At 71.0% G+C, this 922,746-nt stretch carries 769 protein-coding genes, 1 tRNA gene, 3 rRNA genes, 1 other RNA gene, 15 pseudogenes and 3 riboswitches (2 of these 792 cut by a window edge); of the genes and pseudogenes, 337 read left to right on the top strand and 452 right to left on the bottom strand.

What is annotated here, in order from left to right; genetic code table 11:
• Positions 1-295: the 5' portion of a hypothetical protein gene (locus OG252_RS39120; protein WP_411151929.1), read on the bottom strand. It extends 242 nt beyond the left edge of the window; only the first 295 of its 537 coding nucleotides appear in the window; its start codon is at positions 293-295; its stop codon lies off the left edge, out of view.
• A gap of 121 nt (positions 296-416) precedes the next feature.
• Here OG252_RS39120 and OG252_RS39115 point away from each other — a divergent pair, with 121 nt between their 5' ends.
• From OG252_RS39115 to OG252_RS39105, 3 genes are read left to right on the top strand one after another with little or no spacing between them, the layout of a single operon-like run.
• Complete coding sequence (locus OG252_RS39115; RefSeq protein WP_329345311.1) at positions 417-893, top strand: hypothetical protein; 477 nt, start codon at positions 417-419, stop codon at positions 891-893.
• Positions 893-3,577, top strand: coding sequence for an ABC transporter permease subunit (locus OG252_RS39110; protein WP_329342135.1), 2,685 nt, complete (start codon positions 893-895; stop codon positions 3,575-3,577). Before OG252_RS39115 ends, OG252_RS39110 begins: the two co-directional genes overlap by 1 nt.
• On the top strand, positions 3,574-4,269 hold the full coding sequence (locus tag OG252_RS39105) for an ABC transporter ATP-binding protein (protein ID WP_266442141.1): 696 nt from the start codon (positions 3,574-3,576) through the stop codon (positions 4,267-4,269). The genes OG252_RS39110 and OG252_RS39105 overlap by 4 nt, the downstream gene beginning before the upstream one ends.
• Before the next feature lie 42 nt (positions 4,270-4,311).
• Here the strand turns inward: OG252_RS39105 and OG252_RS39100 are convergent, their stop codons facing one another.
• Both OG252_RS39100 and OG252_RS39095 read right to left on the bottom strand, forming a co-directional pair.
• Positions 4,312-4,809, bottom strand: a complete 498-nt coding sequence (locus OG252_RS39100) for a LysM peptidoglycan-binding domain-containing protein (protein ID WP_406491888.1) — start codon at positions 4,807-4,809, stop codon at positions 4,312-4,314.
• Positions 4,810-4,924: 115 nt separating this feature from the next.
• Entirely contained in the window at positions 4,925-5,602 is a 678-nt protein-coding gene (locus tag OG252_RS39095; protein ID WP_329342132.1) for a LysM peptidoglycan-binding domain-containing protein, read from the bottom strand.
• Positions 5,603-6,147: 545 nt separating this feature from the next.
• Here OG252_RS39095 and OG252_RS39090 point away from each other — a divergent pair.
• Both OG252_RS39090 and OG252_RS39085 read left to right on the top strand, forming a co-directional pair.
• Positions 6,148-6,930, top strand: a complete 783-nt coding sequence (locus tag OG252_RS39090; protein WP_266442135.1) for a hypothetical protein — start codon at positions 6,148-6,150, stop codon at positions 6,928-6,930.
• A gap of 96 nt (positions 6,931-7,026) precedes the next feature.
• On the top strand, positions 7,027-7,401 hold the full coding sequence (locus tag OG252_RS39085) for a hypothetical protein (protein ID WP_266442132.1): 375 nt from the start codon (positions 7,027-7,029) through the stop codon (positions 7,399-7,401).
• Positions 7,402-7,451: 50 nt separating this feature from the next.
• Here the strand turns inward: OG252_RS39085 and der are convergent, their stop codons facing one another.
• The 5 genes from der to aroH form a co-directional block, all read right to left on the bottom strand.
• Entirely contained in the window at positions 7,452-8,927 is a 1,476-nt protein-coding gene (gene der / locus OG252_RS39080; protein WP_266442126.1) for a ribosome biogenesis GTPase Der, read from the bottom strand.
• A gap of 79 nt (positions 8,928-9,006) precedes the next feature.
• Positions 9,007-9,594 carry a lysophospholipid acyltransferase family protein gene (locus OG252_RS39075; RefSeq protein WP_266448702.1) on the bottom strand — a complete coding sequence of 196 codons (588 nt, stop codon included), beginning with the start codon at positions 9,592-9,594 and terminating at the stop codon, positions 9,007-9,009.
• A 62-nt stretch (positions 9,595-9,656) separates the two neighbouring features.
• Positions 9,657-10,343, bottom strand: coding sequence for a (d)CMP kinase (gene cmk / locus OG252_RS39070; protein WP_266442123.1), 687 nt, complete (start codon positions 10,341-10,343; stop codon positions 9,657-9,659).
• Between the two features lie 86 nt (positions 10,344-10,429).
• Positions 10,430-11,515 (bottom strand): prephenate dehydrogenase, encoded by a 1,086-nt coding sequence (locus tag OG252_RS39065; RefSeq protein ID WP_266442121.1) that lies wholly within the window; start codon positions 11,513-11,515, stop codon positions 10,430-10,432.
• On the bottom strand, positions 11,512-11,874 hold the full coding sequence (gene aroH, locus OG252_RS39060; protein ID WP_266442119.1) for a chorismate mutase: 363 nt from the start codon (positions 11,872-11,874) through the stop codon (positions 11,512-11,514). Before aroH ends, OG252_RS39065 begins: the two co-directional genes overlap by 4 nt.
• A 241-nt stretch (positions 11,875-12,115) precedes the next feature.
• On the opposite strand from aroH, the gene OG252_RS39055 reads away from it, so the two are divergent.
• The 3 genes from OG252_RS39055 to OG252_RS39045 are packed head-to-tail and all read left to right on the top strand — an operon-like array spanning position 12,116 to position 13,788.
• Complete coding sequence (locus tag OG252_RS39055) at positions 12,116-12,778, top strand: hypothetical protein (RefSeq protein WP_266442116.1); 663 nt, start codon at positions 12,116-12,118, stop codon at positions 12,776-12,778.
• Between the two features lie 18 nt (positions 12,779-12,796).
• Complete coding sequence (locus OG252_RS39050; RefSeq protein ID WP_266442114.1) at positions 12,797-13,381, top strand: DUF6529 family protein; 585 nt, start codon at positions 12,797-12,799, stop codon at positions 13,379-13,381.
• Positions 13,378-13,788 carry a Rieske (2Fe-2S) protein gene (locus OG252_RS39045; protein ID WP_266442112.1) on the top strand — a complete coding sequence of 137 codons (411 nt, stop codon included), beginning with the start codon at positions 13,378-13,380 and terminating at the stop codon, positions 13,786-13,788. The genes OG252_RS39050 and OG252_RS39045 overlap by 4 nt, the downstream gene beginning before the upstream one ends.
• Positions 13,789-13,815: 27 nt before the next feature.
• Here the strand turns inward: OG252_RS39045 and OG252_RS39040 are convergent, their stop codons facing one another.
• The 15 genes and pseudogenes from OG252_RS39040 to OG252_RS38970 all read right to left on the bottom strand — a co-directional run bounded on the left by OG252_RS39040 (position 13,816) and on the right by OG252_RS38970 (position 29,601).
• Positions 13,816-14,832: an ADP-ribosylglycohydrolase family protein gene (locus OG252_RS39040; RefSeq protein ID WP_329342127.1), complete on the bottom strand. Its 1,017-nt coding sequence runs from the start codon at positions 14,830-14,832 to the stop codon at positions 13,816-13,818.
• Positions 14,829-15,560: an NUDIX hydrolase gene (locus OG252_RS39035; RefSeq protein ID WP_329342125.1), complete on the bottom strand. Its 732-nt coding sequence runs from the start codon at positions 15,558-15,560 to the stop codon at positions 14,829-14,831. The genes OG252_RS39040 and OG252_RS39035 overlap by 4 nt, the downstream gene beginning before the upstream one ends.
• 63 nt (positions 15,561-15,623) lie before the next feature.
• Positions 15,624-16,106: pseudogene (locus OG252_RS39030) on the bottom strand (MFS transporter); the annotation flags it as partial.
• Positions 16,107-16,124: 18 nt separating this feature from the next.
• Complete coding sequence (locus tag OG252_RS39025; protein WP_329342123.1) at positions 16,125-17,036, bottom strand: MFS transporter; 912 nt, start codon at positions 17,034-17,036, stop codon at positions 16,125-16,127.
• Between the two features lie 52 nt (positions 17,037-17,088).
• Positions 17,089-17,643, bottom strand: a complete 555-nt coding sequence (locus tag OG252_RS39020) for a TIGR03086 family metal-binding protein (RefSeq protein ID WP_329342121.1) — start codon at positions 17,641-17,643, stop codon at positions 17,089-17,091.
• The gene (locus tag OG252_RS39015; RefSeq protein ID WP_329342119.1) at positions 17,640-18,599 is read right to left on the bottom strand and encodes a sigma-70 family RNA polymerase sigma factor; all 960 of its coding nucleotides are present in this window, start codon (positions 18,597-18,599) and stop codon (positions 17,640-17,642) included. The genes OG252_RS39020 and OG252_RS39015 overlap by 4 nt, the downstream gene beginning before the upstream one ends.
• 97 nt (positions 18,600-18,696) lie before the next feature.
• Positions 18,697-19,824, bottom strand: a complete 1,128-nt coding sequence (locus OG252_RS39010; protein ID WP_266442086.1) for a pseudouridine synthase — start codon at positions 19,822-19,824, stop codon at positions 18,697-18,699.
• Positions 19,824-20,498 carry an SMC-Scp complex subunit ScpB gene (gene scpB, locus OG252_RS39005; protein ID WP_329342117.1) on the bottom strand — a complete coding sequence of 225 codons (675 nt, stop codon included), beginning with the start codon at positions 20,496-20,498 and terminating at the stop codon, positions 19,824-19,826. The genes OG252_RS39010 and scpB overlap by 1 nt, the downstream gene beginning before the upstream one ends.
• On the bottom strand, positions 20,495-21,559 hold the full coding sequence (locus OG252_RS39000; protein WP_329342115.1) for a segregation and condensation protein A: 1,065 nt from the start codon (positions 21,557-21,559) through the stop codon (positions 20,495-20,497). The genes scpB and OG252_RS39000 overlap by 4 nt, the downstream gene beginning before the upstream one ends.
• Before the next feature lie 18 nt (positions 21,560-21,577).
• Positions 21,578-22,165, bottom strand: coding sequence for a hypothetical protein (locus OG252_RS38995; protein WP_266442080.1), 588 nt, complete (start codon positions 22,163-22,165; stop codon positions 21,578-21,580).
• Entirely contained in the window at positions 22,150-23,286 is a 1,137-nt protein-coding gene (locus tag OG252_RS38990; protein ID WP_266442077.1) for a ParA family protein, read from the bottom strand. The genes OG252_RS38995 and OG252_RS38990 overlap by 16 nt, the downstream gene beginning before the upstream one ends.
• A 425-nt stretch (positions 23,287-23,711) precedes the next feature.
• Positions 23,712-24,836, bottom strand: coding sequence for an alanine dehydrogenase (gene ald / locus OG252_RS38985; protein WP_307673768.1), 1,125 nt, complete (start codon positions 24,834-24,836; stop codon positions 23,712-23,714).
• Positions 24,837-24,971: 135 nt separating this feature from the next.
• Positions 24,972-27,062 (bottom strand): tetratricopeptide repeat protein, encoded by a 2,091-nt coding sequence (locus OG252_RS38980; RefSeq protein WP_329342111.1) that lies wholly within the window; start codon positions 27,060-27,062, stop codon positions 24,972-24,974.
• Positions 27,063-27,223: 161 nt separating this feature from the next.
• The gene (locus OG252_RS38975) at positions 27,224-27,850 is read right to left on the bottom strand and encodes an NUDIX domain-containing protein (RefSeq protein WP_266442067.1); all 627 of its coding nucleotides are present in this window, start codon (positions 27,848-27,850) and stop codon (positions 27,224-27,226) included.
• Positions 27,851-27,936: 86 nt separating this feature from the next.
• Entirely contained in the window at positions 27,937-29,601 is a 1,665-nt protein-coding gene (locus OG252_RS38970; RefSeq protein WP_266448699.1) for a CTP synthase, read from the bottom strand.
• A gap of 524 nt (positions 29,602-30,125) precedes the next feature.
• Between OG252_RS38970 and OG252_RS38965 the strand changes: the two genes are divergently transcribed.
• Together OG252_RS38965 and OG252_RS38960 are read left to right on the top strand one after the other, a co-directional pair.
• Complete coding sequence (locus OG252_RS38965) at positions 30,126-31,928, top strand: glycoside hydrolase family 15 protein (protein WP_266448696.1); 1,803 nt, start codon at positions 30,126-30,128, stop codon at positions 31,926-31,928.
• Between the two features lie 266 nt (positions 31,929-32,194).
• Complete coding sequence (locus OG252_RS38960; protein ID WP_266442063.1) at positions 32,195-33,577, top strand: FAD-binding oxidoreductase; 1,383 nt, start codon at positions 32,195-32,197, stop codon at positions 33,575-33,577.
• Positions 33,578-33,580: 3 nt separating this feature from the next.
• Here OG252_RS38960 and OG252_RS38955 read toward each other — a convergent pair whose 3' ends face one another.
• On the bottom strand, positions 33,581-34,537 hold the full coding sequence (locus tag OG252_RS38955; protein ID WP_329342108.1) for an LLM class F420-dependent oxidoreductase: 957 nt from the start codon (positions 34,535-34,537) through the stop codon (positions 33,581-33,583).
• Positions 34,538-34,599: 62 nt separating this feature from the next.
• Here OG252_RS38955 and OG252_RS38950 point away from each other — a divergent pair, with 62 nt between their 5' ends.
• Positions 34,600-36,240 (top strand): PucR family transcriptional regulator, encoded by a 1,641-nt coding sequence (locus tag OG252_RS38950; RefSeq protein ID WP_266442059.1) that lies wholly within the window; start codon positions 34,600-34,602, stop codon positions 36,238-36,240.
• Between the two features lie 4 nt (positions 36,241-36,244).
• On the opposite strand, the gene OG252_RS38945 is transcribed toward OG252_RS38950, so the two are convergent.
• The 7 genes from OG252_RS38945 to OG252_RS38915 all read right to left on the bottom strand — a co-directional run bounded on the left by OG252_RS38945 (position 36,245) and on the right by OG252_RS38915 (position 44,025).
• Positions 36,245-37,381: a glycosyltransferase family 4 protein gene (locus tag OG252_RS38945; protein WP_329342105.1), complete on the bottom strand. Its 1,137-nt coding sequence runs from the start codon at positions 37,379-37,381 to the stop codon at positions 36,245-36,247.
• A 255-nt stretch (positions 37,382-37,636) separates the two neighbouring features.
• Positions 37,637-38,401 carry a hypothetical protein gene (locus OG252_RS38940; RefSeq protein ID WP_329342103.1) on the bottom strand — a complete coding sequence of 255 codons (765 nt, stop codon included), beginning with the start codon at positions 38,399-38,401 and terminating at the stop codon, positions 37,637-37,639.
• Positions 38,402-38,665: 264 nt separating this feature from the next.
• Complete coding sequence (locus OG252_RS38935; protein WP_329342101.1) at positions 38,666-39,976, bottom strand: alpha-amylase family protein; 1,311 nt, start codon at positions 39,974-39,976, stop codon at positions 38,666-38,668.
• Positions 39,977-40,051: 75 nt separating this feature from the next.
• On the bottom strand, positions 40,052-41,770 hold the full coding sequence (recN, locus tag OG252_RS38930) for a DNA repair protein RecN (protein ID WP_329345309.1): 1,719 nt from the start codon (positions 41,768-41,770) through the stop codon (positions 40,052-40,054).
• A 209-nt stretch (positions 41,771-41,979) separates the two neighbouring features.
• Positions 41,980-42,885: an NAD kinase gene (locus OG252_RS38925; RefSeq protein ID WP_266442047.1), complete on the bottom strand. Its 906-nt coding sequence runs from the start codon at positions 42,883-42,885 to the stop codon at positions 41,980-41,982.
• The gene (locus tag OG252_RS38920) at positions 42,882-43,697 is read right to left on the bottom strand and encodes a TlyA family RNA methyltransferase (RefSeq protein WP_266442044.1); all 816 of its coding nucleotides are present in this window, start codon (positions 43,695-43,697) and stop codon (positions 42,882-42,884) included. Before OG252_RS38920 ends, OG252_RS38925 begins: the two co-directional genes overlap by 4 nt.
• 7 nt (positions 43,698-43,704) lie before the next feature.
• Positions 43,705-44,025 carry a hypothetical protein gene (locus OG252_RS38915; RefSeq protein WP_266442041.1) on the bottom strand — a complete coding sequence of 107 codons (321 nt, stop codon included), beginning with the start codon at positions 44,023-44,025 and terminating at the stop codon, positions 43,705-43,707.
• 42 nt (positions 44,026-44,067) lie between these two features.
• Between OG252_RS38915 and OG252_RS38910 the strand changes: the two genes are divergently transcribed.
• The gene (locus tag OG252_RS38910) at positions 44,068-44,415 is read left to right on the top strand and encodes an SCP2 sterol-binding domain-containing protein (protein WP_329342099.1); all 348 of its coding nucleotides are present in this window, start codon (positions 44,068-44,070) and stop codon (positions 44,413-44,415) included.
• Here OG252_RS38910 and OG252_RS38905 read toward each other — a convergent pair.
• The 4 genes from OG252_RS38905 to OG252_RS38890 form a co-directional block, all read right to left on the bottom strand.
• The gene (locus OG252_RS38905; protein ID WP_329342097.1) at positions 44,399-45,334 is read right to left on the bottom strand and encodes an ABC transporter ATP-binding protein; all 936 of its coding nucleotides are present in this window, start codon (positions 45,332-45,334) and stop codon (positions 44,399-44,401) included. The genes OG252_RS38910 and OG252_RS38905 overlap by 17 nt on opposite strands.
• Positions 45,331-46,368 carry a FecCD family ABC transporter permease gene (locus OG252_RS38900; protein ID WP_329342095.1) on the bottom strand — a complete coding sequence of 346 codons (1,038 nt, stop codon included), beginning with the start codon at positions 46,366-46,368 and terminating at the stop codon, positions 45,331-45,333. Before OG252_RS38900 ends, OG252_RS38905 begins: the two co-directional genes overlap by 4 nt.
• Entirely contained in the window at positions 46,365-47,408 is a 1,044-nt protein-coding gene (locus OG252_RS38895; protein WP_329342094.1) for a FecCD family ABC transporter permease, read from the bottom strand. The genes OG252_RS38900 and OG252_RS38895 overlap by 4 nt, the downstream gene beginning before the upstream one ends.
• 79 nt (positions 47,409-47,487) lie before the next feature.
• Complete coding sequence (locus OG252_RS38890) at positions 47,488-48,516, bottom strand: HAD hydrolase-like protein (protein WP_266442029.1); 1,029 nt, start codon at positions 48,514-48,516, stop codon at positions 47,488-47,490.
• Positions 48,517-48,590: 74 nt separating this feature from the next.
• On the opposite strand from OG252_RS38890, the gene OG252_RS38885 reads away from it, so the two are divergent.
• Positions 48,591-49,883 carry a DUF1015 domain-containing protein gene (locus OG252_RS38885; RefSeq protein WP_329342091.1) on the top strand — a complete coding sequence of 431 codons (1,293 nt, stop codon included), beginning with the start codon at positions 48,591-48,593 and terminating at the stop codon, positions 49,881-49,883.
• 54 nt (positions 49,884-49,937) lie between these two features.
• On the opposite strand, the gene OG252_RS38880 is transcribed toward OG252_RS38885, so the two are convergent.
• The 7 genes and pseudogenes from OG252_RS38880 to OG252_RS38855 form a co-directional block, all read right to left on the bottom strand.
• Positions 49,938-50,768, bottom strand: coding sequence for a hypothetical protein (locus OG252_RS38880; protein ID WP_266448691.1), 831 nt, complete (start codon positions 50,766-50,768; stop codon positions 49,938-49,940).
• 99 nt (positions 50,769-50,867) lie between these two features.
• Positions 50,868-51,419: pseudogene (locus OG252_RS52425) on the bottom strand (DEAD/DEAH box helicase); the annotation flags it as partial.
• Positions 51,368-51,838 (bottom strand): hypothetical protein, encoded by a 471-nt coding sequence (locus tag OG252_RS52420; RefSeq protein WP_443068522.1) that lies wholly within the window; start codon positions 51,836-51,838, stop codon positions 51,368-51,370. The gene OG252_RS52420 and the pseudogene OG252_RS52425, both read right to left, overlap by 52 nt.
• A gap of 261 nt (positions 51,839-52,099) precedes the next feature.
• Positions 52,100-52,216 (bottom strand): 5S ribosomal RNA (rrf, locus tag OG252_RS38870).
• 106 nt (positions 52,217-52,322) lie between these two features.
• Positions 52,323-55,444 (bottom strand): 23S ribosomal RNA (locus OG252_RS38865).
• Positions 55,445-55,762: 318 nt separating this feature from the next.
• Positions 55,763-57,290: ribosomal RNA gene (locus OG252_RS38860) — 16S ribosomal RNA — on the bottom strand.
• Together the 16S, 23S and 5S rRNA genes form the textbook arrangement of a ribosomal RNA operon.
• A gap of 528 nt (positions 57,291-57,818) precedes the next feature.
• Positions 57,819-58,460 (bottom strand): DNA-3-methyladenine glycosylase, encoded by a 642-nt coding sequence (locus OG252_RS38855; protein WP_329342089.1) that lies wholly within the window; start codon positions 58,458-58,460, stop codon positions 57,819-57,821.
• 210 nt (positions 58,461-58,670) lie between these two features.
• On the opposite strand from OG252_RS38855, the gene OG252_RS38850 reads away from it, so the two are divergent.
• The 3 genes from OG252_RS38850 to OG252_RS38840 all read left to right on the top strand — a co-directional run bounded on the left by OG252_RS38850 (position 58,671) and on the right by OG252_RS38840 (position 60,689).
• Complete coding sequence (locus tag OG252_RS38850; protein ID WP_266442020.1) at positions 58,671-59,453, top strand: sporulation protein; 783 nt, start codon at positions 58,671-58,673, stop codon at positions 59,451-59,453.
• Between the two features lie 43 nt (positions 59,454-59,496).
• Positions 59,497-60,036, top strand: coding sequence for a YbhB/YbcL family Raf kinase inhibitor-like protein (locus OG252_RS38845; RefSeq protein ID WP_329342086.1), 540 nt, complete (start codon positions 59,497-59,499; stop codon positions 60,034-60,036).
• A gap of 146 nt (positions 60,037-60,182) precedes the next feature.
• Positions 60,183-60,689 carry an HNH endonuclease gene (locus OG252_RS38840; protein ID WP_266442016.1) on the top strand — a complete coding sequence of 169 codons (507 nt, stop codon included), beginning with the start codon at positions 60,183-60,185 and terminating at the stop codon, positions 60,687-60,689.
• Positions 60,690-60,758: 69 nt separating this feature from the next.
• Here OG252_RS38840 and OG252_RS38835 read toward each other — a convergent pair whose 3' ends face one another.
• Positions 60,759-61,718: an SPFH domain-containing protein gene (locus OG252_RS38835; RefSeq protein ID WP_266442014.1), complete on the bottom strand. Its 960-nt coding sequence runs from the start codon at positions 61,716-61,718 to the stop codon at positions 60,759-60,761.
• Between OG252_RS38835 and OG252_RS38830 the strand changes: the two genes are divergently transcribed.
• Entirely contained in the window at positions 61,669-61,797 is a 129-nt protein-coding gene (locus OG252_RS38830; protein ID WP_329345443.1) for a hypothetical protein, read from the top strand. The genes OG252_RS38835 and OG252_RS38830 overlap by 50 nt on opposite strands.
• Before the next feature lie 62 nt (positions 61,798-61,859).
• Here OG252_RS38830 and OG252_RS38825 read toward each other — a convergent pair whose 3' ends face one another.
• Positions 61,860-62,291: an NfeD family protein gene (locus OG252_RS38825; RefSeq protein WP_266442011.1), complete on the bottom strand. Its 432-nt coding sequence runs from the start codon at positions 62,289-62,291 to the stop codon at positions 61,860-61,862.
• Positions 62,292-62,375: 84 nt separating this feature from the next.
• Positions 62,376-63,173, bottom strand: coding sequence for an ABC transporter ATP-binding protein (locus OG252_RS38820; protein ID WP_053755163.1), 798 nt, complete (start codon positions 63,171-63,173; stop codon positions 62,376-62,378).
• 151 nt (positions 63,174-63,324) lie between these two features.
• On the opposite strand from OG252_RS38820, the gene OG252_RS38815 reads away from it, so the two are divergent.
• Positions 63,325-64,113: a hypothetical protein gene (locus OG252_RS38815; protein ID WP_329342080.1), complete on the top strand. Its 789-nt coding sequence runs from the start codon at positions 63,325-63,327 to the stop codon at positions 64,111-64,113.
• A 98-nt stretch (positions 64,114-64,211) separates the two neighbouring features.
• Here OG252_RS38815 and OG252_RS38810 read toward each other — a convergent pair whose 3' ends face one another.
• The 4 genes from OG252_RS38810 to OG252_RS38795 form a co-directional block, all read right to left on the bottom strand.
• Entirely contained in the window at positions 64,212-64,451 is a 240-nt protein-coding gene (locus OG252_RS38810) for a chaplin family protein (protein ID WP_329342078.1), read from the bottom strand.
• Positions 64,452-64,640: 189 nt separating this feature from the next.
• The gene (chpE, locus tag OG252_RS38805; RefSeq protein WP_266442001.1) at positions 64,641-64,886 is read right to left on the bottom strand and encodes a chaplin ChpE; all 246 of its coding nucleotides are present in this window, start codon (positions 64,884-64,886) and stop codon (positions 64,641-64,643) included.
• A 157-nt stretch (positions 64,887-65,043) separates the two neighbouring features.
• Positions 65,044-65,685, bottom strand: coding sequence for a response regulator (locus tag OG252_RS38800; RefSeq protein ID WP_266441999.1), 642 nt, complete (start codon positions 65,683-65,685; stop codon positions 65,044-65,046).
• Positions 65,678-66,856, bottom strand: a complete 1,179-nt coding sequence (locus OG252_RS38795; protein ID WP_329342074.1) for a GAF domain-containing sensor histidine kinase — start codon at positions 66,854-66,856, stop codon at positions 65,678-65,680. The genes OG252_RS38800 and OG252_RS38795 overlap by 8 nt, the downstream gene beginning before the upstream one ends.
• 185 nt (positions 66,857-67,041) lie before the next feature.
• On the opposite strand from OG252_RS38795, the gene OG252_RS38790 reads away from it, so the two are divergent.
• From OG252_RS38790 to OG252_RS38780, 3 genes are all read left to right on the top strand, one after another.
• Positions 67,042-67,737 carry an SDR family NAD(P)-dependent oxidoreductase gene (locus tag OG252_RS38790; protein ID WP_329342072.1) on the top strand — a complete coding sequence of 232 codons (696 nt, stop codon included), beginning with the start codon at positions 67,042-67,044 and terminating at the stop codon, positions 67,735-67,737.
• Positions 67,734-68,819: an S-adenosylmethionine:tRNA ribosyltransferase-isomerase gene (locus OG252_RS38785; RefSeq protein WP_329342070.1), complete on the top strand. Its 1,086-nt coding sequence runs from the start codon at positions 67,734-67,736 to the stop codon at positions 68,817-68,819. The genes OG252_RS38790 and OG252_RS38785 overlap by 4 nt, the downstream gene beginning before the upstream one ends.
• A gap of 298 nt (positions 68,820-69,117) precedes the next feature.
• Positions 69,118-69,888 (top strand): transglycosylase SLT domain-containing protein, encoded by a 771-nt coding sequence (locus tag OG252_RS38780; RefSeq protein WP_329342068.1) that lies wholly within the window; start codon positions 69,118-69,120, stop codon positions 69,886-69,888.
• A gap of 94 nt (positions 69,889-69,982) precedes the next feature.
• Here the strand turns inward: OG252_RS38780 and OG252_RS38775 are convergent, their stop codons facing one another.
• Positions 69,983-72,499: an ABC transporter ATP-binding protein/permease gene (locus OG252_RS38775; protein WP_329342066.1), complete on the bottom strand. Its 2,517-nt coding sequence runs from the start codon at positions 72,497-72,499 to the stop codon at positions 69,983-69,985.
• A gap of 240 nt (positions 72,500-72,739) precedes the next feature.
• Between OG252_RS38775 and OG252_RS38770 the strand changes: the two genes are divergently transcribed.
• Positions 72,740-74,665 (top strand): streptophobe family protein, encoded by a 1,926-nt coding sequence (locus OG252_RS38770; RefSeq protein WP_443068450.1) that lies wholly within the window; start codon positions 72,740-72,742, stop codon positions 74,663-74,665.
• A gap of 144 nt (positions 74,666-74,809) precedes the next feature.
• Entirely contained in the window at positions 74,810-76,024 is a 1,215-nt protein-coding gene (gene serB / locus OG252_RS38765; RefSeq protein ID WP_266441982.1) for a phosphoserine phosphatase SerB, read from the top strand.
• A gap of 72 nt (positions 76,025-76,096) precedes the next feature.
• Here the strand turns inward: serB and OG252_RS38760 are convergent, their stop codons facing one another.
• From OG252_RS38760 to OG252_RS38745, 4 genes are all read right to left on the bottom strand, one after another.
• Positions 76,097-76,615, bottom strand: coding sequence for a SixA phosphatase family protein (locus OG252_RS38760; RefSeq protein WP_266441980.1), 519 nt, complete (start codon positions 76,613-76,615; stop codon positions 76,097-76,099).
• A gap of 65 nt (positions 76,616-76,680) precedes the next feature.
• The gene (locus tag OG252_RS38755) at positions 76,681-76,887 is read right to left on the bottom strand and encodes a hypothetical protein (RefSeq protein ID WP_266441978.1); all 207 of its coding nucleotides are present in this window, start codon (positions 76,885-76,887) and stop codon (positions 76,681-76,683) included.
• 195 nt (positions 76,888-77,082) lie between these two features.
• Entirely contained in the window at positions 77,083-77,199 is a 117-nt protein-coding gene (locus tag OG252_RS38750; RefSeq protein WP_086023195.1) for an SGM_5486 family transporter-associated protein, read from the bottom strand.
• A 70-nt stretch (positions 77,200-77,269) separates the two neighbouring features.
• Complete coding sequence (locus OG252_RS38745; RefSeq protein ID WP_329342061.1) at positions 77,270-78,574, bottom strand: CynX/NimT family MFS transporter; 1,305 nt, start codon at positions 78,572-78,574, stop codon at positions 77,270-77,272.
• A gap of 70 nt (positions 78,575-78,644) precedes the next feature.
• Between OG252_RS38745 and OG252_RS38740 the strand changes: the two genes are divergently transcribed.
• On the top strand, positions 78,645-79,337 hold the full coding sequence (locus tag OG252_RS38740) for a FadR/GntR family transcriptional regulator (protein WP_266441970.1): 693 nt from the start codon (positions 78,645-78,647) through the stop codon (positions 79,335-79,337).
• Here OG252_RS38740 and OG252_RS38735 read toward each other — a convergent pair.
• From OG252_RS38735 to fabG (OG252_RS38725), 3 genes are all read right to left on the bottom strand, one after another.
• The gene (locus OG252_RS38735; RefSeq protein WP_266441968.1) at positions 79,315-79,665 is read right to left on the bottom strand and encodes a hypothetical protein; all 351 of its coding nucleotides are present in this window, start codon (positions 79,663-79,665) and stop codon (positions 79,315-79,317) included. The genes OG252_RS38740 and OG252_RS38735 overlap by 23 nt on opposite strands.
• Before the next feature lie 179 nt (positions 79,666-79,844).
• On the bottom strand, positions 79,845-80,612 hold the full coding sequence (gene fabI / locus OG252_RS38730; RefSeq protein ID WP_266441966.1) for an enoyl-ACP reductase FabI: 768 nt from the start codon (positions 80,610-80,612) through the stop codon (positions 79,845-79,847).
• Between the two features lie 5 nt (positions 80,613-80,617).
• Positions 80,618-81,337 (bottom strand): 3-oxoacyl-[acyl-carrier-protein] reductase, encoded by a 720-nt coding sequence (gene fabG, locus OG252_RS38725; RefSeq protein WP_266441958.1) that lies wholly within the window; start codon positions 81,335-81,337, stop codon positions 80,618-80,620.
• A 240-nt stretch (positions 81,338-81,577) separates the two neighbouring features.
• Here fabG (OG252_RS38725) and OG252_RS38720 point away from each other — a divergent pair, with 240 nt between their 5' ends.
• The 3 genes from OG252_RS38720 to tyrS all read left to right on the top strand — a co-directional run bounded on the left by OG252_RS38720 (position 81,578) and on the right by tyrS (position 86,172).
• The gene (locus OG252_RS38720) at positions 81,578-83,101 is read left to right on the top strand and encodes a TldD/PmbA family protein (RefSeq protein WP_266441954.1); all 1,524 of its coding nucleotides are present in this window, start codon (positions 81,578-81,580) and stop codon (positions 83,099-83,101) included.
• Between the two features lie 364 nt (positions 83,102-83,465).
• Positions 83,466-84,860 carry a metallopeptidase TldD-related protein gene (locus tag OG252_RS38715; RefSeq protein WP_266441949.1) on the top strand — a complete coding sequence of 465 codons (1,395 nt, stop codon included), beginning with the start codon at positions 83,466-83,468 and terminating at the stop codon, positions 84,858-84,860.
• A 43-nt stretch (positions 84,861-84,903) separates the two neighbouring features.
• A complete protein-coding gene (gene tyrS, locus OG252_RS38710; RefSeq protein WP_266441947.1) occupies positions 84,904-86,172 on the top strand; it encodes a tyrosine--tRNA ligase in 1,269 nt (422 codons plus the stop codon).
• A gap of 79 nt (positions 86,173-86,251) precedes the next feature.
• Here the strand turns inward: tyrS and OG252_RS38705 are convergent, their stop codons facing one another.
• On the bottom strand, positions 86,252-86,530 hold the full coding sequence (locus OG252_RS38705) for a GlsB/YeaQ/YmgE family stress response membrane protein (RefSeq protein WP_266441944.1): 279 nt from the start codon (positions 86,528-86,530) through the stop codon (positions 86,252-86,254).
• 244 nt (positions 86,531-86,774) lie between these two features.
• Between OG252_RS38705 and OG252_RS38700 the strand changes: the two genes are divergently transcribed.
• A complete protein-coding gene (locus OG252_RS38700) occupies positions 86,775-87,170 on the top strand; it encodes a DUF3099 domain-containing protein (protein ID WP_329342054.1) in 396 nt (131 codons plus the stop codon).
• 243 nt (positions 87,171-87,413) lie between these two features.
• Positions 87,414-87,632: a hypothetical protein gene (locus tag OG252_RS38695; protein ID WP_329342052.1), complete on the top strand. Its 219-nt coding sequence runs from the start codon at positions 87,414-87,416 to the stop codon at positions 87,630-87,632.
• Between the two features lie 88 nt (positions 87,633-87,720).
• On the opposite strand, the gene moaA is transcribed toward OG252_RS38695, so the two are convergent.
• The 3 genes from moaA to OG252_RS38680 all read right to left on the bottom strand — a co-directional run bounded on the left by moaA (position 87,721) and on the right by OG252_RS38680 (position 90,837).
• The gene (gene moaA, locus OG252_RS38690) at positions 87,721-88,710 is read right to left on the bottom strand and encodes a GTP 3',8-cyclase MoaA (protein WP_266441936.1); all 990 of its coding nucleotides are present in this window, start codon (positions 88,708-88,710) and stop codon (positions 87,721-87,723) included.
• A gap of 154 nt (positions 88,711-88,864) precedes the next feature.
• A complete protein-coding gene (locus OG252_RS38685; RefSeq protein ID WP_266441933.1) occupies positions 88,865-90,484 on the bottom strand; it encodes a solute symporter family protein in 1,620 nt (539 codons plus the stop codon).
• Positions 90,481-90,837, bottom strand: coding sequence for a DUF485 domain-containing protein (locus OG252_RS38680; RefSeq protein WP_266441930.1), 357 nt, complete (start codon positions 90,835-90,837; stop codon positions 90,481-90,483). The genes OG252_RS38685 and OG252_RS38680 overlap by 4 nt, the downstream gene beginning before the upstream one ends.
• A gap of 255 nt (positions 90,838-91,092) precedes the next feature.
• Here OG252_RS38680 and OG252_RS38675 point away from each other — a divergent pair, with 255 nt between their 5' ends.
• From OG252_RS38675 to OG252_RS38660, 4 genes are all read left to right on the top strand, one after another.
• Positions 91,093-92,622, top strand: a complete 1,530-nt coding sequence (locus OG252_RS38675; protein WP_266441927.1) for a S8 family serine peptidase — start codon at positions 91,093-91,095, stop codon at positions 92,620-92,622.
• Positions 92,623-92,720: 98 nt separating this feature from the next.
• Positions 92,721-94,289, top strand: coding sequence for a S8 family peptidase (locus tag OG252_RS38670; protein ID WP_266441925.1), 1,569 nt, complete (start codon positions 92,721-92,723; stop codon positions 94,287-94,289).
• A gap of 104 nt (positions 94,290-94,393) precedes the next feature.
• Positions 94,394-95,779: a CoA transferase gene (locus tag OG252_RS38665; protein WP_329342047.1), complete on the top strand. Its 1,386-nt coding sequence runs from the start codon at positions 94,394-94,396 to the stop codon at positions 95,777-95,779.
• 100 nt (positions 95,780-95,879) lie between these two features.
• Positions 95,880-96,887, top strand: coding sequence for a CopD family protein (locus tag OG252_RS38660; RefSeq protein ID WP_329342045.1), 1,008 nt, complete (start codon positions 95,880-95,882; stop codon positions 96,885-96,887).
• A 13-nt stretch (positions 96,888-96,900) separates the two neighbouring features.
• Here the strand turns inward: OG252_RS38660 and OG252_RS38655 are convergent, their stop codons facing one another.
• Positions 96,901-97,620, bottom strand: a complete 720-nt coding sequence (locus OG252_RS38655) for a lysoplasmalogenase (RefSeq protein ID WP_406491949.1) — start codon at positions 97,618-97,620, stop codon at positions 96,901-96,903.
• A complete protein-coding gene (locus OG252_RS38650; protein WP_266441915.1) occupies positions 97,563-98,435 on the bottom strand; it encodes a sterol desaturase family protein in 873 nt (290 codons plus the stop codon). Before OG252_RS38650 ends, OG252_RS38655 begins: the two co-directional genes overlap by 58 nt.
• Positions 98,436-98,586: 151 nt before the next feature.
• On the opposite strand from OG252_RS38650, the gene OG252_RS38645 reads away from it, so the two are divergent.
• Positions 98,587-101,676 (top strand): NACHT domain-containing protein, encoded by a 3,090-nt coding sequence (locus OG252_RS38645; RefSeq protein WP_329342042.1) that lies wholly within the window; start codon positions 98,587-98,589, stop codon positions 101,674-101,676.
• A 3-nt stretch (positions 101,677-101,679) separates the two neighbouring features.
• Here the strand turns inward: OG252_RS38645 and OG252_RS38640 are convergent, their stop codons facing one another.
• The gene (locus OG252_RS38640; protein ID WP_266441909.1) at positions 101,680-102,390 is read right to left on the bottom strand and encodes a VIT1/CCC1 transporter family protein; all 711 of its coding nucleotides are present in this window, start codon (positions 102,388-102,390) and stop codon (positions 101,680-101,682) included.
• A 214-nt stretch (positions 102,391-102,604) separates the two neighbouring features.
• Between OG252_RS38640 and OG252_RS38635 the strand changes: the two genes are divergently transcribed.
• From OG252_RS38635 to OG252_RS38615, 5 genes are all read left to right on the top strand, one after another.
• On the top strand, positions 102,605-103,591 hold the full coding sequence (locus OG252_RS38635) for a DEDDh family exonuclease (RefSeq protein ID WP_266441906.1): 987 nt from the start codon (positions 102,605-102,607) through the stop codon (positions 103,589-103,591).
• A gap of 79 nt (positions 103,592-103,670) precedes the next feature.
• Entirely contained in the window at positions 103,671-103,904 is a 234-nt protein-coding gene (locus tag OG252_RS38630) for a hypothetical protein (RefSeq protein WP_266441903.1), read from the top strand.
• 72 nt (positions 103,905-103,976) lie between these two features.
• The gene (locus OG252_RS38625) at positions 103,977-104,771 is read left to right on the top strand and encodes an SURF1 family cytochrome oxidase biogenesis protein (RefSeq protein WP_329345305.1); all 795 of its coding nucleotides are present in this window, start codon (positions 103,977-103,979) and stop codon (positions 104,769-104,771) included.
• A gap of 148 nt (positions 104,772-104,919) precedes the next feature.
• Positions 104,920-106,704 (top strand): glycoside hydrolase family 15 protein, encoded by a 1,785-nt coding sequence (locus OG252_RS38620; RefSeq protein ID WP_329342039.1) that lies wholly within the window; start codon positions 104,920-104,922, stop codon positions 106,702-106,704.
• Positions 106,705-106,709: 5 nt separating this feature from the next.
• A complete protein-coding gene (locus tag OG252_RS38615; RefSeq protein WP_266441898.1) occupies positions 106,710-107,465 on the top strand; it encodes an SDR family oxidoreductase in 756 nt (251 codons plus the stop codon).
• A gap of 7 nt (positions 107,466-107,472) precedes the next feature.
• On the opposite strand, the gene amaP is transcribed toward OG252_RS38615, so the two are convergent.
• From amaP to OG252_RS38590, 5 genes are read right to left on the bottom strand one after another with little or no spacing between them, the layout of a single operon-like run.
• A complete protein-coding gene (amaP, locus tag OG252_RS38610; protein WP_266441895.1) occupies positions 107,473-108,051 on the bottom strand; it encodes an alkaline shock response membrane anchor protein AmaP in 579 nt (192 codons plus the stop codon).
• A gap of 5 nt (positions 108,052-108,056) precedes the next feature.
• Positions 108,057-108,722 (bottom strand): DUF6286 domain-containing protein, encoded by a 666-nt coding sequence (locus tag OG252_RS38605; protein ID WP_329342036.1) that lies wholly within the window; start codon positions 108,720-108,722, stop codon positions 108,057-108,059.
• A complete protein-coding gene (locus tag OG252_RS38600; protein WP_329342034.1) occupies positions 108,719-109,102 on the bottom strand; it encodes a hypothetical protein in 384 nt (127 codons plus the stop codon). The genes OG252_RS38605 and OG252_RS38600 overlap by 4 nt, the downstream gene beginning before the upstream one ends.
• Positions 109,099-109,293 (bottom strand): hypothetical protein, encoded by a 195-nt coding sequence (locus OG252_RS38595; protein WP_266441886.1) that lies wholly within the window; start codon positions 109,291-109,293, stop codon positions 109,099-109,101. Before OG252_RS38595 ends, OG252_RS38600 begins: the two co-directional genes overlap by 4 nt.
• Positions 109,294-109,327: 34 nt before the next feature.
• Positions 109,328-109,813 (bottom strand): Asp23/Gls24 family envelope stress response protein, encoded by a 486-nt coding sequence (locus OG252_RS38590; protein WP_266441883.1) that lies wholly within the window; start codon positions 109,811-109,813, stop codon positions 109,328-109,330.
• 87 nt (positions 109,814-109,900) lie between these two features.
• Between OG252_RS38590 and OG252_RS38585 the strand changes: the two genes are divergently transcribed.
• The gene (locus OG252_RS38585) at positions 109,901-110,608 is read left to right on the top strand and encodes a nucleopolyhedrovirus P10 family protein (RefSeq protein WP_266441880.1); all 708 of its coding nucleotides are present in this window, start codon (positions 109,901-109,903) and stop codon (positions 110,606-110,608) included.
• 22 nt (positions 110,609-110,630) lie between these two features.
• Here the strand turns inward: OG252_RS38585 and OG252_RS38580 are convergent, their stop codons facing one another.
• The 3 genes from OG252_RS38580 to OG252_RS38570 all read right to left on the bottom strand — a co-directional run bounded on the left by OG252_RS38580 (position 110,631) and on the right by OG252_RS38570 (position 113,766).
• Entirely contained in the window at positions 110,631-111,434 is an 804-nt protein-coding gene (locus OG252_RS38580) for an enoyl-CoA hydratase/isomerase family protein (protein WP_266441877.1), read from the bottom strand.
• Positions 111,435-111,561: 127 nt separating this feature from the next.
• A complete protein-coding gene (locus OG252_RS38575; protein WP_004002281.1) occupies positions 111,562-111,783 on the bottom strand; it encodes a helix-turn-helix domain-containing protein in 222 nt (73 codons plus the stop codon).
• A 384-nt stretch (positions 111,784-112,167) separates the two neighbouring features.
• Entirely contained in the window at positions 112,168-113,766 is a 1,599-nt protein-coding gene (locus OG252_RS38570; protein WP_266441875.1) for an ABC-F family ATP-binding cassette domain-containing protein, read from the bottom strand.
• Positions 113,767-114,084: 318 nt separating this feature from the next.
• Here OG252_RS38570 and OG252_RS38565 point away from each other — a divergent pair, with 318 nt between their 5' ends.
• Positions 114,085-114,498, top strand: a complete 414-nt coding sequence (locus OG252_RS38565; protein WP_266441872.1) for a VOC family protein — start codon at positions 114,085-114,087, stop codon at positions 114,496-114,498.
• A gap of 39 nt (positions 114,499-114,537) precedes the next feature.
• Here OG252_RS38565 and OG252_RS38560 read toward each other — a convergent pair whose 3' ends face one another.
• The 3 genes from OG252_RS38560 to OG252_RS38550 all read right to left on the bottom strand — a co-directional run bounded on the left by OG252_RS38560 (position 114,538) and on the right by OG252_RS38550 (position 118,244).
• Positions 114,538-115,950, bottom strand: coding sequence for a hypothetical protein (locus OG252_RS38560; protein WP_266441870.1), 1,413 nt, complete (start codon positions 115,948-115,950; stop codon positions 114,538-114,540).
• 232 nt (positions 115,951-116,182) lie between these two features.
• A complete protein-coding gene (locus OG252_RS38555; protein WP_329342028.1) occupies positions 116,183-117,313 on the bottom strand; it encodes an alpha/beta hydrolase in 1,131 nt (376 codons plus the stop codon).
• 199 nt (positions 117,314-117,512) lie between these two features.
• Complete coding sequence (locus OG252_RS38550) at positions 117,513-118,244, bottom strand: class II aldolase/adducin family protein (protein WP_266441861.1); 732 nt, start codon at positions 118,242-118,244, stop codon at positions 117,513-117,515.
• Positions 118,245-118,440: 196 nt separating this feature from the next.
• Here OG252_RS38550 and OG252_RS38545 point away from each other — a divergent pair, with 196 nt between their 5' ends.
• From OG252_RS38545 to OG252_RS38535, 3 genes are all read left to right on the top strand, one after another.
• The gene (locus OG252_RS38545; protein ID WP_266441858.1) at positions 118,441-119,190 is read left to right on the top strand and encodes a lysozyme; all 750 of its coding nucleotides are present in this window, start codon (positions 118,441-118,443) and stop codon (positions 119,188-119,190) included.
• Positions 119,191-119,343: 153 nt separating this feature from the next.
• A complete protein-coding gene (locus tag OG252_RS38540) occupies positions 119,344-120,588 on the top strand; it encodes an inorganic phosphate transporter (protein WP_266441855.1) in 1,245 nt (414 codons plus the stop codon).
• A gap of 34 nt (positions 120,589-120,622) precedes the next feature.
• The gene (locus tag OG252_RS38535) at positions 120,623-120,844 is read left to right on the top strand and encodes a hypothetical protein (RefSeq protein ID WP_329342023.1); all 222 of its coding nucleotides are present in this window, start codon (positions 120,623-120,625) and stop codon (positions 120,842-120,844) included.
• A gap of 86 nt (positions 120,845-120,930) precedes the next feature.
• On the opposite strand, the gene OG252_RS38530 is transcribed toward OG252_RS38535, so the two are convergent.
• Positions 120,931-125,373, bottom strand: coding sequence for an nSTAND1 domain-containing NTPase (locus OG252_RS38530; RefSeq protein WP_329342021.1), 4,443 nt, complete (start codon positions 125,371-125,373; stop codon positions 120,931-120,933).
• Positions 125,374-125,585: 212 nt separating this feature from the next.
• A riboswitch (cobalamin riboswitch) is annotated at positions 125,586-125,725 on the top strand.
• Positions 125,726-125,826: 101 nt separating this feature from the next.
• Between OG252_RS38530 and OG252_RS38525 the strand changes: the two genes are divergently transcribed.
• Genes OG252_RS38525 through cobI form a run of 7 tightly spaced genes read left to right on the top strand, consistent with a single transcriptional unit; the run spans position 125,827 to position 136,764 of the window.
• Complete coding sequence (locus tag OG252_RS38525; protein ID WP_329342019.1) at positions 125,827-126,768, top strand: cobalamin biosynthesis protein; 942 nt, start codon at positions 125,827-125,829, stop codon at positions 126,766-126,768.
• Positions 126,765-128,315: a cobyric acid synthase gene (locus tag OG252_RS38520; RefSeq protein ID WP_266441844.1), complete on the top strand. Its 1,551-nt coding sequence runs from the start codon at positions 126,765-126,767 to the stop codon at positions 128,313-128,315. Before OG252_RS38525 ends, OG252_RS38520 begins: the two co-directional genes overlap by 4 nt.
• Entirely contained in the window at positions 128,312-131,968 is a 3,657-nt protein-coding gene (cobN, locus tag OG252_RS38515) for a cobaltochelatase subunit CobN (RefSeq protein ID WP_329342016.1), read from the top strand. The genes OG252_RS38520 and cobN overlap by 4 nt, the downstream gene beginning before the upstream one ends.
• Entirely contained in the window at positions 131,965-133,974 is a 2,010-nt protein-coding gene (locus OG252_RS38510) for a putative cobaltochelatase (RefSeq protein WP_329342014.1), read from the top strand. The genes cobN and OG252_RS38510 overlap by 4 nt, the downstream gene beginning before the upstream one ends.
• Positions 133,974-134,573: a cob(I)yrinic acid a,c-diamide adenosyltransferase gene (gene cobO, locus OG252_RS38505; protein WP_329342012.1), complete on the top strand. Its 600-nt coding sequence runs from the start codon at positions 133,974-133,976 to the stop codon at positions 134,571-134,573. The genes OG252_RS38510 and cobO overlap by 1 nt, the downstream gene beginning before the upstream one ends.
• Complete coding sequence (locus tag OG252_RS38500; protein ID WP_329342009.1) at positions 134,570-136,036, top strand: cobyrinate a,c-diamide synthase; 1,467 nt, start codon at positions 134,570-134,572, stop codon at positions 136,034-136,036. Before cobO ends, OG252_RS38500 begins: the two co-directional genes overlap by 4 nt.
• On the top strand, positions 136,033-136,764 hold the full coding sequence (gene cobI, locus OG252_RS38495; protein ID WP_266441830.1) for a precorrin-2 C(20)-methyltransferase: 732 nt from the start codon (positions 136,033-136,035) through the stop codon (positions 136,762-136,764). The genes OG252_RS38500 and cobI overlap by 4 nt, the downstream gene beginning before the upstream one ends.
• Before the next feature lie 38 nt (positions 136,765-136,802).
• Here cobI and OG252_RS38490 read toward each other — a convergent pair.
• Positions 136,803-137,230, bottom strand: a pseudogene (locus OG252_RS38490) (hypothetical protein).
• 38 nt (positions 137,231-137,268) lie between these two features.
• Between OG252_RS38490 and cobM the strand changes: the two are divergent.
• From cobM to cobC, 6 genes are read left to right on the top strand one after another with little or no spacing between them, the layout of a single operon-like run.
• Positions 137,269-138,087, top strand: a complete 819-nt coding sequence (cobM, locus tag OG252_RS38485; RefSeq protein ID WP_266441825.1) for a precorrin-4 C(11)-methyltransferase — start codon at positions 137,269-137,271, stop codon at positions 138,085-138,087.
• 5 nt (positions 138,088-138,092) lie between these two features.
• On the top strand, positions 138,093-139,328 hold the full coding sequence (cbiE, locus tag OG252_RS38480) for a precorrin-6y C5,15-methyltransferase (decarboxylating) subunit CbiE (protein WP_329345303.1): 1,236 nt from the start codon (positions 138,093-138,095) through the stop codon (positions 139,326-139,328).
• Positions 139,325-141,016, top strand: coding sequence for a precorrin-3B C(17)-methyltransferase (cobJ, locus tag OG252_RS38475; protein WP_329342005.1), 1,692 nt, complete (start codon positions 139,325-139,327; stop codon positions 141,014-141,016). Before cbiE ends, cobJ begins: the two co-directional genes overlap by 4 nt.
• The gene (locus tag OG252_RS38470) at positions 141,013-141,615 is read left to right on the top strand and encodes a precorrin-8X methylmutase (protein WP_329342003.1); all 603 of its coding nucleotides are present in this window, start codon (positions 141,013-141,015) and stop codon (positions 141,613-141,615) included. Before cobJ ends, OG252_RS38470 begins: the two co-directional genes overlap by 4 nt.
• Positions 141,612-142,541, top strand: coding sequence for a sirohydrochlorin chelatase (locus tag OG252_RS38465; protein ID WP_329342001.1), 930 nt, complete (start codon positions 141,612-141,614; stop codon positions 142,539-142,541). The genes OG252_RS38470 and OG252_RS38465 overlap by 4 nt, the downstream gene beginning before the upstream one ends.
• Positions 142,531-143,616, top strand: a complete 1,086-nt coding sequence (cobC, locus tag OG252_RS38460; RefSeq protein WP_329341999.1) for an Rv2231c family pyridoxal phosphate-dependent protein CobC — start codon at positions 142,531-142,533, stop codon at positions 143,614-143,616. Before OG252_RS38465 ends, cobC begins: the two co-directional genes overlap by 11 nt.
• Here the strand turns inward: cobC and OG252_RS38455 are convergent.
• The 6 genes from OG252_RS38455 to OG252_RS38430 all read right to left on the bottom strand — a co-directional run bounded on the left by OG252_RS38455 (position 143,564) and on the right by OG252_RS38430 (position 151,312).
• Positions 143,564-145,498: a DUF2264 domain-containing protein gene (locus OG252_RS38455; RefSeq protein WP_329341997.1), complete on the bottom strand. Its 1,935-nt coding sequence runs from the start codon at positions 145,496-145,498 to the stop codon at positions 143,564-143,566. The genes cobC and OG252_RS38455 overlap by 53 nt on opposite strands.
• A gap of 118 nt (positions 145,499-145,616) precedes the next feature.
• A complete protein-coding gene (locus tag OG252_RS38450; RefSeq protein WP_329341995.1) occupies positions 145,617-146,678 on the bottom strand; it encodes a LacI family DNA-binding transcriptional regulator in 1,062 nt (353 codons plus the stop codon).
• A 31-nt stretch (positions 146,679-146,709) separates the two neighbouring features.
• On the bottom strand, positions 146,710-148,359 hold the full coding sequence (locus OG252_RS38445; protein ID WP_329341993.1) for a sugar ABC transporter substrate-binding protein: 1,650 nt from the start codon (positions 148,357-148,359) through the stop codon (positions 146,710-146,712).
• Positions 148,360-148,416: 57 nt separating this feature from the next.
• Positions 148,417-149,277 (bottom strand): carbohydrate ABC transporter permease, encoded by an 861-nt coding sequence (locus OG252_RS38440; RefSeq protein ID WP_329345301.1) that lies wholly within the window; start codon positions 149,275-149,277, stop codon positions 148,417-148,419.
• A gap of 35 nt (positions 149,278-149,312) precedes the next feature.
• Complete coding sequence (locus tag OG252_RS38435; protein ID WP_266441793.1) at positions 149,313-150,167, bottom strand: ABC transporter permease; 855 nt, start codon at positions 150,165-150,167, stop codon at positions 149,313-149,315.
• Between the two features lie 233 nt (positions 150,168-150,400).
• Entirely contained in the window at positions 150,401-151,312 is a 912-nt protein-coding gene (locus tag OG252_RS38430) for an SCO1860 family LAETG-anchored protein (RefSeq protein ID WP_329341991.1), read from the bottom strand.
• 251 nt (positions 151,313-151,563) lie between these two features.
• Between OG252_RS38430 and OG252_RS38425 the strand changes: the two genes are divergently transcribed.
• Positions 151,564-158,643 carry a golvesin C-terminal-like domain-containing protein gene (locus OG252_RS38425; protein WP_329341988.1) on the top strand — a complete coding sequence of 2,360 codons (7,080 nt, stop codon included), beginning with the start codon at positions 151,564-151,566 and terminating at the stop codon, positions 158,641-158,643.
• A gap of 83 nt (positions 158,644-158,726) precedes the next feature.
• Positions 158,727-159,209 carry an SUKH-4 family immunity protein gene (locus tag OG252_RS38420; RefSeq protein ID WP_266441783.1) on the top strand — a complete coding sequence of 161 codons (483 nt, stop codon included), beginning with the start codon at positions 158,727-158,729 and terminating at the stop codon, positions 159,207-159,209.
• Positions 159,210-159,219: 10 nt separating this feature from the next.
• On the opposite strand, the gene OG252_RS38415 is transcribed toward OG252_RS38420, so the two are convergent.
• Genes OG252_RS38415 through OG252_RS38395 form a run of 5 tightly spaced genes read right to left on the bottom strand, consistent with a single transcriptional unit; the run spans position 159,220 to position 163,677 of the window.
• Positions 159,220-160,311: an amidohydrolase family protein gene (locus tag OG252_RS38415; protein WP_329341986.1), complete on the bottom strand. Its 1,092-nt coding sequence runs from the start codon at positions 160,309-160,311 to the stop codon at positions 159,220-159,222.
• Between the two features lie 25 nt (positions 160,312-160,336).
• Entirely contained in the window at positions 160,337-161,128 is a 792-nt protein-coding gene (locus tag OG252_RS38410) for a PIG-L deacetylase family protein (RefSeq protein WP_266441778.1), read from the bottom strand.
• A gap of 55 nt (positions 161,129-161,183) precedes the next feature.
• Positions 161,184-161,993: an amino acid ABC transporter ATP-binding protein gene (locus OG252_RS38405; RefSeq protein ID WP_266441775.1), complete on the bottom strand. Its 810-nt coding sequence runs from the start codon at positions 161,991-161,993 to the stop codon at positions 161,184-161,186.
• Positions 161,990-162,823, bottom strand: coding sequence for an amino acid ABC transporter permease (locus OG252_RS38400; RefSeq protein WP_329341983.1), 834 nt, complete (start codon positions 162,821-162,823; stop codon positions 161,990-161,992). The genes OG252_RS38405 and OG252_RS38400 overlap by 4 nt, the downstream gene beginning before the upstream one ends.
• On the bottom strand, positions 162,820-163,677 hold the full coding sequence (locus OG252_RS38395; protein WP_266441770.1) for a transporter substrate-binding domain-containing protein: 858 nt from the start codon (positions 163,675-163,677) through the stop codon (positions 162,820-162,822). The genes OG252_RS38400 and OG252_RS38395 overlap by 4 nt, the downstream gene beginning before the upstream one ends.
• A gap of 212 nt (positions 163,678-163,889) precedes the next feature.
• Here OG252_RS38395 and OG252_RS38390 point away from each other — a divergent pair, with 212 nt between their 5' ends.
• The 6 genes from OG252_RS38390 to thpD all read left to right on the top strand — a co-directional run bounded on the left by OG252_RS38390 (position 163,890) and on the right by thpD (position 169,161).
• A complete protein-coding gene (locus OG252_RS38390; protein WP_266441766.1) occupies positions 163,890-164,990 on the top strand; it encodes a pyridoxal-phosphate-dependent aminotransferase family protein in 1,101 nt (366 codons plus the stop codon).
• 164 nt (positions 164,991-165,154) lie between these two features.
• Entirely contained in the window at positions 165,155-165,679 is a 525-nt protein-coding gene (locus OG252_RS38385) for a DinB family protein (RefSeq protein ID WP_329341979.1), read from the top strand.
• A 290-nt stretch (positions 165,680-165,969) separates the two neighbouring features.
• Positions 165,970-166,476: a diaminobutyrate acetyltransferase gene (gene ectA, locus OG252_RS38380; RefSeq protein ID WP_329341977.1), complete on the top strand. Its 507-nt coding sequence runs from the start codon at positions 165,970-165,972 to the stop codon at positions 166,474-166,476.
• A gap of 52 nt (positions 166,477-166,528) precedes the next feature.
• Positions 166,529-167,800 (top strand): diaminobutyrate--2-oxoglutarate transaminase, encoded by a 1,272-nt coding sequence (gene ectB, locus OG252_RS38375; RefSeq protein ID WP_266441758.1) that lies wholly within the window; start codon positions 166,529-166,531, stop codon positions 167,798-167,800.
• Positions 167,801-167,852: 52 nt separating this feature from the next.
• Positions 167,853-168,257, top strand: coding sequence for an ectoine synthase (locus OG252_RS38370; protein WP_266441756.1), 405 nt, complete (start codon positions 167,853-167,855; stop codon positions 168,255-168,257).
• 7 nt (positions 168,258-168,264) lie between these two features.
• Entirely contained in the window at positions 168,265-169,161 is an 897-nt protein-coding gene (gene thpD / locus OG252_RS38365) for an ectoine hydroxylase (protein ID WP_329341974.1), read from the top strand.
• A gap of 272 nt (positions 169,162-169,433) precedes the next feature.
• Here the strand turns inward: thpD and OG252_RS38360 are convergent, their stop codons facing one another.
• The 5 genes from OG252_RS38360 to OG252_RS38340 form a co-directional block, all read right to left on the bottom strand.
• Entirely contained in the window at positions 169,434-170,453 is a 1,020-nt protein-coding gene (locus OG252_RS38360; RefSeq protein ID WP_329341972.1) for a maleylpyruvate isomerase family mycothiol-dependent enzyme, read from the bottom strand.
• Positions 170,454-170,532: 79 nt separating this feature from the next.
• The gene (locus tag OG252_RS38355; RefSeq protein WP_266441748.1) at positions 170,533-171,150 is read right to left on the bottom strand and encodes an RNA polymerase sigma factor; all 618 of its coding nucleotides are present in this window, start codon (positions 171,148-171,150) and stop codon (positions 170,533-170,535) included.
• Positions 171,151-171,195: 45 nt separating this feature from the next.
• Positions 171,196-172,248, bottom strand: coding sequence for an aminotransferase class V-fold PLP-dependent enzyme (locus OG252_RS38350; RefSeq protein WP_329341969.1), 1,053 nt, complete (start codon positions 172,246-172,248; stop codon positions 171,196-171,198).
• A gap of 99 nt (positions 172,249-172,347) precedes the next feature.
• Positions 172,348-173,064 carry a DsbA family oxidoreductase gene (locus OG252_RS38345; protein WP_266448679.1) on the bottom strand — a complete coding sequence of 239 codons (717 nt, stop codon included), beginning with the start codon at positions 173,062-173,064 and terminating at the stop codon, positions 172,348-172,350.
• Positions 173,065-173,193: 129 nt separating this feature from the next.
• On the bottom strand, positions 173,194-174,168 hold the full coding sequence (locus OG252_RS38340; protein ID WP_329341967.1) for a GlxA family transcriptional regulator: 975 nt from the start codon (positions 174,166-174,168) through the stop codon (positions 173,194-173,196).
• A gap of 128 nt (positions 174,169-174,296) precedes the next feature.
• On the opposite strand from OG252_RS38340, the gene OG252_RS38335 reads away from it, so the two are divergent.
• Positions 174,297-175,634, top strand: a complete 1,338-nt coding sequence (locus OG252_RS38335) for an MFS transporter (RefSeq protein WP_329341965.1) — start codon at positions 174,297-174,299, stop codon at positions 175,632-175,634.
• Here the strand turns inward: OG252_RS38335 and OG252_RS38330 are convergent.
• A complete protein-coding gene (locus OG252_RS38330; protein ID WP_329345299.1) occupies positions 175,600-176,208 on the bottom strand; it encodes a DUF1349 domain-containing protein in 609 nt (202 codons plus the stop codon). The two genes, OG252_RS38335 and OG252_RS38330, sit on opposite strands and share 35 nt — an antisense overlap.
• 102 nt (positions 176,209-176,310) lie before the next feature.
• Positions 176,311-177,840, bottom strand: coding sequence for an aldehyde dehydrogenase (NADP(+)) (locus tag OG252_RS38325; RefSeq protein WP_329341963.1), 1,530 nt, complete (start codon positions 177,838-177,840; stop codon positions 176,311-176,313).
• 158 nt (positions 177,841-177,998) lie between these two features.
• Between OG252_RS38325 and OG252_RS38320 the strand changes: the two genes are divergently transcribed.
• The 3 genes from OG252_RS38320 (at position 177,999) to OG252_RS38310 (ending at position 180,800) form a co-directional block, all read left to right on the top strand.
• Positions 177,999-178,772, top strand: a complete 774-nt coding sequence (locus OG252_RS38320) for an IclR family transcriptional regulator (RefSeq protein ID WP_266441732.1) — start codon at positions 177,999-178,001, stop codon at positions 178,770-178,772.
• Positions 178,773-178,775: 3 nt separating this feature from the next.
• Complete coding sequence (locus OG252_RS38315; RefSeq protein WP_266441729.1) at positions 178,776-179,249, top strand: GNAT family N-acetyltransferase; 474 nt, start codon at positions 178,776-178,778, stop codon at positions 179,247-179,249.
• Between the two features lie 105 nt (positions 179,250-179,354).
• On the top strand, positions 179,355-180,800 hold the full coding sequence (locus OG252_RS38310; protein ID WP_266441726.1) for a peptidoglycan D,D-transpeptidase FtsI family protein: 1,446 nt from the start codon (positions 179,355-179,357) through the stop codon (positions 180,798-180,800).
• Positions 180,801-180,859: 59 nt separating this feature from the next.
• On the opposite strand, the gene OG252_RS38305 is transcribed toward OG252_RS38310, so the two are convergent.
• Complete coding sequence (locus OG252_RS38305) at positions 180,860-182,317, bottom strand: NCS2 family permease (RefSeq protein ID WP_266441724.1); 1,458 nt, start codon at positions 182,315-182,317, stop codon at positions 180,860-180,862.
• Positions 182,318-182,580: 263 nt separating this feature from the next.
• Here OG252_RS38305 and OG252_RS38300 point away from each other — a divergent pair, with 263 nt between their 5' ends.
• The 4 genes from OG252_RS38300 (at position 182,581) to OG252_RS38285 (ending at position 186,615) form a co-directional block, all read left to right on the top strand.
• Positions 182,581-183,147, top strand: a complete 567-nt coding sequence (locus OG252_RS38300) for a SigE family RNA polymerase sigma factor (RefSeq protein ID WP_266441721.1) — start codon at positions 182,581-182,583, stop codon at positions 183,145-183,147.
• A complete protein-coding gene (locus OG252_RS38295; RefSeq protein WP_266441718.1) occupies positions 183,144-183,986 on the top strand; it encodes a hypothetical protein in 843 nt (280 codons plus the stop codon). The genes OG252_RS38300 and OG252_RS38295 overlap by 4 nt, the downstream gene beginning before the upstream one ends.
• An 84-nt stretch (positions 183,987-184,070) precedes the next feature.
• Positions 184,071-184,901: a pectate lyase gene (locus tag OG252_RS38290; protein ID WP_329341958.1), complete on the top strand. Its 831-nt coding sequence runs from the start codon at positions 184,071-184,073 to the stop codon at positions 184,899-184,901.
• A 31-nt stretch (positions 184,902-184,932) separates the two neighbouring features.
• Positions 184,933-186,615 (top strand): rhamnogalacturonan lyase B N-terminal domain-containing protein, encoded by a 1,683-nt coding sequence (locus tag OG252_RS38285; protein ID WP_266441710.1) that lies wholly within the window; start codon positions 184,933-184,935, stop codon positions 186,613-186,615.
• A gap of 176 nt (positions 186,616-186,791) precedes the next feature.
• On the opposite strand, the gene OG252_RS38280 is transcribed toward OG252_RS38285, so the two are convergent.
• On the bottom strand, positions 186,792-187,946 hold the full coding sequence (locus OG252_RS38280; protein ID WP_329341956.1) for a right-handed parallel beta-helix repeat-containing protein: 1,155 nt from the start codon (positions 187,944-187,946) through the stop codon (positions 186,792-186,794).
• A gap of 232 nt (positions 187,947-188,178) precedes the next feature.
• Between OG252_RS38280 and OG252_RS38275 the strand changes: the two genes are divergently transcribed.
• Positions 188,179-190,398, top strand: a complete 2,220-nt coding sequence (locus OG252_RS38275) for a family 43 glycosylhydrolase (RefSeq protein WP_329341954.1) — start codon at positions 188,179-188,181, stop codon at positions 190,396-190,398.
• A 53-nt stretch (positions 190,399-190,451) separates the two neighbouring features.
• Here the strand turns inward: OG252_RS38275 and OG252_RS38270 are convergent, their stop codons facing one another.
• The 23 genes from OG252_RS38270 to OG252_RS38160 all read right to left on the bottom strand — a co-directional run bounded on the left by OG252_RS38270 (position 190,452) and on the right by OG252_RS38160 (position 217,534).
• The gene (locus OG252_RS38270) at positions 190,452-191,567 is read right to left on the bottom strand and encodes a right-handed parallel beta-helix repeat-containing protein (protein WP_266441703.1); all 1,116 of its coding nucleotides are present in this window, start codon (positions 191,565-191,567) and stop codon (positions 190,452-190,454) included.
• Between the two features lie 41 nt (positions 191,568-191,608).
• Entirely contained in the window at positions 191,609-192,763 is a 1,155-nt protein-coding gene (locus OG252_RS38265; RefSeq protein ID WP_329341951.1) for a dienelactone hydrolase family protein, read from the bottom strand.
• Complete coding sequence (locus tag OG252_RS38260) at positions 192,756-194,012, bottom strand: pectate lyase family protein (RefSeq protein ID WP_329341949.1); 1,257 nt, start codon at positions 194,010-194,012, stop codon at positions 192,756-192,758. Before OG252_RS38260 ends, OG252_RS38265 begins: the two co-directional genes overlap by 8 nt.
• A gap of 4 nt (positions 194,013-194,016) precedes the next feature.
• Positions 194,017-195,048, bottom strand: a complete 1,032-nt coding sequence (locus OG252_RS38255) for a pectinesterase family protein (RefSeq protein WP_329341946.1) — start codon at positions 195,046-195,048, stop codon at positions 194,017-194,019.
• On the bottom strand, positions 195,048-196,226 hold the full coding sequence (locus OG252_RS38250) for a pectinesterase family protein (RefSeq protein WP_329341944.1): 1,179 nt from the start codon (positions 196,224-196,226) through the stop codon (positions 195,048-195,050). Before OG252_RS38250 ends, OG252_RS38255 begins: the two co-directional genes overlap by 1 nt.
• Before the next feature lie 920 nt (positions 196,227-197,146).
• Complete coding sequence (locus OG252_RS38245) at positions 197,147-198,460, bottom strand: pectate lyase family protein (protein ID WP_266441692.1); 1,314 nt, start codon at positions 198,458-198,460, stop codon at positions 197,147-197,149.
• A gap of 31 nt (positions 198,461-198,491) precedes the next feature.
• Positions 198,492-199,289, bottom strand: a complete 798-nt coding sequence (locus tag OG252_RS38240; RefSeq protein WP_266441689.1) for a rhamnogalacturonan acetylesterase — start codon at positions 199,287-199,289, stop codon at positions 198,492-198,494.
• Between the two features lie 176 nt (positions 199,290-199,465).
• A complete protein-coding gene (locus tag OG252_RS38235) occupies positions 199,466-200,815 on the bottom strand; it encodes an ABC transporter substrate-binding protein (protein ID WP_266441686.1) in 1,350 nt (449 codons plus the stop codon).
• Positions 200,816-200,884: 69 nt separating this feature from the next.
• A complete protein-coding gene (locus OG252_RS38230) occupies positions 200,885-202,870 on the bottom strand; it encodes a pectinesterase family protein (RefSeq protein WP_266441684.1) in 1,986 nt (661 codons plus the stop codon).
• 68 nt (positions 202,871-202,938) lie between these two features.
• The gene (locus OG252_RS38225) at positions 202,939-204,489 is read right to left on the bottom strand and encodes a glycoside hydrolase family 43 protein (RefSeq protein WP_329341940.1); all 1,551 of its coding nucleotides are present in this window, start codon (positions 204,487-204,489) and stop codon (positions 202,939-202,941) included.
• Positions 204,486-205,331: a PmoA family protein gene (locus OG252_RS38220; protein ID WP_266441683.1), complete on the bottom strand. Its 846-nt coding sequence runs from the start codon at positions 205,329-205,331 to the stop codon at positions 204,486-204,488. Before OG252_RS38220 ends, OG252_RS38225 begins: the two co-directional genes overlap by 4 nt.
• A complete protein-coding gene (locus OG252_RS38215; RefSeq protein WP_329341937.1) occupies positions 205,331-206,650 on the bottom strand; it encodes a Gfo/Idh/MocA family protein in 1,320 nt (439 codons plus the stop codon). Before OG252_RS38215 ends, OG252_RS38220 begins: the two co-directional genes overlap by 1 nt.
• A complete protein-coding gene (locus OG252_RS38210) occupies positions 206,647-207,939 on the bottom strand; it encodes a pectate lyase family protein (RefSeq protein ID WP_329341935.1) in 1,293 nt (430 codons plus the stop codon). The genes OG252_RS38215 and OG252_RS38210 overlap by 4 nt, the downstream gene beginning before the upstream one ends.
• Positions 207,936-208,832 carry a carbohydrate ABC transporter permease gene (locus OG252_RS38205; RefSeq protein WP_266441677.1) on the bottom strand — a complete coding sequence of 299 codons (897 nt, stop codon included), beginning with the start codon at positions 208,830-208,832 and terminating at the stop codon, positions 207,936-207,938. The genes OG252_RS38210 and OG252_RS38205 overlap by 4 nt, the downstream gene beginning before the upstream one ends.
• The gene (locus tag OG252_RS38200) at positions 208,829-209,764 is read right to left on the bottom strand and encodes a carbohydrate ABC transporter permease (RefSeq protein ID WP_266441675.1); all 936 of its coding nucleotides are present in this window, start codon (positions 209,762-209,764) and stop codon (positions 208,829-208,831) included. The genes OG252_RS38205 and OG252_RS38200 overlap by 4 nt, the downstream gene beginning before the upstream one ends.
• Positions 209,765-209,856: 92 nt before the next feature.
• Positions 209,857-211,593, bottom strand: a complete 1,737-nt coding sequence (gene araD, locus OG252_RS38195; protein WP_266441670.1) for an L-arabinonate dehydratase — start codon at positions 211,591-211,593, stop codon at positions 209,857-209,859.
• Positions 211,594-211,598: 5 nt separating this feature from the next.
• Positions 211,599-212,507, bottom strand: a complete 909-nt coding sequence (locus OG252_RS38190; protein WP_266441668.1) for a dihydrodipicolinate synthase family protein — start codon at positions 212,505-212,507, stop codon at positions 211,599-211,601.
• Positions 212,504-213,172 carry a GntR family transcriptional regulator gene (locus OG252_RS38185; RefSeq protein WP_266441666.1) on the bottom strand — a complete coding sequence of 223 codons (669 nt, stop codon included), beginning with the start codon at positions 213,170-213,172 and terminating at the stop codon, positions 212,504-212,506. Before OG252_RS38185 ends, OG252_RS38190 begins: the two co-directional genes overlap by 4 nt.
• Positions 213,173-213,335: 163 nt before the next feature.
• Positions 213,336-214,094, bottom strand: coding sequence for an MBL fold metallo-hydrolase (locus OG252_RS38180; protein ID WP_329341930.1), 759 nt, complete (start codon positions 214,092-214,094; stop codon positions 213,336-213,338).
• A gap of 40 nt (positions 214,095-214,134) precedes the next feature.
• Entirely contained in the window at positions 214,135-214,719 is a 585-nt protein-coding gene (locus OG252_RS38175) for a TIGR03086 family metal-binding protein (protein ID WP_266441662.1), read from the bottom strand.
• A gap of 71 nt (positions 214,720-214,790) precedes the next feature.
• Positions 214,791-215,360: a hypothetical protein gene (locus tag OG252_RS52415; protein ID WP_345567971.1), complete on the bottom strand. Its 570-nt coding sequence runs from the start codon at positions 215,358-215,360 to the stop codon at positions 214,791-214,793.
• Positions 215,361-215,394: 34 nt separating this feature from the next.
• Positions 215,395-216,567 (bottom strand): hypothetical protein, encoded by a 1,173-nt coding sequence (locus OG252_RS38165; protein ID WP_329341927.1) that lies wholly within the window; start codon positions 216,565-216,567, stop codon positions 215,395-215,397.
• Between the two features lie 25 nt (positions 216,568-216,592).
• Positions 216,593-217,534, bottom strand: coding sequence for a 5-dehydro-4-deoxyglucarate dehydratase (locus OG252_RS38160; protein WP_329341925.1), 942 nt, complete (start codon positions 217,532-217,534; stop codon positions 216,593-216,595).
• Between the two features lie 256 nt (positions 217,535-217,790).
• Here OG252_RS38160 and OG252_RS38155 point away from each other — a divergent pair, with 256 nt between their 5' ends.
• The 6 genes from OG252_RS38155 (at position 217,791) to OG252_RS38130 (ending at position 223,940) form a co-directional block, all read left to right on the top strand.
• The gene (locus OG252_RS38155; protein WP_329341922.1) at positions 217,791-218,615 is read left to right on the top strand and encodes an NAD-dependent epimerase/dehydratase family protein; all 825 of its coding nucleotides are present in this window, start codon (positions 217,791-217,793) and stop codon (positions 218,613-218,615) included.
• 303 nt (positions 218,616-218,918) lie between these two features.
• Positions 218,919-219,689, top strand: coding sequence for a DeoR/GlpR family DNA-binding transcription regulator (locus OG252_RS38150; protein WP_266441651.1), 771 nt, complete (start codon positions 218,919-218,921; stop codon positions 219,687-219,689).
• A 90-nt stretch (positions 219,690-219,779) separates the two neighbouring features.
• Positions 219,780-221,150 (top strand): ABC transporter substrate-binding protein, encoded by a 1,371-nt coding sequence (locus tag OG252_RS38145; RefSeq protein WP_329341920.1) that lies wholly within the window; start codon positions 219,780-219,782, stop codon positions 221,148-221,150.
• Positions 221,147-222,085 carry a carbohydrate ABC transporter permease gene (locus OG252_RS38140; RefSeq protein WP_266441645.1) on the top strand — a complete coding sequence of 313 codons (939 nt, stop codon included), beginning with the start codon at positions 221,147-221,149 and terminating at the stop codon, positions 222,083-222,085. The genes OG252_RS38145 and OG252_RS38140 overlap by 4 nt, the downstream gene beginning before the upstream one ends.
• Complete coding sequence (locus tag OG252_RS38135) at positions 222,082-222,954, top strand: carbohydrate ABC transporter permease (RefSeq protein WP_266441642.1); 873 nt, start codon at positions 222,082-222,084, stop codon at positions 222,952-222,954. Before OG252_RS38140 ends, OG252_RS38135 begins: the two co-directional genes overlap by 4 nt.
• Entirely contained in the window at positions 222,951-223,940 is a 990-nt protein-coding gene (locus OG252_RS38130; protein WP_266441638.1) for a zinc-dependent alcohol dehydrogenase family protein, read from the top strand. Before OG252_RS38135 ends, OG252_RS38130 begins: the two co-directional genes overlap by 4 nt.
• 64 nt (positions 223,941-224,004) lie before the next feature.
• Here the strand turns inward: OG252_RS38130 and OG252_RS38125 are convergent, their stop codons facing one another.
• Positions 224,005-224,376, bottom strand: a complete 372-nt coding sequence (locus OG252_RS38125; RefSeq protein WP_266441635.1) for a hypothetical protein — start codon at positions 224,374-224,376, stop codon at positions 224,005-224,007.
• A gap of 176 nt (positions 224,377-224,552) precedes the next feature.
• Here OG252_RS38125 and OG252_RS38120 point away from each other — a divergent pair, with 176 nt between their 5' ends.
• Both OG252_RS38120 and OG252_RS38115 read left to right on the top strand, forming a co-directional pair.
• The gene (locus OG252_RS38120; protein ID WP_329341914.1) at positions 224,553-226,832 is read left to right on the top strand and encodes an N-acetylmuramoyl-L-alanine amidase; all 2,280 of its coding nucleotides are present in this window, start codon (positions 224,553-224,555) and stop codon (positions 226,830-226,832) included.
• A 131-nt stretch (positions 226,833-226,963) separates the two neighbouring features.
• On the top strand, positions 226,964-228,184 hold the full coding sequence (locus tag OG252_RS38115) for a TerD family protein (RefSeq protein WP_266448669.1): 1,221 nt from the start codon (positions 226,964-226,966) through the stop codon (positions 228,182-228,184).
• 49 nt (positions 228,185-228,233) lie between these two features.
• Here OG252_RS38115 and OG252_RS38110 read toward each other — a convergent pair whose 3' ends face one another.
• The 5 genes and pseudogenes from OG252_RS38110 to OG252_RS38090 form a co-directional block, all read right to left on the bottom strand.
• Complete coding sequence (locus OG252_RS38110; protein ID WP_266441629.1) at positions 228,234-228,806, bottom strand: TetR/AcrR family transcriptional regulator; 573 nt, start codon at positions 228,804-228,806, stop codon at positions 228,234-228,236.
• A 118-nt stretch (positions 228,807-228,924) separates the two neighbouring features.
• Positions 228,925-229,986: a 1-aminocyclopropane-1-carboxylate deaminase gene (locus OG252_RS38105; protein ID WP_329341911.1), complete on the bottom strand. Its 1,062-nt coding sequence runs from the start codon at positions 229,984-229,986 to the stop codon at positions 228,925-228,927.
• A 20-nt stretch (positions 229,987-230,006) separates the two neighbouring features.
• On the bottom strand, positions 230,007-230,654 hold the full coding sequence (locus OG252_RS38100) for a GntR family transcriptional regulator (RefSeq protein ID WP_266441625.1): 648 nt from the start codon (positions 230,652-230,654) through the stop codon (positions 230,007-230,009).
• Positions 230,655-230,703: 49 nt separating this feature from the next.
• Positions 230,704-231,096 (bottom strand): annotated as a pseudogene (locus OG252_RS38095) (TROVE domain-containing protein); the annotation flags it as partial.
• 147 nt (positions 231,097-231,243) lie between these two features.
• Positions 231,244-232,686, bottom strand: a complete 1,443-nt coding sequence (locus OG252_RS38090; protein WP_266441622.1) for an alkaline phosphatase PhoX — start codon at positions 232,684-232,686, stop codon at positions 231,244-231,246.
• Positions 232,687-232,921: 235 nt separating this feature from the next.
• Here OG252_RS38090 and OG252_RS38085 point away from each other — a divergent pair, with 235 nt between their 5' ends.
• Genes OG252_RS38085 through OG252_RS38065 form a run of 5 tightly spaced genes read left to right on the top strand, consistent with a single transcriptional unit; the run spans position 232,922 to position 236,822 of the window.
• On the top strand, positions 232,922-233,110 hold the full coding sequence (locus OG252_RS38085) for a hypothetical protein (protein WP_266441620.1): 189 nt from the start codon (positions 232,922-232,924) through the stop codon (positions 233,108-233,110).
• A gap of 13 nt (positions 233,111-233,123) precedes the next feature.
• The gene (locus OG252_RS38080; protein ID WP_329341907.1) at positions 233,124-233,834 is read left to right on the top strand and encodes a hypothetical protein; all 711 of its coding nucleotides are present in this window, start codon (positions 233,124-233,126) and stop codon (positions 233,832-233,834) included.
• A 38-nt stretch (positions 233,835-233,872) separates the two neighbouring features.
• Complete coding sequence (locus OG252_RS38075; protein WP_329345297.1) at positions 233,873-234,814, top strand: DUF6895 family protein; 942 nt, start codon at positions 233,873-233,875, stop codon at positions 234,812-234,814.
• Positions 234,811-235,731 (top strand): DUF6895 family protein, encoded by a 921-nt coding sequence (locus tag OG252_RS38070; protein ID WP_266441614.1) that lies wholly within the window; start codon positions 234,811-234,813, stop codon positions 235,729-235,731. The genes OG252_RS38075 and OG252_RS38070 overlap by 4 nt, the downstream gene beginning before the upstream one ends.
• Positions 235,728-236,822 (top strand): serine hydrolase domain-containing protein, encoded by a 1,095-nt coding sequence (locus OG252_RS38065; RefSeq protein ID WP_266441611.1) that lies wholly within the window; start codon positions 235,728-235,730, stop codon positions 236,820-236,822. Before OG252_RS38070 ends, OG252_RS38065 begins: the two co-directional genes overlap by 4 nt.
• An 84-nt stretch (positions 236,823-236,906) precedes the next feature.
• On the opposite strand, the gene OG252_RS38060 is transcribed toward OG252_RS38065, so the two are convergent.
• The 3 genes from OG252_RS38060 to OG252_RS38050 form a co-directional block, all read right to left on the bottom strand.
• On the bottom strand, positions 236,907-238,271 hold the full coding sequence (locus OG252_RS38060; protein ID WP_266441608.1) for a carbohydrate-binding protein: 1,365 nt from the start codon (positions 238,269-238,271) through the stop codon (positions 236,907-236,909).
• A gap of 206 nt (positions 238,272-238,477) precedes the next feature.
• Positions 238,478-240,145 carry an alkaline phosphatase D family protein gene (locus OG252_RS38055; protein WP_329341903.1) on the bottom strand — a complete coding sequence of 556 codons (1,668 nt, stop codon included), beginning with the start codon at positions 240,143-240,145 and terminating at the stop codon, positions 238,478-238,480.
• 301 nt (positions 240,146-240,446) lie between these two features.
• Entirely contained in the window at positions 240,447-241,874 is a 1,428-nt protein-coding gene (locus OG252_RS38050) for a hypothetical protein (RefSeq protein WP_329341900.1), read from the bottom strand.
• Positions 241,875-242,126: 252 nt separating this feature from the next.
• Here OG252_RS38050 and OG252_RS38045 point away from each other — a divergent pair, with 252 nt between their 5' ends.
• On the top strand, positions 242,127-243,953 hold the full coding sequence (locus OG252_RS38045) for an endonuclease/exonuclease/phosphatase family protein (RefSeq protein WP_329341898.1): 1,827 nt from the start codon (positions 242,127-242,129) through the stop codon (positions 243,951-243,953).
• Between the two features lie 25 nt (positions 243,954-243,978).
• Here OG252_RS38045 and OG252_RS38040 read toward each other — a convergent pair whose 3' ends face one another.
• The 3 genes from OG252_RS38040 to OG252_RS38030 form a co-directional block, all read right to left on the bottom strand.
• Positions 243,979-244,722 (bottom strand): SRPBCC family protein, encoded by a 744-nt coding sequence (locus OG252_RS38040; RefSeq protein ID WP_266441596.1) that lies wholly within the window; start codon positions 244,720-244,722, stop codon positions 243,979-243,981.
• A gap of 25 nt (positions 244,723-244,747) precedes the next feature.
• Complete coding sequence (locus OG252_RS38035; protein ID WP_329341895.1) at positions 244,748-245,416, bottom strand: ArsR/SmtB family transcription factor; 669 nt, start codon at positions 245,414-245,416, stop codon at positions 244,748-244,750.
• Positions 245,417-245,486: 70 nt separating this feature from the next.
• Positions 245,487-246,185 (bottom strand): hypothetical protein, encoded by a 699-nt coding sequence (locus tag OG252_RS38030; protein WP_329341893.1) that lies wholly within the window; start codon positions 246,183-246,185, stop codon positions 245,487-245,489.
• Between the two features lie 113 nt (positions 246,186-246,298).
• Here OG252_RS38030 and OG252_RS38025 point away from each other — a divergent pair, with 113 nt between their 5' ends.
• Positions 246,299-247,306, top strand: coding sequence for a YihY/virulence factor BrkB family protein (locus OG252_RS38025; RefSeq protein WP_329341891.1), 1,008 nt, complete (start codon positions 246,299-246,301; stop codon positions 247,304-247,306).
• Positions 247,307-247,507: 201 nt separating this feature from the next.
• Here OG252_RS38025 and OG252_RS38020 read toward each other — a convergent pair whose 3' ends face one another.
• The 4 genes from OG252_RS38020 to OG252_RS38005 are packed head-to-tail and all read right to left on the bottom strand — an operon-like array spanning position 247,508 to position 249,204.
• Positions 247,508-247,900: a DUF3618 domain-containing protein gene (locus OG252_RS38020; protein WP_329341889.1), complete on the bottom strand. Its 393-nt coding sequence runs from the start codon at positions 247,898-247,900 to the stop codon at positions 247,508-247,510.
• Positions 247,897-248,316: a phage holin family protein gene (locus OG252_RS38015; RefSeq protein ID WP_266441582.1), complete on the bottom strand. Its 420-nt coding sequence runs from the start codon at positions 248,314-248,316 to the stop codon at positions 247,897-247,899. The genes OG252_RS38020 and OG252_RS38015 overlap by 4 nt, the downstream gene beginning before the upstream one ends.
• A gap of 52 nt (positions 248,317-248,368) precedes the next feature.
• On the bottom strand, positions 248,369-249,079 hold the full coding sequence (locus OG252_RS38010) for a hypothetical protein (RefSeq protein ID WP_266441580.1): 711 nt from the start codon (positions 249,077-249,079) through the stop codon (positions 248,369-248,371).
• Complete coding sequence (locus tag OG252_RS38005) at positions 249,076-249,204, bottom strand: hypothetical protein (protein WP_266441579.1); 129 nt, start codon at positions 249,202-249,204, stop codon at positions 249,076-249,078. Before OG252_RS38005 ends, OG252_RS38010 begins: the two co-directional genes overlap by 4 nt.
• A gap of 177 nt (positions 249,205-249,381) precedes the next feature.
• Here OG252_RS38005 and dapA point away from each other — a divergent pair, with 177 nt between their 5' ends.
• A complete protein-coding gene (gene dapA / locus OG252_RS38000; RefSeq protein ID WP_329341887.1) occupies positions 249,382-250,272 on the top strand; it encodes a 4-hydroxy-tetrahydrodipicolinate synthase in 891 nt (296 codons plus the stop codon).
• Between the two features lie 28 nt (positions 250,273-250,300).
• Here dapA and OG252_RS37995 read toward each other — a convergent pair whose 3' ends face one another.
• From OG252_RS37995 to OG252_RS37960, 8 genes are all read right to left on the bottom strand, one after another.
• The gene (locus OG252_RS37995) at positions 250,301-251,524 is read right to left on the bottom strand and encodes a WD40 repeat domain-containing protein (protein WP_329341884.1); all 1,224 of its coding nucleotides are present in this window, start codon (positions 251,522-251,524) and stop codon (positions 250,301-250,303) included.
• Positions 251,521-252,081: a SigE family RNA polymerase sigma factor gene (locus OG252_RS37990; RefSeq protein WP_266441573.1), complete on the bottom strand. Its 561-nt coding sequence runs from the start codon at positions 252,079-252,081 to the stop codon at positions 251,521-251,523. Before OG252_RS37990 ends, OG252_RS37995 begins: the two co-directional genes overlap by 4 nt.
• 195 nt (positions 252,082-252,276) lie before the next feature.
• Positions 252,277-252,501: a hypothetical protein gene (locus OG252_RS37985; RefSeq protein WP_266441571.1), complete on the bottom strand. Its 225-nt coding sequence runs from the start codon at positions 252,499-252,501 to the stop codon at positions 252,277-252,279.
• Between the two features lie 114 nt (positions 252,502-252,615).
• On the bottom strand, positions 252,616-253,605 hold the full coding sequence (dapD, locus tag OG252_RS37980) for a 2,3,4,5-tetrahydropyridine-2,6-dicarboxylate N-succinyltransferase (RefSeq protein ID WP_266441569.1): 990 nt from the start codon (positions 253,603-253,605) through the stop codon (positions 252,616-252,618).
• Between the two features lie 147 nt (positions 253,606-253,752).
• Positions 253,753-254,664, bottom strand: a complete 912-nt coding sequence (locus tag OG252_RS37975; protein ID WP_329341882.1) for a CU044_5270 family protein — start codon at positions 254,662-254,664, stop codon at positions 253,753-253,755.
• Between the two features lies 1 nt (position 254,665).
• Entirely contained in the window at positions 254,666-255,262 is a 597-nt protein-coding gene (locus tag OG252_RS37970; protein ID WP_266441565.1) for an RNA polymerase sigma factor, read from the bottom strand.
• Positions 255,263-255,423: 161 nt separating this feature from the next.
• Positions 255,424-255,969 carry a TetR/AcrR family transcriptional regulator gene (locus tag OG252_RS37965; RefSeq protein WP_329341880.1) on the bottom strand — a complete coding sequence of 182 codons (546 nt, stop codon included), beginning with the start codon at positions 255,967-255,969 and terminating at the stop codon, positions 255,424-255,426.
• On the bottom strand, positions 255,969-256,289 hold the full coding sequence (locus tag OG252_RS37960; protein WP_266441560.1) for a DMT family transporter: 321 nt from the start codon (positions 256,287-256,289) through the stop codon (positions 255,969-255,971). The genes OG252_RS37965 and OG252_RS37960 overlap by 1 nt, the downstream gene beginning before the upstream one ends.
• A 479-nt stretch (positions 256,290-256,768) precedes the next feature.
• On the opposite strand from OG252_RS37960, the gene OG252_RS37955 reads away from it, so the two are divergent.
• Complete coding sequence (locus OG252_RS37955) at positions 256,769-257,596, top strand: AbfB domain-containing protein (RefSeq protein WP_329341877.1); 828 nt, start codon at positions 256,769-256,771, stop codon at positions 257,594-257,596.
• A gap of 54 nt (positions 257,597-257,650) precedes the next feature.
• Here OG252_RS37955 and OG252_RS37950 read toward each other — a convergent pair whose 3' ends face one another.
• From OG252_RS37950 to OG252_RS37915, 8 genes are all read right to left on the bottom strand, one after another.
• The gene (locus tag OG252_RS37950; RefSeq protein WP_037743875.1) at positions 257,651-257,983 is read right to left on the bottom strand and encodes a metal-sulfur cluster assembly factor; all 333 of its coding nucleotides are present in this window, start codon (positions 257,981-257,983) and stop codon (positions 257,651-257,653) included.
• Positions 257,980-258,447 carry a Fe-S cluster assembly sulfur transfer protein SufU gene (sufU, locus tag OG252_RS37945; RefSeq protein WP_266441555.1) on the bottom strand — a complete coding sequence of 156 codons (468 nt, stop codon included), beginning with the start codon at positions 258,445-258,447 and terminating at the stop codon, positions 257,980-257,982. Before sufU ends, OG252_RS37950 begins: the two co-directional genes overlap by 4 nt.
• A 99-nt stretch (positions 258,448-258,546) precedes the next feature.
• On the bottom strand, positions 258,547-259,803 hold the full coding sequence (locus OG252_RS37940) for a cysteine desulfurase (RefSeq protein ID WP_266441553.1): 1,257 nt from the start codon (positions 259,801-259,803) through the stop codon (positions 258,547-258,549).
• A complete protein-coding gene (gene sufC, locus OG252_RS37935; RefSeq protein ID WP_266441551.1) occupies positions 259,800-260,564 on the bottom strand; it encodes a Fe-S cluster assembly ATPase SufC in 765 nt (254 codons plus the stop codon). The genes OG252_RS37940 and sufC overlap by 4 nt, the downstream gene beginning before the upstream one ends.
• Positions 260,565-260,572: 8 nt before the next feature.
• Positions 260,573-260,893 carry a non-heme iron oxygenase ferredoxin subunit gene (locus OG252_RS37930; RefSeq protein ID WP_266441548.1) on the bottom strand — a complete coding sequence of 107 codons (321 nt, stop codon included), beginning with the start codon at positions 260,891-260,893 and terminating at the stop codon, positions 260,573-260,575.
• Complete coding sequence (gene sufD, locus OG252_RS37925) at positions 260,893-262,074, bottom strand: Fe-S cluster assembly protein SufD (protein WP_266441545.1); 1,182 nt, start codon at positions 262,072-262,074, stop codon at positions 260,893-260,895. The genes OG252_RS37930 and sufD overlap by 1 nt, the downstream gene beginning before the upstream one ends.
• Before the next feature lie 60 nt (positions 262,075-262,134).
• Complete coding sequence (sufB, locus tag OG252_RS37920) at positions 262,135-263,556, bottom strand: Fe-S cluster assembly protein SufB (protein WP_217235701.1); 1,422 nt, start codon at positions 263,554-263,556, stop codon at positions 262,135-262,137.
• Complete coding sequence (locus OG252_RS37915; protein WP_266441537.1) at positions 263,553-264,296, bottom strand: helix-turn-helix transcriptional regulator; 744 nt, start codon at positions 264,294-264,296, stop codon at positions 263,553-263,555. Before OG252_RS37915 ends, sufB begins: the two co-directional genes overlap by 4 nt.
• A 161-nt stretch (positions 264,297-264,457) precedes the next feature.
• Here OG252_RS37915 and OG252_RS37910 point away from each other — a divergent pair, with 161 nt between their 5' ends.
• The 5 genes and pseudogenes from OG252_RS37910 to OG252_RS37890 all read left to right on the top strand — a co-directional run bounded on the left by OG252_RS37910 (position 264,458) and on the right by OG252_RS37890 (position 268,554).
• Positions 264,458-265,255, top strand: coding sequence for an aminoglycoside N(3)-acetyltransferase (locus OG252_RS37910; protein WP_266441534.1), 798 nt, complete (start codon positions 264,458-264,460; stop codon positions 265,253-265,255).
• Between the two features lie 78 nt (positions 265,256-265,333).
• On the top strand, positions 265,334-266,257 hold the full coding sequence (locus tag OG252_RS37905; protein WP_266441531.1) for an ABC transporter ATP-binding protein: 924 nt from the start codon (positions 265,334-265,336) through the stop codon (positions 266,255-266,257).
• Entirely contained in the window at positions 266,254-267,048 is a 795-nt protein-coding gene (locus OG252_RS37900) for an ABC transporter permease (RefSeq protein ID WP_329341865.1), read from the top strand. The genes OG252_RS37905 and OG252_RS37900 overlap by 4 nt, the downstream gene beginning before the upstream one ends.
• A 9-nt stretch (positions 267,049-267,057) precedes the next feature.
• Positions 267,058-267,486 (top strand): annotated as a pseudogene (locus OG252_RS37895) (glycogen debranching N-terminal domain-containing protein); the annotation flags it as partial.
• 60 nt (positions 267,487-267,546) lie between these two features.
• Positions 267,547-268,554 (top strand): COX15/CtaA family protein, encoded by a 1,008-nt coding sequence (locus OG252_RS37890; RefSeq protein ID WP_329345295.1) that lies wholly within the window; start codon positions 267,547-267,549, stop codon positions 268,552-268,554.
• 22 nt (positions 268,555-268,576) lie between these two features.
• On the opposite strand, the gene OG252_RS37885 is transcribed toward OG252_RS37890, so the two are convergent.
• The 3 genes from OG252_RS37885 to OG252_RS37875 form a co-directional block, all read right to left on the bottom strand.
• Positions 268,577-269,683: an amidohydrolase family protein gene (locus OG252_RS37885; RefSeq protein WP_329341862.1), complete on the bottom strand. Its 1,107-nt coding sequence runs from the start codon at positions 269,681-269,683 to the stop codon at positions 268,577-268,579.
• A gap of 228 nt (positions 269,684-269,911) precedes the next feature.
• The gene (locus OG252_RS37880; RefSeq protein WP_307673976.1) at positions 269,912-270,244 is read right to left on the bottom strand and encodes a hypothetical protein; all 333 of its coding nucleotides are present in this window, start codon (positions 270,242-270,244) and stop codon (positions 269,912-269,914) included.
• A 93-nt stretch (positions 270,245-270,337) separates the two neighbouring features.
• Complete coding sequence (locus tag OG252_RS37875) at positions 270,338-271,291, bottom strand: heme o synthase (protein WP_329341860.1); 954 nt, start codon at positions 271,289-271,291, stop codon at positions 270,338-270,340.
• A 354-nt stretch (positions 271,292-271,645) separates the two neighbouring features.
• Between OG252_RS37875 and tkt the strand changes: the two genes are divergently transcribed.
• Genes tkt through pgl form a run of 5 tightly spaced genes read left to right on the top strand, consistent with a single transcriptional unit; the run spans position 271,646 to position 278,308 of the window.
• Positions 271,646-273,733 carry a transketolase gene (gene tkt / locus OG252_RS37870; protein WP_266441509.1) on the top strand — a complete coding sequence of 696 codons (2,088 nt, stop codon included), beginning with the start codon at positions 271,646-271,648 and terminating at the stop codon, positions 273,731-273,733.
• 34 nt (positions 273,734-273,767) lie between these two features.
• Positions 273,768-274,886: a transaldolase gene (gene tal / locus OG252_RS37865; RefSeq protein ID WP_266441507.1), complete on the top strand. Its 1,119-nt coding sequence runs from the start codon at positions 273,768-273,770 to the stop codon at positions 274,884-274,886.
• 4 nt (positions 274,887-274,890) lie between these two features.
• Positions 274,891-276,414, top strand: a complete 1,524-nt coding sequence (zwf, locus tag OG252_RS37860; protein WP_266441503.1) for a glucose-6-phosphate dehydrogenase — start codon at positions 274,891-274,893, stop codon at positions 276,412-276,414.
• Positions 276,411-277,529 (top strand): glucose-6-phosphate dehydrogenase assembly protein OpcA, encoded by a 1,119-nt coding sequence (opcA, locus tag OG252_RS37855; protein ID WP_329341856.1) that lies wholly within the window; start codon positions 276,411-276,413, stop codon positions 277,527-277,529. Before zwf ends, opcA begins: the two co-directional genes overlap by 4 nt.
• A complete protein-coding gene (gene pgl, locus OG252_RS37850) occupies positions 277,526-278,308 on the top strand; it encodes a 6-phosphogluconolactonase (protein WP_266441496.1) in 783 nt (260 codons plus the stop codon). Before opcA ends, pgl begins: the two co-directional genes overlap by 4 nt.
• 105 nt (positions 278,309-278,413) lie before the next feature.
• On the opposite strand, the gene OG252_RS37845 is transcribed toward pgl, so the two are convergent.
• From OG252_RS37845 to uvrC, 14 genes are all read right to left on the bottom strand, one after another.
• Complete coding sequence (locus tag OG252_RS37845) at positions 278,414-279,802, bottom strand: FAD-binding oxidoreductase (protein ID WP_329341853.1); 1,389 nt, start codon at positions 279,800-279,802, stop codon at positions 278,414-278,416.
• 174 nt (positions 279,803-279,976) lie between these two features.
• Positions 279,977-281,791, bottom strand: coding sequence for a LuxR C-terminal-related transcriptional regulator (locus OG252_RS37840; protein ID WP_443068449.1), 1,815 nt, complete (start codon positions 281,789-281,791; stop codon positions 279,977-279,979).
• Positions 281,792-281,928: 137 nt separating this feature from the next.
• Positions 281,929-283,584: a glucose-6-phosphate isomerase gene (pgi, locus tag OG252_RS37835; RefSeq protein WP_329341851.1), complete on the bottom strand. Its 1,656-nt coding sequence runs from the start codon at positions 283,582-283,584 to the stop codon at positions 281,929-281,931.
• A 66-nt stretch (positions 283,585-283,650) separates the two neighbouring features.
• Entirely contained in the window at positions 283,651-284,919 is a 1,269-nt protein-coding gene (locus OG252_RS37830) for an MFS transporter (protein ID WP_266441488.1), read from the bottom strand.
• A 134-nt stretch (positions 284,920-285,053) separates the two neighbouring features.
• Positions 285,054-285,389 (bottom strand): RNA polymerase-binding protein RbpA, encoded by a 336-nt coding sequence (locus tag OG252_RS37825; RefSeq protein ID WP_078615979.1) that lies wholly within the window; start codon positions 285,387-285,389, stop codon positions 285,054-285,056.
• 215 nt (positions 285,390-285,604) lie between these two features.
• The gene (gene secG, locus OG252_RS37820; RefSeq protein ID WP_053753335.1) at positions 285,605-285,835 is read right to left on the bottom strand and encodes a preprotein translocase subunit SecG; all 231 of its coding nucleotides are present in this window, start codon (positions 285,833-285,835) and stop codon (positions 285,605-285,607) included.
• 100 nt (positions 285,836-285,935) lie between these two features.
• Entirely contained in the window at positions 285,936-286,691 is a 756-nt protein-coding gene (gene tpiA / locus OG252_RS37815) for a triose-phosphate isomerase (RefSeq protein ID WP_266448658.1), read from the bottom strand.
• 42 nt (positions 286,692-286,733) lie between these two features.
• Positions 286,734-287,945 carry a phosphoglycerate kinase gene (locus tag OG252_RS37810; RefSeq protein ID WP_329341847.1) on the bottom strand — a complete coding sequence of 404 codons (1,212 nt, stop codon included), beginning with the start codon at positions 287,943-287,945 and terminating at the stop codon, positions 286,734-286,736.
• Positions 287,946-288,079: 134 nt separating this feature from the next.
• Positions 288,080-289,090 (bottom strand): type I glyceraldehyde-3-phosphate dehydrogenase, encoded by a 1,011-nt coding sequence (gene gap / locus OG252_RS37805; protein ID WP_307673985.1) that lies wholly within the window; start codon positions 289,088-289,090, stop codon positions 288,080-288,082.
• A 224-nt stretch (positions 289,091-289,314) separates the two neighbouring features.
• Positions 289,315-292,266 carry a M14 family metallopeptidase gene (locus tag OG252_RS37800; protein WP_329341843.1) on the bottom strand — a complete coding sequence of 984 codons (2,952 nt, stop codon included), beginning with the start codon at positions 292,264-292,266 and terminating at the stop codon, positions 289,315-289,317.
• Between the two features lie 152 nt (positions 292,267-292,418).
• Positions 292,419-293,408 (bottom strand): DNA-binding protein WhiA, encoded by a 990-nt coding sequence (gene whiA / locus OG252_RS37795; RefSeq protein ID WP_266441473.1) that lies wholly within the window; start codon positions 293,406-293,408, stop codon positions 292,419-292,421.
• Entirely contained in the window at positions 293,399-294,466 is a 1,068-nt protein-coding gene (locus tag OG252_RS37790) for a gluconeogenesis factor YvcK family protein (protein ID WP_266441467.1), read from the bottom strand. The genes whiA and OG252_RS37790 overlap by 10 nt, the downstream gene beginning before the upstream one ends.
• Entirely contained in the window at positions 294,463-295,431 is a 969-nt protein-coding gene (gene rapZ / locus OG252_RS37785; RefSeq protein ID WP_266441457.1) for an RNase adapter RapZ, read from the bottom strand. Before rapZ ends, OG252_RS37790 begins: the two co-directional genes overlap by 4 nt.
• On the bottom strand, positions 295,428-297,482 hold the full coding sequence (uvrC, locus tag OG252_RS37780; protein ID WP_266441448.1) for an excinuclease ABC subunit UvrC: 2,055 nt from the start codon (positions 297,480-297,482) through the stop codon (positions 295,428-295,430). The genes rapZ and uvrC overlap by 4 nt, the downstream gene beginning before the upstream one ends.
• Before the next feature lie 638 nt (positions 297,483-298,120).
• On the opposite strand from uvrC, the gene OG252_RS37770 reads away from it, so the two are divergent.
• The gene (locus OG252_RS37770; RefSeq protein ID WP_266441442.1) at positions 298,121-298,282 is read left to right on the top strand and encodes a hypothetical protein; all 162 of its coding nucleotides are present in this window, start codon (positions 298,121-298,123) and stop codon (positions 298,280-298,282) included.
• Between the two features lie 145 nt (positions 298,283-298,427).
• Here the strand turns inward: OG252_RS37770 and OG252_RS37765 are convergent, their stop codons facing one another.
• Positions 298,428-299,066, bottom strand: a complete 639-nt coding sequence (locus tag OG252_RS37765; protein WP_323186105.1) for a sensor histidine kinase — start codon at positions 299,064-299,066, stop codon at positions 298,428-298,430.
• A gap of 134 nt (positions 299,067-299,200) precedes the next feature.
• Here OG252_RS37765 and OG252_RS37760 point away from each other — a divergent pair, with 134 nt between their 5' ends.
• The 3 genes from OG252_RS37760 (at position 299,201) to OG252_RS37750 (ending at position 302,409) form a co-directional block, all read left to right on the top strand.
• Entirely contained in the window at positions 299,201-300,157 is a 957-nt protein-coding gene (locus OG252_RS37760; protein ID WP_329341837.1) for a hypothetical protein, read from the top strand.
• 204 nt (positions 300,158-300,361) lie between these two features.
• Positions 300,362-301,507, top strand: coding sequence for a LacI family DNA-binding transcriptional regulator (locus tag OG252_RS37755; protein ID WP_329341835.1), 1,146 nt, complete (start codon positions 300,362-300,364; stop codon positions 301,505-301,507).
• Positions 301,504-302,409: a carbohydrate kinase family protein gene (locus OG252_RS37750; RefSeq protein ID WP_329341833.1), complete on the top strand. Its 906-nt coding sequence runs from the start codon at positions 301,504-301,506 to the stop codon at positions 302,407-302,409. The genes OG252_RS37755 and OG252_RS37750 overlap by 4 nt, the downstream gene beginning before the upstream one ends.
• 33 nt (positions 302,410-302,442) lie before the next feature.
• Here the strand turns inward: OG252_RS37750 and OG252_RS37745 are convergent, their stop codons facing one another.
• From OG252_RS37745 to uvrA, 3 genes are all read right to left on the bottom strand, one after another.
• Positions 302,443-304,395 carry a tetratricopeptide repeat-containing protein gene (locus OG252_RS37745; protein ID WP_329341831.1) on the bottom strand — a complete coding sequence of 651 codons (1,953 nt, stop codon included), beginning with the start codon at positions 304,393-304,395 and terminating at the stop codon, positions 302,443-302,445.
• Positions 304,392-304,847, bottom strand: coding sequence for a DUF4231 domain-containing protein (locus OG252_RS37740; RefSeq protein ID WP_266441427.1), 456 nt, complete (start codon positions 304,845-304,847; stop codon positions 304,392-304,394). Before OG252_RS37740 ends, OG252_RS37745 begins: the two co-directional genes overlap by 4 nt.
• Positions 304,848-305,048: 201 nt before the next feature.
• Positions 305,049-308,102, bottom strand: a complete 3,054-nt coding sequence (gene uvrA, locus OG252_RS37735) for an excinuclease ABC subunit UvrA (protein WP_266441425.1) — start codon at positions 308,100-308,102, stop codon at positions 305,049-305,051.
• A 224-nt stretch (positions 308,103-308,326) separates the two neighbouring features.
• Between uvrA and OG252_RS37730 the strand changes: the two genes are divergently transcribed.
• The 5 genes from OG252_RS37730 to OG252_RS37710 all read left to right on the top strand — a co-directional run bounded on the left by OG252_RS37730 (position 308,327) and on the right by OG252_RS37710 (position 312,656).
• Positions 308,327-309,013, top strand: a complete 687-nt coding sequence (locus OG252_RS37730; protein WP_266441423.1) for a maleylpyruvate isomerase family mycothiol-dependent enzyme — start codon at positions 308,327-308,329, stop codon at positions 309,011-309,013.
• Between the two features lie 47 nt (positions 309,014-309,060).
• A complete protein-coding gene (locus tag OG252_RS37725) occupies positions 309,061-309,717 on the top strand; it encodes an MBL fold metallo-hydrolase (RefSeq protein WP_266441420.1) in 657 nt (218 codons plus the stop codon).
• Positions 309,718-310,084: 367 nt separating this feature from the next.
• Positions 310,085-310,969: an ABC transporter substrate-binding protein gene (locus OG252_RS37720; RefSeq protein ID WP_266441418.1), complete on the top strand. Its 885-nt coding sequence runs from the start codon at positions 310,085-310,087 to the stop codon at positions 310,967-310,969.
• Positions 310,966-311,907 (top strand): amino acid ABC transporter permease, encoded by a 942-nt coding sequence (locus OG252_RS37715; RefSeq protein ID WP_266441415.1) that lies wholly within the window; start codon positions 310,966-310,968, stop codon positions 311,905-311,907. Before OG252_RS37720 ends, OG252_RS37715 begins: the two co-directional genes overlap by 4 nt.
• Complete coding sequence (locus OG252_RS37710) at positions 311,904-312,656, top strand: amino acid ABC transporter ATP-binding protein (RefSeq protein WP_323186104.1); 753 nt, start codon at positions 311,904-311,906, stop codon at positions 312,654-312,656. The genes OG252_RS37715 and OG252_RS37710 overlap by 4 nt, the downstream gene beginning before the upstream one ends.
• Positions 312,657-312,681: 25 nt before the next feature.
• Here the strand turns inward: OG252_RS37710 and aroQ are convergent, their stop codons facing one another.
• On the bottom strand, positions 312,682-313,155 hold the full coding sequence (aroQ, locus tag OG252_RS37705; RefSeq protein WP_266441409.1) for a type II 3-dehydroquinate dehydratase: 474 nt from the start codon (positions 313,153-313,155) through the stop codon (positions 312,682-312,684).
• A 102-nt stretch (positions 313,156-313,257) separates the two neighbouring features.
• Here aroQ and OG252_RS37700 point away from each other — a divergent pair, with 102 nt between their 5' ends.
• Positions 313,258-314,304, top strand: coding sequence for a S66 family peptidase (locus tag OG252_RS37700; RefSeq protein ID WP_266441404.1), 1,047 nt, complete (start codon positions 313,258-313,260; stop codon positions 314,302-314,304).
• A 60-nt stretch (positions 314,305-314,364) separates the two neighbouring features.
• Positions 314,365-315,669, top strand: a complete 1,305-nt coding sequence (locus OG252_RS37695; RefSeq protein ID WP_266441399.1) for an MFS transporter — start codon at positions 314,365-314,367, stop codon at positions 315,667-315,669.
• Between the two features lie 61 nt (positions 315,670-315,730).
• Here OG252_RS37695 and OG252_RS37690 read toward each other — a convergent pair whose 3' ends face one another.
• The 6 genes from OG252_RS37690 to OG252_RS37665 all read right to left on the bottom strand — a co-directional run bounded on the left by OG252_RS37690 (position 315,731) and on the right by OG252_RS37665 (position 324,307).
• Positions 315,731-316,831 (bottom strand): calcium:proton antiporter, encoded by a 1,101-nt coding sequence (locus OG252_RS37690; protein ID WP_266441394.1) that lies wholly within the window; start codon positions 316,829-316,831, stop codon positions 315,731-315,733.
• A 174-nt stretch (positions 316,832-317,005) separates the two neighbouring features.
• Positions 317,006-318,007, bottom strand: a complete 1,002-nt coding sequence (locus OG252_RS37685; RefSeq protein ID WP_266441388.1) for a TerC/Alx family metal homeostasis membrane protein — start codon at positions 318,005-318,007, stop codon at positions 317,006-317,008.
• A gap of 225 nt (positions 318,008-318,232) precedes the next feature.
• Positions 318,233-320,425, bottom strand: a complete 2,193-nt coding sequence (locus tag OG252_RS37680; RefSeq protein ID WP_266441385.1) for a TerD family protein — start codon at positions 320,423-320,425, stop codon at positions 318,233-318,235.
• A 49-nt stretch (positions 320,426-320,474) separates the two neighbouring features.
• On the bottom strand, positions 320,475-321,041 hold the full coding sequence (locus tag OG252_RS37675; RefSeq protein ID WP_266448652.1) for a TerD family protein: 567 nt from the start codon (positions 321,039-321,041) through the stop codon (positions 320,475-320,477).
• Between the two features lie 182 nt (positions 321,042-321,223).
• Positions 321,224-323,353 carry an excinuclease ABC subunit UvrB gene (uvrB, locus tag OG252_RS37670; protein ID WP_266441379.1) on the bottom strand — a complete coding sequence of 710 codons (2,130 nt, stop codon included), beginning with the start codon at positions 323,351-323,353 and terminating at the stop codon, positions 321,224-321,226.
• 84 nt (positions 323,354-323,437) lie between these two features.
• Complete coding sequence (locus tag OG252_RS37665; protein ID WP_266441375.1) at positions 323,438-324,307, bottom strand: MHYT domain-containing protein; 870 nt, start codon at positions 324,305-324,307, stop codon at positions 323,438-323,440.
• A gap of 279 nt (positions 324,308-324,586) precedes the next feature.
• On the opposite strand from OG252_RS37665, the gene OG252_RS37660 reads away from it, so the two are divergent.
• The 3 genes from OG252_RS37660 (at position 324,587) to fdhA (ending at position 327,454) form a co-directional block, all read left to right on the top strand.
• A complete protein-coding gene (locus OG252_RS37660; RefSeq protein ID WP_266441372.1) occupies positions 324,587-325,462 on the top strand; it encodes a glycerophosphodiester phosphodiesterase in 876 nt (291 codons plus the stop codon).
• A 77-nt stretch (positions 325,463-325,539) separates the two neighbouring features.
• Entirely contained in the window at positions 325,540-326,094 is a 555-nt protein-coding gene (locus OG252_RS37655) for a methylated-DNA--[protein]-cysteine S-methyltransferase (protein ID WP_329341812.1), read from the top strand.
• Positions 326,095-326,227: 133 nt separating this feature from the next.
• Positions 326,228-327,454: a formaldehyde dehydrogenase, glutathione-independent gene (gene fdhA, locus OG252_RS37650; RefSeq protein ID WP_266441367.1), complete on the top strand. Its 1,227-nt coding sequence runs from the start codon at positions 326,228-326,230 to the stop codon at positions 327,452-327,454.
• A 52-nt stretch (positions 327,455-327,506) separates the two neighbouring features.
• Here fdhA and OG252_RS37645 read toward each other — a convergent pair whose 3' ends face one another.
• A complete protein-coding gene (locus OG252_RS37645) occupies positions 327,507-327,935 on the bottom strand; it encodes a VOC family protein (protein ID WP_266441364.1) in 429 nt (142 codons plus the stop codon).
• Positions 327,936-328,035: 100 nt separating this feature from the next.
• On the opposite strand from OG252_RS37645, the gene OG252_RS37640 reads away from it, so the two are divergent.
• Both OG252_RS37640 and OG252_RS37635 read left to right on the top strand, forming a co-directional pair.
• Positions 328,036-328,944 (top strand): pseudouridine-5'-phosphate glycosidase, encoded by a 909-nt coding sequence (locus OG252_RS37640; protein ID WP_329341810.1) that lies wholly within the window; start codon positions 328,036-328,038, stop codon positions 328,942-328,944.
• A gap of 56 nt (positions 328,945-329,000) precedes the next feature.
• A complete protein-coding gene (locus OG252_RS37635; protein WP_329345290.1) occupies positions 329,001-329,909 on the top strand; it encodes a carbohydrate kinase family protein in 909 nt (302 codons plus the stop codon).
• 113 nt (positions 329,910-330,022) lie between these two features.
• Here OG252_RS37635 and OG252_RS37630 read toward each other — a convergent pair whose 3' ends face one another.
• Positions 330,023-330,817 (bottom strand): methyltransferase domain-containing protein, encoded by a 795-nt coding sequence (locus OG252_RS37630; RefSeq protein WP_266441359.1) that lies wholly within the window; start codon positions 330,815-330,817, stop codon positions 330,023-330,025.
• A 239-nt stretch (positions 330,818-331,056) separates the two neighbouring features.
• On the opposite strand from OG252_RS37630, the gene OG252_RS37625 reads away from it, so the two are divergent.
• Entirely contained in the window at positions 331,057-332,184 is a 1,128-nt protein-coding gene (locus OG252_RS37625; protein ID WP_329341807.1) for a magnesium and cobalt transport protein CorA, read from the top strand.
• Positions 332,185-332,211: 27 nt separating this feature from the next.
• Here OG252_RS37625 and OG252_RS37620 read toward each other — a convergent pair whose 3' ends face one another.
• From OG252_RS37620 to OG252_RS37610, 3 genes and pseudogenes are all read right to left on the bottom strand, one after another.
• Complete coding sequence (locus tag OG252_RS37620; protein ID WP_266441353.1) at positions 332,212-332,643, bottom strand: CBS domain-containing protein; 432 nt, start codon at positions 332,641-332,643, stop codon at positions 332,212-332,214.
• Positions 332,644-333,007: 364 nt separating this feature from the next.
• Complete coding sequence (locus OG252_RS37615) at positions 333,008-333,649, bottom strand: uridine kinase (RefSeq protein ID WP_266441351.1); 642 nt, start codon at positions 333,647-333,649, stop codon at positions 333,008-333,010.
• 17 nt (positions 333,650-333,666) lie between these two features.
• A pseudogene (locus OG252_RS37610) lies at positions 333,667-333,828 on the bottom strand (winged helix-turn-helix transcriptional regulator); the annotation flags it as partial.
• Between the two features lie 86 nt (positions 333,829-333,914).
• On the opposite strand from OG252_RS37610, the gene OG252_RS37605 reads away from it, so the two are divergent.
• From OG252_RS37605 to OG252_RS37595, 3 genes are all read left to right on the top strand, one after another.
• Complete coding sequence (locus OG252_RS37605; protein ID WP_329341804.1) at positions 333,915-334,616, top strand: DUF2293 domain-containing protein; 702 nt, start codon at positions 333,915-333,917, stop codon at positions 334,614-334,616.
• A gap of 333 nt (positions 334,617-334,949) precedes the next feature.
• On the top strand, positions 334,950-335,429 hold the full coding sequence (locus OG252_RS37600; RefSeq protein ID WP_266441346.1) for an anthrone oxygenase family protein: 480 nt from the start codon (positions 334,950-334,952) through the stop codon (positions 335,427-335,429).
• A 154-nt stretch (positions 335,430-335,583) separates the two neighbouring features.
• Positions 335,584-337,071, top strand: a complete 1,488-nt coding sequence (locus OG252_RS37595) for a glutamate synthase subunit beta (protein WP_329341802.1) — start codon at positions 335,584-335,586, stop codon at positions 337,069-337,071.
• A gap of 12 nt (positions 337,072-337,083) precedes the next feature.
• Here the strand turns inward: OG252_RS37595 and OG252_RS37590 are convergent, their stop codons facing one another.
• Complete coding sequence (locus OG252_RS37590) at positions 337,084-337,632, bottom strand: carboxymuconolactone decarboxylase family protein (protein ID WP_406492122.1); 549 nt, start codon at positions 337,630-337,632, stop codon at positions 337,084-337,086.
• 47 nt (positions 337,633-337,679) lie between these two features.
• Between OG252_RS37590 and pdxR the strand changes: the two genes are divergently transcribed.
• The 4 genes from pdxR to OG252_RS37570 all read left to right on the top strand — a co-directional run bounded on the left by pdxR (position 337,680) and on the right by OG252_RS37570 (position 343,899).
• Positions 337,680-339,155 carry a MocR-like pyridoxine biosynthesis transcription factor PdxR gene (gene pdxR / locus OG252_RS37585; protein WP_266441342.1) on the top strand — a complete coding sequence of 492 codons (1,476 nt, stop codon included), beginning with the start codon at positions 337,680-337,682 and terminating at the stop codon, positions 339,153-339,155.
• A gap of 337 nt (positions 339,156-339,492) precedes the next feature.
• Complete coding sequence (locus tag OG252_RS37580; RefSeq protein WP_329341799.1) at positions 339,493-341,997, top strand: PEP/pyruvate-binding domain-containing protein; 2,505 nt, start codon at positions 339,493-339,495, stop codon at positions 341,995-341,997.
• Complete coding sequence (locus OG252_RS37575; protein WP_329341797.1) at positions 341,994-342,917, top strand: hypothetical protein; 924 nt, start codon at positions 341,994-341,996, stop codon at positions 342,915-342,917. Before OG252_RS37580 ends, OG252_RS37575 begins: the two co-directional genes overlap by 4 nt.
• A 277-nt stretch (positions 342,918-343,194) precedes the next feature.
• Complete coding sequence (locus tag OG252_RS37570; RefSeq protein ID WP_329341795.1) at positions 343,195-343,899, top strand: fused DSP-PTPase phosphatase/NAD kinase-like protein; 705 nt, start codon at positions 343,195-343,197, stop codon at positions 343,897-343,899.
• 50 nt (positions 343,900-343,949) lie between these two features.
• On the opposite strand, the gene OG252_RS37565 is transcribed toward OG252_RS37570, so the two are convergent.
• The 3 genes from OG252_RS37565 to OG252_RS37555 all read right to left on the bottom strand — a co-directional run bounded on the left by OG252_RS37565 (position 343,950) and on the right by OG252_RS37555 (position 345,938).
• Positions 343,950-344,738: an SAM-dependent methyltransferase gene (locus tag OG252_RS37565; RefSeq protein ID WP_329341793.1), complete on the bottom strand. Its 789-nt coding sequence runs from the start codon at positions 344,736-344,738 to the stop codon at positions 343,950-343,952.
• A gap of 84 nt (positions 344,739-344,822) precedes the next feature.
• The gene (locus tag OG252_RS37560; RefSeq protein ID WP_266441329.1) at positions 344,823-345,077 is read right to left on the bottom strand and encodes a DUF397 domain-containing protein; all 255 of its coding nucleotides are present in this window, start codon (positions 345,075-345,077) and stop codon (positions 344,823-344,825) included.
• Entirely contained in the window at positions 345,078-345,938 is an 861-nt protein-coding gene (locus tag OG252_RS37555; protein ID WP_266441327.1) for a helix-turn-helix domain-containing protein, read from the bottom strand.
• A 189-nt stretch (positions 345,939-346,127) separates the two neighbouring features.
• On the opposite strand from OG252_RS37555, the pseudogene OG252_RS37550 reads away from it, so the two are divergent.
• From OG252_RS37550 to OG252_RS37540, 3 genes and pseudogenes are all read left to right on the top strand, one after another.
• Positions 346,128-346,754 (top strand): annotated as a pseudogene (locus OG252_RS37550) (ATP-binding protein); the annotation flags it as partial.
• 203 nt (positions 346,755-346,957) lie between these two features.
• A complete protein-coding gene (locus OG252_RS37545; RefSeq protein WP_329341791.1) occupies positions 346,958-347,392 on the top strand; it encodes a hypothetical protein in 435 nt (144 codons plus the stop codon).
• Positions 347,393-347,600: 208 nt separating this feature from the next.
• Positions 347,601-349,463 carry an ABC transporter ATP-binding protein gene (locus tag OG252_RS37540; protein ID WP_329345286.1) on the top strand — a complete coding sequence of 621 codons (1,863 nt, stop codon included), beginning with the start codon at positions 347,601-347,603 and terminating at the stop codon, positions 349,461-349,463.
• A gap of 2 nt (positions 349,464-349,465) precedes the next feature.
• On the opposite strand, the gene OG252_RS37535 is transcribed toward OG252_RS37540, so the two are convergent.
• The 3 genes from OG252_RS37535 to OG252_RS37525 form a co-directional block, all read right to left on the bottom strand.
• Positions 349,466-349,651 (bottom strand): hypothetical protein, encoded by a 186-nt coding sequence (locus OG252_RS37535; protein ID WP_266441321.1) that lies wholly within the window; start codon positions 349,649-349,651, stop codon positions 349,466-349,468.
• 158 nt (positions 349,652-349,809) lie between these two features.
• Positions 349,810-350,499 (bottom strand): DUF899 domain-containing protein, encoded by a 690-nt coding sequence (locus OG252_RS37530; RefSeq protein WP_329341789.1) that lies wholly within the window; start codon positions 350,497-350,499, stop codon positions 349,810-349,812.
• Positions 350,500-350,653: 154 nt separating this feature from the next.
• Positions 350,654-352,006 carry an amidohydrolase gene (locus tag OG252_RS37525; protein ID WP_329341787.1) on the bottom strand — a complete coding sequence of 451 codons (1,353 nt, stop codon included), beginning with the start codon at positions 352,004-352,006 and terminating at the stop codon, positions 350,654-350,656.
• A gap of 139 nt (positions 352,007-352,145) precedes the next feature.
• On the opposite strand from OG252_RS37525, the gene OG252_RS37520 reads away from it, so the two are divergent.
• Entirely contained in the window at positions 352,146-353,096 is a 951-nt protein-coding gene (locus OG252_RS37520) for an endonuclease/exonuclease/phosphatase family protein (protein WP_329341785.1), read from the top strand.
• Between the two features lie 10 nt (positions 353,097-353,106).
• Here the strand turns inward: OG252_RS37520 and OG252_RS37515 are convergent, their stop codons facing one another.
• Complete coding sequence (locus OG252_RS37515) at positions 353,107-353,538, bottom strand: nuclear transport factor 2 family protein (RefSeq protein ID WP_266441311.1); 432 nt, start codon at positions 353,536-353,538, stop codon at positions 353,107-353,109.
• Between the two features lie 97 nt (positions 353,539-353,635).
• Between OG252_RS37515 and OG252_RS37510 the strand changes: the two genes are divergently transcribed.
• Entirely contained in the window at positions 353,636-354,190 is a 555-nt protein-coding gene (locus OG252_RS37510) for a winged helix-turn-helix transcriptional regulator (protein WP_329341784.1), read from the top strand.
• Here the strand turns inward: OG252_RS37510 and OG252_RS37505 are convergent.
• Positions 354,158-356,053 carry an FUSC family protein gene (locus OG252_RS37505; protein WP_266441306.1) on the bottom strand — a complete coding sequence of 632 codons (1,896 nt, stop codon included), beginning with the start codon at positions 356,051-356,053 and terminating at the stop codon, positions 354,158-354,160. The genes OG252_RS37510 and OG252_RS37505 overlap by 33 nt on opposite strands.
• A gap of 157 nt (positions 356,054-356,210) precedes the next feature.
• Positions 356,211-357,050, bottom strand: a complete 840-nt coding sequence (locus OG252_RS37500; RefSeq protein ID WP_329341782.1) for a nucleotidyltransferase domain-containing protein — start codon at positions 357,048-357,050, stop codon at positions 356,211-356,213.
• 534 nt (positions 357,051-357,584) lie between these two features.
• On the opposite strand from OG252_RS37500, the gene OG252_RS37495 reads away from it, so the two are divergent.
• Both OG252_RS37495 and OG252_RS37490 read left to right on the top strand, forming a co-directional pair.
• Positions 357,585-358,013, top strand: a complete 429-nt coding sequence (locus tag OG252_RS37495) for a RidA family protein (RefSeq protein ID WP_329345284.1) — start codon at positions 357,585-357,587, stop codon at positions 358,011-358,013.
• Positions 358,010-358,477 carry a GNAT family N-acetyltransferase gene (locus OG252_RS37490; RefSeq protein WP_329341780.1) on the top strand — a complete coding sequence of 156 codons (468 nt, stop codon included), beginning with the start codon at positions 358,010-358,012 and terminating at the stop codon, positions 358,475-358,477. The genes OG252_RS37495 and OG252_RS37490 overlap by 4 nt, the downstream gene beginning before the upstream one ends.
• An 84-nt stretch (positions 358,478-358,561) precedes the next feature.
• On the opposite strand, the gene OG252_RS37485 is transcribed toward OG252_RS37490, so the two are convergent.
• A complete protein-coding gene (locus OG252_RS37485) occupies positions 358,562-359,287 on the bottom strand; it encodes an aspartate/glutamate racemase family protein (protein WP_329341778.1) in 726 nt (241 codons plus the stop codon).
• Between the two features lie 5 nt (positions 359,288-359,292).
• On the bottom strand, positions 359,293-360,771 hold the full coding sequence (locus OG252_RS37480; RefSeq protein ID WP_266441297.1) for an NCS1 family nucleobase:cation symporter-1: 1,479 nt from the start codon (positions 360,769-360,771) through the stop codon (positions 359,293-359,295).
• Between the two features lie 146 nt (positions 360,772-360,917).
• On the opposite strand from OG252_RS37480, the gene OG252_RS37475 reads away from it, so the two are divergent.
• Positions 360,918-361,586 carry a GntR family transcriptional regulator gene (locus tag OG252_RS37475; RefSeq protein ID WP_266441295.1) on the top strand — a complete coding sequence of 223 codons (669 nt, stop codon included), beginning with the start codon at positions 360,918-360,920 and terminating at the stop codon, positions 361,584-361,586.
• On the opposite strand, the gene pip is transcribed toward OG252_RS37475, so the two are convergent.
• On the bottom strand, positions 361,583-362,545 hold the full coding sequence (gene pip, locus OG252_RS37470; RefSeq protein ID WP_266441293.1) for a prolyl aminopeptidase: 963 nt from the start codon (positions 362,543-362,545) through the stop codon (positions 361,583-361,585). The genes OG252_RS37475 and pip overlap by 4 nt on opposite strands.
• 9 nt (positions 362,546-362,554) lie before the next feature.
• Entirely contained in the window at positions 362,555-363,274 is a 720-nt protein-coding gene (locus tag OG252_RS37465) for a uracil-DNA glycosylase (protein ID WP_329341774.1), read from the bottom strand.
• Between the two features lie 125 nt (positions 363,275-363,399).
• On the opposite strand from OG252_RS37465, the gene OG252_RS37460 reads away from it, so the two are divergent.
• On the top strand, positions 363,400-363,993 hold the full coding sequence (locus tag OG252_RS37460) for an RNA-binding S4 domain-containing protein (RefSeq protein ID WP_266441289.1): 594 nt from the start codon (positions 363,400-363,402) through the stop codon (positions 363,991-363,993).
• 90 nt (positions 363,994-364,083) lie between these two features.
• Here OG252_RS37460 and OG252_RS37455 read toward each other — a convergent pair whose 3' ends face one another.
• From OG252_RS37455 to OG252_RS37445, 3 genes are all read right to left on the bottom strand, one after another.
• Entirely contained in the window at positions 364,084-364,572 is a 489-nt protein-coding gene (locus tag OG252_RS37455) for a DoxX family protein (protein ID WP_329341772.1), read from the bottom strand.
• A gap of 98 nt (positions 364,573-364,670) precedes the next feature.
• Positions 364,671-365,351 carry a class I SAM-dependent methyltransferase gene (locus OG252_RS37450; protein WP_329341771.1) on the bottom strand — a complete coding sequence of 227 codons (681 nt, stop codon included), beginning with the start codon at positions 365,349-365,351 and terminating at the stop codon, positions 364,671-364,673.
• A gap of 74 nt (positions 365,352-365,425) precedes the next feature.
• Positions 365,426-366,325 (bottom strand): acyltransferase domain-containing protein, encoded by a 900-nt coding sequence (locus tag OG252_RS37445; RefSeq protein ID WP_329341769.1) that lies wholly within the window; start codon positions 366,323-366,325, stop codon positions 365,426-365,428.
• A gap of 76 nt (positions 366,326-366,401) precedes the next feature.
• Here OG252_RS37445 and OG252_RS37440 point away from each other — a divergent pair, with 76 nt between their 5' ends.
• A complete protein-coding gene (locus OG252_RS37440; protein WP_266441284.1) occupies positions 366,402-366,668 on the top strand; it encodes a DUF6343 family protein in 267 nt (88 codons plus the stop codon).
• Between the two features lie 22 nt (positions 366,669-366,690).
• Here OG252_RS37440 and OG252_RS37435 read toward each other — a convergent pair whose 3' ends face one another.
• The 5 genes from OG252_RS37435 to rpsA all read right to left on the bottom strand — a co-directional run bounded on the left by OG252_RS37435 (position 366,691) and on the right by rpsA (position 372,191).
• A complete protein-coding gene (locus OG252_RS37435) occupies positions 366,691-367,071 on the bottom strand; it encodes a tetratricopeptide repeat protein (protein ID WP_266441275.1) in 381 nt (126 codons plus the stop codon).
• 49 nt (positions 367,072-367,120) lie between these two features.
• Positions 367,121-367,750 (bottom strand): dephospho-CoA kinase, encoded by a 630-nt coding sequence (gene coaE, locus OG252_RS37430; RefSeq protein WP_329341766.1) that lies wholly within the window; start codon positions 367,748-367,750, stop codon positions 367,121-367,123.
• A gap of 56 nt (positions 367,751-367,806) precedes the next feature.
• Positions 367,807-368,745, bottom strand: coding sequence for a PAC2 family protein (locus tag OG252_RS37425; RefSeq protein ID WP_266441270.1), 939 nt, complete (start codon positions 368,743-368,745; stop codon positions 367,807-367,809).
• Positions 368,746-368,885: 140 nt separating this feature from the next.
• Complete coding sequence (locus tag OG252_RS37420; RefSeq protein ID WP_329345282.1) at positions 368,886-370,412, bottom strand: flavin monoamine oxidase family protein; 1,527 nt, start codon at positions 370,410-370,412, stop codon at positions 368,886-368,888.
• Positions 370,413-370,682: 270 nt separating this feature from the next.
• On the bottom strand, positions 370,683-372,191 hold the full coding sequence (gene rpsA, locus OG252_RS37415) for a 30S ribosomal protein S1 (protein WP_266441267.1): 1,509 nt from the start codon (positions 372,189-372,191) through the stop codon (positions 370,683-370,685).
• 376 nt (positions 372,192-372,567) lie between these two features.
• Between rpsA and OG252_RS37410 the strand changes: the two genes are divergently transcribed.
• Positions 372,568-373,380: a class I SAM-dependent methyltransferase gene (locus OG252_RS37410; protein WP_329345281.1), complete on the top strand. Its 813-nt coding sequence runs from the start codon at positions 372,568-372,570 to the stop codon at positions 373,378-373,380.
• 74 nt (positions 373,381-373,454) lie between these two features.
• Positions 373,455-375,977, top strand: a complete 2,523-nt coding sequence (gene hrpB / locus OG252_RS37405; RefSeq protein ID WP_329341764.1) for an ATP-dependent helicase HrpB — start codon at positions 373,455-373,457, stop codon at positions 375,975-375,977.
• Here the strand turns inward: hrpB and OG252_RS37400 are convergent.
• The 3 genes from OG252_RS37400 to OG252_RS37390 all read right to left on the bottom strand — a co-directional run bounded on the left by OG252_RS37400 (position 375,967) and on the right by OG252_RS37390 (position 378,990).
• A complete protein-coding gene (locus OG252_RS37400) occupies positions 375,967-376,959 on the bottom strand; it encodes a DUF3068 domain-containing protein (RefSeq protein ID WP_266441261.1) in 993 nt (330 codons plus the stop codon). The genes hrpB and OG252_RS37400 overlap by 11 nt on opposite strands.
• 21 nt (positions 376,960-376,980) lie before the next feature.
• Positions 376,981-377,115, bottom strand: coding sequence for an SPW_0924 family protein (locus OG252_RS37395; RefSeq protein WP_266441258.1), 135 nt, complete (start codon positions 377,113-377,115; stop codon positions 376,981-376,983).
• A 153-nt stretch (positions 377,116-377,268) separates the two neighbouring features.
• Positions 377,269-378,990, bottom strand: a complete 1,722-nt coding sequence (locus OG252_RS37390; protein WP_329341760.1) for a lytic transglycosylase domain-containing protein — start codon at positions 378,988-378,990, stop codon at positions 377,269-377,271.
• A 239-nt stretch (positions 378,991-379,229) separates the two neighbouring features.
• On the opposite strand from OG252_RS37390, the gene OG252_RS37385 reads away from it, so the two are divergent.
• Positions 379,230-380,132 carry a DUF4184 family protein gene (locus OG252_RS37385; protein ID WP_443068448.1) on the top strand — a complete coding sequence of 301 codons (903 nt, stop codon included), beginning with the start codon at positions 379,230-379,232 and terminating at the stop codon, positions 380,130-380,132.
• Here the strand turns inward: OG252_RS37385 and OG252_RS37380 are convergent.
• Both OG252_RS37380 and polA read right to left on the bottom strand, forming a co-directional pair.
• Positions 380,056-380,619 (bottom strand): hypothetical protein, encoded by a 564-nt coding sequence (locus OG252_RS37380; protein ID WP_329341756.1) that lies wholly within the window; start codon positions 380,617-380,619, stop codon positions 380,056-380,058. The two genes, OG252_RS37385 and OG252_RS37380, sit on opposite strands and share 77 nt — an antisense overlap.
• A 241-nt stretch (positions 380,620-380,860) precedes the next feature.
• The gene (polA, locus tag OG252_RS37375; RefSeq protein ID WP_266441239.1) at positions 380,861-383,587 is read right to left on the bottom strand and encodes a DNA polymerase I; all 2,727 of its coding nucleotides are present in this window, start codon (positions 383,585-383,587) and stop codon (positions 380,861-380,863) included.
• 163 nt (positions 383,588-383,750) lie between these two features.
• Here polA and OG252_RS37370 point away from each other — a divergent pair, with 163 nt between their 5' ends.
• From OG252_RS37370 to OG252_RS37340, 7 genes are all read left to right on the top strand, one after another.
• Complete coding sequence (locus OG252_RS37370) at positions 383,751-386,030, top strand: FdhF/YdeP family oxidoreductase (protein ID WP_329341753.1); 2,280 nt, start codon at positions 383,751-383,753, stop codon at positions 386,028-386,030.
• A 55-nt stretch (positions 386,031-386,085) separates the two neighbouring features.
• On the top strand, positions 386,086-386,574 hold the full coding sequence (locus OG252_RS37365) for a PaaI family thioesterase (RefSeq protein ID WP_329341751.1): 489 nt from the start codon (positions 386,086-386,088) through the stop codon (positions 386,572-386,574).
• Positions 386,575-387,710: 1,136 nt separating this feature from the next.
• The gene (locus OG252_RS37360) at positions 387,711-388,934 is read left to right on the top strand and encodes a branched-chain amino acid ABC transporter substrate-binding protein (protein WP_329341749.1); all 1,224 of its coding nucleotides are present in this window, start codon (positions 387,711-387,713) and stop codon (positions 388,932-388,934) included.
• A 135-nt stretch (positions 388,935-389,069) separates the two neighbouring features.
• The gene (locus OG252_RS37355) at positions 389,070-389,999 is read left to right on the top strand and encodes a branched-chain amino acid ABC transporter permease (protein ID WP_266441225.1); all 930 of its coding nucleotides are present in this window, start codon (positions 389,070-389,072) and stop codon (positions 389,997-389,999) included.
• 5 nt (positions 390,000-390,004) lie between these two features.
• On the top strand, positions 390,005-391,795 hold the full coding sequence (locus OG252_RS37350) for a branched-chain amino acid ABC transporter permease (RefSeq protein ID WP_266441223.1): 1,791 nt from the start codon (positions 390,005-390,007) through the stop codon (positions 391,793-391,795).
• Between the two features lie 5 nt (positions 391,796-391,800).
• A complete protein-coding gene (locus OG252_RS37345) occupies positions 391,801-392,661 on the top strand; it encodes an ABC transporter ATP-binding protein (RefSeq protein ID WP_266448632.1) in 861 nt (286 codons plus the stop codon).
• The gene (locus OG252_RS37340) at positions 392,658-393,374 is read left to right on the top strand and encodes an ABC transporter ATP-binding protein (protein ID WP_329341745.1); all 717 of its coding nucleotides are present in this window, start codon (positions 392,658-392,660) and stop codon (positions 393,372-393,374) included. Before OG252_RS37345 ends, OG252_RS37340 begins: the two co-directional genes overlap by 4 nt.
• An 85-nt stretch (positions 393,375-393,459) precedes the next feature.
• Here OG252_RS37340 and OG252_RS37335 read toward each other — a convergent pair whose 3' ends face one another.
• Complete coding sequence (locus tag OG252_RS37335) at positions 393,460-394,116, bottom strand: ANTAR domain-containing response regulator (RefSeq protein WP_053748470.1); 657 nt, start codon at positions 394,114-394,116, stop codon at positions 393,460-393,462.
• 102 nt (positions 394,117-394,218) lie between these two features.
• Between OG252_RS37335 and OG252_RS37330 the strand changes: the two genes are divergently transcribed.
• Both OG252_RS37330 and OG252_RS37325 read left to right on the top strand, forming a co-directional pair.
• A tRNA-Leu gene (locus tag OG252_RS37330) sits at positions 394,219-394,301 on the top strand.
• Between the two features lie 86 nt (positions 394,302-394,387).
• Complete coding sequence (locus tag OG252_RS37325; RefSeq protein ID WP_329341741.1) at positions 394,388-395,176, top strand: helix-turn-helix domain-containing protein; 789 nt, start codon at positions 394,388-394,390, stop codon at positions 395,174-395,176.
• 7 nt (positions 395,177-395,183) lie between these two features.
• On the opposite strand, the gene pyk is transcribed toward OG252_RS37325, so the two are convergent.
• Together pyk and OG252_RS37315 are read right to left on the bottom strand one after the other, a co-directional pair.
• Complete coding sequence (gene pyk, locus OG252_RS37320; RefSeq protein WP_329341739.1) at positions 395,184-396,620, bottom strand: pyruvate kinase; 1,437 nt, start codon at positions 396,618-396,620, stop codon at positions 395,184-395,186.
• Between the two features lie 142 nt (positions 396,621-396,762).
• Complete coding sequence (locus OG252_RS37315) at positions 396,763-397,482, bottom strand: SIMPL domain-containing protein (RefSeq protein ID WP_329341737.1); 720 nt, start codon at positions 397,480-397,482, stop codon at positions 396,763-396,765.
• A gap of 138 nt (positions 397,483-397,620) precedes the next feature.
• Between OG252_RS37315 and OG252_RS37310 the strand changes: the two genes are divergently transcribed.
• The gene (locus OG252_RS37310; protein ID WP_266441210.1) at positions 397,621-399,426 is read left to right on the top strand and encodes a bifunctional metallophosphatase/5'-nucleotidase; all 1,806 of its coding nucleotides are present in this window, start codon (positions 397,621-397,623) and stop codon (positions 399,424-399,426) included.
• A gap of 70 nt (positions 399,427-399,496) precedes the next feature.
• Here the strand turns inward: OG252_RS37310 and OG252_RS37305 are convergent, their stop codons facing one another.
• From OG252_RS37305 to OG252_RS37280, 6 genes are all read right to left on the bottom strand, one after another.
• Positions 399,497-400,915, bottom strand: coding sequence for a lysine N(6)-hydroxylase/L-ornithine N(5)-oxygenase family protein (locus OG252_RS37305; RefSeq protein WP_329341735.1), 1,419 nt, complete (start codon positions 400,913-400,915; stop codon positions 399,497-399,499).
• A complete protein-coding gene (locus tag OG252_RS37300) occupies positions 400,912-402,306 on the bottom strand; it encodes a pyridoxal phosphate-dependent decarboxylase family protein (protein ID WP_329341732.1) in 1,395 nt (464 codons plus the stop codon). Before OG252_RS37300 ends, OG252_RS37305 begins: the two co-directional genes overlap by 4 nt.
• Before the next feature lie 171 nt (positions 402,307-402,477).
• Entirely contained in the window at positions 402,478-404,973 is a 2,496-nt protein-coding gene (gene pepN, locus OG252_RS37295) for an aminopeptidase N (RefSeq protein ID WP_329341730.1), read from the bottom strand.
• Between the two features lie 56 nt (positions 404,974-405,029).
• A complete protein-coding gene (locus OG252_RS37290) occupies positions 405,030-405,581 on the bottom strand; it encodes a response regulator (protein ID WP_266441200.1) in 552 nt (183 codons plus the stop codon).
• A 140-nt stretch (positions 405,582-405,721) separates the two neighbouring features.
• Entirely contained in the window at positions 405,722-406,072 is a 351-nt protein-coding gene (locus tag OG252_RS37285) for a chorismate mutase (RefSeq protein WP_266441197.1), read from the bottom strand.
• Positions 406,073-406,083: 11 nt separating this feature from the next.
• Positions 406,084-406,974 carry a helix-turn-helix domain-containing protein gene (locus OG252_RS37280; protein WP_266441194.1) on the bottom strand — a complete coding sequence of 297 codons (891 nt, stop codon included), beginning with the start codon at positions 406,972-406,974 and terminating at the stop codon, positions 406,084-406,086.
• Positions 406,975-407,063: 89 nt separating this feature from the next.
• On the opposite strand from OG252_RS37280, the gene OG252_RS37275 reads away from it, so the two are divergent.
• Both OG252_RS37275 and OG252_RS37270 read left to right on the top strand, forming a co-directional pair.
• On the top strand, positions 407,064-408,839 hold the full coding sequence (locus tag OG252_RS37275) for a glycoside hydrolase family 35 protein (protein WP_266441191.1): 1,776 nt from the start codon (positions 407,064-407,066) through the stop codon (positions 408,837-408,839).
• Between the two features lie 37 nt (positions 408,840-408,876).
• Positions 408,877-409,764, top strand: coding sequence for a hypothetical protein (locus OG252_RS37270; RefSeq protein ID WP_266441189.1), 888 nt, complete (start codon positions 408,877-408,879; stop codon positions 409,762-409,764).
• A 41-nt stretch (positions 409,765-409,805) separates the two neighbouring features.
• Here OG252_RS37270 and OG252_RS37265 read toward each other — a convergent pair whose 3' ends face one another.
• Positions 409,806-412,184, bottom strand: coding sequence for an ABC transporter permease (locus OG252_RS37265; protein WP_266441187.1), 2,379 nt, complete (start codon positions 412,182-412,184; stop codon positions 409,806-409,808).
• Positions 412,181-412,891 (bottom strand): ABC transporter ATP-binding protein, encoded by a 711-nt coding sequence (locus tag OG252_RS37260; RefSeq protein WP_266441183.1) that lies wholly within the window; start codon positions 412,889-412,891, stop codon positions 412,181-412,183. The genes OG252_RS37265 and OG252_RS37260 overlap by 4 nt, the downstream gene beginning before the upstream one ends.
• Positions 412,892-413,174: 283 nt before the next feature.
• On the opposite strand from OG252_RS37260, the gene OG252_RS37255 reads away from it, so the two are divergent.
• Genes OG252_RS37255 through OG252_RS37245 form a run of 3 tightly spaced genes read left to right on the top strand, consistent with a single transcriptional unit; the run spans position 413,175 to position 415,344 of the window.
• Entirely contained in the window at positions 413,175-414,479 is a 1,305-nt protein-coding gene (locus OG252_RS37255) for a sensor histidine kinase (RefSeq protein ID WP_329341723.1), read from the top strand.
• Positions 414,476-414,655 carry a hypothetical protein gene (locus tag OG252_RS37250; protein WP_266441177.1) on the top strand — a complete coding sequence of 60 codons (180 nt, stop codon included), beginning with the start codon at positions 414,476-414,478 and terminating at the stop codon, positions 414,653-414,655. Before OG252_RS37255 ends, OG252_RS37250 begins: the two co-directional genes overlap by 4 nt.
• The gene (locus tag OG252_RS37245; RefSeq protein WP_266441174.1) at positions 414,652-415,344 is read left to right on the top strand and encodes a response regulator; all 693 of its coding nucleotides are present in this window, start codon (positions 414,652-414,654) and stop codon (positions 415,342-415,344) included. The genes OG252_RS37250 and OG252_RS37245 overlap by 4 nt, the downstream gene beginning before the upstream one ends.
• Positions 415,345-415,396: 52 nt before the next feature.
• Here OG252_RS37245 and OG252_RS37240 read toward each other — a convergent pair whose 3' ends face one another.
• Both OG252_RS37240 and OG252_RS37235 read right to left on the bottom strand, forming a co-directional pair.
• Positions 415,397-416,305: an SDR family oxidoreductase gene (locus OG252_RS37240; RefSeq protein ID WP_266441172.1), complete on the bottom strand. Its 909-nt coding sequence runs from the start codon at positions 416,303-416,305 to the stop codon at positions 415,397-415,399.
• 33 nt (positions 416,306-416,338) lie between these two features.
• On the bottom strand, positions 416,339-417,079 hold the full coding sequence (locus OG252_RS37235) for an SDR family oxidoreductase (protein WP_266441170.1): 741 nt from the start codon (positions 417,077-417,079) through the stop codon (positions 416,339-416,341).
• A 54-nt stretch (positions 417,080-417,133) separates the two neighbouring features.
• Between OG252_RS37235 and OG252_RS37230 the strand changes: the two genes are divergently transcribed.
• Genes OG252_RS37230 through OG252_RS37215 form a run of 4 tightly spaced genes read left to right on the top strand, consistent with a single transcriptional unit; the run spans position 417,134 to position 420,526 of the window.
• Entirely contained in the window at positions 417,134-417,892 is a 759-nt protein-coding gene (locus tag OG252_RS37230) for an enoyl-CoA hydratase family protein (protein WP_266441168.1), read from the top strand.
• Positions 417,889-418,749, top strand: a complete 861-nt coding sequence (locus tag OG252_RS37225; RefSeq protein ID WP_266441166.1) for a CoA transferase subunit A — start codon at positions 417,889-417,891, stop codon at positions 418,747-418,749. The genes OG252_RS37230 and OG252_RS37225 overlap by 4 nt, the downstream gene beginning before the upstream one ends.
• The gene (locus OG252_RS37220) at positions 418,746-419,477 is read left to right on the top strand and encodes a CoA-transferase subunit beta (RefSeq protein ID WP_266441163.1); all 732 of its coding nucleotides are present in this window, start codon (positions 418,746-418,748) and stop codon (positions 419,475-419,477) included. Before OG252_RS37225 ends, OG252_RS37220 begins: the two co-directional genes overlap by 4 nt.
• The gene (locus tag OG252_RS37215; protein WP_266441161.1) at positions 419,477-420,526 is read left to right on the top strand and encodes an NAD(P)H-dependent flavin oxidoreductase; all 1,050 of its coding nucleotides are present in this window, start codon (positions 419,477-419,479) and stop codon (positions 420,524-420,526) included. Before OG252_RS37220 ends, OG252_RS37215 begins: the two co-directional genes overlap by 1 nt.
• Positions 420,527-420,708: 182 nt before the next feature.
• On the opposite strand, the gene OG252_RS37210 is transcribed toward OG252_RS37215, so the two are convergent.
• The 3 genes from OG252_RS37210 to OG252_RS37200 are packed head-to-tail and all read right to left on the bottom strand — an operon-like array spanning position 420,709 to position 423,337.
• Complete coding sequence (locus OG252_RS37210) at positions 420,709-421,866, bottom strand: acetyl-CoA C-acetyltransferase (protein WP_266441158.1); 1,158 nt, start codon at positions 421,864-421,866, stop codon at positions 420,709-420,711.
• A 23-nt stretch (positions 421,867-421,889) separates the two neighbouring features.
• The gene (locus OG252_RS37205; RefSeq protein WP_406492187.1) at positions 421,890-422,528 is read right to left on the bottom strand and encodes a TetR/AcrR family transcriptional regulator; all 639 of its coding nucleotides are present in this window, start codon (positions 422,526-422,528) and stop codon (positions 421,890-421,892) included.
• A gap of 26 nt (positions 422,529-422,554) precedes the next feature.
• Positions 422,555-423,337, bottom strand: coding sequence for an SDR family oxidoreductase (locus OG252_RS37200; protein ID WP_266441153.1), 783 nt, complete (start codon positions 423,335-423,337; stop codon positions 422,555-422,557).
• 58 nt (positions 423,338-423,395) lie between these two features.
• On the opposite strand from OG252_RS37200, the gene OG252_RS37195 reads away from it, so the two are divergent.
• On the top strand, positions 423,396-424,535 hold the full coding sequence (locus OG252_RS37195; RefSeq protein ID WP_266448629.1) for an acyl-CoA dehydrogenase family protein: 1,140 nt from the start codon (positions 423,396-423,398) through the stop codon (positions 424,533-424,535).
• Positions 424,535-425,521 carry an acyl-CoA dehydrogenase family protein gene (locus tag OG252_RS37190; RefSeq protein ID WP_266441151.1) on the top strand — a complete coding sequence of 329 codons (987 nt, stop codon included), beginning with the start codon at positions 424,535-424,537 and terminating at the stop codon, positions 425,519-425,521. The genes OG252_RS37195 and OG252_RS37190 overlap by 1 nt, the downstream gene beginning before the upstream one ends.
• Here OG252_RS37190 and qcrB (OG252_RS37185) read toward each other — a convergent pair.
• From qcrB (OG252_RS37185) to OG252_RS37165, 5 genes are all read right to left on the bottom strand, one after another.
• Positions 425,499-427,151 (bottom strand): cytochrome bc1 complex cytochrome b subunit, encoded by a 1,653-nt coding sequence (gene qcrB, locus OG252_RS37185; RefSeq protein ID WP_266441148.1) that lies wholly within the window; start codon positions 427,149-427,151, stop codon positions 425,499-425,501. The genes OG252_RS37190 and qcrB (OG252_RS37185) overlap by 23 nt on opposite strands.
• Before the next feature lie 81 nt (positions 427,152-427,232).
• Positions 427,233-427,958, bottom strand: coding sequence for a vWA domain-containing protein (locus OG252_RS37180; RefSeq protein WP_329341715.1), 726 nt, complete (start codon positions 427,956-427,958; stop codon positions 427,233-427,235).
• A 123-nt stretch (positions 427,959-428,081) separates the two neighbouring features.
• Positions 428,082-429,545, bottom strand: coding sequence for a glutamate synthase subunit beta (locus tag OG252_RS37175; protein WP_329341713.1), 1,464 nt, complete (start codon positions 429,543-429,545; stop codon positions 428,082-428,084).
• Positions 429,538-434,130 (bottom strand): glutamate synthase large subunit, encoded by a 4,593-nt coding sequence (gltB, locus tag OG252_RS37170; RefSeq protein ID WP_329341711.1) that lies wholly within the window; start codon positions 434,128-434,130, stop codon positions 429,538-429,540. Before gltB ends, OG252_RS37175 begins: the two co-directional genes overlap by 8 nt.
• Positions 434,131-434,500: 370 nt before the next feature.
• Positions 434,501-435,232 carry a VIT1/CCC1 transporter family protein gene (locus tag OG252_RS37165; protein WP_329341709.1) on the bottom strand — a complete coding sequence of 244 codons (732 nt, stop codon included), beginning with the start codon at positions 435,230-435,232 and terminating at the stop codon, positions 434,501-434,503.
• A 258-nt stretch (positions 435,233-435,490) separates the two neighbouring features.
• On the opposite strand from OG252_RS37165, the gene OG252_RS37160 reads away from it, so the two are divergent.
• The 7 genes from OG252_RS37160 to OG252_RS37130 are packed head-to-tail and all read left to right on the top strand — an operon-like array spanning position 435,491 to position 443,589.
• The gene (locus OG252_RS37160; RefSeq protein ID WP_329341707.1) at positions 435,491-436,552 is read left to right on the top strand and encodes an ADP-ribosylglycohydrolase family protein; all 1,062 of its coding nucleotides are present in this window, start codon (positions 435,491-435,493) and stop codon (positions 436,550-436,552) included.
• Positions 436,549-437,832, top strand: coding sequence for an ADP-ribosylglycohydrolase family protein (locus tag OG252_RS37155; RefSeq protein ID WP_266441133.1), 1,284 nt, complete (start codon positions 436,549-436,551; stop codon positions 437,830-437,832). The genes OG252_RS37160 and OG252_RS37155 overlap by 4 nt, the downstream gene beginning before the upstream one ends.
• 8 nt (positions 437,833-437,840) lie before the next feature.
• Positions 437,841-439,004, top strand: a complete 1,164-nt coding sequence (locus OG252_RS37150; RefSeq protein ID WP_329341705.1) for an ADP-ribosylglycohydrolase family protein — start codon at positions 437,841-437,843, stop codon at positions 439,002-439,004.
• Between the two features lies 1 nt (position 439,005).
• Positions 439,006-440,691 (top strand): ADP-ribosylglycohydrolase family protein, encoded by a 1,686-nt coding sequence (locus tag OG252_RS37145; protein ID WP_329341703.1) that lies wholly within the window; start codon positions 439,006-439,008, stop codon positions 440,689-440,691.
• On the top strand, positions 440,688-441,581 hold the full coding sequence (rbsK, locus tag OG252_RS37140) for a ribokinase (protein WP_329341701.1): 894 nt from the start codon (positions 440,688-440,690) through the stop codon (positions 441,579-441,581). Before OG252_RS37145 ends, rbsK begins: the two co-directional genes overlap by 4 nt.
• Positions 441,578-442,768, top strand: a complete 1,191-nt coding sequence (locus OG252_RS37135; protein WP_266441122.1) for a CaiB/BaiF CoA transferase family protein — start codon at positions 441,578-441,580, stop codon at positions 442,766-442,768. The genes rbsK and OG252_RS37135 overlap by 4 nt, the downstream gene beginning before the upstream one ends.
• Positions 442,765-443,589, top strand: coding sequence for an HpcH/HpaI aldolase/citrate lyase family protein (locus OG252_RS37130; protein ID WP_329341698.1), 825 nt, complete (start codon positions 442,765-442,767; stop codon positions 443,587-443,589). The genes OG252_RS37135 and OG252_RS37130 overlap by 4 nt, the downstream gene beginning before the upstream one ends.
• 62 nt (positions 443,590-443,651) lie before the next feature.
• Here the strand turns inward: OG252_RS37130 and lgt are convergent, their stop codons facing one another.
• The 11 genes from lgt to hisI form a co-directional block, all read right to left on the bottom strand.
• On the bottom strand, positions 443,652-444,638 hold the full coding sequence (gene lgt / locus OG252_RS37125; RefSeq protein WP_329341696.1) for a prolipoprotein diacylglyceryl transferase: 987 nt from the start codon (positions 444,636-444,638) through the stop codon (positions 443,652-443,654).
• 95 nt (positions 444,639-444,733) lie between these two features.
• Positions 444,734-445,510: a DsbA family protein gene (locus OG252_RS37120; RefSeq protein ID WP_266441115.1), complete on the bottom strand. Its 777-nt coding sequence runs from the start codon at positions 445,508-445,510 to the stop codon at positions 444,734-444,736.
• An 89-nt stretch (positions 445,511-445,599) separates the two neighbouring features.
• On the bottom strand, positions 445,600-446,418 hold the full coding sequence (trpA, locus tag OG252_RS37115; RefSeq protein WP_266441112.1) for a tryptophan synthase subunit alpha: 819 nt from the start codon (positions 446,416-446,418) through the stop codon (positions 445,600-445,602).
• On the bottom strand, positions 446,415-447,701 hold the full coding sequence (gene trpB / locus OG252_RS37110) for a tryptophan synthase subunit beta (protein ID WP_266441110.1): 1,287 nt from the start codon (positions 447,699-447,701) through the stop codon (positions 446,415-446,417). The genes trpA and trpB overlap by 4 nt, the downstream gene beginning before the upstream one ends.
• A 131-nt stretch (positions 447,702-447,832) precedes the next feature.
• Positions 447,833-448,006 carry a tryptophan biosynthesis modulator TrpM gene (gene trpM / locus OG252_RS37105; protein WP_266441108.1) on the bottom strand — a complete coding sequence of 58 codons (174 nt, stop codon included), beginning with the start codon at positions 448,004-448,006 and terminating at the stop codon, positions 447,833-447,835.
• Positions 448,007-448,027: 21 nt separating this feature from the next.
• Positions 448,028-448,837, bottom strand: a complete 810-nt coding sequence (gene trpC / locus OG252_RS37100) for an indole-3-glycerol phosphate synthase TrpC (RefSeq protein ID WP_266441105.1) — start codon at positions 448,835-448,837, stop codon at positions 448,028-448,030.
• Between the two features lie 165 nt (positions 448,838-449,002).
• The gene (locus OG252_RS37095) at positions 449,003-449,458 is read right to left on the bottom strand and encodes a DUF2752 domain-containing protein (RefSeq protein ID WP_266441103.1); all 456 of its coding nucleotides are present in this window, start codon (positions 449,456-449,458) and stop codon (positions 449,003-449,005) included.
• Between the two features lie 91 nt (positions 449,459-449,549).
• Positions 449,550-449,801 (bottom strand): HGxxPAAW family protein, encoded by a 252-nt coding sequence (locus OG252_RS37090; protein ID WP_266441101.1) that lies wholly within the window; start codon positions 449,799-449,801, stop codon positions 449,550-449,552.
• 288 nt (positions 449,802-450,089) lie between these two features.
• Positions 450,090-450,731 (bottom strand): TIGR02234 family membrane protein, encoded by a 642-nt coding sequence (locus OG252_RS37085; RefSeq protein ID WP_266441098.1) that lies wholly within the window; start codon positions 450,729-450,731, stop codon positions 450,090-450,092.
• Between the two features lie 51 nt (positions 450,732-450,782).
• Positions 450,783-452,261, bottom strand: a complete 1,479-nt coding sequence (locus OG252_RS37080) for an anthranilate synthase component I (protein ID WP_266441095.1) — start codon at positions 452,259-452,261, stop codon at positions 450,783-450,785.
• Positions 452,262-452,272: 11 nt separating this feature from the next.
• Complete coding sequence (gene hisI, locus OG252_RS37075) at positions 452,273-452,680, bottom strand: phosphoribosyl-AMP cyclohydrolase (protein ID WP_411150335.1); 408 nt, start codon at positions 452,678-452,680, stop codon at positions 452,273-452,275.
• Between the two features lie 74 nt (positions 452,681-452,754).
• Here hisI and OG252_RS37070 point away from each other — a divergent pair, with 74 nt between their 5' ends.
• Positions 452,755-453,390 carry a TIGR03085 family metal-binding protein gene (locus OG252_RS37070; protein WP_329341691.1) on the top strand — a complete coding sequence of 212 codons (636 nt, stop codon included), beginning with the start codon at positions 452,755-452,757 and terminating at the stop codon, positions 453,388-453,390.
• A gap of 36 nt (positions 453,391-453,426) precedes the next feature.
• Here the strand turns inward: OG252_RS37070 and OG252_RS37065 are convergent, their stop codons facing one another.
• Positions 453,427-454,677: an MFS transporter gene (locus tag OG252_RS37065; RefSeq protein ID WP_329341689.1), complete on the bottom strand. Its 1,251-nt coding sequence runs from the start codon at positions 454,675-454,677 to the stop codon at positions 453,427-453,429.
• A gap of 79 nt (positions 454,678-454,756) precedes the next feature.
• Complete coding sequence (locus OG252_RS37060) at positions 454,757-455,344, bottom strand: ArsR/SmtB family transcription factor (RefSeq protein WP_329341687.1); 588 nt, start codon at positions 455,342-455,344, stop codon at positions 454,757-454,759.
• A 270-nt stretch (positions 455,345-455,614) separates the two neighbouring features.
• On the opposite strand from OG252_RS37060, the pseudogene OG252_RS37055 reads away from it, so the two are divergent.
• A pseudogene (locus OG252_RS37055) lies at positions 455,615-456,145 on the top strand (TetR/AcrR family transcriptional regulator); the annotation flags it as partial.
• Positions 456,146-456,303: 158 nt separating this feature from the next.
• On the opposite strand, the gene hisF reads toward OG252_RS37055, so the two are convergent.
• Genes hisF through hisD form a run of 8 tightly spaced genes read right to left on the bottom strand, consistent with a single transcriptional unit; the run spans position 456,304 to position 462,041 of the window.
• Positions 456,304-457,059: an imidazole glycerol phosphate synthase subunit HisF gene (gene hisF, locus OG252_RS37050; protein ID WP_266441077.1), complete on the bottom strand. Its 756-nt coding sequence runs from the start codon at positions 457,057-457,059 to the stop codon at positions 456,304-456,306.
• Positions 457,056-457,466 (bottom strand): RidA family protein, encoded by a 411-nt coding sequence (locus OG252_RS37045; protein ID WP_266441074.1) that lies wholly within the window; start codon positions 457,464-457,466, stop codon positions 457,056-457,058. Before OG252_RS37045 ends, hisF begins: the two co-directional genes overlap by 4 nt.
• Positions 457,463-458,212, bottom strand: coding sequence for a bifunctional 1-(5-phosphoribosyl)-5-((5-phosphoribosylamino)methylideneamino)imidazole-4-carboxamide isomerase/phosphoribosylanthranilate isomerase PriA (gene priA, locus OG252_RS37040; protein WP_266441070.1), 750 nt, complete (start codon positions 458,210-458,212; stop codon positions 457,463-457,465). The genes OG252_RS37045 and priA overlap by 4 nt, the downstream gene beginning before the upstream one ends.
• Complete coding sequence (gene hisH / locus OG252_RS37035) at positions 458,212-458,862, bottom strand: imidazole glycerol phosphate synthase subunit HisH (protein ID WP_406492210.1); 651 nt, start codon at positions 458,860-458,862, stop codon at positions 458,212-458,214. The genes priA and hisH overlap by 1 nt, the downstream gene beginning before the upstream one ends.
• Entirely contained in the window at positions 458,853-459,017 is a 165-nt protein-coding gene (locus OG252_RS37030; protein WP_053749565.1) for a hypothetical protein, read from the bottom strand. Before OG252_RS37030 ends, hisH begins: the two co-directional genes overlap by 10 nt.
• 2 nt (positions 459,018-459,019) lie before the next feature.
• A complete protein-coding gene (gene hisB, locus OG252_RS37025; RefSeq protein WP_046261880.1) occupies positions 459,020-459,613 on the bottom strand; it encodes an imidazoleglycerol-phosphate dehydratase HisB in 594 nt (197 codons plus the stop codon).
• Positions 459,610-460,719 (bottom strand): histidinol-phosphate transaminase, encoded by a 1,110-nt coding sequence (locus tag OG252_RS37020; protein ID WP_266441056.1) that lies wholly within the window; start codon positions 460,717-460,719, stop codon positions 459,610-459,612. The genes hisB and OG252_RS37020 overlap by 4 nt, the downstream gene beginning before the upstream one ends.
• Positions 460,716-462,041, bottom strand: coding sequence for a histidinol dehydrogenase (gene hisD / locus OG252_RS37015; RefSeq protein ID WP_329341682.1), 1,326 nt, complete (start codon positions 462,039-462,041; stop codon positions 460,716-460,718). Before hisD ends, OG252_RS37020 begins: the two co-directional genes overlap by 4 nt.
• Positions 462,042-462,233: 192 nt before the next feature.
• Between hisD and OG252_RS37010 the strand changes: the two genes are divergently transcribed.
• From OG252_RS37010 to ybaK, 4 genes are all read left to right on the top strand, one after another.
• Positions 462,234-463,814 (top strand): oxidoreductase, encoded by a 1,581-nt coding sequence (locus OG252_RS37010; protein ID WP_329341680.1) that lies wholly within the window; start codon positions 462,234-462,236, stop codon positions 463,812-463,814.
• Between the two features lie 129 nt (positions 463,815-463,943).
• Positions 463,944-465,023 carry a hypothetical protein gene (locus OG252_RS37005; RefSeq protein WP_329341678.1) on the top strand — a complete coding sequence of 360 codons (1,080 nt, stop codon included), beginning with the start codon at positions 463,944-463,946 and terminating at the stop codon, positions 465,021-465,023.
• 11 nt (positions 465,024-465,034) lie between these two features.
• Positions 465,035-465,775, top strand: coding sequence for an LON peptidase substrate-binding domain-containing protein (locus OG252_RS37000; RefSeq protein WP_266441045.1), 741 nt, complete (start codon positions 465,035-465,037; stop codon positions 465,773-465,775).
• A gap of 37 nt (positions 465,776-465,812) precedes the next feature.
• On the top strand, positions 465,813-466,316 hold the full coding sequence (gene ybaK / locus OG252_RS36995) for a Cys-tRNA(Pro) deacylase (protein ID WP_266441043.1): 504 nt from the start codon (positions 465,813-465,815) through the stop codon (positions 466,314-466,316).
• 117 nt (positions 466,317-466,433) lie between these two features.
• On the opposite strand, the gene OG252_RS36990 is transcribed toward ybaK, so the two are convergent.
• The 4 genes from OG252_RS36990 to OG252_RS36975 form a co-directional block, all read right to left on the bottom strand.
• Positions 466,434-467,138 (bottom strand): AAA family ATPase, encoded by a 705-nt coding sequence (locus OG252_RS36990; RefSeq protein ID WP_329341674.1) that lies wholly within the window; start codon positions 467,136-467,138, stop codon positions 466,434-466,436.
• Between the two features lie 34 nt (positions 467,139-467,172).
• A complete protein-coding gene (locus tag OG252_RS36985) occupies positions 467,173-467,994 on the bottom strand; it encodes an ABC transporter permease (RefSeq protein ID WP_329341672.1) in 822 nt (273 codons plus the stop codon).
• An 82-nt stretch (positions 467,995-468,076) separates the two neighbouring features.
• Complete coding sequence (locus tag OG252_RS36980; RefSeq protein ID WP_266448626.1) at positions 468,077-469,051, bottom strand: ABC transporter ATP-binding protein; 975 nt, start codon at positions 469,049-469,051, stop codon at positions 468,077-468,079.
• A gap of 123 nt (positions 469,052-469,174) precedes the next feature.
• Positions 469,175-470,404 carry an NYN domain-containing protein gene (locus OG252_RS36975; RefSeq protein ID WP_266441034.1) on the bottom strand — a complete coding sequence of 410 codons (1,230 nt, stop codon included), beginning with the start codon at positions 470,402-470,404 and terminating at the stop codon, positions 469,175-469,177.
• Between the two features lie 224 nt (positions 470,405-470,628).
• Between OG252_RS36975 and OG252_RS36970 the strand changes: the two genes are divergently transcribed.
• Positions 470,629-470,793, top strand: a complete 165-nt coding sequence (locus tag OG252_RS36970) for a hypothetical protein (RefSeq protein WP_266441032.1) — start codon at positions 470,629-470,631, stop codon at positions 470,791-470,793.
• A gap of 100 nt (positions 470,794-470,893) precedes the next feature.
• On the opposite strand, the gene dnaE is transcribed toward OG252_RS36970, so the two are convergent.
• A complete protein-coding gene (dnaE, locus tag OG252_RS36965) occupies positions 470,894-474,433 on the bottom strand; it encodes a DNA polymerase III subunit alpha (protein ID WP_266441030.1) in 3,540 nt (1,179 codons plus the stop codon).
• Between the two features lie 213 nt (positions 474,434-474,646).
• Here dnaE and OG252_RS36960 point away from each other — a divergent pair, with 213 nt between their 5' ends.
• From OG252_RS36960 to OG252_RS36945, 4 genes are all read left to right on the top strand, one after another.
• On the top strand, positions 474,647-476,005 hold the full coding sequence (locus OG252_RS36960; protein ID WP_329341668.1) for a DUF2252 domain-containing protein: 1,359 nt from the start codon (positions 474,647-474,649) through the stop codon (positions 476,003-476,005).
• Between the two features lie 68 nt (positions 476,006-476,073).
• Positions 476,074-476,766, top strand: coding sequence for a hypothetical protein (locus OG252_RS36955; protein WP_329341666.1), 693 nt, complete (start codon positions 476,074-476,076; stop codon positions 476,764-476,766).
• Between the two features lie 149 nt (positions 476,767-476,915).
• A complete protein-coding gene (locus OG252_RS36950; protein WP_266441023.1) occupies positions 476,916-477,728 on the top strand; it encodes a thioredoxin domain-containing protein in 813 nt (270 codons plus the stop codon).
• Between the two features lie 99 nt (positions 477,729-477,827).
• Entirely contained in the window at positions 477,828-479,489 is a 1,662-nt protein-coding gene (locus OG252_RS36945) for an alkaline phosphatase D family protein (protein ID WP_329341663.1), read from the top strand.
• Positions 479,490-479,508: 19 nt separating this feature from the next.
• Here OG252_RS36945 and OG252_RS36940 read toward each other — a convergent pair whose 3' ends face one another.
• Positions 479,509-480,078: a dienelactone hydrolase family protein gene (locus tag OG252_RS36940; protein ID WP_266441019.1), complete on the bottom strand. Its 570-nt coding sequence runs from the start codon at positions 480,076-480,078 to the stop codon at positions 479,509-479,511.
• Positions 480,079-480,209: 131 nt separating this feature from the next.
• Between OG252_RS36940 and OG252_RS36935 the strand changes: the two genes are divergently transcribed.
• Positions 480,210-481,334, top strand: coding sequence for a mechanosensitive ion channel family protein (locus tag OG252_RS36935; RefSeq protein WP_329341660.1), 1,125 nt, complete (start codon positions 480,210-480,212; stop codon positions 481,332-481,334).
• 72 nt (positions 481,335-481,406) lie between these two features.
• Here the strand turns inward: OG252_RS36935 and OG252_RS36930 are convergent, their stop codons facing one another.
• The 5 genes from OG252_RS36930 to OG252_RS36910 all read right to left on the bottom strand — a co-directional run bounded on the left by OG252_RS36930 (position 481,407) and on the right by OG252_RS36910 (position 486,822).
• Positions 481,407-482,993: a Na+/H+ antiporter gene (locus OG252_RS36930; protein WP_329341658.1), complete on the bottom strand. Its 1,587-nt coding sequence runs from the start codon at positions 482,991-482,993 to the stop codon at positions 481,407-481,409.
• A gap of 132 nt (positions 482,994-483,125) precedes the next feature.
• Entirely contained in the window at positions 483,126-483,596 is a 471-nt protein-coding gene (locus OG252_RS36925) for a GNAT family N-acetyltransferase (protein WP_266441012.1), read from the bottom strand.
• Complete coding sequence (locus OG252_RS36920; RefSeq protein WP_266441009.1) at positions 483,593-484,537, bottom strand: RluA family pseudouridine synthase; 945 nt, start codon at positions 484,535-484,537, stop codon at positions 483,593-483,595. Before OG252_RS36920 ends, OG252_RS36925 begins: the two co-directional genes overlap by 4 nt.
• Positions 484,538-484,589: 52 nt before the next feature.
• Positions 484,590-485,159: a signal peptidase II gene (gene lspA / locus OG252_RS36915; protein ID WP_266441006.1), complete on the bottom strand. Its 570-nt coding sequence runs from the start codon at positions 485,157-485,159 to the stop codon at positions 484,590-484,592.
• A 79-nt stretch (positions 485,160-485,238) separates the two neighbouring features.
• Positions 485,239-486,822, bottom strand: coding sequence for a TraR/DksA C4-type zinc finger protein (locus OG252_RS36910; protein ID WP_329341655.1), 1,584 nt, complete (start codon positions 486,820-486,822; stop codon positions 485,239-485,241).
• A 604-nt stretch (positions 486,823-487,426) separates the two neighbouring features.
• Between OG252_RS36910 and ileS the strand changes: the two genes are divergently transcribed.
• Positions 487,427-490,573, top strand: a complete 3,147-nt coding sequence (gene ileS, locus OG252_RS36905; protein ID WP_329341653.1) for an isoleucine--tRNA ligase — start codon at positions 487,427-487,429, stop codon at positions 490,571-490,573.
• 201 nt (positions 490,574-490,774) lie between these two features.
• On the opposite strand, the gene OG252_RS36900 is transcribed toward ileS, so the two are convergent.
• The 16 genes from OG252_RS36900 to rsmH all read right to left on the bottom strand — a co-directional run bounded on the left by OG252_RS36900 (position 490,775) and on the right by rsmH (position 508,588).
• Positions 490,775-491,989, bottom strand: a complete 1,215-nt coding sequence (locus tag OG252_RS36900) for a DivIVA domain-containing protein (RefSeq protein WP_329341651.1) — start codon at positions 491,987-491,989, stop codon at positions 490,775-490,777.
• 46 nt (positions 491,990-492,035) lie between these two features.
• Entirely contained in the window at positions 492,036-492,320 is a 285-nt protein-coding gene (locus OG252_RS36895; protein WP_266440999.1) for a YggT family protein, read from the bottom strand.
• Positions 492,321-492,391: 71 nt separating this feature from the next.
• On the bottom strand, positions 492,392-493,051 hold the full coding sequence (locus tag OG252_RS36890; RefSeq protein WP_266440996.1) for a cell division protein SepF: 660 nt from the start codon (positions 493,049-493,051) through the stop codon (positions 492,392-492,394).
• 129 nt (positions 493,052-493,180) lie between these two features.
• Entirely contained in the window at positions 493,181-493,900 is a 720-nt protein-coding gene (locus OG252_RS36885; RefSeq protein ID WP_266440993.1) for a YggS family pyridoxal phosphate-dependent enzyme, read from the bottom strand.
• Positions 493,901-493,906: 6 nt separating this feature from the next.
• Positions 493,907-494,638 (bottom strand): peptidoglycan editing factor PgeF, encoded by a 732-nt coding sequence (pgeF, locus tag OG252_RS36880; protein WP_266440990.1) that lies wholly within the window; start codon positions 494,636-494,638, stop codon positions 493,907-493,909.
• Positions 494,635-495,837 carry a cell division protein FtsZ gene (gene ftsZ, locus OG252_RS36875; RefSeq protein ID WP_266440986.1) on the bottom strand — a complete coding sequence of 401 codons (1,203 nt, stop codon included), beginning with the start codon at positions 495,835-495,837 and terminating at the stop codon, positions 494,635-494,637. Before ftsZ ends, pgeF begins: the two co-directional genes overlap by 4 nt.
• 279 nt (positions 495,838-496,116) lie before the next feature.
• Positions 496,117-496,911, bottom strand: coding sequence for a cell division protein FtsQ (ftsQ, locus tag OG252_RS36870; protein ID WP_266440983.1), 795 nt, complete (start codon positions 496,909-496,911; stop codon positions 496,117-496,119).
• A gap of 38 nt (positions 496,912-496,949) precedes the next feature.
• A complete protein-coding gene (murG, locus tag OG252_RS36865) occupies positions 496,950-498,047 on the bottom strand; it encodes an undecaprenyldiphospho-muramoylpentapeptide beta-N-acetylglucosaminyltransferase (protein ID WP_266440979.1) in 1,098 nt (365 codons plus the stop codon).
• 6 nt (positions 498,048-498,053) lie between these two features.
• Positions 498,054-499,406 carry a putative lipid II flippase FtsW gene (gene ftsW / locus OG252_RS36860; protein ID WP_266440975.1) on the bottom strand — a complete coding sequence of 451 codons (1,353 nt, stop codon included), beginning with the start codon at positions 499,404-499,406 and terminating at the stop codon, positions 498,054-498,056.
• Positions 499,407-499,473: 67 nt separating this feature from the next.
• Entirely contained in the window at positions 499,474-500,892 is a 1,419-nt protein-coding gene (gene murD, locus OG252_RS36855; protein WP_329341645.1) for a UDP-N-acetylmuramoyl-L-alanine--D-glutamate ligase, read from the bottom strand.
• Positions 500,874-501,944, bottom strand: coding sequence for a phospho-N-acetylmuramoyl-pentapeptide-transferase (gene mraY, locus OG252_RS36850; protein WP_266448620.1), 1,071 nt, complete (start codon positions 501,942-501,944; stop codon positions 500,874-500,876). Before mraY ends, murD begins: the two co-directional genes overlap by 19 nt.
• Entirely contained in the window at positions 501,944-503,359 is a 1,416-nt protein-coding gene (locus OG252_RS36845; RefSeq protein WP_329341643.1) for a UDP-N-acetylmuramoyl-tripeptide--D-alanyl-D-alanine ligase, read from the bottom strand. Before OG252_RS36845 ends, mraY begins: the two co-directional genes overlap by 1 nt.
• 4 nt (positions 503,360-503,363) lie before the next feature.
• Positions 503,364-504,884, bottom strand: coding sequence for a UDP-N-acetylmuramoyl-L-alanyl-D-glutamate--2,6-diaminopimelate ligase (locus OG252_RS36840; protein WP_266448616.1), 1,521 nt, complete (start codon positions 504,882-504,884; stop codon positions 503,364-503,366).
• Between the two features lie 173 nt (positions 504,885-505,057).
• Positions 505,058-507,007 (bottom strand): peptidoglycan D,D-transpeptidase FtsI family protein, encoded by a 1,950-nt coding sequence (locus tag OG252_RS36835; protein WP_443068447.1) that lies wholly within the window; start codon positions 507,005-507,007, stop codon positions 505,058-505,060.
• 5 nt (positions 507,008-507,012) lie between these two features.
• A complete protein-coding gene (locus OG252_RS36830) occupies positions 507,013-507,567 on the bottom strand; it encodes a septum formation initiator family protein (RefSeq protein WP_329341639.1) in 555 nt (184 codons plus the stop codon).
• Between the two features lie 61 nt (positions 507,568-507,628).
• Positions 507,629-508,588, bottom strand: a complete 960-nt coding sequence (gene rsmH / locus OG252_RS36825; RefSeq protein WP_266440956.1) for a 16S rRNA (cytosine(1402)-N(4))-methyltransferase RsmH — start codon at positions 508,586-508,588, stop codon at positions 507,629-507,631.
• Positions 508,589-509,010: 422 nt separating this feature from the next.
• On the opposite strand from rsmH, the gene OG252_RS36820 reads away from it, so the two are divergent.
• The 4 genes from OG252_RS36820 to OG252_RS36805 all read left to right on the top strand — a co-directional run bounded on the left by OG252_RS36820 (position 509,011) and on the right by OG252_RS36805 (position 514,599).
• A complete protein-coding gene (locus OG252_RS36820; RefSeq protein ID WP_266440954.1) occupies positions 509,011-509,559 on the top strand; it encodes a beta-class carbonic anhydrase in 549 nt (182 codons plus the stop codon).
• A gap of 248 nt (positions 509,560-509,807) precedes the next feature.
• The gene (locus OG252_RS36815) at positions 509,808-510,842 is read left to right on the top strand and encodes an AAA family ATPase (RefSeq protein WP_266440952.1); all 1,035 of its coding nucleotides are present in this window, start codon (positions 509,808-509,810) and stop codon (positions 510,840-510,842) included.
• Positions 510,842-512,206 (top strand): DUF58 domain-containing protein, encoded by a 1,365-nt coding sequence (locus OG252_RS36810; protein ID WP_329341637.1) that lies wholly within the window; start codon positions 510,842-510,844, stop codon positions 512,204-512,206. Before OG252_RS36815 ends, OG252_RS36810 begins: the two co-directional genes overlap by 1 nt.
• Complete coding sequence (locus OG252_RS36805) at positions 512,203-514,599, top strand: transglutaminase TgpA family protein (protein WP_329341635.1); 2,397 nt, start codon at positions 512,203-512,205, stop codon at positions 514,597-514,599. The genes OG252_RS36810 and OG252_RS36805 overlap by 4 nt, the downstream gene beginning before the upstream one ends.
• Before the next feature lie 255 nt (positions 514,600-514,854).
• Here the strand turns inward: OG252_RS36805 and OG252_RS36800 are convergent, their stop codons facing one another.
• From OG252_RS36800 to OG252_RS36790, 3 genes are all read right to left on the bottom strand, one after another.
• Complete coding sequence (locus OG252_RS36800) at positions 514,855-515,247, bottom strand: DUF3040 domain-containing protein (protein WP_266440945.1); 393 nt, start codon at positions 515,245-515,247, stop codon at positions 514,855-514,857.
• Positions 515,248-515,521: 274 nt separating this feature from the next.
• On the bottom strand, positions 515,522-516,292 hold the full coding sequence (locus OG252_RS36795) for a methyltransferase (protein WP_329341633.1): 771 nt from the start codon (positions 516,290-516,292) through the stop codon (positions 515,522-515,524).
• 269 nt (positions 516,293-516,561) lie between these two features.
• A complete protein-coding gene (locus tag OG252_RS36790; RefSeq protein ID WP_307674167.1) occupies positions 516,562-517,128 on the bottom strand; it encodes an SAV_6107 family HEPN domain-containing protein in 567 nt (188 codons plus the stop codon).
• Positions 517,129-517,286: 158 nt separating this feature from the next.
• Here OG252_RS36790 and OG252_RS36785 point away from each other — a divergent pair, with 158 nt between their 5' ends.
• From OG252_RS36785 to OG252_RS36770, 4 genes are all read left to right on the top strand, one after another.
• Positions 517,287-518,066 (top strand): ATP-binding cassette domain-containing protein, encoded by a 780-nt coding sequence (locus OG252_RS36785; protein ID WP_266440937.1) that lies wholly within the window; start codon positions 517,287-517,289, stop codon positions 518,064-518,066.
• Complete coding sequence (locus OG252_RS36780) at positions 518,038-520,122, top strand: YhgE/Pip domain-containing protein (RefSeq protein WP_329341619.1); 2,085 nt, start codon at positions 518,038-518,040, stop codon at positions 520,120-520,122. Before OG252_RS36785 ends, OG252_RS36780 begins: the two co-directional genes overlap by 29 nt.
• Positions 520,123-520,193: 71 nt before the next feature.
• On the top strand, positions 520,194-520,823 hold the full coding sequence (locus OG252_RS36775) for a TetR/AcrR family transcriptional regulator (RefSeq protein WP_266440931.1): 630 nt from the start codon (positions 520,194-520,196) through the stop codon (positions 520,821-520,823).
• A 524-nt stretch (positions 520,824-521,347) separates the two neighbouring features.
• A complete protein-coding gene (locus OG252_RS36770; RefSeq protein ID WP_329341616.1) occupies positions 521,348-522,859 on the top strand; it encodes a phytoene desaturase family protein in 1,512 nt (503 codons plus the stop codon).
• A gap of 43 nt (positions 522,860-522,902) precedes the next feature.
• On the opposite strand, the gene OG252_RS36765 is transcribed toward OG252_RS36770, so the two are convergent.
• The 6 genes from OG252_RS36765 to OG252_RS36740 form a co-directional block, all read right to left on the bottom strand.
• Positions 522,903-523,865: an SCO2102 family sporulation regulator gene (locus tag OG252_RS36765; RefSeq protein ID WP_329341614.1), complete on the bottom strand. Its 963-nt coding sequence runs from the start codon at positions 523,863-523,865 to the stop codon at positions 522,903-522,905.
• A 56-nt stretch (positions 523,866-523,921) separates the two neighbouring features.
• Positions 523,922-524,845 (bottom strand): methylenetetrahydrofolate reductase [NAD(P)H], encoded by a 924-nt coding sequence (metF, locus tag OG252_RS36760; protein ID WP_266440923.1) that lies wholly within the window; start codon positions 524,843-524,845, stop codon positions 523,922-523,924.
• A gap of 106 nt (positions 524,846-524,951) precedes the next feature.
• Positions 524,952-525,602: a thiamine phosphate synthase gene (gene thiE / locus OG252_RS36755; protein WP_266440921.1), complete on the bottom strand. Its 651-nt coding sequence runs from the start codon at positions 525,600-525,602 to the stop codon at positions 524,952-524,954.
• Positions 525,603-525,741: 139 nt separating this feature from the next.
• The gene (locus tag OG252_RS36750; RefSeq protein ID WP_266440920.1) at positions 525,742-526,113 is read right to left on the bottom strand and encodes an Rv2175c family DNA-binding protein; all 372 of its coding nucleotides are present in this window, start codon (positions 526,111-526,113) and stop codon (positions 525,742-525,744) included.
• Positions 526,114-526,177: 64 nt separating this feature from the next.
• The gene (locus OG252_RS36745; RefSeq protein WP_329341610.1) at positions 526,178-527,419 is read right to left on the bottom strand and encodes an NAD(P)/FAD-dependent oxidoreductase; all 1,242 of its coding nucleotides are present in this window, start codon (positions 527,417-527,419) and stop codon (positions 526,178-526,180) included.
• A 32-nt stretch (positions 527,420-527,451) separates the two neighbouring features.
• A complete protein-coding gene (locus OG252_RS36740) occupies positions 527,452-527,802 on the bottom strand; it encodes a hypothetical protein (protein ID WP_329341607.1) in 351 nt (116 codons plus the stop codon).
• 50 nt (positions 527,803-527,852) lie between these two features.
• A riboswitch (TPP riboswitch) is annotated at positions 527,853-527,964 on the top strand.
• Between OG252_RS36740 and thiO the strand changes: the two genes are divergently transcribed.
• The 5 genes from thiO (at position 527,962) to OG252_RS36715 (ending at position 533,125) form a co-directional block, all read left to right on the top strand.
• A complete protein-coding gene (thiO, locus tag OG252_RS36735) occupies positions 527,962-529,137 on the top strand; it encodes a glycine oxidase ThiO (protein ID WP_266440913.1) in 1,176 nt (391 codons plus the stop codon). (Overlaps the previous riboswitch by 3 nt.)
• Positions 529,134-529,334 carry a sulfur carrier protein ThiS gene (gene thiS / locus OG252_RS36730; RefSeq protein ID WP_266440910.1) on the top strand — a complete coding sequence of 67 codons (201 nt, stop codon included), beginning with the start codon at positions 529,134-529,136 and terminating at the stop codon, positions 529,332-529,334. Before thiO ends, thiS begins: the two co-directional genes overlap by 4 nt.
• Before the next feature lie 3 nt (positions 529,335-529,337).
• Complete coding sequence (locus OG252_RS36725; RefSeq protein ID WP_266440907.1) at positions 529,338-530,132, top strand: thiazole synthase; 795 nt, start codon at positions 529,338-529,340, stop codon at positions 530,130-530,132.
• Positions 530,133-530,250: 118 nt separating this feature from the next.
• Positions 530,251-532,200 carry a Stk1 family PASTA domain-containing Ser/Thr kinase gene (gene pknB / locus OG252_RS36720; RefSeq protein ID WP_329341603.1) on the top strand — a complete coding sequence of 650 codons (1,950 nt, stop codon included), beginning with the start codon at positions 530,251-530,253 and terminating at the stop codon, positions 532,198-532,200.
• 70 nt (positions 532,201-532,270) lie between these two features.
• Positions 532,271-533,125, top strand: coding sequence for a deoxyribonuclease IV (locus tag OG252_RS36715; RefSeq protein WP_329345277.1), 855 nt, complete (start codon positions 532,271-532,273; stop codon positions 533,123-533,125).
• Positions 533,126-533,162: 37 nt separating this feature from the next.
• Here OG252_RS36715 and OG252_RS36710 read toward each other — a convergent pair whose 3' ends face one another.
• From OG252_RS36710 to OG252_RS36685, 6 genes are all read right to left on the bottom strand, one after another.
• Positions 533,163-533,663 (bottom strand): Pycsar system effector family protein, encoded by a 501-nt coding sequence (locus OG252_RS36710; RefSeq protein ID WP_329341601.1) that lies wholly within the window; start codon positions 533,661-533,663, stop codon positions 533,163-533,165.
• Positions 533,660-534,748, bottom strand: coding sequence for a hypothetical protein (locus OG252_RS36705; protein ID WP_329341599.1), 1,089 nt, complete (start codon positions 534,746-534,748; stop codon positions 533,660-533,662). Before OG252_RS36705 ends, OG252_RS36710 begins: the two co-directional genes overlap by 4 nt.
• Positions 534,745-536,931, bottom strand: a complete 2,187-nt coding sequence (locus tag OG252_RS36700; protein ID WP_329341597.1) for a hypothetical protein — start codon at positions 536,929-536,931, stop codon at positions 534,745-534,747. Before OG252_RS36700 ends, OG252_RS36705 begins: the two co-directional genes overlap by 4 nt.
• Positions 536,928-537,665 (bottom strand): hypothetical protein, encoded by a 738-nt coding sequence (locus tag OG252_RS36695; protein WP_266440890.1) that lies wholly within the window; start codon positions 537,663-537,665, stop codon positions 536,928-536,930. Before OG252_RS36695 ends, OG252_RS36700 begins: the two co-directional genes overlap by 4 nt.
• A 105-nt stretch (positions 537,666-537,770) precedes the next feature.
• Positions 537,771-538,469: a Crp/Fnr family transcriptional regulator gene (locus tag OG252_RS36690; protein ID WP_266440888.1), complete on the bottom strand. Its 699-nt coding sequence runs from the start codon at positions 538,467-538,469 to the stop codon at positions 537,771-537,773.
• Positions 538,470-538,678: 209 nt separating this feature from the next.
• Positions 538,679-539,311 (bottom strand): sulfite oxidase-like oxidoreductase, encoded by a 633-nt coding sequence (locus tag OG252_RS36685; protein ID WP_266440886.1) that lies wholly within the window; start codon positions 539,309-539,311, stop codon positions 538,679-538,681.
• Positions 539,312-539,484: 173 nt separating this feature from the next.
• Between OG252_RS36685 and bfr the strand changes: the two genes are divergently transcribed.
• Complete coding sequence (gene bfr / locus OG252_RS36680) at positions 539,485-539,964, top strand: bacterioferritin (RefSeq protein WP_266440883.1); 480 nt, start codon at positions 539,485-539,487, stop codon at positions 539,962-539,964.
• Here bfr and OG252_RS36675 read toward each other — a convergent pair.
• A complete protein-coding gene (locus OG252_RS36675) occupies positions 539,961-540,185 on the bottom strand; it encodes a (2Fe-2S)-binding protein (protein WP_266440880.1) in 225 nt (74 codons plus the stop codon). The two genes, bfr and OG252_RS36675, sit on opposite strands and share 4 nt — an antisense overlap.
• 172 nt (positions 540,186-540,357) lie before the next feature.
• On the bottom strand, positions 540,358-541,710 hold the full coding sequence (locus OG252_RS36670) for a class II 3-deoxy-7-phosphoheptulonate synthase (RefSeq protein ID WP_266440877.1): 1,353 nt from the start codon (positions 541,708-541,710) through the stop codon (positions 540,358-540,360).
• 96 nt (positions 541,711-541,806) lie between these two features.
• Here OG252_RS36670 and OG252_RS52410 point away from each other — a divergent pair, with 96 nt between their 5' ends.
• Both OG252_RS52410 and OG252_RS36665 read left to right on the top strand, forming a co-directional pair.
• The gene (locus tag OG252_RS52410) at positions 541,807-541,863 is read left to right on the top strand and encodes a trp operon leader peptide (protein ID WP_073723848.1); all 57 of its coding nucleotides are present in this window, start codon (positions 541,807-541,809) and stop codon (positions 541,861-541,863) included.
• 97 nt (positions 541,864-541,960) lie between these two features.
• Complete coding sequence (locus OG252_RS36665) at positions 541,961-543,841, top strand: anthranilate synthase family protein (RefSeq protein WP_329341591.1); 1,881 nt, start codon at positions 541,961-541,963, stop codon at positions 543,839-543,841.
• Positions 543,842-543,984: 143 nt separating this feature from the next.
• Here the strand turns inward: OG252_RS36665 and OG252_RS36660 are convergent, their stop codons facing one another.
• The 4 genes from OG252_RS36660 to OG252_RS36645 form a co-directional block, all read right to left on the bottom strand.
• On the bottom strand, positions 543,985-545,013 hold the full coding sequence (locus OG252_RS36660; protein WP_266440872.1) for a 6-phosphofructokinase: 1,029 nt from the start codon (positions 545,011-545,013) through the stop codon (positions 543,985-543,987).
• 109 nt (positions 545,014-545,122) lie between these two features.
• Positions 545,123-545,812 carry a response regulator gene (locus OG252_RS36655; RefSeq protein ID WP_266440869.1) on the bottom strand — a complete coding sequence of 230 codons (690 nt, stop codon included), beginning with the start codon at positions 545,810-545,812 and terminating at the stop codon, positions 545,123-545,125.
• Complete coding sequence (gene macS, locus OG252_RS36650) at positions 545,809-547,035, bottom strand: MacS family sensor histidine kinase (protein ID WP_329341587.1); 1,227 nt, start codon at positions 547,033-547,035, stop codon at positions 545,809-545,811. The genes OG252_RS36655 and macS overlap by 4 nt, the downstream gene beginning before the upstream one ends.
• A gap of 34 nt (positions 547,036-547,069) precedes the next feature.
• Entirely contained in the window at positions 547,070-547,861 is a 792-nt protein-coding gene (locus OG252_RS36645; RefSeq protein WP_329345275.1) for a lysophospholipid acyltransferase family protein, read from the bottom strand.
• Between the two features lie 160 nt (positions 547,862-548,021).
• Here OG252_RS36645 and OG252_RS36640 point away from each other — a divergent pair, with 160 nt between their 5' ends.
• Together OG252_RS36640 and OG252_RS36635 are read left to right on the top strand one after the other, a co-directional pair.
• Complete coding sequence (locus OG252_RS36640; protein WP_329345272.1) at positions 548,022-548,801, top strand: alpha/beta hydrolase; 780 nt, start codon at positions 548,022-548,024, stop codon at positions 548,799-548,801.
• A complete protein-coding gene (locus tag OG252_RS36635) occupies positions 548,794-549,417 on the top strand; it encodes a hypothetical protein (RefSeq protein WP_329341585.1) in 624 nt (207 codons plus the stop codon). The genes OG252_RS36640 and OG252_RS36635 overlap by 8 nt, the downstream gene beginning before the upstream one ends.
• Before the next feature lie 149 nt (positions 549,418-549,566).
• On the opposite strand, the gene OG252_RS36630 is transcribed toward OG252_RS36635, so the two are convergent.
• The 6 genes from OG252_RS36630 to OG252_RS36605 all read right to left on the bottom strand — a co-directional run bounded on the left by OG252_RS36630 (position 549,567) and on the right by OG252_RS36605 (position 554,611).
• On the bottom strand, positions 549,567-550,322 hold the full coding sequence (locus OG252_RS36630) for an endonuclease/exonuclease/phosphatase family protein (protein ID WP_266440861.1): 756 nt from the start codon (positions 550,320-550,322) through the stop codon (positions 549,567-549,569).
• A gap of 131 nt (positions 550,323-550,453) precedes the next feature.
• Positions 550,454-551,407 (bottom strand): ROK family glucokinase, encoded by a 954-nt coding sequence (locus OG252_RS36625; protein WP_266440858.1) that lies wholly within the window; start codon positions 551,405-551,407, stop codon positions 550,454-550,456.
• Positions 551,408-551,502: 95 nt separating this feature from the next.
• Entirely contained in the window at positions 551,503-552,000 is a 498-nt protein-coding gene (locus tag OG252_RS36620) for a DUF5304 domain-containing protein (protein WP_266440855.1), read from the bottom strand.
• A gap of 57 nt (positions 552,001-552,057) precedes the next feature.
• Entirely contained in the window at positions 552,058-553,227 is a 1,170-nt protein-coding gene (locus OG252_RS36615; RefSeq protein ID WP_329341582.1) for an ArsA family ATPase, read from the bottom strand.
• Between the two features lie 59 nt (positions 553,228-553,286).
• The gene (locus OG252_RS36610) at positions 553,287-553,730 is read right to left on the bottom strand and encodes an SRPBCC family protein (RefSeq protein WP_266440850.1); all 444 of its coding nucleotides are present in this window, start codon (positions 553,728-553,730) and stop codon (positions 553,287-553,289) included.
• 125 nt (positions 553,731-553,855) lie between these two features.
• Positions 553,856-554,611 carry a metallophosphoesterase family protein gene (locus OG252_RS36605; RefSeq protein ID WP_329345270.1) on the bottom strand — a complete coding sequence of 252 codons (756 nt, stop codon included), beginning with the start codon at positions 554,609-554,611 and terminating at the stop codon, positions 553,856-553,858.
• A 358-nt stretch (positions 554,612-554,969) separates the two neighbouring features.
• Between OG252_RS36605 and OG252_RS36600 the strand changes: the two genes are divergently transcribed.
• Positions 554,970-556,766: an AMP-dependent synthetase/ligase gene (locus tag OG252_RS36600; protein WP_266440848.1), complete on the top strand. Its 1,797-nt coding sequence runs from the start codon at positions 554,970-554,972 to the stop codon at positions 556,764-556,766.
• A 28-nt stretch (positions 556,767-556,794) separates the two neighbouring features.
• On the opposite strand, the gene OG252_RS36595 is transcribed toward OG252_RS36600, so the two are convergent.
• Together OG252_RS36595 and OG252_RS36590 are read right to left on the bottom strand one after the other, a co-directional pair.
• On the bottom strand, positions 556,795-558,381 hold the full coding sequence (locus OG252_RS36595; protein WP_329341578.1) for a GMC oxidoreductase: 1,587 nt from the start codon (positions 558,379-558,381) through the stop codon (positions 556,795-556,797).
• 116 nt (positions 558,382-558,497) lie between these two features.
• On the bottom strand, positions 558,498-559,640 hold the full coding sequence (locus OG252_RS36590; RefSeq protein ID WP_266440844.1) for a glycosyltransferase family 4 protein: 1,143 nt from the start codon (positions 559,638-559,640) through the stop codon (positions 558,498-558,500).
• A gap of 122 nt (positions 559,641-559,762) precedes the next feature.
• Here OG252_RS36590 and OG252_RS36585 point away from each other — a divergent pair, with 122 nt between their 5' ends.
• Complete coding sequence (locus tag OG252_RS36585; RefSeq protein ID WP_329341575.1) at positions 559,763-561,007, top strand: glycosyltransferase family 87 protein; 1,245 nt, start codon at positions 559,763-559,765, stop codon at positions 561,005-561,007.
• Here OG252_RS36585 and OG252_RS36575 read toward each other — a convergent pair.
• Positions 560,959-562,182, bottom strand: a pseudogene (locus OG252_RS36575) (MATE family efflux transporter). The gene OG252_RS36585 and the pseudogene OG252_RS36575 overlap by 49 nt on opposite strands.
• A 96-nt stretch (positions 562,183-562,278) precedes the next feature.
• On the opposite strand from OG252_RS36575, the gene OG252_RS36570 reads away from it, so the two are divergent.
• Complete coding sequence (locus OG252_RS36570) at positions 562,279-562,809, top strand: PadR family transcriptional regulator (protein WP_329341572.1); 531 nt, start codon at positions 562,279-562,281, stop codon at positions 562,807-562,809.
• Positions 562,810-562,819: 10 nt separating this feature from the next.
• Here OG252_RS36570 and OG252_RS36565 read toward each other — a convergent pair whose 3' ends face one another.
• From OG252_RS36565 to OG252_RS36545, 5 genes are all read right to left on the bottom strand, one after another.
• A complete protein-coding gene (locus OG252_RS36565; RefSeq protein ID WP_443068510.1) occupies positions 562,820-563,971 on the bottom strand; it encodes a hypothetical protein in 1,152 nt (383 codons plus the stop codon).
• Between the two features lie 303 nt (positions 563,972-564,274).
• The gene (locus OG252_RS36560) at positions 564,275-565,297 is read right to left on the bottom strand and encodes a C40 family peptidase (protein WP_329341568.1); all 1,023 of its coding nucleotides are present in this window, start codon (positions 565,295-565,297) and stop codon (positions 564,275-564,277) included.
• A 220-nt stretch (positions 565,298-565,517) separates the two neighbouring features.
• Entirely contained in the window at positions 565,518-566,552 is a 1,035-nt protein-coding gene (locus OG252_RS36555) for a C40 family peptidase (protein WP_266440831.1), read from the bottom strand.
• Between the two features lie 209 nt (positions 566,553-566,761).
• Complete coding sequence (locus tag OG252_RS36550) at positions 566,762-568,105, bottom strand: NYN domain-containing protein (protein WP_266440829.1); 1,344 nt, start codon at positions 568,103-568,105, stop codon at positions 566,762-566,764.
• A 33-nt stretch (positions 568,106-568,138) separates the two neighbouring features.
• A complete protein-coding gene (locus OG252_RS36545; RefSeq protein ID WP_030039328.1) occupies positions 568,139-568,378 on the bottom strand; it encodes a hypothetical protein in 240 nt (79 codons plus the stop codon).
• Between the two features lie 167 nt (positions 568,379-568,545).
• On the opposite strand from OG252_RS36545, the gene OG252_RS36540 reads away from it, so the two are divergent.
• Positions 568,546-569,289 carry a rhomboid family intramembrane serine protease gene (locus tag OG252_RS36540; protein ID WP_329341564.1) on the top strand — a complete coding sequence of 248 codons (744 nt, stop codon included), beginning with the start codon at positions 568,546-568,548 and terminating at the stop codon, positions 569,287-569,289.
• Entirely contained in the window at positions 569,286-569,567 is a 282-nt protein-coding gene (locus OG252_RS36535) for an Lrp/AsnC family transcriptional regulator (protein WP_266440822.1), read from the top strand. The genes OG252_RS36540 and OG252_RS36535 overlap by 4 nt, the downstream gene beginning before the upstream one ends.
• A 34-nt stretch (positions 569,568-569,601) precedes the next feature.
• Here OG252_RS36535 and OG252_RS36530 read toward each other — a convergent pair whose 3' ends face one another.
• From OG252_RS36530 to ctaE, 7 genes are all read right to left on the bottom strand, one after another.
• Positions 569,602-571,758 carry a serine/threonine-protein kinase gene (locus OG252_RS36530; RefSeq protein ID WP_329341562.1) on the bottom strand — a complete coding sequence of 719 codons (2,157 nt, stop codon included), beginning with the start codon at positions 571,756-571,758 and terminating at the stop codon, positions 569,602-569,604.
• 66 nt (positions 571,759-571,824) lie between these two features.
• Entirely contained in the window at positions 571,825-573,198 is a 1,374-nt protein-coding gene (locus OG252_RS36525) for an aminotransferase class V-fold PLP-dependent enzyme (protein WP_329341560.1), read from the bottom strand.
• Positions 573,199-573,378: 180 nt separating this feature from the next.
• Positions 573,379-573,495: riboswitch (SAM riboswitch) on the bottom strand.
• Between the two features lie 76 nt (positions 573,496-573,571).
• Positions 573,572-574,636 carry an anthranilate phosphoribosyltransferase gene (gene trpD, locus OG252_RS36520; protein WP_329341558.1) on the bottom strand — a complete coding sequence of 355 codons (1,065 nt, stop codon included), beginning with the start codon at positions 574,634-574,636 and terminating at the stop codon, positions 573,572-573,574.
• Between the two features lie 145 nt (positions 574,637-574,781).
• Positions 574,782-576,422, bottom strand: coding sequence for a cytochrome bc1 complex cytochrome b subunit (qcrB, locus tag OG252_RS36515; RefSeq protein WP_266440812.1), 1,641 nt, complete (start codon positions 576,420-576,422; stop codon positions 574,782-574,784).
• Positions 576,419-577,477 (bottom strand): cytochrome bc1 complex Rieske iron-sulfur subunit, encoded by a 1,059-nt coding sequence (gene qcrA, locus OG252_RS36510; protein ID WP_266440810.1) that lies wholly within the window; start codon positions 577,475-577,477, stop codon positions 576,419-576,421. The genes qcrB (OG252_RS36515) and qcrA overlap by 4 nt, the downstream gene beginning before the upstream one ends.
• Entirely contained in the window at positions 577,474-578,283 is an 810-nt protein-coding gene (gene qcrC, locus OG252_RS36505) for a cytochrome bc1 complex diheme cytochrome c subunit (protein ID WP_266440808.1), read from the bottom strand. The genes qcrA and qcrC overlap by 4 nt, the downstream gene beginning before the upstream one ends.
• A 63-nt stretch (positions 578,284-578,346) precedes the next feature.
• Positions 578,347-578,967, bottom strand: a complete 621-nt coding sequence (ctaE, locus tag OG252_RS36500) for an aa3-type cytochrome oxidase subunit III (protein ID WP_266440806.1) — start codon at positions 578,965-578,967, stop codon at positions 578,347-578,349.
• Between the two features lie 189 nt (positions 578,968-579,156).
• On the opposite strand from ctaE, the gene OG252_RS36495 reads away from it, so the two are divergent.
• Positions 579,157-579,558, top strand: coding sequence for a hypothetical protein (locus OG252_RS36495; RefSeq protein ID WP_266440804.1), 402 nt, complete (start codon positions 579,157-579,159; stop codon positions 579,556-579,558).
• Positions 579,559-579,568: 10 nt separating this feature from the next.
• On the opposite strand, the gene OG252_RS36490 is transcribed toward OG252_RS36495, so the two are convergent.
• The 4 genes from OG252_RS36490 to ctaC all read right to left on the bottom strand — a co-directional run bounded on the left by OG252_RS36490 (position 579,569) and on the right by ctaC (position 584,055).
• Entirely contained in the window at positions 579,569-580,831 is a 1,263-nt protein-coding gene (locus OG252_RS36490) for a L,D-transpeptidase (protein ID WP_266440802.1), read from the bottom strand.
• 130 nt (positions 580,832-580,961) lie between these two features.
• Positions 580,962-581,360, bottom strand: a complete 399-nt coding sequence (locus OG252_RS36485) for a cytochrome c oxidase subunit 4 (protein WP_266440798.1) — start codon at positions 581,358-581,360, stop codon at positions 580,962-580,964.
• Positions 581,357-583,099, bottom strand: a complete 1,743-nt coding sequence (ctaD, locus tag OG252_RS36480) for an aa3-type cytochrome oxidase subunit I (protein ID WP_266440794.1) — start codon at positions 583,097-583,099, stop codon at positions 581,357-581,359. The genes OG252_RS36485 and ctaD overlap by 4 nt, the downstream gene beginning before the upstream one ends.
• Positions 583,096-584,055: an aa3-type cytochrome oxidase subunit II gene (ctaC, locus tag OG252_RS36475; protein ID WP_266440790.1), complete on the bottom strand. Its 960-nt coding sequence runs from the start codon at positions 584,053-584,055 to the stop codon at positions 583,096-583,098. The genes ctaD and ctaC overlap by 4 nt, the downstream gene beginning before the upstream one ends.
• Positions 584,056-584,327: 272 nt before the next feature.
• Here ctaC and OG252_RS36470 point away from each other — a divergent pair, with 272 nt between their 5' ends.
• Positions 584,328-585,704: a cysteine desulfurase/sulfurtransferase TusA family protein gene (locus OG252_RS36470; protein ID WP_329341551.1), complete on the top strand. Its 1,377-nt coding sequence runs from the start codon at positions 584,328-584,330 to the stop codon at positions 585,702-585,704.
• Here the strand turns inward: OG252_RS36470 and OG252_RS36465 are convergent, their stop codons facing one another.
• Positions 585,705-586,679 carry a carbohydrate kinase family protein gene (locus OG252_RS36465; RefSeq protein ID WP_266440783.1) on the bottom strand — a complete coding sequence of 325 codons (975 nt, stop codon included), beginning with the start codon at positions 586,677-586,679 and terminating at the stop codon, positions 585,705-585,707.
• A 158-nt stretch (positions 586,680-586,837) separates the two neighbouring features.
• On the opposite strand from OG252_RS36465, the gene OG252_RS36460 reads away from it, so the two are divergent.
• The gene (locus OG252_RS36460; protein WP_266440779.1) at positions 586,838-587,047 is read left to right on the top strand and encodes a hypothetical protein; all 210 of its coding nucleotides are present in this window, start codon (positions 586,838-586,840) and stop codon (positions 587,045-587,047) included.
• Between the two features lie 237 nt (positions 587,048-587,284).
• Positions 587,285-589,198: a hypothetical protein gene (locus OG252_RS36455; RefSeq protein WP_443068509.1), complete on the top strand. Its 1,914-nt coding sequence runs from the start codon at positions 587,285-587,287 to the stop codon at positions 589,196-589,198.
• A gap of 85 nt (positions 589,199-589,283) precedes the next feature.
• On the opposite strand, the gene OG252_RS36450 is transcribed toward OG252_RS36455, so the two are convergent.
• On the bottom strand, positions 589,284-589,640 hold the full coding sequence (locus OG252_RS36450) for an iron-sulfur cluster assembly accessory protein (RefSeq protein ID WP_030596804.1): 357 nt from the start codon (positions 589,638-589,640) through the stop codon (positions 589,284-589,286).
• A gap of 262 nt (positions 589,641-589,902) precedes the next feature.
• Here OG252_RS36450 and nadA point away from each other — a divergent pair, with 262 nt between their 5' ends.
• Complete coding sequence (nadA, locus tag OG252_RS36445; RefSeq protein WP_266440768.1) at positions 589,903-591,099, top strand: quinolinate synthase NadA; 1,197 nt, start codon at positions 589,903-589,905, stop codon at positions 591,097-591,099.
• 18 nt (positions 591,100-591,117) lie between these two features.
• On the opposite strand, the gene OG252_RS36440 is transcribed toward nadA, so the two are convergent.
• The 6 genes from OG252_RS36440 to OG252_RS36415 all read right to left on the bottom strand — a co-directional run bounded on the left by OG252_RS36440 (position 591,118) and on the right by OG252_RS36415 (position 599,810).
• On the bottom strand, positions 591,118-593,328 hold the full coding sequence (locus tag OG252_RS36440) for a protein kinase domain-containing protein (protein ID WP_329341543.1): 2,211 nt from the start codon (positions 593,326-593,328) through the stop codon (positions 591,118-591,120).
• Positions 593,329-593,442: 114 nt separating this feature from the next.
• Positions 593,443-596,574 (bottom strand): efflux RND transporter permease subunit, encoded by a 3,132-nt coding sequence (locus OG252_RS36435; RefSeq protein WP_329341541.1) that lies wholly within the window; start codon positions 596,572-596,574, stop codon positions 593,443-593,445.
• A 175-nt stretch (positions 596,575-596,749) separates the two neighbouring features.
• Complete coding sequence (locus tag OG252_RS36430; RefSeq protein WP_266440761.1) at positions 596,750-597,433, bottom strand: response regulator; 684 nt, start codon at positions 597,431-597,433, stop codon at positions 596,750-596,752.
• Positions 597,430-598,659 (bottom strand): sensor histidine kinase, encoded by a 1,230-nt coding sequence (locus tag OG252_RS36425; RefSeq protein ID WP_329341538.1) that lies wholly within the window; start codon positions 598,657-598,659, stop codon positions 597,430-597,432. Before OG252_RS36425 ends, OG252_RS36430 begins: the two co-directional genes overlap by 4 nt.
• 66 nt (positions 598,660-598,725) lie before the next feature.
• Entirely contained in the window at positions 598,726-599,004 is a 279-nt protein-coding gene (gene pspAA / locus OG252_RS36420) for a PspA-associated protein PspAA (RefSeq protein ID WP_266440758.1), read from the bottom strand.
• A 32-nt stretch (positions 599,005-599,036) separates the two neighbouring features.
• Positions 599,037-599,810 (bottom strand): PspA/IM30 family protein, encoded by a 774-nt coding sequence (locus tag OG252_RS36415; RefSeq protein ID WP_406498902.1) that lies wholly within the window; start codon positions 599,808-599,810, stop codon positions 599,037-599,039.
• A 249-nt stretch (positions 599,811-600,059) separates the two neighbouring features.
• Here OG252_RS36415 and OG252_RS36410 point away from each other — a divergent pair, with 249 nt between their 5' ends.
• The 3 genes from OG252_RS36410 (at position 600,060) to OG252_RS36400 (ending at position 602,611) form a co-directional block, all read left to right on the top strand.
• Positions 600,060-600,689, top strand: a complete 630-nt coding sequence (locus OG252_RS36410; protein WP_329341536.1) for a DUF3043 domain-containing protein — start codon at positions 600,060-600,062, stop codon at positions 600,687-600,689.
• Between the two features lie 83 nt (positions 600,690-600,772).
• A complete protein-coding gene (locus OG252_RS36405) occupies positions 600,773-601,474 on the top strand; it encodes a class I SAM-dependent methyltransferase (RefSeq protein ID WP_329341534.1) in 702 nt (233 codons plus the stop codon).
• A 57-nt stretch (positions 601,475-601,531) separates the two neighbouring features.
• Positions 601,532-602,611, top strand: a complete 1,080-nt coding sequence (locus OG252_RS36400; protein ID WP_329341532.1) for a S1C family serine protease — start codon at positions 601,532-601,534, stop codon at positions 602,609-602,611.
• Positions 602,612-602,680: 69 nt separating this feature from the next.
• Here the strand turns inward: OG252_RS36400 and OG252_RS36395 are convergent, their stop codons facing one another.
• Positions 602,681-602,893, bottom strand: coding sequence for a hypothetical protein (locus OG252_RS36395; protein WP_266440745.1), 213 nt, complete (start codon positions 602,891-602,893; stop codon positions 602,681-602,683).
• A 202-nt stretch (positions 602,894-603,095) separates the two neighbouring features.
• Here OG252_RS36395 and OG252_RS36390 point away from each other — a divergent pair, with 202 nt between their 5' ends.
• A complete protein-coding gene (locus OG252_RS36390) occupies positions 603,096-604,298 on the top strand; it encodes a bifunctional adenosylcobinamide kinase/adenosylcobinamide-phosphate guanylyltransferase (protein WP_266440743.1) in 1,203 nt (400 codons plus the stop codon).
• A gap of 204 nt (positions 604,299-604,502) precedes the next feature.
• Here OG252_RS36390 and OG252_RS36385 read toward each other — a convergent pair whose 3' ends face one another.
• On the bottom strand, positions 604,503-605,207 hold the full coding sequence (locus OG252_RS36385; RefSeq protein ID WP_323186090.1) for a class I SAM-dependent methyltransferase: 705 nt from the start codon (positions 605,205-605,207) through the stop codon (positions 604,503-604,505).
• Positions 605,208-605,345: 138 nt separating this feature from the next.
• Between OG252_RS36385 and cobT the strand changes: the two genes are divergently transcribed.
• Positions 605,346-606,455 (top strand): nicotinate-nucleotide--dimethylbenzimidazole phosphoribosyltransferase, encoded by a 1,110-nt coding sequence (gene cobT, locus OG252_RS36380; protein WP_266440740.1) that lies wholly within the window; start codon positions 605,346-605,348, stop codon positions 606,453-606,455.
• Between the two features lie 91 nt (positions 606,456-606,546).
• Positions 606,547-607,242: a hypothetical protein gene (locus tag OG252_RS36375; protein WP_329341527.1), complete on the top strand. Its 696-nt coding sequence runs from the start codon at positions 606,547-606,549 to the stop codon at positions 607,240-607,242.
• Here OG252_RS36375 and OG252_RS36370 read toward each other — a convergent pair.
• Positions 607,185-607,946 (bottom strand): hypothetical protein, encoded by a 762-nt coding sequence (locus OG252_RS36370; protein ID WP_329341525.1) that lies wholly within the window; start codon positions 607,944-607,946, stop codon positions 607,185-607,187. The two genes, OG252_RS36375 and OG252_RS36370, sit on opposite strands and share 58 nt — an antisense overlap.
• A 60-nt stretch (positions 607,947-608,006) precedes the next feature.
• Here OG252_RS36370 and OG252_RS36365 point away from each other — a divergent pair, with 60 nt between their 5' ends.
• The gene (locus tag OG252_RS36365) at positions 608,007-608,819 is read left to right on the top strand and encodes an adenosylcobinamide-GDP ribazoletransferase (RefSeq protein ID WP_329341523.1); all 813 of its coding nucleotides are present in this window, start codon (positions 608,007-608,009) and stop codon (positions 608,817-608,819) included.
• A gap of 33 nt (positions 608,820-608,852) precedes the next feature.
• Here the strand turns inward: OG252_RS36365 and OG252_RS36360 are convergent, their stop codons facing one another.
• The 5 genes from OG252_RS36360 to OG252_RS36340 all read right to left on the bottom strand — a co-directional run bounded on the left by OG252_RS36360 (position 608,853) and on the right by OG252_RS36340 (position 615,514).
• Positions 608,853-609,647 carry an endo alpha-1,4 polygalactosaminidase gene (locus tag OG252_RS36360; RefSeq protein WP_329341521.1) on the bottom strand — a complete coding sequence of 265 codons (795 nt, stop codon included), beginning with the start codon at positions 609,645-609,647 and terminating at the stop codon, positions 608,853-608,855.
• Positions 609,644-610,294, bottom strand: coding sequence for a spherulation-specific family 4 protein (locus OG252_RS36355; protein WP_329341519.1), 651 nt, complete (start codon positions 610,292-610,294; stop codon positions 609,644-609,646). Before OG252_RS36355 ends, OG252_RS36360 begins: the two co-directional genes overlap by 4 nt.
• A complete protein-coding gene (locus OG252_RS36350) occupies positions 610,291-611,811 on the bottom strand; it encodes a hypothetical protein (protein WP_329341517.1) in 1,521 nt (506 codons plus the stop codon). Before OG252_RS36350 ends, OG252_RS36355 begins: the two co-directional genes overlap by 4 nt.
• The gene (gene pelF, locus OG252_RS36345) at positions 611,808-613,328 is read right to left on the bottom strand and encodes a GT4 family glycosyltransferase PelF (RefSeq protein WP_329341515.1); all 1,521 of its coding nucleotides are present in this window, start codon (positions 613,326-613,328) and stop codon (positions 611,808-611,810) included. The genes OG252_RS36350 and pelF overlap by 4 nt, the downstream gene beginning before the upstream one ends.
• 143 nt (positions 613,329-613,471) lie before the next feature.
• Positions 613,472-615,514 carry a hypothetical protein gene (locus tag OG252_RS36340; protein WP_329341513.1) on the bottom strand — a complete coding sequence of 681 codons (2,043 nt, stop codon included), beginning with the start codon at positions 615,512-615,514 and terminating at the stop codon, positions 613,472-613,474.
• 342 nt (positions 615,515-615,856) lie between these two features.
• On the opposite strand from OG252_RS36340, the gene OG252_RS36335 reads away from it, so the two are divergent.
• The 3 genes from OG252_RS36335 to sucB all read left to right on the top strand — a co-directional run bounded on the left by OG252_RS36335 (position 615,857) and on the right by sucB (position 620,880).
• Positions 615,857-617,386, top strand: a complete 1,530-nt coding sequence (locus tag OG252_RS36335; protein WP_266440717.1) for a leucyl aminopeptidase — start codon at positions 615,857-615,859, stop codon at positions 617,384-617,386.
• Between the two features lie 251 nt (positions 617,387-617,637).
• On the top strand, positions 617,638-619,026 hold the full coding sequence (gene lpdA / locus OG252_RS36330) for a dihydrolipoyl dehydrogenase (protein ID WP_266440714.1): 1,389 nt from the start codon (positions 617,638-617,640) through the stop codon (positions 619,024-619,026).
• 54 nt (positions 619,027-619,080) lie between these two features.
• A complete protein-coding gene (gene sucB / locus OG252_RS36325; protein WP_329341510.1) occupies positions 619,081-620,880 on the top strand; it encodes a 2-oxoglutarate dehydrogenase, E2 component, dihydrolipoamide succinyltransferase in 1,800 nt (599 codons plus the stop codon).
• 56 nt (positions 620,881-620,936) lie between these two features.
• Here sucB and OG252_RS36320 read toward each other — a convergent pair whose 3' ends face one another.
• The gene (locus tag OG252_RS36320; RefSeq protein WP_329341508.1) at positions 620,937-621,647 is read right to left on the bottom strand and encodes a hypothetical protein; all 711 of its coding nucleotides are present in this window, start codon (positions 621,645-621,647) and stop codon (positions 620,937-620,939) included.
• A gap of 236 nt (positions 621,648-621,883) precedes the next feature.
• Between OG252_RS36320 and OG252_RS36315 the strand changes: the two genes are divergently transcribed.
• The 6 genes from OG252_RS36315 to OG252_RS36290 all read left to right on the top strand — a co-directional run bounded on the left by OG252_RS36315 (position 621,884) and on the right by OG252_RS36290 (position 629,009).
• Positions 621,884-622,507 (top strand): GntR family transcriptional regulator, encoded by a 624-nt coding sequence (locus OG252_RS36315; protein ID WP_266440705.1) that lies wholly within the window; start codon positions 621,884-621,886, stop codon positions 622,505-622,507.
• Positions 622,508-622,774: 267 nt separating this feature from the next.
• Positions 622,775-625,486 carry a pyruvate dehydrogenase (acetyl-transferring), homodimeric type gene (gene aceE / locus OG252_RS36310; RefSeq protein ID WP_329341506.1) on the top strand — a complete coding sequence of 904 codons (2,712 nt, stop codon included), beginning with the start codon at positions 622,775-622,777 and terminating at the stop codon, positions 625,484-625,486.
• Between the two features lie 93 nt (positions 625,487-625,579).
• Entirely contained in the window at positions 625,580-626,569 is a 990-nt protein-coding gene (locus tag OG252_RS36305) for a helix-turn-helix transcriptional regulator (protein WP_329341504.1), read from the top strand.
• A gap of 56 nt (positions 626,570-626,625) precedes the next feature.
• Positions 626,626-627,144, top strand: coding sequence for a DUF4240 domain-containing protein (locus OG252_RS36300; RefSeq protein ID WP_329345267.1), 519 nt, complete (start codon positions 626,626-626,628; stop codon positions 627,142-627,144).
• A gap of 262 nt (positions 627,145-627,406) precedes the next feature.
• Positions 627,407-628,300: a helix-turn-helix domain-containing protein gene (locus OG252_RS36295; RefSeq protein WP_266440696.1), complete on the top strand. Its 894-nt coding sequence runs from the start codon at positions 627,407-627,409 to the stop codon at positions 628,298-628,300.
• Between the two features lie 55 nt (positions 628,301-628,355).
• Complete coding sequence (locus OG252_RS36290) at positions 628,356-629,009, top strand: hypothetical protein (RefSeq protein WP_266440693.1); 654 nt, start codon at positions 628,356-628,358, stop codon at positions 629,007-629,009.
• Between the two features lie 362 nt (positions 629,010-629,371).
• Here the strand turns inward: OG252_RS36290 and OG252_RS36285 are convergent, their stop codons facing one another.
• From OG252_RS36285 to OG252_RS36275, 3 genes are all read right to left on the bottom strand, one after another.
• Positions 629,372-629,578 carry a DUF397 domain-containing protein gene (locus OG252_RS36285; RefSeq protein WP_266440690.1) on the bottom strand — a complete coding sequence of 69 codons (207 nt, stop codon included), beginning with the start codon at positions 629,576-629,578 and terminating at the stop codon, positions 629,372-629,374.
• 279 nt (positions 629,579-629,857) lie between these two features.
• Positions 629,858-630,091, bottom strand: a complete 234-nt coding sequence (locus tag OG252_RS36280) for a hypothetical protein (RefSeq protein WP_329341499.1) — start codon at positions 630,089-630,091, stop codon at positions 629,858-629,860.
• Between the two features lie 97 nt (positions 630,092-630,188).
• The gene (locus OG252_RS36275) at positions 630,189-630,992 is read right to left on the bottom strand and encodes a peptidoglycan recognition protein family protein (RefSeq protein ID WP_329341497.1); all 804 of its coding nucleotides are present in this window, start codon (positions 630,990-630,992) and stop codon (positions 630,189-630,191) included.
• Positions 630,993-631,180: 188 nt separating this feature from the next.
• Here OG252_RS36275 and OG252_RS36270 point away from each other — a divergent pair, with 188 nt between their 5' ends.
• The 3 genes and pseudogenes from OG252_RS36270 (at position 631,181) to OG252_RS36260 (ending at position 633,400) form a co-directional block, all read left to right on the top strand.
• Positions 631,181-632,374 carry a MarP family serine protease gene (locus OG252_RS36270; protein WP_266440681.1) on the top strand — a complete coding sequence of 398 codons (1,194 nt, stop codon included), beginning with the start codon at positions 631,181-631,183 and terminating at the stop codon, positions 632,372-632,374.
• Positions 632,375-632,459: 85 nt separating this feature from the next.
• Positions 632,460-633,088, top strand: a pseudogene (locus OG252_RS36265) (TetR family transcriptional regulator).
• A 93-nt stretch (positions 633,089-633,181) separates the two neighbouring features.
• On the top strand, positions 633,182-633,400 hold the full coding sequence (locus tag OG252_RS36260; protein WP_266440675.1) for a hypothetical protein: 219 nt from the start codon (positions 633,182-633,184) through the stop codon (positions 633,398-633,400).
• Here OG252_RS36260 and OG252_RS36255 read toward each other — a convergent pair.
• A complete protein-coding gene (locus OG252_RS36255) occupies positions 633,381-633,869 on the bottom strand; it encodes a GNAT family N-acetyltransferase (RefSeq protein WP_266440672.1) in 489 nt (162 codons plus the stop codon). The two genes, OG252_RS36260 and OG252_RS36255, sit on opposite strands and share 20 nt — an antisense overlap.
• A 72-nt stretch (positions 633,870-633,941) precedes the next feature.
• Between OG252_RS36255 and OG252_RS36250 the strand changes: the two genes are divergently transcribed.
• Both OG252_RS36250 and OG252_RS36245 read left to right on the top strand, forming a co-directional pair.
• Positions 633,942-634,838, top strand: coding sequence for a TIGR01777 family oxidoreductase (locus OG252_RS36250; RefSeq protein WP_329341493.1), 897 nt, complete (start codon positions 633,942-633,944; stop codon positions 634,836-634,838).
• A gap of 158 nt (positions 634,839-634,996) precedes the next feature.
• Positions 634,997-636,370 (top strand): NAD(P)/FAD-dependent oxidoreductase, encoded by a 1,374-nt coding sequence (locus OG252_RS36245; protein ID WP_329341491.1) that lies wholly within the window; start codon positions 634,997-634,999, stop codon positions 636,368-636,370.
• Here the strand turns inward: OG252_RS36245 and OG252_RS36240 are convergent.
• Positions 636,367-637,803: a regulator gene (locus OG252_RS36240; RefSeq protein WP_329341489.1), complete on the bottom strand. Its 1,437-nt coding sequence runs from the start codon at positions 637,801-637,803 to the stop codon at positions 636,367-636,369. The two genes, OG252_RS36245 and OG252_RS36240, sit on opposite strands and share 4 nt — an antisense overlap.
• Positions 637,804-638,020: 217 nt before the next feature.
• Between OG252_RS36240 and lipB the strand changes: the two genes are divergently transcribed.
• The 4 genes from lipB (at position 638,021) to OG252_RS36220 (ending at position 641,376) form a co-directional block, all read left to right on the top strand.
• Entirely contained in the window at positions 638,021-638,872 is an 852-nt protein-coding gene (lipB, locus tag OG252_RS36235; protein ID WP_329345265.1) for a lipoyl(octanoyl) transferase LipB, read from the top strand.
• A gap of 286 nt (positions 638,873-639,158) precedes the next feature.
• Complete coding sequence (lipA, locus tag OG252_RS36230; protein WP_266440661.1) at positions 639,159-640,124, top strand: lipoyl synthase; 966 nt, start codon at positions 639,159-639,161, stop codon at positions 640,122-640,124.
• A 277-nt stretch (positions 640,125-640,401) separates the two neighbouring features.
• Entirely contained in the window at positions 640,402-640,605 is a 204-nt protein-coding gene (locus OG252_RS36225) for an SCO2195 family GlnR-regulated protein (protein ID WP_266440658.1), read from the top strand.
• Between the two features lie 69 nt (positions 640,606-640,674).
• Complete coding sequence (locus tag OG252_RS36220) at positions 640,675-641,376, top strand: DUF4191 domain-containing protein (RefSeq protein ID WP_266440656.1); 702 nt, start codon at positions 640,675-640,677, stop codon at positions 641,374-641,376.
• Between the two features lie 75 nt (positions 641,377-641,451).
• On the opposite strand, the gene OG252_RS36215 is transcribed toward OG252_RS36220, so the two are convergent.
• Positions 641,452-641,919: an RDD family protein gene (locus OG252_RS36215; RefSeq protein WP_266440654.1), complete on the bottom strand. Its 468-nt coding sequence runs from the start codon at positions 641,917-641,919 to the stop codon at positions 641,452-641,454.
• Between the two features lie 199 nt (positions 641,920-642,118).
• Between OG252_RS36215 and glnA the strand changes: the two genes are divergently transcribed.
• The 5 genes from glnA (at position 642,119) to pspAB (ending at position 646,957) form a co-directional block, all read left to right on the top strand.
• Positions 642,119-643,528: a type I glutamate--ammonia ligase gene (gene glnA / locus OG252_RS36210; RefSeq protein ID WP_266440652.1), complete on the top strand. Its 1,410-nt coding sequence runs from the start codon at positions 642,119-642,121 to the stop codon at positions 643,526-643,528.
• A gap of 113 nt (positions 643,529-643,641) precedes the next feature.
• Positions 643,642-643,899: an SCO2583/SCO2584 N-terminal domain-containing protein gene (locus OG252_RS36205; RefSeq protein ID WP_266440649.1), complete on the top strand. Its 258-nt coding sequence runs from the start codon at positions 643,642-643,644 to the stop codon at positions 643,897-643,899.
• A gap of 4 nt (positions 643,900-643,903) precedes the next feature.
• A complete protein-coding gene (locus OG252_RS36200) occupies positions 643,904-645,349 on the top strand; it encodes a hypothetical protein (RefSeq protein ID WP_329341486.1) in 1,446 nt (481 codons plus the stop codon).
• Positions 645,350-645,449: 100 nt separating this feature from the next.
• On the top strand, positions 645,450-646,370 hold the full coding sequence (gene htpX, locus OG252_RS36195; protein ID WP_266440644.1) for a zinc metalloprotease HtpX: 921 nt from the start codon (positions 645,450-645,452) through the stop codon (positions 646,368-646,370).
• 2 nt (positions 646,371-646,372) lie between these two features.
• Complete coding sequence (pspAB, locus tag OG252_RS36190) at positions 646,373-646,957, top strand: PspA-associated protein PspAB (protein WP_266440641.1); 585 nt, start codon at positions 646,373-646,375, stop codon at positions 646,955-646,957.
• A gap of 81 nt (positions 646,958-647,038) precedes the next feature.
• On the opposite strand, the gene OG252_RS36185 is transcribed toward pspAB, so the two are convergent.
• Positions 647,039-647,320: a hypothetical protein gene (locus OG252_RS36185; protein ID WP_266440639.1), complete on the bottom strand. Its 282-nt coding sequence runs from the start codon at positions 647,318-647,320 to the stop codon at positions 647,039-647,041.
• A gap of 260 nt (positions 647,321-647,580) precedes the next feature.
• On the opposite strand from OG252_RS36185, the gene OG252_RS36180 reads away from it, so the two are divergent.
• On the top strand, positions 647,581-649,206 hold the full coding sequence (locus tag OG252_RS36180) for an alpha/beta fold hydrolase (protein ID WP_329341482.1): 1,626 nt from the start codon (positions 647,581-647,583) through the stop codon (positions 649,204-649,206).
• 31 nt (positions 649,207-649,237) lie between these two features.
• On the opposite strand, the gene OG252_RS36175 is transcribed toward OG252_RS36180, so the two are convergent.
• A complete protein-coding gene (locus tag OG252_RS36175) occupies positions 649,238-650,632 on the bottom strand; it encodes a DUF2252 domain-containing protein (RefSeq protein ID WP_329341480.1) in 1,395 nt (464 codons plus the stop codon).
• A 206-nt stretch (positions 650,633-650,838) separates the two neighbouring features.
• On the opposite strand from OG252_RS36175, the gene OG252_RS36170 reads away from it, so the two are divergent.
• Positions 650,839-652,023 (top strand): winged helix DNA-binding domain-containing protein, encoded by a 1,185-nt coding sequence (locus OG252_RS36170; protein WP_329341478.1) that lies wholly within the window; start codon positions 650,839-650,841, stop codon positions 652,021-652,023.
• A gap of 213 nt (positions 652,024-652,236) precedes the next feature.
• Here the strand turns inward: OG252_RS36170 and OG252_RS36165 are convergent, their stop codons facing one another.
• Positions 652,237-652,551 carry a hypothetical protein gene (locus OG252_RS36165; protein WP_329341475.1) on the bottom strand — a complete coding sequence of 105 codons (315 nt, stop codon included), beginning with the start codon at positions 652,549-652,551 and terminating at the stop codon, positions 652,237-652,239.
• Positions 652,552-652,726: 175 nt separating this feature from the next.
• Here OG252_RS36165 and OG252_RS36160 point away from each other — a divergent pair, with 175 nt between their 5' ends.
• The 10 genes and pseudogenes from OG252_RS36160 to OG252_RS36115 all read left to right on the top strand — a co-directional run bounded on the left by OG252_RS36160 (position 652,727) and on the right by OG252_RS36115 (position 663,777).
• Entirely contained in the window at positions 652,727-653,086 is a 360-nt protein-coding gene (locus tag OG252_RS36160) for an arsenate reductase family protein (RefSeq protein ID WP_266440624.1), read from the top strand.
• A 58-nt stretch (positions 653,087-653,144) separates the two neighbouring features.
• On the top strand, positions 653,145-653,975 hold the full coding sequence (locus OG252_RS36155; protein WP_329341471.1) for a hypothetical protein: 831 nt from the start codon (positions 653,145-653,147) through the stop codon (positions 653,973-653,975).
• Positions 653,976-654,082: 107 nt separating this feature from the next.
• Positions 654,083-654,742 carry a hypothetical protein gene (locus OG252_RS36150; RefSeq protein WP_329341469.1) on the top strand — a complete coding sequence of 220 codons (660 nt, stop codon included), beginning with the start codon at positions 654,083-654,085 and terminating at the stop codon, positions 654,740-654,742.
• A 366-nt stretch (positions 654,743-655,108) separates the two neighbouring features.
• Positions 655,109-656,137 (top strand): glutamine synthetase, encoded by a 1,029-nt coding sequence (gene glnII / locus OG252_RS36145; RefSeq protein WP_266440614.1) that lies wholly within the window; start codon positions 655,109-655,111, stop codon positions 656,135-656,137.
• A 360-nt stretch (positions 656,138-656,497) separates the two neighbouring features.
• Positions 656,498-657,067 (top strand): winged helix-turn-helix domain-containing protein, encoded by a 570-nt coding sequence (locus OG252_RS36140; protein ID WP_266440611.1) that lies wholly within the window; start codon positions 656,498-656,500, stop codon positions 657,065-657,067.
• A 75-nt stretch (positions 657,068-657,142) separates the two neighbouring features.
• The gene (locus tag OG252_RS36135) at positions 657,143-658,180 is read left to right on the top strand and encodes an NAD-dependent epimerase/dehydratase family protein (protein ID WP_329341465.1); all 1,038 of its coding nucleotides are present in this window, start codon (positions 657,143-657,145) and stop codon (positions 658,178-658,180) included.
• Between the two features lie 235 nt (positions 658,181-658,415).
• Positions 658,416-660,049 (top strand): annotated as a pseudogene (locus OG252_RS36130) (IS200/IS605 family accessory protein TnpB-related protein).
• Between the two features lie 80 nt (positions 660,050-660,129).
• Positions 660,130-661,407, top strand: a complete 1,278-nt coding sequence (locus OG252_RS36125) for a sensor histidine kinase (protein ID WP_329341463.1) — start codon at positions 660,130-660,132, stop codon at positions 661,405-661,407.
• Positions 661,392-662,045 (top strand): LuxR C-terminal-related transcriptional regulator, encoded by a 654-nt coding sequence (locus OG252_RS36120; RefSeq protein ID WP_053755370.1) that lies wholly within the window; start codon positions 661,392-661,394, stop codon positions 662,043-662,045. The genes OG252_RS36125 and OG252_RS36120 overlap by 16 nt, the downstream gene beginning before the upstream one ends.
• Positions 662,046-662,247: 202 nt before the next feature.
• Complete coding sequence (locus OG252_RS36115) at positions 662,248-663,777, top strand: DUF1996 domain-containing protein (RefSeq protein WP_329341459.1); 1,530 nt, start codon at positions 662,248-662,250, stop codon at positions 663,775-663,777.
• 85 nt (positions 663,778-663,862) lie between these two features.
• Here the strand turns inward: OG252_RS36115 and OG252_RS36110 are convergent, their stop codons facing one another.
• Positions 663,863-664,288 (bottom strand): hypothetical protein, encoded by a 426-nt coding sequence (locus OG252_RS36110; RefSeq protein ID WP_266440587.1) that lies wholly within the window; start codon positions 664,286-664,288, stop codon positions 663,863-663,865.
• Between the two features lie 137 nt (positions 664,289-664,425).
• On the opposite strand from OG252_RS36110, the gene OG252_RS36105 reads away from it, so the two are divergent.
• From OG252_RS36105 to OG252_RS36095, 3 genes are all read left to right on the top strand, one after another.
• Positions 664,426-664,926 (top strand): tetratricopeptide repeat protein, encoded by a 501-nt coding sequence (locus tag OG252_RS36105; RefSeq protein WP_266440584.1) that lies wholly within the window; start codon positions 664,426-664,428, stop codon positions 664,924-664,926.
• Positions 664,927-664,975: 49 nt separating this feature from the next.
• Positions 664,976-666,919 (top strand): hypothetical protein, encoded by a 1,944-nt coding sequence (locus tag OG252_RS36100; RefSeq protein ID WP_329341456.1) that lies wholly within the window; start codon positions 664,976-664,978, stop codon positions 666,917-666,919.
• 120 nt (positions 666,920-667,039) lie between these two features.
• Complete coding sequence (locus OG252_RS36095; protein WP_266440579.1) at positions 667,040-667,729, top strand: TetR/AcrR family transcriptional regulator; 690 nt, start codon at positions 667,040-667,042, stop codon at positions 667,727-667,729.
• A 202-nt stretch (positions 667,730-667,931) separates the two neighbouring features.
• Here the strand turns inward: OG252_RS36095 and OG252_RS36090 are convergent, their stop codons facing one another.
• The 8 genes from OG252_RS36090 to OG252_RS36055 all read right to left on the bottom strand — a co-directional run bounded on the left by OG252_RS36090 (position 667,932) and on the right by OG252_RS36055 (position 682,223).
• Complete coding sequence (locus OG252_RS36090) at positions 667,932-668,288, bottom strand: 5-carboxymethyl-2-hydroxymuconate Delta-isomerase (RefSeq protein WP_266440577.1); 357 nt, start codon at positions 668,286-668,288, stop codon at positions 667,932-667,934.
• Positions 668,289-668,320: 32 nt separating this feature from the next.
• Positions 668,321-669,943 carry a fused response regulator/phosphatase gene (locus OG252_RS36085; protein ID WP_266440575.1) on the bottom strand — a complete coding sequence of 541 codons (1,623 nt, stop codon included), beginning with the start codon at positions 669,941-669,943 and terminating at the stop codon, positions 668,321-668,323.
• A gap of 77 nt (positions 669,944-670,020) precedes the next feature.
• Positions 670,021-675,411, bottom strand: a complete 5,391-nt coding sequence (gene pulA / locus OG252_RS36080) for a pullulanase-type alpha-1,6-glucosidase (RefSeq protein WP_329341454.1) — start codon at positions 675,409-675,411, stop codon at positions 670,021-670,023.
• Between the two features lie 106 nt (positions 675,412-675,517).
• Positions 675,518-676,897: an alpha-amylase gene (locus tag OG252_RS36075; protein WP_329341452.1), complete on the bottom strand. Its 1,380-nt coding sequence runs from the start codon at positions 676,895-676,897 to the stop codon at positions 675,518-675,520.
• 133 nt (positions 676,898-677,030) lie between these two features.
• Entirely contained in the window at positions 677,031-678,710 is a 1,680-nt protein-coding gene (locus OG252_RS36070; protein WP_266440567.1) for a glycoside hydrolase family 13 protein, read from the bottom strand.
• Between the two features lie 152 nt (positions 678,711-678,862).
• Positions 678,863-679,774: a sugar ABC transporter permease gene (locus OG252_RS36065; RefSeq protein ID WP_266440565.1), complete on the bottom strand. Its 912-nt coding sequence runs from the start codon at positions 679,772-679,774 to the stop codon at positions 678,863-678,865.
• Between the two features lie 13 nt (positions 679,775-679,787).
• Positions 679,788-680,792, bottom strand: coding sequence for a carbohydrate ABC transporter permease (locus OG252_RS36060; protein ID WP_266440563.1), 1,005 nt, complete (start codon positions 680,790-680,792; stop codon positions 679,788-679,790).
• Between the two features lie 162 nt (positions 680,793-680,954).
• The gene (locus OG252_RS36055; protein ID WP_266440560.1) at positions 680,955-682,223 is read right to left on the bottom strand and encodes an extracellular solute-binding protein; all 1,269 of its coding nucleotides are present in this window, start codon (positions 682,221-682,223) and stop codon (positions 680,955-680,957) included.
• 382 nt (positions 682,224-682,605) lie between these two features.
• Here OG252_RS36055 and OG252_RS36050 point away from each other — a divergent pair, with 382 nt between their 5' ends.
• Both OG252_RS36050 and OG252_RS36045 read left to right on the top strand, forming a co-directional pair.
• Complete coding sequence (locus tag OG252_RS36050; protein ID WP_266440557.1) at positions 682,606-683,640, top strand: LacI family DNA-binding transcriptional regulator; 1,035 nt, start codon at positions 682,606-682,608, stop codon at positions 683,638-683,640.
• 173 nt (positions 683,641-683,813) lie between these two features.
• Positions 683,814-684,686, top strand: a complete 873-nt coding sequence (locus OG252_RS36045; RefSeq protein WP_329341448.1) for a phosphatase PAP2 family protein — start codon at positions 683,814-683,816, stop codon at positions 684,684-684,686.
• Positions 684,687-684,909: 223 nt separating this feature from the next.
• On the opposite strand, the gene OG252_RS36040 is transcribed toward OG252_RS36045, so the two are convergent.
• The gene (locus OG252_RS36040; RefSeq protein ID WP_266440551.1) at positions 684,910-685,851 is read right to left on the bottom strand and encodes a LysR family transcriptional regulator; all 942 of its coding nucleotides are present in this window, start codon (positions 685,849-685,851) and stop codon (positions 684,910-684,912) included.
• 71 nt (positions 685,852-685,922) lie between these two features.
• Between OG252_RS36040 and OG252_RS36035 the strand changes: the two genes are divergently transcribed.
• Positions 685,923-686,831, top strand: coding sequence for a DMT family transporter (locus OG252_RS36035; RefSeq protein ID WP_266440548.1), 909 nt, complete (start codon positions 685,923-685,925; stop codon positions 686,829-686,831).
• On the opposite strand, the gene OG252_RS36030 is transcribed toward OG252_RS36035, so the two are convergent.
• Positions 686,819-689,815, bottom strand: coding sequence for a bifunctional [glutamine synthetase] adenylyltransferase/[glutamine synthetase]-adenylyl-L-tyrosine phosphorylase (locus OG252_RS36030; protein ID WP_329341445.1), 2,997 nt, complete (start codon positions 689,813-689,815; stop codon positions 686,819-686,821). The two genes, OG252_RS36035 and OG252_RS36030, sit on opposite strands and share 13 nt — an antisense overlap.
• An 84-nt stretch (positions 689,816-689,899) precedes the next feature.
• Positions 689,900-690,793, bottom strand: a complete 894-nt coding sequence (locus OG252_RS36025) for a hypothetical protein (protein ID WP_329341443.1) — start codon at positions 690,791-690,793, stop codon at positions 689,900-689,902.
• Positions 690,794-690,954: 161 nt separating this feature from the next.
• On the opposite strand from OG252_RS36025, the gene OG252_RS36020 reads away from it, so the two are divergent.
• From OG252_RS36020 to OG252_RS36010, 3 genes are read left to right on the top strand one after another with little or no spacing between them, the layout of a single operon-like run.
• Entirely contained in the window at positions 690,955-691,731 is a 777-nt protein-coding gene (locus OG252_RS36020) for a helix-turn-helix domain-containing protein (RefSeq protein WP_266440542.1), read from the top strand.
• Positions 691,731-692,255 carry a pyridoxamine 5'-phosphate oxidase family protein gene (locus tag OG252_RS36015; RefSeq protein ID WP_266440540.1) on the top strand — a complete coding sequence of 175 codons (525 nt, stop codon included), beginning with the start codon at positions 691,731-691,733 and terminating at the stop codon, positions 692,253-692,255. The genes OG252_RS36020 and OG252_RS36015 overlap by 1 nt, the downstream gene beginning before the upstream one ends.
• 33 nt (positions 692,256-692,288) lie before the next feature.
• Positions 692,289-692,735 (top strand): VOC family protein, encoded by a 447-nt coding sequence (locus tag OG252_RS36010; RefSeq protein ID WP_266440537.1) that lies wholly within the window; start codon positions 692,289-692,291, stop codon positions 692,733-692,735.
• 375 nt (positions 692,736-693,110) lie between these two features.
• On the opposite strand, the gene OG252_RS36005 is transcribed toward OG252_RS36010, so the two are convergent.
• A complete protein-coding gene (locus OG252_RS36005) occupies positions 693,111-694,472 on the bottom strand; it encodes a glutamine synthetase family protein (protein WP_053755742.1) in 1,362 nt (453 codons plus the stop codon).
• A 369-nt stretch (positions 694,473-694,841) separates the two neighbouring features.
• On the opposite strand from OG252_RS36005, the gene OG252_RS36000 reads away from it, so the two are divergent.
• The 4 genes from OG252_RS36000 to OG252_RS35985 all read left to right on the top strand — a co-directional run bounded on the left by OG252_RS36000 (position 694,842) and on the right by OG252_RS35985 (position 700,065).
• The gene (locus OG252_RS36000; protein WP_266440532.1) at positions 694,842-695,504 is read left to right on the top strand and encodes a DUF3105 domain-containing protein; all 663 of its coding nucleotides are present in this window, start codon (positions 694,842-694,844) and stop codon (positions 695,502-695,504) included.
• Positions 695,505-695,515: 11 nt separating this feature from the next.
• Positions 695,516-696,118, top strand: coding sequence for a DUF305 domain-containing protein (locus OG252_RS35995; protein ID WP_266440529.1), 603 nt, complete (start codon positions 695,516-695,518; stop codon positions 696,116-696,118).
• Between the two features lie 138 nt (positions 696,119-696,256).
• Positions 696,257-698,197: a S53 family peptidase gene (locus OG252_RS35990; protein WP_329341437.1), complete on the top strand. Its 1,941-nt coding sequence runs from the start codon at positions 696,257-696,259 to the stop codon at positions 698,195-698,197.
• Between the two features lie 113 nt (positions 698,198-698,310).
• Entirely contained in the window at positions 698,311-700,065 is a 1,755-nt protein-coding gene (locus OG252_RS35985; protein ID WP_266440525.1) for an NAD+ synthase, read from the top strand.
• Between the two features lie 79 nt (positions 700,066-700,144).
• Here the strand turns inward: OG252_RS35985 and OG252_RS35980 are convergent, their stop codons facing one another.
• The 5 genes from OG252_RS35980 to OG252_RS35960 form a co-directional block, all read right to left on the bottom strand.
• Positions 700,145-701,005 (bottom strand): GNAT family N-acetyltransferase, encoded by an 861-nt coding sequence (locus tag OG252_RS35980; protein WP_329341434.1) that lies wholly within the window; start codon positions 701,003-701,005, stop codon positions 700,145-700,147.
• A gap of 56 nt (positions 701,006-701,061) precedes the next feature.
• Positions 701,062-702,276, bottom strand: a complete 1,215-nt coding sequence (locus tag OG252_RS35975) for an MFS transporter (protein WP_329341432.1) — start codon at positions 702,274-702,276, stop codon at positions 701,062-701,064.
• Positions 702,277-702,376: 100 nt separating this feature from the next.
• Complete coding sequence (locus tag OG252_RS35970) at positions 702,377-703,426, bottom strand: endonuclease/exonuclease/phosphatase family protein (RefSeq protein WP_329341431.1); 1,050 nt, start codon at positions 703,424-703,426, stop codon at positions 702,377-702,379.
• Between the two features lie 194 nt (positions 703,427-703,620).
• Entirely contained in the window at positions 703,621-704,268 is a 648-nt protein-coding gene (locus tag OG252_RS35965) for a TetR/AcrR family transcriptional regulator (protein WP_266440513.1), read from the bottom strand.
• A 51-nt stretch (positions 704,269-704,319) separates the two neighbouring features.
• Entirely contained in the window at positions 704,320-705,909 is a 1,590-nt protein-coding gene (locus OG252_RS35960; RefSeq protein WP_266440510.1) for an MFS transporter, read from the bottom strand.
• Between the two features lie 193 nt (positions 705,910-706,102).
• Here OG252_RS35960 and panB point away from each other — a divergent pair, with 193 nt between their 5' ends.
• Entirely contained in the window at positions 706,103-706,978 is an 876-nt protein-coding gene (gene panB, locus OG252_RS35955; protein WP_266440508.1) for a 3-methyl-2-oxobutanoate hydroxymethyltransferase, read from the top strand.
• Between the two features lie 86 nt (positions 706,979-707,064).
• Here the strand turns inward: panB and OG252_RS35950 are convergent, their stop codons facing one another.
• Positions 707,065-711,195 (bottom strand): hypothetical protein, encoded by a 4,131-nt coding sequence (locus tag OG252_RS35950; RefSeq protein WP_329341427.1) that lies wholly within the window; start codon positions 711,193-711,195, stop codon positions 707,065-707,067.
• Between the two features lie 453 nt (positions 711,196-711,648).
• Here OG252_RS35950 and OG252_RS35945 point away from each other — a divergent pair, with 453 nt between their 5' ends.
• Together OG252_RS35945 and OG252_RS35940 are read left to right on the top strand one after the other, a co-directional pair.
• Entirely contained in the window at positions 711,649-718,533 is a 6,885-nt protein-coding gene (locus OG252_RS35945) for an RHS repeat-associated core domain-containing protein (protein WP_329341425.1), read from the top strand.
• Positions 718,533-719,498: a DUF3710 domain-containing protein gene (locus OG252_RS35940; RefSeq protein ID WP_329341423.1), complete on the top strand. Its 966-nt coding sequence runs from the start codon at positions 718,533-718,535 to the stop codon at positions 719,496-719,498. Before OG252_RS35945 ends, OG252_RS35940 begins: the two co-directional genes overlap by 1 nt.
• Positions 719,499-719,639: 141 nt before the next feature.
• On the opposite strand, the pseudogene OG252_RS35935 reads toward OG252_RS35940, so the two are convergent.
• A pseudogene (locus OG252_RS35935) lies at positions 719,640-719,869 on the bottom strand (hypothetical protein); the annotation flags it as partial.
• Between the two features lie 76 nt (positions 719,870-719,945).
• On the opposite strand from OG252_RS35935, the pseudogene OG252_RS35930 reads away from it, so the two are divergent.
• The 3 genes and pseudogenes from OG252_RS35930 to OG252_RS35920 all read left to right on the top strand — a co-directional run.
• Positions 719,946-720,072 (top strand): annotated as a pseudogene (locus tag OG252_RS35930) (IS5/IS1182 family transposase); the annotation flags it as partial.
• A 78-nt stretch (positions 720,073-720,150) separates the two neighbouring features.
• Positions 720,151-721,176 carry an ATP-binding cassette domain-containing protein gene (locus OG252_RS35925; RefSeq protein ID WP_329341421.1) on the top strand — a complete coding sequence of 342 codons (1,026 nt, stop codon included), beginning with the start codon at positions 720,151-720,153 and terminating at the stop codon, positions 721,174-721,176.
• On the top strand, positions 721,173-721,994 hold the full coding sequence (locus OG252_RS35920) for an ABC transporter permease (RefSeq protein WP_329341419.1): 822 nt from the start codon (positions 721,173-721,175) through the stop codon (positions 721,992-721,994). The genes OG252_RS35925 and OG252_RS35920 overlap by 4 nt, the downstream gene beginning before the upstream one ends.
• A gap of 29 nt (positions 721,995-722,023) precedes the next feature.
• Here OG252_RS35920 and OG252_RS35915 read toward each other — a convergent pair whose 3' ends face one another.
• Complete coding sequence (locus tag OG252_RS35915; RefSeq protein WP_329341417.1) at positions 722,024-725,401, bottom strand: AfsR/SARP family transcriptional regulator; 3,378 nt, start codon at positions 725,399-725,401, stop codon at positions 722,024-722,026.
• Between the two features lie 202 nt (positions 725,402-725,603).
• Between OG252_RS35915 and OG252_RS35910 the strand changes: the two genes are divergently transcribed.
• Positions 725,604-726,404 (top strand): site-2 protease family protein, encoded by an 801-nt coding sequence (locus tag OG252_RS35910; protein WP_329341415.1) that lies wholly within the window; start codon positions 725,604-725,606, stop codon positions 726,402-726,404.
• Here the strand turns inward: OG252_RS35910 and OG252_RS35905 are convergent.
• Both OG252_RS35905 and npdG read right to left on the bottom strand, forming a co-directional pair.
• Positions 726,394-726,576: a hypothetical protein gene (locus OG252_RS35905; RefSeq protein WP_266440495.1), complete on the bottom strand. Its 183-nt coding sequence runs from the start codon at positions 726,574-726,576 to the stop codon at positions 726,394-726,396. The genes OG252_RS35910 and OG252_RS35905 overlap by 11 nt on opposite strands.
• Positions 726,577-726,648: 72 nt before the next feature.
• A complete protein-coding gene (gene npdG / locus OG252_RS35900; RefSeq protein WP_266440492.1) occupies positions 726,649-727,353 on the bottom strand; it encodes an NADPH-dependent F420 reductase in 705 nt (234 codons plus the stop codon).
• 201 nt (positions 727,354-727,554) lie between these two features.
• Between npdG and OG252_RS35895 the strand changes: the two genes are divergently transcribed.
• Both OG252_RS35895 and OG252_RS35890 read left to right on the top strand, forming a co-directional pair.
• Positions 727,555-728,160 carry a hypothetical protein gene (locus OG252_RS35895; protein WP_266440489.1) on the top strand — a complete coding sequence of 202 codons (606 nt, stop codon included), beginning with the start codon at positions 727,555-727,557 and terminating at the stop codon, positions 728,158-728,160.
• A 73-nt stretch (positions 728,161-728,233) separates the two neighbouring features.
• Positions 728,234-729,571 carry an MFS transporter gene (locus OG252_RS35890; protein WP_329341412.1) on the top strand — a complete coding sequence of 446 codons (1,338 nt, stop codon included), beginning with the start codon at positions 728,234-728,236 and terminating at the stop codon, positions 729,569-729,571.
• A 4-nt stretch (positions 729,572-729,575) separates the two neighbouring features.
• Here the strand turns inward: OG252_RS35890 and OG252_RS35885 are convergent, their stop codons facing one another.
• Positions 729,576-729,806, bottom strand: coding sequence for a hypothetical protein (locus OG252_RS35885; protein WP_053754372.1), 231 nt, complete (start codon positions 729,804-729,806; stop codon positions 729,576-729,578).
• A 58-nt stretch (positions 729,807-729,864) separates the two neighbouring features.
• Between OG252_RS35885 and map the strand changes: the two genes are divergently transcribed.
• Entirely contained in the window at positions 729,865-730,722 is an 858-nt protein-coding gene (map, locus tag OG252_RS35880; protein WP_266440484.1) for a type I methionyl aminopeptidase, read from the top strand.
• A gap of 167 nt (positions 730,723-730,889) precedes the next feature.
• Complete coding sequence (locus tag OG252_RS35875) at positions 730,890-731,537, top strand: biliverdin-producing heme oxygenase (protein WP_266440481.1); 648 nt, start codon at positions 730,890-730,892, stop codon at positions 731,535-731,537.
• 94 nt (positions 731,538-731,631) lie between these two features.
• Here OG252_RS35875 and OG252_RS35870 read toward each other — a convergent pair whose 3' ends face one another.
• The 3 genes from OG252_RS35870 to OG252_RS35860 form a co-directional block, all read right to left on the bottom strand.
• Positions 731,632-732,276: a PhzF family phenazine biosynthesis protein gene (locus OG252_RS35870; RefSeq protein ID WP_266440478.1), complete on the bottom strand. Its 645-nt coding sequence runs from the start codon at positions 732,274-732,276 to the stop codon at positions 731,632-731,634.
• Positions 732,277-732,356: 80 nt separating this feature from the next.
• Entirely contained in the window at positions 732,357-733,853 is a 1,497-nt protein-coding gene (locus tag OG252_RS35865; protein WP_329341405.1) for an HtaA domain-containing protein, read from the bottom strand.
• 74 nt (positions 733,854-733,927) lie between these two features.
• Positions 733,928-735,397 (bottom strand): HtaA domain-containing protein, encoded by a 1,470-nt coding sequence (locus OG252_RS35860; RefSeq protein ID WP_329341404.1) that lies wholly within the window; start codon positions 735,395-735,397, stop codon positions 733,928-733,930.
• Positions 735,398-735,570: 173 nt separating this feature from the next.
• Between OG252_RS35860 and OG252_RS35855 the strand changes: the two genes are divergently transcribed.
• From OG252_RS35855 to OG252_RS35825, 7 genes are all read left to right on the top strand, one after another.
• Entirely contained in the window at positions 735,571-736,581 is a 1,011-nt protein-coding gene (locus tag OG252_RS35855; protein ID WP_443068446.1) for a heme/hemin ABC transporter substrate-binding protein, read from the top strand.
• The gene (locus OG252_RS35850) at positions 736,578-737,663 is read left to right on the top strand and encodes a FecCD family ABC transporter permease (protein ID WP_266440469.1); all 1,086 of its coding nucleotides are present in this window, start codon (positions 736,578-736,580) and stop codon (positions 737,661-737,663) included. The genes OG252_RS35855 and OG252_RS35850 overlap by 4 nt, the downstream gene beginning before the upstream one ends.
• A gap of 127 nt (positions 737,664-737,790) precedes the next feature.
• Positions 737,791-738,612, top strand: a complete 822-nt coding sequence (locus OG252_RS35845) for a heme ABC transporter ATP-binding protein (RefSeq protein WP_266440466.1) — start codon at positions 737,791-737,793, stop codon at positions 738,610-738,612.
• Between the two features lie 188 nt (positions 738,613-738,800).
• Entirely contained in the window at positions 738,801-739,943 is a 1,143-nt protein-coding gene (efeO, locus tag OG252_RS35840; RefSeq protein ID WP_266440463.1) for an iron uptake system protein EfeO, read from the top strand.
• Between the two features lie 8 nt (positions 739,944-739,951).
• A complete protein-coding gene (gene efeB / locus OG252_RS35835; protein WP_329341399.1) occupies positions 739,952-741,205 on the top strand; it encodes an iron uptake transporter deferrochelatase/peroxidase subunit in 1,254 nt (417 codons plus the stop codon).
• Positions 741,206-741,208: 3 nt separating this feature from the next.
• Complete coding sequence (gene efeU, locus OG252_RS35830) at positions 741,209-742,081, top strand: iron uptake transporter permease EfeU (protein WP_266440458.1); 873 nt, start codon at positions 741,209-741,211, stop codon at positions 742,079-742,081.
• Positions 742,041-743,039: a hypothetical protein gene (locus tag OG252_RS35825; protein ID WP_329341395.1), complete on the top strand. Its 999-nt coding sequence runs from the start codon at positions 742,041-742,043 to the stop codon at positions 743,037-743,039. Before efeU ends, OG252_RS35825 begins: the two co-directional genes overlap by 41 nt.
• A 15-nt stretch (positions 743,040-743,054) precedes the next feature.
• On the opposite strand, the gene OG252_RS35820 is transcribed toward OG252_RS35825, so the two are convergent.
• On the bottom strand, positions 743,055-743,789 hold the full coding sequence (locus tag OG252_RS35820) for a bifunctional DNA primase/polymerase (protein ID WP_329341393.1): 735 nt from the start codon (positions 743,787-743,789) through the stop codon (positions 743,055-743,057).
• A 170-nt stretch (positions 743,790-743,959) separates the two neighbouring features.
• On the opposite strand from OG252_RS35820, the gene OG252_RS35815 reads away from it, so the two are divergent.
• The gene (locus OG252_RS35815) at positions 743,960-744,826 is read left to right on the top strand and encodes a glycerophosphodiester phosphodiesterase (protein WP_266440449.1); all 867 of its coding nucleotides are present in this window, start codon (positions 743,960-743,962) and stop codon (positions 744,824-744,826) included.
• Here the strand turns inward: OG252_RS35815 and OG252_RS35810 are convergent.
• The 4 genes from OG252_RS35810 to OG252_RS35795 all read right to left on the bottom strand — a co-directional run bounded on the left by OG252_RS35810 (position 744,796) and on the right by OG252_RS35795 (position 749,137).
• Positions 744,796-745,416: a TetR/AcrR family transcriptional regulator gene (locus OG252_RS35810; RefSeq protein WP_266440446.1), complete on the bottom strand. Its 621-nt coding sequence runs from the start codon at positions 745,414-745,416 to the stop codon at positions 744,796-744,798. The genes OG252_RS35815 and OG252_RS35810 overlap by 31 nt on opposite strands.
• A 247-nt stretch (positions 745,417-745,663) precedes the next feature.
• Positions 745,664-746,644: a small ribosomal subunit Rsm22 family protein gene (locus OG252_RS35805; RefSeq protein WP_329341389.1), complete on the bottom strand. Its 981-nt coding sequence runs from the start codon at positions 746,642-746,644 to the stop codon at positions 745,664-745,666.
• A 73-nt stretch (positions 746,645-746,717) separates the two neighbouring features.
• Complete coding sequence (locus OG252_RS35800; protein WP_329341387.1) at positions 746,718-747,890, bottom strand: serine hydrolase domain-containing protein; 1,173 nt, start codon at positions 747,888-747,890, stop codon at positions 746,718-746,720.
• Positions 747,845-749,137: a multidrug effflux MFS transporter gene (locus tag OG252_RS35795; protein WP_266440437.1), complete on the bottom strand. Its 1,293-nt coding sequence runs from the start codon at positions 749,135-749,137 to the stop codon at positions 747,845-747,847. Before OG252_RS35795 ends, OG252_RS35800 begins: the two co-directional genes overlap by 46 nt.
• Positions 749,138-749,254: 117 nt before the next feature.
• Here OG252_RS35795 and OG252_RS35790 point away from each other — a divergent pair, with 117 nt between their 5' ends.
• Positions 749,255-750,280 carry a Gfo/Idh/MocA family protein gene (locus tag OG252_RS35790; protein WP_266440435.1) on the top strand — a complete coding sequence of 342 codons (1,026 nt, stop codon included), beginning with the start codon at positions 749,255-749,257 and terminating at the stop codon, positions 750,278-750,280.
• Here the strand turns inward: OG252_RS35790 and OG252_RS35785 are convergent.
• On the bottom strand, positions 750,267-751,907 hold the full coding sequence (locus OG252_RS35785) for an alkaline phosphatase D family protein (protein ID WP_329341384.1): 1,641 nt from the start codon (positions 751,905-751,907) through the stop codon (positions 750,267-750,269). The genes OG252_RS35790 and OG252_RS35785 overlap by 14 nt on opposite strands.
• Positions 751,908-752,053: 146 nt before the next feature.
• Here OG252_RS35785 and OG252_RS35780 point away from each other — a divergent pair, with 146 nt between their 5' ends.
• Entirely contained in the window at positions 752,054-752,836 is a 783-nt protein-coding gene (locus OG252_RS35780; protein ID WP_329341383.1) for an SDR family oxidoreductase, read from the top strand.
• 305 nt (positions 752,837-753,141) lie between these two features.
• On the opposite strand, the gene OG252_RS35775 is transcribed toward OG252_RS35780, so the two are convergent.
• Together OG252_RS35775 and OG252_RS35770 are read right to left on the bottom strand one after the other, a co-directional pair.
• A complete protein-coding gene (locus OG252_RS35775; RefSeq protein ID WP_329341381.1) occupies positions 753,142-754,122 on the bottom strand; it encodes an aldo/keto reductase in 981 nt (326 codons plus the stop codon).
• Between the two features lie 55 nt (positions 754,123-754,177).
• The gene (locus OG252_RS35770; RefSeq protein WP_266440423.1) at positions 754,178-754,504 is read right to left on the bottom strand and encodes a nuclear transport factor 2 family protein; all 327 of its coding nucleotides are present in this window, start codon (positions 754,502-754,504) and stop codon (positions 754,178-754,180) included.
• Between the two features lie 196 nt (positions 754,505-754,700).
• Between OG252_RS35770 and OG252_RS35765 the strand changes: the two genes are divergently transcribed.
• Positions 754,701-755,258, top strand: coding sequence for a DoxX family protein (locus OG252_RS35765; protein ID WP_266440420.1), 558 nt, complete (start codon positions 754,701-754,703; stop codon positions 755,256-755,258).
• 51 nt (positions 755,259-755,309) lie between these two features.
• Positions 755,310-755,696, top strand: coding sequence for a MazG-like family protein (locus tag OG252_RS35760; protein WP_266440416.1), 387 nt, complete (start codon positions 755,310-755,312; stop codon positions 755,694-755,696).
• On the opposite strand, the gene OG252_RS35755 is transcribed toward OG252_RS35760, so the two are convergent.
• From OG252_RS35755 to OG252_RS35730, 6 genes are all read right to left on the bottom strand, one after another.
• Complete coding sequence (locus tag OG252_RS35755) at positions 755,693-757,024, bottom strand: MDR family MFS transporter (RefSeq protein ID WP_329341377.1); 1,332 nt, start codon at positions 757,022-757,024, stop codon at positions 755,693-755,695. The genes OG252_RS35760 and OG252_RS35755 overlap by 4 nt on opposite strands.
• Positions 757,021-758,133: a PLP-dependent cysteine synthase family protein gene (locus tag OG252_RS35750; protein ID WP_329341375.1), complete on the bottom strand. Its 1,113-nt coding sequence runs from the start codon at positions 758,131-758,133 to the stop codon at positions 757,021-757,023. Before OG252_RS35750 ends, OG252_RS35755 begins: the two co-directional genes overlap by 4 nt.
• Positions 758,134-758,239: 106 nt before the next feature.
• Positions 758,240-758,650, bottom strand: coding sequence for a hypothetical protein (locus tag OG252_RS35745; RefSeq protein ID WP_329341372.1), 411 nt, complete (start codon positions 758,648-758,650; stop codon positions 758,240-758,242).
• A 181-nt stretch (positions 758,651-758,831) separates the two neighbouring features.
• Positions 758,832-759,311 (bottom strand): hypothetical protein, encoded by a 480-nt coding sequence (locus OG252_RS35740; RefSeq protein ID WP_329341370.1) that lies wholly within the window; start codon positions 759,309-759,311, stop codon positions 758,832-758,834.
• 223 nt (positions 759,312-759,534) lie between these two features.
• Complete coding sequence (locus tag OG252_RS35735) at positions 759,535-760,176, bottom strand: DUF305 domain-containing protein (protein ID WP_329341368.1); 642 nt, start codon at positions 760,174-760,176, stop codon at positions 759,535-759,537.
• Between the two features lie 88 nt (positions 760,177-760,264).
• Positions 760,265-760,699: a DUF6153 family protein gene (locus OG252_RS35730; RefSeq protein ID WP_329341366.1), complete on the bottom strand. Its 435-nt coding sequence runs from the start codon at positions 760,697-760,699 to the stop codon at positions 760,265-760,267.
• 156 nt (positions 760,700-760,855) lie between these two features.
• On the opposite strand from OG252_RS35730, the gene OG252_RS35725 reads away from it, so the two are divergent.
• The 4 genes from OG252_RS35725 (at position 760,856) to OG252_RS35710 (ending at position 764,274) form a co-directional block, all read left to right on the top strand.
• Entirely contained in the window at positions 760,856-761,224 is a 369-nt protein-coding gene (locus OG252_RS35725) for a BlaI/MecI/CopY family transcriptional regulator (RefSeq protein ID WP_266440393.1), read from the top strand.
• Positions 761,221-762,156: a M56 family metallopeptidase gene (locus OG252_RS35720; RefSeq protein ID WP_329341364.1), complete on the top strand. Its 936-nt coding sequence runs from the start codon at positions 761,221-761,223 to the stop codon at positions 762,154-762,156. The genes OG252_RS35725 and OG252_RS35720 overlap by 4 nt, the downstream gene beginning before the upstream one ends.
• Positions 762,157-762,337: 181 nt before the next feature.
• Positions 762,338-763,363: a C40 family peptidase gene (locus tag OG252_RS35715; RefSeq protein WP_329341362.1), complete on the top strand. Its 1,026-nt coding sequence runs from the start codon at positions 762,338-762,340 to the stop codon at positions 763,361-763,363.
• A gap of 32 nt (positions 763,364-763,395) precedes the next feature.
• Complete coding sequence (locus OG252_RS35710; RefSeq protein WP_329341360.1) at positions 763,396-764,274, top strand: F510_1955 family glycosylhydrolase; 879 nt, start codon at positions 763,396-763,398, stop codon at positions 764,272-764,274.
• Here the strand turns inward: OG252_RS35710 and OG252_RS35705 are convergent.
• Positions 764,261-764,818: a hypothetical protein gene (locus OG252_RS35705; RefSeq protein ID WP_329341358.1), complete on the bottom strand. Its 558-nt coding sequence runs from the start codon at positions 764,816-764,818 to the stop codon at positions 764,261-764,263. The genes OG252_RS35710 and OG252_RS35705 overlap by 14 nt on opposite strands.
• 5 nt (positions 764,819-764,823) lie before the next feature.
• The gene (locus OG252_RS35700; RefSeq protein WP_266440382.1) at positions 764,824-764,991 is read right to left on the bottom strand and encodes a hypothetical protein; all 168 of its coding nucleotides are present in this window, start codon (positions 764,989-764,991) and stop codon (positions 764,824-764,826) included.
• A gap of 117 nt (positions 764,992-765,108) precedes the next feature.
• Here OG252_RS35700 and OG252_RS35695 point away from each other — a divergent pair, with 117 nt between their 5' ends.
• The gene (locus tag OG252_RS35695) at positions 765,109-765,795 is read left to right on the top strand and encodes a TetR/AcrR family transcriptional regulator (RefSeq protein WP_329341356.1); all 687 of its coding nucleotides are present in this window, start codon (positions 765,109-765,111) and stop codon (positions 765,793-765,795) included.
• A gap of 21 nt (positions 765,796-765,816) precedes the next feature.
• On the opposite strand, the gene OG252_RS35690 is transcribed toward OG252_RS35695, so the two are convergent.
• Positions 765,817-767,376: a multicopper oxidase family protein gene (locus OG252_RS35690; protein WP_329341354.1), complete on the bottom strand. Its 1,560-nt coding sequence runs from the start codon at positions 767,374-767,376 to the stop codon at positions 765,817-765,819.
• Positions 767,377-767,453: 77 nt separating this feature from the next.
• Positions 767,454-767,855 (bottom strand): hypothetical protein, encoded by a 402-nt coding sequence (locus OG252_RS35685; RefSeq protein ID WP_329341353.1) that lies wholly within the window; start codon positions 767,853-767,855, stop codon positions 767,454-767,456.
• A 122-nt stretch (positions 767,856-767,977) separates the two neighbouring features.
• Between OG252_RS35685 and OG252_RS35680 the strand changes: the two genes are divergently transcribed.
• From OG252_RS35680 to OG252_RS35630, 11 genes are all read left to right on the top strand, one after another.
• Complete coding sequence (locus OG252_RS35680; RefSeq protein ID WP_329345264.1) at positions 767,978-768,901, top strand: DUF5134 domain-containing protein; 924 nt, start codon at positions 767,978-767,980, stop codon at positions 768,899-768,901.
• Between the two features lie 227 nt (positions 768,902-769,128).
• Complete coding sequence (locus OG252_RS35675; protein WP_307674344.1) at positions 769,129-769,422, top strand: heavy-metal-associated domain-containing protein; 294 nt, start codon at positions 769,129-769,131, stop codon at positions 769,420-769,422.
• A gap of 111 nt (positions 769,423-769,533) precedes the next feature.
• Positions 769,534-771,837 (top strand): heavy metal translocating P-type ATPase, encoded by a 2,304-nt coding sequence (locus tag OG252_RS35670; RefSeq protein ID WP_329341350.1) that lies wholly within the window; start codon positions 769,534-769,536, stop codon positions 771,835-771,837.
• Between the two features lie 99 nt (positions 771,838-771,936).
• Positions 771,937-772,293 (top strand): NADH-quinone oxidoreductase subunit A, encoded by a 357-nt coding sequence (locus tag OG252_RS35665; RefSeq protein ID WP_266440368.1) that lies wholly within the window; start codon positions 771,937-771,939, stop codon positions 772,291-772,293.
• 119 nt (positions 772,294-772,412) lie between these two features.
• The gene (locus OG252_RS35660; RefSeq protein WP_329341348.1) at positions 772,413-774,080 is read left to right on the top strand and encodes a hypothetical protein; all 1,668 of its coding nucleotides are present in this window, start codon (positions 772,413-772,415) and stop codon (positions 774,078-774,080) included.
• On the top strand, positions 774,073-775,017 hold the full coding sequence (locus OG252_RS35655; protein ID WP_329341346.1) for an NADH-quinone oxidoreductase subunit H: 945 nt from the start codon (positions 774,073-774,075) through the stop codon (positions 775,015-775,017). The genes OG252_RS35660 and OG252_RS35655 overlap by 8 nt, the downstream gene beginning before the upstream one ends.
• Positions 775,018-775,115: 98 nt before the next feature.
• The gene (locus tag OG252_RS35650) at positions 775,116-775,676 is read left to right on the top strand and encodes an NADH-quinone oxidoreductase subunit J (protein WP_329341344.1); all 561 of its coding nucleotides are present in this window, start codon (positions 775,116-775,118) and stop codon (positions 775,674-775,676) included.
• Positions 775,673-775,978 (top strand): NADH-quinone oxidoreductase subunit NuoK, encoded by a 306-nt coding sequence (locus tag OG252_RS35645; protein ID WP_266440361.1) that lies wholly within the window; start codon positions 775,673-775,675, stop codon positions 775,976-775,978. Before OG252_RS35650 ends, OG252_RS35645 begins: the two co-directional genes overlap by 4 nt.
• Positions 775,975-777,807, top strand: coding sequence for an NADH-quinone oxidoreductase subunit 5 family protein (locus OG252_RS35640; RefSeq protein WP_329341342.1), 1,833 nt, complete (start codon positions 775,975-775,977; stop codon positions 777,805-777,807). The genes OG252_RS35645 and OG252_RS35640 overlap by 4 nt, the downstream gene beginning before the upstream one ends.
• Before the next feature lie 5 nt (positions 777,808-777,812).
• Entirely contained in the window at positions 777,813-779,318 is a 1,506-nt protein-coding gene (locus OG252_RS35635; RefSeq protein WP_266440358.1) for a complex I subunit 4 family protein, read from the top strand.
• Positions 779,315-780,733 carry an NADH-quinone oxidoreductase subunit N gene (locus OG252_RS35630; RefSeq protein ID WP_329341340.1) on the top strand — a complete coding sequence of 473 codons (1,419 nt, stop codon included), beginning with the start codon at positions 779,315-779,317 and terminating at the stop codon, positions 780,731-780,733. The genes OG252_RS35635 and OG252_RS35630 overlap by 4 nt, the downstream gene beginning before the upstream one ends.
• An 8-nt stretch (positions 780,734-780,741) precedes the next feature.
• Here the strand turns inward: OG252_RS35630 and OG252_RS35625 are convergent, their stop codons facing one another.
• Together OG252_RS35625 and OG252_RS35620 are read right to left on the bottom strand one after the other, a co-directional pair.
• Positions 780,742-781,107, bottom strand: a complete 366-nt coding sequence (locus tag OG252_RS35625; protein WP_329341338.1) for a hypothetical protein — start codon at positions 781,105-781,107, stop codon at positions 780,742-780,744.
• Between the two features lie 23 nt (positions 781,108-781,130).
• Positions 781,131-782,231 (bottom strand): MFS transporter, encoded by a 1,101-nt coding sequence (locus tag OG252_RS35620; protein ID WP_329341336.1) that lies wholly within the window; start codon positions 782,229-782,231, stop codon positions 781,131-781,133.
• 68 nt (positions 782,232-782,299) lie between these two features.
• On the opposite strand from OG252_RS35620, the gene OG252_RS35615 reads away from it, so the two are divergent.
• Positions 782,300-782,959, top strand: coding sequence for a TetR/AcrR family transcriptional regulator (locus OG252_RS35615; RefSeq protein ID WP_266440352.1), 660 nt, complete (start codon positions 782,300-782,302; stop codon positions 782,957-782,959).
• A 42-nt stretch (positions 782,960-783,001) separates the two neighbouring features.
• Here OG252_RS35615 and OG252_RS35610 read toward each other — a convergent pair whose 3' ends face one another.
• From OG252_RS35610 to OG252_RS35595, 4 genes are all read right to left on the bottom strand, one after another.
• Positions 783,002-783,580, bottom strand: a complete 579-nt coding sequence (locus OG252_RS35610) for a hypothetical protein (RefSeq protein WP_266440350.1) — start codon at positions 783,578-783,580, stop codon at positions 783,002-783,004.
• Between the two features lie 41 nt (positions 783,581-783,621).
• Entirely contained in the window at positions 783,622-784,464 is an 843-nt protein-coding gene (locus tag OG252_RS35605; protein WP_266440349.1) for a hypothetical protein, read from the bottom strand.
• A 58-nt stretch (positions 784,465-784,522) separates the two neighbouring features.
• Positions 784,523-791,044 (bottom strand): RHS repeat domain-containing protein, encoded by a 6,522-nt coding sequence (locus tag OG252_RS35600; protein ID WP_329341334.1) that lies wholly within the window; start codon positions 791,042-791,044, stop codon positions 784,523-784,525.
• An 80-nt stretch (positions 791,045-791,124) separates the two neighbouring features.
• Complete coding sequence (locus tag OG252_RS35595; protein WP_329341332.1) at positions 791,125-794,769, bottom strand: LamG domain-containing protein; 3,645 nt, start codon at positions 794,767-794,769, stop codon at positions 791,125-791,127.
• A 547-nt stretch (positions 794,770-795,316) separates the two neighbouring features.
• Here OG252_RS35595 and OG252_RS35590 point away from each other — a divergent pair.
• Complete coding sequence (locus tag OG252_RS35590; RefSeq protein WP_329341331.1) at positions 795,317-796,453, top strand: sugar ABC transporter substrate-binding protein; 1,137 nt, start codon at positions 795,317-795,319, stop codon at positions 796,451-796,453.
• Positions 796,454-796,471: 18 nt separating this feature from the next.
• On the opposite strand, the gene OG252_RS35585 is transcribed toward OG252_RS35590, so the two are convergent.
• The 3 genes from OG252_RS35585 to OG252_RS35575 form a co-directional block, all read right to left on the bottom strand.
• The gene (locus OG252_RS35585; RefSeq protein WP_329341329.1) at positions 796,472-797,455 is read right to left on the bottom strand and encodes a transcriptional regulator TrmB; all 984 of its coding nucleotides are present in this window, start codon (positions 797,453-797,455) and stop codon (positions 796,472-796,474) included.
• Positions 797,456-797,616: 161 nt separating this feature from the next.
• A complete protein-coding gene (locus OG252_RS35580; RefSeq protein ID WP_329341327.1) occupies positions 797,617-798,054 on the bottom strand; it encodes a hypothetical protein in 438 nt (145 codons plus the stop codon).
• A 176-nt stretch (positions 798,055-798,230) separates the two neighbouring features.
• Positions 798,231-799,133 carry an alpha/beta hydrolase gene (locus OG252_RS35575; protein ID WP_329341325.1) on the bottom strand — a complete coding sequence of 301 codons (903 nt, stop codon included), beginning with the start codon at positions 799,131-799,133 and terminating at the stop codon, positions 798,231-798,233.
• 211 nt (positions 799,134-799,344) lie between these two features.
• Here OG252_RS35575 and OG252_RS35570 point away from each other — a divergent pair, with 211 nt between their 5' ends.
• Entirely contained in the window at positions 799,345-801,012 is a 1,668-nt protein-coding gene (locus OG252_RS35570; RefSeq protein WP_329341323.1) for a histidine kinase, read from the top strand.
• A gap of 43 nt (positions 801,013-801,055) precedes the next feature.
• The gene (locus OG252_RS35565; protein ID WP_307680023.1) at positions 801,056-801,736 is read left to right on the top strand and encodes a response regulator; all 681 of its coding nucleotides are present in this window, start codon (positions 801,056-801,058) and stop codon (positions 801,734-801,736) included.
• Between the two features lie 198 nt (positions 801,737-801,934).
• On the opposite strand, the gene OG252_RS35560 is transcribed toward OG252_RS35565, so the two are convergent.
• Together OG252_RS35560 and OG252_RS35555 are read right to left on the bottom strand one after the other, a co-directional pair.
• Positions 801,935-802,732 (bottom strand): ABC transporter, encoded by a 798-nt coding sequence (locus OG252_RS35560; RefSeq protein WP_266440338.1) that lies wholly within the window; start codon positions 802,730-802,732, stop codon positions 801,935-801,937.
• Between the two features lie 121 nt (positions 802,733-802,853).
• Complete coding sequence (locus tag OG252_RS35555) at positions 802,854-803,789, bottom strand: ABC transporter ATP-binding protein (protein ID WP_266440336.1); 936 nt, start codon at positions 803,787-803,789, stop codon at positions 802,854-802,856.
• Between the two features lie 306 nt (positions 803,790-804,095).
• On the opposite strand from OG252_RS35555, the gene OG252_RS35550 reads away from it, so the two are divergent.
• From OG252_RS35550 to OG252_RS35525, 6 genes are all read left to right on the top strand, one after another.
• Positions 804,096-804,494, top strand: a complete 399-nt coding sequence (locus tag OG252_RS35550) for a nuclear transport factor 2 family protein (protein WP_266440334.1) — start codon at positions 804,096-804,098, stop codon at positions 804,492-804,494.
• Positions 804,495-804,531: 37 nt separating this feature from the next.
• The gene (locus OG252_RS35545) at positions 804,532-805,650 is read left to right on the top strand and encodes a branched-chain amino acid aminotransferase (RefSeq protein WP_329341320.1); all 1,119 of its coding nucleotides are present in this window, start codon (positions 804,532-804,534) and stop codon (positions 805,648-805,650) included.
• A 104-nt stretch (positions 805,651-805,754) separates the two neighbouring features.
• Positions 805,755-806,807: a glutamate 5-kinase gene (gene proB, locus OG252_RS35540; RefSeq protein WP_266440330.1), complete on the top strand. Its 1,053-nt coding sequence runs from the start codon at positions 805,755-805,757 to the stop codon at positions 806,805-806,807.
• 2 nt (positions 806,808-806,809) lie between these two features.
• A complete protein-coding gene (locus OG252_RS35535; RefSeq protein ID WP_329341317.1) occupies positions 806,810-808,066 on the top strand; it encodes a glutamate-5-semialdehyde dehydrogenase in 1,257 nt (418 codons plus the stop codon).
• 16 nt (positions 808,067-808,082) lie between these two features.
• Positions 808,083-809,276 (top strand): pyridoxal phosphate-dependent aminotransferase, encoded by a 1,194-nt coding sequence (locus tag OG252_RS35530; protein WP_329341315.1) that lies wholly within the window; start codon positions 808,083-808,085, stop codon positions 809,274-809,276.
• Positions 809,273-810,106, top strand: coding sequence for a pyrroline-5-carboxylate reductase family protein (locus OG252_RS35525; protein WP_329341313.1), 834 nt, complete (start codon positions 809,273-809,275; stop codon positions 810,104-810,106). Before OG252_RS35530 ends, OG252_RS35525 begins: the two co-directional genes overlap by 4 nt.
• 97 nt (positions 810,107-810,203) lie before the next feature.
• On the opposite strand, the gene panD is transcribed toward OG252_RS35525, so the two are convergent.
• From panD to OG252_RS35480, 9 genes are all read right to left on the bottom strand, one after another.
• The gene (gene panD, locus OG252_RS35520) at positions 810,204-810,611 is read right to left on the bottom strand and encodes an aspartate 1-decarboxylase (RefSeq protein ID WP_266440324.1); all 408 of its coding nucleotides are present in this window, start codon (positions 810,609-810,611) and stop codon (positions 810,204-810,206) included.
• Positions 810,612-810,625: 14 nt separating this feature from the next.
• Positions 810,626-810,850 (bottom strand): MbtH family protein, encoded by a 225-nt coding sequence (locus OG252_RS35515; RefSeq protein WP_266440322.1) that lies wholly within the window; start codon positions 810,848-810,850, stop codon positions 810,626-810,628.
• 3 nt (positions 810,851-810,853) lie between these two features.
• A complete protein-coding gene (locus OG252_RS35510) occupies positions 810,854-818,032 on the bottom strand; it encodes a non-ribosomal peptide synthetase (protein ID WP_329341309.1) in 7,179 nt (2,392 codons plus the stop codon).
• On the bottom strand, positions 818,029-835,032 hold the full coding sequence (locus OG252_RS35505) for a non-ribosomal peptide synthetase (protein WP_329341307.1): 17,004 nt from the start codon (positions 835,030-835,032) through the stop codon (positions 818,029-818,031). The genes OG252_RS35510 and OG252_RS35505 overlap by 4 nt, the downstream gene beginning before the upstream one ends.
• 8 nt (positions 835,033-835,040) lie before the next feature.
• Positions 835,041-856,766 carry a non-ribosomal peptide synthase/polyketide synthase gene (locus tag OG252_RS35500; RefSeq protein ID WP_329341304.1) on the bottom strand — a complete coding sequence of 7,242 codons (21,726 nt, stop codon included), beginning with the start codon at positions 856,764-856,766 and terminating at the stop codon, positions 835,041-835,043.
• Between the two features lie 106 nt (positions 856,767-856,872).
• Positions 856,873-857,163 carry an acyl carrier protein gene (locus OG252_RS35495; protein WP_266440315.1) on the bottom strand — a complete coding sequence of 97 codons (291 nt, stop codon included), beginning with the start codon at positions 857,161-857,163 and terminating at the stop codon, positions 856,873-856,875.
• 108 nt (positions 857,164-857,271) lie between these two features.
• Positions 857,272-859,011, bottom strand: coding sequence for an acyl-CoA dehydrogenase (locus OG252_RS35490; protein ID WP_329341302.1), 1,740 nt, complete (start codon positions 859,009-859,011; stop codon positions 857,272-857,274).
• Positions 859,008-860,711 carry an acyl-CoA dehydrogenase family protein gene (locus tag OG252_RS35485; protein WP_329341300.1) on the bottom strand — a complete coding sequence of 568 codons (1,704 nt, stop codon included), beginning with the start codon at positions 860,709-860,711 and terminating at the stop codon, positions 859,008-859,010. Before OG252_RS35485 ends, OG252_RS35490 begins: the two co-directional genes overlap by 4 nt.
• Before the next feature lie 106 nt (positions 860,712-860,817).
• Positions 860,818-862,575 (bottom strand): fatty acyl-AMP ligase, encoded by a 1,758-nt coding sequence (locus tag OG252_RS35480; RefSeq protein ID WP_329341298.1) that lies wholly within the window; start codon positions 862,573-862,575, stop codon positions 860,818-860,820.
• A gap of 365 nt (positions 862,576-862,940) precedes the next feature.
• Between OG252_RS35480 and OG252_RS35475 the strand changes: the two are divergent.
• The 6 genes and pseudogenes from OG252_RS35475 to OG252_RS35450 all read left to right on the top strand — a co-directional run.
• Positions 862,941-863,225: pseudogene (locus OG252_RS35475) on the top strand (cobalamin B12-binding domain-containing protein); the annotation flags it as partial.
• A gap of 18 nt (positions 863,226-863,243) precedes the next feature.
• Complete coding sequence (locus OG252_RS35470; protein WP_266449082.1) at positions 863,244-863,411, top strand: hypothetical protein; 168 nt, start codon at positions 863,244-863,246, stop codon at positions 863,409-863,411.
• Positions 863,408-864,670 (top strand): methylaspartate mutase, encoded by a 1,263-nt coding sequence (locus OG252_RS35465; RefSeq protein ID WP_329341296.1) that lies wholly within the window; start codon positions 863,408-863,410, stop codon positions 864,668-864,670. The genes OG252_RS35470 and OG252_RS35465 overlap by 4 nt, the downstream gene beginning before the upstream one ends.
• Before the next feature lie 129 nt (positions 864,671-864,799).
• Complete coding sequence (locus OG252_RS35460; RefSeq protein ID WP_329341294.1) at positions 864,800-866,002, top strand: alpha/beta hydrolase family protein; 1,203 nt, start codon at positions 864,800-864,802, stop codon at positions 866,000-866,002.
• Positions 866,003-866,027: 25 nt separating this feature from the next.
• Positions 866,028-866,978, top strand: coding sequence for an ATP-binding cassette domain-containing protein (locus tag OG252_RS35455; RefSeq protein WP_329341292.1), 951 nt, complete (start codon positions 866,028-866,030; stop codon positions 866,976-866,978).
• An 83-nt stretch (positions 866,979-867,061) separates the two neighbouring features.
• Positions 867,062-867,898 (top strand): ABC transporter permease, encoded by an 837-nt coding sequence (locus OG252_RS35450; RefSeq protein ID WP_266440303.1) that lies wholly within the window; start codon positions 867,062-867,064, stop codon positions 867,896-867,898.
• 94 nt (positions 867,899-867,992) lie between these two features.
• Here the strand turns inward: OG252_RS35450 and OG252_RS35445 are convergent, their stop codons facing one another.
• From OG252_RS35445 to OG252_RS35435, 3 genes are all read right to left on the bottom strand, one after another.
• The gene (locus tag OG252_RS35445; protein ID WP_329341289.1) at positions 867,993-868,937 is read right to left on the bottom strand and encodes a TauD/TfdA family dioxygenase; all 945 of its coding nucleotides are present in this window, start codon (positions 868,935-868,937) and stop codon (positions 867,993-867,995) included.
• A 5-nt stretch (positions 868,938-868,942) separates the two neighbouring features.
• A complete protein-coding gene (locus OG252_RS35440; protein WP_266440301.1) occupies positions 868,943-869,749 on the bottom strand; it encodes an alpha/beta fold hydrolase in 807 nt (268 codons plus the stop codon).
• 282 nt (positions 869,750-870,031) lie between these two features.
• Entirely contained in the window at positions 870,032-870,376 is a 345-nt protein-coding gene (locus OG252_RS35435; RefSeq protein WP_329341287.1) for a hypothetical protein, read from the bottom strand.
• A gap of 364 nt (positions 870,377-870,740) precedes the next feature.
• On the opposite strand from OG252_RS35435, the gene OG252_RS35430 reads away from it, so the two are divergent.
• Positions 870,741-871,784: an LLM class flavin-dependent oxidoreductase gene (locus tag OG252_RS35430; RefSeq protein ID WP_266440298.1), complete on the top strand. Its 1,044-nt coding sequence runs from the start codon at positions 870,741-870,743 to the stop codon at positions 871,782-871,784.
• A gap of 314 nt (positions 871,785-872,098) precedes the next feature.
• Positions 872,099-872,935, top strand: a complete 837-nt coding sequence (locus tag OG252_RS35425) for an undecaprenyl-diphosphate phosphatase (protein WP_266440297.1) — start codon at positions 872,099-872,101, stop codon at positions 872,933-872,935.
• Positions 872,936-873,137: 202 nt separating this feature from the next.
• On the opposite strand, the gene OG252_RS35420 is transcribed toward OG252_RS35425, so the two are convergent.
• Entirely contained in the window at positions 873,138-874,367 is a 1,230-nt protein-coding gene (locus tag OG252_RS35420) for an outer membrane protein assembly factor BamB family protein (protein WP_329341283.1), read from the bottom strand.
• A 379-nt stretch (positions 874,368-874,746) separates the two neighbouring features.
• Positions 874,747-875,313 (bottom strand): ATP-binding protein, encoded by a 567-nt coding sequence (locus OG252_RS35415; RefSeq protein ID WP_329341282.1) that lies wholly within the window; start codon positions 875,311-875,313, stop codon positions 874,747-874,749.
• Positions 875,314-875,460: 147 nt separating this feature from the next.
• Here OG252_RS35415 and OG252_RS35410 point away from each other — a divergent pair, with 147 nt between their 5' ends.
• The 4 genes from OG252_RS35410 (at position 875,461) to OG252_RS35395 (ending at position 877,632) form a co-directional block, all read left to right on the top strand.
• Positions 875,461-876,387, top strand: a complete 927-nt coding sequence (locus OG252_RS35410) for a helix-turn-helix domain-containing protein (protein ID WP_329341280.1) — start codon at positions 875,461-875,463, stop codon at positions 876,385-876,387.
• Positions 876,384-876,599, top strand: coding sequence for a DUF397 domain-containing protein (locus tag OG252_RS35405; protein WP_329341278.1), 216 nt, complete (start codon positions 876,384-876,386; stop codon positions 876,597-876,599). The genes OG252_RS35410 and OG252_RS35405 overlap by 4 nt, the downstream gene beginning before the upstream one ends.
• 64 nt (positions 876,600-876,663) lie before the next feature.
• Positions 876,664-876,909, top strand: coding sequence for a hypothetical protein (locus tag OG252_RS35400; protein WP_329341276.1), 246 nt, complete (start codon positions 876,664-876,666; stop codon positions 876,907-876,909).
• A 138-nt stretch (positions 876,910-877,047) separates the two neighbouring features.
• Positions 877,048-877,632 carry an HD domain-containing protein gene (locus tag OG252_RS35395; RefSeq protein ID WP_329341274.1) on the top strand — a complete coding sequence of 195 codons (585 nt, stop codon included), beginning with the start codon at positions 877,048-877,050 and terminating at the stop codon, positions 877,630-877,632.
• A gap of 99 nt (positions 877,633-877,731) precedes the next feature.
• On the opposite strand, the gene OG252_RS35390 is transcribed toward OG252_RS35395, so the two are convergent.
• Positions 877,732-878,736: a hypothetical protein gene (locus tag OG252_RS35390; protein WP_329341272.1), complete on the bottom strand. Its 1,005-nt coding sequence runs from the start codon at positions 878,734-878,736 to the stop codon at positions 877,732-877,734.
• A 372-nt stretch (positions 878,737-879,108) separates the two neighbouring features.
• Here OG252_RS35390 and OG252_RS35385 point away from each other — a divergent pair, with 372 nt between their 5' ends.
• Complete coding sequence (locus OG252_RS35385; protein ID WP_329341270.1) at positions 879,109-881,001, top strand: DUF2075 domain-containing protein; 1,893 nt, start codon at positions 879,109-879,111, stop codon at positions 880,999-881,001.
• 162 nt (positions 881,002-881,163) lie between these two features.
• Here OG252_RS35385 and OG252_RS35380 read toward each other — a convergent pair whose 3' ends face one another.
• The 6 genes from OG252_RS35380 to OG252_RS35355 form a co-directional block, all read right to left on the bottom strand.
• Entirely contained in the window at positions 881,164-881,553 is a 390-nt protein-coding gene (locus OG252_RS35380) for a hypothetical protein (protein ID WP_329341268.1), read from the bottom strand.
• A 206-nt stretch (positions 881,554-881,759) separates the two neighbouring features.
• Positions 881,760-882,163, bottom strand: an RNA gene (rnpB, locus tag OG252_RS35375) — RNase P RNA component class A.
• An 18-nt stretch (positions 882,164-882,181) separates the two neighbouring features.
• Positions 882,182-883,129, bottom strand: a complete 948-nt coding sequence (locus tag OG252_RS35370; RefSeq protein ID WP_329341267.1) for a DMT family transporter — start codon at positions 883,127-883,129, stop codon at positions 882,182-882,184.
• Between the two features lie 18 nt (positions 883,130-883,147).
• Positions 883,148-883,972 (bottom strand): AraC family transcriptional regulator, encoded by an 825-nt coding sequence (locus OG252_RS35365; protein WP_329341264.1) that lies wholly within the window; start codon positions 883,970-883,972, stop codon positions 883,148-883,150.
• Between the two features lies 1 nt (position 883,973).
• Positions 883,974-884,543 carry a Uma2 family endonuclease gene (locus tag OG252_RS35360; protein WP_329345262.1) on the bottom strand — a complete coding sequence of 190 codons (570 nt, stop codon included), beginning with the start codon at positions 884,541-884,543 and terminating at the stop codon, positions 883,974-883,976.
• Between the two features lie 160 nt (positions 884,544-884,703).
• Positions 884,704-886,149, bottom strand: a complete 1,446-nt coding sequence (locus OG252_RS35355; protein ID WP_329341262.1) for an RNB domain-containing ribonuclease — start codon at positions 886,147-886,149, stop codon at positions 884,704-884,706.
• 77 nt (positions 886,150-886,226) lie between these two features.
• Here OG252_RS35355 and yaaA point away from each other — a divergent pair, with 77 nt between their 5' ends.
• Both yaaA and OG252_RS35345 read left to right on the top strand, forming a co-directional pair.
• Positions 886,227-887,009, top strand: a complete 783-nt coding sequence (yaaA, locus tag OG252_RS35350; protein WP_329341260.1) for a peroxide stress protein YaaA — start codon at positions 886,227-886,229, stop codon at positions 887,007-887,009.
• 83 nt (positions 887,010-887,092) lie between these two features.
• Complete coding sequence (locus OG252_RS35345) at positions 887,093-887,716, top strand: bifunctional 4-hydroxy-2-oxoglutarate aldolase/2-dehydro-3-deoxy-phosphogluconate aldolase (RefSeq protein WP_329341258.1); 624 nt, start codon at positions 887,093-887,095, stop codon at positions 887,714-887,716.
• A gap of 17 nt (positions 887,717-887,733) precedes the next feature.
• Here OG252_RS35345 and OG252_RS35340 read toward each other — a convergent pair whose 3' ends face one another.
• Genes OG252_RS35340 through OG252_RS35330 form a run of 3 tightly spaced genes read right to left on the bottom strand, consistent with a single transcriptional unit; the run spans position 887,734 to position 890,763 of the window.
• On the bottom strand, positions 887,734-889,101 hold the full coding sequence (locus OG252_RS35340; RefSeq protein ID WP_329341256.1) for a bifunctional RNase H/acid phosphatase: 1,368 nt from the start codon (positions 889,099-889,101) through the stop codon (positions 887,734-887,736).
• Between the two features lie 55 nt (positions 889,102-889,156).
• A complete protein-coding gene (locus OG252_RS35335; protein ID WP_329345260.1) occupies positions 889,157-889,900 on the bottom strand; it encodes a zinc ribbon domain-containing protein in 744 nt (247 codons plus the stop codon).
• Positions 889,897-890,763 (bottom strand): Nif3-like dinuclear metal center hexameric protein, encoded by an 867-nt coding sequence (locus tag OG252_RS35330; protein ID WP_329341254.1) that lies wholly within the window; start codon positions 890,761-890,763, stop codon positions 889,897-889,899. The genes OG252_RS35335 and OG252_RS35330 overlap by 4 nt, the downstream gene beginning before the upstream one ends.
• 188 nt (positions 890,764-890,951) lie before the next feature.
• Between OG252_RS35330 and OG252_RS35325 the strand changes: the two genes are divergently transcribed.
• Both OG252_RS35325 and OG252_RS35320 read left to right on the top strand, forming a co-directional pair.
• Positions 890,952-892,169 (top strand): hypothetical protein, encoded by a 1,218-nt coding sequence (locus OG252_RS35325; protein ID WP_329341251.1) that lies wholly within the window; start codon positions 890,952-890,954, stop codon positions 892,167-892,169.
• Between the two features lie 98 nt (positions 892,170-892,267).
• Positions 892,268-892,438, top strand: coding sequence for a hypothetical protein (locus OG252_RS35320; protein WP_329341249.1), 171 nt, complete (start codon positions 892,268-892,270; stop codon positions 892,436-892,438).
• 71 nt (positions 892,439-892,509) lie between these two features.
• On the opposite strand, the gene OG252_RS35315 is transcribed toward OG252_RS35320, so the two are convergent.
• From OG252_RS35315 to OG252_RS35260, 12 genes are all read right to left on the bottom strand, one after another.
• Entirely contained in the window at positions 892,510-893,526 is a 1,017-nt protein-coding gene (locus tag OG252_RS35315; RefSeq protein WP_329341246.1) for a carbohydrate kinase family protein, read from the bottom strand.
• The gene (locus OG252_RS35310; RefSeq protein ID WP_329341244.1) at positions 893,519-893,761 is read right to left on the bottom strand and encodes a hypothetical protein; all 243 of its coding nucleotides are present in this window, start codon (positions 893,759-893,761) and stop codon (positions 893,519-893,521) included. The genes OG252_RS35315 and OG252_RS35310 overlap by 8 nt, the downstream gene beginning before the upstream one ends.
• An 8-nt stretch (positions 893,762-893,769) precedes the next feature.
• Positions 893,770-894,660: an alpha/beta hydrolase gene (locus OG252_RS35305; protein WP_266440229.1), complete on the bottom strand. Its 891-nt coding sequence runs from the start codon at positions 894,658-894,660 to the stop codon at positions 893,770-893,772.
• A gap of 206 nt (positions 894,661-894,866) precedes the next feature.
• A complete protein-coding gene (locus tag OG252_RS35300; RefSeq protein WP_329341241.1) occupies positions 894,867-895,808 on the bottom strand; it encodes an aromatase/cyclase in 942 nt (313 codons plus the stop codon).
• A gap of 49 nt (positions 895,809-895,857) precedes the next feature.
• On the bottom strand, positions 895,858-896,637 hold the full coding sequence (gene fabG, locus OG252_RS35295) for a 3-oxoacyl-ACP reductase FabG (protein ID WP_266440225.1): 780 nt from the start codon (positions 896,635-896,637) through the stop codon (positions 895,858-895,860).
• A 17-nt stretch (positions 896,638-896,654) separates the two neighbouring features.
• A complete protein-coding gene (locus tag OG252_RS35290; protein WP_266440223.1) occupies positions 896,655-896,924 on the bottom strand; it encodes an acyl carrier protein in 270 nt (89 codons plus the stop codon).
• Positions 896,925-896,964: 40 nt separating this feature from the next.
• Positions 896,965-898,167 carry a ketosynthase chain-length factor gene (locus OG252_RS35285; RefSeq protein WP_329341236.1) on the bottom strand — a complete coding sequence of 401 codons (1,203 nt, stop codon included), beginning with the start codon at positions 898,165-898,167 and terminating at the stop codon, positions 896,965-896,967.
• Positions 898,164-899,435, bottom strand: coding sequence for a beta-ketoacyl-[acyl-carrier-protein] synthase family protein (locus OG252_RS35280; protein WP_329341234.1), 1,272 nt, complete (start codon positions 899,433-899,435; stop codon positions 898,164-898,166). Before OG252_RS35280 ends, OG252_RS35285 begins: the two co-directional genes overlap by 4 nt.
• The gene (locus tag OG252_RS35275; RefSeq protein ID WP_329341232.1) at positions 899,432-900,037 is read right to left on the bottom strand and encodes a TcmI family type II polyketide cyclase; all 606 of its coding nucleotides are present in this window, start codon (positions 900,035-900,037) and stop codon (positions 899,432-899,434) included. Before OG252_RS35275 ends, OG252_RS35280 begins: the two co-directional genes overlap by 4 nt.
• A 261-nt stretch (positions 900,038-900,298) precedes the next feature.
• Positions 900,299-900,943 carry a response regulator transcription factor gene (locus OG252_RS35270; RefSeq protein ID WP_323186081.1) on the bottom strand — a complete coding sequence of 215 codons (645 nt, stop codon included), beginning with the start codon at positions 900,941-900,943 and terminating at the stop codon, positions 900,299-900,301.
• A gap of 127 nt (positions 900,944-901,070) precedes the next feature.
• On the bottom strand, positions 901,071-901,994 hold the full coding sequence (locus OG252_RS35265; protein ID WP_329341230.1) for an SAM-dependent methyltransferase: 924 nt from the start codon (positions 901,992-901,994) through the stop codon (positions 901,071-901,073).
• A gap of 103 nt (positions 901,995-902,097) precedes the next feature.
• The gene (locus tag OG252_RS35260; protein WP_266440215.1) at positions 902,098-903,315 is read right to left on the bottom strand and encodes a cytochrome P450; all 1,218 of its coding nucleotides are present in this window, start codon (positions 903,313-903,315) and stop codon (positions 902,098-902,100) included.
• Positions 903,316-903,970: 655 nt separating this feature from the next.
• On the opposite strand from OG252_RS35260, the gene OG252_RS35255 reads away from it, so the two are divergent.
• Positions 903,971-904,750, top strand: coding sequence for a response regulator transcription factor (locus OG252_RS35255; RefSeq protein ID WP_266440213.1), 780 nt, complete (start codon positions 903,971-903,973; stop codon positions 904,748-904,750).
• Between the two features lie 173 nt (positions 904,751-904,923).
• On the opposite strand, the gene OG252_RS35250 is transcribed toward OG252_RS35255, so the two are convergent.
• Positions 904,924-906,471, bottom strand: a complete 1,548-nt coding sequence (locus tag OG252_RS35250; protein WP_266440211.1) for a DHA2 family efflux MFS transporter permease subunit — start codon at positions 906,469-906,471, stop codon at positions 904,924-904,926.
• A 180-nt stretch (positions 906,472-906,651) separates the two neighbouring features.
• A complete protein-coding gene (locus OG252_RS35245; protein ID WP_266440209.1) occupies positions 906,652-907,386 on the bottom strand; it encodes a TetR/AcrR family transcriptional regulator in 735 nt (244 codons plus the stop codon).
• Positions 907,387-907,516: 130 nt separating this feature from the next.
• On the opposite strand from OG252_RS35245, the pseudogene OG252_RS35240 reads away from it, so the two are divergent.
• A pseudogene (locus OG252_RS35240) lies at positions 907,517-908,688 on the top strand (FAD-dependent oxidoreductase).
• 129 nt (positions 908,689-908,817) lie between these two features.
• On the opposite strand, the gene OG252_RS35235 reads toward OG252_RS35240, so the two are convergent.
• The 3 genes from OG252_RS35235 to OG252_RS35225 are packed head-to-tail and all read right to left on the bottom strand — an operon-like array spanning position 908,818 to position 911,729.
• Complete coding sequence (locus OG252_RS35235) at positions 908,818-909,756, bottom strand: 3-oxoacyl-ACP reductase (protein ID WP_266440207.1); 939 nt, start codon at positions 909,754-909,756, stop codon at positions 908,818-908,820.
• 9 nt (positions 909,757-909,765) lie between these two features.
• Complete coding sequence (locus tag OG252_RS35230; RefSeq protein ID WP_266440206.1) at positions 909,766-910,842, bottom strand: Zn-dependent alcohol dehydrogenase; 1,077 nt, start codon at positions 910,840-910,842, stop codon at positions 909,766-909,768.
• 29 nt (positions 910,843-910,871) lie between these two features.
• Positions 910,872-911,729 (bottom strand): MaoC/PaaZ C-terminal domain-containing protein, encoded by an 858-nt coding sequence (locus OG252_RS35225; RefSeq protein WP_266440204.1) that lies wholly within the window; start codon positions 911,727-911,729, stop codon positions 910,872-910,874.
• A gap of 259 nt (positions 911,730-911,988) precedes the next feature.
• Here OG252_RS35225 and OG252_RS35220 point away from each other — a divergent pair, with 259 nt between their 5' ends.
• Positions 911,989-913,263 (top strand): sensor histidine kinase, encoded by a 1,275-nt coding sequence (locus tag OG252_RS35220; RefSeq protein WP_266440202.1) that lies wholly within the window; start codon positions 911,989-911,991, stop codon positions 913,261-913,263.
• Between the two features lie 24 nt (positions 913,264-913,287).
• On the opposite strand, the gene OG252_RS35215 is transcribed toward OG252_RS35220, so the two are convergent.
• The gene (locus OG252_RS35215; RefSeq protein ID WP_266440200.1) at positions 913,288-914,412 is read right to left on the bottom strand and encodes a class I SAM-dependent methyltransferase; all 1,125 of its coding nucleotides are present in this window, start codon (positions 914,410-914,412) and stop codon (positions 913,288-913,290) included.
• 227 nt (positions 914,413-914,639) lie between these two features.
• On the opposite strand from OG252_RS35215, the gene OG252_RS35210 reads away from it, so the two are divergent.
• On the top strand, positions 914,640-915,272 hold the full coding sequence (locus tag OG252_RS35210) for a response regulator transcription factor (protein ID WP_266448587.1): 633 nt from the start codon (positions 914,640-914,642) through the stop codon (positions 915,270-915,272).
• A 102-nt stretch (positions 915,273-915,374) separates the two neighbouring features.
• Here OG252_RS35210 and OG252_RS35205 read toward each other — a convergent pair whose 3' ends face one another.
• The gene (locus OG252_RS35205) at positions 915,375-916,805 is read right to left on the bottom strand and encodes an MFS transporter (protein ID WP_266440199.1); all 1,431 of its coding nucleotides are present in this window, start codon (positions 916,803-916,805) and stop codon (positions 915,375-915,377) included.
• Between the two features lie 225 nt (positions 916,806-917,030).
• On the opposite strand from OG252_RS35205, the gene OG252_RS35200 reads away from it, so the two are divergent.
• From OG252_RS35200 to OG252_RS35180, 5 genes are all read left to right on the top strand, one after another.
• On the top strand, positions 917,031-918,773 hold the full coding sequence (locus tag OG252_RS35200) for an MFS transporter (RefSeq protein WP_329341221.1): 1,743 nt from the start codon (positions 917,031-917,033) through the stop codon (positions 918,771-918,773).
• 782 nt (positions 918,774-919,555) lie between these two features.
• Positions 919,556-920,206: a class I SAM-dependent methyltransferase gene (locus OG252_RS35195; protein ID WP_266440195.1), complete on the top strand. Its 651-nt coding sequence runs from the start codon at positions 919,556-919,558 to the stop codon at positions 920,204-920,206.
• A 105-nt stretch (positions 920,207-920,311) separates the two neighbouring features.
• On the top strand, positions 920,312-921,295 hold the full coding sequence (locus tag OG252_RS35190) for an N-acetylmuramoyl-L-alanine amidase (RefSeq protein ID WP_266440193.1): 984 nt from the start codon (positions 920,312-920,314) through the stop codon (positions 921,293-921,295).
• Positions 921,296-921,454: 159 nt separating this feature from the next.
• Positions 921,455-922,309 carry a DUF5336 domain-containing protein gene (locus OG252_RS35185; RefSeq protein ID WP_266440192.1) on the top strand — a complete coding sequence of 285 codons (855 nt, stop codon included), beginning with the start codon at positions 921,455-921,457 and terminating at the stop codon, positions 922,307-922,309.
• Between the two features lie 127 nt (positions 922,310-922,436).
• Positions 922,437-922,746, top strand: the start of a protein-coding gene (locus OG252_RS35180; protein WP_329341218.1) for an LLM class F420-dependent oxidoreductase. 701 nt of this gene lie beyond the right edge of the window; only the first 310 of its 1,011 coding nucleotides appear in the window; its start codon is at positions 922,437-922,439; its stop codon lies beyond the right edge, outside the window.

The raw sequence follows: 922,746 nt of genomic DNA, 5'->3' as shown, positions 1-922,746 counted from the left end.
CCTGGGTCATCCGGTCGCCGTTCTCCAGGACGGCCCGCTTGTCCGCGACCGGGACGGCCGGATCGAAGAACTTCACCCAGTTCTGCTTGATCTCCCGCTCGGCCGCCGCGGGGTCGTCCGGCGCGGTCGGGCTCGGCTCCGCACTGGTGGAGGTCTCCACCGAGGGCGAGGGCGGAGCGGTGTCGTCGCCGCCGCTGTCGTCCGAGCACGCTGTGAGGGCCGAGGCGAGGAGGAACACCACCGCCACCAGCCCTCGGCTGACGTTCCCCCGCCTGAGGTCGCTCCCGAGAACCATCTGGCTCACCACCGGGTGTCGGTCCGGGCCGTGGGCGCCCGGTGCTTTCAGGGTCAGCTTCCAGAAGGCATAGTGCAAGCCATCGGCTGACATGGACAGACACATGACGTGGGAGCCTGAGATGCGGACAGCCCGACTGCGGACCGTTCACCCCGTCCTGTGGGCCGGCTGGGCCGCGCTCGCCGCGGGCGCGGTGCTGTGCGTCCTCGGCTGGTACGGCGTCTCGGGCGAGCGGTACGCCGAACGCCAACTGCCCTATCTCGCCTCCTGCACGGTCCCCGGCGCCGCCCTGATCATCGCGGGGGCGGTCCTCCTCACCCACGGCCGCAACGCCCTGGCCGCGGCCCGCGTGGAGGAGCTGTACGGCCTCCTGGTGACCGCCGAGCCCGCCGGCCCCGAGGAGTCCGGGCAGACCGTGACGGCGCCCCTGGCGGTCAGCGGGGACCTCCTGATGGTGCCCGGCGGCACGCTGTGGCACCGCGCGGACTGCCCGCTGGTGGCGGGGAAGGCGGAGGCCGTGCCGGTCGACTCCAAGCTGGTGGCGAGCGGCGAGCTGGGCCCCTGCCCCATCTGCGAGCCCGCCGAAGAAACCGACTGATGTCCTCCCTGACGTACGACCTCACACTCGCCGGTCTCTCGGTCGGCAGCGCCGCCGCCCTCACCGGGATCGGCCTGATCGTGACGTACCGCGCGACCGGCGTGCTCAACTTCGCGCACGGCGCGATCGCGATGGTGTGCGCGTACGTGCTGCGGCAGTGCGTGGTCGAGTGGGGCTGGCCGCTGTGGGCGGGGGCGGCGGCCACGCTGCTGGTGCTGGCGCCTGCCCTGGGCATGGCGTTGGAGCGTTTCGTCTTCCGGCCGCTGGCGGTGCTGGGGAGCGACCCGGCGCAGACGCTGGTCGCCTCCATCGGCGTGTTCGTGCTGCTGGTGGGTGGGGCCGCGCTGGTGTGGGGGCAGGGCGCGCGGGACGACGCTCCGGAGCTGGTGTCGGCGGACCCGTGGGGGCAGCTGGCGGTGGTTCTGGTGCTGGCCGTCGGCGTGGGTACGGTGATCCGCTGGACGCGCTTCGGGCGGGAGCTGCGGGCCGTGGTGGACGACCGGCGGCTCGCCGTGCTCGGCGGGATCGACGCGGACCGGGTGGCCGCCGCGGGCTGGGCGTTCGGCTCGTTCACGGCGGGTCTGACGGGCGTGCTGCTGGCGCCCTACGTACGCCTGGACCCGTACGGTCTGCCGCTGCTGGTCATGGAGGTGGTGGCGGTCGCGGTGGCCGCGCGGATGCGCAGCCTGCCGGTCGCGGTCGTGGTGGCCCTCGGCATCGGGGTGGCGCAGAGCCAGCTGACGCGACTGCACCCCTCGGGCCGGCTCGAACCGCTGCTTCAGGCGGTCGGCGCGAACCTCTTCGTGGTGGCCCTGCTGATCGCGGCGCTGGCGCTCCCCCGCATCGGCACGCGCGACGCGCTGCCGCGCACGGCCACCGCGCGCGTGCCGACGCCGCCGGGCGTCTGGACAGTGGCCGCCGTGCTGTTCCTGCTGCCGCTCGGCTTCGCGGGCTCGGACCTCCATACGGCGGTCCAGGTGCCGGCGCTGGGCGTGGTGCTGCTGTCCCTGGTGGTGGTCACCGGCCGCGGCGGCCAGATCTCGCTGGGGCAGGCGGCGTACGCGGGCCTGGGCGCGCTCTTCACGGCCCTGCTGGCGGCCGGGCGCTTCCCGGGACTGCCCCGGCTCCCCGAACTGGCCGCGCTGGCCGTGGCGGTGGTCCTGGTCGCCCCCCTGGGCCTGCTGACGGGCTGGCCGGCGATCAGCCGCCGGGGCCTGGCCCTGGCGCTCGCGACCTTCGCGGTGGGCGTCGGGGTGAGCCGCTTCGTCTTCGCCCAGCCGTACGCCGTCTCCGGGCTGTCGCTGGGCCGCCCGGCCGGCTTCGACGGCGACCGCGCGTACTACGTCCTGGAACTGCTCCTGCTGGCGGCCGCGCTGCTCGCGACGCACGCCCTGCGCAGGGGCCGCACGGGCCGGGCCCTCGCCGCCATGCGCGACCACGAGGCGGGTGCGTCGGCTGCGGGCGTCCGGGTGCCGTCCCTGAAGCTCCTCGCCTTCGTCGCGGGCGCCGCGCTCGCCGCGCTCGGCGGCGGCATGCTCGGCATGGGCCTGCGCGCCTTCGACCCCGGTGCCTACGACCCCGTCCGGGGCCTGCTCTGGTTCGCCGCGGTCGTCGTCCTGGGCGCCGACAGCACCCTGGGCGCCCTGGCCGCGGCGGCGCTGCTGGTGGGCCTCGACGCGGGCGCCCGGGGCGGGGTGGCGGCGGCGCTGATCGGGGTACTGGCGGTCCTGGTCGGCCGCTTCCCCGGGGGACCGTACGAGGCGCTGCGGACGGCGGCGGAGCGGCTGCGGCTGCGGCGGGGGGCGGCGCTGACCCCGCTCGGGGAGCGGGTACGGGCGCGGCTGCGGCCCGTGGAGCGACGGGCCGCGGCCGCCGACGGCGCTCCGCCCCCACCAGGGCCACCCGCACCCGACCACGAAAGCCGCACGGGTGGTGCGGGTGGGAACCCCAACGCGGTCGCAGGCCGCGTGCCCACCCACGCACCCGCACCCACCCTCACCGCCCGCCACCTCCACGCCCGCTACGACGGCTTCACCGCCCTCGACGGCGTCGACCTCGACGTCCCCCACGGCCGGATCACCGCGATCGTCGGTCCCAACGGCGCCGGAAAGAGCACCCTGTTCCACTGCCTCGCCGGAACGCACCGCCCCTCGCACGGCCAGGTCCTGCTGGGCGGGCGGGACATCACCCGGCTCACCGCACACGCACGCACCCGGCTCGGCATCGCCCGCACCTTCCAGCAACTGGCCGTGTTCCCGTCGCTGACCGTGGCCGAGAACGTTCAAGTGGGTGCGGAGCAGGGACGTGTCACCGATGCCGGCGCCGCGGAGCGGGCACTCAGGCTGCTCGGACTCGACGGACCGGTCCGCGCGCTGCCCGCCGCCGACCTGCCGACCGGCACCCTGCGCCGCGTCGAACTGGCCAGGGCCCTGGCGGGCGCTCCCCGCGTGCTGCTGCTCGACGAACCCGCCGCCGGCCTGGACACCGCCGAAGTCGCCGCGCTCACCAAGGTCCTGAAGGCTCTCGCCTCCGACGGCACCGCCCTGCTCGTCGTCGAGCACGACCTGGACCTGGTCGCCGACCTCGCCGACGTCGTGCACGTGATGACGGCGGGCCGGATCGTCGCCTCGGGCCCGCCCGCCCGCGTCCTCGACGCCCTCGGCGCCCAGGAGGCCCCCGCATGACGGTGGCCCTGGAACTGCGCCACGCGCGCGTGCGCTACGGCCCCTTGGAGGCCCTGCACGGCGTCACCCTCGCCGCCCCGGGCCCCGGCCTCACCGTCCTGCTGGGCCGCAACGGCTCCGGCCGTACGACCGTCCTGCGCGCGCTGGCCGGAACCGTGCCGCTGTCCGGTGGCGCGGTGCTCTGGGACGGCACCGACGTGACCCGTGTACCGGCGTTCGAGCGGGCCCGCCGCGGCCTCTGTCTGGTCCCCGAACGGCAGGCGGTGTTCGCCTCCCTCACCGTGCGCGAGAACCTGGAGCTCGCGGCACCGGCCCACGACACCGCCCTGGACGCCTATCCGCAGCTCGCACCCCTGCTCGATCGTCGCGCCGGCACCCTCTCCGGCGGCGAGCAGCGCATGCTCGCGCTCTCCCGCGCCCTGCTGGCACGCGCGCGCGTGGTGCTCGTCGACGAGCCCGCGCAGGGCATGTCCCCCGCGGTCGCGGCCCGCACCTACGCGCTGCTGGCCTCGCTCGACGCGTGCGTGGTCGTCGCCGAGCAGCGGCTGCCGCCCGTCCTGCACGACCGGGCGGCGGTCGTGTACGAACTGCGTCGCGGGAGCGTGCTGTTCAGCGGAGAGGCAGCGGAGTTCCGGAGGCGGGAAGCGGCGGACCGAACAGCGCGGCGACGCGGGCCGAGCCCTTCGGGATGACCAGCGGCGTGCCGACCTCCAGCCGGTCCGGAGAGCGGCCGATCAGTCCTTGGTGGCCCGGTACAGCGCCCGCCAGCCGCCCTCGACGCCGTACTGGCGGGCGATCGCGGAGAGGGTGTCGTTGGTCTTCACCGTGTGCATACGGCCCCTGAGCCCGTACTTCTTGGAGCAGACCGGCCAGGCCCCCCAGCCCTGCACGGCCACCACCTTCTGGGCGACGGCGATCTGTTCCTTCCGGGTGGCGAGATCCGCGCGCGGGGCGTACTTCAGGCCGCCGAACTCCTTCCAGGTGGGCTGCCCGAACTGGAGCCCTCCGTAGTGGCCGTTTCCGGTGTTGGCGTTCCAGCGTCCGCCGCTCTCGCACTCGGCGATGCAGCCCCAGGGCCACTGGTCCGCGGCGCACTCGTAGGGCGCGCGCTTCAGGAGCGGTCCGGGAGCCGGTGACGGCGGTGCCGCGTACGCGACCCCGCAAGCGAGGGTGGAGACGAGGGCGGCGAGCAGGGCCGTGGCCAGAGCGAGCTTGATCGGCTTCGGGTGCATCGGCCCACGCTAGGCGGCCCGTGCCGTACGCCCGTCGCGGCGCGTCCGGTGCGCCCAGGAGCCCCACCCGGTCGGCGGACCGGGCGGGGCCCCGTACCCGGGGAGGGGGAGCGGCTCAGAGGTCGAGGCGCTGCCCGGGCACGATCACGTCGGGATCGCCGCCGACGACGGCCTTGTTGGCGGCGAAGAGCCGCTGCCAGGTGGTCCCGTGCCGGGCGGCGATGCCACTGAGCGTGTCGCCCGCGCGGACGGTGTAGTCACCGCGGGACGAGCCGCGGGACGTGCTCGGCGTCGAGCGCTCCGGCGCCTTCGACGAAGCCGAATCGGTGGCGGCCGACCCCGAGGCCGACTTCGAGGTCGACCCGGATCCCGATTCCGACCCGGAGGCCGAGCCGGCCGCGGGAGCCGCCGGTGCGCTCCCGGACGCTCCGGCCCGCGCCGAGCAGGTGGGCCACGCGCCCCAGCCCTGGGCCTGCTGGACCTTGGTGGCGACGGTGATCTGCTGGGACCTGGTCGCCTGGTCGGCGGTCGGGGCGTAGGCCGTGCCGCCGTACCCGCGCCAGGTGGAGGCGGAGAACTGGAGTCCTCCGTAGTAGCCGTTTCCGGTGTTGATGTGCCAGTTGCCGCCGCTCTCGCACTGGGCGATGCGGTCCCACACCCCGCCGTCGGCCGCCGCGGCGTTGCCGGTCGCGGCCAGCAGCCCGAGCGGGGCGAGCAGTGCCGCCCCGGCGAGGACCGCCGTCGTACGGGTCTTACGAACGTTGTCGCGAGTGGTATCGGCACATTCGGACATGAAGTTCCCCCTCCACGGACCCGGGGTCCCCCAAGGCGGGGCGCGACGCCTGCGTGTCGTACGCCGTCGTCGTGCTCCGCCCCGTCCGCCGGAGGCTGTGAAGCGAGCAGGCGTCGAGGACGCGTGCGGCCGGCGGACGAACCCGAGCGGTGCTCGTTGCACACGGCGGAGGAATGTAGAGAGGGTGACCGCCCGGTATCAACCAACTGCCTGTCACTCCAGGCCAGTTCGCCGTTACCTTGGGTATCGGCGACTTTCGGCCACCCACTTCATTCGCCGATTTCCTGATTTGTCGACCAGTCGCCTCTATGATCTGTGACCCACTTCACCGAACCAACTTCCTTGGATATCCGAGGAATTGACGGTGAGTGCCGGATTGCGCACCAAAGGTGACCCTGCGCTGTGGATGGTTCGATTCCGTTCGCCCTGGGGCGTGACTCCCGCCACAGATCGCCCGTTGTCTTCTTCATGAGCCCGGGACCCACCCGGTTCACGGGCCGGGAGCCACCCGGCCCCGCCACGCACCACATCCCGAGGGAGCCACCGTGCCGCGCATGCTCGACGTCAGCGACGAGGTACGCGCCGAGATCGGCGACGAAGAGGCCGACCGGCTGCTCGCCGGAGAGAACGCCCCCGGCAGTTACGACTGCACGTCCTGCCGTACCCAGGGCGACTCCGAGCAGGAGCGCACCAGCACCGTCCTGTTCATCGGCGACGAGACCGCCGTCCTCGCCTTCGCCCACGCCACCTGTCTGCCCTCCCAGGTCGTCCAGGTCACCGAGGAACAGCTCCAGGGCGCGGTGAAGTCCATCACCGGCGACACGGTCGACCTGGAGCCCGACAAGATCGCACCCGAGCAGGCGGTGCTCGGCGTGACCAGCGGACTCGTCCTGATCGCCGGGGAGTTGCATCCGGCGCTGGTGGTCGAGCCGACCGCGCCGATCGTGCGGCCCGGGGCGACGGGGGCCGGCGACGACTTCCTGCCGCTGCTCATCGAGCAGGGGTTCATGCCGCTGACGACGATCGACTCCACGCCGTCCGTGCTGCACGGGTGGTCGGTGCTGCTGGCCGTGGGGCAGCTGCACGCGGTGCTCCAGCCGTCGCCGAACGGCGGGCAGCCGGTGGCGTGGTGGCAGGCGCACCAGCCGCTTCAGGTCACGGAGAGCTGGCGGGCCGCCGCCAACAAGCACCAGCAGGTGCTGATGTTCGCCGCGCCGGTGGGGTCCATCGGGCGGCAGCCCCGGGAGGACCTGCTGCGGGACGCGCTGGACAAGGCGGCGGCCAACGGGAAGTTGGTCGCGGCCGCGATGCCGCTTGCGGGGACGTGAGCCCACGCGGCGCAGCCGCACATCGATGCGGCCCCGCGCCTCTGAAGGCCTGATGCACAACCGCATCTCTTCAAGTGCGGGGTCGTTTGGACATACGTGCACACCTACGATGTTCCCCGCCGCCAGTTCCCGTCGCTCCCCTCCGCGCGAGTGGCTCAGGATCCTTCGGGCGGCCCCTCGGCCACGCCGATCTACGACGCGCTCTACGCCGAGTACGTCAAGTCGTTCCGTTCGCTGCCGGGTGATCGCAGCGGCGAGGACGAACTGGGTTTCACCGCCTTCGGGAACATCCCGCACAGCACGGGCTCGTTCAGCAACTCGTACAGCGCCTACAGCGCGGGGGCCTACAGCGCCCGCCAGCAGTCGCAGTGGCAGCGCGTCGGGCAGATCGGCCAGATCGGGCAGCAGCACAGCACCGGGATGCAGCACGTTCCGGCGGCGCTGCCGCCGGGGCCGCGCAGAGGCGTCTGAGAGATGAGGAAGGGCGGCCCCGGTGGGGGCCGCCCTTCCTCATGCGTGCGTCACTTCTTCTTGCCGCGCTTCTCGCGCACCCGCACCGAGATGTGGATCGGGGTGCCCTCGAAGGCGAACTCCTCGCGCAGGCGGCGCTCGATGAAGCGCCGGTAGCCCGCCTCGATGAAGCCGGAGGCGAAGAGCACGAACCGCGGGGGCTTGGTGCCGGCCTGCGTGCCGAACAGGATGCGCGGCTGCTTGCCGCCCCGGACGGGGTGCGGGTGGGCGGCGACCAGCTCGCCGAGGAAGGCGTTCAGGCGGCCCGTGGGGACGCGGGTCTCCCAGCCGGCCAGCGCCGTCTCGATCGCCGGGACCAGCTTCTCCATGTGGCGCCCGGTGCGCGCCGAGACGTTCACCCGCGGCGCCCAGGCGACCTGGGCGAGCTCGGTCTCGATCTCGCGCTCCAGGTAGTAGCGGCGCTCCTCGTCGAGGGTGTCCCACTTGTTGAACGCGAGGACGATCGCGCGGCCCGCGTCCACGGCCATGGAGACGATGCGCTGGTCCTGGACCGAGATGGACTCGCAGGCGTCGATCAGGATGACCGCCACCTCGGCCTTCTCGACGGCGGCCGCGGTGCGCAGCGAGGCGTAGTAGTCGGCGCCCTGCTGGAGGTGGACGCGCTTGCGGATGCCCGCCGTGTCGACGAACTTCCAGGTGACGCCGCCGAGTTCGATCAGCTCGTCGACCGGGTCGCGCGTGGTGCCCGCGACCTCGTTGACGACGACGCGCTCCTCGTTCGCCACCTTGTTCAGCAGCGAGGACTTGCCGACGTTCGGCCGGCCGATGAGGGCGATGCGGCGCGGGCCGCCGACCGCGGTGCCGAAGGTCTGCTCGGGCGCCTCCGGCAGGGCCTCCAGGACGGCGTCCAGCATGTCGCCGGTGCCGCGGCCGTGCAGCGCGGAGATGGGGTGCGGCTCGCCGAGACCGAGGGCCCACAGGTAGGCCGCGTCGGCCTCGCCGCTCTGGCCGTCGACCTTGTTGGCGGCCAGCACGACGGGCTTGCCGGCCTTGCGCAGCAGTCGTACGACCGCCTCGTCGGTGTCGGTCGCGCCCACCTTGGCGTCCACGACGAACACGACCGCGTCGGCCGCCTCGATCGCGTACTCGGCCTGCGCGGCCACGGAGGCGTCGATGCCGAGGACGTCCTGCTCCCAGCCGCCGGTGTCGACGAGCTTGAAGCGGCGGCCCGCCCACTCGGCCTCGTAGGTCACGCGGTCGCGGGTGACACCGGGCTTGTCCTCGACGACGGCCTCGCGGCGGCCGATGATGCGGTTCACCAGAGTCGACTTGCCGACGTTCGGCCGGCCGACGACGGCGAGAATGGGCAGCGGCCCGTGGCCCGCCGCCTCGATGGCGCCCTCGACGTCCTCGACGTCGAAGCCCTCTTCCGCGGCGAGCTCCATGAACTCCGCGTACTCGGCGTCGCCAAGCGCTCCGTGGTCGTGCTCCTCGCCCGAGCCGTCGGAGTGGATGTGGTCGTTCATGAAGTCCGTACCTCGTTCATCGTGGTGATCGGTGGAACACCCGGTTCGTTTGTCCGGTTGGTCCACTACTCAGTGTCGCCTAGCGCCCGGTCAGGCGTCTGGCGTTTTCCAGGTGTGCGGTGAGCTGCTTCTGGATGCGTTCGGTCGCCTCGTCGAGCGCCTTGCGCGTACGCCGTCCGCTGCCGTCGCCGGCCTCGAACGGGTCGCCGAAGACCACGTCGACGCGGCTGCGCAGCGGGGGCAGCCCCTTTATCAACCGTCCGCGCCTCTCGGAACTTCCCAGTACGGCGACCGGGACGATCGGGGCGCCGCTACGTACGGCGAAGTACGCGAGCCCGGCGCGCAGTGCGGCGAAGTCCCCCTCGCCGCGGGTGCCCTCCGGGAAGATCCCGAGGACGCCACCGTTCTCCAGCACGCCCAGCGCGTGCGTGATGGCCGTCCGGTCGGTGGTGTGGCGGTCGACCTTGATCTGGCCGACGCGGGTCATGAACGGGCCGAGCAGGCCGACGAACGCCTCCTTCTTGACCAGGAAGTGCGAGGGCCGGGGCGCCACGCCGATGACCATCGGACCGTCGACGACGTGGGAGTGGTTGACCGCGAAGATCACCGGGCCGGTCGCGGGGACCTTCCAGGCGCCCAGCACGCGCGGCCTCCACAGCCCGTACATCAGGCCGACGCCGATGCGCCGCCCTACTTCGGCGCCCTTCTCCGAGGGCACGGACACAACGCTCACTTCGCGGCCCGCTTCTCCTCGACAAGCGTGACGACGCACTCGATGACCTGCGCCAGCGTGAGCTCGGTGGTGTCCACCTCGACCGCGTCGTCGGCCTTGGCCAGCGGCGAGGTCTTGCGGGTGGAGTCGGCCGCGTCCCGCTTGATCAGGGCCTCGCGGGTGGCGTTGACGTCGGCGCCCTTCAGCTCACCGCTGCGGCGGGCGGCGCGCGCCTCCGGCGAGGCGGTGAGGAAGATCTTCAGGTCGGCGTCGGGCAGCACGGTCGTACCGATGTCGCGGCCCTCGACGACGATGCCCTGCTCGGCGGTGGCCGCGATGGAGCGCTGCAGCTCGGTGATCCGGGCGCGCACCTCGGCCACCGCGCTGACCGCGCTGACCTTGGAGGTGACCTCCTGGGTGCGGATCGGGGCGGCCACGTCGGCGCCGTCGACCGTGATCGTGGGGTTGGACGGGTCGGTGCCGGAGACGATGTCGGGCTTGCCGGCCGCCGCGGCGATCGCCGACGGGTCGTCGGTGTCGATCCCGTTGTTCACCATCCACCAGGTGATCGCCCGGTACTGGGCGCCGGTGTCGAGGTAGCTCAGGCCGAGCTGGGAGGCCACGGCCTTCGACGTGCTCGACTTGCCCGTGCCGGAGGGGCCGTCAATGGCGACAATCACGGGCTGGGCGGCGCCGTTTTCCACGGGGGGACACCTTCCTGGTGCGTGGTGGGAGTGTGCGGGGACGCAAAAGCGCCCCGCACAAGGTTACTGGCTCGCCAGAGGCCTCCTTACTGACGGATGGCCCAGCCCCGCTCCCGCAGTGCCGCCGTCAGGACCGGCGCCGCCTTGGGCTCCACCATCAGCTGCACCAGACCGGCCTGCTGCCCGGTCGCGTGCTCGATCCGTACGTCCTCGATGTTGACCCCGGCCATCCCCGCGTCCGCGAAGATGCGGGCCAGCTGGCCGGGCTGGTCGTCGATGAGGACGGCCACGACCTCGTACGCCCGGGGAGCGGATCCGTGCTTGCCGGGCACCCGGACCTGGCCCGCGTTGCCGCGCCGCAGGACGCTCTCGATGCCGATGGTGCCCTCGCGCCGCTTGTCCTCGTCGGAGGCCTGCAGGGCCCTGAGCGCCCGGACCGTCTCGTCGAGGTCGGCGGAGACGTCCGCGAGGAGGTCGGCGACCGGCCCCGGGTTCGCGGACAGGATGTCGATCCACATCCCGGGGTCGGACGCGGCGATCCGGGTCACGTCCCGGATGCCCTGCCCGCACAGCCGTACGGCGGCCTCCTCGGCGTGCTCCAGGCGCGCGGCGACCATGCTGGAGACCAGGTGGGGCATGTGGGAGACGAGGGCGACGGCACGGTCGTGGGCGTCGGCGTCCATCACCACCGGCACGGCACGGCAGTGCGAGACCAGTTCCAGGGCGAGGTTCAGCACCTCGGTGTCGGTGTCCCGGGTCGGCGTCAGCACCCAGGGGCGGCCCTCGAAGAGGTCGCCGGTGGCGGCCAGCGGGCCCGACTTCTCGCGGCCCGACATCGGGTGGCTGCCGATGTACGCCGACAGGTCGAGACCGAGTGCCTCCAGCTCGCGGCGCGGACCGCCCTTGACGCTGGCCACGTCGAGGTAGCCGCGGGCGACGCCCCGGTGCATCGCGTCGGCGAGTACCGCGGCCACGTGGGCGGGCGGGGCGGCGACGATCGCGAGGTCGACGGGCTGCTCGGGCGCCTCGTCGGTGCCGGCGCCGAGCGCGGCCGCCGTACGGGCCTGCTCCGGGTCGTGGTCGGCGAGGTGGACGACGACGCCCCGCTGGGACAGGGCCAGGGCGACGGACGTACCGATGAGGCCGGTGCCGATGACGAGGGCGGTTCTCACTGGGCGATGTCCTTGCGCAGGGCGGCCGCGGCGCCGAGGTAGACATGCGCGATGTCGGCGCGGGGCCGGTCCGACTCGATGTGCGCGAGGACGCGGACGACGCGGGGCATGGCGCCCTCGATGTCCAGTTCCTGGGCGCAGATCAGCGGCACGTCGACGATGCCGAGCTTGCGGGCCGCGGCGGCCGGGAAGTCGCTGTGCAGGTCGGGCGTGGCCGTGAACCAGATGCTGATCAGGTCGTCCGGGGTGAGGCCGTTGCGCTCCAGGACCGCGGTGAGCAGGGCCCCGACCTGCTCGTCCATGTGGCCGGCCTCGTCCCGCTCGAGCTGGACGGCGCCCCTCACCGCTCGTACCGCCACGATCATGCTCCTTGCTGATGTATCTGTCGGCTCTTGGTTCATCCAGCCTAGTCAGCCCGTGTGGAGCCGGTGCGCGGCGCCCGCCCGCTGAGACGGTGCCCGTCTCTCACGGCGAACCCCGCCAAGGTCACCCGTAACGCGCAAATCCGCTACTTGGGGCGAGAACGCCCCCGTGCGCCTCTGGACGCGGGGCCCCCGGTCCGCTCTGATGGCAGGAAGCTCGCCTCGGGGGAGGCCTTTCATGAAGCGTTCGGGACCTGTCGTCACTCTGCTCGCGGGACTGCTGCTCGGCCTGTTCATGCTGTCGATGAACTCGACGACGGGCACGAAGAGCGCCTCCACCTCGTACGCCGAGGAGTCACCGGAGGCGGCCACGGCCTCTCCGACGCCCACCCGGACGACCGCGTCCCCCTCGCCGTCCCCGTCCCTCACCCAGATTCCCGACGCCGACTACGCGGGCCGTACCACCGACGACTCCGCGTCCGTCGCCGTGACGCTGCGCGACGGCAAGGCGATCGCGTACTTCTGCGACGGCCGCGCCAAGGAGTCCTGGCTGAAGGGCGACGTCGAGGACGACGGCACCATGAAGCTCACCGGGAAGCACGGCGCCGAGCTGAACGGCACCCTCAAGGAGGGCAAGCGGATCAGCGGCACCGTCGACATCGACGGCGGGCAGTACGCGTTCACCGCCGACAAGGCGAAGAAGCCGTCCGGGCTGTACCGGGCCACGGCGACGGTGCGCGGCGCGAAGGTCGACGGCGGCTGGATCGTCCTGCCGGACGGCCGGCAGGTCGGCATCCTCACCCGCGACGGCGAATCCTCACCAGCACCGCGGATCGACCCGGAGACCGGCGCGGTGACGATCGACGGACAGCAGCTCACGGCACGCCCCGTCACCCCCTGACCCTTCCCGGAGTCGTTGATGACCGTCGACCCGAACGCCGCCACCCAGAACTTCCCGTCCCCGGAGCCCGACCACCGTCGCCCGCACCCGGCCCGCTATCTGGTCCCGGCGCTCGTGGCCGCCGCGGTGGCGGTGGGCCTGGGTGTGTACGGCAAGGTCCACGATCCGGCGGGGACCGCCTTCAACCTGGCCGGCTTCAGCAGCACCGGGGCGGTGAAGTCGTGGCTGGGCACCGTCGCGTTCTTCTTCGCCCTCGTCCAGGTGGTCTCGGCGGCGATGGTCTACGGCAGGCTGCCCGGACCTCGCTGGTCTCCGGCCCTGCACCGCTGGTCGGGCCGGGTGGCGTTCCTGGTGGCGGTGCCGGTCGCGGTGCACTGTCTGTACGCGCTGGGGTATCAGACGTACGAAACGCGCGTTTTGTGGCACTCTCTCCTGGGTTGCTTCTTCTTCGGTGCCTTCAGTGCCAAGATGCTGCTGCTCCGTTCGGAGCGACTCCCCGGCTGGCTGCTGCCCATCGTCGGCGGCCTGGTCTTCACCACCCTCACGATCATCTGGCTCACCTCAGCCCTCTGGTTCTTCCGCACCTTCGGAGTGACGACATGACTCAAGGCCCGACGCGGCGCACGGTTCTCCTCGCGACGGGCGCGGCGGCGCTCACCGTCGGATGCAGCGAGTACGGCGACGACAGCGACTCCGGTTCGTCCTCGGTCGAGGCCTCCGCCGGGCAGGAACTGGCGAAGACGGGCGACATCCCGGTCGGCGGCGGCAAGATCTTCCCGGACGAGAAGATCGTCGTCACCCAGCCGACGGAAGGCGACTTCAAGGCCTTCTCGAACATCTGCACCCACCAGCAGTGCCCGGTCGCCAACGTCACCGACGGCACCATCAACTGCACCTGCCACGGCAGCAAGTTCAGCATCACGGACGGCGCGGTGCAGAACCCGCCGGCGACCAAGCCCCTGCCCGAGAAGCAGATCAAGGTGTCAGGGGACTCGATCACCGTGGCCTGACCGCCGCGGACCGGTTCGGCAGCCCCGTCAGGCGTCCCAGAGCGCCCCGAGGGTCACCAGCTCGCCCTGGTACTCGATCCGGTCCGCCCACTCGGCCGGCCAGACCTCCGCGCCCAGGTACGCGCCCGCGAAGGCACCCGCCAGACACGCGATGGAGTCCGAGTCACCGGCGGTGCAGGCGGCCCGGCGCAGGGCCGTCACCGGCTCGTCCGCGAAGAGCAGGAAGCTCAGCAGCCCGGTCGCCATGGCCTCTTCGGCGATCCACCCCTCGCCGGTGGCCAGGCACGGGTCGGACTCGGGCGAGGGCGAGCGCAGGGCGGCCTCGAGGCGGTCCAGGATCGCCAGGCACTCGTCCCACCCGCGGGCGATGAAGTGCTCGGGGCCGGGATCCTGGCTGCGCGCCCACAGGTCCCCGAGCCAGCGCTCGTGGTACCGGCTCCGGTTCTCCTCGGCGTACGACCGCAGCAGCCCGACCAGTTCGCCCGGCTCGGTCCCGTGCGCGAGCAGCCGTACGGCGTGCGCGGTGAGGTCGGAGGCGGCGAGTGCCGTCGGATGCCCGTGTGTGAGGGCGGACTGCAACTGGGCCGCGCCCGCACGCTGCTCGTCGCTCAGGCCGGGGATCAGCCCGACGGGCGCGACCCGCATGTTGGCTCCGCAGCCCTTGGAGCCGATCTGGCTGGCGTCCTGCCAGGGCAGATCGGGACGCTCCAGGAGGGCGCAGGCCCGCAGGCATGTGTTGCCCGGGGCCCGGTTGTTCTCCGGGGAGCGGTTCCAGGCGATGAACTCCCGCCGCACGGGCTCGGCCATGTCGGGCCCGAGCACTCCCCGGTCCATGGCCGTCCGCAGCCCCTTCCCCAGCGCCAGCGTCATCTGCGTGTCGTCGGTGACGAGGGCAGGGGTCGGCAGCGACATGTCCCGCCACGGCCCGAACCTGTCGGTGATCGACGACACGCTGTGGAACTCGGTCGGGTTTCCGAGCGCGTCACCGAGGGCGAGCCCGATGAGCGAGCCCGTGGCGGCGCGCTTGGTGAGGGTGGTGGTCATGCGGGGCGTCCTTCCCGGGACGGTCGGAGGAGGGGCGGATGCAGGGCGGTGGCCGGACCCGCCCGGTACAGCGCGGCCGGTTTGCCCCGGCCGCCGGTCAGCCGGGCGGCACCGGGCACCGGCTCGACGAACCCGGGTGTGGCGAGCACCTTGCGCCGGAAGTTGGGCCGGTCGAGCGTGGTGCCCCACACGGTCTCGTAGACCTGCTGCAACTCGCCGAGCGTGAACTCGGGCGGGCAGAAGGCGGTGGCGAGGCGGGTGTGCTCGAGCTTGGCGCCGACGCGTTCATGGGCGTCGGCCAGGATGCGGTCGTGGTCGAAGGCGAGCGGCCGGGCCGAGTCGTAGGGCACCCAGCGCGCCTGCGCCGCGTCACTGCCGCCGTGCGGTTCGGGCGGGTCCGGGAGCAGCGCGGCGAACGCGACGGACACGACCCGCATGCGGGGGTCCCGGTCGGGCTCGCTGTAGGTCCACAGCTGTTCCAGGTGCAGCCCGGACACGTCCGCGAGGCCGGTCTCCTCGGCGAGCTCCCGCCGGGCGGCCGTCTCCGCCGACTCGTCCGGCTGCACGAACCCGCCGGGCAGCGCCCAGTGCCCGGCGTACGGCTCCTGCCCGCGCTCGACGAGCAGGACGTGCAGCGCTCCCGCGCGAAGGGTGAGCACGGCGAGGTCGACGGTGACCGCGAAGGGTTCGTGGGCGTACTTGTCGTAGGCCTCGTCGTCGCCGTCCATCCGCACCCACCCTCTTTATAGTCAGTACGACTATAAAGAGGGTGGGTGCCTCTCCACAACCCCCTACTCGCGGCCCGGTGCGAACACCGCCACCACCGCCCCCGCCGCCGCGGCCCCCGCGGAGACCCAGAGCGCTGGTGCGCACCCGTCCAGGAAGGCGGCCGGTGAGCCGTAGCCGCCGTAGGTCATGAACACGGCCGCGGCGACGGCCACCCCGAAGACCCCGCCCAGCTCGCGCAGCGCGTTGTTGACGCCGGCGGCGACGCCCGCGTCGCTCAGCGGAACGGACGAGGTCACGGCGTTCGCGACGCTGGGGAACACCATGGAGATGCCGATGCCCGCGATGATCAGCGGGACCACCATCTGCCCGTATCCGACGCCGGGTTCGATCTGCCAGGCCAGCAGCCCGAGCCCCGTCGCCTGCAACGCCAGGCCGGTCAGCATGAACGGGCGGGTGCCGAACCGGTCCGCGAGCGCGCCCGCGACCGGTGCCACCAGCAGGGGCATGGCGTTCCACACGAGGATGCGCACGCCCGCCTCCAGCGGGGAGTAGCCGAGCCCGAACTAGAGGAGCTGCGTGATCATGAAGAGGGCGCCGAGCAGCGAGCCGAAGAGGAGAAAGGCGGCGGCGTTGGCGGTGGAGAAGGCACGCCGCCGGAAGTATCCGAGTGGCAGCATCGGATACCGGGCGCCGCGTTGCTCCCACCCCAGGAAGGCCGCCACGGACACGGTCCCGACGACCAGCGCGGCCAGCACCTCGACGCTCCCCCAGCCCGCTTCGGGAGCCCGCACCGGCGCCCAGGCCAGGCCCGTCAGCCCCACGGCCGCCAACACCAGTCCGACCAGGTCGAGTTGGGGCCTGGTGCCGTAGCTCTCGCGGAGTTTCGTGGCGGCCAGGGGCATCATCGCGATGCCGATGGGCACGTTCAGCCAGAAGATCCACTGCCAGGACAGTCCTTCGGTGACCGCCCCGCCGAGCACGGGCCCGGCCGCCACGCCGAGGCCGGTCACCCCGCCCCACACCCCGATGGCCATGCCCCGCTTCTCGGCCGGGAACGCCTCGCTGATCAAGGTCAGGGTGAGCGGCAGGAGTACGGCGGCCCCCGCGCCCTGCACCACACGGGCGGTGATGAGCTGTCCCGGGCCGCCCGCGAGGGCCGCGGCGGCGGAGGCCAGGGTGAAGACGGCGAGGCCGACGACGTACATGCGCCGCCGCCCGAACCGGTCGCCGAGCGCGGCGCCGGTCAGGGTCAGGCAGGCGAAGACGAGGTTGTAGGCGTTGATCGTCCATTCCAGTTGGGACAGGCTCGCCCCGAAGTCGGCCCGCAGCGCGGGCAGCGCGGTCGCGACGACCACGACGTCCAGGGAGCACAGCAGCGCCCCGAGCCCGGCGAGCGTCACGGTCCACACGCGCCGCGGGGGCGCCTGTTCGCCCGGCGGCTCGGGGACGGGGACACGCACAGTGGTGTCGGTCATGAAGGTGCCTTCCGTGAGGTCCTTGAGGTCACTCACGGAAGGCAGACCCACGTCACCCCGGAAAGGAATCGCGGCGCCCCAGGAAGCCCAGCAGCCGGGCCTCGGGCGGGGCGCACGACGACACGGCGACCGGCTCGGCGAACCGCACCCCCCGGTCGGCCTCCTCGACCACACACCGCACGACGGGCAGCAGCTCGGCCGCGAGGGCCTCAGGAATGGGTCGCCCGCGCCCGCAGGCCTGGGCGACGTCCCAACCGTGCACGGCGATCTCGACGGCGCCCACGGCGACCATCAGCCGTATCTCCAGCGGCCGTTGGCCGACCAGCACCCGCTCCACCGGCCCCGCCGCCCAGGCGCCGAGCACCGCACCCGCACGCCGGCGGAAGCCGCACGCGGGATCCACCGACGGCTCACCGGGAAAGAGCCCGATCCGCCCGCCGGTCAGCCCCTCGTGGAGCGCGTCCAGCGAGTCGTCGAGATGCCCGAGCAGTTCCCCCAGATCCCACTGGACGCACGGCGTCCGCCGCCCCAGGCCGCCGGGGGCAACCCCGGCCACGCTGCCGAGTGCATAGGCGAGCGAACGCTCCAGCAGCTCCCCGGGGTTCATGACAGCACCTTCGGCATCCCGAAGCGGCCGAGCGGTGCCAGGTCCAGGAAGGCCGTGATGCGGGCGACGGCCCCCTCCTCGACGGTGAGGACCTGCACGGCGTGCGCCCTGAAGACGCCGTCCGTCCCGCGCTCGTACATGACGACGGCGGGCTGCCCGTTCGCGCGCGTGGGGAACATGCGGATGCCGCCCTTCTCGTGCACGCGCGGCCGCAGGAACCGCAGGACGTCCTTCTTGCCGACGAACCACTCCAGGTGAGGCGGCATCTCCAGCTCGATCCCGTCCTGGAGGAGCCCGAGCAGCGCCTCCATGTCGGCGTTCTCGAAGGCGGCCATGTACCGGTCGAGCACCTCGCGATCGGCCGCGCCGTCGGGTTCGACGACGAGGTCCTCCTCGGGGGCGACCTCGTCGAGACGGGCACGCGCGCGTTGGAGGCTGCTTTTGACGGCCGCCGTGGAGGTGCCGAGGAGCGAGGCGACCTCGGGCGCCCGCCAGGCCAGCACGTCCCGCAGGATGAGCACCGCCCGCTGCCGCGCGGGCAGGTGCTGCAGCGCGGCGACGAGCGCGAGCCGCAGACTGCCGCGTGCCGCCACGACCGTCGCGGGGTCGACGAGGGCGTCGGGCAGCGGCTGAAGCCACGGAACGTCCGTCGCCGGGGCGCCCAGCGGCTCCTCGGGCCCGTCCGAGGGCCCGCCCAGTCCCGTGGGCAGCGGACGCCGCACACGGCTCTCCAGCGCCGTCAGACACGTGTTGGTGGCGATCCGGTGGAGCCAGGTGCGCAGCGACGCCCGGCCCTCGTAGCCGGCGTAGGACCGCCACGCCCGCAGATACGTCTCCTGCACCAGGTCCTCGGCCTCGTCCACCGAGCCGAGCATCCGGTAGCAGTGCGCGAGCAGCTCCCGCCGGTACGGGTCGGTCAGCCGCACGAACTCGTCGCGGTCCGTCGTCGTGGTCATCCCCGCTCCCTCCGTCCCCGGTACAGACCGGCGGGAGGGCGAAAACGAATCGGCCGGTCCCGAGTCGATTTCGGAACCGGCCACCGTGAACGGCGATCTACAGGTCGACTTCCTTCATCAGCATCCCGACCTCGGTGTTCGACAGCCGCCGCAGCCAGCCCGACTTCTGGTCGCCCAGGGTGATCGGCCCGAAGGCGACCCGCACCAGCTTGTCGACCGGGAAGCCCGCTTCCGCCAGCATGCGGCGGACGATGTGCTTGCGGCCCTCGTGGAGGGTGACCTCGACGAGGTAGTTCTTGCCGGTCTGCTCGACGACCCGGAAGTGGTCCGCCTTCGCGTACCCGTCCTCCAGCTGGATGCCGTTCTTCAGCTGCTTGCCCAGGTCGCGCGGGATCGGGCCCACGATGTGCGCGAGGTAGACCTTCTTCACGCCGTACTTGGGGTGGGTCAGCCGGTGTGCCAGCTCGCCGTGGTTGGTGAGCAGGATGACGCCCTCGGTCTCGGTGTCGAGCCGGCCGACGTGGAAGAGCCGGGTCTCGCGGTTGGTGACGTAGTCGCCGAGGCACTGACGGCCCTCGGTGTCCTCCATCGTCGAGACGACACCGGCGGGCTTGTTCAGCGAGAAGAACTGGTACGACTGCGTCGCGACCGTCAGGCCGTCGACCTTGACCTCGTCCTTCTCCGGGTCGACCCGCTTGCCCTGCTCCATGACGATCTCGCCGTTGACCTCGACCCGCGCCTGCTCGATCAGCTCCTCGCAGGCCCGCCGGGAGCCGTAGCCCGCGCGCGCGAGGACCTTCTGCAGCCGCTCGCCCTCCTCCTCGGCGCCCGGGAAGGTCTTGGGCAGCTTGACGTCCTTCTTGTCCGCGTACCGCTCGCGGTTGCGCTCCTCGGCCCGCGTCTCGTACTCACGCGAGGTCGCCGGCGCACTCCGCCCGCGCTGCTGGGGCTTCTTCGGCCCGCCCTTGGCGCCGCCGCGGGCCGCGCCGCCGCGCCCCGCCTTCGGGCCCTCGTGAGACGCGCTGGGGCCCACGTCGTAGCGGCGCTCCTCGGGGCGGGGCTTGCTGGGACGGCCCTGGCCCTTGGCCTGGCCCTGACCCTGGCTCTGCCCCTTGGCCTGGCCCTGTCCCTTGCCCGGACCCTGGCCCTGCTTCTGGCCCCTGTTGTTGCCGGCCCCGCGGGGGTTGCCGCGCCCGCCGCTCTTGCCGCTACCGCTGCTTCGCATCAAATGTCCGTCGTTGTCGAAATAGGCATGTTCATCCCGGGCCCGTCGTCCGAGTCCGGAGCATCCGGATCGAACGACGGTACGGCTTCCTGGGTCTCGGCCTCGATCGCCTCCGCCTCCGGGAGGAAGGGCGCGAGCTCCGGGAGCTCGTCCAGACCGCGCAGGCCCATCCGCTCCAGGAAGTAGTTCGTCGTCGTGTACAGGATCGCACCTGTTTCGGGTTCCGTGCCCGCCTCCTCGACCAGACCGCGCTGGAGAAGGGTGCGCATCACGCCGTCACAGTTGACTCCGCGGACCGCCGAGACCCTGCTGCGGCTGACCGGCTGGCGGTAGGCGACCACCGCCAGCGTCTCCAGGGCGGCCTGGGTGAGCCGGGCCTGCTGGCCGTCCAGGACGAAGCCCTCGACCGCCGCCGCGTACTCGGGGCGGCTGTAGAAACGCCAGCCGCCGGCGATCAGCCGCAGCTCGAAGCCACGCCCCTGCACGGTGTAGTCGTCGGCCAGCTCCCGCAGCGCGTCCCCGATCTGCCGCTTGGGCCGCTGGAGGATCTTCGCCAGGTGCTCCTCGGTCGCGGGCTCGTCGACGACCATTAGGACGGCCTCCAGGGCCGGCTTGAGGTCGAGGTCGGCGACGGTGCGCTGCCCGGCCGGAACGTCGGTCATCTCCTCGCTCACGCCTTCTTCTCCTCCTTGGGCGCCGTGGACGCCGTGGGCACCTCGGGCGGCCGGTCGAACTCGTCGGTGACGACGGGCTGGGCGTCTCCGTCCCCACCGGTCCAGCGCACCAGCAGCTCCCCGAGGGCGGTCTCCTGGTCGAGGGCGACGGCCTTCTCCCGGTAGAGCTCCAGCAGGGCCAGGAAGCGCGCCACGACGGTCAGGGTGTCGTCGGTGTCCTCGACCAGTACCCGGAAGCTGGCCTCTCCCAGCTCCTTGAGCCGGGCGACGACGATCCCGGCCTGCTCCTGCACGCTCACCAGCGGCGCGTGGATGTGGTCGACGTACACCTGCGGCTTGGGCCTGGGCTGCATCGCCTTGACGGCGAGCCTCGCGAACCCCTCCGCGCCGATGCTGATGACCACCTCGGGCAGCAGCTCGGCGTGGTGCGGTTCGAGTCCGACGGTACGGGGGTAGCGGCGGGCCTCCTCGTCGAGCCGTCCGCTGAAGATGTCGGCGATCTGCTTGTACGCGCGGTACTGCAGGAGCCGCGCGAACAGCAGGTCCCGGGCCTCCAGCAACGCCAGGTCGGCCTCGTCCTCCACCTCGGCGGCGGGCAGCAGGCGGGCCGCCTTCAGGTCCAGCAGCGTCGCCGCGACGACCAGGAACTCGGTCGTCTGGTCGAGGTCCCAGTCCGGCCCCATCGCCCTGATGTGCGCCATGAACTCGTCGGTGACCTTCGACAGCGCGACCTCGGTGACGTCCAGCTTGTGCCGGGAGATCAACTGGAGGAGCAGGTCGAAGGGCCCCTCGAAGTTGGAGAGGCGGACCTTGAAGACACCGTCGTCGGGTTCTTGGGGCTGGACGGGCTCAGGCTCGCTGCGCGGCGTCTCGGACTGGGCAGACGTCTCGGGCCGAGCCGCAGGCGGCTCCTCATGATCGCCGTCGGCAGCGTGGGCAGGCTCAGGCGCAGGCGTCGGAGCCTCGGCCTCGGCCACCGGATCAGACCCCGGCCCCCTCCCCAGCGCACGCCGACGACCGGCAGCTGCGCCGGAGCCGGGGGGAAGGTCGTTCGAGGTCATGGCCCCCGCAGGCTACCGCTACCGCCCACGCAGCCGTCGTACGAGGATGCTCGCGTCCCCGCGCGACTCCAGATCGGCCAGCACGACGGCCACGGCCTCCCGCACGATCCGCCCACGGTCGACGGCCAGCCCGTGCTCGCCCCGCAGCACCAGACGCGCGTGCTCCAGGTCCATGAGCTCCTCGGCGGAGACGTACACCGTGATCTTCTCGTCGTGCCGCTCCCGCCCGCTGGGCCGGCGCGAGGCCGCCCGTCCGCGCTTGCCGCGCGGCGCGGCGGCCGCGGCACCCGAGGCAGAACCTTCCTGCGGGCCCTGACGACGCCCGGAGCGGTCCGCGCCCCGGTTGCGGGACTCGCCGGCCTCGGTCGGCTCGGCGTCGGTCGCCACATGCTCCGCGCCGTCGCCGTCACCGCCCTGGGCCGGCACCGACTGCGGTGCGTCCTCACCGGAGGACGACCCGCCGGCGGCCCCGTCGGGCTCCCCCGCGGGAGCCGGCACCCGGGCCTCGCCGTTGGTCCCCCGCCGGGGAGAGGACGCCTGGAGCGCCATTCCCCCTGTCGTACGGAACAGTTCGTCGGCCCCCGGCAGACTCACTCGGCGTGACACCGGGCGAGCACCTCCCTGGCGAGCTGGCGATAGGCGGCGGCCCCGACGGAGTTGGAGGCGTACGTGGTGATCGGCTCACCGGCGACCGTGGTCTCCGGGAAGCGGACCGTACGCCCGATGACCGTGTGGTAAACGTGGTCGTCGAAGGCCTCGACGACCCGTGCGAGCACCTCACGGCTGTGCACCGTGCGCGAGTCGTACATCGTGGCGAGGATGCCGTCGAGCTCCAGATCCGGGTTGAGCCGTTCCTGGACCTTCTCGATGGTCTCCGTCAGCAGCGCGACCCCGCGGAGGGCGAAGAACTCGCACTCCAGGGGCACGATCACCTTGTGCGCGGCCGTCAGGGCGTTCACCGTGAGCAGGCCGAGCGAGGGCTGACAGTCGATGACGATGTAGTCGTAGTCGGCCATGAGCGGCTTCAGGGCGCGTTGCAGCGTCGACTCGCGCGCGACCTCGGAGACCAGCTGGACCTCGGCGGCGGACAGGTCGATGTTGCTGGGCAGCAGGTCCATGTTGGGGACCGCCGTCTTCAGGAGCACCTCGTCGGCCGCCATGCCCCGCTCCATGAGCAGGTTGTAGACCGTGAGGTCGAGCTCCATCGGGTTGACACCGAGACCCACCGACAGCGCGCCCTGCGGGTCGAAGTCCACGAGCAGCACACGACGGCCGTACTCCGCGAGAGCGGCACCCAGGTTGATGGTCGACGTCGTCTTGCCGACGCCGCCCTTCTGGTTGCACATCGCGATGATCTTCGCGGGTCCGTGATCGGTCAGCGGACCCGGGATCGGGAAGTACGGCAGCGGACGACCGGTCGGGCCGATCCGCTCACGGCGCTGACGGGCAGCGTCGGGCGCGAGCGTGGCCGCGTACTCGGGGTCGGGCTCGTACTCGGCGTCGGGATCGTAGAAGTGCCCGTCGGGCAGTTCGTCGTAGTCGGCGAAGTGGTTGTGGGGCGCGCCACTTCCCTCGCCGGCCATGGCGTTCACGTGATGGCCATCCATGCTCTGGTGTGCTGGCTGAGTCACCCCTGAGATCCGGTGACTCCGGTGGGCTGCGAAGGTGCGCACCGCGACGGAGCCGACAGCCTCGAACCCCGCGGGGCCCTCGGCCCGTGCAGGCATTCCTGGTTGACCACCCCCGGGAGAAAATGTCGACTCATTCACAAGTCGTCTTACCTCCTTGGTGACCAGGAAACTTCTAGACAGGTCAGCGTGGCACCATGCCGACGGTTGGCGACTCTATGGCGTGTCGGGCGTTCGCAGCAACACAATCCGCCGGACCCGGCAGGATGTGTCGGCAATGAAACATCCCTCTGTCAAGGGCGTACGGCCGTCGCACGGTGGGTTTCACCGGTGTACGAATCGGTTCAAGGGTTACGTTCGAGGCGAGTTGACCTTGAGCCGCAAAGTGACCATACACACACCCGGCCGGACCTTGTCGGGCAAGGTCCGGCCGGGTGCGCGGTGTTGACGACCTGTGTTGACGTATCGCCTTTTGCCCAATGGTGACTTAGCGACGGCGACCTGCCGCTGCACGCTGTCGGCGGTCAGCCGAGGAGCGTCTCCAGCTCCACGTGCTCCAGGCCGTGCGCCTCGGCGACCTCGCGGTAAACGACCTTGCCGTCATGGGCGTTGAGACCCTTCGCCAGCGCGGAATCGCGGCGCAGCGCCTCCACCCAGCCGTGGTCGGCGAGTTCGACGATGTACGGCAGCGTCGCGTTGGTGAGCGCGTAGGTGGAGGTGTTGGGCACCGCGCCGGGCATGTTGGCGACGCAGTAGAAGACCGAGTTGTGGACCGGGAAGGTCGGCTCGGCGTGGGTGGTCGGGCGGGAGTCCTCGAAGCAGCCGCCCTGATCGATCGCGATGTCGACAAGGACACTTCCCGGCTTCATGCGCGACACGAGCTCGTTGGTGACCAGCTTCGGGGCCTTGGCGCCCGGGATGAGGACGGCGCCGATGACGAGGTCGGCCTCGAGGCAGGCCTTCTCGAGCTCGAAGGCGTTGGAGACGACGGTCTGGATCTTCGTACCGAAGACCTTGTCGGCCTCCTTGAGCTTGTTGATGTCCTTGTCGAGCAGGGTCACGTGGAAGCCCATGCCGATGGCGATCTGCGCGGCGTTCCAGCCGGAGACACCGCCGCCGATGACGACGGCCTTGGCGGCCAGCACGCCCGGGACACCGCCGGGCAGCACACCGCGGCCACCGTTGGCGCGCATCAGGTGGTAGGCGCCGACCTGGGGGGCCAGCCGGCCCGCGACCTCCGACATGGGGGCGAGCAGCGGGAGCGCGCGGCTGGGCAGCTCGACCGTCTCGTATGCGATCGCGGTGGTGCCGGACTCGACGAGCGCGTCCGTGCACTCCTTGGAGGCGGCCAGGTGCAGGTAGGTGAAGAGCGTCTGGTCCTTGCGGAGGCGGTGGTACTCCTCGGCGATGGGCTCCTTGACCTTCAGCAGCAGGTCGGCGGTGGCCCAGACCTCGTCGGCGGTGTCCAGGATCCCGGCGCCGGCGGCGACGTACTCGTCGTCCGTGATCGAGGAACCGAGGCCGGCGCCCCGCTCGACGACGACCTGGTGGCCGTGGCGCACCAGCTCGTGCACGCCGGCGGGGGTGATGGCCACCCGGAACTCGTTGTTCTTGACCTCGCGGGGGATGCCGACCTTCACGTCGATCACGGTCCTTGGCTCAGTGAGTGTGGGGCATTACAAGACATACCCAGGCATGCGAGGGCACACCGGGAGACACCGCAGGAGAAGGTGCGGCAGAGCCAGTCTAATGAAGGTGTTCCCGCTGTCTAGCCTTTCATTGCATCAATCTTCAGCGGATGTACTACGGATTTCGCAGGCGTTAGCGTCATGTTCCGGTAGATCGGGCTGTTCCGGCCCCGGCTCGGCCTGCGTTTCGGGCTCCTGAGGCTCCTCGGCCAGCAGTCTCTCGGCGGCACCGCGGTGCAGCGAGGCGGCCGCCGGATCACCGAGGTGTTCCAGCGTGTCGGCGAGCCGCAGTTGAAGCGCGGCCTGGAGCCGGACGTCCTCGGCGCGGCGCGCCCACTCGACCGCCTCGAGGCAGGTCTCCATCGACTCCTCGAGCCGTCCGGCGTACTCCTGGACGCGCGCGAGTTCGCTCAACGCCCTTGCGTGGGCGGCCACATCGCCGTTCTTGCGGTGCCCCGCGACCGCGGCCCGCCAGTTGCGCTGCGCCTCGCCGTACCGGCCCGCATAGGTGTGGGCCGCGGCGATACGGCCGTACAGCCGCGCGGCGTCCGCGCGCTCGTCCCGGGCGAGCCGCTGGACGAGGGCCCGGCCGTACCAGTCGGCGGCCCGGTCGTAGTCCCCGAGCTCCAGATGGGCGCCGCCTACGGATTCCATCGCGCGGCCGGTCGCGTACGGATCATTTGCCTCCCGTCCGGCGTCCAGAGCCGCCCGGTAGCGCGCCAGGGCCTCCTGGGCGCGGCCGGTCCGGGCGTCCAGGTCGGCGAGGTTCAACAGGGCGGCGGCCTTCTCGCGAGGCAGTTCACGGCGCTCGGCCACATCCAGGACGAGGCGGTGGATGTCGTACAGGTCGGGCGCGGCGGCCTGGGTGCCGAAGTGGGCGACCATCGCCCGCACGAGCTGGGACATCAGGCGCCGGGCGAGGGTGTCCAGCTCGCCGTCGGCGACCGCGAGGCGGGCCGCGGCCAGCAGGGCGGGCCTGCGGATGCTCAGCCAGTCGGCGGCCGCCCTCGGGCTCGGGAAGCGCAGGGAGCGCGGCATGCCCTGGAGCTTCTCGCGGGCCTCCGGGCTGTCGGTCTCGGTGATCGCCCGGCACGACTGCAGCAGCCGTACGGTCCGCTCCAGCATCCGGGCACGGGCCAGCTGAAGCTCGGCGGGGCGGTCCTGGGCCTCGGCGAGGGCCTTCAGCAGCGGCTGGAGGCAGCCGGGGACCTCGTACTGCGGCAGTGGCGACTCCACGGCGTGCAGCAGGCCGAGGGCGACGAAGTCGTCCAGGGTGGTGCGGGCGCCGCCCACCGAGCAGCCGGCGAGGGCGGCGGCGGTGTGCGGGTCGACCAGGCCGGCCGGGGCGAGGGAGAGCAGTCGCAGTATCCGGGCGGCCGGGGCGGGCAGGGACGTGCAGGCGAGCCGGAAGACCCTGCCGAGCGGAGTGGTCCCTTCGTCGCCGTCGGCGTGCAGGTGCTTGGCGAGGTCGGCGACGGCCGCCTTGGGGCGGGCGGCGAGCCAGCCGCCGGCCAGCATCAGCGCGGCTGGCTGGCCCTGGCACTCCTCGACCAGCCCCTCGGCCGCACGGGGGTCGACGGTGATGCGGACCGAGCCGGTGTGCCGGGACAGCAGTTCGACGGCGGACTTGGTGTCGAGGCCGCCCAGGGTGCACGGGCGGACGTCCGCGATGCCGGTCAGCGGGCCCCCGGAGACGGCCACGACCAGGCATTCCGGGGTGTCCGGCAGGAGCGCGTCGACCTGCTCGGCGGAGGCCGCGTCGTCGAGCAGAAGCAGCGTCCGGCGGTCGGCGAGGGCCTCGCGTAGCGCCGCCGTGAGGTCGTCCTCGGCGGCTCCGGCGGGCGTCGGCAGCTCCAGCGCGGTCAGCAGTTCGCGGGCGACGCGCTCGGTCGGTACGGGCGTGCCGTCGGGCTCGCTGAGGCGGGCCCGGAGCACCCCGTCCCGGTAACCGTCCGCGACCTGCCGTACGAGTTCCTCGGCCAGCGCCGTGCGCCCCGAGCCGGATTTGCCCGCGATGAGCAGCACGCGCGCGCGTGGGGCCTTGCGGCCCGAGATGGTGTCCAGGCCGGCGCGCTCGATGTCGGCGCGGAGCTCTTTCAACTCTCTTGTACGGCCCAGGAATCGAGTCTCCGCAGCAGCGTCTTGGGACAGCTGCACGCCGCCTGTGTCCACCGCCTGGTCCGTCACGGGCCACACTCCCGTCCCACCGCACACGCAAGCCCGCCGGGACTCCGGTTCGGGCGTTTCCAGAGCCTAGTTCACGCTCTGCTACGTTCCGTGTGGAGCGCGGCGGACACGTCCCCCGATCGGATCAGCAGATGGTCACATCAGCGGCACGGGGTGTGCGTTCAGGACTCGAAGGGGCGCGCGGGCCAGGGGGCCTCGGCCGGGCGCAGGGCGTCGAGCCCTTCCCCGGCGCGCGCGGCGACCAGCGAAAGCACGCCCACGACGAGGCAGTTGTTGTGCAGCTCCCCCGCGAGCACGCCCCGGACGAGCTCGTCGACCGGCACACGCGCGTGCTCCATGTCGGCCTCCTCGTCCTCCACCTCGAAGCGCTCTCCTTCGGCCTCGGACAGATCGCGGGCGAGGAAGATCCGTACGGCCTCGTCACAGCCGCCGGCCGTCGTGTACACGTCGGTCAGCACCCGCCAGTCCTCGGCCTTGACGTGTGCTTCCTCGTACAGCTCGCGCTGGGCGGCGTGCAGCGGGTTCTCGCCGGGGACGTCGAGCAGGCCGGCCGGGATCTCCCACAGCTTCTGCCGCACCGGGTGCCGGTACTGCTTGATGAGCAGGACACGGTCCTCGCCGTCGAGGGCGACGACGGCCACGGAGCCGGGGTGGACCTGGTAGTCGCGCTTGACCACCGAACCGTCGGGCATGACCACCTCGTCCGTGCGGACCGAGGTCTTGTTGCCCACGAAGGGGGTCTCGGTCGCCCGGATCTCCCACGCTTCGGGGGTGTCCTTGATCGTCATGCCCTGTCCTTCCCGATACGAAAAAGAGGCCGGGGCACACACCTTTTGAATGCGCGCGCCCCGGCCACCGTACAACTGTCGTGCAGCTACGAATTCTGCCGCTCGACCGCCGCCTTCACGAGCCCGGCGAACAGCGGGTGCGGACGCGTCGGACGCGAGCGCAGCTCCGGGTGCGCCTGGGTCGCGACCAGATACGGGTGGACCTCGCGCGGGTACTCCACGTACTCGACGAGCTTGCCGTCCGGCGAGGTGCCGGAGAACAGGATGCCCGCCTTCTTCTCCAGCTCCGCGCGGTAGGCGTTGTTCACCTCGTAGCGGTGCCGGTGGCGCTCCTCGACGTACTCCTTGCCGTCGTACACCTCGCGCACGATCGAGCCCTCGGCCAGCTTGGCCGGGTACATGCCCAGGCGCATGGTGCCGCCCATGTCACCCTCACCGGCGACGATGTCGAGCTGCTCGGCCATGGTGGAGATGACCGGGTGGCCGGTGGCGGCGTCGAACTCGGTGGAGTTGGCGTCCGGGATGTCGGCCAGGTTGCGCGCGGCCTCGATCACGATGCACTGCAGGCCCAGGCACAGGCCGAGCAGCGGGAGCTTGTGCTCGCGGGCGTAGCGGATGGCGCCGACCTTGCCGAGCACACCGCGGTCGCCGAAGCCGCCGGGGATGCAGATGCCGTCGACGTCACCGAGCTGCTGGGCGGCGCCGGCCTGGGTCTTGCAGTCGTCCGAGGTGACCCACTTGATCTTCACGCGGGCCTTGTTGGCGAACCCGCCGGCACGCAGCGCCTCGGTGACCGAGAGGTAGGCGTCGGGCAGGTCGATGTACTTGCCGACCAGGGCGAGCGTGATCTCGTGGTCGGGGTTGTGGACGCGGTCGAGCAGGTCGTCCCAGGTGGTCCAGTCCACGTCGCGGAAGGCCAGGTCCAGCTTGCGGACGACGTAGGCGTCCAGGCCCTCGCCGTGCACGGTCTTGGGGATGTCGTAGATCGAGCGGGCGTCGGGGCAGGCGACCACGGCGGCCTCGTCGACGTCGCACATCAGCGAGATCTTGCGCTTGATCGCGGTCGGCACCTCGCGGTCGCAGCGCAGCACGATCGCGTCCGGCTGGATACCGATGTTCCGCAGAGCCGCAACCGAGTGCTGGGTCGGCTTCGTCTTCAGCTCCCCCGAGGGGCCGATGTACGGCAGGAGCGAGATATGCACCACAAAGACGTTGTCGCGGCCGACCTCGTGACGGACCTGACGCACGGTCTCCAGGAACGGCAGCGACTCGATGTCGCCGACCGTGCCGCCGACCTCGGTGATCACGACGTCCACCTCGTCCGTCGCCATGCGGCGGATGCGGTGCTTGATCTCGTTGGTGATGTGCGGGATGACCTGGACGGTGTCGCCCAGGTACTCGCCGCGCCGCTCCTTGGCGATCACCGTCGAGTAGATCTGGCCGGTGGTGACGTTGGCCGAGCCGTCCAGGTCGCGGTCGAGGAAGCGCTCGTAGTGGCCGATGTCCAGGTCGGTCTCGGCGCCGTCGTTGGTGACGAACACCTCACCGTGCTGGAAGGGGTTCATCGTGCCCGGGTCGACGTTCAGGTAGGGGTCGAGCTTCTGCATGACCACCCGCAGGCCGCGGGCCTTGAGCAGCATGCCGAGGCTGGAGGCGGTGAGGCCCTTGCCGAGCGAGGAGGCGACACCCCCGGTGACGAAGATGTGCTTGGTCGTCGTGGCTGTGCTGTTTCGAAAAGCAGCGGGCGGCATGGCCAAGAGGGGGCTCCCGTGGTCGCGGTCTGGGGGTGCGGGGCGGCTCGTCCGGCCCGGAGAACCCGGGTTTTACTGGAGGTGCCGTCGCTGCGGTTCGGGGGTTTCTTGCCCACCGGTCCACGGGCTACCAGGGTATCAGCGCCCGGGCGAGATGGCTTCCGGCCACGCTCCGCACACGCGTCGACACGGACCCGCACAACCGCACGTGTTTCTCACCCGGTGCTCACCCGTTCGGCTCACCCACGTTGCCGGGAGCGGCACGCAGATCATCTACGTGCGTCGTATCCTGCTCGGACACTCGCTGACCGAGCCAGGCCGGCAACACGGCACCACCCCCGCCCGTAAGCACCGGAACAACGAGAGCTCGTCAGTTCGTTGAGCAACAGATGTCGTTTTGCCTCACAGCAGCACGGACTGTTTTGCTTCACCACTCAACGACGCATGACAAAGACCCCTTGACCGCACTAGCGACAGCCCCCGTATTTCCCGGGGGCGACGTGGCCGTTCGACTGGAGTTGCACGTGGCCGGGCGCATCGAAGATTACGCACTCATCGGAGACATGCAGACCGCCGCCCTGGTCTGCCGGGACGGCACAGTGGACTGGCTGTGCCTGCCCCGCTTCGACTCGCATGCCATCTTCGCCGGTCTGCTGGGCACCGAGGAGCACGGCTTCTGGCGGCTCGGTCCCGCGCACGCGGCCGACGCCGAACCGCCCACGGCGGCCCGGCGCAGCTACCGCGGCGACTCCCTGATCCTGGAATCCGAGTGGGACACCCCCCGCGGCACGGTCCGTGTGACGGACTTCATGCCACCGCGTGACGGCGCCCCGCAGCTGATCCGGATCGTGGAGGGCGTCTCGGGCCGCGTCCCGATGCGCTCGGCGCTCCGGATGCGTTTCTCCTACGGCCGGGTCGTCCCGTGGGTGCACAAGCACGAGGGCCGTACGGTGGCCGTCGCCGGTCCGGACTCCGTGTGGTTCGACACGGAGGCCGAGACCTACGGCAAGTCGCTGACGACCTACGCGGACTTCACGGTCGCGCCGGGTGAGCGGATCGCGTTCACCATCTCCTGGGAGCCCTCGCACAAGCAGCCGCCGCCGCTGCCGGAGCCCGAGCAGTCCCTGGAGGCGACGGAGGACTTCTGGCGGGACTGGGTGGAGCACTGCACCTACCACGGCCCGTACCGCGAGGCGGTGGTCCGCTCGCTGATCACGCTGAAGGCGCTGACGTACGCCCCGACGGGCGGCATCGTCGCCGCCCCCACCACCTCCCTGCCGGAGGAGATCGGCGGCGTCCGCAACTGGGACTACCGCTACACCTGGCTGCGGGACGCGGCGATCACCCTGTCCTCGCTGCTGCGCACCGGCTACCGCGAGGAGGCCCGCGCCTGGCGCGAGTGGCTGCTGCGGGCCGTCGCCGGCGACCCGGAGAACCTGCAGATCATGTACGGCATCGCGGGCGAGCGCGAGCTGGGCGAGGCCGAGCTGGACTGGCTGCCCGGCTACGAGAACTCCGGGCCGGTCCGGGTCGGCAACGGCGCCGCGCACCAGCTCCAGCTGGACGTGTACGGCGAGGTGACCGAGGCCCTGCACCTGGCCCACATGACGGGCCTGGCCCGCAACGACTACGCGTCCCTGCTCCAGCTGAAGCTGATCCGCTACCTGGAGGACCACTGGGACGAGCCGGACGAGGGCATCTGGGAGGTGCGCGGCCCGCGCCGCCACTTCGTGCACTCCAAGGTGATGGCCTGGGTCGCCGTCGACCGCACCATCAAGCTGATCGAGTCCGGTGACGCGGACGGCCCGCTGGAGAAGTGGCGCGAACTGCGCGACGACATCCACCGGGACGTGTGTGAGAAGGGTTACGACAAGGAGCGCAACACCTTCACGCAGTCGTACGGCTCGAAGGAGCTGGACGCCTCGCTGCTCCTCATCCCCCAGATGGGCTTCCTGCCCCCCGACGACAAGCGCGTGATCGGCACGATCGAGGCGATCCAGCGCGAGCTGTCCACGTCGGACGGCTTCATCCTGCGCTACCCGACGGCCGGCGAGGACGCGGGCGTGGACGGCCTGGCGGGCGACGAGGGCGCCTTCCTCGCCTGCTCGTTCTGGATGGCGGACGACCTCGCGATGATCGGCCGCGTGGACGAGGCCCGCAAGCTGTTCGAGAAGCTGCTGTCCCTGCGCAACGACCTCGGGCTGCTGGCCGAGGAGTGGGACTCACGCCTGCAACGCCAGGTCGGCAACTTCCCGCAGGCGTTCAGCCACGTCCCGCTGATCGACACGGCCCTGCGTCTGACGGCGTCGGGTGCGTACGGCGGCTGAACAGGACCGACCCACCGCGCCCGCCTAGGCCCTGTCGTCACCTTCCCGTCGTCCGCCCGAAGGGCGGGCCGTGCCCGCCCTTCGGGCGGCTGATGTAGCTGTAGGTGCGTGCTCTCGGCGTGCCGGGCACAGGCCCTCGTACTGGTTGTACGGAGGTCTGTGCCCGGCGCGGCGAGAGTGCGTGCATGACGCCGCACGGCAGACGGGAAGGTGACGACAGGGCCTAGGCTGGAAGCCACCAACCCCCTGCACGGAAGGGGGCGGCCATGGCTTCCCTCTCGAAGGCGGGCGCGGCTCTTGCCGCGTTGCGCGAGGATCTGACCGGTGAGGTGTTCGCACCCGGAGATCCGGGCTACGACGAGGCCCGGACCGTTCACAACGGCATGATCGACCGGCGGCCCGCGGTGATCGCGCAGTGCGCGGACGAGGACGACGTCGTACGGGCCGTGCGCTTCGGGCGGGAGCTGGACCTGAAGATCGCGGTCCGCGGTGGCGGGCACAGCGTGGCAGGCATGGCGCTGAACGACAACGGGCTGGTCGTCGACCTGCGGCGGATGCACGGGGTGACCGTCCACCCGGGGGCCGAGGCGGTACGGGTCGGGGGCGGGGCCACGATGAGCCACCTGGACCGCGCCACCCAGCCGTACGGCCTCGCGACCACCGGCGGCCGGGCCTCCACCACCGGCGTCGGCGGCTTCGTCCTCGGTGGCGGCACCGGCTGGCTGGACCGCTGCTGCGGGCTCGCCGTCGACAATCTGCTCGGCGTCGAGCTGGTCACCGCCGACGGCGACCGGGTCACCGCGAGCGCCGACGAGAACCCCGAGCTGTTCTGGGCCCTGCACGGCGGCGGCGGCAACTTCGGCATCGCCACCGCGATCACCCTGAAGCTGCACGAGCTGCCCGAGTTCTCCATCGCCCTGGTCCTGTACCTGCCGGAGCACGGCCCCGAGGTCGTCCGCACCTACCGCGACCTGATCTCGGTCGGCCCGGTCGAGGCGGCCGGAGGTGTCATCTATCTCACCGGCCCGCCCGAGGAGTTCGTCCCGCCGCATCTGGTCGGCACGCTGCTGTGCGGGGTGCTGCTGACGTACGCCGGCGGCGAGGAGGACCTGCGCAAGCTCGCCGAGCCGCTGCTGGCGCTGCCGCACGAGGCGGAGGTCGTCGGGGCGATGCCGTACGCCGACGTCCAGTGCATGATCGACGATCCGCCCGGGATGCGGAACTACTGGTCGGCGGAGTACGTCTCTCAGGCGCCCGACGACTTCGTGGACGTCTTCTGCGACCGCGCGCGCTCCATGCCCGTGCCGTCCAGCACCCAGCACGTGCTGTTCCCGCAGGGCGGCGCGATCGCCGACGGGCCGCGCGAGTATCCGGTGCCGTACCGGGACGCGCCGTGGGCGGTGCACCCCTTCGCGGCCTGGGAGGACCCGGCCGACGACGAGCGCGCCGTCCAGTGGGTCCGGGACGTGCGCGCCGACGTGCGGCCGTGGAGCACCGGCGCGGTCTACCTCAACTTCATCGGCGACGAGGGCGCGGAGCGCGTGGTGGCCGGTCTGGGTGCCGAGAACGCCCGGCGGATGGCGATGGTGAAGCGGCAGTACGACCCGGACAACGTGTTCCGCTTCAACCACAACATCAAGCCGGCCTGAGCGTCAGACCGGCCTGAGCGCCATCAGTGTCCGCTCCCCCGCCGGATCGCCCGCCGTGGCCGGCACCAGCGCGATCTCGTCGAGCCCGGCCTCGGCATAGGCGTCGATCCGGGCCCGTACGGCGTCGAGGTCCCCGACCAGACCGACCGCGCCCGCGGCCTTCGGCGGGAGCGCGCGCAGCAGGGTGTCCCGGTCGGCGCCGGCCGCGGCCAGCTGAACCGCCTCGCCGAGGCCCGCCGCGGTGAACATGTCGCTGTAGCCCGGCACGGTCAGATATCCGGCGATGCTTGCGAGGACCTGGGCGAGGGACTCCGGCTCCGGATCGACGGCCGCGGGCAGCCAGGCGGCCAGCGTGGGCGGGGTGCGGTCGGCCTTCACGGCCGCCGCGAGCAGTTTGCCCCGCAGGACCCGCACCTGTTCCGGCGAGACGATGTCCAGCAGCATGCGGTCGGCGTGCGCGGCGGCCGTGGCGATCGCGCGGTCCCCGAACGCCGCCACGGTGAGCCGGCCGCCGGGCGGCGGGAGCCGGCGCCGGAAGGGACTGTCCGGCACGACCGGCTCCCCCGGCACGGCGTGCAGAAAGCGCCGTACGGCCGCCGCGCTGTCCTCCAGCGCGGCCGCGGGCCGGATCCGGGGCCGCCCGTGCACGCCCTCGACCACGCGCTTGCTGGAGGTGCCCAGCGCCACCCCGGCCGGGCGGCCGGTGACGGCCGCGACGCCCGCGGCACCCCGGGCGATCGTGAACGGGTCGCGCACCGACACCGGGACCGGGCCGGCGGTCAGCGCGACCCGTTCGGTGGCCCGGCCGATCGCGGTGGCCAGGACGAAGGAGTCCCAGGTGGGCCCCTCACCGGCCCACACCTCGCGATATCCGAGCCGGTCGGCGAGCACCGCGACCCGCAACGGCTCGTCGACCGGACTGTCGTCCTCCCGCCCCACGGCGACCACACTGATGTCCATGCTCCCGCCGCTACCCGGCGGTGATCTCCCTAACCGGGCGCGCCGCAGGTAGCGTCCGCTGCATGGAGAGCCGCACGGACCACGGATTCGAGACCCAGGACGCCGGGATCACCGTTCAGCGTGCTCTGGAGCTGCCCGGCCTGCGCAGCGGGCTGCCCGAGATCCTCGCGGGCGCGGACCGGCTGGGGCGCACCGTGCGCTGGGTGCACGCGGGCGAGGTGCCCCACATCGCCTCGCTGCTCAAGGGCGGTGAGCTGTTGCTGACCACGGGCTACGGCCTCGGCACCCGTCCGGCCGAACAGCGCGCGTTCGTGCGCACCCTCGCCGAGCGCGGGATCGCGGCCCTCGTCGTGGAGCTCGGCCCGCGCTTCACCCGGCTGCCCGCGGCCCTCGTCGACACGGCGCGCGCGGCCGGTCTGCCACTGGTCCAGCTGCACCGCGAGGTGCCCTTCGTGGCGGTCACCGAGGAGATCCACACCGAGATCGTCAACGGCCACTACGCCCTGCTCCAGCGGGCGGAGGAGGTGCACCGCCGCTGCACCGAGGCCCTGCTGGGCGGCGGCGGGATCCCCCAGGTGCTCGGGATCCTGGCCGACTTCGGCGGCAACCCCGTCTTCCTGGAGACGACGGACGGGCGGCTGCTGTACGCCGCAGGGGCCGGCCCCGAGGGCGCCGATCCGCTCCAGGTGTGGGACGGGCTGCGCGGCCGGGACAAGGACGGGCCGCCGGCGGGCTCGGTCCTGGTGGACGTGCCGGGCGGCGGGGCCGGGACGGGCTCGGTCCGGGCCCGCCTCGTCCTGCTGCCGGTACGGGCTCCGCTCGCGCCGGTGCACCGGATGGCCGCCGAACGGGCCGCGGGCATCCTGGCCGTGGTGCTCATGCAGGCCCGGCAGGAGGAGGAGCTGGCGGCACGCGGGCGCGGCGACTTCCTCACCGACCTCGCCGAGGGCCGGATCGCCGCTCAGGACGCGCCCGCGCAGGCGCGCGTGCTGGGCTTCAAGCCGGGCGACAGCCCGCTGCTCCCCGTGGTGATGGGGCTGGGCGACGCGCTCTCCACCGGCGGCCGCTGGGCGGTCCTGGCCCGTGCGGTCGCGGAGGAGCTGGCCGCCGTGGGGGTGCCGGTCCTGTTGGGCGTACGACCCGTCGAGGGCCGTGTGCCGCTGCTGCTGGGCCTGCGTTCGGAGTCGGAGCGGTCGGCGGTCGCGGACCGGGTCGCGGCGGCGCTCAGGGCGGGCGTGGAGCGGGCCGGGATGCAGCGGCCCGGGGCCCAGCCGCCGGTGGTGGTCGTCGGGGTGGCGGGCGGCTGGGCGGCGGCCTCTGCGGGCCTCAGGCACGCGGCGGAGACGGCGACGGCGGCCCAGGGGCTGTCGGACCGGCCCTGGTACGACGCCCGCCGCCTGGACATCGACCTGCTGCTGTGGCGGCTGCGCGACCATCCGGACCTGGCGGCCTTCGTGGACCGCGCGATCGGCCCGGTCCGCGACCACGACGACCGCTCCAAGCCGCCGCTGCTGCCTACCCTGCAGACGTACCTGGCCCACGCGGGCCGCAAGGCGGAGACGGCTCGCGAACTCCACCTGAACCGGCAGACCCTGTACAACCGCCTCGCCCGCATCGGCGAGTTGCTGGGCACCGACCTCGACGACCCGCAGACGGTACTGGCGTTGAGCCTGGCGCTGAGAGCCCGCAGACTCCTGCCCTAGCTTCCTAGATCAGCGGCCGCGGCTGGGTCAACTCGTCGTAGACACTGAGGACCTGGGCGACCGTCTCGTCCTCGGTCGGCCAAGTGGCCGCCTGCCTGAGGCCCTTCTCCCTGAGCAGCTCCTGCCGCTCGGGATCACCGAGCAGCCGTACGACGGCGTCCGCGAAGGCCTCCGCGTCACCGTCCGGGACGAGTTCGGCCGCGTCGCCGACGAGTTCGGGGATGCCGCCCGCGTGGGTGGCGACGAGCGGCACGCGCGCGTGGAGGGCCTCCTGGGCGAGGACGTCCCGCGACTCCCCACTGCTCGGCAGCAGCGCGAGGTCGGCGGCGGCGAGCAGCTCGGTGACGTCGTCCCGACGGCCGATGAGCCGGACGGGCAGCCCCTCGTCCTCGATCCGCCGCTGCAACTCCGCGCGCAGCGGCCCCTCTCCCGCGATCACCACCAGCGGCACGGGGTCGAGGCGGCGCCACGCGCGCGTGGCGTCCAGCAGCAGGTCGTAGCCCCGGTGCCGGTCGAGGGAGCCGACCGCCATCAGCAACGGGCGTCCGATGGCACCGAGTTCGGCCCGGACCTTGGGGCGCAGCCGGTCGGGATCCTCCTGCTCGACGGCATCCCGGGGCCCGGGCAGCGCGACGGCGGCGAGCCGGGCGTCCCGTGCGCCCGTGCGGCGGGCCCGGTCGACGAGGGCCGAGGTGGTACCGAGCACCACGGCGGCGGCCTTCACCACCCGCCGCTCCAACAGGCGCAGGAAATGGGCGCGCGCGCCCTCGGTGTAGGCCCGGTCGTGCCAGGTGACGATGAGCGGGGTGCGCCGTCCGCTGAGCGCGAGCACCGCGCGGAAGGAGGCGTGCAGTCCGTGCGCGTGCACCAGGTCGGCGTTGGTGCAGGCCATCCGGAGCGCGGCCACCGAGCCCGGGTCGCTGCTGCGCGGCACGTGCACGTGTTCGGCACCGGCCCCGGTGAAGTCGTAGGCGCGATCGGCCTCGGCGGGGGCGCACACCGTGACTCGCACGCCCCGTGCGACCAGCCCCGAGGTCAGGGAGCGCACATGTGCGCTGCTGCCGGCGTTGCCTCCGCCCAGCACCTGTACGGTGCGCAGCTGCGACTGGCCGTGCGGTGAGTGGCTGCTCACGGGGGTCACGTGGCCGGGGCTCCTGGTTCGGCGTCGGGCGGTCACGAGGAAACGTACAGAAGGTGTCGAGCGGAGGGGTGTACCGCGCGCTTCCTACGCGTTACTGCGTTCTCCGCCAAGGATGCCAGTACGTACGACTGTTCCGAGAACGCCGAGAGGCGGTCGGCCCGCCGGCACGGTGGGTCTGGTCACCCACACGAGTGAGGGAAGGGCCGGTTCCGCACGTATGTGCCCGCCCCGGCCGGCCCCGGGATCGCGCGCGCGTCACCGCCCGCCCACCGAACGCGCCACCTCACTCACCCTGTCCCCGTACACGGCCGCGGCGACCACCGCGGCGGCGTGCGCGAGCAGCCCGGCCCGCCCGTTGCCCAGCACCACGGCGGCACCCAGAGCCGCACCCAGCGCGTGCGCGCCCGTGTCGCCGATCATCGTGCGCTCACCGAGGTCGTCGGGCAGTACGGCCACCGCGGCCCCCATGGCGGCCGCGGCCGGCTCCGCCCCGGGCCCCTCCCGCAGCAGACCGGGAGCGCCGAGGGCGACAACGGCCACGGTGGCCCTCCCCGGCCGTACGTCCACGAGGTTCACGACATGCGCGGCCCCGGCGATCACGACCCCCGCGAGCACCTTGTCGACGGCCCGCTCCTTCAGCAGGGCTCCCGCGACGAGCCCGGCCGCACAGATCCCGAACAGCTTCACGGCCCCGCTGGTGACCTCCCCGTGCCGGAGAGCGGACAGGTGGGCCCGGAATCCGCGCCGGGGGTCATCGGCTCCGGCGACATCGTCGTAGGCACCGCAGACACCGGCGGCGAGCACGGCGAATCCGGCGGCGGGACGGACCCGGGCCGTCCCCAGCGCGGCCGCCACGGCGCAGGCGGGGCCCGCGTACAACTCGACGGTCCGGCCCGCGTAGTTCGTCCGCTCCCACCGGTCCCGGCCGCCGGGGGCGCCGGCCCGCAGTCCCGCCGTGGTCGCCCGTGCCAGCCCGGCCGCCAGGGCGAAGGCGGCGCTTCTCCTCATCCGCGTGATCATGCGCCCACCTTAGGAAGCGGGCGGGGCGGCCATTCCGTCAGGCCACCGGTCGGCGACGGGGGCGTCCAGTTGGCCGGGGCGGCGGCGGAACCGGTCGCTGCACACCGGAGACCATCGCCTGGTCGGGGCCGTTGATGTCGGCGACCCAGACCTTCGCCCGCCGCCCGGGCCGATGAGAACGGTCATGGTCCCGGACACCGGCCGGGTCGCCTCCGCAGTCGCCTCACCGCGCCGCGCTCGGCGACCAGTCGGCCCGCGGGCGCGTCAGGTCCCCGCCGCCGTGGCGACGGACCAGCCGAGCGGCGGCAGGGACACGGATCCGGTGGCGGGGTCGATGACGGGATCGCCCGCCGCGTGCGTCCAGTGAGCGGGGGGAACGCTGCCCGCGGCGGGCTCCGTACCGAAGTTGAGTGCGACGGCGACGGCCGCGCCGGTGCCGGGATCGTCGGCGGTGTAGGTGAGCACCGCGTTGCCGAGGGTGTGGACCTGGGTCCGGGCGCGTACGAGCCACGAGTGGCGTCGCCGGATGCCCACAAGGCTCTGGTGGAGCCGCTGGACGGACAGCCCTTCGGCGCCGAGACCCGACGGGTCGGCGGGAAAGGCCGGCCGGATCGCGTCGTCCCCGCCCTCGCGGTCCTCCTTGACGCCCTGCCAGGCGCGTTCGTCGCCGGCGTAGACGGACGGGATCCCGCCGACGGTGAACAGCACCGTGAGGGCGTGCGCCAGATGGCCGGGCTCACGCAGGCGGCTGGCGATGCGGGTGACGTCGTGATTGCCGACGAACGTCTGCGGCGCGAAGACGTCCAGCATGGCGTTGTGGCGCCGGAGCGTCCAGGCGAGCTCGTGCGGGTTGGCGTCGTTCAGCGAGCTCCAGATCGCCTTCCACAGTTCGTACTGCGTCACGGAGTCCAGCCCGCCCTCGGTGACGTACCCGGCGTAGTCGCCGTGGATCACCTCGCCGCTGAACCAGGCCTCGGGATGCCGGGCCCGGACCCGGTCGGTGACGGTGCGCCAGAAGGCCGGGGGAACGGCGTACGCGGCGTCCAGCCGCCAGCCGGAGACACCCCGGTCGAGCCAGTGGTCGAGGACGGCGACGACGTGGTCGGCGACGGCGGGGGAAGCGTGGTTCAGGGCCACCAGATGCCGGTGGCCCTCGAAGGTGCGGAAGTCGTCGCCTTCGGGGACGAACCAGTCGGCGTACGCCGAGGCCGTGCCGTGTCGTGCCACGTCGGCGAAGGGGCCGAAGGACCGGCCCACATGGTTGAAGACGCCGTCCAGCAGGACCCGCACGCCACGGGAGGCGGCGCGCTCGACGAGCTCGGTCAGGTCCTTCTCGGTGCCCAGCCGGGGATCGATCCGGAAGTGGTCGGTCGTGTCGTAGCCGTGCGTCTCGGAGGCGAAGACCGGGCCCAGGGCGAGGCCGTTGCAGCCCAGCGCGATCAGGTGGTCCAGCCAGTCGGCGAGAGCGGGCAGCCGGTGGCGCGGAGGCTCGCCCGGGGGCAGGGCGGTGCGCTCCGCGCCGAGGAAGCCCAGCGGCTGGAGGTGCCACCAGATGGCGTGGTCGGACCAGGACACGGCAGCCTCCGTCAGCTCGGTTGGGTCGTACGGCCGGGCGCGACGGCCGTGGGAGGGGCGACCGGCGTCAGCTCCTCACAAGTCCGCCCTGGCCGTGGCCAGCAACTCCTCCGCATGGGCCCGGGCCGTCTGGGAGTCCTCCTGCCCGGCGAGCATCCGGGACAGCTCCCGGACCCGCTCCTCGCCCTCCAGCACCTTCACACCGGACCGGGTCACGGACCCGTCGTTGGTCTTCTCCACCAGCAACTGCCGGTCGGCGAAGGCGGCCACCTGCGGCAGGTGCGTCACGACGACGACCTGCGCGGTCTTCGCGAGCCGGGCCAGCCGTCGCCCGATCTCCACCGCGGCCTTGCCGCCGACACCGGCGTCGACCTCGTCGAAGAGATAGGTCGGTACGGGATCGGTCCCGGCGAAGACGACCTCCACCGCCAGCATCACGCGCGACAGCTCACCACCGGACGCGCCCTTGGCGATCGGCCGGGGCGGCGCCCCCGGATGCGGGGCCAGCAGCAGCTCGACCTCGTCGACACCGGCCGGCCCGTACGCGACCGCACGCCCGCCGACCTCGACGCCCTCCGGATCCTCGGTCTGCCGGATGTCGAAGGACACGCGCGCGTGGGGCATGGCCAGCGAGGCCAGCTCGGCGGTCACGGCGGCCGCGAACCGCTCGGCGGCTTCCGTCCGCGCGTCCGTCAACGCCTGCGCCAGCCCGCCCAGTTCGGTCCGCAGCGCGTCCCGCTCGGCGGTCAGCTCCCCGATCCGCTCGTCGTCGCCGTCCAGTTCGGTGAGCCGCGCGGCACTGCGCTCGGCCCAGTCCAGCACCGAGGCGACGTTCTCGCCGTACTTCCGCGTCAGCGCGGTCAGCGCGGCCCGCCGCTCCTCGACGGCCGCCAGCCGCAGCGGATCGGCGTCCAGGTCGTCGGCGTACCCGGCGAGTTCCCCCGCCACGTCACCGAGCAGGATGCCGATCTCCCCGATCCGGTCGGCGAGCTGGGCCAGCGCCGGGTCGTACGAGCGCACGGCGTCCAGGGCCCGCTGCGCGCCCGCGACGAGCGTGGCGGCGTCGATCCCCTCGGGGTCCTCCGGGTTGCCGGCCACCGCGGCGTGAGCGGCCGTGGCGGCGGACGACAGGGCCTCCGCGTGCCCGAGCCGCTCCGCCTCCTCCGCCAGCTCCACGTCCTCGCCGGCGCGCGGCTCGACGCCGGCGATCTCGTCGAGGCCGTAACGCAGCATGTCGGCCTCCTGGGCCCGCTCACGCGCGCGCGTGGTGATCTCGTCGAGCTCGACGGAGACCGCCCGCAGCCGCCGGTAGGCCTCGGTGTACTTGGCCAGCGGCCCGGCCACCGCACCCCCCGCGTACCGGTCCAGCGCCTGCCGCTGCCGGGACAGCTTCAGCAGCCCCTGCTGGTCGGTCTGCCCGTGCACGGCCACCAGCTCGTCGGCGAGCTCGGCGAGCACCCCCACGGGTACGCTGCGCCCGCCCAGGTGCGCCCGGGACCGCCCTTCGGCGGAAACGGTACGGCTGATCAGCAGTGCCCCGTCGTCGAGCTCCGCGCCGGCCTCCTCGGCCCGTACGGCGGCCGTGTCGCCGGCGGACACAGTGATCCGCCCCTCCACGACCGCGTTCTTGGCCCCGATCCGCACGAGCGCCGCGTCGGCACGACCACCGAGCAACAGCCCCAGGCTGGTGACCACCATGGTCTTGCCGGCACCCGTCTCACCCGTGACAGCGGTGAACCCGGGCGACAACTCGACGACCGCGTCGTCGATGACTCCGAGCGACCGTATCCGCATTTCCTCCAGCACGGACACGACCTTACGAGGTCAGGGAGGGGAAGTGCGACGCCCCCCGACCCTGACATGTGAAGGTGCAGGTAACGAATGCGCACAGTCGGCACTTGTCACCCAGGCGAGTGGAGCTGCCCAGGGGCGCGGGGAACTGCGCGACCAGCCACAGACGGCCTACAGCCGCGCTCATTCCCCAAGCCACCCCCTACAGAGCGCTAATGAGGCGCCCCTCGCCATCCGGACACCGGCAACGCAAACTTCGCCACCAATCGATCCGTGAACGAAGCATGGTGCAGCCGAGCCAACCGAACCGGCACAGCCCCCCGCCGCACCTCGACCCGCGCCCCCGGCGGCAACTCCACGGTCCGCCGCCCGTCACACCACAGCACACCCGGCGGAATGTGCGGCAGCACCTCCACCGCCAGCACGGAATCCGGCGACGTCACCAACGGCTTCGCGAACAACGCATGCGCACTGATCGGCACCATCAACAACGCCTCGACCTCGGGCCACACCACAGGCCCACCCGCGGAGAAGGCATACGCGGTCGATCCGGTGGGCGTCGACAGCACAATCCCGTCGCACCCGAATCCCGTCACCGGCCGCCCATCGATCTCCAGCACGACCTCGAGCAACTTTTCCGCACCGGCCTTCTGCACGGCCGCCTCGTTCAAGGCCCAGTCCGTATGCACGATGTCGCCGTTGCGATGCACGACGACATCGACGGTCATCCGCTCCTCGACCTCGTACGCCTTCGTCGCCACCCGCTCGACGACCTTGTCGAGATCGTCCCGCTCGGCCTCCGCGAGGAACCCGACGCGCCCCAGGTTGACGCCCAGCATCGGCACTCCGGAAGCCCGCGCGAACTCGGCCCCCCGCAGCAGCGTCCCGTCACCCCCGAGGACGATCAGCAACTCGCAGCCGTCGAGGCACTGCGGAGTCGCCTCCTTGACCAGCTCCACCTCTTCCGGCAGCGGCAGATCCAGCGCCTCCGCCTCCAGCACACGCACGCCGATACCTTCGCGCAGCAGCCCCTTCACCACCAGTTCGGCGCTGCGGATCGCCGCGGGCCGCCCGGTGTGGGCCAGCAGGAAAACAGTACGAGCTCGGTTCTGTGTCAACGCGGCCCCTCCGCCACTGCACGATCAACGTCGGCCGGGTCCAGTTCGGGTGCACCCGACCGCAGCCACAGAAAATACTCGACATTCCCGGACGGGCCGGGCAAGGGGCTGGCGGTGACACCCTTCACGCCGAGCCCCAGTTCCCACGCCCGCCGGGCCACCGCGCGCACGGCCTCGGCGCGCAGCTGCGGACTCCGTACGACTCCCCCACTGCCCAGCCGCTCCTTCCCCACCTCGAACTGCGGCTTGACCATCATCACCAGATCGGCGTCCGGCTTCACGCACCGCACCAGGGCGGGCAGCACCAGCCCGAGCGGGATGAAGGACAGATCCCCCACGACAAGATCCACAGGCTCCCCATCGATCACTTCAAGAGTCAACTCGCGTACGTTCGTACGGTCCTTGACGGTGACGCGTTCATCGCTCTGAAGAGACCAGGCGAGTTGTCCGTAGCCGACGTCGACGGCGACGACGTGCGCGGCCCCCGACCGCAGCAGCACATCCGTGAAACCGCCGGTGGACGCGCCTGCGTCCAGGGCCCGCCGTCCCTCGACGACCAGGCCCTGCGGTACGAACGCCTCGAGCGCGCCGGCGAGCTTGTGGCCGCCGCGCGAGACGTAGTCGGGATCGCCGTCGTCGACCGCGACCACGATCGCCGCGGCGGTCTCCACCTGCGTGGCCGGCTTGGTCGCGACGGCCTTGCCGACGGTGACCCGCCCCGCGGCGATCAGCTGGCTCGCGTGCTCGCGCGAGCGCGCCAGCTTCCGGCGGACCAGCTCCGCGTCGAGACGACGGCGTGCGACTCCTGCCACGTTCGGTTCAGCTCCTGCTTGCGTACGGCGATGGGGGCACCGGAGGTCCCGGGCGGGCGTCGAGCGCGGTGAGCGCGTCACGCAGCCCCCGGTGTACATCCTCGTACACCTCGACGTGTCCGTCGGTGGCGAGGTGGTCGGCATCGGCGAGCCGCTCCAGCTGGGCGTCGACCTCGGCGTTGCCGGTGGGAGTGCGGGGCACGTTCAGCGGGGCGGGGGCGGCGGGGTCGTGATCGGCCTGCGCCTCCACCGTCTCCACCGTTTCCCGCGTCTCCTGTGTCTCCGCCGTCTCCTGCGGGGTCTCCGTCTCCGGAACCGAGTCGCTCATGCCCAGACGCTACCCCGAACCGCTGCGGTACCGTCGATCGCGATGGCCACGATCGAGGAGTGCCGCGCCGCACTCGAGAAGCTCTCCGACAACATGCAGACCGCCGAAGGCGACGTCGGCGCTGCCGCCGCTCTGGACCGATCGGTCAGCTGCCGCATCACCGACCTGGACGTCACGTGCGTCGGCCGTATGACGGGCGGCCGGATCGTGGTCCAGGACACACTGCAGGGCCCGCCGCCGGAAAAGGCCCAGATCAGACTGATCCTGGCCGGCGACGACCTGGTCGCCATGGTGAACGGCGAACTGAACTTCGCGAAGGCCTGGGGCTCGGGCCGGGTGAAGCTGGAGGCGGGCCTCAGGGACCTGCTCCGCCTCAGGAAGCTTCTGTAGCGGCCACCTTCTCGGCGTCGGTCTGCTCGGCGTCGGTCTTCGCCAGGTCCGCCTTCGCGTCCGTACGCGCCTTCCGCGCCGCCGGCACCACCAGCGGCGTCCCCGTCTCCGGGTCGTCGATGACCTGGCAGCGCAGCCCGAAGACCTCCTGGACCAGGTCCGCGGTGACGATGTCGTTCGGCGCCCCCTCGGCGATGATCCTGCCGTCCTTCAGGGCGATCAGGTGCGTGGCGTACCGGGCGGCGTGGTTGAGGTCGTGCAGCACGGCGACCAGCGTGCGGCCCTGCTCCTCGTGCAGTTCGGCGCACAGGTCGAGGACGTCGATCTGGTGCTGGATGTCGAGGTAGGTCGTCGGCTCGTCGAGCAGCAGCAGCGGTGTCTGCTGGGCGAGCGCCATCGCGATCCACACCCGCTGCCGCTGACCGCCGGACAGCTCGTCGACATACCGGTCGGCGAGTTCGGCCACCCCGGTCTGGGTCATCGACTCCTGTACGACCCGCTCGTCCTCGGTGGACCACTGGCGCAGGATGCCCTGGTGCGGGTAGCGGCCGCGGCCGACGAGGTCGGCGACGGTGATGCCGTCGGGCGCGATCGACGACTGCGGGAGCAGCCCGAGGGTGCGCGCGACCTTCTTCACCGGCATCGACTGGATGACGTCGCCGTCGAGGAGCACCCGCCCCTGGTTCGGCTTCAGCATCCGCGACAGCGCCCGCAGCAGCGTGGACTTGCCGCACGCGTTCGGGCCGACGATCACGGTGAAGGAGTTGTCGGGTATCTCGACCGACAACTCCTCGGCGATGACCCGCTGGTCGTAGGCGAGGGTCACGTTCTCGGCGGACAGGCGGTTCACAGTGCTCCTTCGGGTGTTCTCGTTCGCCGTGCCGCGCGTCTCGGGCCGGGATTCCTTCTGCGGGCTCATATCCGGCCCGCCTTTCGCTCGGTGACCAGCAGCCACAGCAGGTAGACGCCGCCGAGGACACCGGTGACCACGCCCACGGGCACCTGGTCGGCGCCGAAGGTGCGCTGCGAGATCCAGTCGGCGGTGACCAGGAGGGCGGCGCCCATGCACAGGGACGGCAGCAGGTTCGGGCCGGGCGAGCGGGTCAGCCGGCGGGCCAGCTGCGGTGCGGTGAGCGCCACGAAGCTGACGGGACCGGCGGCCGCGGTGGCGGTCGCGGTGAGCAGAACGGCGGCGACCAACAGGAGCAGCCGTACGCGCTCGACACGCACCCCGAGGGCGTACGACACGTCGTCGCCCATCTCCATCATCCGCAGCCCGCGCGCATTGGCGAGGACGAACGGCACGAGCACGCCGCACAGCATGAGCAGCGGCCAGACCTGGTCCCAGTCACGCCCGTTGAGCGACCCCGTCATCCAGACGACCGCACGGGCGGCGTCCACGATGTCGGACACGGTGAGCAGATAGCCGTTGATCGCGGTGACGATCGCGGAGACACCGATACCGACCAGGACCAGTCGGTAACCGTGCACACCCCGCTTCCAGGCGAGCAGATAGATGGCGAACCCGGTCGCGAGACCGCCCACGAGCGCGCCGAGGGTGACCTGCGCCGCACTGCCGGAGAACAGCACGATCATCACGAGCGCACCGGCCGTGGCCCCCTGCCCGAGCCCGAGCACGTCCGGACTGCCCAGCGGATTGCGGGAGATGGCCTGGAACAGCGCACCTCCGACCCCCAGCGAGGCGCCGACCAGGAGCCCGACGAGGACCCGCGGCAACCGCAGTTCGTTGACGATGAACTCCTGGCCCGCGTTGCCGTCGCCGGCGAGCGTTCTGAGCACGTCGGCGGCCGGGATCGGGAAGTCGCCGGTGCCGATCAGCACGACGCTCGCGGCGAGCGCGCCGAGCAGCAGCAGGGCCACGACGCTGACGGCACGGACGTCCACACGGAGCGAGAGCCCGCCCGGCGTCCTGATGGCACGGTTGGTCTTCACAGCTGCGCCGTCCTCCGCCGTCGTACGAGATAGATGAAGACCGGGCCGCCGATGATCGCGGTGACGATGCCGACCTGGAGCTCCGAGGGCCGGGCGATGATCCGGCCGATGACATCGGCACCGAGCAGCAGCACCGGCGACAGGATGGTCGCGTACGGCAGGATCCAGCGCAGGTCGGGCCCGGTGAAGGACCGGACGACGTGCGGCACCATCAGCCCGACGAACATGATCGGCCCGCATGCGGCGGTCGCCGCCCCGCACAGCACGGTCGCGGAGAGCATGGCCAGCGCCCGGGTGCGGTTCAGGTTGGCGCCGAGGGCCTTGGCGGTGTCGTCGCCCATCTCCATGGCGTTCAGCGGCCGGGCCAGCGAGAGCGCGAGGAGTGTGCCCACCGCGATGAACGGCAGGACCTGGAGGATGGCCGAGTCGCTCGCCGAGGACAGCGAACCGACGGTCCAGAAGCGCATCCTGGACAGCGCCACGTCGTCCAGGATCATCACGGCCTGGAGATAGCCGTAGAGCGCGGCGCTGATCGCGGTGCCGGCGAGCGCCAGCCGCACCGGTGTCGCTCCCCGGCTGCCCCCGAGGAACCAGACCAGCGCCCCGACCACCGCCGCGCCGGCGAACGCGAACCAGACATAGCCGCTCAGCGAGGTGACGCCGAAGAACGTGATGGCGGTGACGACCGCGGCGGACGCACCGGCGTTGATGCCGAGCAGTCCGGGATCGGCCAGCGGATTGCGCGTGAGTGCCTGGAGCACGGCCCCGGCCAGGCCGAGCGCGGCACCGGCGAGCAGCCCCAGCACCGTCCGCGAGATCCGGTCGGCGACCACGACGTCGCCGTACGTCCCCGTGTCCTGGAACAGGCCGTGCCAGACCTGCCCCATGGACAGCGCCTTCGCGCCGATCGCGATGCTGGCCAGCGCGACCAGCACCAGGATCGCCACGGATACGAGCAGCCCAACGGCTCGTATCGCCCGGCGGCTTGGGGGCGCGGGGGCGGTCTCCGCGCGCTGTTCGGGAGGACTGTCTACCAACACGCAGTTAGGTTAGCCTACCCTCGCATTCAGCCACGATTCCCCTTGGGTGGAAGCGTTCGTGACGCGGCACCCCGACGGCTCACAAACCCAGTCGTGCCAGCGCCTTCCCCCCGTCCAGTGCGCATACACCTTCCCCGGCCGCCGTCCAGGCCGCCGCGCACAGCGCGCGCAAGCCGTCCAGAGGCTCACCGTCACCGTCGAGTTCCAGCCGCTCGGCACCGGCCACCGCCGTCCACCCACCGCACCGGAACCCGTCGCCCTCCTCGGTGACTTCGGGCTGCCCGGTGAGCATCCCCCGCAGATCGGCGTCGACATACGTCGGCCGGTGCTGCGGCGGCGCGGCGAGCAACTGCGGGCCGTCCGTCACCCCGGTCAGGACGAGCAACGAGTCGACCTCCCCGTTGAACGCGCCCTCGATGTCCGTGTCCAGCCGGTCCCCCACCACCAGCGGCCGCCGGGCACCGGTCCGCAGAACGGTCTCCCGGTGCATGGGCGGCAACGGCTTGCCCGCCACCTGCGGCTCGGCACCCGTGGCGATCCGCACCACCTCCACCGCCGCGCCGTTGCCCGGCGCGATCCCGCGTGCGCTGGGAATCGTCAGGTCGGTGTTGGACGCGAACCACGGCACCCCGCGCGCGATGGCGTAACACGCCTCCGCGAAACGCCCCCAGGGCAGTTCGGGCCCGCCGTACCCCTGCACGACCGCCACCGGATCGTCGTCCGCCGACTCCACCGGCTCGAGGCCGCGCTCCCGCAGCGCCACCCGCAGCCCCTCCCCGCCGATCACCAGCACCCGCGCCCCTGCCGGGACCTGCTCGGCGATCAGCCGGGCGACCGCCTGCGCGGAGGTGATGACGTCCGACGCCTCCGTCGGTATGCCCAGCTCGGTGAGGTGCCCGGCCACGGTGTCAGGCGTCCGCAGCGCGTTGTTGGTGACGTACGCGAGATGCATCCCGCCCGCGCGGGCGGTGGCGAGCGACTCGACGGCGTACGCGATCGCGTTCCCGCCCGCGTACACCACCCCGTCCAGGTCGAGCAGCGCCGTGTCGTACGCCTCGCTCAGGGCCTGCCCACTGCCCTCGGGCTTCGTCCTGACGCCCTGGCTCATTCCGCATCGCTCCTTGGTGTGGCTCGCTTTCCCCCGATCATCCCTCATGCCACTGACACCCGTACGATGCCGGGATGAACACAGCAGGCCACTCGGAAGCAACGACGCGCCGAGGCCTGGAACTCACCCCGTTCCGAGGCCTGCGCTACGACCCCGACCGAGTCGGCAGCCTTGCCGCCGTGACCTCCCCGCCGTACGACGTCGTGGTCCGCCCCGACGGCCTGCACCATCTCCAGTCCGCCGACCCGTACAACATCGTCAGGCTGATCCTGCCCCAGGCCGCCACCCCCAGCGTCCGCAACGAACAAGCCGCCGACACCCTGCGCCGCTGGCTCTCCGAAGGCATCCTGACGACCGACACCGAACCGGGTCTGTACGTCTACGAGCAGCGCGACGGCGACGGCATGCTCCAGCGCGGCATCATCGGCGCCCTGCGCCTGTCGGAGCCCTCGGAGGGCGTCGTCCTGCCCCACGAGGACGTCATACCGCACGTGGTCGCCGACCGCGCCGCCCTGATGCGCGCCACCTCCGCCAACCTGGAGCCGCTGCTCCTGACGTACCGCGGAAATGGTTCGGCGTCCGCCACCGCCGAGGCCGTCGAACGCACCGCCGCACAGCCCCCGCTGCTCGCCACCACCACAGAGGACGGCTTCAGCCACCGCCTGTGGTCGGTCACCGACCCCGCCGACCTGGCCCGCATCCGCTCCGACCTGGCCGATCGCCAGGCCCTGATCGCCGACGGCCACCACCGCTGGGCCACCTACCGGCGGCTACGCGCGGAGCACCCCTCTCCCAGCCCCTGGGACTACGGCCTGGTCCTCCTCGTCGACACGGCCCGCTATCCCTTGCGCGTCCGCGCCATCCACCGCCTACTGCACGGCCTGCCGGTCGCGGAGGCCCTGGCGGCCATGGAGGGCCACTTCCGCATCCATCGCCTGGAACTGCCGTTGGCCGAGGCCCTGAACGCCCTGGCCGGCGCCGCTCGCGCAGGCAACGCCTTCCTGCTGGCCGGCGACGGCGCCTTCCACCTCGTCGACCGCCCCGACCCGGCCCTGCTGGCCCGCACGATCCCCACGGACCGCCCGGCGGCCTGGCGCACCCTGGACGCGACGGTCCTGCACGCCACCCTCCTCGACCACGTCTGGCGCATCCCCGAGGACTCCCCCGCCCACATCGCCTACATACACGACACGGCCGCCACGGTCGCGAAGGCGGAACGCGACGGCGGAACGGCGGTTCTGATGCACCCGGTCCGCGAGGATGTCGTACGCGACCTCGCCCGCCAGGGCGTCACCATGCCCCGCAAGTCGACGTCGTTCGGCCCGAAGCCGGCCTCGGGTCTGGTGCTGCGCGCGCTGGACGTCTGAACATGCGAAAGGGCGGGACCCCGGTCAGGGGCCCCGCCCTTTCACTCAGCGACGTCAGTCCTTGTGGTCGTCCTTGGCGTCGTTGTCGTCGTCGCTGTCAGCCTCGAAGTCCTCAGCGACCTCGACGGCCTGCGCGGGCGCGTCCTGGGACACAGCGTCGTCCTCAGCCTGAGCCTCCGCCTCAGCTTCAGCCTCCGCCTCGCTCTCGTCGAAGGCGTCGACGAACTCCACACCGTCCATCTCGGCAAGCCGGTCCGACGCGTCCGTGCTGCCGTCCTTGTCGGCCTCCGCGGCCTTCGCGAACCACTCCCGAGCCTCGCCCTCACGACCGGCCGCCAGCAGCGCGTCCGCGTACGCGTACCGCAGCCGCGCGGTCCACGGCTGGACGGAGTTGGAGGCCAGCTCCGGGCTCTGCAGCGTCACGATGGCCGCGTCGAGCTGATCCATGTCACGCCGAGCGCCGGCCGCGACGAGCCGCATCTCGACCTGCCCGGCCTTGTCCAGCTTGTGCACCTCGGGCGCCCCGGCCATGTCCAGCGCCTTCTCCGGCCGCCCGAGCCCACGCTCGCAGTCCGCCATGACGGGCCACAGGTCGACACCGCCGGTCATCCGCCGCGCGGCCCTGAACTCCGCCAGCGCCTCGCTGTACTTCTGGTTCGCGTACGCCGCGAACCCGCCGGCCTCGCGTACGGCAGCGACCCGCGACGCCAGCCGCAGGGCCACCTTCGAGTAGGCGTACGCCGCCTCGGGGTCCTCGTCGATGAGCCGCGCCACCATCACCAGGTTCTTGGCGACGTCCTCGGCAAGCCCCTTCGGCAGACTCTGCAGCTCCTGCCGTACGTCCTTGTCGATCTCCTCGCCCGTGACGTCCTCCGGGATCGGCAGCCGCTTGATGGGCTCCCGGTCGCGGTCGCGCTCGTCCCGGAAACGCCCGCCACCACGCCGGTCGTCACCGCCACGGAAGCCGCCGGGACGTCCGCCACGGTCGTCACGCCGGTCGTCACGACGCGGTCCACGGGGGCCGCCGCCACGGTCGTCCCGGCCCCGGTACCCGCCGCGGTCTCCACCCTGCTGACCGCGGCTGTCGTCACGACGGAAACCACCGCGACTGTCGTCACGACGGACTCCACCGCGGTTGTCGTCGCGCCGGTCGTCACGCCGGAAACCACCACGGTCGTCGCCCCGACGATCATCACGGCGGTCGTCCCGCCGCTCATCACTGCGGAAGCCACCGCGATCGCCACGGTCACCTCGGTCGTCCCGGCGGACTCCACGATCACGGTCATCGCTGCGGAAGGAGGGACGGTCGCCGCGGTCGTCTCGACGGAAGCCGCCCCGGTCACCGCCATCACGGCGATCATCCCGACGGTCGTCACGGCGAGCGAAACCACCACGGTCATCGCCCCGCCGATCGTCACGCCGACCAGCGAACCCACCACGATTGTCATCGCGCCGGAAGCCACCGCGATTGTCGTCCCGACGCTCTACGCGCTCCCCACGCTCGCCACGGTCGTCACGCCGGAAGGGCGGACGGTCACTGTCACGCCTGAAGCCACCGCGGTCCCCACGGTCGTCACGCCGCGGCCCGGCGGGACGGTCATCCCGGCGCGGCCCGGCCGAACGGTCATCCCGACGCGGCCCGGCCGAACGGTCGTCCCGACGCGGCGCCGCGGGACGATCGTCACGGCGCGGTCCGGCCGGACGGTCATCACGACGGAACGCCGGACGTGGCCCACGGTCGCCCTCTCGACGGTCATCGCGCCGGCCACCGCTGTACCCGCCACGGTTGTCATCACGCCGGAAGCCACCGCGGTCCCCACGGTCATCGCGGCGCGGTCCCGCGGGACGGTCGTCACGGCGCGGAGACGCTCCGCGATTGTCGTCACGGCGGAAACCACCGCGGTCCCCACGGTCATCGCCTCGCCGGTCATCACGGCGATCATCGCGACGGACATAACTACCGCGGTCGTTACCGCCGCGGTCGGAACCGCCACGGTCTCCGCGGTAACCGCCGCGGTCGCCGCGGTCACCACTGTCCCGTCGCCGCTGGTCGCGCTCCGGTCGGTCGTCGGGAGAGTTGGTGGACATCGGTGACTCCTGTCTTCGGTACTGCAAGTTCATTCTCGCGCAGCCGAGTACCCGGCGCGCTCCGGAAAAACAAAAAGGACCCCTGGTCCCCAGCTGAACGCTGGGGACCAGGGGTCCTTCCAAAGATTGTTCGGCGGCGTCCTACTCTCCCACAGGGTCCCCCCTGCAGTACCATCGGCGCTGTAAGGCTTAGCTTCCGGGTTCGGAATGTAACCGGGCGTTTCCCTCACGCTATAACCACCGAAACCCTATTGGTTTCGAGCGAACAAGCACACTCTTCAGTTAGATGTTCAAGCTCAAAGCCGACAACTGTTCGTTGTCTCAGAACTAACACAGTGGACGCGAGCAACTGAGGACAAGCCCTCGGCCTATTAGTACCGGTCACCTCCACCCATTACTGGGCTTCCAGATCCGGCCTATCAACCCAGTCGTCTACTGGGAGCCTTAACCCCTCAAAGGGGGTGGGAATACTCATCTCGAAGCAGGCTTCCCGCTTAGATGCTTTCAGCGGTTATCCCTCCCGAACGTAGCCAACCAGCCATGCCCTTGGCAGGACAACTGGCACACCAGAGGTTCGTCCGTCCCGGTCCTCTCGTACTAGGGACAGCCCTTCTCAATATTCCTGCGCGCGCAGCGGATAGGGACCGAACTGTCTCACGACGTTCTAAACCCAGCTCGCGTACCGCTTTAATGGGCGAACAGCCCAACCCTTGGGACCGACTCCAGCCCCAGGATGCGACGAGCCGACATCGAGGTGCCAAACCATCCCGTCGATATGGACTCTTGGGGAAGATCAGCCTGTTATCCCCGGGGTACCTTTTATCCGTTGAGCGACGGCGCTTCCACAAGCCACCGCCGGATCACTAGTCCCGACTTTCGTCCCTGCTCGACCCGTCGGTCTCACAGTCAAGCTCCCTTGTGCACTTACACTCAACACCTGATTGCCAACCAGGCTGAGGGAACCTTTGGGCGCCTCCGTTACTCTTTAGGAGGCAACCGCCCCAGTTAAACTACCCATCAGACACTGTCCCTGATCCGGATCACGGACCCAGGTTAGACATCCAGCACGACCAGACTGGTATTTCAACGACGACTCCACCTGAACTGGCGTCCAAGCTTCACAGTCTCCCAGCTATCCTACACAAGCCGAACCGAACACCAATATCAAACTGTAGTAAAGGTCCCGGGGTCTTTCCGTCCTGCTGCGCGAAACGAGCATCTTTACTCGTAGTGCAATTTCACCGGGCCTATGGTTGAGACAGTCGAGAAGTCGTTACGCCATTCGTGCAGGTCGGAACTTACCCGACAAGGAATTTCGCTACCTTAGGATGGTTATAGTTACCACCGCCGTTTACTGGCGCTTAAGTTCTCAGCTTCGCCACCCCGAAGAGTGACTAACCGGTCCCCTTAACGTTCCAGCACCGGGCAGGCGTCAGTCCGTATACATCGCCTTACGGCTTCGCACGGACCTGTGTTTTTAGTAAACAGTCGCTTCTCGCTGGTCTCTGCGGCCACCCCCAGCTCACCGTGTAAAACGGATCACCAGTGATGGCCCCCTTCTCCCGAAGTTACGGGGGCATTTTGCCGAGTTCCTTAACCATAGTTCACCCGAACGCCTCGGTATTCTCTACCTGACCACCTGAGTCGGTTTAGGGTACGGGCCGCCATGAAACTCGCTAGAGGCTTTTCTCGACAGCATAGGATCATCCACTTCACCACAATCGGCTCGGCATCAGGTCTCACCCTCATGTCATCCGGATTTACCTAGATGACGGGCTACACCCTTACCCCGGGACAACCACCGCCCGGGATGGACTACCTTCCTGCGTCACCCCATCACTCACCTACTACAAGTCTGGTCCGTCGGCTCCACCACTCCCCTTTGCCCGAAGGCTCCAGGGCGGCTTCACGGACTTAGCATCGCCTGATTCAATGTTTGACGCTTCACAGCGGGTACCGGAATATCAACCGGTTATCCATCGACTACGCCTGTCGGCCTCGCCTTAGGTCCCGACTTACCCTGGGCAGATCAGCTTGACCCAGGAACCCTTAGTCAATCGGCGCACACGTTTCTCACGTGTGTATCGCTACTCATGCCTGCATTCTCACTCGTGAACCGTCCACAACTCGCTTCCGCGGCTGCTTCACCCGGCACACGACGCTCCCCTACCCATCACAGCACCCGTTGGGGCTATTGCTGCAATGACACGACTTCGGCGGTACGCTTGAGCCCCGCTACATTGTCGGCGCGGAATCACTAGACCAGTGAGCTATTACGCACTCTTTCAAGGGTGGCTGCTTCTAAGCCAACCTCCTGGTTGTCTGTGCGACTCCACATCCTTTCCCACTTAGCGTACGCTTAGGGGCCTTAGTCGATGCTCTGGGCTGTTTCCCTCTCGACCATGGAGCTTATCCCCCACAGTCTCACTGCCGCGCTCTCACTTACCGGCATTCGGAGTTTGGCTAAGGTCAGTAACCCGGTAGGGCCCATCGCCTATCCAGTGCTCTACCTCCGGCAAGAAACACACGACGCTGCACCTAAATGCATTTCGGGGAGAACCAGCTATCACGGAGTTTGATTGGCCTTTCACCCCTAACCACAGGTCATCCCCCAGGTTTTCAACCCTGGTGGGTTCGGTCCTCCACGAAGTCTTACCTCCGCTTCAACCTGCCCATGGCTAGATCACTCCGCTTCGGGTCTTGAGCGTGCTACTGAAACGCCCTATTCGGACTCGCTTTCGCTACGGCTACCCCACCCGGGTTAACCTCGCAACACACCGCAAACTCGCAGGCTCATTCTTCAAAAGGCACGCAGTCACGACTGCATGTGCAAGCACATACAGCGACGCTCCCACGGCTTGTAGGCACACGGTTTCAGGTACTATTTCACTCCGCTCCCGCGGTACTTTTCACCATTCCCTCACGGTACTATCCGCTATCGGTCACCAGGGAATATTTAGGCTTAGCGGGTGGTCCCGCCAGATTCACACGGGATTTCTCGGGCCCCGTGCTACTTGGGTGTCTCTCAAACGAGCCGCTGATGTTTCGACTACGGGGGTCTTACCCTCTACGCCGGACCTTTCGCATGTCCTTCGCCTACATCAACGGTTTCTGACTCGTCTCACGGCCGGCAGACCGTAAAAGAGAGATCCCACAACCCCGCATACGCAACCCCTGCCGGGTCTCACACGTATACGGTTTGGCCTCATCCGGTTTCGCTCGCCACTACTCCCGGAATCACGGTTGTTTTCTCTTCCTGCGGGTACTGAGATGTTTCACTTCCCCGCGTTCCCTCCACATACCCTATGTGTTCAGGTATGGGTGACAGCCCATGACGACTGCCGGGTTTCCCCATTCGGAAACCCCCGGATCAAAGCCTGGTTGACGACTCCCCGGGGACTATCGTGGCCTCCCACGTCCTTCATCGGTTCCTGGTGCCAAGGCATCCACCGTGCGCCCTTAAAAACTTGGCCACAGATGCTCGCGTCCACTGTGCAGTTCTCAAACAACGACCAGCCACCCATCACCCTGCCCTCACGGACAAGTTCACTGGGGCCGGCACCGAAGATCCAGACTCGAAAGCCCGCACCCTCAGATACCCAACAGCGTGCCCGACACCCTTCCCGCTCCCCTCAACGGTCCACGCTCTTACGAGCAGTACTGGAAGGAGAAGACGATCAAGTGTGCCGAGTAGTCAACGTTCCACCCTTGAGCAACCAGCACCGGACGTTCGCCGATGAACTGGCCTCTGGACAACCAGGCAAGCCCGGCTGCCAAGAAGTGCTCCTTAGAAAGGAGGTGATCCAGCCGCACCTTCCGGTACGGCTACCTTGTTACGACTTCGTCCCAATCGCCAGTCCCACCTTCGACAGCTCCCTCCCCACAAGGGGGTTGGGCCACCGGCTTCGGGTGTTACCGACTTTCGTGACGTGACGGGCGGTGTGTACAAGGCCCGGGAACGTATTCACCGCAGCAATGCTGATCTGCGATTACTAGCAACTCCGACTTCATGGGGTCGAGTTGCAGACCCCAATCCGAACTGAGACAGGCTTTTTGAGATTCGCTCCACCTCACGGTATCGCAGCTCATTGTACCTGCCATTGTAGCACGTGTGCAGCCCAAGACATAAGGGGCATGATGACTTGACGTCGTCCCCACCTTCCTCCGAGTTGACCCCGGCGGTCTCCTGTGAGTCCCCATCACCCCGAAGGGCATGCTGGCAACACAGAACAAGGGTTGCGCTCGTTGCGGGACTTAACCCAACATCTCACGACACGAGCTGACGACAGCCATGCACCACCTGTCACCCGGCCACAAGGGGGGCACCATCTCTGATGCTTTCCGGGCGATGTCAAGCCTTGGTAAGGTTCTTCGCGTTGCGTCGAATTAAGCCACATGCTCCGCTGCTTGTGCGGGCCCCCGTCAATTCCTTTGAGTTTTAGCCTTGCGGCCGTACTCCCCAGGCGGGGAACTTAATGCGTTAGCTGCGGCACCGACGACGTGGAATGTCGCCAACACCTAGTTCCCACCGTTTACGGCGTGGACTACCAGGGTATCTAATCCTGTTCGCTCCCCACGCTTTCGCTCCTCAGCGTCAGTAATGGCCCAGAGATCCGCCTTCGCCACCGGTGTTCCTCCTGATATCTGCGCATTTCACCGCTACACCAGGAATTCCGATCTCCCCTACCACACTCTAGCTAGCCCGTATCGAATGCAGACCCGGGGTTAAGCCCCGGGCTTTCACACCCGACGTGACAAGCCGCCTACGAGCTCTTTACGCCCAATAATTCCGGACAACGCTTGCGCCCTACGTATTACCGCGGCTGCTGGCACGTAGTTAGCCGGCGCTTCTTCTGCAGGTACCGTCACTTTCGCTTCTTCCCTGCTGAAAGAGGTTTACAACCCGAAGGCCGTCATCCCTCACGCGGCGTCGCTGCATCAGGCTTTCGCCCATTGTGCAATATTCCCCACTGCTGCCTCCCGTAGGAGTCTGGGCCGTGTCTCAGTCCCAGTGTGGCCGGTCGCCCTCTCAGGCCGGCTACCCGTCGTCGCCTTGGTGAGCCATTACCTCACCAACAAGCTGATAGGCCGCGGGCTCATCCTTCACCGCCGGAGCTTTCAACCCCCACCCAGGAGGGAGGGAGTGTTATCCGGTATTAGACCCCGTTTCCAGGGCTTGTCCCAGAGTGAAGGGCAGATTGCCCACGTGTTACTCACCCGTTCGCCACTAATCCCCACCGAAGTGGTTCATCGTTCGACTTGCATGTGTTAAGCACGCCGCCAGCGTTCGTCCTGAGCCAGGATCAAACTCTCCGTGAATGTTTACCGGTAATCCGGTCGACACACACGAGAGCGGAACAGCCAGGCGGAATAAGCCCGGCCGTTCACAGCGTCCTCGCTGTGTATTCTTCAAAGGAACCTCGCCACCGGAAGAATCCGATGGACGGGGTATCAACATATCTGGCGTTGACTTTTGGCACGCTGTTGAGTTCTCAAGGAACGGACGCTTCCTTTGTACTCACCCTCTCGGGCTTTCCTCCGGGCGCTTCCCTTCGGTCTTGCGTTTCCAACTCTACCAGATCCTTTCGGATCCGATTCCCTGTTGGTGGGATTCGCCGTAAGGCTTCGGCTTTCGCCTGTCGGCCTTTCGACATTCACTACGTTAGCCGACTCCCCCGCCAACTCATAATCGAGTCCCGCGAGTTCCGAATTCAGGCATGTAAGCACGCCGAATTGGCCCCCAGCGAAGGGGAGTCGTAGGTAGTGGTTTGGCCGCTTCCGGCTGCAGGCGATCGCCGTACCCGGTTCAAGCGGCTCGGGCTACGTTACGCGCCTGCCGAGGGCGAGTCAACTTCGGCGACGCCTGGGCGCATGGGCCCGATACGGGCTCACCGTCGGGTCGTTGGCGATCCAGAAGCGCCAGGGATGAACGCCACCGTCGCCGGCCACTCCGGTGCGCGGGCCGTTGCTTACCTGGTCGGGGGTCACGAGGGTGCCGGCCAGGACACGCAGGGGTGTGTCCCCGGCGGCGCACGCGTCCGTGCCGTCCAGCGCGCGGTCCACGCCCAGGGCCGTGGCCAGGCGAGCCGGGCCTTTGGCCAGTTCCTTGTCGTTTCGGGCCGATAGCCGACGTTTGCGGGCCAGCTCGGTGCCTTCGACGATCTCGCCAGCGCGCAGGAGGACGGCGCTCGACTCCCCCTCCGGACCGCAGACCAGGTTCATGCAGAACCACATGCCGTAGGTGAAGTAGACGTACACATGCCCGGGCGGACCGAACATCACGCCGTTGCGGGCCGTGCGACCGCGATAGGCGTGGGAGCCGGGGTCGTTCTGGCCGTCGTAGGCCTCGACCTCCGTGAGGCGCAGGTGGATCGGACCGTCCGACGTGGTGCGTACGAGGATGCGGCCCAGGAGGTCGGGGGCGACCTCGAGTACGGGTCGGTCGAAGAACTCTCTGGGCAGGGGCGTACGGTCGGGGGTCGCGATCATGCCGTCCGAGGGTAGTGCAGACGCGTGCATGCGATGGGGTGGTCAGGGGGCGTTGGCCTTGCCAGGGTGAGAGGCCGGAACCGGGTGCGGTCGGATCGCGTTTGTATGGATCAAGGACCCGCGCGCGTGAGGCGCCGGAAGCGCAAGAAGCAGGACGACGGAACCGATGGAACAGGTGGTGCCCTAGGGGCCGCCTGGAGAGGGAGAGACATGGCGTTCAAGAAGCTGCTCGCGAGCCTGGGGGCCGGCGGGGCTTCGGTGGAGACGGTGCTGACCGAGGTCAACGTCGTGCCGGGTGGTGTCGTCCAGGGCGAGGTGCGGATCCAGGGCGGGTCGGTCGACCAGCAGATCGAGGCACTGTCGGTCGGGCTGCAGGCCAAGGTCGAGGTCGAGAGCGGCGACCAGGAGTACAAGCAGGACATCGAGTTCACGAAGCAGCGGCTCGGAGGTGCCTTCGAGCTGAAGGCGCAGGCCGTGCACGTCGTTCCCTTCGGGCTGGAGATCCCGTGGGAGACGCCGATCACGATGATCGACGGGCGTGCCCTGCCCTCGATGCACATCGGGGTGACCACGGAGCTGGAGATCGCGCGTGCGGTGGACTCCGGTGACCTGGACCCGGTCAACGTGCACCCGCTGCCGGCGCAGAAGGCGATCCTGGACGCCTTCATCCAGCTGGGCTTCCGCTTCAAGAACGCGGACATGGAGCGCGGTCTCATCCGGGGTACGCGGCAGAAGCTGCCGTTCTACCAGGAGATCGAGTTCCTGCCGCCGCAGCAGTACCGTGGTCTGAACCAGGTCGAGTTGAGCTTCGTCGCCGACCAGAACGCGATGGACGTCGTCCTGGAGATGGACAAGAAGCCCGGCCTCTTCAGCGAGAGCAGCGACACGTTCCGCTCGTTCCAGGTGGGTCTGAACGACTACCAGGGAACGGACTGGGTCGCGTACCTCAACCAGTGGCTGTCCGAGGTCGGCAGCAAGCGCAACTGGTTCTAGGCTCGGAACCTCTGGCTCCAGATCCGATTCAGGAGGTACCGAGGTGACCGAGCTCAAGCGGCGGCCGCTCCCCCATGACTTCCATCCGCCCGTCCCGTCGTTCACGGTGACGAGCGAGGACGTCGAGGAGGGTGCGACACTCAAGGACGCTCAGGTCTACGCGGCCGGCAACTCCTCGCCGCAGCTGCGGTGGGAGGGCTTTCCGCCTGAGACCAAGAGCTTCGCCGTGACCTGCTACGACCCCGATGCCCCTACGGGCAGCGGCTTCTGGCACTGGGTGGTGTTCGACCTCCCGGCCTCGGTCACCGAGTTGCCGGCGGGCGCGGGCAGCGGCAAGTTCGAAGGGCTGCCGGAGGGCGCCGTGCAGGTGCGCAACGACTACGGGTCGAAGGACTTCGGTGGTGCCGCGCCGCCGCCCGGGGACGGGCCGCACCGGTACGTGTTCACCGTGTATGCCGTGGACCAGGAGAAGCTGGGTCCGGACGCGGATGCCACTCCCGCCTTCGTGGGCTTCAATCTGCGGTTCCACACGATCGCGCGTGCGCAGCTGATCGGTGAGTACGAGGTGCCCGCCGAAGCCTGACGTTCATGGAACGTTTGCCCGCCCCTGGTCTTGGAAGTGATCAGGGGCGGGCACTTTTTATTTCGTTGTCCATCTCGGCGTGCCCGGCCAGAGTTGATCCCAGTCCGCCGAGGGGTGGGCGGGTGCATACGGGAGGTGGGCTGGTCATGCGGGACACGCTGGTACTGAACGCGAGCTTCGAGCCGCTGTCGACGGTGACGTTGAACCGAGCCGTCGTTCTGGTGCTTCAGGACAAGGCCGTCGTGGAGCAGTCCCACCCCGAACTGCGTATGCGGGGAGCCGCGGTCGACATACCGGCGCCCCGGGTGATCAGGCTGTGCAGGTACGTACGGGTGCCCTTCCGAAGACAAGCACCGTGGTCGAGGCGGGGTGTCCTGGTACGGGACCGGCACAGGTGCGCGTACTGCGGCAGGCGGGCGACGACCGTGGACCACGTGGTGCCGCGGTCGCAGGGCGGTCAGGACACCTGGCTGAACACGGTGGCCTCGTGCGCGCAGGACAACCACCGCAAGGCGAACCGGACTCCGGACGAGGCGGGCATGCCGCTGTTGCGGCTGCCGTTCGAGCCGAGTCCGGCGGACGCGATGCTGTTGTCGCTGGGCAACGAGGACTTCGGGGCACTGCCGGAGTGGCTGGCTCAGCCGGCGGCCTAGGCCGCACCCTGTCGTAGAGCTGGGGCCCACCTCCGTCGGGAGGTGGGCCCCGGTCTCGTACGACAGTTGTCAGTCGATCGACGGCTTCTCGCGGCGCTCCGTACCCGAGCCGCCGCCGTTGCCGGAGTTGCCTCCGCCGCCCGAATCGCCGCCGAAGGGGCCGAAGTTGCCCATGGCCCCTGACAGGCCCTTGAGGGCGTCGCCGATTTCGCTGGGGACGATCCAGAGCTTGTTGGCGTCGCCCTCGGCGATCTTCGGGAGCATCTGGAGGTACTGGTAGGAGAGGAGCTTCTGGTCCGCGTCGCCGGCGTGGATCGCCTCGAAGACCGTACGGACGGCCTGGGCTTCGCCCTCGGCGCGCAGGGCGGCGGCCTTGGCCTCACCTTCGGCGCGCAGGATCTGGGACTGCTTCTCGCCTTCGGCGGTGAGGATGGCGGCCTGGCGCGTACCTTCGGCGGTGAGGATCGCGGCGCGCTTGTCGCGGTCGGCGCGCATCTGCTTCTCCATCGAGTCCTGGATGGAGGTCGGGGGCTCGATGGCCTTCAGTTCCACGCGGTTGACGCGGATGCCCCACTTACCGGTGGCCTCGTCGAGGACCCCGCGCAGGGCCGCGTTGATCTCCTCGCGGGAGGTCAGGGTCCGCTCCAGGTCCATGCCGCCGATGATGTTGCGGAGCGTGGTGACGGTGAGCTGCTCGATCGCCTGGATGTAGCTGGCGACTTCGTAGGTCGCGGCCCGGGCGTCGGTCACCTGGTAGTAGATGACGGTGTCGATGTTGACGACCAGGTTGTCCTGGGTGATCACCGGCTGTGGCGGGAACGGCACGACCTGTTCACGCAGGTCGATGCGGTTGCGGATGGTGTCGATGAACGGGACGACGATGTTGAGGCCCGCGTTGAGCGTCCGCGTGTAGCGGCCGAAGCGCTCCACGATGGCGGCGCTCGCCTGCGGGATGACCTGGATCGTCTTGATGAGGGCGATGAAGACCAACACCACCAAGATGATCAAGACGATGATGACCGGTTCCATCGTGCTCCCCGTGCCCTTCTCTGCCTCGGCGCTTTCGGAAGATCTTATGCCTGTTGAAGATCTTGCTGGTCGAGTGTGACAGACCGTCGTGTGCCTCGTGGGGCGTTCGGTTCAGTTACGTCATGCCTGCGTCCTGCGAGGTCACATGACGATCGCCGTTGCGCCCTCGATCTCCACGACGTCCACTTCCTCGCCCACTTCGTAGGCGCGGTCGGTGGCGAGGGAGCGGGCGGACCAGACCTCCCCGGCGAGCTTGATGCGGCCGCCGGAGCCGTCGACGCGCTCCAGCACTACGGCCTGTCTCCCCTTCAACGCGTCCACGCCGGTGGCGTATTGGGGTCGCTGTGAGCGGTGCCGGGCGGCGATGGGCCGTACGACCGCGATCAGGGCGACCGATACGGCGGCGAAGACGAGTACTTGGACGGTGATACCCCCGCCGACTCCGGCCGTGACCGCCGCGGCGGTGGCGCCCACGGCGAGCATGCCGAGTTCCGGCATCGCGGTCACCACGAGCGGGATTCCGAGCGCTACCGCGCCGACGAGCCACCACACCCATGCATCGATGTCGTTCACATGGTCATGGTAGGTCCGGGACACCTGCCACCGACAGGGCGCCGGAGCGTCGGAACACCCTTATTACCCGGGGAGTTCGCAGGATCAGGCCATCGGGAGGCCCTGAGCGGTCCAGCGCTCGCCGACCTGTTCGACGACGAGCGGGAGGCCGAAGCAGAGCGAGAGGTTGCGGGAGGTGAGTTCGAGCTCCAGCGGTCCGGCGGCGAGGACCTTGCCCTGGCGGATCATGAGGACGTGGGTGAAGCCGGGGGCGATCTCCTCGACATGGTGGGTGACCATGAGCATCGAGGGGGCGATCGGGTCGCGCGCGAGACGGCCGAGACGGCGTACGAGGTCCTCGCGGCCGCCGAGGTCGAGGCCGGCGGCGGGCTCGTCGAGGAGCAGCAGCTCGGGGTCGGTCATCAGGGCGCGGGCGATGAGGGTGCGCTTGCGCTCGCCTTCGGAGAGCGTGCCGAACTTGCGCTCCAGGTAGTCGCTCATGCCGAGGCGGTCGAGGAAGGCGCGGGCGCGCTGCTCGTCGATCTCCTCGTACTCCTCCTGCCAGCCGGCGGTCATGCCGTACGCGGCGGTCAGCACGGTCTGCAGGACGGTCTGGCGCTTGGGCAGCTTGTCGGCCATGGCGATGCCGGCCATGCCGATGCGCGGGCGAAGCTCGAAGACGTCGGTGCCGGGCGTGCCCAGGGTCTCGCCGAGGATCGTGGCGGTGCCCTTGCTGGGGTAGAGGTAGCTGGACGCGACGTTCAGGAGGGTGGTCTTGCCGGCGCCGTTCGGGCCGAGGATGACCCAGCGCTCGCCCTCCTTCACCGACCAGGAGACCTGGTCCACCAGAGCCCGGCCCTCGCGGACCACGGATACGTCCTGAAGCTCCAGAACATCGCTCATGAGCGCGTTGTCTCCCCTTGCAGTGTGGCCGGTCTCGGCTGTCGCGTTCGCCTGTGGCGCGGTCCGCCGCGCCGGTGGGCGCAGCCCTCGAAGAAATCTACGCCACCGGTCGTCCGCTCCATTCCATCGGTCCGGTCCTTAGGGTGGAGGCATGCTTTCGGAACCACGATCAGGACGCCTTGCCGCTTGGGGAAATGCCCTGTTGGCCGGACTTGTCTCACCGGACGACTCCGTACTCGCCATTGTCGGCGAGGACGCGGTGCACCGGGTGGAGGGGCTGCCGGGTGAGTCGGCGCCCGTCGGTCTCACGCTGGCGCTGGGGCGGCTGCGGTCGCTCGGCGTGATGGGGCTACGGGTCGCGCTGCCCGCGCCCGGGCATCCGCTGGGGCTGAGCGGACCGCCGGATTTCAACGCGCGGGCGTTGGAGGCCGAGGAGGCGGTGATCTGTTACGGCGCCGCGCTCGGGTTGGTGCCGGAGGTGTACGCGGCCGGTCCCGACGGCGATGTCCATGTCGAGGTCGTGTGGCACTGCCTGGCCGTGCGGGAGGCGCCGCCCGCCGATGTGCCGTCGCTCGGGGAGGCCGAGCGGGAGCTGGCGGAGGCGCTGCGGGATGCGACCGAGGTGCTGACGCGGCTGGATGTGGCCGGATCGGGGCCGGTGGCCGAAGCTGCGATCAGTGCGTATCGGGCGCGGGCCGAGCGGGGCCGGGAGGTGTTGGCGCCGGGGTATCCGCCGCGGGCGGTGCGGGTGCTGGAGCTGGCGCAGCGGGTGGGGTTGCTGGTTGATCTGGCGTACGAGAACGGTCCCGGGGGTGCGGTGAGCGCGTCCGAGATGGCGGCGCGGGGGGTTGCGCTGCGGCCGGTGGAGCGGACGGCTCGGCGGGCGACCGTGGCGGCGTACAACGCGTATGTGGAGGAGCGGGAGCGGGGCGTTCGCTGAGCGTCGGCCGCGCTGGTGACCGGCGCGGGCTGGATGGCGACGTACGAAAGCCCCGCGCGTCGTCGTCGACTCGCGGGGCTTCTCGTCGGTGGGCGACGTCAGTCGTTCACGCCCTCGTTGCCGAACGCCGGGTTCAGCAGAGCGATCAGGTTGGCGGTGTTGCCGACCACGTTCACCGGGACGTGCACCGGGACCTGGACGACGTTGCCCGAACCGACGCCAGGCGACGCCACGGCCACGGCGTCGCCCCCCGCGTCGGCGACAGCGGCTCCGGCGGAGGCGCCGGCGGCGATACCTGCGACGGTCAGGGCCACGGCAGCCTTCTTGGCGATGTTCATGAGCAGCGTTCCTCCTGCGTTTGCGTGTCCGACCCGGCCGCGGGTCGTGCGCTGATCAACGCCGGAGAGCTCCGGGACGGCACGGGATTTCAAGGCAACGGCCCGTTCGGATCATTCGCACGAAAAGCTGACCGGCCTCCCGGGGGAACCCCCGGGAGGCCGAAGTCATGACCTGCTCGGCCACTGGCGTCAGTGGTTGACGCCCAGGTTGCCGAAGGCGGGGTTCAGCACACCGATGACGTTCACGCTGTTGCCGACCGCGTTCACCGGGACGTGCACCGGAGCCTGAACGAGGTTGCCCGAGGCGACGCCCGGCGAGCCCACGGCCTTGCCGTCGGCGATCGCACCGTCGGTGGCGGAGGCCATACCGGCACCGGCGGCGATCAGTCCGCCGGCCACCATCGTCACGGCCGCTGCCTTCTTCAGGTTCTTCACTTCTGAGCCCTCCCTAGCGATTGCCGCGGCAGTCGCCGCAGCACGCACTGGAGAACGGCGGAGATCCGCAAAGGATGCGCCATCCGGGGGACATTCCCACGACGGTATGAATCTCAGTCCGGAGCGGAACGCTCCGCATTGCCATCCGAACAGTAATTCAGCCGGCCGCACCATGGCGTACGGCCCACAGGGCGGCCTGTGTGCGGTCCGCCAGGTCGAGCTTCATCAGGATGTTGGAGACGTGCGTCTTGACGGTTTTCTCGGAGAGCACCAGTGCGCGGGCGATCTCCCGGTTGGAGCGGCCGTCCGCTATCAGCCCGAGTACCTCGCGCTCCCGCTCGGTGAGCGAACCGCCTCTTCCCTGGCCGGAGTTGTTCTCGTCCTGGGACAACAGCGCGCCCGCGACCTCGGGTTGGAGCAGGATGTGTCCCGCGTGGACGGAGCGGATCGCGCCGGCCAGGGCTTCGGGGTCGACGTCCTTGTAGACGTACCCCGCGGCGCCCGCGCGCAGGGCCGGGACGACCGTGCGCTGTTCGGTGAAGCTGGTGACGATCAGCACGCGCGCGGGGTTGTTCAGTTCGCGGAGCTTGCGCAGCGCGTCGACGCCGTCCATGCCCGGCATCTTGACGTCCATGAGGACGACGTCGGGTTTCAGCTCCTCGGCGCGGGCGACGCCTTCGGCGCCGTCGGCCGCCTCGCCCACGACCTCGATGTCGTCCTGCACTTCGAGGAACGTGCGCAGGCCCCGGCGGACCACCTGGTGGTCGTCGACGAGCAGCACCTTGATTGCGTCAGCCACCAGGGACCTCCAGCTCGATCGTCGTGCCCTTGCCGGGCGCCGATTCCACGGTCAGCGCGCCGCCGACCCCACTCGCCCGGTCCCGCATGGAGACCAGGCCCAGGTGGCGTCCCGCACGGCGTATCCCCTGCGGGTCGAAGCCGCCGCCGTCGTCCGTCACCCGCAGGACGGCTCCGCCACCGCGCCGGTCCAAGGTCACGTCGACGTGCTCGGCGCCGGAGTGCCGCAGGGCATTGTGCAGGGCCTCCTGGGCGACGCGCAGCACGGCCTCCTCCTGGGCGGCGGGCAGGGCGCGCACACCGCGGCCGACGAAGGTCACGCGCGCGGCGTGGGCGCGGTCCAGGACCTGGATGTGGGTGCGCAGGGTCGCGACCAGACCGTCCTCGTCCAGTGCCGCGGGGCGCAGCTCGACGACCGCCGCGCGCAGTTCGTCGGCGGCCTCCGCGGCGAGTACGGCCACCTGTTGCAGCTCGCCCTTGGCGCGGGACGGGTCCCGGTCGACCAGGGCGGCGGCCGCCTGGGCGGTCAGGCGCAGTGAGAACAGTTTCTGGCTGACCGCGTCGTGCAGTTCGTGGGCGAGCCGGGAGCGCTCCTCGGCGATCGTGAGCTCGCGGCTGCGTTCGTACAAGCGGGCGTTGGTGAGGGCGATCGCGGCGTGCTGGGCGAGGATCGACAGGAGTTCCTCGTCCTCCTCGGTGAAGCCACAACTGCCTTGTGGCTTCGGGCGCGGGGGGTGTGGGGGGTTTCCCCCCACAGGGCCCAGCTTGTTGGCGAGGAACAGCGCGCCGATGACCTCGTCGCCGTCGCGGATCGGCAGGCCCAGGAAGTCGGACATGTCGGGGTGGGCGGACGGCCAGCCCTCGAAGCGGGGGTCCTTGCGCACGTCGGCGAGGCGCTCGGGCTTGGCCTCGCGCAGCATCGCGGCGAGGATGCCGTGCTGGCGCGGGAGGGGCCCGATGGCCTTCCACTGGGCGTCGCTGACGCCGTCGACCACGAACTGGGCGAAGCCGCCGTGGTCGTCGGGCACTCCCAGGGCGGCGTACTGCGCGTCGAGCAGCTCGCGGGCCGAGGCGACGATCGTCTTGAGGACGTCGCGCACCTCGAGGTGCCTGCTCATGGCCAGCAGCGCGGAGCTCACCGCGGCGAGGCCGGACCGGGGGCCTTGACTCATGTCCTCACGGTACCGGCGGGGTGTGACAGTCCGTATCCGACCTGTGGTGGCCGCTTCCTAGGCCGGGAGACCTAGGGCGAAGGGCCTCGCGGCTTGCGGCCCGCGTCCGAGGCGGCGACCGCGGCCCGGTTCCTACGTTGGGGGCACGCCGATCAGAAGGCGTCGAGGACGAGGGGACGTGTGTCATGCCGGTAGCGATCATCACGGGGGCCTCGAAGGGACTGGGGCGGGCGCTGGCCGACGCTCTGGCCGCCCGGGGCTGGGATCTGGTGCTCGACGCCAGAGGCGCCGGGGCCCTCACGGAGGCGGCGCAGGCCGTCTCCAGGCACGGGACGCGGGTGACCGCCCTGCCCGGGGACGTCACGGACGCCGGGCACCGGAGCGAGCTGGTGGCGGCCGCGTGGAAGTTCGGCGGGGTCGACCTGCTGGTGAACAACGCGAGCGCGCTGGGCGCCGAGCCGCTGGTACGGCTGGAGAAGCTGCCCCTTGAGGGGCTGCGGCGGGCACTGGAGGTCAACGTGGTCGCCGCGCTGGGGCTCGTCCAGGAGGCGCTGCCGCTGTTGCGGGCCTCCGAGGCGGGAACGGTGATCGCGGTCAGCTCGGACGCGGCCGCCGAGGCGTACGAGACGTGGGGCGGCTACGGGGCGTCCAAGGCGGCCCTGGACCATCTGGCGGCGGTGCTGAGCGAGGAGGAACCCGGACTGCGGGTCTGGGCGGTCGACCCCGGCGACATGGCGACGGACCTGTACGCGGCCGCCGTACCGGAGGACAGGGATCCGCGGCCGGAGCCGGCCGGTGTGGTGCCGGCGTTCCTGCGGCTGCTGGACGAGCGCCCCGTGAGCGGGCGCTACGGGGCCCCCGCTCTGCTGGAGGAGCGATGACGCTGGCGGTACATGTGCCGGAGGAGCTGTCGGCACGGGTGCCGACAGAGCAGCGGGGGCCGGGGCTCGACCGGGATGCCGTACGGCTGCTCGTGTCGCGGGGCACCGAGGTGTCGCACCACGCGTTCGTGGAGCTGCCCCGGCTGCTGCGGGCCGGGGACCTGCTCGTCGTGAACACCTCACCCACGCTGGCCGCCGCTGTCGACGGGCGGATCGGGCACGCGCGCGTGGTGGTGCACTTCTCCACCCGCGGGGACGACGGACGGTGGGCGGTCGAGCTGCGGGAGCCCGACGAGAAAGGGACCACGCGCGCGCGTGCGGGAGGGCCGGCTGGTACCGAGGTGCGGCTGCCCGGGGATGGGCGGCTCGTCCTGGAGGAGCCGCTGAGCGCGCACAGCGAGCGGTTGTGGTGGGCGCGGGTGGCGGGGGCGGAGATCCTCTCTCTGCTGCGGGAGCGCGGGCGGCCCATTCGTTACTCCTATACGGAGCGGGACCAGCCGCTGTCCGTGTACCAGACGGTGTTCGCGCTGCCGTCGCCCGACGGTGCGGGCAGCGCGGAGATGCCGAGTGCGGCGCGGCCCTTCACCGCGCGGCTGGTGGCGGAGCTGGTGAGCCGGGGGGTGCAGTTCGCTCCGGTCACGCTGCACACCGGGGTGGCTTCGGCGGAGGCGCACGAGCCGCCGTACCCGGAACGGTTCGCGGTGCCCGAGGCCTCGGCGCGGCTGATCAACGCGGTGAAGGCGGGGGACGGCAGGGTCGTGGCCGTGGGGACGACCGCCGTGCGGGCCGTGGAGTCGGCCGCCGGGCCCGGCGGGGTCGTACGCGCGCGTGCGGGGTGGACCGGTCTCGTGGTGACTCCGGAGCGCGGGGTGCGGGTGGTGGACGGACTGCTGACGGGGCTGCACGAGCCCGAGGCGTCGCATCTGCTGATGCTGGAGGCGGTCGCGGGGCGGGCGGCGGTCGACCGCGGTTATGAGGAGGCGCTGCGGGGGCGGTACCTGTGGCACGAGTTCGGGGACGTGCACCTCGTCCTGCCGGAGGAGAGGCCTCACGCAGAGCATTGCGTCAGCAACTGTTGGTGAGACCGCTGCGTCGCCGATGTGAGCCCGCACATAGGGCGCAGATCACGTACTAGGTGAAATAGGAGACAAAGGCCTCCGGCGTGAACGGGGCAGACGTTCTGGTCTGTCCCGTTTTGCCCTTCCCTGATCCACTACCCGGCTTCGTACGTCACACCTTTGCCTGGGCATTTTGCGGCCGCTAAGAATGGCACCCGTCGCTCAGCGCCGTGGGTTCCTCCCGCGGCGTTTGTGCCGGAAGCACGCCGGTCCGACACCGGACGCTGAGCGACCTCCGCGCTATTCGAAGAGGTCCATTCGCATGCCCCTGAACATCAAGTCTCGAAGTCGTGCCCTGACCCGTACGCACCGCATCGCGATCGCCGGTACCGCCGCGCTCGGCGCTGCCGCCATCGTGTTCACGACGGTTCCCGGCGGGCAGACGACCACCGACGAGGCGGCTGCCGCCCCGGCGCGTGTGGCCTACAGCTCCGAGCAGCTCAACGGCCTGCAGTCGGGTGTCACCGAGCAGCTCGCCGGCGGCAGCCTGCAGAGCAAGCCCGCTGCGGCGAAGGAGAAGGCCGCGGCGGAAGCCGCAGCCAAGGCGAAGGCCGACGCCGCAGCCAAGAAGAAGGCCGCCGAGGCCGCCGCGAAGAAGAAGGCCGCCGCAGCCGCAGCCGCGAAGAAGGCCGAGCAGGCCCGCAAGGCGAAGGAGGCCGCCAGCCGGTCCGCCAAGCGCGCCGCGGTCAAGGCCGCCGCCGCCAAGACGTACCCCAACAACCTCGACGGCTGGATCAGGGAGTCCCTGGACATCATGAAGTCCAAGGGCATCCCGGGCTCGTACAACGGCCTGCACCGCAACATCCTCCGGGAGTCCTCGGGCAACCCGAACGCGATCAACAACTGGGACATCAACGCCATCAACGGCATCCCGTCGAAGGGGCTGCTGCAGGTCATCCCGCCGACCTTCGAGGCGTACCACGTCCCGGGCACGTCCTGGAACATCTACGACCCGGTCGCCAACATCACCGCCGCCGCCAACTACGCGGCCGACAAGTACGGCTCGATGGACAACGTCAACGGCGCGTACTGAGGCCGCGCGGACCTCTCGAACGCCGAAGGGCGGCACCCCGGTCGGGGTGCCGCCCTTCACCGTCGTACGAAAGTGATCGCTCGTACGGCAGTGATCACTTGCGCATGACCTCGGGCTCGTGGCGGCGCAGGAAGCGGGCCACGAAGAAGCCGCAGATCACTCCGAGGATGATCAGAGCGGCCATGTCCATGCCCCAGGCGCCGACCGTGTGCTCCCACAGCGGGTCGATGTCACCGCCCTCCTTGGGCGGGCTGATCTTGTTGAAGTCCAGCGTGGCGCCCGCGGCGGCGACCGCCCAGCGGGACGGCATCAGGTACGAGAACTCGTTGACGCCGACGGCGCCGTTCAGGGTGAACAGGCAGCCGGTGAACACGACCTGGATGATCGCGAACATGACCAGCAGCGGCATGGTCTTCTCGGCCGTCTTCACCAGCGACGAGATGACCAGGCCGAACATCATCGAGGCGAAGCCCAGCGCCATGATCGGGATGGAGAGCTCGATCATGGTGGAGCTGCCGAGGATCAGGCCCTGCTCGGGGATCTCCCGGCTGGCGAACCCGATGACGCCGACCAGCAGGCCCTGGAACACGGTGATCACGCCGAGCACGAACACCTTGGACATCAGGTACGCCGACCGGGACAGGCCGGTGGCGCGCTCCCGCTCGTAGATGACCCGTTCCTTGATCAGCTCACGCACGGAGTTCGCGGCGCCCGCGAAGCAGGCGCCGACCGCGAGGATGAGCAGGACCGTGGTGGCCGTGCCGTTCGGGATGATCCGGCCGGTCTTCGGGTTGGCCGGGTTGGGCAGCAGGCTGTTGCCCGAGTCGATGAGCAGGCTCACCGCGCCCAGGACGGCCGGCAGGATCACCATCAGTGCCAGGAAGCCCTTGTCGGAGGCGATCACCGACGTGTAGCGGCGCACGAGGGTGACGAACTGGGACATCCAGCCCTGCGGCTTCGGCGGCTTCATCGCCTGCATCGGCGGCATCTGTACGGACTGTGGGGCGACGGCGTCGATGTCCGCGGCGTACATCTGGTAGTGCTGCGAGCCCCTCCAACGGCCCGCCCAGTCGTAGTCGCGGTAGTTCTCGAAGGCGGAGAAGACGTCGGCCCAGGTGTCGTAGCCGAAGAAGTTCAGGGCTTCCTCGGGCGGGCCGAAGTAGGCGACCGCGCCGCCCGGCGCCATCACCAGGAGCTTGTCGCAGATCGCCAGTTCGGCCACGGAGTGCGTGACGACGAGGACCGTACGGCCGTCGTCGGCGAGGCCGCGCAGCAGCTGCATGACGTCACGGTCCATGCCCGGGTCGAGGCCGGAGGTCGGCTCGTCCAGGAAGATCAGCGACGGCTTGGTGAGCAGCTCCAGGGCCACGGAGACGCGCTTGCGCTGGCCGCCGGAGAGGGAGGTGACCTTCTTCTCCTTGTGGATGTCCAGCTTGAGCTCGCGCAGCACCTCGTCTATGCGCTGGTCGCGCTCCTGCGTGCTGGTGTCCGCGGGGAAGCGCAGCTTGGCCGCGTACTTGAGGGCCTTCTTGACGGTCAGTTCCTTGTGCAGGATGTCGTCCTGCGGGACCAGACCGATGCGCTGGCGCAGCTCGGCGAACTGCTTGTACAGGTTCCGGTTGTCGTAGAGGATGTCGCCCTGGTTGGCGGGCCGGTAGCCCGTCAGCGCCTTGAGCAGGGTCGACTTGCCGGAGCCGGACGGGCCGATGACCGCGATCAGCGACTTCTCCGGGACGCCGAAGGAGACGTCCTTCAGGATCTGCTTGCCGCCGTCGACCGTGACGGTCAGGTGGCGGGCCGAGAAGGAGACCTCACCGGTGTCGACGAACTCCTCGAGGCGGTCGCCGACCAGGCGGAACGTGGAGTGGCCGACGCCGACGATGTCGTTCGGGCCCAGCAGTTGCGTGCCGCCCTTGGTGATGGGCTGGCCGTTGACGTACGTGCCGTTGTGCGAGCCCAGGTCGCGGATCTCGTAGCGGCCGTCGGGCGTGGCGTGGAACTCCGCGTGGTTGCGGGAGACCTGGAGGTCGGAGACCACCAGGTCGTTCTCCAGGGCGCGGCCGATGCGCATGACGCGGCCGAGCGAGAACTGGTGGAACGTGGTCGGGCTGCGGTCGCCGTAGACCGGCGGCGCCCCCGCGCCACCACCGGGGCCCTGCTGCTGAGGGATCTGCGGCGCGGCCTGCTGCGGCTGCTGCCAGCCGGCCTGCGGGGCCTGCTGCTGCGGTGCCTGTGGTGCCGCCGCCCAGCCGGGATTCGCGCCCTGCGCCGCGTACGGCTGCTGCTGGGGCTGGGCCTGCGGCGACGCCACGGCGGCCGCGGATCCGGAGAGGCTGAGCAGCGGACCGTCGGTCGCGTTGCCCAGGTGCACGGCCGAGCCCGGGCCGATCTCCAGCTGATGGATCCGCTGCCCCTGCACGAACGTGCCGTTGGTGCTGCCGTGGTCTTCGATGACCCAACTGCGGCCGCTCCAGCTGATCGTGGCGTGACGCCAGGAGACCCTGGCATCGTCGAGCACCACGTCCCCCTGCGGATCACGGCCGAGTGTGTATGGCCTGGACGGGTCGAGCGTCCAGGTCCGTCCATTCAATTCCAGTACGAGTTCCGGCACTCCATGCCCCACTGAGTAGTCCCCCGAGTTACCCCCAACACAGGGAGTCTAGGGATGTCGAACATCGTCGGGAACTATTTCAGGCTCGGCCCCCTGACCGAAAGTCGGGCCTTGTGAAGACGACACACGCCCGCTTCGGCCGTTTCCGTTGACGGGGTTGAAACCGGACCGGAGAGTGGTAATCCACGCGAGGGGGACATGCGCGGCGACTCGGCCGCGCCGCGGATCGGGGGGTCTGCCATGAGTGCGTCCATGAGCGTCGAGACCACGAAGCCGGGCACGAGGCTGCCCTGGGGAGACATCCTGCTGTCCGCGATCGCCGCTGTGAGCTGGGCATTGATCGGGATGGCGGGCACGGCGGCGCTCGGGCTGCACCTGCTCGAAGCCGATACGGCGGGCTCGCTCGGGCCCATGACCGCGGCGGTGGTGGCTCTTGGGGCGGGTGGTTCCGTCACACCGTCCGGCGACGTGTCCGCGTTCGGCCTGACGGGCGCGGAGGCAGCGACCGCCATCGAGATCACGCCACTGGGCGTGAGCCTGGTCGGAGCGCTGCTGCTGTCGTGGTTCTTCCTAAGGTCCTTGCGTGGAGCGGGAGTTGTGATCGCGCCCGCCGAACTCCTCGCTCGCGCGGGCGCGGTGGTCGCGCTGTTCGTGGCGATGCTGGGAGGGCTGGCCTGGGCGGGACACGATGTCATCACGATCGACGGAAGCGCACTGGGACTCGACGACCTGCCGGGCGGAGGCGGGGGCGGCATCGAGATCCCCGGGGTGGGCGACGTAGGGGACATCGGAGGGCTACTGCCCGACCAGATCGGCGACCTCGTCGACGCGCAGGCGGCGGTCGGCTTCACCGTAGACACCGCGCCGACCCTGCTCGGCGGGCTCGGCTGGTCGGCCGGGATCCTGCTGATCGCCCTGCTGGCGTCCCGTCGTACTCCCCTGCCGCGCGGCTGGGAGAGCGTGCACCGAGTCGTACGGCCGGCCGCGTCCGCCCTGGTCACGGTACTGCTGGTGGCGGTGGCGGCCGGGTTCGCGGCCGCGGGGTACGCGGCGATCGGCGACGACCATCCCAAGCGGATCGCGGGGGCGGCGCTGCTGGGGGCGCCGAACGGGGTGTGGCTGGGCATCCCGATCGGCCTGTTCGTGCCGTTCGACGGCCGGGCGACGGGGGTGCTGACGAATTTCCTGCCGGCTCCGATGGACGAGCTGCTGAACTCCGGGTCCGACCAGTCCGTGTCCCTGGGGCGGCTGGCGGACCTCGACGGGCGGGTGTGGCTGCTGGGGGTCGCGGCGGCGCTGATGATGCTGCTGGCCGGGGTGCTGACGGCGGTGCGGACGCCGGTGACCGCCGGGGGTGGCGGCGGTTCCGCGGTCGTACGGGATCCAGGTGTACGGGATCAGGGTGCCCTCGGTTTCGCCGGGCGGTGTGCGCTGCGGCTGGGCATCGCCACGGCGCTGACCCTGCCGTTGCTCGCCTGGCTGACGGGCGTGTCCGTGGACGCTTCGCTGTCCGTGCTCGGCTTCGACGCGTTCGGCGCGGGAATCAACCTGAGCGGGAATCTCGGCATGGCGTTGCTCCTCGGTGCCCTGTGGGGTGCCGGCGCGGGAGCTGCCGGTGCGCTGCTCGCCCGGGCGACCGGGGCGGCGGGGCGACAGGCGGCGCCGCTGGCACTGGGTGACGGGCGGTGGCGGGACGTGGCCGGGGATGCCGGGCCTTCTGCGACGGTCGCGGGTGCTGGGCGTGCCTCGTACGCGGGGCAGCCGACGGGGCCGTCCGCAGGTGAGACCCGTGGTCCTCGCGAGGAACAGCCACGGGATCCCTACGCGGGCGGGTCCGGGCGCGAGTCCGGGCCGTACGTCCCCAGCTCGTCGTACCGGCCGCCGAACCCGGCGACCAATCCGTATCTGCGCATGCCGGACGCATTACGGGAACCGGAGGACGCGCGGCCGCCCGACGAGCCGCGCCGGCCGGACGGTCCGCGCTCGCCCGGCGACGACGTGTACGGCGCGCCCACGGTGGCCCGGCCGATCGGGCCGCCGCCTCGGTCGCCCCGGAAGCCGCCCGGGGAGCGGCCGTCGTCCGGTTCGGGCGAGCGGCCACCGCCGCCACCGCCTCCCCCACCACCGCCTCCCCCGCCTCCTGGGAGGCCGAAGGGGCGCCGGTGACCCCACGCGGTCGCAGGGCCGTGTGCAGCGAAGACGTGGTCGGCGCGTAAGGTCGGCGCCACCGGCCCGACACCCAGTGTTCCGTGTCCGTCAGGCGGACCTCGGGCGCGGAAGGCACTGCGTGCCGGATACGGTGGGAACACCATGAGCGCTTCGCAGACCTCGACCTCTGACGTCCCCACCCTTCTCGTCAAGATCTTCGGGAAGGACAAGCCGGGCATCACGGCCGGACTCTTCGACACCCTCGCCGCCTACTCCGTCGACGTGGTCGACATCGAGCAGGTCGTCACCCGTGGCCGGATGGTGCTGTGCGCGCTCGTGACCGCGCCGCCCAGCGGGCTGGAGGGGGATCTGCGGGCGACCGTCCACAGCTGGGCGGAGTCGATCAAGATGCAGGCCGAGATCATCTCGGGCCTCGGCGACAACCGTCCGCGCGGGCTGGGGCGCTCCCTGGTCACCGTGCTCGGGCATCCGCTCACCGCGGAGGCGACGGCGGCGGTCGCCGCGAAGATCACCAAGGTCGGCGGCAACATCGACCGCATCTTCCGGCTCGCCAAGTACCCGGTGACCGCGGTCGAGTTCGCGGTGTCCGGCGTGGAGACCTCGCCGCTGCGCACCGCCCTGGTGACCGACGCGGCGGCGCTCGGCGTCGATGTCGCGGTCGTCGCGGCCGGACTGCACCGCCGTGCCCAGCGCCTGATCGTCATGGACGTGGACTCGACGCTGATCCAGGACGAGGTGATCGAGCTCTTCGCCGCGCACGCCGGCTGCGAGGACGAGGTCGCCGAGGTGACGGCGGCCGCGATGCGCGGCGAGCTGGACTTCGAGCAGTCTCTGCACGCGCGCGTGGCGCTCCTCGAGGGGCTGGACGCCTCGGTGGTGGACAAGGTGCGCAGCGAGGTCCGGCTGACGCCGGGCGCGCGCACGCTGATCCGTACGCTGAAGCGCCTCGGCTACCAAGTGGGCGTCGTCTCGGGCGGGTTCACGCAGGTCACGGACGATCTGCGGGAGCGGCTCGGGCTCGACTTCGCGCAGGCCAACACGCTGGAGATCGTCGACGGGAAGCTGACCGGCAAGGTCACCGGAGAGATCGTGGACCGGGCGGGCAAGGCGCGGCTGCTGCGCCGGTTCGCCGCGGAGGCGGGCGTACCGCTGGCGCAGACGGTGGCGATCGGCGACGGCGCCAATGACCTGGACATGCTCAACGCGGCCGGCCTGGGGGTGGCCTTCAACGCCAAGCCGATGGTGCGGGAGGCCGCGCACACCGCGGTGAACGTGCCGTTCCTCGACACGGTCCTGTACCTGCTGGGCGTCACCCGCGAAGAGGTCGAGGCCGCGGACATGCACGAGGAGATCTGAGCCCGTCTGCGCAAGCAGGGCTCCGAAGGGCCCGGAACCGTGCGGTGCCGGGCCCTTCGGCGCGAGAACGGTTCAGTCGGACGGCGCCCAGTAGTCGACCAGCGTGGCCACGCCCGGCTCCAGGGACTTCCAGGAGCCGTCGAAGGACAGGACGGCGAAGGCGGCGGCCGGGAAGCCGCGGCCGCTCATCCGCTCTCGGGCGTCGCCCTCGGCCGCGCCGGCCAGGATGTCGGCGAGGCCCTGGATGCCCGGGTTGTGGCCGATGAGCAGGACATCCCGTGCGTCGTCGGGGGTCTCGTTGAGCAGGGCGATCAGCTCGCCGGGCGAGGCCTCGTAGATCCGCTCCTCGTAGACCGTTTTCGGCCGGTGCGGGAGTTCGTGGACGGCGAGCTTCCAGGTCTCGCGGGTCCGGGTCGCGGTGGAGCACAGGGCCAGGTCGAAGGCGAGGCCGGTGTCGGCCAGCTTGCGTCCGGCGACTGCGGCGTCCATGCGGCCCCGCTCAGCGAGCGGCCGCTCGTGGTCGGTCACCTGTGGCCAGTCGGCTTTCGCATGCCGGAAGAGGACGATCTTGCGGGGTTCTGCGACGCTCATGGGATCCAGCTTCGCATGAAACAGGCCATGGGGCGCGGGTAGTTGACCGGCGGCTCCGGCCGTGTTCAGCGCGCTATCAGCTGCTGTACTCGCTCGACGAGGTGAGGGACGGCGGGGTCGCCGGACGCCGCGTGCGCGTTCGTCGGGTTCAGGATCAGCACCAGGAGCACGATGAACGCGAGCGTCGGCAGCGCGAGGGCCCACCAGGGCAGCCGGCTGTCGACGCCGCCGCGGGGCGCGGGGTGGGGCCGGGTGTGCGTAGGAGCCGACATGGGTGCCTCCGCCGTCTTCGAGTCGTCCGTGTCCGCCTCTCGCGGTCACAACTCGAAGCTACGGAATCTTTGGCCTTCAACCCATCCGGTGATCCACCCAGTTGACCCTGACACTCGCCCCCTAGGGGACAGGGGGGTTAGCCCCACCATCGGGCCCGCCGGACGGTCACGCGGGACACGATCACGAGGACACGATCACGGCGAGGCGATCGTCGCGATGATGGCGATGATCACGAAGATGGCGAAGAACGAGCCGAAGACCAGGAGCATCTTCTTCTGGCCGTTCTGGGGATTCGGATCGAGCACTGGCATACGGCAAGTCTCGCACCCGTCGGTCACCAGCACTCCCCCGGGGTGAGGCCCCGGGGGCCCGCCCACCGGATCAGCGCGCCGCCTCGTCCTCCACCGTACGGTTGCGCCCCGCCAGGACGCCCACCGCCATCTGCGGGAGCATCAGGCCGGTCATGAGGGCGATCGGCAGCCCCCAGCCGCCGCTGTGCTGGTAGAGCACGCCGACCAGGAGCGGTCCCGGGATGGAGATGAGGTAGCCGGTGCTCTGCGCGAAGGCCGACAGCTGGGCGACGCCCGCGCCGGTCCTGGCCCGCATCCCGACCATGGTGAGGGCCAGCGGGAAGGCGCAGTTGGAGACGCCGAGCAGGACGGCCCAGGCCCAGGCGCCGCCGGCCGGCGCGAAGTACAGGCCCGCGTAGCCGGCCAGGCCGCAGACGCCGAGGGCGATCACGATCGGGCCCTGGTGCGGCAGCCGGGTGGCGACGCGCGGGATGACGAAGGCGAGCGGCACGCCCATCACCATCGTGACCGCGAGCAGCAGCCCCGCGGTGCCCGCGGACACGCCCGCGTCCCGGAAGATCTGCGCCATCCAGCCCATGGTGATGTACGCGGCAGTGGCCTGGAGCCCGAAGAAGACGGCGAGCGCCCAGGCGGTACGGCTCCGGGTGATCCGCAGCGGGGGCGACGGCTCCCCGCGCGCGGAGGCCCGCTCGGCCGACGCGGTCCCCCGGTCCCGTACGAGCGGGATCCACGGGAGCACGGCGGCCGCCGCCAGGACCGACCACACGGCGAGCCCGGACTGCCAGTTCCCGCCCAGCGTCCGCGTCACCGGCACGGTCACCGCCGCGGCGGCAGCGGTGCCGAGGGCGAGGGCCATCGAGTAGAGGCCGGTCATGGAACCGACCCGGTCGGGGAACCAGCGCTTGACGATGACCGGCATCAGGACGTTGCTGACCGCGATCCCCATGAGGGCGAGCGCGCTGCCCGCCAGGAAGCCCGCCGTACCGCCCGCGTACGGCCGTATCAGCAGGCCCGCGGTGATGGCGACCATGCCCGCGCACACCACCGCGCCCGGCCCGAAGCGGCGGGCGAGCCTGGGGGCCATGACGCCGAAGACGGCGAAGCAGAGCGGGGGCACGGAGGTGAGCAGCCCGGCCACGCTGCCGCTCATGCCGAGGCCGTCGCGGACCTCTTCGAGGAGGGCGCCGAGGCTGGTGATGGCGGGGCGGAGGTTGACGGCGGACAGCACGATGCCGACGACGACCAGACGCGTCGCCCACGCGCGCGTGGCGGCCCCTGTGGGCGCATCGCCTGCCGGGGCGTCGGTCGCGGCCGGACCGCGTACGGTCGTGGACTTCCTCGTCCGGGTTTCCTCGCGTGCCATGAGGCCCATCATAGAATCATGGGATGATTGGTTGTCCATCCCCGGGTCGCCCGTTCCGGCCCCGCCCGTGCGAAGGTGTGCCATGCCCCTGAGCCATCCCCGCCGGTCGGCACTGTCCGAGCAGGTCATCACCGCTCTGCGCAACCAGATCACCTCGGGCGAGTGGCCGGTCGGCGCCCGGATCCCGACGGAGCCCGAGTTGGTCGAGCAGCTCGGCGTCGCCCGCAACACCGTCCGCGAGGCCGTCCGCGCGCTCGCGCACAACGGCCTGCTGGACATCCGGCAGGGCTCCGGCACGTACGTCGTGGCGACGAGCGAGCTGGCCGGCGTGATGCACCGCCGTTTCGCCGACGCGGACCCCCGGCACATCGCCGAGCTGCGTTCCACGCTGGAGTCGGCCGCCGCCAGGCTGGCCGCCGAGCGGCGCACGGAGAAGGACCTCAAGCAGCTGGACGCGCTCCTGGTGCGACGCGAGGAGGCGTGGGAGTCGGGCGACACCGAGGCGTTCGTGACGGCGGACGCGACCTTCCACCTGGCGGTGGTGGCCGCCTCGCACAACGACGTGATGACCGCGATGTACGCCGACCTGGGCGAGGTGCTGCGGGACTGGCTGCGCGAGGACGTCGGCGAGGAGCTGACTCCGGAGACGCACATGGACCACGCGCGGCTCGTCGACGCGATCCGCACGGGTGATGCGGCGGCGGCCGCCCAGGAGGCCGCCAGCTATCCGTTCCTGTGCCGTCCGGGGCGGTTCAACGCCCCTTCCGGTGGCTGACCCACACCGAGCGGACCTCTTTCCAGCAGCGGCCGGCCAGGCGCACGGTCTGCGCGGGCCCGGCCTCGACCGGGGTGCCGTCGCTGTCGACGTCCCACCAGCGGACGCACTCGATGTGCAGGCTGACCCGGTCGGGCCGCGGATACGGGTTGTGGCAGTACGCGATCACATGGGAGCCGGTGACGCTGCTGCGGCACTCCGCCCCGAACGGCTCCGGTGCGGCGGTCTGCCGCACCTCCACGCGCGCGTACGGCTTCGCGTCGTACGGCAGGGACAGCACGAGACAGACGGCTACGGTCGCTGAGGCCAGGCTGCGGGACAGGCGCACAAGGGGACCTCCTCGGCCGTGCTGGGGAGGGGAGCGTGTGGTGAACGCGTACTCCAGAGTGCGCAGTTGTGGCCCCGGGCCGCCCGACCGGATAGGCCGAACGAGTGAAGGGTGTGGGCCCGCGTCCGGAAGGAACGCGGGCCCACACCCTTCACTTCAATGGAGCCACAGCGGCAGCGTCACGCACCGATGGCGTGCAGACCGCCGTCCACGTGGACGATCTCGCCGGTGGTCTTCGGGAACCAGTCGCTCAGCAGCGCGACGACGCCCTTGCCGGCCGGCTCCGGGTCCTTGAGGTCCCACTCCAGGGGCGAGCGGGTGTCCCACACGGAGGCCAGGTCGCTGAAGCCCGGGATGGACTTGGCGGCCATCGAGGCGATCGGGCCGGCGGAGACGAGGTTGCAGCGGATGTTCTGCTTGCCCAGGTCGCGTGCCATGTAGCGGCTGGTGGCCTCCAGGGCGGCCTTGGCCGGGCCCATCCAGTCGTACTGCGGCCAGGCGAACTGTGCGTCGAAGGTCAGGCCGACGACCGAGCCGCCGTTCTGCATCAGCGGCAGGCAGGCCATCGTCAGCGACTTCAGGGAGTACGCCGAGACGTGCATGGCGGTGGCCACGGACTCGAACGGGGTGTTGAGGAAGTTGCCGCCCATCGCGTCCTGGGGCGCGAAGCCGATGGAGTGGACGACGCCGTCGAGGCCGCCGAGCTCCTCGCCGACGAGGTCGGCCAGGCGGCCCAGGTGCTCCTCGTTCGTGACGTCGAGCTCCAGGACCTTGGTGGGCTTGGGAAGCTTCCTGGCGATGCGCTCGGTCAGCGTGGGCCGCGGGAACGCGGTCAGGATGATCTCCGCGCCCTGCTCCTGGGCCAGCTTCGCGGTGTGGAAGGCGATGGAGGACTCCATCAGCACACCGGTGATCAGGACGCGCTTGCCCTCGAGAATTCCGCTCATGGTGTTCAGTGACCCATTCCCAGTCCGCCGTCAACGGGGATGACGGCTCCAGTGATGTACGAGGCGTCGTCCGAGGCGAGGAACCGCACCGTCGCGGCGATCTCCTCGGGCTGCGCGTACCGCCCGAGCGGCACCTGCTTCACGATGCCCTCGCGCTGCTCGTCGGTGAGCACCTTGGTCATGTCGGTGTCCACGAAGCCGGGCGCCACCACGTTGAACGTGATGTTGCGCGAACCCAGCTCACGGGCGAGCGAGCGCGCGAAGCCGACCAGCGCGGCCTTGGAGGCGGCGTAGTTCGCCTGCCCGGGGCCGCCGTACAGCCCGACGACCGACGAGATCAGCACGACGCGGCCCTTCTTGGCGCGCAGCATGCCGCGGTTGGCGCGCTTGACGACCCGGAAGGTGCCCGTGAGGTTGGTGTCGATGACCGAGGTGAAGTCCTCCTCGGACATGCGCATCAGGAGCTGGTCCTTGGTGATGCCGGCGTTGGCGATCAGCACCTCGACCGGGCCGTGCTCGGCCTCGATCTCCTTGTAGGCCTGCTCCACCTGCTCGGTGTCGGTGATGTCGCACTTGACGGCCAGGCAGCCCAGTTCCGTGAGGGCGGCCGGCGGCTCGCCCGAGCGGTACGTGATGGCAACCTTGTCGCCGGCCTCGGCGAATGCGCGGGCGATGGCGAGGCCGATGCCTCGGTTGCCTCCGGTGACGAGAACCGAGCGGCTCAACGGATCACCCTTTCGATAGCGGTCTGACACACCCGCCCGAACACCTGGATGACAGGCGGCTTCCTCGAAAACCTATCGGTCCCGGACCGCCCGCGGACAATCGGGCACCGACAGTGGCTTACGGCACCGACTGTCGGGTCCCTACAGAAAGCTGCGGAACTCCGTCGGAAACGTATGGTCGGCGGCCCCGCCCGCGCGACATGATCGGAGCCGACAGGCCACGACACCAGGGAGACCTCCGTGCCTCATACGATCGACGAAGCCTTCACGGCGCTTCCGCTACGCCCTTTGGCCGACGCCGCCCTGGCACGCGCGCGTGCGCTGGGCGCGGAGCACGCGGACTTCCGGTTCGAGCGGGTGCGCAGTGCGTCCTGGCGGCTGCGGGACGCGAAGCCCTCCGGGACCTCGGACACCACTGATCTCGGGTACGCGGTGCGGGTCGTGCACGGTGGGACGTGGGGGTTCGCCTCGGGGGTGGATCTGACACTGGACGCCGCCGCCAAGGTCGCCTCCCAGGCGGTGCAGATGGCGAAACTGTCCGCCCAGGTGATCAAGGCGGCCGGGTCGGACGAGCGGGTCGAGCTCGCGGACGAGCCCGTGCACACCGAGAAGGAGTGGATCTCGTCGTACGAGATCGATCCGTTCTCCGTGCCCGACGAGGAGAAGTCGGCGCTGCTGGCCGAGTGGAGCGCGCGGCTGCTGGCGGCGGACGGCGTCAATCACGTGGACGCCTCGCTGCTCACCGTCCATGAGAACAAGTTCTACGCCGATACGGCCGGGACCGTGACGACGCAGCAGCGGGTTCGGCTGCACCCGCAGCTGACCGCCGTGTCCGTCGACGAGTCGAGCGGCGAGTTCGACTCCATGCGGACCATCGCGCCGCCCGTCGGGCGCGGCTGGGAGTACCTCACCGGCACCGGCTGGGACTGGGACGCGGAGCTGGCGCGGATCCCGGAGCTGCTCGCCGAGAAGATGCGGGCGCCCAGCGTCGAGTCGGGCGTCTACGACCTCGTCGTCGATCCCTCCAACCTGTGGCTGACCATCCACGAGTCCATCGGGCACGCCACCGAGCTGGACCGGGCGCTCGGCTACGAGGCCGCCTACGCCGGCACCTCCTTCGCCACCTTCGACCAGCTGGGCAAGCTCAGGTACGGCTCCGAGCTGATGAACGTCACCGGTGACCGCACCGCCGAGCACGGCCTGGCGACCGTCGGGTACGACGACGAGGGCGTCGCGGGACAGTCCTGGGACCTGGTGCGCAGCGGCACCCTGGTCGGGTACCAGCTGGACCGGCGGATCGCCCGGCTGACCGGCTTCGAGCGATCCAACGGGTGCGCCTTCGCCGACTCCCCCGGGCACGTGCCCGTGCAGCGCATGGCCAACGTGTCCCTGCAGCCGGACCCGGCCGGGATGTCGACCGAGGACCTCATCGGGAGCGTGGACCGCGGGATCTACGTCGTCGGCGACCGCTCCTGGTCGATCGACATGCAGCGCTACAACTTCCAGTTCACCGGGCAGCGGTTCTTCAAGATCGAGAACGGGCGGATCACCGGACAGCTGCGGGACGTCGCCTACCAGGCGACCACCACCGACTTCTGGGGCTCGATGGCCGCGGTGGGCGGCCCGCAGACCTACGTCCTGGGCGGTGCCTTCAACTGCGGCAAGGCCCAGCCGGGCCAGGTCGCGGCGGTCTCGCACGGCTGCCCGTCGGCCCTCTTCAAGGGCGTCAATATCCTCAACACGACCCAGGAGGCCGGTCGATGAGCGTCAGGTCCGGAATCGGCCGGGGGTCCGGGGGTCGTCCCCCGGGACAGCACAGTCTCAACACGACCCAGGAGGCCGGTCGATGAGCGTCAGGTCCGGAATCGGCCGGGGGTCCGGGGGTCGTCCCCCGGGACAGCACAGTCTCAACACGACCCAGGAGGCCGGTCGATGAGCGTCAGGTCCGGAATCGGCCGGGGGTCCGGGGGTCGTCCCCCGGGACAGCACAGTCTCAACACGACCCAGGAGGCCGGTCGATGAGCGTCAGGTCAGGAATCGGCCGGGGGTCCGGGGGCCCGCGGCGGCAGTCGCTGATGTCACAGCCCCCGGGACAGCACAGTCTGAACACCACGCAGGAGGCCGGTCGATGAGTCCTCGTACGAACAAGCCGCACGAGATCGTCGAGCGGGCCCTCGGGCTGTCCCGGGCCGACGGCTGCGTGGTCATCGCCGACGAGCAGTCGACCGCCAACCTGCGCTGGGCGGGCAACGCGCTCACCACGAACGGTGTGACCCGCGGCCGTACGCTCACCGTGATCGCGACCGTCGACGGCAAGGAGGGCACGGCCTCCGGTGTCGTCTCGCGGTCGGCCGTGACACCGGACGAGCTGGAGCCCCTGGTGCGGGCCGCCGAGGCCGCCGCGCGCGGTGCCCAGCCCGCCGAGGACGCCCGGCCGCTGGTCACCGGCGTGCCCGAGTCGCCCGACTTCACGGACGCGCCCGCCGAGACCTCCTCCGCCGTGTTCGCCGACTTCGCGCCGGCGCTCGGTGAGGCGTTCGCACGCGCGCGTGCCGGCGGACGCGAGTTGTACGGCTTCGCCAACCACGAGCTGGTCTCCAGCTACCTCGGTACGTCGACGGGACTGCGGCTGCGGCACGACCAGCCCAACGGGACGCTGGAGCTGAACGCCAAGTCGCCGGACCGTACCCGCTCGGCGTGGGCGGGCCGCTCCACCCGGGACTTCAAGGACGTCGACCCGGCGGCGCTGGACGCCGAGCTGGCCGTACGCCTCGGGTGGGCCCAGCGGCGGATCGCGCTGCCCGCCGGGCGGTACGAGACGCTGCTGCCGCCGACCGCCGTCGCGGACCTGCTGATCTACCAGATGTGGTCGGCGTCGGGCCGGGACGCGGCGGAGGGCCGCACGGTGTTCTCCAAGCCGGGCGGCGGCACCCGCGTGGGCGACAAGCTCACCGACCTGCCGCTGACCCTGCGCAGCGACCCGAACGCGCCGGGCCTGGAGTCGGCCCCCTTCGTGCTCGCGCACTCCTCCGGCGGCGACCAGTCGGTGTTCGACAACGGGCTGCCGCTGACCGCCACCGACTGGGTGCGCGAGGGCGAGCTGAGCAATCTGCTGACCAGCCGGCACAGCGCCGGGCTGACCGGGCTGCCGGTGGCGCCGGGCATCGACAACCTGATCCTGGACGGGGGCGAGGACCGCTCCCTGGAGGAGATGGTCGCGAACACCGAACGCGGTCTGCTGCTGACCTGCCTCTGGTACATCCGCGAGGTCGACCCGGCCACGCTGCTGCTCACCGGTCTGACCCGGGACGGCGTCTATCTCGTCGAGAACGGCGAGGTGAGCGGCGAGGTCAACAACTTCCGGTTCAACGAGTCACCGGTCGACCTGCTGGGCCGGGCCGCCGAGGCCGGGCGCACCGAAAAGACGCTGCCGAGGGAATGGAGCGACTGGTTCACTAGGGCTGCGATGCCGGCCCTGAGGGTGCCGGACTTCAATATGAGCTCTGTCAGTCAGGGCGTATAACCTCGTACCTGATTACGAGCGAACCCAAGGAGATACGAGAACCGTGACGGACATCGTCGACGAACTGAAGTGGCGCGGGCTGCTCGCCCTCTCCACTGACGAGGACGCATTGCGCAAGGCGTTCGCGGACGGTCCCGTCACGTTCTATTGCGGCTTCGACCCGACCGCGCCCAGCCTGCACCTCGGCAACCTCGTGCAGATCCTCACGATGCGCCGGATCCAGCAGGCGGGCAACCGTCCGCTGGGCCTGGTCGGAGGCGCCACCGGCCTGATCGGCGACCCGAAGCCGGACTCGGAGCGCACGCTGAACGCGCCGGAGGTCGTGGGCCAGTGGGTCGAGCGGCTGCGCGCCCAGATCGCGCCGCTCCTCGACTTCGAGGGGCCGAACGCGGCGATCATGGTCAACAACCTGGACTGGACGTCCGGTCTGTCGGCCATCGAGTTCCTGCGTGACGTGGGCAAGCACTTCCGGGTCAACAAGATGATCGCGAAGGAGGCCGTCTCCCGGCGGCTCAACTCCGACGCCGGCATCAGCTACACGGAGTTCAGTTACCAGATCCTGCAGAGCATGGACTTCCTGGAGCTGTACCGGAGGTACGGCTGCACGCTGCAGACCGGCGGCAGCGACCAGTGGGGCAACCTCACCTCCGGCACCGACCTGATCCACCGGGTCGAGCCCGACGCCGTGGTGCACGCCCTGGGCACACCGCTGATCACCAAGGCGGACGGCACCAAGTTCGGCAAGACGGAGTCCGGCACGGTCTGGCTCGACCCCGAGATGACCACGCCGTACGCCTTCTACCAGTTCTGGCTGAACGCGGACGACCGGGACGTCTCCAAGTACCTGCGCATCTTCAGTTTCCGGTCCCGCGAGGAGATCGAGGAGCTGGAGACGCAGACCGAGGAGCGTCCGCAGGCGCGGGCCGCGCAGCGCGCGCTCGCCGAGGAGCTGACGACGCTGGTGCACGGCGCCGACCAGACGGCCGCCGTGATCGCCGCGTCCAAGGCCCTCTTCGGCCAGGGCGAGCTGGCGGATCTCGACGAGAGGACGCTGGCCGCGGCCCTGTCCGAGGTGCCGCACATCCGGGTCGCCGAGCTCGGTCCGGTCGTCGACCTGTTCGCCGAGGTCGGCCTCGTGGCCAGCAAGTCGGCCGCGCGTCGCACGGTCAAGGAGGGCGGCGCCTACGTGAACAACGCGAAGGTCGCCGCGGAGGACGCCGTTCCTGCCAAGGAGGACCTGCTGCAGGGGCGCTGGCTGGTGCTGCGCCGCGGCAAGAAGAACCTGGCGGCCGTCGAGGTCACGGGCTCCTAGGCACATCGAAGGGTTCTCAGGTACATCGAAGGGGGCGGCTTCCCGTACGGGAGGCCGCCCCCTTCGCCGGTGCCTGTCCTCAGGTCCGGTGCTTGTTGCGGCCGAGCGTCGCCATGTACGCCATGTCGCCCAGGAGGACGATGACGACCGCGGCGATGAGCTGGAAGATGTGCCGCGTCCAGTCGATGCCGGAGGTGGCGTCGACGCCGGCCGCTCGGGCGACCGCGTTGCCGACGATCGCGCCGAGGATGCCGAAGATCGTGGTCAGCCAGAGAGGGCTGTGCTGCTTGCCCGGGATGATCGCCTTGGCGATCAGGCCCAGTACGAATCCCACAATGATGGCCCACAACCAGCCCATGGCTGCCTCCTGTACGGCTCTACGCGAGCATTACGCCCAGTGTCGGTCCGGTCGCTGTACGGCGCATGTCGGGTACGGCCGTACGCGCCGGGGCCAGGGACGTTGGTCCAGGTTGGAGGTGCCCCGGTCTCGTAGGCGGCGCAGGCCGGGCGTAACGTGGGAGCTGTCCGGGTCCCGTTCCCCGACCGGGGGCGGACCGGGTTGGGGACGGGGAGAGTCCGATACGGGCGGATGGTGGAATGTGATGCGGAAGCAGCATGGCGGCAGCGTCGAGGTGTTCCGGATCACCGGAGCCCGTACGAGCCTCCAGGAGGACGTGCGCGGACGGCAGCGCCGGTACGTCATCTCGATGACCGTTCGTACGCTGTCTGTGATCCTCGCGGTGGCGCTGTGGAACGTCGAACGGCACGTCGCGATCGTCGCCCTGGTGCTCGGGGCGGTCCTCCCTTATGTCGCCGTGGTGATCGCCAACGCGGGGCGGGAGAACGCGCCGTCGCTCCCGTCGACGTTCGTGGCCGCGCCCACCCGGCCGATGATCACTCCGCCCCGTGCGGAGGACGGTTTCGCGGAACCCGTCCCGGAAGACGTGGTGTCCGATCCGGCCTCGGGCGCACGGAACGAGCCGCACGAACGAGCATGATCATGTGCGTCGCCGAGGAGTCGTGACGCGGCGTCGACGGCTGGGTCACAACCGGAAGTCAGGCCCTCGCCAAGCTCAAGAAAAGCTCAGATCAATCATGTTGTTCCGGTCCCGGGCGGCGGGTTACCCGTGACATACTTCGTAGGCGCTCCGCATCCCCCGTCGGAGCGACGGACCGACGCCGGGCAGCTCCCCCCGTGGCTGCTCGGCGTCGCCTTTTTGATGCATCTGTGAGACGAACCGGTGAGTGACGAAACCCCGATCTGTTCAGCCAAGGGCTGCCGCGCCGACGCCCTGTGGGTGCTGGCATGGAACAACCCGAAGATCCACACGCCGGAGCGGCGCAAGACGTGGCTCGCGTGCGAGGAGCACCGGGAGCACCTGTCGCAGTTCCTCGGCGTGCGGGGGTTCTTGAAGGACGTGGTCCTCCTGTCGGAGTGGGAGTCCTCCGAAGCTTCCTGAGCCTGGGTAGTCCTCCCATGCTTCCCAGGCCGCTACGAAGCCGCCTGGGCCGCTCCTGGGCCCCCGTCCGCCGGACGGCCCCGGCCGACTAGCCGCCGATCGCCGACATCGGCCGGTCCGGCTGGATGAACGTCGGGTCGTCCAGGCCCGCGCCCGCCTTCTTGCCCCACATGGCCAGGCGCCAGATGCGGGCGATCTCCTCGTCAGGGGCGTCCGAGCGCAGGGCGGCGCGCAGGTCGGTCTCCTCCGTGGCGAACAGACAGGTGCGTATCTGGCCGTCGGCCGTGAGGCGGGTGCGGTCGCAGGCCGAGCAGAACGGGCGGGTGACGGAGGCGATGACGCCGACGCGCTGCGGTCCGCCGTCGACGAGCCAGCGCTCGGCGGGGGCCGAGCCGCGCTCGCCGGAGCCCTCTTCGGTGAGGTCGAAGCGGGTGCGCAGGGACGTCAGGATGTCTCCCGCGGTGATCATGCCGTCGCGCTTCCAGCCGTGCTGGGCGTCCAGGGGCATCTGCTCGATGAAGCGCAGTTCGTAGTCGTGCTCCACGGCCCAGGCCAGCAGGTCCGGGGCCTCGTCCTCGTTCAGTCCCGGCATCAGGACCGAGTTGACCTTGACGGGGGTCAGGCCCGCCTCACGGGCGGCGTGCAGGCCCTCGATGACGTCCTTGTGCCGGTCCCGGCGGGTGAGGGTCTTGAAGACGTCCGGGCGCAGCGTGTCCAGCGAGACGTTGACCCGGTCCAGGCCGGCCGCCTTCAGGGCCGCCGCGGTGCGCTTGAGGCCGATGCCGTTGGTGGTGAGGGACATCTGGGGGCGCGGCTCGAGGGCCGCGACGCGCTCGACGATGCCGACCAGGCCGGGGCGCAGCAGGGGCTCACCGCCGGTGAAGCGGACTTCCCGGATACCGAGGGAGGTGACGGCGATGTCGATGAGCCGCACGATCTCGTCGTCGGTGAGCAGATCGGGCTTGGCGAGCCACTGCAGGCCCTCCTCGGGCATGCAGTAGGTGCAACGTAGATTGCACCTGTCGGTCAGCGAGACCCTCAGGTCGGTGGCCACTCGGCCGTAGGTGTCGATGAGCACGTGGGCCCCCTCCCTCGCGGATCACAAGTTTTCCGACACCTGCGAGCCTACGCGACCCCACTGACATCAACAGACCCCGATCCCACGACGTAAGACGCGGCCGCGTCGTAGGGATCTACGACGCGGCCGCTCAGGGGGCGAACCCGGGTGGGACTCAGTGCGCGCCGGTTCCGGTCAGGGACCGGACCTCCAGTTCCGCGAACTTGGCGGTGTCCGGCTCCTCCTTGGAGAGGATCGTGCCGAGCCAGCCCATCAGGAAGCCGAACGGGATCGAGATGATGCCGGGGTTCTTCAGCGGGAACCAGGCGAAGTCGACGTCGGGGAACATCGCCTTGGGGTCGCCGGAGACGACAGGCGAGAACAGCACCAGGCCGACGGCGACGATCAGACCGCCGTAGATCGACCACAGGGCGCCCTGCGTGGTGAACCGCTTCCAGAACAGGCTGTAGAGGATCGTCGGCAGGTTGGCGGAGGCCGCGACCGCGAAGGCCAGGGCGACGAGGCCGGCGACGTTCAGGTCGCGGGCGAGGGCGCCCAGGAGGATGGAGGCGGCACCGATGCCGATGGTCGCCAGCTTGGCCGCCCTCATCTCCTGCTTCTCGGTGGCCTTGCCCTTCTTGATGACGTTCGCGTAGATGTCGTGCGCGAAGGACGACGACGAGGCCAGGGTGAGGCCGGCGACCACGGCGAGGATCGTCGCGAAGGCCACCGCCGAGATCACGGCGAGCAGGATGGCGCCCCAGGCGGAGTCGACGCCGCCGAGGTGGAGGGCGAGCAGGGGTGCCGCCGTGTTGCCGGACGGGTTGGACTCGATGATCTCTTCCTGGGAGATCAGCGCCGCGGCGCCGAAGCCGAGGGCGATGGTCATCAGGTAGAAGCCGCCGATGATGCCGATGGCCCAGTTCACGGACTTCCGGGCGGCCTTGGCGTTGGGCACCGTGTAGAAGCGGATCAGGATGTGCGGCAGGCCGGCGGTGCCGAGCACCAGGGCGATGCCGAGGGAGATGAAGTCCAGCTTGGTGGTGCCGGTCGCGCCGTACTGGAGACCGGGCTCCAGGAAGGCGGTGCCCTTGCCGCTGTTCTCGGCGGCCGTGCCCAGCAGGTCGGAGATGTTGAAGTTGAACTTCAGCAGCACCAGGAAGGTGATCAGGATGGTGCCGCTGATGAGCAGCACGGCCTTGACCATCTGGACCCAGGTGGTGCCCTTCATGCCGCCGATGGAGACGTACACGATCATCAGGACGCCGACGAGGGCGACGATGAGGATCTTGCCGGCGTCGGAGGTGATGCCGAGCAGCAGCGACACGAGGACGCCCGCGCCCGCCATCTGGGCCAGCAGGTAGAAGATCGAGACGACGATGGTGGAGGTGCCGGCCGCGGTACGGACCGGGCGCTGGCGCATGCGGTACGCCAGGACGTCACCCATGGTGTAGCGGCCGGAGTTGCGCAGGGGTTCCGCGACGAGGAGCAGCGCCACCAGCCAGGCGACCAGGAAGCCGATGGAGTACAGGAAGCCGTCGTACCCGAAGAGGGCGATGGCGCCGGCGATGCCGAGGAAGGACGCGGCCGACATGTAGTCGCCGGAGACGGCGAGGCCGTTCTGGAAGGCGCTGAACTGGCGTCCGCCGGCGTAGAAGTCGGCGGCGTCCTTGGTCTGGCGGCCCGCCCAGACGGTGATGACCAGGGTCGCGACGACGAACACCGCGAACAGGGAGATGATCAGTGGCCGGTGCTCGCTGGCCTCGCCGGCTGCCAGGGTGATCGCGGGGCTCATGCGCCGCCCTCCATTCGGGACTTGATGGCCTCGGCCTTGGGGTCGAGCTTCGCGGCGGCGTGCCGCGAGTACCACCAGGCGATGAGGAAGGTGGTGAGGAACTGGGCGATGCCGAAGACGAAGGCGACATTGATGTTGCCGAAGAGCTTGGTGCCCATGAAGTCGCCCGCATAGTTCGACAGCAGGACGTACAGCAGGTACCAGGCGATGAAGCCGACGGTCAGCGGAAAGGCGAAGGAGCGGTAGGAGCGGCGCAGTTCACCGAACTCCGCGCTCTCCGCCACCTCGGTGAACTCCTCGGGTGAGGGGAGTTTGTGTTGCTCTTTCGAGGGGGGCGGTGCGTCGGTGGCCACGGAGTCTCCTCGCGTTGCGGATGCGGTTGTTACGGGGATCGGGGGCGAGTGTCCTCGCGTTCCCTGCCCAAGGTCACGGCGGCGCGCAAGCCCCGGTTCAACAACGCGGGCTTCTTTCCGAAGTCACCTCTGGTAAGTCATTGCTGGCCAGTGACTTCGGGAGATAGCTTCGGGCCTGCAACACCCGTCATGTACCTGCCCGAGCGCCACCTGTGCCTCGGGCCGGTTTCGTTTTCCGGATGATGTGGAGACCCCATGCCTCATCTGCGTTCCAGACGCCGCCTCGCCCTTGCCGTGCCCGTCGTCCTGTCGTTGACGGCCTCGCTGGGCTTCCTGCCCGCGGCCGCGTCGGCCGCGCCGCAGGCGGAGACCTCCGCCCAGGCGGTGGACGCGCCCAACCTGGCGTACGTCGTCAACACCAAGCTGGACCGCCGCACGATCGAAGCGGTGAAGAAGGCGGTGCCCGCGGCCGGCGGCACTGTCGTGACCACGTACGAGAAGATCGGCGTCATCGTCGTCCACTCGTCGAACCCGGACTTCGGCAAGGAGATTCGCCAGGTGCGCGGGGTGCAGTCGGCGGGTGCCACGCGCACCACGCCGCTGACCGCCGCGGGCTCGACCGACGAGGGGTCGGCGCAGTTCCTGTCGAAGGAGCAGGCCGCGAAGGTCGAGAGCGCGTCGGCGGCGACGCCCGACAGCGAGCCTCTTGAGGCCGACCAGTGGGACCTGCGGGCGATCGGCGCCGACAAGGCCGCGAAGATCAACCCTGGCAGCAGCAAGGTGACGGTCGCCGTGATCGACACCGGCGTCGACGACACCCACCCGGACCTCGCCCCGAACTTCTCCGCCTCCCAGTCGGCCAACTGCGTCGGCGGCGTGGCGGACACCAGTGAGGGCGCCTGGCGTCCGTACACCGCGGACGACTACCACGGCACGCACGTGGCCGGTGAGATAGCCGCGGCCCGCAACGGCATCGGTGTCGCCGGTGTCGCTCCGGGCGTCAAGGTTTCGGGCATCAAGGTGAGCGACCCGGACAACGGCCTCTTCTACCCGGAGAGCGTCGTGTGCGCCTTCGTGTTCGCCGCCGACCACGGTGTCGAGATCACCAACAACAGCTACTACGTTGATCCGTGGCTGTACAACTGCATGGACGACCCCGACCAGCGGGCCATCGTCGATGCGGTCAACAGGGCACAGTTGTACGCCCAGAAGAAGGGTCTGCTCAACCTCGCGTCGGCGGGCAACTCCAACCACGACCTGGACTCCGACGCGATCGTCGACGACTCCAGCCCCGACGACTCCACGCCGGTCGAGCGGACCATCGACCCGCACGAGTGCTTCGACGTGCCGACGCAGCTGCCGGGTGTCGTCACGGTCAGCGCGACGGGCGTCCAGAACCTCAAGTCGTACTACTCCACGTACGGCAAGGGCGTCATCGACGTCGCCGCGCCGGGCGGCGACCGGCTCTACCAGATCCCGGACACGCCGTCGAAGAACGGCCGCATCCTGTCCACCATGCCGAACGGCCAGTACGCCTTCCTCCAGGGCACGTCGATGGCTTCCCCGCACGCCGCGGGTGTCGCCGCGCTGTTGAAGTCGACGCACCCGAAGGCGACCTCGGCCCAGCTCCAGGCGCTGCTCAAGGCGCAGGCGGACGCCACCGCCTGCCCGGAGTCGTACGACCAGGACGGCAACGGCACGCAGGACGCGGTGTGCAAGGGCGGCAAACACGTCAACGGCTTCTACGGGTACGGCATCGTCAACGCCCTGCGCGCGGTGAAGTGACCCGTACCGCCGTACTCCCGTACCACCGGGGCATCTCGCCCCTTGGGACTCCCCGCACGGTCCGTCCCACACCGCGAACGAACTGGAGACACTGACATATGACAGCGCCTCACCCGCGCTACCGCCGCGCGGTCGCCATCCCGCTCGGCATGGCCCTGACGACGGCCCTGGCCTTTCTGCCGGGCGCCACGGCGTCCGCGGCCGACGTGCCCGGCACCGTGGCCGGCGTCACCGGCGCCGTGAACGACGTCCTGGGCTCCGTGGCCACGGAGGACGCCACCGCGCTCAGCTACGTCGTCAACGTCCGCCCCGGGCACGGCCCTTCCGCGCACATCAAGAAGGCCATCGCCGAGGCCGGCGGCACGATCGTGACGTCGTACGCCCAGATCGGCGTGATCGTCGTCCACTCGTCGAACGCCGACTTCGCCAAGACGATCCGCAAGGTCAAGGGCGTCGAGTCGGCCGGCAACACCCGCAACGCCCCGCTGCCCGCCCAGTCGACGACCGACCTGGGCACGCCGAAGGCGCTCAGCGCGGCGGAGGTCGCCGCCGCCGAGGCCGAGGCCGCCGCCGGGCAGGACCCGTTGCAGCCGTTGCAGTGGGACCTGCCCGCCATCAAGGCGGACAAGGCGCACGAGAAGTCCCTCGGCAGCAGCAAGGTGACCGTCGCCGTGATCGACACCGGCGTCGACGACACGCACCCGGACATCGCGCCGAACTTCGACCGTGCCGCGTCGGTCAACTGTGTGACGGGCAAGCCGGACACGACCGACGGGGCGTGGCGGCCGAGCGCGTCGGAGAGCCCGCACGGCACGCACGTGGCCGGTGAGATCGCGGCCGCCAAGAACGGCGTCGGCATGACGGGTGTCGCGCCCGGCGTGAAGGTCTCCGGCATCAAGGTGTCGACCACCGCCGGCTACTTCTACACCGAGGCCGTGGTCTGCGGCTTCGTGTGGGCGGCCGAGCACGGCGTCGACGTCACGAACAACAGCTATTACACCGACCCGTGGTACTTCAACTGCACGGACGACCCGGACCAGAAGGCGCTCGTCGACGCCATCACCCGGGCCTCGCGGTATGCGGAGAAGAAGGGCGCGGTCAACGTCGCGGCGGCCGGCAACGAGAACTACGACCTCGCGGCCGACGAGATCACCGACCCGGTCTCACCGAACGACGCCACGCCCTCGGACCGGGTGATCGACCCGTCCGAGTGCCTCGACATACCGACCCAGCTGCCGGGTGTCGTGACGGTGGCCTCGACCGGCGCCAAGGGCATCAAGTCGTCCTTCTCCAACCACGGTCTGGGAGTGATCGACATCGCCGCGCCCGGCGGCGACTCGACGGCCTACCAGAAGCCGGAGGCGCCCGCGACCAGCGGTCTGATCCTGGGCACGCTGCCCGGCGGCAAGTGGGGCTACATGGCGGGTACGTCGATGGCGAGCCCGCACGTCGCGGCCGTCGCCGCCCTGATCAAGTCGACGCACCCGTACGCCTCACCGGCCCTGGTGAAGGCACTGCTGTACGCCGAGGCCGACGCCACGCCGTGCACGGACCCGTACGACATCAACAGCGACGGCAAGATCGACGCCGTCTGCGAGGGGTCGAAGAACCGCAACGGCTTCTACGGCTGGGGTACCGCGGACGCGCTGGACGCGGTCACCAAGTAGCGCAGCGAGTAGCGCAGACAGATTGACGCTTCGGGCCGGACGGATTGATCCGTCCGGCCCGAACCTGTCTCATCTTGATCGGATCAATACTGCATAGTGCAGTCATGACTGACATCACGTACGTGGTGCGGAAGGGCGCTCTTGAGGGGCGGCTTCCCGTACGGGAGTTGGCGCGGTCCTGTGTCGGCGCGTGCGCGCTGGCCGCCGCCGAGCTGGGGGCGAGGCGGGCCGGGCTCGCGAAGGTGCCCGGGATTCGGGTGGACGACGGGGCCGTGGCGACGGCGTTCGTCAGTGAGCGGCATCTGCTGGTCGACGGGCGGGCTCCGGTCACCTTCGCTCCGCTGTCGCGGTTCTGGCGGACGGCGGACGGGTGGGTGCGTACGCACGCGAACTATCCGCATCACCGGGCGCGGCTGCTGGCCGCGTTGGGAGTGCGGGAGGACGAGCGAGCCGTGACGGCCGTCGAGGCGGCGCTGGCCGAGCGGTCCGCCCTGGAGGCCGAGGAGGCCGTGTACGCGGCCGGAGGCCTCGCCGTCGCGCTGCGCACGCCCGAGGAGTGGGCCGCGCACGAGCAGGGGGCCGCGGTGGCCGGGCGGCCGTTGGTGGAGCGGGAGCGGCTGGATTCCGCACGCGCGCGTGCCCTGCCCCCGATCGACACGACACCCTCGGCGCCCGCCTCAACGTCCGCCTTGTTGCCCGCCGCCGGACTGCGCGTCCTCGACCTGACCCGGGTCATCGCGGGCCCGGTCGCCACCCGCACGCTCGCCCTGCTGGGTGCGGAGGTGCTGCGCGTGGACGCACCGCGGCTGCCCGAACTCCCCGACCAGCACGCCGACACGGGCTTCGGGAAGCGGTCGACGACCCTCGATCTCGTGGCCGACCGGCGTGCCTTCGAGGAGCTGCTCGCGGCGGCGGACGTCGTCGTCACCGGCTACCGGCCGGGCGCCCTGGACCGGTTCGGCCTGTCGGCACAGGCGCTGGCCGAGCGGCGGCCCGGGGTGGTCGTGGCGCAGTTGTCGGCGTGGGGCGGGTACGGGCCGTGGGGCGGGCGGCGGGGCTTCGACAGCCTGGTCCAGGTGGCCACGGGGATCGCCGCGGTCGAGGGATCGGTGGAGGAGCCCGGCGCGCTGCCGGCGCAGGCCCTGGACCACGGGACGGGATACCTGCTGGCGGCGGCCGTGCTGCGGGCGCTGGCCGAGCAGTCGGACGAGGGCGGCAGTCGGGTCGTGCGGCTGGCGCTGGCCCGGACGGCCCGGTGGCTCATGGACGGGGTCGGGACGGGCGGCCCCGAGGGTGTCCCGGACGCCGGGAGCGACGCGGGCGGCGTCGAAGGTGCGCCGTACGACGGGCCCGGCTCCTGGCTGGCGGAGACGGACAGTGGGCTCGGGCGGCTGCGGTACGCCCTGTCGCCGGTCTTCTTCGAGGGCGGCCCGGTGGACTGGGCGCGGCCGCCGGGGCCGTGGGGAGCGGACGCGCCGCGCTGGAGCTGAGTCACGGTCGGGCCGCAAACGTACCGATGGGCGGAATGCCGCACCGCCAGTTGTTTCCCTGTACTTGCCCGGTTCTGTGACGGCTGGTGAAGATCTCGAGGTGACCTTGATAAGACCCACCCCCGGGGTGTCCGACGCGAGCGGCCCGGTACGGCGTCCCGGCACCGGCCGGGCCGTCGCCGTCCTGCTCCTGGCGGTGCTGGCCGCGCTGATACCGCTGTTCGGGCCGTCCGCGGCACTGCACGACACCGGGGAGGCCGCAGCGCCCGGCGCCGGCGGTGTCGCGCTGCTGCGTGCGGTGCTGTTCGCGGCGCTGTGCGTGCCGGTGGGCGAGTTGTTCGTGCGCCGGCTGGTGCGTTCCGTGCCCGGCGCTCCCGAGGCCGTGCCCCGCGGCTGGGCGCCGTACGCGGCCGCCGCCGGTTTCGTCGCCGCGCTGGGACTCGCGTCGTTCGTGGCGACAGGGAACCTCGTGCCGGGCAGCGTCGCCGAGATCGACGTCGGCGGCCTCTACGAGTCCCGCGACGGCAAGCTCGCGCTGGTGGAGGTCAACGCGTTCCTCGCGGCCGGGCTCTGCGCCCTCTCCGCGCGGCCCGCGACGCAGGGGTGGCCGCTGGCCGCGGTGGTCGTGGCGGAGGCCCTGCGCGCGCATCCCACGACCGAGCAGAGCCCGCTGATCGGCTCCGGGCTGACGCTGGTGCATCTGACGTGCGCGGCGCTGTGGGCGGGCGGCCTGCTGTACGCGCTGCGGACGCTGCGGCGCTGGGGTCCCTCGGAAGCGGGGGTGGCGTTGTTGGGGCTCTACGCGCGCGTGGCGGCGGTTCTGCTCGCCGCCATCACGGCGACCGGGGTGTGGAGTTCGCTGCGCCGGATGCCGTCGGACACGGTCCTGGAGCAGCTGACGACGACGGCGTACGGGCGCGTCCTGCTGGCCAAGGTGCTCCTGGTGGCCGTCGTCGCCGTGCTCGCCCTGTGGGCGCGGATCCGGCTCGGCCGGGCCGCCGACCCGCTGACCGCCTGTTCGCCCGCGCGCGCGGAGGTCGTCGCGCTGGGCGTGGTGGTCGCGGTGTCGGGGCTGCTGACGGCGCTGCCGGTGCCGATCCGCTGGTGAGGCCGCCGAGCCTTCAGTCGGTGACCATCACCTTGAGGGCGGTGCGCTCGTCCCTCGCTTCGAGGGCACCGAGTGTGCCAACGGTGAGCAGGAACTGCGCGGCGATGTAAGTGAGCATGATCCAGAGGTCGGGCCGAGGCGGCTGGGGCCAGTCGGCGACGCCGGTCGCGATCAGGGTGTCGGACAGCAGGAAGAGCGCACCGCCGAGGCCGGCGACGAGGCCGAGCCGGGCCCCGGCCGCGTACGCCATGGCCGTGAGCAGGAGGCTGTAGCCGACGACGGGGACGCGCAGGCCGGGCGGCAGGTCCGGCCAGAGCAGGACGACGGTGGTGAGCAGGGCGGTGGTGTAGGCGGGGGCGAGGAGGCCGCAACGCGCACGTGCCTTGCCGTACGCCTTGAAGAGGCCGAGATAGCAGATGTGCCCCGCGGCGAAGGAGGCCATGCCCGCGAGGAAGGCCGGCTCGGCGTCGAAAAGGAGCAGGACGTCGCCGCCCCAGCCGAAGAGAAGGGCGGCGAGGAGGAGACGGGGAGCACCGTGCGCCGCCGCGTACGCGGCCAGGAGGGGCATCAGGAGCGGCTTGCTCACGGTGTGCCCGGTGCCGAACCCGACGGCGAGGCTGATCAGGTCCGTCGCAGCGAGAAGGGCGAAGGCGGCGAGGAGGGCGCGGCGAGCGGTCACACGACCACGGTTTCCTCGGCCGCTTCCGGCGCCGGCGCGGGCGTCGGCTGCCATCCGGGCCCCCGGAACACTCGCCCCGCGCGCTCACGCCAACCGGCCGCCGCCCTCACGTCCTTGACGATGGCGACGTACTCATGAGTGGCCACCTTGATGGGGTTGAAGGTGTTGATGTTCTTCGTCAACCCATAGACGGGCCGCACGGTCTCGGCAACGAATGATCCGAAGAGCCGGTCCCAGACGATGAGGATGCCGCCGAAGTTGCGGTCCAGGTAGCCGCCTTGAGAGGCGTGGTGGACCCGGTGGTGCGACGGCGTGTTGAAGACGTACTCGAACCAGTGGGGCATCCTGTCGATCCGCTCGGTGTGGATCCAGAACTGGTAGACGAGGTTCGCGGAGGAGCAGAACGCGAGGGCGGCCGGATGCACGCCGGCGGCCACGAGGGGGACGTAGAACGGCCAGACGGTCAGCGAGGTCCAGGGCTGGCGCAGCGCGGTGGTGAGGTTGAACCGGCGGCTGGAGTGGTGGACGACGTGGCAGGCCCACAGGATGCGGATGACGTGGTGGCCGCGGTGGGACCAGTAGTAGAAGAAGTCCTGCGCGAGCAGCATCAGGGGGACGGTCCACCACAGCACGGGCACCCGCAGCGGGGTGAGTTCGTGGACCGCCGTGTAGACGGCGACGATCGGGATCTTCCACAGGAAGTCGAAGGCGAGGCTCCCGAGCCCCATGCCGACGCTCGTGGCCGCGTCCTTGGCCTCGTAGCCGGCCGCGTCCTCGTCGGGATGGAGGCGGACGCTGATCATCTCGACCACGGTGAGCAGGACGAAGGCGGGTATCGACCACAGCACGACATCGGGCAGGTTCGGCATGTGGGCACCGTAGAACCGCTGGTCGGCCGCGGCTAGACGTTGTTACCCACAAGTATTACCGACGGTACGCGCTTGCTTCTTGGCGATCTCCGCCAAGGGGCTTACCGCCCCTGCCTACGATGCCGTGGACAGGAGACGGGGAGGCCGGGGGATGCAGGGGCTCGAGGTCGTGGTCGTACGACTGGCGTCGACGGTGCTGTCGACGGTCGCGAAGTCGATGCTCAGGCCGAGTCCGGGCGCGGGTCTGGTGCCGGATCCGGTGCGGCCCCTGCCGAAACCGCCGGGTCCGGAGAAGCTGGCGCGGGTGCTGGGCGGGCGGATCGCCGGCGGGTACGCGTCACTGCCGGAGCACGAGCGGCTGGCGGCGGTGGCGGCGGTCCAGGACACCTTCGCGGCGGCGGGCGATCTGACCCCGGACCGGTTGTTCGCGGTGGACCTAGACCCCGGACGGCTGGCCGACGAACTGCGGCGCCCCGTCCCGGACCTGGCGGAGCCCGCCCAAGGCCTCTACGACGAGCTGCTGCGGCTGTGCTGTGCGCACGTCCTCGAACAGCTCACCGCGCACCCGTCGTTCGCGGCCCGCGCGGCGGTGGAGCAGACGCGGCGGACCGGGGCGCTGCTGCAGGACCAGAAAGGCCTTAAGCCCTCGGAGGGCCTTGCCTTCGAGCAGCGGTACGCCGACTTCGTGGCCGAGACGCACTCCCGGCTGGAGCTGTTCGGCGTCACGCTCGGCGGCCGGCGCCGTGCCGAGTGGCCGCTGGACACGGCGTACCTGAGCCTCGCGGTGACCGGGGAGCCCCGCTACGCGCCGCACGGCGAGGGGCACGGGGCGCCGGGCGGGGCGCAGACGCCGATGAAGGTGGAGCAGGCGCTCGCGGACCGCCGCAGGCTGCTGCTGCGCGGCCCGGCCGGGTCGGGGAAGTCGACGCTGATGCAGTGGCTGGCACTGAACGCGGCCCGGCGGAGCTTCGGCCCGGAGCTGGCGGACTGGAACCGCTGCGTGCCGTTCGTGCTGCGTCTGCGGTCCTTCAACACGCCGGACGGCCTCCCGCTGCCGGAGGACTTCCTGCCCGCCTCGGGCGTGCCGCTGCGCGCGCCGCGGGGCTGGGTCGAGGAACTCCTGGGCAGCGGCCGTGCCTTGGTTCTGGTGGACGGTGTCGACGAGGTTCCGCCGCGGCTGCGTGCCCGCACGGAGAAGTGGCTGAAGTCGCTGCTCACGGCCTTCCCGCAGGCCAGGTACGTGGTCACGACCCGCCCGTCCGCCGTCCCGGAGGACTGGCTGGCGCCCCAAGGCTTCACGGCGCACACCCTGCTGCCGATGGAACGCGAGGACATCCGGGCGTTCGTACGGCACTGGCACGACGCGGCCCGCCAGGAGTGCGCCCCGGACGGCGAACGGGCGCTGCTCGACCGCTACGAGGCCAGCCTGGGCGAGGCCGTCACCACCCGCCGCGACCTCGGCCGACTCGCCACCAACCCGCTGATGTGCGCGCTGCTGTGCGCCCTGAACCGCGACCGGCGCATGCACCTCCCGCGCGCCCGCAAGGAGTTGTACGACGCCGCCCTGGACATGCTGCTGATCCGCCGGGACACCGAACGGGAGATCTCCTCGGTCGAGGGTGTCGTCCTCTCCCGCGAGGAACAGACGGCCCTGCTTCAGCGGCTGGCCTACTGGATGATCCGCAACGGGCAGGTGGAGGCGGACCGGCGAGACGTCATCGCAATGCTGCACGAGTGGCTGGCAGCCATGCCTCAGGTCGGCGAGCAGGGCGACGCCGAGCAGGTCTTCACCCACCTCCTGATCCGCAGCGGGCTGCTGCGCGAACCGGTGCCCGGTGATGTGGACTTCGTCCACCGCACCTTCCAGGACTACCTGGGTGCGAAGGCGGCCGTGGAGGCCCGCGACTTCGGGGTGCTGGTGCGCAACGCGCACGACGACCAGTGGGACGACGTCGTGCGGATGGCGGTGGGGCACGCGCGCGTGGAGGAACGGGGGCGGCTGCTACGGCAGTTGCTGCGGCGGGCGGACAAGGTGCAGCGGTATCGGCACCGGTTGGTGCTGCTCGCGGCGGCGAGTCTGGAGCACGCGCCGGAGCTGGACCCCGGGGTGCGGCGGGAAGTGGAGGCGCGGGCGGAGGAGTTGATGCCGCCGCGGTCCCTGAAGGAGGCGGAGGAGCTCGCGAAGGTGGGCGAGCTGGTGGTGGAGCTGTTGCCGGGACCGGAGGGGTTGGACGAGGAGACGGCGGCGGCGGTGGTACGGACTGCGGCGCTGGCGGGCGGGCCGGCGGCTCTCGCCGTCATCGCTCGGTTCCGGGAGGACACCAGGTTCCCTGTGGCCTACCAGCTTTCGACCGGTTGGCGGTTCTTCGACGCGGAGGAGTACGCGGATGCGGTGCTGGCCAGGGCGTCGCTCCCCGAGCAGTACCTCCATGTCGTCTCGCCCGCCCAGGTCGATGTACTCGAACGGCTCCCGCAAGTCGAAAGGTTCCACCTCAAGGGGAACCTCGGCATCCCCGAGGCGATTGTCCGGAGCGGTCGGACGAAGTGGTTGTTCCTCAACCACGACGAAGAGCTGGAGGACCTCTCACCCCTCTCCCGAATGGCCCGGCTCGAGCTGCTCGGCATCGACAGCTGCGCGCGCGTGCGCGACCTCTCGCCCCTGGAGGGCCTGTCCATCGAGACGCTCTACCTCGACAGCCTCTCCCCTGAGTTGCATCTGGCTCCGATCGGCGAGCTCACCGACCTGAAGATGCTGTCTTTGGGCTACGCGCCTGAGGGGGTGCGGTCGGTGGCCGACATTCCGACGGACCAAGTGCTCACCGGTTTCCAACTGTTCTTGAAGGCTCGTCACATCACGCTGGACGGGCTCTCCCGCTGGCCCCGGCTCAAGTCGCTGACCATCTCGGGAGCAAAGCACACCGAGGAGTTGGCCCGATTGGACGAGCCACCGAAAGTCGAGAGGTTACAGATCATCCGCAGCTCCTCGGTGGCCCCGCAGGACCTGACGCGCCACCGACAGCTGACGGAACTCTCCCTCTTCGCCTGTGAACTCTTCACAGGCCTCGACGCCTTGAAGGAGCTGCCGGAACTACGCAGACTCTCCCTGAACCGCTGCCCCGGGACGATCGATCTGACTCCCCTGGCCGACATGGAGGACCTCACGATCCACGTGACCCCCAACACGGATCTACGAGGCGCCGACCTCCTGCCCTCAGAGCGCCTCAAGCTCCTCCCCATCTGACCCTCAAACCCCCGCCGCCCCCAACAAAGCCCCCGCCGCATACGTAACCCCCATCGCCAACGCCCCGCCCGCCATGTTCCGCAGGACAGCGCCGCCCGGTCGCGCCGCCCCCAGTCGCGCGCTGCTCCACCCGGTAACCGCCAACGCAACCAGCACCGACCCCACCGTCACCCCCAGCCGCCAGTCCGCCGGCGGCAGCACGATCGCCAGCAGGGGCAGCAGCGCCCCCACCGTGAAGGCCAGGAAGCTCGCGCCGGCCGCGTGCCAGGGGTTGGCGAGCTCGTCGGGGTCGATGCCGAGCTCCACGCGCGCGTGGGCCCTCAGCGCATCCCGCTCCGTCAGCTGGACGGCCGCCTCCCTGGCCACCTCCCGGCTCAGCCCGCGTCCCTCCAGCAGGTCGGCCAGCTCCTCCAGCTCGGCCTCCGGCTGCTCGCGCAACTCCCGTTTCTCCAGCGCAAGAGCGGCCTTCTCGGAGTCGCGCTGCGTGGACACGGACACGTACTCGCCGGCCGCCATCGACATGGATCCGGCGAGCAGGCCCGCGAGGCCGGCGGTGAGCAGGGCGGCGCGGTCGTCCGTGGCGCCGGCCACGCCGACGACGAGGCCCGCGGTGGAGACGATGCCGTCGTTCGCACCCAGGACCGCCGCGCGCAGCCAGTTGAGGCGGGAGGCGAGCCCTCCGCCGTGGGCCTCGTCATGGGTGGGTTCGGTCACAGTCGGAGGATCGCACTCCAGGCGAGACGAGCCCCGTACCGACGCGGGCCGCCGTCGAGGACCGGAAGAGCCGGGACTTCCGCACGCAACAGCTCCCGAACTCGCAGCACAAACAAGCCGGGCCCGAACAGACGAACCCGACAACACGCCTGTCGAACCCAACAGCGCACCTGGGGAAGGGGACTGTCAGTCGCGACCCGTATCCTCAGGGACCATGCTCGAAGACCGCATGAGGGCAGCGTCCTCCCCCACCGCCTGGCCGGCCGCGTATCCGAAGGGATACGCGGTCGTTGACGTGGAGACCACCGGCCTGGCCCGGGACGACCGGATAATCTCCGCGGGCGTCTACCGTCTGGACGCACGCGGCGAGGTCGAGGACCACTGGTACACACTGGTCAACCCGGAACGGGACCCGGGCCCGGTGTGGATCCACGGCCTGACGAGCGACGTGCTGGAGAGCGCGCCCCTCTTCCACGAGATCGCCGAGGAGTTCTCGGCCCGCCTGGACGGCCGGGTGCTCGTCGCGCACAACGCGGTCTTCGACTGGCAGATGATCGCCCGGGAGTACGCGCGCGCGGAGCGCGAGGCGCCGGTGCGGCAGCGGCTGTGCACCATCGCGCTCTCCAAGGAGCTGGCCCTGCCGCTGCCCAACTACAAGCTGGAGGCCCTGGCGGCGCACTTCGGGGTCGTCCAGCAGCGGGCGCACCATGCCCTCGATGACGCGCGCGTCCTTGCGGAGGCGTTCCGGCCGAGCCTGAGGGCCGCGGCGGCGGGCGGCGTACGGCTGCCGCTGCACGAGTGCCGGCCGCTGACCGAGTGGACCGACCGGGCCGTACCCCGACAGCAGGCGGCGGGCTACGGAAGCTATCGGCAGACCAGTTGGCGCCCTGCCCGCAAAAGGCCCGCATGCCCCTATCCCAATCCAGGACGGTACGAAGAGGGCAAGCAGCTCAAGCAGGGCATGCGGGTCGCCTTCTCCGGGGACACGTCCATCGAGCGCGACCTGCTGGAGGACCGCGCGACCGAGGCCGGGCTGCATGTCGCGACGAGCCTGTCCCGGCTGACCAGCCTGCTCGTCACCAACGACCCGGACTCGGGCACGTCGAAGGTCGTCAAGGCCCGGCAGTTCGGAACACCGGTGGTGGACGAGGCCGCGTTCGGACAACTCCTCGGGGACGTGGAGCCGGCGTCGCAGGGATGACCGTACGGACGGGTGATTGCCGGGCGACTCGCCCGGCACCCGCTCGCCCGGGACGCGCCGAGCGCTCACCCTGTGGCGCATGGCGACTTGCGAAGTTTGCGGCAACAACTACGGAATGACCTTCGAAGTGCACGCCCAGGGCGCGGTGCACGTCTTCGACTGCTTCTCCTGTGCGATCCACCGCATGGCACCCATCTGCGAGCACTGCAGAGTGCAGATCATCGGCCAGGGCGTCGAGGTCGAGGGCCAATGGTTCTGCGGCGCCCACTGCGCCCGCGCGGAGGGAAAGGCGGGCATCGTCGACAAGGTGTGAGGCCGACCCCCGGAAGCCCTGCTTCCGGTACCCGCCTCCATGCACCCCACGACCGAGTTGTACGGTCGTGGGGTGTACCGCTTCCTGTTGTCCCGGCAGTGGGTGATCCTCACGCTGGTCGCCCTCCTCCTCATCCCCACGATGATCAGGCTGGGTATCTGGCAGATGCACCGCTACGAGGAGCGCACCGCCCGCAACCAGCTGGTCTCCGACGCGCTGTCCGCCGACGCGGTGCCCGTGGAGCGGCTGACCTCACCCGGACACACGGTCACCACCGACGAGCGGTACCACCGCGTGACGGCGAAGGGCCGCTTCGACACCGACGACGAGGTCGTCGTCCGCCGCCGCACCAACTCCGACGACGAGGTCGGCTACCACGTCCTGACCCCGTTCGTCCTCAGGGACGGCAAGGTGCTGCTCGTCAACCGCGGCTGGATCCCCGCGAACGGCCCGAGCCAGACCGCGTTCCCCAAGATCCCCGCCCCGCCCGGCGGCGAGATCACCGTCACCGGTCGGCTGATGCCCGACGAGACGACCGCGGCGAGCGGCATCAAGAACCTCAAGGGACTGCCGGACCGGCAGATCATGCTGATCAACAGCGAGCAGCAGGCGCAGCGTCTCGACGCCCAGGTGCTCGGCGGCTACATCGCGCAGACGTCTCCCGAGCCGAAGGGCGACATCCCGGAGCTGCTCGGCCCGCCCGGCGACGAGGACGCGGCACTGAACTACGCGTACGCGATCCAGTGGTGGCTGTTCGCCGCGGGCGTGCCGATCGGCTGGGTGGTCCTGGTCCGCCGGGAACGGCGCGACCGGCGGGCGGCGGAGGCCGAGCAGACCACGGCCGAGACGGAACCGGCACCGGTGTGAGCACCCGGAACAGACACCGGAACAGCTGACCAGTACCGGAACAGCCGACCGGCACCGGTACACCCGCCGCACCGGTCCAGCCGCCCCGCGTCACCCACCCGGCCCCCGCCCCGGATTGCCACCCCGCTGCTCCGGGAACCCGCACTGCGTGCACCCCCGTATCGAGGACTACGCCCTCATCGGCGACGAACAGACCGCCGCACTGGTCGGGCTGGACGGCTCCGTCGACTGGCTGTGCCTGCCCCGCTTCGACTCGGCCGCCTGCTTCGCCAAGCTCCTGGGCGACGAGGACAACGGCCACTGGCGGATCGCTCCCAAAGACGCGGACCGGTGCACGAGACGTGCCTACCGCCCCGGCACCCTCGTCCTCGACACCGAGTGGGAGACCGCCGAGGGCAGCGTGCGCGTCACCGACCTGATGCCACAGCGCCACCGCGCCCCCGACCTCGTACGCGTCGTGGAGGGCCTCGGCGGCCGGGTCACCGTGCGCAGCACCCTGCGGCTGCGCTTCGACTACGGCTCGGTCGTGCCGTGGATGCGCCGGTCCGACGGCCATCGGGTGGCCGTCGCCGGACCCGACTCGGCGTGGTTGCGCAGCGAACCCGAGGTGCGCACCTGGGGCGAGGCGTTCGGTACGCACTCCGAGTTCACCGTCGAGGAGGGCGAGAAGGTCGCCTTAGTCCTCACCTGGCACCCCTCGCACGAGCCGCGCCCGCCGCTCGTCGACCCGTACGAGGCACTGGAGCACAGCGTCGCCGACTGGCGGGCGTGGGCGGCCCGCTGCCGTTACGACGGTCCGCACCGGGACGCCGTGGTCCGCTCCCTGATCACCCTGAAGGCGCTCACCTACGCGCCGACCGGCGGCATCGTGGCCGCGGCCACGACCTCGCTGCCCGAGGAGCTGGGCGGGGTGCGCAACTGGGACTACCGCTACTGCTGGCTGCGCGACTCCACCCTCACCCTGGGCGCCCTGCTGTCGTGCGGCTACCAGGAGGAGGCCGAGGCCTGGCGGAACTGGCTGGTGCGGGCGGTCGCCGGCGACCCGGCGGACCTCCAGATCATGTACGGCCTCGCGGGCGAGCGGCGGCTGCCCGAGCTGGAGCTGCCGTGGCTGTCCGGTTTCGCCGGCTCCAGGCCCGTACGGATCGGCAACGAGGCCGTGAAGCAGCTGCAGCTGGACGTGTACGGCGAGGTCATGGACACGCTGTCGCTGGCCCGGCGGGCGGGTCTGCCCGCCAAGCCCCACATATGGTCCATGCAGAGCGTCCTGCTGGAGTTCCTGCGGTCGTCGTGGCGGCAGCCGGACGAGGGGCTGTGGGAGGTGCGCGGCGGCCGCCGCCACTTCGTCCACTCGAAGGTGATGGTGTGGGTGGCCGCCGACCGTGCCGTGCGCGCCCTGGAGTCCTACTCGGCGCTGAGCGGTGACCTGGACGGCTGGCGGGCGCTGCGCGACGAGGTCCACCGCGAGGTGTGCGAGAAGGGCTACGACGCCGATCGCAACACCTTCACGCAGTACTACGGCTCGCGCGAACTCGACGCCGCGCTGCTGCTCATCCCGCGCGTCGGCTTCCTGCCGCCCGACGACCCGCGGGTGGTCGGCACCATCGACGCGGTCCGCGACGAGCTGGGCCACAGCGGCTTCGTACGCCGCTACAGCGTCGAGGAGTCGCCCGTCGACGGACAGCCGGGCGGCGAGGGCGTCTTCCTGGCGTGCTCCTTCTGGCTCGCGGACGCGCTGCACATGACGGGCCGTACGAAGGAGGCCCGGGAGCTGTTCGAGCGGCTGGTGGGCGTCGCCAACGACGTGGGGCTGCTGTCCGAGGAGTACGACCCGGTGGCGGGAATGCAGCTCGGCAACTTCCCGCAGGCGTTCAGTCACATCGGTCTGGTGAACACCGCCCTCGCCCTGTCCGGGGACGAGCGGGCAGGATAGGGACCATGGATCTTGGACTGAAGGACCGGGTGTACGTAGTCACCGGGGCCACCCGCGGCCTCGGCAACGCCGCCGCGCGCGAGCTGGTCGCCGACGGCGCGAAGGTGGTCATCACCGGCCGGGACGACAAGAGCGTCGCCGACGCGGCGTCCGCCCTCGGCCCGAACGCGCTCGGCGTGGCCGCGGACAACGCCGAGCCGGACGTGGCCGCACGGCTGATCGCCGCCGCGCGCGAGCACTTCGGGGGCTTCGACGGCATTCTCGTCAGCGTCGGCGGGCCGGCGCCGGGGTTCGTCGCCGACAACACGGACGAGCAGTGGCAGGCGGCGTTCGAGTCGGTGTTCCTCGGCGCGGTGCGGCTCGCGCGGGCGGCGGCGGGTGAGCTGGACGCGGGCGGTGTGATCGGGTTCGTGCTGTCCGGTTCGGTGCACGAGCCGATTCCGGGGCTGACGATCTCGAACGGGCTGCGGCCGGGGCTGGCCGGGTTCGCCAAGTCGCTGTCGGATGAGCTGGGGCCGCGCGGGATTCGGGTCGTGGGGCTGTTGCCGGCCCGGATCGACACGGATCGCGTGCGCGAGCTGGACGGGCTGTCCGCCGACCCGGAGGCGACGCGGGCGGCGAACGAGTCGCGGATTCCGTTGCGGAGGTACGGCAAGCCGGACGAGTTCGGGCGGGCGGCAGCGTTCTTGCTGTCGCCGGCGGCTTCCTATCTGACGGGGATCATGTTGCCGGTCGACGGAGGGATGCGGCACGGCTTCTGAGCCGTCCTCAACTGACCCTCTCCGCACGGTGCTTGACGCCGGTCAGCCTGACCTCCGCCGGGAGTGACGCGAGGCCCGCCGAATTGCGGGCGTTCGTCAAAGCCACGGCCGTGAGGTCGTCGAGGGCAGCCCCCGGATCCACATGCGGCTCCAGCTGGAGGCGTACGCGGGCCTCCGGGGCGCTCGGGCGGCCCGTGAGCAGGGCATGGGCGTGGGCGACGCCGTTCAGGTCGCCCGCCTGGCCTGCGAGTACGCCCTGCAGGGCGCGCCCCCGCAGCAGCGCGCCCTCGCCGTCACCGGTGTCGACGAGGACCTCCCTGAGCCGGTGCCTGCGCAGGACCGCGGTCAGCCACCACAGGGCGAGCAGCACGAGGACGGCGAGCACGGCGAGGACGGCCGGCCACCACCAGCCGGCGTCCCGCCACCGGGTGCGCTCGGCGTCACTGAGCAGCACGTCGTGCTGATCGTGGTGGATCCACCACGAGGGCGCCGGGGCGCCCAGTCCGACGGCGAGCACGGAACCTCCGACGACGACCAGGACGAGGCCGACGACGCCGAGCAGTACACGATTGACGGTCCTGAGCACCGTACTCACCTCTTCCGTACGGGTCGCGTCACGTGCACCGACAGCGTGGGCGGCCGGGTCAGCCCGAACCCCCGCACGGCATCGGCGAGTGTGGCGTCCAGGTCGGCCTGTACGTCGTCCGGTTCGCGGAAGTGGGAGACCGCGCGGACGTCGGCGCGGGTACGGCGCATCCGCACCCGGACCGACTGCACTCCGGCGACCTCCATGGCCCGGTCGCGCAGCACCATGGCCGCCGCCTCCCGGTGCAGTCCGGCGCGTACGTCGGGGTGGGTGCGCCGCATCGGCAGCACCGCGCGCAGGCCGGGTGTCACCGCCAGCACGATCAGCCACAGGCCGAGGGTCGCGGCGACGCCCGCGCCGACGAGCACCCAGGTGTCGTCGAGGGGCCGTTCGGCGAGCTGCCGGGCCAGGTCGCGGCGCCAGGCCAGCGCGTCCCGGTCGGCCCGCACGGCGGCGACGTCGTACAGGAAGGCCCCCGCGACGACCAGGAGCAGCAGCGCCACGATGCCGGCCGGTACTCTGCGCGCCGACCAGAACCGCCCGCTGTCGCCGGCCTCGGCCCGTTCGCCGGCCGGCACGGGTGGAGCCTCGTACTCCCCGCCCGTGCCGGTCTCCTTCTCGATGACCGGCAGTCGTTGCGTGGTGCCCTCGGAGCCCTGGGGCTCGCTCATCGCGTCCTCCCCTGTGCCGCGCCGTACGCCGTTGCCGGGTGCAGCCGCTCCACCTGAACGGCGACCTCCGGCACCTCCATGCCCACCAACGCGCTTACCCGCTCCACGACATGACGACGCACCCGACCGCAGCGGGCACCGATGTCGCTGGGGTATTCGAGTTCGAGGTGCAGACGGATGCGGGCCGTTTCATGGCGGACGACAACGGTGGCGTACGGGCGTGCGGCGTCCTCGGGCAGCTCGCCGAGCGCCTCGCGTGCCGCCTGTCCCGCGATCTTCGCGACGACCCGGTCGGCGATCCTGGTCGCCCCGCGCTCGCCCGGCGGGACGACCGCCGCAGGTCTGCGGAGCTCGGCGGCTCCTCCGCTCACGGACGTCACCGCCGCCCGTCACGCCGGTGGTCACGGGTGCGGAAGAAGTCGCCGAGGTCCAGGTCCCCCTCGAGGAACCGGCCGACGACGAACCCGATGGCGCCCAGGGCAGCCACCAGCAGGAAGGCGCCGAACCCGCCGAAGTACCCGGCGAATCCCAGCGCCATGCCGGCGATCATGCCGACCACGGCCATGCTCATGGTGCCCTCCGTTCGGTTGCCGGTCGTCGGTCCGTCACTGGAGCCGCGACTCCGGCTCCTCGTCCTCTTCGTCCGGCAGCTTCACGTCGCTCACCGCGATGTTGACCTCGACGACTTCGAGGCCGGTCATCCGCTCCACCGCCGCGATGACGTTCTCCCGCACCGCCTGGGCCACATCGGCGATCGCCACGCCGTACTCGACGACGATCTCCAGGTCGAGCGCGGTCTGCACCTCGCCGACCTCGACCTTGACCCCGCGCGTCACGGCCTTGGTCCCGCCGGGAACCCGGTCCCGCACGGCCCCGAAGGTACGGCTCAGCCCACTGCCCATCGCATGTACGCCGAGGACGTCCCGGGCGGCCATCCCTGCGATCTTCTCCACAACTCCGTCGGCGATGGTGGTCCGCCCCCGTCCGGCCGGGTCCCCGCCGCCGCGCTTGACGGCCTTGCGGGTCTGCACCGGCGGCTCGGTCTCGCCCTCGGGGCTTCGTGTCCGGTTGCGCTCCGTCATGTCGCTCATCACCGTACGTCCCTTCCGGTCGTCGCTCTTCGACCACCGTAAGCCGGGTTGCGCGATCGCGCGCCGGGGATGCGGCAGGCTGGAGTAATGACGGCGGACCGGTTCACACAGGCGGTACGACAGCGGCTGCGGCTCGGCAGGCTCCTGCCCTTGGGCGGCCCGCGCGACGGCGCGTGGATCTCCGAGGAGGCCGCGGAGGCGGTGCTCCTGCGCGCTGCAAAGGATCTGCCCGGCGTACGGCTGGGCCCGCTGCGGATCGGGCTCGCCGACCCGGCGGACGCGCACGAGCCGGCCGTGCCACCGCCGCCGAGCGCTCTGCCGCCCGGTCCGCTGCGGGTGACGGCGGAGTTCGCGGCCGCGCTGTCCGAGCCGCTGCCCACGACGGCGCACCGGCTGCGGGCGCTTCTGGCGGCCGCGGCGGACGGGCTCGGCCTGGCGGTGGCGGAGGTGGACCTGCGGGTGACGGACCTGCTGGACGAGGAGTCCGAGCCTGCTCCGGTACGGCGGTCCGACGCGGCGCGCCCCGCGGAGGCCGGCGGCGGTGACGAGGGCCGTGCGGCGGCCGCCGTCCTGGCTGTCCCGGGCGTGGCCCGGCTGACGGACCTGCTGGGCCGGCCGGTGCATGTCGAGGACAGGCAGGGCGAGAACGCGCTGCCGCGCCGCCATGTACGGGTCGAGCTGGCGGTACGCGCGGACCACCGGGCCCTGGACGTGGTCCTGGAGGTCCGCGCGAAGGTGGAGCAGGCGCTAGCGGATCATCCGACGGTGGCGGTGCTGGTGACCGCGGTCGGCTGAGCCGGCTGCAGCGGCTGACGGCTCATTCGCCGACGCCGGCCAGGTCGCGCAGCCGGCGTGCCTGCGCGGCCCGTTCGGCGGCGCGCTGGGCCTCGTAGTCCCGGTCCTGGGCGCCGAGCAGCAGCGCCTTGGTCTCGATGACCGCGTCCCGGGGCGCGGCCAGCAGGGCCGCCGCCAGGTCGCGTACCGCGCCGTCGAGCTGGTCCACGGGCACCGCGACGTTCGCCAGCCCGGTGCTCACGGCCTCCTCGGCATGCACGAACCGCCCGGTCGCGCAGATCTCCAGCGCCCGGGCATAGCCGACCAGGCTCACGAGCGGGTGCGTACCGGTCAGGTCCGGCACCAGCCCCAGACTGGTCTCGCGCATGGCGAACTGCACGTCGTCGGCGACGACGCGCAGGTCACAGGCGAGCGCGAGCTGGAAGCCCGCGCCGATGGCGTGGCCCTGGACGGCGGCGATGGACACGACGTCATGACGCCGCCACCAGGTGAAGCCCTCCTGGAACTCCGCGATGGCGCCGTCGAGTTCGGCGTCGCCACCGCGCGCGAGATCCATGAAGGACGGCTCGCCCTCGATCCCCTCGGGCGTGAACATCTGCCGGTCGAGCCCGGCGGAGAAGGACTTGCCCTCACCGCGCAGCACGACCACGCGGACGGAGCCCGGCAGCTGCCTCCCGGCTTCGGCCAACGCCCGCCACAGAGCGGGACTTTGGGCGTTGCGCTTGGCCGGGTTGGTCAGCGTCACCGTGGCGAGCGCGTCGTCCACGGTGAGTCGTACGCCGTCCTTGTCGAGCAGGGGAACGAGTTCCTGGTCGGGCGAAGCCATGGGGCGCCTCCGATGAGTGCGGTCAGCAGAGCGATGTCGCTAGATGCTAAGTGACTGCACAGTAACCACCCGGCCGATCAGCCGACCGACCGGGTGGTCATCATCGAAGCCGATGATCCGCCGGGGTTCAGGACGAGGCGGCCTTCTTGCCCCGCGTCGCCCCGCCACGCCCACGAAGCGTGACGCCCGACTCGCTGAGCATCCGGTGCACGAAGCCATACGAGCGGCCGGTTTCCTCGGCCAGCGCTCGAATGCTCGCACCGGAGTCGTACTTCTTCTTCAGGTCTGCCGCGAGCTTGTCGCGCGCGGCGCCGGTTACCCGGCTGCCCTTCTTCAGAGTCTCGGCCACCCGTGCCTCCTCATGGGAAGTGCGCTCTGGTCTCCTCATGATCACCCCTCCGGGCCGTCATGGCCACCCATTCGGCAAGGTCCGTGAGACATGGTTTTGACGACAGGAGCGTGTCCCCACAAGCGGAATATGTAATTCAACGTGATGGCGTTCGTACCGCCGAACGGGTTCTTTCGTGAAGTGCCAGGTCAGGGACGTACGACGGCCGAGCCCTTGTCGATAAAGGGCTCGGCCGTGAAATCGATGTAGGACACACCTCGGTACGAGGAGATCTCACACAGATGATGGATCACCGATGGGCCGAATGATCCAGACGCAGTGGATCACGCCTTCGATCAAGCGTTCCCGACCGCCCCGGACCCGTCCCGGCACGCGGGCGAGGGCTCAGGCGAGGGCGACGAGGTCCGCGTAGTCCGCACCCCAGAGGTCCTCGACGCCGTCGGGCAGCAGGATGATCCGCTCCGGCTGGAGCGCCTCGACGGCGCCCTCGTCGTGGGTGACGAGGACGACGGCGCCCTTGTAGGTCTGCAGGGCGCCGAGGATCTCCTCGCGGCTGGCCGGGTCGAGGTTGTTCGTCGGCTCGTCCAGGAGGAGGACGTTCGCCGACGAGACGACCAGGGTCGCGAGCGCCAGGCGGGTCTTCTCACCGCCGGAGAGGACACCGGCCGGCTTGTCGACGTCGTCGCCGGAGAACAGGAACGAGCCGAGCGTCTTGCGGACCTGCACCAGGTCCAGGTCGGGGGCGGCGGAGCGCATGTTCTCCAGGACCGTGCGCTCCGGGTCGAGGGTCTCGTGCTCCTGCGCGTAGTAGCCGAGTTTGAGGCCGTGCCCCTCGATGATGTTTCCGGTGTCCGGCTTCTCGACGCCGCCGAGCAGCTTCAGGAGGGTTGTCTTTCCGGCGCCGTTGAGGCCGAGGATGACGACGCGCGAGCCCTTGTCGATGGCCAGGTCGACGTCGGTGAAGATCTCCAGGGAGCCGTACGACTTCGACAGGCCCTCAGCCATGAGCGGGGTCTTGCCGCATGGGGAGGGCTCGGGGAAGCGCAGCTTGGCGACCTTGTCGGACTTCCGCTCGGCCTCCAGGCCGGCCAACAGCTTGTCGGCGCGCCGGGCCATGTTCTGCGCGGCGACGGTCTTGGTGGCCTTGGCGCGCATCTTGTCGGCCTGGGAATGCAGCGTGGCGGCCTTCTTCTCGGCGTTCTGCCGCTCGCGCTTGCGGCGCTTCTCGTCGGCCTCGCGCTGCTGCTGGTAGAGCTTCCAGCCCATGTTGTAGACGTCGATCTGGGCTCGGTTGGCGTCCAGGTAGAAGACCTTGTTGACGACCGTCTCGACCAGGTCGACGTCGTGGGAGATCACGATGAAGCCGCCGCGGTAGGTCTTCAGGTAGTCGCGCAGCCAGACGATCGAGTCGGCGTCGAGGTGGTTCGTGGGCTCGTCGAGGAGCAGGGTGTCCGCGTCCGAGAAGAGGATGCGGGCCAGCTCGATACGGCGGCGCTGACCGCCGGAGAGCGTATGGAGGGGCTGGCCGAGCACGCGGTCGGGCAGGTTGAGCGCGGCGGCGATGGTGGCGGCCTCGGCCTCGGCGGAGTACCCGCCCTTGGTGAGGAACTCGGTCTCCTGGCGCTCGTACTGCCGCAACGCCTTCTCGCGCGTCGCGCCGCTGCCGTTGGCGATGCGCTGCTCGTTCTCGCGCATCTTGCGGATCAGGGTGTCCAGGCCGCGGGCGGACAGGATGCGGTCACCGGCGAGCTGGTCGAGGTCGCCGGTACGCGGGTCCTGCGGGAGGTAGCCGACCTCGCCGGAGCGGGTGACGGTGCCCCCTGCGGGGATGCCCTGGCCCGCGAGGACCTTGGTGAGCGTGGTCTTGCCGGCGCCGTTGCGACCGACCAGGCCGATGCGGTCGCCCTTGGCGATGCGGAAGGTGGCGGACTCGATGAGGATGCGGGAACCGGCGCGCAGCTCGATACCGGAGGCGGAGATCACGGACAGACTCCAGGGCGGATGGGGTGACGGGAAGGGCGGCTGAGGACGTTCCCGCCGTCTAATGCGCGAGGAGAATGGCCATGGGGCCAGTCTAACGGGGCCGTGCAACCACTTTTTCTGCGTTCGGGTGTTCGAGCCGGCCGAGAGGGCTGAGAGGGCCGGGAGGGGGGCCGGGGAAAGCACGGCGACTTCGGCGGCGGACGCTGCTCACCGGGCGTTGTCAGTGGTCGCTGCCAGACTGGGCACCAGGTGAGATTCCCGGCGGAAATGACAGCGGGATCACACGGGAGCACACGGGATCACAAAGGAGTGATCGGCATGGCAGGAACGAACGGCGGGCGGCCCAGCATCTACCCGACCCTGCTGTACGCGGACGCCAAGACGGCGATCCGGCAGCTCACGGAGGCCTTGGGCTTCACGGAACTGTCGGTGTACGAGGGCGAGGACGGCTCGGTGCTGCACGCCGAGCTGGTGCAGGGCAACGGCGGGGTGATGATCGGCTCCAAGGGCCGCGGCGGGGTGTTCGACACCGCCATGAAGGGCGCGGGCCCCTGCGGGGTGTACGTCGTGGTGGACGACGTCGACGCCCACCACCGGCGGGCCGTGGACCACGGCGCGGAGATCCTGATGCCCCCGACGGACCAGGACTACGGCTCGCGCGACTACATGGCCCGGGACGCCGAGGGCAATATCTGGAGTTTCGGTACGTACGCCCCGGAGATAGAGGCGTGATGGCCCACAGGGGGCAGCCGACGGGCTGACCGTCCCGCCTCAGCTTCCCCCGGTGTGCACCTGGAAGGCCGCCCGGCGGACCGCCTTGGCCAGGGCCGGGTCGGGATGCGCGGCGGCGAGCGCGACCAGGACCTGCACGGTGCGGGGGTGACCGACGGCACGCACCTCGTCGAGCAGCATGGGGACGGTCGGCTGCACCGCTGACTCCAGGTGACGCACGAGCATCGGGGCCTCGCCGTGGTCGGCGACCGCGGCGGCGGTGTCCACCCACAGCCAGGTCGCCTCCTCCCGGGTGAGGACTTCGTGGGCGTCCTCCGGGTCGATGCCGTCGTGCTCGGCCAGCCACAGCAGGGCGTACGGCCGCAGCGTGGGCTCGTCGGCCACGGAGCGCACGTCGGGCTCGGCGGGGGCGCCTACGACGCGCAGCGCCTCGAAGGCGAGGCCGCGCAGCAGGGCGTCCTCGCCGCGGGCGGCGCCGAGCAGCTCGGTGACGGCGCTGCCGACGGTGCGGGCGGCGAGCCAGGCGCGGTACTCGGCGCGGGCCGCGTTCGGGCGCAGTTGGGCGCAGCCGCGGAGCATGTCCTCGGCCGCCTGCTCGATGTTCCCGGCGGGGCTCTGCGCGGCCACGCAGATCTGCTCCAGCTTGACCCAGACCGCCCAGCTGCCGAGCGGGGTGAGCGTGGCCTGCCCGTCGCCGTAGGTGAGGGCACCGACGGAGGCGAGGGCGCGCAGCGCCCAGTCGAGGAGGGGGGAGAGCGGGGCGTCGGCGGGCTCCGGCTGGGCCGGGGGCGACAGTGCCGGTACCGGCTGCGGGCCGTACGGGATCTCGCAGCGCTCGGTGCGCAGTTCGGTGACCCGCTGCTGGAGGAGGTCGAGGAGCTGGTCCACGGGGACGGGGCCGGCGGACAGCTGGAGGAAGGAGAGCACCTGGGGCATCGCCGAGACGACCTCGGCGACGGCGGACGGCTCGTGGTCGGTGGGTTCCGGGGAGGCGAGCGACCAGGCGTCGAAGAGGGCGACCCAGCCGCGCAGCACGGCACTGTCGTCACGGTCCCAGGCACGTAGCCGCCAGCCGGGGCGGGCGGTGCCGCCGTGCACCTCGACGAGACCGGCGAGCCGGGCGGTGTCCCAGTCGGCGCGGACCTGAGTCACGGTCAGGCCCAGGTCCAGGGCGGCCCGTTCGGCGGTCTCGTCGGCGAGGGTGCCCTTGTTGTCGGGGTTCGCGCCGTCCCGGCCGGGGCGCAGCGCGACGTCCGCCCAGTGGGCGACGCGGGCCGCCGGGGCCAGGCCGGAGCGCGCCATTCTGGCCAGCTCCGCGGGGGCCGGTGTGCCTTCCGGCGGGCGGGGTGCGGGGCGGCGCAGGCGCCGCTGGTTCACAGCTGTGGGGGCGGCGGCCAGGGGTCGCGGGCGGACGAGTCGAAGCCTGGAGTCGCGCGGGATACGGGACGTCACGGGTGCAGTCTTCCGGTTGACGGTCCGAAAACCCAAACGGAATGGCACGGCGGGCGACGGGGAGGGCCGACGCCGGGCCCTCGCGGGCGGCCGGAGGCCGAGATCAGGCCACTGGTACGGCGTTAAACGGAACCAGTGCGACCGGGCGGGGACGGGGATGGTGCGGACGGATGGACGGAGGCGTCGTGCCCCGTCGAAGAGGTTGGCAGAGGGGCGGCAGAGGGGCGTCGTGTCACATCAAGGGTGTCAGGAAGCGACGCATGGTCTCTTCGTAGGCCGTGGGGTCGGCGTTCCACATGGCCGCGTGGGGCGCGTGGCGGACCGTGTGGAGGGCGACCCGGCCGGAGTGGGTCGCGGCGAGGCGGCGGGAGTGGTCCCAGGGGGCCACCGTGTCGTCCGGGCCGTGGAAGATCAGGGTCGGCGGCAGATCGCGCCGCTCGGGCGCCGCGGCGGCGTCGAGGCGGTCGCCGGACAGGCCGGCGCGGCCCTGCGCGGCGCGTACCGCGAGCGGGAGGAGGGCGCCGGGTGTGCGGCGGGCCGAGGCGAGAGCGCGCAGGGTCGCCTCCCAGCTGAGCACCGGGGAGTCCAGGACGAGCCCCGAGATCCGCTCGCGCAGTCCCGAGTGCGCGGCGGCGCGCAGCGCCATCGCGGCGCCGGTGGACCAGCCGTGCAGGACGATCCGCCGGGCGCCGTGGCTCACGGCGTAGCGGATGGCCGCGTCCAGGTCGCGCCACTCGGTCTCGCCGAGGTGGTTGAGACCGTCCGGCGAGCGGGGGGCGCCGAGGTCGCCGCGGTAGGCGAGGGCGAGCACCGGGAAGCGGTGACGGTGCAGGAACGCCATCGTGTTCATGGAGTGTTCGCGGGTGGTGCCGAGGCCGTGCACCGCGATCACCCAGGTGCCGCGTGTGCCGGGCACGAACCAGGCGGGCAGGCTGCCGAGTTCACCGGGGACGTCGACGTCGGCGTGGTCCAGGTCCAGTGCCGAGCCGGGGTCGCCGGCGTACACGTTCGGCGTGAGCCAGACCTTGTCGCCGGGCTTCAGGGTGCCGTGCGAGACGCGTTCCAGGCGGCGTACGACGGTGTCGGCGGAGTGGGACTCCATGCCGAGGACGGGGCCGACGACCGCGTGCGAGCCGTCGCCGCCGAGGCCGTACGTGCCGGGGCGCAGGGCGGCCAGGTCGCGGGTGAGGGCGATACGGCCGGCCGCTGTCGCGTGCACGGTGAGCCGGGGTTCGGTCGGCAGCGGGCGGCCCGGGGGCGCCTTGAGCGCGGCATCGCTGGCGAGCCGGCCGGCGGCGATCCCGGCGGCGCCGGCAGCCAGGGCTGCGGTGACGGCGGCGGCCGTTGCGGTGACAGTGCGCACCCGTCCAGTGTCGTGGCGTACCTCGCCGACGGCCAGTGGGAGGGCGGCTCGGGGTGGCCCTTCCCGGTGGGGCGGGCCGGGGTGGTGGGCGGCGTGCGGCGGGCCGGGCGGGGCACGCGACCGGGCGTACGGCGTGCGGCGAGGCGGTCAGGTGACCGGGCGTGCGACGTGCGGCGTGCGACGTGCGGCGTGGGGCGGCTCAGCCTCGCTGGCCGTACCCCCGCAGCCGCTCCCCCACCTCCGCCATCTGGGCCTCGGACAGCAGGGCCGGCGACAGCCCCGGCACCGAGGACGCCGTCAGCCACAGGCGGCACATCCATTCCAGCTGGGCCGTGCGGTCGTAGGCCTGGTCCAGGGTGGTGCCGTAGGTGAGGGTGCCGTGGTTCTGGAGGAGGCAGGCGGAGCGATCGGCGAGGGCGTGCAGCATGTTCTCGGCCAACTCGTCGGTGCCGTATGTGGCATACGGGGCAACCCGGACGGCTCCGCCGAGCGCGGCTGCCATGTAATGGATCGCCGGGAGCTCGGGGACGAGCGTCGAGACGGCCGTGGCGTGCACGGCGTGGGTGTGCACGACGGCGCCGGCGTCCGTGGCGCGGTAGACCGCGAGGTGCATGGGCAGTTCGCTGGTGGGGACGAGGGCGCCCAGGACCTGCCGGCCGTCGAGGTCGACGCCGGTGACGTCGTCCGGCGCGAGCCGGTCGTAGGGGACGCCCGACGGTGTGACCAGGACGGTGTCCTCGACGCGGACCGAGACGTTGCCGGAGGTGCCGACGACCAGTCCGTCGGACACCGTCCGGCGGGCCGTCGCGACGAGCGCCTCCCAGGCGTGCGCCTCCTCGGGGCGCACACTCCGCCCCCGCGACTCCCGCACATCCTGTGCGCCCTCCCGAACGCCCCGCACGCCTCCCGGATCACGCTGCTCCTCAGCCATGCGGCGATCCTGCCAGGCACGGCGTCGACCCGCTGCCGGGCGGGGGCACTTTAGGCCGGAACCCGCGCCTCCGAAAGGGCACATATGGGCATACACAGGCTTCTTCGATCACTTGGCCGGAGATCAGCGAGCATCCGATGATCTTCCAGTACTCTCTGGGGGATTTGTCGTGCACGTCGCCATTCCGGGGGGACATATGGCTCGTGATCGCAATCCATCCTGCCGCCGCGCCCGCGCCTTAGCGGTGTCCGTGGCGGCACTCACCGTCGGGGGAATCGCCCTCGCCGAGACGCCCGCCACGGCAGCCAGCCTGCCGAAGGGGCACGACGTCTCGTCCCATCAGAAGAACGTCGACTGGCAGAAGGCCAGGACGAAGGGCGCCACGTTCGTCTACGTCAAGGCGACCGAGTCCACCACCTACCGCAACCCCTACTTCAGCCAGCAGTACAACGGCGCACGCAACGCGGGCATCATCCGCGGGGCGTACCACTTCGCCCTGCCGAACAAGTCGTCCGGCAAGGCACAGGCGGCGCACTTCGTGCGCAACGGCGGCAGCTGGACCGCGGACGGCTGGACACTGCCGCCCGCACTCGACATCGAGTACAACCCGTACGACAAGAAGCACAAGTGCTACGGCCTGACCAAAGCGAAGATGGTCAGCTGGATCAAATCGTTCAGCGGCGAGGTGAAGCGGCTCACCGGCCGCCGTCCGGTGATCTACACGACCGCCCACTGGTGGAACACGTGCACCGGCAGCAGCCGCGCCTTCGGCTCCGACCACGCGCTGTGGGTCGCTCGCTACGACTCGGCGAACCCGGGAGCGCTGCCGGCCGGCTGGTCGTTCTGGACGATCTGGCAGTACGACAACAGCGGCGGTCTGCCGGGTGATCAGAATCTCTTCAACGGCTCCCTGACCCAGCTGAGGAAGTTCGCCAGAGGCAACTGACCGTGCGGCGCCTGGGCCGCACGGAGCGGACGGGGTACGGCGGTGCGAGAATCGCCCCCTCCGGACACCGTGCGGCCTGCCCCAGTTCATCTTCCGTTCACTCAGGTTACCTACGTTCGTCCGGCCAATGACCTCGAACGATTGCCTGGGTAAATGGAAAACTTCTCGCTGATCCTCGCGATTGTGGTGGTAACCGCACTCGCGTTCGATTTCACGAACGGTTTCCACGACACCGCCAACGCGATGGCCACCACCATCTCGACCGGTGCGCTCAAGCCCAAGGTCGCGGTGGCCATGTCCGCCGTGCTGAACCTTGTAGGCGCCTTCCTCTCCGTGGAGGTCGCCAACACGATCTCCAAAGGTCTCGTCGACGAGACCGGCATCCGTCCCGAGGTCATCTTCGCGGCCCTGGTCGGCGCGATCCTCTGGAACCTGCTGACCTGGCTGGTCGGGCTCCCCTCCAGCTCCTCGCACGCCCTCATGGGCGGCCTCATCGGCGCCACCGTCGCCTCGGCGGGCGTCGGCGCGGTGCACGGTGACGCCCTGGTCACCAAGGTCCTGATCCCGGCGATCGCGGCTCCGCTCGTGGCGGGCCTGGCGGCGATGTTCGCGACGCGCCTGTCCTACTCCCTCGGCAAGAAGGCCGACGGCAAGGCCGCCGCGAAGGGCTACCGCACCGGCCAGATCGCCTCCGCCGGCCTGGTCTCCCTGGCCCACGGCACCAACGACGCGCAGAAGACCATGGGCATCATCACCCTCGCCCTGGTCGCCGGCGGTGCCGTCGCCCCCGACTCCGACCCGCCCATGTGGGTCATCCTCTCCGCGGGCCTCGCCATCGCGCTCGGCACCTACCTCGGCGGCTGGCGCATCATCCGCACCATGGGCAAGGGCCTGACCGACCTCCAGCCGCAGCAGGGCTTCGCCGCCCAGACCAGCGCGGCCACGGTCATCCTGGCCTCCTCCCACCTCGGTTTCTCCCTCTCCACCACGCACTCCGTCTCCGGCGCGGTGATGGGCGCGGGCCTCGGCCGCAAGGGCGGGGTCGTCCGCTGGTCGACGGCGACCCGGATGTTCGTCGCCTGGGGTCTCACGCTCCCCGCCGCCGCCCTGGTGGGCGCGCTCGCGGAGTACGTGACCGGCTTCGGTACCTGGGGCACGGCCGTCGTCGCCGTCTTCCTGATCGGCTCGAGCGCCGCGATCTGGAAGATCTCGCGCCGCGAGGTCGTCGACCACACGAACGTCAACGAGCCCCACGAGGCCGGGGAGCCGGCCGGCGTGGTGACCACGGCGATGGCCGCCGTGACGCCGCCGCCCGTGGGCACGGTGACCGAGGACCTCACGGCCACGATCCCGGCCCCGGCGGGCGAACCCGCCCCGTCGACCGCCACCACGGTCTGAGTCCCGCGCACCCGGCTGAGAAGGAAGCATCACCATGAAGATCGACTGGGCGGCCCTGGGCTCCGTCTTCGGCATCAGCCTCGTGGTCACCGTGGCCCTCGTGGCCCTGTTCACCCTCGGCATCATGGGCCTGTCCCGCCAGGAACGGGCCACGACACAGGGCGGCTCCGCCGCCCTCGCGGTCACCGGGGCGTACGCGTGCTTCGCGGCGTGTGCGGCGGCTGTGGCGTACGGGATCTATCTGATCGTGGCCTGAGCCGGCGTTCTCTGACGTACGGCACGGCACCGGGCGGGTGCGGGGACTGTGTTCCTCTCACCCGCCCGGTCTGCGTTTTCGGGCTGCTACGGGCAGGGCGAGTCCGTGGCCGCTCCGGAGTCGTGGAGGATCCTCAGCTCTTCCGGCGTGTACGGGGTCCAGTGACGGCACAGGGTCTTGTGCCAGGCCTCCGGGTTCAGGGGGATGGTCAGCTCGGAGTTGCCGTGGCGGTAGGTGAGATGGTCGGCCGTCGGGTGGAGCTCGTCCGGGAGGGCGATGAAGGGGAACGTGACATAGGGGTCGTCCCCGTTTCCAGGTCGCCACAGGGACAGGCTCCCGCCATCGGTGCCGGCCAGGAGAGTCCCGTCATCGGCCAACGTCACCGCCGAGAGGTCCTCGTCCCCCTCGACGGCTTTACCCACTCGCTTGCCGGTCTCCACCTCCCATAGCTGGATGGTGCCGGCGTCCAGCTGGGTGGCGACGGTCTGGCCCTGCGGGTCGAACACCAACGTGCTGAGAGCTTCCGTGTCCGCCAACGTGATGCCGGTGTCTCTGCGCGCCTGCTCGGTCTCGGTGCTCCAGATGACCAGTTCGCCGTTGCTGTGCCCGACTGCCACTTCGTCACGGCGTCCTGGCCGGACGGCGAAGCCCCGGCAAGGTTGTCCCAGCTCACCGCAGGGATCGTCACCCAGCACCGTGTAGTCGCCCGATGCGACGTCATACCGGATCAGTTGACGGGACGTCAGGACGACCACCTCGCTGCCGTGGAGGGGAGCAACCTCGACGATGTCCGGAAACGGCCGCGCCCGCGCGTCCTGCGGATTGTCCGGAGGTGCGACAGCGACCTTGTCCTGGCCCCAAACGACCAAGTGCTTGCCGTCCGCGGTGAAGAATCCCGTGGCCGTCTCCCCTTCGAGTTCCTCGATCGTCACCTGTGCCGCTCGCCATTCCTCGTCCCGGCGACCCACGACCAGCGTCACGGTCGACGTGTCGTTGCTGCTGATGTTCTGGATGTGCGCGCGGTACTCGCCTCCTGGGCTTCTCACATACGAGGCTCCGCCTCCGATACTGGGCTCGAGGTCCGGCAGCGGCATGCTGCGCTCCTGCTGCGTCCGCAGCACAAGCAGGTCCGATCCGACAGCCGCCAGGATGCGCGGGGCTGCCTCATGCTTCTTGCCCGGGAGGACACCGACGGGCTGCTCCTCGCCCGTGTCGGGCGAGGCGAGGCCCGGCACGCGGTACCTCCTGCCGGTCTCCACGTCGACCACCTCGTACGGGCTGACCTGTGTGCCGTTCCTCACCTCCGCATAGCGCCCGGTGAGGTCCGAACCGCTCGGCTCAACGGCCAGGAACCGCCGTCCGCCGGCACTGCCGGAGCCCGTCAGCCGGATCAGCTGATGCCACCCGTGCCCCCGGTCGACCACAACACCGGCGCCCCGGTGGGAGAGCCAACCGGCGTCCGCGACCCTGCGCGGGTTCCCGCCGGTCGCCAGCTTCTGCACCCGTGCTTCCGCACCGTCCTCGTACTGACTGAGATAGACCACCTCCCGGCCCTCCCCGACCAGCGCGGCGTCGGCTGCCTCCGGGCCGCTCGGCAACCCGCGCTGCGACACCTTCTCCGCCCTTCTTGTGCGGCTCTGCCAGACCTGGACGAGAGAACTGTGCGCAGTCTCTTCGGCGGCGAGACTGTCAGCCGCGACGTGGAGGAGCAGTCGGCCGCTGTCCGAGAAGTCGAGGGCCACCGTCTCTGGCTTGTGCTCGGTGCCCAGCACCGGCGGCGGCCTGGTCCACAGCGACTCACGGGCGCGCACGTCGTAACAGTGGATCGACCCGTCGGCGGACACGATGGCCAGCAACCCGCCGTCATCGCTGAGCTCGGCGCGTTCGGGAGCTCCTCTGCCGGTCAGACCCGGCACCTGCCACCAGCTCGCCCGCCCGTCGGCGAGGCCTGTCCACACCCGGGCGTGCGCGACGCCGTCCCGGCTGACGGAGGCGGTCACGACCGTGGAGCCGTCCGGGGTGACGTCGATGCTCCGGATGGGCTCGGATCCCTGCCCCGCATGCGCGGAGATCACCGACATGCCACCGAGGTAGGCCTGAAGCAGCGCCTGCCGAGCCTCCTTGTCGGGATGGTTGTGCCATGCGGCCACGGACAGCCGCGCGGCCGTGCCCGGATCGGTCGCCGCCAGCCGGACAGCCTCCTCCGTCAGCCGCCGGGACGCCATGGCCCGTACTCGTTCCTCCAGGGCGAGCTCCCCGCGCCGCATCTGCACCGCGAGATAGCCGGTCAGCAGCGCCAGTACGAGCACCACCGCTGTGGCCGCCCGCCAGCGCCGCAGTGCGCGTTGCTGGTGCCGGCGGCTCAGTTCGACGTACTCCCGCTCAGCCTGGGTGATGTCGTCCCGGTGGTCCGGCTCCCCGAGCCGCTCCAGCGACGTGGCCAGCATCGTCCCCCGCAGCAGCGCGCCCGGTTCCTCCCCCGTCTCCTTCCAGTGGGCGAGTGCCTGCAACAGCCGTTCCTGCCAGGCCCGGAAATCGCGGGAATCGTCCAGCCACTTCTTCAGGGGGCCCCAGGCGCGGACCAGTTCCTCGTGGGCGAGGTCGACGATGGGGTCGTCGTCGGGGCCGTGGGTGATGCGGATGAAGCGCGTGTGGGTGGCCAGGGCCTCGGCCACGGTCCGGAGTTCGGGCGGCAGGGGCGCGAGGCGTACCGGCTTGCGGGTGAAGCCGCCCGTGTCGTCGGGGCGGGCGAGTTGGGTGAACAGGCGGCGGACCGGGGCCTCGCCGTGCGCGGCGATGACGTTGCCGACGCGCTCCTCCGCGTGGTTGGACAGGGCGCCGGCGACCCCGCCCAGGGCCTCGTAGCCGGAGTGGGTGAGACGGATGCCCTTCTCGTGCGCCCAGAGTTCCGTGAGAGTGAACTCCACCAGAGGCAGACGGCCCGGTTCGTCCTCGGCGTCGTCGACGATGCGTTCGGCCAGCCCGGTGTCGAGGGTGAGGCCGGGGACGCGGGCCGCGGGGCTCTCGACGGCACGCAGCAGGCTCGATCGGCCCAGGGGCGCCACCACTTGGGCACAGTCGCTCAGGACGCGGGCGGTGGCGGGGTCGGCGAGGTCGTCCAGGCAGGACGAGCGCAGGGTGGCCAGGACGCGCAGCCGTCGCCCTTCGGCCGGAACCGAGACCATACCGACCATCAGGGCCAGCAGGGCGCGGGCGGTGGCCGGTTCGGCGGCGACGGTCTCCTCCAGTTGGTTGAGGAAGAAGACGTGGCCGCGCGGGCCGCAGTGATCGAGCAGACGTCGTCCGAGTTCGGCGGGGGTCATGCCGTCGGCAGAGTCCAGCAGATCGGCCAGGACGAGCGCGGCGCGCTCGTGCTCGACGACGGCCAGAGCGGTGCCGGGCGCGGCGGACGCCGCGGGCGCGGGATCCGCCGACGCGGAGTCAGGAGCGGGCGGGGGCCCCGAACCGGACGCAGACGCCGAGCCCTGCTCGGGACGAGGGTCGGGCACCGCCCAAGGCCCAGAAGCAGAACCAGGCGCAGCAGATGCGTCCCCGCCCGGCCCCGCGCAAGCCTCTCCGCCCGGCCCCGCGGATGCGGCTGCCCCCGTCTCCAGTACTCCCACCACCGCGCGAGCCACCGTCAGCGACGCCCGGGTGCCCGGCAGGGGGCGGATCTCGGAGACGGTGAACCCCTCGGCCCTCAGGCGGGGCAGGACCCCCGCCCGTACCAGGGAGGTCTTCCCGCTGCCGGACGGGCCGACGACCGGCACCACCAGGTGCCGCTCGACCGCGTCGAGGAGCCGGCGGGTCTCCTCCTCGCGGCCGAAGAAGTACTCGGCGTCCTCCTCGCGGAAGGCATCGAGTCCTCTGTAGGGGCAGCGACGCGCCCCGGGCTGGAGCTCCAGGATGGCGGCGGCCGGGATCAGATACGACGTCACGGCCGAGGCACCGCGGTCGGTCGCGACCGTCATGCCGACGACCGCACCCAGGTCCTCGTCCCAGACCGGGGCTCCGCTGCATCCGGGGCCGATGCGGTGGGCCGGGCCGTCCGTCTCCATCGAGATCCAGCCCTGGCCTACCGCACCGAGCAGCCGTCCACCGATCCAAGCGCCGTGTTCGGCGCCGGCAGGGAAGCCGAGGAGGCGGAAACGGTGGTGCCAGACGTCGCCGGCGTCCGCGAGGGGGACCGCGCCGGCGGGCGCGCCTTCCGGTAGCCGGAGCAGTGCGATGTCACCGGTGCCGTCGTCGGCCACCGGCCGCCAGGCCGACACCGACGCCTCGTACCTCACCGCTCCCGGCAGCAGGGCGAACTCCACGGTCACCGGTGAGGCAGGCGGCGTCGACGACCTCGCGTCGGTTCCCAACGCGTCGGCGACGACATGGGCGCAGGTGGCCACCGTGCCGGGCGCCAGCAGGAACCCGGTCCCGACGGGCCGCCCGTCGCCGCCGCACACCCGTATCACCGTGGTGCCGAGATCCTCCAGGAAACGCGCCGATTCTCCCCATGCACCCACTTCGTCAATACTCATAAATGTTTATGAATTTCCCTATATCTGGTAGCACTTCGTACCAGGTATTGGAGGTGCCGCGGCCTCCTGCCGCAACCGGCTTCACGGAACGCCACTCATCACAGGGAAATTCGCCCGGAGTCGGTCCACGGGGCCCCGGCGGAGTGCTAGCCGGTGTGACCCGTGTGGGCTTCTGCACACTCCGCTCCCGCAGGTCAACAGCAAGTTGACGGCCCTTCCAACCCCGTGGTGGACTGCCGGAGCCATGTACGGCGGTAGGAGAGGAAGCCGGTGTGAGTCCGGCGCGGTCCCGCCACTGTCACCGGGGTAGGAAGCCCCGGGAGCCAGGAACTCTCACCGCCGATCTCGTCGAACCAGGGCGTGGACACCCTGAGTGAGGACATATCGCCATGCGCGGCTGCCGTTTGAGGTTCAACACCAGCGTCCTGTCTGTGACAGCGGTCGGCTGAGTCGATGCGTGCCGATCGCGTTTTCGCGTACGGCGCCGCCGCCGGCCTTCTCGGCGACCTCCTGCTCGGCGATCCGCGCCGTGGGCATCCGGTCGCCGTGTTCGGACGGGCCGCGGGTGCCGTGGAACGGGTGCTGTGGCGGGACCACCGGGGGTGGGGCGCGCTGCATGCCGTCGTGTGTGCCGGGGGTGCTGTCGCCCTGGGGAGCGTTGCTGTTCGGGCCGTCCGTACGTCACCTGCCGCTTCCGTCGCGCTGACCGGTGCCGCCACCTGGGCCGTCGTCGGGGGGACTTCGCTGGCGCGGGAGGCCCGGGTCATCGGGCGGGCGCTGGAGGCCGGGGACGTCGACGCCGCGCGGGCTCGGCTGCCGCATCTGTGCGGGCGGGATCCGCAGGCTCTCGACGCCGACGGGATCGCCCGGGCCGTGGTGGAGTCCGTTGCCGAGAACACGTCCGACGCGGTGGTCGGGGCGCTGGTGTGGGGGGCCGTGGCCGGGGTGCCCGGGCTGCTCGGGTTCCGGGCCGTGAACACCCTTGACGCCATGGTGGGGCACAAGTCGCCCAGGTATCGGCGGTACGGGTGGGCTTCCGCCCGGCTCGACGATCTCGCGGGGTGGCCGGGGGCGCGGCTGACCGCCGTACTGGCCGCGGTGGCCGGGCCGGATCCACGGGGGGCCGTACGCGCCTGGCGGACCGATGCCGCGAAGCATCCGAGTCCCAACGCCGGGCCCGTGGAGGCGGCCTTCGCGGGGGCGCTCGGGGTGCGGCTCGGCGGCACCTTGTCCTATGCGGGGCGGGTGGAGCATCGGCCCGTGCTCAACACACAGGGGCGCGCGGTCGCCACGCCCGACGTCGAACGGTCCGTACGACTCTCGCAGCGCGTCGGTTGGCTCGCGCTCGGTGTCAGTGTCGCCGCACGGCTCGTAGCAAAGGGGCGTACGTCATGACGGGTGGGGGTCTCCTCGTCGCCGGCACCACCTCCGACGCCGGCAAGAGTGTCGTCACCGCCGGGATCTGTCGGTGGCTGGTGCGGCAGGGGGTCAAGGTGGCGCCCTTCAAGGCGCAGAACATGTCCCTCAATTCGTTCGTGACGCGCGAGGGCGCCGAGATCGGGCGGGCCCAGGCCATGCAGGCCCAGGCCTGTCGGGTCGAGCCGACCGCGCTCATGAATCCCGTGCTGCTGAAGCCGGGCGGTGAGCAGAGCAGCCAGGTCGTGCTGCTCGGGAAGCCTGTCGGGGAGCTCAGTGCGCGGGGGTTCTTCGGGGGGTCTGGGGGGTCGGCCCCCGGGAAAAGGCTGCACGGGGGGCGGCAGCAGCAGCTTCTGGGGACCGTTCTCGACTGTCTCGCGGAGTTGCGGGGCACGTATGACGCGGTGATCTGTGAGGGGGCCGGCAGCCCCGCCGAGATCAATCTCCGGCGGACCGACATCGTCAACATGGGGATCGCCCGGAATGCCGGGCTGCCCGTGCTCGTCGTCGGTGACATCGATCGTGGGGGTGTCTTCGCCTCGTTCTTCGGGACCGTCGCGCTGCTGTCGCCCGAGGATCAGGCGCTCGTCGCCGGGTTCCTCGTCAACAAGTTCCGGGGGGACGTGTCCCTGCTGGAGCCCGGGCTCGACATGCTGCACTCGCTCACCGGGCGGCGCACGTACGGCGTCCTGCCGTTCCGGCACGGGCTCGGGATCGACGAAGAGGACGGGCTGCGGGTCTCCCTGCGGGGGACGGTCAGGGAGTCGGTCGTCGCCCCGCCCGTCGGGGAGGACGTGCTGCGGGTCGCCGTCTGTGCGGTCCCGCTGATGTCCAACTTCACCGATGTCGACGCACTGGCCGCCGAGCCGGGTGTCGTCGTGCGGTTCGTGGACCGGCCGGAGGAGTTGGCCGACGCCGACCTCGTCGTCATTCCGGGGACCCGGGGGACCGTCCGGGCCCTGGAGTGGCTGCGGGAGCGGGGACTGGCCGAGGCGATCATGAGGAGGGCCGCTCAAGGACGGCCGATCCTCGGTATCTGCGGTGGCTTCCAGGTCCTCGGCGAGCACATCGAGGACGAGGTCGAGAGCCGGCGCGGGCATGTCGAGGGGCTCGGGCTCCTTCCCGTGCGGGTGCGGTTCGCCCGCGAGAAGACCCTCACCCGGCCCGTCGGCGAGGCCCTCGGCGAGCAGGTCGAGGGGTACGAGATCCATCACGGGGTCGCCGAGATCGAGGGCGGTGACCCGTTCCTCGACGGCTGCCGGGTCGGGGGCACCTGGGGCACCCACTGGCACGGCTCGCTGGAGTCGGACGGGTTCCGGCGGGCGTTCCTGCGCGAGGTGGCGGCCGCCGCGGGCCGCCGTTTCGTGCCGGCCGCCGACACCTCGTTCGCCGCGCTGCGCGAGGAGCAGCTCGACCGGCTCGGCGACCTGATCGAACAGCACGCGGACACGGACGCGCTGTGGCGGCTCATCGAGTCCGGCGCGCCGCAAGGACTGCCTTTCATTCCACCGGGAGCGCCCGCATGAGCACAGTGTTGTTGTTGTCGACCGCCGACACGGATCTGCTGGCGGCCCGGGCCGCTTCCGACGCCTCGTACCGGATCGGCAATCCGACCCGGGTGGATGTCGCGGAGGAACTGCCGGGGCTCGTCGAGGGCTCGGACATCGCCGTCGTACGGCTGCTCGGCGGCAAGCGGGCCTGGGAGGACGGGCTCGCGGCTCTCAAGGCCTCGGGGATCCCCACCGTGCTGCTCGGCGGAGAGACCGTGCCCGACGCGGAGCTCATGGCCGAGTCGTCGGTGCCTGCCGGTGTGGTGGCCGAGGCGCTGCGGTATCTCGTCGAGGGCGGGCCCGCCAACCTCACCGAGCTCGCGCGGTTCCTCTCGGACACCGTGCTGCTGACGGGTGAGGGGTTCGTCGAGCCGCAGAAGATGCCGGAGTACGGCGTCCATGGGGAGCGCGCCTTCGTCGAGGGCCGCCCCAGCATCGGCGTGCTCTTCTACCGCGCCCACCAGCTCAGCGGCAACACCGCCTTCGTGGACACGCTGTGCGACGCGATCGAGGCGAAGGGCGCCAACGCCCTGCCCGTCTACTGCGGTTCGCTGCGCGGTGCCGACTCCGGGCTGTACGAGCTCCTCGGGAAGGCCGATGCCCTCGTCGCCACCGTCCTCGCCGCCGGCGGTACGCACGCCTCGCAGGCGTCGGCCGGCGGCGACGAGGAGGCCTGGGACATCGGGGCGCTCGCCGACCTCGACATCCCCGTGCTGCAGGGTCTGTGCCTGACCTCCTCGAAGAGCGCCTGGGAGGCGTCCGACGCCGCCCTCTCCCCCATGGACGCGGCGATGCAGGTCGCGATCCCCGAGTTCGACGGGCGCCTGATCACGGTCCCCTTCTCCTTCAAGGAACAGGGCCCGGACGACGTACCCGTGTACGTCGCCGACCCCGAGCGGGCCGCTCGGGTCGCCGGAATCGCCGTACGGCACGCGGTGCTGAAGCACAAGCCGAACCGGGACAAGAAGCTCGCGCTCGTCTTCACCGCCTATCCGACCAAGCACTCGCGGGTCGGCAACGCCGTGGGGCTGGACACGCCCGCCTCGGCGATCCGCGTCCTGGACGCGCTCCGGGACGCCGGGTACGTCGTGGAGGGACACCCCGACAACGGCGACGAGTTGATCCACCGGCTGATCAACGCCGGTGGCCACGACGTCGAATGGCTCACCGAGGAGCAGCTCGCCGCCGCGCCCGCGCGAGTGCCGCTGGCCGACTACCGGGCGTGGTTCGACACGCTCGACCCCAAGCTGCGGGACGGGATGCTGGAGGCCTGGGGCGAGCCGCCGGGCAGCCTGTACGTCGACGGGGACGACATCGTGCTCGCCTCCCTCCAGTTCGGGAACGTCGTCGTGATGATCCAGCCGCCGCGCGGCTTCGGCGAGAACCCGATCGCGATCTACCACGACCCGGACATGCCGCCCTCGCACCACTACATGGCGGCCTACCGGTGGCTGGAGAACAGCTTCGGCGCCGACGCCGTCGTGCACATGGGCAAGCACGGCACGATGGAGTGGCTGCCGGGCAAGGGGCTCGGGCTCAGCGGGGGGTGCGCTCCGGACGCCGTCCTCGGGGAGCTGCCGCTCATCTACCCGTTCATCGTCAACGACCCCGGCGAGGGCACCCAGGCCAAGCGCCGCGGGCACGCCACCGTCGTCGACCACCTGGTGCCGCCCATGGCACGCGCGGACACGTACGGCGACCTGGCCAAGCTGGAGCAGCTGCTCGACGAGTACGCGCTCGTCTCCGACCTGGACCCGACGAAGGCGCCGGCCGTGCGCGCGCAGATCTGGACGCTGGTCAAGGCGGCCGAGCTGCATCACGACCTGCACGTCGACGACCAGCCGGACGACGACGCGTTCGACGAGTTCGTCATGCACATCGACGGCTATCTGTGCGAGATCAAGGACGTGCAGATCCGGGACGGGCTGCACATCCTCGGCGGCGGCCCGGTCGGCGAGCCGCGGGTGAACCTGGTGCTCGCCGTGCTGCGCGCCTCGCAGGTGTGGGGCGGGCAGGCGAACGCGCTGCCGGGGCTGCGGGCCTGCCTCGCGACTCATTTCGGGCTCACGGAGAAGGAGTTGCTGGCCGAGCCCGGGGCGCCGGTCAAGGTCCCGGTGGAGCTGACGGATCTCGTCGAGGGCCCGTCCCGCTCGGCCGCCGACGCCATCGATCTGCTGGAGCAGCTGTGCCGGCGGTTCGCCGAGGGCATGGAGGCACGCGGGTGGGCCGCGGCCGAGTGCGCACCTCTCGTACGGGAGGTCATCGGCACCGAACTGCCCGACGCCGTCGCCGTGCTGGAGTTCGCCTGCGACGAGGTCGTGCCTCGCCTGGAGAAGACCACCGACGAGATCGGCCACATCCTCAAGGCGCTGAACGGGGGTTACGTCCCGGCGGGCCCGTCCGGTTCGCCGACGCGCGGCCTGGTCAACGTCCTCCCGACCGGCCGCAACTTCTACTCCGTCGACCCCAAGGCCATTCCGTCCAGGCTGAGTTGGGAGGTCGGGCAGTCCCTCGCGGACTCGCTGGTGCAGCGGTACCTCCAGGACACCGGCGACTACCCGAAGTCCGTCGGCCTGACGGTGTGGGGCACGTCCGCGATGCGCACCCAGGGCGACGACATCGCCGAGATCCTGGCGCTGCTGGGCTGCCGGCCGGTGTGGGACGACGCCTCGCGCCGGGTGACCGGGTTCGAGGTGGTGCCGCTGAGCGAGCTGGGACGGCCTCGCATCGACGTCACGGTCCGGATCTCCGGGTTCTTCCGGGACGCGTTCCCGCACGTCGTCGGGCTGATCGACGACGCCGTGCGCGCGGTGGCCGAGCTGGACGAGCCGGCCGACCGGAACTTCGTGAAGGCGCACGCCGACGAGGACACCGCCGAGCACGGCGACCGGCGGCGCGCCACGGCCCGTATCTTCGGCTCCAAGCCGGGCGCGTACGGGGCGGGGTTGCTGCCGCTCATCGACGCCCGCAACTGGCGCTCGGACGCCGACCTGGCCGAGGTGTACGCGGTGTGGGGCGGTTACGCCTACGGGCGCGGGCTCGGCGGGCGGGCGGCGCGCGGGGACATGGAGACGGCGTTCAAGCGGATCGCCGTGGCCGCGAAGAACGTCGACACCCGCGAGCACGACCTCGTCGACGCCGACGACTACTTCCAGTACCACGGCGGCATGGTCGCCATGGTCCGCCACCTGACGGGCGCCTCCCCCGAGGCGTACGTCGGTGACTCCGCCACACCGGACCAGGTCAAGACCCGCACGCTGGGCGAGGAGACGCACCGCGTGTTCCGCGCCCGGGTGGTCAACCCGCGCTGGATGGCGGCCATGCGGCGGCACGGCTACAAGGGCGCCTTCGAGATGGCGGCGACCGTCGACTACCTCTTCGGGTACGACGCCACGGCCGGGGTCGTGGACGACTGGATGTACGAGAAGCTCAGCGCGGAGTACGTCTTCGACCAGGAGAACCGGGACTTCATGAAGAAGTCCAACCCCTGGGCGCTGCGCGGCATCACGGAACGTCTCCTGGAGGCCGCCGACCGCGGGCTGTGGGCCGAGCCGGACGCCGAGACGATCGAGCGGCTGCGGGCCACCTACCTGGAGCTGGAAGGCGACTTGGAGGGCGACGACAAGTGAGTACCCCGTTCCCGTTCACGGCCCTCGTCGGCCAGGACGACCTGCGCCTCGCGCTGCTGCTCAACGCAGTGTCCCCGGCGGTCGGCGGTGTGCTGGTGCGCGGCGAGAAGGGCACGGCCAAGTCGACGGCGGTGCGGGCACTTTCGGCGCTGCTGCCGGAGGTGTCCGTCGTCCCCGGCTGCCGTTTCTCCTGCGACCCCGTCAAGCCGGACGCACAGTGTCCGGACGGCCCGCACGAGCCGGGGGCGGGGGTCGGACGGCCCGCGCGGATGGTCGAGTTGCCGGTCGGCGCCTCCGAGGACCGGCTGGTGGGCGCGCTGGACATCGAGCGGGCGCTCTCGGAGGGCGTGAAGGCCTTCGAGCCCGGGCTGCTCGCCGACGCGCACCGCGGGATCCTCTACGTCGACGAGGTCAACCTCCTCCACGACCACCTCGTCGACCTGCTCCTCGACGCGGCGGCGATGGGCGCGTCGTACGTCGAACGCGAGGGTGTCTCCGTACGGCACGCGTCGAAGTTCCTGCTCGTCGGGACCATGAACCCCGAAGAGGGCGAGCTGCGGCCGCAGTTGCTCGACCGGTTCGGGCTGACCGTCGAGGTCGCGGCCTCGCGGGAGCCGGACCAGCGGGTGGAGGTCGTACGGCGGCGGCTCGCCTACGACGACGACCCGGCCGGCTTCTCCGCGCGGTGGGCGGACGAGGAGAGCGCCGTACGGGCGCGGATCGTGGCGGCGCGCAAGCTGCTGCCGTCGGTGCTGCTGGGCGACGGGGCGCTGCGGCAGATCGCGGCGACCTGCGCGGCCTTCGAGGTGGACGGCATGCGGGCCGACATCGTGATGGCGCGTACGGCGGTCGCGCTGGCCGCGTGGGCCGGACGCACCGAGGTGCTCGCGGAGGACGTCCGGCAGGCCGCGCTGCTCGCGCTGCCGCACCGCAGGCGCCGTAATCCCTTTGACGCTCCGGGACTTGACGAGGACAAGCTCGACGAGACCCTTGAGGAGTTCGGGGGCGGGTCCGAGGAGGAGGACCCCGATCCGGATCCGGACGGGCCCGGTGGAGGTGGCGGACAGCCGCCGTCGGAGGACGGTCCCCAGGCAGACGACTCCGGTGCACGGCCCGAGGCCGGGGAGGACGGCGGCGAGCCGCAGGCCTCCGGTGGGGGCTCGGGCGAGCAGCAGCCGGCGCGGGCCTCGGAGCCCTTCCGTACCAAGGTGCTGAGCGTGCCCGGTCTCGGTGAGGGTGCCGCGGGGCGGCGTTCGCGGGCGCGGACCGAGCACGGGCGGACGACGGGTGCCCGGCGGCCTCGCGGGGCGCTGACCAAGCTGCACTTGGCGGCGACCGTGCAGGCGGCCGCGCCGCATCAGCGGGCCCGGGGGCGGTCGGGACGCGGTCTCGTCGTACGGCGGGACGATCTTCGGCAGGCGACGCGGGAAGGCCGCGAGGGAAACCTCGTGCTGTTCGTCGTCGACGCGTCCGGGTCCATGGCCGCCCGGCAGCGGATGAGTGCGGTGAAGGGTGCCGTGCTGTCGCTGCTGCTCGATGCCTATCAGCGGCGGGACAAGGTGGGGCTGGTGACCTTCCGGGGGTCGGCCGCCGAGGTCGCGCTACCCCCGACCTCGTCCGTGGACGCGGCGGCGGTACGGCTGGAGTCGCTGCCCACCGGTGGGCGCACGCCGCTCGCTGCGGGCCTGCTGCGGGCGCACGAGGTGCTGCGGGTGGAGCGGCTGCGGGATCCCGCGCGGCGGGCGCTGGTCGTGGTCGTGACCGACGGGCGGGCCACCGGCGGTCCCGAGCCGGTTGCGCTGGCTTCGCGCGCGGCCCGGTTGTTCGCGGCCGACGGGGTCGCGTCCGTGGTCGTGGACTGCGAGTCGGGACCTGTACGGCTGGGTCTTGCCGGGCAGCTCGCGGGTGAGCTGGGCGGTACGGCGGTGACACTCGACGAGCTGCGGGCGGACTCGATCGCCGGGCTGGTCAGGGATGTGCAGGGGACTTCGAGGAGGGCCGCGTAATGCCGCAGGGACAGCCGAGTGTCGTGCCGGAGGACGGACTGACGACACGTCAGCGGCGCAACAGGCCGCTGGTGATCGTGCACACCGGGGTGGGCAAGGGGAAGTCGACCGCGGCGTTCGGGCTCGCTCTGCGGGCCTGGAACCAGGGGTGGCCGATCGGGGTGTTCCAGTTCGTCAAGTCGGCGAAGTGGAAGGTCGGCGAGGAGAACGCGCTGCGGGTGCTGGGTGCGAGCGGTGAAGGCGGCTCCGTCGACTGGCACAAGATGGGCGAGGGGTGGTCCTGGGTTCAGCGGGACTCCCAGATGGACAACGAGGAGAAGGCCCGGGAGGGCTGGGAGCAGGTCAAGCGGGATCTGGCGGCCGAGACCTACAAGCTGTACGTGCTGGACGAGTTCGCCTACCCCATGCACTGGGGCTGGATCGACACCGACGAGGTCGTCTCCGTGCTGCGGGACCGGCCCGGCACCCAGCATGTCGTGATCACCGGGCGCAACGCTCCCGAGAAGCTCGTCGAGTTCGCCGATCTCGTCACCGACATGTCCAAGGTCAAGCACCCGATGGACGCTGGGCAGAAGGGGCAGAGGGGCATCGAGTGGTGACTTCCTCCGTCCCTCGGCTGGTCATCGCCGCGCCCTCCTCGGGCAGCGGCAAGACCACCGTCGCCACGGGGCTGATGGCCGCGTTCGCCGCGCGGGGGCTTGCCGTGTCCCCGCACAAGGTCGGGCCGGACTACATCGACCCCGGTTATCACGCGCTCGCCACCGGGCGGGTGGGGCGGAATCTCGACGCGTACCTGTGCGGGCCTGAGTTGGTCGGGCCGTTGTTCCTGCATGGGGCGCGCGGGTGTGACATCGCCGTCGTCGAGGGTGTGATGGGGCTGTACGACGGGGCCGCCGGGGAGGGTGAGCTCGCGTCCACCGCTCATGTGGCGAAGTTGCTGCGGGCGCCGGTGGTGCTGGTCGTCGACGCCTCCTCGCAGTCCCGGTCGGTGGCGGCGTTGGTGCACGGGTTCGCGTCGTGGGATCCGGAGGTTCGGGTCGGGGGCGTGATTCTCAACAAGGTCGGGTCGGATCGGCACGAGGCGTTGCTGCGGGAGGCGTTGGAGTCGGCGGGGGTGCCGGTGCTGGGCGTGTTGCGGCGGGTGGATCAGGTCTCTACCCCGTCGCGGCATTTGGGGTTGGTGCCGGTTGCCGAGCGGCAGGGAGCAGCGGTCGAGGCTGTTGCCGCGATGGCGGAGCAGGTTCGGGTCGGGTGTGATCTGGAGGCGTTGGGTGCGCTGGCGCGGAGTGCCGGTGCGTTGTCGTGTGCGGCTTGGGATGCGGGTGAGGTTTTGGGTTCTTCGCCCCCTCCGCCCCTTCCCGTCCCGTCCCTGGGGGCTGCGCCCCCAGACCCCCGCTTTCGGCCCGAAGGGCCTCGTCCTCAAGCGCCGGACGGGCTGAGTACGGCCGGCCTGAGCTCCAAAGTGCGGATCGCTGTCGCCGGTGGGGCCGCCTTCACCTTCTCCTATGCCGAGCACTCCGAGTTGCTCGCCGCCGCCGGGGCCGAGGTCGTTGTCTTCGATCCTCTCCGGGATGAGCAACTGCCCGACGGGACACGCGGGTTGGTCATCGGTGGTGGGTTCCCCGAGGTGTACGCCTCCGAGCTGTCCGCCAACGAGCGGCTGCGCAAGGCCGTCGGCGAACTCGCCCTCAGTGGTGTTCCGGTCGCCGCCGAGTGTGCCGGGCTGCTCTATCTCTGTCGTGAGCTCGACGGGCAGCCCATGTGCGGGGTGCTCGATGCCACCGCGCGGATGGGCGAGCGGCTCACCCTCGGCTATCGGGACGCCGTGGCCCTCAGTGACAGTGTGCTTGCCGTCGCGGGGACGCGGATGCGGGGGCACGAGTTTCATCGGACGGTCGTGGAGCCGGGGGCGGGGGGCGCTCCCGCCTGGGGGGTGCGGGCTCCGGAGCGGCGGGTCGAAGGTTTTGTGGAGCGCGGTGTGCACGCGAGTTATCTGCACACGCACTGGGCGTCCGAGCCCGGTGTGGCCCGTCGGTTCGTGGAGAGGTGCCGGACGTCATGAGCAGCAGGCTGATCGGAGTCGGGGTAGGGCCCGGGGATCCGGAGCTGGTGACCGTCAAGGGCGTCAACGCTCTGCGGGCCGCCGAGGTCGTCGTCGTACCCGTCATGGACACGGGTGAGCGGGGGCGCGCCGAAGCGACCGTGCTGCACTACGTGCCCGAGGAGAAGGTCGTACGGGTCGTGTTCGCGCTCAACGAGCGCAGTGACCGCACGCGGCGGGAAGCCGCCTGGGACGCGGCCGGGGAGCGGGTTGCGCGGTTGCTGGCGGACCATGGCTCCGTGGCGTTCGCGACCATCGGCGACCCGAACGTGTACTCCACCTTCACCTATCTCGCGCAGACCATCGGCGAGCTGGTACCGGGCGTCGTCGTGGAGACCGTGCCCGGGATCACCGCCATGCAGGACCTCGCGGCGCGGTCGGGAGCGGTTCTCACCGAAGGCACCGAGCCGTTGACGCTCGTGCCGGTCACCGCCGGGGCCGCCGTGCTCAAGGACGCGTTGAACGGGCCCGGGACCGTCGTCGCCTACAAGTTCGGGCGGCAGGCGCGGGAGGTGGCCGAGGCCTTGCGGGAGAGCGGGCGGATCGGCGACGCCGTGTGGGGGTCGGCGCTCGGGCTGCCGGAGGAGTCCATCCGGCCCGCCGCCGAACTGGACGGGGAGCCCCTGCCCTACCTCTCGACGCTCATCGCGCCCGCGCGGCGCGAGGGCGGGCGGGGCGGCAAGCTGTGACGCCCCACAGAGCCTCGCTGTGGACATCACTGTGGACATCACTCGGCTATGCCCACCACCAGCCAGATGAACGCCGCGCCCGCGATCGTGCACAGCACGGTCGAGCGGGCGGGGTGTTCGTGGTGGGCCTCGGGCAGGATCTCGGCCGCCGCGAGATGGAGGAGCGCGCCGCCGAAGAGGCCGAGGTAGCCGCTGAGCAGGGCGGCGGCGTCCGCGAACAGGCTCGTGATCGTGTGCGTGTCGAAGCCGTCCGCGACGTCGTCGGCGACGACGGGCGGCGCGACCGCCGTGCCGTCCATGGCACTGTGGCCGACCATCGCCGCCGCGGCCGTGAGGCCCACCTCGGGAACACGGCCGTCGGTCTCCTCGTCCAGCGCCTCCGGCAGCAGGGCCAGGCCGACCACGCCGGCACCAGGTCGCCGGCCGGCGTCATCAGGAACGCGCCGAGCGCGGCAAGCACCGCCATGAATGTGAATGCTCAGAGAAGAGAGAGGACCTGTTCCCATGGCCGAAGCCCCCACCGGCAAGGTGACCTTCGTCGGTGCCGGGCCCGGCGCCGCCGATCTGCTGACGTTCCGGGCCGCGCGTGCCATCGCCGAGGCCGACGTCGTGATCTGGGCGGCCAGCCTGGTGCAGGCGGAGGTCCTCGAGCACGCGCGTGAGGGCGCGGAGATCCTCGACTCGGCGACGATGTCCCTGGAGGACGTGGTCGCCGTGTACGAGCGGGCGTCGGCGCAGGGCCTGCGCGTGGCCCGTATCCACTCCGGCGACCCGGCCCTGTGGGGCGGTACGCAGGAGCAGCTGGACCGGTGTGCCCGGATCGGCATAGACACCGAGGTGGTCCCGGGTGTCTCCGCCTTCTCCGCCGTCGCCGCGCTCGCGCAGCGCGAGCTGACCATCCCCGAGGTCGCGCAGTCCGTGGTGCTCACCCGGCTCGGCGGCGGCAAGACGCCGATGCCGCCCGGGGAGGAGGTACGGGAGTTCGCCAAGCACGGCACGACCATGGCGATCTTCCTGTCGGCGGCCCGCAGCGGGCAGCTCGTGCGGGAGCTGCTGGAGGGCGGATATCCGACCTCCACTCCGGTCGTGGTGGCGTACCAGGCGACCTGGCCGGAAGAGCTGATCGTGCGGTGCACGATCGAGACGCTGGAGGAGACGGTCAAGGAGCACAAGCTCTGGAAGCACACGCTCTTCCTCGTCGGCCCGGCCCTCGGCGCCGAGGGCACCCGCTCGCACCTCTACCACCCCGGCCACTTCCACGGTTACCGCAAGGCCGACCCGGAGGCGCGCAGGGCGCTGCGGGCACGGGGTGCGAGCACGTGAACCGCCTGATCACCGTTGTCGGTACGGGGACGGGGGCGCCGGTTCCGGTCCAGGTGCTGACCGGGGCGCGGCTCGTCGTGGGCGGCCGCCGGCATCTGGCCGCCGCGCCGGTCCCGGCGGACGCCGAGCAGGTGGTCCTCGGTGCGCTGGCGCCGGCGCTGGACGTCATCGAGCGGCACGTGGAGAAGCGGAACCCCGTCGTCGTGCTGGCCTCCGGGGATCCGGGGTTCTTCGGGATCGTGCGGGTGCTGGCCGAGCGGTTCGGGGCTCAGGCGCTCGATGTCCGGCCGGGGGTCTCGTCCGTGGCCGCCGCCTTCTCGCGGGTCGGGCTGCCGTGGGACGACGCGGTCGTGGTCAGCGCGCACGGGCGTGATCTGCGTACGGCGGTGAACGTGTGCCGGGCGCGGCCCAAGGTCGCCGTGCTGACCGGGCCGGGGGCCGGGCCGGCGGAACTCGGCGCCGCCCTCAGGGCCGACGCGCGGGTCCTGGTCGTCGCCTCCGCGCTGGGTTCCCCTCAGGAGCGTCTGGAGCGGGTGACACCGACCGAGGCCGCCGCCCGCGACTGGGGTACGGCGGTCAGCGTGGTGCTGTGCCTGGACGAGTCACGGGCGCTCGGTGCCGTGCGCACGGTCGCGGGACCGTCCGCCGGGCCCGCCCGATGGGCCCTGGACGAGGGCGAGTTCACCCATCGGGACTCGATGATCACCAAGTTCGAGGTACGCGCGCTGGCGCTGGCCCGGCTCGGTCCGCGCCTCGGTGACCTGGTGTGGGACATCGGCGCGGGCTCCGGTTCGGTCGCCGTGGAGTGCGCGCGGTTCGGCGCCGCCGTCACCGCGGTCGAGAAGACCCTGGACGGGGTCGGGCGGATCCGAGCGAACGCGGCCGCGCACGGGGTCGACGTACGGGTCGTGCACGGTGCGGCGCCGACCGTGCTGTCCGACCTGGACGATCCCGACGCCGTGTTCGTCGGCGGCGGGGGGCGCGAACTGCCCGCCGTCGTCACGGCGTGCGCGCGGCGGGCGCGGCGGACGGTCGTCGTCGCGATGGCCGCGCTCGACCGGGTACCGGCCGCGCGCGCGGCGCTCACCGGCGCCGGGTTCGACTGCGACGGGGTGCTGCTGCAGTCGTCGCGGCTCGCACCGCTGCCGGGGGACGTGACCCGGCTAGCGGCGACCAATCCGGTTTTTCTGCTGTGGGGCGTTCGGCCTCAAGCGCTCGACAGTGAAGGAGTTGCTCTGTGATCGGCCTCATTTCCGCCACCTCGGCGGGGGCGGCTGCGCGGGACCGGCTGGCCGCGGCGTGGCCGGACCGTACGCGCGTGTACGAGGGTCCCGTCGGGGACGCCGTACGGGCCGCGTTCGCGGAGTGCGAGCAGCTCGTGTGTTTTCTGGCGACGGGAGCGGTCGTACGGCTGGTCGCGCCGCTGCTCGGCGACAAGGCGTCCGACCCGGGTGTGGTGTGCGTCGACGAGGGCGGGCGGTTCGCCGTGTCGCTGGTCGGCGGGCATGGCGGTGGCGCCAACGAACTCGCCGGTGAGGTCGGGGAGTTGCTGGGGGCGCGGCCCGTGGTGACCACGGCGACGGATGCGGTGGGGGTGCCGGGCCTGGACACCCTCGGGTTCCCCGTGGAGGGGGATGTCGCGGGCGTCTCGCGCGCCGTGCTCGACGGCGAACCGGTGGCTCTGAAGGCGGACTTCGCCTGGCCCCTGCCGCCGCTCCGGGTCACCTCGGAGGGGTCGTACGCGATCAGGCTGACGGACCGCCTCGTCGAGCCCGCCGCGCACGAGGTCGTCCTGCGCCCGCCGTCCCTCGTCGTCGGCGTCGGCGCCTCCAAGGGTGCCCCGGTCGAGGAGGTGCTCGGGCTGGTCGAGGCGGCGTTGCGGGATGCGGGACTGTCCGCTCGTAGCATCGCCGAACTCGCCACCGTCGACGCCAAGGCCGGGGAACCCGGGATCGTCGAGGCGGCCGAGAGCCTGGGAGTGCCTCTGGTGACCTACTCCGCCGAGGAGTTGGCGCAGGTGGACGTGCCCAACCCGTCCGACGCGCCCCTCGCGGCCGTCGGCACCCCCTCCGTCGCGGAGGCCGCCGCACTCGTACGCGGAGGCGAACTCCTCGTCCCCAAGCGCAAGTCGGACCGTACGGACGGTCAGCCCGCCATGGCGACCTGTGCCGTCGTACGGCGGCCCGCGCGCGGTCGGCTCGCGGTCGTCGGGCTCGGTCCCGGCGCCCGGGACCTGCTCACGCCCCGCGCGAAGGCGGAGCTGCGGCGCGCTTCCGTGCTGGTCGGACTCGACCAGTACGTCGACCAGATCCGCGACCTGCTGCGGCCGGGCACCCGGATCCTGGAGTCGGGGCTCGGGGCCGAGGAGGAGCGGGCTCGGACGGCGGTCGAGGAGGCGCGGAAGGGCCAGGCCGTCGCGCTGATCGGCAGCGGGGACGCCGGGGTGTACGCCATGGCCTCCCCGGCGCTGGCCGAGGCGTCCGACGACATCGACGTGATCGGCGTGCCCGGTGTGACCGCGGCGCTCGCCGCGGCCGCCATCCTCGGTGCACCGCTGGGCCACGACCACGTGTCCATCAGCCTCTCCGATCTCCACACCCCCTGGGAGGTCATCGAGCGGCGGGTGCGGGCGGCGGCCGAGGCGGACATCGTCGTGACGTTCTACAACCCGCGCAGCCGGGGCCGGGACTGGCAGCTGCCGAAGGCCCTCGCGATCCTCGCCGAGCACCGGGAGCCGACGACGCCGGTCGGTGTCGTACGCAACGCCTCCCGGCCGGACGGGTCGAGCCGGCTGACGACACTGGCCGCCCTCGATCCGGCGACGGTCGACATGATGACGGTCGTGACCGTGGGCAACACGGCGACCCGGGACATCGCGGGGCGCATGGTGACGCCGCGCGGCTACCGCTGGCAGGAGGGCGACAAGTGAACCGTGTGGTTCATCCGATCGAGCAGGAGTCCTACCGGCGGCTGCGCGCCCGCCTGGACACCTCGCACTTCCCGCCGCTGACCCGGGCCGTGGTGGAGCGGGTCATCCACTCCGCCGCCGACCTCGAGTACGCGAGCGATCTCGTCATGGACGAGGGCGAGTTGGAGAAGGCGCATGCCGCCCTGGACGCCGGGGCGCCCGTCGTCGTGGACGTGGAGATGGTGGCCGCCGGGATCACCCGGCGCGAGACCGTCTGCCGGCTCAGGGACGCCGTGGCCGGTCCGGAGCTGACCCGCTCCGCGCACGCCGTCCGGCTCGCCTACGAGCAGGTCGGGCCCGGCGCCCTCTGGGTGATCGGCAACGCGCCGACCGCCCTGGAGGAGCTGCTGACCCTGGACGCCTCCCCCGCGCTCGTGATCGGTCTGCCCGTCGGTTTCGTCGGCGCGGCCGAGTCCAAGGCCGCGTTGCGCGAGAGCGGACTGCCCGCCGTGAGCAACGTGTCCGAGAAGGGCGGCTCGGCGGTCGCCGCCGCCGCGCTCAACGCCCTGCTGTACCACCGCACTTCACACCCAGATGCACATCCCGAGGAGAAATCGTGACCACCCCGCCGCCCGCCCTGCTCATCGCCGGTCATGGCACCCGGGACGATGCCGGAGCCGAGGCGTTCCGCGACTTCGTCCGGGAGCTGGGCAGCCGCCACCCCGAACTGCCCGTCGCGGGCGGCTTCATCGAGCTGTCCCCGCCGCCGCTGGGGGACGCGGTCGCCGAGCTGGTGGAGCGGGGCGTACGCCGGTTCGCCGCCGTACCGCTGATGCTGGTGTCCGCCGGACACGCCAAGGGGGACATCCCGGCGGCGCTGGCCCGCGAGAAGGAGCGGCACCCCGGGATCTCGTACACGTACGGCCGTCCGCTGGGCCCGCATCCGTCGCTGCTGGCCGTGCTGGAGCGGCGGCTGGACGAGGTCCTCGGCGGCACGGCCCGCACCCCCGAGGACCGGGCGGACGTGACCGTGCTGCTGGTCGGGCGCGGGTCGACCGATCCCGACGCCAACGCCGAGGTGCACAAGGCGGCCCGGCTGCTGTGGGAGGGGCGCGGGTACGCGGGCGTGGAGACGGCGTTCGTGTCGCTGGCGGCGCCGGACGTGCCGAGCGGGCTCGACCGGTGCGTGAAGCTGGGGGCGCGGCGGATCGTCGTCCTCCCCTACTTCCTCTTCACCGGCATCCTCCCGGACCGCGTGCGGCAGCAGACGGAGGGCTGGGCGGCCGCGCACCCCGAGGTCGAGGTGCGGTCCGCCGATGTGATCGGCCCGGAGCCGGAGCTGCTCGACCTGGTGATGGAGCGGTACGAGGAAGCCGTCAAGGGCGACCTGCGGATGAACTGCGACTCCTGTGTGTACCGGATCGCGCTGCCCGGCTTCGAGGACAAGGTGGGACTGCCGCAGCAGCCGCACTTCCACCCGGACGACGACAGCGACCACCACGGTCACCACGGACACCACCATGGCGCGCACTCCCATGCCCACTGACAGGCCCACTGACAGGCCCACTGAGGGACACGACCTGCGGCACCACGGCGACGCCGAAGTGCGGGACGACGGTGCGAAGCTGATCGACCTCGCGGTGAACGTTCGCGCGGACACGCCTCCGGCGTGGCTGCGGGAGCACATCGCCGGCTCGCTCGGCGACCTGGCCGCGTATCCGGACGGTCGGGCCGCGCGGGCGGCGGTCGCGGCACGGCACCGCCTGCCGGTGGAGCGGGTGCTGCTGACGGCGGGCGCCGCGGAGGCCTTCGTGCTGCTCGCCCGCGCCCTGAAGGTGCGTCAGCCGGTCGTCGTGCATCCGCAGTTCACGGAGCCGGAGGCGGCGCTGCGGGACGCGGGCCACACCGTCGACCGGGTGCTGCTGCGCGAGGCGGACGGCTTCCGGCTGGATGCGGCGGCCGTCCCCGAGGACGCGGACCTGGTGGTGATCGGCAACCCGACCAACCCGACGTCGATGCTGCACCCGGCCGCCACCATCGCCCGACTGGCCCGTCCCGGGCGGACGTTGGTCGTCGACGAGGCGTTCATGGACGCGGTGCCGGGCGAGCGGGAGGCCCTGGCCGGCCGGACGGACGTCCCCGGTCTTGTGGTCCTGCGCAGCCTGACCAAGACCTGGGGGCTGGCCGGGCTGCGCATCGGGTACGTGCTGGCGGCCCCGGAGACCATCGCGGACCTGGAGCGGGCCCAGCCCCTGTGGCCCGTCTCCACCCCCGCCCTCGCGGCGGCGGAGGCGTGCGTGTCCCCGCGGGCCCTGGCGGAGGCGGCCCACGCGGCCCACCGCATCGCCGCGGACCGGGCCCATCTGGTGGCGGGACTGGAGGAGTTCGCCTCGGACGGACTCCGGGTGGCCGGACCGGCCGAGGGTTCCTTCGTCCTCGTACGGCTGCCGCGTGCCGCCCGGGTCCGCCGTCACCTGCGTGACCTGGGGTTCGCGGTCCGGCGCGGGGACACCTTCCCCGGGCTGGGCGAGGAGTGGCTGCGGCTGGCGGTGCGGGACCGGACGACCGTCAACTCCTTCCTTCAGGCGCTGGACCGGGCGGTGACACTGGCCCGGAGCTGACGCGAGGCACCCGCTCCCGAGCCCCGTCCGGGAAGCGGATCTCCACGGTCTCGTCGTCGAGGACCGACGCGCACGCCCCGGTGAGCGACACGTCCGGGTCGGCGCTGAGCACCACCAGCGTCACCAACAGCGGGGCACCCTCGCCGAGTTCGAGGCAGGGCGTCGCCGAGTGGCGGCCGACGGCATTGGCGCCGTCGGCCCGCGCGACCGTCGCCGCGGCGCCGCCCCAGCCGTACAGTCCGACGATCGCGCTGGTCAGGCCGTCCGCGCGGCGGGCCGTGGCCCGGCCGGGACCCGTCCGGGCGACCGGGGGCGCACCGTCGTCCGCGACGGCCCAGCCGCCTTCGCGCACCGGAGGCACCGGAGTGCCGGCCGGTACGTCGAGGCGGTGCACGCGCACCTCCCACGGCCCCCGCACCACGCTCACCGTCTCGATGCGGTGCCCTCGCGCCCGGTGCCAGGAGGCGGCCCGCCGGCCGTCGGCGTACAGCGGGTGGATGCGGCCGCGCGGGGACGGGGTGCCGTCGGGGGCGAGCAGGGCGAGGTGGTTGTCGGGGCCCGTGGGTGTCTCGGGGGCGGCGGCGCTGGCGTAGGCGAACCGGGCGTAGTGGGGGCTGTCGTCGGCCGTGGCGGGCGGCGGCGGGAGCCGGTCGCTGCCGTGGTTGACGAGCCGTACGATCCCGTCGGCCGCGGTGGAGTGCAGCAGCCAGCCGGGCGCGGGCAGGGCGAGGGCGGTGTCGGCGGTGTCGACAGGGCCGGGCTCTTCGGCGGCCGTCCACACGGGGTGGCTCTCGGGCAGGAGCAGCCCGAGGAAGGCCTTGCTGGCCCAGTACGGGGAGGCGGGGCCCGAGTAGCGCTGGGTGACGGGGCCGAAGGGCCGGTACCAGCCGAGGGTGAGCAGCCCCCGCTCGTCGGGCACCCCGCGATCGGCGAAGTGCTTCAGGGCCCCCGAGGCGAGCCGGCGCGTGCGGCCGGGCGGCAGCGGGGTCGCGTCTGCGAGGGCGCCCGCCCACAGCGGGGCGGCGGTCGCGAACCGGTAGGTGAGGGAGCGGCCCTGGTGGACCGGGGCGCCGTCGGAACCGAAGAAGTACTGGTGGACGGCGAGGAATTCACGCAGCCGGGTGCGGTGCAGGGCCACCGTCGCCGGGTCGGCGCGCGGACCCGCGATGCGCGCCCACAGCACGGGGTACAGGTGCAGCGCCCAGGCGTTGTAGTAGTCGAACTTGCGCCCGTCGCCGTCCGTGTACCAGCCGCCGCCCCGGTACCAGTCGTTCAGACGGGCCAGTCCGGCGTCGATCTCGGCACGGCTGTGCGGGGCGCCGACGGAGGCCAGGAACTCCTCCGTGATGACCTGGAACAGGCGCCAGTTGGAGTCGTTGACGTCGGCGCCCACGAAACCGCCCAGCCAGTCGGCGACCCGTCCGCGCGCACCGTCGTCGAGCTGGTCCCACAGCCACGGGCGGGACTCGTGCAGGGCGATCGCGATCGACGCGGCCTCGACCATCGGCTGCGCGCGGTCGGTGATGGGCGGCCAGCGCTCCTCGCCGTGCGGGTCGGTGCCGGCGGCGAGTCCGACGGCGTACCGCTCGATCAGCGCCGGGTCGACACGGCCGCCCGCGCCCGCGATACGGAAGGCGGCCAGCAGGAACGAACGCGCGAAGCCCTCCAGCCCGTCCGACCAGGGCCCGGAGTGACTGGCCGGCCCGGGCAGCCGGTACTGGGCGAAGCCCGGGGAGGCGTACGGCAGCAGCCCGTTGAGCAACCGGTCAGCCATCGCCTCCCAGTGGGCGCGGGTCCAGCCGGTGACGGGAGACGAGAGGTGGTCGAGGGGCGGAAGCAGTTGCGTCGGGTCACCGGGAAGCGACACGTGCGGCGCGGTCATACGGGGTTCGGTCCTCCATGAGTCGGGGGGCGAGTACAGCGCCCCTTCAGGGGCGCGGGGCTGCATCGATATGCGGCTCCGCCGCGTGGGCGCGACAAGCCACGACGCACCCGCAGATTCAGTACGACCCTTCCGGCGGAGCCCCAACGCTGCGGCGCACGACGATGTGCGTGCCCAGCAGATGATGGCTCCCTGCGGCGCTGTCGGGATCACGCAGAGCGATCCGCACAGCGGCACGCCCAAGTTCCTCCGCAGGCGTACGCACGGTGGTGAGCGGCGGGTTGAAGTCCTCGGCGAGCGGGATGTCGTTGTAGCCGACGACGGAGATGTCATCGGGGACGCGCAGACCGGCGTCGGCGATCGCGCGCAGCGCCCCCGCGGCGACCATGTCGTCCCCGGCGACGACGGCCGTGAACTCCCGCGTCTCCTTGAGGAGTTCGGCCATAGCACGCAGCCCGGCCGCACGGCCCAGTCCGCAGTCGACGACGTGCGCGGCACCCGGCGGCAGCGCATGCTCGGCGAGCGCGCCCCGGTACCCCGCGACCCGCGCGTCGAGCGCGGTGTTCCCGGGCAGCCCGCCGAGGAAGACGATCCGGCGATGGCCGGCCGACAGCAGGTACCCGGTGATCGCCCGCGCCCCCGCCTCGTTGTCGAACTCGACGACCAGCGCGGGGATTTCGGGGTCCGGGGCGGGCCGCCCGCACAGCACGAGCCGCGCGCCGGTGGCGTCGAGGGCCTGCGCGTAATGCGCCACGCGCGAGCGGTACGCGTCGTCCTCGACGACCCCGCCGACCAGGATCACCAGCCTGGCCCCCTCCTCCCGCATGAGCTGCACGAACTCCATCTCGCGCTGTGGGTCCCCGCCGGTCGCGCCGACCACGCACAGCCAGCCCCGGTCGGCGGCCTCCGCCTCGACGCCCTCGGCGACCTGGGCGTAGAAGGGGCTGGTGACCTGGCGGACGACGACGGCGGCCATCTTGCGGCCGCCGCCGACCAGGGCGCGGGCGTGCGCGTTGGCGACGTAGTCGAGGTCGCGGGCCGCGCGCAGGACGCGGGCCCTGGTCGCGGCGGGCACCGGGTGGTTGCCGCTCAGGGCGCGGGAGGCGGTGGCCGTCGAGACGCCCGCCCGCTCGGCGACGTCCCTGATCGTGATCCGCTTGGACCCCATGTCGTTCCCCATCCCCCGCGTCCCCTCTTCCGCCGACGGCCGCTCACGCGTTGGCCGCGTAGTCCTTCGCAAGCTCCTCGGCCATTCTGTCGCCGCCCCCGGCCCGCCACTTCTTCACCGTCGCGTCCCACTCCGACAGCGGGATCCGTCCCGCGACGATCCCGGTGACGGTGTCGTCGAGCAGCGCCTGCAGCGTCGCGCCCTTGGCGTTGTTCGTGGTGGACTGCAGACCGAAGGAGGCGTTGCGGACGGCGTGCGGCACCACCTTCTGCTGCCAGGCGTGCAGGGCCCGTACGGCGTCGGGCATGCCCGGCACGAACAGCACCTGCGGGCCCTCGGCGAGGTACTTCAGCGGCAGGTTGGTGTTGTTCTCGACTTCGCCGAGCTTGGTCGGCTGGGGCGAACCGTCCTTGCCGCGGGTGAAGTGGGTGCCCTCGACGCCGTAGTGGACGAGCTCCCACTCCTTGCTGCCGAAGGGGGCGGCGAGGTAGTCGAGGATGCGCAGGAGGAGCTGGATGCGCTCCTTCTTCGCCTTCTTCAGCACGGTGTAGCCGAAGGAGCGGCGGGCGGCGACGATGCCGCCGGACGTGCCGCCCACGCTGTACGGCAGCGCGGCAGCCGGTGTCATCCCGTCCGGGGCCTCCCGGTACTTGGGCAGGTACGCGCCGAAGCCGTCCTGCATCGAGCCGACGGTGCCGTTGTAGTAGAGGGTGGTCAGGTCGATCTGGGAGACGGACGTGGAGTCCGGGTAGAACGAGCCCTCCTTGCGCAACTGGGCCCGGAAGGCGATGGACGCCTTGTAGCGTTCGTCGGCGCAGCCCGGCAGGAATATGCCGTCCTTGGAGACGGCCCAGCCCTGGGGCGCGTTGTGCGCGGCGGAGTGGAAGCCGTTGCAGAACCCGGAGCCCTGCGCGGCGCCGAGGGCGTACGTTCTGCCGCTGGTGGCCTGCTTCGCGACGGCGGCGAAGTCGTCGGAGGTCCAGCCTTCCTTCATGCCCGCGTCAGTGAACGTGCCCTGGTTGATCCAGAGCGTGGAGCCGGGCAGCGGGCGCTCCAGCGGGATGCCGTGGATACGGCCGCCGATGCGGCCCATGTCACGCCAGGCGTGCGTGGGGATGTTGGCGAGGTTCGGGTAGTCGGCGATCGCCTCGCCGGACAGGAACGGTGTGAGGTCCTCTGCGCGACGCTGCACGAACTGGCCCTCGCGGGGCAGCACGACCCCGGAGAACATGTTGATGATGTCGGGCAGGCCGTCGGCGTCGCCGGCCATCACCGTCGCCATCTTCTTCTGGTAGTCGGCCTGGGAGATGATCGTGTACTCGATCTTCACGCCGAGGGCCTTCTCGACGGCCGCCCAGAACCGGTTGGCGGAGGCGGGCTTGGGCGGGGTGCCGAACGACACCGACATCACCTTGACGGTGGACCCGTCGCCGGGGGTGCGGGGGACGGACTTCACCAGATCGGAGGGGTAGGCGGTGTAGCCGGCCTGGACGCCGGCGTCGGTGGGAGCAAGGTCCGGCTTGGGACCGCTCGCGGGCTTGTACGCGGGCCAGGGGGCGAGTTTCTTGCCTGCGTTGGATACGTCGCTGTCGCCGGAGCTCGTGGAGCAGGCGGTCAGCAGACCGGGAACGGAGACGGCGGCGCCACCCGCGGCCACGGAACGCAGCAGGGTACGTCGGGACATGCTGGGCATGGGCAAGTCACCTTTCTACAAGCGGCTCTTGAGGGAACGTCAGCCGATGACGGCCGGTCAGCTCTTGACGGCGCCGGTGAGCACGCCCTTCGTGAAGTACTTCTGCAGGAACGGGTAGACGAGCAGGATCGGCACGGTGGCGATCACCAGCACCGCCATCTGCACGGTCTGCGGGGCGGTGATCGTGCCCTCGCCGGTCGTCGCGTCGGTGAGTCCGGAACCGGACACCACATAGGTGCGCAGCACCTGCTGGAGGGGCCAGTGGTCGCTCTCCAGGTAGAGCGAGGCGTAGAACCAGGAGTTCCAGTACGCCACCGCGTAGAAGAGTCCGACGACGGCCAGCGCGGCCTTGGACAGCGGCAGGACGACGGAGACCAGCACCCGCCAGTCCCCCGCCCCGTCGAGCCGGGCGGCCTCGTAGAGCTCCTCGGGGATGCCCTGGAAGAAGCCGCGCAGGACGACGAGGTTGAAGACGTTCACCAGGACCGGCAGGACCAGCGAGGCGTAGTTGTCCAGCAGGCCCAGCTCCTTGACCAGCAGGAAGCTCGGGATCATGCCGGGCGGGAACAGGAACGTGAACAGGATGAGGAGCAGCACCGGTTTGCCGCCGAAGACACCGGGGCGGGACAGGGCGTAGGCGAGGGTCACCGTGCAGGCGAGGCTGAGCAGGGTGCCCACGATCGTGACGCCGGCGCTGACACCGAGGGCGTGGGTGACGATGCCGCCGTCGAGGATGTCGCGGTAGGCGTCGAGCGTCGGCTCGGTCGGCCACAGCACCCAGCCGCCGCCCTCGACGACCTCGTCGGTGGAGGCCAGCGAGGTCGAGACGATGACCAGGAACGGCACGCAGACCAGCAGGACGACGGCGACCAGCGCGAGGGCCTTCGCGGCCTGGGTGAGCGGCTTCGGCGTCTCCATCCAGCCGGGCCGGACGGCGGTCCGAGTACGGGCACTCACTTGTAGACCCCCTGTTCACCGAGGCGGTGGGCGACCTTGTTGGCGGCGTAGACGAGGAGAGCGCCGATCACGCCCTTGAACAGGCCCGCGGCGGCGGCGAATCCGTAGTCGCCGCCGACGATGCCCTGGTAGTAGACGAAGGTGTCGATGATCTCGGCGGCCTCGGGACCGACCGCGTCGCGCTGGAGCAGCATCTGCTCGAAGCCGACGGAGAGGATGTCGCCGAGCCGCATGATGAGCAGCAGCACGATCACCGGGCGGATCGCGGGCAGCGTGACGTGCCAGAAGCGCCGCCAGGGCCCGGCCCCGTCGATCGCGGCGGCCTCGTACTGCTGCTCGTCGACCTGGGCCAGCGCGGCGAGGAAGATGATCGTGCCCCAGCCGGCGTCCTTCCAGATGACCTGGGCGACGGTGAGCGGCTTGAAGGCATCGGGGTTGCCGATGATGTCGACGGTGCTCAGTCCCATGCCGTCCAGCGAGGAGTTGAGCAGTCCGGTGTCGCCGAGCAGCTGCTGGAACAGGGCGACGACGATCACCCACGAGATGAAGTGCGGCAGATACGCCACCGACTGCACGAACCGGCGCACCGAGCTCCAGGTGAGGCTGTGCAGGAGCAGGGCGAGGCCGAGCGGCACCGGGAAGTAGAAGGCCAGTTGCAGGACGGCGATCCAGACGGTGTTGAGCACCGCGTCCCAGAAGGCGCCGTCCTCGAACATCCGCTGGAAGTTGCCCACGCCGACCCAGGGGCTGCCCCAGAGGCCGTCGAAGGGGACGTACTCCTTGAAGGCGATGACGTTGCCGACGAGGGCGCCGTAGTGGAACAGCAGGAAGTAGGCGAGGCCGGGCAGCATGAGCAGAACCAGGGAACGCGACCCCCGGCTCTGAAAACCTTTTCGTCGCGGGGGCGCACCGTCCGCTCGACGGCGCGCCGCCCTCACCTCCTCTGTACCTGCGCGTTCCCGCAGTACTGCGGCCACGGGTCCCCCTCACGTCTCGAAGTCGGCGTGAGGGGAAATTAAAACGTTTTCATTGCTCGGTCAACACTCCTGACACACAAAGGCCGTTGACCTTGCGACCGACTCGGTCAGCTCCTGCCGCGCCGCGCCAGCGCCACCGCTCCCCCGCCCGCCACGACCAGCGCGATCGCGCCGCCGACGAGATACGGCGTGGTCGAGCTGCCACCGGTGGCGGCCAATCCCGTGTCGTCCGGGGCACCTTGGGGCTTCACGTCGGCGGGAGCGGTGCTCGGCGCGGACTGCTGCTGTGCCGGTGCCGGTGCCGGTGCCTCGCAGGTCGCTTTCGCCAGGGTCAGGGTGCCGGTGACCTCGGCGACGTTCAGGTTCAACGGGTTGACGGTGACCGCGAGTTCGAGGGCCGTGGCGGCCGCCGTACGGGTCGTCGTCTCCGTCTTCGAGAAGTCGAGGCGGACCTCGCCGACGCCGGGCACCTTCACCTCCGTCGTGCCGCCGACGGTGAGGGTGACCTTCTTGCCGAGAACCGTCACCGCGCCGAGCAGGTTCGAGGCGGCGACCGGGGGCTTGCCGGCCTCGCAGGTCGCCTTGGAGGTGACCGTGCCGAGTTCGACGAGGGAGAGCAGCGGCAGGCCGGGGACGTGGAGCCGGGCATGGGCGAGGTTGGTGTACCCCTCGGCCTTCTCCGCGGTGACCGTGGCCTTCGCGTCCGCCACGTCGGCGCGCAGCACGTTGAAGGGCTGGCCGCCGTCGACACCGTCCAACCGGGCGGTCAGCGCGGCCTTCTGGGCACTCTGCGGTGCCTGGACCTCGTTCAGGGCGACCGCGAGCGGGACGTTCACGGTCTTGTCGAGCAGGGAGACGTCGAGCCCGGTGCGCAGGACGACGGCGCTCGCGCGGCCCTGGTCGGGGGTCGCGTGGGCGGAGGCCGCGCCGGCGAGGGCCGCGGGGCCCGCGGCCAGGGCCGTGGCCGTCGCGACGGTGGCGAGACGGCGTGCGGGCATGCGGAAGTCGGTGCCGTTCAAGGTGGTGGGACCCCCAGAGAGATCAAGCTTGGGACGTCGAAAGGATGTCGCACCACCGCGCGTTCGACAGTGATCCCACGGGAGTTCACACGATCGTGGCGCATCCGTGCATGCTTTCGAGCAATCGTTCACAGTCCGGAACTCGTCCTTGCATTTGACATGTCATTGACACGCCTTTGAAGGGCCTTGGTACACATGTCTGCCCGCGATTCCTGTGCGATCCCTGTGTCCACCGGGACAAGGAGCCTTACATGGCAGGCTTAGGCCACACCCGCATCCGCACCCGCCTCCGCCCCACCCGCAACCGCCTCCGCCGTCTCCGTCTGCGCGCCGCCCTCGTCGGCGCCGTCGCCACGGCGTTGATCATCGGAACCGCTCCATCGACCCCCGCCCGCACGGGCGAGGCGAGACCCGCGGCCGCCTCCGAGCCCGACACCACCGATCCACGCGACGGCTGGCGCCCCGCCAGCGAACTCGTCGACGACGAGGACGACCGCGGCTTCTGGGACAGCCTCTTCGGCAGCGACGACGCCGAGGGCGACCGGGACGACGGCGGGGGCGGGGGCGAGGGCGAGGGCGAGGGCGACAAGAAACCGCCCCGCATCACCCTCGACCGCACCCGCGGCGCCGCCTCCCTCACCCACCCGCGCGTCGCGGGCGGGGCCGACGGCGTCCGCATCGCCGCGCCCCGCACCGCGCACGCCACCGGCGCCGACCTCGCCTGGACGGCGTACGACGGCAAGGGCCTCCTCGAGTACGAGGTCCACCGCTCGACGTCGAAGGACTTCACGCCGACCGACGAGACATTGGTCGCTCCGGTCGACCGCGGCACCCGCACCTTCACGGACCGCACCGTGCCGCCCGCCCTCGATGGCGACGGCCGCACCTACCACTACCGGATCGCCGTACGGACGAAGCAGGGCAAGCTCGTGGCCGGCCCTGCCCGCGCCGTCGAACTGCCCGCCGTCGGCCAGGTCGCCCGGGGCGGCAAGCTGCTCGCCGCTCCCGAGGGCGAGACCTACTTCCTGCCGTTCACGCCGGCCCGGATGGTCCCCGGCGAGACCGCCACCGTCGAGGCGACGCTCACCAACACCACGGACACGGTGTGGAAGAAGGGTGAGCGCGTCCTGTCGTACCGCTGGACGCTGGACGGCAAGGACATCACCAGCCTCCTCAACAAGGACGCCACCGGGCTGCCGAAGGACGTGGCGCCCGGCGAGACCGTCACCTTCGACGCCCAGTTGAAGGCCCCGGTGCTGGTCGACCCGCTCGACAAGCGGCTGACCTTCGGCCTGGAGTGGGACCTGAGGGAGAAGGCGACCGGCGACTGGCTGTCCGAGACGGACGGGGTCCCGCCGTCGAAGCACGAGGTCACCGCCGAGTACCCGACCTCCGACCAGCTCGGTCTGGAGGACTTCTACTCGTACGCGGGCAAGAACACCGGCGCGGGCTCCGCCCTGATGAGCAACCTCTACGCCGGCAACGCGGTGTGGTCGTACAACGCCTTCTCGAACCCGTCGCTCGGCTTCTCGACCTTCCTGCGCCTCGCCTACAACTCGCAGGACGCGTCCAACACTCCGGCCGGTCCGGGCTGGTCGCTGCAGGCCTCGTCGCCCGTGCGGCTCGGCACCCCGCTGGACTTCCACCCGTCCGCGCTGCTGCCCAAGCAGCTCACGCTGACCGACGGCGACGGCACCAGCCACGTCTTCAGCAAGAACAAGAAGGGCGAGTGGGACTCCCCCGCCGGAGTCCACTTCCGGGTCAAGCAGCTCGAGAAGGACTGTCTGCTCAAGCCCCACCAGCGGGAGGCCTGGGAGTTCCTGCGCCCGGACCGCACCCGGTTCCTCTTCGACTGCCAGGGCTATCCGAGCGCCCAGGTGGACAAGAACGGCAACCGGATGGAGTTCACGTACGAGGAGCGGCTGCTCGGGCACCCGTCCAAGCTGCTGAAGTACGTCACCGACGCCGAGGGCCGGCGCACGCTCACCGTCGACTACTGGGAGAAGGGCGAGGCGTACACCTACGTCGACGAGGACGGGAAGGTCCGTGAGGGCAAGCACCTGCTGAACCCGTTCATCATCGGCAAGGTCCGCTCCGTCACCGACATCTCTGGGCGGCGGATCGACTTCACGTTCACCGAGAAGGGCCTGCTCGCGCTGCTCACGGACGGCGCGAACTCCGCGGACCAGGATCTGCGCAAGGTCTTCAGGTTCGGGTACGGCAAGGAGTTCGACCACCCGGGCGTGAAGCTGGTCAAGGTCACCGACCCGCGCGGCAACGCCACGAAACTGGACTACGTCGGCCCGCACGACGACAAGGACCAGCTGCACTACCTGGGCCACACCAAGACGGTCACGGACCGCCTCGGCGGCCTGACCGAGTACCGCTACGAAGACGCCGACGGCCACGACGGCAAGGCGATCCGGACCGTCGTCACGGACGCCGAGGGCAACCCGGCCACCGAACTGTTCGACGGCTACGGCCGCCCGGTGGAGCTCACCGACGCCAAGAAGCAGACCACGAAGCTGGGTTGGGACGCCGACAACAACGTCATGCGTCTGGAGGAGAACAACGGCGCGGCCCGCACCTGGAAGTACGACCCGAAGACCGGCTACCCGCTGGAGACGAGGGACGCGGAGAGCATCGAGAACGACCGCCCCGCGGCCACCCTCGCCTACGCCACCGGCGAGAACGGCTACATCGCCGACCTGGTGCGCCGCGTCTCCCCCGAGGGCCGCGGCTGGCAGTTCGGCTACGACGCGCGCGGCAACATGACCTCGGTCACCGACCCGAAGGGCGTCGCGAGCGAGCCCGCAGGTGACTACACCTCCCTCCACGCCTACGACGCCCGGGGCAGGCTCACCTCCGCCACCGACGCCAACGAGCACACCACGAAGTTCGAGGACTACGACCCGTCCGGCTATCCGCAGGTCATCGTCGACGCACTCGGCAACCGCACGCTGACGACGTACGACGTGCGCGGGAACGTCACCGAGGTCGAGGAGGCCGACGGGGCGACGACCACGCAGACGTACGACCTGTTCGCCCGTCCGCTGGAGAACCGCAGGCCGAAGGACCAGGAGGCCGGCGAGTTCATCGTCACGCCCGCGCCGGAGTACGACGCGAACGACAACACCCTTGTCTTCACCGCTCCTAACGGGGTGGCGAGCACCAGTGTGTTCGACGCGGCCGATCAGCTGCTGAAGTCCGTCCAGCCGGGCGACGAGGAGGGCTCGCCGGAGAGGGTGTCGACCTTCACCTACGACAAGGTCGGCAACCAGCTCACCTCGACCGAGCCGAAGGGCAACCTCACCGAGGCACCCGGGGACTTCACCTCGACGACGAAGTACGACGAGATCTACCAGCCCATCGAAGCGGTCAACGCGGCGGGCAAGCGCGCGAGCGCGGTCTACAACGACGTCGGTGACCTGGTGAAGGTCGTCGACGCTCGCAAGAACGAGACCGAGAACCCGGACGACTACACCAGCAAGTTCCGCTACGACCTCGACCACCGCCTGCTGGAGACCACCGACGCGGCCGGCAACTCGACGACCAGCACGTACGACTGGGACGGTCTGACCACCGCGACCACGGACGCCGAGGGCAACCGCACCGAGTTGGTCCTGGACGCCCGCGCCGCCCTGGTCGAGGCGCGCGTCCCGTACGACGGCGACGGCGACGACGCGGTCGTGCGCACCACCCGCTTCGAGTACGACGAGGTCGGCAACCAGACCCGGGTCATCACCCCGCGCGGCATCGAGACCGGCGACGACCCGAAGGACTTCGCCGCCGAGACCGTCTACGACGAGCTGAACCGGGTCAAGGAGACCCTCAGCCCCTTCGACCCGGACGACGCCCGCTACAACACGCCGGACCGGACGACGTACGAGTACGACGCGCTGAGCCGGGTGAAGAAGGTCAGTGCCCCGCCGTCCGAGGGCCAGAGCGTCCGCAACGAGACGGAGTACACCTACTTCGACACCGGCTGGATCAAGACATCCACCGACGCCTTCGACATCAGGAACACCTACCAGTACAACGACCTCGGCCAGCAGATCCAGAACACCCTGAGCAGCGGCGGCGGTTCGGTCACCCGCACTCTCGACTCCGCCTTCTACCCGAGCGGTGCCCTGAAGTCCCGCTCGGACGACGGAGTCCCGGTCGGCCTCCAGGTCGCTCTGGTCGACAACTCCGACGTCAACAACACGGCCACCCAGGGCACGTGGGAGGAGACGGCCGCCGAGGGGTCGTACGGCTACAACGCACAGACCCACCCGGCCGGTTCGGGCGAGGACCGTTTCGTCTGGCAGTTGACGATCCCCCAGGAGGGCGACTACACGGTCTACGTCCAGTACCCGAAGGTCGACGGGGCGGCGAAGGACGCCACCTACGAGATCAAGCACAAGGACGGCACCGGGACCAAGACCCTCGACCAGACCGAACTCCCGGGCGAGTGGCGGTCGTTGGGCAAGTTCGCCTTCGGCGAGGACACCGGCCAGGCCGTCACCCTCACCGACAAGGCGACCGGCACGGTGGTCGCGGACGCGGTCCGGCTGGTCCGCGACAACTCCGGGGACACGGACAACGAGGAGAAGGACTTCTCCTACCGGTACGACGCCAACGGCAACCAGATCGAGATCACCGACCGCAGCCCCGGCGTCCGGACCGACCGCTACACCCTGGAGTACGACGAGCTCAACCAGCTCGGCAAGGTCGTCGAGCACGACGGTGACAGCGTCCGCAACACCACCGCGCTGACCTACGACGCCAACGGCAACACGCTCACCACCACCCACGACCTGACCTGGAGCAAGCTGGACTACGACGTCCTCGACCAGGTCGAACGCATCACCAACGCGGCGTCCCCGACGGCCGGTGACCAGCAGGTCACCACGCTGGAGTACACGGCCCGCGGCGAGTTGGAGAAGCAGACCAAGCCCAACGGCAACGTCCTCACCGTCGACTACTACCTCGACGGTTCGACGAAGAAGACCACCGAGAAGCAGTCGGACGGCACCCTCGTCGCCGAGCACGCGCTGAAGTACAACGCCAACGGTCACAAGCTGGAAGACGTCCTGAAGCTCATGGACGCCGACGACCACGGCGACACCGTCGACAACACCTACGCCTACACCTACGACCCGCAGGACCGCATCGCCAAGGTCGCCAAGACCGGCGACGACGAGACGACGGAGGAGTACCGGCACGACGCGGCCGGCAACGTGGTCTGGCAGAACGTGGACGACACGACCACCACCCACCGCTACGACCGCAACCGCCTCCTGACCTCGACGGCGGACGGCGCGTCCTCGACCTACAACTACGACCCCCTGGGCCGCCTCGACACCGTCTCCTTCGGTGGCGAGACGATCCAGAAGTACCGCTACGACGGCTTCGACCGCCCAGCCTCGATCACCGCGGGCAGCGGCGAGTCGGCGAAGACGACCCGCATGACCTACGACGCCTTCGACCGCACGGTGAAGGAGGCGGTGGGCAGCGGCGAGGACGCCAAGACGACCCTCTTCACCTACCTGGGCATCACGTCGCACTCCTTGAAGGAGGAGGTGACGGACGAGGGAGTCACATCCTTCCAGTACGCGTCCTGGGGCCAGAAGCTGACCCAGATCAAGGACGAGGAAGACGATGAGGGCGCGGCCCCGGAGACGACCCAGTACCTCTACCACCCGCACGGCGACGTCGAGGCGCTGACCGACAAGGACGGCAACACCAAGACGACGTACGGATACACGGCGTACGGCAAGAACGACGCGGCCCAGTTCACGGGCGCCGACAAGCCGGGAGCGGGCGGCGGGGAATCGGAGGATCCGTACAACTCGTACCGCTTCAACGGCAAGCGTTACGACACCACGTCGGGCACGTACGACATGGGCTTCCGGACCTACGACCCGGGTCTGAACCGCTTCCTGACCCGGGACATGTACGGCGGCGCACTTGCCGACATGGGCCTGTCGACCGACCCGTTCACCGGCAACCGCTACGCCTTCGCGGGCGGCAACCCGATCTCCTTCATCGAGATCGACGGCCACCTGTTCGGGATGTCCTGGTCCGACATCGGCCACATCGCCCTGGACGTGGTCGGCCTGATCCCGGTCGTCGGCGAGGCGGCGGACCTGGCCAACTGCGGCTGGTACGCGGCCGAGGGCGAGTACGTGGACGCGGCCCTGTCCTGTGCCTCCGCGATCCCGTTCGCGGGGTACGGGGCGACGGCGGCGAAGGCCGCGAAGTACGGGGACGAGGCGCTGGAGGCGCTGGACACGGCGAGCGACGTGGGCCGCAATGTCCCGTCCGGCGCGGCGACACCGCCGAGCGCGGCGACACCGCCGACGGGCGGGGCGAATCCCCCGTCCGCGGGGGCTGCCGACGCACCCCCGACGGGCGGCGCCAACCCGCCGGCCGCCGACCCGGCGCCCGCTCCCGCGGCCCCGGCTCCGGCCGCACCGAAGGTCCCGGAAGCACCGCCGGCCAGCGGCGCGGCCTGCAAGCTGGGCAACAGCTTCGTGCCCGGCACCAAGGTCCTGATGGCCGACGGAACGACGAAGGCGATCGAGGACGTCGAGAGCGGCGACAAGGTCACCGCGTCGGACGTGGAGACGGACGACGCTCAGACCCGTACGGTCACCGAGACCGTCAAGGGTGAAGGGACCAGGCATCTGGTCACCGTCACCGTCGACACCGACGGCAGGGAAGGCGCCAAGACCTCCAAGCTCACCGCCACCGACGGCCACCCGTTCTGGCTGCCGGACGTGGGCCGCTGGGTGAAGGCCGGCGAACTCGAACCCGGCCAGTGGCTCAGCACGGGCAGCGGCAGCTGGATCCGGATCACGGCGGTCGCACACCGGACGGCGAAGGCGACCGTCCACAACTTCTCGGTCGCGGGTCTCCACACCTATGAGGTCCTGGCAGGCACGACGCCGGTCCTGGTCCACAACTGCCAGGTCGACTACGGCAGTACCGACCTCAGCCAGGCGGTCATGCAGGAGCGCCTGCGACTGGGCAAGACCGGCAACAACTTCGCCGCGGCGCGCTACACCGACGCCAACGGCGTGTCGCAGATCGCGGTCGCCTTCTCCTCCAAGGGACGGGGCAACCACGCGGAGGCGAAGCTGCTCCGGCAGCTGGGGAAGGGAAACGTCACCGAGGTCTACTCGGAACTCCAGCCCTGCCGGAATTCCTGCGCCCCGGCATTGCAGGGAATTCCGACCTCGTGGTCCTGGAACTGGACGACGTCCGCCCAGGGAGCACAGTCCCGTAAAGCCCAACTAGGCGCAGTACGGCAATTGTTCGCCGACGCCAAGGCGGGAATCTGGTAGTCTCGCCGCGAGAGGCCGACCGATATTCATCGGTCGGCCTCTCGATCATGTCACCGGCCTGACGTTGGGAAAGAGTCCTCACCATGTCGCCGCATCACAGGTACACGCCGGAATCCCTCTCGTCCGTGCGCGACGCGAACGCCCGCCGCCTTCTCACCGAAGTCGGCCTGCCCGAAGACCACTTGCTCTTCACCGCGACAAGTCCGGCCGAACGGACGGTGCGAGCGAACGGCTCCGAGAGGCGTCTCCTCAAGTTGGGGCAGGGCGGTGACTACGACGAGTACTGCATCGACATCGACTCCGGTGAAATCGTCTCCCTCAACACGGAAGATTCAAGCGTCTGGCACGTGAACGAATCCGCGAGCACTTTCCTCCAATGCCTCGAAGAATTCGCCACCCGGTTTCCGTACGGCGACGAAGAAACCGAACCGGAAGTATGGGAGGAACTGGCGGGCCAACTCGGAGAAGCGCTCAGCCGAATTGACCGCACGACGCTGAGCGAGGACCCGGGATTCTGGCACTCCCTCCTGCACGACGTGGCCATCGGGGACTACGCCGAGGACTGACGTCCCCTTCTCAACCCAGGACCCGCCCGTTCAGCACCACCCGAAGCGGGGCCCCCAGCACACGCACATCCGTGCGGGGGTCCCGTTCGTACACCACCAGGTCCGCGGCCGCCCCCTCCTCCAGGCCGGGGCGGCCGAGCCACTTGCGGGCGCCCCAGGTCGTCGCCGACAGGGCCTCCAGCGGAGGGATGCCGGCCGTCACCAGTTCGGCGACCTCCGCCGCCACCAGGCCGTGGGGCAGGGTGCCGCCCGCGTCCGTGCCGACGAACACCGGGATGCCGGCGCCGTAGGCGTTGCGGACCGTGTCGTAGCGGCGTTCGTGGAGGCGGCGCATGTGGGCCGACCAGCGGGGGAACCTGGATTCGCCGCCGTCGGCCAGCATCGGGAACGTGGCGATGTTGACCAGGGTCGGGACGATCGCGACGCCGCGGGAGACGAAGAGCGGGATCAGGTCGTCCGTCAGACCCGTCGCGTGTTCGATGCAGTCGATGCCCGACTCCACCAGGTCGCGCAAGGACGACTCCGCGAAGCAGTGTGCCGTCACCCGCGCGCCCAGGCGATGGGCCTCCGCGATGGCCGCCTCGATCGCGTCCCGCGGCCAGCTGGGAGCCAGGTCGCCCGCCTCGCGGTCGATCCAGTCGCCCACCAGCTTCACCCAGCCGTCGCCGCGCCGGGCCTCCTGGGCGACGTAGGCGACGAGGTCCTCCGGCTCGATCTCCCACGCGAAGTCACGGATGTAGCGGCGGGTGCGGGCGATGTGGCGGCCCGCGCGGATGATCTTCGGGAGGTCCTGGCGGTCGTCGATCCAGCGGGTGTCGGAGGGCGAACCCGCGTCGCGGATCAGCAGGGTGCCCGCCTCGCGGTCGGTCAGCGCCTGCTTCTCGGCGACGTCCTGCGGTACCGGGCCGTGCGGGCCCAGGCCGACGTGGCAGTGGGCGTCGACCAGACCGGGCAGCACCCAGCCCGACATCGTGCGGATGTCACGGGCCGCGAGGGGGCGGTCGTAGGAGATCCGGCCGTCGACGATCCACAGCTCGTCCCGGACGTCGTCCGGGCCGACCAGGATCCGGCCCTTCACGTGCAGCACCGTGCGATCACTCATGCACCGCACCTTAGTCAGCCCGGCGTCACTGCTCCCAGGGCGGTGGCCCCTCGAAGGCGAGCTGGTACACGTCGAACAGGACCGCGGACTCGACGCCGAGCGCGGGGCCGGCCTGGCGGGCCGCCCAGGTCAGGAAGGGGCGGGGTTCGAAGGCCGTAGCCCCGAGGCCCTTGGTGTACTCGGCGTGGGCGGCGAGGGAGGCGATGCCCCGCTCCAGCGGTTCGCCGGACACGTCCACGCCGTGGGTGGGGCGCTCGGCGCCGGCGAAGCACACGAAGCGGACCCCGCCCCAGGGTTCGAGGCCCTCGTCGATGAGTTCGGGGAAGATCCACCGGTTGCCCGCGTCCCGCGCCGCGTCGAGCGCGGCGAGACCCACCACGCGGTGGTCGGCCTGGTTGACCACTCCGGCGACCATCCGCACGGTGTACGCCCCGGTCACCACGACCTCGGGCCGGTGCCGGCGGATGGCCCGCACGATGTCGCGGCGCAGGTCCGGGCCGTACTCGATCACCCCGTCCCGATGGTCGAGGAACTCGACCGTGTCCACGCCCACTACGCGGGCCCCGGCCCGTTCCTCCGCCTCGCGCAGCGGGCCCGCCTCGTCGGGGTGCAGCCCGTCGATGCCGGCCTCGCCGCGCGTGGCCAGCAGGTACGCGATCTGCTTGCCCTGGGCCGTCCACCGGGCCACGGCGGACGCCGTCCCGTACTCGATGTCGTCCGGGTGGGAGGCCACGGCCAGGCAGCGGTCCCAGTCCTCCGGCAGCCGGGGCAGCGCGGTGCCGGCTCCGAAGCCGCCCGCGTCGTCGAGAGTCGTCATGCCCCGAATGATGGCGGTCCGCAGGCTCCGTCCGACAGGGGAACGTATGTCCTCTTCAGTCGCTTGTGCCCACCTGGTCCGACGTCTCCTCCTCCACCTCCGCCATCGCGGGGTCGAGGAGCCGGGAGAGGAAGTGCCGGGTGCGTTCGTGGCGGGGGTTGGCGATGACCTGTTCCGGGGTGCCGTCCTCGACGATCACTCCGCCGTCCATGAAGACGACCCGGTCGGCGACCTCGCGGGCGAAGGTCATCTCGTGGGTGACGACCATCATCGTCATGCCCTCGTTCGCCAGCATGCGCATCACCGCCAGTACGTCCCCCACCAGCTCCGGGTCGAGCGCCGACGTCGGTTCGTCGAACAGCATCACCTCGGGGCCCATGGCAAGGGCGCGGGCGATCGCCACGCGCTGCTGCTGCCCGCCGGAGAGGGAGGCCGGGTAGGCGTCCGCCTTCTCCGCCAGGCCCACCCGCTCCAGGTTCTCGGCGGCCACCTGGGCGGCCTGCGCCTTGTTCCGCCTGAGCACTCGCCGCTGCGGCAGCGTGAGGTTCTCCGTCACGGACAGGTGCGGGAAGAGGTTGAACTGCTGGAAGACCATGCCGATACGGCGGCGTACGGCGTCGATGTCGACGTCGGGGTCCGTCAACTCGGTGCCACCGACGAAGACCTGGCCCTTGGTGGGTTCCTCGAGGAGGTTCACGCACCTCAGCAGCGTCGACTTGCCCGAGCCCGACGGGCCGATCACGCACACGACCTCGCCCTGGTCGACCTCCAGGTCGATGCCGCGCAGCACCTCGTTGTCGCCGAACGACTTGTGCAGGCCGCGGACTTCGATCTCCGGGTGCGTCCCAGGAGTCTTCTCGCTCATTTCACGGCCTCCTGAGCCTTCGTCTCCATACGGCGCACGACGAAGCCGAGCGGGATCGTGACCAGCAGATAGCACAGGCCGGCGACGAGGATCGGCGTGGAGTTGGCGGTCGTACTCGCCAGATCCCGGCCGTACTTGGACAGTTCGCGCTCCTCCAGGGTGACGCCGAGGAACAGCACCAGCGAGGAGTCCTTGAAGAGCAGGACCAACTCGTTGGTGAGCGGCGGGAGGATGATCCGGAACGCCTGCGGGATGATGATCGAGATCATCGCGCGGGCGGGCGAGAACCCCAGTGAACGGGCCGCTTCCATCTGGCCCTTGGGCACGGCCTGGATGCCCGCGCGGATCGTCTCCGCCATGTAGGCGGCGGCGACCAGACCCAGTGCGAGAGCGACCTTGCCGTAGGTGCCGCCGACGATCTCCGTGCCCGGGAAGGCGAGCGGGACGGCGACGCCGATGAAGATGAAGATCAGCAGGGCCGGCAGACCGCGGAAGATCTCGATGTACACCCCGGCGAACCAGCGGTACGGCCCGACCGACGACAGCCGCATCAGCGCGATGACCATGCCCAGCACCAGGCCGACGACGAAGCCGGACAGGGTGTAGAGCACGGTGTTCTTCAGCGCCAGCGTGATGACGTCCGGGAACATCTGCTCGGCGATGTCGGCCTGCGCGAACTGGTTCTGCAGCCGGTCCCAGTCCGCCGAGACCGCGAAGGCGATCACGGCGGCGACGAAGACGGCGTACTGGATGCCCTGTGACAGACGGCGCTTCTGACGCCGGGTCAGGCCCTTTTTGCGGAGCGGTGCTTCGAGCTTGGTATCACTCATGAGGCGGACGGCGAAGCGGATGCCGCGGACTCGTCGTACGGGCCGATCCACTGCTCGTAGAGCTTCTTGTACGTGCCGTCGGCCCTGGCGTCCGCGAGCGCCTTGTTGATGGCGGCGAGCAGCTTGGTGTTGCCCTTCTTCACCGTGAAGCCGTACTGCTCACCGGTGTTGATGTTGTCGGCGACCTCGAAGGCGTCCGCGTTGGCCTTGTTCTTCAGCCAGCCCTGGACGACCGGGTAGTCGATGACGACGGCCTTGACCTGGCCGGAGCGCAGGCCGTTGAGGACCGCGTCGGAGGACTCGAAGGAGACCGGGTCGAAGCCCTGGCTCTTCGCGTAGTCCTCGCCGGTGGTCTGCGCCTGGGCGCCGAGCTTCACGTTCTTGGACTTCACGTCGGCGAGGGAGGTGACCCCGGCCTTCTTGTCGACGAGGACGGCCTGGGTGGCGTCGAAGTACGGGTCCGAGAAGTCGACGTTCTTCTTGCGCTCCTCGGTGATGGTCATGCCGGCCGCGGCGAGGTCGCACTGGCCGGCGTTGAGGGATCCGCCGGTCTTGAAGTTCTCGAAGGGCTGGTCGAGGATGTCCTGCTTCACGCCCAGGTCCTCGGCGACCAGGTCGATCAGCGAGACGTCGAAGCCCTGCACCTTGCCGTCGATCTCCGACTGGAAGGGCGGGTACGGCAGGTGCGTGCAGGTGGTGAGCTGACCGGCCTTGACCAGTTCGACCCCGCCGGCGGCGGTCTTCGTGCCGCTGCCCCCGTCGTCGGTGGAGGTACAAGCGGACACGAGCACCAGCCCGGCCGTCGCGGTGGTGGCGGCCAGGACGCGGGTCCGGCGCCCGAGGAGCGTGTTCACGGCGGGCCTTCCTTTGGGGAAACTGTGGCTTCCGATTATAAGGAGAAGTTTGAGGCTCTCAAACCAAACCGATGGCTTCGGGGCTGTCCGGCCTAAGAAGTCGTCGGTCGAGGGAGGGCGGCGGGTGACGGTTACGCTCGTCACGTCTACCCCGTGAGTGAGACTCGTTACCGCGTGAGTCTCGTTACCCCGTGAGTGAAGAGGGCACCCCCGTGACACACCCGTTTCTGGATCTGGCCCCGCTGACCGCCGCGCACTTCGCGTCGATCGAGGACCGTGTGGCGCGGCTGCTGAGCACCGAACAGGACGTGGTGATCACGCAGGGCGAGGCGCTGCTGCCGCTGGAGGGTGCGATCCGTTCCACCGCCGGACCGGGCACCACGGCGCTCAACGTCATCACCGGCCCGTACGGGCAGACCTTCGGCGACTGGCTGCGCGACTGCGGCGCGAGGGTGATCGACCTGGCGGTGCCCTTCCACACCGCCGTCACCGCCGAGCAGATCCAGGACGCCTTCGCCCAGCACCCGGAGATCGACTTCGTGTCCCTGGTGCACGCGGAGGCCGCGACCGGCAACACCAACCCGGTCGGGGAGATCGGCGAGGTCGTACGGCGGCACGGCGCCCTGTTCTATCTCGACGCCGTCGCCTCCATCGGCGCGGAGCCGGTGCTGCCGGACGCGTGGGGCGTCGACCTGTGCGTGATCGGGGCGCAGAAGGCGATGGGCGGGCCCGCGGGTGTCTCGGCCGTGTCGGTGAGCGAGCGGGCGTGGGCGCGGATGGCGGCGAATCCGGGGGCGCCGCGCCGGTCGTACCTCTCCTTGCTGGACTGGAAGGAGCGGTGGATCGACGGCGGGCGGAAGACGCTGCTGCACGCGCCGGCGCAGTTGGAGATGCTGGCGTTGGAGGCGTGTGTCGAGCGGATCGAGGCGGTGGGGCCGGCCGCCGTGATGGAGCGGCACCGGCGGGCCGCGGAGGCGACTCGGGCGGGGGCGCGGGCGCTGGGCGGGGGTCTGGAGCCGTATGTGTACGAGGACCGGGAGGCCGCGCCGGTCGCCACGACGCTGAGGGCGCCGTCGGGCGTGGTGGCGTCGGAGTTGGTGGCCCGGGCGCTGGAGTCGGACCCGGCCGTGCCGCTGGTGGCGGGCGGGGGTGCGCTGGCCAAGGAGATGATCCGGGTCAACCACTACGGGGTGGATGCGACGCGGGGGGCGGTGCGGGCGAGTCTGTCGGCGCTTGGCGCTGCGCTGGCGGCGGCGGGGTTGGGCGTGGATGTGGAGGGGGCGTTGGGGGCGGCGGAGGGCGCGTGGCGGTAGTGGTGGCGGTGGCCGTGGTGGGTGGCTGAGGTACTGCAGTCGCCCCCTCCGCCCTTTCCCGTCCCGTCTCTGGGGGCTGCGCCCCCAGACCCCCGCTTTCGGCCCGAAGGGCCTCGTCCTCAAACGCCGGACGGGCTGAAAAAGCCCGTGGCATGCTCGGTCGCATGACCGCCCTCACTCTTCCCGACGGCCGCCCTGTTCCTCTCATGACCGGCGATGAACGCCCCATGCTCGAGAGCTGGCTCGCCTTCCATCGGGCCACGCTGGAGTTGAAGTGCGCGGGGCTGGACGACGCGCAGGTGCGGGTCGCGTCCGCGGAGCCGTCGTCGCTCACGCTGCTCGGGCTGGTGCAGCATCTCGCGGAGGTCGAGCGGAACTGGTTCCAGCGGGTGGCCGCGGGGATCGACGTACCGCCGGTGTACGGCAAGGGGAACGGGAACGGGTACGTCCTCGACCCCGAGCGCGGGATGGGCGAGGCGCTGGCCGTGTGGAAGCGGGAGATCGCCCGCGGCGAGGAGGTGTGCGCCGGGCTGTCGCTGGACGACGTCGGGCGGATCGCCGACGGGCCGATGACCGGGCTCGAGGTCAGTCTGCGCTGGGCCTACGTCCACATGATCGAGGAGTACGCGCGGCACAACGGGCACGCGGACATTCTGCGGGAGCGAATCGACGGGGTAATCGGAGCATAATTCCGAGGTAATTCTGGGAAACTATATGTGCGTAGCTTCCCGTATTCTTCTGCCCGCTTTTCATCGACCTAAACGCAAAGATTCTGCGAACGTCAACCGGTGAAATTCGGGCAGATCTCGTGCAGGTTACATGGCTGTGACGCGTTACACATCCCGTCTGCTTTGCACCAGATTATCCGGTCAAACGCGCACATTACCTCGCACGCACCCGCGTGATAACACGGACCGCGCTCGCACGTAACCCCGAGCAGCGATGCATTTTTGAATTTCCCTCGGTAAATTCAATCCGCATGACTGCCGCACAAGCAGACCTGCAAATCGACCGCCCGGCGGTGGCGGACGGAGCCGCGCTGTGGCGGATGGCAAGGGACTCGAAGGTCCTCGACCTGAACTCGTCCTACAGCTATCTGCTGTGGTGTCGCGACTTCGCCGCCACGTCGGCCGTCGCGCGCGACGAGCACGGCGAGCCGGTCGGCTTCGTCACCGGTTACGTACGCCCGGACCGCCCCGGCACCCTGCTCGTCTGGCAGGTGGCGGTGGACGAGGCGCAGCGCGGCCGCGGGCTCGCCGCCGCACTGCTGGACGGGCTGGTCGCGCGGACCGCCCCGGAGTACGTCGAGACCACCGTCACGCCGGGCAACACCGCCTCCGAGCGCCTGTTCACGTCGTTCGCCGAGCGCCACGGCGCCCGGCTGGAGCGCGAGGTGCTGTTCGACACGGGTCTGTTCCCGGACGGGCCGCACGACCCGGAGGTCCTGTACCGCATCGGCCCCCTGTCCCGCACGCCCGCCGCCTGAATCCCCCTACGCCACCCCCGTGCAACCCCCACGCAACGAGGAGCGATTCGTCGTGACCATCACCCAGCCCGACCTCAGCGTCTTCGAGACCCTCGAGTCCGAGGTGCGCAGCTACTGCCGCGGCTGGCCCGCCGTCTTCGACCGTGCCCAGGGCAGCCGCATGTACGACGAGGACGGACACGAGTACCTCGACTTCTTCGCCGGAGCCGGCTCACTGAACTACGGCCACAACAACCCCGTGCTGAAACGGGCTCTGATCGACTACCTGGAGCGGGACGGCGTCACGCACGGTCTCGACATGTCGACCACCGCCAAGCGGGCCTTCCTGGAGTCCTTCCAGAACCTGGTGCTGCGGCCGCGCGACCTGCCGTACAAGGTCATGTTCCCCGGTCCGACGGGCACCAACGCCGTGGAGGCCGCGCTGAAGCTGGCGCGGAAGGTGAAGGGGCGCGAGGCGATCGTGTCGTTCACCAACGCCTTCCACGGCATGTCGCTCGGCTCGCTCGCCGTGACCGGCAACGCCTTCAAGCGGGCCGGCGCGGGCATTCCGCTCGTGCACGGGACGCCGATGCCGTTCGACAACTACTTCGAGGGCAAGGTCCCGGACTTCCTCTGGTTCGAGCGGCTGCTCGAGGACCAGGGCTCCGGGCTCAACAAGCCCGCCGCCGTGATCGTGGAGACCGTGCAGGGCGAGGGCGGCATCAACGTCGCCCGCCCGGAGTGGCTGCGCGCGCTCGCCGAGCTGTGCGAGCGGCAGGACATGCTGCTCATCGTCGACGACATCCAGATGGGCTGCGGACGGACCGGCGCCTTCTTCTCCTTCGAGGAGGCCGGCATCACGCCCGACATCGTCACCGTGTCCAAGTCCATCAGCGGCTACGGCATGCCCATGTCGCTGTGCCTGTTCAAGCCCGAGCTGGACATCTGGGAGCCGGGCGAGCACAACGGCACCTTCCGCGGCAACAACCCCGCCTTCGTCACGGCCACCGCCACGCTGGAGGCGTACTGGGCGGACGGCTCCGTGATGGAGAAGCAGACCCGCGCCCGGGGCGAGCAGGTCGAGCAGGCGTTCATCTCCATCACCGAGGAGAACCTCGCCGACGTGAAGGAGTACCGGGGCCGCGGGCTCGTGTGGGGCATGGAGTTCCACGACAAGCAGCGCGCCGGGAAGATCGCACAGCGCGCCTTCGAACTCGGGCTGCTCATCGAGACGTCGGGCCCGGAGAGCGAGGTCGTGAAGCTGCTGCCGGCGCTCACGATCACGCCGGAGGAGCTGGACGCCGGGCTGAGCATCCTCGCCCGTGCCGTCCGCGAGACCGCCTGAACCCTTCGGGCCCTACCCATCAGCACATCCACCTAGGAGGCATCGCACCACCGTGATCGTCCGTTCGTTCAAGGACATCGAAGGCACCGACCGACACGTGAAGGCCGAGTCGGGCACCTGGGAGAGCAAACGCATCGTCCTCGCCAAGGAGAAGGTCGGCTTCTCGCTGCACGAGACGATCCTGTACGCGGGTACGGAGACGTCGATGTGGTACGCGAACCACGTCGAGGCCGTCGTCTGCGTCGAGGGCGAGGCCGAGCTCACCGACGACGAGACCGGGCAGAAGTACACGATCACGCCCGGGACCATGTACCTGCTGGACGGCCACGAGCGGCACACGATGCGGATCAAGGAGGACTTCCGCTGCATCTGTGTGTTCAACCCGCCCGTGACCGGCCGGGAGGACCACGACGAGAACGGGGTCTACCCGTTGCTCACCGAACCCGAGGAGGTGTGACGTCACCATGACCACCGCTACCAGGATCCCCGATCTCTATCCCAGCCGTGGCGCCACCGAGGTGGCCACCCCGCGCAAGGACCCGGTCGTGTGGTCCGCGCCGGGCACGCCCGGGCCGATCGCCGGCAGCGAGCTCCAGTCGTTCGAGCGGGACGGCTTCCTCGCCATCGACCAGCTCATCGGCTCGGACGAAGTACCCCTCTACCACCGGGAGTTGGAGCGGCTCGTCACGGATCCCGCGATCCGGGCCGACGAGCGTTCCATCGTCGAGCCGAAAACCCAGGAGATCCGCTCCGTCTTCGAGGTGCACAAGATCAGCGAGGTCTTCGCGAACCTCGTGCGCGACGAGCGGGTCGTCGGCCGGGCCCGTCAGATCCTCGGCTCGGACGTGTACGTCCACCAGTCGCGGATCAACGTCAAGCCCGGTTTCGGCGCCAGCGGCTTCTACTGGCACTCCGACTTCGAGACCTGGCACGCCGAGGACGGTCTGCCGAACATGCGCACGGTGTCGGTCTCGATCGCGCTCACCGAGAACTACGACACCAACGGCGGTCTCATGATCATGCCGGGGTCGCATCAGACGTTCCTCGGGTGCGCGGGGGCCACGCCGAAGGACAACTACAAGAAGTCGCTCCAGATGCAGGACGCGGGCACGCCGTCCGACGAGGCGCTGACCGCCATGGCGAGCGAGTACGGCATCAAGTTGTTCACCGGCAAGGCCGGTTCGGCGACCTGGTTCGACTGCAACTGCATGCACGGCTCGGGCGACAACATCACGCCCTTCCCCCGCAGCAACGTCTTCATCGTGTTCAACAGCGTGGAGAACGAGGCGGTCGAGCCGTTCGCGGCGCCGGTGCGGCGGCCGACGTTCATCGGAGCAAGGGACTTCACTCCCGTACGGTGAGTCGAGCCCTGCCGGGGGTCCGGGGGTTGTCCCCCGGAGAATGCAGCATCGGAGCAAGGGACTTCACTCCCGTACGGTGAGTCGAGCCCTGCCGGGGGTCCGGGGGTTGTCCCCCGGAGAATGCAGCATCGGAGCAAGGGACTTCACTCCCGTACGGTGAGTCGAGCCCTGCCGGGGGTCCGGGGGTTGTCCCCCGGAGAATGCAGCATTGGGGCAAGGGACTTCACGCCGGTGAAGTAAGCCTTGAAGTACGCGCCTTGGAGCGGGCGGTGTCACAGCCAAGCGAGTGACGCCGCCCGCTCCAGCACGTTCCGTACGGCTCCCTCGTCGCCGTTGGTGCCCCGCGGCACCTCGTCGGGTGCGTACCGTCCGCCGACGAGGAGGCAGAAGTCGACGGGGTTCAGGGTGAGTTCGGCGCGTACGGGCTCGTCCTCGGAGCCCAGCACCCATTCGTCGCCGCCGGTGACCGCGAACAGCACCGGCGGTGCGGTGGGTCCGAGGGACAGGCCGAGGATGCGGACGGCCAGCCGGACCAGCTGCCACAGGTGCGCCTCGGGCGGCGGCGGGACGGACAGGCCAAGAGCGCGGCCGATGTCGTCGGTGTGGACCCAGGTCTCGAAGGCCCGCACCACGAAGTGTTCGGCGACCGGCAGCCGCATCCCCATCAACGTCACGGCGTGGGCGGCCAGTTCGGGGTCGTGCGCCTCGGGGGTGGCCAGCAGCGCGTCCGCCTGCGCCGCCCAGTCGGCGACGGTCTTCTCGGGCGTACGGCCGTACTCGTGGGCGATGACGTCGGCGGTACGCCGGTTCCAGGCGTCCTCCCAGGGCGTGTCCGCATCGATGTCCAGAGGCGGCCGTACCCGTGTGTCGATGCCCAGTCGGTCGGCCAGTGGCTCGTCGGCGGCGAGGAGGTGGGCGAGGGTCGCGTGCACGTCCCAGTCGTGCACCACCGGGGTGGACCAGCGGCCGGCCGCCTCGGGCAGCAGCGCCTTCAGTCCGGCGACGGCGGCGGCGTAGGGGGCGGCGTGCGCGGCGACACGGGCTGTGGCGCGGCGGCTACGCAGGGCGAGCGGGAGCGTCTCGGCGGCGGGGCGCGCCTGGGGTCCCTGAGGTCCTTGGGGTCCCTGGGGTCCGTCCAGCAGTCGTACCGTCTCCCGCAGCCGTTCCGCCTCCACCGCGCAGTCCTCGCACTCGGCCAGGTGCAGGGGAACCTTCTTCTCGTCCGCCGGTTCCAGGGCACCGAAGGCCCAGGCGGCCAGCAGGTCCCGTACCTCGTCGTGGTCCTTGGTCATCGCACACCTCCTTCCCCGAGTGCCCGCAGTTCTCGCAGTTCCCGCCGTTCCCGCAGTTTTCGCAGTCCCCTGCTCGCCATCATGCGCCTCTTTCCCACGCCGGATCGGGTGGGTCGGCCAAAGTCTCGGCCAAGGTGCGCAGCGCCGTGCGCAGGCGGGTCTTGGCGGTGCCCTCGGGGATGCCCAGTTCGACGGCGGCCTGCCGGTAGGTGCGGCCCGCGAAGTAGGCGAGGTGGACCACCTCCCGTTGCGGCTGCGGGAGTTCGGCGAGCGCGGAGTGCAGGAGCAGGGACCGTTCCCGGTCGACGACCGCCTCGTCGGGGCCGGGAGCGGCGTCCGGGATCGTGTGCAGCGCGGCGTCGTCGGCGCGGGCGTCCTTGCGGTGCCGGGCCTCGCTGCGCACCCAGTCGACGGCCCGCCGGTGGGCGAGCACGGACAGCCAGGTGCGCAGGGTGCCGCGGCCCGCGTCGAAGGCGTACGGCCTGCTCCACAGCTGGGCGAAGACCTCCTGCGCCACGTCCTCGGCGGCGGCCGGGCTCCGGGTGACGCGCAGGGCGACCCGCCGCACCAGCCCGCCGTACGCCGTGTACACCTCGGCCAGCGCGGACTCGTCGCCGTAGACCAGCCGCCGGTGCAGCTCCGTGTCGGCGGACGGTTCGACGGACGTCTTGCCCGTGGACTCCAACGGCACCACCACCCCTGTGCCCCTTCCTAGCGTCCCCGACGGGTCCGCGCCACCGGTTCAGCCGGACAGGACGTTCAGCAGCCGGTCCACGTCCGCCGTCGTGTTGTAGAGGTGGAAGGAGGCGCGCAGGTTGCCCGCGCGGTTGGAGACCTCGATCCCGGCGCTGCTCAGGTCGGCCTGGCGGTGTCCGAGTCCGGGGACGGAGACGATCGCCGAGCCGGGGGCGGGGACCGGTTCGTGCCCGAGGGTGGCGAGGCCCGTACGGAAGCGGTCGGCGAGGGCGAGGTCGTGGGCGTGGATGGCGTCGACGCCGAGTTCCTCGACGAGTTCGAGGGAGCGGCGCAGGCCGGCGTACGAGAAGAGTGCAGGGGGCAGGTCGAAGCGCCGGGCGGAGTGGGCGAGTTCGGTGACGGGTCCGTAGCAGCTGTCCCAGGGGTTCTCCCCGGCCACCCAGCCCGCCAGGATCGGCGTCAGCTCTTCGAAGTCCTCCGGCACGACGAGGAAGCCCACCCCGTGCGGCCCGAGCAGCCACTTGTATCCGACGGCGACGGTGTAGTCGTACGCGTCGGCCTCCATCGGCAGCCAGCCGGCGGACTGGGAGACGTCGACGTACGTGCGGGCGCCGTGCTCCCGGGCCGCCTCCCGGAGCGCCGGCAGGTCGGCGATCCGTCCGTCGGCGGACTGCGCGGAGCTGACCGCGACGAGCGCGGTGCCCGGGCGGACGGACTCGGCGATCCGCTCCAGCGGCACGGCTCGCACCTTGAGGTCGCCGCGGGCGTGGAAGGGGTTCACGACGGAGGTGAAGTCGTCCTCGGCGGTGAGGACTTCGGCGCCCGCGGGCAGCGAGGCGGCGACCAGCCCGGTGTGGGCGGCGACCGAGGAGCCCGCCGCCACCCGTCCGGCCGGGACGCCGGCCAGCCGGGCGAAGGCGGCCCGGGCGGTCTCCACGTCGCCGTACAGCGCGTCCAGCGGCCTGCCGTCGGCCCGCATCAGCGCGGCCTCCTGAAGGGCGGCCACGGTGCGGGCGGGCAGCAGGCCGCTGCTCGCGGTGTTCAGGAAGGTGCGCTTCGGGGCGAACTCGGAACGGATCAGGCTCTCGAAGGTCTCCATGTCCTCACTGTGAGGCTCCGACAACCTGTCGTCCATTGCGAATCTTTACGTGAATCCCCTTAGGGATGCTTATACATCGGTCCCCACCTGCGCGGTTCCTCAGTGCTGCGGCACCGCGCACCCGTCGGGACCGCAGGCGTCCGCGTCCCCCTGGTCGATCAGCTGCAGCGGCGGGCGCTCGCCCCATGCCTGCGTCAGCGCCTGCGCGAAGACCTCGGCGGGCTGGGCGCCGGAGACGCCGTACTTGCGGTCGAGGACGAAGAAGGGCACGCCGTTGGCACCGAGCTCGGCTGCCTCGCGCTCGTCGGCGCGGACCTCGTCGGCGTAGGCGGTGGGGTCGGCGAGCACCTTGCGTACGTCGTCGGCGTCGAGGCCGGCGGTGACGGCCAGCTCGACCAGCCGCTCGTCGCCCTCGGAGTACACGGACCGCTCTTCGGCGAAGTTGGCCTTGTAGAGCCGGGCGAGGAGCTCGTCCTGGCGGCCCTGCTCCTTGGCGAGGTGGAGGAGGCGGTGCATGTCGAAGGTGCTGCCGTGGTCACGGCCGTGGGTGCGGTACTCCAGTCCCTCGGCTGCGGCCTGCGCACCGAGGTTCTCCTCGCCTGCCTGGGCCTGCGCCTCGCTCATGCCGTACTTCTTGGTGAGCATGGTGATCACGGGCTGGATGTCCTGCTTGGCGCGGCCGGGGTCCAGCTCGAAGGACCGGTGCACCACCTCGACCTGCTCGCGGTGCGGGAAGGCCTCCAGCGCCTTCTCGAAGCGGGCCTTGCCCACGTAGCACCAGGGGCAGGCGATGTCCGACCAGATCTCGACGCGCATGTTCTCGGCTTTCTCCAGGGTGTGCGGGGGCGGAGGTTCCCCTCCGGCGAGTGTATGAACGTTCAAGCAGCGTGGTTCATTCCGCGGGCGGAGCCCCCGGCAGACGCCCGCACCCGCGCCGGGTTGTCTTCAGGCGGCGGGGGCTCCCAGGCGGCTGAACTGTGCCCGGTACGCGGTCGGCGTCAACCCGGTGCGCCGGACCAGGTGCGCCCGCAGCGAGTCGGCCGTGCCGAGGCCGCTGGCGTGGGCCACCTGGTCCATGGGCAGGCCGGTGGTCTCCAGGAGCTCCTTCGCGCGCTCGATGCGCTGGTGGAGCAGCCACTGGAGGGGGCTGACCCCGCTCTCGGCGTGGAAGCGGCGCGTGAGGGTGCGTACGGAGACTCCCGCGTGGCGGGCCAGATCGGTCAGGGTGAGCGGCTTGTCGAGGTTGCGCATGGCCCAGCCGCGGGTGTCGGCGCAGGCGGTGCCGCGCTCGGGCGGCAGCGGGGTCTGCGTGAACTGGGTCTGGCCGCCGGGGCGGACGGGGGCGACCAGGGCGAGGCGGGCGACCTGGTTGGCCGCGGCGGCGCCGTAGTCGGTGCGGATGATGTGCAGGCACAGGTCGATACCGGCGGCGTACCCGGAGGACGTCATGATCCGGCCGTCCTGCACGTAGAGGACGTCGCCGGTGACGTCGACCGCCGGGTACCGCTCGCGCAGCTCGTCGGCCTGGTTCCAGTACGTGGTGGCCCGGCGGCCGTCCAGCAGCCCCGCCTCGGCCAGGACGAACGCGCCGCTGCAGATGGACGCGATCCGCTTGCCCGCGGCGGCGGCCTCGCGCACGGCGGCCACCGTGCGCGGGTCGGGCACGTACCGCTGCCCGGTGCCCACGACGACGGCCATGTCCGCCGCCCGTACCGCCTCCAGCCCGTGCCGTACCTGGAGGTCGAGGCCTCCGGTGGTGGGGACGGGGCCCGGCTCGGGGGCGCAGATGACCACCTCGTAGCCCGGACCGCCGTCGATCTCCACCCGCTCGAAGAGGAGCTCCGGGATGGCCAGGTTGAACATCGAGACGGGCGTCGCCGCGATGACGGCGACCCGGCGGGGACCACGCGGACGGGCCATGGCCAGAACCTCCGGACGTATGGCGTTCAGGCCACTACTGTACGCCGCCGGAGATCAGCAGCATGGAGGGCATGTCAAGGAATCACCTCACCTGGAGCGATGAACGCGGGAGTGACAATGGGGAGTTGATGCCCAGGAAACCCTCCCCTGCCCCTTCTCCCTCTCTCACCCTCGCCGCCGCCCTTCTCGGCTTCGCGCTGATCACCCTGGACGCGTCCGTGGTGAACGTGGCGCTGCCGTCCATCGGCTCCGCCCTCGGCGGCGGGATGTCCGGCCTCCAGTGGGTGGTGGACGCCTACACGCTGGCCTTCGCCGCCCTGATGCTGTCCACCGGCGCCTTCTCGGACCGGGCCGGGGCGAGCCGGGCGTACGCGATCGGCATCACGGTGTTCACGCTGGCCTCCGCGGCCTGCGGTCTCGCGCCGACCCTGCCGACGCTGATCGGTGCGCGCGTGCTGCAGGGCGTGGCGGCGGCCGTGGTGCTGCCGGCCTCGCTGGCGCTGGTGCGGCAGGCGTACGGGGATCCCGCGCGGCGGGCGCGTGCGGTGGCCACGTGGGCGGCGGGCGGTGCCGTGGCGGTGGCGCTGGGCCCGGTGGCGGGCGGTGTGCTGACGACCGCCTGGGACTGGCGGGGCATCTTCTTCATCAACCTGCCGCTGGGCGCGGTGGCCCTCGCCCTGCTGGTGCGCGCACCGCGGTCGGAACGGCGCCCGGCACCCCTCGACCTGCCCGGCCAGCTGACGGCGGTCGTCGCCCTCACGGCGCTGACGTTCGCGGTGATCGAGGGCGGGCGGACGGGTCTGGTGGCCCTGGTGGTGGCCGTCGCGGCAGGCGTGGCCTTCTTCCGCGTCGAGGCACGGCAGCCGCATCCCGTCGTACCGCTCGGCCTGTTCCGCGACCGGGCCGTGTCGGTGGCCGTCGCGGCGGGGGCGGCGTGCAACGTGGCCTTCTACGGCGTGGTGTTCCTCTTCTCCCTCTTCTTCCAGCAGGTCCAGGGCCGCTCAGCGCTCTACGCCGGCCTCATGTTCCTGCCCATGACCGGGCTGATCGCGGTGACGAACGTACTGTCGGGGAAGCTGGCGGACCGGTACGGGCCGCGGGTGCCGATGCTGGCGGGCCAGGGCCTGGCGGCGGCCGGACTGCTCGTTCTCCTGTACGTCGACACCGCCACGTCCCTCGCCCTGGTGGCCGCGCTGCTCGTCCCCATGGCCCTCGGCTGCGCCCTCACGGTGCCGCCGCTGACGGCCATGATGCTGGACGCGGTGCCGGCCGAGCGGGCGGGCCTGGCGGCGGGGGTGCTCAACGCTGCGCGGCAGGTGGCCGGAGGGCTCGGCATCGCCGTGTTCGGGGCGCTGGTCTCCGGCGGTTTCGAGGCGGGGATGCGGGTGAGCCTCGGCATCGGCGCGGCCCTGCTCGTGGTGACGGGTGGGCTCAGCTTCCGTCTCGCAGGTCGCGCGGCCAGCTAGGCCGGAACTCGATGTGGTCGTACGTCACCACGCACCCCTCCCCCATCGGCGACTGCGCCATGAACCCGACCAGGGCCGCCCCGGTCTCCTTCTCGTCCCCCAGCGTGAAGAGCCGGACGAATGTCCAGCGCTTCCCGTCCCGGGAGGCGTGAAAGGCGAAGGCGCGGCCGGTCCGGCTCACCCGGAGCCAGACGGAACTGCCCTCCACCGTCCAGGCGTTGGCGTCGTCGGAGTGCCCCCGGGTGACCACCGTGCAGACGGTGGGCACATCCGGGGAGTACTCCAGACACAGCTTGGCCCAGGCCCGCTCACCGACATGGACGTACAACACCCCCGCGTCGAAGGCCCCGCCGAACCCCACGGTGACGCGAGCGATCAGCTGGAAATCCCCTTCGGGCGCCCCCAGCAGACGCGGTGCGTCGGAGGCGGGGTCCAGCCCTTCACCGGTGGGCGGCACGAACCGGTCCTGACGGGGCCCCGCCCACCCGGTGAGCACACCGTCCTCGTGGGACCAGCTGCCGTCAGGCCCATAGGTACGGAGGGGAAAGGGCAGTTCGGGAATCTCCACGTCCAGTACCTATTCATCTCAGGGGAAGTGCACGCCTCAGGGGCGCGGGGAACTGCGCGACGAGCCACAACGGACCTGCAGCCCGAAATCCACCGCACCCCTACGGCGTTACCGCTCCAGCCGCCCGTTGAACCGACGAGGCAGCCCCAGCGGATTCTCGTCCCGAAGCTCCGCGGGAAGCAGCGCAGCCGGCGCATTCTGATACGCCACCGGCCGCAGCCACCGCTCGATGGCCGTACCGCCGACAGACGTGGACGTCGACGTCGTGGCCGGGTACGGCCCCCCGTGATGCTGGGCCGGAGCCACAGCGACACCCGTGGGCCAGCCATTGACCAGCACACGACCGGCGAGCGGCGTCAGCTCCGCCAGGATCTCCGCGCCACGACCCTCTCCGGCCGACTCCTCCGTCGACAGATGAACCGTCGCCGTGAGGTTGCCCGGCAGACGGGACAGCACGGCCTGCGCCTCGGCGTCGTCCTCGTAGCGGGCAACGACCGTGACCGGACCGAAGCACTCCTCGAGGAGAAGGTCGTACGCCCCCTCGCTGGTCAGCTTCTCCGCGGCCACCGTCAGGAAGCCCGCGCTCACCGTGTGCTCACCGCCCGCGCCCGGCGTCACCGGGGTGTCGACGTCGGGGAGTTCGGCCCGCTCGGCGACGCCCGCGACGAAGTTGTCCCGCATGCGGTGGTCGAGGAGCACCCCGGCCTCGGTGTCGCTGACGGCGTCGGTCAGGGACTTCAGCAGACGGTCGCCCGACGCACCGGCCGGAGCCAGTACCAGGCCCGGCTTCACGCAGAACTGGCCGACACCCAGCGTCATGGAACCGGCGAGGCCCGCACCGATCGCCTCGGCACGTTCGGCCGCGGCCGCCTCCGTGATCACGACGGGGTTCAGCGAGCCCAGCTCGCCGTGGAACGGGATCGGCACCGGCCGCGCGGCCGCCGCGTCGAAGAGGGCCCGTCCGCCCGGGATGGAACCGGTGAAGCCCGCGGCGGTGACCAGCGGGTGCTTGATCAGCTCGATGCCCGCCTCGAAGCCGTGGACGAGGCCGATGACACCCTCGGGGATGCCCTGCGTGGCGGCCGCCCGGCGAAGGACGGACGCGACCAGCTCGGACAGGCCCGGGTGGTCCGGGTGGGCCTTGACGACGACCGGGCAGCCCGCGCCCAGCGCGCTCGCGGTGTCGCCGCCGGCGACCGAGAAGGCGAAGGGGAAGTTGGAGGCCGAGTAGACGGCGACGACACCGAGCGGCACCTTGTAGCGGCGCAGGTCCGGGATCGGCGGGGTCGCGGTGTCGTCGGGGTGGTTGATGACGACGTCGAGGAAGGCGCCCTCGTCGACGATGTCCGCGAAGGCCCGCAGCTGGTAGCAGGTGCGGGCGAGTTCGCCGGTCAGCCGGACCGGACCGAGCGCGGTCTCGGCGTCGGCGGCCTCGACGAGGTGGTCCTTGGACACCTCGAGGCCGTCGGCGGCGGCGCGCAGGAACGCCGAGCGGACCGCGCGGTCGGCGAGTGCGCTCCGCGCGGCGTGCGCGGCGCGGACGGTGGTGTCCACCTCCTGGGCTGTGGCCTCCACCGCAACCTGCTCACGCTGCTTCCCGGTTCGGGGGTCGACACTCCAGACTGGTGCTGCTGCCACCGCGGGTCCCTCCACATTGATTTGCTGTCGGCCTATTGCCGCTTATTGCCGCAGTATCTAAGGTCATCCACCAGGGTCGTTCGATATGCTGAACGCTGTCTCTGATGATGAATATGCTGTCGGAGACTATTTCCCGTCGAACGAAGGGGTCAAGGGCGATGTCGGCAGCCGAGACAGGCGGCGGGGCACAGGTCAAGTCCGCGGTACGGACCGTTGAGCTGCTGGAGTACTTCGCCGGACGCCCTGGTATGCACTCCCTCGCGGCGGTCCAGGAGGCCGTCGGGTACCCCAAGTCCAGTCTGTACATGCTATTGCGCACGCTGGTGGAATTGGGCTGGGTGGAGACGGACGCGACGGGCACGCGGTACGGCATCGGGGTCCGGGCGCTGCTGGTCGGCACCTCGTACATCGACGGCGACGAGGTGGTCGCGGTGGCCCGTCCGACGCTGGACCGGCTGTCGGACGACACGACGGAGACGATCCACCTGGCCCGTCTGGACGGCACGAACGTCGTCTATCTCGCCACCCGCCAGTCGCAGCACTATCTGCGCCCCTTCACCCGGGTCGGCCGCCGGCTGCCCGCGCACTCCACGTCGCTGGGCAAGGCGCTGCTGAGCACCTACTCGGACGAGCAGGTCCGCAAGATGCTGCCCGAGACGCTGCCGGCCCTGACCGAGCACACCATCACCGACCGGGAGAAGCTCATCGAGGAGCTGCACCAGGTGCGCGAGCAGGGCTTCGCGGTGGACCGCGAGGAGAACACCCTGGGGCTGCGCTGCTTCGGCGTGGCGATCCCCTACCGCACTCCCGCGCGCGACGCGATCAGCTGCTCGGTGCCGGTGGCGCGGCTCACGCCCGCGCACGAGCAGATGGTGAAGGACGCGCTGTTCGACGCCCGTGACCGGCTCACACTCGCCACCCGGAGGCTCTGAACCATGCAGGTCGCACTCCGCGACGTCCACGACAGCGACCTGCCGGTCTTCTTCCGGCAGTTCAACGACCCCGAGGCCCTGCACATGGCGGCCTTCACCCCGCGGGATCCGGCCGACTGGGACGCCTTCGAGGCCCGGTGGAAACACCAGAGGTCGTCGGCCGACCTGGTGGTGCGGACCGTCCTCGCGGACGGTGACGTGGTGGGCAGCGCGGCGGTCTACGGGGATCCGGGCGAGCGCGAGGTGACGTACTGGATCGACCGCATGTACTGGGGCCGGGGCATCGCCACCGCCGCCCTGAGCGATCTGCTGGCCGAGGTACCGGAGCGCCCGCTGTACGCCCGCGCCGCCGCCGACAACGAGGGGTCCCTGCGGGTCCTCACGAAGTGCGGCTTCCGCCCGACCGCGCACGCCACGGGGTACGCGAACGCCCGCGGCGAGGAGATCGACGAGGTCGTGCTGAAGCTGGAGGGCTGAGGGCGGCCGAGCCGTTCCGCGCCGGGGGCGGGCTTCATGAACTCCCGATGAGAAATCCGGCGGAAGGGAACGTTCCGCTCGCTCCCGCTCGTCCTTCTGAGCGGGATGAACAAAACGATCAGGCGCGCCTCCGTCTTCACGCTGCTACTGGTGTTCGCTCTGCTGATCAGGGCGACCTGGGTGCAGTTCTACGAGGCCAAGGCGCTCGCAGACGACAAGGACAACCGGCGCAACGCGATCGAGCTGTACAGCGAGCCGCTCGGCGACATCGTCGTGGGCGGAAAGTCGGTCACCGGCTCGGCGCCCACGACCGGCAGCGACCTCAAGTACAAGCGGACGTACACGGACGGCGAGCTGTACTCGGCCGTCACGGGCTACAGCTCGCAGGTGTACGGGGCGACGCAGTTGGAGGGCATCTACCAGAACCTGCTCGACGGGACGGACACCCGTCTGAAGACCGTGATGGACACGGTCACCGGCAAGCGGGCCGACCCGGGCAACGTGATCACGACGATCGACCCGTCCGTGCAGAAGGCGGCATACGACGCGCTCGGTGACAAGAAGGGCGCCGCCGTCGCGATCGACCCGGCCACGGGCAAGATCCTCGCGGTCGTCTCCACGCCGTCGTACGACCCCTCGACGCTCGCCACGGGAACCGGCGACGCGTGGACGCAGCTGACCAAGGACCCCGAGAAGCCGATGACGAACCGGGCGCTGCGCCAGCCGCTGCCGCCGGGCTCGACGTTCAAGCTGGTCGTCGCGGCGGCCGCGCTGGAGGACGGGCTGTACTCCTCGGTGGACGAGAAGACGGACAGCCCGGACCCGTACAAACTGCCGCTCTCCACCGACGTGCTGTCGAACGAGAACCCGTCGGCGCCCTGCGAGAACGCCTCGATCCGGGTGGCCCTGCAGTACTCCTGCAACAACGTCTTCGCGAAGATGGCCGTCGACCTGGGCCAGGACAAGGTCCGGGCGCAGGCGGACAAGTTCGGGTTCAACGACGCCTCGCAGGACGTGCCCGTGCGGGCGTACGAGAGCGTGTACCCGAAGGACATGGACAAGGCGCAGACGGCCCTGACGGGCATCGGCCAGTTCGACGTGACGGCGACGCCGCTGCAGATGGCCATGGTGTCGGCTGCCATCGCCAACGGCGGCAAGCTGGTCACCCCGCACATGGTCTCGCAGATCACCGACAGCGGCGGTGACGTCCTGGAGAACTACGACGACAACACGGACACCAAGGAGATCGTCAGTTCCTCCACCGCCGAGCAGTTGCAGTCGGCGATGCAGACGGTGGTCGAGGACGGTACCGGTACCAACGCGCAGATTTCCGGCGCGACGGTGGGCGGCAAGACCGGTACGGCCCAGCACGGCGAGAACAACAGCCAGACGCCGTACGCCTGGTTCACCTCGTACGCCAAGGCCGACGGCAAGGAGGTCGCCGTGGCGGTGGTCGTGGAGCAGTCGAACGCGGCCCGCTCGGAGGTCAGCGGCAACGGGCTGGCCGCGCCGGTGGCCAAGGCCGTGATGGAAGCGGCACTGAACAACTAGCGGAACCGGAAAACCGGGGGCAGTCTCTGCGGAGGCTGCCCCCGGACCCGACTACCGCACTACTTCGCGCCCAGGATCTGCTCGATCGGGTCGATCGCGAAGTACACCAGGAACAGCGCCGAGGTCGCCCACAGCAGCCAGTGGATCTCCTTGGCCTTGCCGAGGACCGCCTTGATCACCACGTAGGCGAGGAAGCCGGCGCCGATGCCGTTGGTGATGGAGTACGTGAAGGGCATCACGGCGATGGTCAGGAACGCCGGGATGGCGATCTCGTACTTGTCCCAGTCGATGTTCTTGACCTGGGTCATCATCAGGAAGCCGACGGCGACGAGGGCCGGGGCGGCCGCCTGGAGCGGGACGATGGTCAGCAGCGGGGTCAGGAACAGGGCGAGGGTGAACATGCCGCCGGTGACCAGGTTGGAGAAGCCGGTGCGCGAGCCCTCGCCGACGCCGGCCGCCGACTCGATGTAGGAGGTGGCGGAGGAGGACGAGGCCGCGCCGCCCGCGACCGCCGCGGCACCGTCGATGAGCAGGACCCGGCCCAGGTTGGGGACCTTGCCCTCCTCGTCGAGCAGGCCGGCCTCGGCGCTGATGCCGACGACCGTGCCCATGGTGTCGAAGAAGTCGGACAGGATCAGCGTGAAGATCAGCAGGACGACGGTGATGACGCCGACGTCGGCCGCGCCGAAGGCGCCGAACAGGCTGAAGTGTCCGATCAGCCCGAAGTCGGGGGTGTCGACCAGCTTGTCGGGCCACTCGGGCGAGGTGAGGCCCCAGGACTTGATGTCGGCGACGGAGTTGATGATCATCGCGATGATCGTCATGGTCACGATGCTGATCAGGATGGCGCCCTTGACCTTGCGGGCGAGCAGTCCGATCGTCAGCAGCACGCCGAGGCAGAAGACGAGAATCGGCCACCCGGTGAGGGTGCCGGTGCCGCCGAGCTGGACCGGGACCGTGGTGTTCGCGATGTCCGGGATACGGGTGACGAATCCGGCGTCGACGAAGCCGATGAAGGCGATGAACAGGCCGATGCCGACACTGATCGCCTGCTTGAGGGGTTGCGGGATGGCGTGCATCACCGCTTCGCGCAGCCCGGTCACCACCAGGACGCAGATCAGCAGGCCTTCGAGGACGACGAGGCCCATCGCGTCGTCCCAGCTCATCAGCGGGGCTATCTGGAAGGCGACGACCGCGTTGAGGCCGAGTCCGGCGGCGAGCGCGAGGGGCAGGTTGCCGCCGACGCCCATGATGATCGTCATGACGGCGGCCACCAGGGCGGTGGCGGTGGTGAGTTGGACCGGGTCCAGCTGGTCGCCGAACTTGTCCTTGGCGCTGCCGAGGATGATGGGATTCAGGACAAGGATGTAGGCCATCGTGAAGAACGTGGCGAAGCCGCCGCGTATCTCACGGGCGAAGGTGGAACCCCGCTCGGAGATCTTGAAGAACCGGTCGACGCTGTTCGTCGCCGGTGGCGGGCCGCTCGGCCGGTCGGCCGCCTTCTGCGGTTGGGACATGGTTGTTGCTCCTTGTTGCCTGAATGATCTGTGTGCGGATGCTGGCTGGATTGTTCCTGCGTTGAACGGTTTTCAGGTTTTCTCCGTGTTACGGAATCGGAGTCGAGGGACCATACAGCGTTCGAAGGCCCGTACGAACCAGGTAGTCGATCACTGCTACGCTTCCGGATCTCGTCCCGGCGGACGCCGGACGATCACATGTCATTCACATGACACGCACACGCGCCCGAGGGTGCCCGAGTCGCCGTGAGGAGAGGTCGCCCGTGGGCACAGTCGTCGACGACGCCGCCTCCGCGGAGTTCCACGCCTTCTTCGAGCGTCACTACGCCGAACTGGCCCGCCTCGCCCATCTGCTGACCGGCGAGGCCGACGCCGCCGACGACCTGGCGGCCGACGCGTTGCTGGCGCTGTGGCACCGCTGGGACCGGGTCCGCGCGGCCGACCATCCGGCGGCGTACGCGCGCGGAGTCGTGGCCAACCTGGCCCGCACCCGCATCCGCAGCGCGGTCCGGGAGCGGCGGCGCATCGCGCTGTTCTGGTCGCAGCGCGAGGAGAAGACCGAGAACCCGGACGTCGCCGGCGTGGTGGACGTCCAGGAGGCGCTGCGCAGACTGCCGTTCCGCAAGCGGGCCTGCGTGGTGCTGCGGCACGCCTTCGACCTCTCGGAGAAGGACACGGCACTCGCCCTCGGGATCTCGGTCGGTACGGTGAAGAGCCAGACCTCGAAGGGCATGGCGGAGCTGCAGCGGCTGCTCGGCACGCAGGCGGCACCGCTTAGAGTGCATGCGGCGATGGCGCGAACCGGTGACGCCGCGGGAAGGGACCGATGACCATGCAGCGGGACGTGCACGACAAGCTGCGCGCCCGGCTGCACGAGGCGGCCGGAACGCACCAGCCCGACCGCGCGCGCATCCTGGCCAGGGTCGAGCGCGGCATGACCGAGCAGACCCGCTCCGACCACCGGGCGACCCGCCCGCCGGTGTTCGGCTGGGTACGGGTGGTCGCGGCCACGACCGCGGTCGCGGGCGTACTCGGCGTCGGCGGTTACGCGGTGGCGTCCGCGGTGAAGGAGGACACTCCCCCGCAGCGGAACGTCGCGGTCACGGCGACACCGTCCCCGGACGCCACGAGCCGCGCGCCCGCCCCGCCGCCGGACCCGACGCCGAGCGCCCCGAAGGAGACCCGCGAGACCGACACGCCGCCGTCGCGGACGCCGAGCGCGTCCGCCACCACCGAGGCGCCCGTCGCCTCCGGCACCGAGGACGGCCCGCTGTGGTCGGACGGCTCGGTGGACCCGCACAGCAACGAGTTCTGGGGGCAGAGCAACGTCACCCTCAAGACGAGCGAGAAACTCACCGCGCTCACCGTCCGGCTGAAGGTCAGGCAGACCGGCGGGCTCACCTCGGCGGGTGCCTGGCGCTCCGCTCCCGAGGACGACTTCACGACGACCGTCGTCGAGGAGGAGGGCTTCCTCGTCTACACCTGGGTGCTCAAGCCCGACCGTTCGGTGCGGGAGGGCGAGTGGGTGTTCGCGGGCCAGTACGACCACGACCGCGGCGGCCGGGACGCGAGGGACGACGACTACGAGATCACCGCCACCACCGGCGGCCAGCAGCGTGCCGTGGCGGGCGACTTCGCCGCCGTCGAAGACGACGAGGACGACTCGTAGAAAAATTCTGAAGCGGCGGCAACCCTTTCCTCACCCCGTGGCGACCAGGAAGCGCAAAGTTCCTCTCCCACGCAAGGAATGGGCATGACTGCACGAGCCGAACAGCGCGTCCGCCACCGCCGCCGGGTCACCACGAAGCGGGCGGCGATCGCCTCCACCGCCGCGTTAGGCATCACCGGCGCGGCCATCGTCACCACGACGATGCTGTCCTCCGCCGGCGCCGCCTCCACATGGCCCACCGCCAACGGCAGCAAGGCCGTCCCGTCGACGATCAAGGTGTCCGGCACGTACGACGGCAAGCTCACGAAGTTCTACGGCTCCGGCGCCCTCGGCGGCAGCGGCCAGGAGGAGGGCCAGGACCCGGTCTTCCAGCTCGCCGACGGAGCGGTCCTCAAGAACGTGATCATCGGCACTCCGGCCGCCGACGGCGTGCACTGCCTGGGCAGCTGCACCCTGCAGAACGTGTGGTGGCTGGACGTCGGCGAGGACGCCGCCACCTTCAAGGGCAAGTCGTCCTCGTCCGTGTACACGGTCCACGGCGGCGGCGCGAGGAACGGGTCGGACAAGGTCCTCCAGTTCAACGGCGCCGGCAAGCTCGTCGTCAGCAAGTTCCAGGTCGAGAACTCCGGCAAGCTGGTGCGCTCCTGCGGCAACTGCTCCACGCAGTACAAGCGCACGATCATCATCAACGACGTGGACGTCACCGCGCCGATGAACTCGATCGTCGGCATCAACTCCAACTACGGGGACACCGCCGCCCTGCGCAACGTGCGCATCCACGGCGACAGCGGCAAGAAGATCAAGACCTGCGTCCGCTTCCAGGGCAACAACACCGGCAAGGAACCCACCCAGCTCGGTGTCGGCCCGGACGGAACCTCCTGCAAGTTCACGTCATCTGACATCACCTATCAGTGAGTGAACATTCAAGTATGACGGAGCACACTCCTTGAGCACGCACAAGAAGCACCTCACGCGCAGACGTGTGCTCGGGGCCTCCGCGATCGGCGTCGCCGCCACCGGCGCCGCCGTCGCGGGAGGCACCGGCCTCCTCTCCTCCGCGTCCGCCGCCGCGTTCGGCCACTCGGACGACGGCAAGAACTTCGTCGTCGACACCGGCGCCTCCCTGGTCTTCAAGGTCTCCAAGACGACCGGCGACATCACGTCCCTGGCCTACAAGGGCAAGGAGTACGAGGGATACGGCGGCAAGCACTCGCACGTCGAATCGGGGCTCGGTGCCTCCACCGTCACCATCAAGCAGTCCGGGTCGATCATCCTCGTGAAGGTCGTGCACGGCGCGATCACCCAGTGGTACGCGGCCCGCAGCGGCGAGAACAACGTCTACCTGTGGACGGACAAGAAGGACGCCTCCTTCACCGCGACCCGGTTCCTGGTCCGCCTCAAGCCCGGGATGTTCCCCAACACGGGCCCCGACACCTGGATCGAGGCCTCCGACAAGGTCATCGAGGCCGGGGACGTCTGGCAGCGCGCGGACGGCACCACGCACTCCAAGCACTACTCGGGCAAGCGGACGATCGACTACGACCACGTCGGCTTCACCACCGGCTCGGTCGGCCTGTGGCTGGTCCGCTCGAACCACGAGAAGGCCTCCGGCGGCCCCTTCTACCGCTCCCTGCTGCGCCACTCGAACGACCTCGGGGCCGGGCTCTACGAGATCCTGCACTACAACCAGGCCCAGACGGAGCCCGAGCGCTTCGGCCTCCAGGGCCCGTACGTACTGGCCTTCACCGACGGCGGCACCCCCGCCTCGTCCCTCTCCCACGCGAACCTCGACTCCTCGTGGGTGGACGGCCTCGGCATCACCGGCTGGGTCGGCAAGGCCGGCCGCGGCCGGGTGGCGGGCGTCGGCCTCAAGGGCATGAACGCCGAGTACGCCTACACCGTCGGCTTCGCCAACGCCGACGCCCAGTACTGGGCCAGGGCCGCGGCCGGCACGGGCGCCTTCTCCTGCAAGGGGATGCTGCCGGGGACGTACACGATGACGGTGTACAAGGGCGAACTCGCCGTGCACACCGGCTCGGTGAAGGTGACCGCGGGCGGTACGACCTCCCTGCACACCATCACCGTCACCGGCGACCCGTCCGCCGCCCGGACCCTCTGGCGGCTCGGCGACTGGGACGGCACGCCCGGCGGGTTCAAGAACGCCGAGCTGATGACGTACGCGCATCCGTCCGACGGCCGCGCCGCGAAGTGGACGGGGAACGTCACGATCGGCAGCGGCGGCGAGGCCGCGTCCTTCCCCGCCTACATGTGGAAGGACGTCAACGACGGGATCCTGGTCTACTTCAAGCTGACCGAGGCCCAGGCAGCCGCCGCGCACACGCTGCGGGTCGGGGTGACGGACGCGTTCGCCAACGGGCGGCCGCGGGTGACCGTCAACGACTGGGTCTCGCCGCTTCCCTCGGCCCCCACGCAGCCCTCCACGCGCTCCCTCACCACGGGTTCGTACCGGGGAAACAACCACACCTTCACTTTCAACGTCCCTACCAGTGCGTGGAAGACGGACACCTCGCAGTACAACGTCCTGAAGCTCAACATCGTCAGTGGTTCGGGCGGCTCGGCCTACCTCAGCGCCGGCACCTCGTTCGACTGCGTGGACCTGCTGGCCTAGGCCCCCCTCGGCCAGCAGCGCCGGTCAGAGCCCCCCTCGGCCGGCAACAGGAACGCCCCGCCAGTGACAACTGGCGGGGCGTTCGCTCACCTAGGGGCGCGGGGCTGTATCAATCTGCGGCTCCGCCGCGTGGGCGCGACCAGCCACGGCCGGCCCGCAAGCCCGCGAACCACCAGTCAGTTCATCGACGAACCGATCGCCATAGACCCCGTTGTCAGAAACGCGGTCGAGGGCAACGCCCCGCTCGACTGCCGAGAGGCGTACGCCGTCGTCGCGTCCGTCGACCTGAAGGACGGCGTACTGACCCCACCGTCCCAGTTGTTCGCCGCGGACACCGTCGACGAACCCGGCTTGCACGGCCCGCCCTTGTCGCCCACCGCGAGATTGCGGGCCAGCCGCGCCTTGCCGGTCGCGAAGTAGAACCCGGCCTTGGCATTGGCGTACGCGGTGTTCCGGTTCAACACGATCGCACCGCGGTTGGAGTTCTCCGTGAACCCGTTCGCCGTGTTGTCCCACGCCGCGTTGTTCTTGACGACATGCGCGACCGTGACTCCCCCGCCGCCCAGCTTGAACCCGTTGCCGTTGCCCTCGAACGCCGAGTCGCCCCACCGGTTCCTGCCGTTGCCGAAGGCCCAGGTGCGCTCGATGGTGACGCGCGAGGAGAACTGCCACAGGTCGAGGCCGTCGTCGGAGTTGTTGTACAGCCGCGCGCCCGTGATCCGGTTGCCGGTGCCGGAGCCGAACTTCACCGCGATGCCGTCGGCGTTCTGCCCGTGCCCGGCCGGGTCGAAGTTGCCGTGACTGTCCAGGTTCTGCACGAGGTTGTCGGTCGTGCCGTCGCCGCGCAGGGTGAAACCGGAGTCGCCGTTGTTCGCGGTGACGAGGTTCTTGAAGACGCCGCCGACCGAGGAGGTGACGACGAAGCCCTGGGCCGGGGAGTTCTGGAAGGTGAGGTTCTGGACGGTCCAGTAGTCGCCGTAGATCCCGGCGAGCCAGGAGCCGTCGGCCAGCTTGGAACCGTCGATCCTCACCTTCTCACTGCCGTACGCCTGCAGCGTGATCCGCGCCGAACTCGTGCCGTTGGCCGCGGACTTGAGACTGGCCTTCGGGGTGTACGTGCCGGCGCGGACCTGGATGACGGTACCGGCGGACGCGTTCTTGACGGCCGACTCCAGCTGGGCGGTGGTGGAGACGGTGACCGTCGTCGAGGCGGCCTGGGCACCACCGTTCGAGAGGCCGAGGTAGACGCCGCTCGCGCACGCGGTGACGGCCACCGCCGCGGCGATCGAGAGGGTCCGCGTCCTGCGGTGACGTCCGGTGCCAAGACGCACGGGGCGTTCCTTTCCTAGACGTTGGGGGACGAAGCGGGCCGGAGGGGCCGCCCCGGCCCGCTTCTGACATCCGGTCGCCGCCCCGGCCGAAAAGGTTGCCGCCCCGCGAAAACGATCGAAACTTTCGCTCCCCTCGGCCCCAACCGCACCGATTGACCAGCTGTCCCCCGCCGGTGACACTCCGAAGGCGAACCGACCCCACAGAAACCCCCACAGTCACACAGGATGTGTCATGCGACCCGCCAGACGCCGCACCGCCCGCACGCTCCTGGTCCCTGTTCTCGCCCTTCTCCTCTCCCTCCTCGCCGCCCCTGCCGGCACCGCGCAATCAGGAGCACCACCCGTGAAGCAGTCCAAGTACGCCGGTTACCTCTTCGCCTACTTCACCGGCGAGGGCACCGCCGACGGCGAACAGATCCGCTACGCCCTCAGCCGCGGCAACGACCCGCTGCACTGGCGGGAGCTGAACGCGGGCAAGCCGGTCCTGACGTCCACGATCGGCGAGAAGGGGCTGCGGGACCCGTTCGTGATCCGCTCCCCCGAGGGCGACAAGTTCTACATGATCGCCACCGACCTGAGGATGTACCGCAACTCCAGCGGCAGTTGGGACCAGGTCCAGCGGCACGGCAGCAAGTCGATCATGGTGTGGGAGTCCACCGACCTGGTCCACTGGACCGACCAGCGGCTGGTGAAGGTCTCCCCGGACAACGCGGGCAACACCTGGGCGCCGGAGGCCTACTGGGACGACTCGCTGAGTGAGTTCGTCGTCTTCTGGGCGTCGAAGCTGTACGCCGACGACGATCCCGACCACACGGGATCGACGTACAACAAGATGCTCTACGCGACCACCAAGGACTTCCGCACCTTCAGCGAGCCGAAGGTCTGGGACGACCCCGGCTACTCGGTCATCGACTCGACGGTCGTGAAGCACAAGGACACCTACTACCGCTACACCAAGGACGAGCGGGACCCGTCCTCCAGCTCCCCCTGCTCGAAGTTCATCACCGGGGAGAAGTCGACGAGCCTGACGGACACGTCGTACGACTTCGTCTCCGAGTGCATCGGCAGCGGCTCGATCGACCGCGGCGAGGGGCCGACGGTCTTCAAGTCCAACACCGAGAAGAAGTGGTACCTGTTCATCGACGAGTACGGCGGCCGCGGCTACGTCCCCTTCGAGACCACCGACCTCGACTCGGGGAAGTGGACGATGTCCACGAACTACCAGTTGCCCGCGAGCCCGCGGCACGGCACGGTGCTGCCCGTCACGCAGGCCGAGTACGACCGGCTCCTTGCCGCGTACCCGTCGACGCCGACGTCGGTCGTGGACGCGACGGCGACGGGCCAGAAGGGGTACGCGGTCGTGACCGAGGCCGCCTCGAAGGTCGTGCTGCCGATGGAGCCGGGCGCGGATGTGGCGCGTCTCGCCCCGCGGATCCACCTGGGTGCGGGCGCGACGCTGAGCCCGAGGTCGGGCACACGGCGGGACTTCCGCAAGCCGCAGACGTACACCGTGAGAGCCGCCGACGGCACGACCCGCACCTGGACGGTCGAGGCGGTCCGCACCGGCAGCCCGACCCTGCCCGGCCTCAACGCCGACCCGGACGTGCACTATCTGGACGGCGAGTACTGGATCTACCCGACGACGGACGGCTTCCCCGGCTGGGGCGGGACGCGGTTCAAGGCGTACTCGTCGAAGGACCTGGTCCACTGGAAGGACCACGGCGTCATCCTGGACCTCGGCCCCGACGTGGCCTGGGCGGACAAGTACGCGTGGGCGCCGGCGATCGCCGAGCGCGACGGGAAGTACTACTTCTACTTCTGCGCGGAGCAGCAGATCGGCGTGGCGGTGGCGGACTCCCCGGCCGGCCCGTTCAAGGACGCGCTCGGCAAACCCCTGGTGGCGAAGGGCGGTTCACTGAGCGGCCAGATGATCGACCCGGCGGTCTTCACGGACGACGACGGTCAGGCGTACCTGTACTGGGGCAACGGGCGCGGGTACGTGGCACCGCTGAACGACGACATGGTGTCCTTCGACGCCACGCGGGTGAAGGACATCACCCCGGACAACTTCCGCGAGGGGTCCTTCGTGATCAAGCGGAACGGCACGTACTACTTCATGTGGTCCGAGGACGACACCCGCAGCGAGAACTACCACGTCGCCTACGCGACGGGACCGTCCCCGCTCGGCCCGTGGACCAAGCAGGGGACGATCCTGTCCAAGCGTCCCGAGTACGGCATCCTCGGCACCGGCCACCACTCCGTGGTGAACGCCCCCGGCACCGACGACTGGTACGTCGTCTACCACCGGTTCGCCCTGAACGGCCCCGGCAGGCCGGGCGGCGACGGCATGCACCGCGAGACGACCATCGACCGCATGGAGTTCGCGGCCGACGGGACGATCAAGCCGGTGGTGCCGACGCTGGAGTCGATCGGGCCCGTGCGCACCGGCTGACCGCGTTTCGCTGACGCTGAAGCGGGCCGGAGGACCGGCCCGCTTCACAGTGGTCAGTTCATCGTCGCGCCGATGGTGGTCGAACCCGTCGTCAGGAAGGTCGTGGCGGGCAGGGTGCCGCTCGAACTGCGGGCGTTGTACGTGCTGCTCGCGTCCGTCGACCTGAAGGCGGGTGTCGAGATGCCGCTGTCCCAGTTGTTGCCGGAGGAGGCCACCGAGGAGCTCTTGCTCACCGAGCCGCCGCCGTTGCTCACGGCCAGGTTCTTGCCGAGCTTGGCCGCGCCGGTGGCGAAGTAGTAGCCCCACTTGGCGTTGGCGTAGGCGGTGGTGCGGTTGATGACGATCGCGCCCTTGTTGGAGTTCTCGGTGAAGCCGTTGCCGGCGTTGTCCCAGGCGGCCGAGTTGTTGATGACGTGCGCGACGACCTCGCCGTCGCCGCCCAGCTTGTAGCCGTTGCCGTCGCCCGCGAAGGCGGAGTCCGACCAGCGGTTCTTGCCGTTGCCCATGGCCCAGGTGTGCTCGACCGTGACGGGCGAGGAGAACGACCAGAAGTCCAGGCCGTCGTCGGAGTTGTTGTAGAGGCGGGCCCCGGTGATGAGGTTGCCGGAGCCGGAGCCGAACTTCACGGCGATGCCGTCGGCGTTCTCGCCGTGGGTGGCGGCGTCGTAGTGGCCGTAACTGTCGATGTTCTTCACGGTGTTGTTGACCGTGCCGTCGCCGGTCAGCGTGAAGCCGGAGTCGCCCCCGTTGATGGTCTTGATGTTGTTCCAGGTGGTGCCGGTGCAGGACTGGCAGACGACCGCGCTGTCCGGGGAGTTCTGGAAGGTCAGGTTGGAGACGTTCCAGTAGTCCGCGGTGAGCTTGAAGATCCAGCCGCCGGAGGGCAGCGAGGAACCGTCGATCTTCACCGTCTCCGAGCCGTACGCGGTGAGCGTGACCGGCGCCGACGAGGTGCCGTTGGCCGTGGACTGGAGCGTGGCCGTCGGGTAGTAGGTGCCGCCGCGGACCTGGATGACGGTGCCGGCGGTGGCGTTCTTGATGGCGTTGGACAGGTCGGTCGAGTTGCTGACGACCACGGTCGCGGCCTGAGCCTGGGTGGGGAGCAGGGCGAGGCCGGCGCCGAGGGCGAGGGCCGTGCCGAGCGTGGTGAGAGCGGTACGACGAGTCATGGAGTGCGGATCCTTTGACGTCGCTGGGATGGGGAGGGGGGTTACAGGACGCGGTCCAGCCAGGTGAAGACGTCGTCCTGCATGCGGTCGACGAAGACATGGCCGAGGTCGGGCCAGGTCTTGAGGTGCAACCGCTCCTCGGCGTGGCGCGAACGCCAGACGGCGCGCAGCTTGTCGTGGGCCACCCGGACGCCGTCGGCGGGGAAGAGGGTGTCCAGGGCGCCGCTGAAGAAGAGCATCGGCCGGGGTGCGGCGATGCCCGCCACGTCGGGGAAGTCGAGGAACCGGGGAAGCCCGGGGTGGAGCATGTAGTACGACGACTGCCCGCGCAGCGTGTTGTTGCCGGGCACCATCATTTCCTTCAGTCCGGTCATCCAGCACACGCTCGCCGCGGCGGCGATGTGGTCGCTGAGCGCTGCCGTCTGCCAGGCGCGGTAGGCGCCCATGGAGAACCCGACGGCCGCGACCCGGCGTGCGTCCACGCGGTCGAGACCGGCCAGGAAGGCGGCGGCGCGGGCGTCCTCGCGGGCCATGAGCCCGGCGAGCGAGGAGCCGAGGTTGTAGAGGTTGGAGGCGAGGGCCTGCTGCTGCTCGTAGGTGAGGGGGCCGCGGTCGCCCCAGCCGAGCGCGTCCAGGCACAGGACGACGTAGCCGCGCCGGGCCAGTTCGTCGCCGAGGAAACGTCCACTGAAGTACTTGTCCGCCCACGCCTGCGCGGAGGCGAGGCGCGTGTCGTCGTACCAGGGCCGGACGAGTTTCTCCTTCCCGATGTCGAACTTGGCTCCGTGGTCGTGGAGGACGAGGACGGCGGGGAAGGGTCCGGTGCCGTGCGGGGTGAGCAGAGTGCCGCGGACACGCTCGTACGAGGTGAGGGAGAGGGTCACCAACTCCCGCGTGTGTCCCTCGCCTTGGGGCCCTTCCATGAACTCCGGGGCGTACGGCGTCCCGTCCTGCCGGCCGACGAGGAGGTGCTCCTCGACCTTGGCGCGGGCGGCGCGGCGCCAGGCCTTGAAGTCGCGGACGGGTGACGTGCCCCAGGCGAGCGGGAAGCGCAGGCCGTCCTTCAGCGCCGGGTAGAAGTCGGGGAGGTTGCTGCCGACGAGCTCGGCGGCCTGTGCCTGGCCGGGTGTACCGCCGAGGAACGCCGCCGCGGCGGCTCCCGCGACGAACGTACGGCGACCGAACGGCTCACTCATACTGCCTCCCGGTGCCTGCGTGACGCAGGACGTGGTGCTCGACCGCGGACGGGGACCTGAGAGGCCGGTAGTCGTAGACGTCGGCGGGGTCCCAGCCGACCTCGCCGCTCAGTCCCAGGCCGCTCGCCACGGCGTCGAGGCGGGCCGGGCGGCCGTTGAACCAGGAGCCGGTGTCCCGGAAGTGCTCGCCGCCATAGTCCGCGACCGCCAGCGCCGGGTTGCCGCGCGGATACACGAAGACGTTGCGCTCGGAGAAGATCGCGGACTCCAGGCCGGCACCGAGCGCGTACAGGGTGTCGGCGGCCCGGCCCCGGTAGACGTTGTTGACGACGTGCACCTGTCCGAAGCGGACGCGGGGGCCGCGCTGCACGATGTCGGTGAAGAGGTTGCGCACGAAGGTGACCTTGAGGTGCCCGCGGTCCCGGTCGCCGCGCCCGTCGCCGGACCCGATGAGGATCGCCTTGTCATGGTCGGTGAACCGGCTGTCGGACACCGTGACGAAGTCGGAGCCGTCCTCGATGTCGAGGAGACCGTCGTGCCGCTGGACGTGCTCCCCGTGGAAGCCGAGGGGTGCCTCGCGGTCCGGGAAGCGGCCGTCGGTGAAGGTGCAGTGGTCGACCCAGATGTTCTTGCCGGTGATCACGGTCATCGCGTCGAAGCGGGCGTTCCAGCTGCCCCGCGTCCCGTCGCCCGGCGACCAGCTGGTGAAGTGGTCGACGGGCGCTTCCAGGTGCAGGTTCCGGACGATGATGTTCGTGCCCGTGTTGACGGTCAGGAAGACGCCGAGGAGCCGGGCGGTGCCGCCCACGCCGACCAGGGTGGTGTTGCTCGGCACGGTCAGCTGGACCTGCGCCTTTTCCCGGTTCGATCCGTTCTGCCTCAGCGTGCGCTGCTGCTTGCAGTAGTCGTATCGGGTGTCGGACCAGACGGCTCCGTCCTCGCCGAAGCAGGACATGTACTTCCCGAGGTCGTAGCCGGGCGCGTAGTCCTGCTCGCCGAGCAGCGAACCGTCCGCCGCCTCGTGGCCGTCGATGTCGCCGACGACCCGGATCACCTTGGGTGCGGTGGGCTCGCCCTCGTTGGCCAGGGCCTCCTTCAGCTCGGCGCGGGTGTGCACCGTCCAGGTCGTGCCGCCCGCGCCGCCGGTGGTGCCGGCGCCGGCGGAGGCCCAGCCGACAGGTGCGCGGTCGGCGGCGGAGGCCGTCGTCGGCACGAGCAGGAACGCGCAGGCCAGGAGAGCTGCTGCCACGGCCCTACGCACGGGGCCTCCAGTCGCCGAGGTAGGCCGACCTGGTGTGCTTCTCGGCCTCTGCGCCGGTCAGTTGGGGCCGGTTCTCCGGCACCGTGACGGCCGCGCCCGGGCCCGTGTTGCGGTACTCCCGGAACCGCATGGACTGCCAGGGATAGGCCTCCCGCATGTTGGTGTACGGCGCCACCGCGTCGATCCCCGGACCGATCCGGCTGTCCCGCACCACGAGGGAGGGCCAGGCGGTCGTCTCGTACGACGGCACCCACGGCCGTGCCAGCTTGTACGCCCCGTCCTCGGCCGCGGAGGTGATCCGGGAGCGGACGGCGAGGATGCCGTGCGGGTTGGCACGGGCGGTGGACGGGGCGAAGACCATGCCCTTCGGGGTGAAGGCCACGTCCCGTCGCAGCGTGCGGAAATGGCAGTCCTCGAACACCGCGGTCGCCCGGCCGAAGACGAAGTCGACGTCGCCCTCGATGTAACAGCGGTGGAAGTACTGCCGGTCGAAGACGTCCAGCGCGCTCGTCTCGACGAAGAGGGTGTCCTGATGGGCCAGGAGGCGGACGTTCTCGAAGTGGGTGCGGTCGCCGTACGTGTACGCCGCCACCGCCTGCGTTCCGGTGATCTCGGGGTGGTCGGCGCGCAGCCAGTCGTTGGCGAGGGTGAGGTCGCGGACGGTGAGACCGGGGGCCGCCGAGGTGAAGGTGGCGGAGCCCGCGGTGCCGTACGTGCCCGAACCGTCCGGCTTCTGCGTGCCGTTCGCGTTGTCGTACACGATGACGACGTCACGCGGGTCGCGGGTGGCGCCGCGCAGGGTCAACTCCGCCTTGGCGACAGGGATGTCGACGACCTCGCGATACGTGCCCGGGTGCACGACGATCGTCCGGCCGGGGCCGTCCACCGCGTCGACGGCCGCCTGGACGGAGTCGCCGGGGCGGACGTGCAGGACGCGGCGGCCGACGGCGAGGGCGGGACCGGCACCGGCACCGGCCGCCACCAGCCCCCCGGCGATCCCCGTGAGGACCGTGCGCCTGCGCATCAGCGCTCCCCCTTCCACGGCGTCCAGTCACCGAGGTAGGCCGCACGCGTCGCCGACTCGGCCTGCTCGTCGGTGAGTTGGGGACGGTTGGCGGGCGCCGTGATCTCCGCGCCCGGCCCTGTGTTGCGGTACTCGGCGAACCGCTGGTTCTGCCACGGGAAGGCGTCCGACATGTTGGTGTAGGGCGCGACCGCGTCGATGCCCGGGCCGAGCCAGGTGTTCCGCACGGTGAGCGACGGGCGGGCGGTCGTGTCCGAGCTGGGCACCCAGGGGCGGGCCAGCTTGTAGTACGCGTCCGGGGCCGCGCTGCTGATCCGGCTGCGCAGCACCAGGTGGCCGAGCGGGTTGGCGCCCGCCGTGGAGGGCGCGAAGACGAAGCCGTACGGGGCGGAGGACAGGTCGGTGCGGTTCAGGGTGCGGAAGTGGCAGTTCTCGTAGACCGCCGTGCCCCGGCCGAAGACGAAGTCGACGTCGCCCTCGACGTAGCAGTGCGCGTAGTACTGGCGGGCGAAGACGGACAGCGCGAAGGAGTCGGCGTACAGGGTGTCCTGGTGGCCGAGGAAACGGCAGTGGTGGAAGGCCGAGCGGTCGCCGAGGACCTTGATGGCGACGGCCTGGGTGCCGGTGATCTCGGGGTGGTCGGCGCGCAGCCAGTCGTTGGCGAAGGTGATCCAGCGGGCGGTGAAGCCGTCGGTGCGGATCAGGGTGGTGGCGGAGCCGGTGGTGCCGTAGGTGCCGGAGCCGTCGGGCTTCTTCGTGCCGGCCGCGTTGTCGTAGACGATGACGACGTCGCGCGGGTTCTCGCTCGCACCGATCCAGGTCATCTCGGCGGCGGCCTCGGTGCGCTGCCCGGTGGCGGGGTCGACGACCCCGGCGGACACGGTCTCGCGGTACACGCCGGGCGCGATGACCAGGGTGTGTCCGGCGGTGGTGGCTGCTCTCACGGCGGCCTGGACGGTGGTGTGGTCGCCGCGGCCTTGCCCGTCGACGTACAGCGTCTTCGGGGTGAGGCGGGCGGCCGGTGACCCGTACCGGCCGAACGGGCGGGACCGGGCGGGCGCCTCGGCGGGCGCGGCCTCGGCGGGCAGGGCGGCCAGCCCGAGCGCGGCGCCCGCTCCGGCGCTCGCCATCAGGAAACCCCTTCTGGACAGGGGCAGTTGGAGGTGGGGAGAGGGCATGCGGGGGCTCCTTGGATGTGCGGCTCGGCAGGGTGGTTCGGTGCGGTGCGGTGCGGTGCGGTGCTTCCTCACGTGGGGGCGTGCGGGGGCCGGGGCGGGCGCCCCCTGATCGAGGTGCGGTGCGGTCCCGCCCCGGCCGGCCCGGCGGGTGACCTCGGCGCGGACGGCCGGCGCCAAGATCCCGACACGCGTCGGCGCAGACCGCTACGCCACTCCGCGGTGCGTCGGCGCAACCGACCGGCGCCCGCCCGGTGGTCGACCGCGCGGTGCGGCCCCGGCCCCGCCCGGCCCGGCGAGTGGCCTCGCCGCAGCCAGCTGGTGCCCCGCGCGATGGGCGCCCGCGCGGTGCGGTGCCGACCCCGGCCGGCCGGCGGGCGGCCTCGGCGCGGACGGCCGAAGCTACGACCGTCCGGCGTGCGCCGCTCCGGTGCGCATCAGCGCAGCCAGCCGACGCCCCGCGCGTTGGTCGCCCGCCCGGCACGGCCCCGGCCCCGCCCGGCCCGGCGGGTGACCTCGGCGCAGACGGCCAGCGCCAAGATCCCGACACGCGTCGGCGCAGACCGCTACGCCACTCCGCGGTGCGTCGGCGCAACCGACCGGCGCCCGCCCGGTGGTCACCCGCCCGGTGCGGCCCCGGCCCCGCCCGGCGAGTGGCCTCGGCGCAGCCAGCTGGCACTCCGCGCGATGGGCGCCCGCGCGGTGCGGTGCCGACCCCGGCCGGCCGACGGGCGGCCTCGGCGCGGACGGCCGAAGCTACGACCGTCCGGCGTGCGCCGCTCCGGTGCGCATCAGCGCAGCCAGCCGACGCCCCGCGCGTTGGTCGCCCGCTCGGTGCGGCCCCGGCCCCGCCCGGCCCGGCGGGTGTCTCGGCGCGGACGGTCGGCGCTACGACCGTCCGGCGTGCGCCGCTCCGGTGTGCGTCAGCCCAGCCGGCCGGCGCCCGCGCGGTGGTCGACGATCCCCGGGACCGCCCTGGGGGAGTCGACCTTGGTGCGCAGGGTCGGTGTCCAGCCCGCGCCGGACCGCAGGGTCTCGGCGGGGATCTCCGCGTTGTGGACGGCGATCAGGTCGGTGAGCTTGCCGTTGACGTGGTTGTTCTCGGCGGTCAGTGGCGAGTCGTTCCACTTCTTCAGGGCCTTGCCGACGCTGGTGCCGGCCGGCAGCGAGATCGCGTTGTGGGTGGCGTGGAGCTGTGAGGAGATGCCGACGCCGAAGATGTAGTAGTCGGACTTCTGTTCCTCGGACACCACGTAGTGGTTGTTGTAGACGTCGACCTGTCCGAACCGCACACGCGGGGAGCGCTGCAGGATCCCGTCGAAGAGGTTGTGGTGCATGGTGACCTTGAGCTTGCCGGAGTCGAGGGCGGCGGTGCTGTCGCTGTTGCCGATCAGCATGTTCTTGTCGTGGTCCTGGAAGCGGTTCCAGGACACGGTCACGTGGTTGGAGCCGCGCACGATGTCCGTCAGCCCGTCGTGCTGCTGGAAGACCTTGCCGAAGTAGGACGGCCGCTCGCTGTCGGGGTAGCGCCCGTCGGTGAACGTGTTGTGGTCGATCCACACGTGGTCGGTGCCGTAGACGACCACGGCGTCGTACTCGGAGTTCCAGTTGCCGGTGTTGTTGTCGTCGGTCGGGTCCCACTTCGGGAAGCAGTCGAGCGGGGCCTCGACGGTGAGGTTGCGCAGGATGACGTTCGAGACCCCCTTGATCTGGAGGCTGCCGCCGAGAATGCCGGAGTTCCTGCCGACGCCGACGATGGTGGTGTTGCTGGGCACGTTGGCCTTGATGGCCGTGTCCTGGTTGGCGGCGGACGCGACCCGCGCGTCCTCCTGCGGACCGCTGGCCACCTCGTCGTTGCCCCAGACGGCCGGGTCGTAGTCCTTCAGGTACTGCTGGAGGTCGTAGCCGCCGGTGGTGAAGGCCTCGCAGCCCTCCGAGACGGCGTCGATCATCCCCTTCACCTTGATGATCTTGGGTGCGGTGCCGCCGGCCTTCAGGGCGGCCTTGAACTCCGCCCAACTGCTGACGGTGTAGACGTGCTCGGCGTCCGCGGCCGAACCGCCGGTCGTCCCCGCCCCCTCGGAGCCCCAGCCGTCGTTCGCCCCGAGGACCTGGCGGCCGAGGTCACGGGACCCGGCCTGGGCGGTGGTGCCGGTGACACCGAGGACGAGCGCGGTGCAGCCGATCAGCACGACGGCCTTCGTGGTGACATGCCCATGCCATACACGTGTGTTCATGGTGCGGCTCTCTTTTCTGAGGTCGGGGTGGTTACGCGGTGGCCGTCGGCCAGGTGATCCAGGACTCCGGGATCTCCGCGTCGAGCCGGCGCGCGTCCTGGGGCGCCAGCACCCGGTGGTGCAGCAGCTCGGCGGCGACCAGCCGGGCCACCGCGATCGCGCCCGGCGGGTTGAAGTGCGTGTTGTCCTGCTCGGTGGCGGTCCAGTTGAAGTACTTCTTCGTCTCCTCGACGCCGAGCTTCTGCCACAGCGCGAGCGACAGGGCCTGGAGATCGAGCAGCGCCACGCGCTCCTCCTCGGCGAGCGCACGCATCGCCGCCGGATAGTCGCCGTGACTCGGCACGGCGTTGCCGCTCGCGTCGAACCTGCGACGCTCGACGGCCGTGGCGAGCACGGGCCGGGCACCTCGGGCCCGGGCACCCTCGATGTACAGGCGCAGATAGTCCTGGTACGTCGTCCAGGGCTCGGTGTAACGCGTGGGGTCCGTGGTCTTCTCGTCGTTGTGCGCGAACTGGACGAGCAGGAAGTCCCCGGGCCGGATCGCGGAGAGAATGACGTCGAGACGTCCCTCGTCGACGAAGCTCTTCGAACTGCGCCCGTTCACCGCGTGATTGGCGACGGGCCGATCCTTGTGCAGGAAGAACGGAAGCGCCATGCCCCACCCGGTCTCGGGGGCGGCGTCCGAGTATTTCTGGGCGGCGGTGGAATCACCGGCGATATAGAGCGTCCGGGTACGGCGACCCGAGGCCTGCGCGGTACCGGTCGTGGCAAGAGCGAGAGGAGCGGCGGCAAGGGCCGCGGTGGTGACCTGTCTGCGGGTGAGCGACACGACGATGTGCCTTTCTCGACGGTCTTACGAAATGGCGGTGCCTTTCAAAATGGGGGGTACGCCCCGCGCCCCTTTCAGGGGCGCGGGGGCTGTGCCCTATATGCGGCTACCGCCGCGTGGGCGCGACCAGCCACGAACAACCCGCAGCCGGCCGCAATACCGAACCAGCCGAGCTCTTAGCCCTTCTGCTCGTTCCACTCCGCCTGAGCCGTGTTCAACTGCTCAGCCAGCGTGTCCAGGAAGTCCTTCTCACTCATCTTCCCGAGCAGCACCTTCTGGAAGTTCGGCTCGTTGTCCGACTTCGAGATCGTGCCCCAGTCAGGCAGGTAGTACGGCAGCTGGACAATGGTCGTGGAATCGTCACTCAGCGCCTCGGCCGCCAGCTTCGTGGGCTCGGCCTTCTGAACCCACGCGTCCTTCGCGGCGTCGTTGTTCGCCGGCACCTGACCGGCCGACTCGTTGAACTTCGAGTTCTCCGCGTGCGAGGTGGCGAACTCGATGAACTTCCAGGCGGCCTCCTTGTTCTTGGAGGTCTTGAACAGCCCGAGCCCGTCAACGGGGTTGGACACCTGGACCCGCTTGCCGGAAGGCCCGATCGGCTGCGGAATACCGCGGAACTTGTCGGTCCCGAACGCCTTCACGTGGTCCTGGTAGGAGCCCAGGTTGTGGTTCAGCATTCCGATCGTGCCGGAATCCCACTGGGCGACCATCTTGGTGAAGTCGTTGTTGAGGTCGGCGGCCGGAGTGGTCTTCTTGAAGAGGGCCGTGTACTTCTCCAGCGCCGCCACGTTCTTCGGGTCGTTGACCGTGGTCTTCTCCCCGCTCGCGTCCCAGAAGGACGTGATGCCGGACTGCCCGTACATCGCGTCCAGCGCCTGGGCGATGGAGCCGGCGCCACCGCGGATGGTGTAGCCGAACTCGTTCTTGCCCGCGTTGGTGAGCTTGTCCGCGGCCTCGTAGAACGTGTCCCAGGTGGTCGGCGCCTCCAGCCCCGCCTTGTCGAACAGGTCGGTGCGGTAGTAGAGGACACCGTTGTTGGCGGAGGTCGGGATCGAGTACAGGGTGCCGTCACCGCCGCCGGCCGCCTTCAGCGACTTGACCATGTCCTCGTTGAGCTTGCCGTTGAGGGAGGACTTGGCGAGACGGTCGTCCAGCGGGTCCAGCGCGTTCTGCGCGGAGATCGCCGCGATCATGGCCGCGCCGACACCGCCGACGTCCGGCAGCCCGCCGCCCTGGATGGCGGTGTCGACCTTGGACTGGTACTCGGTGGAGGCGATTCCGACGTACTCGACGTCGATGTCCGGGTTCGCCTTCTCGAAGTCGGCGATGATCTCCTTCCAGATGTCGGTGCGGACACCGCCGTTGTTGTCCCAGAAGAGGACCTTGCCCTTGCCGCTGCCCTCGGCGCCCTTGTCACCGCCGGCGCCGCCGCCGTCGTCACCACAGGCGGTGGCGGTCAGCGCGAGCACGGAGCCCAGGGCGACGGCTATGGCCGCGCGCCTGCTTCTACGGATGCTGATCTTCATTGGTCGGCTCTCTTCTTCTGGATCCAGCGGAGATGTGAAGTTGTGGGGGTCAGTGGTCACCGTGTGAGGTCAGCGGCGGGCGTGCGGAGCCCAGTCGTCCGTGCCCTTGAGGTAGTGCGCGACGGTGTGCGTCTTCGCGTCGGCGTCGCTCATCTGCGGCCGGTCCGCGGTGACTTCCGCTCCCGGCCCGTAGGTCCGGTACTCGGCGAACCGGGCGTCCTTCCAGGAGAACCCGCTCATGTCGGTCCACGGCGAGGCCTTGATCGCGGCGGGCAACTCGGTGTCACGGAACAGCACTTGGGCGACGGCGTTCGGTTCCCCGCCCGGGTGCCAGGGCCGGCCGAGATGGAAGCTGCCGGCGGGCGCGTCACTCACGACCTTCGACTTCGTGATCAGGAACCCGTACGGGTTGCCCGTCCATGTCGAAGCCGCCGTGATGTAGCCGTTGTTGGTGGCGGAGCCCCGGCTGAGCGCCTTGATGACGGACCGCTCGATCACGGTGGTCGCGCGTCCGTAGACGAAGTCGACATCGCCCTCGATGTACGAGTCGCGGATGTAGACGCGGCTGATCACGTCCAGCTTGGGGCTGTCGGTCATCAGGGTGTCCTGGTTGCCCAGGAAGGCGGTGTCCTCGAAGACGATCCGGTCGCCGGTCGTCTTCATGGCGAGGGCCTGCTCGCCGCTGAGCTCGTGCGCGGCCTCGTCGAAGTCGTTGCTGAAGGTGAGGTTGCGGGCCGTGACGTCGTTCGCGGCGATCCGTACGGTCGCGCTCCCGGTGGAGCCGCCGTACGCGGCGGGCGTGTCGTAGACGATGACGGCGTCGGACCGGTCCTGTCCAGTCCCCTGCAACACGATGTTCGGCTTCGTCGCGGGGACGAAGACCTTCGCCCGGTACGTGCCCGGCGCGATGGCGATCGTCACCGGCACGGCGTTGCCGTCGGGCACGGCGTCGACGGCGGCCTGCACGGTCGGGTAGTCGGCCGGGACGTGAAGGGTGGTGCCGATGCGCTTCTGCGGCCCGGAGAAACGCTCGACCAGAGCCGGCACGGCGGCAGCCGGATCCAGCCGGTAGTCGTAGAACTCCCGTGGATCGAAGGCGGCGCCCCACTCGTCGGTCCGTCCGGTCGTGTTCCGCAGGATCGACCCGCGCTCGACCAACTCGGCGGTGGCGTCCGCCTGGTAGGGGTGCTGGACGTCACGGTAGTAGCTGTTCTCGATGACCATCCTGGTCCGGCCGCGCGACCAGTTGCCGTACGTCCACACGGGGTCGCCCGGATCCACCTGTGCCGTCAGGTAGTTGTTGTACAGGTGCGCGTAGGCGGCGTTGTCCACGGACGGGTTGCGCTGCTTGGTGTGGGCGAACAGGTTGTGGTCGATCGTGATCTGCGTCTTGACGTTGGTCGTCCAGCCGAGCCCGAACGTCTTGTTGTTGTTCTCGAACCGGTTGTACGAGACGGTCACGTACTCGCTGTCCTTGCGGACGTCCAGCTGCCCGTCGCAGATGTTCGAGAAGCGGTTGTGATCGACCCACACGTGATGGACGGTGTCCATCTGGATGCCGTCGAAGTCGGTGTCCTTGCAGTCCCAGTTGCCCTCGACCGCCGAGTCACGGATCGTCAGGTTCCGGATGATGACGTTGCTCGTGCCGGGGTTCAGATGGAGTTCCCCGTGGACGATCTCACCCGTGTCGCCGACACCGATGATCGTCTTGTTCGAGGTCACGACGATGTCCGAGCCGAACGGCTCGACGGCTATCGCCCCGGACACCCTGATGACGTACGGCTCTTCGGCCGCCGCGTACCTCGCCAGCGAGGCCTGGTCGGTGACGGTCACCACCTTGCCGCCCGCCCCGCCGGTCGTGCCGCCGGCGAGGGAGGCGAAACCGTGGGCCCGGTCGGTGAAGCGGTCGGCCGGCACCGAAGCGGCCGAGGACGGGGCCGCGGCCTTCGCCTCGCCGACCGCCCCGAGAGACAGGGCGGCCACCAGACCGATCACGGCGGCCACGACTCTGCCGTGACCCGGTCTCGGCAAGCGCTTGCTACGGAGGTGCGTCATTGCGGCTCCCAACAGGCGTTCTACGTGCGATCAACAGACGTACGCGAGCGGTTCTCTACAGCGGGTGCTTACAGCGGGCTGATCCTGAACTGCGTGAAACTCGCCGCACCGGCCTGTCCCGGGCCGGCGGGTGCGAGGGCGAACAGGCCGAGCAGGGCGCCGACCCAGCGCCAGGGGGTGGCGGCGAAGACCTGGCCGGAGGGACGCGGGCCGTCCCCGACGTCGTAGAAGAAGCGGCAGCGTGCTCCCGTGCCGATCTCGATCCGCAGCCTGGCCCGGCCCTCAGGCGCGAGTCGCGGGTGGTCGGCGTCGCGTTCCTTCTCCGCGACGGCCTCGGCGAACCGGTGCACCAGGTGGACCGTCCCGTCGGCCCCCCGCTGCAGTCCGATCCAGCTGAAGGCGTCCCCGAGAACCGCGAGCCCGGCCCGCGCCCCCGGTTCCTCGCCGTGCAGGGTCAGTTCGACCTCGACGGCGGACGGGACGCCCGGCAGCCGCTGGGTGAGGACGCTCGGCACTTTGCGCAGGTCGTGCGCGTCGGCCGAGCGGACACAGGCGAGGCGGAGGCCGTCCCCGGAGTGCTGGGTGGCCCAGCCGTCCTGCGGGTTGGCCGTCCACTGCCACTGACGGCCGAAGCGTCCGCCGGGGAAGTCGTCGTCGGTGGCGGGCGCGGCCGCCTGCTGCGGCGGCAGGTCGGGCTTCCTGTATACGGCCACGGGGGCGCCGTCGTCCCCGAGCACCGGCCAGCCGTCCGCGGTCCAGCGCATCGGCTGGAGGTGGACGACCCGGCCGTAGGCACCGCGCTGCTGAAAGTGCAGGAACCAGTCCTCGCCGGACGGGGTGCGCACCCAGCCGCCCTGGTGGGGGCCGTTGACGTCGGTGTCCTTCTGCTCCAGGACGATCTTCTCCTCGTACGGCCCGAAGAAGCCGCGCGAGCGGAAGGCGCCCTGCCAGCCGGTCTCCACGCTCCCGGCGGGGGCGAAGATCCAGAACCAGCCGTCGTGCCGGTAGACCTTGGGGCCCTCGAGGGTGAACCAGCCGGGGATGCGGTCCCCGTCGACAATCACCTTGCCCTCGTCGAGAAGTGACGTGCCGTCAGGGTGCATGCGGTGGCCGGTGAGGCGGTTCTTGATGCCCGAGCGGGACTTGGCCCAGGCGTGCACCAGGTAGGCCTCGCCGGTCTCGTCGTCCCACAGGGGGCAGGCGTCGATGAGCCCCTTGCCCTCCTTGAGCAGGTGGGGGCGGGTCCAAGGGCCGCGTATCTCGGGGGCGTTGATCTGGAAGATGCCCTGGTCGGGATCGCCCCAGAAGATCCAGAAGCGGTCGTCGTGGTGCCTGAGCGACGGGGCCCAGACTCCGCAGTCGTGCCGCGGTGCCCTGAACTCGCCCGCCGGTTCCAGGCGTTCGAGGGCGTGGCCGACGAGCGTCCAGTTGACCAGGTCGCGGGAGTGCAGCAGCGGCAGGCCGGGGGCGCGGCCGAAGCTGGACGCCGTGAGGTAGAAGTCGTCGCCGACGCGGACGACGTCCGGGTCGGACCAGTCGGCGTTCAGGACGGGGTTCGTATACGTCTCTGCGGCCGGAACGGGGCTCGGGCTCGGGTTCGGGTTCGTCTCGGCGGTCACAGGCTCACCGCCTTGCGGATGAGGGCGGCGGCGCCGTCCCGGTCGAGGAGGCCGTCGGCGACCACGGTGACGATCCGGCGTACGACGGTGTCGCCCGGCTCGATCGGCAGCCGCTCGTCGTACGCCAGGGACGAGCCGACGCCCGGGTACTCGGCGGTGCGCACGAACCACGGGTCCCGGCGGGTCTCTTCGGTGGCGCCCGCGAAGACCAGGGTCCAGTCGGCGCCGGCCAGGGCGAGCCAGTCGGCACGGGTGCCGTGGATCTCGGCCTCGCCCTCGGCGCCGGCGGTGAAGACCCGCGGGGTCTCCTGTTCCTTGCGGGCCCGCCAGAAGAAGCCGCCGTAGGCCGCGCCGGGGCGCCCGTTGGTCGCCGGGCTGCCGATCGACAGCGGGGTGGGGGTGACGTTGGTGAGGGAGAAGGTGAAGTCCAACGCCCAGGCGGCGTCGGTGAGTTCGGTGGCGGCGACCGTACGGCGCTCGCGCAGCAGCTCACCGCCCGCGGCCACCCAGCGCAGTTCCTCCACGAGCCCGTCGGGGTCGCGCAGCTGGAACGCGGTGTGCCGCTGGGCGCCGTGATTGTCGAGCTCGGTCGGGCCCTGGTCGCGGACGTAGGTGCGGCCGCCCCAGAAGTTGAACCCCTCGACGTCGGGAACGGCGACACCGACGCCGAGGTGGTGTGTGTGGTCGGCGGGGCTGAGCTCGGTGACAGCCGTGCCGGCCAGGGTGGTGACGGGGTGCAGATACGGGCGCGGGGAGAACCGGGGTGGCAGCTCGGGCCGGGTGACGTACCGGCCGACCGGTCGGCCCGCGACACGCAGCACCGGCGAGTCGTTGGTCGTCATCAGGTACTCACCTCGTTTCCTGGCGCCCACGAGGCGCCCAGCTCTGAGTAGAGGGCGAGAGTGTCGGCGGCGGCCGCGACCAGGCCGTCGATGCCGGGGACGACCCTGCGCCGCTCGCCGGGGAGCAGCTGCCAGGCGCTGTCGGGCAGCGGGGCCGGGTCGGGCGCTTGCCGGATCGCCTCGACGACCTTCATGAAGGCGCCGGTGGCGTCCGGGGCGACCAGCAGGTCGACACCGTCGGTAAGGTGCTCGACGAGGTTCTCCAGCAGGTCGGTGCGGCCGTACTCGTACTCCTCGGGGCCGTGGTCGGCCCGCTGGAGCAGCACGCGGTCCTGCTTGTACCAGAAGGTGATCCGGCCGCTGCTGCCGTGCGCGACGACGTACGGCTCGTCGGGGTCCTCGGCGCACAGGGTCGCGGCGACGGTGACCGGGAAGCCCCGTGTGGTGGTGACGCGGACGCAGGAGGTGTCGTCGGACTCGATGTCGTTGGCGCGCAGCAGCTCGGTCTCGATCCCGGCGACGTCCTCGGCGCGCGGGGCACCGGCCAGCGCGAGGGAGGTGGCGACGGCGTGCGCCAGCGGGTTGGTCAGCGCCCCGTCGATCACGTCGACGCCGTTCAGCCGCCGCTTGCCGGCCCAGGGCGCCCGCCGGTAGTACGCCTCGGGGCGCGCCCAGGCGCCGGCCCCGCCGACGCCGACCAGGTCGCCGATGGCACCCTCGCCGATCAGCTCACGGATCGCGGGCACGGCGTGCGAGCCCAGCGACTGGAAGCCGATCTGGCAGACCACCCCGGCCTCGGCGACCCCGTCCGCCATGCGGCGGAACTCGGCGTACGAGGGGGCGGGCGGCTTCTCCAGCAGGAGGTGCACGCCCCTTCGCGCGGCCGTCAGCGCCAGGTCCGTGTGGGTCGGGATCGGCGTGCAGATCACCGCGATCCGGGCGCCGGTCGAGTCGAGGAGGGCGCCGAAGTCCGCGGACTGCTCGGGCGTGCCCAGGGCCTGTGTCGGAAGTGGCGTCGTCCGCCCGGAGGGCGGGCCGGGCGGCGTCTGGTGCGTGCTCTCGGCGTGCCCGGCGGAAGCCCTCGTACTGGTTGTACGTGGGCTTTCGCCCGGTGCGGCGAGAGTGCGTGCCGGGCGTCGGCCGGCAGGCGCCACTTCCGACACAGGCCCTAGGCCCTCGGGGAGTTCGTCCGCGGTCAGCGGGGTCAGCTCGCAGATACCGACGAGCCGGACGATCCCCTTGTCCTGGAGCCTGCGGATATTGTCCAGGTGCCAGCGGCCGTGGCCTCGCGCGCCCGCCAGGACGATGTCTACGGTCATGGGGTCCTCCCTGCGCCCGCGCCGCGTGCCACCTCTCGGTCGGCCGCCTCGGCGCTGTCGATCTTTGTGTGCAGGGTAGGTGTCCAGCCGACGTCGGCCGTGAGGTCACGCTCGCTGCCCGAGTTGTAGGCGTTGTGTATGGCGAGCAGGTCCACCGGATAGCCGTTGAAGAGGGTGCCGCTCTGGTGCAGGGCGGTGCCGTTCCAGCTCTTGACCAGGTCGGCGGCCTCGATGTGGCCGGGGGTGTGGAAGGCGTTGTTCTCGGCGTGGATCGCCGACTCGGTGGACACTCCGACGGAGTAGCGGTAGTCGTGGGCGTCGTCAGGGACGACGTACCGGTTGTTGTAGAGGTGCACCTGCCCGAAGCGGACGCGGGGTGCGCGCTGGACGACGGACTCGAACTCGTTGTGGTGCAGGGTCACCCGGAGTTTGCCGCGGTCGCCGGTGGCCGTGTCGCCGTTGCCGATGAGCATCGCCTTGTCGTGGTCGGCGAACCGGCTCCAGGAGACGGTGACCAGGTCGGAGCCGTTGGTGATGTCGAGCAGGCCGTCGTGGCGCAGGTAGTTGCGGGCGAAGTAGGTGGGTTCCTTCTCGTCCGGGTGGCCCTTGTCGGAGGCCGTGATGTGGTCGACCCAGACATGGGTGGCACCGCGCAGCCAGAGGGTGTCGTACGCCGTCTTCCAGTCGCCGAGGCCGCCGGTGTTGGGCTGCCAGACGGGGAAGCAGTCGTAGGCGTCGCGGAGTTCGAGGTTGCGGATGATCACGTTGTCCGCGTCGCTGACCTGGAGGCTGCCGCCCTTGAGGACGGCCTTGGAGCCGAGGCCGACGATCGTGGTGTTGGAGCCGACGGGCAGGACGACCCGCTCGGCCTGCCTGGCCGCCGACGCCTGGCGGGCCTCTTCCTGCGGGCCGCTGGGCTTGGCCGCACCCCACGTACGGGGATCGTAGGCGGCCAGGTACTTCCTGAGGCTGTAGCCGTCGGTTGTGTAGTCGGCGCAGTCCAGGCGGTCGCCGTCGTCGTCGGTGTTGGCGTCGATGGTCCCGGCGATCTTGATGATCTTCGGGGTGTCGCTGCCGCCGTCCAGGGCGCGGACCAGTCCGGCGCGGTCGGTGACCGTGTACACATGGGCGTCGTCGGCCGCCGCGCCCCCGGTGGTGCCGCCGGCGGCGGCCGCCCAGCCGTCGTTCGGGGGCAGGGTCTCGCGGCTGATGTCACGGGCCTCGGCGTGGGCGGGGACACAGAGCATCCCCAACAGGCCCAGGGCGACGACGAGGTGACGCTTCCTCATCCCTTCACCGCCCCCGCGCTGAAGCCCGTGATCAGCCACTTCTGGATGAAGGCGAACACGATCACGACGGGGACGGCCGCGATGATGCCGCCCGCGGCGAGCGCGCCGAGGTCGACGCTGTCCGCGCTCATCAGGGTGTTGAGGCCGACCGGGATGGTCTGCTTGCTCTGGTTGTTGAGGAACATCAGGGCGAACAGGAAGTGGTTCCAGGAGTGCACGAAGGCGAAGGAGCCGACGGCGATCAGACCGGGCCGCAGCAGCGGCAGGACGACGATCCGGAACGCGGTGAACCGGTTGCAGCCGTCGACCCAGGCCGCCTCCTCCAGCGAGTACGGCACGTTCTTGATGAAGTTGCTGATCAGGATCATCGACAGCGGCAGCTGGAACACGGTCTCCGCGATGATGACGCTGCCCAGCGAGTTGATCATCTGGAGCTCGGCGAAGATCTCGAACAGCGGCACCAGGAGCAGCGCGCCCGGCACGAACTGGGAGCACAGCAGGGCCAGCATGAAGGCCTGCTTGATCTTGAAGTTGAAGCGGGCGAGCGCGTAGCCGCCGGCCAGCGCGACGAGGGTCGTCATCACCAGGGTGGCGAGACCGACGAGTAGGCTGTTCTGGAAGTAGGTGGCGAAGGCGCGCTCCGTCCACACCTTCTCGAAGTGGTCGAAGGTGATCGGCCAGGGCACGAGCGAGGTCGAGCCGGCCGGGCGCAGCGCGAACAGCAGGATCCAGTAGAAGGGGATGAGCGTGAAGACGAGGTAGATCGACAGCGGCAGGTAGATCTGCCAGCGGGGTGCCTCGTCCCAGGCGGGACGCTTCTTGACCGGGCGCTGCGGTTCGGGAACCGTGCGCCGGGGGGCCGGTGCGACCGCGGTGGCCTCCTTGGTGCTCACTTGTCCCCACCTCCGAACTTGCTCAGGCGCAGATAGACCATCGAGCAGAAGAGCAGGATGACGAACGCGACCGTGGTCAGGGCGGACGCGTAGCCGAAGTTGTGTGCGTCGACGCTGGTGTTGGCGATGTAGAGCGGGAGTGTCGTCGTCTCGCCGGCCGGTCCGCCGCCCGTGAGGGTGTAGAGGAGGTCGACGTTGTTGAACTCCCACACCGCGCGCAGCAGCGTGGACAGGATGATCGCGTCCTTCAGGTGCGGCAGCGTGATGTGCCAGAACTGCTGGATGCGGCTCGCCCCGTCGACCTCGGCGGCCTCGTACAGGTCCTTCGAGACGGACTGCAGGTCGGCGAGGATGAGGATCGCGAAGAAGGGGACACCGCGCCACAGGTCGGCGACGATCGCCGCCGGGAACACGGTCGAGGTGTCCGACAGCCAGCTGGTGCCGTAGCTGCCGATGCCCATGTCCGCGAGGTAACGGGTGATGCCCGTCTGGGAGTTGTAGAGCAACACCCAGATCGCGGAGGTGAGCACGCCGGAGACGGCCCAGGGGGAGAAGACCATGGCACGGCCCAGGCCCCGGCCCACGAAGGTCTGGTTGACGATCAGTGCCAGCGCCAGACCGAACAGCAGCTGGAGCCCGACCTCGACGACGACCCACTTGGCGCTGAAGACCAGCGTGTCCCAGAAGATCGGGTCCTCGGTGAAGGCGTGGACGAAGTTGTCGAAGCCCGCGTAGCCGTTCCGCCACGGCTTGGTGGGGTTGTAGTTCTGCAGGCTGTAGTAGAAGACGCTGATGACCGGGTAGGCGATGAAGCCCAGCATGAGCAGGGCCGCCGGCGCGATCAGCAGGTAAGGGAGCCTGCGCGGCGTGGCGGAGGCACGGCGTCGCCGGGGTGGCGCGGGCGGTTTCGCCACGGCTGCGGCTTGGGCCACGACTGTTCTCCGTTTCTGGTACGTCGTGCGTTCTGGTGCGGGTGAAGCGCTTTCTGCATGTGCATGGGTGTGCGAGGGGGTACTGCTGTGGTTCAGCCCGCGTACGGGTCCTGCACCTTGCCGGGGCGGGCCAGGAACTCGAAGTCGCAGCCCGTGTCGGCCTGGGTGATCTGTTCGTTGTAGAGCGCGCCGTAGCCACGCTCGTACCGCACCGGCGGCGGCGTCCACTCGGCCCGCCTGCGCTCCAACTCCTCGTCGTCCACGTTGAGTTGAAGAGCACGGGCCTCGACGTCGAGGGTGATGCTGTCGCCGGTCCGTACCAGGGCCAGCGGTCCGCCGATGTACGACTCGGGTGCCACGTGCAGCACACAGGCGCCGTAACTCGTGCCGCTCATCCGGGCGTCGGAGATCCGGACCATGTCCCGCACGCCCTGCTTGAGCAGGTGGTCGGGGATGGGCAGCATGCCGTACTCGGGCATGCCCGGTCCGCCCTTGGGCCCGGCGTTGCGCAGCACCAGTACGCTGTCGGCGGTGATGTTCAGCGCCGGGTCGTTGATGGTGCGCTGCATCGTCCGGTAGTCGTCGAAGACGACGGCGGTACCGGTGTGCTTGAGCAGGTGCGGCTCGGCCGAGATGTGCTTGATGACCGCGCCGTCCGGGCAGAGGTTGCCGCGCAGGACGGCCACCCCGCCCTCGTTCGCGACCGGGTTGTCCCGGGGCCGGATGACGTCGTCGTTGTGCACCTGCGCGCCGGTGATCTGCTCGCGCATGGTGTCGTACGAGACGGTGGGCCGCTCCAGGTGGAGCAGGTCCGGGATCCGGGAGAGGAAGGCGGGCAGACCCCCGGCGAAGTGGAAGTCCTCCATCAGGTACGTCTGTCCGCCGGGCCGTACGTTGGCGAGCACCGGGACCGTGCGGGCGATGCGGTCGAAGTCGTCGAGGGTGAGCTTGACGCCCGCCCGGCCCGCCATGGCGATCAGGTGGATCACGGCGTTGGTGGAGCCGCCGAGGCCGAGGACGGTGGTGACGGCGTCCTCGAAGGCGTCGCGGGTGAGGATCTCGCTCAGTTTCCGGTCCTTGTGGACCAGCTCGACGATGGTCATGCCGGCTTTGGCCGCCATCCGGTCGTGACCCGAGTCGACGGCCGGGATGCTGGAGGCGCCCGGGACCGTGACACCGAGGGCCTCGGCGGCGGCGGTCAGCGTGGACGCCGTACCCATCGTCATGCAGTGCCCGGGCGAGCGGGCGAGCCCGGACTCCAGCTCGGTCATCTCGCAGTCGCCGATGAGGCCGGCCCGCTTGTCGTCCCAGTACTTCCACATGTCGGTGCCGGAACCGAGGATCTCGTTGCGCCAGTGGCCCGGCAGCATCGGCCCGGCCGGCACGAAGACCGCGGGCAGGTCGGCGGTCGCGGCGCCCATCAGCAGGGCGGGCGTGGACTTGTCGCAGCCGCCCATCAGTACGGCCCCGTCGACCGGGTAGGACCGCAGCAGTTCCTCGGTCTCCATCGCGAGCATGTTGCGGTAGAGCATCGGGGTCGGCTTCTGGAAGGTCTCCGAGAGGGTGGAGACCGGGAACTCGAGCGGGAAGCCACCGGCCTGCCACACCCCCCGCTTCACCGCCTGCGCGCGGTCGCGCAGATGGACGTGGCACGGGTTGATGTCGGACCAGGTGTTGAGGATCGCGATGACCGGCTTGCCCAGGTGCTCCTCGGGCAGGTAGCCGAGCTGGCGGGTGCGGGCGCGGTGGCTGAAGGAGCGCAGACCGTCCGTGCCGTACCACTGGTGGCTTCTGAGGTCTTCGGGGCGCCTTCTGATCGGCTCGTTCATCGCGTTCACATGGACCACCCCGCGGCTATGGCGGCGACTTCCGCCCGCTCGTCCTCGGGCAGCTGCCGGCTCGGCGGCCGGACGTCGCGGCGGCACAGGCCGAGGGAGGCGAGGGCCTCCTTGACGACGGTGACGTTGTTGGCGGAGCCGTTGGCGGCGCGGAGCTCCTCGAAGCGGCGGATCTGCTCCCAGACCTTCATGGCGGCCGGGAAGTCACCGGATCGAAGCGCTTCGATCATGTTCAGCGAAACGGCCGGGGCGACGTTCACGAGCCCCGAGGTGAAGCCGGTGGCGCCCGCGGAGAAGTACGAGGGGGCGTACGGCTCGGCGAGACCGGCGACCCATACGAAGCGGTCGAGCCCCGCGTCGCGGGCGAACGCGGCGAACCTGGCCGCGTCCGGGACGGCGTACTTCACGCCGATCACGTTCGGGCAGGCGTCGGCGAGTTCGGCGAGCCTGAAGCCGTGCAGCTGGGCGTTGCGGATGTACGGGACGACACCCAGCTCGGGCACCGCCTCGGCGATCGCACGGTGGTAGTCGACCCAGCCGCTCTGCGAGACGTACGGGTGGACGGGCTGGTGGACCATCACCATCTGGGCGCCCTGCTCACGGGCGTGCCGGGCGGAGGCGACGGCGGTCGGCACGTCGTGCCCGACCCCGACGAGGATCACGGCACGGTCGCCGGTCTCGTCGATGGTCCACTCGGTGACGAGCTGCCGCTCCCGGGGCGTGAGGGCGTAGAACTCCCCGGTGTTGCCGTTGGGGGTGAGGGTCCTGACCCCTCCGTCGAGGAGACGACGCAGCAGGGCCCGGTGGGTGGCCTGGTCGATGGTGCCGTCCTCGGCGAACGGCGTCACCGGGATCGCCACCACGTCGGCCAGGGCCGTCCGCTGGGTCTCGAACGTCGTTGTCATGCCTGACCGTCCTCTCCCTGGGCTCCGGACTCCGCCTGCGGGAAGGCCCGTTGCACGAACGACCCGATGTGCGCGTGCAGGGCGCGGGCCGCGCCGTCGGCGTCACCGGCGAGGGCGAGCCGCAGGATCTCGCGGTGCTCGCCGGCCTCCCGGTCCCAGGACGGCGAGGCCGCCCAGGCGACCGCGGAGACCAGGGCCGCCTGGTCGCGGACCTCGTCGAGCATCCGGCCGAGCAGCGGGTTGCCGCAGGGCAGGTACAGGGCGCGGTGGAACTCACGGTTGGCGAGCGACCGTTCGGCGGTGTCCGTGGCCCCGTCGGCACGGGTCAGCGCGTCCCGCGCGGCGTCGAGGGACGCCCCGCGCTGCACGGCACGCTTCAGCGCCTCGGGCTCCAGGAGCAGTCGGACGTCGTACACCTCGCGCGCCATGTCCGCGTCCACCATGCGCACCGTGACGCCCTTGTACTGGTTCATCACGACGAGCCCGGTGCCGGCCAGGGTCTTGAGCGCCTCGCGCACCGGGGTCTTGGACACCCCGAACTGTGCGGCGAGCTCGGTCTCGACCAGAGCCTGCCCCGGGGTCAACTGCCCGGTGAGGATGCGGTGTTTGATCCCTTCCAGCACGTACTGCGTGCGGGAGGGGATCGGCGTGGGCACAGAGGTCATGCGCGCCTCTCGGATCTCGCGTCTCGGCGAATCGCGTATCGGATCTCACGTATCGCGTCTCATATATGACGTACGAAGTACGACGCGGTTGAAGGTAGGAGGGGGCCTGTGTTTCGTCAATGCTTCTGACAAAGGAAGTTGAGGTTGCGGTAAAGACCGCGGGTCAGACGGTCCGGGTCTCGCCGACGCGGGCGGCGGCGGTCGGCCCGCCGAAGACGGAGGCGGCACGCGCGGTCGCCGCCTCGGTGGTGAGCGTGGGCCCGACATGCGTGACGAGCAGCTGCCGTACGCCGGCCGCACGGGCCGTGGCGCCGGCGTCCTCGGGTGTCAGATGAACCTGTTCGCCTTCGCGATGCGCGTCGATGTCTGCCTCGCAGAGGAAGAGGTCGGCGTCGAGGGCGAGTTCGGTGAGCGCGGCGCAGGGTCCGCTGTCACCGGAGTACGCGAGTGCGCGTCCGCCGGTCTCGACGCGCAGCCCGTAGGCCTCGACGTCGTGCTGGACCGTGTGCGCGGTGATGAGCAGTTCGCCGTGCCGGGCGGTGTGGCCGTCGTACAAGGTCCGGAAGTCGAAGACGCCGCTCAGGAACCCGGCGTCCGGCCGCCCGAAGAAGCCGGCGAGCCGCTGTGCGCAGCCGGCCGGGGCGTAGACGGGGATGGGGGCGGCCGGGGTGAGTCCGCCGTAGGCGAGCCCGTAGACGGCGGAGAGCAGGTCGGCGTTGTGATCGGCGTGCAGATGCGAGATCCAGATCGCGCTGAGCCCCGCCGGATCGGTGTGCCGCTGCAACTCCGCGAAGCTTCCCGGCCCGGCGTCCACCCACACCTCGGCACCGCCACCGCGCACCAGATAGCCGGAGCAGGGCCGGTCCGGCCGCGGGTGCGGGGAGGCGGTGCCGAGGACGGTGAGGGTGAGAGGGCCGGGCATGGGGGGAGCGTACGTGCCCGGTGGGCGCCCGCCCCGGGATTTACGGCGTCCAGCCCGGGTCCCGCCCGCTCAGCCCCACAGCCCGGTCGAGCAGCGGGGCGTCGGCCGGGACGGGGACGACGGGGCCGAAGATGCTGTCGCGGGTCGGGTCGCCGACCGATGCGAGGAGGAAGTCGTGCACGGCCTGCAGTGCGGCGGGGTCGGCCTCGTACGGCTGGCCGGTCGCCCGGGCCAGGTCCCAGCCGTGGATCATGATCTCGTCGACCGCGACGAGGCCGGCGACGGGACCGGGCAGGTCCACGCCGCCCGCGCGGGTCATGCCGGTCCAGGCGGCCGGGTCGCGCCACGCGTCGCCGAGTTCCTCGAGCACCTTGGGCAGCTCCTGGCGCCAGCCCGGCCCGATGTCGGGCAGCGCGGAGGTGGGGCTGGTGTCCGTCGTGGCACCCAGATCCTTGCGCCCGGCGTCACGGAAGGCGACGGCCAGGCCGGCCAGGTGCCCCAGCAGGTTGCGCACCGCGTAGTCCGGGCAGGGCGTCGGGCCCGAGAGCTGCTCGTCGGTCACGCCCTCCGCCAGGCGCGCCACGGTCCGGGCCTGGGGTCCGAGGTCGAGGGTGGTGTCGGTCATCGCTGCTCCTCACACAGGTCGTCTTGAGAGGTAGACCGACGCCGGACCCGGAACTCATCGGCCCGCCCGGATCAGGCGCGCCGGCCCTCCAGGGCGTGGCCGACCACGTCGGCCCCGCCCTGCGCAGGAGATCGCGCGCCGACCGGAAGGTGGACCCGGAACGCCCCAGCCGCCGAGGCCGCCGGATCCGCGCCCGCGCCCCCTGCCTGAGCGGGCGACCGGCGTGCGCGGACCGCCGAGGGCGCCCGCCACCTGTGGGCCCACCCGCGGCTGCGCCCCTCGTCCTGGCCGGCGGCGCGACCATGCGCGGCGCCGGTGTCAGCGGGTCGCTGCGCTACGCCGGCGTCGGCAGCCTCGGGCACTCCCCCGCGTACGCCGGTGTCGCTGCCGCCGTCCAGGGCTCCGGTTCCATAGCGATCGGGCTGGTCTCCGGCCCCGCCCTGCGCCGCCGCGGCAAGCACCGTTTCGCGGCGGGCGGTGTGGGCCTGCCCCGTGTGCTGATCGCCGCGTTCACCGCCGTACAGCGCGAGACCCCCCACGCGCTGCTGGGCTGTACGGCCGCCACGGCCGGCAGCCTCGTCTCCGCACCGAACGTCCTCGGGCCGGCCGCCGGGGCGGCGCTGGTCGAACCGGCCGATCATTGCCCGCTGTTGGTCGCCCTGGGTCTCGCGCTGCTCACCTGTCTCCGAGCCCGGCGAACTCCGACCGCACCGTCTCCAGGTCCCCGTCCGACGCCAACCCGGCGTGATACAGCCGCACTTCCGTGGCCCCCAGTTCCCGGGCCCGCGCCGCGTCCGCCGCGAGCGTGCCCGGGCTGCCGCCCATGCCGGAGACCACACCGAAGTTGGCCGCGACCACGGTGTCGTCCCGCCGATGCTCCGCGAAGGGCGTCAGGAGACCCGGTCCGCCCGCGCACGGCACGACCACCCCGTCCGCGACGGACAGGATGTGCGCGGGGTCGACGCCGGGGTTGGCGCCGACGTGGTAGGTCACGGGGTCGGCGTGCAGCAGGACCTGGAAGCCCTCGGGCGCGGCGGCGCGGACCGCGGTGACGGCCGTCTCCTGGAGCGTGCGGGCGGTGTCGTCGCGCCACGCGCGCGTGGCGGCCGCCGTCTCCTCCCCGAGGAGTTTCTCGACCCCCGCCCAGCCTCCGTCGTCGGGCGCCCCCTGCCACACCGGCTCCAGCGCCGTGCGTACGGCGGCCGCCAACTCGTCGGCGTCCAGGCCCTGTCGGCCGTAGCCCTCCTGGCAGGCCGGGCAGAAGCAGAGGGCCATCAGGTACTGTCCGGCGTCCCCGAGGCCGACGCCGCCGGTCTTGTCGTGGGCGTGCAGGTGCTGGAGGCCGTACCAGCCGAGGGACTCCAGTTCGGTGCCGCGCGCCCCGGGCCGTACGGCGGCCTCGGCGGCCAGGTCGACGAGGTACGCGCGCGTGGCGGGCTGTGCGATGCAGGGGGCCCACGGGTAGCGGTCGCCGTAGGCGTTGACGACCGAGGTGTCCGGGTGGTCGGCGCCCAGACGGGAGTTGTGCGCGAGGACGACCCAGGTGTGCACCTCGAGCCCGGCGGCCGCGAGCGCGGCGGCGGCCTCGCCGAAGGCGTCGCCGGGGGCCCAGTCACCGGCGGCGTACGGGCGCAGGGTCCGCCCCTCCCAGCGGTCGTCCGTCGGGTACAGCACCGCCGCGTGCTCGGCGGTGACGATGCGGTGGCGCGGGTGGCGGGGGGTGAGGGCGCGGGTGGAGTGGTAGGCGGCGGCGAGGGTCGCCTGCCGTACGCCGAGGGCGGCGATGCGCTCGGCGGCCTCGGGGTCCCCGTTGACATCCCAGGGGTAGACGAACGTAGACGCCTTCACTTGTCCTCCGCCGTGTTCTTAGCGATCACTGGTTCTCGTCGAGCAGTGCGTACCCACGCTCGATCACCTGAGCGAGCTGCTTGACATGATCCTCGCTCGGCTCGTGCAGCGGCGGCCGCACCTCCCCCACGTCGAGCCCGCGCATCCTCACCCCGGCCTTGACGAGGGCGACGGCGTAGCCGCGGCCCTGGGCGCGCAGTTCGACGAAGGGACGGTAGAAGCCGTCGAGGAGGCGGTTGGCGGTGGCGTCGTCGCCGGTCTTGTGGGCCTCGTAGAAGGCGAGGGCGATCTCCGGCGCGAAGCAGAAGACGGCGGAGGAGTAGAGGGTGATGCCGAGGCCGCGGTAGGCGAGCTGGGTCTGCTCGGCCGTCGGCAGGCCGTTGAAGTAGAGGAAGTCGCCGGGGACCTCGGTGCGTACGGCGCTCACGATCCGCTGCATCAGGTCCAGGTCGCCGAGGCCGTCCTTGAAGCCGATGATCCCGTCCGTGCGGGCCAGCCCGACGACGCTCTCCGGGGTGAACACGGCGTTGTCGCGCTGGTAGACGATCACCGGCAGCCCGGTCGCCGCGGCCACCTCCCGGTAGTGCCGCAGCAGGCCTTCCTGTCCGGCGACCACGAGGTACGGCGGCATGGCGAGCAGCCCGTCCGCCCCGGCGGCCTCGGCCAGGCGCGCGTACCGCACGGCGAGCGCGGTGCCGTATCCGGCGCCCGCGACCACCGGCACCCGGCCCGCCGTCTCCTCCACGGCCGCCCGCACGCACGCCTCGAACTCCTCGGGCGCGAGCGCGTGGAACTCCCCGGTGCCGCAGCAGGCGAAGACGGCGGCGGCGCCGGCCTCCACCCCGCGGCGCACATGCGCGCGGAAGACGTCGAGGTCGACGGAGCCGTCGGGGCCGTAGGCGGTGACGGGGAAGAACAGGGGCCCGCCGGGGATGCCGAGTCGAGCGGCGAGGGGGGCTGACGTCACGGGCTCTCCCTAGAACAGGCGCTCACGCTTATGATTCGCATCCATATTTATGAACGCCTCCACCCTAAGGAGCCCCTTCAGGGCCGGTCAAGCGCGCAAACCGCCATCCCAGAAGCGAATTTCCCAGGTCCGCGCGATACTTGACGGGATGCGCCGGGGCTCCTTAGCGTGTCCACGCATGTGAATGCAGTCCACACATACGTCCACCTGTCACACGTCCACCTGTCACAGGCGGCGGACCCAAGGAGACCCGAGGATGCCCGCTCCCCGCATCGTTCTGCTCACCGGCGCGGCCGGCGGGCTCGGCTCCCTGATGCAGAACCTGCTCCCGGCCTTCGGCTACGAACTGCGCCTGCTCGACCTGCGTCCCATCGACGGCGAGCCGGACGCGATCGTCGCGGACCTCGCCGACAAGGACGCCGTGCGTGAGGCCGTGCGGGGGGTCGACGCGATCATCCACCTCGCGGGCATCTCCCTGGAAGCTCCCTTCGAGAAGATCCTCAGCGCGAACATCGTGGGCACGTACAACCTGTACGAGGCCGCCCGCGAGGAGGGCATCGAGCGAATCGTCTTCGCCTCCTCCAACCACGCGGTCGGCTTCACCCCGCGCCCCCAGGGCGACACGCCTCTTGACCCGGACGCCCTGATCCCCATCGACACCCCGCGCCGCCCTGACACCTTCTACGGCCTGTCGAAGTCCTTCGGCGAGGACCTCGCGCAGTTCTACTGGGACAAGCACGGCATGGAGACGGTCTCCGTCCGCATCGGCTCGTGCTTCCCCGAGCCGACCAGCGTGCGCATGCTCTCGATGTGGATGAGCCCCGCCGACGGCGCCCGACTCTTCCACGCGGCCCTGACCGCCGAGAACGTGGGCCACACCGTCGTCTACGGCTCCTCCGCCAACACCCGCCTGTGGTGGGACCTGACCACCGCGCGGTCCCTCGGCTACGAACCGCAGGACGACTCCGAGCCGTACGCCGAGAAGCTGATCGCCGAACAGGGCGAGCTGGACCCGGAGAACGTGGCGCACGCCTACCTCGGCGGCCACTTCGTGAGCGACCCGCCGATCTGGCCGTACTAGTAGATCTGGCCGTACTCGTATAGATCTGGCCGTACTCGTACTTGAAAACAGCGGATGACGGCGGGCGGGCACCGAACGGGCCCGCCCGCCGACGTGTTCGGGCAGCCGCGCTGCCCGATCCCACGCGCCGGGACACAGCCGTGCAGGTCCGGGACGGGCAGGACCCGCGGTAAACGGGCACACCCGGGCAGTATCGAGCCCGCAACAGACCTGGTCAGTGCCGCACGGTCGCTGTAGAACTTCCCCCATGGGCCTCACCGGGCCCGAACGGGCAACGCGGCAGCACGGAGGCAGGTGTCGGCCATGCACATCAGGACGGCAGAAGAGCGTCAGCGGGAGATCGTCCGGGCCGCGCGCGCCACCGGTCAGGTCGACGTCACCGCGCTCGCCGCCGAACTGGGCGTGGCCAAGGAGACCGTACGACGGGATCTGCGCGCCCTGGAGGACCACGGTCTGGTCCGCCGTACCCACGGCGGCGCCTATCCCGTGGAGAGCGCCGGGTTTGAGACGACGCTCGCGTTCCGTGCCACCAGCCATGTTCCCGAGAAGCGCCGGATCGCGGCCGCCGCGGCCGAGCTGCTCGGGGACGCCGAAACGGTCTTCGTCGACGAGGGCTTCACCCCGCAGCTCATCGCCGAGGCACTGCCCAGGGACCGGCCGCTGACCGTGGTCACCGCGTCCCTTCCGGTCGCGGGCGCGCTGGCCGAGGCGGACGGCATCTCGGTACTGCTGCTGGGCGGGCGGGTCCGCTCCGGCACCCTCGCCACCGTCGACCACTGGACGACGAAGATGCTGGCCGGCTTCGTCGTCGACCTCGCCTACATCGGCGCCAACGGCATCTCCCGTGAACACGGTCTGACCACCCCCGACCCCGCGGTCAGCGAGGTCAAGGCACAGGCGATCCGGGCCGCGCGCCGCACGGTGTTCGCCGGCGTGCACACCAAGTTCGGCGCGGTCAGCTTCTGCCGGTTCGCCGAGATCGGCGTACTGGAGACGATCGTGACCAGCACCCTTCTCCCTACGGCCGAGGCTCACCGCTACTCACTGCTGGGGCCCCAGGTCATCCGCGTCTGAAAACAGCGTGTGAAAACAACTCCCTCCCCTTTCAGGGCACTTCTGTACCCAGCGGCGCCCCTTATCTCCCCATACGTCCAGGAGCGATCCATGCGAACCCAGAGCCGACGACGGCCGCCGCGAGCCACGCTCGCCATGGCCGCCGCAGGGACGCTGCTCGCCCCGCTGCTCTCCGGCTGCTGGGCCGGAGCGGGCGGGTCCGGTTCCGGCGGCAATTCCATCAACGTCCTCATGGTCAACAACCCCCAGATGACAGAGCTGCAAAAGCTCGCCCCCCGCTTCACCGAAGAGACCGGCATCAAGGTCAACTTCACCGTCCTGCCCGAGAACGACGTCCGCGACAAGATCAGCCAGGACTTCGCCAACCAGGCGGGCCAGTACGACGTGGCGACCCTCTCCAACTACGAGATCCCGATCTACGCCCGCAACGGCTGGCTGCACGAGATGAACTCCTACGTCGCCAAGGACCCGGCGTACGACGAGCAGGACGTCCTCAAGCCGATGCGCCAGTCCCTGACCGGCGACGACGGCAAGCTCTACGGCCAGCCCTTCTACGGCGAGTCGTCCTTCCTGATGTACCGCAAGGACATCTTCGAGAAGGAGGGCCTGACGATGCCCGCGCACCCCACCTGGACCCAGGTCGCGGACCTCGCCGCGAAGGTCGACGGCGCCGAGCCGGGCATGAACGGCATCTGCCTGCGCGGCCTGCCCGGCTGGGGCGAGGTGATGGCACCCCTGACGACCGTGGTGAACACCTTCGGCGGCACCTGGTTCGACAAGGACTGGAAGGCGCGGCTCGACTCCCCCGAGTTCGAGAAGGCGGTGAAGTTCTACGTCGACCTGGTCCGCGAGCACGGCGAGTCCGGCGCCGCGCAGTCCGGCTTCGCCGAATGCCTGAACAACATGACCCAGGGCAAGGTCGCCATGTGGTACGACGCCACCTCCGCGGCCGGTTCCCTGGAGGCGTCCAACTCCCCGGTCAAGGGCAAGCTCGGCTACGCCCCCGCGCCCGTCGAGGAGACGAGGTCCGCCGGCTGGCTCTACACCTGGGCCTGGGGCATCCAGGACGCGTCCCGCAACCCCGACAAGGCCTGGAAGTTCGTCTCCTGGGCGTCGAGCAAGGAGTACGAGCAGCTGGTCGGCGACGAGATCGGCTGGTCCAACGTGCCCGCCGGCAAGCGCGCCTCGACGTACACGAACCCGGCCTACATCAAGGAGGCCGCCTCCTTCCAGGAGATGACCAAGGAGGCCATCGAGGGCGCCCGGCCGAACGACCCCGGCGTGCAGCCGCGCCCCGCGCCCGGCATCCAGTTCGTCGGCATCCCCGAGTTCACCGACCTCGGCACCAAGGTCTCCCAGGAGATCAGCGCGGCCATCGCCGGACGCCAGTCCGTCGAGTCGGCCCTGAAGAAGTCCCAGCAGCTCGCCGAGCGGATCTCCGAGGAGTACGAGGGACGATGACCGCGACGACCACGGCTCCCGTAGCCGCCACTCCCGTACCCACCGTGCGACAGCCCTCCGACCGCCTGCGTGCCTGGGCGACCCGGGGCCCACTGCTGCCGGCCCTGATCTTCATGATCGCCGTGACCCAGCTCCCGTTCGTGGCCACGGTGGTGATCTCCTTCTTCGACTGGAACTCCCTCTATCCCGACGCCCGGGAGTTCACCGGCTTCGACAACTACCAGCAGGTGCTGAGCGACGCCGACCTGCGCCAGTCGGTGTGGACCACGGTCCTGCTGACGGTCGCGGTGGTGCTGGCCAGCCTGATCCTGGGCCTCGCCCTGGCCCTGCTCCTGGACCGGAAGTTCCGGGGCCGGGGCCTGGTCCGCACCCTGCTGATCGCCCCCTTCCTGGTGGTGCCCGTGGCGGCGGCCCTGCTCTGGAAGCATGTGCTCTACAACCCCGAATACGGCCTGTTCAATGGGTTGTTGCACTATGTGGGCGGCCCACAGCCCGACTGGATCTCCAACACCCCGCTGCTCGCGGTCGAGGCCTCCCTGGTCTGGCAGTGGACCCCGTTCATGATGCTGATCCTGCTGGCGGGACTACAGAGCCGCGACCAGCAGCAGATGGAAGCCGCGCGGGTGGACGGCGCCAGCGACTGGCAGATCTTCCGCTATCTGACGCTCCCGCACCTGCGCCGCTACCTCGAACTGGGCGCGCTGCTCGGCTCGATCTACATCGTCCAGAACTTCGACGCGGTCTTCACGATCACGTCCGGCGGCCTGGGCACGGCCAACCTCCCCTACACCGTCTACCAGAGCTTCTACCAGGCCCACGAGAACGGCCTCGCCTCGGCCGCCGGCGTCCTGGTGGTCATCGGCTCGATCATCATCGCGACCTTCGCGCTGCGCGTGGTGTCGTCGCTGTTCCGCGAGGAGGTGGGGCGCGCATGAGTGCCACGACCACAACCACGACCACGACCACGAACGCGACCGTGCGCGTCCGTCGCAAGGGTGCCGGCCTCGGCCTGGTGGCCTGGCTGGCCGGGATCGTCTTCTTCCTTCCCATCGCCTGGATGGCGCTGACCTCCTTCCACTCGGAGCAGGACGCGGCCACCAACCCCCCGTCCTTCACCGCCGCCCTGACCCTGGACGGCTACCGCGAGTTCTTCGGCACCGGCGGCGGCGCCAGCCCGTGGCCCGCCCTGATCAACTCGACCGTGGCATCGGTGGCGTCCACGCTCTTCGTCCTGCTGCTGGCCCTGCCCGCCGCGTACGCGCTGTCGATCCGCCCGGTGAAGAAGTGGACGGACGTCCTGTTCTTCTTCCTGTCGACCAAGATGCTGCCGGCGGTGGCGGGCCTGCTGCCGATCTACCTGTTCGCCAAGAACACGGGGATGCTCGACAACATCTGGCTCCTGGTCATCCTCTACACGTCCATGAACCTGCCGATCGCGGTCTGGATGATGCAGTCCTTCCTGGCCGAGGTCCCGGTGGCGATCATCGAGGCGGCCCGCGTGGACGGGGCGCGGCTGCCCACGATCCTCGCGCGCGTGGTGGCCCCGATCGCCCTCCCCGGAATCGCGGCGACGGCCCTGATCTGCTTCATCTTCAGCTGGAACGAGCTGTTGTTCGCCCGGGTACTGACCGGCGTGGTCGCCGAGACCGCCCCCGTCTTCCTGACCGGCTTCATCACCAGCCAGGGCCTGTTCCTGGCGAAGGTGTGCGCCGCGTCGCTCGTGATCTCCCTGCCGGTGCTCGCCGCGGGGTTCGCCGCCCAGGACAAGCTGGTCCAGGGCCTGTCGTTGGGAGCCGTGAAATGAAGGCCGCCGTCATCGAGTCCGTGGGCCGTGCCGTCGTCACCGAGGTCCCGGACCCGACGCCCGGGCCGCGCGAGGTCGTCGTCGAGGTCGCCGCGTGCGGGCTGTGCGGGACCGATCTGCACATCCTCCAGGGCGAGTTCGCGCCCAAGCTGCCGATCGTGCCCGGACACGAGTTCGCGGGCGCGGTGGTCGGGGTCGGCACCCAGGTCACGGAGGTGTCGGTGGGCGACCGGGTCGCGGTGGACCCCTCGCTCTACTGCTACGAGTGCCGGTACTGCCGTACGGGCCACAACAACCTCTGCGAGCGGTGGGCCGCGATCGGCGTGACCACGGCGGGCGGTGCGGCGCAGTACGCGGTGGCGCCGGTGGCGAACTGCGTGAAGCTGCCCGAGCACGTCCGTACCGAGGACGCGGCGCTGGTGGAGCCGCTGTCGTGCGCGGTGCGCGGCTACGACGTCCTGCAGTCCCGCCTCGGCGCCCACGTCCTGATCTACGGCTCCGGCACGATGGGCCTGATGATGCTGGAACTGGCCAAGCGCACGGGCGCGGCCAGCGTGGACATGGTGGACCTGAACCCGGCGCGGCTGGAGACGGCACGGCTGCTCGGCGTCTCCGGGTCGGCGGCGAACGCGGACGAGCTGGAGCGGCCGCAGGGCTGGGACGTCGTGGTCGACGCCACGGGCAACGCGGCGGCGATCCAGGACGGTCTGGGGCGGGTCGCGAAGGCCGGCACCTTCCTGCAGTTCGGCGTCGCCGACTACGCGACCCGCGTGGAGATCGACCCGTACCGCATCTACAACCAGGAGATCACCATCACCGGGTCGATGGCGGTGCTGCACAGCTTCGAGCGGGCGGCCGAACTGTTCGCCAACGGGGTGCTCGACCCCGACGTGTTCATCAGCGACCGCATCCCGCTGGACCGGTATCCGCAGGCGCTGGAGCAGTTCGCCGCGGGGGTGGGGCGGAAGATCGTGGTGGTGCCGTAGCCGGTCGTCCTGCCCGGCGGCATGCGTCGGGCAGGAGGTCATATCGGCAGCGTCGGGCAGGACGTCATAACGGCAGCGAACCGTAGAGGGCGGCGCCCACGGCGGCGAAGGCCGCGCCCGACCACCGGGGCCAGGAGCGACCGCGCCGGCCTGCCGCGTGCACGAGGGCCGTCGCCGCCATCACCGGCCACAGGATGCCCAACCCGGTGTCCCCGAGAGAGAAGTGGCCCTGGACGGCGGCGGCGACCGTGAACGCGGCGACCGCCGCGAGGGCGATGACCGGGAAGCCCGTGCCGAACGGGTCCCACGCATCGGACGCCGGCTCCGGCTCCCGGCGGACCGACCGGACGAAGAGCACGAGCACCGCGAGCACCGCGAGGGCGGCGACGGCGGTCCACAGCATGGCGGGGACGACCAGGAACGGACTGGGATTCATACCGCGCATCCTGGCTTACGGCCGAATGGATGCCACACCGCGCGAAGATCTGACGGACACACAACTATTCAGGGGTGTCGGGAGTCTCCCTCCCGGCGCCCCTTTCCCTTTGGCTGCGGCCCGCCCCACTGACCTCGTTCGCCTCACATCTTCACGAAGGACGGCACAAGACCACTATGGGTAGACCTAGATACCTCTGGGGTGCGGCCGCCGCGGCCGTGGCCGCGCTCTCCGCAGCTCTCGTGTTCCAGGGCGTCCCGGGCGAGTCCGCCGACAGCGCGCGGAGCGACGGCAAGCCGGGCCCGGTCACGACCCAGTCCCGTACGGTCGCGCTGCCGACGGCGGAGCGCGGCACCCGGGCGGCCTTGAAGCAGCAGGACACCAAGCCGTTCAGCATGCTCGGCATCACCTGGGCCGACCCCTCGGTCCGGGTCACCGGCACCATCGAGGCACGCACCCGGGCCACCGGGAGCGGACAGTGGTCGACGTGGCTGCGGCTCGACGGCGACAGCGGGCAGGGCGAGAGCACGGCCCGGCGCGGCGGCACCGAACCGGCGTGGGTGGGACCGTCCGACGGCGTCGAGGTACGGGTCACCGCGGGCGGACGCAGCTCCGGCCGGCTGCCCGCGGGGCTGCGGCTGGACATGATCGACCCGGGTGAGGGCGCGACGGGCGGGATGGAACCGGCGGCCTTCGTCGCCGACCCGACCGAGACCTCGTCGGCGACGGCCGACCCGGGCGAGCCCACTCCTTCGGACACCGCGGCGAGCGAGACCGCGACCACCACCGAGCCCAGCGACTCGTCGACCCCGACGACGACGGCTCCCACGACCTCGGCCCCGACTGGCGCCACCCAGACGCCGACGACCTCCGCGCCGACCTCGACCTCCGCGAGCCCGAGGGCCACGGCGCCCACGGCCCCGCCGTCCACCGCGCCCCGTCCCGCGATCACCTCACGTGCCGGATGGGGCGCGGACGAGTCGATCAGCCCCGAGGAACCGGGCTATCTGCCGGGCGGGAAGATCAAGGCGGTGGTGGTCCACCACACCGCAGAGAGCAACGCCTACACCTGCGCCGAGGCGCCGGCCGTCGTACGCGGCATCTACGCGTATCACGTCACCAGCCTGGACCTGAAGTGGAAAGACATCGGCTACAACTTCCTCGTCGACAAGTGCGGCACCGTCTACGAGGGCCGCAAGGGCGGTGTCGACAGGCCCGTCATGGGCGCCCACGCCTTCGGCTTCAACTCCGAGACCACCGGCATCTCGGTGCTCGGCACCTACACGGACGTGGCGCCGAGCCAGGCCGCCATGGTCTCGGTCGCCAAGATCGCAGCCTGGAAGCTCGGCCAGTACGGCGTCAACCCGAACGGCACCACCACCCTCACCGCGGGGGCGGACGGCACCAACTACTTCCGCAAGTCCTGGGCTGCAGGCGCGCAGTTGAGCTTCCCGACCATCCACGGTCACCGTGACGGCTACAACACGCAGTGCCCCGGCGACTCGCTCTACGCCAAGCTGCCCACCCTCCGCGCCTGGGCCGCCGGACCCGTCGCCGGGCTGACGATCAAGTCGGTCAGCGGCGGCGTCTCGGGCACGACGTACTACACCAAGGCCGGCGTCACCGTGGGCTGGGCGGCCACCACCCCGTCGTCGCTGATCACGAAGTACGAGCTCCTCGTCGACGGCAAGACCGCGGCCACGACCGCGGGCACCGCCACCTCCGCGAAGGCCACGCTGGCGGTGGGCACGCACAAGGTCCAGGTGCGTGCCACCCACCAGTCAGGCAGGACGGCCCTTTCCTCGGCCGCCACCGTCGTCGCCGAGACGACCGCCCCGTCCTTCACCACCAAGCCGAGCCTCGTCCTGCGCACCGGCACGGTGAACACCACGGCCGTGCCGCTGAAGCTGACCTGGAAGGCGACCGACAGTGCCGCGCTGAAGCAGGTCAGGCTGACCGCCCCGGTCACCGCGACCTACGGCCCGACGGTGACCACCGCGAACCACACGGCCAAGTCCGGCGTGGCGACCACCTGGTCCATGACCGCCACCGACCAGGCGGGCAACACCGCCACGGCGTCCGTCGCCCGCACGCCGGTCGTCCTCCAGGAGACCTCGGCCGTGAAGTCCGGCACCTGGGCGAGCAAGTCCTCCACCAGCTACCTGGGCGGCAGGTCGTACTCCAGCTCCTCCAAGAACGCCGCGCTGACCTGGACCTTCACCGGTCGCTCGGTCGCGTGGGTGGTGTCCCGGGCGGCCACCTCCGGCCAGGCGTACGTCTACGTCGACGGTGTCAAGACGGCGACCGTCGACCTGAAGTCGTCGACCACGAAGTACCGCGACGCGATCTGGACCAAGAGCTGGTCCACCAGTGCCAAGCACACGGTCAAGATCGTGGTCGTCGGCACCTCGGGACGTCCGGCGGTCACCACGGACGGCATCGTGTACCTCAAGTAGGTGCCTGATCCGTCACCCGGGGGCAGGGCCCTCTCGTCGGGCTCGGCCCCCGGGCGACGGACACCTACCCGATTGGCCTCGGGTAAGGGAACGGTAAAACGCCCTCGCTCGTTCAACCGGGCATGACAGCTATGACCCCCGGCTCGAACATCCCTCTGCCCGCCGCCCGCGTGACGGTGGACGTCGCCGCCCCGGTGCGGCTCGACGTATCGAGCCTGCTGCTCACCGCCGACGGCAAGGTGCGCTCCGACGACGACTTCATCTTCTACAACCAGCCCACGGGCCCCGGCGTGACCTACCGCTCCGGCGGCGGTACGGCCCCCGACGCGATCATCGTCGACACCGGCGCCGTCCCCCCGGGCATCGAGAAGATCGTGGTCACCGCCAGCCCGGACGCGGCCGGCCAGACCTTCCAGGGCATCGAACCGACGGCCACCATCCGCAACGCGGACGACAACAGCGTCCTGGCCACGTTCACGCCCCCGCAGCTCGGCACCGAGACCGCCCTGGTCATCGTCGAGGTGTATCTGCGCAACGGCGCCTGGAAGGCCCGCGCCGTCGGCCAGGGCTACTCGAACGGCCTGGCCGGCATCGCCACCGACTTCGGCGTCTCGGTCGAGGAGCCCGCCGCGCCGGCCGCCCAGCCGGTCGCCCCGCCGGCGCCGGCCATGCAGACCCCGGTGGCACCGCCGGCCCCGCCGCTGGACCCGCGCGTCACCACGCCCCCGCCGCCGGCCGCTCCCCCGGCCCCGCCCGCCGCCGCCCCCGGCACCGGGAAGATCAACCTCGACAAGGGCCGGGTCAGCCTCCAGAAGAACCAGACCGTCTCCCTGGTCAAGGGCGGCCGCCCGCTCCTCTCCCAGGTCAAGATGGGCCTCGGCTGGGAACCGGCCTACCGCGGCAAGGACATCGACCTGGACGCCTCGGTCATCGCCTACGGCCCGCAGCGCAACCACATCGACAGCTGCTACTTCGGCAAGCTGTCCATCGTGGGCGGCGCGATCAAGCACTCCGGCGACAACCTCACCGGTGAGGGCGGCGGTGACGACGAGGTGATCGTCGTCGACCTCGGCCGGCTCCCGCAGGAGGTCACCGGCCTGGTCTTCACCGTCAACTCCTTCTCCGGCCAGAAGTTCACCGAGGTCGCCAAGGCGTACTGCCGCCTCCTGGACGCCGCGAGCGGCGAGGAACTGGTCCGCTTCGACCTCACCACCGCCGAACCGCAGACCGGCGTCCTGATGGCCAAGCTGATCAAGCAGTTCTCCGGCGAGTGGGAGATGACAGCGATGGGCGACTTCGTGAAGGCCCGCACGGTCCGCAACATGGTGAAGCCGGGCGCGCAGTCGCTGTAGTTTCCGGTACGGCTTCGGGGGCGCCCCCTCGTCGGGGCGCCCGCCGACCTCACGTCCCCGGCCGCAGCCCTTCCGTCAGCAACGCCAGATACCGCCGGATCGCCTTCCCCTCCCCGTCCGCCAGCTCCGACGCCGTCGCCACGCCGTGCGCCAGCCGCAGCACCTCGATCGGCTCGACGTCCGGCCGCAGCGTGCCCTCCCGCTGCGCCGCCTCCACCAGCCGCGTCACCGCCGACCTCATCGTGTCGGCGCACAGCGTGGCCGCGGCCGAGCTGCCGTCCGTGACGGTCGAGCCGAGCAGCGCCTTCAGGCCTCGGACCTGGATCATCCCGACGCCGAGTTCGTTCAGCCACTCCATCAGCGCCTCGCCGGGCGGCAGGTGCCCGGCGAGCTCGTCCGCACGCGCCGCGATCGCCTCGATGCGCTCGACGTAGGCCGCCTCCAGCAGCGCCTGCCGCGTCGGAAAGTGCCGGTACAGCGTGCCGGACCCGACCCCCGCCCGCTTCGCGATGTCGTCGAGCGACGCGCCCTCCCCGTGCTCGGCGAAGGCCTCGGCGGCCACCTTCAGCAACCGCTCGTAGTTGCGACGGGCATCCGCGCGCATGGGTCTGACCTGCGGCATCCAGCATCTCCTTGCAAACGTCCCCGACCTGCGACGCACTCTCCCTACCTGATGGTCGGCGTCGACTCCACCGTCGTCAACGTAGCGGTGACCTGCTGCTGCTCGGCGGCACCCCCGGCTAGAAGAGCGCGCTGTAGGCGTTGAGCGCGGGCTGCCCGCCCAGGTGGGCGTAGAGCACGGTGGATTCACGGGCGATCTCGCCCCGCGCCACCAGGTCCACCATCCCGGCCATCGACTTCCCCTCGTACACGGGGTCGGTGACCATCCCCTCGGTGCGGGCCGCGAGGCGCATCGCGTCCAGTGTGGTCTCGTCGGGGATGCCGTACGTGCCCGCGTGATACCGGTCGTCCAGCTCGACGTCCGCCTCGGTCAACTCCTTCTGTACGCCGATGAGTTGGCCGGTGTTGTGGGCGATCCGGGCGATCTGCTCCCGGGTGCGGGCGGGCGCCGCCGACGCGTCGATGCCGATGACGCGCCGCTGCCGCCCGCCCGCCTGCTCCAGCGCACGGAACCCGGCGACCATGCCGGCCTGGGTGGACCCGGTCACCGAGCACACCACGACGGTGTCGAAGAAGACGCCCAACTCCTGTTCCTGCTCGGCGACTTCGTACGCCCATCCGGCGAAGCCGAGGCCGCCGAGCGGGTGGTCGGAGGCGCCGGCGGGGATGGCGTACGGCTTTCCGCCGCCCTCCTCGACCTCCCTGAGCGCCTGCTCCCAGCTCTCCTTGAAGCCGATGCCGAAGCCGGCCTTCACCAGCCGCACGTCGGCTCCGGCGAGGCGGCTGATCAGGATGTTGCCGACCTTGTCGTACACGGCGTCGGGCCACTCCACCCAACTCTCCTGCACCAGAACGCACTTGAGCCCGGCACGGGCGGCACAGGCGGCGACCTGCCGGGTGTGGTTCGACTGCACCCCGCCGATCGAGACCAGCGTGTCGCACCCCTTGGCGAGCGCGTCGGCGACCAGGTACTCCAGCTTGCGCGTCTTGTTGCCGCCGTACGCGACACCGGAGTTGCAGTCCTCGCGCTTGGCCCACAGGGCGGCACCGCCGAGGTGCGCGGTGAGCCGCTCCAGGGGGTGCACGGGCGACGGCCCGAAGAGGAGGGGGTAGCGGTCGTAGGAAGAAAGAGAAAGGGAAGAAGAGGCAGAGGAAGAGGGGGAAGAGGGGGAAAGGGACATGGGTCCTCCCGGGTTCTGGATCAGTCGCTGTCGGCGAGTTCGGCCAGCCCTCGCCAGATCTCCGCGGTGACACGGACCGCGGTGTCCACGTCGCCGGCCGCACAGGACTCGATCAGCCGCTCGTGCAGACCGGCCGAAAGACAGTTGCCGCCCTCGCCGAAGCGTCGTCGCTCCAGGCGGCGGATGAGGGGGGTGTAGCGGGCGGCGGTGGCCGCGGCGGCACGATTGCCGCTGACGCGGACGAGAACGTCGTGCAGTTCGTCGTCTGCGCGCAGGGCGTTGTCCACGTCGCCCGCGCTCACGGCGGCCGCGAACCGCTCGTTGGCCGCGCGCATCGCCTCGACGTCCGCGGCGAAGAGCCGGGGCACGGCGACCCGCGTGACCAACTCGTGCATGGCGCCGACCACGGCGGCGGCGTCCCGTACGTCGGAGGCCACCACCGGCGTCACCCGCGTGTAGCTCTGCGGTTTGCTCTCCAGCAGCCCCTCGTCGACCAGCCGGGAGAACGCCTCCCGCACCGGCGCCCGGGACAGCCCGAGCCGCTCGGCGAGCTCGGCGTCCCGCACCACCGCGCCGGGTTCGATCTCCCCCGCGACGATGGCGTCCCTGATGGCTTCATAGGCGCGGTCCCTGAGCAGGGTGCGCGGCACCGGTCGCATGGCCTCCATGAACTGAAATGTTAGATGTCAGTGCACGATCCGTCCAGGGCCGGCGTCCGGCCACCCACGGCCGGTCGGCGTCCCGCACCGCCCCGAGCAGCGGAACCATCCGGAAAGCGGCGTCCGAAAGTCCCCCGAAGGCATGCCGGTTCGCCTTGCCCGACGGGCCGTTGCCCGTCCGGTACCCGCCCGGTGCCCGGCCGGGGTTCTCAGCGGCACCTCGTTGCTGCTCGTGCCGAACTCGACGAGATCCGCGTCCGCGTACCGAAGATCGCCGCCGCGTCGGCCCGGTTGAGCTCCGAGCGGTCGGACAGCCGCGAGCAGGACATCGAGCCCGAACGGACGACGAGCACCAATGTCCGGACGGGCTCCGCGAGCGCGCGACCTCGGCCGGGACACCGACCTGGTCGAAGTTCCGCAGATTCCGGGTCACCGCCATCGCGCTCACCGCAGCGGGGGCGCCGCTCCTGCCATGCACGACGGAGGCACGGCTCGGGGAGCCCTCGCCGTGCCGCCGTCTCCTTGCCTCGGCCCGCTGGTTCGCAGTCCCCGCGAGGCTGCACCGGTTGCTGCGGGCCCACCCGAGTGACCCTGCGTTCTACCGCTTCTGGCGCTTCCACGGCCCGGTGATGGCGAGCAGGATGCCCGGACTCTGGATGTTCGCGTACAGGGTCTTGCCGTCGGGCGAGAAGGTGACGCCGGCGAACTCGCTGTATTCCGGCTCCTCTTCGGTGCCGACGTTCAGGTCATTGCGGGCGATGGGGTACGTGCGGCCGCTGTCCGTCGCGCCGAAGAGGTGGGAGATTCCCTCGCCGTCCTCCGCGAGGACCAGGCCGCCGTACGGGGAGACGGTGATGTTGTCGGGGCCGTCGAAGGCGCCGTCGACGGACGGGTCGGGGTTCACGCCGAGCAGGACCTTCAGCGTCAGGGTGCGGCGCCTGGGGTCGTAGAACCAGACCTGGCCGTCGTGCTGGGCGGGGCTCTCCGCGCGGGCGTACGAGGAGACGATGTAGGCGCCGCCGTCGCCCCACCACATACCCTCCAGCTTGCGGGCGCGGGTGATCTCACCGGCGCCGAACTGCTTGCGCACGGCTACGGTCCTGGCGTCGCGGTCGGGGACGTCGACCCAGTCGACGCCGTACACCGTGCCGATCCTGGTGGCGCGGGAGAGGTCGTCGACGAACGTGCCGCCGGAGTCGTAGCACTTCGGGGCCTGGAGGACGCCGGCGTCGTCGGCGAGGGTGCGGAACTTGCCGCGGCCGTACTCGAAGCCCTGGGGCGGGGTCCAGCGGAAGAAGAGGCCGTTGGGGTTCGAGGCGTCCTCGGTGAGGTAGGCGTGGCCGCGCTTGGGGTCGATGACGACGGCCTCGTGGTCGTAACGGCCGAAGAACTTCAGGGGCTTGGGGTTCTGGTTGGCGCGCCGGTCGCCCGGGTCGACCTCGAAGACGTAGCCGTGGTCCTTGGTCATGCCGTTGACGCCGGCCTTGTCGGAGTTCTCCTCGCAGGTGAGCCAGGTACCCCAAGGGGTGCTGCCGCCCGCGCAGTTGGTGGAGGTGCCGGCGATGCCGACCCATTCGGCGACGCGTCCGTCGGGGCGCACCTCGACGACGGTGCAGCCGCCGGAGGCGGCCGGGTCGTAGACGAGGCCCTCGGTGAGGGGCACCGGGTACTTCCAGTTGGCGCGCGGGCCCTTCAGCTCGTGGTTGTTGACGAGGAGGGTGGTGCCGCGCGGGCCGGCGAAGGTGGCCGTGCCGTCGTGGTTGGACGGGGTGAACTCGCCCGACTCGAGCTTGGTCTTCCCGCTGTAGGTGATGACGCGGTACTTGAACCCGGCGGGCAGCGCGAGGATGCCCTTCGGGTCGGGGACCAACGGCCCGTAACCGACACCGCCGTGGATGTCCGCCGACTCCTGTGTGTTCTCGGTCTCCGTGGACGCGAGGGCGTTCGGAGCGGTGGCGAGGGCGCCGACGCTGCCCGCCAGCGCGACACCGGCACCGGTGATCGCGGATGTTCTGGCGAAGTCCCTGCGGGTGAGCGACATGCTGTCTCCTGTGACGGGGGGTATGCCGTGGAGGGTGGCGGACCTCGGTCCGCGCCACCGTCCCGCCCAGGCCTGAACGCCGGTTGAACACCCGGCGACGTCAGTCGTTCAACTACTCGCGCGCAGGAATTTGAAGCCCAGACCAACCGGGACATATCAATCCTTTTTGCATAAGTCGGCCAGATGCGGTGACATGGGAGAAGACACGCACATCTCTCACAAAGGAGATGGTGGTATGTCTGCCACCGAGTTTCTGCTCGACGACCTCACCGAGGTCCAAGGGATCGACGTGGAAGCGGCTCTCGACCCGGTCGAGGCCGACGGCTACTACCGCGACAGCCGCCAGTGCGCGGCGCTCGCCCTGACGGGCGCGTCGAGCAACATCCTGCTGTCGCCTCCGACGCCACGTCCGAAGAAGGGCTGACGGGAGAAACCGAATGGAGAAGTCAGGCACTTCGACCCGCCTCGCGGGCGCGGTGCAGGGCCTTACGTCGGAACTGGTCTCCGCTCTTCGGAGCGGGGACCCGTTTCGGCTCGCGGGCAGCGTCGCGGAGGGGGACGACCCCGAGGTGACCGCCGGTCTGGCCCTTGCCGCCGTACGGGTGGTGGGAGCGGATGCCGTCCTGCCGAGCGTTCTGCGCCACGCGCCCTGCGAGTCCGACGATCTCAGCATGTTCAGCAAAGCCGTACACGCCTACCCGCCACCCGCGGGCGCCTCTCCCACCTCGGTGTGGAGCCACTGGGCCATGAGACGGGCGCTCCTGCGGCTGGACGCGTCCCTCGACGGCGACTGGGACCTCGACGCCGAGCCCGACGCGGCGTGGCTCGACGATGCCCCCTGGCAGTTCCTGACCCACCAACTCGCCGTGCTCGCCCCGCTCGCGCTCCCCGACGAGGACTGCGCGGTGGCCCGCGTGGCACGCGGGCGTCCCGTCGACGTCTCCCGGGGATTCGTCCGGGCGGTCCGCCGCCGCGACTGGCTCCAGGCGGCCGGAGCGGGACGCTGGCTGGTCCTCCTCGACGGCGTGCCCGAAACGCTGGGGCTGGACACCGGCCTGGAGTTCGTGGCGCAGATGGGCCGCGACGACGCACGCGTGGCGCTGCAGGTCCAGGCCGCGCAGCTGATGCGGGCCGGAGTGCGGGTGTGACGGCGCATGAGGTCCAGGAGGCGCGCCAGGTCCGGAGGATGGCCGAGGCCGCGCTGGCCTGGGTGTCCGCCCACCGCGACGGATTCCGGCTCGGCGAGGACGCGCTGGCCGAACGTGGCGATGTGAACCGCACCTGGAAGCCCCTCGGCGAACTGGCCCAGGTGTGCGTCTGCGTACGTCGGCACACCGATCCGGCCGACCCGCTCCATGTGACCGCCTCCGACCTGTTGGCGTTCGCGTGGCAACAGACCGGGCGCGGCGCCCTCTTCGTCGAGTTGCAGCGCCTGGAGCCCTTCGCGACGTACCCGCTGGAGGTCTACGCGGCGTTCGCGTCGGCGGGCCTGCGCCACGCCGGCTACGAGAGCGCCACCGCGACGGTGGCCCTCACCCGAGGCTGGCAGGTGACGGAGCAGCAACCGAACCGGCGCCTGAGCGTGCTCAACTCCGAGCGCCGCAGCGGCATCCCGGAACACGGGGACATGCCGGAGGCCTTGCGACGCACGTGGCTCGCCGGTCTGCCGGAGCCATGGACCTTCGAGCGAGCCGCCGGCTACACGCTCACCCATGTGGTCTTCCATCTCACCGACTGGGGCCTGACCCCGCAGGCCGTCCCCCCGCCTGTTGCGGCCTACCTCCGGCAGTGGCTGCCGCCCTGGCTCGACACCTGCCTGGAGGACGAGCAGTGGGATCTGAGCTGCGAACTACTGGCCGTGGCGAGCAGTCTGCCGGGCCCGCCGGAGCGCGCCCTGTCCCAGGACTCCTGGGCGAGGCTCGCGGTGGCGCAGGACGACTCCGGGGCCGTCCCGGAGGTCGGCGCCGGCCGCGGCGGCCGTACCGGCGCGCACGACTTCATCGACTGCTACCACTCGACACTGATGACGGTCTTCGCCGCCGTGCTGACCATCAACCGTCTGCGCGAGGCCGCGGAGGACGGCGCGGACGGCGCGGCGGTGCGGAGTGGACAAGGAGTGGCGAGATGACCAGCACCCGTCTCATCCACAACGTCGGGGCCGGCGCCCTCGAGTGGCTGTACGCCCACCGCGACGGGTTCCGGCTGGAGCCGGACGTCGATCCCGAGGTGGGCTTTCTGGAGCGCTTCAAACCGGTCGCCGAACTGGCCCTGATCTGCAAGGTGTTGTTCCGCGAAGGGGTCGCCGGATCGCGACAGGCCCAGCTGGCACGGCAGTTGGTCGACCACGCCTGGCGTCACACACTGGACGGCGGCCGGATGCTGGTGCTCGGCCAGGCGACCGAGCCCCTGTCGCCCGTTCCCTTCGAGGTGTACCTCCCGTTCAAGGAACTGGGCTACAGCCATCCCGAGGCCGAGCAGGCCTTCCTGCTCAACCAGCGTCTGGAGAGCCACGCCGCCCTCGAGATGGCGCCGGTCCGCCGCCTCGGACTGTCCGCGTACCAGCGCCGTTTCGGCCTGCCGCCCCGACCGCCGGAAGCCGACATCGTCCCCGAGACGTGGCTGGGGCGCACACCCGAACCCTGGACGGTCGAAGGGCACACCGCCTACGACATCACCCACACCGTCTTCCACCTGACCAACTGGGGAGAGCACCCCGACGGTCTGCCGCCGCAGATCGCCGACTATCTCGCGACCTGGCTGCCGGCCTGGCTGGACGACTGGCTGGACCTGCAACGCTGGGACCTGCTCGGCGAACTGCTCGTCGTCGACGCCTGCCTGCCTCGCCCCACCTGGGACGAGCGGGCCTGGGAGGGCTTCGCCGCCGCCCAACAGCCCGACGGCGCGATGCCCGCCATCCGCACCATGCCCGAGGGCGACCCCGACGAGGTGTTCGACATCGTCTACCACCCGACACTGGTCGCCGCCTTCGCCTCCGTACTGGCCACCTCCCGCGCCATGACGCGGCTGGCGCACGCACCCGCATGACCACGCGGCCCGCCCCCTGGCCGGGCGATCCGCTCGGCGTCACCGGACCGTTCCCGTTCGACGGGCCGCCGACGGACGCCGCTCCGGACGGCGAGACGGTGCGGCGGCTGGACGCGGCCGTCGGCGCCGTGGACGCGCCCGACGTAGTCTTCGCGCTCTCCCGGCACGGTCACCGCACCGTACGCTGCGGCGGCACCGCGCCGGCCCCGCCCGTTCCGCGCCATCGACTGCGCTACGAACTGGGGTCGGCGTCCAAGACGTTCACCGGACTGCTGCTGGCCCACCTGACGCGGACGGGTCTGCTGTCCGCCGGAGAGCCGGCCGCCGCCCTTCTCGACCCGGCCCGGCGCGCCCGCCAGGACGAGCCCATCACGCTCGCCCACCTGATCACCCACACCTCCGGACTGCCCGCCCTGCCCGCCGACTTCTTCGTCCGGGCGCTGCCCGCGTGGCGTACCGACCCCTACGCCCGCTATCCCGCGGAACGGGTGGTCGACGCCTTTCTGCGCCATCGGCAGCGCCGCCGGCCCGGCACCCGCTGGCACTACTCCAACTTCGGCGTCGCCGTGCTCGGTCACGCCCTGGCGGCGGCCACCGCGACCCCGTGGGACGACCTGCTCACCGCTCACGTGTTGCGGCCCCTCGGGCTGGGCGACACCGCCCTGTCGCCCGGCGGCCCGGACACCGACGCCACCGGACACCGCAGGGACGGCACGACCCCCACGCCCGGGCTGACCATCGGCGGCTTCCAGGCGGCCGGCGCCGTCCGCGCCACCCCGCACGACCTGCTCACGTTCCTCGAAGCACATCTGGATCCGGCGGGCCGGTCCCTCACCGCTGCGCTGCGGGCGGTGCGCCGCCCCGTGCTGCGACGCGGTCTCGGGCACCGGCATGTGCACACGGTGGCCTGGTTCCAGCACCCCATGGAGCACGGCCCGATGTACTTCCACTGCGGGGCCACCCTCGGGCAACAGGCCTTCCTGGGCTTCCGGCCCGACACCGGAACGGCGCTGGCCGCCCTGTGCACCCGCCGCTTCCGCGCCCGCGACACCTTCGTGTCGACCGCGTACGCGGTGCTGGCCGAGGCCTAGGAGACCTGCCGGACGCGGCCGATGTCGCGGCGCGAGGCCCGGGTCCGCGGACCCGGGCCTCGCGCCGCGGCATCGTCGTGGTCGTCAGACGCGCTGCCACAGGGCCGGAGTGAGGGCGGGCTGCCACGCGCCCTGCGCCTGATGCGCCTGCAGGCACTGGTAGGAGACGCCGTCGTACGTGACCCGCGCGCCGACCTCGTAGACCTGGCCCACGGCCCAGCCGCCCGCCTGGCCGTCCTGGGGGGCCGGGGTACCGCTCTCGGCCGCGCCGGTCTTGAGAGTGAGGCCGTAGGCGCTGAGCACCGGGTTGATCGGCTGGTAGTAGGTCGTTCCGCCGCTCGTGCAGTCGCCGGAGCCCCCCGACGTGACGCCCTGGGCCTGGGTGCCGGAGATGTAGGAGCCGCCGGAGTCACCCGGCTCGGCGCACACCGTGGTGCGGGTCACGCCGTCGACGGTGCCCTCGGAATAGCTGACGCTGGTGTCGTGCTGCTCGATCGTTCCGCAGTGCCAGCCGGTGGTCGACCCGGACCGGCAGACCGCGGCGCCCGCCAGGGCCTGCACCGAGCCGGCGGTCTGCACGTTCTCGTCACCCTCCCCCTTGACGGCGGGTGTTGCGGTCCAGTCGCTGTTGACACCCACCCACGCCATGTCCTGGCCGGGGAAGACGGAGTTCTGGAAGGTGCCCTGGGCGACCTTGTTGAAGCCGGTGGTCGTGGCGCCCGCCTTGCCGCAGTGACCGGCCGTGGCGAAGCCCTGCTGCTCGCCCTTGGTGACGGAGAATCCCACGGAGCAGCGGGCCTGGTCGTCGATGTAGAAGGCGTCACCGCCCCGTACGTCGTGCAGGGCGCGAGGCTGCTCCGCCGACACCTTGACGTCCACGAGCCCGGCGGTGACTCCGGCGGCGGCGATGAGCGTGTCCGCGGCGGCACGGCTCGTCGCCTGGACCGTCACCCGGTTGGTCCGTACGTCGACGTACCGCACCGGCGTGTCGAGGGCCTTGCCGGTCACGGCGCCGTCCAGCTTCGTCTTGGTCTTCCTCAGGTCCTCCAGCGCGGTCTTGACGACCGCCGCCTTCGCCCCGTCGGCCTCGATGGCGGGGACGTCCGCGGCGTCGGTGGTCGCGACGGTCAGGTCGGCGGAGGTCGCGCCGCTCACCCATGCTCCCGCGAAGTGCTTGCCCAGCGCGTTCTGGAGCCGGCCGGCGCGCGTGCCCGCCTCGGCCTCGTTCACCAGGCGCGTCCTGGCCTGCGTGTCCGTCAGGCCCAGGTCGCGCACCAGCGCGCGCAAGACTGCGGGCGACGGCTTGTCGGCGCCGAGCGTCTCGGCGGCGGAGGGTGCCGGTGTCGGCGCGGGGGGCTCGGCGGCCGCGGCGTGGGGCAGCCCCGCGAGCACGAGCGCGCCGAGCACCGTCAAGGCGGCACAGCAGGCTCCGGCGTGTCTGTGGACCATCAGGCGTCTCCTCGGGTTTCGGTGGCAGAAGGGCCTCGAAACCCTAGGTTTTGCCGAAGAGGGCTCAGAAGATGTCCGGTTCCCGCCCGTTCCGCGCATTGGACGACATGAAGGGCCCGCCCGGCGGAGTATCGGATGCTGACGGGCCGACAGCCCAGTACGGGTGTCGACGCACCGGTACGGGTGTCGACGCACCAGTACGGGTGTCACGCGGGCTTGAGTCCGGGGTTGCCGGCCTCGGTCACGAAGGACGCGGCGGTCGTGATCGGCGCGCCCGGCGTCGTCACGGCGGACACGGTCCTGAAGTCGGCCCGCGCCTTCTGACGGTCCAGCGTGACCCTCACATAGCCGCGCCGCCCGTCGTAGAACTTCAGATGCGGGTTGGCCTTGAGGTACGTGTCCCAGGTGGGTGGCCTCTCGGCGCCGTCCCGGCCGCTCGCCACCGACGTGGCGACGATCTCCGTGCCCAGGGTCGTGGACGCCGGATCGTCGAAGTCGTCCTTGATGTCGAAGGCGTACCCGACGTGCACGTCCCCGGTCATCACCACCAGGTTCTCGACCCCGGCCGATTTCGCGCCGTCGAGGATCCGCCGGCGCGAGGCCCGGTAGCCGTCCCAGGCGTCCATGGACATCTTCGCCTCCGCGTTGAGGTCGAGTTTGCGCTGGGAGAAGCAGACCTGTTGCGGCATCACGTTCCACAGGGCCTCGGAGGCGTGCCAGCCGTCGATCAGCCAGCTCTCCTGCGCCGCCCCCGTCATGGTGCGGCTCGGGTCGTCCACCTCGGGGCCGACGACGACGTGTTTGGTGTCGTTGTACAACTGGTCGGAACGGTACTGGCGGGTGTCGAGGACGTCGAACTGGGCGAGCGTGCCCCAGTGGAGCCTGCGGTAGAGCCGCATGTCCGGGCCGCTGGGCAGTTGTGCGTTGCGCAGCGGATGGTTCTCCCAGTGCGCCCGGTAGGCGGCGGCGCGGCGCAGCAGGAACGTCTCCGGCGGGTCGTTGTTCTCGCTGATGACGCCCGCGTAGTTGTTCTCGGTCTCGTGGTCGTCCCAGGTGATGACGAAGGGGTGGGCCGCGTGGACCGCCCGCAGGTCCGGGTCGCTCTTGTAGAGGGCGTAGCGCAGCCGGTAGTCCTCCAGGGTCGTGGCCTCGTGGTTGAAGAGGTCGGGCAGCTTGCGGTCGGTGTAGTTCCGGTGGCCGCCCACGGAGTTCACGGCGTACTCGTACAGGTAGTCGCCGAGATGGAACACCACGTCGACGTCGTCCTGGGCGAGATGGCGGTGCACCGTGTAGTACCCGTCGAAGTAGGCCTGGCAGGCGACGGCGGCGTAGGTGAGCGTCGCGGCGGCGGCCGTGGTGGCGGGCGCCGTGCGGGTGCGGCCCGTCTCGCTGATCCAGGTTCCGGCCTTGAACCGGTAGTAGTAGACGCGGTCGGGGTCGAGGCCGTCGACCTCGACGTGCAGGCTGTGGTTGTACTCGGGGTAGGCGATGGCGACGCCGGTGCGGACGGTCAGGGCGAAGCGTTCGTCGGTGGCCACCTCCCACTGGACGGCGACGTACTGCCCGGGCAGACCGCCGTCCGCCTGGTACGGGGCGGGGGCGAGCCGCGTCCACAGCAGTACGGAGTGGGGCAGCGGGTCTCCGGAGGCGATGCCGAGCGTGAACGGGTCGCTGGGGATCCTCGCCGCGTCGAGCTCGGAGGAACCTGCCGCGCCCCGGGCCGGCAGGTTGGTGGTGAAGGCGAGGGCGGCGGCCGCCGCGGTGATCGTGAAGAAGCGGCGCCGCCCGAAGTGCGGTGCCGCGGCACGCAGTTCGAGGTCATGTCGGGAAGAAGTGTGGTGCAGCAGCGATCTACGACGGCCTGATGAGGCCATGTGGCCTCCTCTCGCGGTTGATTGCACGCAGGACCTGTGCGCCACGTACGACAAAGTCGCAGGAAGCGGATTTCTGAATGCTAATCAGATATAGGTCGCAATTGCGGCAGGTGCGAGTTCCCGAGAGCGTCGGGCCGTGTTTCCGAGCCGCATGTCCGAGCCCTATGTCCGAGCCCTATGTCCGAGCCGTCTCTCCGGACCGTATGTCCGGGCGTCAGGACGCGGAAGAGGCGGCCGGGGCCCCGATGCGCGGGCCCCGGCCGCCTCCGGCCGAGCATGGACCGCCGAGCGGTCCCGCAGCTCAACCCCCTTGCTGCGACCGCGCCTTGAACGCGGCCTTCCGTGCTTCCTTCGCGATCCTCTTGTCGGGGTGCAGCCGCCCCATGGCCTCCAGCACGTCCGCCGTGGCGGGGTGGTCGACCCGCCAGGCCGCCGCGAAGAACCCGCTGTGCTGCTGGGCCAGTCCCTCGACCAGCCCCCTCAGCTCGTCGGAGTTGCCCTCGGCCGCGAGCTGCGCGGCGAGCGTGTCGACGGTCAGCCAGAACACCAGGTCCTCGGAGGGTGCGGGCACCTCGGAGGCGCCCCGCTCGGCCAGCCAGACCCGGGCCAGTCCGCCGAGCTCGGGGTCGTCGAGGACCTCGCGCAGGGCCGGCTCGGCCTCGTCGCCCACCAGGGACAGCGCCTGCTGGCAGCGCAGTCGCCTGAGCGGCGCCCCGGCGTCCAGGCCCCGCGCTGCCGCCAGCAACTCCCGTGCGGCGGCGAGGGATTCGCGGCGCGCCAGCCACTGCTCGGTCTCGGCCTGGGCGGCGGTGGGCGGGAAGGCGGCCGTGCCGTCGAGCAGCGCGTCGGCGCCCTTGTCGGCGAGGTCGCCGACCGCGGGTGCCTCGAACCCGGCCTCCAGGAGCCGGGCCCTGAGTCCGTAGAGGCCGAGCGGGGTGAGCCGGACCATGCCGTAGCGGGAGACGTCGGTCTCGTCGACCGGGGAGGCGGGCTCCTCGTCGGTGTCTGCCATCAGCGCCTCGTCGACGGGCTGGTACGCCACGAGCCCGACCAGCTCGAGGAGCCGGAACTGGTCGTCGAGCCGCATCATCGCGTCGGAGACCTGCTCCAGCACGTCGTTGGTGGGCTCGCCCATGTCGCTGGGGACGATCATCGAGGCGGCCAGCGCGGGCAGTGGCACGAATGCCGTGCCGGGCCGCTCCTCGCCGGCGGTGAGGAGGTAGAGGTTGCCGAGCACGCCGTCCAGGAACTCGGCCTCGGCCTCCGGGTCCCAGTCCAGGGACGAGAGGTCGACCTCGCCACCCGCGTCCATCGCGCCGACCAGGTCGTCCAGGTCCGGCACGCTCGCGTCGGCGAGCACGGTCTCCAGCGCCGCCAGCCACACACCGAGCACATCGTGCGGGGCGCCGCCGGTGAGCACGGCCAGCTCCTCGCCCGCGGTGACGGTGCCGGCTTCCTCGTCGACGACCTCGACGAGCCCAGTGTCGACGGCGACCCGCCAGGCCTCGCTCGCGTACGCCGCCGCGTCGTCCCCGCTCAGCCCGAGCACCTCGGCCGCCTCGGGCAGCTGCTCTTCGACGAGCCCGCCCCCGGCGTCGATCCGCGTCGTCGGCCCGGCCCAGCGGGCGAGCCGCGCGGCCCGTGACAGCAGGGGCGTGGACAGGGCGTCCCGCGCCAGCTCCGCTTCGGGGTGCAGCCGCACCGGCGGCAGTGGGGCGCTGTCTGACATCGGCTGGTTCTCCTAGAGGCGCGTCGTACCACTCAGCCGCTCAGCCTAGACCGCTTTCCACCCATGCCGCCCGGTTCATCTCCCGGTCCGGGGCCGTACATGGCTGAAACCTTGACAAGTGGCCTGAGCAGGCACGAGATTGACGCGCGTAGAAGCCGGGCGGACAGGTGTTCACTCGCTTCTACGCGCGTCATACGCGCCTTTCGCTCCACCCTCGTCCCGGCGCCCATGTACGTCCCCGGAGGGATCCCGTTGCCGAGCAAGTCTTCCGTGCGTCTCGCCGCGCTCACCGTCGCCGCCGTCTGTTCCGCGGCCTCCACCGTCGTACTCACCTCGCCCGCGCACGCGGCGGCCGTGAGCATCCATGACATCCAGGGCACGACCCGGATATCCCCGTACGCCGGCCAGGCGGTCACGGATGTGGCCGGAATCGTCACCGGCGTGCGCACCTACGGCTCCTCCAGAGGCTTCTGGATCCAGGACCCGAACCCGGACGCCGACCCCGCCACCAGCGAGGGCGTCTTCGTCTTCACCAGCTCCACCCCGAAGGTCGCGGTCGGTGACGCGGTGACCGTGTCCGGCACGATCACGGAGTTCGTCCCGGGCGGCGCCGCCTCCGGCAACCAGGCGGTGACGGAGATCGTCCGCCCGACGGTGACGGTCGTCTCCAGCGGCAACGCGGTCCCGGCCGCCACCGTCGTCGACGCCAGGTCGGTGCCGAGCGCCTACGCCCCGGCCGGCGACACCGCCGCGAGCGGCTCGGTCAACGCTCTGACCCTGCGTCCGTCGAAGTACGCCCTGGACTACTACGAGTCCCTGGAGGGCATGAACGTCCAGGTCTCCGACACCCGCGTGGTCGGCGCCACCGACCCGTTCACCGAGCTGTGGGTCACGGTGAAGCCGCGCGAGAACAGCAACCGCCGCGGCGGCACGGTCTACGGCTCCTACGAGTCGCAGAACACCGGCCGGCTCCAGATCCAGTCCCTGGGCGCGACCGCCGACTTCCCGAAGGCGAACGTCGGCGACGTCCTCACCGGCAGCACCGCGGGCCCGCTGGACTACAACCAGTTCGGCGGCTACACCCTGGTGGCCAACAAGATCGGCACGCTGAAGAGCGCCGGCCTGGCCCGCGAGACCACCGAGAAGCAGAAGAACGGCGAGCTCGCGGTCGCGACGTACAACGTCGAGAACCTCGACCCGTCCGACGCCTCCTTCGAGGAGCACGCCGCCGCGATCGTGAACAACCTGAAGTCGCCCGACATCGTGTCCCTGGAGGAGATCCAGGACAACAACGGCGCGAAGAACGACGGCACGGTCGCCGCCGACCTGACGGTGACCAAGCTGATCGACGCCATCGTCGCGGCCGGCGGCCCGACGTACGACTGGCGCTCCATCGACCCGGCGAACAACACCGACGGCGGCGAGCCGGGCGGCAACATCCGCCAGGTGTTCCTGTTCAACCCGGAGCGGGTCTCCTTCACCGACCGCGCGGGCGGCGACGCCACCACCGCCGCCGGCGTCACCAAGGAGCACGGCAAGGCCGCGCTGACGGTCTCCCCGGGCCGCATCGACCCGGCGAACACCGCCTGGACGAGCAGCCGCAAGCCGCTGGCCGGCGAGTTCTCCTTCCGTGGCCGGACGGTCTTCGTGATCGCCAACCACTTCAACTCCAAGGGCGGCGACCAGGCTCTGACCTCGCAGTACCAGCCGCCGGCGCGCAGCTCGGAGACCCAGCGCGCCCTCCAGGCGACCGCGGTGAACGCGTTCGTCAAGGACATCCTGGCCGCCCAGAAGAACGCGGACGTCATCACCCTCGGTGACATCAACGACTTCGAGTTCTCCGGCACCACCGAGATCCTGGAGAGCGACGGCGCGCTCTGGTCGGCGATCAAGTCGCTGCCGAAGAGCGAGCGTTACTCGTACGTCTACCAGGGCAACGCCCAGGTCCTCGACCAGATCCTGATCAGTCCGTCGATCCGGCGTTCCTGCGACTTCGAGTACGACAGCGTGCACGTCAACGCGGAGTTCAACGACCAGATCAGCGACCACGACCCGCAGGTGCTGCGGTTCAAGCCGTAGTCGCCGACCGTCGGTCGCAGTTGCTCTACCGGGGCTGGCTGAACACTCCGTTCAGCCAGCCCTTCCAGGCGGTTTCGACCGCCTCCGCGTCCGCGCCCGGCGCGAAGTCGTGGACGCTGATCCCGACCGGGTAACCCCAGTGGTCGCGCCCGAAGACGCGGATCAGGGCACCCTCGGTGCGCAGCCCGAGGAAGTACGGGTTGCGGAAGTCGACCTCGGCGTCGAGGAGTTGGTCCTCGGGGCCGCGGACCCGCACCCGCGCCCCCTCGGCGGTGTCGTCCGCGAGGCCGAGCGCCCGGCCGACGGCGGCGAAGGAACCGGTGGCCTTGGAGGCGTCGGGTCCGTCGAAGGTGGCGAAGGCGGCCGTGCGGGGCGCGAAGTGGATCAGATACTGGCGCAGGGTCGCCATGTAGAAGTCGGTGTGCTTGGCGGCGCCGTCGTACTGGTTGTCCCAGTCGTCGACGAAGATCCCGCTGTGCACGTACCGCACCCAGGCACGCCGGCCCTCGTCGCGCGGCTCGATGGTGTAGTCGAGCTGGTTGAGGGTCTGTTCGGAGATGCCCTCGACGTTCTCGACGCGGTTGGTGTAGCGGTGCGGCGGGTCCCAGGCGGTGACCGTGGACCCGAAGGGGCCCTTGCCGCCCTCGCGCGGCTCGGGGGGCTCCATCGGCCACAGCCAACCGCCGGTCTGGGCGGTGACGGCCTCCCAGACCTCCTCCGGTGAGGCATCGACCTCAAACTCGCGGGCGATCTCGAATTCCTTGGACATGGTGGGCTCCTGAGTACGGACTGGTCTAGCTGTCGAGTTCCGGGACGGTGTCCGGGACGGGTTCCTGGACCGGCCGGTCCTCGACCGTGGGATTGAGCGTGGGCTTGAGCGTGGGCTTGAGCGTGGGGTGGACGGCCACGACGATCCGGTGATCCCGACCGTCCTCGGTGTCCGGAGCGTCGTACTTGCGGATCAGCGCGGTGATCCCCGCCGTCAGCTCCTGGATGAACGCGGCCCGGTCGGCGGCCGAGGCGAAGCGGACCTCGCCGTCGAGCGCGTACGTCGCCAGCCGCTTGCGGGCCTTCGTCGCGCCGGTGATCAGCGAGCCGACGTCCCGGACGAGCCGGGCGCCGAGCGCGAGCAGCCAGCGCGCGGAGAGCTGGTCCCGGAAGCGGTCCGGGTCCGGCTGCACGGCGGCGAGCGCGAGCGGTGAGATGACGTACGACGCGGCGGTCGCCCGCATCAGCCGCTCGGTGACGTTGCCCTTGCGGCGCTCCCCGGCCAGCTCGACCAGGCCGTGCCGCTCCAGGGTCTTCAGGTGGTAGTTGACCTTCTGCCGGGGCAGTCCGACGTTGCCGGCCAGCATGGCCGCCGAGGCGGGGCCTGCGGCCAGCTCGGCGAGCAGCCGGGCCCTTATGGGGTCCAGGGAGGCGGCTGCGGCCTCGGGGTCCTCGATCACGGTCACGTCCAGCATGGGTCCACCCTCTCACCGAAAACTTTTTTTGTCCAGACTCATTCAGTTGTCGGATGGAGCCGGGGTGATCTCACTGGGGCACGAGACCGAGGGCGTGGTCGTAGCGCCTGCCCGTGAAGCCCCGCACACCCGGGTAAGTCCGCACCCGCTCCCGCTCCTCGTCGACGGGGACGGTGAGGGCCTTGTCGTAGGCCTGAGGGGTCTCCCACTCCGCGTAGTTGAGGACGTGGGTGCCGTCGGTGGACAGATGGAAGTGGGCGGCGATCAGTCCGCGGTGGGCGACCGGCCCGGGGGCGGTGCGCAGCAGGAGGTCGATCCAGTCCCGGCGCCGCTCGGCCGCACCGGGCTCGAAGTCGATCCGCACGGTCACGATCAGCCCCGGCACACGCTGGTCGCAGGCGGCACGCTCTTCCCCGCGGTAGTACCGGTACCGGTCGAGTGCGACGCGCTCGATGTCCGGGACGGCGGTGTCGATCTCGTCGTTTCGTTCCTGCCGGCGGGTCTTCACGAAGGCCTCGTAGGCCAACTCGCTCGCCCACTGCGAGTGGTGCATCAGCGTCTCGCCGTCGTGCCCGGTGTAGACGTGGTAGCCGAGCAGGTCGTCGGCGGGCCAGGGCCGGCGCTCCCAGGTGTGCGCGATCGCCTCGACGGCCTGCTTCTGCCGCTCGGGGGTGCCCATGCGCCAGGTGCTGAAGAGGGCGGCGCCGACCTCGGGCTGGGTGAGGTCGGGGTGGGTGTCGGTGCGGCGGGTGTCGGTGCGGCGGGTCATGGCGGGCCTCCGTCGGTCGGTACGGGATGCGTGCACCGCCCACCCTTCAACCTCAACCAAGATTCAGGTCAAGTAGCCGATTCGGGCGGCGAATTCGGGAGACCCGGCTGGTCATGGACGAGAAGGCCCAGAGGGCCGAGACGGTGGAGCAGGGCGAGACATCCGAGACCGCTGGGACGGACAGCCCCTCCGAGTTGCCCGCACGGTCGTGGCGGGCGGTGGTGGGGCGCACGTTCAAGGAGTTGCTGGACGACGAACTCTCCGACCGTGCGGCCGCGTTGACGTACTACGGCGTGCTGTCGCTCTTCCCGGCGCTGCTGGTGATGGTGTCCCTGCTGGGTGTGGTCGGCCAGCGCGCCACGGACAAGATCCTCGACAACATCGGGGACCTCGCCCCCGGCCCCGCCCGGGACATCCTGCAGGACGCGGTGGTCCAGCTCGGCGACAGCGGCGGCACCGGCAGTGTGCTGGCCGTTCTCGGCCTGCTCTTCGCCCTGTGGTCGGCGTCCGGGTATGTCGCCGCGTTCATCCGCGCGTCCAACGCGGTGTACGACCTTCCGGAGGGCCGCCCGGTGTGGAAGCTCACGCCGCTGAGGCTGGCGCTGACCGTGGTGCTGATGCTGATGCTGGCCGCGAGCGCGCTGATTGTGGTGTTCACGGGGCCGCTGGCCGAGCGGGCCGGCACGACGATCGGGCTCGGTGACGAGGCGATCGCGGTGTGGGACATCGCCAAGTGGCCGGTACTGCTGCTACTGGTGGTCCTGATGATCGCCCTGCTGTACTGGGCCGCCCCCAACGTCCGTGGCCGCGGCTTCCGTTGGATCTCCCCCGGCAGCGTCCTCGCCACCCTGATCTGGCTGGCCGCGTCCGCCGGTTTCGCCGTGTACGCGTCCAACTTCGGCTCGTACAACAAGACTTACGGCACACTCGCGGGCGCCATCGTCTTCCTCGTCTGGCTCTGGCTGACCAACATGGCGATCCTCCTGGGCCTGGAGTTCGACGCGGAGCTGGCACGCGAGCGAGCGATCACGGGCGGCCGCCCGCCGACGGAGGAGCCGTACGTGGAGCCGAGGGACACGAGGAAGTGGCCGGCGAGGCTGCGGGCGGCACGGGGGAAGTGACGGGGGCGGCGGGGCACCACCTCACCACTCAGCCGACCGAGTCGGACCAAGGCCTAACCCCACAGCCGACCGAGTCGGGTGGTGGGTGGGCGAAGGCCGGGGGTCTGGGGGCGGAGCCCCCAGCGTCGGTCACGCAGACGCCGGGCGCCGAAGTCACCCACCTCAAGGACAACCCCGGCGCCCGCACCCGCACCCGCACCGTCACCGCCCGTGACGCCGCCGCACCACCTCTCCGACGACCACCACACCCACCGCCGCCGCCCCCACAACCAGCACCGGCCGCGGATGCCGCACCCCGACCTGCACGGCGGAGCGAACCGGCCCGGGCAGGCTGTGCTCAACGGCATGCCCCGCATGACTCGCCCGGTCCTGGACCGTATGCCCGGCCTGCGCCGCACTGCTGCGCAGCTGCACCGTCATCGCGCCCGCCTTGTCCCGGAGGTCCGCGGCCCGTGCCCGCGCACGCCCCTTGACGTCGACCTTGCCGGCCAGCTCCTCCACGGTGTCGCCGAGTTCGCTCCGCGTCCGCTCGATCTGCCGACGCAGCTCGTCGGGCCCCTTGGCGCCGACCTCGTGCGCTGTCTTGTCCGTCATCGGTGTGCCCTTCCCCTGATCTCCTGGACGTCGGCCCTGACGCTGCCGAGTGCTTCCTCGGGCGTGGGCGGTGTGGCACGGCGCAGCTGGGCGCGTCCGGTCGCCGCGAGCACGCCCGCGAGCACGAACAGGACGGCCGTCACGATGAGCGCCGCCGCCCAGACGGGCAGTACCAGCGAGAGTGCGGCGGCACCCGTGGCGGCCAGGGCGAGGAAGCCGGCGTAGGCGACAGCGCCCGCGGCGCCGAGCAGCCCACCGCCGCGCCCCGCGCGACGGCCCTTCTGCGCAAGCTCCTCCTTGGCGAGGGCCACTTCCTGTCGTACCAGCCGGGAGACCTGTTCGGTGGCCTGTCCGACGAGGTCGCCGACCGAATGATGTTCGTCATGTACGGGCCTGGGGGCCATGGTCCCGGTCACGGTTCCGCCTCCTCTCGGTATCGGAACCCCCGGGTACCCTGACCGGCCCTCGCTACCCCTGCGGCGCGCCTCCGGGCCCGCGCTCGCCGAGCCGGGCCAGCTGGCTCTGGAACCAGTCGAGCCGGGCCTGCAACAGGGCGGCCTCCGCGACGAGTTCGGGCACCCCGAGCCCGCCGGGCGCACCCGGACCGGCGGCCGGCAGCAGCTCGTCCCCCGCCACCCGCAGACCGTCCCCCGCCACCACCCGCAGCCGGTCCCCGGCCAGCCGGGCGAACCCGGCCAACGAGACGGACGTACGACCGCGCAGGCACCCCGCGCAGGAGGGGGCCAGCGCGTGCCAGCCCGGTCGGCCCCAGCCGGCGTCGGCCAGTGCCGCCGCGACCGTGCCGCAGGCGCACGGGCCGACGGTGGCCGTGCGGACGCGCTGACGGGCGTACCGGAAGCCCCGCTCGAAGCGGATGTAGCGGCCGAGTACCAAGACCTCGAGCAGGACGGCCGTACGGTGCTCGGCCGTGCACAGCAGGGCCTCGGCGGTCGTACGGTCGTGCACGCAGTGGAAGCCGCAGTCGCAGCGGCGGTGCGGTGCCTGGTGCCGCAGGCCGTAGACGCAGGACGCGTCGGCCAGGACTCCGTACGGCAGCGCGCCGCCCAGCGACACACCGGTGAACCCGGCCCGGGTGCCGTCCTGGGACAGCACCGGGTGGGCGATCTTGTATCCGGTCGGCGGCTCCGTCGGACGTTCCTCGGGGAGCCGCAGCCTCATCGGGCGGCCGGGACCTCTTCGGGCGCCTTCAGTTCCTTGAGCTCCTCAGGGAGCTCGAGATCTTCATCGTGGACCTGCGGCCGCTCTTCCGCGACTCCGGTGGCGAGTGCCTTGCCGAGCTTCATGACGCCTCCCAATGACCAGGGGTCGATGACCGTCCTGGCCATGGTGACCCATGAGGGGCCGACTTGGACATAGGGCCTGGCACCTGCGCACAGACCGAGGATCCCTCAGCATCCCTTATCAATATCTCGTAGGAGATTTAAGTGGAGCTTCACTGTCGGCGGGCCGAGACTACCCTCATGACGACACCTCGCCCCTTCGGCCGCGCCCTCTGCGCCATGATCACGCCCTTCACCGACGCGGGCGCGCTCGATCTCGACGGCGCGCAGCGGCTGGCCGACCGGCTGGTGACGGAAGGCTGCGACGGTCTGGTCCTGTCCGGGACGACGGGTGAGTCGCCGACCACGACGGACGCGGAGAAGGCCGCGCTCGTCACGGCCGTCCGGGAGGCGGTGGGCGGGCGGGCGTCGGTCGTCGCGGGTGTGGGCACCTTCGACACCCGGCACACCATTGAGCTGGCCCTGGCGGCCGAAAAGGCGGGCGCGGACGGCCTGTTGGTGGTCAGCCCGTACTACAGCAGGCCCCCGCAGGACGCGCTGGAGGCGCATTTCCGCGAGGTCGCGGACGCCTCCGGGCTGCCGCTCGTGCTGTACGACATCCCGGGGCGCACCGGCACCCGGATCGAGCCGGACACCCTGATCCGTCTCGCCGGGCATCCCCGGATCGTCGCGGTCAAGGACTGTTCCTACGACTTCCTCGGCGCCCAGAAGGTCCTGGACCGCACGGAGTTGGCGTACTACGCGGGCTGCGACGAACACAACCTCGCCCTGTACGCGGTGGGGGCCGCCGGATACGTCAGCACCGTCGCCAACGTGGTCCCGGCCCAGCTCCGTGCGGTCCTCGACGCGTTCGAGGCGGGCGACACCCCCGTGGCCGCCCGCCTCCAACGACGAGCCACGCGGCTGATCGAGCCGATGATGTCGGCGGGCCTGCCCGGCACGGTCACTGCCAAGGCCCTCCTCAACGCGCTCGGCCTGCCCGCGGGCCCGGTCCGCGCACCGCTGCGACCCGCCGACCGCGAGACGGTCGACGAGCTGCTGACGGCGTACGAACAGTTCGTGGCCGCCTGATCAGCGCCACCTGACCAGCGCCTCCTGATCAGCCTTCGGCGAAGACGGGCTCCCAGCGTCCGGCGTCCCCGTCGTTGCCCTTGCGGAAGCCGCTGAGCGGTACGACCTTGTCGCTGCCGATGGTGACCAGCACGAGCCGCTGGTGGAACTCGTTCTTGCCGCCCTTGGCGATGTCCCAGGCGATGAGAGACGTGTTGCCGACCCAGGCGAGCAGCTGCTGCCCGTGGACCTCGGTCTTCTTGCCGGTCGTGGCGTCGAGGACCCAGGAGGAGGTCTTCCACTTCTCGCCCGCGAAGTCACCGGCGACGAGCCTGCCGTCGGGCGACTTCCCCGCGTCGACGTACCACGACAGGTGCTTGTCGCCCGCCGGCGCGGGAACCTCCTTGCCCGTGAAGTCGTAGAACTGCTTGCCGATGTCGCCCATGGGGTGGCCCGACCAGACGTGCCGGCCGTCATCGGTGAGAGCGAAGTCCTGGCGGGTGTTGAGGAAGGTGCCGCCCATGGGGTCGTCGGAGTCGCTCGCGAGCTTGACCTCGGTCCAGGCACCCTTCCCGGATGCCACGTCGAGGACGTGGAAGCCGGTGCGGCTCGACGTCCATGCCTGGCCCCAGTCGTCGGAGCCCTCCGTCTTGACCAGCAGGTCGGGGTTCTCGCCGTAGGTCGTCGCGACCAGCTTGCGGCCGTCGCGCGAGAACGCGAGTCCGCCGACGGGGTGGTCGACGGGGATCCACCGCGCGACCTTGCCGGTGGTCAGGTCGAGCAGGCCGATGCGTGAGGCGGGCAGGTCCTGCTCCAGGACGGCGGCGGTCTTCATGCCGGGGGCGACGGCCACCCAGGACCACTTCGTGGTCTTCTCGTACCTGCCGGTCTTGTGGTCGAGCAGCCAGTAGGTGCGCTCGTGGACGGCGGTGTCGGCTGTCTTCCTGACGGTCTTCGGGACGAAGTACGCGGCCAGTCGGGTGTTCCCGGCGGAGATCAGCTCGCGTGGCGGCGACTGGTCCGGATGCGCGTTCACCTCGGTCTTCGGTACGACGTCCGCGGGGCGTACGTCGGCGCCCCGGCCCGAGTCCAGCATCGGCACCCCCACCGCGACGGCGAGCACGGCGGCCGTGGCGACGGCGGCGGCCGCGATCCGGCGCGTACGGCGGCGCCGGCGGAACGCCAGCACCCGGTCGGCGAACCCCGGCCGCGCCGGGGACTGTTCGGCGGCCTGCTCCCGCAGCGCGTCGCGCACGAGTTCCTCGACGTTCACGGCCGCACCTCCAGAGGCGAGTAGTCACGGGACGGCTGCCGCTCGGCGTCGGCCGGTCCCAGGGCGGCCAGTTCGGGCGCCAGCGAGCGCAGCCGGGCGAGGGAGCGGTGGGTGGTGGACCGTACGGTGCCGACGGTGCAGCCGAGGAGCCGGGCCACGTCGGCCTCCGGCAGGTCCTCGAAGTAGCGAAGCACGAGCACGGTCCGCTGGCGCGCGGTGAGCCGGGCCAGCGCCTCGCGCATCACGACCCGCAGTTCGGCCGCGGCCGCCGCGTCGACGCTTCCCGCGCCCGCCTCGGGCGGCTCGGCGACGCTGACCTCCCGTCTGCGCCACTTCAGCCGCCAGCGGCTGACCTGCTGGCGGTAGAGGATCCGGCGTACATAGGCCTCGGGCTCGTCGATCCGCTGCCACTTCCCGGCCGCCTTGGCGAGCGCCGTCTGCAGCAGGTCCTCACCGGCGTGCTGGTCTCCCCCGCAGAGCAGCACGGCCGTCTTCAGCAGCGCCGACGACCGGTTGTCCACGAACTCCCGGAAGCTCTCCAGCCCTTCGGCATTCATCGTCACCTTCTCTTCCCCGGCGGTCCCTGCGCTCCGCCCCCTGTAGTCCTTGTGACGCGTGCGACCGCCCGCCGCTATGCCACCCCGCCGAAGAATTTTCTGGAGGGTCTCTCCGGAGGATCGTGTCCGGCGGAAAGGGCCGGGGCCCGTACCGCACAGGTGTGCGGTACGGGCCCCGGCCCTCGGCGTTCGTGATCAGCGCCAGGTGTACCCGTCGCCGATCAGCAGCACGTGCTCCAGTACGTCCTCCATCGGATCGTCCACCTGGCCCACGTTGACCAGTCCGATCCGCGGGCCGTTGTGCGAGGCGCTGTTGGTCTCGTCCGCGTGCGCGGCCTGTGCCGGCAGCCCGCACACCACTGTCAGGGTCAGCGCCCCGGACAGCCACCGGGCCACGGTCCTCGCCCGCTCGTTCGTCATTGCGCGATCCCTCGTTCGTCGTTTCGGCCTCTGATCGGACACTGCGTCCACCCGTTCATCTGCCGAAACCACAAGAAGGTCACGCTGAGTAACCCGTACGAGATCTTGAGATGATCAGTTGTGGCTGTGGAGGATCTCGTTCAGCCCGCCCCAGACCGCGTTGTTCGGGCGGGCCTCGACGGTGCCGGTGACCGAGTTGCGGCGGAAGAGGATGTTGGAGGCGCCGGACAGCTCGCGCGCCTTGACGATCTGCCCGTCGGGCATGGTGACGCGGGTGCCCGCCGTGACGTACAGCCCCGCCTCGACCACGCACTCGTCGCCGAGCGCGATGCCGACGCCCGCCTCGGCGCCGATCAGGCAGCGCTCGCCGATGGTGATGCGGACGTTGCCGCCGCCGGAGAGGGTGCCCATGGTGGAGGCGCCGCCGCCGATGTCCGAGCCGTCGCCGATCACGACACCGGCGGAGATACGGCCCTCGACCATCGACGTGCCGAGCGTGCCGGCGTTGAAGTTCACGAAGCCCTCGTGCATGACGGTCGTGCCGTCGGCGAGGTGCGCGCCCAGGCGGACCCGGTCGGCGTCGGCGATGCGGACGCCCTTCGGGGCCACGTAGTCCGTCATGCGGGGGAACTTGTCGATCGAGGTGACCTGGAGGTGCAGGCCCTCGGCGCGGGCGTTCAGCCGCACCTTCTCGACGTCGTCCACGGCGACCGGGCCGAGCGAGGTCCAGGCGACGTTGGCGAGGTGGCCGAAGATGCCGTCCAGGCTCTGGCCGTGCGGCTGGACCAGGCGGTGCGAGAGCAGGTGCAGACGCAGGTAGACGTCGTGCGCGTCGATCGGCTTGTCGTCGAGCGAGCCGATGACCGTGCGGACCGCGACCACCTCGACGCCCCGGCGGGCGTCCGGACCGATCGCCGCGGTCGCGCCGCCGCCGAGCAGCTCCGCGGCGCGTTCGGCCGTCAGTCGCTCGGTGCCGGACGGGCCGGCCTCCGCGGTGAGCTCGGGAGCGGGGAACCAGGTGTCGAGGACGGTGCCGTCGGCGGCGATCGTGGCGAGGCCGGCGGCAACGGCGCCGGTGGTGCGAGGAGCAGTCGTGTCGGTCATAAGGGCAACCTAACGTGGCAGGGGGCGCCCGGGCGAACCGGTGCGCACGGCGTCTCAGGTGCCGGGCGCACCGTCCGGGATCCGGCCCGGACCGCTCGCGGATCGCTCGCGGATCGGACCGGGCTCAGGCCGTGCCGACGGCCCGGATCAGGGCCGCTCCCCCTTCTCGTCCACTACCGCCGTCACGAGCCGCGCCCCGCTGAGCACGACGTCGCCCTTGTCCCACTGCAGGTCGCCGGTCCGCGCCACGTGCCGGTACCCGGCGTAGAGGTAGGTGGCCGGGTCGAGGAGGACCTCGTCCCGGTAGGTGTCGGCGGCGTTCGTCCGGTACAGCGCGTAGGCGCTGCGCCCCGCCTCGTCCTGGACCTCGGCGGCCTGTACGCCGGGGATCGTGGCGAGGGCCCGGTAGACCTTGGCGAGGCCCGCGGGGTCGTAGGCGTAGGCCCGGCTGAGGACGGCCGTGAGGGCGCGGTACTCGTGCCGGGTGCGGGACTCGGACTTGTCGGTGGCGTAGAAGAACGCCCGGGCCTTGGCACGCACCTGCGCCGGGTCGTCCGGCAGGTTCTTGAGGAACGCGTACTCCTCCCTGGGCGAGTGGTCGTCGCCGGCCTTGCCGTCCTCCATCTTCGGATCGGCGTACGCGTACCAGTCCTCGTCGGTCTGCGGCCCCGGCTTCTCGTCGTCCGTCAGGTTCGTCTCGACGGACTTCACGTAGATCCACTGGCCGTCGCGTGCGGTGACCGCGGGACCGGCGGCGATGGCGTCGGCGGCGTCGTTCAGGAGGTCCTTGGCGCTGCCGAGTTCGAGGGTGTACCCGGGGCGTGCGCCCGGCCGCACCCCGTCCGGGCCGCGGTCGATCACCTGCGTCCCGATCAGGGCGACCGCCGTGATCAGGGCCGCCGTCGCCGCGGCCATCAGCCGCCAGTCGGCGCGCAGCCGGCGGGCCCGGCTGCGGCCCGTCGCCTCCCGCAGCAGCCGGTCGCGTCCGGCGAGAAAGGGTGCGCGCTCGGCCGCCGGGGCCTCGGCCCGCAGTTCGCGGACCGCCGTCATCTCGTCCATGTCAGAACACCTCCGTGGCGTCGAGCGTGAATGCGGGGTCGGCGCCGAGGGCCGAACGGACCTTGCGGCGGGCGCGGTTGAGCCGGGAGCGCACGGTGCCGACGGGGATCCCCAACGCCTCACCGACCTCGGTGTACGTCAGGTCGGCCCAGGCCACGAGCAGCAGCACGTGCCGGTCGCCCACGGACAACGCGGCCAGCGCCCCGGCGAGCGGGGCCTGGGCGGCCTGCGCGGTGACCCGGTCGTCGGCGCGCTCGGACCAGGTCTCGGCGACCGGGTCGTGCCCGGTGCGGGCCAGCGCCCGCAGGGCCCGCACCTCGGCCCGGCGGTGCTTGCCGACGAGGTTGCCGGCGATGCCGTAGAGCCAGGGGCGGGCGCTGGGGCGGGCGGTGTCGTAGCGGGACCGGATGCGGAACGCGATGAGGAAGGTCTCCGCGGTGATGTCGTCGGCGGCGCCCACGCCCAGCCGGCGTGCCACATAGCGGTGGATGTCGGGGGCGTACCGGTCGTAGAGGCGGGCGAAGAGCTCCGGTTCCTCCAGGGACTGGGCGACGACCTGGGCGTCCTCGGGCGAGGACGGATCCGGTGGTCCGGTCACGTGGCGGCCTCCGTGGGTGTGTTCGGGGTGAGGATGTCACCCGCTGTTCCCCGACGTCGGCGAAGCGGTTCACGGCCCGGAGTTCACGGACCAGAGTTCACGGACCGGAGTTCACGGACCGGCGTTCACGCCCGGCGTTCACGGACCGCGGCCGCCCGGGCTCACGCGGCGCCGTCGATGATCCTCGCCAGCATCTGCCGCGCGTACTCCTCGTCGTACGACGTCCCCGTCAGCAGCACCTGCAGACAGATCCCGTCCATCAGCGCGACCAACGCCCGCGCGGTGACCGGGTCGGTGCGCGCGGTGAGCCGGGCGGCGAGGTCGTCGGCCCACTCGGCGGCGACCGGGCGCAGGGCGGGGCGGCGCAGGGCGGCGAGGTAGAGCTCGTACTCCAGCTCGACGCCGGTGCGCTCGCCGGCCAGCCACTCGCCCAGCAGTCCGGCGAGTTCGGCGGCCAGCTCGGTGCGCGGTCCGGCGAGGCCGCCGCGGGAGGCGATCACCTTGTCGAAGCCCTCGTTGGCCTGGCGGAGCGCCGCGACCATCAGCTCGTCCAGGGTCTTGAAGTGGTACGTCGTGGAGCCGAGCGGCACATCGGCCTCGGCGGCGACGGAACGGTGGCTCAGCCCGGCGAGGCCCTTCTGCCCGGCGACCCGGATCGCCGCGTCGATGATCCGCTGGCGTCGCTCGGGGTCGTAGCGGCGGGCCATCAGTGCGCACCGCCCAGGTTCAGCACCACCACGCCGACGATGATCAGCGCGATACCGGCGGCCTTGGCCAGGTTCATCCCCTCCCCCAGGAACACCATGCCGATGCCCGCGACGACCGCGGTGCCGACCCCGGCCCAGATCGCGTACGCCGTGCCGACCGAGACGGTCTTCAGCGTCTGCGCGAGCAGCGCGAAGGCGACGACGTACCCCAGGGCGGTCAGCAGGGAGGGCCAGAGCCTGCTGAAGCCGTCGCTGTACTTCATGGAGGTCGTGGCGGCCACCTCGGCGGCGATGGCGCCGGCGAGCAACAGGTATCCCATGTGTACGAGTGTACATAACGGCGCCGGCACAGAGCCGGGCTCGGGCTTTGCAGGCGGGCTCGGGTCTTGCAGGCGGGCTCGGGTCTCGCGGGCGGGCACGGTCGTGCGGGCCGGCCGGTGCGGCTCGGCCGTCTCGGGGGCGTACTCCTCGCCCAAGTAGCCGCACGGCGCCCGCAGTCGCGGCTCCGGGTGGGCCACCGGCGTAGGGAGCGTGATCCAGGCGGCGAGCCCGGCCCGGCTGCCCGGGTCCCGCAAGTCCCCGAAGCGCGACCGCCTTTCATGGGCAGGCAGCACAAAACGGGTCTCCGGGGGCAGCGCGAACCTCGGGTGCGCGAGCGGGATGCGGAACCGGAGCGGCCGGAAACCGCTCACTCAAACAGCTCCCAGGAGTGCACCGCCTCCACTAGTGTTTCACCGTTCACCTACTTCCCCGTCTCGGCCGCAGCCGTCGCCCAAGGCGCCCGCCGGAGGAATCGCGCATGCCAGAAAGCAAGTCCCGGCCCCCTCAGAACCAGCCATGGGAGAGCGGCTGGGCTCCGGACACCTCCCGGGTGCCGGGAACGCGACGCCTGTGGCTGGCCGGCGCGCTGGCGATAGCCACGGTCGCCGCCTGTGTGACGGCGATCGTCGTGACGGAGCAACAGCCTGACTATCCGTCACCCGCCCCGGACCAGGCGGCCGTCGCGGACCCGAGCGGCCCCGGCCTGATCTCCTACGGCACCCCCTCCGCGACGCCCTCTCCGACGCCCGGCAAGAAGAGCGCCTCCCCGTCCGCCCGGACGACGACGAGCGCCTCCGAACCACAGGGCTCGGCCTCCGCGACCCCGCCCGCCGCTCCGCCCAAGCCGCCCACCTCGCAGCCCGGTTCGTCCACCCCGAAGCCGTCGACGACCTGGCGCTCGGTCCGCTCGGTGAACTACCCCGACCGCTACTGGCACATCAGCGGCGGCCTGGTGAAGCTCGACCCGGTCGGCGGCTCGGAGTCCCGCGAGGACTCCACCTTCAAGCTGGTCAAGGGCCTGGCCGACAGCTCCTGCCAGTCCTTCGCCACGGCCGACGGCAAGTACCTCCGCCACCGCGACTTCATCCTCCGCGCGGACCGGAACGACGGCTCGTCCCTCTTCAAGCAGGACGCCACGTTCTGCCCCCGCAGCTCACCGATGTCCGGCGCGATCATGCTGGAGTCGGTCAACTACCCGGGCCGCTTCCTGCGCCACAAGGACTTCGTACTCCGCCTGGAGTCGTACCAGCACAGCGGCGGGTACCAGGTGGACTCGGCGTTCCGGCTGGTGGGCGGGCTGGCCTGAGCACGAGAAACGGCGACGCCCGAGGGCGTCGCCGTTCGCATCAGCTCGTGGAACTCAGACGTTGAACCCGAGCGCCCGCAGCTGCTCGCGCCCGTCGTCCGTGATCTTGTCGGGGCCCCACGGGGGCATCCAGACCCAGTTGATGCGGAGCTCGTTGACGAGGCCGTCCGTGGCGGACTTGGCCTGGTCCTCGATGACGTCCGTCAGCGGACAGGCCGCCGAGGTCAGGGTCATGTCGATGGTCGCGATGTTCGCGTCGTCGATGTGGATGCCGTAGATCAGGCCGAGGTTGACGACGTCGATGCCCAGTTCGGGGTCGACGACGTCGTACAGGGCCTCGCGGAGTTCTTCCTCCGAGGCCGGCTTCATCTCAACGGTCTCGCTCATGCGGTCTTCCTTTCGGCGTCGGCTCCGCCCAGGGCCTGGGCCGTCGCGTCCTTCCACGCCATCCAGCTCAGGAGGGCGCACTTCACCCGCGCCGGGTACTTGGAGACACCGGCGAACGCGACCGCGTCCTCCAGCACCTCCTCCATCGCGTCGTCGGGCTCGATCCGGCCCTTGGACTGCATCAGCTCCAGGAAGGTCTCCTGGATCTTCTGCGCGTCCGCCAGGTCCTTGCCGACCAGCAGGTCGTTCAGCACGGAGGCCGAGGCCTGGCTGATCGAGCAGCCCTGCCCCTCGTACGAGACGTCGCTGATGGTCGTGCCGTCGTACTTCACGCGCAGCGTGATCTCGTCGCCGCACGTCGGGTTGACGTGGTGCACCTCGGCGTCGCCATCCCGAAGACCGCGCCCGTGCGGGTGCTTGTAGTGGTCCAGGATGACTTCCTGGTACATCGAATCCAGCTTCACAGCGACCGCCCTCGCGTCCCGTCTTCCCTTGCGTGGCCCGTCGGCCGGGGGTCCGGGGGTTGTCCCCCGGGATAGCACAGCACGATTTCAGCACGCCCCTCAGCCGAAGAAGTTCCGTACGTGCTCCAGGCCGTCGACCAGTGCGTCGATCTCGGCCGGCGTGGAGTACAGATAGAACGACGCTCGCGTGGTCGCAGGAATTCCGTACCGCAGGCAGACCGGGCGTGCGCAGTGATGACCCACGCGTACCGCGATGCCCTGCTCGTCGAGGACCTGGCCCACGTCGTGCGGGTGGATGTCACCGAGCGTGAAGGAGATCGCCGCGCCCCGGTCCTCGGCCGTGGTCGGGCCGATGATCCTGAGGCCCGGGACCTCCGCGAGGCGCTTGACCGCGTACTCGGTGAGCGCGTGCTCGTGGGCGAGGATCTTGTCCATGCCGATCGCCGACAGGTAGTCGATCGCCGCTCCCAGCCCGACCGCCTGCGCGATCGGCGGGGTGCCCGCCTCGAACTTGTGGGGCGCCGGGGCGTACGTCGACGAGTGCATCGACACCGTCTCGATCATCTCGCCGCCGCCGAGGAACGGAGGCAGGTCCTCCAGCAGCTCCTGGCGGCCCCAGAGGACGCCGATGCCGGTCGGGCCGCACATCTTGTGGCCGGTGAAGGCCACGAAGTCGGCCTGGAGGGCCTGTACGTCCATCGGCATGTGCGGAGCGGCCTGCGAGGCGTCGATGCACACCAGCGCGCCGACCTCCTGCGCACGGCGCACTATCGCCTCGACGGGGTTCACGGTGCCCAGGATGTTGGACACCAGGACGAAGGAGACGATCTTCGTCTTCTCCGTGATGATCTCGTCGATGTTGGAGAGGTCGAGGCGGCCGTCGTCGGTCAGCCCGAACCACTTCAGCTTCGCGCCCGTGCGCTGCGCCAGCAGCTGCCACGGCACGATGTTGGAGTGGTGCTCCATCTCCGTGATGACGATCTCGGTCTCGTGGTCCACGCGGTAGGGCTCGTCGGCCCAGCCCAGCATGTTCGCCACGAGGTTGAGCGACTCGGAGGCGTTCTTGGTGAAGATCACCTCGTCGCGGCTCGGCGCGTTGATGAACGCGGCGACCTTGTCGCGCGCGCCCTCGTACAGCGCCGTGGCCTCCTCGGCGAGCACATGCACACCGCGATGGACGTTGGCGTTGTGGCGCTCGTAGTACTCACTCAGGGCGTCCAGTACCTGGCGCGGCTTCTGCGAGGTCGCCGCGTTGTCCAGGTAGACGAGCTTCCGGTCGTCGTGGACCAGGCGGTCCAGGATGGGGAAGTCCTTACGGATCGCCTCGGCGTCGAGGAGGCCCGGCAGCTGTGTCACGCGGATACTCCACCCTTCGTGTAAGCCTCGTAGCCCTCGTTCTCCAGCTTGTCGGCGAGTTCGGCGCCGCCGGACTCGACGATCCGGCCCGCGGAGAAGACGTGGACGAAGTCGGGCTTGATGTAGCGCAGGATGCGCGTGTAGTGCGTGATGAGCATGGTGCCCACCTCGCCGCTCTCACGGACGCGGTTGACGCCCTCGGAGACGACCCGGAGCGCGTCGACGTCCAGACCGGAGTCCGTCTCGTCGAGGATCGCGACCTTCGGCTTGAGGAGCTCCAGCTGGAGGATCTCGTGGCGCTTCTTCTCACCGCCGGAGAAGCCCTCGTTCACGTTGCGCTCGGCGAAGGCCGGGTCCATGTTGAGACGCTGCATGGTCTCCTTGACCTCCTTCACCCACGTCCGCAGCTTGGGGGCCTCGCCACGGATGGCGGTGGCGGACGTACGGAGGAAGTTGGAGACCGAGACGCCGGGGACCTCGACCGGGTACTGCATCGCCAGGAACAGGCCCGCGCGGGCGCGCTCGTCGACGGACATCTCCAGGACGTCCTCGCCGTCGAGGGTGACGGTGCCGCTGGTGATCGTGTACTTCGGGTGACCCGCGAGCGAGTAGGCGAGTGTCGACTTGCCGGAGCCGTTCGGGCCCATGATGGCGTGCGTCTCGCCCTGCTTCACGGTGAGGTCGACGCCCTTGAGGATCTCCTTGGTGGAGTTGTCGGCCTCGACGGTGACGTGCAGGTCTCGGATTTCAAGCGTTGCCATGGGTTGCCTCAGGACTCCTGGGAAAGGGAGACGAGCACATCGTCCCCTTCGATCTTTACGGGATATACGGGGACGGGGCGCGTCGCGGGCAGGCCGGACGGTTTGCCGGTGCGGAGGTCGAAGCTGGAGCCGTGCAGCCAGCACTCGATCTGGCAGTCCTCCACCTCGCCCTCGGAGAGCGAGACGTTCGCGTGCGAGCAGATGTCGTGGATCGCGAACACCTCCCCCTCGGTCTGCACGACCGAGACCGGCGTGCCGTCGAGTTCCACCCGCTTGGGGGTGTCCTCCTCCAGCTCGCTCAGCCCACAGGCGCGTACGAAGGCGGCCATCAGACCGACGCCTCCAGCTCCTCGTCGATCTTCACGAGAAGGCGCTCTTCGATGTCGTCGACGCCGATCTGCTGGACCAGCTCGGCGAAGAAGCCGCGGACCACCAGCCGGCGGGCCTCGTCGGCCGGGATGCCGCGGGCCATCAGGTAGAAGAGCTGCTCGTCGTCGAAACGGCCGGTGGCGCTGGCGTGGCCGGCGCCGACGATCTCGCCGGTCTCGATCTCGAGGTTCGGCACGGAGTCGACACGGGCGCCGTCGGTCAGAACCAGGTTGCGGTTCATCTCGTACGTGTCCGTGCCCTCGGCCTTGGCCTCGATGAGGACGTCGCCGATCCACACCGCGTGGGCGCCCTCGCCCTGGAGCGCGCCCTTGTAGGCCACGTTCGACTTGCAGTGCGGGGTGTTGTGGTCGACCAGGAGGCGGTGCTCCTGGTGCTGGCCGGCGTCCGTGAAGTAGAGGCCGAAGAGTTCGGCCTCACCGCCGGGGCCGGCGTACGTGACACGCGGGTGCAGGCGGACCAGGTCGCCGCCGAAGGTGACCACGAACGACTTGAAGGTGGCGTCGCGGCCGATCAGCGCGTTGTGCTGGGCCACGTGCACGGCCTTGTCGTCCCAGTCCTGGACGGAGACGACGGTCAGCTTGGCGCCGTCCCCGAGGAGGTAGTCGACGTTGGCGGCGAGCACGGCGTCACCGGTGTGGTCGAGGACGACGACGGCCTCGGCGAAGGCTCCCAGCTCGATGACCTGGTGGGCGAAGGAGGTCCCGCCCTCGCCGTGCACGGTGATTCGGATCGGCTCGGTGAGGACCGTCTCCTTGGGGACGGTGATCACGCCGGCCTTCTCGAACGCCGAGTACGCCTGGGCGGCGACGCGGTCCACCGGGACGCCCGCCTTGCCAAGGCGGGCGTCGTCACGGCCGACGGTCTCGATGACGACGCCCTCGGGCGCGTCGATGTCGACCTTCAGGCCGTCGCCGGTGGCGACCGCGGTGCCGTCGTGCAGCCCGCGCAGCCGCTCCAGCGGGGTGAACCGCCACTCCTCCTCACGGCCGTGCGGGACCGGGAAGTCCCGCACGTCGAAGGACGGGGGCGCGCTCATGCGCGTGGCGACGGTCGACTCGGCGGCCACCGCGATCTGGCCGGCGGTGGTGGACCCCACCGGGATGTTCTGAGCCTCAGCCATGGCTGTCGGTCTGCTCTCTTCCTACGTCAGATTTCGCTAGCTGGTTGTGGAGAGGCGGCCTCAGCCGACCGCGCCTTCCATCTGCAGCTCGATCAGCCGGTTGAGTTCGAGGGCGTACTCCATGGGGAGTTCCTTCGCGATCGGCTCGACGAAGCCGCGCACGATCATGGCCATCGCCTCGAACTCGGTCAGACCACGGCTCATCAGGTAGAAGAGCTGGTCCTCGGAGACCTTGGAGACGGTCGCCTCGTGGCCCATGGACACGTCGTCCTCGCGGACGTCCACGTAGGGGTACGTGTCGGAGCGGGAGATGGTGTCGACGAGCAGCGCGTCGCACAGCACGTTCGACTTGGAGCCGTGGGCGCCCTCGCCGATCTCGACGAGACCACGGTAGGACGTACGACCGCCACCGCGCGCCACCGACTTGGAGACGATGTTGGAGGAGGTGTTCGGCGCCATGTGGACCATCTTGGAGCCGGCGTCCTGGTGCTGGCCCTCGCCCGCGAAGGCGATGGAGAGGGTCTCGCCCTTGGCGTGCTCGCCCATCAGGTAGACGGCCGGGTACTTCATCGTCACCTTGGAGCCGATGTTGCCGTCGATCCACTCCATGGTCGCGCCCTCGTACGCCACGGCGCGCTTGGTGACCAGGTTGTAGACGTTGTTCGACCAGTTCTGGATGGTCGTGTAACGGCAGCGGGCGTTCTTCTTGACGATGATCTCGACGACCGCGGAGTGCAGCGAGTCCGACTTGTAGATCGGAGCCGTACAACCCTCGACGTAGTGCACGTAGGCACCCTCGTCGACGATGATCAGGGTCCGCTCGAACTGGCCCATGTTCTCCGTGTTGATACGGAAGTAGGCCTGCAGCGGGATCTCGACGTGCACGCCCGGCGGCACGTAGATGAACGAGCCGCCCGACCAGACGGCGGTGTTCAGGGAGGCGAACTTGTTGTCACCGACCGGGATGACGGTCCCGAAGTACTCCTTGAAGAGCTCCGGGTGCTGCTTCAGGGCCGTGTCGGTGTCGAGGAAGATGACGCCCTGCTCCTCCAGGTCCTCGCGGATCTGGTGGTAGACGACCTCGGACTCGTACTGGGCCGCGACACCGGCGACGAGGCGCTGCTTCTCCGCCTCCGGGATGCCGAGCTTGTCGTACGTGTTCTTGATGTCCTCGGGCAGGTCCTCCCAGGACTCCGCCTGCTTCTCCGTAGAGCGCACGAAGTACTTGATGTTGTCGAAGTCGATGCCCGACAGGTCCGAGCCCCAGTTCGGCATGGGCTTCTTGCCGAACAGGCGCAGGCCCTTGAGACGGAGCTTGGTCATCCACTCCGGCTCGCTCTTCTTCGCGGAGATGTCGCGGACGACGTCCTCGTTGATGCCGCGCTTGGCAGAGGCGCCGGCCGTGTCGGAGTCGGCCCAGCCGTATTCGTACTTGCCCAGGCCCTCGAGCTCGGGGTGGGCAGTCTCCGTGGGGAGCGTCATGCGGGGTTCCTCCCGGCCGTGCTTGCAGATGCGTTGTCAGTCGTGTGGGAAATCTTGGGGATGAACGTCGTGCAGACGCCGTCGCCGTGCGCGATGGTCGCCAGTCGCTGGACGTGGGTGCCGAGCAGCTGGGAGAAGATCTCGGTCTCAGCCTCGCAGAGCTGCGGGAACTTTTCCGCGACGTGGGCCACCGGGCAGTGGTGCTGGCAGAGCTGCTCGCCGACCGGTGCGCTTCGCGCCGTAGCAGCGTACCCGTCCGCGCTCAGGGCCTTGGCCAGGGCTTCGGTCCGCTCTTCGGGGGCGGCCGCCTCGATGGCCTTGCGGTAGGCGGTGGCCTGTTCGGCGATCCTGGCGCGGGCGAAGGCGACGACCGCCTCGTCCCCGCCGAACCGCTCCTGGATCCAGCGCAGGGCGTCCGTGGCGAGCTTGTCGTAGGACTGGTCGAACGCGTCGCGGCCGCAGTCCGTGAGGGCGAAGACCTTGGCGGGCCGACCGCGCGTCCGCGCCCCGTACACCCGCTGCTCCCGGGCCTCCACGACGTCGTCGGCGACCAGCGCGTCCAGATGCCGGCGTACGGCCGCCTGGGTGAGCCCCAGCCGCCCGGCCAGCTCGGTCGCGGTCGACGGCCCGTGGTCCAGGATGGACCGAGCGACCCGGTTGCGCGTCGAGCGCTCACCGGTCGCTAGCTCCTCCTGCGGGGCCCCCGTGGGGGTCTCCCGAGCCTCGCCGACGTTTTTCACAACGCCATTGTTGCGTAATTCCTCTGAGGCAGGCAAGCGGCGTCCGAAACGGCGGACGGTGCCCTGCGTCACTTAGGCTTACCTAATCTGACCTGGGCAAACGATCTTTGATCGATCAAATCGGTGGCGTCGGCGAGCCCCGTCCGGGACACTCCACAACCATGCCCACACCCCCTCCCACCGGCCCTCTTGTCACCCGGGACACCCTCGCGACCCAGCTGCGCGCCCTGGGTGTCGAACCGGGCGAAACCCTCCTGATGCACTCCTCCCTCAGCTCCCTCGGATGGGTCTGCGGAGGGGCCGTGGCGGTCGTCCAAGGACTTTTCGACACGCTCGGTCCGGACGGCACACTGGTCGTCCCCACCCAGACCGGCAGCCTCTCGGACCCGGCTCTGTGGGCAAACCCGCCGGTCCCCGAGGCGTGGTGGGACACGATCCGGGCCACCATGCCCGCGTTCGACCCCCTCGTCACGCCCAGCCGCGGGGTCGGCGTGATCCCGGAGACCGTACGGACCTGGCCGGGCGCCCTGCGCAGCGCGCATCCGCAGACCTCGTTCGCCGCCGTCGGCCCGCGCGCGGCGGAGATCATCGAGGGGCACGCGCCGGACTGCCGACTCGGCGAGCACAGCCCCCTGGCCCGGCTGGAAACGCTCCACGCGCGCGTGCTGCTGCTCGGGGCCGGCTACGACGCGTGCACCAGCTTCCACCTGGCCGAGTACCGCATACCGGCGCCGCGCGTGAAGGTCGGCCGGCCCGGACCGGTGGGCTGGGAGGTGGTGACCGAGGTGTCGATCGACTCGGACCGGTTCGACGAGCTGGGGCACGACTTCGAGCGGGACCGTCCCGTCGTACGCGGACAGGTGGGCGCGGCCGACGTACGGCTGTTCCCGGTGGCGGAGGCGGTGGCGTACGCGGAGCGGTGGCTGGCGGTGCACCGGTCGCGCGAGGAGGAGGTCTGAGGCCCGTCCGCCCGGGCCGGGTGGAGATCTCGCACCCGCCGGTCTGGGCTCCGGTTCGCGAACCTAGACTCTGGACCCATGCGAAGTGAGCCCGTGGTCCAGGTCCAGGCCCTGGTGAAGCGGTACGGCACGAAGACCGCGGTGGACGGCCTCGACCTGGTGGCCAAGGCGGGCGTGACGGCCGTACTCGGCCCCAACGGCGCGGGCAAGACGACGACGGTCGAGACCTGCGAGGGGTACCGGAAGCCGGACTCCGGCACGGTGCGCGTCCTGGGCCTCGACCCGGTGCGACAGTCGCGACAGCTGAACCCTCGCATCGGCGTGATGCTGCAGTCCGGGGGCGTCTACTCGGGCGCCCGGGCCGACGAGATGCTCCGGCATGTCGCCCAACTGCACGCCCACCCGCTGGACGTGGACGCGCTCATCGAGCGTCTGGGGCTGGGCAGTTGCGGCCGGACGACGTACCGGCGCCTGTCGGGAGGCCAGCAGCAGCGGCTCGCGCTCGCCATGGCGGTCGTCGGCCGCCCGGAACTCGTCTTCCTGGACGAGCCCACCGCCGGCCTCGATCCGCAGGCCCGCCACGCCACCTGGGACCTCGTACGGGACCTGCGCGCCGACGGCGTCTCCGTGATCCTCACGACCCACCACATGGACGAGGCCGAGCAGCTCGCCGACGACGTCGCGATCATCGACGCGGGCCGGGTCGTCGCCCAGGGCTCCCCGGAGCAGCTGTGCCGCGGCGGCGCCGAGAACACCCTGCGCTTCTCGGGCCGTCCGGGACTGGACGTCGGGTCCCTGCTCAAGGCGCTCCCCGCCGACTGCACGGCCGCGGAGCTGACGCCGGGCTCGTACCGGGTCGGCGGCAAGGTCGACCCGCAGCTGCTCGCGACGGTGACCTCGTGGTGCGCGCAGCACGGGGTGATGCCGGAGAAGATCTCGGTCGAACGGCACACTCTCGAAGACGTCTTTTTGGAGCTCACGGGCAAGGAGCTGCGTTCATGACTAGCGGCACCACCGGCACCACCGGCACGACCGGCATCTACGCACCGCGGCCGGGTGCCGCGCCGCTCCCCCGCATGATCGGGGCGCAGGCCGCGCTGGAGACGAAGATGCTCCTGCGCAACGGCGAGCAGCTGCTGCTGACGGTCGTCATCCCGACACTGCTCCTCGTTCTCTTCAGCTCGGTGGACATCGTCGACACCGGAGCCGGCGAGGCCGTCGACTTCCTGACGCCGGGCGTCCTCGCCCTCGCCGTGATGTCGACGGCGTTCACCGGGCAGGCCATCGCGACGGGCTTCGAGCGGCGGTACGGCGTCCTGAAGCGCCTCGCCTCCTCCCCCCTCCCCCGCTGGGGCCTGATGGCCGCGAAGACGCTGGCGGTGCTGGTCACGGAGGTCCTCCAGATCGTCCTGCTGACGGTGATCGCCTTCGCCCTGGGCTGGTCGCCGCACGGGAACCCCTTCGCCGTACTGCTTCTGCTGGTCCTCGGGACGGCCGCGTTCTCGGGGCTCGGCCTGCTGATGGCGGGCACGCTGAAGGCGGAGGCCACGCTGGGCGCCGCCAACCTGGTCTTCCTGCTGCTCCTGGTGGGCGGCGGGGTGATCGTGCCGCTGGACAAGTTCCCGGCCGGCGCCCAGGACGTGCTCGGGCTGCTGCCGATCTCGGCGCTGTCGGACGGACTGCGGGACGTGTTGCAGCACGGGGCCGGGATGCCTTGGGGGAACCTGGGGATTCTGGGCGTGTGGGCGGTCGTGGGGTTGGCGGCGGCGGGGAAGTTCTTCCGCTGGGAGTGAGCGATGTGAATGGGAGGTGCGCGAACGGGGAAGACCCGCCCCGTGTTCGAATCTGCGGATTCTTCAGCACCACGCGCCTTACAACCGCTCCTGCACGACGTGGTCATCTGCGTGGCCGCTCCCGCTTTCGCGGCCTCGTCCCGTGACGGACAACTGAGGGGCGAGCGGGCGGAGGGGTTCTACGACCACGACCGACGGCTGCTGCACACCCTGTGTCTGCTCCTCGACGACCGCGAGCCGGAACCCATCGGTGTGCAGCCCCTCGGTCCCCACCAGGTGAGATTCACCGCCGTCCACCGCTACCCCCGGGACCGCACCGACGACCCGACCCTGATCGTCGAACGCGTCCGAACCGCGGGCGACGGAGAGACCATCACGCTGCGCAACATCGGCACGCTGGGACGCCGCCTGCGGGTGGAGCTGGTCGCCGCGTCCGACCTCGCCGACACGGTCGTGGGAACCCACCCAAGTGAATTCGTGCACAAGCGGCCCCCTACGATGGGACGCGTGCCAAAAGTGACCCGCGCCGACGCCGTAGCGGCCGTCCGCAACCCGCTCGCCTTCATCGCCGAACGCTGGACCCCGACCCCACGGACGGTCCGGCGGGCGGCCCTCGCCGCGCTCGTCATGTCGGTGCTCATCGTGGTCACCGGCGGGGCGGTGCGGCTCACCGGATCCGGGCTCGGCTGTCCGACCTGGCCCAAGTGCACCGACGACTCGCTGACCGCCACCAGCGCGATGGGCTTCCACGGCGCCATCGAGTTCGGCAACCGCATGCTGACGTACGTGCTGTGCGCGGCCGTCGGCTGGGCGATCATCGCCGCGCGCTCCGAGAAGCCGTACCGGCGCGGCCTGACCCGGCTGGGCTGGGCTCAGTTCTGGGTCGTGATGAGCAACGCGATCCTCGGTGGCATCGTCGTCCTGGTCGGCCTCAACCCGTATACGGTCGCGGCCCACTTCGTGGCGACCTCCGCCCTGATCGCGGTCGCCACCGTGATGTGGCACCGCACCCGGGAGGGCGACGGGACGCCCCGCCCACTGGTCGGCAAGTCGGTGCAGCAACTGGTGTGGTTCCTGGTCGCCGCCTCCGTCCTGCTGATCCTGGTCGGCACGGTCGTGACCGGTGCGGGGCCGCACGCGGGCGACTCCAGCGAGGTCGAGCGGATGCCGCTCGACTGGGAGACCGTCAGCAAGGTGCACGCCGTGCTGGCCTGGATCGTGGTGTCGCTGACGTTCGCCCTGTGGTTCGTCCTCAAGGCGGTCGACGCCCCGAAGGGGACTCTGGCGCGCACCCGCGAGCTGTTCCTGATCCTGCTCGCCCAGGGCGTCATCGGCTACGTCCAGTACTTCACCGACCTTCCCGAGATCCTGGTCGGCCTGCACATGTTCGGCTCGGCCCTGGTATGGATCGCGGTGCTGCGTGTGCTGCTGTCCCTGCGGGAGCGGGCGGAGGTCGTGGCCGATGTGCCGGGCCCTTCGAGCGAGGCGACGCTGACGCGGGCGTAGGGAACGAGCACGGGGCCGTAGCTCACTCCAGCCCGTACACCCGCCTGGCGTTCCCCGCCGCGATCAGCCCCGCCACCCGCTGCGCGTCCGCCAGCGACCACGCCCCCTCGGCGACCCAGGTGCCCAGCACCCGGCCCAGCGCCTCCCGGAACAGCCGCGCGCCAACCACGTGCAGCTCGGGCAGGCCCTGGGCGCCGCTGGAGAAAAGGATCTTGCCGAAGGGGGCCAGCTCCAGGATCTCCGCGAGGACGGTGGCGGCACGGGCCCCGGTCCGTACGAGCGCGGCGCCCGAGTCGGCGTACACGTGCGGGAAGACCCCGGCGAGATGGGCGGCGTGCCGGTGGTAGGGGTAGCCGTGCAGCAGCACGAGGTCTGTGCCAAGGCCGGCCGTGGCCCGCACGAAGTCCGTGAGCAGCACGGGATCCGTACGGTCGATCCGCAGCCCCGGTTCGCCGAGCCCGGCGTGCAGTTGCAGTGGCAGGCCCGAGGCGACCGCGATCCACAGCAGGTGCCGCAGCAGCACCGGGTCGCTCAGCTCCCCGCCCACCCGGCGTCCGGCGAGCCAGCGGCCGGCGGCGCCGCGGACCTCTCCCGGCCCCGGCGGTTCGGGCGCGAGCGCGAGTCCGTGCCGGACGCCCGCCACGGAGGTGAAGGCCACGGCGCCCGAGGCGGCGCCGTGCACCGACTCGGCGAGGTTGGCGAGGAAGGACTCGACGGTGCCGGAGGTGTCGGCGGCCTGTTCGGCGAGGAGTTCGAGGCGCACGACCTCGCGGGCCTCGGCGGCCGCGGCGGAGGCCATCTCGCCGGGGCCGGTCAGGTCGCCGGGCAGCCCGGTGTCGACCAGATACGTCGTGATCCCGCTGCCGCGCAGCAGCCGACGGCCCGACTCCAGTACGCCGAGTTCACGGCGCCGGGCGAGGTAGCGGGCGGGCGGGCAGTGCGGCTCCAGACCGAGTAACGGCGGGCACCAACGGCGTACCGCGAACCCGGTCTGCGTGTCGAAGAGCGTCGTACCCGGCGCGGGCGGCCCCTCGGTCCGGGCCAACTGGGCCTCGAAGGTACCGAGGCCCAGCTCCGTTCTCAGGACGCCGTGACAGTACTGGTCCACGAGGGACGGCGTTTCGATCATCCCGGACTCCCCGCGCTCGGACTCTGTCCTTCTCAGGTCCTAACGGGTGAACCGGGCACTAGGTGTTGCAGTCACACACCCCGTGCGAAAGCGCTCCGCGGGAGAGCCGAACGCGCAACTGTCTCGGGGGTGCTGATGATCCGGCGGCTGCGGGGCCGTATGTGGCTGGTCGCGCCCGCGCGGCGGAGCCGCACACCAATACAGTCCCGCGCCCCTTGAGGGTGTTGTTCAGCCGTTGCTCGGGCCGCCCACCTGGATGCCCGCCATGCGGCTCCACTCGTACGGGCCCGTCTTTACCTTGGCCGCGAACTCGCCGTCGAAGTCCTCGTGGACGGTGATGCCGGCCTTCGCCACCGCCTGCTCGGCGAGGGCGGTCGAGGGGGCCACCAGGTCGCCCCAGGCGCCGTCCTCTCCGACGAGGACGATGCGGGCGCCGCGGTCCCCGAGGTACGCGATCTGGCCCTCGGCCCCGCCATGCTCCTTGGAGAAGCTGCTGATCTGCTTGGCGAGCCGGGTCACTTTGCGCTCGGCCTTCGGGTCCACCTGCTGCGTGTCTGCCATGGCCAGGATGCTACCGACGGGTAGATCAAACGGCGACGGCCGGGGTGAGTGGCCTTGACCACGCACCCCGGCCGCCGGGAGCGACAAGGGGATCTACCGCAGGAAGGGATCCACCGCGACCGCCACGAACAGGAGCGACACGTAGGTGATCGACCAGTGGAACAGCCGCATCTCCTTGAGCTTGACGCCGGTCACCTCGGCCCTGGCCCGGTTCTGCAGGCCGTGCGCCTCCCACAGCCAGAAGCCGCCGGCCAGCAGCGCGACCACCGTGTAGAACCAGCCGGTGTAGCCGAGCGGGGTCAGCAGCAGCGACACGGCGACCATCACCCAGCTGTAGAGCACGATCTGCCGGGCGACGACCTTGTTGGAGGCGACGACCGGGAGCATCGGCACGCCCACGCGCGCGTAGTCCTCCCTGACCTTCATGGACAGCGGCCAGTAGTGCGGCGGCGTCCAGAAGAACATGACGAGGAAGAGGATGATCGGCGCCCACGACATCGAGTTCGTGACGGCGGACCAGCCGATGAGCACCGGGAGGCAGCCGGCGATGCCGCCCCACACGATGTTCTGCGACGTGCGGCGCTTGAGGATCATCGTGTAGACGACGACATAGAAGAGGAGCGCTCCGAGCGACAGCCAGGCGGAGAGCCAGTTGACGGCGAGGCCGAACAGCAGCGTGGAGACGACGGCGAGGGTGATGCCGAAGGCGAGACACTCGCGGGGGCTGACCATGCCGGTGACCAGCGGACGCTGCGAGGTGCGGTCCATCAGCGCGTCGATGTCGCGGTCGATGTACATGTTCAGCGCGTTGGCGCCGCCCGCGGAGAGATACCCGCCGATGCAGGTCAGCAGGACCAGCTCCAGATCAGGAACGCCCTGCTGGGCCAGGAACATCACCGGAACCGTGGTGATGAGCAACAGCTCGATGATCCGAGGCTTGGTCAGAGCTACGAACGCCTTGACACGGGCCCCGAACGGCCGGTGGCTCGGGCTCTGGCTCGCACCGAGCACCCCCGCTGGACGGGATTCGACGGCCGTCACGCACACCCCTACAGAGACATCCCAGCAAGCCCAGCCGTGTGAAGTCCCGGTAAAGGCTCGCGCGTACCACGCCACTGTAGACGTTGCCCATACCCCGACATTCGCGGGGGTGGGGTCGTGTTTGAGCAGCGCCGTCGGAAGAGCCGCGCGGCACTCGATTGAGCACTCGGACGAGCGGTTCCGTATTCACATGCCGAATGCGGAACGGCCCAGTCGGGAGGCGGATCCCGAAGAGTCCCGGCAGTCTGTAATGACTCGAAAAAACGCACGTTCTTACGGGGGTAGGCTCGACAACGGCCGGAGCGTTCAGCACACCGGCATTCGACATGCGTGACATGTGGAGAGGAGCCCTGACCCAGGGTGAGCACCAAGCCGACCACCACAGACCTCGAGTGGACCGAGTTGGACCAGCGGGCCGTCGACACCGCCCGTGTCCTGGCCGCCGATGCCGTACAGAAGGTCGGCAACGGCCATCCCGGTACGGCGATGAGCCTGGCACCCGCCGCGTACACCCTCTTCCAGAAGGTGATGCGGCACGACCCGGCGGACCCCGACTGGGTCGGCCGCGACCGCTTCGTGCTGTCCGCGGGCCACTCGTCCCTGACCCTCTACACCCAGCTGTACCTGGCCGGCTTCGGCCTGGAGCTGGACGACCTGAAGGCCTTCAGGACGTGGGGTTCGAAGACCCCCGGTCACCCCGAGTACGGCCACACCACCGGTGTGGAGACGACCACCGGCCCGCTGGGCCAGGGTGTCGCCAACGCGGTGGGCATGGCGATGGCCGCCCGCTACGAGCGCGGTCTGTTCGACCCGGACGCGCCTGCCGGCGAGAGCCCCTTCGACCACTACATCTTCGCGATCGCCGGTGACGGCTGCCTCCAGGAGGGCATCTCCGCGGAGGCGTCCTCCCTGGCCGGCCACCAGAAGCTCGGCAACCTCGTCCTCCTGTGGGACGACAACCACATCTCCATCGAGGGCGACACCGAGACAGCCGTCTCCGAGGACACCGCCAAGCGCTACGAGGCGTACGGCTGGCACGTGCAGCGGATCGCCCCGAAGCCGGACGGCGACCTCGACCCGCACGCCATCTACAACGCGATCGAGGCCGCGAAGCAGGTGACGGACAAGCCGTCCTTCATCGCGATGCGCTCGATCATCGCCTGGCCCGCGCCGAACGCGCAGAACACCGAGGCCGCGCACGGCTCGGCGCTCGGTGACGACGAGGTCGCGGCCACCAAGCGGGTCCTCGGCTTCGACCCGGAGCAGAGCTTCGAGGTCGCGGACGAGGTCCTGGGCCACACCCGCGCGCTGGGCGAGCGGGGCCGTCAGGCCAAGGCCGAGTGGGAGAAGTCCTTCCAGGAGTGGCGCAACAACAACGCCGAGCGCGCCGCCGAGTTCGACCGCGTCGCCGCGGGCGAGCTGCCGGCCGGCTGGGAGGAGAAGATCCCGGTCTTCGAGGCGGGCAAGGGTGTCGCCACCCGTGCCGCGTCCGGCAAGGTGCTCCAGGCGCTCGGTGCGGTCATCCCCGAGCTGTGGGGCGGCTCCGCCGACCTGGCCGGTTCGAACAACACGACGATCGACAAGACCTCGTCGTTCCTCCCGGCGGACAACCCGCTGCCGGAGGCGAAGCCGTACGGCCGCACGATCCACTTCGGTATCCGTGAGCACTCGATGGCCGCGGAGATGAACGGCATCGCGCTGCACGGCAACACCCGTATCTACGGCGGCACCTTCCTGGTGTTCTCCGACTACATGCGCAACGCGGTGCGCCTGTCGGCCCTGATGCACCTGCCGGTGACGTACGTGTGGACGCACGACTCCATCGGCCTGGGCGAGGACGGCCCGACCCACCAGCCGGTCGAGCACATCGCGTCCCTGCGCGCGATCCCGGGCTTGAACGTGGTCCGTCCCGCGGACGCGAACGAGACCGCGATCGCCTGGCGCGAGATCCTCAAGCGCTACACCAAGGTGTTCGGCAAGGGCGCCCCGCACGGCCTGGCGCTGACCCGTCAGGGCGTGCCGACGTACGAGCCCAACGAGGACGCGGCCAAGGGCGGTTACGTCCTGTTCGAGGCCTCCACGGGCACGCCCGAGGTGGTGCTGATCGCCACCGGTTCCGAGGTGCACGTCGCCGTCGAGGCGCGCGAGCAGCTCGAGGCCGACGGTGTGCCGACGCGGGTCGTGTCCATGCCGTCCGTGGAGTGGTTCGAGGAGCAGGACCAGGGGTACCGGGACAGCGTCCTGCCGCCGGCGGTCAAGGCGCGAGTCGCGGTCGAGGCCGGCATCGGTCTCACCTGGCACAAGTACGTGGGCGACGCCGGTCGCATCGTTTCCCTGGAGCACTTCGGTGCTTCGGCCGACGGCAAGGTCCTCTTCCAGGAGTTCGGCTTCACTGCCGAGAACGTGGCCGCCAAGGCCCGGGAATCCATCGCCGCCGCCCAGCGCTGACGCTCATATACGACACGTAGGAGATGCAATTTCCATGACAGACGCACTCAAGCGCCTCTCCGAGGAAGGCGTGGCGATCTGGCTGGACGACCTGTCGCGCAAGCGGATCACGTCCGGCAACCTCGCCGAGCTGATCGACCAGCAGCACGTCGTGGGCGTCACCACCAACCCGTCGATCTTCCAGAAGGCGATCTCGCAGGGGGACGGCTACGACCAGCAGGTCTCCGACCTCGCCGCCCGCAAGGTCACGGTCGAGGAAGCCATCCGCATGATCACCACGGCGGACGTCCGTGACGCCGCCGACATCCTGCGCCCGGTCTTCGACGCCACCGGCGGCCAGGACGGGCGGGTGTCGATCGAGGTCGACCCGCGCCTGGCCCACAACACCAAGGCCACGGTGGCCGAGGCCAAGCAGCTCGCCTGGCTGGTGGACCGCCCCAACACCCTCATCAAGATCCCGGCCACCAAGGCGGGTCTGCCGGCGATCACCGAGACCATCGGTCGCGGGATCAGCGTCAACGTGACGTTGATCTTCTCGCTGGAGCGCTACCGCGAGGTCATGGACGCCTACCTGTCCGGCCTGGAGAAGGCCAAGGCGGCGGGTCTCGACCTCTCGAAGATCCACTCCGTGGCGTCCTTCTTCGTGTCCCGCGTGGACACCGAGATCGACAAGCGGCTCGACGCGCTCGGCACCCCCGAGGCCAAGTCGGCCCGCGGCAAGGCCGGCGTCGCCAACGCGCGTCTGGCCTACCAGGCGTACGAGGAGGTCTTCTCGACCGACCGCTGGAGCACCCTGGAGAACGCGGGCGCGAACAAGCAGCGTCCGCTGTGGGCGTCGACCGGCGTGAAGGACCCGGCGTACAAGGACACGATGTACGTCGACGACCTGGTGGCGCCGAACACGGTCAACACCATGCCGGAGGCGACCCTGTTCGCCACCGAGGACCACGGCCAGATCACCGGCAACACCATCGCCGGCACGTACGAGCAGGCCCGCGCCGACCTCGACGCGGTCGAGAAGCTCGGGATCGGCTACGACGACGTGGTCCAGCTCCTGGAGGACGAGGGCGTCGAGAAGTTCGAGGCGTCCTGGAACGACCTGCTCAAGTCGACCGAGGCGGAACTCAAGCGCCTCGCCCCCTCGGAGGGCTGACACCTTGTCGAGCAGCAATCCGCTGCGTGACCCCGCCGACCGACGGCTCCCGCGTATCGCGGGGCCGTCGGGCCTGGTCATCTTCGGCGTCACGGGCGATTTGTCACGAAAGAAGCTCATGCCCGCGGTGTACGACCTCGCGAACCGGGGTCTGCTGCCGCCGGGTTTCTCGCTGGTCGGCTTCGCGCGGCGCGAGTGGCAGAACGAGGACTTCGCCCAGGAGGTCCACGACGCCGTCAAGGAGCACGCCCGTACGCCGTTCCGTGAGGAGGTCTGGCAGCAGCTCATCCAGGGGATGCGCTTCGTTCAGGGCACCTTCGACGACGACGAGGCGTTCGAGCGGCTGCGCGGCACCATCGAGGAACTCGACAAGGCGCAGGGCACGGGCGGCAACTTCGCCTTCTACCTGTCCGTGCCGCCGGGCGCCTTCCCGGTGGTCATCCAGCAGCTGAAGAAGCACGGACTGGCCGACCAGTCGAGCGGCTCCTGGCGGCGCGCGGTCATCGAGAAGCCCTTCGGTCACGACCTGAAGTCGGCCGAGGAGCTCAACACGACGGTCGAGGAGGTCTTCGCCCCGGACCAGGTCTTCCGTATCGACCACTACCTGGGCAAGGAGACCGTCCAGAACATCCTGGCGCTCCGCTTCGCCAACACGATGTTCGAGCCGATCTGGAACCGGTCCTTCGTGGACCACGTGCAGATCACCATGGCCGAGGACATCGGCATCGGCGGCCGGGCCGGCTACTACGACGGCATCGGCGCCGCCCGTGACGTCATCCAGAACCACCTGCTCCAGCTGATGGCCCTCACCGCCATGGAGGAGCCCGCCTCCTTCGACGCGGACGCGCTGGCCGCGGAGAAGACCAAGGTGCTCGGCGCGGTGAGACTGCCGAAGGACCTGGGCCGGGACACCGTCCGCGGACAGTACGCGGCCGGCTGGCAGGGCGGCGAGAAGGTCATCGGCTACCTCCAGGAAGACGGCATCAACGCCCAGTCCAAGACCGACACCTACGCGGCCATCAAGCTGGAGGTCGACAACCGCCGTTGGGCGGGCGTCCCCTTCTACCTGCGCACCGGCAAGCGCCTCGGCCGCCGCGTCACCGAGATCGCGGTGGTCTTCCAGCGGGCCCCGCACTCCCCCTTCGACCACACGGCGACGGAGGAGCTCGGCAAGAACGCGATCGTCATCCGCGTCCAGCCCGACGAGGGCGTCACGGTCCGGTTCGGCTCCAAGGTGCCGGGCACCTCGATGGAGATCCGGGACGTGTCCATGGACTTCGCGTACGGCGAGTCCTTCACGGAGTCCAGCCCCGAGGCGTACGAGCGGCTCATCCTCGACGTGCTGCTCGGCGACTCGAACCTCTTCCCGCGCACGGAGGAGGTCGAGCTGTCCTGGAAGATCCTCGACCCGATCGAGGAGTACTGGGACCGGCACGGCAAGCCCGCCCAGTACCAGGCCGGCACCTGGGGCCCCGGTGAGGCGGACGACATGCTCGAGCGAGACGGACGGAGCTGGCGCCGGCCATGAAGATAGACCTCACGGACACCACGGCCAGCAAGATCAACAAGGCGCTGGTGCAGGGCCGCCGGGCCATCGGCACACCGGCCGTCGGCATGGTGCTCACCCTGGTCATCGTCACGGACGAGGAGAACGCGTACGACGCCCTGAAGGCCGCCAACGACGCCTCGCACGAGCACCCCTCGCGCACGCTCGTGGTCATCAGGCGCGTCTCTCGTTCGCCCCGCGACCGTACGCAGTCCCGCCTCGACGCCGAGGTGCGGGTGGGCGTGGAGGCGGGCACCGGCGAGACGGTCGTCCTGCGGCTGTACGGCGAGGTCGTGAACCACGCCCAGTCGGTCGTCCTGCCGCTGCTGCTGCCGGACGCCCCGGTGGTGGTCTGGTGGCCGGTGAACGCGCCGCTGGACCCGGCGAACGACCCGCTGGGCGCGCTGGCCCAGCGCCGGGTCACCGACACCTACGCCTCCGAGCAGCCGGTACGGGAGCTCGGCGCCCGCGCCGACACCTACACGCCCGGCGACACCGACCTCTCCTGGACCCGCATCACGCCCTGGCGTTCGATGCTGGCCGCCGCCCTCGACCAGGTCACCTGCGAGGTCGAGGCCGTCGAGGTGGAGGGCGAGGAGTTCAACCCGAGCTGCGAGCTGCTGGCGATGTGGCTCGCGGACCGGCTGGACGTGCCGGTGAAGCGGTCGCTGTCGTCGGGCCCCGGCCTCACGGCGGTCCGGATGAACACCGACTGCGGCCCGATCGTCCTGGACCGCGCCGACGGCTCCCTCGCCACCCTCTCGATCCAAGGTCAGCCGGACCGTGCGGTGGCGCTCAAGCGGCGCGAGACGGCCGAGCTGATCGGGGAGGAGCTGCGGCGGCTGGACCCGGACGACACGTACGCGTCCGCGCTGCGGTTCGGGGTCGACCGCCTGAACGTCTCGCACGCCAAGGGCGCCAAGGTGTCCGGGACGGAGAAGGCCACCGAGAACGCCACGGAGAAGTCCGACCCTGCCGAGGGACCGGTGGCCAAAGGAGAAGCGGTCGCGGTCCCTGCTCCCGTCGAAACGGCTGCGAAAGCACCCGCGAAGGAAGCGGCGGCGCCGGCCCCGGTGAAGAAGGCGGCGGCGAAGTGAGCACTCCGCAGCTGGTCGTGCACCACGACAAGGAGCTGATGGCCCAGGCCGCCGCGGCCCGCCTGATCACCAAGATCGTGGACGCGCAGGCCTCCCGGGGCTCGGCGTCCGTGGTCCTCACAGGCGGCCGCAACGGCAACGGCCTGCTGGCCGCGCTCGCCGCCGCCCCCGCCCGGGACGCCGTCGACTGGGCCCGGCTGGACCTGTGGTGGGGCGACGAGCGGTTCCTGCCCGAGGGCGACCCGGAACGCAATGTCACGCAGGCCCGCGAGGCCCTGCTGGACTCCGTGCCCCTGGACCCGAAGCGCGTGCACGCCATGCCCGCGTCGGACGGTCCGTACGGCGCCGACGCGGACGCGGCTGCCGCCGCCTACGCGGAGGAGCTGGCCCGGGCGGCGGGCCCCGAGAACCATGGGGCCGCGCCGACCTTCGACGTCCTGATGCTGGGCGTCGGCCCGGACACCCATGTGGCGTCCCTGTTCCCGGAACTCCCCGCGGTACGGGAGACCGAGCGCACGGTCGTCGGCGTCCACGGCGCCCCGAAGCCGCCGCCGACCCGTATCACCCTCACCCTCCCCGCGATCCGCGCCGCTCGCGAGGTCTGGCTCCTGGCAGCCGGCGAGGACAAGGCACAGGCCGCGGCGATCGCCCTGTCGGGCGCGGGCGAGATCCAGGCCCCGGCGGCGGGCGCGTACGGCAGGCAGCGCACGCTGTGGCTGCTGGACTCGGCGGCGGCCTCACAGCTGCCCCGGTCGCTGTATCCGGCAGCCTCACCCTGAGCTCTGCCGGCTCTTCGGAAAGCCCCAGCGCCGGATGGCCGGCCTGGGGCTTTCTGCTGTCCTCGGACTTTCTGCTGTCCTCGGATTTCCTGCCGTCCTGATGTCTCACGGGGCGATGTTGTGATTGAGGCGGAACAGGTTTCCCGGGTCGTAGCGGCGCTTGATGTCGGTCAACCGGGCGTAGTTGCTTCGATAGTTGGCGCGGACCCGGTCCTGGTCGTCGCCGTCCATGAAGTTGACGTAGCCGCCCCCGGAGGAATGCGGTTCGAGGGCCGCGTAGAAGCCGCGCACCCAGTCCTTCTGGGCCTCGCAGTCCTCCCGGGTGGTCAGGGTGGGGCTGAGGGCGGTCGAGAAGTCGGCGTCCCGGTAGGAGAAGGCGGTGTCCTCCGGTCCGACCCGGTGGCAGGCGCCGTCGATGGGGAAGACGACCGTCACGCTCTGGATGGACGGGGTGGAGGCGCCGTGTGCGACGTACGCGTCGATGGCACCGTCCGGCAGTCCGTGGCTGAAGGCGCCCTTCCAGTAGTGGAACAGGCCGGCGGGGACCAGCTCGTCGAAGAGCGTGTTGATCACCGGGTAGGGCATGCGCTCCAGGTGCTGCCCCAGCACCGGACCGAGTTCGCCGAGCCGGGCGCGGATCCGGTCGTCCTGGTCCTCGGGCCCGGTCCAGCAGGCGACCACTCCGCAGACCGGCCGCCCGTGCCACCGCTCGGGGAGGAACGGGAGCGGCGGGCCGAGTCCTACGACGAGCACGGCGCCGAGTCGTTCCTCGGATGCGGCGACCAGGTCCCGGTAGCGGCGGATCACATCACCGTCGAGCGGGTAGAACGTCGGACCGCCGAGGATGTCGGCCACGGGGTGCAGCCGGTAGACGAAGGACGTGACGACTCCGAAGTTCCCCCCGCCCCCGCGCACCGCCCACATCAGGTCGGCGTTGTGCTCGTCCGTGCAGGTCAGGAAGGACCCGTCGGCCGTCACCAGGTCGACCGAGACGAGGTTGTCGCAGGCCAGGCCGAACTCGCGGGCCAGGTAGCCCATGCCGCCGCCGGTCGTCAGACCGCCGACTCCAGTGGTGGAGACGATCCCGCCCGTGGTGGCCAGGCCGAAGGCGTGCGTGGCGTGGTTGACGTCGGCCCAGGTGCAGCCACCCTCGACCCGCGCCGTGCGGGTCTCGGGGTCGACGCGGATCCCGCGCATCCGTCCGAGGTCGAGCACGACCCCGCCGTCGCAGGTCCCGTAGCCGGGGACGCTGTGGCTGCCGCCGCGCACCGCGAGCGGCAGCCCCGTCTCGCGGGCGAGGTCGACGGTGGCGATGACATCGCCCGCGTCGACGGCCCGGACGACGATCGCCGGCCGCTTGTCGTGCATGGCGTTGTAGACCTTGCGGGCCTCGTCGTAGTCGGGGTCGCCGGGCCGGACGACATCGCCGCGTACCGCTCCGCGCAGCCGTCCCAGCAGCTGCTCGTCGAGGGCCAGTGGGGTGTAGGTGGTCATGGCCGCCGCCTGCTTTCTGCTGTCCGTCGGGCCGGAGAACCGTTGCACCACCTGTGTACGCGCGGGGCCGGGCGGCGCGCATCGCGGAAACCGCCCATTTCGCCGGAACGGGCGTGGGCGGAACGGCCCATGGCGCCCCGGAACAGCGCACAGCCCGTGGCATCCCGGCCTATGTCACACGAGACCGTGCGTGTACGCGTACGCCGTCGCCGCGGCCCGTGAGGACACGTCGAGCTTGGCGAAGATGTTGTTGAGGTGGCGGGCGACGGTGTGCTCGCTGATCACGAGTTCGGCGGCGATCGACCGGTTCGTCCAGCCCGCGGCGACCAGCCGCAACACCTGGACCTCCCGCTCGGTGAGCGCGCCGGGCCGGTGCGGGCGCACGCTGTCCAGGAGCGCGGCGGCCCGGCGGGCGTCCGGCGCGGCACCCAGCCGTGCGAAGGTGTCCCGCGCGGCCCGCAGTTCCATCCGGGCGCCGTCCTCGTCACCGGCGCTCCGGTCGGCGGCGGCCAGGGTCATCCGGACCTGCGCCGCCTCGTAGGGGACCCCGAGGGCCAGCCACAGCTCCAGTGCGCGACGCAGCAGAGGCAGCGCTCCGTCGACGTCATGGGCGGCGAACGCCAGGGCGCCGCCCGCCGACGCCGCCAGGGCGTGCAACACGGTCGCCTCCGAACCGCACCGCCGCTGCCAGTCGCGGGCCAGGACCTGCAACTCCTCCGCCGCCGCCCGGGCCTGGTCGAGCCGGCCGAGGGCGAGGGAGACCTCCGCCTGGGCGGCGAGCAGCCGGCTGCGCCCGAGGCGGCTGTTCCCGTCGTCCGGTCCCGGACGATCGGCCTCACCGGGCTCGCCCGCAGGGGCGGCCACACCTGCTTCGCCTGCCTCGCCTGCCTCGCTCGCCAGGGCGAGCCGCAGCGCGGCGGCCGCGGCATCGGCCTTGCCCTGCGCCAGGCGCAGCAGGGCGAGGCCGGGCTGCGGGTCGCGGCCGAGTCCATGCGCCCGGTCGTAGGCCGCCTCGGCCGCGGCCAGGTCGCCGCGCCGCCGCTGGATGTCCCCGGCGAGGTAGAACGCCTCGGCGGCGATCCGGCCCTCGTAGGGCAGCAGCTCCTCACAGGTCCGCGTGGCCTCGGTCAGCGCCTGGGGCCAGGCGCCGCGCAGCTCCAGCACCTCCACGCGGTGCACCCGGCACAGGCCCCGGAAGTTGTTCTCCGCCGGCATCGACGCGCACCACCGCATGGCCGCGTCGGTCCATTCGGCGGCGCGTTCGAGGTCGGCGCAGGCCATGCAGCGCTGGAGGCCCAGGCAGTAGATCCACCCGGTGAAGAAGGAGCTGAGCTCGCCCGCCATCGCCGAGCACATGGCGTCGTCCAGCAGATCGAGCCCGACGGCGACCCGCCCCTGAGCCAGCAGGATGCCCGCCTGCACCTGGACGCTCATGGCGTACAGGTCCGGGTCGGCGCAGCGGCGCGCGATGCCGGCCATGCGCCGTGCCGAGGCCATGGCCTCGTCGAAGGCGCCGCGCTCCTGTGCGGCCTCCGCCTCCATCCACGCGAGATAGCACTGTTCGGCGCACTCGGTCCGGTCCTGGAGATGCTGGCGTGCCCGGCGCAGCCAGCCGGCCGCCACGGCCGTACGTCCCGCCAGCTGGTGCTCGTAGAAGAGCATCCAGGCGCAGTACCCGGCCTGCCGGTCCGCGCCCGCAGCGGCATAGCCGGAGTACGCCCTCATCCGCGCGGTGATCGACTCCTCCACGCGGCTCGTCCACCAGGCGGCGTCGGCGAGGGCGGCGAAGTCGTCCGGGGCGAGGCGGGCGGGATCGATACCGCCGAGGAGGCGGTACGCGTCGGCCCAGGCCTCTCGGGCGACGGCTTCGCGCGCCTGCCGCAGGGCCTCCGGGGCGGCCGTCGCGGCGCTGGCGTCCGCCGCCTGCTCCGACGTCTGCTCCCTCGTCCGGCCGAGCCGCTGCCCGGTGCCGGTGGTCTGGTCAGCCACGGCCGGCTCCTTCCGCGCTCCCAGTGAGCCGGATCACCCCTTACCAGGATAGGCAGGACGACCGGACGGAGCTCCGCCCGCGAACGCCACGAGGCAGGGAAGCGGACAGCCGTACCCGTCCGCTCCCCTACCCGCGCTCACTGCCGGCCGCGCAGCTCCCGGTACGTCGACACCAGAGCCTTCGTGGACGCGTCCAGGCCCGGCACGTCGGCGCCCTCGGTGAGCGCCGGCTCCAGGCGCTTGGCGAGGACCTTGCCGAGTTCGACGCCCCACTGGTCGAAGGAGTCGATGTTCCACACCGCTCCCTGGACGAAGACCTTGTGTTCGTAGAGCGCGATGAGCTGGCCGAGGACCGACGGGGTCAGTTCGCGGGCGAGGATGGTGGTCGTGGGGTGGTTCCCCTTGAAGGTCTTGTGCGGGACCAGTTCCTCGGGAACGCCCTCCGCGCGCACCTCGTCGGGCGTCTTGCCGAACGCCAACGCCTGCGTCTGGGCGAAGAAGTTGGCCATCAGCAGGTCGTGCTGGGCCACCAGCCCGGGCAGAAGACCGGCGACCGGCTCGGCGAAGCCGATGAAGTCCGCCGGGATCAGCTTCGTGCCCTGGTGGATCAACTGGTAGTAGGCGTGCTGCCCGTTGGTGCCCGGGGTGCCCCACACGACCGGCCCGGTCTGCCAGTCGACGGGCTTCCCGTCCCGGTCCACCGACTTGCCGTTGGACTCCATGTCCAGCTGCTGGAGGTAGGCGGTGAACTTGGACAGGTAGTGGCTGTAGGGCAGCACCGCGTGCGACTGGGCGTCGTGGAAGTTGCCGTACCAGATGCCCAACAGGCCCAGCAGCAACGGCACGTTGGACTCGGCGGGCGCGGTGCGGAAGTGCTCGTCGACGAGTCGGAAGCCGTCGAGCATCTCCCGGAAGCGGTCGGGGCCGATGGCGGTCATCAGCGCGAGGCCGATCGCCGAGTCGAAGGAGTACCGGCCGCCGACCCAGTCCCAGAACTCGAACATGTTCGCCGTGTCGATGCCGAACTCCGACACCTTCTCGGCGTTCGTCGACAGCGCCACGAAGTGCCGGGCGACGGCCTCCTGCCCCGCCTTGAGCTCGGTGAGCAGCCAGTTGCGCGCCGATGTCGCGTTCGTGATCGTCTCGATGGTGGTGAAGGTCTTGGAGGCGATGACGAACAGCGTCTCGGCCGCGTCCAGGTCGCGGACGGCCTCGTGCAGGTCGGCGCCGTCCACGTTCGACACGAAGCGGACCGTGAGGTCGCGGTCGGTGTATCCGCGCAGCGCCTCGTAGGCCATCGCAGGGCCCAGGTCGGAGCCGCCGATGCCGACGTTGACCACGTTCCTGATGCGCTTGCCGGTGTGGCCGGTCCAGGCACCGGAGCGAACCCGCTCCGCGAAGTCGGCCATCCTGTCGAGGACGGCGTGCACCCCCGGCACGACGTTCTCCCCGTCGACCTCGGTCACCGCGTCGCGCGACGCCCGCAACGCGGTGTGCAGCACGGCCCGGTTCTCGGTGGTGTTGATCTTCTCCCCGCGGAACATGGCGTCCCTGAGGCCGAAGACGTCGGTCGCGGCGGCCAGCTCGCGCAGCAGCCGCAGGGTCTCGTCGGTGACGAGGTGCTTGGAGTAGTCGATGTGCAGGTCACCGACCTGCACCGTGTACCCCCTGCCGCGCCCGGGGTCGGCGGCGAACAGCTCCCGCAGCTGCACCTCGCCGAGCTCCTCGCGGTGCTTGGCCAGAGCGGTCCACTCGGGCGTCTGGTTGAGCCTGGTACGGCCGTCTGCGTTCATGTCGGACTTCAGCCTCTTTCCTACCTGTCCCTGCCGGTCCCAACCTAGTTGATCAGCCCTAGTTGATCAGCGTGGGGCGTGAGCTGTCGTGACGCCGTCGTCGGGCGCGACTACAGATACGTCCGTCCCAAGCGTGGGTATCAGCGAGGCGACGGCCAGAATGAAGAAGCCGGCCGCCAGCAGGGCCGGAGCGTTCAGGCCCCAGGCGGTGGCCACGGCACCGCCCAGCAGCGCGCCCAGGGGCGCACCGGCGACCGCCAGGGTCCGGAAGGCCGAACTGACCCGGCCCAGCAGCTCGGCGGGGCTGCGCTCCTGCATCAGCGTCCGCGTGTTGACGTTCCACACCATGCCCATGAACCCGAAGACGGCCATGGCGGCCGCCAGCGCGACCATGCTGCGCACCGAGCCCATGACGACGAGCGCGCCGGTCTGCACCGTCCCGGCGAGCAGCACCGCACGCACGCGTCCGAGGCGGGCGACGATCCGGCCGCTCGCCGTTCCCCCGGTCAGGCCGCCGACCGCGTACGCGGTCGTGGCCGCCGCGTACCCCGCCGCACCGGCGCCCAGCCAGCCGGTCACCAGGAAGACCAGACCAGCGATGAGGGCACCGACGCCGATGTTGCAGAGGGCCGTCGCTGCGCACAGCGCGCGCAGGGCCCGGTCGCGCCGCAGGGTGCGCAGCCCTTCGGCGATCTCGCGGCGCAGGGTGCTGCCCGTCGGTCTCGGCGTCCGCTCGGGCACGGCGGTCGGCAGCGACGCGACCAGGGCGGCCGCCAACAGGAAGGTCACCGCGTCGACCCCGAAGGGCATCGCGGCGCCGACCACCAGCAACAGCGGCACGACGGGTGCGGCCACGAGTCCGCCCGCGATCTGCTGGCCGGTCATCAGGCGGGCGTTGGCGCTGCCGAGCGCCTCGCGGTCCACCAGGGCGGGCAGCAGGGCCGTGGCGGCGTTGTCGAAGAGCGTCTGCAGGGTGGTCAGGGCGAAGGCCAGCGCGATCAGCAGGCCGATCGAGGCGTGCCCGAACGCGACGGCCACCGCGAAGCAGGCGACGAGCAGCCCTCGTACCGCATCCACCATCCACATGGCCCGCCGCTGGTCCACCCGGTCGGCGACGGCACCGCCGAGCAGCCCGAAAACGATCCACGGCAGATAACCGCAGGCGGTCACGGACGCGACGAGCAGCGGCTCGTCGGTCAGGGACACCGCGAGCAGGGGGAGCGCGGCGCCGCGCAGTGCGTCACCGAAGCTGGAGAGCACGGCGGCACTCCATAGCCGCCCGAATCCCCCACGCCACGCGGGCGCACGCACGCCCGTTGCATCAGCCGTCGCCACCGTTCCCCCTCACGATTCGCCTGTTCACAAACCGTAGAGGGCACCACTGACAATCGGCCTCGGCGCGACAGCCGGCTCAGGGCGCCGAACAAGTCCGGCCGGGCATCCACGGATGCCCGGCCGTCTCTCAACTCCTAGATCTCGCCCCGCAGTTTGGCGAGCGCTTCGGCGAGGATCGCCTCGCCGTCCGCGTCGCTGCGCCGCTCCCGCACATAGGCGAGGTGCGTCTTGTAGGGCTCGGTGCGCGGTGGGTCCGGCGGGTTGTCCCGGTCCTGGCCTGCTGGAAAGCCGCAGCGCGGGCAGTCCCAGGTTTCGGGAACCTGCGCGTCGCTGGCGAAGCTGGGCACCGTTTCGTGCCCGTTGGAGCACCAGAAGGAGATGCGCAGCCGGGGCGCGGACTCGCCCCGCTCGGCCTCGCCCATCGGCCCCGCCCCGACCCGGCTTCCTCGGATCGCGTTGCCACTTGCCACGGTCGTAACTCCCTGCGTGATGGTGCCGCAAAGCGAGTCGGCGTTTCGCTTCGCTGCGAGCGCCTCAGTCTACGTAAGGCCCAACGCGCGTCCAGTGATTCGAGTTACAGCTCCCATACACACAGACGCAAGCCCCATGATAGGCCGCGCTCAGGTGCGCGTACCGAACATGGGGCCTTACGTGCGGATCGGGCGTGCTGCGTGTGCGACGCTGATCAGTTGTTCGCCTTCATCAGCAGGCCGAGCACGACAATGCACGCGAACCACAGCAGACCGACCACCACGGTGATGCGGTCGAGGTTGCGCTCGGCGACCGAGGAGCCACCGACGGACGACTGCATGCCGCCACCGAACATGTCGGAGAGGCCGCCGCCCTTGCCCTTGTGCATCAGCACCAGCAGCATCATCAGCAGGCTGAAGACGATCAGGGCGATCGAGAACCCCATAACCACGGCTGGACCAACTTCCTCGGATCTGGACAGACGACGGGGCACAGCGACAGCGCTGTGCCCCGCAAGAGTACGACGTTCCGCTGCTACCGCATACTCACTGGTCGCGGAAGCGCGCGATCTTGACGAACTCCTCCGCGTCCAGCGAGGCACCGCCGACCAGGGCGCCGTCGATGTCGGCCTGGGCCATGATCTCGGCGACGTTGCCGGACTTCACGGAGCCGCCGTACTGGATGCGGACCTTGTCGGCCAGCTCCTGCGTGTACAGCTCGGCGAGCTTGCCGCGGATGGCCGCGCAGACCTCCTGCGCGTCCTCGGCGCCGCAGACCTTGCCGGTGCCGATGGCCCACACGGGCTCGTAGGCGATCACGATCGACTCGGCCTGCTCGGCCGGGATGTCCGTCAGGCCGCCCTCGACCTGGGCGAGCGTGTGCGTGACGTGGTTGCCCGCCTCGCGGATCTCCAGCTCCTCGCCGACGCACAGGATCGGGGTCAGGCCGTGCTTGTAGGCGGCCTTGACCTTGGCGTTCACGAGCTCGTCGGTCTCGTTGTGGTACTGGCGGCGCTCGGAGTGGCCGATCGCCACGTACGTGCACTTCAGCTTGGCCAGCATCGAGCCGGAGATCTCGCCGGTGTAGGCACCGGAGTCGTGCGCCGAGATGTCCTGGGCGCCGTATTTGATCTTGAGCTTGTCGCCGTCGACCAGGGTCTGCACGGAGCGCAGGTCGGTGAAGGGCGGCAGGACGGCGACCTCGACGGCGTCGTAGTCCTTGTCGGCCAGGGCGAAGGCGAGCTTCTGGACGTGCGCGATGGCCTCGAGGTGGTTGAGGTTCATCTTCCAGTTGCCGGCCATCAGCGGCGTGCGCCCCGAAGAAATAGATGCAGCCATTAAGGGTCAGTCCTCCAGTGCGGCGAGGCCGGGGAGCGTCTTGCCCTCGAGGTATTCGAGGGAGGCGCCGCCGCCGGTCGAGATGTGGCCGAATGCGTTCTCGTCGAAGCCCAGGATGCGGACGGCCGCGGCGGAGTCGCCACCGCCGACGACCGTGAAGCCCGGGGAGTCGAGGAGGGCCTGGGCGACCGCCTTGGTGCCCTCGGCGTAGTCGGGGTGCTCGAAGACGCCCATGGGGCCGTTCCAGAAGACGGTGGCGGCGTCGGCGAGCTTCGAGGCGTACAGCTTGCGGGTCTGCGGACCGATGTCCAGGCCCAGCTGGTCGGCGGGGATGGCGTCCGCGGCGACGGTGTTGGGATTCGCCGGCGCCTTGGTCTTCAGGTCCGGGAAGTCGGTGGAGGTCAGCACGTCGACGGGCAGGACCAGTTCGACGCCGTTCTTCTCCGCCCGCTCGATGTACTCCTGGACGACCGGGATCTGGTCCTCCTGGAGGAGGGAGGCGCCGACCTCGTACCCCTTGGCCTTGAGGAAGGTGAACACCATGCCGCCGCCGATGAGAAGGCGGTCCGCCTTGCCGAGCAGCTGGTCGATGACGGCGAGTTTGTCGGAGACCTTGGAGCCGCCGAGGGCGACGACGTACGGGCGCTTGACGTCCTCGGTGAGCTTCTTCAGGACGCCGACCTCGGTGGCGATGAGGTAGCCGGCCGCGTGCGGCAGGCGGGCCGGGAGGTCGAAGACCGAGGCGTGCTTGCGGTGCACCGCGCCGAAGCCGTCACCGACGTACACGTCCGCGAGGGCGGCGAGCTGGTCGGCGAAGGCGCCGCGCTCGGCGTCGTCCTTGCTCGTCTCGCCGGCGTTGAAGCGCAGGTTCTCGATGACGGCGACCTGGCCGTCGGCGAGGCCCGCGACCGTGGAGGTGGCGGACTCACCCACGGTGTCCGTGGCGAACTTGACCTCCGCGCCCAGGAGTTCACCGAGACGCGCGGCGGCCGGGCCGAGCGAGAAGGCCGGGTCCGGGGCTCCCTTGGGGCGGCCCAGGTGCGAGGCGACGACCACCCGGGCGCCCGCCTCCGCGAGGGCCTTGACGGTGGGCAGGACGGCGCGGATGCGGCCGTCGTCGGTGATGGTCGTGCCGTCCAACGGCACGTTCAGGTCGGCGCGGACGAAGACCCGCTGGCCGGCGACGCCTTCGGCGAGAAGTTCGTCGATCGTCTTCATTGAGGGGACTCCTGAGGAGGGCTCGTGATGCTCGTGATCGTAAGAGGGCTGGTCCGGTACGTGAGTCAGGGCTCGGGCAGCGCGTCCCTGCGCTGCCCGAGCCCTGACTCACATCAAAGTGCCTGCTCTGTTGATCAGAGCTGGTTGCCGACGAAGACCGTCAGGTCGACGAGGCGGTTGGAGTAGCCCCACTCGTTGTCGTACCAGCCGAGGATCTTCACCGAGTTGCCCTCCTGGACCATGGTCAGGGAGGAGTCGAAGGTGCAGGAGGCCGGGTCGCCGACGATGTCCGAGGAGACGATCGGGTCCTCGGTGTAGGTCAGGTAGCCCTTGAGGTCGCCGTCGTCGGAGGCCTTCTTGAACGCGGCGTTGACCTCGTCCTTGGTGACCTCGCGCTGCAGCGTCACGACCAGGTCGGTGGCCGAGCCGGTCGGGACCGGGACGCGCATCGCGATGCCGTCCAGCTTGCCCTTGAGCTGCGGCAGGACCAGCGCGGTGGCCTTGGCGGCACCGGTCGTGGTCGGGATGATGTTCTCGGCGGCGGCGCGGGCGCGGCGCAGGTCCGAGTGCGGGAAGTCCAGGATGCGCTGGTCGTTCGTGTACGCGTGGACGGTCGTCATCAGACCCTTGACGATGCCGAAGTTCTCGTCGAGGACCTTCGCCATCGGCGCCACACAGTTGGTGGTGCAGGAGGCGTTGGAGATGACGTGGTGGTTCGCCGCGTCGTACTTGTCCTGGTTGACGCCCATCACGATGGTGATGTCCTCGTCCTTGGCCGGAGCCGAGATGAGGACCTTCTTGGCGCCGCCGGTGATGTGCTTCTCGGCGTCGGCCTTCTTGGTGAAGATGCCGGTCGACTCGATGACGATGTCGACGCCCAGGTCACCCCACGGGATGTCGGCGGGGTTGCGCTCGGAGAGAACCTTGATCGTCTTGCCGTCGACAGTGATCGTGTCGGCGGTGTGCGACACCTCGGCCTTTAGGCGGCCCAGGATGGTGTCGTACTTGAGCAGGTGAGCGGTGGTCGCGGTGTCACCCAGGTCGTTGACAGCCACGATCTCGATGTCAGCACCCTGCTCCAGCAGCGCGCGGAAGTAGTTACGACCGATGCGGCCAAAGCCGTTGATGCCTACGCGGATCGTCACGAAACCGATCTCCTCGTTGGTACGCCGGTTCGAGACCGGCGAGCTGTATGGGATGTCCCCGACCGCCTACGACCCTACCTCCCTGACGGCTCCGGAGTGACATCGAGACGCCCCATACACGGCAGGGCGGCCCGTACCCGCCAGTAGGGGTACGGACCGCCCGGGCCCGAAGCCGGATCACCCGATGTGATCACGACGGATCACACGCGGTTGACCAGGCAGATTCACCCGTCGAGGGCCGCGAGTGCCTTCTTCACCAGAGCCCTCCGTTCGGCCGCCGAGGCGACGTGCTCCAGGCCGAAACCCAGCAGTACGGTGTCGTCCGTGGTGACCGCTCCGTAGGTCTGGAAGAGCGCCCCGGTGCGCACCCAGTCCTTGAGGACGGCCGGGCTGCCCGAGGGCGGTCCGGCCACGCTCCAGACGCCCAGCGACGTCTCGAAGCCCTCGGTCCCGGTGGGTGTGCCGCCGACGACCAGCGAGGCGTCGTCGGCGAGGACGCCGTGGCCGCCGCTGCCCGGGTCGGTGACGTAGCTGATCGAGACCTCGACCGACTTTCCGGCGTACGCGCTCAGGTCGAAGTTCACCTGCTGCCAGCCGCTGGAGGCGCCGGTGAGGGCGTTCCACGCACCGGTGGTGCCGGTCGCGGTGCAGCCGTCGGACGCCACGGTCAGATAGTGCTCGAGCTGGGGGTGCTCCCCTACGTAGTACCCGGCCTCGCACTCCGCGGGCACGGTGGCGCGGGTGGCACCGCCCGCCTCCGGGAGCGTGGTCCAGTCGTCGGCCCCGGTGGCGTGGGCCTCGACCAACACGTTGTCGTAGCCGGGCTCGGTGTCCCACAGCAGCTGGGTGCGGAGCGTGGGCTTGTCGGCCGCGCTCACCCCGGTGAGGTCGACGGTCCGGGTGAGCCGCTTGTACGCGTCGTCGGTGTGGACGGCCGCGGCCATGGAGGAGCCCGCGTAGGGCCCGTACGGGTTGACCGTCCCGGCGAACTGGCCCGCGCCCGCACTCGCGAACTGCGGGTACGTGGCCGCCGGCAACTCGTCGGACGTCACGCCGTACGTCCCGGCCCGGTCCAGCGGGTTGCCGGCCGCGGGGCCGAGTGCGCCCGTGAAGCCGGCGAGTGCGCCGGAGCCGGTGAAGCCGGTGGCCCCGGGGGTCGACGTACGTGTGTAGGCGCCCAGGTAGTACTGGCTGAAGTCGTTCGACAGGGTGCCGCCGCCGAGGTCGACGCTGCCGCCGGCCAGCTCGCCCGCCTCGACCAGCTTGCCGCCCTCGTTCAGGAAGGCGCGCAGCTGCAGCTGGGTGGCGACGCCCGGGGTGCTCGCGCCGGTGTAGTGGACGACCGTGTCGAAGTGGCTCAGCACGCCGAGCGCGTCGGGCGCGCCCTGGGTGGCGACGTCCCACACCAGCGCCTTGCGGCCGTTCGCCTTCAGCGCGTCGACGTACGTCTGCGCCTGTGTGGCGGTCGCACCCTCCTCGGCGACGACGAGGACGTCCGCGCGGGGCCGTTCGGCCACGGTGTAGGTGAAGCGCTCACTGGAGACCTTCTTGCCGCTCTTCGTCTCGCCGGTGAACCACACCTCGACCTTGTCGCCCGGATCGCCGTCCTGGACCTTGGCCCGGTACTCGTCGAAGTGGAGGTTGTCGTCACCGCCGTACGTCTCGCCGCCCTTCCACGCCCTGAGCGCCATGTCCTCCGTACGTCCGCCGTTGACGCGGTACTTGAGCTCCTTGTCGCGCACGGACTTCCGTACGACGACCGAGACCTCCTGGTCCGCTCCGCGCGAGTACGAGGTCGAGAACGCGGCCGGGGTGAAGTCGGCGGCGCTCAGGCCGGCCGCGGACTTCGGCTGGTCGGGCTTGGCGGCGGACTCGGCGAGGGAGAGCGCGAACGGGATGTTCTTGGCGAACTCCTGCTGGATCAGCGTCTCGTCGTCCGGGAAGGTGAAGATCGACAGGCAGTCGGCCGGCTCCCAGGCGTCGTTCGGGTCGACGTTCGAGGCGGTCTGGCAGGTCGACATCTCGGGGGTGAACATCGCCATGCCGTTGACGTTCGCCGCGTGGCCGTCGGCCTCGCCGTTGGTGGTGTACAGCTCCGAGGAGACCTGCGGGTGGTAACCCGGGATCGCGGAGTTCTCCGGGGTGCCGGCGAGTGCCTCGTAGAGGACGTCGTCCGGGGTGGGCGTGGCGACCTGCCAGCCGACTCCGTAGAGGAGGAGTTCGGCGGCGGAGTGGTAGTTGATGCCGTACTCGAAGCCGATGCGCCGCTCGAAGGCGTCCAGCGCCTTGGTCTCGGGCTCGGATCCGGGGGCCGCGCCGCGGTAGGTCTGGCTGGTGGGGTTGGGGGACGAGCCCTCGTCGTCGTAGCCCCACTTGTAGGCGAAGTTGCGGTTGAGGTCGACACCGTCGCCGGTGGTGATGGCGCCGTCGGCGTTGTTGTCGCGCAGGTTCTTGCGCCACAGGCGGTTGTCGGAGTTCTGGAAGGTGTAGTCGTAGCCGTCGGGGTTGGCCGACAGCACGAACCACAGCTCGGTCGAGTCGACGAGCTTCTTGATCTTCTTGTCCGTCTTGTAGTTGTCCAGGTAGTGGTGCATCAGCCGGCGGGTCATCTCCGGCGTGATCCACTCGCGCGCGTGCTGGTTGGACAGGTACAGGACGGACGGCTTGGAGCCGTCCTTGGACTTCTTGGCGCCCTTGGTCATCTTCAGCGCCAGGATGTCCTGGCCGCTGACCGTTCTGCCGATGGAGACGACCTTGGTGAGGTCGGGGTTCTCCTGCCCGGCCTTGACGATCTCCTCCTTCAGGCCGCCCTTTCCGCTGTACGGGCGGAACACGCCCTCGGCGGCTGCCTCGACGCGATTCGAGGCCTTGGCGGACAGCTTGTGCTCGGTGAGGTCGACGCCCTGGTCCTCGAGCTTCTCGGCCTGCTGGTCGGTGAGGTAGACCTCGACCGTGGCCTCGCCCTTCTCGGGTACCTGCTCGCCGAGTTCGTGGCCGTCCTGGCCGGCTGCCAGCAGCAGGGGTACCTGCTTCTGCGTGACGTCGGCGCGGAAGACCTTGACCTCGTTCGGATCGGGAGAACCTTCGTTCCCTGCGGCCTGGGCGATGGGTGCGATTCCCGCACCGCCCAGCAGGAGCGCGCCAACAGCGAGGATCGGTCTCGCTTTTCGTCTCATGAACCCCCCTAGCAGTGGTTCGCCACTCGGCGAACAGATGCCAGGCTCATGTCACTCCATGATCCAGTCAAGGGTGCCTCAACGACACGCAAACGCCGGTGCCGATCACCCAAGTGGGCGTCGGCACCGGCGTGTTGCGCTGAAGGCGGGGCTCACCCCACGAGGTTGTCCGCCATCTCCTCGGTGATGCTGGACTCGGTGCCCGGGATGCCGAGGTCCTGGGCCCGCTTGTCGGCCATCGCCAGCAGGCGGCGGATACGGCCCGCGACGGCGTCCTTGGTCAGCGGCGGGTCGGCGAGCGCGCCCAGCTCCTCCAGGGAGGCCTGCTTGTGATCCATGCGCAGCCGGCCGGCGGCCGCGAGGTGCTCGGGCACGTCGTCGCCGAGGATCTCCAGGGCGCGCTGGACACGGGCGCCGGCCGCGACGGCCGCACGCGCGGAGCGGCGCAGGTTGGCGTCGTCGAAGTTGGCGAGACGGTTCGCCGTGGCCCGCACCTCGCGGCGCATCCGGCGCTCCTCCCAGGCCAGCACGGACTCGTGAGCACCGAGCCGGGTCAACAGCGCACCGATCGCGTCACCGTCACGGACCACGACCCGGTCCACTCCCCGCACCTCGCGGGCCTTCGCGGCGATCGACAGCCGGCGGGCGGCGCCGACCAGGGCGAGCGCCGCCTCGGGGCCGGGGCAGGTCACCTCCAGGGAGGAGGAGCGGCCCGGCTCGGTGAGCGAGCCGTGCGCCAGGAACGCGCCGCGCCAGGCCGCCTCCGCGTCACAGGTGGCACCGGAGACGACCTGCGGGGGCAGGCCGCGGATCGGGCGGCCCCGGCCGTCGACCAGGCCGGTCTGCCGGGCCAGCTGGTCGCCGCCGGCGACCACCCGTACGACGTAGCGCGAGCCGCGGCGCAGTCCGCCCGGTGCCATCACGATCAGCTCGGAGCTGTGGCCGAAGATCTCCAGGATGTCCCGCTTGAGGCGGCGGGCCGCCATCGCGGTGTCCAGCTCCGCCTCGATCACGATGCGCCCGCTCACCAGGTGGAGGCCGCCGGCGAACCGCAGAATGGCAGAGACCTCCGCCTTCCTGCAGCAGGTACGGGTGACGGGGAGTCGGGAGATCTCGTCCTTCACCGCTGCCGTCATCGCCATGGGCCGATCCTTCCATGCATCCGAAAAATACGGTCGTACGCGGCGGCCAACAGCTCCGGGTCGTGCCGAGGAGTTCCGTCCCTCCGGGCGACCGGGGCCAGCTCGACCGCGGCACCGAGCCGCTTGGCGGCCTCGGTGAGCACTTCACGGTCGGGCACGGCGGCCTCGTCGGCCAGCACCACGTCCAGGGCGAGTTTAGGGGCGTGTCGTCCCAAAACCTCCAAATGACGCTGCGGGGAGAAGCCATCGGTTTCTCCGGGCTGCGGGGCGAGGTTCAGGGAGAGGACCCGGCGCGCCTTCGTCTGGGTGAGCGCGTCCAGGAGGTCGGGCACGAGCAGGTGCGGGATCACCGAGGAGAACCAGGAGCCGGGACCGAGGACCACCCAGTCCGCGTCGAGGACGGCCGCCACCGCCTCCGGCACCGCGGGCGGGTCGTGCGGCACCACGTGCACGGACTGCACCTCGCCGGGCGTGAGGGCGACGGTCGCCTGTCCCCGTACGGTGTCGACGTCCTCCGGGCGGTCCGGGTCGTGGCCCTTGACCAGGGCCTGCAGCTCCAGCGGTACGGCGGACATGGGCAGCACGCGCCCGTGCGCGCCCAGCAGCCTGCCGACCAGGTCGAGGGCCTGGACGTGGTCGCCGAGTTGCTCCCACAGAGCGACGATCAGCAGATTGCCGACCGCGTGTTCGTGCAGGTCGCCCTTGGACTGGAAGCGGTGCTGGATGACGCGGGCCCAGGTCTGGCCCCACTCGTCGTCGCCGCACAGCGCGGCCAGCGCCTTGCGCAGGTCGCCGGGCGGCAGTACGCCCAGTTCGTCGCGCAGGCGTCCGCTGGAGCCGCCGTCGTCGGCCACGGTGACGACGGCGGTGAGGTCGCCGGTGATCCGGCGCAGTGCGGCGAGCGAGGCGGACAGGCCCATGCCGCCGCCGAGGGCGACCACCTTGGGCTGGGCGCCGCGGCGGCGCGGTTTGGCACCGCGGGCCTCTACGGGCCGGCTCGCGCGCCCTTCGGGCACGGCCCGGCGCAGCCTGCTCAGCCGCGGAGTACGTCCTGTCATTCCCGTCCCATGTCCCGGTGCACGACCACCGTCTCCACGCCCTCGGCCGCGAGGCGCGCGGCGAGCTTCTCCGAGGTGGCGACCGATCGGTGCTTGCCGCCGGTGCAGCCGATGGCGATCGTCACGTACCGCTTGCCCTCGCGGCGGTAGCCGGCCGCGATGAGCCTGAGCAGTTCGGAGTACCGGTCGAGGAACTCCTTGGCGCCGGGCTGGTTGAAGATGTACGCGGCGACCTCCTCGTTGAGGCCGGTGAAGGGGCGCAGCTCCGGGACCCAGTGCGGGTTGGGCAGGAAGCGCATGTCCGCGACCAGGTCGGCGTCGACCGGGAGGCCGTACTTGAAGCCGAAGGACATGACGGTGGCCCGCAGCTCGGGTTCCTCCTCGCCGGCGAACTGGGCGTCCATCTTGGCGCGCAGCTCGTGCACGTTCAGGCTGGAGGTGTCGATCACCAGGTCGGCGTCGCCGCGCAGCTCGCGCAGCAGCTCGCGTTCGGCGGCGATGCCGTCGACGATGCGGCCGTCGCCCTGGAGGGGGTGCGGGCGGCGCACCGACTCGAAGCGCCGCACCAGGGCCTCGTCCGAGGACTCCAGGAAGACGATCCGCCGGGTGACGTTCTTGCCGTCCAGGTCGGCGAGGGACTCGCGGAGGTTGTCGAAGAAGCGCCGGCCGCGTACGTCGACGACGACCGCGATCCGCGCCACGTTGCCCTGGGAGCGGGCGCCGAGCTCCACCATGGTGGGGATCAGCGCGGGCGGGAGGTTGTCGACGACGAACCAGCCGAGGTCCTCCAGACACTTGGCGGCCGTCGAGCGGCCGGCCCCGGACATGCCGGAGATGATCACCAGCTCGGGGATGGCCGCGTCCGGGACCGCAGCCGTGTCGTTGGGCGTGCCCGTACTCACCTGTGCTCCGTCTCCGGCTTGGTCCCGTTGCTCGTCGTGCTCGTCGTGCTCGTTCACATTCATGTCTCCTGCCCCCGTCGTTCGTCCGGGGCGCCCATCGTCACGGACTCCCCACTGGAACCCATGGTGTCGGATTCCTCTTCCATGATCTCTCCGGTCGCCGTGTTCACGGCGGGTGCGGCCGGAGCCGCCTGGGCGAGGGCCACGGCGATCGTCTCGGCTGTCTTGCGGCCTATGCCGGGAACCTCGCAGATCTGGTCGATTGTCGCTGACCTCAGCTTTTTCACCGAACCGAAGTGCTTGAGGAGTGCCTGTTTGCGTGTCTCGCCCAGGCCCGGCACCTCGTCCAGGGGGCCGGCGCGGAAGCGCTTGGCGCGCTTGGTGCGCTGGTAGGTGATCGCGAAGCGGTGGGCCTCGTCGCGGACGCGCTGGAGGAGGTAGAGGCCCTCGCTGGTGCGGGGCAGGACCACCGGGTCGTCGTCGTCCGGCAGCCAGACCTCCTCCAGGCGCTTGGCGAGGCCGCAGACGGCGATGTCGTCGATGCCCAGTTCGTCGAGAGCCTTCTTGGCGGCGGCGACCTGGGGCCGGCCGCCGTCGACGACGACGAGCTGGGGCGGGTAGGCGAAGCGCTTGGGGCGGCCGTCCTCCTCGGTGAGGCCGTTGCCGAGGCCGTCGGCGTCGGTGGTCTCGCCGTCGGCCCACTCCCCTGTCCGTTCCTTCTCGGCGAGGTAGCGCCTGAAGCGGCGGGTGAGCACCTCGTGCATGGAGCGGACGTCGTCCTGGCCCTCGAAGCCCTTGATCTGGAAGCGGCGGTACTCGCTCTTGCGCTGGAGTCCGTCCTCGAAGACGACCATGGAGGCAACCACGTCGTCGCCCTGGAGGTGCGAGATGTCGTAGCACTCGATCCGGAGCGGGGCGCTGTCCAGGTCGAGGGCGTCGGCGATCTCCTCCAGCGCGCGCGAGCGCGTGGTGAGGTCGGAGGCGCGTTTGGTCTTGTGCAGCACGAGCGACTGCTGGGCGTTGCGCTCCACGGTCTCCATGAGGGCCTTCTTGTCGCCGCGCTGGGGGATGCGCAGCGACACGTTCGACCCGCGCCGCTCGGTGAGCCACTCCTGGACGGGCTCCACCGGGTCGGGCAGGGCCGGGACGAGAACCTCCTTGGGGACGGAGTCGCCGGTCTCCTCGCCGTAGAGCTGCTGGAGGGCGTGTTCCACCAGGGCGCCGGTGGTGATCTCCTCGACCTTGTCGGTGACCCAGCCGCGCTGACCGCGCACGCGTCCGCCCCGGACGTGGAAGATCTGCACGGCCGCTTCCAGCTCGTCCTCGGCGACCGCGATGAGGTCGGCGTCGGTCGCGTCGGCGAGCACGACCGCGCTCTTCTCCATGGCCTTCTTCAGGGCCCCGATGTCGTCCCGCAGGCGGGCCGCCCGCTCGTACTCCATCTCCTCGGCCGCCGCCGTCATCTGCTTCTCCAGGCGGCGCAGATACGTGCCCGTGCGGCCGGCCATGAAGTCGCTGAACTCGTCGGCGAGTTCGCGGTGCTCCTCGGCGGAGACGCGGCCCACGCAGGGCGCGGAGCACTTGCCGATGTAGCCGAGCAGGCAGGGGCGGCCGGTGCGGGCGGCGTTCTTGAAGACGCCGGCCGAGCAGGTGCGGACGGGGAAGACGCGCAGCAGGAGGTCGACGGTGTCGCGGATCGCCCACGCGTGGCCGTACGGCCCGAAGTAGCGCACGCCCTTCTTCTTGTGACCGCGCATCACCTGGACGCGCGGGAACTCCTCGTTCATCGTCACCGCGAGGTACGGGTAGCTCTTGTCGTCGCGGTACTTGACGTTGAACCGGGGGTCGTACTCCTTGATCCAGGAGTACTCCAGCTGCAGGGCCTCGACCTCCGTGGACACCACCGTCCATTCCACGGACGCGGCCGTGGTGACCATGGTGCGGGTGCGGGGGTGCAGGCCCGCCAGGTCCTGGAAGTAGTTCGCCAGGCGCTGGCGCAGGCTCTTCGCCTTTCCGACGTAGATCACCCGGCGGTGCTCGTCGCGGAACCTGTACACCCCGGGAGAGTCCGGGATCTGTCCCGGCTTGGGGCGGTAGCTGGAGGGGTCGGCCATGTCTCACACCCTACTGGCGGGAACTGACAGCGCGGCGGGCCTGTGGACAACGGTCCGCCACCGTCAGCGGGACTCCAGGAAGGTGAGAACCGCCGGTACCCGGCGGTGGTCGTCGGTGTCCTCCGTGAGGGCGAGGACCTCGCGCTCACGGCCGCCGAGGTGGGACAGGGCGCGGCGCGGCGCTGGGCCGAGAACAGCTCCTGCACGAGGGACGGGTCGACGACCGAGCCGCCCCTGCCGATCCGTTCCAGGGCCTCGATGAACTCGTCGACATCCGTGACCGGCTCTCGAGGAGATAACCGACCTTGCGGCCGCTCGCCGGCAGTTCCAGGGCGTCCTCGACCTCGACGTACGCCGACAGGACGAGGATGCCGGTGCCCGGGTGGCGCGCGGATGGTGCGGGCTGCCGCGGTGCGTCCATGGTTCCCGCCCCCCTTGCGACCCCTGAAAGTGCGCCCCCACAGCCTGCCGGAGTCCAGGAGGTACGGCTGGCAAAAGCGGAACCGGGGGCTTGCCGTGACGACACGCGGTCGTATCCGAGGGATGCTGGAGTCACTGCGGACACAAGCGGACACGAAAAGACCGGCCGTCCTCGGAGACGTGAGGAACGGCGGATCGTCGGTCGAAGGGCTGCGGACATGCGGCAGAAACGGATCGAGAAGCCACGGCGGTCGGGTCGTACCGGCCGGACCACGGACGACAGATACGCGCCGTACGACGCCCTCGACCCGCGTGATGCCGACATCGTGCGTGCCAAGCGCGTACCGAAGGCACGACGCGGCGCGGCTCGCCGCCTCTAGAACAGGCACGACACGGCGGCACTGCGCCGCCCCGCGAGGCGGACGGCACGCCTCTCCGTCCGACCCGACCGCCCGGACGTACGCGACGTCACCGAGTCCAGGTTCCCCCGCCTGGGCAGACTCCCCTGGCGTGCGCCCCGGGCGGTCACATGTCCGGGCTCGGACCGCTCAGCGGCAGCCGTACGGTGAGTGTCGTGCCCCGGTCCGGCGGGCTGCTGATGGTCAGCCTCCCGCCGATCGCCTCCACCCGGTCGACGAGTCCGCCCAGCCCGGAGCCGCGGCCCGGTTCGGCGCTCCCTGTGCCGTCTTCGGTGATGGTCACCTCCAGGATGTCGCCCTCGATACCGGCCGTGACCGCGACGACGCCGACCCGGGCGTGCTTCACAGCATTGGTGAGGCACTCCGAGGTGCCGTAGAAGACGGCGACCTCAGTCAGCGCCCTGGCCCGCCACGTCCCCCTCCGTCGAGCGCGCAGGGCGGGGCCGAGGCCGCCCTTGGAGAGGATCGCGCGCGGGACGCCGTGAGCTGCGCCCGGCTGTCGGCGTTGGCGATGGCAGCGACGGCAGCGTCGGCGACGAGTTGCGTGAAGTCGGCGAGCCGGGACTCGGCGCCCCGGGCGCAGCGGTTCCGGGGCGGCGGTCGCGACGGCGGCGCCCCAGGCCCTGTCCGCGCGATCCGGGAGGCGCTGGGCGAGGACGGGCCCACCGCCCCGGCTGAGGGATGTGAAGTCGGCCGGGAGTCCGCCACGGTTGGGCAACAGGTGTTGTCGGGGCTTGGTCAACACGCTTCAATGCGGGGGAGCTCGGGGCCCTGAACGACGGCGTACGGATGTGAAGACCCACGGCGCCGACGCGGGCCCCCGAGTCTCCCGCGAACGGTCTGACCAGCCGTTGTGAACATTCACAGAAAGGCCCCTGCATGCCGAACGCCACACAGCACGCGGACGTCGCCACCGTCGCCACCGCGGAACTGGACTCGGCCCTGCGCGGCGGCCCCTTCCACGTCGCGCTGCGGGCCGCGATCGCCGCCCGCGGACTGCCGTTGCAGCGCGTGCAGCACCATCTGTCGCGCCACGGGGTCAAGGTCGGTGTGACCAGCCTGAGTTACTGGCAGCAGGGCGCCCGGCGCCCGCAGCGCCCCGAGTCGCTGCGGGCCGTACGGGCTCTGGAGGAGATCCTCCAGTTGCCGCAGGAGTCGCTGATCCGGCTGCTCACCCAGGCCGACGAGGACCCGGCCTCGCACCGGCCCGCGGCCCGCTCCTACCGCTCCCTCGTCGAGGCCTCCGGCGTCCTGGAGCAGCTGCTGGCCGAGCTGGACTCGCCGCTCGACGGCGGGCTGCACACCCTCGGCCACCACGAGCGGGTACGGATCGGCGCGCGCCGCGAGCTGGCCGGACGCGAGTCGCACCACATCGTGCGGGCCCACCGGGACGGCGTCGACCGCTTCGTGGCCGTCCACCACGGCGACCCGGGGTGCGCGCCGGAGCGCATGAGCGTCCACGCCTTGGAGAACTGCCGCACGGGACGCGTTCGCTCGGACCACGACACCGGGGTGTTCGTGGCCGAGCTGCTTTTCGACACGCGGCTGCGGGCCGGCGACACGTTCCTCTTCCGCTACGGCGTCGAGGACGGCACGGCCGGCGCGTCACGGGAGTACGTCCGCGGATTCGGGCCGGCCGGCGGCCAGTACGCGCTCCAGGTGCGCTTCGACGAGAACGCGCTGCCGGTGCGCTGCCACCGGTTCGCCCAGCACTCGGCGGCGGCGCCGCGCAGCGGGCGCCAGGAGCTGGCGCTGACCGGCCGGCACCACTCGGTGCACCTCGTCGAGCCGCGGGTGCGGTCGGGGGTCGTGGGGATCGGGTGGGACTGGGAGTGACACACAGTTCCTGACCTGTACCTCCGCATGCTCCTGGGCGTACTCCTGCAGCGTGATCCTGGCAGCGTTCCTCGGCAGGTGACTGCACGTAAACGCTTGCGCAAACGTTTACGTCCGCCGCCGCATGCGATACGTTCCCCGTGCCGTTCCGGGAGGGAATCCGATCCCGGTGTTCGATCCCGGTGTCGTTCCGGAGGAGCCCTCATGCCGACCATGGCCGACGTCGCACGCAGTGCCGGCGTGTCCGTGGCGACCGTCTCCCACGTGCTGAACGACACCCGGCCGGTCCTGCCGCACACCCGTCAGGCCGTGCTGGAAGCCGTCGAGGAGCTCGGCTACACGCCCAACACCCTCGCCCGCTCCTTGGTGACCTCCCGCACCAGGTCCATCGGCCTCGCGGTGTCGGCGATCAGTAACCCCTACTTCACGGAGATCCTCCAGGGAGTCGAGGCCGCCGCTCTGGAGCACGGCTACAGCCTGCTGATCGCCGACCCGCACGACGATCCGGAGCACGAGCGCAAGGTCGTCCAGCTCCTGCACGAACGGCGGGTGGACGGCATGATCGTCGCGCCCTCCGCCGACCCGCGCGAACTCGTCGCCTACCTCACGCGTCACGAGGTACCGGCCGTGTTCCTCGACCGGGTGATCGACTCCGACGAGGACCGCGCACCGCGCTTCGACCAGGTCTGCGCCGACAGTGCGGAACCGACGGCCCGGCTGGTCACGCATCTCGCCGGGCTCGGCCACCGGCGGATCGCCCTGGTCGCGGGCCGGCCCGGGCTGAGCACCACCGGCGAGCGGATCACCGGTTACCGGCACGGCCTCGCCGCCGCCGGGTTCCCCTACGACGAACGCCTCGTCGTGCACGGCGACTCCGAGTCGGCCGGCGGTGAACGGGCCACGACGGCCCTGCTGTCGCTCGCCGCGCCACCCACCGCGCTCGTCACCGCCAACAACGCGATGACCATCGGCGCCCTGCGCGCGCTGCGCGAGCACGGCCTGTCCGTACCGGACGACATCGCGCTGTGCTGCTTCGACGACTTCGCCTGGGCGGACCTGTTCACGCCTCGGCTCACCGCGATCGCCCAGCCCAGCAGGGAGATCGGCGCCCAGGCCGTCGGGGTGCTCCTGGAGCGTCTAGCCGCGCCGGACCGGCCCGCCCGGACCGTGCGGCTCCCCTGTGCCTTCGTCCACCGTGCCTCCTGCGGCTGCGCCGACGAGCCGGAGCGCTCGCAGCGCCCTCAGGCCTCGCAGCGCCCTCAGCCCTTGCAGCCACCTGGCTCCTTGCAGCCGTCGCAGATCTCGCAACCCTCGCAACTTTCGCAGTCCGAGAGAGGAACCGTCTCGTGATCGTCGTCGCCGGAGAGGCCCTGATCGACCTGGTACCGCAGGGCACGGGCGCCCTCGCGGGCCTCAAGCCGGCGCTCGGCGGCGGCCCGTACAACACGGCCCTGGCCCTCGGCCGCCTCGGCTCCCCCACGGCCTTCTGCTCCCGCGTCTCGTACGACGCCTTCGGCGAGGCGCTGCTCGACGGGCTGCGGGAGGCGGGGGTGGACGTGACGGCCGTACAGCGGGGCAAGGAGCCGACCACCCTCGCGGTCGCCACGATCGACACGCACGGCTCGGCCGCCTACTCCTTCTACGTCGACGGCACCGCGGACCGGCTGTTCACGGCGCCCACGGAACTTCCCGCGGGCGCCCGGGCGGTCTCCTTCGGCACCTGCTCGCTCGTCCTGGAGCCGGGCGCGAGCGCCTACGAGGAGCTGATGCGGACCGCGGCCGAGCAGGGCGTGTTCACCCTGCTCGACCCGAACATCCGGGCCGGACTGATCCTCGACGCGGACGCCTACCGGGCCCGCTTCAAGAGCTGGCTGCCGTCGGTGTCCCTGCTCAAGCTCTCCGAGGAGGACGCGCTGTGGCTGGGCGGCACCCCGCGGGAGTGGCTGGCCGCGGGGCCCTCCGCCGTCGTGATCACCCACGGCGGCGACGGGCTGACCGCCTTCACCCGGGACGGCGCGGTGCACTCCGTGCCGGGCGAGAAGGTCGACGTCGTCGACACGATCGGCGCCGGCGACACCGTGAACGCGGCCCTGCTGCACGGCCTGTCCGCCCGTGCCGCCCTGTCCGTGGAAGCCCTCGCCGGCCTGGGCCCGGACGGCTGGTCCCAGTTGCTGGGGTTCGCCGCGCGCGCCGCGGCGATCACCTGCTCACGCGCGGGCGCGGAGCCGCCGTACGCGGCGGAACTGGTCTGAGAGACGCCGGGCCGCAGTCACGTACGGCGGATGTCACATCGTGTTCCCTTCGGCGGGTGCTGCGAGGGCCGCGAGCAGTGGTCCGATCACCTCGGGCCGGTCTCCCACGGCCAGGAGGAACTCGAGTTGGCGGCGCATGGAGGAGAGTTCGGCGCCGTCGGCGGAGTGGGCCGCCACGGTGTAGTGGTGCAGTGCTTCGACGGGCGGCACGGGAGCCATGTCCTTGTCCAGCAGGTGCTGATGCAGGGCGAGTTCGGCCACGGTGGCGTGCTCCCAGGTGTCGTTCGGGCCGATCTTTCGGCGCTCGACGGCGAAGCGGACCACCGGAAGCAGGGACTCCGCCAGCGCCAAGTCGCCCTGACCGCCGCCGAAGTACTGTCCTCTCACTCTCACGAGGGCGAGCGCGTTGATCCCCGGGTAGTAGTCGCCGGGGTCGGCCACCATGCCGCTGTGGTAGGCCTCGATGGCGCGGTCCAGATGGGGCAAGGCGTTCTTCTGTCCGAGCCGGAGGGCGAGTTCGAAGGCTCGTTTGGCGGCGCTGCCGAGCAGTCCCAGGGTCTCGGAGGAGCCCGGCCGGCGGCCGTCGAGCAGCAGTAATCTGCGTTCGGCCTCTTTCAGGTACGTCAGCCGCTTCTCGGGCGTCCCGTCACGATGGATCAGCGTGAGGGCGTACCGCTGCTGCATATGGACCCGGCCGAAGGAGACGTCGGCCGCGGCCAGCGGCTCGATCAGTTCCCGCCCCTCGTCGAAGTCGCCCAGCGTCACGAGGGCCAGACCGATCTGCTCCAACTGGGTGTGGCAGTTGCCGACGGACAGTCCGTCCTGCCGTACCCGATCGGCGATGTCGAGCAGTTTCCCGGCGTCGCGCAGGGCCGCCGCCAGGGAGATCTCCTCGCTGTAGCGCGTCAGCCGCGAGTAGAGCTCCCCGTCGGCGTCGGGAGGCAGCTCTACGGGCTCCAGCGTGGGGAAGACCGCCCACACCGGGCTGTCGACCCCCCGTTGCGTCGCGTTCAGGGCGTCCTTGAGCTTGCCGATGGCCGCGACCGCCTGCCGGTCGCTGACCTTCTTCATCCCCCGCTCGTAGCGCTGGATGGTCGAGTGCCCCAGGTCGAAGGGCGGTGTGACCCAGTGCGGCGCCATGAGGAGCGTGGCGGAGGGCCGCCAGGCGTGCCGCACGCCCAGTTCCCACAGGACGTTGGGGTTGAGCGTGGCGAGATCCGCCACGAAGAGATCGGCGGTGTTGATGCTGTGCAGCATGCGGGCGTCGATGCTCTTCAGGCCTGCTTCCAGGTCCGTGCGGATCGGCCGGTATCCGCTGTCGAGCAGGGCGGGCACGAGCACCCGGTGCCAGGACTCGTCCGCCTCGAACCGCTTGAGTTCCCGGGTGGAGTCGGCCTTGCCGCCGTACGGCATGGCGACGAACGCCGTCTGTGCCGCGGACCGGCTCTGCGAGGGGTTCAGGCGCAGCACGAGGTGGCCGAGCGCCTTGGCCGACAGGGCCAGGGACTCGGTGTGGTCCTCTCCCGCACGGCGCCCCTCGGTGACCGCGACCATCACGAGTTCCTCGGGTTCGTCCGCTTCCTCGCCCGTGGTGTGGAGGCTGTCGCGGGCGTGGTTCAAAAGCGCCTGGTTGACGGCACGGAATCCGTCGTCGTCGGCCTTGGCTCCCGGCACAGGAACGAGGGATGCCTTGGTGTGTGACGTCAGCGTGCGAAAGCGCTCCTCCCACTGGGGCCCCTTGTCGGCGACGGAAGCACCCACGAACTCCTCGGGGTTCTCGGTGACCACGAGGTCGACCGGGATACCGGCGCTCAGTGCCGCCCCGGCAGCCAGCAGGTCCGTGCCCGCGGCGGCGGATCCCACGGCGAGCCGCGGCCGCAGTCCGCCGAAGAGGAGCTTCAGGCGCTCCTCGAGCCAGTCCACGGCGGCCTCGGGGAACACCCCGTCCGGCCCTGAGGGACGCCTGCCGGTGAAGACGACGATCATGTGGCCTCCCTTTCCACCCAGTGGGTGGTCTCCTGGCCGATGATCCGCTCCACCATCTCGGCGAGCAGGGTGTCGACGTCGGCCGTGTCGCCGTAGTGCCCGGCACGCGCCAGGTACAGGTACTGCTCGCGGCGCAGGCTCTCGCACACGGACCGGTAGTTGATCCAGTTCTCCTGGAACTTGAACAGCTGCTGCGCGCCCTCGATGACCGCGACGAGAGCACCCATCAACGCCGGGATCCAGTTGGGCGCGGAGGCGGCGACGGTCACCGGGAGCCCGGCCGCCAGCATCAGCGTGGCCAACTTCAGCTGTTTGAAACGCCGTTGGGCGAGAGCACTCTTCCGGTCGAACCAGTCCAGCTGGTTCTGGAGCCGGTCCCAGGTGACATCGGCGGGCCTCGCCGAACGTGGTTCCGCCGGGCCGCCCCGAGCTGCCGGAATGTCAGGTTCCACCACCGGCTCCCCCTCCGTGGTCGTCGGCGGTGCGTGCCCGCGTCGTCACGGGCTGTTCCGCCACGGTCACGATGACGTAAGCGCACGGACGGGGCAAGAACGCACGGGGCGGTCCTTGGGAGAAGCCTGGGCCGCCGCGGGCTCTTGTGATCGGCCCGCAGCGGCCCCTGGCTCAGTGCTCCCTAGCTCGGTGCTCCCTCGTCAGGCCTTGGGGGCCCGGGTCGTCTTCTTCGCGGGCGTGGCCTTCTTGGTGGCTCCCGTCGCCTTCTTCGCCGCCGTGTTGTTGACGGCCTTGGCCGTCTTCGCGGTGGTCGTCCTCGCCGTTGCCGTCTTCTTCGCCGCCGACGCGGCCGCCACCGCCTTCTTGGCCGCCGTCTTGCGCGGGGCGCTCACCGGGTTCGCGTCGCTGATCCGGTCGGCGCCGAGGACCTCCCGGAGGAACTTGCCGGTGTGGCTGGCCGGTACGCCCGCGACCTGCTCGGGCGTGCCCTCGGCGACGACCAGGCCGCCGCCCGCGCCGCCCTCGGGGCCCATGTCGACGACCCAGTCGGCGGTCTTGATCACGTCGAGGTTGTGCTCGATGACGATGACCGTGTTGCCCTTGTCGACGAGCCCGGCCAGGACCGTGAGCAGCTTGCTGATGTCCTCGAAGTGCAGGCCGGTGGTCGGCTCGTCCAGGACGTAGACGGTGCGTCCGGTGGAGCGCTTCTGGAGCTCGCTGGCGAGCTTCACCCGCTGGGCCTCGCCGCCGGACAGGGTGGTCGCGGACTGCCCGAGGCGGACGTAGCCGAGACCGACGTCGTTCAGCGTCCTGAGGTGGCGGGAGATCGCCGGCACGGCCTCGAAGAAGTGCATGGCCTCCTCGATCGGCATGTTCAGGACGTCGGCGATGGACTTGCCCTTGTAATGGACGTCCAGCGTCTCCCGGTTGTAGCGGGCGCCGTGGCAGACCTCGCACGGGACGTACACGTCCGGGAGGAAGTTCATCTCGATCTTGATCGTGCCGTCGCCCGCGCAGTTCTCGCAGCGACCGCCCTTGACGTTGAAGGAGAAGCGGCCGGGCATGTAGCCGCGGACCTTCGCCTCGGTGGTCTCGGCGAACAGCTTGCGGACGTGGTCGAAGACGCCGGTGTACGTCGCCGGGTTCGACCGGGGCGTGCGGCCGATGGGCGACTGGTCGACGTGCACGACCTTGTCGACGAGGTCGTCGCCGTCCACGCGCGTGTGGCGTCCCGGGACGCTCCGGGCGCCGTTGAGCTCGCGGGCCAGGTGGGTGTACAGGATGTCGTTGACCAGCGTCGACTTGCCGGAGCCGGACACGCCCGTGACCGCGGTGAACACGCCCAGCGGGAAGGACACGTCGATGTCCTGGAGGTTGTTCTCGCGGGCGCCGTGCACCGTGAGCCGGCGGGACGGGTCCTGCGGGCGCCTGATGTCGGGCAGCGGGATGGCCTTCTTGCCGGACAGGTACTGGCCGGTCATCGACTCGGCGTTGTCGAGCAGCTCCTTGAGGGAGCCGCTGTGCACGACCTTGCCGCCGTGCTCGCCAGCGCCGGGGCCGATGTCGACGATCCAGTCGGCGACCTTGATGGTGTCCTCGTCGTGCTCGACGACGATCAGCGTGTTGCCCATGTCGCGCAGCCGGACCAGGGTCTCGATGAGCCGGTGGTTGTCGCGCTGGTGCAGGCCGATGGACGGCTCGTCCAGGACGTACAGGACGCCGACGAGGCCGGAGCCGATCTGGGTGGCGAGGCGGATGCGCTGGGCCTCGCCGCCGGAGAGCGTGCCGGCCGCGCGGTTCAGCGAGAGGTAGTCCAGGCCGACGTCGACCAGGAACTTGAGCCGCTCGTTGACCTCCTTCAGCACGCGCTCGGCGATCTTCTTGTCGCGGGCGGTCAGCTTCAGCTCGCCCAGGAAGTCCGCGCAGTCGCTGATGGACATCGCGGCGACCTCGGCGATCGACTTCCCCATGACGGTGACCGCGAGGACGACCGGCTTGAGGCGCGTGCCCTCACAGGTGGGGCAGGGCACCTCGCGCATGTAGCCCTCGAAGCGCTCCCGGCCGGCGTCGCTCTCGGACTCGCTGTGTCGGCGCTTGACGAAGGGGACGGCGCCTTCGAACGGGGTCGTGTAGACGCGCTCGCGGCCGTACCGGTTGCGGTAGCGGACCTCGATCTGCGTCTTGTGGCCGTACATGAGGGCCTTCTTGGCGCGCTGCGGCAGACCGGCGAAGGGGATGTCCGTACGGAATCCCAGCGCGTCCGCGAGGGCGCCGATCAGGCGGCCGAAGTAGTCCTTGGTGTGGCCGTGCGACCAGGGGTGGATGGCGCCCTCGTCGAGGGACTTGTCCTCGTCCGGGACGATCAGCTCGGGGTCGACCTCCATGCGCGTGCCGATGCCGGTGCACTCGGGGCAGGCGCCGAAGGGCGAGTTGAAGGAGAAGGAGCGGGGCTCCAGCTCTTCGAAGGAGAGGTCGTCGTACGCGCAGTACAGGTGCTCCGAGAACATGCGCTCGCGCTCGGGGTCGTCCTCCGGGAGGTCGACGAAGTCGAGCACGACCATGCCGGCGGACAGGCCGAGCGCGGTCTCGACGGAGTCGGTGAGGCGGCGCTTGGCGGAGTCCTTCACCGTGAGGCGGTCGACGACCACCTCGATGGTGTGCTTCTCCTGCTTCTTGAGGACGGGCGGGTTGGAGAGCTGGATCGTCTCGCCGTCCACCCGCGCGCGGGAGTAGCCCTTGGTCTGCAGGTCGGCGAAAAGGTCGACGAACTCGCCCTTGCGCTCGCGCACCAGCGGCGACAGCACCTGGAAGCGGCTCCCCTCCGGCAGCTCCAGGACTCTGTCGACGATGGCCTGCGGCGACTGGCGCGAGATCGGGCGGCCGCACTCGGGGCAGTGCGGCTTGCCGATGCGCGCGAAGAGCAGGCGCAGATAGTCGTAGACCTCGGTGATGGTGCCGACCGTCGAGCGCGGGTTGCGCGAGGTCGACTTCTGGTCGATGGAGACCGCGGGCGAGAGTCCCTCGATGAAGTCGACGTCCGGCTTGTCCATCTGGCCGAGGAACTGGCGGGCGTACGAGGAGAGCGATTCCACATAGCGCCGCTGGCCCTCGGCGAAGATGGTGTCGAAGGCCAGGGAGGACTTGCCCGACCCGGACAGGCCCGTGAAGACGATGAGCGAGTCGCGAGGCAGGTCGAGCGAGACGTTCTTCAGGTTGTGCTCGCGCGCGCCACGGACGATGAGACGGTCGGCCACGCCGGTCCGCACCTTTCTTGAGAGAAGTGACAGGGGCGAGGCCCCCGTACTTTCTCAGACTAGGGGGAGCCACTGACAACGCCGGTCGGATTCCCGGAGTGCATAACAATCCCCGACCATCCAGCATGCCCGACGCCACGCCCGACCATATAGCACGTGCATTCGATTTACGGCACGCCTTCACCACCTTCACCCGAAGGTGTGGCGGAGCTAGGGTCAGCACCATGATTGATCACGCGCATGACCTGGCGTCTGTACGTGACGCGACCGACCGCTTGCTCATCGCAGTCGCCAAACTGGACGACGCGGCTGTGACCGAGCCGTCACGACTGCCCGGCTGGACCCGCGGCCACGTCCTCGCCCATCTCGCCCGCAACGCGGACGCCCTGGTGAACGTCCTCGAAGGCCGTCCCATGTACGTCTCGGCGGACGCCCGGGACACCGACATCGAGCGGGACGCCCCGCGCCCCCTCGCCGTCCACCTCGCCGACCTGCGCGACAGCGCGGTGCGCTTCCAGGAGGCGGGGGCGGCCCCGGCGGACTGGTCGCGCACGGTGGAGCTGCGGGGCGGGGTCACCGACTCGGCGTCCCGGGTGCCCTTCCGGCGGTGGATCGAGGTGGAGCTGCACCATGTGGACCTCGGGATCGGGTATGAGCTGGAGGACCTCCCCGAGGAGTTCGCCCAGCGCGAGATCGACTTCCTCGCCGACCGCTTCCGGGGGCATCCCGACGTACCCGCCGTGCTGATCGAGCAGGACGACCGACGCCGGGCCCCGACCGGCCGCGAGGGTGCGGTGGAGGTCACCGTCACGGGCCGCGGGGCCGACCTGCTGGGCTGGCTCGCCGGCCGCCGCGACGGATCCGGTCTGAGCGTGGACGGCGGCCCGCTGCCGGCCCTTCCCCCGCTGTAGTCCGCTCCGCCTCGGCCGGGCCCCGCCCCCGCTATAGGCTGAACGTCATGACGTACAGCGGAGCGGTGAAGGTCGGCGGCCCGGCCGACGTGCATGAGCTGCCGGACCTGATCATCTCGAAGATCGCGGTCGGCCCGATGGACAACAACGCCTATCTGCTGCGCTGCCGGGCCACGGACGAGCAGCTGCTGATCGACGCCGCCAACGACGCGGGCACCCTGCTCGGCAGCATCGGCGACGACGGCATCGCCTCGGTCGTCACCACGCATCAGCACGGCGACCACTGGCAGGCGCTCGCCGAGGTCGTCGCCGCCACGGGCGCGCGCACCTACGCGGGACGGGACGACGCCGACGGCATCCCCGTACCGACCGACGTCCTGGTCGACGACGGCGACACCATCCGCGTGGGGCGCGTGGAGCTCACCGCGCGCCATCTGGTCGGCCACACGCCGGGTTCGATCGCCCTCGTCTACGACGACCCGCACGGGCATCCCCATGTGTTCACCGGCGACTGTCTGTTCCCGGGCGGCGTGGGCAACACCCGCAAGGACCCGAAGGCGTTCGCCAGCCTGATCCACGACGTCGAGACGAAGATCTTCGACGTGCTCCCGGACGAGACCTGGGTCTATCCCGGGCACGGCAACGACACGAGCCTGGGCGCGGAGCGACCGCATCTTCCGGAGTGGCGCGCGCGAGGGTGGTGAGCGCCGCCGAGCGGTGGTGAACAAGGTGGTGAATCAGGGGCGCCCGCCGATGAGTGCGCGCCCCGCGCACACTCTCCATCGCACGCGGGCGTGTACGCACCCCGTGTGAACCCTTCACACACGCCGGTGCCACGCGCGCGCTCCCGGCGCACGTGGTTGCGCGGTCAACTGGCAGCAGCCCCGCAGCAGGATGACGGCTCCTGCGCGGTACGGGCCGCCGGCCTTTCGATCCCCGCCCTCGGCCGGCGGCCCCGGCGAACGGCGCGTCGTGGGACGCGTTCACAAGAATGCAACACCCGTTCCCACCATGCGGACGATTCATGCCGTGACCTCGACAAACGGGTCGGCGGACTGTCACTCTCCCGCCATGCATCTTGCCTCGCGCGCGCTGCACCGCGCCCTCGCCGCCGCGACCACAGCCCTGCTCGCCACCGCCGTCGGCTGCGCCCCGCAGCCGGAGGAGAAGGCCGCCGACACGCCGTCGGGGTCGGCCGGGACCACCTGCGCCAAGGGCAAGTTGGCCACCGAGACCTCCGGCAAACTGACCATCGCCACCGACGAGCCCGCCTACGAGCCGTGGTTCAAGGACGACGAGCCCACGAACGGCCAGGGCTTCGAGTCGGCGGTCGCGTACGCCGTGGCGAACGAGCTGGGCTACGACAAGAGTGCCGTCGTCTGGCAGAGCGTCCCCTTCAACAAGGCCTTCGCGCCCGGTGAGAAGACCTTCGACTTCGACATCAACCAGGTGTCGATCAGCGACGAGCGCAAGAAGGCCGTGGACTTCTCCTCCGGCTACTACGACGTGCGCCAGGCCGTCATCGCCCTCAAGGACGGCAAGGCCGCGAAGGCGACCAGCCTCGCCGGCCTCAAGGGCCTCAAGCTGGGCGCCCAGGTCGGCACGACCAGCCTCAACTACATCGACGACGTGGTGAAGCCGACGCAGGACCCCGCCGCCTACGCCAAGAACGACCAGGCCAAGTCCGCGCTGAAGAACGGCCAGGTCGACGCCATCGTCGTCGACCTGCCGACCGCGTTCTACATCACGGCGGCCGAGGTGACGGACGCGACGATCGTGGGGCAGTTCGAGAACCAGGGCGGTACGCCGGAGCAGTTCGGGCTCGTGCTCGACAAGGGCAGCGCGCTCACCGCGTGTGTGACGGACGCCGTCGACACCCTCCGCGAGAACGGCACGCTGGCCAAGATCGAACAGCAGTGGCTGTCCGACGCCGTCGACGCGCCGGTACTCAAGTGACGCTCAGCAAGGACGAGTCCGGCCAGGAGGACGCGGACGGCAAGGGCGACCTGACCGGCTCCGGTGAGCCGGACCGCCCGGGAGCCGGCGAGGGGTACGTCCCCTCGCAGCGGCGGATCGACCGCGAGGCCTACAAGCGGGCCCGCTCCCGCCGCGCCACCGCGATCGCCGCCCTCTCGACCCTGGTCACGGGCGTCGTCCTCTACCTGGTCGTCGTCAACGCGCCCGGCTGGTCGCGCACCAAGGAGACGTTCTTCAGCGCCGAGTACGCGCGCGAGGCGTTGCCCAAGGTCCTCGAAGGGCTCTGGCTCAACGTCCGGCTGCTGCTGATCTGCGGCGCTGCCGTCCTCGTCCTCGGGATGCTCATCGCCGTCGCGCGCACGCTGCGCGGCCCGGTGTTCTTCCCGCTGCGCGTGCTGGCCGCCGCGTACACGGACTTCTTCCGGGGCCTGCCGCTCATCATCAACCTGATGATCGTGGTCCTCGGCGTCCCCGCACTGCGGCTGCAGGGCGTGACCGTCGACCCGGTGCTGCTGGGCGGTACGGCGCTGACGCTGACCTACTCGGCGTACGTCGCCGAGGTGTTCCGGGCCGGCATCGAGTCCGTCCACCCCTCGCAGCGCGCCGCGGCCCGCTCGCTGGGCCTCAACAACCGACAGGCGCTGCGGTACGTCGTCCTGCCCCAGGCGGTACGCCGCCAGGTGCCGCCCCTGCTCAACGACCTGGTGTCGCTCCAGAAGGACACCGGGCTGGTGTCGATCGGCGGCGCCGTGGACGCCGTACGGGCCGCCGACATCATCGTCGGCCGCAGCCTCAACTACACGCCGTACATCGTCGCGGGCCTGGTCTTCGTGGCGCTGACCATCCCCATGACACGGTTCACGGACTGGGTGACGGCCCGGATGGACCGTAAGCGGGCCCAGGGAGGATCCCTATGAGCGACGCCCCCGTGCTGCGCATGGAGTCGGTCCGCAAGACCTTCGGTGAGACGGTCGTACTGCGGGACGTCGATCTGGAGGTCGCTCCGCACACGGTGACCGCGCTGATCGGTGCCTCCGGCTCCGGCAAGTCGACGTTGCTGCGGTGCGCGAACCTCCTGGAGGACATCGACGACGGTGCGATCTGGCTGGACGACGAGGAGATCACCGATCCGCGTGCCGACCAGGACGCGGTGCGCCGCCGTATCGGCGTGGTCTTCCAGGCGTACAACCTGTTTCCGCACATGACGGTCCTCGAGAACATCACCCTGGCCCCGCGCCGCGTGCACGGGGTGCCCCGTGCGGAGGCCGAGGCACGCGCGCGTGAGCTGCTGGAGCGGCTCGGCCTCGGCGACAGGGCGGGCGAGTACCCGGACCGGCTGAGCGGCGGACAGCAGCAGCGGGTCGCGATCGTGCGCGCCCTGGCCGTACGTCCCCGGCTGCTGCTGCTCGACGAGGTCACCGCCGCCCTCGACCCGGAGCTGGTGGGCGAGGTCCTGGCCGTCGTGCGCGATCTGAAGGACGACGGCATGACCATGGTGCTGGCCACGCACGAGATGAGCTTCGCCCGCGAGGTGGCCGACCAAGTGTGCTTCCTGGACGGCGGCGTGGTCCTGGAGCGCGGCAGCTCCGAGCAGATCTTCGGCGACCCGCAGCAGGAGCGCACGCAGCGCTTTCTGCGGCGGATCGTGGAAGCGGGGCGGCTGTAAGGGGCGTCCGCCTGGACAGCGGGACTTACGCCTCGGCCTGCCCCGCCCCCACCAGCGCCGCGACCCGCTCCACCCCGAACACGTACCCCTGCACTCCGCACCCCGCGATGACCCCGTCGGCACGCAGCGAGACGTAGGAGTGGTGCCGGAACGTCTCGCGCTGGTGGATGTTGGAGATGTGGACCTCCAACACCGGTAGACCGTCACAGGTGTTGAGCGCATCCAGGATCGCCACCGAGGTGTGCGAGTAGGCACCGGGGTTGATCACGATCCCGCAGTGGTTCAGCCGCGCCTCGTGGATCCAGTCGACCAGCTCGCCCTCGTGGTTGGACTGGCGGAAGTCCACCGTGCCGCCGTGCGCGGCCGCCGCCTTGGCGCACAGGGCCTCGACGTCGGCGAGCGTGTCGGAGCCGTAGATCTCCGGCTGGCGCTGGCCGAGCAGGTTCAGGTTGGGGCCGTTGAGGATCATGATCGGGGCGTTGGCCAGGGTGCGGGGCACGGTTCCTCCGGTCCGTTCAGGGTGGGCGATCCTGTGAGGACCGCTGCTCGGACCCGGTTTATCACGGTGCACGGCTGGACCCACGGCCCGTACCCTCCCCGCATGACGACGATCTCCTACCCGCCCAAGCCGTCGCCCGGCGACCGTATAGCCGTGATCTCGCCGTCGGCCGGTCTGCCCGGCCTCTTCCCGCGCCCCTACGAACTGGGTCTTGAGCGGCTGCGCAAGGAGTACGGGCTCGAACCGGTCGAGTATCCGGCGACGCGCACCATGGGCTCCACGCCGCGGGAGCGGGCCGCCGACATCCACGCCGCGTTCGCCGATCCGGACATCAAGGCGGTGATCGCTTCGATCGGCGGTGACGATCAGATCACCGTACTGCCGCTGCTGGACCGGGAGTTGATCGCCGCGAACCCGAAGCCGTTCTTCGGGATGAGCGACAACACGAACCTGCTCGCCTTCCTGCGCAACGCCGGAATCGTGGGTTACCACGGCGCGACCGTGATGTGCGAACTGGGCCGCCCCGGTGCCATGCACCCGCAGACCGCCGAGTCGCTGCGCGCGGCGCTGTTCACCTCGGGTGCGTACGAGTTGAAGCCCGCCGAGCGCTGGAACGACGTCAACGGCGACTGGGCGGACCCGGCGACCTTCGACGCGGAGCCCGCGACCCGGCCCGGCACCGGATGGACCTGGGTGAACGCCGACCGGGTGGTCGAGGGCCGCAGCTGGGGTGGCTGCCTGGAGATCGTCGGCTGGCTGCTGATGGCCGACCGCGAGATCGCGCACGACCTGACGGAGTACGACGGCGGAGTGCTGCTCCTGGAGACCTCGGAGGACATGCCGAGTGCCACGGAGGTCTTTTGCACCCTGCGCAACATGGGCGAGCGCGGCCTTCTCCAGCGCTTCTCCGCCCTGCTGATGGGCCGAGCGAGGACCTGGTCCCTCGAGCGCCCCAACAGCCCGCAGGAGGCTGCCCGTTACGCCGCCGGGCAGCGCGACGCCGTGCTGCGCGCCATGGAGGCGTACGCTCCCGACACCCCGATCGTCCTCGACGTCGACTTCGGACACACCGACCCACAACTCGTCATCCCCTACGGCGGCATCGTCCGCGTCGACGGCCCTGACCGGCGCATCACCGTCACGTACTGACGCGGTTCGCGCGCCCGCACGCCCCCGTAACTCGCGATCACCGTGGGTAGTTGACGCGGCATGCACGACGTACGCACCGTAAGGGCGCCCTCCATGCTGCGGCTCGCGGCCGCCTCGCTCGCCGGGACGGCCATCGAGTTCTACGACTTCTTCGTCTACGGGACCGCGGCGGCGCTGGTCCTGGGGCCGTTGTTCTTCCCGACGTTCTCACCGGTGGCGGGGACGCTGGCCGCCTTCGGGACGTTCGGCGTGGGGTTCATCGCGCGGCCGCTGGGATCGGTGCTGTTCGGGCACATCGGCGACCGGCACGGGCGCAGGCCGGTCCTGGTCGCCTCACTGCTGCTGACCGGCGCCTCCACGGTCGCGGTCGGCTGTGTACCGACGTACGAGACCATCGGTGTCGCCGCTCCCGTACTGCTGCTCGTGCTGCGCTTTCTGCAGGGGCTCGGGCTCGGCGGGGAGTGGGGCGGGGCCGTCCTGCTGACCGCGGAACACGCGCCCCCCGAACGGCGGGGTCTGTGGTCGAGCTTCCCGCAGGTCGGGCCCGCGCTGGGCTTCCTGCTCGCCAACGGCGTGGTGCTGGCACTGTCCGCGACGCTGACCGAGGCGCAGTTCGCGCAGTGGGGCTGGCGGGTGCCGTTCTGGGCGGCCGGGGTCCTGGCAGTGGTGGGGCTGTGGCTGCGTTCCTCGCTTGTCGAGAGCCCCAGTTTCCTCGAGATCGACGACCACGCGCGCGTGCCGCTCGCCGAGGTGGCGCGTGACCACTGGCGGCTCGTCCTGCTGACCGCCGGGGCACTCGCCATCGGGTACGCGATCTTCTACGCCGTGACGACCTGGTCCCTCGCGTACGCCACGGAGCGGCTCGGAGTGAGCCGTACCGTCATGCTGACCTGCATCATGGCCGCGGTGCTGGTGAAGGGTTCGCTGACGCCGGTGGCGGCGCTGCTCGGCGACCGTTACGGGCGGCGGCCGTTGTGTCTGGCCGGGTGTGCGGGGGCCGCCGTGTGGATGTTCCCGATGGTCGCGCTCCTCGCCACGGGAGAGCCGTTGCTGATGTTCCTCGGCTTCCTGGGGGCGATGCTCGCGTTCATCACCATGTTCGCCGTGATCGCCGCGTATCTGCCGGAGCTGTACGAACCCCGGGTGCGCTGCACGGGCGCCGCGGTCGGCTACAACCTCGGCGGGGTTGTCGGGGGCGCACTCACGCCCCTCGTGGCGACCGCGCTCGTCGAGCAGGGCGGCCGGGTGCCATGGGGTGTGGGCGCGTATCTGACCGGGATCGCGCTGCTCAGCCTGGGGTGTTTCGCGCTGTTGCCCGAGACGCGGCCCGTGCCGGTGGTGGCGGCGGAGCCGGCCACTGGCTGAACCCGCACGCAGTGCGTAAGCGCTCGCGTAAGCGTTTACGCACGGCTTGAGGATCGTCCCGCTAGGGATTGATCGCCAGCTCCAGATACGCCGCGAACACCACCAGGTGGACCCCTCCCTGAAGCGGCGTGGCCCGCCCCGGCACCACCGTCAGGGAGCTCACCACCACGGTCAGCGCGAGCAGCACCATGTGGGTGGAGCCGAGGCCGAGGACGAGTGGGCCGGAGAGCCAGATCGAGGCGAGAGCGACCGCCGGGATGGTTAGGCCGATGCTGGCCATCGCGGAGCCGAGCGCGAGGTTGAGGCTGGTCTGCACCCGGTCGCGGCGCGCGGAGCGCAGTGCGGCGATGGTCTCCGGGAGCAGCACCAGCAGGGCGATGATCACGCCGACGACCGCGTGCGGCAGGTCGGCCGCCTCCACACCGGACTCGATGGTCGGCGACACGCCTTTGGCCAGGCCGACCACGCCGATCAGGGCCAGGCCCAGCAGTCCGAGGCTGACCAGGGCGGTGCGCGCGGACGGCACGCCGGCGTGTTCCTCGACGGTGATCACCTCGCCCTGGCGGGTGATCGGGAGGAAGTAGTCGCGGTGCCGCACGGTCTGGGTCGCCACGAACAGGCCGTACAGGACCAGCGAGGAGATCGCCGCGAAGGTCAGCTGCACGCCCGAGAACTCCGGGCCCGGCTTGCTCGTGGTGAACGTCGGCAGCACCAGGCTGAGCGTGGCCAGGGTGGCGACGGTCGCGAGGGCGGCGCCGGTGCCCTCGGGGTTGAAGACCGCCGTGCCGTGGCGGAGGGAGGCGACCAGGAGACTCAGGCCGACGATGCCGTTGCAGGTGATCATCACGGCCGCGAAGACCGTGTCCCTGGCCAGCGTTGAGCTCTTGTCGCCGCCGTCGGCCATCAGGGTGACGATCAGCGCGACCTCGATGATCGTGACGGCGACGGCCAGGACGAGGGAGCCGAAGGGTTCCCCGACCCGGTGGGCGACCACTTCCGCGTGGTGCACGGCGGCCAGGACGGCCCCGGCGAGGATCACCGTCACCAGCGCGACGACCGCGCCGGGCAGGTCTCGACCCCACGTGAACAGCAGCATGACGATCGCGAGCACCGGCACCGCAGACGTCCACTGTCTCGTGAGCGACCCGAGCCGAGCGATCATGCAGTGATCGTCGCAGAGGCGAACGGGCCCCGCATTCCAGGAGTGCGGGGCCCGTCCCACCCGGACCTGGGGCGTCCCCGGGCGGGGAACGCTCAGTCCCGACGAAGCACCGGGAGCGGTGGTCGGCAATTCGCCGACCACCGCTCCCGGGTGGTTGTCCTACGTCCGAGGTGGTCAGGCCTCGATGCTGTCCTTCGGAGCGCCTTCGTTCGGTTCCTGCGCCGCCTCGGCCGCCGCCTGCTTCTTGGACGCCCGCAAGCTGGTGATCGTGGTGACGATCAGGACCAGGCAGATCACGCCGAGGGAGACCGGGATGCTGATCTCCGGGACGTGGACCCCGGACTCGTGCAGGGCGTGCAGCACCAGCTTGACGCCGATGAAGCCCAGGATGATCGACAGGCCGTAGCTGAGGTGGACCAGCTTCCTGAGCAGACCGCCGATCAGGAAGTACAGCTGCCTCAGGCCCATCAGCGCGAACGCGTTGGCCGTGAACACGATGTACGGGTCCTGGGTCAGGCCGAAGATCGCCGGGATGGAGTCGAGGGCGAAGAGCACGTCCGTCGTACCGATCGCGAGCATCACGACCAGCATCGGGGTCATGACCCGCTTGCCGTTCTCCTGGATCCACAGCTTGGTGCCGTGGTAGCGGTCGGCGACGCCGAAGCGGCGCTCGGCCGCCTTGAGCAGTTTGTTCTCCTCCCAGTCCTCGTCCTCCTCGTCGGCCCGGGCCTCCTGGATCAGCTTCCAGGCGGTGTAGATGAGGAACGCGCCGAAGATGTAGAAGACCCACGCGAAGCTCGCGAGGATCGCGGCGCCCGCTGCGATGAAGATCGCGCGCAGGACGAGGGCTATCAGCACACCGATGAGCAGCACCCGCTGCTGGTACTGCGAGGGCACCGCGAACTTCGCCATGATCAGGACGAAGACGAAGAGGTTGTCGACACTCAGGGACTTCTCGGTGATGAAGCCCGCGAAGAACTCGCCGGAGGGCTGGCCGCCGGCGAAGACGAGAAGGCCGAGTCCGAAGAGTCCGGCCAGGACGATCCAGACGATCGTCCAGATTCCGGCTTCCTTGATGGACACGTCGTGCGGCTTGCGGCCGATGAAGAAGTCGACCGCGATGAGGGCGGCAAGGCCCACGATCGTCGAGACCCACAGGGTCAGGGAAACATCCACTGCGCCTCCGGCAGTACGTAACGGCAAGTAACCAGCGTCGTCGCGCTGCCGGAGGTCTCTTCCACCCAGGATGGGCCGACGCCCCGGGATCTGGCCAGATCCGTATTGACGGGTACGCCGCAGTCGACAGGGAGTACTCCCCTCCGTGGGAACAACCGTACCCAATCACCAAGGAAAGGTAAAGCACTTGGCAAAAGAAGGGTCAAAATGCCTGGTCAGGCGACTTTACGAGTACTTGGTGCGAGCCCTCGCGACCTGGCTGAGCACCTGCTGGAGCACCTCGCTGCCGCGCGGCACGAGCGAGGGCTCGTACGTCCAGGCATGCCCGACCCACGGGTCGGCGAGGTGGTCGTCGGGCACCGGGGTGAGCCGCAGCAGCGATCGCCACAGCGGGTCGAGCAACGGGCCGTACCCGGCGGCTTCCTCACGGTCCGCGACCATCATCAGGTGGACGCCGACGGCCGGGCCCTCGTCCGCGAGGTAGCGGAGCTGGGTCACGGCGCGGTCGTCGAAGCCGTGCGGGAAGTCGTTCACGATCAGCAGCTGCTCGGCGGTGTCGAGGCCGGGCGGCAGTGAGTCGGCCGCGCCCGCGCGCACCGCCATCTGCACCAGGTCGACGCGCTCGGTGAGCCGCGTCAGGACGTCCGCCACGCCTGGCGCCCCCATGGCGGGCGGGGCGGCGAGCACGCCCGTCCGCACCAGCGGGGCGAGCGCCTGCGCCGCCGAACCGGCGGGGTCGATGACGTGCACGGTGAACTCGCCCGCCGGGTGGACGGCGAGCAGCCGCGCCGCGTGCGCCACCGCCGTCTCCATCGCGAGGCGTCCCAGGTCGTGGGAGTCGGTGAACGAGCCGTCGAGTGATCCGGCGCGCCCGCTGTCGATCCACAGACCGCGCTCCAGCGGCAGGCGGACCAGCAACGGTATGCGCAGCTCGGGGGCCTCCGACAGGTGAAGATCGCCCATGCGCAGGGCCATGGGAACCTCCATCGGCACGCGGTAGCCGTGCCACACGGGGTTGTCCCAGCGCGCATAAGCCGGCGGCAGCGCGGGCTCGACGACCTCGGCCTCGGCGGTGAGCTGGGCGAGGTCCCGGTCGAGGACCGCTCTGGCCTGGTCGACGAGCTGGGCGTACTTGGCCCGGGCGGCCTCCCGCGCGGCGTCGCCCTGTCCGCCGAGCCGGCTGCGCGGGTCGGAGAGAACCTGGTCGAGTTCCTTCTCCCTCCGCGAGTCGGCGAAGTCGACGGCACTGCGGTACGCGGCCATGGTGCGGGCCAGGTCCTCGAACATGCCCCACACCTGGTTGTAGAGCCGCTCGTCCATGGACCACCCGGCGGCGTCCCCCGCGACCGGCGGCTTGGCCTGCCCGGGCGGGGGCGGCTGCGGAGCCGCGCTCTGCCGACGCGGGTGGGCGTAGTCGATCGGGGCGCCGGGCGGCCGGGCCGCGGACGAGGCGTCCGCGGGTACGGCCCCCTGGGACTGGCCGGGCTGCGGAGCGGCGGCTGCCGGGGTGCTCTGCGGGTCGTAGGGGGAGATGGGTGGTCGCGGTGTGCCGGTCGCGGGGGTGCCCGGTGTGCCGTAGGGCGGGGTGGACTGCTGGGGAGCACCGGCCGCCGACGTGCCCTGCGGATCGTACGGAGAGGCGGGTTGCGACGGGACGCCGGGAGCCTGCGCGCCGTACGGAGACGTGGGCTGCGGCGAGACACCCGGAGCCTGGGCGCCATACGGGGGCACCGGCTGGGGCGGTACGCCGCCGGAGGCGCCCTGGGACGCGGGGCCGCCCTGGTCGCCGCCGAGGGCCGGTGCGGCCGGCCGACGGGAGCGGTCGGGGTCGGTGGGACGTGACGGGGCCGGGAGCGAGCGGGCCAGGCCCTGGGCCACCGCCTCGTTGATGCCGGTCGCCAGGTGGTGGGCCTCGGGCAGGCCCTGGTCGGTGAGGAGCTCGGCGAGTCCGCCGCCGTACCCCTGGCCGACCGCACGCACCTTCCAGGCACCCTGGCGGCGATAGAACTCCAGGGCGACGACGGCCGACTCGGCATCCAGACCGGTGATCGTGTAGCTGGCGAGTTCGGTGCCGTCGAGGTCGGTGACCGCGACGAACGGGGCGGCGACGGCGCCGAAGCTCGCCGGTCCTCCCCCGCCCGCCGCGGGCAGGGCGAGCAGCACATCGACCCGGTGCACGGCCTCCGGCACGGCGCCGAGGTCGACCGCGAGGCGGTGGTCGGCGGCCGCCTGACGGGAGACCTCGAGCCCCGGCAGCGTGGGGGCGCCCGGGTGGACGACCCACTCGACGCCGGGCACCCTGCCGTGCTCGTCGCCGAGCGTGGCCCCCACCACGATCGGCGTGCCGGCCGCGATCCGAACCTCGAGACGGGCCTGGGAGAGCGGGTGATTCTGCCCTCGCACCAGCTCGGCCGTCATCGCCTTCTCCCCCTGTGTCGATGTGTCGCGTGCTGCCCGCCGCGCTGTCCTACAGGTGCGGCAGGATCGCCGGCATCAGGTCCTGGAACGTGCGGCCGTTGGCCGGAGTGCCGAGGGCCGTCATCGTCCAGCCCGGGCCCGTGCGGTGCACCTTGGCCATGATCTGGGCCGTGTACGCGCCGCCGCCCGCGAGTGTGTAGCGGGCGAGTTCCTGGCCGTTGGTCTCGTCGACCAGGCGGCAGAACGCGTTCTGCACCTCCTGGAAGGTCTGGCCCGTGAAGGAGTTCACGGTGAAGACGATCTGGTCGATGTGGACCGGCACCCGCCCCAGGTCGACAAGGATCGACTCGTCGTCGCCGCCCTGGCCCACACCGCCGACCAGGTTGTCGCCGGTGTGGCGCACCGAGCCGTCGTCGCTCACCAGGTGGCGGAAGAAGACGACGTCGACCGGCTGCTTGTCCGCGAACAGAACGGCCGAGGCATCGAGGTCGACCTCCCGGGTCCGCGAGCCGAACAGACCGCGCCGGGGGGCCGCCTGCCAGCCGAGACCCATGCGCACCGCCGTCAGCGTGCCGCCGTCACGCTTCTGCAGACTGATGGCCTGACCCTTGGTCAGATTGACGCCGCCGCCGGGCGCGCCGCCCTTGGATACGTCCACCACGGGCTGGTCCCCTCTCGTATTTCCCCTGTTGCCGCGGGATGCGCGGATGAGCAGAACCCTACGCACGGCCACTGACAGTGCCGTACCCCGGTCCGCACTTTGTGTCGGTCTTGCAACACAGCGCGTATGCGCGAGCGTCAGGCCAGGCCGGCCTCCTTCATCTGGCGGAGTTCCTTCTTCATTTCGGAGACCTCGTCGCGCAGTCGGGCGGCGATCTCGAACTGGAGGTCGGCGGCGGCTGCGCGCATCCGCTCGGTCATCTCCTCGATCTGCTCGGCGAGCTCGGCCGCGGGACGGTCGGTCGGCACCGTCTCCTTGGCCTTGCCCTTGGCGGCCTTGGCCGCCTTGCTTCCCAGAGCGGGCACGGGAGCCTTGGCACCCTTGCCCTCCTTCAGCTTGCGGTAGCCGGAACCGAGCAGCTGCTCGGTGTCGACGTCCTCGCGGGCGATCTGCGCGACGATGTCGTTGATCTTCTTGCGGAGCGGCTGGGGATCGATGCCCCGCTCCGTGTTGTACGCGACCTGCTTCTCCCGGCGGCGGTTGGTCTCCTCGATGGCCTTCTCCATCGCCGGGGTGATCTTGTCGGCGTACATGTGGACCTGGCCGGAGACATTGCGCGCCGCGCGGCCGATTGTCTGGATGAGGGAGGTGCCCGAGCGCAGGAAGCCCTCCTTGTCGGCATCGAGGATCGCCACCAGGGACACCTCGGGCAGGTCGAGGCCCTCGCGGAGGAGGTTGATGCCGACCAGGACGTCGAACTCGCCGGACCGCAGCTCGCGCAGCAGCTCGACCCGGCGCAGGGTGTCGACGTCGCTGTGCAGGTAGCGCACCTGGATGCCGAGCTCCAGGAAGTAGTCGGTGAGGTCCTCGGACATCTTCTTGGTGAGGGTGGTGACCAGGACGCGCTCGTCCTTCTCGGTGCGCTTGCGGATCTCGTGCACCAGGTCGTCGATCTGACCCTCGGTGGGCTTGACGATGACCTCGGGGTCGATCAGACCGGTGGGGCGGATGATCTGTTCGACGGCGCCGTCACCGCGCGAGAGCTCGTACTTGCCCGGGGTCGCGGACAGGTAGACGGTCTGGCCGATGCGCTTTTGGAACTCCTCCCACTTCAGCGGGCGGTTGTCCAGCGCGGAGGGCAGCCGGAAGCCGTGGTCGACGAGGGTGCGCTTGCGGGCGGCGTCGCCCTCGTACATGGCGCCGATCTGCGGGACGGTGACATGGGACTCGTCGATGACGAGCAGGAAGTCGTCCGGGAAGTAGTCCAGCAGGGTGTTCGGCGGGGAGCCGGGCTCGCGGCCGTCGAAGTGCATCGAGTAGTTCTCGACTCCGGAGCAGGAGCCGATCTGGCGGAGCATCTCGAGGTCGTACGTCGTGCGCATGCGCAGCCGCTGGGCCTCCAGGAGCTTGCCCTGCTTCTCCAGCTCGGCCAGGCGCTCGCCGAGCTCCTTCTCGATGTCGTTGACGGCCCGCTCCAGGCGCTCGGGGCCCGCGATGTAGTGGGAGGCCGGGAAGACGTACAGCTGCTCGTCGTCGCTGATGATCTCGCCGGTGAGCGGGTGGAGGGTGGACAGGGCCTCGATCTCGTCGCCGAACATCTCGATGCGGACGGCGAGCTCCTCGTAGACCGGGAAGATCTCGATGGTGTCGCCGCGGACGCGGAAGGTGCCGCGGCTGAACGCCATGTCGTTGCGCGTGTACTGGATGTCCACGAAGCGGCGCAGCAGCTGGTCGCGGTCGATCTCCTCGCCGACCTTGAGGGGGACCATGCGGTCCACGTACTCCTGCGGAGTACCGAGGCCGTAGATGCAGGAGACCGAGGCGACCACGACGACGTCGCGGCGGGTGAGGAGCGAGTTGGTCGCGGAGTGGCGCAGCCGCTCGACTTCCTCGTTGACCGAGGAGTCCTTCTCGATGTAGGTGTCCGACTGCGGGACGTACGCTTCGGGCTGGTAGTAGTCGTAGTACGAGACGAAGTACTCGACGGCGTTGTTCGGCAGCAGCTCCCGGAACTCGTTGGCCAGCTGGGCGGCCAGCGTCTTGTTCGGTGCCATCACGAGGGTGGGGCGCTGGAGCTTCTCGATCATCCACGCGGTGGTGGCGGACTTGCCGGTGCCGGTCGCGCCGAGCAGAACGACGTCCTTCTCACCGGCCTCGATGCGCCGGGCGAGCTCGGCGATGGCCGCGGGCTGGTCGCCGCTGGGCTGGTACGGGCTGACGACCTCGAAGGGCGCCACCGTGCGTTCGATGTGGGAAACGGGCCGCATGCCATCAACCGTACGACCCCCCACTGACAACGCGGCCCGATCAGCGGTTTTGCAGGGTGCGGGGCCCCGGTGGCCAGGGGCGGATCAGCGGTTCTGCGGGGTGCGGGAGTCCTGGTGGGCCGGATTCCGGCGGGTGCGGAGGGAGGGGCGGCGGGCGGCGGGGTGGGAGACCAGCTCGCGGGCGGGGACACCCGGCTTGTTCTCGACCTGGGTCCAGACGGGCTTCCCCATGACCATCAGCGGGTCGAACATCACGACGACTGCCGCGAGGAGCAGGAAGGCGAGCGGACCGATCATCATGGGCGCCAGCAGGGAGGCTGCCGAGTCGCCCCCGGTGGGGGCCGTGGACCTGTGCAGATGGACGCTGAGGGCGGCCATGCCCATGTAGTGCATACCGGTCACGGCGAGCCCCATGACGAGGCTCGCGCCCACGCTCCACAGGAAGCCCCGCACCTGTCCGGCGGCCCACAGAGCGAGGGTGGCGGCGACGACGGCTATGACGACGGAAGCGGCCACGGTGAGGGTGTTGTACTCCAGCTTGCCGTTGAGACGCATGCCGGCCATGCCCAGGTAGTGCATCGAGGCGATGCCCAGGCCGGTGATGGCACCACCGGTCATCAGGGCCGTTCCCTTCGCCCCCCGGTAGCCGACGATGAAGATCCCGATGCCCACCATGACGATGGCGACGCCCAGACTCGCGAACGTCATCGCCCGGTCGTAGTGGATCGGTGCCTGCTCGACCTTGAAGCCCATCATCGCGATGAAGTGCATGGTCCAGATGCCCGAACCGATCGCGGCCGCGCCGAGGGCGAGCCAGCCGGGCCGCCAGGAGTTGCTGACCAGCATGGATCTGGTGGTGCAGCGCAGGCCGAGGGCCCCGCCCAGGCAGGCCATGAGGTAGGCCACCAGCGGTGTGACGAGTCCGTAGCTGAATCCGTCGACCGTGCCTTGCATGCGCGGCTACCCTTCCGCCCTCTTGCTTCCCGGAATTCCTGATGTGCGCCGCTTCCCAGGACCGCCCGAGCGGTCAGGGCTGACGCAGAGAGTATGACTCCCACCGGAATGGTCGAACGATTTTCCGGCAAAGAAACACGCCCTTGCCCCAGTTGTGCGGCATCAGTGAGCGGACTCGGGACAACCTCATTCAACTTGTGGCCATTCTGCACCCGCCTGCTGTTGACCCTCTGCTGTCACAGTTGTGCTGTCCGTGATCGCTCGACGTTAGGAGTACGCATGCACGCGCGCGCACTTGCCGCCACGACCACCGCACTCCTGGGAACCGCCGCCTTCCTGCTTCCCCCTTCCGACGTCCGGGCCGACGAGGACGGCAAGCAGCCCACGGTCATCGCCCATCGGGGCGCCTCCGCCTACGCGCCCGAGAACACCCTGGCAGCCGTCGACAAGGCCGCCGAGCTGGGCATCGACTGGGTCGAGAACGACGTTCAGCGCACCAAGGACGGCGAGCTCGTCGTCCTCCACGACGACAATCTGCGGCGCACCACCGACGTCGAGGAGGTCTTCCCGGACCGGGCGCCATGGAAGGTGCGGGACTTCACCTCCGCGGAGATCGCGCGGCTCGACGCGGGTAGCTGGTTCGGCCACGCGTACGCGGACGCGCGCGTGCCCACGCTCAAGCAGTACGTGCGCCGTGTCGAGGTCCACCACCAGAAGCTGCTCCTGGAGATCAAGAACCCGGACCTGTACCCGGGCATCGAGGGCCAGACCCTCAAGGTCCTCGGCAACGAGGGCTGGCTCGACCGGCGACACCTGGCGGGTCGCCTGATCGTGCAGAGTTTCAATGCCGCCAGCGTGCGAGCGGTCCACGAACTGAAGCCCGGCGTCAAGACGGGCTTCCTCGGTACGCCGCCGGTGGCGGACCTGTCCGCGTACGCGGCCTTCGCCGACCAGATCAACCCCTCGTACGGCTCCCTCTCCAAGGGATACGTCTCCGCCGTCCACGCCTTCACAGGTCCGCACGGCAGGCCGCTGGAGGTCTTCACCTGGACCGTGGACACCGCGGCCACGGCCCGTCTGGTCGCCGGGTACGGCGTCGACGGGGTCATCACCAACAAGCCGGACGTGGTGCGCGCCGCGCTGCGCGGGTTCTGAACCCCGGCCGGCCGGGGGCCTCGGACCCCCGGCCACTTCCCCGGGCGTTGTCAGTGGCGGGTCGTACGGTGGGTCGCATGAACAGCCATGGGCAGGACGAGCAGCAGGTCGTGTGGGCCGTCGTCGCCACCGACATCGGTCCGCTGCTGCTGGCCGCGACCCGCGAGGGTCTGGTCAACGTGGTGTTCCACGCCACGGACGCGGTCCGCGACAAGGCGCTGGACCGGCTCGCGTCCCGGCTGGGCGGCGAGCCCGTCGAGGCGCCCGGCTCCCCGCTGCTGGCGGAGGCGATACGCCAGGTGGAGGCGTACTTCGCGGGTGAGCGGCACGACTTCGAGCTGCCGCTGGACTGGTCGCTGATCTCGGGCTTCAACCGGCAGGTGCTGCGCGAGCTGGCCTCCGGCGTCCCGTTCGGCAAGGTGGTCGGGTACGGCGATCTGGCCGGGCGCGTGGGTCAGCCGGGCGCTGCCCAGGCGGTGGGCGTGGCGATGGGGTCCAATCCGCTGCCGGTCGTCGTGCCCTGTCACCGGGTCGTGGAGAGCGACGGCGGTATCGGCGGGTTCGGGGGCGGCCTGGAGACCAAGCGGAAGCTGCTGGCACTGGAGGGCGTGCTGCCCGAGCCGCTGTTCTGAGCGGTCGGGCGGCACGGCCCGCGCGCGACGGCTGGCCGGAAGGCCGAGGCGGTAGCAGACTCCGCCATGCGCACAGCCGCTGGCATCCGACTGGCATCCGCAAGACGCGGAGCCGAAGGGACGGCGATCACGCATGAGCGGAAACAGGGCAGTCGCATATCTCAAGCCGGGCGCGGTGGAAGTAAGGACCATCGACCACCCGACGCTGGAACTCCAGGACGGGCCGGGAGTCGCCACCGCGAACGTCGGCCGAAAATGCCGGCACGGGGTGATCCTCAAGGTGCTCGCCAGCAACATCTGCGGAAGCGACCAGCACATGGTGCGCGGGCGGACGACCGCGCCGGAGGGGCTGGTCCTCGGACACGAGATCACCGGAGAGGTCGTCGAACGGGGGCCGGACGTCGAGTTCATCGAGGTCGGCGACATCGTCTCCGTACCGTTCAACATCGCCTGCGGGCGATGCCGCAACTGCAAGGAGCGCAAGACCGGCATCTGTCTGAACGTCAACCCCGCCCGCCCGGGGGCGGCTTATGGCTATGTCGACATGGGCGGCTGGGTCGGCGGTCAGGCCGAGTACGCGCTGATCCCGTACGCGGACTTCAACCTGCTGAAGTTCCCCGACCGGGACGAGGCGCGCGAGAAGCTGCTCGACCTGACCATGCTGTCGGACATCTTCCCGACCGGCTTCCACGGCGCGGTCACCGCCGGCGCGGGCGTCGGCTCGACGGTGTACGTCGCCGGGGCCGGACCGGTGGGCCTGGCCGCTGCCGCGTCGGCGCAGCTCCTGGGCGCCGCCGTGGTCATCGTGGGTGATCTCAACGCCGAGCGTCTCGCCCAGGCGCGCAGCTTCGGCTGCGAGACCGTCGACGTGTCGCGCGGAAGCGTGGAGGAGCAGATCGCCGAGATCCTCGGAGAGCCCGAGGTGGATGCCGCGGTCGACGCGGTCGGCTTCGAGGCACGGGCCCACGGCAAGGACGCCCCGGAGGCGCCCGCGACCGTCCTCAACTCGCTGATGGGCCTCACGCGCGCGGGTGGCGCCCTGGGCATCCCCGGGTTGTACGTCACGGACGACCCGGGAGGCGTCGACGAGGACGCCAGGAGCGGCACGTTGAAGGTGCGGTTGGGGCTCGGCTGGGCCAAGAGCCACCGCTTCACCACCGGACAGTGCCCGGTGATGACGTACAACCGGAGCCTGATGATGGCGATCCTGCACGGCCGCGTACACATCGCCAAGGCCGTCAACGCGACCGTCATCGGGATGGAGGACGCTCCGCGCGGTTACGCCGAGTTCGACCAGGGCGCGAGCCGCAAGTACGTGCTGAATCCGCACGGGGCGCTGGACGGCGTACGTCCGGTCTGACGTCGCTCAGGGGGCCACGGCCACGCGCGCGTGGCCGTGGCCCCCGTGCACGCTAGTCGTAGTGCCGCGCCTCGAAGACGTTCCCGTCCGGGTCGCGGAAGTAGAAGCTTCGCCGGGCCAGTCCGCGGGCGCCGAAGGAGTCGTAGGAGATGTCCGAGACGGGAACCGCCCGTTCCTCCAGGCGGGCGCGCAGTGTCTCGAAGTCGTCGCCGGGCAGGGCCAGGCAGACGTGGTTGACCGGGTGGCCCGCGCTGTCGGCGGAGCCGGGCAGCATCTTCATGCGCTCCGCCATGGAGAGCGGCATGAGGTCGAAGATGGTCTCGTCGTTGAGCCGTACGGAGGGAAAGGGCTCCGTCCCCGCGGCGAATTCGGTGAGCCTCAGGGGCGCCATGCCAAGTGCCTTCTCGTAGAAGTCGGCCGCCGCCACCGGGTCCCGCACCCAGAGAACGACATGATCGAGACGTGTCGTGTTGTCCGTCATGCACCCCAGGCTGGTGTCCTCCCCCACAGGCCGCAAGTGTTTGACCGGCCGCGCGGCCCGCCAGACATGAGGGAAGACCGAACCGACAGGAGGCAGGCCCGTGGTGCTGGTGGTGTCCGAGGAAGTGCGCGAGGCGATCGACGCGCGTCGACCCGTGGTGGCCCTGGAGTCCACGATCATCGCGCACGGGCTGCCGCGCCCGCGCAATCTGCAGGTGGGGCTGGAGCTGGAGGACGTCGTACGGCAGGAGGGTGCCGTGCCCGCGACGATCGCCGTGCTGAACGGGCGGCCCCATATCGGCCTGGACAAGCAGCAGTTGGAGCGGGTCGCGAACGAGGACGGCATCCGCAAGCTGGGCCACCGCGACCTGCCGCTCGCGGTGGCCTCCGGGGCGAGCGGGGCGACCACGGTGTCGGCGACCGCGTTGCTGGCGGCCCTGGCGGGGGTACGCGTGTTCGCCACGGGTGGGCTCGGCGGGGTGCACCGGGAGTGGACGGTGACGCAGGACGAGTCGGCCGACATCGGTCTGCTGGCCCGGACCCGGATCACCGTGGTGTGCGCGGGCGTGAAGTCGATCCTGGACGTGCCGGCGACCCTGCAGCGGCTGGAGACGCTGGGCGTCGCGGTGGCCGGGTACGGCACGGACCGCTTCCCCGGCTTCTACCTGTCCGACTCGGGACACCCCGTGGACTGGACGATGGACAGCCCCGGGCAGGTGGCGGACGTCATGCGGGCGCAGGACGCGGTCGGCGGGCCCGAGTCGGCGCTGATCGTCGCCAACCCCGTGCCCGAGGAGGAGCAGCTGGATCCCGAGCTGCACGCGCGCGTGCTCGCCGACGCGCTGTACGCGTGCGAGGAGGCGGGGGTGACGGGGCAGGGCGTCACGCCGTTCCTGCTGAACTACCTGGTGCAGCACACCGACGGCGCCTCGCTGACCGCCAATCTCGCGGCGGTCCGCGGCAACGTACGGCTGGCTGCGCGGATCGCGGCGGCCTGGGCCGGGGCGTGACGCCCCAGCGGCCTGGGCTCGGTGCGGCCGCCCAGGCGGAGCACCGGCACGGCGGAGTGCGCCCGGACGGCGCGCTGCTGGTCGTCGGGGACGTCATCACGGACGTCGTCGCCCGGCACCGGGGGCCGCTCGCGGCGGGTACGGACACGGCGGCGACGATCCGGACGGTGCCGGGCGGCGCGGGCGCCAATGTGGCCTGCTGGGCCGCTCACCGGAGTGGCACGGAGGTGCGGTTGCTCGGACGGGTGGGCTCGGACTCGGCTGCCTGGCACGAGCGGGAGCTGGTCGCGTGCGGCGTACGGCCCCGGCTGGTCGTCGACCCCGAGGCGCCGACCGGGACGGTGATCTGCCTCGTCGACACGGGTGCGGCTGCCGAGCGGACGTTCCTCACGGACAGCGGCGCGGCGCTGCGGTTCGCGCCCGAGGACTGGTCGGACGCGCTGCTCGACGGGGTGGCGCGGCTGCATCTGTCGGGCTACCTGCTGTTCTCCGAGCCGAGCCGCGCGCTGGTGGCGGTCGCGCTGGCGGCGGCACGCGCGCGTGGAGTGCCGGTGAGCATGGACCCGGCGTCGGCCGGGTTCCTCGTGGAGCTGGGGGTCGACCGTTTCCTGACGCTCCTCGAGGGTGTGGACGTGCTGCTGCCCAGCCGTGACGAGGCCTGCCTGCTCACGGGGCTGCCCGACGCGGCGGACGCGGCGGCCAAACTGAGCCGCCACGTCCCGCTGGTGGTCGCCAAGCAGGGCGCGCAGGGTGCGCTGGTGGCCCGCTCCGGCATTGTGGTCGCCCACGTCCCCGCCGTACCCGCCACTCCTCGGGACACCACCGGGGCCGGCGACGCCTTCACGGGCGCCTTCCTCGCCGCCCTCCTCACGGGCACCGGTCCCGTGGCCGCGGCGGCGGAAGGGTGCCGGGCGGGGGCGGCGGCGGTGGAGCGGGTGGGAGGCCGACCGCCGGTGGCCGGCTGACAGGGGGTCGGCCCCGGTCGACCCCTGGTGAGCGGCTGACGGCGGACGGCGGTGTCGTATCGCCGTGCCGGGCGTCCCGCGTCAACTCCCGCTCCCTTCCGACGGCTTACGGCTTACGCCTTACGCCCCCACGCCGAGATCATCGGTGCCGTGGCGAGGTCCATGCCGCCGGAGGCCACGTTCGCGAGGTGGCGGTCGATGTCCTGGTCCGTGGCGAGGCCCGCGGTGACGAGCTGGTCGCGGATCTGGCGGATCGTGGCGGATTCCAGGGCGGCGCAGGCGGGCGAGGTGAGCGGGAAGTACGCGTCGGCCTCCACCCGGCGCAGGCCGGCCTCGCGAAGCAGGCGCGGCAGCTTGCGGCCGTAGGCGAGGTCGGCGCCCCGGTCGGCGAGCAGTTGACGGAAGCCCTGCCGCAGCCGGTTGGCCAGCTGCTGTTCGGGGCCGTGGTCGTCGGGACAGAGCAGGGGCTGCAGGGCGGGATCGGCGTCCTCGACCAGGATCCGTCCGCCGGGCCGCAGGGCCTTGACCATCGATCGCAACGCCCTTTCCCGGTCGGGCACATGAACGAGTACGAGCCGTGCGTGGACCAGGTCGAACCCGTCCGCGGGCGGCTCCTGGGCGGCCACGTCGTGGACGCGTACCTGGACCGGCGGGCGGGCGACCGCGGCGAGGCGCGAGGTCTCGATGTCGGTCGCGACGACCCGTCCGGTCGGGCCGACCTTCTTGGCCAGCCAGGACACCACGGAGGTTCCGCCGGCACCGACCTCCCAGCAGCGCCAGCCGGGTCCGATGCCGAACCGTTCGAGGTGCCGGAACGTCGTGGGGTCGAAGAGGGTGGCGAAGGCGTCGAAACGCTCCGCCGCCTCGGTCCGCCGGTTGTCGAGGAGATACCCGTCACTTCGCGTCATGCCGCGATCATCCCAGTTGTCTTCCTTGTCCGGAGCGGTTGACGCGGCGCCTACGACGAGATGGCGCACTCCCCGCCCGGCGGATCCCCGCCTCCACGGCCGCATCCGTTGTCCACAGCCGGGAACAAAGCGGAACGGCCTGTTCCCACAGGCTTGCACGACTCTCACCGCGAACTGGCAAACTGGCTCGCCAGGGCGCGGAAACGCGGCGCGAGGGAGATCCACGCAAGGAGATCCAGATGTCCATGGCAGGGAATCTGCGGAAGGTCACGAGCCTCGGCAGGGTCGGCGGCCTCCGCAAAGTGGCACGGCTGGCACGGCGGCGCCCGCGCGTCGACCTGAGCCACCCGGCCCGGTCCCCGCTGGGCTCCTCGGTGGTGAACTGCGTGACGTACCGCGACGGCGTCCGGCTCCCGGCCGGTGTCGACCTGGTCGACTCCGTGGAACGGGTGCGCAAGAACCGCGACGGTTTCGTCTGGCTCGGCCTCCATGAGCCGACCGACCAGGAGTTCGCGGGGATCGCGGAGCTCTTCGACCTGCATCCGCTGGCGGTCGAGGACGCGGTCGAGGCCCACCAGCGTCCCAAGCTGGAGCACTACGGCGAGACGCTGTTCGCGGTGTTCAAGACGGTCTGCTACGTCGAGCACGAGGAACTCACGGCGACCAGCGAGGTGGTCAACACCGGCGAGATCATGGTGTTCGTCGGCCACGACTTCGTCATCACGGTACGACACGGGCGGCACGGCTCACTGGGCCCGCTGCGCGAGGAGCTGGAGGCCGCTCCCCAGCAACTGGCCAAGGGACCGGCCGCGGTGCTGCACGCGATCGCGGACCATGTGGTCGACGACTATCTGAACGTCACCGACGCCGTGCAGGCGGACATCGATCTGGTCGAGATGGCCGTGTTCGCGGACAACGGCGCGCGAGTCGACGCGGGACACATCTACCAGCTCAAGCGTGAACTCCTGGAGCTGAAGCGGGCCCTGGTCCCGCTCGCCCGCCCGCTCGAGGAACTCGCCACCCGGCCGATCCGGGTGGTCGATCCGGAGATACAGGCCTACTTCCGTGACGTCTCCGACCATCTGCTGCGGGCAAAGGAACAGCTCACCGCGTTCGACGAGCTGCTCAACTCGATTCTGCAGGCGCACCTCGCTCAGGTGACGGTCGCACAGAACGAGGACATGCGGAAGATCACGGCGTGGGCCGCGATAGTGGCGGTACCGACGATGGTCTGCGGGGTGTACGGCATGAACTTCGACCACATGCCGGAGCTGCACTGGCGGTACGGCTACGGCATGGTGATCGCGGTGATATCCGTCGCGTGTCTGGCGCTGTACCGCGGCTTCCGGCGCAACGGCTGGCTCTGAGGTCCGAGGCCGCCGGGTTCGACGGAGTCAGTGGCGGCCCGGGGTCCTGGCGTAGACGCTCTCGGCCCAGGTCCCGATCTGGTCCTCCGGCAGGTGCTGGGCCAGGTCTGCCTCGCTGATCATGCCGACCAGGCGCTTGTTCTCGATGACGGGGAGCCGGCGGATCTGGTGCTCCTGCATCTCGTGGAGCACCTCGCTGACATCGGCGTTCGCGTCGATCCAGCGGGGGGTGCCATGGGCCATCTCGCCCGCGGTGACCTTGGCCGGGTCGTGCCCCAGGGCGACACAGCCGACGACGATGTCACGGTCGGTGAGAATGCCGCAGAGCCGCTCGTTCTCGTCACTGATGGGCAGGGCTCCGACGTTGAGCTCGCGCATCAGCTGGGCGGCGCGGTCCAGGGTCTCGTGGGCGGGGATCCACTGGGCGCCCCGGTGCATGATGTCTCCGGCGGTGGTCATAAGTGCCTCCCGGTGCCGGGCGGCCGGCGCGGCGCGAGGAAGAGCACCGCAAGTCCCGGCGCCCTACATTCTCGCCGCGCGGCCGTACGCACGCACCCCGGGCTCCGAGCCTGTCCGGCGGATCCCGCCGAGAAGCCCACGATCTTCCGCGGGACGACGCGGATGATCATGCGGACCTCGTCGTCCTTCTCCGCGGGCGGGTCGATGCCGAGGTAGGCGCTTGCCCGAGAGGCCGTACGGGAGCCGCTTGCCCTTGCCGGGCTCTTGCCGGGCTCTTCTCGGGCTCTTCTCGGGGAGGATCTCGGCGACGCGGACCTCGACCGAGGTACAGCGGTTTGCCGGATCGCTCGGACGCCGGTTCGGATCAGCCGTTCCACGCCGGGTGGCGGGGATCGTCGGCGCGTACCAGGACGTCGGCCGTGCCGGCCGGGTCGGTCTCGTCCTCGTAGCGTTCGAAGGCGGGGAGGGTCCAGTGCTCGGCCTCGGGGGTGCGGCGGCGCAGGGCACCGGGTGAGAGGAGGACGTGGACGGTCAGGTCGAAGGGGAACCAGTGGCGCAGCAGGAGGGGGCCGTGCAGCAACAGGAAGCCACCGGGCGGGAGTTGGACGTAGGGGCTGCGGGTGGCGCGGTCGGTGGTGGGGTCCCAGAGGTCGGGCAGGACGCGGCCGTCGCCGCCGGGTTCGAGGGGGCCGAAGACCTCGCGCCAGAGGGAACCGGTGTCGAACCAGCCGTCGTAGTAGGCCTCCACGTCCTGATGGCCGTACTCGAGTCGGAGCGAGGCGGGGCGCAGGAAGCCGTCCGTGCCGACAACCAGCGAGGGGCGGCCGCGTATGCGCAGGGCCTCACAGACGCGGTCGGCGAGGTCGCCCGGGCGGGCGGCCGGGGCGCCGTCGAAGGCGATGCGCGGCCAGGGGCTGCCGTCGGCCGGCTTCAGGTCGAGCAGTCGCTCGGCAAGGAGGTCGCCGAGCCGGTCCCAGGTGATCGCTTCGAGTCGCACACGGCCCATGATGCGTCAGGCCCGGGTCAGGCCGCGTTCCGCCGGTGGGCATGGCGGGCGGCGAGCAGACGGGGAAGGGGGATCAGGGTGCGGCCGAGAGGAGTGAGAGCGTATTCGACGCGGGGCGGGTTCTCGTCGTACGCGGTGCGGGTGAGGAGACCGTCGCGTTCCATCGCGCGCAGGGTCTCGATGGTCGCTGCCGACGCTGCGGGCGGGTTGGTCCAGAGGCCGGAAGGCGGAGTTCGGGCATGTCGGCAGCGGGAATGAACCCCGTATGGCGTCGCTCGCAACTCCCCCGCTCCGGACCGGACTTCTCGTCATCCAGCCGCTGCGGCGACGGCACTGCGCCGAGTGCTGCGGCGGGCCGTTGTCGCTGCTCGTGCTGGAGGACGGAGCGCCGCGGTGCCTCGACTGCGCGGATCTCGGGCACCTGGTGTTCCTGCCGCGCGGCGACACGGCGCTGACGCGCCGGTCGCGGGAGGAGAGCGCGTTGTCGGCGGTGGTCGTACGGTTCAACCGGCGCAGGGGCCGTTACGAGCGGCAGGGCGTCCTCGTCGAGGAGGCGGGGCTCGCCCGGGCCGAGGCGCGGTGCCTCCTGGACGCGGAGGTGCGCCGGCGGCGCCGGGTACGGGACGCGGCGCGGCGGGCGGCTCAGGACATGCGGTTCGCCGACGCCTTCGCGGCCGAGATACGGCGGCTCTTCCCCGGGTGCCCGGCGGACCGGGCACGGGCGATCGCCGAGCATGCCTCGGTTCGGGGCAGCGGACGGGTGGGGCGGAGCGCGGCGGGGCGGGCGCTGTCCGAGGGAGCGGTGATCTCGGCGGTCGTGGCCTCCGTACGGCATGTGGACACGCGGTACGACCAGTTGCTGATGAACGGGGTGGCACGGCACGAGGCGCGACGGCGGATCTCGGCCGGGGTGGAGACGGTGCTGCGGGAATGGCGGGCGGAGGGGGCTGAGGCGGAGGTCGGCTGAGGGCGGTTGTTCGACGCCACCGAGCTGCCGACCTGCCGGGCGGCACCCTCATCGTGAGGTGAGGCACCGAGCAAGCGAACCGGCACGCGGCGTTCCCACCTGGCGTTCGCACCCGACGTTCGCACCCGGCGTTCGCACGCACCACCCGCACTCGCCTCGACGTCACGCGTCCCCTCCCCCGTCCCCGTGCCCCGCCCCTCACCCCGCCCGACCTGGACGCTCACGTATGCCCCCGCGCGGTTCGGGCATGGTTCGAGGGGCTGGGCGGAGATTCACTTGGGGTGACGGTGGTGCCGGGTGGGAGCTCGGCCGGATGCGGGAGTGGGTGTCGGGATGATCGAGGGACCGTATTTTGTGCTGACGGTGCTGGGTGTGCTGGGGACCGGGCTGGTGGCCGGGGTCTTCTGCGGCTTCTCGACCTTCGTGATGCAGGGGCTCGCCGCGTTGCCGCCCGCGCAGGGTGTGGCCGCGATGAACGCGATCAATGTGAGCGCGGTGCGGCCGCCGTTCATGCTCGTGTTCGCCGGGCAGGCGGTGCTGAGCGCGGTGATCGCGGTGGTGACGTTCGTGCTGTGGCCGGACGAGGGGACGGTGGAGCTGCTGGTCGGCAGCGGGCTGTACCTGTTCGGCGTGTTCGGGCTCACCATGATGGCTAACGTGCCGCGCAACGACGCGTTGGCGAGGCTGGATCCGGGCACCCGGGAGGCGGCCGCCTATTGGCCGACGTACGTGCGCGAGTGGACGCTGTGGAACCACGTCCGCACGGTCGCCTCGGCCGCCGCGGCGGTGACGTACCTCCTGGCCCTCACCTGACGGAATCGGGCCGCTGAGAAAGCGCTGTCCGACGCTCTGCGCGAGTGACCGGCGGGACGTATCGTGGCCGGAAGGAGTCCGCAAGAGTGCCGCCCGATGACGCACGGCCACGTCAGACGCGCAAGCGTCGCACGCGTAAGCAAGGAAGACGCCCATGGCCGATCCCAAGGGATTCATGACCACGCCGCGCCAGGACTGGCCGCGCAGGCCGGTCGAGGAGCGGGTCCGGGACTGGGACGAGGTGTACGTCCCCGGGGCGCTGCTGCCGATCATCAGCAAGCAGGCCGACCGTTGCATGGACTGCGGCATCCCCTTCTGCCACGAGGCCTGTCCACTCGGCAACCTGATCCCCGAGTGGAACGACCTGGTGTCCCGGGAGGACTGGCGTGCGGCCGCCGACCGGTTGCACGCCACGAACAACTTCCCCGAGTACACCGGCCGGTTGTGCCCGGCACCCTGCGAGTCGGGGTGTGTGCTGGCCATCAACCAGCCCGCGGTGACCATCAAGAACGTCGAGGTCGCCATCGCCGACCGGGCGTGGGAACTCGGGTTCACGCCGCCACGGCCGCCGGATCGGCTGTCCGGGCGGACGGTCGCGGTGATCGGGTCGGGGCCCACCGGGCTTGCGGCAGCACAGCAGTTGACCCGCGCGGGGCACACGGTCGCCGTGTACGAGAAGGACGACCGGCTCGGCGGGCTGATGCGGTACGGCATCCCCGAGTTCAAGATGGAGAAACACCATCTGGAGCGGCGGATCGAGCAGATGCGGGCCGAGGGCACGAAGTTCCGGACGTCGACCGCGGTCGGACGGGACATCGGTGCCGCCGAGCTGCGTTCGCGCTACGACGCCGTCGTGGTCGCCACCGGAGCTACGGCGTGGCGTGAACTGGACGTACCGGGGCGGGAGTTGACCGGCATCCACCAGGCGATGGAGTACCTGCCGCTGGCCAACCGGGTGCGCGAGGGGGACCTCGCGGTCTCCCCGCTGTCCGCCGCCGGGAAGCACGTCGTCATCGTCGGCGGCGGTGACACCGGGGCCGACTGTCTGGGCACGGCGGTACGGGAAGGCCCCGCGTCCGTGACGCAGTTGGACATCTACGCGCAGCCGGGTGGCGAGCGGGACGAGGACGTCGATCCCTGGCCGACGTACCCGAAGATCTACCGGCTGTCGGCCGCGCACGAGGAGGCCGGCGAGCTGCGGACGGCCCCGGCGGCGAACGCCGACGCCCGGCTGTTCGCCGCGTCCACGCTCCGCTTCACCGGGGACGCCGACGGGCACGTACGGTCGCTGCACCTCGTCGAGGTGGACGCGCAGCGACGGCCCGTGCCGGACACCGGGCGGACGCTGCCCGCCGAGCTCGTGCTGCTCGCCCTCGGCTTCTCGGGCCCCGACAAGGAGGACGGGCTCATCGACCAGCTGGGACTGGAGCTGGAGCCCCGTGGGACGCTCACGCGGGACGCCCGCTTCGCGACGAACGTCCCCGGCGTGTTCGCCGCCGGGGACGCCGCGCGCGGTCAGTCACTGATCGTGTGGGCCATCGCCGAGGGGCGGGCGGTGGCGGCGGCCGTCGACCGTCATCTGACGGGGAGTTCACGACTGCCCGCGCCGATCGGGCCGTACGACCGCCCCATGGTTGTATAGGCCACGGGCGGACTAGCGGCGCTCGTCCGTCCCCGCCACCTTGCCCGTCGCCAGTGCCACCCGGTTCCACGTGTTGATCGTGAGGATCAGGGCGAGGACGTGAGCCAGTTCGGCCTCGTCGAAGTGGGCCGCGGCGCGGGCGTAGACCTCGTCGGGAACTCCGCCGTCGGCCACCAGGGTCACCGCTTCCGTGAGGGCGAGGGCCGCCTGCTCCTTCTCGGTGAAGAAGTGGCGGGCCTCGCGCCACACGGCGACCAGGTGCAGCCGGTCCTCGCTCTCGCCGGCCTTGCGCGCGTCGTTCGTGTGCATGTGCAGGCAGTACGCGCAGTGGTTGAGGTGCGAGGCGCGGATCTGGATCAGCTCGACGAGGGCGGGGTCGAGGCCGTCACGGGCGGCGGCGTCGAAGCCGACGATGGCGCGGAAGACCTTCGGGGCGGACTTCGCGAAGTCCAGGCGGGTCCGTCGGGCCTCCGCCTCGGCGATCGTGGCGGCGGGGCCAGTGGTCGTCGTGGTGTCGGTCGTGGTGTCGGTCGTGTTCGTCGTCATGTGCGTCGTCGTCATGTGCATCAACCTACGAGCCGGATAGACCCTCTGTAGGGTGCATTTCCGTGGATGAATCGTGGGTCAATTACGCGGAGCGGATCGGTGCCGACCTGCATCTGGAACTGTCCGGACCCGGCGGTCGACGGGCCGCGCTGATCCGGTCGCTGCGTGAGGCCGTGCGGGGTGGGCGGCTCGCTCCCGGCACCCGCCTGCCGCCGTACCGCTCGCTCGCCGCCGACCTCGGCGTGGCCCGCAACACGGTGGCCGACGCGTACGCGGAGCTGGTCGCGGAGGGCTGGCTCACCGCCCGGCAGGGCTCGGGCACGCGCGTCGCGATGGGGGTACCTCCCACGCCCTTGAGGCAGTGGGGGAGGGCCGAGCCGCTGCGACACGCCGCGCGGGTGCCTCGTAAGGCACCTCCACGCGCGCGTGGACCACGGCACGACCTGCGGCAGGGCACCCCGGACGCGTCGTCGTTCCCGCGCGCGGCATGGCTCGCCTCCTACCGACGGGCGCTCCAGCAGGCGCCGAACGAGGTGTTCGGGCCGGGCGATCCCGCCGGCCGCGTCGAGCTGCGGGAGGCACTGACCGAATACCTGGCACGCGCGCGTGGCGTACGTACCGAGCCGGGTCGGATCGTGATCTGCTCCGGCTTCGCGCACGCGCTGCGGCTGCTGTTCGGCCAGGACGGCGGCGGGGACGGCGGGGGAGGCGGGGTGCTGCGCGGTCCGCTGGCGGTGGAGGCGTACGGGCTGGGATTCCACCGGGAGCTGCTCGCCGCCGCCGGTGTGCGGACCGTGCCGCTCCCCCTGGACGAACACGGCGCGCGGATCGAGCGGTTGGGGCGCGAGCGGGCCGTGCTGCTCACGCCCGCGCACCAGTTCCCGACCGGCGGTCCGCTGGATCCCGCGCGCCGGGCCGCGGTGGTCGACTGGGCACGCGCGCGTGGGGGTGTGATCGTCGAGGACGACTACGACGGGGAGTTCCGCTACGACCGCAAGCCGGTCGGCGCGGTCCAGGGGCTCGATCCCGAGCGTGTGATCTTCGTCGGCTCGGTCAGCAAGAGCCTGTCCCCGGCGGTGCGGCTGGGCTGGATGGTCCTTCCGGAGCGGTACGTCGACGACGTGCTCGCGGCCAAGGGCGAGCGGGAGGCCTGGGCGAGCGTCCTGGACCAGCTGAGCCTCGCCGACTTCATCTCGCGCGGGTCCTACGACCGTCATGTACGGCGGATGCGGCAGCGGTACCGGAGTCGCCGGGACCGTCTCGCCGCGGCGCTCGCCGCACACGCGCCGCACGTCGAGGTCACCGGCGTAGCGGCCGGACTGCACGCCGTGCTGCGGCTGCCGCCCGGCACCGAGCGGTCCACGGTGAAGGCCGCCACCTGGCAGGGCGTCGCCCTGGACGGCCTCGCCGAGTTCCGGCACCCGGACACCGACATGGCGGCCCGCGACGGTCTGGTCGTGGGGTACGCGACGCCCTCGGAGCACGCGTACGGGGCGGCGCTGGAGGCGCTGTGCGGGGTGCTGCCGCCGGGTGAGTGACCGAGTGAGTACCGGGTGAGTGATCGGAGGGCTCCTGCCTCCGGATGAGCGGGCCCCCGCGGTGTCCTGCCTGCGGAGGAGCCGAGGGCTGCTGCCGGCGGACGAGCCGGTCGGGGTGCCGTCGTACCGCCGCACTGAATTTCCCCTCAGGTGTCCGACAAGTGGCTTACGGGCTACATGGATCGGAACTGTGGTGGGATCATCGAATCAGGAGGTGTGCTGTCTTCGTGCCGGATTCCCGGTCGGCGGCGGCCCGCCCCATCCTTCGTTCCGCCGTCAGGCGCAGGGCCACCCCAGCGCGTCCCCCCTGTTGGCGGTCGGTCCTGGAGGGTGATCGATGACGACACTCGACGAACGTCACGGAGAAGGCGCGCGAGACGGGGAAGAGGTCCGGGGCCGGAACGTGTTCGGCCTGGTCGGGGCCGTCGTCCCGGCCGCCGTCCCGCTGGACCGGCCCAGCGCCGCGCTCCCGTGGCTCACAGGGTCCAAGGCCGCGAACCTCGCCCGCGCGGCCCGCGCCGGACTGCCGGTGCTTCCCGGCTTCGTCATTCCGCCCAGAGGGGGTGGCGACACCGTCGCCCTGCGGCGAGCCTGGCACGAACTCTCGGAGGGGGGCTCCCGCCCGCTCGTCGTGCGCTCCTCGTCGCCGCAGGAGGACACGGAGGAGTCGTCGCTCGCGGGCCAGTTCGCCTCCGTACTCGACGTGCGCGACTGGCCGGACTTCCGTACGGCCGTACAGACCGTGCTCGACTCGGCGCGCCGGTCCGACGGATCCACGGCGCCCATGGCGGTGCTGGTGCAGCCGATGCTCCCGGCCCGGGTCGGCGGGGTGCTGTTCGGCGCCGACCCCGTCGAGGGGCGCGCCGACCGCATGCTGGTGAGCGCGGTGCGCGGCGGCCCGGACAGCCTGGTCAGCGGCGAGCAGGGCGGGGCGAACTACTGGCTGAGCAGGCGCGGCCGGATCCTGCGGACGGAACGACCGGACACCGACGGGCCGCCGCCCCAGACCCACCCCGCGGACACCAACGGGAGGCCGCCTTCCCGCTTCCGCCTCGCGGACACCGAGCCACTGGTCGTCCGTTCCGACGTCTCCGAAACCGATGCGCCGCTCACCCGCTCCGCTCCCCCGGAGACGGACTCGCCGCCCACGCGCTCCGCTCCCCAAGGAACCGATTCACCGCCCACCCACCCCACTCCCCAATTCACGGACTCGCCGCTCACCCGCTCCGAACTGTTCCGGCTCGCGCGGCTCGCGCGGCGTGCGCGGCGGGTCTTCGGTGGGCCGCAGGACATCGAGTTCGGGTTCGACGAGGACGGGCGGCTGTGGCTGTTCCAGAGCCGGCCGATCACGGCGATGGCGCCGCGGCCGGCGCGCCGGGCGCGGCTGCTCGGACCCGGCCCGGTCGCGGAGACACTGCCGGGACAGCTGCTGCCGCTGGAGGAGGACCTGTGGGTGGCGCCCATGTCCCGTGGGCTCGCCACCGCGCTCGACATCGGGGGCACCGCGCCGCGCCGGCTGCTGCGGACGGTGCCGGTGGTCACGACGGTCGACGGGCGGGCCGCCGCCGACCTGCGCCTCCTCGGCACCGCCACGCCCCGGCACCGCTGGCTCGCGCTGCTCAACCCGGCGCCGGGTGCGCGCAGGCTCGGTGCGGCGTGGCGGATGGGCCGGCTCACCGCGGCGCTGCCGGGCCTCGCGACGGACCTGATCGCGGACGTCGACCGCCGGCTCACGGAGATCCCGTCGCCGGCCACCCTCTCCGGTCACGACCTGGCGGCGGAGCTCCGCTGGACCCGCCGGGTCCTGGTCTCCCTGCACGCGCAGGAGACGCTCGCGGGTGCCTTGCTGAGCGAGCCGCCCAGGAGCCGTACGGCGGCGGGCACGGCCCTCACCGCCCTGGCCGAGGCCCGCGCCCAGGGCGTGCCCGACGACCGGGTGGTCGCCGCGGACCCCGTGGTCCTGGCCCTCACCGCACCGAGCCTGCGGGGCCCCGAGCGGCTGCCGCGGCCGGTCGTACCGAGCCAGGAGGATGCCGCAACCGGCCGGTGGGAAACAGCGCCGCCGCCTGCTCAGGTAGCCGCCGACCCGATTCGAGTCACCACCCTCACCCACGAACGGTCGACGGCCACCACCCCCGACCGCCCCTCTCCCCGCACCACCGCCGCCCTCACCCTCGCCCTCCCCCTCACCGAACGGTCTGTCCCCCGGTCCCCCAACGCGGCATCCGCTTCAGCGACCGCCGCCGCCCTCCAGCCGCGCGAAGCCCTCCGGCCCCGCGAAGCCCTCCGACTCCGCATTCGCTGGGTGCAGGAACTCCAGGTCCGGCTCGTACGCGAGACCGCGCGGCGGATGGGTCGGGGCATGGAGCGCGTCGGGCTGCTGAGCTGGCGGGAGCTGATCGTCGTCCTCGAAGGAGGCCCGCTGCCGGGCGATCTGCACGCGCGCGTGCCGCAGCCCCAGTCGCCTCCGCTGCCGGACACCTTCCGGCTCGCGGAGGGCGGCGTGGTCGTCGCCGAGCGCGACCGCGGGCGCGGTGACGGGGTGCGGGGCGTGTCCGGCGGGCGCGCGGCAGGGACGGTCTGGGACGGGACGGGCACCCCGCCGTCGGGCGCGGTGCTCGTCGTGCGCACGCTGGACCCGGCGCTCGCCCCGTTGCTGCCCGGCCTCACCGCGCTGGTCGCCCAGACCGGCAGTCCGCTGTCCCATCTCGCGGTGCTGGCGAGGGAGTTCGGGCTCCCCGCGGTCGTCGGCGCCACGGACGCCGTACGCCGGTTCCCGCCCGGGTCCCGTCTCACCGTCGACGGCACGACCGGCGACGTGGAGCTGGGGGAGGCGCCATGAGGAAGATCGCCTTCGTCTTCGGAAGCCTCGCCGCTGTCGGCGCGGGGTCGTATCTCGTCGTCTACCTGTACCGCTGGCAGTGGCAGCGGGCCCTGCTGTGCGGGGTGCTGCTGGTGGTCGTCGAGGTGCTGCTGCTCGGCCTCGTGCTGGTGGGGCGGCTCGCGCGGATCGAGGAGCGGGTGCGCGACTCCGACCGGCGGCAGCGGGAGCTGGCCGCCCGGCAGGAGGACGTGCTGGCACGCCTGCGCGGGGAACCGGAGCCGGAGCTCAGCGGCGGCGGACGGTTCCGCTGGCTGGAGGACCCCGCGGAACGCACGTACGTCTTCGTGCCGGTCCTCATGGTCACCGGTGTACTGCTGTCGGGCCTCGCCTGGCTGGTACAGCGGATCGCGTCGGCCACGGGCAGGCCCGCCGAGCGGCGGCTCGCCGGACGGCTGGCGATCCTCGCCGCACCCGACCCGGCCGCCCACGACGACCTGGACGACCTGCCGCCGCCCGGCGCGGGCGCCTCCCGGGGTCGTACCGCGGGCGTGACCGCCGTCGGCGTGCTCGGTGCCGCCCTGGTCGGCGCGCTCGTGGTGGGGCTCGCCGATCTCACCCAGACCCGGGACGAGGACGCGAACGACAGCGCGGCGACCTCCGTGGTCGTCCAGGTCGACATGCGGGGTACGGACATGACCGCCGGGCGGCGGTCGCTCGCCGCGCAGCAGGTCTGGGAGCGCTGCCGGGACTCCACGGCCGTGCCGCTGAGCCACGCGGCCCTCGGCGATCTGGGAGACGGCCTGTACGCCGGAGTCGTCCGGCCCGCCCTCACCGACCACGACCGGCTGCGGCTGCGCGGCTGCCTCGAGGACGCGACCCTCGAACGCGCCCACCTCACGGTCGTCGGCATCGGCGACGCGGACAAGGACGACGACTGAACCCGACGGCCGACGCAGCCACAATGCGACAGATCGACAGATCGACAGAGCCGTTACAGGGATACAGACACCTGCCCCGACAGCGACGGCACACTCAGACGCCCACCCCGATAGTGACGAGCGTCACAAAAGACACCGACACCGCCCCAAATGACAGGCATCGACGCCCACCCACACCATCCGCGATCACATAGCGACGCGTACACGGACAAGACCGCCATAGCCCACCCGGGCTAGCATCGAAGTACACCCCGTCCCCCAGTACCCCGGGTCACCCATGGCTGCCCTCAGCGCCACCCTGCCTCCTCCTGCCCTCCGCCCGCGCCCGCTGTCACGGCGTGCGCTGCGGATCCTCCTCTTCGTGGTCATCGGCTACCTCGCCCTGTGGGCCACGGGCGCCCTGGGCATCCTGGGCCTGTCGTACATGGCACGCGAGGGGACCCCGGCGCCCGCCGGGACCCGTACTGTGCAGGGTGTGCACCACTTCCAGCCGGTCGACGCCGAGGGACGGCTGTGGCGCGGCGCCGCGCCCTCTCCCGCCGGGTACCAGGCGCTCGCCGGGATGGGCATCACCACGGTGGTCGACCTGCGCGCCGAGGACCTGAGCAAGTCCCAGTTGGCCGGACCCGGAAACGCCGGACTGAACGTCGTACACCTGCCCATTCGCGACGGGCAGACGCCGAAGCCCGAGCAGGTACAGCGCTTCTTCGACGTCGTCGCCAAGTCGACCGGGCCGGTGTTCGTGCACTGCGGTGCGGGAGTCGGCCGTACGGGTGCGATGGCCGCGGCGTATCTCGTGCAGACCGGAGAGCAGTCGTCGTCTTCGGCGGTCCGGCGCAATCTCGCGGTCGGACCGCCGTCGATCGAGCAGATCTACTACGGGCTGAACCTCAGCCCCAGCAAGGCCGAGCAGCCGCCGCTGCCGGTGGTGGTCGTGAGCCGTCTCGTGGACGCGCCCCGGCGGATCTGGTCCTCGCTCTAAGGGCGCGCTCCAAGGGCGAGGCCCTGCAACGCTGCCGCAAGACCCTGCGATCAGGGCTTCCGCCCCACCGCCCCGTACCCGGGAATCACCCCGTCGTCCTGCCCGGGGACCGGCTCCCCCAGCTCGGGATGCCACCGGTGCGGCACCTCGACACCCGGCTCGACGAGTTCCAGGCCGCCGAAGAAGCGGCTGAACTCCTCGCGGGAGCGCAGCGCCAGGGTGACGCCGGCGGCCTTGAGCTTCTCGGTGGCCGCCGCCGACTCCTCGGGCGTGAAGTCGGCGGTCGCGTGGCTGAGCACCAGGTAGCTGCCCGAGGACAGTTCGGACAGCAGCCGGCCGACCAGTTCGTGCGCGCCGTCCTCGTCGGGGACGAAGTGCAGCAGCGCGACGAGCGAGAGGGCCACCGGCCGGCCGAAGTCCAGGATCTTCCGGGCGCCTTCGATGATGGCGCCCGGATCCCGCACGTCGGCCTGGAGGTACTCGGTCACCCCCTCGTCCGTGCCGCGCAGCAGGGCGCCCGCGTGGGCGAGGACGATCGGGTCGTTGTCGCAGTACACGACCCGCGCATCGGGCGCGACCCGCTGGGCGACCTGGTGGAGGTTCGGCTCGGTGGGAATGCCGGTGCCGATGTCCAGGAACTGGCGTACGCCGTGCCCGGCGAGCCAGCGCGTGGACCGGTGCATGAACGCCCGGTTGACCCGGGCCATGACCGGGACCCGCGGGTCGAGGGTGAGCATCTGCCTGCCCATGGCCTCGTCGACGGGGTAGTTGTCCTTGCCGCCGAGGTACCAGTCGTACATCCGGGCCGGGTGGGGCTTGCCGGTGTCGGTCTCAACCATTAATTCAGTACCCATTCAATGTCCATCAATTTCCATCAAATCAGTGCGTTAACAAGAAAGTTGAGTGAGCGTCAGCCAATCACGTCACGACAACAGGAAGTCGGCCTCCCCCGCTTTCGCACCTTCGATGAACGCGGTCATCTCGTCCGGGGTGTAGATCAGCGCCGGACCGTCCGGGTCGGTGGACTGGCGGACGGCGATCCGGCCGTCGGCGAGCTTCATCGCCTCCAGGCAGTTCCCGCCGTTGCCGCCGCTCCACGGCTTGTGCCAGCCCTCGCTGCCCAACTCCCGCGCGGGCATGCCGTTGTAGACCCGTATGCGCGGCTTGATGCGATCCATTCACAACTCCTTGCGGAGATCCCGGAGGATCTCCTTCGTGCGATGTGCCGTAGCGGCCTGCGCCGCCATGCGGTCCATGACCTCGAGATGGGTCGCCACCTCTGCGCGCGCGTCCAGATAGACGGCGCCGGTCAGGTACTCGCTGTAAACCATGTCCGGGAGTTCCGGCACGGCGAATCGGAACAGCACGAAGGGCCCGTACGTGCCGGGGTGCGGCCCGTTGGCGAACGGGGCGACCTGCAACGCGACGTTGGGCAGCTTCGTGGCGTCGAGCAGTTTGTCGATCTGGGCACGCATCACCTCCGGGCCGCCGACGGGGCGGCGCAGCACGGTCTCGTCCATCACGACCCACAGCCGGGGGGCATCCTGACGGGTGAGCAGTTCCTGGCGTTGCATGCGCAGGTCGACATGGCGCTCGATGTCGTCGGGGCTGGTCTGGCCGATGGCCCCGGACCGCAGGACGCCACGGGCGTAGTCCTCGGTCTGCAGCAGGCCCGGAACGAAGTGCGGCTCATACTGGCGAATGAGGGCGGCCGCGCCCTCCAGGCTGACGTGCATCGAGAACCAGCCGGGCAGGACGTCGTGGAAGCGCTGCCACCACCCGGGCTGGTTGGCCTCCTCGGCCAGTTGGACGAAGCCCTCGGCCTCCAGGTCGGTGACTCCGTAGGCCTTCAGGAGGAGTTGGAGGTACGGGATCTTGAGTCCGACCTCGGCCATCTCCATACGGCGGACGGTGGCCGGGGCGACACGGAGGATGCGGGCGGCCTCCTCGCGCTTGAGGCCGGCGCGTTCCCGCAGGTCCAGCAGGCGCCGACCGAGGACGACCTGGCCGACCGTCGGCGCGGACCGCGGTTCGCTCACCCTCCACCTCCACACATCGGGCCGGCCACACAGCATGCTGACAGCCTTACGGCGCCATTCGAAGACCTATTCGAAGATCTGTACGGATCTTCGCTGATCTCAACTGGCGCCGCTCGACGTGCTGTTGCGAGCAGTGTGCCACGGCACTTCACGGCGTCATACAGCACTCTGCATTTTTCAGAGTGACACTTGCCAAGTGTTCACGGCGGGGCGATAGTGGCAAGCGTGATTCCGTCCCCGCCCTTAGGAACAGACGCCGCTGCGGACCGCCCCACCGGTCTCGGCGCCGCCGCCGAAGCGGGCCCTGACAGGGCCGGCGCCGCGCGCCGGTTCCGATTCGAGCTGGCCGCACATCCGGCTTCTCCCGCGCAGGCCAGACGGCTGGCGCGGGCCCGGCTGACCCACTGGGCGGTCGGCGAGGACACCTGTGACTCGGCGGCCCTGGTGGTCTCCGAGCTGGTCACCAACGCCATCATGCACACCGCGAGCCGCCGCGTCGTCTGCGAGCTGCACGAAGGGGACGACCTGGTGCGCATAGCCGTGCGTGACGAGGGCTGCGCGCCCGGTGAGCCACACCCGTCCCCGCAGCGGCCCGAGGAGGAGCACGGGAGGGGACTGCTCCTCGTCGACGCCCTGTGTCACAGCTGGGGCGCCCACGAGCACGGCCCCGGCCTGCTGGTCTGGGCGGAGCTCCCGCACAAGGGCGACACCCCGCGCGACGACTCCGCCGTCCCGCGCAACGACCTGGGCTGGGGAGCCCGCCCGAAGCCGGAGCCGTCCGGCGGTTCGGGCGAGGAGGACGAGCCGGCGGCGCACCACCGGGCGGCACATCCGGCGTCCGAAGACGCGGCACGCCCGACGCCTGAAGAAGCCGCACGCCCGACGTCAGAGGAAGCCACACCCCCGGCGTCCGAAGAAACGGCACATCACCGCGCGCTGCCCGACACCGAAGCACGTCACCACGGGACGGAGTCCCCGGCCTTCCCTCCGATCGAGCAGAGCCGGGATCGGGGGCGGATGTGAGGCCCGGCTCCGGCGGCCAGGTGCTGACCCTGGACTCGCTGGTCCGCCTCCGACGCGGGTTCCGCACGCCGGGAGACCCGCTGCGGCTGCCCCTGCCCGAGGGCATGGCGGCCCCGCTGGGCTGTGACGCGGTGGCGGTGCCCGCCCGCTTCGGCCCGCTGCTGAGATCCCGGTTGCCGCAGGTGGGGTGCGTCTACGCCGACGAGACGCACTGGTGGTGGATCGTTCCGTCCGACTCGGACTACGCCCTGGAGTGGCCCGCCCCGGCGCGGTACGCCACCGGAGCGACGATCCCCGCCGCGCCGACCGTCCCCGACCTGATCCACAGGCCGGACGGCTCGCTGCCGTACACCCCGCCGATACCGCTCTTCCTCGCCCTGTGCCGGCTCACCGGCACCACTCCCACCTGGTCCCGGCCCGTCAGCGCGTAGGCCACCGGTCGTGCGCCCGCGCGCACCCGTCTCTTCGGCCTGCGCCCTGCCCCCACAGATGTCCGCCCCGCGATAGTGGCCCTCCGTCCACGAGCGCGGGAGGTCGACGGTGGGAACGAGGCGCGACGAGGGCGACGGGGCCAAGCCCGACAAACCCGAGGTCTCCGAGTCGGAGCAGCTGCTCTTCGGTGGCCCGTTGCGCTACGACATGGGCTGGAACTCGCACGCGGACGCGTTCCTGGAGCTGAACTTCCGGGCCATGATCACCCGCCTCCCGTCCCTGCTGACGGCCAGCTTCCGGCTCGCCTGGCAGGCCGACCGGCGCGCCGCCCGGACCGTGGTGGCCGCCGAGGTGGGCCGGGGCCTGGCCCAGGCGGTGAGCCTGCTCGCGGTGAACAGCGTGCTGGGCCGGCTGATCGGCGGCGGCGCCATGGAGGACCGACTGCGCGGCGCCGCGCCCGCGCTGGTCGTGATGGCCGCCGTGATGCTGGTCGGGGCGCTCCTGCGGGCCGCGTCGATCTACGCCACCGGGCGCCTGGAGCCCAAGGTGGAGCGGGTGGCGACCGAGCGGTATCTGGAGCGGGCGGCGACCGTGGAGCTGTCCGCGATCGAGGACCACGCCTTCCACAAGCTGCTGGACACCGCGCAGTACGGTGCCACCTCCGCCCGGCGGATGATCTCGTACGCCACGCGCGTGGTGAACGCGATGATCTCGCTGATCGCGGCGGCGGGCGTACTGACCGTGCTGCACCCGGCACTGCTGCCGCTGCTGGTGACGATGACCATCCCGAGCGCCTGGAGCGCGCTGACGAACGCGCGCCGCCGCTACGAGTCCTTCCACACCTGGGTGCAGCACGCGCGCGCGGGACGGCTGCTGGGCGCCCTGCTGATCGAACCCGAGGCGGCTCCCGAGATCCGCGTGCACGGAGTGGGCCCCTTCCTGCTCCGCCATTTCCGCGAGATGTCCGAGACGGCGGAGGCGGAGCAGGCCCGCCTGGCCCGGCTCGCGGCCCGCACGGGCCTGATCGCGGCGGCCTGGACCGGTCTGGCGACGGCGGCGACGTACGCGACGCTGGGCGGGCTGCTGCTGGCCGGCGCGATGGCACTGTCGGTGGCGGGCACGGCCGTGATAGCCATCCGCACCGGCTCGCAGAGCCTGGGCACCCTCGTCGTGGAGATGAACGCCCTGCACGAGGAGGCGCTCTTCGTCGGCGACCTGCAGCGGCTCTACGTGGAGGCGGCCGAGCGGGCGATTCCGGTGGGTGGGGCCGTGCTGCCGGACGATCCGCGCGAGATCCGGTTCGAGAACGTCAGCTTCACCTATCCGGGTGACGCGGCCCGTCCTGCCCTCGACGACGTGTCGCTCAGTGTCCCGATCGGCAGGATCGTCGCGCTGGTCGGCGAGAACGGCTCCGGCAAGACCACTCTGGTCAAGCTGCTGGCCGGGCTGTACGCCCCCGACCGGGGCCGGATCCTGTGGGACGACGTGGACGCGGCGGGCGCGGACCGGCAGCTGCTCGCGGAGCGCGTCGCGATGGTGGCCCAGGACTTCAAGCGGTGGCCGTTCACGGCCCGCGTCAACGTGGCGGTCGGCCGCTCCTCGGCGCCGCTCACCGACGAGCGCGTGTCCGGCGCGGTCGGGGAGGCCGGCGCCGAGGACGTGCTGGCGGACCTGCCGCGCGGCCTGGACACGCTGCTGGCCCGCAACTTCAGCGGCGGGCACGAGCTGTCGGGCGGTCAGTGGCAGCGGCTGGGGATCGCCCGGGCCGCGTACCGGCGCGGCCGCATCCTGATCGTGGACGAGCCGACGGCGGCCCTGGACGCCCGGGCCGAGCTGGAGGTCTTCGAGAAGATCCGGGCCCTGGCCGGCACCGGCCAGACGGTCATCCTCATCACCCACCGGCTGGCGTCCGTACGCCACGCGGACCTGGTGCACGTCCTGGACCAGGGCCGGCTCGTGGAGTCCGGTACGCCCGACGAGCTGCTGGCGACCGGTGGGGTCTACGCGGAGCTGTACTCGCTCCAGGCGGAGCAGTTCACGGCGAAGGTGCCCGCCCCGAAGGCGGGCTGACCTCACGCGGCGGCGTCGACCGCCACCTCCCCGCTACGCACGATCACCAGGAACATGTCCGTCGCGAGATCCATGACGACCTCGGCGGGCATCCCTTCAAGTCGCCGCGCTTGCGCGAACTCCTCCGCCGGCCACGAGCCTCGCGGCCCACCTGCGGGAAAGCGTTCGAGCACTGTTCGCCCGTTCACCACCCTGCACCTCCAGAAAGCGTCGTACTTGTTAGGAGTTAACGCTCTCCGGAGGCCGATCGCCTCGCTCAGTTGCGGGACTGAGACGTAGCTGACACGTATTCAGCGCGCAGCGTGAGGAATTGGTTACCCAACGGTCACTTTCGCTACGGAACGTGTCAGTCCTCGTACTCATCGTGATACCGGACGCGCTCACTGCCCGCCGGTGCCCCGAGAGCCGACGCGCGTCCCTCGGGTTCCTCCCACTCCTCCTGCCGTCCCAGCGCGGTGAGATCCAGCAGGGTGGCGGTCGAACCGAGCCCGTCGAGGCCGCCTTCGTACGTCGAGTAGGTGTGGAAGACGCTCTCCCGGTCCCGCAGGAAGCAGCTGACGCCCGGCCGCTCGACGAACTGCCCCTCCTGTTCCAGGGTCACCTCGAAGTCGTGGTTGAAGTCGCTCGCGTACGACGAGTACCAGGGCACCGTCCATCCCATCCGCGCCTTGAAGGGCAGGATCTTCGGGTACGGCGCTCTGGACACGGCGACGAAGGTCGTACCGCGTGCCTTCAGGTGCGCGAGGTGCCCGATCTGGTCCAGGAAGGCCGAGCAGCCGCGGCAGCCGGCGTCCCACTCGGGCGCGAACATGAAGTGGTGGACCACGAGTTGGTGGCGTCCCTCGAAGAGGTCGAGCAGCGTTGCCTTGCCGTCGCCGCCCTCGAAGACGTACTCCGTGTCGACCTCGACCATCGGCAGCCCGCGCCGCTCGGCGTTCAGCGCGTCCCGCGCGCGCGTGAGGGCCTTCTCCTTCAGCAGTAACTCCGTACGCGCCGCGCGCCACTCGGCACGCGAGACGATCTCCGGAAGCGACATGGCTCCTCCTGGGCAGCGATCCGTTCCGAGGGATGACCGCCCGGAAGCGCGGAACTCATCGCCGCCCGGAGATTTTTCTTCGGGGCTTCGGGGCTTCGGGGCTTCGGGGCTTCGGGGCTTCGGGGCTTCGGGCCTTCCGGTCTTCCTGGCCTGCTCAGGTGTCGTAGTCCTGGATCCGCTTGCCGTGACTCCGGTCGACCAGTGCGGGCAGCCGCTCCCCCAGCTCCGCGACCACGGAGGGGACGTCGATCGTCAGCAGCTCGCGGTCCCGCATGAGGATCCGGCCGTCGACGATCGTCGTACGGACGTCGGAGGAACGGGCGCTGTGCACGAGGGTCGCGGCGAGGTCGTGGACGGGCTGGGTGTGCGGGCCGGTGAGGTCGACGAGGACGATGTCGGCCCGCCGCCCGGGCGCGATGCTCCCGACGGTCTCGCCGAGGCCGACCGCCCGGGCGCTCTGCAGCGTGGCGTGGTGCAGGGCCTGGCGGGACGTCAGCCAGCGCGGGTCCCCGGTCGTGGACTTCTGGATCAGGGCGGTGAGGGCCATCGACTCCCACACGTCGAGGGAGTTGTTGGAGGCGGCGCCGTCGGTGGCGAGTCCGACGGGGATGCCGATGTCGTGCAGGGCGCGCACCGGTGTGGTGGTGGGCCAGGCGAACTTGAGGTATCCGCGGGGTGCGGTGGCGACGGCCGTACGGCCCCTGGCGGCTTCGAGGACGGGCAGGTCGCGTTCGATGATGCCGCTGCCGTGTGCGAGCAGGACGTCCGTGTCGAGGATGCCGGTGCGCTTGAGGACCTCAATCGGGGTGACGCCGTGCCGGGCGAGGCTGGTGTCGGTCTGGTCGCGGTTCTCGGAGGCGTGGATGTGCACGGGGAGGCCGTGCTCGCGGGCGAGGTCGGCGGTGGCGGCGAGGTCGGCGTCGTCCACGGTGTAGGGGGCGTGCGGGGCGAGGGCGGTGGTGATGCGGCCGGCGGCGGCGCCACGGTGCCGGAGCGCGAACTCCAGGGACTTCTCCCGCCCTTGCGGGCCCTGGGAGGAGAAGTACGCCTCGCCGAGATGCGCCCGCATCCCGCACTCGGTGACGACCGATGCGACCGCGTCCATGCTGAAGTAGTGGTCCGCGAAGCAGGTGACGCCGCCGCGGATCATCTCGGCGCAGGCGAGCCGCGCTCCCAGCTCCACGTCCCGCTCGGTGAGGTTGGACTCCACCGGCCAGACGACGTCGTTGAACCACTCCTCGGTGGGCAGGTCCTCGGCGAGACCGCGCAACGCGACCATCGGGGCGTGGGTGTGGCAGTTGACCAGCCCGGGCAGGGCGACCTGGCCGCGGGCGTCGAGGCGTTCGGCGGCGGGCCGGTCCGCGGCCGCGGCGGCGCTCGTCACGGACTCGACGACCCCGTCCCGTACGACGATCGCGGCGTCCTCCTCGAACCCGATCCGCTCCTGCTCGTCGTGCACGAGGACGGTGCAGCCGGTGATGAGGAGATCGGCGGGAGAGTCACTCATTACGCCAACGTACGACGCCGTAGTCGCCCCGCGTGAGCCGAACCGCGCATCCCGTCGCCGCTCTGTCCCGGGGCCCGCCGGGCGGGCACCCTGACCTCAGCACCGCCCGCCGCCCGACGGCTTCTGGAAGGGGCCCCGCATGCTCCTCGGCACCTGGAACCTGGAGAACCTCTACCGTCCCGGCGGGCCGTTCGGTCCCAAGGACAAGGCCGCGTACGAGACGAAGCTCGCCGCGCTCGCCTCCGTGATCACGGAGCTGGACCCGGCGCTGCTGGGCCTGCAGGAGGTCGGCGAACCCGAGGCGCTGCGGGATCTGGCGGGGATGCTGGACGGCGAGTGGCATCTCGCGCTCTCCCGGCGCCCGGACAGCCGGGGCATCCGGGTCGGCTTCATCGGTCGTACGCCCTTCGAGGTGCTGTCCGACACGAGCGCGTTCCCGGCCAAGCTGCGGCAGGTGCAGGCGGACGACGAGGGCGTGTCGGTGACGGAGGCGGGGCGGGGCTTCCTGGCGGTGGAGGCGGCGACCGGCGACGGGCCACTGCGGGTGGCGGTCGCCCATCTCAAGTCGAAGCTGCTGTCGTATCCCGGCGGCCGGTTCCAGCCGCGTGACGAGGGCGAGCGGGCGCGGTACGGCGCATACGCCCTGTACCGGCGGGCGGCCGAGGCGGCGACGCTGCGCGCGCTGGCCGACGAGTTGCTGTCCGGCGAGGGTCGCGAGCGGGACGTGGCCGTCGTCGGGGACCTCAACGACGAGGTGCAGGCGGCCACCACCCAGATCCTGCTCGGCCCGCCCGGCTCCGAGATCGGCACCCCCGGCTTCGAGGCGGCCGACCGGGGAGATGCGACCCGCCTGTGGAACGTGGTCCCTCTCATCCCCGCCGAGCAGCGCTTCTCCCGCATCAACTCCGGGCGCCGCGAGCTCATCGACCACGTCCTGGTCAGCCACCGTCTGGTCCACCGGGTGACGGAGGCGGGGACGGGCCTGCCGGGCACCGGCGCGCCGCGACTGCCGTCGATGGGGCCTGACCCGGCCCAGCGGCGCGAGGAGCCGGGGTCGGATCACGCGCCGGTGTGGGTGCGGGTGGGATAGGTCCGGGGTGCTACGCGGCGCGAGCCGCTTCCTGGCGCCGGCATGCCTGGTCGAGCCGCAGGGTGTCCTCCAGGACCGTGTCCTCGACCATGCGGCCCCAGCGCAGCCGTACCCACTGCACGGCCTCGTTCTCGTACGCGCCGCCGTCCGCGAGGGTGCCCCGGACGGTCAGTCGGGTCACCACGCTCGTGTTCCAGGGCGGGCCCTGGACGACGACGTCCTGAAGGGTCAGCCGTAGTCCGGGAAACGTCCGCTCGAACCGTTCGAACCAGTCGGCGAAGCCCTCCCGGCCCCGCAGATCGGCGCCCATCGGGGTGTCGCCGACGAAGCGGAAATGCACGTCGGGAGCGGCCAGGGCGACGGCCTTGCGCCAGCCGCCCTCCCCGCTGCCGACAGTGCGCCAGAGGTTGCGGACCTTGCGGCGGACGATGGCGTGGTACATGAAGGCACCCACTCGGAAGCGACTTGTTATGTGCAAGTGACTCTCCCCAAAGAGGCTAGGCGGGTCACTTGCGGTTTGCAAGGGATACCGTGGCGCCATGAAAGGTGAACGTTTCGCACGGATGCACTGCTCGGTCGCCCGGGCCGCGGCCGTCGTCGCGGACCAGTGGACCGTCGTCATCCTGCGCGATCTCTTCCTCGGCCTGAACCGCTACGAGGACCTGCGCGCCGACCTGGGCATCGCGACCAACGTGCTGGCGGACCGTCTTGACCACCTGGTCGCCGAAGGGGTCGTGGAGCGGGTGGCGTACCAGGAGCGTCCGGTGCGGTACACGTACGAACTGACGGATGCGGGCCGGGAGTTGTACGGCACCGTACTGACGCTGCTGACGTGGGGCGACCGGCACCGGGCGGTGGCGGGACCGCCGTTGGTGCTGGTCCACGAGACGTGCGGGCACGCGGCCCAGGCGCGGGTGACGTGCTCGCACTGCGGGGACGAACTGCGCCCGGGGGAGGTCAGGCACACACCGGGACCGGGCGGGCGGACGGAGCCGGGGACGGCGTTGGTGCACACGGTGCTGGACGGCGCCGGGCTACACGGCGCCGGGCAGCTCGGCAGGCTACACGGCGAGGGGCAGCTCGGGCAGCCGTAGCCCCACGCGCTCGCGTTCCTTGGCGAGCTCGTCGAGCAGTTCGTTGAGCCGCTCGGTGTGCCGACGCGTGAGCCGCCCGGAGTCGTCGAGGTGGACGGCGCACGCGGTGGTCGTGTCGACGAGCCGTTCGAGGAGGGCGACGACCTCGTCCGTGCCTTCCGAGTGCCGGGCGAGCGCGGGCAGTTCGGCCGCGGCGAGGGCGATGGCCGTACGGGCCTCGGCGAGGGTGCGGTAGGCCTCGCGGCGCAGGGTCCAGCGGACGGCTCGGGCGTCCGAGTCGCCGCCGACACCGACCCTCAGGACGTGCGCGTCGGATTCCCGCAGCACGTGCGCGAGGTAGGCGTGCGCGGCATCGCTCGCCGCGACGAGCCGGGTACGGACTCCCCCGCCGCGCTGCCCCGGCATCGGCAGATGCCCCACGATCAGCACGATCGCGCAGGCCAGCAGCGTCTCGCCGATCCGCCCGGCGGACGCCTGCGGCTCGCCGCCCACCATCACGAGCGACAGGACGAGCAGGGTGACGACGGCGGTCTGCGCGGCGAAGTGCCGGGTGGCGACGGGTATCAGGGCACCGCTGAGGGCCACCAGCGCGATGAGCCCCTCCGGCCGGGGCAGCACCGCGGCGAACCCGGCGAAGAGGAGAGCGCCCAGAACGGTGCCGGCCGCCCGGTTCAGCACGCGCGAGGCGAGCGGCCCGAGGTCGGGCTTGACGAGGAAGACGGCAGTTGCGGGCAGCCAGTACCAGTGCGGGTGATCCCCGTACCAGCGGGCGTGGTGCAGTGCCTGCGCCACGCCGACACTGGCCCCGAAGCAGAGGGCGACCCGCAGGCCGTACTCCCGTCCGCCGGCCCCGAATGCGGTGCGCAGCACATCCCGGACCCCACGCCGACGCGTGTGCAGGTCGCTCCCCTTGCCCCGGTCGAAGGCCTCGGCGGCGTGCAGGAGGGCGTCGTCGAGCGCGCGCAGCCCGGCCGCCGAACGGGAGGGCGCGGGCAGCGGCCCGGTGTGGGTGCCGGCGCGCACGGCCTCGGCGAGGCGCCGCGGCCCCTCGGACGCCCGCCCGGAGAGGGCCTCCCCGGTCCACGCGAGCGCGGTGGCGGCCTCGGCCAGCGGCAACGCGGCGGCGTACTGGGCGTGCAGCCGCCGCTCGGCCGAAGAGCTGGCGTAGCGCCGCAGCCGTGGCCCGGCGAGGGCGTCCTGCGCGTGATCGAGCGCGGCGGTCAGCGCGGCGCGCCGGGAGGTGGACTCCGGGCTGCCCGCGGCGTCGAGCAGCTCCGCCACGGCGTCGTAGACGGCGGCGACGGCGGCGCGCTCCCCGTCGAAGCGGAAGTCACCGGCGAAGGCGCCGGGCGTCGGCAGGACCAGCCGCAGCCCGAGCAGCCACCCGGCCCCCACCACGAAGGCCAGAGCGCGCTGCCAGCCCGGCTCGGGCAACGGCATCCCGGCCCCGATCGCGGAGGCCACCAGCAACTGCGTGCCGGCCCCGGAGGCGACCGGCCCGACGGCACTGACACTCCCGGCGACCAGCCCGACCAGCGTGAGCAGCAGGGTCAGCGTCACCGCCCCGACGTGCTCCCCGGCATACGTCCCGACGAGCAGCCCGCCCGCCCCCGCGAGCGCGGGCACCCCTAGCCGCCTGACGGAGGCCCGCCGGCTGCCGGGCCGGTCGTTGATCCCGGCGAGCATGGCGGCGATGGCGGCGACGACACCGAGGTGCGTACGGTCGACCAGGACGGCCACAAGGAGCAACGGCCCGGCCGACAGCGCCCCCCGCAGGACCGCGTTCCAGGGCACGGGCCCGCGCTGGGCGCGCAGGGCGTGGGCGAGCCAGGGCGGAAGGGTCAGGGCGGCGGGGCGTGACACGGGGCTCCTGTCGTCTGTGCGAGGCGGGGGTGTGCCTTCGGGCGACGGTGGCCGGGCAGTGGCTGTGGGATGTGGTGTCCACGGTAGATCGCGTTCTTGGAGAGAACGGGACGGCCGTATTTCGGGGATGTGACGATCGGCCGGAGAGGCGTGTTCTTTATGAACGCAACGGGGGTGGGCCGGGTATACCGGCCTCGCTGCCGCCCTTTCTCGACGAGGTGAAGAGCCTCTCGGCGTCGGCAACGGCCGCGGCCAACACGTCCGGCTCCGGACGCAAGCGCCCGAGGATCTCGTCGACGCCCCGCAGCCCGGCCCGCTCCAGCAACCGCTTCTCGTTCGTCACCCACTCCCCCCGCCCCGCGAGCACCCCGTGCCCGGCCTGCATGGCGGCCGTGGCGATGGCGCCGGCGACCTCCGCGAGCCGGCCTGCCGGGGCATGGTTGGCCCCGGCGTACGCGAGGGTGGCGAGGGCGGTCCCGTGCCAGCGCTCGGCCGCGGCGGTGCGCAGCTTCTCCGGATAGCCGGCCGGCCGCGGGAGTTCGCCGCGCAGCACGCGGTTGATCGCCAGTTCGGCGACGACCAAGTAGCTCGGAATCCCCGCCAGATGGAACAGCAGGGGCTCCACCCGGAACCGCCCCTGCTCCGCCTCCGCCACCTCGTGCTCCACCACGTCGAGATCGCGGTAGTGCACGTCCACGCGCCGCCCGTCGATCGTCAGCCACGCACCCCCGTTGAACACCCCGCCACCCCAGCCGCCGACCTCGGAGACCTCGCCCTGCCAGCCGAGGGCGCGCAGGTCGTCGGGGTCGAAGGGCCCGCGGTAGTAGACGGCCAGGTCCCAGTCGCTGTCGGGCTTGTGGCTGCCCTGGGCGCGGGAGCCGCCGAGGGCGACCGCCCGGACGGTGGGGAGGGCGGCGAGGCGGTCGGCGGTGGTGTCGAGGAAGGCGGGGTCGGGGAGGGAGGGGTCGGGGAGGGAGGGGTCGGGCAGCGGGGGCATGGTCGCAGCGTACGTAGCCGGGTGCCGTCCCTCCACGCAATTGGCCGGTCGCCCCGGTCTCCGGAATCGAGGCCCCCCGCCTCCCCTTCGCCTCCCTCCGCCGCCGGTCCTCCGCTCAGGGCGATTGTCAGTGGGGTCCGCTTCAATGGGAGTTGTCGTCACAGAGCGTTACAAGGTGTCGCGGTCGAAGGGCTGCGCGTGCCACAGGGGGAGGCCGTGTTGGTGGGTTGCGGGATGCACGAGGAGGACGGGCGGCGGTACGTCTCGTTGGCCGGGCTGCGTCTGCGGGGGTGGACCGGGGACTCGGTGCGCCGGCTGCTCGGGGCGCCGGACCGGCTCAGTCTCGATCCCCGGGTCCGGGGCGCGCCGCAGGTTCGGCTGTACCGGCTGGAGCGGGTCGAGGCGGCCGAGCGGAGCAATGAGGTGCGGCCGTGGGCGGAGAGTCGTAGCGGCCTGACGCCGGGAAATTCGGATGCGGGCGCGGCCGTGGGCCCGGATGATCGGCAGGTTGCCGGCGACCGACCCAGGAGAGTCATGATCCAGCGCGTCACCTCCCCCGCACTCTTCCCACCGCCCACCTACTCCCACGCCTCCGTTGTCGAGGCCGGCACGAGGCTCGCCTTTCTCGCCGGGTCGGTACCTCTCGATGCCGACGGGGAGTTGGTCGGTGCGGGAGACCCGGTGCGGCAGGCCGAGCAGGTGATCGCGAACCTCCGTGAGCAACTGCGGGCTGTCGGGAGCGACTTGGAGCACGTCCTCGTGACCGATGTGTACGTCGTGAGCGGCGAACCCGCGGTGCTCTCCGCCGTCTGGGAGGTCGTCGAGGCGTCCGGGCTGAGCGTCGGTCCGCATGCGTCGACCCTCCTCGGAGTGGCCTGCCTCGGGTACACGGGGCAGTTGGTGGAGATCACGGCGACGGCCGTCGTCCCGGAAGGCCGCGAGCAGGGGGCCGTACGCCCGTGAGCCGTCCCGAAGCCCTCGTCACCCTGCGTCGCGCCACCGCCCCGGACGCGGCCGCGGTGGCCGACGTCTGGCTGCGTTCCTTCGCCGCCGCTCTGCCGACGGTCGTCAGCCCCCGCTCCGGCGACGACGTGCGCGCCTACTTCCGGGAAGTCGTGGTGCCGCTGCGCGAGACGTGGATGGCCGAGGCCGCGGACGGGGGTGGCACGGTGGGGGTGATGGTGCTCAACGGCAGCCTGCTGTCCCAGCTCTACCTCGACCCCGACTGGCGCGGACGCGGCATCGGCGACCGCTTCGTCGCCCTCGCCAAGGAGCGCAGCCCTCAAGGGCTGAGCCTGTGGACCTTCCAGGTCAACAAGCCCGCCCACCGGTTCTACGAGCGGCACGGCTTCGTCGCCGTCGAGTACACGGACGGCAGCGGGAACGAGGAGCGCGAGCCGGATGTGCGGTACGAGTGGCGGCCGTGAACCCCACGGTGGGCGGCGCCTTGGGCGCGGCACTGCGGCCGCGGTGGACCGGCCCTGGGGCCCGGCATCGCGGCGGCGCCGATGTCAGGCAGTCCCTCTCCCCCACACCCGCCTCTTCGGCACCGGCTTCGCATAGCTCCCCGCCCGGCTCGTCGTCAGTCCCAGGGCCACCAGCGACTCCGCCAGCTTCACCGCCGCCGCGACCCCGTCGACCACCGGAAGGCCGAGCTTCTCCCCCACCACCCGCTCCAGGCCCGTCATCCCGGCACAGCCCAGTACCAGGACCTCCGCCCCGGCCCGGCCCGCCTGCTCGGCGGCCGCGAGAAACGCCTCTTCCGTGCGCTCGCGGTCCCCGTCCCCGAGATCGAGAACGCTGAGCCCCGTCCCGACGACGGCGGCGCAGTTGCGGCCCACGCCCGCCAGCTCCAGGCTGTCCTCGATCTGGCCGCACGACCGCTCCAGGGTGGTGACGACCCCGTACCGGCGTCCCAGCAGACAGGCCAGATGGGCCGCGGCCTCGGTGATGTCGACGACCGGCACGTCCACGAGCTCGCGCACGCCCTCACGCCCGTGCTCCCCGAAGCCCGCCATGACCACGGCGTCGTACGGCGGACCGTCGTACGTGCGCAGCAGATCGATGACCGCCGCGGCCGAGAGGTAGCTGTCGAGCCAGCCCTCCGCGGACTCGGGTCCCCAGGCCGGGGTCAGTCCGGTCACGGTGGTGCCCGGGCCTGCCGCGGCCCGGGCACCTCGTACGATCTCCTCGGTCATCTCCTGCGTGGTGTTGCAGTTGGTGACGACGATTCGCACGTTCCTCAGACCTCCACGGCCTTCTCGGGCACGGCCCCGGCGTCGGCGGCGCGCTCGGCGCGGCACAGCACCACGTACAGTCCGGCGGCCAGCGCCGTGCCGATGAACCAGGAGTACGGCGCGACCTCGCTGAACGTCTTCACCAGGGCGAGCACCGCCGCGACCGCCGCCGACGGCACGAACGCCCACAGCGCCTTGGGGTTGACGCCCTTGCGGTAGCGGTAGCGGGAACCGGGCTGGGCGTTGAACAGCTCGTCCACGTCGATGCGGCCGCGCTTGACCCAGTAGTAGTCGACCATGATCACGCCGAACAGCGGGCCGAGGAAGGCGCCCAGTCCGCCGAGGAAGTAGTTGACGACCGTGGGGTTGGAGAAGAGGTTCCACGGGGTCACCAGCAGCGCCACGACCGTGCTGATCATGCCGCCGACCTTGAAGGTGATCTTCTGCGGCCAGACGTTGGCGAGGTCGTACGCCGGTGAGACGAAGTTGGCGACGATGTTGACGCCCATGGTGGCGATGGCGAACGCCAGCGCGCCCAGTACCAGCACCCAGGTGTTGCCGATCTCGGCGACGAGGTAGGCGGGCTCGGTGATCTGCTTGCCGAACACCTCGAAGGCGCCCGCCGTGACGACGACCGACAGGATCACGAAGGCGGTCGAGTTGACCGGCAGGCCCCAGAAGTTGCCGCGGCGGACCGTCTTGTAGTCGGGCGCGAAGCGGGAGAAGTCGCAGAAGTTGAGCATCAGCGTGCCGTAGGTGGCGAGGATCAGACCGACCGCGCCGAACCACTGCCGCCACTGCTCGCCGACCGAGACCGGGTTCGGGGTGGTGGTGAGCGAGATGGTCCAGCCCGCCTTGGCGAGGATCCACACGGCCAGCGCGATCATCACGACCCAGATGGCCGGTCCGCAGAAGTCCTGGAACTTCCGCACGGACTCCATGCCCTGGCTGATGATCGCCGCCTGGATCAGCCACAGCGCCACGAACGACACCCAGCCGAGCGCGTCGAGTCCGAGGAAGGAGTTGTGCGTCCAGGACTCCAGACCGGGCCAGGCCGCCAGCAGCATCACGTTGACGGCGACGGAGGCGAGGTAGGTCTGGATGCCGTACCACATGATGGCGATGACGGCCCTGATCAGGGCGGGGATGTTGGCGCCCCAGACACCGAAGGCGATGCGGCTGACGACCGGGAAGGGGACGCCGGTGCGCTGCCCGATGCGGCCCATCATGTTCATCCCGATGTAGATGATCACGAAGCCGACCAGCAGGGACGTGAAGATCTGCCAGACGTTCATGCCGAGGAAGAGCAGGCCGGCCGCGAACGTGTAGTTGCCGAGGTTGTGGACGTCGGACATCCACATGGCGAAGAGGTCGAAGACCTTCCAGTTGCGCTTGCCCGCGGGCGCGAGGTCTTCGTTGGTGAGCCGGGGGTCGGGGACGAACGCTGCTGTGCCGGTGGCTTCGGCACGGTCGGCGAGGGACACGGGGCCTCCAGGAGCCAGGGGGACGGAGGAGGACTGGCCGTTTGGTATACCAAACAGCGCACATGGTCCCTCCGTCAACCGTTCCGACCGATGTCACCTCTGTTAACGCTCCGTAAAACACACCCGGAGTCGGCGAAGATGGCTCCATGAGCTCCACGACGAAGATCGAACCCCTGGGCGCCGTCCGCGAGCGCGTCCTGGCCACCCTGCGGCAGGAGATCATCGCGGGCCGCCTCCTCCCGGGCGACCGACTGGTCGAGCGGGAGCTCGCCGACCGCTTCGGGGTCTCCCGGGTGCCGGTCCGGGAGGCGATCCGCGCACTGGTCGCCGAGGGCTTCGTCCACTTCGAGACGCCACGCCGCACGGTCGTACGGCGGCTGAACCCGAACGACGTCAAGGAGCTGTTCGAACTGCGCGAGGCGCTGGAGGTCTACGCCGCCGGACTCGCCGCCGCGAAGGCGACACCCGCGGACCTGGCCGAGGTCGAGGAGCTCCTGGACCGCGCGGCCGTCGCGACCGAGGCGGAGGACGCCGAGGCCATCACCGAGATCAACAGCCGTCTCCACGACCGCATCGTGGCGATGGCGGGCAACAGCCTGCTGATAGAGGCCCTCGAACCGGTCGCCGGCCGCCTGCGCTGGATGACCCGGCGGAACGAGGAGTGGCCCCAACTCCTCGTCGAGCACCGCGAGTTGTACGAGGCGATCGCCTCCGGCGATCCCGAGCGGGCGCGGGCGCACGCCCTCACCCACGTGCGGACCAACTACCGCTCGACGGTACGGCAGTTGTTCGGGGACACCGCCGAACTCCGCTAGCGGGCCGCGTATCTGTCCGTCGCCGCCACCAGTGCCTCCGCCACGCCCGGCGCACCCGCGTTGTGGCCCACGTCGTCCACGACCACCAACTCGCTGCCCTGCCAGGCGTGCTGCAGCCGCCAGACGATGCCGAGGAGGTTGCCGAAGTCGAGGCCGCCCTGTACCAGGGTGCCGGGGATGTCCTTCAGGAGGGCCGCGTCCCGCAGGACGACACCCTCGTCGTTGCCCTCGCCCAGGAAGTGGTCGTTGCCGAAGTAGTGCGTGACGGTGCGGGCGAAGCCCATGCGGAACACCGGGTCCTCGAAGCGCTCGACCGACCGCGGCGGCGCGGGAATCATCGCCGTCTCCCAGTCCGTCCAGGCGCGCGCCGCCCTCGCCCGCACCTCGGGATCGGGCGACTCGAGCAGCCGGTTGTACGCGGCGGCAAGGTTGCCGGACCGCTCACCCTCCGGCAGCTCGGCCAGGAACCTCTCGAACGCCTCCGGGAAGATCTTGCCAAGTCCCCAGGTCAGCAAGGCGACTTCGGCATTCGATCCGGTCGCGACCCCCGTCAGCACCAGCTCCGACACGGCTCCCGGATGCGTCTGCGCGTACCGCAGCCCCAGCACCGACCCGAACGACACACCCCACACCAGCCATCGCTCGATCCCGAGGTGCCGCCGCAGCAGCTCCAGGTCGGCGATGAGGTGAGCGGTCGTATTGACGCTCATGTCGGTGTCGTACGCACTCGCGTGCGGCGTCGACCGCCCGCAACCGCGCTGGTCGAGCAGGACGATCCGGTACGCGGCCGGATCGAACAACCGCCGGAAGTACGGCGTGCAGCCGGACCCCGGCCCACCGTGCAGCACCAGCGCGGGCTTGCCCCGCGGGTTCCCGCAGGTCTCCCAGTAGACGCGATTGCCGTCACCGACATCGAGCATGCCGCGGTCGTACGGTTCTGTCTCAGGGTGGAGGACCATCGGACGACCCTAGCCGTCCTGCGAACGTGTCGGCAGCCCCGCCGACTTCGCCGCCGTGCGCAGCACGTCCCGCAGCATCACGGGGGTGAGCCGGCCGGTGAAGGTGTTGCGCTGGCTGACGTGGAAGCAGCCGAAGAGTTCCAGACCGTCGAGCGGCACGTGCGTGCCGTGCGCGAAGGGCGGGCGCGGTCGGGGCACGTGCCACCCCGCCGCCGTGAACGCGGGCAGCGCGGCCTGCCAGCCGAAGGCGCCGAGGACGACCACGGCCCGTAACGTCGGCCGCAGCAGGTTCAGCTCCTGGACGAGCCAGGGCCGGCAGGTGTCCCGCTCCTCAGGGGTGGGCTTGTTGGCGGGCGGGGCGCAGTGCACCGGCGAGGTGACGCGGACGCCGTACAGTTCCAGGCCGTCGTCGGCCGAGACCGAGGTGGGCTGCGAGGCGAGCCCCAGGTCGTACAGCGCCTCGTACAGGACGTCTCCGGAGCGGTCGCCGGTGAACATCCGTCCGGTGCGGTTGCCGCCGTGCGCGGCCGGGGCGAGGCCGATGATCAGCAGCCGGGCGTCCGGCGGGCCGAAACCGGGCACCGGCCGGCCCCAGTACGTCCAGTCGGCGAAGGCGGCGCGCTTGGTGCGGGCGACCTCCTCGCGCCAGTCGACCAGCCGCGGACAGGCCCGACAGCCCGCGATCCGCGCATCGAGGGCGGCCAGACCGGCACGAGGGCTGGTGTCCATCCCTCCACGGTACGGACCCGGTACGCAAGCACCGCGCCCGGCATCCGCCCGGGCTGTGCGCCGCGACCCGGGTCCGCCGGAAAACCCACCCGGCCCGCCCGGCACGGGGCACTAAAGTCGAGGGCATGGCTGCCGAGCACACGGACGACATCAGGACGGGCGGGAGGGGCCGGACAGGCGGGACCGAGGGTCCTGCGGGGTCCGCCCCGATGGGCGAGCACGCCCAGGACACGGACCCCAAGGACCCGGGCCCCCAGCACACCGACTCCGACGACACGGACCCCAAGATCGCCGCCGCTGTGGCCGCCGCCGAGGCGGCCGGTCCGCAAAGCGGCGAGACCGTGCGCATCGACAGCTGGATCTGGTCGGTCCGCCTGGTCAAGACGCGTTCCATGGGTGCCACCGCCTGCCGGGGCGGCCACGTGCGGGTGAACGGCGAGCGCGTGAAGCCCGCGCACTCCCTGCGCGTCGGCGACGAGGTGCGCGTGCGCCAGGAGGGCTGGGAGCGGATCGTCGTCGTCAAGCGGCTGATCCGCAAGCGCGTCGGCGCCCCCGTGGCCGCCCAGTGTTACGTCGACAACAGCCCCCCGCCCCCGCCCCGCGAGGCCGTCGCCCCCGCCGGCATCCGCGACCGCGGCACGGGCCGCCCGACCAAGCGCGACCGCCGCGAGCTGGAACGCCTGCGCGGGATGCCGGGAGGCTCACCGGAGGGGCACTGACCGCGGACAGGCCGGTGACGGCGGTGGCGCCCGGGGCGAAGAACCGACCCGGACACCACCACCGTCACCGGCGCGGCACGACGCACTCCCTCACGCCCGGCGCCGCACCAGCGCCAGCAGCTGCTCGTTGTGGCCACGCCGGGCCCAGGCGATGAGGGCGAGCGGCACGATGAGGATGAGCGGTGTCGCCGCGTTCTCCCCGTTGAAGTACGTGAGCGTGACGACGAACGCCCCCACCATCAGCCCGCTCAGCGCCATCGCCGCCACCGACTGCAGGACCGGGATCAACAGCGCGATCCCTCCGGCCAGTTCGAGGACACCGATGGTGTACATCCCCGCGCTGCCCCATCCCATGTCGTCGAAGCCCTCGGCGGCCGAGGGGTGCGCGATCAGCTTCGGGAGTGCGCTCGCGATCACGTAGAAGAGGGCGAGGAACGCCTGGAGGCCGCGCAGGGCGATCCGGGCGCGGCGACCACGGGCGGTCGCGGACTCGCCGACGACGGGGCGGCGGGACGCTGCGGCGGAGGCGGAAGTGGAGGCGGAGGTGGCAGCGGTGACGGGGACGGTGGTGTCGGACATCGGGGTCTCCTGTGTGAAGCGGTCCGTGGTGTTTTCACAGAGGTAGACCGGCCCCCGCCCCAAAACTCATCGCCGCCGGGCGAGTTGACCCCCATCGCCTACTTCGCGGGAACGGCGCGCACCCAGACCCCGTCCTCCGTCAGATAGCTGTCCACCTCCAGACCGGCCTCCGCCAGCGCCTCCTCGAACTGCTCCTTCGTCAGTGGCCGGGCCAGGAACGTCTGGGTCCATGTCGCGTCCGGGAACTCGTACTCCGCGTGCACCGAGTTGACGCCGTCCCCGACCGGTTCCGAGGACATGATGCGGATGGTGAAGCCACTTGGATCCACTCGCTCGCGCGGCACGTTGGTGTGGTAATCCGCGCCCTCGCGCTGCATGAGCACGCAGCCGTCCTTCTCGACATGCCGCACGCAGGAGCGCAGCAGCGCCTGCCGCTCCTCGGGATCGCCGGTGTGCACGAGGAACGACGCGAGCATCACGACGTCGAACCGCTCGCCGAGGTCGAGGCCCTCGATGGTGCTGCGTATGGTGCGCGCCCCGCGGACGCGCTCCAGCATCTCCGCGGACTCGTCGACCGCCGTGACGGTGAATCCCCGCTCCAGCAGCGGATGGGTCATGCGGCCCACACCGCTGCCCAGTTCCAGGATGTGCGCACCCGCCGGCACGGCGGCGCTGATGACGTCCGGTGCGTCCCCCACAGGCAGCCGCGAGTAGAGCTCGACCGCACAACCGTCCGGGGTGATGGGTCCCGGTCCCGTTCCCTGATGTCCCGTTCGCATTTTCAGCTCCATGCCCGTCCAACGGCCCGCATCCGCACGCCCGTTCCCACCCGATATGGGTTCACCCGTTCGAGTTACAGCGGAAACCAGCCGTGCCCGATGTACCAGTGGCCCCCGGCCCGCAGATGATCCCCGACCGCCCGCTCCACCGAGGTGCGCCGCGGGAGCGCCTCCACGTCCAGGTCCGGGTCACCGAACACGAATTGGATCGGCTCGGTGTCGGCCGGTTCCGTGTCCTCGCGGGCGACCCGGAACCGCTCCTGGAACCGGATGATGTTGGAGTCCGCCGACAGATACCGCTCGAGCTGCGGGTCCAGCAGCCAGGAGTGACAGAGTGCGGCCCGGTGCTTCTCCTCGGGGAAGTACCGGGCGAAGAACTCGCCGGCCAGCGCCAACGAGCGGTCGCAGGCGGCCGGTGACAGCGGGCCGAGGAAGTCGGGAATGTGAAGGTCCAGACAGGGCGTACCGAGGGCCAGGTCCAGCCCGGCCGCCGCGAGCGCCCCTCCCGTCCGCTGCCCGAGCCGCGTCCGCTCGAACTGCAGCCTGCCCAGCTGGTACAGCTCGCCCCGGAAGTGGTGGGTGAGCCAGCGCGGGGACTGCACCTCCGTCCTGCCGTGACGCCTGCGGTGCACGGCCATGTTCCGCCCCAGGTCGGCGAGGGTGCGCCGGGAGACATCGGCCGGTATACCGCGCTCGCGGTGGTACGCGCGGGTGTGCGGCAACGCCGCCACGAACACGAACACGGGGTAACAGCGCTGCAGGGCGCCCGACGCCCAGTCGAGTTCGAGCAGGTCGACGGCGCCGCCCGCCTCCCCCATTCCGCGGACCAGCTCCTCGACCGACGCCTCCAGCAGTCTCAGCAGCTCCGGGTCGTCCGTGACCCGTCGGCCCATCCGTACGAGTTCGTTGATGTCATCGTGCGGTACGCCGAGGTCCAGCAGCACCTCGGCCAGCTCATCGGCGTCCGGAAGCACGCCTGCCCCCTCTGTTCGGACCGCTGGGTGAACGTCCGCCCCGAAGGGTACTTTCCCTAAAGGAGTAGTGATTCCGATGCGTACGGGCAGTGAACCGACGACAGCGCGCAGTGCTCTGCGGGTGCGCTTCTGGCTGACCGTGTGGGGGCTGGTCTGGGCGGTCTTCGGGACCGTCGCCTTCGCACTCGCGGGACGGCCCGGGTGGGCGATCGCCTGCGGGCTGCTGTGGCTGGTGATCACCGTCGACATGGCGATGATCCTCAGGCACATCCGACAGGGCCCGCACTACCAGCCGGGCCCCGACATCCCGCCGTACCGGCCGCCGGAAGGCCGCCGCCGTTAGCGGCTGTCCGGCGATCCGGCGCTCACGACTCGAAGCGCGCCGCCCGCAGGTACCGCGGGTTCGGGTCAAGGGCGGCCGCCAGGCGGAAGTGGCGCCTGGCCTGGTCGGGCCGGGCCTGGCGCTCGTAGGTCCGGGCGAGCGCGAAGTGCGCGAACGCGTTGTCCGGCTCACGCTCCAGGACGATGGTGAACTCCAGCTCGGCGGGCCGCAGTTGCGCGGCCGCGAAGAAGGCGCGGGCGCGCAGCAGCCGGGCGGCGGTGTTCTCCGGGTGTACGGCGATCACGGCGTCGAGCAGCTTCACCGCGCCCCGCGGGTCCCGTGCGGCGAGCAGTTGCTCCGCGGCACGGAAGTCGATGACATGCGTCTCCGGAGTACGTCCGGTCGATCCGCTGGTCTCGGGCACGGCAAAGTCCTTCCCTCACTCGGGCGGTTCAACGCCTGAACAGGGACGACTATTCCTCAGGCGGCCGAGGCGCCGTCCCGCGCGCGTGGGCTCTGCGCAGGAGATCGGCCCATACGTCCTTCACGCGGCGCTCCAGCTCCGGCAGCGGTACGTCGTTGTCGATGACGACGTCCGCGATCTCCAGGCGCTTCTCGCGGGTCGCCTGAGCGGCCATACGCGCGCGTGCGTCCGCCTCGGTCATCCCGCGCAGCCTGACGAGGCGGTCGAGCTGGGTCTCGGGGCTCGCGTCGACGACGATCACGACGTCGTACAGCGGGGCGAGGCCGTTCTCGGTGAGGAGCGGGACGTCATGGACGACGACGGCGTCCTCGGCGGCGGCGGACTCGAGCTCGTGGGAGCGGGCGCCCACCAGGGGGTGCACGATCGAGTTCAGGACGGCGAGTTTCCCGGGGTCGGCGAAGACGATGGAGCCGAGCTTGGGCCGGTCCAGGGCGCCGTCGGCGGTGAGCACGTCCTCGCCGAAGGCCTCGACGACCGCGGCGAGCCCGGGCGTACCCGGCGCGACGACCTCGCGCGCGATCCGGTCCGCGTCGACCAGCACGGCACCGCACGCGACCAGCAGCCGCGACACCTCACTCTTACCGGCACCGATGCCGCCGGTCAGGCCCACCTTCAGCATGAGCCGAAGCTTAGGGCCTGCCACCGACACCGCACCCGGCGGGAGCCGGGACAGCCCTAGCTGTCGCCCTCCCGCTCCGCCAGGAACCGCTCGAACTCGAGGCCGATCTCGTCCGCCGACGGGATCTCGACCGGCTCGGCGAGCATGTTGCCGCGGGTCTCGGCGCCCGCGGCGGCGTCGAACTGGTGCTCAAGGCCCTGCACGAGGGCGACGAGGTCCTCGTCGCCCTCCTGGATCTGGCGGTCGATCTCGGTCTGCGTACGGTGCGCGTCCGTGCGCAGCGCGTGCGCGATGCCCGGCAGGACCAGCCCGGTCGCCGCCGTGATGGCCTCCAGGACGGTCAGCGCCGCGTCCGGGTACGGGGAGCGGGCGATGTAGTGCGGGACGTGCGCCGCGACGCCCAGGACGTCGTGTCCGGCCTCCATGAGGCGGTACTCGACCAGCGCCTCCGCGCTGCCGGGCACCTGGGCCTCGTCGAAGGGGCTGCGGTGGCCCGGGACGAGGTCGTTGCGATTGCCGTGCGGGGTGAGGCCCACCGGGCGGGTGTGCGGGACGCCCATGGGGATGCCGTGGAAGTTCACCGACAGGCGGACGCCGAGACGCTCCACGATCTGCTGGACGGCCGCGGCGAAGCGCTCCCACTCCACGTCCGGCTCGGGGCCGGACAGCAGCAGGAAGGGCGCTCCGGTGGCGTCCTGGACGAGGCGCACCTCGATGGTGGGCTCCTCGTACTCGACCCAGCGGTCGCGCTTGAACGTCAGCAACGGGCGGCGGGCACGGTAGTCCACCAACCGGTCGTGGTCGAAGCGGGCGACGACCTGGTGGGGCAGCGAGTCGAGGATCCGGTCGGCGATCTGGTCGCCGGTCTCACCCGCGTCGATGTATCCGTCGAAGTGGTAGAGCATGACAAGGCCGGCCGACTCCTGGGCGAGCGCCATGTCCACCACGGCGAGGCCCTTCGGCTCCCATGCGTACAAACCCTGCGGATCAAGCACTGTGACCGCTCCTCCTCGTGTTCGTACTGCACAACGCGGTGCGGGGCGTGGGCATTCCCGCCCACGCTCCTGATCAGGCACCTCTTACAGCCTTTTCATGCACCGTCCTTTTCGTGCCCTGCTGCGCGGTGTCACCGGCTTTACGACGACAGCACGCGCGCGTGCAGGGCCGTCACCGCCTTCTGTGCGGAGGTGAACGCCCCGTGCTGCCAGGCGTCGGTGTAGCTGAGCCAGTCGCCGGCGAAGTAGACGCGTCCGGTGGGCTCGTTGAGCGGCTTGTAGCGGATGTCGTCGGGGCCGCCGGGCGTGTCGTGCCAGGCTGCTTCGAGGTGGGGTGTCTGGCGCCAGTGGTGGGAGAAGGAGGAGGCGAGTCGGGTGCGGTACTTCTCGCCGTAGATCTTCACGCCGGCGGCCACCGCCCGTTCCTCGCGCCCCTTGGGGCTGAGCTTGGCGTACGTGTCGGCGTCGTCGTCGTAGTTGTAGTAGCCGATGAGAAGGCCGCGTTCGTCGTGGAAGCCGTGCGACGGATGCCAGATGTGGGTGACGTCCTGGTCGGTCTCGGTGATGCCGCCGTAGATGCGGTGGTCCAGCTCCCACCAGCGGGACGTGTATTCGAGGCCGATCTTGGCCGCGGACGACGGGGTGATGGCCTCCAGGGCGGACTGGACTCCGGAGCCGAGGTTGTGCGGCACCTTGGCGAGGATGTTGGGCGGCAGGGCGGCGACGCAGTAGTCGGCCTGAACGACCTTCGTACGACCGCCCTGGGTGTAGGCGACAAAGACACCGCTTCCGGTGTCGGTGACCTTCGAGACCACCGCCCCTGTACGTACCCGGTGGGCGCCGACCGCACGCGTGAGCGCCTTGGGTATCTGGTCCATGCCGCCGACGGGCTGGAACATCAGCATGGCCTGGTCGAAGCCGAACTCGAAGGAGAAGTAGCGTCCGACGCCGCTGGCGAAGACCTCGGAGGCGGTGGGAACGTCCCCGAGGAGCACTCCCGGGGTGCCTGCGGCGGCCGGGACGGTCGTGTACCCGCGCCGCTCCCCGCCCTCGTAGGTCAGCTTGTCGCCGAGTGCGCCCCAGTCCTCCAGGAAGTCGACGAGGCGCTCCTTGTCATCGGCCGTCAGTTCCCCGTCCAGGGCACCCTTGTTCGTGGCCTTGGCGAGCAACTCCGAGACATAGCCGTAGACATCGGCCTTGGCGGTGCGGTACCGCTCGGGCCTCGTCATCCCGGCCGATTCGTTGTAGAGGTACGCGTCCGCGTTGACGTTGGTGAACACCTCGAGGGGGACGCCGAGTTCACGGCAGTAGTCGAGGGTGACCATCCACTGCGGGATGCGGGCGGGGCCCGCGTTCATGTACTGGCCGTCGCTGAAGCGGGCGGTCTGCCGGTTGCCGTAGAGGTCGGTCGTGGTGTCGCCGCCGCGCACGGTGAAGTTGCGGCCACCGGTGCGGTCCCTGGCCTCGAGGACCGTGCAGTCGTAGCCGGCCTTGCCGAGTTCGTACGCGGTGGTCAGTCCGGCGATGCCGCCGCCGATGACGACCACCTTGGCGGCGCCGCGCCCGGTGAGGGTGAAGTCGCTCGCGTTCAGGGCGCGGAAGGGCTGTTCGCGCCGGGCGGCCTGTGCGGTGGGAGCGAGGCCGATGGCTCCCATGGTGGCGAACATGGCGCCGGCCCCACCGGTGAGACCGACGTTCCGCAGGAACGAACGCCGACTGGTGCCGGGTCCGCTGTGAGTCTGTGCCATGCGTTCGGCTCCCTTTCCGATCATGAATGACCGGGGAAGCCTCCCAATGGCCGGTTACGGCCCATCAGTTATTCGTGTATCCCGCACGTTTCTGCAAGGGTGACGATGCCGGACACGCCGAGGGCCCGTACCCCACCGGGATACGGGCCCTCAGTTCACGAGCTACTGCTCAAGAGCTACCGCTCAAGATCAGCTCTGGCCGCCGGCCAGCTTCTCCCGCAGAGCGGCAAGCGCCTCGTCCGAGGCCAGCGCGCCGGAGTTGTCCGGGCCCTCGGAGGAGTACGAACCGCCACCGCCACCGCCACCACCGGACGGAGCCGGAGCGGCGGTCTCGCCACCCTCGGCCTCGGCGGCGGCGTCGGCCTCGCGGGACTTGATGACCTGAGCCTGGTGCTGCTCGAAGCGCTGCTGCGCCTCGGCGTACTGGTGCTCCCAGGCCTCGCGCTGGGTCTCGTAGCCCTCGAGCCAGTCGTTGGTCTCGGGGTCGAAGCCCTCGGGGTAGATGTAGTTGCCCTGGTCGTCGTACGACGCGGCCATGCCGTACAGCGTCGGGTCGAACTCGACCGAGGCCGGGTCGGCACCGAAGGACTCGTTGGCCTGCTTCAGCGAGAGGCTGATGCGACGACGCTCGAGGTCGATGTCGATGACCTTGACGAAGATCTCGTCGTTGACCTGGACGACCTGCTCCGGGATCTCCACGTGGCGCTCGGCCAGCTCGGAGATGTGGACCAGACCCTCGATGCCCTCGTCCACGCGGACGAACGCGCCGAACGGAACCAGCTTCGTGACCTTGCCGGGCACGACCTGGCCGATCTGGTGCGTGCGGGCGAACTGCTGCCACGGGTCTTCCTGGGTCGCCTTCAGCGACAGGGAGACGCGCTCGCGGTCCATGTCGACGTCGAGGACCTCGACGGTGACTTCCTGGCCGACCTCGACAACCTCGGAGGGGTGGTCGATGTGCTTCCAGGAGAGCTCCGAGACGTGCACCAGACCGTCGACGCCGCCCAGGTCCACGAAGGCACCGAAGTTGACGATCGAGGAGACGACGCCGGAACGGACCTGACCCTTCTGCAGGGTGGTGAGGAACGTCTGGCGGACCTCGGACTGGGTCTGCTCCAGCCAGGCACGGCGGGACAGGACCACGTTGTTGCGGTTCTTGTCCAGCTCGATGATCTTGGCCTCGAGCTCCTTGCCCACGTAGGGCTGGAGGTCGCGGACACGGCGCATCTCGACGAGGGAAGCCGGCAGGAAGCCACGGAGGCCGATGTCGAGGATGAGACCACCCTTGACGACCTCGATGACGGTACCGGTGACGATGCCGTCCTCTTCCTTGATCTTCTCGATGGTGCCCCAGGCGCGCTCGTACTGGGCGCGCTTCTTCGAGAGGATCAGGCGGCCTTCCTTGTCCTCCTTCTGGAGAACAAGGGCTTCGATCTCGTCACCGACGGCGACGACCTCGTTGGGGTCGACGTCGTGCTTGATCGAGAGCTCGCGGCTCGGGATGACACCTTCGGTCTTGTAACCGATGTCGAGCAGGACCTCGTCCCGGTCGACCTTCACGATGACGCCGTCGACGATGTCGCCGTCGTTGAAGTACTTGATCGTCTCGTCGATCGCGGCGAGGAAAGCTTCCTCGTTACCGATGTCGTTGACCGCTACCTGCGGAGTGGTAGAGGTGGTCTCGGTGCTGCTCGTCATGTGGGAAAGGGCTCCGGTACGGACAGTGAGTCGTAGGTACTGCTTACGCCGGGAGCCCGTTTCGCTCTGAAGAAGCCGGACAGCCAAGGAAGCGCCCCACCAAAAGCTGGTGATGGCGCCTCGACAACCGAGGGGACATACAACAGATGCGAGCGCAGCCTGCTACGTCTGAGGAGCGCAGGCCCGCAGCGCAACTTGTAGCATACGGGGGCAGCCGGACAGGGTCAATGCGCGAAGCCGCACACCCGGGGCGGATCGCCGCATACCCGGCACAAAACCTGTCTCACGAGGCCACGCGGGCCCGATGAGGTCCCCTGCGTGACGCCCGTCGCGACAGGCCGGACGGAAGTGGCCGCAGACTAATACGAGGGAGCCGATCATCCAAGAGCCCGAAACGTCCGAGCCGGAAGCCACCCGGCGCACGGCCGGTGTCACCGAGAGTTCCCGGGCCAACCGGGGCTGGTGGGACCGCAACGCGGACGAGTACCAGATCGAGCACGGCACGTTCCTGGGCGACGACCGCTTCGTGTGGTGCCCCGAGGGCCTGGACGAGGTGGAGGCCGAGCTGCTCGGCCCGCCGGAGGAGCTGAAGGGCAAGGACGTCCTGGAGATCGGCGCCGGCGCGGCCCAGTGCGCGCGCTGGCTGGCCGCGCAGGGCGCCCGCCCGGTCGCCCTGGACCTCTCCCACCGCCAGCTCCAGCACGCGCTGCGCATCGGCGCGCCGTTCCCTGTGGTGTGCGCCGACGCCGGCGCGCTGCCCTTCGCGGACGGCTCCTTCGACGTGGCCTGCTCGGCGTACGGCGCGCTGCCCTTCGTCGCCGACCCGGTGCTGGTCCTGAAGGAGGTGCGCCGGGTGCTGCGCCCGGGCGGCCGCTTCGTGTTCTCGGTGACGCACCCGATCCGCTGGGCGTTCCCGGACGAGCCGGGCCCCGAGGGGCTGTCCGTCGCCGCCTCGTACTTCGACCGCACGCCGTACGTCGAGCAGGACGACGACGGTCAGGCGGTGTACGTCGAGCACCACCGGACGATCGGCGACCGGGTGCGCGACGTGGTGGCCGGGGGCTTCCGCCTGGTGGACCTGGTCGAGCCGGAGTGGCCGGCCTGGAACACCACCGAGTGGGGCGGCTGGTCCCCGCTGCGCGGGAACCTGATCCCGGGTACGGCGATCTTCGTGTGCGAACGGGACTGAACAACTGCGAACGGTCCCGAAACAAGGGCCCACGCGCGCGGGGAGCCTTCCCGCGGGCGTACGACACTGGGGGCGTGATCCGTTACGACGCTCTGGACGCCCTTCCCGTACGCGGTGCCCTGCCCGGTCTGAACGACGCCCTGGAGGGCCACGGCACCGCCGTGCTCGTCGCGCCGCCCGGTACCGGCAAGACGACCCTGGTGCCGCTGGCTCTGGCCGGTCTGCTGGGCGAGGGGGCCGCGCGGCGGGTGGTCGTGGCCGAGCCGCGGCGGATCGCGGCGCGGGCGGCGGCCCGGCGGATGGCGTGGCTGCTCGGCGAGAAGGTCGGCGGGAGCGTCGGCTACACGGTGCGCGGCGAGCGGGTCGTCGGGCGCCACGCGCGCGTGGAGGTCGTCACGACCGGTGTGCTGTTGCAGCGGTTGCAGCGCGACCAGGAGCTGTCCGGGGTCGACGTGGTGGTGCTCGACGAGTGCCACGAGCGGCATCTGGACGCGGACACGGTGGCGGCGTTCCTGTGGGACGTACGCGAGACGCTGCGGCCGGAGCTGCGGCTGGTGGCCGCGTCCGCGACGACCGACGCCGAGGGGTGGGCGCGGCTGCTGGGCGGGGCGCCGGTCGTCGAGGCGACGGGGGTCTCGTATCCGGTGGAGGTGGTGTGGGCGCCGCCGGCGCGTCCCGTACGGCCGCCGCACGGCATGCGGGTCGATCCCGCGCTGCTGGCGCACGTGGCGTCGGTGGTGCGGCGGGCGCTGGCCGAGCGGGCGGGGGACGTGCTGTGTTTCCTGCCGGGCGTGGGCGAGATCGCGCGGGTCGCCGGGCAGCTGGGCGATCTGGGTGGTGTGGACGTGCTCCAGGTGCACGGCCGGGCGCCCGCGGCCGTGCAGGACGCGGTGCTGGCTCCTGCGGCGCGGCGCCGGGTGGTGCTGGCGACCTCGGTGGCCGAGTCCTCGCTGACGGTTCCCGGGGTGCGGGTGGTCGTCGACTCGGGCCTGGCCCGGGAGCCGCGGGTCGACCACGCGCGCGGGCTGAGCGCGCTGGCGACGGTACGGGCCTCGCTGGCGGCGGGGCGGCAGCGGGCGGGGCGGGCCGGGCGTGAGGCACCGGGTGCGGTGTACCGGTGCTGGACGGAGGCCGAGGACGCGCGTCTGCCGCGTTTCCCGGCCCCCGAGATCAAAGTGGCCGACCTGACGGCGTTCGCCCTGCAGACGGCCTGCTGGGGCGATCCTGGGGCCACTGGGCTGGCGTTGCTGGATCCGCCGCCGAGTGGGGCGATGGCGGCCGCGCGGTCGGTACTGGCGGCCGTCGGGGCGGTCGACTCCGCCGGACGAGCCACGGAGCGGGGTGTGCGTCTGACGCGGCTGGGGCTGCATCCCCGGTTGGGGAGGGCGCTGCTGGACTCCGCCGCGGTGGTGGGCGGGGAGCGGGCCGCCGAGGTGGTCGCGTTGCTGAGCGAGGAGCCGCCTCGGGAGTACGGGGACGACCTGGCGGCTGCCTTGCGGGCCGCGCGGCGTGGAGGTGACGCCTATGGGGCCCGGTGGCGTGCGGAGGTTCGGCGGCTGCGGGGCGTCGCCACGGAGATCTCCCGGCCGCCCGCAGGTGTCGAGGGTCGGCCGGCGTCCGCCGGTGAGGACGGTCTCGTAGGGCTCGTCGCCGCTCTCGCCTTCCCTGAGCGGGTCGCCAAGGCCGACGGCGGTTCCTACCTGATGGTCTCCGGAACCCGCGCCGAGACCGGTGAGGGCAGCGGCCTGCGGGGCGCTCCCTGGATCGCCGTCGCCGTCGCCGACCGTCCTCTCGGCAAGGGGCACGCGCGCGTGCGGCTCGGGGCGGCTGTGGACGAGGGCGTTGCCCGGCTTGCGGCAGGCACGCTGGCCCAGACCCGGGACGAGGTCCACTGGTCCGACGGGGACGTCGTCGCGCGGCGGGTCGAGCGGCTGGGGGCCGTCGAGTTGGCGGTGCGCCCGCTCAAGAACGCCGACGCCGGGCTCGTACGCGAAGCGCTCCTCGAAGGGTTGCGGCAAGACGGGTTCGGGTTGCTGCGGTGGTCGGCCGACGCCCTCGTACTGCGGCAGCGGCTCGCCTTTCTGCGTCTGCGTCTCGGGGAGCCGTGGCCCGATGTCTCGGACGACGCTCTGCACGCGCGCGTGGACGAGTGGCTGGAACCCGAGCTGGGGCGGGCGCGGCGGCGGGCCGACCTCGGGCGGATCGAGGCCGGACAGGGGCTCACCCGGCTGCTTCCGTGGGCCTCCGGGGACGCCGGGCGGCTCGACGAGCTGGCGCCCGAGCGGATCACCGTACCCAGTGGGTCCCGGATCAGGGTCGACTACGGCAATCCCGAACAGCCGGTTCTCGCCGTGAAGTTGCAGGAGATGTTCGGTCTGCAGGAGTCGCCCGCCGTGGCCGGGATTCCCCTCCTCGTCCATCTCCTCTCCCCCGCCGGGCGGCCCGCCGCCGTCACCGCCGACCTCGCCTCCTTCTGGAAGGACGGCTACAAGGGCGTACGGGCGGAGCTGCGCGGCCGGTATCCGAAGCATCCATGGCCCGAGGATCCGGCCGGCGCGGAGCCGACGCGGTACACCAACGCGCGGCTCAGGCGGTGACCGGTTCCGGTTCCGTGGCGTCCGTCGGAGCGGGGTCGGCCGGGCGGCGGGCGCGGGCCTCCAGATACAAGGACAGGGACAGGAGCAGGACGCCCAGGACCAGGAAGCCCCAGGGCAGGTACGAGGTCATCAGCAGGACCAGCGTGCGGTTGGACTTGACCAGGTCGACGGTGTGCTCGATGTAGTCCTCGCGCATCTTCACGTGGCCGGCGAACGCCGTCACCTTCTCGCGGCCGCCGAGCAGGGTGCCGCCGCGCAGTTCCTCCTTGTGGATCTCCTCGCCGTACACGGGGGCGCCGGTCAGCGGTTCGACCCAGAACTTGCGGACCGTGGTGTACCAGCGGGTGGTGCCGGTCTCGGCGACCGACTCGGGCGTGATGCCCGCGACGGGCATGGTCTTGGGGAAGGGCACCTTGGTCCAGGGGATGGTCTGCTCGAAGTAGTAGACCTCGACGCCCCGGAAGTCCTGGGTGCCCTTGTAGTGGATCGGGGCCGTGATGCGGGCCTGCGCGTCGAAGTACTCGTAGTCCCGTTTCTCCGTCAGGAACGGCCACTTGAACTCGATGCCCTCGCGCCTGACCGGGTCGCCGTCGACCATCTCGCCGGTGGCGTGGACGGGTTCCTGGGTGTGGGCGTCGAAGATGTAGCGCTCGGGGATCCTGGAGACCATCTTGCCGTCGGGGCCCTGGACGTAGGACAGGCCGTCCCAGACGACGACGTCCTTTCCGGCCGTCTCCTCGATCTTCTCGGAGGCCTCCACGTTGCCCTTGAGGGTCTGCACGATGGTGACCTTGGGGACCTTCTTCGCCTTCATCGTGCCGTAGTCGAGGAGGGTGGCGTCCTTCGCCTCCAGGACCATGTCCTGGTACTGGTTCGCCGGGATCTTGGCCAGACGCGGGAAGGCGTACCAGCGCACCAGCGGGGACAGCGCCGCGAAGAGCACGGCGAGGGCGAGCAGGACGAGACTGGACTTTCGGCGCATCTCGGTCTCCCTCGCGAGTCGTTACGGGTGTGCGGGCACCGTCGTCAACAGCGGTTTCGGGGACGTGTCGCCCGACGGTGCGCCCATGGCGGTGATGGTCAGGACCAGGGCGAGCGCGACGGCGAGACCGGTCGCGGCGGCGATCAGGGCACGCATGCCTGCCTCCGGGCGAGCTGGAACTGATACATCGTCAGGTCCGGCACCGTAGCAACGGGCGGGTGAGATGAGAACACGTTGCACACACAACGGCGGCGCCCCCCCCTTCGGGAGGGCGCCGCCGTTACGGAGTACCGCTGTGACGAAGTACCGCTATGCGGAAGGACTGGCCGACGGGCTCGGGGACGAGGCCTCCGCCGCCGCCACGGTCAGCGTGACGTTCAGCGCCGCGCCGCCCGCGGTGGTGATGCGGAGCATGAACGTGCCGGTGGTGTCGTCCGCGTACAGCTTCGGCAGCTTCAGTACGCCGTTCGCGTCCGTCTCCAGGCCGGTCAGGGTGCGTACGGTCGTGCCGTCCGCGTCCTTGAAGTAGGGGCCCTTGTCGTTCGCGGTCGGGTCGAGCGCCGACTTGATCAGCGTCGCGGTGGCGGCCACCTTGTCGGCGACCTCGCCGTCGTACGTCGCCTTCACCTCGACCTGCTCGGCGAACTCGCCGCCCGGCACGCAGGTCAGCGCGGTGTCGCTGGTGCGGGCGAGGGTGTCGGCGGCACGTTCGGCGACGGTGGCCGTGTAGTCGAGGCCGCTGATGGAACGGCCCACGACGGTCGCGCGGACGGTGAAGGTTCCCGTCTTCTCGCCCGCCTGCAGCGCGGGCGCGACGGCCACGCCGGTGCTGTTGGTGACGACCGTGGCGACGCTCTCGCCGCCGGTGAAGGTGGCGTCGGTGGTACCGACGATCGTGAACCGGATGCGGACCTTGGCGACGGCCGCGCCGGCCTTGGTCTCGGCCCGGGTGCTGACCCTCTCCGTGAACGCGTCGCCCGCCTGCGCGGTGAGCTTCGCGGTGCCCGCGTCCTCCAGGTGGTCCACCGTGTCGGTGGGGGTGGCGGGCGTGGACGGCGGCGTGGTGCTCGGCGGGGTCGTCGAGGGCGGCTTCGGGCTCGGGGTGCCGGTTTCGGGCTTCTGCGGCTTGGGGCTGGGCTTGACCGAGGGCGGCGGCGTTGGCGACGGCGTGACGGTCGCGCTGTCGTTGTCGTCGCTGCGGTTGCCGGGCAGGCTGCCGGTGCCGTCCGGGATCTCGTGGGTGCCCTTGCGGTAGTACTCCAGCCACGACAGGACCGTGTTCAGGTAGTCCTGCGAGTGGTTGTAGCTGAGGATCGCGCTGTTGAGATCGGCCTGGGTGGACAGGTCCCAGCCGAAGCGGCACAGGTAGTGGCCGGCCGCGAGCGCGGCGTCGTAGATGTTGTTGGGGTTCTTCTCGCCGTCACCGTTGCCGTCGCGGGCAGCCCACGCCCAGGTGGAGGGGATGAACTGCATGGGGCCGACGGCCTGGTCGTACGTGCTGTTGCCGTCGTACGCGCCGTTGTCGGTGTCCTTGATGAGCGCGAAGCCGTTGCCGTCGAGCTGCGGCCCGAGGATCGCGGAGGTCGTGTCGCCGTTCGCGTCGACCTGGCCGCCGCGGGCCTGGCCCGACTCCACCTTGCCGATGGCGGCGAGGAGTTCCCAAGGCAGGTTGCAGCCGGGCTTGGCCGACCGCAGTTCGGACGCGGCCTTCTTGTAGGCGTCGAGGACGGTCGCGGGGATGCCGGCCTCGGTCGCGGTGTCGCCCCGGGAGGCGGGCGTGCCGATGGTCGGCGAGGGGCTCGGGCTGTTCAGGGGCGGCAGGTCCGTGTAGTACGGCGAGTTGCCGGTCGCGCCGCCGGTGCCGGCGGCCGCTTCGGGCGAGGTCTCGGCGCCGGTGGTGGCCGGTCTGCCGCCCTGGTCGTCGGCCGTCGCGCCCGGTCCCTGCGAGGCGGACAGGGCCGCGACCGCGAGCGCGGCCACGGCGGTGGTTGCCGCACCCTTGCGCAGCCTCCTGCCGAATTGCGCCGCCATAAAGTGAACCCCTCCCGTGGACGCCCGAGCGCCCGTCTCTGTCTGTCGTGTCCGTCTGTCCTGCGTGTCCGTCTGTCCTGCTCGACCTGGTGTGACTGTCGACCCGCCGTGAGGGTTGCCCCCCGTGGCGAGGTTCATGTCGGGTCCGGCCGTGTCCCCAGCAGGGTGACCCAGGTGACCCTACGACAACTTCCTTTCCTCGGGCACCCGTTCGTGCCCGATTTTCACCGGTTGGCCATGTGGGATCGTGGCGTGATCGGTCGGTTCGAATCCACGTCCAAGGAGCCTCGTTGCCGTTCACTCTGAGCCATGCGGCAGCCGTACTGCCCGCCGTTCGCACCGACGGAACCGGCCGGGGCCGACTCGTGCCGGCCGTGCTAGTGGCGGGCTCCTTCGCGCCCGACATGACCTACTACACGGCGAGTGTCCTGTCCGGGGCCATGGAGTTCGGCGAGTTCACGCACTCATTCCCTGGCGTTCTCACATTCGACGTACTGGTCGCCTGGGCGCTGGTCGGGCTGTGGCTGCTGGTGCGCGAGCCGCTGGTGGCGCTGCTGTCGCCGGCCCGGCAGGGGCGAGTGGCGACGCTGTCGCGCTGCGGGGCGCCACGCGCGCGCGTACGGCCCGCTTCGGTGGCGTGGTGGTACGTGTCCGCCGCGCTCGGTGCGCTGACCCACGTCGTGTGGGACGCGTTCACGCACCTCGACCGGTGGGGGATGCGGCTGTTTCCCGTCCTGGGCGAGAAGGTGGCGGGTTCCCCTTTGTACTGGTACCTGCAGTACGGCGGTTCCGCCGTGGCCGCGGTCGTGATCGCCGTGTTCGTCGCGTACGCGCTACGGCGGACGCCCGCGGCCGAGCCGGTGGGGGTTCCGGCACTGTCGGTACGGGACCGGTGGTGGGCCGGCGTCGTGATCGGCGGCTGCGTGCTCGTCGGGGCGGTGGAGCGGACGACGCGGTGGTGGGAGTACTCGGGGTCCACCGCGAAGCCCTGGGAACTGATTCCGACGCTGTGCTTCGGAGCGGGCGCGGGGCTCGTCCTGGGGGTCGTGCTCTACGCCGCCGGGGTCAGGGTGTGGCGTCCGGCCCCGGTGTCCGACGGTTCGGGTGTCGGCGAGGCGGAGCGTCGATCGGCCACTCGTTGACAGCGGTGAACACCGTGAACGTGGGCATCGGACGCGACCGGGGCAGCAGTGTGAGACCCAGCGCCAGATAGCCGCGGCCCAGATCCACCCACAGCCGCCAGACGGATGCCTCGCGCTTGTGACGCCGTACGGCGTCCCGCTCGCGGCGGTCGAGCCGGCGCCGGGTGCTCGCGGCGGCGTGGCGCAGGGCTGCGTGACGCAGCGCTGCGTGGTGGAGGGCCGCTTGGCGGAGGGCCGCCGCGAGGCCGGTGGGGATGCGGGCGGTGCCGGCGGCGGTCGCGCGGCGGAGGGTTGCGGCCAGGTCGGTGGGGACGGCGGCGGTCGCGCGGCGCAGGACCGTGGCCGGGTCGGTGGGGACGCGGACGGTACTTGCGGTGGCCGAGAAGGGCGGGACCGGCGGGGGCGGTGCAGGCGGGGCCGTCTTGACGTGCGCCTTTGCCTGCGCCCGTGCGTGGGCCGTCCGGCGGTGGAGCATGCGTATACCCATGCCCGCATCCTTACGGGCGGGGGCGCCGGGGGGCGTCTTCGCGGGAGCCACGTGAGTGACGGGGCCCTCCCGGGACGGGCGGGGGCTGCGCGGGTGGGGTGAGCTGAGGGTGGGGTGCGCGGCGGGGGACATCCAGGTGGGTGGCGGGCCTGGGGCGAGGGTCCTCGCCCCTCGACACGGCGCGGAGGGCACGCTCTCGCGGCGTCTGCCGGGAGCGGGCCCTCCGCACGACCGCCGGAGCCTAGTGCGCTGCCGATTCCCAGTCCGGGCCGACGCCGACCGAGACGTCGAGGGGAGCTCGGAGGTGGACGGCGTTGGCCATTTCGTGGCGGAGGAGCTCCTCGGTGGCGGCTCGCTCGCCGGGGGCGATTTCCAGGACGATTTCGTCGTGGACCTGGAGGAGCATGCGGGACCGTAGGTCCGCCTTCTCCAGCGCCTGGCCCACCTTCAGCATGGCGATCTTGACGATGTCCGCGGCCGTGCCCTGGATGGGCGCGTTGAGGGCCATGCGCTCGGCCGCCTCGCGGCGCTGGCGGTTGTCGCTGTTGAGGTCGGGCAGATAGCGGCGGCGCCCGAAGAGCGTTGCCGTGTAACCCGTCGCCCTCGCCTCGTCCACGGCCCGGCGCAGATAGTCCCGTACGCCGCCGAAACGCTCGAAGTACGCGTCCATCAGGCCACGGGCCTCGGCCGCCTCGATGTTCAGCTGCTGGGAGAGGCCGAAGGCCGACAGGCCGTACGCCAGGCCGTACGACATCGCCTTGATCTTGCGCCGCATCTCCGCGTCGACCGCGGCGGGCTCGACCGCGAACACCTGCGCGGCGGCCGTCGTGTGCAGGTCCTCCCCGGAGGTGAACGCCTCGATGAGGCCCGCGTCCTCGGACAGGTGGGCCATCACGCGCAGTTCGATCTGGCTGTAGTCGGCCGTCATGAGGGACTCGAAGCCCTCGCCCACCACGAAGCCGCGGCGGATGGCCCGGCCCTCGTCCGTGCGGACGGGGATGTTCTGCAGGTTCGGGTCCGTCGAGGAGAGCCGGCCGGTCGCCGCCACCGTCTGGTTGAAGGTGGTGTGGATACGGCCGTCCGTCGCGACCGTCTTGATGAGGCCCTCGACGGTGACGCGCAGCTTGGCCTGCTCGCGGTGCCGGAGCATGATCACCGGCAGTTCGTTGTCCGTCTGGGTCGCGAGCCAGGCCAGGGCGTCGGCGTCGGTGGTGTAGCCGGTCTTGGTCTTCTTCGTCTTCGGCAGGGCGAGCTCGCCGAAGAGGACCTCCTGGAGCTGCTTGGGCGAGCCGAGGTTGAACTCGTGCCCGGCCGCCGCGTGGGCCTCCTTCACGGCCTGCTGGACGGCGCCCGCGAACATCTGCTCCATGGCCTCCAGGTGGGCCCGGTCGGCCGCGATGCCGTGCCGCTCCATCCGGGCCAGCAGGGCGGAGGTGGGCAGCTCCACGTCCCGCAGCAGTTCCGCGGCGCCGACCTCCTTCAGGCGGCTCTCGAAGGCCTCGCCCAGGTCGAGGATCGCGCGGGCCTGGACCATCAGGGCCTCGGCCTCGGCACCGTCGTCCGTACCGAAGGCCAGTTGCCCGTCGGCCGCCGCGGCGGGCGCCAGCTCCCGGTGCAGGTACTCCATGGACAGCGCGTCCAGGTCGAAGGAGCGACGGCCCGGCTTGACCAGGTAGGCGGCGAGCGCCGTGTCCATGCGCACGCCTTCGACCGTCCAGCCGTGCTCGGCGAAGACGCGCATCACGCCCTTGGCGTTGTGGAGGATCTTCGGGCGGTCCGGGTCGGCGAGCCAGGCCGCGAACGCCGTCTCGTCGGCCTCGTCCACCTGCGACGGGTCGAACCAGGCCGCCGCTCCCCCGCCCGCGGCGAGCGCGACCTCGGCGACCGAGCCGGTGCCGAGCGCCCAGGTGTCGACCGTGGCCATACCGAGGACCTCGGTGGCGTGTTCGGTGAGCCACGGGGCCAGCTCGCCGGTGCCCAGCACGGTGCCGTCCAGCTCCACGCCGCCCTCGACGACCGGAGTCGTCTCGGCCTCCTCTGCGCCCGGGTCGACGGCGAGCAGCCGCTCCCGCAGCGAGGGGTTACGGATCTCCAGGGTGTCGAGAACCATCGCGAGCGCCTTGCGGTCGTACGGCGCGCGCTCCAGGTCGGCGACCGTCTTCGGCAGCTCCACTGTGCGCACCATCTCGGTCAGCCGCCGGTTGAGCTTGACGGCCTCCAGGTGGTCGCGGAGGTTCTGCCCGGCCTTGCCCTTGACCTCGTCGACGCGCTCGACCAGGTCCGCGAACGACCCGAACTGGTTGATCCACTTCGCGGCGGTCTTCTCGCCGACACCCGGGATGCCGGGCAGGTTGTCGGACGGGTCGCCGCGCAGGGCCGCGAAGTCCGGGTACTGCGCGGGCGTCAGCCCGTACTTCTCGACGACCTTCTCCGGGGTGAACCGGGTCAGCTCGGAGACGCCCTTCGTCGGGTACAGCACCGTGGTGTGCTCGCTGACCAGCTGGAAGGAGTCACGGTCGCCGGTGACGATCAGCACCTCGAAGCCCTCGGCCTCGGCCTGCGTGGCCAGGGTGGCGATGACGTCGTCCGCCTCGAAACCGTCCACCGCGAAGCGGTGCGCGTGCATCGCGTCGAGCATTTCGCCGATCAGCTCGACCTGGCCCTTGAACTCGTCCGGGGTCTTGGAGCGGTTCGCCTTGTACTCCGTGAACTCCTCGGAGCGCCAGGTCTTGCGGGACACGTCGAAGGCCACCGCGAAGTGCGTGGGCGACTCGTCGCGCAGGGTGTTGGCCAGCATCGACGCGAAGCCGTAGATCGCGTTCGTCGGCTGGCCCGTCGCCGTCGTGAAGTTCTCCGCGGGCAGCGCGAAGAACGCGCGGTACGCCAGCGAGTGCCCGTCCATGAGCATCAGGCGGGGCCGGTCGCCGCCGGAGGAGTTTGCGGTCGTCTTCGATGCTGTTTCTGCCACGCCCCCGATCCTGCCACGCCCCACTGACAGTCGACCGCCATCGGACGTTCCCGCCGGTCCGGCGCAAGCAATGCTCACGTTCCACCGCCCGCCCGGACACGATCGTTGTCACCGGCGCGTGCGAGGATCGGAGTGGTACTTCACATGCGAAGGAGAGCGCGCGATGGCCAGCAAGCCGCCCAAGGCAGATCCGGTTCAGGACGCGCCGCAGGTCGCCGAGCCGAAGCACGCGGCCGCGGGGATCCCGGCCATCGGGCACACCCTGCGCATCGCGCAGCAGCAGATGGGCGTCAAGCGCACCGCGCTGACCCTCCTGCGCGTCAACCAGAAGGACGGCTTCGACTGCCCGGGCTGCGCCTGGCCGGAGCCCGAGCACCGGCACGCGGCGGAGTTCTGCGAGAACGGCGCGAAGGCGGTCGCCGAGGAGGCCACCCTGCGCCGGGTCGCCCCGGAGTTCTTCACCGCGCACCCCGTCGCCGACCTCGCGACCAGGAGCGGCTACTGGCTCGGCCAGCAGGGCCGGCTGACACACCCCATGTATCTCCCCGAGGGCGGAACCCACTACGAGCCGGTGACCTGGGAGCGCGCCTTCGACATCGTCGCCGAGGAGATCAACGCCCTCGCCTCCCCCGACGAGGCCCTCTTCTACACCTCCGGGCGCACCAGCAACGAGGCCGCGTTCCTCTACCAGCTCTTCGCGCGCGAGCTCGGCACCAACAACCTGCCGGACTGCTCCAACATGTGCCACGAGTCCTCCGGTTCGGCCCTGTCGGAGACGATCGGCGTCGGCAAGGGCAGCGTCCTGCTCGAAGACCTCTACAAGGCCGACCTGATCGTCGTCGCCGGACAGAACCCCGGCACCAACCACCCGCGCATGCTCTCCGCCCTGGAGAAGGCCAAGGCCAACGGCGCGAAGATCATCAGCGTCAACCCGCTGCCCGAGGCCGGCCTGGAGCGCTTCAAGAACCCGCAGACCCCCCAGGGCATGCTCAAGGGCGCCGCGCTCACCGATCTCTTCCTGCAGATCCGCATCGGCGGCGACCAGGCCCTCTTCCGCCTCCTCAACAAGCTCATCCTCGAGACGGAGGGCGCGGTCGACCAGGAGTTCGTCCGCGAACACACCCACGGATACGAGGACTTCGCAGCCGAGGCCCGGGCAGCCGACTGGGACGAGACGCTCACCGCCACCGGCCTCTCCCAGCAGGACATCGAACAAGCCCTCGGCATGGTCCTCGCCTCCAAGCGCACCATCGTGTGCTGGGCGATGGGCCTCACCCAGCACAAGCACTCCGTGCCGACCATCCGCGAGGTCGTCAACTTCCTCCTCCTGCGCGGCAACATCGGCCGCCCCGGCGCGGGCGTCTGCCCGGTGCGCGGCCACTCGAACGTGCAGGGCGACCGCACCATGGGCATCTTCGAACGCCCCGCGCCCGCCTTCCTGGACGCCCTGGAGAAGGAGTTCGGGTTCGCGCCGCCCCGCGAGCACGGCTACGACGTCGTACGGGCCATCCGCGCCCTGCGCGACGGCGACGCGAAGGTCTTCTTCGCCATGGGCGGCAACTTCGTCTCCGCCTCCCCCGACACCGAGGTCACCGAAGCGGCCATGCGACGCGCACGCCTCACCGTGCACGTGTCGACGAAGCTCAACCGCTCGCACGCGATCACCGGCGCACGGGCCCTCATCCTCCCCACCCTCGGCCGCACCGAGCGCGACCTCCAGGGCAGTGGCGAGCAGTTCGTGACCGTCGAGGACTCCATGGGCATGGTGCACGCCTCCCGCGGCCGCCTGGAACCCGCGAGCACCCACCTGCTGTCCGAACCGGCGATCGTGTGCCGCCTCGCCCGCCGAGTGCTCGGCGAGAACAGCAAGGTGCCGTGGGAGGAGTTCGAGAAGGACTACGCCACCGTCCGCGACCGCATCGCCCGCGTCATCCCCGGCTTCGAGAACTTCAACGCACGCGTGGCCCGCCCCGAAGGCTTCGCCCTCCCGCACGCCCCCCGAGACGAGCGCCGCTTCCCCACGGCCACCGGCAAGGCCAACTTCACCGCGGCACCGGTCGAGTACCCGAAGCTGCCCGAAGGCCGCCTCCTGCTCCAGACCCTCCGCTCGCACGACCAGTACAACACCACGATCTACGGCCTCGACGACCGCTACCGCGGCATCAAGAACGGCCGCCGAGTGGTCCTGGTGAACCCCGAGGACGCACGCACACTCGGCGTCACCGACGGGACGTACGTCGACCTCGTCAGCGAGTGGAAGGACGGCATCGAGCGACGCGCCCCCGGATTCCGGGTCGTGCACTACCCCACCGCACGGGGATGTGCGGCCGCCTACTACCCCGAGACCAACGTCCTCGTCCCCCTGGACGCCACCGCAGACACCAGCAACACCCCGGCCAGCAAGTCCGTCGTCGTACGTCTGGAACAATCGGCAACCGACTGAGCGTTTGCTCAGCCGGAGACAGCCGTACCGATCACCACGAACGGAGCCGGGCGCCATGGGCGAGCAGCAGCACGTGAAGTTCCCGCAAGAGGTCATCGACGAGTACGCCGCGCTCGGAGTGGACCTTCTCGCGCTGTTCTCCGCGGGGCACCTCGGGACGCGGATGGGCGTGCAGATCGTCGAGGCGTCGGCGGAACGGGTCGTCGGCACGATGCCGGTCGAGGGGAACACCCAGCCGTACGGACTGCTCCACGGAGGCGCCTCCGCCGTGCTCGCCGAGACGCTCGGGTCGGTGGGGTCGATGCTGCACGGCGGCAGTACGAAGATCGCGGTCGGCGTCGACCTCAACTGCACGCACCACCGGGGGGCGCGGTCGGGACTGGTGACCGGCGTCGCCACGCCTGTCCATCGCGGACGCTCCACGGCAACGTACGAGATCGTGATCACCGACGAGACAGACCGACGCGTCTGCACCGCCCGCCTCACCTGCCTCCTGCGGGACGTCTCACCGACCGACGAGGCCAACATGCGCGCGGCGGGCTGACGCGGGCGGAGTCCAGGCACGGACGCCCCTGGGGGCTCCGCCCACAGACCCCCGACCTATGCCCACCCACCACCCGACTCGGTCGGTCGAGAGGTGAACCAGCCCCTGGGGGCAGGGCTTCGCCCCCAGCGGGTGGGCGAGAGCTAGGGACGGACTCAACTCATCGCCCGACTCAGTCGGTTGAGAGGTGAGGGGCCCCACTCGGCGGTCGAAACGTGGCGCGTGGACAACTGACCGGTGGGCTGAGAGAACAGCCGAAAGCCGCACGCTCCCGCGGTCGCGTACGGCGGCAAGGGGACGTGTCGGGGGGTGTCCGCCCGCAGCGGTTGGCGCGTCAACGCCGGTACCTCCCTGGCCGACCGATTCCGCGCCGTTCCGAGGACGGACACCCCCCGACACGTCCCCGACCCACCACCCAACCCGCCGCAGGCATCGCCCCAGCCCGATACCTTGCCCAGCATGACCGGCACCGGCACCGTAGAACCCGGCAACTCTCCCGCCGCAGACGGCAGTTACGACGTCCTCGGCGTCGACGCACCACGCCTCAGCGACCACTTGAGCGCGCGCTGGAACACGCCCCCCACGCACCCGCAGAGCCGCCCTCGCCACAGCCGGAGCCCTCCCCGCAACGCCCCACCCCCGAACCGGAATTCACCGTTCATACCGGGACAACTCACACAATCACCATCAAAATCAACGTTTCCGACTGTTCGGGCCTGCCCCTGAATGCCGATCTTCCCTTTCTTGACGTAACGCTGCGTAACACGCGTGCAATACAGCGCCACAGTTTCATCTTCGACGGCGCGTTCTCCCGCGATCTCTCCGAGCTCCTCCACACCGCCTGCGCCCAGCCCACCGCACGACCGGCCCCACTCCCAACCGGAAGTGCGGGTTCTCAGAATGCGGACCAGGCGGAAACTCCGCCAAACCGTCCGAGAGCCCACTTCCGGGAAGCGATCCCTCCATCACGTCATAACAAGAAAGTCACAAGCGAGCTGCGGGCGATGCCCCTGCGTACAGACGGGCTTAGAGTCACGGCCAGTCACCGCTCCATCGGGAGTTCGGTACCAGCGCGGCACCCGCCACCCCCACAGGGGTGGCTGTGACTGCGGAAAGGACTGATTGTGCGACGTTCCTTGGTGATACTTACCTCCGTCCTCGCGACTGGAGCTCTGACGCTCACCGCTTGCGGCTCCCGTGACGACAGCGGCGACGGCGACAACGCAGAGGGCACCACCCTGACCATCGGCGTGGACGCCCCGCTCTCCGGCGAGAACTCCACCACCGGCCTCGGCATCCAGTACGGCGCCCAGATCGCCGTCGACGACGCCAACAAGAACAAGCTCGTCCCCGGCGTCACCTTCAAGCTGAAGGCCTACGACGACAAGGCGCAGCCCGCCACCGGCCAGTCGAACGCCACCGCCATCACCGGCGACAAGACCGCCGTCGGCGCCGTCGGCCCCCTGAACTCCGGCGTCGCCCAGACCATGCAGCAGGTGTTCGCCTCGGCCGACATGGTCCAGATCTCCCCCTCGAACACCAACCCCGAGCTGACCCAGGGCAAGAACTGGCAGACGGACAAGAAGCGGCCGTACCCCACGTACTTCCGCACCGCCACCACCGACGAGCTGCAGGGCAGCTTCGCCGCCGGCTACGCCTACAACAAGCTCAAGAAGAAGAAGGCGTTTGTCGTCGACGACAAGCAGACCTACGGCGCCGGCCTGGCGAAGATCTTCAACGAGCAGTTCAAGAAGCTCGGCGGCACGGTCGTCCAGACCGACCACGTCAACACCGGCGACAAGGACTTCGGCTCCCTCGTCACCAAGATCAAGAACTCCGGCGCCGACCTGGTCTACTACGGCGGCCAGTACGACGAGTCCGCGCTGATCACCAAGCAGCTGAAGGACGGCGGCGTCAAGGCCCCGCTGTTCGGCGGCGACGGCATGTTCGCCTCCACCTACATCGAGACCGCCGGCGCCTCCGCCGAGGGCGACCTCGTCACCTCCGTCGGCGTCCCCGCCGACACCCTGCCCGCCGCCAAGACGTTCATCGAGACGTACAAGGCCAAGGGCTACAAGGGTGACTACGGCGCCTACGGTGCCTACGCCTACGACGCCACCACCGCCATCATCAAGGCCGTGAAGGCCGCCGTGGACGCCAACAACGGCGATGTCCCCAGCGACATCAACAAGCTGCGCTCCAGCGTCGTCGACGAGGTCCAGAAGTCCGACTTCGAAGGCATCAGCGGCAAGGTCGCCTTCGACGAGTACGGCGACACCACGAACAAGCAGCTCACCGTTTACCAGGTCGAAAAGGGTGCCTGGAAGGCTGTCGAGACCGGCACCGCCGACCTCGGCTGACCCAAGGCCCCAGCACACCTCACCACGGGCCGCGCGGAAGGGGACCCCGACCGCGCGGCCCGTTTCCACACCCAGACAACCCCCACCCGGCACGCATCCAGTGCACACGACCACCAGCGACATGGAGGCCATGCGGTGAACACCCTGCCGCAGCAGCTGGCCAACGGGCTGCTCCTAGGCTCGATGTACGGGCTCATCGCCATCGGCTACACGATGGTGTACGGCATCGTCCAGCTCATCAACTTCGCGCACGGCGAGATCTTCATGACCGGCGCCTTCGGCGCGCTCACGGTCTACTTCTACGTCCTCCCCGACGGCACGGCGATGGCCATCGCCGTCCCCCTCATGCTGATAGGTGGCGCAATCGTCGCCGTCCTCATCGCCGTCGGAGCGGAACGATTCGCCTACCGACCACTGCGCGGAGCACCACGGCTAGCACCGCTCATCACCGCCATCGGCCTCTCCCTCGCGCTCCAGGAGGTCGTCCGAAACTTCTACCCCGGTGCCGACCGCGCCCGCGCCTTCCCCGGCCTCGACGCCACCCACGACATCGGCTCCATCACCATCAAGGACGCCGACATCTTCCTGGTCGCCGCCGCGATCATCTGCATGTCCGGCCTCGCCTTCTTCGTCCGCAAGAGCCGCACCGGCCGCGCCATGCAGGCCACCGCGCAGGACCCGGACACCGCACAGCTCATGGGCATCGACACCAACCGCATCATCGTCATCGCCTTCGCCATCGGCGGCTTCTTCGCCGCCGTCGCAGCAGTCGCGTACGGCCTGAAGTACGGCAACGTCGACTACCGCATGGGCTTCCTCATGGGCCTCAAGGCGTTCACCGCCGCCGTCCTCGGCGGCATCGGCAACATCTACGGCGCCATGCTCGGCGGCATCGTCCTCGGCATCGCCGAAACCCTCGCCTCCGCCTACATCGACGGCATCCCCGGCATGCAGCAGCTCGGCGGCCAGAGCTGGGCCAACGTCTGGGCCTTCGCCCTCCTCATCATCGTCCTCCTCGTGAGGCCACAAGGCCTACTCGGCGAACGCGTCGCGGACAGGGCGTGATCACGATGACAGACATCACCAAAGCCACCCCCGCCACCCGCGGCCTCATCCCGCTGCCGGAAGCCGCCGCCCGCGGCCTCCTCCTCGCCGGCGGCATAGCCACCGCCGCCTCCGCCTTCCTCGCCTGGACCTGGACCTCCGAGTTCCCCGGCGACCTCACCATCAACGGCTACCCCGGCGGCCTGCAATGGCTCACCTTCACCGCCGGCCTCCTCACCACCCTCTTCGCCCTCGCCCTCTACGGCGTCCGCGGCCTCGGCTGGCTCCTGCCCGCCCGCAACAACGCACCCCTCGCCCTCGCAGCCCTCGGCGGCCTGGGCACCACCTGGTTCACCGTCATCGCCATCGCCAACAACCTCGGCGGCGTCGTCAACCTCGAACCCGGCGGCTGGATCGCAGCCATCGCCTCCCTGCTGCCCGTCCTCGGCGCCTTCGCCCTCCCCCAAGAAGGAGTCGGCAAGGACAGCACCAAGGAAAGCATCAAGGCGTACATCACCAAGCCCGACGCGATCCCCGCCCCCCAGCCCCTCACCCCCTGGCTGGAACGCGCCGTCATCACCCTCGCCACCATCCTCGGCCTCGCCGTCTTCACCTACGGCATCGACACCGAGTACGGCGAACTCTTCATCGGCTACCTCTTCGTCGTCGTCTTCTTCACCTGGGCCCTGCACACCGCAGGTGTCATGGACCGCTTCTCCCGCCTCGTCGCCCACAACCGCAGCTTCACGCTCGCCATGGGCTTCCTCGCGGCCATCGCGTTCCCCTTCACCCAGACCGACGACCACTACGCCAACATCGGCGTCAACATCCTGATCTTCGGAACCGTCGCCCTCGGCCTCAACATCGTCGTCGGCCTCGCCGGACTCCTCGACCTCGGATACGTCGCCTTCCTCGGCGTCGGCGCCTACACCGCCGCCCTCGTCTCCGGCTCCGAGTTCTCCCGCTTCTCCGGCGTCCAGTTCCCCTTCTGGGCCTCCGCCCTCACCGGCGCCGCCGCCAGCCTCATCTTCGGCGTCCTCATCGGCGCCCCCACCCTGCGACTGCGCGGCGACTACCTCGCCATCGTCACCCTCGGCTTCGGAGAGATCTTCCGCATCGCCGTCAACAACATGGACGGCGACTCCGGCCCCGACATCACCAACGGCCCCAACGGCATCCCCGCCATCCCCGACCTGAACTTCTTCGGGTTCAACATGGGCCAGGCGCACGACATCGGCGGCTTCACCCTCGGCCGCTTCGCCAACTACTACCTGCTCATGGTCCTCATCATGGCCATCGTCGTCCTCGTCTACACCCGCGCCGCCGACTCCCGCATCGGCCGCTCCTGGATCGCCATCCGCGAGGACGAAGTCGCCGCCACCGCCATGGGCATCAACGGCTTCCGCGTCAAGCTCATCGCCTTCGCCCTCGGCGCCTCCCTCGCCGGCCTCGCCGGCACCGTCAGCGCCCACGTCACCTACAGCGTCGTCCCGACGCCGTACCAGTTCGCCGGCTCCACCCCGCCCAACTCGGCCTTCCTCCTCGCCGCAGTCGTCCTCGGCGGCATGGGCACGGTCGCGGGCCCCATCCTCGGCGCCGCACTGCTCTACCTGCTGCCCGAGAAGCTCGTGTTCCTCCAGGACAAGTCGCTGCTCGCCTTCGGCATCGCGCTCATCCTCCTGATGCGCTTCCGCCCCGAAGGCATCATCGCCAACCGGCGCAACCAACTCGAGTTCCACGAAACCGGCCAACTCGACATACCAGAACAAACGACGTTGACCGACGAACCGGCCACCGTGACCAAGGCGGGGGCGTGACCACCATGACGACACCAGTACTCGAAGCCCGCGACGTCACCATGCGCTTCGGCGGCCTCACCGCCGTCCGCTCGGTCGACTTCACGGTCAACGCAGGCGAGATCGTCGGCCTCATCGGCCCCAACGGCGCCGGCAAGACAACCTTCTTCAACTGCCTCACCGGCCTCTACATCCCGACGGAAGGCACCGTCTCCTACAAGGGCACGGTCCTCCCGCCCAAGCCCCACCTGGTCACCCAGGCCGGCATCGCCCGCACCTTCCAGAACATCCGCCTGTTCGCCAACATGACGGTCCTCGAGAACGTCCTCGTCGGCCGCCACACGCGGACCAAGGAAGGCCTCTGGTCGGCACTCCTGCGCGGCCCCGGCTTCAAGAAGGCCGAAAAGGCCAGCGAAGAACGAGCCATGGAACTCCTCGAGTTCATCGGCCTCGCCGCCAAACGCGACCACCTGGCCCGCAACCTCCCCTACGGCGAACAGCGCAAGCTCGAAATCGCCCGCGCACTCGCCTCCGAACCCGGCCTGCTCCTCCTCGACGAGCCGACCGCCGGCATGAACCCCCAGGAGACGAGGGCCACCGAAGAACTGGTCTTCGCCATCCGCGACATGGGCGTCGCCGTCCTCGTCATCGAGCACGACATGCGCTTCATCTTCAACCTGTGCGACCGCGTCGCCGTCCTCGTCCAGGGCGAAAAACTCGTCGAAGGCACCTCCGAAGTCGTCCAGGCCGACGAACGCGTCATCGCCGCCTACCTGGGCGAACCCTTCGAAGGCGACCCCGGAGCCGCGGAGGCCGCCGAAGTCGCCGCGGCCGAGGCAGGAGCCGAAGCGCAGAGCACCACCAGCACCAAGGGAGAAGCCCAGTGAGCACACTGCTAGAGGTCGAAGACCTCCGGGTGTCCTACGGCAAGATCGAAGCCGTCAAAGGCATCTCCTTCAGCGTCGAAGCCGGCCAGGTCGTCACCCTCATCGGCACCAACGGCGCCGGCAAGACAACCACCCTGCGCACCCTCTCGGGACTCCTGAAGCCGACCAGCGGCAAGATCATCTTCGACGGCAAGCCCCTCACCGGCGTCCCCGCCCACAAGATCGTCGCCCTCGGCCTCGCCCACTCCCCCGAAGGCCGGCACATCTTCCCCCGCCTCACCATCGCCGAAAACCTCCAACTCGGCGCCTTCCTGAGGAACGACAAGGCAGGCATCGAAAAGGACATCCAGCGCGCCTACGACCTCTTCCCCATCCTGGGAGAACGCCGCAAGCAGGCCGCCGGAACCCTCTCGGGCGGCGAACAGCAGATGCTCGCCATGGGCAGGGCCCTGATGTCCCAGCCCAAGCTCCTCATGCTGGACGAGCCCTCCATGGGCCTCTCCCCCATCATGATGCAGAAGATCATGGCCACCATCTCCGAACTCAAGTCCCAGGGCACGACGATCCTCCTCGTCGAACAGAACGCCCAGGCAGCCCTCTCCCTGGCCGACCAAGGCCACGTCATGGAGGTCGGCAGCATCGTCGTCTCCGGCACCGGACAGGACCTGCTGACCGACGAGTCGGTACGGAAGGCATACCTCGGCGAGGACTAGAACGCGCCCTTGGTCGCACGACGAGGCCCGCGCCCCTGAACCAGGGACGCGGGCCTCACTCGTGTTCTGGAACGGGTCCCGGGTGTCAGCCCTTGCCGTTCTTCTTCTCGTCGGCATCCTGGATGACCGCCTCGGCCACCTGCTGCATCGACATCCGACGGTCCATCGACGTCTTCTGGATCCACCGGAACGCGGCCGGCTCGGTCAGCCCGTACTCCGTCTGCAGGATCGACTTCGCACGGTCCACCAGCTTGCGGGTCTCCAGACGCAGAGTGAGGTCCGCGACCTCGTTCTCCAGCTCCCTGAGCTCCGTGAACCGGGACACGGCCATCTCGATCGCCGGCACGACATCACTCTTGCTGAACGGCTTCACGAGATACGCCATCGCACCGGCGTCCCGGGCACGCTCGACGAGGTCGCGCTGCGAGAAGGCGGTCAACATGAGCACCGGGGCGATACGCTCCTCGGCGATCTTCTCCGCCGCGGAGATTCCATCGAGCTTGGGCATCTTCACGTCAAGGATCACGAGGTCCGGCTTGTGCTCGCGGGCAAGCTCGACGGCCTGCTCGCCGTCACCGGCCTCGCCTACGACGCTGTAGCCCTCTTCCTCCAGCATCTCTTTGAGGTCGAGGCGAATCAGCGCCTCGTCCTCGGCGATGACGACACGGGTCGTCAGCGGAGGCACGTGCGACTTGTCGTCGTCGGGCGCGTCTACGGGCTGGGGCGACTCGGGGGCGGTCACGGGGGCTCCTTGTTGCGGGCCGGGCAGTGCTGCTGCTTCGAAGCCTACCTAGAGGCAAGGACCTGCGGTGACCCGGTACACTTCCGGACAGCTGAACAGCTTGCCCGGTTGGAGGAACTGGTCAGACTCGCGGTGCTCAAACCACCGTGCCTTAGGGCATGTGGGTTCGAATCCCACACCGGGCACCTTCAGGAAGAAGCGGATGCTCACGTTCTCGTGAACATCCGCTTTTTGCTGCGTGCCGTCACGATCAGTGACACAGAGTTTCCGCATGAACTTTCACGGCACTGAGGTTCGACAGAAGGCGCTCACACTGCTGCGCAACGGCACGAAGAACGCGGATGTCGCCCGGAAACTCAACGTCCCGCTGGGGACAGTCGGCTACTGGAAGCACCTCGACCGAGCGAAACGCGGCGAGTGTCCAGGCAAGCACGACCCCAAGTGTCCCCGGTGCGACGGACGGGACCTCGACGAGCCCGCGTACAGCTACCTACTGGGCCTCTACCTCGGCGATGGCCACATCAGTCACTACTCCGAGCACCGAGTTCCCAACTTCATGATCACCTGTGCCGAGTCATGGCCCGGCCTGATGGACGACTGCGAACAGGCGATGCGCGCAGTCTTCCCCGACAACTCCGTCTGCCGCGTCCGCAAAATCGGCTGCCGCAACGTAAAGGTCTACTCCAAGCACCTTCACTGCCTGTTCCCCCAGCACGGCCCCGGCAAGAAGCACGACCGCACCATCGCTCTGGAACCCTGGCAGCAAGCCATCGTCGACGCTCATCCGTGGGAATTCATCCGCGGCCTCATCCACTCGGACGGCTGCCGCATCACCAACTGGACGACCCGCCTCGTCGCCGGTGAACGTAAGCGCTACGAATACCCCCGGTACTTCTTCTCCAACAAGTCGGACGACATCCGGAAGCTCTTCACCAATGCCCTCGACAGGGTGGGCGTCGAATGGACAACCCTTGCTCGCGGCAGCGACCCCTTCAACATCTCCGTCGCCCGCAAAGCCTCGGTCGCCCTCATGGACACCCACGTCGGCCCCAAGCACTAAAACGGCGCTACTTGGGGCTGTCGTCCTCCCCGATGTGGTGCACCCGCACCAGGTTCGTCGAGCCCGAGACGCCGGGCGGGGAGCCGGCGGTGATGACGACCGTGTCGCCCTTCTCGCAGCGGCCGTACTTCAACAACAGCTCGTCCACCTGGTTGACCATCGCGTCGGTGGAGTCGGCGTGGGGGCCGAGGAAGGTCTCCACGCCCCACGTCAGGCTGAGCTGGGAGCGCGTCGCCGGTTCCGGGGTGAAGGCGAGCAGCGGGATGGGCGAGCGGTAGCGGGACAGGCGGCGGACCGTGTCGCCGGACTGGGTGAAGGCGACGAGGAACTTGGCGCCCAGGAAGTCGCCCATTTCCGCTGCCGCTCGGGCTACCGCGCCGCCCTGCGTGCGTGGCTTGTTGCTTTCGGTCAGGGGCGAGAGGCCCTTGGCGAGGATGTCTTCCTCGGCCGCTTCGACGATCTTCGCCATGGTCGTGACGGTCTCGATGGGGTATTTGCCGACGCTGGTCTCGCCGGACAGCATCACGGCGTCCGTGCCGTCGATGACCGCGTTCGCCACGTCGCTGGCCTCCGCCCTTGTCGGGCGCGAGTTCTCGATCATCGAGTCGAGCATTTGAGTCGCGACGATGACCGGTTTGGCGTTGCGTTTGGCCAGCTTGATCGCGCGCTTTTGGACGATCGGGACTTGTTCGAGCGGCATTTCGACGCCGAGGTCGCCGCGCGCGACCATGATGCCGTCGAAGGCGGCGACGATGTCGTCGATGGCGTCGACGGCCTGGGGCTTTTCGACCTTGGCGATGACGGGGAGGCGGCGGCCTTCTTCGTCCATGATGCGGTGGACGTCGTCGATGTCGTGGCCGCTGCGGACGAAGGAGAGGGCGATGACGTCGAAGCCGGTGCGCAGGGCCCAGCGGAGGTCGGCTTCGTCCTTGTCGGAGAGGGCGGGGACGGAGATGGCGACGCCGGGGAGGTTGAGGCCCTTGTGGTCGGAGACGATGCCGCCTTCGACGACGGTGGTGTGGACGCGGGGGCCGTCGACGTCGGTGACTTGGAGGCAGACTTTGCCGTCGTCGACGAGGATGTGTTCGCCGGGGGTGACGTCGGTGGCGAGGCCGGGGTAGGTGGTTCCGCAGGTCTGGCGGTCGCCTTCGATGCCTTCTTCGACGGTGATGGTGAAGGTGTCGCCGCGTTCAAGGAGTACGGGGCCTTCGGTGAAGTGGCCGAGGCGGATCTTCGGGCCTTGAAGGTCGGCGAGGATGCCGACGCTGCGGCCGGTCTCGTCGGAGGCCTTGCGTACGCGGTGGTAGCGCTCGTCGTGTTCGGCGTAGGTGCCGTGGCTGAGGTTGAATCGGGCGAGGTCCATTCCGGCGTCGACCAGTCCTTTGATCTGGTCGTACGAGTCGGTGGCGGGGCCCAGGGTGCAGACGATTTTTGCTCGGCGCATGTTTCGAGCGTAGAGCTTACCGGTGGGTAGGGAATTGGTGGTGCGTGTCTTCTCAACAACCTTTGGGTGAAGCGCTCTTGACAAGTGTTGAATTGTGCGCCGGGTTGCTCCGATGAGCATTTCGGAGCGCCCCGGCATTCTTTTATGACAATTGCGGTGGGGCCATGGTGAAGCGGGCGTTGACCTGGGCGTGGACGCGTTGGCGCTGGGGTTCGAGGTCGAGGGGCGCGGCGGCGGTGTCCTCGGCGGCGTAGGCGGCGGAGCGCATGCGGCTGCCGGAGGCGGCGGGGTAGGCAGGCGCGGCGTTTTCGGCGCCGATGTCGGCCAGCTCCACGAGGGCCGCCAGGGTCGTCCCGAGTGCCTCCGCGTACTCCCTCGCACGCTGGACGGCTTCCCGTACCGCCTGCTGGCGGGCCTGGCGGTGGGCGGGTGAGTCGGGGCGCAGCGCCCACCAGGGGCCGTCGACCCGTGTGAGGTCCGAGTCGGCGAGGCGGGTGGTGAGTTCGCCGAGGGCGGTGAAGTCGGTCAGTTCGGCGGTGATGTGGACGCGGCCGTGGTAGGCGTGGATGCGTTCGCCTCGGCCGTGTTCTTTGAGTTGTGGGGTGATGGAGAAGGAGCCGGTCTCCAGTCGTTCCACTGCGTCGCCGTAGGTCTTGATGAGGTCGAGGGCGGCGGTGTTGCGGCGGGTGAGGTCGTCGAGGGCAGAGCGGCGGTCTTTGCCGCGGGAGGCGACGGTGACGCCGATGCGGGCGATCTCGGGGTCGACTTCGAGGTGTGCTTCGCCGCGGACGGCGATGCGGGGTGCGTCGGGGGTGCCGTAGGGGACGGCGGGTTGGGGCTCCTCTGATGGTGGGGTGGTCATACGCCCCACTCTGTCACTGGTTACCTGGTTGGCGCCCCGGCTGGTCATCAGATCGAAACCTGCGGGGTCTGTTGTGGTGCGGCATGTCCGGGTCAGAATCTACGCGCGTTGTTGACCTTTCCCCGAGGAGTACCAGACATGCCGTTGAACCGTCGGAAGTTCCTGAAGAAGTCCGCTGTGACCGGTGCGGGTGTCGCGCTGGCGAGTTCGGTGGCGGCTCCGGCGGCGCAGGCTGCGGAGGCGAAGAAGGGCTCCAGGCCTGTGAAGCGGTACTCGCTGACGGTGATGGGCACGACGGACCTGCATGGTCACATCTTCAACTGGGACTACTTCAAGGACGCGGAGTACACCGACGCGAAGGGCAACGCGCAGGGTCTGGCCCGGGTGTCGACGCTGGTGAACCAGGTCCGCAAGGAGAAGGGCCGTGGCAACACGCTGCTGCTGGACGCGGGTGACACGATCCAGGGCACTCCGCTGACGTACTACTACGCGAAGGTCGACCCGATCACCGCGGAGGGTGGTCCGGTGCACCCGATGGCGGCGGCGATGAACGCGATCGGGTATGACGCGGTGGCGCTCGGCAACCACGAGTTCAACTACGGCATCGAGACGCTGCGCAAGTTCGAGGAGCAGTGCGATTTTCCGCTGCTGGGTGCGAACGCGCTGGACGCGAAGACGCTGAAGCCGGCTTTTCCGCCGTTCTTCATGAAGACGTTCCGGGTGAAGGGCGCGCCGCCGGTGAAGGTGGCGGTGCTGGGGCTGACGAACCCGGGTATCGCGATCTGGGACAAGGCGTATGTGCAGGGGAGGTTGACGTTCCCGGGGCTTGAGGAGCAGGCGGCGAAGTGGGTGCCGAAGCTGCGGTCGATGGGTGCGGACGTGGTGGTCGTGTCGGCGCACTCGGGTTCGTCGGGTACGTCGTCGTACGGTGACCAGTTGCCGTACGTCGAGAACTCGGCGGCGCTGGTGGCGCAGCAGGTGCCGGGGATCGACGCGATTCTGGTCGGGCACGCGCATGTGGAGATTCCGGAGCTGCTGGTCACGAACGAGAAGACCGGTAAGACGGTGGTGCTGTCGGAGCCGTTGGCGTACGCGGAGCGGTTGTCTTTGTTCGACTTCGAGCTGGTTTTCGCGAAGGGTCGTTGGGCGGTCGAGTCGGTGTCGGCGTCGGTGCTGAACTCGAACGCGGTGGCCGACGATCCGAAGATCACGAAGTTGCTGAAGGACGACCACGATGTCGTGGTGGAGTACGTGAACCAGGTGGTCGGTACGGCCACGGAGCCGCTGACGACGGTGGACGCGCGGTACAGGGACGCGCCGATCATCGACCTGATCACGAAGGTGCAGGAGGACGTCGTCAAGGCGGCGCTGGCGGGTACGGAGTACGCGTCGGTGCCGGTGATCGCGCAGGCGTCGCCGTTCTCGCGTACGTCGGAGATTCCGGCCGGTGATGTGACGATCCGGGATCTGTCGAGTCTGTATGTGTACGACAACACGCTGGTCGCGAAGTTGATGACGGGTGCGCAGCTCAAGGCGTACCTGGAGTACTCGGCGCAGTACTTCGTGCAGACGGCGGCGGACGCGGCGGTCGATGTGGAGAAGTTGACGAACGCCGGTGGTCGTCCGGACTACAACTACGACTATGTGTCGGGTCTGACGTACGAGATCGACATCGCTCAGGCGGCGGGTTCGCGGATCAGGAACGTGTCGTACAACGGTGCGGCGCTGGATGACGCGCAGCAGTTCGTGCTGGCGGTGAACAACTACCGTGCCAATGGCGGTGGTGCGTTCCCGCATGTGGCGTCGGCGACGGAGGTGTGGGCGGAGTCGACGGAGATCCGGACGCGGATCGCGGAGTGGGTGACGGCGAAGGGTGTGCTGGATCCGAAGGACTTCGCGTCGGTGGACTGGAAGCTGACGCGGGGCGGTACGCCGGTCTTCTAGGGCTGCGGGGCTGCGGGACTGTGTGTCCGAGGGGCGGTGGGAGGGTTTTCTCCCGCCGCCCTTTGTCGTTCTACCGGGCTTCGATCAGGGGGGTGAGGGTCTGTGGTTGTCGGGCCGGGGGGATGTGGGGTCGGTTTTCCAGGCCGAAGGTGGTGAAGGCGGTGCGGGTCGGGAGTGGGTAGGGCTCTTTTCCGGTCAGGGAGTTGAGGATGGTGGCGCTGCGCCAGGCGGCGAGGCCGAGGTCGGGGGTGCCGTTGCCGTGGGTGTGGCGTTCGGCGTTCTGTACGTAGGCGGTGCCGGTGACGGAGGGGTCGAGGACGAGGCGGAACTGTTCGTCGACGCGGGGGCGTTCGCGGCTGTCGCGGCGCAGGTAGGGGTCGAGGCCGGCGAGGATGCGGTCGAGGGGGCGTTCGCGGTAGCCGGTGGCGAGGACGACGGCGTCGGTGGTGAGGCGGGTGCGGGTGTTCTGCTGGATGTGTTCGAGGTGGAGTTCGATTTTGGTGGTGGCGATGCGGCCGGCGGTGCGGACGCGGACGCCGGGGGTGAGGACGGCGTCGGGCCAGCCGCCGTGCAGGGTGCGGCGGTAGAGCTCGTCGTGGATGGCGGCGATGGTGTCGGTGTCGATGCCTTTGTGGAGCTGCCATTGGGTGGTGACGAGGCGGTCGCGGACGCTTTCGGTGAGGGCGTGGAAGTAGCGGGTGTAGTCGGGGGTGAAGTGTTCGAGGCCGAGTTTGGAGTACTCCATGGGGGCGAAGGCTTCGGTGCGGCCGAGCCAGTGGAGTTTCTCGTGGCCTGCGGGGCGGGCCCGGAGCAGGTCGAGGAAGATTTCGGCGCCGGACTGTCCTGAGCCGATGACGGTGACGTGGTCGGCGGCGCGGATCGTGTCGCGGTGGGTGAGGTAGTCGGCGGCGTGGATGACGGGTACGGCGGGGGCGTCGACGAGGGGTTTCAAGGGGTCGGGGACGTACGGCTCGGTGCCGACGCCGAGGACGATGTTGCGTGTGTAGGTCCGTCCTAGGGCTTCGGCTTCGCCGTCGGTGTCGAGTTGGGTGTGGTCGACTTCGAAGAGGTCGCGTTCGGGGTTCCAGCGGACGGCGTCGATCTGGTGGCCGAAGCGGAGTCCGGGGAGGTTCTCCGAGACCCAGCGGCAGTAGGCGTCGTATTCGGCGCGTTGGATGTGGAAGCGCTCGGCGAAGTAGAAGGGGAAGAGTCTCTCGCGGGTCTTGAGGTAGTTGAGGAAGCTCCAGGGGCTGGTGGGGTCGGCGAGGGTGACGAGGTCGGCGAGGAAGGGGACTTGGATGGTGGCGCCTTCGATGAGGAGGCCGGGGTGCCAGTCGAAGGTGGGCCGTTGGTCGTAGAAGACGGTGTCGAGTTCGGTGAGGGGGTGGGCGAGGGCGGCGAGGGAGAGGTTGAAGGGGCCGATGCCGATGCCGACGAGGTCGCGGGGTGCGTCGGGCTCGTGGTGTGGGGGGTGGGGCGTCCGGCTCATCGGGGTGTGGTTCCTTCCACGAGTTCTTCGACGGGTTCGTCGAGGAGTTCCTCGACGAGTTGCAGGAGCCCGGCCAGGTCGGCGGGCCGGGTGTGGGGGTTGAGGAGGGTGGCCTTAAGCCAGAGGCGGCCGTCGAGGCGGGCGCGGCCGAGGACGGCTCGGCCGCGGGTGAGGAGGTGTCGGCGTACGGCGGCGACGGTGTCGTCGGTGGCTCCTGCGGGGCGGAACAGGACGGTGCTGATGGTGGGCCGGTCGTGGAGTTCGAAGGCGGGGTGGTTGTCGACGAGGGCGGCGAAGGTGCGGGCGTGGTCGCAGACCTGGTCGACGAGGGCGCCGAGGCCGGTGCGGCCGAGGGTCTTGAGAGTGACGGCGATCTTGAGGGCGTCGGCGCGGCGGCTGGTGCGCGGGGAGCGGCCGAGGAGGTCGGGCAGGCCGGCTTCGGTGTCGTCGTCGGCGTTGAGGTAGTCGGCGTGTTGGTGGAGTGCGGCGAGGTCGTGGGGGTGTTTGACGGCGAGGAGGCCTGCGGCGATGGGCTGCCAGCCGAGTTTGTGCAGGTCGAGGGTGATGGTGTGGGCGGCGTCGAGGCCGGCGAGTTTGGTGCGGTGGCGGTCGCTGAAGAGGAGGCCTGAGCCGTAGGCGGCGTCGATGTGCAGGCGGGCGTGGTGGGCGTGGCACAGGGCGGCGATGTCGGGGAGGGGGTCGATGAGTCCGGCGTCGGTGGTGCCTGCGGTGGCGGCTACGACGACGGGTCCGGGGAGGGTGCTGAGGGCGTCGGCGAGGGCGGCGGGGTCGAGGGTGCCGGCGGGGGCGGGGACGACGACGGGGTCGGGCAGGCCGAGCAGCCAGGCGGCGCGGGGCAGGGAGTGGTGGGCGTTGGCGCCGTGGAGGAGGCGGATGCCGGGGCCGTGGGTTTCGCGGGCGAGGAGGAGGGCGAGTTGGTTGGATTCGGTGCCGCCGGTGGTGATGAGGGCGTCGGCGGCGCCGGCCTCTTGGGCGAGGGCCTGTGTGACCAGTGCTTCGAGTTCGGATGCGGCCGGTGCTTGGTCCCAGGAGTCGAGGGACGGGTTGAGGGCGCTGGCGGCGAGGTCGGCGGCGGTGGCGACGGCGAGGGGTGGGCAGTGGAGGTGGGCTGCGCAGTGGGGGTGGGCGGGGTCGGCGGCGCCTTCGGCGAGTGCGTGGACGAGGCGGCGTAGGGCGTCGGGGTCGCCCTGGTCCGGCAGTACGTTTCCCACGGCGTCGCGTACGCGTGCGGCGACGGCGTGCGGGCCGCCGGCGGGGAGGGGGCCGCGGCGGGCGTGGGTGCCGTCGCGCAGGGCGTCGAGCACGGTGTCGAGCAGGGGCCGTAGGGCGTCGGGGCCTTGGGGGCCCGAGGCGAGGCTCGGTGTGCTCATGGGTGGTCCTCCGGGCGCTGGGCAGAGGGAGTTCCAGCTTGTACGCGAATGCGTGATCGTGCCCGAAAAGCCCAACGAACAGAACCCGAAAGAAGGTACGTCCGTGCGGGGAGAACGTGTCGGGGCACGGCCGATCCGTTGGAGTCGGCCGTGCCCCGGGGGTGGTGCGGTCTAGGCCTCGCGTACCCGCAAGGCGCGTGCCAGGTCGTCGAGTTGGTCGGCCAGCTTGCGGCGCAGTGCCGGGATCGGTGCGTCGTCGCTCAGGCATGCCTCGCCGAGGCGGAGGGTCTCGGTGTCGACGGCGTGGGCCGGGAAGGCCCAGCGGCCGGCGGCTTCGGCGATGGCGGGGCCGCGGCGGGCGGCGAGGGTGCCGACGTCCTGGAAGTAGCGGGGGACGTACTGCCGTACGAGGTCGGCCTGTTCGGGTTGCCAGAAGCCTTGGGCGGTGGCGGTGAAGAGGTAGTTGGAGAGGGTGTCGTCGGTGAACATCGCCTCCCAGGCCTGTTGCTTGGCTGCTTCGTCGGGCAGGGCGGCGCGGCAGCGGGCGGCGCCTTCGCGGCCGGTGGCGCTGGGGTCGCGCTCGAGTTCGGCGGCGATGGCGGTCTCGTCGGTGGCGCCGAGGACGGCGAGGCGGCCCAGGACGCGCCAGCGCAGTTCGGGGTCGAGTTCGGGGCCGCCGGGTGCGGTGCCGTCGGCGAGCCAGGCGGCGATGGTGTCGGGGTGGGCGGCGACGTCGATGAAGTGGCGTACGGCGATGAGGCGCAGGCCGGGGTGGTCGCCGTCCTCGGTGCGGCGGATGAGGTCGCGGCACAGGGCGGTGAGGGAGGCGAGTGCGGCGGGCCGCTGGTCGGGGTTGAGGTAGCGGTCGGTGACCTGGGCGGCGGCGAAGGCGAGGACGCCTTGCACGATGGCGAGGTCGGTCTCCTGCGGGAGGTGGGTGCGGGCGGCTTCCAGGTAGGCGCCGGGGGCCAGTTCGCCGTCGCGTACGGAGTCGCGCAGGGCGTTCCACACGACGGCGCGGGTGAGGGGGTCGGGCAGGCCGGAGAGGCCGGATTGGACGCTCTGGAAGGACTGGGTGTCGAAGCGGATCTTGGCGTAGGTGAGGTCGCCGTCGTTGAGGAGGAGCAGTGCGGGGCGTTTGCCGATGGGGTGGGGGGTGGTGTGGGGGAGGTCGAGGTCGAGGCGTTCGCGCAGGACGAGGTGGCGGCCTTCGTCGGCGACGTCCTGGTCGTAGAGGCCGACGGCGATGCGGTGGGGGCGGCTGCCGGTGCGGTCGACGGTGAGGGTGCAGGTGCCGTCGTCGCCGGGGGTGATGCGGGGGGTGAGGGTGTCGACGCCGGTGGTGCGCAGCCAGGTGTCGGCCCAGGCGTGGACGTCGCGGTCGGTGCCGGCGGCGAGGGAGTCGATGAAGTCGGCGAGGGTGGCGTTGGCGAACCTGTGGCGGGCGAAGTGGGTGTTGATGCCGGTGAGGAAGTCCTTCTCTCCGAGCCAGGCGACGAGTTGCCGCAGGGCGGAGGCGCCCTTGGCGTAGGAGATGCCGTCGAAGTTGAGCAGGGCGGAGGCGGTGTCGTCGACGGCCTCCGGGGCGACGGGGTGGGTGGAGGGGCGCTGGTCGGCTTCGTAGCCCCAGGCTTTGCGGCTGACGCCGAAGTCGGTCCAGGTGTCTGCGAAGCGGGTGGCTTCGGTGAGGGTCTGGTAGCCCATGTACTCGGCGAAGGACTCGTTGAGCCAGATGTCGTCCCACCATCGGAGGGTGACGAGGTCGCCGAACCACATGTGGGCCATCTCGTGGGCGATGACCATGGCGCGGGTCTGGCGTTCGGTGTCGGTGACGGCGGAGCGGTAGACGAAGTCGTCGCGGAAGGTGACGAGGCCGGGGTTCTCCATGGCGCCGGCGTTGAACTCGGGGACGAACGCCTGGTCGTAGGAGTCGAAGGGGTAGGGCTCCTCGAACTTCTCGTGGTAGCGGTCGTAGCACTGCTTGGTGATCTCGAAGAGCTCGTCGGCGTCCGCGTCCAGGTGGGGGGCGAGGGAGCGGCGGCAGTGGATGCCGAAGGGCAGGCCGCGGTGTTCGGTGCGTACGGAGTGCCAGGGGCCGGCGGCGACGGCGACGAGGTAGGTGGAGATCAGGGGGGTGGGGGCGGCCTGCCAGCGGCCCTCGCCGAGGTGTTCGGTGATGCTGTTGGCGAGGACGGTCCAGTCTTCGGGGGCCTTGAGGGACAGGTCGAAGACGGACTTGAGGTCCGGCTGGTCGAAGGCGGCGAAGACGCGTTGGACGTCGTCCATGAACAGCTGGGTGTACAGGTAGGTTTCGCCGTCGGTGGGGTCGGTGAAGCGGTGCATGCCCTCGCCGGTGCGGGAGTAGCGCATGGCGGCGTCGACGCGCAGTTCGTGTTCGCCGGGGGTGAGGTTCTTCAGGGCGAGCCGGTTCTCGTCCAGGGTTTCCGGGTCGAGGGGGTGTCCGTCGAGGGTGACGGAGCGCAGTTGGGCCGGCTTGACCTCGACGAAGGTGTCCGTGGCGTCCTGGTCCGCGCGGACGGTGAACCTGATGACGGTGCGGGAGTCGAACGTGTCGTCCCCGGTGGTCAGGTCGAGGTCGATCGTGTAGCGGTGGACGTCGAGGAGCTTGGCACGGGTCTGCGCTTCGTCGCGCGTCAGTACGGACATGCAGGACATGCTGCCTGATGGCGCTGACCTGGCACAGGGGCGGATCGGTACGCGCCCTATGTCCGGTCCTGTTCGAGTTCCCCCGTGTGCGCCCCCTGGCCGCGTTGGGTGGGGACGCGGGCGTCCGGGTGGGGCAGGGCGGGGCGTGGGGGGTGTTCGCCGGCTTCGGTGTGGTCCTTGACGAGGGCGCGGAGTTCGCGGACCTCGTGTTGGAGGGCGAGGTGGCGTTGGTGGGTGTCGAAGAGGTAGCGGACCTTGGTGCGCAGGGCCCAGGGGTCGATGGGTTTCATGACGAGGTCGGCGACGCCGAGGCCGAAGGCGGTGGAGCTCAGTTCGAGGTCGGCGCCGAAGCCGGTGAGGAGGACGACGGGTATGTGCTGGGTCTGTTCGACGCGGCGCATGTAGCGCACCACGTCGAGGCCGCTGACGCCGGGCATGCGTACGTCGAGGAGGAGGAGACCGACCTGGCCGCGCAGTACCTGTTTGAGGGCCTCGTCTCCGCTGGTGGCGCGGCCCAGCCGGTAGCCCAGCGGGGCGAGGGCGCTCTCCAGGGCGTACAGCGTGTCCTCGTGGTCGTCGACGATGAGGATCCTGGCATCCGACGGCATGGCCCGACGTCCCTCCCTCGTGGACAGACCAGCCTACGACCGCGCACTGACGCGGAGTGCTCGTCGGCTGACAAGGAGTGCACAGCGCAGCATGCCCCTCGCGGGGCCCCGTGTCACGCCCCTGGGGGCATCGGGGGAGGTCAATTCGCCAGGTGTGCGGTTGCGTTGACGGCGTCCTCGGCGATGCGCTCGTGGTGCCTGATCACTTCGGCGATGATGAAATTCAGGAACTTCTCAGCGAAGGCCGGGTCGAGTTTGGCGTTCTCGGCGAGGGTGCGCAGGCGTTCGATCTGCCGGGACTCGCGGGCCGCGTCGGCGGGCGGCAGCTGGTGTCTGGCCTTGAGGTGGCCGACCTGCTGGGTGCACTTGAAGCGTTCGGCGAGCATGTGGACGACGGCCGCGTCGATGTTGTCGATGCTGTCGCGGAGCCGGGCGAGTTCCTCGCGGACGGCGGGGTCGACGTCGCCGGTTCCGTTGTTGCTGGTGGTCATGGGCGTCCACATTACGGGGCGGGCGCGCGCTCGATCATGGGTGGATCGTCCGGATCCGGTACCTGGTTGCTCCAGCCGCCGGGAACGACGCGGCTCTCCTGGGCGCGGAAGCGGACGGGGGCCATGCCGACGCGGCGGGTGAACAGGCGGGAGAAGTAGGCGGGGTCGTCGTAGCCGACGCGGCGGGCGACGGCGGCGACGGGCAGTTCGGTGGCGGCGAGGAGTTCCTTGGCGCGGCCGAGGCGGATGCCGAGGAGGTAGTCCTTGGGGCTGCAGCCGGCGCCGCGGCGGACGGCGGTGCGCAGTTCGGCGGTGGTCATGCCGTGCCGGGCGGCGTGGTCGGCGACCGACAGGGGTTTGAAGGCGTCGCGGGCGAGGGCCTTGAGGACCGGGTCGCCGTCGGGGGCGAGGTCGGCGCGGGCGCGGCGCAGGGCGACGAGGAGTTCGTGGACGGCGGCGCCGGTCTCCACTTCCAGGAGGGGGTTGTCGCGGCGGGCGGCGCGGGCGATGCGGGTGATGACGGCGCGTGGGCCGGTGGCGTCGGACAGGGGGACGACGGGGCGGTCGGGTTCGATGTAGCCGAGTTCGGTGTAGGTGGCGGTGGCGGGGCCGGTGAAGCCGACGAAGCCCTCGTCCCAGCCGGCGGCGGGGTCGGGCGCGTAGTGGTGGGGGATGCCGGGGGTGAGCCACAGGAGGGCGGGCGCGGTGACGGTGGTGCGGCGGCCGTCGGGTGCCTGGTACCAGCCGTTGCCGGTGCTGATGACGACGGCGACGTGGCTGTCGAGGGTGCGGGGGCCGACGGTGGGCAGCGCGCCGTACTGGAGGCCGACGCCGAGGCAGACGAGGCCGAGCCGGTGGTGGGCGGGGCCGGGCGTGAAGAACCGCATCCAGGTGTGGTACATCGGCGGTCCTCCGACGGTCGTACTTGTGTCCAAGCAGCGCCGATCTTTGTCCATGGACGTGATCCACGCCAGGGGTGAGGGTGGGGCGTATGAGCGAGTTCACGGTGGGGGACGCGGATTTCCTGCTGGACGGGCGGCCGGTGCGGCTGCTGTCCGGTGCGCTGCACTACTTCCGGGTGCATGAGGCGCAGTGGGGGCACCGGCTGGCGATGCTGCGGGCGATGGGCCTCAACTGCGTGGAGACGTATGTGCCGTGGAACCTGCACGAGCCGCGGCCGGGCGAGTTCCGGGACGTGGAGGCGCTGGGCCGGTTCCTGGACGCGGCCCACCGGGAGGGTCTGTGGGCAATCGTGCGGCCGGGTCCGTACATCTGTGCCGAGTGGGAGAACGGCGGGCTGCCGCACTGGCTGACGGGGCACCCGCGCACGCGTGACGAGCGTTTTCTGCGACCTGTGGAGGACTGGTTCCGTCGGCTGCTGCCGGAGGTGGTGTCCCGGCAGGCCGACCGGGGCGGCCCGGTGATCATGGTGCAGGTGGAGAACGAGTACGGCAGCTTCGGCTCGGACGCCGAGTATCTGGGCCGGCTCGCGGATCTGCTGCGGTCCGAGGGCGTGACGGTGCCGCTGTGCACGTCGGACGGCCCGGAGGACCACATGCTCGGCGGCGGTTCGGTCCCCGGGGTGCTCGCCACGGTGAACTTCGGCTCCCACGCGCGCGGGGCGTTCGCGTCGCTGCGCCGGCATCGCGGCGACGGGCCGCTGATGTGCATGGAGTTCTGGTGCGGCTGGTTCGACCACTGGGGCGGTGAGCATGTCGTGCGGGATCCCGCGGAGGCGGCGGCGACGCTGCGGGAGATCCTGGAGTGCGGGGCCTCGGTCAATCTGTACATGGCGCACGGCGGCACCAGTTTCGCGGGCTGGGCGGGCGCCAACCGGGGTGGCGGCTGGATGCACGACGGGCCGCTTCAGCCGGACGTGACCTCGTACGACTACGACGCGCCCGTCGACGAGTACGGCCGGCCCACGGAGAAGTTCTGGCGTCTGCGCGAGGTGTTCGCCGAGTACGCCGACGGGCCGCTGCCTGAAGTCCCGCCCGCGCCCGCGCCGTTGGGTGAGCCGGCTGAGGTGCGGCTGGACGGCTGGGCGTCCCTGTCCGCCGTACTCGAGGCGCGCGGGGGCCCGGAGGGCACGTATCCCGTGCCGCCGACCTTCGAGGAGCTGGACGTCGACCGGGGTGTGGTGCGCTACGAGGTGACGGTGCCGGGGCCGCGGCAGCCCTACCCGCTGACCGCGCGTGGGCTGCGGGACCTGGCGGTGGTGTACGTCGACGGGGAGCGGGCCGGGGTGCTCACCGAGGACGAGGACCGGCTCAAGGAGCCCGTCGCGGGGCACGCGCGCGTGCAGCTGTGGGTGGAGTCCCTGGGGAGGGTCAACTACGGTCCGCTGACGGGCGAGCCCAAGGGCATCACCGGAGGCCTGCTGCACGAGCGCCAGTATCTGCACGGCGTACGCGCGCGCGGGCTGCGCCTGGACGCCCTGGACGACATCGAGGGCCTCGCCTTCCGGGCCCTCCCCGGCGACGCCTCCCCCGGTCTGTACCGGGCCGGCGTCACGGTCCGCGGCGCCGGGGACGCCTGCCTGGACCTGCCGGGCTGGACCCGTGGCTTCGTGTGGATCAACGGCTTCAACCTGGGCCGTTACTGGTCCGCGGGGCCGCAGCGGTCACTGTACGTACCCGGGCCGGTGCTGCGGGAAGGGACCAACGAGGTATGGGTGCTGGAGTTGGATCAGGCGTCGGTGACGCCGCCCGTCCTGCGGCCCGTACCGGCGAATCCGGCCGGGGAAAATCCACCCGCGTCGCCGTAGAGTGGAACCGGGTTCACGGCCTCTTGGGGGTACGGGCGTGGCGAACGACGGACCGGTCGAGCACGGCTATCCGCATCTGGAGACGGTGCGGGCCGCCGTCACCGCGTTGTACAAGCGGTTGTCGTACGACACCGTCCAGATGTTCGGGACCAGCGTGGTCCCCGCCGACGTGGCGTTCTGCGACACCGACGACCTGTATCTGGGGGCGCAGCGGGTGGCGCGTGAGCTGGTGCGGCACTACCGGCTGCCGGATGCCCGGATGGTCGTCAGCTTCCGGGAGATGAAGCAGGCGGCGAACGTCGAACTCACCGCCGGGCCCGAGTACTTCGTCGAGCTGAACGACCGTTTCCGCACCCACCGCCGGGACATCGGCGCGGCCCTCGCCCACGAGGTGATGCACGTCTATCTGCACCGCCTGGACCTGAGCTTCCCCGGCACCCGGGAGAACGAGATCCTCACCGACACCGCGGCGACCTACCTGGGGGCGGGCTGGTTGCTCCTCGACGCGTACCGGGAGGACGCGGCGTCCTCCCAGAAGCTCGGCTATCTCACCCCGGAGGAGTTCGGTTACGTCCTCGCCAAGCGGGCCCTGGTCTTCGGCGAGGACCCGTCGGTGTGGTTCACCAGCCCGCAGGCCTACACGGCGTACGTCAAGGGCATGACCCGGGCCCGCCAGGACGAGCAGCAGCCCCCGCTGACGGCGGCCGGCTGGGCGGGGCGGCGCCGCTACGCCCGCGACCGGCGGCACGCGCCCGGGACGGGACCGGGACCGGGCGTCCCGTACGCCTTCTCCCCCGACAGCGGCGGCCGCCTGCGGGTCTCCTTCCCCTGCCCGACCTGCCACCAGCGGATCCGGGTGCCGGTGCGGGGCAGGATGCGGGCGCGGTGTTCGCTGTGCCGGACGGTGCTGGAGTGCGACACGTAGCCGACATGGTGCCGGAGTGCGACACGTAGCCGACGGAGTTCCTACTCCGTGCGCAGCGCCGTCGCCGTCCGGGCCCTCGCCGCCCACCCCGCCGGAAGCAGCGCGCCCAGCAGGGCGATGGTGAGGCCGGCCAGCCCCAGGAGCACCAGCCGCGGAGTGCCGTACACGTCGAGGACCGACGGCGGCAGGTCGGTGCCCGCCGCGTCCCCCATCACCGGCAGCACATAGGCGTGCAGCGCGAATCCGGCCGGGACGCCGACCAGTCCCCCGAGTACGCCGATCCCGGCCACCGAGGCGAGGACGAGGCCCACGGTCTGGCGGGGCGACATGCCGAGCGCCTTGCACACGCCGAGGTCGTGGACGCGCTCGCGGGTGTCGAGGACGACGGAGTTGAGCACGCCGAGTCCGGCCACGGAGACCAGCATGAGGGTGAGCAGCGCGGCCATCGCCTGCACGACGAGGAGCAGGCCGTCCTGCTCCGAGGGGGAGTTGGCGTGTGCGTCGCCGCCCAAGGGCTGGATCTCGGCGGCGAGTTCCCGGGCGTACTCGGTGGCCAAGACGCCCGGCTTCACCTCGACGAGGAGCACGCCGGTTTCGGCCGCCGGGAAGTCGGCGAGGTTCGCGTGGATCTCCAGTTCGTCGTCCGAGGTGTCGAAGGCCTCGCCGACGATGCGCAGGGTCTGCGTGCGCCCCTGATGGGTCACCCGTACGGTGTCGCCTAGCTCGGTGCCGGTCTTCTCCAGGAAGCGCGAGGGCACGACGACCTGCCCCCGGCCGGTGATCCAGTGCCCGGAGATCATCTCGTAGGCGCCGGAGCGGGAGTCGCCCTCGTAGAGGCTTGCCCGGGCGGTGCCGGAGACCCCGCCCACGGTGACGTCCGCCTGGGTCTTGCCGTAGTACGAGGCCGTGCCGGCCTGCGCCTCGACGGCGGCACGCACGCGTGCCGGGTCGGCGGCGGCCGGGGGCTCGGCCGTGCCCGCCGCGGGGGCGGGCCCGCGTGTGACGGTCGGTCCGCCGGTGCCGGTGAAGACGGTGACCGCCGCGCGGTTCTCGGGGTCCCCCGCCTCGGCGACCGCGGTCAGGGACGAGGTCAGGCCCAGCGCGAAGGTCGCCGCGACCGTCCCGAAGGCCACCGCCAGCAGCATCGCGGCCGTGCGGACGGGGTGGGCGAAGGGCGCGGCGAGGCCGTAGGTCACCGCGCGGGGCAGCGGCAGCCGGCCCGCCGCCCGGTGCGCCCACTGGCCGCGTCCGGTGCGGGGCGCGCGGCCGACCGCGATGGCCTCGACGGTGCGCAGCCGTCCGGCCCGCAGTGCGGGGACCAGCGCCGCGATCCCCACGACGAGCAGCGCGGCGACCACCACGACGACGTCCACCCACCAGGCCACCGTCAGCGAAGCAGTGCCGTACACCTGCTCGGTGTCGTTCAGCAGCGGTACGGCCAGCAGGTTTCCGAGGACGACGCCCAGGGCGATGCCCGCGCCCGCCGGGATGAGCGCCTGGGCGACGTAGGCGCGCACGACCTCGCGCGGGGTGAAGCCGATGGCCTTGAGGATGCCGATCCTGCGCAGGCTGGTGCCGACCGCGCCGCTGACCACACTGCCGACGATGATCAGCGACATGGCGATGCCGAGCACGCCGAACGCGATGAGGAACGGGATGGTGACCGCCGCGCTCGTGTCGGCGGCGCGCTTGGTGTCCAGGTAGGACTGGGTGCCCAGGAGCGCCCCTTGCGGTACGGCGGCGGTGAGTTTCTTGCGGGCGGCGGCGATCTGGCCGCCTGTGTCCGCGGAGTCGAGGCGGTAGAGCATCTGGCTGGTGACCGGGGTGTCCTTCGAGGCGAGGGCCGTGACCTGGGCGGGGGTTGCCCAGGCGTCGGCGGACCTGCCGGCCGAGACGGCGATGCCGACGACCGTCAGGGTGGGGGCGTCGGCCGCGTCCGAGGACCTCAGTGTCGAGCCGGGCTGGAAGGCGGGGCCCGCGACCTGCGTGGTGAGCACGATCTCGCCCGGCTTCTCCGCCCACCGGCCCAAGGAGAGCTCCAGGTCGTCCACGTCGGCGTGCGGGGCGGTCCGCCCGGCCAGGGTGATGGGCCGCAGGTGGCCGCCGCCGCCGTCCACCGGGCGGATCGACGTGACGGGGTACGGTCCCGCGGTCGCGGTGACGCCGTCCACGCGGCCGGTCGCCTCGAGCTGGGCCGTGCTCGCCTTCGCCGGGTCGTACTCCGCGGTGAGGTGCGCCCCGTTCTGCCGGGCGAAGGCCTTGTCGAAGGGCGCGTCCGCGGCGACCATCAGCGAACCGGCGACCACGGCCGAGGCCACGGCCATCATCACGGCCACCGCGATCACCACGGTCTGCACCCGCCGCCGGCCCACCCCGGAGCGGACGACCCGGCCGAGCGCGCCGGTGCCGAAGCCGCTCATCGGACGGCCTCCACCGTGGTGTCGAGGGCGAGATGACCGTCCACCAGATGGATCGAGCGGCTCGCGCAGGCCTCGGCCAGCGCGAGGTCGTGGGTGACCAGCACGATGGTCTGGCCGCCGCGGTGCAGCTCGACCAGCAGGTCCCGTACGTCCTGGCCCGACGCGGTGTCGAGGGCTCCGGTCGGCTCGTCGGCCAGCAGCAGCGCGGGCCGGTTGACCAGGGCGCGGGCGACCGCGACCCGCTGGCGTTCGCCGCCGGAGAGCCGGCCGGGGTAGGCGCGGGCGTGCTTCTGGATGCCGAGCAGCTCCATGAGCTCGCCGGCGCGCGCCGCGGCCTGGCGTCGCGCGGTGCCGGTCAGCTGGGCGGGGAGCTGGATGTTGTCGGCGACGGTGAGGTCGTCGAGCAGGTTGAAGAACTGGAAGACCATGCCGATCCGTTCGCGGCGGAAGCGGGCCAGCGCGTGCTCGCTCAGCCGGTCGATGCGCCGCCCGTCGACGGTCACCGTGCCCTCGGTCGGCCGGTCCAGGCCGGCGACGAGGTTCAGCAGCGTGGACTTGCCGCTGCCCGAGGGTCCCGTGACGGCGAGGGCCTCTCCCTGGGCGACGGCGAGGTCGAGCGGTCCGAGGGCGGGCGCGCCGGCGCTGTCGTAGCGCTTGGCCACGCCCGCCAGTTGGATCACGTGGGTCGTGGTGGTCGGGGAAGTCATGGGAGTGGTCCGTCCTTACGGTCGCTCGTGCCCGGTCGGATACCGGCGAAGTCCGGGTCGCTGCGGAGGGGTCCCGGCGAAGGTGTTCCGGTCCCGGCGAACGTAGGGGCGGGCGCTCCTCGGGCGCGTCGGCCGGGGCACCGACATGCGGCCCTCCCCGCGGAGGACCCGGCCGCGGGGTCATCCCTGCGAAGTACGCCTGCGGGACGGTCTCTTGGTCGTCCTGGCCGTCCTGGTCGTCAAGGCGGACGCAGCCCGGGCGCATCGGCCACACAATGAGCCGATGGAGACGGAGGAGCGGCCCGGATGGCGCCGGCAGCTGCGGGAGGCGCTGCGGCCGGAGGCGAAGGGGCCCCCGCTGTCCCGGCGGGCGGTGCGCGTGGACGTGGTGCTGGCGGTCGTCCTGACGCTGGTCGCGCTGGTGGTGGCGGCGCGGTATCCCAGCGACGGGCCGGTGTTCGTCGTGCCGAGGGACGAGTACGGGGTGCCTGTCCCGCCCTACCCCCCGACGCCGGGTGCGCGGATCGTGCCGGACCAGACCTCCGGGCCGCCCTGGCCCCTCGTGCTGCTGTCGGCGCTGCCGCTCGCGGCCCGGCGCCGGTATCCGCTGGCCGTGTTCGGGGTGGTGCTGGCCGCGGCGCTGGGCATCGGGGACCGGGCCGGCTGGATCACTGTGCTGACCTGTGTCATCGGCGCCTACAGCGCGGTGAAGCACAGCCGGTACCGGACGCTGGCGCCGGTCGTGCTGGTCGTCGCCGCGGTGCCGGCCGGCCTGGCGTTCCGGCGGACGGATCCCGTGCTGCCGGGGTGGTCGAGTCCCGTGGTCGTCCTGCTGGCCGCCGGAGTGCTGGCCGGGACCGTCCGCTACTGGCGGCGGCGGCTCGCGGCCGGCCGGGACCGGTTCGCGCAGTTGCAGCAGGAGCAGGAGGAGAGCATGCGCCGGGCCGTCGAGGAGGAACGTGCGCGGATCGCGGCCGAGTTGCACGATGTCGTGACCCACAATGTGAGCGTGATGGTCATCCAGGCGGGGGCGGCCCGCAAGGTGATGGACGCGGCCCCCGAGCGGTCGAAGGCGGCGCTGCTGGCGGTGGAGGCCGGAGGCAGGGCCGCGATGGCCGAACTGCGCCATGTGATGGGCCTGCTGGCGGCGGCCACGGACCCCGGCCGCGCCGACAGTCCGGCCGACGGCCTGGAGCCGCAGCCCGGCCTCGGACAGCTCGACGCGCTGATCGAGCGGGTGCGGGCCGCCGGGACGCCGGTCGGTGTGGCGGTGTCGCTGCCGCCCCAGCCGCTGCCAACCGGGGTGGACCTGGCGGCGTACCGCGTGGTGCAGGAGGCGCTGACCAACACGATCAAGCACGCACCCGGCGCCGACGCCTGCGTGACGATCGGCTACGCCGAGCACTGGCTGGAGATCGAGGTCACCGACACCGGCGCCGTCCGCGACTCCGCGCCCGCGGACGGCAACGGCCGCGGGCTGATCGGCCTGCGCGAGCGCCTCGCGGTCTACGGCGGCGAGCTGACGGCCGGCCCGACCCCCACCGGCGGCTACCGCATCACCGCCCGAATCCCCTGGCGGACCCCATGAACCGGCCACCCGCGCTACGCGCGGTCATCGCCGACGACCACACCCTCCTACGGACCGGCTTCCAGCTGATCGGACTGCGCAACGGCCTCGCCGCCCACGGCGGCGAACCGACGACCGGCCCGACCCCCACCGGCGGCTACCGCATCACCGCCCGAATCCCCTGGCGGACCCCATGAACCGGCCACCCGCGCTACGCGCAGTCATCGCCGACGACCAGGCCCTCGTACGGACCGGCTTCGGGATGATCCTGGCCGCGGACGGCATCGAGGTCACGGCCGAGGCGGCCGACGGGGCGGAGGCGGTCGACGCGGTCCGGCGCACCCGGCCCGACGTGGTCCTCATGGACATCCGGATGCCGCGGATGGACGGCATCGAGGCCACCCGGCGGATCCTCGCCGACAGCGACCCGGCCGCCCTCCGTGTCATCATCCTGACCACCTACGACCTCGACCACTACGTCTACGCCGCGCTCACGGCCGGGGCCAGCGGCTTCCTGCTCAAGGACGTCACCCCCGAGCATCTGGTGGCCGCCGTACGGCTCGTGCAGTCGGGTGACGCCCTGCTCGCGCCCGCCATCACCCGCCGCCTCATCGAGCGCTTCGCCCACCGCGAGGAGGCACGTCCGGCCGCCCTGCACCGCGACCTGTCCGGCCTCACTCCGCGCGAACTGGAGGTGCTGCGGCTGCTCGCGACGGGCCTGAGCAACGCCGAGCTCGCCGACCGGCTGTTCCTCAGCCCCACCACGGTCAAGACCCACATCGGCCGCATCCTGTCGAAACTGGACCTCCGCGACCGTGTGCAGGCCGTGGTCCTCGCGTATGAGTCGGGGCTGGTGGCGCCGGGGGATCCGGCGGGGGACGGCTAAAGACGGGTGAATAGGGGTGAATACGGCTGGACACGGCTGGACACGGCTTCGGCTACCCCGCCCCGTACACCGCCCCCGGAGCCTCCCCCTCCGCCAGGAGTTTCAGCGTGGCGTCCCCCGCCTCCGCCGGTGTCCACCGCGTGCCCTTGTCGGCGCTCGGCCCCGGCCGCCAGCCCTCCATGACGGTGATCCGTCCGCCCTCGGCCTCGAAGACCCGCCCGGTGACGCCCGCGCTCGCGGCCGAGCCCAGCCACACCACCAGCGGCGACACGTTCTCGGGGGCCATGGCGTCGAAGCCCCCCGCGGGCGCCGCCATCGTCCGCGCGAAGGTCTCCTCGGTCATCCGGGTCCGGGCGGCCGGGGCGATCGCGTTGACCTGGACTCCGTACCGCCCCATCTCGGCCGCCGCGACCAGCGTCAAGGCGACGATCCCGGCCTTCGCGGCGCTGTAGTTCCCCTGCCCGACCGACCCCAACAACCCTGCCCCGCTACTTGTGTTCACGACCCGCGCCACCGGCGTCCGCCCCGCCTTCGCCTCCGCCCGCCAGTGCGCCGCCGCGTGCTTCAGCGGCAGGAAGTGACCCTTCAGGTGGACGCGTACGACCGCGTCCCAGTCGTCCTCGTCGAGGTTGACGAGCATGCGGTCGCGCAGGAACCCGGCGTTGTTGACGAGGGTGTCGAGACGGCCGTACGTCTCCAGCGCGGTGTGTACGAGAGAGGCGGCGCCCTCGGTCGTGGCGATGTCGCCGCCGTGGGGCACGGCCTCGCCGCCCGCGGCGCGGATCTCGTCGGCGACCCGGCGGGCCGGGCTGTCGGCGCCCGGTGTGCCGTCGAGGTCGACACCGAGGTCGTTGACGACGAGCCGGGCGCCCTCCGCGGCGAACGCGAGCGCGTGGGCGCGGCCGAGTCCGCGGCCGGCGCCGGTGACGACGACGACCCGGCCCTCGCAGATTCCGCTCATCTCACTTCTCCTTGTGGTCACTTCTCCGTGTGGTCACTTCTCCTTGTGGGCCGTTGCCGCGTCCAGGAACGCGGGCCGCTCGCCGCCGCCGTGCACGAGCAGGCTCGCGCCGGTGACATAGGCGGCGGCGTCGGACGCGAGGAAGACCGCGGCCGCGCCGACGTCGGACGGCTCGGCCAGCCGCCCCAGGGGGACGGTTTGGGCGACGGCGGCGACGGCGTCCGGGCCGCCGTAGTGGAGGTGGGACAGCTCGGTGCGGACCATGCCGACGACGAGGGTGTTGACGCGGACCTCGGGCGCCCACTCGACGGCCATCGAGCGGGCCAGGTGGTCGAGGCCGGCCTTGGCCGCCCCGTACGCCGCCGTACCGGGCGAGGGGCGGCTGCCGCTGACGCTGCCGATCATCACGATCGAGCCGTGGGCACGCCTGAGGTGGTCGTACGCGGCGAGGGACACGGTCAGCGGTGCCAGGAGGTTCAACTCCACGACCCGGACGTGCCGTTCGGCCCCGGCCTGCGTGAGCGGCCGGTACGGGGCGCCGCCCGCGTTGTTGACCAGGACGTCGAGACGGGGCAGCCCGGCGAAGAAGTGCCCCACGGCTTCGGTGTCCCGTACGTCCAGCGGCACGAACTCGGTCTTCGGCACCGGCACGTCCGGCGGCCTGCGGGCACAGACCACGACCTCGGCGCCCGCCCGGACGAAGGCCCGCGCGATCCCGGCGCCGACGCCGCGGGTACCGCCGGTGACGACCGCGACCTTCCCGTCCAGCTCCATTCACCGCTACCCTTCACCTAACAAACGTTTGGTGGAAAGGTAGCTGATGCGGCCATGGGTGTCTCCACCTCGTCCCCGGAAAAGGGGCCCGAAAAAGGCATAGCCGTCGTCACGGTCGGCTTCCCGCCGGTGAACGCCCTGCCCGTGCACGGCTGGTTCGCGCTGGCCGACGCCGTGCGCGCGGCCGGCCACGACCCCGGGGTCCGGTGCGTGGTGCTGGCCGCCGAGGGGCGGGGGTTCAACGCGGGCGTGGACATCAAGGAGATCCAGGCCCAGGGGCAGCAGGCGCTGATCGGCGCGAACCGCGGCTGCTTCGAGGCCTTCGCGGCGGTCTACGAGTGCGAAGTGCCCGTAGTCGCCGCCGTGCAGGGTTTCTGTCTGGGCGGCGGGATCGGTCTGGTGGGGAACGCGGACGCGATCGTGGCGAGCGAGGACGCGACCTTCGGCCTGCCCGAGCTGGACCGCGGCGCGCTCGGCGCGGCCACCCACCTGGCCCGACTGGTCCCGCAGCACCTGATGCGCGCCCTCTACTACACCTCGCGCACCGCGACCGCGGCCGAGCTGCACGCGCACGGCTCGGTGTGGCGGGTCGTCCCGCGCGCGGAACTGCGCGAGGCCGCCCTGGAGTTGGCCCGTGAGATCGCCGCCAAGGACGGCCGGCTCATCCGGCTGGCCAAGTCCGCCATCAACGGCATCGACCCCGTCGACGTGCGCCGCAGCTACCGCTTCGAGCAGGGCTTCACCTTCGAGGCCAACCTCGCCGGGGTGGCGGACCGGGTCCGCGACAGCTTCGGCAAGGAGGCCGTCCAGTGAGCGACAAGACCATGTCGGCCGAGGAAGCCGTCGGCCGCCTGGAGAGCGGGATGACGCTCGGCATAGGCGGCTGGGGCTCGCGCCGCAAGCCGATGGCGCTGGTCCGAGCCCTGCTGCGGACCGGGATCACCGATCTCACCGTCGTCTCGTACGGCGGCCCGGACGTCGGTCTGCTCGCCGCCGCCGGACGGATCCGCAAGCTCGTCACCGCCTTCGTGACCCTCGACTCGATCCCGCTGGAACCGCACTACCGGGCGGCACGCGAGCGTGGCGCCTTCGAGTTGACGGAAGTCGACGAGGCGATGTTCATGTGGGGGCTGCACGCGGCCGCCAACCGCCTGCCGTTCCTGCCGGTGCGGGCCGGTCTCGGCTCGGACGTGATGCGGGTCAACCCCGCGCTGCGGACGGTCACTTCGCCGTACGAGGACGCGGAGACGTTCGTCGCCATGCCCGCGCTGCGCCTGGACGCCGCCCTCGTCCACATGAACCGCGCGGACCGCCTGGGCAACGGCCAGTACCTGGGCCCGGACCCCTACTTCGACGACCTGCTGTGCGAGGCGGCGGACGCGGCGTACGTGTCGTGCGAACGGCTCGTCGACAACATCGGCACGGCAGAGCTGGCCAAGGAGGCCGCGCCGCAGACGCTGCTCCTCAAGCGGTCGAGCGTGACCGGCGTGATCGAGACGCCGAACGGCGCCCACTTCACCTCGTGCGCCCCCGACTACGGCCGGGACGAGGCCTTCCAGAAGCTGTACGCCACCACGCCGTACGGGGAGTTCGCCGAGCGGTTCCTCGGCGGGGACGAGCAGGACTACCAACACGCCGTTCAGGACTGGCGGAAGGAGCGGGGCCGGTGACCGTCACTCGTGCCGAGTACTGCGTGATCGCCTGCGCCGAGGCCTGGCGGGACAACGGGGAGGTGCTCGCGAGCCCCATGGGCCTGATCCCGGCCCTGGGCGCCCGCCTCGCCAAGCGCACCTTCTCCCCCGACCTGCTGCTGACCGACGGCGAGGCGATGCTCGTCGGTCTCGACGGCACGGTGGAGGGCTGGCTGCCGTACCGGCAGCACCTGACCATGGTCACCGGCGGGCGCCGGCACGTGATGATGGGCGCGAGCCAGATCGACCGCTTCGGCAACCAGAACATCTCGTGCATCGGCGACTGGGCCAGGCCGAAGCGGCAGCTGCTGGGCGTGCGCGGCGGCCCGGTCAACACCCTGAACAACCCGACCAGTTACTGGGTGCCGAAGCACTCCGCGCGGGTCTTCGTCGAGAAGGTCGACATGGTGTGCGGAGTGGGCTACGACCGTGCCGCCGCCGCGGGACCCGGCGCCACCCGCTTCCACCGCATCCCGCGCGTGGTCAGTGACCTGGGCGTCTTCGACTTCGCCACCCCGGACCACGCGATGCGCCTCGCCTCCCTCCACCCGGGCGTCACCGTCGAGCAGGTCCGGGAAGCCACGGGCTTCGCCCTGCATGTGCCCCACGAGGTGCCGTACACCCGCGAACCGACCAGTGAGGAGCTGGAGTTGATCCGCTCGGTCATCGATCCGCAAGGCGCGAGGCGGCGCGAGGTCGACGGCTGATGGAGACCGCGCTGACCAGGCTCGTGGGAGTCCGCCACCCCATCGTGCAGACCGGCATGGGCTGGGTGGCGGGCCCGCGCCTGGTCTCGGCGTCGGCCGAGGCGGGCGCGCTGGGCATCCTGGCCTCCGCGACGATGACACTCGACCGGCTGCGGGACGCCGTACGGGAGGTCAAGTCCCGTACGAGCGAGCCGTTCGGGGTGAATCTGCGCGCGGACGCCGGGGACGCGGGCGACCGGGTGCGGATCATCGTCGACGAGGGCGTCCGGGTCGCGTCCTTCGCCCTCGCGCCCTCCCCCGAACTGATCGCCGAGCTCAAGGAGGCGGGTGTCGTGGTCATCCCCTCCGTGGGCGCCCGGCGGCATGCCGAGAAGGTCGCGGCGTGGGGCGCGGACGCGGTGATCGTGCAGGGTGGGGAGGGCGGCGGGCACACCGGCGAGGTGGCGACGACCGTGCTGCTGCCGCAGGTGGTGGACGCCGTCGGCATACCGGTCGTGGCCGCGGGCGGCTTCCACGACGGACGGGGACTGGTCGCGGCGCTGGCGTACGGCGCGGCGGGCGTCGCCATGGGCACGCGGTTCCTGCTCACCTCGGACTCGACGGTGCCGGACGCGGTGAAGGCGCGGTACCTGGCGGCGACGGTGAAGGACGTGACGGTGACCCGGGCGGTCGACGGCCTGCCGCACCGCATGCTCCGTACCGAACTCGTCGACGCCCTGGAGCACGCCGGCCGCACGAAGGCCCTGTTCCAAGCCGCGCGAAGAGCGGCCGGCTTCCGCAAGCTGTCCGGGCTGACCTGGCGCCGGATGGTCCAGGACGGGCTCGCCATGAAACACGGCAAGGACCTGACCTGGAGCCAGGTCCTGCTCGCCGCGAACACGCCGATGCTGCTGAAGTCGGCGATGGTGGACGGCCGTACGGACCTCGGGGTGATGGCGTCCGGGCAGGTCGCCGGGGTGATCGACGACCTGCCGTCGTGCGCGGAGCTGGTGGAGCGGATCATGAAGGAGGCGGAGGAGGTACGGGAGCGGCTGAACACGTCTCCGTGAACGTCACAGCCACCACCCTCGCACTCCTCGGACCTGGGCCGGAGGGGCTGATTCTTCTAGCCCGTCCGGCGTTTGAGGACGAGGCCCTTCGGGCCGAAAGCGGGGGTCTGGGGGCGCAGCCCCCAGGGACGGGACGGGAAGGGGCGGCGGGGGCGAAGAAAGTCGAGCCTTCGCCGCTCTCCTCACAGCCTCTCAATGATCGTCACGTTGGCCTGCCCGCCGCCCTCGCACATCGTCTGGAGCCCGAACCGGCCGCCGGTGCGCTCCAGTTCGTGCAGCAGGGTCGTCATGAGCTTGACGCCCGTCGCGCCCAGTGGATGCCCGAGGGCTATCGCGCCGCCGTTGACGTTGACCTTGTCGGGGTCCGCGCCGGTCTCCTTCAGCCAGGCCAGGACGACCGGGGCGAAGGCCTCGTTGATCTCGACGAGGTCGATGTCGTCGAGGGACAGGCCGGTCTTCTTCAGGGCGTGCGCGGTGGCCGGGATGGGTGCGGTCAGCATGCGGATGGGGTCCTCGCCGCGCACGGAGAGATGGTGCACGCGCGCGCGGGGCCGCAGCCCGTGCTCGTGCACGGCCCGCTCCGAGGCGAGCAGCATGGCGGCCGCGCCGTCGGAGACCTGCGAGGAGCAGGCCGCGGTGACGGTGCCGCCGTCGATGACCGGCTTCAGCGCGGCCATCTTCTCCAGGGAGGTGTCCCGGCGCGGGCCCTCGTCGACGGCGGCCTGGCCGCACGCCACGATCTCCCGCTCGAAGCGTCCCTCGTCGATGGCCCGCAGCGCCCGCCGGTGCGAGCGCAGCGCGAACTCCTCCTGGTCCTGCCTGCTGATGCCCCACTTGCCGGCGATCATCTCGGCGCCGACGAACTGGTTCACCGCCCGGTCCCCGTACCGGGCCCGCCAGCCCTCGCTGCCCGCGAAGGGGCCCTCCGTGAACCCGAGGGGCTCGGCGGCCTGCCGGGTCGCGAAGGCGATCGGGATCTGCGACATGTTCTGCACACCGCCGGCGACGACGAGGTCTTGTGTCCCGGACAGCACGGCCTGCGCCGCGAAGTGCACGGCCTGCTGCGAGGAGCCGCACTGCCGGTCCACCGTCACCCCCGGCACCTCCTCGGGCAGCCCCGCCGCCAGCCAGCAGGTCCGCGCGATGTCCCCGGCCTGCGGCCCCACGGCGTCGAGGCAGCCGAAGACGACGTCCTCGACGGCGGCCGGGTCGACCCCGGCCCGCGCGACCAGCTCCTTCAGCACGTGCGCGCCGAGATCGGCCGGGTGGACCGCGCTCAGTCCTCCCCCGCGTCGCCCGACGGGCGTACGGACCGCTTCGACGATGTAGGCCTCGGCCATGGCAACTCCCTCACAGATGGGGGCTATTCGCGTACGGCGATCCCGTCCAGCACCATCGACAGGTACTGCCGGGCGATCTCCTCGGGGCTGTGCTGTCCGCCGGGCCGGTACCAGGAGGCGGCGACCCACACGGTGTCGCGCACGAACCGGTAGGTGAGGCGGACGTCGAGGTCGGCGCGGAACACCTCGGCGGCGACCCCGCGTTCCAGCGTGGACAGCCACGTCTTCTCGAACTTGCGCTGCGACTCGGCGAGGAACGTGAACCGCTCCTGCGCGACGAGCTGTTTGCTCTCCTTCTGGTAGATCGCGACGGCGGCGCGGTGCCGGTCGATCTCCCGGAACGACTCGGTGACCAGCGCTTCGAGGGTCTCGCGCGGCCCGAGTTCACCGCCGAGGACGGTGTCGTAGCCGTCCCAGAGCTCGTCGAGGAAGGTCCGCAGGATCTCTTCGAGCATCGACTCCTTGGAGTCGAAGTGGTAGTAGAGGCTGCCCGCGAGCATGCCCGCGTGGTCCGCGATCTTGCGGACGGTGGTGGCGTTGTAGCCCTGCTCGGCGAAGACCTCGGCGGCGGTGTCGAGGAGTTCGCGGCGGCGGTCGCGAGCGGCGGTGGCTGCGACGGGCTCTGTGGCGGTCACCTGGGGCTTCTTCTTCGTAGGAGGCACGGATCCATTCTCGTCCTAGGCGTGAACTAGGCGTGCTGACTGCTGACGGAGACGACCTCGCCCGTCATGTACGAGGAGTAGCCCGACGCCAGGAACACGATCACGTTGGCCACCTCCCACGGCTCGGCGTACCGACCGAAGGCCTCTGACTCGGTCAGCTCCTCCAGCAGGTCCGCCGACGTCACCTTCACCAGGTGCGGATGCATGGCGAGGCTCGGCGACACGGCGTTGACCCGCACCCCGAACTCGGCGGCCTCCATCGCCGCGCACCGGGTCAGCGCCATCACGCCCGCCTTCGCGGCGGCGTAGTGCGCCTGCTCGGCCTGGGCCCGCCAGCCGACCACGGAGGCGTTGTTGACGATCACGCCGCCGGTGTCCTTCATCCGGCGAAGGGCTGCCCGCAGGCACCGGAACGTGCCGTTCAACGTCACGTCCAGCACCTTGGACCACTGCTCGTCACTCATGTCGACAAGTCGTGAAGTCCCGCCGAGTCCCGCGTTGTTGACGACGATGTCCAGCCGTCCGTGTTCCTGGACGGCGGCGTCGAACAGGGCCCGCACCTGCGCCTCGTCGGTGACATCGCAGGGCTGGGCCGCCACCGCCCCCGGGAATTCCCGGCTCAGCTCGGCCTCGTGTTCCTTCAGCCGCCGCGCGTGCGCGTCACTGATCAGCACGCGCGCGCCCTCCTCCAGGAAGCGGCGCGCGGTCGCCCCGCCGATCCCGGCGCCGGCTGCCGCGGTGATGACGGCCGTGCGCCCGCCGAGCAGCCCGTGCCCGGGAACGTACGCCGGAGCCTCGACGTTCTTCATGACAGCACGCTAACCTACCAAACACTTGTTAGGGAAGAACGAGGGAAGGAGGATGACCGTGGACCTGGCCCACTCCCCCGCCGACGAGGCGTTCCGCGCCGAGGCCCGGACCTGGCTGCGCGCGCACGTGCCGGCCGTCCCGCTCCCCTCCCTGGAGACGGAGGAGGGCTTCGCGGCGCACCGCGCGTGGGAGGCCGGACTCGCCGCGGACCGCTGGTCGGTGGTGAGCTGGCCGACGGCCTACGGCGGCCGGGACGCGGGCCTGATCCGGTGGCTGCTGTTCGAGGAGGAGTACTACGCGGCGGGCTCCCCGGGGCGGGTGAGCCAGAACGGCATCAGCCTCCTCGCCCCGACCCTCTTCGACCACGGCACGGAGGAGCAACGCGCGCGGGTGCTCCCGCCCATGGCCTCGGGAGAGGTGGTCTGGGCGCAGGCCTGGTCGGAGCCGGAGGCGGGTTCGGACCTGGCGTCCCTGAGGTCCAGGGCGGTCCGTACGGACGGCGGCTGGCTGCTGAGCGGCCAGAAGACCTGGTCGTCGCGCGCGGCCTTCGCGGACCGCGCGTTCGGCCTGTTCCGCAGCGAGCCCGACACCCCGAAGCCGCACCAGGGCCTCACCTACCTGATGTTCGACCTGCGCGCCCCGGGGGTCACGGTCCGCCCGATCGGCCGCCTCGACGGAAAACCGGCCTTCGCGGAGCTCTTCCTGGACGAGGTGTTCGTGCCCGACGAGGACGTGATCGGCGAGCCCGGACAGGGCTGGCGGGTCGCCATGTCGACAGCGGGCAACGAACGGGGCCTGACCCTCCGCTCCCCCGGCCGCTTCCTGGCGAGCGCCGCCCGGCTGTCCGAGCTCTGGCAGGCCCAGGGCCGCCCGCACAGCACGAGCGACCGCGTGGCCGACGCCCTCATCGGCGCCCGCGCCTACCAGCTCTTCACCTACGCCGCCGCCTCCCGTTTCCTCGACGGCGCTTCGATCGGCCCCGAGTCCAGCCTGAACAAGGTCTTCTGGTCCGAGTACGACATCGCCCTGCACGAGACGGCCCTCGATCTCCTCGGCCCGGAGGGCGAGCCGGCCGACACCGACTGGGCGGAGGGCTACGTCTTCTCCCTCGCCGGCCCCATCTACGCCGGCACCAACGAGATCCAGCGCGACATCATCGCCGAGCGCCTGCTGGGCCTGCCGAAGGGACGCCGTTGATGCGCTTCCTCCTGGACACCGAACAGCGCGCGTTCGCGGACACCCTGGACACCATGCTGAGGGCCTCGGACACACCGGCGGTGGTACGGGACTGGAGCCGCGGCGAGCACACGAGCGGCCGTGCGCTGTGGCGCCGTATCGCGGAGGCGGGCGTGTTCGCGCTGGCGGTGCCGGAGGCGTGCGAGGGGCTGGGCCCCCGTCCCGTGGAACTCGCCGTCGCCTTCGTGGAGTTGGGGCGGCACGCGGTGCCGGGCCCCGTGGTGGAGACGGTGACGACAGCCGCGCTCCTCACCGCCCTGGACGACACGGGCCCCGCCAAACGCCTGCTGCCCGCGCTGGCTTCGGGCGAGTCGACGGCGACCCTGGTCGTGGGACCGTACGCGCTGGACGCGGACATGGCCGACGTACGGCTGGCGGTGTCGGGTGCGGGCGAGCTGCGCCTGCTCCCTGCGCCCGGTGGCCCCCGCCCCTCCCTCGACCCCGCCCGTCGGCTCTTTTCTCCCCCGCCCGGAGGGGAACTCCTCGCCACCGGCCCGCAGGTCACCACGGCCACCGCCCTCGCCCTCACCTGGGCCCGCCTGGCCACCGCCGCGCAAGCCCTCGGCACAGGTCTCGCGCTCCTCGACAGAACCGTCGCCCACGTCAAGCAGCGCACCCAGTTCGGCGTCCCCATAGGCTCCTTCCAGGCGGTCAAGCACCGACTGGCCGACGCGAAGATCGCGCTTGAGTTCGCACGCCCCCTGCTCCTCGGCGCCGCCCTGACGATGACCGAGCGGGACGTCGCCGCCGCCAAGGTCATGGCCTGCGAGGCGGCGTACACCACCGCTCGCACGGCCCTCCAACTGCACGGCGCGATCGGCTACACGGCGGAGTCCGACCTGTCCCTGTGGCTCACGAAGGCCCGCGCGCTGCGCACCGCCTGGGGCAGCCCGGACGAGTGCCGGGCCGCCGTCCTCCGGGGGCTCAGTGGTGATCGCCCCTGGTGAGCTCCCGGTACTCCTCCACCGTCGGCTTCTCGATCCGCTTCCCGGGGCCGAACACGGCCTTCGCCAGCCGGGCCCGCAGCCGCTGGGACGGCTTCACCCGACGGTGGACACCGCCCGCGTCGACGAGCGGCCCGACCTCGTACGGCGGCTCCTGCTCGTGCTGGGTGAGAGTGAACAGATGGGCCTGCGAGAGGGGTTCGTGGACCTCGATGTACTCGCCGTTCGGCAGCCTCTTGATGGTGCCCGTCTCCCTGCCGTGCAGCACCTTGTTCCGGTCACGGCGCTGGAGGCCGAGACAGATCCGCTTGGTGACGGTGAACGCGAGGACCGGCACCACGAAGACCGCGATCCGCACGAACCAGGTGATGTCGTTGATGGACAGGTGCAGATGGGTGGCCACGATGTCGTTGCCGCCGCCGATCAGCAGCACCACGTACAGGCTGAGCCAGGCCACGCCGAGGCCGGTGCGCACGGGTGCGTTGCGCGGCCGCTCCAGGATGTGGTGCTCGCGCTTGTCGCCGGTGATCCACGCCTCGATGAAGGGGTACACCGCGATGGCCAGCATGACCAGCGGGAACAGCGCGAAGGGGATGAAGACGCCCAGCGCCAGCGTGTGGCCCCAGAAGTTGATCTCCCATCCCGGCATCACCCGGATCAGCCCCTCGGAGAAGCCGAGGTACCAGTCGGGCTGGGCGCCCGTGGTGACGAGGTCCGGGCGATAGGGGCCGAAGGCCCACACGGGGTTGATCTGGGCGATGCCACCCAGGACCGTCAGCACGCCGAAGACCAGGAAGAAGAAGCCGCCCGCCTTCGCCATGTACACCGGCAGGAAGGGCATGCCGACCACCGACCTGTTGTCGCGGCCGGGGCCCGGATACTGCGTGTGCTTGTGGTAGAAGACCAGGATCAGGTGGGCGGCCACCAGGCCCAGCATGATCCCCGGCAGCAGCAGTACATGGATCGGGAAGAGTCTCGCGATGATGTCGTGGCCTGGGAACTCCCCGCCGAAAAGGAAGAAGGACAGGTACGTCCCGACGATCGGGACGGACAGGATCGCGCCCTGGGCGAAGCGGATGCCGGTGCCGGACAGCAGGTCGTCGGGGAGCGAGTAGCCGGTCAGGCCGGTGATGATGCCGAGCATCAGCAGCGTCCAGCCGAAGACCCAGTTGAGCTCGCGCGGCTTGCGGAACGCGCCGGTGAAGAAGACCCGCATCATGTGCACGATCATGGCGCCGACGAAGATCAGCGCCGCCCAGTGGTGGATCTGCCGGATCAGCAGCCCGCCGCGCACCTCGAAGCTGATGTCGAGCGTGGACTCGAACGCCCTCGTCATCAGGACGCCGTTGAGCGGTTCGTACGAGCCGTGGTACACGACCTCGGCCATGCTCGGCTCGAAGAACAGGGTGAGGTAGACGCCGGTGAGGATCAGGACGACGAAGCTGTAGAGAGCGACCTCGCCCAGCATGAAGGACGGATGGTCCGGGAAGACCTTGCGCATGTTGGCCTTGGCCAGCGCGTAGAGCCCGAGCCGCCCGTCGGCCCAGTCCGCGAGTTTCTCGCCCTTGCCCGGGGGCTCCCTGCGGGAGCGGGCGGACCCCGCCGTCTCGTCCACCGATCGTGCGCCGTCCATGCGTCGTCGCCTCCCCGTCGGATCCCATTCAGGGTGGCACGGCGGTCACGGGTGAGCCAACGGGGCGAGCAGCCGGGTGACTCAGGACGGCCGTACGATCCCCAGCGCCCGCGCCGCCACCAGCCACTTCGGGAACTCGCCCACGAGACGGTCGTACAACTCGGCGTCGGACACCTGCCGCGGGTCCGCACCGGCGTGGAAGAACCCGGCGTTGTCGACGACCCGCTTGTCGGGCACCGCCAGCTCGTCGAGCCTGCGCAGGAAGTCGAACTGGCGGCTGTCCGGATCGCCGAAGCCGACGAACTGCCAGAACAGGGGCAGCCTGGCGGCCTTGCACACGTAGCGTTCCGCGGCGAGCTTGTTGATCGGGCCGCCGTCGGTCTGGAAGACGACGAGGGCGGGTGCGGTGGACCCGCTGTCGAGGTAGTGGTCGATGACGGCGTCCATCGCCAGGTGGTAGCCGGTCTTGCCCATGTGCCCGAGCCCGGCCACGATCCGCTCGATGCGCCCCTGGTGGTCGGCCAGCGCGATGTCCGTGACGGCGTCCACGTCGGTGGAGAAGAACACCACCGGCACCCGGCCGTCGTCGTCGAGATGAGCCGACAGCCCCAGCACCCGGTCGGCGAGCGCCTGCACGCTGCCGTCCTTGTAGTACGGCTTCATGGACCCGGAGTAGTCGACCACGAGATAGACCGCGGCCCGCAGCGCGTCCAGCCCGTGCTTCGTGAGGGACACCCCGGCGCTCTTGTACAGGCTGACCAGCGCGGGCGCGGTCTCCTCCACCTTGCTGAGACTGATCGCGACCATGGGCCCCACCCTGTCACACACATGCGGCGGCGCCTGCCCGGTCGTCCGGTCGGGGACTGTGGGGCAGGCGCCGTCTGGTGTTCCGTACGCCTTTGTACGGGACGTCTGTGTGATCCGGCGGGATCAGACCATCAGCGAGCGGTCCGTCGGGCGGATCGGGGCGTGCAGTTCGCTGCCACCGGTCAGGAAGCGGTCGACGCCGCGCGCGGCCGAGCGGCCCTCCGCGATCGCCCACACGATGAGCGACTGGCCGCGGCCGGCGTCGCCGGCCACGTAGACGCCCGGCACGTTGGTCTGGAAGTCGGCGTCGCGGGCGATGTTGCCGCGCTCGTCCAGCTCCAGGCCGAACTGGTCGACCAGGCCGTTCTCGCGGTCGGTGCCGGTGAAGCCCATGGCGAGGGTGACCAGCTGGGCGGGGATCTTGCGCTCCGTGCCAGGCTTCGGGGTCAGCTTGCCCTCGACGAACTCGACCTCGGTGAGGTGCAGCCACTGGACGTTGCCGTCCTCGTCGCCCTCGAAGTGGGTGGTGGAGACGGAGTAGATCCGCTCGCCGCCCTCCTCGTGCGCGGAGGTGACCTTGTAGAGCATCGGGAAGGTCGGCCAGGGCTGGGAGACCGGGTTCCGGTCCTCGTTCGGGCGGGGCATGATCTCCAGCTGCGTGACCGAGGCCGCGCCCTGGCGGTGGGCCGTGCCCACGCAGTCGGCGCCGGTGTCACCGCCGCCGATCACGATCACGTGCTTGCCCTCGGCCGTGATGGGGGGCGCCACGAAGTCGCCCTCCTGCACCTTGTTGGCCAGCGGCAGGTACTCCATGGCCTGGTGGATGCCCTTGAGCTCGCGGCCCGGGACCGGGAGGTCACGCGCGGTCGTCGCACCGGCGGTGATGACGATCGCGTCGTACCGCTTCTTCAGGTCGGTCGCCTTGAGGTCGCGGCCGATCTCGATGCCCGTACGGAAGCGGGTGCCCTCCGCGCGCATCTGCTCGATACGGCGGTTGATGTGCCGCTTCTCCATCTTGAACTCGGGGATGCCGTACCGGAGGAGGCCTCCGATGCGGTCCGCGCGCTCGTAGACGGCGACGGTGTGGCCGGCCCGGGTCAGCTGCTGCGCGGCGGCCAGGCCGGCCGGGCCCGAGCCGATGACCGCGACCGTCTTGCCGGACAGGCGCTCGGGCGCCTGCGGGGCGACGTCACCGGTCTCCCACGCCTTGTCGATGATCGAGACCTCGACGTTCTTGATGGTGACCGGCGGCTGGTTGATGCCGAGCACGCACGCCGACTCGCAGGGGGCCGGGCACAGCCGCCCGGTGAACTCCGGGAAGTTGTTCGTCGCGTGCAGACGCTCGGAGGCGGCGCTCCAGTCCTCGCGGTAGGCGAAGTCGTTCCACTCGGGGATCAGGTTCCCCAGCGGACAGCCGTTGTGGCAGAACGGGATGCCGCAGTCCATGCACCGGCTGGCCTGCTTGCTGATGATCGGCAGCAGCGAGCCGGGGACGTAGACCTCGTTCCAGTCCTTGAGACGTACGTCTACGGGGCGGGACCTGGCGACCTCGCGCCCGTGGTTCAGAAAGCCCTTCGGGTCAGCCATTGATCGCCGCCTCCATCATCTTCTCGGTGATCTCGGTCTCGGTGAGACCCGCTCGCTCGGCGGCGTCCTTGGCGGCGAGCACTGCCTTGTACGTACTGGGGATGATCTTGCTGAAGCGCTCCACGGACACGTCCCAGTTGGCGAGCAGCTTCTCGGCGACCGTCGAGCCGGTCTCCTCGGCGTGGCGGCGCACCACGTCGTGCAGCCACTGCCTGTCCGTGTCGTCCAGCGCCTCGACGGCACCCACGTTGCCGACGTTGACGTTGTCGCGGTTCAGGTCGATGACGTACGCGACACCGCCGGACATGCCGGCCGCGAAGTTGCGGCCCGTCTCGCCGAGGACCACCGCGTGACCGCCGGTCATGTACTCGCAGCCGTGGTCGCCCACGCCCTCGGAGACGACCGTCGCGCCGGAGTTGCGGACGCAGAACCGCTCGCCGCTGCGACCGCGCAGGAACAGCTCGCCGCCGGTCGCGCCGTACGCGATGGTGTTGCCCGCGATCGTGGAGAACTCGGCGAGGTGGTCGGCGCCCCGGTCGGGACGGACGATCACCCGGCCGCCGGAGAGGCCCTTGCCTACGTAGTCGTTGGCGTCGCCCTCCAGGCGCAGCGTGACGCCGCGCGGCAGGAAGGCGCCGAAGGACTGGCCGGCTGAGCCCGTGAAGGTGATGTCGATGGTGTCGTCGGGCAGGCCCGCGCCACCGAACTTCTTGGTCACCTCGTGGCCGAGCATGGTGCCGACCGTGCGGTTGATGTTGCGGATGGCGACCTGGGCGCGCACCGGCTGGGCGTCGGTCGCGGAGTCCGCGGCCAGGGCGTCGCCGGCGAGCTTGATCAGCTCGTTGTCGAGCGCCTTCTCCAGGCCGTGGTCCTGCGCGATCACCCGGTGGAGCGGGGTGCCCTCGGGCAGCTCCGGCACGTAGAACAGCGGGGACAGGTCCAGGCCCTGCGCCTTCCAGTGGTCGACGGCACGCGTGACGTCGAGCGTCTCGGCGTGGCCGACGGCCTCCTCGATGGAGCGGAAGCCCAGCTCGGCGAGGATCTCGCGGACCTCTTCGGCGATGAACCGGAAGAAGTTGACGATGTACTCGGCCTTGCCGGTGAACCGGTCGCGCAGGACCGGGTTCTGGGTGGCGATGCCGACCGGGCAGGTGTCCAGGTGGCAGACGCGCATCATGACGCAGCCGGAGACGACGAGCGGCGCGGTCGCGAAACCGAACTCCTCGGCGCCGAGCAGCGCGGCGATGACGACGTCACGGCCGGTCTTGAGCTGACCGTCGGTCTGCACGACGATGCGGTCGCGCAGGCCGTTGAGCAGCAGGGTCTGCTGGGTCTCGGCGAGACCGAGCTCCCAGGGACCGCCCGCGTGCTTGAGCGAGGTGAGCGGGGAGGCACCCGTACCGCCGTCGTGGCCGGAGATGAGCACCACGTCCGCGTGCGCCTTGGACACACCCGCGGCGACCGTGCCGACGCCGACCTCGGAGACCAGCTTCACGTGGACCCGCGCCTGCGGGTTCGCGTTCTTCAGGTCGTGGATCAGCTGGGCCAGGTCCTCGATGGAGTAGATGTCGTGGTGCGGCGGCGGGGAGATCAGACCGACACCCGGAGTCGAGTGACGGGTCTTGGCGACCCACGGGTAGACCTTGTGGCCGGGCAGCTGGCCGCCCTCGCCGGGCTTGGCGCCCTGGGCCATCTTGATCTGGATGTCGTCGGCGTTGACCAGGTACTCCGAGGTCACACCGAAGCGGCCGGAGGCGACCTGCTTGATCGAGGAGCGGCGCGCCGGGTCGTACAGGCGGTCCGCGTCCTCGCCGCCCTCGCCGGTGTTGGACTTGCCGCCCAGCTGGTTCATGGCGATGGCGAGCGTCTCGTGGGCTTCCTTCGAGATGGAGCCGTACGACATGGCGCCCGTCGAGAACCGCTTGACGATCTCGCTGACCGGCTCGACCTCGTCGACGGAGATCGGCTGCCGGTCGCTCTTGAGACCGAACAGGCCGCGCAGCGTCATCAGGCGCTCGGACTGCTCGTTCACGCGCTCGGTGTACTTCTTGAAGATGTCGTACCGGCCGCTGCGCGTGGAGTGCTGGAGGCGGAAGACCGTCTCCGGGTCGAACAGGTGCGGCTCGCCCTCGCGGCGCCACTGGTACTCGCCGCCTATGTCGAGGGCGCGGTGCGCGGGCGCGATGCCGCTCGCCGGGTACGCCTTGGCGTGCCGGGCGGCGACCTCCTTGGCGATGACGTCGATGCCGACGCCGCCGATCTTGGTGGCCGTGCCGCGGAAGTACTTGGCGACGAACTGCTCGTCCAGGCCGACCGCTTCGAAGACCTGGGCGCCGCGGTAGGACGCGACGGTCGAGATGCCCATCTTGGACATGACCTTCAGGACGCCCTTGCCGAGGGCGTAGATCAGGTTGCGGATGGCCTGCTCGGCCTCGATGTCCGACAGGAAGGTGCCCGCGCGGACCAGGTCCTCGACGGACTCCATGGCCAGGTACGGGTTCACGGCCGCGGCGCCGAAGCCGATGAGCAGGGCGACGTGGTGGACCTCGCGGACGTCCCCGGCCTCGACCAGCAGGCCCACCTGGGTGCGCTGCTTGGTGCCGATGAGGTGGTGGTGGACGGCCGCGGTGAGGAGCAGCGACGGGATCGGCGCGTGCTCGGCGTCCGAGTGGCGGTCCGACAGGACGATCAGCCGGGCGCCGTTCTCGATCGCGGCGTCGGCCTCGGCGCAGATCTCCTCCAGGCGCGCGGCGAGGGCGTCGCCGCCGCCGGAGACCCGGTACAGGCCGGACAGGGTCGCGGCCTTCATGCCGGGCATGTCGCCGTCGGCGTTGATGTGTATGAGCTTGGCCAGCTCGTCGTTGTCGATGACCGGGAAGGGCAGGACGACGCTGCGGCAGGAGGCGGCGCTCGGTTCGAGCAGGTTGCCCGCCGGGCCCAGCGACGAGCGCAGGGAGGTGACGAGTTCCTCGCGGATCGCGTCCAGCGGCGGGTTGGTGACCTGCGCGAACAGCTGGGTGAAGTAGTCGAAGAGCAGGCGCGGGCGGTCGGACAGCGCGGCGATCGGCGAGTCCGTGCCCATCGAACCGATCGGCTCGGCACCGGCCTTGGCCATCGGCGCCACGATGACGCGCAGCTCCTCCTCGGTGTAGCCGAAGGTCTGCTGACGGCGGGTGACCGAGGCGTGCGTGTGCACGATGTGCTCACGCTCGGGCAGGTCGGACAGCTCGATCTCGCCGGCTTCCAGCCACTCGGCGTACGGCGCCTCGGTGGCGAGCTGCGCCTTGATCTCGTCGTCCTCGATGATGCGGTGCTCGACGGTGTCGACGAGGAACATCCGGCCCGGCTGCAGGCGGCCCTTGCGGACGACCTTGGAGGGCTCGATGTCGAGGACGCCGACCTCGGAGCCGAGGACGACGAGGCCGTCGTCGGTGACCCAGTAGCGGCCGGGGCGCAGTCCGTTGCGGTCGAGGACCGCGCCGACCTGCTTGCCGTCGGTGAAGGTGACACAGGCCGGGCCGTCCCAGGGCTCCATCATCGTGGAGTGGAACTGGTAGAAGGCGCGCCGGGCCGGGTCCATGGAGTCGTGGTTCTCCCACGCCTCCGGGATCATCATCAGCACGGAGTGCGGCAGCGAACGGCCGCCCAGGTGCAGGAGTTCGAGCACCTCGTCGAAGGACGCCGAGTCGGAGGCGTCGGGCGTACAGATCGGGAAGACCCGGTCCAGACCCTTGTCACCGAACAGGTCGGAGACCAGCTGCGACTCGCGGGCCACCATCCAGTTGCGGTTGCCCTTGACGGTGTTGATCTCACCGTTGTGCGCGACGAAGCGGTAGGGGTGCGCGAGCGGCCAGCTCGGGAAGGTGTTCGTCGAGAAGCGCGAGTGGACCAGCGCGATGGCCGACGCGAAGCGGCGGTCGGACAGGTCCGGGAAGAAGGGCTCCAGCTGGCCGGTGGTCAGCATGCCCTTGTAGACGATCGTCCGCGCGGACAGCGACGGGAAGTAGACGTCGACCTCGCGCTCGGCGCGCTTGCGCAGCACGAACGCCTTGCGGTCGAGGGTGATGTCGGTCGAGGAACCGTCCGCGACGAAGATCTGCCGGAAGGCGGGCATCGTCGAGCGGGCGGTGGCGCCGAGCAGTTCGGGGGCGACCGGCACCTCGCGCCAGCCGAGGACCGTCAGGCCCTCCTCGGCGGCGATCGTCTCAATGCGTGAGACGGCGTCCTCCGGCCCGTCCTCGGGCAGGAAAGCGGTACCGACCGCGTACGCACCGGCCGCGGGCAGCTCGAACGCGGCCACCTCACGGAAGAAGGCGTCCGGCACCTGGGACAGGATGCCCGCGCCGTCGCCCGAGTCGGGCTCGGAGCCGGTGGCACCGCGGTGCTCCAGGTTGCGCAGCACCGTGAGCGCCTGCTCGACCAGCGCGTGGCTCGCCTCGCCGGTGAGGGTGGCCACGAAGCCGACGCCACAGGCGTCGTGCTCGTTGCGGGGGTCGTACATACCCTGCGCAGCAGGGCGAGCATCCATGAAGGACCACTTCTGGCCATTCGTGGAGTGCTGGGACGGCTGGCGCGGCGTACGCATCGGCTCTCCCGTCGTCGTCAAGTGGCATATGCAGATTGCCGAGGGACGACGTTGGCCCTCTGCGTGAGTGCAAAATTTCGTGCAGGTTACATGATGGAGCGGTTCTCGGGAACCGGATACTTCGTTCCAACATGCGGACGCCACGGGCTTACGGCGGGGGTACCGCGCACGTGGCTTGAAGTATGTGGGACCGAACGGGACAGATCGGTGTCCGTCGGCCCGGGGGGCGGAGGGGGCGACGTCGCTCACCCCGCGAGTGCGCCGCAGGCTCCCTTGCCCACAGCGCTTACGGCTCATGCCCGGTGGTTAACCATTCGAAACCAGCGAGTAACGGCTACTTATGCGGCCCAACGCATAAGTTGCAGCCGACCTATCCTACGGCCGTTCCGAACAAGCTGCCCAGGGCGTACGTCACACCGGCCGCAGCACCCCCCAGAGCGAGCTGCCGCAGCCCACTGAACCACCAGCTCCGCGCCGTCACCTTGGCCACGACCGCGCCGCACGCGAAGAGCCCGAAGAGTGCGAGCAGCACGGCGGGCCACAGGTCGGTGGCGCCGAGCAGATAGGGCAGTACGGGAAGCAGGGCGCCCAGCGCGAACGCCCCGAAGGAGGACACCGCGGCGACCAGCGGCGAGGGCAGGTCACCGGGGTCGATGCCGAGTTCCTCGCGGGCGTGTATCTCCAGCGCCTGCTCGGGATCCCGGGACAGCTGCCGGGCCACCTCGCGGGCCAGCCCCGGCTCGACGCCCCGCCCTTCGTACAGGGCCGCGAGCTCCGCCTCCTCGTCCTTCGGGTGCTTCTTCAGCTCCCTGCGCTCCACGTCCAGCTCGGCCTCGACCAGCTCGCGCTGCGAGGCGACGGAGGTGTACTCGCCGGCGGCCATGGAGAAGGCACCGGCGGCGAGCCCCGCGAGTCCGGTGATGACGATGGTCTGATGGCCGACTGAACCGCCCGCGACACCGGTCATCAGGGCGAGGTTGGAGACCAGCCCGTCCATCGCACCGAAGACGGCGGGCCGCAGCCAGCCGCCGTTCACATCGCGGTGCGTGTGGTTGTCGCGGTGCGCCTCGTGCAGCGACGCCTCGGTTTCGATGATGGCCATACAGTCCCCCAGGGAGCTTCTTTGGACTTCTTCTATTTTTCGACAACATCGAGAATACGCCGTCGAATTCCCCCTCGCCAGCAAGGAAAGGCTGGGCTAACCTGCGGGTTTGTCGTCGGACGCTCATTCGATCAAGGGGTCGCACAGATGTCGACCGGGTGATGCTGAGGCGACCGAGGCTCTTGCGAACCGCTCCGGTGGGACACATCCGCAAAGGGCTCCGCCCCCTGCGCGCAGCCCCCCAAGGAGAGGCCGCGTATGGCATCGATCGCCTGCATTCCCTCGGTCCCGGCGCCCGGGGACGCCGCCGACCTCCGCGAGCGGGCCCGCGGCGCCCTGCTCGGCCTGGCCGTGGGAGACGCCCTCGGGGCCCCGGCGGAGAACATGAAGCCCTCCGAGATCCGGGCCCGCTGGGGCCGTATCACCGGCTACGTCGCGGACCGCCCCTCCGGCACGGACGACACGGAGTACGCGATCTTCTCGGGCCTCCTGCTGGCCCGGCACGGCTCGGCCCTCACCCCGGCCCACGTGGAGGCGGCCTGGCACGAGTGGATCGCCGACCGCGACGAGGGTCCCTTCCGAGGCGCCGGCTTCAGCGAACGCGGCACGCTGGAGAACCTGCGCCGCGGCCTCGCGGCCCCCATCTCCGCCCAGCACCGCCACGCCTGGAGCGACGGCCTGGCCATGCGCGCGGCTCCCTTCGGCGTCTTCGCGTCCGGCCGCCCCGCCGAAGCGGCCCGCCTGGTGGCGATCGACGGCTCGGTGAGCCACGACGGCGAAGGCATCTACGGCGGCCAGGCAGTGGCCGCGGGCGTGGCGGCGGCGATGGCCGGAGCACCGACCGTCGCCGTGGTCGCCTCCGCCCTGGCAGTCGTACCGGACGACTCCTGGACGGCCCGCTCGCTACGCCGTGCGGTGGCGGTCGCCCACCGGGGGGAGCGGGCGGTCCGCTCGGCGGTCGTCGTCGGCGGCTACCCCTGGACCGACCTCGCCCCCGAGGCCGTCGCCCTCGCCTTCGGCGCCTACGCGGCCGCCGACGGCGACTTCGTCCAGGCGGTCCTGACCGCCGTCAACATGGGCCGCGACGCCGACACCACGGCGGCGGTGGCCGGCGCGTTGGCCGGCGCGACCCACGGCGCCTCCTCGATCCCGCCGGACTGGGCGGCGGCGATCGGCCCGGCGCGCGGCAGCTGCCTGCCGTCCATGGCGGGCCACCACGTCCTCGACGTGGCGGAGCTGCTGACGCCGAGCGAGGACGGGAGATGGAGCACGGGGGGCTTCGTACCGAGCGCGACCGAAGAGACGGAGGCCCTCTCATGACACCGCCCGCCCCATGGGACGAGGGAACCGCACGGGAGCTGCTCGCACCCGCACCCGCCGACGTCGAGGAACCCCCACAGGGGCCACCCGCACCCGACGACGAAAGCCGCACGGGTGGTACGGGTGGGAACACAAAGGCCGAAGGCGAAGCCGAGGCCGTCAAGCAGCTCCGCCGCATCGAGGGCCTCCTGCTGGGCCTAGCGGCAGGCGACGCCGCCGGCTGGCCCGCCGCCCGCCACCGAGCCGCCCGCATGCCCGACTGGACCCGCCGCCTCACCCGCGAACTCGACACCTTCGCCGAACAGAACGCGACGACCACCCTCCCCGTCCCCATCGCCCTGAACCAACCCCCCGAACCCCTCCGCCTGGGCCCGTCCGACGACGCCGAATGGGCAGTCTTCGCAGCGGAAGCAGTCCTGCGCGCCGGCGACGACACCGTCCTCGGCGACCTGAGCCGAGAACGCCGCACCCGCGCCGCCATCGACCTGACCTGGAACGCCCTGGCGAGCGAAGTCGCCGCCGCGGCGGACCGCGCCCCCGAGGTCGAGTCCGCGGTGCTCCCCCTGCGCGCCCGCATCTCCGTCCGCGCCGGCCTCGGCAACCTCGCCACCGGCCTCCGCCCGCCCGCCACCGGCCACGACAACCCGCACTACTTCGACGACGCCGCCTGCGTACGGGCCTGCGTACTCGCCGTCGCCCACCCCGGCGACCCCCGACTCGCCGCGGAGCTGGCCGAGTTCGACGCGCGCTACACCCAGGACGGCGACGGAGTGCACGGCGCCCGCGCGATGGCCGCGGCACTCGCCCTCGCCCTGGCGGGAGCCGACGTACAGGCATGCGTCACCGCCGCACTCGCCGAACTCCCCGAATCCACCGAGATCGGCCGCAACGCCCGCCACGCCCTCAAGCTCGCCCGGGACGCCGAGAGCGCCTTCGCCCTGATCCCGCTCCTGGAACACCAGATCGTCGACCACGTCTACAGCTACGGCATCGCCGCCGCCGAAACGGTCCCGGTCGCCCTGGCCCTGGCCGCCGCGGCGCACGGCCGGATCGCGGAGGCGGTACCCGCCGCGGCCTGTCTCTCCCGTGTTGCCGACTCGGCCCCCGCCCTCGCGGGCGCCCTCACCGGCGCCCTGGGCGGCGGCGCGTCGATCCCCGCCTCCTGGCGCGACACCTGCCGCACCCTCTCCGGCTGCGTCCTCCCCCGCCTCACCGACACCGACCTGGTGGAACTCGCCGAACTCCTGGAAGCCGCGCAACCGGCCCCACCGGAGGGATGATTCGGGGCATGACACCCAAAGGAGCAAAAAGCGGCCACGCCTCGAGTCTGGACGAACGCATCACCGGCGCCCTGGTCGGCGCTGCCATCGGCGACGCGCTCGGCGGCCCCGTCGAGGGCTACTCCCCCGAGCAGATCCTGCAGCGCCACGCAGGCCGCGTCCACGGCATCGTCGGCCCCTGGAACGGCGACGACTGGCGCACGGCCCGCCCCATCGCGCCGTACCACAAGGGCGACGGCCACGTCACCGACGACACCTTGATGACCCACGCGCTGGTACGCGTGTACGCGCAGGTCCGCGACCACCTCGACGCGTACGCGATCGCGGACCACCTGGTCCCGGACCTGATGACGAACCCGCGCTGGATCCCGGAACTGGAGGCCGAGGCCCTCCCCCTCCAGCGCCTCTTCCTGGCGGAGAAGTGGCTGGTGACCCGCCTCCACTACGGGCACGTCGACCCCCGCGAGGCCGGCGTCGGCAACATCGTCAACTGCGGCGCCGCGATGTACATGGCCCCGGTCGGCCTGGTCAACGCGGCCAACCCGGCGGGCGCGTACGCCGAGGCGCTGGACATCGCGGGCGCCCACCAGTCGTCGTACGGCCGTGAGGCGGCGGCCGTCTTCGCGGCGGCGGTCGCGGCGGCGAGCACGCCCGGCGCGACCCCCGACTCCGTCGTGTCCGCCTGCCTCTCCCTGGCGAAGGACGGCACCCGGGCGGCGATCGAGCAGGTCTGCGAAACGGCCTCCCGGCACTCGGACTTCGAGTCCGCGCTGACCCCTCTCCGGACCGCGGTCGCCCCGTACGACACGGTCGGCCCCGACTACCGACAGCCCTCCCTGGGCGCCCGCCGCCCCTCCCGGCTGCACACCATCGAGGAACTCCCCATCGCCCTGGGCATGCTGCTGGTCTCCCGCGGCGACTACCGCCACGCGGTCCTGGGCGCGGTGAACTACGGCCGCGACTGCGACTCCATCGCCACGATGGCGGGCGCGATGGCCGGCGCCCTCGGCTCCCCGGTCCCGGAGGACTGGGCGAAGCAGGTCTCCGGTGCCAGCCGCCTCGACCTCTGGGAACCGGCGACCACCCTCACGACCGTCACCCGCGAGATCTTCCAACGGGACGTCACCCGCCGCCGATCCCACGAGGCGGCCCTCACCGAACTCGGAGCCTGACATGCTCCGCCTCACCTGGGTCCAGCCCGAGGACCTGATCGGCCACGAACTCCACCAGGCAACCCAGGACGGCCGCGAGCCGTCGGCGGTCAAGGCGAGATGGAAAGCAGCGGGCGGCAAGGAAGCCCCCCTGCGAGCGGGCGCATCCCCGGAGCCGGCGTCAAGATACCTACGCCAGCTCGCAGAAGACCTGCTGGACGAACTCGCGGACCTGCCAAGCAGGTTGGCCGACAGCGAGCCCACGAGCCTCGCCAAGATCAAGGCCAGCTGCCCGGCTTGGCCCACACAACCTGCGGGCACTCGTGCCACCGGACCCACCCAGCCTGCGGGCAGCGGCCCCGCCGGACCCACACAACCTGCGGGCACTCGTGCCACCGGACCCACCCAGCCTGCGGGCAGCGGCCCCGCCGGACCCACACAACCTGCGGGCACTCGTGCCACCGGACCCGCCCAGCCTGCGGGCAGCGGCCCCGCCGGACCCACACAACCTGCGGGCACTCGTGCCACCGGACCCGCCCAGCCTGCGGGCAGTCGTGCCGCTGGGGCGGCTCCCGACCCAAAGAAGGGCGGCGGCACCCCGCAAGCGCTGGCGAGCGATCCCACCCCCGCGGCAACCCCCACCCAGGCCCGCCTGGAAGCCGCCTGGCTCGGCCGAGCCGTCGGCTGCCTCCTCGGCAAGCCCGTCGAAAAGCTCCCCCTCCAGGCCATCCGCGCACTGGCCCAATCCACCGGCAACTGGCCCCTGAACACATACTTCACAGCCCGAGGAGTCCCCACCCAACTCCTGACCCAACACCCCTGGAACCGCCGATCGGCAAGCACCTCCCTCGCCGAGAACATCGACGGCATGCCCGAGGACGACGACCTCAACTACCCCCTCCTCAACCTTCTCCTGCTCCAACGCCACGGCAAGACCTTCACCACCACGGACGTAGCCACCCTCTGGCTCGACGAACTCCCGGCCGGCCGTACCTTCACCGCCGAACGCATCGCCTACCGCAACCTCCTCACCGGCCTGGAACCCCCACGCACGGCCCGCCACCGCAACCCCTTCCGCGAATGGATCGGTGCCCTGATCCGAGCGGACGTCCACGGCTGGACCAACCCCGGCGACCCCGCGGCCGCCGCGGAACAGGCCCACCGCGACGCCACCCTCACGCACACCGCCAACGGCGTCTACGCGGCGATGTTCACGGCGGCCACCATCGCGCAGGCAGCCACCGGCACAGCCGACATCCACACAGCCCTCCGCACGGGCCTGACGGTGATCCCGCCGGCCTCCCGCCTCGCGAAGGCCCTCACCCACGCCATCCAACTGGCCCGAACCCACGACGACTTCGACACGGTCGTCGACGAACTCCACGCCACCCACGCGCCCACCCACCACTGGGTCCACGCCATCCCCAACACCGCCCTGATCGCCGCCGCCCTCACCCACGCGGACGGCGACTTCACCGGCTCCATCTGCCGTGCCGTGTCCGGAGGCTGGGACACCGACTCCAACGGCGCCACGGCCGGCAGCATCGCCGCCCTCCTCGCCGGTTCCCCCGCCGCCCTTCCCGACCACTGGACGACCCCGCTGAAGAACCGGCTCGCCACCACGATCGGCGACTTCAACGGCACCGGCTTCGACACCCTCGCCCACCTCACCCACACCCTCACCCACCTGGAGGCACCGCGCCCATGACCCACATCGCCGTGCTCGGCAGCACGAACATGGATCTCGTCGCGTACGTCGAGAAGGCCCCGCAGCGCGGAGAGACCGTGACGGGACGGGAGTTCCGTACGATCCCCGGCGGCAAGGGCGCCAACCAGGCGATCGCCGCGGCCCGCGCGGGCGCCACCGTCTCGTTGATCGGCGCGGTCGGCAACGACTCCTTCGGGGCCCGCCTGCGCTCCACCCTGGAGCACTCCGGTGTGACCACCGACCACCTGCGCACCACCGAGGGCCCGTCCGGCACCGCACACATCGTCGTGGACGACGAGGGCGGCAACGCGATCGTCGTGATCCCCGGCGCCAACGGCACCGTCGACCACCTGGTCCCCGGCGACGAGGGCCTCATCGCCTCCGCCGACGCCCTGCTCCTCCAGCTGGAGATCCCCCTGGCCGCGGTCCTCGCGGGCGCGCGGACGGCCCGCGGCCACGGAGTCCGTACGGTCCTCACCCCCGCGCCCGCCCAACCCCTGCCCCCCGAACTCCTCACCACCGTCGACCTGTTGGTGCCCAACGAACACGAGGCCGCCGCCCTCACCGGTCTGACCGACCCGCACAGCGCGGCCACCGCCCTGCTGGAACAGGTCCCGGAGGTGGTCGTCACCCTGGGCGCGGCCGGCAGCCTGCACGCGGCCCGCGGCACCGAGCCGTTCACCGTCCCGGCACCGCAGGTCACCGCCGTCGACTCGACCGGCGCGGGCGACACCTTCGTCGGCACCCTGGCGGTGGCACTCGGCGAGGGCCGCCCGATGCGCGAGGCCCTTCAGTGGGCGGCCACGGCTGCCGCCCTCTCCGTGCAGCGGCCGGGCGCCTCGGCGTCGATGCCGTACCGCTCCGAGATCGAAGCGCGGTTCACGTCATGACCCAGACTCCCCTGACCGGCCTGCGCGTCCTCGACCTCGCCACCCTCTTCGCCGGCCCGCTCGCCGCCACGATGCTCGGCGACTTCGGGGCGGAGGTCATCAAGGTCGAGCACCCGACCAGACCCGACCCCTCCCGAGGCCACGGCCCGTCGAAGAACGGGGTGGGCCTGTGGTGGAAGCTGCTCGGCCGCAACAAGCGCACGATCACGCTGAACCTCTCCACCCCGGGCGGCCGTGACACCCTCCTCCGCCTCGCCGCCACCGCCGACGTCGTCATCGAGAACTTCCGCCCCGGCACCCTGGAGAAATGGGACCTCGGCTGGGAGGAACTGTCGGCCGCCAACCCCCGTCTGGTCCTCACCCGCGTCACCGGCTTCGGCCAGTTCGGCCCCTACGCCCACCGCCCCGGCTTCGGCACCCTCGCCGAGGCGATGAGCGGCTTCGCCGCGATCACCGGCGAACCGGACGCGTCCCCGACGCTGCCGCCCTTCGGCCTGGCCGACTCGATCGCGGGACTGGCGACGGCCTACGCCGTCATGACCGCGCTCGCCGCCCGCGACCGCACCGGCGAGGGCCAGGTCGTCGACATGGCGATCATCGAGCCGATCCTGACCGTGCTGGGCCCGCAGCCGACCTGGTACGACCAGCTGGGCTACGTACAGGAACGCACCGGCAACCGATCCGCCAACAACGCCCCGCGCAACACCTACCGCACGGCGGACGGCAGTTGGGTGGCCGTCTCCACCTCCGCCCAGTCGATCGCCGAGCGCGTGATGCGGCTGGTCGGCCGCCCGGAGCTGATCGACGAGCCGTGGTTCGCCACCGGAGCCGAACGGGCGGCCCACTCCGACGTCCTCGACGAGGCGGTCGGCAGCTGGATCGCCGAGCGCACCCGCACCGAGGTCCTCGCGGCCTTCGAGAAGGCGGAGGCGGCCGTCGCCCCGATCCAGGACGTACGGGACGTGATGGCCGACCCGCAGTACCAGGCCCTCGACACCGTCACCACGGTCGACGACCCGGAGCTCGGCCCCCTGCGCATGCAGAACGTCCTGTTCCGCCTCTCCGCCACCCCCGGCGCGATCCGCTGGACGGGCCGCCCGCACGGCGCGGACACGGTGGAGGTCCTGACCGAACTGGGCCTTACCCCGGCGGACCTGGCGGCCCTGCGCGAGGAGGGCACGGTATGACCCCACTCACCTGGCTCTACGTCCCCGGCGACCGCCCGCACCTCGTCACGAAGGCCCTGACCGCCGGCGCCGACGTGGTGGTGGTCGACCTGGAGGACGCGGTCGCCCCCGACCGCAAGGAGTACGCCCGCCAGGCCACCGCCGAACGCCTCAGTGAACGGCAGCCGGTACCGGTCCACGTCCGCGTGAACGCCCTGGACGGCCCGCTCGCCGCGGCGGACCTGACGGCGGTCGCGGCCCTCCCGGGCGTCTGGGGCCTCCGCCTCCCCAAGGTGACCTCCCCCGAGCAGATCGTCCGCGTCGCCGAAGCGACAGCCCTCGCCGACAGAAGCGCACCCCCGCTCCACGCCCTCCTCGAAACGGCCCTGGGCATCGAACGCGCCCACGCCATCGCCTCCGCACACCCCGCCCTGCGGGGCATCGCCCTCGGCGAGACGGACCTCCGCGCCGACCTGGGCGTACGCGAGGACGCGGGCCTCGACTGGTCCCGCTCCCGCGTGGTCGTCGCCGCCCGCGCGGCGGGCCTGGCCCCACCGCCCCAGTCCGTCCACCCCGACATCCGCGACCTGGACACCCTCGCCGCCTCCTGCACCCACGGCCGCACCCTCGGCTTCCTCGGCCGCGGCGCCCTCCACCCCCGCCAGCTCCCGGTCATCGAGCGGGCCTATCTCCCCACGGCCCGGGAGATCGAGGAAGCGGAGACGATCGTCAAGGCGGCCGTCACGGACCAGGGCGCCCAGGCCCTGCCGGACGGAACATTCATCGACGCGGCGGTGGTGGCGGCCGCGCAGCGAACCCTCTCACTGGCCCGCCGGACCTAGCCCCACACGCGATGAGGGCGCCCAGGAAGATCCCGGGCGCCCTCATCGACGTACAACGACCGTCAGGTCTTCTTCCCCGACCCGGCCTCGTCCTTCTCCGCGGCCTCCTCGGCCTTGGCGTCGGCCTTCTCCTCGGCCTTGGCGTCGGACGCCTCGGTCTCACCGCCGCTGTCGTCCTCGGCCCCGGCGCCGGAGGCGCCGTCACCGTCGGTTCCGTCGGTTCCGTCGTCGGAGGCACCCGGCTCGACCACCGTCTCGCGTCCCGGCCGCTTCTTCGCCGACACCACGAGGTAGACCACCGCGAGCACGAACACGACCATCGCGGTCCAGTTGTTCAGGCGCAGGCCCAGGATGTGGTGGGCGTCGTCGACGCGCATGTACTCGATCCAGAACCGGCCCGCGCAGTACGCGGCGACGTACAGCGCGAACGCCCGCCCGTGGCCCAGCTTGAAGCGGCGGTCGGCCCAGATGACGAGGAGGGCGACGCCGATGCACCACAGCGACTCGTACAGGAACGTCGGGTGGTAGTAGCCGGGCACCCGGCCGTCCGCGGAGGACGTGATGTGCAGGGCCCAGGGGAGGTCGGTCTCCTTGCCGTACAGCTCCTGGTTGAACCAGTTGCCCCAGCGGCCGATCGCCTGGGCGAGGGCGATACCGGGGGCGAGGGCGTCGGCCCAGGCGGGCAGCGGGATGCCCCGGCGCCGGCAGCCGATCCACGCACCCACCGCGCCGAGCGCGATCGCGCCCCAGATGCCGAGGCCGCCCTCCCAGATCTTGAAGGCGTCCACCCAGTCACGGCCCTCGCTGAAGTACAGCTCGTAGTCCGTGATCACGTGGTAGAGCCGGCCGCCGACGAGACCGAACGGCACGGCCCAGACCGCGATGTCGGCGACCGTGCCGGCCCGCCCGCCCCGGGCGAGCCAGCGCTTGTTGCCGAGCCAGACGGCTACGAAGACGCCGATGATGATGCAGAACGCGTAGCCGCGCAGCGGAATAGGGCCGATGTACAGCACCCCGCGCGACGGGCTGGGAATGTAGGCAAGTTCCATGGCAGGGTCGACGCTACCCTGCCGGACCGGGCCCACGGCAGGCAGCCCGGCTACGGGTCCGTAACGGGCGGGTGCGGAACCCCCTCATCCCCTGGTCACGCCTGGTCGGCCTCCTGCACCAGCTGCTTCAGCTTCGCCGGGGTCATCGTCTGGTCCTGGTAGATGTTCTTGCCGTTCAGGATCACGGTCGGTGTGCCGCTGAAGCCGCCGTTGCGGAAGGCCGCGGCGGACTTGTCGACCCAGCTGTTGTGGGTGCCCTTCTCGACACACGTACGGAACGCGGTGGTGTCGAGGCCGTCGACCTTGCCGGCCAGCTCGATGAGCTTGCTGTTCTCGGCGAAGGCGTCGTCGGTCTCCGGGGGCTGGTTGTCGAACAGCACGTCGTGGTAGGCCGTGAACTTGCCGACGTCCTGGGCGCAGGCCGCCGCGTTGGCCGCGTTGCGGGAGCCGGTGCCGCCCATGTTGCCGTCGATGATCGTCGCCAGGTGGTACTCCACCTTCAACTGGCCGGAGTTGGTCAGCTCGTGGATCACCGGCCGGTACGCCGTCTCGAAGGCCTTGCAGGCCGGGCAGCGGAAGTCCTCCCAGACGGTGAGCGTCGACTTGGCGCTCTCCTTGCCGGCCGGGATGGCGAGGCTGTCCTTGCCCTGCGCCCCCGAGGGCACCACGACCGGGCCCGCGGAGTCGCTGTCGTCGTCCTTGCCCGCGTTCGCCGCGACCACGCCGATCACCGCCGCGAGACCCAGGACGCAGACCACGCTCGCGCCCACGATCAGCACCCGGCGCCGCTTCTCCGCGGACTTCTGTTTCTCGCGCTCCTCCGCCAGCCGCTCCCGGGCGGTGCGCTTTCCCTCTCGATTCTTCTCGCTCACATCCCGCAGAACGAACCGGGAAGGCGCACCGCGCCTCCCCGGTCCCAGGTCCACCCGTTCGAGTGACCCGTACGGAATGTCCTGCCTTGTTACGCCTTTCCGCGCACGCCCTTGGCGAGTTCCCCGGCGAGCGCGCGGACCGCCTCGACGCCGGCCGCGTCGTCGGGCGCGTCCAGCATCCGCTTGACGAAGGCCGAGCCGACGATCACACCGTCGGCGAAGCCTGCGACCTCGGCGGCCTGCTTGGCGTCGGAGACACCGAGGCCGACGCAGACGGGCAGGTCGGTGCCGGTGGCGCGGGTGCGCTCGACCAGGTCCTGGGCCTGTGCGCCGACCGAGGCGCGGGTGCCGGTGACGCCCATGAGCGAGGCGGCGTAGACGAACCCGCTGCCCGCCGCGGTGATCTTGGCGAGCCGCTCGTCCTTGCTGCTGGGCGCCACCACGAAGACCGTCGCGAGCCCGTGCTTCTCCGCATGCTCCCTCCACAGCGCCGACTCCTGCACCGGCAGGTCGGGCAGGATGCACCCGGCGCCGCCCGCCTCGGCGAGCTCGGCGGTGAAGCGCTCGACGCCGTAGCGGTCGATCGGGTTCCAGTACGTCATCACGAGCACCGGCTTGCCGGTCGCCGCGTGCGCCTCACGGACCGTCCGCATGACGTCCGCGATCTTGACGCCGCCACGCAGGGCGATGTCGTCCGCGGTCTGGATGACGGGGCCGTCGAGGACGGGGTCGCTGTGCGGCAGGCCCACCTCGACGATGTCCGCGCCGCCGTCGAAGACGGCCTTGATCGCCTCGATGCCGCCGTCCACGGTCGGGAACCCGGCCGGGAGGTAGGCGATGAGAGCGGAACGCCCTTCCGCCTTGGCGGTGGCGAGGGTGTCGGCCAGCAGTTGGATGTTGCCGCTCACTTGGCGTCCCCCTCGATCTCGGCGGTGTCGCTGTCCTGGTCGGCGGCGACCTCGGCGTCGGTGTCGTACAGGTCGAAGTAGCGGGCAGCCGTGTCCATGTCCTTGTCGCCGCGGCCGGACAGGTTGACCACGATCAGCCCGTCCTTGCCCAGCTCCCGGCCGACCTCCAGGGCACCGGCCAGCGCGTGGGCGCTCTCGATGGCCGGGATGATGCCCTCGGTTCGCGACAGCAGGCGCAGGGCCTGCATGGCCGCGTCGTCGGTGACCGCGCGGTACTCGCCGCGGCCGCTGTCCTTGAGGTAGGAGTGCTCCGGGCCGATGCCCGGGTAGTCCAGACCGGCCGAGATCGAGTACGGCTCGGTGATCTGGCCCTCCTCGTCCTGGAGGACGTACGACCGCGACCCGTGCAGGATGCCGGGCTCGCCGGCGGTCAGGGTCGCCGCGTGCTCGCCGGTCTCCACGCCGTGCCCGGCGGGCTCGCAGCCGACGAGGCGTACGTCCGCGTCCGGGATGAAGGCGTGGAACAGGCCGATGGCGTTGGAGCCGCCGCCGACACAGGCGATGGCGGCGTCGGGGAGACGGCCGGCGCGCTCCAGGATCTGGCGGCGGGCCTCGACGCCGATCACCCGGTGGAAGTCGCGCACCATGGCCGGGAAGGGGTGCGGTCCGGCCACGGTCCCGAACAGGTAGTGGGTGTGGTCGACGTTGGCGACCCAGTCGCGGAACGCCTCGTTGATCGCGTCCTTCAGCGTGCGGCTGCCGGACTTCACAGCGATGACCTCGGCGCCGAGCATGCGCATCCGGGCCACGTTGAGGGCCTGGCGCTTGGTGTCGATCTCGCCCATGTAGATGGTGCACTCGAGCCCGAACAGCGCGCAGGCGGTGGCGGTCGCGACGCCGTGCTGACCGGCGCCGGTCTCCGCGATGACGCGCGTCTTGCCCATGCGCTTGGTGAGCAGCGCCTGGCCGAGCACGTTGTTGATCTTGTGCGAGCCGGTGTGGTTGAGGTCCTCGCGCTTGAGGAACACCCGGGCGCCACCGGCGTGTTCGGCGAACCGCCGCACCTCGGTGAGGGAGCTGGGCCGGCCGGTGTAGTGGACGAGGAGGTCGTCGAGCTCGCGCGCGAACTCGGGGTCACCCTTCGCCTTCTCGTACTCGACGGCGACCTCGTCCACGGCGGCGACGAGCGCCTCCGGGATGAACTTGCCGCCGAACGCGCCGAAGTAGCCTTCGGCGCTGGGGATGCGACCCTCGGGGTCGGGGATGAAGAACTCGCTGGGCATGCGGAAACCTCACGGTGAGTGCGGAAAAACACCTATTCGCCGTGGGGGCGGGGTTGTCGGGCGGCTGCAGGCCGTCCGTGGCTTGTCGCGCGCACGCGGCGGAGCCGCATGTTCAGAACTGCCCCGCGCCCCTAAAAGGGGCGCTGCCATCGCATGCCGTTCACCTGGCCCGGCTCGTCGCCGATGACGTACCGAACCCGGCGCCCGTGCACCCTGCGCGCGGGCGCGCGGCAGCCCCGGGGGCGGCAGCCGCGCGCCAGGCGGGCGTACCGGTCCGGGGTCGTCAGGGTGATCGGGAGCGTCATCGGGGTCAGCCTAGCGAACCGTCAGCTGCGGCCGTGCCGGAGTGCCGGGTGTTCGCCCGCCGCCACCAGGTCGGCGACCGCCGTCTTGGGGTCCTTGCCGGTCACCAGGGACTCGCCCACCAGGACCGCGTCGGCGCCGGCGTTGGCGTACGCGATGAGGTCGTGCGGGCCGCGGATGCCGGACTCGGCGATCTTGACGAGGTGGTCCGGGATCTCCGGCGCCACCCGCTCGAAGGTCGTGCGGTCGACCTCCAGGGTCTTCAGGTTGCGGGCGTTGACGCCGATCACCTTGGCGCCCGCGTCCACCGCGCGCTCCACCTCGTCCTCGTCGTGCACCTCGACGAGCGGGGTGAGCCCGATGGACTCGGCGCGCTCGATGAGGGACTCCAGGGCCGGCTGGTCCAGGGCGGCGACGATGAGCAGCACGAGGTCGGCGCCGTAGGCCCGGGCCTCCCACAGCTGGTACGAGGTGACGACGAAGTCCTTGCGCAGGACGGGGATGTCCACCCGCGCGCGGACCGCCTCCAGGTCGGCCAGCGAGCCGCCGAAGCGGCGCTCCTCGGTCAGTACGGAGATGACGGCCGCGCCGCCCGCCTCGTAGTCCGCGGCCAGGCCGGCCGGGTCGGCGATCGCGGCCAGCGCGCCCTTGGACGGGCTGGAGCGCTTGACCTCGCAGATGACCTTGACGCCGTCGCCCCTGAGGGCGGCCAGTCCGTCCTTGGCCGCGGGAGCCTTCGCAGCGCGCTCCTTGAGCTCGTCGAGGCTGACGCGCGCCTGCCGTTCCGCGAGGTCGGCACGGACTCCGTCGATGATCTCGTCGAGCACACTCACGCGAGCGGCCCCCTTCCAGACGGTTGACTGTTCAAGCGGTTGAGCTTCTGTCACCGGACCGGCTCAGCAGACGAAACCGGTGGTCACTCCGATGGTATCCGGAGGAGGGCGTAGGCCTCGCATCCAGTTGACGCCGGTCCCACTACCTGGACCTTCGTGAATTGATCAAGGGTGTAGCCAGCCACCGAAGGGCAGGTTCCGGACAACCGTGAAGACCAGCACCAACGCGCCGAGACTCCACAGCTGCACCGGCCCGAGAACGATCCTCGCCGGCCGCCCGCGCACCGCACGGACCACCCAGACGGTCCACACCACCGCGAAGGCGAAGTAGCCGACGACGGCCAGCGCGTTGTCGCCGAGCGCCGTGACGAAGTCCCCGTGGACGAAGGCGTGCGCGCTGCGCAGCCCGCCGCAGCCGGGGCAGTAGATGCCCGTGAGGCGCAACAGGGGGCAGACCGGGTAGTGGCCGGGCTGGTTGGGGTCGACGGTCCCCACGTACGCGAAGGCCCCGACGACCGCCGCGAGCACTCCCGCGGGCACGGCCAGCCGCCCCAGCACGGTCCCCCCGTCGGAGGGCTGTGTCCCAGGGGTGCCCGGGGTCCTCTGGCTGTCGGCGTTCACGCTGGCATTGTGCCCTGCGCGGGCCGCCGGGCGCGCGTGAGGGGCGGCCCCGGCAGTACGCCGGGCCGCCCCTCCACGAAGCCGTACGCGATCAGCGCTCGACGCTGGCCGGCTCGCGCTCGTCCGTGACCTGGTGCGGCGTGTGGGTGTTCTTCGGCTGGCCCATGCCCATCGCCCGCATGATCCAGCCGACCACGCCACCGAGGACCACGATCACCAGGCCGCCCCAGAAGCCCGCCGGCTGGGCCAGCACCATGAAGGCGCCGGAGACGGTGAAACCGATGAAGGCGATGATGACACCGGTCCAGGCGGCCGGGGTGTGACCGTGGCTGCTGCCCGCCATGACTTGCTCCTCGTTGCTGTGTACCTGTCTGAGCCGGACGCTCAAGCCCATTGTTCCGCACGCGCACGTGCCGGGTCCCCGGGGGTCACCCCTCGCGCGTCGGGGGCCGACCGAGCGGCGGCCGGAGCCCGTCCGTGCGGGAGGGGTACGGTTCCTGACAAGGGGCCGTGAGCCCTACGCCCCTCAGGGGCGCGGGGAACTGCGCGACCAGCCCCCAAGCACCCGCACTCGGCACATCACCGAACCCCCCACCCCCCGTAGCCGCTTGACCGCGCCACCGCCGGAGGCCTACGCGCCGGTCGGGTCCTCGCCCCGGTCCAGGGCCTTCCACATGTCCTCGGGGCGGTCGGGGTCGACCACGGGCGCCTGGCGGCGGGGACGGGGGGTGCCGGAGCGCTCGTAGCGGCCGGACATCGCGGGCCACAGACGGCCGTAGCGCAGGGCGAGCAGACCGGCCAGGAGCAGCAGGACACCGCCGGCGACCGCGACGTAGGGCCAGGCGGTGTGGGAGAGCGTGTCGACGGTGGCCGAGGTGTCGCCGGAGGCCTTCGCGGCCTGCTCGTCGAGCGCGGAGCTGTCGTTGACACCGAGGAGGGCCGCCGCGATGGTACCGACGCCGGAGAGCGCGAGCAGGGCGGCGACCAGGAAGCGGCCGGCCCGGCGGACGGCGAAGACGGCGACGAGCGCGGCGAGGCCCACTATGGCGAGGGACGCGGGCACACCCGTGACGTCGCTGCCCTTCGCGGTCAGCGGGAAGTTGCCGCCGGCCACCGTCGCGGTGCCCTCCGACCACTGCTGCCGGGTGGCGAGCAACGCCACGGCCGCGCCGAGCGCCCCGCTGAGCAGGGCCACGGCAAGACTTCGGCGGCCGGCCCGGGCGGGGCCTGCGGCTTCGGAACGGGGGGGAGGTACGGCAGTCACGTACCCCACTATCGCCTGAACCCCGGGCGAATCCTCACTCGGGGTTGAGTGACACCCGTCCTACTTTGCGAGCCGGTTGGCCGTGTGGACCGCGCGCAGGACCGCCGCCGCCTTGTTGCGGCACTCCTGGTCCTCGGCGAGCGGGTCGGAGTCGGCGACGATGCCGGCGCCCGCCTGGACGTAGGCCGTGCCGCCCCGCAGCAGGGCCGTGCGGATGGCGATGGCGGTGTCGGAGTCTCCGGCGAAGTCCAGGTAGCCCACACAGCCGCCGTACAGACCGCGCCGCGACGGCTCGAGTTCGTCGATGATCTGCATGGCGCGGGGCTTGGGGGCGCCGGAGAGGGTGCCCGCGGGGAAACAGGCCGTCAGGACGTCAAAGGCCGTACGGCCCGCGGCGATCTTGCCGGTGACCGTCGAGACGATGTGCATGACGTGCGAGTACCGCTCGACGGACATGAAGTCGACGACCTCGACCGAGCCCGGTTCGCAGACGCGTCCCAGGTCGTTGCGCCCCAGGTCGACCAGCATGAGGTGCTCGGCGCGCTCCTTGGGGTCGGCGAGCAGTTCGTCGGCGAGGGCCTGGTCCTCCTGCGGGGTGGCGCCGCGGTGCCGGGTGCCGGCGATGGGGTGGACCATGGCCTGCCCGTCCTCGACCTTGACCAGGGCCTCGGGGGAGGAGCCGACGACATCGAAGCCGTCGAAGCGGAACAGGTACATGTACGGGGAGGGGTTGGTGGCCCGCAGCACCCGGTACACGTCCAACGCGCTTGCCGTGCAGGGTGTTTCGAAGCGCTGGGAGGGGACGACCTGGAAGGCCTCACCGGCGCGGATGCGCTCCTTGATGTCCTCGACGGCCTCCTGGAAGTCGGGGCCGCCCCACAGGGCGGTGTACTCGGGGAGTTCGGAGGGGGGCAGGACGGCGGGCGGCTGGGCCACCGCGCGCGAGAGGTCCGCCTCCATCGCGTCCAGGCGGGCCACCGCGTCCGCGTAGGCCTCGTCGACGCCCGTGTCGAGGTCGTTGTGGTTGATCGCGTTGGCGATCAGCAGGACCGAGCCCTCCCAGTGGTCCATCACGGCGAGGTCGCTGGTGAGGAGCATGGTCAGCTCGGGCAGCTTCAGGTCGTCGCGCTCGCCGGGGCCGATCTTCTCCAGGCGGCGCACGATGTCGTAGCCGAGGTAGCCGACCATGCCGCCGGTGAAGGGCGGCATGCCCTCCTGGTGGGGGGTGTGCAGGGCCTCGATGGTGGCGCGCAGGGCGGCCAGCGGGTCGCCGTCGACCGGGACGCCGACGGGCGGGGTGCCGAGCCAGTGGGCCTGTCCGTCGCGCGCGGTGAGGGTGGTCGCCGACCGGACGCCGACGAAGGAGTACCGGGACCACGAGCGGCCGTTCTCCGCGGACTCCAGCAGGAAGGTGCCGGGGCGCTCGCCGGCGAGCTTGCGGTAGAGCGCGACCGGGGTGTCGCCGTCGGCGAGGAGCTTGCGGCTGACAGGGATGACCCGGCGGTCGGTGGCCAGCTTGCGGAAGGTCTCGAGGTCCATGGCGGCTGACCTTACTGATCCGCGGCCGGTACGCCGGAACCGGCGTCCTTGACCAGCACGTCGGCGTCGAAGCAGGTGCGGGCGCCGGTGTGGCAGGCGGCGCCGACCTGGTCGACCTTGACCAGCACGGTGTCCGCGTCGCAGTCCAGGGCGACGGACTTGACCCACTGGAAGTGGCCGGAGGTGTCGCCCTTGACCCAGTACTCCCGGCGGCTGCGCGACCAGTAGGTGCAGCGGCCCGTCGTCAGGGTGCGGTGCAGCGCCTCGTCGTCCATCCAGCCGAGCATCAGCACCTCTCCGGTGTCGTACTGCTGGGCGATGGCGGGCACGAGGCCGTCGGCGCTGCGCTTGAGGCGGGCGGCGATCTCGGGGTCGAGTCGGCTGGTGGGGCCGGGCGTGCTGCTGCTCATGGATGCCATTGTGCCGCCCGCCACTGACAGTCACGGTGGGGTGTCCACTGTGCGGACCGCGGGGACGGCCGTAGGCTGACGTCATGTCGACTTTCGCCAAGCGTGAACGACTTCTCCTCGCCGACCTGTTGGAGGCCGCGGGCCCGGAGGCCCCGACCCTGTGTGAGGGCTGGCTCACCCGTGACCTGGCCGCGCACGTGGTGGTGCGCGAGCGCCGCCCCGACGCGGCCGGCGGGATGCTGATCAAGCAGCTCGGGCCGCGCCTGGAGAAGGTGATGGACGAGTTCGCGGCCAAGCCGTACGAAGAGCTGATCCAGCTGATCCGGACCGGCCCGCCCCGGTTCTCGCCCTTCTCCCTCAAGCAGCTCGACGAGGCCGCCAACACCATCGAGTTCTACGTCCACACCGAGGACGTCCGCCGCGCCCAGCCCGACTGGTCCCCGCGCGAGCTCGACCCGGTCTTCCAGGACACCCTGTGGTCCCGCCTGGAGCGCACCGCCCGCGTCCTTGGCCGCAGCGTTCCGACGGGCCTGGTGCTGCGCCGCCCGGACGGCCAGACGGCGGTCGCCCACCGGGGCGCGCCGGTCGTGACGGCGACCGGCGAGCCCTCGGAGCTGCTGCTGTTCCTGTACGGCCGCCAGAACGAGGCCAAGGTCGAGCTGGACGGCGACAAGGAGGCCATCGACAAGCTGCACGGGTCGAAGCAGCTCGGTATCTGAGAATCGGTATCCGAGCCGAGAAGGGGCGGACGGGCCTCAGCGGGGCAGTTCCGCGCGCCGCAGGTCCCGTACGCCCAGGGCGACGAGCCCGCCGAGCCCGCAGACCACAGCGCTGACGACGAAGACCGGGCCGGTCCCCCAGGCGCCGATGGCCGCGGCGGACAGAGGCATGCTCAGCGGGGCGAAGCCGAGGCTCACCAGGCCGGAGACGGCGGTGACCCGGCCCAGATAGGCGGGGTCGGCCTGGGTCTGCAGCAGCGCGCCGCACATGGCGCCGCTGAGCCCGGCGAGCAGCCCGATGAGCAGGGCCACTGCGACGGCCGCGAGGACGCCCGGGACGAAGGCGAGGGCGCCGATCGCGACCGAGCCCGCGAGGATGGTGTACGCCGCGACCTGCCCGGCGTACGGCAGGCGCCCGCGCACGGTCAGCAGCAGGGAGGCGGCGCCCGCGCCGGTGCCGAACCCGGCGAGCACCCAGCCCATGCCGGAGGCGCCCCAGCCTCGTTCTTCGGCGAGCAGGGTCAGGCCCACGTTGAGGGGGCCGACGAAGCCGAGGTCCCCGAGGGCGATGGCCAGCATCAGCGGGGCGAGCACGCGGTGCCGGCGTATGTAGCGCAGTCCGGCCACCAGGTCGCGCCAGGCGGTGTCGGCGCGGGCGGCCGCCTTGTCGTCCGGGGGCAGGTTCCGCAGCCGTACGGAGACCAGCAGCGGCACCGACACGGCGATCAGCAGGCCGGCCAGCCCGAAGGCCGCCGACGCGCCGCCGACCGCCACCGCGAGACCGCCGAGCGGGGCGCCGACGACGCTCGCGAAGCGGATGCCGAGGCCCCGCATGCCCTGCACGCGCGCGAGCTGGTCGCGGCTCGTCACGCGCGCGGGGAGGGCACCCACGGCCGGCATGAACACGGCGTCGACGGTGCCGAAGACCAGGGCGAGCAGGGCCAGCGGCCACAGTCCGGGGCTGGTGAAGAACAGCAGCGCCGCCACCGCGAGCGCGGCCGCGCACCGCACCGCGTCACTGCCGATGACGACCCTGCGCGGCCCGAACCGGTCGGCGATCACTCCCCCGCCCAGCATCAGCAGCGCCCGCGGCACGGCGCTCACCGCCATGACCACGCCGGCCTGCGAGGGCGTCCCGGCCTGTACGGCCGCCCAGGACAGGGCGAGGTAGTACACGCTGTCGCCGACCATCGAGGAGGTGTAGGCGGCCAGCCAGCGCACGACGTTGGGGTCGCGGTGGGCCGGTCTGTCGGTGGCGGGGCGCGGGGCGGTGAGTGTCGCGCTCACGGGAAGGGGTCCTCTCGGTCGCGGAGCAGTCGCGGATCAGTCGCGAATCGTTCGCGAATCGGACTCGGATCAGTCGCGGTCAGACGCGGAACGGGAAGGCGTACAGGTGCAGCGCGACGTGCGCGCGCCCTTCGGTGTCGCCGGCTGCTTCGGCGGCCCGGCCCTTCTCGTCGTACTTCCTGGCGAGGGCGAGCAACTCCTCGTTCAGCTCGGTCAGTTCGGCCGGGGTCAGGCGCAGCCAGGACTCGGTGTCCTGGGAGGCGGTGTTCCACTCGGGGCCCCAGGCCGCACGCTCGTCCAGGTAGCGGTGGTACAGGTCGGCGCGCTGGTCGTGGAACAGGCGCGCGGCCGCCGTGTGCGCCGCGGCCTTCTCCGGGGCGTCCCGGAAGTCCGCGTCGCGGATGCTCACACCGTCGGACGACGGCCGCCACCAGCGCTCTCGGCCGTCCTTGCGCTGCGGCTCGGCCTCCTCGATCAGCCCGTGGTCGGCGAGCTTGCGCAGGTGGTAGCTGACCAGCGACACGGCCTCGTCCACCTGGTCGGCGAGCTGCGAGGCAGTCGCGACCTGCGCCACGGACAGGACCCGGTACAGATTCGCCCGCAAGGGATGCGCCAGCGCCTTCAGCGTCCCCACGTCCTTGATCGGGCGGTTCTCCTTGCTTGCCATGTCCCCACCGTAGGTACGAAAGAAAACTTGCGCAATATATTTTGCGCAACTTTCCTTTCGCACTGGTCCGGAGATCAGCGCGGAGCAGTCAGAGGCCCGACCGCCTTCACAGCGACACGGATCGAACGCCGGCCTCCGTAGCTGAGCGGAACCTCCCGGATGCGGACGACGACCGTGCCGACGGGATCCGCGCCCGCCGCGACGGCTCGGGCGACCGCGGTCTCCCGGGCCCCCTCCCCGCACCGTGTCGCCTGACGTAGGAAGTCCCGTATGAGCGCAACGCAGCTCACCGCCAGGAGCCGACGTCTGTCCCCCGCCGAGCGGCGACAGGAGATCATCGAGGCGGCGGCGGCCCTCGCGCTCGAGGAGGGGCTCGCGGCCGTGACGTACCGCGGCGTCGCCGCCCGGCTCGGCTGTGCGCCGGGCCTGGTCCACCACTACTTCGACGTGGTGGAGGCACTGGAGGCCGAGGCGTTCACGCACGCCGTCACCACCGACTTCGAGGGCACCTTCGAGGAGGCCGAGGAACTCGGCGACGCGGTGGCCGGTCTACGGCACATCCTGCGCGTCTGGGTCTCGGAGAGCCCGGAGCCGCACAAGACGGTGTGGCTCGACGCCTGGTACCTGGCGGCCCGCAAACCGCGGGTCCACGCGGCCGTCGACCACGCCATGCGCACCACTCACGGCCTGCTGGTCGCGGTCCTGGAACGGGGCCTGCGCGAGGACCCCTTCGCCCCGCACGATCCCGACCCGCTGGCCTGGCAGCTGCTCACGGCGCTGGACGGCGTCATCGTCCACTCCTCGCTCGGAGTGAACCGGGGCATCGTGGACGTCCGCCGGACCATCGCCCGCTTCACGGAAACCCACCAAGGGGCGCGGGGAACTGCGCGACCAGCCCCCCACAACCCGCAGCCGAAACCCGACCCCGACCCCACCCACCAGCCCAACCCAGCGGAGCGCTACCGCACGGGATGCCCAGCCCTCCGCAGCGTCTCCTTCACCTCACCGATCCGCAGATCCCCGAAGTGGAAGACGGACGCGGCGAGTACGGCGTCCGCGCCCGCGGCGATGGCCGGCGGGAAGTGGGGCAGCTGCCCCGCTCCCCCGCTGGCGATCAGCGGCACGGTCACGTGCTTGCGGACGGCCTCGATCATCTCGATGTCGTAGCCGTCCTTCGTGCCGTCCGCGTCCATCGAGTTGAGCAGGATCTCGCCCGCGCCCAACTCCGCCGCCCGGTGCGCCCATTCGACGGCGTCGATGCCGGTGCCACGGCGGCCGCCGTGGGTCGTCACCTCGAAGGACCCGCTCTCGGTCCGGCGCGCGTCGACCGACAGCACCAGCACCTGCCGGCCGAACCGCTCCGCGATCTCACGGATCAGCTCGGGCCGTGCGATGGCGGCGGTGTTCACCCCGACCTTGTCCGCGCCCGCCCGCAGCAGCTTGTCCACGTCCTCGGCCGTACGGACGCCGCCGCCGACCGTGAGCGGGATGAAGACCTGCTCGGCGGTGCGGCGCACCACGTCGTACGTCGTCTCGCGGTTGCCCGACGAGGCGGTGATGTCGAGGAACGTCAGCTCGTCGGCACCCTCGGCGTCGTACACCTTGGCCATCTCGACGGGGTCGCCCGCGTCGCGCAGGTTCTGGAAGTTGACGCCCTTGACGACCCGGCCGTTGTCCACGTCCAGGCAGGGGATGACTCGTACGGCCAGGGTCATGCGGGTGCTCCGTGTTCTCCGCCGGAGCGGAATGCCTCCACCTCGACCTCGACGACCAGGCTGGGGTCCACGAAGCCGGAGACGATGATCATGGATGCGGCGGGCCGGACGTCGTCGAACAGCTCCTTGTGAGCGCGTCCGACGTCCTCCACGTCCCGGGCATGGGTGATGTACATGCGGGTCCGTACGACGTCCTCGCGGCCGAGGCCCAGCTCCCCGAGCGCCGCGAACGCGACGTTGAAGGCGTTGACCGTCTGCTCGTGCGGGTCGCCCCCGGCGATCTGGCCGTCCACTATCGACGTGCAGCCGGAGACCAGCACCAGGCCGTTCGGCAGTTCCACCGCACGGGAGTACCCGAAGGTCTCCTCCCAGGGCGCGCCGGTCGTGACGCGTCGCAGATCGCTCACCGGTCTACCGCCTCCAAGGCCTCTTCGAGGGTGAACGCCTTCGCGTACAGGGCCTTCCCGACGATGGCGCCCTCGACACCGAGGGGTACCAGCTCGGCGATGGCCCGCAGGTCGTCGAGCGACGACACGCCACCGGAGGCCACGACCGGCCGATCGGTCGCCGCGCACACGTTGCGCAGCAGCTCCAGGTTCGGGCCCTGCAGCGTGCCGTCCTTGGCGATGTCCGTCACCACGTACCGCGCGCAGCCCTCCTTGTCGAGGCGCTCCAGCGTCTCGTAGAGGTCTCCGCCGTCGCTGGTCCAGCCGCGCCCGCGCAGGGTCGTGCCGCGGACGTCGAGCCCGACCGCGATCTTGTCGCCGTGCTCGGAGATGACCTTGGCGACCCACTGAGGCGTCTCCAGGGCGGCCGTGCCGAGGTTCACCCGGGTGCAGCCGGTGGCCAGGGCGGCGGCGAGCGCGGCGTCGTCGCGGATGCCGCCGGACAGCTCCACCTTGACGTGCAGATCCTTCATGCGCTCGGCGACCTCGCCGATCACGGCCCGGTTGTCGCCGGTGCCGAACGCGGCGTCCAGGTCGACCAGGTGCAGCCACTCGGCGCCGGAGCGCTGCCAGGCGAGGGCCGCCTCCAAGGGGGAGCCGTACGAGGTCTCCGAGCCGGACTCGCCGTGGACGAGCCGGACCGCCTGGCCGTCGCGGACGTCCACGGCGGGCAGGAGTTCGAGCCGTCCCGAGGGGTTGGAAGACATCAGAGGGTTCCGATCCAGTTGTTCAGCAGCTGCGCTCCGGCGTCGCCGGACTTTTCGGGGTGGAACTGAGTGGCCCACAGGGCGCCGTTCTCCACGGCGGCCACGAAGGGCTTGCCGTGGGTCGACCAGGTGACCTTGGGGGCCCGGATCGCCGCGTTGTGCGTCTGGAGGCTCCAGTCGTGGACGGCGTAGGAGTGCACGAAGTAGAAGCGCGCGTCCGGGTCCAGCCCGGCGAAGAGCTGCGAGTCGGCCGGGGCGTCGACGGTGTTCCAGCCCATGTGGGGCACGATCTCGGCCTGCAGCGGCTCGACCGAGCCGGGCCACTCGTCCAGGCCCTCGGTCTCCACGCCGTGCTCGATGCCGCGCGCGAAGAGGATCTGCATGCCGACGCAGATGCCCATCACCGGGCGTCCGCCGGACAGGCGCCGGTCGACGATCCAGTCGCCGCGCGCCTCCCTGAGGCCCTTCATGCAGGCGGCGAAGGCGCCGACGCCCGGCACCAGCAGGCCGTCGGCGTTCATGGCCCGGTCGAAGTCACGGGTTATCTCGACGTCGACACCGGTACGGGCGAGGGCGCGTTCGGCGGAGCGGACGTTGCCGAAGCCGTAGTCGAAGACGACGACCTTTTTCGATCCTGCGCTCAATTCCACACCTCCAGCCTCATGACGCCCGCGACGAGACACATCGCGGCGCCGATGGACAGCAGCACGATGAGGTTCTTCGGCATCTGCTGCTTGACGAAGGAGTAGATGCCGCCGAGGAGGAAGAGGCCGACGACGATCAGGACGGTCGAGGTGCCGTTCATGGCTAGAGCGCGCCCTTCGTCGAAGGCAGGATGCCGGCCGCGCGCGGGTCGCGCTCGCTGGCGTAGCGCAGGGCCCTGGCCAGGGCCTTGAACTGGCACTCCACGATGTGGTGCGCGTTGCGGCCGTAGGGCACGTGCACGTGCAGGGCGATCTGCGCCTGGGCGACGAAGGACTCCAGGATGTGCCGGGTCATCGTGGTGTCGTACTCGCCGATCATCGGCGCCATCTTCTCGGGCTCGGTGTGCACGAGGTAGGGGCGGCCGGACAGGTCGACGGTGACCTGGGCGAGGGACTCGTCCAGCGGGACCGTGCAGTTGCCGAAGCGGTAGATGCCCACCTTGTCGCCGAGGGCCTGCTTGAAGGCGGCGCCCAGCGCGAGGGCGGAGTCCTCGATGGTGTGGTGCGAGTCGATGTGCAGGTCGCCCTCGGTCTTCACGGTCAGGTCGAACAGACCGTGCCGGCCGAGCTGGTCGAGCATGTGGTCGTAGAAACCGACCCCTGTCGACACGTCGACCTTGCCGGACCCGTCGAGATCGATCTCGACGAGGACCGAGGTCTCCTTGGTCACCCGTTCCACACGTCCAACGCGGCTCATGCGCTCTGCTCCTTCTTCAACTGACGGACCGCGTCGAGGAACGCGTCGTTCTCTTCGGGGGTTCCGGCGGTCACCCGCAGCCAGCCGGGTACGCCGTTGTCCCGGACCAGGACGCCCCGGTCAAGGATCTGCTGCCACACCGCATGGGCGTCGTCGAACCGCCCGAACTGCACGAAGTTGGCGTCCGACGCGGTGACCTCGTAGCCGGTCGCCAGCAGTTCGGAGACCAGCCGGTCCCGCTCGGCCTTCAGCTGCTCGACATAGCCGAGCAGCGTCTTGGTGTGCTCCAGTGCGGCCAGCGCGGTCGCCTGCGTGATCGCCGACAGGTGGTAGGGCAGCCGTACGAGCTGGACGGCGTCCACGACCGCCGGGTGCGCGGCGAGATAGCCGAGGCGCAGGCCCGCCGCGCCGAACGCCTTCGACATCGTCCGCGAGACGACGAGGTTCGGCCGCCCCTCGATGAGCGGCAGCAGCGAGTCGCCGTGGCTGAACTCGATGTACGCCTCGTCGACCACGACCATCGAGGGCTTCGCGGCCTGCGCTGCCTCGTAGAGGGCGAGGACGGTCTCCGGCGGGACCGCCGTGCCCGTGGGGTTGTTGGGGGTCGTGACGAAGACGACGTCCGGCCGGTTCTCGGCGATCGCCTTCTCGGCGGCGGCGAGGTCGATCGTGAAGTCCTCGTTGCGCGGGCCGGAGATCCAGCCCGTGCCCGTGCCGCGCGCGATGAGACCGTGCATCGAGTACGACGGCTCGAAGCCGATCGCCGTACGGCCCGGTCCGCCGAAGGTCTGCAGCAGCTGCTGGATGACCTCGTTGGAGCCGTTGGCCGCCCAGACGTTGGCCAGGCCGACCTGGTGACCGGAGGTGTCCGTCAGGTACTCGGCGAGGCGCGTGCGCAGCTCCACGGCGTCCCGGTCCGGGTAGCGGTTGAGGTTGCGGGCCGCCTCGCGGACGCGCTCGGCGATCCGCTCGACCAGCGGCTCGGGCAGCGGGTAGGGGTTCTCGTTGGTGTTCAGCCGTACGGGGACGTCCAACTGGGGCGCGCCATAGGGCGACTTGCCGCGCAGCTCGTCCCGTACCGGGAGATCGTCGATTCCGAAGCTCACTTGTTCTCAGGCACCTTCCACCCGAACCTGGCCTTGATCGCCGCGCCGTGCGCGGGCAGGTCCTCCGCCTCAGCCAGCGTCACCACGTGATGCGCCACGTCGGCCAGCGCGTCCTTGGTGTAGTCGACGATGTGGATGCCCCGGAGGAAGGACTGCACGGACAGCCCGGAGGAGTGACAGGCGCAACCGCCGGTCGGGAGCACGTGGTTGGACCCGGCCGCGTAGTCGCCGAGCGAGACCGGCGCCCAGGGGCCGATGAAGATCGCGCCGGCGTTGCGGACCCGGTCGGCCACGGCGGCCGCGTCGGCCGTCTGGATCTCCAGGTGCTCGGCGCCGTACGCGTCGACCACCCTGAGTCCCTCGTCGATGCCGTCGACCAGCACGATCGCGGACTGCTTGCCGCCCAGGGCCGGAACGATCCGGTCCTCGGCGTGCTTGCTGGCCGCGACCTGCGGCTCCAGTTCCTTCGCCACCGCGTCCGCGAGGTCCACGGAGTCGGTGACGAGCACGGCGGCCGCCAGCGGGTCGTGCTCGGCCTGGCTGATCAGGTCGGAGGCGACGTGCACCGGGTCGGCGGTGTCGTCCGCGAGGACCGCGATCTCGGTCGGGCCGGCCTCGGCGTCGATGCCGATCTTGCCGGTGAAGTAGCGCTTGGCGGCGGCGACCCAGATGTTGCCGGGGCCGGTGACCATGTTGGCGGGCGGGCAGGACTCGGTGCCGTACGCGAACATCGCGACGGCGGTCGCGCCGCCGGCCGCGTACACCTCGTCGATCCCGAGCAGCGCGCAGGCGGCGAGGATCGTCGGGTGCGGCAGGCCGCCGAAGTCGGCCTGCGCCGGGGAGGCGAGGGCGATCGACTCGACGCCGGCCTCCTGCGCGGGCACCACGTTCATGATCACGGAGGAGGGGTAGACCGACCGGCCGCCGGGCGCGTACAGCCCGACCCGGTCGACCGGCACCCACTTCTCGGTGACGGAACCGCCGGGCACGACCTGGGTCGTGTGCGTCGTACGGCGCTGCTCGCGGTGGACGAGACGGGCGCGGCGGATGGACTCCTCAAGGGCCGCGCGCACGGCGGGGTCGAGTTCCTCGAGGGCGCGGGTGAGTGCGGCGGCGGGCACCCGCACCTGGTCGAGCCTGACCCCGTCGAACTTCTCGGCGAAGTCGATCAGCGCCGCGTCGCCCCGATGATGCACGGCCTCGCAGATCGGACGCACCTTCTCCAGGGCGGCCGAGACGTCGAAGTCGGCTCGGGGCAGCAGGTCGCGCAGGGCGGGGCCCTCGGGAAGGGCGTCGCCGCGCAGATCGATTCGGGAGATCACGGTGCCAATTCTCTCAGACGCTCGTCAGAGGCTGACCGCGCGTTCCAGTGGCTGATACACACCCCGGAAGGAACCTGACAGGAACCCGGAAGGAACCGGCAGGATCGCCTTCACGTCCAGTGTTCCGGGCGTCACTCAGCGGGCATGAACACTTGTACGAACCCGCGAGTAGATGAGGGGGAAGGAAGACACGTGACCGAGGGGGCCGGCATCCGGGACGACGGAGACCTGCCGGACGATCTGACCGCCGCCGAGGCCGGAATGTGGCAGGCCTTCCGCAACGGCAGCGTGTACGACCTGAGCAGCGGCGACACAGTTGTCGACGATCCGCACGGCGGGCACCCCTGGGGGCCCGAGCGGACCGTGCGGGCCCGCATCGTGTGCTGGCTGCTCCTGGACGGACCGCCCGCGCTCGCCGGCCGCGTGTCCTCCCTGAAGCTCGTCGGGGTGCAGATCAGCGGCACCCTGGACCTCGCGGGCGGCACGGTGGTGCCGTACGTGGAGATGCGCGGCTGCCGCTTCGAGCGGGACGTCCTGCTGCCGGAGGCCCACTTCACGACCGTACGGATGGTGGAGTGCTCGGTGCCGCGCCTGGAGGCGGCCCGGGTGCACACCGAGGGCGATCTGCACCTGCCGCGCTGCCGCTTCCAGAACGGCATACGGCTCACCGACGCGCAGATCGGCACGGATCTGCTGCTCAACCAGGCGATCGTCTACCGCGACCGCAGCGGACGCTCGATCGCCGCGGACGGTATGACCGTCGGCCAGGACCTCCAGGCCGAGATGCTGGAGTCGCACGGCGAGCTGAGCCTGCGCAGCGCCAAGATCGGCGTCTCGCTGAGCCTGCGCGGCGCCCGGCTGGTCAACCCGTACTCGCGGCTCGCCCTGAACGCCCCGCAGCTGACCGTGGAGCGCTCGCTGTACCTGACCCCGGCGGGCGTCGGCAACGTCCTGCTGAGCGGCACGACACCCGCGCGCGGGACGCGCATCCAGCGGTTCGAGTGCCAGGGCGGGCTGCGCCTGGACGACGGGCGGTTCGGGGACGCGGTCGACCTGGAGCGGGCCCGGTTCACCCTCACCGACGAGCAGGAGCTGTCGCTGCGCCGCCTGCAGACGCCCGAGCTGCGCTTCCTCGGGGAGCGGCCGGCGCGGGGCACGGTGGTGCTGTCGGGGGCGCGGGTCGTCAACCTGATGGACCGGGCGGACGCCTGGCCGGGCCCGGGCCGGCTGCACATGGGCGGCTTCAGCTACGAGAACCTGGTGCCGCGCGGCCCGTTCCCGCTGAACGAGCGGCTGGAGTGGGTGGCGGCCGCGACCGCCGAGTACAACCCGGAGCCGTACGAGCGGCTGGCCGCCGTGCTGCGGACCGGCGGCGAGGACGAGGACGCCCGCGAGGTGCTGCTCGCCAAGCAGCGCCGCCGCCGCGAGAGCCTGCCGGTCGCAGCCAAGCTGTGGGGGTACGTGCAGGACTGGACGGTCGCCTACGGATACCGGCCGGGCCGGGCCGCCGTATGGATGGCGGTGCTGTGGGCGGCGAGCTCGGTGGCCTTCGCGCACGCCAGTCATCCACCGCTCAAGCGCGGCGAGCATCCGGACTGGAACCCCGCCCTGTTCGCGCTCGACCTGCTCCTGCCGGTCATCGACCTCGGTCAGGTCGGGTTCTGGCAGCTGAGCGGCGGCTGGCAGTGGCTGGCCGCCGCGATCGTCCTGCTGGGCTGGATCCTGGCGACGACGGTGGCGGCGGGGGCCACGCGACTGCTGCGGCGCAGCTAGCGGGCTTGTGGGCCCTACGCCGGACAAGTTGTTGAATGCTCACCTTTTTACTTGTCCTTGACTGTAGCGCGTACAACTTTTCACGAGTTGTACGTTCGCTCTGGCGCTCTGTTGACCTGCGGTCTTTCAATGGTCGACACCATGGCTCTCCTGCCCCCCTTCATCCGCTCCTCGCGGATGCCCCGGAAGCCCTCGCGCCTCGCCGTCGGACCGCCCGCCGACCCCGCCGCCGACGAGGCGCTTCTCGACGCGCCCGACGACCGGCTCGGCCCCGCCCTGGTCGCGGCCGCGCAGGGCGAGTACCGGCCCGCCGCGGACCTGCTCGCCGCCACCCGAACCGGCGCCGACTGGGAGTACCGCGACCGCTACGCGCGAAGACTCGCGGCCTTCGCCCGCTCGCGCGACGAGTGGTACGAGGACTGGCGCAAGGCCGCCCCGCACGACCCGGACGCGCTGCTCGTCGGCGCCCAGCTCGTGCTGGAGCGCTCCTGGCAGTCACCGGCCCGGGCGGAGCTGCTGCGCCAGGCGACCCCCTTGATCACGGCTGCCGCGCACGGCGACGACCGCGACCCGGTGCCGTGGCGGATCGCGCTGGACCACGCGCGCGGCGCGCAGGCCGGGCCCAGGTACGTCGAGGAGCTGTGGGCGGCCGCGGTCCGCCGCGACCCGCACCACTACGGCTGCCATGTGGCGGCCCTGCGCTACCTCGCCGCCTCCTGGCACGGCTCCCACCACGCGTGCTTCGACTTCGCCGAGCCGGCCGCGCAGGACGCTCCGGCCGACTCCCTCGTCCAGGCGCTCCCGGCGCGGGCGGCCTTCTCCTATCTGACCGACGGCTGCGGCCCCGAGGTGCCGGGCGAGCGGCTGGACGCGGCGGCCGACCGGGCGATCGCGCTCTCCGCCCGGTTCCCGGCGGCCGATCCGTGGCCCGCCCAGGTGCGGAACAAGCTGATGTACGTCCTGGTACGGCTGGACCGCTGGACGGACGCCGCGGAGCAACTGCGCCTGATCGGTCCGTACGCCACCTCCTTCCCCTGGGACCGGATCTCGGACGACCCGCTCGGCCGGTTCCTGGAGATCCGCGACGAGATCCGCGAGGAGATCCGCGACGCGCGTCGCGACGCGGTCCGCAACGAGGTCGGCCGGAACCCGGTCCCCCGCCATCCACGGAGTGAGCACGGCGGACGCGCCCACTCCGGCGACCATTAGGCTTTCGCGTCGTGACCACCGTCCGGCTGCCGCTCTTTCCTCTGAACTCCGTGCTGCTTCCGGGGCTCGTCCTTCCGCTGAACATTTTCGAGGAGCGCTATCGCGCCATGATGCGCGAGTTGCTGAAGACGCCCGAGGACGAGCCGCGCCGGTTCGCCGTCGTGGCGATCCGCGACGGCCACGAGGTGGCACCGAGCTCACCCGGCCTGCCGGACCAGACCGCCGTACCCGAGCAGGGCGCCGCCGCCGGCTTCGGCGACGACCCGGTCAAGGCGTTCCACTCGGTCGGCTGCATCGCCGACGCCGCGACGGTCCGGGAGCGGGCCGACGGCACCTTCGAGGTACTGGCGACGGGCACGGCCCGGGTGCGGCTGCTGTCGGTCGACGCGTCCGGCCCGTTCCTGACGGCGGAGCTGGAGGAGCTGGAGGAGGATCCGGGCGAGGAGGCGGGGGCGCTGGCGGAGGGCGTGCTGCGGGCGTTCCGTCAGTACCAGAAGCGCCTGGCGGGCGCGCGCGAGCGGTCCCTGTCCACCGGCGCCGACCTGCCGGACGAGCCGTCGGTCGTCTCGTACCTCGTGGCCGCCGCGATGATGCTGGACATCCCGACCAAGCAGCGCCTGCTCCAGGCCCCGGACACCGCGTCCCGGCTGCGCGACGAACTGAAACTCCTTCGCACGGAGACGGCGATCATCCGTAACCTGCCGTCGTTGCCCGCGGCGGAGCTGACGCGGGCCCCGAGAAGTCTCAACTGACGTACGACCACTGGGGAACGGGCGGGATCAGGCCGCGATGGCGAAGAAGTCGAAGAAGCAGCAGCAGTCGGGCGGCACGCCCGCGACGGTGGCCCTGACGGCCGCGGGAGTGCCGTACACGGTGCACTCCTACGACCACGATCCCGCCCACCCCTCGTACGGCGAGGAGGCGGCCGAGGCGATGGGCGTCTCGCCGGAGCGGGTCTTCAAGACGCTGGTCGCGGACGTCGACGGCACGCTGACCGTCGCCGTCGTCCCGGTGGCCGGCCAACTGGACCTCAAGGCGCTCGCGGCGGCCGTCGGCGGCAAGCGGGCCGCGATGGCCGACCCGGCGCTCGCCGAACGCACCACGGGGTACGTCCGCGGCGGCATCTCCCCGCTCGGCCAGCGCAAGAAGCTGCCCACGGTCCTGGACGAGTCGGCCGCCGCCCACCCGACGGTCTGCGTCTCGGCGGGCCGCCGCGGCCTGGAGGTCGAACTCGCCCCCGACGACCTGGCGAAGCTCACGGAAGCGGTGGTGGCCCCCATCGGGCGTGCCTGACCCCTCGACGCGGGTCCGTTCCTCGGTTAAGTACGAGGGACATGTCGAAGAAGACGCGCAAACGCAAGTGGCGCAAGAAGAAGGCGAACCACGGAAGGCGGCCTGCCTAGGCCGTCGTCACGCCGGCGGGGTCCCGTACCCGTCCTTCGGGACCGGTCCCTGCTGGTGGGCGTACGGGTCCGGATCCCGGGGCCCGAACAGTGCCGTCAGCCCCAGATGCACGACCAGCGCGGCCAGCGACCAGGCCAGCAGCGCCCCCTTCGCGCCCAGCTTCAGCGGCGCCGAGAACGTGACCCCCTTGCCGACGTCCTTGGCATGCGCGAGGACGTCCTGGGACGGCCCGAGCCACACGCCGAGCCGCCACGCCAGCAGCGACCCGAGCAGCCCGCCGACGGTGAGCGCCACGACCAGCGGCACTCCCCCACGCCTGCGCACGAGGAACACGGCGAACGCGCTCACCACGCCGAAGGCCAGCGCCAGCAGAGTGAACGTTCCGTCGACACCGACCGCCTGTTCGCCCTCGGTGTCCTTGAGGTAGACGACCCAGCTGCCCTGCTCGTCCAGGCCACCGACCAGCGGCACGTGCGGCGCCAGCCACCACCACAGCAGCCCGAGCAGCACCCCGCCGAGCGCCACCGCCACCGTGATGACGGCGGCCTCCCGCACTTCGGTCTTCATCCCGGGACCGTCCTGTCCGTACGAACCGTGCGCGCCGTCCGACGCGTCCGGCGCAGGAGCCACGTACCCGGGAGGCGAAGCCTGCCACGCACTGTGTGCGGGCTGTTCATGCGGCGGCGGAGGAGGAGTCAACGGTGCGGTCACCCTGACATCGTGCCAGGCCCGCCTGTGCGGCGCGTCATCGGACGGCCGCCCGGCGATAGGCCCAGGTCGCGACGGCCAGCGAGACCACGCCGACCACGCCGCACACGGCGAGGTCGCCGAGCACGAACGCCCAGTCGGGGTCCGGCCCGAAGGTCCGCGCGAAGGCCTCGACGCCGTACGTCGACGGCAGCAGGTCCCGCGCGAAGCGCACGGCCTCCGGCATCCGGTCCGCCGGCAGAACGCCGAGCAGCAGCGCCGCGGACATGCCCAGCTGCCCCAGCAGCGTGGCCAGCTCAGGACGCGGCGCGAGCAGCCCGAGCGCGGCCCCGAGCCCGGCGAGCGCGGCGCCCGCGAGCGGGATGACGGCGATCAGCACCCACAGGTGCGCGAACGGCAGCCCGAACAGCACGCATCCGAAGACCGCGGTCACCACGGTCCCCGGCACGGTGAAGGACGCGTAGGCGCCCGCCGCTCCCAGTACCACGGCCGCCGGCGGCACGGGCAGCGTGGCGTAGTGGTCGAGCCCGCCGCTGGCGCGCAGCTGGCCGAAGTACTGGGCGAGCAGGTTGAGCGCGACGAAGGCCACGACGAGCACCGACGACCCGGCGACCACGGCCTGTGCCTCGCCTCCGCCGTCCACGACCCCGCGCATCAGGATCATGATCCCGATCGACTGGAAGGTCGCCACGAACAGCAGCGGGATCCGCGCCACCCGCGCACGGGACAGCTGCGCCCGGTACACGGCCGCGAGCGCCGGCCACAGCCGCGCACGCGGTCCGAGCTCGGCCGCCTCCCGGACCGTCTCCTCCACGGCCAGGGCACTGCCCGGCAGAACCTCGGCGGGTACGACACTCACGTCGCGCGGCTCCCCTCTCTCGGTTTCACTCCGGCAGTCGTCCAGTCCGGTACGGATACGGCGGTCCGGGTGCTCAACGTGCTCACGCCTTCACCAGTCCCTGCCGTGCGGCGCCGCCCAGCGCCAGGTACACGTCCTCCAGGCTCGGTGTGGTCAGCGTGAAGTCGTCCAGTGCGGCGAACGCGGACCCGCCGGTGACGGTGGCGACGACCGTACGGGCCTCCTCGGGGGCGAGCCGCAGCGTCCAGCGGCGTCCGGACTCCACGGCCCGGTCCCGCAGCGCGGCCACCTCGGGGACGTGCAGCGGGGCGGACTCGCGCCACACCAGGTCGACCCGCACCTCGCCGGCGACCTGCTCCTTGAGGCCGGTGGGAGTGTCACAGGCGATCACCCGTCCCCGGTCCAGGACGGCGACCCGGTCCAGGACGGTCTCGGCCTCGATGACGTTGTGGGTGACGAGCAGCACGGTCGTGCCGTGCTCGGCCCGGCGCCGGTCCACGGCGCCCCAGACCGCGCGCCGCGCCACCGGGTCCATGCCGCTGGTCGGCTCGTCGAGGACGAGGAACGGCCGTGCCCCCACCAGCGCGGCGGCGAAGCAGGCCAGGCGGCGCTGCCCGCCGGACAGTTTCCTGAGCGGCCGCCCGGCGAGCGGCGTGAGGCCCAGCTCGTCGAGTACGGCGTCCCGCTCGGCGCGTGCCTGTCCCGCCTCCAGCCCGCGCAGCCGTCCGGTGGTCTCGGCGGCGAGCGACACGGTCAGGTCGTCGAGGGCGGTGGACTCCTGCCCGAGGTAGGCGAGGATCCGCGAGGCCCGCTCCGGGTGGCGCACGATGTCGTGCCCGAGGATCTCGACGCTGCCGCGGTCGGGCCGCATCAGTCCGGTCAGCTGCCGCACGAGGGTGGTCTTCCCGGCGCCGTTCGGCCCGAGGAGCCCGAAGATCTCCCCGCGCCGGATGTCCAGCCGTACGTCGTCGGTGGCCCTGACCTCGGGTGTCGCCGGAACGCCGCGCCGCCCCCGTACCGCCGGATAGGTCTTGGCGAGCCCGCGCACCGCGCACACGACATCGTCACCGTGCCGAAGTGCCTGTGCCGCGCGCGTACTCACAAGGGACGAGACTACGGGGTCCGCGGCCCCGGTCCGCTCCCGGGGCGGCCCATTGCGGCACATCCGGGGTTAAGGATCTCATTCCCCCGCGGGCGCGTGCTCGGCGGCCGTCCGCACATCGATCTCCCGCCAGAACCCGGCACGGATCGCGTAGCGGTCGTGCTCGTCGATCTGGTCGTCCTTGTGTGCGAGCAGCCCGAACCGGGCGGCGTACCGCAGCAGCTCCCCGTCGATCCGGTGCGGGACCCGCGGGTACATCCCGGAGAGCTTCTGCAGATGGCTCGGGTCTCCGAGCCGCTCCATCCACCGACGCGCGAACACCTGTCCGACCTCGTACGGATCACCGCCGACGGTCGTGATGTCCTCCTCCCGGTCCGCCCACCGCTGCTCCGCCGTGGTCAGCTGCGCCAGCGTGGGCATCGAGGCGACCTCGGGCGGCTCGGCCGCGCCGCCGGGCCGGTCGACCCACCCTTTGTCGGAGGACCAGCGCAGGGTCGCGGTCTGCGGGGGCTGGGCGGGCTGCTGGACGCCGGGCGCGCGCAGCGCGGCCAGGTCCTTCGGCGTGGGCACCCCGGCCTTGGGGGCGGTCGCGGGCCCCCGCTCCTGCGTGCCGTTCTCCGAGGCGGTGGCCGCCGGGGCGTGCTCCTCCTCGACCGACCGCTCGGCTGCCGGGCGGTGCGCGGACTCGGGCAGCGGGGCGGAGAGGATCGCGGCGATCTCGGGCCGCGGCGCGGGCGGCGGCGCGCAGATCCCGCCGAGGTCCTTGGCGCGCACGGCCTTGGTGATCCACGTACGGTCGAGCACGCGCCGCTCGTCGGCCTCGGCGACCAGGTCCTCGGACTGGTTGTAGTCCCCGTCGGCGGCCTGCACGGCCCACAGGTGTACGGCGACGCCGTGCTCCTTGGCGGCCATCATGCCCGGCAGCAGATCCCCGTCGCCGGTCACCAGGACGATGTCGGAGCAGGCGCGGTTGCGGGCAAGCTCGGTCAGCTCGGCGTGCATCGCGGCGTCCACGCCCTTCTGGGCCCAGCGTCCGTCGCTGCGGGTCAGGGCGCCGAGCCGGACGGTGACCCGGGGCATCACGCGCAGTCTGCGGTGCTCGGGCTGCGGGACACGGTCGGGGGCGCCGTCGAACCAGTAGATGCGCAGCAGGGGCCGTTCCGTGTCGGACTCGGCGCGTTCGCGCAGGCCCTGGATGAGGGCGGTGTGGTCGACGGTGATGCGGGACCGCGAGGGCTCCCCGGCGAGGAGACTGGCGGCGGCCCCCAGCAGATACCCGGCGTCCACCAGGACGATGCAGCGGTCCACGCGATCCACCCTCTTTCCGGGAGGTTTGCTTCGGGCTTGCTTCGAGTCTGCCCGACCACGCGAGGGTTAACGGCCCGAACTCGATCTTCGGCGTGGCGTTTCGGGGCTGCGCGCCCCGACAAGCCGTGTCACAGACGGTAATTATCCGACATGCACTTGTTGTCAGCCTATGTGAATCTGGTTCCGGCCCTGGTCCCTAGATCCCCCTCAGGAGGTAGATCACCGTGGCCAAGAACAAGAACCGTGAACGCAAGCAGTCGCAGTCCGAGCGTGGTCAGCAGACGGCCGAGCAGCCGTCGATGGACACGCCGAGCGAGCACCGCACCACCCAGGTGACTCCCGGCGACATGACCCCCAAAGGGCGCAAGAAGCGCTTCGGTCACAACTGACATCTTCATAACGGGCTGTTGAAGCCCAGGCACACACCGAGGGGCGCACCCGGCTGCGGATGCGCCCCTCGCGTACGTCAGTTGCCCGTCGGCCGGCCGCTCAGCCGGCCAGGCAGGACGGGCCCAGCAGCACCTTCAGATCGCCGAAGAGCGCCGGGTCCGGCTTCACGCGATGCCGGTCGAGGCGCAGCACGGTCGTCTTGCGCGGGCCCTGGAGCTTGATCCGGACCTCGCTCTCGCCCTTGTGGTGGCTGAGGATCTCACCGAGCCGGCTCACCATCGGCGGGGTGATCCGGGTGGCCGGGATGGTGAGGATCACGGGCGCGTTGGTGCCCGCGTTCGACAGGTCCGGCACCTGGAGTTCCATCGCGACGAGGCGGGGCACGTCCTCGCGCTTGTCCAGGCGTCCCTTGACGAACACCACGGCGTCCTCGACGAGTTGGGTCGAGACGAGCTGGTAGGTCGCCGGGAAGAACATGCACTCGATGGAGCCGGCGAGGTCCTCGACGGTGGCGATGGCCCAGGCGTTGCCCTGCTTGGTCATCTTGCGCTGGAGGCCGGAGATGATGCCGCCGATGGTGACCACCGCGCCGTCGGAGTGCTCACCTCCGGTGAGCTGGGCGATGCCCGCGTCGGCCTTGTCGGACAGCACGTGCTCCAGGCCGAAGAGGGGGTGGTCGGAGACGTACAGACCGAGCATCTCCCGCTCCTGCGCGAGGAGGTAGGTCTTGTCCCACTCCTCGGGGGTGAACTCCACGTCGAGGCCGAAGCCGGGTTCGCTGGTGTCCTCCTCGCCCATGCCGCCGAAGAGGTCGAACTGCCCCTCGGCCTCCTTGCGCTTGACCGCCACCACGTTGTCGATCATCGGCTCGAAATGCGCGGTCAGCCCCTTGCGGGTGTGCCCCAGGGTGTCGAACGCGCCCGCCTTGATCAGCGACTCCGTGGTGCGCTTGTTGCACGCGACCGCCTCGACCTTGTCGAGGTAGTCGGGGAAGGAGGCGTACTTGCCCTTGGCCTTGCGGCTCTTGATGATCGACTCGACCACGTTCGTACCGACGTTCCGCACGGCTTCGAGGCCGAAGAGGATCACGTCGTCGCCCTGCGCGGCGAAGTTGTGCACCGACTCGTTGACGTTCGGCGGGAGCACCTTGATGCCCATGCGCCGGCACTCGTTGAGGTAGACCGCCGACTTGTCCTTGTCGTCCTTGACGGAGGTCAGCAGCGCGGCCATGTACTCGGCGGGGTGGTTCGCCTTGAGGTAGGCGGTCCAGTAGGAGACCAGGCCGTACGCGGCGGAGTGCGCCTTGTTGAAGGCGTAGCCGGCGAAGGGGACCAGCACGTCCCACAGGGCCTTGATGGCCTCCTCGCTGTACCCCTTCTTCTGGGCGCCCTCCTGGAAGAGGACGAAGTTCTTCGCCAGCTCGTCGGGCTTCTTCTTGCCCATCACGCGGCGGAGGATGTCGGCCTCGCCGAGCGAGTAGCCGGCGATGATCTGGGCGGCCTTCTGTACCTGCTCCTGGTAGACGATCAGGCCGTAGGTGACCGCCAGGACCTCCTGGAGGGGCTCCTCCAGCTCCTTGTGGATCGGCGTGATCTCCTGCAGGCCGTTCTTGCGCAGCGCGTAGTTGGTGTGCGAGTCCATGCCCATCGGGCCGGGACGGTAGAGCGCGGAGACGGCGGAGATGTCCTCGAAGTTGTCGGGCTTCATCAGGCGCAGCAGCGAGCGCATGGGGCCGCCGTCGAACTGGAAGACGCCGAGGGTCTCGCCGCGCTGGAGGAGTTCGAAGGTCGTCGGATCGTCGAGCGGAAGGGCCAACAGGTCGAGGTCGATGCCCTTGTTGGACTTCACCATCTTGACGGCGTCGTCCATGATCGTCAGGTTGCGCAGGCCGAGGAAGTCCATCTTCAGCAGGCCGAGCGACTCGCACTGCGGGTAGTCCCACTGCGTGATGGTCACGCCGTCGGTGTGCCGCACCCAGATCGGGGCGTGGTCGACGATGGGCTCGCTGGACATGATCACGCCGGCGGCGTGCACGCCCATCTGGCGGACGAGGCCCTCGACGCCCTTGGCGGTGTCGATGACCTTCTTCACGTCCGGCTCGTTCTCGTACATCGCGCGGATCTCGCCGGCCTCGCTGTAGCGCGGGTGCGAGGGGTCGGTGATGCCGTTGAGGTCGATGCCCTTGCCGAGGACGTCGGCGGGCATCGCCTTGGTGAGGCGGTCGCCCATCGCGTACGGGTAGCCCAGCACGCGCGCGGAGTCCTTGATGGCGTTCTTCGCCTTGATCTTGCCGTAGGTGCCGATCATGGCGACCTTGTCGGCGCCGTACTTCTCCGTCACGTACCTGATCACCTCGACGCGCCGACGCTCGTCGAAGTCGATGTCGACGTCGGGCATGGAGACGCGCTCGGGGTTGAGGAACCGCTCGAAGATCAGGCCGTGCGGGATCGGGTCGAGGTCGGTGATGCCCATCGCGTACGCGACGATCGAGCCGGCCGCGGAACCACGGCCCGGACCGACCGCGATGCCCTGGTTCTTGGCCCACATGATGAAGTCGGCGACGACGAGGAAGTAGCCCGGGAACCCCATCTGGATGATGACGTCCATCTCGTACTCGACCTGCTTCTGGCGGTCCTCGGGGATGCCGCCCGGGAAGCGGCGCTCCATGCCGCGGCGGACCTCCTCCTTGAACCAGCTGACCTCGGTGTAGCCCTCGGGGATGTCGAACTTCGGCATGAGGTTCTTCGCCTCGAACATGCCGGCCGTGTCGATCTGCTCGGCCACCAGGAGGGTGTTGGCGCAGCCCTCCTGCCAGGCGTCCGAGGAGTCGATGGCGTACATCTCGTCGGTGGACTTGAGGTAGTAGCCGGTGCCGTCGAAGCGGAAGCGGTCCGGGTCGGAGAGGTTCTTGCCGGTCTGGATGCACAGCAGCGCGTCATGGGCGGTCGCCTCGTGCGCGTACGTGTAGTGCGAGTCGTTGGTGACCAGCGGCGGGATGCCGAGCTTCTTGCCGATCTCCAGGAGGCCGTCGCGGACCCGGTGCTCGATGTCGATGCCGTGGTCCATCAGTTCCAGGAAGTAGCGGTCCTTGCCGAAGATGTCCTGGTACTCGGCCGCGGACTTCAGCGCCTCGTCGAACTGGCCGAGGCGCAGCCGGGTCTGGAGCTCGCCGGAGGGGCAGCCGGTGGAGGCGATGAGCCCCTCGGACCACTGGGAGATGGTCTCCTTGTCCATCCGGGGCCACTTCTGCAGCCAGCCTTCCGCGTACGCGTCCGAGGAGAGCTTGAAGAGGTTGTGCAGGCCCGTCGCGTTGGCCGCCCAGATCGTCTTGTGGGTGTAACCACCCGAACCGGAGACGTCGTCCCGCTTCTGGTGCGGCTGGCCCCACTGGATCTTGCGCTTGTTGCGCCGGGACTCGGGCGCGACATAGGCCTCGATGCCGATGATCGGGGTGACCCCGGCCTTCTTCGCGGTGTGGAAGAAGTCGTACGCCCCGTGGAGGTTGCCGTGGTCCGACATGGCGATGTGGGTCATGCCCATCTCGTTGCACGCGTCGAACATGTCCTTGAGCCGCGCGGCACCGTCCAGCAGCGAGTACTGGGTGTGGACGTGCAGGTGCGTGAACGGCGGCTTTGACACGGCGTGGCCTCCATGGAAAACACTCGGCGACAGGCTGCGGACAGTCTGGGGGGACAGCGTCGAAGTCTATGCCTCGGCACTGACACCGGGAGGCGTCTCCCCCGTACCTTCATGGAGGAGTCGCGGGCACTCCCGCGTACCGTCGCACGTTGCAAGAGGACGGGCGGTCCGTCCCCCAAGTCACGCACCACCTGCACCAGGAGGCACCCAGCGATGTCGGTTCCACAGCTCAACGACGAGCACCGCGGCGAGGAGATCCTCGCCGTCTTCGACACCGCATTCGGCCAGCTCCTGGCCGCCGACCCGGCCGCGTTCCGCGTCAAGTTCCGGAAGATGGCGGCCTCGGCCTTCGCGTTCTACCGCGGCACGGCGTGCCTCTTCTACCACGACCTCGAGGCCGAGAACGCCGGGCAGGGTGCTGGGAAGGTGCTCAGTGGCCCGTACCTGGACGAGCGCACCTCGCGCGTGTGGATCCACGGCGACCTGCACGCGGAGAACTTCGGCACGTACATGGACTCCACCGGCCGGCTGATCTTCAACGTCAACGACTTCGACGAGGCGTACGTCGGCCCCTTCACCTGGGACCTCAAGCGCTTCGCCGCCTCCATCGCCCTGATCGGGTACGCGAAGGCGCTCGGCGACGAGCAGATCACCGATCTGGTGCAGGTGTACGCGGGCGCCTACCGCGAGCGGATCCACGCCCTGGCCACCGGCGCCAAGAGGGACGAGGTGCCGCCCTTCACCCTGGACACCGCCCAGGGCCCGCTCCTGGACGCGCTGCGGGACGCCCGCTCGCTGACCCGCTTCGGCCTGCTCGACTCGATGACGGAGATCCGTGACTTCGAGCGCCGCTTCGCCCCGGGCGGCGGCTCCATCGAGCTGGACGCGGCCACCCGCTACAAGGTCCTCGCCGCCTTCGACGGCTACCTGGAGACGCTGCCGGACTCGTCCCTGGCCCGCCCGGACTCGTACCGCGTGAAGGACGTCGTCGGCCGCCGCGGCATCGGCATCGGATCGGCCGGTCTGCCGTCGTACAACATCCTCCTGGAGGGCCACAGCGACGCCCTGGAGAACGACGTCGTGATCTACATCAAGCAGGCCCAGACCCCGGCCGTCTCCCGGCACATCACGGACTCGGCGATCCGGGACTACTTCCAGCACGAGGGCCACCGCACAGTGATCTCGCAGCGCGCCCTCCAGGCGCACGCCGACCCGTGGCTCGGCTGGACCGAGCTCGGCGGCATCGGCCAGCTGGTCGCCGAGGTGTCGCCGTACGCCGTGGACCTGGACTGGGGCGACATCGACGACCCGGAGGAGATCGCCGCGGTCGTCGCCGACCTGGGCCGGGCCACCGCCACCATGCACGGGGCGGCGGACGACCAGTCCGGCGAGTCCCTGGTGCCCTTCTCCACCGAGCGGGCCATCGACGCGGCGCTCGCGGCGGACTCCGACGACGGCGCCGGCTTCGAGGGCCTCCTGGTCGACTTCGCGCACGAATACGGCGCACGCGCGCGGGCCGACCACCAGATCTTCGTGGACCTGTTCCGCAACGGCCGGATTCCGGGTCTGTGACGGAACGGCCGCGCACAGGGATCCTTTAGGGGTCCCTTACAGGCCCGCGTGACAGACTCTCCTCCGCTATGGACATATCCGGGACCCAGCTCAGAGCCGTGCGCGCGGCGCTGTTCACGGCACTCGTCGTGACGCTCAGCACCGCGTCGCACGTCCTGCTGTCCCGGGCCCCGCTGCCGCTGAACACGGTGGTGGTGGTCGCCGCCGCCGTGTTCGTGATCGCCTACGCCCTGGCCGGCCGCGAGCGCGGCTTCGGCCGGATCGCCGCCCTGCTGATCCCGCTGGAGCTGGCCGCCGACACCGTGTTCACCACCGGCCAACACGTCTGTTACGGCGCCGCGGGCGGCCCGGTCACCGGCCCGCTGCGCTCCGTCGGCTTCGACGTGCTGTGCGGCGACGGCACCAGTGTCGGCGCCCCGCTGGCCCGGGTGACGGGCTCCGGCCCCGAGCGGCTCGGGGGTCTGCTCGCCCACGCCGACCCGGCGACCGCCTGGCTGCTGCTCGGCGCGCACATCGGCGTGGGCCTCCTCGCGGCCGCCTGGCTGCGCCGCGGCGAGCACGCGCTGGCCCAGCTGCTGCGCGCGGTGACCGCGACCACCTTCCGGCCGCTGCTGCTGGCGGTCGCGGCGGTGACGGTGGTGCCGTCGCCCTCCGTGCGCCGCCCGCAGCGGCCCGGCCCCCGTACGACCACCGCGCGCGAGCGGATCCTCGTGCACTCCCTGGGACGGCGTGGACCGCCGTGCTCGGTCGCTTTCGCCTGAGCGTCTGCTTCGGCCCGAGCGTCTGCTTCGGCGACGAGCGTCTGCTTCGCCCGAACAGCGCCGAAGAGCGCCGACCGCACCTGAGCACCACCAGTCCCCCATACGTATCCCGCACACGACGTGTGCGCGTCCCCTTACGGAGATCACCCATGGCAAAGAGGAACAGCCAGGCCGCGAAGAGCGCCGCCCGCGAGCGCCTGCGCCAGGAGCGCGAGCGCCAGGCCAAGCGCGCCAAGATCAAGCGGCAGGTCATCGTGGCCGGCTCCATAGTCGGCGTCCTGGCGATAGCCGGCGGCATCAGCTACGCGGTCGTCCAGGGCAACAAGCCCGGTTACTGGGACGCCGCGAAGGACGACAAGCTCGTCAAGCCTGCCAACACCACGGGCACGAACGGCACGAACGTGGTCATCGGCGAGAGCGGCGCCAAGAAGACCCTGGTCATGTACGAGGACCCGCGCTGCCCGGTCTGCGCCCAGTTCGAGCAGACCGTCGGCGCGACGGTGGACAAGGGCGTCGAGGACGGCAAGTACAAGATCGAGTACGTCGGTGCCACCTTCCTCGACAACGGCCTGGGCGGCGAGGGCTCCAAGAACGCGCTCAGCGCCCTGGGCGCCGCGCTGAACGTCAGCCCCGAGGCCTTCCTCGAGTACAAGACCGCGATGTACTCGGCGAAGTGGCACCCGGAGGAGTCCGACGACAAGTTCAAGGACGACTCCTACCTGATCGAGGTGGCCGACACGGTCCCCGCCCTCAAGGGCAACGCGAAGTTCCAGAACGCCGTGAAGAACGGCACCTTCGACAAGTGGGCGCTGGAGATGTCGGCGAAGTTCGACGACAGCGGCGTGTCGGGCACCCCGACCCTGAAGATGGACGGCAAGACGCTGACCGGCTCGGACGGCAAGAACGCGCCGATGACGGTCGCCGACTTCAACACGGCGATCGAGGCGGCCCTCAAGGCCTGACCCCGATCGCCGCTCGAAGAGCGACCGTCGGCCAAAGAGCGGGCGAACTTTTGCGAGTTCGCCCGCTCTCGTTCATACCGATCAGTAACCTGATCGGCCGTGACGAGTCGATACAGAGCATCCGAGCAACTCAACTCCCTGTCCCCGCGCCGCCGTACGGTCGTCAAGGCCGCGGCGGCGACCGCTGTCCTGGCCGGCCCGCTGGCCGCCGCCCTGCCCGCCCGGGCCGCCACGGACTCCCCCGCCTTCCTGCACGGCGTCGCCTCCGGCGACCCGCTCCCCGACGGCATCCTGCTGTGGACGCGGGTGACGCCCACCGCCGAGGCGGAACCCGGCTCCGGGCTCGGCCCGGACACCCCGGTCGACTGGGTCGTCGCCAGGGACAAAGCGCTGACGAACATCGTCGCCAAGGGCTCCGTCACCGCGACCGCCGCCACCGACCACACCGTCAAGGCGGACATACGCGGCCTGGAACCCGCCACCGACTACTGGTTCCGCTTCTCCGCCGGCGGCACCGACTCCCCCGTGGCCCGCACCCGCACCGCCCCCGCCGCCGACGCGGCCGTCCCGAACCTTCGCTTCGGCGTGGTCTCCTGCGCCAACTGGGAGGCCGGCTACTTCTCCTCGTACCGCCATCTCGCGGCCCGCGGCGACCTGGACGCCTGGCTGCACCTGGGCGACTACATCTACGAGTACGGCACCGGCGAGTACGGCACGCGCGACACCGTCGTACGGCCGCACGCGCCCACCCACGAGATCCTCACGCTGGCCGACTACCGCACCCGGCACGGCCGTTACAAGACCGACGCCGACCTCCAGGCCCTGCACGCGGCCGCGCCCGTCATCGCCATCTGGGACGACCACGAGTTCGCCAACGACGCGTGGTCGGGCGGGGCCGAGAACCACACCGAGGGCGCGGAGGGTGCCTGGAGCGCGCGTCAGGCCGCCGCCAAGCAGGCCTACTTCGAGTGGATGCCGGTGCGCACCGCGGTCGCGGGCACCACCTACCGGCGGCTGCGCTTCGGCAAGCTCGTCGACCTCTCCCTCCTGGACCTGCGCTCCTTCCGCTCGCAGCAGGTCGCCGTCGGCAACGGCTCGGTCGACGACCCGGACCGCACGCTCACCGGCCGCGCCCAACTCGACTGGCTGAAGGCCGGGCTGAAGGCGTCCGACACCACCTGGCGGCTGATCGGCAACTCGGTGATGATCTCGCCGTTCGCGATCGGCTCCCTCACCGCCGACCTGCTGCGGCCGCTCGCCGAGCTGCTCGGGCTGCCGAAGGAGGGCCTCGCCCTCAACACCGACCAGTGGGACGGCTACACGGACGACCGCCGCGAGCTGCTGGCCCACCTGCGCGCGAACGCCGTCCGCAACACGGTCTTCCTGACCGGCGACATCCACATGGCGTGGGCCAACGACGTGCCGGTGGACGCCGGGACGTACCCGCTGTCCGCCTCGGCCGCCACGGAGTTCGTGGTCACCTCGGTCACCTCCGACAACCTCGACGACATCGTGAAGGCCCCCGAGGGCACGATCTCCGCGATCGCCGCGCCGATCATCAAGGCCGCCAACCGGCACGTCCACTGGGTCGACACCGACCGCCACGGATACGGCGTCCTGGACATCACCGCCGCCCGCGCGCAGATGGACTACTACGTCCTGTCCGACCGCACCAAGCCGGACGCGACCTCGTCCTGGGCCCGCTCGTACCGCACCCGCAGCGGCACGCAGAAGGTGGAGCGGACCTACGACCCGGTCTAACCCGGTCTAGAGGACCTGTTCAGAGGCTCTCCAGGAAGCCGAGCGCCACCCGCCAGGTGGCCTCGGCGGCCTCCTCGTCGTAGTCGGGCAGGTCGGGGTCGGTGTACAGATGGCCGGCCCCGGCGTACCGGTACACCTCCACATCCGCACCCGCTCTGCCCATCTGGAGATACCAGGCGCTCAGCCAGTCGTCGGTCTCGAAGGGGTCCGGCTCGGCGACGTGCAGTTGGACGGGCAGCTCGTCCACGGCCGCGTTCGGCGCGATGTCCGACGTGCCGTGCAGGAGCAGCAGCCCGCGGGCCTTGTCGTCGCCGAGCGCGAGGGTCTGCGCGATGGAGGCGCCGAGCGAGAACCCGGCGTAGACCAGCCCGCGTTCCGAGTAGGGCGCGGCGGCCAGGACGGCCCGCTTGAGCAGCTCGTCCTTGCCGATCCCGTCGTTGAAGGCCATGCCCTCCTCGACCGTCTCGAACGTACGCCCCTCGAAGAGGTCCGGCGTCCACACCTCGTGTCCGGCCGCGCGCAGCCGGTCCGCCGCCGCGCGCACCGCGGGCCTGAGGCCGAAGGTCGAGTGAAAGAGCACGATGTTCATGAGGACATGGTGCCAGCCGGGCACGACAACGCAGGTCACGGCGGCGCTCCCCGCGTGCGGCCACGGCCGTACCCACCTTGAGCGCGAAGTCACATGTTCATGTGCGCCCGGGGCCGGTTACGTTCGTGGGCATGGAGAATCTGCTCCGCCCACTCATCGTGGTCGGCGGGTCGGTCGCGCTCACGCTGCTCATCGGCTGGGCCACCGACCTGCTGCTGCGCAAGGCCGACGCACGGCATCACGAGACCCCCCTGTGGGGTCTGCTGCGCCGCGGCCGCATCCCCTACCAGCTCGTGCTCTGCGCGGCCATGCTGAGAGGGTCGTTCGACGAGGCGCAGCTGCTGGAGCAGCACCGCGTCGGCATCGGCCGGACCCTCACACTTGTGCTCATCGGGGCCGCGGCGTGGCTGGTGATCCGGATCGCCGCCGCGATAGTGGAGACGACGTACACCCGCTATGCGCGCGCCCACCGCGACCCGGCCCGGGTCCGGCGCGTCCGTACCCAGGTGTCCCTGATCATGCGGGTGGTCTCCGCGACCGTCGGCGTGGTGGCCGTGGCCACGATGCTGCTGACGTTCCCCGCGTTCCGCGCGGCGGGCGCCTCACTGCTGGCCTCGGCCGGAATCCTCGGCATCGTCGCCGGTGTCGCCGCCCAGTCCACGCTCAGCAACATGTTCGCGGGGTTCCAGATCGCCTTCGGCGACATGGTGCGCATGGGCGACACGGTCGTGGTGGACGGCGAGTGGGGCACGGTCGAGGAGATCACGCTGACGTTCCTGACCGTACGGACCTGGGACGAGCGCCGGATCACCATGCCCGTCTCGTACTTCACGTCCAAGCCCTTCGAGAACTGGTCGCGCGGCACTCCGCAGATGACCGGCATCGTCTTCTGGCACGTCGACCACGCCGCGCCGGTGGACGCGATGCGCGAGAAGCTCCGCGACATCCTGCGTGAGTGCCCGGCGTGGGACGGCCGCGCCTACGGCCTGGACGTCACCGACACCACCCCGAACACCATGGAAGTACGGGCCCTGATGACCGCCAAGGACGCCGACGACATCTGGACGGTACGCGTCACGGTCCGCGAGGGCATGATCCGCTGGCTGGCCGCGGAACACCCGTACGCCCTCCCCCGCGTCAACACGGCGGACGCGGCCCTGCCCCCGAACCGCACGAACGGCCGCCTCCGGGACGACGTCTCACGCGACGGCGCGGCCGCAAGCCGCGGCCACGAGTCACCGCGCGGGGGCGCCTGACACAGCGCAGCACGCTCGGGTGGGCGGGTGGGAAACCAACACAGCAACCCCCATCCGCCCACACCCGACAACTCACCGCAAACTACGCACATCCAGATGCCGCAGCACCCGATCCACCACCTCAGGATCGGCCCCCGGCTCACTCCGCGCCGCCAACACCTCATGCCGAGCCGCGCTCAACATCTCCCCCTGAATCCGGCGCACCCGCTTCAGCCTCCGCACCCGCTGCTCATGCGCCTCCCGCCGCTCGTCCTCCCCCACCTCGGGACTGATCCGCACCCCGATGTCGTACGCCCGCCGCAGCATCTGCTCGGACAACTCCTCCGGCAGCTCCTCCACGGCCTCGATCTCCCTGAGCCTCCGCTTCGCCGCCTTCGCCGCCCGTACCGCCAGCGCCTTCTCGAACTCCTTCTCCCGGTCCGTGTCCGCCTGCACGCCCAGCCGTTTCACCAGCCACGGCAGGGTCAGCCCCTGAAGCACCAGCGTGGCCATGATCACCCCGAAGGCGATGAACACGATCTCGTCCCGGTCGGGGAAGGCCGACCCGTCATCGGTCTCCAGGGGAATCGCCAGCACCAGCGCGACGGACGCCACCCCCCGCATCCCCGACCACCACATGACGACGGTCTCCCGCACGCTCATCGGGATGTCCTCGTCGTGGTCCCGCCTCGCGTGCAGCCGCTTGGTGAGCCAGGTGGCCGGCAACAGCCACACCAGCCGTACGAACACGACCACACCCACGATCGCCGCCGCCCACCCGAGCATCTCGCCCCACCGCCCGGACGCCGTCCGGATCGCGTTGTGCAGCTCCAGGCCGATCAGCCCGAACGCGACCCCGGTGACCAGCGTGTCGACGATGTCCCAGAAGGTGTGCCCGGCGAGCCGTGTCATCACGTCGTCGGGATCGGTGGCGTACTCGGCGAGGAACAGCGCGGTGGTGAGCACGGCGAGCACCCCGGACCCGCGGAACTCCTCGGCCAGCACGTACGAGGCGAACGGCACCAGCAGCGTCATCCCGATCTGCAGGGTCGCGTCCCCGAGCAGATCCATCAGCTTGTTGGCGCCCCAGCCCAGCACGATCCCGACGGCCACCGCCACCACGGCGGACAGCACCAGGTCCAGCCCCGCCCGCCACGGTGAGAAGGTCCCGCTGACGGCCGCGGCGATCGCCACGTGGTACAGCACGATGGCCGTCACGTCGTTGAAGAGCCCCTCGCCCTCCAGGATGGACACCAGCCGCCTCGGCAGCCCGAGTTGTCCGGCGACGGCGGTCGCGGCGACCGGATCGGGCGGCGCCACCAGCGCGCCGAGCGCCACCGCGGCCGCGACCGGCAGCCCCGGCACGATCGCGTTCGCGACGACGGCCACACACACCGTGGTGACGAACACCAACGCCACGGCCAGCAGGAAGATCGGCCGTACATTGGCGGCGAACTGCCGCCAGGACGTGCGCCGTACGGCCGCGTACAGCAGCGGCGGCAACAGCAGGGGCAGGATGAGATCCGGCGGGATGTTGACGTTCGGCACGAAGTCGAGCAGGGCGAGGACGATCCCGAGAAGCGTCATCAGCACCGGCGCCGGCAGCCCCAGCCGGTCCCCGACCGGAACGCTCAGCACGGCCCCGAGCAACAGCACGAACAGCAGGGCCAACTGATCCACGGTCAGCGCTCCGGGGTCGTCTCGGTGGTCGTCTCGGCGTTCACACAGCAGACCTCAAGCCTGCCACGCCACCGTGTTCACCGGCCGTCGACGCCCCTCGTCGCATCACCCCGCCCCAGCAGGCACGGCCGGCTACAGCACGCGCCGCATCGCCCGGTGCGGCATCCCGGCGTCCGGGAACTCCGGGCCGTACGCCACGTACCCCAGCCGCTCGTAGAACCCCAGCGCGTGCGTCTGCGCGTGCAGGTCCACCGCCGCGAGCCCACGCGCGCGTGCCGCGTCCTCGACCGCCCGGACGAGGGCGGCCCCGACGCCGAGCCCCCGCGCGTCCTTCGTCACGGCTAGCCGCCCCAGCGATCCCACCGCCGGGTCGCCGTCGGTCCTGTCCGCGGCCGCGTCGCCGTACAGCAGCCGCCCGGTCCCGAGCGGTGTCCCGTCCTCGCGGACCGCCAGCACGTGCACGGCACCGGCGTCGTACGCGTCGTACTCCAGGTCCGCGGGCACGCCCTGCTCGCCGACGAAGACCTCCTTGCGCACCGCGAAGCACGCCTCACGGTCGGCGAGGTCCTCGGCGACCCGCACGACGTACGACGCCGGGCTCATGCGTAGGTCTCCTCGCGAACCTGGTCGAGCGCCTTCTGCAGGTCGTCCGGGTAGTCGCAGGAGAACTCCGCCCACTGCCCGTCGCCGGGGTGCTCGAAGCCCAGCCGTACGGCGTGCAGCCACTGGCGGGTCAGGCCGAGCCGCTTGGCGAGCGTGGGATCGGCGCCGTAGGTCAGGTCGCCGACGCACGGGTGGCGGTGGGCGGCCATGTGGACGCGGATCTGGTGGGTGCGGCCGGTCTCCAGCTTCACGTCGAGCAGGGAGGCCGCGCGGAACGCCTCGATGAGGTCGTAGTGGGTCACCGAGGGCTTGCCCTCGGCCGTGACCGCCCACTTGTAGTCATGGGTGGGGTGACGGCCGATCGGCGCGTCGATGGTGCCGCTGGTCGGGTCCGGGTGGCCCTGGACGAGCGCGTGGTACCGCTTGTCGACCGTGCGCTCCTTGAACTGGCGCTTGAGCGAGGTGTACGCGTACTCGGACTTGGCGACCACCATCAGGCCGGAGGTGCCCACGTCGAGGCGGTGCACGATGCCCTGGCGCTCGGCGGCGCCCGAGGTCGAGATGCGGTACCCGGCGGCGGCGAGCCCGCCGATCACGGTCGGCCCGGACCAGCCGGGGCTGGGGTGTGCGGCCACGCCGACCGGCTTGACGATCACGACCACGTCGTCGTCGTCGTGCACGATCTCCATGCCCTCGACCGGTTCGGCGACGATCTGCACGGGCGCGGGGGCCTGTGGCATCTCGACCTCCAGCCAGGCGCCGCCGTGCACCCGCTCGGACTTCCCGACCACCGATCCGTCGACCATGACCTTCCCCGCGGCGGCGAGCTCCGCGGCCTTGGTACGGGAGAAGCCGAACATGCGGGAGATGGCGGCGTCGACACGCTCGCCCTCCAGGCCGTCGGGCACGGGCAGGGTTCGGATCTCGGGAATGGTGCTCACCCGTCGAGTATGCCGGACAGGTCCGACACTCTCGTACGAGAGTCCGGGCTCCTCAGTCCTTGTGGACGGTGCCGTCCGGGTCGAGCCCCTTGAACGACAGCAGCACGATCAGGATGCCGCCGCAGACGATCGCCGAGTCGGCGAGGTTGAAGACCGCGAAGTGCTTGGGCGCGATGAAGTCGACGACCGCGCCCTCGAACACCCCCGGCGACCGGAAGATCCGGTCGGTGAGGTTGCCGAGCGCGCCGCCGAGCAGCAGGCCGAGGGCGATCGCCCAGGGCAGGCTGTAGAGCTTGCGGGCGAGGCGGGCGATGACCACGATCACGGCCGCCGCGATCACCGTGAAGATCACGGTGAACGCCTCGCCGAAGCCGAAGGCCGCGCCCGCGTTGCGGATGGCCTCGAACCTCAGCCAGTCCCCGATGATCTCGATCGGCGCGTGGTGCTCCAGCTTGGCGACCACGATCATCTTGCTGATCAGGTCGAGGGCGTACGCGACGGCCGCGACGGCGAACAGCACGGCGATCCGCCGCTTGCCCCGGGGCCGCTCCGCCTCGGCGGCGTCCTCCGACGCGTCCGCTGGAGTGTCCGGCGTACCGATGATGCGCTCCGCCTCTGCCACGTGAGTCCCTCAACCTAGATACCTGACTGAGGACGAGGGTACGTCACACCCCCCGGCGCCCATGTGATCAGTCACGTGATCAGTACCGTCGTTCCTGCTTCTGCTTGCACTCCACGCACAGGGTGGCCCTCGGGAAGGCCTGCATGCGGGCCTTGCCGATGGGGTTGCCGCAGTTCTCGCAGAGGCCGTAGGTGCCCGCGTCGAGCCGCTCCAGGGCGCGCTCGAACTGGATGAGCATCTCGCGCGCGTTGGCCGCGAGGGCCATCTCGTGCTCCCGCGTGATGTTCTTGGTGCCGGTGTCCGCCTGGTCGTCGCCGGCGCCGTCCCCGGAGTCCCGCATCAGACCTACGAGGGAGGCCTCGGACGAGGCGATCTCGTCGCGCAGCCGCGTCGCCTCGGACGACAGCTCGGCCCGCGCCTCCCCGACCTCTTCCGGCGTCCAGGGGTCCTCGCCGGGGCGCACCGCGAGCTCGCCGGGCTCCGCCGCTGCGACCCGTGCCTTGGGAACTGCGGTCTTCGCCGCCGTGGCCGTGCCAGGAGTCTTCTTCGCAACCACTGTCGTGGCTCCCGTCTGCTCCGCGGCCTGCGCCGCGCCCGCCTTCTTGGCCATGCTTCCGGCCGTGCTCTTCTCGCCCGCGGTCGTCTTGGCCACGGTCGTCTCAGCTGAGCCCTTCTCGGCCACGCCCTTCTTGGCCGCAGTCGCTCTGGCCGCCCCTTTCTCGCCGGCGGTCGTCTTAGCCGCGCCTTTTTCGGCCGCCCTCGTCTTGGCCGGGGTCGTCACGGCTACACCCTTCTCAGCCACGTTCTTCTCGGCCACAGTCGTCTCGGCCGCGCCCTTCTTGGCCGCAGTCGTCGCGCCCTTCTTAGCCGCCGTCGTCTCGGCTGAACCCTTCTCGACGACGCTTTTCTTAGCCGTGCTCCTCTTGGCCGCGCCTTTTCCGGCCGCCGTCGTCTTGGCCGCCGTCGTCTCAGCTGCGCCCTTCTCAGCCGCAGTCGTCTTAGCCGTGCTCTTCTCGGCCGCAGTCATCTCGGCTGCACCCTTCTTGGTTGCAGTCGTCTCGGCCACAGTCCTTTCGGCCGCGACCTTCCCCACTGCGCCCTTCTCGACCGCGCCTTTCTTGGCCGCAGTCCTCTCGTCCGCGTCCCTATCGGAGGTGCTCTTCTGGGCGGCGGTTTTCTTCGCCCCCGCCGCCTTCGTACCCGTTTCCTTCATGGCCGCCGCCTTCTTCGCCACGGCATTCTTCGCTGCGGGCTTCTTCGCTACGGGCTGCTTCGCCGCCGCTTTCTTGCCCGCCGCCCTCTTGCCTCCCGCCACCTCCTCGCCGCCCGACGCCTTCTTGCCCGTCGCCCTCTTGCCCGCCGGTGTCTCCGCCCCCTCCGCGACCGCGGCCTTGGCAGGAGCAGCCTTGGAAGCGGCGACCTTCTTCACCGGCCCCGTGTCCTTCGCCGCAGCCTTCTCCGAAACGGCCTTCTTGGCCGCCACACGCTCACCCGCACCCGCACCCGCCCGCGCCCCCGCCGCCGTGCTCTTCACGGCCTTGGCCTCCCGCTCGGCCGCGCCCCCCTGCGTGCTCTTCTTCCCGCCGACGTTCTTGGCCGGACCGCCGGAGGCACCCGTGGACCCGGACGCCGACTGCTGTACGGCGGTCTTCTTCGCCACCATGGCCGCGGCCCCTTCACATATTGTGATCTTGCACGCGAATCGTGCTGGGACGATAAATCGACTTGAGTCCCGCGGCAACGGGGCGCACCGCCCGATTCGCCCGCCTCGCGCATGCCGCGCGGCAAACCTGCATGCGTTGTGCCCAACTCCCCGCCGGGTAATCCGCCGAGCCGGGCGTCCCGAGAATCGAACACGCGCACTTCGCCATTCGGGTCACGCCCGGCCCCCGCCAGGCCCCGGCCCCGGCCGCCGTAAAAGCGGTCGGCCGCTGTCCCCGCGGCGCCGTACACTGGGCGGAGCGAAAAGCGTGGATGGGGACGAGTAGCGACGTACGCAGCCCAGAGCGACCCGGGGACGGTGGAAGCCCGGGGGCGAGCGCGACGTGAAGATCACCCCGGAGCCGCCGGAAGAAAGCCGCAGCGAACCAGCCGCGGCCAGTAGACCCGGCCTCGCGACCCCAATGAGGGGGCTCACTGGTGCGTACGGCGCACCCGGGAGCCAAGGAGGGTGGTACCGCGGGAGCGCGCCGAAGGCGGCGCAGGGAATGACACAGCTCTCGTCCCTCCGGACGGAAGGCAGCAAGTCCGCCGGAGGAAGCTCGCTGATGACAACGCCGACGTACCGCCAGGTGCCCGCCCAGGTCGACCTGCCCGCGCTCGAGCACGCCGTGCTCGACTTCTGGCGCGAACAGAAGATCTTCGCCAAGACCCTGGAGCAGTCCGAGGGCCGCCCCGAGTGGGTGTTCTACGAGGGCCCGCCCACCGCCAACGGCATGCCGGGCGCCCACCACATCGAGGCACGCGTCTTCAAGGACGTCTTCCCCCGCTTCCGCACCATGCGCGGCTACCACGTGGCCCGCAAGGCCGGCTGGGACTGCCACGGCCTGCCGGTGGAGATCGCCGTGGAGAAGGAACTCGGCTTCAACGGCAAGAAGGACATCGAGACGTACGGCATCGCGGCGTTCAACGCCAAGTGCCGCGAGTCCGTGACCCGCCACACCGACGCCTTCACCGAGCTCACGAACCGCATGGGCTACTGGGTCGACCTGGACGACGCGTACCGCACGATGGACCCCGAGTACGTGGAGTCCGTCTGGTGGTCGCTGAAGGAGATCTTCGACAAGGGCCTGCTGGTCCAGGACTACCGCGTCGCCCCCTGGTGCCCGCGCGACGAGACGGGTCTGTCGGACCACGAGCTGGCGCAGGGCTACGAGACGATCGTCGACCCGTCCGTGTACGTCCGTTTCCCGCTCACCTCCGGCCCGCTCGCCGGCCAGGCAGCGCTCCTGGTGTGGACGACGACCCCTTGGACGCTGGTCTCCAACACCGCCGTCGCCGCCCACCCCGACGTCACCTACGTGGTCGCGACGAACGGCACGGACGGAGGGGAGAAGCTCGTCGTCGCCGCGCCGCTCGTCGAGAAGGCCCTCGGCGAGGGCTGGGAGGTCACGGGCGAGACCTTCACCGGCGCCGAGATGGAGCGCTGGACCTATCAACGTCCGTTCGAGCTCGTCGAGTTCCCAGCACCGGCCCATTACGTGGTCAACGCCGAGTACGTGACGACCGAGGACGGTACGGGTCTGGTCCACCAGTCCCCCGCTTTCGGTGAGGACGACCTCAAGGTCTGCCGCGCGTACGGCCTGCCCGTCGTGAACCCCGTCCGCCGTGACGGCACCTTCGAGGCGGACGTCCCCCTCGTGGGCGGCGTCTTCTTCAAGAAGGCGGACGAAAAGCTCACCGAGGACCTCCACAACCGCGGTCTCCTCTTCAAGCACATCCCGTACGAGCACAGCTACCCGCACTGCTGGCGCTGCCACACCGCGCTCCTCTACTACGCGCAGCCGTCCTGGTACATCCGCACCACGGCCGTCAAGGACCGCCTCCTTCAGGAGAACGAGAAGACCAACTGGTTCCCGGACACCGTCAAGCACGGCCGCTTCGGCGACTGGCTGAACAACAACATCGACTGGGCGCTCTCCCGCAGCCGTTACTGGGGCACGCCGCTGCCGATCTGGACCTGCGAGGACGGCCATCTCACCTGCGTCGGCTCCCTGGCGGAGCTCTCCGAGCTGACCGGCACCGACCAGTCCGGCCTCGACCCGCACCGCCCGTACATCGACGAGGTCACCTTCGCCTGCCCGAAGTGCCAGAAGACGGCCACACGCGTCCCGGAGGTCATCGACGCCTGGTACGACTCGGGTTCGATGCCCTTCGCGCAGTGGGGCTACCCGCACAAGAACAAGGAACTCTTCGAGTCCCGGTACCCCGCGCAGTTCATCAGCGAGGCCATCGACCAGACCCGCGGCTGGTTCTACACGCTGATGGCGGTCGGCACCCTGGTCTTCGACAAGTCGTCCTTCGAGAACGTGGTGTGCCTCGGCCACATCCTCGCCGAGGACGGCCGCAAGATGTCCAAGCACCTGGGCAACACCCTGGAGCCGATCCCGCTGATGGACCAGCACGGCGCGGACGCGGTCCGCTGGTTCATGGCGGCCGGCGGCTCGCCGTGGGCGGCCCGCCGCGTCGGCCACGGCACCATCCAGGAGGTCGTCCGCAAGACGCTCCTCACGTACTGGAACACGGTCGCCTTCCAGGCCCTGTACGCCCGTACGTCCGACTGGGCCCCCAGCGAGGCCGACCCGGCCCCCGCGGACCGGCCCGTCCTCGACCGCTGGCTCCTGTCCGAACTCCACGCGCTCACCGACCAGGTGACGCAGGCCATGGAGGCGTACGACACCCAGCGCGCCGGAAAGCTCCTCTCGGCGTTCGTCGACGACCTGTCCAACTGGTACGTACGCCGCTCCCGTCGCCGCTTCTGGCAGGGCGACAAGGCGGCGCTGCGCACCCTGCACGAGGTCGTCGAGACGGTCACCAAGCTGCTGGCCCCGCTGACCCCGTTCATCACCGAGCGGGTCTGGCAGGACCTGGTGGTGCCCGTCACGCCGGGCGCCCCCGAGTCGGTGCACCTGACGTCCTGGCCCGAGGCGGACCTGTCCGCCATCGACCCGGAGCTGTCGAAGCAGATGGTTCTGGTACGACGCCTGGTGGAGCTGGGCCGTGCCACGCGCGCGGAGTCGGGCGTGAAGACGCGTCAGCCGCTGCGGCGCGCACTGGTCGCGGCGACGGGCTTCGCCTCGCTCGACCCCGAGCTGCACGCGCAGATCACGGAGGAGCTGAACGTCGAGTCGCTGGCGTCGCTGTCCGAGGTCGGCGGCTCGCTGGTCGACACGACGGCGAAGGCCAACTTCCGTGCCCTCGGCAAGCGGTTCGGCAAGCGGGTCCAGGACGTGGCGAAGGCCGTCGCGAACGCGGACGCCGCCGCCCTGTCCCTGGCACTGCGCGAGGGCACGGCGTCGGTGGAGCTCGACGGCGAGACGATCACGCTCGCCCCGGACGAGGTCATCATCACGGAGACCCCGCGCGAGGGCTGGTCGGTGGCCTCCGACTCGGGCGCCACGGTCGCGCTCGACCTGGAGATCACCGAGAAGCTGCGTCAGGCGGGCCTGGCCCGTGACGCGATCCGTCTGATCCAGGAGGCCCGCAAGAACAGCGGCCTGGACGTGGCCGACCGCATCGCGCTGCGCTGGACGGCGACGGACCCGGCGGTGATCGCGGCGCTCGGCGAGCACTCGGCCCTGATCGCCGACGAGGTCCTCGCCACCGACTTCGCCCAGGGCGAGGCGGACGACACCTACGGCTCCCCGTTCACGGACGAGGGCCTGTCCCTGACGTTCCGCCTCCGCAAGGCGTAACCAACGGCACGAAGGCCCGGGTACACCGAGAAGATCTTGGTGCACCCGGGCCTTCGGCGTTGCGTACGCAGGACAAGTGCACCGGCACCCGAACACGCACGGCAAGAACCCGGCACGCGCACGGCAAAAGGGCGGGGCCCCGGATCAAAATCCGGGGCCCCGCCCTGAACGCTGCCGACGCCTACGGCGTACTCATAACCGTCAGTTGTCGTCCTCGTCGATGAGGAAGCCGCGCATCGGCGAGGGAGCCTGGCCCATCGGCGACGGGCCCTGCGGCCGTACCGGCGCCATCGGCTGGGTCATCGCCGGGGACATCTGCTGCTGGCCGCCGTAGGACGGGGGGGCCGGAGCCGGGCCACCGCCCATGCCCTGGTTGCCACCGCCGTACGACGGGGCGCTCGCGCCGGCCGGAGCCATGGAAGGCGCCGGGGACGGCGGCAGCGACGCAGTCGCCGGAGTGCGCGGCGGGGCCAGCGAGTCATCCGCCTGGGTCTCCAGCTGACGCAGCTGCGACTCCAGGTAGGACTTCAGACGCGTGCGGTACTCGCGCTCGAAGCCGCGCAGATCCTCGACCTTGCGCTCCAGCGTGGCGCGGGCGGACTCCAGGGAGCCCATCGCGACGCGGTGCTTCTCCTGCGCGTCCCGCTCCAGGGCGTCGGCCTTGGCACGGGCGTCACGCTCGAGACCCTCGGCACGCGAACGCGCCTCGCCGACGATCTTGTTGGCCTCGGAACGAGCCTCGGCGATCGCCTGGTCGGCGGTCTGCTGGGCCAGCGAGAGGACACGGGCAGCGCTGTCGCCACCGGGTCCCTGACCGGGGCCGCCCATCGGACCGCCCATGGGGCCACCCATCGGGCCGCCCATCTGCTGCTGCATGGGCGGCTGACCGCCCATGGGGCCCTGACCCATCGGACCCTGGCCCATCGGACCGGGACCCTGCGGGCCGCCCTGGCCGCCACTGGGACCGGCAGGCAGCTGCGGGGCGCCGCTCGGCAGCTGGGGCGGGCCACCCATGGGGCCACCCATCTGCTGCTGCGGCGGGCCAGATATGCCGGCGGGCACCGGGCCGCCGGGCCCACGCATGCCCTGCTGCGGCATTCCCTGCTGGGGCATCCCGCCCTGCTGGGGCATCCCGCCCTGCTGAGGCATGCCGCCTTGCTGGGGCATACCGCCCTGCTGCGGCATCCCCTGCTGCTGGTCCTGCTCCGGCGGCTTGCGCATGTTCTGCTGGTTCTGGGCAGCAGCGCGCGTGGCCGCGGCCAGCTTGGCACGCAGGTCCTCGTTCTCGCGGAGCAGGCGAGTCAGTTCGGCTTCGACCTCGTCGAGGAAGGCATCGACCTCGTCCTCGTCATAGCCTTCTCGGAGGCGGACGGTCGTGAACTGCTTGTTCCGCACGTCCTCGGGGGTCAACGGCATCTCTTCACCTCAACGTAGTCGTCGGCATTCGGCAAGACCGTATCGTTCACAGCCGGCTCACGACGGAGATCAGGATGTAGACGATGATCATCAGTACGAAGAAGGACAGGTCGAGCGCCACGCCCCCGAGACGCAGCGGCGGAATGACCCGCCGCAGAAGCTTGAGCGGTGGATCAGTGACCGTGTAAGTGGCCTCCAGAACGACCACCATCGCCTTGCCGGGCTGCCACGAGCGGGCGAACTGGAAGACGTAGTCCATGACCAACCGGAAGATCAGCACGATGAGAAAGCACATCAGCGCGATGTAGATGACATCCAGGACCACGCTCATTGGCTGTGCTTCCCTCTCCCCTGTTCCGTGCTGCCGGGTACTACTTGTACTGCTGTTTCCGGTCGAGTGTCTCAGCTCTGGTTGAAGAACCCGCCCTCTGCGATACGGGCCTTGTCCTCCGCCGTGACATCGACGTTAGCAGGCGACAACAGGAACACCTTCTGCGTCACCCGCTCGATGCTGCCGTGAAGACCAAACACCAAACCGGCCGCAAAGTCGACAAGTCGCTTCGCGTCTGTGTCATCCATCTCAGTCAGATTCATGATCACCGGGGTGCCCTCACGGAAGTGTTCCCCGATAGTACGGGCCTCGTTGTAGGTCCGCGGGTGAAGCGTGGTGATCCGGTAAGGCTCTCGTTCCGACACGACCTTGGGCATGATCACCGGTGCGTTCTTCTCCAGGCTTGCGCGTTCTTGTGTGATGGATGCCACGGGCGCGATGCGCGCCGGACGCCCGGATTCCGCGCCTAGCGAAGCGGAACGGGGCAACGGGTCGCGCGGCGCCGGAGCCTGCACCACTCTTACCGATTCGTCCCTTTCAGGCTGATGCGCCTGGTGGGGCTGGTGCGAACCATGCGACTGGTGCGACAGCTCATGCCGTCGACGGTCCCGCTCGGGCTCCGGGTCCAGTTCGGGTTCGAAGTCGTCGTCGGGGTCGAAACCGCGGCCGTCGTACCCATCGTCCTCCACGAGGCCGAGGTAGACCGCCATCTTGCGCATCGCGCCGGCCATTCTCTGAGTCCTCCGCTCTGTGGTGGATCGGCTGACGACTGCCAAGTGCCCGCGATCCACTAGGTCGTTATGCCCGCCGTACTGCGGTAATGACCATATTTTCTGCTGTGGTCCGACTTCCTGGCGACGTTACCCGAGCCTGGGGCGTACTCCGAGTACCGCGGTGCCGACGCGTACATGTGTCGCTCCGGCCGCCACGGCCTGTTCGAGGTCCGCACTCATCCCTGCCGAGACCATGTTCGCAGCCGGATGCGCTCGGCGCAGGTCGGTCGACAAATCCATCAACCGCTCGAACGCCGCCTGTTGGCGCCCCGCGTACTCCCCGGTGAGCGGAGCGACGGTCATCAGCCCGTCGAGTCGCAGCCCCGGAGCGTCGGCGACGAGGTCGGCCAACTCCTCGATTCCACCAGGTCCTACGCCACCCCGCTCCCCCCTGCCGCTCTCGTCCGCGTCGAGTGCGACCTGCAACAGACATCCCACCTCACGCCCGACCCGCACGGCCTCTTTGGACAGAGCCGTGACGAGCTTGGAACGATCGACAGACTGCACATGATCCGCGTAACCGACCACGGATCGCACCTTGTTGGTCTGCAACTGACCGACGAAATGCCAGTGAAGGGGCAGATCCGTACATTCCGCAGCCTTGGGCGCCGCGTCCTGGTCGCGGTTCTCGGCGACGTGACGCACACCGAGTTCCGCCAGCATGCGCACATCGCTCGCGGGATAGGTCTTGGTGACCACGATCAGCGTGACTTCCTCACGCTTGCGCCCCGCGGCCGCACACGCGGCGGCGATGCGCTCCTCCACTTTCGCCAGGTTTCCGGCGAGTTCGCCCTTACGGTCCGTCATGCCCCATCAGTCCAGCCAGACATATCCCGCGAGTCGCCCCGTGGTGCGCTCGCGGCGGTATGAGAAGTGATCGCCCGACTCCAGCGTGCACACCGGCGACTGCTCCCGGTCGCGCACCCCGAGCCGCTCGAGCTGAGCGTGCACCCCGGCGGTCACGTCGACCGCGGGGGTACCCCAGCTCGTCTCGGCGTGTGCCGCCGGTTCGACGGCCGCGACCTCGGCGCGCATGGCGTCCGGCACTTCGTAGCACCGGCCGCAGACGGCGGGTCCGGTGCGGGCGACGATCCGGGACGGCTCGGCGCCGAGCTCCGCCATGGCCCGCACGGCGGCGGGGACGACCCCGGCGATCATGCCGGGCCGGCCCGCGTGGGCCGCGGCGGCGATCCCCGCGACCGGGTCGGCCAGCAGGACGGGCGTGCAGTCGGCGGTCAGAACGGCGAGGGCGAGTCCGCGCCGGGCGGTGACGACCGCGTCGACCGAGGGGATCTCCGAAGCGGAACCCCAGGGTCCGTCCACCACCGCCACGTCGGCCCCGTGCACCTGGTTCATCCAGACCACCTGAGCGGGGTCGAGCCCCAGGGACTTGGCGGCCAGTTCGCGGTTGGTCCCCACGACCTCGGGGTCGTCACCGACCGCACCGCCGAGGTTGAGCTCCTCATACGGAGCGGCGCCCACCCCGCCCCACCGGTCGGTGAAGGCGAAGTGCGCGCCGCTCACGCTCTCGCGCTGCCCTATCACTTCAGGAAGTCCGGCACGTCCAGTTCCTCGGCCGCGCTGTCCGAGTAGGAGCGCGACGGCGGGACCGGCGGGGAGACCGGAAGGTCGGCCACCGGCTCGGGGGCCGACTCCTCCTCCTTCGGCGTGACGCTGCCGAGCGAGCCGAAGGACGGGCGGCTCTCGGTCTGCCGTACCGGAGTGGGCTCCTCGCGGCGGCCCGAGGACGAGGACGACGAGGACGAACCGAGGACGGTGTCCCGGCGGGCCGGCGGCTGGCCGCCGTCGAAGCCGGCCGCGATCACGGTGACCCGGACCTCGTCGCCGAGGGCGTCGTCGATGACCGCGCCGAAGATGATGTTGGCCTCGGGGTGGGCGGCCTCGCTCACCAGCTGGGCGGCCTCGTTGATCTCGAACAGGCCGAGGTCGGAGCCGCCGGAGATGGAGAGCAGGACCCCCCGGGCGCCGTCGATGGACGCCTCGAGCAGCGGCGAGGAGATCGCCATCTCGGCGGCGGCCACCGCGCGGTCGTCGCCGCGGGCCGAGCCGATGCCCATGAGGGCCGAACCGGCCTCGGACATGACCGACTTGACGTCGGCGAAGTCGAGGTTGATCAGGCCGGGCGTGGTGATGAGGTCGGTGATGCCCTGAACACCGGAGAGCAGGACCTGGTCCGCCGACTTGAAGGCGTCGAGGACCGAGACCTGGCGGTCCGAGATGGACAGCAGCCGGTCGTTCGGGATGACGATGAGGGTGTCGACCTCTTCGCGGAGTTCGGCGATGCCGTCCTCGGCCTGGTTCGCGCGGCGCCGTCCCTCGAAAGTGAACGGGCGCGTGACCACGCCGATGGTGAGGGCGCCGAGCGTGCGTGCGATGTTGGCCACGACGGGCGCGCCGCCGGTACCGGTGCCGCCGCCTTCACCGGCCGTCACGAAGACCATGTCGGCCCCCTTGAGGACCTCCTCGATCTCCTCGCGGTGGTCCTCGGCGGCCTTGCGGCCGACAGCCGGGTTGGCTCCGGCGCCGAGTCCGCGGGTGAGTTCGCGGCCGACGTCGAGTTTGACGTCGGCGTCGCTCATCAACAGCGCCTGCGCGTCGGTGTTGATGGCGATGAACTCGACGCCCTTGAGACCGACCTCGATCATCCGGTTGATGGCATTGACACCACCGCCGCCGACACCGATGACTTTGATGACTGCGAGGTAGTTCTGCGGTGCTGCCACGTCGAAGGCCTCTCGCCTCGAGTTACGTGTCGCCGCCTCGCGGCCTTGCCGCGGTCCGACGACTGATGCCGATTGGGACGGTCCGTATCGCCGACCCGAACCCTAACGTTGAAGTTTAGGGTTACCAGTGTGTCTGTTCCCTGGAGTCTTCTGAACAGGACACTAAGTCGACAAGTGGCGCACGTTCAACGAACACGCCGAACCTCCCGTTTTTCTTTTCACCCTATGTGATCAGGCGTAGCGCTGCCCAACCAGGGTGCTGGCCTGCGCGGATGTGCGTCAACTCCCTGATGACGCGGGCGCGGTGGGAACGCTGACGTCGAAGTACCGAGCTTCGGGAGAGGCTTTCATCAGAGCCGTGAGCGTACGGGCCTTCGCGGCACCCTTCTCGCCACTTCCCCAGGAGACGGTCCGGCCGCCGCTCAACTCCAGCGAGATTTCGTCGTACGAACGCACCTTGAGGGCCTGGGTCCGCTGCGCGACGGCGGCCGGAATGGCACCGGCGACACGGACCGCCTCCCGCACCAATCGGTCCTCGCCGAAACGGCGCAGGCTCGCGGCGCGGGAGCCTGGCTGGGACAGTGTCAATTCGAGTGCGGGGACGCCTTTCGGGGCTTCGGAAACCGTGGCGAATCGGACACCTTCATCGTCCACTTCGACAAAGTTTCCGCCCTTTTGGACAAGCAGAACCGGAGTGCGCTCCGTCACTTTCAGTCCGATTCCATGGGGCCAGGAACGCACTACGTCAACCACGTCAATTCGGGGCAATTTCCGCCGCAGACGCGCCTCAATCGCATCGGTGTCGACGGAAATCAGCGGAGCGCCGACCGGGACGTCGGCGGCCTCGCGCACCTCGGCGGGCGTCAGAATCCTGGTTCCGGAGACCGATACGCGTTCCACGCGCAGCCAGTTCGAGCCGTACAGCACCCAGACGGAACCGGCGCCGACGAGCACCAGCGCGACGGCGAGGATGATGATCGTACGAAGTCGCGGCGGGATGAGCCTTCGGGCGGGCGGCGGGCCGGACGACTCCTGTTGGCGTTCACCGCGTTCGGCGGTCGTCGATCCGGCCACGCTCCCTGCCTTCCGGTCATACGGGCCCGTATACAGTCCTATCGGTGTGCACGACTGGCGGCGATCGCCTCGTACACCATGCCGACGAGCAGCTCGTCGGCGTCCCGGCGGCCGAACTCACCGGCTGCGCGGGACATCTGGAACAGCCGGTGCGGGTCGGCGAGCACGGGCAGGACGTTCTGCTGCACCCACTCGGGCGTCAGGTCCGCGTCGTCGACCAGGAGTCCGCCGCCGGCCTTGACCACCGGCTGGGCGTTCAGCCGCTGTTCGCCGTTGCCGATGGGCAGCGGGACATAGGCGGCCGGGAGCCCGACGGCGGAGAGTTCGGCGACGGTCATCGCGCCCGCACGGCAGAGCATCATGTCGGCCGCGGCGTACGCGAGGTCCATCCGGTCCACGTACGGTACCGGGATGTACGGGGGCATCCCCGGCATCTGCTGCACCTGCGGCAGTTCGTTCTTCGGGCCGACCGCGTGCAGGATCTGGATCCCGGCCTGCTGGAGGTACGGCGCGACCTGCTGGACCACCTCGTTGAGCCGGCGTGCGCCCTGCGAGCCGCCGGAGACCAGCAGCGTCGGCAGGTTCGGGTCGAGCCCGAAGGCGGCGCGCGCCTCGGGGCGCACGGCCGCCCGGTCCAGGATGGCGATGGAGCGGCGCAGCGGGATGCCGATGTAGCGGGCGTCACGCAGCTTGCTGTCCGGGGTGGAGACGGCGACCTTGGCCGCGTACCGCGAGCCGATCTTGTTGGCGAGGCCGGGCCGGGCGTTGGCCTCGTGGATGATGATCGGCACGCCGAGGCGCTTGGCGGCGAGGTAGCCGGGCAGCGCCACGTAGCCGCCGAAGCCGACGACGGCGTCCGCCTTGGTGCGCTCCAGGATCTGCTCGGCGGCCTTGATCGTGCCGCGCAGCCGGCCCGGGACGGTGATCAGCTCGGGAGTGGGCCGGCGTGGCAGCGGTACCGCGGGGATCAGCGCGAGGTCATAACCCCGCTCCGGTACGAGCCGGGTCTCAAGGCCCCGCTCCGTGCCCAGGGCCGTGATTCCCACGGTGGGGTCCTGCCTGCGCAGGGCGTCCGCGAGGGCGAGCGCGGGCTCGATGTGGCCGGCGGTCCCCCCACCGGCGAGTACGACATGCACCGAAATTCACCGCTCTCCGGACGTACGTGCCGGGGCACGCCGTCGCATCGTGTTCCATCTCCGAGGCCCCCGCACAGGGCCTCCCGCCCGCTTTCTACCAAAGCGGGGTTGCCGCATCGAAAGCGCCATCCGCGCAGCGGGATCCTCACGCGCGAACGCGATCAGCAACCCGATGGCGAACATGGTCGGCAACAGGGCGGAACCCCCGTAGGAGAACAGCGGGAGGGGGACACCGGCGATCGGCAGCAGGCCGAGCACCGCACCCATGTTGATCACCGCCTGAGCGGTGATCCAGGTGGTCACACCTCCCGCGGCATACCTCACGAAGGGGTCCTCCGTGCGTCCGGCCACGCGGATACCCGCATAGCCTAGAGCCGCGAAGAGGGCGAGCACGGACAGCGTCCCCGCCAGGCCCAGTTCCTCACCGGTCACGGCGAAGATGAAGTCCGTGTGCGCTTCCGGGAGTTGGCCCCATTTTTCCACACTCGCGCCGAGCCCGGAACCGAAGAGGCCGCCGGAGGCCAGCGCGTAGATGCCGTGCACGGCCTGCCAGCAGTCGGCTCCCCCGGACCTCGGTTCGGTGGCGCCGATGCACTGGAGCCGGGCCATGCGGTTGGGGCTGGTCTTGATAAGGATCACACCGAGCGTGGCGGCGATCGACAGCACGCCGACGAACAGCCGGGTCGGTGCGCCCGCCAGCCACAGCAGGCCGAACAGGATCGCGGTGAGGATGATCGCCGTACCCATGTCGCCGCCGAGCATGATCAGCCCGAGCAGCATGAAGGCGACCGGCACGAGCGGCACCAGCATGTGCTTCCACTGGGTCAGCAGCTTCTTGTCCTGCTTGCGGGCGAGCAGGTCGGCGCCCCAGAGCACGAGCGCGAGCTTGCCGAACTCGCTGGGCTGGATCTGGAAGGAACCGCCGAGGGAGATCCAGTTCTGGTTGCCGTTGACCGACATCCCTATCCCCGGGATCTGTACCAGGGCCATCAGGAAGACGGCACCGGCCAGGATCGGGTAGGCGAGCGCCCGGTGCAGCTTCACCGGCATCCGGGAGGCGATCAGCAGCAGCACCCCGCCGATGACGGCCGCGAGGAGCTGCTTGCGGAAGAAGTACGAGCCCGGCAGGGACATCTGCAGGGCCGTGATCTGGGAGGCCGAGTAGACCATCACCAGCCCGAGCACGGTGATCAGCAGACTGCCGCCGAGGATCAGGTAGTACGCGGTCAGCGGCCGGTCCCAGGCGCGGCGGGCGCGCAGGTACAGGCCGAGGAGCGGGTTCTCGCGCGGTGCCCGGGGGGCGGCGGGACGTCTGACGGCCCGCTGCACGGGCGGCCGCCCGGTTCGGCTACCGGGCATCGCAGACCTCACTGTACGTCGACGGTCCCACGCGTCCCTCCCAAGGTCCGCCCGGCAGGCGGCCGGGTCAGGCGCCGAGTTCGCGAACCGCCTCCGCGAACGCGTCACCGCGCTGGTTGTAGTTGGTGAACATGTCCATGGAGGCACAGGCCGGGGCCAGCAGGACCGTGTCGCCTGCGGCAGCGAGGCGCTGCGCCTCCTGGACTGCCTGGAGCATCGCCCCAGTGTCGGTCCGGTCGAGGTCGACGACGGGTACTTCCGGCGCGTGTCGGGCCAGCGCTTCGCGGACGAGGGCACGGTCCGCCCCGATGAGGACGACGCCCCGCAGCCGCTTCGCCGCCCCCGCCACCAGTTCGTCGAAGGTCGCGCCCTTCGCCAGGCCGCCGGCGATCCACACGATCGACTCGTAGGCCGCCAACGAGGCTTGTGCCGCGTGGGTGTTGGTCGCCTTGGAGTCGTCGATGTAGGCGACCTGGTCGATGTCGGCCACGTGCGCGATCCGGTGGGCGTCCGGCGTGAAGGCCCTCAGACCGTCCCGTACGGCCGCCGCGGGCACCCCGAAGGCACGCGCGAGGGCGGCCGCCGCAAGGGCGTTGGCGATGTTGTGCGGGGCCGGCGGGTTGACGTCGGAGACCTCGGCGAGCTCCTGGGCGTTCTTCTGCCGGTCCTCCACGAAGGCCCGGTCGACCAGAATGCCGTCCACCACGCCGAGTTGGGAGGGCGCGGGCGCACCGAGGGTGAAGCCGACGGCCCGGCACCCCTCCTCGACGTCCGCCGCGCGCACCAGGTCCTCGGTGGCCTTGTCGGCGACGTTGTAGACACAGGCGACGCGATTGCCTTCGTAGACACGGCCCTTGTCGGCGGCGTAGGCCTCCATGGAGCCGTGCCAGTCGAGGTGGTCGGGCGCCAGGTTCAGTACGGCGGCGGAGTGGGCGCGCAGCGAGGGCGCCCAGTGGAGCTGGTAGCTCGACAGCTCCACCGCGAGGACGTCGTAGTGCTCCTCGCCGAGGACCGCGTCGAGGAGCGAGACGCCGATGTTGCCCACGGCGGCCGTGCGCAGGCCCGCCGCCTTCAGGATGGAGGCGAGCATCTGGACGGTCGTGGTCTTGCCGTTGGTGCCGGTGACGGCGAGCCAGGGCGCGGCGTCGGGGCCGCGCAGCCGCCAGGCGAGTTCGACGTCGCCCCAGACCGGCACGCCGGCCTCGTGAGCGGCCGCGAACAGCGGCTTGTCCGGCTTCCAGCCGGGGGCCGTGACGATGAGTTCGGTGCCCGGTGGCAGGGTCGCGCCGTCGCCGAGGCGCACGGTGATGCCCAGCGCCTCCAGTTCGGCCGCCTGGGCGCGGGCCCGCTCGTCGTCGCCGTCGTTGACGACCGTGACGAGAGCGCCGCGTTCGTGCAGCACCTTGGCGGCCGGGACGCCGGAGACGCCGAGCCCGGCGACGGTGACGCGCTTGCCCTGCCAGTCGGTCACTTCTCCGCCGCCCATCCCGCGTAGAAGATGCCCAGGCCGACGATCACACAGATGCCCTGGATGATCCAGAAGCGGACCACCACAAGGACTTCGGACCACCCCTTGAGTTCGAAGTGGTGCTGCAGCGGCGCCATTCGGAAGACGCGCTTCCCGGTCATGCGGAAGGAGCCGACCTGGATGACCACCGACATGGTGATCAGGACGAACAGGCCGCCGAGGAGGGCGATCAGCAGCTCGGTGCGGGAGCAGATCGCGAGACCGGCGAGCACACCGCCGAGCGCCAGCGAACCGGTGTCCCCCATGAAGATCTTGGCGGGCGAGGTGTTCCACCACAGGAAGCCGAGACAGGCGCCCATCAGCGCGGAGGCGATCACCGCGAGGTCGAGCGGATCTCGCACCTCGTAACAGGCGCCCGGGTTGGTCAGGCTCTCACCGTTGGCGCAGGACTCCTGGAACTGCCAGACGCCGATGAAGGTGTAGGCGCCGAAGACCAGGACGGAGGCGCCGGTGGCGAGGCCGTCCAGACCGTCCGTCAGGTTCACGCCGTTCGACATCGCGAGGATCATGAACAGCGCCCAGACGACGAACAGCACCGGGCCGATCGTCCAGCCGAAGTCCGTGATGAACGACAGCTTGGTGGAGGCCGGGGTGTTGCCGCGGACGTCCGCGAACTGCAGCGAGAGCACCGCGAAACTGATGCCGACGATCAGCTGGCCGGCCATCTTCGCCTTGGCCCGCAGGCCCAGCGAACGCCTCTTGACGATCTTGATGTAGTCGTCGAGGAAGCCGACCAGGCCCATGCCGACCATCAGGCCGAGCACGAGCAGACCGGAGTAGGTCGGGGTGTAGCCGGTGATGACCTTCGACAGGAAGTACGCGGCGACCGTCGCGAAGATGAAGGCGATGCCGCCCATGGTCGGCGTACCGCGCTTGCTGCCGTGCGTGCGCGGGCCGTCGTCGCGGATGTACTGGCCGTAGCCCTTGCGGGCAAGGAGTTTGATCAGCAGCGGGGTGCCGACCAGGGTCAGAAAGAGGCCAATGACTCCTGCGAACAGGATCTGCTTCATCATCGGGCGGAAACCTCACCCTCGGCACCGGTTGCCAGCAACGCCTCGGCGATGCTTTCCAGGCCGACCGAACGGGACGCCTTCACGAGTACGACGTCTCCCGGGCGCAACTCGCTGCGCAACAGGTCGACCGCCGCCTGTGCGTCGGACACGTGCACCGACTCCTCACCCCACGAACCCTCGTTATATGCGCCCAGTTGCAGCCAGGACGCTTCCCTGCCCCCGACCGCGACGAGCTTGCCGACATTGAGCCGGACGGCGAGCCGTCCGACCGCGTCGTGCTCGGCGAGCGCCTCGTCCCCGAGCTCGGCCATCTTGCCGAGCACCGCCCAGGTCCGCCGCCCCCTGCCCATGGCCGCGAGCGCGCGCAAGGCGGCTCGCATGGACTCGGGGTTCGCGTTGTAGGCGTCGTTGACGACCGTCACGCCGTCCGGGCGCTCGGTGACCTCCATACGCCAGCGGGAGAGGGAGCCCGCCTCGGAGAGCGCGGTGGCGATCTCTTCCGCGGACATGCCCAGCTCATGGGCGACGGCGGCCGCGGCGAGCGCGTTCGACACGTGGTGCTCACCGTACAGGCGCATGGTCACTTCGCTTGCACCGGAGGGTGTTCGAAGCAGGAAGGCGGGCTGTCCGCTGTCCGTGAGTCTCACGTTCTCGGCGCGTACGTCCGCTTCGCCGGACTCTCCGAAAAGGATCACCTTCGCCTTCGTACGGGATGCCATGGCCCGTACGAGGGGATCGTCGGCGTTGAGGACCGCCGCGCCGCCCTCGCTCGCCGAAGGGAGGGCCTCCACGAGCTCGCCCTTGGCCTGCGCGATCTGCTCGCGGCCGCCGAACTCGCCGATGTGGGCGGTCCCGACGTTGAGTACGAGGCCGATCTTCGGCGGGGTCAGGTCGGCGAGGTAGCGGATGTGGCCGATGCCGCGGGCGCCCATCTCCAGGACGAGGAACCTCGTCTCCTCGGTGGCGCTGAGCGCGGTCAGCGGCAGCCCGATCTCGTTGTTGAGCGAGCCGGGCGTGAACACCGTCGGCGCCTTGTGCCGGAGCACCTGGGCGATCAGGTCCTTGGTGCTGGTCTTCCCGGCGGAGCCGGTGAGGGCGACGAGGGTCGCGCCGAGCCGTCGTACGACATGACGCGCGAGGGCGCCCAGAGCCGTCTGGACGTCCTCGACGACGATCGCGGGCACGCCGACGGGGCGGGACGCCAGTACGGCGACCGCGCCCGCCTGTACGACCGCCTGGGCGAAGTCGTGGCCGTCCACCCGCTCGCCGACGAAGGCGACGAAGAGGGTGCCGGGCCCGGCCTCCCGGGAGTCCCGGACGACCGGTCCGGTGACCTGGACGGACGGATCCGGTATGTCGTGCGTCTGCCCGCCGACGACTGAGGCGATCTCGGCGAGAGAGAGGGCGATCACAAGTTCATCCCTGGGTCTTCTGGATAGCTTCGCGAAGCACCTGGCGGTCGTCGAACGGACGTACCACCCCGGCGATGTCCTGGCCCTGCTCGTGGCCCTTGCCCGCGACCAGCACGGTGTCTCCGGGCCGTGCGCGGGACACGGCGGCGGCGATCGCGGCGGCCCGGTCCTCGAAGACCTGGACCTCGCCGCGCTCGTGTGCTGGTACGGACGCCGCGCCCTCGAGCATGGTTGCGAGGATCGCGAGGGGGTCCTCGGAGCGGGGGTTGTCGGAGGTCAGTACGGCGGTGTCGGCGCCCCGGGCCGCGGCGGCGCCCATCGGCCCGCGCTTGGTCCTGTCACGGTCGCCGCCGCAGCCGAGCACGAGGTGCAGCCGGCCCTCGGTGACCTTGCGCAGCGCACGCAGCACCGATTCGACGGCGTCCGTCTTGTGGGCGTAGTCCACGACCGCGAGGTACGGCTGCCCCGCGTCCACCCGCTCCAGGCGCCCCGGCACGCCCGGCACGGCGGCGATGCCGTCGGCGGCCGTCTGCGGGTCGAGGCCGGCGGCGGCGAGGGCGACGATCGCGGTGAGGGTGTTGGCCACGTTGAAGGTCCCGGGGAGCGGCGCCCTGGCGGTGATCCGCTCCCCCTTGGGGCCGATCACCGTGAACGTCGAGTCCATGGGGCCGACTTGGACCTCCTCGGCGCGCCAGTCGGCGTCCGGGTGGCCCTCGGCGGAGAAGGTGACGACCGGGACGGTGGCCTCCTTGGCCAGCCTGCGTCCGTACTCGTCGTCGAAGTTGACCACGCCGAGCCTGCTGCGTTTCGGCGTGAACAGCTGTGCCTTGGCCCGGAAGTAGTCCTCCATGTCGGAGTGGAACTCCATGTGTTCCGGGCTGAGGTTGGTGAAGACGCCGATGTCGAAGATGCAGCCGTCGACCCGGCCGAGGACCAGGGCATGGCTGGATACCTCCATGGCGACCGCTTCGACGCCGCGCTCGCGCATGACGGCGAACAGGGCCTGGAGGTCGGTGGCTTCGGGGGTGGTGCGCTCGGACTTGATGCGCTCGTCGCCGATGCGCGTCTCCACCGTGCCGATCAGTCCGGTGGACCTGGCCGTCTTGAGGCCACCCTCGACGAGATAGGCGGTGGTGGTCTTGCCGGAGGTGCCGGTGATGCCGATCTGGAGCAGATCGGGGCCCGGATGGCCGTAGATCGTGGCCGCCAGTTCGCCCATCTCCGCGCGCGGGTGGTCGACGACCAGGACCGGAAGCCCGGTCGCCGCGGCGCGCTCGGCGCCCGTCGGGTCGGTCAGCACGGCGACCGCGCCGAGGCCCGCGGCCTGGGTGACGAAGTCGGCGCCGTGCAGGCGGGCGCCCGGGAGGGCGGCGTACAGGTCGCCGGGGCGGACCGCGCGGGAGTCGTGGGTGATGCCCGTGACCTCGGCGGTACTTTCCGGTGCGGTGACACCCAGCTGATCGGCGAGTTCCGCGAGGGGTGTGGCGGAGACCTGGACCGGCCTGGGCGGCCCCGGATATGTCACGGGTGCGCCCTTCTGGGTGGTTTGGGACTGATCAGCGTGTGGCACGGCGGTGAGCGTACCGGGCTCACCCGCCTCGGGGCGAAGTGAGGCGCCGGGGGCGCCCTGGTTGCCGGAATCGGGGGTGATCGTCGTCACGAGCTGGTTCCTGGGGGTTCCGTGCTGAACAGGACTGGTCAGGGTTTGAAGGTGACCGGTAGGTTCGCGGCCTTGGCCCCGGTGGGCGGTACCTGGAGGGTCTTCAGGGCGAACTCCATCACCTGCTTGTAGACGGGACCGCAGATCTGGCCGCCGAAGTAGCTGCCCTCGGTGGCGTTCTGGATCGCGCAGTAGACGGTGATGCGGGGCTTGTCCGCGGGGGCGAATCCGGCGAACGACGAGGTGTAGCCCTTGTACTTGCCGGTGGCCGGATCCACACGGTTGGCCGTGCCCGTCTTGCCCGCCACCCGGTAGCCGGGGATGCGGGCCTTGGTGCCGGTGCCCTCCACGTCGTCCACGACGGACTCCAGCATCCGGGCGAGGGTCTTGGCCGTCTTGGCACTGACGACCCTTGTCTCCTTTGGCTGCGCTGCCGGCGTGAAGCGTCCGTCGGGGCCCTTCGTGCCGCGCACGAGCGTGGGCTCGACGCGTACGCCGCCGTTGGCGATGGTCGAGTAGACGGACGCCGCCTGCATCGCGTTGATGGACACGCCCTGGCCGAAAGGAATCGTGTACTGCTGCGAGGTCGACCACTTGTCCGGCGCGGCGAGGATGCCCGGCGTCTCGCCCGGGAAGCCGAGCCCGGTGTAACTGCCGAGACCGAACTTGCGCAGGTAGGAGTACAGGACCTGGTTGGCCTCGGGCTGGGTCTTGCCGAGCTGGCCGGTCGCGAGGATCGTGCCGATGTTGCTGGACTTGGCGAGCACGCCGTTGAGGGTCAGGTACCAGGTGGGGTGGTCGATGTCGTCCTTGAAGAGCCGGTCGCCGCGGTGCAGCCGGTTGGGCACGACGACCTGCGTGTCGGGCGTGGCGACGTTCTCCTGCAGTACGGCGGCCATCGACATGACCTTCGCGGTGGAGCCGGGCTCGTACGCGTCCTGGAGTGCCGCGTTGCCCATGTTCACGGAGCTGGCCGTGGACAGGTCGTTCGGGTCGAAGCCGGGCGAGTTGGCCATGGCGAGGACCTGGCCGGTCTGCGTGTCCTGCACGATCACATAGCCGCGGTCCGCCTTGGACGCCTCGACCTGCTGGGTGATCGCGTTCTGCGCGGCCCACTGGATGTCCCGGTCGATGGTGAGCTCGACATCGCTGCCGGGCACCGCGGGGGTCTCGGCGGAGCCCGCGGTCGGCACCTGGCGGCCGCCGGACTGGGCGTAGCGGATCTTGCCGTCCTTGCCGGCGAGCAGGCCGTTCAGCTGCTGCTCGACCCCGCCGCCGCCCTTGCCCTCGGCGTTGACCCAGCCCAGTATCCCAGCGGCGAGATCGCCGTTCGGGTACACGCGCTTGCTGGTGGGGACGGCCAGGACGCCCGCGAGGACGTTGACCGCGCTCGGGTCGGTCTCGGCCTTGGTGGCCAGCGCGGTCTTCAGGTCCTTGATCTGCTTCCAGACCTGCGGGGTCTGGCGGTTGGCGAGCACGGCGTAGCGGCTGTTCCTGTCGGCCGGCCTGAGCTTCTTGACGATCGCGTCCTGCTCCTGGCCGAGGATCGGGGCGAGCAGGGCGGCCGCCTGCTCGGGTCCGTCGTCGATCTTCAGCTGCTTCCGGTTGAACAGCGTGGGGTCCGCGGTGATGTTGTACGCGTCCACGCTGGTCGCCAGGGCCACACCGTCGCGGTCGGTGATCCCGCCGCGCTCGGCGGCCAGGGTGTAGCCGACGTACCGGTTCTGCTCGGCCTTGGCGGCGTACGTGCTCGCGTCGACGGCCTGCACCTGGAGCAGTCGTACGACGAAGGCGATCAGTACGAGGGTCAGCGCGAGGCCGACCATGCGCAGCCGGGGGCGGGGGCTGCCCAGCCGGATGACGCGGGGGGCCGCGGGGCGGGGCGCCGCCGGGCGGCGGGCCGGGCGGGCGCCGGGGCCCGGGCGGCGCTGGGCGGCGGGGCGGGCGGGCCCGGGCACGCGGCGGCGCGGTGGTTCCCTGTCGGACACTTCCGTCACCTGCCGGGGGTCGAGGTCGGGGTCGGGGTCACTGTCGGGGTCGTGAGGGACGGGGAGAAGGGGGGCGCGTCGGTCGGCTGGACCGGCTGGGCGGTGTCCGTCGTCGGGGGCGGGGCGGTCGCGGTGTCCATCGCCTCGGGGGCGAGGACGAGGGGGACGCCCATCGAGGCCGGCTCGGCGCCGGAGGCGGGGCTCGGTACGCCCTTGACGGTGCCGTCGGGGTTCAGGAAGGCCGGGTCGCCGCCGGGCACCATGCCGAGCTCGCGGGCGCGGCGCTGGAGGGCCTCGGGAGCGGAGTAGGCGTCGATGTCCCGCTGGAGCGACTGTTCCTCGTCGGTGAGGCTCTGGGTCTCCTTCTGGAGGTCGTCCAGCTTGAAGGACCCTTCGCTGAGCGCCGAGTTCAGCACGAGCAGCCCGATGAGACCGCCGCCGAGGAGCAGGACGACGAGGAGGACGAAGGGAGTGCGGGCCGCCTGTCCGGAGCCAGCCGATACCGGGAAGAGCCGCGCGAGACGGGCGGCCCTGCCCCTCAGCTGGGGTTTCCTGCCCATGCGCCCTCCCCCGGAGTCCGGTTCCCCAACTCGCTCACGCCCCTCACGCCCCTCACGCCCCTCACTCGATGGATTCCCTGATGCGTTCGGCCCCGCGCAGTCGCGCCGGTGCCGCCCGCCGGTTCTCGGCGACCTCTTCCTCGGTGGGAAGTTCGGCACCGCGTGTGAGCAGCTTGAGCCGGGGCTGGTAGCGCTCGGGGACCACGGGCAGGCCGGGCGGCGCGGTGGTGGCGGCGCCCGCCGCGAACACCTGCTTGACCAGCCGGTCCTCCAGCGAGTGGTACGACAGGACGGCGATGCGTCCGCCGACGTCGAGGGCCTGCACGGCGGCCGGGATCGCCCGCTCCAGGACGGAGAGTTCGCCGTTGACCTCGATGCGCAGGGCCTGGAAGGTGCGCTTGGCCGGGTTGCCGCCGGTCCGCTTGGCGGCCTGCGGCAGGCTGTCCCGGATCAGCTCCACCAGCCGCGCGCTGTTGGAGAACGGCTCCTTCTCCCGCTCGCGCACGATCGCGGACACGATCCGCTTGGCCTGCTTCTCCTCGCCGTACGCCCTGAGGATCCGGACGAGCTCGCCGGGCGGGTAGGTGTTCAGGACCTCGGCGGCGCTCATGCCGGTCGTCTGGTCCATGCGCATGTCGAGCGGGGCGTCCTGCGCGTAGGCGAAGCCGCGGTCGGCCTCGTCGAGCTGCATGGAGGACACACCGAGGTCGAACAGAACGCCCTGCACGCGCGCGATGCCGAGCCTGTCCAGTACCTCGGGCAGCTCGTCGTACACGGCGTGCACGAGGGTGGCGCGCTCCCCGTACGGGGCGAGGCGCTCGCCGGACAGGCGCAGCGCCTCCTTGTCGCGGTCGAGGGCGACGAGCCGGGCCTCGGGGAACCGCGCCAGGAGAGCCTCGCTGTGGCCGCCGAGACCGAGGGTGCAGTCGACGACGACCGCTCCCGGCCGCTCCTGAAGGGCGGGGGCCAACAGGTCCAGGCACCGCTGGAGCATCACCGGGACGTGTCGACTCTGGCTCAACTGGGCCTCTCAGGTCCGACGCGGGCGCCGTACGCACCGCCGGGTCCCCGCCCGCTCATGAAGGGGAGGCCTGCCGGCGCCGAAAGCGTCAGCCGACCGGGAGCGGGAGGAGGCCGAGCCGTACGTACGCGCCGCGCACGTGGGGAGATCTCCGGAAAATCGCCGGGGTCTCCGGGGAAAACAGTCCGCAGGGAGACCTCGCCTCCCGCTTCGCGTCACTTTAGTCCACGGTGTCGCGCGGTCAATCAACCGGCCTGCGCGTCGCGCTCCGGCGTGAGCTCGATGCGGCAAACCGGGAGAAATCCCTCGCACGGACGTATCGGTCTCACTCCTGTGGGTTACCTCACAGTGAGCACGTGATAACGCTCTTTTTCCTTTCTCACGACAGGACCGGAAACAGCGTGACCAGTACCGTCATGGGTATGACGACTTCTGCATCGGTTCCCACAAGCCCCGAAGGCGCCATAGCCCGCCGCGGCACCGTCACCGACCGCCTCGTGGACGCCAACGAACGGTACGCGGCCGCGTTCGCCGACCCCGGGATGGACGCCCGTCCCGTGCTGGGCGTCGCCGTCGTGGCCTGCATGGACGCACGTCTCGACCTGCACGACGCCCTCGGTCTGGAACTCGGCGACTGCCACACGATCCGCAACGCGGGCGGGGTCGTCACCGACGACGTGATCCGCTCGCTCACCATCAGCCAGCGCAAGCTCGGCACGCGCAGCGTGGTCCTCATCCACCACACCGGCTGCGGCCTGGAGGCGATCACCGAGGACTTCCGCACCGACCTGGAGATGGAGGTCGGCCAGCGTCCCGCCTGGGCGGTGGAGGCCTTCCGGGACGTCGACCAGGACGTACGGCAGTCGATGCAGCGGGTGCGCACCTCGCCCTTTCTGCTGCACACCGACGACGTCCGCGGCTTCGTTTTCGACGTGAAGACCGGCCTGCTGCGCGAGATCGACCCCGCGTAAAACACCCGTAACCGTCCACCGCAGCTGTCGTTTCGCTGTTGATTTCGAGCCACAGGGTGCCCAAAACGGCGTAAGACCCGACATAGTGCGGGCAGTTGTCCACAGGCGAGTGACACGAATCGGTAACGGCAGCAAGAATGCGGGTGTGGCGTCACGCGGAACTATTCACGCGTGGTGTCCGTGTTTCGGGGTGGGCCGGTCACGCATCGAGCGCGTCGGCCCGGAAAGAACGGGCCGAGGAGGGCCGGGTGACGACCTATGACGATCGAGCGAGCCTCACTGATCTGACCGCCACTGTGGAGCGTGTCCGCAGTTCCGTGGAGGGTGTGATCGAGGGCAAGCCCGAGGTCGTACGGCTTTCGCTGACCGTACTGCTCGCCGAGGGGCATCTTCTGATCGAAGACGTCCCCGGCGTGGGCAAGACCATGCTCGCCAAAGCGTTGGCGCGCTCCATCGACTGTTCGGTGCGGCGTATCCAGTTCACGCCCGACCTGCTGCCCTCGGACATCACGGGTGTGTCCATCTGGGACCAGCAGCGCCGGGACTTCGAGTTCAAGCCGGGGGCGATCTTCGCGCAGATCGTGATCGGCGACGAGATCAACCGTGCCTCGCCGAAGACCCAGTCCGCCCTTCTGGAGTCCATGGAGGAGCGGCAGGTCACCATCGACGGGCAGACCTACGAGCTGCCCAGCCCCTTCATGGTGGTGGCGACCCAGAACCCGGTCGAGATGGAGGGCACCTACCCGCTGCCGGAGGCCCAGCGCGACCGCTTCATGGCCCGCGTCTCCATCGGCTACCCGAGCGCGGAGGCCGAGCTGCAGATGCTCGACATCCACGGCGGGGCGAGCCCTCTGGAGGACCTCCAGCCGGTGGCGCACGCACACGACGTGGTGAAACTGATCGACGCCGTCCGCGGCGTCCACGTCGCCGAAACGGTCCGGCGGTACGCGGTGGACCTGGTCGCCGCCACCCGCACGCACCCCGACCTGAGACTCGGCGCCTCCCCGCGCGCGACGCTGCACCTGCTGCGCGCGGCGAAGGCGTCCGCCGCTCTCAGCGGCCGGGAGTACGCGCTGCCGGACGACGTGCAGGCACTCGCCGTCGCGGTGCTGGCCCACCGGCTGCTGCCCACCGCGCAGGCCCAGCTGAACCGGCGTACGGCGGAGCAGGTCGTGCAGGAGATCCTCCAGCACACCCCGGTGCCCGCGGCACCCCAGCAGGGCGGCATCGGCGTGGGCCGTCCCGCTACGCCCTACGGCCAGCAGCCGCCGCGGAGGCTGTGATGAGCACCGGGGCGACCGGGCACGCGGAGCCCGACCGGGGCGACCAGGGCGGTGTGCGCACGGCCCTGGCGGGTCTGACCACCCGTGGCCGCTCCTTCTTCGCGGCCGGGATAGCCGCGGCCATCTGCGCGTACGTCCTCGGGCAGAGCGACCTGCTGCGGGTCGGACTGCTGCTGGCCGTGCTGCCCCTGATCTGCGCCACCGTGCTCTACCGCACGCGTTACCGGGTGGCCGGCAGCCGCCGGCTCTCCCCCGCGCGCGTGCCGGCCGGCAGCGAGGCCCGCGTCCATCTGCGGATGGACAACGTCTCGCGGCTGCCCACGGGCCTGCTGATGCTCCAGGACCGGGTGCCCTACGTCCTCGGCCCCCGTCCCCGCTTCGTGCTGGACCGGGTGGAGCCGGGCGGCCGCCGCGAGGTGTCCTACCGCGTCCGCTCGGACCTGCGCGGCCGCTACCCGCTGGGCCCGCTGCAGCTGCGCCTGACCGACCCGTTCGGCATGTGCGAGCTGACCCGGTCCTTCTCGACGTACGACAACCTGACGGTGATCCCGCGCGTGGAGCCGCTCCCGCCGGTACGGCTGACCGGCGAGGCGAAGGGCTACGGCGACGGACGGCTGCGCTCACTCGCCCTGGCCGGCGACGACGACATCATCCCGCGCGGGTACCGCTACGGCGACGACCTGCGCCGGGTGCACTGGCGCTCCACCGCGCGCTACGGCGAGCTGATGGTGCGCCGCGAGGAGCAGCCCCAGCGCTCCCGCTGCACGGTGCTCCTCGACACCCGGGGCCTCGCCTTCCAGGGCGCGGGCCCCGAATCGGCCTTCGAGTGGGCCGTGTCGGGCACCGCGTCCACCCTGGTCCACATGCTCGAACGGGGCTTTTCCGTGCGACTGTTGACGGACACCGGCAACTCGGTGCCCAGCGAGGGCGCCGACGGCTTCGCGGGCGCGAGCCAGGAGTCAGCGGACGCCGCCGGGCTGATGATGGACACCCTCGCGGTGATCGACCACTCGGACGGCACGGGCCTGTCGCGGGCGTACGACGTGCTGCGCGGCGGGAACGAGGGGCTGCTGGTGGCCTTCTTCGGCGACCTCGACGAGGAACAGGCCGCGGTGGCCGCCAAGATGCGGCAGCGCAGCGGCGGAGCGGTCGCGTTCCTGCTGGACAGCGAAACCTGGGTGCGGGAACCGAGCGACGTGCCCGGCCCGTTGGACAGGAGCGGGGAGCGACTGCGGATGCTGCGCGAGGCGGGCTGGACGGCGCTGAGCGTGCCGCGGGGCGCTTCCCTGAACGAACTGTGGCGTCAGGCCGACCGGGACCGTACGGGTGTCGGTGCGGCCGGCGGCGGGGAGGGGTCGGCATGAGCGGGCGGGCACGACTGGCGCTGTGCGCCTGGGCGGCCACGCTGATGGCGGCGTGCGCCCTGCTTCCGCTGGTCGAGCCGGCCACCTGGATCCTGCAGGCCGCGCTGCTGCTCGGGATACAGACGGGCGTGGGTGCGGCGACCCGGCGGGTGCCGCTGGCCCGGCCGCTGACCGTGGCGGCGCAGGCCCTGGTCACGCTGATGCTGCTGAGTCTCGTCTTCGCCCGGCAGCAGGCCTTCCTGGGGCTGTTCCCGGGACCCGAAGCCTTCGTGCGCTTCTCCGACCTGCTGCAACAGGGCAGCGACGACATCGCCCGGTACGCGATTCCGGCGCCGCTGACGTCCGACGGCATCCGGCTGATGATCATCGGCGGGGTGCTGGTGATCGGGCTCGTGGTGGACACGCTCGCGGTGACCTTCCGCAGCGCGGCCCCGGCCGGCCTGCCGCTGCTCGCGCTGTACTCCGTCGCCGCGGGGCTGTCCGACGGCGGCGCCGACTGGCTGTGGTTCCTGGTCGCGGCGGCCGGTTATCTGCTGCTGCTCCTGGCCGAGGGACGGGAGCGGCTCTCGCAGTGGGGCCGGGTCTTCGGCGGGGCATCGCGCACTCCGGGCGCTGAGTCCGGCGGCCCGGTGGCCCCCGTCCGCACCGGCCGCCGCATCGGCGTGGTCGCGCTGGGCGTCGCCCTCGTGGTCCCGCTCGCCCTGCCCGCGATGAACGGCGGCCTGCTGGACGCCACCGGGACGGGCGTGGGCTCCGGCAGCGGCGGCGGGGGCACGATCTCCGCGGTGAACCCGCTGGTGACCCTGCGGGACGATCTGAACGTGGACGAGGACCGCCAGGTCCTGTCCCTGAAGACCGACGACAACACGGACCTCTCGAACCTCTACCTGCGCATCGTGTCGCTGGACACCTTCGACGGCACCAGTTGGAAGCCGTCCAAGCGGTCCATCACCGCCGTTCCGGACGGCGCGTTCCCGACGCCCCGCGGCCTGGGCGCGGACGTCAAGCGCGCGGAGATCGAGACCACCATCTCGGCGTCGGGCACATACGCGCAGACGTGGCTGCCGATGCCGTACCCGCCCAGCGGCGTGCAGATCAACGGCGACTGGCGCTACGAACCCGAGGGCATGACGCTGGTCGGCGACAAGGGCCAGACCACGCGCGGTGCGACGTACGAGGTGAAGAGCCTGGACGTGCGCCCGACCGCGGAGCAGCTCATCGCCGCTCCGCCGCCGCCCCCGGCCCTGGAACGCGATTACACCGAGCTGCCGGACTCCCTGCCGGGCGTGGTGGCCCGCACCGCCCGCGAGATCACGGCGGACGCCAAGAACCCCTATGAGCAGGCGGTCGCGCTCCAGGACTACTTCGCCGTCACCGGCGGCTTCGAGTACGACACCCAGGTGGACGTCGGCAGCGGCTCGCAGGCGATCGCCCGCTTCCTGCGGGACAAGCAGGGCTTCTGCGTCCACTTCTCCTTCGCGATGGCGGCGATGGCCCGGTCCCTGGGCATACCGGCCAGGGTCGCGGTGGGCTTCGCGCCGGGGTCCCCGCAGGCGGACGGTTCGGTGTCGGTGGGGCTGAAGGACGCCCACGCCTGGCCCGAGCTGTACTTCGAGGGCGTGGGCTGGACCCGCTTCGAGCCGACTCCGAACCGCGGCTCGGTGCCCTCGTACACCGTGCCGGACGCGACCGGAAGCACGCTCCCGGACGTGACCCAGCCGTCCCTCGAGACGTCCACGGCACCCTCCGCGGCGCCCTCGACGAGCGAGAGCTGCACGGCGGAGCAGAAGAAGCTGGAGGCCTGCGAGAGCGAGACCCCGGCGGCCGCGCTGGGCGGTGGTGACGACGGCCTGAAGTGGTACTGGGCGTTGCTCCTGGCCCTCGGAGGCCTGGCCTTGGCCCTGGCGATCCCCTCGGCGCCGATGCTGTGGCGACTGCGCAACCGGTCCGTACGACTGGGCGCGCACGGCCGTACGGAGGCGGACGCGGCACGGCACACCCTGGCGGTCTGGCTGGAGCTGACCGACACGGCGTGGGACCACGGGATCCTGCCGGACGAGTCGCAGACCCCGCGCAAGGCGGCCGCCAGGATCGTCCGGCTCGGGCATCTCGACCCCACGGCGGCGGCCGCGGTGCACCGGGTGGCGGACGCCGTGGAACAGGTCCTCTACGCGCCACGGCCACGCCCGACCGCGGGGCTCGCGCAGGACGTCCGCCTGGCGATCGACGGACTGCGGAGCACGGTCGGCCGGGGAACCAAGCTGCGTGCGGTCGTCGCCCCGCGTTCCACCGCACGGGTGGTGTGGGCGCTGTCGGACTGGTGGACGGACGTGAGGTCCCGCGCGGCGGCGGCCCGTCCCAACCTGCGCAGGCCCTCGGGTCAGCAGGGCTGAGGCAGGGCCGGCGGGTCCGGCGGAATACGGTTCAGCAGACTGCGGGCCCCGAGTCGTGACACGACTCGGGGCCCGCAGTGCACTGTGCCGGCAGCGGGATCACGGTCAGGCGGCAGCCGTAGCCGTTGGGAGCCGTGGCGACCAGCCGGCTGCCGGCCGACTGCCAGGCGCCCGGATGAGGGCATGCGTGAGGGGGTGACCACCACCTGGGTGGTGGTCACCCCCTCACGCAACAGGCGAGAGCTGTTCGTCGAGCTACTGGCCCTGTTGTTCGTCGCGGCGCCGCTGCCAGCGCTGCTCGATGCGGTCCATCATGGAGCGCCGCTGCCGTCCCTGATCACGGGGCTGCGGGCCACCGGCGGGCTGTTCGCCCGGCTTGGGGGCCTTGCGCCAGCCGGTTACCGCGAGCACCGCACAGCCCAGCATGACCAGGAAGCCCACCACGCTGAGCCAGACCTGCTTGGCGACCATACCGGCCATGAGGAGCGCGATACCCACGAGGAAGCCAGCGACCGCTTGGTAGACCCGTCGCCGGGTGTACGTACGCAGCCCGCTTCCCTCGAGCGCTGTCGCGAACTTGGGATCTTCGGCGTACAGCGCTCGCTCCATCTGCTCGAGCATTCGCTGCTCGTGCTCCGAGAGCGGCACGGAGTCCTCCTCATCGTGCAGTCGCCGGGGCGACCCGGGGGTCCCTTCAGGATAGGCAGGGAATCGCCCCCGTGAAACCCGCCCCTCTACGCCAATTAGCCAACCGAATCCGCCATGAGCGTCTCGGCCCGCTGAGGCTTCCATTCCCCAGGAGCCGACCCGTCATGCCGGGCGGTCTCCCTCGATCATACGGCGCAGAGCGTCAGATCGGGGGGCCTGTGGCGTACTCCATGTGCGCCCAAGTCCCTGATCAGCAGCACAGCACAAGTGGGGCTCAGCCCTCGGTGGCCCCTGACGTCACGCCAAGCACATGAAGCTGCGTGGCCACGGAGTGGAAGGCGGGCAGCTCGGCGGCCGCCTCCTCCAGCTTCAGCAGCGCCTCCACCGCCCCGGGCTCGGTGTCGACCAGCACCCCGGGAACGAGGTCGGCGAAGACTCGTACGCCGTGCACGGCGCCGACCGTGAGGCCCGCACCCTGGACCAGTTCGGTGAGCTGCTCGGCGGTGAAGCGGTGCGGTACGGGGTCGCCCTCGCCCCAGCGGCCGTTCGGGTCGTCGAGGGCCTGCTTGGCCTCCTTGAAGTGGCCGGCGAGGGCCCGCGCGAGCACGGCGCCGCCGAGGCCGGCGGCGAGCAGGCTGAGGACGCCCTCGGTCCGCAGCGCGGCCACCGCGTTGCGGACGCCCTCGGCGGGGTCGTCCACGTACTCCAGCACGCCGTGGCACAGCACCACGTCGTAGCCGCCGCGCTCGACCACGTCGAAGAGGCCGTGGGCGTCGCCCTGAACGCCCTGGACACGGTCGGCGACGCCGGCTTCGGCGGCGCGGCGCTCCAGCGCGAACAGAGCGTTCGGGCTGGGGTCGACGACGGTGACCCGGTGGCCGAGGCGGGCCACCGGCACGGCGAAGTTGCCGCTGCCGCCTCCGGTGTCGAGGACGTCCAGCGCCTGGCGACCCGTGGCCTTGACCCGGCGGTCGAGGGCGTCCTGGAGGACCTCCCAGACCACGGCGGTACGGAGAGAGGCGCGGGGGCGCATCGGGTCCGGCACGGCAGTTGACTCCTCGGCGCGGCACCGCCTCTGGCACGGCGGCGCGAACGGGGCGCCTCCCTGCCCCGGCTGCGGGAAAGGGAAGCTTCAGGCGCTTCCCACCCTATTGCCTCCGGTGCCCTGGCCGGTCACCGCGGTCTCGCGCCTCCGGGCCGTCTCACACGGCGGACTCGGGGCCTTTCCGCTGTGCCGCAGCGGTGGTCCGCGCGATCGGTGACGGCGAGACGAGGACACGGTGACACGTCCATCACAGGCGGCCGACCGGGCTCTCAGCCCGCGTCCGGGAAGTCGCGGTCGGTGGTGTCCTGGTCCTCCGGCTGCTCCGCGTCCTGGCGTGGCTGGGGCAGGACGGGCTGGAGTACCAGCATGCGCTCGACGAGGCGCAGGAACATCGCCACGTCGCGTATCAGGTCGTCGGCGTCCCGACGGCTGGCCGCGCCCTGGATGCCCGCCTCCGCCCGGGCGCGGCGCCGGGCTCCGGAGGCGAAGAGCGCGCTCCACTCGGCGAGTTCGGGCGCTATCTCGGGGAGCACTTCCCAGGCACTCCGGATGCGGGCCCGGCGTCGGGGGGTGGGCTCGGGGCGCCCCCGCGCGGCGAGCACGGCGGCGGCGGTGCGCAGGGCGGCCAAGTGGGCTGTCGCATAGCGCTCGTTCGACGTCTCCAGGGTCGCCGCCTCGTCGAGACCGGCGCGGGCCTGGGCGAGCAGATCGAGGGCGGCCGGTGGGGCGGTTGTCCGGCGGAGCACGGGGTGCACGTCACTCGCCGGGCCGGTCAGTGAGGGGGCAGGGCCGGTGGCGCGGCGCCGGCGGGCGGCGGCTGCGTTGTAGGTGGCCATGACGAACCTCCTGTCGTCTGTGTGACGGCTTCGCCCCGAAACGGGGTGCCGTATGTGCCCATCGTGAGGTATGCCACTGACAATCCGTTCTGACCTGGGCTTTTGCTTCGATCTGAAGTTCGGGTTAGTTTTTGCACTGACCAGTCAGTTCAAAAACTATGGGTTCATCAACAGGGGGAGCTGTGGGCGCAGTCGGTGTCACAGCCGAGGGCTTCGGGCTCAAGGGCCCACGCGGCTGGGCGTTCCGCGGGGTCCGGGTCGACGCGGAGCCCGGCTCGCTGATCGCCGTCGAGGGGCCGTCCGGGTCCGGGCGTACGTGCCTGCTGCTCGCGCTCACCGGGCGGATGAAGGCGACGGAGGGCACGGCGGCGGTGGGCGGGGCGCGGCTGCCGAAGCACCTGGCGGCGGTGCGCCGCGTCAGTGCTCTGGCCCATGTCGCCGGGCTCACCGACCTCGACCCGGCGCTGACCGTCGGGGAGCACCTGCACGAACGGGCGTTGCTGCAGCGGCACTTCGGCGACTCCCTGCGTGGGCTGCTGCGGCCGCGCTCCGAGCGGGCGACCGAGGCGCGGCTGCGGATCGACACCGCGCTGTCGGCCGCCGGTCTCGACCTGGAGTCGCTGCCCAAGGGCTCGCGGACCGCCGTACGCGATCTGGAACGGCTGGAGGCGCTGCGGCTGTCCGTCGCGCTGGCGCTGATCGGGCGCCCGGGCCTGCTGGGGGTCGACGACATCGATCTGAAGCTGTCCGAGGCCGAACGGGCCGAGGTCTGGGCGCTGTTCAGGTCCCTCGCCGACGCCGGCACGACGGTCGTGGCGGTGTGCAGCGAGGCGCCCGACGACACGGTGAAGGTCTCCACCCGGCAGTCGCAGGAGACCCAAGGGGAGAACCAAGGGGAGGAGAAGGCCGATGCGCTCACCGAGACTGGCCACGCTTGAGCTGCGCCGCTTCGGGAGGGGGAAGCTGCCGCGCGCCGCCCTGGTCGCGCTGCTGGTGCTGCCGCTGCTGTACGGCGCCCTGTACCTGTGGTCGTTCTGGGACCCGTACGGCCGCCTGGACCGCATTCCCGTGGCGCTCGTGAACGACGACAAGGGGGCGCGCGCCGACGGGAAGAAGCTCGCGGCGGGCGACGACATCACCGAGGGGCTGCGCGAGAGCGAGGTCTTCGACTGGCGCGAGGTGAGCGCCGCCGAGGCACGCGCGGGCGTGGAGGACGGCAGGTACTACCTGTCGCTGACCATGCCGGCCGAATTCAGCCGGCGGATCGCCTCCAGCTCGGGCGACTCTCCGGAGACCGGCGCGCTCCAGGTCCGTACGAACGACGCCAACAACTACATCGTCGGGCAGATCTCGCGGACGGTGTTCAGCGAGGTGCGCACGGCCGCGTCCACCAAGGCGTCGCGGTCGTTCCTGGACCGGATCTTCGTCTCGTTCTCGGACATCCACGGCGAGACGGTGAAGGCCGCCGAGGGGGCCGATGACCTGGAAGGTGGCATCGGCAAGGCGGAGAAGGGTTCGCAGGACCTCGCCGACGGTCTGAAGGACGCCAAGAAGGGCAGCGGCGAGCTGTCCGAGGGGCTGACGAAGCTCGACAGCGGAGCGGGCGACCTGGAGGACGGTTCGAAGCAGGTCGCCAAGGGCACGCAGGCCCTCGCCGACAAGGTCAACGGGGTCGCGGACACGGTGGGGCCCTTCCTCGAGGACAACGAGAAGACCATCGGCGACACCGCCCGGCTGGTCGCCGACTCGGCGGCGGCGATCCGCCACAACCTCGACACGCTGGTGAAGGCGGCCCCGACGGCCGCCGAGGGGGCCCACGCGGCCTCCGACACCCTGGACGCCGTCTACAAGGCGCGCTGCGCGGACCCCGTGCTGCCGGACGCCGCCTGCGCCGACCTGAAGAAGGCCAGGCAGGCCGCGGCCGACGTGGCGAAGGTCGCCGACGACGTCAACACGCTCATCGCCGACCAGGACGGCGACCTGGCGAAGCTCGACGGCCACCTCGGCACGCTCCAGAAGCAGGCCCAGGCGCTCGCCGACCACGCCCCGCACCTCTCCGAGGACCTTGCCGACGCCGCGAAGAAGGTCAACGAGCTGAACACGGGCGCCGGGAAGGTCGCCGTGGGCGCCGAGAAGCTGCACTCGGGGCTCGGCACGGCCGAGACCGGCGCCACCGACCTGGACGAGGGCGTCGGCGACCTCAAGACGGGTGCCGAGGACCTGAGCGGCGGCATGTACAAGCTCGTCGACGGCTCGGGCGAGCTGTCCGACGGACTGCACGACGGCGCCGAGCAGATCCCCGACTACGACAAGCGGGACCGCGACCGGCGCACCGAGGTGATGGCGGACCCGGTCCAGCTCGTCTCCAGGGACCTGCACAAGGCGCCCAACTACGGCACCGGGTTCGCCCCGTACTTCATCCCGCTGTCCCTGTGGGTGGGCGCGATGGTGGCCTACATGCTGATCACGCCGATGAACCGGCGTGCCCTCGCCGCGGGCACCTCCGCCTGGCGGATCGCGCTGGCGGGCTGGCTCCCGGTGGTGGCGATCGGGGTGCTGCAGACGGTCGCCCTGATGTCGGTGCTGCACTGGGCGGTCGGCCTGGAGATGGCGCGGGCGGCCGGGACGGTGGGCTTCCTGTTCCTGGTGACGGCGTGCTTCGCGGCGATCGTGCAATGGCTGAACGCGCGCTTCGGGGCGGCGGGCCGGATCCTCGTCCTGGCCCTGCTGATGCTCCAGCTGACCTCCGCGGGCGGCACCTACCCCGTGCAGACCAGTCCGGACTTCTTCAACGCGCTGCACCCCTTCCTGCCGATGAGTTACGTCGTCGAGGCCCTCAGGAGGCTCATCACCGGCGGCGGCCTGGGTCCGGTGTGGCAGGCGTGTGCCGTGCTGGCGGCCTTCACCGCGGGCGCCCTGGCGCTGACCGCCGTGTCGGCCCGCCGCCGGCAGGTGTGGACGCTCGACCGGCTGCACCCGGAGCTGACCCTGTGAGCCCCGCGGTGACACGTCCGGTGACTCCTCCGATGACTCCCGGAGGCAGCGCTCCTGTGACAATCAGGACCATGGAAAGCAGCAGCGCCCCGCAGGGTGTCAGCACGCGCCGCGAGGCCACCCGGCAAAAACTCTACGAGGCAGCCGTCACGCTCATCGCCGAGCAGGGCTTCTCCGCCACCACGGTGGACGAGATCGCCGAGCGGGCCGGGGTCGCCAAGGGCACCGTCTACTACAACTTCGCGAGCAAGTCCGTCCTCTTCGAGGAACTGCTGCGGCACGGTGTGCGGCTCCTCGCCGCCTCCCTTCGGGAGGCGGCCGAGCGGACGGCACGGCAGGGCGGCAGCAAGGTCGACGCCCTGGACGCGATGATCCGCGCGGGTCTCGTCTTCATCCAGGCCTACCCGTCCTTCACGCAGCTGTACGTGGCGGAGCTGTGGCGTACCAACCGGGCCTGGCAGTCCACGCTGATGGTGGTCCGGCAGGAGGCCGTCGCGGTCGTGGAGGGCGTGCTGCGCGAGGGCGTGGACAACGGCGAGTTCAGCGAGGAGATCGACATCCAGCTGACCTCGGCCGCGCTGGTCGGCATGGTCCTGGTGGCCGCCCTGGACTGGCAGGCCTTCCAGCCGGAGCGCTCCCTGGACGACGTGCACGCGGCGCTGTCCCGGCTGCTCCAGGGGCGGGTCAGCGGGCGCGGCTGAGCACGGCCGCCCAGCGTGGCCGTCGCGACCTCGTCACCGCGACACGGCTACCGCAGACACAGGAAAGCGCCGGTCCGATGTGGCCGCGTCCCCCGCGGGCCACCTCGAACCGGCGCCTTCTGCTCCCCCGTTTCCCCCGTTTCCCCCGTTTCCCCGTACCCCCGTACTCCCCCGTCGGGCCCCCGTACGGTCGTCCCCCGGGTTCCCCCGTGCCTCGCTCCCGCCGGCATCGGCCGGCGGAAGGAGCGGATCGGGGGCGGCTCCGTTCCGGCGCCCCGTGTCGCCGGTGCCGGAGCCTTGCCCCTTCTCCGTGCCCCCACTCTCTCGTTGATGCAGGTCGCGGCCCATCCGCACGCGTACTCAACTCACCGGCTAGGTACGGATACTCAGCACTGCGCACTCAGCCCCAGGACGCCGGGTCGCCGACTGGTCACGATCGCGTCCGCGTCCGTACTCCCCTCGCCCCGGACCGACAGCCGGTGGCCGTGGCCTGGTTGTCAGTGGCGGCCGATAAAGTCGCAGGCATGGCACGGATTGCGGTGATCGGCGCCGGGATGGGCGCGATGGCGGCCGCTGCCCGGCTGGCCGTCGCGGGCCACCGGGTGGCGGTGTACGAGCGTACGGAGACGTACGGCGGAGCGGTGCGCCGCTTCGAGCGGGACGGCTTCTCCTTCGACACGGGCCCGGGGCTCCTGTCCCTGCCCGCGGTCTACCGCGACCTGTTCGTCAAGACCGGCAAGGAGCCGCTGGAGTCCTGCGTCGAACTGGTCCAGGTCGACCCGTCCTCGCACCACCTCTTCGCGGACGGCACCCGGGTGTCGCTGCCGAACGCCTCGCGCGCGGGCGCCGTCGCGGCTCTGGACGAGGCGCTCGGGTCGGGCGCGGGGCAGCGCTGGGGCGACTTCCTGGTCCGGGCCCGGGAGGCCTGGGACCGGACACGCAGGCCCCTCCTGGAGGAGCCGCTGTGGCCGAACTGGTCGGTGCTGGCCGGGCGCGAGCCCTATCCGGCGGTCCCCCACAAGCGCCTGCTGCGCACCCGCCGGGCCGGCACCCTCGCCGAGATCGGCGCCTGGGAGCTGCGCGACCCCCGGCTCGCCGCCCTGCTGGACAACTACGCCCTCACGTACGGCCTGGACCCGGGCGACGCACCCGCGAGCGCGTCCGTGCTGCCGTACATGGAGCACGCCTTCGGCACCTGGTATGTGCGCGGCGGGATGCGGGAGTTGGCGCGCGCGGTGTACGAGCGGTGCCTGGCCAGGAAGGTCGAGTTCGTCTTCGGCGCCGAGGTCACCGCGGTGCTGGAGAAGGACGGCCGGGCGGCGGGCGTGGAACTCGCGGACGGCGGGGTCGCGGAGGCGGACACGGTGGTCGGCACCGGGCCCTGGCGGCTGCGTGGCCTGGTGCGGGGCCGTGCGCTGTACGACGCCAAGGCGGTCGAGCCCGGTCCCGAGGGCATGGCCGCCGGCCGGGTCGTCGTCTGCCTGGCGCTGCGCGGCGCCCGGGCGGCGGACGCCGCCCACCGCACCGTCGTGCACAGCCCGGACTCGGAGAGCGAACTGGATTTCTTCGCGCACGGCGTGCCGCCCGAGCAGCCGACCGTGCGCATCGACCGGCCGGACGATCCGGCCCTGCGCCCCGACGACGGACACGAGGCCGTGGTGCTCACGTCGACGGTGCCGTCACAGACGCACTACGACTGGACGGCCGCCGGCGCTGCCGACGCCTTCGCCGACCGGATGGTCGCCGCCGCGGAGCGGGCGATCCCGGGGCTGCGCGAGCGGACGCTGTGGCAGGAGGTGCGTACGCCCCTGCACACCCGTGAGGAGACGGGCGCCGAGGGCGGTGGCGTGCCCGCACCCTCCCTGGCCTCGGCCGCGGGAACCCTGCTGCACCCGTCCAACAGCACGGCGATACCGGGCCTGTTCGCCGTCGGCGGCTGGTCGCACCCGGGCGGCGGTCTCCCGCACGCCGGTATGTCGGGCGCGCTGGTCGCCGGACTGGTCGTGGAGGGGCCGGAGTTCCGGGGTTCTCAGTGAACGCCCGGTGTCCGGGCCGCCGGCATCCGGGCGGAGGGACGGTTCAGAACCGGTACTGCTCGTCGTAGCCGTTGCCCTGCCCCTGACCGTTGTCCTGGTAGGGGTACGGCTGCTCCGGCGGGAGTTCGCCGCCGTAGGGGTCGTCGGTGCTGCGCTGCTGCGGCACCCACACCCCGCCGGCCGGCGTCTCGCCGCCGTAGGTGGCGTTGCCGTACTGGTCCTGCCCGTAGCCCTGCTGGTCGTACTGCTGCTGGCCGCCGTAGGAGGCGTCGTACGAGCCGCCGCCGTAGGTCTGGGTGCCGATGTAGGGGTCGGAGTAGGCGGCGTACTGCTGCTGTCCGGACGTGTCGTAGCCGTACTGCTGCTGGTAGTAGCCGTCGTACCCGTAGGTCTGGTCGGCGCCCTGGGCGGCTGCCGCGTACTGGTCCTGGGGCTGGTCCGCGCCGGCGTACGAGGAGTCGGTGGCCGCCGCGTACCCGGGGTTGCCGTATATGCCGTACGAACCGGTGTCGTCGGGCAGGGGCTGCGGCTCGTACACCGCGGTGCTCTCGGCGGCCGGGGGGTCGACGGGGCGCGCGGGTGTGAACACGTCGTCCCGGTCGTAGTCGTCGTGGCCGTAGGCGCCGGTGCTCCGGCCGTACTCGTCGGCGTCGCCGCCGAAGCCGGCGTCGCCCGCTGCGAGGTCGGTGACCTCCAGGGTCGGGTCCTGGCGGTCGCCCTTGCCGCGGCGCCGCTTGGTGCCGTCGGCACCCGGGCGGCTGACCGCCCAGCCGGACGCGAAGCCGCTGCGGAAGGAGAGTGTGACGTAGGTCTGGCCGACCGCGAAGGCGGCGGCACCCAGGCCGATGACGATCACGGAGGGGATCAGGACGCCGAGCACGACGCCGAGGAAGCCGCCGAAGGCCAGCAACCGCCAGCGCAGGCGCGCCTTGTACTGCAGCAGCACCTCGCCGAGCAGCCACAGCGCGACGATGCCGAACGCGATGTAGAGGACCGTCCAGCCCATGTACGCCCCTCTCCCAGTGGCCGCTACGCAGTGTGTCGTATGTCGGTGCGACCGGTCTAGGCCTGCGGTGGGTGGTGCAGGCCCAGGTTCTCGTAGATTTCCAGCGTCGCCGTGGAGTTGTTGAGCGTGATGAAGTGCAGTCCGGGCACTCCCTCGGCCAACAGCCGGGCGCAGAACTCCGTGGCGTACTCGATGCCAATGGAGCGTACAGCGGCCGGATCGTCTTGTGCTGTGAGGATTCGCTCTTTCAAAGCGGGCGGGAAGGCCGCGTTGGTGAGGGACGGCACCCGGTCCAGGCTCTTCACACTCGCGATCGGCATGACCTCGGGAATGATCGGGGTCTCACAGCCGGCGGCCGCGACCTTGTCACGCAGCCGCAGATAGTCCTCCGGGTGGAAGAACATCTGCGTGATCGCGTAGTCCGCGCCTGCGCGGCACTTGTCGACGAAGTGACGGACGTCGCTGTCCCAGTCGCAGGAGCGCGGGTGCATCGCGGGGAAGGCCGCGACGCCCACACAGAAATCGCCGGACGCCTTGATGAGTTCGACGAGTTCGGCGGCATAGGTGAGGCCGCGGGGGTGCGGCACCCAGTCGCCCATGGGGTCGCCGGGCGGGTCGCCGCGCAGGGCCAGCATGTTGCGGATCCCGGCGTCGGCGTACTGCCCGATGATGTTGCGCAGGTCGGCCACCGAGTGGTCGACCGCGGTGAGGTGGGCGATCGGGGTGAGCGTGGTGTTGGAGGCGATCGCCTCGGTCGCCTTGACCGTGCCCGCGCGGGTGGAACCGCCCGCGCCGTAGGTCACGGAGACGAAGTCGGGCGCCACGGCCTCGACCCGGCGCAGCGCGTTCCACAGGTTCCGCTCGCCCTTCGGGGTCTTCGGGGCGTAGAACTCGAAGGAGTACGTCGTCTTGCCGGTCGCGAGCATGTCACGCACGGTGCGGGCGTGGTCCGACCTGGTGGATGCGGTGCCGAGGGCCATACCCGCAGGTTAGTCAGGGCGAAGCGGTCCCCCAACCAGAACCAGGGATTTTGCCCGATTTGTCTATTTGTTGTCCACCTTTCGGACACCCCGGCCGTGACCGGAGTCACGCCTGCCGCAGCCGCTTGGCGAACTCCGCCGCCGCCGCGCCCGGGTCGTCCGCCTCCGTGATGGCGCGTACGACCACGACCCGGCGGGCACCCGCCTCCAGCACCTCGTCGAGGTTGCCGAGGTCGATGCCGCCGATGGCGAACCAGGGGCGGTCGGTGCCGAGGGACGCGGTGTACCGGACCAGGTCGAGACCGGGGGCGTGGCGGCCGGGCTTGGTGGGGGTCGGCCAGCACGGGCCGGTGCAGAAGTAGTCCACGCCCTCCTGGACGGCGGCAGCGGCGGCCTCGGCCTCCGCGTGCGTGGAGCGGCCGATGAGCACGTCCTCGCCCAGGATGGCGCGGGCCGCGGGGACCGGGAGGTCGCCCTGGCCGAGATGCAGGACGGCGGCGCCGGCGGCGTGAGCGACGTCGGCCCGGTCGTTGACCGCGAGGAGCCTGCCGTGCCGGGCGCAGGCCTCGGCGAACACCTTCAGGTGTTCCAGCTCCTGAGCCGCCTCCATCCCCTTGTCCCGCAGCTGCACGATGTCGACCCCGCCGGCCAGGACGGCGTCCAGGAACTCGGCGAGGTCACCCTGCCGCCTGCGGGCGTCCGTGCAGAGGTAGACCCTGGCGTCGGCGAGCTGGGCGCGGGCGGTGGTGTCGGGCATGCGTCGGTCCCCCGAGGTCGATGACGTACGGGCCGTGGCCGGCCGGTGCGGTCGGCCGCTGCGGGCCGCAGTGAACCGTGACCGCGGCTTGCGGGCCACGGCCCGTACGTCGGGCGATGTTCAGATCAGCGTGCTCAGATCAGACGGCGAGCGCCTGGGCCCGGCGCTTCACCTCCGTGCCGCGATTCTCACTCAGTGCCTGCGCGGGGGTGCCGGGCAGGCTCGGGTCGGGGGTGAAGAGCCACTCGAGCATCTCTTCGTCGGTGAAGCCGTCGTCCCGCAGGAGCGTCAAAGTGCCGGTGAGGCCCTTGACGACCTTCTGCTCGGCCCCGTCGATGAAGGCGGCGGGGACGTGCAGCGCGCGGTTCTCACCACGGCGTACGGCGATGAGCTGGCCGTCCTTGACCAGCTGCCGCACACGCGTCACCTCGACATCGAGCATTTCCGCGATGTCGGGGAGGGTGAGCCAGGCGGGGACGAGAGCATCGATCTTTGCGTCAATCTCGGTCACGGGACAAGCCTGCCATCCCGCACTGACAGTCGGAAGCCAGGAGCGCCCGACCTGGGGTTTCGCACTACGCCGTGGCCGCCCTCAAGGGCCGCGCCGGATCGGCCAGCACCGTCGGGTCCATGGGCGTCCCCGCCTCGATCAGCCGCCGTCCCTGCGCCAGGTCCCGGGGGCGGCCCACGGCCAGCAGGGCGACCAGGCGGCCCTCCCGCAGCCAGCAGACCGTCCAGGACGGGCCGGTCGGGTCGCCGCGCCACAGGGTGGTGTCGGCGGACGCGTGGTGGCCGGCGTACTGGACGAAACGCCCGAACTGCTCGGACCAGAAGTACGGGACCGGGTCGTAGACGGCCGGGGGCTCGCCGGTGGCCCCGCCGAGGATGTTCGCGGCCACCGTGCGCGGGCCCTGGAGGGCGTTGTCCCAGTGGTGGACCAGCAGGCGCTCGCCATACCTTCCCGAAGGGAAGGAGGCGCAGTCGCCGACCGCGTAGACGTCCGGCGCCGAGGTGCACAGCCGGTCGTCGGCGACGACCTCGCCGTGGCTGCCGAGCTCGATGCCGGAGCCGGCGAGCCAGGCCGTGGCGGGGCGGGCGCCGATGCCGACGACCACGGCGTCCGCGGGCAGCCGGGAGCCGTCGTCGAGCAGCACCGCGCCGGGCTCGACGCTCCGCACGCGCGCGTGGGTACGCAAAGTGGCCCCGGCGTCGGCGTACCAGGCGGCCATGGGCGCGGCCACCTCGGCGGGCAGCGCGCCCGCGAGCGGCCGGTCGGCCGCCTCCACGACCGTCACCGCACAGCCCGCCTCGCGGGCCGCCGTGGCGAACTCGGCGCCGATCCAGCCCGCGCCGACGACCACGATGTCGTGCTGCCGGGCGAGCACCGGGCGCAGCCGCTCGGCGTCGTCCAGGGTGCGCAGCAGATGCACGCCGGGCACGCTCTCCGCGCCCGGCAGCCGGATCGGTTCGGCGCCGGTGGCCAGGACCAGGACGTCGTACGGCACCGGCCCCTCGGCGGTGGCCAGCTCGTGCTCGGCGGGGCGGACGCCCAGGACCTCGCGCCCGAGCCGCAGTTCGATGCCGAGTGCCTCGAAGTCCACGTCGAAGGCGGAGCCCTCGGCCGTGCCGAGCAGCACGGCCTTCGACAGCGGCGGCCGGTCGTACGGCTGGTGGGGCTCCGCGCCGATCAGCGTCACGCTGCCGGTGAAGCCCTGTTCCCGCAGGGCGACCGCGGTCTGCACCCCGGCCATGCCCGCCCCGACGACGACAACACGCCGTGGCGTGGAGGTGCCCCGTTCCTGCGTCTGCTCGCTCACCTGATCACCATAGACAACTGACAAACCGTCAGTCAGCGGGCGTGCTCGGTGACCTGCTCCACAACGCTCGTCCCGCTGCCCTGCTGCGACTCCCACTCCCAGGTCTCCTCCAGCCGCACCCGGCCGTCGGGCAGCTCGACGACCGTGGACACACAGTGCCCCGAGGACGTCGTCCCGTCCTCCTTGAGCTGTACGTACCGGAAGTCCAGGCGGTCGCCCTCCCGTGTCCCCACCAGGTGCCCGCGTACGACGTCCCCGCCCGCGTACTCGGCCCAGATCTCACCGTCCTTCTCGTGGTACGCGAACCGGGTTCGGGTACCCACCTGACCTGGGGCCTGGTCGGCGACGGGGGCGAGGACGAGTCCGTCGAGCGAACGAGTCACAGGAGGAGGCTCCCTTACTGAGACATACGGCATTGGCTAGGGTGGCCCACGAAAGCACACGCGGGAGCCCGGACGCACCGGGCTGAGAGGGAGGCTGGCGGCCTCCGACCGTACGAACCTGATCCGGGTCATGCCGGCGAAGGGAGGGGCTGGACGCCCATGTCGCGTACGTCGGACACCTCACACACCTCGGACGTCCTGATCGTCGGGGGCGGGATCATCGGCCTGGTCACGGCCTGGCGGGCCGCGCAGCGCGGGTTCGCGGTGGCCGTCGTGGATCCCGAACCGGGTGGCGGGGCCGCCCAGGTCGCGGCCGGGATGCTGGCCGCCGTCACGGAACTGCACTACGGCGAGCAGACCCTGCTCGGCCTGAACGTGGAGTCGGCCCGCCGCTATCCGGACTTCGCGGCCGAGCTCACCGACCTCACCGGGCACGACCTCGGCTACCGCAGGTGCGGCACGCTCGCCGTCGCGCTGGACTCCGACGACCGCGCCCATCTGCGGGAACTGCACGCGCTGCAGCGGCAGTCGGGCCTGGACTCCGAGTGGTTGTCCGGGCGGGAGTGCCGGCGCCTGGAACCGATGCTCGCGCCGGGCGTGCGCGGCGGTCTGCGGGTCGACGGGGACCACCAGATCGACCCGCGGCGGCTCGCGGCGGCGCTGGTGGCCGCGTGCGAGCGGGCCGGGGTCGCTTTCCACCGCACCTGGGCGGAGCGGCTGTCGGTCCTGCGGGAGCGGGCGGCCGGTGTCGTCACGCGCGAGGGCGTCGTCCTGGGCGCCGGGCAGGTGGTGCTGGCCGCGGGCAGCCTCAGCGGGCGGCTCGCGGGCGTCCCGGACGACCTGCTGCCGCCCGTACGGCCCGTGAAGGGGCAGGTGCTGCGGCTGACCGTGCCCGAGCGGTACGCGCCCTTCCTGAGCCGGACCGTGCGGGCCGTGGTGCGCGGCAGCCAGGTCTACCTGGTGCCGCGCGAGAACGGCGAACTGGTCGTCGGCGCGACCAGCGAGGAACTGGGCTGGGACACGACGGTGACCGCGGGCGGGGTGTACGAGCTGCTGCGCGACGCGCACGAGCTGGTGCCCGGGATCACGGAGCTGCCGCTGACGGAGACGCGCGCCGGGCTGCGGCCGGGCTCCCCCGACAACGCGCCGCTGCTCGGACCGAGCGGCCTGGACGGGCTGCTGCTGGCCACCGGGCACTACCGCAACGGCGTGCTGCTGACGCCGGTCACCGGCGACTCCATGGCGCACGTCCTGACCACCGGCGAACTCCCGGACGTGGCCCGCCCGTTCACACCCAAGCGCTTCAGCACCGTCCGCACGGAGCAGCCCGCATGAAGATCCAGGTCAACGGCGAGTGGCAGGACGTCGCTCCCGGCACCGCCCTCGACACGCTCGTACGGTCCCTCACCGCGGCGCCCTCCGGAGTCGCCGCCGCCCTCAACGAAACCGTCGTCCCGCGCGCGCAGTGGTCCGCCACGTCCCTCTCCGAGGGGGACCGCGTCGAAGTCCTCACCGCCGTCCAAGGAGGCTGACCGATGGCCGACGATCCCTTTGTCATCGCAGACACGTCCTTCACCTCCCGCCTGATCATGGGCACCGGCGGGGCACCCAGCCTGGAGGTGCTGGAGCGGGCCCTGGTCGCCTCCGGCACGGAGCTGACGACGGTCGCGATGCGGCGCGTCGATCCGGATGTGCACGGCTCGGTGCTCTCGGTGCTGGAGAAGCTCGGGATCCGGGTGCTGCCGAACACCGCGGGCTGTTTCACGGCCGGCGAGGCCGTCCTCACCGCCCGTCTCGCGCGCGAGGCGCTCGGGACCGACCTGGTGAAGCTGGAGGTCATCGCCGACGAGCGGACCCTGCTGCCGGATCCGATCGAGACGCTGGAGGCGGCGGAGACGCTGGTGGACGACGGGTTCACGGTGCTGCCGTACACGAACGACGATCCGGTGCTGGCGCGGAAGCTGGAGGACGTCGGGTGCGCGGCCATCATGCCGCTCGGGTCGCCGATCGGCTCGGGGCTGGGCATTCGCAACCCGCACAACTTCCAGCTGATCGTGGAGCACGCGCGCGTGCCGGTGATTCTGGACGCGGGGGCCGGTACGGCGTCGGACGCGGCCTTGGCGATGGAGCTGGGGTGTGCGGGTGTGATGCTCGCCTCGGCGGTGACGCGGGCGCAGGAGCCTCAGCTGATGGCCGAGGCCATGAAACACGCGGTGGAGGCGGGGCGACTGGCGTACCGGGCGGGACGGATCCCGCGCAGGCACTTCGCCCAGGCGTCGTCCCCGGCAGAGGGGCTGGCAAGGCTGGATCCCGAACGACCGGCGTTCTGAACGTACGTTCGACTTGAGTGGAAAGCCGGTGCGACCTCCGTCACAGGTCCGCTTCAGTCCCGCCCCGATCCGGAGCGAACCGGCGGCCGTGTCAGTCTCGGCTCGTACACTCACCTGCGTGGATACGACCCTTCAGGACCCGTTGGTCGGGCAGGTGCTCGACGGGCGATACCGCGTGGACGCGCGGATCGCGGTCGGCGGGATGGCCACGGTCTACCGGGCCGTGGACACCCGTCTGGACCGCGTGCTCGCGCTCAAGGTGATGCACCCGGCGCTCGCGGCCGACGGGACCTTCGTCGAGCGGTTCATCCGGGAGGCGAAGTCGGTCGCCCGACTGGCGCACCCGAACGTCGTGCAGGTCTTCGACCAGGGCACCGACGGGTCATACGTCTACCTCGCCATGGAGTACGTCGCCGGGTGCACCCTGCGCGACGTGCTGCGCGACCGCGGGGCCCTGCAGCCGCGTGCCGCCCTGGACATCCTGGAGCCGGTGCTCGCCGCGCTCGGCGCCGCGCACCGCGCCGGGTTCGTGCACCGGGACATGAAGCCGGAGAACGTGCTGATCGGGGACGACGGCCGGGTGAAGGTCGCCGACTTCGGGCTCGTACGTTCCGTGGACACCGTCACCAGCACCACGGGGACCGTTCTCGGCACCGTCTCGTACCTCGCGCCCGAGCAGATCGAGCAGCCGGGCGCCGCAGACCCCCGCGTCGACGTGTACGCGTGCGGTGTCGTCCTCTACGAGATGCTCACCGGCGAGAAGCCGCACGACGGGGACTCCCCCGCCGTGGTGCTGTACAAGCACCTGCACGAGGACGTCCCGCCGCCCTCGGCCGTCGTGCCGGGCATGGCGTACGAGCTCGACGAGCTGGTCGCCTCGGCGACCGCCCGCACCCCTGCGATCCGCCCGTACGACGCGGTCGCGCTGCTCGCCCAGGCGCGCGAGGCGCGTGCCGCGCTCAGCGTGGACCAGCTGGACGCGGTGCCGCCGCAGGCGCTCTCCTCGGACCACGAGCAGCGTGACATCGGTGCCGACCTCACGAGCGTGATCCCGCGCTCGCTGACGGTGCCGCGCCCGCTGCCGGTGAACGAGGAGGAGGAAGCGGAAGGGGCCGTGTTCCACCGCACGAGCCGGCTGGAGAGCCCGCCGCCCCTTCCCCCGCGCCGCCGTAGCGACCGGTCCCGTCGCCGGCTCGTCACGATCGTGGCCGCCGTGCTGCTGGCACTCGGCCTCGGGGCGGGCGTCTGGTACATCAACTCCGGCCAGTTCACCCAGGTCCCGCCGCTGCTGGCGAAGACCGAGGCACAGGCCCGGGACCGGCTGGAGCAGTCCGGCCTCGAGGTCGGCAAGGTCGAGCACGCCTACAGCGACACCGTGAAGCGCGGCACCGTCATCAGCTCCGACCCGAAGCAGGGCACCCGGATCCGGGACAACGACTCGGTGGGCCTCACCATCTCCGACGGCCCGGAGACGGTGCGGGTGCCCGACGTGGAGGGCTACCGGCTGGACAAGGCGCGGTCCCTGCTGAAGGACGGCGGGCTGGAGCCGGGCATGGTCAGCCGGGCGTTCAGCGAGGACGTCCGCAGGGGCTTCGTGATCTCCACGGACCCGGAGAAGGGCACCGAGCGGCGTGCGGGCTCGGCCATCGCGCTCACCGTCAGCAAGGGCAGCCCGATCGACGTCCCGGACGTCACCGGCGAGACTCTGGAAGACGCCCAGGCGGACCTGGAGGAGGCGGGCCTGAAGGTGAAGGTCTCCTCCGAGGAGGTCAACTCCTCCGAGTTCGACCAGGGCCAGGTCGCCCTGCAGACCCCGCAGAACGGCAGCACCGCCGCCGAGGGCGACACGGTGACGCTGACGCTGTCCAAGGGCCCCGAGATGGTAGAGGTCCCGGACGTGGTCGGTGCCGGCGTCGACGACGCCAAGGCGGCGCTGGAGGGGGCCGGCTTCCAGGTCGACGAGGACCGCGGGCTGCTCGGGCTCTTCGGCGACACCGTGAAGAAGCAGTCCGTAAAGGGCGGGAAGACGGCCCCCAAGGGATCGACGATCACCATCACGATCCGCTGACGGGAGGGGCCGGGCCGCATGACACCCTGGAAAGGTGAAGAGTCAACAGCCCGGCACCACCTCCGGCACCATGCGGAACCCCGTCGGCGGCCACGTCCCCGTGGCCGGCGGCCTGCACTCCGTGGGCCTGTCCTACGCCCATGACCTGAAGGCCGAGACCGTGCAGGTCTTCGTCGCCAACCCGCGCGGCTGGGCCACCCCCGCCGGAAATCCGCGGCAGGACGAGGAGTTCCGCCAGGTGTGCGCGGCCGAGTCGATCCCGGCGTACGTGCATGCCCCGTACCTGATCAACTTCGGTTCGCACACCGAGGCGACCGTGGAGAAGTCGGTCGATTCGCTGCGGCATTCGCTGCGGCGGGGGCGGGAGATCGGGGCGCTGGGCGTGGTCGTGCACACCGGCAGCGCGACCGGCGGGCGGGACCGGTCGGTGGCGCTGAAGCAGGTGCGGCAGTACCTGTTGCCGCTGCTCGACGAGCTCACCCACGACGACGACCCTTTCCTGCTCCTGGAGTCGACCGCCGGGCAGGGCGCCTCGCTGTGCTCGCGGACCTGGGACTTCGGGCCGTACTTCGAGGCGCTGGACGCCCATCCGAAGCTGGGCGTGTGCCTGGACACCTGCCACATCTTCGCGGCCGGGCACGACCTGACCGGGCCGGCCGGTATGCACCAGACGCTGGACCTGCTGGTGGACACGGTCGGCGAGGGCCGGCTGAAGCTGATCCACGCCAACGACTCCAAGGACGTGGTCGGCGCCCACAAGGACCGGCACGAGAACATCGGCGCCGGTCACATCGGCGAGGACCCGTTCCGGGCGCTGATGACCCACCCCGCGACCGCGGGCGTACCGCTGATCATCGAGACGCCCGGCGGCAAGGAGGGGCACGCGGCGGACGTGGAGCGGCTCAAGAAGCTGCGGGACGGCTGACGGCGAGCGATCGGCCGCCGTCTGCCACGTCCCTGTCTCAGCCCGCCGCCAACGGTGCGCCGGCCAGCGCCAGTCCGGCGCCGAGCAGCGTCATCGACCACCGCAGCCAGCGGTACTTCGCCGAGAGGATGACGCTGACGTCCTGGAACTGGGTCAGCAGCCAGCGCACCCGGTCGGCGCCCGCCTCGGCGGCGGCGCGGCCCAGCGCCTCGAGATCCGGGCTGCCCAGCCCGTCGGCGTAGAAGGTCGGGCCCGCCATCGCACGGGCCGTGCCGGTGCGGGGCACGATCACCGCGAGCAGCAGCAGCGTGCCGGCCGCCCACAGCGCTCCGCCGGCCGCGAGGAACACCGCGGCCACTCCGGAGACGTCGGTCGGCGCCCCCTTGCCGATGATCAGCGCGGGCACCGCCACGGCTCCGGAGAGCAGGACGGACGCCTTCACGTCCGCCCTGCCCAGGTCCTCGCGCACGGTCAGCAGCAGCCGCTCTGCAACGTACTGCGCGGCGGCGTCCGTTTCGCTCGCGGTCGTCGGACTCACTCTCGCGCTCCCGGACTCGGGGCGTCCTGCACGCCCTGCCCCTGCCCCTGTCCCTGCCCCGGGACCGTGTCGTTCGGCGGCGCGGGCGGGATGGCCGGAGCGTCGTCCGCGGGCCCCGGCGGAACGGCCGGCATCGGCGGTATCGGCAACGAGGTCGGAGCCTGCGGCAGCCCGTTCGGAAAGACCGTGGTGGAGACCGAACGGCTGTACTCGATGAGAGCCTGCACCTGGTCGTCGATCTGGTGGCGCTGGACCACGCCCTGGTTGATCAGGTTGGTCAGGTAGTCCAGGGCACCGTGCCGCTGTTCGCGGGCCTGGCGCTGGAGTTCGCCCAGGATCTCGTTCGCCCGGCCCGGGTCCTGCGCCAGCATCGTGGCGTACTGGAAGGTCTCGCCCGCCGCGATCAGCTTCTGCGCGTCGTCGATGTTCGCCGCAATGCGCGCCTTGTTGGCGGTGTCGATGGCCTCCTGGACCTTGCTGCCCTTCTCCACCGCGACCATCTGCGCCTGGTGGTCGGCGGCCGCCTGGCCCAGATCGATCCGGATGAAGACCTGGGTGGCCAGGCCGAGGTCGGCGCCGAAGCCGCCCCACCGGCCGCTGGCCAGCTCGTCCTGGATCGCCTCGTCGACCTGCTGCGCCGAGTCCAGGCCGTAGCGGCGGCTGACGCCGCGCAGCCGGGCCTCCAGCGGCGGGCGGAGCATCCGCTCCACGTCGACGACCCGCTTCTCGGCGGCCAGGTAGAAGTCGCTGACCTCCCAGTTGACGTCGGCACCGGCCTTGAACCTGGACCGGTCGCCGTAGGTGGGCAGTTCCAGCTGGAAGGAGGCCTGGTGCTGTCCGCGGGCGATCCAGCACACCGAGGTGGGCTTGCCCATCATCGGCTTGTTGTTGTGCTCGGCGCCCCGCACGGTGATGATGCTGTGCCCGCCGTTCTTGTAGTAGAGCACCGAGGCCACCTGGCTGTTGCGGTGCCGGTAGGCCGCCTGCGGGGCGAACTCCCGGATGAAGGGACCTCTGAGGTCGTGCGGGAGGACGAACTCCTCGTCCTGGGGCGGCCACGGCCGGCCCCACTGGTTGTGCGTCATGGCGTACTCGCTCCCTGGACCGCCCCCCACAGACGGCGGACCTGCTGTTCGTTCAGTGGTTGGTCGGGGTCTTCGGACAGTTCCTTGATCAGTGACAGCAGCCGGCGCCGGTCGTCGTGGCTGTGCACGAGCAGCGGCAGGAACCGCTCCAGCGCGTCGGCCCACGGCTGGTCGGCCGATCCCCGCACCCAGTCGGCCAGGGCCTCTATGGCCGCGTCGTAGGACCGCCCGGTCTGCAGCGCCGTCCACAGCAGTCCGGCGAGTTCCGGGGCCAGGGCGGGCCGGGCGGTGGCGAGGGCCAGCATCAGCGGCCAGTCGCCGTAGCCCTCCAGGTCGGGGTGCTGGTTCCACAGGTCGACCACGGAGACGGCGGCGAGCAGGACCGTGGTCTGCAGGCCGAGGTCCTGCTGGTGCCGTCGTTCGTCGGACAGCCAGGCGCGGATCCGGCGGCAGGTGAGCGCGTCGGCGTGGACACCGGCCAGGTGGGCCACCTGGACGGCCGCGTCGGCCCGCAGTTTCCCCTCGTCCCAGACGCCGATCGCGCCGAGCAGGTCCAGCGCCTCGCGGACCGTGGCGGTCGCGCGGCCCCGGCCGAGCACGGCGCCCGCCGTCCAGCGCAGCCGCTCGTCGCCCTGCCGTGCCCAGTGGCCGACCAGGGCCCGGATCGCGGTGCCGACCTCCGGGGAGGCGAGGGCCACGTCGAGCACGGTGGCGGCGAAGAGCCGGCGGCGGGCCTGGGCGGCCTGGCCCATGGGCTGGACGAGTTCGTGCACCGTGTGCACGCAGTCCAGCCGGCACAACTGGCCGGCCGCCACGGCGGCGCGCACCCAGACCTCGGGTCGGGGGTCCTCGCACAGCCCGGCCAGCCAGCGCAGCACGGGCCCGCGTACGTTGTGCCGGTGCTGCCACAGGTGGCCGAGGACGGCGGGCGCGAGGGCCTCGCCCCTGAATCGCACCGTGCGCACCGGCACGTCCTCGTCGCCGATCTGCTCCACGCCGAGTTCGGCCGTCGCGCGGGCGGAGACCAGCCGGGCGTCGACCCCGTCGCTGAACAGCGGACGGCCCGGGGTTGCCTCCGGATCGACGGTCACGGCGAGTTCCCAGGCCAGGATCTCGGCGGCCTCGGCCACGGCGCTCAGCGAGGCACCGTCGAGCACGGCGAGGGCGATGCGGTAGGCGGCGTCCCGCAGCCGCTCCGGGGTCTCGGAGCGGACGCCCCCGGCGAACCACTCGGCTGCCTGGTCCTCGGCGAACTTGCGGCATTCGGCGAGGAGTTGGTCGTACGACAGCTCGTCCCGGGCGTGCCGGGCAAGCAGCTTCGCGAACCGGGCCGCCTCGGCGGGCAGCAGTTCGTCGAGGCCCCTCGCCTCCTCCACCGCGGGGTCCAGTGCCATCGCGCGGACGCGGTCGTGGGACTCCTCGGGCGCGCCGTCGAGTTCGGCGGCGAGGTGTTTCTCCAGTACGGCGTCGGCGGGCGCCGGGATGTGGGCGCGGTGGTAGCGGCCGGCCCGGGAGAGCACGTCACCCGGTTCGGGGGCGGCCAGCAGGACCGCGTACGCCTCCTTCTTGCCGAGCAGTTCGCAGAGCCGGTCGAGGCCGGTCTCGTCGGGCAGTCCGGCGACGGCGGGTTCCAGCGCGTAGCCGTGGCCCTCGCCGATCTGGGTGTCGTCCAGCGTGTCCAGATCGGTGCGCGGGTCGAGCCGGGAGACCTGACCGCGGGTCAGGTCGTCCAGCAGGGACAGGGCGGTGTAGGCGCGGCCGGTGCCGGGCTGTCCGAACAGCACCAGGAGCCGTCCGGCCCGTAACCGGTCCCGGTACGCGCCGTACTCCTCCGGTTCCTGGAAGACCCGGCGCAGTCTGCGCAGTTCGTCCTCGGGGAGCGGTCCGGCGAGCAGGCGCTCCCCCGCCCGCTCGCCGTAGAAGTTGATGGCCGAGACGGACCCGGAGCTGATGACGGTGCCGGATCCGTGCGAGGACAGGGTGGAGCGGTAGACACGGGAGGCGGCGGCCGCGGCTCCGGGCAGCGTCTCTTGGCCGAGCGGGTCGGCGGCGGGACCGCCGATGACGTCCGGCTGAGCCGGTTCCGACCCCTGAGCGGCCGACTCGGCCTGGGGCTCGGCCTGGGCCTGCGGCTTGGGGCCGGCCTGCTGCGGTCCCGGGGGCGCCGGGTTCTGCGCGTTCACCGGTCGCCGCCGGACCGGCCGATGTTGATGGTGTCGATGTGACCGCCGACGATGAACTCGCCGCTGCCGTGGTGGTGGTTGTACTGGACCACGCCGGCGCCGGTGCTCTCCGGTTCCGGCCGGGCCCCGCCGCCCGCCTGCGGCGACGCCGGTTCGGGCGGTCGGGGCAGGCCCGGGACCATGAACCAGGCGGTACGGCGGCCCTCCTTGAGGTCGACGTCGTGACGGCGGTAGTGCTCGGGGTCCACCCAGCGGCCACCGGACCGGATGACGTCCTCGAACAGCCGGTCGGAGGCGACCACCACCAAGGGGGCGGCGGACGCGGCCGCGAGGATCGCCTTCGCGGTGTCGCAGTCGCCCAGCCGACAGGCCAGGTCGACGGCACGGCCGGAGCGGCCGTGGGCGTCGGCCGTGACCGGACCGATGTGCAGTCCCGCGCGCAGCCGCAGCGGGGTCTGACGTCCGCGGTTGATCTCCCGCAGGTTCTGGTGGAGGTACTCCAGCCACTCCCCCACCACCCGGCGCGGCGGTACGTCGGGCGCGAGCACGGTGAGGATGCCGTCGCCGCGGTCCTCCTGGTAGAGGCGGGGCGCTCGGATGTCCGCCTGCTCGAAGGCGGCGCCCGTGACCTCGTAGAGTCTGCTGCGCATCTCCGGTTTCTCGGTGTCGGACAGCAGGCCGGAGCCCTGCGCGTCCACATTGATGATGAAGCCGTACGCGGCTTCCTGCTCCATGGCTTTCTCCTCCCTGCCGTCCCGCCGGACGCGGGCTCCCCGAATGCTCGCGGAGTCGACGCGTCACCGCTGTAGCCGTTTACACAGCGCGGGACTCCGGTGCTTCTAGGTGTCGGTGCCGTGGTGGTGTCCGGCGGCGAGCAGGCGGAGCGGGGCCAGGTCGGCCACGGCGAGCGTGCCGGGGCCGGTCCGCACCAGGCCCTGTTCGCGCAGCAGGCGCAGGGCCTTGGCCACGGCCTCACGGGTGGATCCCACGGACGCGGCCAGCTCGTGCTGGGCCAGGGGGAGCCGGAGGGTCACGACCTCGTTCTCCACTCGGCCGGTACGGTCGGCGAGTTCGACCAGGCGCTGCGCGAGCCGTTGCAGCACGGTCATGGAGGCCAGCGCCCGGCGCTCGTGGTCGGCGCTGCGCAGGCGCTCGGTGAGCTGGCTCATCATCAGCGCGTTCGCGTGCGGCCGCGAGGCCAGGAACCAGCGGAAGCGTTCACCGGCCACGGCCAGTCCGGTCACCGGGCCGAGCGCGCTGACCGAGGCACTGCGCGGGCGGCCGTCGAGCGCCGCCATGTCGCCGACGACCTCGCCGGCTCTGCGGAGCGCCAGTATCAGCCGGCTGCCGCGTTCGGTCGGTGTCCACACCGTGCACCAGCCGCGCAGCAGGACCACCGCGAACGTGGTGCGGTCGCCCTCGGCGAGCACCGTCTCGTGCGGCGGGTAGTCGTGCCGGGTGCCTAAGCCCGTCAGGGCCTCGCGGTCCGCCGGACCGAGACCCTCCATGAAGGTATGCCGCTCTCCGAACAGACCCACCGTCGTCCCCCGACCGTTTCCCCCGACCGCCCCGCAAGCGGAACCGGGAGAGCCCCGCGGTTCCGCATCAGCCCGACGGCACCCGCCCTGGCAGGGGACCCAGAGTAGCGCTACGGCCACGGAGAATCGCCCCCGTTACCGGAATGAAGCCGCCGACCCGCGACCGGAATACCCCCGCCGGTATCGCGCCCTCACGTCAGGACAGCGAGTCAGAGCTCGGGCCCCTCCCCGGGCCCCTCCTGATAGGAGTAGCGCTGCTGCTTCCAGGGGTCGCCGACGTTGTGGTAGCCGCGCTCCTCCCAGAAGCCGCGGCGGTCGGCGGTCATGTACTCCACGCCCCGGACCCACTTGGGACCCTTCCACGCGTACAGATGGGGGACGACCAGTCGCAGCGGGAAGCCGTGCTCCGCCGTCAGCAGTTCGCCGTCCTTGTGGGTGGCGAAGATCGCGCGGTCGGACGCGAAGTCGGACAGCCGCAGGTTCGAGCTGAATCCGTACTCCGCCCACACCATCACATGGGTGACGGCCGGGGCGGGCGGGGCGATGTCCAGGATGGTCCGGGCGGGGATGCCGCCCCACTCGGCGCCGAGCATGCTGAACTTCGTGACGCAGTGCAGATCGCCCACGACGCTGGTGTACGGCAGGGCCGTGAACTCCTCGTGGTTCCAGCAGTGCTTCTCGCCGTCCGCGGTGGCGCCGAAGACCCGGAACTCCCAGCGTTCCGGGCGGAACTTGGGGACCGGTCCGTAGTGGGTGACCGGCCAGCCACGCTGCAATCGTTGCCCCGGCGGAAGCTCGGAGTGTGCCGCATCTCCCGACTCGCGTTCCACCGGCTGACCCATGACTCCATCCTGACAGACCCGGGGCAGTGCACATGACCAACCCCCACCCAAATCAGGCAAAAGGAACTAAGCATGCCCTTACTTACTAAGTGAAGACTTACTGGACGATCTTCGTCACCGGTGCAAGGATGCGGAGCCACCTGCCAGTTCACCGTGTGGAAGGAGCCTCTGCGATGCAGGGCGACCCCGAGGTCATCGAGTTTCTCAACGAGCAGCTGACCGCCGAGCTCACCGCGATCAACCAGTACTTTCTGCACGCGAAGATGCAGGAGAACTTCGGCTGGACCAAGCTCGCGAAGTACACGCGGGCCGAGTCCTTCGACGAGATGAAGCACGCCGAGGTGCTCACCGACCGGATCCTGTTCCTGGACGGGCTGCCGAACTACCAGCGCCTCTTCCACGTCCGCGTGGGACAGACGGTCAAGGAGATGTTCGAGGCCGACCGGCAGGTCGAGGTCGAGGCCATCGACCGGCTCAAGCGCGGCGTCGAAGTGATGCGGAACAAGGGCGACATCACCTCCGCGAACATCTTCGAGTCGATCCTCGAGGACGAGGAGCACCACATCGACTACCTCGACACCCAGCTGGAACTGCTGGAGAAGCTCGGTGAGGCGCTCTACCTCGCGCAGCTGATCGAACAGCCGGAGAGCTAGGCAGCTTCCTCAAGGTCCGAGAGCGTGGACGCTCCCTGGTCGGGAAGCTCCCGGCTCGGGCACGCGCCCCGGCCCAGCAGCGCCTGAATACGACGGACGCACGAGCCGCAGTCCGTGCCCGCCTTGCAGGCCGAAGCGATCTGGCGGGGGGTGCAGGCACCGTCCGCCGCGTGCTTCTTCACCTGCGCCTCGGTGACGCCGAAGCAGTTGCAGACGAACATGCGGTTCCACCTCCCGCCCGGAATCATTCGACTGGTGCCATCCCGTTGATCGGTGAGGCTAACCTAACCTTACCCGGCTCACAGGAGCCTTAAAAGTGGCGTGGGGCGCGGATCGTATGTGATCCACGCCCCACTTCACGCTCCTGTAACAGGTGCGCCCGCCGGTCATCTGCTACTGGTCGCGGTACATCTCCGCGACGAGGAACGCCAGGTCCAGGGACTGGCTGCGGTTCAGCCGCGGGTCGCAGGCCGTCTCGTAGCGCTGGTGCAGGTCGTCGACGAAGATCTCGTCGCCGCCGCCCACGCACTCGGTGACGTCGTCACCGGTGAGCTCGACATGGATGCCGCCCGGGTGGGTGCCGAGGGACTTGTGGACCTCGAAGAAGCCCTTGACCTCGTCGAGCACGTCGTCGAAGCGGCGGGTCTTGTGGCCGGAGGCCGCCTCGTAGGTGTTGCCGTGCATCGGGTCGGTGATCCAGGCCACCGTCGCGCCCGAGGCGGTGACCTTCTCGACCAGCTCGGGCAGCTTGTCGCGGACCTTGTCGGCGCCCATGCGGACGATGAAGGTCAGCCGGCCCGGCTCGCGGTCCGGGTCCAGGCGCTCGATGTACTGCAGCGCCTCCTCGGCCGTGGTCGTCGGGCCGAGCTTGATGCCGATCGGGTTGCGGATCTGCGAGGCGAACTCGATGTGCGCGTGGTCCAGTTGCCGGGTGCGCTCACCGATCCACACCATGTGCGCCGAGACGTCGTACAGGTGCCCGGTGCGGGAGTCGACCCTGGTCAGCGCCGACTCGTAGTCGAGCAGCAGCGCCTCGTGCGAGGAGTAGAACTCGACGGTCTTGAACTCCTCCGGATCGGCCCCGCAGGCGTGCATGAAGTTCAGCGCCTGGTCGATCTCGCGGGCCAGCTGCTCGTAGCGCTGGCCGGAGGGGGACGACTTCACGAAGTCCTGGTTCCAGGCGTGCACCTGGCGCAGGTCGGCGTAGCCGCCGGTGGTGAAGGCGCGGACCAGGTTGAGCGTGGAGGCGGAGGCGTTGTACATCCGCTTCAGGCGCTCGGGGTCCGGGATGCGGGCGGCCTCGTTGAAGTCGAAGCCGTTGACCGAGTCGCCGCGGTACGTCGGCAGCGTCACGCCGTCACGGGTCTCGGTGTTCTTGGAGCGCGGCTTCGAGTACTGGCCGGCGATACGGCCGACCTTCACCACGGGCACGGACGCGGCGTACGTCAGCACGGCGCCCATCTGGAGCAGCGTCTTGAGCTTGTTGCGGATGTGGTCGGCGGACACCGCGTCGAAGGCCTCGGCGCAGTCGCCGCCCTGGAGCAGGAACGCCTCTCCCTTGGCGACGGCCGCCATCCGGGCGCGCAGCTGGTCGCACTCGCCCGCGAAGACGAGCGGCGGATACGACTCGAGGTCCGCGATCACTGCGCGCAGAGCCTCGGTGTCGGGGTACTCGGGCTGCTGCGCCGCGGGCAGGTCTCGCCAGGTGTTGCCAGCGCTGGCGCTGGTCTTAGCGTTCACGGTCACGTCCTCAACATTACGGGGTCGTGTCGAGTGATTTTCGTGCGGCTCGACAGGTGAGACGCCCGCACGCCCAGGTACGCGTGGGGTAGGGTGCCTCGCATGTTCGCGCATTCGACCCAGACCTGGTGGTGGACCGCTCATCCGGCGGCCCACTGACTGCGCGTACGCAAGACTTCGCGAAGGCCGCCCGAGGGGCGGCCTTCGGTGTTTCCGGCGCTGAGGTCGTCTCTCCTTCCCAGAAGGAACACGACCGATGAACCTGCTCGACCTGCTGGCCGATCCCCGTCCCTTCGCCCTGCTGCGCCGCCGCACCCCGGGCCACGACCACGACACGGTCGAGGTGCTGCTCGGCCCGGTCAGCACGCACGACCGCCTCGCCGACCTCCCCGAGCACGGCCTGGCCCTCGTCCCCTTCCGGCAGATCCGCGAGCGCGGTTTCGACGTGCGCGACGACGGGACGCCCCTGTCGGTGCTGATGCCGCAGGAGACGTACGAGATCCCGCTCGCCGAAGCCCTCGCCCAGCTCCCGGCGCACGAGGTGCGGGTCGAGGACGGCGGCTTCGACGTGGCCGACGAGGAGTACGCGCAGATCGTCGGGCGGGTGCTGCGGGAGGAGATCGGCGCCGGTGAGGGCGCCAACTTCGTGATCCGGCGGACGTACGAGGGGAAGATCCACGGATTCTCCCGGGCCGACGCCCTTGCCCTGTTCCGGCGGCTGCTCGTGGGTGAGCGGGGCGCGTACTGGACGTTCGTCGTGCACACCGGGGAACGCACGCTGGTCGGGGCCAGTCCCGAGGTGCATGTGCGGATGTCCGGCGGGACCGTCGTCATGAACCCGATCAGCGGGACGTACCGCTATCCAGCCGAAGGCCCCACCCCCGAGCATCTGCTCGACTTCCTCGCCGACGGCAAGGAGATCGAGGAGCTGTCGATGGTCGTCGACGAGGAGCTCAAGATGATGTGCACGGTCGGCGACATGGGCGGGGTCGTGATCGGGCCCCGGCTCAAGGAGATGGCGCACCTCGCGCACACCGAGTACGAGCTGCGCGGGAAGTCCTCCCTGGATGTGCGGGAGGCACTGAAGGAGACCATGTTCGCGGCGACCGTCACGGGCTCGCCGGTGCAGAACGCCTGCCGGGTCATCGAGCGGCACGAGGTCGGCGGGCGGGGCTACTACGCCGGTGCCCTGGCCCTCATCGGCCAGGACTCGGGCGGTGCCCAGACCCTGGACTCCCCCATCCTCATCCGCACCGCCGACATCGACGCGGCCGGGCGGCTGCGGGTGCCGGTCGGCGCCACGCTGGTGCGCGGCTCGGACCCGGCGGCCGAGGTCGCGGAGACGCACGCGAAGGCGGCGGGGGTGCTGGCCGCGTTGGGCGTACGGCCGTCCAGGCCGCGTACGGAGCACACGCGCCCCGCGCTGGCCGACGACCCCCGGGTGCGGGCCGCGCTGGACGGGCGCCGGGCCTCGCTGGCGCCGTTCTGGCTGCGGATGCAGGAGCGGTCGGAGGAACTGGCCGGACATGCCCTGGTCGTCGACGGGGAGGACACCTTCACGGCGATGCTCGCGCACGTCCTGCGATCCAGCGGCCTGGAGGTGACCGTCCGGCGTTACGACGAGCCCGGACTGGCGGAGGCGGTCCGTGCGCACGAGGGGCCGGTCGTCCTCGGTCCCGGACCGGGCGACCCCTGCGACACCGCCGACCCCAAGATGCGGTTCCTGCGCGCGCTGACCGCCGAGGCGATCCGGGACAACCGGCACGGCGTGCTCGGCGTCTGCCTCGGGCACGAGCTGATCGCGGCCGAGCTGGGGCTGGAGATCGTACGCAAGGAAGTGCCGTACCAGGGGGCGCAGACGGAGATCGACCTGTTCGGGCGGCGCGAGACCGTCGGCTTCTACAACAGCTTCGTGGCCCGCTGCGACGACGACGCCCTCGTCGAACTGTCGGCGCACGGCGTCGAGGTGAGCCGCAGTGACACCGGCGAGGTGCACGCGCTGCGCGGGCCCGGCTTCGCGGGCGTGCAGTTCCACCCGGAGTCCGTGCTCACGCTGAACGGCGCGGCCGTCGTACGGGAGCTGGTGGGCGAGTTGCGCGGCACCAGCACGTTCTCGCAGCGGCGGCCGGCGGTGTAGTCGAGGACGCGGGACATTGAGGGCGCCGTCGACCGGCCGACGGCGCCCTCGGAGCAGGTCGCGGCGCGGACGAGACCCTGGTGGGCGTCATGCCGAAGCGTTCGGCGACCGCGCCGCGTCACCATCCGCGTGCCGCCGGCCGCTCAGCCGAAGAACACCCCGACCTCCTCGTACAGCTTCGGATCCACCGTCTTCAGCCGGGCCGTCGCCTCCGCGATCGGGACCCGCACGATGTCCGTGCCGCGCAGGGCGACCATCTTGCCGAAGTCGCCGTCGCGGACGGCCTCGATGGCGTGCAGGCCGAAGCGGGTCGCGAGCCAGCGGTCGAAGGCGCTGGGCGTGCCGCCGCGCTGGATGTGCCCGAGGACCGTGGTGCGGGCCTCCTTGCCGGTGCGCCGCTCGATCTCCTTGGCCAGCCACTCGCCGACGCCGGACAGCCTCACGTGCCCGAAGGAGTCCAGCGACCCGTCCTTGAGGACCATGTCACCGTCCTTGGGCATCGCGCCCTCGGCGACGACCACGATGGGGGCGTACGAGGCCTTGAAGCGGGAGGTCACCCAGGCGCACACCTGCTCGACGTCGAAGCGCTGTTCGGGGATGAGGATGACGTTGGCGCCGCCGGCCAGGCCGGAGTGGAGGGCGATCCAGCCCGCGTGCCGGCCCATCACCTCGCAGACCAGGACGCGCATGTGGGACTCGGCGGTGGTGTGCAGCCGGTCGATCGCCTCCGTGGCGATGCCGACGGCCGTGTCGAAGCCGAAGGTGTAGTCGGTGCCGGAGAGGTCGTTGTCGATCGTCTTGGGCACGCCGACGCAGGGCACGTCGTACTCGTCGGACAGCCGGGCGGCGACGCCGAGGGTGTCCTCGCCGCCGATCACGACGAGCGCCCCGACCTCCTGCTCGGCGAGGTTCTCCTTGATAAGGCGGATGCCGTCCTCCTGCTTCAGGGGATTGGTGCGCGAGGAGCCGAGGATGGTGCCGCCGCGGGGCAGGATCCCGCGCACCGCGGGGATGTCCAGACGCACGGTGCGGTTCTCGAGGGGTCCTCGCCAGCCGTCCCGGAAGCCGACGAAGTCGTATCCGTACTCCTGCACGCCCTTGCGGACGATGCCCCGGATGACGGCGTTGAGCCCGGGGCAGTCGCCGCCTCCGGTCAGTACTCCGACGCGCATGGAAGTGTCCCTTCGCCGCGGTTGCCTGATGGGGATCACGCTAGTAGTGATCCAGGTCACACAGGGATGGGCGGGAACGACAATTCCGTTGGAATGTCAGGTAGTTGATCTACTCGTCGTCGAGTCCGCGTTCTATCGCGTACCTCACCAGTTCGACCCGGTTGTGCAGTTGGAGCTTGCCGAGGGTGTTCTGGACGTGGTTCTGGACCGTGCGGTGCGAGATGACCAGGCGTTCGGCGATCTGCTTGTAGCTCAGGCCCTTGGCGACCAGGCGCAGCACCTCGGTCTCCCGGTCGGTGAGCTGCGGGGCTCCGGGCGCGCCGGTGTCCGGGGCGGGCGCGGGCTCGGCGGCCAGGCGCCGGTACTCGCCGAGGACCAGGCCGGCCAGGCCGGGCGTGAACACCGGGTCGCCGACGGCCGTACGGCGGACCGCGTCCACCAGTTCGTCCGTCGAGGCGGACTTCAGCAGATAGCCGGTCGCGCCGGACTTCACCGCCTCCAGCACGTCGGCGTGCTCACCGCTCGCGGACAGCACCAGGACGCGCAACGCCGGGTTGGCGCCCACGAGTTCCTTGCAGACCTGGACGCCGGGCTTGGCGGGCAGGTTCAGGTCCAGCACCAGTACGTCGGGCGCGGCGGCCTTCGCGCGGCGCACGGCCTGCTCGCCGTCGCCCGCGGTGGCGACCACCTCGAAGCCCGACTCACCCAGGTCGCGGGCGACCGCGTCGCGCCACATGGGGTGGTCGTCGACCACCATGACCCTGATCGGCCCCGGCCTGCCCTCGCTGCTGTCCGTCATCGCTTCTCCGCCTTCCCCCGTGAAGACTTCGTCTCCTTCGGTATCTTCAGTTCGACCTCCGTGCCCTGGCCGGGCACCGAGATCAGTTCGGCGCTGCCGCCGAGTTCACGCAGCCGGCCCCGGATCGAGAGGGCCACGCCGAGCCTCCCCTCCCCTTCGGCCTGCGCGAGGCGGCCTTCGGGGATGCCGGGGCCGTCGTCCCGGACGGTCACGATCACCTCGTCCGGCTCGTCCTCGACGAGGATCCACGCACGCGCGTGCTCCCCCACGTGCTTGCGGACATTGTCCAGGGCGGCGCCCACGGCCGCGGCCAGCTCGCGTGCCGCCTCCGGGGGCAGCGGGACAGGGGCGCCCGGCTCGGCGAGGTTGACGTTCGCCGAGGCGTACCGGGCGAGCAGTGCGCGCACGTCGACAGGCCCGGTGGAGTCGTCCGGCTCCTCGACGGCCCGTACGACCGCCCCCTCGGCCGCGTCCTCCGACGCGCGGGAGACCGGCACCAGGCCGCCGGAGACCAGCGTGCGCAGGGCGACCTCCTGCTCGCCCGCCATCCGGCCCAGCGCGGCCGCCTCACCGCCGAGGACCGCGCCGCGCCGCTGCACCATCGCCAGCACCTGCAGCACGCTGTCGTGGATGTCCCGGGCGAGCCGCTCCCGCTCCCTGGTCGCGGCCTCGATCTCCAGGGCGCGGGCGAGGGTGCGCTCCGAGGCGCGGGCGACCTCGACGACGTATCCGATGGCGATGGAGGCGACCCAGACGAGGACCACGTTGTGGACGGTGTCGCGGGCCGGGCTGCCGCGCTCGACCAGGTTGGCGACGGCGACGGCGGAGGAGGCGACCGCCGCCCAGCGCCAGCCGCCCTTGATCGCGAAGGCCAGTACGGAGCCCGCGGTCCATATCGACGGCAGGGTGGGTCCGCCCGCCTGGATGCGCTCGTGCTCGTCGGCGACGAGGGTGAGCAGGATGCCGGTGAGCGCGATGGTGAGGTCTGCGGCGAGGAAGCGCTTGGTGCAGCTGGCCGCGTTCGCGACCTTCGGGAGGGTGGCCACGGTCCAGACGGACAGGACGCAGTAGTACGCGATGGCGACCCAGGGGCGCGCGAACTCGTCGTAGGCGGTGGCGAAGAACCCGATCGCGTACAGCATGGTGAGCACGCGGTAGCCGGCGAGCGCACGCCACATTGGCTGCTCGACCGACATCCGCATGACTCTTTCGCGCCTGACCATGTCCCCCCACCCCCGACCGACCCCCGGCTGTCGCCTAGGACTCGGTCTTCTCCTTCTCGGCCTGGTCCTTCGCCGCCTGATCCGCCGCAGCCTGTTCCTTCGCCGCCTGCGCGAGCGCGGCCCTGGCCGCCTTCTCGGCTTCCCTCTCGGCCTTCGCCGCGTCCGCGATCTGCCGCTTGGCGGCGGTCGCGTAGATGTCGACGTACTCCTGGCCGGAGAGCTTCATGATCTCGTACATGACCTCGTCGGTCAGCGCGCGGAGCACGAAACGGTCGTGCTCCATGCCCTGGTAGCGGCTGAAGTCCAGCGGCTCGCCGATGCGGATGCCCGGCCGCATCAGCTTGGGCATCACCTTTCCGGGCGGCTGGATCTTCTCCGTGTCGATCATGGCGACCGGGACGACCGGCGCACCGGTGGCGAGCGCCACGCGCGCGAGGCCGCCGGGCTTGCCCCGGTAGAGCCGGCCGTCGGGCGAGCGGGTGCCCTCCGGGTAGATCCCGAACAGCTCACCGCGCTCCAGCACCTCGATGCCGCTCTTGACGGCCGCCTCGCCCGCTCCGCGCGCCCCCGAACGGTCCACCGGGAGCTGGCCGACGCCCTTGAAGAAGGCGGCCGTCAGACGGCCCTTCACACCGGGCGTGGTGAAGTACTCGGCCTTCGCGATGAAGGTGACCTTGCGGTCGAGGACCGCCGGCAGGAAGAACGAGTCGGAGAACGACAGGTGATTGCTGGCCAGGATGGCGGGGCCCTCGGCGGGAATGTTCTCCAAGCCGTCCACCCAGGGCCTGAAGGCGACCTTCAGCGGCCCTCCGATGGCGACCTTCATCGTGCCGTACAACAACCGAGTGCCTCCTGTGTGCGTCGGTCAGACCTTAACCCGGAGCGCTGTCGAACAGACCGACGGCCCTGGTCGGTGTCAGTGCGGTCGCGTACGGTTAACCGCACCTGGACTCGTTCACGCCCTTCTCATGAACAGGAGACCGAAGGTGCCGGTCCTCCCTGGAGCCGAGCCGTTCCGCCACGAGGGCGGGGACACGGGGGTCCTCCTCTGTCACGGCTTCACCGGTTCCCCCCAGTCGCTGCGCCCCTGGGCGGAGTATCTGGCCGCGCGCGGACTGACCGTCTCGCTGCCGTTGCTGCCCGGCCACGGCACCCGCTGGGAGGACATGCAGTTCACCGGCTGGCAGGACTGGTACGCCGAGGTGGACCGCGAGCTGCGTGCCCTGCGCGAGCGCTGCACGCGGGTGTTCGTGGCGGGCCTGTCGATGGGTGCCACGCTCGCGCTCCGGCTCGCGGCCAAGCACGGTGACGAGGTCAGCGGCCTCGTGGTCGTCAACCCGGCGAACCGGATGCACGGACTGGCCGCCCACACCTTGCCGGTGGTCCGCCACCTCGTCCGCACGACGAAGGGCATCGCCGACGACATCGCCAAGGAGGGCAGCGTCGAGCTGGGGTACGACCGGGTGCCGCTGCGCTCCGCGCACTCCCTGCGGACCTTCTTCCGGCTGGTCGACGGGGAGCTTCCGCAGGTCACCCAGCCGCTGCTGGTTTTGCGCAGCGCCCAGGACCATGTGGTGCCGGCCGCCGACTCCGCGCGCGTGCTGAGCCGGGTGTCATCCACGGACGTACAGGAGATCGTGCTGGAACAGAGCTACCACGTCGCGACGTTGGACCACGAGGCGGACCGGATCTTCGAGGAGAGCTACGCGTTCATCGGCCGCCTGGCACCCAGCATCGGCAAGGAAGGGACGGCTGCACGTGGCTGAGCACGACTCCGATCGCGAGGACCGTGAGGAGCGCGAGGACCGCGAGCCGGACGAGCAGCACGTCCCGTTCGACGAGGAGGCCGCCTGGGCGGCCATCGTCGCCGGGTACGGCGAGGAACCGTCCGACCCGCCCGGCTCCAAGCCCTTCAAGTCGGTCGAGGACCTGGCCCTGCTGGAGTCCGAGACGAACGAGACGAACGACGGTGGCCCCAAGGACGCGAAGGGGCCCACGGAGGCCAAGGAGGACAAGCCCGCGAAGCCGCTGGGCGGCTCCGTCGCCTTCGCCCCCGGGGTCGGCGGCCCCCGGGACTACAGCATGCCCGAGCCGGCCGAGGAGGGGTCCAAAGAGGACTCCGAGGAGGACGACGAGGGCCACTTCGTACCGCCGGAGCCGCCTCCGCTGCCCGCCGCCGACGCGACCGCGAAGTTCGCCTGGCTGGGGCTGCTCGGCGGGCCGGTGCTGCTCCTGCTCGCCGTGCTGCTCGGCTGGGACATGACCTGGTGGCTCGCCACCCTCGGCATCGGCGGCTTCCTGGGCGGTTTCGCCACGCTCGTGATGCGGATGCGGTCGGACGACGAGGACGACGACGACCCCGGTCGGGGAGCGGTCGTCTGAGCGGATCGGGCGAAGTCCGGTTCGCTTCTTCAGCGCCCTGAAGGCAGCGCCCTGAAGGGACGCGGGGCTGTGTTGCATGTGCGGCTGCCGCCGCGCGGGCGCGACCAGCCACGACGGCCCCGCAGACTCACGCACTTCCCGCGGAGCGCTCAGCGCGGGTCCGACGCGGGGATTCTGAGGGCGGCCAGCACCGGAAGGTGGTCCGTGGCCGCCCTCAGGTCTGTCTCCGTCACCCCGGGATGCCCCAGCGGCACCCCGCACCCCAGCACCTCCACACCCTTCGTCGCGAAGATCGCGTCGATGCGCCGGCGGGGGTCGGTGCGTGTCCAGGTGTGTTCGCCGCCCCAGGGGGCCATGGCCCAGCAGTCCTGGAGACTCTCGGTGAGGCGGGCGAAGGTGCGGCCGCCGGGGTGCTCGTTCAGGTCGCCGCCCGCGATCACGTGCTCCACGCCCATGCCGGCGAGCCGGTCGAGGAGCAGGCCGGCCTGCTCGTACCGCTCGTCCTTGCGCAGCGACAGATGACAGCTCAGGACGCCGACCCGGGCGCCCCCGAACCGTACGACCGCGGTGGCGAAGCCGCGGCGGTGCTGGCCCGGGGTGAGGGGCAGCAGCACGTCCTCGGTGCGCTCGACGGTGGCCCGGAGTGAGCAGAGGATCGCCGGGCCGGCCGCCGTGCCGCCGCCGGAGAGGATCACCTGGCCGGAGGCCGCGGCGAGCCGTGCCAGCTTCTTGCGCCAGCGGAAGAAGCGGGGGGCCTCCTGGACGAGGACCAGGTCGGGGGCGCAGGCGCCGATCACTCGGGCGAGGGCATCGGGGTCGTCACGCATCGAGCGGATGTTGTAGCTCAGGACGCGGATGACGGCGGAACCGTCGGGCTCGGTTCGGGAGTTGGGGAGCAGCGTCATGTGGATCAATGTACGCCTGACAGCCCAGGTGCAATTGTCCGTTTGCGGCTGCCGGGGGCGTTGTGGTTGCTCGCGCCGTTCCCCGCGCCCCTTTCGGGCGCGGGGAACCCACGTACCTGGAGAAGTGACCGCTACATGATCGGGTCGGGCTCGCGGGCCAGGTCCGCCGCGCCGACCATGCCCGCCTTGTTGCCCAGCTGGGCGGCGATGACATCGGCCACCGGGCGCCAGTTGCCGCCGACCAGCCAGCGCTTGTACGACTTGCGGATCGGGTCGAGGACCAGCTCGCCCTCGTCCGAGAGGCCGCCGCCGACGATGAAGGCGGAGGGGTCGAAGAGGGAGGCGAGGTCGGCGAGGCCGGCGCCGGCCCAGCGGGCGAGCTCGCGGTAGGAGTCGACGGCGACCGGGTCGCCCTGGCGGGCGGCCATGGAGATGTGCTTGCCCTCGATGCCGTCGGGGCTGCCGTCGCCGAGGCCGAGCAGGATCTCCGCGTTCTCGGGGGTCGCGTTGGCGCGCTGCTTGGCGTACCTCACCAGGGCGCGCCCGGAGGCGTACTGCTCCCAGCAGCCCTGGCTGCCGCAGCCGCACAGCAGCCCGTCCGGGACCATGCGGATGTGTCCGAACTCGGCGGCCACGCCGAAGTGCCCGCGGCGCAGCTTGTTGCCGATGATGATGCCGCCGCCGAGGCCGGTGCCGAGGGTGATGCAGATGACGTTGCGGTGGCCCTTGCCGCCGCCGAACTTGTACTCGCCCCACGCGGCCGCGTTGGCGTCGTTCTCCACGACGACCGGCAGGTGGACGCGTGCCTCGACCTTCTCCTTCAGCGGCTCCTGGCGCCAGTCGATGTTCGGCGCGAAGTAGACCGTGGAGCGCTGACGGTTGACGTATCCGGCGGCACCGATGCCCACGCCGACGATCTCGTGACCGGCGCGCGCACCCTCCACCGCGGAGGCGATGGCGTCCACGATGCCCTCGGACGTACCCGGGGTCGGCACCTTGAAGGTCGAGAGGATGTTGCCTTCCTCATCGACCACGCCGGCCGCGATCTTCGTGCCGCCGATATCGACGCCGATGGTGAGTCCCATGAATCCCTCAGTTTCGGTCGAGCCCCGCTACGGCCAACCGTACCCGAGGCCCTGCCGTCGGGGTCCCGTCGTCCGCCCGTCGGGCGGGGGCCCCGTCAGTCCAGGTCGATGCGCTCGCCGGGGCCCGGCTCGTCACCCTTGTCGGGGCGGCCCTCGTCCAGGTCACGGGGGTCGCTGCCGCCGGTCGTCCAGCGTCGCTCCTGGGCCTCGACGGCGGAGCGGTAGGCGGCGAGCAGTTCGTTGCCCGCGGCGGCCAGGTGGTCGAAGACGTCCGGGTTGCGTTCGATGACAGGTTCGACGGCCGCCTTGGCCTGCTGCACGACCTGCTTGACCACCTGCTGGGCGGCGGGCCCGGCGACCGCGCCGAACAGCGGGGACTGGAGGCCGGACAGCCGGTCCGCGACGGTGTCGACGAATTTGCGCAGTTCCTCGGCGGCCGAGCCCGGCGGCGGGCCGTAATCGGCACGGCGGCGGGCCTTCTCCGCCGCGAGGTCCTCGGCACACGCCGTCGCCCACGCGTCGGCGTCGGTCGCCCGCACCTCGTCGACGGCCTCGCGCCCGGCGGAGTCGGACGGGGGGAGCTCTTCGCTCATGACGGACTCCTGACTACGGTTCGTCCCTACGACGTTACCCGAACGGCCGTATGCGGTTCACCGTGTCCCGGGCCATAGTTCCGGGTCGGGCGCGAACCGGATCCGCAGCTCGCCCTCCCGCAGGGACGCCCCGTCGACGGTGCAGCGGCGCAGGGCCGACGGCAGCGGGACGATCCGGCGGAACCGCCCCGCGCTGACGACGAGTTCGTCGCCGCGCCGGATGAGGTCCAGTTCGTGGCGTATCGCGCCGGGCAGCGGGAGGTGCCAGATGAGGACGCCGTCCTCGGCGAGGTGGTCGGTGACGGGCCACTCGACCGTGGAGGCCTCCGCCTTGACGCCGGGGGCGGCGAGCTCGGCGAGGTCGTCGGCGCCGCGCGGGTCGCGGCCCAGATGGGCCACGGGCCGGACGTCGTACGACTCCTGCCACTCCGCGAGGATCTTGCGCTGCTGGGCGACGGGCCCGGCGAGCCAGCTGTCCCCCACCGCCTCCGGCAGCACCCGGTTCGCCACCAGCACGTCGGGGCGCAGGCCGCGCAGGGCGAGGCCGAGGCCGGCACTGGTGACGGCGTCGGCGCCGGCCGGTGTGGGGTCGGCGACCAGCCGTACGGAGGTGCTCCGGTCGGCGACGACCGCCTCGACGGCGGCCAGTTCGACGTCCCAGCGGGCGGCGGTCTCGTACAGCCACTGCGCGGGCATGGGCACGCCGGCCAGCCGGCCGAGGACGGGACGCAGGGCACGGGCCGCCTGCCGCTCGGGCGGGAGCAGGCGGCGCAGATAGCGGCGCAGCTCCTCGGGGAGCGCGAGCAGGGCGAGGGCCTGCGGGGTGGGCGGCAGGTCGACCACGAGCAGGTCGTGCGCCTCGGCGAGGACCGCGTCCCGCAGGGCGCGCAGCAGGGTGAGTTCCTCGGCGCCGGGGAGGGGGGTGACCTCCTCGGGGTCCAGGCGGGAGGCGCCCAGGAGGTCGAGGACGGAGGACGCGCGGTCCTGGAAGGCGGCCAGGTCGTCACGGAAACCCGCGGTCGCGTCGGGCCGCCACGCGGTGAGGTTCGCCGCGGCCCGCACCGGCGCCGGACCCGTCGGCGTGCCGAGCACCGCGCCGAGGGTGTCGGTGCGGTCCGCACTGAGGACGAGGGTGCGGGTGCCCTCACCGGCGGCGGCGAGTGCGGTGGCGGCGGCGACCGTCGTACGGCCGCTGCCGCCCGGGCCCGTGATCAGGATGGTGCGCATGGGGGTGAACGGTACCTCCGCCCACCGCCCTGGCGGGGACGGCGGCTTCGCCCCCGACGCTACTTCGCCCCCGACTCCACCCGCTTCTTCAGGCCGGCCAGCGCCCGGTCGATGATGACCTTCTCCGCCTTGCGCTTGATCATGCCGAGCATCGGGATCTTGACGTCGACGGTGAGCCGGTACGTCACCTCGGTCGCCCCCGCGCCCGCGGACTTGAGGAGGTACGAGCCGTCGAGCGAGCGCAGCATCTGGGACTTCACCAGGGTCCAGGAGACCTCGTTCTCGCCGGTCCAGGTGTAGCCCAGGACCTGGTCGTCCTTGATCGCCCCGGCGTCCATGACCAGGCGGACCTGTTCGGCGCGCCCCTGGGCGTCGGTCGCCAGGACCTCCGCCTCCTTCACCTCTCCGGTCCAGTCCGGGTAGCGGGCGAAGTCGGCGATCACCCCCATGACATCGGCCGGTGCCGCCTCGATCGTGATGCTCGAGCTGGTGTGTTCCGCCATCGCTGTGGCTCCTCCAGATGCGGGCCGGTAGGCAAGTCCACCGTGCACAAGCCTGCGCACGTGTGTGCAGCGTGAAGGCTACCGCGCGGTCGACCGGCCGCCTTCACCCCCTCAGCTGCGGTCTCTCACCATTCGAGTGCCCAGGGCTTCCCGGATCCCGCGAAGTGCCCGACGTTCACGCATTCGGTCGCCCCGATCCGCATCCGGCGCACCAGCGGCTGGTGGACGTGACCGAACAGCGCGTAGCGGGGCCGGGTGCGGCGGATCGCGTCCAACAGCGCCCGGCTGCCCCGTTCGAAGCGGCGCGCGACGGTGTCGTAGACCAGCTCGGGCACCTCCGGCGGGATGTGCGTGCACAGCACGTCCACCTCGCCCACCGCCTCGATCGTCGCCGCGTACTCCTCGTCGCTGATCTCGTACGGCGTCCGCATCGGCGTGCGCAGTCCGCCGCCCACGAAGCCGAAGACCAGGCCGCCGATCTCGACCCGCTCCCCGTCGAGCACGGTCGTGCCGGGACCGGCGTACTCCTGCCACAGAGGCGGCATGTCGACATTGCCGTAGGTCGCGTACGTCGGTGTCGGGAACGCCGCGAACATCTCGGCGTACTGCTTGCGCACCGCCTGTTCGATCACCTCGGCGCGATGCTCGCCGACCCCCGCCCACAGCCGGGCCCCGAGCTCGCGTGCCTCCTCGAAGCGGCGGGCGGTGCGCAGCTCGACGATGCGGTCGGCGTTCTCCACGCCGAAGAGGTCGGGGAAGATCCCGCGCGAGTGGTCGGCGTAGTCGAGGAAGAGGACGAGGTCACCCAGACAGATCAGGGCGTCCGCGCCCTCCCCGGCTCTGGCCAGGTCACGGGCGTTGCCGTGCACGTCACTGACCACATGAACGCGTGTCCTGCCGTTTCCGGCTGGTGTGGGTGCCATGACGATCAAGCGTAAGCGTGTGCGGCATACGTGAACAGTGGCGGCGGGGCCTGCGGTTACTGGCCAGTCAGTTAGGGGGTGGACTACTGTGCGCGGAGGAAAACCAATCTGTGTGACGCAGCGAACATCTCGCCGGGACCCCCTGTCGAAGAAGCCATACCGGCGGGTAACGTCCGGTCGGTCCAGTCGTGCTCAGGATTTCAACCACCGGGTCCCCGAGTCCCGGAGCGAGGCTCTGAGCACCCGCCCGAGTCGTGGACCGGACCGTCGCATCACACAACGTCGTGGCGCCGGCGCCCTATGAGGAGCAGCAGTCTTGCGCGAGTTCAGCCTTCCGGCTTTGTACGAGGTCCCTGCGGACGGCAATCTCACCGACATCGTCCGGAGAAACGCCGCGCAGCATCCGGATGTCGCCGTGATCGCCCGCAAGGTCGACGGTGCCTGGCAGGACGTGACGGCCACCGCCTTCCTCGCCGAGGTGCACACGGCGGCGAAGGGGCTCATCGCCTCCGGCGTCGAGCCCGGCGACCGGGTCGGCCTGATGTCCCGCACGCGGTACGAGTGGACGCTGCTCGACTTCGCGATCTGGTGCGCGGGCGCGGTCACCGTGCCGGTGTACGAGACCAGCTCGGCCGAGCAGGTCCAGTGGATCCTCAGCGACTCGGGCGCCACCGCCTGCGTCGTCGAGCTCGACAACCACACGGCCGCCGTCGAGTCGGTGCGCGACAGCCTGCCCGCCCTCAAGCACGTCTGGCAGATCGAGGCCGGTGGCCTGGAGGAGCTGGGGCGCCTGGGCCAGGACGTCTCCGACGAGACCGTCGAGGAGCGCAGTTCGCAGGCCAAGGCGGACGACCCGGCGACCATCGTCTACACGTCCGGCACCACGGGCCGGCCCAAGGGCTGCGTGCTGACCCACCGCAGCTTCTTCGCCGAGTGCGGGAACATCGTGGAGCGCCTGCGCCCCCTGTTCCGCACCGGTGAGTGCAGCGTCCTGCTGTTCCTGCCGCTCGCGCACGTCTTCGGGCGGCTCGTGCAGGTCGCGCCGATGATGGCGCCGATCAAGCTGGGCCTGGTGCCGGACATCAAGAACCTCACCGACGAGCTGGCGTCCTTCCGGCCGACCCTGATCCTCGGTGTCCCGCGCGTCTTCGAGAAGGTCTACAACTCGGCGCGCGCCAAGGCGCAGGCGGACGGCAAGGGCAAGATCTTCGACAAGGCGGCGGACACCGCGATCGCGTACAGCAAGGCGCTGGACACCCCGTCGGGCCCGTCCTTCGGCCTGAAGATCAAGCACAAGACCTTCGACAAGCTCGTCTACAGCAAGCTGCGCGCGGTGCTCGGCGGCAAGGGCGAGTTCGCCATCTCCGGCGGCGCCCCGCTGGGCGAGCGCCTCGGTCACTTCTTCCGCGGCATCGGCTTCACGGTCCTGGAGGGCTACGGCCTGACCGAGTCCTGTGCCGCCACCGCCTTCAACCCCTGGGACCGCCAGAAGATCGGCACGGTCGGCCAGCCGCTGCCCGGCTCGGTCGTCAGGATCGCGGACGACGGCGAGGTGCTGCTGCACGGCGAGCACCTGTTCAAGGGCTACTGGAACAACGAGGCGGCCACCGCCGAGGCGCTGGCCGACGGCTGGTTCCACACCGGTGACATCGGCACCCTCGACGAGGACGGCTACCTCAGGATCACCGGCCGCAAGAAGGAGATCATCGTCACCGCGGGCGGCAAGAACGTCGCCCCGGCCGTGATCGAGGACCGCATCCGCGCGCACGCGCTGGTCGCGGAGTGCATGGTGGTCGGCGACGGACGGCCGTTCGTCGGCGCGCTGGTCACCGTCGACGACGAGTTCCTGGGCCGCTGGGCGGCCGAGCACGGCAAGCCGGAGGGTTCCACCGCGGCGTCGCTGCGCGAGGACCCCGACCTGCTGGCCGCGATCCAGTCGGCGATCGACGACGGCAACGCCGCGGTGTCGAAGGCGGAATCGGTGCGGAAGTTCCGCATTCTGTCCTCCCAGTTCACGGAGGAGTCGGGCCACCTGACGCCGTCCCTGAAGCTCAAGCGCAACGTGGTGGCGAAGGACTACGCGTCCGAGATCGAGGCCATCTACCAGAAGTAGCAAGGCTCCTGACGGACTTGACGGACTGTCATGGCGCGGTGTCCTCGGCGAGGACCCGCGCCATCGTCCGTTCGGCGAGCGCGGTGATCGTCACGAACGGGTTCACCCCGATCGACCCGGGCACGAGCGAGCCATCGGTTACGTACAGCCTGGGATACCCCTTCACCCGGCCGTAGTTGTCGGTCGCCTTCCCCAACACGCAGCCGCCCAGCGGGTGGTACGTGAAGTCGTCGGCGAAGACCTTGTTGGACGAACCGAACAGGTCGTACCGGTAGATCGTCGAGTTCGCCGAGTTGATCCGGTCGAACAGCTTCTTGGCCATGGCCACGGAGACCGCGCTGTGGGCGGCCGTCCAGCCAAGCCGCACGCCGCCCGTCCCGCTGTCGTACGAGAACGACGCCCGCGACGGGTTCTTGGTGATCGCCAGATACAGACTGACCCAGTGCTCGAGTCCCGTCGGCAGCGGGGCGATCTCCGCGAAGACGGGGTTGGCGGTGTTGGCCCAGTCGTCGATGCCCATGACCGGCATGGTCGACTGGTTCGCCCCGACCGTGTCCCAGAGGTGGTTGGCGCGGCCGAGCATCACGTTGCCGTTGGTGCCCCAGCCGGCGCCGACGCTCGCGTCCAGGGCGGGCAACGTGCCCGTCTCCCGGGCGCGGACGAGGAGTTCGGTGGTGCCGAGGCTGCCGCCGCCGAGGAAGAGGTACGCGCAGCCGTACTGCTTGGTCTCGACGACCGTGCCGGTGGTGTCGATGCGGTCGGCGGTGAGCAGCCAGGAGCCGTCGGCGGCGCGGCTGATGGCCCTGACCTTCTCCATGGTGTGGATGGTGACGTTCCCGGTGCCGAGGGCCGAGGCGAGGTACGTCTTGTCGAGGCTGCGCTTGCCGTGGTTGTTGCCGTAGATCACCTCGCCGGCGAGCGCGGACCTGGTGGCCGTACCGGCCGCCTCGCGCTGCATGTACCCGAAGTCGTAGACGTTCGGCACGAAGGTGGTCTTCAGGCCGGTCTTCTGGGCGTGGGCGCGGGAGATCCGGGTGAAGCGGTACCACTCCGTCGACTCGAACCAGGCGGGGTCGACGGTGTTGACGCCCAGCATGGAGCGGGCGCGCGGGAAGTAGGTGCCGTACATCTCGGCGGAGTCGACGGTGGGGAACTGCTCGGCGAAGTACGCCTTCAACGGCGTCACCGCCATCCCGCCGTTGACGAGGGAGCCGCCCCCGACGCCCCGGCCGACGTACACGGACATCGCGTCGAAGTGCACCCGGTCCAGGACTCCCGGGTAGGCGCTGATGTCCCTGTTGACGACGTCCAGCCACAGGAAGGTGGCCAGCGGCGCCTCGGTGCGGGTGCGGAACCACATGGACCGCTGGTCCGGGGCGCTCGTGGAGCAGAAGACCTTGCCGTCGGCGCCGGGGGTGTTCCAGGCCCGGCCCATCTCGAGGACGAGGGTGCGGATGCCGGCCTGGCCGAGGCGGAGGGCGGCGACGGCACCGCCGTAGCCCGAACCGACCACGATGGCGGGGGCGTTGTCGACGGCGGCGGGCTCGGCGCCCGAGGCCGTCTGGAGACCGATGCGGGTGAGACCGGACGCGGCGGCGGTCTGCAGGGCCACCATGCCCAAGATTTGACGTCTCGTCAGCTGACGCTGCATCAGTTTTGCTGTCATGTGCGCAGCATCGGCGGATTATTTCCCTCCGCCTAGGAGTCGCGCACCGGCAACTGGGAGTCCCGCTACAGCAACGTCTTCAACTTTTCCGCCAGCAGGTCCCAGCGCCACTTCTCCTCGACCCACGCCCGCCCGCGCTCCCCCATCCCGCGGCGCAGCTCGGCGTCCTGGAGGAGGACGAGGATGCGGTCGGCGGCCTCCTCGGCCGAGCCGCCCCGGACGACCCAGCCGGTCTCGCCGTCGAGGACGGCGTCCGGGGCGCCGCCGGAGTCGCCGGCGACGACGGGCAGCCCGGTCGCGGAGGCCTCCAGGTAGACGATCCCGAGCCCCTCGACGTCGAGTCCGCCCCGCCGGGTCCGGCACGGCATGGCGAACACGTCACCGGCGCCGTAGTGCGCGGGCAGCTCGGCCCAGGGCACCGCGCCGGTGAAGCGGACGGCGTCGGCGACCCGGGTCTCCCGCGCGAGCCGGCGCAGCTCCTTCTCGTACGGCCCGCCGCCCACGATCAGCAGCACGGCGTCCGGCTCGGCGGCCAGGATCCGCGGCATGGCGAGGATCAGCGTGTCCTGCCCCTTGCGCGGCACCAGCCGCGAGACGCACACGATCACCGGCCGCTCGCTCAGCCCGAGCCGCGCCCGGACCTCGGCACCGCCCGAGCCGGGGTGGAAGGTCTTCTCGTCGACGCCCGGCGGCAGCTGCGCCATCCGCCCGGCCGCGTCCGGCGTCAGCGCGCCGGCGATCCGCGAGCGCGTGTACTCGCCGAGGTAGGTGAGGGTGTCCGTGGACTCCCCGATCCGGCGCAGCAGCTGTCGCGCGGCGGGCAGCTGGGCCCATCCGGCCTCGTGCCCGTGGGTGGTGGCCACGATCCGCTCGGCGCCCGCCTTCCGCAGCGCCGGCGCCATCAGCCCGAGCGGCGCCGCCGCCCCGAACCACACCGAGGTGCACCCGTGCTCGCGCAGCAGCCCGACCGCCCGCCGGGTCGCCGCGGGCGTCGGCAGCAGCATCGTCGTGGAGTCCCGTACGACGGTGAAGGGCTGCTCGGCGTCGAAGGCGGCGGTGGCCTCGGCACCCTCCCGGCCGCGCTTCCACGTGGAGGCGTACACGACGAGCCGCTCGGGGTCGAGGCGCAGCGCCATGTTGTGCAGGAACGCCTGGATGCCGCCGGGCCGGGGCGGGAAGTCGTTCGTGACGATCAGGGTCTTGTGCATCGCCCCAGACCCTACCGAAACCGCCTGCTCACAGCCGCTCGCGGTGGCCCCTGTGGCACGCTCACAGGAGGGGACGACATCATGTTCCCCTCAAGGCGGGAATCGAACGGGCAGGGGATCACGTGGAGACGACGGGCGCGAGGCGGTCGCTGCCGTGGCTGCTCATGGCCTGGGGCGTGACCAGGCTGCTGCTGCTGCTCTTCGTCTTCAAGGTGTACGTCTTCCCGGGCCCGGACGTCACCAGTGACGTCTCCGTCATCTACCACGGCTGGTACGAGGTGCTGCGCACCGGCACCTTCCCGCTGGACGACGTCACCTGGCAGTATCCGCCCGCCGCGGCCCTGCCGATCCTCGCCCCCGGTCTGCTGCCCTTCCTCGACTACGCGTCGGCCTTCTTCGTCCTCGCCTTCCTCGCCGACCTGGTCGCCCTGTCCCTGCTGGTGTACGCGGGCCGCCGCCCGAACCGACGGCTGAGCGGTGCCTGGGTGTGGGTGGCGGGCGTACCGCTGCTCGGCCCCACCGTCTACGCCCGCTACGACGTGATGGTCACCGCGGTCGCGGTCGCCGCCCTGCTCGCGGGCTCCCGGCGTCCCCGCCTGATGGGTGCCCTCGCGGGTTTCGCGGCGATGCTGAAGGTGTGGCCGGCGCTGCTGCTCCTGGGCGTGCGCACGCGCGGCGCCTGGATGTCGGCGGTGGCGACCATGGCCGGACTGGCCGCGCTGTTCACCCTCGCGATGCCCGGCGCGTTCGCCTTCCTGACCTTCCAGCGCGACCGGGGCACCGAGGTGGAGTCGCTGGGCGCCCTGGTCTTCCACGTGGCCCGGCACTACGGCTGGGACGGCCAGGTACTGCTGAACTACGGCTCGGTCGAGTTCCTCGGCCCATGGGTGAACATCGTGAGCACGGCCGCGCTGGCCCTCACCGGCATGACCTTCGGCTGGCTGCTGCTGTGGCGGCTGGTGGCGACCCGGTTCGAGGCACACACGGCGGCCGACGCGGCCTTCGTCGGGGTGCTGATGTTCACCGTGACCAGCCGGGTCATCAGCCCGCAGTACATGGTGTGGCTGGTCGGCATCGCGGCCGTCTGCCTGTGCTTCCGCGCCACCCTGATGGGCCTGCCGGCCGGCCTGGTGCTCGCGGCGTGCTTCGTGACGGTCCTGGAGTTCCCGCTCTATTTCGGGAACGTCGTGGCCAGCGACCCCCTCGGCATCACCCTGTTGGTGGTCCGCAACGGCCTGCTGGTCCTCGCCGCCGTCGTCGCGGCCCGCCGGCTGTGGCGCTCGACGGTGCCGAAGCCCGTCCCGGCCGAGCTGCCCGATCAGGCGGCCGGCGCCGGTCGCGCCAAGGAGACCTCGGCCTCCTCCTGACTCCGGGCCCGCCGGAACAGCACCACCAGGGCCCCGCACTGCACCGCCATGGCCAGCGCCAGCGCCAGGCACACCCCCGGCAGGCCGAGGCCCGTGAGGCCGTACGCCAGGGGCAGCTGGACGGCCGTACCGAGCACCGTCACCCGCAGCAGCGCCGGAGCGCCCCGCTGCCCTCGAAGACCCCGCCGGCCGCGATGAAGCAGGCCATCAGCAGCAGGTAGGGGCCGACGCAGCGCAGGAACAGGGTGCCGTCGTGGGCGACTTCGGGCCCGGCGCCGAAGGCGGCCATGATCCAGGGGGCCGTGACGAACAGCAGGGCGGCCGCCACGAGCCCCGCCGCCCCGGACACCAGCACCGCCTGCCGCCCGATCTCCCGGCGTGCGTCCCGCCCGGCGCCCCGGGTGTGCGCGGTGTGGATCGAGGCGGCCTGGCGGACGGCGTAGAAGGCCATGGTGGCGACGTACATGACCTTGTACGCGATCGAGTAGGCGGCGACCGCCGTCACCCCGAGCCGCGCCACGATCACCACCAGCGCCGGCGCCCCGGCCTGCCGCACGGTGAAGTCCGCGGACATCGGCAGCCCGGTCCGCAGCGTCCGCCGCGCCGCCGCCCAGGTGCCCTCAGAGGGCCGTACGCCCGCGCACTGCCGGAGCAGCTCGTTCCGGCGCAGGGCGAGCAGTCCCACAGCGAGGGCCACGCACCGGCACAGCACGGTGGAGACGGCGGCGCCCCGGACACCGTGGAGGTGGATGAGAAACGGGTCGCAGACCAGGATCAGTCCGTTGGCGAGGAGGGTTGGCCGCGGGGGTTCCGTCTGGTGTCGCCGGTGCCTTTGAGGATGCCATCGTCGAGCTACGGGGCGAAGAAGCGGCGATCTCAGGCGGGGAGGTGACCGAGGGTCATATGCCGAGCGACGGAAGCTGTCCAACCCAAAGGGGCGCGGGGAACTGCGCGACCAGCCCCCAACGGCCCGCACTCGACAACGGCCAAACCGCCGGAGGCACCCGCACGTTCTCGGCGTTGGTCGCCACGGCCACGGCGGCGACGGCCGGACCGCCGAGCCGGGAGACCCACAGGGTGTTGATGATCCCGGCGGCGACGGACGCCAGGAGCCCGAAGTAGACGGGGTGGGCGAGTGACACGAGCTGCTTGCGATGAGCGTCCCCCACGACCACCACGGCCACCACGACTCCCCTCGTTTCGAGCTACCACGAAACGAGGTAGCTCGATAAGAGGTCGCATGGCGCCACGACACCCGCAAGGAGGAACCGGTGCTGGAGCTGTCGATCCTGGGCTTCCTGACCGAACAACCGCTGCACGGCTATGAGTTGAAGGAGCGCATCAAGGCACTCAGCGGCCATGTCCGCCCGGTCAGCGACGGTGCCCTCTACCCGGCGATCACCCGCCTGGTGACCGCGGGCAAGCTGGACCAGCACACCGAGCCGGGCACGAGCGCGGCCCCGCGCCGGATGCTGTCCCTGACCGACAAGGGCCGCGAGGACCTGCTGGAACGCCTGCGGCACCCCAAGCAGGCCGAGATCACGGACCACGTGCGCTTCAACACGCTTCTGGCGTTCCTGCGGCACCTGCCCGACCGCCGGGAACAGGCCGCGGTGCTGCGCCGCCGGCTGGAGTTCCTTCGGACGCCCGCGAGCCTCTTCTACGCGGAGGGGAAACCCGTACGGGCGGAGGAGACCGGCGACCTGTTCCGGGAGGGCATACTGCGGGTCGCACGGGCGACCGGGCGGGCCGAGCGGGCCTGGCTCGAAGAGGCCCTCGCACAGCTCGATCAGCCCGGCTGACCCGCCTCGGTCAGCCCAGCTGCTCCCGCAGATACTCCCTCCACTGCTCGGTGAACTCCCCCGGCGTCGTGTCGAGCACCTTCCGCATCGCGTCCTCGACCGCCCCCGGCCGCTTCTCGTGCGCCCCCACGGCCTTGTAGAACTCCTGCAGCCGCACCTCGCCCCAGCGCTCGGCGATCATCCGGCAGGCCATCCAGCCGCCCTCATAGGCCCGCGCGAGCCCGGCCGCGTCGCCGCTGAAGCCGAAGTCCCCGTCGGTCGGCAGCGCGGCCGGCAGGCTGCCCTCGGCGACGGCGTCCCACAGCTCGGGCGCGGCCTGGACCGGCGTACGCCCGCTGCCGCGGTAGCCGACCCAGTCGGCGTACCCCTCGGACAGCCACAGGGGCGTCGCGGGGGTGGTGTCGGCGCGGGTGGCGACATGGGTCGTCTCGTGGGTGAGCACGACCTGCTTGCCGACCGAGCCGAGGACGCCGTACGCGTCGGGGTTGACGATGATCCGGTCCGCGGGCGCCTCGGCCGGTGCGCCCGTCTCGCCGGTGGTGACCGCCGCGATCCCGCGGTAGGAGGAGGCGGGCGAACCGAGCAGCCCCGCCATGCCCTCCAGCGACCTCGGTACGAGCACGACGACGTGCCGGGGCCAGTCGGTGCCCCACGCGTCCGACACGGCCGGTACGGCGCGGTCCGCCAGATCCGCGTAGGAGTGCAGTTCCTCGCCGGACCGGCCGACCCCGAGGACCAGGCTGTGCCGACCGCGTACGGTCATCACCTCGCCCTGGTCCCACAGTTGTTGGGCGGTCTTCTTCGCGGGCTGCTCGGCGTCCACGTACCACTGCCCGCCCGCGTCCAGGCTGAGGGCCAGCGTGCGGCCGACGGTGACGGGGGCCCGGTCGTAGCCCTGGACGCGGTAGCGCAGTTCGACGTCGGCGGTGGCGGTGCTGCCGGTCCGGTGCAGGGCGGTGACGCGGTAGGACCAGTCGGCGAGCGGGACCGCGCTGAGGTTCGTGAACCAGCTCAGCGCGCCCGTCTTCACGAACGCCGCCCGGTCGCGGTCCAGGACCGCGGTCGCCCGCCGGTCCAGGACCCGCTGCACATCGGCCTTCGCACGGTCGGTGGCGGGCTTCCCGCCGCATCCCACCAGCGCGACGAGCAACAGCACACACAGCGCAACGACTCCGCGTCCCGCCACCGCCCCAGGCCCTGTCGCCGAATTCCCGTCGTCCGCCCGGAGGGCGGGCCGCGCGCCCGCCGCGGTAACGGCTTGTGTCGCTGTAGGTGCGTGCTCTCGGCGTGCCGGGCACAGACCCTCGTACTGGTTGTACGTGGGTTTGTGCCCGGCGCGGCGAGTGGGGGCCCCTCCCACGCCCTTAAGGCAGTGGGGGAGCGTGCATGGCGCCGCGCGGCAGGCGGGAATTCGACGACAGGGCCTGGCCACGTCCCCGATCGTACGGTGGCTACGGCCGCCCGGTCAGACCCTGGTGACGGTCGCGCCCGGGATCATGCCCACCGGGTCGTAGCGCACCGGCGCCCCGGGATAAGGCGCGTGGATCACCTGGCCGTTGCCCATGTACATCGCCACATGGCTGGCATCCGACCGGTAGGTGACCAGGTCGCCCGGCTGGGCCTGGGAGAGCGGGACCTGACGGCCGGCGTAGCGCTGGCCCTGCGAGGTGCGCGGCAGGGAGACCCCGGCCTGTGCGTACGACCACTGCATCAGGCCCGAACAGTCGAAGCCCGAGGGGCCGTTGGCGCCCCAGACGTACGGCTTGCCGAGCGCGGAGCGGGCGGCGGCGATCGCGGCGGCGGCGCGGGCGGACGGCGGCGCGGCGCTGCCGAGGTCGGGCATGTCGGTGCGGCCGGACCGGGAGGCCCGGTCGTAGGCGTCCCGCTCGTCGGACGGCAGGGCGTTGAGGAGAGCGCGCGCCTTGGCGAGCTTCTTCTCGACGGTCCGCTTGTGGGTGGCGACGGCCTTGCGGCTCTTCTCCAGTTCGCTGAGCTTCCCGGCCGCCTCGGAACGCTCCTGGGCGAGTTCGCGCATGGCCTCCTGGAGGTCCTTGAGCTCGCCCGCCTGGCGCGCGGTGATCCGGTCGAGGACGCCGGCCTTGTCGAGGTAGTCGTCCGGGTCGTCGGAGAACAGCAGCGCGAGGGAGGGGTCGAGGCCGCCGGAGCGGTACTGGGCGCCGGCGAGCGCACCGAGCGCCTCCCGCATGCGGTTGATGCGCTCCTGCTGCCGGGCGATCCCGTCCTGCGCAGTACCGACCTCCTCACGGAGGTCGTCGGCGCGCTCGTCGGCCTTGTTGTAGGCCTCGGTCGCCTGCTCGGCCTCCTCGTAGAGGCGGTCCACCTCCGCGCGGGTGTCGTCGTGCGGTGCGGCGACGGCCGACGTGGCCGGCAGGACGCCGAGGGCCGCGGCGGCGACTGACAGGACGCAGAGCGCCGTACTGGCGCCCCGGTCGAACCCGGACGGTGCAAAGCGGCGATGGGACCCCACGGGAAGCCGCACTCCTTCCGCTGGCGGACAGGGAAACGCGGCAGACAGTAGCCCCGGGAGGGGTGGCCCACCAACGACCTCGGTGGGCACGCAAAGTGACGCCCCGCCACAGACGCAGGTCATGGGCGGGGCGTGGGGTCAGTTCAGGTTCTCGGGATTCGCCCGAACGGGCGGTACGGCGTCCCGATCTTGATGGTGATCGGACCCGTCCTGAGAGGGATCAGATCCGGACGCCGAACTGGAACGGCATGTTGTTGATCGACTCGTAGCGGACGACCGTGCCGGTGCGCGGGGCGTGCAGCACCTGGCCGTTGCCCGCGTACAGGGCGACGTGGTGCAGGTCGCCGTAGAAGATGACCAGGTCGCCGACCTTGAGGTCGCTCTGCGAGTAGATGCGCGTACCGGCGTTGGCCTGGGCCTGCGAGGTGCGCGGGATGCCGACGCCGGCCTGCGCGTACGCCCAGGAGGTCAGGCCCGAGCAGTCGTAGGAGGCGGTGCCGGTGGCGCCGTAGACGTACGGCTTGCCGATCTGGGTCTGCGCGGCCTGGAAGGCGGCCATCGCCCGGCCGGAGCCGGCAGGGGCGTCACCGAGGTCCACGCGCTCGCCGGCGTCGCGGCTGGCGCGGGCGTCCTCGGCGGCGAGGGCGGCCTTCTCGGCGGCCGTCAGCGTGTTGAGGAGCTTCTGCGCCTCGGCGAGCTTGCCCTGGACTTCCTTCTTCTTCTTGCCCAGTTCGGTGCGGGTGCTCGCGAGGTCCTTGAGCTTCTCGGAGGCCTCGGAACGGTCCTGGGCGAGCTCGCGCTGCTTGTCCTGGATCTTCTTCAGCGCCTCGACCTGCTGACCGCTCAGCTGGTCCATGGTCGACGCCTTGTCCAGGTAGTCGTCCGGGTCCGAGGAGAGGAAGAGCTGGACCGAGGAGTCGATCGACCCCGTGCGGTACTGGGCCGCGGCCGCCAGGCCTATGGAGTCGCGCAGCTCGTTGAGCTCGTCCTGGCCGCGGGCGACGTTGTCCTGGATGGTGGAGATCTCCTTCTGGAGCTTCTCCTGCTTCTCCGTGGCCCCGTTGAGCTTCTCGGTGGCCTGCTCGGCCTCTTCGTAGAGCTTGTCGACCTTGGCCTTGACCTCGTCCTTGCTGGGCTTCTCGCTCGGCGCGGCATTCGCGGCCTGCGAGCTCAGGGCGACCGCAGCGGCGGCTGCGGTGGTCAGCACGGTCACGCGTGCACGGCTCGGCTGCTTGGGTCGACGGTGGGACGCCACGGAGGTGAACTCCTTCTTTTGAGTGATCACCCGCTCGGAGGTTCGAGGCCAGACCCTAGTGACCTTCCCGTGATCAGTTCAAATCCTCACGAGAAAAATCTCGTCACACCCGTCATTCTTTACACTCAACTCACATGCAGTGAGGTTTGCTTGACGCTACGTTGCGTGACGGTTCCGTCAATTCGGGCATTAGGCCCGTACATTGACCTTCAGGACAATCGCTTGAGAAGCATCGCGGAAGCGACGGGACGCGCCCCCACCTTCGCCACCCCGTCGGCGACCTCGCGGTCGGTCGAGGCGACGATGACCGGACGCCCCGGCGGCTCCGCGCGCACCAGCTGGCGGATCAACTCGTCGGCGGTGACGCCCGGTTTGGAGAACAGCACCCGCACCCCGCGCGGCGGCGCCAAGAGCACCGGCGCGGCCAGCTCGGCCCCGTCGAAGACACACGTCACCTCGGCGCCGGTCTGCGCGGCGAGCTGGGAGAGCTGCCCGAGGAGCCTCAACCGCTGCTTCTCCAGGGGCATTTGGGGATAGCCTGTCTTGGTGACGTTGTAGCCGTCGACGACCAGATGGGCCTGCGGCAGGGCGAGGAGCTGGTCGAGGATCGCGGGGTCGTTCTCGGACAACGCCCGCGCCGCGATGTCCTTCGGGGTCATTCGTCCCGGTTCGACCGCGTCCACTGTCTCGGCCGGCCGTACGGACACCGGCGGCAGGGCGAGTTCCCGCCGCAGTCCCTGGGTCGCGTCGAGCAGGGTGTCGAGCAGCAGCCGTACGCGCATGTCCTCGACGCTGCGTCCCTCGCGGGCCGCCTTGCGGGTGGCTTCCAAGGCCGCCTCCGCCTCGCCGAGCCGTGACTTGAGCCGCCGGGACTCGCTCTCCGCGGCGGACACCTGGGCCTGCCCCTCCGCGCGCAGGGTCTCCATCTCGGCGTGCAGCTTGCGCAGGGCCGCCTCGCCGCGCTTGACGTCGCTGACGGCGGCGCGCAGCTTGCGGTGCAGCGAGTCCGCTTCCTTCTTGGCCGAATCCAGCTCGGTGCGCAGCCGCTCGGTCTCGCTCCGGGTCTGCTCACGGGCCCGGTCGAGCTCCTCGCGCAGCCGCTCCAGTTCGGCCCTGCTCTCCTCGTCGGCGCGTTCGGCGTAGGCCCGCTGGGCCTCCTCGCCGGCCGCGGTCACGAGCTTCACCCAGCCGGTGGGCCGCAGTACGTAGGCCGCGGCCGCCACGTCGAGCGGGTCCGCGGCCGGGGGCGGCGAGCCGGAGTCCAGGGCGCCGGAGAGCTCCGGCTGTGTCTCTCTGAACTTCTCCCCGATGCGCTGCCGGAACAGCGGATCGGTCTCCAGGGCGGCCGCCATGGCGTTGCCGGCGAACTTGGCCCGCCGGTTCGGCGCGAACCGGGCGTACTGTCGTAGCTGCGCGGGCAGTTCGCCGACGGTCAGCCCGCCGAACCCGTCCGAGACGATCTGTACGACCCTGCGGCGCACGCCGTCGGGCAGCGGACGGTCGAGCACCTCAGCGGCGCCGTCGCCCGGCCCCCCGCCTGCGGTCTCCACCATCCTCACCCCATCGCCTGTGCGGGGCCCGCTCCCTCAGGAGCCGGCGCCCGGCCTGTCCACGAGTTCCACCTGATCCACGGCGTTGCACCAGCGGCAGCGCACCGACTCGATGGTCTCACTGACCACGTCGCGCTCCTCGACCTTCGGCTCACCGGCCAGGTCGAGGTGGACGTACTCGACCACCTTCGACGAGCGGGTCACGTCGAAGCGCGTGAGGTTGCCGCAGAGGGTGCAGCGCCACCGCGTCGAGGCAGTCGGCAGGGGAACCGTCATCGTGGCTGTTCGCCTTCCTTCTTGTTCCTTCTAGTGTCCGTGACGCGCCGGGCACCCCGGTGCGTGTGGCTCGTTACCCTACGGCCTGGCGGGTACTCGCCGCTCCGCCGTCCACAGCGGCGAGGCGGTCCGTGCCGTTCGGTCCCCTTGCGTCATGCTCTGTGTTCATGATCGGCAACTGGAGCGGGACGGTCGGCAGGGCGGTCGGGGCGGTCCGGCGGCCGTCGGCGCCGATGACGTACGGGCTGATCACCGTGTGCTGTCTGCTCTTCCTGGCCGGCCCGGCCTCGGGGCTCAATCCGTCGTACGGCTCCGGCGACGCCCTGCTCGCGGGGCAGCGGGCCTATTTCCACCGCTGGGGCGTGGTGCCCGCCGAACTGTTCGAGGGCTCGGCGCGGGCCGCGCTCACCCCCGCCACGGCCCTCTTCGTCCACGGCAGCTGGGTCCATCTGCTGGGCAACATGCTCTTCCTCTACGTCTTCGGCGTGCTGACCGAGGAACGGATGGGCCGCTTCCAGTTCACTCTCTTCTATCTGGGCTGCGGCTACCTGGCCCTGCTGGCCTACGCGGCCGCCAACGCCGACTCCGAGCAGTCCCTGGTCGGCGCGTCCGGGGCGATCTCGGCGGTCCTCGGCGCGTTCCTGTACCTGTTCCCCGGAGCCCGTGTCACCAGTCTCCTGCCGTTCCTCTTCTTCCTCCCGCTGCGCTTCCCGGCCTGGGTCGTCCTGCCCTTCTGGGCCGCCCTCCAATGGCTGGCCGCGGGCCGGGCCGGCCAGGGCCCCGGCGTGGCCTACCTGGCGCACCTGGTGGGCTTCGGCCTGGGGCTCACGTTCGCGTGGGTGCGCTTCGGGCGTGCGACTAGAGTGAAGGCCGCCCCAGCTCCGTCCCCCGAGGGAGAGAACCAGCCGTGATCACCGCGATCGTCCTCATCAAGACCAGCGTGGACCGGATCCCCGAGATCGCGGAGTCGATCGCGGCGCTGGAGAACGTCAGTGAGGTGTTCTCCGTGACCGGCACGTACGACCTGATCGCGATGGTCCGGGTGAAGCGGCACGAGGATCTCGCGGAGGTCATTCCCGGGCACATCAGCAAGATCCCGGGCGTGGAGGGGACGGACACGCACGTGGCGTTCCGGACGTACTCGCAGCACGACCTGGAGGCGGCGTTCGCGATCGGGCTCGACAGCTAGGGCCTCGGCACTGGTACCGCGGCCCTAGGACTGCTTACTGCTTCAGCGCGAGGACGGTGATGCCGTCGGCGGTCGCGGCATAGACGCGTCCGTCGCGGACGACCGGGCTCTGGGTGCCGACGGACGCTCCGCCCTCGACCCGCTTCTGCCAGGTCCGCCTGCCCTGACGGTCCAGGCCGTAGAGCGTCGCGCCCCGGCGTGCGTAGAGCGTGCCGCCGGCGACCGTCGGATCGCTGTACTGGTTCCCCTCGTCGTCGAACCGGAAGGCCCACGCCCTGGATCCGTCGGCCGGGTCCAGGGCGACGACCTCGTAGTCGGTCGCGGAGACACCGAGACCGCCGAAGGCGACACAGCTGAAGTAGCGGCTGCCGTACAGCATCTCGTCGGCCACGTGCCACAGGGCCTTTCCGGACCGGCTGATGCCGTGCAGGGACCGCTCGCCGCCCGACCCGACCAGCAGCGTGTCCCCGACCAGCGTGGGCCGCCCGGTGTCCGAGCCTGCCCGCGTCGCCCAGAGCCGCTTCCCGGTCTTCGCGTCCAGGGCCTGCACCTCGTCGCCGAAGGTGCCGACGTAGACCACCGAGTCCGCCACCGTGGGTTCGCTGGTGGGCGCCGCTCCGGTCGGCGTGCTCCAGCGCACGCTGCCGTCGGGCGCGTACGCCCGCACCCCGCCCTCGTCCGACGAAGAGGCGTAGGACACCAGGACCAGTCCGCCCGCGGCCACCGGGACCTGGCTGTTCGCGGCGACCGGCTTGGTCCAGCGCACCTTGCCGCCCCGGCCGAGCGCGCAGAGCTCCAAGGCGCCGTCCTGTCCGTCGAACAGCAGGCAGTACATGCCGTCGGCGGTGGCCAGCGGGGACATGACCTCGCCGCCCAGTGCGGTGCGCCAGACACTCCGGCCGTTCAGGTCCACGGCGTGCAGCGAGCGGTCCGCGCCCCCGACGTACACCCGCCTGCCGTCGGGCGACAGCGCGGCACAGGGCCCGTGTCCTCCGCCCAGTCCCTCGACCTTGTACTGCCAGCCCACCTGAGGTGTTCCCGCCGCGGAGGACGGGGCCGGGGTGCCGGATCCGCCCGCGGCCCCTGCCTTGCCGTCCGAGGAGTCCCGCAGCAGCAGCCAGCCGCCGAGGCCACCGGCCGCCACCACTCCCGCGCCACCGGTCAGCGCCCCCAGCAGCCGTCGCCGCGAGGGCGGCCGCGGCGGGGCCTGTGCGACCTCCGGTAAGTCCGTGACGGTCACGGGCGCCACGTACTCGACCCGGCTCTCCCGCTCCTTCGACCCGTGCTCCGGGATCCAGCGCTCACCGCCCCCGACGGAGGCGGCCCCTCCCCCGGGACCGGCCGCGTACCACCCCGACCGCAGGCCCTCGCGCAGCGAACGCGCGCCGTGCCCCGTGGCCGCGACCACGTCCGCGGGCGTCGGCCGGGCGCCCGGATCGTCCCGCAGACACGCCTCCACCAGCGGCAGATGGTCCTTCGGTACGGCGGACAGGTCGACGTCCCCGGTCAGGATCCGCAGCAGGACGACCGAGTCCTGTCCCTCGCCGAACGGCTCCTTGCCGCCGGACGCGTAGGCGAGCACCGCGCCCAGCGAGAAGACGTCGCTGGCCGGCCCCACGTGGGCACCGTTGCGGATCTGCTCGGGCGAGACATAGCCGACCGAACCGACGACCACCCCGGTCCGGGTCAGCGCCGTCCCTTCCAGGGCCCGGACGATCCCGAAGTCGATCACTCGGGGTCCGTCCTGCGCCAGCAGGATGTTGGAGGGCTTGAGGTCCCGGTGCACCAGCCCCTTGGCGTGGATCGCGGCGAGCGCCTCGGCGAGCGCGGCCGCCAGCAGCCGTACCGCGTCTGCCGTCAGGGGGCCGCCGTCGAACACCGCGTCCCGCAGGTTCGGCCCGTCGACGAACTCGGTGGCCATCCACGGCCGCGGGGCCTCGGTGTCCGCGTCCACGACCCGCGCGGTGTACGTCCCCGCCCCGCCGACGGTCTGCGCGGCCCGCACCTCGTGCCGGAACCGCGCCCGGAAGGTCCGGTCCTCCGCATGCTCGGCCCGCACCACCTTCACGGCCAGCCGCGGCCCGCGCCGCGCCTCGGCGAGATACACCTCGCCCATGCCGCCGGACCCGAGTCTGCCCAGGACCTCATAGGGCCCGATGGCCCGAGGATCCGTCTCGCGCAGCTCCTGCACCCCGTGTCCCCCTACGTCGTACGGCTGCCGAGAGGGAGCGTATACGCGCTGGTGGACGTCAGTCCCTCAGACGGCCGGTACGCAGCGGCCGTCCTCCGTCCGGTACGTCCACTTCGCGCCGTCCCGGACCAGTTCCTTCACGGCGCCGACGAAACGCTCCACGTGCTCGTCGGGTGTGCCCGCGCCGAAGCTCACCCGGATCGCGTTGAGGGACTTCTCGCCGGGCGCGGCCTCGGGGGCACCGCACTCACCCTGGCTCCGGGGGTCACTGCCGAGCAGCGTGCGCACCAGCGGGTGGGCGCAGAAGAGGCCGTCGCGGACGCCGATGCCGTACTCGGCGGAGAGCGCGGCGGCGAAGTGGGAGCTGTTCCAGCCCTCGACGACGAAGGAGATCACGCCGACCCGCGGGGCGTCGTCGCCGAAGAGGGAGAGGACCCTGACCTCGGGGACCTCGGCGAGACCCGCGCGGACCGTGTCGATCAGGTGCTGTTCCCGGGCCACCAGCGTGTCGAAGCCGGCCTCGGTGAGGGCCTTGCAGGCGGAGGCGATGGCGTAGACGCCGATGACGTTGGGCGAGCCGGCCTCGTGGCGGGCGGCGCTCTCGTGCCACTCCACGTCCACTCCCCCGTCCTGGCGCCGCGTGACCTTGCGGCTGGCTCCGCCGCCCGCGAGGTACGGCTCTGCCGCGCGCAGCCAGTCGGCACGGCCGGCCAGGACGCCGGAGCCGAAGGGGGCGTACAGCTTGTGCCCGGAGAAGGCGACCCAGTCGACGTCGAGGTCCTGGACCGACACCGGGTGGTGCGGGGCCAGTTGGGCGGCGTCCAGGACGATCCGGGCGCCGTGCGCGTGCGCTGCGGCCGCGAGCTCCCGTACGGGCCACAGCTCACCGGTGACGTTCGAGGCGCCGGTCACGCAGACCAGGGCCGGGCCGTGCGGGTCGCGGTCGGCGAGGGCGCGCTCCAGGGTCGCCACCGCCTGGCGCGGGGTGCGCGGGGCGTCGAGGTAGCTGACGCGGGCGTCCTGCCAGGGCAGCAGCGAGGCGTGGTGCTCGGTCTCGAAGACGAAGACCTGGCAGTCGGCCGGGAGCGCGGCGGCCAGCAGGTTGAGCGAGTCGGTGGTGGACCGGGTGAAGACCACCTGGTCGTCGGCTCGGCAGTCGAGGAACTCGGCGACCGTCGTGCGGGCGTTCTCGAAGAGGTCGGTGGACAGCTGGGAGAGGTAGCCGGCGCCCCGGTGGACGCTGCCGTAGTACGGGGCGTAGGCCGCCACGTCGTCCCACACGCGCTGCAGCGCCGGCGCGCTGGCCGCGTAGTCGAGCGCGGCATAGGTGACCTCGCCGCCGGTGACGAGCGGGACGGTGACATCCCGGCCCAGAACGGGCAACGCCCCCGAAATGTCACTGCAGACGGACTGGGCGGCGGCAACGCTGGAGACAGACATGGCGAACTCCCGTGAGAGGCAGGTGGAATCACCGCGCGAGCGGACCTGGCTCAGCGCTGGAGAAGGTGAAAAGGGGTGTGCGGAGGCGGGGCTCTGCGGCCCTATCGCATTCGCTTGCTCACGGAAGGCTCCCTCGACGACCAGGACCCCTGGTACTGCGCTCGTTCAAGAGCCGCGAGGGGTCCGCGCTTGCCGTAGGCCTTGCTGCCCACGACCTGGTCTTCACCCGGGGCACCCCGCCACGGACGGAGGGTTGCCGGACAGTCGGCCGGGGCCTCATGACTGTCACTCATGACCTGGTTGAAAAACGTACGCGAAGTGATCGCGGTCCCGCAACCCGAGTCCGGATCGCGGGACAACACGACGTGCGGTGCTACGCGTTGCTGGCCGCCACCCACCGCTCCAGCGTCCGCTTGGCCGCGCCCGAGTCGATCGACTCGGCTGCCTTGGCCATACCGACCCCGAGCTGCTCGGCCAGCGGCGCCCCGGTCGGCTCCAACGCCACCAGCGCCGCAGCCGAGTTCAGCAGTACGGCGTCCCGCACCGGCCCCGTCTCGCCGTCCAGCAGCCGCCGGGCGACCTCGGCGTTGTACGACGCGTCGGCGCCCCGCAGGGCTTCCACCGGCACCAGCTCGAGGCCGACGTCCCGCGGGTCGAAGGCCTCCTCGGCGACCTTGCCGTCGCGCACCACCCACACCCGGGAGGTGGCCGTGGTGGTCAGCTCGTCCAGGCCGTCGTCGCCGCGGAACACCAGTGCGGAGGAGCCGCGCTCGGCCAGTACACCGGCGATGAGCCCCGCCATCCGGGTGTCGAAGCAGCCGATCGCCGAGGCGGTGACCTTGGCGGGGTTGGTCAGCGGCCCGAGGAGGTTGAAGGAGGTCGGGATGCCGAGGTCCCGCCGGACCGCGCCGACGAATCGCATCGAGGGGTGGAACTTGGCCGCGAAGCAGAAGGTGATCCCGGCCTCCTCCACCACCCGCGCGACCCCTTCGGGCGACAGGTCCAGGTTGATGCCGAGCTTCTCCAGCACGTCGGACGACCCGCTCGCCGAGGACGAGGCCCGGTTGCCGTGCTTGACGACCTTCGCCCCGGTACCCGCGATCACGATGGCGGACATCGTCGAGATGTTGACCGTCTTGGCCCGGTCGCCGCCCGTACCGACGATGTCGACGGCGGGACCCGGGATGTCCAGCGGCTGCGCGTGCGCGTACATCGCCTCGACGAGACCGTTGATCTCCTCGACGGTCTCGCCCTTGGCCCGCAGCGCCACCATGAAGCCCGCGATCTGGGCGTCCGAGGCCTCGCCGCTCATGAAGCGGTCCATCGCCCAGGCCGTGTCGCCGGCGCTCAGGTCCCGCCCGCCGAGCAGTGCGCTCAGTACCTCGGGCCAGGAACGGTCCGCCGCGGTGTCGCCTCCAGCGGGGGTCACAGCGCTCATAAGCCGCTCCTGGGTGTAGTCCCGTCCGACGGGACGCGAATCTCGACGGGGTCCACCCTATCCAGCGACGGGCACGGCAAAGGGCCCCGTCCGGTCTTCGGACGGGGCCCTTCTCCAGCTCTACCGCGCGTGGCGAGCGCAGCGATCAGTGGTGGCCGTGGCCGCTCGTGATCTCCTTGTACTCCTCGACGGTCGGCTTGGGGATCTGGGCCTCTTCGCCGTAGTACGCCTCGCTCAGCTTGGCGCGCAGCTTCTCGGAGCCCTTCACCTTGCGCTCGACGCCGTTCTCGTCGACCGTCGGGCCGATCTGCGCCGGCACGTACTGCTCGTGCGCGGTGAGCGTGTGCAGCGCGTCCTGGCTGAGCGGCTCGTGCACCTCGATGAACTCACCGTGCGGCAGGCGCTTGATGATGCCCGACTCGCGGCCGTGCAGCACCTTGTCCTTGTCCCGGCGCTGGAGGCCGAGGCAGATCCGCTTGGTGATGACGAACGCGAGGACCGGGGCGACGAAGAACGCGATCCGTACGAACCAGGTGATGGCGTTGATCGACAGGTGGAAGTGGGTGGCCCAGAGGTCGTTTCCACCACCGATCAGCAGCACCATGTACCAGGTGATCCACGCGACGCCGAAGGCCGTACGGGTCGGCACGTTGCGCGGGCGGTCCAGGATGTGGTGCTCGCGCTTGTCGCCGGTGACCCAGGACTCGATGAACGGGTAGACCGCGATCGCGACCAGGACCAGCGGGAAGATCACCAGCGGGATGAACACGCCCAGGACGAGCGTGTGGCCCCAGAAGTTGATCTCCCAGCCGGGCATGACACGGATCAGGCCCTCGGAGAAGCCCATGTACCAGTCGGGCTGGGCGCCGGTGGACACCTGGTCCGGGCGGTAGGGGCCCATGGACCAGATCGGGTTGATCGAGGCGATCGCCGAGATGGCCGCGATGACACCGAAGACCAGGAAGAAGAAGCCTCCGGCCTTGGCCATGTAGACCGGCAGCAGCGGCATGCCGACGACGTTCTTGTTCGTCTTTCCGGGGCCCGCGAACTGGGTGTGCTTGTGGTAGAAGACCAGGATCAGGTGGGCGACCACCAGACCGAGCATGATGCCCGGCAGCAACAGCACGTGGATCGAGTAGAAGCGGGCCACGAAGTCGCCGCCCGGGAACTCGCCTCCGAAGAGGAAGAACGACAGGTACGTGCCGACGATCGGCACGGACAGGACCGCGCCCTCCATGAAGCGGACACCGGTGCCGGAGAGCAGGTCGTCCGGGAGCGAGTAACCGGTGAAGCCGGTGAACATGCCCAGGACGAACAGCAGGAAGCCGAACAGCCAGTTGACCTCACGGGGCTTGCGGAACGCACCCGTGAAGAAGACGCGCATCATGTGCACGAACATGCCGGCGAGGAAGATCAGCGCCGCCCAGTGGTGGATCTGCCGGATCAGCAGACCACCGCGCACATCGAAGGAGATGTGCATGGTCGAGTTGAACGCCTCGGACATCAGCTGTCCCTGCAGCGGGACGTAGCTGCCGTGGTACTCCACCTCGTTCATCGACGGGTGGAAGAACAGCGTCAGATACACACCCGTGAGGATGATGATGATGAAGCTGTAGAGGCAGACCTCACCCAACATGAACGACCAGTGGTCGGGGAAGATCTTGCGCATGTTGGCCTTGGCCAGGGAGTAGATCCCCAGCCGGCCGTCGGCCCAGTCGGCGACGCGCTCGCCGGCCGGTGCCTTCTCGCGCGAACGCGAGTCCTTGGCGGTGGTCTCAGTGCTCATCCGCGCTCCCAGAAAGCAGGACCGACGGGCTCATCGAAGTCGCCGAGCGCCTCGAGGTAGCCCTCGTCGTTCACACCGATGCGCAGCTGCGGCAGGGCGTGACCGGCGGGGCCGAAGATCACCCGGGCGCCGTCGGAGAGGTCGAAGGTGGACTGGTGACAGGGGCACAGCACGTGGTGCGTCTGCTGCTCGTACAGCGAGATCGGGCAGCCGACGTGGGTGCAGATCTTCGAGTACGCCACGATGCCCTCGTGCGACCACTCGAGTTCGCGCTTGTCCTTGATGTCGTCCGGCTGGATCCGGACGATCATCAGGGCGGCCTTGGCGATCTCGGTCTGGAACTCGTGGTCGTGCTCCTCCAGGCCCTCGGGCTTGGCGAAGGTCAGCGAGCCGACCGCGACGTCGGAGGCCCGCAGCGGCTCGTTGGTGTTCATGTTGACGAGCAGCTTGCCCTTGGACCACAGGGTGTGGCGGAGCTTGGTGCCCGGCAGCGGACCGAGGTCGCGCAGCAGCATGACGCCGGAGAGCGGGAACAGGGCCAGCGCGCCGAACATCGTGTTGCGGATCAGCTTGCGGCGGCCGAGCGCGGACTCCTTGGCGCCCTGCTTGAAGTCGGCCATGACCTTGGCCTTGACCTCGGGCTCCGCCTCGATCGGGTGCCGCTCGTCGGCGATCTCCTCGTCGGACATCAGGGTGCGGGCCCAGTGGACCGCGCCCGCGCCGATCAGGAACAGCGCCGCACCGAGGGTCAGACCCAGGGCGAAGTTCAGCGCGTTGATGTGCCCGATCGGGAAGACGTAGATCGCCTTGTCGTGCGGGATCGCCACATAGGAGGCGATGAAGCCGACGGTGGCCAGCATCGACAGCACGAACATCATGGCGACCGTACGCTCGGACCGCCTGGCGGCCCGCTCGTCGATGTCCTGGATGCGGTGCTCGTGGGGCGGCAGTCCGGGGTCGGCGAACGGGTTCTTCTCGTCCGCGACGCCCACCGCACCGTGCGTGTGGTCCTGCTCAGCGGGCAGGTTCTCTTCTGGAATGTCTTGGCTACTCATGACTTCTTGGCCTTTGCGGTCCGAGCGGCGACCCAGACGGCGACCGCGATCAGCGAGCCGAGTCCGAAGATCCAGCCGAACAGGCCCTCGCTGACCGGACCGAGTCCGCCCAGTTCGAGGCCGCCGGGGCTCTCGGTGTCCTCGCCGTTGACCGCGTCGAGGTACGCGATGATGTCCTTCTTGTTCTGCTCCGACAGGATGGTGTCGGGGAAGGAGGGCATGTTCTGCGGGCCGGTCTGCATGGCCTCGTAGATGTGCTTCGGGGAGACGCCCTCGAGGTCGGGTGCGAACTTGCCGTGCGTGAGCGCGCCGCCCTTGCCGGTGAAGTTGTGGCACTGCGCGCAGTTGGTGCGGAACAGCTCGCCGCCCTTGGCGATGTCGGCGCCCTCGGGGCCGTACTGCGCCTCGGTCGGGACGTTCGGACCGGCACCCAGCGAGGAGATGTACGCCGCGAGCTGGTCGATCTCGGCCTGCGAGTAGATGTTCTTCTTCTTCGGGACCTGCGCGCCCGGCTGCTGGGCCGGCATACGGCCGGTGCCGACCTGGAAGTCGACGGCCGCGGCGCCCACGCCCACGAGGCTCGGACCGTCAGTGGTGCCCTGACCACCGGTGCCGTGGCAGCTGGCGCAGCCGACGGCGTAGAGCTTCTTGCCCTCGTCGATGGCCAGGGACTGGGCGGTTGTGTCTGCCTTCGCCTCGCTCGTGGGCGCGAGCAGGACGTACAGCCCCCCGGTGCATGCCAGCGCGAGGAGTAGGACGACGACCGCCGCCAACGGGTGGCGTCGTCGTGCGGAGAGCTTTTTCACGGATTACTCCGGTGTCAGGATCTTCTGCGTCGATGCTTCTGGAAGGTGCGGGAGCGGGCCCGGCTACTTGATCAAATAGATCGTGGCGAAGAGGCCGATCCAGACGACATCGACGAAGTGCCAGTAGTAGGACACGACAATGGCCGCGGTCGCCTGATCGTGGGTGAACCTCTTCGCCGCATAGGTGCGGCCGAGGACGAACAGGAAGGCGATGAGGCCGCCCGTCACGTGCAGGCCGTGGAAGCCGGTGGTCAGGTAGAAGACCGAGCCGTACGGGTCGGAGGAGAGCGAGAGCCCGTCCTTCTTGACCAGCTCGGTGTACTCGTACACCTGACCGCCGATGAAGATCGCACCCATGACGAAGGTGACGATGAACCACATCCGGAGCTTCTTCACATCACCGCGCTCGGCGGCGAACACGCCGAGCTGGCAGGTGAGGGAGGAGAGCACCAGGATCGTGGTGTTGGTCGCCGAGAACGGAAGGTTCAGGCTGTGCGCCATCTCCTTCCAGTGGTCGGGACCCGTCACCGATCGCAGGGTGAAGTACATCGCGAAGAGGGCCGCGAAGAACATCAGCTCGGAACTCAGCCAGATGATGGTTCCGACGCTGGTGAGGTTCGGCCGGTTGACCGACGGGTGCGCGTGCCCGGTTTCTACTGTCGTTGCTGTCGCCACGACCGACATTATGTCGGTCGCTTATCCCGCCCTCACTCCCGGGGGTGCCGTTGGGAGCGTTCGCAGTGTGTGTACTGCCCGTATGGCCCATCGAAGCGGTGTTCCAACAGGTGTTGACGGGCAGTTCAAGGGAGTAGCATCCGCCGCATCGGGCTCCGCCCGTCTTGGCCCGTACGACGCTGACGTCACGGAGGAAGCATGCAGCCGACCGCCACGGTGCTGGTCTACAGCGACGACTCCAACACCCGCGAGCAGGTGCGGTTGGCCACCGGCAGGCGGCCGGCTCCCGACGTACCCGTCGTCGAGTTCCTGGAGTGCGCCACTCCGGCGGCTGTGCTCAAGGAACTGGACAGGGGCGGGATCGATGTCTGCGTCCTGGACGGCGAGGCCGTGCCCATGGGGGGCATGGGGGTGTGCCGTCAGATCAAGGACGAGGTCTTCAACTGCCCGCCGGTGCTGCTGCTGATCGGGCGGCCGCAGGACGCGTGGCTGGCCACGTGGAGCCGTGCGGAGGCGGCTGTGACGCTGCCGGTGGATCCGGTGGAGTTCGCGGCGGCGCTGGCTTCCCTGCTGCGGGAGCGGAAGGCTCTGAGCGCCTAGGGGAGCGGTCTCAGACGCTCTGCGGGCGCAGCCTGGCCTGCTCCTGGGGACCCGAGCTCTCCGGGTTGCCGGCCAGCAGGGCGCTGCCGCCGCGCCAGTTCTTCCAGGCGAGGTTCCAGTCGCCGAAGCCGTTGCCGAAGCTCTCCATGGTGTTGCCGTCCGAGTTGACGACCTCGACGAGGTCTCCCTCGCGGACGTTCTTGAAGAACCAGGCGGCGTTGTCGGTGCTCATGCCGGTGCAGCCGTGGCTGACGTTGGCGGAGCCCTGGGAGCCGACGGACCAGGGGGCGGCGTGGACGTACTCGCCGCTCCAGGTGACGCGGGTGGCGTAGTACACCGGTAGGTCGTACGACTCCGCCGAGCCCTCGGCTATGCCGATGCTCGTGCCGCGCATCCGTACGAAGTACTCCTTGGCCAGGACGACCTTGACGCCGTTGCGGGTCTCGAAGCCGGGCTTGCCGGTGGTGACGGGGATCTCCTTGATCACCTCGCCGTTCTTGTAGACCGTCATCACGTGGGACGAGGCGTCGGTCACCGCGATGACGCGGTCACCCGTGGTGATCTTCAGCGGTTTCGACGTGCCGCCCCACAGCCGGTCGCTGATCTTGATGCCGTCCAGGTTGCTGCGGACCTGGATGGTGGCCTGGGCGGGCCAGTACTCCTTGGGGCGGTAGTGGAGCTCCTTGTCGTCCACCCAGTGCCAGCCGCCGTCCACGGCGGGCATGGAGTCGACCTTGAGGGCGCGCTCGACGACGGCCCGCTGGGCCTTGTCCTTGACGGGTCTGCTCAGCTCGGCCGTGATGGGCTGGCCGACGCCGTACGTGCCCGCCTTGGGCCCGAAGGTCACCTTCAGGCGCTTCTTGGTGAGGGGCTTGCTGGTGTCGAAGTCGAGGACCCGGCGGCCGGGCGCGCCGTCCTCGTCCTCGGTGCTCACCCGGACCGTGTAGCGGGCGTTGGCGGCCAGCGGGGTGGTGCTGTGCCAGCGGCCGCCGTCGGCGGAGAGTTCGCCCGCCAGGTACCGTCCCGCCGAGTCCCTGGCCGTGACGTCCGTGATGCGGCCGTCGCCGTCCTCGGCGGTGATCTCTATGGGCTTGTCCGGGTCGGCCTTCTTGCCGTCTCCGGTGGGGCCGTTGAAGGCGATCTGGTCCGTCGCGTCGTACGGCGAGGCGGACAGTGGGTGGTCGTCGCTGCCGCAGGCGGTGACGCCCGCGCCGAGGGCGATCACCACAAACGTGCAGGTGACGACGGTACGGGTGCGGGGTTCATGGTTCATGACTTCACGCTAGGGAGCTTCGTCAAGCGCGGCGCGCTGGGTGACTCGTACGAGTGATCAGCATTGCGGCAAAAGCAGGAGCCCGGACGCTCCTGACGGAGTGTCCGGGCTCCTTTGAGCTCAGCTCGTGCTACTGGGTGCGGTTCTCACCGCGGTAGTACTCGAAGACCCAGCCCCACAGGCCGATCAGGATCAGCGGCGCCGAGAAGTACATCAGCCACCAGCCGATCGCGACCGACAGGAAGGCGAGCGCGCCGCCGACCGCGAGGGAGAGCGGCTGCCAGCTGTGCGGGCTGAAGAACCCGACCTCGCCGGCGTCGTCCGCGACGTCCGCTTCCTTGTTGTCCTGCGCCCCCGCGTCGACCCGCCGGGCCGTGAAGCCCAGGTAGAAGCCGATCATGATGGACAGACCGAACGCCAGGAAGAGGGCCGTGGTGCCGGCCGGCTCCTTCGACCAGTAGCCATAGACGATCGCCATGACGAGGATGAAGACGCTCAGCCAGATGAACATCCTGCCCTGGATCTTCACTTGCCGGCCTCCTTGCCGCCGTTGCCGGCCAGAGCCTTGTCACCGTGAGGCGCGTTCTCGAGCTGGTCGAGAGCGGCGATCTCGGGGTGGTGCAGGTCGAACGCCGGGGATTCGCTGCGGATCCGCGGCAGGGTGAGGAAGTTGTGCCGCGGGGGCGGGCAGGAGGTCGCCCACTCCAGCGAGCGGCCGTAGCCCCAGGGGTCGTCGACGCCGACCGGCTTGCCGTACTTGGCCGTCTTCCAGACGTTGTACATGAACGGCAGGATCGACAGGCCGAGCAGGAACGAGCTGATCGTCGAGATCGTGTTCAGGGCGGTGAAGCCGTCGGCCGCGAGGTAGTCCGCGTAACGACGGGGCATGCCCTCGGCACCCAGCCAGTGCTGGACCAGGAAGGTGCCGTGGAAGCCGATGAACAGCGTCCAGAAGGTGATCTTGCCGAGGCGCTCGTCGAGCAGCTTGCCGGTCATCTTCGGCCACCAGAAGTGGAAGCCGGAGAACATCGCGAAGACGACGGTGCCGAAGACGACGTAGTGGAAGTGCGCCACCACGAAGTACGAGTCGGAGACGTGGAAGTCCATCGGCGGCGAGGCCAGGATGACACCGGTCAGACCACCGAAGGTGAAGGTGATCAGGAAGCCGGTGGCCCAGAGCATCGGGGTCTCGAAACTCAAGGACCCCTTCCACATCGTTCCGATCCAGTTGAAGAACTTCACGCCCGTTGGCACGGCGATGAGGAACGTCATGAAGGAGAAGAACGGCAGCAGCACACCGCCGGTGACGTACATGTGGTGCGCCCACACCGTCACGGACAGACCCGCGATGGAGATCGTCGCCGCGATCAGGCCCATGTAGCCGAACATCGGCTTGCGGGAGAACACCGGGATGACTTCGGAAATGATGCCGAAGAACGGCAGCGCGATGATGTACACCTCTGGATGGCCGAAGAACCAGAAGAGGTGTTGCCACAGTAGAGCGCCGCCGTTGGCGGAGTCGAAGATGTGCGCACCGAACTTGCGGTCCGCCTCCAGGGCGAACAGCGCGGCCGCGAGGACCGGGAAGGCGAGCAGCACCAGGACACCGGTCAGCAGCACGTTCCACACGAAGATCGGCATGCGGAACATGGTCATGCCCGGAGCGCGCATGCAGATGATGGTGGTGATGAAGTTGACCGAGCCGAGGATGGTGCCGAAGCCGGAGAAGGCCAGGCCCATGATCCACATGTCGGCGCCGATGCCCGGGGAGCGGACCGCGTCCGACAGCGGGCTGTAGGCGAACCAGCCGAAGTCGGCCGCGCCCTGCGGGGTGAGGAAGCCGCCGACCGCGATCAGCGAGCCGAACAGGTACAGCCAGTAGGCGAACATGTTCAGCCGGGGGAAGGCCACGTCCGGCGCGCCGATCTGCAGCGGCATGATCCAGTTCGCGAAGCCGGCGAACAGCGGCGTCGCGAACATCAGCAGCATGATCGTGCCGTGCATCGTGAACGCCTGGTTGAACTGCTCGTTCGACATGATCTGCAGGCCCGGACGGGCCAGCTCGGCGCGCATGAACAGCGCCATCACGCCACCGATGCAGAAGAACGCGAACGACGTGACCAGGTACAGCGTGCCGATCGTCTTGTGGTCAGTGGTCGTCAGCCACTTGATCACGACGCTGCCACGGTTCTGGCGCCGGACCGGCAGCTCGTCCGTGTAGTGGGGCTCCGCCGCCGCGGCACCCTGGGGTTCGTTGAGGATGCTCACAGGTTGTTCGTCTCCCGGTTCTTCTCGTGGCTCGTCTGCGCGATGCCGGCGGGAACGTAACCGGTCTGCCCCTTCTTGGCGAGGTCCTTGAGGTGCTGCTCGTAGCGCTCGGGGGAGACGACCTTCACGTTGAACAGCATCCGGGAGTGGTCGACGCCGCACAGCTCGGCGCACTTGCCCAGGAAGGTGCCCTCCTTGTTGGGAGTCACCTCGAAGGCGTTGGTGTGGCCCGGGATGACGTCCTGCTTCATCAGGAACGGCACCACCCAGAAGGAGTGGATGACGTCACGTGAGGTGAGGACGAAGCGGACCGTCTTGCCCTCGGGGAGCCAGAGGGTCGGGCCGGGGTTTCCGGTCTGCGGGTTCCGCGTGCCGGGCGTGCCGACGTCGTAGACGCCGCCCGCGTTGGCCGGGAAGTCCTCCTTGAACCGGTCCGGAATGGCGTCCAGGTTCTTGTCGGTCTTCGCGTCACCCGTGGAGCCTTCGACGGGCTCGACGTAGTTGAAGCCCCAGCTCCACTGGAAGCCGACCACGTTGATCGTGACGTCCGGCTTCTTCTTGAGGCTGAGGAGCTCGGACTCGTCGCGAGCCGTGAAGTAGAAGAGCACCGAGACGATGATGAGCGGGACCACCGTGTACAGCGCCTCGATGGGCATGTTGTACCGGGTCTGCGCCGGGACCTCGACCTTGGTGCGGGTGCGCCGGTGGAAGAACGCACTCCAGAGGATCAGGCCCCACACCAGCACGCCGACGGCGAGCGCGGCAGCCCAGGAGCCCTGCCACAGGGAGAGGATCCGCGGAGCCTCTTCCGTGGTCGGGGTGGGCATACCAAGGCGGGGGAAGTCCTTGTATGTGCAACCGGTCGCGGTCGCCAGGACCAGGCCGGCGGTCATCGCCTGCAGCAGCTTCCGCCGCATCGGGCGCCGCGGCGAGCGGTCGGAGCCGTTGGGACTCACGTAGCGCCTTCCCGAGAGTCTCGCCCGCGCGGATTGAGCTGCGGCCTTCTCGCTGGTCGGTCGCCGCCCTGCGTCGGGCAGGGGTTTGGATGTTTATGCGGACCAAACCCTAGCCGACGCGATTTGGGGGTGCGCGGGGAGGGGTCGGCAACTCGCCGTGGGTTGTGCGGGGCGCCCAGTAGCTCGGAAGGTTCTGTGAGTTGGCGGCCACGGGTGCGACGTGGTTTCTCGCGCAGTTCCCCGCGCCCCTTCGGGGCGCTTAGCGTTGCTGTATGTCCTACCTTGATGCCGCTTCCTCCGCTCCTCTTCATCCCGTCGCCCGTCAGGCTCTGATGGCTTCGCTCGACGAGGGGTGGGCAGATCCTGCCCGGCTTTACCGGGAGGGGCGGCGGGCGCGGATGTTGCTGGACGCGGCGCGGGAGGCCGCGGCCGAGGCCGTCGGGTGTCGGCCGGACGAGCTGGTGTTCACCTCCTCCGGTACACGGGCCGTGCACTCCGGGATCGCCGGGGCGCTCGCGGGGCGGCGGCGGGTCGGGCGTCACCTGATCGTGTCAGCCGTCGAACACTCCTCGGTGCTCCATTCGGCCGAAGTGCACCAGGCGGACGGCGGGTCGGTGACCGAGGTGCCGGTGCTGCGGTCGGGGGCGGTGACCGTGGAGGCGTACGCGGAGGCTCTGCGGCCCGACACCGCGCTGGCCTGTCTTCAGTCGGCCAATCACGAGGTGGGGACGGAGCAGCCGGTGGCGGGCGTCGCCGAGGTGTGCCGGGCGGCCGGGGTGCCGTTGCTGGTGGACGCGGCCCAGTCGCTCGGGTGGGGACGGGTCGAGGGTGACTGGTCGCTGCTGACGGCGAGCGCGCACAAGTGGGGCGGGCCGTCGGGGGTCGGGGTGCTCGTGGTGCGCAAGGGAGTGCGGTTCGCTGCTCAAGGGCCCGTGGACGAGCGGGAGTCGGGGCGGGCGGCCGGGTTCGAGAACATTCCGGCGATCGTGGCGGCCGCGGCCTCGCTGCGAGCGGTGCGGGCCGAGGCGGCGCAAGAGGCTGCGCGGCTGCGGGAGCTGACGGAGCGGATCCGGGCCCGGGTGCCTCGGCTGGTGCCGGACGTGGAGGTGGTCGGCGATCCGGAGCGGCGGCTGCCCGGAGTCGTCACCTTCTCCTGTCTCTATGTCGACGGGGAGACACTGCTGCACGAGCTGGACCGCGCCGGTTTCTCCGTCTCGTCCGGATCGTCCTGTACGAGCAGCACACTGACGCCCAGCCACGTGCTGAAGGCGATGGGGGTGCTGAGTGAGGGGAATGTGCGGGTCTCGCTGCCTCCGGGGACACCGCAGGAGGACGTGGAGCGGTTCCTGGAGGTGCTGCCGGGGGCGGTGGCGGGGGTCAGGGAGAAGCTGGGAGCGCCGGTCGCCGAGGCGGTCGTACGTGACGACGCCCTGGTCGTCGACTCCCTGGGCAAGCGCTGCCCGATCCCGGTCATCGAGCTGGCCAAGGTCATCGGCGACGTGCCGGTGGGCGGCCTCGTCCGGGTGCTCTCGGACGACGAGGCCGCGCGGCTGGACATCCCGGCGTGGTGCGAGATGCGGGGCCAGGAGTACGTAGGTGAGGAGCCGGCGGACCGGGGTTCGGCCTATGTGGTCCGCCGGCTCTCGTGACTACGCGAGGTGCTTCTGGACCTCGGCGGCGGCTTCGTCGCCGTACGCCTTGGTGAAGCGCTCCATGAAGTGGCCGCGGCGCAGCTGGTACTCCTGGGTGCCGACCGTCTCGATGACGAGCGTGGCGAGCATGCAGCCGACCTGGGCGGCGCGCTCCAGGGAGACGCCCCAGGCGAGGCCGGAGAGGAAGCCGGCGCGGAAGGCGTCGCCGACGCCGGTGGGGTCGGCCTTGCGCTCCTCCTCCGGGCAGCCGACGACGATCGGCTCCTCGCCGGCCCGCTCGATGCGCACGCCCTGTGCGCCGAGGGTGGTGACGCGGTGGCCGACCTTCGACAGGATCTCCTCGTCCGTCCAGCCCGTCTTGGACTCGATGAGGCCCTTTTCGTACTCGTTCGAGAAGAGGTACGTCGCCCCGTCCAGCAGTATCCGGATCTCGTCGCCGCCCATGCGGGCGATCTGCTGGGAGAAGTCGGCGGCGAAGGGGATGGACCGGGAGCGGCACTCCTCCGTGTGGCGGAGCATCCCCTCCGGGTCGTCGGCGCCGATCAGCACCAGGTCGAGGCCGCCGACGCGGTCGGCGACGGTCTTGAGCTCGATGAGGCGGGCCTCGCTCATCGCGCCGGTGTAGAAGGAGCCGATCTGGTTGTGGTCGGCGTCGGTGGTGCACACGAAGCGGGCGGTGTGCAGCGTCTCGGAGATGCGTACCGAGGCGGTGTCGACGCCGTGCCGGTCCAGCCAGGCGCGGTACTCGTCGAAGTCGAAGCCCGCGGCCCCGACCAGGATCGGCGCGGTGCCCAGCTGGCCCATGCCGAAGGCGATGTTGGCGCCGACGCCGCCCCGGCGGACGTCGAGGTTGTCGACCAGGAAGGAGAGCGAGACCGTGTGCAGTTGGTCCGCGACGAGCTGGTCGGCGAAGCGGCCGGGGAAGGTCATGAGGTGGTCGGTGGCGATGGAGCCGGTGACTGCGATGCGCACGGCGTGGACTCTCCTGTGGGGAGACGGGAGGGCGGGTTGACGGTTCACGCTATCGGGTTGGTGCGGGGCTCTGCGAGGCACTGATGGGCACTGAAGAGGTCAAAACTACCCGATAGTAGATCTTTCTTCGCCGGCTCGACCGTGCCTACCGTGCCGTTATGACGAACCTCGAGGTCCATGCTCCCGTCCCGGCCGACCTGGACGGAGACCTGGCGTCGCTGCGCGGCGACTGCGCGCGGATGGCTCCCCACTGGGCGGTTCCCGACCGGATCACAGCTCTTCCCGTCTCCCCCTCGCTCATCCACGGCGTGACCGTGCCCCCGGCGTCGGCGCGGCTGCTGGACGCGATGTCGGAGTACGGAGACTGAGGCAGCGCTTTTAAGGGAACCGCGCGCTCCCCCGCTGCGTCCCATCGGCGTCCCCCGTAAAGGGGATGCGGGATACGACCCGTGGGCCGACTTCTTTGACAGGGTCGGGTCAGGGTTACGGGACAGATGCACAGCCGAAGGAGCGATGCGGTGAACACCGAGCGACCCGACAACGACGACGTCGGCCCGGAGGACGGCGCCGCCGAGAAGGCCGGTACGCCGCGGGACGCCGATGCCATCACCGGGCCCGCCGCGCAGGAGGGCGCCCCGGAGGCCCGGGAATCGGGTGAGCCGGAGCGGGCAGAAGCCCCGGAAGGCGACGCGACGGCCACGGAGCGGGAAGAAGCCCCGGAAGCCGGTGCGACAGCAACGCAGCCGGAGGAAGCCCCGGAAGCCGGTGCGACAGCAACGGAGCCGGAGGAAGCCCCGGAAACCGGTGCGACAGCAACGGAGCCGGAGGAAGCCCCGGAAACCGGTGCGACAGCAACGGAGCCGGAGGAAGCCCCGGAAGCCACCGAGGAGACGCCCTCGGAGCAGGAAGCCTCCGCGGACACCCCTGAGACCGGCGCCTCCCCGGCTTCTGAGACCGACGCGCCCCCGGCTCCCGACACCGACGTCTCCTCCGCCGCCCCTGAGTCCCACGCGTCCCCGGCTCCGGACGCCGCCGCGTCCGACAGCGACGGTCCCCACGCCGATGACCGACCCCGGCGCCGCCCGACCCTGGTCGCCGCCTCCGTGGCCGCCGCCGTGCTGCTCGTCGGGGGTGGCGGGGCGTACCTCGCCACCTCCGCCTCCGGGGGTTCCGGCGACCGTGCGACGTCCGGGGCCGGCGGCGACGGCACTCCCCCGCCGCTCGCCCTCGACGGCTACTCCGAGGGCGCCGGCTCGAACGGCATCGCGCCCGGCGAGCCCAACCCGTACGGCGCCACCTACCGCGCCGACGGCACGCTCCCAAAGGGGCCCGGCTCGGCGCCCGTGTACCGGTCGGCCGGCACCGTCAGCGAGGAGCAGGTGGCCGGGCTGGCGAAGGCGCTCGGCGTCGAGGGGAAGCCGGTGCTGCAGGGGCAGGCCTGGAAGGTCGGGGCGAAGGACGGGGCGGGGCCGAGTCTGCAGGTGGACCGGCAGGCGCCGGGCACCTGGACGTTCCACCGGTACGCGGCCGGCCCCGATGCCTGCCAGAGCGAGACCGTGTGTGCGAGCGACCCCGTGGACCCGTCCGCCGACCCGGTGAGCGAGGCGGTCGCGAAGCAGGCGGCCGCGCCCGTGCTGAAGGCCTTGGGTCAGGACGACGCGAAGCTGGACGCGAGTCAGGTGGCGGGCGCCCACCGGATCGTGAACGCCGATCCGGTGGTCGGCGGGCTGCCCACCCACGGCTGGACGACCGGCGTCACCGTCGGCGCCCAGGGCGAGGTGGTGGGCGGCAACGGCCAGTTGCGGACGCCGGTGAAGGGCGACACGTACCCCGTGCTGAGCGCGGAGAAGACGCTGGGCCTGATGAACGCGGCGCCGGGGACCGACCCCCGCATGGGCATCGGCGGCTGCGCCAGCCCCGTACCGCTGGAGGACCGGGCGGAAGCCCCCTGCGGAGAGTCCGGCACCGCACCGAAGGCGGAGCGGAAGGCGACGATCACGGTCGAGAAGGCCGTGTTCGGGCTGGCGTCGCAGTCCGTGGACGGGCGGCAGGCGCTGGTGCCGTCCTGGCTGTTCGAGGTGCGGGCGACGGGCGCGCAGGACACCTTCGAGGTGTCGCATCCGGCGGTCGATCCGGAGTACCTGACGTCCACGACGGCGTCCGCACAGCCCAGCCCGCGGCCGACGTCGCCCGGTGACGAGCCGACGGCCGCGCCGGCCACCCGGGACGTCCGGGTGGAGGGCTACACGGCCGAGGGGACGGAGCTGACCGTGAGCTTCACCGGCGGGGTGTGCGCCGACTACAAGGCGACGGCGATCGAGGGCACGGACGAGGTGACGGTCACGGTGACCGAGACGCCCTGGCCGGACAAGGTCTGCATCATGATCGCCAAGGTGTACCACCAGACCGTGCAGCTGGACGAGCCGCTCGGCGCCCGCAAGGTCGTGGGCGCGGACGGCAAGGGGATCCCGCTGGAGAAGTCCGGGGCGCGGCTCCCGGAGACGTCCGGGGCGCGGTAGAGGCCTCGGAGACGCGCGAAGGCGGCGGCCCTGTCGGAGGGGGCCGCCGCCTTCCTGCTACTCAGCAGCAGTTCAGCTGTGGGGCTTAGCTGAAGGAGTCGCCGCAGGCGCAGGAGCCCGTCGCGTTCGGGTTGTCGATCGTGAAGCCCTGCTTCTCGATGGTGTCGACGAAGTCGATGGAGGCGCCGCCCAGGTACGGGGCGCTCATGCGGTCGGTGACGACCTTGACACCGCCGAAGTCCTTCAGCACGTCGCCGTCGAGCGAACGCTCGTCGAAGAAGAGCTGGTAGCGCAGGCCGGAGCAGCCGCCGGGCTGAACGGCGACGCGCAGGGCCAGGTCGTCACGGCCTTCCTGGTCGAGCAGGGCCTTGACCTTCGCCGCGGCGGCGTCGGACAGGATGATGCCGTCGGTGACGGTGCTGGTCTCGTCCGATACGGACATCTACATCTCTCCCGGGTTGTACGGAGACTGCTTGCCGACGGTTGCAACCATCGGGGCCGCGGATTCATTCCGGGCCGGGCACTTCTTTCGCCTGTTCCTTCATGCTCGCACACCCGCGCCGAAGCGAACAGCGACCCCGGTGGGCCCGGAACGCCGGATTCGGGATTCACGTCACATCGACGTTATGACCATCGTCAAAGTGACGTGAAGCGGGTTATGATAGATAACGTCAGTTCGACGAAAAGTAGAAAGGGTGCGTGACGTGACCACCGCCCAGACCACGGAGCTCGACGTACAGCCGACTCCGCTCGCCCTGTTGCTGCTCGGCCGCGAGGCCGACCCGAGGAGCGAGCGGGGCGTCGAGTGTCCCGGCGACCTGCCCTCGCCCTCCGACCCTGACCTGGTCGAGCGCGCCCGCGCGGCCAAGGAGAAGCTCGGCGACAAGGTGTTCGTCCTCGGCCACCACTACCAGCGCGACGAGGTCATCCAGTTCGCCGACGTCACGGGCGACTCCTTCAAGCTGGCCCGCGACGCGGCCGCCCGCCCGGAGGCCGAGTACATCGTGTTCTGCGGTGTGCACTTCATGGCCGAGTCCGCGGACATCCTGACGTCCGACGACCAGAAGGTGGTCCTGCCCGACCTCGCCGCCGGCTGCTCGATGGCCGACATGGCGACGGCCGAGCAGGTCGCCGAGTGCTGGGACGTGCTGACCGAGGCCGGCATAGCCGAGCAGGTCGTGCCCGTCTCGTACATGAACTCCTCCGCGGACATCAAGGCGTTCACCGGCAAGCACGGCGGCACGATCTGCACCTCGTCCAACGCGCAGCGGGCCCTGGAGTGGGCCTTCGAGCAGGGGGAGCCCAATTCGACAAAGGTCCTGTTCCTGCCCGACCAGCACCTGGGCCGCAACACCGCCGTGCGGGACATGGGCATGACGCTGGAGGACTGCGTCCTCTACAACCCGCACAAGCCCAACGGCGGCCTGACCGCCGAGCAGCTGCGCGCCGCGAAGATGATCCTGTGGCGGGGCCACTGCTCGGTGCACGGCCGCTTCAGCCTGGAGTCGGTGCGGGACGTGCGCGAGCGCATCCCGGGCGTGAACGTCCTGGTCCACCCGGAGTGCAAGCACGAGGTCGTGGAAGCGGCGGACTACGTCGGTTCGACGGAGTACATCATCAAGGCCCTGGAGGCCGCCCCAGCCGGTTCCAAGTGGGCCATCGGGACCGAGCTGAATCTCGTACGCCGCCTGGCGAACCGTTTCGCTCCCGAGGGCAAGGAGGTCGTCTTCCTCGACAAGACGGTCTGCTTCTGCTCGACGATGAACCGCATCGACCTCCCCCACCTGGTGTGGACCCTGGAGTCCCTCGCCGAGGGCAACCTGGTCAACCGCATCGAGGTCGACAAGGAGACCGAGGCGTTCGCGAAGCTGGCGCTGGAGCGGATGCTGGCGCTGCCGTAGCCCGCTGCCCGGCCCCGTTCATCCCGCGGCGGGTTTCCGCTCGGGGTGGGCGGGGTCGAGGCTGAAGACGGTGCCGTTCGGCGTGAACACGACGAGCGCGCCCTCGTGGAGCAGCACCTCGGGCTGGTACAGGCCGGACACCTCCGCCTTGGTGCGCGGCAGTGTCTCCCACAGCACCGTTCCCCGGCGGCCGTCGAGGGCTGCGACGCGGCCGCTGGCACTGGCCATGTACAGGGCGCCGGCCCGCGGGTCGTACCGTGCTTCTCCCGGTTGTTCCAGGCTGGTGCTGGTCTTCCACAGCTCCTTGCCCGTACGCGCCGAAACGGCGGTCACCTGTCCGTCGGACTCGGTGAACCACAAGGTGCTGTCCGCCAGCGTCACGTTGTCCCCGTACTCTTCCGCCAGCTTCGTCGAGGTGCGCGCACCGGTCTTCGGGTCCACCAGCAGGATCCGGGTGTACGTCAGGTCCTCCGCGTCCATCTCCATCAGGAGCAGCCGGTCGTCGAGGGCGCCGAGGATGCCGCTGGTGGCCGGGGTGTTCAGGGTCCGCACCGAACCGTCGGTCCGGTCCACCTCCAGGAGCCGGGCGGTCTTCTGATCGGCCTCTGCCGGGCTGCAGTTCGCGTACAGCCCGTCGCCGGCCGTCATGAACGAGCAGTAGTAGCCGGCGGGCAGCCGGGCGGTCCAGCGCTCGGCGCCGGTGCGCGGCGACCGGGCCGTCGCCTCCCGGCCGGTTTCGGAGGTCAGGACGATGTCGCCGGACAGGACCAGCTCGAGGTCCGCGTCGTTCACCCTGCGGTGCCACCGCTCGGCGCCGGTCTCGACGTCGAGGGCGAAGACGTCGACCGGGTCGGTCTCGGCGGCTTCGCTGGAGATGGACTGGCGCAGGAGCAGCGTGCCGTCCTGGACGCCGAGCAGTGAGGCGGAGTACATCCCGCTCCCGATCCGGGACGGTGCGACCTCGGCGCGCCAGACGGTCCGGCCGGTCCGGGCGTCCAGGCGTACCGGAAGGATGCTCTCGCCCACGCAGTAGACGGCGTCCTCGTGCAGCAGACAGTCGGGCTCGCCCGACAACAGGCCCTCCTGCGCTCCCAGCGCCTGCTTGACGCCGAGCGGCGCCGTCTTGAACACCGTCGTCTCCCACGGCTTCCAGCCGCTGGGCGGCGCCGACCACCGCGAGGCCGTCCCGCCGCCGCTCTCCGCCCATCCCGGCCCGAGCATCAGATAGGCCGTCAGTCCGAGGGCGAGCGCGCCGACCGTGCCGGTGGCGGCCAGCAGCGGGCGGACACGGCGGCTCCGGCGGCCGGTGCCGGTGCCGGTGCCGACCGTCGCGTCGGCGAGGGTCCCGAGGTGGGTGTCCGGCGTGGCCGGCAGCTCCTGCAGGCGCAGCGACACGGTGGCCAGGTCGCCCGCGTCCGGTTCGGGCAGGGCGGTGGCGAACTCCCGGGCCAGCTCGTCGAGTCCGGGCCGCTGCGTGGCCTCCTTGGCCAGACAGCGCTCCAGGATCCCGCGCAGCGGCTGCCCCACCCCGTCCAGCACGGGTTCGTCGTGGACCACCCGGTAGGCGGTCAGATAGGGGCTGTCGGTGTCGAACGGGCCCCGCCCGGTCGTGGCGTACACCAGCAGCGCGCCGAGCGAGAAGACGTCGGAGGCCGGGCCGACCGTACGGGCGTCGGTGAGCTGCTCCGGGGACATGAACGGTGGGGTGCCGATCATCTGGCCGGTCTCGGTGAGCGTGTTGTGGTTCTCCGCCGCGCGGGAGATGCCGAAGTCGATGACGCGGGGGCCGCCCTCGGCCATCAGGACGTTCGCCGGCTTCAGGTCCCGGTGCACCACACCGGCCCGGTGGATGTCCCTCAGTGCCTCCACCAGACCCAGCGCCAGCTGCCGCAGTTCGCCGCCGCGGAGCGCGCCCCGGTCGCGGATCCGCTGGGCGAGCGAGCTTCCGGGCACGTACTGGGTCGCCATCCAGGGCCGGGCCGCGTCCGGGTCGGCGTCCACGACCGGGGCGGTGAAGGCGCCGCTCACCTTGCGGACGGCCTCGATCTCCTGCCGGAACCTGGTGCGGAAGACGGCGTCCTCGGCGTACTGGGCGTGCACCACCTTGACGGCGACCTCGCGGCCCGACCGCGATCTGCCCCGGTAGACGGCTCCCATGCCGCCGGCGCCGAGGCGGTCGACCAGCTTGTACCCGCCGACCGACCTCGGGTCGTCCTTGTGCAGTGGCACCTTCCGAATTCCCTTCCCCCGCAAAGCCGTTCGGGCCACAGGATACGTAACGGGGAAACGGGCAAGGCCGGGCGGCGAACCATGGGGGTTCGCCGCCCGGCCTGTCCGGACGGATCAGACGGACGCGTGCTCCGGCTCGTCCGACGGCGCCTGCCGGGACGACTCCCCGGCCTTCCGCGCCCGCTTCTCCTCGCGCTTCTTCGCCCGGCGCTCCTTGCGGAGCTCCAGCATCGCGTAGAGCGTGGGAACGAGGAGCAGGGTGAGCAGGGTCGACGTGATCAGGCCGCCAATCACGACCACCGCGAGGGGCTGGGCGATGAAGCCGCCCTCGCCGGTGACGCCCAGGGCCATCGGGAGCAGGGCGAAGATCGTCGCCAGGGCCGTCATCAGGATCGGGCGCAGCCGGTGGCGGCCGCCCTCGACGACCGCTTCGACGACGCCGTACCCCTGCTTGCGGTACTGGTTGATCAGGTCGATCAGGACGATCGCGTTCGTCACCACGATGCCGATGAGCATCAGCATGCCGATCATCGCGGGGACGCCCATCGGGGTGTCCGTGACCACCAGCAGGCCGATCGCGCCGGTCGCCGCGAACGGGACGGAGACCAGCAGGATCAGCGGCTGGGCGAGCGAACGGAAGGTCGCGACCAGGAGCATGAAGACGATCGCGATCGCCGCGAGCATCGCCAGGGCCAGGTTCTTGAACGCGTCGTCCTGGTCCTGCGAGACCCCGCCGATCTCGGCCGTGGCACCCGCCGGGAGCTTCAGGGCGTCGAGCTCGGCCGTCAGGTCCGCGCTCACCGCGCCCGTGTTCTCACCGGTCGGCTTCGCGGTGATGGTGGCCGCGCGCTGACCGTCGATGCGGGTCATCGAGACCGGGCCGTCGACCAGCTCCACGGTGGCGATGTCGCCGAGCTTCACCGGGCCCAGCCGAAGGGCCTTGAGCTCCGCCAGCGTCCGGGCCGGCTTCGCCGACTTGATGACGACGTCGCGCTCGGTGTCGTCCAGGACCGCCTTGGCGGCGGTGGTGCCGCGTACCGCCTGGGTGACGGCCGCGCCGAGGGTCTGGTCGTTGAAACCGGCGGCGGCCGCCTCGGAGTTGGCCCTGACCGAGATGCGCGGCACGCTCTGTGACAGGTCGCTGGTGACGTCCGTGACGTCGTCCAGGCCGGCGACGGTCTTGCGGACCTGCTCCGCGGCCTCGCGCAGCACCTCGGCGTCGGCGGACTTCACGACCACGCTGAGGTCCTGGTTGCCGAAGCCGTCACCGGCGGCGACGGTCGTGGTGCCGATGCCGGACAGCTGGCGCAGGCCGTCCTCGATGCTGTCCTGGACGTCCTCGTACGACGCCGAGTCCTCCAGCATCACCTGGTAGGACGCCTGGTTGGAGTCCGTGCCGCCGCCGAAGGCCGCCAGGAAGCCGGACGAGCCGATGGTGACCTGGTAGTCCTTGACGCCCTTGGTGTCGGCGAGGAGCTTCTCGACCTTCTTCGCCTGCACGTCGGTGGCCGCCAGGCTGGTGCCCGGCTTCAACTCCTGCTTGACGGTGAGGACTTCCTGCTCGCCCTGGTCGAAGAAGTTGGTCTTCAGCAGCGGGGCCATGCCGAAGGTGCCCACGAGGACCACGGCCGCGAGGGCCACGCTCGTCAGCCGGCGGCGGGTGGCGAACCGTAGGACGGGGACGTAGAGGCGCTGGAGGCGGCTCTTCGCCTCCTTCTCCTCCGCCGCGCGGCGGGCTTCCGCCGCGTCCTCGGGGGTGCCCTTCGGGGCGCGCAGGAACCAGTACGACAGGACCGGTACGACCGTCAGCGACACCAGCAGCGAGGCCAGCAGGGCCGCCGTCACGGTCAGGCTGAACGAGCCGAACAGCTCGCCCACCATGCCGCCGACCAGGCCGATCGGCAGGAACACGGCCACCGTGGTGAGGGTCGAGGAGGTGACCGCGCCGGCCACCTCGCGGACCGCCTTGAGGATGGCGTCCTCGCGCTCCTCGCCGTAGCCGAGGTGCCGCTTGATGTTCTCCAGGACCACGATCGAGTCGTCGACGACCCGGCCGATGGCGATGGTCAGCGCGCCCAGCGTGAGCATGTTCAGGGACAGGTCCCGCGTCCACAGCACGATCAGGGCGAGCACCACGGAGAGCGGGATGCTGACCGCCGTGACCAGCGTCGAGCGGATCGACGCCAGGAAGACGAGGATGACGAGGACCGCGAAGACCAGGCCGAGGGCGCCTTCGGTGGTCAGGCCCTCGATGGCCTTGGAGACCGCGGGGCCCTGGTCGCTGACGACGGTGACGGACGTGCCCGCTCCGAGGTCCTCGCGCATGTCGGACAGCTTGTCCTCGACCGCGTTCGAGATGGCGACCGCGCTGCCGTCGTGGTCCATGGTGACGCTGACGGCGAGGCTCGGCCTGCCGTCGGTGCGGGTGATGGAGTCGGCGGTGGCCTGCTGCTCCTCGACGGTGGCCACCTCGGCGAGGCGGACCGGCTTCTTCGCCGACGTGCCCTGGCTGGTGACCATCAGGTCCTGGATCTGCCGCAGCGAGGTGAAGCCGCCGCCGACCTGGACGGTCCGGTTGCTGCCGTCCTCGTCGAAGGAGCCGGCCGGGACGGTCGCGCCGCCCGCCTGGAGCGCCTGCGTGAGGGCCTGCGTGTTCAGGCCCGCCTCGGCGAGCTTCGCGTCGTCGGGCGTGACGGCGACCTGGAGGTCCCGTACACCGTCGACCGTCACCTGTCCGACGCCATCGATGGCCTTCAGATCCGGTACGACGGTCCGGTCGAGCCGGTCGGCCAGCGCCTGCTGGTCCTGGTCGGAGGTGACGGCGAGGACGACGGTCGGGATGTCGTCCGTCGAGCCGGCGACGACCTGCGGGTCCACGTCGTCCGGGAGCTGGACCCGGGCCCGGTTGACGGCCTGCTGGACGTCGGCGACGAGCTGCTGGGTGTCGTTGCCGTAGTCGAAGGACGCCATGATCACGGCGTTGCCCTCGCCGGCGGTGGAGGTGACGCCGCTGATGGCGTCCACGGCCTCGAGGTTGTCCTCGATGGGCTCGACGATCTGCTTCTCGACGACGTCGGGGGAAGCGCCCTGGTAGGGCGCGATCACCGAGACGACCGGCAGTTCGATGCTGGGCAGGAGTTGCTGCTTCAGCTGCGGGATCGCGATCGCGCCGAACGCGAGTGCGATGACGGACATCAGGCCTATCAGGGCCCGTTGCGCGAGGCTGAATCTCGACAGCCAGGACATGGGTCAGGGATCTCTCTTCTGTGAGCGGCAGAAGTTCGGGCTTCTGTAAGCGGCTACGGCCGCACAGATGAGCGCCCGCCCCTACACCCTGAGCCATCCAGAGGCGGTGATCCCTAGCCCCCAGGTCCATTTCCTTATGCGGCCCCTACTCCGGCCGCAGTACGGGAGAGTGCGGTCAGTCCACCCTTGGACGTACCAGCCCCGACTCGTACGCGATCACCACGAGCTGCGCCCGGTCCCGCGCGCCCAGCTTGGCCATGGCCCGGTTGACGTGCGTCTTCACGGTGAGCGGGCTGACTTCGAGGCGCTCGGCGATCTCGTCGTTGGAGTGCCCCCCGGCGACCTGGACCAGGACCTCGCGCTCCCGCACGGTCAGCGCGGCGAGGCGCTGCGCGCGAGCGGGGTCGCGCTCGTCGTCCCCCGCGTCGCCCTGGGCGAGGAAGCGGGCGATGAGCCCCTTCGTCGCCGCCGGGGACAGCAGCGCCTCGCCGCCCGCCGCGACCCGGATCGCACTGAGGAGTTCCTCGGGCTCGGAGCCCTTGCCGAGGAAGCCGGAGGCGCCCGCGCGCAGCGACTGCACGACGTAGTCGTCGACCTCGAAGGTCGTCAGGATGACCACCCGGACATGGGTGAGCGAGGGGTCGGCGCTGATCAGGCGGGTGGCGGCGAGGCCGTCGGTGCCCGGCATCCGGATGTCCATCAGGACGACGTCGGCCCGCTCCTCCTTGGTCAGCCGCACCGCCTCGGCCCCGTCGGACGCCTCGCCCACGACCTCCATGTCGGGCTCGGAGTCGACGAGCACGCGGAAGGCGCTGCGCAGCAGGGCCTGGTCGTCGGCGAGCAGGACACGGATGGTCATACGGGTTCCCCCGGCTTTCCGGTGACGGCTGTGCGGGTCTTGATCGGCAGGATCGCATGGACGCGGAAGCCGCCCCCGTAGCGGGGACCGGTGGTGAGGGTGCCGCGCAGGGCGGTGACGCGCTCCCGCATGCCGAGCAGGCCGTGGCCGCCGGCGGTCTGCGGGTCGTGGTCCTCGCCCGCGCCGTTGTCGAGGACGGTGATCTCGATGTTCGGTCCCACGCGTACGACGCTCACCTCGGCCTTCGCCTCGGTCCCGGCGTGCTTCTGCACGTTGGTGAGGGCTTCCTGGATCACGCGGTAGGCGGCCAGGCCGACGGCGGCGGGCAGGTCGATCCCGTTGTCCGCGCGGGCCACCTCGACGTGCAGCCCCGCGCTTCGGAAGGTGCCGACGAGTTCGTCGAGCCGGTCCAGTCCGGGCGCGGGTTCGGTCGGGGCCTCCGGGTCGCCGGACTGTCTGAGCAGCCCGACGGTGGCGCGCAGCTCGTTCAGCGCCGAGCGGCTGGCCTCCCGTACGTGGGCCAGGGCCTCCTTGGCCTGGTCGGGGCGCTTGTCCATGACATGGGCGGCGACTCCGGCCTGGACGTTGACCAGGGCGATGTGGTGGGCGACCACGTCGTGCAGGTCGCGGGCGATGCGCAGCCGTTCCTCCGCGACCCTGCGGCGGGCCTCCTCCTCGCGGGTGCGCTCGGCCCGTTCGGCGCGCTCCCTTATGGCGTGGACGAAGGCGCGGCGGCTGCGGACGGCGTCGCCCGCGGTGGCGCCGATGCCGGTCCAGGCGAAGATCGCGAGGTTCTCCTGGGCGTACCACGGGAGCGGCCCGGCGAGCATGGAGGCGCCGGTGAGGACGGTCATGGTGAGCAGGCCGACGCGCCAGGTGGTGGGGCGGTCGGTGGTGGAGGCGACGGTGTAGAGCGCGATGACCGCGGACATGGCGACGGGGGCGCGGGGGTCACCGGTGACGGCCTCCACGAGGGCGAAGCCGCCGGTGAGGGCGAGGACCGTCATCGGGGCGCGGCGGCGGAACACGAGGGTGGCGGCGGCGAGCACGATGAGGACGAGGCTGAGCGGGTCGGGGGTGCGCAGGATCCAGCTGACGTCGTGTTTGCTGCGCGGGTCGACGAACGAGCCGGCCACCATGCAGGCGAGCACGCCGGCCGCGAGGGCCGCGTCCAGCGTCATGGGGTGCGCTTTGAGATGACGCCGGGCTCGCTCGAGGGTGCTCACGTCTGCCAACGGTACGGGGGCCGCGCGGGCGGCGGAACGGGGGCTACCTGTACGTTCCCCCTCACCTCAGCCCGGGATCAGGCCGTCGTCGCTCAGCAGTTCCCGTACCTCCTCCAGCGTCGCGTCCGGCGACGGCAGGATCAGTTCCGACGGTTCCAGGGAGTCGTCGGGCAGGGGGTCGCCCAGTTCGCGCACCTTGGCCAGCAGGGCCTGCAAGGTGCGGCGGAACCCGGGGCCGTCGCCGTTCTCCATCTCCCTGAGGAGTTCGTCGTCCAGCTTGTTCAGCTCGGTGAGGTGGCTGTCGGCCAGCCTCACCTGCCCCTCCCCCATGATCCGTACGATCATGTCGCCCTCCTAGGCGTGGGCCCCGGCCCGCGTTACTGCTTGTCGAAGCGCGGGGTGTCCTGCGGCTGCTGCTGGGACTGCTGCTGGCTCGTGCCACCTTCGATGGCCTGCTGGGACGGCGTGCCACCGGCCAGCTCCGCCTTCATGCGCTGCAGCTCCAGCTCTACATCCGTACCACCGGAGAGGCGGTCCAGCTCGGCCTGGATGTCGTCCTTGTGCATGCCGGACTGGTCGTCCAGGGCGCCGGAGGCGAGCAGTTCGTCGATGGCTCCGGCCCGCGCCTGGAGCTGGGCCGTCTTGTCCTCGGCACGCTGTATCGCCAGGCCGACGTCGCCCATCTCCTCGGAGATGCCGGAGAACGCCTCGCCGATGCGGGTCTGCGCCTGGGCCGCGGTGTACGTGGCCTTGATCGTCTCCTTCTTGGTGCGGAAGGCGTCGACCTTGGCCTGGAGCCGCTGAGCCGCCAGGGTGAGCTTCTCCTCCTCGCCCTGGAGGGTCGAGTGCTGCGTCTCGAGGTCCGTCACCTGCTGCTGGAGTGCGGCGCGGCGGGAGAGCGCCTCGCGGGCCAAATCCTCACGACCCAGCGCGAGCGCCTTGCGGCCCTGGTCCTCCAGCTTGGACGACTGGGACTGCAGCTGGTTCAGCTGGAGTTCCAGGCGCTTGCGGGACGTGGCCACGTCGGCCACGCCTCGGCGCACCTTCTGCAGCAGTTCCAGCTGCTTCTGGTACGAGTAATCGAGGGTTTCGCGCGGGTCCTCGGCCCGGTCAAGGGCCTTGTTCGCCTTCGCGCGGAAGATCATCCCCATACGCTTCATGACACCGCTCATGGGCTTCGCGCGCCCCCTTCTGACGGACTTCCAGCTCCAGCTCTGCAACAGAACCCACAGTACGGGCCCTGCATCCATTACCGCACTGTTCGGGGACGGATGCGCTCATCCCCAAGGACGACTGGCCAAGGCCCTGCTCCGGCGTAAGGAGTAGGTGACCATCAGGGTCCCTCTTCCCCACTACAGACGACCGGTGTTGCCGGATCGTTCCCCACCGGGCTGGGGTCCATGCCCCCTGACCCCGTACCCTTGGGTTTTGTGTTCCGAAGCCGTGCCAAGGATGAGAAGGCCCCGGCCGCCGACAAGGCGCCGCTGACCGACTCCAAGCAGACCCGCGACCCTGAGGCCAAGAAGGGCAGGCCCACGCCCAAGCGCAGTGAGGCCCAGTCCCAGCGCCGCAGCGTCGCCCAAACGCCCACGTCGCGCAAGGAGGCCTCCAAGCGTCAGCGCGACGAGCGTCGTGCGCAGCTGGAGAAGCAGCGCCAGGCGCTCGCCGGCGGTGACGAGCGGTACCTGCCCGCGCGTGACAAGGGCCCGGTGCGCAAGTTCGCGCGCGACACCATCGACTCGCGGTTCAACATCGCCGAGTTCTTCCTGCCGATGGCCGTGGTCATCCTCGTGCTGAGCATGGTGCAGGTCGGCGCGCTGCAGAGCATCGCGCTGCTGCTGTGGCTGGTCGTGATCGTGCTGATCGTGGTCGACTCGGCCCTCACCGGTTTCCGGCTGAAGAAGCGGCTGGCCGAGCGCTTCCCGGACCAGAACCGGCGTGGCGCCGTGGCCTACGCGCTGATGCGCTCCCTCCAGATGCGTCGGCTCCGGCTGCCGAAGCCGCAGGTCAAGCGCGGAGAGCGGCCCTGAGCACTACGCCGTTCACCGGGGGCGCGGCGGATGCCTGGCTGAGCAAGCTGGGCGGGCTGCGGGACGTCGTACGACAGGAGCTGGTGGCCCGGCAGCTCGACGAGCAGATAGTCGGGCGGTTCCCGGTGGGACAGCGCCTGCGGGTGCTCGACGTGGGGATGGGCCAGGGCACGCAGGCGCTGCGGCTGGCCCGGGCCGGGCATCAGGTCACCGGCGTCGAGCAGGACCCGAAGATGATCTCCGCCGTGCGGGAGGCGCTCGCCGCCGAGCCGGAGGGGATCCGGGAGCGGGTGCGGATCGTCCAGAGCGACGGCCGGGACACCGGAGTGCACTTTCTGCCGGGCAGTTTCGACGTCGTGCTGTGTCATGGCGTGCTCATGTACGTCGAGGAGCCCGATCCGCTGCTGGCGGGGCTGGCCCGGATGCTCGCCCAGGGCGGGCTGCTGTCGCTGCTCGTGCGCAACGCGGACGCGCTGGCCATGCGGCCGGGGCTGTCGGGCGACTGGGCCGGGGCACTGACCGCCTTCGACACCACCGCCTACACGAACCGGCTCGGCCTCGACGTACGCGCCGACCGCCTGGCGACGCTGACCGCGACCCTCGCGGGCATCGGTGCGCCGCTCGCCGCCTGGTACGGCGTGCGGGTCTTCACGGACACCGCGGTGGACGACGCCGAGATCCCGGCCGACGTCGAGACGCTGCTGACGGTCGAGGAGCGGGCCGGGCGGACCGACCCGTACCGGGGGGTCGCGGCGCTGCTGCATCTGTGCGGGGTGCGGGGCTGAGCCCGTTCGGGCGCGCAGCACAAGGCGGGCGTACACCCCCGGAGCGAGACTCGGGGCATGGACGCCTCTCGTACCCGTGCCCTGCGGTCGGCCGCCCCCGTCGTGGCTCTCGCGTGCGGTCTCGCACTCGTCGGCGGGTGTTCCGACTCGGGGTCCTCGTCGAAGACGGAGAAGAAGACGGAGAGATCGACCACCCAGGCGGCCGTTCCCGCGGTGGACAGTGATCTGCAGAGCGACTACCAGAAGGTGATCAAGGACGTTCTGCCGTCGGTCGTGCAGATCCGGGCGAGCGGTGATCTGGGCTCGGGCGTGGTGTACGACGACAAGGGCCACATCGTCACCAACGCGCATGTGGTGGGCGACGCGAGGACCTTCGAGGTGACGACCGCGAACAGCGAGAACGTGCTCGCCGCGAAGCTGGTCCACTCCTACCCAGAGCAGGATCTCGCCGTCGTCAAGCTGGACAGGGTGCCGGACGGGCTGAAGGCGGCCGCCTTCGGGGACTCCTCGAAGGTCGAGGTCGGGCAGATCGTCCTCGCCATGGGCTCACCGCTCGGGCTGTCGTCCAGCGTGACGCAGGGCATCGTGTCGGCGACCGGACGGACCGTCAGCGAGGGCCGCACCGACGGCGGTACGGGCGCGACGATCGCCAACATGGTGCAGACGTCCGCCGCCATCAACCCGGGCAACAGCGGGGGCGCCCTCGTCGACCTCGACGGTCAGGTCATCGGCATCCCGACACTGGCCGCCATCGATCCCGGCCTCGGGAGCAGCGCGCCCGGAATCGGGTTCGCGATCCCCGCGTCGATGGTGAAGACGGTCGCCGACCAGATCATCAGGGACGGCAGGGTCACCGACTCGGGCCGGGCCGCGCTCGGCATCACCGCGCGCACGGTCGTCGACGACAGCTACCGGGCCGCCGGTGTCGCCGTCGTCGAGGTCGAGGACGGCGGGGCCGCCGACAAGGCCGGCATCGAGGCCGGGGACATCATCACCAGGTTCGGCGACACGGACATCACGACCATCACCTCGCTGACCGAGGCCCTGGCGGCGCAGAAGCCGGGTGACAGGACGTCGGTGACGTTCACCCGCGACGGCCGTACGAAGACCGTGGAGGTGACGCTGGGTGAGCAGTGAGGGAGTCGGACCGTGACATCCGGACAGTGACATGACGAGGGGCGGCCGGTGTCCGGCCGCCCCGGCCGGCTACGCCTCCTGGGCGTGCAGGCTCATCGGACCGTAGATCTTCGTCCCGTCCTCGAAGAGGTGCACCTGGTCCGCACCGCCTTCGAGCAGGTCCTTCCAGTACTCCCCGATCCAGGACTCGGCGTCCCCCTGCGTGGTGAACTCCTCCGGCACCACCGCGGGCTGAACCTCGGTGCCGTCGGACTTCTCGAACCGCCACGTCCATGCCGCCATGTACGCCTCCCTGGTGTGAGCCCTTGCACAGCGGAAGCCGGATCTTGGTCCGGCTCCTGCCCCGAGCCTATTCGTTCCCCTGGGCGGGCTGTTAAAAGAACCTGCGGGTCGTCGTCATAGTGCGCGCCGTCCGGGCCGGTCGCGCCCCTTGGGAGGCGTCCCAGACGCGCGATACCAACGGCGACCGGCGAGAATCGGGGCTGTGGACGTTACTTTGCTCGGCACCGGCGGCCCCGCGGGGCTCCCTCACCCCGACTGCCCCTGTGCTGCCTGCGCGGCCGCGCTGGGTGCGGATGCCCGGGCGGCGACCTCGTTGCTCGTGGACGGGGCACTGATGCTCGATCTGACGCCGGGGGCGGCGTTCGCGGCGGCGCGGGCGGGACGTTCGCTGGGGGGCGTACGGCAGGTGCTGCTGTCCCATCCGCACGACGGGCCGGCGGTCGAGGTGCCGGCCGGGCTGCCGCAGCCCGGGCGGGTACCGGATGGCCGGGAGTTGGCGCTGCTGACAGGGCATCGGGTGCGGGCGGTGGCGATGGACGCACCGGGGACCGGGTACGCGGTGACCGGGCCGGACGGGCAGCGGCTGCTGTATCTGCCGCCCGGGGGTGCGCCCGCCGGGCTGGAGAACGGGTTCGCCGAGACGTACGACCTGGTGCTCGCCGATGTGGTGGCGCGGCCGGACGCGCTCGCCAAGCTGCGGGCGGTGCGGGCGATCGGACCGACGACGGACGTCGTCGCCGTGCATCTCGACCACGAGGTGCCGCCGGGGGCGGAGGTGCGGCGGCGGCTCGCCGCGGCGGGCGCGCGGGCCGTGCCGGACGGCACGACGCTGGCCGTCGGCGCCTACGAGGACGTACCGGATGTGCCGCGGCGGACGCTGGTGCTGGGCGGGGCACGGTCCGGGAAGTCGGTGGAGGCCGAGCGGCGCCTCGAGGCGTTCCCCGACGTGCTGTACGTGGCGACGGGCGGCGCCCGCAACGGGGACGGCGAGTGGGCCGCGCGGGTGAGCGCGCACCGGGAGCGGCGGCCGGGGTCGTGGCGCACGGCCGAGACCTGCGACCTGGTGCCGCTGCTGAAGGACGACGGGCCGCCGCTGCTCATCGACTGTCTGTCCCTGTGGCTGACGGACGCGATGGACGCGGTCGGGGCGTGGGACGACGCGGAGTGGGCCGACGGCGGCGAGCGGGCGCTGCGGGCACGGGTGCGGGACGTGACGGAGGCGGTGCGGGCCACGCGGCGGACCGTCGTCGCCGTGTCGAACGAGGTGGGGTCGGGGATCGTCCCGGCCACGGCGTCCGGACGGCGCTACCGGGACGAACTCGGGCGGCTCAACGCGGCCTTCGCGGGCCAGTGCGAGCAGGTGCTGCTGGTGGTGGCGGGGCAGGCGCTGGTGCTACGGGGCTGACGCCTGGGCCCTGTCGTCACATTCCCGTCGTCCGCCCGAAGGGCGGGCCCCGCGCCCGCCGCGGTAGCGGCTGATGTGGCTGTAGGCGCGTGCTCTCGGCGTGCCGGGCACAGGCCCTCGTACTGGTTGTACGTGGGTCTGTGCCCGGTGCGACGAGAGTGTGCGCATGGCGCCGCGGGGCAGGCGGGAATTTGACGGCAGGGCCTAGCGGCGGGCGATCACGCGGTAGGTGTTCGAGCGGCGGGTCAGGACGAGCAGCGGGCCCAGGGCCTGCTCCACCGCCTTGGCCGCGGCCAGCAGCGGGATCTTCGCCCAGGTGGGCAGGGACTTGGGCAGGATCAGGAACAGAGCGCCCGGCAGGTCCCGGGGGATGTGCGCGGCCCGGCGGTCCGCGGTGACGATCGCGCAGCCCTGGGACTCCAGTTCCGCGCGCAGCTCGGCCAGCGGCAGCAGGTGGAGCCGGCGGTGACGCGGCAGCCAGCGCCTGCCGAGGAGCGTGGCGAACGCGCTCTGCGGGTCGGGGAGTTCGAGCAGGAGGTGGCCGCCCGGGCGGAGTACGGCCAGGGCGGCCCGGAGTTCGGCGCGCGGGTCCGGGGTGCGCGGCAGGTGGTGGATCATGCTGACCACGTCGTAGCGGGCGCGCAGGCGGGCGGTGATCTGCGGGTCGGTCAGCCGGCCCAGGTGGGCCTCCTCGACGCGTTCGGCGCGGCGGGCCCATTCGACGCGGGGGGTGGGGTCGAGGCCGTCGAAGGACGTGTACGGGAACACCTGCCGGGCCGCCTCGGGGAAGCGGGCGTCGCCCGTGCCCACGTCCAGCCAGCTCTCCGGTTCGGGGAACGGCAGTATCGCGCGGGCGACGGAGCGCAGACGCCGGGCCAGAGGTGCGGAGGATGCTGAGGACGCGGACATGGGCGGCTCCCGGGGGCTTACGACATTCCGCTGCAAACCGGAACGTATGGGATGGGGATCTTGAGCGCAACGACGTCGCACGCTCGTCGTGGCGATGTGGCGCCGCCGTGTTCGATCAGGGCCGGTACTGTTCGGCGAATGAGCTCGCTTAATCTCGACGACTTCACCGATCTGATCGAGCGCCCGGACGGCGGGATGCGCCGTGACGCCGAGGCCCGCCGGGAGCGTCAGATCGTGCCGCCCGGAGCGCTGGGACGGCTGGACGAACTGGGTGAGTGGCTGGCCGCGGCGCAGTCGGCCGTACCGGTGCGGCCGATCGAACGGCCGAAGGTCGTGCTGTTCGCCGGTGACCACGGCATCGCCGAACTGGGCGTCTCGGGGCGGCCCGCGGGCAGCGCCGCCGAGTTGGTGCGCGAGGTCATGGAGGGCGGCCGGCCGGCGTCGGTGCTCGCCCGGCGGCTCGGCGTGCCGGTGCGGGTGGTCGACATGGCGCTGGACTGCGATCCCGAGACGCTGCCGGCCGAGGTCGCGGGGCACCGGGTGCGGCGCGGCAGCGGGCGTATCGACATCGAGGACGCGCTCACGCCGGAGGAGGCGGAGGCCGCCTTCCGGGCCGGGGTCGCCGTGGCCGACGAGGAGGCCGACTCCGGTACGGATCTGGTGGTGCTCGGCGATGTGAGCGTGGGCGGGACCACGGCGGCGGGCACGCTGATCGCCGCGCTGTGCGGAACCGACGCGTCCGTCGTGACCGGGCGGGGCGGGCAGGCGATCGACGACCTGGCGTGGATGCGCAAGTGCGCGGCGATCCGGGACGCGCTGCGGCGGGCCCGGCCGGTGCTCGGGGACCAGTTGCTGCTGCTGGCGACGGTGGGCGGGGCCGACCTCGCCGCGCTGACCGGGTTCCTGTTGCAGAGTGCGGTGCGGAAGATGCCGGTGATCCTGGACGGCGTCGTGGTGGCCGCCTGCGCGCTGGTCGGGCAGCGGATCGCGTTCCGGGCGCCGGACTGGTGGCTGGCCGGGCAGAACAGCGGGGAACCGGGCCAGGCCAAGGCGCTGGACCGGATGGCGCTGGAGCCGCTGCTCGACCACGGGGTGACGGTCGGGGAGGGCGCGGGGGCGTTGCTGGCGCTGCCGCTGGTACAGGCCGCGGCGGCACTGGCCGCCGAACTCCCCGAGAAGCCGGAGGTTTCCGAGAAACCGACGGACGCCGAGAAGCCGACGGACGCCGAGGTTCTTGAGAAGGAGTAACAGCGCACGAGATCGAGATCACTCAGGTCTCTCTCAACTTCGCCCGGTCCCGGTCGGTCTTCGCAGGTGGTACAACGACGAGGACCACCGAATGAACACGCTCGCCCGCCGGGCCCGCGCCGAATGGGGACTGCTGTACGTCACCGTGCGCGACGCGCTGCACGAGCGCGGATGGCGGGCGGTCCCCATGGCCCTCGGGGCGGTCTGCCTGACTGCGGTCCTGCACTTCGTGCACAACCAGTCCTGGGGCTATCAGCTCGTGCAGAACCTCGGCGCCGTGCGCGCCGAGGACCCGCTGTGGCTCGCCCTGCTGCGCACTCCCCTGTCCCTGTTCGTGCCCGCCCTGGACCTGCCCGTCTGGGGCGCCCTGGGGCAGCTCCTGCTGGTGTTCGGGATCGCCGAGATCTGTCTGGGCCGGTGGCGGACGCTCACCCTCGCGTACGCAGCCACGCTCGCGGGCACGCTGTACGCGCGCGTGGGGATCTGGCTGGGTCCCGACAGCCCGCTGGGTCTGCCCGGCTCGGACGCGCATGTCGTGGACACCGGGCCGTCGGCGGCCGTGGTGGGCCTCGCCGTGTTCGTCGGTTGGCGCTACGGCGCCCATGTCACGGCGGGTGCGGTGATCGCGGCCATGGTGGTCGAGGTGGCGCTGAAGGAGAACCTGGCCGGCAAGGAGCATCTGGCGGCGATCGGGGTCGTGCTCGTGCTGTGCGGGGTGTCGGCGCTGCGTCACCGGTGTTCGAGGGCGCGGACGGGCTCGTTCGGTCTGCCGCCGATCCAGTCCTGAACGGTGCGGCTGGGGCCCGCCCAGCGGCGGTCGTGGTGATAGGCGCGCAGTGTGGATCTGGCGCGGGCGCGCGGGCGGCGGCCGTAGACGCGCTTGGCCCAGGGGGAGCCGGGGCGGGCCAGCCGGATGGCGCCGACGAGTGCGATGAGGGGGACGATCACGCCGAAGATCGCGGTGCGGGCCTTGCCCTTGGCCAGGGCGAGGAGCGAGAAGACGAAGTTCACGGCCACGCTCACGATGACGGAGCCGCGGTCCTGGAGCTCGTCCTCGTCGAGGTCGTTGACCCCGAAGGGCACGAAGCCGCACAGGACCAGGCCGACCAGGGCCGCGGTGAGCACCACGACCTCGACGCTCTTGCGTCCCGCCTCGGTCCAGTAGACGTCGTCGAGGTGCAGGATCAGCGCGAACTCGTCGAGGACCAGACCCGCGCCGATGCCGAAGACGACGGCGAACGCGGCCGAGCCGAAGCCGTGCCGGGTGCTGGCGACGGCGCCGAAGCCGCCGAGGACGGTGAGGACGACTCCGGGGACCACGTGGTGGACGTGCACTCCTCCTGCGCTGACGTTGCCGAAGGGCCCCTTGCCCGCCCGGATCATCCGCGTGACGACCCGGGTGATCAGGAACGTCAGCACGAACGCGGTGAGGGCGAGAAGCAGGGGCAGTTTGCCCGGCTCGATGATGTTCCGCTCCAGCCAATGTCCCATATGGGCACTTTATCCACGGAGGCCCTGGGCGCTCTCCCGACCGCCGGGTAACCTGCGCCGGTGTCCACGACCCCGACCTCCTCGCCCTCCTCGCCCGCCTCCTGGGCCGACGGCCTCCGCTTCGCCTTCGGCACCCTCACCGTGCTCCCGGTCAAGGTGACCCGCTGGGACCGGGAGGCCGCCCGGGGCGGCATGCTGTGCGCGTCTGCGGCCGGGCTGGCGGTCGGCGCGGCTGCGGCCGTGCTCGGCGGGTTCCTGCTGTTCCTGGGCGCGGGCCCGCTGCTCGCCGCCGTCGCCTCCGTCGCCGTACCCGCCGCCCTCACCCGCGGACTGCACCTGGACGGCCTCGCGGACACCGCGGACGGGCTGGGCAGCGGCAAGCCCGCCGAGGACGCGTTGCGGATCATGAAGCAGTCGGACATCGGGCCCTTCGGGGTGATCACCCTCGTCCTCGTGCTGTTCGCCCAGGTGGCCGCACTGTCCCAGCTCTACGCCGACTCCTGGACGCGGGGTGCCGTGGCCGCCGTCGTCTCGGCGACCACCGCCCGCCTGGCGCTCACCCTGGCCGCGCGCACCGGGATACCGGCGGCGCGGCCGGAGGGGTTGGGAGCGGCGGTGGCGGGCGTGGTGCCGGTACGGGGTGCGACGATCGCCGCCATCGCCGTCACGCTGGTGGCGGCCGGTGCGGGGGCGCTCGTCGGGCCGTACGACGCGGTCGGCACGGCTCTCGCCGTCCTCGTCGCCCTCACCGTCGCCGAACTCCTGCTGCGGCACTGCGTCCGGCGGTTCGGCGGGGTGACCGGGGACGTGTTCGGGGGGCTCGCGGAGACGGCGGCCACGGCGGCGCTCGTCGCGCTGACCCTGGGGCGCTGACCTTGGAGTGCTGACCCGGGGGCGCCGGCCCGTTCAGCAGGCCCGGCGCCACACCCCCAGTTCGTACTTCTTGAGCATCGAACTCAGCTTCAGGCTGCGGGATTCGGCGCAGAAGCGGCCGGTCGGCAGTTCGTACTCGACGTGGAAGACGGCCTTGCCCGCGGTGATGAAGGGCAACAGGTCGGCGCATTGGTCGTACTGGGCGCACTGTTCGTTAACCGCGAAGTCGAAGTCGTCCACCAGCTCGGGGATCTGGTCCAGGTCGTTCTTCAGGCCCACGGCCAAGCCGCGGTCGTGGGCGAGTTTCGCGATCAGGCGGTTGTAGCGGAGCTGGTCGGCGGCCTTCAGGGGGAAGCCGGTGCGGTTGCGGTAGCCGTCCATGTTGTCGGGCTCGACCGCGTCGAAGCCCTTCTCGCGGCACATGTCGACACGGGCCGCCATCAGGGGTTCCAGGACGTCGGTGCGGCGGATGTCGAGCCAGCGCTCGCCCTCCCAGCCGTTGCCCCGGCCCAGGACCGACTTGGGGAACTTCCCCGCGTCCGGGCGCCAGTCCTCCCAGGCGCCGGTCGAGAGGTAGCAGATGACCTTGCGGTCCTCGCGGTGCAGTGCGGCCACCGTCGACTTCGACTGGTCGAAGCCGTCGATGTCGTAGACCGGGACGTCGACGCTCGTGTCGATCCGGCCGCTGAGCTGCCACTGCCAGGCGAGGCCGGGGCGCGGCTGCCAGCGCGCGCCGCTCGGCTCGTCGGCGTCCTTGTCGGGAACGGTCGCGGTCGTGCAGGCCGCCAGCAGCAGAAGCAGGGCTGCGAGCAGGATCGGGTGTCTCACCGGGCGGGCTCCAGGGTGTGCGGCAACGTACCCCAAGGATGATCTCCCGCGCCCGGCACGGCGCAGTGCACCGACGCGCCCCGCGCGCGGGCGAGCTCCGCCAGGTCGACGCCGGGCGGCACGTCGTACACGAGGTGGCACAGCCGTACGCCGGTGGTGCCGGGCCGGGGCTGTGGTGGGAGGCGGCGGTACGAGTCCCAGGTGCCCTCGAAGGTGACGAGGACGTCGGCGATCCTGGCGTAGGAGGGGTGCGGCGGGGTGCCGTGGTTGAGGACCAGGGTGGTGCAGCCGAGGCCCCAGGCGGCCACCGCCAGCTTCTGGTAGTGCGGGAACTCCTCGGGACCCGCGCCGACTTGGTCGAGGAAGACGCCGTCGGTGCCGTACCAGTCGCGGTACCGCGTGAGGTCGCGGACCACGTCGGTGTGGGGTCTGCGGCCGTAGTCGGTGTCGGTGTAGCCGAGCACCCGCGCCCCCGCCGCCCGCAGCCGGGCGGCGGTCTCGGCGAAGGCCGGATCGGGGCGGTCGCCGGGGCCGCTGGCCGGGTTGAGGACGACGCCGTGGAGGCGGGGGGCCGCCGCCACGATCGCGTCCCATTCGGCGGGGCGGACGGACGGGTGCTCGTAGTAGGGAACCAGCAGGGTGCTCATCGGTGGGCGGTCGCCCTTCCCAACAGGGCGCAGACCAGGCCGGCCTGGATGACCGCGGCCGTGCCGTACACGATCAGGCCGACCCAGTGCGGGTCTCCGGTGTGCGTGACGAGGGCGGCGGTCTGGGCGAGGGCCGCCGCGCAGCACACCGCCGCCGCGCCGGTGACCGCGCCGAAGGACTGGAGCAGCAGGCCCGTCCACAGGACCACGCCGAGCAGGAGCAGCCCGGCCAGGCGGACGCCGGTGAGGCCCTGGGCGTGCGGCCACAGGGCCGAGGTGGCGAGGCTGAGGGCCAGCAGGCTGGCCAGGTAGCCGGTCAGGCACTGGACGACGGTGCGTGCCGTGGTCCGCCAGAACGCCTTCGGGGTGCTGCTGGAGCGCAGCCCGGCCAGGCCACCGCTGCGGAAGCGGTACAGCAGCCATTCGGCCGGGCCCATGCTGAGGGTGAGCGCCACCGCGGCGGGCGCGGCGATCGCGCTCTGTTCCTCGCCGGCCAGGACGTCCCCGAGCGCCCCGTAGACGACGAGGACCCCGCTGCCGAGCCCGAACAGGGCGTACGGCAGGGAGGCCGCGAGCCGGGGGGCCGCGGTGCGCCGGTGCTCGGGGACCGGCCCGAACGTGCCGAAGGGCAGCAGCGCGGTCAGTCCGGCGGTCCAGTTGCCGCCCTCACCCAAGTCCCGTAGGGCGGGCGCCACTTCGCGCAGGGCGAGGACTCCCACCACGGCCAGCGAGCCGAGCAGCAGGGCGAGTCTCGCCGCGTCGGGCACGGGCTGGGCCACGGTGACGGCCGCGCCCGCCGCCATCGGCAACAGGGCGATCAGCAGGGCCCGTTCGCGTCCCATCACCAGCAGGACGGTGGCCGCGCCCAGGTAGCCGGACTGGCCGGCGGCGAAGACGATCGCCGCCGGGTGGGCCGTACCGGCGACGGCGAGGGCGATCAGGGCGCCGAGCAGCGCGCCCGCCGGCGCTCCCAGGAGCAGGGAGCGGCGGGCGGCCAAGCGGTCGCCGAGCCCGAGCCAGGAGTAGGCCCGGTGGGCGAGGCCCTGGTTCCAGGTCCAGCCGCACAGGGCGCCGGCCAGCAGCGGGACCGTGCCGGCCGGGAGGCCGAGGTCGCCGTCGGGGCCGGCGAGCAGGGGTGCGCCGAGGACGTAGCCGAAGCCCGGCAGGGCGAAGACGACCCCGCGCAGGAGGCAGCCGAGGAGGCCGATCTGCCAGGGGTCGTGGAGCGGGCCGTCCGGCTCGGGGTAACGGCGTTCGACGCGCTCGTACAGCTCCTCGGCGAGCGCGAAGGAGTTCTTCACGCCGTACCGCTCGCGTATCTGGTCGTCCGAGAGGCCGTCGGACTCCAGCACGGCGGCTATCTCGTCCGGGTGGACGGCCGCGGCTATGACGTCGTCGAGCCGCTCGGCGAGTTCGTCGACCGGGTCGGGCTGCGCCCAGCTGGGAGTGCGCTGCCGGGGGATGTAGGGGAGGGTGTCGGGGCGGGAGCCCGGGGGCATCCAGAGGCTTCCGCTCACCAGCCGGTTCCGTCCGTCGCGACCGCCGCGTACCACGGGTCGCGCAGTTCGAGGGTCCAGTCGGCGACGGTCTCCAGGGTGGGCTCGTAGACCTCGGGCAGGCCGGCGAGCTCCTGGTAGATCGTCCGGAAGGCGTCCACGCTGCGGCGGAGCGTGAAACGGTCGATGACCCGCTGGCGGGACAGTTCGCCCAGTTCCAGGCGCCGTTCGTCGTCCCGGAGGAGGGTGAGCGCGGCCGCGGCCATCTTCTCCGGCTCGCGCGGGGGCACCACCAGACCCGTGTCGCCCACGGCCTCGCGCACTCCCCCGACGTCCGTCGAGACCGTCGTACGGCCGCAGGACATGGCCTCGATGATGGAGAACGGGAAGCCCTCGGAGATCGACGACAGCATGACGACGTGACCGGCCGCGTAGGCCCGCCAGACCTCGCTGATGCGGCCCTCGAAGGTCAGTCCGTCCCGCACGCCGAGCTCGGCGGCGAGCTTCTCCAGCTTGGTGTGGTAGGCCTCGCCGCCGGCCGGGACCGGGCCGAACAGCCTGAGCCGGGTCTCGGGGATCTCGGCGCGGACCATGGCATAGGCGCGGAGAAGCGTTTCGAGGTCCTTGATCGGGTCGACGCGCCCGCACCAGGTGAGCGTGGGCACCTCGGGTTCGGGTCCCGCGTGCGGGAAGGCGGCCGGGTCGACGCCGTTGTAGACCGTGCGGATCTTGTCGGCGTCGGCGCCGCCGCGCTCCTCCCAGCGGCGGTTGTACTGGTTGCACGGGGTGATCAGGTCGGCGGCGCGGTAGCCCAGGGAGTTGAGCTCGCGGTAGAAGCCGAGCATGAACGCCTTGACGGGCCAGCGCTGTTCGCCGCTGCGGTAGCCGAGGTAGCGCTCGCGCAGATAGATGCCGTGCTCGGTGAGCAGGAAGGGCACGCCGTCCAGCTTGCGGGCGGCGAGCGCGGGCAGGGTCGCCAGGCCGCTGCTGACGGCGTGGGCGACGGAGTCCTCCGGGATGCGGACGCCGAGCGGCCTGAGGGCGTGTTCGAGCAGGTCGGTCGCGGTCAGCGCGTCGTGGACGGTCGGGCGGGCCGCGGCGGTCGCCAGATGCGGCATCGTCCATATCCGCATCAGCGAACGCAGCGCGGACTCGGTGCGCAGCGCCGCCGACAGGCGCCCGTCGCGGGCGAGTTCGGCGAGCTCGTACAGCGCCTCGCCGAAGTCGCAGTTCGCCTCGGGGGCGAGGAAGGAGAGCAGGAAACGCTCGTACGACTCGAGGAAGCGGCGGCGGGCCCGGCCGAGCGGCGCCCGTGCGCGCCCGGGCCGCGGGCCCCAGGTCGGCACGGAGGTGTGCCGGTAGACGTTGGGCGGCAGCTCCCAGGTCACGGGTTCGCGGCCGCTGCCGGTGAGCGACAGGACGTGGAAGTCGACCTCCGGCATGCCCTTGACGAGCTGGTCGCACCAGGTGCTGACCCCGCCGTGGACATGCGGATAGGTGCCTTCGGTGAGCATGGTGACATGACGGCCCGTACGCATCGCTACGCGGTTCCCCCTTGTAGTGCGGATGACGTTCGGGGAGCTGCGGCTCGGCCCCCGGCTGCGGGCTCGTTGTGGCCGGTCGCGCCCCGCGGCGGAGCCGCATATCGAATGCGGCCCCGCGCCCCTGAAGGGGCGCCTCTCTACGGCAGCTTCAGCGTCAACCCGGGCTGCAGCGCGGCCGGCGTGGTCCAGGCCGAGCGCGCTCCCGCGTAGGGCGTGCCGAAGGTGGTGGTGCCGATCAAGAGCTGCCTCTGCGTCCCTTCCGGTGCGGTCACCGGGATCTGCGTCCCGGACGGTGCGGTGACGGTGACTTCGTTCCCGATGCGGTACGCGGTGACCTGGCCGTTCGTGACAGCGGTCTGCCAGGCGGCGCGTCGTTGCAGCTCGGTGCCGATGGCGCGCTGCGCGAGGTTCTGCACCGGGGTGTTGTCGGCGAAGAGGGCCGCGTAGTCGGCCAGCACCTTGTCCATGACCGGGTAGAGCGTCCGGTCCTCGGCCAGGTTGGACTGGTGGGCGTAGTGCGGGCGCGGGTCGCCCGCGACGACGTGTCCGAGGGCGGTGCGGGCCTCCAGCGGGACGATGTACTCGTCGTAGCCGGTGGTGGTGTCCAGCGGCTCGTCGAGGCAGGTGGACGTGGGGTTGTTCTCGCAGACGCCGCTGCCGCCGTCGGCCGCCGAGGTGTAGATCCAGTTGTACTCGTCGACCATCTCGGCGTCGGTGCCCACGTTGTAGTACACGTTCATCGGATAGCGCGGCACGGTCCGCGTGCTGGTGCCGACCGGACGCTGCTCGGGCTCGCGGGAGTTGTCCGAGGCGGTCCAGGCGATGCCGTTGTCGGCGAGTGCGCCGGCCAGGTTCGGGTTGTCGTCGGGCTGCTGCGGCAGCGTCCTGAGGCCCGAGTGCTCGCCGGTGACCAGCTCGGAGCGGTTCATCGGGAGGCCCTGGGTGAGCCCCCAGTCGTAGTTGGCGGAGATCTCCGCCGAGATGTCGGCGCGGCTCATGTACCGCGTCGAGCCATCCGCGTTCTTCGCGCAGCTCCACGGCACGGTGCTGGTGTCCTGGACGCAGCCCAGGTACTGGTGCGTGTAGGTGTGGTTGATCCAGCGGTACTGCTCCTTGTCGGCGAGCAGCTGGTCGGTGAGCGGGTCGCTGCCGCCGTGCTCGCTCTTCCACTCCTCGCCGGAGCCGGCGTTGTAGACCATGTCGAGCGTGAAGCCGCGCTCCCGCTGCCACTGCGCCGCGTACTGCGCGTCGGCCGCCGTCATACGGATCGGTGTGGTTCCCTCGCCGTCACCACCCGCGCAGTCGAAGTCGCCGGGGGTGCAGTTGCGTTCGGTGTCCCAGCGGCTGTCGGGCGCGAAGACGTCGTCGACATGGACGGCGAAGTAGTTCCTGCTCTGCCCGAGGTGTACGCCCTGGGTCAGCCATTCGACGATGCCACGGGCGAGTACCCGGAACTGCTCCTGGTACTGGTTGTAGGCGAAGGTGACGACGAGTTCACGGCGTCCGTCGTGCGCGTACTCACCGATCAGGCTGCCGGTGCCCGCCCCGGCGGGCACCGGGATGTCGACGTAACTGGTGAATCCCGTACGGGGCTTGGCGACGAAGCCGTAGCTCTCCTGCGTCGAGGCGTCGTTGTCCTCGAAGGTGAGGGCGCCGTCCAGATAACCGAAGTACCCCGCCTTGCCGACCGTGGTCACGGCCGCCTCACGCCCGTCGAGGGTGCCGGCCCAGCCGCCCTGACTCGTGTAGTCGAGGCCGACTCCCGGGTGCGCCCAGGTGTAGGCGTCGACCTGCGGGATGCCGTACGTCCGCTCGTAGGTCTCCAGGGCGGTCTGCTCGGCCGAGCCCGCCCCGAACGGGGCCTCGTTGGGCAGCACCACGCCCTGGTACTTGGCGCGCGGCGTGCCGTCCACCGTGTCGCTGAGGAACGTGTCCGTGATGGCCGGACGGTCGGCGTCGTTCAGGTTCACCCTCGTGTACGGGATGCCGGTGCTCTTCAGCTGGGCGGTGATGGCCTGGACCGGGCTGTCGCCGTTGTCCACCACCAGCACCCTGAGATCGATGCGCGGCTCCTCGGCCGCCGACGCGCCGGGTATGCCCAGTCCCAGCGCCATGAGACCGGCGGCCGTCAGTACAGCGGCCGTGGTTCTCCATCTGTGTGCGTGCGCGCGATGCGCCATGGGTCGTCCCCTCCCCAGTGATTCCCCCGATGGATCCCCATGTGGTCGATCAGAGGAGGATCCGTGGAAATGATGCAAAGCGGCGAGGCGTACGCTCGCCGGAACCAGACGAGTGTGACTCAGCTCACCGGGACTGGGGATCAAGAAGTGGCCAGGACGCCACCGATGGGTGAATGGCCGTAGGAATGATCGACAGCGGGCCCGAGCGTAGGCTCAGGGCGGGTGTTTACCTGCCCTGGTAAAGACCAGGCCGCAAGAGAGTTCTAGGGTCGGTTTTCGGGCTCGGCCGACCCACCCTTGTCCGGCCGCACAGGACTTCCAAGGAAGCGAGATTTCACCACCGTGACTGCTCTCACTCTCAGCACCGCCGCGGCGCCCGGCCTTCGGGCCGACGCGATCGTGATCGGTGTGGCCAAGGGTGCCGAAGGCCCGGTCGTCGCACCGGGCGCCGAGGCCGTGGACAAGGCGTACGACGGCAGGCTCGCCGGCGTCCTGGAGACCCTCGGTGCCTCCGGTGCCGAGGGCGAGGTGACGAAGCTGCCCGCGCCGGCCGGCTTCAAGGCGCCGCTCGTGGTGGCGGTGGGCCTGGGCGCCGAGCCCGAGAAGGACTCCGGCTTCGACGCGGAGGCGCTGCGCCGAGCCGCCGGCGTGGCCGCCCGCACCCTCTCCGGCGCCAAGAAGGCGGCGTTCGCGCTGCCGCTCGCGGACGCCGCGGATGCCGGAGTGGTGGCCGAGGGCGTCCTCCTCGGGGCGTACTCCTTCGACACCTACAAGGAGAACGGCAAGAGCGACGCCAAGGCCAAGAACGGCAAGGCGCCGCTCGCCGAGGCCTCCCTGCTCGGCGGCAAGCCCCGCGACCGCGCCTACAAGGCGGCGATCGAGCGGGCCGCCGCGGTGGCCGAGGAGCTCAACCGCGCCCGCGACCTGATCAACATGCCGCCGAACGACCTCGACCCCGAGGCGTTCGCCGCCGTCGCGCAGACCGCGGCCAAGGAGCACGGCATCAAGGTGCAGGTGCTCGACGAGAAGGCCCTGGTCAAGGGCGGCTACGGCGGCATCCTGGGCGTCGGCGCCGGGTCGGCGGCGGGCCCGCGGCTGGTGAAGCTGTCGTACACCTCCTCGAAGGCGAGCAAGCACCTCGCCTTCGTCGGCAAGGGCATCACCTACGACTCGGGCGGCATCTCGCTCAAGCCAGCAGGCCACAACGAGACCATGAAGTGCGACATGAGCGGTGCGGCGGCGGTCTTCGCCGCCGTGGTCGCCGCCGCGCGTCTGGGGCTGGAGGTCAACGTGACCGGCTGGCTGGCGCTGGCCGAGAACATGCCCTCGGGCTCCGCGACCCGGCCCGGTGACGTGCTGCGCATGTACAGCGGCAAGACCGTGGAGGTGCTCAACACCGACGCCGAGGGCCGGCTGGTCCTCGCCGACGCGCTGTGGGCCGCCTCCCAGGAGAAGCCGGACGCCATCGTGGACGTGGCGACGCTGACCGGCGCGATGATGCTGGCGCTGGGCAACCGGACGTTCGGGATCATGGCGAACGACGAGGCGTTCCGCTCCGCGATCCACGAGGCCGCGGAGGAGGTCGGTGAGCCGGCCTGGCCGATGCCTCTGCCGGAGCACCTGCGCAAGGGGATGGACTCCGCCACGGCCGACATCGCCAACATGGGTGAGCGGATGGGCGGCGGCCTGGTCGCCGGTCTGTTCCTGCGGGAGTTCGTGGGTGAGGGGATCACCTGGGCGCACCTGGACATCGCGGGACCGGCCTTCAACGAGGGCGGGCCCTTCGGATACACGCCGAAGGGCGGCACGGGCACGGCGGTGCGGACTCTGGTCCGGCTGGCCGAACTGACGGCCGCGGGCGACCTGGGCTGAGGTCCTTTTCGGTGACGGGGCCCCGCGCGCGGGTAGGGCGGGGCCCCGTCGCCCTGCCGTGGCACAGGTGACGGCCCAGGAGAGTGCGACGTCTCACACACCAGCCCGGCGTCTCTTCCCGCGCCGACAAGTGCGAAGATGGGCCTCGGCAGGACAGGGCCCCACCGAAGGGCCGAAGAACGAGCGGCCGGACACCAGCCGCCGACCGGTCACCGCAGACCGGCGTGGCGCACATGCATGGAGGACGTGACGTGGCGAACGACGCCAGCACCGTTTTCGACCTAGTGATCCTCGGCGGTGGTAGCGGTGGTTACGCCGCGGCCCTGCGCGGGGCTCAGCTGGGCCTGGACGTCGCCCTGATCGAGAAGGACAAGGTCGGCGGTACCTGCCTGCACCGGGGGTGCATCCCCACCAAGGCCCTGCTGCACGCGGGCGAGATCGCCGACCAGGCCCGCGAGAGCGAGCAGTTCGGTGTGAAGACCGCCTTCGAGGGCATCGACATGGCCGGGGTCCACAAGTACAAGGACGGCGTCATCGCCGGCCTGTACAAGGGCCTGCAGGGACTTGTCGCCTCCCGCAAGGTGACGTACATCGAGGGTGAGGGCCGCCTCTCCTCCCCCACCTCCGTCGACGTGAACGGCCAGCGCGTCCAGGGCCGCCACGTCCTGCTGGCGACCGGCTCCGTGCCGAAGTCGCTGCCGGGCCTGGAGATCGACGGCAACCGGATCATCTCCTCCGACCACGCCCTCGTCCTGGACCGGGTGCCGAAGTCGGCGATCGTCCTCGGCGGCGGGGTCATCGGCGTCGAGTTCGCCTCCGCGTGGAAGTCCTTCGGCACGGACATCACGATCATCGAGGGCCTCAAGCACCTCGCCCCCCTCGAGGACGAGAACTCCTCCAAGCTTCTTGAGCGCGCGTTCCGCAAGCGCGGCATCAAGTTCAACCTGGGCACCTTCTTCTCGAAGGCCGAGTACACCACCGACGGCGTCAAGGTCACCCTCGCCGACGGCAAGGAGTTCGAGGCCGAGCTCCTGCTGGTCGCGGTGGGCCGCGGGCCCGTCTCCGCCGGTCTCGGCTACGAGGAGCAGGGCGTCGCCATGGACCGCGGCTACGTCCTGGTCGACGAGTACATGCGCACCAACGTCCCGACCATCTCCGCCGTCGGTGACCTGGTCCCCACGCTCCAGCTCGCGCACGTCGGCTTCGCCGAGGGCATCCTGGTGGCGGAGCGTCTGGCCGGTCTGAAGACCGTTCCGATCGACTACGACGGTGTCCCGCGGGTGACGTACTGCCACCCCGAGGTCGCCTCCGTGGGCATCACCGAGGCCAAGGCCAAGGAGATCTACGGTGCGGACAAGGTCGTCGCTCTGAAGTACAACCTCGCGGGCAACGGCAAGAGCAAGATCCTCAACACCTCGGGCGAGATCAAGCTCGTCCAGGTCAAGGACGGTGCTGTGGTCGGCGTCCACATGGTCGGTGACCGCATGGGCGAGCAGGTCGGCGAAGCCCAGCTGATCTACAACTGGGAGGCGCTGCCCGCCGAGGTCGCGCAGCTCATCCACGCCCACCCGACGCAGAGCGAAGCGCTCGGCGAGGCCCACCTGGCCCTGGCCGGCAAGCCCCTCCACTCGCACGACTGACCCCTCGGTCGACGAACCCCCAGACTTCCGCACTTGTAAGGAGCAACCGAAACCATGGCGGTTTCCGTAACCCTTCCTGCGCTCGGTGAGAGCGTCACCGAGGGCACTGTCACCCGCTGGCTGAAGGCCGAGGGTGAGCGCGTCGAGGCCGACGAGCCGCTGCTCGAGGTGTCGACCGACAAGGTCGACACCGAGATCCCCTCGCCCGCCGCCGGTGTCCTGGCGTCCATCAAGGTCGCCGAGGACGAGACCGTCGAGGTCGGCGCCGAACTGGCCGTCATCGACGACGGCACCGGCGCGCCCGCTGCCGCCCCGGCCCCGGCCGCCGAGCCGGCCCCTGCTGCCGCTCCCGAGCCGGCTCAGGCCGCCCCGTCCACCGAGCAGGCCGCCCCGGCTCCTGCTCCCACCGCCGAGGCCGCCACCGGCGGCGGCTCCGCCGAGGGCACGGACGTCGTCCTGCCCGCGCTCGGCGAGTCCGTCACCGAGGGCACCGTCACCCGCTGGCTCAAGGAGGTCGGCGACTCCGTCGAGGCCGACGAGCCGCTGCTCGAGGTCTCCACGGACAAGGTCGACACCGAGATCCCGGCGCCCACCTCCGGTGTGCTGCTCGAGATCACGGTCGCCGAGGACGAGACCGCCGAGGTCGGTGCCAAGCTGGCCGTCATCGGCGCCCCGGGCGCGGCTCCGGCCGCTGCTCCGGCCCCCGCCGCTCCGGCTCCCGCGCCCGCCGCCGAGGCTCCTGCCCCGGCTCCGGCGCCCGCCCCCGCGGCTCCGGCTCCGGCTCCGGCTCCGCAGGCGCCCACGGCTCCGGCCCCGCAGCAGCAGGTCACCCCGGCTCCCGAGCCGGCCCCGGCCGCTCCGGCGCCCGCCCCGGCTCCGGTCACCCCGGCCGCCGCGCCCGCCGCCACCTCCGGTGACGACGGCGCCTACGTGACCCCGCTGGTGCGCAAGCTCGCCGCCGAGAACGGCGTCGACCTGGCCACCGTCAAGGGCACCGGCGTCGGCGGCCGCGTCCGCAAGCAGGACGTCATCGCCGCCGCCGAGGCCGCGAAGGCCGCCGCCGCTGCTCCGGCTCCGGCCGCCGCCGCACCGGCCGCCGCCGCGAAGAAGGCCCCCGTCCTGGAGGCCTCTCCGCTGCGTGGCCAGACCGTCAAGATGCCGCGCATCCGCAAGGTCATCGGCGACAACATGGTCAAGGCGCTGCACGAGCAGGCGCAGCTGTCCTCGGTCGTCGAGGTCGACGTCACGCGCCTGATGAAGCTGCGCGCCCGGGCCAAGGACGCGTTCGCGGCCCGTGAGGGCGTCAAGCTCTCCCCGATGCCGTTCTTCGTCAAGGCGGCGGCCCAGGCACTGAAGGCGCACGCGCCGGTCAACGCCCGGATCAACGTGGACGAGGGCACGATCACCTACTTCGACACCGAGAGCATCGGTATCGCGGTGGACTCCGAGAAGGGCCTGATGACCCCGGTCATCAAGCACGCCGGTGACCTCAACATCGCCGGCATCGCCAAGGCCACGGCGGAGCTCGCGGGCAAGGTCCGCGCCAACAAGATCACCCCGGACGAGCTGTCCGGCGCGACCTTCACCATCAGCAACACCGGGTCGCGCGGTGCGCTCTTCGACACGATCATCGTGCCGCCGGGCCAGGTCGCGATCCTCGGTATCGGTGCCACGGTCAAGCGTCCGGCCGTCATCGAGACGGAGGAGGGCACGGTCATCGGTATCCGTGACATGACGTACCTGACCCTCTCCTACGACCACCGTCTGGTGGACGGCGCCGACGCGGCCCGTTACCTGACCGCGGTCAAGGCGATCCTGGAGGCGGGCGAGTTCGAGGTCGAGCTCGGGCTCTGAGGCTCTTCGCCTGTACGGTGCCCCGTCCGGAGTCCTCCGGGCGGGGCACCGCGCTGTCACCGGGGCGTCAGGCTCTTGTCCGACCACCCCACCAGCGACTCCACCCACACATTGGGGACCGCGAGCTTCGGCGCGGGCACCAGGCGCCGCGTCCGGTACGCCTTCAGCACGTCGGACGTGGCGTCCAGGCAGTCCCGCGAGGTGAGCTTCCCGGTCCTCGGCTCGACGCCCACGAGGAAGCCGCGTTCGGCGACGGTACGGATCATCGCCCGCGCCGCCGGCACGTCGCTCGTCGAGGAGGACGTGCAGCGGTAACGGCTGTACGGGTGCTCGGACCTGCCGGGATAGTGCGCGTCCCGGGACATCTCGCTGAGCATGCGCGCGTACGTCCCCTCCGCCTGCCAGGCACCGATGTCGCCGCCCGGCGGGGTGTACAGCTTTCCGCTCGGGTTCTCGATCGCGCCGTACACCCAGCGGTCGGTCCCGGTGATCCGGAAGCCCCAGCCGACGTGGCCGAACTTCTGCGCCCCGTCCGGCTTGACGAAGACACAGGCGCCGCCCTGTCCCCGGGCTGCGCCCGCCATTCCCGTGATCTGTTCCGTGCTCTCTTCCGTGCTCTCTGCCGTGCTCTCTGCCGTGATCGTGCGGCCCGCCTTCGCCTCCGCCCGGGTGGGCGTCTGCTGGCAGCCCGTCACCCCCACCAGCGCGCCGATCACGGCCGCCGCGGCCGTCCAGCGCACTGCTCCACGCCGTCCCCCGATGTTCATGTCGCCCCCACTCGTGCCGAGGGCGCCCCGCGCGGGAGCCCTCTGCCGACGGCGACACCGAAGGAGCCCCCGGGGTTCCCCGTATTGACAGAAGACGTCGAGCTGAGAGCGTGTAAGCCTCGTCTCACCTGCGCGAAAGCGCCCCCGTGCGCCCCTCCCTCATGGGCCCGCGGCCTTATTGTCTAAACGTCAAACGCCCCCGGGGCCGATGGGCGGCCCCTCCCTAAGGAGCCCTCATGACCGCGCCCGTCGTCCACTCGCTGCGCGAGCAGATCCGCGAGCACATCGTGGAGGGGATCGTCAGCGGGCGCTGGAAGCCGGGCGAGCGGATCGTGGAGCGCCGTATCGCCACCGAGCTGGAGGTCAGTCAGACCCCGGTGCGGGAGGCGTTGCGCGAGCTGGAGTCGCTGCGGCTGATCGAGTCGGCGCCGAACAAGGGCGTACGGGTGCGGAACCTGACCGCGGCCGACCTGGAGGAGAGCTACCCGGTCCGGGCCGGTCTGGAGGCGATCGCGGCGGAGCTGGCGGCGGGGCGGCTGGCGCACGACTGCTCGGCCCTGGAGCCGCATGTCGCCGCGCTGTACGAGGCCGACCGCGCGTCGGACGGGACGGCCCAGGTGCGGCACACGGTGGCCTTCCACCGCGAGATGGTCCGGGCGGCGGGCAACTCGGTGCTGCTGCACACCTGGGAGGGCCTGGGCATCGAGGTCTTCACCGCGCTGTCGATCCGCTGGCTGGGAACGGTTCAGCAGTCGTACGCGGAGGAGCACGAGGAGCTGGTGGCCGCGTTCCGTCGCCAGGATCCGCGGATCGCCGAGATCGTGAAGGCTCACGTCCTGGGCTGCGCACCGCAGGCCTGAACCCTGAGCGGTACCGCGCTCAAACGTGTCCCGACCTGCGAAAACCCTTATCAGAAGCGGCACGCCGTGTCTTTCTTGAAGGCACCCCGTGCCTACTTTCTCGTGATCAAGAGGTTTTGCCTCTCAACCCTTTGATCGATCATCGATCAGGGAGTTAGAGTCTCGACGGGCTTCCACCGAGGCCCCAGCCCTGTCCTGCCAAAGACCTAGGGCACCCCCGAACCCTTGCCGATGAGGGAACCCCCTTCGACTGAGGAAGGCGGCGACATGACCGACCCCAACGCCATCCAGCCGAGCGCGCTCGACCAGCTCCCGGACCGGGACCCGGAGGAGACCGCCGAATGGCAGGCCTCACTGGACGCGGTCGCCAAGGCGGCCGGGCCGCACCGCGCGGCGTACCTGATGCGGCGCACGCTGGAGCGGGCCGAGGGCACCGGCATCGCGCTGCCCAAGCTCCTCGAGACCGACTACGTCAACACCATCCCGACCGCCGCCGAGCCGTCCGCGCCCGGTGACGAGGCGATGGAAGCCCGGATCACCGCCTGGAACCGCTGGAACGCGGCGGCGATGGTCAGCCGGGGCAGCAAGTACGGCGTCGGCGGCCACATCGCCACCTTCGCCTCCGCGGCCTGGCTGTACGAGACGGGCTTCAACCACTTCTTCAAGGGCAAGGAATCCGAGGAAGCGCCCGGCTCCGGCGACCAGCTGTACATCCAGGGCCACGCCTCCCCCGGCATCTACGCCCGCGCCTTCCTCGACGGCCGGCTGAACGAGGACCACCTCGACAACTTCCGCCGCGAGTCCGGCGGCAACGGCCTCCCGTCGTATCCGCACCCCCGCCGCCTGCCCTGGCTGTGGGAGTTCCCGACGGTGTCGATGGGCCTCGGCCCGCTCTCCGCGATCTACCAGGCGCGCTTCAACCGCTACCTGACCGCCCGCGGCATCAAGGACGTCTCCCAGTCGCACGTCTGGGCCTTCCTGGGCGACGGCGAGATGGACGAGCCCGAGTCGACGGCGGCCCTCGCACTGGCCTCCCGCGAGGGTCTGGACAACCTGACCTTCGTCATCAACTGCAACCTGCAGCGCCTCGACGGCCCGGTCCGCGCGAACTTCAAGATCGTGCAGGAGCTGGAGGCCCAGTTCCGCGGCGCCGGCTGGAACGTCATCAAGACGCTGTGGGGTTCGGCCTGGGACGAGCTGTTCCAGCTGGACACCACCGGCGCGCTCGTACGCCGCCTGCGCGAGGTACCCGACGCCCAGGTGCAGACGTACCAGACCCGCGACGCCGCCTACATCCGCCAGGACTTCTTCGGCAAGGACCCGGCGCTCGTCGAGATGGCGAAGCTGCTGAGCGACGACAAGATCCTCGAGTGCTTCCACCTCTCCCGCGGTGGCCACGAGGCGCGCAAGGTGTACGCGGCGTACAAGGCGGCCGTGGACTTCAAGGGCGCCCCGACGGTCATCCTGGCCCAGACGGTCAAGGGCCACACCCTCGGTGAGGGCTTCGCGTCGAAGAACGCCAACCACCAGATGAAGAAGCTCTCGGTGGACGAGTTCAAGACGATGCGCGACCTGCTGGAGCTGCCGATCTCGGACAGCCAGTTCGTCGACGGGGTCGTGCCCTACGGCCACCCCGGCGCCGACTCCCCAGAGGTCCGCTACCTCCAGGAGCGCCGCGCGGCCCTCGGCGGCCCGGCCCCGGCCCGCCGTACGCACCCGCTGGCCCCGCTGCCGGCCCCGGCGGAGAAGGCGTTCGCCTCCTTCGACAAGGGCTCCGGCACGCAGAACGTCGCGACCACGATGGCCTTCGTCCGGCTCGTCAAGGACCTGGTCCGCGACAAGGAGTCCGGCAGGCGCTGGGTGCCGATCGTCCCCGACGAGGCGCGCACCTTCGGCATGGAGAGCCTGTTCCCGTCGCTCGGCATCTACTCGCCCAAGGGCCAGACGTACGAGCCGGTCGACCGCGACCAGCTGATGTACTACAAGGAGGCCACGAACGGCCAGATCCTCAACGAGGGGATCACCGAGGCCGGTTCGATGGCCGACTTCATCGCCGCGTCCACCGCGTACGCCACGCACGGCGAAGCGATGATCCCGTTCTACATCTTCTACTCGATGTTCGGCTGGCAGCGCACGGCCGACCAGATGTGGCAGCTCGGCGACCAGCTCGGCCGCGGCTTCCTCGTCGGCGCCACGGCCGGCCGGACGACCCTGACGGGCGAGGGCCTCCAGCACGCCGACGGCCACTCGCCGGTCATCGCGGCGACCAACCCCGCCGCGCTGACGTACGACCCCGCGTTCGCCTACGAGGTCGCGACGATCGTCAAGGACGGTCTGCGCCGGATGTACGGCGAGGCGGCCCCGGGTGAGGACCAGAACGTCTTCTACTACCTGACCGTCTACAACGAGCCGCTGCCGCAGCCCGCGAAACCGTCGGGCCTCGGCATCGACGAGGGCATCGTCAAGGGCCTGTACCGGTTCAGCACGGCGGAGTCGGCGGGGCTGTCCCTGGTCGCCAACGCGCCGCGCATCCAGCTGCTGGGCTCCGGCACGGCGATCCACTGGGCGATCAAGGCGCAGAAGCTGCTCGCCGAGGAGTGGGGCGTGGCCGCCGACGTGTGGTCCGCGACCTCCTGGACCGAGCTGCGCCGTGACGCGCTGGAGGCCGACGCCGCCCTGCTGCAGGGCGAGGAGCGGGTGCCGTACGTCCGTCAGGCGCTGCACGGCGCCGAGGGCCCGGTGCTCGCGGTCTCCGACTACATGCGTCAGGTCCCCGACCAGATCGCGCAGTGGGTCGAGCAGGACTACTCCTCGCTGGGCGCCGACGGCTTCGGCCTCTCGGACACGCGTGACGCGGCCCGCCGCCACTTCGGTGTCGACGCCGAGTCGATCGTCGTCGCCGCCCTGGCCCAGCTCGCGAAGCGCGGCGAGGTCAAGGCGACCGCGGTGAAGGAAGCGCGGGCGAAGTACGGCCTGTAGGACCTGTAGGACCTGCGGTCCGATGACAGCGATGAAGGGGTACGGCTGCCGCCGTGCCCCTTCGTTGTCAGTGGCGCCCGGCATCATGGCCGTATGCGTGCTGCCCGTCTGATCAAAATGGTGCTGCTGCTCCAGTCCCGGCCGTCCATGACCGCCGCCGAGCTGGCGCGGGAGCTGGAGGTGTCCGAGCGGACCGTCACCCGCGACGCGCAGGCACTGTCGGAGGCGGGGGTGCCGGTGTACGCGGACCGGGGGCGGGCCGGCGGCTACCGGCTGATCGGCGGGTACCGCACCCGGCTGACCGGCCTGGCCCGCGGCGAGGCCGAGGCGCTGTTCCTGTCCGGGGTGCCGGGGGCGCTGCGGGAGATGGGCCTTCAGGACGCGGCCTCGGCGGCCCGGCTGAAGGTGTCGGCGGCCCTGCTGCCGTCGTTGAGCGACGCCTCCCGGACCGCCGCGCAGCGCTTCCACCTGGACGCGCCGAACTGGTTCAAGGAGCCGAAGACCCCCGAACTGCTGCCGGCCGTCGCGGACGCGGTGTGGGACGACCGGCGGATCACCGCGCGCTATCGCGGCCGGGAAGCGGAGCGCTCGCAGGACGTCGTGCGCGAGCTGGAGCCGTACGGGCTCGTCCTCAAGGCGGGCGTCTGGTACCTGTGCGCGCGGGTGGCGGGGCAGAGCGACTCCTACCGGGTGTACCGGATCGACCGGTTCGCCGTGGTGACGGTCGGCGAGGAGCGGTTCGACCGGGACGAGGAGTTCGATCTGCCGGGCTTCTGGGACGAGCGGGCCGAGCAGTTCGCCCGGTCGCTGCTGCGGGCGGAGGTGGTGGTGCGGCTGTCCGGGGACGGGGTGCGAAGACTGCCGTACACCGTCGATCCCCTGTCGGCCCGGGAGGCGCTGGCAGCGGCCGGTGCCCCGGACGGCGAAGGGCGGGTGACGGTGACCCTGCCGGTGGAGTCCGAGGAGGTCGCGCACACCCAGCTCGCGGCGCTCGGGCCGGAGGCGGAGGTGCTGGCACCGGAGAGCCTGCGGGCGCGTTTCGCCGGCGACGCGGCCAGACTGGCCGCGCTGTACGGGACATAACAATCCGCCCCACTCCACGTGCGTCCCACCTCTTCAGGGCCGATGCTGGACCCGTGATGGACGAGACGGAGTTCTGGGAGCTGGTGGACGCCACCCGCGAGGCCGCCGAGGGCGACCCGGAGGAGCAGGCGGACCTGCTCGTGGACCGTCTTCTCCAGCTCGACCCGGACATGGTCCTCGACTTCGCCCGTCACTTCGAGGCCCGCTACAACCGCGCCTACACCTGGGACCTGTGGGGCGCCGCCTGGGTCCTGCTGGACGGCGCGAGCGACGACGCCTTCGACTTCTTCCGGTGCTGGCTGATCGGCCAGGGCCGCGAGGTGTACGAGGGCGCGGTGCACCACCCCGACTCGCTCGCCGACCTCCTGGACGACTTCGACGAGGAGATCGACGGCGACGGCGAGGAACTCGGCTACGCGGCGGACGAGGCCTACGAGCAGCTCACCGGCACCGTCGCCCCCGACCTGGGCATCGCGCCCGCCCCCTCCGAGCCGGAGGGCACACCGCTCGACTTCGAGGACGAGTCGGTGCTGGCCGGGCGGTATCCGAAGCTGTGGGAGCGGTTCAGAGGCTGACCCCGGCCGACGCCCTGAACGGCGACCGCGCGCCCGGAACCCGCTCGCCCTCAGCGCTGGACGGACCGTCAGAAATCCCGCCGTAGGGGCGTGTTCCCCTTTTCTGGTGCTCTGGAGGTAGGGTAGGGCAATCCACCGGGGCAGCCAGGTGGCAAGCCGTACCCGGGCAGTGTGCCACCTGGCAGTCTGCTCACCGGCAACCTGCCAGGTGGCAACCACCCTGGAACACTCCGTCACCCTCGGAAGGTGGGACTACGAGGAGATGGCTTCGAAGGATCCCGCCGTGGAGCGGCGCCGGGTGCGGCTGGCCCTGCGCACGTTCCGCAACGAGGCGGGACTGAACCAACCGGACGTGGCGCAGGCCCTGTCCTGGTCACCGTCCAAGGTGATCCGCATCGAAGGCGGCTCGGTCGGTGTGTCCGTGACCGATCTGCGTGCCCTGCTCGATCTCTACGGCATTACGGAGTCCGATGTCCGGCAACAGCTCGAGGAGGCCGCCCGTGAGAGCCGGAAGCCTCCGTGGTGGAGCCCCTACCGGGACGTGGTGGACCCCCAGTTCGCCATATACCTCGGCTTCGAGAGCGTGGCCGCCGAGTTGTACGCCTACGACCCCACGTTCGTCCCGGGACTGCTCCAGACCGAGGCCTACACGCGCGCGCTGCTCAACAGCCGGCACTCTGCCGAGAGGGGCGACGCGATCGTGGCGCTGCGCGCGGAGCGCCAGGACCGGCTGCTGCGCGAGGCATCGGAGCCTCGACTGAACTTCCTGGTCGACGAGGCCGCGCTGAGGCGCTGGATCGGTGGACCGGCCGTGATGCGCGAGCAGTTGCGGCACCTGAAGTCCGTCGCGGAACTCGGCCACGTCGACCTGGGCGTCGTCCCCTTCGCCCTCGGTCTGCATCCGGTGCTGCGCAACGGCTCGATCGCCCTGACGTTCAAGGACGACAGCGACGTTCTCTTCGTGGAAGGTCCGAACGGCGCGCTGACGACCCGCGACGACCAGGACAGTGTCGTCGGCTACCTGACGAAGTTCGACAAGTCCCGCACCGATGCCCTCTCGGGCAGCGCTGCGGTCCGCTTCATCGACGAGGTGCTGGCCCAGTACCCGCACGGCCCTGCGACCGCGTCGAACGCCCTGCGGGACGCCCCGTCCTAGCAGGAGCTTCGCCCCCCGCACCGGCGACACGTCGGACCGAGACCGGGAGAGGCCCGTGAAGGGTGTCTTCACACGGATACGCGACAGGCTGGCACGGAAACGTGCCCGCCCCGACACGCAGGGGTCGTCGACCGATGCCGTCGAGCCGATCGGTGTCACCGAGCCGACCGCCGTCACCGAGCCGAGCGAGATCGGCGCGTCGGATCCTGTCGCGAATCCCCGGCCGACGAACGCGTCGATCGTGTTCGTCGAGGCGCTTCCAGTAGATCGGCCGGCCGAACCGACCGGGCCGCAGACTCCGGCGGAGGTGCTGCCGGACCGGCAACTCACCGTGCTCGACGTGGTGATGTACACACTGCACACGGTCATGCACTCGGACTCGGCTCTGAAGAACTTCCGCAACCTGGTCGTGTCGTTGGCCCTGTTGTTCTGCGGGACGACCGGCTTCGCGGCGGCGCTCTACCTTTTCTTCCACCACTTCGCTCCGGAATCCGCTCCCTCGTTCCCCGTCTTGGCGGCAAGCGTGTTCGGACTCGGCAGCCTCAGCATTCTGGTCGGCACTGTCTGGATGCGAATACATGGGCGTGCCACGGCCGCCGGCCGTGGCACCGCCCCCTCCAGCACCCCTACTCCGGGGACCGAACCCGTCCCTCGGACACCGGACGCAGGCCCAGCCCCAGGCTCGGAAACCGGCGGACGGCAGCCGTAGTTCCGCGATCGAGCAGCAGGCCCGCGACACTCGCAACGATCACGCCGGCCGAGGCCCACACCCATGGGCGCAGCGCGGGAGCCACCGCGAAGGAGAGGAGGACGCCCACCAGCGTGCCGGTTCCTCCGGACACCAGGAAGTAGGCGCCCAGCAACGCGGCCAGCGGCAACAGCGGTCTCGTAACAGGTCCGTGCGCGTGGCCGTTGGAAGCCTGTGGCCCTGTGGAATCCCCCATGTCGTCCCCAGACGGCTGTGTGTGACTCTGGTGGTGATCCGGACGCCGCGTCACTGCTGGGCTCAATCGAACCACAGGCACCCCCCGCCCCTATGCTCCCTCTGTCCCTGTGGCCGAAAACCGCCCATCACAGCGGTCCTTCCAGGGTTCTGGCACATAACGCCCCGAGAAAATCCCTCCAGGCCACGGCCCCCACGGAGATGACATTCCCCTCCGGACGAGTCGACTCACGCACGCGAACCCCCCTGGCCATCAGGGCGACTTCCACGCAATCGACCGGATCGCAGGCACTGCTTTTGCGCCAGTCGAGTACGAGCAGGTCACCATCGCCCACCCCTGACTCCCTCGCCCCACCAGGCCGGTGACCGTGCGGAACAGGGCCGCGCCTCGCCTGGAATCCCCCGTATTTCCCGCTCTTGCCGGCTTCGGCGCACCGTATCGCAGGCGCCGGAAGCCTCGCAGGATGACGGCGGGAGTGGCCAGTGCGCGGCACAACCGGACCGCAGGTCACACACTCCTGCCCCACATTTGTCCTGAAAGGTTAGGCTCTCCGAAGTTGTGCGCCAAGTTGCAAACAAGCCCGATTACCGCGGGTGTCCGAGCCACGGCGTCATCAAGTGGCTGTGGTCCGGCGGCGGTTGGTGTCCGTCGGGAGGTACGCCTGCGTGTTGTCGGCCTTCACCGCGTGGTGCAGCGGTGCCGCGTTGGCCTGGTCCAGGGCGGAGGCGGTGACGGCGGCCGGGCCCAGGACGACGGCGGCGACCGCGCAGACGACGGCCCAGGGGCCGCGGGCGGTCCTGGCCCAACCACCTGTGGTCTCTTTGGTGTTCATACGACTGCTGTTCATGATCCCCACCTCCGGTCAGTGCGTGTCACTGACGCTATGGCGGCTGCCTCGGGGGAGTCGGTGAGGCGGCTGGGAGAAGCCTGTGAGCCGGGGACCGCTACGTCATGCCCTGCAGGCGGGCCGCCAGGTCTCTGATCTCCGGGAGGCGGGCGCTGAGGGCCGCGCCCGGGCAGCTGGTCATGTAGCCGTCGTCGTGGCCGGCCAGGGCGGGGAGGACGGCGGCGGTGCCGGCGGCGTAGCGGCTGTGGCCGTTGCTGGAGACCAGGCGGACCGTCCGCCGGGGGTCGATGCCGGCGAGGCCCAGCTTCCAGGCGGCGAGGTGGGCGATCGCGTCGGTCATCACCTTCGGGACCGGCACTCCGGAGGTGAAGGTGCCAAGGGCGGCGATGCCGGTGGTGCGGTGGTTGAAGCCCTGGGTGTGGGCGCCGGTGACGGGGCGGTCGGTGCCGCCCGCGCGGCCTTCGTAGATGGTGCCGCAGCGGTCGACGAGGAAGTTGTAGCCGATGTCGTCCCAGTGACGGGATTCGGTCATACCCGCGGCGAGGTAGCGGATGATGCGGGGCGCCTCGGCGCAGTCGTAGGCGTTGGGCGAGTCCGTGTGGTGGATGAACACCGCGAGGACCTTGTCGTCGTAGCGCGGCGGCGGCCGGGTGCGGGTGCTGTCCTCCCCCGCCCAGACCGAGCGCGGCACGATGTGCGGTCTGGTCGCGGAGCGGGCCGCGGCGGGGTGGGCCTCGGCCTGCCGGGCACCGGCGGCGGCCGAGCGCTCGACGCCGTTGGCACACAGCACCAGGGCGACAGCCGCGGCGAGGCCGGGCAGACAGCCGAGCAGCACCTGCGCGGCCCTCGGTATGTGCACCGCGCGTGTTTTCCGGGCACCCTTCGGTCTTCGGACACGCATGGTTTCCACTGTCCGACCGATCCGGTCCGCCCGCGATGTGTGCTGTGCCACCCGGTGGAACCATCGTCCCGGTCCGGGACGTTTTTCCAGGTGCACGCACGCGTGGCCGGTTCCGGGCGCCACGCGCGCGTGGCTGATCACTGGGCGCATCCCGTGCGTACTAAGGGTTCCTGGAGAAAGGCGGCTCAGTGGACCTGCTCGACATCCTGCTGTTGCTGGTGATCCTCGCCTACGCGGCCGCCGGCTACCGGCGCGGTCTGGTCGCCGGCTGCGTGTCGCTCGCCGGGTTCGTGGGCGGCGCGGTCATCGGTGTGTGGGCGCTGCCCTGGGTGATGGACCTGGCGTCACCGGGCACGACCGCGGCGACGGTGACCGCGGTGCTGACGGTGCTCGGCCCGGCCGCGGTCGGGCACGAGCTGGCGGGGCGGCTCGCGCTCCGGCTGCGGCGGGAGCTGGGCCGTGCCAGTCTCGGTCCGCTCAGAGTGGCCGACGGGGTCGGCGGCGCCGCGGCCAACTCGGTGGCCGTGCTGATCGTGGCGTGGGTGGCCGCGAGCGTACTCGGCGCGTCCTCGTCGTCGCTGGTCACGACCGCGATCCGGGACTCGGCCCTGCTCGGCGCCGTGCAGAACACCATGCCGGACACCACCCCCGCCTGGTTCTCACGGGCCACGTCCGCGCTCACGGAGGCGGGTTTCCCGCAGGTCTTCAACCCCTTCGAGAACGAGTCGACGGCCGAGGTCGCCAAGCCCACCGGCGACAGCGTCACCGCGAGCGCCACCAACGCCGCCAAGCTCAGCACGGTGAAGATCGAGGGCGTCTCGGGCACCCAGGGCCGCGAGGGCAGCGGGTTCGTGTACGCGCCGCAGCATGTGATGACCAACGCCCACGTGGTGGCCGGCATCGACGACCCGAGCGTGCGGATCGGCGGGGTCGGGCGGTCGTACGAGTCACGCGTGGTGCTCTTCGACCCGGACAAGGACGTGGCCGTGCTGTACGTGCCCGACCTGAGCGCCCCCGTCCTGAGCTTCGACGACACCGCCGCCCGCGGCGACTCGGCCGTGGTCGCGGGCTATCCGCAGGACGGCGACCTGAACCTGCAGGCGGCCACCGTCGCGGGCCGGGTCCAGGCGAACGGGCAGAACATCTACAGCGACGCGACCGTCACCCGCGAGATCTACTCGATCCGCTCGACCGTCCGCCCCGGCAACTCCGGCGGCCCCCTCCTCACCACCGACGGCAAGGTCTTCGGCGTCGTCTTCGCCCGCTCCACCTCCGACGCCGAGACGGGTTACGTCCTGACGGCGGACGAGGTCGCCTCCGACGCCGAACGCGCGGCGGACGCGACGGCGCCGGTGGACACGGGCGAGTTGGTGACGTCCTAGCTGCCCCCGGGGGAGGCCGGCGGGGGCGCCCGAGATGAGTGCAAGCGCTTCCTGGCGGTCTCCCGGCTTGCGTACGCTTCCCCGGGTGAGCGCCAAGCCACCCTCGCTGACCGAGCGCCGCAAGGCGGCGACCCAGCTGGACATCGCGCGTGCCGCCGCCGAGCTCTTCACCGAGCGCGGCCCGGACGGCACGACGGCGGAGGACGTCGCCGAGCGGGCCGGGGTCGCGCTGCGCACCTTCTACCGCTACTTCCGCAACAAGCAGGACGCGGTGGGCCCCCTGCTCGCGGCGGCGGCGACCGCTGGCGAGGGCTGCTCGCGGCGATCGAGCCGGGCGCGGCCGTGCCCGAGGCGCTGGAGCGGGCGATGCGGGATGCGCTCGCCGCCCCGGACGCGCACGCGGCCGACGGTCTCCGGCAGACCCGGGCGCTGCTGCGGGCGGCCGCCGGCGACCCGGCCCTGCGGGCCGTCTGGTACCGGGTGAACCAGGAGTCCGAGGAGCAGCTGCTCCCCGTACTGACGCGGCTGGCGGGCCCGGACGCGGACGAGCTGGGGATCCGCCTGGCCGCCGCCGCGGCCACCGACGCCGTCCGGGTGGCACTGGAGGTGTGGGCCGCCACGGACGCCGGCCTGACGGGACCGGGGTCGCCCGCGGAGCTGGCCGTACGGTGCCTGCGGGAGCTGATGGCCGGGATGCGGCCGTTGACGGAGTGACGGGCCCGGCACTTCCTGGCTCGACGCCCCTCGCGTCGCCCTCGTACGGATCAATGCCCTCGGCCGGGGCACTCCCGGGCGTACCTCTGAGCCATGTCTCGTGCTCTCGGCGCGCTCCGACCCGCCGCCCTGGCCCTGGTCTCCCTGCTCACCCTCACCGCCGCGGCTCCGGCGCCGGACTCCGGCGGCAAGGGCTGGGTGCTCGCCGGTTTCGCCACGGCGGCCGCGGTGGCGGGGGTGCCGCTGTATCTGGTGGCGCGCAGGCGTCGTACGACGGCCTCGGCGGACCAGGTCAGAGACTGCGGCCCATGAGCACGTCGTCGACGTACCGGCCGTCCAGGAAGAACTCCTCGGGCAGCACGCCCTCCACGACGAAGCCCTCGGACTCGTAGAGCCCCCGGGCCGGCGTGTTGTGGCCGAGCACGCGCAGGGTGATGCGGCGCGCCCCCTGCCGCCGGGCCTCGTCCTGCGCGGCCCGCAGCAGCGCCCGGCCGACCCCGGTGCCGCGTGCCTTGTCGGCGACGGCGAGGCCCTGGATCTGGCGGACGTGGGTGTTGCAGGCGAGCGAGGTCGGATAGGCCAGCCGGACGTAGCCGACGAGGCTGCCGCCGAGCTCCGCGACCAGATGGTCCAGCGGGCCGAACCGCTCGTTGAAGAAGGGCTCGTACGGCGGCTGCGGGCGGGGCTGGACGGCGTGCAGCGGGGACCAGGTGTCGCGGTCGAGGCGGCCCAGCGGCTCCTCGTCGTCGGAGGTGGCGTGGCGTATGTACGGAACCGGCATCCGGTCACCCTACGACGGCGGTCCGCGAACCCCGCCGGGGTTTTCCGCGGCGGCTGAGCCAGGATGGTCCTCATGGAACATTCGCGAATCGCGGTGGCCGGCGCGTCCGGTCTCATCGGCGCAGCCCTGGTGCGGTCCCTGGCCGCCGACGGACACGAGGTGGTGCGCCTGGTGCGCCGGGAGCCCAGGACGCCGGACGAGGTGCGCTGGGACCCCGAGCGGAAGTACGTCGACCCGGCCGGGCTCGCCGGGTGCGACGCGGTGGTCAACCTGGCCGGGGCGAACGTGGGGTCGCGCCGCTGGACGGACGCGTACAAGGCGAGGATCCGGGACAGCCGGGTGCTGGGCACGACGGCCCTCGCCGAGGCGGTCGCCTCCCTGGACCGGCCGCCGCGGGTGTTCGTCAACGGCAGCGCGATGGGCATTTACGGCGAGACCGGCGACCGGGCCGTCGACGAGGACGCCCCGCCCGGCGAGGGCTTCCTGCCCGAGCTGTGTGTGGAGTGGGAAGGGGCCGCGGCGCCTGCCCGGGCGGCCGGCGTGCGGACGGTGTTCACCCGGACGGGCCTCGTGGTGTCCCGCGAGGGCGGGGCGTGGGGCAGGCTCTTCCCCCTGTTCAAGGCCGGGCTGGGCGGGCGGATGGGAGACGGGCGGCAGTACTGGTCGTTCGTCTCGCTGCACGACGAGGTGGCCGCGATCCGCCATCTCATCGACACCGACGGCCTGTCGGGGCCGTTCAACATCACCGCCCCGCACCCGCTGACGAACGCCGAGATCACCGCCGCGATGGGGCGCGTGCTGCACCGGCCGACCCTTTTCACGGTGCCCGCGCCGGTGTTGCGGGCGGTGCTCGGCGAGATGGCCGGGGACGTGCTGGGCAGCCAACGGGTGTTGCCGATGCGGCTGTTGGAGTCGGGGTTCACCTTCGCGTTCCCGGAGATCGAGGAGGCGATCCGGGCGGCGAAGTGACCCTTGCGATCGCATGCGACCGTCGTGCGACCGTGCCCTGTCGATGCGCGACTGCCCCGGACCGATCACGGCCCTACTCTCGACCCGAACTCGGGTATCTCCGGAGTCAGTTGGGGGCATGACGTCTCCACCGGCCGCGCAACCTCGAGGAGGGGCACGTGCTTGAGCCCGCGTACCAGGCGGACGTCGTGATCGTGGGAGCCGGGGTCGCCGGGCTGTCCGCGGCGCATCGGCTGACCAGCGCAGGAGTGACGACCGCGGTGCTGGAGGCCGCCCCGTGTGTGGGCGGCCGGATGACGACCGAGAAGGTCGACGGCTTCCGGCTCGACCGCATCGGACAGCTGCTGTCCACGGCGTATCCCGAACTACGGCTGACCCCAGGGCTGGACGCGCTCGTGCTGCGGCCCTTCGCGCCGGGCGTCCTGCTCCACAGCGACGGCCGCCACCACCGGGCCGGCCCGCCCTCGAACGCGGGGGGCGCACGGGGCGCACTCCACGCGGTACGCGCCCTGGCAGGTGCACCCGCCAAAGGGCGTACGGCCCTTAGGCCGGCCTCCGTGCCCAAGGCCGGGGCGACCGCCCCGCTGGGCACCGCCGTCGACCAGGCCCGGCTCGGCGCCGCACTGACCCGGATCGCGAACACTCCCGTCGAGCGCCTGCTGGCCCGTCCCGAACTGCCCGCCGGGCAGGCCCTCGCCGCCCGCGGTGTGCCGGCCCGCACGATCGACGGGTTTCTGCGTCCGCTGCTCGCGGCCCTGCTGTGCGACCCGGAGCTGACCACGTCCAGCCGGTGCGCGGACCTCGCGCTCAGGGCGTTCGCGGCCGGTCGGCTGTGCGTGCCGGAGGGCGGCGCCGAGGTACTGCCGGAGCTGCTCGCGCAGACGCTGCCGCCGGGCACCGTGCACACCGGCGTCCGGGCCACCTCGATCTCCACGACCTCGGTGACGACGGCCGAGCACGGCGAGATCCGCTGCCGCGCCGTCCTGATCGCGACCGACGCCCGGCCCGCCGCCGAGCTGCTGCCCGGCCTGCGGGTGCCGGACTTCCACCCGGTGACGGTGGTCCACCACACGACGGACGAGCCGCCGGCGACGGGCGCGGCCCTGCTGCTCGACGCGGACCGGGGCGGCCCGGTCGCGCACACGGCGGTGATCAGCCGCGTCGACCCGTCCCGCGCCCCCGCGGGCCGCACCCTCGTCTCCTCGACGGTCCTCGGCCCGCCGCCGTCCGACCTGGACACCGCCGTCCGTATGCACCTGTCCCGCCTCTACGGCACCTCCACCCGCCGCTGGGAGACCCTCGCCGTCCACCACACCATCGAGGCGGTCCCCGCGATGCGCCCACCGCACGACCTGCGCCGTCCGGTACGGCTGCTGGCGGGCCTGTACGTGTGCGGCGACCACCGGGACACCAGCACCGTCCAGGGCGCGCTGCACTCGGCCCACCGGGCGTCGGCGGCGATCCTGGCGGACCTGGGGGTGGCGGGCTCGCTGCACGCCGCCGACCCCCTGCCGACGGCCCGGGCCGCCTAGCCGATCGCCGCGACCTTGTCGCGGTACCCCCGCACCGGTGCCGCGTCCTTGTACGGCTCCAGCCTGCGCTCGAAGTCCCGTACGTACTCGACGGCCCGCACCGACCGCATCTCCGCCGCCTGGCCGGCCGCCTCCGCGCCCAGCGCGCAGGCCTGGTCGAGTTCGCCCAGGCCCAGGCGGGCGGAGGCGAGGACGACACGGCAGAACAGACGGCTGCGGGCGTAGGAGGGGGCGCGCAGTTGCAGGGAGCGCTCGGCGTGCTGGGCGGCCGAGCGGAACTGCTGGAGGTCCCGGTGGCAGTGCCCGAACTCGTCGGCGAGCTGCGCCTCGTCGAAGAACCGCGCCCAGTGCGGGACTTCGTCACCGGGCCGGGCCGTCTCCAGGGCCCGCTCGGCCCGTACCAGCGACGCGGTGCAGGCGCGTACCTCGCCGAGCACCCCGTGCCCGCGCGCCTCGACCGCGTGCAGCAGCGCCTGCACGACGGGCGGGGCGTTGGTCCCCACCCCCTGCTGGGCCACCCGCGCGAGCTGCACGGCCTCGCGCCCGTGCCCGAGGTAGACGGCCTGCCGGCTCATCGTGACCAGCACATAGGAGCCGTACGCCCGGTCCCCGGCCGCCTGCGCGAGCCGCAGCGCCTGCACGAAGTAGCGCTGGGCGAGGCCGTGCGCGGCGATGTCGTACGACGTCCAGCCCGCGAGCCTCGTGAGGTCGGCGGCGGCGGCGAAGAGGCGGCGGCCGGTCTGCTCGCCGTAGGTGCCGCGCAGCATCGGCTCGCACTCGTGCTCCAGGTAGCGCACGAGGGCCTGGCGGGCGTGGCCGCCGCCGTACATGTCGTCGAGGGAGCGGAACAGCTCGCCGACCGAGCGGAGGGCGGCGATGTCGCCGCCGGTGACCTTCTGGCCGGGGCCGCGCTCGGCGGCGCCGCGCTGACGCGGCACCCCGGGGCGCCCCTGCGCGGGGACGCGGGCGAGCGGCTCGCCGCGGGCCACCTTGTCGTCGGCCCGTCCGATCAGCCAGTCCCGGCTGGGGACGACCAGGCCGGCCGGGGTGAACGCGATCTTGCGGAGCTCGGCGTGACTGCCGGAGTCCTTGCGCCACAGCCCGCTGATGATGTCGACGGCCTCTTCGGGTGTGGCGGCGAACTCCAGGCCCGCGTAGACGGGAGCGCAGGCGTCGAGTCCGAGGTCCTGGGCGGTGAGCCTGCGGCCGAGGCGGCGGGTGAAGACCTCGGCGATGAGGGCGGGGGTGGTGCCGCGGGGCTGCTGGCCGCGCAGCCACCGGGTCACGGACGTCTTGTCGTATCTCAGGTCCAGCCCGTGTTCGAGTCCGAGCTGGTCCACTCGACGGGCGAGTCCCGCGTTGGAGAACCCCGCTTCTGCGATGAGCGCGGCGAGCTGGCGGTTGGGAGTGCGCTGCGCGGGTCGTTCCGTCATCTGCGGTGCGGTCTCCTGCCTTCGGGCCTCGCTGAGGCCGCTTCGTGCCTGCGGTGCCTGCGTTGCCCGGATTGCCTGTGAGCAGCCCTTATGGCCTCTGTGAACGGCGCGAATGTAGCGGAGAGTGAGCAGGTGATCGCACACTTCGACGCTCGTTCATCCGATCGTGTGAGGATTGACCGCACGGCTGACGCGCGGCGCTCGGTCGTACAGTGGCGTGGGCACGGTTTGTGCCTTACGACCCGCCAGGGCTTCTAGGGAGGCGCTTGCCGTGAGTGAGTTGCGGTTCGTCCGTATGGGATTCGGTGCGGACGCCGTCGAGTACCAGGAGGCGTGGGACGAGCAACGCCGGGTGCACGCGGCGCGGTTCGCCGACGAGATCGCCGACACCGTGCTGCTGCTGGAGCACCCGCCGGTGTACACGGCCGGCCGGCGTACGGCGGACAGCGAGCGGCCGCTCGACGGCACTCCCGTCATCGACGTCGACCGCGGCGGCAAGATCACCTGGCACGGCCCCGGCCAGCTGGTCGGCTACCCCATCCAGAAGCTCCCGCGTCCGGTGGACGTCGTGGCGCACGTACGGCGCCTGGAAGAGGCCCTGATCCGCACCTGCGCGGAGTTCGGCCTGGAGACCTCCCGGGTCGAGGGCCGCAGCGGGGTGTGGGTGCTCGGCGACCCGGTCGAGACGCGGCCGACGCTCGGCGGTCTGTCCCTGGACTTCGACCCGCGGCTGCACGACGAGGAGTTCGACGCCCGCCTGAACGGGCCGGAGTACGCACCCTCCAACGCCGGGCAGCGCCGCGAGGACCGCAAGATCGCCGCGATCGGCATCCGGGTCGCCAAGGGCGTCACGATGCACGGCTTCGCGCTGAACGTGAACCCCGACAACAAGTGGTTCGACCGGATCATCCCGTGCGGGATCCGGGACGCGGGGGTCGCCTCCCTCGCGAACGAGCTGGGGCGCGAGGTGACGATCGAGGAGGTGCTGCCCGTTGTGGAGCGGCACCTTCTGGATGTGCTGGAGAACGCGGAACTGAAGCCGCGGCTGGTGGAGCGGACACCGGCGTAACCCGACCACCCAGGGGGCTCCGCCCCGTGGACCCCCGGACCTTTGCCCACCCACCACCCGACTCGGTGGGTCGAGAGGTGCGCCACTGGCGCGAGGGTCACTTCCTGTCCGACCGAGACGGGTGGTGGGTGGGCAGAGGCCGGAGGTCTGGGGGCGGAGCCCCCAGCCGACCCCGCGCCGGGCACGGGAATGCCCCACAGTTCCGCAAGGTTGCCCACCCCGGGGACCGAAAACGCACGGGCGTACCCTGGTGTACGCCGAAGAATCGAAGCTACAGGGAGCCGATGTGTCCGCAGTCGCACCCGACGGACGCAAGATGCTGCGCCTGGAGGTCCGGAACGCCCAGACCCCCATCGAGCGCAAGCCCGAGTGGATCAAGACGCGGGCGAAAATGGGTCCCGAGTACACGAAGATGCAGAACCTCGTGAAGAGCGAGGGCCTGCACACGGTCTGCCAGGAAGCCGGCTGTCCCAACATCTACGAGTGCTGGGAAGACCGCGAGGCCACGTTCCTCATCGGCGGCGACCAGTGCACCCGGCGCTGTGACTTCTGCCAGATCGACACCGGCAAGCCCGAGGCGCTCGACCGCGACGAGCCCCGGCGCGTGGGCGAGTCCGTGGTCACCATGGACCTGAACTACGCCACGATCACCGGCGTCGCCCGCGACGACCTGGAGGACGGCGGCGCCTGGCTCTACGCCGAGACGGTCCGCCAGATCCACGAGCAGACGGCCTCCCGCGAGGCCGGCCGCACCAAGGTGGAGCTCCTCGCCCCGGACTTCAACGCCGTACCGGAGCTCCTGGCCGAGGTCTTCGCCTCCCGCCCCGAGGTCTTCGCGCACAACGTCGAGACGGTCCCCCGCATCTTCAAGCGCATCCGCCCCGGCTTCCGCTACGAGCGCTCGCTGAAGGTCATCACCGACGCCCGCGACTACGGCCTGGTCACCAAGTCGAACCTGATCCTCGGCATGGGCGAGACCCGCGAGGAGGTCAGCGAGGCGCTCCGGCAGCTGCACGACGCGGGCTGCGAGCTGGTGACGATCACGCAGTACCTGCGCCCGTCCGTGCGCCACCACCCCGTCGAGCGCTGGGTCAAGCCGCACGAGTTCGTGGAGCTGAAGGAGGAGGCCGAGCAGATCGGCTTCTCCGGTGTGATGTCCGGTCCGCTGGTCCGTTCCTCGTACCGCGCCGGGCGGCTGTACCAGATGGCCGTCGAGAAGCGCGGTTCGTACGTCGCCTCGCAGGCCGTCTGATCTGACATACCGTCACCCGCCTTCCCAACAGGGCGTGTGGCAAGCGTGTGAATTCGCGCACAAGAGGCTACCCGCCAGTAGCGACCGATACGACGCGGTCCTGACCGTCCTCGCTGATGAGGGCGTACGTCAGGGCCGCGTCGTCGTTCAAGGGCGCCGCATCAAGGCTTCATTGGCGTTTGACCGGTCGGTCACGCCCTGGTAACACCAATCAGTGACGCTGGACTTACACCACGTACACCCATACCCGCAGCGGTATCGAGGGGGGACCTCCATCATGCAGGCCGCGCCCGTACGCGCCACACCGATCCCGACGTTCACCGACGCACTCCGCGCCGTCGAGTCCCTGCTCCTGAGCAGTGGCCAGCGCACCGCACGCCGCAACGCCTGGACGTCCGTCCTGGAGGACCGCCGCCGCGCCAAGGACCGGGTCGAGGCCCAGCGCGTCCTGGAGCAGACGTTCACCACCGCACGCCTCTGAAGCACCCCTTCCCCGCTTCTCGGGGCACTGCCGTCGTCGGCGCTCCCGGGGACACGTAGACTTCGTGCCATGGCGAGGAAGGACACGGCAGCGGACGCTGCGAACCCCGGGCGACTCAAGCAGATCGCTCTGACCTACAAGATGACCCGCAAGGCCGACAAGAAGATCGGTCTTGTACTCGCGGCGGTCGGAATCGTCACCTTCGGTGTCTTCCTCGCGATCGGTTTCTTGATCGGTCACCCCATCTATCTCGGCATTCTGGGCCTCCTGCTCGCCTTCCTCGCGTCGGCGATCGTGTTCGGGCGCCGGGCCGAGCGAGCGGCCTTCGGGCAAATGGAGGGCCAGCCGGGCGCGGCAGCGGCGGTACTCGACAACATCGGCCGGGGCTGGACGACCACCCCCGCGGTGGCGATGAACCGCAGCCAGGACGTGGTGCACCGGGCCGTCGGCAAGGCCGGCATCGTCCTGGTCGCCGAGGGCAACCCGAACCGGGTGAAGAGCCTGCTGGCCGCCGAGAAGAAGAAGATGAACCGCATCGTCGCGGACGTACCGGTGCACGATGTGATGGTGGGCACGGGCGAGGGCCAGGTCCCGCTGAAGAAGGTGCGCACGACCATGCTGAAGCTGCCGCGCGTGCTGACCGGCCCGCAGGTGACGGCCACCAACGACCGGCTGCGCGCCCTCGGTGACCTGATGAGCAACATGCCGCTCCCGAAGGGCCCGATGCCGAAGGGCATGAAGCTGCCGAAGGGCGGACCGAAGGCCCGCTGACTCCCTCTTGCACAAGAAGGGGGCGCCGGATCACTCCGGGCGCCCCCTTCGTCGTACAGGCGCGTCGTACGGACGCTAGATGCGCACTTCCACCGTGCGGGCCAACCTGTCGTGCAGGCCGCGGCCGTCGCGGTCCCAGATCAGGGCCGGGACGGCGAGGCAGAGCAGGGCCGTGCGGAGCAGGGCGCGGGCGGGGCTGACGCGGCCGGTGTCGACGGTGACCACGCGCAGGCCGAAGAGGCGCTTACCCGGAGTGAAGCCGACGGTGCCCACGGTCAAGGCGCCGAGCAGGAAGAAGACGAGCAGCGCCCAGTTGCTGGTCGCCTGGTCGTAGCCCTGCGTGATGAGGCCGTATGCGATCAAGAGGCTCAGACCCCAGTCGACGGCGATGGCGCCGAGGCGCCGGCCGGGGCGGGCGATCGAGCCCGGTCCCTCTTCCGGCAGGCCGAGCTGCTCACCGCGGTATCCGAAGTCGACACCGGCTTCCTCCGCGGCCGCGCGCGGTCCGGAAAGCCACGATCCGATTGCCTGCCTGTTGTCCACCCGTCCACGGTACTGCGCCCGTTTCGCGATACGGACAGGTGGGGTAGGCGTAGCGATGTCCGGTTAACTTGTGCGAAACAAATGGGTCACGTCTGAGAAATCACCCGTCCCTAGGGTCGAGGTCAGCGTGTGCCACCGCACTGGCCGCACGAACGAACTACCACCCCGGCACGGAACGGTCGGGGGTAGGAGGAGCTGGATGTTCCAGAACGCCGACGAGACCAAGAAGTTCATCGCGGATGAGGGCGTCAAGTTCATCGACGTCCGCTTCTGCGACCTGCCGGGCGTCATGCAGCACTTCACGGTGCCCGTTGAGGCGTTCGACCCGGACGAGGAGCTGGCCTTCGACGGATCGTCGATCCGTGGCTTCCAGGCCATCCACGAGTCCGACATGGCGCTGCGCGCGGACCTGTCGACCGCCCGGGTCGACGCCTTCCGCCGCGACAAGACGCTGAACATCAACTTCTTCATCCACGACCCGATCACCGGCGAGCAGTACAGCCGTGACCCGCGCAACGTGGCCAAGAAGGCGGAGGCCTACCTCGCCTCCACCGGGATCGCCGACACCGCGTACTTCGGCCCCGAGGCCGAGTTCTACGTGTTCGACAGCGTCCGCTTCGCGACCACCGCGAACGAGTCCTTCTACCACATCGACTCCGAGGCGGGCGCCTGGAACACCGGCGCCCTCGAGGACAACCGTGGGTACAAGGTCCGCTACAAGGGCGGCTACTTCCCGGTCCCGCCGGTCGACCACTTCGCCGACCTGCGTGCCGAGATCTCCCTGGAGCTGGCCAACGCCGGCCTCCAGGTCGAGCGCCAGCACCACGAGGTGGGCACCGCCGGCCAGGCCGAGATCAACTACAAGTTCAACACGCTGCTCGCCGCGGCCGACGACCTCCAGCTCTTCAAGTACATCGTGAAGAACGTGGCCTGGCGCAACGGCAAGACCGCGACCTTCATGCCGAAGCCGATCTTCGGCGACAACGGCTCGGGCATGCACGTCCACCAGTCGCTGTGGGCCAACGGCGACCCGCTGTTCTACGACGAGGCCGGTTACGCGGGCCTGTCGGACATGGCCCGCTTCTACATCGGCGGCATCCTCAAGCACGCCCCGTCGCTGCTGGCCTTCACCAACCCGACGGTGAACTCGTACCACCGTCTGGTGCCGGGCTTCGAGGCGCCGGTCAACCTGGTGTACTCGCAGCGCAACCGCTCCGCGGCCATGCGTATCCCGATCACCGGCTCGAACCCGAAGGCCAAGCGCGTCGAGTTCCGGGCGCCCGACTCCTCCGGCAACCCGTACCTGGCGTTCTCCGCGCTGCTGCTCGCGGGTCTGGACGGCATCAAGAACAAGATCGAGCCGGCCGAGCCGATCGACAAGGACCTGTACGAGCTGGCTCCCGAGGAGCACGCGGGCGTCGCGCAGGTCCCGACCTCGCTCCCGGCCGTCCTCGACCGCCTCGAGGCCGACCACGAGTTCCTGCTCGCGGGTGACGTCTTCACGTCCGACCTGATCGAGACGTGGATCGACTACAAGCGCGCCAACGAGATCGCGCCGCTGCAGCTGCGTCCGCACCCGCACGAGTTCGAGCTCTACTTCGACGTGTGATCGGCCCGTAGGCCCTTCGGCTGCGCCCCCGTTCCTGGTTTCTCAGGGCGGGGGCGTCGTCGTATCGTGTTCTGTACAACTGTTCGAGACGGAGACGACCGGGGGTTACGGGGATGCCCGAACAGGACGACGCGGAGCGGGAGTTCGACCTCAAGTGGGCCGACAACGCCGAGCGCAAGGAGCCCTCCGCACGGGCCAGGATGCTGGCCGCGCGCTGGAAGGAGAACCCGCCCGAGCCGCAGCCGTTCCGCGCCGACCCCGACCCGGCGGGGCCGCGCCGGTCGTCGTGGATATCGACGGTCATCGTGCTCGGGAGTGTGGCGGCGATCATCCTGCTGCTGGGGTACGCGAACTTCCGGGCGCCGTACTAGACAGATGCGCGAGGACATCAGGGCCGGCGGAGAGGCGGCGCGGCGGCTCGCCGAGGGGGTGGCGCTGCGGGACGTGCTCGATGCCGCCGACCCGGGGGCCTGGCTCGCGCTGGATGTGGGGACGCGTGCGTGGGTGGCGCACCGGATGCTGCCGACGCGGGCGGAGGTCGAGGGCCGGCGCGGGTGGTTCTCCGCACTCCGCCGGCCCGACGCCCTCGCCGAGCCCCGGCTCGCACTCGCCCTCTGCCACGGCGACGGCCGGGTGCGTGAGGCGGCTCTCGGTCCGGCGGCGCGATGCCCGGCTCTGTTGCCGCTGGTCGTCGTCCGTGCGGCCGACTGGGTCGCCCCTGTGCGCGACCGGGCCCGCGAGGTACTGCGCGCCGTCCTCGACCCGGACGCCGCCCTCACGCTCGCTCCGCTGATCCTGCTCGTCGGCCGCCGCGGCCGGGGCGACTTCGGCGTCGACCTGCTCGACGAGGTGCTGCGCCGGGCGCCCCGCGAACGCCTCGCGCTCCTCTTCACCCACCCCGACCGTGCCGTACGCCGGTTCGCCCACCGCCTGGCCGTCGCCGAGGGACACCTCTCCCCCACCGAACTGGCCCGCGCCGCCGCCCGAGACGCCGACCCGGTCGTCCAGGACCTGTGCGCCGAGGCCGCCCTGGCCGCCGTACCGGAGAACGGGCGGGAGAACGGGGTGGACGAGGACGTACTCGAAGCGCTGCTCGGCGCGCGCGGGCCGCGGGTGCGGTCGGCCGGGGTGACCGCGCTGCGGCGGGCCGGGCAGCCCGGCCGGGCGGAGGGGTTTCTCCCGGACCGGTCGGGGCTGGTGCGGGCCTGTGCGCGGTATGTCGTACGGCAGTCAGGGGGCGATCCGTCGGCCTGGTACCGGCGCCGGTGTGCCGAGCCGGGCGACCCGGCGCTGCCGCCCGGTGCGGTCGCCGGGCTGGCGGAGTGCGGGGAGCGGACGGATGCCGAGTCGCTGTCGGCGCTGCTCGGCCATCCCGCGCCGGGGGTGCGGGCACGGGCGGTCGCCGGGTTGCGGGCCCTGGACGTCACGGACGTACCGCGGCTGCGGGCCTTGCTCGACGACCCGGCGCCCGGGGTCGTGCGGGAGACGACCGTGGCCCTGCTGGCCTCGGCCCGGTCGCTGGACGACGCGTGGCTGATGGGGCGGCTGGCGGCGGGGCGGCCCCGGCATGTGCGGGTGGCCGCCTTCCGGTTGCTCGACGCTCGGGGTGGGCTGGTGCGGCTGCGGGCGGCCGTCGCGCTGCTCGATGATCCGGACGTGAGGCTGCGGCACTGGGCCGGACAGTCCGTGCAGGGCTGGCATGCGACGGCGGACGTGCCGCCCGGGTCGGTGGAGGTGGGCGAACTGCTCGACCAGGGGCGGCATCTGTTCAGCGAGTACGTGCTGAAGAGGCGCAAGTGGGAGGCCGGGGTCGGGGGCTGAGCCTTTGCTGGTCCTAGGGATGATCGCGACCGCTTCATGGGGCGGGGCGGGTGCACACTGGGCTGTGGGGCGAGTGCCTGACTGCTGAGGGTGATGCACCATGCAGAGCCGCTTTCGGAGCGACCGGCGGTTGACCGTGCGGATGACGGTCACGATGTTTCTACTCGGGCTGCTGTACGTGGCCTTCGTCGCGGCCTTGGTCGTGCTGTTGAAGTCGTGGGTACTGGTCGTGGTGGTCGCGGCGGGGATGCTCGGCGCGCAGTACTGGTTCTCCGACCGGATCGCGCTGTTCGCGATGCGCGGACGGGTCGTGGAGCGGGAGGAGTATCCCGAACTGCACGCCGTGATCGACCGGCTGTGTGCCCTCGCGGACATGCCCAAGCCGGTGGTCGCCGTGTCGGAGATGGACATGCCGAACGCGTTCGCGACCGGGCGGAACCCCGACAACGCCGTCGTCTGCGTCACCACCGGGCTGCTGCGGCGGCTGGAACCCGCGGAGCTGGAGGGCGTCCTCGCGCACGAGCTGTCGCACGTGGCGCACAAGGACGTCGCCGTGATCACCATCGCGTCCTTCCTCGGCGTGATAGCGGGGCTGATCGTGCGGTTCGCCTTCTACTCGCAGCTGTTCGGCGGCGGGCGCAGGGACCAGAACACCGCCGTCGTCTTCGCCGCCGTGATGGGGGTGTCGGCGGCCGTGTACGCGATCAGCTTCCTGCTGATCCGGGCACTGTCCCGGTACCGGGAGCTGGCGGCGGACCGGGCGGCGGCGCTGCTCACCGGCCGGCCCTCGGCGCTGGCGTCCGCGCTCACCAAGGTCACCGGCGACATCGCCCGCATCCCCAGCAAGGACCTGCGCACGGCCCAGGCGTTCAACGCCTTCTACTTCACCCCCGCGCTGGGCGCCGAGCCGGGTGTGGCGCGGATCTTCTCGACCCACCCGAGCCTGGAGCAGCGGCTGGAGCAGCTGGGGCGGATCTCCGGTGAGCTGGGCGAGGCGGCGACCCCGGGGAGGGCGGGCTGAGGATGGGGCTGCTGGACATCCTGCTCGGCCGTACGAAGCCGGTCGCACCCGATCTCGACCAGCTCTTCGCGCTGCCGTCGGCGGCGGTGACGCTGGAGGCGGCCGCCTCCTTCACGCCGACCGGGCGGGGTGCGGTGTGCTTCGCCACGGTGGAGGGCGCGGCCTTCGAGCAGACGCACCGCGAGGTGCAGGCCCTGCTCGACGCGGACACCGACCGGGACGGGCCGCCGGTGGAGCTGCGGCGGGACGGCTACGGGTATTCGTGGCTGGTGTCGGAGCGCGCTCCGGACCAGCTGCCGCTCCTGGTCAACGACCTGCACGCGGTGAACAGTTCGATGGAGGTCAACGGCTTCGGGCCGCAACTGCTGTGTTCCCTGGCCGGGTTCCAGGATCCGGAGGGCCGGTCGCTGGCGCTGGTCTACCTCTACAAGCGCGGCAGCTTCTACCCGTTCGCGCCGCTGCCCGGCGAGGGACAGCGGCGCGACAACGCACTGGAACTGCGGGTGAAGGCGGCTCTGGAGGGCGATCTGCGGATCGAGCCCGACCTGAGCCGCTGGTTCCCGGTGTGGGGCGCCCCCGGTCTGTGACGACGACCGGGGCCACCTGGATCACCGGGACCACCGAGACCACCGGGACTACCAGTGGTCTCACTGGTCGTCTCACCGGTCTCACTTGCTCTTCTCGCGCTCCTGACGGCGGGACTCGAAGGGGCGCTCGCGGCGGTAGCGGCGCTCCCACCTGGCCTGCTTGTCACGGCGGTCGCGGTACGCGCGGTAGCTCGCGGGCGTGGGCCCCGCCGAGGATCCCCCCGTCGGCGACGAGGGCGAGGACCCGCCGCGTCCGTACTGCACGTACAGGAAGAGCACGGCGACGGCGGCGAGCCAGTAGAGATGGTTGTCGAATCCCAGAACGACCAGGACGACGGTCCCGGATATGACGATGGTGCCCATGACGGGCCTCCGTGGGCGTGGGTTGATCCGAGCGGTGATCCGTTCCCCGACGGGGCGCTGGGGGTGGGCGGCCGTCCGTCGGTGCGTAGAGAGTAGCCCCGAGTCCGCGGGGTGATGCCTGTCCTGCGGGACGCGGTGGTGGGCAGTTCCTCGACGCTTGTCCAGCGTAGGGAGGCGGTCACTCGACGTGCATCTCCTTTTCCCGCGCGGCGCGGCGGCGCAGGCGCCAAGAGTGAATGGGGAGATGAGTGAATGGGGAGATGAGTGAGCTGATCTCCTTCACGCACGAGCACGCCGGGGAACACCTCGGTGTGAGGTCCGGCGGTGACGGCGGTGGTCCGGACCGGGCCACCGCCGTTGTGCTGCACGGAGCGGGCAACGGCGGCAAGGAGCGGTTGCTCCCGCTGCTGGCGGACTTCGTGGCACACGGCTGCCGCGGCCTCGCCCTCGACTTCTCCGGACACGGCGAAAGCACGGGCGCGCTGCGGGAGTTGAGCCTGCGCCGCCGCTTCGAGCAGGCGGTCTCGGTCATCGACGCGTTCGCTCCGGCCAACGGGCCGCTGATCCTGGTCGGGTTCAGCATGAGCGGGCAGACGGTGGCGGATCTCGCCGCGCACTACGGCGACCGGGTCACGGCGCTGGGGCTGTGTGCGCCCGCCGTGTACGCGGGCGAGGCGTGGGACGTGCCGTTCGGGGCGGGCGACGGTTCCTTCAGCGCGATCATCCGGACGCCCGGGAGCTGGCGGGCCTCGCCCGCGCTCGACGTGCTGCGGGCGTACGAGGGCCGCGCGGTGCTCGCCGTGCCGGGTACGGACGCGGTGATCCCGCCGGAGGTGACGGAGGCCGTGCAGGACGCGCTCTGCACCCGTGCGCAGTTCACACGCTTCGAACTGCCCGAGGCCGACCACCAGTTGGGGCTGTGGCTACGCGATCACGCCGAGGACCGGCGGGAGTTCGTGTCGGCCGTACTCACCCAGGGGTGGGCGGCGACCCGGTCGTGGCTGGCCAAGCAGCTCCCGGAGGGGCGGACGGTCCTCGACAACCGTCCGCTGTCCGGCGGCTGGACCTCCCAGATGCGCCGCCTGACCCTCGACGACGGCACCGGGCTGGTGCTGCGGTCCTTCGTGAAACCCTTCTTCCGCCGACACGCCCCGGGGCTGCTGGCCCGCGAGGCCTCCGTCCTCGCGCTCCTCGCCGGCCAGGACGGCATCCCGGCGGCGCGGCCGGTCGCCGTCGACGCCTCCGGCGAACTCTGCGACCATCCCTCGCTGTTGATGTCCCTGCTCCCGGGCACGGTGCGGGTCGACGAGGAGGAGCTGGAGCGGCGCCTGGACCTGCTCGCGGCGCAACTCGTCCGGATCCACGAGGTCGTACCGGCCGAACGCCCGCGCCCGTACCAGGCATGGACGTCACCGGAGCGGGTGATCGCCCCGCCGGGACCGCTGTGGGAGCGGGCGGTCGACGTGATCCGCCGCGAACCCCCGTCCTACGAGGGCTGCTTCCTGCACCGGGACTTCCACCCGGGGAACGTCCTCTTCGACGGAAGCGGCGACGGACTGCGGATCAGCGGAGTCGTCGACTGGGTCGAGACGTCGTGGGGCCCCGCCGACCTGGACGTCGCCCACTGCTCGACGGCCCTGGCCCTGCTGCACGGCCCGGAGCACGGCCTCGGCTTCCGGGCACGCTACGAGGCGCACGGCGGCCGGCGCCTCGCCGACGGACCCGACCACCTGTACTGGCGGCTGCTGGACGCCCTCGGCTACGCCCCCGACGCGGCGAAGCTCGCGCGTCCCTGGCGCGAGCTGGGCCGGACCGAGCTGACGACAAAGGTGCTGGGCGGGCGGCTGGAGGCGTATGTGGCCGGGCTGGTGGAGGCGTACGCCTGACCGGCTGATGCGGGCTTGCGCCGACCGCTTCTCAGACCCCCGGTGCGGCCGTCACCACGCCCGCCGCGACGGCCGCGCACAGGGTCGCGTGGTCGTGGGTGGTCTGGTCGGCGTAGGCGAGGGCGAAGTCGGCGACGGCCCGTTCGAAGGTGTCCGCGCCGCCCAGGTAACCGGCGATCGCGACACGGTCGCCGGAACGGGCGTGCGCGCGGGCCAGCGCCGTGCCGCACAGCCGGGCGTACGCCGCGAGGTCGGCGGGGCTCATCCCGGCGACGTCCGCCGGGCCCTTCGGGTCGCGCACCTGCCGCCAGTAGAACGCCCGCCCCTGCGGCCCGCTCATCCACCCCAGGAAGCTGTCACCGGCGGCCTGGAGCAGCCGCTGCCCGGCGACGACCCGGTGCCCGGGAGGGACGTACGGCCCGTTCGGCAGATGCTCTTCCAGTACGGATATCCGCGCCTCCTTGAGCTGCAGGAAGAGCGGGTCGTCCGCGTCGCGTCCCTCGAGCAGCACGATGAAGCAGCGCAGGCCGACGCTGCCGACGCCGACGGCCTTGCGGGCGGCGTCGACGAAGCGGTAGCGGTCCAGGAGCCGGCGGCGTTCCTCGGTGAGGGTGGAGCGGTAGTCGCTGAAGATCTTGCGCAAGGCGGCCGTGTCGGAGGCGCCGGCGGGTTCCAGCAGCGGCGGGTCGTGGACGATGCGCCGGCGTCCGTCGACGACCTCCGTGAGCTTGCCGAGGGCCTGGAGGCTGGTGCGGCGGCGGGCGCGGGTGAGGCTGGACCCGGCGCGGCGGCGACGGCGGGCGGAGCGGACCAGGGGCAGCAGGCTGTCGGCGTCCAGCTGCTCGTACCAGACGGCGAGTTCGCCCATGCCGGCCAGGCGGCGCATGGCGGCGCGGTAGCCGGCGGTGGCCTCCAGGGCCGCGCGGTGGGTCCCGGCCTCGCTGTGGCCGTTCTCGCGGGCGGCGACGGCGACGCTGGCGGCGAGCCGTTTGACGTCCCATTCGAAGGGGCCGGGGAAGGTCTCGTCGAAGTCGTTCAGGTCGAAGACGAGGGGGCGTTCCGGGGAGGCGTACAGACCGAAGTTGAGCAGGTGGGCGTTCCCGCAGAGCTGCACGGTGAGGCCGGTGTGCGGCTGCGCGGCGAGGTCGGCGGCCATCACGGCGGCCGCGCCGCGCAGGAAGGCGAAGGGGGAGGCGGCCATGCGGCCGTACCGGACCGGGAGCAGTTCCGGGAGCCGGTCGCGGCCCTGCCGTTCGAGTACGCCGACGGGGTCGGGGCGGTCGACGGAAGGGGTCCAGCGGGCGTGCGCGGAGCGGGGGACGCGTTTGCGGGCCGTCTTGCCCTGGGCGGCGCGGATGGCGGGGTCGGAGCGGTGGGTCGGCTGGGCCCGGTGGGCGGGGTCGGTGGGTTCGGCGCGGGTGCTCATCTGCGCTGTCTCCGCATCACGCCTCCTCGGGTGCCCTGGCTTCCGTCACCTCCTGATCGCAGTGAAGGCCCGGCCCCGGGGCGTCCGCATGCCGAGTACGGCAATCGGGTGACGTCGGGTGACGGCAGCCGGGCCTCGGCGCGGCCCGATTGTCAGTGGTGTCCGGGAGGATGCCCTCACGGTGGGTGTGACGGGTGGAGGCCGGCATGGGTGACGAGGAGCGGTACATCGGCGTGGCGGAGCGGCGGGCGCGGCTCGCGCTGCGGCACCGGCTGGCGGGGGCGGCACGGGCGGCGAGCCCCGAGGAGGTCGCCGGCTCCCTGGTCGCCCTGCACGGATCGGACCCGGCGACGGTGTACCTGGCGGTGGGCGCGCGGCTCGCGGACCCGGCCGGGACCGTGCCGGAGACCGGCCGGGCGCTGTACGAGGACCGCACGCTGGTCCGTATGCACGGCATGCGGCACACGGTCTTCGTGTTCCCGACGGAGCTGACCGCGGTCGTGCACGCCTCGACCGGCCTCACGGTCGCCGCCCGGGAGCGGGCCGCACTGCTGAAGGCCATGGCGAAGGCCGGGGCGCCGGACGCGACCTGGCTGAAGGAGGTCGAGGAGTCGGCGCTGGCCGCGCTGGCGCGGCGCGGGCAGGCGACGGCGGCGGAACTCGCCGGGGACGAGCCGCGGCTGCGGGAGCAGTTCGTGTACGCGGCCGGGAAGAGCTACCAGGGCGTCCACACCGTCTCGACCCGGCTGCTGAAGGTGCTGGGCGTCGAGGGCAAGGTCGTGCGGGGCCGGCCGCTCGGCTCCTGGACGTCCAGCCAGTTCCGCTGGGCGGTGTCCCCCGCCCACCCCGAACTGAACGCGGCCGAGGCCCAGGCATCCCTGCTGGGGCGCTGGCTCGCCGCGTGCGGCCCGGCCACGGAGGCCGACCTCAAGTGGTGGACGGGGTGGAAAGTCACCGACGTCCGCCGGGCGTTGGCGGCGATCGGGGCGCGGCCGGTGTCCCTGGACGAGGGTGTGGGGTACGTCGTCGACGGCGACGTCGACCCGGTGGCGGGGCCGGCCGAGCCGTGGACCGCGCTGCTGCCGGCGCTCGATCCGACGGCGATGGGCTGGCAGCAGCGGGACTGGTATCTGGCGCCGGCGTTGCGGCCCGCGTTGTTCGACTACAGCGGCAATGTGGGGCCGACGGTGTGGTGGAACGGCCGGGTGGTGGGCGCGTGGGCCCAGCGGACGGACGGGGAGATCGTGTGGCGGTTGCTGGACACGGAGGGGGTGGGGCGAGATGCGGAGGCGGCGATCGCGGTGGAGGCGGAGCGGGTGCGGGGGTGGGTGGGGGCGGCGAGGGTGACACCGCGGTTCCGGACGCCGGTGGAGAAGGAGTTGGCGGCGTAGGAGTTAGGTGCGGGTGGGTTTCTCCCGCCGTACCAGGGGGCTCCGCCCCCCCTGGACCCCCGGGCCTGTGCCCACCCGCCACCCGATCGGTTGGCCACGAGGTGGAGGTCGAGGGCCACTTCTCCACCGACCGAGTCGGGTGGCGGGTGGGCACAGGGGCGGCAACACCGGCGCCGGGTGCCCGTACAAACACGGGGCACCCGGTGCCAAGGCTTACCGCGAGTACCGCATCAGCGCCCGCACCATGTGGCACGTCGTGTCCGACGGCGGGTGGACGCCGATCGTCTCCGCCGTGCTCCGGATCGTCTCGTTGCGGGCCTGGTTGGGCATGTAGACGCCCGAGTCGAGCAGGGCGATCGCGAGGCGCATCGCCTTGAGGCGGCGGTTGTGGCTGACGTACCACTCACGCGGACGCCCCGGCGGCAGCGGGCGCTTCTCCACGGGCGCGTACGGCATGTCGAGCAGCACGGAACGCTTCGCGGTGGACTGGGTGGACAACGGCTTCGGCTTCAGTGCGGCAGCGGGCACAGGCATCCTCCTGTCGCGGTCAGGGCATCGGCCCCGGAGATCTCGACACCCCGGCGACACCCTCGAACACTGCTTCTATTCTACTGCCCACCACTGACAAAAGGCCCTGGCCACAAGGGCTTTCGGGGGTGCTGTGACACAGGTGAAGGACGGGTTTTCGCGTACCGTGGGCCGTATGGAGATCTGGATCAATCCGGCCTGTTCGAAGTGCCGCAGCGCGCTCACCCTGCTCGACGCCGAGGGCGCGGACTACACCGTCCGCCGCTATCTGGAGGACGTGCCGAGCGAGGACGAGATCCGGGACGTCCTGAACCGCCTCGGCCTCGAACCCTGGGACATCACCCGCACCCAGGAGGCCGCCGCGAAGGAGCTCGGCCTCAAGGGCTGGGCCCGGGACGACACTTCGCGCGACCGCTGGATCACCGCTCTCGCCGAACACCCCAAGCTGATCCAGCGTCCGATCATCACCGCGGACGACGGTACGGCGGTCGTGGCCCGCACCGACGAGGCCGTACGGGACGCTCTGTCACGATAGTCAACGGTTTGTCGGGTGGCGGGAGTTCGGAGGGCCCGCGCTGTTACCCTCCGCCGCCATGACCTTCGGTGATCAAGGAATGCCCCCGCACAGCCCCGACCCGTACACACCTGACCCGTACACCCAATGGGTGGCCGAGCAGGAGCGCATACGCAGAAGACGTCGCATCCGGCGCGCGGTCGCCGCCGGCACGGCGGTCGTCCTCGTGGCGGCGATCGCCGTGGGCGCCGTGATGTACGTGAGCGGCGGGGAGGGGGACGACAGGACGACGGCGACCCCGCTGACCTCGGCCACCACGGGCTCCGGCACCGCCGTCCCGTCCGTCGACGTCTCCCTCCCCTCCGACGCCCCGACCGCCCTGTCCTCCCTGCTCGCGCGGCCCGTCATCCGGCCCGAGCAGGCCTTCCCGCAGCAGAACGTGCGCCTGCAGGACGGTTCCCGGCACCACCGTGTCGACCTCGCCACCACCACCGACTGCGCCCGCGCCATGTCTCCGGAGCTGGCCGCGCTGCTCGAACAGGGCGAGGGATGCGTCCGGTTGACGGCGGCGCTGTTCACGGACACCGAGCGGCGTTCGCAGGTGACGGTGAGCGTGCTGAGTTTCCGGCGCGTCGAGGACGCCTCGGCGGTGTTCACGATGGCCTCGATGGACCCGGTGACGTATCAGGTGGTCGCGCTCGACCCGCCGCCCGAGGCGGGGCTGCCGACCGTGCCGCCCGGTTCGGCGGGGGTCTTCCGGCGGCTGATGACCGTGCGCTCGGTGGTGTTCGCCAGTGGACAGTGGGGGGACGGGGCGGAGACCGGGGAGGCCGAACTCACGGCACGTACCGAGGGGTTGCTCCAGCACGTCAACGACACGGTGGCGGCGTACGAACAGGACCAGAGCTGACACCGATGTGACGCGCACCACTTTGGTGACTCCTGTAACCGCTGAGTAACTTCGTTCGGTATCTCGTACATAGCGGCGTACGCTCCCCTACCTCTCAGGAGCCGCGCATGTCGCGTAGGAGAACGCTCAGCACGAAGAAGAAGCTCGCGCTGCTGGCGAGTGCCGCGACGGTGGCGGGAGGCGGCGCCTTCGTCATGGCGGCCACCTCGAACGCCTCGCAGTCCCCGCAGACGGCCGCCGAGTCGACCGTCTGCCAGGGGCTGGCCACCGCCCTCGGCAACAACCAGCGGTTCATCGACGGCCAGCGGGCCGCCCCGGACGCGCAGTCCGAGGCGCGGATCGCCAACCGCGAGGCCGTCATCGCGCAGATCAGGGTGCAGCAGGAGGCGTCCGGGTGCGTCGTCGGGGAGTCGGCTCAGGACCCCCAGGCGACCCAGCCGGCCCAGGCCGCACCCCCGGCGCAGGCCGCACCACCCACGCAGACCGCGCCGCCGGCGCAGACCACGCCGCCCGCCTCCGGTCAGCAGGTGTGCAACGGCTCGACCGTCACCCTGTCCGGCGAGGACGGCGCCCCGGCCGCGTCCAGCAACCAGTTCCCGGCCGGCACGAAGCTGAAGGTCACCAACCTGGACAACAACAAGTCCACGACGGTGGAGGTCACCTCGGTCTCCGGCAGCTGCGTCCTGCTCAACAACGCGGCCTTCGAAGACGTACGGGAGCCCGGCAAGTTCCTGATCCGCCGGGCCGTGATCGAGAAAGTGGGGTGATGCCACGACGCCCGTGACCGTACGTGTCACCGGTCCCGCCGCCCCCGGCCAGGGGTAGCGGGACCGGCATGTCCGTGACCTTGCATGCCCCCGGGCCCCGCCCGCAACCCCATCGCATACGAGCCGCCCCCCGCGCCCCGTTCGGGGCGTCTTTCCCTGTCGCTCCGCGCACCACTCCCCGCGCAGCGCCGACCCTCACAGCGTGAGTCGCGCCACAGCACCACCAGGTAACACGGGGTTCACATTCGAGCAATGACCGGGAAATCGCCTGTTGACAGGCTGCCTGGCATCGAAAGCGGTGCCCCAGTGCCGCAGCGCCGCAGCACCCGCAAGTGCGTCTAGACACACCCCCGAAGGAAGTGGCCCGTGACCTTCAAGGCTGAGTACATCTGGATCGACGGCACCCAGCCGACGGCCAAGCTCCGTTCCAAGACGAAGATACTGGCCGACGACGCCAAGGGTGCCGAGCTGGGAATCTGGGGCTTCGACGGGTCTTCCACGAACCAGGCCGAGGGCCACTCCTCGGACCGTGTCCTCAAGCCGGTCTTCTCCTGCCCCGACCCGATCCGCGGCGGCGACGACATCCTCGTCCTGTGCGAGGTCCTCAACATCGACATGACGCCGCACGAGTCCAACACCCGTGCCGCGCTGGTCGAGGTCGCCGAGAAGTTCGCCTCCCAGGAGCCGATCTTCGGCATCGAGCAGGAGTACACCTTCTTCCAGGACGGCTACCCGCTGGGCTTCCCCAAGGGCGGCTTCCCGGCCCCCCAGGGCGGCTACTACTGCGGTGTCGGTGCCGACGAGATCTTCGGCCGTGACGTCGTCGAGGCGCACCTGGAGAACTGCCTGAAGGCGGGCCTCGCGATCTCCGGCATCAACGCCGAGGTCATGCCCGGCCAGTGGGAGTTCCAGGTCGGCCCGGTCTCCCCGCTGGAGGTCTCCGACCACCTGTGGGTGGCCCGCTGGCTGCTCTACCGCACCGCCGAGGACTTCGGCGTCTCCGCGACGCTGGACCCGAAGCCGGTGAAGGGCGACTGGAACGGCGCCGGTGCGCACACCAACTTCTCCACCAAGTCGATGCGCGAGGGCTACGACGCGATCATCACCGCGTGCGAGTCGCTGGGCGAGGGCTCGAAGCCGCTCGACCACGTCAAGCACTACGGCGCCGGCATCGACGACCGCCTGACCGGTCTGCACGAGACCGCCCCGTGGAACGAGTACTCCTACGGTGTCTCCAACCGTGGCGCCTCGGTCCGCATCCCGTGGCAGGTCGAGAAGGACGGCAAGGGCTACATCGAGGACCGCCGTCCGAACGCGAACGTCGACCCGTACCTGGTGACCCGCCTGATCGTCGACACCTGCTGCTCCGCCCTGGAGAAGGCCGGCCAGGTCTGATCACCGCGCACTTTCCCGGAAGGGGCGCCCGCCATCTCGGCGGGCGCCCCTTCCGTGTGTCGGACGAGCGTGTCGGACGAGAGCGAGTTCACGCCAGGCAGGCGTCCAAGCAGTGAGAGCAGGCTCCTGTCACGGGGTCGTGTCTGCTTCAATGGGCCCATGGCCGGCTTCCAGAACCACACCGCGACGGGTCGCCATGACCTCGAGCCGTTCTGGCCTTCCCGTCAGCACCACGACTTCGACCGGGTGTGTTGCCGCGCGACGAACGCGCCGGCCCTCTAAAGCCGTACACCCGGCCTTCGGCCAGCGCGCACGACGTACGTTCCCGTCGGACCTCTCGCGCGAAAGAGCTGACCTCTCATGGCGACCACTCGTTCCCTGCCCACCGCCGTTCCCTCCTCCCCCAACGGTTCGCGTCATCGCCTGCGGGCCGTCGACCGGGACGAGGTGATCGACGTCGCGGAGTTCCTGCCGCCGGGCGCCACCTGGCTGCCCGCTCCCCCGCACACCCTCCCCACCCTGCCGGGGCAGCCGCCGATGATCGGCTACCTGGTGCTCGTCCCGGCCGACCAGCAGCCGCCGTTCCCGCCGACGGCGGTGCCCGACGCGGCGCCGGAGGGGGGCGAGACCGCCGCCGACCCGCTCGTCCGCGTCGACACCGTGCAGCGCACGGCCGCGGTGGACGGACGCGAACTCGACCTCACCTACCTGGAGTTCGAGCTGCTCGCGCATCTGGTCACCCACCCCCACCGGGTGCACACCCGCGACCAGCTGGTGACGACGGTGTGGGGGTACGGCCATGTCGGCGACGGCCGCACGGTCGACGTCCACATCGCCCGCCTGCGCCGCAAGCTCGGCTCCGAGCACCGCCGGGCGATCCAGACCGTGCGCCGGGTCGGCTACAAGTACACGCCGCCGACCGGACGTTGATCCCGGATCCCCTGAGCCTCTGCTGACGGCAGATACCCGTTCCGTCCCGCGGCTCCACCGGGCACAGTCACCGGCATGAGACTTCTGATGCTGGGCGGTACGGAGTTCGCGGGGCGGGCCGTAGTCGAGGCGGCCCTCGGGCGCGGCTGGGAGGTGACCGTCTTCCACCGGGGACGCCACGAGCCTGCGGCCGGCGTGCGTTCCCTGCACGGCGACCGCACCGCACCCGACGGGCTCGCCGCCCTGGCCGCGGCGGACGGCGACTGGGACGTGGTCGTCGACACCTGGTCGGCGGCGCCCCGGGCGGTGCTCGATGCGGCGCGGCTGCTGCGGGGCCGCGCCGACCGGTATGTGTACGTGTCGAGCCGCTCGGTCTACGCGTGGCCGCCGGGCGCCGGGTGCACCGAGGACTCGCCCCTGGTCGAGGGAGCCTCGGCCGACGCAGGCCAGACCGACTACGCCCGGGACAAGCGGGGCGGCGAGCTGGCCGCCGTCGAGGCCTTCGGCGCGGACCGCTCCGTGCTCGTACGGGCCGGGCTGATCCTCGGGCCGTACGAGAACATCGGCCGGCTGCCCTGGTGGCTGAACCGGATCGCCCGTGGCGGCCCCGTCCTCGCGCCCGGGCCGTACGACCTGCCCATCCAGTACGTCGACGTCCGTGACCTCGCGGAATGGATCCTCGACTCGGCGGAGCGGAGGGCGAGCGGACCGTACAACCTCGTCGGGCCCTCGGGGCACGCCACCATGGGCACGCTCCTCGACGCCTGCGTGGACGTCACCGGCGCCGCCGCCGAGCTGCGCTGGACCGACCCGGACGTCGTGCTCGACGCGGGCATCGAGCCCTGGCAGCAGCTGCCGGTGTGGCTGCCGCCGGGCAGCGAGGGGCATGCGGCCCTGCACGGCGCGGACGTCTCCCGGGCGCTCGGGGCGGGCCTGCGCTGCCGTCCGGTCACCGAGACCGTCGCCGACACCTGGAGCTGGTTGCGAGGCATCGGCGGGGTGGCGCCGCAGCGCCCGGACCGGCCCGCGGTGGGACTGGACCCGGAGCTGGAGGCGAAGGTCCTCGCCGCGACTGGGCATCGGAACTGCTGCCGGTTTACTGAGCATGAGTGACTTCTGGTGAGCGTGAGTGAGTGCCGGTACCTGGATGCGGTTGTTCCGCTGCGTCAGGAGGGCCTCCTCCCGCCTGGGGTGTGCTGTGGCCCTTGGCTCGGGAAGGGAACATGAGCTCTTGGGTCGAATGGGTGACCTTTTCGGAGGCTGCTCGTTGACTGCCGTGACGGGGGATGTTCGGCCGGGTGGGGATGTTCGGCCGGGTGGGGATGTTCGGCCGGGTGGGGGTGGACGGGTGGGCGGGCTGCGGAAGTTGGCGGCATCGATCGTGGTGCCCGGCCCGGCCGGGGTGGCTGTTCGGGACCGGCTGCGGGTGAGCGAGTCGGACGCGGCGGTCCTCGCCGAGGTCGGCGTGTACTTGGGGTCGCTGGCCGCGGCGGATCTCGCCGAGCGCTCCCGGAAGAGGCTGGCGCATGATGCGGCCTCGTGGGCGGTGCGCAAGCGGGAGTTAACGGGGAGGTCGTCGGCGCGCTGGGCGGGCAGCATCACCAAGGCCACCCACGACCAGTGGGCGCTGGCGAGGCGCGGCCAGGCCGCCCACCTGGCCTGGTTGCACAGGCAGATCACCGCGATCGAGGCGCGGCTGGCCCGGCCGCTGGGCGCCAAGGCGGACAAACGGGCAGGGCTGGCGCGCGGGTATGCCACGCGAGGCGAGTGGCATGCCAAGTCCCGCCGCCTACAGACCCTCAAGGACCGTCTCACGGTGGTGGAGGCGGACCGGGCGGCGGGCCGGGTGCATGTGGTGCGCGGCGGCAAGCGCTTCGCGAACGCCCGTCACCACCTGGCGGCGGCCGGGCTGAGCGAGCAGACGTGGCGGGAGCGGTGGCGGGCAGAGCGGATGTTCCTGGCCGCCGACGGAGAGTCCGGCAAGCGGTTCGGCAACGAGACGATCCGCGTCACCGACACCGGCCAGGTCTCGGTCAAGCTCCCGGCCCCGCTGCCCACCTGGCCAACGCCCCGCACGGCCGCTACGTCCTCGACGCGACCGTGGCGTTCAAGCATCGCGGGCAGGAGTGGCTTGACCGGATCACCGCCAACCGGGCAGTGGCCTACCGCATCCACCACGACACGGTGCGCGGCCGCTGGTACATCACCGCATCCTGGCAGCGCACCGCCGCCCCCGTCCTGCCGCTGGACGCGGCGCTGGCCCGGGGGGTGGTGGGGGTGGACATGAACGACGACCACCTCGCCGCCTGGCAGTTGGACGTGCACGGCAACCCGGTCGGCGAACCACAAAGGTTCTTCTACGACCTCACCGCCACCGCCGAGCACCGGGACGCACAGATCCGGCACGCCCTGACCCGGCTACTGCATTTCGCCCGCCGCTGCAGCGCCGCCGCCATCGCCATCGAGGACCTCGACTTCACTGACGGCACCAGCCGGGAGAAGCACGGCCGCAACAAACGCTTCCGGCGCCTCATCTCCCGCTTCCCCACCGCGAAACTCAGGGCCCGGCTGGTGTCGATGGCCGCCGAGCAAAGCGTGGCGATCGTCGCAGTGGACCCGGCCTACACCAGCCGCTGGGGTGCCCAGCACTGGCAGAAACCGTTGACCACCCCACGACGCAAGACGTCCCGGCACGATGCGGCGAGCATCGCGGTCGGGCGACGCGCCCTCGGACACCCGATCAGGCGACGGACGGCACCGCCCCACCCCGACCAGAGCGATCGTGGTGGGCATCGGACCGCCCAGGCCCGACCGGACACCCGCAGGCGTGAGGAAACCCGCCCCCACCTTCCCGGACCGCGCACACGATGCGCGCCGCCCGGCCGTGGAGCGAAAGCGGGCGACCAGGGTGCCCAACACCGTTCGGCGCACCCGGCTGAGCAGCAGTCCTGGCAACAGGACTCAATCCCACTCAGTCTCTAGGAACGGTGTATCTGGCACCACCTCCTGACCGGCCGCCCAGCCCCAGTGACCCCCGCCTCCCGCTCGGCCAGACTGACGCCATGACGACCATCGAGACGAAGAGCGGCACCGGCCGCACCGGGACGCGAGGCGTGGGGCTGGCGGCGGTACGGGGGCTCGGGCTGGCGCTGGTGACGCTGCCGGGGGCGGTGCTCTGTTTCACACTCACCCTGGTGTCCCTCGCGCTGATACCGATCGGGGTCGGGATCGTCACCACGCCGTGGGTGCTCACGGGGGTGCGGGCGTTCGCCGACTGGCGGCGGGTCCTGGCCGCCCAGTGGTGCGGGGTGCGGATCCCGTCGGCGTACCGGCCGGTCCCCAAGGACGCCAACCCCTGGACACGTACCTTCGCGATGCTCCGTGATCCGGCGACCTGGCGGGACCTGAGGTGGCTGCCGGTCGACATGACCGCGGGGTTCCTCACCGCGCTGCTGCCGGCCGTGCTGCTCTTCTACCCGCTGGAGGGGTTCGCGCTGGCGGCCGGGCTGTGGCGGGTCTTCCCGGACGGGTACTGGTACGGGTTCGTGCCCGTCTCCGGGCAGGCCTCCGCCTTTGGCGCCGCCGCACTGGGCCTCGTCCTGCTGTTCTTCGCCCACTTCCTCACCCCGCGGCTGCTGGCGGCGCACTTCCGGCTGACCCGGGCGGTGCTCGCCTCCAACCAGGGCGAACTGGCCGAGCGGGTGCGGGTGCTGACCGAGACCCGGCGCGACGCCGTCGACACCTCCGCCGCCGAACTGCGGCGCATCGAGCGGGACCTGCACGACGGGGCGCAGGCCCGGCTGGTCGCGATGGGCATGGACCTCGGCACCATCGAGGTGCTGCTGGACAAGAACCCCGAACAGGCGAGGAAGCTGCTCGCGCAGGCCCGCCAGTCGTCCGCGGACGCCCTCACCGAGCTGCGCGACCTGGTGCGCGGCATCCACCCGCCGGTGCTCGCCGAGCGCGGACTGGGCGACGCCGTACGGGCGTTGGCGCTGCGGCTGCCGGTGACCACCGAGGTGGAGGTGGACCTGCCCGGCCGGGCGGAGGCGCCCGTGGAGTCGGCGGCGTACTTCGCGGTCAGCGAGGTGCTCACCAACGCGGTCAAGCACGCGGACGCCGACCGGATCTGGGTCGACCTGCATCACGTCGCTCAGGGCGCCGGCATGCTGCGGATCTCGGTCACCGACAACGGCAAGGGCGGCGCGGCGACCGGGGCCGGTTCGGGTCTGGCCGGGGTGGAGCGGCGACTGGGTACATTCGACGGCGTCCTGGCCGTCAGCAGTCCCGCGGGCGGTCCCACCATGGTCACCATGGAGATCCCTTGCGCGTTGTCCTAGCCGAAGACCTGTTCCTGCTGCGCGACGGACTCGTCCGTCTCCTGGAGGCTTACGACTTCGAGATCGCGGCGGCCGTCGAGAGCGGGCCGGAGCTGGCCGCCGCGCTGGCCGAACTGGAGCCGGACGTCGCGGTGGTCGACGTACGACTGCCGCCGACGCACACCGACGAGGGCCTGCAGTGCGCGCTGAACGCCCGCCGGGACAGACCCGGGCTGCCGGTGCTGGTGCTCTCGCAGCACGTGGAGCAGCTGTACGCGCGTGAACTGCTCGCCGACGGCAGCGGCGGGGTCGGCTATCTGCTGAAGGACCGGGTGTTCGACGCGGAGCAGTTCGTGGACGCCGTACGGCGGGTCGCGGCGGGCGGTACGGCGATGGACCCGCAGGTGATCCAGCAGCTGCTGTCCCGCCGGGCGGCCGACGACCAGCCGCTCGGCCGGCTCACGCCCCGGGAGCGCGAGGTGCTGGAACTGATGGCGCAGGGCCGCACCAACGCGGCGATCGCCGCCAAGCTGGTGGTCACGGAACGGGCGATCGCGAAACACACCGCCAATATCTTCGCCAAACTGGGGCTGGAAGTGTCGGACGACGACAACCGCCGCGTCCTGGCGGTTCTCGCGTATCTCGACCACGGCCGCTGAAATCGGGACCCCGCCCGGGCACCTCCTGTGAGGGATCAACAACTCCTTGTATTTCATGGGCAGTTGAAACCGAATTGTCTCGGGAACCTCTCACCAATTTCTGAGACGGCTGAACACCACTGGGACCCCTTGCGTATTCAGGGGAGCCGCTTCACTCCTGTCGGGCGCCTCGATAGCCCCGCAAGGAAGTCAGAGGAGTTCCATGGGACGCAACACAAGAAAACGCCGTATGCCACTGGCCACCAAGGCCGTTGCCGCTTCGGCAGCCCTAGCGCTCGGTGGGGGCGGGCTGATCTGGGCAAACTTCTACGCCTCGGCTCATGAGACAGGCTCGGGGCAGAATCAGACCAAGGCCACGGGCGCTCAGGTCGCGACGATCAACTGCCCGGACGTCGGCCAGAAGCTGACGGACGTGCCAGAGGGCGCGCGCCAAGGCGTCGCCAAGGAGCTGGCGCTGCTCGACAGGCAGATCACGGACGCCTACACGCGTCTCGCGGACACACGCCAGGCCCAGGCAGGAGACGCCGGCTACGTCAACAACGCCATCCTGGGCCCGCTGAAGTCCAAGCGGGTCGCCACCATCGACCGGATCGGCATCAACATCAACCGCGTGGGCGGTAAGGCTCCGCAGGGGATCGACCAGCTCGCCGAGTGTCAGGGCGTCCCGGCCGAACAGCCGGAGACGAACGACGGTGAGGGCCAGGACCAGGGCGACGGTCAGGACCAGGGCCAGGACCAAGGTGACGGTCAGGACCAGGGCCAGGACCAGGGCGATGGTCAGGACCAGGGCAACGGCGGTCAGGCCGGCAACGGCCCGGTGGCCGACGACTTCGTCAACATCGAGGACGTCCAGCCCAACTCCCGCAACCTGCCGAACGGCCTCGCCGCGAACGGGGACACCGGTTCGACGGGCAGCTTCACCACGAACTGCGGCACCAACGAGAACGAGAACCGCAACTCGGACAACGTGATCGTCGCTCCCGGTGTCAGCAACGGTGCGCAGCACCAGCACGACTACGTCGGCAACCAGGCCAACAACGCTTTCGCGAGCGACGAGGACCTGGCGAACGGCGAGACGACCTGCCAGAACCAGGGCGACAAGTCGTCGTACTTCTGGCCGGTGCTGCGGGTGCAGGACGGCCAGAACGACATCGACGCGGACGCGCCCGGTGGCGGTCAGGACAGCAACGTCGGCACCATCCAGCAGACCGCCCAGGCGGAGCTGAAGTTCGTCGGCAACAAGACGAGCGACGTCGTCGCGATGCCCACCGCCCTGCGCATCATCACCGGTGACGCCAAGGCCTTCACCAACGGCCTCGCGAACGCCAACACCGCTTGGAGCTGCACCGGCTTCGAGGACCGGCAGGTGACGGACAAGTACCCGATCTGCCCCGAGGGCAGCTCCGTGGTGCGCACGTCCGCCTTCCAGAGCTGCTGGGACGGCCAGAACATCGACAGCGCCAACCACCGTACCCACGTGGCGTTCGTCCAGGCCGACGGCACCTGTGCCAACGGCTTCCAGGCCATCCCCCAGCTGCAGGTCAAGCTGGTCTACGACGTGCCGGCCCCGCAGATCGAGAACGGACAGGTCGTGAACCCGTTCGCGGTGGACTCCTTCCCGGAGCAGCTGCACAAGCCGATCACCGACCACAACGACTTCATCAACTTCTTCGACGAGGACGTGATGAACCAGATGGTCGACTGCATCAACAGCGGCGAGGACTGCCAGTAGTCCTGACGCAGTAGGAAGCCGGCGGTGGGATTTCCCACCGCCGGCTTTCGTTTGCCCGCCCCCGAAAAGACCCGCGTGGTCAGTCTTAGTGGCTGCCGCTGTTGTGACTGCCACCGGGGTTCATGTGCTCGGACCCCTCCTCCATGGTCCCGCCGAGCGTGCTCCGCAGCGCCGTGACCGTCTTCTCCTCGCCGACGGCGACCCACTTGCGGCCGACGAGGTAGTAGCCGCCGTAGTCCTTCGCGCCGTTCAGCCACTCGCGCTGACCGCGGTCGGTGGCGAAGGTGGCGAGGACGTACTTCTCGGCGCCCTTCTTGCAGATGGCCTGCCGGATCGTGTCCGCGTCGGTCTGCATGTTCGGCTTGCACTTCGCCTCGGCGGCCAGGTGTTCGAGGCTGCCGGTCGCCGTCTCCGGAACGGCCGCCTCGCCGTCCCCGTCGGATCCGCAGCCCGCCAGCGCAAGCACCAGCGCCGCGCCGCTCAGCGCGAGCATCGGTCGGGTCACCCTCATCTGTTCCTCCGGTCGCCTGCATCGGACCATGCCTCGGTCGGCCCCGGCAAGGGGCCCGTCCCCTTCGATACGGCTCCCGGGCCCGCCGCGCTCAAATCCGCTGCCATGACGGGGCACACCCGTGCGAAAGTGTCCCGGTGAACCAGGACTGGGAAGATCGCGTGACCGCCGCTTGGGCCACCTTCGACGACTACGCGGAGGCGGACGCGGCCGACTTCCGCGCGGTGATCGACGCACTCGTCGCCGAGCTGCCGGCCGGCAGCCCGCTCGGCCCCTTCGAGCAGGCCTGCGCCTGGGACTCGACGGGCCACTCGGACAAGGCCGTTCCGCTGTACCGGGAGGCCCTCGCCCGCGGCCTGGACGGCTACAAGGGGCGGCGCGCCAAGATCCAGCTGTCCAGCTCCCTGCGGAACACCGGACAGGCCGAGGAGGGCGTCAAGCTGCTGACGCCCGAACTGGGCGCCCCTTCGGACGAGTTGGACGACGCGGTACGCGCGACCCTCGCCCTGTGTCTGTCCAGCCTCGGCCGCGACCGCGAGGGCCTCTCCCTCGTCCTGGGCGCCCTCGCGCCCCATCTGCCGCGCTACCAGCGGTCGATGGCGAACTACGCGCGGGCTCTCGTCGATCCTCAGGAGTGAGTCACCCGGGTGGCGGTGACCAACCACCGATTCGCTCGTTCTGCTGAACGTGCAGTCACAGGATGTCGCCCCGCGCCCCGCACCCGGCTCCGGCTCCGCCGCCGCTTCCTCGTCGTCCGACCCGCTCGTCGACGTCGAGCAGGCCGAGGCGGCACTCGTCGAGCACTACCCCCGGCTCGTCCGGCTCGCCTATCTGGTGCTGCCACCGGGCCTCGGCCGCAACCGGCGCGTTGTGACCGCGCACGCGCTCACCCAGCGTGCCCTGCCCCGGCGCCGGACACCGGCGCCCGTGATCCCGGCCCAGTCGACCGGCCGCGAGGGCGACCCGGGATACGCCTTCGTCCGACTCCAGGTGCTGCGTACGGCACTGGAGGCGGGCCTGCCACTGACGTTCAGGGCGTGGCCCAAGCGGTCCCAGCTGCCGCCGCTGCTGCCCCAGGTGTGGGGCCTGCGTCTCTTCCCCCGCTCGGGGGGCGCCGACGAACTCGCCCTGGACCAGCGGCTGTCCGCCCTGTCCGGACCGGCCCGCGCCGCCTACGTGCTGCGCGGCCTGGAGAAACTCCCGGACGGCGACGTACGCGAGGTGCTCACCACGGCGGGCATCGACGACGTGGACGACGCGCTGGACGAGGCCGACGAGGTCCCCGCGCAGTACGCGCTGCTCGACTCCCCCGAGTTCGACCCCTGTTCGCTGCAGGCCCGGCCCACCGACCTGATGCGGCGCCGCCAGCACCTGAAGGCGGCGCTCGCCGCCGCGGCGGCCGTCGCGGTGTGCGGGGCGCTGCTCGGCCTGCCCGGTGACGGCTGGGCACCCGACGGCGCCGCCGCCCCCTCCTACGCGCAGAACCCGTCGGCCCAGGCGGCCCTCGACCCGGCCAACTTGACCAAGGTCCCGGACACCGCGTGGCAGTCCGCCTCGCGCACCGACTTCTCCGTCTGGCCCGCCCGCGGCGAACTCACCGGCGACAAGGCGCTGCTGCGCCGCGCCCTCGCCGTCTGGGCCCGCCCCGGCGAGACCGTCCAGGTCTCCGCCACCCCGGGCACCCCCTCGGGCGGCCCGGCCGGCCCGCCGCAACTGCTGTACGCCGGGGACGTCGACAACGCGCGGGTGGTGATCCTCTACGACGGTCTGCGCATCGCCCGGTACGCCGAACCGAAGGACGGCACCAAGGGCGCCGCCCTCGACTTCGCGCGGGTCGACGGCGCGACCGGCGCCGAGTCGAACGCGGTGGTGCTGGGCCGGGCCGACGGCAACGTCCGTTATCTGACGGCGCCTTGGGTGAAGAAGGCGGCCGAGCGGGACCTGCTGAAGCCGGGCGCCGGCGCGATGGACCTCACCCTGACCGACGGTGTCACCTCGCCGCTGGCCAGCGCCGCCCTGCAGACCGGCGCGTGCACCTCGTGGAACGTGCTCCAGCTGACGGACGCCTCCGGCACCCGCCTGTCGACCGACCTCGGCGAACTGGTCCCGGCCCGCCTCACCACCGGCCGCCCGGGCTCGGAGCGCGACGCGACCGGCGCGGCGGCGCTGCGCGCCTGGGCTCCGTTCGCCTGCTCGCTGTCCGCCGTGCGCTCACAGGGAGTGCGGTCCGTGAACGCCTGGGAGTACGCCACCCAGTCGCTGCCCGACGCGAGCGGGTCGGCCTCGTGGGTGTGCACCCGCGCCGAGACCTGGCGGGGCGGCGGGACGCGCGTGCTGGCGCAGTTCCACACTCCGGGCGGGGCGTACGGGGCGGTCGCGGCGAAGGCCGAGAACGTGCCGGCGTGCGGCCCGCGCGACCCGCATGTGCTGGCCGGCGTGCTGTGGAAGTCGGAGGCGGGGTCCTGGTACCTGCTGGCGGCGGGCGGCCGGGGCACCGCGTCGATCACGGCGACGGGCGGGGTCGACGGTTCCGCACAGGGCAACCTGCTGGCCGTGAAGACGAAGGCGGGAGCTCAGGCGGGCCTGCAGGGCGAGTTGGAGAACGGACGGTCGATCAACGCCCTGCGGTAGCCGGGCACCGGCGTCCTGCCGCCGCCCGGGCCGAGGACGTGATCATCTTGTGTCGGATATGTGAACACCGCTGGCCGGTCCCGTCCGTTCGGGGCCGGATCCGATCGGTAAGGTGTTCGCATGACTATCGGGGTGCGCCGCAGAATGGGTGTCGAGGAGCGGCGGCAGCAGTTGATCGGCGTCGCCCTCGAACTGTTCAGCCGTCGCTCGCCCGACGAGGTCTCCATCGACGAGATAGCCGCGGCCGCCGGCATCTCCCGCCCGCTGGTGTACCACTACTTCCCCGGCAAACTCAGCCTGTACGAGGCCGCGTTGAAGCGCGCGTCGGAGGATCTGGCCAGCCGGTTCGTCGAACCGCGGGAGGGTCCGCTGGGGGCCCGGCTGCTGCGCGTGATGCACCGGTTCTTCGACTTCGTCGACGATCACGGGCCCGGTTTCTCGGCGTTGATGCGCGGCGGCCCGGCCGTCGGCTCCTCGACGACCAACGCGCTCATCGACTCCGTACGGCAGGCCGCGTATGACCAGATTCTTTCGCATCTGCGCGTGGAGAACCCGCCCGCGCGACTGGAGTTGGTCGTCCGTTCCTGGATCTCGCTCGCCGAGTCGACCGCGCTGATCTGGCTGGACGGCCGGCGCATCCCGCGCCGCGAGCTGGAGGCACAGCTCGTGCACGACTTCGCCGCGCTGGCCGCCGTGAGCGCCGCCTACGACGAGGAGATGGCCGCGCTGATCCGGCACATGTTCAAGGACGAGCCGACCGACGGGCCGTTCACCGACCTGGTCGGCCGGCTGATCGCGCTGGGCTCCTAGGGCCGGACAGGCGTGAAGGGGCGCGGGGGGCTGTATCAATATGCGGCTCCGCCGCGCGAGCGCTCAGGCCCCGAAGGGGCGCGGGGAACTGCGTGACCAGCCCGCGCCGGCCGCGCGTGCAATCACCGCCCTGCCGGCGGAGCCACGACGGCGCCGCGGTCGGCCGACCGCCCGTCGCGGCACTTCCCGCGGAGCGGAGCGCTCAGCTCTCGAACTTGCGGTAGGACGCGTCCAGTTCGCGCACCTCGGCCGAGGCGTGCAGTGCCAGGCCCTCAGCGGGCTTCACGTAGGTGCGGAGCAACTCCAGTACCGCTTCGGTGAGTTGCGCCTTCGTCTCTTCGGTGCGGCCGGCCAGCAGGGCGAGGGAGACATGGACGATGGCGTGACCGTGCTCGTCCCGGCCCACGGTCGTGTCCTCGGTCGCCCGGAACCGGGTCTTGCACGCCTCGTGCTTGGCGGCCGCGATCTCCACCACCGCGTCGTGCAGGGCGAGCGCGAAGCCGCGCCGGTCGAAGCCCTCGGCGAGGGGCATGGAGTAGTCGACGGTGATCTGCGGCATGGGGGCTCCTGTTCTGGGCAACAGGAGCCAGCCTAGTTCTTCAGTTGCAGCGCCAGCATCGCGATGTCGTCCTCGCGCTCGTGGCCGAAGCAGGCGAGGAGTGTGTCGCACAGGGCGTCCAGGCCCGGCAGGGAGCCGGTGGCGGCCGCGCGGAGGTGCTCCATCGAGACCTCGAGGTCGATGCCCCGGTTCTCGATCAGGCCGTCGGTGACCATGAGGAGCCGGTCGGAGGGCTCCAGGAACAGCTCGGTGGGCGGCGGATGCGGCAGGCCCACGCCGAGCAGCGGACCGTTGACCTTGGTGTAGTCGGCGCTGCCGGTGTCCCGGATGATCAGCGGCGGGATGTGCCCCGCGTTGGCGATGCGGGTGCGGCCGGTGCCGGGGTCGATCAGGGCCAGGCAGACGGTGGCCGTGACGTCGGGGTGGTAGACCTGGAGCATCCGGTCGAGGCGCTCGGCGAGCACGGCCGGGTCGCTCTCCTCGAGGCAGTAGGCGCGCAGCGCGTGCCGGATCTCGACCATGACGGTCGCCGCCTCCAGCGAGTGCCCGACGACGTCACCGACCGCGGCGAGCGCGCCGTCGCCGGTGCGCAGTACGGCGTAGAAGTCGCCGCCGATCTCGGTCTCCCGGGACGCGGGCACGTAGCGGACCACGACGTCCATGCCCGGCAGCTCGGGCAGCCGGTGCGGCAGGGGCAGGAAGCTGTGCTGGAGGGTGAGGGCGACGTGCCGCTCGACCTGGTACATGAGCAGCGGCTCGGCGGCGAGCGCGGTGGCCTGGGCGAGCCGGGCCAGCAGGGCCTCGGCCTCGGGGCCCGCCCGGCGCAGCCCGCGGGTGGGCGCGGCCAGGCACACCGGGGCCCTGCCGTCCTGGGTGACGACGAGCGCCAGCCGGGCGTCGTGCTGCACGCCGGGCCGGAAGAACCCGGCGGGCCACAGCGGTGCGGGCACGGTGGTGAGCTGCACTCCGGCCTGTCCGCGGGTGAGCCGTCGCAGCAGCCCGGCCACGGTCCGGTGGGCGCTCTCGTCCGGCAGCGCGATCAAGGTGCGGTCCCGGGACAGGCCGCGGTACAGCTCGTCGTCCTGGCCGAGGACGAAGACGGCGGCGGGAGAGCCGATGAGCCGCGCGGTGCCGTCGGCGGCGGCGTCGGCGAGCTCCTGCAGGGAGCGCGCCGCCTGGATGGTGACGATCGTCTCGGAGAGCATGGTCAGCCGCCGGACCTGCGCCTGGCCGTCGGCCCGCAGCCGGGCGGCGCGCACCGCGGCCCGGACCGCCGCCTCGATCGCCTCGGGCTCGGCGGGCATCGCCAGGAACGCCTCGGCGCCCTCGTCCAGCGCCTGGCAGCGGTCGCCGGGGATCACGGCGACGGCCGAGCAGTGCACGACGGGCAGGCCGGCCATGCGCGGCCGTTCCTTGAGCCGGCGGCACAGTTCGAAGCCGCTCATGTCCGGCAGGTTCACGTCGATCAGGGCCACGTCGGGCAGGTTCCCCTTGCGCAGCCGGGTGTCGATCTCGGTGAGCGCCTCGTGGCCGGTGGCGACCTGGACGACCCGGTGACCGGCGCGGCTCAGTACGGCGGCCAGGGCGTACCGGCTGTCCGCCACGTCGTCCACGACCAGCACGGTCGTACCTGTCTGCTTGCCGTTGACGTCCATCTGCCGGCCCCCCCTCGGAACACACCGGTGGGGCAGACCCCGGGTCGGGGTCTGCCCCACCAAAGGTAATGCCCTTGTCAGGAAACCGGGGAGAATACCGTCACGGTCCGCCCAGGAACCGTGAAGGTGCCCGATATCCGGTCGTAGGACGAGGACTTGACGACGGAGTCGGCACCCGACGCCTGCACCGGGTGCAGGCGGTAGCCGGTCCCGGCGAGCGGACCGACCCGCTGCTCCTGCGCTGTCGGCGTCGCGTTGAACACGACGACCAGGTCACCGAGCTCCATGGTGATCACGCCGGGCGTCTCGTCCTTCCCGGACAGCGGGAAGGAGAGCTTCGACTGCACCTGACCGGCCGTGTCGAGGGAGAAGTCCCGCTCCGTCGTCCGGATCTTCAGGAGGTCCCGGTACGCCGCCGAGGCGCCCTCGATCTGCGGGCAGCCGACCTTGATCGCACTCAACAGGGGTTTGGCGTACGGCCACTTGGACGCGTTGTCGGCGGCCATCGGCAGCCCGCGCCCGAAGCCGTTGCCGTCCTCGCAGTTCCAGTGGACGGCGTTGAACCAGTCGCCGCTGTCGTAGGAGTTGCGGTCCAGCGACTTGGAGCGCAGCAGGTCGGTGCCCGCCTGGGAGAGGGCCGGGCCCTGCGAGAGGGTGGCCGTCGCCATGGCGAGGACCTGCATCCGGGCGCGGTCGGCCGCGGACGTGCCCGCGGGCAGCTTGAAGGCCAGCGCGTCGAACAGCGTCTCGTTGTCGTGCGCGTCCGCGTAGGCGAGGGCGTCGCCGGGCGCGTCCGCGTAGCCGGCGGGGGCGCCGTTGTAGTCGACCTCGGCGCCGGTGACCTCCTTGCCGTCGGTGTCGGTGAAGGTGAAGCCCTTGAGGTTGCCGGAGAGCCCGACCTTGATCAGGTCCTGGTAGTGCAGGAGGCGGGCCTTCTGCTGTTCGGGCGTCCCGTTGTCCGAGGACGCGTTGGGGTCGGTGTACAGGCCGGACGCGAAGCCCTGGACGCCCGGGTCCTCGTCGAAGGGGCCGCCGCCGCGCACGGCGTCACGGGCGCGGTCGGAGAAGGTCGCGACTCCGGTGCCGGCCATGTTCTTCTGCGTGGCCTGCGTGAAGCGGGCGTCGTCGGCGACCTCGCCGAAGTTCCAGCCCTCGCCGTACAGGATGATCTTCTTGCCGTCGACGCCGTCCTCGGCGAGGGTGAGCGCGTCGAGGGCCTTCCGGACGGCCAGGATGTTGGCCTTCGGGTGGTGGCCCATCAGGTCGAAGCGGAATCCGTCGACCTTGTACTCCTTGGCCCAGGTGACGATCGAGTCGACGACGAGCTTGCCCATCATGGCGTTCTCGGTGGCCGTGTTGGCACAGCAGGTGCTGTTGGCGACCGAGCCGTCGGCGAGCAGCCGCTGGTAGTAGCCGGGGACGATCCGGTCGAGGACGCTGGTGTCCGCCTGGCCGCTCGCGGCCGTGTGGTTGTAGACGACGTCCATGACGACCCTGAGGCCGTCCTCGTTCAGCGCCTTGACCATCTCGCGGAACTCGACGGTTCGGCGGGTGCCGTCCGGGTCCGTCGCGTACGAACCCTCGGGGACCGTGTAGTGGTAGGGGTCGTAGCCCCAGTTGTAGGCGTCCTTCGCGGCGACGGCGGAGACGCATTCCTGCTGCCGGTCCGAGTCGGCCGGGTAGGAGGCCAGGTCGCAGTCGACACTCACCTGGTCGGACTTCTTCTCGGGGATGGTGGCGATGTCGAAGGCGGGCAGGAGGTGCACGTACGAGGTGCCCGACTTCGCCAGCTCACGCAGGTGCTCGGAGCCGTCGCTGTCCTTGTCGGTGAAGGCGAGGTAGGTGCCCGGGTCGGCCGCCGTCCTGTCCGCGACGGAGAAGTCCCGGATGTGCAGCTCCTGGATCTGCGCGTCCTTGAGGGGCACGGCCTTGGGCTTGGCCAGCGAGGACCATCCCTTGGGGGCGAGGGAGCCGTCGTCGAGGTCGACGACCAGGCTGCGCTCCGAGTCGGTGGTCAGGGCGAGGGAGTAGGGGTCGGTGACCTTGTTGGTGACGACCTTGCGGACACTGGGCGCCCAGACCGTCACGGCGTACCGGTAGGCCTTGTTCTTCCAGGACTTGGGGCCGGTCACGGACCAGACTCCGGTGGTGGCGTCGCGCTTCATGGCGACCGTGGAACCGTCGAGTTCCAATGAGACCTTCTGCGCGGTGGGCGCCCAGACCGCCAGTGTCGGGCGGCCGTTGCGGAACGTCGGCCCGAGCTCCGCCTTCGTCGCCGCGGGGTACAGGTCGTCGAGGACGCCGGCGATCTGGACGCCCGTCGCGGCGAGCACGGCGCCGTTCGCGGCCCGCTGGGAGGCGACGACCTGGCCGCTCAGCGCACCGCGCACCCGGTCGCGGTCGCGCGGGTCGACGGACCAGGCGGTGTGGTCCTTGAGGTGCGGGAACCTGGTCTTCTGGGCGTCGGTGAGGGCGGCCTTGGAGAGGCGCAGCCACTTGGCGTCTCCGGTCAGCGTGCCCTTGTCGACGGCGATCGAGCCGTCGCGGGAGTACAGCAGCTGTGTGGAGGCGGCCGCCTCGGAGCCGTTCCAGGCAACCGTGTTCCGGTCGATCCAGACCGCCTTGGAGGTGGTCAGGTCGAGCGCGGCGGCGGAGCCTGCGGGCTGCGGGAGCAGGTACTTCTCCTGGCCGCTCACCAGCCACACCTCGTGGCCGTTCGCCGTGAGGTCGAGGGACTGGTCGGTGGGCAGGTCCTTCTCGTCACCCTTGTGGATGATGTAACTGAGGCTGCCGGCACCCTCGTTGAGCGGTACCTCGAAGACCGCGCCATAGGGGTCGGTCTTCACCGGCTTCAGAGGGTTCGACCAGTCGGTGGGGTTCGCGGCGCCCGTCCAGACGTGCAGCCCCCAGCCGTCGTAGTTCCCGTCGGCGCGGTGGTAGTGCAGGACGGCCTTCGTCTTGTCCTGCGCCGGGTAGTCGGGCCGCTCGGTCTGTACGGCCTCCTTGCCCTGCTCGATCCAGATCTCACCGGTCTTGGTGACATCGATCGTGCGGTCGGCGGAGACGTCCTTGGTTCCGTCCTTGTCGATGACGAGGAAGCCGACGTTCGAGGCGCCGGGCTTCAGCTTGACGTAGGCGAAGGCGCCGTACGCGTCCCGCCCGATGAAGGGATGGCTGTCGGGCCAGTCGGTCGACTCGCCGTCGGCGAGGTCGCCCCAGGCGTACAGGCCCCAGTCGGCGTAGTCGCCGTCGGTGCGCTTGTAGTGGACGACCGCGTAGTCGCGGGAGGAGGCGGAGGGGATCTCCTCGGCGGGCGGGGTGCCGGTGACGCTGTCGGCGGTGGCGCTCGCCGTGCGGCCGGCCGAGTCGACGACAACCGCCTTGTAGCGCAGGGCCGTTCCGGCCGGGACGTCCTTGCCGAGGGTCTGCGTGACCTTGTACGGGGCGTGGTCGGCGGAGCCGAGGGTCTGCCACTTCCCGTTGCCGACCTGGGCGGCGAAGACGACCCGGTTGAGCTGACCGCCGTCCACGTCGGCGGTGACCTCGACCGTGCCGGTGGCGCCGGTGGCGGGGGCCTTGAGGGTGATCGTCGGCTCGGTGGCGGGCCGGGCGAGCCTGCCGGCCGCCTTGAGGACGATCGCCGAGCCGGCCGGGACGGTGACGGTGATCTTCTTGTCGGCGTCCGACCTGACCGTGCTGTCGGTGCCGTGGATCCCGCGGAACGCCATGTCCGCCGAACCGGTCGGGAAGGTCGCCTGCTTCGCCTCGTCCGCGTTGTTGACGGCCACGACGTACTCGACGCCCGTCTGCGCGTCCGTGCGGGAGAAGGCGTAGACGCCGGAGCCGTCGGCCGCGTACCGCTGCGTCTGTACGCCGTCCGCGAGCGCCGGGTTGTTCTTGCGGAGCTTCGAGAGGGCGGCGAGCTGACGGTAGAGCGGTGCCGTCGTGTCGTACGCGTCGTCCGCGTGCGTACGGTCGGTGCCGAGCTGGTCGTCGTCGAGGTAGTCCTCGGTCTTCGAGGCGAACAGCGTCTGGCGGGCGTCCTTGTCGCCGCCCGCGCCGGTGAAGCCCTGTTCGTCGCCGTAGTAGACGACGGGGTTGCCGCGGCTGAGGAACATCAGCTCGTTGGCGAGCCTGTCCTTGGCGAGCAGCTCGGCGTCGGTGGCCTTCGGATTGTCCTGCTTCAGGAAGTACCCGATGCGCCCCATGTCGTGGTTGCCGAGGAAGGTGACCTGCTCGTACGCGTTGGCCTTGTCCGTCGTGTACTTGTAGTCGTCGCCGAAGACCGCGGCGAGCTTTTGCGCGCTGCCGCCCTGGGAGGCGTACTGCCGGGCCGCCTCCTGGAAGGGGAAGTCGAGCGTGGCGTCGAGGCGGCCCTCGGTGACATACGGCGAGGTGATCGACGTGTCGGCCGAGTACACCTCGCCGAACATGAAGAAGTCGTCGCGCCCTTGTTTGGCGGCGTAGGCGTCGAGGGCGGTGGCCCACTGGGTCCAGAACTCCGTGTTGACGTGCTTCACGGTGTCGATGCGGAAGCCGTCGATGTCGAAGTCCCGCACCCAGCGCTGGTAGATCTTCTCCATCCCGCTGACGACCTCGGGCCGCTCGGTCCACAGGTCGTCGAGGCCGGAGAAGTCGCCGTTCGTGGAGCTCTCGCCGGCGAAGGTGGAGTCGCCGCGGTTGTGGTACATCGTCGGGTCGTTGAGCCAGGACGGGACCTTGACGCTGCTCGTGACCTTCGGGGTGCGCGGGAAGGAGTCGGCGTCGACCGGGGGGAAGTCCTCGGTGCCGTCCGCGTAGTCGGCGTCGTCGAAGGGCTTCCCGTCCTTGGTCAGGTACGGGAAGGCGCCCTTGGAGAGGTAGTCGTAGGACTTCTCCTCGTAGTCGACGACGTCGGCGGTGTGGTTGGTGATGACGTCGAAGAAGACCTTCATGCCCTTGGCGTGCGCCTTGGAGATGAGGGTCTCGAGGTCCTTGTTGGTGCCGAAGTGCGGGTCGACCTGGGTGAAGTCGGTGATCCAGTACCCGTGGTAGCCGGCGGAGGCGTTCGTGCCCTCGCCCTGCACGGGCCGGTTCTTGAAGATGGGGGCCATCCACAGGGCGGTGGTGCCGAGGCCCTTGATGTAGTCGAGCCTCTTGGTCAGGCCCTTGAGGTCGCCGCCCTGGTAGAAGCCCTTGTCGGTGGGGTCGTAGCCGGTGCTTAGGCGGGAACCGGTCAGGCCGCCACGGTCGTTGCCGGTGTCGCCGTTGGCGAAGCGGTCCGGCAGGACGAAGTAGAACTGCTCACGGGTGGCGTCGTGCCGGGCGGGCTCGGCGGCGAGCTTCGCGTCGGACGGCGGTGGGGGCGGGGTGTCCGCCCGGGCGGCCAGGGGCTGGACGAGCGCCGCGACCAACGCGGTCACGGTGACCGCGGCGACCCGGCCGGCCTGGGCAGTACGGCGCCTGGGCGCCGTCCATCTCGGTATCACGGACGTGGACTCCTTGCGATGACGGCTCTCTTGGGTCCGACCCCGCGCGACCGTATCGCCGAGGAAAGGCTTACAGCAAGAGTCCTGAAACTTCTGGTAAGAACTTTCAGCAGGTCGACTTGCCCGCATAGATCGCCAGGGCCGTGTTGGCGCCCAGCGTCGCGGTGAACTGACCGCTCGAACTGACCGTCACCGCCGTGTTGTTCTGCACGTTGCAGTACGTCCCCGCCGGCAGCGAGGTCTGGTAGGTGCGGCTCAGGCTGCCCGACTCGTGGTTGATGGCGACATAGCCCTTGGCTCCCCGCCCGAAGGCGATGGCGTCGCCCCCGTTGTCCCACCAGTTGGTGAGCGACTCGCCGCGCACAGCGTTGCGGAAGGCGACCATGCGCCGGAGCTCCGGCCAGGCGTGCTGGCACTTCCAGCCGTCCTGCCAACAGGCGTTCACCGCACCGTCGTTGGGTGGCCCGGCGTCGGTGTCGGAGAACTCGTAGCCGGAGTTGATGTCCGGGGCGCCGTACGGGTGGGCGAGCATGAAGACGTTGGCCAGCGTGTAGTTGGCGCCGTCCTTGTAGCTGAGCGTGGAGCCGTTGCGCTCGGTGTCGTGGTTGTCGACGAAGACACCGGAGACCGAGCTGTTCATGTAGCCCCAGCCCTCCCCGTAGTTCTTCAGGTAGGCGAGGTTCTCGCTGTTGAAGACCCGCTTGAGGTCGTAGGCGTAGCGGAACTCCTGGACGTCGCCGTTGCCGGTGTACTCGGTCGGCTGGACGGCCTCTCCGCTGCCGTGAATGACCTCCTGCTTCCAGTACACGGACGGGTTGCTGAGGCGCGACTTGATGTTCGCCAGGTCGGCCGCCGGGATGTGCTTGGCCGCGTCGATGCGGAAGCCGTCGACGCCGTACCCGAGCAGGGAGTTCAGGTAGCCGGCGATCGCCGAGCGGACGTAGGTCTCGCCCGTGTCCAGGTCGGCGAGGCCGACGAGTTCGCAGTTCTGGACGTTGGTGCGGTTGCCGTAGTCGCTGATCGTGGCCGTGCAGTCGTCGAAGTCGTAGGAGGAGTACAGGCCTGGGTAGGTGTACTTCGAGTACGACGAGCCGCCCGTGCCGGTGCCGTTGCCCGCCGACATGTGGTTGACGACCGCGTCGACGACGACCTTCACACCGGCCGCGTGACACGTGTCGACCATGCTCTTGAAGGCGGTGGCGTCACCGAGCCGGCCGGCGATCCGGTAGCTGACCGGCTGGTACGAGGTCCACCACTGGGAGCCCTGTATGTGCTCGGCGGGCGGGGAGACCTGGACGTAGCCGTACCCGGCCGGGCCGAGGGTGTTGGTGCACTCCTTCGCCACCGAGGCGAAGTTCCACTCGAAGAGGACGGCGGTGACGTCCTTGGTGCCGGGCGGCGCGGCCTGTGCGGGGCCGGCGGGGGCGACGAACGCGGCGGCGCCTGCCATGAGGGCGCATGCTCCGGCGAGGGCTCTTCTGGCCATGTGGGGACCCCTTCTCCATTGAAGGTTCTTGCTGAAAGCTTGCAAAGCCGTGTGGTGTCGCAGATCGTAGAGGCCCGCCTCCCCAAGCGGAAGGCGGGCCTCTGAAAAAACCGGAAAATCCTTGCGGGGAACGTCAGTTGGCCGTCCACCACACGGTCGTGTCCGCCGGCAGCTTCGCCTCGCCGTCCGTCTCGGCGATCTCGCCGCTGGCGAGGAGCACACGGCCGTACGCCGGAGTCGTGACCGACTCGCCGCTGGTGTTGGCGACACACACGAACTCGCCACGCCGGAAGGCGAGGACGCCCTCCGGAGCCTTCAGCCACTCCACACAGTCGCCCGCGCCGAGGTCGGGCTGTTCGCGGCGGGCGGCGAAGGCGGCGCGGTACAGCTCCAGGGTGGAGCCGGGGACACCTGTCTGGGCCTCGATGCTCAGCTCGCCCCAGCCCTCCGGCTGCGGGAGCCAGCTGCCGCCGCTGCCGAAGCCGTACGACGATCCCTCGCGCGTCCACGGGATCGGCACCCGGCAGCCGTCGCGGAAGCCGTCCTGGCCGGCGCCCCGGAAGTACGCCGGGTCCTGGCGCACCTCGTCGGGCAGGTCGACGACGTCCGGCAGGCCGAGTTCCTCGCCCTGGTAGACGTACGCCGAGCCGGGCAGCGCCAGCATGAGGAGGGTCGCGGCCCGCGCCCGGCGCAGGCCGAGTTCGCGGTCGCCCGCCGTGCGGATCTGGGTGCCGAGGCCGGGCGGGTTGGCGAAGCGGGTGGCGTGGCGGGTCACGTCGTGGTTGGACAGGACCCAGGTGGCGGGGGCGCCGACCGGGCGCATCGCCTCCAGGGTGCGGTCGATGACCGTCCGCAGTTCCTCGGCGTCCCACTCGGTGCTCAGGTACTGGAAGTTGAAGGCCTGGTGGAGCTCGTCCGGGCGGACGTAGTTGGCGGTGCGCTCGACCGTCGGGGTCCACGCCTCCGCCACGAAGATGCGCTCACCCGCGTACTCGTCGAGGATCGTGCGCCACTGCCGGTAGATGGCGTGCACGCCGTCCTGGTCGAAGAACGGCATGACATCGTTGCCCAGCAGCTTGAGTTGCTCGTGGGATCCGAGGTCGGGGAGGCCCTCCGCCTTCACCAGGCCGTGGGCCACGTCGATACGGAAGCCGTCGACGCCCATGTCGAGCCAGAAGCGCAGGATGGAGCGGAACTCGTCGCCGACGGCCGGGTGATCCCAGTTGAAGTCGGGCTGCTCGGGGGCGAAGAGGTGCAGATACCACTCACCGGGCGAGCCGTCCGGTTCGGTGACGCGGGTCCACGCCGGGCCGCCGAAGATCGACTCCCAGTCGTTGGGCGGGAGCGCGCCGTTCTTCCCCTTGCCGGGCCGGAAGTGGTAGCGGTCCCGCAGCGGCGAGCCGGGGCCGTCCGCGACGGCCCGCTTGAACCACTCGTGCTGGTCGGAGGAGTGGTTGGGAACCAGGTCGACGATGATCCTGAGGTCCAGGTCGCGGGCGGAGCGGATCAGCGCGTCGGCGTCGAGGAGGTTGCCGAACATGGGGTCCACGGCCCGGTAGTCGGCGACGTCGTAGCCGGCGTCGGCCTGCGGGGAGGCGTAGAAGGGGCTGAGCCACACGGCGTCCACGCCGAGGTCGCGCAGGTACGGCAGTCGGGAGCGGATGCCCTCCAGGTCGCCCATGCCGTCGCCGTTGCTGTCGGCGAAGCTGCGCGGATAGACCTGGTAGATCACCGCGTCCCGCCACCAGTCGCGGCGCTTGGCGACGGTGGCGACGGCGGAGTTTTCGGCCGGGTCGGCGGAGTGCTGGCTCATGGCGTCCTTGATACGTAAAGGAGTTTCGGTCATGGAGGCTTACGTGCGTGGGGCAGGGCGGGTGACGAGGCGGCCGCGGTGACAGCGGGGTCGGATAGTCACCGCGGCCGCCACCCGCGCGGTCAGGCGCGCGGGAGTCCGGTCGGAAGGGGTTAGCCCTTCGTGCCGCCCGCGGTGAGGCCGGTCACCAGGTTCTTCTGCACGAAGTAGAAGAACGCGGAGACGGGTATCGCGATCAGCACCGCGGTGGCGGCCATGAGATTGCGCTGCGCGTCGTGTTCGCTGACGAAGGTCTGCAGTCCGACGGCGAAGGTGTACTTCGTGTCGGACAGCATGAACGTCGCGGCGAACGCGACCTCTCCGAAGGCGGTGAGGAAGCTGTAGAAGGCGGCGACCGCCAGGCCCGGCTTGGCGAGCGGCAGGATCAGTCGCGCGAACGTGCCGAAGGGGGTCAGCCCGTCGACCCGTCCCGCCTCGTCGATCTCGAACGGGATGGTGTCGAAATAGCCCTTCATCAGCCATGCGCAGTACGGAACGGTGGTCGTGCAGTACACCAGGATGAGCCCAAGGTAGCTGTCGATGAGCTGCAGTTCCGAGAGGATCTGGTACATCGGCACCATGAGTACGGCCACCGGGAACATCTGCGTGACCAGGAGCACCCACATGAACTTCCGGTAGCCCGGGAAGCGCATGCGCGACACCGCGTAACCGGTGGTCGCGGAGATGACCACACCGATGAGTGTGGTGCCGAGGGTGACGATCATCGTGGTCTGCAGCCAGTCGAAGAACTTCGTCTCCTGGAGCACGAACGTGTAGTTGTCGAACGTCATCTTCCCCCAGATGCGTCCGGGATGCAGGTAGTCGTCCTTGTCCGGGCCGAGGGACAGGAACACCAGCCAGGCGACCGGGAAGAGCGCGATGAGGCTCGCGGTGATCAGGATGCCGTGGGAGGCGAGGCGGACGGCGGGGGTGCTCTCGCCGCGCTTGGTGGCCCTGCGCGGCGCGGGCGCCATGGAGTCCTCCTTGTTCGCCGCGGCGGAGGTCTCGGCGGTGGTCGTACTCATGGGGACTCCTGCCTCAGATCGCGAGCTGCTGGTCATTGCGGTTCAGCCAGCGGCGGTAGAAGGAGGTGAAGACGATCAGGATGGCCAGCAGCAGGATGCCGTAGGCCGCCGACTGCGCGAAGTCACGCGGCTGCTGTCCGAAGCCGAGGTAGTAGGCCCAGGTGACGAGGATCTGCGCGTCGGGGGCGGTGTTGCCGAACAGCAGGAAGATGATCGCGAACTGGTTGAAGGTCCAGATGATGCCGAGGAGGACGACGGTGGAGCTGACGGACCTCAGGCCCGGCAGGGTGACGTACCGGAACTTCTGCCAGGCGGTGGCCCCGTCCATCTCGGCGGCCTCGTACAGCGAGGTGTCGATGGACTGCAGGCCGCCGAGCAGCGACAGCATCATGAAGGGCACCCCGCACCAGGTGTTGACCATGATCGCGGAGAACCGCTGCCAGAAGGTGTCCTCCAGCCACAGCGGTGTCGGCAGGTGGAGGGTCTCCAGGAAGGAGTTGATGATCCCGCCGTCGGCGAGCATGAACCGCCAGCCGAAGACGGTGACGAAGGTCGGCACGGCCCACGGCAGGATCAGGACCAGCCGGTAGAAGGTGCGCCCGCGCAGCTTCTGGTTGAGCAGCAGGGCGAGGCCCAGGCCGATCGTGTAGTGCAGGGTGACGCAGAGCGCGGTCCAGACGATCGTCCAGATGAAGTGCGACCAGAAGCGGTCGTAGGCCGTGTCGCCCCACAGGATGTCGGCGTAGTTGTCGAGGCCGATGAACTTGTAGGTGGCGTCGATGTGGTTGACGCCGATCGTGCGGGCGGTGTTGAGGCTGTTGGCGTCGGTGAGCGTGAGGTACAGGCCGTACGCCAGGGGGTACAGCACGAGGACGCCGAGGACGACCACCACGGGGGCGATCATCGCGTACGCGTACCAGTGCTTCTGATAGCCGTGCCGCAGGCGCCGGCCCAGCCCGGACTTCGGCTCGCGGTCACCGCGGCGCTTGCCGGTCGCGCGGTCGATGGCGACTGTCATTGGTCCGACACCTTCTTCGACACCTTCTTCGGCACCTTCTTCAACACTTCTTCGACACCTTCTGGAAGATCTTCGGCCCGCACGGCCCGCACTGCCTGCTCACAGGCCGGTGGCCGCCGGATCCCTCCCCCGGTTCGCGGGGGATCCGGCGGCCACTCGGGGTCACTTGCTGAAGTCCGGGACCAGCTTGGCGATCGCGGTCTCGGCGGTGCCCAGGCCCTTGTCGAGGGACGTCTTGCCCCCGGCGATCTGCGGCAGCTCGGTGTCCAGCGGGCCCCACAGGGAGCTGTACTCGGGCAGCGCCGGGCGCGGCTGGGCGGCGGGCAGGACGCCCTGGAAGCCGGCGATGCCCGGGTCGGCCTTGACCTCGGCGGTGTAGGCGTCGTCGCGGGTCGGCAGCGTGGAGTTCTTCAGCGCGATGCTCGCCTGGGACTTCGCGGAGGTCATGAAGTTGACGAACTTCAGGGCCGCCTTCTGGTGGGCGGAGTCCGAGCCGGCGTACACCGAGAGGTTGTGGCCGCCGGTCGGGGCGCCCGCCTTGCCGGTGGAGCCGGCCGGGACGGTGGCGATGCCGAGGTTGTTCTTGTCCTTGAAGGCGGTGCCCTTGTAGAAGTTGGTGATCTCCCACGGGCCCTGGATGATCGAGGCGACCTTGCCGCTGACGAACGCCTCCTGGATGTGGGCGTAGGCGTCGGCGGTGGTGTCGGCCTTGTGCAGGCCCTTGCCGTCGAACAGGCTCAGCCAGGTCTCGTAGCCCTTCTTGGCGGGCGCCGAGTTGACGGTGATCTTCTTCGCGGCGGCGTCGACGGTGTCGGTGCCCTCGCCGTAGAGGAAGGTCTGCGCGTAGTAGGCCTGGGTGGAGCCCCAGTAGCCGTCGACGCCGGTCTTGTCCTTGATCGTGGCGGCGGCCTTCTTCAGGTCGTCCCAGGTCTTCGGGGCCTCGACACCGGCCTTCTCGAAGAGCTCCTTGTTGTAGACCAGCGCGAGGGTGTCGGTGACCAGCGGCACGCCGTAGGTCTTGCCGTCGTACTTGGCCTGCTCGATCAGGTTGGGCTGGAACTTGCTCTCGTCCGCGAGGGCCTCGGTGCCGTCCAGCGGCAGGAAGTAGCCCTTCTTCGCGAAGGCGGGGGTCCAGCCGACCTCGGAGCGCAGGAGGTCCGGGGCGCCCTTGGAACCGGCGGCGGTGTCGAACTTGTTCTGTGCCTGGTCGAAGGGCACGTTGACGTACTTGACCTTGACGTCCTTGTTGGCGGCCTCGAACTCCTTGATCAGGGCCTGGTACGTGGGCGCCTCGTTGGTGGCGTTGGAGGTGTCCCACCAGGTGATGGTGACCGGACCGTCGGCCGAGTCGCCGCCGTCACTTCCGCCGCAGGCCGTCGCCGCGAGGGCGAAAGACGCCACCAGCGCGGTGGCCGCTATGCCACGCCGCATGAGTTCTCCTTGAGGGTGAAAGCCCGTGTGCTCACAGAAGACGGCCCCGTCTGCCGCCCCTGTCGACTTGCCGACTGCGCCGTTGCCGCCGCCGGGCGTCGCCGAACGTAACAGCGATGTAAGCGGGTACGAAAGACCTTGCAGCAAAAAAGTGCAAGAGAGCTCCGAAGTTATCCGTGCGTGACCCGAGAGCGACCGCCGTGAGACGCTTGTTTGCGGCCGTCGAGCAGATGGGACGGGTTGTGCAAGACTCTGCAAGCTCTTGCCATCACTTTCACGAGGGAGCGCGATGACCCAGCAGCCCGGACCGGGCCGGCCAACAAGTCGCACACGGCGCCGGATTGGTGTGCAAGGCGAGACCTGGCCGGTACAGTCCACCCCTGTGACCACACGGCTTGCCGACATCGCTGCTCAGGCGGGGGTGAGCGAAGCGACCGTCAGCCGCGTCCTCAACGGCAAGCCGGGCGTCGCCGCCACCACCCGCCAGTCCGTGCTGGCCGCCCTCGACGTCCTGGGCTACGAACGCCCGGTGCGTCTGCGGCAGCGCAGCGAAGGCCTCGTGGGCCTCATAACCCCCGAGCTGGAGAACCCGATATTCCCGGCACTGGCCCAGGTCATCGGCCAGGCACTGACCCGGCAGGGCTACACGCCGGTGCTCGCGACCCAGACCCCGGGCGGTTCCACGGAGGACGAGCTGACGGAGATGCTCGTCGACCGCGGCGTGGCCGGCATCATCTTCGTCTCCGGTCTGCACGCGGACACCTCCGCCGACATGCAGCGCTACGAGCAGCTGCGCGCGCAGGGCGTGCCGTACGTGCTGGTGGACGGCTTCTCGCCGAAGGTGCAGGCCCCGTTCATCTCCCCCGACGACCGGGCGGCGATGACCCTGGCGGTCACGCACCTGGTGTCGCTGGGCCACACGCGGATCGGCCTGGCGCTCGGTCCCAAGCGGTTCGTGCCGGTGCAGCGCAAGATCGAGGGCTTCGTCCGCACCATGCAGGACCTGCTGGGTCTGGGTACGGAGGCCATCGAGACGGAGTTCGTCCAGCACTCCCTCTACACCCTCGAGGGTGGCCAGGCCGCGGCCACCGCGCTCATGGAGCGTGACTGTACGGCGGTGGTGTGCGCGAGCGACATGATGGCGCTGGGCGCGATACGGGCGGCCCGGCAGCGCGGCCTGGACGTCCCCAAGGACATCTCCGTCGTCGGCTTCGACGACTCCCCCCTGATCGCCTTCACCGACCCGCCGCTGACGACGATCCGCAAGCCGGTCCCGGCGATGGGACAGGCAGCGGTCCGCACCCTCCTGGAGGAGATCGGCGGGACGCCCGCACCCCACAGCGAGTTCGTGTTCATGCCGGAACTGGTGGTGCGCGGTTCGACCGCCTCGGCTCCCGGGGAACGCGGACGCCACTGAGGTCGCACGGCTCGTGACGCCCGGGGCGCTGCTCGTTCTCAGGGTGGAGAAATCGACCTTTCCGCAGTGCGCTGGTAGGAGGTTCCAGGGGTCTTCCGGGCGTAGAACGTGCGGCCCGGACCCGACCGGGGGATGATCGGCGGGGGAACGCTTTTCTGGCAGACTCTGTGCCTATGACTGAGACGACCGTGACGACGCAGGAAGGGCCCGACGAGGCCGTTCCGCAGCCCGTCACGGCCGGGCCCGGGCCGGGTCTCCTCAACCGGCTGCGCGCCCCGCGTCGGCCCCGCCTCTGGTTCGAGATCCTCTTGATCGCGGTGAGTTACTGGACGTACTCGCTGATCCGCAACGCGGTCCCGGAGCAGCGGGCCGAGGCGCTGCGGAACGCCGACTGGATCTGGAAGGTCGAGCACCAGCTCGGCATCGCCGTCGAGGAGTCCGTCAACCACGGCGTGAACTCGGTGACTTGGCTCATCGTCGGGATGAACTACTACTACGCGACCTTGCACTTCGTGGTGACGCTGGGTGTGCTCGTGTGGCTCTACCGCAGTCATCCCGGCCGCTACGCAGCGACCCGCCTCGTGCTCTTCGCGACCACCGGTGTCGCCCTGGTCGGTTACTACCTGTATCCGCTCGCCCCGCCGCGGCTGATGAACGGCGGCGACTTCGTCGACACCGTCATGGTCCACCAGACGTGGGGCTCGATGGCCTCCGGCGACCTGAAGAACATGTCGAACCAGTACGCCGCGATGCCGTCGATGCACATCGGCTGGTCCCTGTGGTGCGGTCTGACGATCTTCGCGCTGGCGTCGGTGCCGTGGGTGCGGGTGCTGGGCCTGCTCTACCCGACGGCCACGCTGGTGGTCATCGTCGCCACCGCCAACCACTTCTGGCTCGACGCGGTGGGCGGCATGGTGTGCCTCGCCTTCGGCTTCACGGTGGCGCGGGTCTGGTACGGGGCGCTGCCGTACCAGCTGCCGAAGCTGGTGCCGGCCCGCGGCGGACCCTTGCCGCCGAAGCCGAAGAAGGCCTGGGCAGGCTCTTAGGGCCTGTCCGGCGGATCAGGTCGCAGACGCGGGGGGGGCAGTGACATCAGCCGCTCCGCGGCGGGCGCCGATCTGCGGCGTTGTCGTCGGTTGCCGATTCCCCCACTCTCGACTTCGCTCGAGCGGGGGGACCCCCATCGCATCGACGCCCTCCTCCGCCTTGCAGCTCGACGCTCCCCCACGCTCGAACAACCTCGCGCGGGGGGACCCCCATCGCCCCCGCTCACCTGCGTCGATGAGGCGCCGCCGATTTCCTGCGACCTGATCCGCCGGACAGGCCCTGGCCCGCCGCCTCCCGCAGCGCCCCGATGAACGCCTCCAGGGCCGGCTGCGGCGGGGCCGTCTCCCGTACCGCCGCGTGGATGCTGCGCACGGGCTCCGGGCGCCGCACCGGGCGTACGACCACGTCGGGATGGCGGCCGCCCAGGCCCAGCCGTGGGATCAGGCTGACTCCCAGGCCCGCCGCCACGAAGCCCTGCGCGGTCACGTAGTCCTCGCTCTCGACCACGAACCGCGGCCGGAACCCGGCGGCCTCGCAGGCGTGGAGCTGTGCGTCCAGGCACGGTCCGGGCCACTCGCTGCCGACCCAGGGCTCCTCGGCCAGCTCGGTGAGCGCCACCGACCGCCGCGCCGCGAGCCGGTGCCCCCTGGGGAGGACGGCGAGGTAGGGGTCGTCCAGCAGGTGCAGCAGTCGTACGCCGTCACCCCCGGCCCTCTCCCCCACCACCAGCGCCAGATCCGCGCGCCCCTCCCGCACGTCCGGCAGCGGGTCCTCGGGGTCGGTCAGCCTCAGCTCGACCTGTACGCCGGGATGGTCGGCCCGCAGCCGCGCCACCGCCGGGGCGACCAGCGAGGCACCGGCGGTCGCGAAGTACCGCACCGACAGCCGGCCCGTGCGCCCCGCCAGCAGGTCGGCGAGGGCGGTCTCCGCCTCGGCGACCTGCCGGCCGATCGTGTCCGCGTACTCCGTGAGCAGCAGCCCGGCCGCCGTGGGCCGCACTCCTCGCCCGACCCGTTCGAGGAGCTCGGCCCCGGCCTCCTTCTCCAGCGCGGCGACCTGCTGACTGACCGCGGACGGCGTGTAGCCGAGCCGCGCGGCCGCCGCGGTCACCGATCCACAGGCCACGACGGACCGCAGCACCTGCATACGCCTCACATCCAGCATGCAGTACAGCTTAACGGTGCATGCACAATACTTCACTTGTCCTTACGATCCCGTTGGCGGACCGTGGGGGCATGCAGCGCTCCTCCACCGTCCGCATGGCCGTGCTCGCCCTCCTGTGGGGTTCCGGCTTCCTGTGGATCAAAGTCGCCCTGAACCACGGCCTGTCCCCGGCCCAGATCACCATCGCCCGGTGCGCCCTCGGTGCGGCGGTCCTGCTCCTGCTCGCCCGCTCGGCGGGCCAGCGCCTGCCGCGGTCCCGCTCGACCTGGAAGCACCTGGTCGTCGCCGCCTTCTTCTGCAACGCGCTGCCCTTCGCCCTGTTCAGCGTCGGCGAGCAGACCGTCGACTCCGGTGTCGCGGGCGTCCTGAACGCCACCACACCGCTGTGGGCACTCCTGATCGGCCTGCTCCTCGGCACCGACCGGGCCCTGCGCCCCGTACGCCTGACCGGCCTGTTCCTCGGGTTCGCCGGGACGCTGCTGATCTTCGCGCCCTGGCACCGGTCCGGGCTGCTGAGCTGGGGCGCCCTGGCGCTCCTGGCCGCCGCCGTGAGCTACGCCGTGGCGTTCGCGTACATGGCCCGCAAGCTCACCGCCGGCCGGGATCCGCTCGCCGTCTCCGCAGCCCAGCTCCTCACCGCGACGGCCTGGAGCGCCCTGGCCCTCCCGGCCGCGGGCCCCCTCGACACCGACCTCACCGGACTGCTCGCGATCGCCGCACTCGGGGTCCTCGGCACGGGCGTCACCTTCTACCTCAACTACCGGCTGATCGCGGACGAGGGTCCGACGGCGGCCGCGACGGTCGGCTATCTGCTGCCCGTCGTCTCGGTGTCGCTGGGCGCGCTGCTCCTGGACGAGAACGTGGGGCCGCGAGTGCTCGCCGGGATGGCGGTCGTGCTGGTGGGGGTGGCGCTGACCCGCGGGCGGCGGGCGGCCGGGACAGTGGTGAGCGTCCCGGCCCCGAAGGCCTACGCCCCGTAGAACAGCTCGTCCACCACGCCCCGCGCCCGTCGTGCCGTACGCCGGTAGTCGTCGAGCATGTCGCCGACGTGCCCGGGGCCGTAGCCCAGGTACCGCCCGACCGCGCCCAGTTCGCGGGCGTCCGAGGGGAAGGTGTCGCCGGCGCGGCCGCGTACGAGCATCACGGCGTTGCGTACGCGGGTGGCCAGGACCCAGGCCTCGTCGAGGGTCCCGGCGTCCTCGGCGGAGAGGAGGCCGGCCGTGCGGGCGGCGGCGAGGGCGGCACGGGTGCGGGTCGTGCGCAGGCCCGCGACCCACGCGCCGTGCCGCATCTGGATGAGCTGCACCGTCCACTCGACGTCGGACAGGCCGCCGGGCCCGAGCTTGGTGTGCAGCTTCGGGTCGGCGCCGCGCGGCATCCGCTCGGACTCCATCCGGGCCTTCAGGCGCCGGATCTCGCGTGCGGCGTCGTCGCCGAGGCCGGCCGCCGGGTAGCGCAGCGGATCGATCAGCTCGATGAAGCGGCCGCCCAACTCTTCGTCCCCGGCGACCGGTTCGGCCCGCAGCAGGGCCTGCGACTCCCAGCCGAGGGACCAGCGGCGGTAGTAGGCCTCGTAGGAGTTCAACGTCCGTACGAGCGGGCCGGACTTGCCCTCCGGTCGCAGGTCGGCGTCGATCAGCAGGGGCGGGTCGGCGCTGGAGATCTGGAGGAGGCGGCGCATCTCGGAGACGACCTTGTTGGCCGCCTGGGAGGCCTCGCGTTCGTCGACGCCGTCGCGCGGCTCGTGCACGAAGAGGACGTCGGCGTCGGAGCCGTAGCCGAGTTCGTGGCCGCCGAAGCGGCCCATGCCTATGACGGCGAACCGGGTGGGCAGGGTGTCCCCCCAGCCGTCCCGGACCACCGCGCGCAGCGTTCCCGAGAGGGTGGCCGCCGTCAGGTCGGAGACCGCGCCGCCGACCCGGTCCACGAGGGCGCCCTGGTCGGCCTCGACCGGCTGGGACTCGGTGCCGTAGGAGCCGACGATGTCCGCGGCGGCCGTCCGGAACAGCTCGCGGCGGCGGACACCGCGCGCGAAGGTGACCGCCTGCACGGCGCCGTCCGCGCGGCCCACCGCGGCGAGGATCTCCTGCTCCAGGGCCGCCCGGTCGCGCGGCTCCAGGCCGCCCGCGGCGCCGTCCCCGAGCAGCGCGACCGCCTCGGGCGCGCGCATCAGCAGGTCGGGGGCGAGGCGTCCGGCGGACAGGACGCGGGCGAGGTTCTCGGCGGCGGCGCCCTCGTCCCTCAGCAGCCGCAGGTACCAGGGTGTCTTGCCGAGCGCGTCCGACACCTTGCGGAAGTTGAGCAGCCCGGCGTCCGGGTCGGCCGAGTCGGCGAACCAGCCGAGCAGGACCGGCAGGAGCGTGCGCTGGATGGCCGCCTTGCGGGTGACCCCGGACGCCAGCGCCTCCAGGTGCCGCAGCGCCGCCGCCGGGTCCGCGTACCCGAGCGCGACCAGCCGTTCGCGGGCCGCCTCGGGGCTCAACCGGGTCTCGCCGGGGGCGAGTTGGGCGACCGCGTCGAGCAGGGGGCGGTAGAAGAGCTTCTCGTGCAGCCGCCGTACGACACTGGTGTGCCGCTTCCACTCGCGGGTCAGCTCGGCGACCGGGTCGGCGCGCAGGCCGAGGGAACGGCCGAGGCGCCGCAGGTCGGCCTCGTCCTCGGGGACGAGGTGGGTGCGGCGCAGCCGGTAGAGCTGGATGCGGTGTTCCATGGAGCGCAGGAAGCGGTAGGCGTCGTCGAGCTGGACGGCGTCGGACCGGCCGACGTAGCCGCCGGCGGCCAGGGCCTGCAGCGCCTTGAGCGTGGTGCCGCTGCGGAGCGAGACGTCGGCCCGCCCGTGCACCAACTGCAGGAGCTGGACGGCGAATTCGACGTCCCGGAGGCCGCCGGGGCCGAGCTTCAGCTCGCGTTCGATCTCGGCGACGGGGATGTTCTCCACGACGCGGCGACGCATCTTCTGCACGTCGGTGACGAAGTTGTCGCGCTCGGCGGCCTTCCAGACGAGGGGTTCGAGGGCGGCGACGTACTCCTCGCCGAGTTCGATGTCGCCGGCCACCGGGCGGGCCTTGAGCAGGGCCTGGAACTCCCAGGTCTTGGCCCAGCGCTGGTAGTAGGCGAGGTGGCTGGAGAGCGTGCGCACCAGCGGACCGTTTCTGCCCTCGGGCCGCAGATTGGCGTCCACGGGCCAGATCGAACCCTCGACGGTGGTCTCGGAGCAGATCCGCATCAGGTGCGAGGCGAGCTTGGTGGCGGCCCTGACGGCCTTGCCCTCGTCGGCGCCCTCGGCGGCCTCGCCGACGAAGATGACGTCGACGTCCGAGACGTAGTTCAGCTCGTGGCCGCCGCACTTGCCCATCGCGATGACGGCGAGCCGGCACAACGCCGCGTCGTCGGGCGCCGCCGCGCGGGCGATGGCGAGGGCGGCGCGCAGGGTGGCGGTGGCGAGGTCGGCGAGTTCGGCGGCGGTCTGCGCCAGGTCGGTGGTGCCGCACACGTCCCGGGCGGCGATGGACAGCAGGCAGCGGCGGTAGGCGACGCGCAGGGCGACCGGGTCGGCCGCCTCGGCCAGTCCCCGCTCGAACTCCTCCACCCCGGGATGCAGATCCCGCGGCTCGTACATGACGAGGGCGTGCCAGTCGCTCGGGTGCCGGGCGAGATGGTCGGCGAGCGCGGCGGAGGCGCCGAGCACCCCGAGCAGCCGGTCGCGCAGCGGCTTGGCCGCTATCACCGTGTCGAGCAGTTCCCGGCGGGCGGTGGGCGCCGGCTGCGCCTCCAGCAGCCGTACGAGACCGTGCAGGGCCAGGTCCGGGTCGGCGGTCGCACCCAGCGCCTCCAGCAGGACCGGGTCGTCCCGCACATGCGCGAGCTCCACGCTGTCCAGGAGCCGCTCGGCGGCGGAGGGATCGGTGAAGCCGTGCCGCAGCAGCCGCGTGAAGGTACTGCTCCTGCGCCCCGGCGCCGTCATATCCGGCCTCCTGTCGGATCAAGGTCGTACGAGGCCGAGCCTAACCGGAGAAGCCGGGGGAAGCGCCGGGGCGCCGGAGCGGTTTCAGCGGGTCACGGTGACCGTGGACGGGCGCCGCGGGTCCACCCGCACGGTGTCGCCCGGCTGGTGCGTGCCCTCGCCCGGGGGCAGGGCGAGCGGCACCAGGACCTGTCGTACGGTGCCGGGGCGACCTCCGCCGGGCAGCGAGGCGTACTGCACGTCGAGGCACTGCTTCCGCAGCCGCGCCAGCGCGGTCCCGACGGGCGTGCCCGCCGCCACCTCCGGGAGGACCACACGTCGGTCGGTCCAGCGGTCGAGGTGCGCGCACGCGCGGTCGTCGGGCGGCGGTGCGGGTTGTCCGGACCGACCCCCGTGCGGTCCGGACAGCGTGAGCCGGGTGCGGTCCCCGGGAGCACTGTTCGTGGTGTCGATCCGGATCGTGTCCCGGCGCAGCCACTGCAACGGGTGCCCGTCAAGGTCGGCACGCACCCAGCTCCCGGTGTCGACGAGGTACCCCGTTTCGACCGCCGGCTCCTCGGGCGGCGGCATCAGGCGGGCCCGCCCGCGCGAAGCCCGCTCCGTGACCGCCTGGGGCCAGTGCCGCAGGACCACCAGCAGGCTGCCGGCGGGCCGGGGGAAGGCGTGGGCACGGCCGGCGGTCACCGGGTACGCGCCGGCCGGCCTGACCGCCGTACGGGAGGTGCCGGAGAGCTGGACGTCGCCGCGGGAGCCGAGCGTGAAGGACGCGGTGGAGAACGTGGAGAACACAGTGTCGTCGTCCGTCCCGGCGGAAGCGGTGGGGGCCGTTCCGCCGCACCCGGTGGCGAGCAGGCCGGCGGCCACGGCGGCGGCGCCCGCGGCGAGGGCCGCGGGGCGGTGGGGATGGGCGCGCCCGTCCTGGGGGCGCGGGTCGGAACGCAGGTGGAAACGCAGGTGGGAACGCCGGTGGGAACGCATGGGACGACTCCGTCCGGTCCGGCGGCCGGAGTGGCCGCATGTGTCGACAGTGCTCGCGTCAACGGCCGTAGCCCATTCGGCATTTGACGAATCCCCCGCGCCCCCGGCCCGGCAGGGGCGTACATTCGCGACAAGTGAGAAGCCCGGCCCGGGAGGCCGCGATGACACCACCCCTGACGACGGCCGAGGCCCAGCTGCGGCACATGGCGGACGTACTGGACGAGGCCCGGCAGGATCGCTCGGGCGACGTCCCCCCGCAGTCCCTGCTGTTCGGCCTGCAGCGGCTGGTCCCCTGCGACTGCGCCTGCTTCTCGGAGCTGGACATCCCGACCCGGATCGATCTCAACGAGCAGGAGACGCCGTACGACGACTGGAGCGACATGGGCTTCGACGGCTCGATGGACGGGTACTGGCGCTGGCGGCACCAGCACCTGCAGTGCCTGCGGGTCTCGCAGCTGCACACGAGCCCCGAGGTCACGCAGATGACCGACTTCATGTCGGTGCGCGAGCTGACGAAGCTGCCGATCTACACGGAGTTCCTCCGCCCGTTCAAGAGCATCGCGGCGGTCGCCCTGCCCACCGCGCCGAACCGCACCCGGGTCTTCCAGTTCCTGCGCAGGGACCCGAAGCCGTTCACCGACCACGAGATGACCACTCTGCGCCTGATGGCCCCGCACCTGTACGCGATCTACACCGAGGCCGCCCGTCGGCGCCGGCCCCCCGTACAGCTGACCGTCCGCGAGCTGGACGTCCTGCGCTGTGTGGCCCGGGGACTGAGCACCCCGCAGATCGCCGAACAGCTCGTCGTCTCCGCCGGCACCGTCCGCAAGCACCTGGAGAACAGCTTCGCCAGGCTGGGCGTGTCGAGCCGCACCGCCGCTGTGGCCCGGGTGTTCCCCGAGGCACTCTGGGAAGAGACACCTCAGGAGGGCCGCTGATGACCGACAACGAATCCGCGCAGGCACCCACGACCCGGCTCGACCCCCGCTACAGCGACGAGGCCGCCGCCGCGATCCCCTGGCCCGACGCCGAGGCACTGCTGTCCGCGGCGGAGCTGTTCTGGATCTCGACGGTACGGCCGGACGGGCGGCCGCATGTGACACCGCTGCCCGCGGTGTGGGCGCACGGCGCGCTGCACTTCTGCACCGGGCCCGACGAGCGCAAGGCGAAGAACCTCGCGCACAATCCGCACGTCGTGCTGACGACCGGCACCAACATCTGGGACAAGGGCTACGACCTGGTGGTGGAGGGCGAGGCGGTGCGTGTGTCCGACGACGGCAGGCTGCGCGAGCTGGCCGCCGCGTGGGAGACGAAGTACGGCGAATTCTGGCGCTTCGAGGTACGGGAGGGGTATTTCCACCACGGTCCTGGACACGCCGTGGTCTTCGCGGTGGCGCCCCACACCGTTTTCGGCTTCGGTAAGGGGGAGCCGTTCAGCCAGACGCGCTGGCGGTTCGTCTGACACTCCCGTCAACGGCGACATGGAGGACCAGTGATGGAGTTCACCCTGGAAGTGATCCCGCTGCCCGTGACCGACATCGACCGGGCCAGGGACTTCTACCGGGACCGGGTCGGGTTCCACGTGGACATCGACCAGGAGGTCATGCCGGGCATGCGGATCGTCCAGCTGACCCCGCCGGGCTCCGGCTGCTCGATCGCCCTCGGCGACAGCATCTGGGAGATGGCCCAGGGGCCGCGCCCCGCCCCCGGCTCCTACCAGGGCCTCCAGCTCTGCGTGACCGACATCAAGGCGGCCCACGCCGAGCTGGTCGAACGCGGCCTGGAGGTCTCCGAGCCGGTCCAGTACGCCCCCGACGACGGCGCGACCTTCATGTACTTCCAGGACCCGGACGGCAACGGCTGGGCTGTCCAGGAGTACCGGCGCCGGGTGACGGAGCCGCTGCACAAGGTGCTCGCGGACCTGGCCGGAGGGCAGGACTAGCGCCACCGGCGGAGCAAAGGACGGGAAGGCCGCGGCACCTCGGTTCCGCGGCCTTCCCGTCCTTTGCTCCGCCGGTGGCGGTCAGTTCTGTCCTGGCGGGGCCTGGCCCGCGGGGTTCTGGTTCTCGGACACCTGGGTGAGTCCCTCGCCCTGGCACGCCGGCTGCTGCCCCGGAGGCGCGTTGTTGCCGTTGGTGCACTCGATGGGGACCGGCTTGATCTTGGCGTCGGGCGACGCCTGCGCCGCCCAGGCTCAGGGCGCAAACGGCGGCACCTGCGCCTATCGCCATTCCGAAACCGGACCGGCGGCTCATCGCCGCCGGTCCGGTGACCGACCAAAGCGGGAAAACCCCGCCCTTCCGCACTCGTCCGGTGCTTAAAGCACCGGCAGGTTCTTCCGCAGCTCGAACGCGGTGACCTCGCTGCGGTACTCCTCCCACTCCTGGCGCTTGTTGCGCAGGAAGAAGTCGAACACGTGCTCGCCCAGCGTCTCGGCGACCAGGTCGCTGCGCTCCATCAGCGTCAGCGCCTCGCCCAGGTTCTGGGGGAGCGGCTCGATGCCCATCGCGCGGCGCTCGGCGTCGGAGAGGGCCCAGACGTCGTCCTCGGCGCCCGGCGGGAGCTCGTAGCCCTCCTCGATGCCCTTGAGGCCGGCGGCCAGGAGCATCGCGTACGCCAGGTACGGGTTGGCGCCGGAGTCGATGGAGCGGACCTCGATGCGGGCCGAGCCGGTCTTGCCGGGCTTGTACATCGGGACGCGGACCAGGGCCGAGCGGTTGTTGTGGCCCCAGCAGATGTAGGAGGGGGCCTCGCCGCCGGCGCCCGCGGTGCGCTCCGAGCCGCCCCAGATGCGCTTGTAGGAGTTCACCCACTGGTTGGTGACCGCCGCGATCTCCGCCGCGTGCTTGAGCAGGCCCGCGATGAAGGAACGGCCGACCTTGGAGAGCTGGTACTCCGCGCCCGACTCGTAGAAGGCGTTGCGGTCGCCCTCGAAGAGGGACAGGTGCGTGTGCATCCCGCTGCCGGGGTGCTCGGAGAACGGCTTCGGCATGAAGGTCGCCTGGACGCCCTGCTCCAGCGCCACCTGCTTCATGACCAGGCGGAACGTCATGATGTTGTCCGCCGTGGAGAGCGCGTCGGCGTAGCGCAGGTCGATCTCCTGCTGGCCCGGGGCGCCCTCGTGGTGGGAGAACTCGACCGAGATGCCCATCGACTCCAGCATGGTGATCGCCTGGCGGCGGAAGTCCATGCCGATGTTCTGCGGGGTGTGGTCGAAGTACCCGGAGTTGTCGGCCGGGGTCGGCCGGCTGCCGTCGAGCGGCTTGTCCTTCAGCAGGAAGAACTCGATCTCCGGGTGGGTGTAGAAGGTGAAGCCCAGGTCGGAGGTGCGGGCCAGGGCGCGCTTGAGCACGTACCGCGGGTCCGCGAAGGACGGGGAGCCGTCCGGCATGAGGATGTCGCAGAACATGCGGGCCGTGCCGGGGGCCTCGGCGCGCCACGGCAGGACCTGGAAGGTCGACGGGTCGGGCTTGGCGATCATGTCGGACTCGTAGACCCGGGCGAAGCCCTCGATCGCGGAGCCGTCGAAGCCGATGCCCTCGTCGAAGGCCTGCTCCAGTTCGGCCGGGGCCACGGCCACGGACTTGAGGAAGCCCAGCACGTCCGTGAACCACAGGCGTACGAACCGGATGTCACGCTCCTCCAACGTCCGGAGCACGAACTCCTGCTGCTTGTCCATCTTCCGCTTCCCCATCCTTGCTGGTCAGGCCGCCTGTCTCCCGTACCACAGGAGGCGGTCGGGCACCCGAGCATCCCACCACAACACCATTTCGTGCGCGTTGCGTGCCTTGATCGTCCGGCCGACCCAGGAGTGAACGCCTCACGTAGGGCGGGTGTACCGCTCTCCCGCCCATCTTGCCTGCTCGGACCCGTATACGTAATGCCGGGAGGTCCGGAACCTCCCGGGGGCCGGGTACCCCCGGTATCCGATCTTCTCCGGGTACCCGATCTTCGGCCATTTCCTGTGCCCTCCCTACGAGAGTCCACTCCTCCCCCATTACCATCAGCGGACCGACCGGCTCCCTTTCCCCCAGAAGGACACACACGCATGGGCTCCGCCAAGAACAGCAGCAGCGCCGCCCGCAAGGCCCGGATAGAGGAGATGCGGCGCGCCGAGCAGTCCCGGGACCGCCGCAACCGGATCCTCACCATCGCCGCCAGTGTGGTGGTCGTCACCGGCCTCGTGGTCGGCGGGGTGGTCCTGGTGAACTCGCAGTCCGACGACGACAGCACGGCGGCCGACGGGAAGACCACGGGGAAGTTCGTCACCGGCGCGGACGGGGTGAAGACCTGGGACACCAAGCTGAGCCAGACCCACGTCACCAAGGACGTGAAGTACCCGATGGAGCCGCCGGTCGGCGGTGACCACAACCAGGTCTGGATGAACTGCAACGGCGACGTGTACCCCGAGGCGATCAACAACGTGAACGCCGTGCACTCCCTGGAGCACGGGGCGGTCTGGGTGACGTACACCAGCAAGGCCGCCAAGGCGGACGTGGAGGCGCTGGCGGCGAAGGTGAAGAGCACGCCGTACACGCTGATGAGCCCGGACGAGAAGCAGGCCGACCCGATCATGCTCTCCGCGTGGGGGAACCAGCGCACGGTGACGAGTGCCGACGACCCGAACGTCGCCAAGTTCTTCGAGAAGTTCGTGCAGGGCGAGCAGACACCCGAGCCGGGCGCGGCGTGCACGGGCGGTCTGTCGAAGTGAGGTCCGCGTCCGTGGCCGTAGCCGTGGCGGGCGTGCTCGTCGCGGCCGGCGCCATCAGTTACGCCGTCGCCGAGGACGAGGGTTCGAGCACGGTGCCCGCCGCCGACTCCGCGGACGCCGGGTTCGCGCGGGACATGGCGGTGCACCATCAGCAGGCCGTCGAGATGTCGTACATCGTGCGCGACCGCACCGACGACGAGGACGTGCGGCGCCTCGCGTACGACATCGCGCAGACGCAGGCCAACCAGCGCGGCATGATGCTGGGCTGGCTCGACCTGTGGGGGCTGCCGAAGGTGTCGGCGGACCCGCCGATGACCTGGATGGGCATGGGCGGCATGGCCTCCGGCAAGGACGGGGCGCTGATGCCGGGCATGGCGACCAACACCGAGCTGAAGAAGCTGGGCACGCTGAACGGCAAGCAGGCCGAGGTCTTCTATCTCCAGCTGATGACGGACCATCACAAGGGCGGGGTCCACATGGCCGAGGGCTGTGTGGACCGGTGCACGGTCGGCGTGGAGAAGCGGCTCGCACAGGGCATGGTCAACGCGCAGGAGTCGGAGATGGACCTGATGACGGACCTGCTCGAGGAGCGGGGCGCCAAGCCCCGTTCATAGCGCCGCAACCCTCAAATGGCTTTGTCATTGCGTTAATTGGGCTCTTCTTGGCACGCGTATTCCCCTGGCGTGAACGGTTCGTCGCGAGAGTGGCCACCGTCGAGTGATCCACTCGCGACGAACCGCACAGGGGGTTCCATGAGATCCAACCGCGCCAAGATGCGCGCCGGGGTGAGCATGGCGGCGACACTGCCGATGCTCGCGGGCGCGCTGGCGCTCGGCATACCCGCGGCGCACGCGGCGGACAACCCGGGCCGGGCCCCGCTGGCCGGGACCAAGCCCGCGTGGGCCACGGCCAAGGCGGACAAGGGCGCGACCGCCGACAGCTCCAAGGTGTCCGCCCGCGTCTATCTCGCCGGCCGGGACGCCGCCGGCCTCGCCGCGTACGCGAAGGCCGTGTCCGACCCGTCCTCCGCCTCCTACGGCAAGTACCTGAGCACACGCGCGGCACAGGACCGCTACGGCGCGACCGAGGCCCAGGTGGCGGCGGTCAGGTCCTGGCTGACGTCCGCCGGTCTCAAGGTCACGGGCGTCACGCAGCACTACGTGTCCGTCTCCGGTGACGTGTCCGCCGCCGAACAGGCCTTCGGCACCCAGCTCCACAACTACGCCAAGGGTGCCAAGACCTACCGCGCGCCCGCCAAGACGGCCTCCGCGCCGGACAGTCTGAACGGTGCCGTCCTGACCGTCACCGGCCTGGACAACGCCCCGCACCTGGCGAGCCACAGCGACACGCTGCCGCCGCCGGACGCGGTGTTCAAGAACGCCGGGCCGTTCTCCTCGTACTACGGCTCCAACGTGGCGAGCACGCTGCCGGACGCGTACGGCGGGAAGATCCCGTACGCCGTCGAGGGCTACACCGGCAAGCAGCTGCGGGCCGCGTACGGCGCGGGCAGCTACACGGGCAAGGGGGTGCGGGTCGCCATCACGGACGCCTACGCCTCCCCGACCATCGCCTACGACGCGGCCACCTACGCGAAGAAGCACGGCGACGCGGCCTACGCGGGCGGACAGCTGAGCCAGGTCCTGCCCAAGAAGTACGCCCACACCGACGAGTGCGGGGCGGCCGGCTGGTACGGCGAGGAGACCCTCGACGTAGAGGCCGTGCACGCGGTCGCGCCCGCCGCGGACATCACGTACGTCGGCGGCGCGTCCTGCTACGACGACGATCTGCTCGACTCGCTGAGCAAGGTCGTCGACGGGCACCTGGCGGACATCGTGTCCAACTCGTGGGGCAGCATCGAGTCCGCCGAGACGCCCGACCTCCAGGCCGCCTACGACCAGGTCTTCCAGTTCGGCGCGGTCGAGGGCATCGGCTTCTACTTCTCCTCCGGCGACAACGGCGACGAGGTCGCGAACACCGGGACGAAGCAGGTCGACTCCCCGGCCAACTCGGCGTGGGTGACGGCGGTCGGCGGCACCTCGCTGGCGGTCGGCAAGGGCGACAAGTACCTGTGGGAGACCGGCTGGGGCACCGAGAAGGCCATGCTGTCCGCGGACGGCAAGAGCTGGACGGACTTCCCCGGCGCGTTCACCTCGGGCGCGGGCGGCGGCACCAGCGCGACGGTCGCCGAGCCCTTCTACCAGCAGGGTGTCGTCCCCGGCGCGCTCGCCACGGCCAACAGCGCCGCCGGCAACCGCGTGGTCCCGGACATCTCGGCGATCGCCGACCCGAACACCGGTTTCAAGGTCGGCCAGACGCAGACCTTCCCGGACGGGTCGCAGCAGTACAGCGAGTACCGCATCGGCGGCACCTCGCTGGCCTCACCGGTCATCGCGGCCGTCCAGGCCCTCGCCCAGCAGGCGCGCGGCGGCAAGGCGATCGGCTTCGCCAACCCGTCGATCTACGCCAGGTACGGGACGAAGGCCTACCACGACGTCACGGACAACCCCACGGGTTCCGGCCTCGCGGTGGCCCGCGTCGACTTCGCCAACAGCTACGACGCGTCACAGGGCCTGCTCACCTCCGTGCGCACCCTCGGCGCGGACAGCTCGCTCAAGGCCGTGAAGGGCTACGACGACGTCACCGGCGTGGGTACGCCGGCGGGCGGCTATGTGGAGTCGTACCGGCGTCGCTGATCCGGTGAGCGGTACGGGATCTCTCCGATCCAGCGGTACGGGATGGGGTGGCCGTGAAGTGGCCCACACTTCGCGCCACCCCATCGCGTCGCACTGACGATTACACTGGGCCCGTGCCTCAACTACGTCTCGCCCTGAACCAGATCGACTCACGCGTCGGTGACCTCGCCGGGAACACCGAGACGATCCTCCGCTGGACCCGGCACTCCGCCGAGCAGGGAGCGCACCTGGTGGCGTTCCCGGAGATGGCGCTGACCGGGTATCCCGTCGAGGACCTCGCCCTGCGCTCGTCCTTCGTGGAGGCGTCCCGCGCGGCCCTGCGCGAGCTCGCCGCACGGCTCGCCGAGGAGGGCTTCGGGGAACTTCCGGTGGTCGTCGGCTACCTCGACCGGTCCGAGTCCGCGCAGCCGAAGTTCGGCCAGCCGCCCGGCGCGCCCCGCAACGCGGGAGCGGTGCTGCACCGCGGCGAGGTCGTCCTGACCTACGCCAAGCACCACCTGCCGAACTACGGCGTCTTCGACGAGTTCCGCTACTTCATGCCCGGCGACACCATGCCGGTCGTGCGCGTGCACGGCATCGACGTGGCCCTCGCCATCTGCGAGGACCTCTGGCAGGACGGCGGCCGCGTGCCGGCGGCGCGCTCCGCCGAGGCCGGGCTGCTGCTGTCCATCAACGCCTCGCCGTACGAGCGCGACAAGGACGACACCCGGCTGGAGCTGGTCCGCAAGCGCGCCCAGGAGGCGGGCTGCACCACCGCCTACCTCGCCATGATGGGCGGGCAGGACGAGCTGGTCTTCGACGGCGACTCGATCGTCGTCGACAAGGACGGCGAGGTCGTCGCGCGGGCGCCGCAGTTCTCGGAGGGCTGCGTGGTGCTGGACCTCGACCTGCCGGCCGCCTCGGTGGACGCGCCGACGGGTGTCGTGGACGACGGTCTGCGCATCGACCGGGTCGTCCTGTCCGAGGACCCGCTGCCGGCGTACCAGCCCGAGCTCGGCGGGGCCTACGCGGACCGTCTCGACGCCGCCGAGGAGGTCTACTCGGCGCTGGTGGTGGGCCTGCGGGCGTACGTCGCGAAGAACGGCTTCAGCTCGGTCCTGATCGGCATGTCCGGCGGTATCGACTCGGCGCTGGTCGCGGCGATCGCGTGCGACGCGGTGGGCGCACAGAACGTGTACGGCGTGTCGATGCCCTCGAAGTACTCCTCCGAGCACTCGAAGGGGGACGCGGCGGAGATGGCCCGGCGGACAGGGCTGAACTTCCGTACGGTGCCGATCGAGCCGATGTTCGACGCGTACATGGGCTCGCTGGGCCTTACCGGACTGGCGGAGGAGAACCTCCAGTCACGCCTGCGCGGCACCATGCTGATGGCGATCTCCAACCAGGAGGGCCACATCGTGCTCGCGCCCGGCAACAAGTCGGAGCTGGCGGTGGGGTATTCGACGCTGTACGGCGACTCTGTGGGCGCGTACGGGCCCATCAAGGACGTCTACAAGACGTGGATCTTCCGCCTGGCCCAGTGGCGCAACAAGGCGGCGGCCGAGCGGGGTCAGACCCCGCCGATCCCGGAGAACTCGATCACCAAGCCGCCGAGCGCGGAGCTGCGGCCGGGGCAGGTCGACACGGACTCCCTGCCGGACTATCCGGTGCTGGACGGGATCCTCGAGCTGTACGTCGACCGGGACCAGGGCGCCGACGCGATCGTCGCCGCCGGGTACGACCGGGAGCTGGTCGTGAAGACGCTGCGGATGGTCGACACGGCGGAGTACAAGCGACGGCAGTACCCGCCGGGTACGAAGATCTCGGCGAAGGGCTTCGGCAAGGACCGCCGGCTGCCGATCACCAATGGCTGGCGGGAGTCGGTCTAGTCGCCCCGCGGGGTCAACGGTCGTTGACCGTCGGCCCCGCAGCGTCTGCCCAGCGTCCCCGACCGGCTTCCGGTTCGGCCTACGCGAAGTCGTACGCCGCCCAATCGGTGAGCATGCGATACCCGAGGCGTTGGTAAAGGGCGTTGCTGGTCGGGTTGGACAGGTCGGCGAACAGGACGACATCCCTCGCGCCCGCGGCCAGCGCCGCCCGGCTCACCTCCGCCGCCACGGCGCCCGCGTAGCCACGACCGCGCAGATGGGCCGGCGTGAAGACGATGTCCACCTGGATCTGGCCGCCGATCATCGGGTTCATGCCCGCGATGGAGACGGGGGTGCCGTCCGGTGTCTCCCAGAGCGTGTAGCGCTTGTCGGCGAAGCGGGTGTCGGCCCACGTGTCGGCGTCCATGGAGACGTCTTCCCCGACGGCCTTGGCGAACTCGCCGCACCAGAACATGACTTGCTCGAGATCCTGCTCGCCCAGGACGCGGCCCCGTCCCGCCGGCAGCGGCTCCGGTGGGGTGAGGGTACTGAGGCGGTACAGACGGAGCCGCGTGTCCCGGAGTCCCGGCGTCGCGCCGGTGTGCCGCTGCCAGGCCTCGGCGAAAGCGGTGGCCGTGTCGTGGTCCGCGCTGACGGAGGGGAGGGAGTGCCCGACGGCGGCCAGGTGGGCGGCGAGGGAGTCGGCCTGCTCAGGGGTGAGCGGGGAGAGGCCGAAACCCCGGGGCGGGAGACGGTAGAAGGTGGCGTGGACCTCGCCTGCCCGGTCCAGCACGCCGAAGACGGGGGCTTCGGCGCCGAACGCCTCCGCCCCACGCGCTCGCACTCTCTCGGCCCAGGTCAGCTGCATGACGTGCGGGCCGGGCCGAGAGCGCAGGAAGTCTCCGGCTCGGGCGAGGAAGTCGTCGACGTCTTCGGTGAGGTGCCAGCCATCCGGTCGCATGCTTGATGATTTCTCATGCCGCATGCCGTGGGTGTGCTGTTCCGTCACCGATGGCCTCAGCGGTGCAACGCCTCGACGTCCCGCGGAACGTGGGTCGCGACCAGCCGCCCCTGAGGGGCGACAACTCGCCGCCGGTCCACCACAGCCGCCGCACCGGCGACCGCCAGACCCAGCACGGCCAAGCCCGCACCCGCCAGCGCCGGAGACGTCACCCCGAACCCCGCGGCCAGCGCGACACCCCCGATCCACGCGCCCCCGGCATTGGCCAGGTTGAACGCCGCCTGGTTCGCGGAGGACGCCAGGGACGGGGCGGCCGAGGCCTTCTCCATCACCATCAGCTGCAACGGCGAGCCGGTCACGAACGCCGCCGTGCCGAGCAGCACGACCGCCGTCCCCGCGCTCCACTCCGCGCTCATGAGCAGCGGGAACAGCGCCAGCACGGCCACCAGAGCGGTCAGTCCGCCGAACAGCGTGCCCCGCAGCGAGTGGTCGGCGAGACGTCCGCCCAGCAGGTTGCCGGCGGTCGCGCCGACGCCGAACAGCGCCAGCAGCAGCGTCACGCTGGAGTCGGCGAAGCCGGCGGCGTCGGTGAGCATGGGCGTGATGTAGCTGTACGCGGCGAACAGCGCGCCGAAGCCGGCGACGGTCGTGCCGAGCGCGAGCCAGACCGGGAGGGAGCGCAGGGCGGCGAGTTCGCCGCGGACGCCGACGCGCGGGGCGTGGGCGTCGTCGTGGGGGATGAGCTTGGCCAGGGCCGCTATGGCCACGACGCCGATCGTGCTGACGCCGAGGAAGGTCGCCCGCCAGCCCAGCTGCTGGCCCATGAGGGTGGCGACGGGCACGCCCGCGATGTTGGCGACGGTGAGGCCGAGGAACATCAGGGAGACCGAACGGGCCTTGCGCTCCGGCGCCACCATCGTCGTGGCGACGACGGCACCCACGCCGAAGAAGGCGCCGTGCGGGAGGCCGCTGAGGAAGCGGGCCGCCAGGAGCCAGTGGTAGTCGGGGGCGAAGGCGGAGAGCGCGTTGCCGGCCACGAACAGGACCATCAGGCCGATCAGGACCTTGCGGCGGGACATGCGCGCGGTGACCGCGGCGAGCAACGGGGCACCGACGACCACGCCCAGCGCGTACGCGGAGACCAGATGGCCGGCCTCGGGGAGCGAGATGTTCAGGTCGTCCGCGACGTCGGGCAGCAGGCCCATCATCACGAACTCGGTCGTACCGATGCCGAAGGCGCCCACGGCGAGGGCGAGCAGGGCCAGGGGCATGAGGGGACCATTGCCTTTCGAGGGAGAGCGGAGTTCCGTACGAAGCATATGTTCAAGTACGGAACAAAGACTCCCTCGGCCGGTATTCCAGCAGGTGACGTCAGGATGACGTGTCGACGTTCACACGCGCGGCCACCGGAAGGTGGTCGCTCCCGGTCCGCGGAAGCGTCCAGGAGCTCAGCGGCTCGATGCCCTTCACCATGATCTGGTCGATCCGCGCCATCGGGAACGACGCCGGCCAGCTGAACCCGAAGCCGCTGCCCGCCGCGCCCTGCGTGGAACGCATCTGGGCGGTCACGGCGTTGAGCGAGCGGTCGTTCATGGTGCCGTTCAGGTCGCCGAGCAGCACGACCCTGGTCAGCTTCTCGTCGGCGATGGCCTCACCGAGGGCGTCGGCGCTCTTGTCGCGCTGGTGGGCCGTGAACCCGGCCTCCACCTTCACCCGCACCGACGGCAGATGGGCGACGTACACCGCGACCTGCCCGGCGGGCGTGGTCACCGTGGCGCGCATGGCGCGCGTCCAGCCCAGCTTGATGTCGACGGGCCTGACTCCGGTGAGCGGGTACTTGCTCCACAGACCGACGGTGCCCTGCACCGAGTGGTACTTGTACGTCGACGCCAGCGCCTTCTCGTACGTAGGGACCGCCGTCTCCGTCAGCTCCTCCAGGGCGACCACGTCCGCGCCGGACGCGGCGACGTCGCGGGCGGTGCCGGAGGGGTCGGAGTTGTCGGCGTTGACGTTGTGCGTGGCCACGGTCAGGTCGCCGCCGCCGGCGGCCTTGTCGCTGAGGAGGCCGCCGAAGAGGTTCAGCCAGACGACCGACGCGAGCAGCACCGCGACCAGGGCGGTCGCGGACTTCCGTACCAGGGCGAGGACCAGCAGCACCGGCACGGCCAGACCCAGCCAGGGCAGGAAGGTCTCGATGAGGCTGCCGAGGTTGCCGAAGCGGTTGGGGATCTGCGCGTGCAGCAGCATGATCAGGGCGACCAGCACCGCGAGCGTGGCGACGACGAGGCCGCGGCGCCAGATGCGCTTGTCACCGCGCCAGCCGGCCAGGAGGCGGTCCGTCAGGCGCCGGAACCGGGCTCCCCGGCGCTCGGGTCCCGAGCCTCCGTTGTCCGTCTCCGTCATGTACGCCTGCTGCGCCATACCCGTCGCCTCACTGCCTGCCGTGCACACCGTTCGCCCCCCGTGTCCTACGACCCTAGGGGATGATCGCCGCTGTTCCTGCCGTCCCATGACGGCCGTACGGGCACGAGGACGTACAAGTCGGCGCCGCGAGTTCCGGTCACGCCGGGGGAAGCGCCCTCTGTGACGAAACGCGCACACGGGGCGGGACAGCCCTACGCGGAGGGCGAACTGACGGGCGATGAACTGACGGGCCGTAGCCCTTCCAGCACCATGTCGACGATCTGTTCGGACAGGCCCGCCGGGAGATCGGCGTCCGGGCGCATGACGGTGCGCACGAGCATGGGGCCCGCGAACATGTCGTTCATCAGCTCGACGTCGATGTCCCCGCGCAGTTCGCCGTTCTCCTGTCCGCGACGCAGCACGTCGATCTGGATCCGGCGGCGCGGTGCGATGACGGTCGCGTGGTAGGCGGCCCAGACCTTCGGGCTGCTCTTCATCTGGGCGTAGACGCTGTGCAGAAGCGCGGACGAGCGGGTCATCAGCCCACGTTGGCGCAGTTGTTCGAGGAGGGCCACGAGGTCGTCGCGTATCGACGTGCCGGGGAGTTCCGGGTCCACCGGCTCCGCCGTGCGTACGACGTCGACGAAGAGTTCCTCCTTGCCGCTCCAGCGGCGGTAGATGGTGGCCTTGCCGACGCCCGCGGTACGGGCGATGCGCTCGATGGACAGCTCGGCGAGCGGAACGCCGTCCTCCAGGAGCTTCATCACCGCCTCGACGATGGCGCGCTCCACGGCCTCGCTACGGGGACGCCCCCGTGCGGGGCCGTCCTGCGCGGGTCGGCTGTCGGCGAGGCTGCTCACGTTCGCTGGTCCCTTCTGTGGCCTGGGGTGATTCTCCCCCGTGTACGGCCGCTACTCCGCCGCCACCAACTCCTGCTCCTCCTCGTCCCGCCGGGGCGCCGACACCTTCCCCGGCAGGTACAGGGCGACGACGACCGCGCCGACGACCGCCACGCCCGCTCCCCACAGCGCCGTGACGTGCATGGCGTGCAGGAACGCGTCGTTGGCGGAGCCGACGAGTGCCTCACCCCTGGGGCCGAGCTTCGCGGCGGCACCCAGGGTCGACTCGATGGACTCCCCCGCGGTGTGGCGCAGGCCGGCGGGCAGCGCGCCGAGCTTGTCCTCGATGCCGCCGCGGTACGCCGTAGAGAGCACCGAGCCCAGTACGGCGATGCCCAGCGCGCCGCCGACCTGGCGGAAGGTGTTGCTGAGCGCGGAGGCGGAGCCGGCCTTCTCACGGGGCAGCGCCTGCATGATGACGACACTGACCGGCGTCATGATGTGGGCCATGCCGGTACCCATGAGGAAGAAGATCACCTCGAGGATCCAGATCGGGGTGTCCGCCTCCAGCGTGGCGAACGCGGCCAGCATCGCGGCGATGATCAGCATGCCGACCGTGGTGGTGGCCTTGTGGCCGAAGCGGTCGACGAGCAGCCGGGCGCGCGGCGCGAAGATCATCTGGGCGGCGGCCAGCGGCAGCATCAGCAGACCGGTCTGCAGCGGGGAGTAGCCGCGCACGCTCTGGGTGTAGAAGACCGAGAAGAAGGTCACGCCCATCAGCGCGAAGAAGACCAGCGCGATGGCGGCGATCGCGGCCGAGAAGACCTTGTTGCGGAAGTAGGTGACGTCGACGGACGGGTGGTCGCTGCGCTTCTCGAACAGGACGAAGGCGACGAGGACCAGGACACCGGCGGCGATGGTCGCCAGGACCGTCGGGTCGGTGAAGTCGGCGAGACGGCCGCCCTCGATGATGCCGTAGACGAGCAGGACGAGGCCGACGACGGACAGCACGACGCCGACGGGGTCGAGCCGGCCGGGGTTCGGGTCGCGGGAGTCGGGCACCAGCCACAGCATCAGCGCGACGGCGACGACGACGATCGGCACGTTGATGAGGAAGACCGAGCCCCACCAGAAGTGGTCGAGCAGCACACCGCCGGTGATCGGCCCGATGGCGATGGCCAGACCGACGCCACCGGCCCAGATCCCGATGGCCTTCGGCTGCTCCTCGCGCTCGAAGACGTTCATCAGGACGGCGAGGGTGGCCGGCATCACGAAGGCGGCGCCGAGGCCCATCAGCGCGCGGAAGGTGATCAGCTCACCCGGTGAGCCGGAGGAGGCGGCGAGGGCGGAGCCGATGCCGAACACGACGAGCCCGCCCATCAGGACCTTCTTGCGGCCGAGCCGGTCGCCGAGCAGGCCGGCGCTGAACAGCAGGCCGGCGAAGACCAGGGTGTACGCGTTGATCGCCCACTCCAGCTCGCCCTGGGTGGCGCCCAGGCCGGTGGGAGCGGGTGTCGAGATCGTCTTGATGGCGACGTTGAGGATCGAGTTGTCGAGCACCACGATCAACAGGCTCAGCATCAGGACGCCGAGGATCAGCCAGCGGCGCCGGTGCACCGCTTCCGGTATTCGGGACCGGGAGTCAGGAACTGCGGTAGTCATGCGTTCGAGCGTAGGTCCATTTCGATACGGCACCGTCTCGTATCGTAAATATTTTACCCAGCTCTTACGTGCCGGAACCTTCACACGGACCTCCACGGGCCCTCCCCTAGCCCTCCCTGGCACGAGGTGCCACCATGGAGGGGATCCGGGGACGCCGTAAGGGCGCCTCGAGATGACTGAAGGAGCCGTTGCAATGACGCAGCTTTCGGCTGCCCAGCCTGCGCAGCAGAAATCCTCCGACGGCAGCAAGGCGCTGTACGGAGGCAAGGGCACGCGCCGTATCACCGTCCGCGACATCGCCGCCGCCAAGGAGCGCGGCGAGAAGTGGCCGATGCTCACCGCGTACGACGCGATGACCGCGTCCGTCTTCGACGAGGCCGGCATCCCGGTCATGCTCGTCGGCGACTCGGCGGGCAACTGTCACCTCGGGTACGAGAGCACCGTGCCCGTCACCCTCGACGAGATGACCATGCTCTCCGCGGCGGTCGTACGGGGCACCCAGCGCGCCCTGATCGTCGGCGACCTGCCCTTCGGCTCCTACCAGGAGGGTCCGGTGCAGGCGCTGCGCTCGGCGACCCGGCTGGTGAAGGAGGCCGGGGTCGGGGCCGTGAAGCTGGAGGGCGGCGAGCGCTCGCACCGGCAGATCGAGCTGCTGGTGGAGTCCGGCATCCCCGTGATGGCCCACATCGGGCTGACCCCCCAGTCCGTCAACGCCATGGGCTACCGCGTCCAGGGGCGCGGCGAGGAGGCGGCCCAGCAGCTGCTGCGGGACGCGAAGGCCGTGCAGGACGCGGGCGCGTTCGCGGTGGTCCTGGAGCTGGTTCCGGCGGAGCTGGCGGCCGAGGTGACGCGGACGCTGCACATTCCGACCGTCGGGATCGGCGCCGGTCCTCAGACGGACGCGCAGGTACTGGTGTGGACGGACATGCTCGGGCTGACCGGGGGGCGGATGCCGAAGTTCGTGAAGCAGTACGCGAATCTGCGTGAGGTGATGGGGAACGCGGCGAAGGCGTTCGCGGAGGACGTGGTCGGCGGGGCGTTCCCGCTGGAGGAGCACTCGGTGCACTGACCCGAGCTGAGCCATTGCGGCACCACTGCAGCCCGCCGATCTTCCCCCGTCGGCGGGCTGCTGCCGTTCGGCCTGTCCGGCGTGCGCTACGTGTCCGGTCCGAGTGAGGCGAGGTCGTAGGCGTTGCTGATGGTGCTGTAGCCGTCCGATGTCAGGTTGACGTGGTCGCCGGCGTCGAAGTCCGCCGGGGCCGCGTCGTTGCCCAGTTTCAGCGCCTGCGGGTCCGACGTGCTCGTGGCGTCCGTGACCGCCACGACCGCTTCCGCGTCGAGGTGGTTCACCGTGGGCGTGGTGAAGTCGAGTTGGTCGGTGATCCAGGTGTTGGTGTCCACGCGGTTCTGATCGACCGTCGTCGTGCAGGCGCTGTAACCGTCGCAGGGGGTCAGCGTCGTGAGGACGACCTTGATGCCCCAGCCCTTGAGCTGGTCGCGCAGCAGGCCGAGTGCGCTGTCGATGTCGACGTCGTCGTGGCCGGCGATGATGTCCTCCAAGCCTTGGGTGACCACCACCGTGCGTATACCGGGGATCGAGAGGACGTCCCGGTCCAGGCGGGTGAGTGCCGCGCGGCCGCCGGCGCCGGCGCCCTGGTCCGTTCCGAGGTAGTTGTTCTCGATGCCCGAGGCCACGACGCCGTAGACCGGTATGCCATCGGTGTTCGTGCGCAGCCGGTACGCCAGCCACTGGTTGAAGCGTGGTGTGGTGTAACCCGCCGTGTTGCCCGTGGTACGGGTGTTGATGAGGCCGTCGCCGAGCACGGAGACCGCCGGGCGGTGGTCTGAGGTGGTGACGTCGACTGCGGTGAGGATGTCGGAGAAGCGGCCGGAGGTCGTGCCGGTACCGCTGAATGCCGTGTCGGTCGTGTCGGTCGTGTGGTCGCCGCTGCCGACGGCGCTGACGTAGGCGAGTGTGTCGGTGGCAGCCCAGGGGTGCATGACCAGGTAATTCACCTGGTTCACCAGGTGAATGCTGGTCGTGATCGCCCCGCCCTGGGCGACGGCCATCGGGATCGGGTCGCTGTAGAGCTCGCCGCCCTCCGGGATCACCACCGACTTGGTTCCCCCGAAGGTCACGTCCACCGGTGTGGAGGTCACTGTGGCGCCGTTGCCGTACGGGGCGACGGTGACGTGGTCGAGGGTCAGCGGGTCGGTGCCCAGTGCGTTGGACAGCCGCAGCCGCACCGCGTCACCGCCGGCGCTCGCCTGGGTGACCTCACGGAAGGTCTGGTTACCGAAGGCTCCCATGTCCGAGAAGCGAAACCGCTCTTCGGTGGGTGCGCTCCAGGTGCCGGTCCAGCTGGCGCCGTTGGTCGCGGTGGTGGTGTCGCGGACGGACATGCCGATGATGTGCAGCCCCGGCACGTACTTGCGCGCGGCGTCGGCCAGGTCGGGCAGCGTCACCGAGTCGACTGTGGCACCGGCCTTCAGGGGGACCGCGAAGGCGTAGATGTTGGTGCTGCGCGTCTCCTGGGCACCGGGGGTGTTGCGATGCGGCAGGGTGACGGCGGCCAGGGTGTCCGAGCCGTACACCCAGTCGGGCATGGTCAGGTAGTAGTGCTGTGAGGTGCCGTCGCCGTAGGTGAGGGAGCCCTGCGGTGTGACGCAGTCCTCATAGGTTCCGTTGCCCAGGCTGCAGTTGGTGGCGGACGTGTTGGTGTTGTCGGGGACGACCGGGCTGGTGAAGTCCCCCTCCTGGTGCTGGGAGCCGACGAAGCCGTAGGTGGAGAAGCCGAGGAAGACCAGCGCCTGGCCGCTGGTGCCGTTCATCTGGATGGTCTGGTTGGCGGCCATCACGTTGTCGCCGCTGGTGGAGCCGAAGTTCGGCAGGGTGAAGGGGGCGCCGTCCACGGTGACCTTGCCGCCCGGCTGCCAGCCCGCCGCCTTGAGGTCCTGCAGGGAGAGCGTGGCACCGACCCCGTCCGCGTCGGCGGTGGTGCGGTTGCTGTCGTCGGTGGTGGCGGTGTTGTCGAAGGCCGCCTGCAGGTTGGGGTACGTCTTCGTGGCGTGGCCCAGGGCGGTGAACTCGTACTGCTGCTGGGAGGAGACGTTACTCGCGGAGTCGACGGCGTAGACGTAGAGGGTGTGCGTGCCGGGAGCCACTGGGGTCACGGTGATCGTGGCGGCGTTGCCGCTCGCCGTCACGGTCTGCGAGGACGGGGTGTTGGAGGTCGGCGGTGCGGCGTCCAGGCCGTAGAGGAACTTGGACGCGTTGTTGCCGTTGCTGCCCGGATCCACGGAGACTGTGAACTTGCCCGCGGTGCCGGCCGCGGTGATGCCGGCGGAGTCCTCCGGGTAGAGGTTGTCGGCGGTCTTGACGGCCGGCTGCGCTGGGCTGTGCAGGTCGACCGTGAAGTGGCAGGTCACCGAGGTCGCGGAGGTGTCCTCGCCGTCGGAGGAGGTGGCCTTCCAGCTGATCACGCTGCCGTCGGCGAGGCCGCTCATGAACGACGAGGGCAGCTGCTTGGGCGCACCGGCGCCGCTGGCGACGATGGCGCTGGTGGTTGTGGTGGCCGAGCCGCTGCCGACCCAGTACGAGTACGTGGCAGCCAGGGCGTCCTTGTCCGTGTCGCTGACCGTGGCGTTCAGCGTGGGCGGGGTGGTGGCCAGGGTCTTGCCGACGATCGGGTACGGGGTGGCGGTACCGCAGCCGAGCGAGGTGGAGCCGACCTTGGTGGCCAGGGTGCCGGGCTTGTTGGGTACGTGGTTGTAAGTGATGGACATCGACGGGTTGTTGGCGAAGCGCTTGAAGTAGTTGCCGTCCCCGCTGCCGCTTTGGCTGTTGACCAGGGCGAAGGTCCAGCTCGTCCAGTGCGCGGCGGCGCCCTTGGCGATCGTGGAGGTGACGGGGAAGCCCCCCGACGGCTCGCTGGTGCAGGCCGGGCCGAAGCTCTTGGTGGCGAGCTTGCTGGTCAAGGACGGCTTGGTGTTCCAGGTGGTCGAGGAGCTGATCGCGCCGGACCAGTAGAGGTAGATGTCGGAGGAGAGACTGCAGCTGGCGGAGTAGTTCTCCTTGGCGTCCACCGTGGCCGCGACGATGCGCGCGCCGTAGATGCTGGAGGGCACGGCGAGCTGGAAGTAGGAGCGCTCACCGCCGATGCAGCCGGACCAGCTGTTGTAGCCGACGCCGGGGTCCCCGTACTGGGTGGAGTCGTAGTTCTTCGCGGTGGGGCAACCCTGCTGGGTCTCCACGTAGTGCTGCTTGGATCCGGTGGCGTAGTGCGGGTTCCAGGTCGGGTCGATGAACACCGGGAACTTGGTGTGCGTGCCGGTGAGCAGCTTGGCGTCGGGGACGAGGGAGAGCGTGTGGCCCTGCAGTCGGCCCTGGACGCTGGCCACTTGGGCCCTGGAGGCGGGCCCTGCCTCGGGGGCCGTGTGTTGTGCGCCTGTGCCGCTGGAGTCCCACATCGTCGGCTGCGGGGCGCTGAAGAGCGCCCGGCCGTCCGGTGTGGTCGCGGCGAGGTTGCCGTGGCCGTCGTCTGCGACGGTGACGCCGTCGGCGTGGGTGGTGAGGGCGAGTTGAGCGAGCGCGGGGTTGGTCGCGGCCTTCGCGTTCTTCACGACGAGGACCTGCGACCAGCCGCCCTGGGTGTCGGCGGTGAGCCTGAGGTCCACGCCGGGCAGCACCTCGGCGTAGGTCAGGCCGGCACCGGAGGCTCGCGGGGTGGGCAGCGCTTTCGGCCAGGACAGGGCGAGGGACGCCTTCCCCTTGGTCATGGTGGCCATCGGGGTCGTGCCGCCGCCGGAGAAGGCGAGCGGCTCGGCTGCTGCCTCGGGGCTCCAGGTGCCGTCGGCGTTGCGCTTCAGGGTGGCGTCCACCGGAACCCAGTGGTGTGCCTTGCGCACCCGTACCGGCAGCAGGCTGGAGTCGTAGGTGAGGGTGCCGGAGGCATTCGCCGTCGTGGTGGCGGTCTCGGTGGTCAGTGCGTCGACACGGACCGGCTCGCCGGTCGTCGTGGCCTGCTTCTGGGCGCTGGACAGCGCGGTCTGCTGGGACTTCGTCAGGCCGCCGTCGTCGGTCGGGCGCAATGAACCGGTCGGCTCCGGCGGCTTCGTGTCGTCCTCCGGTGCCGGGGTGAGCTCCGGCCTGCCGGCGTTGACGTCCGCGACGGAGCCCGGCGCGGAGTCCGCCGCAGCCGGCTGAGCGGAGAGCGGAGTCAGGCCGAGCGCACTGACCGCGGCGAGGACCAGGAGTCGACTGGGTATTCGGGGTCTCTTTTTCAACGGACCACCATAGGAACTCCGGCGGAAACGGTCGGACATCTGCCCCCCCAATTTGAGTCCCAGTGGAAAAACACCGATGGGCGCGAGGGAGGCTACCCGCAATCACGTCGAGGCGACAACCGCCCACGGAAAGCAGTCACTACCTCATGGATTCACGGGACGTGTAGATGGTGTAGGCAACTTTGCTGCCGGGTGAGCCGATTGAGTCCCAATGATGAGCAATCGGTACTGTTCGTAGGAGAGTTGACACATTTGACCTCGCTCCTTGGCCGAACAGAGGGCCAGGAATGGGGATTTCTATACCCTTTGAATATGTGAAAGGGCTGTGACGGGAGTTCGTGGACTGATCCAATGTCTCTTCGTCAGCTGTGCTGGAATTGGGGGGCCGGAGTGCGCCGGAATTCACGTTGGCGGATCTATAGAAAATGCATGCGGATGCGCAGGGCGCCGGCTGTGTGGATCGTCGCAATCAGTGCGCTCGGGCTCCTCGTCGGGCTCCTTTCGCCGTCGGACGCATTCGCGTCCGGACACCGCGCGGACTACCTCGTCAAGGCGGAGAAGGAACGACCGGTGCCCGTGTCGCCGGTCAGGGGCAGGACCGCGAAGGTACCGAAGATGGCCCGCTGGAGCGCCGCCCAGGCACACCGGACCTGGCCCGCGGCGGGCGCGGCCGACGTGGCGGTGCCCGCGCACGGCGCCGCCGCCGAACAGGCCGACGGTGTCCCGGTGACCGTCGCCGCGGCCAAGGGTGGGCGCCGGGCGAAGGCCGGCACCCGGGTGCATGTGTCACTGCCCGGACAGACGACCGCTCAGAAGCTCGACGTACGCGGCGTGGTCTTCACCGTGCGGCCGGACCAGGCCACCTCGGGTACCGCCCAAGTCGGCCTGGACTACTCGGCCTTCAGGGACGCCTACGGCGGTGACTGGGCCGGGCGGCTGCGCCTGGTACGGCTTCCGGCCTGCGCGCTGACCACCCCGAAGTCCGCCGCTTGCCGCCGGCAGACCCCGCTGGCCTCGACCAACGACGCCAGGACCCGGACGGTCTCGGCCGAGGTCGTCCTCCCCGCCCGGACCGACGCGCAACCGGCCGCCACCGCCGAGCCGTTGGTGCTCGCGGCGGAGGCGACCACAGCGGGTGGCGGCGGAAGCTACGCAGCCACGTCCCTGGCCTCCTCGGGCCAGTGGTCGGCAGGCGGTTCGAGCGGCGCGTTCAGCTACTCGTACCCCCTCTCCGTGCCCGACGTACCCGGCAGCCTGACGCCGAACGTGTCCTTGGACTACAGCTCGCAGAACGTGGACGGGCGCACGTCCTCGACAAACGCGCAGTCCTCCTGGATCGGTGACGGCTGGGACTACTCGCCCGGCTTCGTCGAGCGCAGCTACGCCTCCTGCGCCGACGACACGGCGAACGGCACCCCGAAGACATCCGACGAGTGCTGGTCCGACGCCGTCGACACGCTCACCCTGTCGCTGAACGGCTCGTCCAACACGCTCGTCCACGACGACACCACCGGCACCTGGCACCCGCAGGGCGACAACGGCGAGAAGATCGAGGTCCGAACCGACACGGTCAACGGCGACAACGACAACGAGTACTTCGTCGTCACCACCGCCGACGGCACTCAGTACTACTTCGGCCGGAACCGGCTGCCCGGCTGGGCGTCGGGCAACGCGGCCACCAACTCGGTGTTCACCACGCCCGTGTACGGCAACGACACGGGCGAGCCGTGCCACGCGGCCACCTTCGCCGACTCCTGGTGCCGGCAGGGATACCGGTGGAACCTCGACTACACGGTCGACCCGCACGGCAACGCCATCAGTTACTGGTACACGCCCGAGACCGGGTACTACGGCCTGGACAACTCCACCACGCCCACCGCGTACACCCGCGGCGGCTACCTCTCCAAGATCCAGTACGGGCAGCTGGCGGGCAGGGTCTACGACAGCACCGCCCCGGCCGCCGCCCAGGTGTTCTTCGACACCTCCGAGCGCTGCCTGGCCGACTCCGGCTTCGACTGCGCCACGTCGAACATGACCACGGCGAACGCCTCGCATTGGCCGGACGTCCCCGTCGACCAGGTCTGCGCCTCCTCGGGCACCTGCAACAACCACGGCCCGGCCTTCTTCACCACCAAGCGCCTGACGACCGTCCGTACCCAGGTCCTGGTCGGCACCGCCTACCAGGACGTCGACGCCTGGACGCTGAGTCACACCTTCCCGTCGACCGGGGACACCACCACGCCGTCGCTGTGGCTGAGCCAGATCGTGCGCACCGGCAAGGACGGCGGCAGCCTGGACATGCCGCCGGTGACGTTCGCCGGCCAGGCGCTGGCCAACCGCGTGGATGGCCTGGACGGCTACCAGCCGATCACCCGCTACCGCCTCACCACGGTCACCACCGAGTCCGGCGAAGTGATCACCGTCAATTACACCGGCCCTCAGTGCCACCGCGCCGGCACCCAGGTGCTGCCGACGAGCGAGGACAACAACACCTACCGCTGTTATCCGCAGTACTGGACACCGCCGGGCCAGACGTCACCCCAGCTGGACTGGTTCAACAAGTTCGTCGTCAACTCCGTCACCGCACAGGATTCGACGGGCGGCGGGCTCCCCGTCCAAACCTCGTACAAGTACGTCGGCGATCCCGCGTGGCACTACAACGACGACCCGCTGACCCAGGCCAAGTACCGCACCTGGAACCAGTGGCGCGGCTACGGCACGGTCGAGACCCGTACCGGTACGTCCCCCGAGAAGATCACGCTGTCGAGGCAGACGTTCTTCCGCGGCATGGACGGCGACAAGACCTCCTCCGGCACCCGCAGCGTCACCCTCAACGACACCGCCGCCGACGATGCGCAGAAGGACTCCGACTGGCTGGCCGGCCAGACCTTCGAGGCCCAGTCCTTCAACGGTGACGGCGGCGCCCTCCTGTCCGACGGCATCACCGACCCGTGGAGTTCGGCGGCGACCGCCACGCAGTCCCGTACGAAGGCGGGCCTGGACCCGCTGCTCGCGCACCGCACCAACATCAAGCGGACCCGAACCGTCACCACCAAGGCGGACGGCACCCAGCGCACCACCGAAACCGACTACACCCTCGACGACGCCACCGGTCTGCCCAAGTCCGTGGACGACCGGGGCGACGTCTCGACGTCCGCCGACGACAAGTGCACCCGTACCTGGTACGACACGGACGCCGCCGGCGATCTGCTGCCGATCCCGCGCCGGGTCCAGGAGGTCGCCGTCTCCTGCTCGGTCACCCCGGCCTACCCGCAGGACCTGCTCAGCGACGACCTGACGTTCTTCGACAACTCCACGGACAACACCGCGACGCCCACCAAGGGCGATGTGACGATGGTGCAGAAGACCGACTCGGTGGCCGCCGACGGCACCCCGCACTACATCACCGCGCTGAAGAACACGTACGACTCCTACGGCCGCGAACTCACCGAGACGGATGCCGACGGTCGCGTCACGACCACGGCCTACACGCCCACGACCGGTGCCTCCCCGACGGCCATCGCCGTCACCGCGCCGAAGGTGACCGGCCAGACCGCCGGTTTCACGACCACGACCACCCTCGACCCGGCCCGCGGCCTGGACCTCAGGACCACGGACGCGGCCGGATACTCCACGACCAGCTCCTACGATCCGCTGGGCCGCCTGACCGCGGTGTGGAGCCCTGGTTTCTCCACCGCCAACAACCCCAACACCAAGTACGCCTACAACCTCTCGCAGTCGGTGCCGTCGACGGTCACGACCCAGAGCCTCGACGACGACAACGCCTACCGCGCCTCCACCTCGATCTACGACGCGATGCTGCGTCCACGTGAGACGCAGACGGCCACGGTGGACGGCGGCCGGGTCATCACCGACACGGTCTACGACTCGCACGGCTGGGTGGTCAGCGCCTCCGACGCGTACTACAACACCGGCGCCCCGTCCGGCACTCTGGTCGACGCGGCCGACAACCAGACCCCGTCCCAGACCGGCACCGTCTACGACGGCGCGGGCCGGGTGACGGCGTCGATCGCCTACCACTTCGCGTCCGAGACCTGGCGTACCACCACCGCGTACCCCGGCTCCGACCGCGTCGATGTGACCCCGCCCGCCGGCGCCACGCCCGCCACCACGTACACCGACGCGCGCGGCCAGACGGTCAAACTGCTGCGTTACCACGGCAGCACACCCACCGGAACCGCGGACACCGCCACGTACACCTACGACGCGGCGGGCAACCAGACCGGACAGGACGACGGCCAGGGACACACCTGGTTCAGCCACTACGACCTGCTCGGGCGTCGCACCTCCCAGACCGACCCGGACACCGGTCACTCCAGTTCGACGTACGACAACGCCGGCCAGGTGCTGTCCACCACCGACGCCCGCGGCAAGACCATCAGCTACCAGTACGACGAAATGGGGCGCAAGAAGGCCCAGTACGACACCACGGGCGGCGCCACACCGTCCACCGGCAACGAGCTGGCCGCCTGGACGTACGACACGCTGAAGAAGGGCAAGCCCACCTCCTCCACCCGCTATGCGGGTGGGACCGCCGGCTCCGCCTACACCGAGAAGGTGGCGGGCTACGACAGCCACGGCTGGCCGCAGGCCACCCAGCTCGTGATCCCGGCGGCCGAGGGCGCGCTGCAGGGGACGTACACCACCCAGAACCGCTACAACCTCACCGGCACGCTCTCCTCGTACACGGACGCCGTACCGACCACGGTGAAGCTGCCGCAGGAGACGGTCGGCTACACCTACGACGCCTTCGACCGCCCCACGGCTGTCGCAGGCGACACCTGGGGATACGTCCAGAAGCTCAGCTACACCGAGTTCGACGAGCCGTATCAGTTCACCTACGGCACGTCGGGCAACTTCGCCCAGCAGACGCTGAACTACGACGACCAGACCCACCGGCTGACCAACTCCACCACGGTCAGCCAGTCCGGCGCCGCGATCGCCGACAAGACCAGCTACGCCTACCAGCCGACCGGCAACGTCACGAAGATCACCGACAGCCTGGAGACGGGCACGACCGACACCCAGTGCTTCGGCTACGACTGGGCACAGCGTCTGAAGGCGGCGTGGACGGCGACCGACGACTGCGCGGCCACCCCGGCGCCCGGTGCGTCGTCCACGGTGGGCGGCCCGTCGCCGTACTGGCAGACCTGGAGCTACGACTCCACGGGCGCCCGGTCCATACAGGTGGACCACGACCCCTCGGGCAATACGTCCCACGACGCGACGTCCACCTACACGCCCGTCGCGGCCGGCCAGGGCCCGGCGCACGCGGTGGCCCAGGTGGACACGGTGACCTCGGGTGACCCGGCCTCCAATACCACCAACGCCTACACCTACGACGAGGACGGCAACGTCCTGACGCGCACCACTCGGGCGGGTACCGACAGCTTCACGTACGACGACGAGGGCAACCTGTCCGAGCTCGCCTCGACGGGTACCAGCGGCGACACGAAGTACCTCTACGACGCCGACGGCGGCCTGCTGCTCCGCCGCAGCCCCGACGCCACCACCCTCTACACCGGCGACGAGGAGGTCACCCTCAAGACGGGCGCCGCGAGCGCCGACGGCGTGCGCTACATCTCCCTCGCCGGCCAGACCGTGGCCAGCCACTCCTCCGACGGCACGTTCACCTACCTCATCCCCGACCGGCAGGGCACCGGCACCCTGGCGATCGACTCCCAGACCCAGCAGGTCACCCGCCGCCAGTACAAGCCCTTCGGCGAGGCGCGCGACCAGTCCGGAACGTGGATCGGGCAACGCGGCTTCGTCGGCGGCGCCCAGGACGACAACACGGGCCTGACCAACCTCGGCGCCCGTGAGTACGACCCGTCCATAGGCCGCTTCCTCAGTCCCGACCCGCTGCTCGACCCGGGTGCCCCGCAGTCCTGGAACGCCTACGACTACGCCGACGACACCCCGGTCACCGGCTCCGACCCCAGCGGCGCCTGCGCGGACATCGACTGCCCGACCCGTAACTGCCCGAGCTGCCTCAACCGCACGCCCATCGACACCAACCCCAACTCACCGGCGCTGCACGACTACCCAGGCTCGGGCAGCACGCCCACCAACACCAAGGCCTACGCCAAGCAGTACAAGGCCGACGTCAGCAACTCCGCGTCCAACGCACAGTCGGAACAGCGTGCACTCGAACGCCAGAAGGCAACAGCGGACGCATCCGCCGCCGCGGCGAAGAGACAGGCTTCAGGCTTCAAACACCGCCTGCTGAGTCTGGTAGCGGACGTCCTCGGCCTGACCGACGCCTACAACTGCTTCACCAAGGGCGACGTGATGGGCTGCGTCAACACGGCCCTGACGGCTGTCCCTTGGGGCAAGGTCTTCAAGGCGATCAAGGTCGGCGTCGAGGCGTTCAAGGTCTGGCGCGCGCTGGACCGGGCCTATACGGCGGTCAAGGACGCGGAAGAGGCCGCGAAGGTCGCCGAGGACGCGGTGGCCGCCGAACGTGCGGTCGTGGACGCGGCGAATGCGGAGAGCGCGGGCGCGGACGCGGTCAGCTGCGCGGTCCACAGCTTCGCACCCGGCACCCCGGTCCGCCTGGCCGACGGCTCCTCGAAACCGATCAGCAAGGTCAAGGCCGGCGACACAGTCCTGGCCACCGATCCGCAGACCGGCGTCACAGCCCCGGAGAAGATCCAGAACGTCATCGTCACCACGACGGACAAGGACTTCACGACCCTGACCCTGGACACGTCCCCGGTCCGCGGCCCACCCCAGCATTCACGACGTCACTCCTCCCCTGAGCAGACCCTCACCACCACCTGGCACCACCCCTTCTGGGACGCCACCCACCACCGCTGGACCGACGCCCACTACCTCACCGCGGGCACCGAACTCCGCACCACGGACGGCACGACCGTCACGGTGACGGGCGTCCGCAACTTCCACCAGCACGGGATCACCTACGACCTCACCGTCGGCACCCTGCACACGTACTACGTGCTGGCAGGTGGCACCCCCCTGCTGGTCCACAATTGCCCCACGGGTGGGGCGGCCGATCTCCCGGACTTCAGCCCCAACGGCATTCCCCGGCATCAACCAGGCTCGGCGGCCAGCCGGTCGGGCGAGTCCTCGGCCGAGTCCGAGGCCGCGTCCGAGGAGGGCCAGGCACGGGCGGAGTTCAAGACCGGCGTGGTCGAGGAGACGTCCAGCCTCGCGCAGCAGGTCGGCGATCACGTCGGGGGTGGCACGCCGGTGTCGGACCCGGTCACCGCGGTGGCCGTGACCATTACTGTCGGGATCGACGCGCTCAAGAAGGGGCTGGCGCGCAGGGCTCGAAGGGCGGCTGAGGGCGACTGATGAACAGGATCAGGGCGGGTGCCAAGCAGATCGTCGAACAGTACGGCCGGGACGGGACACTGTCCGAGGACAGCCTCGCCCTGGCCGAGTTCGGGGTCTGGGACCGGACAACCCCCGGAATGCTTCTGCTGGCGACCGGCTATCTCGCCGCTCTTGAGGATCCCGCCCTGGTCGAGCGGACTCGGGAGTCCGGCAACGAAGTGCTGGCCATGATCCTGAAGGACGACGATCCTTTGGGAGCACTGGCTCTGACCGACGCCGGTGTGGAGTTGGGCTGGGATCAATGGATGGCCTGGATCTGGACGTTCTGGCAAAGCCGAGGCATGTCGCCCGGCGCGCTCGACGAGTTGCTCGAGCAGGCCGAGGAAGCGTGGACGGAGACAGCCGACTCCGGTGACGCGACCCGACCACGCGTCCGCGATGGTGAATGCGGCCCTTGGGACGCGTTCGAGACTCAGGTGCCCGCGGATACGGAGCGGATCGACTACGGCGTAATGAGGATCCCGCGCCTCGAAGGTGCCGAGACGCGGCCCCTGTACGCCGGTGAGCGCATCGTCGGTGTGATCGTGCTGTTCGGCGGGCACGCCTTCTCTCTCCAGGCCTACCGGGCACGCCGGGGACCGGTGTGGGACACGGTACGACCCAAGATCATCAAGGGCGTGCGGGACGAGGGCGGTAGCGCGGAAGACGCCAAGAGCAGCTTCGGCTCCGAGGTCCGTGCCCAGATCCCTGTCGTGAGGGACGGGCACCAAGTGCTTCAGCCGACCCGGATCGTCGGATGCGACGGGCCGGGATGGCTGCTGCGTGGGGCCTATGGGGGGCCGACAGCCCTGGCGGACGTGGTGGACCCGCGGGCCCATCAGCTCTTCACCCAGACGGTGGTTGACCTGTCGGAGGGGGAGGGCTACGCGGACCCGACCGCGGAGATCACAGCACTGGAGATCCGCTGGCCGGCCACGGACTGACCCGACCGGGTCGCGTGTTCTGATGCGCCGGTTCTACGGCCCGCAGGCTGGCCGCGAAGAACTCGTCATACGGCAACTCAACGGAACGCATCCTCCAGCGGCAGAAAGCAGGAGCTGACGTGGTAGTCATTCGTGCTCTCACGCCCACACCAGGTCGAAGGGAAGCGCGTCCAGTGCCGGGCCGTGATTCGGGGTGAGCCACACACGCAGCGGTTTCACCGGCTTGTTCGGCAGCCCTCACTCTGTCAGCCGACGCCGCTCGGCGGTCTCCCAGCGCGATGTCGGCAGCCCGTGCGTCTCGTATCCCTCGGGACGTCGATGTGGCTTCGCGGCATACGGATTCAGCGGTCGCCCACATCCACCAACAGCACTGGACGCACCAGCCCACCCCCATGATCCTTGCCCGCACGGTACGGCCGATGAAAAGACCGCCCATCGAGATGCCGGATAGCCCCGTTCACCGGCCTGGGACCCCGTCAATTCGGCAAGTTGATCACCGCGCACCGGCGCGAGGGGGGCAGATCCTAGACGCAGGGGCCGGCCGTGGAGCCTGCCGCTGGAGGACCGAGTGCTGCACGAGTGCCGGTGCCCTGTAAGTGGCTGTCGGCGGACTGTCGGTCGTTTGTCGGTGGGGACTGACAAGGTCGTCCCCATGACGCGAATCGACAAGAACCCCAGTGGCGCCGGCAGCGCCGTGACCGTGCGGGGGCTGGTCAAGCACTACGGCGAGACCAAGGCGCTGGACGGGGTCGACCTGGATGTGCGGGAGGGCACCGTGATGGGGGTGCTCGGGCCGAACGGGGCCGGGAAGACCACGCTCGTGCGGATCCTGTCCACCCTGATCCAGCCCGACGCCGGACTGGCCACCGTCGTCGGCTACGACGTCGTCCGGCAGCCCCGGCAGCTGCGCCGGGTGATCGGACTGACCGGGCAGTACGCCTCCGTGGACGAGAAGCTCCCCGGCTGGGAGAACCTGTACATGATCGGCAGGCTCCTGGACCTGCCCCGCAAGGACGCCCGCGCGCGGGCCGACGAACTGCTGGAGCGGTTCTCGCTCACCGAGGCGGCCAAGCGTCCGGCGGCGACGTACTCGGGCGGCATGCGGCGGCGGCTGGACCTCGCCGCGTCGCTGATCGGACACCCGGCCGTGCTCTACCTGGACGAACCGACGACCGGTCTGGACCCGCGTACCCGCAACGAGGTGTGGGACGAGGTGAAGCGGATGGTCGGCGACGGCGTCACCGTCCTGCTCACCACCCAGTACATGGAGGAGGCCGAGCAGCTCGCCTCGGAGCTGACGGTCGTCGACCGCGGCAAGGTGATCGCGAACGGCGCGATCGAGGAGCTGAAGGCGAAGGTCGGCGGCCGTACCCTGCGCATCCGCCCGCTCGACCCGCTGCAGCTGCGGCCGCTCGCCGCCTACCTCGACGAGCTGGGCATCACCGGCCTCGCGTCCACCACCGTGGACACCGAACGCGGTACCGCCCTCGTCCCGATCCTCAGCGACGAGCAGCTGACCGCCGTGGTCGGCGCGGTCACCGCGCGCGGCATCACGCTCTCCTCCATCACCACCGAACTGCCCAGCCTGGACGAGGTGTTCCTGTCCCTCACCGGCCACCGCGCCAGTGCCCCGCAGGACGCCACGCCCGCCGACGACCGCCAGGAGGTCGCCGTATGAGCGCCACCGCACTCGCCCCGACCGACCTCAGGGCGGACGCCCGGATCCCGCTGCGCGGCCATCTGCGCCACACCGGTGCGCTGGTCCGCCGCAACCTGCTGTGGATCCGCCAGGACCCGGAGTCGATGTTCGACGCCATCCTGTTCCCGGTCATCTTCACGCTGCTGTTCGTGTACGTCTTCGGCGGGTCCATCGGGCAGTCGCTCGGCGGCGGGCAGGAGGCGTACGTGCAGTACGTCGTGCCGGGCCTGATGGCCATGATGGGCATGAACATGGCCCAGGGGGTCGGCACCGGCTTCAACCAGGACTTCAACACCGGTGTCATGGACCGCTTCCGGTCCCTGCCGATCGGGCGCGGCTCGGTGCTGTTCGCCAAGATCGCGGTGGAGCTGCTGCGGATGCTGTTCGCGACCGTGGTCCTGATGATCGTCGGCGTGCTGGTGGGCTTCGACATCACCAACTGGACCGGTCTGCTCGCCGCCGTGGGGCTGTCCGCCGTCTTCGGCTCGGCCCTGATGTGGGTGTTCCTCACCCTCGGCGTGGTGATGAAGAACGCGCAGTCCGTGCAGGCCATGGGCTTCCTGGTGCTGATGCCGCTGCAGTTCGGCTCGTCGATCTTCGCGCCGACCCAGTCGATGCCGGGCTGGCTGCAGAACTTCACCGACTACAACCCGCTGTCCGCGCTCGCGGACGCCGCGCGCGGGCTGATGGTGGGCGGTCCGGCCGCGCACGACGTGTGGCTGACCCTCGCCTGGTCGGCGGCCATCACCGCGGTGATGGCGCCGGTCGCCATCCACAAGTTCCGGACCAAGGCCTGACCCGGCGCCCGCAGCACGACGGGTGCGCGTCAGACCAGGGCGGCGGCCTCCGCGAAGGAGAGGCCGCCGCCCTCGGCGTACGCCGCCTGGTACGTCTGGTCGTCGAGCACGGCGCGGGTCCGCTGCTCGGCCCGGTCGCGGATCTCGCGCTCCATGGCCGGCATGACGTGGCGGGGCGGCAGCAGGGTCTCGGCGGCGCCGATGCAGCGGGCGGCGTCACGGGCGCGGTGTCCGCCGTCGAGACCGGCGAGGGCCGTCGCGGCGGTGACCAGGTAGGAGGAGCGCATCGACGGCGCGATGGCCATGACCAGCGGGTCCTCGGCCTGCTCCAGCGCCCGCCGGATCTTGGCCAGGGCCTCCTCGTGCCGGTCGTCCAGGGCGTCCAGCCAGGCCTCCGCCCCGAGGATGTAGGTGTCGAAGGCCACGAACACCGCGAGCTTGAACTCCTCGCGCAGCAGCCGGAGTTGCTCACGCGCCTCGGGGATCCGGTCGGTCATCCCGAGCCGGCCGGCGAGGAAGAGCCGGGCGGCCGGCATCGCCTCGTTGCCCGAGCCCTCCTTGCTGTCGATCACCTCGCGCAGCAGGCGCTCGCCGCGCTCGCCCTCGCCGGCCTCGATCAGTGCGCCGCCCAGCCGGGCGGAGAGCACCGCCGTCTGGGCGCGGGCGCCGAGCCGCTCCGCCTGCGCGATCGCCGCCTCGAAGTCGGCGGCGGCGAGCCGGTACTCGCCGCTGCGTTCCCGGGCCTCGCCGCGGGCGGAGAGCGCCTCGGCGGTGCCCCAGAGGTCGCCCAGGCGCCGGTAGATCTCCAGCGCCTCGTCGGCGTCGCGGGTCGCGTCGCCCGCCCAGTCGGTGCGGTTGGCGAGGAGGTTGGCGCGCATGTGCAGACTGGCGGCGAGCTCCCACTCGTGGTCCGGCGCGTCGCGGCAGGTACGGACATTGGCGTCGATCACCTCGCGCACCCGGTCCATGTCGCCGGTGAGCATGATGGCGAAGAACCAGAGGGAGCCGGGGCTGCGGCAGGTCTGCGGCATGCCGGGCCGGTAGGTCCGGGCGATCATCCGCAGCTTCTCCTGCGCCTGCGGGGTCTGCCAGGCGTCCATCTCCATGTCCATGCAGGCGAGGTGGACGAGGTGAACACCGCGCCGGGCCTCCTGGAGGACCTCACCGGTCCACGGGAGCGGCACCTGCGTGCACGGCTCCCACAGCGGGGCGGCGGGGCGGACGGGCGCCGCGAACGGGTCGGGGCCGAGGGCCTGCACGTCGCGCGACCAGTTGCGGGCGGCCAGGCGCAGGTCGCGCATCTGCCAGTACCAGCACATGGACAGGACCAGACACAGCGCCTCCTGCTCGTCGCCCGCCGCGACGGCGTGCGTCAGGGCGACGCGGATGTTCTCGCCCTCGCGCTCCAGCCGGTCGATGGCCACGCGTTGGCCGGCGCCTCGTAGCAACGGGTCGGTGGTGCGGGCGAGTTCGCGGTAGTACGTCAGATGCGCGCGCTCGGCCTCCTGGCGGGCGCCGGCCTCGTCGAGCCGTTCGCCCGCGTACTCGGCGACGGTCTCCAGGAGCCGGTAGCGCATCCCCTCGTCGCCCGAAGGGGCGGCCACGACAAGGGACTTGTCGACGAGCGAGCCGAGTGCGTCGAAGGCGGCGGGCCCGCACACGGCCTCGGCGGCGGCGAGGTCGCAGCCGCCGGCGAAGACGGACAGCCGTCGCAGTACGTCCCGTTCGCCCTCGTCGAGCAGTTCCCAGGACCAGTCGACGACCGCCCTGAGTGTCTGCTGGCGGGGCAGGACCGTACGGCTGCCGGAGGTGAGCAGCCGGAAGCGGTCGTCTAGCCGGTCGGCGATCTGACGTGGGGTCAGCAGGCGCAGCCGGGCGGCGGCCAGCTCGATGGCCAGCGGCAGACCGTCCAGCCGTCGGCAGATCTCGGCGCAGGACTCGGGGTCGTCCTCGATCCGGAAGCCGGGCCGGGCCGCGGCCCCGCGCTCGGCGAGCAGCCTGAGCGCGACGGGCTCCGGCAACGGCTCCACGGGCCGCAGCAACTCCCCCGGTACGCCGAGGGGTTCGCGGCTCGTGGCCAGCACCGTAAGTCCCGGACAGCGCTCCAGCAACTCCTCCACCAGCCGGGCGGCGGCCTCCACGACGTGCTCGCAGTTGTCGAGGATCAGCAGCATCCGGCGCCTGCCGCAGTGTTCGGAGAGCCGCTCGACGGGATCGTCGTGCCGCTCGCCCCCGGCCCGCATGGCCTCCGCCCCGGCGCCGTACAGCACGGTCTCCCGCGCCCCCACGGCGGTCAGCACGGCCTCCGGTACGGCCTGCGGGTCGTCCACCGGCGCGAGCTCGGCCAGCCACACCCCGTCCCGCGCCGACTCTCCCACCGCCTCCGCGGCCTCCTGCGAGAGCCGCGTCTTCCCGGCTCCACCGGGCCCGAGCAGGGTGACGAGCCGGGCGACGGCGAGATCCTCCCGAATGGCATCGATGTCGGCCTCCCGGCCGACGAAGGAGGTGAGGCGGGCGTGGAGGTTGCCCGGGGGCGGGGGTACGGGGGTGGCAGGGGGCCCGCCCGGGGTGTGGGCGCCGCCCCCGGCGCCTCTGTCAGCCGCGCGGGACGGCCCGGTCGCCCGCACGCCGTAGCCCGGCGCACGCCCACGCGCAGGCGCAGGCGCGCTGGAGCCGTCCGGCCGCAGCAACTCCCCGTACAACGCCCTCAGTTCCGGGCCAGGGTCCGCCCCGAGCCGCTCCGCAAGCAACTGTCGTACGGCCTCGTAGGCGGCCAGCGCCTCCGCCATGCGGCCGGCGTCGCGCAGGGCGCGCAGGCGCAGGGCCTGGAGGGGCTCGTCCAGGGGGTGGGTGTCGCACAGGGCGGTGAGTTCGGGCAGGGACTGTTCGGCGTGGCCGAGGGCGAGGGCGGCGGTGTGGCGGGCGCGCAGGACGTCGAGGCGGCGGGTCTGCCGGCGGGCCGCCTCGGCGGTGCGGTCGGGCAGGTCGGCGAGGGCGGGCCCGCGCCACAGGCCGAGGGCGTCGTCGAGGACGACGACCGCCTTCGCGGGGTCGCCGTCGGCCAGCGCACGGGTGCCCTCGTCGGCCAGCCGCTCGAAACGGTGCAGGTCGACGTCGTCGGGCGCGGCGGTGAGGCGGTAGCCGCCGTCCACCGAGGCGACCGCGTCCGCGCCCAGCGCCCGCCGCAGCCGCCCGACCAGCGCCTGCAGCGCGCCCGTCGCATCGGCGGGCGGGTCGCCGTCCCCCCACACCTCCTCGACCAGAAGCCCCGCGGGCACGGTCCGTCCGGCCCGCAGCGCCAGCACGGTCAGCAACGCACGCAGCCGCGCCCCGCCTACGGGGACGGTCGTGCCGTCGGGGCGGAGTACCTGGGTGGTGCCGAGGATGCGGTAGCGCACGGGGTCCATTGTCTCCGGTGGCGTCGGGGCCGGTCACGGGGTTCCGGCGGTGCGGTGCGGCGCGCGGGCCGACGGGCTCCGGCCCGGCGAGTTCCGGGCCGGACGAGTTCCCTACCTTCCATGGAACCCCTGGGGGACCGCGAGACGTTTTCCCCGTGCGCCCGGTACCGTCGGGCAGTCCCACCGCGTGCACGAGAGTCCAGGGAGCCCCATGACCACCGCCACCACCCGCCACAGTGAACGGCGGATCAGTCCCGTCTTCCTCGGGATCCTCGCTGTGACGGCGGTGACCGGCTGGGCCACCTGGACCGGGTTCGCCGAGCAGCCGGGGTTCTCGGTGTTCCTGTTCGTGACGGCCGCGTGGATCGTCTCGCTGTGCCTGCACGAGTACGCGCACGCGCGCACCGCTCTGCACAGCGGCGACATCTCGGTCGGCGCGAAGGGCTATCTCACGCTGAACCCGCTGAAGTACACGCACGCCCTGCTGAGCATCGTGCTCCCCGTGATCTTCGTGATCATGGGCGGGATCGGTCTGCCCGGCGGTGCCGTGTTCATCGAGCGCGGGCGGATCCAGGGGCGGTGGCGGCACAGTCTGATCTCGGCGGCCGGTCCGCTGACGAACGTCCTGTTCGCGATCGTCTGCACGGCCCCGTTCTGGCTGGACGCCCTGGACGGAGTGCCGGCCGACTTCCGCCTGGCCCTCGCCTTCCTCGCCCTGCTCCAGGTCAGCGCCGCGATCCTGAACTTCCTGCCGGTCCCGGGTCTGGACGGCTACGGCGTCATCGAGCCCTGGCTGTCGTACAACATCAAGCGCCAGGTGGAGCCCTTCGCGCCCTTCGGCCTGCTGTTCGTGTTCGCGCTGCTGTGGCTGCCGGCGGTCAACGGCGTGTTCTTCGACGTGGTCGACTCGGTCCTGAAGAGCCTCGGGATCCATGAGTTCGAGACGTACTGCGGTCAGGAGCTGTACCGCTTCTGGCAGGGCACGAACGAGTTCTGCCAGGTCAGCCAGTGACGGACGACTTGCGGACCTTCTCGCGCTTCACGTAGTACCAGCACATGTTGGACGACAGGCCCGCGAGCAGCACCCAGATGATCCCCAGAAAGTCGCCCTGGACGAAGGAGACGACCGCCGCGGCCACGGCGAGGAGGCAGACGACGAGGGCGTAGAGGGCGAGGCGGGGCATCGGGCGATTCTCCTGTCGGGGGACACTGCACTGCTTGCTGTACGGCTTCGCCGAACAGTGTCCCCCATCCGCTCACACGTCGGTGATACGGAGTCCCGCGTGCGCCTTGTAGCGGCGGTTCACGGAGATCAGGTTGGCGACCAGCGACTCGACCTGATGGGCGTTGCGCAGGCGCCCGGAGAAGATGCCGCGCATGCCGGGGATGCGGCCGGCCAGCGCCTGGACGATCTCCACGTCCTCGCGTACCTCGCCGAGGACCATCACGTCGGTGTCGATCTCCTGGACCTCCGGGTCCTGGAGGAGGACCGCCGAGAGGTGGTGGAAGGCGGCCGTCACCCGCGAGTCCGGCAGCAGCGCGGCGGCCTGCTCGGCGGCGCTGCCCTCCTCCGGCTTCAGCGCGTACGCGCCCTTCTTGTCGAAGCCGAGCGGGTTGACGCAGTCCACGACGAGCTTGCCCGCCAGTTCCTCGCGCAGCGACTCCAGGGTCTTGCCGTGCCCCTCCCACGGCACGGCGACGATCACGATGTCGCTGCGCCGGGCCGTCTCCGCGTTGTCGGCACCCTCGACGCCGTGCCCGAGCTCCTCGGCGGCGGCCTGGGCACGGTCCGCGGCGCGCGAGCCGATGATCACCTTCTGCCCGGCCCTGGCGAGCCGGTAGGCGAGGCCCTTGCCCTGCGGGCCGGTGCCCCCGAGCACGCCGACGACCAGCCCGGAGACGTCGGGCAGGTCCCAGGGGTCCTTGGCAGGGGCCTTCTGTGCACTGTCGGTAGAGGTCATGGGCCGACTTTACGTCCGCCTTGCCCACGGTGAGGGGCCGGGTGAGCCGCGTCACGGGTTGATGCCGCCGCTCACGAGGGAGCGAGGCCGGCCACCGTGGGTGCCCGCCCGCCGGGCAGCCGCCCTGCCCGTTGCCCAAGTTGGGCGAATTCGGGCCGAACCGCTGCCTGTGAGGCACCGGTTGAGGCAGGATGCGGTCACATGGATGCCGTACGGGTCGCATTGCTGCGCGAAGTGCTCGCCGGAACCGAGTGGTTGGGGGCGACGCGCCGGTTCGCGGGGGCGCTGCGGGGGTCCGTGGTGTCGTACGGCGGCGGACTGCTGCTCGTCGGCACGGCGGAGTACGAGCCATGGCATCTCGCGGCCCACCTGGTGGACGAGGCCGCGTGGTCGGGGACGCCGGAGCTCGCCCCGACCCTCGTACGGCACGACGCGCGCCCGTCCGACCCCGCGCATCTGTCGGTCGGGCCGGGTCGGTTGGCCGCCGCGCGGCGCGGCGAGACGCTGCTGGTCGTCTCGCCGCAGGGACCGGGCGCTCCGCTGCTGGAGCGGGTGCACGATGCCCGGCGGGCCGGGGCGACGGTGCTGGCGCTGGGCGACGGCGGGGCCGAACTCACGGCGATGGCCCACGAGTCGCTGACCGTGCCGGACGGGGCGGAACTGGACCTGGACAGCGTGCAGCACCTGGTCAGCGCGGCGGCCGGCGAGAACGCGCTGCCGTCTCCGTCACGGGGGCGCCGGCGTTTCCGGGACTGGCTGTCCAGGCTGGCGGACGAACTGACGGCACCGCCCCCGGCCCGCTGGTGACCTTCCCGTCCACCCACCCGCGCCCGTGAAAAGCAGTTGCCCGGCATCACCCCGCACCCGACCATGACGCCTCATGACGGACGACGCCGCCGAGCTCCCCACGCCCCGCTCCCCCGCCGACGCCCCGCCCTCCGGCCTTCGCGCCCTCCTCCCCGATCTCGCCCCCTGGCGGACCTCCCGTGACTTCCGGCGGCTGTGGTACTCGGGGCTGATCTCGAACTTCGGGAGTTTCCTCACCTTCGTCGCGCTGCCGGTGCAGGTGAAGGAGCTGACCGGGTCGGCCGCGGCGGTGGGGGCCATCGGGGCCGTGGAGCTGGTGCCGCTGGTGGTGTTCGGGCTGTACAGCGGGGCGCTCGCGGACGCGTGGGACAAGCGGAAGCTGATCATGTGGACGGAGGCCGGGCAGGGGCTGCTCAGCGCGGTGCTGCTGGTGAACGCCCTGCTGCCGGGCCCGGCCCTCTGGCCGCTGTACGTCGTCGCCGCCCTCTCCTCCGCCCTCGTCTCCGTGCAGCGGCCCGCGCTCGACTCACTGTGGCCGCGGATCGTGGCCCATGAGCACCTGACGGCGGCGGGCTCCCTGAACGCCCTGCGCTGGACGGTCGGCGGGGTCGCGGGCCCGGCGCTGGCGGGTGTGGTGGTCGCCTACGCGGGTCTGGGCTGGGCGTACGGCGCCGACCTCGTCACCTTCGTCGTCTCCGTGGCCCTGGTGGTCCGTATCGCCGCCTCCCCCGCCTCCCACGAGGCGGCGAAGCCGTCGCTGAAGGCCATCGCCGAGGGCGCCCGGTACGCCTGGAACCGCAAGGAGCTCCTCGGCACCTACGCCGTCGATCTCGCCGCGATGTTCCTGGCGATGCCGCTGGCCGTGCTGCCGTTCCTCGCGGACGAGCTGGACGCCGAGTGGTCGCTGGGGCTGATGTACGCCACTGTCCCGGCCGGAGCGATGCTGGTGAGTCTGACGAGCGGCTGGACCTCGCGGATCCGGCGGCACGGGCGGATGGTGGTGCTGGCGGCCGCGTTGTGGGGCCTGGCCGTCGCGGGTGCCGGGCTCGTCGGCGACGTATGGCTGGTGCTGCTGTTCCTGACCCTGGCCGGCTGCGCCGACATGGTCAGCGGCATCTTCCGCGGGGCCATGTGGAACCAGACGATCCCGGACGAGCTGCGCGGGCGGCTCGCCGGGATCGAGCTGCTGTCGTACTCGGTCGGACCGACGGTGGGTCAGATGCGGTCCGGTGGTTTCGCGGCCTGGCTGGGGGTGCGGACCTCGGTCTGGTCGGGCGGGCTGCTGTGCGTGGGTGCGGTGGGGCTGCTGGCGCTGTGCCTGCCGAAGCTGATGACGTACGACGTGCGGACGAACGAGCACGCGGTGCGGCTGCGCGAACAGCGCGCGGCAGCCGCACCCGTCGAAGCCTGACCGGTCAGTCGTCGTCCCGGCCCGCCGCCGGGGCGTCGTGCCACTTCGGGTCGTTCTCCCACTCGAGGTTGCGCTCGCGGGCCGTCGCCATCGCGTGTTCGGCCTCCTTGCGGGTGGCGTACGGGCCGAACCGGTCCTTGGCGGGGCACTCCGGCCCCTCCTCGACCTTCTTGTGCTGCAGGCAGTAGTACCACTCGCCCGGTTTGCCGACCGTCCGCTTCTTGAACAGGGCCATGACCAGCTCCTCTCGCCACCGACATGTTCCCCCATCGCCGCTGGATAGACTCTTCGGCATGTCTGGCCAGTCGCTGCTCGTCCCAGGGGAGCTGTCCCCCATCCGTTCCGTGCCCGGAAACATCCGGCGCCCCGAGTACGTCGGCAAGCCCGCGCCGACGCCGTACACCGGGCCGGAGGTGCAGACTCCCGAGACGATCGAGGCGATGCGGGTCGCCGGCCGGATCGCCGCTCGGGCGATGGCGGAGGCCGCGAAGCTGATCGCGCCGGGTGTCACCACCGACGAGCTGGACAAGGTGGCGCACGACTACATGTGCGACCACGGCGCCTACCCGTCGACGCTGGGCTACCGCGGCTTCCCCAAGTCCCTGTGCACGTCCGTCAACGAGGTCATCTGCCACGGCATCCCGGACTCGACGGTCCTCAAGGACGGCGACATCGTCAACCTGGACGTGACGGCGTACATCGGCGGGGTGCACGGCGACAACAACGCCACCTACCTGGTCGGGGACGTCGACGAGGAGTCGCGGCTGCTGGTGGAGCGGACCCGGGAGTCCCTCGAACGCGCGATCAAGGCGGTCAGGCCGGGCCGGCAGATCAACATCATCGGGCGGGTCATCGAGTCGTACGCGAAGAGGTTCGGGTACGGGGTGGTGCGGGACTTCACCGGCCACGGGATCAACTCCTCGTTCCACTCCGGACTGATCATCCCGCACTACGACAGCCCGCACGCGACGACCGTGATCCAGCCCGGGATGACGTTCACGATCGAGCCGATGCTGACGCTGGGGACCCACGAGTACGACATGTGGGACGACGGGTGGACGGTCGTGACGAAGGACCGGAAGCGGACGGCCCAGTTCGAGCACACGCTGGTGGTGACGGGGACGGGAGCGGAGATTCTGACCCTGCCGTAGCACCCACCGCCCCGCCGCGGCGCCCCACCGCCTCAGCCCGCCCTCCCCGAAGGGCGGGCTTTTCGTTGTCCGGGGTAGGTTTTTACCGACAGGCTGTCGGAAAGGTTACCGACAGAGGGTCGATAAAGCATTGACTTAGGTAAGCCTAACCATAGAAAATCGGGCCCATGGACTCCTTCTCCACAGTCATCCGCACCGCCTCCCACGAGCAGCACATGGAGGCGGAGACCTCGACGTTCATGAGCGACCTGCTCGGCGGCAGGCTCGGCGTCGACGCGTACGCGCGCTACACCGAGCAGCTCTGGTTCGTGTACGAGGCACTGGAGGGCGGGGCCGAGAAGCTGGCGTCGGACCCGGTGGCCGGGCCGTTCATCCAGCCCGAGCTGTTCCGGCTGCCCGCGCTGGAGCGGGACCTGGCGCATCTGCGCGGCCCGGACTGGCGTGCCCGGGTGTCCGCGCTGCCGGCTACCCGGACGTACGTGGAGCGGGTTCGCGAGTGCGCCGAGCAGTGGCCGGCCGGGTACGTCGCCCACCACTACACGCGCTACCTCGGCGACCTGTCCGGAGGCCAGATCATCCGCGACAAGGCGGAGAAGACCTGGGGCTTCGAGAAGAAGGGCGACGGGGTCCGCTTCTACGTGTTCGAGGAGATCGGCAACCCGGCGGCGTTCAAGCGGGGGTACCGGGAGCTGCTGGACGCGGTGCGTGCGGATGATCTGGAGAAGCAGCGGATCGTGGCGGAGTGCAAGCGGGCGTTTGCCTTGAACACGGGGGTTTTCCGGGCCTTGGGTGAGGAGTTCCGCCTGTCCGCGTGAGCGCTGCTGGGGGCTCCGCCCCCAGACCCCCAGGCCTATGCCCACCCACCGCCCGACTCGGTTGGGCAAGAAGTGGCCCTCGAAAACGCCGCGTTCAACGCTCCAGGAACACGCGGCCGCCCACCTCCACCCAGCCCCCCGGCTGCGGAGCCGTCAGAATCTGCGAGCCCGCGCCCTGCGTGATGTTCAGGGCGCGGCCCAGCCGGTCCGTCAGCAGCAGCGCCGCCGCGCCCGTGGCCTCGTCCTCGTCGATGCCGTCGTCGCGGCCGGGGAAGGCGCGGGCGCGGACACGGCCGGCCGCCTCGTCCTCCCAGGCCCAGGCGTAGATCCACTCCCCCTTCGGCGGGACCGGCAGGTCGTCGACCTCCGCCGCCGTGGCGTACTGGCGCAGCGTGCGCGGCGGGACCCACTCCGCGAGCGCCTCGATCCAGCTGAACTCGCCGTCCAGGCGGGTGCCCACCACCCCGGCCTGCGTGACCAGTTCGGGTACGTCGAGCAGCCAGGCCGTGCCCACGCAGGGGTGGCCGGCGAAGGGCAGGCGCAGGGTGGGCGTGTAGATGTCGATGACACCGCGCTCGGGATCGTCCACGAACACGGTCTCGCTGAAGCCCAGCTTCGCGGCGAACGCCTGCCGTTCCTCCGGGTCCGGCAGCACGGAGCCCTCGCGGACGACACCGAGCTCGTTGCCGTATCCGCCGTTCGCTCCGCAGAAGACACGGAGCACGTCGTAGTCAGTCACGCGGGCATTGTGCCCTGAGTGGTGGGCCGGCGTGGTGCGGGCCCACCACCCGTCCCGGTCGGTCGAGGGGGATCCTCGTCCTACTCCGCCGTCCGCCGCCTGCGCATCGCGAACACCACGCCCGCGCCCGCCGCCACGGTCACCGCGGCCGCACCGCCCAGCGCGGCCACCGGGGTGTCGGAGCCGGTGTTGGCGAGGCCGCCGGTGACACCGCCGGTCGTGGTGCCGGTGCCGCCCGTGGGGCCGCCCGAGGTGCTGGACGAGCCGCCGGTGGAACCGGAGTTGTCGTCGTCGCCCGGCAGCTGCGCGTCGTCGGTCAGGGCCACCGACAGGTCGACCGGGTCGAGCGCGGTGCCGACCGGATAGAAGCCGCCGAAGGCCTCCGCGCCGGCCTCGGTGAGGGTGGCCTCGACGTCGTCGACGGCGATGAGGTCGTCCGACGCCGTGAGGTCGGACGTCGCCGCCTTCAGGTCGGCCAGGACCACGTCCTCGGACTTCTCGCCGAGGCTGGTGACGTCGGCGGTCAGCTCGCCGGAGCCGCCGTCCAGGATGGCCCGCACGTCGGAGAGGGTGAGGTCGAGACCGTACTCGCCGTTCTCCTCGTGACCCTTGAAGTTGACCGCTCCCTCGAAGGAGGCCGAGAGGGTGTCCGCGTCGGTGTCGTATGCGCCGGTCGCGTCGACGAACGTGAAGATCCCGTTGTCCGCGCTCTGGGTCGCGCCGCCCGACGTCGTGATGTCGCCCTGGGCGACGCCGCCCACGACGTAGGTGCGGAAGGACTCCTTGACGCCCCAGCCGAGGGTGCCGTCGGCGATCTCGCCCTTCGCCGGGGCCTGGGAGGAGGTGGCGGAGGCCGAGGGCGACGAGCTCGTCGTCCCGGACGCCGACGCCGACGGGGACGCGCTCTGCGAGGGCGACGCCGATGGCGATGCCGACTGGGACGGTGAGGCTGACGGCGACGCGCTCTCGGAGGCCGACGCCGTCGGGCTCGGCGACTCGGACGCCGTCTTCTGGACGACCGTCAGCGGGTCGCCCGCCGCGCCCTCGTAGCTCGCGCTGCCGAAGACGTCCGCGGCCTCCTTCGTCAGCTTGGTCTCCATGTCCGTCATGGCACGGGTCACGGTGACGTCGGCGAGCGGCACGTCCTGGGTGGTCGTACCGGACTTGGTGACGTCCGCGGTGACCTCGGCGGCGGCGCTGTCGAACTTCACGTCGGACAGGGTGAGGTCGAAACGGTGCACCTCGGAGACGATCCGCAGGCCGCCCTTGAAGCCGAGGTCGACCGTGTGCGCGGTCGAGTCGTACGTGCCCGTCCCCTCCGTGAAGGTGAACGCGCCGTTGTCGGCGGCCTGGCTCGCGCCGTTGGTGGCGGTGAAGCTGCCGGCCGCCATGCCGGTCACGTACGTGCGGTACGACTCCTTGATGCCCCAGGTCAACTCGTATCCGGTGAGCGGGACTTCGGCCGCGGAAGCGGTGGTCGCGCCGAGGGTCGCGAGCGCGGTGGTGCCCAGGGCCGCGGCCGTCGCCACGGCGGCGGCGAGGGCGATCGGGCGGCGTCTGCGCGGGGTGGCAGGCATGGTCGGGGGTTCTCCTTGCATTCGGTGGCAGGTCCGCCGCACCGCGAGGGCACAGACGGACGGGGTATGGGGGGTCAGTCCTCTTCGGACGGGGAGGCTTCGGACGTGGGGGCTTCGGGCGTGGGGGCCTCGGACGCAGAGGCTTCGGTGGCCGGTCGGGCGCCGCGCCTTCGGACGACGAGCACCCAGGCCGCTGCCGCCAGCAGCAGCGCGCCGGCCGTGAGGCCGATGGGCAGGGCGAGGACACCGTCGTCGTCGGACCCGCTCGCGACGGGTTCGGCCGACGGGTCCGGGGACGCCGACGTCTCGTCCGGGGTCTCGCTCGCCGTGGGGGCGCTGCCCAGGTCGGGCAGGGCGGGCAGTTCGGCGTCGCCGGTCAGGGCGACGGATAGGGACACCGGGTCCATCTCGGTGCCCGCCCGGTACATCCCGCCGAAGGCCTCGGCGCCCTCGGCGGTGAGCTTCGCGGGGGCTTCGGTGACCTTGGCGAGGCCGTCCTTCGCCGTCAGGTCCTTCGCGGTGAAGGTGACCAGCGGGACCTTCTTGGCGGTGTGGTCGGGGCTCTTCACGTCGGCGTAGAGCGTGCCCGCGCCGTCCTCGACGGTGGCGCGGACGCCGCTCAGCTTCAGGTCGAGGCCGCGCGCTCCGGTGAAGCGGACCGCTCCGTTGAAGGATGCCTGGAGGTCACCGCTCCTGAACGTGCCCTCGCCGCCGGGGAAGCGGAAGAGCGCGCCGCCGTCCTCGGCCCCGGCCGACAGGATCCACCTGCCCTCGGCGATGTCGCCGGTGACGTACTCGCGGAAGGTGCGGCGCACGCCCCAGTCGACGGCGCCGTCCTTGACGGAGTCGCCCGGAGTCTCCTTCTTCGCCGGGGACTTGGAGGCACTGGGGGTGCTCGACGGTGTGGCGGCCGCCGCCTGCACGTCCGCCGACAGGCTCACCGGGTCGAGTGCGGTGCCGGCCGTGTAGTACCCGGCGAAGGACTTCGCGCCCTGGGCGGTGAGGGTGGCGGGGAGGTTGTTGAGGACGACCGCGTCGCCGTCGCCCTTCATGTTGATCCCGCCGAGGGAGAGGGTGGCGAAGGGCACCTGAGCGGACGTCGTGACCGTCCCGGTGTCCTTCGCCTTGCCGGTGACGTCCACGTAGAGCGTTCCGGTGGAGCCGGAGACACGGACGGTGGGGCGGCTGATGGTGAGGTCGAGCTGGTAGGTGCCGGCGTCCGTCCGGTGGCCGACGAAGTGGACCCCGCCGGAGAAGGACGCGGCGAAGGTGCCGGTGCCGCCGTCGTAGGTGCCCGTCGCGGAGTGGAAGCGGAAGCTGCTTCCGCCGACGGTGGCCGCGCCGCCCGTCAGCGAGTAACTCCCCTGCGCGATGGGCCCGGTGACATAGCTCTGGAAGGACGACTTGATGCCCCAGTCGAGCCGGCCCCCCTGCACACCGCGGTCCGCGGCCCGTGCGGCGGTCGCCGGGAGCAGCGCTCCGAGGACGGCCAGGCACAGCGCGGCGACCCAGCCGTACCGGCGCGGTGGCAGGGGTGGGGACATGGTCGGCCTCCGGTCATGGTCATGATCCCGCCAGCATCCGATGATTTCTGGCCAGGCTAGGTAAGGCTAACCTAAGCTAAACCAGCCCTTCACGGGTAGGGCCCGAAACGGACACAGCGAACACACAGGAGAAAGCGCACGTCAGCGGCGTGCGCGGAGAGGAACGGCCACCAGTGCGACGCTTGCGCACACGACTGGCGGGTGCACTGTTGGCGGTGCTCACCCTGACGACGGCGACGGCCTGCGGGGGCTCCACGGCGGCGGCCCCGGCGCGGAAGACGGCCGCCGCCGCGACCACCGCCAACCGGGTCGAACCCCTCGCGGACACCCCGACGCCGAGGCTCCCGGTCACGGTCCCGTCCGCCGACGGCAAGAAGGTGACGGTCGAGCGGGCCGAACGGATCGTGCCGCTCTCCGGCAGCCTCAGCGAGATCGTGTTCACCCTCGGGCTCGGTGACCGGGTCGTCGCCCGCGACATCACCGCCACCTTCCAGCAGGCGGCGAAGCTGCCCGTCGTCACCCGGAACCACGACGTCTCCGCGGAGAGCCTGCTCTCGCTCAAGCCCGACCTGGTGCTCGCCGAGACCACCACCGGCCCCGCGGAGGCCGTCGACCAGATCCGGGCCGCGGGCATCCCGATCGTCGTGGTGGACCCGGCACAGGACCTCGACGACGTCGGCCCGCGCATCCGGGCGGTGGCCGACGCGCTGGGCGTACCGGCGGCCGGCGAGGAGCTGACCGAGCGGTCCGAGCAGCGGATCGCCGCCGTACGCGAGGACGTTCCTCACGAGCGGGAGGAGCCCCGGGTCGCCTTCCTGTACCTGCGCGGCTCCGCGTCCGTGTACCTCATCGGCGGCCGGGGCTCCGGCGCCACCTCGCTGATCGAGGCGGCCGGGGCGCTCGACGCGGGGGCCGAGTCGGGGCTGGACAAGGACTTCACCGCCATCACCAGCGAGGCGCTCGTGAAGGCCGCGCCCGACGCGATTCTCGTCATGAGCAAGGGACTCGAGTCGGTCGGCGGCATCGACGGCCTTGTGGAGATCCCGGGGGTCGCCCAGACTCCGGCCGGGATGGACCGCCGGGTCGTGTCCGTCGAGGACGGTGTCCTGCTCACCTACGGGCCGCGCACCGACCAGGTGCTGAAGTCGGTCGTGGCGCAGCTCTACAAGGACGGTGGCGAATGACCGTACTGGACAAGGCGGTCGAACAGGCGCCCGCCGAGGCACCGCCGCGCGGACGGCGTTCCGCCGCCTGGCTGCTCACCGCCTCTCTGGTCGTCGCCCTGCTGGTGCTCGTGCCGGTCGCGGCCGGGATCGGCGCCTATCCGGTGCCAGTTGGGGACGTGCTCGCCTCCGTGCAGCACCGAGTCGGTCTCGGCGGTACGGAGTTGGACCGGGTCGCGGAGTCGGTGCTGTGGAACGTCCGCTTCCCGCGGATCGTGCTCGCGCTGCTCATCGGCGCCTCGCTGGGCTGCGCGGGCGCGCTGATGCAGGGCGTGTTCGGCAATCCGCTCGCCGAGCCGGGCGTCATCGGGATCTCCGCGGGCGCCGCGGTGGGTGCGGTCGCCGCGATCGCCCTCGGCCTCAGCTTCTTCGGTACGTGGACGGTGTCCGTCTGCGCCTTCGTCGCCGGACTCGCCACGGTGCTGCTCGTGTACGCGATGTCGCGCGAGGGCGGCCGTACGGAGGTCGTGACGCTGATCCTCACCGGGATCGCGCTGAACGCGTTCGCGGGCGCGGTGATCGGGCTGTTCCTGTTCTTCGCGGACGCCGCGGCCATCCAGCAGATCACCTTCTGGCAGCTCGGCTCGCTCGCGCAGGCGACCTGGCCGAAGGTGCTCGCGGTCCTGCCGTGCGCGGTGATCGGGCTGGTCGTCGCGCCGCTGTACAGCCGCCGGCTGGACCTGCTGGCGCTCGGTGAGCGGCCGGCCCGGCATCTGGGCGTGGACGTGGAGCGGATGCGGATCGCGCTCATCGTCGTCATCGCGCTGCTGACCGCGGCGGCCGTGAGCGTCGCGGGGATCATCAGCTTCGTCGGCCTCGTCGTGCCGCACCTGCTGCGGATGTCGGCCGGGCCCGGGCACCGGTTCCTGATCCCGGGCAGTGCCCTGCTCGGCGCGGTGGTGCTGCTCGCCGCCGACCTCGCGGCCCGTACGGTCGCCTCGCCGGCGGAGTTGCCGCTGGGTGTCCTGACCGCCCTGCTGGGCAGTCCGTTCTTCTTCTGGCTGCTGCGGAGGACTCGGCGCAGGCAGGGGGGATGGGCCTAGAGGTCGTCTGTCATCTGCAGGTGCGTGGGGGTTGGTCGCGCCCACGCGGCGGAGCCGCATATCGATACAGCCCCGCGCCCCTAGGTACGTCACCTCCACCGGCGATATCCCCTTAAGGACCCCTCCCATGAGACTCCTCCGCCCCCGTCCCGCACCTCCCGCCCCCGCCTCGCCCGGAGACGTCCTCGCCGAGGCCGAGGACCTCCATGTCCGCCTCGGCGCCCGGGACGTCCTCGACGGCGTCTCCGTGACGGTCCGCGCCGGCGAGGTGCTCGCTCTCGTCGGTCCCAACGGGGCCGGAAAGTCGACCCTGTTGGGCGCCCTGTCCGCCGATCTGCCGCCCACCGCAGGGGTCGTACGCATCCACGGCCGCCCGGCGTCGCAGTGGTCCGCACCCGAACTCGCCCTGCGCCGGGCGGTCCTCCCCCAGTCCGCCACGCTCTCCTTCCCCTTCAAGGTCGAGGAGGTCGTCCGGATGGGCCGCGCGCCCTGGGCCGCGCTCGGCATGGAGGACGACGACGCGGCCGTGGCCGAGGCGATGGCCGTGACCGAGGTGACCGCCTTCGCCGTACGGCCGTTCTCCGCGCTCAGCGGCGGCGAGCGGGCCCGGGTCGCGCTCGCCCGGGTGCTGGCCCAGCGCGCTCCCCTGCTGCTGCTCGACGAGCCGACCGCGGCCCTCGACCTCAAGCACCAGGAACTGGTGCTGCGGGTGTGCCGGGAGCGGGCCCGGGCCGGGGACGCGGTGGTGGTCGTGCTGCACGACCTGGGGCTCGCGGCGGCCTACGCGCACCGGGTCGCGGTCCTGCACGCCGGTCGGGTGGCCGCCGAGGGCGCGCCGGCCGAGGTGTTCTCCGACCGGCTGCTGACGGAGGTCTACGACCAGCCGGTCGAAGTGCTCCCGCATCCGCGCACGGGAGAGATCCTGGTGAGCCCACGCCGGGATGCTTGACCGGTACTTGACCCTCCCGTGGGGTCCGTTTTGGGCCGCCGTGACCGGGGCGTGCTCATACAGCGTCTATGAGAGCTGAATCACCGCATGGACAGGTATCGCACCGGAAAAGCTTCGGTACGTTAGGCGAGCCTCACCTTATGTGAGGCTCGTCACGCGTCTTTTTCAGCCATTACCTGGAGCCCTTCATGCGAGCCGTCAGATTCTCCGCTCTCACCGCCGTCGCCACCGCGGCGGCGCTGACCGCCGTCACGGGCTGCACCGAGAAGGGCGGTTCCGGGAGCGGCGACCGGGTCGTCAACGTGACGGCGACGGACGACAAGTGCGAGGTCTCCACCAACGAGTTCCCGGCCGGGCACGTCGAACTCGCCATCGAGAACAAGGGCTCCAAGGTCACCGAGGTCTACATCCTCTTCCCGGACGACCGGATCGTCACCGAGCGCGAGAACATCGGCCCCGGCACCAAGCAGCGGGTCACCGCTGAAGTGAAGGCCGGCGACTACCAGATCGCCTGCAAGCCCGGCATGGTGGGCGACGGCATACGCCAGGACGTCAAGGCCACCGGCGGCACGGTGGCCAAGCGCGACCCGCGCCTCGACAAGGCCGTCGCCTCCTACCGCGCGTACGTGCAGGCGCAGGCCGACGAGACGCTGCCGCTCGCCGAGACCTTCGCCAAGGCGGTCAAGGACGGCGACCTGGAAGCCGCCAAGAAGGCCTACGCGCCCTCCCGCATCGGCTGGGAGCGCACCGAGCCGGTCGCCGAGTCCTTCGGTGACATCGACCCGAAGGTCGACGTCCGCGCGGACGGCCTGGAGGACGGCCAGGAGTTCACCGGCTGGCACCGCCTGGAGAAGGCCCTCTGGGAGGACAAGAAGATCGGCGCCGCGGAGAAGACCCTCGCCGACCAGCTGATCACCGACCTCAAGGACTGGCAGAAGCGGGTCGGCAAGGCCGACATCACCCCGACCTCCATGGCCAACGGCGCCAAGGAACTCCTCGACGAGGTCGCCACCGGCAAGGTCACCGGCGAGGAGGAGCGCTACTCGCACACCGACCTCGTCGACTTCAAGGCGAACGTCGAGGGCGCGGAGAAGTCGTACGAGCTGCTGAAGCCGGTCGCCGGGGAGAACGACGCCGCCCTGGTCACCGAGCTGGACAAGCAGTTCGCCGCGCTGAACACGCTGCTCGACAAGTACCGGGCGGACACGTCGTCGTACGACTTCACCTCGTACGACAAGGTCGGCGACGCCGACCGCAAGGAGCTGTCGGACGGCGTCAACGCGCTCGCGGAGCCGCTGTCCAAGCTCGCCGCCGCCGTCGTCGTGAAGTAGGGACACTCATGACGGACAACTCCGCAGAAGCCGCCGCTCCGTCCCGGCGTGCGCTGATCGGCTGGGGCGGTGCCGGGCTCGCGCTCGGTGCCGTCGCGGCCGGCGGCACGGTCGCGATGGCCACCGCCGGCGACGATGCCGACCAGGCCGGCGCCGAGACGGGCGCGGCGATCGCCTTCCACGGCGACCATCAGGCGGGCGTCTCGACGCCCGTGCAGGACAGGCTGCACTTCGCCGCGTTCGACGTGACGACCGACGACCGTGCCGCGTTCGTGCAGATGCTGAAGGACTGGACCGAGGCCGCACGGAAGATGACCGCCGGGCACGCGGTCGGCGAGGGCGCGTACGGCGGTCTCGCCGAGGCCCCGCCGGACGACACCGGCGAGGCGCTGGGGCTGAAGCCGTCGCGGCTGACGCTGACGATCGGCTTCGGGCCGTCGCTGTTCGGGAAGTTCGGGCTCCAGGACCAGCGGCCGGAGGCGCTGATCGACCTGCCCAAGTTCGCCGGCGACAACCTCGACAAGAACCGCAGCGGCGGCGACCTGTGCATCCAGGCGTGCGCGGACGACCCGCAGGTCGCCGTGCACGCGATCCGCAACCTCGCCCGGATCGGCTTCGGCAAGGTCGTCATCCGCTGGTCGCAGCTCGGCTTCGGCAAGACCTCCTCCACCACGCCCGAGGCGCAGACGCCTCGCAACCTGATGGGCTTCAAGGACGGCACCCGCAACATCGCGGGCACGGAGACCGACCGCCTGAAGAAGTTCGTGTGGGTGGACGAGAAGGACGGACCCGACTGGATGGCCGGCGGCTCCTACCTCGTCGCCCGCCGCATCCGCATGCACATCGAGACCTGGGACCGCACCTCGCTCCAGGAGCAGGAGGACATCTTCGGCCGCGACAAGGGCGAGGGCGCCCCGGTCGGCAAGGCCAAGGAGCGCGACGAGCCGTTCCTGAAGGCGATGCTGCCCGACGCGCACGTGCGGCTCGCGCACCCCGACTCCAACCAGGGGGCGACGATCCTGCGCCGCGGCTACTCCTTCACCGACGGCACCGACGGTCTCGGCCGCCTCGACGCGGGCCTGTTCTTCCTGGCCTACCAGCGGGACGTCCGCGAGGGCTTCGTCCGGATCCAGCGCAACCTGGCCAAGGACACCCTCAACGAGTACATCCAGCACGTGGGTTCCGCGGTGTTCGCGGTCCCGCCCGGCGTCCGCGGCACGGACGACTGGTGGGGCAGCACCCTGCTGACCGAGGAGGCCTGAGCCGTGTTCTCCAACTACCTGATCGGCCTGCGCGAGGGCCTGGAAGCCAGCCTCGTCGTCTGCATCCTCATCGCCTACCTGGTCAAGACGGACCGCCGGGACGCGCTGAAGCCCATCTGGATCGGCATCGGCGTCGCGGTCGCCCTCGCGCTCGGCTTCGGCTCCGCGCTCGAATTCGGCTCCCAGGAGCTGACGTTCGAGGCGCAGGAGGCACTCGGCGGCACGCTGTCGATCCTCGCGGTGGGCCTGGTGACGTGGATGGTCTTCTGGATGCGGCGCACGGCCCGGCACCTGAAGTCCGAGCTGCACGGCAAGCTGGACGCCGCCCTGCAGATGGGCACCGGCGCCCTGGTCGCCACCGCCTTCCTCGCGGTCGGCCGGGAGGGCCTGGAAACCGCTCTGTTCGTGTGGGCGTCGGTGCACGCGGCGAGCGACGGCACCCCGCGCCCGCTGGTCGGCGTCGGCCTGGGCATCGCCACGGCGGTGTTCCTGGGCTGGCTGTTCTACCGGGGCGCGGTGCGCATCAACCTCGCCAAGTTCTTCACCTGGACCGGCGGCATGCTGGTCGTGGTGGCCGCGGGCGTGCTGGCGTACGGCGTCCACGACCTCCAGGAGGCCGACCTGGTCCCGGGCCTGACGAACAAGGCCTTCGACATCAGCGGCACCATCCCGCCGGACAGTTGGTACGGCACCCTCCTCAAGGGCGTCCTCAACTTCCAGCCCGACCCGACGGTCCTCCAGGTCACGGTGTGGCTGCTGTACTTGATCCCGACGCTCGCGCTTTTTCTCGCCCCGGTAGGGTTCGCCTCCGGGAAGGGGAAGGTGAAGGAACCTGATGAGCCTGGATCGCGGCCCTCGAAGGCTCCGCAGTCTTGACCGGAGCGCACTGATAGCAGCCTCGATGACCGCTTTGTCGTTGACGGCGAGCGGATGCATGGTGGTGCACGGCGAGCGGGAGGTGCTCCCCGCGGCGACCCGGGCGGAGGCCGCCAAGGCGCTCGAGCAGTTCACGAACGCGTACAACAAGGCCGACGAGGCGTACGACAGTTCCCTGGACGCCGACTTCGTCACCGGCGCCCTGGAGGACATCGACCGGGCCCGCCTGAAGGCGGGCGCGGTGAACAACCCGGACGGCAATCCGGCGTACGCCCCGCTGAAGCTGACGGACGCGAAGTACACGATCCCGAAGAAGGCGGGCTGGCCGCGCTGGTTCATGGCCGACGCGGCCGGCAACAAGGGCGGCACCTCGCGCTGGCTGCTGGTGTTCACGCGGGGCGGCCTCGACCAGCCGTGGCAGGTGGCGTACCTGACGCTGGTGGCGCCCGGCAAGGTGCCGGAGTTCAAGACGGACGCGGACGGCTTCGCCGAGGCCGTGCCGGTGAACTCGACCGAACTGGCCGTCGCCCCCGAGGACTTGGGCAAGAACTACACGTCCTACCTCGAGAACGGCGACGGGGACACCTTCGCGGACGGCGCGCACACCAGCCTGTGGCGTGCGCAGCGCCAGAAGGACGCCAAGAAGCCGGGTCTCGCCACGCAGTACATCGACGAGCCGCTGGCCAGTGGCGACTACGCGCCGCTGGCGCTGCGCACGTCCGACGGCGGGGCGCTGGTGTTCTTCACCACGCACCACTTCGTGAAGCAGACGGCCGCCCAGGGTGCCGCGATCCCCGACCCGGGGCAGGGCGCGCTCGCCCTGACGACCGGGGAGATCAAGCAGTCGCTCACCATGGAGTTCGTCTCCAACGAGGTGGCCCTGGACCCGGCGAAGGGTTCGGGCGAGGTGAACGTGCTGGGGCGGATCCAGGGACTGACGTCGGCGCAGGGGTCGTAGAACGGCCGGTGCGCCTCAGCGGCGCGAGGGCCAGGCCGCGTTCGCGTGGTCGGGCTCCTCGCCGATGTAGCGGGCGCAGGCGTCGGTGAGGACTTCCAGGAGGGTCAGCGGGTCGGGCAGCGGGTGCTCGAGGCCGCGGACCCAGTGCACGGACTGGTTGTCACCGGGGAGCCGGGCGGGCGGGACGAGGACGTAGGAGCCGCGGCAGTGCCAGCGCAGGCCCGGGTGCTCGTCCATCGTCTCGGGGTGGCAGTCCAGCTCGCACGGCCACCACTCGTCCTCGTCCTCGGGGGTGCCGCGGGTGAGGGTGAAGAACAGCAGGCGGCCGTCGTCGCTCTCGGCGACCGGGCCGACCTCGATGCCGGCGTCGAGCAGCCGCTCCAGGGCTTCCCGGCCCACCTCCAGCGGCACGTCGAGGACGTCGTGCACCATGCCGGTCGCGGTGATGAAGTTGGCCTGCGGCTGGTGCCGGGCCCAGCGCTCGATCTGGCCGCGGTCGGTGGTCGACTGGGTCTGCCAGGCGAACGACAGCGGGTGCCGGGCCGGGGTGGGACAGCCGACGCGGTCGCAGGAACAGCGGAAGTCCGCGGTGGGATACGCGGCGGGCGCCAGCGGCAGCCCCACTCCGGCGGCGGCTAGCAGCAGGGCCTCGCGACCGTCGTCGCCGACGGCCTCCTTCGGGCGGCGTCCTCGCAGCCACTGGGAGATTTTGCCCTGCCGGCCGGTGCGACCGCCGAACTCCGCGCTCATCTATCCCCTCGCCTCGCTGTCGTGCGGAACAGCATGCCCCATGGTCCCACCTTCCTGGACTCCGGGGGGCCGGAGGAGACAACAGGGATGGGTGGGGCGAGGCGGGTCCGTCCCAGGGATCGAGTGTCATTGCACCCTTTGTTGTGATTTACCCCCCTACCGTGGTCGCCATGGTCACATGGATCACGTTGACCGGTCTGGCCTCCGCGGCGTCCGTGCTCTCGCTGACGCTGACGGGGCCGACGAACCCGCTGGAGTGGGGTGCCGGGCCGCTGACCGTGGACTCCTTGCCGCGCGTGACGTACGTCGCCCATCGCGGCGGTGCCCGCGAGGTGCCCGAGAACAGCATGTCGGGGCTGATGGCCGCCTACCGGCGCGGTACGGCACAGGTGCTGGACCTCGACACGCAGATGCTGGGCGACGGCACGCTCGTCGTGCTGCACGATCCGACCCTGAACCGGACGACGTTCCTCGGCGGCGCGGTGCGCGGGATGAACGTGCGCGAGTGGCAGGGGGTACGGCTGCGGCCGCGAGCCTCGCTGCCCGGCAGCTGGCGGTCCGAGCGGCCGCCGACGGTGGCCGAGGTCCTGGACCGCTTCGGCGGGCGGATCGTGCTGATGCTGGAGGCGAAGGACCCGCACAGCCTGGGCCGGCTGGCCGGGCTGATCCGCGCCCGGGGCCTGGCCCGCTCGGTCTTCGTCAACTCCAACGACCCCGAGGTGGCCCGGCGGGCCCATCGCCTGGGCCTGCTCGCCCAGCTGTGGCGCTCGGCGGAACAACTGCGCCGGGACCGCCCCGAGCACTGGCGGTCCTACGTCGATCTGCTCGACGTCGACCACCGGGCGCGGGACGCCGACCTCCTGCGGGCGGTGCGCTCCGGCATCCCGCGGGTGTGGGCCCACACCGTGCTCACGCCCGCCGAACGGGACCGGGCGCTGGCGCTGGGCTGCGACGGGATCATCACGGACGCGCCGGGGAGGCTCGCGCGGCACCCCGCGCGGGCGGCTCAGCGGGGTGCGATGCCGTTGAGGGCGTAGTCGACGAGGGTGTCGGTGTACTCGTAGGAGATCGGGCCGGTGTACTGGAGCCAGCGCTGGGCCAGGGGTGAGACGAAGAGTTCCAGGGCGATGCGCGGGTCGACGTCCCGGCGGACCTGGCCGGCGTCCTGCGCCGAGCGCAGCCTCTCGACGTACAGCTGGAGCGAGGGTTCGAGGAGCCTGGTCAGGAAGGCGCGGCCGAGCTGTTCGTTGACCACGCCCTCGGCGGCCAGGGCGCGGGACGGGGCCTCGAAGCGGGGGTTCTTCAGTTCGTCGACGGTCGCCCGCAGGACGGTCTTGAGGTCGGCCGCGAGGTCGCCGGTGTCCGGGAAGGCATACGGATCCCCGCCTGCCGTCGCCTCCTGCGCCGCCTGTTCGCTCAGATCGAGGAAGGCGTCCATCAACACCTCCGCCTTCGACGACCACCACCGGTAGATCGTCTGCTTGCCGACGCCTGCGCGGGCGGCGATGCCCTCGATGGTGGTCTTGGGGTAGCCGACCTCGACGACGAGCGCGATGGCGGCGTCGTAGATGGCACGGCGGGACTTCTCGCTGCGGCGAGCGGTGTCGGGGGCGGGCTTCTTGACCATGGGGCGACGGTAGCAGGGGGGGTGAGACGGGCCGTCTCGCGGCAGGCTTTCCTCGCCCCCGCCGCCCCTACCCGTCCCGTCCCTGGGGGCTCCGCCCCCAGACCCCCGCTTCGGCCCGAAGGGCCTCGTCCTCAAACGCCGGACGGGCTGAAATTCAGCCCCTCCGGCGTTTGAGGAGCGGGGGTTTGGGGGCGGAGCCCCCAAGGTCGGGAACGGGAAGGGGCGGCGGGGGCGAGAAAACTCGGCGTCACGGGGGCCAGGGGTCGCCCCAGTCCGCGTCTCGGGCCGCCTTGTACAGGTCGCCGTGGCGTTTGGTGATCGTACGGCGGGTCAGGTGCTGGTCGGGCTCGCACAGGTCGAGGAGCACCTGCCCCTTGCGGATCTGGGGGCGCCGGACGACCCGGGAGGGCGCCGGGGTGACCGGGAGCCGGGTGGCCGCCACGTAGGCGAACTTCTCGTCCTCGTAGGGGAGGGAGCCGCCCTTGACCTGGCGGTGCAGGGAGGACCGGCTGACCCGGGCCGAGAAGTGGCACCAGTCCTCGCCCGGCACGATGGGGCAGGCGCCGCTGTGCGGACAGGGCGCGGCGACCTGGAACCCGGCGGCGATCAGACGGTCGCGGGCCTCGATGACACGGGCGTAGCCGCCCGGGGTGCCGGCCTCGACGATCACGACGGCCTGGGCGGCGGTCGCGGCGGCGTCGACGAGGGCGGCACGGTCGGGTTCGGTGAGCTCGTTGAGGACGTACGACACGGTCACGAGGTCGGTGCTGTCGAGGGTGAGCGCCGAGCCGATGCGGGCACGCCGCCAGTTCGCGTCCCGCAGCGCCGGGTTGGCGGCGGCGACCTCGCGGCCGAGGGCGAGGGCGGGTTCGGCCCAGTCGAGGACGGTGACGGGGCGCTCGCCGGGCCAGGTCGCGGTGACGGCCCAGGTCGCGGCGCCGGTGCCACCGCCGACGTCGATGTGGCTGCCGGGTGCCCAGTCCGGGACGGCCTGCGCGAACGCCTCCAGTGCCGCGTGCACCGCTTCGAAGGTCGCGGGCATCCGGTAGGCGGCGTAGGCGGCCACGTCGGCGCGGTCGCGGAGGATGGGGGCGTCGGTGGGGGTGGCGCCCCGGTAGGTGGCGATCAGCCGGTCGACCGCCTGCGCGGCCTGCCGGGGCGGGAGGCCGTCGAGCAGGTCGGCGAGGGCGGTGCGGAGGGCGTCCGCCGGGGGTACGGGGTCGTTCACCCGGCGATTCTACGAGTGCTCGGCGTGGGTGCGGGCCCTGCCGGGGGCTCCGCCCCGGGACCCCGCTCCCCCGTCACATCCCCCGCACCGCCCTCGCCACCCGCGTCCCCGCCGCCGCCCGCGGTCTGCTGTCCGGTACGCGTCTTCGGGGGTGCACCGTGTTCGCCAACAGGACCAGGAACGTGTCCGTCGCCTGGTCCAGGACCAGCGAGGTGCCCGTGAAGCCGGTGTGGCCGGCCGCTCCGCGCCCCGCGAGTTCCCCCATGAACCACGGCTGGTCGAGGGCGAAGCCCAGGCCCGGTGGGGTCATGAGCAGCTCGACGAAGTCGGGGCCGAGGATGCGGGCGGGGCCGTACGCGCCGCCCGCCAGCAGCGCGCGGCAGAAGACCGCGAGGTCCCGGCCGGTGGAGAACAGGCCGGCGTGGCCGGCCACGCCGCCCAGGGCCCAGGCGTTCTCGTCGTGGACCACGCCGCGCAGCATGCCCCGGTCCGCCTTGGCCCAGGGCCGCTTCTGGTACTCGGTGGCCGCCGCCCCGGGACACGGGCCGAAGCAGGTCGCCGTCATGCCCAGCGGCCGGGTGATGCCGTCGTGGACGAGGACGTCGAGGGTGCGGCCGGTGATGCGTTCCAGGACGTGCTGGAGGAGGAGCAGGTTCAGGTCCGAGTACGTGTAGGTGCCGGGCACGCCGATCGGGGGCTCGGCCCGCAGCATCGCCAGGCGTTCCGCGTCGTCGGCGCGGTCGTACAGCGGGAGTTCGGGCCGCAGGCCGGAGGTGTGGGTGAGCAGCTCTCGTACGGTGATGCCGTGTTCGGCGGCCGCCCGGAAGTCCGGGAGGTACGCGCCGACCCGCGCGTCGATGCCGAGCGTGCCCCGTTCGATCTGCTGCACGGCGGCGACCGAGGTGAACAGCTTGGTGAGGGAGGCCAGGTCGAAGGGGGTGTCGACGGTCATCGGGACGCGTGCGTCGGGCGGCAGTTCCACGCCCAGGTCGCTTCCGGGGTCGTAGGAGGCGTACCGGACGGCCCAGCCCGCGGCCTCCTCGACGGCGATCACGGGACCGCGCCCGGCGACCACGACGGCGCCCGCCGCCCAGGGGCGCTCGCCCTCGGTGAGGTCGCGGACCTGCTGGACGAGCTGTCGGAGTTCCTCGGCGTCGAGCCCGGCCCGCTCCGGGGTGTCGCTGCGCAGTCTCGGTGCGCTCAGCTTTCCTCCTCCGCTCTCGCACGCGTGTTCCAAGGACGGCACATTCCCACGAAACAGCCCAGTGCCACCACTGCGGCCGCCAGTTGGACGACGGCCATCGGGACGGCGGTGCGCTCCCCGGCGATGCCGACGAGCGGGGAGGCGATCGCTCCGATGAGGAAGGAGGAGGTGCCGAGCAGGGCGGACGCGGAGCCGGCGGCGTGCTTGACGCGCATCAGGGCGAGCGCCTGGGTGTTGGGGAGGGTGATGCCCATCGCCGACATCAGGACGAACAGCGCGGCGGCCACGGGGGCGAGGCCGACCTCGCCGAACACGCCCAGAGCCATCAGCAGCAGGGCGGCCGACGCGAGGATGACGATCACGAGGCCGACCGCCAGCACCCGGTCCAGGCTGACCCGTCCGACCAGCACCTTGCCGTTGATCTGGCCGACGATCACCAGGCCGACCGAATTCACCCCGAACAGCAGGCTGAAGGTCTGCGGGGAGGCGCCGTAGATCTCCTGGATCACGAACGGCGAGGCCGCGATGTAGGCGAAGAGGGCCGCGAAGGAGAAGCCGCCCGTGAGCATGTAGCCGGAGAAGCCGCGGTCGGCGAGCAGGCCGCGCATCGCGCGCAGCGCCTCGCCGACGCCTCCGGAGTGGCGTTCGGCGGGCGCGAGGGTCTCGGGGAGTTTCGTCCACACGACCACGGCCAGCAGCGCTCCGACGACCGTCAGGACGACGAACACGCCCCGCCAGTCCGTCACCCGCAGGATCTGTCCGCCGATGAGCGGCGCGACGATCGGGGCGACGCCGGAGATCAGCATCAGGGTGGAGAAGAAGCGGGCCATGGCCATGCCGTCGTGCAGGTCGCGTACGACGGCCCGCGCGATGACTATCCCGGCCGCGCCCGCGAGGCCCTGCGCCAGCCGGAAGACGACCAGGAGCTCAACGGTGGGCGCGAGCGCGCACAGGGCGGTGGCGACGACGTAGACGGCGAGGCCGGCGAGCAGCGGGCGCCGGCGGCCCCAGCGGTCGCTCATCGGGCCGACCACCAGCTGCCCGAGCGCCATGCCGAGGAGGCAGGCGGTGAGGGTGAGCTGGACGGTCGCGGCGGGCGCGTTCAGGGACCTGGTGACCTCCGGGAGGGCGGGGAGGTACATGTCCATCGCCAGCGGGGGCGTGGCGGTGAGGCCGCCGAGGATGAGCGTGACGAGCAGGCCGGTGCGGCGCAGCGCGCGGGCGGCCGGTTCCCTGGTCGGTTCGGCCGCCCGCGACACGTCCGGTGTCGTTGCCCCGTGCTCGGGCATGTGCCCCTCCCTCTCCGAGTACTGCACTCTCCCGGGGGGAACCCCCGGACCCCCGGCCACCTATGCTCTCAGCTCGTACAGAGTGCCGAGGGTCACGTGAGCGAGGGTGGGGCCGGGATGACGAGGGAGCAGAGCGTGCGCTGGGGGATTCTGGCGACGGGCGGGATCGCGGCGGCGTTCACCGCGGACCTGGTGGACCTGCCGGACGCGGAGGTGGTGGCGGTGGCCTCGCGGACCGAGGCGTCCGCGAAGGCGTTCGCGGACCGGTTCGGGATCCCCCGGGCGTACGGCGGCTGGGAGGCGCTCGCCCAGGACGAGGACATCGATGTCGTGTACGTCGCCACCCCGCACTCGGCGCACCGGGCGGCCGCCGGCCTGTGCCTTACGGCCGGGCGGAACGTGCTGTGCGAGAAGGCGTTCACGCTGAACGCGCGCGAGGCCGAGGAGCTGGTCGCGCTGGCGAGGGAGCGCGGGAGCTTCCTGATGGAGGCCATGTGGATGTACTGCAACCCGCTGATCCGGCGCCTCGTCGACCTGGTGCGGGACGGCGCGATCGGCGAAGTGCGCACGGTGCACGCCGACTTCGGGCTCGCCGGCCCCTTCCCTCCCAGTCACCGGCTGCGTGACCCGGCCCAGGGCGGCGGCGCGCTGCTCGACCTCGGCGTCTACCCGGTGTCGTTCGCGCACCTGCTGCTCGGCGAGCCCTCGGACATCGCGGCGCGCGCGACCCTGTCGGAGGAGGGCGTCGACCTCCAGACGGGCGCGCTGCTCTCCTGGGACAGCGGCGCGATCGCCTCGGTGCACTGCTCCCTCGTCGGCGGTACGGCCACCACGGCGTCCGTCACCGGCACCCTGGGCCGCATCGACATCCCGTACGGCTTCTTCCACACCGACCGTTTCGTCCTGCACCGCGACGGCCGCGAACCGCAGGAGTTCACGGCCGACCCGGCGGACGGGCCCCGGGGCAGCCTCCGGCACGAGGCCCGCGAGGTCATGCGCGCCCTGCGGGCCGGCGAGACCGAGTCCCCGCTCGTCCCGCTCGACGGCACCCTGGCCGTGATGCGGACGCTCGACGCGATACGGGAACGCGTCGGCGTCCGCTATCCGGGAGAGGACCTCGCGGCCGGGCTCACGCCGGCTTGAGCCCCTGGTCCCCCACCTCCGTCACGAAGGACGCGGCCGTCGCGATCGGGGCCCCTGGCCTGGTCACGTACGGCACGCTCCGGAAGTCGGCCCGGGCCTGCTCGCGGCCCAGCTCGACGGTCACGTAGCCGCGCAGCCCGTTGTAGAACTTCATGTGCGGGTTGGCCCGGGTGTAGGTGTCCCAGGTCGCGGGCTTGTCGGCGCCGTCCCGGCCGCTGGAGATCGACGATCCGACGATCTCGGTGCCGAGGGTGCGGGAGGCCGGGTAGTCGAAGTCGTCCTTGATGTCGTAGGCGTACGCGACGTGCACGTCACCGGTGAGGACCATCAGGTTGTCGATGCCGGCCGCCTTGGCGCCGTCGAGGATGCGGCGGCGGGAGGCCCGGTAGCCGTCCCAGGCGTCCATCGACAGCCGTGCCGGGTCGGTGAGGTCGAGCTTGCGCTGCGAGAAGTTCACCTGCTGCGGTACGACGTTCCACAGGGCCCGTGAGTCGCGCCAGCCGTTGAGCAGCCACCGCTCCTGGGTCTCGCCGGTCATGGTGCGCGCCGGGTCGTCGATCTCCGGGCCGGGCAGGTCCAGGCCGTCGCCGTAGGCCTGGTCGGAGCGGTACTGGCGGGTGTCGAGGACGTCGAACTGGGCGAGCCGGCCCCAGTGCAGGCGGCGGTAGAGCTGCATGTCCGGTCCCGCGGGCCGCTGCGGGCTGCGCAGCGGCTGGTTCTCCCAGTAGGCGCGGTAGGCGGCGGCGCGGCGCAGCAGGAACTCCTCCGGCGGGACGCTGTTCTCGGGGGTCTCGTCGGCGTAGTTGTTCTCGGTCTCGTGGTCGTCCCAGGTGACGACGAAGGGGTGCGCGGCGTGCACGGCCATCAGGTCCGGGTCGGACTTGTAGAGGGCGTAGCGCAGGCGGTAGTCCTCCAGGGTCACCGTCTCGCGGTTGAACACCGCCGGGAGCGTGCGGTCGGTGTAGTTCCGGTAGCCGCCCACCGAGTTGACCGCGTACTCGTACAGGTAGTCGCCGAGGTGGAAGACCACGTCGACGTCCTCGGTGGCGAGATGGCCGTACGGCGTGAAGTAGCCGTCGGTGTACGCCTGGCAGGAGACCGCGGCGAAGGTGAGTGCCGAGGTGCGGTCGAAGGCGGCCGGCGCGGTGCGGGTGCGGCCGGTCGGGCTGATCCAACTGCCCGTGCGGAAGCGGTAGTAGAAGACGCGGCCGGAGTCGAGATGGCCGATCTCGGCGTGCACGGTGTGGTGGAACTCGGGGTGGGCGATGACCGTGCCGCGTCTGGCGATCCGGCGGAATCGCTCGTCGTACGCCAACTCCCAGTGGACCAGGACGCGTTCGGCCGGGAGGCCGCCGTCGGGCTGGAACGGGACGGGGGCCAGGCGGGTCCACAGGAGCACGGAGCCGGGCTGCGGGTCGCCGGACGCGACGCCGAGGGTGAAGGGGTTCTCGGTGATCTTCGCGGCGTCGAGCTCGGCGGCGCTCGCCGCGCCGGCGGCCGGCAGGTTCACGGAGAAGGCGAGCGCGGCGGCGGCGCCGGTGACGGTCAGGAAGCGGCGGCGGCCGATGTGCCGGGCGGCTGCGCGCAGTTCGGGGGCGTGCTGTGACGGGCGGGTGTCGAGTGTCATCCGGTCCTCCCCTGACAGATGGATGCAAGAGGCAATTGGAGTGGCCGGGAGCGACAGCTTCTTGGCACGTACACAACACTCAGATGGCGGACGGATGAGTTCCGCATGGCGGACCCCGCCGGAGGCCTCCCGTACGCTGCGGGCCCATGAATGCCATGCAAACTGCGAAAGTTTCGAGGATCGCGGTGGTGACCGGCGCGGGCTCCGGCATCGGCCGCGCGGTCGCCGTGGAGCTGCTCCGCGCGGGCTGGTCGGTGGCGCTGGCCGGCCGGCGAACGGAGACTCTGGAGGCGACGGCGGCGGCGTTGGCGCCCGGAGGCACCGGGGGTGCCTCGATCGTCGTACGCACCGACGTGTCGCGGCCCGAGGACGTGGCCGCGTTGTTCGCCGCCACCACGGACCGCTTCGGGCGCGTCGACCTGTTGTTCAACAACGCCGGGACATTCGGTCCGGGTGGGGTGCCCGTGGAGGAACTGCCGTACGACGCCTGGCGGCACGTGGTGGACACCAACCTCAACGGGGCGTTCCTGTGCGCGCAGGCGGCGTACCGGCAGATGAAGGAGCAGGACCCGCAGGGCGGACGGATCATCAACAACGGGTCCATCTCGGCGCACACGCCAAGGCCGCACTCGGTCGCCTACACCGCGACCAAGCACGCGCTGACGGGGCTCACCAAGTCCCTGTCCCTGGACGGGCGGCCGCACCGCATCGCCGTCGGGCAGATCGACATCGGCAACGCGGCGACCGACATGACCGAGCGGATGCAGACCGGGGCGCTTCAGGCCAACGGGGAGACCGCTCCCGAACCGGTGATGGACGTCGCCGATGTGGCGCGGACCGTGCGGCACATGGCGGAGCTGCCGCTGGAGGCGAACGTGCAGTTCGCGACGGTACTGGCGACGGCGATGCCGTACGTGGGGCGCGGCTGAGCCGCCGGCTCAGGCAGCCACGTACTCAACTTGCACAAGCGGAATGGAACCCTCCGGTGCATTCGGGCCGATAGCGGGCTTATGCTCTTCACCTCCTCCACAAGAGCTTCACACTTGGAGGAGAGGGCTTCCGCCGACCACACCCGAGGGGGGAGGCGGCAGCCGTTCCATCGCACCGGGTGGGGGTGGACTCCGCGCGGGACCGCGGAGTACGCACCGGTGCGGTGGAACGGCTGCCGTGTACGTCGGCTCCGGCGCCGGGCGCCGACCCTCACGCACCCCTGACCGCACCCCGGACCGGACGCTCAGCGCCCGAGGATCCGGTCCACCTCGGCCATCTGCCCGGCGGTGAGCGGGCCCTTCTCGATCGCGCCCGCGTTCTGCTCCGCCTGCGCGACCGAACGGAACCCGGGGATCGGGATCGTGCGCGGGCTGCGCGCCCACAGCCAGGCGAGGGCACCCTGGGCGGGCGTACGGCCGCCGCTGGTGAGGATCTCCTTCAACGCGTCGACGCGGGCCACCCAGTCGGAAGCCGCACCGGCCCCTTCCTCGAATCCCTGCAGCCACTCCGGCGGACGGCTGCGGATGTCCCCGGCCTCCAGGGCCCCTCGGCGTTTCCCCGTCAGCAACCCCATGGCGAGCGGGCTGCGGTTGATGCTCGCCAGGTCCGACGCCTCGCACAGGGCCAGCATGTCGGGCGCGTCCTGCAACACGTTGACCGCGTGCTGTACGGCCGCACAGTGCTCCCCCTCCGCGAAGACGGCGGCGCGGGCCGGGTCGTCGGTGCTCCAGGCGTAGGCCCGGACGAGACCCTCGCGCACGAACTCCTCGCAGGTGTCGCGCAGTTCGGCCGCGCGCTCCGGGTCGGCGTCCGAGAGGTGCAGCTGGTAGAGGTCGATGTGGTCGGTGCCGAGGCGCTTCAGGGATGCCGTCAGCGCGCGGCGGGCGTAGGCCGGGGTGTCGTCGCCGCCGGTGAGTGTGCGGGTCTCCTCGTCGAAGACGTTGCCCCACTTGGTGGCGAGGACCACGTCGTCCCGGCGCTTGCCGAGGGCGCGGCCGACGACGCGTTCGCTGTGCCCGGCCCCGTAGGTGTCCGCGGTGTCGAAGAAGGTGACGCCCAGATCGACGGCGCGCCGGATCGCCCGGACGGACTCCTCGTCGTCGACCTTGCCCCAGCCGAGCGGCTGTCCGGCGGTGTCCTGCCACTCACCGCCGATCGCCCAGCAGCCGAAGCCGAGGGCGCTGACCTCTATGCCGGTGCGGCCCAGTGTGCGTGTGATCTCCATGCCGATGAACGGTAGGAGTTGGAGTGCACTCTAGGGCAAGGGTTTTCTACGCGGGTTATGCCTGACCGGTCTCGAAGCGGGAGATCCTGCCGTCGCCCTCGACCGTGAAGGTCCACCGGGTGCGCATCTCGCCCCAGGTGTCGTTGCTGTAGCGGGCGAGGAGGGCGCGGCCGCCCTGGGACTCGTTGTCGACCTCCATGTGGCCGTGGGAGGCGAAGATCTCCCGGTCGATCCACTCGTCGAGGTCGCGGTCGGAACCGTCGTCCGCCATGGTCGCGCCGGGCGCGAGGACCTTCAGAAAGGCCTCGCGGTCATGGGCGTTGACGGCGGTGACGAAGGCGCGGACGGCCGGGTCGCTCAGTCTCGCTGTCTGAATCGTCATGGCAGTCAGACTCACACCGCGCTCGGGAGAGCGCCACCCGAACGGCGCCTCGGGCGGAGCCGGTGGGTGTGAGCGGTGGGACGGTGGAAAGGCGCGGGGTGCCCCTTCCTTCCGCCCTCTGTCCTTCTCCATCTCTGTCTCCGTCTCTGTCTCCGTCTCTATCTCTGTCTCTTCTCCGTCTGTTCCGGGAGTCATCGTGAGCTGTTACGACCGACGTGATCTGGGCCTGCTGCTGCTCCGGCTGGGGACCGGCGGTGTGCTGGCCGCGCACGGCACGCAGAAGCTGTTCGGGTGGTTCGGCGGGCACGGGCTGGCGGGCACCGGCCAGTTCTTCGAGTCCGTCGGCTACACGCCCGGGAAGCCGAGCGCCGCGGCGGCGGGGCTGGCCGAGGCCGGCGGCGGCACCCTGCTCGCACTGGGCCTGGCGACCCCGGCGGCCGGTGCGGCTGCGGCCGGGGCGATGGCGGGCGCGGCCGCGGTGCACACGCCGAACGGCTTCTTCAACGCGAGCGGCGGCTACGAGTACGCCGCCTCCCTGGGCCTGACGGCGGCCGGTCTCGCCGTCACGGGGCCCGGCCGGCTCTCCGTGGACCACGCGCTCGGTCACGCGGTCAACCGGAACTGGATGATCCCGGCCGCGTTCGCGGCGACCGGTCTGGTGACGGCGCTGGTCGTGGGCGCCCGCAACCGGCGGCTGCGGCAGGCGGAGGAGGGCGAGCAGACCGCCTTGTTCGAGGAGACGTTCGACGAGTGAGGCGGTGAGGCACGGTGTCCCGCGGCCCCGACCGCGTGACAGGCTGCCCGCATGACTGATCAGGCCACCTCCCCCGAGACGACCGAGACCACGAGGGTGACCGGGACGACCGCGGACCTCTGGGGCTCCGTCGACGACCTGTGGAGCTGGCTGGAGGCGAACCGTCCCGTCGACGGCGACCAGGGCCTGCTGCTGCGCATGCTGAAGCTGTCGGAGGAGGTCGGCGAGGTCGCCCAGGCGGTGATCGGCGCGACCGGCCAGAACCCGCGCAAGGGCGTCACCCATACCTGGGAGGACGTCCAGGGTGAGCTGTGCGACGTCGTGATCACGGCCCTGGTGGCCCTGCGCACGCTCACCCCGGACACCCGGGAGGTCTTCACCCGGCATCTGGCCCGGGTGACGGAACGCTCCCTGGGGCCGGCGGCCCCGTCGGCCTAGTCGGCGTCGACGAGGACGTCCTTCGTCCCGCCCTCCTGACTTCCTGACGGTCGGCCGGCGTCACCGTGGTCGCGATCCGCACGCTGCAGCCGGTACAGGGACCATGCGCAGACCAGCCCCAGGACGAGCAGCGCCAGCCAGGGCAGCGCGGACATGCCGGCCGACCGCGCGGCGTCGAGGGCCGCCCCGGTGAGCAGGTTGCCCAAGGTGATGCCGACCCCGCAGATGGTGTTGTAGAGGCCGTAGTGGGTGGCGACGAGGCGGTCGCCCGAGAGCCGGACGATGGTGTCCATCTCGAAGGGGTACGCGATCATCGTGCCCAGCGCCAGCAGCAGTGCGGCCAGCGTCGGCGGGACGACCGCGAGCAGCCGGCGTCCCATTCCCCCGTCCGGCACGGGCACGGCCGTCGCCACGAGCAGCGGGACGAAGGCCAGCCCCATGCTCAACAGCCCCCAGGCCAGGGCCTGTCCGGGCTCCAGCCGCTCCTTGCACCAGGCCGTCACCCTGGTCTGCCCGAAGATCGTGGCCAGGCCCGAGGCCGCGAAGAGCACGGCGACGGCCGCGGTCCCGAACTCGCCGTCGCCCCCCAGACGTCGTACCTCCAGCGGCAAGGCCAGATAGACCTGGAAGGACAGGACGTACGAGCCGATCATGGCCGTCGAGAAGAGCAGGAAGGCGCGGTTGCGCAGGATCCCGCGCCACTGGGCGAGCACGCGTTCGTGCCCGTCGGCCTTCGCGTCCGCCGCGTCGTCCGCGCGCCGAGCGGGCAGCGCACGGATCTGTACGACGCTCAGCAGCGCGAACACCGCCGCCGAGACGAGGCAGGTGATCCGGAAGTCGAAGCCGGTCAGCAGCATCCCCACGAGCGGGCCGAGCAGGATGCCCGCCTGGTAGAAGACGTTGAAGAGGGCGAAGGCCTCGACCCGGCGCTCCCCCGCGTCGGCGGCGAGATAGGCGCGCACGGCCGGGTTGAACAACGCTCCGGCGAAGCCGGTGGCCGCCGAGGCGGCCAGCAGCGCCGGAACCGAGTCGACCAGACCGAGCGTGGCGAAGCCCACCGTGCGCAGCACGCATCCCGCGACGATCAGCGGCTTGTAGCCCAGCCGGTCGGCGAGGGTACCGCCGATGAGGAACATGCCCTGCTGGCTGAAGTTCCGTACCCCGAGGATGAGTCCGACGGTCCAGCCGGCCAGGCCGAGGGATCCGGACAGGTGGGCGGCCAGGTACGGCATCAGCATGTAGAAGCCGAGGTTGATGGTGAACTGGTTCACCATGAGCAGTTGGACGCTCCGCTCGTAGGAGCGGACCTGTGTGAGCGTCGTCTTCACCGTGCCGCCCTGCCTTCGGCACCGGCCGTTCCGGCCGGCAGGGAGAGGGGATCGCTGACGCTCGTGCAGCGGGTCCAGCGGGTGACCTCCTTCTCGTCGGGGCGGCCCACCAGCTCCGGTTCGGGTGCGGGGGTCACGCCCAGCAGCCCGTGCTCGGCGCAGTACTGGTCGTCGTAGACGGTCTCCAGGTACCGCTGGGGCCCGTCGGGGAAGATCGCCACGATGCGGGTGCTCGCGGCGGCCGTCCGGGCGAGCCAGCCGGCCACCAGCGCGACCGCGCCGACGCTCCAGCCGCCGGTGGCGTAGTGCGAGGCGGCCAACTGCCTGCAGGCCCAGACCGATTCGCCCGGTGCCACCCAGTGCACCTCGCTGAAGTTCTCGTACGCCACGTTGCGCGGGTAGATGCTGGAGCCGAGTCCGCGCATCAGGCGGGTCTTCGCGGGCTGGCCGAAGATGGTCGAGCCCACGGTGTCCACACCCACCAGCCGCATGTCGGGGTAGAGCTGGCGCAGAACGCGCGAGATGCCCGCGGAGTGGCCGCCCGTGCCGACGCTGCAGACCAGTAAGTCGATGTGGCCCAGCTGCGAGGCGAGTTCGAGGGCGAGCGGGGTGTAGGCGGAGACGTTGTCGGGATTGCCGTACTGGTCGGGGCACCAGGCGCCGGGGCTCCGCGCCAGCAGTTGGGCCACCCGGTCGCGGCGGGCCTCCTGCCAGCCGCCGGTGGGATGCGGCTCGGGCACCATGTCGACGGTGGCGCCGTAGGCGGTGAGCAGCCGGGTCATGGACGGTTCGAGGCCCGGGTCGGTGACCAGGGTGACGGGGTGCCCGTAGACCATTCCGGCCAGGGCGAGACCGAGGCCGAGGGTGCCGCTGGTCGACTCGATGACCGGAGCTCCCGGGCGCAGGTCGCCGCGGGCCCGGGCCCGTTCGACCATGTGCAGTGCGGGGCGGTCCTTGATGCCGCCGGGGTTGAAGCCCTCCAGCTTGGCCCAGAACCCACGGTCGGGCGTGGAGAAGGGCTGGGACACGCGCAGTACGGGGGTGTTGCCGACCAGCCCGGAGAGGGTGGAGCCGGCGGGGGTGAAGCCACTCGTGGTGGGAGAGTGCATCTCTTTCGCTCTCGTTCGATGCGGACGCGTGCGGGTGCTCGTCTCGCGCGCCGGCGGATGCGCGGCGCGCGGCGGTCCGGCCGGGGCCGGCCTGCCCGGGTGACGCCTATATGCGCCACTGGCAGAGGGAGACGAGAGCGGACCGGCCACCGCTGGGCGGGAGTCTTCGCGCGGGACCACGGGGGTCGCGCGCGCGGAGGTCTGCCGGGTCCGTCGGTGCCGCGGCGGTCGTCGCGGACGGGGGGACGCGGGCCCAGGACTTCGAGACCGCGGCGGCCTGGGAACGGGCGCCGGGACACAGGTCGGGAGAGTCCGGCCCGTCGGCTGTCTCGCCCTCGGGCCTCTGCGGGGTCGACGGGATCTCGCTCGACGCGGCGGCCGAGGGACCGTAGGGCTGCTCCGGCGTATGGAGCCGATCACCGAGGCACGCCAGTAGCGCGAGCGTCGCGAGCAGCAGGGCGTACAGCGTGGCGTGGGCGAGTCGGGTCGTCCCGCTCTTGGCAGGGGTGGGCGGCACAGGTCCTCCGCGCGGCGCTGCCCTGGCCGAAGGGATCCGGGATCACGGCAGGGCAGGGATCAGTGGGGGGTGGTGGAAAGGGTCGTCGACCATCCCCGCACCGCACCGGAGAACGGCATGCGGAGGAGGTCAGACGCCAGGAACCGGCAACCGGGACACACCGGTTCGGAAAAGCGCTGACCTAGATGCGCAGAATCGTGGAACCCGCCGCATGCGCTATCGGAGCGACGACGTCGCGGACCGCGGCGTGGCGGGCGTTTGCCGCCCGGGGCAGGCCGTCGTCATCGCTCTGCGAGCTCAGCGGAGTCAGGCAGGGCACGCCGGCACCGGGCCCTTGCGGAGGCTGCCCCAGCGCGCACTCCCCACCGGCGTGGTGCCGGCCGTGACCGTCGTGGTGGTCGCCCGAGGGACTGTCGTGGGTCTGGCTCGCGGACACCGCCGACGTGGCACTCGCAACCCTTTCGCTGTGCGCGACGGGCTCGAAATGAACGCCGGAGACGGCGACGCCTTCCTCGGACGCGACGTGACGCACCGTGGCATCCGGGCTGACGGCATGCGTATACAGCAGACCGAAGAGGAACAGGCCCAGCCCCAGCACACGCCACAGAACCGCTGTCGAGCGGCTCCGCTGCACACCGGAAGGCGACCAGGCCGTAATCACGCCGTGATCCTAACCCGCCCCAGAAGCCCTCGCGCTCCGAACGGCGAGAACACTGCGTGAACAAGCCATCGTGCGGACACGGCCGCCTCCGGACGGAACCAACCACCTGAAAGGGCACGGCACTTCACCGACTGCAAACACTCGCGCCGACATCTCGCGGGCGACACGACAGCGGTGGGCCACCGGGGTGATCCCCGGCGGCCCGCCGCTTCATGGCCCCGTGTCAGCTCTTGTCGAGCATCTTGTTCATCTGCTCGATCTCGGCGGTCTGGGCCGTGATCACGTCGTCCGCGAGCTTCACGGCGGGGTCGTACGCGCCGTCGGCCTTCTCGGCCCTGGCCATCTCGACGGCGCCCTCGTGGTGCTTGACCATCATCTCGAGGAACATCGTGTCGAACCCGGCGCCGGAGGCCTTGTCCAGCTTGTCCATGTCCTCGCTGCTCATCATGCCGGGCATGCCGGAGGACATGTCGTGGCCCTCCATGCCGGACATGTCCGCGGGGACCTCCTCGCCCCACGAGGTGAGCCAGCCGGACATCGTCTTGATCTCCGGGTCCTGCGCCCCCTTGATCTTCGTCGCGAGGTCCTTGACCTCCTGCGAGGAGGCGCGGTCGGCGGCCATGTCGGCCATCTCGATGGCCTGGCGGTGGTGCTGGATCATCTCCGTGGCGAAGTCGACGTCCTGGTCGTTGTGCTCACCGGCCTCGGCGGACGCGGAGGCGGAGGCAGACGCGGACGCGCTGGAGTCGGACCCCATCGAGCCCATGTCGTGGCCGTCGCCCCCACAGGCGGCGAGCACGAGGGCGGCCACCGAAGTGGTGGCGGCGAGGGCGGTACGGCGGATGAGCTTGCGGCGTGCGGTCATGGTGGAACTCCTGCGATCGGAGGTGGAAAAGGGCGTACCGATGCGCGGCGCCGCGCCCTCAGGGGCGTACGGCGTCACGCGGGCCGCTCTATATCCGCAGGAGTTGGAGTTCGGAGAGGGAAGGCGGCGCCCGGCCGCCGTCCGGTCCGCTGCCGCCCGGCGAGGTACGCGCGAGCGGTGCTCCGGCGCAGGCCACCACATCGGGCAGCAGCACGGGCACCACGCCGGGAGCCCCGGCCACCGCCGCTGAGGCGCAGGTCGGGTCCGCGTGCTGCGCGTGGCCTTGGCAGTCGCCGCCGCCGTGTTCACAGGTGCCGGGCGTGGAGGCCACGACGCCCGTGCCCATACCCATGTCCATGCCCGCGGCCGCCACTGTCCGGTCGTGTCCGTGGCCGGCCGCGGCCTCCGGCACCGGTCCGAGACCGTGCATGCCGAGCAGGCCCAGCAGCAGAGCGCCCACGAGCAGCCCGAAGGACCGCAACACCGGTTGCGGTCGAGGGGCGGGCTGTACGAGGCGGGTCACGGCGCCATGGTAGGCACAGGCTGTTGGGCCCTCGCATCTTGGACGTACGCGAACAGGTCGCATATCGGACGCACGCGAGAAGGCGCGAGAGGCCGTCGGACTACTATGGCCTTGCGTATTCGCTTGCGCATTCGGTGGCGAAAAAGGAGTCAGGGCATGCGGCGGCTGGGGGAGCTCGAGGCGGAGATCATGGACCGCCTCTGGACGTGGAACCGTCCGGCCACGGTGCGTGAGGTCGTCGACGACATAAACAAGACCCGCCCTGTTGCGTACACCACGGTGATGACCGTCACCAACATCCTGTACACCAAGGGCTGGCTGCTCCGGGGCAAGCAGGGCCGCGCCTGGCTCTACACGCCCGTCCGCAGTCGCGAGGCGTACGCCGCCGCGCTCATGGAGGACGGCCTGGGAGAGAGCAAGGACCGCCCGGCCGCGCTGGTCCACTTCGTCGAGAACATGTCCGAGGACGAGGTGGCCGCCCTGCGGAAGGCCCTGCGGAACGTCGGTCGTCAGGCGAAGGCGTGAACGCGGCGCCGGTTCTGGTCGGCTACACGGCCGCCGTGGGTTTCGTCGCACCGCAGCTGATCCTGCGCGCCCGCTGGCCGCACCGGGCTCCGGCGCTGGCGGCAGCGGTGTGGTACGCCCTGGCGGTCTCGTTCTCGATCGGGGCGGCCCTGTCCGCCTACAACCTGGCCATGCCGACCGAGCATCTGCACGCGGGCCTGGTGGGCCTGCTGCACTCCTGCGGGCTCGACATGGGTGCGGGGGTGGGGGCGGGGGCGAGTGCGGTGACGCCCGACCCCGGCACGGCGGAGCGACTGGCCGCCGGTGTGCCCGGCGCCTTCGCGGTCGCGCTGCTGGCCGGCTTCGCCTTCCATGTGACGCGCGCCCGCCGGGCGCGGACGGAGCACCGGCAGGCCCTGGACCTGGTCGGCCGCCACTCGGCACGACTGAGCGCCACCGTCCTGCCGTACGACGTCCCCGCCGCGTACTGCCTGCCCGGCCGCCGTCCCCGGATCGTGGTCAGTGACGCGGCCGTGCGCGAGCTGACGCCGGATCAGCTCGGCGCCGTACTGGAGCACGAGCAGGCGCACATCGCGGGCCGCCACCACCTGCTCCTGGCCGCCGTGGAGGCCTTCCACTCGGTGTTCCGCCGACTCCCGCTGGCCCGCCACGTCCGTGAGCAGACGGCGCTGCTGCTGGAGATGATCGCGGACGACCGCGCCCTGCGCAGCCACTCCCACGAGGTGCTGGCCACCGCCATGTACGAGATGGCCGCGGCCCGCGCCCCCAAGGGCGCGCTCGCCGCGGGCGGTCACACCGTCCTGATCCGCATGAAGCGGATCCTCGGTCCGCACGAGGCGCCTCATCCGGCCCTGTGGGGTTCGGTCGCCACCGTGGCGCTCGCGGTTCCGCTGCTGCCGCTGCTGGTGGCCTGCCCGCCCGGGCTCGGCTGACCGACTGGCCGGCTCACCGACCGCCCAGCTCTCCTGAAACGCCTGTGACTCGTACTCACTTGCGATGCCAACCACTAAGCTACTAAGTTCTAACGCGCTTGCCTGTCGGCGCCCCGGCGCCGGTACGACGGCCGCCGGCCCGTCGCCTGGTACACAGACCGCGCAGAGGAGTCACCCCACGATGGGAACCCACCGTCGGCCGAAGCCGCCCAGCCGTGCCCGAATAGCCACGCTCGGTATGGCCGCCGGCGCCGTCAGCCTCCTGCCGACCCAGAGCCAGGCGGCTCCCCAGCCCACGCTGGAAGACGTGCGCAAGCAGGTCGAGACGCTGTACGAGGAGGCCGAGGCTCCCACGGAGGAGTACAACGCCATCAGCGAGAAGCAGGCGAAGCTGCAGCGCGAGGTGGACGGCGCGCGGGACCGGCTGGCCCGCAAGCAGCAGGAGGTCAACGAACTGCGGGAGAAGATCGGCCCGTTGGCGGCCGCGCAGTACCGCGGTGGCGGCATCGACCCGAGTGTGGAGCTGTTCCTGTCCGGCGACCCGGACAACTACCTCGACCAGGCCGCGATGCTGGACCGTACGAGCAGCCGACAGGCCGACGCGCTGCGGGCGATGCAGACCAAGCAGCGCGAACTGACGCAGGAGCGCACGGACGCCCAGAAGCGCCTGAAGGCCCTCGAGGAGACGCGCGCCGAGGCCGCCGAGACGAAGAACGAGGTCCAGGGCAAGCTCGCCGAGGCACGCAAGCTCCTGAACAGCCTGACCGCCCAGCAGCGCGCCCGGATGGAGGCCGACCAGGAGCGCGACGACGCCTCCGCGGGCGCCAGCGACTCCCCCGCCAACTACAACGGGCCCGCGAGCGGTCGCGCCAAGACCGCGCTCGACTTCGCGTACGCGCAGCTCGGCAAGCCGTACGAGTGGGGCTCGACCGGCCCCAACTCCTACGACTGCTCAGGGCTCGTGGGCGCGGCCTGGCGCACGGCGGGCGTGTCCCTGCCCCGCACGGTCAAGCAGATGTACGACGCGGGCCGCAAGGTGTCCAAGTCGGACCTGCAGCCGGGCGACATCATCTACTGGTACAACGACACCCAGCACAACGGCATGTACGTCGGCAACGGCAAGGCCATCCACGCGCCGCGCACCGGCAAGAACATCGAGATCGTCCCCCTGGACTCCATGCCGTTCTTCGCCGCGTCCCGGCCCTGAGCACCAACTCCCGTATCTCGCAAGGAACTTCAGTGACCGCACGCCCGGCCGTCCGTACCCTGCTCGGCGCGGCGGGCGTCTCGCTCGCCGCCCTGGTCCTGTCCGCGTGCGGAGGCGGAGGCGGCTCCGCCGAGCCGGGCGCGGCAGCGGACGAGGCTTCGGAGGCGTCGGGGTCGTTCTCCCATGTGCACGGCCTGGGCGTCGATCCGGCCGACGGACGTGTGTACGTCGCCACCCACAACGGTCTCTACACCGTGGCCGAGGGCGGGAAGCCGAAGCTCGTCGGCGAGAGCAGGGACGACTTCATGGGCTTCACCGTGACCGGCGCGAGGACCTTCGTCGCGAGCGGACACGGAGCCGAGGGCAGCGGCCGTCCGGGCGACGTCGGCCTCATCGAGAGCAAGGACGCGGGCGTCACCTGGACGTCCCGGTCGCTGTCCGGGGAGGCCGATTTCCATGCGCTCGACTCGGCCGGGGGAACCGTCTACGGGTACGAGGCCGGCCGGGTCCGGGTCAGCGGCGATCTCAGGAGCTGGGACGACCGGGCCCCGCTCGACGCCCTCGACCTCGCGGTGAGCCCGGCCGGGGACAGGCTGCTGGCCACCACGGCCGACGGTGTCGCGGTCAGCACCGACGGCGGCCGCACCTTCGGCAAGGGCACCGGGCGGGTCCAGGCCTTCCTGTCCTGGCCGTTGGAGAAGTCGCTGTTCGGCATCGACCCCTCCGGGAAGCTGAGCAGCAGCGCGGACGGCGGCAGGACCTGGAAGCGGCTCACGACCGTGCCCGGCGGACAGCCCCAGGCACTGACCGCGGTGAATGCCGAGCACGTGCTCGCCGCGACGCAGGACGGGGTGTACGAGTCCCGCGACGGCGGCATGACCTTCACCGCGCTCGCGCCTATCGCCTCGTGAGGTCGCCCACGGGCGAGGGGGAACCCTGCCAGGAGGGGGAATCCTGTCGCTTCCGCCACCCGTAGCGGGTCAGCCCCTTCGGCTTGAACACCGACAGCGTGACCGCGACCAGAAGTATCAGCAGGGCCGCGGCGGCATCGGCCAGCAGTTGGACCCTCATCCCGAAGAGGTCGTCGCCGGACAGGTTCGCCTCGGCCGCGGCGTCGGCGACGTGGCCGATCACCTGCATGTGCACGAGCAGCAGGACGGAGGCGACGACGTTGATCAGCAGCTTGAACAGCACCCAGTAGTGGCGGAACAGCCCCCACGCGCTCCCCAGGGACTGGACGAGCCCCGTGACCAGTGAGGCGAAGCTGAGCGGGACCAGGACGAACCAGCCCGTCACCTCCATCGCCAGGTAGGCGCCCCGCACCGTCTGGGCACTCCCGTCGGCCAGACCGGCGACGGCGAGGACGAGGAAGACGGCGACGGCACCGAGCCAGCCGACCGACGAGGTGACGTGCGCGGTGAGCGCGAGCCTGCGGAGGCGAGGGTTCATGGTCATCGCGATCAGTGGCCGCTCATGCCGCCGCCGAGCGTGTGCATGAGCACGAGCGCCACGAGCAGGGCCGCGCCGGCGGCGATCGCGAGGGTCCTGGCCCAGCGCGGCATGCCGGGATGCGCCGCGGGAGCCGGTCCGTGACCGGTGTCGTCGGGGCGAGCGGGCGAGTCGGCCATGTGCGTGTCCCTCACGGTGCGCGATGCGTGGATGGTGCGCTGCGCCCATTTTACGAGACACGGTGTCTACGGTGTCAAGCAGCGTGTATCGAGGGCGCCGCCCCGTACACTGAACCGGTGCCGAAGCTGTGGAACGAGACGATCGAGGCGCACCGCCGCGCCGTGCGCGACGCGATCCTGGACTCCACCGCCGAGCTGGCCGCCGAGCACGGCGTACGGTCGGTGACGATGTCGCAGATCGCCGAGCAGGCAGGCATCGGGCGGGCGACGCTCTACAAGTACTTCCCGGACGTCGAGGCGATCCTGTTCGCCTGGCACGACCGTCGGATCACCGAGCACCTCGGACAGTTGGCCGAGATCCGGGACCGGACCGACGGGGCCGGCGACCGACTGGAAGCGGTCCTCAGGGCGTTCGCGCACATCTCGCGCCACTCCCGCGGACACCACGGCACCGAACTCGCCGCGCTCCTCCATCGGGACGAGCGGGTGGCCGACGCCCAGCGGCAGCTCCACGACATGATCCGGGACCTGTTGGCGGCAGGCGTCGAGACCGGGGACTTCCGCGGCGATGTCGCGCCCGCCGAACTCGCGACGTACTGCCTGCACGCCCTCACGGCGGCCGCCGCCCTGCCCTCCGACGCGGCGGCCGACCGCCTGGTCACGGTCACCCTGTCCGGACTGCGTGAGGGGAACGCCGTACCGGGCGACCGTGCTGCACCGGTCGACCGTGCCGTACGGGACGACCGGAAGCCGACGCGTCGGCATGAGCAGCACGGCCACCACCCGGGGCGGTCGGCCCACTAGATCCGCGGCGCGAGACGGACGTCAGGCCCGGTAGGCCACGTTCGCCATCATCCCGGCCTCGCCGTGGTACGCGTTGTGGCAGTGCAGCATCCACTGGCCCGGGTTGTCCGCGTCGAAGAAGACGGACAGCTTCTTCCTGGGCAGCACGATCGAGGTGTCCTTGCGCGGCCCCGAGGCGCCGAGCTGGTACGTGTGACCGTGCAGGTGCATCGGGTGCCACATGTCGGTGTCGTTGACGAAGTCCAGCCGTACCCGCTGACCTTCCTCGACGAGGATCGGGTTCGCCTCGGTGTCGTTCATGTCGAACGGCGTGCCGTTGATGGCCCAGTTGTACTTGTCCATGCCGCCGGTCAGCTCGATCCGGTGCGTGACGTCGGTCTTGGCGGACTCCAGGCGCACGTCGTCGGCCGCCCGCAGCTGGGACGCCGTCATCATCATGCCGTCGAGCTCCTTCGGACGGACCGTCGCCTTCGGGGCACTCCCCGAGCCCGTACGCACCAGGGCGAGACCGTTCGCGTCCTTGCCCTCGGCCAGGGCGACGAGCGGGAAGACGCCGTCGCCCAGGGTGACCAGGACGTCGTACCGCTCGCCCATGCCGACCAGGAGGGCATCCACTTCCCGGTGCCGGACCGGGAAGCCGTCGGTGTGCGTGACGGTCAGCCGGTGGCCGCCGAGGGCCACCCTGTACGCCGTGTCGCCGCCGGCGTTGACGATCCGCAGCCGTACCTTCGTGCCGGGCTTGCCCGTGTAGACGTCCGGGTCGGTCGCCACCCGGCCGTTGACCAGGTGGTACGGGTACTTCACATCACCCGCGTCGCCGCCGAGCAGGTCGCTCTCGGCACCCATGAGCATGAACTTCGCCCCGCCCATGTCCATACCGCCCATGTCCATGCCGCCCATGTCCATGCCGCCCATGCCCTGCTTCAGCTCGGCGAAGACCTCGTCGGGGGTGCCGGTGACGCCGTCGACCCAGTCGTCGAGGAGGACGACCCACTCGTCGTCGTGGTCGAGGGTCTCCTTGGGATCCTCGACGATCAGCGGGGCGTACAGGCCGCGGTCGAGCTGGACGCCGACGTGCGGGTGGAAGAAGTACGTGCCCGGGGCGTCGGCGATGAACCGGTACGTGAAGGTGGAGCCGGCCCGGACGGCGGTCTGGGTGGTGGGCGGCACGCCGTCCATGTCGTCGCGCAGGGCGATGCCGTGCCAGTGGATCGACGTGGCGGTCCTGTCCGGGAGCTGGTTGGACACCTCGGCGACGAGGGTGTCGCCGACGGACAGGCGGACCTCCTTGCCGGGGGTGCGGCCGTCGAAGGCCCAGGTCCTCGGCGTGACACCGCCGCCCAGGTCGATCACGGCGGGCGCCGCGGTCAGGGTGAGCCTCTGCTGCCGTCCGGTGCCGGTCCGCTTCTTCTCGGCGGCGGCGACCGCCGCGCCCGAGGGGCTGACCAGGGCGTTGCCGCCCGAGCCGGAACCGGAGTCGGAGTCGGAGTCGGAGCCGCTGCTGCTGCACGCCGCGAGCGCGCCCGTGCCGGCGACGCCCAGCCCTGCGAGCAGGACGGAGCGGCGGTTGATGCTGTTCATGGGATTGGGTCCTCTGGTCGGAACTGCTGATGTGGTCGCGGAGAGGAGACGGCACATCGCGCGCCGTCCGGCGCGACCTACAGGCGCAGTTGAGAGAGGACCGACAGATCGGGCGGGGCCCGGCCGACCGTGGCGCCGGGTGCGCGTCCGGCCTCGGCGTGCCGCGGGTGCGCGAGCGGATCGGACGTGCCTCGTGTGGGTGTCGCCAGCTGCACGGAGTCGACACTCGCCGTGGTGCAGTGCTGAATTCCAGGCGTGGAGCATCCGCCGTTGTCGTCGGCGGTGGCCGTGCCGGGCATGGCGGCAGGGGCCGTATGAGCCGTATGAACTGCGCTCGGCATCGCCATCGGCATCGAGATGACACGCGTCTCGGACGTCTCGTGGTGAACGAGCACGGCCAGCGCGACCCACAGGGTGAGGAACACCCCGTAGGTCCAGCGGACGGCTGCGCCGCCGCTGGGAGCCGACCGTATCGCCATGCGCTCCACCTGGTGTTGTGCTTGCCGAGCCCGAGCCCCTGAACGCTCACCGACCTCGGAACGTACTAAGGGCACTAGCAGATCGTAGCCCGAGAGACGCTCAGACGATCGTGAGGGTGAAGATGGGAATCCTGGCGCTCAGTTGGGCCATCGCGGCGGTCGCCGCCCTGGTGGCCGCCGTCAGCGCGGTCCGGGTGGTGACCACCAGCGGTGAACCCCGGTTCGTGGCCGGGGGCGATCTCCTGATGGGCCTGTGCATGGTCGCCATGGCCCTGCCTGCGACGGTCGCCTGGTACGCGGACTACGGCATGTGGTGGTCCGGGGCGTTCGCGCTGCTCGGGCTGGGAGGCGTGGCGATGGCCGTCAGGCACACGCGCACGCGCGGGTGGAAGCACGGCCGGCACTGGGTGCACCTCGTCGTGGGCAGCGCGGGCATGGTGATCATGACGCTGGCCATGACGAGTACGTCGTCCGGACCTGTTCTCGCCCTGGGCCATTCCTCGATGGCGCACATGCCGGGCATGGAGCACACGGCGAGCTCGGCGGACACGCACGAGATGGCGGGCATGGACTCCATGCAGGGTATGGAGGGGATGGAGGGCATGGAGGGCATGGAGGGGATGGAGTCCATGGAGGGCATGGGTTCCGCGCACGGGACGGACATGCCCGGCATGACGCAGGCCGCGGCCGGCACTGACGCCTCCGCGGGGTCCCCCACCTTGTGGCGGCTCCTGATCGTGGCGCTCGCCGTGTACTTCGTGCTGTCGATCGGCGCGTCCGTGTGGGCCAGGATCCGGGGCACCGGCAGGCGTGGCCGGAGTGCGGGCTCCGGGGTCGGCTGGGGTCGCTGGCTGCTGGCCATGCCGGACACGGTGTTCGTCTTCCTGGCGTCCTTGACGGTCTCCGTGTGGGACAGGGCCCGGTCCGCACAGTCGACCGGTCACGGGCGGCGTCGCAAACTCGGGGCCGCCCCGGACGCGGCGCTGGCGGCCCACATCGGCATGGGCGGGACCATGTCCGCGATGCTGCTGATGATGGCCGTGTGAGGGCCGGGCACCACCGCTGACCGGTACTGGACGACACACAGGTCACAGTGTCCACTAAGCAGCTTGAGAGATAGAGGAATTCACCGGAGGGGTCACCGAACGAGTCATGTGAGTGGCGCCACAGGTATCGGGAATACCCCTAGGGGGTATAGTGTTGACGTGTTCGGGAGGCCAGGGAACCAGCCTCCCGGAGACGACCCACGCATCCACACCCTGAGGAAGTAGCCATGACCACCGAGACGAACACCGGCTCCTGCTGCGGCTCCCACTCCTGTGGCTCCGAGGCCACGGTCGACGTCCAGGGCGTCGGCGTCACCACGGTCTACAAGGTGTCCGGCATGACCTGCGGCCACTGCGAGGGCGCTGTCTCCCAGGAGATCTCCGCCCTGGACGGCGTCACCGCGGTCAAGGCCGTCGCCGACACCGGCGAGGTGACCGTCAGCTCCGCCGCCCCGCTCGACGAGGAGGCCGTCCGCGCCGCCGTCGACGAGGCCGGTTACGAGCTCGTCGGCCGCGCCTGACACCCTCTTCGGGGTCCATACCACCCCGAAGAAGCGAATACCTCCCGCGCCGGGACGTACCGCTCCGCTGATACGGACGCCGTACGTCCCGGCCTCCCCCTGGAGACACGCATGACCAGCACGGCTCCCGAAAAGCCCCTCCCCGTCACGGCGTCCGCGCCGGCCTCCGAGGTCGAGCTCTCCATCGGCGGCATGACCTGCGCCTCGTGCGCCGCTCGTATCGAGAAGAAGCTCAACCGCATGGACGGTGTCACCGCGACCGTCAACTACGCCACCGAGAAGGCGAAGGTCTCCTTCCCGGCAGGTGTCGAGGTCGGCGACCTCATCGCGACGGTCGAGAAGACCGGCTACACCGCCGAGGAGCCGCCCCCGCCCCCCTCGGAAACGGGAGACGAGGGCGAGGCCCGGGCCGCTCCGGCCGCTCCGGCCGCGGACGGTGAGCTGCTGTCCCTGCGGGAGCGCCTGTACGTGTCGCTGGCCCTCACCGTGCCGGTCGTCCTGATGGCGATGGTGCCCGCCCTGCAGTTCGACAACTGGCAGTGGCTGTCGCTCACCCTGGCGGCTCCCGTCGTCGTCTGGGGCGCGTTCCCGTTCCACAAGGCCGCCTGGACGAACGCCCGGCACGGCGCCGCCACCATGGACACGCTGGTGTCGATCGGCACGCTCGCGGCGCTCGGCTGGTCGGTGTGGGCGCTGTTCTGGGGGAACGCGGGGATGCCGGGCATGCGCCACGGCTTCGAGTTCACCATCTCCCGCGGGGACGGCTCCTCCGCCATCTACCTGGAGGCCGCGGCCGGGGTGACCACGTTCATCCTCGCCGGACGCTACCTGGAGGCCCGCGCCAAGAGGAAGTCGGGGGCGGCGCTGCGGGCACTCATGGAGTTGGGCGCCAAGGACGTGGCGGTGCTGCGCGGCGGCACGGAAGTGCGCATCCCGGTGGGCCAGTTGGCGGTCGGTGACCGTTTCGTCGTACGGCCCGGGGAGAAGATCGCCACCGACGGTACGGTCATCGAGGGCGCGTCTGCGGTGGACGCCTCCATGCTGACCGGCGAGTCGGTGCCGGTGGACGTGACCGTAGGCGACGCCGTCACGGGCGCGACCGTGAACGCCGGGGGCCGGCTCGTCGTCGAGGCGACCCGCATCGGCACGGACACCCAGCTCGCGCGGATGGCAAAGCTGGTCGAGGACGCGCAGAACGGCAAGGCCGAGGTGCAGCGCCTCGCCGACCGGATCTCCGGGATCTTCGTGCCCGTGGTCCTCTTCCTCGCGGTCGCCACCTTCGGCGTCTGGCTCGGGGCCACCGGCGACACCGTGGCCGCCTTCACCGCCGCCATCGCCGTCCTGATCATCGCCTGCCCGTGCGCACTGGGCCTGGCCACGCCGACCGCGCTGATGGTCGGCACCGGACGCGGCGCCCAGCTCGGCATCCTCATCAAGGGCCCCGAGGTCCTGGAGTCCACCCGCCGCGTCGACACCGTCGTCCTGGACAAGACCGGCACCGTCACCACCGGCCGGATGCAGCTCCAGGACGTCCACACCGCACCGGACGTGGACGAGACAGAACTGCTGCGGCTGGCGGGCGCGTTGGAGCACGCCTCGGAACACCCCATCGCCCAGGCCATCGCGGCGGGGGCGGCCGAGCGGGCGGGGGTGGCCGGGGGGAACCTTCCCGTGCCGGAGAGCTTCGAGAACGTCGCCGGCCTCGGCGTCCAGGGCGTCGTCGAGGGCCACGCGGTGCTCGTCGGCCGCGAGAAGCTCCTGGCCGAGTGGGCCATCGAGCTGCCCCGCGAGCTGGAAGAGGCGAAGGCCGCCGCGGAGGCCGAGGGACGTACGGCGGTCGCCGTCGCCTGGGACGGCCAGGCGCGCGGCGTCCTCACCGTCGCCGACGCGATCAAGGAGACCAGTGCCGAAGCGGTGGCCGAACTGCGCAGGCTGGGCCTGACGCCCGTCCTGCTGACCGGCGACAACCAACGCGTCGCCGAGTCGGTCGCCAAGGCCGTCGGGATCGACGAGGTCATCGCCGAAGTCCTGCCCCAGGACAAGGTCGACGTGGTCAAGCGACTGCAGAGCCAGGGCCGTACGGTCGCCATGGTCGGCGACGGCGTCAACGACGCGGCCGCACTGGCCACCGCGGACCTGGGCCTGGCCATGGGCACCGGCACCGACGCCGCCATCGAGGCCGGTGACCTGACCCTCGTACGCGGCGACCTGCGCGTGGCCGCCGACGCCATCCGTCTGTCCCGCCGGACCCTGGCCACCATCAAGGGCAACCTGTTCTGGGCCTTCGGCTACAACGTCGCCGCCCTGCCACTCGCCGCCTTCGGCCTGCTCAACCCGATGATCGCGGGAGCGACGATGGCGTTCTCGTCAGTGTTCGTCGTCACCAACAGCCTGCGCCTGCGGTCCTTCAAGTGAACCGCGCGGCGCGCGACTTTTGGCTGATGCCGTAACCGTCCACGGACTGCCATGCTCCCTCGCGTGGCAGCCGTGCGGACGATCCATGGAAGGGGACCCGTGCAGACATCGGACTGGGAGCCGGTCCTGGCCCTCCTGGTGCTGGTTTCCGGAGCCGTCATACTGCTCCACGCCCTCTCCCTCGCCGTACGGGCGGTCCGGGAACCGCTGCACACCGGGCCGTTCAGCGGAGGGCTGGAACCTCAGGAACACGCACTGTCCCGGTTCCACGTCCGCTGGTATCCGGTCACGATGGTCTTCCTGGCCTTCGACATGGAGATGCTCTTCATGTATCCGTGGACGAAGGTCGTCTCTGCGGTGGGTACGACCGCGGTCGTCGAGATGTTCCTCTTCCTCGGCATCCTGCTGGCGGGCGTCGGTTACGCCTGGCGGGAGGGGGCGTTCCGATGGAGCTGAGACGCCGGCTCGCGAGAACGGCCCTGTCCCGTCCGGGAGTTCTGCTCGCGGTGTCTCCCGGAGCCACGCGCGCACGGCTCGCCGTGGAAGCGGAACTGGGGCGGCGGGGGTGGCCGTGTGTGAGCACGCCCGCGGAGGCGGATCTCCTCGTGGTTCTGGGCACCGACCGTGCGGCAGACGAGGACTGGGTCATGAACCTGTGGCGTTCCATGCCGGCGCCCAAGGCCCGCGCGCCGCTCACCGACGCCGAACAGGTCGCCTCGGTCCTCGACGAAGGGCTGGCCGCGCTCCGGGACGGGAGAACTCCGCGGGAGGGGCACGAGAACCACCTGGGTGAGGACCACCGGGGGCACGGCGCTCACGGGGAGGGCATGTCCGCTGCCGACGGCAACGGGCGTGGTGAGGCCGAGGCCGGCGAGGGCGACGCGGATGAGCGACATGAGGGCCGGAACGGCCATGAAGGCCACGAAGGGCACGAGGGCGGCGGGCACGAAGGCCACGAGACGCACGGCGGGCACGAAGAACACGGCGAAGACAGCACGCACGAAGGCCACGAGGCAGCCGACCGGCACGAAGGGCACAGCGGAGGCAGCGGGCACGAGACACACGCCGGACATGGAAGCCACAAGGCCCCTGAGACGCACAGCGAGCACGAAAGCCACGGAGCCCATGAGGCGCACAGCGGGCACGACGGCGACGAAGGTCACGAGGCGCACGGCGGGCATGAAGGTCACGAGGCACACACCGGCCACGAAGGCCACGAAGCACACGGCGGGCATCAAGGCGACGGCGGGCACGAAGGCCACGGCAGCCACGAAACCAACGCCGGACACGACGAGCACGCATCGCACGCCGAACACCCCGACCCCGGCAGCCACGCATCGCACGTCGGCCCCCACAGCCCCGAATCACACACCGGCCACGACATGCACAGCGCCCACCACGGCCACGCAGGCCACGACATGGGCGGCCTCGTCGCCGGTCTGCCCATGGCGGATCGCGCCGACGACAGGGACGGGCTGAGGCTCGACCAGCTGCACGTGCCGCTCGGTCCCGGCCTCGTCGACTGGCCCGCGGGGCTGGTCCTGCGCCTGACACTCCAGGGCGATGTCGTCCAACAGGTCGGCGTCGAATCAGCGGAGTCGACGGAATCGACGGCTCCCGCACCCCCGCATCCCCCCTTCTGGAGCGAGCCCTGGCTCCGTGCCGTCGCGGGCGAGCGGGTGACCCGCGGCGAGGCGGCGCGGCGGCTGTGCGCGGCGCATCTGGACAGTCTGGGCAGGTTCTTCGCGGTGGCGGGGTGGGCGGACATGGCCGCCCGCGCCCGGCGCGTACGGGACACCGCACTGGCAGGGGCGGACGCCGCCGAACTCACCGCTCTCACCCGCCCCTTGATCCGCCGGGCCGAGCGCTCGCGGGCCCTGCGATGGATGACCGCCGGACTCGGACCGCTGCCTGCCGAGCACGCGGCGCATCTCGGGGTCACCGGTCCCGCCCTGCTCGCGGACGGGGACGCGTACAGCCGGATGCTCGTGTGGCTCGACGCGGTCGGGCGGAGTGCGGCCGCCTGCGACGACGACACCAGCACCGTGGGCCAGGCGGACACCATCGGCCCGCGCGGGCATATCGACACGTCGACTCCACCGCCCTCTCGACCGCTCCTCAACGCGCTGCCCGGCCTGCTGGAGGGCACCGAGTTCGCGGCCGCGCGGATCGTCGTCGCGAGCCTGGACCCGGACCTCGACGAGTTGGCGTACGTTCCGTCGGCGGGGGTGGCCCATGGCTGAACGCACCCCGCTGTGGGCGGTCTTCGTCCTGCCCGCGCTGCTCGTCGCGGTCGCTCTGGTGACGGCGGGCCTCGACGCCGTACTCGCGGCCGGGGCGCGGAACGGGCGGCCGGGGTCCCTGCGTGAGGCGGCCGGCCGCGCGACCGGGCCGGGCCGTGAGGTGCTGCGGCAGCTCGTGCAGCAGCCGCGGCGGACCCGGGCGTCCGACGTACCGCTGGCCCGGATCGGAGCGGCTCTCCTTCCCGTCGCGGCGGTCCTGGCCGCCGTCGTCCTGCCGCTCGGCTTCCGGTCGGTGAGCGATCTGCCGGAGGGGATCGTCTGGTTCAACGCGATGGAGGCGTTGGCGTGGGCGGCGGTGTGGCTGGCGGGCTGGGGGCCGAACTCGGCGCTCTCACTCATCGGCGGGTACCGGTTCCTGGCCCAGGGGCTGGCGTACGAGCTGCCGCACATGCTCGCGATCACCACGGCGGCGCTGGGCGCGGAGTCGCTGCGGGTGGGCGAAGTCGTCGACGCCCAGGCCGGGTTGTGGTTCGCGGTGTGGATGCCGGTGGCCTTCGGGATCTATCTGCTGAGCGCGATGGCGATGGCGTTCTGGGGGCCGTTCGACCAGCCCGCCGGTCAGGACGTGGCGGGCGGCGCGGTCTCCGAGCTGTCCGGTGCGGACCGGGTGCTCTTCCTCGGTGGCCGCTGGCTCCTGCTGGTCGTGGCGGCGGCGTTCAGCGTGCCGCTCTTCCTGGGCGGCGGGCACGGACCGCTGCTGCCCGGCTGGCTGTGGACCGTACTCAAGACGGCAGCCGTACTGGCCTTCCTGCTCTGGGCCCGCCGCAGGCTCCCGACCCTGCGCATGGACCGCTATCTGGAGCTGACCTGGGTCGTGCTGACCCCGCTGGCCATCGTGCAGGCGCTGGTCGTGGCCGTCGTGGTCCTGAACCGATGACCCCGATGACCACCCCACTGAACCCACTGAACCCACTGAACCCACTGAACCCGATGAAGCCGATGAAGCCGATGACGAGAGCGAGGTGTCGTACGTAAATGGATGTCGCGGTCTTCTGGACGCTTGCCGTCCTCGCGGTCGTCAGCGGTGTGATGGTGTTCCGCTTCGACTCCATGGCCCGGGCGACGTTCTCCCTGCTGGCCTCGCTGCTGTGCGTGGGCGGTCTGGTCGTGCTGCTGGGGCTGGACTACCTGGGCATCGTCATCGTGCTGATGATGACGATCGAGATGGCCATCATGGCGGTCTTCATGGTGATGTACATGATGAATCCGGCCGGGCTGATGCCGATGACGATGATGCACAACAAGAAGGGTGCCGCCGTCGTCTGCGGCCTCGTCTTCCTGCTCCTCGCCGCCGGAATCCTGTTCGCGCCCTGGCCCGCCCGGCGCGGGAAGGCACCGGCCGATCCGACCATGGACCTCGGCATGTCCCTCATGGGCCCGCAGATGCTGACCATGATGACGCTGGGCATGGCCCTGTTCGCGACGATCGTCGCCACGGTGGTGCTGGCCACCCGGCGGGGACGGTACGACCGGCTCGGCGACGACCTGCGGGCGCGGCGCGCGGACGATCCCGTACGAGGCGGTGTCGGCCGGTGAGCCTGGAACTGTTTCTCCTGCTGGCCGCCGCGCTGTTCTGCGTCGGCCTGTTCGGAGCCCTCACCCAGCAGTCGATCGTGATGCTGATGATGGGCCTCGAACTGATGCTGGGCGGGGTCATCCTGGGCGCCGGGGCCGTCTGGCACTACGTCGCTCCGGCGGCGGCCGACGGGCAGGTGCTGATCGTCCTCGCGGTCACGGCGATGGCCCTGGAGATGGCGGTCGGGTTCGCCGTCGTCACCGCTCTGTTCCGCTCGCGGGAGGTCGACATGACCGACATGGCGGCGGAGTTGAAGGAGTGAGCGCCCTGCTGTGGGCGCTGGTCGCCCTGCCGCTCGGCACCGGTGTGCTGCTGCTCGTGGCGGGGCGCCGGGCCGATCGCGCCGCGCCGGCCGTTGCTCTCGCCGTGACGGCCGCCGCCCTGGGGCTCGCCATCACCGCGGCCTTCCGGCATCCGGCCGTGCGGGCGCCGTTCCTCGACGGGCTGCCGATGCGGTTCGCGGTGGACGGTCTGTCGGGGGTACTGGTGATCACGGTCACCGCCGTCACCCTGGCCGTCCTCCTCTTCAGCGCGGCGGAGTTCGGCGCCGACGAGGCCCGGGCGCGCTTCTTCGGGCTGATGCTGCTGTTCGCCGGGAGCATGCTCGCCACCGTCACCGCCGCGACCCTCCCGGTCCTGCTCATGGGCTGGGAAGTCATGGGCGCCACGTCATGGGCGCTGATCGGCTACTGGTGGCGTGACCCGGAGCGGACGAGCGCGGCCGACACCGCGTTCCTCACCACCCGCACCGCCGACCTCGGCCTCTACCTGGCGGCAGGTGCCGCGCTCGCGGGCGGCCAGGACCCGACGCTCTCGCTCGACGGCCTCGCGCGCGCCGACGACCCGTGGCTGTCCTTCCTCACGGCGGGCATCATCGTCGCGGCCCTCGGGAAGTCGGCCCAACTGCCCTTCAGCTTCTGGCTGTCGAAGGCCATGCAGGGCCCGAGCCCGGTCTCGGCGCTCCTGCACTCGGCGACGATGGTCGTCGCGGGAGCGTATCTGCTGCTGCGCACCGGACCGCTGCTGGACGCCTCCGGCTGGGGCGACGACGTCGTCGCGTGGACGGGCGCCGCCACCGCGCTGTGCCTGGGGCTCGTCGCCGTGGCACAGACCGACCTCAAGCAGCTGCTGGCCGCGTCGAGTTGTGCCCAGATCGGCTTCATGGTGCTGGCCGCCGGTACCGACGCGACCTCCGGCGGCACGCTCCAGCTCATCGCCCACGCGGCGGCGAAGAGCCTCCTCTTCCTCGCGGCGGGCGCCTGGCTCACCGCACTGGGCACGCAGCGGCTCCGCGAGTTGCTCGGCGCCGCCCGCCACAGCCGGACGGTCGGCGCGGCCTTCACCGTGGCCGCGCTCACCCTGGCCGGACTCCCCCCGCTCTCGCTGTGGGCCGCCAAGGACGTACTGCTGGCGGGAGCCCTGGAGCACAGCCCCTGGCTGTACGCCGTCGGGCTGGCCGGCGCCCTCCTCTCGGCGGTCTACAGCACCAAGGCCCTCTGGTACGTGTGGCAGCGCCCGGTGCCACGGCCCGATGCCCGCCGTATCCCGGGCGGGGCCGTGCCGCCCTTGGTCCTGCTGGCCCTGGCCTGCGTCGCGTTGACACCGCTGGCCTTCCCTCCCTTGCGTGACAGTGTCGATCGTGTCCTCGTGGCCTCCGGCCAACCCACACCGCACGCCTGGGAGCTGGCCGTCTCCGGGGGTCTGGCTCTGCTCGCGGCCGCGGCCGCCTGGACTTGGGGTACGCGCCCGTTGGCCAAGCCGCTCTTCGCGGACTGGCTGCACCTGGAACGCGCCGCGCACGCCCTCCTGGTCGCCCCCGTGATGCGGCTCGCGCACCTGGCCGCCGCGTTCGACGACCGGGTCGTCGACCGTGCCGTCGACGGTTCGGCCGCGGCCGCCCTGCGCTGCGCCCGCTGGACGGACGGCGTCGTGGAGCGTGCCCTCGACGGCACGGTCACCGCCCTCGCCGCCGGTACCCGCGCGCTCGGCCGCTGGTCCCGCCGCCCGCAGACCGGCCAGCTGCACCAGTACCTCGCCCAGGCCGTCGCCGCCTTCACCGTCCTCGCCGTCGTGCTCGTCCTCGTGAGGTGACCCACTTGCTGACCGCCCTCGTCTTCGCGCCCACGGCCGTCGCCCTGCTGCTGTTCGCACTCCCCCGCCGCACGACACCGGTGGTGTTCCGCGCCGTCTGGGTGGCGGTGTCCGCCGCCGAGCTCGCTCTGGTCGTCGCCCTGTGGGCCGGGTACGACACCGGCGGCGGCATGCAGTACGAGGAGCGCGCCCGCTGGATCCCGAGCGCCGGCGTCGGCTACCACGTCGGCGTCGACGGGCTTTCCCTGCCGCTGCTCGCCCTCACCTGCCTCCTCTTCCTGGCCTGCGCGCTGTACTCACTGCGCGAGAACCGCCGTATCCGCGAGTTCGCCGCGCTGTTCCTCTTCCTCCAGACCACCTGCCTGGGCCTGTTCGTGGCCCTCGACCTGATCCTGTTCTTCGTCTTCTTCGACCTGTCCATCGTGGCGATGTACTTCGTCATCGCGGGCTGGGGGCACCGGCAGGCGGCCCGGGCCGCGCTGAAGTTCTTCCTCTACACCTTCGTCGGTTCGCTCGCCCTGCTGCTCGGCTTCATCGGCCTGTACCTCGCCGCGTCGCCGCACACCTTCGACATGGTCGAACTGACCGAGCAGAACCCGCTCGCCGGACGCTCCGTCTACGGCGCGTTCGTGCTCCTCGCCGTCGTGGTCGGCCTGGCGGTGAAGACCCCGACGGTGCCCTTCCACACCTGGCTGCCGCCGGCCCACGTCGAGGCACCCGCCGCGGGTTCGGCCATCCTCGCCGGGGTGCTGCTGAAGATGGGCACGTACGGTTTCGTCCGCATCGCCATGCCCATGCTCCCGGAGGCCTGGCGGCGCTACGCGATCGTCCTGGTCGTCATCGGCGTCATCTCGATCCTCCACGGCGCCCTTGTCGCCCTCGCCCAGACCGACTTCAAGCGGATGGTCGCGTACACCTCCGTGAACCACATGGGGTACGTCGTCCTCGCGGTCGGCGCCGCGGCGGCCACGGCGGACAGCTCCGAGCAGGCCCGCTCCCTCGCCGTCACCGGAGCGGTGACGCAGATGGTCAGCCACGGACTGCTCACCGGCGCGCTGTTCCTGCTCGCCGGGGTGCTGTACGAGCGCGGACGGACGTACGACATGGGCGCCTACTCCGGACTCGCCGCCGCGGCCCCGGCCTTCGCGGCCCTGACCGGCGTCGCGGCCTTCGCCTCCCTCGGGCTGCCCGGGTTCTCCGGCTTCATCGCCGAGTTCCAGATCTTCACCGGCAGCCTCGGACCACGGCCGGTGGCCACGGCGCTCTCGGTGCTCGGCATCCTCCTCACGGCCGGGCTGTTCCTGCGCGCGCTGAGGCAGGTCTTCACGGGGCCGCTGCGGCTGCCCGACGCGCCGGGCACGCCCCGCGTGTTCCCCGACATCCGCGTGCACGAGGCCCTGGCCGTCGTACCCCTGCTCGTGCTGGCCGTCGTCCTCGGCGTGGCACCACGCTTCCTGCTCGACGTCATCGAACCGGCCTCCCGGTCCGTCCTGGAGCTGCTCGCCCGATGACCGAGATGAACGAGAACCCGCTCGACCTCCTCCCCGAGGTCCTGCTCGCCGCGTCCGCCGTCCTCGGCCTGCTGCTCGGCTCCTGGCTGCCGCGCGCCCGGCAGTGGTGCGTCGGTCTGCTGGCGGTCCTCGCCTGCGTGGCCGGGATCGTGGCCGCCTCGGTGGCCGCCGCCGAGCCCGCCACGACCGCCTTCGGCGAGGCCTTCACCGTCGACCCGGTCACCAGCACCTCCCGGATCGTGGTCCTCGCCGGCACGCTCCTCGTCCTCGCCGTCTCCTTCGGCCCGCTGCGCGGGGACCCGCGGGAGAGCGAGTTCTACGTCCTGCTGCAACTGGCCGCGCTCGGCGCGCTGATGATGGCCGGGGCCCAGGACCTGCTGCTCCTCGCCTCCGCGTACCTGCTGGCCAGCATCCCCTCCTACACCCTCGCCGGGTTCCGCAAGGACGGGCCGGGCACCGAAGCCGCCCTGAAGTTCTACGTGATCGGCGCCCTGCTCGGCGTACTCCTGCTGACCGGGATCACCGTCCTGTACGCGGCCGGGCGCGGCACCGGTTACCCGATGCTCGGGGACGCCTTCCGGGACGCGCCCGAGGCGCTGCTGGCGACCGGGGCGATCGGGCTGCTGGCGGGCGTGCTGTTCAAGGCGGGCGGCGTGCCCGCGCACTTCTGGGTGCCCGACGCGGTGCAGGGCAGCAGCCCGCCGGTGGCGGCGCTCCTCACCACCATCCCGAAGATCGGCGCGCTCGCCGCGCTCTTCCGCCTCGGCGAGGCGGTCTTCGCGGACAGCACGCTGCCGTGGGCCGCGCTCGTCTCGGTCCTCGCGGCCGCGTCCATGACGCTCGGCAATCTCGGAGCGTTCTTCCAGCAGGACGTCAAGCGGCTGCTCGCCTACTCGACGATCAGCCAGGTGGGGTACCTGCTCATGCCGGTGGCCGTCGCCGGACGCTCGGACCTCGCCCAACAGGCCCTGCTGTACTACCTCGCGGCGTACACGGTCACGAACCTCGGCGCCTTCGCCGTCGTCTGCGCGCTGCCGCGTGCGCAGAGCCTGGAGGACTATCGAGGACTGGCCAGGGAGCGTCCGCTGCTCGCCGCGAGCCTGGTCGTCTGTCTCCTGGGTTTGGTCGGCACCCCGCCCACCGCCGTCTTCCTCGGCAAACTCGAGGCGTTCAGTGCCGTGTTCGACGGCGGCTACGCCTGGCTCGCCGCGCTGGCCGCCGCGAACACCGTGGCCTCGCTCTTCTATTACCTGCGGTGGATCGTGCCCGCGGTCTCGCGGGGCGGTGGCTCGTCGTCGGAGGCGGCGGCGGTCGAGGGGGAACGGACGGCTCGCGTCGTGGCGTACGCCGCCGCGGCGGTCTCAGTCGGGCTCGGCCTGGCGGCCGGGCCCGTCCTGGACGCCCTGGCGGCGTGACGCGCCGGTCAGTGGGCCATGACCGGCCCTTGCGACGGGTCCGGCCGCCCCGCAGGCAACAGCAGCGCACCCAGGGCGGCGACCACCGCGGCGATGATCGCGCACGCGGTGAAGGCGTTGTCGAAGCCGCCCGTTCCTGCCACCGCGTCCGCGCCTGCCCCCGCGCCACCGCCCTCCAGGCTCGCCCCGGCGATGGTCGAGATCACGGCGACACCGAGCGCCGCGCCGAGCTCGTGCGAGGTGCTCACCAGGCCGGAGGCCAGACCCATGTCCTCGTGCGGCAGCCCGTTCATCGCGGCGGTGGTGGCGCAGACGAAGGCGGTCCCGAGGGCGAGCGACAGCAGCACGAACCCGGGGACCAGCTCCGTCCACACGCCGCTGTCCGCGTCCAGGCCGGTCAGAGGGCGGCGCCCACCGCGGTCAGCGCGAAGGCGACCACGCCCACGGGGCGCCAGCCGAGCCGTGCGACGAGGTGCGAGGCCGCGTGCGCCCCGATCGTGATGGCGACGGCGACCGGCAGGAAGACCAGACCCGTCTTCAACGCGCTGAATCCCAGGACGTGTTGGACGTAGAACGAGCTGAGGAAGAAGCTCGCGATGAGCAGTCCGGAGGCGGCCAGCATGACCACGCTCCCGCCGACCAGCGAGCGCCGCGCGAAGATCGCAAGCCGTACGAGCGGTTCGCGTACCCGGCGCTCGACCACCACGAAGGCGGCCGCCGACAGCAGGGCACCGAGCAGTGGCAGCCAGGCGCCCGGCGCCTCGAAGCCGTCGTCGCGGGCCTGGACCAGGCCGTAGATGAGCAGGCCGGGCGCGGCCGTGAGGGTGAGCGCCCCGGGAAGGTCGAGCGAGCCGCCCCCACCGGAAGGAGCCACGAGCTCACGGGAGTTGCCGAGCAGCGCCGGCACGCCGACGAGCGCGACCAGTCCCACGGGCACGTTGATGAAGAACACCCACTCCCAGCCGGGCCCGGACACGAACACCCCGCCGAGCAGCACTCCCACGGCGGATCCGGCGCCGCCGATCGCGGCCCAGACGCCGAGGGCCTTGTTCCGGTCGGGCCCGTGGAACAGGGCCGTGACGAGGGCCATCGCGGCCGGTGACATCAGGGCCGCGCCGACCCCCTGGGCCGAACGGGCGGCGATGAGCATCCCGCCGCCCGCGGCGAGCCCGGACGCTATGGACGCGGCGGTGAAGACGGTCAGCCCGGCGAGGAAGGCCCGCAGCTTGCCGACCGCGTCCGCGAGCCGCCCGCCGAGCAGCAGCAGGCTGCCGAAGAAGAGGGTGTACGCGGTGACGACCCAGGTGAGTCCCGAGCCGTCGAGATCGAGGTCCTCGCCGATGGTCGGCAGGGCGACGTTGATGACGGTCACGTCCGCGATCAGCATGAACTGGGCGAGGCAGAGGAGGGCCAGCAGCCGCCAGCGGTGTGGATGTCGGGCCGGCAGGTCGGCCGGACGGGCGTGTGCGTGGGCATGCGAATCAGGAGAAGCACTCATGAACTGAACGGTACAGTTCATTAGAACTGAACTCAACTGTTCAGTTCAGTTGGCGATAGGATACGGCCATGAACCACGAGGCAGCCGACGCCAGGCGCCCCCCTTCCGGAGCGCGGGCCGAGCAGAAGCGGGCGGCGATCATCGCGGCCGCACGGGAGACGTTCCTCAAGGAGGGCTTCTCGGCCGGCATGGACCTGATCGCCGCGCAGGCGGGCGTGTCCAAGGTGACCGTCTACAACCACTTCGGCAGCAAGGAAGCCCTGTTCACCGCCGTCGTCGCCGACGCACTGGACGCCCCGCTCAGCGGCACGCTGGCCCCCGCCATCGATCAGCTCGCCGAGGCGGACGACCTGCGCAAGGCCCTCACCGAGGCGGCCCAGGCCTGGGTCAAGGAAGTCCGCGAGAACCCCGACGTCCTGGCCATGCGCAACCTGGTCGCCCGCGAGCTGCACCGCTTCCCCGACCTGGGCGCCGCCTGGCAGCACCAGGCCCCCGGAAGCCACCACCCGGCCATGGCCGGCGCCCTGGAACACCTCGTGTCCAAGGGCCGCCTCACGATCCCCGACATCGAGGTGGCCATCCTCCAGCTCTACTCACTGCTGCTCTTCCCGCACCTGGTCTTCAGCACGTACGGCACGGAGATCAACACGGACCTGACCGACCGGCTGATCGCACACGGGGTGGAGATGTTCCTGGACCACTACTCGTACCGGCCGGATCAGGCGTGAACGCCGTTGATGGAGCCCACGCCCGAAGCGGATTCGTACCCGCTACGACGACTCGGTACCGTCCTTCGTCAGGTAGTACGTGTCCCGCACGTCGGGGTCCGACGTCAGGAAGAAGAGCAGCAGTTCTCCCTGCTTCCCTTTGGTGACGCCGAGGTCCCAGGTCGAGCGGGCCGGCGGCGGCTCGGTGCGGGAGGCCGCGACCCTCGCGTTGGGCGTTCCGGACGCGAGTGGTGCCTGGCTCGTCGTTCCCGCCGACGTCCGGCTTCCCTCCGCGCCGTCGGCGGTGTTCACCTCCAGGTGGATCACCGACCCGTCGCCCACGGTGTTCCCGCCTCGGTACGTGCCGGGCCTCTGCAGACGCCAGGTGCCCGTCCCCGTCATTCTCCAGGCGTCGTCGAAGTCGAACTCCTGGCCGTCCAGCTTCACGGTCGACGCTTCGGCCTCGGGTCGCAGCGTCAGGGAACTCCCCTCCCAGCCACGCCATGTGCCGTACACGTCCTGCGCGGTCACCTTGACGGACGGTGGTGGGGGCTCCATACGGCTGTCCACGCATGACGACAGGGCGAGTGTCGCCGCGGAGACCGCCGCCATGGCGAGAACGCGTCGCGCGGTCGAGGTCATGAAGTGTCTCGTCACTGGGCGGGCTCCGGCATGGCAGGCGCTCAGACCCCGCTCGCGTCCTCGAAGACGACCCGCAGGTTCGGGCGGGCGGGGTCGTCGCCCGGGATGCCGGGCGCCAGCACCGGTGCCAGCGCCCGGAAGACCTCGCGCATGGCCCGGTCGTCGTACCCGGCGAGCGTCTCGGTCGCCTGGAGCAGGAGCCCGCCGCCGGGCAGCTCCCGTACGGCGTGGAAGGCGCCGGTCGCCGCGAGGCGCCGTGCGCCGCCCAGCCGGGCGGCGAGCTCGCCCGGCACGCCGGTGACCCAGGAGTAGCCGCGGAGGTGGGTGCGGGACTCGCGCAGAGACCTGCGCTGGGGGCGCCGCAGGGCGGCCTCCAGGTCGGTGGTGTCGTGGAAGTTCAGGTGGTCCACGCGCGCGAAGACCGGGTCGGCGCCGTCGAGGGCGGTGCTCAGGAAGTCGACCAGGCGGGCGCAGAACTCCGGGTCACCGATCCGGTCGCCGGCCTTGAGGGCCGCGGACAGACCGGTGTGGCTTCCGCCGCGGCCCTCGTGCGAGCTGCCGATGCGCCCGACGTCGTCGACCCATTCGTCCTCGTCCACCGACGTCGCGTGGAAGCCGGCACTCGCGTAGAACGGGTGCGAGCGCAGCTCGGCGGCGAGCGCCGGCCAGTTCTGCCGGATGTCCTTGAGCCGCAGGTCACGCCCGCCGCTCATGGACTCGGTGACGACCGCGTACGAGTCGGTGAGCTCCTTCGCCTCGCCGGAGAAGAAGAAGTCGATCGCGGTCCGGAACCAGTGGACGAGGAGGTCCCCGCGCGGCGCGCCCGCCTGTTCGTCGAGCGTGGCCCAGAGGGTCACGTCCATGCTGGGTGCTTCGTCTTCCACTCGGGGTCCTCCCTGGTCCAGCGCGTCGTACGGCACCGACCCTATGTCGGCGGTCGGGCTAGGCGAAGGCCCCTCCGGTCAGCCCGTTGAAGAAGAAACCGACCGTGAACAGCACGCCGGTGAAGACGAGCGCTCCCGCTCCGGCCTTCTGCGCGCCCGGCGAGATCTCGAAGCCGCCTGCCGGTCCGCCGGCGGAGGCCACTCCGGTCGGGCCCGGCGCGGGTTCCAGGACGGGGGCGTCGACCGTCCCCGGTGCGGGTTCCTCGACCGGAGCCTGGGTGCTCGCGCCGGGTTTGGGGACGGGGCTGGGGCTGGGCGTGGGATTCTTGCGGTCGTTCCTGCCGTAGAACCGCATGCCCGGGTACTCCGCCTTGGACCAGACGTTCACGATGCCCTCCCGGGATGCCGCCCGGCCGGACAGCAGGCCTGGGCCGCGCTCGACGTCCCGGTCGTCGCCCTCGTCGTCCAGGTAGTCCTTCATGCCCTCGACGTACCTGGTCAGGTCCTTGGGGCCGTCGGTCTTGCCGTACGCGTTGCCCGGCTTGACCTCCCAGATGTACACCTTGTCCTTCGTCCACAGGATGACGTCGGCGGCTCCGTCGTTGCCCGTGTCGTTGCCGCTCGCGCCGGGGATGCTGTTGGCCGTCGTGCCGCCGTCGCCGACGTCGACCGTCACATAGCCCTCGATCTTGTGCTCCATGACCCAGACCTGTGCCGCGTAGCCGGACTGGCAGACGGCCGCGTCGTGTCCGCTCATGTGGAAGGTCAGGCCGCAGGCGGAACCGACGTTGCTCTGGCCGCCGTTGCGGACGACCGTCTTGCCGCTGCCGCCCTTACCGCTCTTTCCGCTCTTGGAGCCGGAGTCGGGGTCCTTCTGGTTGGAGATCGGCATGCCGCCCCGGCACTTGATCTCGCCGGTCATGCACTCCATGAGCGCCTCACCGCTCGGGTCGGAGAAGGAGACCGGGTTGTTGGCGGCGTAGGTGTAGCCGTTCAGAGTCTGCGGCTTGTCGGTTTCCAGGAGCGGATCGACGCTGATGAAGCGGCCCGTCGCCGGGTCGTACTCGCGAGCCCCGATATGGGTCAGGCCGGTGCTCGCGTCCGCCGTCTTGCCGAGGAACGCCTTGTCGTCGGGCCAGCTGCCCGTCCCGCCGGAGCGGGTCGCGCCGAAGGGCGTGGTGTAGCGCTTGGTGACGGCCTGGGTCGCGGAGTTGAGCGCGACGCTCGACGTGCCGTGCTGGTCGGCGGCCAGCCAGGACAGGGTGTCGGTGCCGGTCTTGTTGCTGCGCAGGGCGACCGCGCTGCCGTCGAATCCGTAGTAGCGCTGTCCCCAGGACTTGCCGGTGTTGTTGTCCAGGTGGACCTCTGTCGTGCCCAGGTAGAGGACCGTCTCGCCGGCGGCGTTGCGGCGGATGAGCAGGTTGCCGTCGGCGTCGTAGACGTAGCCGGTGGCGGCGGTGCCCTCCTTCAGCTCGGCGAGCTTGCCCTCGGGGGACCAGGTGAGGGACTGGGTGGCGGTGCCGTCGGGGCGGCCCGTGGTGTTGCCCGCGGAGTCGTAGGCGTAGACGGGGGTGACACCGGTGCAGGAGGCGGCGGTGGTGGTCGCGGTGAGGGCGTGCGGCTGGGTGGTGCTGTAGCAGTAGGACTTCTTCGTGGTCGCGGAGGTGGTGTGCGTGGTCTCCGTCGCGCGCAGGCCGGCGTCCGTGTAGGTGTACGACGTCCAGTACGGGCTCGGTCCGCCCAGGCCGGCCGTGGTGCGCGCCGACTCCGCGCAGTTGCCGTCGGCCGGGGTCCAGGCCTCGGTCAGGCGGCGGTGGCCGTCGTAGCTGAAGCACTGGTTGTCGGCGGCGGAGGTACCGCCGAGGGTGGTCGGGTCCTTGATGGAGGTGACGTTGCCGGTGTCGTCGTACGCGTAGTTGAGCTCCTGGAGCTCGTACGGGTGGGTCTGGTCGGTGAGCACCGCCTGGGTGAGCCGGCCCGTGCCCTCCTCGTAGGTGTTGGTGAGGTAGGCCTTCTTGGTGCCGGTCGCGGCGGAGGTGCCCAGCGTGAGCTGTTCGGTCTGGCCCAGCGCGGAGTAGGTGACGCCGAGCACGTATCCGGAGGTGCCGGAGAGGCTGGTGGGCAGGCCGACCCCGTTGTACTCGGAGCTGACCTTCTCGCTCGCGAGGCCGCCGGCCGCCGGTTCGTTGATGTACTGCTGGGTGCCGTCGATGTTGTAGTACGTCGAGAAGTCGAGCGTGGCCTTGACCGCGCCGGAGGTGACGAGCGCGTCGTTCGACGGCAGCACCAGTTGGGTGCCCGTGGCGCGGTAGTGGGCGTCGTAGGCGGTGACCTTCTTGGTGTACGCCGAACCGCTCACCCCGCCCGTGTAGCGGGTCGTGGAGTCCAGCTGGCCCTTGGCGAGGGTGTCGTACGCCCAGGCGGTCAGCTTGTTGGCGTCGGTCTTGGAGCCGGTCCACTCCCCTGTCTTGCGGCCGAGGACGTCGTAGTCGTAGAGCAGGGACGCGCCCCGCGCGTCGGTGACCTTGGCGACCTGGTCCAGGGCGGTGTACTCGGTTCTCGTCGTGCCCTTGTCGGGGTCGGTCGCGGACACCTGGCGGCCGTGGAGGTCGTAGACGTAGCTCCACCTGGTCCTGTCGGGGCCGGTGACCGTGCTCTCCTTGCCGTCGAGGGTGAAGCTGAACTGCGTGCTCGTGTAGGGGGCGCCGCTGCTCGCTCCGTAGTCGGTGTCGGAGGGGGCGGTGCCGGCGTACTCGCGGCGCTCGACGGTGCGGCCGAGCGCGTCGGTGATGTCACGGACCGCGGAGCCGCCGGACAGGGCGGTCGTGGCGGTGGAGTCACCGGTGTAGCTGGTCGTGGTCGACCAGCGCTTGACGCCGTAGATGTAGAGGGTGTTGGTGGTGGGGCGGCCCGCCGCGTCGAAGGCGGTCTCCGTCTGTTTGGGGGCCTCGCCGTACTCGGCGCGGGTGTAGGTGCCGGTCGGCGTGTGGTCCTGGTCGAAGATCTCCGCGTACGTCTCGTAGGCCAGGCCCCGGTTGTCGTAGCGGGTGTCGGTCAGCATGCGGCCGCCGAGCGCGGTGGGCGACTGGGTCTGCAGGGTGCGCAGCAGCGAGTCGTACACGGTGTAACTGGTGTTGTAGGTGTCACCGTCGGCCTTGAGCGAGCCGGTCGAGGTCCAGGACGGTCTGTCGCTGGTCACCGAGTAGTCGTACGTGTAGTTGGCGCTCTGGCCGCCGGAGCGGGAGCGGCTGGGCAGCCAGACGGCGGTGGTGCGGCCCAGCGCGTCGTACGACGTCTCGGTCAGCTTGGTGTTGACGTCGTAGATCTTGGTGATCTGGCCGCTCGCCGGGTCGTGGTAGGTGTACGACTTCTGCGTCTTGGGGTTGGTCACGACCATGCGGGTCAGCGGGCCGGCCGCGGTGGGCGTGTAGGCGACGCTCGTGGTCTGGCCGCCGGCGTTCGTGGAGGTCAGCACGCGGCCCAGGCTGTCGAAGGTGCTGCTGCCGGTGGTCTGCCAGGCGGTGGGGCTGCGTTCGCCGCCGGTCGCCGTGGCCGGGTAGGCCGTGGCGCGGCCGCCCCACGTCTTGAGGCCCTTGGTGGGGGTCTGGTTCGCGCTCCAGGCGGTCGCGGAGGTGTTGTCGTAGTACGTCGCGGTGTCCGACAGCACGTCACCGCGGCTCGCGGCCGAGGCCGGCAGGGACAGGGAGGTCTCGGCGACCGAGCAGGCGCGGGCGACCGTACGGGTGCGGGAGACCAGGGAGTTGATGCCGACGGAGTCGTTGCGGGCGTACCAGGTGCGGGTGCAGGACTCGTCGCCGGTCTTGGCGGTGTCGCCGGCGTCGTCGACGGTGGCGGCCATTCCGTAGTCGTCGTAGGTGGTGGCGCTGGTGGTGGTGCGCCAGCCGGCCGTGGCCGTCAGATAGGTGTGGGTGTACGTCTTGGCGGTGCGGACGTAGTAGGCCTCGGTGTCGGCGTACGACTTGTGCTGGGTGGCGGTCTTCTTCGACCAGGGGTCGCTGACGGTGACGGTCACCGGCGTGGAGCCGTTGTACGCGATCTGCTCGCGCAGCATGCCGGCGTACTGGTCGCTGTCGGTCTGGTCGGGCACGGCGAGTCCGGTGAAGCCGATGCCTTGCACGGTCGCCGAGCGGCGGGCGTCGGCGTCGAGCTTGCCGTCGGAGCCGAGGAGCCGGTCGCCGTTCATGCCCTGCCGGTACACCGAGACCGTCTTGGTCGCGGAGCTGCCGACGCCCTTGGTCGTGGTCACCCTGCCGTAGCCGCGCCAGATGGACCAGGTGCGTTCGTCGGCGGCGACCAGCGGGTTGTCGTTGTAGTGCCAGGCCGGGTCGGAGTAGCTGTAGGCGGTCTCCACGGCGTCGTTCTTGCCGGTCGGGTCGGAGACGTTGACGGCGAGGGCGCGGTACTTGTGGAACCAGTCGATGCTCGACTCGCTCGCGCCGTTGATGCCCCAGTACTGCGGATAGCAGGACTTGGCGTTGTCGTCCTCGGCGGCCGGCATGTTGGAGCCGCGCACGCACTCCGGCTCGGAGAGGGTGACGCGGGTGATCGAGCCGGTCTCCGAGGTGATGCTCTCGATGCGGGGGCGGGTCAGCGGGAGGATGTCGTCGGTGGCGTCGACCCGGTTCTCCCGCATCTGGTAGGTGAAGGTGATCGGGTCGAGGGAGATCGCGGTGCCGTTCTTGCCGGTCCGCTTGATGCTCTTCAGGGTCAGGGTCTGGTCGGTGCTGTCGCCGATGTCGCCGCCGTCCAGGTACTCCTGGGCGAAGGTCCAGGAGTCGACGGGCGTGAACGCGCCGCCGGTGACCGACCAGGCCCAGGTGTCGACCTGGGTGAGCCGCTTGCGGGTGAAGAAGGCCGGGCTGTGCGCGTCGCAGTCGGCGTCCTTCTTGCAGATCGCGTCGTAGGGGATGTCGGGCCAGTTGGACGCGGTGGAGTCCTTCAGTTCGGAGCAGTCGGAGGCGGTGCAGCGCTCCTCGTAGGTGAAGGTGACCTTGTCGGAGGTGACGCCCGTGAACAGGGTGTCCTTGTTCTGGCCGTAGAGGATCTTGGTGAGGTAGCCGCCGCGGGTGTACTCGGTGGTGGCGGTGGCGGCGCCGTTCTTGCCGTAGGCGTTGGTCTCCGTGGTGTACCAGTAGCTGGCCGCGTTGCCGCTCGGGTCCTCGACGTAGTCGAGGTTCCAGCGCCAGGCCTGGGTGGCCGAGCGGTTCGCGAAGGCGGAGCCCTGGTCGTAGCCGGGTTCGCCGGAGTCGTCGCCGTAGACGGGCACGGTCCACACCGAGTTGGTGCGTTCGGTGCCGGCGCCGGAGAGCTTGTCGAGCCCGAAGACGTACTTGGTGCCGTCGCCGGTCGTCACCGTCCAGTACTCGCCGTTGCCGTCGCCGTTGTCGGCGCCGGTGGAGCGGGTCACGGTGGACGCGTCGTCGTTCGCCAGCCGCCAGACCCCGGTGGTGTCGTCCTTGACCAGCTCACTGGACTTGCCGTTCAGGACGAGGGAGGCGTTGTCGTACTTCCAGCACAGGTCGTGCTTGTCGTCCTGGCCGTCCTTGTCGCAACTGCCGTAGGACCGCTCGACGTAGGAGGTCGCCGACAGGTCGAAGCCCTCGCCGATCTGGGTGGTCTGGTTGTTGGTGGACGCCGTACGGCCGTCGATGCCGCCCGAGTCGTACGACAGCTGCAGCGACGGTGCGGGACCCGCGGCGGCCGGCGGCACGCTCATCGGGTACGACCAGGTGAACGAGCCGGCGCTGCCGCCCGCCTCCCAGGTCGAGGAGGAGGACAGGGGGGTGGCGGTGTAGGTGCCGGCGCCGGAGGCGGAGGTCGTGGAGGTGGCGGCGAGGGCGAGGACGGTGGCGCTCGTGGCGTCCGCGGCCATCGGGACGGAGGCGGAGACGGTCTGGTCCTGGACGTCGTTGTGGGAGGCCAGCGGGGTGCCCCGGCGGCACTCCGCCTTCTGGGGGGTGGTCAGGGCACAGGCCGGCAGGCGCAGCAGACCGAGCCGGCCGGACCAGCCGCCGCCGTAGGCCGAGGCGAACCTGCCGTAGTCGACGGCGAGTCGGGCCCGGCCCGGCTGCGTGGCCGAGACGGTGAGCAGGACGCCCCGCACCCCGGCCGCCGCGGTCGCCTCGCGGTCGAGTACGCGGATGGTGGCGTCACCGGTGGCCACGTTGCCGACGCTGCCGCGGGCGACGGTGACCGGGAGGCCGCCCGCGGTGACGGGGGCGTTGCGGGAGCGCACCGCGGGGATGGCGGCCTCGGCGCGGCCGGGCGCGGGCCAGGTGGTCCGCTGTTCGGCTGCCGCCCGGCGGGCCTGGCCCGCGTTCTCCTTGCGGGCCGCGGCGACGGCCGCGCGCGCCTTCTTGGCGCCCAGGCCGGTGACGGCCCGTACGTCACTGTCCCGCTGCTTCGGCACCTCGGGTCGGCCGAGGCCGTTCGCCTGCGAAGCCGCGGTCGCCGGCTGCACGGCGGGCAGCGCCCCCGTGGCCAGCGCGACGGCGAGCGTCACCACGATCCCGGCGCGTCTGCCGCGCAGCCAACGAGCCACTCTCGTACCGGTGTTCACGACATACCCCTGTCAAGGCAGGCCGCGACGCGGCCACGGAGGAAGGAAGTCGAAGGGAGGAAGGGGGCGGTGTGCGGCGGTCAGCCGCCGATCATGGTGTCGAGCTGCGTGCCGTCGGCCGCCGCGCCCACCCAGATCCGGATGTCGGAGATCCGGCCGGGCAGGTAGTGGCCCCAGGCGCTGCTCACGAAGTCCTTGCCGACCGCGAGTTCACCGGAGCCGACGACGGCCGTGTACGGCGTGTCCGTGTCGTTCTGCGTGGAGTCCAGGTAGAGGGCGATGGTCCCGGCCTGCGCGTCGTACACCCCGGTCAGCCGCACCCGGCTGCCGACCACGGCCGCGCTGTCGGAGTCGACGGCGGTGAAGGTGCCGTTGGCGGCGAGGCGCCCGAACCGCCAGAAGCCGAGGGGTACTTCGTAGGGATTGTCGTTGTCGTCGAACCGGGTCTCGGTGCCGGTCTGCTGGTACCACAGGCCCCAGGCCGAGCCGTCGGCGGTGCGCTGGCCCAGCACCTGGCCGATGTATCCGGTGCCCTTGGCGTTGAGGGCGGCCTGGTCGAGTTCCACCTCGGTGGTGACGGTGAAGGAACCGGTCTCGTCGACGATCGGGCCGGACGTGGTGGCCGCGTCGTCGGTGCCGTCCAGCACGATCGCCTCCCCGTCCAGCGAGGCACCCCCGGACAGCGCCAGGGAGCGCCCGTAGCCGGTGAGGGTGTCGGCCAGCGAGGTACCGCTCGCTCCCTCGGGGTTCCAGGCGGCGACCAGTTCGGTGGCCGTCGCGGTCTCCGAACCGTCCAGCAGCTTGGCTTCCTTGGCCACGTCACCGGGCTGCAGGACCTCCTGGAACACGGCGACCTCGTCGACCCGGCCCCGCCAGTACTGCTCGTAGGTGCCGGCCACATAGCTGGCCCGGCCGATCTGCAGGGCCCCGTCCGGGGTCTGCTTCTCCCCGCCCGCCGGCACGGCCACCGGGCTGCCCTGGGCACGGCCGTTGACGTACAGCTGAATCGTCCTGTCCTCGGCGTTGTACACGCCCGCCAGCTGCGTCCACGTCTTCAGCACGACGCCCTCCGCAGCGGCGTTCTGGGCGACGAAGCGCCGGGTGCCGCCGCTGTCGGTCCAGCTGAAGCGGAACACCCACCGCTTGACGCCCGCCGAGTAGTAGAGGGAGAAGCCCGAGCTGTCGCTGCCGGTCTGGGACAGGACGGTCCGGTAGGCGCTGCTGTCGGTCAGGTACGCCCAGGCGGAAACGGTGTACGAGGACTGGGTGTTGACCGCCGGTCCCGAGGTCGCCGCGTATCCCGACTGCCGGGTGGTGTCGGAGGTGTCGTTGAGCCACAGCGAGTGGTCCGCGGAGCCACGACGGCTCAGCCCGGACCAGCCGGCGCCGGTGGTGTAGAGGGTGGCCGGGTGCCGCGTCCCCGCGGTCGTCGCGGAGTCGGCCGCGGTGGTCACGCCGGAGTTGGGCGTGCTGTCGTCGAACCGCCAGCGGCCGGTGGCCCCTTGGCTCTCCTGCACGTTGAACTTCACACTGGCGATGGCGCCCCAGCGTCCGCTGCCCACACTGTCCAGGGCCCGCACCTGGAGGACCTGCGTGCCGGCCAGGTCCGGTGCGATGGCCTTCTTGACGTTCGTCCCGGAGATCGTGGCCGACCAGGAGGTGGAGGACGACAGCTTGTAGCGGTATCCGACGACGGTGGCGGCATCGCCGGACGCCGGCGAGAAGCCGAACTCGTCCTTGACGCCGGGTCCGCCGGCCGCGACACACGCGTTGGCCGTGCACGGCGTATAGGTCGTGCCGAAGGTGATCACCGGCGCCTTCGGGGCGGTGGTGTCGACCTTGAAGTAGCACCAGCCCTTGGTCGTCACGGTGCTGCCCGACTCCAGGTAGCTGCCGCCGCCGTTGTAGTAGGAGCGGGTGAACACCGCCATCCGGTAGATCCCCCCGTCCGCCAGCGTCACCGGCGAACTGACCGACACCCGCTGCCCGTCGTTCATGTAACCGGGGCTGACCGGCCGCACGGGCTCGGTGGCCACGGCCCAGCTGCCGTCACTTGCCCTCTTCTGCACATAGAAGTGGGTGCGCAGGTTCGCCCCGCTCTCCCCGCCGGCGAGGGTCTGCGCCACCGCGGTGAACGTGGGCGTGGGGTCGGAGAGGACGTCGGGGTCGCTCGCGTCCGTCTCGCAGGAGGTGATCTCGCCGGACAGCACGCCCGGGCTGGTCGGCGGGGCCGGGACGCCCACGTAGGTGACGTCGAGGACGGCGTCGTCGTCGAACCGCTTCCAGCCGTTGGGGTCCGACTCGTTGTACGCCTTCAGCATCAGGGTGAGCCGGGAGAAGTCACCGGCCGCGAAGGCCTTCACGGTGTTGGTGAGGTTCTCGTAGTTCTGTGCCGGGTCGTCGTTGAACTCGATGGGCGCGTCCGGCTGACTCGGGTCGCAGGCCGTGCCCCGCCCGGCGGAGACGGTGCGGTCGCCCATGATGTCCCAGTTGCTGGTCGGCCCGGGCCACCGTGTCGAGGAGGAGATGTTCGGCGTCCGGACGAGCTGCACGGTCGTCCTCTCGCAGGACATCGACCAGCGCTCGGTCACCCGGAACGTGGCGTCCAGGACCCGCTTGCCGCGCAGGGCGGTCGGCGAGAACTCGAAGTACATCCGCTGCTTGTAGCCGGATCCGCAGGGGTAGGCGTAGCCGCCGCTGATGTAGGTGCCGCAGTAGCCGACGCCCTCGCCGTCGTCGCCGCCGGAGAAGTTGTAGAAGGTGTCGCCGTCCGAGGAGAGCAGGGTTCGCTCGGACTCGCTCCAGGACACGTCGGGGTCGACATAGACGGGGTAGACGGTCGCGTCACCGGTCAGCAGTTCGGGGTCCGGCACGACGGTGATCGAGTCGGCGTCCGCGGTGACGGGCAGTACCGCGGAGGCGTCGCCGTCGCTGGGGCCGGAGGTGGGGTCGGGGGTGAAGTCGCCGTTCTGGGAGGTGGGTTGGTCGGCGGTGGTCGAGGCGTCCGACGCGGTGAGCGACATGGTGGACGCGCCGGCGGCGGCCGCCGAGTCGCCCGCCGAGTCCCATTGGCGCGCGACGGGGCTGCGGAACACGGCGTTGCCGTCGTCGTCGACGGCGTCCAGCCCTCCGCCGACTCCGTCGCGCAACGTCAGTCCCTGGGCCTCGACGGGAAAGTCCAGCTTCTTCAACTCGTCGCTCGCCGCCGCCTCGGGTGACTTGACGACGAGAACCTGGCGGTAGCCCTCGAGGGTCGCGGTCATCCGCAGATCCACTCCGGGCAGTACGTCCGCGTACACGGCCGAGGCGCCGTCCAGCGTCGGCTGGGGCAGGCGGCCCGGCCACCCGACGGTCAGCGACTTACCGCCCTCGGCGACGGTCACCAGGTCGGCGCCTTCGCCCCCACCGGAGAACGACACATCCGTCACCGCCGCCTTCGGACCGACGGTGCCATCGGCCCGGCGCTCCAGCGACGCGTCCGGTTCGTCCCACGCGCCGTCGGCCTGCTTCACCCGCACCGGCACAGTGGATTGGCTGAGGGAGAAAGTGACACCGTCCGGATTGGCGTACGTCGTCGTGTATTCGGTGCGCTCTCCGACGACCTCTACGCGCTCGCCGGTGTCCGCGGCCTTTTCGGCGGCCTTTTCAGCCTCGGACTTGTTTCCCTTGCCTGCCTCATCGGCTGAATTCGCATAGGCGGGCGGGGACATGGCGGAGATGCTCACGGTGGGAATACCTGCGAGCACCGCCATCGACGTCACCAGGACCGTCGCATCGCGCAGACGTCTCGCCCGACCACCGACATGGCAACACCACATGCGTGACAGCACAACCGCCCCCCGAGCCACACGATCTTCACAGTGGGTGCCAGTTCTACTCACGTTGATCGGACATGGTCAAGACTTCAAGGGAAATGAAACGCAGTTCGATCTCGAAGTCAACCAATGGAAAGAGGAAGGGTGAACACACGGACAACTCGGCCCGTACGCCGGTGATTTCGGCGCCCGGGAAGTGCTCCGATCCCGGCCCGCTTTCATGTGGCCCGGCCGGTGGCATGGCGCCCTCGTGAGCGGGACGACGTACTCGGGCTGACGGCCGAGGAGTTGGGCGGCAAGTTGGGCAACGAGTTGGGCGACAGCACCGCCGCCGAGCGGCTCGTTGTCGTTGCTGTTGCGATCTCGTCGCCTCGAACCCTTGACGCTGAACGCGCCTGCGCGTTGGCTTTCACCACCTGGTCGCCAGGCTGCTCTCTAGCCCCGGAAGGCACCTGTTGTGAACGCTGCACCCACCCTTCACTCCACCGCGCGTCGTTTTCCCCTGGTCGTGGCCGTCTCCACGTCGACCCTGTTGCTCACCTCGTGCGGCGCCATCGAGGGCATCGCCGGGAGCGACAGCTCTGTGAGCCCGAGCAAAGGCGACGACATCACGGTGGGTCTGCTCCTGCCCGACAAGGAGACGAGACGCTTCGAGAAGTTCGACTACCCCATCATCAAGGAACGGGTTGCCTCCCTCACCAAGAAGAAGGGCACGGTCCGCTACGCCAACGCCGGTGCGAGCGCGGCCAAGCAGAGCCGGCAGTTCGGCGAGATGATCGACGCCGAGGTGGACGTGATCCTGGTCGACGCGGTCGACGCCAAGGCCATCGCGCCCGACGTCCAGAAAGCGAAGGACGCGGACATCCCCGTCATCGCCTACGACCGGCTCGCCGAGGGGCCGATCGACGCGTACGTCTCGCACGACAACGAACTCGTCGGCCAGGTACAGGGCCGCGCCATCGTCGGAGCACTCGGCGACGAGTCCAAGACCAGCAAGATCGTCATGATGAACGGCTCACCCGCCGACCCGAACACAGGGCTGTTCAAGACAGGCGCACACAGCGAGTTGGACGGCAACGTCATCATCACCAAGGAGTACGACACGAAGGAATGGCTGCCGTCGGTCGCCAAGACGAACATGGAGAAGGCGATCCAGGCCGTCGGCCTCGACAACATAGCCGCCGTCTACTCGGCCAACGACGGGATGGCGGGTGCCGTCATCGACGCGCTGAAGGAGGCGGGAGCGAGCAGGATCCCACCGGTGACCGGGCAGGACGCCGATCTGGCCGCGCTGCAGCGGATCGTCTCCGGCGAGCAGTACATGACCGTCTACAAGCCGTTCCTGCAGGAGGCCGGCAACGCCGCGGAGCTGGCCGTGGCCAAGGTCCAGGGCCACGCGATCGAGTTCGACGCGCTGACCCCCGCCTCCGTCAACAGCCCGACGGATAAGGGCATCCGGTCCAACCTGGTCCCGGTGGTCGCCGTCACGAAGGACAACATCGAGGAAACGGTGATCCAGGACGGCGTCTACACCGTCAAGGACATCTGCACCCCGCAGTACGCGGCGGACTGTGCGGAGGTCGGGCTTAAGTGAAGTAGCGAGCGCCCGCGCTCATATCCAGCCGTGTCGGACGGCGTGGCCGCCGAGCTGCATCCGAGTCCGCACTCCGGCCATGTCCATGAGGTGGCGCAGGCGTCGGTGCAGCGTGCGTGGTGACAGGCCGAGCTGTGTCGCGGCCGTCGGGTCGGTCACGCCGGCCAGCAGGAGCGCGAGGATCCTTCGGTCGAGGTCGGTCGGGCCCTCCGCCCCGAATGCGACGGTGGGTTCGGCTTCACCGCCGGTGCCCGACAGCTCCAGCGGGTGGGCGGTGCGCCATACCGTCTCGAACAGCGCGTCCATCGCGTCCAGCAGGCCGCTGCGGTGCAGCAGCACCGCGCCGTGCTCTCCGGTCGGCGTGGTCGCGAGCGGGACGAGGCCGAGTTCGGCGTCGGCCAGCATGAGTTTCATGGGCAACTGGTCGGCGACACGCAGCTGCACGCCGTTGCGCAGGGACTCGATCACGTCGTGGACGATGCCCGGCTCCGCCAGCACGGCCCGGTCCAGTACCGCCCGGAAATGCACACCGCGGCCGATGGCCACGGCTTCGGCCGTGTTCTCGCCGGGAGGCACGGCGACGATCGGCGCGGTGATGAAGGTGCGGATCTGCGTGCGGGCCGCCTGCTGCACCTGGAGGTAGTGATGGCGGATGGCGTCGACGCCTGTGACGACCTCGATCAGATCGACGATGCTGCTCCCGGTCATCGCCGCCCGGTGTTCCTCGGCGAAGGTCACCAGGGCATGCTCAGCCGCGCGCAGCCCGTCCCGGCGCTGGCTGATGAGAGCGCCGAGCGCCATGGTCGGCGGCGCGGCGGTGAACCGCTCGTCGGCCGCCCTGGTCACCAGTCCCCAACCGACCAGACGCGACAAGGCCTTGTCGGCCTGGGCCTGCGACATGACGAGCAGATCCGACAGCAGCGTCGCGGTGGAGTCCGGCCGTCCGATCAGCGCCCGGTAGACGCGCTCGTCATCGGGTTCCAGGCCCAGAACATCCAGCATCGGCGACCGACTCTCTTCCGCTTGCCGCAGCGGGGAGAGTATGCGCCATGGCGGCAGAATCTGAATAGTCCCTGGTGGGAGCAGGTGTGACGGGAAGGGCGATGGGAAAGGCGACGGGAAGGGCCCCGGAGAGTCGCCTCCCCGGGGCCCGACCGTGCGGCTCATCGCAGGCCGTACGCCCGGATGATCTCGTTCTCGACGCCGAAGCCTGTGTTCGTCTCGGCGCTCGCGCGGACCGAGAGGAAGCCGCCGGGCTTCTTGGCCGTCCTGAAGGAACCCGTCCAGTAGCCGTCGGCCCCCTTGGCCAGGGTCACCTTCTGCCAGGTGGCGCCGTCGTCGTACGAGACGTCCAGCTTCACCCTGGTGACCTTGCCCGGCACGGTGCCGCCGCCCATCGACACCGGCTTGAGCGCGATCTTCTGGGTCCCGTTGGCCTTGATGTCGCCGTGCAGGTCCGACTCCAGCCGGTAGTCCAGGTTCAGCACCGAGAACGGCTCGAAGGAGTCCGAGTCGACGGTGTCGGACGTGAAGGTCCACTCGGTGTGGGGGCCGTCCGCTTCTCGGCCTTGAGCACTGCACCACGGGCAGGTGTTCGCCACGGCAAGGACTTGCCGGCCCCAAACCGCGTAAAGGCGGGCAAGGTTGCACTTTTCGGACTGGCCCACACGAGGCGCGGTGGCGCGGGTGGCCCGAGGCCGCGGCATGAGAGGGGCTCCGCCCGGGCCGTACGCCCAGGTCGGAGCCAACGAGCAGGCTCGGGCGCTCCTGGCTGGTGTCAGGTGCTGAGTGCGGTGCGCAGGGTGGCGGCCATCAGCTCTATGGCCTCCTTCCCTGCCGGTACCGGGCCGGTGTGCGTGAAGTAGTGGTCGACGCCCTCGAAGACGCGGTGGGTGACCGGGACGCCCGCGGCGTCCAGGGCCTTGGCGTAGGCGTCGCCCTCGTCGCGCAGGCGGTCGTGCTCCGCGGTGATGACCAGGGCGGGCGGCAGTCCGGCGAGGTCGTCGGCCAGCCCGGGCGAGACGAGGGGATGGGCGCGGTCGGCGGAGTCCGGGACGTAGGCGGCGGTGAAGACCCGCATGAGGTGCGGGGTGAGCAGCGGCTTGGCGATCGGGGAGTGCTTGGCGGCGGGGTCGGCGACCTGGTCGAGCGGAGCGGAGTCGATGATCTGGAGCCGGGGCGTGAAGGTGCCGCGGTCGCGGGCGGTGCGGCAGACCGCGGCGGTCAGGCTGGCCCCGGCGCTGTGTCCGCCCACGGCGAGTCGCGAGCCGTCCCAGCCGTTGGCGGGGCCGTTCTCGGCGACCCACGCGGTGACGTCGTACGCCTGCGTGACGGGGGCGGGGAACGGCCGCTGCGGGGAGACGGCGTAGTCCACGTTGATCACGACGCAGCCGGCCGTGGCGGCTATGTAGCGGCAGATGTGGTCGTCCTGCTCGGGACGGGCGACGACGAAGCCGCCGCCGTGGAAGTTGACGTACACGGGGGCGAGGGCGTCGGTGGCGTCGGTGGTGGCCGGCGGGCGATAGACGGTGCAGGTCACCGGTCCGGCGCCGGTCTCCACCTGGAGGGAGTCGGTGCGCTTCGGGATGTCGGTGAAGCGCAGGTCCTTGTGCACGCGGGACATCATGCCGCCGAGCAGCAGCTGGATACCTCTGGCCTGGATTCCGGGACTGAATGGCATGGTCTGGTCCGCCCATCGCTGCAACGCTGCAACATTAAACCAACAGGAATCCTGATAATGAACGGTCGTCCCGTGTCGCGCAACGGTGAGCGGCGTACTACTTCCGAACGGGAGCACTGGGTGACGGACAGCATGCGGCGCGCACTGGGCCTGCCGACCACCTGACCTTCGTCAGTACCACCGGGTTTCCAAAGTAACTAGCCTGGCCACCGTGAAAGGATCAGTCACGGCCGTCGCACCGCCCGGCACTCCCCCCGCGGAGCGGCAACGGCCCCTCAGGCGCAGGCTGATCACCTCGCTGTTCGTCTGGCTCGCGCTCAACCTCTCGGCGCTGGGGCTGTCCTCAGGTTTTCCGGAGGGGCTGAACCGGTGGTGGCAGATCCTGATCGGGGCCGTGGTCACCGGTGTCGCCGTCTGGCTGCACCAGTCGCGGCCCTTGGTCTCTTTCGTCCTCTGTCTGGCCCTGTGGTGGACCCTGGGCACGCTGGACGACGACCTGGGGTCGACTGTCGTCTCCCCGTACCTGCCCGCCGTCTTCATCATGAGCTTCATGGTGGGACGGCTGCCGGTGGCCACCCCGTTGGTCCTGCAGGCCCTCGGCGGCACGATCCTCGTCGGCTCGGGTCTCGCGGTCGCGGTCCAGCTGTCCTTGCCGATGTGGTTCGTCCTGCTGACCGTTCTGGTCTTCGCTTGTCTGCTGCCGTGGCTGACGGGCCGCTACTGGCAGCAACGGCACGAGTTGCAGCTCGCGGGCTGGGAGCGTGCCCGCCAGATGGAGACGCAGCAGCGCATCCTGATCGATCAGGCCCGGCTGCGGGAGCGGGCGCGCATAGCCGAGGACATGCACGACTCGCTGGGGCACGAACTCAGCCTGATCGCCCTGCGCGCCGGCGCGCTCCAGGTGGCTCCCGGTGTGAGCGAGAGCTTCCGCAGCGGGGCCGGTGAACTGCGGGAGAGCACCGCGAGGGCGATGGAGCATCTGCGCGACATCATCGGCGTCCTGCGCGAGGACGACACGGAGACACCGCTGGATCCCTCGCGGTCCGGCATCGGCGCGCTGATCGACCGTACGCGGGCGTCCGGCGTGCCGGTGACGTTGGAGCACGTGGGCGAGGCGGAGCAGCTGCCCGCCATGACGGACAAGGCGCTGTACCGGGTGGTGCAGGAGTCGCTGACCAACGCGATCAAACACGCCCCCGGTGCGGCCGTGACCGTATGCCTGGAGTACCGGCCGATCGAGGTCATGGTGAGGGTGCGCAACGGTCCGCCGACGGAGCCGCCCTCGGACGACCGGCCGAGCGGGCGGCGTGGGCTGATCGGGCTTCAGGAGCGGGCGCGCCTGGCGGGCGGACGGCTGTACGCCGCCGCGCTGCCGGACGGCGGCTTCGAGGTGACGGCCCGGCTGCCTCGGGTGCCCGAGGCGCTCGAGGCGCTCAAGGCCGGCGAGGCTCCCGAGTGGCTGTCGCCGTCGGCCGGGTCGACGGAGGGCGGTCTCGCCGACGCGACCATGCACGTCCGCCGACGGTTCATCACCGCGGTCGCGCTGCCGCTCGGCCTGTTCGTCCTGCTCGTCGTGGGAATAATCGGCTACTACGCGTATCTGTCGACGTCCACCACGCTGGCTCCCAAGGACTTCGACGGGCTCCGGGTCGGGCAGAGCAAGGCCGAGGTCAACCGCGTGCTTCCCGAGAACGACATGAACGACCCGCCGTCCGAGGAACTGCCCGTCCCGGCCGGGGCATCCTGCCACTACTACCGTTCCAGTGGGGCGCTCTTCGTCCAGGTCGACGTCTACCGGCTCTGCTTCGCCGACGGGCGCCTGGTGGCCAAGGACGTCATCACCGCCGAGTCCCGGGCCCCTGTCGACCACGACGCCTGACCGCCTCCTCCACCACCACCATGCCGCTGAACAGGAGACGACCATCACTCCCATCACCCTTGTCCTGGCCGACGACGAAGCGATGATCCGCGCGGGGGTGAAGGCCATCCTGGCAACGGATCCCGAGATCGACGTCGTCGCCGAAGCAGCCAACGGACGCGAAGCGATCGCTCTGACGCTGGAGCACCGGCCCGACGTGGTGCTCATGGACATCCGTATGCCCGTCATGGACGGACTCGCCGCCACGGCCGAGATCAAGCGGCAGGTGCCGCAGACCTCGGTGCTGGTGCTGACCACCTTCTCCGAGGACGCGTATGTCGCCCGTGCGCTGGGCGACGGAGCCAGCGGCTTCATGCTCAAGTCCGGCGACCCGCGGGAGCTGTTGACGGGTGTGCACGCCGCGGCTGCCGGTGCCTCCTACCTGTCGGCGAAGGTCGCCGAGCGGGTCATTTCCGAACTCAACCGCAGCTCCGGAGGACAGGCCGAGGCGCGCAGCGCCCTCGCGCAGAAACGGGTGAGCGCGCTGACCGAGCGGGAGCAGGAGGTGCTGGCGCTGGTGGGCAGCGGCCTGTCCAACGCCGACATCGGCAGGCGGCTCCATGTGGTCGAGGGCACCGTCAAGAGTTACGTCAGCGCCATCTTCACCGCGTTGGGCGTGCGCAACCGGGTGCAGGCCGCGATCATCGCGTACGAGGCGGGGCTCGTGGCGGACCGGGACAAGTGACACGGTCGTCACGTCGCGCGGGTGCACGAGCCGGGGGCACGTCCGGCTCGGGTACCCGTCGTACCCCTGACGGATACGACGACGAAAACCGGGGCGTCGCCCACCGAGCGGGGGTTCCCGGTGGAGCGACGCCCCGTGCGCCCGGTCAGGTTCCGGAGCGCGCTTCAGGGGTGGCGCGAGGTCAGGCGTCGCACGAGGTCAGGCGTCGCGCTTGCGGAGGGCGTAGAAGCCCACCGCCAGGGTCCCGAGGGCCCACAGGACCAGGAGCAGGAGCCCCATTCCGGGTCCGTACGGTGTGGTGTCCGCGTTCATGAAGACGGTTCCGGCCGAGTTGGGCATCCGCTCCGCCAGCGCCACCAGCGGGTCGATGTCGGAGGCCTGGAGGACCACCGGCAGGACCGTGAGCCCGACGAAGACGATGGTGAGCGTGCCGGCGGCGCTGCGCACGGCGACGGCCACGGCCACGGTGAGGACGGCGACGAGCGCGAGGTAGACCCCGATCCGCAGGGCACTGCCCAGGGCTTCACCGCCGGCCGTCCCCGCCTTGTCGCCCAGCGACAGCGAGGAGACCCCGACCCCGATCAGGCCGAACACGATTCCGGCGAGGAGGCTCACCGCGGCGGCCACCGCGGTCTTGGCCGCCAGCAGCCGGCCGCGCATGGGCACGGACTGCAGCGTCGTGCGGATGCTGCCGGAGGCGTATTCGGCTGTGATCATCAGCATCGCCAGGGCGATCAGGGCGAACTGGGCGACGTACACGGTGGCCACGGCGACGTCGCCGACCGGCACCGTGGTGCCCTCCTTCTTGTTGTTGGCCATGGTCGCGCCGATGATCGGGGTGGTGAGCAGCATCAGCCCCGCACCGCCCAGCAGGCACCACCAGGTGGACCTGACCGACCAGAGTTTGATCCATTCCGATGCCACGGCGCCGGGCAGTCCGCCGCCGGAGGCACGCACCGGCTGACCGGCGGTCGTCACGGGCATTGATGTCGTCATGACTGAAATCCTTGTGCTCTCTCAACAGGGCGACACGGTCGCGTGGAGTTCCGGGGCCGCCGGTTCGGGGCGGGGTTCTGGTGGAGGCGGCAGCGATCACGGCGTGGTTGCCGCATCACGCTCACGCGCCCGGGTGCTGGTGGCCGGACGCGGCCCCGAACTCGACGCTGTCCGCGGTGAGTTCCATGTACGCCTGCTCAAGGGACGCCTCGACGCTGCGCACTTCGTGCAGCCTGATCCCCAGCTCGTAGGCCACGTCAGACACCCGGTCGACGGTGAGCCCCGTGATGTACAGCTCGTTGTGGCTCTCCCAGCGGACGGGCACCGACCATTCATGCAGCCGGGCCACCAGCTGCTTGAGCCCCTCCTGCTCGGCGCCGCGCACCCGCACCGCGTTGAGCGAGCTGCTGTCGATGAGCTCCTGGACGGACGTCTCGGTGATCAGCCGCCCCTTGCCGATGATCACCAGATGATCGGCGGTCAGCTGCATCTCGCTCATCAGGTGGCTGGAGACGAAGACGGTGCGTCCCTCGGCGGCGAGTCCGCGCATCAAGCCGCGGATCCAGCGCACGCCGTCGGGGTCGAGGCCGTTGACCGGCTCGTCGAACATGACGACACCCGGGTTGCCCAGCAGGGCACCCGCGATGCCCAGACGCTGCCCCATGCCGAGTGAGTACGAGCCGGCGCGGCGGTTGGCCACCGACGTCAGACCCACGGTCTCGAGGACCTCGTCGACCCGGCTGACGGGGATGCCGTTGGTGCGGGCGAGGGCCCGCAGATGTGCGCGGGCGCTGCGACCGGGATGCACGGCCTTGGCGTCCAACAGCGCGCCGATCTCACGCAGCGGGTACGCCAGTTCGGCGTAGGGACGGCCACCGACGAGTGCCTGTCCGGATGTCGGGTGGTCCAGGCCCATGATCATCCGCATGGTGGTGGACTTGCCCGCACCGTTGGGGCCCAGGAAACCGGTGACGCGACCCGCCGCGATGGTGAGGGACAGGTTGTCCACGGCGGCCTGACCGCCATACCTCTTTGTCAGACCCTGCAGGGTGATCATGGATGAGTTCTCCCAGCCCTTCCAGCATTCTCTGTCTCACGCCGAACGTAGGCCCTGGCCGGGGAGGACCACATCAGTCCATGGGAAGGCATCCACCCTTACTTTAGTCAGGACTTTCACCGAGACCTTAGGCAACTGCCCGACAACTCTTGCCTTGATCCGGTCGGACGACGCAAAGTGGAAAGGCAGTTCCCAGCCAGACGCAGCGGCCGACCCTCGTCCCACCTTTTCTCGTTCCCATCGAAAGGCTCTTACGCGCTGCCCGGAAACGGCAGGCGCACCACCCGCAACCTCATCTGGGGAGCCATGTCTCAGCTCACGAACGAACCCGGCTTAGAGGAATCCGCACACATCGACCCGGTCAGCGCGGTCCGCACCTACTACCGACTCGTCGACTCCGGCGACGTGCCCGGACTCGTCCGGCTCTTCGCGCCCGACGCCGAGTACCACCGACCCGGATACACCAAGCTCACCGGCCACGCAGAGCTGGAGCGCTTCTATCGCGAGGAGCGCGTCATCGCCGACGGCACGCACCGTCTGTCCAAGATCGTGAGCCAGGACCGCGACGTGGCGGTGCACGGCACCTTCGAAGGGGTGCTGCATGACGGAACGAAGACTTCCGTACGATTCGCCGATTTCTTCAGCGTGAACACTGCGGGCGCATTCTCGGTGCGTCAGACATTCTTCTACGCACCGCTCGTATGAATCGACTGAGGAAACACACCGGGGGATTGTTTCTGTCATGCGTGAATTCGATACCACCGCTGCCGACTTCGACCGAATTCCTTTCGGAGAGCAGTTCACGCCGCACATGGTCACTGCCGAGTGGACCGAGCGGGACGGCTGGTCGCCACCGCGGCTGAAGCCGTTCGGCGACCTCTCCATGTCCCCGGCCATGGTCGGCCTGCACTACGGCCAAGTCGTCTTCGAGGGCTTGAAGGCCTACCGCCGGGGCACCGACGCGGTGGCCTGCTTCCGCCCCGCCGATCACGCGGCCCGGCTGAGCCGCTCCGCGCACCGGCTGGCCATTCCCGCACTGCCCGAGGACAGCCTGCTCACGGCCGTGGACCTGCTCCTCCAGGCCGACGGCGGGTGCCTGCCCGATCGGCCCGGGCTGAGTCTGTACCTGCGCCCGGTGCTCTACGCGAACGAGGCGAACCTGGCGCTGCGCCCCGCCCGCAGGTATGCGTTCCTGTTGATCGCCTTCGTCACGGGAGGCTTCTTCTCCGACCGTCCGGACCCGGTCTCGGTGTGGGTCGGCCGCGACTACACGCGCGCGGCCCCGGGCGGCACCGGCAGCGTCAAGTTCGCCGGGAACTACTCCCCGTCGTACGCCGCCCAGGAGCAGGCACGCGCCGCCGGCTGCGACCAGGTGGTCTGGCTGGACCCCGTGGAGCGCCAGTGGGTCGAGGAACTCGGCGGCATGAATCTCTTCTTCGTCCGGGGCAGTGGTCGCTCGGCGCAGCTGATCACGCCGCCGGCGACCGGAACACTGCTGCCCGGCATCACCCGGGACTCGCTGCTGCACCTGGCCGCAGGGCACGGACTCGCCGTCCGTGAGGAGCCGCTGTCGATCGGGCAGTGGAAGGCGGAGTGTCTCGACGGCACGATCAACGAGACGTTCGCCAGCGGCACGGCCGCCGTCGTCACGCCGGTCGGCACCGTCCGCGACGGCGCCGAGTCGTGGCAGGTGGGGACGGGCCTGGCGGGCCCTGTCACGCTCGCGCTGCGCGATGCGCTGGTCGGCATCCACACCGGGCGGGCACCGGCCCCCGAGGGCTGGCTGCGCACCGTCGGCCTCCGGGACGCGGGACGCGATGACCCGCACTCGCGGGCGAGCCTGGCCGGCTCACGGAAGTAGCGCCACGGCCGGAGCCCGGCCCCGGCGAACGGCCGGCGTTCACCACGGTCTGGCCGACAGTCACCACGGTCTGAAGGAACAGGGGGAGTTCCATGCATTCCGGCATGCGTCCGGAACGTGTTGTCATCAAGATCGGCACCTCGTCGCTCATCTCCGCGGGAGAGCCCGACCCCGCGAAACTGTCCGCCCTCGCCGACGCGCTGCTGCGGCTGCGCAACGACGGCCGGCAGCCCGTGTTGGTCGCGTCGGGGGCCATCGCCCTGGGCGCCGCACGGCTGCCACCGGAGGGCCGGCTGGGCGGCGCGGCCCGCCAGTTGGCGGCCGCGGTGGGCCAGGGTCTGCTGTTCGAGTCGTTCCGGCACAGCCTGGAACAGCGGTGCCTGACCGCCGCGCAGGTCCTGCTGACTCCGGTCGACGTGACGGGCCCGGAACACCACGACAGCACCCGTGCGGTGCTGGAGTCCTGCCTCGACACGGGGCTGGTGCCCGTCGTCAACGAGAACGACACCGTCATGGTGCGCAACAACGACGTTCTCGCCGCGCTGTTGGCGGCCGCGCTGGGGGCCGAGCGGCTGGTGCTGCTCACTGACGTCCCCGGGCTGTACGAGAGTGACCCGCGACGCGACGCGAACGCCCGGCGCATCCCGGAAGTCCGCGCCATGACGCCCGAGGTCGAACGGCTCGCGGGTGCGGCGGCGCGCGGCCCGGGCACCGGCGGCATGCAGGCCAAGCTGTGCGCCGCCTGGATCGCCACGCTGGCCGGCGTGCCCACGGTGATCGCGGGCGCGGACGCCGAGGACGCGGTGGTCCGCGCGGTGCGGGGTGAGGACATCGGCACCCTCGTCCACGCCCGCGCCCGGGACAAACAGCCGGGTCTGCGCCGACTGTGGCGCGCCCTGTCCGCACCGCCGGCCGCCCGGCTGCACGGCGGTCCGGACACCCGGCGCCTGGTGGCCGACGGCGGACCACTGACTGCCCGTCACCTGAAGCCGGGCGCAGAGCCGTTCGAGGCGGACGACGTCGTGGACGTGCTCGACCCGGACGGCCGGGTCGTCGCCCGTGGCCGTACCAGGGTGGCCTCCGCCGCGCTGCCCGGCGCCGCCGCCGATCTGTCCGTGCTTCACCACACCGAGTACATCAGCCTGTTGGAGGAGTGAGAGTGTCCGCCACCGTTACCGACATCTGCCGGCGCGCCCGTGCCGCATCCACCGTCATCCGGGAGCTGACCACCGAGGTCAAGGACCAGGTGCTGCGTGAAATGGCCGACGCGATCGACACGGCGGCCGAGGACCTGAAGGAGGCCAACGCCCGTGACGTGGCGGCGGCGCGCGAGGCGGGGACCTCGGCCACCCTGGTCGACCGGCTCACGCTGACCGACAAGCGCATCGCGGGGATGACCGGGGCGATCCGCACGATCATCGACCTGCCCGACCCGGTGGGGCAGGTGGTGGGCGGCCGTACCCGGCCCAACGGCCTGCGCATCGAGCATGTGCGGGAGCCTCTCGGGGTCGTCGCGGTGATCTACGAGGCCCGTCCGAACGTCACCGCCGATGTTGCGGCGCTGTGCCTGAAATCCGGCAACGCCGCCGTGCTGCGCGGCTCCTCGATCGCGCAGCACACCAACGCCGCCATCGCGGACGTACTGGCCGAGGTGCTGCGTGCGCGGGACGACGTGCCGGACGACGCCGTGCAGTTGATCCGGGACACCTCACGCGAGGCGGCCATGGAGCTGCTGCACGCGGACGGGTACGTCGACCTGCTGGTCCCGCGCGGTGGTCCGAGCCTGATCAACACCGTCAAGGACAACGCCACCGTGCCGACCGTGATCGACGGCGACGGCAACTGCCATGTCTACGTCGACGCGAGCGCCGACCCCGCGCGCGCCACGGACATCGTGGTGAACGGCAAGACCTCGCGGCCCAGCGTGTGCAACGCGGTGGAGACCCTGCTCGTCCACCGGGACCTGGCCGGGGACTGGCTGCCCAAGGCGCTGGACACCCTGCAGGACCTCGGCGTGAGCATCCGCGGCGACGAGCGCACCCGCGAAGTGTGGCCGGCCGCGAAGGAGGCCCAGGACAGCGACTGGGAAACCGAGTACCTGGACCTGATCCTGGCGGTGAAGGTGGTGGACGGCCTCGACGAGGCCGTCCGGCACATCGACCGCTACGGCACCCGTAACGCCGAGGCGATCGTGGCCCAGGACTACGACGTGGCCCGCCGCTTCGCCCTGGCGGTGGACTCGGGCAGCGTCTTCGTCAACACGTCCACGCGCTACTCCGACGGCGGCGAGTTCGGCTACGGCGTCGAGATCGGTGTCTCCACGCAGAAGCTGCACGCCCGCGGCCCGATGGGGCTGGAGTCGCTGACCTGCGTCAAGAACGTGGTGTGGGGCAGTGGTCAGATCCGTGTCATATGAGCGTCCGGTGCGCGCCATGACCGCACCCCCGGTACCCGCGAAAGGCGAGACCGCAATGCCGCCGCTGCACCACGCGAGTCTGCTGGACACGGTCCAGGAGGCCTCGTCGATCAAGCTCAACAACCGGATCTACGACATGCAGGCCGCCGGGGTCGACGTCGTCACGCTCTCGCTCGGCGAGGCGTTCTTCGACCTCCCCGTGCCGTCCTTCGAGGGGCTGCCGGCGTCCCGGCTCCACCACTACTCGCACTCGCGCGGTCTGCCTCTGCTGCGCGAGAAGCTGGCCAAGTACCACGCGTCCACTACGGGAGTGCCGGTCGACCCGGACCACGAGATTCTGGTCACGGCCGGGTCGAAGGCCGCGATCTTCATGGTGCTCACGGCACTGCTGGAACCGGGTGACGAGGTCATCATCCCCGAACCGCTGTGGGTGAGTTACCCCGACCAGGTGCGGCTGGCCCGCGGCGTGCCGGTGATGACCCCGTGGTACGACACGGTGGAGGACTTCGCCTCCTACATCACCTCCCGCACCCGCGCCATCGTGGTCAACAACCCGCACAACCCCAGCGGCCGCAGACTCGGCGCCGAGGAATTGCGGACGCTGCACGAACTGGCCGACCGGCACGGCCTGTTCCTGATCGCCGACGAGGCGTATCACGAATTCGTGCCGGAGGGCGTGGAATTCGTCTCGGCCCTCGTGCTCGACCCGGACAAGCGGCACACGATCGTCTGCAATTCCATGTCGAAGAACTACGGGATATCCGGTTGGCGCATCGGATACGTGCTTGCCCACCGGCAGCTCACCGATCAGCTCATCAAATTGCAGCAGCATCTGGTGACGTGTGCGCCGACGATTCTCAGCTACTACCTGGCGGAGCACTTCGAGAACATCCTCGAACACACGCGGCCGCAGATCCAGCGGGTCGTCTCGCTGCGCAACCGGATGGCCCGGATGCTCGCGGAGCGCGGCGTGGAATGCCTTCCGGGGGACGCCACGTTCTATCTGTTCACGTCACTGGGCGCTTCTCGGCTGGACTCCGAGGAGTTCGCCCGGGAACTGCTCGACCGGCACCGGGTCGCCGTGGTCCCGGGTGTCGGATACGGGGCCTCCTGCGGCGGGTTCGTCCGGGTGTCAGTGGGAACCGAGAGTGAGGAACGGCTGGTCCGTGGGGTCTCGGCGGTAGCCTCGCTGATCGAGGAGACCCGGTGAGCGAGGCCGTCGCGTTCGTCGGCTGCGGGCGCATCACGCGGGCCGTGGTGGGCGGGCTGGTCTCGGGGGGAGCCGCCCCGGACACGATCCGGGGCGTCTCCCGTACCGGGGCCGGGGCCCGGGCGTTGGGCGCGGAGTTCGGCATCCGTGCCGCGACGTCGGTCCGAGAGGCTGTCGACGGCGCGGACGTCGTCGTACTCGCCGTCCATCCGCACGAGACGCCGGACGCGCTGCGCACCCTGGCGGGTGTGCTCGCGGGCAGTGGGCCGGTACTGGTGTCGCTGGTGGCCTCGTGCCGTACGGAGGCCGTGGCCGCGGCCCTGCCGGGGGTCGCGGTCGTGCGCGCCGTGCCGAACGTCGCGGTGGCCGCGCGGCACGGGGTGACCGTCCTGTCGCGCGGCCCGCACTGCCCACCGGAGGCACTCACCGCCGCCCGGGAGCTGTTCGCGCCGCTGGGCGAGGTGCTCACGGCCGAGGAGGACCTCATGGAAACGGTCAGCGCACTGTCCGGGGCCGGCCCGGCGCTGATCGCCCACTTCGCCCGGGCGCTGGCCCGGGCGGGCGTCGGGCAGGGGCTGTCCGCGGACACCGCGGGCGCGCTGGCCGCACACGCCGTCCGGGGCACGGGTGCGCTGCTGACGGCGCCCGGTGCCACACCGGACGCCGTCGTGGACCGGGTCGCCTCTCCGGGCGGCATGACAGAGGCCGCGCTGCGCACGCTGGACGACCGTGCCCTGCCGCGGACCGTGCAGCAGGCGCTCGACGCGGCGGTCCGCCTCTCGCTGGGCCGTCTGCTCGCGGGCCCCGAAAGCCCGTCGGTCCGTTCCTGAAACACCGGCCTGAAATACCGGCCCTCCAGCACGGAAACCCGCCGGGGTGACCGCGTCCCACGACGCGGTCACCCCGGCGGTCTTGTGCCGGGCCGGCTCAGCGGGCCGCCGGCTCCAGGACGCCGACCCCGCCGGCCAGCGCGGGGTCGTCGCTCTCCTCCAGAATGCGGTTGTGCTCGTCCACGAAGACCACCCGCGGCTTCAACGCACGGGCCTCGGCGTCGGCCACCATGCCGTAGCCGATGATGATGACGAGGTCGCCCTCGTGGACGAGCCGGGCCGCCGCCCCATTGATCTTGACCATTCCCGAGCCTCGGTCGCCCTCGATGACGTAGGTCTCCAGGCGCGAGCCGTTGTTGATGTCGACGACGTGGACCAGCTCGCCCGGGAGCAGGTCGGCGGCCTCCATCAGGTCCGGGTCCAAAGTCAGCGACCCCACGTAGTTCAGGTCGGCCTGGGTGACCGTGGCCCGGTGGATCTTGGACTTCAGCATCGTCCGGAACACCGCGTGCCCGCCCCTCAGTTCGCGGAGCCCGCGGCGTCCATCGCCGCGATCAAGCTGGCCGGCCGCATGTCGGTCCAGTTCTCGTTGATGTAGTCCAGGCACGTCTGCCGGTCCGTCTCCTCGACGGCGACGGTCCACCCGGCCGGCACCTCGACGAAGGACGGCCACAGCGAGTGCTGGCCCTCGTCGTTGACAAGGACCAGGTACTTGCCGTCCGCGTCCTCGAACGGATTACTCATCGTTCAGACCCCCTGTACAGGTGCGGACTTCGTCCGCAGCTCGTTCAGTTTCTCAGCGACAACTCGCCCTATCCGGGCGGTGGGTGCCGGCTCGGTCAGCAATTCCTCATGCTCGGCATCCACATCGTAGTTTTCCAACCGCCCTTCCGTATAGGGATTCCAGGCAGTGACGTCACGACGATTCCTGGTTTCCTCGGAAACCCGGGTCGCTGTGAAGAACAGCACATCTCCGCGGAAGACTTCGGGTTCGTGACGGGGCATCATCCGTACGTTGTTCACGTACACGTTCTTCACCGCGACGACCTCGTCCGCCGTCAACTCGGCGAGCGCCCTGTTCTCACGCCGGAGGAATTCCCGGTAACGCTCCACGGGGAAGCGGTCGTCGGTCAGCTCGCCCATCTCGAAGTCGAATCCGATGGCCCGCAGGCTGTTCGCGACGATCTCCGCCTCGGCACGTTGGGCGGCGTCCTGGCCACGCCTGCTCGACGGGTAGGCGTCCACCAGACACAGCAGCTCCACCTCGGCGCCCAGCGCCTGGAGCCGGGTGGCGACGGCCTGGGCGACCGGGCCACCGAACGACCAGCCAAGGACGCGGTACGGCCCCTCGGGCCGGACGGAGCGGATCAGGTCGGCGTACCGGTCCGCCATCTCCGTCAGGTCGCCGGGCAGTGGGGCGTCACGGTCCCTGATCCCTTGGGCCTGCAGCGCGTACACCGGGGTGTCCGGATCGAGGTGGGCGAGCAGTCCGGCGTAGCACCAGCCGAGGCCGGCGGCCGGGTGGACGCAGAACAGCGGGGTGTCCGTGCCACGTTCACGCAGGGGGAGCAGTTCGGCGAACGGATCGTGGCGGGTGCCCCGGTCGAGTTCCTCGGCGAGGCGCGCGACGGTCGGGGCCTCGAACAGGCTCCGGATGGACAGTTCGGCGCCGAGGACGGTCCGGATCCGGCCGAGCAGCCGGGCCACCAGCAGTGAGTGCCCGCCGAGGGCGAAGAAGTCGTCGTCGACACCCACGTCGGGCAGCTTGAGCACCTCGGCGAACAGGGCGCACAGCACTTCCTCGCGGGGCCCGTTCGGCCCACGGCCGGACCGCGCCGCATAGTCCGGGACGGGCAGGGCACGCCGGTCGAGCTTCCCGTTCGCGGTGAGCGGCAGTTCGTCCACGGCCATGAAGACGGCGGGGATCATGTAGTCCGGCAGCCGTTCGCCGAGGTGAACGCGGAGTTCGGCAGTGCCGGGCAGTTCCCCTGCGGGCACCGCGTACGCCACCAGGCGCCGGTCTCCGGGCCGGTCCTCGCGCAGTACGACGGCGGCCTGGGCGACGGCCGGGTGCGCGACGAGTGCCGCTTCCACCTCGCCGGGTTCGATACGGAAGCCGCGCAGTTTGATCTGGTGGTCGGCGCGGCCCAGGAACTCCAGTTGCCCATCGGTACGCAGCCGCACGCGGTCACCGCTCCGGTACATGCGCTCGCCCGGTTCGAAGGGGCAGGCGACGAAGCGCTCCGCGGTCAGCCCCGGACGGCCCAGGTAGCCGCGGGCCAGGCCGGCGCCGGACACATAGAGCTCGCCGGCCACACCCGGGGGTACCGGTCGCAGGCGGTCGTCGAGCACGTACAGGCCGGTGTTGTCGATCGCCGTGCCGATCGGGGCGGTGGCGGGCCAGTCGGCCGGGTCGGCGGGCAGGGTGGCGCCGGTCGCCGCGTGCGTCTCGCTGGGGCCGTAGTGATTGTGCAGCCGCAGGCCCGGCCGCCCGGCGAAGAACCTGCGCACGGTCGGGGTGAGGTTGAGCGCATCGCCGGCCTGGGCGACGTCGGTCAGGCGGGGCAGCGCCGCGCCGAGTTCGGCGGCCGCCTCGGCGAGCGCCTCTACGACCAGGTTGGGCGCGTGCAGTTGCTCGATGCCGTGCTCCGCCAGCCAGCGCACCAGACGCTTGGGATCGCGTCGGACGTCCTCCGGGCAGGGCACGAGACGCTTCCCGCCGAGCAGCGCGGAGAGGATCTCGTGCACCGACACGTCGAAGCTGATCGCCGCGAACTGGGCGACGGCCGCGCCGGGCCGGCGCGGGGGCATGGCCTCCTGGTGCCAGGAGACCAGGTTGTCCATGGCCCGGGCCGGCATGACGACACCCTTGGGGCGGCCCGTCGATCCCGAGGTGTAGATCGCGTACACCGGGCGGTGCGACGACAGCGGCCCGGTGTGCGGCGGTGCCGTGGGCTGCGCGGCCAGGTCCCGGACGGTGCCGGGCGCGTCGAGGAGCAGCAGTGGCCCCACCTCACCGGGCAGCCGTGCGGCGACCTCCTCCGTCGTCAGCACGAGAACCGGTCGTGCGTCCCCGGTCATGTGGGCGAGTCGCTGCGCCGGGTACTCCGGGTCGAGCGGCAGGTAGCCGGCGCCGGTCTTGAGCACGGCGAGCAACGCCACGACGAGGTCGGCCGAGCGGCGCAGGGCCAGTCCCACCAGACGCTCGGGACCGGCGCCTTCCCGGGCCAGCAGCCCGGCGAGCCGATTCGCGGCCTCGTCGAGTTGTGCGTACGTCAGGACCCGTGGCCCGTCCTGCACGGCCACGGCCGTCGGGGTGCGGCGCACCTGCTCCTCGAACCGCTCGGTGAGGCTCGCGCGCGGCAGTTCCCGCGCACCGGGGCGGGCGAGCAGCCGTGCGCGCTCGTCGGGGGTCAGGACCTCGACGCCGCCGATCGGCTGCCCGGGCGCTTCGGCCAGCGCGCGCAGCACCCGTACGAAGCGTTCGGCGAGTGCCTCGGCGGTCGCGGCGTCGAACAGGTCTGCGCTGTACTCCAGGACGGCGTTGAGGCCACCTGGCCTGCCCTCGCCGTCGTGCAGGTCGGCGAAGGCGAAGAGCAGGTCGAAGCGGGAGACCGCGGAGCCGACGGCCTGGCCGGTGACCTTGAGGCCGGGCAGTTGCTCGATGGCCTCGTGGGCGGCCTGCTGGTCGGTGTTGTTGAACGCCAGCATCACCTGGAACAGGGGGTGGCGGGCCATCGACCGGACGGGGTTGAGCAGTTCCACGAGCCGCTCGAACGGCACGTCCTGGTGGGCGTACGCGGCAAGGGAGTTCTCGCGGACCCGGCGCACCAGCTCCTCGAAGGTCGGGTCGCCGGAGGTGTCGGTGCGCAGGACGAGAGTGTTGACGAAGAAGCCGACCAGGTCCTCGAGGGCGTCGTCGGTGCGTCCGGCGATCGGGGTGCCGATCGGGATGTCGTCGCCCGCACCCGTCCGGGACAGGGTCACGGCCAGCGCGGCCTGGACGACCATGAAGACGGTCGCCCGGTTCTTCCGGGCAAGCTCGACCAGGCCGGCATGGAGGTCCGGCGGCACCTGGAAGCCGATGCGGGCGCCGGTCTGACTGGACACCGCGGGCCGCGGCCGGTCGGCGGGCAGGTCGAGTTCCTCGGGCAGTCCCGCGAGCGCCTCCCGCCAGTGGGCGAGCTGACGCGAGATGAGGCTGTCGGGGTCCTCTTCGGAGCCGAGCGTCTCGCGCTGCCACAGCGTGTAGTCGGCGTACTGTACGGCCGGTTCGCGCCACTGCGGGGCGCCGCCCGCACAGCGGGCGGCGTAGGCGGTGGCGAGGTCCCTGCCGAGCGGTCGCCTCGACCAGGCGTCGCTGGCGATGTGGTGCACCAGCAGGAGCAGCACGTGGTCCTCGGGGCCGAGCTCGAACAGGGTGGCGCGCACCGGCAGTTCGCGCGCCAGGTCGAAGCCGTACCGGGCCGCGGCGCGCAGTTCGTCCGGCAGCCGGTCCTCGTCGGTGACGACGGTGGTGAACGGCACCGGGGCCTCGCCCGGTTCGCGCACGATCTGGTGGGCGCCCTCCGGGCTGTCGGGGTCCTCGGCGAACACGGTCCGCAGCGACTCGTGGCGGGCCACGACGTCGTCGAGGGCCTGCCGCAGCGCGGCCTCGTCCAGAGGGCCGTGGAAGCGGCGCGAGACCGGGATGTTGTAGGTGGGGCTGGGTCCCTCCATGCGGTGCAGGAACCACAGCCGTGACTGCGCGTACGACAGCGGCAGCCGGGCCGGACGCACCGCCGGCCGGGTCACGGCGCGGCGGGCTCCGCCACCGGTGTCCAGGGCTTCCGCGACACCCGCCACGGTGGGTGTGTCGAACAGCTGACGCACCGACAGTTCGACGTCGAGCGTGGCGCGGATACGGCTCACCAGACGCGTTGCGAGCAGCGAGTGGCCACCCAGGTCGAAGAAGTCGTCGTCGATGCCGACCGCCGGCCGGCGCAGCACCTCGGCGAAGAGCGAGCAGAGGATCTCCTCGCGCGGTGAACGGGGCGCGCGCCCGCCGGGAGCGGTCTCGTACTCGGGGGCGGGCAGGGCCCGGCGGTCCAGCTTGCCGTTCGGGGTGAGGGGCAGGGCGTCGAGCACGATCACCGCGTCCGGCACCATGTACTCCGGCAGCGTGGCCGCGGCACGCTCGCGCACGCCGGCCGGCGCGGGCACGGCGCCCTGGTCGGGGACGACGTAGGCGACGAGCCGCCGGTCGCCGGGCACGTCCTCGCGCACCACCACGGCGGCGCGCGCCACCTCCGGGTGGCCCAAGAGCACGGACTCGATCTCCCCGAGCTCGATGCGGTAGCCCCGGATCTTGACCTGCCCGTCGACCCGGCCCACGAACTCCAGCTCGCCCGCCTCGTTCCAGCGGGCCAGGTCGCCGGTGCGGTACATGCGCTCACCTGGCGCACCGTAGGGGCAGGCCACGAAGCGCTCAGCGGTCAGGTCCTGCCGCCCGAGGTAGCCACGGGCGAGCCCGGTGCCGGCGATGTACACCTCGCCCGCGGTGCCGGGCGGGGCCGGCTGGAGTCCGGCGTCGAGGACGTGGATCTTGGTGTTCCAGAAGGGACGGCCCACCGGGATGGCCCCGGCGGGCACCTTCGCGCCGGGCGCGATGGGGTTCTCGACGCTGTTCACGGTGGCTTCCGTGGCGCCGTACACATTGAAGACGGTGGCGTCCGGGTGCCTGGCCCGCCAGCGGTCCAGGGTCTCGCCCACCAGTAGTTCGCCGCCGAGCATCAGCGTCCGGGTGGGCGACACCTCGTCCGGCAGCTCGTCGAGGAGCGCGAGGACGCTGGGGGTCCCCTTGAGGAAGGTGGCGCGCGGACCGGCGGCGGCGTCCTCGGTGAGTTCCGCGATGTGCACCCGGCCGCCGCTCACCAGCGGGGTGTACAGGCCGGTCACCGTCAGGTCGAACGAGATGGGCGAGTGCAGCAGCGTGGTGCCGGAGGCGGTCGGGTAGGCCTCCCTGGCCCGTACCAGATAGGCGCCCAGCGAGCGGTGTTCGATGACGACACCCTTGGGGCGGCCGGTCGAGCCCGAGGTGAACACGACGTAGGCGGGGTTGGTGAGGGACAGCGGCAGCGCGCGGTCGGCGTCGTCCAGGTCCGTACCGGAGTACGGCGTGAGGTCGGAGTCGTCGAGGACGATCCTCGGCGCGGTGTGCCCGGGCAGCGCCGGGGCGAGCTCTCGCGTGGTGACCAGCAGGGCCGGGTCGGCGCTGTCCAGCATGTAGGCGATGCGGTCGGCGGGGTATCCCGGGTCCAGCGGCAGGTAGGCCGCCCCGGTCTTGAGCACGGCCAGCAGGCCGACCGCCGCCTCCACGGTGCGCGGCAGTGCCAGGGCCACGAACCGTTCGGGCGCCGCGCCCCGGGCGACGAGCAGCCGCGCCAGCCGGTTCGCGCGCGCGTTCAGCTCGGCGTAGGTCAGGCGCTCCGCTCCGCTCACCACCGCCTCGGCGTCAGGGGTACGGGCCGCCTGCTCCTGGAACAGGGTGACCACATCGGCCTCGCGGACCTCGCGGGCCGTGTCGTTCCACTCCTCCAGGACGCGGCGCCGCTCATCGGCCGACAGCACGTCGAGCGTGCCGACGGGGCTGCGCGGGTCGTCCAGTACGGCGGTCAGGACCCGGCGCAGCCGCTCGCCGACGGCCGTGGCGGCCTCCTCGGTGAACACGTCGGGACGGAAGTCGACGCGGAACCGGAGCCGGCTGCCCGGCTTGACGATCAGGCCCAGCGGATAGTGCATGCCGTCCTGGGTCTCGACGCCCGTCACCCGCACTCCGTGGCGCGGCGCCGACGCCTGTGCCGCCGGGGCGCTCGCCGGGTCCAGCGGATAGTTCTCGAAGACGAGCGCCGAGTCGAACAGCTCGCCCACGCCCGCGAGTTCCTGGATCCGGGTCAGACCGAGGTACTGGTGGTCGAGGAGCCGGGCCTGCTCCGTCTGGAGCCGGTCCAGCAGCTCGGCGAGCGGCTCCGCCGGGTCCAGCCTCAGGCGCAGCGGAAGGGTGTTGATGAACAGGCCGACCATGTTCTCGACGCCGTCCAGCTCCGGCGGCCGGCCGGAGACCGTCACGCCGAACACCACGTCGGTGCGGCCCACCAGCCGGGACAGCACGATCGCCCACGCCGCCTGGGCCACGGTGTTGAGTGTCACGCCGAGTTCGCGGGCCCGCTCGGTCAGCCGCGCCGTCTCCAGCGGAGTGAGTGCCATCTCGACCTGGCCGGGGACCACGGGCACCCGCCCGGAGGCGGCGGACGCCACCCGGAACGGCTCCTGGAGCCCGGCGAGCGCCTCCTGCCAGGCCCGCTCGCCCGCCGAACGGTCACGTCCGGCGAGCCAGCCCAGGTAGTCGCGGTACGGGCGGACCCGCGGCAGCTGCGAGACGTCACCGCCGTTCAGGTACAGGGCCAGCAGTTCCCGCAGCAGCACCGGACGCGACCAGCCGTCCCACAGCACATGGTGGTTGGTCAGCACGAACCGGTGCCGGTCCGGACCGTACCGGAGCAGGATGAACCGCACGAGCGGAGGCTCGGCCAGGTCGAAGCGGCGGGCGCGGTCCGCGTCGAGCACCCGGCGTGCCTCGCGTTCCCGCTCGTCCTGCGGCAGCCCGCTCAGGTCCACTTCCTGCCATGCCAGGGGTACGTCCTTCAGCACGATCTGCACAGGCCGGCTCAGGCCCTCGTGACGCAGCGCCGTGCGCAGGTTGGCGTGCCGGGCCAGCAGTGCCGCGGCCGCGGTCCGCAACGCCTTGGCGTCCAGCGCCCCTTCGAGGTCCAGAACCATCTGGACCGTGTAGATGTCCAGCGCCTTCTCGTCGAAGACGTTGTGGAACAGCAGCCCCTCCTGCAACGGAGACAGCGGCAGTATGTCCTCCAACGCGGACCGCTTCATTCCGACGTCCTCCACTCGGCTTCGAGCTGTTCGATGTCGCTCTGGTTCAACAGGGCCAGCGGCACGTCGGACGGGGTGAACCCGCCCGCCGTCCCTTCGGCCGCGTGGTCGGCGAGCGCGCGCAGCGCCCGGAACCACGCCTGGGCCAGCTCCCGTACCTCCTGCTCGGTGAGCAGCCCCTGGGCCCAGGTCCAGGCGGCGAGGAGTTCCGGACCCTCCGCGCCGTCCCGGGTGATGGCGTTCAGTTCGACGGCATGGGTCAACGGCATTCCGGTGTCCCGGCCGCCGCCGATGCCGGCGGTACCGGGCGCCGTCGCCCAGTCGGCCGCCGCCTGGTCCCGGGAGGTGAACCGGCCCAGATAGTTGAACTTGATCTGGGGGCGGGCGAGCGGCGCGAGGAGGTCCGCCGTCTTGGAGTTGAGCCGGCGCAGCAGTCCATGGCCGAGCCCCTTGCCGGGCACCGCCCGCAGCTGCTCCTTCACCCGCTTCAGCGCCGCACCCTCGTCGACGGCCGCGGCCGTGTCGAGCCGGACCGGGTAGGTGCTGGTGAACCAGCCGACGGTACGGGTGAGATCGGCTCCCGGCAGCGCCTCCTCCGCCCGGCCGTGGGCCTCCAACTCCACCAGCACGCCGTGTTCCGCCGCGGTGGCCCGCCACTCCCGGACCGCCGACGCGAAGGCGGTGAGCAGTACGTCGTTGATCTCGGCGTGGAAAGCGGCCGGCACCGTCGTGAGCAGGGACTCGGTCACGTCCGACGGCAGCTCCTGGGTGAGGTGACCGGTCGTGCCGACGGTGTCGCGCACCGGGTCCAGCGGGCGCCCGCCCAGCGGCGCGTCGGCATGCCGGAGCACCTGTGTCCAGTGGCTCAGCTCGGCCGTGGTCTGCGGCTCGTGGGCCAGCTCCTGCAGGTGCCGGGCCCAGCGGCGCAGTGAGGTGCCCACCGGTTCGAGTACCGCTTCCCGGCCGGCCGCCACGTCCCGCCAGGCCTGTGCGAGATCCGGGACGAGGATGCGCAGGGACACCCCGTCGACCACCAAGTGGTGCAGGACGAGCAGCAGTTGCCCCGGCATGTCCCGTCCCCGGTCGAACCAGACCGCCTGCACCATGACTCCGTCCCGTGGTGCCAGGCGGGTCCGGGCCCGTGCCCCCTGCTGGGCCATCAGCGTGCGCAGCTCCTCGTCGTCGAGTCCCGCCGCCTCGATCCGCTCGACACGGTCGCCGGCGCTCACCGAGCCGGGCGCGGTCACCTCCAGCGACCAGTCGTCGCCGTCCACCGCGGTGAGCCGCAGCCGCAGGGCGTCGTGGTGGTCGAGCACCGCCTGCAGCGCCCGCGTCAGGGTCTCGCAGGTCAACGCGGCCGGCACCTGGACGACGGTGGACTGGTTGAACTCCGCGAACGGGCCGCCGCGTGAGGCAAGTTCCTTCATGATCGGCGTCAGCGGGACCTCGCCCACCCCGTCGTCCGGTGCCGCCGGAGCGGCTGCGTCGGCGGCCTGGGCGACCTCGGCGAGGCGGGCCACCGTCTTGCACTCGAAGACGTCCCGGGGCGAGAACCGCAGTCCGGCCCGGCGTGCCGCGCTCACCAACTGGATCGACATGATGCTGTCGCCGCCCAGGTCGAAGAAGCTGTCGTCGACACCGACGTCGGGCACGCCGAGGACATCCGCGTACAGCCCGCACAGCAGTTCTTCCTTGACCGTGGCCGGCCCACGGGACCCGGCGCCTGCCGTGTACTCCGGGTCGGGGAGTGCGGTGCGGTCGAGTTTGCCGTGTGCGGTCAGCGGCAGCGCGTCTACGACGACGACCGCGGCCGGGACCATGTAGTCGGGCAGCGACTCGGCGAGCGACTTGCGTACCAGCTGCGGATCCAGCACGGTCGTCGTGCCGTCCTGCGCAACGGCATAGCCGACCAGACGGTCCTCGCGGACGATGACGGCGGCCTGCGCGATGAGCGGATGCGCCGCCAACGCGGACTGCACCTCACCCAGTTCGATGCGGTAACCGCGGATCTTGACCTGGTCGTCCGCCCGACCGACGTACTCCAACTGGCCCTCGCGGTTCCAGCGGACCACATCCCCGGTGCGATACATCCGCGTGCCCGGGGTGCCGAACGGGTCGGCGACGAAACGCTCCGCCGTCAGACCGGGACGGTCCAGATATCCGCGGGCCAGCACGACCCCGGCCACATACAGCTCGCCCGGTGTGCCCACCGGCACCGGCCGCAACGCCCCATCCAGCACATAGGTACGGGTGTTGGCGAACGGACGGCCGATCGGCACCGCACCCGACGGCGTCTCCGCGCCCGGCTCGAGACGGTATTCGGCACAGTTGACCGTCGCCTCCGTCGGACCATACGCATTGATCACCTCAACACCGGGATGGGCTTGGCGCCACGCGGCCAGCGCCTCCCCGCGCAACGCCTCACCACCGATCACCAACGTCCCCGACGGCGACGCCGACTCCGGCAACGCCTCCAACAACCCCAGGTGAGACGGCGTGACCTTCATGAACGAGACCCCGGACACGCTCTCGTCGAGCTCACCGACGACGATCCGGCCACCACTGACCAGCGGCGACCACAAAGCAGTCACGGTCAGATCGAACGCGAACGACGAGTGCACCAACGACACCCCCGCCGCCTGCGGATACACCTCCCGCGCCCGCACCAGATACGCCCCCACCGACCGGTGCTCAACCACCACACCCTTCGGCCGCCCCGTCGACCCCGACGTATAAATCACATACACCGGCCACGACAACTCCACCGCAGGCAAGTTCTCATCAGACAGCCCACTCGTGTCCGCCTGCGCCAGCCACTCCTCGTCGATCACCAGCGCAGGCGCCGCGTCCTGAAGGATGAAGGCGATCCGCTCCACCGGATACTCCGGGTCCACCGGCACATACGCCGCCCCCGCCTTCACCACCGCCAACAACACCGTCACCAACTCCGCCGATGGCGGCAGCACCACCGCCACCCGCGACTCCGCACCAACGCCCCGCTCCACCAACAGCCGCGCCAGCCGATTCGCCCCCGCATTCACCTGCGCATACGTCAGCCCATCAACCGCCACCGCATCCGGCGTCCGCTCCACCTGCGCCTCGAACAACTGCGGCAACCCGACAACCGACACCTCCCGCCCCGTATCGATCCACTCCCCCAACACCAAACCCCGCTCAGCATCAGAGAGCACATCCACACCACCAACCCGCACCCCCGGATCAGCAACCACCACCCCCAACACCCGCACCAACCGCTCAACCAACCCCTCAGCACTCACCACATCGAACAGATCCATGCTGAATTCGAGGACACCCGCGATGCCGTCGGGACGTGCGTCCGGGGTGTGCTGTTCCACCATGCGGAAGAGGAGGTCGAACTTGGCCGCGCCGGTCGGCAGCGGCTGCTGTCGCACGGTGAGGCCGGACAGGCTCTGGACTGCGTCGGCGGCGGCCCGCTGGTCGAGGTTGTTCCAGGTGAGCATGGTCTGGAAGAGGGGGTGGCGGGTCATCGAGCGCTCGGGGTTGAGGACCTCCACCAGCCGCTCGAAGGGCACGTCCTGGTGCGCGTACGCGGCCAGATCGAACTCGCGTACCTGGCCGAGGAGTTCACGGAAGGTCGGGTCGCCCGACAGGTCGGTGCGCAGCACCAGCGTGTTCACGAAGAACCCGATCAGGTCCTCCACGGCGTCGTCGGTGCGGCCCGCGATCGGGGTGCCCAGCGGGATGTCCGTGCCCGCGCCCAGCCGCGACAGCAGCGTCGCCAGCGCCGCCTGCACCACCATGAACACGCTCGCGTCGCTCTCCCGCGCCAGCGCGACCAGCCGCTCGTGCACCTCCCGAGGGACGGTAAAGGCGACCCGGCCGCCTCGCTGCGAGGCGACGGCGGGGCGTGGACGGTCCGTGGGAAGGGCCAGTTCCTCCGGAAGCCCGGCCAGCGACTCCCGCCAGAAGGCGATCTGACGTGCGATGGCGCTGTCGGGGTCGTCCTCGGAGCCGAGCGTCTCCCGCTGCCACAGCGTGAAGTCCGCGTACTGCACCGGCAGTTCCCGCCACTGTGGGGCGACACCCGCGCGGCGGGCCGCGTAGGCGGCGGTCAGGTCCCGGGCCAGCGGGCCCGTCGACCACCCGTCGCCCGCGATGTGATGGACCAGCACCAGTAGCACGTGCCGCTCCGGAGCGAGCTCGAACAGCCAGGTGCGCAGCGGGAGTTCGGTGGCGAGGTCGAAGGCGTAGCGGGCCGCCGTGAGCAGGTCGTCCGTGAGGCTGTCGTCGTCCGTCTGCGTGGTGTGCAGCTCCGGGCGGGCCGCCTCGGACGGCAGGACGACCTGGTGGGCGCCCTGGGTGTCCTCGGCGAAGAGGGTACGCAGCGACTCGTGGCGGGCCACGAGGTCGTGCAGCGCCTCGGTCAGCGCGGCCCGGTCCAGCGTGCCGTCGAGGCGCAGCGCGGTCGGCATGTTGTAGGTGGGGCTGGGGCCTTCCAGCCGGTTCAGGAACCACAGCCGCTGTTGGGCGTAGGAGAGCGGGATCCGGGCCGGCCGCCCGGTCCTGGTCAGCGGCCGGCGGAGCGGCCCGGACGCCGTGTCGAGGACGGCGCCGAGTCGCGCCACGGTGGGGTGTTCGAACAGTTGCCGCACGGACAGTTCGGCGTCGAGCGTCGCGCGGATGCGGCTCACCAGCCGGGTGGCGAGCAGCGAGTGGCCGCCCAGGTCGAAGAAGCCGTCGTCGACGCTCACCTCGGGCACGCCGAGTACCTCGGCGAACAGCCCGCACAGGATCTCCTCGCGCGGCGAACGCGGTGCCCTGCCCGTGGGGCGTGCCGTGCTGTCGGGGGCGGGCAGGGCCTTGCGGTCGAGCTTGCCGTTGGGGGTCAGTGGCAGCGCGTCCAGGGGCACGAACGCCGACGGCACCATGTACTCCGGCAGTTGACGGGCCGCGTGCTCACGGAGCTCCGCCGGGCCGGCGGTGCCGGTCACATAGGCGACCAGTCGCTTGTCCCCGGGGGTGTCCTCCCGGACCAGGACCGCGGCGCGCGTCACGGACTCGTGCGCGAGCAGGACGGCCTCGATCTCGCCGGGTTCGATGCGGTAACCGCGCACCTTGACCTGCTGGTCGACACGGCCGAGGTACTCCAGCTCTCCGTCGGCCGACCAGCGCACCAGGTCGCCGGTGCGGTACATCCGGGTGCCCGGGGTGCCGTAGGGGTCGGCCACGAACCGCTCCGCGGTCAGCCCCGGACGGTCCAGGTAGCCGCGGGCCAGACCCGCGCCGGCGATGTACAGCTCTCCGGCCACTCCGGCGGGTACCGGACGCAGGGCCGCGTCGAGCACGTAGACCCGGGTGTTGGCGATCGGCCGTCCGATCGATCCCCGGCGTGCGCTGTCGGTGCCGACGGCTCCGGCGGTGGACCAGATCGTGGTCTCCGTCGGGCCGTAGACGTTGGTCACGGAGACCGCGTGCCGGGTGAGGGACGCGGCGAGGTCGGCGGGCAGCGCCTCACCTCCGACGAGCACCCTGACGCCCGAGAGCACGGAGGCCTGCTCGTCCACGATCGCGTGCCACAGGCTGGGGGTCGCCTGCACGACCGAGATCCCGGCTCGGCCGATCAGCTCGGCCAGGGCCCGCGGATCGCGCACCGTGTCCCGGCCGGCGAGCACCACGGTGGCTCCGGCCAGCAGCGGTACGTACAGTTCGAGCGCCGCGATGTCGAAGCCGACGGTCGTCACCGCGAGCAGCCGCTCGCCCGGTGTGAGCGCGCACCGCTCCCCCAGGGCGTGCAGGAAGTTGGTCAGGGCCGCGTGTCCGACGACGACACCCTTGGGCCGTCCTGTGGAACCCGAGGTGTAGATCACGTAGGCGGCGGATGCGAGCGGGACTGGTGGGAGGTCGCTTCCGTCGAGGCCGGTGAGGTCCGCCGCGGCGAGCCACTCCTCGTCGACGACGAGCACGGGACGCGCGTCGTCGATCATGTAGGCGATGCGCTCTTCCGGGAAGTCCGGGTCGAGCGGCACGTAGGCGGCACCGGACTTCAGCACGGCGAGAAGGACGGCCACCAGGTCGGCCGAGCGCGGCAGCCGGACGGCGACCCGCTGCTCGGGACCGGCGCCGTACCGTACGAGCAGCCGGGCGAGCCGGTTGGCCCGCGCGTTGAGCTCCGCGTACGTCAGTTCCCGGTCGCCGCAGACGACGGCGACGGCCTCGGGGTCGCGGGCGGCGCGGACCGCGAACAACTGCGGCAGGGCCTTGGCCGGTACGGCGCGTGCCGTGTCGTTCCACCGGTCGAGCACCGTGGCGCGCTCGGCGTCCGCCATGACGTCGACCCTGCTCACCGGGAGGCCCGGTGCGGCCAGGACGGCCTCCAGGACACGGACGAACCGCTCCGCGATCCGGGCGGCCGAGTCGCGGTCGTAGAGGTCGGTGCTGAACCCGAGCGCTCCGTGCAGTCCGCCGCCGTCTCCGGTGCGCTCCTCCAGGGCGAAGGAGAGGTCGAATTTGGCGACGCCGGTGCCGACGGGGTGTCCCGTCACAGTGAGGCCGGGCAGCGGCTCCGCGGTCGTGTTGTCGGCGCCCTGGAGGGTGCCGTCGTTCCAGGTGAGCATGGTCTGGAAGAGAGGGTGGCGGGCCGTCGCGCGCTCGGGGTTGAGGACTTCCACCAGTCGCTCGAAGGGCACGTCCTGGTGGGTGTAGGCGGCCAGGTCGAACTCCCGCGTCCGGCCGACGAGTTCACGGAAGGTCGGGTCGCCCGACAGGTCGGTGCGCAGGACCAGCGTGTTCACGAAGAACCCGACCAGATCCTCCACGGCCTCGTCACCACGGCCCGCGATCGGCGTACCGATCGGGATGTCCGGACCCGCGCCCAGCCGTGACAACAGCGTGGCCAGCGCGGCCTGCACCACCATGAACACGCTCGCGCCGCTCTCCCGCGCCAGCGCCACCAGCCGTTCGTGCACCCGGTCGGGAATCTCGAACTCCACGGCGTCGCCCCGGTAGGAGGGGACGGCGGGCCGGGTGCGGTCCCTGGGCAGGTCCAGCTCCTCCGGGAGCCCGGTGAGCGCCTCGCGCCAGAAGTCCACCTGTCCGGCCAGCGGGCTGTCGGGGTCGTCCTCGGAGCCGAGCGTCTGGCGCTGCCAGAGGGTGAAGTCCGCGTACTGCACCGGCAGTTCCCGCCAGTCCGGGGCGGCACCCGCGCAGCGGGCCGCGTAGGCGGCCGTCAGGTCGCGCGAGAGCGGGCCCATCGACCAGCCGTCGCCCGCGATGTGATGCACCGTCAGGAGCAGCACGTGATCTTCTTCCGCCAGCTCGAAGAGCCGGGCGCGGAACGGGAGTTCCCGCTCCAGGTCGAAGGTCTGCCGGGCCGCGGCGCGCAGCTCGGCGTCCAGCCGGGAGGAGTCGGCGGGTGCCACGTCCAGCGCGGGCCGGGCCCGGTGCACGGGGAGCACCCGCTGGTACGGCCCCTCGGCGTCCTCGCCGAAGACGGTGCGCAGCGCCTCGTGCCGCGCCACCACGTCGGCCAGGGCGGCCTGGAGCGCGGTCCGGTCCAGGCCGCCGGTCAGCCGCAGCGCGGTGGGAATGTTGTACGTGGCGCTGGGCCCCTCGAAGCGGTCCAGGAACCAGAGCCGGCGCTGGGCGAACGACAGCGGCACCCGGTCCGGGCGGACTGCCGCCCGCGTGACGCCGGCGCGGGCGCCGTGCCCGGCCTCGTCGATCGCCGCCCCGAGCCCGGCGACCGTAGGCGTCTCGAAGAGCCGGCGCACGGGCAGTTCCACGCCGAGTGCGCTGCGGACACGGTTGACCAGCCGGGTGGCCAGCAGCGAGTGACCGCCCAGCTCGAAGAAGCCGTCGTCGATGCCGACCCGCTCCACGCCCAGTACCTCGGCGAACAGACCGCACAGGATCTCCTCGCGCGGGGACCGGGGCCCGCGCCCGGTGGAGGCGTAGCGCGGGGCGGGCAGCGCGCGGCGGTCCAGCTTGCCGTTCGCGGTGAGCGGCAGCGCGTCCAGTTCGACGAATGCGGACGGCACCATGTAGTCCGGCAGCACGGTCGCGACGTGGGCCCGCAGGGCCGATGGGTCGGGGGCACCGGTCGGCACGACGTACGCCACCAGCCGCCTGTCGCCCGGCCGGTCCTCGCGGACCAGGACGGCGCAGCGGGCCACTGAGGTGTGGGCCGACACCACGGCCTCGACCTCTCCCGGCTCGATCCGGAAGCCGCGCAGTTTGACCTGGTCATCGGCGCGGCCCAGGTACTCCAGCAGGCCGTCGCGGTTCCAGCGGACGCGGTCGCCGGTGCGGTACATGCGCTCGCCGGGCGCACCGAACGGACAGGCCACGAACCGTTCCGCGGTCGGCCCGGGACGGTTCAGGTAGCCGCGGGCGAGCCCGGCACCGGCGACGTACAACTCGCCCGCCACACCGGCGGACACCGGCCGCAGACCGTCGTCCAGCACATAGACACGGATGTTGGAGACCGGCCGGCCGATGGGTGCCTGCTCGGGCCATCCGCCGGCGTCCGGGGGGAGGGTCCAGGCGGTGACGACGTGCGTCTCCGTGGGCCCGTAGTGGTTGTGCAGACGCCGGCCGGGCTGCCGCTCGTACAGGGCTCGTACGGCACCACCGAGGGTGAGGGCCTCGCCGGCCTGGGCGACATGGGCGAGGTCCGGCAGGTCCAGGTCCTGCCGGCGGGCCGCCTCGGCGAGCGCGTCGACGACCAGGTTGGGGGCGTACAGCTCCCGGACCCGGTGCCGCTGAAGCCACTCGGCCAGCCGGTCGGGGCTGTGGCGCACCTCGTCGGGGCAGGTCGCCAGCGCGTTGCCGGACAACAGCGCGGAGAGCGTCTCCTGAACCGACACGTCGAAGCCGACCGCGGTGAACTGCGCGGTCACTCCGCCGTCGGCGGGCGGAACGGCGCGCTCGTGCCAGGTCAGCAGGTTGACGACCGCCCCGGCCGGCATGACCACGCCCTTGGGACGGCCGGTGGAGCCGGAGGTGTAGATCACGTATGCCGGGTGTTCGGGGGCCGGCGGCGTGACGCGCTCGGCATCCGTCAGGTTCCCCGCACCTTGGCCGGAGGTGTCGGACGCGGCGAGCCAGGCCTCGTCGACGACCAGGGCCGGTGCGGCGTCCTCGATCAGCGCGGCGATGCGGTCGGCCGGGTGCTGAGGGTCCAGGGGCAGGTAGGCCGCGCCCGTCTTCAGGACCGCCAGCAGGACGACCAGCAGGTCGGCGGAGCGCGGCAGCCGCACGCCCACGAACCGCTCGGCGCCGATGCCCCGGCCGGCCAGCAACCGGGCGAGCCGGTTGGCCCGTGCGTTGAGCTCGGCGTAGCCGAGGGTGCGGTCACCGTCGAGCACGGCCGGTGCGTCCGGGGTGCGGGCCACCTGGGCCTCGAAGAGCTCCGCCAGAGAGGCCGCGGGCACCGGGGCGGAGGTGTCGTTCCACTCAGTGAGGACGAGTGCCCGCTCGTCGGGGGTGAGCAGTCCGGCCCGCCCGATGGCTTCCCCGGGTGCGTCGACCAGGGCACGCAGCAGCCGTACGAACCGCTCGGCGAGCGTCGTGGCGCCGTCACGGTCGTAGAGGTCGGCGCTGTACTCCAGCACGCCCTGGAGTCCGCCGCCCTGACCGCCGTCGTCGGCGGGCCGCTCGACGAAGGCGAACAGCAGGTCGAACTTGGCGATGCCCGTGCCCGCGGGCAGCGGCGTGACCGTCAGCCCGTCGAGGTGCGCGGACGCGTCGAAGGTCTGGTGCTGGTCCGCCGCGTTCCAGGTGAGCATGGTCTGGAACAGGGGGTGGCGGGCCATCGAACGCTCGGGGTTGAGGACCTCCACCAGCCGCTCGAACGGCACGTCCTGGTGCGCGTACGCGGCGAGGGCGGTGCCGCGCACCCGGCCGACGAGTTCCGCGAACGTGGGGTCGCCCGAGGTGTCGGTGCGCAGCACCAGCGTGTTGACGAAGAAGCCGACGAGGTCTTCGAGCGCGCTGTCGGTGCGGCCCGCGGTCGGGGTGCCCAGTGGAACGTCGGTGCCCGCGCCCAGCCGCGACAGCAGAGCGGCCAGTGCGGCCTGCACCACCATGAACGGACTCGCCTGATGGGCCCGGGCCACGGCCACGACCTTGCCGTACACGTCCCCCGGGATGTCGAAGGGCACCCGCCCGCCCTCGTGGGAGGAGACAGTCGGCCGCGGCCGGTCGGCAGGCAGCTCCAACTCCTCCGGCAGGTCCGCCAGTTGGTCCCGCCAGTAGGCGAGTTGCCGCGCGATCGAGCTGTCGGGGTCGTCCTCGGAGCCCAGCACCTCGCGCTGCCACAGGGTGTAGTCCGCGTACTGCGCGGGCAGTGGCTGCCAGGACGGCACCGCACCCGCGCGGCGCGCCGCGTACGCGGTGGTGAGGTCACGGGCGAGCAGCGGCATGGACCAGCCGTCGCCGCAGATGTGGTGCACGAGCACCAGCAGCACGTGGTCCCGCTCGCCTGCCCGGAACAGCGTCACACGCAGAGGCGGCTCCGCCGAGAGGTCGAAGCCGTACCGTGCGGCCTTCTCCAACGCGTCGGGCAGCCCGGCCTCGTCGGTCGGTACGACGTCCAGGACCGGTACGGCCTCCGCCACCGGAAGCACCCGCTGGTACGGGCCCTCGGCATCCTCCCCGAACACCGTCCGCAGCGATTCGTGCCGTCCCACCACGTCGGCCAGGGCCGCACACAGCGCCTCCTGGTCGAGGTCGCCGGTCAACCGCAGTGAGACGGGCATGTTGTACGTCGGGCTGGGCCCCTCCAGCCTGTTGAGGAACCACAGTCGCCGCTGTGCGTACGAGACCGGCACACGGGCCGGCCGGGGCAGCGCTCTGACACCCTGCCGGGCGCCGCCCGCCCCGTCCAGCAGCTTCAGCATGCTGTTCACGGACCTGGCCTCGAAGGCCTGCCGGATGGTCAGCTCGAAACCGAGCGCGGCACGCACCCGACTGACCAGCCGGATGGCGAGCAGGGAGTGCCCGCCGAGCTCGAAGAAGTCGTCGTCGACACCGACGTCGGGCACACCGAGGACGTCCGCGTACAGCCCGCACAAGATCTCCGCCCGCGGATCCCGCGGCGCCCGCACCACGAGGCTCGCACCCGCGTCGGAGTAGGTGTCCGTGGCGTACTCCGGGTCGGGGAGTGCGCTGCGGTCGAGTTTGCCGTGTGCGGTCAGCGGCAGCGCGTCTACGACGACGACCGCGGCCGGGACCATGTAGTCGGGCAGCGACTCGGCCAATGACTTGCGTACCAACTGCGGATCCAGCACGGTCGTCGTGCCGTCCTGCGCAACGGCATAGCCGACCAGCCGGTCCTCGCGGACGATGACCGCGGCCTGCGCGATGAGCGGATGCGCCGCCAACGCCGACTGCACCTCACCCAGTTCGATGCGGTAACCGCGGATCTTGACCTGGTCGTCCGCCCGACCGACGTACTCCAACTGACCCTCGCGGTTCCAGCGCACCACATCCCCGGTGCGATACATCCGCGTGCCGGACGCGCCGAACGGGTCGGCGACGAAACGCTCCGCCGTCAGACCAGGACGATCGAGGTAACCGCGGGCCAGCACCACACCCGCCACATACAACTCGCCCGGCGTGCCCACCGGCACCGGCCGCAACGCCCCGTCCAGCACATACGTACGGGTGTTGGCGAACGGACGGCCGATCGGCACCGCACCCGACGGCGTCTCCGCGCCCGGCTCGAGACGGTATTCGGCACAGTTGACCGTCGCCTCCGTCGGACCATACGCATTGATCACCTCAACGCGGGGATGTGCTTGGCGCCACGCGGCCAGCGCCTCACCCCGCAACGCCTCACCACCGATCACCAACGTCCCCGACGGCGACGCCGACTCCGGCAACGCCTCCAACAACCCCAGGTGAGAAGGCGTGACCTTCATGAAGGAAACCCCGGACACGCTCTCGTCCAGATCCCCGACCACGATCCGGCCACCACTGACCAGCGGCGACCACAACGCCGTCACCGTCAGATCGAACGCGAACGACGAGTGCACCAACGACACCCCCGCCGCCTGCGGATACACCTCCCGCGCCCGCACCAGATACGCCGCCACCGACCGGTGCTCAACCACCACACCCTTCGGCCGACCCGTCGACCCCGACGTATAAATCACATACACCGGCCACGACAACTCCACCCCAGGCAGATTGCCGTCCGAAAACCTGGAACCGTCCGCCGCCGCCAGCCACGCCTCATCGATCACCAACGCGGGCGCACAGTCCTGAAGGATGTAGGCGATCCGCTCCGCCGGATACTCCGGATCGACGGGCACATACGCCGCCCCCGCCTTCACCACCGCCAACAACACCGTCACCAACACCGCCGACGGCGGCAGCACGACGGCCACCCGCGACTCCGCACCAACCCCGGCTTCCACCAGCAACCGCGCGAGCCGATTCGCCCCCGCATTCACCTGCGCATACGTCAGCCCATCAACCGCCACCGCATCCGGAGTCCTGGCCACCTGCGCCTCGAACAACTGCGGCAACCCCGCAACCGACACCTCCCGCCCCGTATCGATCCACTCCCCCAACACCAAACCCCGCTCAGCATCAGAGAGCACATCCACACCACCAACCCGCACCCCCGGATCAGCAACCACCACCCCCAACACCCGCACCAACCGCTCAACCAACCCCTCAGCACTCACCACATCGAACAGCGCCGTGCTGAACTCCACCGCGCCGCGCATGCCGGCCGGCGTGCCGTCGGTCTCGCGCTGCTCGGAGAACCGGAAGAGCAGATCGAACTTGGCCGCGCCAAGGTCCACCGGCTCGGGTGTGACGGTGAGGCCGGGCAGGCTCCGGACGGCGTCGGCCGCGGCCCGCTGGTCGAGGTTGTTGAAGACGAAGCGCACCTGGAAAAGCGGGTGTCGGGCTGCGCGGCGCTCGGGGTTGAGGACCTCCACCAGCCGCTCGAGCGGCACGTCCTGGTGCGCGTACGCCGCCAGGTCCGTCTCGCGCACCCGGGCGACGAGTTCCCGGAAGGTCGGATTGCCGGACAGGTCGGTGCGCAGCACCAGCGTGTTGATGAAGAAGCCGACCAGGTCCTCCACCGCGTCGTCGGTACGGCCCGCGATCGGGGTGCCCAGCGGGATGTCCGTGCCGGCGCCCAGCCGCGACAGCAGCGTCGCCAGCGCGGCCTGCACCACCATGAAGGGGCTGGCCTGGCACTCACGGGCCAGCTCCACGAGCCGCGCGTGCAGGGCGGCAGGGATCTCGAAGGGGAGCGATCCGCCTTCGAAGGTCACGGCATCGGACCGCGGCCGGTCGGCGGGGAGTTCCAACTCCTCGGGAAGTCCGGCCAAGGCCTGCTGCCAGTAGTCCAGTTGCCGCGAGATCGAGCTGTCGGGGTCGTCCTCGGAGCCGAGCGTCTCCCGCTGCCACAGCGTGAAGTCCGCATACTGCACCGGCAGTTCCCGCCACTGCGGGGCGGCGCCGGTGGTGCCCGCGCTGTAGGCAGTGGTCAGATCGCGGGCGAGCAGCGGCATGGACCAGCCGTCACCGACGATGTGATGCACCAGCACCAGCAGCACGTGCTGCTCCGGGCCGAGTTCGAACAGCCTGGCCCGCACGGGTATTTCGGCGGTCAGGTCGAAGCCGTACCGGGCGGCCTCCTCCAGGGCGGCGGGCAGCCCGGCCTCGTCGGTCGGTACGACGTCCAGGACCGGTACGGCCTCCGCCACCGGAAGCACCTGCTGGAAGGCGCCCTCGGCATCCTCCCCGAACACCGTCCGCAGGGACTCGTGCCGCGCGACGACCGCGCCAAGAGCCGTCCGCAGGGCATCGTGGTCCAGTGCGCCCGTCAGTCGCAAGGACACCGGCATGTTGTACGTCGGGCTCGGGCCCTCCAGCCGGTGCAGGAACCAGAGTCCGCGCTGGGCGAACGACAGCGGCACCCGGTCCGGGCGGGTGGCGGCGCGGACGACCGCCTCGCGGCCCTCGTGCGCGGTGTCGAGCGCCTTGGCGAGCGCAGCGACGGTGGGAGTGCTGAAGATCTGCCGCACGGCCAGTTCCACGCCGAGCGCGGAACGGGTCCGGCTCGCCAGGCGCGTGGCCAGCAGGGAGTGACCGCCCAGATCGAAGAAGTTGTCGTCGACACCGACCTGCTGCAATCCGAGCACCTCGGCGAACAGACCGCACAGGATCTCCTCGCGCGGCGAACGCGGGCTCCGCTCACGCGACTTGACCGTGTACTCAGGTGCGGGCAGCGCCCGGCGGTCGAGTTTGCCGTGCGAGGTCAGCGGCAACGCGTCCAGGACCACGACAGCGGCCGGGACCATGTACTCCGGCAGGGCCTCGGACAGGGCGGCGCGCACGGCCCTCACATCGACTTCGCCACCGGCCTCGGGCACCGCGTAGGCCACGAGCCGCTTGTCCCCGGTCCGGTCCTCGCGGACGATGACCGCGGCCTGCGCGATGAGCGGATGCGCCGCCAACGCGGACTGCACCTCACCCAGTTCGATGCGGTAACCGCGGATCTTGACCTGGTCGTCCGCCCGGCCGACGTACTCCAACTGGCCCTCGCGGTTCCAGCGGACCACGTCCCCGGTGCGATACATCCGCGTGCCCGGGGTGCCGAACGGGTCGGCGACGAAACGCTCCGCCGTCAGACCAGGACGGTCGAGGTAACCGCGGGCCAGCACCACACCCGCCACATACAACTCGCCCGGCGTGCCCACCGGCACCGGCCGCAACGCCCCGTCCAGCACATACGTACGGGTGTTGGCGAACGGACGGCCGATCGGCACCGCACCCGACGGCGTCTCCGCGCCCGGCTCGAGACGGTATTCGGCACAGTTGACCGTCGCCTCCGTCGGACCATACGCATTGATCACCTGCACCTGCGGGTGAGCCTGCCGCCACGCGGCCAGCGCCTCACCCCGCAACGCCTCACCACCGATCACCAACGTCCCCGACGGCGACGCCGACTCCGGCAACGCCTCCAACAACCCCAGGTGAGACGGCGTGACCTTCATGAACGAGACCCCGGACACGCTCTCGTCGAGCTCACCGACCACGATCCGGCCACCACTGACCAGCGGCGACCACAACGCCGTCACCGTCAGATCGAACGCGAACGACGAGTGCACCAACGACACCCCCGCCGCCTGCGGATACACCTCCCGCGCCCGCACCAGATACGCCCCCACCGACCGGTGCTCAACCACCACACCCTTCGGCCGCCCCGTCGACCCCGACGTATAAATCACATACACCGGCCACGACAACTCCACCCCAGGCAAGTTCTCGCCAGACAGCCCACTCGTGTCCGCCTGCGCCAGCCACTCCTCGTCGATCACCAGCGCAGGCGCCGCGTCCTGAAGGATGAAGGCGATCCGCTCCACCGGATACTCCGGGTCCACCGGCACATACGCCGCCCCCGCCTTCACCACCGCCAACAACACCGTCACCAACTCCGCCGACGCAGGCAGCACCACCGCCACCCGCGACTCCGCACCAACGCCCCGCTCCACCAACAGCCGCGCCAGCCGATTCGCCCCCGCATTCACCTGCGCATACGTCAGCCCATCAACCGCCACCGCATCCGGCGTCCGCTCCACCTGCGCCTCGAACAACTGCGGCAACCCGACAACCGACACCTCCCGCCCCGTATCGATCCACTCCCCCAACACCAAACCCCGCTCAGCATCAGAGAGCACATCCACACCACCAACCCGCACCCCCGGATCAGCAACCACCACCCCCAGCACCCGCACCAACCGCTCAGCCAACCCCTCAGCCGACTCCCGGTCGACGAGGTCGGGCTGGAAGTCCAGGCGGAAGCGGAGTTCCGTGCCGGGGTGGGCGACCAGGCCGTAGGTGTAGTGCATCGCGGAGCGGCTCTGGGCGGAGGCCAGGCGCAGGTCGCTCTCGTCGGCCGAGGTGTCGAGGCCGGCGCTGTCGAGGGGGTAGTTCTCGAAGACCATCGAGGTGTCGAACAACTCCCCCTTGCCGATGGCGCGTTGGAGGTCGGCGAGGCCGATGTACTGATGGTCCAGGAGTGCGGACTGCTCGCGCTGGAGGCGCCGCAGCAGGTCGCCGACGGTTTCCGCGGGGTCCGTCCGCAGCCTCAGGGGGAGGGTGTTGATGAACAGGCCCACCATGTCCTCGACGCCCGGCAGGTCGGCGGGGCGGCCGGAAACGGTCACGCCGAACACGACGTCGTCGCGGTCGAGCAGGCGGGACAGTACGAGGCCCCAGGCGCCCTGGACCACGGTGTTGAGTGTGACGCCGAGTTCGCGGGCCCGCTCGGTGAGCCGACGGGTGGTGTCGGCGGGCAGTCCGAACTCGATCTTGTCCGGGACGACCGGGGTGCGGCCGGGGGCGGCGGGGGCGATCCGGGCCGGCTCCTCGAAGTCCTCGAAGACCCGGTGCCACGCGGCGAGCGCGGCGTCCCGGTCGCGGTCGGCGAGCCAGGCGAGGTAGTCGCGGTAGGGGCGGATCCGGGGCAGGCCGGACACGTCGCCGCCCGAGACGTACAGGGTGAGGAGTTCGCGCAGCACGACGGGCAGGGACCAGCCGTCCAGGACGGCGTGGTGCACGGCGAGCGCGAGGCGGTGCCGGTCGGGGGTGAGGCGCAGCAGGGTGAAGCGCAGCAGCGGCGGCCGCCCCACGTCGAAGCGGCGGGCGCGGTCCTCGACGACGATCCGCTCGGCCTCGCGCTCGCGGTCGGCTTCGGGCAGTGCGGAGAGGTCCGTCTCGGTCCAGTCCGGCGGGGCGTCGCGCAGGACCACCTGGACCCACTCGCCGGACGTGCGTTGCCGGAACCCGGCGCGGAGGTTGGTGTGGCGCTGTACCAGGGTCCGGGCGGCCGTGTGCAGCGCGGTGGAGTCCAGGGGGCCGTCGACGTCGAAGACGAGCTGAACGGTGTAGATGTCTGCGCCGCGGTCGTCGTACACGCTGTGGAAGATGAGACCTTCCTGCAGCGGCGACAGGGGCAGGATGTCCTCGATGGAGCGGGACTTACGGCTCACGGCTTTCCTCACTCGTCTTCCTGGTCTGCGAAGAAGTCGTCTTCGAAGGCGTCGATCTCGTCCTGGCTGAGGGACAGCAGGGACACGTCCGACGGGGTCAGTCCTCCCGCGTCGGGTTGGCGGGCGTGTTCGGCGAGTCCGCGCAGGGCCGCGAACCAGGCCTCGGCCACCTCCCGCACCTCGTCCTCGGACAGCAGGCGCGCGGCCCAGGTCCAGGTGGCGACGAGTTCGGGTCCCTCGTCCCCGTCCTGGGTGAGGGCGTTGAGTTCCAGTACGTGGGTGAGCGGGGCGTCCGGGTCGTCGCCGGGGACGAGCGCCCCGGTGTCGGGTACGGGGGTCCAGTCGACGGCTTCCTGTGCCGTGACCCGGCCCAGGTAGTTGAAGCCGATCCGGGGGCGGCCGAGCGGGGCGAGCACGGACCTGGTCCTGGGGTTGAGGTGGCGCAGCAGGCCGTATCCGACGCCGTTGTCGGGTACGGCCCGCAGTTGTTCCTTGACGGTCTTCAGGACGCGGCCCGCGGTGGGGCCGCCGGCGAGGGCGTCCTCGTGGGCGGCCCGGTCCAGCGGGCCCGGGTCGAGCCGTACCGGGTAGAGGCTGGTGAACCAGCCGACGGTGCGGGACAGGTCGGCCCCGGGAATGACCTGCTCCTCGCGTCCGTGTCCCTCGACGTCGACGACCACGCCGCTGTCGCGCGTGGGCCGCCGGGAGGCGAGGGCCAGGGTGAGGGCGGCGAGGAGGCCGTCGGCCGCGCCGGTGCCGAAGACGGAGCCGACGGTGGTGAGCACGCTCGTGGTGACGTCGGCGGGCAGTCTCAGCGTGAGGGTGCCGGCGGTGGCGTGGGTGTCGCGGGCCGGGTCCAGCGGGGCCGTGCCGAACGGTGCCCCGGCGTCCCGCAGCGTGTCCGCCCAGTGGGCGAGCCGGTCGGTGTGCGCCGGGTCCAGCGCCGCCGTCTGCAGGGCGGTGGCCCAGTGCCGGAAGGAGGTGCCGACGGGCGCGAGCGCGGGGTCGGTGCCCGCGGCCGACGCCTGCCGGGCCTCGGCCAGGTCGGACACGATCAGGCGCCAGGACACGCCGTCGACGACCAGGTGGTCGGCGAGCAGCACGAGCCGTCCCGGTGTGCGCGGGCCGCGGTCCAGCCAGACGGCCTGGAGCATGATGCCGTCCGCGGGTGCCAGCCGTCCGAGGGCCGCGCGAGCGTGGTCGGCGAGCAGCCGCTGCACGGTCTGCGTGTCGGCGCCCCGGGCGTCCACGCGCTCCAGGCAGGTACGGGCGTCGAGCGTGCCCGGCTCCGGGATCTCCGCGTGCGGTTGCCCGGCGTCGTCGGACGCCCAGCGCATGCGCAACGCGTCGTGGCGGTCCAGAACGGCCTGGAGGGCGGTGCGCAGGTCGTCGTACGTCATGCCCGCGGGCACCTGGAGGACGACGGACTGGTTGAACTTCTCGACGCGCCCGCCGCGTTCGGCGAGCCAGTGCATGATCGGCGTGAGCGGGACGGGGCCCGTGGCGGGTTCCTGTGCAGTCTCCGGCACCTCGGCGGGGGTCCGGCCGGAGACGGCCTCGGCGAGCGCGGCCACCGTACGGTGGTCGAACACGTCGCGCGGACTGAGGGTGAGGCCTGCTTTGCGGGCACGGCTGACCAGTTGGATGGACATGATGCTGTCACCGCCGAGGTCGAAGAAGCTGTCCTCGACGCCGATCCCGTCCACACCGAGCACGTCGGCGAACAGCGCGCACAGGGTTTCCTCCACGGGTCCGGCGGCGGTACGGCCGGTGGCGCGGGGTGTGCGGGCGGGAGCCGGGAGAGCCCTGCGGTCAAGTTTTCCGTTGTTGGTCAGCGGCAGCTCGGGCAGGGGTATGAGGGCCGCGGGCACCATGTAGTCGGGCAGGCGTGCGGTGAGGTGGGCGCGCAGCCCGGCGAGGTCGAGCGGGTCGCCGGCGGCCACGACGTAGCCGGTGAGGCGTTTGTCGCCGGGCTGGTCCTCGCGCACGATCACCGCGCCCGCCCGCACGTCGGGGTGGGCGGTCAGGGCGGCCTCGATCTCGGCGAGTTCGATGCGGAAACCGCGTACCTTGACCTGGTCGTCGGCGCGGCCCACGAACTCCAGCAGGCCGTCGGTGTTCCACCGCACCAGGTCGCCGGTGCGGTACATGCGCTCGCCCGGCGCCCCGAACGGACAGGGCACGAAGCGTTCGGCGGTGAGGTCGGGGCGCGCCCAGTAACCGCGGGCGAGGCCGCTGCCGGCCACGTAGAGCTCGCCGGGTACTCCGTCCGGTACGGGGTGCAGGGCGGCGTCGAGGACGTACACCCGCATGTTGTCCAGCGGGCGTCCGATGGGTACCACGCCGGCCAGTCGGCGGGCGTCGTCCGCGCCGACCGGGTTGCGGGTGGTGAACACCGTCGTCTCGGTGGGGCCGTAGCCGTTGACGACCTCGATGTGCGGGCAGTGTTCCAGGACCCGGCGCACGGCGGCGGGCGGGACCGCGTCACCGCCGGTCCACACCTGGCGCACGCCGCGGAAGCAGTCCGGCTGCTCCTCCGCCAGTACCGCGAACAGGCCCGCGGTGAGCCACAGTCCGGTGACGCCGTGCCCGGTGATGAGCGCGCCGAGCGCCTCCACGCTGGTGTCCCCCGCGGGGGCGACGACGACACTGCCGCCGCACAGCAGCGCGACCCACAGTTCCAGGGTGAGCGCGTCCCAGGCGTGCGGGGAGTGCAGCAGGACGCGTTCGGCGCAGCCGGAGCTCCACCACCGGTCCTGTGCGAGGTCGGCGATGTTCCCGTGGGTCGCGGCGACGCCCTTGGGCAGGCCGGTCGAGCCGGAGGTGAACATCAGGCAGGCGAGGTCCTCGGGCCCGGGGACGAATCCGGGTGCACAGGCGTCCTCGCCGACGAGGGCCTCGGCGGTGGCGGGGTCGTCGACGACGAGTACGTCGAGCAGGCCGGCGACGCTCTCGGCCCGTTCCCGCTGGGCGCGGTCGGCGATGAGCAGCGGTGTGCCGGTCTCGGCGACGATCCAGCGCAGCCGCTCGTCGGGATAGGTCGCGCTGAGCGGCACGTAGGCGCCGCCCGCCTTGAGGACGGCGAGTACGGCGACGACGAGGTCGACGGAGCGTTCCATGAGGAGCGCGACGCGGGTCTCGCGGCGTATCCCGGCTCGGCGCAGCCGGTGTGCCAACCGGTGTGCCCTGGCCGAGAGTTCCGCGTAGGTGAGGGTCGTGCCGTCGCCGACGAGTGCCGTCTTGTCGGGGGTGGCCGCGGTGTGCGCCTCGAAGAGACCGAGGAGGGTGGTCGCGGGAGCCGGAACGGTCGTGTCGTTGCGTCCCTCCAGCAGGAGCCGGCGTTCGTCGGTGCCGAGGACGTCGACGCGGGTGACCGGTGCGTCGGGGTGTGCCAGCACCGCCTCCAGCACGCGGACGAGCCGGGCGGCGAGGACCTGGGCGGTGGAGCGGTCGTAGAGGTCGGTGGCGTACTCGACGCGTCCGGTGAGACCGAAGCCGGCCGCACGGCTGCGGGTGAAGCCGAAGGACAGGTCGAACTTGGCGACGCCCGTGTCGAGGTGGTACTCGGAGACGTCCACTCCCGGCAGTCGCGCGGCCTGGGCGAGGGCCTCCTGTTCGGCGGTGTCGTCCAGGGTGAGGACCGTCTGGAACAGCGGGTGTCGTGATGTCGAGCGGGTCACGTCGAGCACGTCGACGAGGCGTTCGAAGGGCACGTCCTGGTGGGCGTATGCCGCCAGGTCGAACTCGCGTACGCGGCCGACGAGTTCACGGAAGGTCGGGTCGCCCGACAGGTCGGTGCGCAGCACCAGCGTGTTCACGAAGAACCCGACCAGGTCCTCCACCGCGTCATCGGTACGGCCCGCGATCGGCGTCCCGATCGGGATGTCCGTGCCCGCCCCGAGCCGCGACAGCAGCGCCGCCAGTGCCGCCTGCATCACCATGAACGGCGTCGCCCGCAGCTCTCGCGCGAGGTCAGCCAGCCGCTCGTGCAGGCCGGCCGGCACCTCGAACTCCACCACGCCGCCGGTGTACGAGGACACGGCCGGACGGGGCCGGTCGGTGGGCAGGCTGAGCTCCTCGGGCAGGCCGCTCAGCCGGTCCTCCCAGAACGCGAGCTGGCGCGAGACGAGGCTGTCGGGGTCGTCCTCGGAGCCGAGCGTCTGGTTCTGCCACAGGGTGAAGTCGGCGTACTGCACGGGCAGTTCGGTCCAGGCCGGGGCGTGCCCGGCGCGGCGCGCCAGGTAGGCGGCGGTCAGGTCCCGGGCGAGGACGCCGGTCGACCGGCCGTCCCCGGCGATGTGATGGACCACCAGGAGCAGTACGTGTTCCCGGCCGCTCCGGGAGAACAGCGCGGCGTGCAGCGGGAGTTCGGCGCCGAGGTCGAAGGCGTGGCGTGCCGCCGCGCCCAGTTCGGCCTCGTCGGCGACCGTGTGCAGGCGTGGCCGCGCGTGGTCCAGCACCACCTGGTACGGGCCGTCGTCGTCCTCCGCGAAGACGGTGCGCAGCGCCTCGTGGCGTGTCGTCACGTCGGCCAGGGCGACTTCGAGTGCCGCCGGGTCGACGTCACCGGTCAGGCGCAGTGCCAGCGGGATGTTGTAGGTGGCGCCGGGGCCTTCGAAGCGGTGCAGGAACCAGAGCCTGCGCTGCGCGAACGACAGCGGGAGCCGTTCCGGCCGCTCCACGCGGGCCACGGGCCGCCCCGCGCCGGTGCCGGCCGTGCCCAGGACCGGGCCCAGGCCGGCGACGGTGGGCGACTCGAACAGGTCCCGCACCGACAGTTCCGCGCCGAGCGTCGCGCGGACGCGGTTGACCAGCCGGGTAGCCAGCAGCGAGTGACCGCCCAGTTCGAAGAAGCCGTCGTCGATACCGACCCGCTCCACCCCGAGCACCTCCGCGAACAGACCGCACAGGATCTCCTCGCGCGGCGAACGCGGCCCGCGGTACCCGGCGGTGCCCGTGCCGACGTACTCCGGAGCGGGCAGGGCCTTGCGGTCGAGCTTGCCGTTGACGGTGAGCGGCAGCGCCGTGAGGGGCACCACGGCCGACGGCACCATGTACTCCGGCAGTTCGGCGGCCAGCCGGTCGCGTACGGCGGCGACGTCCAGGGCATCGGCGGCGGGCACCGCGTAGGCGACGAGCCGCTGGTCGCCGGGCTGGTCCTCGCGGACGACCACGGCTGCCTGGGCGACCTGGGGGTGGCCGAGCACGGCGGTCTCGATCTCGCCGAGTTCGATGCGGAAGCCGCGGATCTTGACCTGGTCGTCGGCGCGCCCCAGGTACTCCAGTTCACCGTCCGCGGTCCACCGCGCCAGGTCACCCGTGCGGTACATCCGGGTGCCGGACGCGCCGTAGGGGTCGGCCACGAACCGTTCCGCGGTCAGCCCCGGCCGGTTCAGATAACCACGCGCCAGACCCGCCCCGGCGACATACATCTCACCCGTGACACCCACCGGGGCCGGCCGCAGACCACCGTCGAGGACATACACCCGCAGATCACGGATACCGACACCGATGAGACTGCGCTGCTGACCGGTCCAGGCGGCGGCGTCCAGGGCACGCACGCTGACGTGGACGGTCGTCTCCGTGATCCCGTACATGTTCACCAGGACGGGCTCGGTGTCGCCGTGCCGGCGCCCCCAGCTCTCCAGCCGGCCCAGATCGAGCGCCTCGCCACCGAAGATCACCCACCGCAGCGCGAGCCGGTCCCCGAGACCGGGCTGCTCCCGGTCCGCCTGCATCAACTGATAGAACGCCGACGGAGTCTGGTTGAGCACCGTGACCCGCTCACGCACCAGCAACCGCAGAAACTCCACCGGATTCCGGCTGACGTCGAACGGCACCACGACAAGCCGCCCACCATGCAGGAGCGGACCCCACAGCTCCCACACCGAGAAGTCGAACGCGACGGAGTGGAACAAAGTCCACACGTCGTCCGGACCGAAGCCGTAGACCTCCTCGGTGGCGGTGAACAACCGCACCACGTTGGCATGCGGAACCACCACACCCTTGGGACGGCCGGTGGATCCGGAGGTGTAGATCACATACGCCGGGTGCGCCGGGCCGGCCGGGACACGGCCGTGTCCGGACGGGCCGGGCTCCCCGGTCGCGGCCGAGGCAAGCCACTCCTCGTCGACGACAAGGACCGGATCGGTGTCCTGGAGGATGTACGCGATCCGCTCCTCGGGATAGCCGGGATCGACGGGGACGTAGGCCGCCCCCGACTTCACGACCGCCAGCAGAGCCACGACCAGATCAAGGCCACGCGGCAGGCACACCGCGACAAACCGCTCCGGACCCGCACCATGCGCCACCAGCCGGTCCGCCAACCGGTCCGCCCGCTCATCCAGCTCCGCATACGTCAGCGAGCGCGTCCCACAGGTGACGGCGACCGCATCCGGAACGAGAGCGGCACGGGTCGCGAAGAGTTCGGCGAGCGTCCGGGGCGGGGCGGTGGTGTCTCCTTCGCCGGCCGCGGCCAGCAGCCGGGCGCGCTCGGCCGCGTCGGTGACGTCGATGCGGGTGACCGGTCGGTCCGGGTCGGTCAGCGCCGCGTCGAGGACGCGCGCCAGGCGCCGGGTGAGGGCCACGGCGCCCGCGTGGGTGTACAGGTCGGCGCTGTAGGAGAGGCTGCCGTGCAGTCCCGCGGGCGTGCCGTCGGCGGCGCGACGCTCCTCGAAGACGAGGGAGAGGTCGAATTTCGCCGCCGTGGTGTCCACCGGTTCGGGGCGGACCGCGAGGCCCGGCAGACCGCGCAGCGCGCCGAGGGCCTGCTCGGTGGTGTCGTTCCAGGTGAGAGCGGTCTGGAAGAGAGGGTGGCGGGCCATGGAGCGGGCCGGGTTGAGGATGTCGACGAGGCGTTCGAAGGGCACGTCCTGGTGGGCATACGCCGCTAGGTCGAACTCCCGTACGCGGCCGACGAGTTCACGGAAGGTCGGGTCGCCCGACAGGTCCGTGCGCAGCACCAGCGTGTTCACGAAGAACCCGACCAGGCCCTCCAGGGCGTCGTCGGCGCGGCCGGCGACCGGGGTGCCGACGGGGATGTCGGTTCCTGCGCCCAGCCGCGACAGCAGGGTCGCCAGGGCCGCGCGCATCACCATGAACGGCGTCGCCCGCAGCTCGCGGGCCACGACCACGAGCCGCTCGTGCAGGGCGGCCGGCACCTCGAACTCCACCACCCCGCCGGTGTACGAGGCCACGGCCGGACGCCGGTGGTCGGTCGGCAGGTCCAGTTCCTCGGGCAGGCCGGACAGTGCGTCCTTCCAGAACGCCAGCCGGCGTGCCAGGGGGCTGTCCGCATCGGTCTCGGAGCCGAGCGTCCGGCGCTGCCACAGGGCGAAGTCGGCGTACTGGAGCGGCAGTTGCTCCCAGCTCGGAGCGTGACCGGCGCGGCGTGCCGCGTAGGCGGCGGTCAGGTCCCGGGCGAGCGGCCCCACCGACCAGCCGTCGCCGGCGATGTGGTGCAGGACGAGCAGGAGCACATGCTCCTGCGGGGCGAGTTCGAACAGCCGGACCCGCAGGGGGAGTTCGGCCGAGAGATCGAAGGGACGGCGGGTCTCACCGGCCAGTTTCGCGCCGAGTCCGGCCTCGTCGGCGGGCTCGGCCGTGACCCGCGGGGCAGCCCCGCGGGCGTCGAGGACGCGCTGGTGGGGGCCGTCGGCGTCCTCGGCCACGAGAGTGCGCAGCGACTCGTGCCGGCCCACCACGTCGGCCAGCGCGGCTTCGAGAGCCGTCCGGTCGAGGTCGCCGGTCAGCCGCAGTGCGGCGGGGATGTTGTACGTGGCGGACGCCTCGTCGAACTGGCCGAGGAACCACAGCCGTTCCTGCGCGAACGACAGCGGCAGCCGCTCGGGCCGCTGGGCCGCCCGCGCGGCGGGACGGGCGGCCTCGGTGCCCTGCCGGGCGGCGAGCCCGGCGACGGTCGGTGTCTCGAACAGACCGCGCACCGGCAGTTCCTCGCCGAGCGTCGTGCGGACGCGGTTGACCAGCCGGGTGGCCAGCAGGGAGTGACCGCCCAGTTCGAAGAAGTTGTCGTCGATGCCGACCCGCTCCACGCCGAGCACCTCGGCGAACAGGCCGCACAGGATCTCCTCGCGCGGCGAACGCGGCCCGCGGTACCCGGCCGTGGACAGGGTGCCGTACTCCGGAGCGGGCAGCGCCTTGCGGTCCAGCTTTCCGTTGGGGGTGACGGGCAGGCTGTCCAGGGTGACGAACGCCGAGGGCACCATGTGGGCGGCGAGCCGTCCGGCGGCGTACCGGCGCAGCCGCGCCTGGTCCGCGTCCGCGCCGGGCGCGGGCACCACGTAGGCGACGAGCCGTTTGTCGCCGGGCTGGTCCTCGCGTACGACCACCACGGCTCTGGTCACGGTGGGGTGGCCGCCGACGACGGCGGCCACCTCGCCGGGCTCGATGCGGAAGCCGCGGATCTTGACCTGGTCGTCGGCGCGCCCCAGGTACTCCAGCTCACCGTCCGCGGTCCACCGCGCCAGGTCGCCCGTGCGGTACATCCGCTCCCCCGGCCCCCCGAACGGACAGGCCACGAACCGCTCCGCGGTCAGCCCCGGCCGGTTCAGATAGCCGCGCGCCAGACCGGCCCCGGCGATGTAGAGCTCGCCCGGGGTGCCGACGGGTGCCGGCCGCAAACCGCCGTCGAGGACGTACAGGCGGGTGTTGATCAGCGGGGTGCCGATGGGCGGGACGGCGGCACCGGCCAGCGGGGCGCTCATGCTGGCGCACACCGTGGACTCGGTGGGGCCGTAGGCGTTGATCATGCGGCGCCCGCGCGACCAGCGCGCCACCAGGTCCGGCGGACAGGCCTCGCCGGCCACGACCAGGGTGGTCACGGTGGGCAGCGCGTCGTCCGGAAGCACGGCCAGCGCGGACGGCGGCAGGGTGACGTGGCTGATCTCCTGCTCGCGCACCAGCTCGGTCAGCGCGGGGCCGGGCAGCAGCCGTTCGGCGGGGGCCAGCACCAGTGTCGCGCCGGCGAGCAGCGCCATGCACAGCTCGGAGACGGCCGCGTCGAAGCTGGGCGAGGCGAAGAGCAGCACCCGGCTGTCGGGGGTGACGGCGAAGCGGTCGATCTGTCCGGTGGCCAGGCTCGCGATGCCCCGGTGGGAGACCGCGACGCCCTTGGGCCGACCGGTGGAACCCGAGGTGTGGATGACGTAGGCGAGGGACGCGGGGTCGACGGGGGCGGGATCGTCGGCGGCGTGGGCGGAGGTGTCGGCCGCCGCCAGCCAGGCCGAGTCGACGAACAGTACGGGATCGACGTCGTCGAGGATGTGCGCGATGCGCTCGGCGGGGTAGTCCGGGTCGATGGGTACGTGGGCGGCTCCCGTCTTCATGACGGCGAGCAGGGTGACCACCAGGTCGGCCGAGCGCGGCAGGGACACCGCGACGCACCGCTCCGGGCCCGCGCCGTGCTCGGCCAGCAGCAGGGCCAGCCGGTTGGCACGCGCGTTGAGGTCGGCGTAGCTCAGTCGGCTGCCCTCGAAGACCACGGCCACGGCGTCCGGGGTGCGGGCCACCTGTGCCTGGAACAACTCGGGCAGCGTGCCGGCGGGCACCGGGTGTTCGGTGGCGTTCCAGTCGTCGACCAGCAGTCGGCGTTCGTCGGCACAGAGCGCGTCGATCCGTCCGACGGGCAACTCGGGGGCGTCGGCCATGGCCGTCAGGATCCGCAGCAGGCGGTCCATGACCAGGCGCGCCGTCTTTGGGGCGACCAGGTCGGGCTGATGGTCGAGGCGGAAGCGCAGCTCGTCGCCGGGCATCGCCACGAGGCCGTAGGTGTAGTGCACGGCGTCGCGGGTGCGGGCGCCGGTGAGCCGCAGACCGGTTCCGGCCGCGACGGCGTTCAGTGTCCCGGCGTCCAGGGGGTAGTTCTCGAACACCAGGGAGGTGTCGAAGAGTTCACCGAAATCGGTCACCCGCTGGATGTCGGCGAGACCGAGGTGCTGGTGTTCCAGCAGCCGCGCCTGTTCACGCTGCGCACGCAGCAGCAGCTCGCCGACGGACTCCGCGGGATCGACGCGCAGCCGCGCCGGCACGGTGTTGATGAACAGGCCGATGGCGTCCCAGGTTCCGTCTGCCTCGGCCGGGCGGCCGGACACGGTGACGCCGAACGCCACGTCGTCGCGGCCCAGTTCACCGGCCAGGACGAGTCCCCAGGCGGCCTGGACCGCCGAGTTGAGGGTCACGCCGAGGGCCCGGGTCCGCTCGGTCAGCCGGGCGGTGTCCGGGGCGGGCAGCGAAGCCTCCACAGTCTCAGGAAGGAGCGGGGTGCGACCGGCGTCGGGCGCGGCGACCAGCGTCGGCTCCTCGAATCCCGCGAACGCCTCGCGCCAGGCAGCCTCGGCTGCGGCGCGGTCCTGCCGGGCGAGCCACGCCAGGTGGTCCCGGTAGGGCCGGACCGGCGGCAGCGGGCGCTCGCCCCGGTACAGCTCCAGCAGCTCACGGACGATGACGGGCAGGGACCAGCCGTCCCACAGCACGTGGTGCGAGGTGATCGCCAGCCGGTGGTGCCGGTCGCCCAGCCGCAGCAGGGTGAAACGGACGAGCGGGGGCCGGGCGGGGTCGAAGCGCCGGGTGCGGTCGGCGTCGAGCAGGCGCCGGGCCTCCTGTTCGCGTTCGGCCTCGTGCAGCGCACCGAGGTCGGCCTCCTGCCAGGGCAGCGGGACCTCACGCAGCACCGCCTGCACCGGGGTGCTGAGGTTCTCGTGCAGGAAGGCCGCCCGCAGGTTGGGGTGCCGGTCGAGCAGCGCGGCCGCGGCGGCACGCAGCGCGGCGGTGTCCGGCTCGCCCTCGATGTCGACGACGAGCTGCACCGTGTAGACGTCCGCGGACTCCTCGTCGAAGGAGTGGTGGAAGAGCAGGCCCTCCTGCAGCGGGGACAGCGGCAGGACGTCCTCCAGGTCCGGCAGCCGCCGCTCCAGGTCCTCGATCTCGCGCTGGCCGAGCCGCGCGGGGGCGATGTCGGAGGGCGTGAGACCGCCCGCGCCCGGCCGGCGCACATGAGCGGCGAAGCCGCGCAGGACCTCGAACCACTCCTCGGCCAGCAGGCGCACCCGGTCCTCGTCGAACAGGCGGCTCGCCCAGGTCCAGGCGGCGACGAGTTCGGGCCCGTCGGGGCCGTCCTCGGCCAGCGCGTTGAGTTCCACGGCGTGGGCGAGCGGCAGGCCGGGGTCGGCGGAACCGCCGATGCCGTTACTGCCGGGCACGACGCTCCAGTCCGCGTGGTCGCCGGTGGTGGCCCGGCCGAGGTAGTTGAAGCCCAGCTCGGGCGAGGTCGGCGCGGAGAGTTCGGCGGCGGTCTGCGCGTCGAGGTGGCGCAGCGCGCCGAAGCCGAGGCCGTGGTCCGGCACCGCGCGAAGCAGTTCCTTGGTGCGCTTCAGCAGCCGGCCGGCCTCCGGGCCGCCCGCCCGCAGCCCGGCGCGCGCCTCGGCGTCGAGCCGGCCGGCGTCCAGCCGCACCGGGTACAGGCTGGTGAACCAGCCCACGGTCCGTGACAGGTCGGCGTCGTCCTCGCCGAGCTGGTCGCGGCCGTGGCCCTCGGCGTCCACCAGTACGGTCGGGTCGTCCGTGCCGCGCCAGGCGGTGACGGCCGCCGCGAACGCAGCGAGCAGGACCTCGTCGGGGCGGGCCCGGTAACGGGAGGCAGCGGTGGTCAGCACGGCCCGGGTCACCTCGGCGGGCAGCCGCAGCCGCAGTGTGGCGGCGGTGCCGTGGGTGTCCAGCGCGGGGTCCAGGGCGGGAGTGGCCGCCGTGTCCGCGGATGCGCCCAATACCTCACGCCAGTAAGGAAGCTGGTTCCGGTACCTGCCCTCGGCGGCCGCCGTGTGCCGACGGCGGGCCCAGGAACGGTAGGACAGGCCCGTCGGAGCGAGGTCGGCGGCACGGCCGGCGGTGGCCGCCCGCCAGGCGTCGGCGAGGTCGGGCAGCAGTATCCGCCAGGACACGCCGTCGACCACCAGGTGGTGGGCGACCAGCACCAGCCGGCCGGTCCGGTCCGGTCCCCGGTCGCACCACACCGCCTGGACCATCACGCCGTCACGCGGCGCAAGCCGAGCGCGGGCGGCCGCGGCGTGCTCGGCCACGAGGTCGTCCAACTCGGCGTCCCCGAGCCCCGCGGCGCCCACCCGGCGCAGCAGCGCACCGGCCGCCACCGAGCCGCGTTCGCCGATCTCGAGCGACCACGGCTCTACGTCGGTCAGGCGCATCCGCAGGGCGTCGTGGTGGTCGAGGACGGTCTGCAGGGCCGTCAGCAGGTCCTCGCGGTCCAGCCCGGCGGGTACCCGCACCGCGAGGGACTGGGCGAACCCGTCGACGGGGCCGCCGCGTTCGGCCAGCCAGTGGGCCATGGGCGGCAGCGGAACCGCGCCGGTCGCGACGTCCGGCTCCTCGGCCGCGTCGGCGCCGGTCTGCGCCGCGACCGCGGCGAGGCCCTCGACCGTGCGCTGCTCGAACACGTCCCGCGGGGAGAGGACGAGCCCCTGCTGCCGGGCCCGGCCGACCAGCTGGATCGACATGATGCTGTCGCCGCCGAGGTCGAAGAAGCCGTCGTCGACGGCCACTTCGGGCAGGCCGAGCACCTCGCCGAAGAGCAGGCACAGGATGCGCTCGGTCTCGGTGCGCGGCGCCCTGCCGCCGCCGGACGCCGGCAGCTCGGGGGCGGGCAGGGCCTTGCGGTCGAGCTTGCCGTTGACGGTGAGCGGCAGCTCGTCGAGCGTGACGAAGGCGGACGGCACCATGTAGTCGGGCAGCGTGGCCGCCAGGTGGTCCCGCAGCAGGCCGTGATCGACCGGATTCCGCGCGGCCAGGACGTAGGCGACGAGACGACGGTCGCCGGGGCGGTCCTCGCGCACCATCGTCCGGGCCCAGGCCACGTCCCGGTGGCCGGCCAGCGCAGTGTCGATCTCGCCGAGTTCGATGCGGAAGCCGCGGATCTTGACCTGGTCGTCGGCCCGTCCCAGGTACTCCAGTTCACCGTCCGAGGTCCACCGCGCCAGGTCACCCGTGCGGTACATCCGCTCCCCCGGCCCTCCGAACGGACAGGCCACGAACCGTTCCGCGGTCAGCCCCGGCCGGTTCAGATAACCACGCGCCAGACCCGCCCCGGCGACATACATCTCACCCGTGACACCCACCGGGGCCGGCCGCAGACCACCGTCGAGGACATACACCCGCAGATCACGGATACCGACACCGATCAGGCTGCGCTGCTGACCGGTCCAGGCGGCGGCGTCCAGGGCACGCACGCTGACATGGACGGTCGTTTCCGTGATCCCGTACATGTTCACCAGGACGGGCTCGGTGTCGCCGTGCCGGCGGCCCCAGCTCTCCAGCCGGCCCAGATCGAGCGCCTCGCCACCGAAGATCACCCACCGCAGCGCGAGCCGGTCCCCGAGACCGGGCTGCTCCCGGTCCGCCTGCATCAACTGATAGAACGCCGACGGGGTCTGGTTGAGCACCGTGACCCGCTCACGCACCAGCAGCCGCAGAAACTCCACCGGATTCCGGCTGACGTCGAACGGCACCACGACAAGCCGCCCACCGTGCAGGAGCGGACCCCACAGCTCCCACACCGAGAAGTCGAACGCGACGGAGTGGAACAAAGTCCACACGTCGTCCGGACCGAAGCCGTACACGTCCTCGGTGGCGGTGAACAACCGCACCACGTTGGCATGCGGAACCACCACACCCTTGGGACGGCCGGTGGAACCAGACGTATAGATCACATACGCCGGACTGGCCGGATCGACCCGAACACGGCCACGACCACGACCACGCGCAACGGGCTCCCCGGTAGCAGCCGAGGCAAGCCACTCCTCGTCGACGACAAGGACCGGATCGGTGTCCTGGAGGATGTACGCGATCCGCTCCTCCGGATAACCGGGATCGACGGGAACGTACGCAGCCCCCGACTTCACAACCGCCAGCAGAGCCACGACCAGATCAAGGCCACGCGGCAGGCACACCGCGACAAACCGCTCCGGACCCGCACCATGCGCCACCAGCCGGTCCGCCAACCCGTCCGCCCGCTCATCCAGCTCCGCATACGTCAACGACCGCGTCCCACAGGTGACGGCGACCGCGTCCGCAACGAGAGCGGCACGCCGCTCGAACAGTTCGGCCAGCGAGGAAGCCGAGGTGTGCGCGGCCGGCGCCACCTCGTGGGCGGTGTCGGCGAAGGTGTCGAGTGTCAGCCGCCGCTCGGCGGGGGTCAGTACGTCGAGTCGCCCGGTGGGCAGCTCGGGACGGTCGGCGAGAGCCTGAAGGATGTGCACGAACCGGTCCGCGACGGCCTGCGCGGTGGCGTGGTCGACGAGGTCGGGCTGGTGGTCGAGGCGCAACCGCAGTTCGTCGCCGGGGACCACGACCAGGCCGAGCGAGTAGTGCACCGCGTCGTGCGCGCGGACCTCGCCGACCCGCAGGCCGGCCGTCGCGGTGAGCTCCGTGAAGGCGGCCGCGTCCAGCGGGAAGTTCTCGAACACCACGGAGGTGTCGAAGAGTTCGCCCAGTCCTACCGTGCGCTGGATGTCGGCGAGGCCGGTGTGCTGGTGCTCCAGCAGCCGCTGCCGCTCGCCCTGCACGCGGCGCAGCAGGTCGCCGAGCGGCTCGGCCGCCTTCAGGCGCACCCGCAGCGGAACGGTGTTGATGTACAGCCCGACGCTGTCCTCGATGCCGTCGATCTCGGCGGGCCGTCCGGAGACGGTCACGCCGAAGGTGACGTCGTCGCGGCCCAGGGTGCGTGACAGCACCAGCGCCCAGGCCGCCTCGACCACCGAGTTGAGCGTCACGCCCAGAGCGCGGGACCGTTCGACCAGCGCCGCGGTGGCAGGTGCCGGCAGGGTGGTCTCCACGCGTTCCGGCCGCACCGGGATCCGGCCGGCCGGCGTGGCGGCGACCCGCGCCGGCTCCTCGACGTCGGCGAACGCAGCCCGCCAGGCCCGTTCGGCCGCGTCCCGGTCGCGGTGCGCGAGCCACCGCAGATGGTCGCGGAAGGGGCGCGCCGCGGGCAGCGCGGCCCCGCTCCGGTACAGCTCCAGCAGTTCCCGCAGCAGCACGGGCAGCGACCAGCCGTCCAGTACGGCGTGGTGGACGGTGAGTGCCAGCACGGCGCGCTCGGTGCCGGTGCGGGCGAGCAGGAAGCGGACCAGCGGGGGTGCGGCGAGGTCGAAGGGACGCTCCCGCTCCAGGACCAGCCGGTCGTGCAGCGACTCTTCGCCTACGGCCTCGGTCTCCTGCCAGTTCAGGGGTACGTCGGCGTGGACGACCTGGACGGGGCGGCTGAGCCCCTCCGTCCGGAAGCCGGCGCGCAGCGCGTCGTGCCGGGCGAGCAGGGCGGCGGCCGCCGACTTCAGGGCGGGCACGTCGAGCCGGCCGAGGAGTTCGACGGCGACCTGCACGGTGTAGACGTCGGGGGCGCCGCGGTCGAAGACGCTGTGGAAGACCAGGCCTTCCTGGAGCGGTGTGAGCGGCAGCACCTCGGCCGACGCGGGCAGTCGCGTGCGCAGCGCGGCCAGTTCCTCGTCGCCGAGCGGTACGTCGACGGGGGTGTCGTCGGGCGTGTCGGCAGCGGGGGTGGGCTTGCCGTCGTTCGGCGCTTCGGGCAGGGCATCGGCGAGCGCGGCGACCGTACGGTGGGCGAAGACGTCCTTCACGGCGATGCGCAGTCCGGCCCGGCGGGCCCGGCCGACCAGGCGCACCGCGACGATGCTGTCGCCGCCCAGGGCGAAGAAACTGTCGTCGACGCCGACCTCGGGCACGCCGAGCACCTCGGCGAACAGGGCGCACAGCGTCTCCTCGCGCGCGGTGCGGGGCGCCCGGCCGGAGGCCACGGCGGTGAAGTCGGGGGCGGGCAGGACCTTGCGGTCGATCTTGCCGTTGGGGGTGAGCGGCAGCGCGTCCAGCGTGACGAAGGCCGCCGGGACCATGTACTCCGGCAGGGTGCGCGCCAGGTGGGTACGCAGCTCTTCGGGGGCGCCGCCGACGACGTAGGCCACCAGGCGCTTGTCGCCGGGGCGGTCCTCGCGCACCACGACCGCCGCCCGGGACACCTCCTCGTGGCCGAGCAGGACGGCCTCGATCTCGCCGGGCTCGATGCGATGGCCGCGTACCTTGACCTGCTGGTCGACGCGGCCGAGGTACTCCAGCTCGCCGTCGGCCGACCAGCGCACCATGTCGCCGGTGCGGTACATCCGGGTGCCGGACGCGCCGTAGGGGTCGGCGACGAAGCGCCACGCGGTGAGGCCGGCCCGGTCCAGGTAGCCGTGGGCCAGGCCCGCTCCGGCGATGTACAGCTCTCCGGCGACTTCGGCGGGCGCCGGGCGCAGGGCCGCGTCGAGCACGTACACCCGGGTGTTGCCGATGGGGCGGCCGATCGAGCCGCGCGACGCGCTGTCGCCGGCGACAGCGCCGGCCGTGGACCAGATGGTGGTCTCGGTGGGGCCGTAGAGGTTGGTGACCGAACGGGCCGTGGTCAGCAGGCGGTCGGCGAGGTCTGCGGGCAGTGCCTCGCCGCCGACGAGGACCCGCAGCCCGGCCGGAGCCGTCGGGACCTCGTCGACGAGGGCGCGCCACAGGCTCGGGGTCGCCTGCATCACCGACACCCCGGCCTGGTCGATCAGCTCGGCCAGTGCCTGCGGGTCCCGGGTGGTGTCCTTGTCGGCGAGCACCACCCGCGCGCCGGCCAGCAGCGGCACGTACAGCTCCAGGGCGGCGATGTCGAAGCCCACCGTCGTGACGGCCAGCAGCCGGTCCTCGGCGGTCAGGGCGAAGGACCGCGCCATCGAGTCGAGGAAGTTGACCAGGGCGGCGTGTGCGACGACCACGCCCTTGGGGCGGCCGGTCGAACCGGAGGTGTAGATCACGTACGCGGGGCTGTGCGGCGAGACCGCGGCGAGGTCGTTCGCCGCGAGACCCTCGGTGCGGGCCCCGGCGAGCCAGGCCTCGTCCACGACGAGGACGGGCCGGGAGTCCTCGATCATGTAGGTGACGCGGTCGGCGGGGAAGTCCGGGTCGAGCGGCACGTACGCCGCACCCGACTTGGCCACGGCGAGCAGCACGGTGACGAGGTCGGCGGAGCGCGGCAGCCGGACCGCGACCCGGCGTCCGGGCCCCGCCCCCTGCTCGACCAGCAGCCGGGCCACCCGGTTGGCGCGGGCGTTGAGCTCCCCGTAGGTGAGTTCGTGGCCGCCGCAGACCACCGCCGTGGCATGCGGAGTCAGGGCCGCGCGGTCCTCGAAGAGCTGCGGCAGGGCGGCCGGGGGCACGGCTCGGTCGGTGGCGTTCCACCGCTCCAGCAGTGTCTCGCGTTCGGTGTCGTCGAGGACCTCCACCCGTCCCGTCGGCGTCGTCGGGTCGGCCGCGAACTGCTCCAGGACGCGTACGAGCCGGGCCACGGTCCGCTCGGCCGCGGCGGCGTCGACCAGGTCGGGCTGGTGGTCGACGCGCAGCCGGAGCCGCTCGCCCGGGTGGACGACGAGGCTGAGGGGGTAGTGGGCTCCCTCGTGTGCGCGGGCGTCCACGAGCCGCAGACCGGCCTCGTCGGCCAGGGTGCCGAGTGCGGTGCGGTCCAGGGGGTAGTTCTCGAACACCATGGAGGTGTCGAAGAGTTCACCGAGACCGGTCCACCGCTGGATGTCGGCGAGGCCCACGTGCTGGTGCTCCAGCAGGGCCGTCCGCTCCTCCTGAAGTCGTGCGGCGAGGGCTGCGAGGGGTTCGGCGGGGTCCAGTCGTACGCGCTGGGGCAGCGTGTTGATGAACAGGCCCGCCAGGTCCTCCACGCCGCTGAGCTCGGCGGGGCGGCCGGCCACCGTGGTGCCGAACACCACGTCGGTACGGCCCAGCACCTGGGCCAGGACCAGCGACCAGGCCGCCGTGGTCAGGGAGTTGAGGGTGACGCCCAGGTCACGGGCCCGCTGTCCCAGGCGGGCGGTGAGTGCGGCGGGCAGATCGTGCTCCACGCGCGCGGGGAGCACCGGGGTACGGCCGGGTACGGAGGGAGCCAGCCGGGCGGGCTCGTCGAAGCCGTCGAGCGCGGCGGTCCAGGCGTGCCGGGCCGCCTCGGTGTCCTGTGCCGCGAGCCACGCCAAGTAGTCCTCGTAGGGCCGCACTTCGGGCAGGGGACGCCCGTCCGTGTAGCTCTGGAGCAGGTCACGGACGACGATGGGCAGCGACCAGCCGTCGACGACGGTGTGATGGGCGGTCACCGCCAGGACGTGGTGCTCGGCCGCCGTGCGGACCAGCAGGAAGCGGACGAGCGGCGGCCGGTCCAGGGCGAAGCGCGTGGCGCGTTCCCGGGCGAGCAGCGCGTCGAGCTCCTCCTGGTCCTCGGTCGTCTCCTCCCGCCAGACGAGCGGTACCTCGGCCGGCACGACCTGGACGGCGCGGCTGAGTCCCTCGTGCCGGAACCCGGCCCGCAGCGCGTCGTGGCGCTTCAGCAGCCGCGCGGCGGCGGTGCGCAGGGCGGCGGTGTCGAGCGGGCCGCCGAGTTCGAGGACGGCCTGGACGGTGTAGAGGTCGGGCTGGTCCTCGTCGAAGACGCTGTGGAAGAGCAGGCCTTCCTGGAGGGGGGTCAGCGGCAGCACTCGGGCCCCGGAGGGGGCGTCGACGAGGGCGAGTTCGTGCTGCGGCAGCGGGTCGGGGAGGGTGTACGTGGTGGTGTCCGCGGCCGCCCGGGCGATGGCCGCGAGGGCCTCCACGGTGCGATGCACGAAGACGTCGCGGGCAGTGAACGCGAGGCCTGTGCGGCGGGCGTGCGAGACGAGCCGGAGCGCCAGGACGCTGTCGCCGCCCAGATCGAAGAAGCTGTCGTGGACTCCTGCCCGGGGCACGCCGAGGACCTCGGTGAACAGGGCGCACAGCCGGGTCTCGGCGGCGGTGCGCGGTGCCCCGCCGCGTGAGGTGTGAACGGGTGCGGGCAGGGCGGCCCGGTCCAGTTTGCCGTTGGGGCTGAGCGGGAGCGTGCCGAGCGTGACGAACGCGGACGGCACCATGTAGTCCGGCAGGTTCTCCGCCACCCGGGCGCGCAGCTCCCCGGTGTCGGCGCCGCCGACGACGTAGGCCACCAGCCGCTTGTCGCCGGGGCGGTCCTCGCGCAGCACCACGGCGGCGTGCTCCACCGCGGGGTGGGCGGTGAGGGCGGCCTCGATCTCGGCGGGTTCGACGCGGAAGCCGCGTACCTTCACCTGCTGGTCGGCACGCCCGAGGTACTCGAGTTCCCCGTCGGCCGTCCAGCGGGCCAGGTCGCCGGTCCGGTACATGCGCTCGCCCGCGATGCCGAAGGGGCAGGCGACGAATCGCTCGGCGGTCAGGCCGGACCGCCCGAGGTAGCCGCGGGCCAGACCGGCGCCCGCCACGTACAGCTCGCCGACGGCGCCCACCGGCACCGGGCGCAGGTGCGAATCCAGCACGAAGGCACGGGTGTTGGAGATGGGGCGGCCGATCCGCACGGTGCCGGCGGTGACGTCGGCGTACAGGCTGTCGCCGCTGGCCTCGGAGGACCCGTACAGGTTCAGCAGGCGGGCCTCGGGCAGCGCGGCGCGGAACCGGTCGGCGTACGCCGGCGGCAGTGCCTCGCCGCTGGTCACCCACAACGTGCACGGCGCCAGGGCACCGATGTCGTCGCCGTCCAGGAGCTCGGCGAGGAGGCTGGGCACGAGGGTGATGCGTCCGACGCGGTGGCGGGCGACGAGGTCCGTCATCGCGGCGGCGCTGCGGCCGGCGTCGGGGCCGCAGAGCACGGCGGGCGCGCCGTGCACGAGCGGGCCGAGGAGTTCGGTGGTGCCGTCCACGAAGCTGAGGGAGCTCTTGACGAGCACGGGCCGTCCGTCGAAGGGGAACTCCTCGCCGAACCACAGCAGTCGGTTGACGGCCCCTTCGTGGAGGCCGATCACGCCCTTGGGGACGCCTGTCGATCCGGAGGTGTAGATCAGGTACGCGGGATGGGCTGCGGTCAGCGGCCGGTTGCGGTCGGCGTCGGTGGGGCTGTGCGCGGGCTGCCCCGTGGTGTCGAGGGTGTCGACGATCAGCCGCGGCGCGCCGTCCGGCGGCAGTTCGGCGGCCACGTCGGCGGTGGTGAGGATCAGACCCGGGCGGGCGTCGCCGAGCATGTGGGCGATGCGGTCGGCGGGGTAGTCCGGGTCGACGGGCAGATAGGCGGCGCCCGCCTTCAGCACGGCGAGTACGGCGACGACCAGGTCCGCGGAGCGCCGCAGCGCGAGGCCGACGTGCTGGTCGGGGCCCGTACCCCGGCCGATGAGCAGGTGGGCGAGCCGGTTGGCCCGGGTGTCGAGTTCGGCGTAGGTGAGCGTGCCGCCGTCGTGGTGCAGGGCGGGCTCGTCCGGGGTGCGGGCGGCCTGCGCCTCGAACAGCTCGGGCAGGGTGGCGGCGGTCCGTTCGCGTGCGGTGCCGTTCCACTCCCGCAGCAGCAGGTGGCGTTCGGTGTCGGTGGGCAGGTCCAGGGCGGCGACCGGGTGGTCTGGGCGAGCGGCGGCGCGGTCCAGGAACGCGCAGAACCGCTCCTGGTGACGGGCGAGTTCGTCCTCGGTGTAGAGCTCGCGGTTGCCGCAGAACTCCAGCTCGGTCTCCGCGGTGCCGGGCGTGCGGTAGACGTTGACCGTCAGGTCCGCGATCGGGCCGTTGGCGAGCTGGCGGCGCACGGCCGTCCAGGCGCCGAAGCGGGTCTCCTGCTCGAAGGCCATCACATTGACCTGCGGCCCGGAGAGGGCACCGGCCTCGGCGGACAGGCCGAGTTCCGCGCGCAGGGCCTCGCCCCGGTGGCGCTGGTGCCGGATGGCCTTGCGGATCTGCTCCTCCGCCTGGTCCACGAGGTCGCCGAAGGTGGTGTCCGGGCGGACGGTCAGCCGGACGGGGACTTCGTTGGCGAGCATCGCGGGCGTGCCGAGCTCCCCGCGCGAACGGCGCGCCGCCATGGGCATGTTGACGATGACGTCGGGCCGGCCGAGCAGGCGGTGCACATATGCCGCGGTGGCGGCGACGATCGTGGCGGACAGCCGGCCGACGCCGCCGCGGCCGCGGCCGCCGTCGGCGAACCCGGCGAGGAAGTCCGACGGCATGGGGGTGACCAGGCGCATCGTGCTGGGCGTGGCGGGCGCGACCCGCCCGGCGAGCGGGGTGCCCTCGTGGTGGTCGGCGAACGCGGTACGCCAGTACGCCGCGTCCGTGGCGTACCGGGGGGAGGCGAGGTAGGCGGCGTCCTCGGCCAGGAGGTCGGCGAGCGGGGCGGCGGTGGATCCGGGAGGGGTCAGGCCCTGCTCGAACGCGGTGTACAGCTCCGCGAGCCGCCGCATGTAGAGGTGCTGGCCGAAGCCGTCCAGCACGATGTGGTGGTAGCGGAAATACAGGACGCTGCGCTGCGTGCCGATGGTGAACAGCGCGTGTGTGTACGGCGCTTCGCGGGTGAGGTCGGTCGCGGTGGCGAGGTCGGCGGCCGTCCAGGCCTGGATCTCGGCGTCCGGGTCGGGCCGGCCGGTGAGGTCGACGAAGTGCAGTTCGCCCTCGTCGGCCGGCTCGATGCTCAGCCGGGGACCGTCCGCGGTGTCGTGGAACCGGGTGCGCAGGGTCTCGGCCTCGGCGACGGCCTGGGTGACGGCCCGGCGCAGGGCGTCCTCGTCGAGGCGTCCGGTGAGCGTGTAGGTGACGCCGCAGTTGTAGAAGGGGTCGTCGGGGGCCATGCGCTGCGCCACCCAGATGCCGGTCTGCGCGGCTGACACGGTACGGAGCGTGTTGCTGACGTCGGACACGGGCTTCCCATCCCCCAGGGCGCTGCGGACTGCGTGGAACTGCGGTGCGTGAATGCGTGCGGGTGCGGTGCGCGGCTCAGGCAGCGCCGCTGCGGGCACGCTCCTCGCCGATGGCGGCGAGGAGGGCCTCGATCGTGGGGTTGTCCCACATCATCGTCGGGTCGACCGCGAAGCCGAGGTGGTCCTCGATCTCGGCGGCGACGGACAGCGCGTACACCGAATCGAGGCCGTAGTCGCTGAGCGGCACGTCGGGCTGGATGTCGGCGGCCGGCATCCTCAGGTGCTCGGCGACCCGGGCCACCAGCCAGTCCTGCAGGTCGTCGTTGTCGGCGGAGTCGGTCCTGCTCAGGGCGGTGCTTTCGGACATGGGGTCTCCAGTCGCGATACGTGGTGGGACGGCGGTCGGGCGACACCGGACGGCGCCGGCCCGTGGTCGTGCTCGGGCCGGGGCCCGAGACCGGTGGGTCGGGTGTGTTCAGCCGTGGGGGCCGGCGAGTGGCCGGGGCAGCATTCCGAGGCCCTTGGAGCGGGCGCAGCGGTCCAGCAGTTCGTCCCACAGCGGCTGTTCGAGGTGGCCGGGCAGGGAGGGGCGGGGCGTGCCGAGCGGAGTGCGCAGCCGGTGGAGGGCCGCAGCCGCCCAGGCAGGATCGGCCAGGAAGGCGGCGTCGGTGCCCCGGGCGTGCCGCCAGGTCTCGAAGCAGGCGGCGGCGACGAGGATCTTCACATAGCGGGCGGTGAGGTCGTAGGTGTGCGAGCCGGCGCCGACCGACAGCTCGGCCGGCGAGAGCGACACGCACTCCTCTGCGAGGGCGACGAGTTCGCCGGCGAAGTGCTCGCCGTGCGCGCGCAGCGCGGTGTACGCCGGTCCGGTGCCGTCCGGCATGGCGGCGAGCCCGGCGGCCAGCGAGGTGCTCAGGCTCTCGCGGCCCGCGGCGCTGATGACGAGCTGCCGGAAGTCGAACGGCGGAAGGTCGGCGCCGGGGCGGAACAGCTCGGCCGGTGCGCCGGTCTCGCCGAGCCAGGACCGCCGGGCGAGCAGGGGCAGTTGGGGCAGCAGCGACACCTGGCAGGCGGCGCGCGCCGCGTGCCCGAAGCCCGCGGGCTGGATGTCGCGCAGCAGTTTCTGGAAGCCCGCGGCCGGTCCCTCACGCAGGTAGAAGTGAGCGCCCAGCACGGCCGAGAGCTGGTTCATCACGTCCATCAGGGTCTTGGACACGAAGTACTTCACGGCCAGCGCGTAGATCGGGGTCTGCGCCGGCAGCAGGTGCAGCGCCCGGGTCGCCACGGTCGCGAAGCAGTCGGCGGTCAGCAGATCCGAGTACGCGGCGGCGAGCACCGAGCGGATGTGCGGGAGATCGGCGGCCGTACGACCGTACAGTCGCCGGCCCCTGACGTGGCTGAGGGTGGTGCGCAGTGCCGAGTCGACGACCCCGGTGAACATCGACACGAGGGTGGTGCGGGTGACCTGGAAGGACCGCAGCGCGTTCTCCAGCCCGTGGCCCATGGTGCCGAGGACGGCGCTCTCGGGCAGCGGGCAGTCCCGGAACTCGATGCCGCCCAGTTGCACTCCGCGCATGCCGCTGGTGCGGTAGCGGGGCAGGTGGGTCAGGTGTCCGCCGGGCAACCGGGCCTTGTCGACGTACAGCTGGGAGTGGCTGCGGCTGCCGGGGCGCTGTGCGGTGCGGGCGAAGACCACCAGCGCCTCGGCGCGCCGGACGTTGGTGATGATCTCCTTGCGGCCGTTGAGGACGAGACCGGCCGGTCCGGGCAGCGCGGTGAACTCGGTGCCCGCCATGTCGTTGCCGTGTGCCAGCTCGTGGTAGGCGACGGCCACCCGGCGGCCGGAGCACAGCAGTTCGGCGGCGTGGCGGCACTGCTCCTGGTCGCCCGCGGTCCACAGGTTGACGCCCGCGATGAACGAGCTGGCGCCGTAGCCCAGTCCGAGGCAGGGGTCGCGCCGGTAGACCGAGCGCATGATCTCCACGAGGTGGTCGAGCCGGTCGAGGCGGCCGCCGAACGCCGTGGGCACGAACTCGGCGCCCAGTCCGTACTCGTGGAGCGCCTGTTCCCCGGCCTCGAACATCTCGCCGCGCTCGTCGGCTTCGAGTACGGCGCGCAGGCCGAGCGGGTTGTCGTCGGCGAAGGGGTCGCCGAGCGCGGATTCCAGGGCGTGCAGTCGCGCGGGCCCGGCGGTGGTGGCGAGTGCCGTGGTCACTGGACGCCCCCCTGTGCGTGGTGGGCCGGCAACGACAGCGGCGCGCTGTCGGGCGTGGCGAGCAGCCGGTCGGCCAGCCGGTCGAAGGCGGTGGCCCGCGTCTCGTCGACGGCGATGCCGAGCCGGTTGAGGACGAGGGTGAGGCCGGCCTGGAGCCACAGCCCGTCGTACGCGGTGCGGGCGCTGTCCAGCCACAGGTGCACCAGGGCCGCGGCGGCGAAGCACAGCTCGTACTGGGCCGCCAGGTCGAAGGCGGACTGCGGGACGTCCCGGACCGTGCGCTCCTGGTGCTCCATGCCGGTGTGCACGGCTTCGGCGAGACCGGTGAGCTCGTCCGCCATGCGGGCCGCCTCGGGCGGCAGTTGCCCCTGGCGGACTCCGGCGCGGAGCCGGTCCAGCGCTTCCGGCAGCAGTTGTACGAGGCTGCAGCCCCGGGTCGACAGCAGCCGCAGCCGGCCCGGGTCGAAGGGGCGTGGTGGGCTGCCCGGCAGGGTCGCGGTGACGGCGTCCCGGTCGGCCGTGCCGCGGTGCCAGGACCGGGCCAGGACCGGGAAGTGGTCGATGAGCAGGCTGCGGTTGACGGCAGTGCTGCCGTCGAAGACGGCGACGATGCGGTGGTCGCGGTCGAGCTTGGCGAAGGCACCGTCGAGGTAGGTGTCGCTCAGGAAGCTTCGGACGCCGAGGAGTTCGCTCAGCTGGTCGAGGGTGTCCTGGGCGAGCGTCGGCACGAGCGCCTTGGTGACGGATGCGATGACGCTCATCTCGGGGGTCAGCGTGTGGATGGCGCGGGCGGCCACGGTGGTGACGGCCTCGGCGACGATCAGCCCGGCACCGGCCTCGCCCAGGATGCGGCGTACGCGCGGCAGGTCGCTGAGCCGGCGCCCGTAGAGGTGGCGGCCGAGCGCGTACTCCGTGGCGATCCGCAGCCCGTGGTCGAGTGCGCCGAGCGACAGGGCGGTGCACACGGTGCGGGTCAGCTGAAGGGTCTTGAGAACCGTTTCCGCTCCGGTTCCGGCCGCATCGACCAGTGCCTCCTCGGGCACCACGGCGCCGTCGAAGGCGATGCCGCTGATGTCGGCCCCCCGGATGCCGTGGGTTCGCACCTTGGGCAGCGGCCGGTGACTGCCGGGGGCCAGCCGGTCCTTGTCGACCAGGAAGAGACTGAAGCCACGGGGGCCGCCCCGCTCGTCGGTGCGGGCGAGGACGCACAGGAACCGACTCCGCGTCGCGTTGTTGATGAGCCACTTCTCCCCGTCGAGCCGCCATCCGCCCTCGGTTCGACGGGCGGTGAGCTCTCCGGCGAGCAGGTCGCTGCCGTGGTCGCGCTCGGTCAGGGCCCAGGAGGCCACGGCACCGGCGCGTACGTCCGCGGCGAGACCGGCCGCCTGGGCGGGGCTGCCCGCGACCTGGACGGGGGCGGTGCCGAGGAAGGTCTTGCCGTGTGCGACCGCCACCGTCAGGTCGCGGCGGGCCACGGTGCGCAGGAGCTGGACGAGTTCGACATGGTCGTGCAGGAGGCCGCCGTGGCGGGCGTCGACGTAGTGGGCGGCGAGGCCGAAGTCGTCGAGCTCGCGGCAGGCTTCGGCGGGAAACCGCTCCTCGCGGTCCAGGGCGGCCATCGCGCCGGGGCCGAAGACGCCGTCGCCGGAGTCGGATTGTCGCAGGAACCGGTCGAGTCTGAGCACAGAGCTGTGCGGCACGGTGAATCCCCCGTTGTGTGGCTCCCCGGCCCTGGCGGCGCTCGGGGAACTGTTCGTGATCCGGCGTGCCCGGTCGTGCGTGCGGGTCGGCCGGTGTGCGGTGTGGTTACGCGGTGGTGCGTTCCAGACGCGGGTCGAGCTTGGCGATGAGTGCGGAGATCTCTCCATCGCGGAAGTGCTCGCGCATCTGCAGGCGCTGGACCTTGCCGCTCGTGGTGCGCTGCACGGCGCCGCGCCGGACCAGGACGAGTCCTGACAGGTGCGCGCCGAACTCCGTGAAGACGGTGCGGCGGATGGAGCTGGCCAGCGCTTCCAGCTCGGTTTCGGTGTGCCGACCGCGTAGCTCGTGGACCAGGACGAGGAGTTCCTCCTCGTGGCCCTCGTCGTCACGGACGGGCACGGTGAAGGCGGCTCCGAAGGTGCCGTGCAGCTCCGGATGGTGCTGGCGCGCCTCGTACTCGATGTCCTGCGGGTAGAGGTTGCGGCCGCGGAGGATGAGCATCTCCTTGAGCCGGCCCGTGATGAACAGCTCGCCGTCGAGCACGGCGCCCAGGTCCCCGGTACGCAGATAGCCGTTCTCGGTGTCGGGGGCGGCGTCCGCGACCGTGCCGTGGAACGTGCGCTCCGTGGCCTCCGGGTTGTCCCAGTAGCCTTGGCCGACGCTCGGGCCCCGCAGCCAGATCTCGCCGATCTTCCCTTCGGGAAGCGCGCGCCGGCTCTCGGGCTCGACGATGCGCACGTCGTAGTCGTGCGGGAAGCCGCAGGAGACGACATCCCTGCCGGGGTCGGCCGCGGAGACGGGCACGAGGGCGCCGGCCGACAGACGCTGCTCGTCGACGCGGAGCACCACCGGCTCACGGTGCCCGGAGCCGCTGACGAAGACGGTGGCCTCGGCCATGCCGTAGGAGGGGTTGAGGGCTTCGGTCCGCAGGCCCGCGGCGGCGAAACGCTTGGCGAAGGCGGTGAGTGTGGCTGCCTGGACCGGCTCCGAGCCGTTGTTGGCGTACTTCCAGCGGGACAGGTCCAGACCGGCCAGCTGTTCATCGGTTATCTGACGGCTGCAGAGTTCGTACGCGAAATTGGGGCCGGCGGACCAGGTGATGTCGAACTCGTCGATCATGCGCAGCCACCAGTGCGGCCGCTTCAGGAACGTGGTGGGGCTCATGAGGACACAGGAACTGCCGAGGTACAGCGGCGGCAGCAGAATGCCCATCAGGCCCATGTCGTGATAGTGCGGAATCCAGGAGCCGAAGCGGGATCCGTCGTCAAGGGCGAAGGTCCGGCACAAACTGGCGGCGTTGTGCAGCAGATTGCCCTGGGTGAGCACGACGCCCTTGGGACTGCCCGTCGAGCCCGAGGTGTACTGCAGCAGGGCTACCGAGTCACGGTCGAGCCGGGGCAGTGATTCCTCTGCCAACGGGGGCACGTCGAGGGTGTCGGTGACCAGCAGCGTGTCGCGGTTCCGTTGGGAGGCCTCGGCCCAGTCGCCGACTTCCGCAAGGCTGCGGCTGTCGGTGAGAACCGCGGCGACCCGGGCGTCGGCGGCGATGGCAGAAACCCGACGCTGGTGGTGACGGTATCGGCCGGGAAGCGGTGAAGGTACCGCTACGACGCCGGCGTAGAGACAGCCGACAAAGGCTGTGACGAAATCCAGTCCTTCTGGGTACAGCAACAGGGCGCGGTCTCCGGGCGCACACCGCTCGAGCAGTGCCGCGGCGACCGAGCGGGCTCTTTCGTCGAGTTCCGCATAGGTCACGGATATTCGGCCGTCGTCGGCATCGAAATCCGTTAAGAAAATGACGGCGGTTGCTGAACTGCGATCCGCGACGTTTCTTCGGATCGCCTCGGCGAAATTGGCATGCATCAACAAGATCCTCCCCCGTAGCACCGCATCTCCCTGATGCGGCTGACATACGTCGATCTCGTGAACCAAATCGGTGCGACATCCCCTGTCGTTCGACCGATGACCAAGGTCAACTTCCTCGACCCTAAGGACCCTCCAAACCCACAGTCAAGCCCCCTTCACCACATGGGACCGGGACCGGACATGCTCCTTGGTCAGTATCAAACCCCCGCTCAGGGACGGGTCAACCCACTTTGGTCAGCTCATGCCCAACGAAGGTAAGGCGCCGCTCGACGCCCCGGCGATTGGCTCGATTCCACCCGTCCGCACCGGCGAATCACGAAAACCAAGGTCAGTCGATACTCGCTTGACACCTCAACAGAGGCATGTCTAGTGTCCGATCGATCATCCAACTTGCCATTCGCTGGAGAGGGTGTTTAGCCGTGGGGGGAACGGTTCTCGTGTCTGGCACGTCGTCAGATGCGCACACCTGGAATTTAATCTATGTACATCTCTTCCTTGAAGAGCATGGATACACAGTCCACAATCTCGGCTCCTGCGTTCCGGATGACCTTCTTGTTCGCTCGTGTCGCGAACTGCGGCCGGACCTCGTGGTCCTCAGCAGCGTCAACGGCCATGGGTTCACCGATGGTCTTCGAGCCATCCGGACGGTCAGGGAACAGCGTGATGTGAGCCATGTCCCCGTGGTGATCGGCGGCAAGCTGGGGACGGACGGGCTGCGCAACGCCGGCTGCACGCGCAGGCTCCTCAACGCCGGCTTCGACGCCGTGTTCGACAACGGGGACCTCGGCGCCTTCGAACTCTTCCTGAACCGGCATCGCACGGCCGCGGCATGACCGCCCCGCCGGACCGGGGCTTCGGCGGGTTCGTGGCAACGGCCCGGTCCCACGGGCACCTTGTCGTACAGCCTCGGATGGGTTTCGGCAGCCGGGCACGGATGCGGGTCGGTCTGGAGCGGACCAAGCAGGCCGAAGGCGTCACCGTGGGCACCATCACCCTGGACAGCTACACGCGTGTGGGCGACTTCGCCGCGGCCCGCGCCGCGGTGGGAGGGAACTCCCCGCTCAACGGCTACCCACTGCTGGCACACGGGGCGGAGGCGACCCGGGCCCTCCTCGACGGGGTCCAGGACGAGTCGTTCCCGGTCCAGGTCCGCCACGGATCGGCGCGCCCGCAGGCGGTGTTCGCCGAACTGGTCGCGGCCGGCGTGCACGCCACCGAGGGCGGCCCCGTCTCGTACTGCCTGCCCTACAGCCGTACGCCGCTGCGTGAGTCCGTACGGCACTGGGCGGAGAGCTGCGAGCTGCTGGCCTCGGCGGGCGGGCCGGACGTCGTGCCCCACCTGGAGTCGTTCGGCGGCTGCATGCTCGGCCAGCTCTGCCCGCCCGGCCTGCTGGTGGCGCTGAGCGTGCTGGAGGGGCTGTTCTTCGCCCAGCACGGGCTGCGCAGCATCTCCCTCAGCTACGCCCAGCAGACCAGCACCGAGCAGGACACGGAGGCGCTGGCGGCGCTGCACCGGCTGGCTGCCGAGGAGTTGCCGCCCGACGTGCGGTGGCACAGCGTCCTCTACGCGTACATGGGTCTCTACCCCGGCACTGCGCGGGGCGCGGAGCGGCTGCTGCGGTCCGCGGCCTCGCTCGCGGTGCGGGCCGGCGCCGCCCGGCTGATCGTCAAGACCACGGCCGAAGCACATCGCATTCCCACGATCGCCGAGAACGTGGCCGCGCTGGAGCTGGCCGCACACACCGCGGCGCAGGCCCGCCCGGACGAGCCGGGCGCACCGCGGGCCGAGTCCGGCGGCGCGGTCTACGCGGAGGCCCGCGCGCTGGTGCACGCCGTCAGGGAGCTGCACCCGGACCTGGGCACAGCCCTGGCCCGCGCGTTCGCCCGGGGCCTGCTGGACATCCCGTTCTGCCTGCACCCGGACAACCAGGGCCGCACCCGGAGCCTCATCGACGACCAGGGCCGGCTGCGCTGGTCGTCCACCGGCGGCCTGCCCCTGCCGCGCACGGCCCCGCAGCCGACCGCCCGCGCGATGACTTCGGCGAGGCTGCTGGAATCCCTTACGTTCGTCCAGCGGGCGTACGACTCATGACCGACACCGGACGGCTCGACGGTCTCCTGTTCGGATCACGTTCGGCAGACCACATCGGTGCCGGACGCAGGGGTCAGGTCATGCCCTTCCGCAGAGGTGCGACGAGCGTGCCTCGGGAATCTTGGACACATGAACCTCCGTCGTCTCCCCCTGCTCGTCGGCCTGTCGGCGGCGGCCGTCGCGCTGCTGCTCGTCGGCCTCGGCCTGCGGCCCCCGGCGCCCTCCGCCTCCCGTACGGTCCGACCCGAACCGGCAGCGGCCGTGGTGCCGCAGCTACCGGAACCCACGGGGCCCCATGCGATCGGCCGGGCCGATCTCAGGCTGGTCGACCGGCAGCGCACCGACCCCTTCACCCACCGCGGTCCGCGGGAACTCATGGTCAGCGTCTGGTACCCGGCGAGCGACACGGCGGGGCGGCCCCGGGCCCCCTGGATGCCCCCTGCCGTCGCCCGCGGCTTCGCGGCCAACGCGTCCCGCATCCTCGGTCTGCCCACCGGCCTGGTCGACTGGTCCGCGGTGACGACGCACGCGGCGGTCGACGCACCGCCGGCCGCCTCCACCCGGCACCGGCCGGTCGTGCTGTACTCGCCCGGTCTCGGTACCTCCCGCTCCTGGGGAACGGTACTGGTCGAGGAACTCGCCAGCCGCGGCTACGTCGTCGTGACGCTGGACCACACCTACGAGGCCCTCGCGGTGGACCTCGGAGACGGCAGGATCGCCGAAGCCGTGACGGCGGGCTCCGGCACCGACGAGGGGCTTGCCCGGCGCATGCGAGTCCGCGCCGCGGACACCGGGTTCGTCCTGGACGCGCTCGCCCGGCCGAGCACCCGGCGTGCACTGCCCGCGGAACTCGGCGCGCAGCTGGACCTGGACCGGATCGGGATGTTCGGTCACTCGGCGGGCGGCATCACCGCGGCCGAGACCATGGCACGGGACCCGCGACTCGATGCGGGGCTGGACCTCGACGGGTTCAACGTCACGCCCGCGCGGCGCTCCTGGCCGGAGCTGGACCGCCTGGTACGCGACGGTCTGGACCGCCCGTTCCAGATGGTGGGTTCCACCGCGACCCCCGCCGAGGAGCTGCCGGCACGGCTGCGCGCCGGCTCTCCGGCGTCGGTGTCGGTCCGCCGACTCGCGGGCACCGCGCACTATTCGTTCAGCGACTTCCAGGCGCTGTTGCCGCAACTGCGGGACCGGGCGGACCTGTCCGGAGCGCGCACGGCCCAGCTGATCGGCACCGCCGCTCCGCAGGCCATGGTGCACCGCGAACGCGCGATCGTCACCGGCTTCTTCGACCGGAACCTGCTCCGCCCGGGTCGCACGGGCGGCTGAACCGGCCTGACCGACGGGGGAATCCATGGCCGAACCGATGATCAGCACAAGGGACCTCACCAAGTCGTACGACAGGGTGCACGCCCTGCGCGGGGTGAGCCTCGACGTGGCCGAAGGCACGGTGCTGGGGCTGCTCGGGCACAACGGCGCCGGAAAGACGACGCTGGTGAACATCCTCGCCACGCTGCTGCCGCCGAGCGGCGGCAGCGCCGCGGTGGCCGGTCACGACGTGCTCCGGGACAGCCGGGCGGTACGTGGCTGCATCGGGCTCACCGGCCAGTTCGCCTCGGTGGACGAGAAACTCTCCGGCTTCGACAACCTCGTCCTGATCGGACGGCTGCTGGGTGCCAGCGCGCGGCAGGCACGGGAGCGGGCCGACGAACTGCTCGACACGTTCGATCTGGCCGGGGCCGCGCGCCGGCTCTGCCGTACCTACTCGGGCGGGATGCGCCGGCGGCTCGATCTCGCCGCGAGCCTCGTCGGCCGGCCGCGGGTGATATTCCTCGACGAGCCGTCCACCGGACTGGACCCGGCCAGCCGGCTCTCTCTGTGGGAGACCGTCGAGGCACTGGTCGCGGACGGCACCACCGTGCTGCTGACCACGCAGTATCTGGAAGAGGCGGAACGCCTGGCGGACACCGTGGCCGTCCTCGCCGAGGGCTCCGTGGTGGCGGCCGGAACTCCGAACGAGCTGAAGTCCCAGGTGGGTGAACGCCGGGCGCAGCTGTCGACCACCCGGCGCGGGGACACCGTCAAGGTCGCCGAGGCGTTGCGCCGGGTCGGGTTCGCCGCCGTCCAGACCCCGGAGGAGGGCACGGTGAGCGTGCCGGTCGCCGACTTCGAGGACTTCGCACAGGTCGTCCGTGCCGTCGAGGAAGCCGCGGTGCCGGTCACCGGGCTCACTCTGTCGGAACCGTCACTGGACGACGTCTATCTCTCGCTGGCCGCCAAGCCGGCCGCGGCCGCGGCTCGTTGACCTACCGGCTCGTTGACCTACCGGCTCGCTCACCTTCCGGCTCGCTGACCTACCGGCTCGCTGACCTCCGAGGAGCAACCATCATGACTGTCACGGTCCCCACCGACCGCGCCCGGTCCGCGGCTCCCGTGCGCTGGCAGCCGGCGAGCGCACGCGCCCAGTTCGCCGTGCTGACCGGGCGCAGCCTGCGCGGACTGGTCGCCGACCGCAGGCTCGTCGTGCTCACGCTGGTCCAGCCGCTGATCCTGCTGGTCATCTTCAGCCAGGTGTTCGGCAGCATGGCCTCCCCCGACCACTTTCCGGCGGGCGTGAGCTACATCGACTATCTGATGCCGGCCATCCTGGTCACCAGCGGGATCACCTCGGCCGTCGGCTCCGGCGCGGAGCTGATCCGGGACATGGACAACGGGGTGCTGACCCGCTTCCGTTCGCTGCCGGTCGGGCTGCACTGGATCCTGGTCGCCCGCGCCGTCACGGACGTGCTGCGCACCACCGCCCAGACCGTGCTGCTACTCGTGTGCGCCGCGCTGTGCTTCGGTTTCGACCCCGCGGGCGGTGCGTGGGGCGTCATCGCGGCGCTGGCCCTGTCCCTCCTCGTCATCGCCTCGCTGACGTGGGTCTTCATCGCCGTGGGTACCTGGGTGCGCAGCGCGCGGATCATGCAGAGTGTCAGCGGGCTGGCCCTCTTCCCCCTCATGTTCGCCTCCAGCGCGTACGTCCCGCTGGACGCGCTGCCCGCTTGGCTGCGCGCGGTGGCTGTGGTCAACCCCGTCTCGTACGCGGTGGACGCCACCCGGGCGCTGGCGCTGGACTGGCCGCTGGGCGGCGACGTACTGGGGGCGGTGGCCACGAGTCTGCTGATCCTGGCCGTGGCCGTGTGGGCGGCGGTGGCCGGGTTCCGCAGGCCGCTCACCCGCTGAACCGCGTCCCGGCCGCCGCGCCCGTCGCCGGACGGACGGAAGGGGGCGGGACGCCCGCCGGCGTCCCGCCCCGTTCGCGTGCTTCGGAGGCCGGTCAGTCGGTCATGGCGACCAGGACCCGGCGGGGACCGGTGAAGGACCGCCGGCCATGGCCCACGGCGACGTTGTCGATCACCATCAGGTCGCCCTGGTGCCAGTCGACGTCGACCGCGTTCTCCAGACCCCGGTCCCGTACCTGAAGGACGTGCTCCGCCGGGATGGGGCTGCCGTCGGCGAAGGTCACCGACTGCGGCAGTTCCTCCTCCGGCAGGATCTGCGCGAGTTCGGCGGCCGTCTCGTCACCGAGGGACGCCGGGTGCCACTGGTCGGACTGGTTGAACCAGACCTCCGCGCCGGTCTCCGGATGGGTCAGTGTGGAGTGCCGTACCTGGGTGATGCGCAGCGTGCCGTCGGGGAGCCACTTCCAGTCGCACTCCGCACCACGCAGATAGGCCTCGACCTCCGCCCGGTCGCTCGTCTCGAAGGTGTCCTGCCAGCTCTTGCCGAGCCCCAGGCCGTCATGCAGGTTCTGCGTGTAGCGCACCCCGCCGGCGAACGCCTCGCGCACCTCCGGGTCGAGCGAGGCGAGCCACAACTCCCCGTCGACGATGGGCGTGGCACCACCGGTGGCGGGGGCCGTGGCACAGAAGAAGACCAGCCGCGAGGGCCAACGGCGGCCGTAGCTCAGCTCGTTGTGCATCGAGATGGTCAGTTCCTGGGGGTACTCGGTGGACGTGTAGACGTTGGAACCCACCTTGGTGCGGGGCGAGTTGCCGTGCACGTAGGCGAGCCGGTTCGGCAGCAGGAGGTTCAGGACGGGGTCCAGGGTCTCCTCGGTGAGGTGGAAGCCACGGAACACTACGGCCTTCTCACGGGTGAGCAGACCCGCGAAGTCCTCGTGGCCCCTGAGCAGTTCGGCCAGCGCCTCGGGAGTCCCCTGCCCGCCGTCGGCGGTGATCTCGAAGGGCTGCCAGGCGCACAGTTCGGCCAGGTCGGTCATGCGGGTCATCCTTCCTGCCTGAAGAACTCGATGATGATCTTGTTCGTGGCGTCCGGGTCTTCGAGATAGCCGTAGTGTCCACAGCCGGGCACAAGGTCGTACGTCGCTCCGGGGATGGCGTCCGCGACCTCCCTGCCCAGATGGGCGGGGGTGATCAGGTCGTCGGCGAAGGAGATCACATGGCACGGCCGGCTGATCCCGGCGTAGGCCGCGAGCCGGTCGTCCATGGCCGAGAACCGCATGTGGACGCGGTCCCCCCGGCCGGTCGGCGCCGACATCTCGAACAGGTCGAGCCAGTCGTCGATCTGGCCGGAGTCGGCCAGGGTCCGCGGCGAGAGGTTCTGCAGGGCACGGACCACCGCGGTGTACCGGGGAGGCAGCCGCAATCCCGAGTCGTGCAGCGCGATCTCCGCCTCGGCCAGGGCCCGCCGCAGCCGGTCGGACCGGCCGCGGGTCGCCATCAGCACGGCCCTGCGCACCAACTCCGGCCGCTGGAGCGCCAGTTCCTGGACGATCTGGGCGCCCATGGACGTACCCACGAACAGACACGGCCCGATCCCCAGGTGCTCGACCAGGGCGGCGGTGTCCGCCACCATGTCGTCGACGGTGAAGCCCTCGGCACACTCGTCCGTGGGCGGGACCCCTCGATTGTCGAAGGTGATGACCCGGTATCCCGCGGCCGTGAGCGCGGGCACCTGATGCAGGTCCCACACCCTCCCCCGGCTACCGCTGCCCATCACCATGAGGACCGGCGGCCCTGTGCCCTCCGAGTCGTAGTGCATCCGTATCCCGTTCACGGCTGCCCACGCCATCTGCCCCTCCCCTTCGCATTGCTACGCTTCGAAAAGCGAATGAGGGGGCTACAGCTCCTTGCCTCTCGGAAGAACGGACACAATCCGCCGGACCTCCATGAGCCGCCCCCGTGGCTGCAATATTCCACACAGCACCCTAAGTGGATCTTCAAGTCATCGTCAAGCAATTTCACCCGGCGAGCGAACGCACATGCCACAGCAAATTCCGTGACGATTTCCCTCCGGGTGAACACGTAAGAACCCCGCCGAGACGCGGAGGTAAAAAGAAGAGCTGAGCCTACGTCATGCGCCGGCCCGGAAGAGGTGCGCTCCGGTCACCGGCGACGGATAGGTGACCACATAGTCGAACACCTCCTTCGCCTGGTTGCCGCCGAAGTGCGGGCACGCCATCGGCCCGACCGTCCCGTCGGTCGCGCCCATGTCGATGTACCAGGCCGCGCAGTAACCGTCCGGCGTGCCCCATCCGCCACCGGGCAGCAGATCCTCGATGTAGCCGGTGACGTGGGTGGAACCGTCACTCAGCGGGCACAGCGATATCTCGCCACGCCCGTAGGTCTCCGCCCCGCTTGCGGTGACGCATGCCGCAGCGGCCGACGCGGCCCGGGAATCCGGCGCGGCCAACAGCATCAGGGCTCCTGCGGCTCCGGCCATGGCCACGGCACGAAAAGAAGACCTCACGGTTTCCCCCTGCTCTCATGGGTGGGTGGCGCTCCCTCGCCGTCGCGGCGAGTCGACCGAGACAATCACGGACGGCATTGATCGCGCCAGTAGGTGTTCGGCCGCCCATTGGTCGGATCGGCTTGGCGCGGCACCAATCGAGCCAGGCTTGTCCCGCCAACCCATTTCCCGTCAAGCAACTTTCGTCATCGATCTGCCCAACCAAAGTCGTATGCGCGGCAAATCCCCATCAATTTGGCGATTGATTCGGCGGAGGATCCGTTGTCGAATTGGCAAGTCCTGCTGACGGAACATCAACACCGAAGGAGCAGCCGTGCGTATTGGCGTCGCTGTCGCCTACTGGCCCTGGTTCAGACTCCGGGAGCAGATCGAAGTCGCCCGGCTCGCCGACGAACTGGGGCTCGACTCCGTGTGGGTCTCCGAAACCTGGGGCCAGGAGGCGGTCGCCCTGCTGGGCCACCTTGCGGCGGTCACCCACCGCATCCGGCTCGGCGCCGCCGTCCTTCAGATCCCGGCCCGGCAGCCCACCACGGTGGCGACAGCCGCGGTGACCCTGCACGACCTCTCCGGCGGGCGGGTCATGCTCGGTCTGGGCCTGTCCGGCCCGCAGATCTCCGAGGGCTGGTACGGCGTGCCGTTCAGCGAACCGCTGGCCCGGACCCGTGAGTACATCGAGGTGATCCGCGGGGCCTTGAGCGGGAAGCCGGTCGATCACCAGGGCACGCAGTGGACCATCCCCGCCTACGGCCAAGGGCTGGGACAGGGCATGCCGCTCAAGCTGCTGGCGCTGCCGACCAACCGCCGCATACCGCTCTTCCTCGGCGTCTCCGGAGCCAGGACGGTCGAGCAGGCCGGCGCCCTCGCCGACGGCTGGCTGCCGTTCCTGTTCAGTGCCGCACACGCCGAAGAGCTGACCGCGCCCCTGTTGCGCGGAATCGAGAAGGCGGGCCGCAGCCGGTCGGACGTGGAAATCGCCCCGATCGTGCCCGCAGCGCTCGCCGACGACCTCCCCACCGCACGGAACCAGATCCGCCCCTTCATCGCCTTCTACCTCGGCGGAATGGGGTCACCCGAGAAGAACTTCTACGTCGACCTCGCCGAACGCTACGGCCACGGCGCGTCGGCACGCGCCTGCCAGGAACGCTTCCTCGCCGGCGACCGGCGCGGGGCCGCCGCCGAACTCTCCGACGCCCTCATCGACTTGATCTCGCTGCCGGTCACCGACGGAACTCTCGCCGCGGGACTCGACCGTTACGCGGCCACCGGCGCCGACACCCTCATCACCATGCCATTCGGCGACCGCTCCCGCCTGCTGCGCGCCCTCGCCTCGCACATGTCAACCGACATTAGCCAGTGATTTACCCAACCAAAGTTCCGTACGCGACGACCCTTTCGTAATCCAGCACCCCAACTAAATTCGTACGACACGGCCTCAGGAACTGGCCAATAGCCTCGAACCCCACCACTTCTCCGGAATTCGGACGGTTGAACCCAGGGCACCTGGCGGGTTTCTAATTTCATCGCCCCCGGCTGTAGCATCAGAGCCGCAGTGGAGCTCGGCGCCGCCTGGCACGACAGCCGGTTCACCGCTCCAGCCATGACCACTCCCTGCCACATCTCAGGCCGACAGCACCTGAGTTGACCTGGCTCAGCAGCGAGGAAGAGAGTTTCATGAATATCTTCGAGGCGACATTTCTGGGCGCCGTTGAGGGATTCACCGAATTCTTACCAGTTTCCAGCACCGGGCATCTCACCATCCTGGAGAGAATGCTCGGGTATTCCACCGACGACCCCGACATCACCGCCTTCACCGCCATTATTCAGGTCGGTGCGGTTCTTGCCACGCTGCTGTACCTTCGCTCGGATATCCGACGTCTCCTCACTGCTTTGTTCCGCGGCCTCGCCCAGCGGGAGCAGCGAAAGAATTCCGACTACAAACTCGCCTGGGCCGTTATTCTGGGTTCGCTGCCCATCGGTGTCGTCGGGCTCGCGTTCAAGGACACCATCGAGACCACGCTCCGCACCCTGTGGTTCGTCTCGGCCGCACTGGTGCTCTGGAGTGCGGTCATGTGGTACGCGGACCGCAAGGGCACCCAGGTCCGTGGTGAGAACGATGTGACCTGGAAGGACACCCTGATCATCGGCATCGTTCAGTGCATGGCGCTGATTCCGGGTGTCTCCCGTTCGGGCGCCACGATGTCGGCCGGTCTCCTCCGTGGCCTGGACCGGGTCACCGTCACCCGCCTCTCCTTCATGCTGTCCATCCCGGCACTCACCGCCGCCGGCGCGCTCCAGACGATCGACGAATTCGATGCGATATCCCACGGGGTGGGATGGACCGCGACGTTGACCGCCACAGCGGTGAGTTTCGTGACCGCTTATCTGGCGGTGTCCTGGCTGCTGAAATTCGTGGCGAAGCACAACTACACCGTGTTCATCGGCTACCGGGTGGTGCTCGGCCTCTTCATCATGTTCCTGCTCGGAGCCGACATCCTCCCGTCGACCTGACGCCGTGCGGCACGCACGGCTGCGAGCCCGCTGCGAGGCCCCCGGGCAGGCGAGTTGAGGCGTCGAACGTCTTGCTCGACGGCCCGGGGGCCGAGTCGGTGACACCGCGCCGCGGTCACCGGGGCGGGGCGGCGCGGTGCGGTGCGGTGCGGTGCGGTGCGGTGCGGTGCGGTGCGGTGCGGTGCGGTTGGAGTTTCTCGGCTCAGACGGCCGGCAGCGCGTACAGCCGCTTGCCGTGCATCACGGCCAGCCGCTTGCCCGCCGCGACCACATACCACTTCTGGTTGTCACCGGTGTTGTCGTTGTACGTCCAGCGCAGCTTCCCGGTCGCCGTGTCGAAGGCGTGCACGCCGCCGTTCTTGTCGTGCTCGGTCGCGCCGTACAGCGTGCTGCCCACCTTGGCGTACTGCCACGCCTCAGCGGCCGAGCCCACCAGGTCCTTGTTGTGCCAGATCCCTTTGCCCGTACCGGCGTCCACCGCCCACATGCCGTACGCGCTGTCGGAGGCGTAGAGCACCCCGTCCAGGACCTGCGGATCGTTGAACCAGGTGGCCTTCTCATTCGCCAGCGACCAACGCTCCGTGCCCGAGGCCAGCGCGAACGCCCGCAGCCGCTGCCCGTCCGGCACGATCATCAGGTCCTCGTGCACGGCGAAGCGGTAGTAGTTGGACCTGCCGATCTTCTTCGTCCAGAGCTGCCGGCCCGTCGTCGTGTCGCGGACGGTCACGTTCTTCCGGAAATCGGTGTACGCGAGCCGCCCGCCGACGACCGCGGCGGTGATGCCGAACTCCTCGGTCCCCGTGTCACGCTTCTCACGCCAGACGACCTTGCCGGAGGTGGTGTCGATCGCGGCGATCACGTTGGTCGGCGACGAGAGGTCCTCCTCCAAGATCCCGGCGAGGACGTAGACATGCCGGTCGTCGGCCGCGATGGGCCGCGGCTGCTCGTACTCCTTGCCCAGGCGGCTGCGCCAACTCTCCTTCCCCGTGGCCGGATCGAGCCCCACAACATCACCGTCGTACTCGGCACTGGCGAGATAGAGCGTCCCACCGCCGATGATCAGCTTGGCACCGGGAATGGCGACGCCCGCCCGTGACCACGTCTCCTCGCCACTGACGACGTCCCGCCCCACCAACGGGTCACCCGACACCACAACCGTGTCCCCGACGACCGCGAACGCGTGGATCCCGGCCAGGTTGTCGTTGCCTGTCTCCTGTCGCCACAGCGCCTTGGGCGCGGCACCCGGGGACGGGGTGGCAAACGCGTCACCGCCCTTGTCTCCGGCGGCAGTTGTGCCACCGTCCGACACGTCCGTTTCCCCCTCGGGGCCGCACCCCCACGCCCCTGCCCCCAGTACGGCCAACCCGAGCCCCGTCCCGGCCAGCCTGAACGCCTGCCTGCGCGACAGCACGTGCTCGTCCCGTCGATCCATGCCTGTTCCCCGTTTCCCCGTTGTCGCCCGGATATCGCCAACGCCCCCTCGGACGTCTCGAGCCCGGTCAGGCTAGCCGTCGAATTTCGGCCAGCCGCCGGACGGTACCCAACCGGGACGCGTCCGTGAAACTCCTGTCACACAAGATCAACGACTCGTGGTTTCCCGGCGTCGCGCCTGTCCGTGACAGGAAGGTCCCGCACGGTCCTGCCGTAACCTTCACGGCCGGCTCCTGGGCATCCGTCACAGGTAAGTTGAGGTCGGAATGGCGACCGTCCCCCATCCCGCAGCCCGCCCAACTCTCCGCGCCACCACTCCACCTGCCCGAACCCTCCCCCGTCCCCTCCACGTGATCGGCAAGCTCAGGCGACGCCCGCTCTCACCGAGGCTGCGGCCGCCGCTCCGCGACCGTGTCGGTCCCGTACCCGTTCGCCTCAGGAGCTGTTCTCCCGGGGAGGACGTACTCCGCCCAGACGGTCTTGCCCGGACCGTCGGAGCGCGGGCGCCAGTCCCAGCGCGCAGCCAGACGCGATACGAGGAGCAGCCCACGGCCCGTCTCTTCGGTACCAGCGATGTCGGGGACAGCGGGGCGCCGGGGGATGAGTTCGGCACGGGTGTCGGTGACCTCGACGCGGACGGTGCAGCCGTCGGCCGGGGCGTGCACGCGGAGGTGAAAGTCGCGACCGGGAACATGGCCGTGCCGCACGGCGTTCGCGGTCAACTCAGCCACGATCAGCACGATCTCGTCATGGTGTGTGGCGTCGTACGGGATGCCCCACGCGTCCAGGCGTACAGCCGTCAGGCGGCGGGCGAGTCGGGCACCGCGGGGTGTGGAGGTGAAGCGCATCTCGAAGGTGCGGTCGCTGAGGGGTTCTGGCGCCGAGATCAAGTGTGGTGTGAGAGCGGTGAGTTGAGTGGGGGTGGGGCTGTCGGGCTTGGTCGTCATGCCGATAACGGTGCCCTTGGTGGCGTAGCGTGACCAGTGGTGACGCACCGACGCGTACCCGCTGTACGCGCGGTGTCGGTACGAGTACGAGGCGCGCGGCGTTACGACGTTCCCTGCGGGGGCGTTGGGCCGGGGAGGCGGTGGTCGATGACGGATGTTTCGGCGAGTACGGCGGCAGGGGCCGAGGTAACGCCAGTCGGTGACGGCGAGAGGGTCGTAAGTCTCGGGGGCGGTTGGGAGAACGACGACGGGGGCGGGCAACGGCCGGAAGGCGATGCCGGGCGGGGCGTCGTCACGGCGTTCGGGCAGACCATGAAGACGCTGCGGGTGCGGGAGGGCATGGAGCGGGAGGAGTTCGGGAGGCAGCTCGGTTATTCGGCGGCCACGATCGCGTCGTTCGAGCAGGGGCGGAGGATTCCGTCGCCTCGGACGATCGAGCGGGCGGACGAGGTGCTGAGGGCGAGCGGGTTGCTTTGCCTGTGGAAGGAGGAGGTGGAGCGGGCTCAGTACCCGGTGTTCTTTCAGGGGATGGCGGCGCTGGAGAAGGAGGCCATCGAGCTGCTTTCGTACAGCGCACTCGTGTTCAACGGCCTGGTTCAGACCGAGGAGTACATGAGGGCCCTGCTCGCCATGCGGCGCCCGCCCCTGGACCAGGAGACGATCGAGCAGCGGGTGACCGCGCGGCTGACTCGACAGGACATCTTCGACCGACGACCCGCACCGCTGCTGAGTTTCGTAATCGACGAGGCGGTGTTGCGGCACCGGTATGGCGGCAAGGACGTGTTGCGGGGACAGCTGGAGCATCTCCTCCTGATCGGCCAGAAGCGGAACGTCGAGATCCAGGTCATGCCCCTCGACTGCGAGGACAACGCGGGCGTGAACGGTCCGTTCACGGTCGTCACGCGGAAGGACGGCAAGAAGTTCGTGTACGCCGAGACCCACGCAACCAGCACTCTTGAGACCGACCCGGAACAGACGGTTCTCGCCGCTGCCCGCTATGGGATTATCCGCTCACAGGCTCTCAGTCCGCGAGAGTCACTGGAGTTCATCGAAGGGTTGCTGGGATCGCTATGAACATCGCTGAGTCCTCGACCGCCGCATCCGCCCTCGCCTGGTTCAAGAGCAGCTACAGCGGAACCGAAGGCGGCGAATGCGTAGAGGTCGCGGCCAGTACGGCAGTTGTGCACGTCCGGGACTCCAAGGCCGACGCTGGCCCCGTCGTCACGGTGTCGCGTAAAGCGTGGGAGGGGTTCGTCGGGCCGGCCTCGTCGAGGCGGCGCGTCTGACGCTCGTACGATCGCGAGAGCCCTGCCGGTTCCTGTCGGACGGTAGGGCTCTCGTGCAGGCGGGGTGCCGGGTCCAGCCGTCGACTTCTCGCGGAGTCGAGGCCGCCAACCTGAACTACTGGCGTACTGGGTTGGCGGAGCGCAGCGGCTGGGACTGTCCGACGAATTCATCGCCGACCGCACGCCCGGACCGTGGACCGGCCACAAACTCCTGCCGCACCTCATCCAGGGCTTGGTGCCGCACCACGGCTACGTCGACCTCAACATCCACACCATGTGGTCACTGCTGCAGATCCGCCCCAAATGCTGATCCGGCACGGTGGCTCAGGCCCTACGCGACCGCCTCGGTGATGTTGGATAGTTCGTGTGCTCTCGCCACGCGGTCGACGGGAGTTGGAAAGCATCCAGTACGCGATCCGCCTCGCCGAGGCGTGAGAGGAGCCCCACGGTGTCCGAGGACCTGACCGCCGTTGCCCGTTTCCTGTACGAGGCGGGGACCCTGAAGAACACCGTTCGCACCGGATGGTGGATGGCCGGCGTAAAGCACCCCGAGTCGGTCGCCGAACACTCCTGGCGCACCGCCCTCATCGCCACGATCATCGCGAAACTGGAGGGCGCAGACCCGGCCCGGGCCGCATTCCTCGCCGTCTGGCACGACTCCCAGGAGACCCGCACCGGAGACGTCAATCACCTCGGCAAGAAGTACACCGCCGGAGAAGCCGACCCACGCGGCATCACCGCCGACCAAGTCGTCGGCATGCCCGAACTCTTGGCCGAGGCTGTGCGTGACCTGATCGCCGAGTACGAGGCCAAGGAGTCCCCGGAAGCAATCTGCGCGCGGGACGCGGACAAGTTGGAGTGCATGATCCAGGGCATCGAGTACAGGTCACAGGGCTATCAGCACGCGCAGCGCTGGATTGACAACAGCCGTGGCCGTCTGACGACCAAGACCGCCAACGTGCTGGCGGACGCAGTGCTGAAGACCGGCTCACTGGACTGGCTCCGCACAGCGCTCGGCGAGAAGCAGAGCTGAAGCCAAGTGGCTGCGGCAGAGCTGTGGAGTACGGACCGCTGGGTCGTGGACCGGTTGGCCTCGAAGGACCCGTGTGCTGCCGACGCAGAGCGAACGCAGTCAGTTGTTGACCTGATCCGGCGTCAAAGCTCCCAGCTGGAAAGTGTGTGAACGATGCCACGCGTAGTACTGCTCCCGCTCCGTTGTCCACCACGCAGTGGAGCGGTCAGCCAGGTGCTCCTCTATGTACTTGGCCACGGGCGGCGCGCTGGCTGCGACGGGGCTGATCCTGAGCTGCCCTCCTTCCTCGACAGCGACGAAGCCGTATTCAAAGAGGCTGTCGCAGCCGAGAAGGCACGCAAGCATGGCAACGTTGTTGAGGTCCCATCGCTCTTCCTCGCTGCACGCCGACCGCTTCTTTATGTGCGCAGCAACCAGAAAGGCTCGCGGCAGAGTACGCCCGCAGAGCGCGCACTCGCCTTCTGTGCCGGGCAAAAGCGCCTTCTTCAGCCGCCCCTGTTCCGCACGTCGTTGAGCGTCTGCGGCTGCGTCCGAGGGGCCGTAGGGAGGCGTCGTAGGCTCCTCCGAGCCCGGGAGCAGACTTCCATGGATGCTGTCCTCGAACCCCACCAGGTCTGTGAGGATCGCGCCGTCCGTTTCTCGTAGAGCAACGAATCCTTGAATGTTGCGGTTGGGGTTCCAACTCAGCAGAGAGCGAATCTCCTCCATCGGGAAGTCAATTCCTCGCACTCCGGTCAAGGCGTACATGTACTCCCACGTCTGCTCCGTCCTGTCGTCAACTCCCCAAAGACGGTGTGCAAGAGCCGGGTTGTGCCAGGTCAAAGCCACGGTACCAACGAGGTAGAGGCGTTTACTGCCAGAGAAGAAGACGACGTCTCCGGGCTGCATCTTGCGGATCTGCGGCAGATTAGCGTCGCCGATGCCTGGTGTGACGCCCCATATTTGCGCTTGGCCGGACGGGAAGAGTCCACTCAGCGTCTGCATGACCTGGGTGTCGATGAGGTCCGCATGGCTCGTCAGTTGAACAGGTTGCAGGATGGTTTCTTCGTAGTGTTCACGAACGGCTGGCCGCTTCAGACTCGCTGGTTGAGCAAAGACGGTCACGAAGTGTTCCCCTCATGGTCCGGGCACCGCCAACGGCGCCGAGTGGCGATCAGTTAGTACGTTTATCAGCTCACACTGACAGGCCCTCACTTGTAGGGGGGTGTGAGTACGCATCTGCCGTGCCCCTGCGCCGTTGCAAGGAGTTCGGACGCAAGGCATTGGCCGGAGTAGCGGCCCCTCAGACCGCGCCACCCTCCGCGCTCCACCTGACCGAACCCTTCCCCGTCCCCTCCACGTGATCGACACGCTCACCTAGGATGGCAAGCACCATCTCAGCGGCCCGACGGGCTTCCTGATCCGCCAGCGCGGCGGACGTCAAAGGACATGCCCCCACCCGCACGAGTCTTCTTCGTGCTGCATGGGGGCGTTTTCTTGCTGTTCCGTGAGTCCGCGGCGTCCGTGGCCGCCCGCATCCTCGAAGGGTCGCTGGCGCTGCATCTGACCGAGAACTTCCGTCACCAGCACGGTCGTAGCCCCGCACAAGCGGAAATACGGTCCTGGGAACGCAGCCTCCCCGCGCTCGTCAACGCGCTGATCGAGGTCGGGCTCGACGACGTGGAGGTCCTCGTCGAGTACAGCCTGCCGCTCACCAGCAAGCGCGCGGACGCCGTACTCGCCGGCGTGCACCCCACCACAGGCGAGCCGTCGTACGTCGTCGTGGAACTCAAGCAGTGGAGCGCGGCCTACCCGGAGGAGGACGAGCCGCTGCTGTGCCGAATCGACGCGTACGCACAGCCCGTGCTCAACCCGATCGAGCAGGTGCGGGGCTACTGCGAGTATCTGCTGTCGTTCAACGGGGCGTTGGAGCGGATGCCCAACTCGCTGGCCGGCGTGGCCTTCCTGCACAACGCGACCGAGTTCCAGATCGCGGGGCTGAGGAGCGTCGAGGAGAACCAGCACGGTCGGATGTACACCGGGGAACAGCGCGGCGCCTTCCTCGAATTCCTGCGCTCGCGGCTAGCCGCGAAGCCGGGCGCACACGTGGCCGACGTACTGCTCGACGCCAAGGTACGGCCGTCGAAGCAGCTGATGTCCGTCGCGGCAGCCGAGATCCGCGACCGCGAGCAGTTCGTACTCATCGCCGAGCAGCGGGTCGCGTACGAGAAGGTGATGTCCGCAGTCCGCAAGGCCAAGCGCGGCAACCACAAGCAGGTGATCGTGGTGACCGGCGGTCCCGGATCCGGCAAGAGCGTCATCGCGCTGTCGGTCCTGGGCGAGCTGTACCGCCGCGGAGTACCCGCGCTGCACGCGACCGGGTCGGCGTCGTTCACCAAGACGATGCGCAGGGTCGCGGGGCACAAGAAACGTGAAGTGCAGCAGCTGTTCATGTACTTCAACAGCTTCATGGACGCCGAGCCCAACGACCTCGACGTACTCATCTGCGACGAGGCCCACCGCCTGCGGAAGACCTCCGCCAACCGTTACACCAAGGCGGCGCTCCGTACCGGACGCCCTCAGGTGGCGGAATTGATCGACGCGGCCCGGGTCCCCGTGTTCCTGCTCGACCAGCACCAGGTGGTGCGGCCCGGCGAGATGGGAACCCGACAGGAGATCGAACGGGCCGCCGCCGCGGAGGGTCTCGACTGCACGGTGGTGGAACTGGACGGCCAGTTCCGCTGCGGCGGCAGCGACGCGTACGAGAAGTGGGTCATCGACCTGCTCGGCCTGGACGGCGGCGCCCCCAGCCAGTGGGAGCCGGACGGCAAGCTGCAACTGCTCACCGCCGAAACCCCGCAGGAACTGGAGGACTTCCTCGTCGCACGCCGAGAGGAGGGCTACGGCGCCCGCATGTCGGCCGGCTACTGCTGGAAATGGACCACGAAGATCACCCCTGACATGACGACACTCCCCGAAGACGTCGTGATCGGCCAATGGTCCCGCCCCTGGAACCTCTACGGCGACCGCTCCGCCCTCGGCGCACCACCCGCCCCTCTCTGGGCCACCGACCCGGCCGGCTTCGGCCAGGTCGGCTGCGTCTATACGGCACAGGGCTTCGAGTACGACTGGTCCGGCGTGATCATCGGCCCCGACCTGGTCTGGCGAACGGACCGCTGGGTCGTGGACCGCTCGGCATCGAAGGACCCGTCTTTCACCAAGGCCACGCCGGACGAGGATGTCGACCGGCTCATCCGCAACACGTACAAGGTGCTGCTGACGCGGGGGATGGTCGGGACGATTCTGTACTCGACGGACGCGGAGACTCGCGAGAAGCTGCGGTCGCTCATTCATCCAACATCTCGGGCCGAGGTGCCGGAACTCGTGTAGTTCGGCGTGGGCGAGGGATGGTCAGCCGTTGGCGCCGGGCGGTGAAACGCCGGGTATGTGTGATCGTCGGCTGCCCGCAAGGCTCGTCCGGTGTCGATGCCGCCTCATCAGAGGCGGTGTGGGATCTGGGGGTGCGGTGGGTGGTGGATGTAGGACTGACTTTCACCCGCCCGTCACAGCAGGAACGATCACTGCTGCAATAGCCGAAAGTAGGCCTCCCACAGCCAGGAGGGCATTGAACTTTTCCTTCGGCGTCGGGAAGACCGCACGGCCCACGTCTCCCACCTTGCTGCGCAGAACGATCATCTTCAGCTTTTGCCAACGATGCTGGCGGTTCCGACACCCCATCAGAATGCCGTAGGCGTTATTACGGCAGTAGGTGCGCCCGTCTCGGTTGACCGCTCCGCACCAGACCGGCACCTGGAAGGACGCGTAGGCCGAGACTGCGACCGACAGAGCAACAATGATTGGTAACGACCACCGCTGGCTCCACGCGACGATGAGAGCTGCAACCGCGATGTATCCCCAGTACAGACGCACAGCTTTCCCCATGGGAACGCACAGTAGCGGCACATGCACAAAGGCAGCAGAAGAGATCGAGACACAATAGGTTGTGTGGAGTCAAGCGCCCCTACAGAGCCATAAACAGGGTCGAGTTGCAGGTAGGAACTTCTGGGAGCTTACAGATAGAGAAGGGAAGCGCCCAGACACAGCTAGGGTTCCACCCGGGCCATAAGCCAAGGCCAGAACCCCAGCGGCAGACGAGTCGGGCTATACGCCGGGTTCTGTCGCCCGACCGCCTCGCGGCGGCCGGGGAGACGGCCATCCATCTAGGGTCGGCGTTGCCGCCGGCCTCGTGCGGTCTACCCGCGGACTCGGGCGGGCAGCCCTCGAACGTCCGCGCAGAGCGCTTTTTACGGCGCTCCTTTTGACCTTGCTCCGGGTGGGGTTTACCTAGCTGCCCAGGTCACCCTGGGCACTGGTGGTCTCTTACACCACCGTTTCACCCTTACCCAGCGCCGAGGCGCTGGGCGGTTTGTTTTCTGTGGCACTTTCCCGCGGGTCACCCCGGGTGGCCGTTAGCCATCACCCTGCCCTGTGGAGCCCGGACGTTCCTCGGGAAGCCCCCTGAGGGACTTCACGCGGCCGTCCGCCCGGCTCGTCTGCCGTGTGGACCATGTTACCGGGCGCGGGCCTCGCCTCTGTCCGGCCGGGCGCCCGGCGGCTCGCCACTGGGGTTGCGCAGCGCAGGGCGCGCGCCCTGCCTCGGCGCCGCGGCCGAAGTCGCCAGCACCGACCCCGCCAAGATCAGCGTGAACGCCGCCACGATGCCCGCCGTCAGTCGCTCGTCCAGGAAGATCGCGCCCGCTGCCACCGCGACCGCCGGATTGACGTACGTGAAGACCGTCGCGCGGGTCGGGCCGACCTCCTTGATCAGCTCCAGGAAGGCCACGAAGGCGACCGCGGTGCAGACCACGCCCAGGGTGGCCAGCGCGGCCAGGACCGAGGGGGTGGGCATCGTCGACGGCCAGGTCACCGCCGCCGCTGGGGCGTAGACCAGGGCCGCGAGGGCCAGGCAGGGGGCGATGAGCTGGAGGGTCGGGACGTCCTTCAGGTAGCGCGCGGCGATCAGGGGGGCCGTCGCGTAGCCGATCACCGTCACCAGGACCTCCGCCAGGGAGCGGGCGTCGCCGCCGGTCAGGTGCGGGACCGTGAGGACTCCGACGCCGGTCAGGCCCAGGCCGAGACCGATTGCCCGCCTGACCCCCAGCCTCTCCGTGTCTCCGAAGAAGCGGGCCAGGGCCACTCCTACGATCGGGACGCCGGCGATCAGCAGGCCCGCTGTCGAGCTGGAAAGGTGGCGTTCCGCGTCGGTCAGGGTCCACCAGGGGCCGATGATCTCGATGCACGCGAAGGCCAGCATCGGGCGCCAGTGGGTCCGAACGGTGGTGGGCAGGCCGCCCTGGCGTATCGCGAAGGGCAGGAGCAAGGCCGCGCCCAGCGCGCAGCGCGTGAACACCACCATCGACGGGGACAGCGGGGCGTCCACCGCCACCTTGATCATCAGGTAGGGGATGCCCCAGACCACTCCCATCAGGGAGAACAGAAACCAGCCGCGTGCAGTCATGCGGCCATGTTCGCCAGGTCAGCGGCGGCCGTCTTGAACGCTGTTGCGGTACGCCGCCGGGGTGACCCCGAGGACCCGCCGGAACCAGCGGGTGAGGTGGGCCTGGTCGGCGAAGCCCACCAACCCCGCGACCTCGGCCGGCTTCAGTCCGGAGTCGAGTAGTCCGCGGGCTCGGTGTACTCGGTGCTGCGCCAGCCAGGCGTACGGGGGTATCCCCATCGTCGTACGGAAGGCTCGGAGGAGTTGGTAGCGGGACAGGCCCTGCTCGGCGGCGAGGAGGGCGAGGGAGGGGGGTTCGAGGAGCTCGTCGGCCAGGCGGTCCCGTACGGCGTGGGCGATGTGGGCGGCGCCTGGGAGGGCGTCGTCAGAAGCGCGGGCCGTGGAGTGGCGGCGGGCCAGTGCCGTGAGCAGCCAGGGGAGGCGGGACTCCGTCTCCAACGGGTCGGGGCAGGCGCTCAGTTCGGTGTGGGCGCGGCTGAGAGCGGCGGCCAGTTCGGGGTCGTCGAGGAGGGGCTCGGGGAAGTGCGGGAGGCCGTCGCCGAGGGTGCCTTCGGTGAGGAGGGAGGGGTCGGGGTACAGGGCGCGGTAGGCGTAGCCGTCGGAGGCGGCGGGGCGGCCGGTGTGCATTTCGCCGGGGGCCAGTACGACGATCGAGCCCGGGCCGGGGCGGAGGTGGTCGCCGCGGTAGTCGATGACCTCGGAGCCGCCGACGCAGATGCCGATGCTGAACTGCTCGTGCGTGTGCGAGGCGTAGACGTGGCGGTCGAAGCGGGCGGTGAGCAGGTCGAGCGGGGGGCCGCAGCGGCCTAGGCGTGCCCTGGTCCACTGGGCCTGCTCACGCATGTCAGAGGAGGTCCGTTGTGTCCAGGTCGAAGGCGAAGGGCTCGGGGAGGGCGAGCGGCTTGCCAAAGGGGAGGGTGCAGTGCTGGCGGTAGTCGTCCTTCTCCGGGTCGCTGAACAGCGTGATCGAGGAGGCGTCGCGGTCGACGAGCAGATAGAAGGGGACGCCTCCGCGGGCGTAGCAGCGGCGCTTGGCCTCGCGGTCGGCCACCGGCTTGGTCGATGTCACCTCGACCACCATGGCGACGCCCTCGCACGGCATCCAAGAATCGGCGCCCCGGAAGAGCAGCAGGTGCGCGGGCGCGAAGGTGACGTCCGGAATCACGTGGTTCTTCGGGCAGGCGTCCCCGCTCTTCAGCCTCAGGCCTTTGTTCCCGGAGAAGTCCATGTCGGTCCCGGACCGCCGGATTACCTGCTTCGCGATCCGGCTGATGTAGTGCTCGTGCTCCCCGTCCGGCGGCGGCGTCACAACGATCTCCCCCTCGATCAACTCGGCCCGGAAACCCTCAGGGGTGTCCAGGGCGAGAAAGCCCTCCAGCAGGACCTCCGCCTGTGTGAGCGGCTCATGGGCCATGGCAGTCATGTCACGCCCCTCCTTCGGTCGCTCGCCAGACTGGGACATCGGCTGATCACCTGTCCGTGAGATCGGGAACCGTTCCCTCGATCGTGGCACAGGACCGCCGCCCTCGTCAGGCACCGGGCCCGCGTCCTTGACGCTGCCGCGGCGTCAGCGTTCAGGCAGGCGCGAAGCGCACTTTCGCCCCCGGCGGTTCCGGATCCGCCCGCGTGAGCCGTACCCGCAACCGCTCCCCCAGCGGCAACGCGGCTCCGCCGCCCTCGATGCGGCCGATGATCGCCGGGGACTCCAACTGCACGGTGCCGACGCTGGGTTGACGCTCCTCCACGTCCACCACGCAGCCGTCGAACACCTCCCCCACCCGGTCCTTGAGCAGCGCGGCCTCGACGATGTCGACGCACCCGCGCTCGACGGCCCCCGCGCGCCGGGCGCCGTCGGCCATTTCCTTGCGCAGTACGTCGAGCGAGGCGAGGACCCACTCGGGCGGTTCCTCGCCGGCGGCGGCCGCGAGGCAGAGCTCCGACGCGTACCGGTCGACGAGGCGGCGCAGGGGGGCCGTGCAGTGGGCGTAGGGGGCGGCGACGGCGGCGTGGGTGGTGATGTCCGGGAGTTGGCCGTCCCGGAAGGGTGTGTAGCCGGCGCCGCGCAGGAGGGTCGTGCACTCCTGGAGGAAGGCCGCGTGGTGCGGGCGGTGCGGGTCGAGGGAGCGGACGAGCTGGGCGTACGAGACGTGGTGCGGCCAGTCGATGTGCAGGGCGTGGGCGGTACGGCGGAGGCGGCCGACCGCGCCGTCGGGGGCGGCGGGGAGGGTGCGGAGGACTCCGGTGCCGTTGGCGATCATCAGGTCCGCCGCCGCCATTCCGGTGAGCAGGGAGATCTGCGCGTTCCAGCCGTCGGCGGGGAGCGGAGCGCGGAAGGTCAGCTCGTAGGTGTGGTCCCGGTCGATGATCTCCTGCTCGGGCACGTTGAGCGAGATCCCGCCGCGGTCGACCTCCAGGCCCTCCCGCAGCTCGCCGATCTCCTTGAGGAGCGCGAGCGGTTCCTCGGCGGTGCCGGAGTCGATCTGCTTCTGTACGCCCGCGTAGTCGAGCTTGGCGCGGCTGCGGACCAGGGCCCGGCGGACGTCGACGGCGAGCGTACGGCCGTCCGCGTCGAGGTCGATCGTCCACAGCGCGGCCGGGCGGATCTGGCCGGGGAGGAGGCTGGCGGCGCCCTCGCTGAGCACGGGCGGGTGCAGGGGGATCTTCTCGTCGGGGAAGTAGAGGGTGGTCACCCGGCGGTGGGCCTCCGTGTCCACGGCCCTGCCGGGTACGACGAAGGCGGCTACGTCGGCGATGGCGTACCGGACGCGGTAGCCGGTGCCCTGCCGGGACAGGTGCATCGCCTGGTCCAGGTCGATGGAGGCGGGCGGGTCGATGGTGAACAGGGGGAGGTCGGTGGCGTCGTACGAAGGGAGGGTGGGCGCCTTCGTCGACCGCTCGGCCCCGGCGAGCACCTCGGGCGGGAAAATCTCGGGCACGCCGAGTTCGGTGCGCAGTGCGGTGAGGGCGGCCCGGAGGGGGGCTTCGGGGGCGCCGGACACGCGGATGTGGCGGCGGGGCATGTGTCGAGCGTAGGGCGGGGGCGGCCCAGGGGCACGCCGTACGCTGTTCCGGAGTTCAACCGAAGGAGATCGATCCCGTGCTTGTCCTGCTGCCGCCCTCCGAAGGCAAGGCCTCCTCCGGCCGCGGCGCCCCGCTGAAGCTGGAGTCGCTGTCGCTGCCGGGGCTCACCGCCGCCCGTGAGGCCGTACTCGACGAGCTGGTCGAGCTGTGCGTGGGGGACGAGGACAAGGCGCGCGAGGTGCTCGGGCTGAGCGAGGGGCTGCGGGGCGAGGTCGCGAAGAACGTGGAGCTGCGGACGGCGGGGGCGCGGCCCGCCGGGGAGGTCTACACGGGGGTGCTGTACGACGCCCTCGGCCTGGCGACCCTGGACGCCGCCGCGAAGAAGCGCGCCGCCCGCTCGCTGCTCGTCTTCTCGGGGCTGTGGGGGGCCGTCCGCGTGACCGACCGCATCCCCTCCTACCGCTGCTCGATGGGTGTGAAGCTGCCCGGACTCGGGGCGCTGGGCGGGCACTGGCGTACGGCGATGGCGGCGGCGCTTCCCGAGGCGGCCGGGGCCGGGCTGGTGCTGGACCTGCGGTCCTCGGCGTACGCGGCCGCGTGGAAGCCGAAGGGCGAGCTCGCCGGGCGGACGGCGACGGTACGGGTGCTGCACGCGCCGACCCGCAAGGTCGTCAGCCACTTCAACAAGGCGACGAAGGGGCGGATCGTACGGAGTCTGCTGTCGGCCGGGATCTCGCCCAAGGGGCCGGCGGAGCTGGTGACGGCGCTGCGGGATCTGGGGTACGAGGTGGAGGCGGCGGCGCCCGGAAGGGCGGGGGCCGCGCGGGCGCTGGATGTGCTGGTGGACGAGGTGCACTGAGCACCCACGCGACGCCGCGGCAGGTTGTTGCAGCATGTGCAACAGTCTTTGCGTATGCTGCACGCCGCGTGCAGCATGACGCCATGGCCCCCTCCCTCCTGGACCTCGCCCCCGTCGTGCCCGTCGTCGTCATCGAGGACGCCTCCGACGCCGTGCCACTCGCCCGGGCGCTCGTCGCCGGAGGGCTGCCCGCGATCGAGGTGACGCTGCGGACGCCGGTCGCGCTGGACGCGATCCGGGCGATCGCCGGGGAAGTGCCGGATGCGGTGGTGGGTGCGGGGACCGTGCTGACGCCGGAGCAAGTGGCGGAGTCGGTGGCGGCGGGGGCGCGTTTTCTCGTCAGCCCGGGCTGGACGGACGTACTGCTGGAGGCGATGCGGGCGTCCGGGGTGCCGTTCCTGCCGGGGGTGTCGACCACGTCCGAGGTCGTGGCGCTGCTGGAGCGCGGGGTGCGGGAGATGAAGTTCTTCCCCGCGCAGGCGGCGGGCGGGACGGCGTATCTGAAGTCGCTGTCCGGGCCGCTTCCCCAGGCCCGCTTCTGCCCGACCGGCGGGATCGGTCCGGCCAACGCGGCCGAGTACCTGTCGCTCCCCAATGTGGGGTGCGTGGGCGGGACTTGGATGATCCCGGACGACGCGGTGGCGGCGCGGGACTGGGGGCGGATCGAGGAGCTGGCCCGCGCGGCGGCGGGCCTTCGCGCCCTCTAGTCAGCCGCACTCTCCAGTCAGCGCAGGTGGGACGTGTCGTTGAGGAGCCGGACGCTGGCGTTGCCGTCCGCGTAGTACGCCACCGCCGACAACGAGGCCGCCGACAGTTCCATGCGGAACAGGGACTCGGGCGGAGCGCCGAGGGCGAGCCGTACGAACGTCTTGATGGGCGTGACGTGGGTGACGAGCAGGACCGTGCGGCCCGCGTACGCCGCGACCAGCTTGTCCCGGGTGGCGGCGATCCGGGTGGCGGTCGCCGCGAAGCTCTCGCCGCCGCCGGTGGGTTCCGCGTCCGGGTCGGCCAGCCACTTGGTCAGGTCGTCCGGGTAACGCTCGCGCACCTCGCCGAAGGTGAGCCCCTCCCAGGCACCGAAGTCCGTCTCGCGAAGCCCGTCCTCGATGGTCACCTCGAGCCCGAGGAGGGCGGCGACGGCCGCGGCGGTCTCCCGGGTACGGGCGAGGGGCGAGGCGACGATGTCCTGAATGGTGCCGCGCCGGGCGAGCGCCGCGGCAACCCTCTCGGCCTGCTCCAGCCCGATGTCGGAGAGGGAGGGATCGCTGCCGCCGCTCCCCGAGAACCGCTTCTGGGGCGTCAGCGGCGTCTCCCCGTGCCGGAGCAGCACGAAGGTGGCCGGCGCGCCCATGTCGGCGGCCGCCCACCCGGGCGAGGCGACGACCTGCGCGGCCCGCACATCGGCGTCTTCCTTCGCGGCGCCCACACCGACACCCGCCTTCGTTGCTCCGCCGCCAAGAGACTCCACTGCTCCGCTGCCCGGAGAGTCCGCCGCTCCGCGGCGGGAAGAAGTGGGCGCGGCCATCGCGGCACGCGCCCGCGCCGCCCCCGCAGCCGCGTCCCCCGGCGGACCGGACGGACCCGATGGACCCGACGGCTCAGGAGCAGCCACCGTCCTCGCCGCCGCCCTCGCCGCACGCACGTCCAGCTCGGCCGTGGAGGCCGCGGCCGACCACTGCTCCCCCCGCTTCCCCGCGTCCATCGCCTCGTTGGCCAGCCGGTCGGCGTGCTTGTTCTGCTCCCTGGGGATCCACTCGTAGGTCAGCTGGGAGGCCGGGAAGATGCGTGCCGCCTCCGCCGCGAGCGGCCTCATGTCAGGGTGCTTGATCTTCCACCGGCCCGACATCTGCTCGACGACGAGCTTGGAGTCCATGCGGACGTGGACCTCGGCCGTGGGGTCGAGCTCATGTGCCGCGCGCAGGCCGGCCACCAACCCCCGGTACTCGGCGACGTTGTTCGTGGCGACGCCGAAGTACGCGGCCGCCTCGACGAGGGTCTCCCCCGTCGCCGCGTCGATCACGACGGATCCGTAGCCCGCGGGCCCCGGGTTGCCCCGTGACCCGCCGTCGGCCTCGACGATGAACTCCCGCACGCCCAAAACCCCTTACCGAATCCCCGAAGCCCCGACGCCCCGAAGCCCCGAAGTCCTAGAGACCCGACTCGGACGTACGCACCAGGATGCGACGGCAGTTCTCGCAGCGGACGACCGTGTCGGGCGCCGCCGAGCGGATCTCGTTGATGTCGGTGATCGCGAGCTCCTGGCGGCAGCCCTGGCAGGTGCGCTGGTACAGCTTGGCCGCGCCGACGCCGCCCTGCTGCGCACGCAGCTTGTCGTAGAGCTTGATCAGGTCGGCGGGGATCACGCCGGCGAGGACCTCGCGCTCCTTCGTCGCGGTCGCCGCCTCGCTGTCGAGCGTCTCGAAAGCGGCGTCCCGGCGGGCCGTCGCGTCGTCGATCTTCGACTCGACGGAGGCGACCCGCTCGGTCAGCTCGGCGGCCCGCTCCTGCGCGGACTCGCGGCGCTCCATGATCTCGAGGACGACGTCCTCCAGGTCGCCCTGGCGCTTGGCGAGGGAGGCGATCTCGCGCTGGAGGTTCTCCAGGTCCTTCGGCGAGGTGACCGCGCCGGAGTCCAGGCGCTGCTGGTCGCGGGAGGCGCGCTGGCGCACCTGGTCCACGTCCTGCTCGGCCTTGATCTGCTCGCGGGCGGTGTCGCTCTCCTCGGTCTGCGCTGCCACGAGGAGGTCGCGCAGCTGGGTCAGGTCCTTGGTCAGCGCCTCGATCTCGGCGTGCTCGGGCAGCGACCTCCGCTTGTGGGCGATCTGCTGGAGACGGACGTCGAGGTCCTGGAGGTCGAGCAGGCGGATCTGGTCGGCAGGCGCGGCGTTCAGTTGGGGGCTCCCAGGTTTTCGGTGGTGGTGACGGACGCCGCGTGGGCGGTCCAAGGGTCGGTGACCGTCTTGGAGACGTGGACGCGAAGGTCCCATCCGTTGCGGTCGGAAATCTCGTCGAGCTGGGCGGCGGCCAGCTCGCACCAGGGCCATTCGGTGGCCCAGTGCGCGGCGTCGAGCAGCGCGAGGGGACTGTGGGCGTGATCCGCGATGAACTCCGACGCCGGGTGGTGGCGCAGGTCCGCGGTGAGGAAGGCGTCGACGCCGGCCGCGCGGACGTCTTCGAACAGGCTGTCGCCGGAGCCGCCGCTCACGGCGACCGTGCGGAGGACGGCCTCGGGGTCGCCGGCCACCCGGATGCCCTGCGCGGTCGCGGGCAGCCGCTCGGCGGCGCGGGCGGCGAAGTCCCTCAGGGACAGCGGGTGGTCCAGCTCGCAGATGCGGCCGAGGCCCTGGCGGCCGGACGGATCGGCCGGGTCCGGCACCAGGGGACGTACGACACGGAGGTCGAGCGCGCCGGCGAGGGCGTCGGAGACGCCGGGGTCCGCCTTGTCCGCGTTGGTGTGGGCGACGTGCAGCGCGATGTCGTTCTTGATCAGCGTGTGCACCACGCGGCCCCTGAAGGTGGAGGCCGCGACCGTCGTCGTACCGCGCAGATAGAGGGGGTGGTGGGTGACCAGCAGGTCGGCTCCCAGCTTCAGCGCCTCGTCGACGATCTCCTGGACCGGGTCGACGGCGAAGAGGACGCGCGTGACCTCCTGGTCGGGGTCGCCCACGACGGTGCCGACCGCGTCCCAGGACTCGGCCCGCGCGGCGGGCCACAGGTTCTCCAGCGCGGTGATGACTTCAGACAGACGGGGCACGAGCAAAAGGCTACCTGTCTGTACTCCCCCGCTGAACCGGTACCGCCGTCGGTGGCCCCGCCCAGCACAGTCGCCCCGGGTTCCTCAGGCGAATCGTTCCTGGGCCACACCTTTGTGTGAAGTGACTGCCCGCCCGTCCCACGTCCGTGCGTACGAAAACTACCTTCGTCGCCGGAGGTGACCAGACGATGACGGCCTGTGCGATCGAGCCTGCGGCGGACGACGCGGATGGTGCCGCGCGGCCGGAGTGCACCATCACGGCGGACGGCGCCTACGCGGCCCGCCTCGCGCTGGACGGCGACTCCTGGTTCCCGGAGCGCTGGACGCTGGACGGCCCCGAGCCGTACGCGGTGCCGCTGCCCGGCAACCAGCCGGAGGAGCCCGGCACCGAGGTCCAGCCGATGGGCGACGGACGGGTCCTCATCCGGCGGCTGGCCGACGGACGGCACACCTTCTCGCTCCTGTACCCGACCGGCCCCGGCACCGGCGAGCTGCCACTGGGCGCGGTCGAGTGCCCTGACGAGGGCAGTCGGCTGCGGCTGCTGCCGCCCGCGCCGGGCGGCGAGCGGGCGTACGGCCTCGCCGTGGGGCGGCGCTCCAGCGCGGTGTGGCTGGTGGCGGGCGGCGCCTTCGGTCCTGAGCACCTCGCGGAGATCCCGGGGCGCTGTTCGGGCGGGGTGTGGCTGGACCACGCCGGGCGGATGCTGGCCCTCGACCGGGAGGTCGGCGGCCGCACGAAGACCGTCGTGGTCGACCTGGAGCGTGGTGGCGAGGTCTCGCCGCTGCTGCAGATCGCGGCGGACAGCGACGACCGGCTGCTGCTCGCCGACCCGGACAGCGGGCTGCTGCTGATCCGTTCGGACGCGCCCTCGCCGGGGCAGGACCGGCTGGGCTGGGGGGTGCTGGGCAGCATGCTTCCGGTGCGCTTCCCGGAGTGCCTGCGAGTGCCCGACTGCACGGTGACGCCGTTCGCCATCCAGCCCGGGCAGGTGCTGACGCCGGAGAGCTGCGCGGTGGCGCTGCGGGTCGACGGCCCCCTCGGCAGCTGGGTCGGCGTGTGGCGGCCCGCCCGGCGCCGGATGCATCATCTCCCGGCGCCCGAGGGGTGGTTGGCGGGTGCCGGGCTGTGGACCGGGGACGGGGTGCTGCATCTGCCGTACGCGACGGCGGAGGCGCCGTGCGGGTTGGCGCGGGTGGCGGCGCCCTCGGGGGAAGCGGGGGACACGGGGAGGGCGGGGGACGCGGGGGACGCGGGGGCGGAGGGTCCGGTCCGGGACGGTACGGCTGCCGGGTCGACGTCGGACACGGCGTCGGGCGAGCCGTCGGAACCGGACCCTCCGAACCCGGTCGCGCTTCGTCCTGTGCCGCTTCAGGAAGCGCCGTTGGGGCGTCTTGTAACGAAGTAGTGGCGGTTGGCGTGCCTGCCTGGATTCGGGGCCCGGACCGCCGGTTAAACTCGCCCGGCTGTGAGCAAAAGATCATGTTGACGGGGTGAGTTTTTCCGATGAGTGACGCCAGCACGAACCAGCACACTGCCGACGTCCAGGAGTCCACCGGCCACGGCCGGCACCGGGGTCCGGTTTCGGTGCAGCACGACGGCGAGGCGGCCCAGGCGGCCCCCCGCGGCCGTCACCGCAAGCCGGTCGGGCAGACGAAGGCCGACAACGCGGCCTGACCAAGCCTCAGGCACCCGGCTCCTTTCGACGGTCCCCGGCATCGACAGATGCCGGGGACCGTCGCTTCGGGTCAGGGCGCGTCCGACCCTCGCCCACGCGCCTCTGTCAGCGTCCGGGCCACCGATGCCGCCTGCGGTCCGTAGGCCGCGGTGAGGGCGGACTCCAGGGTTTCCCGGTCGACGGCGTCCCCGTACATCTGCGGGCCGACGCTCTCCAGCGCGCACGTCGCCAGCGCCGAACCGGCCTGTGCGGCCCGCACGGTGTCGAGGCCGCGCACGGTCGCCGCGAGGAAGCCCGCACGGAACGCGTCCCCCACGCCGGTCGGATCCGTGGCGGACCGGGCGGGGACGGCGGCGATCTCCACCGGTGGCATGCCGGCGCGGTCGACACGGCAGCCCTTGGCGCCGTACGTGGTGATCCAGGTGTCCGTCTCGGCCAGTACCTCCGCCTCGGTCCACCCCGTCCTGTCGAGGAGCAGCGCGTGTTCGTACGCGTTGGTGAACAGGAACCGCGCCCCGCCGACGAGCCGTCGTACGGCACTGCCGTCCAGGCGGGCCAGTTGCTGTGCGGGGTCCGCCGCGAACGGGACGCCCAGCGCCCGGGCCGTGTCCGTGTGCCGCAGCATCGCCGCCGGCTGGTCGGCACCGATGTGGACGATTCCGGTGCCGCCGAGGCGCCGCACGGTGTCGGCGAGGTCGATCTCCACGGCCTCGTCCATCGCGCCCGGGTAGAAGGAGGCGAGCTGGTTGCCGTCCCGGTCGGTGGTGCACAGGAAGCGGGCGGTGTGCCGGGTCCGTGACGTGCGCACGGAGGCGAGGTCCACGCCGAGCGCGCCCAACCGCGCGGCGTACGGCTGGAAGTCGGCACCCACGGCGCTCACCAGCGCGGGCCGCAGACCCAGCAGGGCGAGTCCGTACGCGATGTTGGCGCCGACCCCGCCCTGGCGGATGTCGAGCGTGTCGACGAGGAACGAGAGGGAGACGTGGGCGAGTTGATCGGCCAGCAGCTGTTCCGTGAAGCTCCCGGGGAAGGTCATCAGGCAGTCCGTGGCGACGGACCCGGTGACGATGACGGGCTGCTCAGACATCGGTTGCCCGCGCGGTCGGGTGCACGGACAGGATGGCCGTGAGCAGGTCGCCCTGTCCGGCGCCGAGGTCGGCGGACACGGCGGCCGGGCCGGGGACCGCGTCGGACGGGGATGGAACCGCCCCGGGGACGAGGGGGCCGGGGTCCGGTTCGTTCACGCTCGGGGCGAACACACTCAGTGCGCCCAGCAGCGGATGGGCCCAGGAGTGCTCCGGTCGGGGAAGGGCGGTCGGCATGGTTCTCCTCACGGGCACGGGAGCGAGGGGGCCGGGCGGGGGTCGTGCAGGCAATCCTCCAGGAAGCCGAGGGCGCGCAGGTGGTAGGCGCGCGCCGCCCAGCCCAGACTGATGTTGTGGCCGGCGCCGGGCTGGTGTTCCGCCGTCACACGTCGTGCCCGAGCGAGTTGGAGTCGCAGGCGGGTCAGGGTGGGTGGGTCGTGGCGCCACCAGGACTCGTGCTCTCCGAAGGTGAAACGGACCGGTACCCGGATGCGGTCGGCCAATGCGGGCCAGGTCTCGGGCCAGCGGGCCGCGTCCCGCAGCTCCCGCTCCGGGACGGGGGCGACCACCGCCGCGCCGGCGCTGAACGTGCCGGGCGGGTACAGCCGCAGCGGGCCCCAGTTCCTCGACCAGTGCCCGCCCGGGCCGGCCGGCTCGTGGAGGTCGGCCGCGTAGGCGTTGCCGCATCCCGAGACGTCGACGCCGAGCAGCTCGGCCGGCGCGTCCGCGGCGAGCGCCAGCGCCACCTTGCCGCCGAAGGAGTGGGCGAGCAGGAACAGGCCCTCGCTGGTCCCGTACCGGGCGGCGAAGTCCCGCAGGGCGGCGCCCAGCGTGACCGCCTGCTCGGCGACGGACTGACCGTACGGCAGCCGTGCCGCCGACGCTCCGTATCCTGGCCGGTCGACGGCGAGTACCGCATGGCCCAGCTCCGTGGCGAGTCCGAGCAGGGACTGCCCGGGACACGCCCGGCCGTCGAAGTAGGCCGCGCGCATACCGGCCCCGTGCAGGGCGACGACCGTGGCCCGCGCGGTGCCGTACCGCGGGAGCGCGAGCAGGGCGGACAGCGGGACACCGTCGGCGTCGAGGGTGATCCGCCGCACGCCCGGTGAGCGGGTCTCCGTGGTGGGGACGGACAAGGGGGCGGCAGGGGCGAGCGGTTGGTCGGCGGAGGCGGGCGGCGGGGCGGGCGTGGGCAGTCGGCCGGCGGGCGCGGGCGGACGGTTCCTGGGCGCAGGCGATCGAGCCGCACGGCCGAGCCTCCGGTCACCGGGGGCGGGCAACCGGCCTGCCAGGACGGGGAGCCCGTCGGCAGGCGGAGACGGGCGGTCGGTCGGGGCCGGGCTCATCCTCGGCTCCGGGTCTCGGCATGCGTTTTGGCCGCGTTCAGGGTGGCCAGGCTGTTGGTGCTGAGGGCTGTCCGCACGTACTGGACGGCGTCCGGCACGGTCGTGCCGGGGCCGAGGACCTTCGTGATGTTCGCGGTGTGGACGACGAACGTGTGCTGGGAGGAGGCGGCGACCCCGTCCGCGGTCGGGCGGAACGTCCAGCGGCCGGTATGCAGGGTCATGAGGGCCGGCAGGGTGACCTGCTTGTACACGATCTTCCGGTCCGGGAAGGTCACCCGGTACGACTTCGTGGTGTGCGTCGACCCGTCCTTGGACCGGGTGTCCATCTCCAGGACCTGGAGGCCGGGCGTCTGTTCGGTGAACCGTACGAGGTCCACGTGCGGCAGCCGCTCGGGCCACAGGTGCGCCTGGTCGACGAAGTCGTAGAGGTCCCGTGCCGAGCCGGCCACCTGGACGGTGTCCTCGAAGGAGCAGACGAGGTCGCCGTCGGCCGGGTCGAGTTCGGCGTGTGCCTTGAGGGCGTCGAGTTCGGAGCGCGAGTTACGGTCGACGGCCTCGTCGATCCAGGCCAGTCCGGCCGCGTCCACCGCCCGGTAGGAGTGCAGCAGGCGTACCAGGGACTCGCCGGAGGAGAGGGGTTCGATCAGCCACGTGCCGCTCATGGCCGCCACCGGGGGTGTGCTGACCTCCTGGCGGAAGTCGACGCGCAGCCCGCCGGGGTCGAGGGTGCGCCGTGACGTCCAGCTCTTCACCTCGCTGCCGGCGGTGGCCCAGATGCGGATGCGTTCCTCGCGCTCGCCCCGCTCGACGTGTTCGACGTGGACGGTGGGCGGGAAGACACGCGGCCAGTCCGCCACGTCCGCCACGATGCGGTAGACGGTCTCGGCCGGTGCCGACACCTTGATCTCGTGTACGACCTCGCGCTGTTCGGACGGCACGACGGCCTCCTCGTACTCGTGGACGCGTCAAGACGTCCGGTTTCGGGGATCAGAAGTTGCCGAGTCCGCCGCAGACGTTCAGGGCCTGCGAGGTGATGGAGGCGGCGGTGTCGGACGCCAGGTAGCCGACCAGGCCCGCCACCTCTTCCGGGGTGGAGTAGCGGCCGAGCGGGATCTTCGCCTGGAAGCGTTCGAGGATCGCGTCCTCGCTGGTGGCGTGCAGGGTCGCGTAGTTCCTGCGGACGTGCTGGGCCATGGGTGTCTCGACGTAGCCGGGGCACACCGCGTTGACCGTGATGCCGGTGGGGGCCAGTTCGTTGCCGAGGGCCTTGGTGAAGCCGACGACGCCGTGTTTGGAGGCCGAGTACGGGGCTCCGAGCACCACGCCCTGCTTGCCCGCGGTGGAGGCGACGTTGATGATCCGGCCCCGGCTCGCGGCTCGCATGCCGCCGGTGTTGAGCACCTCGCGGGTGACGCGGAAGACGCTGTTCAGGTTGGTGTCGAGGACGTCTTCCCACAGTTCGTCGGTGAGGTCGGCGGTCACGCCGCCGCCCGCCCGGCCGGCGTTGTTGACCAGGACGTCGACCGGCCCGAACCGCTCGACGGCCGCCTCGACGAAGGCGCGCACCGACGCGGTGGACCGTACGTCGACGGGGGCGCCGGCGACATCGAGTCCCTGCTCGGCCAGTTCCTTGACGGTGGAGACGACGTTCTCGGCCGTACGCGCCCCGATGAACACCCGGTGGCCCTGCTCGGCCAGGAGACGGGCGACCGCGAGGCCGATGCCACTGGTGGCGCCCGTGACGAGGGCGGTCCGTTGCTGCTGCATGTGCTGCTCCCGGGGGCTCAGGCGGCGGCGGTCGCGCCGAGATGGGCGGCGACGGCGGTCACGAAGGAACGGGGGGTCGGCGCGTCGGAGAGGATCGACTCCTCCAGGGAGACGCCGTACTCGCGCTCGACGCGGCCGGCGGTCTCCAGCAGGGCCAGCGAGTCGTAGCCGAGCCGGCCGAACTCGGTGTCGAGGACGTTCTCGTCGAGTTCGATCCCCTCGGGGGCACCGGAGCCTTCGAGGAGGATGCGCTTGAGGTCGGTGAAGGTGAACGTGGCGTGCGGCATGAGGAACTGTCCTTCGCTGTTGGGGACTGGTGGGGCAGGCTCAGCGTTCCGCGGCGCGGACGACCATCGCCGAGTTGAAGCCGCCGTGCCCGCGCGCCAGGACCAGCGCGGTGCGCAGGTCGGCGGGGCGCGGCTGGGAGAGCACCAGGTCGAGCCCGTGGCGGTCGGCGGGCTCTGTGTGGACGGTGGGCGGCACCAGGCCGTCGGCCAGGGCCAGGAAGGCGGCGGCCAGGTCCAGGGAGGCGGCGCCCGCGTAGAGGCGACCGGTCATCGTCTTGGGGGCGGTGACCGGGACGCCGTACGCGCCGAAGACGTCGACGAGCGCCTCGGCCTCGGCACGGTCGAGTTCCGGGTCGGCCGCCGCGTCCGCGAACACGACGTCCACGTCGCCGGCGTCGAGTCCGGCGTCGGTGAGGGCGAGTTCGACGGCCCTGCGCAGTCCGGGCTCGCGTCCGTCGAAGGTCGCGGCGCAGCCGCTGATCTCCCCGTAGACCCGGGCGCCGCGGGCTCGGGCGGCCTCGGTGGGCTCCAGTACGAGGAGTGCGCCGCCCTCGCCGGGGACGTGGCCGCTCGCCCGCTCGTCGAAGGGCAGGTAGGCGGTGGAGGGTTCGTCGGCGGTGCTGAGCCGGCCGCTGGTGTGCAGTCCGACCAGGCCCCAGGGGCAGAGGGTGGCATCGACGGCGCCCGCGAGGACCACGGGGGTGCCGCGTCGGATCTGCCGCCTGGCGTGGGCGACGGCGTCCAGCCCGCCGGCCTGGTCGGTGACGACCACACCGCTGGGGCCCTTCATGCCGTGCCGGATGGAGATCTGGCCGGTGTTGACGGCGTAGAACCAGGCGAACGACTGGTACGCGCTGACGTACTGGCTGCCCTTGCTCCACAGGCTCTTCAGTTCGCCCTGGCTGAACTCGAAGCCGCCCGCCGAACTGGCGGTGATCACGCCCATGTCGAAGGCGGGCACGGCGGCGGGGTTGATGCCGGCGTCCGCCAGCGCCCAGTCGGCGACGGCGAGCGACAGCCGGGTGACCCGGTCGGTCTGCGGCATCAGCCGGCCCGGGACGTGGTCCTCGGCCGTGAAGCCGGTGATCTCTCCGGCGAGGCGGGCGGGGTAGCGCGAGGCGTCGAAGCGGGAGAGCGGGCCGATGCCGCTCTTGCCTGCCAGCGTCGCGGCCCAGAAGTCCTCGAGTCCCAGGCCGTTGGGCGCGGCCACGCCGAGTCCGGTCACTGCCACGGAGGTGGTCACGGCACCTTCCTTTCCGGGCGGGCGAGCACCATGGCGCTCTGGAACCCGCCGAAGCCGCTGCCGACCGTCAGGACGGCGTCGGTCAGCTGGTCACGGGCGGTCAGCGGCACGTAGTCGAGGTCGCATTCGGGGTCGGGGGTGTGCAGGTTCGCGGTCGGCGGCACCACGTTGTGCTCCATGGCGAGGGCGGACGCCGCGATCTCGATGGAGCCGATCGCTCCCAGGGAGTGCCCGACCATGGACTTGATGGAGCTGACCGGGGTGCGGTACGCGTGGTCGCCGAGGCTCTTCTTGAAGGCGGCGGTCTCGTGCCGGTCGTTCTGCTTGGTGCCGGAGCCGTGGGCGTTGATGTAGTCGATCTCGGTGCCGTCCATGCGGGCCTCGTCCAGCGCCACCCGGATCGCCTCGGCCATCTCCACGCCGTCGGGCCGCAGTCCGGTCATGTGGTAGGCGTTGCTGCGGGTGGCGTAGCCCGCGATCTCGGCGTAGACGTGCGCGCCGCGCCGCCGGGCGGCCGTCAGCTCCTCCAGGACGAAGACGGCGGCGCCCTCGCCGAGGACGAACCCGTTGCGCGTTCCGTCGAACGGCCGGGAGGCGTGCTCCGGGTCGTCGTGGCGGGGTGTGGTCGCCTTGATGGCATCGAAGCAGGCCATGGTGATCGGTGAGATCGGCGCGTCGGTGGCCCCCGCGACCATGACGTCCGCGGTGCCTTCGCGGATCAGCTCGACCGCGTAGCCGACGGCGTCCAGGCCGGAGGTGCAGCCGGCCGACACGACGCCGCTCGGTCCCTGCGCTCCCACGGTCCTCGCCACCTCGGCGGCGAAGGAGCTGGGCACGAAGTAGTTGTAGAAGTGGGGGTCGGCGTACTCCAGGTCGACCAGGTCGAGCCGGCCGCCGTCGCTGACGACGCGGTAGTCCTGGTCCAGGCTCATGGTGGAGCCGACGGCGGTGCCGATGGTGACGCCGACGCGGTACGGGTCGAGCGTCTCGATCTCCAGTCCGCTGTCGGCGACGGCGCCGCGTGCGGCGACCACGGCGAGCTGGGCGGCCCGGTCCATGCGCCGCACCTGGTGCGGCGTCAGGCCGTGGGCGTACGGGTCGAAGTCGATCTCCGCGGCCACCCGGGAGCGGAACGGTGCCGGGTCGAAGAAGGTGATGCTCCGCGTCGCGGTCCGGCCCTCGCTCAGCAGCTTCCAGAACTCGCCGGTGCCCACGCCGCCCGGCGCCAGCACCTCCATCCCGGTGATGACGACCCGTCGGTCCCTCATTCCGCCGCCTCCCAGCGGTAGCAGGAGGTGGCCACGGAATCGGCCGGTGAGTGCCAGACGGCCGGGTCGTAGGGCGGGATGATCTGCATCAGCGCGTCGCAGATCTTGATGAAGCGCGGGTCGGCGTCCTTCCACGCCTGGTCGATCAGTGCGCCGCCGTCGGCCTGGACGAAGTGCTGGATGTGGAGGTACACGTCGCCGTCGAGGAACAACTGCCGGTGGCGCGTGCCCATCTGCTCCGGGAAGTCGGTGGCGTCGAGCTCCTCGAAGAGCCGGCGGACCTCGGGGACGTGCACGGGGTCCATGCGGTTCACGATCACCGTGCTGTACAGGGGCTCCCGCGTCGGTGCGGGGCCGGCCGACCACTGGTAGAAACGGGCCGCGGACCGGGCGGGCAGGATGCCGTCCGCCTGACCGGGTGCCACGGTGGCCTCGTCGTGGTCGAAGTCCTGGACGTGCACGACAAGGTCGCTGTACCGGAACAGCTGCCGGCGCCGGATTCCTGTCGTCGAGCCGGCCCGGGCATCGAATTCACTGAACAGTTTCTCGATCTCAGAAGTGGAGCCGAAATCCATCCGACTCAGACTCGCGCTGGTTTCCATGGATTCTTCCTGCCTGCCGCTCCGAACTTGCGAATCCAGGCTCCCCGAATCCGGTGACAAGCTCAAGACGGAGTTTTTCGCGAACTCCCCATTTTTTTGCGGTGAAAGCGCGGGTACTTCAGGAATCGGTCGGCGAAACGTCAGAACTACTACAGATCCCGCTGTGCGGGCATGCGGAAGGCCGACGCGGCACTGCCGCGTCGGCCTTGGTGGGTCGGCCTTGGTGGGTCCTGGGCGGAACCGCAGGTCGGGCCTGCGGGCTCAGGCTGCCCGGCCCAGCATGAATCCCACTCCTCTGACGGTCACGATCCAGTCGCTCGCGCCCAGCTTGCCGCGCAGACTGCTGACGTGGGTGTCCACGGTCCGCCGGGACCAGGAGTCGCCCCAGATCTGCTGCATGATGACGCGTCGGGACACGATGGTGCCGGGCTGCGAGGCCAGCATGTACAGGAGATCGAACTCCTTTTTCGTCATGCTGACTATCCGGCCCTCGAACGTCACCTCACGTGATTCCACATCAATGAGCAAAGGCCCGTGCTCGATACGGGAAAAACTGTTGGGCCCGGGCCGGGCACGGCGCATCAGGGCTTCGACACGAGCCAGCAGTTCGCGTACTCCGTAAGGTTTCACGATGATTCCGTCGGCCCCGGCCTGAAGGCTGAGTACCGTGTCCAGCTCGGAATTCCGTTCGCTGACCGCGATGATCGGCGTGGCGCTCGTCTCGCGGACTGACCGGCAGACCTCCAGCCCGTCCACATCCACCAGATCGAGGTCCACGAGCACCAGATCGGCGTCCGCGTGGTGGGCGAGCGCCTCAGTGCCGCTCGCCACGGACCTCACCTCGTGACCGTGCCGCTCGAGGTGCCGCCGCAGCACCTCCCGGTCCTGCGGGTCCTCGCCGGCCACCAGAATCCGCCAGGAGACCGACGAACGGAAGGGCAACGGTGTCCTCCCGAACGGGTCTCGTACGTTTCTTCCGTCGTCGGTCCTCATCAAGAACACTTCCCCATGCTCAACGGACGTAGGGCTTCCGTCAGTTCGACCGCACCGCGATCGCGATCGGCAACGCCCCCCTCGCGTTCCGGGAGACGTCGGTGACGACGAGGCCCGCCCGGGACAGCTGGCTTCGGATCTCCTGCTCGCCGGTGAAGTTGAGGTACTTGGCCTGGAGGATGTCGCCGAAGATGGCCATGTCCCTGAGCAGGTCGGCGTCCTGGATCCCGTACTTCGCCCAGCCGCCCGGCCGGCCGGCCTCGGCCCACGGCGGTGCCGGGGGCGCGGGGATGAAGCTGACCAGCAGCCGGCCGCCGGGGCGCAGCGCCCGGGCGAAGTTGCGGTACAACTCGACCAGGCGCTCCGGGTCGGACTCGTACATGTTCAGCCCGTTGCTGGTGAGCAGGTCGGCCTCCGCGTCCAGGTCGAGCCGCCACGCGTCGCCCACGTGGAACTCGCACAGCTCGGCGAGGCCCCGTTCGGCGGCGTTCTCGCGGGCGAGGTCGACCGACTCCGGGTCGATGTCCACACCGATGAGGCGGACGCCGGTGGTGTCCCGGTAGTCCTGCTGGAGAAGGTCGTCCATGAGGCCGCACGGAACGGAGGCGAGCACGGCTCCGTCCCTGACGGAGGGCGCGATCGCCGCCTTGAACCGGCCGAAGCGTTCCCTGATGCCCGGCAGCAGCGACCGGGTCAGCATCCAGCGCTCCAGCTCGGTCGCCACCGGGTCGCCCGGCTGGTGTCCGAAGACGTACGAGGTCCAGTAGCCGTTCAGTCCCTCGTTGTGGAGCAGGAAGCGGCCCAGGTCGAACTCCTGCAGCTCGGACAGGAGTTGCAGCTCCTCGTCCAGGGGCAGCAGCAACCGGTCCGCGGCCCGCAGACGCTGCTCGATGCGGGCGGCCAGCCGTGCCGTGTCGTCGGGGGTGACGGCGCTCCGGGTGTGGTGCGAGAGGGCGGTGTCCATCGGTGTCTCCTCGGGTCCGTGGGTCCCGCTCGGGCGGGGCAGTCGGTGGGCGGGCGGGGCGGTGGGTCGCCCGCCGGTCACCTGGTGACGGGCAGCCGGCCGGTCACCAGGTGACCGGCAGCCGGCGCAGGCCGAAGACCAACGCGTCGTACTTGAAGGGGAGTTCGTCGAGGCCGACGGCGAGGCGCAGGTCCGGCAGGCGTCGGAAGAGGGTGTCGAAGACGATCTCCAGCTCGGCCCGCGCGAGGTTCTGGCCCAGGCACTGGTGCGGTCCGAAGCCCTGGGCGAGATGCCCGCGGGCGTCCCGCAGCACGTCGAGGTCGTCGGGCCCGGGGAAGACCTCGGGGTCACGGTTGCCGGCCACGTTGGAGGCGACCACTCCCTCCCCCGCCTTGACGAGGACGCCGCCGACCTCGACGTCCTCGGTGGCGACGCGGGCCATGCCGATCTCGACCACGGAGAAGTAGCGCAGCAACTCGTCGACGGCGCCCGGGGTCCGGCCGGGTTCGGCGGTGAGGGCGGCGAGCTGGTCGGGGCGGGTGAGCAGGGCGACCACACCGAGCGCGATCATCTCGCTGGTGGACTCGTTCCCGGCGAGCAGCAACAGCTGGGCCAGGCTGGCGAGGGCCGGGCGGTCGATGTCGCCGTGCTCCGCGCGCTGCCGGGCGATCTCGCGGCTGAGCAGGTCGTCGCCGGGGTTCGCCTCCTTCTCGGCGATCAGGCGGTCCATGTTCAGGCGCATGTCGCGGGCGATGTCATCGCGCTCGGCGGCGGTGGTGGAGCGCTTCAGCATGCCGCCGGCCAGTTCGTAGAAGCGTTCCAGGTGAGCCGGTGTCGCACCGAGCAGTTCGGTGATCACCCGGGACGGCACGGTGAGCGCCAGTTCTCGCACGAGGTCGACCGGGCGGGGAAGTTCCAGAATCCTGTCGAGGGCGTCGTCGACGATTTCCTGAATGCGCGGCCGGAATGCGGCCACGCGCCGCATGGAGAACTCCGTGATCATCGGCTTGCGGGCGGCGGTGTGCTCCTTCCCGTCCAGCGAGATCATGAACGGCGCGAAATGTGTGAAGGCGTTCTTTCCTCCGCGGGACATCGCCGGGAATCCCGGGTCGCTGCGGTTGGCGCTGAAGCGCGGATCGACCAGGACGGCCTGGATGTCCGCGTGCCGGGTGAGCAGCCAGGCGAGGCGGCCGTCGGACATCCTCACCCGGCTCACGGGCTCGGTACGGCGCAGCCGGTCGTAGGTCTCGGGTACGCCGAAGGGGCAGGTCCGGGGTATCGGGAAGGTGGCGGTGGCGGTGACGTGCTCGACCTGTGTCATTGCACTCCTTTGCGATCGCCGCGGGCAGGGATGTGCCCGAAAAGGATCGGTGCGCCGGCAACCACGGCCGATCACCGGGACTCCTCCGACCCTTTGGCAGTCGTCGTTACACCGTATTGGCAGATACGTTGTAACGGACCGATGCGGCCGATCGCAAGGCCCCCCGGACCGCCACTGACCCCGTTCACACCTCCCCCGGCCCTCGCATCAGCATCTCTGACCTGCGACGACAAGCCGATCACCCGACCCTGAAGAGACAAGCGTCACGAAGTCCACCTCTTCCGGAGAGGCGTCGTCGTTCGATACGCCTGACGGGCGGGGAGGGAGACGTCACCGTCGAAAACGAGCCATTCCATCGGAGGACCGGCCGGAACGCCCCCCACTCGGGCCGCACCCGCACCGCGACGCACAGCGGGCCGGGTCCGCGCGGCGGAGTCCTTCGCGACAGCGATCGAGACGTGCCCGTTTTACCTCCCCATTCCGCGATGGGGAATGTTGCGTTCCCACTAACGGAATGGAACGATCCGCTTTTTCCGCCGGTCGGTGACCAGGGAACTAACCATGCCGCGAACACCATTTCGGCCATCTGATCCCAAGGCCATTGATTTGCGCCACGGCGTCGTGTGAGCGTGGGGCAACGTCGTGAGGGGGAAGCATGTTGCAGGTCATCGAGCATTTCCGGCACCTCACGATGGAGTTGACCGCCTCGGCCACAGTCCCGGCCAACTTCCTCCAGGCGGCACTGAGACGCCCCATCCGGCCACACAAGGCTCCGGAGAGCTGGCGGATACTCCTGGTGGACAACGACGACCAGGACCGGGACGTCCTGGAGAAGAACCTGCTGCGGCAGGGCCACGAGGTGCGCGGCGTCTCGACCGGCGCGAACGCGCTGGACGCCTACGAGGACGCCGACCTGATCGTGCTCGGCCTGGAGCTGTCCGATCTGGACGGACTGGAGATCTGCCGGGCGATCCGGACCGCCTGTGACGTTCCGATCATCGCGGTCACCGCCTGCTCCTCCGAGGTGGACACGGTCCTCGGGCTGCAGGCCGGGGCCGACGACTTCGTCGTCAAGCCCTTCGGGTTCCGGGAACTCACGGCGCGGATCGACGCCGTGATGCGGCGGGTCCACCCGCAGTCCCGCACGCCCGGCACCATCGAGCACGGGCCGCTCAGAATCGACGCCGGATCGCGCGAGGTGACGTACGCGGGGCAGCGGATCCGGCTGACGCGCAAGGAGTTCGACCTGTTGCAGTTCCTGGCGTCACATCCCCGTACGGTCATCGCGCGGGACGTCGTCATGGAACAGATCTGGGGCGGCTCCTGCTCCCGGCGCACGGTCGACACGCATGTCAGCAGCATCCGGACCAAGCTGGGCTCCAGCGACTGGATCGTGACCGTACGCGGGGTGGGCTTCATGATCGGCGAGGCCTGATCCGACGCCGGGACGGCGCCGAGGGACAGCGCCGGGACAGCGCCGGGAGGCCCTACCAGCGCCACGACCAGTGGAGCTCCCCACCATCGGCAGGGAGCTCCACACACCGCCGCTCACCGCGGGGGATCGGTTCGAGCGGACGGTTTCGGGGGCCGGGCGGGACCCGGCGACGGTCAGCCCTTGCGGGCGGGGTCGCGGACGAACAGCACCATGGCCGCTCCGATCGCCATCGCCACCGCCGGCCACAGCAGGGAGTCGGCCATGACGGCCGAGACGACGGTGCGGACGAACTCCGGCACGTCGTGCCCGGAGTCCAGCTGCTGGAAGTCGATGCCGCCGAGGCTCTCGCGCTGACTGCCGGTCAGGGTCGCCGCGTGCGCCGCGATCTCGCTCTTGAACTGGGCGGCCATGACCGTCGCGATGACCGCGGCGCCGAGCGTGGACCCGATCTGCCGGGACGTGTTGAACACACCCGACCCGGTGCCGATGTACTGCGGCGGCAGGCTCTGCATCGCGGCGACGGCGAGCGGGCTCATCATCAGCGAGCTGGAGGCACCCATCCAGGCGGCGTGCGCGAGAAGGACGACCAGGGGCATGTCCGGGGTCATCAGGTAGTGCCGTACGAAGAGCGCGGAGCTGAACAGCACGAGCCCGGAGAACGCCGGCCACTTGGGCCCGACCCGGTCGACGAGCTTGCCGATCCGGGGCGCGAGCGGCACCGACACCAGCGCCGACGGCAGCATCATCAGGGCCGCCTGGCTCGGCGACATGCCGCGCCCCGACTGGAAGTAGAGGGTGCCGGGGAAACTCGCGGCGGTGATGGCGAAGCCCGCGGTGACGATCGCCAGGTTGGCGGCGGCGAAGGTCCTGACCCGGAAGATCCCGAGGGGCACCAGGGGCTCATTCCTGTTGACGAGTTCCCACACGACGAAGAGGACCGCGAGAACCACGCCCACGGCGAGGACCTCGTAGACGTAGAGGGGGATCCCGGTGCTGAATCCGAGGACGTTCAGGTTGTCGGTGATCTTCGACCAGTCGTAGCCGCTGCCGGTCTCCAGGGCATAGACGAGGCAGAACAGGGACAGCCCGCTGAGCACCACGCCGAAGAAGTCGAAGCGGTGCGGGTTGCCGGGCAGGGACGGCACGAAGCGCTGCGCGACGACCAGCCCGACGATCCCGATCGGCACGTTGATGAAGAAGATCGACCGCCAGCCCAGCGAGTCGATGAGCAGTCCGCCGGAAATGGGTCCGACGAGAATCGCGGCGCCGGAGACCAGGCCCCAGTACGACATGGCCCGGCCGCGCATGTCCTTGGGAAAGATCTTGCCGATGGTCGCCATGGACTGGGGAGCCATGGTGGCGGCACCGAGGCCCTGGAGCGCACGGAAGGCGATCAGCTGTCCGATGCCCGACGCGAGCCCGCACAGCAGTGAGGCGGCGGTGAAGAGGGCCATGCCGATCATGTAGATCCGCTTCGTGCCGAACCGGTCGCCGAGGCGGCCCGCGAGCAGCAGGGGTACGGAGTACGCCAGCAGGTAGGAACTGGTCGCCCAGACCGTCGTACTGACGTCCGTGTGGAGATCGGCGGAGAGGGTCGGCATCGCCACGACCACGATGGTGGTGTCGAGCATGAGCATGAAGAAGCCGACCATCAGAGCGGCGAGTGCGCTCCACGGTGCCTGTATCTCCGGCTCGGCTTTTTCGGCCTGGGACGTGGACATGATCCGAAGCCCCCTTCCTGTCGACTGGGGATACATCGTATTGATAAATACAGCGTATCGAGAGGATGCGGCGTCTCGCAAGCCTGGGTCCAGGAAAGGGAAACGAACGCGGCCAGGAACGCGGTGCGTTCCTGGCCTGGAGAGCGGAGAGGAGGTGCGGTCGGACTCCGAGAGGCGCGGTCAGACGCCGAGGCGGGCCGCGATGCCGTCGAGCAGGTAGTCGAGGCCCGTGTCGAACTTGGCCTGCGCGTCGCGGTCGCCGGCGTCGGAGACGACCCTGGCCAGCGTGGGGTAGCGGCCGGTGGCCAGCACCTGGTTGAGGTACGAGCTGGAGGCGACCTGCCACTGGTGTTCGTCCAGGCCGGTGGCACGCTCGGTGCGGCGCTCGGTGATCTCACTGCGCAGCGCGCCGATCACGTAGGCGTTGACCGCGTCGCGCGCCTGGATCACGGAGTCGATGTCCCCGGTTCCCAGCGCCCCGTCCAGAGCCGCCAGGGACGCCTCCAGATTGGCCAGCGCCTCGGGGCCCAGATGCGGCCGACGCCCCAACAGGTCGGCGAACCACTCGTGGCGCAGCGCGGCCTGCCGCATGCCGTGCGCGAAGGAACGCAGCGCCGTCCGCCAGTCCCCGTCGGCCGGGTCCGGCCGGGGAATCTCCCCGTACACGGCATCCACCATGAGGTCGAGCAGCTCTTCCTTCGTGGACAGGTAGCGGTACAACCGCATCGGGCCCGCGTCGAGCATCGCGGCGACCTTGCGCAGCGAGACGGCGTCGAGGCCGTCCCTGTCGGCGAGTTCGATCGCCGCCCGGACGATCCGGTCCCGGCTCAGCGGGGCCGGCGCCGGCCGGTCCGGCGGCTCCGGGCGCGCCCAGACCAGCGTGGAGTCGCTGTCGCCATCTTTGCGTACCACCATCGGACCTCATCTCCCCCCGCCTTTGCCAAGGCCATAACGATACGCCAAGTCGATCGATACGCCGTATAGAAGTAGCCACCATATCGAGACAGCGGCAGTCCCCAGCGAGAAGGCAGAGGGCACCGACCCCATGAACAGTCCCACCTTCCACGCGCCCCGCCGGCCCCGTATCGCTGTCGTCGGCGCCGGTCTCGGCGGCCTGACCTGCGCGCGCGTCCTGCACGTCCACGGCATGGACGCGGTCGTCCACCAACGGGAACCCTCCCGCGCGACCCGCGGCCAGGGCGCCATGCTCGACCTGCACCCGGAGGGCGGACAGCGTGCGCTGCGCGAGGCCGGACTGGAGGCGGCCTTCCGCGCGGTCGCCCGCCCCGAGGGCCAGGACCTGCGGCTGCTGGAACCGGACGGCACGCTCCTGCTGCGCCAGGACACCCCGGACGACGCCCCGCTCACCCGCCCCGAGGTCGACCGTGGCGACCTGCGGGACCTCCTTCTGGACTCACTGCCTCCCGAGACCGTCGTATGGGGCCGCGCGTTCCGGCACGCCACCGCGCTGCCCGGGGGCGGCCACCGGCTGCACTTCGCGGACGGCGGCCACGCCGACCACGCTCTGCTCGTCGGCGCGGACGGCGCCGGCTCCCGGGTCCGCTCCCTGGTGACGGACGCCCGTCCCGCGCACACCGGCGTCAACATGGTGGAGATCGGCATCCCGGACGCGGACCGTACCCGGCCCGAACTCGCCGCCATGGTCGGGCGGGGAAACTACTGGGTCATCGGCGGCGACCGCTCGCTGGCGGCACAGCGCAACGGCGACGGCCGTATCCGGATCCACCTCTCCTTCCGTACCCCCGGAGGACTGGTTCTCGGTCTCCGGCATCCCCTTCGAGCGCCCCGCCCCGGCCCGCGCCGCGCTGAAGGACCTTTTCAACCGACTGGGCTCCCTCGGTCACGGCCCTGATCGACGCGTGCGACGACACGGTGGTACCACGCCCGGTCACCGCCCTGCCCGTCGGGCTGAGCTGGCCGGCCACGTCCGGCGTCACGCTGCTCGGCGACGCGGCGCACCTCATGCCGCCGGTCGGCGAGGGCGCCAACCTGGCCATGCTCGACGGGGCCGAACTGGCCCTGGCTCTCGCCGCCCGCCCCGACGACCCGGACGGTGCCGTCCGCGCCTATGAGACCGCGATGTTCGAGCGGGGGGCGACTGCCGCCCGGGTGTCCGCGGACATCCTGGCGACACTGCTGTCCCCGGCCGGGGCGCGGGGCATGCTGAGGATGCTCGCGGACACCGGGGCCGCCTGAGGGGTCCGCACTCCGCCCGCCCGGGTCGCTCACGGTGCGAGGCCCCCTCAACTCCTGAACCTCCGAACCCGGCCCCGCACCGAACCGTGCTCGGCGGCCGGCCGCGCACCGAACCAGCACCCGCACGGGTCAGGAGCTCCGCAGCCCCAGCACTTCCGCCGCCGCGAACGTCTCCCCCTCAGGCCGCTCGGCATAGTGCGCGGTGAGCAGCGTGTCCAGTTCGTCGTACGTGAACGTGTCCTGCTTGCTGTCGAACTTGGCTTGCACCCGCGGCCGTTCGACGATCGCCACCATGCCGCCGTGTACGACGATCAGCTGGCCGTTGACGCGGGCGGCAGCCGGCGAGGCCAGGTAGCCGACGAGCGGGGCGACGTGTTCGGGGGCGAGTGGGTCCAGGGCGTCGGCGGGGCGCTCGAATCCGGCGAAGACGTCCTCGGTCATCCGGGTGCGGGCGCGCGGGCAGATGGCGTTGGCGGTCACGCCGTACTTGGCGAGCGCGAGGGCCGTCGACGTGGTGAGGCCGACGATTCCCCCTTTGGCCGCCGCGTAGTTGGGCTGCCCGGCCGACCCCGCGAGGAAGGCCTCCGACGAGGTGTTCACGATCCGCCCGTACACCGGCCCACCCACCGCCTTGGACCGCTCCCGCCAGTGCGCGGCCGCGAAGTGGGTGGTGTTGAAGTGGCCCTTGAGGTGGACGCGGATCACGGCGTCCCACTCGTCCTCGGTCATGGAGAAGACCATGCGGTCGCGCAGGATGCCGGCGTTGTTGACGAGGATGTCCAGGCGGCCGAACTCGCCGGTCGCCATCTCGACGAGTTCGCCCGCCTGTCGGAAGTCGGAGACGTCCCCGGTGTGGGCGAGCGCCTTGCCGCCCGCCGCGCGGATCTCGGCGGCGACCTGCTCGGCGGGGCCGGCCGAGGCCTCCCCCGAGCCGTCGCGGCCGAGCTGCCCGTAGTCGTTGACGACGACGGCCGCGCCGAGCCGGGCCAGTTCCAGCGCCTCGGCCCGGCCGAGGCCGCGGCCCGCGCCGGTGACGATCGCGGAGAGTCCCTCCAGTGGCAGTGACATCCGGGGTCCTCAGATCTCGATGCAGGTACGGAGGGCGGTCCCCGTCCGCATCTGGTCGAGTGCCTCGTTGATCTCGCTCAGCGGCACCCGGTGGGTGATCAGGCCGTCGAGGTCGACGCGGCCGGCCCGCCACAGGGCAATGGTCCGTTCGTAGGAGCGCAGGACGTCTCCGCCGCCGTACATGGACGGCAGGATCCGCTTCTCGTCGAAGAACAGCTCGAACATGTTGAGCTGGAGGAAGTCGTCCATGGCGCCCGCGCCGACGACGACCAGGGTGCCGCCGCGCCGCGTGGTGTCGTACGCCGTGCGGGCGGTGGCGGAGCGGCCGACGACCTCGAAGACGTAGTCGAAGCCCTCGCCGCCGGTGACCTGTTGCTTGGCGTCGGCCAGTTCCTCGGGTGAGACGGCCTTGGTCGCCCCGAACTTGAGCGCGGACTCGCGGCGCGAGGCGACCGGGTCGACCGCGACGATCTCGGCGGCGCCCTTGAGGCGTGCGCCCTGGATCGCGGAGATGCCGACGCCGCCGCAGCCGATGACGGCGACCGACGAACCGGCCTCCACGTCCGCCGTGTTGAGGGCGGCACCGAGGCCCGTGGTCACCCCGCAGCCGATGAGCGCGGCGATGTCGAAGGGCACGTCGTCGGGTATCGGCACCGCGCAGCCGGCGTCGACCACGACCTCCTCGGCGAAGGTGCCGGTACCGGCGAAACCGAAGAGGTCACCGCCGGGGCGCTTGAAGTTGGGGGTGCCCGCGTTCATGAACCCGGCCAGGCACAGCTCGGTCTGGCCGCGCTTGCAGGCGGGACAGACCCCGCAGGCGGGCAGCCAGCAGACGACGACCCGGTCGCCGGGCTTCAAGTGGCTCACGCCCTCGCCCACTTCGAGGATCTCCCCGGCTCCCTCGTGGCCGGGTACGAACGGCGCGGGCTGCGGCAGTACGCCGCCCATCGCGGACAGGTCCGAGTGGCACAGCCCGGTGGCCCGCACCCGGATCCTCGCCCTGCCGGGGCCGAAGCCCACCGCCTCGACGTCGTCGAGGACCTCCAGCTTGTCCTGGCCGATCTCGTGCAGTACGGCTGCGCGCATGGTGCGGCTCCCCTCAACAGCGGGCTGACTCAGGAGTGTTGGACGATGGTGTCGGCAAGGACGGGCGCGTCGTCCCGCTCGACGGCGCTCACGGCCACCCGGATCCCGCCGTCTCCTCGCCACATGCGGATCCGCAGGGTCTCCCCCGGATACACGACCCCGGCGAACCGGGTGGCGTACCCGCGCACCCGACTCACGTCCCCGGCGAGGAGCGTGTCGACGACCGCCTTGAGCGTGATGCCGTACGTGCACAGTCCGTGCAGGATGGGCCGCTCGAAGCCGGCGACCTTGGCGAACTCCGGGTCGGCGTGCAGCGGGTTCCGGTCGCCGGAGAGGCGGTAGAGGAGGGCCTGGTCCTCGCGGATCGGCCGCTCGACGACCTTGTCGGGCTCGCCGGTGGTCGGTTCCAGGCGGGCGGAGGGGCCGCGGTCGCCGCCCCAGCCGCCTTCTCCGCGTACGAAGATCTGGGCGTCGTTGGTCCACAGCGGGCCCTCGGCGTCGGCGACCTCGGTGCGCATCACGAGGACCGCCGCCTTGCCCTTGTCGTACACGCCGGCGATGCGGGAGGTCGCGGTGGCCGTGCCCTCGACGGGGAGCGGGCGGTGGATCTCCAGGCTCTGGCCGCCGTGCAGGACACGGGCCAGGTCGACCTCGACGCCGGGCATGGACAGACCGCTGATCACCCCGGGCGAGCCGGCGCCCGCGACGGTCGCGAAGCTCGGCAGGACGTGCAGCCGGGACTCCAGGGTGTAGCGCAGCTCGTCGGGGTCCGTGGCCGGGATGCCGGCGCCGATGCCGAGGTGGTAGAGCTGGACGTCCTTCACGCTCCAGGCGATCTCGCCGGAACGGGGCTCGGCGGCCAGGGCCTTGGCTGCGTCGATGGGCATGGGGCTCCCTGCTCCTGAGGGCTCAGAGACCTCGGTGCGGCCGTCCGCACCGTCGGCCGCACCGAGGTCGACACGGGCCGACCTAGAACGCGTTCCAGTCCGGCGACCCCTGTATAGCCCAGCGCTCCGCAGTTGTGAAGGCTCCTGACGGAGTGTCAGGTCGGTAGTGCACCGGAGCGGCATCCCATGACATTTGTCCTGCCGAAGTCCGTACAAGCGCATCTGCCGGGCCGGCGGGCGAGTGCGTAGCGTCGTGGTCATGCCCGACAACAAGGTCCGCCGCAAGGTCCGACGCGAGGTCCGACGCACGGTCCGACGCAAGTTGGAGTGCAAGGCCGCGCGGAGCATCGCCCCCAACGGCTTCAGTCTCCTGCCGTGGCTGCTGATGGGGATGGGTTCCCTCTCGAACCTCTTCCAGGGGGACACTCCCCATCCCCTGATCGGCGGCCTCGGCCTGCTCGCCTTCAACTCCCTCTACGTCTACGTGGCGTTCCGCGCCTTCGTGAAGGAGACGCGCGAGGCCGCCTCGACGCGGGTGGCGCTGGCGCTGATGGGCCTGGTGACCTGCGCTCTGGCCATCGGGTACGGCGGCAACTGGCTGCTGTTCTTCCCCCTGTTCGGCCTCGCGACGGGCGCGGTCGTGCGGATGCCGCAGCTGCGCTGGGTCGGCACGGCCGTCGCGCTGCTCGCCGGGGCGGCCTCCGTCGCCCACGAGGGCTGGGGCGGCCTCGACACCGCGTACGCGACCTGGATCTCGACGATGGTGACGGCGGCGATCCTGTCCCTGTCCGAAGCGGTACGGGAGCTGACGGCGGCCCGCGAGCAGCTGGCCCGGCGTGCCGTCGAGGAGGAGCGGCTGCGGTTCTCCCGCGATCTGCACGACCTGCTCGGGCACACCATGTCGGTGATCGTGGTGAAGGCGGAGGCGGCCCGCAGGCTGGCCGACCGCGACCTGACGTCGGCGCTGGGCCAGATCACCGACATCGAGTCCGTCGGCCGGCAGGCGCTGACCGAGATCCGCGAGGCGGTGACCGGCTACCGCGAGGGCAGCCTCGGCACCGAACTCGACCGGGCCCGCTCGGTGTTGCCGGCCGCGGGCATCGAACCCGTCGTCCACCGGTCCGGCCCGCCCCTCGCCGCCCGGACGGAGGTGCTGCTGGGCTGGGTCGTCCGCGAGGCGGTCACCAACGCCGTACGGCACAGCGGGGCGACGCGGTGCGAGATCACCGTGGAGAGCACGCCGGAACGGGCCCGCCTGTGCATCTCCGACGACGGCCGCGGGTCGCCCGCCGCCACGGAGCCGCTCCCCGGCGCCCCGCGGATCGGCGGCACCGGGCTGACAGGGCTGAAGGAGCGGCTCGCGGCGGCGGGAGGGTCCTTGGAGGCGGGGCCGGGGCCGGGTCCGGGGGCGCGGGGCGGGTTCGTGGTGAAGGCGGAACTTCCGGTGGGGGTCGGCGGAGTTGTCGAGCGGGTCGATGCGTCGATGGCCGCGGATGACGGGGGCAGTCGGCGGGGCGCGTACGCCGGCCCTTGACCGCCCGCGCCCGGCGGCGGTGCCTCACCCTCCGAGCCGGTAGAAACGCCACAGGTCGTGGTCGATGTCCAGCACCTCGCAGCCCGCGAACCCGGCCTCGCGGGCGTACGCCGCCACCGTGTCGGCCCGCAGGATCGTCCCCGCCTCCACCTGCGCGTTCTCGGCGCGGGTCGCGGGCAGGCAGTGCAGCACGCTGAAGGCGTAGTTGAACCGCTCCATTGTCGGCCCGGGTGCGGTGAAGCGGTCCTCCACCTTCTCGTCGCCGATCAGCACGACACCCGTCGGGCCCAGCAGCCCGCGGGCCGTCTTGAGGGCCGCTACCGGATCGGACATGTCGTGCAGCGCCTCGAACACCGTCACCAGCTCCGCCCCGCCGGCCGAGCTCAGGAGGGCCGCGTCGCCGCAGGAGAACTCCACCTGCTTGGCGAGCCCCGCCTCGGCGGCGTTGGCCAAAGCCTGCTCGATCGAGGCCGGGTCCAGGTCGACCCCGGTGACCTGGGCCGCGGGGAACGCCTCCGCCATGGCGAGGGTCGACCAGCCGACCCCGCAGCCCAGGTCGACGATCCGGGCCCCGGGCACGGCGAGCCGCTCCAGCACGTCCGGCAGCGCCCCGAGCCAGGACCGGACGAGGTCGTTGCGGAACATCGGCCGGTTCAGACCGGCGGTGCCCTCCCGGCTGTCGCGGCCGTAGCGCGCGTACGGCACGCCTTCGCCGGTCCGGAACGCGGCCAGCACATGCGGGACCGCCTCCGCGATCCCGAGCATGAACAGCGGCCCCGCCGCGAGGTAGAGGGGATCGTCCGGCGAGGTCAGCACCCGGCGGTGCTCGGCCGGCAGCCGGAAACGCCGGCGGTACGGGTCGGCGTCCTCGGCCTCCTGGGCCTGGTCCGGCGCTTCCAGCACCCCGGCGACGGCCTGCTGCTCCAGCCACTCGCGGGCGTACCTCGGGTGGATCGAGGCGGCCTCGGCCAGCTCGTCCGGTGTCAGCGTGTCGTGGGCCGCCAGCGCTTCGTAGAGACCTCCTCGCACCCCGACGTAGATGTTGAAGATCTCCATCGTGGACAGCAGACCGCGGAAGATCTCCTCGGCCAACTCCTCGGCGTTCCCGGGCACTTCGCCATTGCCCTGCCGGTCACCTGAGGTGGTCATGGGCTCGCCCTTCTGAGCGTCCTGAACGCGGGAACCGCGGTGATAGTGGCGATACTGGGTAATCCGTCCGGCTTTTTCAACGATCCGGCCCATATGCGGCAAGGCGTTCCGCTACCGCCGTACCGACGTCGGCACAGGCGTCGGCACAGGGTCGGCACAGACGTCGGTGCCGAGCACGGGACGGACCACGGCCCCACCCCGCGCCCTACCCTTGGGCCGTGAACGAGATGCCGCGCGACCACCGGCCCGCCAGGTCCATCCGAGTCCTGCTCGCCGAGGACCAGGGGATGCTGCGCGGGGCACTCGCCCTGCTGCTCGGGATGGAGCCGGACATCCAGGTCGTGGCCCAGGTGTCGGCCGGCGACGCCATCGTGGACGCGGCCCTGACCCACCGCCCCGACGTGGCCCTCCTCGACATCGAACTGCCCGGCATCAGCGGCCTGGACGCCGCCGCCCGACTCCGCGACGAGGCGCCCGACTGCCGCGTGCTGATCCTCACCACCTTCGGCCGGCCCGGCTATCTGCGCCGGGCCATGGAGGCCGGAGCCGCGGGCTTCCTCGTCAAGGACGGCCCCGTGGAGGAACTGGCCGCCGCGATCCGCCGCGTCCTGACCGGCGAGACCGTCATCGACCCCGCGCTCGCCGCGGCCGCGCTCAGCACCGGCCCCAACCCGCTCACGCCCCGCGAGTGCGAGGTCCTCAACGCCTCGACGGACGGCGCGACCGTCGCCGACATCGCCACCGAGCTCCGCCTCTCGGAGTCCACGGTCCGCAACTACCTCTCCTCCGCCATCGGCAAGACAGGCACCCGCAACCGCATGGAGGCGATGCGGGAGGCCCGGCAGCAGGGGTGGCTGTAGGAGTGGCTGTGGGACCGGGGCCCGGGCGGGCGCGGGGCGGGCTTGCACCCCACACCGGTGTGATCGGGTTGAGTCCGTGGACGGACCGCCCCGACCGTTGCCTCACTCCGCCGAGTTGTTCCGCGGCAGCCACAGCAGCATCAGCACCACCCCACCGGCCAGCACCCCGGCGCCCACCCGGAACACCAGCGCGTACCCCTCCGTCAGCGCCTCGGGAGTGGCGCGCCCCGCCGTACGGGCCGCCGCGAGCGTCGACATGACCGCGAGGCCCAGTGAACCGCCCATCGTGCGCGAGGTGTTGACCAGGCCCGACACCAGCCCGGCCTCCCCGGGCGCCGCCCCCGCCGTGGCCAGCGCGGCGAGCGGCGTCGCGGCCAGGCCCGCGCCCAGCATCATCAGGATCCCCGGGATCATGATCGTGGTGAGATACGCCCCGTCCGCGGTCATCGTCGACTGCCAGCCGAACCCGGCGACCGCCACCAGGGTCCCGAGCACCGCCACGGCCCGCGCCCCGAACCTCCGCATGAACCGGGGTGCGAGCTTAGAGCCGATGACGATGGCCAGGGAGGTCGGCACCAGCGCCAGCCCGGCGTCCAGCGGCGAGTAGCCGAGCACGTTCTGCGCGTACAGCGTCATGAAGAACCACATGCAGAACATCGCCGAGCCGCACAGGAACATCGCCACGTTCGCCGACGCCACCGCCCGCACCCTGAGCAGTCCGAGCGGCATCAAGGGGGCCGCCGTACGGGCCTCTACGGCGAGGAAGCAGCCGATCAGCGCGAGCCCGGCGAGCAGCGGCACCAGGGTGGCCGCGGCCGTCCACCCCTCGGCCTCGGTCTGCGAGATGCCGTAGGCCAAGGTGGCGAGCCCCGCGGTCACCAGCACGGCACCCGGCAGGTCGAGCCGTCGTCCGTCCCCGGCCCGGCCCTCGGCGAGCCACACCACGGAGCCCAGGAGCACGACCGCGCCGATCGGCACGTTGATCAGCAGCACCCACCGCCACGACAGCCCCTCCACCAGCGCCCCGCCGACGAGCCCGCCGGCCGCGCCGCCGCCCGCGCCGACCGCCGTCCAGGTCGCGATGGCACGCGCGCGTGCGGCGCCCTCGGGGACGGCGGAGGTGAGGATGGTCAGCGTCGAGGGCGCGAGCACCGCCGCGCCGAGCCCCTGCGCGGCCCGCGCCACCAGCAGTTGCCAGCCCTCCTGGGCGAGTCCGCCGGCCAGCGAGGCCACCGTGAACAGACCGAGGCCGACCAGGAACATCCGCTTGCGGCCGTAGAGGTCACCGGCCCGTCCGCCCAGCAGCATGAACCCGGCGAACGCGATGGCGTAGGCGTTGACGACCCACTGGAGCCCCTGCTCGCTCAGCCCGAGGTCGGTACGCATGGACGGCAGCGCCACGTTCACGACGGACACGTCCAGCACGACCAGGAACTGTCCGGCACACGCGAGCGCCACGACCAGCCAGGTGGGCGGCGCGGTACGGCGGCGGGACATGCGGGTGACGTCAGCGGCTCCGAGCATGACTGTCATGCTCTCAACCGGCCGACGGTCCTTGCATCGGGATTTCGGCCTAGGCCGCCGGCCGGTGGGACCGCCGGCCGGGGCGGCTTCCCCAAGACCGGGGCGGCTTTCCCAAGAGAAGACAAAGAATTCGTTAGTGAGCCGAAGCATCGGAATAGTTGCCCGGGCGCACGGGGTTCACCGTGCACGTATCCCGCCCGAACTCCTCGTTCCCCGGCCTGGAGGCCCCACTCCATGACGCACACGTCGACCGCCGACCAGCCCCAACGCAAAGCGAGCGGGGCCGTCGTCCCGGTGCTCGCCTTCGCGGGCATCGTGGTCGCGGTGATGCAGACCCTGCTCGTCCCGGTCATCAAGGACCTGCCGCAGCTGCTGGACACCGAGCCGAGCAACGCCACCTGGGTGCTGACCTCGACCCTGCTCTCCGGTGCCGTCGCCACGCCGATCATGGGCCGTCTCGGCGACCTCTACGGCAAGCGGCGCATGCTGATCTTCAGCCTCTCGGTGATGGTGGTCGGTGCGCTGGTCAGCGCGCTCACCAGCGACCTGCTCACGATGATCGCGGGCCGTACGCTCCAGGGCTTCGCGATGGGCGCGATACCGCTCGGCATCGGCCTGATGCGCGACATGCTGCCCCGCGAGAAGCTCGGCTCGGCGATGGCCCTGATGAGCTCCTCGATCGGCGTCGGCGGCGGCCTCGCGCTGCCCGCCGCGGCGCTGGTCGCCCAGCACGCCGACTGGCACGCCCTCTTCTACGGCGCCGCCGGTGTCGGCGTCCTGGCCATCGCCCTCACCCTCCTCGTCGTACCCGAGTCGCCGCTGCGCGCCAAGGGCACCTTCGACGTCCTGGGCGCGATCGGACTCTCCGCGGGCCTCGTCCTCTTCCTCCTGCCGATCACCAAGGGCAGCGACTGGGGCTGGACGTCCGGGACCACGCTCGGCCTCTTCGGCGCGTCGGCGGTCGTCCTCGTCCTGTGGGGCGTGATGGAGCTGCGGGTGAAGGCCCCGCTGGTGGACCTGCGCACCACGGCCCGCCCGGCGGTGCTCTTCACCAACCTCGCCTCGATCATGGTCGGCGTCTCGTTCTACGTCGTCTCGCTGGTCCTGCCCCAGCTCCTCCAGCTGCCCAAGTCCACCGGCTACGGACTCGGCCAGTCCATGGTCGTCGCCGGCCTGCTGGTGGCACCGCTCGGCCTGACCATGATGGTCACGGCCCCCGTCTACGCCCGTCTGTCGGCCAAGTACGGCCCCAAGGTCACCCTGATCCTCGGCATGCTGATCATCGCGATCGGCTACGGCGCCGGCCTCGGCCTGATGAGCGCCGCGTGGCAGAGCCTCGTCATCGCGGTCGTCCTGGGCGCGGGCATCGGCCTCGCCTACTCCTCGCTGCCCGCGCTGATCGTCGGCGCGGTCCCGGCCTCGGAGACGGGCGCGGCGAACGGCCTCAACACCCTGATGCGTTCCATCGGTACGTCGGTCTCCAGCGCCGTGATCGGCATGGTCCTCGCCAACACCGCGAACAACGTGAACGGCGTCGCGATCCCGACCATGCACGGCTTCCGTGTCTCCTTCCTCATCGCGACGGGCGCGGTGGCGGTCGGCCTCCTGATGGCCCTCCTGTTGCCCCGCAACCGCCCGGCGGCCAAGCCGCAGCTGCGCGCGAGCAGCGAGGAGGACGCGGTGCTCGCGCACGCCGAGGAGGTGCTGCGCGGCTTCCGGGGCCGGGTCCTGGACGCCACGGGCACTCCGGTCGCCCGCGCCAAGGTCACCCTGATCGACCGCCGCGGCCGCCAGGCGGGCGCGACCCTCTCCTCCGAGGACGGCACCTACACCCTCGCCGTCCCCACCCAGGGCGCCTACGTCCTGGCCGCCCGCGCCACCGGCCACGGCCCGCTCGCCTCCGCGGCGACCCACGCGGGCGACGACAACGCGGTCGACCTGGACCTGTCGCTCCCGGGAGAGACAGTCTCCGCCTGACGCCCGCGCCGGCCTGAACCCGCCCGACCACGCCCCCCCGTCGCCACGCACGGCCGGGGGGGCGCGGTACACCACAGGACCTGGCGCTGCCGGGAAAGACGGTCTCAGCCTGCGCCCCGCCAGCGCCCGCCCGACCCCGCCCACGTCGCCACGCATGACCGGGACACGCTGCACCACCGGCCCCGGCCCTGCCGGACGAGACGGTCTCCGCGTTGCGGCCCGCCAGCGCCCGCCCGACCCCGCCCACGTCGCCACACACAGCCGGGGACACGCTGCACCACCGGACCCGGCCCTGCCGGACGAGACGGTCTCCGCGTTGCGGCCCGCCTCAACCCGGCCCACCCCGCCCGAGCTCGGCCCCGTCACCCACACGGCACGGACGCGGTGCACCACCGGATACCCGGCGCTGCCCAAGGAAGACGGGTCTCCGCCGAACCCCGCCCGACGCCCGCCTGCACTCACCCGAGCCCGCTCCCCTCGCCACACACAGCCGGGGGCACGCTGCACCACAGGACCTGGCGCTGCCAGGCGAGACGGTCTCCGCGTTGCGGCCCGCCTGCGCCCGCCCGACCCCGCCCCCGTCGCCACGCACGGCCGGGGGCACCCTGCACCACCGGACCCGGCGCTGCCAGGGAAGCCGGGCCTCGCCGAGCCCCGCCCGACGCCCGTCTGTCCCACCGCCCCCGCTCCCGCCCGAGCCCGAGCCCGCCCCCGTCACCCCCATGCCGGAGGCCGCGGTGCATCATGGGCGCCCAGACATTCGTACGACCGAAAGGCCCCCCATGCCCGCGGCCCCCAAGCCCGAGATCCTGGCCGCCTTCGAGGCTGCGAAGGGGTTCATGCCCGCCGGTGAAGGGCTCGCCCTGTACGCGGCTGCCGTCGAGGCCGGGCGGCTCGGGCTGCCGTTCCTGGAGGTCGGTACCTACTGCGGGCGGTCCGCGATCCTGCTCGCCGACGCGGCCCGTGAGGCGGGGGTCGTCGCGCTGACCGTCGACCACCACCGGGGCAGCGAGGAGCAGCAGCCGGGCTGGGAGTTCCACGACCCGGAGACGGTCGACCCGGAGATCGGCCTCATGGACACCCTGCCGACCTTCCGCCGCACCCTCCACCAGGCGGGCCTGGAGGAGCACATCGTGGCGCTGGTCGGCCGCTCGCCGCAGGTCGCGAAGGTCTGGGGATCGCCGCTCGCCCTGGTCTTCGTCGACGGCGGCCACACCGACGAGCACGCGAACGCCGACTACGAGGGCTGGGCGCCCCATGTCGCCGAGGGCGGCCTGCTCGTCATCCACGACGTGTTCCCCGACCCGGCGGACGAGTTCACCGGCCAGGCCCCGTACCGCGTATATCTGCGGGCCCTCGCCTCCGGCGCCTTCACGGAGGTCTCGGCGACGGACTCGCTGCGCGTGCTGCGGCGGACCGGCGCGGGGATCTGATCCCGGGACACCTCGTCACGGGATCCGATCGCTCGGCCGCGGCACGCCGCAGGGTCGCGCCGGGGCTCCCGGCGGAGCATGTAGCGGGACCGTAAGGTGGCTGTCGTGTCGTACGTAGGCCCGGACTTCGAACCCTCCCCGCCGCGCCGCCCCAGGCGCCGCCCCCTCACCGTCGCGCTCGCCGCGCTCGTGCCCGGCGCGTTGCTCGGATGGGTGGTGTACGAGGCGGTCGGCGGACCCGACGGAGGGTCGGCAGGGGCGGTCGGGACGCCCGTGTCGTCGCGCGCGCCCGCCTCCCCGACGGCATCCGAACCGACGGACTCCGGCAACGACGACGCCAAGCAGCCGAGCCCGACCCCCGCCACCACCGCGCCCGCCACCTCCTCACCCGGCACGTCCGTGCCCGCCGCATCCGGCCCTCTCAAGGGCAAGGTGATCGTCATCGACCCGGGCCACAACCCGGGCAACTTCCAGCACACGGCCGAGATCAACCGAAAGGTGAACATCGGCACGAACTGGAAGGAGTGCGACACAACGGGGACTTCCACCAACGCCGGTTACACGGAAGCCAAGTTCACGCTCGACGTCGCCCACCGGATGCGCACGCTGCTCCAAGCGCAGGGCGCCACGGTGAAGCTGACCCAGGACGGCGACCGGCCCTACGGCCCGTGCGTGGACGAGCGCGCCCGGATCGGCAACGCGGCGCACGCGGACGCCGTCGTCTCGGTCCACGCGGACGGTTCGGCGGCCGGCAATCGCGGCTTCCACGTCATCCTGCCGGGCAGCGTGCACGCGGGCGCCGCCGACACCCGCCCGATCGTCGCCCCCTCCCGCCGCCTCGGTGAGCGCATCGCGGGCAACTTCGTACGCGTCACGGGCAGCGCGCCCTCCAACTACATCGGAGACGGCACCGGACTGGACACCCGCACGGACCTGGGCGGTCTCAATCTGTCAACGGTTCCCAAGGTGTTCGTCGAGTGCGGCAACATGCGCGATAGCAAGGACGAGGCGCTGCTGACCAGTGGCGCCTGGCGGCAGAAGGCGGCGCAAGGGATCTCTGAGGGAATCGTGAGTTTCCTGCGCGGGTAGTGATCAGCGCGCTGATCCGGGCGGACACCCTGTTCCGGCGGACGATAGTGTCGTCCTTACGATGAGGGGCCACCCCCGCGCTTCACACCGGGGCCTGACGGCGACATGGTGACTGGCGACGCCTCTACCGACGACGAGACGACCTACGAAGGACCTGAAGTGAATATCCGCTCCCTCACTCGAGGCGACGGCGTGGTGATCGGAGCAGCGGTGTTGCTGTTCATCGCGTCGTTCCTCGACATCTACTCGGCCGACGGTGCCCCGGACAGCTACGACTTCCCCAACGCCTGGGGAAGCGCACCGGTCCTGATGGGCGTGGTGCTCGCGGGCGTCATCGGTGCCGCGCTCGTCGTCGTCTCCCGTGGCCTTCCGCAGGTGCCGAAGGTGGCCGGGCTCGACCTCGGCCAGTTCGGCGTGGCGTTCACGGTCTTCGCCGCATGGAGCGCACTGGGGAACATCTTCGACCCGACCAGCGCCCTGGACAACATGGAGGGCGCCGGCGACGGAATCGACGCGGGCATCGGCCTGATCCTCGCGCTCGTCGCGACCCTGCTCCTGGCCGCGGCCGCCGTCGCCACCCCGCTGGTCCCGGCCCTGCAGGCGGGACTCGTCCCCGCCCCCAAGCCGGCCGCCCCCCAGCCGTACGGCGCCCAGCAGCCCGGTGGTTACGGCTACCCCGGTGCCCCCGGCGCCCAGCAGCCGCAGCCGCCCTACGGCGGTCAGCCGCAGCCCGGGCAGCCCTTCGGCGCGCAGCCCCAGCAGCCCCAGCAGGCGCAGCCCCAGCCGCAGCAGGCCCAGGCCCAGCCGCCGGCCCCGGAGTTCTCGCCGTTCTGGTTCGCCGTGCCGGTGCCGCGTCCGCTGTTCGCGGAGGACGGTTCGCAGGCGCCGATCGCCGAACTCGCCCCCGGTACCTGGTACCTGGCGGTCGAGCAGCGCGGCGGTGCGCTGGTCGCGCAGACGCAGGACGGCCGTCGTGGCGTGCTGCAGGACACGTCGGGGATCCAGCGCGGCTGATCCCCGGTCTTCGACGTACGACAACGGCCCCTCGCCCTTCCGGGTGGGGGGCCGTTGTCGTACAGTCGCCACCCCCTCGTCACCACCCCCTCGTCCGACTTCACTGACGCTCCGTCAGGAGGCAGGTATGCGGCTCGGTCTCGCCCTCGGATACTGGGGCCGCGGCCCCGACCCGGATCATGTTCCGCTGGCGCAGGAGGCCGAGCGGCTCGGCTACGACTCCGTGTGGACCGCCGAGTCCTGGGGCTCGGACGTCTTCACCCCGCTCACCTGGATCGCCGCGCAGACCTCCCGTATCAGGCTCGGCACGGCGGTGGCCCAGATGGCGGCCCGCTCCCCGACCACGACGGCCATGCACGCCCTCACCCTGGACCACCTGTCCGGTGGCCGCGTGCTGCTCGGGCTCGGGCTCTCCGGTCCGCAGGTGGTCGAGGGCT

It is taken from the genome of Streptomyces sp. NBC_01352 (assembly GCF_036237295.1).
GTDB classification, from domain to species: domain Bacteria; phylum Actinomycetota; class Actinomycetes; order Streptomycetales; family Streptomycetaceae; genus Streptomyces; species Streptomyces plumbiresistens.
Note: the sequence above shows the minus strand (reverse complement) of the source record. Positions and strands in the feature narration are given on the sequence as shown.

Excerpts from the sequence above, each read along its gene's own strand:
- OG252_RS39115 (WP_329345311.1), top strand. The coding sequence starts at position 417 with ATGCGGACAGCCCGACTGCGGACCGTTCACCCCGTCCTGTGGGCCGGC.
- OG252_RS39110 (WP_329342135.1), top strand. The coding sequence starts at position 893 with ATGTCCTCCCTGACGTACGACCTCACACTCGCCGGTCTCTCGGTCGGC.
- OG252_RS39105 (WP_266442141.1), top strand. The coding sequence starts at position 3,574 with ATGACGGTGGCCCTGGAACTGCGCCACGCGCGCGTGCGCTACGGCCCC.
- OG252_RS39100 (WP_406491888.1), bottom strand. The coding sequence starts at position 4,809 with ATGCACCCGAAGCCGATCAAGCTCGCTCTGGCCACGGCCCTGCTCGCC.
- OG252_RS39095 (WP_329342132.1), bottom strand. The coding sequence starts at position 5,602 with ATGTCCGAATGTGCCGATACCACTCGCGACAACGTTCGTAAGACCCGT.
- der (WP_266442126.1), bottom strand. The coding sequence starts at position 8,927 with ATGAACGACCACATCCACTCCGACGGCTCGGGCGAGGAGCACGACCAC.
- OG252_RS39075 (WP_266448702.1), bottom strand. The coding sequence starts at position 9,594 with ATGTACGGGCTGTGGAGGCCGCGCGTGCTGGGCGCCTGGAAGGTCCCC.
- OG252_RS39055 (WP_266442116.1), top strand. The coding sequence starts at position 12,116 with ATGAAGCGTTCGGGACCTGTCGTCACTCTGCTCGCGGGACTGCTGCTC.
- OG252_RS39050 (WP_266442114.1), top strand. The coding sequence starts at position 12,797 with ATGACCGTCGACCCGAACGCCGCCACCCAGAACTTCCCGTCCCCGGAG.
- OG252_RS39045 (WP_266442112.1), top strand. The coding sequence starts at position 13,378 with ATGACTCAAGGCCCGACGCGGCGCACGGTTCTCCTCGCGACGGGCGCG.
- OG252_RS39040 (WP_329342127.1), bottom strand. The coding sequence starts at position 14,832 with ATGACCACCACCCTCACCAAGCGCGCCGCCACGGGCTCGCTCATCGGG.
- OG252_RS39035 (WP_329342125.1), bottom strand. The coding sequence starts at position 15,560 with ATGGACGGCGACGACGAGGCCTACGACAAGTACGCCCACGAACCCTTC.
- OG252_RS39025 (WP_329342123.1), bottom strand. The coding sequence starts at position 17,036 with ATGACCGACACCACTGTGCGTGTCCCCGTCCCCGAGCCGCCGGGCGAA.
- OG252_RS39020 (WP_329342121.1), bottom strand. The coding sequence starts at position 17,643 with ATGAACCCCGGGGAGCTGCTGGAGCGTTCGCTCGCCTATGCACTCGGC.
- OG252_RS39015 (WP_329342119.1), bottom strand. The coding sequence starts at position 18,599 with ATGACCACGACGACGGACCGCGACGAGTTCGTGCGGCTGACCGACCCG.
- OG252_RS39010 (WP_266442086.1), bottom strand. The coding sequence starts at position 19,824 with ATGCGAAGCAGCGGTAGCGGCAAGAGCGGCGGGCGCGGCAACCCCCGC.
- OG252_RS39000 (WP_329342115.1), bottom strand. The coding sequence starts at position 21,559 with ATGACCTCGAACGACCTTCCCCCCGGCTCCGGCGCAGCTGCCGGTCGT.
- OG252_RS38990 (WP_266442077.1), bottom strand. The coding sequence starts at position 23,286 with ATGCCTGCACGGGCCGAGGGCCCCGCGGGGTTCGAGGCTGTCGGCTCC.
- OG252_RS38975 (WP_266442067.1), bottom strand. The coding sequence starts at position 27,850 with ATGACGATCAAGGACACCCCCGAAGCGTGGGAGATCCGGGCGACCGAG.
- OG252_RS38970 (WP_266448699.1), bottom strand. The coding sequence starts at position 29,601 with ATGCCGCCCGCTGCTTTTCGAAACAGCACAGCCACGACGACCAAGCAC.
- OG252_RS38960 (WP_266442063.1), top strand. The coding sequence starts at position 32,195 with ATGGCTTCCCTCTCGAAGGCGGGCGCGGCTCTTGCCGCGTTGCGCGAG.
- OG252_RS38955 (WP_329342108.1), bottom strand. The coding sequence starts at position 34,537 with ATGGACATCAGTGTGGTCGCCGTGGGGCGGGAGGACGACAGTCCGGTC.
- OG252_RS38950 (WP_266442059.1), top strand. The coding sequence starts at position 34,600 with ATGGAGAGCCGCACGGACCACGGATTCGAGACCCAGGACGCCGGGATC.
- OG252_RS38940 (WP_329342103.1), bottom strand. The coding sequence starts at position 38,401 with ATGATCACGCGGATGAGGAGAAGCGCCGCCTTCGCCCTGGCGGCCGGG.
- recN (WP_329345309.1), bottom strand. The coding sequence starts at position 41,770 with ATGCGGATACGGTCGCTCGGAGTCATCGACGACGCGGTCGTCGAGTTG.
- OG252_RS38915 (WP_266442041.1), bottom strand. The coding sequence starts at position 44,025 with ATGAGCGACTCGGTTCCGGAGACGGAGACCCCGCAGGAGACGGCGGAG.
- OG252_RS38910 (WP_329342099.1), top strand. The coding sequence starts at position 44,068 with ATGGCCACGATCGAGGAGTGCCGCGCCGCACTCGAGAAGCTCTCCGAC.
- OG252_RS38905 (WP_329342097.1), bottom strand. The coding sequence starts at position 45,334 with ATGAGCCCGCAGAAGGAATCCCGGCCCGAGACGCGCGGCACGGCGAAC.
- OG252_RS38890 (WP_266442029.1), bottom strand. The coding sequence starts at position 48,516 with ATGAGCCAGGGCGTCAGGACGAAGCCCGAGGGCAGTGGGCAGGCCCTG.
- OG252_RS38885 (WP_329342091.1), top strand. The coding sequence starts at position 48,591 with ATGAACACAGCAGGCCACTCGGAAGCAACGACGCGCCGAGGCCTGGAA.
- OG252_RS52420 (WP_443068522.1), bottom strand. The coding sequence starts at position 51,838 with ATGTCCGTCGCGATGATCGCCGTGATGACCGGCGAGGCGATGACCGTG.
- OG252_RS38855 (WP_329342089.1), bottom strand. The coding sequence starts at position 58,460 with ATGATCGCGACCCCCGACCGTACGCCCCTGCCCAGAGAGTTCTTCGAC.
- OG252_RS38850 (WP_266442020.1), top strand. The coding sequence starts at position 58,671 with ATGGCGTTCAAGAAGCTGCTCGCGAGCCTGGGGGCCGGCGGGGCTTCG.
- OG252_RS38840 (WP_266442016.1), top strand. The coding sequence starts at position 60,183 with ATGCGGGACACGCTGGTACTGAACGCGAGCTTCGAGCCGCTGTCGACG.
- OG252_RS38830 (WP_329345443.1), top strand. The coding sequence starts at position 61,669 with ATGAAGACCAACACCACCAAGATGATCAAGACGATGATGACCGGTTCC.
- OG252_RS38835 (WP_266442014.1), bottom strand. The coding sequence starts at position 61,718 with ATGGAACCGGTCATCATCGTCTTGATCATCTTGGTGGTGTTGGTCTTC.
- OG252_RS38820 (WP_053755163.1), bottom strand. The coding sequence starts at position 63,173 with ATGAGCGATGTTCTGGAGCTTCAGGACGTATCCGTGGTCCGCGAGGGC.
- OG252_RS38815 (WP_329342080.1), top strand. The coding sequence starts at position 63,325 with ATGCTTTCGGAACCACGATCAGGACGCCTTGCCGCTTGGGGAAATGCC.
- OG252_RS38810 (WP_329342078.1), bottom strand. The coding sequence starts at position 64,451 with ATGAACATCGCCAAGAAGGCTGCCGTGGCCCTGACCGTCGCAGGTATC.
- OG252_RS38795 (WP_329342074.1), bottom strand. The coding sequence starts at position 66,856 with ATGAGTCAAGGCCCCCGGTCCGGCCTCGCCGCGGTGAGCTCCGCGCTG.
- OG252_RS38790 (WP_329342072.1), top strand. The coding sequence starts at position 67,042 with ATGCCGGTAGCGATCATCACGGGGGCCTCGAAGGGACTGGGGCGGGCG.
- OG252_RS38785 (WP_329342070.1), top strand. The coding sequence starts at position 67,734 with ATGACGCTGGCGGTACATGTGCCGGAGGAGCTGTCGGCACGGGTGCCG.
- OG252_RS38780 (WP_329342068.1), top strand. The coding sequence starts at position 69,118 with ATGCCCCTGAACATCAAGTCTCGAAGTCGTGCCCTGACCCGTACGCAC.
- OG252_RS38770 (WP_443068450.1), top strand. The coding sequence starts at position 72,740 with ATGAGTGCGTCCATGAGCGTCGAGACCACGAAGCCGGGCACGAGGCTG.
- serB (WP_266441982.1), top strand. The coding sequence starts at position 74,810 with ATGAGCGCTTCGCAGACCTCGACCTCTGACGTCCCCACCCTTCTCGTC.
- OG252_RS38760 (WP_266441980.1), bottom strand. The coding sequence starts at position 76,615 with ATGAGCGTCGCAGAACCCCGCAAGATCGTCCTCTTCCGGCATGCGAAA.
- OG252_RS38755 (WP_266441978.1), bottom strand. The coding sequence starts at position 76,887 with ATGTCGGCTCCTACGCACACCCGGCCCCACCCCGCGCCCCGCGGCGGC.
- OG252_RS38750 (WP_086023195.1), bottom strand. The coding sequence starts at position 77,199 with ATGCCAGTGCTCGATCCGAATCCCCAGAACGGCCAGAAGAAGATGCTC.
- OG252_RS38745 (WP_329342061.1), bottom strand. The coding sequence starts at position 78,574 with ATGATGGGCCTCATGGCACGCGAGGAAACCCGGACGAGGAAGTCCACG.
- OG252_RS38740 (WP_266441970.1), top strand. The coding sequence starts at position 78,645 with ATGCCCCTGAGCCATCCCCGCCGGTCGGCACTGTCCGAGCAGGTCATC.
- fabI (WP_266441966.1), bottom strand. The coding sequence starts at position 80,612 with ATGAGCGGAATTCTCGAGGGCAAGCGCGTCCTGATCACCGGTGTGCTG.
- OG252_RS38715 (WP_266441949.1), top strand. The coding sequence starts at position 83,466 with ATGAGTCCTCGTACGAACAAGCCGCACGAGATCGTCGAGCGGGCCCTC.
- OG252_RS38705 (WP_266441944.1), bottom strand. The coding sequence starts at position 86,530 with ATGGGCTGGTTGTGGGCCATCATTGTGGGATTCGTACTGGGCCTGATC.
- OG252_RS38700 (WP_329342054.1), top strand. The coding sequence starts at position 86,775 with ATGCGGAAGCAGCATGGCGGCAGCGTCGAGGTGTTCCGGATCACCGGA.
- OG252_RS38685 (WP_266441933.1), bottom strand. The coding sequence starts at position 90,484 with ATGAGCCCCGCGATCACCCTGGCAGCCGGCGAGGCCAGCGAGCACCGG.
- OG252_RS38675 (WP_266441927.1), top strand. The coding sequence starts at position 91,093 with ATGCCTCATCTGCGTTCCAGACGCCGCCTCGCCCTTGCCGTGCCCGTC.
- OG252_RS38670 (WP_266441925.1), top strand. The coding sequence starts at position 92,721 with ATGACAGCGCCTCACCCGCGCTACCGCCGCGCGGTCGCCATCCCGCTC.
- OG252_RS38665 (WP_329342047.1), top strand. The coding sequence starts at position 94,394 with ATGACTGACATCACGTACGTGGTGCGGAAGGGCGCTCTTGAGGGGCGG.
- OG252_RS38655 (WP_406491949.1), bottom strand. The coding sequence starts at position 97,620 with ATGGCAGCCGACGCCCGCGCCGGCGCCGGAAGCGGCCGAGGAAACCGT.
- OG252_RS38650 (WP_266441915.1), bottom strand. The coding sequence starts at position 98,435 with ATGCCGAACCTGCCCGATGTCGTGCTGTGGTCGATACCCGCCTTCGTC.
- OG252_RS38645 (WP_329342042.1), top strand. The coding sequence starts at position 98,587 with ATGCAGGGGCTCGAGGTCGTGGTCGTACGACTGGCGTCGACGGTGCTG.
- OG252_RS38635 (WP_266441906.1), top strand. The coding sequence starts at position 102,605 with ATGCTCGAAGACCGCATGAGGGCAGCGTCCTCCCCCACCGCCTGGCCG.
- OG252_RS38630 (WP_266441903.1), top strand. The coding sequence starts at position 103,671 with ATGGCGACTTGCGAAGTTTGCGGCAACAACTACGGAATGACCTTCGAA.
- OG252_RS38615 (WP_266441898.1), top strand. The coding sequence starts at position 106,710 with ATGGATCTTGGACTGAAGGACCGGGTGTACGTAGTCACCGGGGCCACC.
- OG252_RS38605 (WP_329342036.1), bottom strand. The coding sequence starts at position 108,722 with ATGAGCGAGCCCCAGGGCTCCGAGGGCACCACGCAACGACTGCCGGTC.
- OG252_RS38595 (WP_266441886.1), bottom strand. The coding sequence starts at position 109,293 with ATGAGCATGGCCGTGGTCGGCATGATCGCCGGCATGGCGCTGGGATTC.
- OG252_RS38590 (WP_266441883.1), bottom strand. The coding sequence starts at position 109,813 with ATGAGCGACATGACGGAGCGCAACCGGACACGAAGCCCCGAGGGCGAG.
- OG252_RS38585 (WP_266441880.1), top strand. The coding sequence starts at position 109,901 with ATGACGGCGGACCGGTTCACACAGGCGGTACGACAGCGGCTGCGGCTC.
- OG252_RS38580 (WP_266441877.1), bottom strand. The coding sequence starts at position 111,434 with ATGGCTTCGCCCGACCAGGAACTCGTTCCCCTGCTCGACAAGGACGGC.
- OG252_RS38565 (WP_266441872.1), top strand. The coding sequence starts at position 114,085 with ATGGCAGGAACGAACGGCGGGCGGCCCAGCATCTACCCGACCCTGCTG.
- OG252_RS38550 (WP_266441861.1), bottom strand. The coding sequence starts at position 118,244 with ATGGCTGAGGAGCAGCGTGATCCGGGAGGCGTGCGGGGCGTTCGGGAG.
- OG252_RS38545 (WP_266441858.1), top strand. The coding sequence starts at position 118,441 with ATGGCTCGTGATCGCAATCCATCCTGCCGCCGCGCCCGCGCCTTAGCG.
- OG252_RS38540 (WP_266441855.1), top strand. The coding sequence starts at position 119,344 with ATGGAAAACTTCTCGCTGATCCTCGCGATTGTGGTGGTAACCGCACTC.
- OG252_RS38535 (WP_329342023.1), top strand. The coding sequence starts at position 120,623 with ATGAAGATCGACTGGGCGGCCCTGGGCTCCGTCTTCGGCATCAGCCTC.
- OG252_RS38530 (WP_329342021.1), bottom strand. The coding sequence starts at position 125,373 with ATGAGTATTGACGAAGTGGGTGCATGGGGAGAATCGGCGCGTTTCCTG.
- OG252_RS38525 (WP_329342019.1), top strand. The coding sequence starts at position 125,827 with ATGCGTGCCGATCGCGTTTTCGCGTACGGCGCCGCCGCCGGCCTTCTC.
- OG252_RS38520 (WP_266441844.1), top strand. The coding sequence starts at position 126,765 with ATGACGGGTGGGGGTCTCCTCGTCGCCGGCACCACCTCCGACGCCGGC.
- cobN (WP_329342016.1), top strand. The coding sequence starts at position 128,312 with ATGAGCACAGTGTTGTTGTTGTCGACCGCCGACACGGATCTGCTGGCG.
- cobO (WP_329342012.1), top strand. The coding sequence starts at position 133,974 with ATGCCGCAGGGACAGCCGAGTGTCGTGCCGGAGGACGGACTGACGACA.
- cobI (WP_266441830.1), top strand. The coding sequence starts at position 136,033 with ATGAGCAGCAGGCTGATCGGAGTCGGGGTAGGGCCCGGGGATCCGGAG.
- cobM (WP_266441825.1), top strand. The coding sequence starts at position 137,269 with ATGGCCGAAGCCCCCACCGGCAAGGTGACCTTCGTCGGTGCCGGGCCC.
- cobC (WP_329341999.1), top strand. The coding sequence starts at position 142,531 with ATGCCCACTGACAGGCCCACTGACAGGCCCACTGAGGGACACGACCTG.
- OG252_RS38455 (WP_329341997.1), bottom strand. The coding sequence starts at position 145,498 with ATGACCGCGCCGCACGTGTCGCTTCCCGGTGACCCGACGCAACTGCTT.
- OG252_RS38450 (WP_329341995.1), bottom strand. The coding sequence starts at position 146,678 with ATGGGGAACGACATGGGGTCCAAGCGGATCACGATCAGGGACGTCGCC.
- OG252_RS38445 (WP_329341993.1), bottom strand. The coding sequence starts at position 148,359 with ATGCCCAGCATGTCCCGACGTACCCTGCTGCGTTCCGTGGCCGCGGGT.
- OG252_RS38440 (WP_329345301.1), bottom strand. The coding sequence starts at position 149,277 with ATGGAGACGCCGAAGCCGCTCACCCAGGCCGCGAAGGCCCTCGCGCTG.
- OG252_RS38435 (WP_266441793.1), bottom strand. The coding sequence starts at position 150,167 with ATGCTGCCCGGCCTCGCCTACTTCCTGCTGTTCCACTACGGCGCCCTC.
- OG252_RS38425 (WP_329341988.1), top strand. The coding sequence starts at position 151,564 with ATGGCAGGCTTAGGCCACACCCGCATCCGCACCCGCCTCCGCCCCACC.
- OG252_RS38420 (WP_266441783.1), top strand. The coding sequence starts at position 158,727 with ATGTCGCCGCATCACAGGTACACGCCGGAATCCCTCTCGTCCGTGCGC.
- OG252_RS38415 (WP_329341986.1), bottom strand. The coding sequence starts at position 160,311 with ATGAGTGATCGCACGGTGCTGCACGTGAAGGGCCGGATCCTGGTCGGC.
- OG252_RS38410 (WP_266441778.1), bottom strand. The coding sequence starts at position 161,128 with ATGACGACTCTCGACGACGCGGGCGGCTTCGGAGCCGGCACCGCGCTG.
- OG252_RS38405 (WP_266441775.1), bottom strand. The coding sequence starts at position 161,993 with ATGAGCGAGAAGACTCCTGGGACGCACCCGGAGATCGAAGTCCGCGGC.
- OG252_RS38400 (WP_329341983.1), bottom strand. The coding sequence starts at position 162,823 with ATGAGTGATACCAAGCTCGAAGCACCGCTCCGCAAAAAGGGCCTGACC.
- OG252_RS38385 (WP_329341979.1), top strand. The coding sequence starts at position 165,155 with ATGACCGCCCTCACTCTTCCCGACGGCCGCCCTGTTCCTCTCATGACC.
- ectA (WP_329341977.1), top strand. The coding sequence starts at position 165,970 with ATGACTGCCGCACAAGCAGACCTGCAAATCGACCGCCCGGCGGTGGCG.
- thpD (WP_329341974.1), top strand. The coding sequence starts at position 168,265 with ATGACCACCGCTACCAGGATCCCCGATCTCTATCCCAGCCGTGGCGCC.
- OG252_RS38360 (WP_329341972.1), bottom strand. The coding sequence starts at position 170,453 with ATGACCAAGGACCACGACGAGGTACGGGACCTGCTGGCCGCCTGGGCC.
- OG252_RS38350 (WP_329341969.1), bottom strand. The coding sequence starts at position 172,248 with ATGGAGACCTTCGAGAGCCTGATCCGTTCCGAGTTCGCCCCGAAGCGC.
- OG252_RS38345 (WP_266448679.1), bottom strand. The coding sequence starts at position 173,064 with ATGCGCGTCGAGATCTGGTCGGACATCGCCTGCCCCTGGTGCTACGTG.
- OG252_RS38340 (WP_329341967.1), bottom strand. The coding sequence starts at position 174,168 with ATGGCCCGTCCGCGTGGTCCCCGCCGGGTCGCCGTCATCGCGGCGACG.
- OG252_RS38335 (WP_329341965.1), top strand. The coding sequence starts at position 174,297 with ATGCCCAGGAAACCCTCCCCTGCCCCTTCTCCCTCTCTCACCCTCGCC.
- OG252_RS38320 (WP_266441732.1), top strand. The coding sequence starts at position 177,999 with ATGTCGGCAGCCGAGACAGGCGGCGGGGCACAGGTCAAGTCCGCGGTA.
- OG252_RS38315 (WP_266441729.1), top strand. The coding sequence starts at position 178,776 with ATGCAGGTCGCACTCCGCGACGTCCACGACAGCGACCTGCCGGTCTTC.
- OG252_RS38310 (WP_266441726.1), top strand. The coding sequence starts at position 179,355 with ATGAACAAAACGATCAGGCGCGCCTCCGTCTTCACGCTGCTACTGGTG.
- OG252_RS38305 (WP_266441724.1), bottom strand. The coding sequence starts at position 182,317 with ATGTCCCAACCGCAGAAGGCGGCCGACCGGCCGAGCGGCCCGCCACCG.
- OG252_RS38295 (WP_266441718.1), top strand. The coding sequence starts at position 183,144 with ATGACCATGCAGCGGGACGTGCACGACAAGCTGCGCGCCCGGCTGCAC.
- OG252_RS38290 (WP_329341958.1), top strand. The coding sequence starts at position 184,071 with ATGACTGCACGAGCCGAACAGCGCGTCCGCCACCGCCGCCGGGTCACC.
- OG252_RS38275 (WP_329341954.1), top strand. The coding sequence starts at position 188,179 with ATGCGACCCGCCAGACGCCGCACCGCCCGCACGCTCCTGGTCCCTGTT.
- OG252_RS38270 (WP_266441703.1), bottom strand. The coding sequence starts at position 191,567 with ATGACTCGTCGTACCGCTCTCACCACGCTCGGCACGGCCCTCGCCCTC.
- OG252_RS38265 (WP_329341951.1), bottom strand. The coding sequence starts at position 192,763 with ATGAGTGAGCCGTTCGGTCGCCGTACGTTCGTCGCGGGAGCCGCCGCG.
- OG252_RS38255 (WP_329341946.1), bottom strand. The coding sequence starts at position 195,048 with ATGCGCAGGCGCACGGTCCTCACGGGGATCGCCGGGGGGCTGGTGGCG.
- OG252_RS38250 (WP_329341944.1), bottom strand. The coding sequence starts at position 196,226 with ATGCCCTCTCCCCACCTCCAACTGCCCCTGTCCAGAAGGGGTTTCCTG.
- OG252_RS38245 (WP_266441692.1), bottom strand. The coding sequence starts at position 198,460 with ATGAACACACGTGTATGGCATGGGCATGTCACCACGAAGGCCGTCGTG.
- OG252_RS38235 (WP_266441686.1), bottom strand. The coding sequence starts at position 200,815 with ATGAAGATCAGCATCCGTAGAAGCAGGCGCGCGGCCATAGCCGTCGCC.
- OG252_RS38230 (WP_266441684.1), bottom strand. The coding sequence starts at position 202,870 with ATGACGCACCTCCGTAGCAAGCGCTTGCCGAGACCGGGTCACGGCAGA.
- OG252_RS38220 (WP_266441683.1), bottom strand. The coding sequence starts at position 205,331 with ATGACGACCAACGACTCGCCGGTGCTGCGTGTCGCGGGCCGACCGGTC.
- OG252_RS38215 (WP_329341937.1), bottom strand. The coding sequence starts at position 206,650 with ATGACCGTAGACATCGTCCTGGCGGGCGCGCGAGGCCACGGCCGCTGG.
- OG252_RS38210 (WP_329341935.1), bottom strand. The coding sequence starts at position 207,939 with ATGAGGAAGCGTCACCTCGTCGTCGCCCTGGGCCTGTTGGGGATGCTC.
- araD (WP_266441670.1), bottom strand. The coding sequence starts at position 211,593 with ATGAACGAGCCGATCAGAAGGCGCCCCGAAGACCTCAGAAGCCACCAG.
- OG252_RS38190 (WP_266441668.1), bottom strand. The coding sequence starts at position 212,507 with ATGACAACGACGTTCGAGACCCAGCGGACGGCCCTGGCCGACGTGGTG.
- OG252_RS38185 (WP_266441666.1), bottom strand. The coding sequence starts at position 213,172 with ATGACCTCTGTGCCCACGCCGATCCCCTCCCGCACGCAGTACGTGCTG.
- OG252_RS38180 (WP_329341930.1), bottom strand. The coding sequence starts at position 214,094 with ATGCCCGGCCCTCTCACCCTCACCGTCCTCGGCACCGCCTCCCCGCAC.
- OG252_RS38175 (WP_266441662.1), bottom strand. The coding sequence starts at position 214,719 with ATGACCGACACCACCCTCGACCTCGGACCCCAGGCCCGGACCGTGGCG.
- OG252_RS52415 (WP_345567971.1), bottom strand. The coding sequence starts at position 215,360 with ATGATCGGCCGGTTCGACCAGCGCCGCCCCGGCGGCCGGCCCGAGGAC.
- OG252_RS38155 (WP_329341922.1), top strand. The coding sequence starts at position 217,791 with ATGCCCGCTCCCCGCATCGTTCTGCTCACCGGCGCGGCCGGCGGGCTC.
- OG252_RS38150 (WP_266441651.1), top strand. The coding sequence starts at position 218,919 with ATGCACATCAGGACGGCAGAAGAGCGTCAGCGGGAGATCGTCCGGGCC.
- OG252_RS38145 (WP_329341920.1), top strand. The coding sequence starts at position 219,780 with ATGCGAACCCAGAGCCGACGACGGCCGCCGCGAGCCACGCTCGCCATG.
- OG252_RS38140 (WP_266441645.1), top strand. The coding sequence starts at position 221,147 with ATGACCGCGACGACCACGGCTCCCGTAGCCGCCACTCCCGTACCCACC.
- OG252_RS38135 (WP_266441642.1), top strand. The coding sequence starts at position 222,082 with ATGAGTGCCACGACCACAACCACGACCACGACCACGAACGCGACCGTG.
- OG252_RS38130 (WP_266441638.1), top strand. The coding sequence starts at position 222,951 with ATGAAGGCCGCCGTCATCGAGTCCGTGGGCCGTGCCGTCGTCACCGAG.
- OG252_RS38125 (WP_266441635.1), bottom strand. The coding sequence starts at position 224,376 with ATGAATCCCAGTCCGTTCCTGGTCGTCCCCGCCATGCTGTGGACCGCC.
- OG252_RS38120 (WP_329341914.1), top strand. The coding sequence starts at position 224,553 with ATGGGTAGACCTAGATACCTCTGGGGTGCGGCCGCCGCGGCCGTGGCC.
- OG252_RS38115 (WP_266448669.1), top strand. The coding sequence starts at position 226,964 with ATGACCCCCGGCTCGAACATCCCTCTGCCCGCCGCCCGCGTGACGGTG.
- OG252_RS38110 (WP_266441629.1), bottom strand. The coding sequence starts at position 228,806 with ATGCCGCAGGTCAGACCCATGCGCGCGGATGCCCGTCGCAACTACGAG.
- OG252_RS38105 (WP_329341911.1), bottom strand. The coding sequence starts at position 229,986 with ATGTCCCTTTCCCCCTCTTCCCCCTCTTCCTCTGCCTCTTCTTCCCTT.
- OG252_RS38100 (WP_266441625.1), bottom strand. The coding sequence starts at position 230,654 with ATGGAGGCCATGCGACCGGTGCCGCGCACCCTGCTCAGGGACCGCGCC.
- OG252_RS38090 (WP_266441622.1), bottom strand. The coding sequence starts at position 232,686 with ATGTCGCTCACCCGCAGGGACTTCGCCAGAACATCCGCGATCACCGGT.
- OG252_RS38085 (WP_266441620.1), top strand. The coding sequence starts at position 232,922 with ATGTCTGCCACCGAGTTTCTGCTCGACGACCTCACCGAGGTCCAAGGG.
- OG252_RS38080 (WP_329341907.1), top strand. The coding sequence starts at position 233,124 with ATGGAGAAGTCAGGCACTTCGACCCGCCTCGCGGGCGCGGTGCAGGGC.
- OG252_RS38075 (WP_329345297.1), top strand. The coding sequence starts at position 233,873 with ATGGCCGAGGCCGCGCTGGCCTGGGTGTCCGCCCACCGCGACGGATTC.
- OG252_RS38070 (WP_266441614.1), top strand. The coding sequence starts at position 234,811 with ATGACCAGCACCCGTCTCATCCACAACGTCGGGGCCGGCGCCCTCGAG.
- OG252_RS38065 (WP_266441611.1), top strand. The coding sequence starts at position 235,728 with ATGACCACGCGGCCCGCCCCCTGGCCGGGCGATCCGCTCGGCGTCACC.
- OG252_RS38060 (WP_266441608.1), bottom strand. The coding sequence starts at position 238,271 with ATGGTCCACAGACACGCCGGAGCCTGCTGTGCCGCCTTGACGGTGCTC.
- OG252_RS38055 (WP_329341903.1), bottom strand. The coding sequence starts at position 240,145 with ATGGCCTCATCAGGCCGTCGTAGATCGCTGCTGCACCACACTTCTTCC.
- OG252_RS38050 (WP_329341900.1), bottom strand. The coding sequence starts at position 241,874 with ATGTCAGACAGCGCCCCACTGCCGCCGGTGCGGCTGCACCCCGAAGCG.
- OG252_RS38040 (WP_266441596.1), bottom strand. The coding sequence starts at position 244,722 with ATGTCCAAGGAATTCGAGATCGCCCGCGAGTTTGAGGTCGATGCCTCA.
- OG252_RS38035 (WP_329341895.1), bottom strand. The coding sequence starts at position 245,416 with ATGCTGGACGTGACCGTGATCGAGGACCCCGAGGCCGCAGCCGCCTCC.
- OG252_RS38030 (WP_329341893.1), bottom strand. The coding sequence starts at position 246,185 with ATGACCCGCCGCACCGACACCCGCCGCACCGACACCCACCCCGACCTC.
- OG252_RS38025 (WP_329341891.1), top strand. The coding sequence starts at position 246,299 with ATGGACGAGAAGGCCCAGAGGGCCGAGACGGTGGAGCAGGGCGAGACA.
- OG252_RS38020 (WP_329341889.1), bottom strand. The coding sequence starts at position 247,900 with ATGACGGACAAGACAGCGCACGAGGTCGGCGCCAAGGGGCCCGACGAG.
- OG252_RS38010 (WP_266441580.1), bottom strand. The coding sequence starts at position 249,079 with ATGAGGCTGCGGCTCCCCGAGGAACGTCCGACGGAGCCGCCGACCGGA.
- OG252_RS38005 (WP_266441579.1), bottom strand. The coding sequence starts at position 249,204 with ATGAAGCTCGGCAAGGCACTCGCCACCGGAGTCGCGGAAGAGCGGCCG.
- dapA (WP_329341887.1), top strand. The coding sequence starts at position 249,382 with ATGACGACACCTCGCCCCTTCGGCCGCGCCCTCTGCGCCATGATCACG.
- OG252_RS37990 (WP_266441573.1), bottom strand. The coding sequence starts at position 252,081 with ATGAATGCCGAAGGGCTGGAGAGCTTCCGGGAGTTCGTGGACAACCGG.
- OG252_RS37985 (WP_266441571.1), bottom strand. The coding sequence starts at position 252,501 with ATGACGAACGAGCGGGCGAGGACCGTGGCCCGGTGGCTGTCCGGGGCG.
- dapD (WP_266441569.1), bottom strand. The coding sequence starts at position 253,605 with ATGACCGACACGACTGCTCCTCGCACCACCGGCGCCGTTGCCGCCGGC.
- OG252_RS37975 (WP_329341882.1), bottom strand. The coding sequence starts at position 254,664 with ATGGACGAGATGACGGCGGTCCGCGAACTGCGGGCCGAGGCCCCGGCG.
- OG252_RS37965 (WP_329341880.1), bottom strand. The coding sequence starts at position 255,969 with ATGGCCCGCCGCTACGACCCCGAGCGACGCCAGCGGATCATCGACGCG.
- OG252_RS37960 (WP_266441560.1), bottom strand. The coding sequence starts at position 256,289 with ATGGGATACCTGTTGCTCGCCGGCGCCATCGCCGCCGAGGTGGCCGCC.
- OG252_RS37955 (WP_329341877.1), top strand. The coding sequence starts at position 256,769 with ATGCCAGAAAGCAAGTCCCGGCCCCCTCAGAACCAGCCATGGGAGAGC.
- OG252_RS37950 (WP_037743875.1), bottom strand. The coding sequence starts at position 257,983 with ATGAGCGAGACCGTTGAGATGAAGCCGGCCTCGGAGGAAGAACTCCGC.
- sufC (WP_266441551.1), bottom strand. The coding sequence starts at position 260,564 with ATGGCAACGCTTGAAATCCGAGACCTGCACGTCACCGTCGAGGCCGAC.
- OG252_RS37930 (WP_266441548.1), bottom strand. The coding sequence starts at position 260,893 with ATGGCCGCCTTCGTACGCGCCTGTGGGCTGAGCGAGCTGGAGGAGGAC.
- sufD (WP_266441545.1), bottom strand. The coding sequence starts at position 262,074 with ATGGCTGAGGCTCAGAACATCCCGGTGGGGTCCACCACCGCCGGCCAG.
- sufB (WP_217235701.1), bottom strand. The coding sequence starts at position 263,556 with ATGACGCTCCCCACGGAGACTGCCCACCCCGAGCTCGAGGGCCTGGGC.
- OG252_RS37910 (WP_266441534.1), top strand. The coding sequence starts at position 264,458 with ATGCCCACACCCCCTCCCACCGGCCCTCTTGTCACCCGGGACACCCTC.
- OG252_RS37905 (WP_266441531.1), top strand. The coding sequence starts at position 265,334 with ATGCGAAGTGAGCCCGTGGTCCAGGTCCAGGCCCTGGTGAAGCGGTAC.
- OG252_RS37900 (WP_329341865.1), top strand. The coding sequence starts at position 266,254 with ATGACTAGCGGCACCACCGGCACCACCGGCACGACCGGCATCTACGCA.
- OG252_RS37890 (WP_329345295.1), top strand. The coding sequence starts at position 267,547 with ATGGGACGCGTGCCAAAAGTGACCCGCGCCGACGCCGTAGCGGCCGTC.
- OG252_RS37885 (WP_329341862.1), bottom strand. The coding sequence starts at position 269,683 with ATGATCGAAACGCCGTCCCTCGTGGACCAGTACTGTCACGGCGTCCTG.
- OG252_RS37880 (WP_307673976.1), bottom strand. The coding sequence starts at position 270,244 with ATGGCAGACACGCAGCAGGTGGACCCGAAGGCCGAGCGCAAAGTGACC.
- tal (WP_266441507.1), top strand. The coding sequence starts at position 273,768 with ATGACAGACGCACTCAAGCGCCTCTCCGAGGAAGGCGTGGCGATCTGG.
- opcA (WP_329341856.1), top strand. The coding sequence starts at position 276,411 with ATGAAGATAGACCTCACGGACACCACGGCCAGCAAGATCAACAAGGCG.
- OG252_RS37845 (WP_329341853.1), bottom strand. The coding sequence starts at position 279,802 with ATGACCACCTACACCCCACTGGCCCTCGACGAGCAGCTGCTGGGACGG.
- pgi (WP_329341851.1), bottom strand. The coding sequence starts at position 283,584 with ATGAACGCAGACGGCCGTACCAGGCTCAACCAGACGCCCGAGTGGACC.
- secG (WP_053753335.1), bottom strand. The coding sequence starts at position 285,835 with ATGGGGTTCTCGATCGCCCTGATCGTCTTCAGCCTGCTGATGATGCTG.
- tpiA (WP_266448658.1), bottom strand. The coding sequence starts at position 286,691 with ATGGCCGGCAACTGGAAGATGAACCTCAACCACCTCGAGGCCATCGCG.
- OG252_RS37810 (WP_329341847.1), bottom strand. The coding sequence starts at position 287,945 with ATGAAGACGATCGACGAACTTCTCGCCGAAGGCGTCGCCGGCCAGCGG.
- OG252_RS37800 (WP_329341843.1), bottom strand. The coding sequence starts at position 292,266 with ATGAGACGAAAAGCGAGACCGATCCTCGCTGTTGGCGCGCTCCTGCTG.
- whiA (WP_266441473.1), bottom strand. The coding sequence starts at position 293,408 with ATGGCGATGACGGCAGCGGTGAAGGACGAGATCTCCCGACTCCCCGTC.
- OG252_RS37790 (WP_266441467.1), bottom strand. The coding sequence starts at position 294,466 with ATGACAGGACGTACTCCGCGGCTGAGCAGGCTGCGCCGGGCCGTGCCC.
- rapZ (WP_266441457.1), bottom strand. The coding sequence starts at position 295,431 with ATGAATGTGAACGAGCACGACGAGCACGACGAGCAACGGGACCAAGCC.
- uvrC (WP_266441448.1), bottom strand. The coding sequence starts at position 297,482 with ATGGCCGACCCCTCCAGCTACCGCCCCAAGCCGGGACAGATCCCGGAC.
- OG252_RS37770 (WP_266441442.1), top strand. The coding sequence starts at position 298,121 with ATGCGGCAGAAACGGATCGAGAAGCCACGGCGGTCGGGTCGTACCGGC.
- OG252_RS37760 (WP_329341837.1), top strand. The coding sequence starts at position 299,201 with ATGCCGAACGCCACACAGCACGCGGACGTCGCCACCGTCGCCACCGCG.
- OG252_RS37755 (WP_329341835.1), top strand. The coding sequence starts at position 300,362 with ATGCCGACCATGGCCGACGTCGCACGCAGTGCCGGCGTGTCCGTGGCG.
- OG252_RS37745 (WP_329341831.1), bottom strand. The coding sequence starts at position 304,395 with ATGATCGTCGTCTTCACCGGCAGGCGTCCCTCAGGGCCGGACGGGGTG.
- OG252_RS37730 (WP_266441423.1), top strand. The coding sequence starts at position 308,327 with ATGATTGATCACGCGCATGACCTGGCGTCTGTACGTGACGCGACCGAC.
- OG252_RS37725 (WP_266441420.1), top strand. The coding sequence starts at position 309,061 with ATGACGTACAGCGGAGCGGTGAAGGTCGGCGGCCCGGCCGACGTGCAT.
- OG252_RS37720 (WP_266441418.1), top strand. The coding sequence starts at position 310,085 with ATGCATCTTGCCTCGCGCGCGCTGCACCGCGCCCTCGCCGCCGCGACC.
- OG252_RS37710 (WP_323186104.1), top strand. The coding sequence starts at position 311,904 with ATGAGCGACGCCCCCGTGCTGCGCATGGAGTCGGTCCGCAAGACCTTC.
- OG252_RS37700 (WP_266441404.1), top strand. The coding sequence starts at position 313,258 with ATGACGACGATCTCCTACCCGCCCAAGCCGTCGCCCGGCGACCGTATA.
- OG252_RS37695 (WP_266441399.1), top strand. The coding sequence starts at position 314,365 with ATGCACGACGTACGCACCGTAAGGGCGCCCTCCATGCTGCGGCTCGCG.
- OG252_RS37690 (WP_266441394.1), bottom strand. The coding sequence starts at position 316,831 with ATGATCGCTCGGCTCGGGTCGCTCACGAGACAGTGGACGTCTGCGGTG.
- OG252_RS37680 (WP_266441385.1), bottom strand. The coding sequence starts at position 320,425 with ATGACGGCCGAGCTGGTGCGAGGGCAGAATCACCCGCTCTCCCAGGCC.
- uvrB (WP_266441379.1), bottom strand. The coding sequence starts at position 323,353 with ATGCGGCCCGTTTCCCACATCGAACGCACGGTGGCGCCCTTCGAGGTC.
- OG252_RS37665 (WP_266441375.1), bottom strand. The coding sequence starts at position 324,307 with ATGCAAGGCACGGTCGACGGATTCAGCTACGGACTCGTCACACCGCTG.
- OG252_RS37660 (WP_266441372.1), top strand. The coding sequence starts at position 324,587 with ATGCACGCGCGCGCACTTGCCGCCACGACCACCGCACTCCTGGGAACC.
- OG252_RS37655 (WP_329341812.1), top strand. The coding sequence starts at position 325,540 with ATGAACAGCCATGGGCAGGACGAGCAGCAGGTCGTGTGGGCCGTCGTC.
- fdhA (WP_266441367.1), top strand. The coding sequence starts at position 326,228 with ATGAGCGGAAACAGGGCAGTCGCATATCTCAAGCCGGGCGCGGTGGAA.
- OG252_RS37645 (WP_266441364.1), bottom strand. The coding sequence starts at position 327,935 with ATGACGGACAACACGACACGTCTCGATCATGTCGTTCTCTGGGTGCGG.
- OG252_RS37630 (WP_266441359.1), bottom strand. The coding sequence starts at position 330,817 with ATGACGCGAAGTGACGGGTATCTCCTCGACAACCGGCGGACCGAGGCG.
- OG252_RS37625 (WP_329341807.1), top strand. The coding sequence starts at position 331,057 with ATGTCCATGGCAGGGAATCTGCGGAAGGTCACGAGCCTCGGCAGGGTC.
- OG252_RS37620 (WP_266441353.1), bottom strand. The coding sequence starts at position 332,643 with ATGACCACCGCCGGAGACATCATGCACCGGGGCGCCCAGTGGATCCCC.
- OG252_RS37615 (WP_266441351.1), bottom strand. The coding sequence starts at position 333,649 with ATGGGCCGTGTGCGACTCGAAGCGATCACCTGGGACCGGCTCGGCGAC.
- OG252_RS37605 (WP_329341804.1), top strand. The coding sequence starts at position 333,915 with ATGGCGTCGCTCGCAACTCCCCCGCTCCGGACCGGACTTCTCGTCATC.
- OG252_RS37600 (WP_266441346.1), top strand. The coding sequence starts at position 334,950 with ATGATCGAGGGACCGTATTTTGTGCTGACGGTGCTGGGTGTGCTGGGG.
- OG252_RS37595 (WP_329341802.1), top strand. The coding sequence starts at position 335,584 with ATGGCCGATCCCAAGGGATTCATGACCACGCCGCGCCAGGACTGGCCG.
- OG252_RS37590 (WP_406492122.1), bottom strand. The coding sequence starts at position 337,632 with ATGACGACGACGCACATGACGACGAACACGACCGACACCACGACCGAC.
- OG252_RS37580 (WP_329341799.1), top strand. The coding sequence starts at position 339,493 with ATGACGACACTCGACGAACGTCACGGAGAAGGCGCGCGAGACGGGGAA.
- OG252_RS37575 (WP_329341797.1), top strand. The coding sequence starts at position 341,994 with ATGAGGAAGATCGCCTTCGTCTTCGGAAGCCTCGCCGCTGTCGGCGCG.
- OG252_RS37570 (WP_329341795.1), top strand. The coding sequence starts at position 343,195 with ATGGCTGCCCTCAGCGCCACCCTGCCTCCTCCTGCCCTCCGCCCGCGC.
- OG252_RS37565 (WP_329341793.1), bottom strand. The coding sequence starts at position 344,738 with ATGGTTGAGACCGACACCGGCAAGCCCCACCCGGCCCGGATGTACGAC.
- OG252_RS37560 (WP_266441329.1), bottom strand. The coding sequence starts at position 345,077 with ATGGATCGCATCAAGCCGCGCATACGGGTCTACAACGGCATGCCCGCG.
- OG252_RS37540 (WP_329345286.1), top strand. The coding sequence starts at position 347,601 with ATGGGCTGGAACTCGCACGCGGACGCGTTCCTGGAGCTGAACTTCCGG.
- OG252_RS37530 (WP_329341789.1), bottom strand. The coding sequence starts at position 350,499 with ATGTCGCTTCCGGAGATCGTCTCGCGTGCCGAGTGGCGCGCGGCGCGT.
- OG252_RS37525 (WP_329341787.1), bottom strand. The coding sequence starts at position 352,006 with ATGAGTGACTCTCCCGCCGATCTCCTCATCACCGGCTGCACCGTCCTC.
- OG252_RS37520 (WP_329341785.1), top strand. The coding sequence starts at position 352,146 with ATGCTCCTCGGCACCTGGAACCTGGAGAACCTCTACCGTCCCGGCGGG.
- OG252_RS37515 (WP_266441311.1), bottom strand. The coding sequence starts at position 353,538 with ATGTACCACGCCATCGTCCGCCGCAAGGTCCGCAACCTCTGGCGCACT.
- OG252_RS37510 (WP_329341784.1), top strand. The coding sequence starts at position 353,636 with ATGAAAGGTGAACGTTTCGCACGGATGCACTGCTCGGTCGCCCGGGCC.
- OG252_RS37500 (WP_329341782.1), bottom strand. The coding sequence starts at position 357,050 with ATGCCCCCGCTGCCCGACCCCTCCCTCCCCGACCCCTCCCTCCCCGAC.
- OG252_RS37495 (WP_329345284.1), top strand. The coding sequence starts at position 357,585 with ATGATCCAGCGCGTCACCTCCCCCGCACTCTTCCCACCGCCCACCTAC.
- OG252_RS37475 (WP_266441295.1), top strand. The coding sequence starts at position 360,918 with ATGAGCTCCACGACGAAGATCGAACCCCTGGGCGCCGTCCGCGAGCGC.
- pip (WP_266441293.1), bottom strand. The coding sequence starts at position 362,545 with ATGGTCCTCCACCCTGAGACAGAACCGTACGACCGCGGCATGCTCGAT.
- OG252_RS37465 (WP_329341774.1), bottom strand. The coding sequence starts at position 363,274 with ATGGACACCAGCCCTCGTGCCGGTCTGGCCGCCCTCGATGCGCGGATC.
- OG252_RS37460 (WP_266441289.1), top strand. The coding sequence starts at position 363,400 with ATGGCTGCCGAGCACACGGACGACATCAGGACGGGCGGGAGGGGCCGG.
- OG252_RS37455 (WP_329341772.1), bottom strand. The coding sequence starts at position 364,572 with ATGTCCGACACCACCGTCCCCGTCACCGCTGCCACCTCCGCCTCCACT.
- OG252_RS37450 (WP_329341771.1), bottom strand. The coding sequence starts at position 365,351 with ATGCGAACGGGACATCAGGGAACGGGACCGGGACCCATCACCCCGGAC.
- OG252_RS37440 (WP_266441284.1), top strand. The coding sequence starts at position 366,402 with ATGCGTACGGGCAGTGAACCGACGACAGCGCGCAGTGCTCTGCGGGTG.
- coaE (WP_329341766.1), bottom strand. The coding sequence starts at position 367,750 with ATGCTGAAGGTGGGCCTGACCGGCGGCATCGGTGCCGGTAAGAGTGAG.
- OG252_RS37420 (WP_329345282.1), bottom strand. The coding sequence starts at position 370,412 with ATGTTCGCCACCATGGGAGCCATCGGCCTCGCTCCCACCGCACAGGCC.
- rpsA (WP_266441267.1), bottom strand. The coding sequence starts at position 372,191 with ATGACGAGCAGCACCGAGACCACCTCTACCACTCCGCAGGTAGCGGTC.
- OG252_RS37400 (WP_266441261.1), bottom strand. The coding sequence starts at position 376,959 with ATGCGCCGAAAGTCCAGTCTCGTCCTGCTCGCCCTCGCCGTGCTCTTC.
- OG252_RS37395 (WP_266441258.1), bottom strand. The coding sequence starts at position 377,115 with ATGCGTGCCCTGATCGCCGCCGCGACCGGTCTCGCCGTCGCGCTCGCC.
- OG252_RS37390 (WP_329341760.1), bottom strand. The coding sequence starts at position 378,990 with ATGGCGGCGCAATTCGGCAGGAGGCTGCGCAAGGGTGCGGCAACCACC.
- OG252_RS37380 (WP_329341756.1), bottom strand. The coding sequence starts at position 380,619 with ATGGGTATACGCATGCTCCACCGCCGGACGGCCCACGCACGGGCGCAG.
- OG252_RS37370 (WP_329341753.1), top strand. The coding sequence starts at position 383,751 with ATGGCCAGCAAGCCGCCCAAGGCAGATCCGGTTCAGGACGCGCCGCAG.
- OG252_RS37365 (WP_329341751.1), top strand. The coding sequence starts at position 386,086 with ATGGGCGAGCAGCAGCACGTGAAGTTCCCGCAAGAGGTCATCGACGAG.
- OG252_RS37350 (WP_266441223.1), top strand. The coding sequence starts at position 390,005 with ATGACAGACATCACCAAAGCCACCCCCGCCACCCGCGGCCTCATCCCG.
- OG252_RS37345 (WP_266448632.1), top strand. The coding sequence starts at position 391,801 with ATGACGACACCAGTACTCGAAGCCCGCGACGTCACCATGCGCTTCGGC.
- OG252_RS37325 (WP_329341741.1), top strand. The coding sequence starts at position 394,388 with ATGAACTTTCACGGCACTGAGGTTCGACAGAAGGCGCTCACACTGCTG.
- pyk (WP_329341739.1), bottom strand. The coding sequence starts at position 396,620 with ATGCGCCGAGCAAAAATCGTCTGCACCCTGGGCCCCGCCACCGACTCG.
- OG252_RS37315 (WP_329341737.1), bottom strand. The coding sequence starts at position 397,482 with ATGACCACCCCACCATCAGAGGAGCCCCAACCCGCCGTCCCCTACGGC.
- OG252_RS37310 (WP_266441210.1), top strand. The coding sequence starts at position 397,621 with ATGCCGTTGAACCGTCGGAAGTTCCTGAAGAAGTCCGCTGTGACCGGT.
- OG252_RS37305 (WP_329341735.1), bottom strand. The coding sequence starts at position 400,915 with ATGAGCCGGACGCCCCACCCCCCACACCACGAGCCCGACGCACCCCGC.
- OG252_RS37300 (WP_329341732.1), bottom strand. The coding sequence starts at position 402,306 with ATGAGCACACCGAGCCTCGCCTCGGGCCCCCAAGGCCCCGACGCCCTA.
- pepN (WP_329341730.1), bottom strand. The coding sequence starts at position 404,973 with ATGTCCGTACTGACGCGCGACGAAGCGCAGACCCGTGCCAAGCTCCTC.
- OG252_RS37290 (WP_266441200.1), bottom strand. The coding sequence starts at position 405,581 with ATGCCGTCGGATGCCAGGATCCTCATCGTCGACGACCACGAGGACACG.
- OG252_RS37285 (WP_266441197.1), bottom strand. The coding sequence starts at position 406,072 with ATGACCACCAGCAACAACGGAACCGGCGACGTCGACCCCGCCGTCCGC.
- OG252_RS37280 (WP_266441194.1), bottom strand. The coding sequence starts at position 406,974 with ATGTACCACACCTGGATGCGGTTCTTCACGCCCGGCCCCGCCCACCAC.
- OG252_RS37275 (WP_266441191.1), top strand. The coding sequence starts at position 407,064 with ATGAGCGAGTTCACGGTGGGGGACGCGGATTTCCTGCTGGACGGGCGG.
- OG252_RS37265 (WP_266441187.1), bottom strand. The coding sequence starts at position 412,184 with ATGAGCGGCTTCGGCACCGGCGCGCTCGGCCGGGTCGTCCGCTCCGGG.
- OG252_RS37260 (WP_266441183.1), bottom strand. The coding sequence starts at position 412,891 with ATGACTTCCCCGACCACCACGACCCACGTGATCCAACTGGCGGGCGTG.
- OG252_RS37255 (WP_329341723.1), top strand. The coding sequence starts at position 413,175 with ATGGAGACGGAGGAGCGGCCCGGATGGCGCCGGCAGCTGCGGGAGGCG.
- OG252_RS37250 (WP_266441177.1), top strand. The coding sequence starts at position 414,476 with ATGAACCGGCCACCCGCGCTACGCGCGGTCATCGCCGACGACCACACC.
- OG252_RS37245 (WP_266441174.1), top strand. The coding sequence starts at position 414,652 with ATGAACCGGCCACCCGCGCTACGCGCAGTCATCGCCGACGACCAGGCC.
- OG252_RS37240 (WP_266441172.1), bottom strand. The coding sequence starts at position 416,305 with ATGAGCGGAATCTGCGAGGGCCGGGTCGTCGTCGTCACCGGCGCCGGC.
- OG252_RS37235 (WP_266441170.1), bottom strand. The coding sequence starts at position 417,079 with ATGGAGCTGGACGGGAAGGTCGCGGTCGTCACCGGCGGTACCCGCGGC.
- OG252_RS37230 (WP_266441168.1), top strand. The coding sequence starts at position 417,134 with ATGGGTGTCTCCACCTCGTCCCCGGAAAAGGGGCCCGAAAAAGGCATA.
- OG252_RS37215 (WP_266441161.1), top strand. The coding sequence starts at position 419,477 with ATGGAGACCGCGCTGACCAGGCTCGTGGGAGTCCGCCACCCCATCGTG.
- OG252_RS37210 (WP_266441158.1), bottom strand. The coding sequence starts at position 421,866 with ATGGCCGAGGCCTACATCGTCGAAGCGGTCCGTACGCCCGTCGGGCGA.
- OG252_RS37200 (WP_266441153.1), bottom strand. The coding sequence starts at position 423,337 with ATGAAGAACGTCGAGGCTCCGGCGTACGTTCCCGGGCACGGGCTGCTC.
- OG252_RS37190 (WP_266441151.1), top strand. The coding sequence starts at position 424,535 with ATGCGCTTCCTCCTGGACACCGAACAGCGCGCGTTCGCGGACACCCTG.
- qcrB (WP_266441148.1), bottom strand. The coding sequence starts at position 427,151 with ATGGACGGCGCACGATCGGTGGACGAGACGGCGGGGTCCGCCCGCTCC.
- OG252_RS37180 (WP_329341715.1), bottom strand. The coding sequence starts at position 427,958 with ATGGTCGCGATCAGTCTCAGCAAGGTGGAGGAGACCGCGCCCGCGCTG.
- OG252_RS37175 (WP_329341713.1), bottom strand. The coding sequence starts at position 429,545 with ATGGCTGACCCGAAGGGCTTTCTGAACCACGGGCGCGAGGTCGCCAGG.
- gltB (WP_329341711.1), bottom strand. The coding sequence starts at position 434,130 with ATGCGTACGCCGCGCCAGCCGTCCCAGCACTCCACGAATGGCCAGAAG.
- OG252_RS37165 (WP_329341709.1), bottom strand. The coding sequence starts at position 435,232 with ATGGCCATCATCGAAACCGAGGCGTCGCTGCACGAGGCGCACCGCGAC.
- OG252_RS37160 (WP_329341707.1), top strand. The coding sequence starts at position 435,491 with ATGGCATCGATCGCCTGCATTCCCTCGGTCCCGGCGCCCGGGGACGCC.
- OG252_RS37155 (WP_266441133.1), top strand. The coding sequence starts at position 436,549 with ATGACACCGCCCGCCCCATGGGACGAGGGAACCGCACGGGAGCTGCTC.
- OG252_RS37150 (WP_329341705.1), top strand. The coding sequence starts at position 437,841 with ATGACACCCAAAGGAGCAAAAAGCGGCCACGCCTCGAGTCTGGACGAA.
- OG252_RS37145 (WP_329341703.1), top strand. The coding sequence starts at position 439,006 with ATGCTCCGCCTCACCTGGGTCCAGCCCGAGGACCTGATCGGCCACGAA.
- rbsK (WP_329341701.1), top strand. The coding sequence starts at position 440,688 with ATGACCCACATCGCCGTGCTCGGCAGCACGAACATGGATCTCGTCGCG.
- OG252_RS37135 (WP_266441122.1), top strand. The coding sequence starts at position 441,578 with ATGACCCAGACTCCCCTGACCGGCCTGCGCGTCCTCGACCTCGCCACC.
- OG252_RS37130 (WP_329341698.1), top strand. The coding sequence starts at position 442,765 with ATGACCCCACTCACCTGGCTCTACGTCCCCGGCGACCGCCCGCACCTC.
- lgt (WP_329341696.1), bottom strand. The coding sequence starts at position 444,638 with ATGGAACTTGCCTACATTCCCAGCCCGTCGCGCGGGGTGCTGTACATC.
- trpB (WP_266441110.1), bottom strand. The coding sequence starts at position 447,701 with ATGCCCAGCGAGTTCTTCATCCCCGACCCCGAGGGTCGCATCCCCAGC.
- trpM (WP_266441108.1), bottom strand. The coding sequence starts at position 448,006 with ATGACGCTCCCGATCACCCTGACGACCCCGGACCGGTACGCCCGCCTG.
- OG252_RS37090 (WP_266441101.1), bottom strand. The coding sequence starts at position 449,801 with ATGGCGGGCAGCAGCCACGGTCACACCCCGGCCGCCTGGACCGGTGTC.
- OG252_RS37080 (WP_266441095.1), bottom strand. The coding sequence starts at position 452,261 with ATGGACCTCGAGACCTTCCGCAAGCTGGCCACCGACCGCCGGGTCATC.
- hisI (WP_411150335.1), bottom strand. The coding sequence starts at position 452,680 with ATGGCATCCATGAGCAGCAGCACGCCCGGCCCCACCAGCCGACTCGAC.
- OG252_RS37070 (WP_329341691.1), top strand. The coding sequence starts at position 452,755 with ATGTCGACTTTCGCCAAGCGTGAACGACTTCTCCTCGCCGACCTGTTG.
- OG252_RS37060 (WP_329341687.1), bottom strand. The coding sequence starts at position 455,344 with ATGGCAAGCAAGGAGAACCGCCCGATCAAGGACGTGGGGACGCTGAAG.
- hisF (WP_266441077.1), bottom strand. The coding sequence starts at position 457,059 with ATGACCCTGGCCGTACGAGTCATCCCCTGCCTGGACGTGGACAACGGC.
- priA (WP_266441070.1), bottom strand. The coding sequence starts at position 458,212 with ATGTCTTCCAACCCCTCGGGACGGCTCGAACTCCTGCCCGCCGTGGAC.
- OG252_RS37030 (WP_053749565.1), bottom strand. The coding sequence starts at position 459,017 with ATGAACGGCACCTCGACCGTCCTGATCGTCGTCGGCCTCTTCCTCCTC.
- hisB (WP_046261880.1), bottom strand. The coding sequence starts at position 459,613 with ATGAGCCGCGTTGGACGTGTGGAACGGGTGACCAAGGAGACCTCGGTC.
- OG252_RS37005 (WP_329341678.1), top strand. The coding sequence starts at position 463,944 with ATGGTCGACACCATGGCTCTCCTGCCCCCCTTCATCCGCTCCTCGCGG.
- ybaK (WP_266441043.1), top strand. The coding sequence starts at position 465,813 with ATGGCGAAGAAGTCGAAGAAGCAGCAGCAGTCGGGCGGCACGCCCGCG.
- OG252_RS36960 (WP_329341668.1), top strand. The coding sequence starts at position 474,647 with ATGTCGGTTCCACAGCTCAACGACGAGCACCGCGGCGAGGAGATCCTC.
- OG252_RS36955 (WP_329341666.1), top strand. The coding sequence starts at position 476,074 with ATGGACATATCCGGGACCCAGCTCAGAGCCGTGCGCGCGGCGCTGTTC.
- OG252_RS36950 (WP_266441023.1), top strand. The coding sequence starts at position 476,916 with ATGGCAAAGAGGAACAGCCAGGCCGCGAAGAGCGCCGCCCGCGAGCGC.
- OG252_RS36940 (WP_266441019.1), bottom strand. The coding sequence starts at position 480,078 with ATGAACATCGTGCTCTTTCACTCGACCTTCGGCCTCAGGCCCGCGGTG.
- OG252_RS36935 (WP_329341660.1), top strand. The coding sequence starts at position 480,210 with ATGGAGAATCTGCTCCGCCCACTCATCGTGGTCGGCGGGTCGGTCGCG.
- OG252_RS36925 (WP_266441012.1), bottom strand. The coding sequence starts at position 483,596 with ATGAGCCCGGCGTCGTACGTCGTGCGGGTCGCCGAGGACCTCGCCGAC.
- OG252_RS36910 (WP_329341655.1), bottom strand. The coding sequence starts at position 486,822 with ATGGTGGCGAAGAAGACCGCCGTACAGCAGTCGGCGTCCGGGTCCACG.
- ileS (WP_329341653.1), top strand. The coding sequence starts at position 487,427 with ATGACAACGCCGACGTACCGCCAGGTGCCCGCCCAGGTCGACCTGCCC.
- OG252_RS36900 (WP_329341651.1), bottom strand. The coding sequence starts at position 491,989 with ATGCCGTTGACCCCCGAGGACGTGCGGAACAAGCAGTTCACGACCGTC.
- OG252_RS36895 (WP_266440999.1), bottom strand. The coding sequence starts at position 492,320 with ATGAGCGTGGTCCTGGATGTCATCTACATCGCGCTGATGTGCTTTCTC.
- OG252_RS36890 (WP_266440996.1), bottom strand. The coding sequence starts at position 493,051 with ATGGCCGGCGCGATGCGCAAGATGGCGGTCTACCTCGGCCTCGTGGAG.
- OG252_RS36885 (WP_266440993.1), bottom strand. The coding sequence starts at position 493,900 with ATGACGGACCGTAAGGGCGAACTCGCCGGAAACCTGGCGAAAGTGGAG.
- ftsW (WP_266440975.1), bottom strand. The coding sequence starts at position 499,406 with ATGCCCGGTAGCCGAACCGGGCGGCCGCCCGTGCAGCGGGCCGTCAGA.
- murD (WP_329341645.1), bottom strand. The coding sequence starts at position 500,892 with ATGGGCGGCGGAGAAGTGACCGACTGGCAGGGCAAGCGCGTCACCGTC.
- mraY (WP_266448620.1), bottom strand. The coding sequence starts at position 501,944 with ATGAAGCAGATCCTGTTCGCAGGAGTCATTGGCCTCTTTCTGACCCTG.
- OG252_RS36830 (WP_329341639.1), bottom strand. The coding sequence starts at position 507,567 with ATGGGCAGGAAACCCCAGCTGAGGGGCAGGGCCGCCCGTCTCGCGCGG.
- OG252_RS36820 (WP_266440954.1), top strand. The coding sequence starts at position 509,011 with ATGACGACTTCTGCATCGGTTCCCACAAGCCCCGAAGGCGCCATAGCC.
- OG252_RS36810 (WP_329341637.1), top strand. The coding sequence starts at position 510,842 with ATGAGCACCGGGGCGACCGGGCACGCGGAGCCCGACCGGGGCGACCAG.
- OG252_RS36805 (WP_329341635.1), top strand. The coding sequence starts at position 512,203 with ATGAGCGGGCGGGCACGACTGGCGCTGTGCGCCTGGGCGGCCACGCTG.
- OG252_RS36790 (WP_307674167.1), bottom strand. The coding sequence starts at position 517,128 with ATGGCCACCTACAACGCAGCCGCCGCCCGCCGGCGCCGCGCCACCGGC.
- OG252_RS36785 (WP_266440937.1), top strand. The coding sequence starts at position 517,287 with ATGGGTTCATCAACAGGGGGAGCTGTGGGCGCAGTCGGTGTCACAGCC.
- OG252_RS36780 (WP_329341619.1), top strand. The coding sequence starts at position 518,038 with ATGCGCTCACCGAGACTGGCCACGCTTGAGCTGCGCCGCTTCGGGAGG.
- OG252_RS36775 (WP_266440931.1), top strand. The coding sequence starts at position 520,194 with ATGGAAAGCAGCAGCGCCCCGCAGGGTGTCAGCACGCGCCGCGAGGCC.
- OG252_RS36770 (WP_329341616.1), top strand. The coding sequence starts at position 521,348 with ATGGCACGGATTGCGGTGATCGGCGCCGGGATGGGCGCGATGGCGGCC.
- OG252_RS36765 (WP_329341614.1), bottom strand. The coding sequence starts at position 523,865 with ATGGGCTGGACGGTCCTCTACATCGCGTTCGGCATCGTCGCGCTGTGG.
- metF (WP_266440923.1), bottom strand. The coding sequence starts at position 524,845 with ATGGCCCTCGGCACCGCATCCACCAGGTCGGACCACGCCCGCACCGTG.
- thiE (WP_266440921.1), bottom strand. The coding sequence starts at position 525,602 with ATGCCCGACACCACCGCCCGCGCCCAGCTCGCCGACGCCAGGGTCTAC.
- thiO (WP_266440913.1), top strand. The coding sequence starts at position 527,962 with ATGTCGCGTACGTCGGACACCTCACACACCTCGGACGTCCTGATCGTC.
- thiS (WP_266440910.1), top strand. The coding sequence starts at position 529,134 with ATGAAGATCCAGGTCAACGGCGAGTGGCAGGACGTCGCTCCCGGCACC.
- OG252_RS36725 (WP_266440907.1), top strand. The coding sequence starts at position 529,338 with ATGGCCGACGATCCCTTTGTCATCGCAGACACGTCCTTCACCTCCCGC.
- OG252_RS36715 (WP_329345277.1), top strand. The coding sequence starts at position 532,271 with ATGCGGAACCCCGTCGGCGGCCACGTCCCCGTGGCCGGCGGCCTGCAC.
- OG252_RS36705 (WP_329341599.1), bottom strand. The coding sequence starts at position 534,748 with ATGACGCACAACCAGTGGGGCCGGCCGTGGCCGCCCCAGGACGAGGAG.
- OG252_RS36695 (WP_266440890.1), bottom strand. The coding sequence starts at position 537,665 with ATGGAGCAGGAAGCCGCGTACGGCTTCATCATCAATGTGGACGCGCAG.
- OG252_RS36685 (WP_266440886.1), bottom strand. The coding sequence starts at position 539,311 with ATGGGTCAGCCGGTGGAACGCGAGTCGGGAGATGCGGCACACTCCGAG.
- bfr (WP_266440883.1), top strand. The coding sequence starts at position 539,485 with ATGCAGGGCGACCCCGAGGTCATCGAGTTTCTCAACGAGCAGCTGACC.
- OG252_RS36675 (WP_266440880.1), bottom strand. The coding sequence starts at position 540,185 with ATGTTCGTCTGCAACTGCTTCGGCGTCACCGAGGCGCAGGTGAAGAAG.
- OG252_RS36665 (WP_329341591.1), top strand. The coding sequence starts at position 541,961 with ATGAACCTGCTCGACCTGCTGGCCGATCCCCGTCCCTTCGCCCTGCTG.
- OG252_RS36660 (WP_266440872.1), bottom strand. The coding sequence starts at position 545,013 with ATGCGCGTCGGAGTACTGACCGGAGGCGGCGACTGCCCCGGGCTCAAC.
- OG252_RS36655 (WP_266440869.1), bottom strand. The coding sequence starts at position 545,812 with ATGACGGACAGCAGCGAGGGCAGGCCGGGGCCGATCAGGGTCATGGTG.
- macS (WP_329341587.1), bottom strand. The coding sequence starts at position 547,035 with ATGGTCAGGCGCGAAAGAGTCATGCGGATGTCGGTCGAGCAGCCAATG.
- OG252_RS36645 (WP_329345275.1), bottom strand. The coding sequence starts at position 547,861 with ATGAAGGTCGCCATCGGAGGGCCGCTGAAGGTCGCCTTCAGGCCCTGG.
- OG252_RS36630 (WP_266440861.1), bottom strand. The coding sequence starts at position 550,322 with ATGACGCTGCTCCCCAACTCCCGAACCGAGCCCGACGGTTCCGCCGTC.
- OG252_RS36625 (WP_266440858.1), bottom strand. The coding sequence starts at position 551,407 with ATGGGACTCACCATCGGCGTCGATATCGGCGGCACGAAGATCGCGGCC.
- OG252_RS36620 (WP_266440855.1), bottom strand. The coding sequence starts at position 552,000 with ATGAGCGAAGAGCTCCCCCCGTCCGACTCCGCCGGGCGCGAGGCCGTC.
- OG252_RS36615 (WP_329341582.1), bottom strand. The coding sequence starts at position 553,227 with ATGCGCACCATCCTGATCACGGGCCCGGGCGGCAGCGGCCGTACGACG.
- OG252_RS36610 (WP_266440850.1), bottom strand. The coding sequence starts at position 553,730 with ATGGCGGAACACACCAGCTCGAGCATCACGATCGAGGCGGCACCGGCC.
- OG252_RS36595 (WP_329341578.1), bottom strand. The coding sequence starts at position 558,381 with ATGGTGGCCCTGCAGACCGCCGCCGCGTCCGGTCTCACCCGCATCGGT.
- OG252_RS36590 (WP_266440844.1), bottom strand. The coding sequence starts at position 559,640 with ATGCACAAGACCCTGATCGTCACGAACGACTTCCCGCCCCGGCCCGGC.
- OG252_RS36550 (WP_266440829.1), bottom strand. The coding sequence starts at position 568,105 with ATGGTGGAGACCGCAGGCGGGGGGCCGGGCGACGGCGCCGCTGAGGTG.
- OG252_RS36545 (WP_030039328.1), bottom strand. The coding sequence starts at position 568,378 with ATGACGGTTCCCCTGCCGACTGCCTCGACGCGGTGGCGCTGCACCCTC.
- OG252_RS36540 (WP_329341564.1), top strand. The coding sequence starts at position 568,546 with ATGATCGGCAACTGGAGCGGGACGGTCGGCAGGGCGGTCGGGGCGGTC.
- OG252_RS36525 (WP_329341560.1), bottom strand. The coding sequence starts at position 573,198 with ATGTCTGTCTCCAGCGTTGCCGCCGCCCAGTCCGTCTGCAGTGACATT.
- trpD (WP_329341558.1), bottom strand. The coding sequence starts at position 574,636 with ATGAGCGCTGTGACCCCCGCTGGAGGCGACACCGCGGCGGACCGTTCC.
- qcrB (WP_266440812.1), bottom strand. The coding sequence starts at position 576,422 with ATGAGCACTGAGACCACCGCCAAGGACTCGCGTTCGCGCGAGAAGGCA.
- qcrA (WP_266440810.1), bottom strand. The coding sequence starts at position 577,477 with ATGAGTAGCCAAGACATTCCAGAAGAGAACCTGCCCGCTGAGCAGGAC.
- ctaE (WP_266440806.1), bottom strand. The coding sequence starts at position 578,967 with ATGTCGGTCGTGGCGACAGCAACGACAGTAGAAACCGGGCACGCGCAC.
- OG252_RS36495 (WP_266440804.1), top strand. The coding sequence starts at position 579,157 with ATGCAGCCGACCGCCACGGTGCTGGTCTACAGCGACGACTCCAACACC.
- OG252_RS36490 (WP_266440802.1), bottom strand. The coding sequence starts at position 580,831 with ATGAACCATGAACCCCGCACCCGTACCGTCGTCACCTGCACGTTTGTG.
- OG252_RS36470 (WP_329341551.1), top strand. The coding sequence starts at position 584,328 with ATGTCCTACCTTGATGCCGCTTCCTCCGCTCCTCTTCATCCCGTCGCC.
- OG252_RS36460 (WP_266440779.1), top strand. The coding sequence starts at position 586,838 with ATGACGAACCTCGAGGTCCATGCTCCCGTCCCGGCCGACCTGGACGGA.
- OG252_RS36450 (WP_030596804.1), bottom strand. The coding sequence starts at position 589,640 with ATGTCCGTATCGGACGAGACCAGCACCGTCACCGACGGCATCATCCTG.
- OG252_RS36435 (WP_329341541.1), bottom strand. The coding sequence starts at position 596,574 with ATGTCCTGGCTGTCGAGATTCAGCCTCGCGCAACGGGCCCTGATAGGC.
- OG252_RS36430 (WP_266440761.1), bottom strand. The coding sequence starts at position 597,433 with ATGACCATCCGTGTCCTGCTCGCCGACGACCAGGCCCTGCTGCGCAGC.
- pspAA (WP_266440758.1), bottom strand. The coding sequence starts at position 599,004 with ATGATCGTACGGATCATGGGGGAGGGGCAGGTGAGGCTGGCCGACAGC.
- OG252_RS36415 (WP_406498902.1), bottom strand. The coding sequence starts at position 599,810 with ATGGGGATGATCTTCCGCGCGAAGGCGAACAAGGCCCTTGACCGGGCC.
- OG252_RS36410 (WP_329341536.1), top strand. The coding sequence starts at position 600,060 with ATGCCCCCTGACCCCGTACCCTTGGGTTTTGTGTTCCGAAGCCGTGCC.
- OG252_RS36400 (WP_329341532.1), top strand. The coding sequence starts at position 601,532 with ATGGACGCCTCTCGTACCCGTGCCCTGCGGTCGGCCGCCCCCGTCGTG.
- OG252_RS36395 (WP_266440745.1), bottom strand. The coding sequence starts at position 602,893 with ATGGCGGCATGGACGTGGCGGTTCGAGAAGTCCGACGGCACCGAGGTT.
- OG252_RS36385 (WP_323186090.1), bottom strand. The coding sequence starts at position 605,207 with ATGTCCGCGTCCTCAGCATCCTCCGCACCTCTGGCCCGGCGTCTGCGC.
- cobT (WP_266440740.1), top strand. The coding sequence starts at position 605,346 with ATGAGCTCGCTTAATCTCGACGACTTCACCGATCTGATCGAGCGCCCG.
- OG252_RS36375 (WP_329341527.1), top strand. The coding sequence starts at position 606,547 with ATGAACACGCTCGCCCGCCGGGCCCGCGCCGAATGGGGACTGCTGTAC.
- OG252_RS36370 (WP_329341525.1), bottom strand. The coding sequence starts at position 607,946 with ATGGGACATTGGCTGGAGCGGAACATCATCGAGCCGGGCAAACTGCCC.
- OG252_RS36355 (WP_329341519.1), bottom strand. The coding sequence starts at position 610,294 with ATGAGCACCCTGCTGGTTCCCTACTACGAGCACCCGTCCGTCCGCCCC.
- pelF (WP_329341515.1), bottom strand. The coding sequence starts at position 613,328 with ATGCGTACGGGCCGTCATGTCACCATGCTCACCGAAGGCACCTATCCG.
- OG252_RS36340 (WP_329341513.1), bottom strand. The coding sequence starts at position 615,514 with ATGGCGCATCGCGCGCACGCACACAGATGGAGAACCACGGCCGCTGTA.
- sucB (WP_329341510.1), top strand. The coding sequence starts at position 619,081 with ATGGCGGTTTCCGTAACCCTTCCTGCGCTCGGTGAGAGCGTCACCGAG.
- OG252_RS36320 (WP_329341508.1), bottom strand. The coding sequence starts at position 621,647 with ATGAACATCGGGGGACGGCGTGGAGCAGTGCGCTGGACGGCCGCGGCG.
- OG252_RS36315 (WP_266440705.1), top strand. The coding sequence starts at position 621,884 with ATGACCGCGCCCGTCGTCCACTCGCTGCGCGAGCAGATCCGCGAGCAC.
- aceE (WP_329341506.1), top strand. The coding sequence starts at position 622,775 with ATGACCGACCCCAACGCCATCCAGCCGAGCGCGCTCGACCAGCTCCCG.
- OG252_RS36305 (WP_329341504.1), top strand. The coding sequence starts at position 625,580 with ATGCGTGCTGCCCGTCTGATCAAAATGGTGCTGCTGCTCCAGTCCCGG.
- OG252_RS36300 (WP_329345267.1), top strand. The coding sequence starts at position 626,626 with ATGGACGAGACGGAGTTCTGGGAGCTGGTGGACGCCACCCGCGAGGCC.
- OG252_RS36295 (WP_266440696.1), top strand. The coding sequence starts at position 627,407 with ATGGCTTCGAAGGATCCCGCCGTGGAGCGGCGCCGGGTGCGGCTGGCC.
- OG252_RS36280 (WP_329341499.1), bottom strand. The coding sequence starts at position 630,091 with ATGAACAGCAGTCGTATGAACACCAAAGAGACCACAGGTGGTTGGGCC.
- OG252_RS36275 (WP_329341497.1), bottom strand. The coding sequence starts at position 630,992 with ATGCGTGTCCGAAGACCGAAGGGTGCCCGGAAAACACGCGCGGTGCAC.
- OG252_RS36260 (WP_266440675.1), top strand. The coding sequence starts at position 633,182 with ATGTCTCGTGCTCTCGGCGCGCTCCGACCCGCCGCCCTGGCCCTGGTC.
- OG252_RS36255 (WP_266440672.1), bottom strand. The coding sequence starts at position 633,869 with ATGCCGGTTCCGTACATACGCCACGCCACCTCCGACGACGAGGAGCCG.
- OG252_RS36250 (WP_329341493.1), top strand. The coding sequence starts at position 633,942 with ATGGAACATTCGCGAATCGCGGTGGCCGGCGCGTCCGGTCTCATCGGC.
- OG252_RS36240 (WP_329341489.1), bottom strand. The coding sequence starts at position 637,803 with ATGACGGAACGACCCGCGCAGCGCACTCCCAACCGCCAGCTCGCCGCG.
- OG252_RS36225 (WP_266440658.1), top strand. The coding sequence starts at position 640,402 with ATGCAGGCCGCGCCCGTACGCGCCACACCGATCCCGACGTTCACCGAC.
- OG252_RS36220 (WP_266440656.1), top strand. The coding sequence starts at position 640,675 with ATGGCGAGGAAGGACACGGCAGCGGACGCTGCGAACCCCGGGCGACTC.
- glnA (WP_266440652.1), top strand. The coding sequence starts at position 642,119 with ATGTTCCAGAACGCCGACGAGACCAAGAAGTTCATCGCGGATGAGGGC.
- OG252_RS36205 (WP_266440649.1), top strand. The coding sequence starts at position 643,642 with ATGCCCGAACAGGACGACGCGGAGCGGGAGTTCGACCTCAAGTGGGCC.
- OG252_RS36200 (WP_329341486.1), top strand. The coding sequence starts at position 643,904 with ATGCGCGAGGACATCAGGGCCGGCGGAGAGGCGGCGCGGCGGCTCGCC.
- htpX (WP_266440644.1), top strand. The coding sequence starts at position 645,450 with ATGCAGAGCCGCTTTCGGAGCGACCGGCGGTTGACCGTGCGGATGACG.
- pspAB (WP_266440641.1), top strand. The coding sequence starts at position 646,373 with ATGGGGCTGCTGGACATCCTGCTCGGCCGTACGAAGCCGGTCGCACCC.
- OG252_RS36185 (WP_266440639.1), bottom strand. The coding sequence starts at position 647,320 with ATGGGCACCATCGTCATATCCGGGACCGTCGTCCTGGTCGTTCTGGGA.
- OG252_RS36180 (WP_329341482.1), top strand. The coding sequence starts at position 647,581 with ATGAGTGAGCTGATCTCCTTCACGCACGAGCACGCCGGGGAACACCTC.
- OG252_RS36175 (WP_329341480.1), bottom strand. The coding sequence starts at position 650,632 with ATGAGCACCCGCGCCGAACCCACCGACCCCGCCCACCGGGCCCAGCCG.
- OG252_RS36170 (WP_329341478.1), top strand. The coding sequence starts at position 650,839 with ATGGGTGACGAGGAGCGGTACATCGGCGTGGCGGAGCGGCGGGCGCGG.
- OG252_RS36160 (WP_266440624.1), top strand. The coding sequence starts at position 652,727 with ATGGAGATCTGGATCAATCCGGCCTGTTCGAAGTGCCGCAGCGCGCTC.
- OG252_RS36155 (WP_329341471.1), top strand. The coding sequence starts at position 653,145 with ATGACCTTCGGTGATCAAGGAATGCCCCCGCACAGCCCCGACCCGTAC.
- OG252_RS36150 (WP_329341469.1), top strand. The coding sequence starts at position 654,083 with ATGTCGCGTAGGAGAACGCTCAGCACGAAGAAGAAGCTCGCGCTGCTG.
- OG252_RS36140 (WP_266440611.1), top strand. The coding sequence starts at position 656,498 with ATGGCGACCACTCGTTCCCTGCCCACCGCCGTTCCCTCCTCCCCCAAC.
- OG252_RS36135 (WP_329341465.1), top strand. The coding sequence starts at position 657,143 with ATGAGACTTCTGATGCTGGGCGGTACGGAGTTCGCGGGGCGGGCCGTA.
- OG252_RS36125 (WP_329341463.1), top strand. The coding sequence starts at position 660,130 with ATGACGACCATCGAGACGAAGAGCGGCACCGGCCGCACCGGGACGCGA.
- OG252_RS36115 (WP_329341459.1), top strand. The coding sequence starts at position 662,248 with ATGGGACGCAACACAAGAAAACGCCGTATGCCACTGGCCACCAAGGCC.
- OG252_RS36110 (WP_266440587.1), bottom strand. The coding sequence starts at position 664,288 with ATGAGGGTGACCCGACCGATGCTCGCGCTGAGCGGCGCGGCGCTGGTG.
- OG252_RS36095 (WP_266440579.1), top strand. The coding sequence starts at position 667,040 with ATGACTATCGGGGTGCGCCGCAGAATGGGTGTCGAGGAGCGGCGGCAG.
- OG252_RS36090 (WP_266440577.1), bottom strand. The coding sequence starts at position 668,288 with ATGCCGCAGATCACCGTCGACTACTCCATGCCCCTCGCCGAGGGCTTC.
- OG252_RS36085 (WP_266440575.1), bottom strand. The coding sequence starts at position 669,943 with ATGGACGTCAACGGCAAGCAGACAGGTACGACCGTGCTGGTCGTGGAC.
- OG252_RS36075 (WP_329341452.1), bottom strand. The coding sequence starts at position 676,897 with ATGGCCAGAAGAGCCCTCGCCGGAGCATGCGCCCTCATGGCAGGCGCC.
- OG252_RS36070 (WP_266440567.1), bottom strand. The coding sequence starts at position 678,710 with ATGAGCCAGCACTCCGCCGACCCGGCCGAAAACTCCGCCGTCGCCACC.
- OG252_RS36065 (WP_266440565.1), bottom strand. The coding sequence starts at position 679,774 with ATGAGTACGACCACCGCCGAGACCTCCGCCGCGGCGAACAAGGAGGAC.
- OG252_RS36060 (WP_266440563.1), bottom strand. The coding sequence starts at position 680,792 with ATGACAGTCGCCATCGACCGCGCGACCGGCAAGCGCCGCGGTGACCGC.
- OG252_RS36055 (WP_266440560.1), bottom strand. The coding sequence starts at position 682,223 with ATGCGGCGTGGCATAGCGGCCACCGCGCTGGTGGCGTCTTTCGCCCTC.
- OG252_RS36045 (WP_329341448.1), top strand. The coding sequence starts at position 683,814 with ATGACTGAGACGACCGTGACGACGCAGGAAGGGCCCGACGAGGCCGTT.
- OG252_RS36040 (WP_266440551.1), bottom strand. The coding sequence starts at position 685,851 with ATGCTGGATGTGAGGCGTATGCAGGTGCTGCGGTCCGTCGTGGCCTGT.
- OG252_RS36035 (WP_266440548.1), top strand. The coding sequence starts at position 685,923 with ATGCAGCGCTCCTCCACCGTCCGCATGGCCGTGCTCGCCCTCCTGTGG.
- OG252_RS36030 (WP_329341445.1), bottom strand. The coding sequence starts at position 689,815 with ATGACGGCGCCGGGGCGCAGGAGCAGTACCTTCACGCGGCTGCTGCGG.
- OG252_RS36025 (WP_329341443.1), bottom strand. The coding sequence starts at position 690,793 with ATGCGTTCCCACCGGCGTTCCCACCTGCGTTTCCACCTGCGTTCCGAC.
- OG252_RS36020 (WP_266440542.1), top strand. The coding sequence starts at position 690,955 with ATGACACCACCCCTGACGACGGCCGAGGCCCAGCTGCGGCACATGGCG.
- OG252_RS36015 (WP_266440540.1), top strand. The coding sequence starts at position 691,731 with ATGACCGACAACGAATCCGCGCAGGCACCCACGACCCGGCTCGACCCC.
- OG252_RS36010 (WP_266440537.1), top strand. The coding sequence starts at position 692,289 with ATGGAGTTCACCCTGGAAGTGATCCCGCTGCCCGTGACCGACATCGAC.
- OG252_RS36005 (WP_053755742.1), bottom strand. The coding sequence starts at position 694,472 with ATGGACAAGCAGCAGGAGTTCGTGCTCCGGACGTTGGAGGAGCGTGAC.
- OG252_RS36000 (WP_266440532.1), top strand. The coding sequence starts at position 694,842 with ATGGGCTCCGCCAAGAACAGCAGCAGCGCCGCCCGCAAGGCCCGGATA.
- OG252_RS35990 (WP_329341437.1), top strand. The coding sequence starts at position 696,257 with ATGAGATCCAACCGCGCCAAGATGCGCGCCGGGGTGAGCATGGCGGCG.
- OG252_RS35980 (WP_329341434.1), bottom strand. The coding sequence starts at position 701,005 with ATGCGACCGGATGGCTGGCACCTCACCGAAGACGTCGACGACTTCCTC.
- OG252_RS35975 (WP_329341432.1), bottom strand. The coding sequence starts at position 702,276 with ATGCCCCTGGCCCTGCTCGCCCTCGCCGTGGGCGCCTTCGGCATCGGT.
- OG252_RS35970 (WP_329341431.1), bottom strand. The coding sequence starts at position 703,426 with ATGGCGCAGCAGGCGTACATGACGGAGACGGACAACGGAGGCTCGGGA.
- OG252_RS35960 (WP_266440510.1), bottom strand. The coding sequence starts at position 705,909 with ATGACTACCGCAGTTCCTGACTCCCGGTCCCGAATACCGGAAGCGGTG.
- panB (WP_266440508.1), top strand. The coding sequence starts at position 706,103 with ATGACGCAGCTTTCGGCTGCCCAGCCTGCGCAGCAGAAATCCTCCGAC.
- OG252_RS35940 (WP_329341423.1), top strand. The coding sequence starts at position 718,533 with ATGAACAGGATCAGGGCGGGTGCCAAGCAGATCGTCGAACAGTACGGC.
- OG252_RS35925 (WP_329341421.1), top strand. The coding sequence starts at position 720,151 with ATGACGCGAATCGACAAGAACCCCAGTGGCGCCGGCAGCGCCGTGACC.
- OG252_RS35920 (WP_329341419.1), top strand. The coding sequence starts at position 721,173 with ATGAGCGCCACCGCACTCGCCCCGACCGACCTCAGGGCGGACGCCCGG.
- OG252_RS35915 (WP_329341417.1), bottom strand. The coding sequence starts at position 725,401 with ATGGACCCCGTGCGCTACCGCATCCTCGGCACCACCCAGGTACTCCGC.
- OG252_RS35910 (WP_329341415.1), top strand. The coding sequence starts at position 725,604 with ATGACCACCGCCACCACCCGCCACAGTGAACGGCGGATCAGTCCCGTC.
- OG252_RS35905 (WP_266440495.1), bottom strand. The coding sequence starts at position 726,576 with ATGCCCCGCCTCGCCCTCTACGCCCTCGTCGTCTGCCTCCTCGCCGTG.
- npdG (WP_266440492.1), bottom strand. The coding sequence starts at position 727,353 with ATGACCTCTACCGACAGTGCACAGAAGGCCCCTGCCAAGGACCCCTGG.
- OG252_RS35895 (WP_266440489.1), top strand. The coding sequence starts at position 727,555 with ATGGATGCCGTACGGGTCGCATTGCTGCGCGAAGTGCTCGCCGGAACC.
- OG252_RS35890 (WP_329341412.1), top strand. The coding sequence starts at position 728,234 with ATGACGGACGACGCCGCCGAGCTCCCCACGCCCCGCTCCCCCGCCGAC.
- OG252_RS35885 (WP_053754372.1), bottom strand. The coding sequence starts at position 729,806 with ATGGCCCTGTTCAAGAAGCGGACGGTCGGCAAACCGGGCGAGTGGTAC.
- map (WP_266440484.1), top strand. The coding sequence starts at position 729,865 with ATGTCTGGCCAGTCGCTGCTCGTCCCAGGGGAGCTGTCCCCCATCCGT.
- OG252_RS35875 (WP_266440481.1), top strand. The coding sequence starts at position 730,890 with ATGGACTCCTTCTCCACAGTCATCCGCACCGCCTCCCACGAGCAGCAC.
- OG252_RS35865 (WP_329341405.1), bottom strand. The coding sequence starts at position 733,853 with ATGCCTGCCACCCCGCGCAGACGCCGCCCGATCGCCCTCGCCGCCGCC.
- OG252_RS35860 (WP_329341404.1), bottom strand. The coding sequence starts at position 735,397 with ATGTCCCCACCCCTGCCACCGCGCCGGTACGGCTGGGTCGCCGCGCTG.
- OG252_RS35850 (WP_266440469.1), top strand. The coding sequence starts at position 736,578 with ATGACCGTACTGGACAAGGCGGTCGAACAGGCGCCCGCCGAGGCACCG.
- OG252_RS35845 (WP_266440466.1), top strand. The coding sequence starts at position 737,791 with ATGAGACTCCTCCGCCCCCGTCCCGCACCTCCCGCCCCCGCCTCGCCC.
- efeO (WP_266440463.1), top strand. The coding sequence starts at position 738,801 with ATGCGAGCCGTCAGATTCTCCGCTCTCACCGCCGTCGCCACCGCGGCG.
- efeB (WP_329341399.1), top strand. The coding sequence starts at position 739,952 with ATGACGGACAACTCCGCAGAAGCCGCCGCTCCGTCCCGGCGTGCGCTG.
- OG252_RS35825 (WP_329341395.1), top strand. The coding sequence starts at position 742,041 with ATGAGCCTGGATCGCGGCCCTCGAAGGCTCCGCAGTCTTGACCGGAGC.
- OG252_RS35820 (WP_329341393.1), bottom strand. The coding sequence starts at position 743,789 with ATGAGCGCGGAGTTCGGCGGTCGCACCGGCCGGCAGGGCAAAATCTCC.
- OG252_RS35815 (WP_266440449.1), top strand. The coding sequence starts at position 743,960 with ATGGTCACATGGATCACGTTGACCGGTCTGGCCTCCGCGGCGTCCGTG.
- OG252_RS35810 (WP_266440446.1), bottom strand. The coding sequence starts at position 745,416 with ATGGTCAAGAAGCCCGCCCCCGACACCGCTCGCCGCAGCGAGAAGTCC.
- OG252_RS35795 (WP_266440437.1), bottom strand. The coding sequence starts at position 749,137 with ATGCCCGAGCACGGGGCAACGACACCGGACGTGTCGCGGGCGGCCGAA.
- OG252_RS35790 (WP_266440435.1), top strand. The coding sequence starts at position 749,255 with ATGACGAGGGAGCAGAGCGTGCGCTGGGGGATTCTGGCGACGGGCGGG.
- OG252_RS35785 (WP_329341384.1), bottom strand. The coding sequence starts at position 751,907 with ATGACACTCGACACCCGCCCGTCACAGCACGCCCCCGAACTGCGCGCA.
- OG252_RS35780 (WP_329341383.1), top strand. The coding sequence starts at position 752,054 with ATGAATGCCATGCAAACTGCGAAAGTTTCGAGGATCGCGGTGGTGACC.
- OG252_RS35775 (WP_329341381.1), bottom strand. The coding sequence starts at position 754,122 with ATGGAGATCACACGCACACTGGGCCGCACCGGCATAGAGGTCAGCGCC.
- OG252_RS35770 (WP_266440423.1), bottom strand. The coding sequence starts at position 754,504 with ATGACGATTCAGACAGCGAGACTGAGCGACCCGGCCGTCCGCGCCTTC.
- OG252_RS35760 (WP_266440416.1), top strand. The coding sequence starts at position 755,310 with ATGACTGATCAGGCCACCTCCCCCGAGACGACCGAGACCACGAGGGTG.
- OG252_RS35750 (WP_329341375.1), bottom strand. The coding sequence starts at position 758,133 with ATGCACTCTCCCACCACGAGTGGCTTCACCCCCGCCGGCTCCACCCTC.
- OG252_RS35735 (WP_329341368.1), bottom strand. The coding sequence starts at position 760,176 with ATGACCGCACGCCGCAAGCTCATCCGCCGTACCGCCCTCGCCGCCACC.
- OG252_RS35725 (WP_266440393.1), top strand. The coding sequence starts at position 760,856 with ATGCGGCGGCTGGGGGAGCTCGAGGCGGAGATCATGGACCGCCTCTGG.
- OG252_RS35715 (WP_329341362.1), top strand. The coding sequence starts at position 762,338 with ATGGGAACCCACCGTCGGCCGAAGCCGCCCAGCCGTGCCCGAATAGCC.
- OG252_RS35705 (WP_329341358.1), bottom strand. The coding sequence starts at position 764,818 with ATGACCATGAACCCTCGCCTCCGCAGGCTCGCGCTCACCGCGCACGTC.
- OG252_RS35700 (WP_266440382.1), bottom strand. The coding sequence starts at position 764,991 with ATGGCCGACTCGCCCGCTCGCCCCGACGACACCGGTCACGGACCGGCT.
- OG252_RS35690 (WP_329341354.1), bottom strand. The coding sequence starts at position 767,376 with ATGAACAGCATCAACCGCCGCTCCGTCCTGCTCGCAGGGCTGGGCGTC.
- OG252_RS35685 (WP_329341353.1), bottom strand. The coding sequence starts at position 767,855 with ATGGCGATACGGTCGGCTCCCAGCGGCGGCGCAGCCGTCCGCTGGACC.
- OG252_RS35680 (WP_329345264.1), top strand. The coding sequence starts at position 767,978 with ATGGGAATCCTGGCGCTCAGTTGGGCCATCGCGGCGGTCGCCGCCCTG.
- OG252_RS35675 (WP_307674344.1), top strand. The coding sequence starts at position 769,129 with ATGACCACCGAGACGAACACCGGCTCCTGCTGCGGCTCCCACTCCTGT.
- OG252_RS35670 (WP_329341350.1), top strand. The coding sequence starts at position 769,534 with ATGACCAGCACGGCTCCCGAAAAGCCCCTCCCCGTCACGGCGTCCGCG.
- OG252_RS35655 (WP_329341346.1), top strand. The coding sequence starts at position 774,073 with ATGGCTGAACGCACCCCGCTGTGGGCGGTCTTCGTCCTGCCCGCGCTG.
- OG252_RS35650 (WP_329341344.1), top strand. The coding sequence starts at position 775,116 with ATGGATGTCGCGGTCTTCTGGACGCTTGCCGTCCTCGCGGTCGTCAGC.
- OG252_RS35630 (WP_329341340.1), top strand. The coding sequence starts at position 779,315 with ATGACCGAGATGAACGAGAACCCGCTCGACCTCCTCCCCGAGGTCCTG.
- OG252_RS35620 (WP_329341336.1), bottom strand. The coding sequence starts at position 782,231 with ATGAGTGCTTCTCCTGATTCGCATGCCCACGCACACGCCCGTCCGGCC.
- OG252_RS35615 (WP_266440352.1), top strand. The coding sequence starts at position 782,300 with ATGAACCACGAGGCAGCCGACGCCAGGCGCCCCCCTTCCGGAGCGCGG.
- OG252_RS35610 (WP_266440350.1), bottom strand. The coding sequence starts at position 783,580 with ATGACCTCGACCGCGCGACGCGTTCTCGCCATGGCGGCGGTCTCCGCG.
- OG252_RS35585 (WP_329341329.1), bottom strand. The coding sequence starts at position 797,455 with ATGCTGGATGTTCTGGGCCTGGAACCCGATGACGAGCGCGTCTACCGG.
- OG252_RS35575 (WP_329341325.1), bottom strand. The coding sequence starts at position 799,133 with ATGCCATTCAGTCCCGGAATCCAGGCCAGAGGTATCCAGCTGCTGCTC.
- OG252_RS35560 (WP_266440338.1), bottom strand. The coding sequence starts at position 802,732 with ATGACGACATCAATGCCCGTGACGACCGCCGGTCAGCCGGTGCGTGCC.
- OG252_RS35555 (WP_266440336.1), bottom strand. The coding sequence starts at position 803,789 with ATGATCACCCTGCAGGGTCTGACAAAGAGGTATGGCGGTCAGGCCGCC.
- OG252_RS35550 (WP_266440334.1), top strand. The coding sequence starts at position 804,096 with ATGTCTCAGCTCACGAACGAACCCGGCTTAGAGGAATCCGCACACATC.
- OG252_RS35545 (WP_329341320.1), top strand. The coding sequence starts at position 804,532 with ATGCGTGAATTCGATACCACCGCTGCCGACTTCGACCGAATTCCTTTC.
- proB (WP_266440330.1), top strand. The coding sequence starts at position 805,755 with ATGCGTCCGGAACGTGTTGTCATCAAGATCGGCACCTCGTCGCTCATC.
- OG252_RS35530 (WP_329341315.1), top strand. The coding sequence starts at position 808,083 with ATGACCGCACCCCCGGTACCCGCGAAAGGCGAGACCGCAATGCCGCCG.
- OG252_RS35515 (WP_266440322.1), bottom strand. The coding sequence starts at position 810,850 with ATGAGTAATCCGTTCGAGGACGCGGACGGCAAGTACCTGGTCCTTGTC.
- OG252_RS35510 (WP_329341309.1), bottom strand. The coding sequence starts at position 818,032 with ATGAAGCGGTCCGCGTTGGAGGACATACTGCCGCTGTCTCCGTTGCAG.
- OG252_RS35495 (WP_266440315.1), bottom strand. The coding sequence starts at position 857,163 with ATGTCCGAAAGCACCGCCCTGAGCAGGACCGACTCCGCCGACAACGAC.
- OG252_RS35480 (WP_329341298.1), bottom strand. The coding sequence starts at position 862,575 with ATGCATGCCAATTTCGCCGAGGCGATCCGAAGAAACGTCGCGGATCGC.
- OG252_RS35465 (WP_329341296.1), top strand. The coding sequence starts at position 863,408 with ATGACCGCCCCGCCGGACCGGGGCTTCGGCGGGTTCGTGGCAACGGCC.
- OG252_RS35460 (WP_329341294.1), top strand. The coding sequence starts at position 864,800 with ATGAACCTCCGTCGTCTCCCCCTGCTCGTCGGCCTGTCGGCGGCGGCC.
- OG252_RS35455 (WP_329341292.1), top strand. The coding sequence starts at position 866,028 with ATGGCCGAACCGATGATCAGCACAAGGGACCTCACCAAGTCGTACGAC.
- OG252_RS35450 (WP_266440303.1), top strand. The coding sequence starts at position 867,062 with ATGACTGTCACGGTCCCCACCGACCGCGCCCGGTCCGCGGCTCCCGTG.
- OG252_RS35445 (WP_329341289.1), bottom strand. The coding sequence starts at position 868,937 with ATGACCGACCTGGCCGAACTGTGCGCCTGGCAGCCCTTCGAGATCACC.
- OG252_RS35440 (WP_266440301.1), bottom strand. The coding sequence starts at position 869,749 with ATGGCGTGGGCAGCCGTGAACGGGATACGGATGCACTACGACTCGGAG.
- OG252_RS35435 (WP_329341287.1), bottom strand. The coding sequence starts at position 870,376 with ATGCTGTTGGCCGCGCCGGATTCCCGGGCCGCGTCGGCCGCTGCGGCA.
- OG252_RS35425 (WP_266440297.1), top strand. The coding sequence starts at position 872,099 with ATGAATATCTTCGAGGCGACATTTCTGGGCGCCGTTGAGGGATTCACC.
- OG252_RS35420 (WP_329341283.1), bottom strand. The coding sequence starts at position 874,367 with ATGGATCGACGGGACGAGCACGTGCTGTCGCGCAGGCAGGCGTTCAGG.
- OG252_RS35415 (WP_329341282.1), bottom strand. The coding sequence starts at position 875,313 with ATGACGACCAAGCCCGACAGCCCCACCCCCACTCAACTCACCGCTCTC.
- OG252_RS35410 (WP_329341280.1), top strand. The coding sequence starts at position 875,461 with ATGACGGATGTTTCGGCGAGTACGGCGGCAGGGGCCGAGGTAACGCCA.
- OG252_RS35405 (WP_329341278.1), top strand. The coding sequence starts at position 876,384 with ATGAACATCGCTGAGTCCTCGACCGCCGCATCCGCCCTCGCCTGGTTC.
- OG252_RS35380 (WP_329341268.1), bottom strand. The coding sequence starts at position 881,553 with ATGGGGAAAGCTGTGCGTCTGTACTGGGGATACATCGCGGTTGCAGCT.
- OG252_RS35370 (WP_329341267.1), bottom strand. The coding sequence starts at position 883,129 with ATGACTGCACGCGGCTGGTTTCTGTTCTCCCTGATGGGAGTGGTCTGG.
- OG252_RS35365 (WP_329341264.1), bottom strand. The coding sequence starts at position 883,972 with ATGCGTGAGCAGGCCCAGTGGACCAGGGCACGCCTAGGCCGCTGCGGC.
- OG252_RS35360 (WP_329345262.1), bottom strand. The coding sequence starts at position 884,543 with ATGGCCCATGAGCCGCTCACACAGGCGGAGGTCCTGCTGGAGGGCTTT.
- OG252_RS35355 (WP_329341262.1), bottom strand. The coding sequence starts at position 886,149 with ATGCCCCGCCGCCACATCCGCGTGTCCGGCGCCCCCGAAGCCCCCCTC.
- OG252_RS35345 (WP_329341258.1), top strand. The coding sequence starts at position 887,093 with ATGGCCCCCTCCCTCCTGGACCTCGCCCCCGTCGTGCCCGTCGTCGTC.
- OG252_RS35325 (WP_329341251.1), top strand. The coding sequence starts at position 890,952 with ATGACGGCCTGTGCGATCGAGCCTGCGGCGGACGACGCGGATGGTGCC.
- OG252_RS35320 (WP_329341249.1), top strand. The coding sequence starts at position 892,268 with ATGAGTGACGCCAGCACGAACCAGCACACTGCCGACGTCCAGGAGTCC.
- OG252_RS35315 (WP_329341246.1), bottom strand. The coding sequence starts at position 893,526 with ATGTCTGAGCAGCCCGTCATCGTCACCGGGTCCGTCGCCACGGACTGC.
- OG252_RS35310 (WP_329341244.1), bottom strand. The coding sequence starts at position 893,761 with ATGCCGACCGCCCTTCCCCGACCGGAGCACTCCTGGGCCCATCCGCTG.
- fabG (WP_266440225.1), bottom strand. The coding sequence starts at position 896,637 with ATGCAGCAGCAACGGACCGCCCTCGTCACGGGCGCCACCAGTGGCATC.
- OG252_RS35290 (WP_266440223.1), bottom strand. The coding sequence starts at position 896,924 with ATGCCGCACGCCACGTTCACCTTCACCGACCTCAAGCGCATCCTCCTC.
- OG252_RS35280 (WP_329341234.1), bottom strand. The coding sequence starts at position 899,435 with ATGAGGGACCGACGGGTCGTCATCACCGGGATGGAGGTGCTGGCGCCG.
- OG252_RS35275 (WP_329341232.1), bottom strand. The coding sequence starts at position 900,037 with ATGGAAACCAGCGCGAGTCTGAGTCGGATGGATTTCGGCTCCACTTCT.
- OG252_RS35265 (WP_329341230.1), bottom strand. The coding sequence starts at position 901,994 with ATGGACACCGCCCTCTCGCACCACACCCGGAGCGCCGTCACCCCCGAC.
- OG252_RS35260 (WP_266440215.1), bottom strand. The coding sequence starts at position 903,315 with ATGACACAGGTCGAGCACGTCACCGCCACCGCCACCTTCCCGATACCC.
- OG252_RS35255 (WP_266440213.1), top strand. The coding sequence starts at position 903,971 with ATGTTGCAGGTCATCGAGCATTTCCGGCACCTCACGATGGAGTTGACC.
- OG252_RS35250 (WP_266440211.1), bottom strand. The coding sequence starts at position 906,471 with ATGTCCACGTCCCAGGCCGAAAAAGCCGAGCCGGAGATACAGGCACCG.
- OG252_RS35245 (WP_266440209.1), bottom strand. The coding sequence starts at position 907,386 with ATGGTGGTACGCAAAGATGGCGACAGCGACTCCACGCTGGTCTGGGCG.
- OG252_RS35235 (WP_266440207.1), bottom strand. The coding sequence starts at position 909,756 with ATGTCACTGCCACTGGAGGGACTCTCCGCGATCGTCACCGGCGCGGGC.
- OG252_RS35230 (WP_266440206.1), bottom strand. The coding sequence starts at position 910,842 with ATGCGCGCAGCCGTACTGCACGAGATCGGCCAGGACAAGCTGGAGGTC.
- OG252_RS35225 (WP_266440204.1), bottom strand. The coding sequence starts at position 911,729 with ATGCCCATCGACGCAGCCAAGGCCCTGGCCGCCGAGCCCCGTTCCGGC.
- OG252_RS35220 (WP_266440202.1), top strand. The coding sequence starts at position 911,989 with ATGCCCGACAACAAGGTCCGCCGCAAGGTCCGACGCGAGGTCCGACGC.
- OG252_RS35215 (WP_266440200.1), bottom strand. The coding sequence starts at position 914,412 with ATGACCACCTCAGGTGACCGGCAGGGCAATGGCGAAGTGCCCGGGAAC.
- OG252_RS35210 (WP_266448587.1), top strand. The coding sequence starts at position 914,640 with ATGCCGCGCGACCACCGGCCCGCCAGGTCCATCCGAGTCCTGCTCGCC.
- OG252_RS35205 (WP_266440199.1), bottom strand. The coding sequence starts at position 916,805 with ATGACAGTCATGCTCGGAGCCGCTGACGTCACCCGCATGTCCCGCCGC.
- OG252_RS35200 (WP_329341221.1), top strand. The coding sequence starts at position 917,031 with ATGACGCACACGTCGACCGCCGACCAGCCCCAACGCAAAGCGAGCGGG.
- OG252_RS35195 (WP_266440195.1), top strand. The coding sequence starts at position 919,556 with ATGCCCGCGGCCCCCAAGCCCGAGATCCTGGCCGCCTTCGAGGCTGCG.